A 922,746-nucleotide genomic window follows, 5' to 3' on the forward strand; every position below is an offset into this window, starting at 1 on the left:
TTTAGAATATTATTATAAATATTTGATGATTTTGGAAAGATGCGTAAATTTAAGTATTAGTAGAAAGTTTCTCCAACAATATGGTTAAAAGAAAAGTATTAGAAAAATTGAGCGATATAGAGCTCGAAAAATATATAAAACCTGAAAGTAGATTTGTACCTGAAGCAATTGAATTTGCTTTTGATATTTTAAAACAAAGAGGAAGAATTTTTACTGAAACCGAAATTGGGCAAATTCAGAATTTAATAAAAACAAAAAAAGATAACGAACCCAAATTTGAAGAAATAAAAAATAATGGTTGGGATAAAAATTTCACTGAGGATGAAAATGCAATTGAATTATATACCAACAAATTAATTTGGATTTATTGTTTACTTGTCGGCGTTATTTTCGGCTCTTTATTACAAGTTTATAATTTTATTAAGATTAAAAATACCAAAGCAGCTGTTGTAACTTTAATTTTTGGTATTATTTATTCTACTTTACAAATCATCTTGATGAGTTATATTGGTGACATAACCTACGGAAGATATTCCCTCAGAATTTTCTTGTCTGGAATTGGTGCATTTGGTTTAATAGTTATTAAAGAAAACATCTTTAAAGACAAAACTAAATATCGAGCAAAATCAATTGTTTTTCCTGTAATTTTTGCTGTAATAATCCATATATATTTGATTTATACAATATTTTATGAATCTTAAATAAAAAACCTCTTCTATTTATCTCCAGGATGGATGTAGAACTAACAGCAATATTCAGAATTCACTCCGCAAGTGCAAGAAATGATTCCGCAACTTCTAGAAATGATTCCGCAAGTTGTAAAAATGGTTCCGCAGCCTTCAGAAATCATTCCGCAAGCCGCAGAAATCGTTCCGCAAGCTGCAGAAATGACACAACAACATTGATTATCCATTTCTGCAATTGATAATTTATTTATTTGTATAAATACTTAATATATTTACAATTTAACATCGAAATTTATATCAAATCAATAAATTCATTACCACACAATGATATTCTGTGGCAATTATAAAATATTTAAAACCATTAAGAAATTAAGAGAATTAAGAATACTGAGAAGAAATCAACACACCCATCATCAGTGGATTTTTATACTTTAATACAAGAAAGGCAAAGCAATGTCAAAGGAATGTCAAAGTAATGTCAAAGTAAATTATAAGTAATGTCCGGCGATAGATTTTCCTTTCCCCACTTCCCTATTGATTCGTTCGAGGAATTCTTCCTATTTTAGCGGTCTTAAAAATAATGTATGACGGCGACCGGTTTTATCCAAAAATTTCTAAATATTTCCGATAAAAATATCCATGCAACCCTGAAACTTTTGAGCGAAGATTGCACCATTCCCTTTATTTCACGCTATCGGAAAGATGCAACCGGCAACCTCGACGAAGTGCAGATCGAGCAAATCGCAAAACTAAATGCCCAGTTTGAAGAACTCATCAAAAGGAAAGAAAGCATCCTGAAATCCATTGAAGAACAAAATGCCCTCTCCCCCGAACTGAAACAGCGCATCGAGGAAAGTTTCGACCTTCAGGAACTGGAAGATTTGTATTTGCCCTACAAAAAACGCAGAAAAACCAAAGCCGACACCGCCAAAGAAAAAGGCCTGGAACCTTTGGCAAAAATAATCATGAGCCAGAAACCCAATGATCTGCATTTGCTGGCCTCGAAATACCTCAATCCCGAAATAGCGTCCGTAGAAGATGCATTGCAGGGCGCGAGAGACATCATCGCGGAATGGATTAACGAAAATGGCTATGTCCGCAAAAACCTTCGCCGGCTGTTCCAAAGAAAAGCCATGATTTCCTCCAAAGTGGTAAAAGCCAAGAAAGACGAAGAAGCTGCCCAGAAATTTTCGCAGTATTTCGAATGGGAAGAAAACCTGACCAGAATCCCCTCGCACCGGCTTTTAGCAATACTCCGAGCGGAAACAGAAGGTTTCGTGAAGACCAAAATAGAAATCGATAAAGATGAAGCCTTAGACCTCATTGAAAACGCCATCCTGAAATCCAATAACGAATGCACGGACCAAATCGCCATCGCAATCAGCGACAGTTACAAACGCTTACTGGAGCCTGCCATCTCGAATGAAACCCTGCAAGAAGCCAAACAAAAAGCCGACGAAAAAGCCATCAATATTTTCTCTGAAAACCTCAGACAATTGCTACTTGCGCCGCCTTTAGGAGAAAAAAGAATCCTTGCGATCGATCCTGGATACAGAAGCGGTTGTAAAGTAGTTTGCCTCGATGAGAAAGGCGATTTACTCCACAACGAAACCATTTTCCCTCACGCTCCGCAAAACGAAGCCGGAATGGCGATGAAGAAAATCAGGTCGATGGTGAACGCCTATAATATTCAGGCAATCTCAATTGGAAACGGCACCGCAAGCCGCGAAACCGAATTCTTCATCAAGAAAATTGCTTTCGATACACCACCACAAGTTTTTGTGGTTTCAGAAGCAGGCGCATCGGTATATTCTGCAAGCAAAATTGCAAGAGATGAGTTTCCGAATTTTGACGTAACCGTTCGTGGTGCTGTTTCCATCGGCAGAAGACTTTCCGATCCGTTGGCAGAACTCGTGAAGATTGATGCAAAATCCATCGGGGTGGGACAATACCAGCATGATGTAGACCAAACCCAACTGAAAAACGAACTGGACACCACCGTGATGAAATGTGTAAATTCCGTAGGCATCAACCTGAATACGGCGAGCAAATCGCTTTTAAGTTACGTCTCAGGAATCAGTGAAAAAATGGCAGAAAACATTGTGAATTACCGTGCAGAAAATGGCGCTTTTGAGGACCGAAAACAGCTGAAAAAAGTTCCGAGATTAGGTGAAAAAGCATATCAACAAGCAGCTGCGTTCATTAGAATCGCCAACGGAAAAAATCCGCTCGACAATTCCGCCGTGCATCCGGAAGCGTATCCGGTTGTAGAAAAAATGGCAAAAGAGTTAGGCATCAAAACCATTGATCTTATCGCCAATAAAGAAAAAATCGCATTAATAACCCCTGAAAAATACACTACTGAATCCATCGGAATTTTAGGAATTAAAGATATTCTGAAAGAACTCGAAAAACCCGGCCTCGACCCAAGAAAAGCCGCCAAAGTATTTGAATTCGACCCGAACGTAAAAACCATCAAAGATCTAAAACCCGGAATGATACTCCCCGGAATCGTGAACAACATCACTGCCTTTGGCTGCTTTGTGGATCTTGGGATCAAGGAAAGCGGTTTGGTGCATATTTCTCAACTTAAGGAAGGATTTGTATCGGACGTCAGTGAAGTGGTGAAGCTGCATCAACACGTACAGGTTCGAGTAACGGAGGTAGATGAAGCCCGGAAAAGAATGCAGCTGAGCATGATTTTGTAGATTGTTAAAATTTAAAATAATAAAATTCTTATTTAAACAAATTCACCGAAATCCCTTCACAAAATCCGAAATTACCGGATTGCTTTTCCCGTAACTTACCATTCGGACATCCAATGGAACGTTCTTGAATTTTTCTAAAGATGATTTTATAGCGCTTAAAATCCATGATAATTCATTTTGAAAAACGCCGCCTCCGACCAAAGTGAGATAAAGGATTGGACATCCGGTTTTTTGGTAATTTTCGGTTGCAGCGTAAAAGGCAGATTCGTAAGTTGCATCCAACACCAGTGAAGCAAATTCCTTCCAATCGCCAGAATAAATATTGGAATATCCAATCGGTAACGCCGAACAATATATTTGCGAAACGAGTTGTTTCTGTGTAAAATTGGTCACTTCAGTATTCCACTGAATACCGGTTTTCAGGAGGTTTTTCAGTGCTTCATATTCTTGGGTTTTCATTTTTCGGATGGATTCAGAAATCGTTTTCAAACCCTTTTCTGTGGGAAAACAATAACCGTTCTGCATCTTCCACAATGCTGATTTATCATTTCCGAAAAACTTTCCAATTTCTTCCAAACCATCGATTTGGTTCTCGGAAGTTTGTCCATTTTTCCCATTGATTGGTGCAAAATAATTTCGGTAAATGGTTCCCGCACCACATGCAATGGCACAAGCCGGACCTTGAGTATGGTCGTTTTCATATCGATCAACGCCCATTTCCGGAGTTACAGACGGACTGATCATTTCCAACATATTGAACTGCGAAGCTGCCTGAAACATCGCATTTTCATTATCTCTCAAACAATGAAGTGCACGAACATTTCCTATAATTTCTGTGATTTTAATGCTTCCATCAAACACCGATAAATCGATTCTGTTTTTTAATTCTTTCAAAGTCGGAACTTCTAAAACTCCGTGTTGGTAAGACTTTCCGTTAACTAATGAAGTCATCAACTCTCCATCAATAGCAATATTTTCTTGTACTTGTAAAGGATTAATTTCATTAAAACCCATCAAATTTCTGAACCACATTATTCTTAAAAATTTTTTATCTAAAATACGAAATCTTTAATGATCTGAAATTACCATTAAATCAATTGTTTGCAGCTTGAGCTTAGATTTAAATGTTTTTCGTTGCGGACTTCTTTAATAGTAAAATTTAAATGATGATTAAATAAAAAAAATCTGTAGCCTCAATATTATTACTATTAATTTATAAATAATGATTTCAATTTTTAAAAATCAAAAATAAATCCAAAATAAGGCAACGGCGTGGATCGGTCTGCTTCGCCAAAATTTAATTGGTACATCTGCTCATTCTGCGGCGCGGAAGGATTAAAAATAATTCCGTTTCCGTTGGCATCACGTTCCAGGGTGATTACAGGAAGAGCGCTGGGTTTTTTGGAATCGTAAACGTTCACCACATCGACGTAAAACGTTATCTGCCATTTGTTGAAAATCCATTTTTTCTCAGCACGAATATCCAGTTGATGAACCAAATTTCCGCGTCCGGAATTGAGCAAAGTATAATCCGAAACCGGTAAATTCGCGATATTCCAAACATTCACGATTTGGCTTCTTTCAAAATCATAAGGCGTTTCCGGAAGTCCGCTCTGCAGTCTAAATCTTGCCCCGAAATTCCAATTTCTATTGAAATATTTCCCCGCGGTTAAGGACAAAATATGACGGCTGTCCCAACTCGATGGTTTCAAATCTCCGTTGATGTCGCTAAATTTCGATTGTCCGAAAGTGTACGATGCAATTCCGTAGAAATCGTTAAGTGTTCTTTTTTGCGCCAAAATTTCAAAACTATAGGTTTCGCCAGAACCTCTGCTATCCAAAGGTCCTAAAAATACAATTTTTCATTTTTTAAACTTTTGACATTTTTAAAATAAAGAAAATTGAAGGATACCAAATATACTATACTATGGAAACGCTAATTACTATCAGGAAAATATCGTAAGCCTTAAAGATAACAATAAAATGAATGGGTAATTAAAAAAATGGACTTTAACGGGAATAAACAGGCACCTCGCCTCCTAAAAAAATAGGAATCTCCACTTCTTCCGAATTACAGAGAATTTGAAATTTCTTTAATATTTAAATTTTACAAAATCAAATGCGTAAACAACTCTTTCTGCTCATTCAGATGCTGATAATCGATTTTTTTTGTTTTCATTTTTTGTTCCATACGATCTAAATCAAATCTGTTTTTTAATTCTACACCCACCACTGCCGGACCTTCTTCGCGGTTGTTCTTTTTGGTGAATTGAAAATAAGTGATGTCATCATTTTCGCCTAAAACTTCGTTTACAAATTCTTTTAATGCACCGGGACGTTGTGGAAAGTTGACGATGAAATAATGCTTCAAACCTTCATAAATCAAGGAACGCTCTTTGATTTCTTCCATTCTTGTAATGTCGTTGTTACTTCCGCTCACAATGCAGACCACATTTTTTCCTTTGATTTGATCTTGATACAAATCCAAGGCTGCGATGCTCAGAGCTCCTGCCGGTTCTACCACAATGGCTTCTTCGTTATATAATTTTAAAATCGTGGTGCAAACTTTCCCTTCTGGAACCAAAATGATGTCGTCTAATGAATGTTGGCAGATTTCAAATGTTTTGTCGCCCACTCGTTTTACGGCAGCTCCATCTACAAATTTATCAATGTCGGTGAGTGCAGTATTTTTACCGTTTTCCAACGATGTTTTCATAGAAGCGGCACCTTGTGGTTCCACGCCGATAAGTTGGGTTTCGGGACTTAACTGTTTAAAAACCGAAACTACTCCTGCTGCCAAACCGCCACCACCAATCGGGAAGAATAAGAAATCAATCGTATTTCTGGAATCCTCAATAATTTCCAATCCCACAGTTCCTTGTCCGGCAATCACCCATTCATCATCAAACGGATGTACAAAAACCGCTTTATTTTCATTGCTGAAAAGCAGCGCTTCGTTGTAGGCATCATCAAAAGTATCTCCTTTGAGAACCACTTCTACGTTTTCTTTTCCGAAGAGTTTTACCTGTTTTATTTTTTGTGCAGGTGTAGTGATGGGCATATAAATAACGGCTTTTATATTGAGTTTTCTACACGCAAAAGCTACACCCTGAGCGTGATTACCCGCACTGGCACATACAACGCCTAATTTTCTTTCATTTTCGGAAAGAGAACTGATTTTATGATACGCACCACGCAATTTATAAGAACGCACGGGCTGCAAATCTTCCCGTTTCAGATAAACCTGAGCAGCAAATTGCTCACTCAGGTTTTCGTTTTTTACCAGAGGCGTATGCACCGACACGCCATTGAGATTTTCCGCTGCCTCTTGTATTTTTGTCAAATGTATCATTTGGTTTGAGGTCTTAATTTTCGAACTTGCATTCCGGTTTGCCACAACTCACTTTGCTGTAATTCTTCGAGTTCTGCATTGAGTTTTTCACGGTAATCCGGCTTGCTGTTGGCTTCGATAACGATGGCTGCTTCTTTGCCAGAAAGCACGTCATCATACAATTCATTAAAAACAGGGGTTGTGGCATCTCTAAATTTTCCTTTCCAATCCAAAGCGCCTCGCTGTGCGGTGGTGCTGCAATTGGCAAACATCCAATCCATTCCGTTTTCCGCTACCAAAGGCATTAAACTTTGGGTTAGTTCTTCTACGGTTTCGTTAAATGCTTCGCTTGGTGAATGGCCTCGCTGACGAAGTACATGGTATTGCGCTTCAAAAACGCCTGCGATAGCTCCCATTAAAACGCCACGTTCTCCGGTTAAATCGCTATATACTTCTTTTTGAAATGTGGTTTCAAACAAATAGCCCGATCCAATGGCAATGCCTAATGCCAAGGCTTTCTCTTCTGCTTTTCCTGTAGCATTTTGATAAACAGCATAACTGGAATTTAAACCTTGCCCTTTTAAAAATAATGTTCGTAACGAGGTTCCCGAACCTTTTGGGGCGACTAAAAATACATCTACATCTTTAGGTGGCACGATACCTGTTTTTTCATGAAAAGTAACGCCAAAACCGTGTGAAAAATACAATGACTTTCCTGTAGTTAAATGTTTTTTCATGGTTTCCCACGCTTGTATTTGCCCAGCATCTGATAATAAATTCATTAGCAAAGTGCCTTTTTCGCACGCAGTTTCTACTTCAAAAAGGGTTTCGTTTTCTACCCAACCATCTGCTAATGCTTTGTCCCAGCTTTTTGTTCCTTTTCGTTGTCCTACAATTACATTTACACCGTTATCTTTCAAATTTAATGCTTGTCCAGGACCTTGTACGCCGTAACCGATTACTGCAACGGTTTCATTTTTTAGTACTTCTCTTGCTTTCTCTAATGAAAACTCTTCTCGTGTTACGACATTTTCCATTACGCCGCCAAAATTTAATTGTGCCATTTTTATTGTTTTATTATTAATTGATTTCTAATTCTTTTAAATAAGTGCTTAATTCTTTCATTGATTTTGATACCGCAACCCTGCCGGATCGGGCAAATTCTAAAATACCGAAGGGTTTCAGTTTCTCCAATAAAGCCTGAGTTTCTGCTTTGTATCCAGTTTTTTCAATGACGATAAAATCGGGATCTACGGTGAGAATTTTAGCGCTGTTTTCTTTCACTACCTGCTCCACATTAATTGATTTAAGTTCTGTTGTTTTGATTTTATATAAAGCTATTTCCCTATGTACCACTTCATCATCTTCGTGTACAAAGGCTTTCAGAACATCAATTAATTTTTCGATTTGCCCAACAACTTTTTCGATTTTTTCCCTGCTCGTTCTTAAAACAATTGTATAACGATGTACATCCTTTACTTCTGTTTCTGAAGCGGTTATACTGTCAATATTCAAGTGTCTTCTTGTGAAAATGATGGTGATGCGGTTGAGCATTCCGATTGTATTTTCCGTAAATATGGATACGGTGAATGGGCGGTCTAATGATTCCATTTTGTTCATTTTTTTTAATTTATTGTAATCGAATTTCAGCAACCGAAGCTCCTGTGGGAACCATCGGGAAAACATTGTCTTCTTTGGCTACTTTTACTTCGAGTAGAAAGGCATTTTCTGTGTTTAAAAGCTGATCTAAAGCATTGCTTAAATCTTCCTGTTTTTCCACTTTTACTCCTTTGATGTTGTAAGAAGCCGCCAATGCTACAAAATCTGGACTTTGTATGTTGGTAAAGGAATATCTTTTCTCGAAGAACATTTGTTGCCACTGCCGCACCATTCCTAGATATTCATTATTTAGAATGATAATTTTTACCCCGATATTGTTCTGCATGATGGTTCCCAATTCCTGCAAAGTCATCTGGAAACCGCCATCGCCAATGATGGCTATTACTTGTTTTCCTGGGTTGGCCATTTTTGCTCCGATAGCTGCCGGAAGTGCAAAACCCATTGTTCCCAATCCGCCAGAGGTAACATTGCTTTTGGTTTGATTGTATTGATAAAACTGTGCTGCCATCATTTGATGTTGTCCCACATCGGTTACTATCACTGCATTGCCATTGGTTTTTTGAGAAAGTAAATCGATGACCAAATCCATTCTTAATTCATCAGAAAAATCGTTATTTCTGTTTTTAGACAACACCTGCAGTTCATTTTCTTTTGCCTGATGAAATTCATCTAACCAACTTTGATGGTTTTGCTTTTCTACCAGATCCGTTAATAATGCTAATGCTTCTTTAGCATCGGCTAAAACGGGTGCATCTGCTTTGATGATTTTATTAATTTCGGCAGCGTCAATGTCTATGTGAACCACTTTTGCTTGTTTTGCATAACGAGAAACATCGCCCGTAACACGATCGTCAAACCGCATTCCGACTGCTAAAAGGACATCGCACTCATTGGATTTTACATTAGGTGCGTAATTACCGTGCATACCAACCATCCCAACAAATTGGGGGTGATTTGCGGGGAAAGCACCCAATCCCAAAAGCGTGGACGCCACCGGAACGCCAGTTTTTTCGGCAAAAACCAATAATTCTTCTTCCGCATTGGAAAGCATAATGCCTTGACCGACAATCATCAACGGTTTTTTTGCTTCATTCAAAAGCTTGCTTGCTGCTTGTAGTTGATCTGCATTCAGTTTGGGTTTCGGGTGGAAACTTCTAACCGCTGTACACTTTTCATAAGAGAAATCCAGCTTTTCAAACTGAGCATCTTTGGTAATGTCCACCAAAACAGGACCTGGACGACCCGAACTTGCGATGTAAAATGCTTTAGCTAAAGCAGGAGCGATATCTTCCGCTTTGGTGACCTGGCAATTCCATTTGGTTACAGGCATTGAAATTCCCATCACATCGGTTTCTTGAAAAGCATCCGTTCCCAAAAGGTGAGAAGCCACTTGTCCGGTGATGCAAACCAAGGGCGTAGAATCGATTAATGCATCGGCTAAACCTGTGATTAAATTGGTAGCACCCGGCCCCGAAGTTGCGAATACAACGCCTGTTTTTCCGGAAGTTCGGGCATATCCTTGAGCAGCGTGAATAGCACCTTGTTCGTGTCTGGTCAGCACATGGTTTACTTCTTCAAGATGATCAAACAGGGCATCGTAGATGGGCATAATCGCACCACCTGGGTAGCCAAATATTGTTTTTACACCTTCGGCTTTCAGACTTTGTATCACCGCTTCTGCACCTGTGGTTTGGAACAGCACCGTAGTTTGTTTGGGAGTTTCTAATTCAATTGTTTTCATTTTTTAATTTATTTATCGGTTACACAGCCTAAAGAAGCGCTTGAAACACATTGTGCGTATTTATACAACACTCCTTTGTTCGCTTTTAAGGAAGGTTGCTTCCAGGCTGCTTTTCGTTTTTCCAATTCCTGTTCAGATACTTTTAAATTGATCGTATTGTTTTTAGCGTCAATCGCAATGCTGTCGCCATCCTTTACCAAAGCAATTGTTCCGCCTACAAAAGCCTCCGGTGTGATGTGTCCTACCACAAAACCGTGGGTGCCGCCTGAAAATCTGCCATCGGTAATTAATGCTACTGAACTGCCTAATCCAGCACCCATTATTGCTGAAGTAGGCTTAAGCATTTCAGGCATTCCCGGTCCGCCTTTCGGTCCGCAGTAACGGATGACTACCACATTGCCGGGTTTTACTTCTCCGTTTCGAACGCCATCAATCACGGTATATTCATCGTCAAACACTTTGGCAGTTCCCTCAAAATAATCACCTTCTTTACCGCTTATTTTAGCTACGCTTCCTTCGGTAGCCAGATTTCCGTAGAGCATTTGCAGATGTCCGTTTGCTTTAACGGGATTTTCTAAGGGAAGAAATACTTGCTGACCTTCGGTTAAATCCTGCACCGATTCTAAATTTTCGGCAATGGTTTTTCCGGTGACCGTTAAGCAATCGCCGTGAAGTAAATTATGTTTCAATAAATACTTCATCACTGCCGGAACACCGCCAGCTTCATGAAGATCTTCCATAAGGTATTTACCGCTCGGTTTCAAATCTGCCAATACCGGAACACGGTTACTTACCTTTTGGAAATCATCCAAAGTCAGTTCTATATCCACCGAATTTGCCATAGCGATCAGGTGCATTACGGCATTGGTAGAACCGCCCAAAACGGTGACCATCGTCATAGCGTTTTCAAAGGCTTTTCGGGTCATAATGTCTTTGGGTTTGATGTCTTTTTCCAACAATACTTTAATAGCATTTCCTGCATCAAAACATTCGATTTTTTTATTGCTGCTCAATGCTGGATTAGAAGAACTGTAAGGCAAACTCATTCCTAAAGCTTCAATCGCAGAAGCCATCGTGTTTGCTGTGTACATCCCGCCGCAAGCACCCGCTCCGGGACAAGCGTTTTTAATTACTCCTTTGTAGTCTTCATCAGAAATTGTGTTGCCAAATTTTTTACCCAAAGCTTCGAAAGCCGAAACGATATTGAGCGATTCGCCTTTCCATTTTCCGGAATGGATGGTTCCGCCATACACCATGATAGCAGGACGGTTTAATCTTCCCATAGCGATGATTGATCCAGGCATATTCTTATCGCATCCCACAACTGCCACAACTGCATCGTACCACTGTGCACTCACCACTGTTTCTATGGAATCTGCAATTATATCTCTGGAAACCAAGGAGAAACGCATTCCATCTGTCCCGTTGGATATACCGTCACTTACGCCAATGGTATTGAATATCAACCCGACTAAATCTTCCTGCTGCACACCGGCTTTAACTTCTTTCGCCAAATCATTGAGATGCATATTGCAAGGATTTCCTTCGTAACCCATACTCACAATTCCCACTTGGGGTTTTTGCAAATCTTCTTCCGTTAATCCTATGGCATAAAGCATGGCTTGTGCAGCAGGTTGGGTTTCATCTTGCGTGATGGTTCTGCTGTATTTGTTGAGTGTTTCCATTAGTTGAGGTGGTTTTGTTTTAATGGTTCTCTTACCAAAAGGGAATAGGCATTTTGAAGTTTTTTACCCAAGGAATCGTTCCAGTTTTTAGGAAATTGATAATCATCTACCGATGCTATTCCTACCACTTCGGCAGCCGTTCCGCAGTAAAATGCGCTGTCAGCTTGTAATAAATCTTCTTTGGTAAAATTTCCTTGTTGTACCTCCAAGCCTAATTGTGCGGCTAATTCCAAAACCGTAGATCTGGTGATTCCCGGAAGGATATTTCCCAATTGGGGCGTGAATAATTTTCCATCTTTCTCAAAAAATAAATTCGCTCCCGGACCTTCGGCCAAGAAACCATCGCTATCCAACAGCAAGGCTTCATCAAAACCTTTATCTTTTGCTTCGGTAGTTGCCAAGATAGAATTGACATAATGACCGCAGATTTTTGCTTCGATATGGATGGATTTTGGATGCGGGCGACAAAAGGAAGAAACCGTTAACCGCAGTAATTTTTCACCTAAATAAGCTCCCCAATCCCACACAGCGATCATCAGCGAAACGCTCGTAGGTTTTGTCAAACTCATATTTGGGGCGCAATATACCAGCGGTCGGATGTAGGCATTCCTTAAATTGTTTTTTTCCAGCAATTCGTAGGTGGCTTCAACTAATTCTTGCATGGTATAGTTGAAAGGAATTTTCACCAGTTCGCATGATTTTTTTAGGCGTTCGTAATGTTCTTCGGCTTTAAAAACCTTGGTTCCGTGTTCTGTTTCGTAAGAACGGATGCCTTCAAAAGCACCATAACCATAATGAAGGGTTTGACCATACAGATCGGTTGTAGATTCGGTGGCTTTTACAAATTTTCCGTCCAGATAAAGGACTGTTTCGTTGTTGAAATACATGTTTGTTTTTGTTTTTTATTGAGTTGATATTTGCTTTTTAGGAATAAAAAAAGCCTTTCCCGAAAGTGAGAAAGGCTTACAGTTTGGCATACAGCAGCATCTCTCACGGTGGCGAGCTAATAATAATGCTGATAATAATATTGTTGTTATATAAATTCATTTTCTTGTTTTAATTTCCATAAAAAAAGCCTCCTGATTTCTCGGGAGGCTTTCAAATATATCTTTCGATTACATCAAAATTATTCCTCCCCGGAATGTGAAATCACACCCGTAATAATAATAGAAGAAATAATAATTGAGTTGTACATTTTCTTTGTTTTGTGATGCAAACCTAACTCGTAATTTTTAAACCAGCAAATTTTTCAGCGTTTTTTTTAATTAAAATTTTCATTGCAATTAAAAATTATTTAAGAATATATGATTAATTGATGATAAAAACCTTGTAAATATCTACTATTGAAGCATATTTCTTTTTTTAAGATTTAAAATTTATCATCCTTGATTTGGCCATAGAAGATAAGAATATCAGTTTAGCATTTTCTTCCTTGGAAGTCCTATTTCTTTTTCCTGTGGATAAGGTTTTCGCCAGGTCATGCTCACATCTTCATTGATTTTCTGATGAATTTCGTAGGATTTTCCGCTGTCCACGGAATAGCGAGGATCTGGGATGAAAGGCATTTTCGCCATCTTTAAAATGGTGATGGTTGGGAAATGAAAATCTACTTCCACCAAACCGAGCAAAAGGTAGCAACCGCCACCCTGAAATGGATAGTTTTTAAGATTGTCAGGAAAGTGGGCCGTGTCGAAATATTCCCCATCGGAATCTATCCAAGTTCCGAAATACATCGTGCCTTTCTTGGTGGGCACGTGCTTGCGAGAAATAAGATAAGCCAACATGCGGACTTGTTTTTTATGGAATTTCAAAAGGTCTTTCGCCATCACATCGCCCCGGAACTTCGTCGCCAACAAATCAAAGGGACTGCAGGAAACAGGAAAACCAAGAATTTCAATCTCATCAAAAGCATCTTCGAAAAGATTTCTTTTCAATTGTGGCAATTGATAATCCTTTCTTGGTTCCTCAAAAAATGAGAGATATCGGTTCTGAGGTTTGAAATTTACCATAATTAGCCGTGCCTCTATCAGCAACTCATTTTTCTGTTTTCCCGTAAACCGAAACGCACCACAAAAAATTAAAATCTGCAAGGTTTCAATGCCAATCGGAACTCGTTTTATAAAATTTTCCAAGGAACTGTATTCGCCATTTTCCTGACGTTCTTCTGGGATAAATTGCGCAATTTTTGCCTCAAGTTTTTGAATGTGCATCAGACCTAAATAAACATCTTCGCCATAAAGAGTTGTTTGCAATATACTTTTGTTTATACAAGGATTATGAATTTTTCCACCGGCCATCCTGCATTCGTGGACATAGACTTCGGTGCGGTAAAATCCCCCACCATTGTTAATCGCTGCCACCATAAACTCAATGGGATAATACACTTTCAGATAAAGGCTTTGGTAACTCTCCACTGCGTAACTCGCGGAATGTGCTTTGCAGAAAGAATATCCTGCGAAACTTTCAATCTGGCGATACACCTCCTGCGAGAGTTTTTCGGGATGCCCGAGCTTTTTACAAGATTCAAAGAAGTGATCTTTAACTTTTTGCAAAGCCGAAAGCGATCTGCCTTTTCCACTCATCGCACGACGGAGTATATCACCGTCTGCAGCAGCCAAACCACCGTAGTGAAGCGCAATTTTAATCACATCTTCCTGATAAACCATGATGCCGTAGGTTTCACCAAGTTGCTGCTCGAAAACAGGATGAAAATATTCAAACTGACCGGGATTATTATGCCGGAAAATATACTCGCGCATCATGCCGCTCTGCGCCACACCGGGACGAATGATGGACGAGGCCGCCACCAAGGTTTTATAATTATCGCATTTCAGCCGTCGCAACAGTCCTCGCATAGCGGGACTTTCGATATAGAAGCAGCCGATGGTTTTTCCCTTTGTTAAAAATTCGTTGGCTGTTTTTTCATTTTTGAAAATTCGAGTGTTGCGAATATCTACGTCTATTCCCCTATTTTTTTTAATGAGTTTCACGGCATCGTCTATCGTTCCTAATCCTCTTTGTGAAAGGATATCGAATTTTTCAAAACCTATGAACTCTGCCACATGCATATCAAACTGCACAATCGGAAAACCTTTGGGAGGCATCTCCAGGGCAGTAAAATTGGTGATAGGTTCTTCTGAAATCAAAATTCCGCAGGAGTGCATGCTCCGCTGGTTAGGGAATTTTTCCAAAAGCATCCCGTATTTCTGCACCATTTTCACCACAGAATTATCATCATGAAACGCCATAGGATTTTTTGCCAGAGAATCCAGTTCTTCTTTGGGTAAACCGAAAGCTTTACCGACCTCTCGGAATATCGAGCGGTACTTAAACTCCACATTGGTGCCACAAAATGCCACATGGTCTTTGCCGTATTTCTGGAAGATGTATTTCAGAATTTCATCGCGCTCGCGCCAGCTCCAGTCAATGTCGAAATCCGGTGGTGATTTTCGGTTTAAGTTTAAGAATCTTTCAAAATAAAGATCCAGTTCGATTGGGCAAATATCTGTAATTCCCAGACAATAGCTCACGATGGAATTAGCACCCGAACCTCGACCAACATGCATGAAACCACGGCGGCGACTGTATTCTACAATATCCCATGTAATCAGGAAATAGCCGCTAAAATTTAACTGATCGATGACTTTCAGTTCTTTTTCAACTCTTTTTCTGGCGACTTCGTCATTCTCGGGATAGCGGAATTTCAAACCTTGGTAAGCCAATTTTCGCAAGAGTTTCTCATCATGATCCTTACTATCAGTGAAATGTTTTTTATTCCTCGGTACACCAAACTCGAACTCGAAACCACATTGATCAATAATTTTTTTAGTGTTCATGAGAATTTGTGGATGGTGTTTAAAATCATTTAAAACTTCCGCAGGCGGTTTTAAAGTTTCCGAAGTCCGGCAGACATCCCCTTCATCTAACTTGGAAAGCAAGGTGTTGCGATCTATAGCACGTAGAATCCGATGAAGGTTGTACTCCCTTTTTATGCGGAAGGTTACAGGTTGCAACACCACCATTTTGTTTGAAAACTGCTGCCACTTTTTTTGGATTAAAATATTCAGTTCCTCCGAACGGATGCCGATGAATTCATTATCCTCTAATACTTCGGGGGTATTTTTTAGTGGATAAACAATGAAGCAGTTCGGTAAGTCTGGATTTTGTCTTGGTAAAATTTCTCCCTCGCAGTTATGTTCAGTCAACATACGGCAGATTTCAGCAATACCTTGGTTATTTTTAGCTAAGGCAATAAAATATGATTCATTATCCAACCGAACATCTACCCCGACAATGGGTTTTATCCCAAATTCTTTGCACAGTTTATAAAAATCATAAATCCCAGTGATGGTATTAATGTCCGTGAGCGCCAATGCTGAAATCCCTGCCGCCGCAGAATCGCGCACTAAATCTTCCACGGAAATAGTTCCGTAGCGCAGGCTGTGGTAGGAATGGCAATTTAGGTACATGTTATTGGTTTTGGCTCTTGATTCTCAGTTCTCGGTTCTTGCATCTATTGGATTAAAAGTCCTGATGCGCGACCTACTGCGGTTTTTCCGAATCTGTTTTTCATACGGTCCATACTCTGATAAAGATTCATGAGTTCTTCGGTATCTTCGAATAAATCCATCTGATGACTGCCGTGAACCAATCCTGAAAAACGGATTCCTATCAACCTCAGGCGCATCCGCCTTGTATAGAGTTTTTTAAACAGTTCAAGAGCATATTTTAACAGCGTATGATCGGCAGATGTGTAGGATATGCGGCATTGCTTTGTTTCGGTATCGAAATTAGCATACCGAATTTTTATGGTAACCACCGAGGTCAGCCATTTTTCTTGTCTTAGTTGAAATGCAAGTTGCTCCACCATTCCGGAGATTATACTGCGCATATTTTCCAAATCGATGCTGTCTTGTGCAAATGTATGCTCTGCGGAAAGCGATTTCCTTTCTGAATAAGGAACCACGGGCGAATCATCTATTCCGTTGGCTTTTTTCCAGAGTTCAGCTCCGTTTTTACCGATCATCTGTTGTAATACATCTACAGGCATTTCAGCCAAAGTTTTTATGTGTCGGATTCCGATTCTTGAAAGAAGCTGAAAGGTTACATTCCCAACCATCGGAATTTTTTTAATGGACAGAGGATTAAGAAAAGGTTGGATTTCCCGGTTTGGAATTTCAATTCTTCCCAAGGGTTTCGCCTCTCCTGTTCCGATTTTTGCTACGGTTTTATTAGCAGAGACCGCAAAACTTATTGGCAAACCTGTATTTTTCTTTATGGATTCTGCCACTTCCGTCGTCCATTGATAGCACCCGAAAAAGCGATCCATCCCCGTAAGGTCGAGATAAAACTCATCAATACTCGCTTTTTCAACCAAGGGAACTTTTTCCTGAATAATCTCGGTGACTTCATTTGATAGCTTTGAATATTGTTCGTGATCACCTTTTATTACTTTTGCTTCGGGGCAAAGTTTCAGTGCCATTCTAATTGGCATTGCAGAACGAACACCAAAATATCTCGCCTCGTAGGAGCAGGAAGCTACTACTCCACGATCTCCACCACCGATGATTACAGGAATTCCGTTCAGTTTCGAATTTTGAAGCCGCTCACAGGAAACAAAAAAAGTATCCAAATCCAAGTGTGCAATTGTTTTTTCCATACCGACAAAATTATTATGTTTTATAACAAAAATTAGTATATTTGTAGTTATAATTTATAACAATGTCAATTTTCTCTGAAAACATCAAGCATTTAAGAAATCGCCAGAAACTTACCCAACAGACCATAGCCAATGATCTGAATATTACCCGTGGGAGATATGTGAAATACGAAGATGGCAGTTCGGAACCGCCAATGGATTTATTGGTGAAGATTTCGAAATATTTTAAAGTAAGCATCGACCTTTTGCTGAGTATCGACATCAAGAAATATCCTCTGGAGGAAATGATAAAGCTTTCAGAAAATAAAATTTTGGTGCCTGTAGCGGTGGACTCCAAGGGAGAAAATAAAATTGAAATTATCCCCATAAAAGCATCTATGGGTTACCTGAACGGCTATCAGGATCCCGAATATATTGAAGGCTTGCAAACACTTTCGCTTCCATTCCTAAGAAATGGAAAATTCCGGGCTTTTCCGGCAACCGGAGACTCCATGCCGCCATATAAAGATGGAACCTACATCGTTGGGAAATATGTGGAGAATCTTGCAGATTTGAAAACAGATAAAACCTATGTATTCATCACCGCGAACGACGGGATCGTCTATAAAAGGTTTCAGTTCCACGAGGTGGACCACATCTGCGTGAAATCAGACAACAATTTTTATGAACCTTTAAAAATTCCGCTCTCCGAAATCCATGAGATTTGGGAGTTTGCGTGCAGCATCAGCACGGCAGAATATGAGCCGGAGGAGTTTTCTGATCATGGCATTCATAACATGTTCAACGAGATTAAGACTGAAATTAAAAACATTAGTGAAAATTTGAAATTTTAGTAGGAAAATTTTATAGTGATTTAGTAATTTAATGCAAAGCGCACTCTATTGCCGACTAAGTAAAAACCGGAAACTTAAAAAAAAAAAGACACTTACAAAATTCTGTAAGTGTCTAATTTTCAGTGTGGCCCAGCTTGGGCTCGAACCAAGGACTTGCTGATTATGAGTCACTTTTTTTATGTTTTATTATATTTTTAGTTTAATTTATAATACTTTATTTCTCTCTGATTATCAATATTTTACACCGTTTTAATTTTCAGATTATTTTATTTTATCTTACTTTTACAACATAAATGTTCGTCAAATGTTCGTCAAATGTTCGTCAAAAATTTAAGATAAAATCATGACTACTTTTCAATTTACTCTCAAAAATGGTTCAAAAGCCAATGGTGAAAAAAGTATCGTTGCGCTGTTTATTAAAGACCGCAAAAATACCAGCTTATCAATTCAGAAATCGTGTAAAGAAGAACAATGGAGTTTTGAAACAGAACGGGTAAAAAAGAGTCATCCGGAATACCAAAAAATCAACACTTTTATTGAAAAATATAAAGTGATTATCCAAAAAATCATCGATGATTTGGAGGATGAGAATATCCAGTACACCCTACCTGATTTAATTGACCGCATAAAAAACTTTAAGGGAAAAGGAAAGACAAAAACTTTTACCGAATTTATTTCTGAAAACACCGAAAATCTTAAATCTCTGGACAAATTAGGTTCTGCTAAAATTGAAAAGCAGACGCTGCAATCGCTACAAACTTTTCTTGGCAAAAAAGATATTGGGTTTAATGAGCTTTCTTTCCAATGTCTAAAGAAATATGAGAATTATTGCGTTTTGAAGGGAAACAAACCAGCTACGATTGGAATGAGACTTCGCACGATCCGCTATATTTTCAACTTGGCGATAAAGTCTAAAATTATTAAGGAATCTCAATACCCGTTTAAAGAATATAAAATATCAAGTGTAAAAAGCACGAGCAAAAAGGAATTTCTCACGCAGGAAGAAATCGGCAAACTTGTCAATTACGAACCTGCAAACGAGTACGAACAATTTGCCAAGGACATGTTTCTCTTCAGCTATTACGGGCGCGGAATCAATTTTATAGATGTGTTAAAATTGGAAAAGAATGGCATCTACAATGATACGGTTAGTTATCTGCGGACTAAAACCGGCGTTGCTGTACGATTTAAACTTACCGAGATTTCCAAGGAAATTATTGAACGGTACCAGTCGGAGCCTGAATCTAAACTGATATTCAGAATTCTGAAGGACAACAATACGGAAGTAGCCTATGTAAAAAACAAGTCCGCCAAATATTTACAGGTGTATGTAAATCCTTATCTGAAAACGATGATGTCAAAACTAAAAATCAGCAAAAACATTACTTACTATTGCGCAAGGCATTCCTTTGCAACTGCTCTCAAGTTTAATAATGTTTCAATTGAAATCATCCGTGAAGCATTGGGACATAAGGACATTAATTCTACCATGTCTTATCTCAATTCTTTACCTGATGCAAAACTGGATAAGATTATTGAGGATGTTATTAAATAGGGATTTTACTTTCTGTTCAACGAAACTGGTATTCAATGACATTGAAGTTGTGATTTTATCGAACATTCCTCGTCCTATAATCTAATCATTATTTAATATCTTCATAATTTCTTCCATTGTTTGAATTAAAATTTCAAAGCTTGGACTTTCCCCTACAATCATATTGCTTTGCATAATTTTATAATCGTTTTCCCATTCTTTAATCACTTCTTTGGGAGGAATAATATTGATAAATCCCTTTTTGTGATTTTCATAATTAATCCATTTGGAACGATTCATTTTCTCTCTAAATACCACAATCTTCTCAAAAAGCTCATCATCTGCTAAAGCATTTTTACCATAATCGGTATAATAAAGTTGATACAAATCGAACAAATGACGACTCATCCTCTCACCTCTAATTCGATCTTTCGGTTTTGAAAACTCTTCATGAAGCAAAAGAATTTTTTCCAAAAAAGTTTTTGTCGGCACGGTAACCAATACTTCAAATGGCGGTAGTGAAAATGGAGCTTCTTGGTAATAATCTTCAATAAATGATTGAACCATTTTTCTCTCGGAAGGTTCGGTCATTGCTCTTGCGCCCATTTCAATCAATACCTTTTGCTGAACATAACTCTCTTGAGGCATTACACTTTTATAAACCAACTCTAAGTGATTAGGATCACTTAAATCGTCCACAATTTCTGAATATTTGATTTCGTAATCGTTTGGAGAAATACCCAAGTTATTCAACTGGAATTCTAATTCTTCTCTAAAATCCGATATCACAAACTTCCCCGCAGTTTTACGCAGTTTCTTCATTTGTGTTATTGTGCCGGGCTCCGCAGAAAACCCCAATAAATTTCTATCAATAATCAAATCAACATCTTCGGAAAAGCGTTCGATAATTTGATACGCTTTACTTAAAGAAGTTCCACCCTTAAAAATAATCTGATCCTTATATTTTGACTGAAAAACGGCGCGTAACACCATACAAACCCACCAATCCTTTTCTATTGCAAATGGCGCATAACCTGTAGATAAACCTAACTGGTTTAAAGTTTCAACCCGTTGTTCCTTAGTAAGTTGTTGATGCCACATTTTATGATAGGTTTATATTTCTAATTCTTTTCTGAATCCAAACTGGTGCAAATTTCAACTGAGAATTCAAGATATTTTCGTCTAATTTCTTAATATATGGGATAAGTTTTTCTTCAAAAGCTTGTGAAATATTTTTCTCGCCAGTAATTTTATACGCCTGAATGATAAGTTGCAGCAGGCCATCTTTTACAGCCAAATTTCTCGGAGAAGTTTTCTTGAACTTAATTTTGCTTTTCCCTATGTTGATTTCCCGTTGCGCACCATCGGTTAAATATACAGCGTGCAAAGGAATTTGAGTGGAAAGTCCCAGAAGATACATTGCCATAACCCCCGTAGGTGCAATCCTGGCTTTATCTCGTTTGGCAATCTCTTTAGCAATCTGTTCTATACTTGGATAAACAATTCCTAAAAGCTCATCCTTTTTTGGGTTTAAATAAATTCCATGAGCCAAGCGAACGACAACCCCTTGCTCTTCCAATCGACGAAGGACTTGGCGGATATTTTCCGAAGTGCCAAATTTTTGAAAATCTTCTGCGAAAAATATTTTTCCCTTTGAAGACTTCCTTATCTTATTTTCTATTTGATTATGAGTATTTTGCGTCACTTTTTGAAAATTATTTGTCACAAATTTAGTAAATATTTGTGACAAATTGCTAGACATTTGCATCTTTTACTTAGTCTTGCTAGCTTTGCAACAGTAGCTACAAAGCTAGCAAGACTAAGTTGAACTAAACCTCCGGTAGCTTTTCCCATTCGCCGTTTTAGTAACTTTGTTTTTATTAACCTTTTAAAAACTCATGAAATGGCTACAAAAAAAAATCTCCGGAGGATTTAAGGACCAACAAATTCCTTAATCGTGCCTCGAGCGAAGTTAAAGGTTTTGCCGAACTTCGGCAACGCTTCGAAAGAAATATTTCCATCCTGGGCAGAAGCAAACGTACCTTCGACAATTATTCCCGTCACGTTGCAGCCTTGGCGCTTCATTTCGGTAAAGTCCCTACCGAATTAGACCCGGAAGACATCAAAGATTGCCTTTTTGAACTTCAAAAGCGATCAAAAACCCCTTCTCAGTCGTACTTTAAACATACCGTTTACGGGCTGCGGTTTTTGCTGAAAACCGAAGGCTTGCCTTACAGCTACCTCCATCTTCCCGCGATTCCAAAGGTGAAAAAACTTCCCACTATTTTAAGCCGTGAAGAAATCTGGCGAATGCTTCAAAGTGCTGAACTCCTGAAACACAAACTGCTCATCGGCCTGATCTACGGTTGCAAACTGCGCTGTATGGAAGTAAGGAATATCAAGCTTCACACCCAAAACGCTGCTCAATAAATGCCGGTGCTGCAAGGAGGGAAACCTGGTAACCATTGCCATTTTCGGGCAGCGCGGTCCGCCGCAGGACTTTCTTTTCGTCACCCAACCTTTGTCTGCAAAATAACCTTTGTGGGTAAGGGAAGCTGTGCCCTACAGCCAGTAAAACCCCGCAGAAACCACTTCCAAAGGCTACCCAACGCCACAAAAAAAGCAGTCCTTCCGAAAAAACTGCTTTGTACCTCTAAATTCTAAAAACGACATCCCCATAAGAGGACCATCATACTGCTGAAAAGCTACCGGAGCTTCCGTTCAACGGGCTTTCATTTCTTGTTTTGCAGACAAAACGAAAGCTTAGTTATTAGCAGAAGTTTTTCTTATTCCAATTGTTTTTTAATTCTTTCGGTGGTTTCTTTTGGTAAATCTATCAATGTCATGATATGTTCAGAGTTATTTTCCCAATAAGTTTTCGGAAATTTTGCGGAATTATAAAGGTTTTTTCCTCTAATTACAGGAACAATTTTGTCATTTTTCCCTTGAATAATTATTTTAGGAACATTCTCAATATACTTTATGTCTTGTACAGCAACATATTCTTGGTTAAAATCTTGAGGAGAATTTTTCGCTTTTTCTTTCAGAAATGAAATTGGAGAATAATCCATTGCTAAAGTTTGTGCAGATTCAATAGAACTATCAAGAACTAATAAATTGATTTTAGATTGATTTTCTTTAGTTATTTTTACGGCAAGTTGACCTCCTAAAGACATTCCATAAACAACTATTTTGCTATTTCCATTGTTTTCTGAATTTAAAAAATCTTTAAATGCCATTTCAGTATCTTTCAAAACCCCTTGATAATTTGGAATTCCATTTGATTTTCCAAAACCTCTCCAATCAAAAGCATAAACTTCAAATCCGTTTTCAACCAATGGTCTTATCATATCTTGGTAAGTGCTTACATTTCCTCCGCCTCCATGAATAAAAAATATTTTTGAATTTGTTTCTTGTTTTGGCTTAAACACATAAGTATAAATGTTAATTGACTCATTAACTTTTAAAACTTTTTCTGAATGTGGCAACTCTTTGAAAGGTAGCATTTCTTTGCTTGGAAAATAAAAAAGTTTTGATTCGTCATTATTTACAATTCCTTCAAAAATTGGTTTTGTTTTGTAAAAATAAACTCCTAAACCAATAATTCCTACTAATCCCAAAAATAAAATTAAGCCGATAATTTTCAAAATTTTCTTTGTTTTCATTCTTTTCACAATTTGATTGGTAAATTTGACTAATTATTTTTTGTTGAAGAATTTGTTTTGATTGAACTGTCAAATATGATTTCCGAATTGTTAAATTTTGTTCCCGAGTTGTTTTTTGCGGGGTTTTCGATAAAATTCTGACTAACGTTAAATCAATTCAGTGATAATCAAATAGTTATAGATTTTAATTTTTGACCATTTGATTATCCAAAATAGTGAAAATTTCTTCGTTAGCGGCTAAAAACAACTCCGTTTTCGAGTAGGGGAATTTCTGCTAACGGGAAACGGCTTTGCGAAGGCGGGGCTTTGACAATCAAATAGTTATACTAAAACTGCACTGAGCAAAAACCATTTTCGTTTTTGTAAAATTACTAAAAATTTAAAAACGAAATGGTTTTTTGCGACTAAAAATTACCAAAGGCTCAACTTTGTGAAAATCCCCCGCTTTTGCCAAACCGATGTTGAACTAAACCTCCGGTAGCTTTTCCCATTCGCCGTTTTAGTAATTTTGTTTTTATTAACCTTTTAAAAACTCATGAAATGGCTACAAAAAAAAATCTCCGGAGGATTTAAGGACCAACAAATTCCTGAATCGTGCCTCGAGCGAAGTTAACGGCTTTGCCGAACTTCTGCAACGCTTCGAAAGAAATATTTCCATCCTGGGCAGAAGCAAGCGTACCTTCGACAATTATTCCCGTCACGTTGCAGCCTTGGCGCTTCATTTCGGTAAAGTCCCTACCGAATTAGACCCGGAAGACATCAAAGATTACCTTTTTGAACTTCAAAAGCGATCAAAAACCCCTTCTCAGTCGTACTTTAAACATACCGTTTACGGACTGCGGTTTTTGCTGAAAACCGAAGGCTTGCCTTACAGCTACCTCCACCTTCCCGCGATTCCAAAGGTGAAAAAACTTCCCACTATTTTAAGCCGTGAAGAAATCTGGCGAATGCTTCAAAGTGCTGAACTCCTGAAACACAAACTGCTCATCGGCCTGATCTACGGTTGCGGACTGCGCTGTATGGAAGTAAGAAATATCAAGCTTCACACCCAAAACGCTGCTCAATAAATGCCGGTGCTGCAAGGAGGGAAACCTGGTCACCATTGCCGTTTTCGGGCAGCGCGGTCCGCCGCAGGATTTTCTTTTCGTCACCCAACCTTTGTCTGCGGAATAACCTTTGCGGGTAAGGGAAACTGTGCCCTACAGCCAGTAAAACCCCGCAGAACCCACTTCCAAAGGCTACCCAACGCCACAAAAAAAAGCAGTCCTTCTGAAAAAACTGCTTTGCACCTCTAAATTCTAAAAACGACATCCCCATAAGAGGACCATCATACTGCTGAAAAGCCACCGGAGCTTCCGTTCAACGGGCTTTCATTTCTTGTCTTGCAGACAAAACGAAAGCTTAGTTATTATCGGCAGGCGTTTTTTATTTTTTAGGATATTTTAGTGCTTTATTGAGTTCAATCGGATTGTTGTTTTTGCGTAAATAATTTTGTTCTTGTTCAATTATTGGTCTTAATTGGTCTGCTTTAGTATACCTTACTCCGTTAAAATCTACACTATTTGTCGTTCCACTCTCCAATTTTGATTTAATATCGTGAATTGGGTCATTAAAATACTCCAATTTTTTATTTACGAATATTTTTTCTGAAACGGGAATTGGTTTGTTTCCATATCTTACTTCTAAAAAATTTGAAGTGTCATAAGTCTCTTTAAGATTTACATTTTTTACAAATGAAAAATTATAGTTGTCTTTTTCGTCCTGCAACAAAATTATTAATCCAGGCAAACCTTGAAATTTGTATGGCCCCTCTGAAAAAGGAAAATCTTTTGTAAACCACGCTGTCCATTTTCTTCCGCCAAAGTTTGTCGTTGCTTTTTGCAAATTCAAACCTTGATATTTTTTTGTTTCATTTGTCAGTTTCCAATTTAATGCGTTATCTGTTTGGTAAGAATAGGTTTGGAAATCAATCATCCCAAAATTCGTATTCTTGTTGGAACCTCTTTTTCTTGTAACGGGAATTTGACTTGTCCAATTTGTATTTTGAGAATTAAATTTCTTATTTATGGAGTCTTTTTCCAAAAAAGCATTATCATAATATTTAGTTTCTTTTGGATTTATGTCCAAAACCATTATTTTCTTTGACGGTTCAGTTTGCGTTGAGTCTGATTTAAATTTCAGTTCATAAAAAAATCTGTGAGTTTGAGAAAAAGTCAAACCCGAAATAAAAATTAAAAGTGCAAAAATTCTATTCATATTCTTTGTTTTGGGAAGGTTCTGATACGCTTGCCGATAACGGAAAACGGCTTTGCGAAGGAGCGGCTAAGAAAGGCAAAACTTTCTATAATCACGAACCTGAGCAAAAACTTTTTCCATTTTTTAAAATTACAAAAAAAAATTAAAAATGGAAAAGTTTTGCGACTAGAAATGCGAAAATCTTCAACGCAAGAGCCTTTAATACCCCGCTTTTGCAAAACCGATTTTGAACTAAACCTCCGGTAGCTTTTCCCATTCGCCGTTTTAGTAATTTTGTTTTTATTAGCCCTTAAAAAACATATAAAATGGCTACAAAAAAAAATCTACTGAGGATTTAAGAACAAACAAATTCCTGAACCGTGCCTCGAGCGAAGTTAACGGTTTTGCCGAACTTCTGCAACGCTTCGAAAGAAATATTTCCATCCTGGGCAGAAGCAAGCGTACCTTCGAAAATTATTCCCGTCACGTTGCAGCCTTGGCGCTTCATTTCGGTAAAGTCCCTACCGAATTAGACCCGGAAGACATCAAAGATTACCTTTTTGAACTCCAGCAGCGAAGCCAAACCCCTTCTCAGTCGTACTTTAAACATACCGTTTACGGACTGCGGTTTTTGCTGAAAACCGAAGGTTTGCCTTACAGCTACCTCCATCTGCCCGCGATTCCAAAAGTGAAAAAACTTCCCACTATTTTAAGCCGTGAAGAAATCTGGCGAATGCTTCAAAGTGCCGAACTCCTGAAACACAAACTGCTCATCGGCCTGATCTACGGTTGCGGACTGCGCTGTATGGAAGTAAGGAATATCAAGCTTCACACCCAAAACGCTGCTCAATAAATGCCGGTGCTGCAAGGAGGGAAACCTGGTGACCATTGCTGTTTTCGGGCAGCGCGGTCCGTCGCAGGATTTTCTTTTCGTTACCCAACCTTTGTCTGCGAAATAAACTTTGCGGGTAAGGGAAGCTGTGCCCTACAGCCGGTAAAACCCCGCAGAAACCACTTCCAAAGGCTACCCAACGCCACAAAAAAAGCAGTCCTTCCGAAAAAACTGCTTTGTACCTCTAAATCCTAAAAACGACATCCCCATAAGAGGACCATCATACTGCTGAAAAGCCACCGGAGCTTCCGTTCAACGGGCTTTCATTTCTTGTCTTGCAGACAAAACGAAAGCTTAGTTATTATACGATATTTTTCTTTTTTCTCATTGATTTTTTTAGTTTCAGTAAGAGCGTTATTAAAAAATAGAATAGTATTCCAAGTAATATTGTAACTGGAATAAACCAGTTACCAAGAATTTCGTAATTCTGTAATTTTTCATTTTCAATAAAACCTCCGTATTGAAAAATTTCTCCTTTTTTGTAAAAGAAACCAACATTATTTGGATAGAACAATTTCCCGAAAATTAGAACAACAAATGAAAAGAGAAATAAATATAAAATGAAGAATATGAAATAAATTATTCCATAGGAAAAATTTAAAATCAACGCTTCAAAAATGTGAATTGGATTAAAAGTTTTTGTCGCTTGATTGAGTTTTTTTTCTGCAACAAGCGGTTTTAGAACATCGTTCGGAATTCCTATTTTATCCAGAGTATTGATCAAATTTTTCAACTCACCATTTTCATCTTCGTTTTTAGGCATACTTTCATAAATATGGCTATTCATTTCCATCAGAATATCATTTTGATCTTCTTGATTGAGTTTTTTAATTGCTGATTGAATCTGTTTTAAATAATTTTCGTAAATCTTTTGCGCATCAGCATTTTTGAATTGTATTTTTTTGAATTCCATTTTTAGATTATTTTGTTTATACCAATTTGTAAGTTTGACCATTGAATTTTCATTTCTTCAAGAGTTTGTTTTCCGGTTTCAGTCAAGAAGTAATATTTTCTTGGAATTCCAGTTTCTTGCTCAATCCATTTAGATTCCAGAAGATTATCAGTTTTCAATCTGTTCATTAATGGATAAAGCGTTCCTTCTGCAATCTCAATATTGGTTAAAGTTTTTATTTTTTCAATAAGTTCATAACCATAAAGTTCATTCTCTTTTAGCACAAGCAATACAATAAAGGATAAAGTTCCTTTCTTAACTTGTGATTGCCATTTTTCAATAAATTCCTTATTCATTTTACAAATGTAAAACAAAATACATAGTATAACAAAGTATATAGTTAAAAAATATATTAATTTTAAATATCTATTTGTAAATCAGTGCTTTAATTTTATGCAGGAGTTTGGATAAAATGTCGTATAACGTTTGGGTATTTCTGTTGGCGGGGATTATGATAACGGGTTTTTGTAAATATAACAAAAAGAACAACTAACGAAAATCTTCATGATGTAAACTTCAACCCTGCTAATAGAAATACCGTGTTGAACTAAACCTCCTGTAGCTTTTCCCATTCGCCGTTTTAGTAACTTTGTTTTTATTAACCTTTTAAAAACTCATGAAATGGCTACAAAAAAAAATCTCCGGAGGATTTAAGGACCAACAAATTTCTGAATCGTGCCTCGAGCGAAGTTAACGGTTTTGCCGAACTTCTGCAACGCTTCGAAAGAAATATTTCCATCCTGGGCAGAAGCAGGCGTACCTTCGACAATTATTCCCGTCACGTTGCAGCCTTAGCGCTTCATTTCGGTAAAGTTCCTACCGAATTAGACCCGGAAGACATCAAAGATTACCTTTTTGAACTTCAAAAGCGATCAAAAACCCCTTCTCAGTCGTACTTTAAACATACCGTTTACGGACTGCGGTTTTTGCTGAAAACCGAAGGCTTGCCTTACAGCTACCTCCACCTTCCCGCCATTCCAAAAGTAAATAAACTGCCCACTATTTTAAGCCGGCAGGAAGTTTGGCGCATGCTTCAAAGTGCCGAACTCCTGAAACACAAACTGCTCATCGGACTGATCTACGGTTGCGGACTGAGCCTTCATCCGCACCTGCACTGCATTGTTCCTGGCGGCGGAATTGATCATCACGGAAAGTGGAAAAAGAAAGTACGAACCGATAAATATCTCTTCTCTGTAAAAGCGATGAGCAAAGTATTCCGGGCAAAGTTTGTGGCTTTATTGAGAACTTCGGGAGTAAAAGATTCCAATTTAATGGATAAACTCTTTACCAAAAAATGGGTCGTCTATGCCAAAAGACCTTTTGGCGGTCCGAAACAGGTGATTGAATATTTAGGCAGATACACGCATTCACCCCGTTGGATTTTTTAGATATTCCCTTAATCTATTTCTAAGATAAATTTTTCCATTTCCAGACTTAAGATATTTCTCTCTTCTGGTCGCATCTTGCTGATTTAAACAGCCTTCCCAATAAATCAATTTGAAAGGCAATCTTCTTGCAGTAGACTTAACCTCTCCATTATTGTGTTGTATCAATCTATACTGCAAATTAGAAGTATATCCTGTATAAAACAATCCATCTCTTTCGCTAAGTAAGACATAAACATAATAAAACATATTCTCTTTTTAGCAAAGTTAGAAATCCTACGGGGTAAAGTCGCCATCAGCAACCACCGCATCAAAGAAGTAACGGATCAGCAGGTCCGGTTTGGCTACAAAGATTACCGAAAAGGCGGAGAGAAAAAGGAAATGACCCTGAGCAACCAGGAGTTTATCCGGCGCTTCAGTCTTCATATTCTGCCCAGAAGGTTTGTGCGGATCCGCCATTACGGGATTTTGAGCAGCAGCTGGAAACGTGGGAAACTTCAGGCTCTGCAATCCGATTTAAAGATCAAGATCCCGGAGGTAACACCCAAAACGCTGCTCAATAAATGCCGGTGCTGCAAGGAGGGAAACCTTGTGACCATTGCTATTTTCGGGCAGCGCGGTCCGCCGCAGGATTTTCTTTTCGTCACCCAACCTTTGTCTGCAAAATAACCTTTGCGGGTAAGGGAAGCTGTGCCCTACAGCCAGTAAAACCCCGCAGAAACCACTTCCAAAGGCTACCCAACGCCACAAAAAAAGCAGTCCTTCTGAAAAACTGCTTTGCACCTCTAAATTCTAAAAACGACATCCCCATAAGAGGACCATCATACCGCTGAAAAGCCACCGGAGGTTCCGTTCAACGGGCTTTCATTTCTTGTCTTGCAGACAAAACGAAAGCTTAGTTATTGTGCGTTCGTACTTCTTTGTCAGCTCGTTGTTTTCTTATGTTTTTTACCCCATTCTTCCAATTGTTTTAAGATAGGGTTTAGTTGTAATCCGCTTTTTGTCAGCTCGTATTCAACTCTTGGTGGCACTTCGGCATATACTGTCCGGTTTACCAGTTTGTTTTCTTCCATTTTCCGTAGTTGCAAGGTCAACATACGTTCGGTTATGTTCGGAATACGTTTTCTTAATTCCCCGAAACGAAGTTTTCCGTTAGCCAAATGACAGCATATAGCCAACGTCCATTGTCCGCCTATGAGATTTACTGCATAGATTTCGGTACACTCCAAACCAAGATTTTGCTTGTTCTCATAATTGGTAGAAGTTTCTTTTACTTTACTCATACTTACATTTTTGTTAGTACCATACAATTGGTCGATAAGGTACAAAATAGTTTGTTACGTCTGTATATTTGTACTGTTAATTATAAAAATCAGTTTCAAAATGTTTAGACTATTTGTATTGTCTGTTGCTTGCACCATTTCTTTTGTCTGTTTTGCACAAACTAATAAATCAGAAAGAAATAAAATTACAATGAATAAAAATATCGATACCACTAAAACCATTAGTCTTTATGGTTTTTTACGTCCGAAAAAAGGATATGAAGAGGAACTTCGTAAATCACTTTTATCACTTGTCCAACCAACTCGTTCGGAAGAGGGAAGTTTGATTTATAATGTCCACGAAGAAAAGGACGGTTCGTTTTTTCTTTATGAAGTCTGGCGTTCGCAGGAAGATTTGGACAAGCATTGGCAACAACCTTACCTGAAAAACTTTATGAGTAAGGTCGAAATTTTGTTAGACGAAAAAGTTGCTTATTCGGGAAAACTGATTTCGGGCTTGTCGGATTAGTTGTCGGTTTTTGATTTCGGTACGGTCGGTCGGTATGACGCACAACGGTTGGGTATTTCTGTTGGCGGGGCTTATTATAATTACTTTTTGTAAATATAACAAAAAGAACAACTCGCGAAAATCTTTATGATGTAAACTTCAATCCCGCTAATAGAAATACTGTGTTGAACTAAACCTCCGGTAGCTTTTTCCATTCGCCGTTTTAGTAACTTTGTTTTTATTAACCTTTTAAAAACTCATGAAATGGCTACAAAAAAAATCTCCGGAGGATTTAAGGACAAACAAATTCCTGAACCGTGCCTCGAGCGAAGTTAACGGTTTTGCCGAACTTCTGCAACGCTTCGAAAGAAATATTTCCATCCTGGGCAGAAGCAAGCGTACCTTCGACAATTATTCCCGTCACGTTGTAGCCTTAGCGCTTCACTTCGGTAAAGCCCCTACCGAATTAGAACCGGAAGACATCAAAGATTACCTTTTTGAACTTCAAAAGCGATCAAAAAACCCCTTCTCAGTCGTACTTTAAACATACCGTTTACGGACTGCGGTTTTTGCTGAAAACCGAAGGCTTGCCTTACAGCTACCTCCATCTTCCCGCGATTCCAAAGGTGAAAAAACTTCCCACTATTTTAAGCCGCGAAGAGATCTGGCGCATGCTTCAAACCGCCGAACTCCTGAAACACAAACTGCTCATCGGCCTGATCTACGGTTGCGGACTGCGCTGTATGGAAGTAAGAAATATCAAACTTCACACCCAAAACGCTGCTCAATAAATGTCGGTGCTGCAAGGAGGGAAACCTGGTAACCATTGCCGTTTTCGGGCAGCGCGGTCCGCCGCAGGACTTTCTTTTCGTCACCCAACCTTTGTCTGTAAAATAACCTTTGCGGGTAAGGGAAGCTGTGCCCTACAGCCAATAAAACCCCATAAAAACCACTTCCAAAGGCTACCAAACGCCACAAAAAAAAGCAGTCCTTCCGAAAAACTGCTTTGTGTATCTAAATTCTAAAAACGACATCCCCATAAGAGAACCATCATACTGCTGAAAAGCCACCGGAGCTTCCGTTCAACGGGCTTTCATTTCTTGTCTTGCAGACAAAACGAAAGCTTAGTTATTATGCGACGTCCTTCTATAACGCAAGATTTTGATGATTAATTTCCACATTGAATCTTACTTTCGCTCCCAATGCTTCAAAAACTTTCATTATTGTTTCAAAACGAGCGTTTTTAACACTGTTTTCTATTTTAGAAATTTGAGATTTTTGAACACCAACAAGTTCTCCGAGTTGTTCTTGAGTTAAATTTCGTTCTTGTCTTGCTTGTTTTATAGCTTGACCTAGAAGTTCAATTCGTAATTCATTTTCAAAATCATCTCTTTTTTTTGTTCCAATTTTTCCAATATGTTTATCAATCATTTTGTCAATTGAAACAGTTTCAAATTTTTTATTTTTTGTTTCCATATTTATATTGAATGTATTGTTTCCTAATTTCTTCTGCTTTTTCTATTTCTTTTTTGGGCGTTTTTTGAGTTTTTTTCATTATTCCATGAGTTGCAAGAACCATAGATTTTTGATAATTATCCCAAAAAGCAAATAATCTGTAAGAATTTGAATTGTATAAAGTTCTAAATTCCCATATCGCATCACTCAATTTTTTAAAAACCTCTTTATCGTTTGTCATTTGAGATTTTTTAATATTGAAATAAACTTTCTTACGAACTTTTTCATCTAATTCATCCAAAAATTTTTGAGCTTCTGGCAATAATTCGACGTCAAAGTTATTTTTCATTCTCTAAATTTTTCTCAAAGATAATAATTTCCCAATTGGGAAACAAATTTTGTAAAGAAAATTGTCAAACAGGATGTCGCATAACGTTCCGAGTATAGGCGAAGGAGCGGATTTCAGTCCCTGAAATCCGATTCAAGCTGTAACCCCGCCTTTTGCCAATACGATGTGCCTGTTGCACAACCTCTTTTCAAAGATACGGTAAAAAGATTTCAGAAATAGAAAATGTGGTTATAAACGGGTTTAAAATATTGAAAATCAATTGTATATATCGTTTATTCTCCGTAAATTAGCGTATGCAAGGCAGAAAAACATTTGAACCGAAAATCTTCTACGAACTCAGCCTGGAGGGGCTCGTTCCCCAGGATGATTTCTACCGTAAAATCAGTCAGGAAGTACCCTTTAGCTTCCTCTACAAGTCAACCTCTCATTATTACGGCCGTTGCGGGCAGGACAGCATCGATCCTGTGGTCTTTTTCAAGATACTGTTAGTGGGCTACCTGAACAATTTAAACAGCGACCGCGCCTTGCTGCGGTTCTGTTCAGACAGCCTCTCCATCCGCCTTTTCCTGGGCTACGACCTGGATGAGGAGCTTCCGTGGCATTCCACCATATCCAGGACGCGGGCGCTTTTCGGGGAGGAACTCTTTATGAAACTGTTCCAAAAAATCCTGAGCCTCTGCATAGAGAAAGGCATGGTGCGCGGGAAGCGCCAGGCGGTGGATTCAGCCTTCATTAAGGCCAATGCAAGCATGGACAGCCTGGTTGAAAAGGAAGTTTTGGAAGACGCTTCAGCGTTTGTGGAGGAACTGGAGGAGAACAGCGAGTACAAGGTAACTTCGGCCCGAAAGAAACTTGTAGAACAGCACCACGCCTGGAAGGAAAAAGAATACAAAGACATGCCCGGAGCCAGCAAAAACGAGGACAGGAGGGACGAGGACGGCAACCCGCGGCGTCCCAAGTTCCTCTCCAATCATACCCATTATTCTCCCACGGATCCGGATGCCAAAATCTCGGTAAAACCGGGCCAAGCGAGGCAGCTCAACTATGCCGGACAGATAGCGGTGGACGACAAATATCATGTTATCACGGGAGCCTGCGCGAGCACGGCCGGCAGCAAGGACAGTGCAATCATGCACGAGATTATGGACCGCATGCTGGAAAACCTGGAACAGCACGGCATAAGGACGGAGGAAGCATTGCTGGATGCCGGCTACAGCAGTGGCGAGAGCCTGGAGTATTGCGAAAAGAACGGCATCAATGCGTTTATCCCGAACTTCGGGCAGTACAAAGCGGAACGGGAGGGATTTGAATTTGTAAAAGGAGAAACGCAGGAGGAGGATCATTACCGCTGCACTCAAAAAGGCGGCAACGGAGCTGTCTTACAGTTCAAGAGAATCCTCACCGACAGCAAGGGCTACCAAAAGAAGAGCTACCGCAGCAGCGAGCGTGACTGTAAGGACTGTCCGCTGCGTGCCCAGTGCTGCGGCAGGGTAACTAAGTTCAAGAAGATAGAGGACAGTATCCACAAGCCGCTCTACGATGCGATGCACGAGAAGCTGAACAGGGACAAAAACTACACACGCTTCCTCACCAAACGCCGCAGCTCCACGGTGGAGCCGGTGCTGGGCACGCTAATCAACTACCACAGCATGAAGAGGGTCAACACGCGGGGCATGAAAAACGCCAACAAGCATGTTTTAATGGCCGCTTTGGCTTACAACCTGAAGAAGTACCTGAAGTTTATCTCCCGGAAACCAAAAAGCAATGCCCAGATTATGCACCTTCCGGAAGGGATACTCCGGCTTTTTCTAAACCGGTTCCACAGTTCGCTGATCACTTCAATTTAAGCCACCCGAAAACCTCAGCTCCTTTGCCCGACAAAAATAGAAACCTCCCTTAAATCGCTTTAAAGGAGGCCGTTTTTTATGCTTTTACTTTGGAAATTACTGAAAATGTGGAGTTGTGCAACGGTTACCGATGTTGAACTAAACCTCCGGTAGCTTTTCCCATTCGCCGTTTTAGTAACTTTGTTTTTATTAACCTTTTAAAAACTCATGAAATGGCTACAAAAAAAATCTCCGGAGGATTTAAGGACCAACAAATTTCTCAATCGTGCTTCGAGCGAAGTTAACGGTTTTGCCGAACTTCTGCAACGCTTCGAAAGAAATATCTCCATCCTTGGCAGAAGCAGGCGTACCTTCGACAATTATTCCCGTCACGTTGCAGCCTTGGCGCTTCATTTCGGTAAAGTCCCTACCGAATTAGACCCGGAAGACATCAAAGATTACCTTTTTGAACTTCAAAAGCGATCAAAAACCCCTTCCCAGTCGTACTTTAAACATACCGTTTACGGACTGCGGTTTTTGCTGAAAACCGAAGGCTTGCCTTACAGCTACCTCCATCTTCCCGCGATTCCAAAAGTGAAAAAACTTCCCACTATTTTAAGCCGTGAAGAAATCTGGCGATTGCTTCAAACCGCCGAACTCCTGAAACACAAACTGCTCATCGGCCTGATCTACGGTTGCGGACTGCGCTGTATGGAGGTAAGAAATATCAAGCTTCAGCATTTGGATTTCGACCGGAAGATGCTGCTCAATAAATGCCGGTGCTGCAAGGAGGGAAACCTGGTGACCATTGCCGTTTTCGGGCAGCGCGGTCCGCCGCAGGATTTTTCTTTTCGACACCCACCCTTTGTCTGCGAAATAACCTTTGCGGGTAAGGGAAGTATTGCTCTACAGCCAATAAAACCCCGCAGAACCCACTTCCAAAGGCTACCCAACGCCACAAAAAAAAGCAGTCCTTCTGAAAAAACTGCTTTGCACCTCTAAATTCTAAAAACGACAACTCCATAAGAGGAACATCATACTGCTGAAAAGCTACCGGAGCTTCCGTTCAACGGGCTTTCATCTTCTGTCCTGCGGACAAGACGAAAGCTTAGTTATTATCTGTAGTTGCATTTATTTATTTATTCATTAATTATTCCGTAAATAACGTGATTTTGATACTCTCCATTTTTGCAAGTATGACAAAGCAAAACGCCTTCTTTTTTCATACCTGCATTTTGCATAACTTTTCCCGAAGAAGTATTAAAATCAAAATGGGTAGCAAAAATTCTCTTTAAGTTTAAAGTTTTGAAACCAAAATCAATTACGGCTTTTACAGATTCAGTTGCATATCCTATATTCCAGAATCTTTGGTCAATCCAGTAACCAAGTTCTGCTTTGTTAAAGCGTTTGTCAATTCCTAAATCAATTCCACCAATAATTTCTTCACTATTTTTCAAGCGAATTGCAAAAACATATTGATTTTCATTAATAAAACCTTCTTCTGATAATCTTAACCAAAATTCGGCACTTTTATCAGTATAAGGTGAAGGTATATTTACTGTATTTTTTGAATAAACTTCACTATTCAGGATTTCAGTAATTTTTTTTAAATCACTATTTTTAGGTTGGTTTAGAATAAGTCTTTCTGTTCTTAATTCTGGAAATTTCGTTTTATCCACGGGTTTTTTTTTGCAATTATAGATAACGGAAAAAGTATTTGCGAAGGGCGGGCTAAATTGGACGAAAAGGTCAATTTAAACTGAACTGAACAAAAAACTTTTTCCTTTTGCTAATATACAAAAATTGTAAAAGGAAAAAGTTTTTTGTTGCTAAATGCAAAAGGTAGTTCTATTATAACTTCAACCCCGCTTTTCGCAAATAATATGTTATCACAATATTTCAATTCTGTTGTTCAAAATTCTCTGTAATGCCTATTAAATAAAGATTTGTGTTTTTTCTTTCTGCAAACTAAAGTAAAAAAAAGTAAAGAAAATAACGATTTGTTCTACCAAAAGTTCTACCTTTGTATTAGGTTGCATTGAGATACTTTGAACACTTTTCAAGACCTCTCATTCCCTTGCTTCCGTTTTCAAATTTAGTTTAAACTTTTCAAAACACAAATCTTATGGCATCAGTCAAATTTATCCTCAGAACAGACAAAACCGACAATAACGGTTACTGCCCGATTTACATCATCCTGATTAAGTACCGCAAGAAAAAATATGTTTCAACAGGAATTAAAGCCAAGGAAAGCCAATGGGATGACGAACAGAAAAAGGTTAGAAAAAACTTTCCTAATTCTGCAAGAACAAACGCACTTCTTTTACAGAAATTAGCAGATGCTTCGGGAACTGTTGCCGATATGGAAAGAAAGTCAAAATCCGTATCTGCAAGAAAACTCAAAGAAGCCGTAAAAGGAAAGGGAGCACAGAATTACTTTGCTTATGCCGAAGACAGATGCGAAAAAATCAAGGGGACAGTTTCTGCAAGAACCTACAAAGCCTACAAAAGCAGTCTGAAAAAATTTGAAGAATTTACCAAAACTAAAGATGTAGATTTTGATGATATCACAGTGACAATGCTAAAAGATTATGTGAATTATTGTAGTAATACCCTAAAAAATTCAAATACTACGATTAAATATTCGTTGGTGATTTTGGCGATTTTTTTCAAGGAAGCCATAAACGAGGAGTTGGTAGATGCAAACCTTTATCCGTTCAGTAAAATAAGTATCAAAAGAGATCCAAGCAAAAGAAGTTTCCTCAGCAAAACCCAGTTGGAAGAATTTAAAAAGTATGAAGTAAATCAAGAGAGTAAAGCACCGATTGTAAAGGATATGTTTTTATTTTCGGCGAATGCAGGAGGTTTGAGATTAAGCGATGTTATCGAATTGACTTGGGAAAATGTAAATTTTGAAGAAAACAAAATCAGAAAGCAAATCAGAAAAACAGGCAGAACGCACAGTTTTAAATTTGGAAACTCTGCTTTGACAATACTAAACAAATACAAACCCAAAGAAATCAATCCAAAACATTTCGTATTTCCTATGCTTGAAAACGGTTCGCCCTACTTCGAAAACGATGCTTACAGATTAGCGGAAGTTGGCAGATGCACTTCGCTTTGCTCACTGCATCTTTCCGCAATCGGAAAAAAGATGAAACTTCCTTTTCCTCTGTCTTTCCACTTGGCAAGACACACTTATGCAACACAGGCACTGAACAACGGAATGCGAATAGAACACGTTTCAAAACTGATGGATCACACCGATATTGGCACCACACAGATTTATGCAAAAATCATTTCCCAGGAATTGGACGAGGCTGTTGAAAAGTATATGAATTAGAAAAAAAATGTTGAAAACTCAATGCTCTGTATTTCAGTACGGAGCATATTTTTTTTCTCAAGATATGAAACTTAACTTAAAAAATTTGCTTTCATTTTCCTAATTTAGCATTATGATGAAAAACACAGAAAAAGCAAAATAAATCGCAAAAAAAATTGATAATATTTGCCAAATATCACTCTGATGCTTCTAATCTGCAATAATCAAGTAATTTGTGAACTGAATAATATTTTCGGCTATGTCGGAAAAATATCAACTAAAGGAAACAGCACCTTTCGTGCAATTTTCGTCCGTAAAAGTTACGGATGCATTTAACGATTTATTTGATATTGAAGCCATACCAAAACAAAGTTTGGAAGATTACTGCCAACAGATTCTAAACAAAATTTTTTCCCTTCCTTTAAAAAACATACCAGCATTTATTGCACACCATTGTAATTTGGTGAAGAAACCTCTGTTGTGGCTCAATAAATTTGAGAAACTAATAGAATTGAATATCGAACTCTTTTCGGGCACAAGAAACCAAAGTAGACTTTTAAAAATTTATACCTGTCTTGAAACCAAAAGAGAAAAATTGGAATCCCAGGATATTGATGAAAACAAAATCAAACCTGCCAAAAAATATATCAATGCTGAAAGTGAGGAACGTTATTTTTCATTTTATGAAGTCCAAAAAGAAGTGGACCGTATTTCAACAGATCGGGAAAAAATATTATTTCTGACTAGAGAAAAATTTGCATACGAACGGGCAATCATAACAGTTCAATACCTTCAATTACCACTTTTTCCAAAAGAATGTGATAAACTGATCAATGAAATAGAAACATTGGCAAAACTACAGGAAGAAGAAAAGTCCACCGAATTATCAGAAAAGTCCACAGTGGACTTTTTTAAAAAAGTAAAAACCAATCTGAAAGTCAATCAGTTAGTTGATGTTTTTATTCAGTTGCAACGAGAATACTTCGTGGACTCGCGTCCTGCCATTGAAGCAGAAAACAGCGAAATAGTGCAGTTGATATGTAATAATTTCACAGATAAAGACGGAAATCCGATAAGTCCACAGACTGTCAAAACGATAATGATGCCTTCCAAACCCGAGAAGCGACCTAAAGGCTCTAATATTGTGGACATTAGCAAACATTTTTAAAATTATTTAGTCCACGTGGACTAAATAAAGACCAAAAGACTTTTTCTAATTATACACCTTTGCTTCATATTCTTAAACCCAAAAATATTATGGAAGCAATTATTATATCCAAAGAGCAGTTTGATGGTCTAATCTCAAAAATTAATGAGATTCACGAAAAACTTAACGCTAAGACAGCACCAAAACAGGAAGTATTCCTGGACAATGAAGAATTAATCGCAATGCTGAAAATCTCTCGCAGAACTGCACAGACTTGGCGTGATGAAGGCAAAATTTCTTTTTCTCAGGTAGGCAGTAAAATCTACTACAAACTGTCTGATGTTGAAAAAACAATGCAGGATCACTACAACAAATCCTTCGCAAAAAAGTGAATAACACTTTTCTATGCACTGAAAAAACCAAGCCCTCAAATTCAGTGAGGGCTTTTCTCTAAAATCTAACTTCTAAAATCTAACTTCTAACAAAATGAAATCCACCATATTCAAAAACTTCAAGGAAGTAACCGAACAGAAAGATATTCTGAAAATCCTTTCCGATATCAAAACGGGAGTATACCAAAATGCAATCACCTATTTAAGAAAATCCCTAGCCGACGATAAAAAGGAAGCCGCAGAAAGAGCCAAAAAATAACTTCCGGCATTTACACCCAGTGCAACATTTAACGGCGGCAGAAAAATGGAATTCCTTACCAATTACAATGCGTTAATGGTATTGGATATAGACAAACTCGAAAAAGAAAAAATGCAACAGTGCAAAACCAAAATCAGAATGGATGATTTTGTATTTGCTTCATTTGTAAGTCCTTCCGGAAACGGACTGAAAATTTTCGTGAAAGTTTCATCCGATAAAGAACAGCACAAAGAAACTTTTTTGGAGTTGCAGCGATATTTCGAAGAATTATTGGAGGTAGAAATCGATAAATCCAGTAAAGACATTACCCGGCTTTGCTTCTTTTCTTACGATCCTGAATTATACCTGAACGAATATGCAGAAGTCTTTGCTGATGATCCGAAAATAGAATATTGTCATTCCGAGCAAAAGCGAGGAAACTCAAAACATCAAAATAATCCGCAAGCGGATTATGATGTTTTGTATGAGCACGCAGTCCGCTTCACCGAAAAGAAAATCCAGTTTACATAAGGCAACCGCAATAACTTCGTTTTTGCTTTGGCCAACAATCTGAACCGCAAAGGAATTTCAGAATCAATGGCTTTAGGCTACATTTTAGCGGATTACGGCTATGACGCAAAAGAAGTTACAACCGCCGTTCAAAGTGCCTACCAAAATACCGCAGAACATAATACTGACACTTTCCAACCGAAAACAAAATCTGGTCAATCTCTGCAATCTGTGAACGTTAAATCAAATTCCGGTGAATCGTCCACGACCAAAACCAATGACGGCAATTTTTCTGATGACGAGGAAGAACAACCTTCCTATATCGACAAACTGGAAATGTTCCTTAACAATCGTTACAACTTCAGATATAATACAGTTCTAGGAAAATTGGAATTCAAAACACTAAAAGCAACCAAATGGAAACCCATGACTGATTTTTCTGAAAACTCAATCCTTCGTGAAATCCTGAAAGCCAAAGTAAAATGTAGTATAAATTCCTTACGCAATTTACTGCATTCCGACTACTGCGAAATGTATGATCCGTTTGAAGATTACTTCAACAATCTGCCTGAAAATTCTGATGAAACAGACTACATTGAACTGCTTGCAGACACCATAACCACTACAAAACAGGATTTATGGAGAGTGTGTTTCAAAAAATGGTTTGTTGCGATGGTTGCCTGTGTTCTCGATGAAAAGCAAGTCAATCAAACGGTTATCGTATTTTCAGGGAAACAGGGTTTGGGAAAAACAACGTGGATAGAAAAACTGATGCCGCAACCATTGAAAGAATATATCTTTTCCGGGACCATAAACCCGAGTAATAAAGACACCTTAATTCACTTAGCAGAATGTATGTTAATCAATTTGGACGAACTGGAAAACCTCAATAAAACCGAAATCGGTTCCCTTAAAGAAATCATCACAAAAACCCACATCAGAATGCGAAAAGCCTACGGGCACAACAATGAAAATATGCCAAGACGAGCCAGTTTTGCAGGAAGTGTAAATACTTCACAATTCTTAAACGATACAACCGGCTCACGCCGTTTCCTTTGCTTCGAAGTAGAAAATATCGAATACACCCATAATATTGATATCAACAAAGTGTATGCTCAGGCAGTATCACTCTACAAATCAGAATTCCGCCATTGGTTCAATCAGGAAGAAATCAAAGAGATTAACGCCAACAACGAACAGTATCAGTTAAGAAGTCCGGAGGAAGAATTGTTGCTTACTTGGTTCAATGTTTCTGACAAAGAAAATGCTAATGCTTTTCTGAACACAACTCAAATAGCCGTTAAATTGGCTGAAAGAGCAAAACTGAATATCACAGATGGTACGGTTCACAAACTCGGGAAAGCACTCAAAAAACACCAGTATTTAAGAATCAAAAAAAGCGGATCTTATGTATATGCTTTACAGGAAAAAACATTTGATGAAGTTGAAATAGAAAACCTTGCAATGCTGAACTCAATTTCAAATAAAGAAACCGAAACTCAAACTAAATTTCGATTTCAAAATGACAATTAGAATTCACAAAAATGGGTGAAGTTTCCAACTTCACCATTTTTCTTTCAAATCATCGGGTAAGTTGGGTAAGTAGTTTTTTTATAAAAACTTGTTTTATTTTTTTCTGCGAAAAAAAACCTGCAACATATGGTAAAACCAACGCAAACCACCCTTACTACTTCCTTAGTTTTTATTCAAATCATCGTATAAAATAGTTTTTTTTGTAAAGAAAAATTTTTATTTTTTTTTACTGAAATTCTCTTACCCATCTTACCCGAAATTACATTGCTTTATTTTTTTATCTTTTGCATATTTATTATATTTACACTTTTACAAAAAAAGCGACAACCATCCCTTTAATATGTTAATAAATCAATCTTTTATATCTGAAATTAAGGCCATTATTGCAAGTTCAAAAGACAAGGCAATACGTGCGGTTGATAATCAACGAACGTTAATGTATTGGCAAATTGGGAAAAGAATCTTTGAGGAAGAGCAAAATGGGAAAGACCGTGCAGATTATGGCAAATATCTAACGGAATATATTTCTAAAGAATTGGAGCCACAATTTGGAAGTGGCTTTTCTAAAAGGCAAATAGAATTATTCAGGCAATTTTACAGAATGTTTCCAATTGCGAACGCACTGCATTCGCAATTGAGTTGGACACAGTATAAATTTCTTCTAAGAGTTGAAAATCAAGAGCAAAGAGAGTTTTACATTGCAGAAACAGTGAAAAATAACTGGTCCTCAAGACAACTTGAAAGACAGGTGTACTCCAATCTTTATGAAAGACTTTTGGTAAGTAATAACAAAGAAGATGTTTTAGCCGTTGCAAGAAACGAAAAACAGCCTTCTGATGCCAAAGAAATTATTAAAGATCCAATGTATTTGGAATTTCTTGGTTTGAAGCGGGAAGCGTCTTACTATGAAAAGGATTTGGAACAGGCAATTATTACCCACTTACAGGAATTTCTTTTAGAACTGGGCAATGGCTTTTCATTTGTGGCACGACAGAAAAGAATTCACATTGATGGCGACGAGTTCTTTGTGGATTTGGTATTCTACAACCGCTTGCTTCAGTGCTTTGTAGTTATCGAGATAAAAACCGATAAAATGACTCATCAGGATATTGGTCAACTTCAAATGTATGTCAACTATTACGACCGTATTGAAAAAACGCCAGCGGAAAATCCAACAATCGGAATCCTGCTTTGTGCCGATAAAAATGACACAGTTGTAAAATTCACACTTCCGGAAAACCAAAAACAAATTATTGCGAGTAAATACGAACTCTATTTGCCAACTGAACAGCAATTGCTGGATGAAGTAAGCAAAGAACTTGGAAATTTTGAAGATAATGAAGAAGAAAAATAATAATCAAATGAAAGTCGTAGATTTCTTTTGTGGTGCTGGCGGTTTTTCAGAAGGCTTTCGACAAATGGGTTTTAATATTGTACATGGTTATGATTATTGGAAACCTGCAGTAGATACTTACAATTACAATTTTGAATTAAACTGTACCTCAAAGAATATACAAGAGTTTTGGGAGTCAATTGAGGAGATAAACAAGGTTGAAAATACGGAAGTTATTATAGGAAGTCCGCCTTGCGTTAGTTTCTCAAGTTCAAATAAGTCGGGGAAAGCCGACAAGTCCCTTGGAGTTAGACTAACAGAAGCCTTTTTAAGAGTAGTTGCAGTAAAAAAATACCAGCCTAACTCTATACTAAAGGCTTGGTTTATGGAAAATGTTGTAAACTCGAAAAAGCATCTAAAAGAACAATATAATTTTATTGATTTGAATCTTAAAGAATGGGCAGAGGAAAACAATCTTAATCCTTTGCAAATTGCAATTGATTTGACCAATAATACCACAGTAATTAATTCAGCAGATTATGGTTCAATACAAGCGCGTAAAAGACTGATTTCGGGGGAAATAATTAGAAATAATCAATTAGTCATTCCTGTGCAAACACATAATTCTGATGGAAAAGATAGAAAAAAGAAGTACAGAAAACTAAAGGATTTACTGCAATGTTTCCCAACACCATTTAGCGAGAAATCGGATAATCTCATTTCGGACATTCAATATGATTTGAACCTTGCGCAATCAAAGATTACCGATCATTTTTACGATAGCGGTATTTATGAATCAGAATGGTCCCTGTCAAAATTTTGGAAAACTAATCATCCTTTTATGGGTAAAATGTCATTTCCAGAAAACCAAGAAAAACCAAGCAGAACTATTACAGCAACTAAAATCGCAAATTCAAGAGAATCAATAATTTACAAAACAGAAATTGCCAGAATTGGTGATGGTGAATATAGATTGCCTACAGTAAGGGAAGCGTCGATAATAATGGGATTTCCAATTACTTATCAATTTGTAGGTTTAGAAAGTAGTAAATGGCGACTTGTTGGAAACGCGGTTTGTTGTTCGGTTTCCAGAGCGTTTGCTACACAAGTTTTACAATCTGAAGGTTTACCTGTTCCAAGAAAGTTGAATGTGCGAGAAAGCTTTGATGAAAAAAGAGTCTTAAATCTTAATAATTATTTGCAAAAAGAATTTCTCAATCCTCCGCAAAAGAAAAAGGGATCCAGGTTTAGAAGACACGCAATTAAGGAGGGAAATCTCACGGTTACTTTATCCAATTATGATATTGAGGAGGGAAAACAGACCAATGGTAAATGGTACACGTCTATTCAGTATGGCACAGGTGACGGATTCCCAATTCAAAAAATCAACAATAATTATTTTTTAAAAATCGAAGATTTAATTAGAAAAGAAAAAAACGGAGAAAAATTTTTAGGAATTATAAACAACGGTTTTTCAGAAAAAATTCCTTCATCAAAAATTTTACAAAATTTATACGAAAAACAAATACCTGGAGAAGAGTATCATAATCCAATATTATTAGTCGATAAAATCAAAACAATATTGAATGATTTAGATATTAAAAAAGATATTCAATTTGAAAATAAGAATAAGGTTTTCAAACACAAATCTCGTGTGCCTTTGAGGCAACTATTTGCCTTGTATGCTATTAACAAAATATCTACTACGGCTAATCAAACGTAATTTTTATGCCAGTCCAATTCTTTCCTTCAAATCCGGTAGACTCATTAGAAAATATCATCTTAAATGAAGATGGTAAACCTTTATACGGAGAAATTGACACATATAGGCAGTTATATAAAGATTTATCAGAAAGTGACAAAGATTGGCTTGTTTGGTATGATTTAAAACTTCCAAATCATTCGGACAATTTTAACTACTATAAGAAAACAAGTTCTCAAATTGATTTTTTAATAATTTGTGAAGAAGGAGTTCTTGTATTGGAAGTAAAAGGTGGTGCAATCTCCACAAAGGAAAGTTCATTTTTCTACGGTAAAAATTTTGATACCGTAATGAGACAAAATCCATTTAAACAGGCTGAAGGCTATAAACATACTTTAAAAGATTTGATTTTAAACAATTTAAAAGATTGTTTTTTTTGCGAAGCTGTTGCATTCCCTCACGTAAATTATGCATTTGAGTCAAAAATTTTTGATAAAAATTTACTTTGGTCAATAGCGTCCTAAATAAAAAAAATAAGAAGGAATTAGAGTAACTCAAAGTACCTTTGAGGTTGCACAACAAAAAAACCTTCTTATGGACTCAAAATTAACATTATTTTCTCAGATTATTTCAAAAATAGACCGAGTAATTTTCAAAAAAATAGTCAAAGAAAGAAAGACCGATTACCGAAATAAAGGATTCGATAGTTGGACCCATTTAGTTTCTATGCTTTTCTGTCATTTTGCGAAAAGCACCTCGGTACGGGATATTTCCAATGGACTTCGTAGCGCAACGGGCAACCTCAATCATTTAGGAATAAAAACTGCACCTTCCAAATCTTCCATCAGTTACCAAAATGGGAAAAGAGATGCAGACTTGTTCAAAGATTTGTATTTCATATTATTAGAACATTTAGGACAGCACACCAAACAAAAACGAGTAAAGCTGAAAATAAAAGTTCCCGTTTATCTATTAGATTCCACTCTTATTTCCCTGTGTCTTTCTTTATTTGATTGGGCAACGTATCGCACTAAGAAAGGAGCTGTAAAGATGCATACCTTGCTTGAATACGATGGGAAACTTCCGGTTTATGTGAATATTACCAAAGGAAGCGTTGCGGATAATAAAGGGGCTGAAAACATTCCCTTAGAGAAAGGTGCGGTGATTGTAGCCGACCGTTTTTACAACGATTTTCCGATGCTTTCTATTTGGGACAGCAAAGGTGTTTTTTTTGTAATCAGGCATAAGGAAAACCTAAAATTTGAAACTTTACAGGAACGAGAACTTCCACCAAAAGGAGCGCAAAACATTTTGAAAGACGAAGACATAATCCTTTCAAACCCTATTTCAAAAGAAAAATACCCTAAAAAATTAAGAAGAGTGGCGGTTTGGGACGATGAAAACAAGCAAACTATCGAAATTATCACCAATAATTTCACTTGGGCAGCTTCCACCATTGCAGAACTGTACAAACAAAGGTGGCAGATTGAGATTTTTTTCAGAGACATCAAGCAATTGCTTCATATCAAAACATTTATCGGAACATCTGAAAATGCAGTTAAAATACAAATTTGGACGGCTCTAATTACCATTCTTATCCTAAAATACCTAAAATCAATCGCAAAATATCCTTGGCAATTATCAAATCTAGTAGCATTTATCCGACTGAATATTTTTGTGAAAATTAATCTCCAGTATTGGCTCGACAAACCTTTTGACCAACCACCTGAATCTCAAAAAACATATTATCAAGGGGTTCTTTTTGAAAATCTATAGAAAATTCCGCTTAAAGCCTATCTATATGTGCATAAAATATATCTGTTTTTTTATTTAGGACAGTATTGTACTTTGGTCAAGTTACTGTGCACCAAATTATGATAACTCAATCGAAAAGTTTATTTTAAACGCTTTTAACTACACAAAAGAAAAGCATAAAAAACATTTCAGAGAATATCCTAAACTTGATAAAAGGAAACTATTGTCATTGAGGCACATTTTAAGCCCTTTGATTTCCGATAAGAACAAATTTAACTCCGTTGATACTTTGTCTTGGCTAGGCGTTCAAAATCTTGAAATTTTGGAGAGCCTATATAAGAATCAAAGAATAATGATTGAAGGTCCTCCCGGCAGTGGAAAAACAACATTAGCAAAAGCATTTATCGATAAACAAGTAAATAAAAGAGGAATATATCTTTGCTGGAACAACCTTTTAATGCATTATACAAAAGGTATTCTAAAAGAGAGAAACCCAAATAATGAAATTGAAATTACTACGTTCTTTAGATTTTTTCAAAATTTAAATAGACACATTTCCAATGAACAACTTGTAAATTATACTGAAGAAGAATTTTACAATTTGGTAAAAGAGACGCTTAATAAATTTGACTCATCAGATTCATTATCGTCTTATGACTATATTGTGATTGACGAAGCACAAGATTTTTTTGACAGAGGTGCAGATTTATTCATTAACCAGCTTTCAGGATTTAATAAAAACGGGCTTCATAATGGGAATTCACTTATTTTATACGACATAGATCAGAGTTACTCAATGTCAGGGCGTAATGTATCTGAAATAGCAGATATTCTTTCTTCATATTATTCTCACTTTAAATTAAATGAAACAAAAAGGAGTTCACAAAATCCTTGTATTAGAAAATTAGCAAGTTGCGTTATAGAAACCCCAGAAGTGTTAGAGTCAACTAATTTTGAAGAAGAGTTTCCTGAAATAAGTGTTGTAAAACACAAATCTTTGCGAGATTTAAAAAAACATCTTCTAAATAATGCACTCAATCCAATTCGAGATTCACATAATTCTTTAAAAGGGCAAGATTGCATCCTTTTGTTTGAATCGAAAATTTTCAGCGGAAAAAAAATGAATTATGAGGATGTTCTTTATGAATTAACTATCAAAGACATTGAAGAATTAACACCAGAAAACATTGTAGACACTGCAAATAAATTAAGATATACATCCATTCTTAAGTATAAGGGGCTTGAAAAGAAGAACGTATTTCTCGTAATTAGTAACCCATCTGAATTGAATAAATATGAAATTTTTGTGGGTGTAACAAGAGCAATTTTAAATTTGGAAATTAACATCGTTTATGAATGAAATTTATTGATTCCCATATAAAAAAACATTTGACAAATTTCATAAACTCATCGGAAAATAATTTTGATGAAATATTTGCTTTGCTTCCCACAGAAAACAAGGAAATATATATTGAATTGTTGAAGTATGTGAACAGACTTCTCGATGAAAATGATAAAATTCAACAAGATGATTTTGTATTTTTCCACATTCATTTTGAGCAGGATTTAGATGATGAATTTGTAAATATTTTATCACAGTTTCTTGTATTGAAGTATCATTTGATGTCGCTCCAAGATTCTACAAAACTTGAGGACGACTTTAACGAAATTCTTTTGTCTAAAAGGAATGAAATTAGGCAGAAAATAATAAGATTAAGTCGTGCTCCTGACGATGCCAGTGGTGCGAGAGGTAATCGTATTTATAAAAGATGGTTAAAAGAGAAAAAATATTGTGAAATGCTTTCAAGTTTTTATAACTCTTTTGATGAAAAAACTGTTATTGAACCAATAAATTTATTTAACACCAAACTTTCCACTGCAAAAATTTTGCTGGAAAATTTTGCTGAATTCCCATATTTAACCGATTTAGAAAATGAAAATAATGATTTGACATTCAATAGATGTAATCCAAATTTATCATTGCATCAAGTTGATAAATTACATTCTAATTTTATTGATAATTGCGAAAAAATATTTTTAATTGATTGTGAAAGAAAGAAAAATTTGAAAACATTTTCTTTCAACGAATTAAAAAGTTGGAAAAAGGAAAATGGCTTACCTATAAAACAGATGGTTTTGTTTTCTTTTGGTAAATCGAAAATTAATATCGAGAATATTCGGACGAAACTGAAGCGCTTAAAAGACATTTTTAAGATTCCCGAAAGTTCAACTTACGTTGTTCTAAATTCGGAGATAAATAAACTGCTAAGGGTATCTAATAACCATTTCAGGAAAATTTCTTTTTTTGGAGCGGATGAAAATGTATTTTGGGATACACTTCAGTTAGAATGCAGTATAAGAGATTTGTATGAATTAAAATCGAATAAATTACTTAATATCTATGGCTTATGCATTAATGAAGAAATTAAAGATTTTATCATTGACGATTTGTTTTCTGAACACGAGTACTCAAAATTGATTTCTGCGGAAACCAAGTTTCAGATAATGGAAATGACAGAAAAGGATTTAAAAGAGTTTAAAGAGACTTTTGTTAATTTTCTTGATTCCCTTATTGATATGAAGTTCGCAGATATTATTAATAATCATTTAAATACAAAGAAAACACTCATATTGCCAAACCTATTTGTAGAGAACGAATATTTAAGTAAACTTTTATTGCATGATTTAAAAAGTGAAAATATTCAGGGTATTGTTACTTGGAAATCAGTGCAGTCTTGTAACGTTCAAAATTTTTTAATTCTTTCTTTTCAAGATCAGGGTAAAAGACCTTTCTATTTTTATCCTAATTTACTCGAATTCTATATTAATCATCATTTTTACGCTCGTGGCGCCTTCGTAAAATTTTTATGGCTCAATCAATTCAACTGGTCAAAATATAATCTTGCAAACGATTTTAGAAAAATAATTGAACACCCAATTCGTAACACGTATTTCGATATTGTTCAACTAAAGAAACAAATTTCTAGTATAAAACCTGAAAAAACAATTTCAATAGATTGGGAGTTCGAATCTAGATATTCTCATAATTTAAACAGAAGTGTTATAAAAGTCAAATTTCAGAAAATTTCCAGGAGCAAAACCTATCCCTATAGTAGTTTATTTATTGTAAGAGCAAATGAAAATAGCGAATTGCGTGTTTTATCAGGAGATGAACTTCAGAATTATGATTTGAATGAGGAAATTATTGAAGTACAGTCACTAGATGATATTTTAGAAGAAACAAATATTTTTGAAAAATTTGCAGAGACCAAAAATTTAGAAGAAGAACTAAAAATCATAAGAAAAAAATTTGACGTCCACGAATCTGAAACAGGTCGTCTATGGAAGATTCTTCTTAAAAGAAAGTGTATTAAAAGTAGCGAGTCTGATATTTATAAAGAATTGACTGCGTTTTTGGACTCCAAAGGTTCAAAAATGGTATCCTTTAAACATTTTGACGAATCTTGGACAAATCCGGAAAGTGAAGCATTTGCGCCATTGAGTAAAAAAGCATTTCTTGGTGTTTGTGAATATTTAGATTTGGGCACCCCATATTATATAATTATTCAAAGATTGAGGAATTCTTCAAAGCAAGCAACAAGGCAAAGCACACATCAAATGACATTATTGCTTTGTGATTTATTTAACGATGGATGTTTTGATGATTTAACAAAAACTACGGAAGTTCTACGTAATAGATTGTCGAAATATCAGCAAACACACAGTCTACAGGATATAGGAATAGACCAAGACAACCTTCTTGTAAATCTTAAGTCTTTGGTAGATATAGTAAATGATGAAATTAAATTAAAAATAATATCCAAAATAGAAATAGTAAGCAATGAGTAAGGTATTAGAAAAGAGAAATTCATTAGAAAGATTTATTCGTGAACAAACATTCGGCCCCGGCATTAGCGGATACCGTTATGTGGATTTGACAGATGAAGATTTATTACAAAATAAAATCATTGGTAATATTCCTCTTGAAAACGACAAGGAAATTATTGATATTGTACCTGCAGCGGTTTATAGTACAGGAGTTTTGTTTCCGATAGATAATTCTTCGTCTATTAAAGAAGGACTTGCACTGGATAATAATGAAGTTATTGAAGAAGATGAAGAAGGGGGTAAGGATTCTCAAGAAAATTTAGAAGAGGAATCTGATTTAGTAAATGGCGTTGAGATAAATCAAATGTATCCTAGCAATGTTGCTATTACCTGTTGTTTAGATAGTAGCATTTTAAAAAAAAATAAAATTGAATTTGACATTAATTTTAGATATTACAAAAAACTGCAATCTGATAAAGGAGGAGAATTCAATAAAAGATATGGGGTTTTATGTGAATGTAATGTCACTAAAATTAGAGATTTTATTACGAAGCATACATTTACTGATTTTGTGTTGAGCGAGCACTTTGGGAGGCATTATTTGACTTTAAATAAAATGTCAGCAGATAACTTGGTTGTTACAAGGAAAAGATTGATTGATATCCAAAAGAGTTATGCCCAAGAGTTATACAAGCAAACAAAAGTTCTTATTAATCTTGAAAAGATTACAGAACAAAGTGCGTATCTAAGTAATCTGAAATCTTCTATTTATTACGAATTAAAGAAATCAGTAATCGATGTAGAATTAAGAAAAAAATTGTACATCATTACACAGGAAATTGAGCAAATTGAGAGCATTGGCGATCATTTCAAAAACCTTTTTGATGTTTACTCTGGCGGTTATGGTTTATGGCAATCGGAAACGATTCAAAAGAAAATTGTTGTTGAAAATCTGATTTTAGACAAAAAGAAGAAAGTTCTACTACACAATAAACCAGAAACATATAAAGAAAAGATATCTGTTCTCCATGCAGACGGTACAATTACAAATTCACTTAAAAATATTTTTTTAGTTAATTTGGATGAAAAAGGTGAAGACTTTGCCTCTCTTTCCTTAAACCTTCAATTCACAAAAGACTCAAGGAAAGAGTCGGATAATATTTTTTTTAAGATTCAATTACTTAACACCAGTAAACCTGTAGAAAAGGATCCAAAAGGAAAAAGATATTACTCAACATTTAACGAGAAGGTTAATGAAAAGGCCTTTTTTGGAGTAAGAATAAGATTTCAGAATGACTATTTAAGGCCTTACAGTAACGCAAATTATATTTTAAAAGATGGTGTGTTTGACGAAGATACTACCACAAAATTTATTTACAATCAGTTCAAAGATTTTGGTATTGGTCACGGATGTTCTGTGATTTGGAATGAAAAAGAAAGATTTATAGAATCCGAGTATTTACCAACTTCAGAAACACCTGATGTTGATCCAATCCCGAGAAATAAAGAAATTGATGCTGTTTTACAAGGTGAAACATATAATGCACCTGTTTTTTTGTCAAATGCCAATGCTCAATCTTTTAAATGGCTTTCACAATTTTCAGATGCAACTAACAATGATGTACTAAAAAGTCTAAACGAATTTGTCGATTCTTATGGGAAATGGATTGACATAAAGAAAAGCAAATACACAAGTATACCAAAGTTTAGTGATATTGCAACACAGGAGTTAAGTAAATGTGCATCGGATTATTCCAGAATGAAAAATAATATCAGTAATTTCTTAACTGGAATTAATAACGAAGAAAATCTGGAGTCTTTCAGATTGATGAACTCTGCAATGTTTATGCAGTTATGGCATTCGGAAAAAAATAAAAAGAATGAAATTACAGAAGAAATCAAAGGTAATGATTTCAAAGAATTTGATTTTGATTTTTATAAAAATAATGCATCAGATTTTCTTTTTTCACCTACAGAGCCTGCTTCTTGGCGTGCTTTTCAATTGGCGTTTATTCTCTTAAATCTCGACGGAATTTTTCAACTTGAGAATGATGAAAAATGGTTGGCACGAAATGAATTAGTTGATTTGGTTTGGTTCCCAACAGGCGGTGGTAAAACAGAAGCATATTTGGGACTTATCGCATTAACAATAATAAATAGGCGAAAGAAGTTTCAGAGCGAGGGAGGAGGTACTGCTGTCATTATGCGGTATACATTACGATTACTAACTATGCAGCAGTTTCAGCGAGCTTCTTTGGTTATAATGGCACTAGAATTAATGAGAAGATGGGATTTGTATAAATTAGGTGACGAACCTATTACTATTGGTTTATGGGTTGGAGATAATTCTCTTCCAAATAAAACTGAAGATTTAATTACAGAGTTTGAAAAACTGAACCATGAAAAACCTAACAAAATTCCTTTTTCTAAATGTCCTTGGTGTGGTTCAAAATTAATAGGTGGTGAGAATGAAGACGATGATGCTTCAACATCTGTTTTTGATAAAAATAAAGTTCACTTGAAATGTGAAAATCATAACAAATGCAACTTCGGATATTCTAGACCAAGCAGAAAGAAAAAAACACAAGGTTCGTTACCGTTATTATTAAGCGATGAAATAATTTATCAACATCCACCAACACTTCTTTTTGGCACTGTAGACAAATTTGCACAATTAGCACATAAGGTTGATGGAGATCCGGCAAAAAGAAATAAAGACTCAAGGAGACTTTTTGGTAGAGGGAATTGGGAAACAGGAAAGCCAGCAGAAGGTTACTTAGCACCAGATCTTATTATTCAAGATGAGTTACATTTACTTTTGGGTCCTTTAGGTTCTGCTGTTGCTTTATTTGAATCAGCCGTTGATATTTTATCAAAAAATAAATTTAAGCATAGACCTAAAGTTATTTCATCCACAGCAACTACAAGAAACACACAGTTACAAATTGCCGCACTTTTTGATCGGGAAGTTAATTTGTTTCCAAAGCCTGGAGTTGAATGTGATGATTCATTTTTTGCTTTTTACAAAAGGCAGTACTCTGATACTAATAAGAATAATCAGACTTTCATCTCAAAAAGAAAATATATGGGAATTCTACCAACCGGAAGAAGTCAAGTATGGATGCAAATGAGACTTTCTGCAATAGTTATGACTCATCGTGCAATTTTTGAGTTACAACAACTCAATGAAAATTCCCCAATAGAATTTGAAAAATATGATAGGGACACTATTAAAGCAATGGATTATTACCATACTTTAATTTCATATTTTAATAGTTTAAAAGAAGTTGGCAAAACACAGTCACAGGTTCAAAGTTATATCTTAAAAGAAGTTCGGAGAGTTTTTTCGAGGGTTGTTAGACCGTGTAAATTAATGCATAGTTTTTATACATATGGTCCAATTAATGAGGCGGAATTAACAGGAAGGTTATCAGGTGAAGAAGTAAAAACAGAATTGAAAAAAGTCGAAGAATCCTGGGATGCCGCAAAAAGACTTGCTTTTAGTAATGGAGGTGAAACGCTGTGGGGAAAAGTACCACCGGAATTCATTGTTGCAACTAATATGATTTCTGTTGGTATTGATGTTTCAAGATTTAATACAATAATTATGAACTCGATGCCACGAAATACTGCAGAATATATTCAAGCAAGTAGCCGTGTTGGTAGAAATGATTATGGTTTAGTTCTCACTGTTCATCATCCTTTCAGAGCAAGAGACATTTCGCACTATGAAAGATTCATTGAATTTCACGAAAAAATGTATAGTTATGTGGAACCAATATCAATTACACCTTTTACAAAAAAGGCGGTGGATAGATATTTAAGTTTGTTTTTTGCAACTTTGGTCAGACATAGATTAGGCTTTGAAAACCGTAAAGATGCTTCAAAAATTGCAGATTGCACAAGAGAAGATATTACACAGATTCTTAATGAGATTAAAGATTATTTTGAACAAAGAAAATCTAACCTTGCAAATTTTGAAGTCCAAATTCAAAATCTATTAAAAGAACAAAATTTAGACATAATCGTTTCGTGGGTTTCTGAAGCAATAAAAGAATGGGAAAATGCTTACAATTTAGCAGTGGCTGACTCCAAAGAATTTGTTTTCTCAAATAAGAAAAATACGCCGACAACTCAACAAGAACAACTTTATATTGATATTGAAGAATATATCGAAAACATTGAAAGCAAGAAATGGCAAGTTCCAATGTCTTTGCGCGTAATTGAACCAGAAGCTGCAATCAAAATTAACTCATACTAACTATGAAAATTCTGTCCCAATATCAATATAATCAGGGAATTGGTAAATATAAACTTTTGTCATCAACATCAGGAGTTGGATCTATTATTACAACAAAAATCGGTTCCTACGTGCTAATATCCGATATTAACAAATGGAAATTCTTTGACAAGATTAACAAAAAGTTAAAAGTAATTAGAGAAAATAATTCGGATGAAAAAGTAATTTACAAACTTTCTGAAGATGAAGTCAGTTACAGTGGAATCCGGTATATTGATGACAAAAGGTTTATTGATTTTATAAAGGAAGATAAGTCATTAAAAAATTTGATTTGCCTTATTGGAATTCCACAAATGAGTCTCAACGAGGTGTTTAATAGTCCTAATTGGAATAACCATCCAATAAAGAAAACGATAGAAAAAAATGGTGAAGTTGCAATTGCGAGCACGTATATGATAACTGGTACGCTTTTTCCGAAATGGTTTAAAAATAAAAAGGGGCAACTAAAAAAACTAAATGAATGGTATAAAATTTTTGAAGAAGAGTGTAAAAAACAAGATGGTAAGGTAAGAAAGATAAATTTCGCACCTCCTAGAGACGGAAAAGATTATTTGAGAACGATTGAAGTAAAGAACGAAGATGGGACAAAAGTTCAGTTAAGAGAATATCGCGAATTGGATCAGTCAAACTTGATATTAGTTTGTCCAAATGGGCATTTATCTGATATTCCATGGTCAAATTTCTTAAGATGGCGCACCGAAAATTTTCTGAATGGGTCTACTGAAAATGATAATGCCGAAAACCTTTTTAGCACGGATTCATGTGGGCCTTGTTGTGGCAATCCCGATTTAATTTGGACAGAAAACACAACTAAATCTGAAGGATATGGCAGTATTTATATTGAGTGTAAATCGTGTGAATTAGGATCAGGGAAGTCAAAAGAAAAACCCAAAATCAATTTAGAGGGTATTAACGGCATCAAACCCAAATGTCCTGGACATATGCCTTGGCAAAAAACTTTAGAGGAAAATCAACCTATTCCTTATGAAGAATGCTTAAAAGAAAATAGCGCATCCGGTAAGGAAAGGGAAACGATGCAGTTGGCACTTGTTACGGCAAATAATATTTATTATGCCAATGGCTTTTCAAGTATTTACATTCCTCTAAATCTTGCACTAAATAAATCTGAAGAGTTGTTGGAGGCATTAAATCAATTAAATCTGAAATATCAAAAACGTCTGGAGAGAAAAGAAATTTCGAAAGTTGATTTTTGGATATCTTTAGATTTTGAAGACTTTTTGATTGACAATGATTTCAAACCAGAAGATGAAAATAAATTCAAGGAAAGTTTAGAATTAGAGTTTTTGAATGAAACAGGTGGTGAGGAGAATGAAGACAAGCACGAAATCTATAGATTGCAAGAATATAATTGTTTTGTAAATAATTCAAATATAAATGTTCCTGGATTGATGTTCAACGATATTGTTTTACCACCAAAAATATCAGAATATTTTTCAAAAATTTGTCAGGTTGAAGAACTTCGATTAACAAGCATTCAACTAGATTTCACTAGAGTAAAACCCAAAGAAAGAATAGTTATCGACGGCAACATCAGAGAATCTTCAAGTGGACAAAATATTTTCTCTTGTGATAGCAATGAATTGTTTGTATTACCAGCAAACGAAACCTTGGGAGAAGGTATATTTTTAAAATTTAATGATGAAAAAATTGTTGATTGGATTGGAGAAAATACTAATGTATTGAAGGATAGATATGCTAAATATTTTGAAGAATCACCTGATTTGAATTCACAGGGGATTTCTTCAAAAATGAAAATCTTCAATAATCAATATAAACACTTTATAATTCATACTTTTTCACATTTGTTTATGAGAGAATTAGAATTCTCTTGTGGATATCCAACTGCTAGTTTGAAGGAGCGTTTATATATTTCAAACAATGAGAACAATGGTATGTCTGGATTATTAATTTACACAGCAGAAGGTTCTGAAGGTAGTATGGGTGGATTAGTTTCCCAAGCAGAACCCGAAAAAATAATGGAAATCATTATTAAATGTCTTAATAGATCTATAGAATGCTCTTCTGATCCCTTATGTTGGGAATCTGATGGTCAAGGTCTTTTTGATTTGAATTTGGCGTCTTGCTTTTCTTGCTCATTAGTATCAGAAACCGCATGTGAAGAATGGAATTTAGGATTGGACAGAAGATCATTAGTTGATGAAGAATTCGGATTTTTTAAAGAATTACTATGATAAAACAAACTGATAATTTAAAGTTGTGAGGCAGGTTGCAAATTATTATGATGAACGTCATGACGATTTCTGTGTTTACTGTGGTAACACAATAAAAGGTTCCAAAACCAAAGATCACGTTCCTTCAAAAATACTTTTAGATGAGCCGTATCCTGAAAATCTACCAAAAGTTTATTCCTGTAATGAATGTAACCAATGATTTTCTACGAATGAGCTTTATTTTAGTTGCATAATTGAATATTTAATTTGCCAATCAACAGATATTGACAGTTTTCAACGCGGAAAAATTATTGAAAAATTAAGACAAAAGCCCCATATAAGGAAGGAAATTGAAAGTAAGTTATTCATTAAAAAAGATTTACTATTTTATCCTTTTGATGATATAAAATTCTTAACAGTAATTCGGAAACTTTTGCTTGGTCATTTAGCCTTTGAGTTTTCGATACCTACAGTCAACCAATTAGAGACGGTTGAAGTAAAATTAAGAAAAGAAATTTCAGAAGAAGAATTTCAGAAATTTAAAACCGTTCAAAAAATAGAAATTGCACCGGAAGTTGGGAGTCGCGCAATGGGAGCGTTTTTGATGAATAATCTTTATCTTAAAAATGATTGGAAAACGGTTCACAAAGATTTTTATGAATATTTAGTTTATCAAAACGAAGATGAATATTCTGCAAAGATTATTATCAGAAATTTTATTCTAATTAGAGGAGACTGGTCAATTAAAAAGTTTGTACGTAACACCTCTCTGCCACAGCAAGTTACATAATGAGCATGAGGCATTAGTTTCTTTTCAATTTGTTTTTTTTTCTTTTTAATTTCTTTCAGGCCATCCATATAAGATTTCACGCCATAACCAATTCCGAATGAAGGTTATTAATATTGTTTTAGGGCATCTTTCAGTTCATATTCAATTTGGTTTACTAAAACTTCAGGATATTCTACTTTTACAGCCTGTCCGTGCCACATCAATTCCTGTAGAAAATCATCTGTCGGAACCAGTAAGTATTTAAAATATGTCCTGTCATTTTCTTCCTTTAAAAACGTCTGCGAATGATGAAGGGGTAAAGACTTTGCATAATTGCCCTGTTCCAAGGTAAAAGACAGTACAATTTCCATTGGTTGTTTTCCTTCGGTTGATATAATGCCAAAAGAGTTTTCAAATGTTTTCCGCAGATCAAATTTTTGTCTTACAAATGAAGAACTTTTAATATCCAGATTCTGTATACGGTCTAAAGCAAATGTCTTTACCAGAAAATCACTTTTTTTATGTTCGTTTGCAAGCAGATACCAACGGTGCTGAAACTCTTTCAATGCATAAGGTTCTACGATCCGTTCAGAAGTTTCATCTGTCCAGAATTTGTGGTAAGTAAATCCTAATATTTTTCGGTTCTGTATAGCGTGAATAATTCCGTTGAGATGGTTTAAACCCCGTGCTTTTCGCGGTTCGAAAATCATAATGTCCGAGTTGCTTTTGGTCTGTCGATAGGCTTCTATCAAAAGCAAATTATCTAAAACAGATTCTTCGGCGTTGGTCAGTTCCTCTTCAGAAATATAATAAATGTCGCGCGATCGGCTGTAGGAAATTTCAATACCGGTAACTTTCAGAATGGCTTTTTTATCGCGTTGAAAAGTCCGCTCTGTAAATTTTAGTTCGCCCAAATCTTTCTCTTCAAATTTCTTTTCCAGATAGGATTTAATGTCTTGATAACTTGCGCCTTTTTCCTTTTTGCTTCGCAAAATATCCTGAATATATTGCAGGCGGAGCATTTGTTCTTCTTTGGCCATATTATATCTTTATTTAAAAGGTGTTTTATCTGTAAAAAACTGTAGTCTGACTTCCAGTTCAAGCCAAACATCGTCAATATGCATAAAGTCGTCAAAATCTAGTTGGGAATGAAAGACAAGGCAGTGCATCAAATAACCGAAATGCAGGCCTTTAAAAGGGTGATTTTTACTTCCCTTAAATTCATTTCCATTCAAATAAAAAAGGTCACTGGGTAACCCAAAAAGCATATAACTGATTTCTTTTTCGGTAATGATCTCATCTCCGAGCTCTATGTTTTCGGATTTACAGTAATCTTCATCGTAACTGAAAACAGAAACCCGGGGTACAATCTCAAAATCATCAATTAAACCTTCATTTTTTTGTTTTTGCAATAATGGCTCAAGTTGTAAAAGATAATCTTTTGCACGAACTTCTACTTTTCGGACTTTATCATTTAAATTAGAGAATTTATTAAGTTCTTCGGCAGTAATTTGGAGCATTGCTATATCGTTTATTCTAGCAAATATAAATCAGTAAAACGACAAAAAATGTCGTTTTACTAATTATTTGATGTTGTTTGAAGCAAACAAAATAAATAAAATGAAAATAAAAGTGTGAAAAAAAGTAGCATTATAGTTCCAAAAAATCTTAAAAACTTCTTTCTAATTATAATTTTTTCTGTTTCATTATCTTCAGTTACTTCCTCAAAATACCGTTCTCTAATTTTTTTCAGTAATTCCATAAATTAATTTTAAACCGTAAAAATATTAGCAGTATCAGCCAAAAGAAGTCATTCATAAATCTTCTTTCAGCGACTTTATTTGTCTTTTTAATAGGTTATCTTTGTGAAAAATAATTTAATGAGGACACTTGTTGACAACTATATTAATTTTAGCAGGACATTCGTTGAAAATCATAAAGAAGAACTTGCAAATAACAATATCTCAATATTAACAGATTTTTTAGATAATGAATTTTATATACGTGAATTCTATAAAAAGTTTGTAGAACCCAATACACCTAAAATTGTCTTGTGCGGAATTAATCCGGGGAGAAAAGGTGCAGGAAAAACAGGTGTTTCCTTTTTGGATTTTAGATCTTTATCTAAGATTCTTCCTGAATTGAAAAAAGATGATTTTGAAAAATCAGGAAGTTTTATATATAGTGTGATTGAAGAATTTGGCTGTCATAATTTTTATGAAAATATTTATGTTACTAATATTTCGTGTGTTGGATTTCAAAATTCAAATAATAAAAACAATATGAATTACTATCAGGTTAATCCAGATATCCAGCAAATTTTATTTGAAAACTTCATTAATGAAATGAAAACTATTCAGCCTGAAGTAATAATTCCTTTAAGCAAATGGGTTGCGTGGGATTTGAAAAAATTAAATGATGAAGGTCGTCTTAATTTTAACATTGGAGCCAGACTAAATCACCCTGCTTATCGAAATGTGAAAAAGGAGGATTATGTGTCAAGAATTCACTCACTCATAAATTAGATTTAAAATGAAAAAAATCCACCCTTGGGAAGCCAACGATTTGGCAGGAGATTACGAAGAAAGAGGGTTTCATCCTACTAAATGGGAAGAAGTGACCGAATTTGATGAAGAAGGTTATGGTTGGGTTTGCACTGATAATGGGTGGGGTTTTGTTAATCAGGAAGGTTATCTTGTCATTCCGGATGATTATGAAATGATTCAGTATCCATTTTTCGAAAACGGCTATTGTATTGCAAAAAAGGAAGGGAAACTTGGAATTTTTGACCGTAAAAATTATGAGGTTTTTCCATTTATCTACGATCAACTCTTTGGGGATTTATCAGCCAAGAATCCAAAAGTAGTCGTTGCACTTAACGGAAAGTGGGAAATGATGGACATCCACAGAAATACGATTTTACCATTGGAATACGATGATATTTTTAGTTTCAATGATAAATATATTATTGCCTCAAAAAATAACAAATACGGTCTTATCGACTATCAAGAAAACATCATAATAGATTTCAAATGGGACCATCTGGAGTTTGTAGGAGAAAATTACTGCGCGGGAAAAACAGTGGATGTTTTCTTCGATAAAGTACAATTGGAATATGAGGGTATTTATTATTCAGATTATTTTAAACATTTTACAAAAGATTACCAAAAAATTATTTTCGGCATTATTGATATTGAGGGTAATGAACTCTTTCCGTTTATTTCAGATATGGTAATCCGCGAGTTTAACCCGCAAAATGGCAGAGCAAAAATTGCATTGAATTATTGGGAATATCCTGAAACGGATTCCGATGAATTGTGCTTTATTGCAGACCGCAATGGTAATAAAATTCCATTTTCACCACCGTTAACACAGGAGGAAAGAGATAATAATTTTCATTCAAGATGTCAGCAACTGATTTGGGAAAATTAATTCTTTCGAAACTAAATCTGCATCCAGTTTTGTCCTGCATCTACCGATCTGAACCTGCCTTTTGTCGTAGTTGCAAATATCGTCTCACCACGCCTGAAGATATCAATAAATTCCCCAACTTCATTAGAGCCGGGAAATTTTATTTCCCACGAAATCCCTGCATTATAAGAAATTTCAAGGATAAATGGAGTACTTTTAGAAATTTGAATCAGTCTTAAACCAATGGAAACAATTAGGGGCATTTCAATTTTTTTGAAAATTAAATTCCTCAAATATATCCTATGAAGGAGACAAAAGAAGTCTTTCTAATGGTTTTTGTTGAAATTTTTAAGAAGAAATTCAATATTTTCCTTACCAACAGGATTCTGACTGTGAACTTGGAAATTAATTTTATGAATTTGGTTATCCAGGCAGTATTCTACCAAAAACTTGGCACAGTCGAGACCGGTTTTCCCTTCACCCAAATCGTGGTCAAAACTGATGAAGTCAGGAAGCCCATTTTGTGAGATGTAATTTACAAATTCTTTAAAATCATAAACGCGTTCAAAACCTTCCGGTGTTGGTCTTAAATCATCCAAATAAAGTCTTTTTGATTGAATATTTATTGAAAACTCAAAGAGAACAGGTTGATTGACAAGTTGATAATGTTCATTAAGCAAACTGCCGTTAATGAAAGTTGTTTTATCGGTATTCAATATTCCATATCCTTCGTGAATATGACCAAACAAATGATATTTTGGTTTAATCTTTTTGACTTTTTTCAGCAGATTTTCACAGCCAACATTCAGTTGGTCTGCAGTTCGGTCTAAAATACCAAGAGGTGGACCGTGTGTTACCAAAATATCGGTATCATTTGGAATTTCGTTCCAAACTTGTTGAATATCTTTTCCTCTGTCAAGATTAAACGCCCAGTTAAAAAAAGTTGGAGTGAATGGTGAACCCCAAATTTTTAAACCTTCTATTTCAATAGTAGAATTAAATAAATAGAATGTATTTCCATTTAAAAATCTTGCGATGCTTTTTGTGGTTTCATTTTCAAAGAAAAAATCGTGATTCCCCGCTATAAAAACTTTGTATTTGTAATCTAAAGCGCTGAACCATCTCATAAAATCTTCAACTTCGTGGTCTCTACCCGTTTTAGAAGCATCACCGGCGTGAATCACCATATCTGCTTCCGGCAAATTTTTCAGTTTGCGGTGTTGGGAATGGGTATCGGAAAGGAAGAGGATTTTCATTTTCTTAAGTTAATTTCAAAATTATAAAAAATTCGGTTTAATCATTTTGTGTTTTGCTTTGTAAATTCATTATAGGAGATAAATTTTTTGGCATCTTCAGAAAAGAAAAATCCTTTTTCTGTGTAGGCAATCATCCAGTGTGGACCCGAACCGATATTATGGATATGTCTTTCAAATGAATAAATTTTCTTCCATTCTTTTGTCCTTTTGTTGTACAATAATATTTCCTTAGTATTGGCCTGGTTAATTTTGATGATTTTGTTTTTAAATAAAACTACTTGTCCCATTTTTTTTCTGTAAAATTAATATAGGAAAAAGACAAATTAAGTCTTTTGGTAGAATGTCCTGTTTTGTCTGATTGAACATCTTACTTTGTAAGAAAAAAAATGGAAGATTTTAAAATTGAAGTTTTTAGAGATGAAGAAATTTACTACAGAAAATTGGGTAAGTTACTATACCACGGCTTTTTCATTGTTGAAAAAGATAAAAAATTTGTTATCACTGACGAATTTTTTAATGTTATAACAAAGGGTATGTTTGATGAAATAAAACCTGCTTTCAGAAACCACTTTTGGGGTAGATTGAATGAACATTGGAGGCTTTATAATATGGAAAACCATACCGTTGGCCACTATGCTTTCAAATTTGTAGATACTTTTATTTTAGATTTTGCCAATGTAAGTATCGATGGCACTGCTTTTGGCTTCTGCAATCGCAAAGGAAATTTTGTGATTGAGGCCCAATACGGTGCAGGTGCTTATTTAGGAATGAACTATTTTTTAATTTCAAAAGGAAATGAGTTTGCAGTAATTGATAAAAATGAAAATTTTATTATCCCATTTTCCTGTGGTGATGCTCCAACTTTTTCTGTTGTAATTCAACAGATTTTGAAAAACAAAAAGCCACTGAAAGAGTGGCTTAGACTGTAACTTGTCTTAAAAATTTTATTCCAATTTATTATTAATTTCGAGGAACATTTTTCTAGTTTCTTCGTTTAGATGAGGTTTAAGAATATTTGCTATTGTATCAAACAAATTGGTGTTGTTTGCTTCCCAGGCAAATTCTTCTTCGTCTTTAAACATAAGTTCTTCATTTTGGTTAAAGACCATTACATAGGTTGTGTTATTATGGAATTCATTGTCTATGAAATGAAAATCTGAAATGCTTCCGATTAAATCCTCTTTGATTTTTTCTTTTTGCTCAATGGTAATTCCTTCTTTCCAAATACTTAATCCCTTTTCATATTCATACACAAAGCAGATTCCCCAATTATCAGAAGGATAAATTCTGAAATCACCATAGTTTTGTTGATAAAATTTCCAACCTGAACTTTCTGAAAGAAATTTTAATTTTGCCTTAAAATTTTCGATCCAATTTATTTTCGTCTGCTGTTTTTTTGAAAGTATTTCTTTTAAATCGGTCCACGTTTGTTTGTTTGTAAAATGTTCTTCTAATCCGTTCATAATAGTTTCATGTTTAAAGTTAGTTGCTTCCCAATAATTAATATAATCTGTGATGAATAATGAAATTTTTTGTGAATGTTCGTCAAGATTTTTTAAGCATTCGTACAGCCAATCTCTAAATTCACTTCTAAAGAACCAATTGTCAATTTTAATTGGTACTTTTTTTTCAGGACATTCTTCGTAACCTTTTTCAGGCTTACATAAAGAATGCTCTTCATAATATTTGTTTTCGTGGGGCGAAAGGTAAATGATTCTGTTGATAGTCTTATCTCGTGATTTTATACAGTCTCGATTGTGGAATAGATAAATATGGTCATGCCAATACCTGTAAAGTTGATTACTTTGGTCTTCTGCCCAGTTTGATTTGTTCTCTATAATTATTGTTTTTCTTATTGGGTAGGTGGACTGTATTAGCACATCTGCGTTTCCTTTTTCTGCATAAACTTTCCAGTGGTCATCTTCATAGTTTTTTAATTCTAACCTTTCCAGAAACAAATTGAGAAACAATTTACCCTGCCCATGTGGTGCATCAGGATTAAGTAAAAAAGCAATAATTCTGCTGTGTTTAGTTTCACCAAGTCCAAAAATCTCGCTCATAAAGTCAAACACATTGAAGTCTTTAGCTTCAGTTTTCTGGTTTTCCTCATAACATTTAATGATTTCCTGATAGTGCTGTATAAGATGATCAATTTCCATGAAATAATTTTTGATAAATTTAGAAATATAATTTTTCTAATGATAATTAACTTCAAGTTCACCGTTAATATGCGTTTGTAATATGTTCTTTAAAGACACGTCGGTTTCACTTTTTAGTTTTTTGCTGAAAAAATCAAATATTTCCTTGATAAATGTTGAAGCCGGATTTACAGGTTCTGCATTTTTAATTTCGATTCGGTCAACAATATAATCTCTAAAAAATTGATTGCTTTTTGCATTAATGTTTACGCGGTATTGTGTTTCAAACTTCAAAATGTCGTTGAAAATTTGATGTAAATTTTGGACAGTTAAACCTCTCTTTTTTATTTCATTGATTAAAGCGGATATAAAAATAAAATGGGTTAAAAAGCAGTAATCATCGAGTGTCATTTGAAAAACACTTTTATTTTCCTGTAAAATAATTCTGCCATAGAAAATTTTCTGATCTTCTCTTTCATTAGCATAATGCAGAACTAAAGAATAATAATGCTCAACGTCATTCCATATTTTTTGTTTGTATTCTGATAAATAAACCGAATTAATTTTATCATAAATAATTTGAATCGTTTTGTCCTTTACCAGTTCATGCAAACTTTGAATTTTTTTTCTGCTCATACTTAAATTTTTCTCAAAAATAATGTCGTATACCGACAGAAGATGACATTTAAAATTTTGAATGTAACCACCGCTCTGCCACAGCAAGTTACATAATCGAAATTATGGTCAAATTGCCGTCGCAAAACGTTGCCCTCCAGTCCGCAGGCTCCCTTACGTGCAAAACCAACCGCATCATTGCCCATAATTTGAGATTATGTAAAATGCTTTCCTTGCAACGGGCGAAGCCCTTTTGCGCCAACGCCTTCCAGCCGCCAGTGCAGTTATAATTTACACGGTTAGTCCTCCAATTCAAAACCAACAATTCCCCGCCACCCTTTCAAGGATGCAGAAAAATGGTGCAGAGAGTTTAGGGATTTAGCCAGTTCCTTCAGCCACTGTATTGCTTTTTTTCAGAGGAAAAGTTTAGTGGCAATACAGTCGCTTTCGTCACCGCACACAGTCGTATTCCATACTGAAGAAAATACTTTCGGCAGCCGCCATATTTTCACCACATTCCAAAAACACTTCAGTTTCATAGGCAAACATTTGTAGTGTGTTTGTGGCGCGTGCTGAAAATTCCCAAGCAAAGCATTTTCTTTCAGCATTCCATACCACTGTCTTTGCAGCCGCTTGTTACCATTCCGTCTTGCATCTCGGTTCTCGTATCTTGACTCTGTTGTAAAGCACCATTTTTCTGCGAGTTTGTTTCCCCGGTTTTCGAACACTTTCATAAATCCTTCTATTCAATAGGAATTGCGAAAGTGATTTTTGAAAAGAACTTGTATTTAACCTGCGACGATAACAACATAAAATTTTTTGGTAAAGATTTTGTTATCTGTCGTTTATGAAATTTTACTTTACTTTTCTTATTCTTTTTTTGCTTTTCAGTTGTGAAAGTAAAAAGGGCGCATCAAAACAGATGATAACTCACCCTGTAATTCAAGAGAATGTGGCGGAAACAATATCTTCAAAAACTGAAAATATCAAGAATACCATTTTAAAGAAAAATAACTTGTATTAAACACAATGATTGCTACTAAAACCAAAACACCGATGCTTACAGAGAAAAAAAATTTCTGCAATTGAACACAATGCTTAAATTCCTGCAACAATCTCTTTAAATCTTGAAATAGTTTTGATGAATATTCATCGAATTGCAATTCAACATTTTCGGGAATTTTCTCTTGAAATGATTGAATTAATTTTTTGACTTCCAAATAAGTTAATTTCGCCTGATTTTGGGTTTGAATGTTTTCTTCATTACTTTCAACCACCTTTTTCAGCAGTTCATAAATATCGTTCTGTTGTGTGTTTTGATTTTCCATTTTATCTAAACTTTCGTTTTTTGCGTTTTAATAATTCGTCGTCGACAGCGGTGTAAGTTGGTTTTAAAAATTCATCGACTGTTTTTCCAATCTCTTTGGAAACAGAAGTCTTCGAAATTTTTGTTTCTTCACTTTCCCTCATTTGTTCTAGCAAGGTTTGAATATGTTCAGCTCTTTCAAAGTTGGAGTTTAAAGTCGTTTTGATACCTGCAATTTTCAGTTTGTTGGTGATTTCTGAAAGTTTGTAGCCGGGTTTATATTGTCGCTCAGTTTGGTGGTTGATGTCTTCATATCGCACAATTCGCATTCCCGAAATTCCGTCTTTCACATTTTGTGAAAGTGTTACTCGATAACCCTTTAAATGCATTTTCATTACAAGATCGTCGAAGTTTTTAGCATATTTTAGCGAGTTCGTTAAAGCATTATACATCAACCGCTTTTTCTCGCTTCCAATCTCGATGTCTGTTTTCAAGTTCAGTTCCTGACAGACTTCTCGGACTGCTTTTCCAAAATCTTCTCCGATTTTATGTGCTGTAATCGTGTTTTCGCCAAAAGTGTTCACTCGGTTTACGATGAAATGAATGTGTTTTTGCTTCGTGGAAGAATGAATATCCAAACGGATTTGATTATCATCAGTAACCCCGACTTTCCTTAATGCCTTTAATGCCAAATCGGTCAGTTCTTCATTCGACAATTTATCACCAATCGATTTCTCCGGAGAAACATATCCTGTTAATGCCCAATTTTTCACATTCATATTTCTGCTGGCGACCGTTTTCATTTCTTTGAACTGTAGTTCGGAATCCTCGCTCAAAAGATTATTGCTGTAAATCATTTCCGCAGTTCCTTTGTCGTTTCCATTATATTCGACAGCGATTTTGGAAATTCGTCTAGTCGTTGCACTGTTATTCATCTTCTTGTAAATTATCTTCTGTTGCAGTATTCATTTTATTGTAGAGATAATCGTAGATTAATTTCGTCACAATTTCAATTTGGCTTAAAATTACTTTGGTCTGGTCTAGTTTTGAAAATTCTCGATGTCTCAGTAAATTTTTGATTCTGATGAAATTATTTCCGTAGTCGAGCAAAATTTTATCGGTTTCGAATTCTTTAATCTTTAGTTCTTTTTCGGTGATTACTAATCGATAATATTCTGAAAGTTTGAGATTGAATCTATCCGCTTTTCTTGAAACTTTTTCAAATTCCTTTTGTGTCAATCTTGTCGAAATCACGCTCGAAAATTGGTTCGCCGTCTTCTTTTTCAAACCTCCCTTTCGACCAATTTCTCGGAACCGGTTCTTTCTTTTTTCTTCTGCAACCTTTGCAATTTGCTGCTCGGAAATCTGCCTGACAAACTGTTTTAAAAAGTCATTTTTCATCTTGTGTTTATTTTGTGTTTAATTTTTTTATGATTATAAATTACTGGCTTGAATTCCATTTCCAAACAAGTGTTTCCGACGACAGGAGGAAACCAAAAAGCCCGATTTTTACGACAAGCCCCACGCTTGTTGTAAACATTGGGTACTTTTTGCACTAGACACATGGCAAGTTTTTACCCAGCCTTTTTAGAGCATTCCACCTGTGCTTATTTTGCGCAGGCCGGCTTGTATGAATCTTCATCTTTTTCTCCTGTAAATATTCCGGTTTTCCTCGGACTCGTGGATGGCTGTTTGATTTTTTTCAAGCTTATATTCAAGTGTCTTTTCTTCCTGTGATATCAGGAAATCATTCAGATCTTGATGAGGGAAATATTCATTCGACCGGTCATCTGCCTCCGGGAATATTTTCGAAATTGAATCCCTGCACTGTTCGCCGGCGCGGTCGTTATCCAAGTACATTTCGACACATTTATAATTTCCAAAAAGCCCGGATGCCTTGTGAACCATGGCGACAGAGTTCAGAATTAGATAGTCGGAAGGTGTCTTTTCCGGTTCTAAAATTTTAAGGGAGAGGTAATCGGTAAATCCCTCGAAAACCTTGAGGTTTTCAGAATTATTTTTTATCGTGGTGATATCCTTTTTTCCAAGACAGATTTTGGAAAAACTGCTGCGGATTTCGTAGCCTCCCGAATCGTTTTTGAATCCTAATCCGAAATAGTTCTTCCCATTCATTTCGTAATGAATTTCCTGAAGTTCAGATTTTTGAGATTCGAGTTTTCTATATTTTAAATATTCAATCAACGCTGGATGTGACACTTCTTTTACTTCTAATATTTGATAAGATTTAGTTTCTTCTTTTGGATTGTTTAAATTTCCCTTCTGCTTTTGAAAAGAAAAATCAAATTTTTCAAGATATTCAAGAGCATCGGATACAGTGCATTGTTTGAGCTCCTGAACTATCGACACGACATCGTATTGTTTTCCAGTGCCAAAATCGAAGGCAATATTTTGCACATAATTCACTAATAAACTTGGCGTTCGTTCTTGTCGATTGATAGCATAATAATAGGCTGTTTTCGGATGTTCTTTGCTTGGGAATAGAGAAAAACTTTCCATTACTTCTTTGATGCTGATATTCTCGTTCGCTTGTTTGCAGTTCATTTTTTGTGTTTTTTAAAGTTTATTTTTTTTATATCCAGTTATGTTTTTACCGTTTTTCCATACCTGCCTACCTAAATATTGAATATCAGTTAGTTATATCATTTTATGACTTACCTTGTTGTTACCTGTTAATTGGATCCCTTCTTTAACTATGGTAGTTTAGGTAAAGTCTTAGCTATTTTATTACCTTGATAAAAATTTGAAAATGAGTTATGTAAGTCCACTTAGGTAAGTAGGTAGGATAAATTGAATGTCAAGGATTTAAACTTTCTTTCAGTCAATCTTTCTTCGGATCAGGTAGCCGTACACCTGGAGTTTCGGATGCTTGATTCTTTCATACTTGAGCCTGGTGAGCGCCTTTCCGACCTTGATGTTGTTCAATCTTAAATTCAGGGCGTTGTTCATTGCCACAACGATGTCCGTCGCCGTAAGAAAGTCCTTGATGTCCTTCGATTTCTCGAAGTGAGCGGAAACGATTTCCTGCTCCAGTGAAAGCTGGGAAAACTGCTCGTTCCTCAGCTCGTTGGCCTCTATGTCCGAGAGAGTCATTTCCGGTTGGTAATTTTTTCTTTCAAAAGCATTGTGGTACGCCTGCGCCCATACCTTGTCTATTTCTATTTCCTCCACATAGGCGAAATCAATGTTTAAAACTTCGAAAACCAGCCACCTTACGCTTCCTGTCTCGTCGGTAAGGAAATCTGTTCTGTTGGTGGAGGCAACAAAGGAACATATCCTATCCATGTTCTCCGGCTTTCTCCCATACGGAACCCTTACTTTCGCGCCGCCCATCGAGATGAAGGATTTCAGCGTGTTGACATCCGATTTGGACAGGACGGCCAGCTCGTCGGCATTGAGGATAAAGTTTTTGCAGATGGCGATGATGCCGTCCTTGTCCACTGTGACATTTTCGGAATAATAATCCCTGAGCCCGTCTGGGATGAGGAACCGCAGGAAGGTGGTTTTGCCCGTGTTCTGTTTGGAACTTGCCAGCACGAGGCACTGCTTGTTGACATAGTCTTTCTTCAGGGCGCAGAGCACGGCGCGGGTCAGCCACTTCTCGAGATGGTAGCGGAACGCTTCGCTGTCGTTGGTCCGGACAAATCCCGCCAGCTTCCGAATATGGTCTTCGCCGTCCCAGCGGGTGAGTTTTTCAAAGTATTCCGCTATCGGGTTGTATCTCTTTATCAGGTGGCTCCGGACGAGAATCTCCAACTTCTGCATGGTGATTTGCATCCCTGCCTGTACGAGTTCTATCAGCAGGGAGTTGATGTTCAGCTCTGTCCAGCCCTCCTTTCCCTTTAGCGATATTTCTATCTCCAGGGCGATGGCGTTAAAGCGAAGGTCATACTTGCTTTCCAGATACTTGATCACCATATCGAAAATGGTAGTGGTCTCGGAAGCGGTTTGGTAAAGTACTGGGATTTTTTGCTCTTCAGCCGGCTTGTTGGTTATTTCTTCCATCGCTCCAGAATTTCCTGCTCGAATGCATCGTAGTCATCATTTTGTATTTCCTCCACATTATCCCCCAGAAGATAAGCTTCCAGGTCTTCTTTGCGAAAGTAAATTTTCTTTTGCCCCTTCTTTTTGTAGGCCTTCAGTTTGCCGTGGTGTTTGAGTTGGTAGAGATAGTCCGGATCCAGGTTGAGGAACAGCGCGGCCTCTTCCTTAGAATAGATGTTCTTGGTTCCGAGGGCGAGCATCTGTAGCGCCTTGGAGGTAAACTCTTTTTGCGAGTTTACCAAGGTGGACATTTGGCTTTCTAGCGCAGCTAGTCTTTCTTGGTCTTTCATTTCGTTGAATTTTGTTGAGGCCAAGATATTTCCCAAAGAAAAAGCCGCCTAAAAGCGACTTAAAAAGTTTTTTGTAAAATAAAACAACCTAAAGAAATGTGCGTTCAATAGGAGGTTTTGTTTTATAATATATTATGAAATTTAATTTTTAAAACGATAATAAATCGCATTTAAATAATTGATTTACAATAAAATGATTAATCTAAAATATTTATCTGACAAATTGAAAACACCCATATTCCTACTAAAAAAGACATCAAGAAAGATATTTCGACAAATTTTTAGAATTTATGGGCTGGTTTTCTAGTTCTCCCTTCCGTGTCAGGGCAGAAGCTGTTTCGTTTATGATTTCGGCAGTCTCCGCCTGAGAATATTTTTCTGCCTTGCAATTTTCAATCAGGTCGGTATATCGGGAGAAGAAGTCAAGGATAGGTTGAATACTCACGCCGTTTCGTGCAATTTTTGTAAAAACAATCTTGCCATTCTTTCTTTTTCTTAGCAGAAAATCCTCTAGCGGCTGTCTAGATTCCTCACTTATAAAATACTCCGTCATAAGGTTAGATATATTCAAATTTGTCGTGTTCCTTAACTCAAATGGAAAGTCCGAGGTTTTCAGCAATCGGTTATTTTCGTCAGCCAATAAATGAATCTCGGTGCTGATATCCTTATGAATCTGTATCTCTCCTGCTAGGCTTTCCTTAGTATGCTGAATTTCTTTTTTCAATTCGGCAGCATGATGGGTAACCGTATCGGCAGCATTTTGCTTCTCCAAGAAAACAAAGCGTTCGTCATATCTCTTCCTTTGAAATTCTCGAAACGCTTTCAGAGGTTTTCCGGGGTGATCCATTTTTGCCTCAAGCAATACCAAAATAATGATCTGTATAACGATATAGAAAAAGACTTCAACAAAGTCCGGCTCCACCTCCCGTATCTGCCTCAGTATCTTTACGCCCCAGAAGAATGAAAGTAAAACGGATATCGCCACGCCCGACACCACTATTAAAAAACGGTCTGTGTTCCAACTGTTATACCAACTGGCTTTCTCTGAACGATAATAATTGATGACAAATGGGCTTACAGCGAACCAGATCCGGCCAAGAAGAAAGCTCGGAATGAGTATTGTGAAAATTAGTATCGTGGTATAAGCGACAAGATATATACTATCCATTTAGTTTCTATACAAAATAACAGCACTAATATAGCAATAAAATAAATTTAAAATGTTCGTCAAATGTTCGTCAAAAATAAAAAAAGACACTTACAAAATTTCGTAAGTGTCTGATTTTCAGAGTGGCCCAGCTTGGGCTCGAACCAAGGACTTGCTGATTATGAGTCAGCTACTCTAACCAACTGAGTTACAAGGCCAAAAACTTCGGAAACGAATTCCCTGCGTTTTTACGAGGTGCAAAAATAAACTTTTTTCTATAGAATCAAAAATTTTCACAACTTTTCTTGACATAATTCTACCAAAACACCATTGGTAGATTTTGGATGCAAAAAAACCACCAGCTTATTATCCGCACCATCTTTTGGTTCCTCGGAGATGAATTGGAAGCCTTCTTTTTTTAATCTTTCAATCTCATCGAAGATATTATCCACCCCAAATGCTATATGATGAATCCCTTCGCCTTTTTTATCAATAAATTTTGCAATAGGACTATCGGGATTAGTCGCTTCCAAAAGTTCTATTTTGCTATCTCCTAACTCATAAAAAGAAGTAGTAACCCCTTCCCTTTCTACCGATTCTTTTTTGTAATTTTCTTTTCCTAAAAGCCGAGCAAAAAGGTGATCAGAAGTTTCGAGGGATTTTACAGCGATGCCGAGATGTTCTATTTTCATATTAAAGAATAATGATATTATTTAATGAATTTAGCAAAAAACCTTACAAATATTGCAGATCAGGTCTTCATACATGGGTTTTTAATTCAAACAAAAATAGTAAATTTGCGCCATGAACGAAAGCAACAGACAAAGAAAAGTAGCACAAATCATACAGGAAGATTTCGCAGAATTTTTCCGCAAGCAGGCTTCAGAAAGTAAACAAACGTTTCTGGTAACGGTATCGGATGTAAAAATAACTCGTGATTTGAGTATTGCAAAAATTTATTTAAGCATTTTCCCGCAAGAATTCCGCACGCAGATCATGAAGGAAATTAATGAAAATAAGGCGCAGTACCGAAATTTCATGGGGCAGAAAATGGGAAAACAAGTGAGAATTATTCCGGAAATCAATTTCTATTTGGACACCACGCTGGATGATGTAGAAAAAATTGAAAAAGAGCTGAGAGGCGAAGGCGATAATCCGATTCTTTAATCAAAATATTTTCCGATAAAATTTCCTGTTTTGAAAAACACCGCATTCTACATCGCAACCCGGTACTTGCTTGCCAAAAAAGGAAGTACTGCAGTTACCTTTATCACTTGGCTTGCTGCTTTGGCGATGATGGTTGCGGTGACGGCGATGTTTATCATTATTTCGGTTTTTTCGGGACTCGAGGATCTCAACCAGGATCTTATTGCGAATCTTCATGCGGATCTTACCGTAAAAAGTAAACAAGGAAAAACAATTCCTGACCTTGATAAAGTCACGAAAATTCTTCAGAGCGAAAAAGAAATTCAGCATTTCTCTAAAGTCATTGAAGAAAAAGTATACATCAATTTCCGGGAAAATGGCGACATTGCGAATTTGAGAGGGGTGGATTCGGCTTATATCTTGGTAAATCCCATTCATAAAAATATTTTCTACGGTAGCTATCCGAGTTTCAAATATTCCAATGAAGTTCTCATTGAAAATAAACTCGATAACCGACTTGCCATTCCGATCGGTGAAGGCTCCGAATTCGCAACTTTAATGATGCCCAAACCGGGAACCGGCCTTATCAGCAAAGAAGAAGATATTTTCAATAAAAGAGAGATTTTTCCATCGGGAGTTTTCCCAGGAAATGATCAGCTCGACAATATGATTATCTCACCGATCGAACTTACTTGGGAATTGCTGGATTTGCCAAAAAAATCCGCCTACCAAATTGTGATTAAACTTAATAATCCGGAAAACGCAGATTTGGTAAAGCAAAATCTTCAAAAATTATTAGGAAACCAATACGATCTGAAAACAAAAGCTGAAGAAAATGCTGCTTTCTGGAAGATGATCAATACTGAGAAACTGTTTATTTATCTGATTTTCGCGCTGGTAATTTTCATTACGACTTTCAATTTGGCAGGTGCAATTATTATTCTTCAACTCGACAAAAAGGAGCAGGCAAAATCGCTGATTTCTTTGGGAATGAATTTGAATTCATTAAGAAATATTTACTTCTACACCGGAGTTTTAATCGTGTTATTCGGTATTTTTAGCGGTTTAATCATCGGCACAGCGGTGAGTTATCTTCAAATTAGCACCGGATTTTTCAAGGCAGGAGCCAACACCGATTTGGCTTTCCCGGTTCGGATAAAATTCATCAATTACCTTATTGTAAGCGGAACTGCTGCATTGTTTGGTTTCGGAATTTCGTGGTTTTTCTCGAAAATAAACCGTTCTTATTTTTCTAATAATTAAGAATTTTTGCGTCGGTTTCTTTTATCTGACTTCTTTAATTTTTAGTATAAACTAAAGATAGATTCCGTTTCATAATTCAATTTGCCTTTACCAATAGTCTTTAAAAAGGATTAAATTAAATAATTATGAATTCCTTATAAATAGAATCTAAAGATTTGTTTTTTTCCTAACTTTGCCCTCCAATTTTATTTATAATTTAATGAAAAAATTCACTACTCTTTTGCTTGTCTTGATGTTTTCGATAGCATTGGCACAGGCTCCTGCCACTTATTATAATGGTACAGAAGGTTTAACCGGAGCAGCCTTGAAGACAAAACTCAAAAGCATCATTACAGCAGGTCATCAAGATCTCGGATATGAAGGTCTTTACACCGCATACCCGAGTACAGATACCGATCATTACTACGAAAACGACGGTTCGGTTTTAGATATGTACTCCGAAAATCCAACTGGAACCGATCCATATACTTATCGTCATGGTATTAAAAAATGCGGAAATTATAGTGTAGAAGGCGATTGCTACAACAGAGAACACGTGGTTCCACAAAGTTTGTTCAGCAAGAATGCACCGATGGTTTCCGACATTCACCATATTCGTCCAACCGACGGAAAAGTAAACGGAATGAGAAGCAACTATCCTTTCGGAACAGTTTCAAACCCTTCATTTACTTCAAAAAACGGAACTAAAGTTGGTCCAAACACCGCCGCAGGATATTCAGGTACTGTTTGTGAACCGATTGATGAATTCAAAGGCGATATCGCGAGAATGATTTTCTATTTTGTAACAAGATATGAAACGCAACTTTCTGGATTTTCTTCCGGAGGAATGTTAGGAGGTTCTGCCTATCCGGGACTTCAAACTTGGGAAAGAGATATTCTGATGACTTGGTCTGCTCAGGATCCAGTTTCTCCATCTGAAATTGAAAGAAACAATGCAGCTTATACTTTCCAAAAAAACAGAAACCCTTTCATCGATCATCCGGAATGGGTTCAGCAAATTTGGGGAACACAGGTTGTAGATACCCAAGCTCCAACTACACCAACAAATTTGCAAGTTGTTTCTACTTCAACCAACTCTGCTAACTTAGCTTGGACTGCTTCTACTGACAATATCGCAGTAGCGCATTACAAAATTTACTCAAACGGAAATTTTCATAGCAACGCAAGTTCCAATTCCGCAACCGTTTCCGGACTGAACCAAGGAACAACTTATAATTTCTATGTGATTGCTGCTGATGCTGCAGGAAATCTATCCACTCAAAGTAACACTGCTTCAGGCACCACTTTAATTGATACGCAAGCGCCTACAGCTCCTACTAATTTAGCAGTAACTTCCGTAGGAACCAACAACATCTCGGTACAATGGACTGCTTCAACCGACAATATCGGTGTGACTGCTTATGATATTTATGTAAATGGAGATTTGATGGGATCTACATCAGCGACTTCAACGAATATTGCGAACTTAAATCCTTTGACAACCTATACTATTTATGTAGTGGCGAAAGATGGCGGAAATAATGTATCGCCACAAAGTAATTCTGTAACCGCTACCACCACTGCAGTTGGAGCAAATTGTGGAGATGAAAACTTCGACAGTATTCCTACAAGTTCTTCCACCTACTCTACTTATAACTGGACCAGCAACGGAGTTTCTTGGACTTCAGAAGATTCCAGAACCGATCAAACCATCAACGGAAAAGCAATTACCATCCGAAACGGATTCCTTACCGCATTGTCTGTACCAAACGGAATTGGTGATTTAACCGTGACTACCCAATTGAAATTCAGCGGATCTGCAGGGACTTTAAAAGTATTGGTCAATGGTCAAGATACCGGAAAAACCATTCCTTATAGCTCCACCGCAACTACCACTACCGTAACCGGAATCAACGTAGCGGGAACGGTAGAAATCACCCTTCAAAACAGCAGCACTTCCAACAGAGTTGCAATTGATGATATGAAATGGACTTGCTACACTTTGGCAGCTGTAAACGAAAACGGAATCAACAAAAATGCTATTTCCATCTATCCGAATCCGGTAAAAAATGGTGAATTAAATGTTTCCGGTAAAAATTTATTTACCATTGAAACCGCACAAATCTTTGATTTCACCGGGAAAATAGTTCAGTCGATCAATCAGCCATTCAAAATTTCGAGCAAAATTACGTTGAAGAATTTACCGAAAGGTGTTTATATTCTGAAAGCTGCGAACAACAGCGCAAAATTTATTGTGGAATAATCGTAGATTTCAATTATAATTCATTCAAAGACTGGTTTTTTTACCAGTCTTTTTTTTAATTTTGAAGAATGGAACAGAAAAAATTAGGAATCATCGGGAAAAACATTTCGTACTCCTTTTCTAAAAAATATTTTGAAGACAAATTTCAGCGCTTGATGCTGAAAAATTATGCTTACGACGTTTACGATTTGCAAGACCTTTCCGGAATTGAAAACCTTCTCGAAACTCCTGATCTATTAGGATTGAACGTGACGATTCCTTTCAAAGAAAAAATCCTTCCTTATCTCGATGAACTGAGTGATGAAGCTCAAAAAACAGGTGCCGTAAATTGTATTTTATTTAAAAATGGCATCAAAAAAGGTTTTAATACCGATGTTTATGGCTTCGAAAAAACATTGTTGCTTCACCGAAAACCATCACATGATTCCGCGATTATTTTGGGAAATGGCGGCGCCGCAAAAGCCGTTCAATATGTTTTAGAACAACACCAGATTCCTTACATAACCGTTTCCAGAACCAACGATTTGAATTACGAAAACCTCAGTTCCGAAATCGTTGCAAAACATCCTTTGATTATCCAATGTACGCCGGTGGGAACTTTCCCGAATGTAGATGATTGTTTGAAATTTCCTTTCGAAGGAATCACGGAAAATCATTTAATTATTGATCTGATTTACAATCCCAACTACACCAGTTTCATCAAAAAAGCGGCAGAAAAAGGCGCAAAAACCGCCAATGGGTTCTACATGCTTGAGCAACAGGCAGAAAAAAACTGGGAAATTTGGAACTTTCGATAAAAATAAGTTAATTTAGTGCTTTAGTTACCAATAAATTGATGATTAAGAAATTTTGCCCTTTTTAATACTAATAAAACGTTTGCTATGATTACAGAAGATTCAATCTCTGACCACAATGAGAAAAAACCTGTCACCGAAGAGGTTTTCACAGAAAAAAACACAGAAACTCCAGCTGAAAAACCGGTAGAAATTGCTGAAGAAAAACCGGAAACATCGGCCGAAGTCTTGCAGGAAACTCCTGAACATCAAGCAGATGTAGACACCCAAAAATCGGCAGAAATCCCTCAGGAAAAAGTGCTTTCTGAAATCGATCCTGAAAAAGCAGACGATGGTGAACCGCACGATTTGCATCAAGAAGATGAATTGGAAAATGTGGCTCATTTGACTTTACCGGAAGTTTTGCAAGAAATGGAAACCGTCATCAATAAAGAAAATGCGGGTGCTTATTTCAGAAATTTCAACCAATTGAAAGAGCAAGCGAACCATTTTATTCATGATGAAACGGAAGATCAGAAGAACGAATTTGTTTCCGCCGGAAATCCTGAAGAAAATTTCAGTTTTCATCATCCAATGCAGGCAAAACTATCAAGTTTAATCCATATTTTCCGTGAAAAGAATGATGAATACGCCAAATTACAGGAAGAAAATCATTCAAAAAATCTGGAAGAAAGGCAAAATATCATTGAACAACTCAAGAATCTTTATACCCATACCGAAGCCGGAACCAATCTTTTCAAAGCAATTCGCGAGATCAAAGAGGCTTGGAAAAATGCCGGTCAAGTTGCAAAGTCAGAATTCAAATTGCTTAACAATAATTATTTCCATCATTTGAATCAGTTTTATCAAATGCTGGACATGAACAAAGAGTACATGGAGCAGGAATATGCTCATAATTTAGAGAAAAGATTGCACATCATCGAAAGAGCTAAAGAACTGGAAAAAGAACCTGCAGTACAAAAAGCACTGAACGAGCTTCAATACTTGCACAAACTTTGGAAAGAAGAAGCAGAGCCGGTTGCCGAAGAATTCAGAGAGAAAACTTGGGAAGAATTCAAGGAATTATCGAATAAAATTCATGAAAGAAAATCTGAACTTTCCGCACAAATTGATCAGGAACAACAATCCAACCTCGAGAAGAAAAATAAAATTATTGAGGAAATAAAAAAACTTAGTCTTCCCGAAAAAGAAGCCAACCACAATTATTGGCAAAATGCCATCAAAAAAATCGAGGATTTAAGAACCGAATTCCTGAAATTAGGAAGCGTTCCAAGGAAAGAATCCAACCAAAACTGGAATGATTTTAAGGTAAACCTTAGAAATTTCAACACCAAGAAAAACGAATTTTATAAAGGCCTAAAAAATAACCAACAAACCAACCTCGAAGAAAAGCTGAAACTGATCCAAACAGCCAAGGACAATAGCCTTTCTGAAGATTGGGAAATTACCGTTCCACTTTTCAAAAAACTGCAAGAGGACTGGAAAAAAATCGGACACGTTCCGAGAAGCATGACCAACAAAGTTTGGGACGAATTCCGTGAAGCGTGCAATACATTTTTCAACAATTATCGTGAGAAAAACAACGCCGTAAGCGACAACTGGAAAGAAAATTTCAAGAACAAAAAACAACTTCTCGATCAACTGAAAGAAATTACCGATCAGGAAGGAAGTATTGAAAAAATTGAAGCAATCAAAACCAGTTGGAATAATATCGGAAAGGTTCCTCGTGAGAAAATCGGCATCAATACAGAATTCAACAAAACGCTTAGAGAAAAACTGAAACTCAACAAAATCTTCGAATTTGATTTGAAAGAAGAAGGACTTTCTGAAAATCAACTGACCGACAAAGCCAGAAAAATCAAAAACCAAATTGCGGATTTGGAAGCTGAAATCGTGAAGATGGAAAATAACTTGAGTTTCTTCAGCAATTCGAATCGCGAAAATCCTTTATTGAAAGATACTTTCGAAAAAATAGACGAGAAAAAAGCTCAATTAGAAGCGATGAAACTGAGTTTGCACAAAATATTGTCCGGAGAAAATCATTAAATCGAACTATGATTAAGAAGTTATTTTTAATGTTGTTGATTGGAAGTTTGAGTTTCGTGAAAGCTCAAGAATATGCCCAGAGTATTTTGTCGATAGCCAATCCTATTGAATTTGACGGAACTGAATTTTTCCTGAATGAATCGAAACAACGCTCGAAAACACTGTTCCAGGAACAATACATCCCGAAAGATGAACGCCTTGAAAATTTCAACCAATTGATCGATTTTTCTTTTTTCAATAAAGAAATCGATATGGAACTTGCGGTTCGGCAAAAAGTGGAAATGGTGCAAAATCGCCGAGAAAAAGATAAATTTTCCCACGTCAATGTAACCGAAAGTCCGGATGGTGGGGAATACATTGTTGATTATTTCATCTCGGAAAGCCCTACAAATGGCGATTCGTATGTGGAATACAACATTTACCGGTTCAAGCAATCTGAAATTGGAGGTCAGAAAACTTTTTTAATGATTTCTTATGCAAAACGAATCTATGGGGATTTGAAATCTGCCGCGAAATCTTTGTCAAAACAACGCAACCACTTGATGAGCACAATGATTGAGTACAAAATTCCTGAAGTAAAAGTAACCAAAGCTTCTACCGGAAATTAATTTTTACAAAAAAACAACTACGAAACACCCGGCAAAAGTTGGGTGTTTTTCATTAAAACAAATTTTATTTCATCCAAAATGACCGACCAAATTTACATCAAACGCTGTATCGAACTTGCCCAAAAAGCTAGAGGAAAAACCTATCCAAATCCTTTGGTAGGAAGTGTGATTGTGCACAACGGTGAAATAATTGGTGAAGGATTCCATGAAAAAGCCGGTCAAAATCACGCAGAAATCAATGCGATTAATTCCGTGAAAAACCCGGAATTATTGAAGGATTCTACAATTTATGTTAGTTTGGAACCTTGTTCTCATTTCGGAAAAACTCCACCGTGCGCCAATAAAATTATTGAAATTGGATTTAAAAAAGTAGTGATCGGAACTTTGGATTCTCATGAAAAAGTAAATGGAAAAGGAAAAAAATTAATTGAAGACGCAGAAATAGAAGTAGTTTCAGGAATTTTGGATGAAGAATGCAAAGAACTTAACAAAAGATTTTTCACTTTTCATCAGAAAAAAAGACCTTTTATTGTATTAAAATGGGCGCAATCCGGAGACGGTTTTATGGACAAAGATTTTAAGCCTTTTCAAATTGGAAATCCTCTGACAAAACAATTTGTTCATCAATTAAGAAGTGAAGAACATACTATTTTGGTGGGAACTAATACCGCTTTACATGACAATCCAAGCTTAACGACGAGAGAAGTTGTCGGAAGAAATCCCGTTAGAATTTTGATTGATTTCGATTTAAAAATACCTGAAAATTTTAATGTTTTTAATGAAGAAGCGCCAACTTTGGTTTTAAATTCCATCAAAAATTCGGTGGAAGGACACATTCAATTCATCAAAATAGAAAAAGAGAATTTCATTGAAAATTTAATGAAAACCCTTTACGACCAACAAATTCAATCGGTTCTCGTTGAAGGCGGAAGATTTACTTTGCAACAATTTATAGATGCCGGTATTTGGGACGAAGCCATCATCATTAGAAATAAAAATCTTGAGTTGGAAAACGGAACGCACGCGCCAAATTTCCCAGCAAAAAGTTATAAAACTGAAATTTTCAGAAATAATAATGTGAAATTTTACAAAAATTATTAATCCTTGGAATTCTCATTCAACACGATAAAATCTGCAATAGAAAACGTTCTTTTGAAAGAAAAAGGAAGTAAGTTTTTGAGTTTTGCATTTCCATTAAATGATGAAAATGACATCAAAAAATACTTATATAAAATTCGCGAAGAACATCCGAAAGCAACACACCATTGCTACGCTTTTCGCTATGGCATAAATGGTGAAAATTATCGCGCTAATGACGATGGAGAACCTTCTGGAAGTGCAGGTTTACCGATATACAATCAATTGTTGGCGCATGAAATCACGAACGTGTTGGTGATTGTAGTTCGATATTACGGTGGAACAAAATTGGGAGTTTCCGGTTTGGTGAAAACATATAAAGAATCCGCAAAATTGGCTTTGGACGAAGCGGAAATCATTACAAAAGAATTGGAATCCGATCTTGAAATACATTTTGAATTTCATCAACAAAACCAAATTTTCACTTTGCTGAATAAATTTGATGGAAAAATAATGGACTTTTTGACCGATAAAAAATGCACCATTAAAGCCAGAATTAAAACTTCATTAAAAGAAAACATCTCGGAACAATTGTCCGAGATGCAACATATTTCTTTTGAGTATTTATAAAGCTTAATCCCTTCTTCCCATCAGCATCGAAGCCCAATAAAGCAACTGCGCCAATGATCCTAGAGCTGCCACCAAATAAGTTCTGGCTGCCCATTTCAGAGCGTCTTGAACGCCAACATATTCTTCTGGAGTTACGGTTCCGGTGTCTTTCAACCATTTCATCGCTCTGTTGCTCGCGTCGTATTCCACCGGCAAAGTAACGAAGGCAAACAAAGTGGTTACCGCAAACATCAACACGCCAATTGCCAAAACAGTTGTGTTTCCGTTCGGATTGTCGATGGTTCTTGTCGCAGCCATCAAACCAATACCAGCAATGAGTACAAACTGCATTAAATTAGAACTGATATTCACAATCGGAACCAATTTGGACCTCAATTGCAACATGGAATAACCAACTGCATGTTGCACTGCGTGTCCACATTCGTGAGCCGCAACCGCTGCTGCTGCTGCATTTCTTTGCATATAAACTCCTTCGGATAAATTCACGGTTTTATTGGCAGGATTATAGTGATCAGTCAACTGACCAGGAACAGAAATCACTCGAACATCGGTAATTCCGTTATCCCTCAACATTTTTTCAGCCACTTCTTTTCCGGACATCCCATTTCGGAGGTGCACTTTCGAGTAATGTTCAAATTTAGATTTCAGCCTTGCAGAAACCAACCAACTTACGAGCATTGAAATCCCAATAATTAAATAATAGCCTGTCATTTTATTTTATGTTTTAATAGGTTTTAAAATCGCTTTACTGATGTAAAAAATGTGCCAAAGTTTTGAAATTTATTTTAATCAATTATATTTGTTTATTCAAATCAAAAAGCATGTCTGAAATCTCAGTAATTGAAGTAAAAACATCAAAGGATTTAATGAATTTCATTAAATTTCCAATGGAACTTTACAAAAATAATGAAAATTATGTCCCATCCTTAATTAATGAAGAAAAAAACATTTGGAATCCGTCGGAAAACCCGGCTTTAGGTTATTCTGAGGCGAAACAATTTCTTGCGTACAAAAACGGAAAAATTGTAGGTCGAATAGCCATAATGATTAATCATAAAGAAGAAAAAGAACTGGGTATCAGCAAGGTGCGTTTTGGATGGTTAGATTTTATTGATGATCTTGAAGTTTCGAAAGCACTGATTGACACTGCGATTTCATTTGCCAAAGAGAAAAACATCAACAAGATTGAAGGCCCGATGGGTTTCACCAATCTGGACAAAGCCGGAATGTTAACCATGGGTTTTGACAAATTGGCAACGATGATTGGCTTATATAATTTCGATTATTACCCAAAACATTTAGAAAAATTGGGCTTGGTAAAAGAAAAAGAATGGGTAGAATTTGAAATGAATTTCCCAACAGTTTTGCCGGAACGAGTTGAAAAATTCAGCAGTTTAATTGCACAAAAATACAAGCTTAAAGTAATCGATTTTAAGAATAAAAAAGAAATTCTGCCTTTGGTAGAACCCATGTTTAAGTTGCTGGATCAAACATATAATTCCCTGTCGACCTACACGCCGATTACCGATGAACAGATTAAAACCTACAAAGAAAAATATTTTCCCTACATCGACAAAAATTATGTGATTTGTGTGGAAGATGAGAATCATCAGTTGGTTTCTTTTGCCATTACGATGCCTTCCTATTCGCAGGCTTTGCGTAAGTCTAAAGGAAAACTTTGGCCTTTTGGTTGGTGGCATTTTTTGCAAGCGGGCAAAAAAAATGATCGAGCCAATTTTTATCTCATTGGCATTCATCCGGAATATCAGCGACGTGGCGTTACTGCTATTATTTTTAAGGAAATTTTTGTAAGATTTAATAAAATGGGAATTAAATTTGCCGAAACCAACCCGGAGTTAGAGGAAAACAAAAGTGTGCAGGTTTTATGGCAGGATTACAACCCGGTAAATCATAAGCGCAGACGTACCTACTCCATGGAAATTGATTAGTTGAAAACCATAAAAATCATAAAATAAAAAATGAAGAAGCAACTGTATATTTATTTAGCGATGATTATAGCATTCATTGCATATAATCAGTTTTTTCAGGTTCCGGATGAGCGGTTGAATACCTTGATCAACATCCTTTTTGCCAGTTTTTTATTTTTATACATTGGTTATGTAGCTTATCTTGTACTGAAACGTCTTAAGAATTCGGGTAAAAAATAGGTTATTTTTATTGATTCTAAATTAGTGAAAATCTCTTTTTACATCATAATTTCAGGGGTTAAATTTCCTCTTTAAATCTTTATTCATTAAATTTGCAGATTGAGAAAATAATGTAGACATGAATATACCAGAAAACTATCTTCCGATTCTTATACAGATAGCTGTAGGTTTTGGATTCGTTGTACTTTGTATTTTAGGCACCCACTTTTTAGGACCTAGGCAAAAGGTCTCTTCAGTTAAGAAGAACGAAAGTTTTGAGTGTGGTGTGGAAGTAGAAGGAAATGCTAGAAACCCTTTTTCTGTAAAATATTTTCTTACTGCAATTCTATTTGTACTTTTCGATATCGAAATCGTATTCTTCTATCCATACGCGGTAAATATCCGTGAATTTGGTATGGAAGGATTTTTTGCTGTACTTACTTTCATTGCAGTATTCTTCGTCGCTTTCATTTATGTATGGAAACGCGGTGCTTTAGACTGGGACAGGTAATCTTGTTTCATTTACTTTAATTAATCTTAAGAAAACAAAAAAAATGTCAGATACTAAACCAATCATTAGAATGGATGCTGAACCACCGGAAGGTTTTGAGGGCGAAGGCTTTTTTGCCACCAAACTCAGCAGCGTGATCGGAATGGCCAGAAAATATTCTCTTTGGCCGTTGCCATTTGCTACTTCTTGTTGTGGTATTGAATTCATGGCCGTACTGAACCCTACTTATGATGCTTCCCGATTCGGAATGGAGAGAAACTCTTTCTCCCCAAGACAAGCGGATATGTTGATGGTATGTGGTACAATATCGAAAAAACTAGGTCCTGTATTGAAGCAGGTTTACACCCAAATGGCAGAACCAAAATGGGTAATTGCCGTTGGTGCATGCGCTTCTAGTGGAGGTATTTTCGATACCTACTCTGTTTTGCAAGGTATAGATAAAATAATTCCGGTAGATGTATATGTACCCGGTTGCCCACCAAGACCTGAGCAAATCATCGAAGGAGTAATGCAAGTACAAGCACTTTGCGAAAGCGAAAGCATCCGAAGAAGAGACATGCCAGAATACAAAGAATTACTCGAATCCTACGACATAAACTAATTGGAAATGACAAACGAATTCGTTTTAGAAGCAATTACCAGAGAATTTCCAGAATCGGTGATTTCCCATTCGGAACCTTATGGTTTTCTCACGATTGAAATAAAAAAAGAGGATATCAAAAAAGTAATTCACCACCTTAGAAATTCTTCTTTAGAAATTAATTTCCTCACGGATATTTGTGGTATCCATCATCCTGAAAATTCGGCAAAAGAAATCGGAGTAGTCTATCATCTTCACAATATGATGACCAACTTTAGGATTCGTCTTAAAACATTTATGCCAAAAGAAAACGCCGAGGTAGATTCTTTGACCGATTTATACGCTGGTGCAAACTGGATGGAAAGAGAAACTTATGAATTCTATGGCGTAAAATTTAAAGGTCATCCGGATCTACGGGTGATCCTCAATATGGAAGACATTGGCTATCATCCTATGTTAAAGGAATACCGCCTAGAAGATGGTACCAGAACGGATAAAGATGACAAAATGTTCGGACGATAAAAAATGCAAACCGCTTTTTGCAGATTTTACTCAATTTCCGCCAAAAGCCAAAAGCCAAAATCAATTATGAAAGACAACGCGCTATCCAATATACTCAGCCAACACGATTCAAAAGAACATATTGATGGGCAGCTCTATACCCTGAATTTGGGACCAACACACCCGGCTACTCACGGTATTTTCCAAAATATTCTTACGATGGACGGAGAAAGAATTCTGCACTCCGAGCAAACCATCGGTTATATTCACCGTGCTTTCGAGAAGATTTCTGAAAGAAGAAATTTTGCACAGATCACTACCCTTACCGATAGAATGAACTATTGTTCTGCTCCAATTAACAATATTGGGTGGCATCTTACGGTTGAAAAACTCATCGGTTGTGAAGTGCCAAAAAGAGTGGATTATATGAGGGTCATCATGATGGAATTGGCTAGAATTGGCGACCACATGATTTGTAACGGTGTAACGGCAATGGATGCCGGCGCAATTACAGGACTTACCTATCTCTTCCAGGAAAGAGAAAAAATATACGAAATGTATGAGCAAATTTGTGGGGCAAGAATGACCACAAATATGGGAAGAATCGGAGGTTTCGAAAGAGATTTCAACCCGAAATTCCATGAGCTTTTACAAAATTGGTTGAAGACATTCCCAAAAATCTGGGGCGAATTCTGTGCATTAAACGAGAGAAATCGAATTTTCATGGACCGAACCATCAAAGCCGGCCCGATCTCTGCAGAAAGAGCATTGAGCTATGGCTTCACTGGGCCTAACCTTCGCGCAACCGGTGTAGATTATGATGTGCGAGTAGCAAGCCCATATTCCTCTTACAACGATTTCGATTTTATTATTCCTGTAGGAACTTCAGGAGATACTTATGACCGATTTATGGTAAGACAGCAAGAGGTTTGGGAATCTTTGAAAATCATCGAACAAGCCTATAAAAATTTACCAGATGGTCCTTTCCATGCGGATGTGCCGAAATTTTACCTTCCAGAAAAAGCAGATGTTTACACCAAGATGGAAGCATTGATCTATCACTTCAAAATCGTGATGGGAGAAACTGATGTTCCTGTTGGTGAAGTGTACCACGCTGTAGAAGGTGGAAACGGAGAATTAGGATTTTATCTTGTAAGTGATGGTGGCAGAACCCCATATCGATTACATTTCCGAAGACCTTGTTTCATCTATTATCAAGCTTATCCCGAGATGATCAAAGGGGCAATGATTTCCGATGCCATAGTTACCATGTGTAGCATGAACGTGATTGCGGGCGAGCTGGACGCATAAAAAATGTTGACTTTAGATTATCAATTTTAAAATAATCTAAAGTCTTTAAATGTAAATTAATATCAAAATTGATAGGATTTTTAGAACTACGATTTTCATCTAAAATCTAAAATCTAAAATCTAAAATCTTTAAATATGAGCGAAACTATTGCTTTTAAACCTGAAACCTTAGAGCAGGTTCATAAAATTATCGCAAGATATCCGGAAGGAAAGCAGAAATCTGCCTTAATTCCAATCCTGCATGTTGCACAGAAAGAATTTGGCGGTTGGCTGGATGTTCCGGTAATGGATTATGTTGCTTCGTTGCTAAGCATTAAACCTATTGAAGTGTATGAAGTTGCAACTTTCTATACGATGTTCAATATGAAACCCGTAGGAAAATATGTATTGGAAGTATGCCAAACGGGACCTTGTATGTTGAAAGGAAGCGACGATATCTTAAGCCACATCCGCGAAACTTTGAACATCAAAAACGGAGAAACTACAGCAGACGGACTTTTCACCCTGAAACCGGCGGAATGTCTTGGTGCTTGCGGATACGCACCGATGATGCAGTTGGGCAAGTTTTATCACGAAAATTTAACAAAAGAAAAAGTAGATGAAATCCTGGAACTTTGCAGACAGGGTGCAGTCGCTTTAGACTAATATCGATTATAAAGATGAGTAAAAAACTTTTACTTAAAGACGCACATGTAGAAGGAATCCGCTTCTTCGATGTATACCGCAAACAAGGCGGGTACGAAGCTGCGGAAAAAGCCCTGAAAATGACTCCTGAAGAAATCACCGAAGAAGTAAAAACTTCCGGATTGAGAGGCCGTGGAGGCGCTGGTTTCCCAACGGGAATGAAATGGAGTTTCCTTGCAAAACCCCAAGGCGTGCCAAGATATTTGGTAGTGAATGCCGACGAATCTGAGCCGGGAACTTTCAAAGACCGATATTTAATGGAATACATTCCGCATCTTTTGATCGAAGGAATGATTATTTCGTCATTTGCTTTAGGAGCCAATACATCATATATCTACATCCGTGGCGAATATTCTTGGATTCCCGATATTTTAGAGCAAGCCATCGAAGAAGCCAAAAAAGCAGGATTTTTAGGTAAAAATATTTTAGGAACCGGTTACGATTTAGAAATTTACGTTCATCGTGGTGCTGGAGCATATATTTGCGGAGAAGAAACCGCGCTTTTGGAATCTTTGGAAGGAAAAAGAGGAAATCCTCGTTTGAAACCACCTTTTCCAGCTGTAAAAGGACTTTGGGAATCTCCAACTGTAGTAAACAATGTTGAAACCATCGCTGCTGTAGTACCGATTATCAATATCACCGGTGCCGAATATGCAAAAATCGGTGTTGGTCGCTCCACAGGAACAAAATTGATTTCTGCTTGTGGAAACATCAATAAACCAGGTGTTTATGAAATTGACATGACAATCACTGTGGAAGAGTTCATCTATTCTGCTGAATATTGCGGCGGAATTCCGAATGGGAAAAAACTGAAAGCATGTATTCCGGGAGGAAGCTCTGTACCGATTGTTCCTGCCAATTTATTATTGAAAACCATCAACGGTGAACCGAGATATATGAATTACGAATCATTATCTGATGGCGGATTCGCTACAGGAACGATGATGGGTTCGGGAGGTTTTATCGTTTTAGATGAAGACCAATGTGTGGTGAAACATACCTTAACTCTTGCGCATTTCTACATGCACGAAAGTTGCGGACAATGTACCCCATGCCGCGAAGGAACCGGCTGGATGTACAGAATCCTAAAGAAAATTGAAAATGGAGAAGGAACCATGGCAGATATCGATTTGCTTTGGGATATCCAAAGAAAAATTGAGGGTAATACCATTTGTCCGCTTGGTGATGCAGCAGCATGGCCGGTTGCAGCAGCAATCCGTCATTTCCGCGACGAGTTCGAATGGCATATCAATAACCCCGAAGCATTAACAAGAAATTATGGATTGGCCAATTATGCAGATCCAATCCCTGCAGCTGCGAAAGCACAATAAGATGAAGAAGTTCTTTAAAACAATTGCAATCCTATTTTTGGGAATCAATTTGGGGTTTGCCCAAGAAACCCATTCAACCCAGGAAATCTCTGATACCATTGATTTTGGGGTAAAACCACTTTCAAAAAAAGGCCAGATGTTCGTTTTTTGGGGTTGGAACAGAGCGGGATTTACCAATTCTGATATCCGATTCAAAGGAGCGGGTTATGATTTTACTTTAGAAAATGTAGTAGCTCACGATCGACCATCGCCTTTGAGTTTAGATTATGTTAATCCGGGGAGTTTATCGATTCCTCAGTTTAACTTCAGATTGGGTTATTTTATTAAAGATAATTTAGCTTTGGTTATTGCACAAGACCACATGAAATATGTGATGGATCAGGATCAGTTGGCTGATTTCAAAGGCCATATCTCCGATCCGGTTTATGCAGGAATGGTACAAAACGGACAGGTAAATTTAGCCGACGAGCAATTTCTCACTTTTGAGCATACCGACGGACTGAACTACATCAATATCGGTTTGGAAAAATACCAATCGTTATCGAGCAAGAAAAATGTAGATATCGTATGGAGCTACGGTGGCGGAGTTGGAATGATGATGCCCAAAAGTAATGTGAAATTATTCGGAAACGAAAGAAGCGACCGTTTTCACATTGCTGGTTTCGGAGCTGATGCAAGAACCAATATCAACTTCATCTTTTGGAAACATTGGATGGCAAGAGTAGAAGGAAAAGTGGGCTATATCAATATGCCCGACATAAAAACCACGCTAAACAATAAACCTGATAAAGCAATGCAGGATTTTATGTTTGCACAAGTGAATTTCGGTATCGGATATACCTTTAACACGAAAAAATAATTAATTCATTTTTGAATTCATATATAATGAGCGAAGAAATTAAAAAATTTAAAATCACTATTGACGGACAGACTACAGAAGTTTTGCCCGGAACTTCCATTTTGGAAGCAGCCCGACAAATCGGCGGTAAATCTGTACCACCCGCAATGTGTTACTACAAACCGTTGGAGAACAGCGGTGGTAGATGCAGAACCTGCCTCGTAGAAGTTTCTAAAGGTTCAGACGCAGATTCGCGACCGATGCCCAAACTCGTTGCTAGTTGCAGAACCAGCGTGATGGACGGTATGGAAGTGAAAAACCTGACATCTGAAAAAACCCAAGAAGCCAGAAAAGCAGTTACTGAATTTTTGCTGATTAATCACCCACTCGATTGCCCGGTTTGCGACCAAGCAGGAGAATGTCATTTGCAAGATTTAGCTTACGAACACGGTGTAGAAGCTACCAGAACCGAATTCGAAAGAAGAACTTTCGAGCCCGAAGATATTGGTCCGTACATAAAATTAAACATGAACCGTTGCATTTTGTGTGCAAGATGTGTACTTGCAGCGAACCAATTAACCGAAGAACGTGAGCACGGAATCCTTTTCAGAGGTGAGCATGCAGAGATTTCAACTTATTTGAATAAAGCTTTGGATAATGAGTTCATCGGAAACGTAATTGATGTTTGTCCGGTTGGTGCATTAACCGATAGAACTGCGCGTTTCGCGAGCAGAGTGTGGTTTACAAAACCGATGAACGCTACCTGCAAATGCGACAAATGTGCTGGAAAAGCCGTAGTTTGGATGAAAGGTGACGAGATCATCAGAGTTACAGCAAGAAAAGACCAATATGACGAAGTGGAAGAATGGATCTGTAACGAATGCCGTTTTGAGAAAAAAAATCTTAAAGATTGGAACATCGAAGGACCAAGACATATCGACAGACACTCCGTGATCTCGCTTAACCACTATGACAAGCCGAAAAATATGATCCGCCTTTTGAACAATCCTGATGCAAAAGAAATTGGCGAAAAAGACGAAATAATTTAATTTGAAAACGATTTAATTTAAGTATGTATTGATCATATTTAAATTTCAAATGATATTACCTATGGATTTACTTACCTTTAAAATCATTTTAGTTCTTGCACTTTTCGCCCTATCGATGGGTGTTGCCGCCTACTCCACTTGGGGAGAAAGAAAAATTGCTGCTGCATTGCAGGATAGAATCGGACCGAACAGAGCCGGACCTTTCGGGATATTGCAACCTTTGGCAGATGGTGGAAAACTCTTCTTCAAAGAAGGATTTGTACCACAAAATGCCGATAAATTCCTTTTCTATCTCGGGCCTGGAATCACGATGTTTGTTTCCCTGATTACCGGTGCGGTCATTCCGTGGGGGAAATCATTGAATATCGGTGGAACTTCATTTGATATTCAAATAGCTAATATTGATATTGGGGTTCTTTATCTGATCGGAATGGTATCTATCGGAGTTTACGGAATGATGATTGGTGGATGGGCTTCGAACAACAAATATTCTTTAATTGGAGCCATTCGTGCGTCTTCGCAGATGATTTCTTATGAATTGGCAATGGGACTTTCTTTGTTATCAATTATTTTAATGTCGGGAAGTTTAGACTTATATTATATCACTTCAGCACAAGGAACTGGAAAAATCTGGGGCATTATTCCTGCAGACGGAATGAACTGGAATATCTTCTATCAACCATTGGCATTCATTATTTTCTTCGTAGCAGCTTTGGCAGAAACCAACCGTCATCCATTTGATTTGCCGGAATGTGAATCTGAATTGGTGAACGGATATATGACCGAATATTCTTCCATGAACTTTGGGCAATATATGTTCGGGGAATATGTAAATATGTTTATTTCCAATGCATTGATCGCTACTTTATTCTTCGGAGGATTCAATTATCCAGGAATCAACTGGGTTTCTGAAAACTGGGGAGAAAACGTAGCTGGTATTTTAAGTATCGTTGCCATGCTTTCGAAAGTAATTTTAGGAATCATCATTTTCATGTGGATTCGTTGGACGATCCCTAGATTCCGTTATGATCAACTGATGCATCTAGGTTGGAAAACCCTTATACCGCTCGCTTTGGTGAACTTGATTATCACCGCTGCTGTAATTGTGTTTTTTGCCCAATAATTAAAATAAAGTAAAGTTTTCATGCTAAAAAGCTTAAGCCAATAGCTAAAAAAAAATAATATGAAACTGACCAACAGATCTAAAGTAGTCTCGAATAAAGAGATGACTTTTATGGAAAAAATATACCTCCCGGAAATTTTCAAGGGAATGGCGATTACCATGAAACATGCGCTTGCTGGTAGCAAAGGCAAAGTATATTCTTACCCGGAAGTACAAAAACCAAGAGCAAAAGTATGGCGCGGACAGCACGTGTTGAAACGTGATGAAGAAGGTAGAGAACGTTGTACAGCATGTGGACTTTGCGCCGTGGCTTGTCCTGCAGAAGCGATCACCATGACCGCAGCGGAAAGAACTAAGGAGGAAAAAGATCTTTACAGAGAAGAAAAATATGCATCCATATATGAAATTAATATGTTGAGATGTATTTTCTGTGGAATGTGCGAAGAGGCATGCCCGAAATCTGCAATTTACCTTACCGATAGATTGGTAGATGTGGAAACCAACCGCGGAAGCTTCGTGTACGGAAAAGATAAGTTGGTAGAAAAAATCAATGAAAGAATTGATGTTTCTGAAAGACAGAGTGAGTTACAAAAAAAATCAGTAAAATAAATGGAACAGATTATATTTTTCTTGGTCGCATTTTTGGCAGTAGCAAGCGCTGTATATTTTGTATTTGCAAGAAACCCGTTGTACTCCGTACTTTCCCTCATCGTAACTTTCTTTTCCATCGCAGCGATGTATATCTTGCTCAATGCTCAGTTTCTAGGAATCGTTCAGGTTATTGTATATGCAGGAGCCATCATGGTATTATTCCTTTATGTATTGATGATGTTGAACTTGAATAAAAACGATGAAAGTAAGAAGCAGAATCTAAGCAAATTCATTGGAGTTTTCGCAGCCGGAATTCTTTTAATAGGACTTCTTGGAGCTTTCAAAGGTCTTAAAGGAAACAGTTTCGCAGGAAATGTAGATTCATCAGTCGGATTGACCAAAAACCTTGGCCGGTTATTATTTAACGAGTATGTATTGCCATTTGAACTTGCTTCTATCCTTATTCTCGCGGGAATTGTAGGTGCAGTTTTAATCGGTAAAAAAGATTTATAGTATTATGGGAGAAGTAAATTCATTTGTACAGACCGTCCCTTTGGAATATTTCATTATTCTGAGTACAGTTTTGTTCTGTTTGGGAGTTTTGGGAGTATTAATCCGAAAAAATGCGATCATTATTTTGGGATGTGTAGAGCTGATGTTGAATTCTGTAAATCTTATGCTCGCAGCATTTTCCAGCTATAAAGGTGATGGAAGTGGCCAAATCCTGGTGTTCTTCATCATGGTGGTTGCAGCTGCTGAAGTTGCAGTAGGATTAGCGATTATAGCAATGATGTACCGAAATACCAAATCGGTTGACGTCAGTATTTTTAATAAATTAAGAGGATAAATAAAGGATGGAAAATTTAGTTTACGCAATTGTTCTATTACCCTTATTCGGATTTTTGTTCAATGGACTTTTCGGGAAAAGTCTTCCAAAAATCGTAGTGGGAAGTATCGCAACACTGGTAGTTTTTGCATCTTTTTGTATCGCTGTCAGTTTATTTTTAAATTTTAATGCAGATTCGCAACCGGTTATCGTAAGAGCTTTTGAATGGTTCCGGGTCAATGGAATTCAGGTGAATTTCGGTTTCCAAATCGATCAGTTATCATTGATGATGATTATGATTATTACCGGAATCGGATCGCTGATTCACCTCTACTCTATTGGCTATATGAGCCACGACAAAGGTTTCTATAAATTCTTCACCTATTTGAATTTATTTATCTTCTCTATGCTTTTGTTAGTAATGGGAAGCAATTATCTAATTCTTTTTATCGGTTGGGAAGGCGTAGGATTGTGTTCTTATTTATTGATTGGTTTCTGGTACACCAACAAAGAATATGGAGCAGCGGCCAGAAAAGCTTTCATCATGAACAGAATTGGAGACTTGGGTATGTTGATCGGGATTTTCATGATCGCTTATCAAACCAACGCTGTGGATTTCCTTTCTGTAGCACAAAATTCTTCTAAATTCCAACTCGATTCTCCTGTTATTATTTTTATCACCATAAGTCTTTTCATCGGTGCAATGGGAAAATCAGCTCAGGTACCTTTATTTACATGGTTACCGGATGCGATGGCAGGTCCAACGCCGGTTTCCGCATTGATCCACGCAGCAACGATGGTTACAGCAGGAATTTATTTAGTGGTAAGATCCAATTTCCTTTATTCATTGGCACCAACTACGATGGATGTAATCCTTTTCATCGGGTTATTGACCGCTTTTGTGGCCGCGTTTATTGGTTTAAGACAAAATGATATCAAAAAAGTTCTCGCTTACTCTACTGTTTCGCAGTTAGGATTTATGTTTGTTGCACTTGGCGTAGGAGCTTACACCACTGCAATGTTCCATTTGATGACGCATGCTTTTTTCAAAGCATTGTTGTTCTTAGGTTCAGGTTCAGTAATCCACGCGATGAGCGGCGAGCAAGACATGAGACTAATGGGTGGTTTAAAAAAGAAAATTCCAATTACGCATTTCACTTTCCTTATCGGAACATTGGCAATCTCTGGTTTCCCATTCTTTTCAGGGATGATTTCCAAAGATGAAATTTTAACCAATGTTTACGGGAAAAACCCACTTCTATGGGCTGTGTTATTTATTGTGGCAACAATGACGGCGATTTATATGTTCAGAGCGTATTACTTAACCTTCCACGGGGAATTCCGAGGAAGTGAAGAGCAAAAACATCATCTTCATGAAAGCCCAAAAACGATGACCATTCCATTGATCATCTTAGCTGTATTATCAATTTTTGGAGGTTTCATCAATCTTCCGCATTTCATTGGTCATGGTCATTATGCGAAATTAGCATATTGGCTGAAATCGATCTATGTATATGATGTATCATTGCCTGAAGTAAAATTCGGAACCGAAATGATCTTGTTGGGATTAACGCTTGTAATGTTCTTCACAGTGTGGTATATTGTAAAAAATATCTACGTCAACAAGAAAAAAATGGCTTTACCGGAAGAGAAATACACCGGCTGGGAAAGGCTTTCGAACAAGAAATTGTTTTTGGACGAAATTTATAACGCAACCTTCGTGAAAATGACGGAAGGTTTGGGAATTGGAGGAAATATGTTCGACAAAGGGGTTTTGAATAGATTCGTAGAATTTATCGGAACAGGCGCTGAAGATTCTGGTAGAGCAGCAAAAAGACTTCAAAACGGAAACGTGGAGAATTATGTGCTCATCATGTCATTGGCGATCGGAATTATTTTAATTGTTAACTTTTTATTACAATAGTAAATGTCGTATCTATTATTAACATTATTACTATTACCTCTCGTAGGTTCTGCATTGGTGTTCGCGTGGAAAAATCCCGCAAGTAAGTTTTTAGCATTGGGAATTGCATTTGTACAAATGTTCCTTACCTTTTATATGCTATCGAATTTCGATTTCAAACCAACTGTTGACGGAGTTCTTCAGTATGAAATCAATTATCCTTGGTCACAATTTATCAAGAGTAATTTGCATTTCGGGATTGATGGAATGAGTATGTTGCTGGTATTATTAACCAATATTTTAACGCCACTCATCATCCTATCATCCTTTAACGAAAAACCGGGATATAGAAACACTTTCTACGGATTAATTCTCTTGATGCAATTCGGTTTGGTTGGAGTTTTCACTGCTTTGGATGGTTTGTTATTCTACATTTTCTGGGAAGTTACCCTTATTCCAATCTGGTTAATCGCGGGAATTTGGGGACAAGAAAACAAGAAAATCGCATTCACGACAAAGTTCTTCGTATATACATTTGTAGGATCTTTATTTATGTTGATGGGATTGATTTACGTTTATACCCAATCGGCATCATTTGCACTTACGGATTTGTATAACGCAAACCTGAATCCATCGGAACAAACGGTGATTTTCTGGTTCATCTTCTTTGCATTTGCAGTTAAATTACCGGTTTTCCCTTTCCATTCTTGGCAACCAGATACTTATACCTATTCGCCAACCCAAGGTTCCATGCTTCTTTCGGGAATTATGCTGAAGATGGCGGTTTACGGACTTTTAAGATATTTACTACCAATCACTCCCGAACCTATTCTTGGAATTTCAGGGCAAATCGTTTTGGTGCTTGCAATCATCGGAATTGTACACGGAGCTTTAATTGCCATTATCCAGAACGACTCGAAAAGAATTATCGCTTATTCTTCCCTATCCCACGTTGGATTGATGGTTGCCGGAATTATGGCATCAGCAATTTTAACGGTAAAAGGAACTTTAGTAATCGAAGGCGCAGAAGGCGCCATGGTACAAACTTTCGCTCACGGGATCAACGTGGTAGGATTGTTTTATTGTGCTGATATTCTTTATAAAAGATTCAAATCCAGAGATATTCGACAAATGGGTGGTTTAGCAAAAGTAGCTCCGAAATTTGCTGTTTTGTTTTTGCTTATTTTGTTGGGCTCAGTTGGTTTACCTTTAACAAATGGCTTCATTGGAGAATTCATTTTGTTGAAATCGGTATTCGATTATAGTGGACTTGCAGCGATATTTGCGGGACTTACGATAATTTTCTCGGCGGTATATCTTCTTAGATTTTACGGAAAAGCCATGTTTGGTGAAGGAGATGAAGCGATCTTGGCTTCAGCAAAAGACCTTTCGACAGTGGAATTTTCAGTATTGGCGAGTTTAGCAGTTTTTGTAATTCTACTAGGAGTTTTCCCTCAGCCGCTAATTGAAATGGTGAACAGTTCGCTGAAGTTTATTTTTACTTCAATGATGAATTAGAAAAAATAAAATAATTAAGAAATAAAAGACAAAGATCGCAGACCAAAAATCTGAAATCTGAACTCTAAAATCTCAAATCTAAATTAAATGAGCGTTTTAATCATTATATTCCTAACTGCAGTTGCCGCATTGTTTGCAGGAGTTTTCGAAAAAGGAAAATTTTCACGATATATCGGTATTTTAGGGCTTCTCATCGCGTTATATGTAAGCTTTCTGCCGGAATGTTCTTTCTTTAGTCAATACAAAGCCATGTTCGAATTTGGTCCGAACGCGGCGCTGTTTACCAAAATTTCTATCCTGGTAACCTTGTTGCTTTTCTTTTTGGGAAGTTTTGCATTCAACAATCACAGAAGTCATCAATCCGAATTGTACGCGTTGATTTTATTCTCGCTGTCCGGAGGAATTATCTTGTTTGGATTCCAAAATTTGGTGACTTTATTCCTCGGAATTGAGATTCTTTCCATTCCGTTGTATGTTTTGGCAGGTAGCAATAAGACTAACATTCGTTCCAACGAAGCTTCTATCAAATACTTCTTGATGGGTGCATTTGCCACCGGTTTCCTTTTATTTGGAATTGCCCTAATCTATGGAACTGCAGGAAGTTTTGATCTTTACACGGTTCATCAATACTCCATCGCCAATCCGAAAGACTTGATGTTTGTTGCAGGAGCAGTATTGATGTTGGCTGCGTTATCATTTAAAGTTTCTATGGCACCTTTCCACATGTGGAGTCCGGATGTTTATCAAGGTTCACCTTCTTTGATTACTGCTTTCATGATGTCGGTGGTAAAAATTTCAGCGTTCTTCTCTTTGTTTAGAGTAATGACAATTGGTTTTGCAGGAATTATCGGTGAGTGGATCAATATCATCGGGGTTTTAATCATCATCACTTTGTTCCTTGCGAATACGATGGGACTTGCACAGAGCAATGCCAAAAGAATGTTGGCTTATTCTTCCGTATCTCACGTTGGATATCTGGGATTAATTTTCTTTGGTTTAAATAATCTTTCAGCATACAACCTTGCATTTTACCTTTTCGCCTATTCTATCGCAACAGTTGGGGTAATGTCTTGTTTGATCTGGGTAGAAAAACTTAAACGAGAAACCTCGTACAACGCATTCAAAGGTCTTGCCCAGTCGGAACCGATTATGGCAGTCGCGGCCGCTGTTTCTATGTTATCTATGGCGGGAATACCACTTACTGCAGGTTTCATGGGAAAATTTTCCATCTTTGCACAAGCCATTCAGTATCCAAAAATGGGAACTTTCATGGTATTAATCGCAGTATTGGGATCAGCAATCTCTATCGCTTACTATTTACGATTGATCATGATGATGTTTTTCCCGAAAGAAAGCAGTTTCAAAACTTCGGAAAGAGTACCACTTACCTATAATATTGTAGCGGTATTCATCATTGTAGCGCTTTTGGCAATGGGTATTTTCCCGGATTTGTTTGCAAAACAATTTGGTTTATAAACCTACATGAAATACATTTTAAAACGCAATTCTTCGGAGTTGCGTTTTTTTTATTTAAGTAAAAAATTAACCTATTTCATTGATTTACAAACGTTTTTTCATAGTATTGAAATAATCGATCAAAGTAAATAAAGTCATCAATGAAATTTTAACAAATTTTGGCTTTTCCGTTCATTAAGGAATCGATAACTTTAATAAAATTATTAAATAATTCAACAATGAGTTCAAAAGTTTATGACAGAGTACAACTGAAAGAAAAGTACGACAACTACATTAACGGACAATGGACTCCACCGGCAAGTGGAAAATATTTTGATGTAATCACCCCATTGGATGGAACAGTGATGAGCCAAGCGGCACATTCCAACGAACAAGATTTGGAAATGGCAGTGAATGCTGCGGAAGCGGCTTTCGTAACTTGGGGAAAAACTTCCGTAACCGAAAGAAGCAACATCCTCAATAAAATTGCGGATCGCATGAAAGCCAACCTGGAAAAAATTGCGGTGGTAGAAACCATGGACAATGGAAAACCAGTTCGCGAAACCCTGAATGCCGATATTCCTTTGGCGATAGACCATTTCAGATATTTCGCCGGGGTAATTCGAGCAGAAGAAGGTTCCTTAATGGAATTAGACAACGATACGGTTTCCTTAATTGTGAATGAACCTTTAGGAGTGATTGCTCAAATTATTCCTTGGAATTTCCCGATTCTGATGGCTGTTTGGAAACTTGCTCCAGCTTTGGCAGCAGGAAACTGCGTGGTACTGAAACCGGCTGAAAGTACGCCAATCTCAATTTTGGTATTGATGGAAATCATCGGCGATTTGCTTCCACCGGGAGTCGTTAATATTGTAAATGGTTTTGGAGGAGAATTAGGTCATGCCTTAGTTACCAACAAAAAAGTGGCAAAAGCAGCATTCACGGGTTCTACTGCAACAGGAAGACTGGTGATGCAATATGCTACTGAAAACATCATTCCGGTAACTTTGGAATTGGGAGGTAAATCGCCAAACGTTTTCTTCGAATCCGTGATGAATGAAGATGATTCCTTCTTTGACAAAGCGTTGGAAGGAGCCGTATTATTTGCCTTAAACCAAGGTGAAATCTGTACTTGTCCATCCCGATTACTGGTACAGGAAAGTATTGCTGACAAATTCATCGAAAGAGTCGTAGAACGCGTTAAAGCCATTAAAGCAGGAAATCCTCTCGATACTTCGACAATGATCGGTGCGCAAGCTTCAAAAATCCAGTACGACAAAATCCTTAGCTACATCAACCTTGGTAAAGAAGAAGGTTGCGAAGTGCTAACAGGAGGCGACGCTAATTCTTTGGAAGGCGAATTGAAAAACGGGTACTACATCCAACCTACACTACTGAAAGGCCACAATAAAATGAGAGTTTTCCAGGAAGAAATCTTCGGACCCGTACTTGCGGTAACCACTTTCAAGGATGAAGCAGATGCGATCGCGATCGCAAACGATACCATTTATGGTTTAGGAGCCGGAGTTTGGACCAGAGATGCTCACCAATTGTACCAAGTACCAAGAGCAATCCAGGCAGGAAGAGTTTGGGTAAACCAATACCATTCTTATCCTGCAGGAGCACCTTTCGGAGGTTACAAACTGTCGGGAATCGGTAGAGAAAATCACAAAATGATGCTCTATCATTACCGCCAAACCAAGAATATGCTAATTTCTTACAGCAAAGAAAAATTAGGATTCTTCTAAATAAATTAAGGCGGATTTCTCAAAAAAATCCGTCTTTTTTTTCTTGTAAATGAAAGAATCTTTCACCATAAAAATCATTAACGATGAACAATACACAGCGACTTTCCGCAACCCCAAAAGCTTTGGAACTGATCAAGGAACTCTATGAAGAATTTGGAGATTTGATGTTTTATCAAGCAGGTGGCTGCTGCGAAGGTACCCAGCCACAATGTTTTCGCAAAGGACATTATTATCCGCGAACAAAGGATGTATGCATCGGTACTGTTCTAGGTTTTTATTTTTGGGTGGATCACGATTTATATGAATATTGGAAATACAACCATTTTGAACTCGATGTTACCGATGGTTTCGGAGCAGGCGGATTTTCACTGGAAACTGCAAAGAAAAAAACCTTTAAAATCAATTATCGGGTTTTATCCAAAGAAGAACTCGAAAATCTCGAAGAACCACTGCTTTATCATCAGTATTTGATTCAGGAAAAAGAGAATTCGCAGAAAATTTAAATCAGAATAAAAGATATACCCGGCAAATATTATTTTTAAAAGCTGTTAATTTTTTAATTGACAGCTTTATTATTCATATTTTTTACTAATTTCATTATCAACTAAATATTCAATTATGGAAACAAAAACTACTCTTTTCACTAAACAGGATTACCTTCCAAAAGCCCTTTCTTTGCGGATTCTGAACAAACGTATATCTTCCGTTGTCATAGGATTTATGATGATGGCCGGATATACGACCACCAAGGCACAAACAGCTTTGGTAATACCCGATTCCAATGAGGGCAGTGCATTCATCGGTCCTTATGGAAATGCCGCTAGACAGTTACAGATGATTATCGATGATACGCTCCTTACTTCCCTCGTCGGAAAAAACCTTACCTCCATTTCCTTCAGGCTGCCGGCAAGTACAGCTACCAGTTGGCCACCGAACAATTTGACGATGAATGCATTTGATATTTATCTGAGTGAGAGTGTTGAACCATCGGAGCGACAGCTTAATTTTGCCGCTAATGTGGTAGGTACACAAACTCAGGTACGCTCCGGAAGTTTACAGATTCCGGCAGGTGCGCTCACGATCGGTTCCAATCCCAACAATTTCAGTTTTAAGATTAATTTTACAAGTGCATGGCAGTATAACGGTGACAACCTCCTGATAGAAGTCCGACACAGCGGAACCGGAATTCCTTAAGAAGTGTTCAGGCAGCTTCTACAAGTTCGGCGGGTTATGGGACTTTATATTCAGCACTGTGGCAATCTACAGGCGACGTTTTACAGGGCAACTTTACACAGGTAGAAATTACTTCAGATGGTCCGTTAGGTACAAATTCAGTGAAAATTGGAGCGGCTGTAAATATTTACCCAAATCCTGTAAAAGACATGCTGTTTATAAAATCTGGGCAGGAATTTTCTTCTTATTCTGTTTATAATATGGCCGGACAAAGGGTTGCTTCAGATAAAATGACCGGAAAGAGCATCAATCTTTCGCGCCTGCCAGTGGGTTCTTATGTTCTGAAACTTACGGACAAGGAAGGGAATACAGAATCTACAAAATTCATGAAAAATTAAAATCTGCTCACCCCGAATTCTGAGGCACAACGTGATATGTAATCATTTTAATAAAAGACATTTCTCTCGAAGTGTCTTTTATTTTACACTTTCAGAAATTTAGTGTTCCTTAAAAGTCCTTTTGTGGCGAAAGGCTAACGAACATTCAAGACTAAAACAAATTATATGTTACATACACTCACAATAATGATGGGTCTTTATCGGATCATGACTTTGGCTTCTTCCCAAAGTTTATCCATTTCCTCCAGCGAGAGGTCTTCCAGTTTTAAATTTTTATCCGATGCCAACTGCTCCATTTTCTGAAAGCGGGAAATAAACTTGATATTGGTTTTTTCCAGAGCGGAGTCCGGATTAATGCCCGAAAGTCTGGCATAATTGATCAGCGAAAAGAAAACATCGCCCAATTCCACTTCTTTTTTTGCTAAATCTTTTTCTGCGTGGAACTCCGCGAGTTCTTCATCTACTTTTTTCCAGGCGTCTTCAGCGTCCGCAAATTCGAAACCAATTCCTTTTACTTTTTCTTGAATTCTAAATGCTTTTACCATACTCGGAGTTCCTTTGGTAACACCGGAAAGCACCGATTTATTGCCTTCTTTCAACTTCAGTTTTTCCCAGTTTTGCTTTACTTCTTCTTCATCTTTTACCTCAACATCTCCGTAAATATGTGGATGACGGAAAATGAGTTTTTCGTTTAAAGAATTGATGACATCCGCGATATCGAAACTACCTTTTTCGGAACCAATTTTGGCATAAAAAACCAAATGCAGCAATACATCGCCGAGTTCTTTTTTAATTTCGGTTAAATCCTCTTTCAACAATGCGTCCGAAAGTTCGTAAACTTCCTCCAAAGTAAGGGGTCTCAGAGATTGTAAATCTTGCTTTCTGTCCCACGGACATTTCTCCCGAAGATCGTCCATAATGTCTAAAAGGCGGGAAAAAGCATCGAGTTTCTGTTGTTTGGTGTTCATGTTGATGGGTGTTGGATGCGGGATGATGGGTTTTGGATGTTGGGTATTTGATGTTGGTGACGAATTACAAATTTACGTGATTTAAATAAAAAAACCTTGCTGTTTAAGACAAGGTTTTAATTCGTATGACTATTGTTTAGCCCATTTTTCTGTGCGTACTTTTCGGGGCACCTTTTGCGGAAGAAGTTGAAGCTTTAACTTTAGGTGCAGCTGGCTTGTCAGTTTTCGGTGTCGCTTTTTTCGCAGTTTTTTTCTCTGTAACCTCAGCAGCAGGTTGGTTCTCCGTTTTTTCTTCGGCAGGAACTTCTGCTTTTACGAAACTTTCAGGAGTGATGTATCCAGCTTTGTTCAGGATATTGTACCACTGCGCCAGTTTCTTGATGTCTGAAACATAAACTCTTTCAGTATCATAATCCGGAAGAGATTCCAACATAAAAGCTCTAAGGTCAGCATCTGAAGATTTATGAGAAATCGTTTCTTTATAATCGTTGTTTTTTGCAATGTTTTCAAAGACTTCAAACAAAGGAACCTCTTTATCGAAAGTGAACATCGCGATGTTATCTAGCAAACTAACCTGTGAGGTATTGCCAATACTTACTTTCTTCTTGGTCATAACATCTTCAATGATAAAACCATTTTTCAACTGTGAAACTAATTTGTAAAGCCCTGGTTTTCCAGAGATTGAAATTATTTTTTCTAACTGCATTTTCTTATTTTTTTGTTTGAATTTTTATGATATTTAAAGCGGATTACCGATTGATAAAACTTCCGTTGTTCGTTTTTACTTATTTTGGAAATCTCATTTTATAGTTTACAGCTACGTCACCATGAGAGATTTTCACCAATTTGCCTTTTACTAGTTTTTTCTTCAAAGAACTTAGGTGATCGGTGAAAAGAATTCCCTCGATATGGTCATACTCGTGCTGAATTACACGGGCTCTCATATCGGAGAAAGTATCGGTATGTTTCACGAAATTTTCATCGTAGTATTCGATAAGGATGGTTTCTTTTCTCTTCACATCTTCGCGAACATCGGGTATGGAAAGACAACCTTCATTAAATTTCCATTCTTCACCAGATTCCTCGAGGATTTTAGCATTAATGAAAACTTTCTTGAAATCTTTCAATTCTTCAGCAATATCGGCATAATCTTCATCTTCCGCCAGAGGCGAAAGATCCACCACAAAAAGACGGATATCCAATCCAACCTGTGGCGCTGCCAAACCGATACCGTTTGCTGATTCCATAGTTTCATACATGTTCTGAATGAGTTCATGGAGATCAGGATAACCCTGATCGATATTGTGGCAGGTTTTTCTTAAAACTGCATCGCCGAATGCACGTATTGGTAAAATCATTTTTGTTTCTGTTCTAAATAATTTTGCAAAATCAGGGTAGCGCTTACTTTGTCAATCAACCCTTTTTCTTCTCTTTTCTTTTTGTTTTTTCCACTTTGGGAGATAAAAAATGAAGCCATTTTGGAGGTAAACCTTTCATCAAAACGGTGCACCGCAATCTCCGGAAATTGGCTTTGGAACTTCCTGATAAATTCCAGGATATCTTGCTCGACTTCCGAGAGGTTTCCTTTCAAATCAGTTGGTATGCCAACCACTACTTCTTCCACTTTGTTTTCAGCAAAATAAGCAGTACAAAACTCAAAAATATCTTGGGTAGCTACGGTCGGCAATCCGGTCGCAATGATCTGCATATCATCCGTTACCGCGATTCCACACCTTTTTTTTCCGTAATCAACCGCCATTATTTGCCCCATAGTCTGCAAATTTACAAATATTTGTCTTTGCGCACAAAATTAAAAAAAACTAAGCCTCAACGGTTAGAAAAGCACACTTTAATTATTTAAAAACCAATAAGATTATGATGGATTTTTTTATTTTCATTAAAAAAAAGACCTAAAGTGAGTGAAATTTATCATCTTAAAGCAGATTAATGATCAAGTTGTTAAATTTTTGATTAATTTTAATTTTCCAAAATTTCGATACGTATGAAAACACTTATACTGGTGCGCCATGCCAAAAGCGATTGGCCCGAAGATACCGAAGATTTCGATCGTCCATTGGCCGAACGAGGCATTGAAAACGCCCATAAAATGGCTGCTTACTTAATGCAAAACGGAATCCACATCGATCAGTTCATTTCCAGTCCGGCTTTGCGCGCTTTACATACTTGTGAAATTTTCAACGAAACGTATCACATTGAAATATTAACCAATAGAAAACTCTATAATGCCAATGAAAGCAATTTCGAATCGGTGATTTATGACTTGAACGATGACGTGAATTCCGTGGCGATGTTTTCGCATAACAACGGGATTTCGAATTTTGCCAATATGATCAGTGAGCAGATTTTCTCGTTTCCTACTTGCGGAGTAGGCGCTTTTTCCATTGATTGCGACTCATGGTCGGAATTTGAAAATGCTGATAAAAAGTTGCTGTTCTTTTATGAGCCCAAAAACTTGAAGTAAGTTTTCAAACTTAGCCTACAATTTGAGTTTAGACAAATGTAGGTGTAACTATTTTACTTCACTTTGATTTAATTTTAATAATTTTACAGCATAAATATTAAAATTACTGCTATATGCGAGGACAAACTGCAGGATTTCAATGGCTGAAAGAACATTTGAATCTTCAATACTTTAATTTAACGCATGTTTCGATTATTGGATCGAGAAATAAGATCGAAATAGGAATTGATAATGTAGTTGAAGAAACTTTTGGGGCAAAATATGCTCCTGTAGAAGATGATATGCTCCCCCATATTGAATTTGGATTAAAATATGATGATTTCAATCTGGATTTTTTGAATGCAGTTTTTAAACAAACGGACGAAGATGAGATTATTCGATACATCCAAAAAAATCCTACAGGAAAATATTCTCGGAAGATTGGCTTTCTTTACGAGTGGCTTACGGAAAAAAAACTTTATCTTGATTTTTCAATAAAAGGAAACTACGTAGATCTTTTAGATTCTGAAAAATATGTTACAAGTTCCGTCAATAAAAACAGTAAATGGAGGATTAATGACAATCTTTTGGGAGGAAAAGATTTTTGCCCGATTGTTAGGAATACCCACCAATTAAAAGAATTATTAAATGTTGATTATTCAGGTGAAATTGAGCATTTAAAATCCGAGTATTCTGCAGAAATTTTCAATAGGGCAACTCAATATCTTTACCGTAAGGAAACTAAATCTTCTTATGAGATAGAAAGTGAAAAGCCTACGGCTGATAGAATGAACCGTTTTGTAAATTTACTTTACGATGCAGGTAAAAAATCTGTACAAGAAACTTTAACGGAAAAAAACCTCACCCATCTCCAAAATGCTATTGTAGATCCGAGATATAAGCAGGATGGTTATCGAAAATTCCAAAATTATATAGGGCAAACCAATTATCGTTTAGAAGAAATCTATCATTATGTTTGTCCGCCTTCTATGTTGGTTCACCCTATGATGGATGGCCTTCTAATCTCAGAAGAAAAAACCAGGAGCCTTTCCTCCATCATTCGAGCTGCCATTGTTTCGTTTGGATTTGTATTTATTCACCCGTTTTTAGACGGAAATGGAAGAATTCACCGTTTTTTGATACATGACTTTTTAGCGAGAGACGGGTTTGTAGAAAAAGGTGTTATTATTCCAGTTTCTGCACATATGCTGAATAATATGGCTGAATATGATGCAATTTTAGAATCTTATTCAATGCATTTAATGAAAAGAATACAGTTTTCAAAAGATGAAGAAGGTGAATTAATTATCAACAATATTGAAGAAGTAGAAAGTTATTATAAATATCCAGATTTAACAGCCCAAACTTTATTTCTTGCAAAAACAATCAAAGAAACCATAAAGCAGGATCTTAATGATGAATTGGTTTTTCTAGAAAGATACGATGAATTGAAAAAGGAAATTTTAAACTTAATCGATATGCCAGATCAACGCGCCAACGAAATAATTGTATTTCTTCACCAGAATAAAGGCGTTTTCCCAAACCGTAGAAAAAAGAATTTCTCAGAAATAACAGAAGATGAATTTTCAAGAATCGAAGAAATATACCAAGCAATATTCTCCTGAATATTAGTCCCCACTTCAAAAATAAGGGACTAAATAGGGAAATCATTCAGTGGATTCCAATAGTAAACCCCGTAAATCTTAGTCAATCATGATTTCCGGGGTTCTTTATTTTAACTGAAAAAGAAAACTAGTCTTTTCTCTTCAAATCCAAATCATCAAAATCGAAACTGAAATCGGTGACATCGGAAATGGGTTTCATTTTTGCAGATTGCGCTTTGCCGTTTTCATCATAATTAAAGATTACAAATGCATCTGCATCATAGCTTCTATCATCCCATTTTGCAATAAAGGTATTGTTGCTATAAGGTAGAAGTTCACCTTTCAAACGCGGAGAGTTCTTGCAATAAATTCTGTAAGTTTTTCCTTCCTGCGCTACAATTACCTCTCCGAACCATTCATCACGATAAGTTCCTACTACCTGTTCCGGTTTAGGTTGAAGGTTTTTTTCTTTCTGGAAAGCGGTTGCTTTTGCTAAAATCTCTTTTTTCCCTTTGGTAAAATCGGCGTCCACTTTTGCCATTCTGTCGCCGTAGGTTTTCAGCCAATTGCGATCTTGTACACCGAGGTAAGCATCTTTCACAGTATTGGTAATGGTATTGAAAGCCGCACCACTCTGCTGATTCGTGAGCACCACAATGCCCAATTTCATATCAGGAATCAGGGTAAATTGAGTTACAGTACCAATTAATCCACCGGTGTGGTATACTTGTTTATGCCCCTTAACATCAGTAAGGAACCAGCCCAAACCATAGCCCCCGAAATTAGAATCATAAGCATTTTTAAGTGCTACAGGTGTAGAAATCTGTAGGTTCCACAGTTGCTGAATTTGTTTATCTGAAACGAGTTTCTTGCCGTCTTTGGTGGTGAAACCATTCATTAAGAACTCCGCCCAAGTCGCCATATCGGTGATGTTGCTGATGATTCCACCGGCTGCGTTGGCTGTTTCGTTCCAGTCATGAGGTACTGCTACTACTCTTCCATCCACCGGAGCGTGTGCATCGATGATGTTGGTTACTTTCGCTGCTTTTGCTCGGTTATAGCTTCCGAAGCTGGAGTTCATCCCCACCGGTTTAAGAATTTTCTGCTCAATAAATTCTGCCCAAGAAAGTCCAGAAACACGGTGAATAATTTCACCTGCTACAATGAACATGATGTTGTTGTAATCCAAAGTGGTGCGGAAATCGTTTTCAGGTTTTAGGTACCGAACATTGTGGATGATGTCATTCACCGTAAGATTTCCGCCTTCTGGGAAGAACATCAAATCGCCCTGCCCTAAACCGAGTCCTGCTCGATGGGTAATTAAATCCTTGATGGTGATATTTCGGGTAACGTAGGGATCGTACATCTGAAACTCCGGGAGGTATTGGGTGACTTTGTCGTCAAAACTCAGTTTGCCTTCATCCGCCAGAATCGCCAATGCAGTTGCGGTAAACCCTTTGGAATTGGACGCAATTCCCACGAGGGTATTTTGATCCATTTTCTTTTGAGTGGTCAATGAGCTTACACCAAATCCTTTTGCATAAACCAATGCTCCGTCTTTGATGATGCCGACCGACATTCCGGGTACGTCAAAGGTTTTTAAAGTATTTTGTATCAGTTCATCCAGTTTTTTCTCTTCAACTTGGGAATAAGCCCATAAAGAAATCAGGATGAACAGGAAGGAAAAATTACGTTTCATGAAGTTAAATTTTAATCCCTACGAAGATATAAATTTTTTCAGAGCATGTGCATATCGGGAATGAGCAAGCTTTGCAATAAATTTGATTTTTGAATGAATGTTTCTAAAACCCAAAACAAAGCATCGCTAATCTTTTGCTTAATGATCATCTCAAAAGAGATCTGAAAATCCCGTCCAATCCTTTAAAGAAAATTGTCCTGAATGCTGTGAGGCCAAAGGATGCAATTACGCTGAAATGAGAAGAGCAGAAATAACCGGAAACGCCAAAATACAATTGGCAGTAAGTCTTGTCACCCTTTTGTTTTTGTCAGCGATTCTTTTCATCGATCCGGTGACTCGGTTTTTCAAAGTTACCACACTTTCTGCGCAGGAGATTGGTTTTGCTGCGTTGGTGGCTTTTGCTTCTGTGATTTGGTTTGAAGGATTTAAGTTGTGGAAAAGAATGAGGAAATCGGAGGGTTAGCTTTTTTGAGAGGAAAGAAGAAAGAAGAAAGAGAAAAGATTTATTTTTTGCAAAGTTGATTTTCCCTCAAAAGGATTCCGCTGAATTGCCTGAATCCGTGAGTCTATTCCAACAAATTTCGAAAATTTAGCGAATTTTTTTTTAATTAAAGATCCTTAGATTCACTAAGGGTATTAGTGAGAAGGTTTTCATTCGGGTAATTGTAACCTTTTACGCCTTTTAATCTTTTAACCTTGTAACCTCTTAACCCTGTAACCTTTTAACCTTTTAACCTTTTAACCTTTTAACCCTTAAACCTCTTAACCTCTTAAGATTTTTTAACCTAATAAGAACCCGAAAAATTTCTCTGAAAACCCTAACTTTGTCCTAAAGTAAAAAGTAAATGGAAAATAAAAAGGAATTCTTTCTCGAGTGCTACCAACTCGGCATTATCAAATTCGGACGGTTTACCCTGAAAAGCGGTATTGAAAGCCCGTTTTATGTAGATCTTCGGCCATTGGCTTCTGATCCTAAAATATTAAAACGACTCGCCAATTATCTTTTGGATATGCTTCCGCTGGATAATTTCGACCTCATTTGTGGTGTTCCATACGCTGCACTTCCGATGGCAACGGCGATGTCGCTGGAAAGCTACCTTCCTTTGATTATCAAAAGAAAAGAAGCAAAAGACTACGGCACCAAGAAAATGATTGAAGGGATCTTCCAGAAAGGTCAAAACTGTCTTTTGGTGGAAGACGTCATCACGAGTGGGAAATCGCTTCTGGAAACCATTCCGGAAATTGAAAATGAAGGAATTTCGGTTTCTGATATTGTGGTTGTTTTGGATCGTCAACAAGGAGGAAAAGAAATGCTCGAAAGCAAAGGTTATCGCGTTCATACATTGTTTACGATTTCGGAAGTTTGTTCGATTTTAAAGGAAGAAAATCATTTATCCGATGATGAAGTAACGAGAATTGATGACTTTCTGAAAGGAAATGTGGTGAAATTTGAAGAGAAAAAACGCCCAACTTATGAGCAGAAACTCGAAAATGCAGAACATTCTGTTGCCAAAAAACTATTGGAAATTTCGATTGAAAAAAAATCAAATCTGATTGCTTCCGCCGATGTCATTACCACTCAGGAACTATTGGATTTTGCTGAAAAAGTGGGTCCGCACATCGTTGCCCTAAAAACTCATATTGATATCGTCACCGATTTCGATCCCGATAAAACCATTCTTCCGCTGAAAGATTTGGCCACAAAATATAATTTTCTTTTGATGGAAGACCGAAAATTTGCCGACATCGGAAACACCCAGGAATTGCAGTTTTCTTATGGAATTTATAAGATTTCCAACTGGGCAGATTTCGTGACTTCTCATGTGATTGGCGGTTACGATTCTTTGGATTGCTTCCTGAATGTGGGAGTTGTAGCGATTTTAGGAATGTCGTCCAAAGGAACTTTAACAGATAAAAATTATCAGGAAGAAGCGCTGAAAGTGGCTCAATCTCACCCGAATGTGATTGGTGGCGTTTCCCAAAAACAATTGCCGGAAGAACTTTTACTTTTCACTCCCGGTGTGAATTTATCGGATTCTGGTGACGGAAAAGGGCAACAATACAACACACCGGAACACGTTTTCAGGAATTTACAAACCGATTTCATGATCGTTGGCCGCGGAATTTACAAAGCCGATGATGCCGAAAAAGCAGCGCTTAATTACAAAATTGCCGGCTGGAATGCATATTTGGAAAGTTTGCAAACGTAAAAATAGAATTGTTGGCTAATCTTATTCTGCTGTTTCTCTGTTTATTTCTGGGATTTTTTTTCAGAAGAGCAAAACTTTTTCCGGAAAACGGTCATGTCGCGCTGAACTCCTTTGTTATTAATATTTCACTTGCCGCGCTTTCGCTGTATTACATCCCGAAAATCGTGATCAGTTACGAGGTGGTTTTTCCAGTGGCTGTTGCGTGGCTGAATATTTTTTTGGCAATGGTTTTTTTCAGCGTTCTTGGTAAAAAAATGAACTGGTCGAAATCCGTAATCGGCGCGCTAATCATGTGTGCCGGTTTCGGAAACACTTCGTTTGTAGGAATTCCGGTCATTCAGGCGATTTACGGGGGAAGTGGACTGAAAACCGTGATGCTGGTGGATCAACCCGGTTCTTTTGTAGCCCTTTCCACAGTGGGAATTGCAGTGGCAAATTATTATTCAGGAACCAAAAGTACAGTTTCGCACATTGCAGGAAAAATCATTCGGTTTCCTCCATTTTTGGCATTTTCTGTAGCAATTATTTTGAATGTTTTAAATATTCAAATACCGCATGAACTTGATGAAGTTTTAAATAAATTGGGAGCTACAACTGTTCCGCTGGCATTATTTTCAGTGGGCAGTCAGCTTCATTGGCAGAAATTGGACGCCGATACCAAACCTTTATTTTGGGGTCTTTTATTTAAATTGATGCTCTTTCCAGCATTTATCTTTCTGTTTTATTTTATCATTTTAAAACAGAGCGGTGAAATGATTGAAATATCGCTCTTGGAATCTGCAATGGCTCCGATGATTACCGCGGGAATTATCGCCGCAGCACATAAATTGGAACCGAAACTCTGCAATTTGATGGTTGGCGTGGGAATTCCTCTAGCTTTTATTACGCTGGCTTTTTGGTATTTGGTTCTTCATTTTTTCGTTTGAATTGAATAATGAAAACCTTTTGTAAATAAAGCAAAAACAACATACCTATTTGATTATTTGTTCTTTTGTCTTGAAAAAAAAAGGTTATAAAAAAATAAAGTTCGGGCGTCGCTCAAACAGTGGAGATAATTTAACAAAACTCTTGTTTATTTCCTTAGTGTTTCCGCTTCGTACGTCGTAATAAACAGATTTCAGGCAACTATGTTTTTATCTAAATGCACAGCAAATAATGAAATCGATTTATTAACTTGCATCAAGAATTATTCAACAGAAGGTTTGTATCTTTGATTCATTAATTGATGAATGAAAATTTTAATAAAAAAAATGCTCATTTCATTAAAAATAAGATTATTATGAAAGTAGATATTTGGAGCGATATTCGCTGTCCGTTTTGTTATGTCGGGAAGAAAAAGTTTTAAAAAGCATTAGAGAAATTCCCGAATTCCGATGAAATTGAAATCAATTGGCATAGTTTTCAGCTGGATTCCAACCTGGTTACACAACCAGAGAAAAATCCGTATGAATATTTCACAGAGGTGAAAGGAATTTCACTGAACGAAGCTAAAGCCATGCACGAGCACGTGAAAAATGCCGGAAAAGAAGCCGGAATTGAATTCAATTTTGACGATTCAAAAGTGGCGAATTCATATCGCGGGCATCTCCTCATTCAACTTGCAAATTCGAAAAACTTAGGCAATGAAATGGAAGAAGCGATGTTTAAAGCCCAGTTTATCGATGGAAAAAATATCGATGATGAAGCGACGCTTTTGGAAATCGGACAATCTGTAGGACTTTCGGAAAAGGAAATTCAGGACGCTTTACAATCCGATGATTTCGCACACGCCGTTTCACAAGATGGTTTAATCGCTCGACAATTGGGGATTAGTGGTGTTCCTTTTTTCGTATTTAATGATAAATATGGCGTTTCCGGGGCGCAACAACCTGAACTTTTCCTAGAGGTTTTGGAAAAATCTTTTGCAGAATTTTCTGCTGGAGACCAAGGTTTGCAAATCATCAACAGCGGTGCGCAATGTGACGTGGATGGAAATTGCAACTGATTTCTTACCGTACATCAACGCCAATAAAAAATTTTCGAAATATCTTTGCAGTATTAATTTTAACAATAAAAAATAGTATCATGAAAAAAATCTTATCCCTCATTACCGTTGTGTTATTTTCGGTTTCCACCTTTGCACAATTAGTTTTAAAGAACGATCCGGCTCACTCTAGAATTCAATTTGCAGTAATGCACCTTGGAATCAACGACATCACCGGAAATTTCGACAAAGCAGCTTTAACCATCAATGCAGATGAGAAAAACTTTGCGAATTCTACCCTTGCTTTCTCAGCTGATGTAAACTCGATCAACACTCATGTTGAAGCAAGAGATAACCACTTGAAAAGTCCAGACTTTTTCAATGCAGAAAAATTCCCAACTCTAGAATTCAAGAGTACTTCTTTAACTAAAAACAAAAAGAACTACTACACTTTGAAAGGAAATCTTACGATGCACGGTGTTACAAAACCAGTTACTTTAACTTTGGTTTACCGCGGTTCTACGGTAAATCCGATGAATAAAAAAACTACTTATGGTTACCAGGTTTTGGGAACTTTGAAGAGATCTGACTTCAACGTTGGACCTAATTTCCCTGCACCAATGATCAATGATATGGTGAGAATTAAAGGTGATTTTGAATTAACAGCAGAATAATAGTTAGTAATTTTTTTTAGTTGGAAACGGAAATTCGGGAAACTGGGTTTCCGTTTTTTTTTGTTGAAATTTAAATGAAAAATAAAAAATTCAACATGATACAAAACGCAAAAAAAATTCGTTATAAAAATCAACAACTAACAAAAAACAGCTTAATAATAGAATTTCATTTAGAAAAACATCATTATATTTGATTGAATTTAAAAGATGAAAATATTTTTTTGCGGTTTGATGCTGGTTACCAATATTGTTGCAATTTCTGCTCAACAAGACAGCATATACATTGAAGCTAAAATCCCTGAAAACAAGAGACAAATTACTGTATATCAGGAAATTACTTACTATAACCATTCTGAAAGCAATTTAGACCAGATAAAACTCCTCAATTGGATTTCCGCGTACAAAACCCATAACACATCATTGGTTTACCGAAAACTGGAAGATCGAAAAATCGATTTACACTTTGCAAAACCCAATGAATTAGGCAATCTAGAAAATCTCAACATTCAGATTGATGGACAAACGATAACAGGAATTGACGGATCAAGAGAACAGATTTTTCTTCCGCTTTCAGAGAAGCTTGCGCCCGGAAAAAAGGTGAAAATCACTTTAAATTACCAGTTGAATTTGCCTTCGCAGAAATTTACCGGTTACGGAAGCGACGGAAAAAAAGTAGCTCTGAAATACTTTTTTCTGGTTCCCGATGGTTTTGATAATCATAACCAAATTCAAAGAAATTTCATCGATATTGAAGAAAACCAAAATCCGGGAAGTTACTGGAGAGTGAATCTTGATATTCCTATCAACCACTATTCGCAAAGTAATCTTCCGGAAATTCAGCCCAATTATTTTGAAGGCAAGTTGGTCAATGATCCAGAATTTCTAATCTCGGAAAACAGTTTCCCAACCATTACAACAACTATTGAAGGACAAAAAATTACAATCAATTTCGGTTACCAACTGACCGAAACCGAGAAGCAAAATCTGGAATTTTATCTTCCATTGCAACTCAATTTCATTAAGGCAAAAACAGGTTCTTTACCCTCGAAAATATTCATCAGCGAAAAATTCCGGGAATCTGAGAATTTTATGGGAATTGATGATATTAAATTCTGGAAATTCCGTTATCCACTTTTCACTGAAGCTGAAAAAATTGATCTGAATTATTTCAGTATTTTATCGAAAAAAATTGTTGAGCAATCTTCTATTTTCGAGAAAAGTGGCGATCATTGGTTGATGAACGGGCTGAAAACCTACCTGGAAATTCAGTACATCGAAAGGTATTACCAAGAGCGAAAATTGCTCGGCGATCTTCCCGATAATTTGAAAATTCTCGGTTTAAAACCTTTGAAAATATTCCATGCATCAAAGCTGAAGCTTTCGGAAAGATACGGACTTGCTTACCAATATATTTTGACTCAAAATTTGGATCAAAAAATAGGACAACCTTTCGAAAATCTGAGCAATTTCAACGCTACTGCGATCAGCCATTTCGAAACAGGGAGTTTATTTTCTTTTGTGGCAGAGAAAATGGGAAAAGAGAAATTTGACGATTTTGTGATTCGATTTTTGCAAAAAAATACCGGAAAAAGAATTGATAAAGAAGCATTTTTAAATGAATTAACGGTGGCTTCCGGATATTCTTCGGGCTTTTTGGAGCACTTTATACAAAATAAAAACCGAGTAAATTTTAGGCTGAAACGATTTAAGAAAATCGGGGATGAATTTCAGGTAAAAGTGGCTAAAAACACGTTACAGGAAATCCCTTTCAAGATTGAAACCGAGAAAAAAAACGGTGAGAAAACCGCATTTTGGTTCGATACCGAACGTTCCAAAGAAGCAAAAATTTACAATATCCCACAAACTGATGCTGAGAAAATCGTGATCAACAGCGAATACATTTTCCCGGAGAAGAATTTCCGCGACAATTATCTTTATGCCAAAGGTTTTTTCGCAAATACCAAAAAAATTCGGCTCAAGTTTTTCAAAGACATTCCTAATCCGGAATACAATGAAGTATATCTGAATCCGAAACTGAATTTCAACGCGTATGATAAAGTTTTGTTGGGTTTAAATTTTAAAAATTCATCATTATTTGACAGAAAATTTGTTTATTCGTTTACTCCTTATTTTAGTTCGGGAACGGGAAAATTAACTGGTGCAGGCGGTGTTTCTTATTCATTTCAGCCGGCAAACAGTTTTTACAGAAGTTTAGATTTGGGAGTTTCCGGTTCATATTTTCACTATGATTATGATTTAACTTACCAAAAATTTTCGGCATTTGCGAATATTAATTTTAGTAAAAATCCGCGCAGTGACATCGGCAGAAGTTTAGGCTTTTCGTATAATTTCTTTGAAAAAGAACTCACTCCTGCGATGATTGCCGCGAATGAATACGGAAAATACAATCTTTGGAATGTTGGATATAGCTATTCGGACAGAAGACTCATTCATGAAAAATACCTAAGTGGAAACCTTCAATGGATGGAAGATTTTCAGAAAGTTTCTGCGGAAGCTTTTTACCGTTGGGAATTTGCACAAGATCAAAAAGTGAGTTTCCGGTTTTTTGGAGGTTATTTCATCACCAATAAAACAAAAAACAATTTGTTTGATTACGGCATTTCGAAGGTTTCAAATTATGCGTTCTCGTATGGACTTTTGGGACAAAGTGCGACGAGTGGTTTGCTTTCCCAGCAATTGATTTTGGCGGAAGGTGGTTTCAAATCTTATCTCGGGAAAACAGCCAATCGGTGGATTACTTCGGTGAATGTTGATGCGCACGTTTGGCGTTGGTTTAATGTGTATGCGGATGCAGGCGTTTACAAAAACCAGATGCAAAATCCTCAGTTTATTTGGGATTCGGGGGTAAAGGTGAAGGTAATTCCAGATTTTCTTGAAATCTATTTTCCGGTGCAAAGTTCGCTCGGTTTTGAACCTTCATTTAAAGATTACGGAAGCAGAATCCGATTTACTTTGATGTTGAATTTCTCAGCGATTACGGGGTATTTTAGGAGAGGTTGGTTTTGATAATGAATAATTAATAATTAATAATGGATAAAATAAAAAAGCCACTTCTTTTCGGAAGTGGCTTTTTTTATTGAGAAAGGAATTCTTAGTTTTTGATGATTTTCTGAGAAACTTTTTCACCGTTTACTTCAGCTGTTACGATGTACATTCCTTTTGCAAGAGAAGAAACATCAAGAGAAGTTCCATCAGATACAGCAGCTGATTTTACAACTTGTCCGTTTACGTTTACAATTTGAACATTTGCTTTAGCTCCGAAAAGAATTGCATTACCAACATTGGTATTTTTCACCAAATTTACTTTCGTGCCATTTACATCAGACACTGCTAATGTACCATTGTATATAGTAACATTATCAAATCTTAACGCACCTCCAGAAGCGTAAGTAGAAGTAGTTCCAATTGCTGAATAAGAAGTGTTGTTTGCAGGATCAAATACAGAAACAACTCTTAAAGCAAAATTAGCATTATTACCTGCGGTAGCAGGTAAATTAGTTGCCACAGTAGACCATGTACTTGGAGCAAGTGAAGTGGGAGTTGCAGTAACATTTATCCATGTCGAACCATCAGTTGTATATTGTACTTGCACATATTTAGATGCAGTATTTGATCCGTAAACATCAACAGATGCTGAAATTGCTGATACACCTACAGTACTTACAGAAAATTGAATCCCCGCTGTTCCTGATGCTGTACCCTGCGCAGGATAAGTTTTTGTTGTGTATGCCTTTCCTGTATTTGGATTTCCGCTAACGTAAGGACAATTACATGCAGTTGTTCCTGTTTGAGTATTTTCAACAACACCACCAATAAGAGTGATTGTTCCTACTCCTGTACTTGTAGCTACCGGACTCGGACTTGCATCAAAATTCCATTGAGTAAACACAGTTTGTGCAGACATACTTGTAATAGCTGCAATTCCTAAAATTGTAAAGATTTTTTTCATAATATAAAATTTTAATTTTTTCCTTAAAATTGGATTGCTAAATTACATAATTTTCTAACATAGAAAGCTAAATTTTTAAATTTAACAATTAGTTAATTTCCTAATCGATAGGAAACAATCCTCAAAGCCTTATACTATCTCATTTATTTGAAAAATTCAGATATTCTTTCGACTTGTTTTACATTGCAAATTTAACCAATATTTTGCTAGAATTCAGATGATTAATGTTATGTTTTATTAACAAAAAAAGCTCCCAAAAGGAAGCTTTAATAATATTTTAAAGTAAAAAAAATTATTTTTTGATGATCTTCTGAGAAACAGCTTGTCCGTTTACGTTACCTGTAACGATATAAGTTCCTTTCGGTAAAGAAGCTACTTCCAAAGAAGTGTTTTCGTTTACAGCAGCAGATTTTACTACTTGTCCGTTTGCGTTGATTACTTTTACATCAGCTTTTGCAGCGAAAATAATGTTGGTATCTACAACAGTGTTTTTTACTAATTTTGCTTTTGAAGCGTTTGCATCAACTACAGCTAATGGAGTATCAGTTGTTACAACTTTAACATTGTCGATATAAGCTCTTTTTGCTGTAGTCTCAATTGTCACAGTTGAATTTGCAACACCTCCTGTAAAACTTACAGATTTGGATTCTAAAGAACCAGACATTAGTGCTGTGTAAGATACAGTTTTTGAAGCTTGACCAGTAATTGTTACTTTAATATCACCTTCTACTGAAGTCCATCCTTTAACATCGAAAGAAACAATTACATTTCCTCCGTCTGTAGATAAATCAACAACTTTTGAAGTCACTGATCCTGCAGCACTAGCTCCTCCAAATTTAGCCATTCCACCTGCCATGTAAACTTTACTACCAACAGGAAAATTCGCAGATGGAACACCAGCTGGTAATGCGGTAGTACCAGGGCTATAAACGTCAGTACCGTCTGGACCGTTTGTTCCACTACTTGAAGTGTTTCCACCTTTAATATAAGCTGCAAAATCTTCAGAAAGAACTGTAGTTTGAGTTTGAGAATACGCTGAAGCAGATAATACAGCTACTGCAATTAATGAATAGAATTTTTTCATTTTTAAATAATTAGTTAATTAATAATTTCTTGGGCAAAAGTACATTCTTTTTTATATAATTCATAATTATAAGGTTAATTAATTGTTAAATATTTAACAACAATTTAAAAGACAGTTTTTCGTTACTTTTACACCACTTTTTTTGAAGAGATTTTGCCGAGAAAATTACTTTTATCCATTTTCATGACTTCAGCATTTTGTTTTACAAATGCTCAGATTTTCACATGGAAAAACCCCAATCTTCCGAAAGACTCCACCAAAAAGGATTCAGTTATTGCAGCAAAAATCGACAGAGATTTTTTTACCAAAGACACTTTGGACTTCATCCGAACTCCCAACAAAGTCATTCTTGATGAAGGAATTTTGGTTAAAAATACGCGATCTCAAATCCTGGGCGACCTCAATTCCAAAGGTTCCATCATCCGCGGAATTACGTTTGGAAACAACCAAGGACAAAGCGTTCAAAGTTCGATGGATCTTCAGATTTCAGGAAAAATATCGAAAGACGTCACGATTTTGGCATCGATTTCCGATCATAATTTGCCCATTCAAGCCGACGGATACACGCAAACTTTGGAAGAATTCGACAAAATTTACCTCCAACTCAATATCAAAGACCGCTCTATTCTGCGCGCCGGACATTTGGATCTGCTCGATGAAAATACTTATTTCGGGCGTTACCAAAGACGAAGTATGGGTATGCAGTTTCAAACCAATTTCGGAAAAGATAACACAACTTTTGTAGATGTTTCTGCCGGAGTTGCGCGAAGCGAATTTCACCGAATTCGTTTTCAGGGTATAGAAGGAAACCAAGGTCCGTACCGACTGAACGGGAAAAATGGGGAGCAGTTTATCACCATAATTTCCGGATCGGAGCAGGTTTTTATTGATGGTATTTTGATGAAACGCGGCGAAAACCAAGATTATGTCATCAATTACAACACCGGAGAAATCACTTTTACCAGTTTCAGGCCGATTTTAAAACAGAATTTCATTACCATTTCTTATAATTACGCCAACAGAAATTACACTAGATTTTTAGTTACGGGAAATATTCAACATCAAAGAGAAAAAGCCAAATATGGTTTCAGTTGGTTTCTGGAAAATGACAATAAAAACGCTCCACTTTCTTTGAATTTAAGCAAAGAAGATCAACAAATCCTCGCCAACGCAGGCAACGATATCAACCAAATGTACGCACCATCCGGAACGGTTTCGGAATATGATGTAAATAAAGTTTTGTATCAACTTATCGAAGATCCGAACGGAAATTATTATGAATTTTCAACCGATCAAACGCAGACTTTGTATCAGGTTTCTTTCACTTATTTTGGAGCGAATTCCGGCGATTATCGCATCAAGCAAACTACGAATAACGGACGTGTTTTCGAATATGTAGGAAATAATTTGGGCGATTACAAAGCGGTTCGAAAATTACCCGCGCCACAAAAAACTCAGGTTTTTTCCGGAAATACGGAATTTTTGTTGAAAGACGGAAAAGTAGGAGCCGATTTCTCGCTCAGCAATTATGATGTAAATCTTTTCTCCTCGAAAGATGCGCATCAAAATATCGGTTACGCCGGACGGATTTTCGGGTTTAAAACTTTTACTAAAAACAATTGGAAAGGAACGCCAAGTTTTGAATTTCAACACATCAATTCTCAATTTCATATTCTGGATCGGATCAATGATGTTGAGTTTTCCCGGGATTTCAATTTGGCTCAGGAATTTAATCAAATTACTCAAAACCGATTGATTTTCAGTTTTTTAAACCAATGGAAAAACCATTCGTTCCTGAATTATAAAATCAATTATCTCGACGAAAAAGAAAGTTATCGCGGAATAAAAAACGATCTTGATTTTGGATTTAAAAAAGGAAAAATCAGCACGAAAGGAAACTTTTCCTACCTGGATACGAAAGCTACTTTCCAAGATACACAATACCTTCGAAGTGGCATTATCACTGAATATACGACCGAAAAAGGAAGTTGGGGAATCGGTGCAAATATGGAAAACAATGTGAAAACCTTCAACGAAACGAAGCTTTTGGATGTGAGCAGTTTCCGCTGGAAAGAAGCATTTCTTCAGAAAAAAATCGGGGATTCTGTTCGTACAAAATTGCTTGCGAAAGCTTATTTTCGGGATAATGATTCGGTGCGCGGAAATTCATTGGAAAACATGAATCATATTTTGGGAATCGTAGCAGAAAGCCAAATCATTAAGACTGAAAAAACCACGCTTAATGCATTGGTTCATTACCGGAAATTTTATTATCAGAATCAGGATATTGCGGAAAATTTCAATCAGGATTTTGTGGTGGGAAATCTGATGTACAACCAACAGTTATTTCGAAACGGGATGCGTTTGCAAGCGTTTTATGAATTAGGAAACGGGCAGGAAGCGCAACGCGAATTTCAGTACATCAAAGTGACCGATGGACAGGGCGTGTACAAATGGACCGACTACAACGGCGACGGAATACAACAACTGGACGAATTTGAAACTGCAGAATACGCAGATTTAGCCCAATACATAAGGGTTTATACCAATACGGTGAATTATTTACCTTCCAATAAAAACAAGTTGCAACTGGCTTTGTTTGTGAATCCTTCGGTAGTTTTCAACTCAGAAAACAGGTTTTTGAAACGTTGGAATTTTAATATTTCGTTGAATTCTCAAAATTCGTTTTTCAAGAGAGATCGGGTTTTCGTACTCAATCCTTTTGAGAAAAATGAAGATCAAATTCTTAAAAATCAAAATCTACTCGCTTCGGCGCAGTTTAATTCTACCGAAAAATCCGGTTGGAATGGGAATTACCGTTTCATTGCCAATGATAATTTAATTAATGCCAATTTCAGCAATGAAGAACGATCACAAACTTCGCATTTCCTGAATTTGGGATATTGGTTCAATAAAAATTTCCGTGTGGATTGGGAAAACTCGGTGCATCAAATTGAAAATGCATCGCAACTTTTCAGCTCAAGAGATTACCTTCTGAATAATTTCGAAACGAAACCGAAAGCCATCTATAAATTTACCGAAAAACTTCAGGCAGAAGTTTCATCAGCATGGCGACAAAAAATCCGAAAAGACGGAGAAGAACTGCTGAAAACCCTTGATTTAACCGGAAGTTTGCAGTGGGACTGGAGAAAAACATCGGTTCGTGGCAATTTTTCGTTTATCAATAATGATTTCACGGGGAATAATTTCACGATTGTCGGCAACCAAATGCTGGATGGATTGAAACCCGGAAAGAACCAGGTTTGGTCGGTATTTCTACAACAAGCGGTGAATTCGTTGATTCAACTCAACGTCAACTATGAAGGCAGAAACTCCGGAGAAAGAACAATCCACATCGGATCCGTTCAGGTTAAGGCGAGTTTTTAGGAGACAAGAATTTGAAAATCAGTCTTCATAAATCACATATTTTGCTCTAATTCGCTGAAAGTCTTCGAGATCCTTATTCCATGAAGCTTTGATTTCTTCCGCCGTTTTTCCAGAAATAATTTGTTTCCTCAACTCATCTGAACCCGCCAATTTATCAAAGAAAAGATTCTTTAAAAAGAAATTTTGATCTTTGTTTTTGTAATTTTTGTAAGCATTCACCAACCAATCCATTCGAAGTTCGCGCAAATCGGAATGGTTTTGCGAGAGATTCTCTCCGTAGCATAATTTTCCGTTCAAAAAAGGATCTTTCGCACCAAAATTGGGTTTCGGTGTAAACTGATAATTCATATTTTTCAACCACGGACTGCCATAAATCTGAAAGGGCAAATCGGTACCACGACCTACGGAAACCTGCGTCCCTTCGAAGAAACACAAACTTGGATATAAATTAATGGATTGATTATTCGGTAAATTTGGAGACGGTTTATCGGAAACTCCATATCGTTGTTTTTTATGATAATTCAGCATCGGAATCAAGGTGTATTTTGCTTGAATTTTATTACTCAACCATTGTTCACCGTTCACCATTTTTCCGTATTCACCGATGGTTAAGCCATACACAACGGGAATTTTATGCATTCCGACGAAACTCTTCCAAGCATCCTTCAGCACGGGACCGTCAATGTAGCCATCATGTGGATTCGGACGATCCAATACAATCACTTCCACCTTATTTTCCGCTGCAGCTTCCATCACATATGTTAACGTTGAAATATACGTATAAAAACGAACTCCAACATCCTGAATATCAAACAAAACCACATCAATATCTTTTAATTGTTCGGGTTTCGGTTTTTTGTTGCTGCCATAAAGCGAAACTATTGGAATACCGGTTTTCGTATCGACTCCGTTTTTCACATGTTCACCAGCATCTGCATCGCCACGAAAACCGTGTTCCGGAGCGAAAATGGATTTAATTTCGACATTATTTTTCACTAAAAAATCCACTAGGAAAGTTCTGTCTTGCAACAATCCGGTTTGGTTGGTGACCACCGCAATCGTTTTATCTTTCAACAACGGAAGGTAAAGTTCAGGCCGATCTGCACCGGTTTTGAAACAAGAATCCGTAGTATTTTGCGCAAAATTCAAAGGGCAAAACCCAAAATAAATTAGCACAAGTAGAAGTAAATCTTTAAATTTGAGTTTTAAAATCATCTGCTTGAAATTTCCATTATATTTTTCCAAAAAAATAGCTTTTTCCAAAGATAACAAAAATAATCTTTCGCGCGTTATTGTCTTTATTGGTAGGCTTTCCGTTGCATTAGGCGTTATCGTTTCCTTGATCACGGTTTCCACCGGTTTGGGTTCAAAAAAAGCCATCAAAGAAAGAATGGCCGATTTTTCCGGGCACATTTCCATTAAATCTAAACAGTCCAATAATTCCTACAATTCTTCTATATTGAGTTCGGATGGACTTCAAATCAATAAAATAAAGGCATTACCCGATGTAGCAACCACCCAAAGTTATGTGTCGGTAAGCGGAATTTTAAGAAACGAACATAATTTTGCGGGAATTATTTTCAAAGGAGTCGGTAAAGATTTTGATGCCGAAAGGTTCAAGAAATTTTTGATTGAAGGAACTACTCCGAAAGCTAGCGAAATAGGCTACGACAGCGGAATCTGCATTTCCAAAAAGATTGCGAACGATTTGAATCTTAAGGTGAAAGACAGTATTGTAGCAATTTTTTCTAAAGAAAATCAAAGTCCGATTTACCGAAAATTTGAAGTCGTAGGCATTTATAAAACCGACATCAAAATGATTGATGATTTATTCATCATCGGTGGAATCAATCATGCACGAAAAATTCAGGGTATGAAAGACGGAGAAGTTGGTGGTGTGGACGTTTTCTTGAAAAACATTAATAATATCGACGAAGACGCACCGAAAATCGACGAGCTTGTCGGGTACAAAAATTACACAGTAAAAGCCACGGACGAATATCCTCAAATCATGGATTTTATTGCAATTTTCGATACGAATATTGCTTTAATCATTGTCATCATGCTGGTTGTAGTGGTCATCAATATCGTGATGGTTTTGCTGATCCTCATCATCGAAAGAACCAATTCCATTGGAATGCTGAAAACTTTAGGAGCAAGCAACGGACAAATTCGCGCGATTTTCATCAATTACACTTTGCTGATTATGATTCCCGGATTAATTATCGGGAATATTATTGGATTAGGATTTTTGCTTTTACAAAAGTATTTTGGCATCATTCAATTAAATCCGGAAAATTACTATTTAAGCGTAGTTCCGGTTGACCTCAACCTTCTTTACATTCTTGGCATTTCCCTCGGGATGCTTATTGTATCGGCCATTTCACTTATTTTACCGAGTTATTTAATCAGTAAAATTTCTCCTGTAAAAGCCATTAAATACAATTAATATTTAAAATTATATCTTTGCAAATTCGTAATTAAATAAAATATTTTTACGAAAAATTCAATTCAGAAAAAGGAATTTTCCCCAGAAAAAAATATCATTTAGAAATAAAAACTTATATGAAATACGCGCAAAATATCCTCGAAACCATCGGGAATACGCCATTGGTAAAGCTTAATAAAGTTTTGGGTGACGATTTTCCGGCATTGGTTTTGGCGAAAGTAGAAACCTTCAACCCCGGAAATTCTGTGAAAGACAGAATGGCACTGAAAATGATCGAAGATGCCGAAAAAGACGGAAGATTGAAACCCGGCGGAACCATTATCGAAGGGACTTCAGGCAATACCGGAATGGGTTTGGCATTGGCGGCAATTATCAAAGGTTACAAATGTATTTTCGTAACCAACTCCAAACAATCGAAAGAAAAATGCGACATTCTTCGTGCTGTAGGTGCTGAAGTAATCGTTTGTCCGACCGATGTGAAGCCGACCGATCCACGTTCGTATTATTCTGTTTCCAAAAGATTAGCAACCGAAACTGAAAACGGATGGTACGTGAATCAATATGATAATTTATCTAACAGACAAGCGCATTACGAGCAAACCGCTCCGGAAATTTGGGAACAAACCGAAGGAAAACTAACGCATTTCGTGGCTGGAGCTGGAACCGGCGGAACAGTGACCGGTTGTGGGAAATTTTTCAAAGAAAAAAATGCCGATATCAAAGTGATTGGTGTGGATACTTATGGTTCGATTTTAAAAGAATTTCATGAAACCGGAGAATTGCATTACGACCATGCCTATACCTACATCACGGAGGGAATTGGCGAGGACATCATTCCGGAAAATTACGATATGTCGGTGATTGACCATTTCGAAAAAGTAACCGATAAAGACGGCGCAATCTACGCAAGGAAATTAGCAAAAGAGGAAGGTATTTTCTGTGGATATTCAGCGGGAAGTGCTATTTCAGCGTTGGTTCAGATGAAAGATCAATTTACCAAAGATGATGTGATTGTGGTTTTGCTTCACGATCATGGCTCCAGATATGTTGGGAAAATTTACAACGACGACTGGATGAAAGAACAAGGTTGGTTGTAGAATTTACAGTAAAATATTGAGCGGGTTTCGGCCCGCTTTTTTGTTGAAGAATTTTTTGATTTTAAAGAAAAACTAAAGAATTTCTGCTAATTTCTTTGTTAAATTCTTCCTGGAAAACTGCTCGATATTTTCTGTATTTGAAGAGAGATTTCCGGATTTCCAATCATTAAATTTTTCTAAAATAAATGCTTTCAAACTTTCATAATCATCGTAAGAAAAATGTTTTCCGGCGTGGGTTTCTTCTAAAATGCGTTTCACATCGCTGTCTTTCGGACCAAAAGAAATAATTTGATTTTTCGTTGCCAAATATTCGAAGATTTTCCCGGGAATAATTCCTTTGGATTTATCTTCAGGGAAATTGGTAATCAATAGCAAATCAGAATTTTGCATTTCCAAATTCGCTTCCGAGTGAGGAAGATAACCTAGATTTTTTACAGAATTATTAAGTTCCGAACTTGTAATTTTATCTAAAATTCTGTCATCAATTCTCCCGACAAATTTTAGCTGAAAGTTTTTTCTAAAATCTTCGTTTTCTTTGATTAAATCATTCAAAACTCTCCATAAAACCTCGGGATTTCTCAGCTGTTCCAACACACCGATATAGCTTAAAGTAAATTGAGTTGATGGTTCCGAGTTTTCGGTTCCTAATTCTTGATTGTCAACATCAAAACCATTGGTAATACAAGCCGCATTCGCTCCTTTTTTCTTGAAATTTTCAGCATCTGCATAGCTTGTCGCCAAAGTGATATCCGCATTTTCAAAAACTTTTTGTTCGAGATTTCGGTGTTTTCGATCGGCAAATTTTGTCAATTTCAAATGTTGGTAATAGGAAATTTCAGTCCACGGATCCCGGAAATCGGCAATCCATTTTAGATCAGGAAATTCTTTCTTTAAATTCAAACCAATTAAGTGCACGGAATGTGGCGGTCCAGTCGTAACCAAAGCATCAAAATGGTTTTCTTTTAAAAATTTTTTTAGATAATTCACCGATGGATTTACCCAAAAAACCCGTGCATCGGGAATGAAAAAATTTCCACGAACCCAAATCGAAAGTCTGGATTTCAAGCTTTGATTCTTTCCAACATCAAACTGTCCGGCTTTGAATTTTTTGTTGTCTTTCCCGAAGAATTCTGCGATTTGATAAGGTTCCCAAATTTTAGTTTTGATAATTTCCAAATTTTTAGAAACATCCTTCTCCAGCGTATCATCTACAATCGGATAACTCGGATTTTCAGGAATAAAGACAGTGGGTTCCCACCCGAATTCGGGTAAATATTTCACAAATTTTAACCAACGCTGAACGCCCGGCCCTCCTGCAGGTGGCCAATAATAAGTGATGATTAAGATTTTTTTGTTGTTCATATTTTTTACCACAAAAGGCACAAAAGCATTGATATTCTTTTAGTTATAAAAGAAATCACAATTTTGACTTACTCTATATTTTCAAGTTTATTTTCATCCTTTTTGCGGTAAAGAAAATAAACTCCGCCCAAACTTAGCAACAAAAATAGCCCGAAACAAATCATGGAAATCAATTTTCCTTTTGCGATAACATCCGGTGCGAAAATCATTTTCACTGTATGATTACCAGCTGGAACGTGAACTGCGCGCAACAAATAATCAGCCTTGATGTAAGGAACTTCTTTGTCGTCCACCAAAACTTTCCAACCTTTTGGATAATAAATTTCGGAAAATACGGCTAGCTGTGGCGTTTTCGATTGGGTTTTAAATTCCAATTCGTTGGCTTGGTATTTTGTTAAATTCAAGAAAGCGGTAGAATCTGCCTGCAAAGTTTTTCCCTCAAAATATTTTTTGTCGCTGTTTGCAACCACCGCAATTTTCTTCGTATCCACTTCGCCAATTTGCTTGATTTCTTCGTTCGGAGAATTCACAAATTTAACTTCAGAAACAAACCATGCATTTCCGTTCGCCTGTGGATTAACCACTGCTTCAGGTTTCTCTGGATCACCAAAAATCATGTATTTTGCATTGAGCATATTTAGGATTCGCGGAACTTTTAACGTGTCCATTTTTCCGAAATATTCATTGATCAAATCATCATAACGACGTAATTTTACGGCATGATAACCACCGATTGAAGATTTGAAATAGGAAGTATTGGTCTCGCCGAAAGTACCTAAAACCTGGTTGTAAATACGGTAATGTGTTTGATCTTTATTGGCGATCGTTTCTAAAGTTTTGTTAACATTTACATTGTCCAATAATGCTTTAAGATTGGTATTATCGCCTACTTTCTGCATCAGCAGTTCTGAATTTTCCGTTTGGAATGGATTCTCAGTAAAAGTTTTATCGATGAAATTATCGTTGTTTAAATAGCGTTTGTTCACGCTCCAAAGATCAAATAAACTCACCAACCCGATGATCACAATCGCAATATTTTGATTGATTTTTTGCTTTAATCCTAAAAACAAAACAGCTGCTGCGATTCCGACATAAATAATCGCCTTTATCGCATCAATTCTAAACATATTGAATCTTTCATCCACCAAAAAGTCTAAAAGATAAGGTGGCAAATACGTTTTTTCGTTCGGAGTATAAAACCCTAAAAGCGACTTTCCGAAGATCATCAAAATAAAAGTAATCCCAATAACAGCTCCTGTTACGTAGGTTAAAATTTTCTTTTTATAATCTTCTGTTAAGATATTTTCCGCAGAAGTTTCTGTATTTTCATTAGAATTGAAAAATCGATAAAGCCCTACAATTGCAATTAAAGGAAACAATAATTCAACCACCACCAAAATTGAACTCGGTGCCCGGAATTTATTATAAAATGGAATATAATCAATGAAAAAATCAGATAAAATCATGAAATTGCTTCCCCACGCTAAAAGAACGGTGAGAATTGACGCGCCCAAAATCCAATAACGGTATTTTTTCCAAGCAAAGAAAAAGCCCAAAATTGCCAGAAAACAAACGATTGCACCTTGATAAGCCGGCCCGGAAGTTCCCGGTTGATCGCCCCAATACGTCAACGAACCAAAACCTTTGGAAATTTGATTCATTTCTTCTTGTGACGAAACATTACTTTGCACCATTTCCTGCACTCTGTTCATCATTCGATCGGAACCTTCTTCGTTGCTGGAACCACCCATCAATCTTGGGATAAAGAGGTTTAAAGTCTCCAGTTTTCCGTAACTCCACATCAAAATGCTTTCATTATCCATCCCCGATTTTTCCGAAGAATGAACTCCATTATCGAGAATTTGTTTCCCACGAACAGTTTCGGAAACATACTCGGCGTTGGCCATAATTCTCTGGGAATTCATCCCGACACCGAGTAAAAAGGCCACTGCCAAAACTCCAGAGGAAATTCCAAAATGTTTCCAATCGGTTTTTCCCTGAACTGCACGAATTAATTCTGACAAGAATAAAAATCCAAGTGCAAGGAAAAGATAGTAGGTCATTTGCGGGTGATTTGCTGCAATTTGCAACCCCATAAACAGCGTGGTCAGTATGAAACCTGTGATGTACTTTTTGCGGATATAAACCAAAAGAATTCCCGCCAAAAGCGGCGCAAAATAAGCAACGGTGTGAATTTTCCCGTTATGTCCAGCTCCGAGCGCAATATAGAAATAGGTAGAAAGCCCGAAAAAAGTTGCGCCTAAAAAAGCATATTTCCAGTTGCGAACAGCAACCATCCCGAGGAGAAAAAATCCAGAGAAAAGCAGAAAAATATAATTCGCAGGTTTGGGCAAAAAATTCAGAACATCATCAATTTTTTTAATGACATCACCACGAAACTGCGCTCCCATTTGGTAAGTCGGCATTCCTCCAAACATGGAATCGCTCCAGTAGGTTTCCTCTCCGTTTTGTGCACGATAATCCAAAAGCTCCTTTGCACCACCTTTGTATTGTACAATATCGTGTTGGAAAAGCTGTTTCCCCATAAGAACCGGATTGTTGTAAACCAAAGCCAAAATAACGAAAGCAACGATGCTCCCGATGATGAAAATGAGATTTTTATTTTTTACCATGTTGCGGTTTTAATGAATAAAAACCCTTTCAAAATTTTATATTCAAAAGGGTTCAGGTTTATTTTTCTGGTTGTTTATTTTCTTTTATCTCTTCGTATTCCACAGTTTCGGCATCCCAATTAATTTTGGAATCGACCTTTGCAGTGGGTTTTTGCATTTTCGGTTTTGGATTTTCATCCGACTTTGGAAATTTATAAAAGGCAGAAAAAAACATTCTTTTTAAAATATTCCAGAGAAAAAAAATAATGATGGTCGTAAGAATTATTTCTAAAAGGTATTTCATTTTTTTAAGAATAATTAATGATAAGTTTTCACCAATAATTTACTTCGTCGGATTCACCACCACTGTGGAGTTGGAAACACTTTTCATGCTTTGAGATTGTTTGCCATCCGACAGGGTTTCCGTTTGGGTGGTTTTCACCGAAACCGTTTGGTTTTTGATCCAGCCGGTATTTTGATCCAAAGTAATTATTCCGTTTTGGGAAAGTTCAGAACTCATGCTTCTGGTAACTCCTTGCTGCGTTTTTTTGTCGCTTTTTTTAGGAATTCCGCCATTTACAGCAATCGTTGCCACGCCATTATCCACACTTTTCAGGATGTAATTGGTGGTTAATTTTATTTTTCCGTCTGGCGTTGCGTTTTCACTTTCGCTCCATTTTTCGCCAATTTTCGCCCCTTTTGCTGGAATTAAAATTAAGTTTTTAGAAAATTGATCTTTAAGAACTTTTTCGTTAAAACTCTCTTTGAAACTATTAGCAAACGCTGTTTTTTGTTTTGCATCCTTGATGACGCTGCCCACAGAAGCTGCTACTTTGCTATAAATTGGATCAAAACCAGTGATCGAAATCACCTTTCCGTATTGATCCATTTTAAGGTTCAGTTTATTGCCCACCAAAGCTTTGTTCACTTTCCACATCATTTTTAGTTGCTCTTCTTTCGGTTCTGCAAGCTTGGTATCGACCACAATCGATTTTCCGTTTGCTGATTGTGAATTTCTTTTTCCTAAAAGATTGATGGTGATATCATAAATTCCGTTCTCGAAATTATTGACTAAAAATGACATTTCATCGGTCGTTTCACTCGTACCGCTTTGGGATTTCCCGTCCGGAGCCGTCATTGTTTGCACATCTTTTTGATAAGTTGTTAGCGGATAAGTTTTTCCTTTTTCCAATTGAAAAGTTTGCTTATAAATTCCCATGGAATCTTTGATTGCCACGTTTGACACTGCTTTTTCGGCAGTTGCAGAATCGCTCACTGGAATTTCTACGGTAATTGTTTTTCCGGTTTTGGGATCAACTTTAGTGATCGTTTGGCTTTCTTTTTTACAAGAAATTAAAGCTATTGAAATAAGCGCAATGGCTGTAATTTTTTTCATTAAAATAATTTTCGGATTGATAAATCTGTTGCAATCATCAAAAAGCTTACCTATTTTGAAATCGCAACGACAAATTTAAGGTAATTATTTTAAGAGCATTTGAATACTCAAGAAAAAAAAGGAAATTTCAGCAAAAAAAAAAGAGTTTAAAACTAAAGCATATCAATTTACAAAGAAATTCCTCCGTATCGAGCGAAACTTCCCAAAATAAGCATTAAAACGCCGATAACCGTTACGGAAATAATGTGAAAAGCCATCAAGGGTAAATTCTTCACTGAAAGTTTTGGCAATACAAAAAAGTTGGCGCTCAGTGCAAAAAGTACGGTTATGAAAAGTAAAATTAATTTCAATGAAACCACCGTTTCTATTGGATTTGAAAACCGAAACCATGCAGATACGCCAATCCCAAATTGGTAAGCCATCCAAACGCCGGTTATTACCATTACCAATAAAGCCGGGATTCCTATTTTCTCGAATTTTCTTTCAAAATTGAGTAAAATTTCAGGATCATTTTTCTTTAAAACTTCCGGCAAAATTCCGATCGCCAAAACCAAATGACCACCGACCCAAACCGCCGCTCCCAACAAATGAAAAATTAAAAGTAAATGATGTGACATTATTTCTTGAATATTTTTTTAGCTTCTGCAAACCGCCTCCGTAGGATTTATCCAATGATGCGTTCATGAAGAATTTAATGAGATTCATCGAATCATCCAACTCGCCATCCATATTCCTGGTTCCTTTTGTGGCATTTCCATTCGTCGCAAATTTCAAATCGGAAGTAGCACCGTTTTCAAAATGTTTTCATGACGAAATTATTAGTTGTTCAATAAACAAATGTAAAAATTATTTTTGAGTAAATTTGTATTTTAAAATTCGTCGTTTTTATCGGCAATTAATACCTATCAATATGCAAAATCCATTATTAGAAAACTTCCAAACTCCATATCAATCAGCACCTTTTAACGAAATTAAAGAAGAACATTTTCTTCCGGCCTTTCAGGAATTGATCAAAATATCCGAGAAAGAAATTGATGATATTGTCAAAAACCCTGAAGCGCCAACCTTTGCAAATGTGATCGAAGCATTGGCTTTCTCGGGCGAAAAACTCGATGTCGTTTCGGGAATTTTCTTTAACCTAAATTCTGCGGAAACCACCGATGAAATCCAGAAAATCGCTCAAGAAGTTTCGCCACTTTTAACAGAATATTCAGCGAAAATTTCGCAAAACGAACAACTTTTTGAAAAAATAAAGAAAGTTTACGACGAAAAAGAAAAATACGAACTCAATGAAGAGCAACAAACTTTGCTGAAAGAAACATACAAAGGTTTTGTGAGAAGCGGCGCACTTTTGAATGAATCTGACAAAGAAAAATTCAAAATTATCAGCATCGAATTATCAAAAAAATCGCTTCAGTTTGGGCAAAATGTTTTGGCAGAAACCAATAATTATTTCAAACATATTACTGACGAAAAAGATCTCGCGGGAATTCCAGCCCCAATTTTGGAGCAATATCGCGAAGAAGCGAAAGAAAGAAATCTCGATGGATTTGTGATTACGCTGCAGTACCCGAGCTATCTTCCGTTGATGACTTATGCTGAAAATCGAGAACTAAGAAAGGAACTTGCGTTGGCAAACGGAAAAAAATCATTTAATAATAATGAATTTGACAATCAGAATTTAATTAAAGAAATTGTTGGTTTAAAACAAGAAAAAGCTGCACTCTTAGGTTATAAAAACTACGCAGATTATGTTTTGGAGGAAAGAATGGCGAAATCTCCCGACAAGGTGTATACATTTCTAAATGAACTTTTAGAAAAAGCAAAACCATTTGCCGAAAAAGAAATTGAGGAATTAAAATCCTTAGCAAAAGCCGATGGAATCGACGAAATGGAAAGCTACGATCATGCTTATTACGCTGAAAAACTTCGCAAACAAAAATTCGACATCGATGATGAAGAGCTGAAACCTTATTTCCAATTGGAAAAAGTTCAGGAAGCGGTTTTTGGATTGGCTTCAAAATTATTCCAACTCGAATTCAAGGAAACCGATAAAATCCAAAAATACCACGAAGAAGTAAAAACGTATGAAATTTTCGAAAATGGCGAGTTTAAGGCGCTTCTGTATGTTGATTATTTCCCACGAAAAGGTAAAAGAGCCGGCGCGTGGATGACGAGTTTTAAAAATCAATTTAAGAAAAACGGTGAAAATTCAAGGCCTCATATTTCAGTGGTCTGTAATTTCTCGAAACCTACTGCCGACACCCCTAGTTTGCTTACTTTTCAGGAAGTGACCACCCTTTTCCATGAGTTCGGTCACGCTTTGCACGGTGTTTTAGCAAATACGACCTATCCAAACCTATCCGGAACTTCCGTAAAATGGGATTTTGTGGAGCTTCCGTCCCAGTTTCTGGAAAACTTTTGCTATGAACCGGAATTCTTGAAAACTTTTGCCAAACATTATAAAACCGGCGAAACCTTGCCCGACGAAAAAATAAATAAAATCGCAGCATCTAAAAATTTCTTGGAAGGTTATCAAACTTTAAGACAAATCGGTTTTGGACTTTTGGATATGGCATACCACAGCAAAAATGAAAAAATAAACGATATTAAAACATTTGAAGTGCAGGAAACGAAAGCAACAAACCTGTACCCAAGTAATCCAGAAACTGCGATGAGCACAAGCTTTTCTCACATTTTCCAGGGAGGTTATTCAGCGGGATATTATTCCTACAAATGGGCCGAAGTCCTGGATGCGGATGCATTTCAATATTTCAAAGAAAACGGAATTTTCAACCCGGAAATTGCCGCAAAGTATAAAGTCTTGCTGTCCTCGGGAGGCACAAAAGATCCGATGGAACTTTATATAAACTTCAGAGGTAGCGAACCCAAAGTAGAGAGTTTACTGAAAAGAGCATTTGGGTAATAAGAAAAGATAAATCTAAAAAAACACATGAATTTCATGTGTTTTTTTTATTATAATTACTTATCAATAATTTATCTGGAGAGCAAGCGTCCACGTTCCTTTGCAAGCATCGGCATCGAAATAATTCCCATCACAACCATGATAGCCAATTGCATGGTATGGGAAATAAATGCGTAAGAAAGTCCCACTTCGCCGCCTTCTTCGGGATTTTTACCCATAGAAAGGAAAAGTGCCATAATCCCCAATTTCAAGGCAAAGTGAAAGGCACCGATTCCGCCAGATGCTGGAACCATCATACCCAAAGTTCCCACCACGATAATGAAAAAACCGTCAGCGAAAGTAAATCCGGAGGTTTCAGGCAAGGCAAAACACACCAAATATGCTGCAAAGTAATAGCAAATCCATATTGCCAGGGAGAGTAGAATAAACTTTAATTTTTGTTTCAATTTAAAAATGGAAGTCAGGCCGTGAAAAATTCCTTTTGCGAAATTAATGGCTTTTTGATAAATTGGATATTTTTCAAGATGTTTTCTTAAAGCAAAAAATAAAATTCCCAAACCAACGAAAACACCCATCAGCAGATATATTTTATTCCCTGATTCCGCTTTTGGAGCATTGCCACTTTGGGCGGTAACATATTGATAAAAGGACAAAATTGCATCGTACTTAAAAACCAAAGTCAGAAGCAGGAAAAATCCCATACAAACGAGGTCCACTACCCTTTCCAAAATGATGGTTCCAAAAGATTTATCTACCGGAACATTCTCCACCCCAAAAAGTGCGGTAGAACGCGCTACTTCACCACTACGGGGAATGGTTAGGTTCATTAAATATCCGAAAGAGATCGTCCACAGTGCGTTGGAATTGGAGATTTTATATCCTAAAGGTTCCAAAAGCAAATTCCAACGAATCGCACGAAACCAATATGCCAAAACACCAAAAACGGTGGCTGCGAATACCCAAAAATAGTTTGCCTTTGCGAAATATCCTGCAATTTTTTCAAACTCAATACCGCGCAGAGCGAGCCACATAAAAAGAGCAGCAATTGCTAAGGAAACAGCAATCGTAATGAAGGATTTCAAAGGATTTGATTTTTTGGTTTTTTCCAAAATAAAAGTGAGTTTTCTAAAGAGAATTAAGTAAGAAGGTTCGTCTTCTCGTCTGGGAAAATAATTTTTGGTTGGAAAGTTTGCGCTTCCTCCGGCGTCATCTGTGCATACGAAATGATGATGATAATATCGCCCTTCTGAACGCGTCTTGCAGCAGGACCATTGAGGCAAATTTCGCCAGATTTTCTTCTTCCTTTAATCGCGTAGGTATCAAACCTTTCGCCGTTGTTCACATTTACGATGTAAACCCGCTCTCCTACTACGATTCCGGAAGCTTCCAAAAGATCTTCATCGATGGTAATGCTTCCAATATAATTAAGGTCGGATTCGGTTACGCGAACTCTGTGAATTTTAGATTTAAAAACTTCAATTAGCATGGTGCAAATTTAATTATTTAAATGAAACCACGCAGAAATATTTAATTTTATTGATTCATTTATTTTCAAAAAAGAAGTGTTAAAAATAGGATGAATAGGCATTATCAGCACAAAAACACAAATTATAAACAAATAAGTGAAATTTTGATATGAAATTCAATAATTCATAATTTCATATTAAGAAATAATTAACCGCAGAAATGTCTTTACAGAAAGGATTTGGCATAATATTAGAACTCGCAAAGCCCGATTAATTGATTATAATTAAATTCATGAGTTTTTGTTAAATTCAAGATTTTAATTAATTTTTAATTAAATATATCTGAAAAATTTGCACAATTTGAAAAATGTTTTATATTTGCTTTAACAATAAAACTAACCTTAATAATAATTATTATGAACAAGTCTGAATTAATCGACGCAATCGCAAAAGATGCAAACATCACAAAAGTAGCTGCTAAAGCTGCATTAGAGTCTTTCATATCCAATGTAACCGCTACTTTGAAGCAAAAAGACGGTAAAGTTTCTTTAGTTGGATTCGGTACTTTCTCCGTAGCTGAAAGAGCTGCTAGACAAGGAATTAACCCTGCAACAAAAGAACCAATTAAAATTGCTGCTAAAAAAGTTGCTAAATTCAAAGCTGGTGCAGAATTAAGTGATGCGGTAATGAGCGGAAAGAAAAAATAATCCTTAGATTATAAAAAAAATTTAAGCCTCATCTGCAGATGAGGCTTTTTTATGTGATCATATTAAATTTTACGGCGCAAGTCGGGAGATTTTCCAATTGTAATCTTCCTGACGTTCATAGATAATTCGGTCGTGCAAACGGTTTGGCCTACCTTGCCAAAATTCTATTTCGTAGGGTTTTGCCAAATAACCGCCCCAATTTTCCGGTCTTGGAACTTCTTTATGCTCAAATTCTTTTTCCAACTCTTTCAATTTATTTTCCAGAAAATCACGATCCGGAATCACTTGACTTTGTGGAGAAACCACTGCTCCGAGCTGGCTACCTTTAGGCCTCGAATGAAAATATCCGTCACTGAGATTTTCCGGAAGCCTTTCCAGATCTGCTTTAATAATTATTTGCCTTTCCAAAGTAGGCCAAAAAAAGTGAAGGCAAGCCTTTTTGTTGCTCTCAATCGCTTTGCCTTTGCGGCTATTGTAATTGGTGTAGAACACAAAGCCTTCCCAAGTATAGGATTTCAATAACACCATTCTGGTTCGCGGACAACCGTCATCCTCAAGCGTGGAAATCGCCATTGCATTAGCTTCCGAAACATCGGGATTCTCACTTGCATCTAAAAACCAGTTTCGGAACTGCTCCATCGGATTTTCTTTTATTTGGTTTTCAAGAAGTTGAGATTTTTCGTAAATTTTTCTTTTATCGTGTAAGTTTTCCATTCAATTTTTTTATTACATTTGAGTATAGGTTTTTTAGTCGACCTCTCGTTTCAGATGAATTATTCTTACAAAGGTAAAATTTTAATTTCGACTCCGGATATTTCCAGTGATATCTTTTCGCGTTCTGTTGTGCTCATTATCGAACACACTGTGGACGGCGCATTCGGATTGATCTTGAATAAAAAAAACACCAAAATGAGTGCAAGATTATTCTCAATTTTCGGATTCCCGGTCGATGTTTACGAAGGTGGTCCTGTAGAAAACGACAAAATTTTCTTCATTAATAAAGGAGAAAGAATTACGGAAAACTTCACCGAAATCGGCGAAGATTATTACCTGACGGAAGATGTTGAAAATGTGGTTTCGGCAATGATCGACCAGAAAATTTCCACGGAAGACATCAAAGTTTTTTCCGGATATTCCGGTTGGGGATCGCAACAACTGGAACAGGAAATTCGACAGAAAGTTTGGACAGTGGTTGATGCTTATAATCTAGATTATACATTGCCTACCGATCATCATTTATGGAAAAATATTATGCAAAATCTTGGTGGCGAATTTTTGCTTTGGGCCAATACTCCGGAGAATATTTCGATGAATTGAAAGCATTCAAAAACTTTAACAAAACTTTAATCATTCAAAGATAATTTCCTCGCAAAAGAATCGTTCTCTATTGAACTTCAATTAATCAAAACCCGGTAAATGACTTTCTTTAAAGGTTGTTTCCCGGGTTTATCAATTGTTATTGGAAATGAGTATTCCATTGATTGACCATTTCTTCAAAACGGCTTTTTCCGAATGTTCTATTTCGGATTTTACTGACTGCAAAAATCCCTTTTTCATCGGAAATCACGAGGACTTCTTCTGCTTTTTGAGATTCAAAAGCAATCATTTCCGCTTCCTGAATTTCGGCTAAATTATTTTTATGAATGAAAGTCACGAAATTCTCCATCAAAGGCGAAATATAAGCTCCTTCTGATTGCTTCGGGATTTTAATCGTATTTCCTTCTAGAAACAATAAATTCCCAGAAATACTTCTAGCAATTCTTTTGTTTGGATTCAGTAAAATAACGTCGTCTAAATCATTTTCTTTTGCATAAATTTCCGCGTACGTATTTTCCGGAAAGTGCACACGAATGTTACTTAGCAAATTGGTATTCACATTGATTTCCTTCATTAAATCCATCTCATAATTCCCCTGAATGGCTAAAACATCCTTGTGTTCATCTACTTCTGCGTAAAAAGAAATATCCGCTTTCTGCAAAAAATCCTCACCTAAATTTCTGTACATCAATATTTGGATAATTCCGTTGGTAACTCCTTTATTAATCACGTTTGCCACGAAAAGTTCTTCGAAGAAATCCAAGGTAAAACTAAGCGGAATATTCATCCTCATTTTTCGCATCGATGCCATCAGGAAAAAGTAAGATTCCTCGGCCATAATGAGTTGGGAATTGCGGACAAAGAAAGAAGCTTTTACCGCATCGCCATAAAGAAATGCTCGGTTTTGAGGTTTAAAATTTTCGGAAGTAAAGGTTATTTTTTCCAAAACGAGATAAATTTATATTAAAAAAATAATGAACGAAAAATCGTCCATCAAGTTTATTTTTGTTAAATAAAAATTAAGAAGCTCCTAATTTAATTTTAAGGTTTTCAATGAGATTTTCCCAGTAAAGTTGGTTTTCATCCTCGTCGCCGGGTTCACAGAAATCGGTGATATTAAGGGAGAGATCATCAGTGATATCATCTATTGCAATTGTCATCTCGAAGAAATTTTTTGTTCCTTCATCTTCTTCCCAACGAAAGCGCACGAAACTTTCTGGCTTATAGCGAATAAGCGTTGCTTTTTCAGACGGGCCACCATTCCAACTAAAGAAAAAGTCATCACCTTTTTCTACTACTTCATCGGCAAACCATTCAGAAAGTCCTTCTGCACTTGCCATATATTCATACAAAATTTCCGACTGACAGTGCATTGGAAATTCATACTGCACTTTCGTTTTCGCCATATTGCTCCCTGTTTTTTTAATGTGTCGCAATATATAAATTAATTTTTAATCTAAGCAAAATATTTATCTGAAAATGCGAAATATCATATTACGTTAACAGATCGAGATGTACGCAAACGATTCGCCAAAAAAGTTAATATTCATCGAGGACTTCGAGGATGATCTTGCAACCTTCCTTAATCTCTTCTAATGACAAAGTTAACGGTGGAGAAATCCTCAAATATTCATTTCGGTACAACTGCCAAAAAACAATTAAACCTTTATCCATGCATCTTTTAGCAACATCGATCGTGTATTCCGGCGAACCCAAATTCACGGCCAACATCAATCCACGACCGTTAATGTTTTTAATTTTAGGATGAACCAAAAGTTCACGGAACAATTTTTCTTTTTCGTGCACTTCATTCATCAAACCACTTTCTAAAACCTCTTTTAAAGTAGCATAGCTCGACGCAGCAATCAGCGGATTACCACCAAAAGTTGTGATATGTCCGAGTTTAGGGGAATGAGATAAGCTTTCCATGATTTCACGGGAACTCATAAACGCACCTACGGGAACGCCGCCGCCCATTCCTTTTCCCATCGCCAGAATATCGGGAACAATACCGTAATGTTCGAAGGCAAAGAGCTTTCCGGTACGTCCAAAACCCGGCTGAATTTCATCGAGAATAAGCAATACTCCCACCTCCTCGCATCGGGCTTTTAGTTTTTTTAAATAATCTTCTTTAGGAAGCAGAAAACCCGCAGCACCTTGAATGGTTTCCAGGATGACGCCTGCGGTTTTTTCAGTGATCTTTTCTAAATCTTTTTCATTATTAAATTCAATAAAACTCACCATAGGCAAAAGCGGGCGAAATTCACGTTTGTGATATTCATTGCCGGCAACCGATAAAGCACCGTGAGTATTGCCATGATACGCGTCTTTAAAGGAAATAATTTCTTCTCTTCCGGTATATCTTTTGGCCAATTTCAAGCTTCCATCAATCGCTTCCGCACCAGAATTAACGAGATAGGTCATCTCCAAAGGTTCAGGAGTTGCGTCAGCAAGCAGTTTACAAAGCGCAACAGGCATTTCCTGCGCATATTCGCCATAAACCATTACGTGCAAATATTTTTCAGCTTGGGTTTTTATGGCGTCTACAATTTTCGGGTGGGAATGTCCCAAAGTATTGGCTGAAACTCCTGCAACGAAATCGAGATATTTTTTTCCGTTTTTGCCATAAATATAGCTTCCTTCGGCTTTTTCTACTTCGAAACCTGACGCAAATGGAGTGGTTTGCGCTTGATAATTAAAGAAATCTTTATGCATAAAAATACTACGTAATTTAGAATAATAAAACTGCTGCAAAGTTCGGGAAATAAAATTGTCTTACCTTAAAATTTAAATAAAAATAAATTCGTAACGCGTTTTGAACTTTAAAAACTAAAGTCGCTTTTTCCTAAAGGTAAAATAAACAATTACCGCACTGATGGCCATCAGTATAAAGCCGAGAAAAAAAGGTGCTCCCGGAAATTTGAATGGGGCAGCATCGTGCGTGAAATAATAAAAAATATTGGTCATCAGCGGTGGTCCAACAATCGCTGTTAAGCTCACCAAACTCGCTAGAGCTCCTTGCAATTCTCCTTGCTCATTTTTCGGAACCTCGGAGGAAATTACCGATTGCAAAGCCGGGCCGGCAATTCCTCCCAATCCGTAAGGAATGAGGAAAGCAAACATCATCCAACTTTCGCTTGCAAAAGCAAAAAGAATCATACCAACGGCATAAAGCGACAGACCGTAGAAAATGCTTTTTTCATTGCCTAATTTGGGCTGAATAAATCGAATTAAATACCCTTGAACCAAAGCTGCCATAAACCCCGAAACACCCAGCGAAATTCCGACCAATTTCTCGGTCCAGTTGAATTTGTACATGGTGAAGAAAGTCCAGTTGGTTTGTACCGCATGTCCGGCAATGTACACAAAAATTAATGCCGCGATGAGTCCCAAAATCTGAGGATACTTTCGCAACTGAAGCAGAGATCCTACGGGATTTGCGCGCTTCCAATTGAACGGACGGCGATTTGCTTTGTCCAAACTTTCTGGAAGGATAAATAAGCCATAAAGAAAATTCACCAAACACAATACAGAAGCTGCATAGAAAGGAACTCTCGGACCATATTGCCCTAAAATTCCTCCGATGACCGGTCCGATGATAAAACCTAAACCGAAAGCAGCCCCGATCATCCCGAAGTTCTTTGCGCGATCTTCATCCGTAGAAATATCAGCAATGTATGCACTTGCGGTAGTAATACTCGCGCCAGTAATTCCTGAAAAAATTCTACCTACAAAAAGCCAAAAGATTGTTGGCGCAAGCGCTTGAATCATGAAATTAATAGAAAATCCTAAAAGAGAAAACAAAATAATCGCTCGCCGGCCATAGCGATCACTTAAACCTCCTAAAACGGAAGCGAAGACAAACTGCATCGCGGCATATACAAAACTCAGCCAGCCACCATATTGAGAGGCAACGCTGAGATCGGGATTGTGAATAAGCTCCTGGATAAGTTTAGGAACTACAGGAATTACAATTCCCCAGCCTGTAATATCAATAAGGAGGGTAATAAAAATAAATCCTATCGCTGCAGATTTCTGATTTTTTTTCATGTATTACAAAGATAGTTGATGTGAAAATAAGTTTCTTATTTTTTTAAAATAAAAATGTCCCTCTTTCGAAGGACATTATATAGAATTTAAAAACGGATTAAGCTTTTTTTGCTTTCTCTACTACTTCTTTATCGATAGAAGATTTTCCGTGTACAGCTTCTTCTTTTCCTTTCCCTTTCAGGAAGTCGTAGGCAATTGCCGAAGCGATAAAGATCGAAGAGTAAGTACCGAATACTATACCCAATAGCAATGCAAACATAAATCCTCTCAGGTTATCTCCACCGAAAATAAAGATGGCAAGAATTACCAAAATGGTAGTAAACGAGGTGTTGAACGTTCTACCTAAAGTACTCGAGATTGAATCATCAAACAGACCTGCTAAAGTAAGCGATTTTTTCTCTCTTAAATACTCACGGATTCTGTCGAATACAATTACCGTATCGTTAATCGAATAACCCAAAACGGTAAGAATCGCAGCGATAAAATCCTGGTTGATCTCCATATTGAACGGCATATATTTATGAAGGAATGAATATACCCCCAAAATAATAATCGCATCGTGAGCAAGACCAGCAATCGCTCCTAAAGAGAACTGCCATTTGCGGAATCTCAATAGGATATAAAGGAAAATACCAGCCAAAGCAGCAATTAGTGCAAAAGTTCCTCCTGTTTTGATATCATCCGCTACGGTAGGACCAACTTTAGTTGAAGACACAATACCCGCATGGTCTTTGTCAGCAGATTTGAAATCCTGCAAAGTCATGTTCGCCGGAAGTTCTGATTTCAAACCTTCAAATAATTTTTCTTCAATCGTTTGATCCGCTTTCAAGGATTCATCATCGATCAAATAATCGGTTGAAATTTTCAGTTGATTATCGTTACCGAAAGTTTTCGCTTCTACAGAAGAGTTTTTGTTATCAGCAGTTTTGAAGATTTTCAATAAGTTTTCTTCTACTTTATTTCCATCAACCGGTTTTTCGAATCTTACTACATAATTTCTACCTCCTGTGAAATCGATTCCGTATTTAAATCCGTTGGTGAAGATTGAAATTAAACTTGCAACAGTAAGAACAGCTGAAATGATGTAAGCATATTTTCTTTTCCCGATGAAATCGATCCAGACATTTCTGAAGAGATTTTTGGTTGGAGCAGTCCAAACTGAAAGTCCTTTTCCTTTGTTAAGTCTTGAGAAAATCATTACTCTTGAAAGCAATACCGAAGTAAAGAACGTCATCAAGATACCGATAATTAAGGTTACCGCAAAACCTTTGATTGGTCCTGTTCCGAATATGTACAACACCACCGCAGTAAGAATCGTGGTAAGGTGACCATCGACAATCGCAGAAAGTGCATGTTTGAAACCATCTTTATAAGCTTCCAGAATGCTTTTACCAGCGAAAAGTTCTTCTTTGGTTCTTTCATAAATAATTACGTTGGTATCCACCGCCATCGCCATTGACAATACAATACCCGCAATCCCAGGAAGTGTAAGTGTAGCATCCACAGAATCCATGATTCCAAAAATGTAGAAAAGGTTAATAACCATTGCAATTACCGCATAAACACCGGCTCCACCGTAATAGAAAATAATATAAGCAATGATGATTAAGAAAGCTATACCAAACGAAAGCATTCCCGCGTTGATCGACTCCTGACCTAATGAAGGTCCTACAACATCTGCCTGCACGATTTTCGCACTTGCGGGCAATTTACCGGCACCTAAAACATCTACCAAATCCTGAGCTTCCTGCTGAGAGAAGTTCCCGGAAATCTGAGTTCTTCCGTTTGGTATTTCGTTTACTACGTTTGGAGCGGTATAAACCACGTTATCCAAAGTTACTGCAACCGGTTTGTTTACGTTTTTCCCGGTAAGTGTTTTCCAGTCTTTAGAACCTTTAGAGTCCATTTGCATATCCACCACCACTCTTCCAAGTTCATCATAGTTCACTCTTGCAGATTCTACCGCACCGTCAACCGGAGCTTTTTGGGTAATGTTTCCGCGGATCGCATACAATACCAAGTTATTTGGGTCTGTCGCTTCTGGCTTATAACCCCACATAAATTGGGTATATTTAATGTTTGCCGGACGAAGATTTTTTGCTATATCAGAATTTAAAATTTTATTAACAATCGCGGTATCCGAAACTTTAATGTTCGCTACTCCATTGGCTCTAAGGGTATTCAACTGAAGCATGTTGATCAGATTGGTATTTTTAGCAACTCCAATAGAATCTCCGCTTGCTGCGATTACAGTATTTAATTGTTGGAAATATGGATATACTTCTTGTGCTTGCTGTACTTCCCAAAACTGAAGTTTAGCAGAAGTTTGCAACATTTTCTTAACCCGATCAATGTCTTTAATTCCAGGCATTTCTACAGAAATTCTTCCCGTTCCCGGTACTCTTTGTACGTTCGGTTGGGTAACACCCATTTTATCAATACGGGTACGAATAACTTCGTAAGCAGAACCTTCCGCTGCTTCAATTTTTCTTCTGATGATATTTTTAACCTCATCGTCGGAAGAGTTGTATTTGATTTCAGATAAATTGGTATTCCCAAAAATTTCAGGATCTGCAAGTTTCAGGTTGGTATTTTTCTCTTTGTTCACCAAATCGAATTGTACGAAGAAATTCTCGATATAATTCTTGGTAGAGTTTTTCTGCACTGCATCTGTTCTGTTTAGCGCTTCCTGAAGAATCGGATTCGGTGAATAATTGGTTAAGCCATTTACTAAATCTCTTTGGTTGATTTCAAGCAAAACGTTGATCCCTCCTTTCAAATCGAGACCCAATTTCATTTCTTTTTCCTTGGCTTTGGTATAATAAAGCTTAGTAAAACCGAGATTCAGGGTGTCTTGAGAGAGTCTGGCTATTTCTTTTTGATACTTTGCCGGGTTGTCTCCAGCAAGTTCTGCCGCTTGCTTTTCAACTTTACCAGCATACCAAGTTGGCAGCAATTCGTTAAGACAAATAAGTCCTAAAATAACCGCAACCAGCGTAATAAGTCCTTTTCCTTGCATTGTTAATAGTTTACAATATTAAAATTATAGTCGGCAAATATAATGATTTTAAGAAGAATTAAGAATTTTTTAACAAAAGAATTTGCTTTGATTTTTTTAAATAGAAAAAACCCAAAAAACATGCGTACATCGTGGTCAAATTGCGATATCTTATCATTTTTATTTAATTCAAGAAAAATAAATATGGGTATCACTCGCTACTAAATTCTTTGAAAAATATAATTCATCGCTGCACTTTTCGGCGTGCATGGAAAACCGAAAATCAAGGATGAATTTCAAAAAATAATTTCGCAACCTCGATTAAATGGTCATGGAGAAAATTCTGGTTTCGGGCTTGTTGCGCATCATTCTCAGGTCGAAAGTCATCGCTACATTTCTAGTAAAAGCGCGACCTTGTTCGGTAATTTTTATTGAATTTTTTGAAAGAACTACCAAACCGTCAGCTTCCATTTCCTTTAAAGATTCCAGTGCATGTTGAAGTTCCGGAAAATCGGTCGTTGCATCCCAAGAAGTTTCGAGGCGACACATCAAATTGAGAATATGTTGACGCACCAAAAGATCTTCCTGATTTAAAATATGACCTCTAAACACAGGAATTACTCCCTCTTCTACCCTTTTTTGATAAGCTTCCACGGTTTTTTCGTTTTGTGCAAATGCATACCACGAATCCGAGATGGCGCTCATTCCCAATCCAACCATCAATTGGGTTTTGCTGGATGAATAGCCCATGAAATTTCGGTGAATATCTCCAGAAATCATGGATTGATAAAGGTCATCATGCTCTAAAGCGAAATGATCCATTCCCACTTCGATATACCCCAATTCTTCGAGGAGTTTTTTTCCGTTTTCGTAGAGTTTTCTTTTCTCTTCACCACTTGGCAAATCGTTTTCATCAAAACCTCTTTGTCCAACCCCTTTAATCCACGGAACGTGTGCATAAGAATAGAAAGCCAATCGGTCCGGTTTCAGTTCCAAAGTCTTGCGGATGGTATATTCCATTTTTTCCCAATTATGAAAAGGAAGTCCGAAAACCAAATCGTGGGAAACGCTTTTATAACCGATTTCTCTAGCCCAATTGGTCACTCTTTCTACATTTTCGAAAGGTTGAATTCGGTTGATCGCTTTCTGCACTTGCGGATCATAATCCTGTACCCCGAAACTGCATCTTCTGAAGCCTAAATCGTATAAAGTTTGCAAATGCGCTTTCGTGGTATTATTCGGATGTCCTTCAAATGAAAATTCTGGATTTTCAGCAATTTCTGCGTGCGCGAATATTCCTTCCAATAAAATTTTGAGATTCTCTGGCGAGAAAAATGTTGGCGTGCCACCACCCAAATGAAGTTCTTTGATTTTCGGTTTTTTACCAAATAATTGCAGGTATAATTTCCATTCCTTCAGCACGCTTTCCAAATAAGGTGTTTCCACAGAATGTTGTTTGGTAATGCGTTTATGACATGCACAAAACGTGCAAAGTTGCTCGCAAAACGGCAAGTGAATATAGATGGAAATCCCTTCAGCATCGTTGCTTTCATTGAAAGATCGGATGACTGATTGTTGCCACAAATCCGCGGTAAAAGCCGCTTCGTCCCAAAAAGGAACAGTAGGATAAGAAGTGTAACGCGGTCCGGGAATATTATATTTGTTGATCAGAGAAGTATTCATGATGCAAAAGTAGGAAATTTATTTCCTTTGCTTTACTGATTAATGTCAACTGAAAAATTGCATATCATGAAATTTTACTTTCGATGGAATTTACCTCATCGTTTTATTTTTTTTTATGCAGTCGTTGATTGGTAATTCATTCTTTTCCGGTATTGACATGATTCTATAGCTTCTAATTTTCTCTACCAATCCATAAGAATTCCATCTACCATATTTAAAAAATCCATCAAGAGCGATGGATTTTTTGGTTTCAATAGTTTACATTTGGAGTCAACAATTCTTTTGTTTGCAATTAAGAATGATAAAATTATGAGTGAGATTTTAAGACGACAAATTGAGAAAATTACTGCATTAACTGACCAAGAGTTCGAGTATATTCTGTCTCATTTTACCTTGAAAAAATTTAAAAAGCATCAGATTTTAATTCAAGAAGGAGATACCGTACAAAATGATTATTTTGTGATGAATGGTTTGTTAAAAGCATCATACCTGAATAAAGAAGGGAAAGAGCACATCATGCAATTTGCAATGGAAGATTGGTGGATTACCGATTATCAAGCGTATTTTAATCAAACGGAAGCTACTTTTACCATTGATGCATTAGAATCTACCGAAGTATTTACCTTGTCTCTCTATAACCGAGAGAAACTCTGTGCAGATATGCATAAAATAGAACATTTTTTCAGGAAAAAGTCTAATAATGGTTATATCGCGCTCCAAAGAAGGATTTTGTCTTTGCTGAACAGCAATGCCAAAGAACGCTACGAACAATTCATTTCTCAATATCCCACACTTTTACAACGATTGCCCAAAACGTTAATCGCTTCATATTTAGGTGTTTCCAGAGAAACCTTGAGTCGGCTTTCGGTGTAATGTGATATAGGTCACAAAAAAGTTGTGAGGTATGTCCTGTTGTTTGTGAGGAGCTGCATTTACCTTTGCACTATCAAATCATTAAAAATCAATAGTAAAATGAATCACAACAAGTTTTTATCCAAGATTATTTTCTTAACGAGTTGTATTCTTTTTTTAGGGATTAATATGATCAATGCACAAACAATAAAATCTAACAAAATGAGCAAAAAAGTATTATTCGTGGTTACGAGCCACGGCGAATTAGGAAACACTGGTGAATCTACCGGTTATTATTTAGGTGAAGTTACGCATCCTTGGGCTGTATTAGTAGATGCTGGTTACGAAATAGATTTCGTGAGTCCAAAAGGTGGAAACCCGCCGTATTATGGAAATACTCCAGATGATAAGGTTAACGAAAGGTTTTTGGCAGATGAATATTATCAAAATAAAATTCAGAACACCATGACGCCTTCAGAAGTAAATCCTGATGAATATGTGGGGATTTTTTATGCTGGAGGTCACGGTACGATGTGGGATTTTCCAGATAATGAAGAATTGGCAGTAATCGCACAAAAAATCTACGAAAAAAATGGAATCGTAAGTGCGGTTTGTCACGGTCCTGCTGGATTGGTGAACATTAAACTCAGCAATGGAAAATATTTGGTAGATGGCAAAAAAATCAATGCTTTCACCAACGAAGAAGAAGCTGCTGTGAAATTAGATGAAGTGGTTCCATTTAGATTAGAATCTAAATTAATAGAACGCGGAGCCAAGTTTGAAAAATCTGGTTTATGGCAAACGCACGTTACCGTAGATGAAAGAGTGGTAACAGGTCAAAATCCTCAATCTGCTCATGCAGTTGGCGAAGCTGTTTTAGAAGAACTTAAAAAACTCTAATAGTTAAGAATACAAAAGAGACTGTTTTCAGTCTCTTTTTTTTGTGCTCAATTGAAATTTTATTCGAATAATCAAGATAAAACTTTTATACATAGCAAAGGTTCAACCTTTCACAAAATGATATAAAAAAAATGGAGCCGGGGAAATGCCTGGCTCCATTTAACTGTATTAAAAATTTTTGTTCGATTGCTTATTTTACCGCAAGTAGATCTACCATTTCAAGTACAGGATCTTTCGCAAGTAATTCAGAAGCATTGGCCATTAAAGCCTTTGCAATCTCACCATTCAAGTGAGCATCTCTTGCATCTGTTGTTCCGAAAGTATCGAATATTCCAAAAGTAGAAGGACCGATTTGTAAAGCATACCATCTTACGGTTCCTGGCTCACCTTCCGCAAGTGGTAAGGCTGACTTTAGGAATTCCAATACGTCATTTTCTTTACCCGGTTTTGCTTCTACTCTAGCTAATATTGCAAACTTTTCCATAAATTAAAATTTTAATGTTATAAAGAGTGTTCTTCAACTCTTTCTAACAAAAATATGTTTTCCTAATCAAACTAAAAATACAAAAGATGTTAAATAACGTTAATGTTGATCATCGCAAATCAGCAATCTTTTTTTATGTTCTCTTGCATTAGAATTTGTTTATGATAAAGTGATTCACATTAATGAAAATTACATAATTGCTAAAAAACAACACGCACAAAAAAAGAGACCTTTTTGAAAGTCTCTTTAATATCTTTAAAAAATTTTTGCGATGAATCTAGAATGCTGAAAAAAGCTCCCGAAGCTTCCGTTCAACAGGGTTTTCATTGTTCGTGCTTCGCACGCAACGAAAACTTAGCTATTATTAGCTGATATTTTCTTAGGTTTAAAATTACTAAATAAATAACCTAAAATTGCTCCAATGATTGTTACTAAAAGCGAGAAAATGATATTAGAATAAGTATTCAATTTATCTTCTAACTTTTCTACTTTAAGATTGTTTAATTCCTTTTCTCTATCAATTATTTGATTTAATCTTTCAAAATGATTATCTATTTTTTGTAACTCAAGAATATTCTTAGGGTCTTGAGTTATTAATTTTTCAATATTTATTAATCTTTTCTTTATCTGTTCGATTTCTATATCTGTTTTAGTAATAGTATCCTTTTTTGAATCAATGATTGACAGCTGAAGTTTTAACTTTTCAAGTTCTTTATAAATATTTGAATTTACAATATCATTTTCTTTCTTAGTCTTAGTATTATCAAAATTAAAAATGTCCAAACTTTGAGTCAAAAGCATTGCAATGATAAGAGAAATAATTGCAGTTGTTAATGTTGTGGTAATAACATTTTTCTTATTAATGTTTTCTTTTTTTTCTTCTTCTATTATAGATTCTAAATCAGCTTTTTCATCGGCTTTTCGTTTAGCAATTAAAGTTTGAAAATTCGGAAATTCGTCCTTGCTAACATTTATCAATTCACTATTGAAAAGTGTATAAATAGAAAAATCGTCATTCGTCTCATTCGGTGTTACAACATAGAATATAGCATCTTTTTGACTCAAAACTTTTTTATATAAATTATAATTTTCAATATCATGATTAGAAATATTGTTTCTAAAATCTATTAATGCTATATAATTATTGGTTTTTGTATCTAAAATTGCTAAGTCTACATAGATTATACCTCCTTTATCAACATAGTGATAATTCAATAAGAAGGAGTCATCAGGAAAATTTTTATCTGATTTTAAAAATTGAATAAATTTATTTTTAATGAAGAGTTCTGTCATAACGTATCAGCTAATGGTTCGTGGCTTGGCGATAGTGTGGGTTAAATTGGGCAATAAGTTCAATTTAGCAAGAACGTCAGCAAATGCTGTGAGCCTTTGGCTAAGTTACTAAAAAAAGTCAATGCTCACAGCATTGTCGACTAAAAAACTAAAATGTACAACCTAAGCGGTTCAGCCCACTTTTGGAAAACCCATGTTGAACTAAACCTCCGGTAGCTTTTCCGATTCGCCGTTTTAGTAATTTTGTTTTTATTAACCCTTAAAAAACATATAAAATGGCTACAAAAAAAAATCTCCGGAGGATTTAAGGACGAACAAATTTCTCAATCGTGCTTCGAGCGAAGTTAACGGTTTTGCCGAACTCCTGCAACGCTTCGAAAGAAATATTTCCATCCTGGGCAGAAGCAAGCGTACCTTCGACAATTATTCCCGTCACGTTGCAGCCGTAGCGCTTCATTTCGGTAAAGTCCCTACCGAATTAGACCCGGAAGACATCAAAGATTACCTTTTTGAACTTCAAAAGCGATCAAAAACCCCTTCTCAGTCGTACTTTAAACATACCGTTTACGGACTGAGGTTTTTGCTGAAAACCGAAGGCTTGCCTTACAACTACCTCCATCTTCCCGCGATTCCAAAAGTGAAAAAACTTCCCACTATTTTAAGCCGTGAAGAAATCTGGCGAATGCTTCAAACCGCCGAACTCCTGAAACACAAACTGCTCATCGGCCTTATCTACGGTTGCGGACTGCGCTGTATGGAAGTAAGGAATATCAAGCTTCACACCCAAAACGCTGCTCAATAAATGTCGGTGCTGCAAAGAGGGAAACCTGATGACCATTGCCGTTTTCGGGCAGCGCGGTCCACCGCAGGACTTTCTTTTCGTCACCCAACCTTTGTCTGCGAAATAACCTTTGTGGGTAAGGGAAGTTGTGCTCTACAGCCAGTAAAACCCCGCAGAACCCGCTTCCAAAGGCTACCAAACGCCACAAAAAAAGCAGTCCTTCCGAAAAAACTGCTTGGTACCTCTAAATTCTAAAAACGACATCCCCATAAGAGGACCATCATACTGCTGAAAAGCTACCGGAGCTTCCGTTCAACGGGCTTTCATTTCTTGTCTTGCAGACAAAACGAAAGCTTAGTTATTAGGCGGCGTTTTTTCTGTTAACCATCATGTCTCCGTAAAATAAAGTCAAAAGGGAAATTGATAAACAAACAAGTAATCCTGTTACAAAAGCGGTTGGGAATCCCACAAGAATAATGGATGAAACAATATATATTAAAAATCCACTTCCAAATTTTAAAAGTCTTTCAATTTTAGTCATAGATTTTGTCATAAAAACAATAAATATTGGGATAAAGAAACTTAAAAGTAAACCTGCAAATCTTGTATTTAGATTTGCTTCAGAGTCTAAAGTCATCCAACCTATAATTCCCATTAAAGACATATTAATTATGAGCAAAAAGAAATACTCAGAAACCAATTCTCCATAGTTTCGTTTAACAGTAATTTGATTAAATTCAGAAATTGGGTCTTTAATTTCAAGCACCTCAAACAACATTCTTAATGTGCTTTCACGCGGTTTGTTTTCATTATTTTCAATTCTTTGAATTGTTCTCAAATTAACCTTTGATAATTCTGCAAGTTCTTCTTGCGTTATATTTTTGTTTTTTCTAGAATTATAAACTAATTCGCCTAGTGACATCATTATAAAAGTTTTAAAGTTAAGTGCCAAATTTAAAATTTTAATCCAATAATTTTAACGACTTTTATTGACATATAAACGACATTCCTTTGTCAAACGTGTTTTTAATAAAATGTCGCCTAACGGCCCGGCGGCTTTGCGAAGTTTCCTCTGCGAGCTTGCTCGCGTGAGGGAATTTTGCAAAACCGATTGATGTGCGACGTCCGCGCAGCGGCGGCACATCAGGCGGTGGGAGCCGCCGGGCCGATGTGGCGAAAGGAGCGGAGCGGATTTCGCCACATCGGGAAACGGCTTTGCGAAGGCGGGGCTTTTACACCTAAAATTTCTATTAAAACTGCACCAAGCAAAAACCATTTTCATTTTTTCAAATTTACAAAAAAAAATGAAATGGTTTTTTGCGGGTATTTTCTAGAATATTTCTGAGATTTCCTTGAACCCCGCATCTTGCAAAACCCTTGTTGAACTAAACCTCCGGTAGCTTTTCCCATTCGCCGTTTTAGTAACTTTGTTTTTATTAACCCTTAAAAAACATATAAAATGCCTACAAAAAAAAATCTCAGGAGGAGTTAAGGACCAACAAATTCCTGAACCGTGCCACGAGCGAAGTTAATGGTTTTGCCGAACTTCTGCAACGCTTCGAAAGAAATATTTCCATCCTGGGCAGAAGCAGGCGTACCTTCGACAATTATTCCCGTCACGTTGCAGCCTTAGCGCTTCACTTCGGTAAAGTCCCTACCGAATTAGACCCGGAAGACATCAAAGATTACCTTTTTGAACTTCAAAATCGATCAAAAACCCCTTCTCAGTCGTACTTTAAACATACCGTTTACGGACTGCGGTTTTTGCTGAAAACCGAAGGCTTGCCTTACAGCTACCTCCATCTTCCCGCGATTCCAAAAGTGAAAAAACTTCCCACTATTTTAAGCCGTGAAGAAATCTGGCGGATGCTTCAAACCGCCGAACTCCTGAAACACAAGCTCCTCATCGGCCTGATCTACGGTTGCGGACTGCGCTGTATGGAAGTAAGGAATATCAAGCTTCACACCCAAAACGCTGCTCAGAAAATGCCGCTGTTGCAAAAAAGGAAACCTGGTGACCATTGCCATTTTCGGGCAACGTGGTCCGCCACAGGATTTTCTTTTCGTCACCCAACTCTTGTCTGCGAACTAAAATTTGCGGGTAAGGGAAGCTGTGCCCTACAGCCAATAAAACCCCATAAAAACCACTTCCAAAGGCTACCAAACGCCACAAAAAAAAGCAGTCCTTCCGAAAAACTGCTTTGTGTATCTAAATTCTAAAAACGACATCCCCATAAGAGAACCATCATACTGCTGAAAAGCCACCGGAGCTTCCGTTCAACGGGCTTTCATTTCTTGTCTTGCAGACAAAACGAAAGCTTAGTTATTAGTTGTAGTTTCTTTATTTGTACAAGTTTCTTTCAATGTAGTTGTTATAATATTTGAAATATTTTCTATCTCCTTGTTCTTTATTTCGAATCAAATCTTGTTTCGACAATGGACTTTTAGTATTTGAATCATAGAAAATTGTTTCAGCCATTTCTGAAGAACTGTGAATTTGCTTAATGTTTTTAGCGGGATCACTTCTGTATTCATTCCATAATTTATTGAATTTTTGCTCAGTTACAGTTATTTCCTTTAATTTAAAGTGATTAATAAATGTTCTTGAATATTTTTTCTTGATTCCAATTATATTAAAAATATGATCTCCATGTTCATCTTGCATATTTAATATTAAACCAGGTAGTCCACAAAATTTATAAGGTCCATCTTGCAATTGAATATCATTTGCGAACCAAGCAATCCAATTTCTTCCTGCAAAATTCGTAGTTGCTTTTTGAACTTTAAATCCTTCTATAATATTAGTCTCCGGCTGAATCTTCCAGTTTAAAATTTTATTTTCTTTTACGGCTAGATTTAAAGCGTTAAATGAAGTATGTAACGTAATTTCTAAAGATGGATATTTTTTTGAAATTATAAAATTTGCTTGACTTTTCTTAATCTTTCTAAAATCAAGCGTTATATTTCCAGATATCTTACCTTTCTCAACTTGGTCCATGAAGATTGAATCTTTATCTAATAATAAATTACTGTAAAAAGTGGAACCCTCATCACTAATATCTAAATTCATAATTTCTTTTATCACATTTTCTTTATTTAGAGAGTCAGGTTTAAATGAATATTCATAAATAAATCTTTGTGTCTGTCCGTCAATCTTCAGAGAAAGAAAAAGTAGAAAAAATAAAATAATATAGTTTTTCATTTAAATATCAATGTTTTGTGAAATTACAACTAACGGTTGGGTATTTCTGCAGGCGGGCTAAAAATACGAAAACTTTCTACTTGCTAAAACTTTATTAATGGCGAAAATCTTCGATGAAAACTTCATAACCGCTTGTAGAAATATTTTGATATCTGTTGCCAATTTTGCGCTGTTATAATTCCAACCTACCTTCCTTCGCATAAAAAGTAACAACATCTAAATTTGGTTTATCCTGGTTCTTGATGTTTACAGTTTCCATGGAAATAAATTTGAAATTCTTGGGTTTATAAATTTCCATTTTTTGATTTTTAGTATCTAACATAATTTTGTCTGCACAATCAAATGTGATATTATCAGAAGTCAACGAAACGTTTCCTTCATATACAACGATACTAGTCGTATTATCAATTTTTATGTTATCAGCTTTTAAAGTTAAATTTCCAGATTTAAATTTTTCGTTTACATTCTGTGCAAAAGTATCTTGAGAAGTTATGAACAGAAGTCCAAGTCCTAAAATTTTGATGGAATTTATCATATATTTTTTTTTTTTAATTTAATTTTAAGCGTAGTTTATATGGTAGCAGATAACGGGAAAAGTATTGCCGAAGAAGCGGGCTTTTTATAACCGAGATTCCAAAAGAATTACTTCCCGAAGCAAAAATTTTTTCCCTTTTTCAAACTTACAATTTTCTTTGGAAAAGGGAAAATTTTTTGCGACTATTTTCCCTAAACGCTCAAAGATTTCCTTCAACCCCGCATTTTGCCAATACTATGATGAACTAAACCTCCGGTAGCTTTTCCCATTCGCCGTTTTAGCAACTTTGTTTTTATTAGCCTTTTAAAAACTCATGAAATGGCTACAAAAAAAAATCTCCGGAGGATTTAAGGACAAACAAATTCCTGAACCGTGCCTCGAGCGAAGTTAAAGGTTTTGCCGAACTTCTGCAACGTTTCGAAAGAAATATCTCCATCCTGGGCAGAAGCAAGCGTACCTTCGACAATTATTCCCGTCACGTTGCAGCCTTGGCGCTTCATTTCGGTAAAGTCCCTACCGAATTAGACCCGGAAGACATCAAAGATTACCTTTTTGAACTTCAAAAGCGATCAAAAACCCCTTCTCAATCGTACTTTAAACATACCGTTTACGGACTGCGGTTTTTGCTGAAAACCGAAGGCTTGCCTTACAGCTACCTCCATCTTCCCGCGATTCCAAAAGTGAAAAAACTTCCCACTATTTTAAGCCGTGAAGAAATCTGGCGATTGCTTCAAAGTGCTGAACTCCTGAAACACAAACTGCTCATCGGCCTGATCTACGGTTGCGGACTGCGCTGTATGGAAGTAAGGAATATCAAGCTTCACACCCAAAACGCTGTCTGCAAAATAACCTTTGCGGGTAAGGGAATCTGTGTTCTGCAGCGAAGAAAAACAGCAGAAAACACCCACAAAGACCACAAAAGGTCACAAAAAAAAGCAGTCCTTCCGAAAAACTGCTTTGTGAATCTAAATTCTGAAAACGACATCCCCATAAGAGGACCATCATACTGCTGAAAAGCCACCGGAGCTTCCGTTCAACGGGCTTTCATCTTCTGTCCTGCGGACAAGACGAAAGCTTAGGTATTGTACGATGTTTTTTTATTCAATTATTTCTATGGAATTTTCATTTATTAAATTTTGTTGTCTTTGTTTTTGTATATCTCTCAAATTTTTCAAACCTTCTGATGTTATAATTGTTTCGGAATTAGCTAGTGAGCCAGCAAGATTATTATTAGCATTTTTTTTAGCTATTATTAATTCATTTAAAGTTGTTTCTTTAGCATTTTCGTATCTAAGTTTATTAATTGTTGCAAACTTTCCTTTTAAGTTATCACTTGAAACAGATTTTACAATTTCAAAACTATAATCTCCTTTTTGATCTGATATTTTTATAATTAACCGAGGTAATCCAGTAAATTTATATGGACCATATGATAAAGGTATATCAGTAGAATACCAAGCTGTCCACTCTCTCCCTTTATAATTCAATACAGCTTTTTTACAATTAAAAGAATCTATTATTTTTGATTCATTAATAAGTTTCCAGTTTTCTATTGTTCGTTCTTTATAATAAAGCAAAGTCATTCCAACTCTTTCAAAGTATCGAACATCTTTATTGCTTTGTATTATTGTATAACGAAATTTAGTTTTTGGAAATGTTTTTCCTCTGAAATCAGTATTAGTTGAACCTCCTATAGTTGCTTTTTGGTATTCAGATTGAAATATAGAATCAAATTTTAATGCTTTATCACTAATAAAAAATGCTTGATCTTTCAATACTTGTAAAGAAAACAATTCTTCATGGGTATAATTTGGAGTAGATTTATCTGTTTTAGCCTTTAACAAATAAGTGAAATCTGCAATTAGTAGTTTTTTATCGTCAGTTTGAGAAAAAAAAACGTTAAATAAAAAGACCGTAAAGAATATTAAATTTTTTTTTAAATTATTCATAATGTTTGTATAAATAGTAGAATTGCACTCAATAGCGTCCTAAATAAAAAAAATAAGAAGGAATTAGAGTAACTCAAAGTACCTTTGAGGTTGCACAACAAAAAAACCTTCTTATGGACTCAAAATTAACATTATTTTCTCAGATTATTTCAAAAATAGACCGAGTAATTTTCAAAAAAATAGTCAAAGAAAGAAAGACCGATTACCGAAATAAAGGATTCGATAGTTGGACCCATTTAGTTTCTATGCTTTTCTGTCATTTTGCGAAAAGCACCTCGGTACGGGATATTTCCAATGGACTTCGTAGCGCAACGGGCAACCTCAATCATTTAGGAATAAAAACTGCACCTTCCAAATCTTCCATCAGTTACCAAAATGGGAAAAGAGATGCAGACTTGTTCAAAGATTTGTATTTCATATTATTAGAACATTTAGGACAGCACACCAAACAAAAACGAGTAAAGCTGAAAATAAAAGTTCCCGTTTATCTATTAGATTCCACTCTTATTTCCCTGTGTCTTTCTTTATTTGATTGGGCAACGTATCGCACTAAGAAAGGAGCTGTAAAGATGCATACCTTGCTTGAATACGATGGGAAACTTCCGGTTTATGTGAATATTACCAAAGGAAGCGTTGCGGATAATAAAGGGGCTGAAAACATTCCCTTAGAGAAAGGTGCGGTGATTGTAGCCGACCGTTTTTACAACGATTTTCCGATGCTTTCTATTTGGGACAGCAAAGGTGTTTTTTTTGTAATCAGGCATAAGGAAAACCTAAAATTTGAAACTTTACAGGAACGAGAACTTCCACCAAAAGGAGCGCAAAACATTTTGAAAGACGAAGACATAATCCTTTCAAACCCTATTTCAAAAGAAAAATACCCTAAAAAATTAAGAAGAGTGGCGGTTTGGGACGATGAAAACAAGCAAACTATCGAAATTATCACCAATAATTTCACTTGGGCAGCTTCCACCATTGCAGAACTGTACAAACAAAGGTGGCAGATTGAGATTTTTTTCAGAGACATCAAGCAATTGCTTCATATCAAAACATTTATCGGAACATCTGAAAATGCAGTTAAAATACAAATTTGGACGGCTCTAATTACCATTCTTATCCTAAAATACCTAAAATCAATCGCAAAATATCCTTGGCAATTATCAAATCTAGTAGCATTTATCCGACTGAATATTTTTGTGAAAATTAATCTCCAGTATTGGCTCGACAAACCTTTTGACCAACCACCTGAATCTCAAAAAACATATTATCAAGGGGTTCTTTTTGAAAATCTATAGAAAATTCCGCTTAAAGCCTATCTATATGTGCATAAAATATATCTGTTTTTTTATTTAGGACAGTATTGAATTGCACTTATAAAATAATCATTTATAAGTGCAAAGTATAAATTTAAAGATTAATCTTGGCAGTAATTTTCTTCAAGTGCATATGCCCATTCCATCATTCTTGGACCAGACCAACCACTTTGACAAGTTACCGCTGCTACACCACAACTTGTTGTATGATAAATATTGATACATTCAACACTCAATTTTGATACTTTTTCAATTTCTAACGAATTAGCCTCTTCTTCGTTTATCGAAGTAGTTGATTTTTCACTGTTTATTGAAATTGTATTTGCACTTGTAATACCAGCTGTTAAAATTCCAGCAATTAAAATACTTTTTTCATTGTTTAAAATATTTAAATTAATAATTTATTTGGGTGTAAATATTTTAGATACAGCATCTTTGTTGTCAAAGCGTTTCTTCTCTTTTCATTTTTATAAATCTCTACTTATCTGTATTTTCTATCTTCATTTGTGTTTCAAAAATGATATTCTGATAACGTGTGTTTTTCTAAAATATCGTACAACGGAAAAAGGCTTTGCGAAGTGCGGGAATTCGAAGAACTAAAAGTTCAAGAATTCAGAAACGTAGCAAATGGCTTTTTCAGATTGTTAAATTAATAAAAAAAATCAAGATGAAGAGCCAATTTGCGGATAAATATCTAAAATAGTTAAAATTAGACTTATCCCCCGCATCTTGCAAATACTATGTTGAACTAAACCTCCGGTAGCTTTTCCCATTCGCCGTTTTAGTAACTTTGTTTTTATTAACCTTTTAAAAACTCATGAAATGGCTACAAAAAAAATCTACTGAGGATTTAAGAACAAACAAATTCCTTAATCGTGCCTCGAGCGAAGTTAACGGGTGTAAAAAAAGTAGTCTTTCTGAAAAAACTGCTTTGTGTATCTAAATTCTAAAAACGACATCCCCATAAGAGGACCATCATACTACTGAAAAGCCACCGGAGCTTCCGTTCAACGGGCTTTCATCTTCTGTCCTGCAGACAAAACGACCCGAACGAAGTGAACAGAGCGAAGCTAAAGCTTAGTTATTATTGGCTGTAGTTATTTTTCTGCATTATATTTTAGAATTTGCAGTTGAAACTCCTTAAATAATTCGTCAGAACTCATTTTGTCAATTCTTTCAAGTTCCTTTTGATATTCAGCATCTAGTTTTTTTATTCTTTCTTTATAACTATTCATATGTTTATTATACTGTTGGACGGATGCTTCATTTTTTAATATAGACAGATTTAATTTTTCTTCTTCAGTCAATTTTATTTTTGAATTTAGATATTTTACTTCTGCATTTATTTCTGCAATTTTCAAATTTTTGTTATAATTTTCTTCTTCAAGTTTGTCTAATTCAACTAATCTTTGTTTTTCATTTTGATATTCCGTGAAAAGTTTATTTTCATAGAATTTTTTGTCTCTTAAATTTTTATTATTTAAGTTATTAATTTCATTTCTAGAATTTCCTAGACTATTATTTAAGATTTCTATTTTATCAAGTAATGACTTTTTGTACTTTTCGTAGTTTTCAATTTGAATCTGCAATCTATTTTTCACACTGTCTTTTACGACAATGGTTTTTGATAATTCGTCCTTTTTCATCTCAAAACGGGTAATATCAAGTTTTAATTGCTCTTTCTGTATTTCTAATTTTGCTTTTTCAGAATCAATTAATCCTTTTCCAAAGGTAAAATACAAAGAAGCGATTACTGCAATGGTTGGAAATGCAACTTTCCAAAATTCTAAATTTTTCCAAAAAGGAAGATTTAGTTTTTTTATTTCCAACTTTAATTTTTGAATTTCAAGAGATTCTTTACTCATACGGTATTAATATAATTGCAGATAAAAGATGTTGAACTAAACCTCCGGTAGCTTTTCCCATTCGCCGTTTTAGTTACTTTGTTTTTATTAAACTTTTAAAAACTCATGAAATGGCTACAAAAAAAAATCTCCGGAGGATTTAAGGACCAGCAAATTCCTGAATCGTGCCTCGAGCGAAGTTAACGGTTTTGCCGAACTTCTGCAACGTTTCGAAAGAAATATTTCCATCCTGGGCAGAAGCAAGCGTACCTTCGACAATTATTCCCGTCACGTTGCAGCCTTGGCGCTTCATTTCGGTAAAGTCCCTACCGAATTAGACCCGGAAGACATCAAAGATTACCTTTTTGAACTTCAAAAGCGATCAAAAACCCCTTCTCAGTCGTACTTTAAACATACCGTTACGGACTGCGGTTTTTGCTGAAAACCGAAGGCTTGCCTTACAGCTACCTCCATCTTCCCGCGATTCCAAAAGTGAAAAAACTTCCCACTATTTTAAGCCGTGAAGAAATCTGGCGAATGCTTCAGTCCTTCTGAAAAACTGCTTTGTACCTCTAAATTCTAAAAACGACAACTCCATAAGAGGACCATCATACTGCTGAAAAGCTACCGGAGCTTCCGTTCAACGGGCTTTCATCTTCTGTCCTGCGGACAAGACGAAAGCTTAGTTATTATCGGCAGTGGTTTTTTATTTAAATTCTATCGGATTATTCCTTTTTTTCATATTCGTTTTAACTCTATCTACACTTTCAGGTGCAACAGTAAATCCTGACATTGACATTTCATTAATAATATTTTCATTGATATTATTTACTGCTTTAAAATATTCTTCTTTACTAATTTTTTTATGTTGAGTAAAATAGCTATCTTTTAGTATTGTATTTTCAAATAAAATACCCTTCTTAATGCTAATTAAATCAAACGAGTAGTTGTTTTTTGTATCAGAAACTTTTACAATCAATCCTGGAAGATTATTAAATTTATATGGTCCATCATAAATTGGAATTTCTGTTGTATACCAAGCAATCCAAGTTCTTCCGCCATAATTAGTAATTGCTTTTTGACAATTAAAATCACCAATTTTACTTTTTTCACTTAATAATTTCCAATTGAAATTAGATAGCTCAGTGTAATTAAATTTATATTTTAAAAGACTTTCATAATAATTAATTGTATTATCTTCTTTTACAATTACATACTTAAAACGAGTGTTTGGAACTTTTGAAAAATTTAATTCTAAATTTTTATTAATTTTCATACTGTTTACTATAGAATCCCTCTTTAAAAAAATATCACTTGTAAAATAAGATTTACCTCCTTCAACCAATAATGTAAAATCCTCTTTTTTTCTACTGTTGATGTCCGTAGAATCAGACAAATATTCTAATCTATAACCTAATTGATAATTTTTATCAATTTGAATCTGGCTATATGCACTCATGGAGACTAATAAAAAAAAAGTCAATAATATATAATTTTTCATAGTATATAATTAAAATAAAAAGAGCATTACTTGTTAGTAATGCCCACTTTTTAGGTCGTTTCTTTAGTTTGGACAAGCAATATCATATGCGTCCCAAGCATTCATAATTATTTCCAATGTAGATCCACCACAAGCCCAACCTGTAGTGCCACAATCATAAGAAACTCTAACACAACTCCAATCAGCACTTGCTGTTTTTTTCTTAATAATTTTTGTTTCAATTTTTTTTGGTGCAGTAGTTGTAACTTTCTTAACAACTTTTCCCGTTGAAGCACTTACTAAAGTTATGCCTCCTAAAGCGACTGTTAAAAGTAATTTTTTCATATAAATTAAAAGTTTTATATTGAGTTGATAAATTAATAAAAAATCTTTTAAAGAACAAAATTTATTTTTATTTTTTTTTCAATTTTGCATCAGATTTCGTAATTTTTATATCATTGCCGATAACGGAAAAAGTATTGGCGAAGTGCGGGCTAAATGGAACTGAAAGTTCAATTTCGACCAAACATAGCGAATGCTTTTTCAATACTGCTAACTTACAAAAAATTGCAGAATTGAAAAGCATGAGCGGACTATTTTTGTGCTTTTCAATTTCGCACTTCTCCCCGCCTTTTGCAAATACTATGTTGAACTAAACCTCCGGTAGCTTTTCCAATTCGCCGTTTTAGTAACTTTGTTTTTATTAACCTTTTAAAAACTCATGAAATGGCTACAAAAAAAAATCTCCGGAGGATTTAAGGACCAACAAATTCCTGAACCGTGCCTCGAGCGAAGTTAATGGTTTTGCCGAACTTCTGCAACGCTTTAAAAGGAATATTTCCATTTTGGGCAGGAGCCCCAGAACGTTCGACAATTATTCCCGGCATGTGGCAGCCCTGGCACTGCATTTTAAAACCCTGCCTACCGAGTTGGATCCCGAACAGGTCAAAGATTATCTTTTTGAACTGCAGCAACGCTCCAAAACTCCTTCCCAAACTTACTTTAAACACACCGTTTACGGACTTCGCTTTTTATTGAAAACGGAAGGCCTGCCTTATAGTTTTCTGCATCTTCCCGCGATTCCAAAAGTCAAGAAACTGCCCGTAATCCTGAGTCGGGAAGAAATCTGGCGAATGCTTCAAAGTGCTGAACTCCTGAAACACAAACTGCTCATCGGCCTCATCTACGGGTGCGGACTGCGCTGCATGGAAGTGCGGAATATCAAACTTCAGCACCTGGATTTTGACCGACAAATGCTGCATATCGTTCAGGGTAAAGGAAGCAAAGACCGTTATGTACCTTTGTCGGAACATTTAATCAGAGGCTTGAAAACCTTCATCAGTATTGAAAATCCGGATCAGTATTTATTCAACGGAAATCAAAACAGAAATATTGAAGAAATTGATTTAAAAACACATCAAAACGCTTTACAGAAACCTGATTTTGACTCCCGCTACAGCCAGCGCGGCGTTCAGTGGGTAATAAAAACCATTTCTAAAAAAGCAGGCATCACCAAAGAGGTTCACACCCATACTTTGCGCCACAGCTACGCCACGCATCTGCTGGAAGACGGCGTTCCGATCATCATGGTTCAGAAACTTCTGGGTCATGAGCGTATTGAAAGTACCATGGAATATCTTCATGTGTGCCAGCTCTCGGACCAAAAACCGCACAGTCCTTTGGATACGGTATTTACTTTATGCAGCAGGAATGCAGGCCCGAAGTAAAGGTGCGAGTGTAGCAGAAGTTCTTCGCAAAATCAATTTATCATCCCAAAACTTCAGCGTTCATCAGGAAAAGACATTGCGGGCATTGTCCAACTGCCGGACTTCTGCCTTGGGTGGTCATATTGATACGTGTGATGGTTGCGGAAATCTTTCCATCAGTTACAACTCCTGCCGTAACCGGCATTGCCCGCAGTGTCAGGGACACAAAAAGGAAGAATGGATCCAAAAGCGCGAACAGGACCTCTTGCCGTGCAGCTATTATCATCTCGTTTTTACGCTTCCCGAAGAGCTGAACGGTTTGTCCATTGCCAATCCCACCCTTGTTTACAAAACCTTATTTGAAGCCGCCTGGGCAACTTTAAACCAATTCGGTAACACCGAAGGAATACAGCTGGGAATGATTGCGGTTTTGCACACCTGGGGACAGAACCTGAGCTTGCATCCGCACCTGCACTGCATTGTTCCTGGCGGCGGAATTGATCATCACGGAAAGTGGAAAAAGAAAGTACGAACCGATAAATATCTCTTCTCTGTAAAAGCGATGAGCAAAGTATTCCGCGCCAAGTTTGTGGCATCCTTAAGAACTTGTGGAATTACAGACCGGGATTTAATGGACAGGCTCTTCGCCAAAAACTGGGTCGTCTATGCCAAAAGACCTTTTGGCGGCCCGAAACAGGTGATCGAATATCTGGGAAGATATACCCACAAAGTCGCCATCAGCAATCACCGTATCAAAGAAGTTACCGATAAAGAAGTGCATTTTAGCTACAAAGATTACCGAAAGGGTGGCGAAAAAAAGGAGATGACCCTATCCCATGTGGAGTTTATCAGGCGCTTCAGTCTTCATATTCTGCCGAAAAGATTTGTAAGGATCCGCCATTACGGTATTTTAAGCAGCAGCTGGAAACGTGGGAAACTGCAGAATTTACAGGCAGAGTTGAAAGTCGAAAGAATCGTTTTCCTTCCCCAGACTTTGCTTAAAAAATGCCGCTGTTGCAAAGAAGGAAACCTTGTGACCATTGCTGTTTTCGGGCAGCGGGGGCCGCCGCAGGATTTTCTTTTCGTTACCCAAACGCTGTCTGCAAAATAACCTTTGCGGGTAAGGGAATCTGTGTTCTGCAGCGAAGAAAAACAGCAGAAAACACCCACAAAGACCACAAAAGGTCACAAAAAAAGCAGTCCTTCTGAAAAAACTGCTTTGTGTATCTAAATTCTAAAACCGACATCCCCATAAGAGGACCATCATACTGCTGAAAAGCTACCGGAGCTTCCGTTCAACGGGCTTTCATTTCTTGTCTTGCAGACAAAACGAAAGCTTAGTTATTGAACTAAACCTCCGGTAGTCTTTCCCATTCGCCGTTTTAGTAACTTTGTTTTTATTAACCTTTTAAAAACTCATGAAATGGCTACAAAAAAAAATCTCCGGAGGATTTAAGGACGAACAAATTCCTGAATCGTGCCTCGAGCGAAGTTAACGGTTTTGCCGAACTTCTGCAACGTTTCGAAAGAAATATCTCCATCCTGGGCAGAAGCAAGTGTACCTTCGACAATTATTCCCGTCACGTTGCAGCCTTAGCGCTTCACTTCGGTAAAGTCCCTACCGAATTAGACCCGGAAGACATCAAAGATTACCTTTTTGAACTTCAAAAGCGATCAAAAACCCCTTCTCAGTCGTACTTTAAACATACCGTTTACGGACTGCGGTTTTTGCTGAAAACCGAAGGCTTGCCTTACAGCTACCTCCATCTTCCCGCGATTCCAAAAGTGAAAAAACTTCCCACTATTTTAAGCCGTGAAGAAATCTGGTGAATGCTTCAAACCGCCGAACTCCTGAAACACAAACTGCTCATCGGCCTGATCTACGGTTGCGGACTGCGCTGTATGAAAGTAAGAAATATCAAGCTTCAGCATTTGGATTTCGACCGGAAGATGCTGCTCAATAAATGTCGGTGCTGCAAGGAGGGAAACCTGGTTACCATTGCTGTTTTCGGGCAGCGCGGTCCGCCGCAGGACTTTCATTTCGTCACCCAACCTTTCTCTGCAAAATAACCTTTGCGGGTAAGGGAAGCTGTGCCCTACAGCCGGTAAAACCCCGCAGAAACCACTTCCAAAGGCTACCCAACGCCACAAAAAAAAGCAGTCCTTCTGAAAAAACTGCTTTGCACCTCTAAATTCTAAAAACGACATCCCCATAAGAGGACCATCATACTGCTGAAAAGCCACCGGAGCTTCCGTTCAACGGGCTTTCATTTCTTGTCTTGCAGACAAAACGAAAGCTTAGTTATTATGTGCAGTGCTTTTTATTTTTTTAATGTATGTTTTTCCATATTTCCTTTTAAATTTCTAACATCAATCACAGAAAAGTCTGGCTTATAATATTCAATATCCTCTCTTTGACCAGTTTGATAAAACCTTTGTGTTGAGTTATCAAGTCTGAGATTTTCAGGAATTTTTAAACTTTTTCTTAAGGCAAAGTATTCCATTTTATTTAAGGGTCCGTAAATACTGTCATTATTCAGAGTAATTATCCAAAATGTAGAAAATTTAGTATTGAAAATTTTTGATTCCATTGCTTTGAAGACAAGGTCTTCCTCTGATTTATAAATGCTATCGCTTGGTTTTTGATTAGTAATTATAAAATCTTTATTATGTCCATAAAATAGAATATGTCCAGGAATTTCAACTTTTTGATAGCCATTTTCAGTTTGCGTTACTAAGTTAATCTCATTATTTGGATCATAATCCAATTCATAATTTTTTTCAAGTTTTTCGTTTCCACACGAATTCAAAAAAAACACTACTAAAAACAAAGTGAAAAATCTCATATTTTCTTTTTAGGACGCTTTTTACAGCATTGCACATAACGGAAAAAGTATTTGCGAAGGGCGGGCTAAATTTAACTGAAAGTTCAATTTCGACCGAACGGAGCGAAGCTTTTTCCACGGAACTAAATTACTAAAAAAATGTGAAGTGGAAAAGCAGGCGCGGCTGAATGCAACGGGTCTTTCTATTAAAGTTTCAACCCCGCCTTTTGCAAATACTATGTGCCTGTTGCACAACCTCTTTTCAAAGATACGGTAAAAAGATTTCAGAAATAGAAAATGTGGTTATAAACGGGTTTAAAATATTGAAAATCAATTGTATATATCGTTTATTCTCCGTAAATTAGCGTATGCAAGGCAGAAAAACATTTGAACCGAAAATCTTCTACGAACTCAGCCTGGAGGGGCTCGTTCCCCAGGATTATTTCTACCGTAAAATCAGTCAGGAAGTACCCTTTAGCTTCCTCTACAAGTCAACCTCTCATTATTACGGCCGTTGCGGGCAGGACAGCATCGATCCTGTGGTCTTTTTCAAGATACTGTTAGTGGGCTACCTGAACAATTTAAACAGCGACCGCGCCTTGCTGCGGTTCTGTTCAGACAGCCTCTCCATCCGCCTTTTCCTGGGCTACGACCTGGATGAGGAGCTTCCGTGGCATTCCACCATATCCAGGACGCGGGCGCTTTTCGGGGAGGAACTCTTTATGAAACTGTTCCAAAAAATCCTGAGCCTCTGCATAGAGAAAGGCATGGTGCGCGGGAAGCGCCAGGCGGTGGATTCAGCCTTCATTAAGGCCAATGCAAGCATGGACAGCCTGGTTGAAAAGGAAGTTTTGGAAGACGCTTCAGCGTTTGTGGAGGAACTGGAGGAGAACAGCGAGTACAAGGTAACTTCGGCCCGAAAGAAACTTGTAGAACAGCACCACGCCTGGAAGGAAAAAGAATACAAAGACATGCCCGGAGCCAGCAAAAACGAGGACAGGAGGGACGAGGACGGCAACCCGCTGCGTCCCAAGTTCCTCTCCAATCATACCCATTATTCTCCCACGGATCCGGATGCCAAAATCTCGGTAAAACCGGGCAAAGCGAGGCAGCTCAACTATGCCGGACAGATAGCGGTGGACGACAAACATCATGTTATCACGGGAGCCTGCGCGAGCACGGCCGGCAGCAAGGACAGTGCAATCATGCACGAGATTATGGACCGCATGCTGGAAAACCTGGAACAGCACGGCATAAGGACGGAGGAAGCATTGCTGGATGCCGGCTACAGCAGTGGCGAGAGCCTGGCGTATTGCGAAAAGAACGGCATCAATGCGTTTATCCCGAACTTCGGGCAGTACAAAGCGGAACGGGAGGGATTTGAATTTGTAAAAGGAGAAACGCAGGAGGAGGATCATTACCGCTGCACTCAAAAAGGCGGCAACGGAGCTGTCTTACAGTTCAAGAGAATCCTCACCGACAGCAAGGGCTACCAAAAGAAGAGCTACCGCAGCAGCGAGCGTGACTGTAAGGACTGTCCGCTGCGTGCCCAGTGCTGCGGCAGGGTAACTAAGTTCAAGAAGATAGAGGACAGTATCCACAAGCCGCTCTACGATGCGATGCACGAGAAGCTGAACAGGGACAAAAACTACACACGCTTCCTCACCAAACGCCGCAGCTCCACGGTGGAGCCGGTGCTGGGCACGCTAATCAACTACCACAGCATGAAGAGGGTCAACACGCGGGGCATGAAAAACGCCAACAAGCATGTTTTAATGGCCGCTTTGGCTTACAACCTGAAGAAGTACCTGAAGTTTATCTCCCGGAAACCAAAAAGCAATGCCCAGATTATGCACCTTCCGGAAGGGATACTCCGGCTTTTTCTAAACCGGTTCCACAGTTCGCTGATCACTTCAATTTAAGCCACCCGAAAACCTCAGCTCCTTTGCCCGACAAAAATAGAAACCTCCCTTAAATCGCTTTAAAGGAGGCCGTTTTTTATGCTTTTACTTTGGAAATTACTGAAAATGTGGAGTTGTGCAACGGTTACCTATGTTGAACTAAACCTCCGGTAGCTTTTCCCATTCGCCGTTTTAGTAACTTTGTTTTTATTTACCCTTAAAAAACGTATAAAATGGCTACAAAAAAAAATCTCCGGAGGATTTAAGGACGAACAAATTTCTCAATCGTGCTTCGAGCGAAGTTAACGGTTTTGCCGAACTCCTGCAACGCTTTGAAAGAAATATTTCCATCCTGGGCAGAAGCAAGCGTACCTTCGACAATTATTCCAGGCACGTTGCAGCCTTAGCGCTTCATTTCGGTAAAATCCCTACCGAATTAGACCCGGAAGACATCAAAGATTACCTTTTTGAACTTCAAAAGCGATCAAAAACCCCTTCTCAGTCGTACTTTAAACACACCGTTTACGGACTGCGGTTTTTGCTGAAAACCGAAGGTTTGCCTTACAGCTACCTCCACCTTCCCGCCATTCCAAAAGTCAAAAAACTTCCCACTATTTTAAGCCGTGAAGAAATCTGGCGCATGCTTCAAAGTACTGAACTCCTGAAACACAAACTGCTCATCGGCCTGATCTACGGTTGCGGACTGCGCTGCATGGAAGTGCGGAATATCAAACTTCAGCACCTGGATTTTGGCCGACAAATGCTGCATGTTGTTCAAGGTAAAGGAAGCAAAGACCGTTATGTTCCCCTGTCGGAACATTTAATCAGAGGCTTGAAAACCTTCATCAGTATTGAAAATCCGGATCAGTATTTATTCAACGGAAATCAAAACAGAAATATTGAAGAAATTGATTTAAAAACGCATCAAAACGCTTTACAAAAACCTGATTTTGACTCCCGCTACAGCCAGCGCGGCGTTCAGTGGGTGATCAAGACCATCTCAAAAAAAGCCGGCATCACCAAAGAGGTTCACACCCATACTTTGCGCCACAGCTACGCCACGCATCTGCTGGAAGACGGCGTTCCGATCATCATGGTTCAGAAACTTCTGGGTCATGAAAGAATTGAATCGACGATGGAATACCTTCATGTCTGCCAGCTTTCGGATCAGAAGCCTCACAGTCCTTTGGATACCGTTTTCGCTTTATGCCGCAAAAATGGAATCCCGAAGTAAGGCAAAGCATCAAAACGGAAGCGTTGCAGATGTTCTTCGTAAAATCAATCTATCGGCCCGGAATTTTACGGTTCATCAGGAAAAAACACTTCGGGCTTTATCTTACTGCCGGACTTCAGCTTTGGGTGGTCATATCGATGCGTGCGACGAATGCGGAAATATGAGCATCAGTTACAACTCCTGCAGAAACCGTCACTGTCCCCAGTGCCAGGGACACAAAAAGGAAGAATGGATCCGGAAGCGCGAAGCGGATTTACTCCCGTGCAGCTATTATCATCTCGTTTTCACGCTTCCCGAAGAGCTGAACGGTTTGGCAATTGCAAATCCCACACTCATTTACAAAACATTGTTTGAAGCCGCCTGGGCAACTTTAAACCAATTCGGTAACACCGAAGGAATACAGCTCGGAATGATTGCGATACTTCACACGTGGGGACAGAACCTGAGCTTGCATCCGCACCTGCACTGCATTGTTCCTGGCGGCGGAATTGATCATCACGGAAAGTGGAAAAAGAAAGTACGAACCGATAAATATCTCTTCTCTGTAAAAGCGATGAGCAAAGTATTCCGCGCCAAGTTTGTGGCATCCTTAAGAACTTGTGGAATTACAGACCGGGATTTAATGGACAAACTTTTCTCCAAAAACTGGGTAGTGTATGCCAAGCGGCCTTTTGGCGGCCCGAAACAGGTCATCGAGTACTTGGGGAGATACACTCACAAAATCGCCATCAGCAACCACCGCATCAAAGAAGTTACCGATAAAGAAGTTCGTTTTGCCTACAGGGATTACCGAAAGGGCAGCGAAAAAAAGGAGATGACCCTATCCCATGTGGAGTTTATCAGGCGCTTCAGTCTTCATATTCTGCCCAGAAGGTTTGTGCGGATCAGGCATTATGGAATCCTGAGTAGCAGCTGGAAACGCGGGAAACTGCAGAATTTACAGGCAGAGTTGAAAGTCGAAAGAAGGGCTTTTGTTCCCAAAACTTTGTTCCGGAAATGCCGGTGCTGCAAGGAAGGAAACCTTGTGACCATTGCTATTTTCGGGCAGCGGGGGCCGCCGCAGGACTTTCTTTTCGTCACCCAACCTTTGTCTGCGAAATAACCTTTGCGGGTAAGGGAATCTGTGCTCTACAGCCAGTAAAACCCCGCAGAAACCACTTCCAAAGGCTACCCAACGCCACAAAAAAAGCAGTCCTTCTAAAAAACTGCTCTAATATCCTAAATTCTAGAAACGATAACTCCATAAGATTACCAAGTGGGGAGGAAAAGCCACCGGAGGTTCCGTTCAACAGGCTTTCATTTCTTGTCTTGCAGACAAAACGAAAGCTTAGTTATTGTACGACGTTTTTTTTATGCATTTATAGGATTAACTCTTATTTGTCCTCCAACTGCTTTCAAAACTTTCATAATTGTTGAAAACTGTGGTTTTGCACCTTCAGATAGTGCTTTGTACAAACTCGGTCTGCTCATTCCTGTTTCTTCTGCAATTTTTGTCATTCCGATTGCTTTTGCAATATTACCAATTGCTACAACAATTTCAGAATCATCGCCTTCTTCAAGGACAACATTAAGATATTCAGCAATCATTTCGTTGCTGTCCAAATAATCTGCAATGTCAAATTTTGAAATATCCATTCTTTATTCTTTTATTTTTTCCCAAATTTCTTTCGCTTTTTCTATATCTTTTTGTTGGCTTGATTTGTCACCACCAATTAACAAGATAATAATTTTTCCATCTGTCTCTTTGAAATAGATCCTGTAGCCCTTTGCAAAATTTATTCGTAATTCGCTGATTCCATTTCCAACAGGTTTGCAATCTCCAAAATGTTCTTCGTTTTGTAATTTCTGGATTCGGAACAAGATTTTAGCCTTTGCTCGGATATCTTTTAATTTTCGCAACCACTTGTCAAACTCACTTGTTTTCTCAATAAAGTACATTTTGTATTCATTTGGATACAAATATAGTAAAAAGTTAAATCAATGCAAAATTTTTGTTTTAAAGCGGAATCTTTCTAAAATGTCGTACAACGGAAAACGGCTTTGCGAAGGAGCGGAATAGAAAGAAAGAACTTTCAACTTTGCACAAACGTAGCAAAACCATTTTTTACTTTTGCTAAATTACAAAAAAGAGCAAAACAAAAATGGTTTTGCGGATTAAAATGCACAAACTTTTAATTTAGACTTTAACCCGCATTTTGCCAATACAATGTTGAACTAAACCTCCGGTAGCTTTTCCCATTCGCCGTTTTAGTAACTTTGTTTTTATTAACCTTTTAAAAACTCATGAAATGGCTACAAAAAAAAATCTCCGGAGGATTTAAGGACCAACAAATTCCTGAACCGTGCCTCGAGCGAAGTTAATGGTTTTGCCGAACTTCTGCAACGCTTCGAAAGAAATATTTCCATCCTGGGCAGAAGCAAGCGTACCTTCGAAAATTATTCCCGTCACGTTGCAGCCTTGGCGCTTCATTTCGGTAAAGTCCCTACCGAATTAGACCCGGAAGACATCAAAGATTACCTTTTTGAACTTCAAAAGCGATCAAAAACCCCTTCTCAGTCGTACTTTAAACATACCGTTTACGGACTGCGGTTTTTGCTGAAAACCGAAGGTTTGCCTTACAGCTACCTCCATCTTCCCGCGATTCCAAAAGTCAAGAAACTGCCCGTAATCCTGAGCCGCGAAGAAATCTGGCGCATGCTTCAAAGTGCTGAACTCCTGAAACACAAACTTCTCATCGGCCTGATCTACGGTTGCGGACTGCGCTGTATGGAAGTAAGAAATATCAAGCTTCAGCATTTGGATTTCGACCGGAAGATGCTGCATATCGTGCAGGGAAAAGGCGGCAAAGACCGCTATGTTCCCCTGTCGGAACATTTAATCAGAGGCTTGAAAACCTTCATCAGTATTGAAAATCCGGATCAGTATTTATTCAATGGGAACCATAACAGGAATATTGAGGAGATTGATTTAAAAACGCATCAAAACGCTTTACAGAAACCTGATTTCGACTCCCGCTACAGCCAGCGCGGCGTTCAGTGGGTGATCAAGACCATCTCAAAAAAAGCAGGCATCACCAAAGAGGTGCACACCCATACTTTGCGCCACAGCTACGCCACGCATCTGCTGGAAGACGGCGTTCCGATCATCATGGTTCAGAAACTTCTGGGGCATGAAAGAATTGAATCGACGATGGAATACCTTCATGTCTGCCAGCTTTCGGATCAGAAGCCTCACAGTCCTTTGGATACCGTATTTGCTTTGTACCGCAAAAATGGAATCCCGAAGTAAGGCAAAGCATCAAAACGGAAGCGTTGCAGATGTTCTTCGTAAACTCAATCTATCGGCCCAGAATTTTACGCCTCATCAGGAAAAAACGCTTCGCGCTTTATCGTATTGTAGAACTTCTGCTTTGGGCGGTCATATTGATGCGTGTGATGGCTGCGGAAATCTTTCCATCAGTTACAACTCGTGTCGTAATCGGCATTGTCCGCAATGTCAAGGTCATAAAAAAGAAGAATGGATTCAGAAGCGCGAAGCGGATTTACTCCCGTGCAGCTATTATCATCTCGTTTTCACGCTTCCCGAAGAGCTGAACGGTTTGGCAATTGCAAATCCCACACTCATTTACAAAACATTGTTTGAAGCAGCTTGGGCAACATTAAACCAGTTTGGCAAAACGGAAGGAATGCAGCTCGGAATGATTGCGATACTTCACACGTGGGGACAGAACCTGAGCTTGCATCCGCACCTGCACTGCATTGTTCCTGGCGGCGGAATTGATCATCACGGAAAGTGGAAAAAGAAAGTACGAACCGATAAATACCTTTTTCCGGTAAAAGCGATGAGCAAAGTATTTCGGGCAAAGTTTGTGGCTTTATTGAGAACTTCGGGAGTAAAAGATTCCAATTTAATGGATAAACTCTTTACCAAGAACTGGGTCGTCTATGCCAAAAGACCTTTTGGTGGCCCGAAACAGGTGATTGAATATTTAGGCAGATACACCCACAAAGTCGCCATCAGCAATCACCGCATCAAAGAAGTTACCGATAAAGAAGTTCGTTTTGGCTACAAAGATTACCGGAAAGGTGGCGAAAAAAAGGAGATGACCCTCAGCAACGAAGAGTTTGCGCGAAGGTTCTCCCTGCACATTCTGCCAAAAAGATTTGTGCGGATCAGGCATTATGGAATCCTGAGTAGCAGCTGGAAACGCGGGAAACTGCAGAATTTACAGTCTGATTTAAACATCCGGGTTCCGGAAGCAAAACCCAAGACTTTGCTCAATAAATGCCGGTGCTGCAAGGAGGGAAACCTGGTTACAATTGCTGTTTTCGGGCAGCGGGGGCCGCCGCAGGATTTTCTTTTCGTTACCCAAACGCTGTCTGCAAAATAACCTTTGCGGGTAAGGGAACCTATGTTCTGAAGCGAGGAAAAACCGCTGAAATCCACCAATAAAGGCTACCAAACGCCACAAAAAAAGCAGTCCTTACGAAAAAACTGCTTTGTGATCCTAAATTCTAAAATCGAAAACTCCATAGACTGCCAAAATACCGCTGAAAAGCTACCGGAGCTTCCGTTCAACGGGCTTTCATTTCTTGTCTTGCAGACAAAACGAAAGCTTAGTTATTGAACTAAACCTCCGGTAGCTTTTTCCATTCGCCGTTTTAGTAACTTTGTTTTTATTAACCTTTTAAAAACTCATCAAATGGCTACAAAAAAAAATCTCCGGAGGATTTAAGGACGAACAAATTCCTGAACCGTGCCTCGAGCGAAGTTAATGGTTTTGCCGAACTTCTGCAACGCTTCGAAAGAAATATTTCCATCCTGGGCAGAAGCAAACGTACCTTCGACAATTATTCCAGGCACGTTGCATCCTTAACGCTTCATTTCGGTAAAGTCCCTACCGAATTAGACACGGAAGACATCAAAGATTACCTTTTTGAACTTCAAAAGCGATCAAAAACCCCTTCCCAGTCGTACTTTAAACATACCGTTTACGGACTGCGGTTTTTGCTGAAAACCGAAGGCTTGCCTTACAGCTACCTCCATCTTCCCGCGATTCCAAAAGTCAAAAAACTTCCCACTATTTTAAGCCGTGAAGAAATCTGGCGCATGCTTCAGTCCCTCCGAAAAAACTGCTTTGTGTATCTAAATTCTAAAAACGACATCCCCATAAGAGGACCATCATACTGCTGAAAAGCCACCGGAGTTTCCGTTCAACGGGCTTTCATCTTCTGTCCTGCGGACAAGACGACCCGAACGAAGTGAACAGAGCGAAGCTAAAGCTTAGTTATTAGCTGCAGTTTTTTATTTTTCAGATTTTACATCAATATTAATTGCGGGAACTATACCTCCAGGAAGTTTTTTCCAGTTTTCTACGTAACTTCTTATAAATGTATTTCCTAAAAGTCCTGCACTTAACCAAAAATTTCCAGAAAAATTTCTATCAAGAGGTTGAAAACTAACAAATATTTTATCTTTAAACCAAATATTTTTATCGGAAATGTTTAGACTCAAAACATTTTCTTTTATATTTTCATTATTTACAAGAAAAATAATATCCTCTGAATTTATAATTTTGTCAGGTTTTCCGTCTAATTCTGAATAAATTATAAATCTTGCAGGTATTGGTGTGCTAATATTAAATTTTGCGAAATTTATATTGATTTTTATAATTTTAGATTTCGACTTAGCTTGGATTGGAACAGCAATTTCAACTTGTGGCTTATCCAATTCTTCTTTCGAATACTTTTTCAAGGCAGTTGGTGAGTTTCTTGGAAGATAATCTAAATGTATTTTTTTAGATTTAGAGGTAAATCCTAAGTTTTTTTCAATATATTTTTTGTTTAGAATTGAAACTTCTTGAATTTCTGTTATTTTTGGATTTAATATAATTTTTGAAGAATTTGTTTGTTTCAAATTCATTACACTAATTTTGTATGTTTCAAAACCTGCAATCTCAATTTTTAAAATTGAATTACTATCAATATTTGACAAGTCAATCGAAAAATTTCCCTTTTCATCACTGAATGTTCCTTTTTCAATATTATCAAATCCAATTTTAGCATATTGAATTGGAGAGTTGTCTTCACTTGATATTATAGTTCCATTAATAATTTGTGAAAAGCTATGATTTATAGTGAAGATAATTAGTAACAAAATTAACTTTTTCATAAGTTTTGTTAAAGATTTTATAGGTTGTAGACGATCAGAATTATTCAACATATTTTTTTATTACATCATTTATTTGGTCCAATTCTCCCATTTTTCTTGCTACAATTTTTCCGTTTCTGTCAACCAAAATTTGTAAAGGATAACCTGCAGCATTTAATTTTTTAGGAAACTCTTTTTTTAAATCAAAATAGTTTTTCCAAGTTACCTTATTCTTTTCCAAAATACTATTTGCTAAATCAATTCTATCATTTTGGTTTTCATCTGTAACACTTATGAAATTGACATTTTTATCTTTGTAAATTTCGTAAAGATTAACAAGTTTAGGTAAGTCTTGAATGCAAGGTTTACAAGTTGTTGACCAATAGTCAATTAAAGTTAAATCATTTTTAGAGAATTCGGATTTTGTAATTTTTTCGTTGTTTTCAAAATTGATATCCGGAAAATTTCCGCCAACATTTGTAGAATTTTCAATATCGATTATTTTTTTAAACTCAATATAGCTAAATGTTTTTTTGATATTATTTGAAAAAAGAGATAAATTATTAATGTAAGATTTGTTAAATCCTAATCTTGAAAAATCGTTTACAATTTCCCAAAATGCAACAAATGAATTTGGATTTTTTCTGATATAATTCTGAAGGAATTGTTGTTTAGCGTCAATATCTTTTGAATCATTATCTTGAAATGGTTTTAATTTTTCATCAAAAATTTTTAGTTTTTCTTTTAATATTTTATATTCTTTATTTGCAGGACTATCAGAATTTAGAATTAGACTTAAATTATTGGTTTTATTCACTTCTATATTAAAGTTTCCATTTTCAAGAAAGAAAGGTTTCGTCTCAAATCCGCCATTGATTTTTGGGTCGTAATAGGATATTGAAAGAGGTTGTGGATATAAAATTTCCCCCTCAATAATATTTTTAGATTGTATTTTAGTAATTACGGAATTAAAATCTTGGTCAAATTTGGTTTTATCGTTCGTTGATACTTCAAACTTATAAATTTTATAGGTGTTTCCTGAACTCATTGGTGCACCAATAAACAAAGAATCTTTTTTGAATTCGGGGGCATTTAGATTGATTTTAAAATTGTTTTGAGATAAAAGAAAGTTAGAAATTATTAAAAATGATATTTTTATAATGTGTTTCATTTGCGTAGTTTTTGGGAATTCTGACTAACGTTAAATTAATTCAGTGATAATCAAATAGTTATAGATTTTAATTTTTGACCATTTGATTATCCAAAATAGTGAAAATTTCTTCGTTAGCGGCTAAAAACAACTCCGTTTTCGAGTAGGGGAATTGCAGCTAACGAAAAAAATATTTGCGAAATGCGGGCTAAATTTAACTGAAAGTTCAATTTCGACCAAAAGAAGCATTCTTTTTTTCGTGGAACTAAATTACACTTTTTTGTGAAACGAAAAAGCAATTGTGAATAATTTTGACAAAATTTTCTATTATGATTTTAAACTCGCATTTTAACAATACAATTTTGAACTAAACCTCCGGTAGCTTTTCCCATTCGCCGTTTTAGTAACTTTGTTTTTATTAACCTTTTAAAAACTCATGAAATGGCTACAAAAAAAAATCTCCGGAGGATTTAAGGACCAACAAATTCCTGAACCGTGCCTCGAGCGAAGTTAATGGTTTTGCCGAACTTCTGCAACGCTTCGAAAGAAATATTTCCATCCTGGGCAGAAGCAAGCGTACCTTCGAAAATTATTCCCGTCACGTTGCAGCCTTGGCGCTTCATTTCGGTAAAGTCCCTACCGAATTAGACCCGGAAGACATCAAAGATTACCTTTTTGAACTTCAAAAGCGATCAAAAACCCCTTCTCAGTCGTACTTTAAACATACCGTTTACGGACTGCGGTTTTTGCTGAAAACCGAAGGTTTGCCTTACAGCTACCTCCATCTTCCCGCGATTCCAAAAGTCAAGAAACTGCCCGTAATCCTGAGCCGCGAAGAAATCTGGCGCATGCTTCAAAGTGCTGAACTCCTGAAACACAAACTTCTCATCGGCCTGATCTACGGTTGCGGACTGCGCTGTATGGAAGTAAGAAATATCAAGCTTCAGCATTTGGATTTCGACCGGAAGATGCTGCATATCGTGCAGGGAAAAGGCGGCAAAGACCGCTATGTTCCCCTGTCGGAACATTTAATCAGAGGCTTGAAAACCTTCATCAGTATTGAAAATCCGGATCAGTATTTATTCAATGGGAACCATAACAGGAATATTGAGGAGATTGATTTAAAAACGCATCAAAACGCTTTACAGAAACCTGATTTCGACTCCCGCTACAGCCAGCGCGGCGTTCAGTGGGTGATCAAGACCATCTCAAAAAAAGCAGGCATCACCAAAGAGGTGCACACCCATACTTTGCGCCACAGCTACGCCACGCATCTGCTGGAAGACGGCGTTCCGATCATCATGGTTCAGAAACTTCTGGGGCATGAAAGAATTGAATCGACGATGGAATACCTTCATGTCTGCCAGCTTTCGGATCAGAAGCCTCACAGTCCTTTGGATACCGTATTTGCTTTGTACCGCAAAAATGGAATCCCGAAGTAAGGCAAAGCATCAAAACGGAAGCGTTGCAGATGTTCTTCGTAAACTCAATCTATCGGCCCAGAATTTTACGCCTCATCAGGAAAAAACGCTTCGCGCTTTATCGTATTGTAGAACTTCTGCTTTGGGCGGTCATATTGATGCGTGTGATGGCTGCGGAAATCTTTCCATCAGTTACAACTCGTGTCGTAATCGGCATTGTCCGCAATGTCAAGGTCATAAAAAAGAAGAATGGATTCAGAAGCGCGAAGCGGATTTACTCCCGTGCAGCTATTATCATCTCGTTTTCACGCTTCCCGAAGAGCTGAACGGTTTGGCAATTGCAAATCCCACACTCATTTACAAAACATTGTTTGAAGCAGCTTGGGCAACATTAAACCAGTTTGGCAAAACGGAAGGAATGCAGCTCGGAATGATTGCGATACTTCACACGTGGGGACAGAACCTGAGCTTGCATCCGCACCTGCACTGCATTGTTCCTGGCGGCGGAATTGATCATCACGGAAAGTGGAAAAAGAAAGTACGAACCGATAAATACCTTTTTCCGGTAAAAGCGATGAGCAAAGTATTTCGGGCAAAGTTTGTGGCTTTATTGAGAACTTCGGGAGTAAAAGATTCCAATTTAATGGATAAACTCTTTACCAAGAACTGGGTCGTCTATGCCAAAAGACCTTTTGGTGGCCCGAAACAGGTGATTGAATATTTAGGCAGATACACCCACAAAGTCGCCATCAGCAATCACCGCATCAAAGAAGTTACCGATAAAGAAGTTCGTTTTGGCTACAAAGATTACCGGAAAGGTGGCGAAAAAAAGGAGATGACCCTCAGCAACGAAGAGTTTGCGCGAAGGTTCTCCCTGCACATTCTGCCAAAAAGATTTGTGCGGATCAGGCATTATGGAATCCTGAGTAGCAGCTGGAAACGCGGGAAACTGCAGAATTTACAGTCTGATTTAAACATCCGGGTTCCGGAAGCAAAACCCAAGACTTTGCTCAATAAATGCCGGTGCTGCAAGGAGGGAAACCTGGTTACAATTGCTGTTTTCGGGCAGCGGGGGCCGCCGCAGGATTTTCTTTTCGTTACCCAAACGCTGTCTGCAAAATAACCTTTGCGGGTAAGGGAACCTATGTTCTGAAGCGAGGAAAAACCGCTGAAATCCACCAATAAAGGCTACCAAACGCCACAAAAAAAGCAGTCCTTACGAAAAAACTGCTTTGTGATCCTAAATTCTAAAATCGAAAACTCCATAGACTGCCAAAATACCGCTGAAAAGCTACCGGAGCTTCCGTTCAACGGGCTTTCATTTCTTGTCTTGCAGACAAAACGAAAGCTTAGTTATTAGCTGCAGTTTTCTAAAATTCTTGTTTCAAAATATTTTATAACAAGAGCAATAACAAAAGCAACAATTAATAGCATAATATTTTTTGAATGTCTTGTTGGGCTAAATAACATTGAAAATATTTTTTTTAATTTTTCTATATCAAATAAAAATATGATCAATACTAATATTTGGTAAATGATAGCGGATTTTAGAGCTACAATTCCATAAATGAAATCTTGGATAATTATGTTTGAAAGTATTATAGTCAATAATAAGCAACCGAAAATACGACTTTTGTTGATTAATAGTGATACACCTCCCAATACTTCAAAAAACCCAATAATTAAAGGGTAGGTTAGAGAATATGAGTAAAAAGTCCACATAATTTTATGTCCTTCTGAAACATTTAAATTAGTGGAGTTTGTGAAGTCAGAAAATTGAATAGGTTTTGCTATTCCGTAGATTGTCATTGAAATAGCTACAATAAAAATTACTATCCATTTAATAATATATCCAACTTTTTCCTTTAATGACATAATGATGTTCTAAAATTCTGACTAACGTTAAACTTTACTATTGATAATCAAGTTGTTTTGAATTCAATATCCTTATTAGTCAGTCCAAATTTAGTGATTTGTTTTTGTATTCTTTTGGCTGCAGCAATTTTTCTTTTCTCGTCGAGGAACAGATATAGTGAAGGTGGTTGGTAGCTTTGCCCTTTCACAAGCATGTTCCAGATGATGACGGCAAGTTTGCGGGCCAGTGCAGAGACAGCAGTTGCTCTTCCTTTCTTGTAGTTCAACCTTTTGAAAAAGTCTGCGAGCCAGCCTTCTTTGAGATTACCGATGGCATTGGCAGTGTTTCGAAAGGCAATCTTGAGCCTTGAACTTCCTTTCGGGATGTGGTTGGACAGCACCTTGCCTCCGCTTATCTTGTTGTTTGGCGCAAGCCTAAGCCAGGCCGTGAACTGTTTAGCAGTGGGGAATTTCCTAATACCGTCTAATCCGATTTCAGCAATAAGGGTCATAATCAATCCCTCACTTACCCCTTCAATAGCCATCAGATCTACACCTTCGAAGTATTGGTAAGCAATTAAATTCATATCCGTTTGGCTTACCGCATTTTTGTTTTTTCGCTTGTGCTTTTTTTTTCAATGGTATGTTGTTTCTTATGGTCGTCTTTATCGATGAGTTCTTTCAGCAGTTGATCAATTTGTAAATCTGTCTCTGTGATTTGCTGTTGAAGGTGTTTATAGGAGTTCCACTCCTGTTGCAAAGCAAAAAGATAATCTTTACGACCGTTAAATTGCAGGGCTTTTGCAATTTCTTCCTCTGATTTCCGGCAATTATAATGACGGAGTTTTGCCAAGTCCTCACCTTGATGCTCACCATTTAAAAAAGCCTCAATAATCGATGATCCGGTAAGGCCAACTACATCCCTTACCACGACTTCTAACCGCATATTCATCAACCGAAGGTATTTTTGAATTCTCCTGACGCATGATGCGGATTGCTTCAGCAGATTCTGCCGGTGTCTGGAATAGGTCCGTACAGTATCCGTGTCCGAATCTGGCAAAAAACTGGCACTCAAAAGCCCGAGAGAATGCAGTTTCTGTATCCACTGACAATCTTTAATGTCGGTCTTTTTTCCTTTGATGTTTTTGGTTTGTCTGCCATTCACCAAAATCACCTCAAAACCCTGGCCCACCAAAGTGGAAAACAGGTTTTGCCAGTAAGTTCCGGTGGATTCCATTGCAATGGAGGTAACACCTTTTGAGTGTAGCCAGTTACACATCTCGAGCTGATCTTGGCTGTACACCCCAAATTCTTTTACATCCTGCGCATTTTGCCCTACAGCTGCCCAGTGGCTGCGGCTGCCAATGTCTATTCCACACGCATTGGGATGTACCACTTCGAGTGAAATCTGCTTCTTAATTTCCATGTCTTAATTTTTTAAATTAAACCAATAAAAACTCCAAGGATTGCACTTTGCTAAATTTGAAATTATTCTGATCGGGATATCTGCTTTTGGCGGACTCACCATTAAAAACTAACACCGTCTGAAGTATTACTACCAAAGACTTTTGTGCAATCTTACCTGAATTGCAGACGGGTTTTTTAAACACCATTGCTTAAACCGGTCTTTTCAAGGAGCAGGTACTAAGGTAAGAAATAATGGATTTGGAATATTGAATTTTTCACGCCGACTCCTCCTCGTTAGCGGCTAAAAACAACTTCGTTTTCGAGTAGGGGAATTGCTGCTAACGGTTGGATATTTCTGCAGGCGGGCTAAAAATACGAAATCTTTCTACTTGCTAAAAATTGAATTAACCGCGAAAATCTTCGATGAAAACTTCATACCCGCTTGTAGAAATATCTTGTTGAACTAAACCTCCGGTAGCTTTTCCCATTCGCCGTTTTATTAACTTTGTTTTTATTAACCCTAAAAAAACATATAAAATGGCTACAAAAAAAAATCTCCGGAGGATTTAAGGACAAACAAATTCCTGAATCGTGCCTCGAGCGAAATTAAAGGTTTTGCCGAACTCCTGCAACGCTTCGAAAGAAATATTTCAATTCTAGGCAGAAGCAGGCGTACCTTCGAAAATTATTCCCGTCACGTTGCAGCCTTGGCGCTTCATTTCGGTAAAGTCCCTACCGAATTAGACCCGGAAGACATCAAAGATTATCTTTTTGAACTTCAAAAGCGATCAAAAACCCCTTCTCAGTCGTACTTTAAACATACCGTTTACGGCCTGCGGTTTTTGCTTAAAACCGAAGGCTTGCCTTACAGCTACCTCCATCTTCCCGCGATTCCAAAGGTGAAAAAACTTCCCACTATTTTAAGCCGTGAAGAAATCTGGCGAATGCTTCAGTCCTTCTGAAAAATTGCTTTGTACCTCTAAATTCTAAAAATGACAACCCCATAAGAGGACCATCATACTGCTCTTGAAAAGCTACCGGAGGTTTAGTTCAACATGGGCTTTACTTCGTAATTTCTATTTTTTCAAGGTCTCAGTGATTTATCAATTCATTTGGCTTCGCCGAACCTTCGGTTTCTTGTCTTGCAGACAAAACGACTCGAACGAAGTGAACAGAGCGAAGCTCAAGGTTAGTTATTATCTGCAGACTATTCTATTTTGTTATTTGGTCAATAAAACCGTGAAGTTTTTTAAGTTCAATTCTTCCACGATTTTTTTCTCCAAGAAAACAAGTTGTAACAATTATCATTCTTAAATCAGGAACAATACAAATAATCTGTCCTCCATAACCAACTGCTACAAAGGCTTGATGTCCATTTGTTTTTCTTCGCCACCAATAATATCCATAACCATTTGCATTTGGTAAAACATCCCAAGAATCCAATTTTACTTGTTCTGCTGTAGATTCTTCAATCCATTTTTCAGATACAATTTGTTTGTTTTCAATTTTCCCTTTGTTGAGAATTAAAGACCCGAACTTTAGCATATCATTTGGTTTCATAAAAAGTTCAGAACCTGCCAAATTTCTGTTTAGAACATCTGTATCCCATTTTGTTATTTTTAAAGATAGTGGATTGAACAAGTTTTTGTCAGCAAAATCCTTCAAACTGGAATCTACCAATTTTGAAAGTGCTGCTCCGAAAACATAAGTTTCGCCAGAACTATAGTTGAATGTATCTCCTGGATATTCTTCAAAAGGTAAGTCTAGCATAAATTTTACAGGGTCTGAAGAAAACCCCATGGCGCGAGAAAGTTGACTATTTTCAGTATAATCAAAACCACCTTGCATTGTCATTAAATGTCTTAATGTTACTGTTTTTCTAATAGAATCATTGGTAATTTTTCCTTCAATGTTTGAAATGTTATTAAAATTATCTCGTGAAATATCATATTCTGTAAGAATTTTTAAAATTGGAGTATTAAGGTTAGAAAGTAATCCTTTATCTTTTGCAATTCCCGCCAAAATTGAAGTGATACTTTTCGTTACAGATTTTACATTAAAGATTGTTTCTTTATTAGCTCCGTTAAAATATTGCTCATAAATAATTTTGTCATTTTTAGAGACAATGAATGAGCCAATAGAAGGAATTGAATCATTAATTTTTTTTGTGAATTCTTCAAAAAAAGGTTTATTTTTTGTTTGTGATTTTATAGTTGAGGAGAAAAAAATAAAAAAGAATATAAAGGAAATTTGATATATTGATTTGTTTTTCATTGTTTTACGTTTATTCTGATGAGTTTGCCGATAACGGTTGGGTATTTCTGTTGGCGGGGCTTTTTATAACAGGTCTTTGTAAATATACCAAAATGATCAATTAGCGAAAATCTTTATAAATGTAAACTTCAACCCCGCTAATAGAAATACCGTGTTGAACTAAACCTCCGGTAGCTTTTCCCATTCGCCGTTTTAGTAACTTTGTTTTTATTAACCTTTTAAAAACTCATGAAATGGCTACAAAAAAAAATCTCCTGAGGATTTAAGGACGAACAAATTCCTGAACCGTGCCTCGAGCGAAGTTAACGGTTTTGCCGAACTCCTGCAACGTTTCGAAAGAAATATTTCCATCCTGGGCAGAAGCAAGCGTACCTTCGACAATTATTCCCGTCACGTTGCAGCCTTAGCGCTTCATTTCGGTAAAGTCCCTACCGAATTAGACCCGGAAGACATCAAAGATTACCTTTTTGAACTTCAAAAGCGATCAAAAACCCCTTCTCAGTCGTACTTTAAACATACCGTTTACGGACTGCGGTTTTTGCTGAAAACCGAAGGCTTGCCTTACAGCTACCTCCATCTTCCCGCGATTCCAAAAGTGAAAAAACTTCCCACTATTTTAAGCCGTGAAGAAATCTGGCGAATGCTTCAAAGTGCTGAACTCCTGAAACACAAACTGCTCATCGGCCTGATCTACGGGTGCGGACTGCGCTGTATGGAAGTAAGAAATATCAAGCTTCAGCATTTGGATTTCGACCGGAAGATGCTGCTCAATAAATGCCGGTGTTGCAAGGAGGGAAACCTGGTTACCATTGCTGTTTTCGGGCAGCGCGGTCCGCCGCAGGACTTTCTTTTCGTCACCCAACCTTTGTCTGCGAAATAACCTTTGCGGGTAAGGGAAGCTGTGCCCTACAGCCAGTAAAACCCCGCAGAAACCACTTCCAAAGGCTACCCAACGCCACAAAAAAAGCAGTCCTTCTGAAAAAACTGCTTTGCACCTCTAAATTCTAAAAACGACATCCCCATAAGAGGACCAAAATGCTGCTGAAAAGCTACCGGAGCTTCCGTTCAACGGGCTTTCATTTCTTGTCTTGCAGACAAAACGAAAGCTTAGTTATTATCTGTAGTCGTAATTTCAATTTTGCAAGTCAAATATACACTTTTCTCTTACCTCCCAAATTTTTTCTAGATCGAATTGCGGTTTATCTTGTATCCATTTTTCAAAAAAGAGTTTATGAGTTTTGATTTTTTCTTCATATATTTCGTTGTATTCTATTTCACTTTCTTCTAATATTTTATCTTCAAGGTCAGAATACTGAGAATTCGGATTTGTGAAATCATAATATTCGTTCACAATCTTTAAATAGTTATGTGCCTCAGGAATATATTCAAGACCATATTCATTCAGTGTATTTTCAATCTTTTTGGTGTATTCAGCATCCATCTTAAAAATACCAAGAATCAGTTTAATGTCATTCCTATCATTTTCAAGTGCCAGTTTTCGTAGAGTTGAATGTTTCGTGCTACAAGTTCCAGCTTTATCTTCAAATACGCATAAAAGGCTCTTCTTGTTTCTATTCCTCTTGTAAGGAAGTTTTGAGATAAAGTCACACGCACCTTTAAAATCTTTAATTCCTCTTTTTAGAAATTCGTTTGAAACATCGCCTTTATTTTCAATGGTAAAATTCATTTATTGACAGGGTTTTGGAACGATTACAGATAACGTTTTGGGGCTTTGCGATGGTGGGGCAATCGAAGCACAAATCTTCAATTTTGCACAAAAGTTGAACCGAAGAACAACCTTTGAACTTTGCAGTTTCGCCCCACTATTGCAAAACCCTTGTTAGCCGTTCGCCCTTTTTGTCGGTCGTTACATTTTTGAAATTATGTTGTTCCATTCCGTTTTGTGTTCAAATTTCAATGCGGTGTCCGTTTCAATTAGGTTCACATAGTTTTCAATGAACTCCGAAGTGTCGGAAAGCAAACGCAAATAGTATTTCAGCGAATTTGTCAAGCCGTTTGCAATAACGTGGCAACCGTGAATGTTTTTAATGCGGTCAACTTCTTTGTTGATTTCGTCTGCTTGTGAAGCGTCTATGTTGGCGGTTGAAAGCAAATAATAGCGAGATACTTGTGTGGTTTTAAATTTTTCAAAAGCGTCCTTTACAAGTTGGGCTGTAATTGCAATTCCGTGTTTTACTTCAACGGCTTCAAACGCTCTTTCCTTTTCGTCAACAATGTCAATGTCGCCAATTCGTCCGCTTCTTGTGTCGGCTGATGTGTGGCTTTCTATTGGCCACAACGTTTTTCCTTCAAATCTTTTGGTTTCATTTACCAAACATTGATAAGCCGCATACAAAGCCAAAACTGGTAAACGAGATGCTCCTTCTGCCGAATATTTTGTATCAAAGTGTTTTGTCAGTAGGTCAATTATTGTAGCTATTTGCAAATTGTGTGGTTTTGCCAAATCAATTTGCTGTGCATTTCGTTGAATGATTAAACCTTGAAACAGAAAACTCAATACTTTGTCCAAATCTTTGCCTTTCTGAATGAAAGCAATTGTTTCTAAAAATGCTGTTTTCAAAGAGTCGGGGCGAATTGCACCCGAATAATTTGAATCGTAAGGAACTTTCTGTTCTAACGAACGAGTTAGCCAACCGCTTTCTGCCATTGCGGGAAACTTTACACTTTTCAAAAACGGCGTGATGAATTTTGAATCAAATGTTCTGCCCGAATATCCATTTGGAATACTTGTTTGATGGTTTCTAATGTCTTGTTCGTGATTGAGCATTTTATAAACTGCACTTGTAAGGATAACAGTAATTACGGCTTTTGCCGATTCTGACCTGCCTAAAATTTCGCTTAAATGATTGGCGGCTTTTGGGTCTAAATCTGATTTAATTGTATTATCAGAACCAACAATCGCCATTGATTCATTATAAATCTGTTTCAAAAATTCTATTGGCTCCATTCTATTTATTTACGCTTAAAAGTTGTGATTTAATTTCTTCCGCAACAGCTTTAATCATTGGAATTGCAACTGAATTTCCTATTTGTTTGTATAGCTCTGCTTTGTTGTTCAGCAATTTGAATTTGTTGGGAAAGCCCATAATTCGGTAACATTCTTGAATAGTTAATTTTCTAACTGTTCCTTCGTGCCAAATCCAAAATCTACCCGATGATTCTTGAGAAGGCAATGCAGGGTGAACACCTTCGGTTGAATAAATCCGATTCGGTTGTTTATGAACTCTTGATAAATGTTCAGTCCCTTCTCTAACACCTGCTTTGCGAATGGTTTTGTTTCTGTAACCCGCAAATACCAAACCCGAATCTTGCTTTTTTTGCTCTTCTAAAATGGTATATGGCTCATTCAAATACTCAAAATCATTTTCCTTGTCTAAAAATTTTTTCAATGCAGGTTTGGATTTCTTTTTGATGTTGGAGAAATCAAATTTTTTGTCTTTGTGTCCGATGATAATAATTCTTTCACGATTTTGTGGTAAACCAAAATCCGAAGCATTTAAAACCTTTTTAGATACTGTATAGCCTAATTCTTCTAAATGTTGAATAATGGTCGCCAACGTTTTTTTCTTGTCGTGATAAACCAAATGTTTTACGTTTTCAAGAAAAACGACTTTCGGCTGATGTTTTTCAATGATTTCAAAAACGTGGTAAATTAACGTTCCTCTTGTGTCTTCAAAACCTTTCATTTTCCCCGAAATGCTGAACGGTTGGCACGGAAAACCCGCACAAAGAATGTCGTGCTTTGGAACGATGTCTGTGTTTATTTTTGTAATGTCGCCAAATGGAACTTCACCAAAATTCAATTCGTATGCTCTTTGAGCGTGGTAATTAAATTCAGAAGAAAACACACAATTTCCGCCAAGTTCCTGCATTGGAATACGGAAACCGCCAATTCCTGCAAACAAATCAATGAATGTAAATTCAGGTTTTTCAGGTGCAGGAAAAGGAATGTCCCATTTTATAGGAAGCATTGCTTGTAATTCGGGTTCAGCGACAATGCTTAATTCTTCATTGATTTCATAAAAGTATTCTTTGGCTCGTTTCTCGTAAGATTTTGAAACGCCATTTTTATGGTTGTGCAGATAATGCGTGAAATACGCCAAATCTTCTGCATTTCCGTTTAAGGTTTCAACTTTTAGTTGCTCTCTAAGTTTTGAGTATTTAATCATAGTCTAAAAGTTTAGTTTTCCTTGTTCTTGATTTCTTATTCTCATATACTTTGCCTTTTCTTCTGCTACTTTCAGAAGTTGTTTTGGCTCTTCTTGCAGATAAATAATTTCAGCGATTTTTTCGCTGAAATATTCATGTTCAAGTTTTTTTAAGTCAAGTTGAAAAACGGTTGAAAGTTTCGGTAGAACGTTAACGGGAACATTTCGTTTACCATTTTCAATTTTTGAAAGTGTAGATTGGTCAATGTCCAATGCAGCGGCAAGTTTTGTCAGAGTCAGTCCGCTGTCCGACCGAAGTTTGTGAATGTATTCGCCAAATGTTTCTTTCATTTTCTTGATATTTTCGCCTTGACAATTTTGGCAAAGTTACAATAAAATTGAGAATTCAAGGTAGAAATAGAAGAAAATCACTCACGTTTTTTCCGATGGCAGTTGGGCTTGGTCAGTCCGTTTTTTGTAGGTCTGTTGATGTCTGCGCGTTGGTCGGTTAGGGTGACGGCTAACGGAAAAAGTATTGGCGAAGGACGGGCTACTTTGCTGACAATTTCAAAGGAAGACCGAACCTGAGCAAAATGCTTTTTCAGATTTCTAAATTACTGAAAAAAGAAATATGAAAAGCATTTTTGCGGATATTGCTAACTGAATTCTCAAAGACAATATTCACCCCGTCTTTTGCCAATACTATGTTGAACTAAACCTCCGGTAGCTTTTCCCATTCGCCGTTTTAGTAACTTTGTTTTTATTAACCTTTTAAAAACTCATGAAATGGCTACAAAAAAAAATCTCCGGAGGATTTAAGGACCAACAAATTCCTGAACCGTGCCTCGAGCGAAGTTAATGGTTTTGCCGAACTTCTGCAACGCTTCGAAAGAAATATTTCCATCCTGGGCAGAAGCAAGCGTACCTTCGAAAATTATTCCCGTCACGTTGCAGCCTTGGCGCTTCATTTCGGTAAAGTCCCTACCGAATTAGACCCGGAAGACATCAAAGATTACCTTTTTGAACTTCAAAAGCGATCAAAAACCCCTTCTCAGTCGTACTTTAAACATACCGTTTACGGACTGCGGTTTTTGCTGAAAACCGAAGGTTTGCCTTACAGCTACCTCCATCTTCCCGCGATTCCAAAAGTCAAGAAACTGCCCGTAATCCTGAGCCGCGAAGAAATCTGGCGCATGCTTCAAAGTGCTGAACTCCTGAAACACAAACTTCTCATCGGCCTGATCTACGGTTGCGGACTGCGCTGCATGGAAGTGCGGAATATCAAACTTCAGCATCTGGATTTTGACCGGAAGATGTTGCATGTTGTTCAGGGTAAAGGGAGCAAAGACCGTTACGTTCCCTTGTCGGAACATTTAATCAGAGGCTTGAAAACCTTCATCAGTATTGAGAATCCGGATCAGTATTTATTCAATGGAAACCATAACAGGAATATTGAGGAGATTGATTTAAAAACACATCAAAACGCTTTACAGAAACCTGATTTTGACTCCCGCTACAGCCAGCGCGGCGTTCAGTGGGTGATCAAGACCATCTCAAAAAAAGCCGGCATCACCAAAGAAGTTCACACCCATACTTTGCGCCACAGCTACGCCACGCATCTGCTGGAAGACGGCGTTCCGATCATCATGGTTCAGAAACTTCTGGGGCATGAAAGAATTGAATCGACGATGGAATACCTTCATGTCTGCCAGCTTTCGGATCAGAAGCCTCACAGTCCTTTGGATACCGTATTTGCTTTGTACCGCAAAAATGGAATCCCGAAGTAAGGCAAAGCATCAAAACGGAAGCGTTGCAGATGTTCTTCGTAAACTCAATCTATCGGCCCAGAATTTTACGCCTCATCAGGAAAAAACGCTTCGCGCTTTATCGTATTGTAGAACTTCTGCTTTGGGCGGTCATATTGATGCGTGTGATGGCTGCGGAAATCTTTCCATCAGTTACAACTCGTGTCGTAATCGGCATTGTCCGCAATGTCAAGGTCATAAAAAAGAAGAATGGATTCAGAAGCGCGAAGCGGATTTACTCCCGTGCAGCTATTATCATCTCGTTTTCACGCTTCCCGAAGAGCTGAACGGTTTGGCAATTGCAAATCCCACACTCATTTACAAAACATTGTTTGAAGCAGCTTGGGCAACATTAAACCAGTTTGGCAAAACGGAAGGAATGCAGCTCGGAATGATTGCGATACTTCACACGTGGGGACAGAACCTGAGCTTGCATCCGCACCTGCACTGCATTGTTCCTGGCGGCGGAATTGATCATCACGGAAAGTGGAAAAAGAAAGTACGAACCGATAAATACCTTTTTCCGGTAAAAGCGATGAGCAAAGTATTTCGGGCAAAGTTTGTGGCTTTATTGAGAACTTCGGGAGTAAAAGATTCCAATTTAATGGATAAACTCTTTACCAAGAACTGGGTCGTCTATGCCAAAAGACCTTTTGGTGGCCCGAAACAGGTGATTGAATATTTAGGCAGATACACCCACAAAGTCGCCATCAGCAATCACCGCATCAAAGAAGTTACCGATAAAGAAGTTCGTTTTGGCTACAAAGATTACCGGAAAGGTGGCGAAAAAAAGGAGATGACCCTCAGCAACGAAGAGTTTGCGCGAAGGTTCTCCCTGCACATTCTGCCAAAAAGATTTGTGCGGATCAGGCATTATGGAATCCTGAGTAGCAGCTGGAAACGCGGGAAACTGCAGAATTTACAGTCTGATTTAAACATCCGGGTTCCGGAAGCAAAACCCAAGACTTTGCTCAATAAATGCCGGTGCTGCAAGGAGGGAAACCTGGTTACAATTGCTGTTTTCGGGCAGCGGGGGCCGCCGCAGGATTTTCTTTTCGTTACCCAAACGCTGTCTGCAAAATAACCTTTGCGGGTAAGGGAACCTATGTTCTGAAGCGAGGAAAAACCGCTGAAATCCACCAATAAAGGCTACCAAACGCCACAAAAAAAGCAGTCCTTACGAAAAAACTGCTTTGTGATCCTAAATTCTAAAATCGAAAACTCCATAGACTGCCAAAATACCGCTGAAAAGCTACCGGAGCTTCCGTTCAACGGGCTTTCATTTCTTGTCTTGCAGACAAAACGAAAGCTTAGTTATTATTAGCAGAAGTTTTTTAAAAAGTATTCGATAAGTTTTTCCCTCCGTATAGTTTTATTAAGTGATTGAATGCTTTTTCAATTCTTTTTTGTAGATCTTCAGAAATTTCAGAGTTCATTTGCATAGATAATTTGTTATTTTTAAAAGTATCAAAAGAGGAAGCTTCTCTGCTTTTGATTCCATCATTAACACATTGTCCATCATAACAGGAAAGATAGATAGCAGTATGTCCCTTTGTTCCACCAGAAACTTTAACCCCTGCCAAATCTTTGATTGCAACACTTGCTCTTACATGTAATCCTATCGGGTCATAAGGGTCTTCATGTGTTAATATTCCATTTTGAAAATTAATAGTACCATTACTGTAAGTACTAATAAAACTTTTTATCCAAGTTTCTGTTTCTGATTTTGTTTGCGAATAGTAAAAATTACTACATAATAACAGAATAAGTAATAAACTGATTTTTTTCATTATTAAATTATTTTAGTGAGATATTTTTTCAATGCGATTGGATAGAATTTAATTGTTTTATTATCATTAGCAAAAGTAATTAAGGGGACTGAATATTTGTTTTCACTAAATACATCATTATTTATTCCTCTTTTTTCAGTAAAAATATTTTCATTAATTAATGTTAACTCTTTTGCTATTTCGTAATCAAAGTTTTCAATTTTTGAAATTTCCAATTCAATTTCGTTTGGAATTAAAATTCCTTCATTCTGATCTTCAACATTTTTTAGAAGTTTTTCAATAAATTTTTTATCTGTAGTCATTTTTGTAAAATTTCTGCTAACGGAAAAAGTATTTGCGAAGGGCGGGCTAAATTGGACGAAAAGTTCAATTTCGACCGACCGAAGCAAATTGCTTTTTCAGATTACCAAATTACAAAAAAAAGTAATATGAAAAGCAAGTTGCGACTAAATGCAAAAAATAGTTCTATTAAATATTCAACCCCGCCTTTTGCAAATACTGTGTTGAACTAAACCTCCGGTAGCTTTTCCCATTCGCCGTTTTAGTAACTTTGTTTTTATTTACCCTTAAAAAACGTATAAAATGGCTACAAAAAAAAATCTCCGGAGGATTTAAGGACGAACAAATTCCTGAATCGTGCTTCGAGCGAAGTTAACGGTTTTGCCGAACTTCTGCAACGCTTCGAAAGAAATATTTCCATCCTGGGCAGAAGCAAGCGTACCTTCGACAATTATTCCCGTCACGTTGCAGCCTTAGCGCTTCATTTCGGTAAAATCCCTACCGAATTAGACCCGGAAGACATCAAAGATTACCTTTTTGAACTTCAAAAGCGATCAAAAACCCCTTCTCAGTCGTACTTTAAACATACCGTTTACGGACTGCGGTTTTTGCTGAAAACCGAAAGTTTGCCTCACAGTTACCTCCATCTGCCCGCGATTCCAAAAGTCAAAAAACTTCCCACTATTTTAAGCCGTGAAGAAATCTGGCGAATGCTTCAGTCCTTCTGAAAAATTGCTTTGTACCTCTAAATTCTAAAAACGACATCCCCATAAGAGGACCATAAAGCTGTTGAAAAGCCACCGGAGCTTCCGTTCAACGGGCTTTCATCTTCTGTCCTGCGGACAAGACGAAAGCTTAGTTATTAGCGGCAGTATTTTATTATGAGCAAACTTTAATTAGGAATTTAATTGACTCTCCTAATTCCTCTTCACTGTAGAAATGAATGCCGTCTGGATGATCTATAACATTCCTTATATAAGTAGGTAAAGTTTCATAAGTAGTTCTTCCGTTAGGATGAGGATATATTTTTTGATGCTTACTTGCGTCATACTCTATTTCAGTAAGTATTTTATTGTCAGTATCTTTTATGGTAGTTAATGAATTTTTATGCTGATAAAAACCATACAGTTCGATATGGTAATCATTCGATTCAATTCCAAATGCCAAATAGTTCGTTTCTGCGAAAGTTATGCTAGGCAGGACTGATGGTGCGTCTATTTTGTGTGATCCACTCGAATTTATAACAATTACAATATTTTCATTCTTGTCTTGAAGAGCATTATTTATAACATGCTCAGAATGTGTTGAAAAAAACAATTGTGAAATTAAACTCCCCGAATCGTTTGTAAACAATGTTTTATAGTAATTTAAAATTTTTCGTTGCCATTTCGGGTGCATACTTATTTCTGGTTCATCAATCATAATGATTGCACCTTCCAACTTATTAATGTTTTTTAATAAATAACTACCTCTGAAAACAATTTGTTTTTCACCTGTACTCAAATTATCAATATTAATTGACGCAGCTCCTTTTTTGAAAAGTATTGTTTTCTCGCCATTTATGTCTGAAACTTTCTCGTATTTCAGATAATCGAAAAAATTATTGAATGCATTGGTAAATCTAAACATTTTTGAAGTGTTATAAAAATCGTCCCATGTTTTGGGGTTCGGACCTAAATTTCGATTAAGATTTGAATATTCCGAATTGTCTTGATTTTCTATATCAACTATTAATTGTTTTAGCTGAGTAAAATTGTCCGATTCATCGATGTCATATTTATCAGTGTCGAGTTCTTTAGTTGTTGTGTGACTAATTTTCTCAGTTTTAAAATCTGCTCTTGCTTTAGAAAAAACAGAACCATGGAATCGAATATTTTTAGAGTCATTGTCAATTGTAGCATTAAGATGATTTTTATCCGTGTTGACATTGATAATTTCATCATCATCTTTTATTCTAAAAAAACTTTTTCTATCACCTGTAGTTGGTAATGCTAAATAAATCTTTCCATCTACTTCATATTCTATAAAGTCAAAAAACTCGAACGTTCCTTTGTTTAAAAAAGTACTAATAGTCTGTAAAATTGAAGTTTTACCAACACCATTTTCACCGGCAATAATTATAGATTCATATGCTGTATTGTCATTTTTTACGAAACTTAATTCTAAATCTTTTAAAATCGGATGATTGTCCCATTTTACTTTACGTATTCTCATTTCTGGTAACTGTTTTTATAATATTGCCGCTAACGGAAAAGGTATTGGCGAAGTGCGGGCTTTCGAAGAACTAAAAGTTCAATAAAGACCAAACGTAGCGAATGCTTTTTCAATACTGCTAACTTACAAAAAATTGCAGCATTGAAAAGCACGAGCGGATTATTTTTTCTGCTTTTCAATTCTTCCCTAAATCCCGCATTTTGCCAATACAATGTTGAACTAAACCTCCGGTAGCTTTTCCCATTCGCCGTTTTAGTAACTTTGTTTTTATTAACCTTTTAAAAAACATATAAAATGGCTACAAAAAAAAATCTCCGGAGGATTTAAGAACAAACAAATTCCTGAACCGTGCCTCGAGCGAAGTTAGTGGTTTTGCCGAACTTCTGCAACGCTTCGAAAGAAATATTTCCATCCTGGGCAGAAGCAAGCGTACCTTCGACAATTATTCCCGTCACGTTGCAGCCTTGGCGCTTCATTTCGGTAAAGTCCCTACCGAATTAGACCCGGAAGACATCAAAGATTACCTTTTTGAACTTCAAAAGCGATCAAAAACCCCTTCTCAGTCGTACTTTAAACATACCGTTTACGGACTGCGGTTTTTGCTGAAAACCGAAGGCTTGCCTTACAGCTACCTCCATCTTCCCGCGATTCCAAAAGTCAAGAAACTGCCCGTAATCCTGAGCCGCGAAGAGATCTGGCGCATGCTTCAAACCGCCGAACTCCTGAAACACAAACTGCTCATCGGCCTGATCTACGGTTGTGGACTCCGGTGTATGGAAGTGCGGAATATCGAGCTTCGGCATCTGGATTTTGACCGGAAAATGCTTCACATTGTGCAGGGTAAAGGCCGGAAAGACCGTTATGTACCTTTGTCGGAGCATTTAATCAGAGGCTTAAAAACCTTTATTAAAGTTGAAAATCCGGATCAGTATTTATTCAATGGAAACCATAACAGGAATATTGAAGAGATTGATGCGCTCAGCACAGGGGCTTCACGGTCTGCCAGCAAAGATTTCGATTCCCGCTACAGCCAGCGCGGTGTGCAGTGGGTGATTAAAACCATCTCTAAAAAAGCCGGCATCACCAAAGTCGTTCACACCCATACTTTGCGCCACAGCTACGCCACGCATCTGCTGGAAGACGGCGTTCCGATCATCATGGTTCAGAAACTTCTGGGGCATGAAAGGATTGAATCGACGATGGAATACCTTCATGTCTGCCAACTCTCGGACCAAAAACCGCACAGTCCTTTGGATACGGTATTTACTTTATGCAGCAGGAATGCAGGCCCGAAGTAAGGGCAGAAGTGTAGCCGACGTTCTGCGCGCAGTCAGTTTATCAACTCAGAATTTTACGGTTCATCAGGAAAAAACACTTCGGGCTTTATCGTACTGCCGCACTTCAGCTTTGGGTGGTCATATCGATGCGTGCGACGAATGCGGAAATCTTTCCATCAGTTACAACTCCTGCAGAAACCGTCACTGTCCCCAGTGCCAGGGACACAAAAAAGAAGAATGGATCCGGAAGCGCGAAGCGGATTTACTCCCGTGCAGCTATTATCATCTCGTTTTTACGCTTCCCGAAGAGCTGAACGGTTTGGCAATTGCCAATCCCGCACTCATTTACAAAACATTGTTTGAAGCAGCTTGGGCAACATTAAACCAGTTTGGCAAAACGGAAGGAATGCAGCTCGGAATGATTGCGATACTTCACACGTGGGGACAGAACCTGAGCTTGCATCCGCACCTGCACTGCATTGTTCCCGGTGGAGGCACTAATAAACAGGGAAAATGGAAAGGCAAAGTACGAACCGATAAATACCTTTTTCCGGTAAAGGCTTTGGGCAAAGTATTTCGGGCGAAGTTTGCAGCTTCATTAAAGGCTTGTGGAATTAAAGATGCTGATCTCATGGACAAGCTCTTCGCCAAAAACTGGGTCGTCTATGCCAAAAGACCTTTTGGCGGTCCGAAACAGGTGATTGAATATTTAGGCAGATACACCCACAAAGTCGCCATCAGCAATCACCGCATCAAAGAAGTTACCGATAAAGAAGTTCGTTTTGCCTACAGGGATTACCGAAAGGGCAGCGAAAAAAAGGAAATGACCCTCAGCAACGAAGAGTTTGCGCGAAGGTTCTCCCTGCATATTCTGCCAAAAAGGTTTGTGCGGATCAGGCATTATGGAATCCTGAGTAGCAGCTGGAAACGCGGGAAACTGCAGAATTTACAGGCAGAGTTGAAAGTCGAAAGAATCGTTTTCCTTCCCCAGACTTTGCTTAAAAAATGCCGCTGTTGCAAAGAAGGAAACCTTGTGACCATTGCTATTTTCGGGCAGCGGGGGCCGCCGCAGGATTTTCTTTTCGTCACCCAACCTTTGTCTGCAGAATAAACTTGTGGGTAAGGGAATCTGTGTTCTGCAGCGAAGAAAAACAGCAGAAAACACCCACAAAGACCACAAAAGGTCACAAAAAAAAGCAGTCCTTCCGAAAAACTGCTTTGTGATCCTAAATTCTAAAATCGAAAACTCCATAGACTGCCAAAATACCGCTGAAAAGCCACCGGAGCTTCCGTTCAACGGGCTTTCATTTCTTGTCTTGCAGACAAAACGAAAGCTTAGTTATTATCTGCAGGTTTTCTTTATTTTAGATGTATTTTAGCAGGATTTTTAGGAAAAATATCTCCCGTCATATAAAAATTTGCTTTGTTTTTTGGGATAATTTGTCCATAAATTCCATTAAAATCTCCATACATACGTTTTAATTCACAAGTTTTTACAGCCCTTTTATCTTTTATGAATATTATTAAATTTATGTTGTCCAGAGACTCAATGGATTTGCTAACATTCGCTAAGTCAAGTTTGTTTTCAGCTGCAATTTTTTCAATACTTGAATAAGGACTGATAATTATTAAAGAATCCCAATCAAAATCATTATAATTTGAAAGATTTAATTCTTTTTTTTGAATAATTTCAGCACTAATTTTACTTTCTAAAATGTAATCATTTTTATTACAAGAAAAGATGGCAAAACATAAAATTAAGGTTGTTAAAGTTTTTTTCATTTTTTAGGTTTTAGCGATGTTTTGGATAAACTTGCAGATAACGTTTTGCGGCTTTGCGAAGAAGCGGATTTCGGAGTACCAAACTGTCAACATACCACAAAATTTGATGCGTTGCAGAATGTTGAATTAACCACTGAACCCGCTTTTTTGCAAAACCGCTGTTACCTGCTGTGTTTCTTTCGGTCGTCATATGTTGGTCGTGTCAAAATAGTGTTTAGCAAAGTCAGAAATACGTTTGTGTCGTTCCGTAATTTCCGTTTCTGACCATTGAGTTTTTTCTCTGATTTCTGTGTAACTTGATAAAGCTGTGTCCTGAAACAATTCACTTTTCTTGTCAAAGGATTTGTTACCGAACTTACTGTTTTGGCTCTGTGTCAATAAAGCCAAGTTGCCTGCAAGTTGTAAAAAGTTCTTTCTAAACTCTTCGCTGTATTCTTCGTCTGTCGGGTTTTGTGGTTTGATATGTTCAATTGTATAACTGTTATAGAGTTCTTTGTCTAACAATGCACCTGAACGGTTTTTAAGTCTTAAACTGTTTTCGTATTGCCACAAAACAAACTTGATTGTATTTCGGTTGTAATGCCATTTTTCGTTGTCAAAATAGTTTGTGATTATGTTTTTAAATCTGTCTCCGTCATTCCAATACCACTTAAATCCTGCTTCTGTTACGTTCTTAATGTCTTGATACAGATTGTCAATATTGTAAGCAACCTTTGGGTTGAAATACTGCTTTGAATAATGAGACAAATAGTCTGTCCGATAGTCGCCAAGTTTAAGTTTGAAGCAAAGCACTTCTAATAATTTTAAAATCTTTTTGAATGTGTCGCCTGTTACTTCTCCCTTGTAGAAAATTGTCAGCAAAACAAGTTTCCAATTTGCTTCGTTACCTACAAAAAATAGGTTTGTAATATCTGATTGGTTTTTGTTACTCACAATACTTTTAGCACTATGAGTTAGTTCAACGAAGTTTTCAAAGAACAACTTTATCCATTGCGTTTTATTTTCTTCTTTGTTTAACTTTTCTTTTATGGCTTCAATGTTACCACCAATATTGAAAAACAAATTGCAGTAATTATCTAAAAGTTCATTTTCCGTGAAGTAGCCTTCAACTGCTTCAATGTATCGGTATGTTTTGGAAATAATGCTTTGAATTTCCGCAATGTCATTGTTTGCTTGGTTGTTGTTTGTGCTGTGAATGTAAATCTGGTGCATTAAATATGCTTTGATTACTTCAAATCTTGAAAGTTCTTTGCCACGATTGTTTTGATATTCAAAAACCTGTGTTGCTTCAACTTTATTGGTAATATAAAAGGTGCTGATTACAGCATTTTCTAATGTCTGCTGAATTAAGTTTAAATTCTCATTGTCAAGTTTGCTCAACTCTGTTTCAAAGAAGTTAAACGCTTCAATAATTCTCTTTTGTGAAATGGTTTCGGTGTCGTCAATTGCTGAAACCAAATGTTTTTGAGTTACTTTTTTGAAAATCACTTGGTCGTCATCTATAGTCTTGAAAACGTCTGTCAAATAGATTTCTCTAATGCTTTCAATGTTTTCGCCTTTTAGAATTTTGATTTTGGCGATTGCAGAAAGAAAAAGAATTGTTGTTGTAAGTCTTTGCTGTCCGTCAATTATAAAAAGTGTGTTCCCATCTTTTTCAAAAAGGAATTGCCCTAAATAATATTTCTTTCCTTTTTGTTCTAAAAGGTCTTCAAGAAATTGAGAACATTGTTTGTCACCCCAACTGTAAGCTCGTTGATATGCTGGTATTCGAACGCAGTCCGAATTTTTGAAAAGCTGTTGAATGCTTTCTGCTGTTTTATTTTCTGTTTGATTTGCTTCCATTTCTTTGAATTAAAAAATAAAATGAAGGTGGCGAAGCCACCTTCATTTTATCGTTTTAGAGTTTTGTCCACGAGTGAAAAGTTGCGTCAGGACAACCTGAACTACTTGGTGAAGATTTTGCTTGAATTGTCGTTCCGCACTTTTTACAACTGTAATTAGTGTCGCCAACTTCAGCAAGTTTTGTCCACGAATGAAATGTTTTTGCAGAACAACCCGAACTGCTTGGGCTACTGTCCTTCTTGATTGAAGTTCCACAGTTTTTACATTGATACCAACTTAAAGCCATATTTAAAATTGTTTTTTTGTTTGTGCTTACTCTATTCGGTTTTCAGCTTTCCCCGTTTTCTGCAAATTTCGTTTGTCAGTCCGTCAAACTGTGTCGTTGTGAACGGTCGTCTTAACATAGCAGGTAACACCCAAATATACGCAGATTTTTGAAAGAACCAAGTATTTTTTAAAATAAATTAAATATATCGCGTAATGTATTGTTAAATAGTGAATTATATGTAAATTTGTATTGCGTATTATGAATTGTTTTACCATAATTCCGCCTAATTTATTGAGTTTTTAAGAAATTTTAACATATACAAAAAACGAAGCGTTTTGAATGATTTTGCTGATAAAAGATATAGTTTTTCCGTCGGCACCCACTATGGATCTAAAGTGATTTGGGTAAGTTTTGATAAGGATAAAGAGCTTATTAGCCACCTCAGATCGCAAACCAAAGCTCGCTGGTCGTCGACCCAAAAAAAATGGTACGTAGCTGATACCAGATCTCACCGCGCAATTTTCGGTCTTCCGCAAAAAATAACAGGTGAAGCTGTTTTAGCAAAAATCCATGTTATCAACTTACCAGAATTCACGCGTTTTCAGGAGCATCTGCTATTGAAAGGCTATAGTGCAAATACGGTAAGAACTTACAGCACAGAGTTTGCCCAGCTGCTCTATGTAATGAAAGGAAATCCTATACAGGAACTTACAACTGAACGGTTGCGGTCTTATTTTCTCTACTGCCATGAAAAGCTAAAACTATCGGAAAGCGAAATCCACAGCCGCATGAATGCAGTGAAGTTTTATTTTGAGCAAGTACTGCACCGCCAAAAAATGTTTTTCGACATCCCTCGGCCAAAGAAAAAGCTGTTACTGCCCAAAATGCTGAACAAAGCAGAAATAAAGAAAATAATCGCCGCCACAGAAAATCCCAAACATGCACTCATTCTGAAAGTGTGTTACGGCATGGGGCTTCGCGTGAGCGAAGTGGTGGCATTAAAACTATCCGATATAGACAGTGCAGAGATGCTGGTGCGGATAGAGCAGGGCAAAGGTAAAAAAGACCGCATCGCAGTACTTCCGGAGAGCCTATTGCCTGAACTGCGGGAATATTACCTGAACTACCGCCCAAAGATTTACCTTTTCGAGGGGCAGGAAGGCGGGGCGTACTCTGTACGGTCTGCACAGGCTGTTTTTAAAAAGGCGATGGAAAAAGCAGGCATCAAAAAGAAAGTGGGCATCCACGGCTTGCGCCACAGTTTTGCCACGCACTTATTGGAAACGGGTACCGATATTCGGTTTATTCAGGAGCTTCTGGGGCATCATTCCATTAAGACTACCCAAATCTACACCCATGTGACAGATCTGTCAAAATCTAAGATAAAAAGTCCGCTGGATTCTTTATAGATATATTTAAAATGACTACCCCTTCCTATTTTCATCCTTTCTTTTAAAATAATCTAAACACGCGCATTCTTATCAATTCTTAGCAATTGATTAATGGTGAGATTCCTTACCTTTTCTTCTCAGTCCGCTTCCCATTTTCTCCCAGTCCCCTCCGACTCTCTTTCGCTATAACTCCAATATAAGTCCATTATAGGTCCAATATAAGTCCAATAGATTATTGGAGAAATAATAGATTTATATTGGATTTTTATTGTACCTTTATCGAAGTTAACTCCTTGTTGGTCAGTAGCAATATCCTTTAGTACTGGCTTGAAAGGAACGCTAACCTAACCCAAAAAAGTAATCGTTATGGCAAATCTGAAGAAGAATGGCAACCTGAGTGGTGCAATTGGGAATATCGTTTTTGTGAATGATGGCAAACGCACCTTCGCACGGGTAAAACCGGATAAAGTAAAGCAAACGCCCGAAACTAAGGCTGCTGCAGGAATTTTCGGGTTGGTGAGCGCTAGAGAAAAAATGTTCCGCTTGCAACTATTGAGGATTTTGGGAATTCCTCCGATACAATATTTTGCAGCCCGCCACCGCGCAAGAATCCGGAAAACCATTGTGGGAAATCCAGCTACCAATTCAGAAAACACCCCACAATTCGGGGATCCGCAAGGTTTAGCAGGATTCTCATTCAATCCAAAAATGGAATGGCAAAGCTGCACAAACTTTTTCCCGGAGGTTGAAAGCACTTCCACCACCGAAATAAAGGTTCATTTACCGGAAATCAAATGGAAAACCCAGATCATTCCTCCGAAAAACTGCAACTCCGCAGTGGTGACGCTATTTGTAATTTCAGCATACCTCAACAGCATCTATACTCCCGTAAGAGTACTTTCGTCCATAGAAATGAAGATCAGTGCAACAGATTCGTTTCCTGCTCAGGAATGGGTGATTCCGACCGATTCTGCGGAAGGATGGTTGCTCATGGTAGGTTGTGTGAAGTTTGCCTCAAAAAATCAACCTTTAATCGCGATGGACGAATTTTCAGCCGCTTATCTTTGGGCACAGCAAGTTGAAGGGTAAAGAAAATTTAGAGCTTGGATCACAATTCTCTAAACGTTATAAGAAAAAAGTTAAGGCTTGATTTTCACGATTTTATTTTCACGCATCACCACAACTTTGCTGTTATTTTTGCGCTTAAACTCGAGCATTTTTTCATAGGCCTTTTCAAGACCTTTTACAATTTTATCTCGTCTTTCAATATTACTTTCCTTTTTCATAGTATTTTCTTATCTGGTTGAATTCTTCTTCTCGAATGATTGATATTTGTTCCCCATCATTTTTTTCAGCAATTAATTTATGCTTCCCTTCTGAATTATCAAAAATCAAAAGTTGATCCACAATCGGAAGATAAATATAGAACAGATTAAGGATTCCATTATAATATCGTCTTTCAATAATATCGTCCGGAATATGATGACCTCCTTCTAAAACCCTTGTTTTTACACGTTCTTTAGCAAGTTCTGTATTTTTAAGCCAAAAGAAAAGTAACGTTACAAAGTATCCATTCTCCTGAGCCTTTAGAATTTTTTCTTTATAGCTTTTAGTTGCTAAAGTAGTTTCAAATGCGAAATTTTCATTTTCAGAAAACAATTCATCAATACGTTTTAGCATAATTCTTCCCGCTTCAAAAGAAACTTTTTCAGGTTGAAAAGGTGATAAACCTCTTGCTATTTCGTCTGCATTTACAAATTCTTTACAATCTAAAATCTCAGGCAGAATAGTAAACGAGGCGGTCGTTTTACCTGCACCATTACAACCAGCGATGATATAAAGATTTTTTTCTTTCATTTCTACAAATGTAATATTATTTTTTCTTTTAATATTTCATCAAAATAATCAATATCTATCGCTTGATTAAATACCGAAAACCATCCGAAAATCACCAAAATACATTTAGAAATTTAGAGAATAATCGAGATACAAAAGCATGTTCTATTCAGTCCTCGAATTTACCAATTCCTCTTAGCTAATTTAAACATTGATATTAGAATTTTCAGCCGCTTATCTTTGGGCACAGCAAGTTGAAGGATAAAGAAAATCCGGAGTCAAGAAAACCACTTCTTCCCTACTCCGGATTTGTTTAAAATTAAAATTCGATTAATGGAGCGTCATTTTCACTACTCTGTTTTTCCCGGCAAGAACCAAGGTGTTTTCATCCATCCACTCACCAACAAAAAGCCCTTTTTCTTCTGAAATGGTAGTCCAGGTTTTCCCGAAATCGGTGGAAAGTTCAATATTTTGGTCTCCCACCGCGATGATGTCTTTCCCTTTAGATTTCGGGCGGAATTTCACATAGGTTTTGTAACCGCCATTCTTTCCTGATGCCTGAATTTGCCAGGTTTCGCCTCCATCGTGGGTGGTTGCGATATTGTTAACGTTTTCTGCTTGTTTGGTATAGTCGCCGCCCACTGCGATTCCGAAGTTTTTATCGTAAAAATCGATGGAGTAAATACCGGTTGAAGAGGTTCCTTGAACGAAAGGCGTTTCATAAATTTTCCAAGTGAAAGGATGGCTCCAATTGAATTTGAAAATTCGGGATTTCATTCCACCAGTAGCGATCCATACCCAGTTTCCGTGCATTGCAATATTGCTATTGCTTGCTGCGAAATGCGCTTCACCAGGAAAATATTTTGGAAATTCAGTTTTTGGATTTTTGCGGGATTTATAGGTGAAAATTAAATTTTTACTGCTTCCATCTTCGTTGGGATCGCTAATTGCAATGCCACGATTTTTAACCTGGTCAAAAGCAAAAGCATCATAAAATACGGTTTTGGTGGTGTCGATCATGTTTAATTTAACCTTCAAATCACTTTTCTGTACGGTAAACCATTTTGCAGGAGTACCCACATTAATCGTGTAAAATGCATGTTTGGTCTGTGCTAAAGTTCGAAAATCCAGTTTTTCTGCAGTGATTCTCATTTGCATCTTGTCTGCAGTATCTTTCAAACTCACATATCCGAATTTGGAATCAGTACCGGAATACCATACTTTGCCGTCCCAAATCTGTAACGCCCGAATGGAGATTTTATCGTGTAGTAACGTCTGGAATTGCACTTTTTGAGCAGCAACAAAACTGCAGTGAATGAGCACGAAAAAAACGAAGAATTTTTTCATAAAAGTGAGGTTATTAAAAACAAAAAAAAAGAGGCCGCCTCCAACATGAAACGGCCTCTTTCCATCAATTATTTTTTGTTGTCGATATCGATATCAATGTCTTCTAAAGGTATTTTTTCAGCTTTAAAGGTCTCGCCATAACCTTCTTTTTGAAGTTTTGAATGTCGCTTGCTGTAAAGGAAATAAATTACGAAACCAATAAGCAACCATGCGGTTGAGTACATTTTGGCTTCTCTACTAAGGTTGAAAATTAAATACACATTAATCAGAATTCCTAAAGTAGCAATCAGCGGCAACGCAGGAACTTTGAAACTTCTTTCCACATTCGGCTGTTTCACTCGAAGCACCCAAACTGCCACACATACCATGGTAAAGGCGAACAAAGTACCGAAACTCGTCATGTGAGCCAAATCGTTGATCGGAGTAAGCGATGCGATAACCGCAATGATGGCTCCCAAAATCATTAAATTTTTGGTAGGAACTCCCGTTTCACGATTTACTTTAGAAAAGGTTTTAGGGATCAAACCGTCTTTCGACATCCCTAAGAAAATACGGGATTGTCCCATAATCATTACCATTAACACTGAAATTAAACCAACAGTCGCCGCAATGGTGATGATATACCCTGCCCAAGCTTGTCCCGCAATATCGAATGCATAAGCCACAGGCGCTTTAATCGCGTCCGGATATTTGCCTAAAGGATTGAAGTCCGTATAATGCATCATCCCGGTAAGCACCAGTGAAACCAAGATATAGAGTATCGTACAGATCACCAGTGAAGTGATGATGGCAAAAGGAACATCCTTCTTCGGATTGATAGCCTCTCCCGCTTGGGTAGATACCGCATCAAAACCGACATACGCGAAAAAAATCGCAGACGCACCCGCTATAATTCCCCCATAACCGTACGCCGAATGGGAGACCCCGTTCTCGGTAATTACGGTCGCTTCAGGGATAAAAGGCGTCCAGTTTTCAACATTAATAAAGAAAAGTCCCGCTATAATTACAAAAATAATCGCAGAAACCTTCATGATGACAATCATATTATTGGCTTTTGCTGCTCCTTTGGTTCCTCTGATCAAAATAGAAATAACAAATAAAACAATGAGCAAGGCAGGAAGATTTAGAAAAATTTTCATATCGAAAATTTCCGGAGCTGCATTGAAATTATTGATAGTTTCCTGAAAAGTCTGCAATTTATCGGTCGGAAGATTGCCATTCGCGATCTGTCTGGTCGCTTCACCGAAAGCTTTTTTAGCAGTTCCCGGATCGGTGGTCATCCAATACGGCAAATGCAACCCAAACATCTTAAGCAATTTGGCAAAATAGCCCGACCACGAAACCGCTACCGTCATGGATCCCATCGCGTATTCCAGGATCAATCCCCAACCGATAATCCAAGCGAAAATTTCGCCCACGGTTCCGTAAGCGTATGCATAAGCGGATCCTTCAACCGGGAGAATAGAGGCAAATTCCGCATAACATAAGGCCGCAAATACACAAGCTATACCTGCTACAACAAAAGAAAGCGCCAAGGCCGGACCTGCATTGTAATAAGCTCCTGTACCGGTAAGTACAAAAATTCCTCCTCCAATAATGGCTCCGATACCAATCGCGGTAAGGCTCCATTTGCCAAGAACCCTTTTTAATTCACTTTTTTTAATGTCCGCTTCATAAGCTTCCATTGGTTTTTTTATCCAAATATTCGCCATAGCTTTTAAATAATATTATTCTTTTTTAAGATTTTCAAAAATATAAAAATTTGGTAATGATTAACTATTTTTCGTCACTTTTCTTTTTTAAATCATCAATTAACCCCTTTAGTTTTCTGATTTTCATAGAGAAATGGCAAATGAAACAGCTCGCATGCATTAGAAAATAAAATATTTATCTTTGAAAGCATGAATTTCTACGAACTTTTTCTGTTGCCTTACGAGTCTTATGAACCCTACCAAATCATCTTGGAAGCGGTTGCTGCTGTTTTCGGTTTGCTGAGTGTGTATTTCTCCATCAAAAAACATATTTGGGTTTACCCGACCGGGATTATCTCTACGGCTTTGTATGTGTATATTTTGTTCAAATTCGGGCTTCTGGGCGATATGATGATTAATTTTTATTACACCGTAATGAGCATTTATGGTTGGATACTTTGGGCAAAAAGTTCGGAAGATCAGGTGCATGTAGAAGTTTCTTGGACTGAAAAAAAAGAATGGATATTCGCATCGGTACTTTTTTTCTTGAGTTTAATCCTCGTTACGATGGTGTATTATTACAAACCTTTTATCGATAATCATTTCTCGATGAGCAACGTAACGCTGGGTCTTGATCACCTCGATTGGGCGAACTGGCTGGATGTTTTCACCACTGCGGTTTTCCTGGTCGGAATGTGGCTTATGGCAAAACGGAAAATTGAAAACTGGATCTTCTGGATCATTGGCGATTTCATTTGCATACCTATGATGATTTACAAAGGTTTAGGCATTACTTCGGTACAGTATTTGGTATTTACAGGTATGGCCATTATGGGCTATTTTGAATGGAAAAAAAATAAGAACACCATTAACCTTTAAAACAATGAAAAAATATATTAAATACTTTGCAGTCTTAGTCCTCACAGCAGGACTGACTTCTTGTGTTGCCTATACAGACGGCTACGCAACCAACAACAGCCCTTATTACGATGCCTATTACGACAACGGATATTACTATGCGCCACAATCGTACTACGGACAAGGTGGATATTACGGAAACGATGGTTACTACTATCGCCAAAACATGAATTACTATTACGACAACGGTATACCTTACTATGTAGGACAAAATAACCGAAGAATCTATGTAGTGAGACAAAATAACACGGCAACCGGAAGTACCAATACCAACACGGCAACTTTCCGAAACAATAGCCAAACGCTTCGTAATAATAACCGAAACACCACTACGAACAACAGAACTGGAAATAATTCCAACAGTGGTTTCCGCAGCAATACGAACAACAATAGCGGAACAACTAACAGCAATACTCCTTCTTCAACGCCGGTAACCCCTAGAACATCTACAAATCAGGGAGGTTTCAGAACAGGCACAACGGAGGCGAAACAACCCTCTTCAACACCGGAAAACTCAGTACGGAATACTTCCAATAATAACTAAGCTTTCGTTTTGTCTGCAAGACAAGAAATGAAAGCCCGTTGAACGGAAGCTCCGGTAGCTTTTCAGCGGTATTTTGGCAGTCTATGGAGTTTTCGATTTTAGAATTTAGGATCACAAAGCAGTTTTTCGGAAGGACTGCTTTTTTTTGTGACCTTTTGTGGTCTTTGTGGGTGTTTTCTGCTGTTTTTCTTCGCTGCAGAACACAGATTCCCTTACCCACAAGTTTATTCTGCAGACAAAGGTTGGGTGACGAAAAGAAAATCCTGCGGCGGCCCCCGCTGCCCGAAAATAGCAATGGTCACAAGGTTTCCTTCTTTGCAACAGCGGCATTTTTTAAGCAAAGTCTGGGGAAGGAAAACGATTCTTTCGACTTTCAACTCTGCCTGTAAATTCTGCAGTTTCCCGCGTTTCCAGCTGCTACTCAGGATTCCATAATGCCTGATCCGCACAAACCTTTTTGGCAGAATATGCAGGGAGAACCTTCGCGCAAACTCTTCGTTGCTGAGGGTCATTTCCTTTTTTTCGCTGCCCTTTCGGTAATCCCTGTAGGCAAAACGAACTTCTTTATCGGTAACTTCTTTGATGCGGTGATTGCTGATGGCGACTTTGTGGGTGTATCTGCCTAAATATTCAATCACCTGTTTCGGACCGCCAAAAGGTCTTTTGGCATAGACGACCCAGTTTTTGGCGAAGAGCTTGTCCATGAGATCAGCATCTTTAATTCCACAAGCCTTTAATGAAGCTGCAAACTTCGCCCGAAATACCTTGCCCAAAGCCTTTACCGGAAAAAGGTATTTATCGGTTCGTACTTTGCCTTTCCATTTTCCCTGTTTATTAGTGCCTCCACCGGGAACAATGCAGAGCAGGTGCGGATGCAAGCTCAGGTTCTGTCCCCACGTGTGAAGTATCGCAATCATTCCGAGCTGCATTCCTTCCGTTTTGCCAAACTGGTTTAAAGTGGCCCAAGCTGCTTCAAACAATGTTTTGTAAATGAGTTGGGACTGGGATATTGCTAGCCCATTCAACTCCTCCGGCAGGGTAAAAACCACATGGTAATAGCTGCACGGTAGTAAATCCGCTTCGCGTTTCTGGATCCATTCTTCCTTTTTGTGTCCCTGACATTGCGGGCAGTGCCGATTACGACACGAGTTGTAACTGATGGAAAGATTTCCGCAACCGTCGCACGCATCGATATGACCACCCAAAGCTGAAGTGCGGCAATATGACAGGGCCCGAAGCGTTTTTTCCTGATGAGCCGTAAAATTCCGTGCCGATAAACTGATTTTACGAAGAACATCTGCAACGCTTCCGTTTTGATGCTTTGCCTTACTTCGGGCTTCCATTTTTGCGGCACAAAGCGAAAACGGTATCCAGAGGACTGTGCGGAGTTTGATCCGACAGTTGGCAGACATGAAGGTATTCCATCGTCGATTCAATTCTTTCATGACCCAGAAGTTTCTGTACCATGATGATCGGAACGCCGTCTTCCAGCAGATGCGTGGCGTAGCTGTGGCGCAAAGTATGGGTGTGAACCTCTTTGGTGATGCCGGCTTTTTTTGAGATGGTCTTGATCACCCACTGCACACCGCGCTGGCTGTAGCGGGAATCGAAATCCGGTTTCTGTAAAGCGTTTTGATGTGTTTTTAAATCAATCTCCTCAATATTCCTGTTATGGTTCCCATTGAATAAATACTGATCCGGATTTTCAATACTGATGAAGGTTTTCAAGCCTCTGATTAAATGTTCGGACAGGGGAACATAGCGGTCTTTCTTCCCTTTACCCTGTACGATATGCAGCATCTTCCGGTCGAAATCCAAATGCTGAAGCTTGATATTCCTTACTTCCATACAGCGCAGTCCGCCACCGTAGATCAGGCCGATGAGCAGTTTGTGTTTCAGGAGTTCAGCACTTTGAAGCATGCGCCAGATTTCTTCACGGCTTAAAATAGTGGGAAGTTTTTTCACTTTTGGAATCGCGGGAAGATGGAGGTAGCTGTAAGGCAAACCTTCGGTTTTCAGCAAAAACCGCAGTCCGTAAACGGTATGTTTAAAGTACGACTGAGAAGGGGTTTTTGATCGCTTTTGAAGTTCAAAAAGGTAATCTTTGATGTCTTCCGGGTCTAATTCGGTAGGGACTTTACCGAAATGAAGCGCCAAGGCTGCAACGTGACGGGAATAATTGTCGAAGGTACGCTTGCTTCTGCCCAGGATGGAAATATTTCTTTCGAAGCGTTGCAGAAGTTCGGCAAAACCGTTAACTTCGCTCGAGGCACGATTCAGGAATTTGTTGGTCCTTAAATCCTCCGGAGATTTTTTTTTGTAGCCATTTCATGAGTTTTTAAAAGGTTAATAAAAACAAAGTTACTAAAACGGCGAATGGGAAAAGCTACCGGAGGTTTAGTTCAACTCCGGATTCAGAGGTGGCAACTAAAAAATAACGAGAGAGAGCTTTCAACATGAAAGTTCTCTTTTTTTTTCTAAAAATTATTGAATATAAATTGATTCAAAATATCGTAATTTTGTCGGTTCAAATTTTCATGAGATGGAATTCTACAAATACCAAGGCACAGGAAACGATTTTGTAATGATCGACAACCGCGACCTGCAGTTTCCCAAAGAAAAAGAATTAATTGAACAACTTTGCGACCGGCGATTCGGCATTGGTGGCGACGGCTTAATCCTCTTGGAAACGGATCCAAACGCAGACTTCAAAATGGTGTATTACAATTCCGACGGAAACGAAAGTACCATGTGCGGAAATGGCGGCAGATGCATCGTTGCTTTTGCCCACTTTCTCGATATTTTCGAAGATAAAACCCAATTTCAGGCAATCGATGGAATGCATGAAGCGGAAATGCACAACGGCATCGTAAAACTAAAAATGATTGATGTAGACCGTATCCTTCAAGATGGTGAAAATTCCGTATTGAACACAGGTTCCCCACATTTTGTTCAGTTTGTAAAGGATTTAAATCACTATAAAGTTTACCAACATGGTAACGAAATCCGAAATTCAGCGACTTACCAAAAGGAAGGAATCAATGTGAATTTTGTAGAGCAAATTTCCGATGATGAAATCTTCGTGAGAACCTATGAGCGCGGCGTAGAGGATGAAACCTTCAGTTGCGGAACCGGAGCAACGGCTGCAGCATTGGTGTTTTTACAAGATAAAAGCCAAAAAGCTGTACAGGTAAAAGTTCTCGGTGGAAAATTGAAAGTATATGCAGATAAACAAGGAAATTCCTACCATAATATTTGGCTCGAAGGTCCTGCGAAACAAGTATTTAAAGGGAAAATAAATATATAATTTTTTTTCAAAGCATTAAAAGACAGACAATTAAACTATGAAAAAAGGCGCATCCGTTTTTGCAATTTTCGCCCTCATCATCATTCTTATCGGTAGTTTTTTCGGCTACCAATATTATAGCAAATATTACGGCAACAACGTGGAAAAAGAAGGTTATATCCTCATTCCTCACACCGCCAACTTCAATGCTATTGTTGATTCTATTTCGCCTTATTTGAAGAATAAAGAGCAATTTGTTCAAGTAGCTAAAAGCAAAAGCATGAACCACTACTTCAAAGCGGGGCGCTATCGAATTGTTTCCGGAACCAGCAACACGAATTTGGTAAACATGATAAAAGCCGGAAACCAAACCGAAAACACCTATCGCATCGGCGATTTCGGAGATGTGTACCAAATGGTGGGGCGCGTTACCCGTAAAACCGAACTCGATTCCTTGCGATTTGTAAAAGATTTCAATGAAATTGCTGTAAAGAAAGGTTACAATAATGCGGAAGATCTTAAAAAATATTTCTTTATCGATACCTACAATTTCTTCTGGACGGTAACTCCAAAGGAATTCTTCAAGAAATTTGAAGACGATTACAATGAATTCTGGACCGCCGAAAGAAAAGCCAAAGAAGCCCAAAGCGGACTCACCAGAGATCAAATTTATGCTCTCGCTTCCATTGTTTACAAAGAATCCGGAGGAAAACCCGACGAGCAAAAAACAATTGCCGGACTTTACCTGAACCGTTACAGAAAAGGCATGAAACTACAAAGTGATCCCACAGTGATTTATGCCATCAATAAAGATTCAAACTTCACTACACCGATCAAAAGGGTACTTTATAAACACTTGAAACATCCATCTCCTTACAATACGTATGCGAACGCGGGAATTCCGCCGGGACCGATATGCGTAACCGACAAAAGTTCTGTGGACGCGGTATTAAACGCTGAAAAGAACAATTACATTTTCATGGCAGCAGATCCGAACCGTTTCGGGTTTCACCGCTTCACCGCAAGTGATACGGAACATGCAAAAAATGCACGCGATTACCAGGAATGGCTGAACTCCAAAAACATCAAGTAAAAAACTTTCAACAGTTTTTAAATTAATAAAAATTTAACGGCAACTAAAGCATTGTTTACTTAACCCGCTTCCATTAAAATCATCAATAGAAGTATAAACTAAAGATATGACAGACAGAATTGAGATTTCATCAATTATTAGAAAAAGAACTTTGGGACTTGTATTCGTCCTTGGAGCTGCAAGTTTAGCTTTCGCACAACAGAAAGTAAACGTCTCCGGAAAGATTGTTGACAAACAAAACCAGCCGGTTCCTTATGCTTCGGTTAGTTTCAACAACAAAGCGAGCAAGCTCAATAGCGATGCTACTTTAACCGATGAAAAAGGTGATTACAAACTCGATTTGATGCCCGGAAACTACGACATCATCATCGAGGCCATCGACTTTAAAAAATCAACCCTCAACAGACAGATTACCGCAGCGGGCAACTTGGGAAATTTCTCAGTGGAAGCTGAAGCTGCTGTAACCAATACCAAAACGCAAGACATCCAAGGAGTGGTAATTACTGCGCAAGCCGTAAAACCTTACCGCGTGGAAATCGATAAAAAAGTGTACGATCCTTCCCTCGACATCGTGGCGAAAGGTGGAAACCTACAGGATGTTTTGGCAAACGTACCTTCAGTGGATGTGGATACCGACGGAACAGTTTCTATGCGTGGAAACTCCAATGTTCGTTTCCTCATCAACGGAAAACCTTCTTCCATGCTCGGAATTGATGATGGTGCGAATGCTTTACAATCAATCCCTGCCGACCAAATCGAAAGAATTGAAGTGATTACCAATCCTTCTTCCAAATACGAAGCCAGTGGAACCGCTGGAATCCTGAACATTATCTTGAAGAAATCTAAAAAAGTAGGTTTCAACGGAAGTGTAGAAGGAACTTTAGGTTATTTACCAAATACCCGTTTGAACACCAACCTCAGCTGGAGAAAAGGCGCCTGGACTTACTACATCAACGGTGGTGGTGGCTACAACAGAAACAAATCGAAGAACAACTCCGATTTCAATTCTTACCTCGATCCGCAGACTTTGAATGATGGTTTTTCAATGAGATCAATCCAGAACGGAATCAGCGAAGGAGAAAACAAAAACTACAACGTAACGACCGGTTTTGTGGTAGATGTAACCGATAAATCGACCTTGAACGCGTCCGTAATGTTCAGAAATTTTAATAATGAATCCACAGGACAGACCGATTATTTCGACAATGTTATCATTAAAGACAGAAACGCAACCGGTTATCCGAACGTACCTTATACTCTTCAGGAGCAATACACCAATCGGTTGAATACCGGAACCAATGTCAATAATTCCTTCCAGGCAGATCTTGGTTTCGAACAAAAAATTGGCGATAAAGGGCAGTTGCTTTCCTTAGCGACCAGCTACCAAAAAAACAAAAGCGACGGAACTTCTCTAATCACCGAAAATGGCTACGATAACGAGTTTGATATCGCCACCAATACGATAAATAATATCATCACCAATTCCATCAACACCACTTTCTTGGCAAAAGCCGATTATGAATTGCCTATCGGAGAAGCTTCGAAATTGGAAGCCGGTGCAAGATTTGACGCCAATAAAAACGACTATGATTACTACGTGGATCAAAGCCAAAACAACGGACCTGTAAGTGTTTTGCCTAATTTTACGAGCAATACATTCTACAATGAAAATATCCTTGCAGGGTATGCACAGTTCAAAAGTAAGATAGAAAATTTCGGATATCAAGTCGGTTTAAGAGCGGAAAACACGAATATTAACGTTGATTTCCAAAGAGTTATCGATGCAGAAAAAAAGAATGTAGAAAAGAATTATCTAAAATTTTTCCCAAGCGTATTTTTAAGTTACGATTTAGGCAAAAACAATCAATTATTGTTGAATTATTCCAGAAGAATCAACCGCCCAAGATCTTTCTTCTTGATTCCTTTCATGTCGTATAACAACAACAGAAACCTGTTTAGCGGTAACCCGGATTTGAATCCTACCTACGAAAATTCTTTCGAATTGGGATACAGTTTATCGAAAAGCAAATTTTCCCTTAACCCAACTTTATACTTCAAAAAATCTGAAGATGAGGTGAACATGTATCAATACAGCGGCTTGAATGAACAAGGAAATACCGTACTCTACACCATGCCGGTAAATGCCGGAAGTGAAACCCAATACGGTTTAGACCTAAATGCGACCTATGACCCATTCAAATGGTGGAAAATCATGGCAAGTGCGGATATTTTCGGGTATAAAAGCGATGGATCATACGAAGATTTTGATTTCTCCGGTGATGGTTTTTCGAGCAGATTCCGTTTGACCAATACCTTCAAACCAACCAAAACCACAAGTTTCCAAATCCAAGGTTTCTACCGCGGTGCTCAGAATACAGTTTCTACGCAGAGAAAAGCTATGTATGCTGTAAATTTAGGAGCCAGCCAAACGATCTGGAAAGGCAACGGAACCATCTCTTTCAATATTCAGGATATCTTCAATACCCGTTCGAGAGAGAGTTTAGTGACCACCCCATCCTACTCGCAGTATAATTATATGCAGTGGCAACCGAGACAGTTTAGCGTGTCGCTAAGCTACCGTTTCAAACAAGGTGACAAAGTGGAACAGCCGAAACGCAAAAAAGACATCAACAACAATGCTTCCGGCGACGAAGACCAGGTACCGATGTAACAATACCGATCCCTCGATCAACCCAAAAAAATCCGGCTACAGTGTCGGATTTTTTTTTGTTTAAAGATTTTCAAAATTTCAATATTAAACCCCAACCGAATTCAAAAAGAGAGAGTTCATCAATAGCTTCGGGCTTTAGCCCGACATAAAAACCCCAAAAACAAAATCGGCTTTAGCCAAAACCTACTGGAAATCCCATCAATTAAAAATCACTTTTTTTTCCTACTTTTATCCAATAAAATTTCCAAATGATGAGCACTGCAGATTTAAAAATAGATTTAATAACCCAAATCGCCGGTATAACCGATAAAGTTCGACTGATAGAACTCATGCAGATGCTGAAGTTCGAATCAGAAAATTCCCCATACATCACCAATGACGAGGAAAAACAAATCGTCGCTGAAGCAAGAACCCAAATCGCCAACGGAGAATCCATCTCCAACGATGATTTCCAAAATGAAATTCAAAAATGGCTAAACAAATAATTTGGTCGAGAAAAGCGCAAAACGAACTCCTAGAAATTCTAGAATATTGGGTCAACCGGAATAAATCCAACACTTTTAGCTTAAAAATTGAATTTCCTTATTGATGAGCAACTAAAGCTAATTTTAGAATTCCCAAAAATCGGAAGGAAAACAGATATTGACAATGTTTACATTAAGGTGATTTATAAATACCTCTTGTATTATGAATTCCAAAATGGAGATTTACATATTCTTACCATCAGAAATGGAAGTAAAAATCCAGATACCTTAAAAATTTAAGAAAAACAATCACCCAAACCATCCGCCCATAAAAAAAGTCCGGTAAACCTACCGAACTCCTTTATTCTATTTTCCAATCGTTATACCGACCTAGATTCCAAATATTTCTGCCATTCCCACGTCGTTCGCAATGCTTCTTCCAAGCTCGTATCAGCTTTCCAGCCCAATTCTCTTTCTGCTTTATCAGCGTTGGCATAAGCAATCGTGATGTCTCCTGCTCTACGGTCGCAAATCTGGTAAGGAACCGCTACATTATTCGCATTTTCATACGCTTTCACCACTTCCAAAACCGACGAACCTTTCCCCGTACCGAGGTTGAAGATATCGATTACTGTTGCTTCATCAGAAGCGATCAGTTTTTGCAAAGCTTTCACATGGGCTTTTGCCAAATCCACCACATAAATATAATCGCGAATCGCGGTACCGTCTTCTGTCGGATAATCATTTCCCCAAATATTCAACTTTTCGCGGATTCCGGATGCAGTTTGCGTAACATAAGGAACCAAATTATTAGGAACCCCAATTGGCAACTCGCCCAACAAAGCCGTCGGATGCGCCCCGATTGGATTAAAATACCTCAACAACGAAATCTTTCTTTGATGAGCCGTTGCAAAATCTTTCAGGATTTCCTCGCCCATTTGTTTGGTTTTCCCGTAAGAAGATTCTGGCATTTTCAGCGGAGTTTCTTCATCAATCGGCATCTGGTCTGCTTGTCCATAAACCGTGCAGCTCGAACTAAAAATAAAATTGGAAATCTTTCTTGTTTTAAATTCCTGAAGAATATTGATCAAAGAAAACAAGTTATTTTCATAATAATCGATTGGCTTTTCCTGGCTTTCTCCCACCGCTTTGAACGCAGCAAAATTGATGCATCCTTCGATATTATGCGCATCGAAAACCTGAGTGAGCAATTCTTTCCTCTTCAAATCAAAAGGATAAAAAACAGGCTTTTTCCCTGCTATTTTCTCAATGTTTTCTAAAATAAACCTTTCCGAGTTGGATAAATCATCAACAATAACGACATCGAAATTGTTGTTTAAAAGTTCTACCACAGTGTGTGAACCGATATAGCCGAGTCCGCCGGTAACGAGTATCGTCATATTGTGTTTTTAAATATTCTTTGATTGCTTTTAAAGTTGAATGATCTACTATTTGAAGAATTCCAAAACAGCATCAGTAATATATTTCAGTTGCTCATCATCGAGTTCAGTATGCATCGGAAGCGAGATTACTTCACCTAAAAGTTTATCGGTGTTCACGAAATCCTTGTCGTCGCTGTCCTGAAAATAGGCTTTCTGTTTTCTAAGCGCAACCGGATAATAGATCATCGCCGGAATTTCTTTCTCCGCTAAAAACTGCTGTAGTTCGTTGCGTTTTCCGTTAAGGATTCGCAAGGTGTATTGATGAAAAACATGCGTTGAATTGTCCGCTCTTGCTGGAACTAGGATATTAGGCTGATTGGCGAAGGCTTCATCATAATAATCCGCAGCTTTTCTTCTTGCTTCGTTATAATTATCCAAAAGAGGCAATTTTTTTCTAAGAACGGTCGCTTGCACACTATCTAAACGTGAGTTCACGCCCACTTCATCGTGGTAATATCTTTCGTACATTCCGTGGTTTACAATTCCGCGAAGTTTGTGCGCCAACTCATCATCATTAGTAAAAATAGCACCGCCATCGCCGTAGCATCCCAAATTTTTGGAAGGGAAAAAAGAAGTTGTTCCCATCACACCCATGGTTCCGGATTTCTTTACAGTTCCGTCTTCAAAGGTAAAATCAGCGCCGATCGCTTGTGCGTTATCTTCAATTACGGCGAGGTTATGTTCTTTGGCAATCTTCAAAATCTCTTCCATATTGGCACACTGTCCGAAAAGATGCACGGGAATAATCGCTTTTGTTCTTGGCGTAATCGCAGCTTTCAATTTCTCTGGATCGATGGTGAACGTATCATAATTCACATCCACCAAAACAGATTTCAGTTTCAGCAGATGAATCACTTCTACCGTCGCTGCAAAGGTAAAATCAGCAGTGATCACCTCATCGCCTTCCTTTAAATCAAGTGCCATTAACGCAATTTGAAGCGCATCGGTTCCGTTCGCACAGGGAATTACATGTTTTACATCGAGATACTGCTCCAATTCATTTTGGAAAAATTTCACTTCCGGACCATTGATGAATGCTGCAGAATCCAGTACATTCAAAACGGCATTATCGACATCAGCTTTTATCTTATAATATTGACTTTGAAGGTCAACCATCTGAATTTTTTTCATAGGTTTTTCTATTTTTATTTTTTTTAATCGGTTACCTTTCCTGTTGGGTTAGGTTTCTAAAAAAATATTTGCTCAAATTTAAGAAAATTAAATTTTCAGGGAAATTAAAACTCCTTTTGTTTTCATATTTCATTTCTAAATCGCTTGAACTTGCTTTAGGAAATATTGGTATTATTATGAATAGTAGTAAATCCAATTAAGAAATAAACAATGCAAAACACATTCGAGCAAATTCATTCAAATATATTTCTCATATTAATAATCAATTTTCAATTTTTTCCTAATTTTGTTAAAATTCATCAATCTTATTTTTTATGAAAAAAATATTATCTTTTTTAATTATTTTACCTTTCGCTGTTGTCAGCGCGCAAACCGAACTTGTTTTTGTATTCTTTAAGGATAAGCCAAATAAAGCTGCTTTTTATGCTAATCCGCTTTCCGAACTTTCCCAGAAATCACTCGACCGACGCACAAAATACGGCATCGCGCTGAATGATCAGGATGCGCCGCTGGAACAGTCCTACGTTCAAAATATCAGGAATCTTGGCTTCACGGTAACCGATTATTCGAAGTGGATGAACGGAGTTGCGGTAAACGCCACTGCTTCGCAAATCGCTTCGTTACAAGCTCAAAGTTATGTTCAATCAGTAGAAAGTTTTATCAAACATCCTGCAGGAGGAAAACAAGGCGTAAAAAAATCGGATAAATTTGAGGTTTTCAAGAATACGCTCGGAAAAACCGAATTCAATTACGGAACAGGACTTGCTCAAATTAACCAAATCAATCTCCGTCCGCTACACGTTGCCGGATATACCGGAGCAGGAGTAACAATTGCCGTTATCGATACCGGATTTCCGAGAGTAAACACCGGATCTGCTTACGCGAGAATCCGCAACAACGGACAAATTAAAGGTGGCTATAATTTCGTGAACAAAAGCACTGATATTTACAATACTTCCTTAAACAACCATGGTTCTTACTGTTTAGGAGTAATCGCAGGTTATATTGAAAACTCTTATGTTGGATCAGCTCCAGATGCCGATTTTTACCTTTACGCATCCGAAGACGCTGCAAATGAGATCCCGGAAGAAATGATTTATTGGGCAGAGGCTGCTGAAGAAGCCGACAGAAAAGGCGTTGACATCATCACAACTTCTCTTGGATATTACGATTTTGATGACAGCCGCTACAATTTACTGTACTCTGATATGGATGGCAGCACTTCTTTTATCGCAAGAGCTGCACATATCGCAGCTGAAAAAGGAATTTTCGTTCTTGCAGCAGCCGGGAATGAAGCTCAAAACTCTTGGCATTACATCATCACTCCTGCCGATAACGAAAAAGTTTTCACCATCGGTGGAGTAACTTCCAGTGGGGCGAGTTCTTCTTTTTCATCTTACGGGCCAAATGCATTAGGCCTCATTAAACCTGACGCAAGCGCAAGAGGAACCAGTACCGCAATGGCTTACAATAACAGCGCAACCACAAGCAGCGGGACTTCCTTCGCTACTCCTCTTGCAGCGGGCGGTGTGGCGTGTCTGTTACAAGCGGTACCTACTAAACCTTTAGATGATGTGAAAGATATTTTAAGACAAAAATCATCATTATATCCAAACCATACCGACCCGATGGGCTACGGAATTCTGAATTTCGGAGCATCGCTTACTGAAGCGCAATTAGCGACAGCAAACGCTAGCAAATCTTCGATTAAAATCTATCCGAATCCGGTAAGTACCACTTTCACAATCAAAACTACAGAGAAAATTGTTTCGGTAGAATTGTATGATGTTTTGGGCAGAAAATCTCAAAATCTTTCGAGCGAAAAAAATCATAATATCGAAAAACTGATTAATGGAATTTATTTCTTAAAAATAAAAACGGACAAGAACGAGTATATCGAGAAAATTATTAAGCAGTAAAAAGTAAGAAAATCCGACTCAGTGGTGAGTCGGATTTTTTTTATGCTCTCAAAATCTTTTCCATCGCTTTTCCTTTTGCCAATTCATCGATTAATTTATCCAGATAACGAACTTTTTGCATCGGATCATCGATTTCTTCTACTCGATGACCGCAAATGACACCGGTGATTTTCGAAATATTCGGGTTCATTTTTGGAGCTTGATTAAAGAAATTCTCCAAATCTGTTTTATCGTCGATGATTTTTTTCAGCATTTTCTCATCGTAGCCGGTGAGCCAGAAAATAATTTGGTCAACCTCCGCTTTTGTGCGGCCTTTCTTTTCAGCTTTTGCAATATAATGTGGATAAACACTGGCAAAAGACATTCGATAAACGCGGGAATTATTGTTCATATTCAAATAATTTACGCCGAATTTCTACTTGCATTAATATTCCCGAACAAGGAACGCATCACAAGTTTTTCGTACGCTTCGATATTTCCTTCTTTTTTCTGAATTTTCATTAAAGCATACTGTTGAATACTCAGTAGCGGAAGCACAATTTTCTCCCGAATTTTCACTGATTTTCTAGAAAGTGGATCTTCTTCCATCAGCATTTTGAATCCGGTAAGTTCCAACATCATGGATTTTGAAAGTTGATACTCATCAAACAAAATATTCCAAAAACCGCCAAACTTCGCATTGTTTTTCATGTAATAAGTAAGCGGAAAATACGATTTATTCATGCTCATCATCGAGTTTAAAACCAAAGTTTTAAAGAAATCTGAACCTTTATAAAGCGCATGAACTTCATCAAATCTACCTTGATTTTTAAGCTCATTTAACGCAAAACCAAACCCGAAAAACCCGGGAACATTCTGTTTCAACTGGCTCCACGAACCTACAAACGGAATCGCGCGCAAATCTTCGAATTTCAGTTCATTCGTGCCACCTCTTTTGCTTGGTCGGCTACCTATATTGGTTCTTCCGTAATATTCCAAAGTGCTCATCTCTTGCAAATACGGTACAAACATCGGATGCGCCTTCAAATCTGAGTATTTCTTGAAGCTAATTTCCGCCAATTCCTGAATAAGTTTTCTTTCCTTTTCAGTTAAATCTTTTTTTGAATTTTTAAAAACATCATTCTCTATTCCGGCAGTTAACAGTTGTTCGAAATTATATTTCGCCTGATCTTTATTGCCGAAAACACTGGTAATGGTTTGTCCCTGAATCGTAAGTTCTATCTTGTTATTGGCGATAGTTTTCCCCTGAGAGGCGTAAAAATCGTGGGTTTTGCCGCCACCTCTTGCCGGTGGGCCGCCACGTCCGTCGAAGAAAATGACTTTAATATTGTTTTCATTAGAAATCTTGGTCAGCTGTTCTTTGGTTTCATAGATTTCCCAATTGGCTTTCAAATAACCGCCATCTTTAGTTCCATCGGAAAAACCTAGCATAATCGTTTGCGAATTTCCGCGTCTTTCCAAATGTTTTCGATAAATAGGAAGTTCATAGAGTTCTTTCATCACCTTTTCACCGGCATCCAAACCTTCCATCGTTTCAAAAAGCGGAACAATATCGATATTGATATCCTCTTCCCGATAACCGCAAAGTCTGAACATTCCGAAAACATTTAAGACATCCTTAACCTCATCCGAATTGGAAATAATATATCGGCTGAGTCCTCGTTCGCCGTTTCTCTGTTGAATTTTTTTAATGTTGAAAATATTCTCCAAAGTATCTTTGGTAATGCCTTCGAAATCGTTGGGATCCAAGACGACATCGGTTTCCAGCAGCCACTTCAATTTTTCCTTCGTAGAAATATTTTCTGATGTAAAGCCTGCTTTTTTCACAATAATTTCATCGATTACCTGCTGATGAATGCGGCTGTCCTGGCGAATATCGAGGGTTGCAAAGTGAGTTCCGAAAATCTTCACCCGATCCTGAAAATCTTCCAACAGATTTTTAAAAAGTCCGTTGTGTTGCTCTTTGAGGATTTTTTCTGCTTCTTTTAATCTTTTTAAAATTTGTACGGCACTGATATTCTGATCTCGAAAGATGGCTTCATAAAGTTCGTGACTCAAAGTTTCCAAAACTTCCGAAACTCCTCGGAAACTTAACCTTCTACGCAAATTTTTCAGATGCGCATAATAAGATTTCAAAATTGAGGTATAAAGTTCTTGTGCTACTTGCTTCGTGATCTCCGCGGTGACAAAGGGATTTCCATCTCGATCACCTCCCGGCCAAAATCCTAATTGAAAAATATCTTGGGGAGGAACAAAATGCTGATTGCCAAAGGTGTTTTTAATGCTACTATAAAGTTCGCCTATCGAATCATAATACACATATCTTAGGTAAAAAATGATGCTCATTGCCTCATCTAGCGGTGTGGGTTTCTCCCGATTCAGGAAAGGCGTTTTACCCAACTGTTGCAAAAGCATATCGATTTCTGTAACAGAATCTTTCATTATTGCAGACCGAAGATCATGCAAAATTCTTTGCACCGAGTTCGGGTAAAACTGCGTGGGATGCGCTGTAAAAACAACTTTTACGGCAAAATCCTGCATTTTTTCTCGGGTTTCTTCCAATTGATGTTCTTGCACCGCCCGATCGTGGAGATGCGATAAAGTTCCGGCCTCATTCACAGAATGCAATTGCGGAAAAGCAGCGTCTTCAATACTGTCAAAAAGCACCACTTGTCTTTCGATATATTGGATGATTTTGAACAAAAGTTCGGTTTTTTGTTCTTCGGAAACCAAATCAGTGTGTTTACCGAAAAACTCTTCTACAATCTCTTCCGGACTCAAACCTTTTTCGTATCCGATCCTGCTTTCTTCATATAAAAAAGGGAGCAGCATGCCGATATTGGTCATTTTATCATAAGGCAAACTCATGAAAAGTGAGTTGTAGATTTGGAATTTGTTCTCGACGATTTGTCGGAATCTTTCTGTTTTTGCTTCGTTTTGCATAGAACAAATTTAGGATTTTTAATGTACTTATTTTGATGATTTTAAATCAAATTGATGAAATTATTGTATCTTCAATCAATGAAACGCTGTTTTCTTTTATTACTTTTTGCATTTGCTTTTTCTTTCGGGCAAAAGGGATTCGAAATTACCGATGACAAGAAAACAGTAATCCCGTTTCAGTTGATCAATAATTTAATATTTGTTCCTTTAAACATCAATGGCGTTAACCTTACTTTTCTGCTGGATTCAGGGGTAAATGAAACGATTCTCTTCAGTCTGGACAATAAAGAAATCAATTTTAACGACATCGAAAAAGTTAAGTTTTCCGGTTTGGGTGAAAGCGGAGATATCGAAGGTTTGAGTTCGGAGAATAACATCGTGAAAATAGGAAAAGATTATAAAGATTTCAATCATAAAATCTTTATTATTCTTGACGAAAGCATCAATTTTTCCTCGCATGTTGGAATTCCAGTGAACGGAATCATTGGTTATCATTTCTTTAAAAATCATCCGATTTCGATCAATTATCTCACCAAAAAAATCACCGTTTACCAAGACCAAACGCTTTTTAAAAAGAAAGTAAAAAGACACGCCGAATTTCCCACTACTGTTGAAGGCAATAAACCTTACATTATGGCAGGAGTAGAAATGACTTCAACTCGCGTAGAATCGAAAATGCTAATTGATCTGGGAAATAGCGATGCAGTGTGGCTTTTCCCGAAACTCATCAAGGAATTTGTGTACAACCGCCCAAATATTGATGATTATTTAGGACAGGGTTTCAACGGGGATATTTTCGGAAAAAGAAGTAGGATTCACCGAATTTATCTTGGCGATTTTGCTTTCGAAAAACCATTAACTGCCATGCCCGATGAATATTCGATTCAAAATTTGAAGCTGGTTCCCAACCGAAAAGGTTCTATAGGAAGCGATATTATGAGGCGCTTTGAAGTAGTATTTAATTATCCGGAAAATAAGATTTACCTTAAAAAAAACAAACATTTCAACGATCCATTTCTTTTTAATAAAAGTGGATTAGACATTCGCCACGATGGGATGACCTGGGACAGAGATTTGGTTACCTTGCAAACCACCAAAAACAACCAGGTAAATGAAGAAGAAAATGTTTATTCCGCAAAAGAAAATTTCCAATATCATTTTGTTTTGAAACCCAAATATTCAGTCGCCGGATGCAGAAGAGAAGCACTCTGCTACGAAGCCGGAATTCGGAAAGATGATAAAATTATCAGTATCAACAAGAAGAAAGCGGGAGATTATACTTTACAAAAAATCAATGATTTAATGAAAGGTAATGATGGAACCGTAGTGAATTTCGAGGTTGAACGAGGTGGCCAAACCATGATATTTAAATTGATATTGAAAGATCCAATTCCTTACCAAGATGAAAATTGAAGAATCCGTTTTAGATCAAATACGTTCGCGTCCAAGGTTTAAAATTTACACCGAGATCACCCGTGAAAAATATGTGGAGATATTGAAAGAATTTCTCAAAAATCAATCAGAACACTACACCGGAAACATCAATTCCGAAACCGCAACAATCATGGTGAAAAGCGAACAAGACTACTATTGGAAACCCTGTTTGTCGCTAAGAACCGAACACGATTCCGAAGAAAATAAGACTTTAATTCGCGGAATTTTTGGGCCTACAAGCGCCGTTTGGACATTTTTTATGTTTCTTTATTTTATTGGAAGTATTCTTTGGATGGTTTTCATCACGATGTGGTTTGTGGAAAGACAAATCAATAGCAACGATTTTCCTTGGGCACTTTCAGCGTCATTTTTCACCGTTTTTTTCTTGGCTTTAACTTATTTTGCTACTAAAATTGGACAATACCAAGCCAGAGAAGAAATGCGAAAACTTCGGGATTTTGCGGAGAAATCAATTCTACAATTTGAACATTAAAAACTAAAATTTTAAGCTGCAGGTTTTACTTCCGTAGGTTTTTGCGCAACCACTTCTTCCCTATTTCTTTGCTCTTCGAGGATTTTCTCAAGATGTGGATTGATGATATTATTAAGTTCTTCCACGGAAATATCATTGGATTTCGGATCTAAAATAAGGTTTTTCCAAGGTTTTTTTCCACCCCATTGATAGTCTCCAAAGACGATTACCGGCGTTCCGTTGGCTTTTACGGTCGCTCCGCCTTTATTCAAAATCCATTGATCGGCCCAGTTGTACATGAATTTAGCATCGTTCATCAGTAGTCTCAAACAAGAATGCGAAGCCGGATAACCCGGCAAATCGTACTGATGCCAACCAATTCCCAAAGTATTATGAATATTAAAATTGAAAGGCAATTTCCAAGAGCTGTTGACGGTAGAAATGGCGAGTTCTTTTTTCCAATTCGCAAACATAAGTCCACGCTTGGTTTGCGCAGCTTTTTTGCCCATACTTGTTGGTCCCCATTTGATCAATTTTCCGTTTTCATATAATGCATAAGCTTGAATTGGATAAGAGAAAAAGACCATTTTCTTCACTTCTTTCAGTACATCCAACTGGGTCGGAAATGGCGAATACATCATCAAAGTATGATCTATCTTATCGGGAATAGCAAGTGTATCAGCGCGCCATTTATTTTTAGAATCAAGACGGTTTAAAGCCAAAATGGTGTAACGATCTTCTTCGGAAAATTGTTTATTGAAAGCCACCATTGCAGAATCTTTTTTTTTCGCAGAGAAAATCATTGAGGTATATTTAATTGCAGGTTTCGGAGCTGCAGTTTCCACCAACGAATCTTTTTTCTGAGGAAGAGGTTGATTAGTAGATTGGTCCGCTATTTCTTTGTTTTTTTTACATTGTACAAGAATCGTGAACACTAAAGCTAATGCAATTCCAAGTAAGGGTAAATTCTTCAATTTTTCTGCGAACATATACTTTTTTCCCATGAACTTTGCAAGAATAATACCATAAACAAAGCGTTTCTAGAAGTTTCCTGAACTTTTATCCATGAAAATCAGCAATTCAATTAGCGTCGATACATTTCCATGTACTTCTCGGCTGATTTTTCCCAAGAGAAATTATAACTCATATTCTTTTGCACCAAATCTTTCATCAGCTCTTGTTGTCGGTAAACAAAAAGCGCCCGATGCATCGCATGAACCGCATCATCGGCAGTTGCTGCACCGAAATTGAATCCGCTTCCACCGGTTGATATATCTTCTACTGTATCGCGCAAACCGCCAGTATATCTTACAATCGGAATGGTTCCGTAACGCATCGCATACATTTGGTTGAGTCCGCAAGGTTCCACCCGCGAAGGCATCAACAAGAAATCGGAAGATGCATAAATCCTATGCGAAAGATATTCTTTATACCCCAAATCGAGTGAAAAATTGGCAAATGAAGTGTTGAGATGACTCAATTCATGTTCGATATGCGGATCGCCGGAACCCAAAACCATAATATTGATGGCGCCATAAGTCTGTTGGATGCTTTTCCATACAATTTCGGGCAGCAAATCGGCACCTTTTTCACCGGCAAACCGACCAATAAAACTGAATAAAGGCAAATTTTCATTCAAACCATATTCTTTGCAGATCTCTTTTTTGTTTTTAAGTTTACCTTCTTGCGCATTTTTTCGGGAATAATGAAAATCCAAGAAAGGATCGGTTGCGGGATCCCAAACTTCCACATCGATTCCGTTGATAATTCCGTACGCCTTGGAACTTTCATTGCGCACAAGCACTTCCAAACCATGAAAACTATGAAATAATTCATTCAAATAACCTTCAGAAACAGCATTGAAAGCGTGACAACATTTAATCATTGACGCCAAAGGATTGATGTATCCGTCCCAATCGAGAAGTCCCCAGTTTTCGCCATAGAACCAAGGCATATAACTGGTCATTTCCCAACTCATTTTTCCTTGATATTCGCCATTGTGGATGGTTCCTACGGTTTTAACACCTTTTAAAAAACTGAATTCCGGGCAATATTCTACCATAAAAGGCACCAAACCCGTATGATAATCATGACAATGCAAAATATCCGGCCTAATTTCCATCGCAGAAAGCCAATGCAAAACCCCATGCTGAAATGCCAGAAACTGCTGACTTTCGTCCCAATATCCGTAGGGATTGTCGCGATCTAAAAGTCCGGGAATTTTCACCAAATACAAATCAAAACCCAAAACTTTCGAGCGCTCCTTCATCACTTGTACCTGAAACATTTGTCGGCGTTGGTGGATCCAGCCATCAAAAACAATTTCGAAACTGTGGTCGTGCACAAAAGGTTTATTGTACCAAGGCATGATCACGCTGGCTTCCACGCCTTCAATTTTGTTGAGATATTTCGGTAAAGCTCCCACAACATCGGCAAGACCACCTACTTTAGCAACAGGATAACATTCAATGGAAAGGTTAAATATTTTCATTTAAAAAGTTTACGGTTACAGGTAAATATAAAGCTGATTAGTCTTTTTTCGGTGAGCTATCTTGCACTTCAACCCTTTTTTTGGGTTTTCTTTTGACTGTTTTTTTCTGTTTCAGTACGACGCCGGCAAGAGGTGGTAATTTCAGAATGATGGAGTTCGGTCGATACATCCATTCATCATCTTGTTCATCTACAATTTCAGCGATTACGCCACTTCCGCCGTATTTTTTATCATCAGAATTTAAGATTACTTCCCAGTTGGTTCCTTCATTCACACCAATTTTATAATCGAAAACTCTTGGAGTAAGGTTGAGGACCGTCATCGTTACTTCATCTTCATTTTTTCCTTTTCTCAGATAGATATAAATGGAATTTGTATCATCATTAGCTTCTACCCATTCGAAACCGTCGCAATTGAACTGATTTTCGTACAAAGAAGGTTCGCTGGTGTAGAGGTGGTTTAAATCGCTTACAAAAGTTTGTAATCCTTTATGAATCGGATATTGCAACAAATGCCAATCGAGACTTTGTTTAAAATTCCACTCGCTGGTTTGTGCAAATTCATTCCCCATAAACAAGAGTTTGGCTCCCGGATGGGTGAACATATACGTATAGAGTGCTCGCAAGTTAGCAAATTTCTGCCATTCGTCGCCCGGCATTTTGTAGATTAAACTGGATTTTCCGTGTACAACTTCATCGTGAGAAAGCGGCATCATATAATTTTCATTATACATATACATGGATGCAAATGTAATTTTGTGATGCTGATATTTTCTATGGATTGGATCTTCTTTGAAATATTTTAAGGTATCGTGCATCCATCCCATCATCCATTTCATTCCGAAACCTACTCCACCATCGTGAACCGGTTTGGTAAGCATCGGAAAATCTGAACTTTCTTCAGCAATGGTGATGATATCCGGGAAACGTTTATAGACCGCAGTATTGAATTCCTGCAAAAACTGTTTAGCTTCTAGGTTCACATTGCCTCCATAAATATTGGGTTCCCATTCGCCATCGTTTCTGGAATAATCGAGATGAAGCATTGAAGTTACCGCGTCTACGCGCAATCCATCGGCATGATATCGGTCGAGCCAAAACATCGCATTGGACACCAAAAACGAGCGCACTTCCGGTCTTCCGTAATTAAAAATATGAGATTTCCAGTCGGGATGAAAACCTTTCCTAGGATCTTCGTGTTCGTAAAGATAAGTTCCATCGAAAAAATGAAGTCCGTTCGCGTCTCCCGGAAAATGCGAGGGCACCCAATCGAGGATGACCCCAATTCCGTTTTGATGAAGCTCATCAATAAGGAACATCAAATCCTGTGGTGCACCGAAACGCGAAGAAGCTGCGAAAAATCCGGTGATTTGATAACCCCAACTCGGATCGTAAGGATATTCCATCACGGGCATAAATTCCACATGGGTGAAATTCATTTCTTTTAAATAAGGGACCAATCTTTCTGCAATTTCTCGGTAACTTAAAAACCGGTCCGGATCGTCCACGCCGCGCATCCAAGATCCCAAATGCATTTCGTAAACAGACATTGGAGCTTCCAAACTGTTCCTTTTGGAGCGTTCTTTCATCCAATTTTTGTCGTTCCATTCATACCAACTGGTTGAAATTACCGAACTGGCTTGTACATTCTGTTCCCAACTCAGGGCAAAAGGATCGCCTTTTTCCAGCAGAACTCCGGTGTTGGTTCGGATCGCATATTTGTAAATATTGCCCCAATTTAACCCGGAAATAAAACCTTCCCAAATCCCTGAACCATCCCATCTCGGGTAAAGTTTATGCGATTCGGAATGCCAATTATTAAAATTCCCTACCACGGAAACTTCTTTCGCATGAGGTGCCCATACCGCAAAATAAACTCCTTTTTTTCCTTCAACTTCCAAGGTATGAGCACCGAATTTATCGTAGAGTTGGTAATGTTTTCCTTCACGGAAAAGATAGATATCGTCGTCTGTAAATAGCGAGTAAGGGAGAACTTTTTCCATGGTGACGGAGTTTTCTGAAAGGTTATTTTAAAGGCATTTTATTCACAGCCTATTGTCTCTTCAAATATATTTAAATTTCAGGGAAAAATCTGAGAAATGATTATTAAATATAAAATAATAATTTACTGTACCTAATTCTAATAAAAATCCCGTTTATTCTGCAATTTCAACAGCTTAAACGGGAGTTTGAATCAGTTTAAAAACCGATGCTATTTTGGATTAATCTTCTTTCTCCGATGGTACTTTCACCGCGAGTTCATAAAGATTTCCTCGCATGAGAAACTTAATTCTTTCCCTAGTGGTTACGGTGTTCACCTCGCCGTCTTTCATGATGATAATGCGGTCGCCTTGTGCAATATTCTGATCCGCAAGCCAATCTTCGGGAGCGACATCATTTTCTTTTTCTTTCATTTGTTCCAAAATTTGTTCCGCCAATTCCTGGAAACGCTCATCGTAGGAATATAAAACTTCATATTCAGGATCTAGACCTACCTTAAACGTTTTTTTTCGGCAAGTAAATTTCCTGCAGCATTAGGCATCGGGTTATCCGAACCATCTGTAAATCCTACTTCGATAATTTCACCATTGTTAGCGTTCGCATAATCCACGACATCCTGATAGGTTTCAAAATTGGTAACTACCGTATAATTTTCATACTGGTATTTTTGTAGTCTTTCTGTATTTTCCATTGTTTATTTTTTTAATAATTTATTTAATTTCTTCTTTCACTTCATGCCATTCATTGTCTTTCAATTTAGCTTCTATTTTTTCTAGTTTTAAACTTTGCCTTAGATATGCAAACAAACTCATATAAATATTTGCAGCCATTACGATGATAAAAAAAGCCACCAAATAGCCTCGCCAATCATCAAAAAAAATATTAAAACCAGTAATTAACAAGAAAAAAAGCGTTACATAGTGGCTAAAACAATACTCGCAGGTAATTAGATAAAAAAATTTCCTTTGATACAATTTTCGGCAACTCTGCGATTTTTCTATGCAAAATTCCCTTGGTTCCCTAAAAATCTCCTCGTGGGTGACGGTCCATGCAATACATGCGACCGGTATGGCGAGGATCAACAATTTTAGCAACTGTTCCGCAATGATTTCCATGTGTTTTTCCGTTTGAACTTCAAAAGTGATGCCACAAGACCGCAATATTTCAGTTTCTAATTCATTGAAAAGCTCGTGATCAAAATTCCGATTCCTAAAATTTCCTTACTTTTAAGGCAAATTTTAAAAAATGAAAAGAAGAAACTTATTGCTTTCCGCAATACTTTTTCCCGCAGTAATGGCTTTTGCACAGCAATACGGCGGTATGTGGATTCCCACCGAACTCAACGAAAAAGAGATGAAAGATTTAGGAATGAAAATCTCGGCAAAACAGATTTTTGATCCTTCAAAACCTAGTATTAAAGATGCCGTGGTACAATTTAATGGCGGTTGTACGGCAGAAATCATCTCGCCTCAAGGTTTGTTGCTTACCAATCACCACTGCGGTTACGGGCAAATCCAGAAGCATTCATCCGTAGAAAACGATTATTTGAGTGATGGTTTCTGGGCAAAAAATCAAAATGGAGAACTTCCGAATCCCGGTGTAACCGTAGATTTCATCGCTGATATCAAAGAAGTAACGAATGAAGTTTTAGCAGGAACCCAAAACTTGGATGCTAAAGCAGCTCAGGAACTTATCAGTAAGAATTTAGAAACCGTGAAAGCCGGATTCAAGTTGGAATCTTGGCAAAAAGTAGCCATAAAACCGATGTATTACGGTAATAAATATTACGCTTACATCATTGAAACATACAAAGACATCCGTTTGGTAGGAGCACCGCCACAAAGCATCGGAAAATTCGGTTCTGATACCGACAACTGGGTGTGGCCAAGACATACCGGAGATTTCTCGATGTTCAGGATTTATGCGGATAAAGATAATAAACCCGCGGAATATTCCAAAGACAATATCCCTTACAAACCGAAATATTTCTTGCCTGTTTCCATTAAAGACAAACAAGAAAACGATTTCACTTTCGTATTCGGATTTCCGGGAAGAACAACCGAATATTTACCAGCAATTGCGGTAGAGAAAATTATGACCGAAACCGATCCTGCAATGATTTCGGTGCGTGAAGTGGCATTAAAAACTTTGGATGAAAAAATGCGTACCGACGCCGAAACCAGGATTAAATACGCTTCCAAATACGCTTCCGTAGCCAATTACTGGAAGAAATGGATTGGCGAAGTAGAAGGTTTAAAAAAATCTGATGCAGTAAGTAAAAAGAAGAATTATGAGCAAAATTTAATCGCTAAAAATGCTCAAATAAAACCGACCATCGATGAGTTGAACCGCCTTTATACCGAGCAAGCTCCTTATAACCTGAACAAAGCATATTACTCGGAAGTTTTGAGAAATGCAGAAACATTAACCCTTGCAAACTTCTATTACAATTTCGTAAAAGCCGTGGAATCCGGGAAAATGGACGCCAAAACTGCCGAAAATTTCAAAGCCAGACTTGCTGCAATTTATAAAGATTACGATGCGGTTTTAGATGCTAAAGTGACTGCGAAATTACTCGCTCTTTATGCTAACAAAACTCCGAAACAATTTCTACCAGCAGGTTTCGAACAATATAAAGATGAAAACCAAAACCTGAAAACCATCGAAGAACTTTCCAAGAATTCCGTGATGACCGGACGTGGCGCATTAAATGGAGCGACAACTTATTCCGACCTCAATAAGGTATTTGCAGATCAGAACGCGTTGGTTCAAAATCTGAAAAAAGATCCTTTAATGAAGCTTTTCAGCAAATTAAGAGAACATTACATAGCAACAACCGATGCGAAAGTGACTTCGTATCAGCAGCAAATTGATGCATTGCAGAAAAAATTCATGGCTCAACAAATGGAAACCGACAAAGACCGAAAATTCTTCCCGGATGCCAATTCTACCCTTCGCGTAACGTATGGACAAGTGAAAGGTTCCAATCCGAGAGATGCAGTTTATTATGGTTATCAAACGCATATCGCAGGAATTATGGAGAAATATATTCCGGGAGATTATGAATTTGATGTTCCGAAAAAATTAATCCAATTGTATAACGCTAAAGACTACGGAATTTACAAAGATAAAACCGGCGATGTACCCGTGAATTTCACCGCAACCAACCACACTACCGGCGGAAACTCCGGAAGTCCGGCGCTGGATGCTTACGGAAATCTTGTGGGACTAAACTTCGACAGACAATGGGAAGGAACGATGAGCGACATCAATTATGACCCACGTTTCAGCCGAAACATCATGGTTGATACCAAATATATCCTTTTCGTGATCGATAAATACGCCGATGCAAAATGGCTGATCAATGAAATGAAAATAGTGAAGTAATTTTTTTAATAGTTAGTAGAGGACGCGCCCTTGTGGTGCGTTCTTTTTTTTGGGGAATTACTTTAAAAGAGGTTTTTATTTTCTTGGGTAAGTGTTTTTTATTTCAGAGAATATGAATATATTTGAATGGTGTGGATTTGAAAAATTCATTCTCATGAGTAGACTAAGAAAGGAAATTTTGCAAAGATTCTGGGCTGTTTGTAAATTCAACGAAGATCCTTAATAAAAACAATCTCAGTGAAAATATTCAAAATAATTTTCTACATTTTAATTATACTTGGTTTGACTTATGTTTTGTTTCGAACATTCAAAAAAAAAGAAATTGAATTAAATAAAACTGAATTAATTAGAGGAAAATTTAAATCGATTTATGAAAGTAAATCAGCAAGAAGAACAAGCATATCATATCATATTGAAATTGAAAATGATTCAAATATTTTAAAAATAATTCCTGAATACTCTAAATGTTTTAAGTTTCAAGAATTTCTGCAAGAAGTGAAAACTAATCAAGAAATTGAGTTAAGAATTGACAACGATGAAAAATTTCTTTCAAAAAACGTTAAAAGTATAGTATCGATACAAGCTAACTCAAAAGAGTATTTAAATCTGCAGTGTGAAAATAATTCAATTCAAAATTCAAAATTTAGAATTCCATTAATTATGATTGGAGGGTTAATTTTAATATTCGTAATAAGATTTTTCGAAATAAAATTTCTTAAAGTTTGAAAGGAAAACTCAATAATCACCCTTTTATCCCGTCCGCAAACATTACATGAAAAAAAATAGATTAAGCTTTGTAAACTTAACCACTTTTTTTTACTTTTCCTCCTTATCGATTTCTTTTTGCAAAAGCCTCCAATCGTAGATATGAAAAACATTTCCGTTGCTCATGGTAACCAAAATGCCTTTCGGATAATTGGTTCCTAAATTTACATTGGTGGCATCAACTCCGTCGCACTCAATAGCAGAAACCGGAATATCGGCGATCAGTTGATGATGATTGGGATCCATTTCGGAGCCTTCTCTTTTATAAACCATCATTGAATTATTTTGTTGATTGGACACAAGCAGATACCCTGTTGTATGGGTTGTTTTGTAAATAGCAATCCCTTCGTGATCACTTTTTGCATCATTTTGTGCAAAAAATGCAATCTCATTATTTCCTTTTTCAGGATCAGCATAATATTTTCGGACACCGCTACCTTCGTCGGAATAATAGATATACCCCAATTCGTTATCTACTGCGATGGCTTCTATTTCTTTATTTCCGCTGTAGGTTCCAAACTTACGGATCACCTCGGCGGTTACAGTTCCCTTCGGGGTTATCGCGAGTTTATATTGCCATAAATAAGTTCCTGAAGGCCCGGTTTTTCTACCCACTATGGCATGAATTTCAATTGCGTTTGTACCGGTTTTTTTGGTGTAAAGCGCAATTCCCATTCCTTCGCGTACTTCCTCTCCTATTTCCCCATCAAAAATAGAAATTCCCCCATTATCAATAGGTTTAAGATCGGGAAGCGAAAAAACCCGAAGGCGTTTTGCATTGCGTTCTGTGGTTACTGCGATATCGGTTTTAACCCCATTAATGAGTAATCCATAAGCAATGTCGACATTATTAGGACGCTGCATTCCTATGAATTTGTTGATAATTTTCCCATTGAGATCGTAAACATACAATCCACCACCGTCTTCTTTATCGGTTCCTACGATTAAACTTTTGGTAGCATCTGTTGGATGAATCCAAATTGCAGGATCATCGGTATCATTAGGTGTAGGTTGGGTGATCGCCGTCGGACGAAGGGCATTTTCTGCTACTGGCGCAAATTTGCTGGCGCATGAAAGAGTAACTAAAGTTGATGCCAACAATGGCAGAAATATCTTTTTCATTATTATTAAATAGGTATAAAATTAAGAAATTAAATTTTCATCAGATTTTTTTTGCAAACGAAAAGGAATTTATTTACTGATTTCGTGTTGATGCAAAACCTGAGCTCCATTCGCATTGGCTTTAACCGTTTGTACTAAAAGTTTATTTTTCAGAATAGAAAAAGTCATAAAACCAGGTTCTGCAGCTGCGAAAATGGTTCCTTCCCGATTTCCGGTAGTGCGAACTTCACTACCCGAACCCGATAAAAACTGAGCTGTTTTTCTTCCTTTTGGTTTGATGATTTGTAGATCGTGTTCGTGGCCACAGATATAAGCATCTACTTTATATTTCTCGAAAACATTCGCAAATTTCTTTTCGAAACTTAAAGTATTTTTATCGGTTTTTCTTTTTCCACCGCTGTATAATGGATGATGACCAACTACGATTTTCCATTTTATTGATGGATCGGAAGTTCCCAAAGTTTGCTCCAGCCATTTGGTTTGTGCTAAAGTATCTTGCTTCTTAATTCCGTCGTATTTTTCCGGGCTTTTATGGTAATCCTCGATGAATGGGTTGGTGTCCATCACCACTAAAAGCAACTTTTCTCCATTTTCTATTTCAAATGTTTTGCTGTAATATCGACTTGGCAAATGCCATCTTCTGGAGATTTTGGAGTAATCGATTTGTGCCTGAACGCTCCCCCGATAATCATGATTCCCCAACGCAACATACCAATCTGTATAAAGACTTGGATTGGTATAAATGGATTCAAAAGAAGAAATCCAATGATAATCCTGAGTGCTTTGAACACCATTTGGATAAAAATTATCGCCCACCGAAACGATAAACTCCGCATCTAAAACCACCGTAGCATTTCCCAATTCTCGGGCAACATCTTTTTGGTAATAATCTCCTACTCTTCCGAAATCTCCCAAAACCAGAAAGTTGAAACTGTCTTCAATATAGGTTAATCCGGGGATATTATTTCCCTTATATCCTGTTTCTTTTTCGTATTCGAAAGGTGTTTGAGCATTAAAAAAATTTAAAACCAGAAAAAAAAGCAGGCTAAATTGTACTTTAAAATTGATCATAAAAGGTTTCATTAAAAAGAAATAAAAGCTCACCGCTTTTGCCAGCGAGGTTTTTAATTTCGGTTCGGTTATATTTTTAGAAATCTATTTTAACTCCCAAATTAAATTTTGGTTGATAATATTCCTCCTGCATCGTACGATCCGAAACGCCTTGGTAATAGCGAAGCGGCTGATTGGTTAAGTTATTGGCTTCGGCAAAAATTCTGAAATTTTTGTTGATTTTATATGAAGCATTCGCATCCAAAAAGGTTTGTTTATCGTAATATCGGTCTTCAAAATCATCTCCACCCAATTCATCCAGATAATCCGAGGCGTGATTTAAAGAAACTCTTGCAGAGAATTTTTTATTTTCCCAAGAAAGTGAAGCATTGAAAAGATGAGGAGCGGTTCCCGGCAAACCAAGACCAGATCTTTGTTCACCATCCTCATTGGTAATGCCATCCGCAGTAGATTTGGTGTAAGTATAATTTAAATAAACCCCAAAACCTTGAAGAAATTTACCCGGTAAAAAGTCCAGTTGTCTTTGCAAAGCCACTTCGAAGCCGAATAAATCTACCTTGTCTCCGTTTCTTTGTTGGATATAATCCCATTCTTCTCCCGTAGGAATTGGATTTGTTTCGTTTCCGTAATCATTAGCAAAATCGGATGCCGAATAATTATTGCTGCTGTAAGTGTAGATGAAATTCTTTAAGTTTTTGTAGAAAACACCTCCAGAAATAATCCCAATAGATGAGAAATATTTTTCTACCAAAAGATCAAAATTATAAGCATAAGTCGCTTTCAAATCTGGATTTCCAACGAAGATTTCTTGGTCATCCGGAATTGCATTCACATAAGGAACCAATCCGTAGTAGTTTGGTCTTGCCAAAGCAGTGGTTGCCACAGCTCTTATAATGAAATCGGGCTGAACATCGTACCGCAGGGTAAGACTTGGAAGGATATTGGTATAGCTGTTTTTTCTGTTGATTTGGTTGACTAATTCTTCTTCATCCAATACAAAATTTCCGGTATAATCAATCGTTGTATGCTCTACTCTGGCTCCGATGATCGCGGAGAATTTGTCAGTAAAATTCTGATCCCAACGGATGTAAGCCGCGTAGATATTTTCTTTGGCTTTAAAGTTTTCTGATAAAAATTCAGAAGGATCAGATTCCGATTCAAATGAAGCCGGATTATTTAAATCTAAACCTCCTAAATAAGCCGCTGTTGCGAAAGTTCCCGGTACATATTGAGAACCCGGGTTGAATCCTTGCCCTGAAAAATAAGTTGTTGGAACGTCTGAAAGTCCAAATTCATTCACAGGTTCATATTCAAAATAGTCATTGTTGCGGTCTTTGTCTTTAATTCTTACCCGCGCTCCGGTTCTGATTCGCCCCTTCTGATCCGCTACCACAGAGAACGGGAAGCGAAAATTAAGTTTTGCGCCAAGCTCTGATTCTTCGGTAAGTCCGTTGCTTTGTGACAAACTTGCAAGTTTATAATCTCCTAAATCCTCTCCAACAGCAATAATTAAAGGTTTTCTTGGATTTCGCAAATCAGACATTAATGTTATATCTTCATTTTCGAATTCTATGTAACGTTCATTTGGTTTTTTCTCACTTGCAAAAGCGTAGTTTACGGACCAATCCATATCAACAGAAGAACCCAACAAATGTTCTCCGGCTAATGAATAATTTTGAACTTTCTGAATTTCTAAACGAGTGTTTTTATTCTTATTATCTCCGATTCCTCCTTTGTTTTGTCGGAACATATTGCCTTGGTAACCAATAATTTCATTATTATCATCATAAACAGGATCCACTTCGTACCCAACAGCAAACCGGTTTTCTCGGTCATTTCTTTGGTTGTACATTGCATTGAAGAATAGTTTATTATTTTGGTTGAATTCATAATCCAATGCCAAAGCTACACTGCTTCTGACACGCTGTACATCATATTTTCTAATTTCAAAATCGGATACATAAGGTTGATCACCATCGCCCAAAGCCCATTCTGCCTCTATATTATCAGAACCAAAGGTATTGTTGTTGTATGAAGCGCTTAATACCGCACCCAATTTACTATTCAAAAATCGGTTACCATATACAAATCCGGAAGTATAGTTGCCATGCTCACGAATAGGAGAATACCCACCTGCTAAAGTAGCCGAAATACGCTCTTTGTTTGGTGCAGCTCTCAAAATAAGATTTACAGATCCACCAATCGCATCAGCATCCATATCAGAAGTCAAAGTTTTATTCACTTGTATGGTAGAAATCATATCAGAAGGAATAAGATCCATTTGCACATTTCTATTATCGCCCTCTGCAGAAGGGATTCGATCTCCGTTTAATGTTACCGAATTCAAGTGTGGAGCCAAACCTCTTATAATGATATTTCTCGCTTCACCCTGATCGTTTTGCATCGTAATTCCTGGAACTCTTTTTAAAGCATCGCCCACATTCGCATCCGGAAAACGCCCGATTTGATCTGCCGAAATAATGTTGGTAATATTCGCATTGGTCTTCTGTTGGTTCATCGCTTTTGCCTGCCCACGAAGATAATCACCCAATACTACCACCTCTTTTATGTCTTGAAAACGAGCTTTCAACTGAAAATCAGCCGATGAGGTTTGGTTTTGAGTAACTACAATTTGTTTCGATCCCGAAGTGTACCCAATATAATCCACATAAACGGTATAAGTTCCTACGGGCAAATTCAAAAATTCATAACTCCCGTTTTGGTTGGAAATTGTAGTTCGGTTAGAATTTTCAATCTTGATTGTAGCACCCGGCAATGAAAACAGGTTGCTTTCATCCACAATTTTACCCGCAATAACACCCGATTGAGCATAAGACCAGACACTAACAATAGAGGTAAGCGAAACAAATAAATACTTCAATTTCATAATTACATTTTTTATTAAATGCGAAAATACAGTTTAAAATACCCCATGTTATTAAGCCCAAGTTACGTTTTTATTAACAATTTTTAACAAAAGAGTTCCCTATTGATCATTTAGAAATGAAGGGTGAAAAAATTGGTAACCACAAACGCTGCTACAAAAAAATTCTCATTATATTCTTATTCACCTCTTTTCACCTTTGTTTTTCTTTAAAATCGAAAATTTAATAGAAATGATTGAAAGAAATATTCAAAATCAGATATTGGAGCCATTGACAGAAAACTTCGCGTGAAATCGCCTTTTTTTGAAGGAACATAATGCCCTAAAAACAACAAAGGTGAAACCGAAGCTTCACCTTTATTTGAGTATTTAGAAAACAGATTAATATCCGAAAATTTCTTCCAAAGTTACTTCATGGAAAGTTCCCATTTTGTTGATGGCCGACATATCCAAGTTTTCTTTTTTGCCGATGATTGCAGTGTTGTACTTCATCGGTTTCACTTCGTTATTGTAGAAATTGGTCACATCCGCCAAAGTCAGTTTTTCAATTTCTGCATACATGTCTTTTCTTAAATCATAATCGATTCCCAGTTTTTTAAGGTTCATTTGATTGAAGAAAATGTTCGTTCTGTTGATCCTTCCGGAAGCAATTTGTTTCAAGGCTGCATTTTTAGCATTTTCGAATTGAGCAGGAACTTGTGGTAAATTCGCCATCAATTCATCCATTGCGTTCACCGCTTGCGGAAGTTTGTTTGCTTGCGTTCCGATATAAGTTGTTACATAATCCGGGTGATTCAGCTCACCATTAGCAGCATAAGAAACATACGCCGAATACGCTAAACTCTTGCTCTCACGGATTTCTTGGAAAACGATAGACGACAATCCTCGGCCGAAATATTCATTGAAAACATTGATTTTTCCTAAATTTTTCAAGTTCACATTGTTCCCCTTCCCTACTTTGCTCATTTCAGTTTGTACCATGTCGTAGTTGGTGAAGAACACTTTGCCTTCAGTAGCCGGTTCCGGGTAGTTTTTCTTTTCTGGAGCTTTTATGGTTTCCTTTTCCACAAAAGGTTTCGCATATTTTTTGAACGCATTGAAATCATTTCCGTAGAAGAAGATTTCATAAGGCATATTCAACAGGTTTTTGATTTTCGCGGTCATTTCTTCAGACTTGATGGATTTCAGTCTTTCCGCAGAAACTACATCCGAAAACCTTGAAACTTTTCCGTATTTCGCATAGTTGGAAAGTGCAGCCATGATTCTCCCTTTGTCTTTTTTGGCTATTTCACGGCTTTCGAGAATGGTTTTTATGTTTTCTTCGTAAACTTTTTGGTCAGGTTTTGCGTTTTCCAACCAATTTTTCAACAATTCGATTCCTTTCGGCATGTTTTCTTCCAAACCACTTAAAGAAATAATCAACTGATCGGGAGCAGTACGGAAATCGTTGGAAATTCCCAATTTGAAGAATTCTTTTTTCAAATCTTCCGCAGAAAGTTTGTTGGTTCCAAGATACTGCAACACCTGAGTCGCCAATCCCAATTCCTTGTCGTTATCGCTACCGAATGGGAAAATGAAGTACGTTTGCGCAATATCGTTGTATTTGTTCTTTACAAAACTCGCTTTTTTACCTGCAATTTTATCGGTTTTAATAGCTTTGGAATAATCAATAAATTCCGGTTTAATTTCGGAAGATTTTTCGCTAATGATTGATTTTAAGAATGGCGATTGATCTTCTTTATTGAGTTTAATTGGGGTAATACCCGGATTTTCAACTCGAACCAACTTATCGTTTACCCCTTTTTCTTTCTTAATGATTACGTAATTATCCTTGAAAAACTCATTGGCAAATTTCACCACATCATCTTTGGTAATTTTCTCGTACTCATTAATTTGGTTGAGTTCGCTATCCCAATTCTGATTGTTGATATAGCTTCCGTACAGTGCAGTTGCCAATCCATCGGCAGTTTCCAGAGATTTCATCTGCTGAATTTTCATATCATTAATGATTGCCGGAATTTGCCAATCCTGAAATTCTCCTTTTTTGATAAGTTCAATTTGATCGAGCAATAATTTTTTGGCTTCATCTAAAGTTTGTCCTTTTTTCGGAACAATCATCATTGAAAAATTCCCATAAGTTTTGAATGGAGACGAATAAGCCATCGCACGAAGGGCTTTTTGGCTTTGGTTGATATTTAAATCGATCAAACCGGTTTCTCCGGAATTGGAAAGCAAGTTGGCTACAATTTCCGCAAGTCTTGCATCTTTAGTTCCGTAAGAATCTGTTCTCCAAGCAATTTGCAAACGCTCTGCAGAAGGACTTTTCACAGTTCTTTCCACGATTTTGGTCATCGGATCTTCCGAAACCATTTTCTTCATTGGCAATTCTTTGTATTCGAAAGAACCGAAATACTGGTCCACAAGTTTAATTGTTTTATCGAAATCCAAATCACCCACCAAAACCATCGCATAATTATTCGGAACATAATACGTATCAAAATACTTATGGATCGCTATCATTGAAGGGTTTTTCAAGTGTTCGGATTTCCCGATGGTGGTTTGCTGCCCATTCGGATGTTTCGGGAACAAAGCGTCCATCAGTTCATAATTTACCAAGCGAGAATCGTTGTCTTGCGCACGATTATACTCTTCGTAAACAGCCTCTAATTCTGTATGAAACAACCTCAGAACCAATTCAGAGAATCGTTCTTTCTCCACTTTCAACCATTTTTCCAGTTCGTTGCTTGGAATATTGTTTTTGTAAACTGTTTCGTCGAGCCAAGTGTGCGCATTGGTTCCTGTTGCTCCCAAAGACGAAATTGCTTTATCGTACTCGTTCGCAATCGCATATTTGCTGGCTTCTTGGGAAACCTCATCAATTTTTTTATAAATTTCCTTTTTCTTCTCAGGATTTTGTTCAGCTTTATGTTGTTCATAAAGTGCTGAAATTTTGTCCAAAAGCGGTTTTTCTTTAGCCCAATCTGCCGACCCGAGTTTCGAGGTTCCTTTAAACATCATGTGTTCAAGGTAATGCGCAAGGCCGGTATTGTCTGCCGGATCGTTGTTACTTCCTGTTCTTACAGGAATATAAGTTTGGATTTTTGGAGCATCAAAATTTTGGGCAAGATAAACTTTCAACCCATTTTTTAAAGTATAAATTCTTACTCCATTTTTATCGTTGACTACTGTTTCATAGGTATAGCCGGCTTTGTCGGTCATTTTTTTTGTTTCAAATTGTTGTGCATTCATCATTGTTAGCGCTCCTATTAATGTTAATGTAGTGAGGATTTTCTTCATATATAAATTGTTAAAATAGTTGTCTTTAATTAAAACTGATGCGGTTTCAGCATGTTTTCCGGATCGAGAATTTCATCTAATTTCTCTTGAGAAAGAATGCCTTTTTCTAAAACCAAATTGTAAACACTTTTTCCGGTTTCAAGGGCTTCTTTGGCAATTTCTGTAGAGTTTTTATAACCGATATAAGGATTCAGCGCCGTTACAATTCCGATACTGTGTTTCACCATATTGAGGCAAACTTCTTTGTTAGCGGTAATTCCGGTGATGCATTTTTCTCTTAAAGTATCCATTGCATTTCCAAGGAAATTAATGCTTTCCATAATGGAATGCGAAAGAACCGGTTCCATCACGTTGAGCTGTAATTGTCCGGCTTCTGCGGCAAAAGTCACCGTCAAATCATTTCCTATTACTTTAAAACACACTTGATTTACCACTTCCGGGATTACTGGGTTTACTTTTCCGGGCATAATCGACGAACCAGGTTGCATCGGCGGAAGATTGATTTCAAAAAATCCTGCGCGCGGACCCGATGAGAGCAGTCGTAAATCATTACAAATTTTAGAAAGTTTCACCGCAAGTCTTTTCATTGCAGAAGAATAAATCACGTAAGAACCCGTATCCGGCGTAGCTTCCACCAAATTTGGCGCGGAAATAATCGGATAACCGGTAATTTGAGAGAGATTTTTTGCGCAAAGATTTGCATAACCAACCGGTGCGTTAATTCCTGTGCCAATCGCCGTTGCTCCCATATTAATTTCTACAAACAAATTTGCATTGCTGTTGAGTTTAGAAATATCTTCTTCCAAAGTTGCTGCAAAAGCTTCAAATTCCTGTCCTAAAGTCATCGGAACCGCATCCTGAAGCTGGGTGCGTCCCATTTTTATTACCTTGCTGAATTCCTGTCCTTTTGCTCTGAAAGCAGCAATGGTTTTCTTGAGTTTTTCAACCAACTCATCATTCATCTGAATAAGCGCCATTTTTATTGCGGTAGGATACGCATCGTTGGTCGATTGGGAAAGATTGACATGGTCATTTGGCGAACAAAACTGATAATCTCCTTTTTCTTTTCCTAATTTTTCCAAAACACGGTTGGCGATTACTTCGTTGGCATTCATGTTGACCGAAGTTCCTGCTCCACCTTGAATCATATCGATAGGAAATTGATCATGAAGTTGTCCTTCCATGATTTCATCGCAAGTTTCTGCAATTTTTTTGTAAAGATTTTCTTCCAATAAGCCCAACTCGTAGTTGGTTTTTGCAGCTGCTTTTTTCACCATCGCCAAAGCTTTGATAAAATGCGGATAAGAAGAAAGATACTGCCCTGAGATTTTAAAATTTTCAATAGCACGCTGAGTTTGAACACCATAATAGGCGTTTTTCGGAACCTGCAAAGTACCTAAAAGGTCGCTTTCATTTCTGAAATTTTCCATAAAAATAATTTGATGAAAAGTTAAGGTAAAATGTTGAATTTGAAAAACGGATTTGAATTTTTTCCAATAAAAACGGGCGATAGATTACCGCCCGAAATATTTTGTTTGATGATGTTTAAAATTATTTATTCGGATATTTCGAATTTAAAGCCTGCAAAATCGCCCATGTTTCTGCATCCATCACACCATCATATTTTCCCGGCCTGAAATGGTACTGAAAAGCTTCAATAGTCTTCTTGGTCGCATCATCTACCGTTCCGGATGGTTCCAACCCATAACCTAGCGATTTCAGTGCAGTTTGGTACTTAAAAATAAATTGAGGAGTAGAAACTTCTGTTACGAATACTTCCGGAACAATTTGGTCGACAAAGCCTTGTTTCACGGTTTCATCATACCACATTCCTATTTGGTATTCATCATATAATTTTTTCCATGGAAATTTCGGTCCCGGATCTTGTTTTCTGGTTGGTGCAATATCCGAATGAGCAAGAATATTGGTTGGGGGAATCATATAACGATTGGCAATATCTTTAACCAAAGCTGCAACTTTTTTAATTTGCGCATCAGCAAATTCAGGGAAAATTCTATTTCCTGAAGCATCAGTTTTGTAACCTGGATTTACAATTTCGATTCCTATCGAAGTATCATTAAGCATTTTATCGTTTCTCCATGAGCTTACTCCGGCGTGGTAGGCTCTTTTATTCTCATCTACCAATTGATAAATTTCGTTGTCGCCTAAATTATTCACCAAATAATGTGCGCTTACTGATTGTTGAGTGAGCACGGTAACCGATTTATCATCATCTAAAGCGGTATAATGAAGAATAATGTATTTCTGACGAAAATTTTGTGCGACAGCCGGAAAATAAGTATATACCACTTTATATCCCGAAGGATTTGCCGAAACAATAGAGCCATAACTAATCGTATTATCGTTTTTGGTAGCGTCGGCGATATTTACTTTATAAAAATAATGCCCATTTTCTCTTTTTAATTCCGACTGAGCAGCCGTCGGAGCAGGATTATTAACCGGTGTTTTTACCGTTGGAACATTTTTTTGTGGTGTTGGTGAATTTTTCTGAATATTTTTTTGAGAAGTGCAAGAAAAAAGCACCACGCTTAATCCCATGAAATATAATGAATTACGCATTTTCATTCTTTTTTAATTGATTTATTTTTCAAAAATACAAAAAAAATATTGCAAAAAGTTTTGGTTAGTATCAAAAACAATCCTATATTTGCACTCGCAATTACAGAAAAGAAGTTCTTAAAAATATTGCAAAGGAGGGTTGCCGGAGTGGTTAACGGAGCAGTTTGCTAAACTGTCGACCCGAAAGGGTCGCGTGGGTTCGAATCCCACACCCTCCGCAACCTTTGCACAAATTATTCGGGGCGTAGCGTAGTCCGGTCATCGCGCCTGGTTTGGGACCAGGAGGTCGCAGGTTCGAATCCTGCCGCCCCGACTTTTTTTTCACAAATTCCTTCGGGAATTTTTTATTTTCACTTCTAGGGTGCGTAGCTCAGCTGGATAGAGCATCTGCCTTCTAAGCAGACGGTCTCAGGTTCGAATCCTGACGCGCTCACCATTATTTTAAACCTCGATTAATTCGAGGTTTTTTTATTTAATGAAACTGCATAAAAAAAACACCGAAAATCAGTGTTTTTATGTTGCTTTAAAGCTGAAAATATTATTTCCTCACTCTTTTGGGCTTCTTGGCCTCTTCTTTCAGTTTTGCATCATCTATCACTTTCTGCGCAGCATTGTATAATGCATCATCAGACTCGTATTTCACCTCGTCGTAGCCAGGCGTATTGAGGAAGATATCTTGCCATTTCCTTAGTCGGTCTTTGGTATTCCAATTGAAGTCGGGGAAAAAGCGTTTCTCCCGAGAAATATGGCTCATCGGAAAGGTATCTACATTTGCTCCTACGTTGCAAGTGATAATTTGTACTTTATTTTCTTCAAATTCAGCTTCGATGGTCCCACACGTTGATAAGGACACTCCTATTCTTTCAGTTTCTTTGGTTTTCTCGTTCTGATCATCGGCATAGGTGATTGCTTGGGCATTTCCGATTACTTTAGCCAAATTAACTTTATTTTCTTTGTAGTAAACCGTCATCAGCTTCCCTTTCACTTGGTTGAATTCATCTTTTAAATTTAATGAATCGGCTTTACTGATGGCGAAGGCATTTCCCACTACTTTCAATGAATCAATATACTCGTTTTCAGTATCGAAATAGGCCTCAATTTTATCTCCAGTCACTTGTTTTTCGCCGCTCCACGCGATAGGTTTCCCGAAGAGATGCATGATTCCGTCGGTTTCATTAAAAGTTAAAGAATCTGCCCGAAGTTGAATATTGGATTTAAACATCCTCGATTTTCGGTAAGCTCTTAGGAAACTTTTCTTTTTGATAGGATTATTTTGATCTATTTTTTGATAAGCCAATATTTTTTCAGCCGAAAAATACATGGAATCCTTCTCCAAAATCTTCACTGCATAAGGGCGATCGGTCATCATCGCTGAATCTTTCTTCTCGAAAATCTCACCATAACCGCCTTTCATAAAGCGTCTTTCTTTAGGATCACGCAACATAACATTGCCTTTTGCCCTACCAAAACCTGTAATTTGATTAAAGTACATATCGTCTCCCGTAAGGATTTTACCATTATAGTTAATCCTGGAATTTTTCTTGAGGTACACTTCTTTGGAATTCATGTTGTACGAACCTCTTTCGGTGTACACTTGATTTGCCGGATTTTGCTTATTTGTAATGGTGGTGGGACCAAAGAAATCCGCAGTATTGGTGTTTTGGTTTTGTTTTATGTTGGTTCCTTCCACCGTATATTCGGGGTTGTTGATTTTCACATTACCGGTGAAATCGATCATTTTAGAGCTGAGATCGTAGGTAGCGGATTTGGTGTACATCACATTGCTAGCGTCCGAAATAGTTCCTCCGGTGTTGAAATAGGCTTTATTGGAAATCCTGTCGTAGTAGAGTGTTTCGGTTTTTATGGTCTGTTTTGGGTCTGTAAGGACTACATTTTTCTTAGCAATTCCTTTTTGGGAGTTACCGTCGTATTCCATTTCTCCCGCTGTAATTACGGATCCGTCGGCATTTTGCAGTTTCACGTTGCCTATGGCTTTCACGAAATTCTGTTCTTCATAGAAAATTACTTCATCTGCGCTGAGCAAAGAGCCTTGATGTTCGAACTGAACATTGCCTGAAAAATACGGATTTCCATTATACTTTTCTGGAGTTTTCTGAAAGAAATCTGAGTGGATAAGACGCACCTTTTGCCCTTGTGGAGCATTCTGGGCGCTATTGAAATACGGATCTTTCACCAAAGGATCCTTTGGCGTGGTGGTAATCTGTGAAAAAACATTCCCACTGATTAACATTAACAAAACGAAAAAGTTCTTCATTAATCTTTTTTGGTACCGTAGAAATAAAGTGAGTGAGAATCAATAGTTACGCCAAATGCACTTTCAATGGCTTCTTTAATTCCCTGAATTCTCGGATCACAGAACTCGATAATTTCTTCGATTTCCTTGTCGGAATCTTTCTTGTAAATCACCAAATGATCATGTTGTTTATCAAAATATGATTTTTCATAAGACGAGGAAGTAAGGGTTTTCTCACCAAATTGATGCTTGCGTATAAGACCAGCGTCGAGAAAGATTTCGATGGTGTTATAGATCGTAGCTTTGGAAACGTGATACTTTTTCTGCATCATGAGGAGGTAAAGATCGTCCACATTGAAGTGATGCTCCATATTGTATATTTCTTCCAAAATAGTGAATCGTTCGGGCGTATTTCTAAAACCTTTTTCTAGGAGGTATTGTCTTAAAACCTCTTTTATCGTTGTTATATTAAGTTCTTTCTGTTTAGTGTCCATTGAAAAAATTATCTACAAATTTATTGATTTTATTCTAAATGAAAACCGGTGAACCAACCACTAAAAAAATTCCCGGCAAGAACCAGGAAGAAATTGTTAAGCGTCGTAATGTTTAAAATTGACTTGCTGAATTCTTTTGGTAACAATTGTTTGATCCAGCAATGGTGCGGATTCAACAACAGCATTGTGTGGCGAAACTCCCCATGCTTTGAAATCGTCACTACCGATATATTTCACAAAATGGTAAATACTTAAGGTCAATTTTTCTTTCACCGTTAATAAAGTATCGTTAATATAGGTGTTATCAATGATTACATACTTCAAATCTGGTGGGATATTGTGGATTCTAAGCGACGGATGACTGCTTCGGGAAGGTATTGTACCTTCTTGCATCATATCCTCTAAAACCTGATCGAAATAATCGTTGATTCGTCGATCAATCTTAAAACCAAGTAGGAAATTAATTCGGTAAATCGTACCCGGCATAATTTCATCAATCGTATATTTAAAAGTAAAAGGATCTTCCTGATTGATAATATTCAGAATAAAATAATGATCTGCTCGCTTCGGTTGCTTTCGAAGAATGGAATAAATGATTTTCGCTTCAATTTCATCTTCTTTTTTAGCACGGCTAAGAAAAGCAAGATTTGTCGCATATTTAGGAATTGTTACATCGAGTTTTAAATCTTTAATGATAGAAACATATTTACTTATTTTAACGAAATTAATAAACTTCGCTTTTATCTGTCTTCCATTGTACCATGAGTACATGCAAATTCCTATAAAGCCTGCAAGTACCACCGTAATCCAACCTCCATCGAAGAATTTAATAATATTTGCACTAAAGAAACCTAATTCAATTGCACCGTACATTAAAAAGAAACTTAAAACAATAAGTTTATTTACTCTTTTCTTCAGCAACCAGAATGTAAGTAAAATGGTAGTCATAAACATGGTAACTGTTATTGAAAGACCGTAAGCAGCTTCCATCTTATGAGATTCTTTAAAATACAACACAACGATGATGCAGAATAGCAGCAATCCCCAGTTTATTCTTGAAATGTACATTTGCCCTTTTACACCAGAAGGATAATCAATTTTTTGGTTTGGCCATAAATTAAGAGACATCGCTTCAGAGAAAATAGTAAAAGAACCTGTAATTAATGCCTGAGAAGCAATAATTGCCGCAGCTGTTGCCAATACAACTCCAGGAAGAATCATCCATTCCGGCATAATTCCAAAAAAAGGATTTACCCCATTTCCTTGTACAGTTTCGTAATTTTTCAATAACCAAGCTCCTTGTCCTAAATAATTTAAGATAAGCATTAATTTAACGAAAACCCAACTTACGCGTATGTTTTTTGCACCACAATGACCAAGGTCGGAATATAAAGCTTCCGCTCCTGTTGTACATAGAAAAACCGCCCCCAAGATAATAATTGCACTTGGAGAGTTAACAATCAGTTTATAAGCATAATAAGGATTGAAAGATTTTAAAATAGAAAAATCCTGCACCAGATGCAAAACCCCTAAAATCCCCAAAACCAAGAACCAAATTACCATTACAGGACCAAAAAACTTCCCTATAAAGGATGTTCCGAACTGTTGAACGACAAAGATTACAATTAAAATAGCACACGTAATGGGTACAACCGGTGTATGTGGATTGTAAATTTCTAAACCTTCAATTGCTGACATTACAGTAAGTGACGGAGTAATGACCCCATCTGCAACCAAAGCCGATGCTCCGATAATAGCAATGAGGTAAAGCCATCGTTTTTTCAGATTTTTAATGAGCGAAAACAGAGCTAAAATCCCGCCTTCACCTTTATTGTCTGCACGAAGTGCTATAATTACATATTTTAAAGTTGTCTGAAGAGTAAGAGTCCATATAATACAGGAAAGCGCACCTTCTATGTACTCATCAAACGGCATGGTAGCGCCAACTTGCCTTGCATTTACAATCGCTTTCATTACATAGAGCGGTGATGTACCAATATCTCCAAAAACGATTCCTAAAGAAACAAGAACTCCTACAAATGAAAGTTTTTTCAGGTCAAAATGATGACCTCCTTCTGTAACTTCTGCCATTTCAGCTGATTATTTTAAGGCGCAAATTTATATCAAAATAACGAATCCTCAACACATTAGTTATGAATAGTATAAATGAAAAAACTTCCTTTCGGAAGTTTTTTTCTATAATTACGTCAAAATTATTTTGCAAATTACTTTACGTACATTGCTTTTTTAATTTCTTCTTTTACTTTTTCCAATTTCGGGAACCATTCCGCAAATAATGCAGCCGAATAAGGCGCAGGTGCATCTGGTGTTGTAATCCTCTTAATCGGAGCATCAAGATAGTCAAAAGCTTTCTGCTGAACCATATATGTAATTTCTGAAGAAACAGACGCAAAAGGCCATGCTTCTTCCAAAATCACCAAGCGGTTGGTCTTTTTTACAGAAGCAATTACGGTATCGAAATCTAACGGACGAACTGTTCTAAGATCAATTACTTCCACTGAAATACCTTCTTTCTCCACATCTTCAGCCGCTTGCATCGCCAGTTTCATAATTTTACCAAAAGAAACCAAAGTTACATCTTTACCTTCTTTTTTGATGTCGGCTTTTCCGATTGGGATATAATATTCCTCATCAGGAATTTCCATTTTATCGCCGTACATCTGCTCAGATTCCATGAAGATTACCGGGTCATTATCCTGTATTGCAGTTTTCAGAAGTCCTTTTGCGTCGTAAGGGTTGGACGGCACTACAACTTTCAGCCCCGGGCAGTTGGCATACCAACTTTCAAAAGCCTGTGAGTGTGTGGCACCAAGCTGACCTGCAGAAGCCGTCGGGCCACGGAAAACGATTGGGCAGTTCCATTGCCCGCCGCTCATCTGACGGATTTTAGCAGCATTGTTGATAATTTGATCAATTCCTACTAATGAGAAATTGAAGGTCATATATTCTACAATTGGGCGATTACCATTCATTGCTGAACCTACTGCAATACCGGTGAAACCCAACTCGGCAATCGGAGTATCTATCACTCTTTTAGGGCCAAATTCATCGAGCATACCTTTTGATGCTTTATAAGCACCGTTATATTCCGCAACCTCTTCACCCATTAAATAAATTGATGAGTCTTTGCGCATTTCCTCGCTCATTGCTTGTGCAATTACTTCTCTAAAAGTATATTCTGCCATAATTTTTGAAAAATTTAGAGTACAAAAGTAAAGTTTTTTTCGCAAATTTTCGGGCGCAACAGGACAAAAAAAAGCAACTCTTTCGAATTGCTTGTTTTTTCTTGTTGTAATGATTCTTTTATTTCACTGCGTGCCAAGTTTGGCTTCTTCCGATCAGTGAAAATCCAATATAACCTCTAACATTCAATTTATCTCCTTCTCTGGAGATGTTGCACTTGTAAGTTTTTCCAGTTTTTGGATCAGTAATGGTTCCTCCTGTGAATTCATTACCTTCTTTTTTCAATCCTCTCACGATTTCCATTCCCAAAAGTGGTTTGTTTTTTCTATCGTCTTTACAATCTACACAATTTGGATTAGCAGGTTTTATCAAAAGTTGAGAGATTTTTCCGTAGTATTTACCGTCTGATTTTTTGAAAATTTCTACGATAGATTTAGGCTTCCCTGTTTCATCATCAATTGTTTTCCATTTTCCTTCAATCTGAGCATATGAAAGAACACTGAAGAATAAAGCGAAAAATGCGAATGCTAATTTTTTCATGTTTCTAATTTTAAATTTTTGTTAAAAGTAAATATTTTTTATTAAACAACAAATTTATTGTTATTCTTATCATACTAATAACAAAGCAGGTGCCAAAATTCAGAAAATTAAACACTAGTTTAATATCTCTAATAAATAAAGCTTTTTAAGCTTTTCATTTCTGGTTTTAGGATTCAGAAATTTCAGAGAAAGTTTAGTAATTCTAAAATGCGTTTCCTGATGGAGAATTTTATACGGTTGTGTAATATTTTGTAAATCATTTTCGTATACCAGAACTCTATCCCCTTTTTTCAACAGAGAAACCTCTTTTCTAGGCGTGTTTTGTTGGGTATAAAAATCAAAAGACCAAATTTCATAATCTTTCGGCATGAAAAGATTTTGGGTTGAAAGTTGATTTTTTTCAAAATATTGAGCCATTTTTAAACCACCTTGATATTGCGTCAAAACAGGATAAAACTGCGAATTGAGAAAAACATTAATGGTTATAGCAAAAAGCAATGAGACCAAAACCCATCTTCTCACCATATTTTCTTTTTTGAAAATGTAAAGCAGTAAAGTTCCCACAAAAAACAAACCTACCACAAACAAGACCACTTCATGAATTCCTGTAAAATAATACGTGAGCAATAAAACGCCTACTAAACTTACCGAAATCACCACCAACTGAATCACCCAAAAAACTCTGGCTTTTTTCCATTGATTTTTTTCGAAAATTTCAAAAATATAAGAAGCGGTAAAAACAGAAAGAATGGGAATTAGTCCATTTAAATAATGAGGCAACTTAAATTTAGAAAAACTAAACACCAACATCACCAACCAGAATCCGCCTAAAGTTAAAAATTCTACGCCTTCTACTTTTTGAAACCTTACTTTAATCAAATTTTTAGTTCTTTCGAAAACACCCGTGTAAAATGCGATTGAAAAAGGTAAAAAAGCCCAAAGTAATGTGTGAAAAAAGAAAGAATAATCAGGACTATTTTGCTCAAAACCTTTGGCCTGTAAACGATTTACACTTTGATTAAAGAGAATAAATTCTACTCCTTCGTTTCCAAATTGATGATAATATGCGTACAAAATCGGTAAAATTCCCACTCCAAAACTGAGCGCGGCAAAAATGATTTTCAGATTAAAAAATTTCAACCATTCTCTAGAATACAGCAAATAAGAAAATACCGAAAATCCTATAATCACAATCGCCATCAAACCTTTTGAAGAAAAAGCCAATGCTGTAAAAAAACCTGCTAAAATAACATTAACGATTTTTTGTGTTTTAATAAAAGCTAAAAACTGCCAAACAGAAAGCGCAATAAAACCCGTCAAAACAGCATCTGTTCTTACATCGTGTGCAGAAAGAATAATGGTTTGAGACGCTAAAAATATCAGTGAAGCAGTATAACTTAGATTTTCATTTTTATACAATAAATCAGCAATCTTTTTTACAGAAAAAGCAGCTAAAAACAAGCATAAAATCGCTGGAATTCTATATGCAATATGACTAATGCCAAAAATCTTCATCGATAAAGCTGCGAGCCAAAAATGCAAGTGCGGTTTGTCTAGATAAGGATTATCTCCTTTATAAATTTCTAGAAAATTGCCAGAATTGGCCATTCTCATCGCCATTGTAGCATGTTGAGCAGAATCATTTTCCATGAGTGGAACAAATTGCCCAACTAAGTACACCAAAACAAAGCCTCCAAAAAGAAAAAAGATTTGATTTCTAGAAAGTAATTGATTTGGATTCATTATAAAAATCAGGTTTTTTAGTATTTTTGCAAAAATTTGCATTGCAAAGGTAACAAATCAAGCGCTACAATGGATAAAAATAAATTCTACTCTCTCGTTATTCCTATGTATAACGAAGAAGGAAATGCAGGAATTTTAATCGACAGAATTTCTGATGCCATGAATGGATATCACTACGAACTCATCTTAATAGACGACAATTCCACGGATAAAACCATACAAGAAATCAAAGAAAAAAAACATCCAAATGTAGTATTGATTGAGCTCAAAAAAAATTACGGACAAAGTTCTGCAATGATGGCTGGTTTCGATTATGCAACTGGTGATTATGTGATTACACTTGATGGAGATTTGCAAAATGATCCTTCAGATATCCCAGCAATGGTAGAACTTTTAGAAAATGGAAATTACGATTTGGTGGTAGGAAAACGTCAAAAAAGAAAAGATTCTTCCATCAGAACCATTCCTTCAAAAATTGCGAATTTCATCATCAAAAAATCTACAAAACTCAATATTTCTGACCAAGGTTGTGCGCTGAAAGTTTTCACCAATGAAACAGCTAAAGAACTTAATCTTTACGGCGAAAACCATAGATTTATTAGTTTAATGGCGCATTTAAACGGTGCTAAAATCACAGAAATCCCCGTAAAACACCACCCAAGACAACACGGCGTTTCTAAATACGGCATGAACAGAACTTTCAAGGTGATTAATGACTTGCTTTTGGTTTTATTCAATAAAAAATACCTTTCTAAACCGATTTATCTTTTCGGAAATATCGGTTTATTCACTTTTACATTGGGAGTTTTGGTTAATATTTATTTATTGGCGCTCAAAATTTTAGGAAATGACATTGGCGGAAGACCTTTACTAATCCTAGGTGTTTTACTTATTTTCATTGGCATTCAGTTTTTCACCACAGGAATTATTGTAGACATGTTGATGAAAACCTACTACGAATCTCAAGAAAAAAGACCTTTTAACATCAGAAATATCACAACATTTGGAGAAAGTCAATCTTAAAAAACTACTCATCAACTTTGCTAAAATTTTCATTAGCATTGCTTTGTTGTATTTCGTTTTTCAGAAAATTCCTTTTCGGGAAGTCACTGTTTTATGGGCAAAAACGAATGTTTTTTATCTCGTAATGGCTGCTATTCTCTTTTTGGCATCTCAAATTATTTCTACCAAAAGACTTGAACTCTATTTCAAAGCCAATAATTTCCATTTGAGTTTCAGAAGCAATTTAGAACTCTATTTTTTGGGAATGTTCTATAATTTTTTCATTCCAGGTGGAGTTGGTGGAGACGCTTACAAAGTCTATCTTTTGAATAAAAATTTTGGCTGGAGTGCCAAAAAAATTACCTCATCACTTTTTAATGACCGATTAAGCGGACTTTTGGCGATTTGCGTATTGATTTTAATATTTTCATTCAATTTGCTAGAAGCCAAATTCTTCCCAATCTTATTTGTGCTTTTATTGGTAGGATTTTTCTTTACTTATTTTTTGACTAAAAAGCTTTTTTCTACTTATACCAAAGTTTTTTTTAAAGCTTTTTCCTACTCATTTTTAGTCCAAATTTTACAAGTCATCAGTTTTATATTTTTATTAAAAAGTTTAGATGTAACTGACAATTTCACCATTTACGCGGTAGTATTTTTGGCAAGTTCTGTGCTCAGTTTAATTTCTTTTGCAGGAATTGGAGTGAGAGAAATGCTCTTTTTACAAGCGTCTAAATGGTTCAGTTTTCAGCCAGAGATTTCAGTTTCTGCGTCTTTACTTTTTACAATGATTACTGCATTTTTTTCACTTTTTGGAGTGATATTTCAAATAAGAAAGTTAAATTTGAAACTTACTGAAACGCCATGAATTTTATAAAAAATAATTTAGCCAATGCTTTCACTCTCGGGAATTTATTTTCTGGAAGCATCGGTGTTATCAATTTAGTAAACGGAAATTATAAAGTTGCCGCAATTTGCATCATCATTTCTTTGGTTTTAGACTTTTTAGACGGATTTGTTGCTAGAGCGCTCAAAGCCAATTCTAATCTTGGCGCGCAATTGGATTCTCTAGCAGACATGGTAAGCTTCGGACTTTTGCCTGGTGTAACCATGTTTAAAGCACTAGAAGGTTTCGGCAATCAATTTATGGATTTTGAACTTCCATTTCAGTTGAAATATTTAGGACTTTTCGTGGCTTTATTCTCATGTCTTAGATTGGCTATTTTTAATTTAGATGAAGAGCAAACGTATTATTTTAAAGGATTGAACACGCCTTCAAATACCATTTTAATTTTCGGACTTTATTACGCATTTCTCGAAAACGGAAGCTTTCAATTTATCTTTGAAAACCCTTTGTTAATGGTAATATTTACTATAATTTCTTCGTGGATTTTAGTAAGTCCTATTAAAATGATCGCCATGAAATTCAAATCGATGAAATTGGAAGATAATTATCCGAAAATCGCTTTGTTAATCGGAGCTCTATTGATTTTAATTATCTTTAAAACCGTCGGAATTCCATTGGTGATTTTATACTATATTTTGATTTCACTTATTTTTCAAAAGCAATTGAAATAAATTTTCAAATTACCAAATTAGTACATTTCCAAATTAAAAAAATGAATTTAAAACTCTATAAACCGCTCTGCATCTTCGATCTGGAAACCACCGGAACCAATGTAGCAAAAGATCGAATCGTGGAAATCTGCATCCTGAAAGTAAATCCGGACGCTTCCCGAGAAAGCAAAACCTGGCTCGTGAATCCCGAAATGCTCATCCCAAAAGAATCAACCGCAGTACACGGAATCACTGACGAAGACGTGAAAAACGCTCCAAAATTTAAAGAAATCGCTCCAAAAATTATGGAAATGATCGCCGGTTCGGATTTGGGCGGCTTCAATTCCAACCGATTTGATGTTCCGCTTTTGGCTGAAGAACTTCTGAGAGCCGGAATCGATTTCGATTTAAGCAAATTCAAGTTGGTTGATGCACAAACGATTTTCCACAAAATGGAGCCAAGAAATTTGACGGCAGCTTACAAATTTTACTGCAATAAAGAGTTGGAAAACGCCCATTCTGCTGAAGCTGATGTTTTAGCAACTTTCGAAGTATTGGATGCGCAAGTTGCTCACTACGACGAACTTCCAAACGATATTGCTGCACTAAGCGAGTTTTCTTTTCACACCAAATTTGCAGATTTAGCGGGAATGATTCATTTTGATGAAGAACATCAAGAGATTTTCGCGTTCGGGAAATACAAAGGACAACGCGTGAAAGACGTTTTCCAAAAGGATTTGGGCTATTACGGCTGGATTCAAAGCGCTGATTTTCCGTTATATACTAAGAAAATTTTGACAGGAATTCAACTTCGTTCGAAATTTTAATTTTTTAAGTCACAAAGATTTATTTAAGGATAAGTTTTTCAAAAGGTAACAATTTAATTATGAAAATAATTTGCATCGGCAGAAACTACGCAGAACACGCCAAAGAACTCGGAAATGAAATCCCTGAAAATCCCGTGATTTTCATGAAACCCGACACAGCGGTTTTAAAGAAAGGTTCGGATTTTTATATCCCGGAATTTTCGGAAGATATTCACTACGAGTTGGAAGTGGTTTTGAAAATTTCAAAAGGCGGAAAATATATTCAGGAGGAAAAAGCCGGAAATCATTTTGACGAGATTGCTTTGGGAATTGATTTCACTGCAAGAGATTTACAAACGAAACTGAAGGAAAAAGGACTTCCGTGGGAACTTGCGAAAGGTTTCGATGGTTCTGCCGTGATTTCGGATTTTTATAAAAAAGAAGATTACGATTTGAAAAACCTTCAATTTTCTTTGCATAAAAATAAAGCGGAAGTGCAGCATGGCAACACATCATTGATGCTTTTCAGTCCAGGAAAAATCATTGCATTTGTTTCGCAATATTTTACCTTAAAAACCGGAGATCTTATTTTCACGGGTACTCCAAAGGGTGTTGGAAAAATAGCTGAAAACGATATACTGGAAGCTTATCTTGAAAATAAAAAAATGCTGGATCTCAGAATTCAGTAAAAATTCGTAACTTTATACAACAAAATTTTTAAATTATGATCAATATTATACTACCTGTAGATTTCAGTGATTCTACAGACCAATTGATTGATGGATCAATAAAATTTGCAAAAGAAATCGGGGGAAAACTTTGTTTAATCCATGTTGCGCCCGCAGATATTGGTTTTGCAATTGGCGATATGGGATTTCAGTATTTTCCGGAAGTGGAGCAAAATGAGATTAAAGAAGAGCTGCTTCGGTTGAATAATATTCAGCAACGTGTACTTGCGGAAGGTGTCGATTGTGAACATCTATTGAAACAGGGTATTGCAGGCGATATTATCTTAGAATACGCCAAAGAAAAAAATGCGGCTTATATGGTGATGGGTTCACATGGCAGAAGCGGAATTTATGATGTATTTGTGGGAAGTCTTACCAAAGAACTTACTCGCCGCTCGCCAATTCCTGTACTGGTAATTCCGATTCATTAATAATTTTTCTACAAAAAAAACAATCCCGTAATTTTGAGAATTACGGGATTTTTATAAATAATAATAACTCGTAGTGCATTATAAAAAGGTTATTCATAATACGAAAAAAAATCGTATATTGTATTGAATACCAATCTAATACACTATGAATAACCTAGATGCAATTTACGATTTTATTTTAAATGAATTAAGAAAATTAACCTTAAATGAAAATTTTTATTTTAAACCTATTAAACCAAAATTGAGTGATTTAGAACTTATTGCCATAAATATTTCTGCAGAATATTTATCAATAGACTCAGAATATCAGTTATTTAGATATCTTTCAAATTCAAAACTAAATGGAATGATAGAAAGAAGTGTTTATAATCGCAGGAAAAGAAAACTCTTCTTGCATATGGAAAATATCAGAAAGATTATGGTTGATAGATTTCATGATCTTGAAAGGATTTTTATTGTAGACTCAATGCCTTTAGAAATTTGCAAAAACGCAAGAGCAAACCGCTCTAAAATCTGTAAAGAAGATGAATTTTCATTTCCAAGCAAAGGATATTGCGCTTCTCAATCGAGTTATTATTATGGCTACAAATTACACGCTATATGTTCTGTTTCAGGAATATTTCAAAGTTTTGATATTTCTACTGCAAGCATTCATGATATCCATTTTTTGCAAGACATAAAGCATCAAATAAACAATTGCACATTAATCGGAGATAGAGGTTATTTATCAACTCAAGTACAAACAGATTTGTTCAATTATGCAAATATAAAATTAGATACACCTATGAGAAGCAACCAAAAAAATTATCACAAGCAGAAATACATTTTTAGAAAATCAAGAAAGAGAATCGAAACGCTATTTTCTCAACTTTGTGACCAATTTAAAATCAGAAATAATTATGCGAAATCATTTAATGGTTTTAAAACCAGAATCTTAAGTAAAATTACGGCTCTAACTTTTATTCAATTTGTAAATGTTTTTGTTTTTAATAGAAAAATGAACAAAATTAAAGTATCTTTAATTTAATAATGCACTACGAGTAATAATAAGAATCAATTATTTAGTTTTCTTAGAATGGATTTTTGGATCGTAGTAAGGGTGATGTCCTTCTGTCGGTGAAAAATATTCTTTGTCTTTGTCACCTCCTAAAGTAGAAACCAAAACATAGCACCAATAGGTAAACAATGCCGAAGCAACGAGAAATAAAACCCAGTTAAGAACATTACCTGCAACATCAAAAAATCCGAAAGACCATTTGAATGCATCGCTTAAGAAGAGAAAGAAAGACGTCATTATTTTCCTTTTTTAAATTAACTTTGCACAAAATTAATAAAAATGTTTCGATTACTTTCAAAAGAAAGCAATATTTTTTCAATACCCATTTACATTGTCATTCTTCTTTTAATTGTAATAGGATTTAACTTCCTTGATTTCAATTCATTAGACATAATTTCTGCAGTGATAACTTTTGCAGGTGTTGCTTTGGGATATTTTTGTTTTAATGCTATTTCACTGAATTATCAAACGCATTTGCCTTTATTTCTTTATACTGTCTTTATATTTGCGCTATATCCCGGTGATTTGGATATCGGAATTGCGGTTTCTCTTTTCACCAACTCCATTATTATTCTGTTGCTTACCGATAATGATTTGGCAGTTCGCAAAAACGCAATCATCCTTGTAGGCGCTATTTTAGCTCTGAATTTTATTTTTTTACCCACCACTTGGCCAATGTTTATTTTTGTGATTTTTCATCTCATTGGGACTTCTGATCGCGTTGGACTTCATATTTTCAAACTGCTGTTTGGGATTTTGCTCGTTGCAATTTCCTATTTTAGCATTGCGTTATTTCTTGGAATGAATTCTTGGAATGAGGTTTATTTTCCGTTTCAAAATTTTGAACCATCAAAAAATATTAAACAATTACTCTGGCTTTTGCCCGTTGCTTTGATGCTGATTCATTCAGTGATTGATCATTTCAGGAATTTCAATAAAAAAAGTCCAACAAGCAAATTTAAATATACATTTTTGCTCATTTATTTATTCGCGCAACTTGCTACGATCTTCTTTTACATGGGGAATGTGTACGAATATTTGCTGCTACTTGCACTTCCGGCTTCCATTATCCTCAGCAGAATGTTAAGATTTTTGCCCAAATATTGGATGAAAGAAGCAGGACTTTGGGTCATTATTATCTCTTTGATACTTTTTAAAATGACCAATTATTTACAATTTTAACACTAAAAAAACATGATACAAATAGGCAATAAACTGATTTCTGAAGATATTTTTGAAGAAGAATTTGTGTGTAACCTCAGCAAATGCAAAGGCGCGTGTTGCGTTGCAGGCGATGTAGGCGCACCGCTGGAAAAATATGAAACAGAAATCCTCGATAAGATTTTCGATCAAGTGAAACCGTATCTTCGTCCGGAAGGTGTGGCTGCGCTAGATGAACAGGGAACTTGGACCATCGATCCACACGATGGCGATTATGTAACGCCGATGGTAAATGGCGAGGAATGTGCCTACGTGATTTTCGACGAAAAAGGAATCACAAAGTGCGGAATTGAAAAAGCATACGAAGATGGCGCGGTAGATTGGCAAAAGCCTATTTCCTGCCACCTCTACCCGATTCGCGTGACCGAATACTCCACCTTTACCGCGATGAATTACCACGAGTGGGAAATCTGCAACGATGCGTGTGTTTTGGGCAAAGAATTGAAAGTTCCGGTATATAAATTCCTGAAAACGCCGCTGATCCGAAAATACGGCGAAGAATTCTACACCACGCTTTGCGAAGCAGCCGATGAATGGAAAGCGGAATTTGGTTCGTAAAAAATTTCTATCTTTAAATAAAAAATGTCGGAACATTTTGAATTTTTAGATATTTACAAAGCAATTATTTCCATTATAGCAGGGCTCATTTTAGGTTTTGAAAGGGAAATGAAGGACAAATCCGCAGGGTTGAAAACAATCACCATCATTTGTCTGGGTTCTACTCTTTTTTCGATTATTTCCTATAAACTCGCCGGTGATGGCGATCCTACCAGAATCGCTTCCTATATCGTGAGCGGAATTGGTTTTCTGGGGGCCGGCGTAATTTTTAAAGAAGGTTTCACCGTGTACGGACTTACCACAGCGGGCATTATCTGGATTGCCGCCGCAATCGGGATGTCGATTGGATTTGGTGAGGTTTATATTGCTTTTACCTTCCTTATTTCTGCCATTATCATCATTAATTCGGCACAATATGTTTCGAAAAATTTGCTTCCGCAGCATCACAGTAAACTCCTGAAATTGCAGCTTCCTATAGAAAAGTTTTCGCGTAAAGATGACATTCTCACGGAAATTAGAAGCATTACGAAAGATGTTTCAGAAATTGCTCTCGAGAAAAAAAACAGCAGTGTTCTGATTACACTCGATATCCATATCAAAAATAGAGACATCAGGAAACTGGAATCTTATCTTATAGGAAACAGTGATCTGGAATATTTCAGCTACTAAAAATCCATCATTAATTCATAAAAAAATCCGTTCTGCAAAAAACAAAACGGATTTTATATTTATTAAAGTAAAATTACTTTTTCAGTTCTTCTAAAAACTCGTCGTGAGAGATTTTAGTTTCTTTTTTAGATGCTTTCTCCAGGATTACATCTTTTAGTTTTGCCATTCCTACTTCACTAGAAATCTGACGAACTTGCTCCTGATCTTTCAACATTTCTACTGCGTATTTCTGAATTTCTTCATCGCCCAAATGGTGAATTCCGTAGATTGCCAATTGATTTCTTACCAACTGCTCAGCTTGGGCCAAAACATCGCTATAATCTAATTTGATTTCGTTATCGTTCATCAATTTACCTTCCAAAATCTGGTATTTCAGTTGATTTTTTTCTGCTTCAAGGATTTCTTTTGCCTGTTCTTCAGACTGGATATTTTGGTTACTGAACATTAACCATTTTACCAAGAAAGTTTCAGGAAGTTTCACATCTTCTTTCTCGTTGATTTGTTCCAAAATCTTGTTCACGAAATGTACATCTGCATTTTGCTGGAAATATTCGTCAAGTTCTGATTTTACTTTTTCTTTAAGTTCGTCTTCAGATTTAATGTTTCCTTCACCATATACTTTATCGAATAATTCTTGGTTAAGTTCTGCCAAATTCAATCCGTAGAAATCTTTCACAGTAACTTCTAGTTGGTCGTGGTGCAAATGTTCAACTTCATCTTTGCTGAAGCCTAATTCTTTTGCTAAGTCCTCGTTTTTCTGTAAATCTTCTTTAGAAATTTTTACAGATCCATCCATTTTCAAATCTTTTACCAATTTGAAAGCTTCCTTCTTCTCAGCATCTATTACCACATTTTTCGGGTGATGGTGGTGCTCTCCTTCTGCATCTTCTTCTACAACTTGGCTGATTTGCAAAGCAACTTGAGAATCATCAGCGATGTTTTCTTGTACTACTTTTTCTGCAAATCTTTTTTGCATGTTTTCAATGCTTTGGTTGATTTCTTTATCAGAAGCTTCTACTTTGAAGTGTGGCGCTTCGTATTTTGCCAAATCAATTTTGAAATCTGGTTCGTAACCTACTTCGAAAGCAACGGTAACCTGATCAGCATTGTGGTTAAGCTCTTCAACCGGTTGTGGAACTGGCTGCCCAACCAATCTTAGATTATTTTCGTTTACATAATTATTAAGCGCTTCAGAAACTTGCTTGTTAATTTCTTCGAAAGCGATTCCTGCTTCATATTGTTTTCTTACCATGCTCAATGGCACTTTTCCCTTTCTGAAACCTGGAACTTGTGCATTTTTAGCATAATTGATAAGTTGTTTTTCAACTTTATCTTTATAATCTGCTTTATCTAGTGTAACTGTAAGTAACGCGCTTACTTCATCATGGTTTGTCGCTGTAACGTTCATTGTTATGTTTTGAAAATTTAGGTTGCAAAAATAGTAAAAATTTATTAAAAGATTCTCGCTAAAAAATCATAAAAAATACTAAAAAAAATCATCTGCAATTAAGCAAATGATTTATTTAAGCAAAATACCACAAATACACGCTTACCGAAGATTAATCGCATATTTGTGCATGAAAAATTTTTAATGAAGATATACCAGTACATTCACATCGGTTTCTCCACCGGAGGTTTGACCTTGTTGGTTATCAGCTGTAGGATAATTTTGATTCACAGAATTTGGGGTATGCACCAGTTTGATATTGGCTTTCCCTGTTGCTGAAACCGAATTAATTTTCCATTCAGTGCTTAAACCTACTTTATTTCCATCAGTTCTTACTACATCGTCGGAAGCACGTTTCACGGCAACATCAGAATCAGAGAATTGGAAAGTAATGAAATGCTCATCTTTTTCTGCGGTAATTTCTTCGTTTACACTTTCATAATGATCATCGTGTTTCACCTGGAAGTCCAATTTCACAGCGTAGGTTGCGCCTTGTTGCAATTGCAAAAATCCATCTGCTACACCTCCGATATAGTTTATTATCTGAACATCTGAAGCATTATTTTTATTGGTTGCAGTAATTACCAATTTTTCAATTTCTTCGTGTTCATGAATATCTTCGGGGATTTCGTTGCTATTTCTACAAGAAAACAAGATAAAAGCCGCAAATAAAAGTAAAGTGGTATTATATAAATTTTTCATTTTTTTATTTTTTTAAAGGTTAAAGGTTAAAGGTTCTTATTAATGAACTATTCGATTTTTTATTTAAAATTTAAATTGAACTGTCGCCACGAAATTTCGTCCGGGTTCCGGCATGAAATACCTCAATCTATTGAGATATTCTTTGTAACTGGTATTAAAAATATTGTTGACTCTGAAATTGAAGTTTATATTTCTTAAAACATCAAACCCAAATGCCGCATTGAAAATTGAATACGAAGCCGGTGTAGAACTGTAATCAATTTCTCGGGTAACCATAGTGCCGTTTTCGATGAAATCCACATTTTGGTTTCGGATTGGATATCTTTTCTGCTGAAATACGGTTTCGTTTTCCAACTTTACAAATAGATTTCCAGCTTTTTCAGATTTCCATTCCAGGGAATTTCTCCAATTGGTAGGCATCATTAAAATTAATGGTTCCTGATTTCCCAAATCGTCACCGCGCAAAGTACTGAAGGAAGAATTCAACTTCAACTGATCGGTAAATTTCAATTCCGCATCAGCATCCACTCCGAAAATTCTCGCTCTGATTTGCTGATAACTCCACACCACAAACACCCCTCTGTTGGTAGATTTCACCCCGGTTGGGATCTGGTTAATAAACGAATCCGAGAACATAAGATATGGATTGATTTCGAAAGATAGTCCCTTCATAAAGTCCACTTTTGCGATGGTAGAAAAATTCAGATGGTAGATGCTTTCTTTTTTCATGTTCAAAACACCTTCTTCCATAATCGCAGCAGAATGGTGTAGCCCATCCGCAAACAGTTCCGCCGCATTCGGAGCGCGTTCTGCTCGGGAAAAATTCAGTTTGAAATTCCAATTTTTATTTAATAGATAATTGAATCCCACATTTCCCGAAAAGTTATGATAATCTAAAACAGGATGTGTCAAAACTCGGCTATCGCTTTCTTTTAAAAAGAATTCCGGAAAAAGGTTCGCATATTTTTCCCAAACGGATGCATCGTAATATTTGTAAGCATCGTATCGGTTGAAATCGTATCTCGCACCTGCTTCTGCATTCAGCTGATCATTGATTTGAAATTTGAAAACAGAAAAAATTCCGGCATCGTAGCGAAAATAATCTGGAATCAAACGTCTTGCTTTAGTCGCCGGATTCGGAAAATTATCTTGCAAACCAACAGAAATTCCGCTTTCAATGTTCCATTTTCCTCTCTCCAAAAGATGGGTCAAGCTTGCATTATGAGTAGTTAATCGCAATTCCATCGAAGGAGTTTCGCTCAAATCACCTTTCCTGATGTCGTATTCTTTTCTATTATTCAACTGAAAACTATATTGCAAAGAGATCTTCCCGATATTGTAAAACCGTTTGTACGCAGAAATTTTTGCCAAGTGATGACTTACTTCCTGCTTTGGATTTTCGATATTATAACTGAATTCATCCAAAAAATAAGGCTGCCCCAAATTGATGGCTTTATAAAAATCTTCCGGGCCGCCAAGATGCGCACCTTTGAAAATTCCAAATTCCTGCTGAATTCCGCTGTAAAAAACATCAAAACCCTGCTTGAAAGAATGATTCCCGAAGGAAAAATCAAAAGAGCTAACTTCCGCTCCCGTATTTTGCAACGTGTGATGCGGAATGTATTGATCGCCCAACTTTTTATAGGATCCACCGGACTTTACAAACCACTGGTTTTCCCAAGTTTTAGCGACATCTACAGCAACTTCGCCACCTTTTCCGTTCGATATTCCAGAGAATTTCAATCGTCCTAAAATAGTATCTTTTTTTGGGGTAATTGCCGGTTCCAAAATCACCACTCCACCCACACTTTCGTTGCCGTATTTCAATGCAGATGCACCTTTTACTACATCAATATGTTCAAACATTTTCACATCAACATTCGGTGCATGCTCCACTCCCCACTCCTGTTCCGCCATTTTCACACCATTGTTCATGATCGAAACTCGCGTTCCGTACAAACCATGGATAACAGGTTTAGAAATATTATTCCCTGTTTTTAAAGCGGTGACACCCGAGATTCCGGCGAGCAGATTACCGAGATTTTCGGTAGAATTCCGGTCGATTTCTTCTTTGTTTAAAGTTTTAATCAAAACAGATCCCTCTTTTTTATGAATGGCGTGAATTTTCACGGTTTCTATTTCGGAGATATGATGTTCCAAATTAAGGGTAATTTCCAGATGTTTATCTACCACAATTTCCTCAGAAAGCGTTTCGCAATCCGGATGTGAAGCGAGCAAGGTGTACGTTCCTTTTTCAATGGCCTTAAAAATAAAATTGCCCTTTTCATCTGAAGTTTCGGTTTGATTTCCGATTTTGACCGTAGCGTTCTTCAATGGAATTTTATCATGAAAATCGATGATTTTACCTTGAATTTTAAAAGTTTGCTGTGCGCTGAAGAATGTGAATCCAAAAAGGATCAACAAAATATTGAAAGTAAATTTCATTTAAATATAAATTTCAAATTAATTAAATACGGGAAGTTTAAAGATTCAATCATGAACTTTAACAATACATTTCGCTGCAAATGTGTTAATTAAATGAAATTTGAAGGAGGTCCCCGAAGTTCGAAGTAACGGATTTCAAGTTTAGAAAACCGCTGTGCATATGCGAAAATTTCTTTTTGAAAATCATCAGTTTGAATATATGCCAAATGAAAATCTTCGGGAAGCAAAGAATGGCCATCATGAAGAAGATGACAAGATAGACAGTCGATGAAATCTGTTGAAAAAGAACTTTTGGAAAATGTTTTTTCAGATTTTTTTAAGTGATAATCCTTGAAAACTTCGCCACTCCCATGATTATGAAAATTCTGAGAGAACAAAGCCACGAAAAGATAAAACCCTGTAAATACAGTAGCTAAAAAACTTCGCAGATGTTCTTTAATCATCATGTTGCAAAAATAATGTTTTTTTTACCAAATGTTATCAAGCAAAACTTTATTCTTTAAACTTGTTTTTGTAAATTTGTAAAGAAATTATTATGTATGAACAAAAGTGCTGTAAAAAAGATTGCGGTTCTCACTTCCGGTGGCGACGCACCCGGTATGAATGCCGCTCTGAGAGCAGTTGTAAGAACTGCTAACCATTATGATATTGAATGTTTTGGGGTAAGAGAAGGTTATAACGGCCTGATTAATGACGATTTTACGAAAATGGGTCCCCGATCCGTAAAAAACATCATCGGCGCAGGTGGTACCATTTTGCGTTCCGCCAGATCTTTAGAATTCAAAACTAAAGAAGGTAGACAAAAAGCTTACGACAATTGCGTAAAACACGGCATCGACGGGCTAGTTTGCATCGGTGGTGACGGTACATTTACTGGAGCAAAAATCTTCAATGAAGAATTTGGCATCAAAGTAATCGGAGTTCCGGGAACGATCGACAACGATATTTTCGGAACCGACAATACAATCGGCTACGATACTGCCTTGAATACCGCAATGGATGCCATTGATAAAATTCGTGATACCGCAACTTCCCACAACCGCGTATTCTTCGTTGAAGTAATGGGTCGCGATGCCGGATTCATTGCATTGAATAGCGGATTAGCAACCGGCGCTGTAGACATTCTAATTCCTGAAAAGAAAGACAGCATTGAAGATCTTTTTGCTACTTTCGAAAGAGCAGAAAAAGCAGGTAAATCATCAAGCATCGTGGTAGTAGCCGAAGGTGAACAACTGGGCAGCATCTACGATTTAGCAAAAGCAACCAAAGCCGGTTTTCCGGATTATGATATTCGAGTTGCGATTTTGGGGCATATCCAAAGAGGTGGTTCACCAAGTTGTGCCGATAGAGTTTTGGCGAGCCGTTTAGGTTTTGGCGCTGTAGTAGGATTAATGAAAGGAAAAACCAATGTGATGGCCGGTTTGCAATCGAATAATTTGGTCTTCACCCCGTTTGAAGAAGCCATTAAAAAACACAATGAAATCAATCAAGAACTTATGTTGCTATCCGAAATTTTAGCGATTTAAATTCTAAAAAACTCAATTAACAGAACAAAAAATAATTATTAAACAAAATATTATGTCAACAATCAAAGTAGGAATCAACGGATTCGGTAGAATTGGTCGTCTAGTTTTCAGAGCAATGACCGAGAGAGAAAACATCGAGGTAGTAGGAATCAACGACCTTATCAATGCAGAATATATGGCTTACATGCTAAAGTATGATTCTGTACACGGCGAGTTTAAAGGTACTGTTTCTGTAGAAGGAAACGACCTGATCGTAAACGGAAAGAAAATTAGAGTTACCGCTGAAAAAGATCCTAACAATTTGAAATGGAACGAAGTAGGTGCAGAATACATCGTAGAATCCACAGGATTGTTCCTGACTAAAGAGTCGGCTCAGGCTCACATCAATGCAGGTGCGAAAAAAGTGGTTCTTTCTGCTCCTTCCAAAGACGATACTCCAATGTTCGTAATGGGTGTTAACCACAATGAACTGACTGACGATGTTAAAATCTTATCTAACGCTTCTTGTACAACCAACTGTCTTGCACCATTGGCAAAAGTAATTCACGATAATTTCGGAATTGTAGAAGGTTTGATGACGACTGTTCATGCTACAACAGCAACACAAAAAACTGTTGATGGACCTTCAGCAAAAGACTGGAGAGGTGGACGTTCCGCTTTGAACAACATCATCCCATCTTCTACCGGAGCTGCAAAAGCAGTAGGAAAAGTAATTCCTTCATTAAACGGAAAACTAACCGGAATGTCTTTCAGAGTTCCTACAGCAGACGTTTCTGTAGTAGATTTAACAGTTAGATTAGAGAAAGCAACTTCTTACGAAGAAATCTGTGCAGCAATGAAAGCCGCTTCTGAAGGCGAACTGAAAGGAATTTTAGGTTACACTGAAGACGCAGTAGTTTCTCAGGACTTTGTGGGCGAAAAAAGAACTTCAGTATTCGATAAAGATGCAGGAATTATGTTGTCGCCAAACTTCGTGAAATTGGTTTCTTGGTATGACAACGAAATGGGTTATTCTAATAAATTGACTGATTTGTTGGTACACTCCGCTTCATTATAATCGGCTTTTTAACTATATGATAAGAACCTCCTAAATTTTTTGGAGGTTTTTTTTTGAGTTGGCGCGAGCGAAGCGAGCGACAAAACGGCCGCATTGCCATTGCGAGGAGTGAAGCGCAGCGAAACGACAAAGCAATCTAAGTAATTTATTAATGTGGCAATACCCTCTCCAACGCCAAAGCAGCAACTCGGGTCGCTACGTCCACTACAATCTTTTTTTTGCGCGGCGGCTTCGCCGCCGCGCAAAAAAAAGGATTTTCGTTACCATCGCTATTGCGGATTCTCGGCTTAAAACTTGCAGCGTTTTAAAAATGAAAAATTCCATAAAAATTTCTTTAATATTCGTTGGATTACTTATACAGTTTTTCCTAGGAAATTTTATCGTGAAAGAATTCGTATTTGGTGATTCAAATGCAACTTTTTTAGAAATTATCTTATATCAACTTGTCGTTTTACCTCCATTTTTGCTTGCAGTAATTTTACTACTTGAAAGCAAAAATTTCGGAAGAACAGTTTTCTACTCAATACTATTTTATGGCTTTGCAGCCATCATCATTCATCTTTTCCATAACGTTCCTAATTCAGTAGAATATCCATCAGGAAATATAAGTTTGGGAAGTCATGGTTTTTATGTTACTGGTGGCGGTGTAGATGCATTTAGTATTATCCCGCATTTTGTTCTGACTTTAGTAATTTTATGGCTGTTAAAAAATTCTTCAAAAAATGCAGATTGAGCCAAAATTTAAAGATTCCGAACATTTCAAAACCTTTTGGGCAAAAGGCAACGGAAAACAACTGCTCGATTGGTCGGGCTGGAAACCGACTTTCGAAAATTTTGAAAAATTCGCGCATCTTTATTATCAAGTCGATGAGTTGGGCGACAATGCGGTGAATGACACTTATCTCAAACTCCCCTACAATGAAGCTTCAGCCTCAGTTCAGCAGTTTTCAAAAAACAAAATTTCGGAAAGCGATGACGCACCAGAAAGTGTAAAAAAATTATTTCTGCAGATGCAGGAAGTTCCCGCTTGGTTTGATGAAAACTTAGCAAATATCGGTGCCAGATTATGCTTGAGAAGCGGAACGAATGCATTGATTATCCTTCGGGATTTTGTGCTGATGGGCGGTTACGACTACGCTTACCTCAACAAACCCTTAATTTTTACTGGTGCGTTAAAAAAAGGTGCAGTAAAACGCCTGAAAGATACGCTTGAATTCTGGGTTCATGTTACCCGTGAAGATGCGCTGAAAGTGAATTCTGAAGCCTATCAATTAATTGTAAGAACGCGTTTAATGCATTCTTACGCAAGACTCACTATTAAAAAGAAAATTGTGAACTGGGATTACGAAAACTGGGGCGAACCCATTAATTCCTGGGACATGATTGCGACTTATACCGGTTTTAGCTTGGAATTCATGCAGGGTTTGAAAAAATTAGGAGTAAAAATTACAGAGGAAGAGGAATTGGGCGTTTTTCATCTTTGGAAGTATATCGGTTATCTGCTTGGAATTCCGCCCGAATTTTTACCCGAAAATAAACAGCAAGCCGTGGAACAGCTTTATCTGTGGAGTTCTTTACAGGATAAAGGAGACTCGGATTCTGTACATTTAGCCAAAGCTCTGCTGGATGAAAATCTGGAAAACACAATTTACAGATATCCTTTCCAGCGAAAACTACTCCTCAATCTCCATCAGAGCATGAATTGGTTTTTACTCGATAAGGAAATTAATGAAAGGCTGCAGATTCCAAAAGTTGGCATCACATCGGTTTTTCCAAGATTCATTACTAAGGCCAATCAAATCGCTCAGCAGATTTTTAAACTGGATGATGAGAAGAAATACCGAAAACTGGTTGAAATTGGAAACCGGGACCAGATGAAGGTTCTGGAAGACTATATCAAACACACACCGAAAGATTTTCAGTATTAAATAAAAAACGGTCTGCAAATTTGCGGACCGTTTCAGTTTGTATATTAAGATTGCTATTTCACCATCATCTTGGTAACAGCAACTCCTTTGTCCGATTTCAGCTGAATGAGATACATTCCTGTTTTCAATCCATTGATCGAAATGGCTTCGTCACCGTTATCCTTTGAAATTTTTACTGTTTTAACCAAAGCTCCGGACAAGTCGTAAATCGCAACTGTTCCATTTTTCGCGTTGGTGTATCTCAGGTTTGCGGTTCCGTTCGTCACAGGATTCTGGGTTAGGGTTAAAGAAACTGCATTTTTAACGGCACCTGTTTCATCCGTTGCCAAAGCAGACGCATTTCCGAAGATTCGGAAGCCTCCCGGTTCAATGGTAATTGGTGCAGTAGTGCTGGAAACAGGAACCGAAGTATTATCCATCAAGTTCACCCAACTTCCGGTATAAGGGAAATCAGGAACGATATTCTGTGTTGTTAAAGTGAAATTCGCCAGAATCACTACGTTCTTCAGTGCACTTGTAGCATTGTTATTCCAGATAAATATTCTCGGCATCAGGTTTCCGGATTCTACTGTGAAAGTTTTCGTATTGAAAACTTCATTGGAAAGTCTCAGTTCCAACATTTTCGCCCATGTATCGTAAACGGATTTTCTTGCGGCGTCAGTATCATAACCCAATCCAAATGCAGTTGGTTTCGGACTCAGTTTACAGTCGCCAGGAATCGCGTCGCTTTCAGTGTTTACAGTAACACCATCCTCACAGGTATAGATGCTTTTATCAAAACCTAATTCAGCGAACTGCCAGATCATTTTCGGTCCCGGAACAGTTAGGAACACTGCGCCATAAGCTTTCTGTCTCTGCAGTGCATTGTTTAGATCTCTTGTACTGTAACCGGCGGTTGATGCCCCGAAATTGATATTTTTATACATGATTCTTTCCTCATCATGACTTTCACCATAACTCATGGCTCTTCTTTCGGAGAACCCATGAGCTTCGAAATCCACTCTGTTAAAGTTGCTGCTTGCAGCAAATCCCATCGTGTTCTGGTTATAGGCATTTGTATGTTTATCCCACATCATTACACCTTTTCCTTCACCAACACGGTAATTAGCCCACTGTCCTTCTTCAGAATCCGTTCCGAGATGTTCGAAAATAATATAGGAAGTTGGATCATAACTCCACTGTTTGTCGGCATAACCTCTTAAAATATTCACCCTATCCTGCTGGTAAGCGTTGGTACATGCATCATCGCCTGCAGTACAGTTTTGCGTAAATCCTTTGGTCAAATCCCAACGGAAACCATCAACTTTATACTCCTTAATCCAATGTTCGATGACACGGTCTACATAATATTTTGTTTCAGCTTTTGAATGGTTGAAGTCATTGAATACGCTGTAGGAATGTCTTGCGACCTGATTAAAGTAAGGATTGTCTGCCGCCGGATCACCAAAGCCGTCGCCATCAGGATCAACCATCCACATTCTTTCGATTGGACTTCTTCCAGTAGCATGATTCAGCGCGATATCAAGAATAACTGCGATACCGTTCTGGTGGCATAGATCAATAAATTCCTTGAATTTTTCAGGCGTTCCGTACGCTTTATCCAAAGCATAATGGAAACCTGTATTATAACCCCAGGAATTATTTCCGTCGAATTCCATCACAGGCATGAGTTCAACGGCATTGATTTTCAATGACTTTAAATATGGAATTTTATCAATCAGCGACTGCCAGGTTTTCTGGGTCGTGAAATCTCTTACAAGAAGTTCGTATACGATAAGATTTTCCTTAGCTGGTTTATTGAAATTGTTTACCACCCACGGATAAGCAGGTTTTGCAGTCTGAATCACGGAAACCTCAAAACTCTGTCCCGCCGGATAAGCCGGAAGATTCGGATAAACCATTGCGTTCTGATTGATATACGGATCATCGTAAGGCGAAAGAACTAAAGGTGAATAAGGATCCGCTACTTTAATTCCATCCGCAGTTCTGTACTGGAAGGTATAGATTTGCTGGGGGGTAAGTCCGGTGATTTCAATCCAATAAAGATTCGGATTTGTGGTATCTCTTTTCATCAGATAATTTGCGCTTACCGTCCAGTTATTGAAGCTTCCTATCACATTTACATAAGCTTTTCCGGGTGCGTAAAGCGCTAAACCTACCTTGGTCGGATCAGCTGGATCATAAGAAATTCCTTGTTTCATATAAGCCGGAATTGTAGCCGTTTGTACCGGAGTTGCAAGAGAAACAGTGAAAGTTTTAGTAACCACAGTTCCGTCCGAAGCACCGGTTGCAACCACTTCCATATTCGCATCTTGAGTTGCGGTATAAGGAAAATTTAAAGAGGTAGAAGCCGAAGTACTTGTATAAACAGGATTTCCATTGGCTTTCACCACATAATTTGCAGGCTGCGAGGAAGTTCCGGTAATATTAATCACCGTTCCGGAATTCACCACATTGGTACTTCCCGCAACAGGATTGGTTAAATTAAATTGAAATTTACCCACATTCAGAATAATATCCTGAGATTGAACGGATCCATTGATGGTTTTTATCAAAAATCCGATTTTAGAAAGCGGATTTGGGCGGTTTCCGTAGAAAGATTTCACGGTATTCATGGTAAACGTGTAAGTTCCCGTAGATCCTGAACTGGAAACATGGGTTAGTTTATTAGCAGCATTCGAGGCGGTCCAAGTTCCGTTGGTTGGGGAATCCGCGCTGGTGTTGTTCGAATCAACCGACCACGCCCACAAATAAAGCGCGTGCGAAGTTGCCACTCCAAAATTGGTTTCGTTCAGTGTAAAAGTTACCGTAATCGATTCGGTTTCGTTGAAAGTCGGCGGATTCACCGAATAGGAAACAGTTTGTTGTGCGATGGCCAAATAAGGCAATAGGAAAGCCATCATCAGCGTATAAAAATATTTCATAGCATTATAAATTTTAATGTTTGTAAAAGTAAGAAAATGTACCATAAAAAAAACATTCTATACAAATTCTCCGCTAAATATCATTAAAATTTAAATAATATGAATCTTTAATTAAGAAACAATAAAAGAATCGAAATCGCCTGAAAGTTGGATAGAAAAAGGAATTTCCTAAGAAACCAACAAGCTGCAACCACGAATATCAGAATGATCGATCCTGCCCAAAACCTGAAACTTCGGACTCGAAATTTCATTTTCCGAAGCCGAAAAAGCCGAAAAATCTTCCATAATTTTCCCCAAATCTTGCGTCGCAATGAAACTACAAGAATGAATATTCGCCAAATCGATGATATTGATCGCGCCGGTTCTTCCATTTTCCACATAAGAAAATGGATCTTCGGTATTTCTAATGAGAATCCGCATCCAGTTGGGCGTTTCGTAAATATTTTCACCTAAAGAATACGCTTGAGAAAGCAATTCCGTCATGGAATATTCCGAAAAAATCCGGTTAGTTCCGAAACCTTTTTGCAAAATTTTCAGCAATTCATCTTTCGTCATTTCTTCTTTTCTGCCTTTCATTCCGCCGGTTTCGATGATGAATAAATCAGGAAAATCAAGTTGTTGTGAGAACGAATCCAAAAAATCCAACAGCGCAAAAGAAACTCCAAAAAGAATGACTTTCTTATCCTTTAAATTTTGTAAAAGTTCCAATAATTCCTGATGGTTGTAAAGAAAATATCCATTTTCAGATTTACCGGATTTTTTCATGAGAAAATCAACCATATAAATCAATGAAGAATGTGGATTTTCGGAATAATTGGGCAATAATCCTAAGAAAATAAAATCTTCGGGCTTTCCGATAAATTTTGCAAAACTGTGATAAATGCTTTCTTCATACAAAGCAAAATCTGCAATAAAATGCTTGGAACGGTTCATTTGAGTAGTTCCCGAACTTTGAAAATACTGATCCGTAGAAAAATTTCGATCTAAAACCAAATGATTTTTGAACATTTCAATTGGCAAGAAAGGTATTTCGTGAATATCCTGAATTTCAGTCGAATCTATGTGCAGATAATCGCAAAATTTTCGGTAAACTTCCACATTTTCATATTGATAACGGAAAGTTTCCAAACATTTTTGCCGAAAATCGGTTTCAGTTTTTATATTGAAGATATTTTTCAAATTGTTTTATTTTTTATAAACACAATAACACAAAAGGTTCACAATTACTATATTCTGTTTTTATGACACGATGCAAAATGTACTTACTTAAAATTGTATTCCTTTTTTATAGTTAATTATCAGCGCTTTTTTTCTAAACACAAAGACACAAAGGTTTCACAATTAAAACTTTCTGTTTTACGACACGACGTAAGCTGTTTCTGCTAGAATTTGATAAAATTGTTTCAAAAGTTCATGATTAAAGTGTTCCGTTGATGACACGCCTTACGCCATTTTTGAAAAGAAAGGTATTGAAATTGATCAATAAACCCAATTTACAGCCACTCAGTTTTAGGTAAGTTAATAATTGTGCAAAGTGCAGATTACTAACCTCTTCGCAAGCTTTTATTTCGAGAATTAGTGAATTTTCCACCATCATATCGACTCTAAATCCGGAATCTAAAACGATTTCTTCATAGTGAAGTGGCATTGGTTTTTGCCTTTCAACAAAAATCCCTTGCTTGGTGAGTTCATAAAACAAACATTGTTCATAAGCACTTTCCAAAAGACCTGGACCAAGACTTTTATGAACCTTTAAACCTGCATCATAAACTATCCTTGATAATTCGTTTTCAGTCATATTAACTTGTTTCAAAAATTACTCAAAATTCGAAAAAAAAATCACAAACCACTTCGTGTCATAAGATTACACAATATTCCTCGTGAAATCTTCGTGTCTTTGTGTTTAAATATAAAACAATTTCATAAACAGCTTAGTGTCATAAAAACACATCATATTCTTCGTGAAACCTTCGTGTCTTTATGTTAAAATTAAAAATTCATCACTCCCAAATTTTCAATTCAAAATCTTTCTGAAATTCGCCATAAGTAAAATAAGAAATCCAATCGCCGAGATTAACGTATTTTGCTTCGTTTTCATTCATTTTTAAATCCAAAACCATCGGCAAATGACGATGACCATAGACGAAATAATCAATCTTTTCATTTCGAAGTTTTTCCTTGGAATAGAGAATTAAAAATTCTTTGTCCTCACCCAAAAATGCTTTGTCTTCTTCACCGGAAATCATCTTATTTTTAGTTGAAAAATAAATGGCTACTTTCATTGCAATATCCGGATGAAGCCACTTGAAAGCCCATTGCGCAAGCGGATTGGTAAATAATTTCTTCATCCTTTTATAACCTTTGTCGCCCGGTCCTAAACCGTCGCCGTGAGCCAAAAGGAATTTTTTCCCATTGATTTCAAAGAATTGTTTTTCGAAAAAAACTGTGCAACCAATTTCTTCTTCAAAATAGTTTTTCATCCACAAATCATGATTTCCTACGAACATAAAAAGCCCAATTCCAGCATCTTTCAATTCAGCTAATTTGCCCAAAACACGTACATATCCTTTCGGAATAACATGTTTCCATTCATGCCAAAAATCGAACAGATCACCCATGAGAAAAAGCACCTGCGCGTCAGATTTTATTTCATCTAACCAACGGATAAATTTCTCTTCGCGGATTTTGCTTGCCTGTGGAGTTGGAGCTCCAAAATGCTGATCGGAAGCGAAATATACTTTTTTGTGCTGTTCTAAATTTATTTTCATGGATGAATTTCAGGTGCAAATTTTAGATTTTTTTTAATAAAATAACCAAGAAAATTTTTAGTTATTATCTTCAGCAAACCATTCTCCGTAGGAATTTTCCGTTTCGTGAAGTTTCAGATAAGCAAGTTGCACCTCTTTTGGAAGTTTATTTTGAATTTTTTCGGCAATATCGTACAACATATTTTCGCAAGTTGGTTGGTAATTGCAAAAAATTACTTTGTGACCTTTTCCTTCCAAATCTTGCCCCAATTCTTGGTGTGGAGAATCACCATTTACCAAAACTGCATGATCCCAAACATCGATGATTTCGGAGTTAACGATCTTTTTGATATCGCCAAAATCCACTACCATTCCGTTTTTCGGATCGTCTAAATTATTGATCGGTTTTCCTTTTACCGTAACAAAAAGTTTGTAGGAATGCCCGTGCATATTTTTGCATTTTCCGTCGTAATTGTACAGAACATGGGCCGTTTCAAAAGTGAAAATTTTGGTAATTCGTATCATTTTGCAAAGATAAAGAAAGTTAGAAGATCGCAGGAACGATGAAAAAATTTTATTAAAATGAATTGAACAATTATAAAGTATAAAACTAAAAAAAATCCTTCCGCCAAAAAAGCAGAAGGACTTCAAAATAACAATTATTAAAGAATATAATTAATGGAACTGCGCCGATTCGGTAGAGTCTTTCATCGCGACTACCGAAGAATTCCCAGCAGTAATCACGGTTTGCAATGCATCAAAATATCCGGTTCCTACGAAACTTTGGTGTTTTACCGCACGGAAACCTTCTTTCTGCAATGCGAATTCTCTTTCCTGAAGTTCAGAATAGCCCGCCATTCCTCGTTTTTTGTAGGCTAAAGCCAATTCAAACATCGAAGTATTTAATGCGTGGAAACCTGCCAAAGTGATAAACTGGAATTTATATCCCATTTTCGCAAGCTCTTCACGGAAAGTTTCCATTTCTTCAACCGAAAGTTTTGCAGCCCAATTAAATGAAGGTGAACAGTTGTAAGCAAGCATTTTCCCAGGAAACTTAGCATGAATTCCTTCCGCGAATTTTCGGGCGTAATCCAAATCCGGATTGGAGGTCTCCATCCAAATCAAATCTGCGTATGGCGCGTAGGACAAACCTCGATCGATTCCTTGTTCTACTCCATTTTTCACTTCAAAAAAACCTTCAACTGTACGGGTTCCGGTTACGAATTTCTTGTCGCGATCATCAATATCCGAAGTCAACAAATCCGCGGCATCAGCATCAGTTCTTGCCACCAAAATCGTCGGAACTCCGCACACATCAGCCGCCAAGCGAGCCGCAACCAATTTATTAACCGCTTCTTGCGTAGGAACCAAAACTTTTCCTCCGAGATGTCCGCATTTTTTAGCAGACGACAACTGATCTTCGAAATGTACACCCGCTGCACCGGCTTCTATCATTTGTTTCATCAATTCAAAAGCATTCAAATTTCCACCGAAACCAGCTTCCGCATCAGCAACAATAGGCACCAAATAGTTTTTTCTGTTTACTTCGTCCACTTCGTTTACCGATTGAATTTGATCCGCTCTGAGCAAAGCATTATTAATTCTTTTCACCACACTCGGAACCGAATTCGCAGGATAAAGACTTTGATCAGGATACATTTCTCCGCTCAAGTTCGCATCTGCAGCGACTTGCCAACCGGAAAGATAAATTGCTTCCAAACCGGCATCAACTTCTTGAACCGCCTGATTTCCGGTAAGTGCGCCCAAAGCTGCTACAAAATCCTGATTGTTCAGTTTTTCCCATAATTTTTCAGACATGAGTTTTGCAACCGTATAATCGAGTTGATAAGAACCTCTCAATTTTAGCACTTCTTCGGCCGAATAAGGTCTTTTGATTCCGTTCCATCTTGGGTTTTCCAACCAATCTTTTTCCATTTTCTGGATTTGCTCGTGATTTTTCATAATATTTTAGATTTTATTTTTTGTTGAATTTTTAATGAATCTTTCTTTTAAATAAACTGATAAGCCTCTAGGGTTAAGAATTCTACGAACCGATCATTTAAAACAATTCCGTTGAAAATTTCTGTTGCCAGTTCAAATTTCCCTGAAGTGAACCTTTTTTCCCCGACATATTCTTTAATTTTTTGAAGTTCTTCAACTTGCCAATTCAGAATCATCTCCGGAAGAAGCGTTCTTCCATCGTCTAATTTGGCTTCGTTTTTCAGCCATTGCCAGATTTGTGTTCTTGAAATTTCGGCGGTTGCTGCATCTTCCATTAAATTGTAAAGTGCGGCCGCTCCAACACCCATCAACCAAGATTCGATGTAAAGAATTCCTACATTGATGTTTTTTCGAACACCTTTTTCGGTGATGGTTCCTTTTGGAATTTCCAGCAAATCCGCTTCTGAAATCTGATATTCATCGAATTTTTTATCGATTTGATTAGGAGAAGGCATATATTCATCAAAAATATCTTTCGCCACTTTCACCAAACCTGGATGTGCAACCCAAGTTCCGTCGTGACCATTTTTCACTTCTCTTTCTTTATCTGCGCGAACTTTTGCATAAGCAATTTCATTTTCTGCTTCATTATTTTTCACCGGAATTTGTGCTGCCATTCCGCCCATCGCATGAACGTTTCTTTGATGACAAACTTTGATTACCAACTTTGAATATGCGCTCATAAAAGGAGTAGTCATCGTCACTTGATCGCGATCCGGAACTAGAAATTCTGGTAGATTTCTAAACTTTTTAATGTAAGAAAAAATATAATCCCATCTTCCACAATTCAGTCCGGAGCTGTGTTCTTTGAGTTCAAATAAAATTTCATGCATTTGAAAAGCCGCAGTAATCGTCTCAATTAGAACCGTTGCTTTAATCGTTCCACGCGGAATTTTCAGATAATCCTGAGAAAAATTAAACACATCATTCCACCATTTTGCTTCGTTATAATGCTCCAATTTTGGGAGATAAAAATAAGGTCCGCTTCCGTTTTCAATCAGTTGATTTGCATTTCTAAAGAAGAAAATCCCGAAGTCAATTAAAGAACCAGAAGCATTTTTCCCATTAATTTTAATATTTTTTTCTTCCAAATGAAGACCTCTCGGCCTAACCAAAAGCGTTGCTAATTCTTCATTAAGTGAATATTTTTTTCCATTTTCATTTTCAAAACTGATGGTTCGGTTTACCGCTTCGGAAAGGTTAAGTTGTCCCTCCATACAGTTTTTCCAAGTCGGCGAATTGCTGTCTTCAAAATCTGCCATGAAAGCCGAAGCTCCCGAATTTAGCGCATTAATAATCATTTTTCTTTCTACCGGACCAGTAATTTCTACTCGTCGATCCATCAAATCTTTGGGAAGCGGATTGCAAACCCAATCTCCAGTTCTGATATCTTCAGTTTCAGGAAGAAATTGAGGTAATTGACGATGATCAAATTCTATCTGTCGCATTTGTCGGGCGATCAAAAGCCTTTCTCTTTCCTCCCCGAAAGCATCGTGAAGTCTATATAAAAACTCAACAAGTTCAGGCGTAAAAACTTCTTTGTACTGCTCTGTTGGAAGAATTTTGAAATGAGTGGCTGTTTCCATAATGAAATATTTTTCGGTATTGCTTTCACAAACTTATACAAAATATTTCAATTAGCGAACGTTCGCTATAAAATATTTTTGCGAACAGCTGAGATTTTTTTTATTAACTTTGTATCAATCGTATTTTCAAGAGCATATTTAGAAAGAATATAAATTGCACTCAGCAGAAAAATAATGACACAAGACGGCAACTTTATCAAAACAGTTTTCGGACTGAAAATCAAGCAACAAAGGCAGAAAAAGAATTGGTCGCTACAGGATTTAGCCAATGAAACCGGCATGTCCAAATCCTACTTGAATGAAATTGAGAACGGAAAAAAATTCCCAAAACATGAAAAAATCATTCAACTTTGCGAAAAATTAGGCTGCAACTATGATGATTTGGTTTCGACAAAACTCGATAAAGGCTTGGCTCCATTCACCGAAATCCTGCAATCTGATTTTTTCAAGGAAATTCCGCTCGAACTTTTTGGTATTAACAAAAGCAACCTCATCAGCATCATCAGTGATGCACCGAAAAAAGTTACCGCATTCATCAACACCCTTATTGAAATTTCACAGAATTACAATTTGGGAAAAGAGCGGTTTTATTTTGCAGTTTTACGGAGTTTTCAGGAGTTGTACGACAATTATTTTCCGGAAATCGAGGAAAAAGCACAAGAGTATTTCATTGAAAATAATTTGCATTCAAAACCAAAAGTTGAAGATTTTGAACAACTTTTAATTCAATCTTTTGGCTATGAAATCAGAACGATGAATTTCGAAAATTTCGGTGCTTCCGGGAAGCTGAGATCACTTTTTATTCCTGAAAAAAAATTGCTTTTGCTGAACGAAAAACTCAGCGAAGACCAGCGAACTTTCATTTTTGCTAAAGAAATTGGTTTTAATGTTTTACATCTAAATCCACGTCCCAACACTTATTCCTGGCTAGATTTTACCAATTTTGAAAACTTGCTAAATAATTTCCATGCATCGTATTTTGCCGGTTGTTTACTCATCCCGAAAGCAGCTTTGACGGAAAAATTGAATGATTTTTTTCAATTAAATCAATGGGAACCGGATGTTTTCGACCAATTAATTCAAGAGTTTACCAATTCGCCAGAAACCTTTTATTACCGATTGACCAATATTCTGCCGCCGGAATTTGGAATTAAAGATCTCTTTTACCTTTGCTTTACCAAAAAGAAACATTCTGATAAAATACATATTTTAAAGGAATTACACCTTAATCAACAACAAGCTCCGCACGCCAACGCAACCAACGAACACTATTGCAGAAGATGGATTGCGGTGAAAAACCTCGTGAGTTTAAAGGAAAATGAAAAACTAACCGATGCGCAAATTTCGCACTACAAAGACAGCGGACTTTCTTATTTAGTGATTTCAACTTCTCAGAAAAATCCTTTTTCAGACGGGACAAACCGCAGTTATTGCTTGGGAATTTTGCTCAACACCAATTCTCTGAAAAAGATAAAATTTGCCAAAAGTGATCGCATAAAAACAATCAGCGTTGGCGTTACTTGCGAGACGTGCAGCATTTCGGATTGCGAAGTAAGACAGGCGCCGCCAATTCGTTTGGAGAAAGAACTTTTCAATGAGGAAATGAGAAAATCCATCCAAAAAATCAGGAAAAATTTGTTGTGATTTCAGTGCATTATTTTTGTAATTTTAAAGCTTAAATAACTGAAAGTGAATATTCTGCAAATCCTTTTTCCTAATCGATGTCTTAAATGTAACCGAATTATTCATTCAGAAGAAGTAGTTTGCGATTTATGTTTTGATCAAATCCATTTCACTCATGATCATTTTGCGGATAATAATTTGCTTAAAGAAAAATGCACTTTGCTTTTCCCGACGGAAAATGCGGTTGCTTTGATGCAATTTGAAGACGAAAATCTGAGCCGAAAAATTGTTCATCAGTTGAAATACGGAAATCGCGAAAAAATTGGAAAAATTTTAGCTAAATGGACATTGGAAAAAACAGACCTCAACATTCTTAACCCCGACCTTTTTGTCACGGTTCCACTTCATCCTAAAAAATTGAAAAAACGTGGCTACAACCAGCTACATCTCTACACCGAAACACTTTCTGAAGAACTGAAAATTCCTTTTGATCACACTTTAATTCAAAGAAATTTCTATAAAAAAGCACAAGCAAAAAGAAGCATAAAAGAACGCGAGGAAACGCAAAACCTCTTCAGTAGCACGAAAGAAGTTTCGGGAAAACATATCCTCTTAATTGACGATGTATTCACGACCGGTAATACGATAAGTTCTGTGGCGTGGGAACTCCTGAAATATCCAAACAACAAAATTTCTGTTTTAATGATTGCCACAGATTAATCCCAAAAAAAAACCTTCATTACTGAAATGAAGGTTCTCAATTTTATACTTAAAATCGTTTATCTCTGAAGCTTTTCGCCATAAGACAAATCTCCGGCATCGCCTAAACCTGGCGTGATGTAACCTTTTGAGGTGAGTTTTTCATCGATCACACCTACCCAAATTTTAGCATTCGGATATTCATTTTGAATCGTTTCAACGCCTTGTCGGGAAGCGATTGCTGCCACAATATGAAGCTGGGTTGGTTTGCCGTGATTTAACAAATCTTTGATGGCCTCGATTAAACTTGCGCCGGTTGCCAACATCGGATCTGCGACAATCAAAGGTCTCCCATCTATATTCGGACAAGTAAGATAATCTTGTTTGATAGAAAAATAGTCGTTTGCATCGTGCTTTCGGTAAGCTGCAACGAACCCACAATCTGCTTTATCAAGATAATTTAAAATTCCTTGAAATAAAGGAACTCCAGCTCTTAAGATCGTTGTAATCACCGGCTGAACAGCGATTTCTTTAACTTTAATAAGATCCAGAGGCGTGGTAATTTCTATTTCTTTCTGTTCTAAACCTTTGCTGATTTCAAAAGCAGCAATTTCTCCGATTCTTTCCATATTTCTACGGAATTTCATTCGGTCGTTTTGCACTTCTACATTTCGCAATTCATTAATCCAGGTATTCACAAGTGAGAATTGATCGGATAAAACAGTAATCATAGCAATTATTTATGTGGTAAAGTTCGGGAAAAATTCATTTAATAAAAAACCTTTCAGAAAAAAAACTGAAAGGCTGTGAAATTTTATTTTTGTCGGAAATACACCTCAATTGGGACTCCGGTAAAACCAAAATGTTTTCTCAATTGGTTTTCGGTGAACCTTTTGTAAGATTCTTTTACATACTGCGGAAGGTTGCAGAAAAAGACAAATTGTGGACTCGGCGTTGGAAGTTGTACACAATATTTTATTTTTACATACTTTCCTTTGATTGCCGGCGGTGGCGTTTGCTCGAAAACAGGCAACATCACCTCGTTTAGTTTTGAAGTTTTGATTTTTTTAGCACGGTTTTCATACACTTCCATCGCAACTTCTACTGCTTTCAGAATTCTTTGCTTGGTTAAAGCCGAAATAAACAGGATTGGCACGTCGGTAAATTGCCCAATTCTTTCTTTGATCTGGTTTTCGAAATCACGGGTCGAATTGGTACTTTTATCTTCAACAAGATCCCATTTATTCACCAAAATTACGATTCCTTTTCTGTTTTTCTGTGCCAATCCGAAGATATTCATATCCTGAGATTCCCAACCTAAAGTCGCATCAACCATGATGATTACAACATCAGAATATTCGATAGAACGAATGGAACGCATCACGGAATAAAATTCCAAATCTTCTTTCACCTTGGCCTTTCTACGCATTCCGGCAGTATCAACCAAAACAAATTCATGACCAAATTTATTATATAAAGTTTGAATTGAATCTCTCGTTGTTCCGGCAATATCGGTTACAATATTTCGTTCAACATCAAGCAAAGCGTTGGTTAAAGTCGATTTTCCAACGTTTGGTCTTCCTGCGATAGTGATTTTTGGCAAACCTTCAAAAGGATCTTTGTATTCGGTTGTTGGGAATTCTTTTACGATATCATCGAGCAATTCTCCCGTTCCGGAACCCGTTGCTGAAGATAAAGTGTAATATTTTTCAATTCCTAATTGATAAAATTCTGTTGCAGCAAGTTCTTCTGTTGCGGAATCTACTTTATTTACAGTGATATAAATAGGTTTATTGGATCGGCGAAGCATTTCATAAATCTCCTGATCAGTATCTGTTAACCCTTCTTCCACATTCAGCATAAAGATGATTGAAGTAGCTTCATCTACTGCCAATTCTACTTGTTTGATGATTTCTTCCTGAAAAACATCTTCCGTATTTACTTCATAACCACCGGTATCAATCACGGTGAATTCTACCCCATTCCAGTCGGATTTTCCGTAATGGCGGTCTCTGGTAACACCAGAAGTGGAATCTACGATAGCTTCTCTTCTTTCTAAAAAACGGTTAAACAGGGTTGATTTTCCTACGTTGGGGCGCCCAACAATTGCAACGATATTGCTCATTAAATTTTGTTTAATAAATTAATTATTAATGGGTTACTTCAACTTTTGAAGCCCAAAAATTTTTGCAAAGATAACGTTTAAAACTTAGAAATTAAAAAATCCGCAAAAAAAGCGGATTTATTTTATCTAAAATTAAATTTGAGAGACTATTTATACTCTTTCTATCTCTGCACCTAAAGCTCGTAATCTTCCGTCGATATTCTCGTAACCACGATCGATCTGCTCGATATTGTGAATGGTAGAATTTCCTTCCGCAGAAAGTGCGGCTATCAATAATGCATTTCCCGCTCTGATGTCGGGGGAAATCATAGTGGTTCCACGCAAAGGATATTCATGATTCAAACCTACAACGGTTGCACGGTGCGGATCGCACAAAATAATTTGTGCACCCATATCGATTAATTTATCCACGAAGAATAATCGGGATTCGAACATTTTTTGGTGAATTAATACGGTTCCTTTCGCCTGAGTAGCCACGACCAAAATAATAGAAAGCAAATCCGGCGTGAATCCTGGCCAAGGCGCATCGGAAATGGTAAGAATAGAACCATCGATGAATTTCTGAATCTTATAATTTTCCTGAGCAGGAATGAAAATATCGTCGCCACGTCTTTCCAGATGAATTCCCAATTTTCTGAAGGTATTAGGAATTACGCCAAGTTCATTCCAGTGAACATTTTTGATAGTAATTTCCGATTTTGTCATCGCAGCGAGCCCAATCCAAGAGCCAATTTCCACCATATCCGGAAGCATGGTATGCTCTGTTCCTTTCAAACTTTCAACCCCTTCAATAGTAAGTAAATTGGAACCAATTCCCGAAATGTTCGCGCCCATTCTGTTCAACATTTTACAAAGTTGTTGCAAATAAGGTTCACAAGCAGCATTGTAAATTCTAGTTTTTCCTTTTGCCAGAACGGCCGCCATCACAATATTTGCAGTTCCCGTTACAGAAGCTTCTTCTAAAAGGATAAACTTACCGCGAAGCTCAGTTGCTTTTAATGAATAAAGATATTCGTTTTCATCATAATGAAATTCCGCACCCAGTTCTACAAATCCTTGGAAATGAGTATCCAGGCGTCTTCTACCAATTTTATCTCCTCCGGGAGTCGGCATATACGCTTCGCCAAATCTCGCCAACATTGGGCCTAGAAGCATAATGGAACCACGGAGTTTAGAACCATCTTCTTTAAATTCTGGTGATTTTACATAATCAAAGTTTACTGCATCCGATTTAAAGGTATAATCGCCGTGGGCATTCTTGGTAACTTTTACACCGAAATCCCCAAGAATTTCGATCAATCTGTTAACATCATGAATATCGGGAATATTTTTGATTCGCACTTCGTCTTCGGTGAGCAAAACCGCACACAAAATCTGTAACGCTTCATTTTTTGCACCTTGCGGAGTAATTTCACCCTGTAGTCTTTTTCCTCCTTTTATCTTAAATGATCCGCTCATGCTTATTTTCGGTTTTTATTATATTGAAAGTTTCTTCTTTTGTTTTGGTTATTTTGGTTTTGATTTTTTCCGTTGGATTTTCCGTTTCGGTTGGTGGCATAATAAATTTTACTTTTTTCAAGGGAATCCAAACCGGTTAAATCCAATCTGTTTTCGGAAAGGTCTTTTAAATGCCTGAAAATCACCTCATCCTGAACATGTTCTTTGTTATAAACATTATAGGATTTCTTCATATTATTCGCGATTACTTGGATTAAAGCATCTTTTTCATCGCCATCTTCCAGCTCGATGGCTTTATCGATTAATTGCAAAATACTTTTTCCGTAAAATTTAAAATCACCTTGAAGTTTTGGGTATTCCATTCTTTTGGGCTTTTCCTTCAATTCTTCCATAGTTGGAAAAGGATAAGGAGAATCTACGTCTAGATCGTAATTAGCCATGATAAAAAGATGATCCCAAAGTTTATGTTTATAGTTTTCTTCGTCTCTAAGTTGCGGGTTGCGCTGCCCCATGAAATCCACGATGGCTACTGCCATTTCGTTGCGCTGTTCTTTAGTTTCCAGTTCTTTGCAACGCTCTACTAACTGCTGTATAATTCTGCCGTATTCGGGCATGTGCAGATGCGTTCTCTTGGTATTATATTCCATTTTGCAAATATAAGAATTAGTTTGAGGTAAAAATCGGGCGATAATTTAATTTTCAAGCGTTCATAATACTTGAAAATTCCCGATTTAATCATTATTAAAGATAAATTTCTTTCTTTGATCCGGTGAAAGAACCATGCAGTTATTCGGCGACAACCGATGACGATTTGCTGCAACTTGACTGTAAACAAAATCTGTTAAAAATTGGGGAAAGTATTTCAGATAACTCAGCAAACGGTATCTTCCTCCTAAAACATAGCCAATTTTAAAGATTGCTTGTGATTTGGTGAGATAAAAAGATTGAGGTTTCCAGAGGTAAATTGTGTTTAAATCCTGAGTTTCGAGCCCTCTTTCTTTTAAAAAATTTTGTCCAAAATCGGATTGCAAAGACGAAAAAAGAAACTGATCCCGAGCATCATTTTCTAAAATCCATTGAACCCAATGATTACAAAATCCGCAATCTCCATCATAGAAAGCATAATATTTAGAAGAATCAATCATGCTTATTTTCTTTGTTCCGGAGCCAAATTATGGGTAGTTCTAATGTCATTCTCTATTTTTTTGAAATATTGAAGCACTTCTTGCTTTTGCGCTTCCGTGTATTTCGCTTCGGAATGGATTATAGTGTATGAATCCAAAGGCATTTCATCTTTTTCGACCATTTCGATGGCTTCAAACAATTTATGCGCTTGTCTTTTCGGTTCATAAGTAGCAAAAGTAGAAAAATTCAATTTTCTTCGGCCTTCATCGATGTGATCTTTCAGGAACCATGCGACAGGCTGAAAATTACTGTACCAAGGATATTTCGATTCATTGCTATGGCAATCGTAGCAACCATTTCTTATTAATTTCGCGGTGCTTTCCGGGGTATTTTTTATGGTAAGAAAATCCATTTGTGGCGTAGGCGCTGGATTATTTTTATCAATCGGGAAAAATTGGATTAAAATGAACGCAACCAGAAGAATAACGAGGATTTTTTTCATAACTTTATACTTTTAAAAGGTGAATTTACAGTAATATTTTTAATTATTTCAGAAAAAAGATCAATTCGAATAAAGATCGCTTTGAATTCATACCAAATCTTTAACTGTTATAGATATTATAAATCGGAAAATAGTTTTCAATTGATAAAAACTTTGTATTTTTGTACTATTAAATTTTAAAAACCAATTATTATGTCACTAGTAGGAAAAAAATTCCCAAACGTAGCAATCGACGCAATGAGCGAAATGGGAGATGATTTGAAAATCAACATCTTTGAAGAAGCAACAAAAAATCAACAAAAAGTAATTTTGTTTTGGTACCCAAAAGATTTCACGTTTGTTTGCCCAACTGAGCTTCACGCTTTCCAAGAGGCTTTACCAGAATTCGAAAAAAGAAACACCAAAGTAATCGGAGCTTCTTGCGATACCAACGAAGTACACTTTGCGTGGTTAAATACTGCAAAAGATAATGGAGGAATCGAAGGTGTAACTTATCCGATTCTTGCCGATACTCACAGACAATTGGCGAACATTCTTGGAATTGTAGATCAGGATTTCGAATTTGACGAAGAAGGCAATGAATTCTACACTGGTTCTAACGTTACTTACAGAGCAACTTACCTAATCGACGAAACCGGAAAAATCTTCCACGAATCTGTGAACGATATGCCATTGGGAAGAAACGTAAAAGAATTCTTAAGGTTAATTGATGCGTACACGCACGTACAAAAACATGGTGAAGTATGCCCTGCGAACTGGGAAGAAGGCAAAGATGCAATGAAAGCGGATAGAAACTCTACTGCGGAATACCTTGCGACTCACAACAACTAATTAAAAATAACACAACCGAAATGTACACAGAATTAACAGAAGACACTTTGCAACAAATTGTTGCAGAACAAGATCAGGTTGTAGTACAATACGGCGCATCCTGGTGCGGGAACTGCAGAATTATGAAACCAAAATTCAAAAAATTGGCTGCAGAGAACGAAAATATTCCTTTCTACTACGTAGATGCGGAGAAATTGCCGGAAAGCCGTAAATTGGCTAAAGTAGATAATTTACCAACCTTTGCAATATTTAAAAAAGGGGAATTATTCAACCAAGTACAGACCAATCAAGCGGAAAGTCTTATTAACCTTTTTAACGAAGCGAACTCATGAAACTACCTATAATTAGACAGTTTTACCAAACTCAAACTCCGGAAAACTTAGAAAAAACTTTAGAGGTTTTAGAAGCTTTCTGCGAATTTCGAGGCGCCACGGAAGAAGACCTTAATGTAGTAGGAGAACTGATTACCAATATCTGCGGAGCATTGGAAGTTCACAACAACGTGAAAAACGGACTGAGTGAAAAAGATGCACTGAACGGATTTGCACAAAAAGTTTTAGGGTCTATCGACAAGTAAAACCAACTTGCTGAATAGCAAAAAACGCGGGATATTTTCCCGCGTTTTTTATTTGTGATTTTTCTTTCCTTTTTTGTGCTTATCCTTCTTGTATTTTCCTTTTTTATAGTCGCCGTATTGGTCGTCATCTTGCCAATTTCGGTTGTTATTCCAAGACCCATTTCGCTTCTTGGTTTGTCCGTAAGCATAATCTTTTGCATTACCACCGTAGATCTTTTTAGCCTGTCCCGGAGGTAATCTTTTTGCATTTCCGTTTGGATAATAAACGGTATTATTACCATTTCTTCCCAAAACTCCCGGTCGGCCCGATACGTCGCCGGTTCTTATTACACGCCCGTTTTGGTATACATTCCCATTTCTATCACGATAAATCTCGCCTTGTCGGTAAACTGTTCCGTCCGATGATCGGTAAACAGTTCCATTGTTTGGATAATTATTGCCATAAACATCATTCGCCGTTCCACATGAAGCGAGGGTGAAAGCGAGTCCTGCCATAGCAACTATCTTAAATAGACTTTTCATTTTTTCTAACTATTTAAAGTTCTCAATAGCTATTTCAATGATGATGCCAAACGGAAAAATTTTTGATTTTAGAAAAAAGTCAAGAAAAGAAAACACTTAAGGAAACATACAAAATCGGTCTGTTTTAAGAAACACCAATTGTTTTGCTTCTTCTCTCCAGCAGAAGTACATCTCGCCAAACGCCATTCATTTGAGCAATTTTCTCGCGCTTTCCAACGATTCTGAAACCAAATTTCTGATGAATAATTAAACTCGGTTGATTCTCTGGGAAAATACCTGCTTGAAGCATCCAAAAACCATGTTCTTCGCTGGCGAGGATTAATTTCTGAAGCAACATCGCACCCAAACCTTTTCCTTGCGCAACATTCGACAAATAAATACTTACCTCGGCAACACCTTTGTAGCAATCGCGGTTGCTGATGGGTTGCAACGCCGCCCAACCTACAACATTTTCGTTTTCATCCTCCAAAATCAATCGAGCTATTTTGAAATATTTCTGGTCCCAAGCTTCCCAACTTGGTGCTGTTTGGTCGAAAGTTGCATTGCCGCCGGCAATTCCTTCTTCGAAAATTTCGATGACTTTGGCGCCATCTTCAGGTTGCATTTCGCGTATTTCGTAGTTCATTTTTAATGATATTTTTTCTTAATTCTTCTTTTAATTCTGGAATAATGGATTTGCTTATCGGTTTCGTTTTCAGAAATCACACTGATATTTCCATCCACTTCCATGATGGATAGTTTCACTTCTTCTATTTTTTCAACACCGTGTTCGCGTACAGATTCTTCAAGTTCATCAAGCGATATTTCTACTTTTTGTAAATTTTCGAGCAGAACCTTACCATCGCGAATTAAAATGACCGGATCAGACTCTAAAAAGCTTTTCACTTTAGGATTTTTAAACATCATTTTTTTTAATAAAAAATTAGTTAGAAAAAGTACAAAAGCTGCTAAAAGACCACCTTCTAATGAAGAATTTGTACCAACCATCGCATTTTGAACTGCATTGGAAATTAGAAGAAGCAGCACTACATCGCCGGCATTAAGCTGTGATAGCTGGTTTTTTCCGAAAATGCGAATACCCGCCACGATAAAAAGATAAACTACGAGGGAACGTAAAACAATGTTGAGTAAATCCTCCATTAAAAATTTTTAATAAAGGTAAAAAAATGCGAAAAAATTATGAACTCTTTTTAGGATTATATCACTTCTGACCGTAGAAAAAATTCTAAGTTAAAAAAAAAGACCTTGCCGAAAAGGCTGACAAGGTCATTATTTTGTAATAAAAGGCTGGAAATTACGCTTCCATTTCTTTCTTTAAGTACTTTGCCGTCAATGATTTTCTAGATTTAATGATTTCTTCGGGCGTTCCTTTCGCAATGATTTCGCCGCCTTTGTTACCGCCTTCTAAACCAACATCGATGATGTGATCCGCCATTTTAATCACATCTAAATTATGTTCGATGATGATGAAAGAATTCCCCAAATCCACCAGTTTATTGATGGCATCCATTAAGACTTTCACATCTTCAAAATGCAATCCTGTGGTCGGTTCATCCAAAATGTAAAGGGTATTTCCGGTTTGTCTTTTCGCCAATTCGGTTGCGAGTTTTATCCTTTGCGCTTCACCGCCCGAAAGCGTGGTCGATTGCTGACCAAGCGTGATATAACCCAAACCAACATCTTGCAACGTTTTCACTTTAGCAAAAATTTTCGGAATCGGTTGGAAAAATTCCGTAGCTTCATCGATGGTCATTTCCAAGACATCTGCGATTGATTTTCCTTTGTAGCGAACCTCGAGGGTTTCTCTGTTGAAGCGTTTTCCGTTACATGTTTCGCAGTGTACATATACATCTGGCAGAAAATTCATTTCAATCACTTTCAGGCCGCCACCTTGGCAAGTTTCGCATCTGCCTCCTTTGACATTAAATGAAAAACGACCGGCTTTGTAACCTCTAATTTTCGATTCTGGCAATTCTGCGAACAAATTTCTGATGTCGGTAAACATTCCGGTATAAGTTGCCGGATTCGAACGCGGGGTTCTTCCGATCGGAGTTTGGTCTACATCAACAATTTTATCAATATGTTCGATTCCTTCGATTTTTTTGTATGGCAAAGGTTCCTGAACACTTCTATAGAAATGTCGGTTAAGAATTGGGTATAGAGTTCCGTTGATTAAAGAAGATTTTCCACTACCAGAAATCCCTGTTACAACGACCAATTTTCCTAATGGAATTTCCAGGGTTACATTCTTTAAATTATTTCCGGTAGCACCTTTCAGTACAATCGAATTACCGTTGCCGGATCGTCTTTTTTCAGGGATTTCGAGTTTTCTTTTTCCGGTGATATAATCTGCAGTGATGGTATTGGCTTTGAGCAAATTTTTCGGTTTTCCCTGCCAAAGAACTTCACCGCCGTATTTTCCTGCTCGCGGACCAATATCAAGAACTTCATCTGCTTCCAGAATCATGTCTTTATCATGCTCCACAACGATTACGGAGTTTCCAATATCGCGAAGATGTTTCAGGGAATTGATGAGTCTTTCATTATCCCTTTGATGAAGTCCGATAGAAGGTTCATCGAGGATATAAAGCACATTCACGAGTTGCGATCCAATTTGGGTAGCCAAACGAATACGCTGCGATTCCCCACCAGAAAGCGTTCGAGAACTTCTGCTTAAACTCAGATAATCCAATCCAACATCCAGGAGAAATTGCAATCTTGTTTTGATTTCCTTTAAGATTTCGTGGGCAATTACTTTATTTTTCTCGCTGAAAGTATCTTCAACATCATTCAGCCACGTTTTTAAATCGAGGAGAGAAAGTGCGTTGATCTCAGCAATATTTTTTCCATCAATTTTAAAACTTAGACTTGATGGTTGCAACCGCGTACCTTTACATTGCGGGCAAACTTCTTCGGTGGTAAAATGTCTTTCGAGGAGCACTGCGTCATAGCTATCCTTATCCTCAATCATATCATTAATGAGTGACACCAAACCGTCAAAATTCACCTTGATTTTTTTGGTGATTCCTGCGTATTTTAAATCTTTATTAAATTCTTTGTGGCAACCGTTGTAGATATAATCCAAAGCTTCCTGAGGAATATCCTTGAATGAGGTCATCAATCCGAGACCAAATATTTCGAGAATATTTTTGATCTGCCCGAGAATCCATTTGTTGGATTTAATATCCTCCAAAGGCAATAAAGCCCCTTGATTGATGGAAAGATTGGCGTTTTCAACAAAATAATCAGTGTTTACCTTTTTTATGGTTCCCAAACCTTTGCAATGTGGGCAACTGCCTTTTGGTGAATTGAATGAGAAGGTATTCGGTTCTGGCAATGCCATGGAATAACCGCTTTCGGCATCCATTAAATTTTTTGAGAAATATTCGATTTCGTCCGAACCCAGTTTCTGAATTCCGATAGTCCCTTCGCCCATTTGCATGGCTGTTCGCAAGGATTTTTCCATTCGGTTTTCGGTTGCGTTTTCGCCTATAATCCAACGGTCGATAACAATGTCGATATCGTGAGTTTTGTAGCGGTCGAGTTTCAGGTCGATTTCAATGTCTTGCAATTCGCCATCAATTCTTGCCTGTCCATATCCTTTTTTCGCCATTTGAACGAAAAGCTCGTGGTAATGTCCTTTTCTGGAACGAACCACAGGAGCCATGAGCATTACTTTTTCGCCTTTATAATTTTGCTGGATCGCTTCCAAAATTTGCTCCTCGGAATAGCTCACAAGTTTTTTTCCACTGGAAAGTGAATACGCATCGGAAACCCTTGCGAACAATAACCTCAGAAAATCGTAAAGTTCGGTAACGGTACCTACGGTTGATCTTGGATTTTTATTGGTTGTTTTCTGCTCAATTGCGATTACCGGCGACAGACCGTCGATTTTATCAACGTCTGGTCTTTCGAGGCCACCGAGGAATTGCCTTGCGTACGCTGAGAAGGTTTCGATGTATCTGCGCTGTCCTTCAGCGAAAATCGTATCGAATGCGAGCGAAGATTTCCCGCTTCCCGATAATCCGGTGATGACTACGAGTTCGTTTCGGGGGATTTTTACGGAGATATTTTTCAGGTTGTGTTCCCGCGCTCCGTAAATTTCAATATATTCTTTGGAATCTTTCATTTTAATGCTCCGAAATTAGCCAATTCGGGATTGGCAAAAATACGGAAATTTTATGGCATTTCGCATGAAGGATTCTGAGTGAAAAGAGATAAGATTCAAGACACAAGATTTAAGAATTTAGGAAGTTAAATCAAATACAGTCCGACTATTTGATATGTTATCATCTACTTTTGGAGTTTTCCTTTTTATGTTAAATTTAAAAAAAACATTAAAAAATGAAAGTTCATTATGAGCTGAGTGCGTGATCATTAACCAAAATAATGTTTTTTAATATGATGTTTATTGATAATTCTTATCATACATCAATAAATTGATTGATGAAAGTAGTTACTTTTGCAAAGAATTTTAAATAACAATCAATTCACAATGAAAAAACTATCAATCCTCGCATTATCAGCTTTTTTATTTGCAGTATCATGTAAAGAGTCGAAAACGGACAATGCCTCAACTTCTACCGAACAAGCTGTAGCTGAACAAAAAGGTGAAACCTATACCGTAAATGCAGACAGCAGCTTGGTAAAATGGACAGGGTACCACAAAGGCGGTCTAAACCCAAGATTCGGAATCATGAAAACTTCAGGAACTCTTACTTTAGATGGTGACAACCTAACTTCAGGAAGTTTAAGCGCTGACGTTAATACTTTGGTAACCGATCCTGCATCTGTAGATCCTGCACAAAGCGAAGGAAAAACTTCTGCAGATTTAGATGGCCACTTGAAAAGCGCTGACTTCTTTGACGTAGCAAAATATCCAACTGTGAAATTCGAAATCACTAAGGTTGAAGATTTAGCAGCAGGAACTGAAAGCAAAACTGAAGGTGCTAACAAAACTGTAAGCGGTAACCTTACCATCAAAGACAAAACAGTAAACGTAACCTTCCCAGCAAAAGTAGTTGTAGCGAACGGAAAAGCAGAACTTACTTCAAAATTCACCATCAATAGACAAGATTGGGGATTGGCTTACGGAGCAGAAGGAGATCCAAAAGATTGGATGATCTCTCAGGAAGTAGATTTAGAGCTTCATATTGTTGCTACAAAATAAGCTAAAATCAAATAGTATAAATAATAATCCGCCTTAAATCGAGGTGGATTTTTTATTTTTCAGTGATAGATTTTTGGTATTTTAGCTGAGTTGGAGCCAAAAATTAACTTTTTTTTACATGAAATTTATGAATCCACAAAAAAAGAATCATTGGTACAATAAAAAACTATAAAACCATATGAAACAAACTCATTAATTATGCAAAACAATCGTTTTCAGGACGAAAATTTAAGATTAACTGATTTCGAGAATGAAGTTTTGGTTGAATGTCCAATGTGCAAAAAAAAAGGCCGTTGCGAAAACCTCTACCGAAGCCAAAAAAGTAAGACTATATTGCGAAAACTGCAGCTATAACAAGGAAATTGTTGCCGAAGCAACCGTGTTGGGCATCACCGGGAATTGGAGAATGGCAGCACATCAATATTTTGGAGCCGAATTGTGGTTGCAATATCCCTTTAAAAATGATGTTTTCTGGAGCTATAACCACGAGCATTTGGCGTATTTGGAACAATATATTTCTGCCGCTTTGCGCGAACACAGAGACCGTTCGCATTTTACTTTATTAGAAAAGCTCCCCAAATTTTACCACGAAGCCAAAAACCGAGATGCCTTACTAAAAATTATTAAAAAACTTAAAAACAAATAATTTTTTTGAATAAAAAAAGGATTACAATGTTTTGTAACCCTTTTGTAGTGGAGAATACGGGGATCGAACCCGTCACCTTTAGACTGCCAGAAAGATATTGGGCATCCCTCAAAGTGTAATTAATTGATTGTCAATGTTTTTTATTTTGCTAATTCCGTTAGTTTTTGGGCATTGTACCCCAAATTGTTACCCAGTCTGGAATTATTGTTTTTTGTATTTTTCGTAATAAACCCCCGTTGGTGATCCTATGTTAATATGGGAAATTGTAACGTGTTGATTTATAGAAATCTTTATTTTTTAAATTTGGTGATTTTACGGAATTTAAGGATGTTTTTACACGGCAGTTTACACGATTGGAACAATATTTTTTATTACTGATTTAAGCGATTTTTACCAATAAAGACTACCATTCATCTTTTCGCTCAATGAATGATTTTAACGCTGATATGTTGGTTTTCTGAAAGGAAACAATATCATCCAATAGCTTTTGCTTTGCGAATTTGGTTGCATCGTCATTTGTTTTCATAAATTGAATATAGTCAGCATAATCTTTCTCCAACTCTAAACCCATTAGGTTTTCAACTATAATTATATTTGAAATGGAGTATCTGAATTTATTATCTTTGATTTCAGTCGTTACCTTATATTTAGCTTTATCTAACTCAAATTTAGAAATGGCATATTCAGGAGTAACCTCATTATAGCTAATCATTCCAATTGACGGATCATCAACATCAATTACATATTTAGATTTATTGGTTTCCTGATTTAAGTACGTTTTAATTTTTTTATAAATTTCATCTTTTGAAGCGTTAACTTCTACAACTTCACTTAATTTATAAACTCCGTCAACTAGTTTTATTTCTTGGGAAAACCCAAAAACCGAAACAAAACCAAATAGTATAAATAATTTTTTCATAACTGTATTTTTAATTGATTTTTTCTAAAATATAGGAAATAAGTAATAAGATTCCTATCGCTGCCAAATAGTACGGCATTCTGTTGTTTATTCCGTAGGGTGCTTTCATGGGTTTAAGATAATTTATTAATATAATCGTAAATAGCCCAACAATTTTTTATTTGCAATTCCCTATCTTGATTATCTTCTATTGACTTATCAGGATTTAATGCTTCCAGAATCACATATTTAAAATGCTTATCGTGCTTTTTTACCTTCTTAATGGTGAAATTGTCGTCCTTATCAAAGAACCCCATTATTTTGCCCTCCATATTAGCATCCCAATCCTCACCTCTTTTTCTTTCTGCTAAAATCACCCACGAACCATCAGGAATCTGTTCATGACTTCCGTCAGTCATACTGTCGCCCTCAAATTCAGCTAAAATAATTCTATTGGCGTTTGTTGGTTTTTCCGTAACTGAAACGGTGGTTTTCTCTAATTTATCCTCAAAATAAGAATCTGCATAATATGTACTACCAAGTCCGAGCCTTCCCTTTACCGGTAGCACGTATGCTTCCAATGTATGGAATATTGTTTCGGATTTCGGCTTTATGTTCTTTCCGTTGGTTACTTTCTTTAGCTGTTCGAGTGCATCGGCTTTTTTGTCGGTTAATCCAACCATTTGGTCAGCTTCTTCTCGCTTTTGGATTGATAACATTTCTGTACTATTCAATCCGTAAACTTCTTCTAATTTTAATGCAATCTTCTTACTTAACTTTCGTGTTCCAGTAACAAAATTTGAAACATAGGCATCTGTAACGCCTAGCTTTTCTGCTACTCCTATTTGTCGCAATGGATCTTTTGCAACAATATCCGAAATAATTTTTTGAAAATTTGTCATTTTGTTTGTTAGTAAACAAAATTTGTTTAAATTTGTCAGACTTAAATAAACAAAATTTGTTTGACGTTTTAAATGTTGGTCAACAAAATTAATAATAATATTATTTATAAAACAAATAAAAAGATGAATTTTTTCAAATTAACACCTGAGCAGAAGCGACTTCGTAAGAAAGAAATGTACTTGGAGTACCTTAAACGCTCAAAAAAACCCAATGTTATACTTTATGAGTTACGAAGTGAATTAGCAGTTAAATATGGCTATAAAAATGAAAAGGTGGTGGAATACACTATTTTCAGAATGAAAAAACAAAAAGAATTAACACAAAAAAACCAATTTTTAAAATAAATTAATATGAACTTAATCAACATCAGCGATCCTGCATCAATCAAAAATTATTTTCTCAAAGTGAGAGAATTACAAAAATCAGGTAATGAATTTCCAGTGAATCTGGATGATGTATTTCCTTTAGTGTATTCCCAGAGAGGTAAGGCAGTTTCTCACTTGCGAGATAACTTTATTGAAAATGAGGATTATACCATTATTTCCCAAATGGGAAAAAATACAAAAGGCAGAAATAAATATGAATATTTTCTTTCTGTTTCCGCAATGGAGTTTTTCGTGGCTAAAAAAGTAAAAGAAGTCTTTGAGGTTTATAGGCAGGTATTTCATAAAACTTTGGATGAAAAACAAAAACCATTATCGCAATTAGAGATTTTAGCACAATCAGCGCAAATACTATTACAGCAGGATCAGAGAATTTCCCAAATTGAATCCAAATTAAATCTAATTGAAGAAAATCAAATTATTGCAAAAGAAGAATTGTTCGCACTTCCATTTCCAATATCTAACGAACCAATCCCTGAAATGTCTACTAGGGATAAAATACGCAGAATGGTAAATAAATTATCTGTGAAATTAAACCTATCCCAGAACGATATTTGGAACAGAGTTTACCAAGAACTATACTATACATATCATGTAAGCATTAAGGCAAAGAAAAAAATAAGTAAATCAGAAAGTTGGCTTGATGTAGCAGATAGAACTGGAAACATAGATAAAATGTATATCGTAGTAAGCAACATAATCAATAAATAAAAAATTACAATGAAAAATTACAAAGAAATTTTTACAGAATGTAACAGCTCATTAACTTGTGGAATATCATCCGCAATCATAGATCATGATTCAGATAATCCTAAAAGAATGAGCGACAACGTGAGTTTGGTAATTGAGGGATACGATGGAGAAGAAGAAACTTCGAGCGTGGTTATTCTTTCAAAAGAAAACACAATCAATCTAGCTATTACCCTACTTAAATATGCGCAAAAACTAAATATAGTGATTAGCGATGTAGAATGCGTAACAAGCGCAGTTAAAGGTGATGATCTATACACAGAAAAGAATATACCTATAAGAGAAATTTTTAAATTATATCAACTGTAATGAAAACCAGGCCAAAAAGGGGACTAAATTTTTATAACTGTATATCAACACGTTACCCCTTTTTTTGGCTTTTTAGTAAACAAATTTTGTTTGTTTGTTTGTTGGTAAACATATTTTGTTTACATTTGCTAAACAATTAACAAAAACTGTTTATTATGAACACCACACTCACCACCCCAGTATTGCTAAGCGCAGAAATCGCAGAACAGATTACAGTCTATGCAGATTCTTTGAGAATGAATTTAAGAGATGAAATGATTAACGAAATGGGCGACTTCTCATTTTTAGTTGACATCAATTTGAATTTGGATTTGATCGAAGATGGTGATGGCTACAATGAGCCGAGATACTACTCTTTCGATGTTCTTGAATGCGAAGTGATATTAAATGAGTGCTACAATGAAGATGGCGAAGAAGTGAGATTGAAAGCATCTGAAATCGCTAAAATCGAAAAGAACCTTGCAAAGAATTTATCATTTGAAATTTATAAAAAATAGAAATATGAAAACCTTTTTAAACACTCTTTTAGCACTCTTAATTCTTTGGTCCGCAATTACCGTAGAATTAGCGACAATCACTCAGATTACATACGAATTTATCGGTTTGGGTCTATTGACTTTAGCACGAATGAATTACAGAAAATTAGTTGAGTTCTTAACTGCAAATTCTTACTGATATGAAAGAACTAACACTATTTCTGCAAACCTACCAAAAGCAATGGAACGGTGTGTATCCGATAACGGCAGATGTATTTCTCAAACTGCTTGAAAAATTCAAAGACTACAATTAACCAAAAAAATATTCATCATGAAAAAACAAATTGCCGAAGTTCAAAAATACTTCATAGACAAGATTACAGCGTGCCAATTCAATGTAACTGAAATCAAAGATACCAATGATGGGTGGTTTACTCTAAACGTTGAAATTGATGGTTTTACATTTAATTTCTCAGTAAAACCAAAAAGCCAACTCTGCACCGACACATTCGGTTTTATGGATATTAAAATCCCAAATGACAGACTGCAAAACCTTATCAATCTTATTGAAGCACACAAAGAGAAAATAAAATCTGAAAAGATTGAAAAACTAAAATCTGAATTATCTGAACTCGAAAAAGAACTTTCGTGATGTCTTATCAAAAGATTTTAGATGCGATACCAAAGGCTGAAATCCTAAAGTATCTGAAAAAAAACACTTCTCTTAATACTGGCGGTCGGGAGGTAGGAGCCTCGACCGCCAGCCGAAAGGCGATGATCCGAAAAATGCACGAAATACCTGTTAAAAATTCAAAAAATGAAAAATCTATTTAAAGCACTCGCTGCATTCCAGCAGGAAGTACCCATACTTCACAAAGACACCTCCGGATATTCTTACACATACACAGATCTTCCGGAGATTTTAAGAACGATAAATCCGCTACTCAAAAAACATGGTTTAGGATTTACACAGCCACTCAATGGTAATGAACTAAAAACAATCCTTTTTCATTTTGAATCCGGTGAAAGCATTGATTCATCAGTAGTAATCCCAGAAGATAGCATGAAAGGAATGAACAAATATCAATCACTTGGAAGTGGTATTACCTATATGAGAAGATATGCTCTATCATCAATTTTAGGACTTGTTACCGATAAAGATATGGATGCTTCTACTATTGAAGATAAGCTAAGCAGAATTGATAATCTTAATGACATGAATAGATTATACAAAGGTCTTTCTAAGGAACAGCAAGATTCCTTTGCAAAATTTTTTACTAAGAGAAAAGAAGAATTAACCGAAAAAATTAAATAATCATGGGAGCAAACAAAAATTTATTCATGCAAGACCGAGAAGAAGAACTTTTCGGCTTCGAGGAAAGAACAGGATATATCGATCCATATCAATTGATTTCAGACCAATTCGTGACTGATGCTCAAGAATATGAAGATGGAAATTTAAGCGCATTAGAAGTTGCTTTGAAAATGAGAAAGGATTATGAAAAATTGGAAATCCAAATGAACCTAAGAAAGACTTGGTTTGACGAAAATAAAGAAGCCATCGAAAACGAATCATCCAAATATCCGGAAGGTTACAAAGGTTACAAGGTTGTATTGCAAACAAGAACCACTTTGAACTTTAAGAATATTGATGAGTGGAAGGTATTAGAAAACGCAAAAAAAGACTTTGAAGCAAAAAGTAAAGCAGCACTTCTGATGGTTCAAAAAGGCGGTTTAAATGTAGATGCAGACGGAGCAGAAATTCCGCTTCCGGAAGTAAGTGTTTCATCTTTCCTAAAATTCGATAAAGCGAAATAAAATGAAATCCACTACCATAATTTCCCGAGTTGAGAATGGCAAATTAATGAACAATAGAAAGAAAATGCAAGATGCTATTTCATTGCACGAAGGAAAGGAAGTTGAAATCATAATCAAACGAAAGTACAAGCGCAGAAGCATTCAAGAAAACTCTTATTACTGGGGTGTAGTAGTAAACTACTGGCAACAACTGATAAAGGAAGAATGGCAGGAAATATTAACCCCAAATGAGGTTCACGAGATTTTAAAACTTCACTGCAATTTCAAAGCTCAAATCATCGAAGCAACAGGCGAAGAAATAAAAGTGCCACAAAGCACAGCAGACCTTAAAACAATTGAATTTGAGGACTATCTCGAAAGATGTAGAAGAAAGGCACTCGAATTTTTTAATGCGGTAATTCCGCTTCCAAACGAACAATTAACAATTAATTTATAAAAAATGATCAACGCAATTTTTTTAGGTAACCTAACAGCAGATGCCAAAGTAAGAGATACCAAAGGAGACTACAAAGCAATCTCCTTCTCACTCGGAATCAACGAGAAAAGACAAAACGGAAACGATGCTTCAACTTTCATCAACTGCACCTACTGGAGTAAATCCAACAAAATTGCTCAATACCTCACTAAAGGCAAAAAAATCTTAGTCGTGGCAGATTGGTTCGATGTAACCGAGAAAGACGGAAAAACATACACCAATTTCCGTGTAAGGGATATAAAATTCGCAGACAGCGCAAAGAAATCAGACGAACCAACGCCAAAAGCAAACGAACCAACGCCAAAAGCAAACGATTTGCTCGATAATGATGACAATGACGGATTACCATTTTAATGAACACAACGATTAAACAGAAATTAGGCATATGTACTGACTGCAACGATGGTAAACAAAAGCCACTCACCGCCAAAAGATACCTATTTCATTATCAAAAATTCAGAGCCGAGCAGAACGCTTGGAAGAAAGAAAAGAGAGCCGAAATGAACGGATTTCTGAACGAAAAGAAGAAGCCGAAACCAATCCCAAAGATGAGCAAGAAAAGACAGCAGGAAATCAGGGAATACACAATAAAAAGGCTTCAATTTTTGGCACAACCCGAAAATCTGAAATGTCCTATCACCGGAGAAAGAGCAACAGAAATCCACCATATGCGTGGGAGAATCGGAAGCCTACTGCTTGACACAAGATACTGGCTTGCAGTTTCACGAAACGGACACAGAAGAATAGAGGAAAACCCTGAATGGGCAAAAGAAAACAACTACTCACTAAACAGAATTTAAACCATGCAGAAAGTAGGCAACCAAAATCACTGGTTCGGAGATTATTATTTAGGCGGAGATACTTCCGGAAAATTCATTCTCTACAACCAAAAACAAGTGATAATCCTAAAGGCAAAAACCTACAAAGAAGCATTAAAAGAAGCAGAAAAACATGACAGAAGATAAAACAGGATTCCGATTCTATTTAGACAAAGACTTGGAATATCTATTCAAAGAAGATCAACAATATCTTAATGACTACTCTGCGATGCGAAGTGCTAAAAGGCGGTTGAGGATGTATGCCAATCTTTTTAATAGAGATATGCGAAAAATATTAATAACAGAATCTTCATCATGCACCAAATGTAAAAGCGTTGATAAACTTCAATTAGACCATATAATTTCAATTTCCAAAGGTGGGAAAAACGAAATTTCAAACCTTCAAATACTTTGTTGTAAATGTAACAACAATAAATCAAACAATGATTAAGTATGGCGGAGAAAGGGTTTATAAAATTAGGGCGTGGATTTTTTGACAATCCATTCTGGAAAGAAAATAGAGAATACAGCAAAGCCGAAGCATGGATCGATTTAATTCAATCCGCAAGATTTGAATCTACTCCAGAAAAAGTTTTTACAAAAATGAATTTTATTACCATAAATCGTGGAGAATTGAGGGCTTCACAGCGTTTTTTAGCCCAACGTTGGGGCTGGTCAGTAGGAAAAGTAAACAGGTTCATAAATGTGTTAGAAATGGAACGCATGGTGGAACGCAGAGTGGAACACCAAGAAACCATCGTTAAGCTCTGTAATTATGGGCTTTACAACACAGACGAAAAAAAGAAAATGAACACCCATAGACACACGCATAGTGTGTTAAACGAAACACCAACGGAACAGCAACAGATACAAACTAAAGAAAGAAAAGAAAGAGAAGAAGGAAAAGAATATATAACGCCTTCGGCTAAAGAAAAATCTTTCAAGGTTTTATCGGAAGTAGAATTTCAAAACTCATTAATCCCTTTCGTTGATGAATTCGGTAAAAAAACAGTAAGAGAATTTTTTAACTACTGGAGCGAAAAATCAGCAACCGGACAAATGAGATTCCAAATGAATAAAACTTGGGATTCTAAAAAAAGATTAACCACTTGGAAAAACAACGAACCAAAATTCGGAACGGATAAACCTCAAAATTTAAAAACTACTCCGGCGGGACCGTGGAACTCTTAAAAACTAAATTATGGCATTCTTAGACCTTTCAATAGCACAAAAGAAAATGCGAGTGCTTCGTGAAAACGGAGAACTAAGTCCGGTAAAATTTGGTTTTCACACTTGGAATCAATACGACAAAGGGCAGTATTTAATGGGAAGCCGTAAAGTGACAATGCTTATTGGTGGCGAACCAAATCACGGAAAATCGCAATTCGCAAATGAATTGGTAATGCAATTAATCGAAAAACACAGGTTTAAAGTAGCATTATTCACCACGGAATCAGGCGATGTAGAAAAAGTATTCACGCAGTTTTGCGGATATTATCAAGGCAAACCGTACACAAAAGTACGACCAGACGGAAAACGAAACTTCTATGCAATGGATGATGCAGAAGCTGACGAAGCAGAATATTTCATGTTGCAACACTTATTTGTTTTCAAGCAAAATCGTAAGGATAGCAAATACCAAACTTTGGAAAATATCTACAACGAATTAGCAAAGGCAGAAGATTTCTACAATATCAAATTCGATTGCTTGGTGATAGATCCGGTTTATGATGTCGATGATTTCGAGCCGAAAGCCGATGAAGTTTTGCGAGTTCTTAACAGATTCAATCTGGAAGCCGAAGAAAACAACCGATTCGATATTATGGTAAACCACGTTGCCGAAACCGCTAAAACAGTTGACCGAAATGGAAACCGAAAAAAACTTTTAGCATTAGCAGATGAATTTTACGGCGGAAAAAACAACAACCGAAAAGCAATGCTTCAAGTTTTAGTTCACAGACCAATTCCAAATGATGATCCGGAAGCCGGAGAAATCGTAAAAGAAAATCAAACGAATATCCATATTCTGAAAGTTAAGCCGGAAGGAATAGCGAAATGGGGAACATACCCGATTTACTACGATTGGAAAAGCCGAAGATATTACGAAATGTTCGATGAAGAAGGTCAATTCAAGATGCAGTTTGCAAGCTGCACCAAATTCTTTGACCGAAAACCCGCAGAAGAATTAAACATTAAAACCATAACCGCTTCACCAGAAGAAGCATTTAACATTACAGACGATGAAAACGATTTCCCCTACTAAAGAAGCAAAACAGAACTTCACTAATTGGCTGAACAACTGGGACGCTTCCATAAGTACCCAAGATGACCGAGAAACCATCGAAATAACCCGAGAAAAGTATAAATGGTGTATTGGTACCATCCACAAGATTTTAAGCGACACAGACGCTTCTATGATGAAAAAATACAATGACGATGAAAGCAAGGTAAAAGCAATGTTTAAAAATCAATCAAAACCATTTTACAAAGATTTAAAAAAAGTAGCGGACTTCCTCACCTGCGAAATGGTAAGAATTGACAACCTCTACGAGCTGAAAAACAGAAAATCCTACGACAATATCAAACTGCGCACACAATTATCAAAAAATAACAAAAAATAAGTCTATGAAACTCCAAACCTCCCACTCCACCTTCGCAAAGTATGAGCAGGTGATGATCGTAACCCTCGAAAAGGGTGAATTAAAATCGGTAGCATTCCGATATGATAATGTGAACGGAAAAATTAAAGCAAAGAAAGATGAAATACAAAGTAAAAAGCGGTAATCTAAGTGAAACCGTAGAAGCAGTATCAAATCATGCAGCTGCAATAGTTGCACTAAATAATCACATGATAAAAAACGGTGGTAGTTTAGGAGTAATAATAGAAATCAAACCAAAAGGCGGTGAAGCAGTTTATCGCAGCACGGTTGCACTATTGGAAGAAATGGGAATAATGTCACATGAATCAGAAAATTAAAGTGATATGACCCCCAAACAATCCTTCATCAGCAACTATTCACGAAATAGGCGAGAGAAGAAGTCGGTAAGGAATGAATTTGACAACCTATCCGATTTTTATGAGTACATGAATATTCCGAAAAAAGTAAAAGTAAATACCCTTAAAAAAAATGACAGCAATAAATTATTTAATGACAGAAACAGCGAAAAAATCGCTTCAAAAAGAATTAAGGTATCAGAATAAAATACTACAAAGGAAAGCGACACAATTAAAGGTAACACCCGAAAATCAAGCTTTTATATGGAACCATCTCGGACAGGCATTGTTCTCTATTGATTACGCTTCTTTTCATATCAAGGCACTCAACAGATTGAATGCTTTCCCCGATACCGATTCTCTTATGGAATTTGCGAATAAAACGGAAACTAAGTTTAATATTTTCCTACAAAACCTTAACGAAGAAGGAAAATCCCGCTACCGAAAAGAGCGGACCGAATATGAAGAGTTTGCACGGCAATTTTCAACATTTAATGATGATGAGCGCAAACGAATTTACGGAATGGCTAACAGAATTGAAAAAGATAAATTTAGAGTAAAATGATTGACCAAGAAAATTTTAAACGTAATAATGGTAAATAAAGTGCGTTCGGCTTTTTCGTGTCCGCCTTATGAATTGTCACGGGATGAGTTTAATTATTTTCAAGAGTTGCACCATCCAGATTGCGCAAGCCAAAGCAAGGCAATAAAAGGAAGCCAAAGCAAGATGATACAACATTCTAAAATTTCGGAATGGCTTTCATTCGGTGTTCACAAATGGTTATTTGAAAAGGCTTTGAACGGAGACAAAGAAGCATTATTTAAAATCGAACATTCATACAATCTATATGATGAAGTTATTTTAAAAGCTAAAGAACAAAATTTGTTATGATAATGATTTTAGCGAATAGCAGTAAAATAAAGCGTTGGCAAAAAACTTTTTTGTATAACGTTCCCTCGCTTTGTGTCAGTGGCGGATTAAAAAAGACTGACTTTCCGATTAATTACTAAACATACAAAAATGCAAGAAACATTAAATTTAGACCAAACCCCGCCATTGCACAAAACGAGTGTTAGTGGCAGTACTTCCGATAAAGATTGGACTGGAAATAAAAACAGTATTTTCAAAACATTAGGAGCATCAAGTCATACAGAAAAAGAACGTGAAGAAAATGATTTTTACGCAACCGATCCAAAAGCTATTGAACTACTTTGTGAATTAGAAAAGTTTAATGAATGGATTTGGGAAAATGCTTGTGGCGAAGGTCATTTGTCAAAAGAACTACAAAAACAAGGTTATCAAGTTTATAGTAGTGATTTAATTGATAGAGGTTATGGACATAGTGGAATTGATTTTTTACAATACGATAAAGCTTGGCACGGAGATATTATTACAAATCCTCCTTATAAATTTGCAAAAGAGTTTATTGAAAAATCTCTTGAAATTTTACAAGAAGGAAATAAATGTGCAATGTTTTTAAAAATTCAATTTCTTGAAGGAAAAGCAAGAAAAAAACTTTTTACTAAATATCCTCCAAAGAAAATTTATGTAAGTAGTAGCCGATTGTTATGTGCTAAAAATGCTGATTTCGATGGAATGAAAGCTGGTGGCGGTTCTGCTGTTGCTTATGCTTGGTTTATTTGGGAAAAAGGATTTCAAGGTCAAACAACAATCGAGTGGTTTAATTGATACGTCATAGTATTGCCACTAACACAAAAATAGACGCAATGCGTAATTTGACTATAAAATATTGAACAATTTAAAATACAAAGCATGGTAGACCAAGAAAAACACAGACAAGCGGGATTGAAAGCACTCGCACTCGCAAAGAAAGCGGAGAAAATCCGTAAGAAGAAAGGAATAAAACCAATTTACGTTGGCAGAGGAGTAACCGGAGAAGATTTGAGCGGTAAAAAATACGTCATCAAAGCAGGGAGAAAATCAAACGTGAACCATAGCGAGGTAATGAAGATGCTAAAAGAAGGCTTCTCGCAAACGGAGACGGCTCAAAAATTCGGTATAACCAAACAATCGGTATCTTATATCCAAAGGAAACTAAAAACGGCTTAAAATGGAAAGAGTGATTTATAGCAAAAGCGGAGGATGCGGATTAATCCTCGATGAAAATGAACGTGAAGAAGATTTCATCTTACCAATGGGCGTTCAATTACACGGAAATGAATTAAATCCGGGCGATTACACCACACTCGATGGAATGTTTTCCGAAAAGTTAAGATTCGTTGGAATAATGACCGATTCTGAACATGTCGAAATGGTTTTTCATGCCGGAGACGATGCGGATTTGTTTGAAAGTAAAAAATATTACTACATCTTTTATTGGCTTACCGAGAACAGGATAGCCAATTCCTACGCACCGAGAACAGTTCGAGATTTCTTTTGGGTAGGACATTGGAAATAAAACCAGTACACAGCCGAAAACATTAACATAAAAAACATTAAAACAATGGCAGAACACGCACACAGCTTCACCGAAGCACACGAAATTGAAACAGATATTTCCAAAATGGAAACTACTAGTAGAAATCAAAACCTATTCAATTATCTTTCAAAAGAACACGGGGTAACTTTACTTGAAAGTGAAATAGACGATATTTTTAACGCAATTAAGCAGGATGGTTACTTCGTTTTCCCAAAAGCAGAGGAAGGAGATTTTCCTGATTTGAGTAATTGGGAAGGAGTGGAAATGGAAGGAAAATTTGGGGTTAATAACACTTTTGTAAAGTCAAATATATTGTTGAAACATGGAGATTATTTTTTAGATTGTGGTTTCAACATCACCGATTTCATCCGCCCCATCCAACCCGACCTCACCCCCGAAGAAATCGTGGAGAAACTTGGTAAGGATTATTTGTTGAACCTAATTAAAGAAAAAGAAAATGATAAGAAATAAAGTTGAAGTGGAGTTAATTCTGACTGATACAGGAAAAATAAGAATAAGTTGTGGAGGATGTAACTCTGCTGTTCCAGATACGGCATTTGGTCTTATGGCAAATTTAGAAGTTGAACTTCTCGCTTCATTAGGGTTATTGAATAAGATGAATATTAAAGAAGGAGATTTAATAACAAGTGGTGGAGTTAAAGGAGTGGTAGTAAAAGCTAATAAATATGATGAATTTATCACAGTTAAAACTGAAGATGACCAAAAAGAATATTCGATTAGTAGAAAGTATGTTGAATTAATTAAAGAAAAAGAAAACAAAAATAAATAGCAATGAAAAAAGAAGAAGTATTTATCGACCTTAGCAAGTGTTCGGAGGAGGAGATAATAAAAATATATCATGTATTAAATGATAAAAATGAAAATATTTATCACTCAGATAGAATGATTTTAAAGAAAGGTAAGTTTGAAAATAGATTTCCTTATTTAACATTAAATAGTGGCTACACACAATGGATGAGCACATTCGTTAATATTCACGGCAAAACCGAACTCACCTATCCCGAGTTTATCAAACTTTTTGAGGGTGGGGAATATGACTGGTGGATTAAAATTGAAAGTGAAGCGGATTTACCGAAAGAAGCAGGTGATTATTGGGTTTTTTGGGATAATAAAGTAATTATACAATATTGGTTTACAATAGGTGACTATGCTTTGAAAAACCAGACACAAGATTGGATGCAAGTTGTTACCCACTACCAACCCATCAGAAAGCCCTTACCGCCATTACATTAATTTTTGAAATTCTTTTCTTATCAGTTCTTCAACCATGTTAGCCATAGACCGATTTTCCTTTTCAGCAAGCTTTTTTAATTGCTCAAGTGCCTTTTCAGATAGTCGGAATGATGTTACTTTTTTACTCATAATATTTGCTTATTTAATTACAATGTATTACATTTGTATTACAATATAGTATAATTGAAATACAAAGATATGGAAAATTTAAAAAAAGAATTAGAAGAATTATTATCAAAACACATTGAAGATGCAAGATATGTAGACTTACTTGATGCTATTGATGAATTATTGACAGATTATAAAATTCTTAAGGAGAATGATTTTAACTCCATTAATGTAGAGAACGGAAATCATTACTTAGTGAAATTTAAATCTGGAAACTTTGGAGAAGTATGGTACAATGCTCACGGACAATGGATGTATCAATTTAGAAATGTAGAAGATTCAATTGATAAAATTTACACGCCTAAAACTAAATAAAATGTGTAAAAAACAGGAATACTTAAAATCGCTTAATCCAAAAAAATCAGAGAAACATATTTTACTTTTCGGTAAGACATATAAACTTTGGCGTGAAGGAAAGTATTTAGGCGAGGCTATTTGGACAAAAGACGATAATGTGGGGGATTCTTTTCAAACTCAATTTACAGACGAAAAAGGAAGAGTAATAAATCAAGTTTATATAGCCGATAAATGGATGTTAATAATTTAAAAATAAAACACAATGGAAACACCGAAAAATGAACCGTGGAATTTCTGCGAAACACCTGAAGAAAAATGCACAATGAATTATTGTGATGAAAATGGATGTCAAAATCGAAAAAGAAATTTAGTTGAACCTAAAAAATCAAAAGCAGCGACTTTCATTTTAGGTCAAATAGATAAAGCTATTGAAAAATCAACTTTAGAACAGCAAATCGAAAAGCTGGAAGCGGAGAAGAAAGAGCTTTTGGAAGCGTTGGAGAAAGCAACTGATTTATTAGAAGCAGGTTTCCCTGAAATATCAGCCGTTAAAGATTTTCAATCTCTAATCAAAAAACACAAATCATGAGTGATATACATCTAATTATTAAAAAGTTAGGAACAAAAATAGACTCGCTACAAGCGGAGAAGAAAGAGATACTCCATTTTTTGAAATATTTCAAGCAATGCGTAGAAGATGAAGATTTTATAATGGTAAATAATACCGATGAAGATGTTGCTGATAGTGTATTATCAAAAATAAATTCCCTAATCCAAAAACATAAGCAATGAAAACATACCATATAAAAGACCTGCTGAAGAAGGATTTGCTGATTGTTGAACTCCCAAGGGTTTGTGATTACGAATTAACAAAAGAAGGATTATTTGTCAAAGAACACGGAAGTCATTTATCAGATTATATCGAAGGCTCTTACACCTTACTCGGCAAACCAGATGAAATCCGAGAGGAAGATGCGAAAGAGTTGGTAGAGAATAAAGGAAAATACTATAAAAATTATTCACCAATTCAGGGTAGTGTGCAAGGAAATATTACTTTTACCGCCACTGAATCCCTACTCTCAGCGATAGAAAGCAAGATTTATTGGGAGAATCCGTATAAAGATTGGTTGTCACACGGAGAAGCGCACGACGATGATTTAGACCATTTGTGGCACGAAGCCGAATCAAGAACCTTTGACCGAAACAGAAGTATAATATTAGTTAAAAATTAGATTATGAAAACACTTCAAGAAATTAAAAATAATTACGCCCAAGAGCATGGTTGTAAGGATTGGCAGGATTTAATTATGAAAACATGGTCTGATGACGTTATGGAAAAATATTATGACGAAATCTGCATCCGTGCGCAGAAAGAATACGGAGAGAAGATAAAAGAAAGTGTAAGTATATTTATTGAAAGCGACTTAACTGTTGATGATATATTTATTGATGATTATGTTAATATTATTAGTAAAATCACCGACCCCGAAAATTTAATACTATGAACGAACTACCAAGCATAGGAGATATATTATTCCATAACCAAAAAGGTAGAATAGAAGTTTTAGGCATTCACCCACATTGCGGAGATTACGCTATAATTTATTCCGATGGGTGGGTTTATCTTAAAAATTGTACACTTAAAAATTTAATACTATGATAGAAAAAACTTTTGAGGAGCTATTTTACGATAGAATAGGAAATTTCGATACCGAACACCACGAACTAATTGAGAAATGGGAGTTTATAAAACTCCTCCAACAAGTCCGTGAAGCGACTAAATCGGAAGTTTTAACATTGTGCGACGATAATTTTTTCAGCAAAGAGCCAAAAGGAAAATTGATGGAAAATATCGAAAATTTACCAACCGACAGAATAAAAATTGATGAGAAAGAATAGAGAATTAATCAAAAGCAAGTATAATAATAGATGTGCCTATTGTGGATGTGAATTACAGAAAGGTTGGCACGTTGACCATATTGAACCCGCATATCATAATTGGAGCGATGATGACGTTAAAAAGCACCTTAAAAAGCCACGTGGTCTAAATGAAATAGAAAATTACAATCCTGCTTGCCCTCGTTGCAACAGATGGAAAGGAACATGGAGCATAGAACAATTTAGACATGAAATATTTATGCAAACCGAAAGATTAAAAAGAGATAGCGCATCATATCGTTTATTGTTAGATTTTAAACGCATTGATGAGGAATATAGACCAGTAGAATTTTACTTTGAAACATTTGAAAAAGATAGAATTAAAATTGAAGAATGAATGGATTGCCCACACTGTAAAAAACCAAGCATTTGCGGTTGTAAATCATGCAAAAATAGAAATGGTAAATATTCAAGATTAAGAAAAGATTCTTTTGTTGAAAATGGAGAAATTTATAAATGCCCATATTGCCGAAAGAAATCACACCCCGACGAAGTTTTAGATTTTGAATGGCAATTAAGAAATGATAAAATTAAAACCGATAAATAAAGAATTATGACAATGAAAGAATTAGAAAAATTAATAGAAGATAATGACCTTTTAGTACGGATACAGTATAACAAAAGAACTATTTATGAATTAAGAAATTCTGATGACGTTAAAAAACATAGCATTACTTCAAAACAATTTGATAACTTAAAAGAAAGATTAAATTTTAATCATTTAAAATCAGAAGGTTTAGGAGTTAGAAAACATTATTATAAACGATAACCACAGCCACTTCTTCGGAGGTGGTTTTTTGTAAAGAAAATCCCCCGTTGTAACGAAGGACTCCAGATAATGTACATCTCATTTTTAAATTAAACATAAGTGGTCAAATTTGACCACTTTAAAAATTTCGATTATTTAAAATACAAATCCGCTTCGATATTTCTTCGGGTGATTAAACCTTTCAGCGGTCTACCTCCTGCGTTTACCCATTTTTTAAACTCGTTGCGAATGGTTGGATCATTCGGATTTTTGTTTACCTTTTTCAAAAGCGTTGAGCCACGAAGCGCATTTACTCCCAAGTTGTAGGCAAAAGAAACCAGCGCATCAAATTGGTTTTGGTTGATGTCGTCTCGGGTGAAACTATCAACTGCCTTTTCGTAGGGGCGAAGCATCACCTCCAAAAGAGTAGTTGCGTACTTTTCTGTAATTGGCGCATCGGTGAGCTTCACTCGATTTCCATTTGGATAGTACGTTGCTCCATAACCGATAGTTGCGATTCCTACTGCATCTCGGTATGGATTACCTCTGAATCCCTCGAATTTCTTTATCAAGTCGATTCCGTTCTGTGATGTGTGTGTTATTTTCATCGTTTTCTATTTAATTGTTTTCTATTTAATTGTTCCATAATTCCACCGCCAAAATTTTTCCAAAGAAACCAAAGCAATACAAGTAACAATACTGCGAAGCCAATAATAAGATACACCGGGAATTGAAATCCTTTCGCTTTCACTTCTTTTTTTACCACTGTTGTTTTTACCTCCGATTTTTCTTTGCGGTTTTCTGTTATGGTGGAATCAATATTTTTAAGTGTTTCGCTTCCGAAAAGATCTTTGATGAAGGATTTTGCTTCTTGTTTTTTCTTTTTGTAGTCGAAAATTACAATGCCATTTCCTTTGATTTGCAGATTCAAAGTGTCTCCATCCGCAATATGGTTTACCTCCAATGAATCGTTTTTCTTAGGGTCAAACTCTACGTGCAGATTGGTTTCGGTTTCCTTTTTTTCTTCTTTTTTTTCAGCGACTTTCACGGAATCTTTTTTATTGACTTCCGAAACGTGTTTTTCTACTTGCATAATTTTTTCTACTTGTGCGCCAACCAAAGTTTTTTCTATGTTGGTTTTCCTGCTTCGGCAACCTGCCAAAGTGAAAAGTGCTACGATTATTAATATTTTATTTTTCATCACATTGGGAGCAAGGAAACCCATTCGCCTTTAGGCAAGGGGAGGAATTGCCCCATATTTCCTCTTTGGTTAATTTTTTGATTAATATATTTTCTTATATCAGAAAAAGGTCGTATCTTTACGATATGAAATTGACGTTGAAAATCAAACTTCTTCCGACTGCTGAACAGGCTGAATTGCTTCTCGAAACTATTCGTGAAACCAATACGGTCTGCAACGCTATTTCGGATGTCGCTTGGTCTAAACGTATCTTTAATAATTTCAAACTCCATCACGAAGTCTACCACGTCTATAAGTCTACGTTTAAACTTTCTTCTCAAATGCTGGTTCGCTCTGTTGCAAAGGTTGCGGATGCTTATAAGTTGGATAAGAAAACTAAACGTATTTTTAGACCTCTCGGCTCTATTGCTTACGATAGTCGTATTATGACCTACAAAACCGACAATATCGTTTCCTTGTGGTGTATTGGTGGTAGACAGAAAATTAACTTTGTTTGTCATAATCCTGCTTATTTGCCATACATTAAAGGCGAAGCGGATTTGGTTTACAAAAAAGGTAAGTTCTATCTTTTTCAAACTGTTGATGTACACGAAAATGATGTTGAGGATGTAGAAGAGTTTATCGGGGTGGATTTCGGTCTTACTGATATTGTCGTTACTTCTGATGGGGTTAAACATTCTGCCGACTGGATTAATTCCTATCGGGAACAAAAACAAAAGGTTCGCAGTTCTATTCAAAGCAAAGGCACACGAAGTTCTAAAAGACTTCTGAAACGGCTCTCTGGCAAGGAAAGAACAACGGCTACTATAATCAATCACTCTATCTCGAAAAGCATTGTAAGTTCTGCTAAAGAACAGGGTAAAGGTATTTCCATTGAGGATTTGACCAATATCCGTTTTACTTCCAAAAGGAGAAACAAAAAGTTTAGAACAAAACTTGGTCGTTGGTCTTTTGGTCAGTTGCGTTCTTTTCTTACCTACAAGGCTACTCTGAATGGTGTTAAATTGGTTGCTGTAGAACCACGATATACTTCCCAAACTTGCTCTTCTTGTTTCCATATCGGAGAAAGGAAAAACAAGGTTTTTAAGTGTACCAACAACAAATGCGAAGTTGATGTTGTGGATGCGGACGAAAACGCTTCCAAAAACATTTCTTTGCTGGGGATTTCTGTAAACAATCCCGAAAGATGCGATATGTATAGTTGTTCTGTGCATTATTGATGTCTAAAGCCCCGATGCCTTTAGGCTCGTGGGTAGTTTACCTTTTCCCATTCCAATTATGTAACATTTATCTCCTATTATTTTAGCCATCTTCCAGTATTGCCTATCTCCGTAGATGGTAGGCTCTGTAAACTCGTGAAATATCCCTTTTTGGGAACACGCTTTGTCATTATTTGCCAAGTATATTTTTACAAAATCTTTATGAAAACTTTCATCCAAAGCCTTTCCATCAAAGTCATTATGTAATTGCTTATAAATTGGATTGCTGTAAACCATTTTATGATTGTCGTATTCTAAAATCCAAATTTCTCGACTGAGCATATCTGCAATAGCTTTGAAAGTTTCCAAAAACATTTCCGCTTCGTGGAGCTTATCAATCTTCATTTCCCGATGCTTAAACGAAAATGCAAGCATTACTTGCGTTGCAATCTGAACCAGATAAAACAAAATAGAGTACCAGTCTGTTTTGAATTGTACAGCATTAAAAAGTGTAGTATTGAGTGCGGAGAATCCAAGACACACCACCGGAAGGAGAAACCTATGTGCGGTTGTAAGATATGTCCACTTTCGAAAGAATGAATACAAAAATATAGTTATCCAACCTGCCACGATAAACAGTTGGATAAAGGTATGCAAATCACTGCTCATTGTTATCTATATTTTCAGGTTCAACATTTTGCGGAGCTTCTGCATCTCCAGCAATTACACTTTCAATCTTGCGTGCTAAGCCACGTTTTGCGGCATCGCCAAAATACTTTCCGCCATCACCAATTAAAGCTCGTACAAATTCTGGTGCAACGGCACATGCAAACATCACGATTCCGTAGAACCAATGATTACGTTCAAAGTCTTCATCCGCAATCATGGAAGCTCGAACTGTTCCAGATAAATAAACTATGGCTACACAAGCCACAATAGAGTAAGCCACACGTTTAGGGGTTACTTTTTCTTTTGATTTATTATCTGCTTTTTCCACCAAAAGCATTAATGCTGTACCCAAAGCCCCTGCGATATAGAAAAACACGTCCGAAAATACAGCTTCGTAACTATCCTTCACTTGTACGGCAGAAAGAGAAATAAAAGCACTGTAAAGCATCGCCACAATGTACTTGGAGCTGGTGAATAGTATGTTCATTTTATTTTCGTAGGGCATTTTTAGGTTAATAATTTATTTTATTTTCGGTTGCCAATCCCCCTTTGTGAGATCCACTTCGTTCATTTTAATTTGTTTGATTGTTATTTTTTAGTAAAATCCTGCATTCATTTAGTTTGTTAAAAAATTACCTTTTAGTTTTGGTAGAGTTCCGTTTATTAATTTTCCGCTGCATTTGTTTTGTTTAAATTTTCGGTGATTTCTTTACAAACGCTTAGAATTTCCGCATAAATCTCCAAATCTCCATCTTGGAAATTATTGTTTTGCACATCGAATTTCCCCGATTGTGTATAAAAAGCACCCGAAATAATTCCATTCCCAGTATAGGATGGCTCACCTAATAAACCTCTATTAACATTGAAATTTACCACTTGAGGTAATTCGCCTTGTTCGTGATTCCAACTGAAATTGGCTGTGTTTCCTTTGATTACTTTTTTCGCTTGCACTGTTACTTGAGTGCTGATGATTTCTAAATTTTCCATTGTTTTAAATTATATTAATTGTTAAAATTTACGTTGCATAAACTTGTGTGTGAATAGAGTTTACTTCGACAACTTTTCCTCCTTGAAGCTTATACATTCCGAAAATTGCCGATGCTTCATAAACTCCATAATCATCCCATCCGGAAGCGATCATTTCTGTATTCTGAAAGTAATACCATCCGTCTTGAGCGTTTTCGTTTCTGTTGTAATTATTAGCTTTATAACCTGCTAATGGTTTGTATTGCTCATTGTTTGGGTGTGTACCTGCTGAATACAGAAAAACATTTCCAAGCAAATCGTTAGACAGTTTCCACTGTCTGTTGTATCTACGGTCAGGGAGTGCGTTTGGTCCGTAATCAATCATGGTATGAGTTAGCATTCCTACAAGGGTATTTTTAATGCTTTCCTCATTGTAAGTAGTGCCAAAGTATCTTGATTTCTGAGGTGAAAAGCTTTCTGGTATATAGGAAACGTTTACAAGTCCTCTATTTGGGGACATTTCATAAGTTTTAAAACCACTTTCATGATAGCCATTTATCACTATCTCCCCATCCTTAACGCCTATTTCTAACCCTAACTTTCCGTTAGGGTGGTGAAATCTATGTAAGCCATTGTCTGAAACACTCCATGCGGAAGTGTCTTTTCCTGCGTAATTACTTCCTGCATAAAATCGCACTGAATCCCTGCCCCTATCCGTAACTCCGGTAATCCCTGCATTTGCTCCGTTTACATCACCAACCTGCAAAGTCCCAGTTGCAACCACATTTCCATCAACTGTGGTCTGCATGAAGCTTGTAACTGATGCTGCTGCTGCTGCCGTTGTTTGGGCGTTTTGCGCTTGTGCAAGTGCTGTGGCTGCGTTTTGGTTGGCTTGTGTTACTGCTGCATCCACATCTTCAGGAGCAGGTGTCCAATCTGTAGCTTTATTCCCTATCTCGAGTTTTACGTTTTTAACAGAATCAGCACCGTAAATATGTGGGTAAAGCTCGCGACCTCCATAATCATTCTTGACAAACGTGAAAGTTACGTTTTTTCTCCTCCATCCAGTTCCTGAAGTATCATAATTTAATACTATGCTATTATTTAAAAAAATATTTCCACTTGGATTCCCTATCATATCAAAAGATAAAGTGTATTTCTCACCGACTTTTAAAGGTTCTTTAGTTGATATGGGAATAACAACACCAAATTCACCTTTCGAGTTTAGCATTAAATTCCGTCCCCCAACTTGAATGTTATCAATCTGCTTTATTGAAATAGCCTTTAAAGCCGCTTCTAATGCTGCTGATAATGCTGATAAAGCGTTTCGGTAATATGTGAAGTAAGAGTTAACACTATTTAATTCATCAGGTGTAATTGCCCTATCCCCCCCTGTATAACCATTAATGAGATAGAGTAGATCAGCATGACTGGTATTGTAATTATTCCAAGCCGTTTGCAAAGGTGTTTTATCTGTTAAATTAACATCGTTGTAGGCTTGTAAATATTTCTGATTTACATCCGCTTTTTCATTGTTTAAAGTTTGTGCAATATTCTTTAACGCTTTTGCTTCGGCGATATTGATAACACCATCACTTGCAAAATCCGTGAAATTGTCTTGCAGGTTTGTAAGCTTATTATCTACATCGGTAATTTCAGCTTTTACTAAAACAAATTGAGCATCAATGTCCTCAGGTGCTGGCGTATAATCTGTGCCTTTGTTACCGAGTTCTAGTTTTATATATTTCAGATAGAAATTATTAATCCCAGCTTGACCATTATAAAAAATGATAGCATCATTTACTAAACTTGCTATGATTACAACGCTTGTTTTAATATATTCAGAACCACTTGTAGGAAGTTCAACAAGTTTTGAAGTCCCATTATTGAATCCTAATTGAACTAACGTACTTTCTTGATATGTTGCTTTAGTCCAAATTGATAAAACATATTCTTTTCCAACTTGCAGTCCACTTATACCACAGTAAACTCCATGTCCATATGCACTTGTAGCAAAGTGTAAACCACTTACAGTAGGATTAATAACTCCTCCATTAATACTGAAAATTCCGTAAGCATTTTCAACTTTAGTAAAGTCGGATTTTATAATTAAATTCCTACCCCCGATCTGAATTGCGTTCACGGTTGCGGTTTCGATTGCTTTAATCGCTTCTTGAAAACGAGTTGTCAAAACTCCCAACGCAAGTCTATAAGAGCTAAATTTTGAATCAACATCCGCTTTCTCCGCTGGCGTTGTTGCACCATCAGAAATCGCTGTATTAATCGAATTTATTAGATTGGTATGCGATGAAACGTAATTATTGTAATCGGTTGCTAAGTTGGTTTTTGGCGTTCCGCTTAAATAAGAGTCATTATATATCTGATTGTATTTGTTGTCAATATCTGATTTTTCCGTATTAATTTGGTTTATGTACTTCTCAATTGCCACCGCTTCGGCTTGATTGATTATTCCATCTGAAAACGCTCCATCAACATAACCCTCTAAATTATTAACTTGCTCCGTAACATCTGCGATTTCTTGATTAACAGAATTTTGCAGATTCTCCATTTCATTAAAAACGGCAGATAAATCATTATTAACGGAATCTGTAATTGCTTTTAGCAAATTTACTTTTGCCGTGTAATAACTTGTAAAGCGACTTCGCAAGGTAACGCCATCAACATCGGAAGTATTATTTAAGTTTACAATTAATGGATTTACATAAGTCACCAAATTATTGTAGGCATTATCATAAGACGTTTTTTCAGCAGTAATAGGGTAAGGCGTTGCTTGTGCGGTAACTTGTGGTTTTTCCGCTACAATTATATCATACTCTTGCTTTAATTGTTGTTTTTCAGAAGGCGTGATTTTGTTGTCGTTCGCAATATCAGAAACCAAATTATTAACCGTTGTCGCATAAGTTTGAACCGCTGTAATTTGTTCGTTTACATCTTCTGGGGCAGGTGTCCAATCTGTGGCTTTTGTTCCTTTTTCGAGTTTTACGTTTTTAACCGAATCAGCACCGTAAATATGTGGGTAAAGCTCATGGCTTAAATAATCATTCTTGACAAACGTGAAAGTTACGTTTTTTCTCCTCCATCCAGTTCCAGACGTATCGTAAGTTAATGATATACTATTGTTTAAGAAAATACTTCCGTTTACATTCCCTATCACATCAAAAGATAAAGTGTATTTATCACCGATTTTTAAAGGTTCAGTAGTTGTAATTGGTACAGCAAATCCAAATTCCCCTTTAGAATGTAACATTAAATTTCTTCCACCAATAACAATAGCATCATTCATCTGTTGAAACGCTGGTGAATCATTAGTAAAGGTTATTTTTCCCTTAATTTCGCCCGTGTTAAGGTTGAAGTACGTTTGCCCGTCCAGGCTGGAAATTATACCGGTTCGGATCAGTCCGCCATTTATTGTAGTAGTTCCAATCGTAATAGATAAAACACGAACACCCTCTGTAACGGTATGCAAAATCCCTAATAGGAAATAATAATCGTTTACATCTTCGTCAAACTTAATTTGCGCTTGTGTAAAATAAATAGTTCCGCTTGTGCCGTTTTTAGAACACTTTGCGTAAACGTACCTTGAATTATTATCGGGAATAGTCTGTACTGAACCAGCAATCATCCAAGTTTTATTAAATGTTTGTGAAAATAACGCACCCGCTTTTGTTTCAACTTGATTTGGATTTCCTGCATTATTCACTAAAAAAACAACAGAACAGCTTAACTGCTGGCTCTGCGCTCCAACAGTAAGCATATTTGTTTGAATAGAAAACGGCTTAATATTTTCCGCATCGAAATAACCATCGGTGTCGAATACCAAATTTCGGAGTTCCTCTGTTGTTTTATACCCTAATTTTGAAAGGTTTATATCACCTAAATTGGTAACGGAAATTACATTTTTAACCTCCGTAATATCCAGCACCATTTGGCTGGCAAAACTTATCTCATAAGAATCTGCAAGTGTGATTTTGTAATTGTAAGGAGTAGGCGTGTTACTTGTAATAAAATTCCTTGTAATCGCTTGAACCCTTATCACCTTATCAATGCCTAAATTCGCATCTTTCACCCTTACATAATCTCCTATACTGATAGGAGTGGAAAGATTTTTGATATAGTCCGGGTCAACTTCTAAATCATAGCTCACTTTTACCGTTTTAAGCAAAGCGAATTGCTCATTAGCTTTGGTTAATAGCTCCGCTTCTGCATTGGTAATATAAGTTTGAGGCATTACAATATCCAACAAAACGTATTCATCACCAACTCCAATTTGGAACGCTTCCGCAACTTCATCGGGAAATTTCTGTCCAGTCTGATTTGTGAATGGAATTATCTCAAATTCTTTGGTAGTGTGATTGTAACCGCCTTTTTTTATCTCAAATTCATATCCTGCTAAATTGCCAGTATTAAAATGTACTTTCGCAGAAGTCCCAGCAATAAGATACTTTGTTGAACCATCGGCTTCCTTTTCATTCAAATCGAAATCCATTGATGAATCGTGAAACTTGAATTTTGATGAGCCAACAGCACTAACAACGCCGGTTCTTTTTGGATAAATATCCGGAAAGTCGATACTACCCTCAATCAATCCCATTTCTGCGATTAAATTAACATCTTCAATATAACCTGCATCCGAGAATTTTAATGCATCAGAAAACGCCCTGTAACCTGCTGGGATATTGTCTGTACCACCATTCACATAAAGGCGATTGACAATTCCGTTAGAATCTACATTTTTTCGGCTTAAATTGTAAAGCCCTTTGCCTTTGCCATACTCAAAATCAATCGGCAATGTAGAACCGAAAGCTCCAGTATGGATTTTGAATTTTCCACCCTCTGTTTTTACCCAAAAATCGGTTTTAAATTCTTGACAAATTTTCTGCAATGCACTTAAACAAGTATCATCGCCAAAAGTTATCATCTTGGTTTCTGTACTTGCGAAATTTCCAATTTCCCAATTGGCAGAAAATCGGTGCATATTATTTCTAATCGCTACCAAGAAAACTTCCAAATTTCCAATCAAAGGAAAATCCGTTGTGGTTTTAAAACCTTCTCCATCAGCGTTGAAAAATTTACATCGCAAAAGGTCATACATTAAGCCTTGCGCTTCGATTTCGTATGAATATTCTGTATTGCTGGTTTTTTTGAATGTCGGAAGTGTGTTTATTCTGTAAGTATTTCCGAAAACCTCAATGGTATCGTTAATTTTTACATCCAACTTGCTATTACTGCGAACGGAATATTTCACGGTATCATCAGTTAGCATACCTTGACCGAGTGAAGCAGAATCAATCGTCCTTTCACCTCTTTTGACCAAATTCAAATGCTCAATTCCATTTCTTTTTATAATTGTTCCCATAAAACATCAGCATTAGTAGTTAAGTTGGTGATTTCATCTACATTTCCTGCGATGATGATATATTTTTCATCTTCGGGAGCGGGCATATAGTCCATTGGCTTGTTGCCTTTAACTATCATTATATCTTTAATATCAACAACAGCGAATGAATCAGTAATCCATAGATACCAAATAGGATATGCACTATCAGTTGACATTACAGTCGTGTATCTTTTAAATTCAGTTGTAAGAGCGAATTCAGTTGCCCCAATTCCCCCATTGAATTCTGTATGTAAAGTCCTACCATTGCCCGAAATAACTTTAGCGTAAAAAGAAATTGCGAACTCCGTATTTAAAGGGAAAATCCCATCCTGTATAGGTTTCGGCGAGCCTTGAAGTAAAGACAAAGTTCTTGCTATACCGCCTTGAATAAAATAATTCCTCCCCTCAAATGCATATCCACTTACAAACCTATTCGCTAAGGTTTTATTTGAAAGTGAAACGTTTCCTTTTGCGGTTTCCTTTAATCCGTTGCCGTAGAATATTTCGGTTTCATTTGGTGAATTATAAGCGAGATTTAAACTTGTTCCCGTAAGATAAAGCACTTTTTTAATAGGGTTCGGCTCAATTAATTTCAGAGTGAAAACTCCTACCATTTTACCATCCTTAAAAGTCTTGTTTAAATTCACATCATCAATCATACAAACCTCGTATGGTAGTGGTTTCAATCCGAAAGGTTCAATCAATAATCTTTGAGTTCCAGCTTTTTGAAATTCAGATATAATAGCATCAAAATTTGACTTCATATCAATCCAATTAGCTCCAGTAACAAAACCTTTCAAAGAAATTTCTCTTTGTTCAAATTTCGGTGATGATAAATCAAGTGATGAGCCGTGATATTCCGCCCAATCATAAGTGTTTACTTTCTTTCTTTTGAGTGCATCAAACAAGCCGTCAGACGAAGAAATATAAACCCCGTAATCCTTAAAGTATTTGCCGTTTACGCTGTATTTTACTTCGCCCATGTCTTTTCTATAATTTCCACGTTTCCGCTTACTGTGAAGTTTGAATTTGTGCCGTACTGATATACTTTTACACTTGCGTTTTCCGCTTCAATTTCTATCGTGGCGGTATCCAACAGATTGACCACGATAAAAGCGTTTTCCTCTGCTACAATCTTAATCTTTGAATTGTGCCGGATAAATATCTCACACACCGCAAACGGCGCACAAATAACATCAGCAACAGAATTTCCAAAGAATGCTATGCTTTGATGCTTCACGGAATTTAAAAGACCAACAGACCCCACAAAATCGGTATGAAAACCGTAAGGTGCAGCGTTTGAAAAGTACTTCCTTAATAATGTGATATTTGGAAAATCATTCTCCATCGCCCAGTCAGACCCACGGAAATACATATCACAAAGCGGTTGTAAATGTGAGATTTTCAACATCTGCGCAAACCACTCTTTGCAAATGCCTTTTTTCTTCGCTTCGAGTGCTATTTCTTTTCCAATTTTCATTCTATAAAATTATTAATTATCAATGAGATATGCAATTTAATTAAAGTTAAACTTTAACATTTTTTTTATCCAAATCCTGCTAAATTTCGAGCCATTTTGCTGTTCATTTCTGAAATATCCTGTCTGATCTGAATTAAGTTCCGTGTGTTGAACTCAATCTGCACAAGTTGTTGAAGTGATGCGATAAATGTCTGCTGATTGGATTTGTGAATGTTGTTTGCTTCCACTTGGTAAATTCTGATAGCGTTTATCTGTGATTCCAACGCTCCGGCGGTTTTCTCGGTAATGCCTTTAATGTCGCCTTTCAATCCCTCTGCTGGGGAAGCTAAATCGCCAAATATTTGAGAATATGCTTCAATAAATTGCTGACCTTGAGCAGAAGCCGCTTGAACTTGCGCTCGTAAATCCGCAATTTCTTGTTCTGTAAGACCATCAAACGCTCCCGAACCATCAGCGTTGAATCCCATTGCCGTTTGCATATTAGCAATAACACCGCTCATCTGTACTTCAAGAATTTTATTTAGCTGATTTTTCAGCATATTCTTAACCAAGTCATCGAACGCCTTATTGATTGCTTCCACGCCATCCTCACCACGCGCAAACGCTTCCACTAAAGCATCACCCATCTGAGAAGCCATATCGGGAATATCGGTCTGCAAAACATCTTTGATAATTCCTTCTTGCAGTTCCGCAATGGATTGATTAATGGATTGAATTTGGGATTGATACTCGTTGATTTTGTTTTTGTCAGATTTCTTCTTTGAATTTTCAGCGTTCATCATTCCTTGAATCGCGGCTTTCTGTTGCTCAAGGTTTTTGATTAAATCCTGCTGACCGCTGTACTTCTGTGAACCGAACGCTCTTTCTGCTGCAAAGGCTAAATTATTATAAGCCATTTCCAATTCTTTAAGTTGGGCGGCTTGTTTTTTAATGCTTCGCTCTTTTTTCTTATCTCCATTGAGCCACCCAGAAACAGACTTAATTGCGCCACCAATCGCTTTGATAGTTCCAGCAACACCTTGTAGTATATTTCCACTCGCAAAACCCTCTATCGCTTTCGATGCACCTTCTCCAAATTGTTGAAGTCCAGAAATAGTTTGGTCTAAATTGCTTAAAATATCACCAAACGCAGAATCCATATTTCCACCTAATGATGTGAAAATGTCAGATACCCCGCTTATAATTTCTTTAGCGAAACCAAGTTGGTTTTGGAATTTTTCAATTTCTTCTTTTGCAATTTTTATCTTTTCGGCTGTTGATAAACTATCATCACCCAGCGCTTTAATTGCTTTTGAAAAGTTTGGAATGAAATTTCTACCCGAAATCGCTTGTTCGATTTTCTTGATGAACTCGCCAATTTTTATCTTTTCCTCAATTGTTTTTGCTTCGGAAAGTTTTTGCTGTAATATGATTTTAAATTTCTCTAATTGCTCTGTCGCAACCTCATTCATATCAATAAAAACCTTGCTCCATTCCTCTGAACCTTGCATTTGCTCGAAGAATAAATCAGTGAATTTTTTAGAATATGATTTATCTACCTTTTCCTTTTCTGCATCTGTTTTAGCCAGTGCGCGCATATCGTCATACTCCTCTTGTAATGCCAAAGATTTTTCTTCGTAGGTGCGTTGTTCCTCCAAAAGTTGTTTGAAAATATTTCTTTGTTCCGTTAATTTAGCATTTAGACGCGCATCAGCAGCCGCGTAAAAACCTTGTGAAGTTCCTTCGTCAGTTTGGGAATCCCGCAAATTAGTGAGGTATTCAATCTGCGCGGTAAGGCTTGGCAATTTCCGAAGCGCAACATCGATGCCGTCATTAAAATTGCTTAACGGGTCTTTCTGCCCGGTCAGGGAATTGATAATCTGTTGCAGTTTTTCGTATTGCCGAAGTTCCTCATCAGATAGACCTACGCCTGACGATAATTTACTTTCAAGTTCTAATCTTCTTTTGTCAATATCAGAATAGTAAGATCCTTTTAGTTCAGGGAACTGCTCATCTGCTATTTTCTGCCCATACTGCTGGGCAATCATATATTTTACTTTCCACTGCCTCTCGGTTTCGGCGAGTTCCTCATCGAAAGATAATCGTGTGATTTCTTTTTGGCGGGTCGCTTTTGCTTTTTCGAGTTTTTCAAGTTCGTCAAGTGCTTGATTAACAGATACCGTATTTCCGGTCTTTACGGTGTCGCCAAATTTGTTTTTAGTGAGTTCGTTTACCGTATCGCCGGATGCTTTTTGCAGGGCTTCATTCCAAAGCGCGATGCGTTGCTCCAAATCAGCAATTGAGTTGAGCGAATAAACTTCGGCAAGTTCTCGATCTCTTTTTTCCTTTGCTTTTTTTACATCTTCGGTTCCTGAGTTCAGCGTGTTTACTACTGAATCATCGGCAACCTTAATACCCTCTTGTATTAGTCGCTGTGTCTCGGCTTCATTTTCTCTAATCCGTTTATTTGTAGCGATTCTGTTTTCCAACATCGCTCTTTCCTTTCTTTCTTGAGCGGTCAAACCTTTGAAAACATCGCCAATCCCTTTTAAGTTGGAAAAACGCTCGCCAAAAGTAAGGTTGTTTGGGTTATCTCTGTCGATGTCTTTATTCCTCTTTTCTAATTCTATTTTTTCATCAATCAAAGCCCTCAATCTTACCTCTTTCTCCATCACCTGTAAATAAGCGTTTAATGCCTTTGCGTTTTGACCTAAACGAATACCTTCAACAGTTAATCCGCTAATTCTATTATTTGTAAGTTTATTGATTTCATTAAGCGCACCTTGTGCCACTTTATCCGTTGTGTTTTTGTCTTTGATGACTTTTAGGAGCGTATCAATTTTTGATTTTTGCTCATCAAGTGAAGTAGAATACTGCTGAACTTTTGCATTCAGTTTGTCTTGAATTTCCGCATACGCGCTCGTAGCTGTTATATTCTTGTAAATAACGTAAGTTAAACCAGCAATTAAGCCAATAACAAGAGCGATAGGATTCCCTAATAATGTAGCATTTAGAAATGCTTGTGCAGATGCTGCCGTTCGCGTTGCAAATGTCTGTATGTTTTGCATTACGGTTAGCCTCGTGGTGGATATTGCATTAGCGTTTTTTGCCGCTACTTGTGCTGCTTCCGCTGCTGTAGCTGCTGTTTTAGTTGCTACTCCGACTTTTTGCGCTGTATTCTCTAAAGATTGTTTTGCTGTGTTAAATTCCGTTGCTGCGCCTAACGCTCTTTTTCTTGCGATTGACGCACTTTCTTGAGTTGCAATAGCTGTGTTTTGCGCCTTTTCTACATTCTTTTGTGCTATCTGAATTTGACGCGCTGAACCTGTTGCCTGAATTGATGAAAGTTCAGCTCTTGCCAAAGCTAATTGCACTTGTGCCTCCTGTGCTTTAGCTGTTGCATTTATTCCTGATTGGATTGCGGATTGTTTTTTAATAGCTAAGATTGAAACCTCCGCTTGTAAAGCTGCATATTTAGCTTGCACCCCTGATAATTCAACTGCGGTTTCGCGAGCTGTTGCTTCGGCTTGTCTTTGCGTGACCATCGCTCTGCCCAACTTCATTTTTTCCGAAATACCCAATAGCTTTATTTCAGATGCAATAGTTGTATTTTGCATTTGATTTAATGCTGCGGTAGCTATAAGTGCTGCCCGATATGCTCCATAAGAAGCTACCATAACACCAATAATCTCTGCTACCGTTTCGTAATTATCAACTAAATAGGCGGTTGCTGCAATTCCATCCGTTAATATATTTTGATTCGATTCTCCTAATTTATTTAGCATTTGGTCGAATGAATCCCCTAAGTTGGCAATCTGACCAGAAAGCGATTTACTCTGCTTCTCCATCAAGTTGAAAAACATTCCTCCCTCATTGGTAAGCCCAAATAAAACATCTTGAACATCTTTGAAACCTATCTTTCCTGCTGTCACCATCTTGGAAATTTCGGCTGTACTTGTACCAAACTTTTTAGCAAGCTCAGCAACCATAGGAATACCTGCTTCGGTAAATTGTCGCAAATCATCACCCATTAATTTCCCCTTAGCCATTACCTGACCGTACACTAAATTAATACGTGATAGAGGAACACCCAGACCTGCTGCAATATTTCCCATTCTAGTAAGCGTATCAACAACTTCATTTGCTGGTACTTGAAAGGCTAATAATTGCTTTGCGCCTGCTGATACATCTTGCAAGGAAAACGGAGTTTTGGCGGCTAACTCAACCATTTGCCCCATTAATTCCTTAGCTTTATCGGTACTTTTAAGCATAGTACCAAAGGCAATTTCTGTCTTTTGAAACTCCCCCCTTACATTGATAATCTGATTGACAAATCCTCCTAATGCAGCACCTGAAAAATAAGTGGTTAATCCTAAACCTATATTTCGGAAGGAAGTATCCATCTGCTTTGTCTGCTGTTGGGTAGTATTGGTAAGACCGAGAATATCTCTGCGCATCTCATTTACGTTGTTGCGCCATTGTTGTAGGTCTATCCCTGCGCCAAAATATAAAGCTCCCTGATTCGTGTTCATCTTTTATTTGTATTTTTTGAGCATTTCTTCAATATCATCAGTAGTCTGTTCCGTGAGGTCTATTTCCTTGTCTTTTTTTTCATCGTCTGATTCATAAACAGGTGCATCAATCATCATTCGTTGGACGATTCGCCAGTCTATTTCCCAAAGCAAGTAATCTAAAGTCCATCCGAAGTGGTGGCATATTTGCCCTAATATTCCGTAGATAGATTTTAAACCGCTTTCTCTATCGGATTCGCTTTGGTCGGTCTGTTTCCGTTCATTAATGCGATAGAGGCGATAAAATTTCCGTAGTCAGCAGTTTTGAGTAGGTTTTGTGCAAATTCAAGCAAATCTTTTGGAGTGTATTTTTTCATTATGTAGTATTGCAGGAATTTTCTCACGAAATAATTATCAGTCATGCATATAGAAACTGCTTTTGCGGTTTTCTTAGCATTATTAGCCACCGATTGATATTGTGATGCTATCTGTGCTTGAAAATCATTTGATTGAAGTGCTTCTTCATCAAAATTCATCGTAATAAAAACCTCCGATAATTCAAGCAGTCGCCCCATTGAGAGTTTCTTACATCTGAAAGTCTTTTTAATACCCATTATTTTAACAGGAATATCAAAACCTTTGTTGTTGAGTAGGTTTAGTTCCTCTTGTTCTAAATGTTTATCCATAATAAAAAAACCCTACCCGATTTTTTAGGCAGGGCGATCAGAAAAAAAAAGAATTGATATTATACTCTGAAAGTAGACCAGTCTGTAACACCCGCTTTTGTCGGTGCTAATACTTTTCCGGTAACGGTTACGCCCATCCAAGTGGTTTTACCCAAGTCGGAAGTAGGACGTGCTGTAATTAGAACGCGTGGGAAAATAAACCCAAGTCCTTTTTTCGGTGTGATTTTGATTGATCTTTCGATGATTGTTGTAGTTGCTGGAGCTGTCCAAGTTGTTGCACCTGCCGTTCCGGTTTTAGTACCACCCATCAAAGCTACCAAAGTATCTTCATCAGGGTTTGCAATTACAAATTCGATTGTCTTCTCTCCACCAGTTACGATTGAATCCGCTGCTGTGTCCAATTCCTCTACCATTAAATCAGTAGTGGTTGGTTCTGCGAAATTAATTTTGGTTGTTCCCTCCTGGGTTAATCCCAACGCAGCGAATACCGTTCCTACGCCACCATCGGCAGCAATAGGAGAAACCTCAATTTTTGATACGCCTAAATTAAATAGTGCCATTTTATTTTTGTTTTTTTTAGTTAAATATTGGGTGAGCGTTCAAACTCACTCTGAAATTGTAAAAGTTTTCATTTCCCTCTTCGAAATCCTGTGAATTGACGATGTCAAGGTTATAATCGTTGTTCCAAGCATCATCGAGGACTGGATAAACCAAGTCTGCGAGTTGCTTTAATCTTGCGTTATTCTTTTGGTACTGGGTAATTCCGTTACTCGTTATTGAAATCATAGGAACATAGATGTTCACGTTGAAAACGCCATTCTGCATATAGTCGTTGGTCATTGTTAATGAATTAATGACTATATCCTCCTTTGTGCTTCCTGATGGTCTTTTATCTTTGTATATTTTGCCTGAAATATAGTTCTGAACCCCTGCCGACAAAAGCAATTCTAAAATCCATTGTTTCCCGTCAAGTACCGTTGATTTTGTCATCTCAATTGTTTTAATAGCATAGGAACTTGAACGTTTGCGAGTTGTTCTGCGCTTGTAAGTACATTATACCCCCTCGCTTCGACATAGGCTCCATACTTCATTCCCGATACTACGATTAATGCAATCTCATTGTACTGCGATGCTATTTCGTGCGCTAAATCCCTTCCGTACTTAATTGGGTTTTCTGAACTTGGCTCGCTACCATTAGCCGAGATGCTGAAATTCTCATCTACGATTTTTCCATTCACAATGATTACATAGCCAACAGAATTACGGAGATTAGCTGTTCGGTCTTGGTAACTTCCACTCGCTCGTGCTTCATTTACCGCCTTTTCGCCTACAAACCGCAATACCCTTACGATTTGATTGATATGTTGCTCTTCAGCTTGCCTAAACAAAGCATCAAATTGCCCCATTGAAAACTGTGGAATCATACCCATATCCTTACATTTAGCTGACCTCTGCCGAATCTTACCACGTTTCCACTCATGCGCTTAAAATCACCGTCCCAAACTTCTACCTTTGAACCGTTACCGATAAAAGGAGTAGATAATGGCGCATAGATTACAGCAGAATAAACATAGTTTTCACCATCTTGTGTAGTAACCCTCGCACCACTTCCGTTTATCTCGTCACGGCATTGTCCTATATCTACCCATTCAGCAGTTCCGGGAATCCAATCACCTGTATTTTGGTCAAATACAGCTTCTGTTTCCTTACATATTTTTAATCTGTATGGATATTGAATAATTGCCATTACCAGCGATTTGTTATATCAGTTATTGTGTTAGCTGAAAGATTATTTGGTAGTCCAAGTCGCTTTGATAATACCTTATAAAATATTGTCATTGCTTCTTTATCATAGGAAATTGAATAACCACCCTCGCTAACAGATTTCGGAGTAGAAAGAAGATCGGGGATAATGTTATAAAAGAAATTATCTGTGTTTGTTTCACTCGTTATAGAATCGGACGCACTTAACCCAAGTCGAGATAACTCAACTTCAATCATCGCATCGGAATAATTAACCGACCAATTAGAAAATTTCTCCTTTATATAATCCCCGATAGTCATTCTTATGCTAATTTGGTTTTAAGAATCAAACGTTTTTTCACGCTATTTAAAACTGGAGTTGCAAACGCAGCAGCTTTTGTAAGCATACGCATAGGTGCAGCACTTCCAATTGCAGACAATAAGATGAACTCATCTACCGTTTCTTTTGTAGATTCATTCAAATCAATCGTTGCTTCCGGAGAAATCGTGTATTGAGTGTTTCCAAAATCAGCAGTTCCAGAAAGGTGGATATTTCCTAAAATCCAACCACTCTTAGCAGTCAATGCACCGTCTTTTCCTTCCTCATTCACATAACTTTCCCAAATCTCAATAGTTGGTAAATTCTGTGCTAACAAGGCGGAATTAACCTGACCAATTGTTGGGGTCTGTGCCAATCCTAAAGCATTTTGAGCAAAGGAAGCTGTGAACTTAACCACTTTTTCAGATGCTACAAATTGATTAAAGGTTGCCAAGTCCATCACGGCTCTTAGGTATCTGAACCCTTGCGCTAATGCTACTTTCTGTACTGCCATAAATTCCTTAATAGGATCAAATATTGCAGCGTTAGCAGGTAAGAACCAGTCAGCACTTGCATTTTGAACTGTCACGCCAAAATCAATTTTAATCCCATTCATTTCATAGAAACCTTGAGAAAGTAAAGACTTCGACATAAACTCCATTGAAGCATTAATTGAATTTCTAACAAATAAAGCATCATCATAGATGTTATCTAAAATTTGATTACTAATATTTGTATTGGAATTATTTACAGCCAATGCGTTTCTAAGGTCTCTAATTCTGAAAAAGTCAGTTTCCGTTTTCACTCTACCAACCTCCGATTTAGGCATCTGACCCTTAATTGCTTCGCTGTTATCTCTACCTTTCAAGATCACATTAGAATCTAAAGCTACAAGCGGAGCAATTACTTTTGCTGCTGTATTGCCTTCTAAGCTTCCAAACGTTAATCCTGTTTTATAAAGCAGAGGAAAGTAGTTTTTGTAACCCAAATCGGTTAATGGGTTAGTGTCTAAGTATCCCAGAAGATCAACATTGTTGTACTCAGGAATAATTTTGTTCAATAGTATATCTGCCATTGTTTACGTTTTTGATTGATTAATAAAATTTTAAGTTTGGCAGTTTCGCTTGAATAAAAGCAATGCCAGTCTTTTCAGGTGCTGGAAGAGCATCAATTCTTACGATACCATCAGTTACAATTGAAGCTTCTGTAAAATCTTCGATTGCTACATTTCTGTGAACTAAACCCACAGCTCCGACCGTATTCACATCTGTTAATGCGACTTTTAAAACTTTAAAAACGTTTGGAATAGTCATCACTACTAAAGTTCCCGCTGGAATAATCCCATCGGTAAACCTTGATTTAGCATCCACGTTGTCGATATTCAACAATCCGCCAGGGCGTGTTGCTAATACATCATCAAAAACAACTATCTCACGTTGTCCAGATGTTTTTTTAATATTATTCATTTGTTTTTGGTTTTTTAGAATCCATGTAAGCCTGCATCGCTGCTGAAACATCTCCCTCTTTACCAGCTTCCCCAAACAATGGTTTAGCCGTTTGACCTAATGCGCTGTTAGAAATTGATTGTTCATACACATCTGATTTTGATTTCAGACCAGTAGCGAATAGTTCAATTTCCTCATCCGTTTGAAAATTCATTTCAGTTGGTGATTGCGGTAATAGATCCAAATAAGATTTAGATACTTTCAATTCCTCTAATTTCGATTGAAGTTTTTGTGCATTGGTTTGTTGCGCCTTTTCCTGTTTCATGGTTGTTAGAGTTTCGGTAAGCGACTTAATCGTTTCCGTGAATCCCTTTGCCCATTCAGGAACTCCGCCCGTTTGTTTCGGTGGATCATTTGGATTTGCTGGATTAGGGTTTTCCGGTTCTGGTGTTTCCTTTCCTTTTTTCAAATCAGCGATCTCTTTTGCCAGCGTTCGGTTTTGGTCCGCAAATGATTGGAATATTGCCAAATCATCTTCAACCCCTGCTACTGCTTCTTCAATTTCTTCCTCTGTATTGACCGCTTTTGCGAGTTGCTTCGCTTTAGCTTTCAAAATTGTGTCACTTAACCCGAAGTTTTTATACTTCGTTTTAAGCTCTGTTAGGATTTTTTCAAACATTACTTAGATTTTGTTAATTATTACTCCAAAAGTAGAAATTTAACTTAAAGTATTTGTTTAAATAACTTGTGTATATAATTGTAAATGTGTAATTTTGAACAAAAGATATTAACATCTGTTCCTATGAATGAAATACTAAAAAGAAGATGTGCGGATCTGACAGTTTTGGAAATCCTTACAGTAGCTCACTTAAAAAATAAGGTGGAAAAACCATTCATTGATATGGCTTCATTTTGTGAGGTTTCGGGAATGGATAGGAATAGAATACACAAACTTTTAATCAACGATTTAAGCGATGTACGTTCGTTGGTTTGGGGTGGATATGAGAAACATCAGCAGTTCGCTAAGAACAAGAAACTGTACTTCGATACGGAGAAGGTTTTGGAATGGTTAAAAAATAGAAAATGAAATTCCTACTCGACATATTTTTAGAAAACGGCTATAAATTAGTCAAAGGCAAACACTTAGATTACTCCACTACCCGATCCAATGGTATTGATTCACGTTATGAAAATGAAAAGGGGGATTTAGTAATTTGGGGAATTAATGAGTTAGGCAAGCCACCAACTTTGATATTTCCACGTCCTGAAATAATAGCAACAACAGATTGGTTTCGAATGATAGATTCTAAAATTGAATTGGTTAAATACAGAACGGAATGCGCTTTCAAGGACGATGTAATGAACGGATGTTTATCATCATTTGACCACCAAGATGTTTACGATGGAATAATTAATAATTGGGTATTTGACTTGGATAATAAAACAATCAGAAAATAAAATAAAGAAATATGAATTTAGAAATATTTGTCAACTCTTTAAATAGTGATGAAAAAAGAGAGTTATTAAGGTTGCTTGCGAATGAATTATTAAAAAAACCGATAGAAAATTTAACAGAGATTGGTACTTTCATTCACGATAACAGAGATAAAATATCAACAAGGCTGAGAAACATTCTAATTCAAGCAAAAGAATATGAGAGTAATTATATTGAACTTATCGATTCAAGCCGAATACACTTGTATAGAAATGCAAGCAAGAAAACAGAGTCTGAATTTATAGAGTTGCGTGGATGGTAAAAATTTAAAATAATATTATGAAAGTAGAAACAGTATTTGACAAGATTAGAAAATGGGGAACAGACAGAAACTTCTACGGAGAAGGTGGCGCAACTATTCAAAGCCAATTCGTAAAGCTTGGCGAGGAATTTGGCGAGTTAGCTGGTAATATTGCAAGAGGTAAAGACTGTACTGATGATATAGGCGATATGGTAGTGGTTTTAACCCACATTGCAGCGTTACAAGGAAAGTATATTGAAGATTGTATCGAGCATTCTTACAACGACATCAAAGACCGCAAAGGAAAATTTTTAAATGGATCATTTATCAAACAAACTGATTTAGAAACCAATAACACAAAATAATAAAATGAAAAAATCAGCAGGATTAATTTTAGGAATGGCTGCAATGTTAGCCGGAAGTGGAACGATTATAAATATTCAATCTGCACCAATTGAAACACAGAAAAGAGTAGCGGAAAAAGCAACTGCACCAACTCAAAAACCGACAGAGCAAAAGAAAGAAGCGAAAAGAGAGTATATCAGAACCGTGTACCGAGGTCAGGGAATACCTCCAAAGGTTTACGGAATGAATTATGTAAAGCGAGGAACTCACAAACGGACAAATGTTTAAATATAATGACGCTGGAAGAAATCAAAGCCAACTGGACTGAAACAGATAAAATAATCTACAACTCACCGGAGATTAAATTCAAATCTTTGGAAGCATCTAAAACAAAAGTAATAGCAAATTGAAAAATTCTTTAAAACGGTGAAATGAAAACATATTATTCCCTGCTATATTACCAGTCAAGTTTTGGCGACAGAATCAATGTAGGTTTGCTTATGTTTAGCTCTAAAGGCGTAATCTGTAGCGTAAATAATTGGAGAATGAAAAAGGTAAAACAATTTCAACCAACAGCCTTTAAACTTTTGAATTTCGGAATGAAGCAACTTACATATCATTGGAACAATATCTCAATTCCTACGGTAAAACAAATTTCTGATTTGCATAGAAATTCAAATAACATCTTCGGAATTGATAAACCCCGATTTATCGACATAGAATTCACTCAGGAAAATTTCGACCAATTTTATAACAAAATATTTAAACAATGACAGAAACATTCAATTTCGATCAGTTCCTAATGGAAAAAGGATTTTCATTCACGAACTATGGCAGTCATAATCTTTATGAAATCGCTCATGATGGGCATAATTACGCCGTAAACTTGCAGGGAAAGGTAATGACTACCAATGAAAGCAGAACATCTGAATTACTCGTGGATATTGCGGTGCCGAATGATGAGAAATCAGCAGAAAAATGGCTATCTGAATTTTACGGAATAATTCCAAAGAAAGCCCACGCGTTTTAACCGTGGGATGAATTTGTTAATAATTTTGTTTAGATATTTGCATATGTCGTAACAATATAGTATATTTGTAGTATGGAAGAAGAATTGAGAATTAGAATTAGTTCTAAATTAAAAAAAGAACTTGAAGCAAAAGCCAGAGAGCTAAATATTTCTCTATCAGCATATGTAAGAATGAAGTTGAGTAGCAATGATTAAAACGTACACATACAAAATTAAACCAAGCGAAAAGGTTGAGCAAAAGTTCAACCATTTGGTGGGAATATGCAGGTTTGTGTACAATATATCAAAAGAAGTAAAAGAGGAATCTTATAGACGTGGGTTGAGGTTGTCTTGTTTCGACATACAAAAACAATTGACTGATGCTAAAAAAGAACACACATTCTTAAAAGATGTTCACAGCCAAACGCTTCAAGCGGTTATTGACCGTTTGGATAATTCCTTTAAAAAATTCTTTAAAGGTGCAGGTTATCCTAAATGGGCTTCTAAAAAGAAATGGAAATCAATTCCTTTTAAATCAATTAAAACAACGCATAATGCTTTTAAACTACCATCATTTGGTGTGGTTAAAGTATTTAAATTTAAAGAACCTAAAGGGGACTTAAAAACCGCTACAATAATAAAAGAAGCAGACGGCTTATATTTAAAAATTGTAGTGGATGAATATAATTCTAAAGTCAAAAACAGAGATAGTCAATCTGTTGTTGCGTTAGATATGGGGATTAAATTTTTTGCCGTCACTTCCGATGGAGAGTATTTGGAAAACCCAAAACATCTTTTCAAAAACTTGTCTAAGTTAAGAATTGAAAACCGAAAACTTTCAAGGATGAAAAAGGGCGGGAGTAATTGGAAGAAACAGGTTATTGTTGTTCAAAGACTGTATCTGAAGGTCAAGAGATGTCGTTTAGACTTTCTTCAAAAACAGTCTACATTATTATCTAATAATTATGAAAATGTAATTGTTGAGGATTTGAATATTAAAGGAATGTCAAAAAATAAAAGACTTTCTAAGCATATTTTAGATTGCGGTTGGGGAACATTCTTTTCGTTATTGGAATATAAAACAAATGTAATTAAGGTCAATCCAAGATATTCAAGCCAAGAATGCAGTAAATGCGGACATACTTGTAAAGAAAACAGAAAAACACAAAGTTTGTTTGAATGCGTTAACTGTGGATACACAGAGAATGCGGATCATCAAGCGACTTTTAATCTATTGCAGAGAGGGCAATCTCTGATGGAAGCTAACGTAGTACATTAGTACAAGCGTTTTCCAAGAATCACACTTACTTTAGTAGTGGGAGTTGTCAAGGCAGTGAATCAGAAGTAGTAGAAGAAAAGAAAGCACCGGTAAGAAAGCCGAGAGAGGTAAAGAAATAATAGTTTAGTTTTTTCTTTTTTTAATTGTGGTTTGGCGCATCAGAAATTGTGCGCTTTTTTATGTAAAAACTTTAACAAAACTTTAACATTTTAGCTATTGTGTTATATATACACTTTGGCGTATATTTGTAGTATAGAAAATGAGAGACGAACCAACTCATTTAAACAGATAAGATCATGAAAGCATCTGAAAAAAGACAGTTAGAGTTTGAAAAACTTTTAGAGAGAGTAATTCTTTTAAAAGATAGTGTGTTTGGTGAAAACAACTGGTCAAAGATTTACTTACCTAAAGATGTTGAAGGTTGTAAAACCTATATTCGTTATTGTAAAGAAAATTACAATATTATTGGGTAATGAATAAATCTTTATTCATAAAAAAGTGCAAATCTGTGAGATTGCAAAAAAGAGTTCAGCACACTGGCAGTTTCTCTAATTTGCGATCTTGCGGTTTCGATTATTACGTTTATGTATGCCCTATCAATTTTGAAATATTTAACCCATTTACAGCGAAACACAAAGCAAGACCTTACAAAAGTTTCTTTAGTTCTGTGTCAGCTTATCACGCTAAAGAGCAGGCTTACGAATATATTGTTCAACAAAATGGCACGTTCAGTGACAATGAACATTAAAATACATTGAACAGAATGCAAGTTAAAAAACTATTACAACTCTACGGTGGCACTCAAAAAGAAATGGCAGCCGCTTTGGGTGTTACTCAACCCAGAATATCAGAATACATCACAGGTAAAAAAAACATCTCAGTAAAGCGTTTGCAAACGTGGTGCGATATTCTGAAAATTGATATTAAAGAATTATTTTAGAACGTATTTCCGAAACTCTTTTTTACTCATCAGTAATTCATCATCTTTTACCATATCACGCCAATATTGGAGGTTTTCAGTTTTGTATTCGTCATCGTTTTCCCTTACCATTGGTTCACGCAAAAATATCAGCAGATTAGCCAGATTATTTGCCAAGTTCTTAAATTGCGTTCGGTCTATCTCATTGTAGGCGTATTCCATCGCTTGTGAAAGACGTTCGTAATGTTCACGATAGAATGTATCGGTATAAAGGTGAAAGCAGAAATAAGATAGGTCTTTGTACTCGTTCCCGAAAACTATTTGTTCGCAGTGGTGAATGAATGATGATGGCAAACTCAAAAATTCTACTTCCATTCCTTTTGTAAGGCGGTGGTACTCTTTCAGGTCGTAGTGATCGAGTGGGGAGAATATCATTTGGTAAAGTTAGGAACTTTTCACAAACTTTTTATTCTCAGTCAGAAAAGATGGTTTTCTTTTCCAGTTTTCCATTTTGTCGGCATTATCGCTTACCCATTTATCAAATTCCTTTGGTGGTGACTTAACGAAATTCTTTGATGATTCGGGTGGAAGTTCTAATCCTTGGTTGAGTTCGGAAATAAACTCTTCGTCTGACTTTAGAACGGTTCTGCGGTGGCATTTACATTGCGGATGCCAGGCACTCCATTGAAAATCCTTGGGGTATCTTCCCGCCAAATCATCGCAGAGATCGCGGACAGAATGTTGCGGACTTAAATGAATTTCAACACCAACAACATCAGGATTCTTTGAAATTCTTATCTGCTCACTTTCTCGATATGCCATGTTAATCTCATTCGATGCCATTCTAAGGGCGTTTTTGTGAGCTGACCTATATACACCTTGCCCGGGATGAAAAGTCTTTGCGTTTTGGCTCAACACTAAGTTTCCGTGCTTATCTCTAACCTTGCGAAATAGTGCATCAGGATTGTTTAGATTGCCCTTTATACGCCTTGCAAGTTCCTGCGCTGACATTCCTTCTTTTAGTGCTACATCAATCGCTAATTCGATGTTTTCTCTTGCCTGACCTGCAATGTTCCAAACTCTTTCAGACGTGGTAAATTTGCCTTTTTTACGGGTCTGAAATGCTTCAAATGCAGATTTGTTTTGTGATTGCTTGGCGAGTTCCCGAAGTTTGTTTTCATAGGTATCAAGTGGGATTTTTGATTTAACAGCGTTCAATTTGTCGGTAATAATTCCGTCTATCTTTTTGTTGGCGAAATCCCATTCGTATTCAGAATACACCTTTACGGAATTATTCAGGTTGGTTCGATAAGTCTTAAATGCTTCATCTACCTGCTTTGTGATACGCTGGTAATCTTTGAAACGAAACATCTTATCAGCAACTCTTAACTGAATGACCAACAAAACAATTTCCCTTATCAATTCATCGTAGATACCGTTGATTGATAAGAGATATTTGTTTATCCGTTTGATGTGTTTTTCGTCTGGGGTCATTTATAAGCCTAAAAATTCTTTCAATTCTTTTGCAAACTCGTTTCCTGAATAACCATCATTACCTAAATTTCCTTTCTCTAATCGAAACCTTATTGCTTCTAAATTTGTTTCTTCAGGATCAAATTGACCCTCTAATCCATAGCAAGAACAATGACCTCCATTCACCTCGTAAAGTTTGCCGTTTTCCTCAAATAACACCCATGCATCACCTTCGTAGTTTTCATTACCGTAGGAAGCAAATAAAATATTTTTATTGTCATATTTCGGTAATACGTTTTGCATTTTATTTTTTTTCTCTATCCAATATTCTCTATTAGAAATAGGACACTCGGCTGCTTCAAATTCTTCCTTGCTTATGTAAACATCTTCAAAGTCGGCAATCAACTTGAATTTACCATCTTGCTTCCAATCGTTTAAAAATACTGGTTCTTGCTTTAATATTTCATCTATTGTTTTCATTGTATTTTCACTTTATTGATTCTGTAATTCCCGATAATAATCACCACGTCATCAGGATTCTGCTTCTTTTCCTTTGCCCATTTATTGCGGACTGTACTCTCTGTGAAGTTGTACTTTCGGATTATTCCTGATAAGGTGGTGAAGTATTCGCTTTCGAGTGTGAGTATGTTAAGTATTTGAAACATTTATAATTCTGTTGCTTCTTTGACTAATTGTTTGACACTTTTAATTTATTTCTGTTGCTTCGAGTTGTTTTAAAAGTTCGTCGGCGTAATCAACTGCGGACTTAACTGTTTCCTTTACTTCCGTTCCCCACATTCCATTAGATGCCTTTTCAGTGAAAGAAGCGAGTAATCCCTGCATCGCAATTCCGGCGAAATACTCTCTTTTGGTTAAACCCGCTGTTGGCACATTCCATTCTTTCGGGTCATTCGGTTTATTTGCTCTAAATTCATTGTCTCCAACTTGTTGCATTAAGCATGGATTAATTGGTTTGTCTGCGTTGTTCATAATCTTTGTTTTTATTTCAACAAATATACAAATAAAAACCAATAAAACTACTAATTTTAGTACAAACTTACCGTGCTGGCATACTATTTATATAACATCAGCACTCATTCTCAACTCGCTTTCCTCTTTCAGTTCATCCATCATCTTATCCACATCCTTTATCCCTGCTTTCTCCATCGTCGCTTTCTGACTGAATAACGGCTGATTTCCGTTGATGGTCATTAGCATTTCATAGAACTTAGCATCGTTGTTAATGATATATGGAGTAATCACTGGCTCTACGTTCAAATCTGAATTTCTAAATCCTACGTTCATTAATTGTAGGAATGATTTAACTATTGATGATCTACGTTTTAATGCTGGTACATAAGTTGCCATTTTTTCAGCTACTTTTAAGTGAGGAAGCATAAATAAAAACGCTGCGTTTTCTGTGGCTAACATATTTCCCAATCCTGCCAAGCTTTCAGGGGAAATATTAATCGATTGAGTGAGTTTATAGATGATTTCTTCCAATGCTTCCTGCTCGTCTTTGAGTGATTCGCTGGCATTCGGCGGTTGCACAAATTCCGCGCGCGAGCCATCGCCTTTTAGTTGTAAAACCTTACCGCTTCTGTCTTTACTGAAACTTCCCTCTGCTTCACCCGTCAAAGCTAAGATAGGTGCTGAAAACTTCTTGTTTACCTCTCCTTTGTCACTTGCGATTTCTTCAAGTCTTTCAATCGCTGGCTGGACTGCTGACCATTCTACATTTTCAAACTGATAAAAAACAATAGGGATTTTACCAATAGGATTAACGGTCTGCGATACCACTTCGATACCTCCTTTCACGTCTTTTAAAATGGCTATTTGCTGAGCGGTGTATATTTCATAGTGCTTCACTTTCTCACCACTTTCTCGCTTCTCATATTCACGGAAAAATGCAACCATATCGCCTTGGTCATTGAAGTATGGATATAGTTTATTTTTGTCGGGAGTTAAGATATTACATTTCAGTCTGTAATTTGATTTGAAACCATAGTATTCGTTCGGTTCTTCCGCTACCCACCATAACTCCGCACATTGGGTAAAACGTCCGTTTGCCTTTGCTATCTCCCTATCTGTAAACATTATCTTTTCCTTGTCTAAAATAGCCTGAAAAGCATCGTACATTGATTCATCTTCAAGATTATTGGTGTATTTTACAGGGTTTCCAAATAGGAAAGATACAGCAATAGAAACTATCTCTTTTTGATAAGCCAAAGGAATGCGATTGAGTTTCTGAATACGTTTTGTTTCTCTTACAGTTCCATCTATATCAGTATATTCATCATCAATAATTCGATCAGGGTAACTGTATAAGTCCGTCATTATACGGTGCTTGGATTCATCCCATTCGCTATTGTATTTCTCAATATCGGGAAGCGGAATGCCGTTATCTTTGAGATACGCTATCTTGTCCGCTATGGTTTTTAGGTTGTTAAAATATTCATTCATATTAGTGATGCTATTTTACTTAGGTTGTTTTTAATTGTTGGTTTGATCGGGTAGAAAGTGTTGGCTAAAGCATCAAATAAATCGGGTGATCTGCCAAGTCGTTTTTTAATATCTTCTTTGGCTTCTATTTGTATTTTGCCATCGCTTCTGAATTTCCATTTTATTTCAGTTGCTTCTTCCATGAAAACAGAATTAGGCGGTAACATAGCATTGAATCCATTTTTAGGATTTAACCAATCTCGAACACACCAAAATAAATATGCTCTCATGTTTAGAAATTCGTATTGATCCGTAATATCTTTCAATGGTTTGTCATTTTGAGATGCTCGCTCTGAATACTTACATGAGATAGCACGTTCTTCCTCTCCTAATTCCACCAAACGGGAATAAACACCTGCACCCTCTCCAATAGTATCAATTGAAACAAATGTTTCTTTATGGGATAATAGGTTTTTCAATCTTCCTGCTGATGCCATATGATCCGCTACGCCTGCGGAATTGTAAACATCAAATTTTTCTACATAATCAGTCCACTTGTGGCAATCTACGGTGTTATCCCTACCCATTCCAGCAATATCAGAACCTACAACTCTTTTTCCTGATGGTACAAAACCGTTTTCTTTTGCTTCGAGCCATCGTTTATTTGCGAGTTCCACCCATTGCTCTGGGATAAGATTATCTTCTGAAACTTTAGGAAATTTACCTAATACCTTAATTCGGAATACATCCGTTGGTCTATACCATTGTCCGTCATATTCAAAATCATCTTCTTCGCTTCGTGCTTCATGTTCATGGATTTTGGTACACCAATTTTCTAATTTATCAGCTATCCAATTATGATCTACCTGACCTGGAATAATTTCTCTTTTCGATACTACATTTGGAGCATCCATACTGTTAAGCCTGAATTTAGCCCATCTGTCACCTTTTTGGCTCTTTGCTGCATATCCTACCGTGGTATTCGGGTTAAATACGATAAGTATTCTTGAATTACCCTGTAAGTTACCCTCAATTGCGTTAAATGTATCATCTGATATACCTGATGCCTCTGTAATAGCAAACATAGTATTTACAGCGTGGAAACCTGACCATGCTTCGTGATTATGTTCATCCGCTTTAAACCCAGTCAAAAACCACTCTTCGTAGTCTGTTCTAATATCATAAGCATTTAGCCTACTAATGTCTCCAAAACCACCCATAATCTTTTTAGCTCTATTGTAAAGCCTTGAAATTTCAGGCATCATAATATTTTTAACCTGCCTATCAGTTGGAGCAGTAAGTGCTACTTTTGTATTTGCAATAAGTTCGCCTTTATCATCCCATCTTGGAGTAAGGAACATAAAGCACATTGCAGCAACAGCCGTCACGAAGTCTTTTCCTCTTGCTGTACCACTTGCAACAGAAGTTCTTGGATTCACTTGAACGGAATGTAATATTTTTTCTTGCTCCGCATCCAAATTAACACCCAACGCTTCACGAGCAAATAAACACCAGTCATTGCGCCATTCATCAACTTTCGTTATCCCTTCAACTTCTATATTACTCTGACTTGTCATTTATTGTACTTGATTTTTTTAAGAATGCTCCAAAAGAAATAGCTTCACCTTTTGATGTAACATCTGTTTTATCTGCTAAGCCTAATTTCCGAGCGATAATATTTGCATTATACGTTCCTACGGTTGCTCCTTCAAGTTGTTGAGATTCGATAATTTTTCTCACACGTGTAGTGACTCCCCAAAAATCTTCATAGCCTTTCTCTTTTTCATATCGTGAGAAAGTGTTTTCATCTATATCAGCAAACAAACAGAACGATTCTATACTCATTGGAGTAGTTATAGGTATATCCATAATAGTTCCTGCAAGATCACCGCTTTTAATGGCTTCTTTCTTATTCCATACTCTTTCTTCCATCCATTCAAAATACTTTACAGCTTCATCCCACAATCCTTCCGGCGTGTACTTAAAGTCACGACCATGTTTGTTCCTGAATTGCCAGTAGTTATTATTTTTCGGGGCTGCCATTGCTTACATTGCTATTATATCGTTTCTCATTATTTTTGTTTTATCGTACGTGTGGGTAAGTGTAACTCAATACCTATGAATAGGGCGTTTTACTTTCCATATGAACTTTTACATGTATCAACTCTCATGATATTGTAAATTCAAATACCAATCAATCAATTTCACCACGTCATTAAATTCCCATGCAAAATCTGCATAATATCCCAACTCCCGTAAATTCTTAATAGTTTCTTCCTGCGCTTTCAGATGGGCGTTTTCTAATAATGTTCCATCTTTTTTATACGGTGTTTTTACCTTTAATTCAATGAATAATCCGTGGTAATTTCCCCGGGGAGCAAATATGATTAAGTCAGGAGTTTTAAATCCTCTTTTTTGTATTGCTGCATTCCTTGTTGCTTGTGCTTCCGTAAGCTTCACACTCGCAATAGTGTCAGACATGAAAAGTATTTTTGGATAAGATAATCTCAAATACGTACATACTTGTCGCTGTAATGTAAATTCAGGATGTCGTTTCATATTTGATTTTAACTTAAATACATATACAAATATAAACATATTTTGTTAAATAACAATACTTTATAACATTTTACTTAAAGTAATTTCTACCATTAAAATTTGGCATAAAAAAACCGCTCATTGCTGAACGGCTTGTTTTAAGTTCTCGATGAAGTTTTTGAATTTCTCAAAATCCGATTCCGTGAACTGATTTCCTTTTTCTCTGCTCAACTTATAAGATGCTCCCCGAGTGGAAATTCCTAATACCTGTGCTATCTGTCGGGCGTTGTAATCGAGTGCGGTGATGAGCTGTAAGGTGCGGTCGTGTGGTGTTACTTCCATGCGCTGTACATTATCATTGCATTCGCAAATTTTGGATGCTTATCTTCACTTACTCCTTTATTTCGTAAATCTTGAATTACGGATGGTAATCTATCTTGGTAGTCTTTATATATTTCTTGCCCTCTTTTAGAGGTTTCATTTTTGAAATTACTCATGGATTCAACTTGTTCTGCGAAAGATTGAATTTGTTCTGAAATTGTTTTTTCGGTGTTCATAATAATGGATTTTTATTGTTTAAAATTTATGTTCAAAATATTCAGCGTCTGCCATTCTTTTCTGAAAGTTTTTGTAATCAGCATCAATAACAGCTTGGCTTGATTTTGCAATTTTTTTGAAAACTTTTGCTTTCGGCATTTCTTCAATTTCTACAACTTCAACCAAATGCTTTGCAAACATTTTCATTTTGCCTTTATTATCTTCAGTAATAAAGAAATCGCCTCTTTCACCTGTTACTTTATAAGTGATTTTATTATTAATAATTGCTTGCATGATTTCTAATTTTTTAAATGAGTTGGTTTGTCTCTCATTTTCTATACCCCAAAGATACGTCATTAATATAATACATTCCAAATATTGGAATGAAATAATGATTGAATGTTTCTATTAAGTTTTGAGTTTTGATAGATAAAAAATCCCCCTTTCGGAGGATTAGTACACATCAATTTCAATTTCTTTAAGGTACTCCATTTCACGTTTTTTCTTGCCTATGGTGTATAGTGCGGTTATTTCCCTATTTCTATGTCCTGCTGATAGTGAAGCGTTTTTGTTGGCTTCGTCTAATCGGTCAAGGAAGTAGTGTTTTAGTGCATAAATTGTAATATCTATATTTAGTGGTGTCATTATATTTGTTTTCCACCATTTATAAACGGAATCCCTTAATTTAAAATTCTTGTTTGGTAGGAAATTCTCCCCGAAAAGGTAATCGTCATCTGACTTGCATTTACTCAATTGGTTTTCCCAATATTTAAGCGCATTTGGATAGATTGGGCGTTGCTCATATCGGTACATTCCGCCTTTCAGTAGTAGTATCGTGAACTCCCTTTTCTCCAAATCCACATCTTTTTTTTGCACCTTCAATATTTCGGGCGTTCTACATCCTGACATCAGGAAGCAATGGAAGTAATTAACGAAGTTTGGATAAAATATTTCAATACACTCTGCAAGGTCTGCCATTTCCTGCGGTGTAAATATCTTTTTAACTTCTGTAATGTGCGGTTTCGCCTTTATGCCTGTGCATGGGTTCACTTTTATACATCCCTCATCTACCAATTCAGCAAACAATGGGGAAAGACACTTCTTCATCTTATTGAAGTCGCTGTTTGTTTTCATGGCATCTGTAAAAATACGTTTTATGTGCGGAAGTTCTACATCATATATTTTCAGGTAGTCAAGATTTAGTCGTTTTGCGGAGGTTTTAACCTTGTTTAGGTATGATTCCACCGACTTTCTGTAATCGTTGGAAATAGGTCGGTTTTCTAAAGCCATATCCAATGCTTTAAGGAATGGCAGTTCCCTATGGAATCCTGAAAGTTCCACCATGTATTCCTGCGTGCGTGGGTTGTAATCTCTTTCGTCAAGATACTCACGCATCATGTTTTCCACCACCTTTAATGCTTGCTTTTTTTCTGCGAGCGAAAGGTATGCGGAAATCTTTTTCTTGAATACAAATGGTTTTTGATCCGGCTCATAGAAACGGCACATTACAAACCATTGTAATTTTTTGGAATCCTCCTTTACTGATTTGTGGTCACGAGGTGACAAGATGAAGTCTGAACGCTTGCATCCAAATTTTAAAATTTTCATAAGTGTAATTTTTGTTACCCGGATTGTTACCCGAATTTTTACTAATTACACCCCTCTTTCTGTGTAAAGCCTTTGTAGGAGCGGCTTTAAAGTCGTGGAGAATACGAGACTCGAACTCGTCACCTTTAGACTGCCAGTCTAACGCTCTAGCCAGATGAGCTAATTCCCCTGAAAGTTTTGCAATGATACAAAAAATTTCATCATGGCGAAACTCTTATAACTAAAAATTAATACTTCCTTTTTCGGCTACCAAAGAGAAAAACATGAGGAACTTTGTTGCCAAATTGTGGAATTATGTACTTTCCTTTTTCAAATTCTTCGTTATGCCGGAAGCATGCATACGGCGACCAATCATATTCCTGGAAAGACCGTAATGATAAATTGGCTTTTAATATTCCCGCCAAAACCTCGGAAGTTGGGTGATTCCACATCACGTATTGCTGTAACAAATCGGCTTTTTGATCTGCGTAAGTTCCTTCGTAGGTTTCAACAATCGGTTTTTCGTTGAAATAATTATACTTCACATGGGTAAAATCGTCATCGAACATCCACACTACCGGATGAAATTCCACAAAAACAAATTTCCCGCCGGGTTTTAGAAAATGCGAAATTACTTGCGCCCATTTTTCCAAATCCGGAAGCCAGCCAATCGTGCCATAACTTGTATAAACGATGTCGAATTTTTTGTCTAAGATTTTTGGCAATTCATAGACATCAGAAACCAAAAAATGTGTATCAGTCTCACATTTTTCTGCTAAATCTTTCGCCGCTTCAATTGCTTTGTCCGATAAATCGATGCCTGTAACCTTCGCCCCCATTCTTGATAGCGAAATAGAATCTTGCCCGAAATGACACTGAAGATGAAGGATTTCTTTCCCCGAAACATCTCCCAAAAACTCCAGTTCAATGGAATTCAAAGAAGTTCTCCCCTTGAGAAATTCATCAACAAAATAAAAATCGGATTTCAGATGTGGTTCTACTTTGGCGTTCCACGATTTCCTGTTGATTTCGAGATAATTTTCCATTATAATTGATTTAAGAAATCGTCTACTGACCAAGTTTTCTGTTCGCCGCTTTCCAGGTTTTTCACGGTGATATTTCCGTCAGAAATCTCCTGTTCGCCGAAGAAAACGAGATTCGGAATCCCTTTCTTTTCAGCGTAAGTGAATTGCTTTTTGAGTTTCGCAGACTCAGGATACAATTCGGCAGAAACACCTCTCTCTCTGATTTTTTGTATAATTTTTAATGCTTCTACCGCTTCAGTTTCACCATAATTGGCAAATAAATATTTCACTGTACTTTCGCTATTTTCAGGGAAAAGTCCGAGTTCTTCCATCACCAAATAAATCCTGTCGAGACCGAAAGAAATCCCAATTCCCGGAATATTTTTCACCCCGAAAACCTCGGTAAGGTTATTGTATCTTCCGCCACCACCGATGGAACCCATTGCAACATTATTGGCTTTCACCTCAAAAATTGCTCCGGTGTAATAATCCAGTCCACGAGCGAGAGTGATGTCGAATTTTAAGTTCTCCGGAGAAATCCCCAAATCCATACATTTAGTAAGCACAAATTCCAATTCTTCAACACCTTGAAGGCCAATTTCGTTTCCTGCAAACTTCTCTTTCAATTGAAGGACATTTTCCAGAGCATCATCACTCTGGCTAAAGAGAAAATCCAGTTGATCGATTGATTCTTGAGAAATATTTTTCTCTAAAAGTTCTTTTACCACTCCTTCTTTTCCGATTTTGTCAAGTTTATCCAACGCCACCGTGAAATCAATCAGCTGATCCGAAATACCTGCAAATTCTGCCAAACCAGATAAAATTTTTCTGTTGTTGATATGCAAAGTGACCGGAATCTGCAGTTCCGCGAAAGATTTCAAATACAACTGCACCAACTCTACTTCCTGCCACAGACTTTCGCTTCCTACCACATCCGCATCACATTGATAAAACTCTCTGAAACGTCCTTTCTGAGGACGATCTGCTCGCCAAACCGGCTGAATTTGGTAGCGTTTGAAAGGGAAAACCATTTGCCCATGATTCATTGCCACAAACCTTGCGAAAGGCACCGTGAGATCGTAACGCAAAGCTTTTTCAGAAATCTGGGAAATCAGTTTCTGGGAATTTTTCGCGTTCCAATCTTCGTCTTTGGTTTTCGCCGCATAATCCCCAGAATTCAGGATTTTAAAAATCAATCGATCGCCTTCTTCACCATATTTTCCGGTTAAAGTTGAAAGATTCTCAAAACTCGGAGTTTCCAATGGCTGGAATCCAAAGAGTTCAAAATTCTTTTGTAAAGTATTGATGATCAACCTTCTGTTGATAATTTCTTTTGCGGTAAAATCGCGTGTTCCTTTTGCTAAGCTTGGCTTCATGCTGGTTTGTAATACGTAATGATTAATAAGCAATTTCGAATTGCTTTTAGGTCGCAAAATTAAGGAATTGGAAAGGATTTTTCATCACAAAAAGCCGAAGAATACCATCATCGGCTTTAATAAAATATATGGGAATTTGTGTTTTTGTGGAGTTAACGCAAAATAAAACAAGATTTTTCCCCTAAACCGATTCTATAATCTCGATAATTTCTTCGCCGTAATTTTCTATTTTATGCTTCCCAAACCCTTTGATTTCGAGCAGTTGTTCTTTTTTTCCGGGTTTATATTTCGCAATAGAACGCAATTCTTGATTGGTCGCAATAAAATATACGGGAAGTTTTTGATTTTTTGCCTTTTCGGTGCGCCAAAGTTTCAGAGAATCGAGGATTTTTATTTCATCGGAATTGAGTTCCGCATCGTGATCCAAAGTATATTTATCTGATTTGGTGTCATTTAATATATTTTTTGGATCTTCGTAATATAAAATTACCGACCAATAAGCTTCATCATCTTTTACAAAAGCCGATTCGAATTTTAGTACATTATTTTCGCGCAAAAAACGATCTAATGCAGCCTGATCTCGACCGATAAACTCATCAGACAATCTTACTTTTAAAACTTTTACTTTCATGATTTGTGTTTTTAAAAATGAAAAAATTGCTGCCAAAATCACTCATCCAAAAGACTTTGGCAGCTTAGATTATTTACCACCGAGAAGCAACATCTCATCCACTCTAATTTCGGTGATATAATGCTTGATTCCATCTTTATCGTCCCAGCTTCGGTACACTATTTTGCCTTCTACCGCGATTTCTTTGCCTTTTTCGACATATTTTTCTACGATATCAACCAATTTTCCGTTAAAAACCAAATTGTGCCATTGGGTTTCTTCCACTTTTTCGCCGAGTGCGTTGGTGTAAAAATCGCTGGTTGCGAGACTTACTTTTCCAATTCTTCCGTTTTCGAATTTTACGAATTCTACTTCTTTTCCTGTTCTACCGATTAAGGTAACTTTGTTTCTTAGTGACATGGCTTTCAAATTTTAAATTAAACTTAGAAACGGGTCTCACTGATCTTCCCCGAATCTCTGTTGCAAAGTTTCACCGGTTGGCAAAATTTAGTCGGTAAAGAACTATTTAATATCGTTTGTAGTCGTTTGAATTGAATACATTATTGATTATCAATTAATTAAAAATTGCATTTTTCTCGATTTTATGATATTAAAAGTTCCGTTTGTTCGGATTTAGCTTAAATATTAAATATATTTGTATAAAAAAATAAGCAATGCAATTGGTAAAAGTAGGTTTGTGCGCCTTTGGAATGAGTGGAAAAGTTTTTCACGCACCATTTTTAAAAGAACATCCCGGATTTTTCTTATCCGCGGTGGTCGAAAGAAACAATGAAGAATCCAGAATAAAATATCCCGAATCCACTTTGTACCGTTCGGTGGAAGATATGTTGCAATCGGATGTCGACGTGGTTGTGGTGAATACGCCCGTTCAAACCCATTATGAATATGCAAAAATGGCTCTGAATGCAGGCAAAAATGTAATCGTCGAAAAACCATTTACCATAAATGTCGCCGAAGCGCAGGAATTGGTGGAACTTGCCAATGAAAAGAAACTTTTCTTAAGCGTTTACCAAAATCGCAGATTCGATCGGGATTATCTTCAAGTTCAAAAAATTATATCTGAAGGCAATTTGGGAAACATCAAAGAAGTAGAAATTCGATTTGATCGTTTCCGGACTGATCCTAGCGGAAAAGACCACAAAGAAGATCCCGCAAAGCCTGGTTCCGGTACCTTACATGATTTGGGCGCACACCTCATCGATCAGGCGGTGCAACTTTTTGGCGTTCCCGAGAAACTTTTTGCAGATGTATTTTCCATGAAAGGTGATGCTTTTGCCAACGATTATTTCGAGATTTTGCTTTATTATAAAAATAATTTAAGGGTAAGATTAAAATCATCAGTTTTCAGCAAAGAAGCTCATTATGCCTACACGATACACGGTGACAAAGGCAGTTTCCTGCAGGAAAGAACCGATGAACAGGAAAATGAATTGGTTGCAGGAGCAATTCCCGTTTTCGCGGAAGATTGGACAAAACCTTTAACAGAAAATGATGGAATTTTAAATTATTTAAATGAAAACGCCGAACCTGAAAGAGTATTGACTAAAAGCGAACCCGGAAACTACATGAATTATTATCAGCAAATCTACGAACACATTGTTTTCGAAGAGCCGCTACCATCGCCCGGTGCCGAAGTCATCATCAACATGAAACTGATCGAAGCCGCCGAAGAAAGTTCCAAAAAAGGCCAAGTAATCACCTTTAACGATAAAAATCTTTAAAGTTTTTAAAAACTTCTTGCGAGAAGTGTCGCATTTGTTTTTAAGGGGTAAATTCTTATATTTGAAGACTTTTCCCACTCCATTTTAATACAATTTTTTATAAAAAATAATGATTCTAATTGTAGATGATGCTCCTGAAAATTTAATCTCCTTGAAAAAGGTACTCGAAAAAAATGATTTTGAGGTTGATACCGCATCATCAGGCGAGGAAGCATTGAAAAAAATTCTGAAAAAATCCTACGTTCTCATCATTTTGGATGTGCAAATGCCCGGAATGGACGGATTCGAGGTTGCGGAAGCGATTTCCGGTTATAGCAAAGCCAAAGAAACTGCTATCATATTTCTTTCTGCAGCGAGCGCAAATCTAAATTTAATTACTAAAGGATACTCTTCCGGCGGTCTCGATTATATCAGCAAACCGGTGGACATCAATATTCTTTTGCTTAAAGTGAAAACTTTTTATCGGATTTATGAGCAAAGCCGCGCGTTGAACGAAATGCAAATTGCCCTTCGCGAAGAAATCGAGTTCCGAAAAGAAGCCGAAAGAAAAAAAGACGAATTCATCAGTATCGCAAGTCATGAACTGAAAACACCGATGACGAGTATCAAAGGATACATTCAACTTTTGGAAAGAAGTTTGGATAAAGACGACATCGAAACAGTGCGAACCCGACTGCATAAAGTCCAGAATCAAGTTGAAAAACTCAATTTATTAATCGCAGATTTGCTTGATATTTCGAAAATTGAAAGCGGAAAACTGAAATTCAACAAGAAATATTTCGACTTCGACGATTTGGCTTCTAATATTGTTGAAAATCTGCAACAAGCCAATCCACAGGTTAAAATCATTAAAAAAAATAAAATTGATGCCCAAATTTTTGCCGACGATATGCGCATTGAGCAGGTGATTATCAACTTCATGACCAATGCCATCAAATACGCGCCGGATTCCGAAGAAATCCACATCAGTTCCGAACTAAAAGGGAATGATGTTTGCTTCTCGGTGAAGGATTTCGGCATCGGCATGTCGCTGGAACATCAACAAAAAATATTTGATAAATTTTACCGAATCGAAGAAACTTCCGAACGTTTCCAAGGATTGGGAATCGGTTTATACATTTGCCAGGAAATTGTCGAAAGACACAACGGAATCATCGGGGTCAACAGTATTCCCGGTGAAGGTTCGGAGTTTTATTTCACAATTCCCATAAATCCTGAAAAGGAAGAAATTAAAAACGAAAACAATGAGTTTTAAAAAAAATCTATTTTTCGGACTTGGATTATCACTTTTGCTGTTATTTATAAGTTCACTCGCCTCGTACATCAGCATCCATAATCTTATCGAAAGCTCTGAAATGGTTCGAAGCAGCAATCGGGTGATCAAAAATCTAGACAATACCCTTTCTCTGCTTAAAGACGCCGAAACCGGTCAAAGAGGATATCTTTTAACAGGAAAAAAACAATTCCTGAATCCTTATCTTGAAGCTAAAAAAAATATTGAAGTACAAGTCGATAAAGTTTCTAAGCAGATTTCCACAACGCAAACTCAAAAAGATAATTTTCAAAACCTTAAGAAAAATATCGATATGCGTTTGCAGATTTTAGACAATAATCTGAAAACCAAAACCAAGGAAAATAATATTGATCCAGAACAATTGGAACTTGGTAAAAAATACATGGATAATGTTCGGGCAACAGTTCTCAAAATGCAACAAGAGGAACAAATCATTCTTGCATCCCGCACGGAAACCATGAAGAAATTTGCTTCGTACACGCCAATTCTCATTGTACTTTCGTCCTTGCTCGCGATTTCTATTACCTTATTTTTTTTCAGAAGAGTTTCTAAAGATTTCACCGAAAAAACCAAACTTACCGAAGAAGTAGAACAAAAAAACGAAGATGCCCAAAACCGGCTGATTGCGATAGAAAAAGTAGCTGCGAAAATTTCCGCCGGTGATTATGATATTCTTTCGGATTCGGTTGCAAGAGAAAACCTTGGGAACGTAGCAGTACCATTGAATAAAATGGCGCGGTCTCTTCAATCTTCATTTAATACCCTTCAGGAGAAAGAATGGCTCAGTACCGCAATTGCTCAACTGAACGATAAAATGATGGGCGACAAAAGCATTGAAAAACTCGCTTCCGACATTCTGAATCAGCTTACTGAAAGCACAGAAAGTTCCGTAGCTGCTATTTATCTTCAAGGTGAAGATAACCGTTTGCATCTTGCCGGAAGTTATGCTTTGGCGGATCATAACTCCAGAAAACCATTGCAGATTGGTGAAGGAATTGCCGGAGAAGCGTTCCGTTCCGAAAAACAAATTGTGGTTCAAAATATTCCTGATGACGACCTCACAATAAGTTTCGCCACCGGAAATACCAAACCAAAAAACATCGTAGCAGTACCTATTACGCGCTACAATCTTCCACTTGGAGTGATCGAATTGGGAGCGATGCACGAATATTTGCCTCATCAACTTGAATTTTTAGATGCCGTTGCCGCCAATATCGGTCTTGCTTTTTTCAGTGCCCAAAGCAGAATTAAAATGCAGGAACTTCTGGAAGAAACCCAAGCACAATCCGAAGAATTACAAACACAACATTCTGAATTAGAAAACATTAATGCAGAATTAGAAGCTCAATCTCAAAAACTACTCGCTTCCGAAGAAGAACTTCGGGTACAGCAAGAAGAACTAATGCAAAGCAACCAAGAACTCGAAGAACGCACGAGTCTTTTGGAAGAAAAAAACATGCTTATCGAGCAGCATAATATCGAAATTCAGCAGAAATCCATCGAACTGGAGCAAAGTACCAAATACAAATCGGAATTTCTCGCCAATATGTCCCACGAATTGCGAACTCCGCTGAACTCTATTTTGTTGCTTTCCAAACTGATGACAGAAAGCGATGATCTCGACGAACAATATGTGGAATATGCCGAAGTGATGCAGAGTTCCGGGCAAGGACTTCTAACATTAATTGATGAAATTCTGGATCTCTCGAAAATTGAATCCGGGAAAATGACTTTGGAAATACAAGAAGTTCCTCTGGAAGAAATTACCACCGATATGAAAATGATGTTCGGTGCCGTTGCTAAAGACAAAAATCTTTCTTTAAACATCGAAACGTTACCGGAAACTACTCCACTTTTGCAAACCGACAAACTTCGATTGGAGCAAATCCTGAAAAATTTACTTTCAAACGCGATCAAATTTACCGCCGAAGGAAGTATTAATTTAAAGGTTTCTAATGACGAATCGAAACAAAAAGTAATTTTCAAAGTAATCGACACCGGAATCGGAATCGCTAAAGATAAGCTGAGAATGGTATTTGAAGCCTTTCAGCAAGCCGATGGATCTACGCAAAGAAAATACGGCGGAACAGGACTTGGTTTATCGATCAGTCGCGAATTGGCTAAACTTCTCGGTGGTGAAATTTCTTTGAAAAGTACAGAAGGCGTTGGAAGCGAATTCACCTTAACCATTCCGATAGAAATGGTGGAAAACCAAGAAACGACCAATTCAGAAGAACCAAAAACACTTCCGACGCCTCCGCAAATCGAAGAAAAACAAGAGAATAATCAACCTGAAAGATTTGTAACTCAAAAAATTCCGCAACCGATTGAAGATGATCGCGACCAAATTCAGGAAGGCGATAAAGTAATTCTGATTATTGAAGATGATACGGCTTTTGCCAAAATTCTTCGTGATTTTTCCAGAACCAAAAATTACAAAGTGCTAGTGGCTGTACGTGGCGATGTGGGAATCGAAATGGCGCAACATTTCAAACCGTTGGCAATTTTGCTCGACATTCAACTTCCAATAATGGATGGTTGGCAAGTGATGGAAGCTTTGAAATCGAACCCGCAAACCAAACCGATTCCGGTGCACATCATGTCTTCGATGAAATTTAAGCAGGAAAGTCTTCTTCGCGGAGCTGTGGATTTCATCAATAAACCTTTCGCCTTAGAACAAATGCAGGAAATTTTCATTAAACTTGAAAACGCACTGAATCGTTCACCAAAAAAGGTGCTGATCGTAGAAGAAAATGAGCAGCACGCTAAAGCTTTAAGCTACTTTTTGGCGGCCAATAATATCACCACGGATATTGTAACCAGCGTTTCCGATAGCATTGAATCTCTTCAGAATAAAGAAATCGATTGCGTAATTCTCGACATGGGCGTTCCGGACAGAACCGCTTATGATACGCTGGAAACCATTAAACAAAACAAAGGAATAGAAAATTTACCAATCATCGTATTCACCGGGAAAAATCTTTCAAAAGGAGAAGAAAATAGAATCAAAAAATACGCAGATTCTATTGTGGTAAAAACTGCTTATTCTTACCAAAGAATTTTAGATGAAGCAGGACTTTTCCTCCATTTAGTGGAAGAAAAACACAAGAAAAAACAAGATTCCAATTCCAATTACCAAGGCGAAGGCGAAATGAGAAACATCCTGAAAGGGAAAACCGTTTTGATCGCCGATGATGATGTGAGAAATATTTTCTCCCTTACCAAAGTTCTCGAAATACACGGAATGAAAGTTCTTCCGGCAATGGATGGAAAAGAAGCTTTGAAAATTTTAAATGAAAACCCAAGTATCGATGTGGTTTTGATGGATATGATGATGCCCGAAATGGACGGCTACGAAAGCATTCGCGAGATTAGATCGACTTATAAATTCAAAAATTTGCCTGTTTTGGCAGTAACTTCCAAAGCGATGATGGGCGACCGCGAAAAATGCATCGCAGTGGGCGCTTCCGATTATATTTCGAAACCTGTGGATGTAGATCAGCTGGTTTCTTTGCTACGAGTTTGGCTTTATGATAAAATTTAAAAATTCTGAGTATGAATAGCAGTAAGAAAATCCTCATCATCGATGATGACAGCAAAAATATTTTCGCGCTGAATGCAGTTTTGAAAGCCCGAAAATACCAATGTCTTTCAGCACTCAGTGCCAAAGAAGGTTTGCAACTCCTTTCAGGAAACGATTCAATTGGTGTGGTTTTAATGGATATGATGATGCCCGAAATGGATGGATATGAAGCGATCGCGAAAATGAAAAGTGATGAACAACTGAAAGAAATTCCCGTAATAGCCGTCACCGCACAAGCGATGACCGGCGACCGCGAGAAATGCCTAAATGCAGGCGCAGACGGATATTTATCCAAACCCGTCAATGTTGATGAATTGGTAAAAATGCTCAACCTTTTAATCCATTAAAAAAAGTGAACTCCGAACACAGCGACGAACATCTCGAAACCCTACTCGGCGATATCCTGGAAGTCTATGGTTATGATTTCACGGGATATTCTCGTGCTTCGCTCAAGCGGCGAATTGTGCGGCTTTATCAGCTGGATCATTTTGTGAGTTTCGCTGAATTTCGCTACAAAATAAGAACAGAACCCGGGTATTTTAAAAGATTTCTGGAAGAAGTGACGATCAATGTAACGGAAATGTTCCGAGATCCTTCTTTTTATAAAACTTTAAGAACCGAAATCCTTCCCAAACTTGGCACTTATCCGTTCATCAGAATTTGGGTTGCCGGTTGCAGTACAGGCGAAGAAGCTTATTCGATTGCGATTTTCTTGAAAGAACTTAACTTGTTGCACAAATCTTTGATTTACGCGACCGATATCAACAGTGCGGTGCTCGAAAATGCTGCTCAAGCGATGATTCCTTTAAGTAAAATAAAATTGTACACCGAAAATTATATCGCCGCAGGAGGTAGTGAACAATTTTCGGATTATTATGCCGCCAATTATTCCCTCGGGAAATTGAAAGACGAACTAAAATCAAAAATCATTTTTTCTACGCATAATTTGGTTACGGATAATTCTTTCAATGAATTTCAACTCATACTTTGTCGAAATGTGATTATCTATTTCGATAGACCTTTGCAAAATACCGTTTTTGAACTTTTCGATAATAGTTTGGAGAAGCGTGGTTATTTGGCATTAGGAACGAAAGAAACTTTGGATTTTTCATCAATTTCTAAAAATTATGAAAGATTAAAAGGAGAAAAAATTTGGCGCAAAATACATTAAAAATGGAAAATTGCAGCGCATTAATTATTGGCGGATCAGCCGGAAGCATCGAGGTTTTACTGAATGTATTGCCCGGGCTTAATTCTTTTCTGGATTTCCCAATTGTGATTGTATTGCATCGAAAATCCGGGAAGGACAATATCCTGACTGATATTTTATCCACCAAAACACAACTGCGGGTAAAAGAACTTGAAGAAAAAGAAAAAATAAAACCTTCAACCATTTATCTTGCACCTCCGAATTATCACACCTTAATCGAGGCCGATCAAACTTTTTCACTCGATGCTTCCGAGAAAGTGAATTTTTCAAGACCTTCGATCGATGTCACTTTTGAAAGTGCTGCGGAAGTTTTTAAAAATAATCTTGTCTGTTTACTGCTTTCCGGAGCCAATAACGATGGTACTGAAGGACTCAAAAAAGTAAAAGATAAAGGTGGAAAAGTGATCATTCAAGATCCCAATTCGGCCATTGTAAGGTATATGCCCGAATACGCAATAGAACACGTAAACCCCGATACAGTCTTAGATGAGACAGAGATGGCTGCACATATAAATAAGCTCTCACAAAAATGAATCCTACCACAGCAAAAAAAATATTTATCTTCGATGATAATCTGGAAATCCTGGAACTGTGCACCGAAATTCTTGAAGATTTGGGTTGCCAAGTAAAAACCTCGCCCACAACAAATAATGTAGAACAACAAGTGTTGGATTATATGCCGGATCTTATTTTCATGGATAATTGGCTTCCTGACATCAGCGGAATTGAAGCTACTAGAATGATAAAATCTAACGAAAATTTAAAAAACATACCTATTCTCTATTTTTCGGCAAACAGCAATATTGACGCATTAGCCAATGAAGCAGGTGCTGATGATTATCTTGCAAAACCTTTCGATATAGACCAATTTGAAGAAGTTGTAAAAAAATATATCGGAGCATAAGCCCTCAAAATTAATACTGATAACCCCAAGATGACCATTAAAAACAATACTCCCGAGAAAACACGACTTCATCTTCGCAATAAAAACCGTGATGCGTATGATCTGGAAGCTTTAAAAAAAGCCGTTCCCGAACTCGAGCAACACATTAAACCCAATAAATACGGCGCCGAATCCGTAGATTTTGCTAAACCTGAAGCTGTAAAATTGCTTAACCAAGCGTTGCTGAGTCATTATTACGGGATAAAAAACTGGATTTTTCCGGATGAAAATCTTTGTCCTCCAATACCCGGAAGAGCCGATTATCTTCATTATATCGCCGATCTTCTGCAACAAACCAACTTCGGAAATTTACCTGAAGGAAACAAAATTACCGCTTTAGATATCGGTGTTGGAGCCAATTGCATATATCCCATCATCGGGGTTACCGAATACGGCTGGAATTTCATCGGTTCGGATATTGATCCAAAATCTGTAGAAACTGCTAAAAAAATAGTCGAAGCAAACGACAGTTTAGCAGGCAAAATCGAGATTAAATTACAACAAAATCCCAACGCTTTTTTCGATGGAATTATTGGTGAAAACGACAAAGTAGATCTCACTTTCTGCAATCCTCCGTTTCATTCCTCTTCCGAAGAAGCAGAAAAAGGAACCCAAAGAAAATTAAAAAATCTTACCGGAAAAACCCCTCAAAAAAACACGCTCAACTTCGCCGGAATCAGCAATGAACTGATTTATGAAGGTGGAGAAGCCGCTTTTATCCATAAAATGATTCGCGAAAGCAAACAATTCGCTGAGAATGTTTTCTGGTTTTCAACTTTGGTTTCCAAACAAGGCAACCTGAAAGGAATCTACAAACTTCTGAACGAAATGGAAATTGTTCAAATAAAAACCATTCCGATGGGAACAGGAAACAAAAGCACCCGCATCATCGCATGGAGCTATCTTTCGAAAGCCAAACAACAAGAATGGCGAGAACAAAGATGGATTGGCAAAAACAAATAATCCCAATCAATTTTGTAGTATTCATGAGTAAATTCGTTGTTTTTTTATTTTAATTTTTAAAAAATCTATTCACTTTCATTAAAATGATTTTTAAAGATTAAAAATCAGCGGAAACCATCAATAATGAAGGAAAACGAAAGAAAATATTGGACAATTTGCACAGAATGTATCGGACTCGGCAAAAAAAAACGACGAATCCGAAAAAGCGTGCGACTTCGTTACCTTGCCGAATTAGAAAATTTTGAAAAATCCGGTAAACAAGGAAAACCACCCGTTCTCCCGATTCCTCATATCTATTCTTGCCCCGAATGTTTAGGTTCCGGTTTGATCGTTTCTGAAGAATTTCCCGCTCCGGATTTCGAACGATTTCCACATGTTTCGATTATTGGCGGCGGGATTGGTGGCGTTGCGCTTGCTGTGGCTTGTTTGCATCGTGGTATTCCTTTTACGCTTTTCGAGAGAGATTTAAGTTTCGATTCACGTTCGCAAGGTTACGGACTCACCCTTCAACAAGCGAGTAAAGCGATTGAGGGATTTGGAATTTTTAGTTTAAAAAAATCCGTAGTTTCTACAAGACATTTGGTTCATAATCCCGACGGAAAAGTCGTTGGCGAATGGGGAATGCGAAAATGGCTCGAAAATGCTGCCGAAAAAACACCCCGAAAAACCAATGTTCATATCGCCAGACAAGCTTTGCGTGCAGCGCTTTTGGAACAACTCGGCAATAAGAATAATATTCAGTGGAATCACCGACTTGTAAACCTTAAAAAAAATAAAACCGGAAGTTTAGAATTGCTATTTGAAAACGGCAATCATACAAAAACAATTCAAACCGATTTGGTTGTAGGAGCCGATGGAATTCGAAGTGCAGTAAGAAATTTTTTAATTAAAGATAACAGGTTTACATTAAGATATTTGAATTGTATGGTCATTCTTGGAATTTGTCCTTTGAGTGCATTGAAAAATCGGGAAAGTGAATTGCTGGATTCCGCAACGGTTTTTCAGACAGCGAATGGGCACGAAAGAATTTATGTGATGCCTTACGATTCGGAATCTGTGATGTGGCAACTCAGTTTTCCGATGGCGGAAGAAGAAGCCAAAATTTTGAGCGCAAAAGGATCATCCGCTTTAAAAGAAGAAGCCATTCGCAGAACTCCGTGGCATAATCCAATTCCAGAGATTTTATCGGCAACTCCGGAAGTTTTCGTTTCAGGTTATCCGGTGTATGACCGCGAATTATTATCACCGGAATCTTTTGAAAATGCAGGATCTATCACTTTAATTGGCGATGCAGCACATCCAATGAGTCCATTTAAAGGTCAAGGTGCAAATCAGGCGTTGTTGGATGCATTATCATTGGCTCGGGAAATTTCCAGAAATTGCAATCCATCTTCCGATTGGCGAAAAAATAGTATTCGGAAAACGGTATTAACAAAATTTGAATCGGAAATGCTGGAACGCAGCGCAATAAAAGTAGCCGATTCCGCAGCCGCCGCAGAGTTTCTACATTCTGAAATCGCTTTGTACGAAGGCGATGAACCGCGAGGAAAGGTTTTGAAAAGGAAAAAAAATCTGGGGAATTAATCCGCCATCACTTCGCCCTCTTGAACAATTTTATTTTTTAACAAAAAATAATACGTGTAAAAACATTAAAAAATCCACGTGTTTAATTTTATTTTGTAAATTTGTATTCAAATATAGCTACGATGAATACAAAACTCACTTTAACCATCGATCAATCCGTTATTGAAAGGGCTAAAAAATACGCGCGAAAAAAGGAAAGAAGTCTTTCAGATTTAATTGAAAATTACCTGAAAGCTTTAACAACTGAGGAAATTTCGAAACAAGACGAACTTTCTCCTACAGTGAAATCTTTGAAAGGTTCATTCAAAATGCCTAAAGATTTCGATTACAAAAAAGAATTATCCGAACGATTGACTGAAAAATATTTGTAATGGATAAGGTTTTAATTGATACCGACGTTATTCTTGATTTTCTGTTTGATAGAAAACCATTTTCAGAAGACGCAGCCCAAATTTTGAGTTGGTGCGAAAACAGTAAAATTCAAGGTTTTGTAACTTCAATCGTGTTGAGTAACATTTATTATCTGCTCAGAAAAACTGCAAAACATGAAAAAGTGATTGAAAATCTAAAAATGTTATTGAATATTGTTGATGTTATAACAACCAATAAAGATGCAGTTTTAGACGCTTTACATTCACAATTTAAAGATTTTGAGGATGCACTTCAGAATTTTTCTGCGCAAAACAGCAATGAAATCAAGGTAATTATTACTAGAAATAGTAAAGATTACAAAACAAGTAATTTAGCAGTAATGGAACCTGAAACTTACATTAAACTTGTCAAGATTTAGAACATTGACAAGGTTAAAGTTCAGAAATTAATCCGCCATCACTTCGCCCGATTTTCTATAAATAAAATTTCCGTAGATATGTCTTCTTGCAAAACGGCTCGGCGAATCGGCGTTCACCATTTTGATGTAAGTATTTCTTGGAACGCCGATGTATTCGTACATTTTGCCATTAAAATGCTGAATTTTTAAAATAGATTTTTCCAAATAAAAATCCTGAATAATAGATTGGGTAATGGTTTCCGTGTATTCTTCTTTGTATTTCTCCTGAGTTTCCGGGTTGATGCTCACCAGAAAATGATAAGCCTCGATTACTGATTTGCTTTTTTCCTCAGCATCCGCTTTTCCGGCTTCATCATTCACAAATTTATCGGGATGCGCATCTTTCATCGTGTTTCTATACACTGTTTTCAGGTCTTTCAGTGTTGTAGATTGATCAACTCCCAACAATTTTCGGTATTCGCCAATTCTTTTCATATTTGTATCTCTATTTTCGGGGTGCAAAATTAGGCTTTTATAATTAAATGAAAATCTGTGATTTAGATTTTGGCTAAAGCCATCTTGAAATTCAACTTTTGGCGGGCTAAAGCCCACCTCTATTGATCATTAAAAAAGCAAATGATTTTTTCAACTTAAATTTCTAAAAATTAGAAAACCCCCAATAATTCCGAAACTTGCAATTTGCAACTCGAAACCTTATCTTTGCTAATTATATAATTTTTAAGAGAATGAATTCCTTTATTGAAGAACTGAAATGGCGCGGACTTTTTGCCGACATGATGCCCGGAACCGAAGAACAACTGAACAAAGAAATCACTACCGCTTATATCGGTTTTGATCCTACCGCAGATTCTTTGCACATCGGAAGTCTTATTCAGATCAAAATTTTGGCTCATTTTCAGCAACACGGTCACAAACCTATCGCTTTGGTGGGCGGTGCAACCGGAATGATCGGTGATCCTTCGGGAAAATCCAACGAGAGAAATCTTTTAGATGAAGCGACTTTAAACCACTATGTGGATTGCTTGAAAAACCAACTTTCGAAATTTTTGAAATTCGATGGAAACGAAGCTAACAAAGCTGAATTGGTGAATAATTATGATTGGATGAAGGAATTTTCTTTCCTAGAATTCATTCGTGACATTGGGAAAAATATCACCGTAAATTACATGATGGCGAAAGAGTCGGTAAAAAAGAGAATTACCGGCGAAGGTGGCGCAGAAGGAATGAGCTTCACGGAATTTACTTACCAGCTTTTGCAAGGTTACGATTTCCTGCATTTGTATCGTGAAAAAAATGTGAAACTGCAAATGGGAGGTTCCGATCAATGGGGAAATATCACCACCGGAACAGAACTTATCCGAAGAAAAGCACAAGGAGAAGCATTCGCTTTGACGGTTCCATTAATTACCAAATCCGACGGTTCCAAATTCGGAAAATCGGAAAGTGGCGAAAATTATTGGCTTGACCCAAAGAAAACTTCGCCTTATAAATTTTACCAATTTTGGGTGAATGCAACCGATGAAGATGCAGAAAGATTCATTAAATTCTATACATTTTTAAGTAAAGAAGAAATCGAAAACTTAATTGCTGAACACAAAACTGCTCCACACGAGAGAAAACTTCAGAAGAAACTCGCCGAGGAAGTTACCGTTTGGGTTCACAACCGCGAAGAATTTGAAAAAGCAGTGAAAGCTTCGGAAATCCTTTTCGGAAAATCTACTGCAGAAGATTTGGTGAATTTGGACGAAGCTACTTTTCTGGAAGTTTTTGAAGGAGTTCCACAAAAGGAAATCGACAAAAATGAAGTGTTGGGAAGCAACGTTATCGATTTAATTTCCGAACAATCCGGATTCTTGAAATCGAAAGGTGAAGCAAGAAGGGAATTACAAAGCAACGCGATTTCCATCAACAAAGAAAAAGTGAACGATAGCTTTTCTGTATCCCAAAAAGACCTTATCGACGGAAAATTCTTATTACTGCAGAAAGGCAAGAAAAATTATTTCATCGTAAAAGCCATCTAACCAGAAATAAAAATCCGGAAAAGCAACCGAATTTTTTTTCATAGCAACATTTTAAGACGGTCCAACCGCCAATTTTTTAATTTTTAATTTTTTATTATTTTTTTAATGGTTATACTTATTTTCATCGCAGTTCTATGGTATTCAGGGCTGTTTTTCCAGACTTTTTTCCTTCACCGGTACGCAGCACATCAAACCTACAAGATGTCGAGATTTGGTGAGAAATTATGTTATGTACTCACTTGGATTACCCAAGGTTCCAACTACCTTTCTGCCTACGGTTATGGAGTAATGCACAGAATGCACCACGCATATGCAGACACTGAAAAAGATCCTCATTCACCGAAATACGACCATAACCTTTTCACGATGATGTGGCGCACCAAATCGATTTACCAGCAAATCAACCAACAAAAAGTAAAAATCGAGGAAAAATTCACCAAAAACGTCCCTCAATGGGAAAGTTTCGACAAGTTCGCAAGTTCTTGGGGTTCCCGAATTGCTTGGGCAATTGCCTACACTGCATTTTTCTATTTTTTCGCAACCGCGTGGTGGCAATGGATTTTACTTCCGGTTGCGTACATGATGGCGCCAATTCATGGGGTTATCATCAATTGGTTCGGACATATTTACGGATATGTGAATTTTAAAGTTTCAGACACCTCAAAAAACCTCTTTCACTTCGATTGGTTAATGATGGGCGAAGGTTACCACAACAATCACCACAAACATGGCGGAAGAGCCAATTTCGGTGGCGTAAGATGGCACGAAATCGATGTAACTTATTACATCATGATACTTTTGGATAAAATGAAACTCATCCAGCTAAAACCTGTAGCAAAAGTTACGAGAGAAATATAAATCAATCGTGTTTACGAAACTTTAATTTTATCAAAAATCTAAATCCTGAATTTCTTGTTCAGGATTTTTTTTGGCTTTAAATTTCAATTCAATAATTCAAATTGAATATTCATTTATAATTTTTTTACTTAGAAATTTGAAACGAATAAACTGCTTATTTTAAATTAAAAATGCAATTCAATTGTTCGCTTAGATACTCATTAATTCTTTTTTTTAACAAAGAAATTTAAAACAAATAAACAGCTTATTTCAATTTAAAAATTAATGCAAGGAAGTTTCAATTTTCATGAGAAATAACTCAGATTTTTCTGATGCCTTAATGATTACGAATGTGAATTGCACTCAATTATTATTTATAATTACTTAAAGTAAAATTTACTATTTTATTGTATTTAGTTTATTTTCAAATGTTAAAATATATTTTATTTAAAGCTAAACTTTAGATGAAAATTTTAAATATAAAAATGTTTAATTATGCTACATTTCTAGAAGGAGAAAAATTTAGGTTGAAAAATTATTGAAAATTTCATTGATAATTCTGCGTTGCAACTCCTAAAAAATAGAATATCTTTGTTCTATGGATTTACATTATTTGGTTCGCGAACCGCAAAACTTGAACTCGAAAACTCCACTTTTAATTTTACTTCACGGCTACGGTAGCAACGAAGAAGATCTTTTTTCCTTCGTCCCTACTCTACCCGAAGATTGGTTGGTTGTTAGTTTTCGTGCACCACTGAATTCGCAATATGAAGGTTATTCTTGGTACGACATCGATTTGATGAACACGGAAAACCGAATCGATATTCCACAAGCCAAAGAATCACTGAACGGGATTTTAGAAAATATTTTGAAAATCAGCAATCATTACGGTTTAACGGATAACGAAACCCATTTGTGTGGATTTTCGCAAGGAGGAATTCTGTCGTATGCATTGGCTTTAGAAAACCCTCAATTATTCTCCAAAATCGCTTGTTTGAGCTGTTATCCGGAAGAAAAACTCATGGAAAACATGGTTAAGGATAAAAAGAAACTCGAAAGACTTAGATTTTTCATTTCTCACGGAACAGAAGACGCCGTAATCCCATTGGAATGGGGCCGAAAAGCGGCTGATTTGTTGTACGATTTAAGCTGTTATTTCTCTTTCCGAGAATACATGAGCGGACACGGCGTGAACCAGAAAAACTACATGGATTTGATGGATTTCTTTAAAAAATAATGAAAAGTTGGCTGTTTCTGATTTGCGTTTCGGTACAATTTTCAGCTCAAATCACTTTAAAAGTAACGGAAATCCCTAAAGACACTCCAAAAAATGCGACCATTTACGTTGCAGGAAATTTCAATGGATGGAATCCTAATTCTACGCCATTAATTGCTGATGAAAAAGGAAATCATAGCATTACGTTGCCTGATGGAGACGGAACAATCGAATACAAATTCACCCGCGGAAGTTGGGATACCGCCGAAGGAAACGCTTCCGGAAAGGCAATTCCCAACCGTAATTCCACATTCACAGGCAAGCCACAAACCATTGAAGCGAAAATTATCTCTTGGGTAAAAACTGCCGAAAAAGCCAGTACTGCAGCCAAAAACGTTCGCTTGATTAGCGATTCATTTCTGATTCCGCAACTCGGAAGAACAAGAAAAATCTGGATTTATCTTCCACCTGATTACGAAACCGGGAAGAAAAAATATCCTGTAATCTACATGCAAGACGGGCAAAATCTTTTCGACAATTCCACTTCGTTTTCAGGAGAATGGGAAATCGATGAAACTTTGAACAAACTTTTTTCTAAAGGCGATTCCGGAGCAATTGTAGTAGGAATTGATAATGGTGGAAACCATCGAATTGATGAATATTCGCCATGGAAAAATCCAAATTACGGCGGTGGAGAAGGTGATTTGTACGCAGATTTTTTAGCAAAAACATTAAAACCGTTCATTGACAAACACTATAGAACAAAAAGAGGAAAAAATCATAATGCACTGATTGGAAGTTCTTTAGGAGCATTAATTTCTAATTATTGCGGCATAAAATATCATCGTATTTTTTCAAAAATCGGCTCTTTCAGTCCGGCTTACTGGATTGTCAACGAAGAATTTAATCATTACATTAAAAATTCTGATGCAAACTTGTCGAAAACACGAATTTATTATGTTGCTGGTTCTAGCGAAAGCAAGAACATGACAAAAGATCTGGAAACCGTAAAAAACAACTTGGAGAAAAAAGGTTTGAAGCCTGAAAACACTCTTGTGAAAATAGATTCCTATGGTAACCATAATGAAAATTACTGGAAAGGAGAATTTGCAGAAGCATATCAATGGCTTTTCAAAACTTCAAACACAAAAGTGAAAAAGAGAAAGTAGTACACAAAAAACAGGAAAACATCTATTAATTTCTACGGTTCAACCACTGTAGAATTTTTCACTTCTTTGATCATAAAAGAACTCTTCGTACTCGCAATTTGTTGCAAATTAGTGAGTTTCTCCACCATAAACTCCCGATATTCTTGGATGTCGCGGACACAAATTTTCAGGATATAATCGTAATCTCCCGACACATGAAAGCACTCTAAAACTTCGGGAAACTGGGAAATTTCATTTTCAAATTGGGAAATATAATCTTTTCGATGTTGAATAAGTCTTACATGACATAAAACAACGAAACTTTTCTGGATTTTTTCATTGTTGAGCAATGCTACATATTTCGAAATGATCTTCTGTTTTTCTAGTTTTTTAATCCGTTCAAAAACCGCAGTAACTGACAAATCGAGTTCTTGAGCGAGCTGTTTTGTAGTTTTTTTTGCATCAGTTTGGAGTAGAATCAGTAATTTTTTGTCTTTAATATCCAACATTGAAAGATTTTTTTTCGGTGAAACTTTGCATTAATTATCAAATATAGATTTAAATTCTATTATTTAATTAAATTTTCTACTTATTTTCTAAATTTCTAGATGTTCATTGTTATTTAATTGGAAAATAAAGATTTTTAATAAAAAAAATCATGGAAAAATTTAATGCAGCAAACAACATTCAGGATTTGCAATATTTTGGAGAATTTGGCGGAGTAAATCCCTCTATTTCCGACAGTTCCACTTACACATTTCTATCGGCGAAAACCATGTTCGATACCTTTGAAGGAAACACAGAAGGTTGTTATCTTTACTCGCGACATTCCTCGCCAAGCAACCTATATCTAGGGCAAGCTTTGGCACAAATGGAAGGAACGGAAAGTGCAAATGTAACTGCATCTGGAATGGGAGCGATCACTTCTACCCTGCTACAGCTTTGCAAAAGTGGCGACCACATTATTTCGAGTCGTACTATCTACGGTGGAACTTATGCATTTATGAAAAATTTTCTGCCGGGGTTGCAAATTAATACTTCTTTTGTAGATATCACCGATTTAGATAAGGTTGAAAGCGCCATTAATAAGAATACAAAAGTGATTTTCTGCGAAACAGTAAGCAATCCCCTTCTTGAAATTGCAGATCTAGAAGCGTTGGCAAAACTCGCTAAGAAACATCAGTTGAAACTTGTTGTAGATAATACCTTTTCGCCGCTTTCAGTAGCTCCTATTCAGCTCGGCGCCGATATTGTCATTCACAGTTTAACCAAATTCATCAACGGAAGCAGCGATGCAGTAGCAGGCGTAGTTTGCGCAACATCGTCATTCATCAATGATTTAAAGGACGTAAATTCCGGGGCATGCATGTTACTGGGACCAACTTTGGATAGTTTGCGAGCATCCAGCATCTTGAAAAATCTGCGGACGCTACACATCCGGATAAAAAAACACAGTGAAAATGCTCAATATCTGGCTGAAAAATTCGAAAATGATGGTTTAGATGTAAAATATCCAGGTCTGAAAAGCCATAAACAACACGAACTTTTCAGAAAAATGATGAACGAAGTATATGGATTCGGTGGATTGCTTACCTTAGATGTGAAAACAGAAGAAAAAGCTAACGAACTGATGGAGTTGATGCAAAAAGAAAATTTAGGTTATCTCGCGGTAAGTCTCGGGTTTTATAAAACAGTATTTTCTGCCTCAGGTAGCTCAACATCTTCCGAAATTCCCGTAGATGAGCAAAAAGAAATGGGTCTTTCTCCAGGTTTGATCAGAATGTCTGTTGGGTTAGACCACGATATTCAGCGAACGTATGAAAAAATGAAAAAATGCATGCAACAAATAGGAATTTTGTAATAATATTCTCATAATAAAAAAAGGCTTCTCTACGAAGTCTTTTTTCTTTTAGACGAAATTCTAATAATTTACCTAAAACAACCAAAAAGCTCTTACATTTTTATTAAAACCTTTGCCCCTATAAAAACACATGCTATTTCAATGAAAAATAAATTATAAATAAATGATAAATATTTGGTTTTAGATTTTTTCACTTAATTAAATCTTTTTATATTTACCTGCTTTTTAATAATAAAATAAACACACAAATTAATGAAAAAATTCATTTCCCTTATGGGCATTGCATTCTCATTCTATGCTCATGCACAAGTAGGAATCAACACCACTACGCCATCCAGTTCTTTTGATGTTTCAAAATCTTCTGTTGCTACTGTAGCCGATGGAGTACTCGTAACAAGAATTTCCGGCGAAGAACTGAAAGCCAAGGATGCTAACTATAGTACTAATCAGCATGCTACTTTAATTTATGTTACCAGCATTCCGACGACTACATCTCCAAAAACTTCCAACATTAAAACGCCCGGATTTTATTACTATGATAACACCATCAGCAAATGGGTAGGCGCTTTTCGAAATAACAATTTCCCAAAATTTTTCTACATGCCATCGGTATTGGTAAACACTTCCACCTTGGGAACAAAAACGATGGATTTGTATAATTTGTACTATACACAGTTCAATACTCCCCCCGTAAAAAGCACCGGATCGACAGGCAGTATTCCTACTCTTCCAAAAAATGAACTGGAATATTATGTTACCTATTACGATACTGCTCTGATGAACAATGTATCTATAACTGCTGATGGCGTAATGTCATACAACGTGATAGGGAACGCTTCTGATGCAAGTTTTATGAATATTGTATTTGTGGTAAAATAACCGATGATGAAGCAATTTTATAAAACCTTTTGTGGGGCTCTGCTGTTTATTTCGGGGATGGTATTCTCTCAGTTTACCATTACCAATACTTTTAGAACAAATGACGCGACTGGATTAAAGATTGGAGATAACGCGACCCTTACAGCCGCCACAGGAGTTGATCCCAACGGAAGTGGTTGGCTGCGGCTTACCAACAGTTCACCTAGCCAAAGAGGTTACATGTATGTACAACAGTCGTTTCCTACAACCTTGGGTGTGATGGCGGATTTTGAGTATGTGTCATGGAGATCTTCAAACGATAGTTTCTTAGGTGCTGATGGATTTACCTTTTTTCTTTTTGACGGAAGTATCACTGATGCCAAATTCAAATTGGGAGGATACGGTGGATCTTTAGGTTATGCCAACACTGGCAATACCCCGGGTCTAAGTGGAGGATATATCGGCGTAGGCTTTGATGAATACGGAAATTTCGCTCGTGCAGCAGAAAATAGGAACGGAGGAACTACTGTTTCTGTTCCCAATGCGGTCGTGCTCCGTGGTCCGACATCAGCAACTTATACTGCATCGAACCCGTATTTAACCCACACTGAATTGGGCGACAGAACAGGAGGAGCTAATGCCATAAGAGCCCGAAATGAAATTGATTACAATACCATTGTAACTGCTCGACCAGCGCCTAGTGAATTCTACAGAAGGGTGCAAGTTTACGTTACAAAATCTGGAAGTGATTATGTAGTCAACGTAAGGTGGAGAAAACAAGGCGAAACCACCTTCACCAACATTCTTACTTATACGATGAACGGAACCACGTATCCGCTGCCACCTACATTAAAGCTTGGTTTTGCTGCTTCTACCGGTGGTGGATATAATTTTCATGAAATCCGAAATATTTTATTGACAACGCCAGGAAACATTCGTGTGGACAGCGGATCCAATTCTGCATCACTCTGTAACGATATAAAAGAGAACCCTGTTACTTTTTCGATTGAAGTAAGTAATGATACCGCGGCAAATTTAGCTGATATTAATTTTTCCAATCAGATACAGGACGCTGCAGGAAATCTTCTGGATATCACTAAATTTAAAATAACAAGCCTGTCAACTACTGGATTTACAAGTTCAACCCTGCCAACCAGCAATTTTACGTCCAACAATATCACCGGTAAGTTAGGTTTGGCGAGCAAAACTTCTGGAATCATTACGATCACCGGGAACTACTTTAAAAAATCCATTCCAACCAATCAGAGTTTCAAAAGTGTTTCTAAGGTAAACACTACGGAAATTACAGACAGCGATCTCACGAATAATACGACAACCACTGCGATCTATGCTCGAAAATGCAGCATTCTTACGAATCCGTCGTTGCCTTCTTATAGTAAATAAAAATATGCACAATAGCGTAATAAAAAACCGCATTCGTCGAAAATGCGGTTTTTTTAATGTTTAATCAAACGAATTCGGATGGAATTGCTTGATTTCATCTACCGTATCGAGGACTTTATTTTTTAAATAATGTTGATATTTTTGCAATTTGGCTGCGACAGTTTCATCGGAAGTTCCAATGATTTTCGCAGCTAAGATTCCTGCATTTACGGCTCCGTTCAACGCTACTGTTGCCACAGGAATCCCCGATGGCATCTGCAAAATCGATAAAATAGAATCCCAACCATCAATAGAATTTGACGATAAAATTGGCACACCAATTACCGGCAAAGTAGTACAACTCGCAACCATTCCCGGCAAATGAGCCGCTCCGCCCGCTCCAGCGATAATTACCTTCAAACCGCGATCTTTAGCAGAATTTGCATACTCAAACATTCTTTCGGGAGTTCTGTGAGCCGAAACCACCGTTAATTCATAAGGAATTTCTAGAGATTTAAGAAAATCCGCTGCTTGTTGCATCACCGGCAAATCGCTTTTGCTACCCATTATAATTCCTACCATTTTTTTTAAATTTTTTCTATCGTTAAAAAGATAATATTTTCAAATTTACAAAAATAAAACTTGGCCGTTTTACTCCTGTTATATTGTTTCCGCCTTCACTTTCACTAAAGATTTGATGTGAGTGAGTTTTTCTAAAAGTTCTTCTCGGGAATTGGCTAAAACATTGATGTGACCCATTTTTCTACCGGGTTTTGTATCGGTTTTGCCATAAAGATGGATGTAAGTTTGAGGAAGTTTCATCACTTCATTTAAACCTTCGTATTTCACTTTTCCTGAGAAATTTTCTTCTCCTACCAAATTCAACATTCCTGAAAAACCAAAAATTGTGGTATCTGCTAAAGGTAAATTTTTCACCACGCGATAAAACTGCTCAAACTGGGAATTGGCATTTCCTTCTTGGCTTTGATGACCGGAATTATGGAGTCTCGGAGCAGTTTCATTCACCCAAACTTTCCCGTTTTTATCCAAGAAAAGTTCGATCGCAAATAAACCAGGTGAAGCAATTGCATTTGTAAATTGTTCAGCAATTTTGGTAATTTGATCTTCCACATCCCCAGAAATTGCCGCGGGACAAATATTAAAATCCAAAAGATTCAGTTTCGGATCGGCAACCATTTCTGTCACCGGAAAGGTTTGGCTTTCACCAGATTCGTTGATTCCGATAATCACCGACAATTCCTTATCTATATCTACCAAATGCTCCAAAACCGACGGAACATCCCACATTTTCTGCAAATCTTCTTCTGTTTTAATGATTTGAACGCCTTTTCCATCATATCCACCGGTGTTCATTTTTTGAACAAACGGAAGTGAAAAATTTCTTTCCGAAGCATTTTGAATCGCTTGAAATTCCGGACTTGGAATTTCATTTTCCAAATAAAAGGATTTTTGAAGGATTTTTTGTTGAATGATTTTTACGCTTCCAGAATTCGGAACGACTTTAACACCTTGTTTTTCAAGTGCTTCCAAAGATTCCGCATTTACATGTTCAATTTCAATCGTTACGACATCTTTGTCTTTTCCGAAAGCCAAAACATCGTCATAATTATTAAAATCACCTTTCACAAAATGAGAAATTCCAGCACACGAACATTCGGGATTTGGATCCAAAACATGGAATTCATCATCGTATTTCAACGCTTCTTGAATAAACATTCGGCCCAACTGACCACCTCCTAAAATTCCGATTTTCATTTTTATAGATTAAATTTTATTTAAAAATAATTTATTCCTTTTTTTAATTCATTTCATAAAATTCCAGCGGCAAATCGTCGGGATCCTGAGTGAAAAAGAATTTCTTGTTGGTAAATTCATCCACCCGAATTTCTTCACAAACTAATCCTTTGGAAATCAATTCCGCTCGTTTATCCTCCACATTTTCTACCGCAAATGCCAAATGCCTCAATCCGCAACTTTCTGGTCGCGAAGGCCGTGCCGGCGGATTAGGAAAAGAAAACAACTCAATAACATACTGATTTTCAATACCTAAATCCAATTTATATGAATCGCGTTCCGCTCGATAAACTTCCCGTAAAATACGAAGTCCCAAAATTTCGGTATAGAATTTTTTGGAGATTTCGTAATTCGAACAAATAATCGCGATGTGATGAATGTGCATTCTAATTTTTCTTTTTCTCTAAATTTTTCAAAATAGCTTGAGATTTTAGTTCAGTTTCCTGCCACTCTTTTTCAGGTGAACTTTCCGCAGTAATACCACCACCAACATAGATTAAAGCTGCATTTTTGAAAAACTCCGCACACCGCAAATTGACAAAATATTGTATCGTTTCCTGTGTTTCAACTTGAATATATCCAGCATAAAATTTTCGAGGGTGAGTTTCGAAATTTTCAATAGCTTTTTGACAAAAATCCTTCGGTATTCCGCAAACAGCAGGAGTTGGATGAAGTTCTGCAATAAGATTTTCGAGGTCAAATTTTTCAATTTTTGCTTTAAAATCAGTTCTTAAATGCTTGATATTTCCGGAAATATGATCGTAAGTTTCCGATTCATTGACTTCTGAAGCGAAGTTTTTAAGAATATTTTTAATGAAAAGTGTGACCGGTTTTTGCTCTTCCAACTCTTTTGAAGTCCAGGATTCTTCGACAGGAAGCGTTCCCGCGAGACTCATGGTTTCAAATTCGGAAGTTTTTTTATTGAATTTCCCAAGAACTTCGGAAAATGCACCGATCCAACAACGATCATCTTTTATAAAAAAATAGACAAAAGCATTCGGATAAGATTGACATAATTTCAGAAAAGTTTGGTTCAAATCAACGGAAAATCCATCAAAATCAACCAATTTTCTTCTGGAAATCACCAATTTTGAAAGATTATTTTCTTTAATAAAGTGAATTACATTTTCCAGTTTTTGTTGATATTCAACTTGGTTTTCTTCTTGGAAATCAAATAATTCACTTGATAAATTTGAACTTAAAAAATTCAGATTTTGAAAATCAGAAAACGAAATTTCTTTTAAATCTCCCTCAAAATCAATTCTTTCGGATTGATCAAAAGAATGAAAAGAAACATTCTGCGAAGCAAAATTTTGCTCAGTGGTCCACAACGTTTCGGAGAAAGGAAATCTAAAAAAAACCATATCTACTGCGGTCTTGGAATGATATTGTTGGTCATCGTGGTGTGATTGATCAGTGCTCCTTTTTCGTCACGAATTTCGATTTCGGAAACATGCATGGTATTTCCTTTTCTGATAAATCTTGCGGTTCCTGTTATGGTACCATCTTTCTTACTTCGCAAATGATTGGAATTAATATTGGTTCCCACGGGCACTACTTTCTCGGTATCGACATGCAAAACGGAGAGACAAGACCCCAAGGTTTCCGCCAAAACGCAGCTTGCGCCACCATGTAAAATCCCGAAAGGTTGATGAACTTTCGGAGTAACCGGCATTGTGGCAGTAAGCGATTCATCGGTAACATCTGTAAAAACGATGGATAATGTTTTGCCCAAATTTTCGCCACCCCAATTATTTAATTGATGTAATAATTCGCTTTTTTTACGGTCTTCCATATTGAATTTTAGAAATTAATAGATTTTAGGATTCCATTTTTCAGGATATTTCGGAGTGATTTTTTTGTAATAATTCTCCATTTCCTGCATGATATCTTCGAAAGTCCGGGTTTCCAAATCTTCTACAGAAATTTTATAGCCCAGATGGATTTCTTTGTGTTTGAAATCGCCTGCTGCAACCACAATCGGAACTTTAGCAGCGAGTGCCATGTGATAAAAACCTTTGCGCCATTTCGGCACCCAACTTCTGGTTCCTTCGGGAGTGATAACGAGGCTGAAATCGTCTTTTTTAAACTCATCGGCAACGAAATTGACCAAATCGTTTTTCTGTGAACGATCAATCCCAATTCCACCCAAAGCTTTTACGATAAAGCCATACCAAGCTTTGGTATGCGCATCTTTGATGATGATTTTCAGTGGCTTACCTAGCGCCCAATATGCCAAATTCCCTAAAATATATTCGGAATTAGAAGTATGTGGAGCTACCACGAGAATGCATCGGTTGAGATTATCGACATCGCCTTCGAGAACGATTTTCCACCCGATGAGTTTTAGGATTAGTTTTCCGAGGAATTTTTTCATTTTGAAATATTTAAACAAAAAAGTATAACCAGTGTATTGGTTATACTTTACAAATATATTGAATTAATATTCTTAACTAAAATAAACTGCTGATGAAATCGATGATTTTGATTGCGATTTCAATAACGAACTGTACCATGATTTGCTGTTTTTAAATGTTAACTGATAGCTCATCGAAATTAACTGTACGAAATTAGCATTTTTTTTAATTAAAATACAAATTCCGGTGTTAAATTTTATTAAAATTTGCATTGGAAGAACAAGCGAAAAGCGGATTTTTTATATTGATAAATACCTCCGCCTTTGCTTAACCACTCTCATTATTTAGTTTTGATGGAGATTTCTTTCTTCCCGTCTTTGATGGAAATATTCACATCCTGAAGCTTATCAAAATCTACTTTCATGGAATCGATCACTTTATCAGCTTCTACTTTTGGCATTTTTTTTCCGTTGATGATTACACTGTCGGCATCATTGGAATTGTACTGAATCGTAGAGCCGTTGATCTTAATTTTATCTTTTTCGATCACCACGCCGTTGTCGTCATTTTCATCATCATTTCCGTCGCCATCAATGTCGCCATCGAGGTTTACGCCGTCTTCTTTCAGTTTGAAAACTTTTGTGGACATCGGAACTACCAATTCATAATTCACATTATAATCGCGGAAACGGTGAGCGTAAGGATATTTCACGAAATTTGGCAAGAGGATTTTGTTGTTTTCAATTTCCACAGGAACGTTCAATTGAATCGGAACATTGTAACCTTCTCCTTCTTTTTTAATGATTAAATATGGTGTTTTCACATCCGCTTTTCGGGTTACATTTACGTAAGGATAATCTTCTTCATACACTTCTTTTTTGTCGGAATAAATATCGTCATCATATCCGATGAAGTTTTGCGGAATCACGACCTGTTTTATATCTACATACAAACTGTCGGAAGTGGTATTGATCGCCACGTTTTCGGTATCTACTTTATGACCTTTGTAGATCATATCTTTTTTCGCCATGTTGATTCCGAAATAAGTTCCGAATGCCAAAAGGATTAAAAATAAAGCTCCAAGTACATATCCTACATTTCTTAATTGAGTTTTCGGTGAGATTAATTTAATGGAAAGCAAGCTGAATAATAGTGCAGGAATCAATATTCCGATAATCATCATTCCGTATAAAACATTGCTCATTCCATCGTCTTCAAAGAGAAAATTGAATTCTCTCATCGGCGGAAATTCTGCACCACCACCGAATAATCCAAAGATGAAAAACGCTCCAATGATACAACCAACCGCCATGAAAGCGAAAATACTTCCTAAAACATATCTTATCACGTTCCACAAACCGCTTCCGGCTGTGTTGATATAAGGTTTATTTTCGTTGTAGATCTCGCCTACTCTTTGGGTAGATTCGTTGGCGAATTGTACCAATTTGTTGGATTCATTTTTTAAATTGTCAAAATTCATGGGCTTTCCCTTCATTTTCAAAAAATCCGTTGCAGTTTCTGCTTTTGGCAAAACGATCCAAAGAATTACATAAATTAAAATGATTAATGAAGTAGAAATTGCCGCAGTGAAAACTCCTAAAATCGCGATTCCTAACCAAATGGCGCGCATCGCGCTGATATCCATTCCAACATAATGAGCCAATCCGGCGCAAACTCCAGCGATTTTTTGTTTCTCAGGATCACGGAAAAGTTGCTTTTGGCCGCTATTTACTGCAGATCTACTTTCTTTTCTGGCATTTTTTTCCGAGAAATAAGCTTCTTCTTGTTCTTCGATTTGCTCAGGTTTTCCGATTTGGGAAATTACTTTTTCCACATCAGCATCGTTGATAACTTCTCTTTTACCAAGAGTATCTTTGAAAATTTCCACCATTCTGATTTCGATATCGTGCATTACCTCATCTGCTTCGTTTGCATCCAAAGAGCTTCGGAGCGCTGCAAGATAATCGCTGAGTTTGATGTATGCATGTTCCTCGATTGTGAAAGAGAAACCGGCGAGTCCTATTGAGAGTGTCTTGTTCATGGTTTTAAGTATTTGGCTGGAACGAGCTTTCAGGTGCGTTCGTCGGGTTATTGTTTTTAGTAATTTGGTTTACAGATTCAGTAAGTTCATTCCAAGTATTGAGCAGTTCCGCGAGAAAAAGTTTGCCTTTTTCGGTAATCTGATAGTATTTTCTTGGAGGTCCTCCGGTAGATTCTTCCCATCGGTACGAGAGGAATTCTCCGTTTTTCAATCTTGTAAGCAGAGGGTAAAGGGTACCTTCCACCACATCCAGTTTTCCTTTTTTGAGCTCGTCGATTAAATCGGAAACATACATTTCTCGTCGGTCGATAAGACTCAAAATACAGAATTCCAGAATTCCTTTCCGCATTTGCGCTTTGGTGTTTTCTGTGTTCATATTATTTGAGGTTATTAATTGGTATCTTATTAAAATTTTCCAGCTCTTAGATTTGGAATCTCATTCTTACAATGCAAAGATATAAAATTAGTTTAGTAATATGCAATACAAAGTAGTGAATTTTTTAAAATATTTTTAATTAAAAAATTAATAAACTTTGAAAATTCTTTTATTAATAAGCCTTCCCATGATATTTACAATTTAAAATTAAATTCAAAAAGAACCTGCTTCGTTGCTGAAAAAGAGATGTTATCTTAAATATGAATAAAATAAACTGTAGAAAATAGATTTTAGAATAAAAACGAACACTAAAAATATATAAAGAATCTCACCAAGTTGATATCGTTCTAAACAATTACATTTGCAAGGTTAAATTTTGAACTTTATGAAACAATTAATAAAAAATTATTCAGGAATTATACTTCTGATCATCGGGATTACCACCGGAAGTTTCATTGGGATTTTCTTTCCAAAAGCGGTGGATTTTCTTAAACCACTTGGCGATATTTTTCTTAATTTATTGTTTGTAAGTGTCGTTCCATTGGTTTTTTTCACGGTTTCCAATTCGATTGCTTCACTGGAAGAGCAATCGAAATTTGGTAAAATTATTTTCTCAATGATTTTTACATTCCTTTTATTCATCATCATTGCAGCTCTTTTTACGATTACCGCGGTGTATTTTTTTCCCACTGAAGCATTGCCTTCAACCTCTAAAGAAATCCTGGAAACCGGCAACAACGCAACTTGGGGCGATCGAATTGTGAGTTTCTTCACAGTCGGAGAATTTACCGAACTATTTTCGAGAAAAAATATGCTTGCATTATTGATTTTCGCCTTTCTCACCGGAACCGCAGCCAGAAAAACCGGTGATGCAGGAAAACATTTTACCCTTTTTCTCGCTTCCGGCTACGAAGTGATGAAAGAACTTTTATTATTAGTAATGAAGGCTGCTCCCATTGGTTTGGGTGCCTATTTCGCTTATCAGGTCGCGACGGTTGGACCTCAACTTTTTGGATTTTATGCTAAACCGCTCGGCTTATATTACGCAGCCGGCGTTGTTTATTTTCTTGTCTTTTTCTCGATTTATGCATTCGCTGCAAAAGGAAAAGATGGCGTAAAAATATTCTGGAAAAACAATATTTACCCAAGTTTAACGGCAATATCCACTTGCAGTAGTTTCGCCACGATGCCCGCAAATCTTCAAGCAGCAGCAAGAATTGGCGTTCCCGATGCCATCGCCAATATCGTAATTCCGATTGGAAGTACGCTTCACAAAAACGGTTCGTCGATGTCTTCTATTATTAAAATTTATGTAGCATTCCTCATTATTGGGCGCGATTTTTTCGATCCAATGAATTTGCTTTTAGCTTTAGGAATTACCATTTTCGTGAGTATTGTTGCAGGCGGAATCCCGAATGGAGGCTACATTGGTGAAATGCTGATGATTTCCGTTTACCAACTTCCTGTGGAAGCCATTCCGGCGGTGATGATTATTGGAACTTTGGTGGATCCGTTGGCGACTGTTCTCAATTCTACCGGAGACACCGTTGCCGCAATGTTCGTCACCAAAATTTCCGGGGAAAAATTTCAGGAACCCAAAGAATTTGCGGTGTAATTTTTTAATAAAATTTAATATCATTAATAATGAAAAGCCGCTTCAACTGAAACGGCTTCTCTATTTAAAACTAAAAATTATTGATAATGATAAAATCTTGCTCCCAAAGAAAGTGGGTTTTCAGTTTCAATACTTTTCAGTCCAAACCCTTTATAATTTGGATTTACCGAGGATTCCAATTGTTTTCGGTGGAGTTTTTCGTAGGTTTCAAAATCAATAGCTTTTCTGTTTTTCAGATTTTCGAAAACATTCCATTTCTGAACCACTTCTCGCCAAGATTTTCCGACTTTGCCTGCAAATACTTTAGCTTTCGAACCGCTTCCGTAAGCTAAAAATCCGATTTTTTGATCTTCTAAATTTTCATTTTGATCGTAGCTCACCTGCATTGCAGAAAGCAAAGCCATAAAAATAGAAGCCGTGTACATATTCCCAACTTCCGAAGAAGCGCGCTGCGAAGGTTCTATTTTTTCATTAATAAATTTCAGGTAATCTTCAGATTTGGCAACCGTTTTTTGCTCTTCGGGACTTTGGTAAGAAAGTCCGTTTTCTAAGCTGTAAATTTCGGTAAAAACCCTTTTCCCATGGAATGCATACGGCAAATGGAAAATCAGGTAGCGCCAGTTTTCATAGGGTTTTTCAATTCCTGTCTGTTCTTTATAATGCTCGTAAGCTTCGCGAATTCTGTCTTGGTAACATTGGTTGGAATATTGTCCGTCGAAAACCGGTTCATCCGTGAAAATCTCAATTTTATCGGGCATGAATTCTGTAGCTGAAGTTAAATCGGATTTCAAGGCCTCTCTTCTTGGTTTAAAGAAGTCAAAAACACTTTCTGTTGCCACTCCGTACACATTTTCTATTTCTAAAAGCTGAGGATTATTGGACAAAAGAAACGCCACTGCACCACCACCTTGGGTGTATTCTCCGGAACTTGCCAATTCATATTTTGCATAATCAGAAGCAATAACAACGGCTTTTTTTCCTGGATTTACTCTACAAAAATCTAAGCAATTCTGGAGCGCATCTACCGCGCCTACACACGCGAAAGTCATGTCCACCACATCGCAATTTTTGAAACAACGTTTCCCGAAATCTTTTTCCAAAACGTTTTCCACCATTTGCATTGCGTAAGTCGCTGTCGGTTTTGCCGCATCTAAAGCACTTTCGGTTCCGAGATATATTCGGGAAATATCTTTGGGGTTAAGCTGGTTATCTTCAATAAGTTTCAGTAAGGCTTCTGCTGCGAAAGTGGCTGCATCTTCGTGCACATCGGGAAAAGCCATTTTGTGTAAACCCAAACCTTTCTCTAGTTTTGCGGGTTCTATATTTCTTTTCTCTGCTAAATCCTTGATTTCCAAATAAAGGGAAGGAACGTGGAAGCTTGCCGCCTCAATACCATATGTCATACTGCTTAAATTTTAAACAAATTTCTGAAAAATATTTTCCACTGAAAAATAAAAAAGCCGGAACTACAAGCTCCGGCAAAAAAATTATGGGCAAAGTAAAAACTACTTGTATGCTTCAATCGCTTTATTAAGCGCATCAATCTGTTGATTGATGGTTGGGCTCGACGGATTTGCTTTTAAAACAGTCATTTTTTTGGCAAGTCCATCTTTCAAAATTTGTAAAATCATCATTTTTGCTTGTGGATTTTCACCAATTTGTTTTTTCACTTGGGTTAAAACTTTGGTTACATTTTCCGTTGCTTTTAAATTATCGGAACTCATAATCCAATTAAAACCTTCTTCAGCTGCTGCTCCCAATTCCGGATTCTGGAATTTAATGAAAGGATAAAACGCCGCTGTAGAAGCAATTGCAGGCATTTGTTTTTCGATTTTGTTTTTTACGATAACCGGTAAAAGTTCGGAAATTAAATCCTCACTAGCGCTTTCCAAATCAATTTTGTCGGCCAACGTGGCAACTTTCGCAGGATCTACAAGCGAAATTCCGCTGAGTGAACTTCCTTTTACCGAATTAGAAATAGCATTCATTCCTTTTTCGAAAAGCGGCAAATATTTTTTGTCTTTTGTTTTTGCTAAAGCTGAAATCGCCGCACTTTGAACCAGCGTTTTCGGATCGTTCGAAGCCATTTTTTCAACTTCCGAAAGCGCTGCTTTTGCCTGATCTGGTTTCGAAAGATCTAATCCGCTCAAAGCTTTCATTCGGATTCTAAAGTTGGTATCTTTCAACGCAGCAACCAATGTTTTGAGTGAAGCCGGGTTTACACCTTTGTTTTCTACCGCATTTTCTACTGCTTTATATCTACTCAAAAATTCTTTGGAGTTGGTATATTGCGTGAAATACTGTTCCGGTGTTTTGGTTTCGGTGAATTCTGCTAACAAAATTCCATCTGCATTAATATTGATGAAATCAGGATTTTTGGCAACTTGGAAAGTAAAATCGTTCTTTTCTCTCGCTGCAACCCAAACATTTTTTCTGGTTGGTTTTCCGTTTTCGTACACATCAATCGCCAATGGAAACTGGAAATTTTCTCCAATTTGATTTTGATTAATAGTCACAGTTACCGTTTTCTTCACCGGTTCAAAAGATGTGGTGTAAGAAATTTTCGGATGGCCGCTTCCGTAATACCATTGATTGAAGAACCAGTTAAGATCTTTACCGGAAACTTTTTCCAGAGAAAGACGAACTTGCTGTGCTTCGCCCGTTCCGTATTCATTGGTTTTCAAATAATCATTTAATCCTTCAAAAAATGCATCATCACCCAAATAATTTCTGAGCATATGAAGAATTGAACCTCCTTTGTTATAAGAAACTGCATCAAACATATCTTCTCTGGAATGATAATCGAATCTCACCAAATCTTTTGAAACATTGGATGGATCGCGGAAATACCCTTCGGACGCTTTCATTAAAGTATAATCGGCAAAATCTTTTCCGTATTTGTATTCGTTCCAAAGGTATTCGGAATAATTGGCGAAAGACTCATTAACAGTAAGATTGCTCCAGCTTTCCGCGGTAACCAAATCGCCGAACCAATGGTGAAAAAGCTCGTGAGAAATCACATCTTCCCATTTGTTTTCATCGATTAAATCTCCAGGTTTTTGTTGAGCAGATTCTTGGTGAAGAACCGCTGTGGTATTTTCCATCGCTCCGGAAACATAATCTCTTGCAGTAATTTGCGAATATTTAGCCCAAGGATAATCATAATTCAATCGCTTCGAGAAAAATTCTATCATTTCCGGAGTATTTCCAAAAATTTGTTTTGCGTAAGGTTCGTATTCCTTCTCCACATAATAATCTACAGGAATATTTCTCCATTTATCTTTTACCACAGCATACTCGCCTACTCCCATGAAGAATAAATATGGCGCATGTTTTTTGTCCATCACCCAATGATCGGTGCGCATTCCGTTGTTTTCTTTGGTTGAAGATTTCATCAAACCATTGGATAAAGTGACGTATTTATCCGGAACAGTCATGTAGATTTCCTGAGTGGTTTTTTGGTTGGGTTTATCGATCGTTGGAAACCACGCGGAACTAGCTTCGGTTTCTCCTTGAGTCCAGATTTGAGTTGGTTTATCGGTGTCTTTTCCTTGCGCATTGATGAAGTAAAGTCCTTTTGCGTCAGTTATCGCTGAGCTTCCTTTGTCTTTAACCTCATTCGGACGAGCCGTATATTTGATGTAAACAGTATAATCCTGGTTTCGATTATAAGTTTTGTTTAAATTAATTTTCAGGACATCATTTTTATAATCGTATTTTAAAGGCGTTTTCGAACCATTTTTATCCAAAGCCACTTCGTGAATCAACATGGCTTTTGCATCCAAAACCAAAGAATCCGATGGGTAAAAATACGGACTTGCAGTCAACCATTCTTCGCCACTCATCTGCTCTTTCGCATAGTCGAAACTCACCTTCAGTTTCGTATGTTTCAGTTCGGTAGATTTGGTATGGGTTTGTCGGTACACTTTTGCTCGTCCGGAAGTTTCGGTCTGCGCGAAGGCATTTCCGGTAAACAAAATTCCGAGTAAACTGATGGATAGGATAAGTTTCTTCATTTGAAATAATAATTTTTATTTTGCTTTTTTGGTAATTAGGATATCGAAAATATCGTTGACGATGCTTTCATATTCTCCTTTTTTCAATTGTTCTTTGCTTTTGGTAAATGCTTTTTTCAGATCGCTTTCTGTGTTTTCATCATCGATGATTTCTACAGATTTGATGCCTTTGATCTGAAGCAAAAGTTCTGTCAGTTTTTCGAAACTGGCGTTTTCATCAAGATGTATTTTTAATGATTTCATTGCGTAATAAGTCTTATAATTTCAGGAAAAGTTACAAAAAAAGTGAAGCAGGAAACTTCACTTGATATTATGTTTTAATTATCTTTTAAAATATTTTTGATAATTCTTGGATCTTGTTTGCAATGAAAGAAAAGTTTAATGACAACTACTTCTTCACTTTTAATTTCATAAAACAATTTCACTTGCTTTTTCCCAATCAATTCGACCTTTATTTGAGGAAAATTTTCTACCGATTGATGTTTAATTATTCCATCGCGGATCGTTTGTTTGAATTTCTTAATATCATTTTTAAGTATTGCTATTTCCCTTTTTGTCCAACGTCTTTTTAGAAAATCATAGATTTCGTTTAATGAAAATATTGCCGTTGAAGTTATCAAAAATTTCATTTCTTATCAAAAATTTGATCAAGCAAATCATCTGTTAATTCTTGATAATTCCCGTTCTTATAATCCCTTTCACTCTGCTCCATCACTTTCCCGAAATATTCGGAATTTTCGATTTCTTCCCAGGAATAGGTTCTATCTTCTTCTGAAACTTGCACGCTTTTTATGCCTTTGATTTGTGTCAAAAGTTTTTTGATAAAAGCCAAATCCGCATGATCTTCTAATTGAATGGTAAGTTCCATTTTGTTTAAATTTTAATTCAAAGTTAGAAAATAATTTTCTAAATCACTGAAAAAGAATAAAATAGAAAATATTAAATCGCAACCGGCGCTTTAATTCCCGGATAAGGTTCGTAATCTTCTAAAGTAAAATCTCTAAAATCGAAATTGAAAATATCTTTGATTTCCGGGTTCAATTTCATTTTTGGTAAAGCTTTTGGTGTTCTTTGAAGCTGTTTATTGACTTGCTCGAAATGGTTATTATAAATATGCACATCGCCGAAAGTGTGAACATAATCGCCCACTTCCAAATCGCAAACCTGCGCAACCATCATCAATAAAAGCGCATAACTCGCAATATTAAACGGAACTCCGAGGAAGACATCTGCACTTCTTTGGTACAATTGCAAGGACAATTTTCCGTTCGCTACATAAAACTGAAACATCGCATGACAAGGCGCTAAAGCCATATTCGGGATTTCTGCAACGTTCCATGCGGAAACAATTAATCGTCGCGAATCCGGATTTTTTTTAATCTGGTCGATCACTTCAGAAATTTGATCAACAATTTTATTATTAGCACCTTTCCAGCTTCGCCACTGCGCGCCGTAAACCGGACCTAGATCTCCGTTTTCATCGGCCCACTCGTTCCAGATGGAGACGCCGTTATCAGTTAAATACTTAATATTGGTATCACCTTTCAAAAACCACAACAGCTCGTAGATAATCGATTTTAGATGAACTTTTTTAGTGGTAACCAACGGAAAACCTTCTGACAGATCATACCGAAGCTGATACCCGAAAACGCTTCTGGTTCCGGTTCCGGTTCTGTCGGTTTTATCGGTTCCGTTGTCGAGAATATGCTGCAGAAGATTAAGATAGTTTTGCATTGAAATTAATTTGAAAAGGTCATAATTGGTCCATTCGGAAATTGAAATTCATGGGAATAAGACTGCTCAAATTTACCAAATTTTTACAATTTTTTGTTGAGTTCCATTCATTGAAAATACCTCGCTTTCCGTTTTTCCGTTCATGGCTTGTGCTAATGGGCTTTCCGGAGAAATTAAAAATATTTTCTTTTTTTCATAATCGATCATTCCCAATGAAACTGCGATATAAAATAAACCCTTATCCGTTTCCACCAAGCTTCCCAAACCTACGTTCTGATGTGGATTTACACTGATCGACTTCAGAGAATTTCTCAACCGAATATTTTCATTCAATTGGATTTGCAGATTATTGATTTCCTGCTGAACCATTTCGCGCGAGGTTTCGTATTTGTCGCCCATCGAACTTTTGGTTTCGTTATTTGCAGCGCGGGTTTCGGCAATTAGATATTCTAAATGATCAATTTTTTCAGATAATTTATAATGAATGATTTTCAGGATTTCGGGTTTGTACATCCAATATTATTTTTTCATCACCGCATAACCTCCGACTGGTAAATAGAAATTTTTATCCAAAGAAAAATCTTTCACCGGTCCACTGAAAACGTTATAAAAAACTCCTGCAGCATTGGCATCATCAATGGTAAAAGAAACATTATCTTTAGAAAAATTCAGCACCACTAAAACTTCATCTTTGCCGTTTTTTCGAACATAAGCCAAAACTTTATCGTCTGCAGAAGTTTTCAGGATATAGGTTTCTGCAGCGTCATCACCACCTCGAAGCGCAGGATTGTTCGATTTGAGCTGGAGCAAAGTTTTATAGAAATTGTGCAATTCATTATTTCCTGTCCATGGAATTGGATCTTTCTGGAAAAACTCTAATCTTTTGGTTTTTAAAGGAAGTTCCTGTCCATTATACATCAACGGAACACCGTTCCAAGTGATGCAAAACACTGCCAAAGGTTTTGCCAGAGCGCCGTACTTTTCATATTCAGTTCCGTTCCAAGTATTTTCATCGTGGTTGGAAGTGAACCAAGCTCTCATCGAGCCATTTCCGATTGCTGAATATTTCCCGAGAAGGTCTTTCAATTCACCAAAAGAAGCTTTTCCTTCGTTGAAATCTTTGGTTTTGTGCATCCAACTCCAGACATAACTTGCATCGAATACCTTTCCGTATTCCGGATTTTCCAACTCATCGAATTCGCCGAGCCAGAAAAGAGGTTTCAACTTTTCAACTTCCGGTCTTGCTTGTTGCCAGAAATCAACCTCAACCCATGATGCTAAATCGCAACGGAACCCATCAATATTGGTTTCACGAACCCAAAACTTCATGGCATCGATCATTGCAAGACGCATTTTCGGATTTTTGTAATCCAGTTCGATGATATCATCCATTCCGGAAGCTTTTTGGAAATCGTTTGTTTTTGGATCTATCAAATAAAAATCGGGATTGGTTTTAGTCCAAACATGATCCCAACCGGTATGATTCGCCACCCAATCGATAATGACTTTGAAACCCATTTTGTGTGCTTCATCCACCATGTGTTTGAAATCTTCCATGGTCCCGAATTCCGGGTTGATTGCGGTGTAATCTTGTGCTGCGTACTGACTTCCGAGAGGTCCTTTTTTGTTTTTCTGAGCGATCGGTGTGATTGGCATAAACCAAAGGGTTTTCACGCCCATTTCCTTCAGTCGCGGCATTTCTTTTTCGAACGCGCGGAAAGTTCCTTCCTTGGTATATTGTCTGATATTAACTTCGTAAATATTCGTTGTATGCTTCCATTCTTTGGGCAAATCGCTCATTTTAGTTGATTTTTGGGTAGTGCAGGAAATAATTCCTAATCCAATGATGGCTAAAAGTATCAGTTTTTTCATGCTAATGATTTGTAGCAAATGTATTATTTTTAAATGGAAAATCCGAACGATAGATTATTAAAAATCAATTTTAAAAAAAAAATGAACTCAAGTAACCGAGCATAAAAAAACCCCGACATTTCGGGGCTTTGTATGTATTTTAAATTTCGTCGGCATCTTCTTCTTCGAAGAAATCGTCATTGAAATCATCTTCTTCTTCATCATCGAACCCTTCGTCTTCATCAGCAAAAGTTCCGGAAGTGAAATTGTCATCAAAATTCTCAAAATCATCATCCAACAAAGGAATTGCAGCGTTTTTGGTTCCTTTTTTTCCACCAGATTTGCTCGGTGCTTTTAGAGGCATATTGCCGAAACGGAACACAGTGATCGGATAATTTACGGCTGGTTTTTCGTCAATAATTTCAACCAATTCGCAGAAAAATTCCCACAAATCTAAGAAACCATATTGAAAATGTATCTTGTCGCCTACTTTCTCGAATGCTTCATTAATATATACGTCGGACATGATTTCTCCGTCGCCATCGTCGCTCATATCTTCTAATGGAACCGTTTTTGTCACGGTACCATCTTGATCCAAAATATTGAAGAGCGATAAATCTTCACCCAAAAGAGAAAATGCACTTTTGATTCCCAAGTGGAGATTCCAAAGATTTTGTTTATCTTTAATTTCGACATCTCTGAAAATATCGTCCTTGGTATCTAAAATAATGCGGATTTTATAAACCATTTTAGTATGAAAGTTTAAGATGAGTTTTAGTATGAATTAGGGTGCAAATATAAAACAATTGCAATTTGACAAAAAAAAATTTTAAGCGTTTTTATTAAAAAAGTTTTGCTTACATTTTGCCGTTTTCTAAATGCTTTTTTCGAGCATAAAACTAAACTTCGTGCCCTCCAAATATACGCTTTCTACGGAAATATTCTCACCATGAGCTTCCAAAATATGCTTCACAATAGCAAGCCCTAAACCGGATCCTCCTTCGTTCCGGCTTCGGCTGGTTTCTACCCGATAAAACCGTTCAAAAATACGGGTCAGAACTTCCGGTTTTATTCCCATTCCGTTATCTTCTACTTTCACCAAAACTTTGTTTTTTAGGATATGAGTTCGGATGATGATTTGCGCTTTTTCCCGGTTGGCGTAGTGAATTGCGTTTGAGATTAAATTAATCAAAACTTGAGAAATCTTCTGCTTGTCGGCATTCACAAAAATCTGATTTGCAGAACTTTGTAGTTGAACAACAGAAGTTTTTCGTTGCGCTTCCAGATCGAGCAAATCGATTACTTCGCGGATTAAAGAATTAAGTTCGAATCGGCTTACATTTAGAGTAATTTCACCGGATTCGTATTGGTTGATCATATCGAGATCTTTCACGATATTCAGAAGTCGCTCGACAGATTTATCGATTCTTTCTAAATATTTATCGCGGATTGCGAGGTTTTCTACTCCGCCGTCGATCAATGTTTCCACATAACCTTGAATGGAGAAAAGCGGTGTTTTCAGTTCATGAGAAACGTTTCCGATATATTCTTTCCGATAGGTTTCCATTTCCTTCATGGTATCGATTTCGGTGGCATTTTTCTGGCTGAATTCGGAAACTCTTTCTCCCAATTCCTTAAAGTTCATATCATTCTCATCTTGCGGTAAAAAATCGCCGGGCAAAATCGTAGAGATTTTTTTGATTTGTTTTTTGCCGTAATAATTAAACAGATATTCTAAAATCAAATAATTGAGAGCAAAAATAAAAATTACACAAAGTAATAGGGTGAGGTAGAAATTGTTTTTTTCGGTAAAAACCACATCGTTGGTATAATCGAAAATCATTGCGATAATCGACATGACCACCGTTAGAAAAACCGATGCAACTAAAGTAAGCCTGTGAAATCTCATTTCACAAATTTACACAACTAATTTGTAACCAATCCCCTTCAGTGTTTGAATGGTTCGCAAGCCGAGTTTTTCGCGAAGTCTTCGGATATGTACGTCGATGGTTCTTTCGCCCACGATCACGTCATTTCCCCAAACTTTTTCAAGGATTTCTTCTCTTTTGAAAACTTTGTCGGTATTGGAAGCAAGCAGATACAAGAGGTCGAATTCTTTTTTAGGAAGCAAAAACTGTTGTCCAGCTTTCGAAACGCGGAAATTGTTCTTATCGATAATTAAATCACCAATTTCGATGTTTTTGGAAGAATCTGAAACTCTGGAAGTAAGCTGCAAAAGTGCATTTACTTTAGAAATAAGGATTTTTGGTTTAATGATTTTCACGATATAATCGTTGGCACCTGCCTGGAAACCGGCTAATTGGGAAAACTCTTCGCTTCTTGCGGAAAGAAAAACGATGAGGGTTTGTTGTAATTCTTTAATTTTTCTTAAATCCTGGCACGTTTCGATGCCGTCTTTTTCTGGCATCATCACATCCAGAAGGATGAGATCCGGAAAAATTTCACGGGCTTTTTCGATTCCTTCAATTCCGTTCAGTGCAGTAGAAACATCGTATCCTTCTTTTTCTAAATTATAGGAAAGAATTTCCAAAATATCCTGTTCATCATCAATTAAAAGAATTTTTTTCTGTTTCATTTTTACGTTTTAACCTTTCAAAATTAATAAAAAATACCTAGGCTAAGGCAACACTGATCTTTATTTACAAATAATTAACATTCGATTGTTTTTGTTCAAAAATCTTTAATGTAAAATTAAAAGTGAGGCAACACCCAATCGCAATACAATATCTTCCTTTGCATCGAAATAGAAACTAATTTAAAAGAAGAAATGAAAATAAGAAAACTGAGCGTTGCGGTCCTATTTTTACTTACTTCATCTGGGATGATTTACGGCCAGCAAGTAGTAAATGATACAGTGAAAAAGGAGAAAAACCTCGAAGGTGTCATTATTCGTGGTAATGGAAATAAAAAATCGGAAACAGCATTGCTGCTGGATCAAAAAAAAGCAATCATACAGAAACAATCAATTGGTGCAGAGGAAATTACAAGAAAAGGAATATCGAATGTAGAGCAAGGATTGACTAAAGTAACGGGGATTACCACCGTAGAAGGCAGAGGATTATTCGTAAGAGGTTTGGAAGAGAGATACAATACCTTGCTTGTGAATGGTTTGGGATCACCATCGAATAACCCTTTCCAAAAAATTATTGCCTTGAAACAGTTTCCGACAGATGTAGTAGGAAAACTTAATATTTATAAAACATTTAACACCAATTTGTATGCTGATTTTGCAGGAGCTACCTTCGATATAGAAACGCTTACTATTGATCGTTCTTTCTCGAAAGTAGAATTCGGTTTTGGTTACAATACCCAATCTAGCTTTAAGGATTTCAAAGTAAATCCAAATGCATACACGATGAACGGATATTTAGGGCTCAACTCACAAGACCGCCAACTTCCGGATGAAGTAAGAAATTATGTACCTTCCAACTATAATTTCACTCAGGAAGAATCAGTAAAATCATTTAAAGATGGGTGGAATGCAGATCAAATCAAAGCATTACCCAATACCAATATTGGTTTCACAACATCTCAAAAATTCAAAGTTAGTGATACCGGAGAATTAGGATTATTATTATCCCTGAACCAAGGTACAAAATATGAAATTACTTCGGGGAACAAAAACCAGTTTATCTCTTTGCAAACGGTAGGAAAAATGAATAATGATCTTTACCGAAAAGAATACATCTATGAGTTGGAGTCTTCTGCAATGGTTGGTTTGGGATACAAAAATAAAGGTTTAAATGTAGCTTTAAACGCTATTTTCTTACAAAATTCATCCAACAGCATTTCAGATTTTACAGGTTACAAAGATCAGAAGGAGCAGGATGCAGGAAAACGTTTTTTCAGGGTAGATCAAATGGATATTTCTAAATTTTTGGATGTGCAACTTTGGGCAAGCCAGAAAATCGGAGAAAGACATCTTTTCAAAATAGGTGGAAGCTGGGTGAAAAATAATTTTCAACAGCCCGACAGAAAAATTTCTGAAGGTTTCCTTACCGGAAGACCTAATGAAGTAGAAATGACTTTCGGTGGAAACAACCTCATTCGCCAGTATTTGGATGTTGATGGAAACAACTACCTTTCCGGATTGGCTGAATATTCAGTTCTATTAGGAGAAAAGGGAGACCGTCAAAGTTATCCTTGGCAACTTTCAGTAGGATACAATGGTTTTTTCGACCAAAGAAGCAACTCCTACCGATTCATCGCCTCTAACCTCGACAATGTAGCTTTAAGAACCGTAGTTGTGGATATTGATAACCCACAGAAAACTTATGACAACTATATTTTGAACGGCGCTTTCCATTTCAAAGAAGATACTAATGAAAATGGCTACCGTTCTAATCTTTATCAATTCGTAAATGCGGGGTATCTTAACCTTAATTATAAACCTGATGATTCTTGGGATATATTGGTTGGTGGTCGTGTAGAAAACAATATCAATATTACACGATACAAAGAGCAGAGTGACTTAAACTTCAATAATCTTACCAGAAACCAGTATTTTATTTTGCCCTCGCTTTCAATAAAGAAAAATCTCAATTCCAAATCCAATATTCGTTTCGCAGCTAGTAAAACCATTACAAGACCTATTCTTATTGAATATATGCCGATTGTATATATCAATCCAGATAACGAAAATATTATTGGAAATAAAGATCTGAAGAATAGCGAAAATTATAACCTCGATTTGAAATACGAAATTTTCCCTACCAATAAAGAACTTTTTGCCATCAATCTTTTTGCTAAAAAAATAAATAATGCTATCGAAAGAAGTTATACAGCCTCCGGAAACTCAAACGGTGTTGCTATTACTTTCTTAAATGCAAAAAACGCAATCTTAGGAGGTGCAGAATTAGAAGGAATATTAGATTTATCTAGGTTATCAGAATCTCTAAACCAATGGAGCTTAGGATCCAATGCTACTTTTATGTACTCTAAAGTTGAAAGAAGTCCAGAACAACTCGATCAGGAAAAGCCAGTAAACTTCACAGGAACTTTAAAAGAAAGAAAACTTCAAGGTGCAGCACCATGGACAGTAAACGCTGATTTGAAGTATGAATTCAAAAACGGACAAAACCTACCACATACAGCATCTTTGGTATATAATGTTTCGGGATCTAAAATCTTCACGGTAGGAACGTCAGGTCTCGATCATATATATGAAAGACCTTTCCATCAATTAGATTTTGTGTACAATGCACAACTTACCAAAAACTGGAACGTAAAACTAGGAATCCTCAACATTCTGAACAGTACTTATAAATTAGAACAAGGCGAAGACGGCACAATTCCTTTGGATGTACGAACCAACCTCCATACTGATTACAAACGCGGAACCTCTGTAAATTTCACCGCAGGATATACATTTTAAAATAAAAAAAATTTAATAAAAAATAAAATAATATGAAAAAGCACATCTTATCATTACTTACTTTAGCAATGGTACTTTCGGTAACATCTTGTACGGTAGAAATCCGTGAAGATGCCGATATTAATGGAAACGGGCAAACCAATACAGGAACTACAGGAGCTGTATTGAACGGAACAGGAACTCTTACCGGAACTTTAACTCAAAATACATTAGTAAAAAAAGGAAATTACACACTAGAAGGAATCGTAAAAGTTCCTGAAGGAATCACTCTTACTATAGAAGCTGGCGCAACTTTCACCGCAAAAACATCTGTAGGAAGCAGTTTGGTAGTACTACAAGGTGGTAAAATTTTAGCTGAAGGTACTGCATCTGAGCCAATTGTATTCACTTCAGACAACAAAAAACCTGGTGACTGGGGAGGAGTTACTCTATACGGTAATGCGCCTATCAAAGCTATAAACGGAGCTACAAGAGCCCTTTCGGAAGACGGAAACAATGTTTATTATGGTGGAGATAACCCTAATGATAATTCAGGTGTTTTAAAATATGTAAGAGTTGAATACGGTGGTAAAAAAATTGGAGACGGAACATCCGAAACCAATTCAATGACTTTCTATGCTGTAGGAGCTGGTACAGTGTTGGAAAATCTAGTTTCTTATAAAGGAACAGATGATGGTTATGAATTTTTTGGTGGTACAGTAAGCGGAAAAAACTTGGTTTCTTACGGAAATTATGATGATTCTTTCGACTGGCAAGATTCTTGGAGTGGACAAAGCAACAGCAACTGGTTTGCGTTCCAAACAGCTATCGGAAATTTCGGAATGGAAATTGAATCTTCAGGAAATGCTGATAATACAGCTCCAAAAATTAATAACATTACCCTTATTCGCGAAACTGGTACAAAACCTGAAACCGCTGGTTCTATAGAAATTACCGCAATTCAATTCAAAAAACATGGTTCTGGAATTTTCTCTAACGTGTATATGGATGGATACAAAAACACTGATAGCAAAAATGCTTACGCTGTTTTAATCCAAGATTCGGCAACAGAAACTGAGCAAGTAAACAAAGGGAAAATTAAAGTAGAGCCTGCTAACCATGTGAATTCTGATAACCTAAATGTTTGGGGATATGCCTTTACTCCGAATGGAGGGAAAACTTTCACCAGCGATTCTAATGTGAAAAAAGTAACATTAACTACAGGAAATTGGGCAAATGTAAACGGTGTAGATCTTTTAGCTGCATTGAAATAAGTTCTTCTTTTCTTTCATATCAAAAAAAAGCCACCTGCTTTCAGGTGGTTTTTTGATTTAAATTTATTAAAAAAAATCCTATTCCTCATCTTCGTACTGTTCAAGATAATAAGCAAATGTAAAATCATCCAATTCATCATCGGCATCTTCTAAAGTGACCAATAAATCTTCGAAGGTTTCGAGTTGTTCCACACTCATATTTACAAATTCCAAATGAAGTGGTAATGCGACAAACCCCGTAATGGAATCGTACAATGCATCCAAATTATCACCAAAAAATTCCGGAAGCTTCAGCTTTTCTTTTAATTGAACATAGAAATCATCATAGTCACCAAGCTCTGCGAAGTCGATATATACCGTGTTTGTCATGAAATTATTTTTAGATTAAGAAATCTGTTTTTTATTGTTTTTGAAAACTTTTGTAATGATTTTTTGTGAGATAAACTTCACCTTCTTTTGTAAAAACGATGCGATCGGCATTCCGGTTGCCGCAATTGTAATTTACGTCGGCTTCGAAATATTGTTTTCCGGAAGGTAAAGTTTTTTCACGGTTACTGAATTTATCACCACCAATGGCTTTTCCCGGCAAAACATCGCAAAGATTCCCTTCAGAAGGAACCCAACCTTGCTTTCTTGCCTCACTTTTGGTGATGTAATAATCGGGCAATTCGTGGTTAGATTTTACATAATTGATGACTTTAACTTCATTGGTTAAATTTTGAATCGAATGTTCTTCAAGTGAAATTTCCTCACGATTAGCTTTTTCATCTTTTCCAATGGTATTTTCAGCAATTTCCGAGTCTTGGTTTCTCTTTTCGATTCTGTAATTATCAATCAGATACATCACCAGAAAGGCACTCAGCATTCCGATGATGAAAAAAAGAGCCAGTTTCGCGCTATTTTTATTCATTTTAATGGGTTAAAATCGTTCCAAAAACTCAGTTTCTCCACTCTTCCGGAATATCACAAACCGGAATTGGCTGCATTTTGTGTTGCGCAGCTTTATTCATTCTGCTGAAAATTTTATACACTTCCAAATCTCTTCCCGAATAATCCGCTTCAGTTTTAGTTCCCCATTCTTTCTGAATTTTTTCCAGTTCCGGATAAGTTGCACCAATTTGTTGCTCATCGGTTCTGTCCACATCCCACAAACCGTCGGTAGGAATAGCGTTTTGGATAGATTCTATTAGATTTAAATGCTTCGCAAGTTCATAAACTTCCGTTTTGTACAAATCCGCAATTGGGGAAACATCTACTCCACCATCGCCATATTTGGTGTAAAAACCAATCCCGAAATCCTCCACTTTATTGCCGGTTCCACAAACCAAAAGACCATTCAGCTGCCCAAAATAATATAAGGTAAGCATTCGTAAACGCGCTCTGGTATTGGCTAAAGCAAGTTTTTCGTTAGGAAAATCTCCATCTTTTACATTAAAAGATTTATACAACTCATCGAAAGTGCTAGTTAAATTCACTGAAATAGCTTCCACATTTGGAAATCTCGATTTCAAATTTTCGATATGATCCAACGCGCGACTTACCTGATCTTCCTTTTGATGAATCGGCATTTCGATCAAAAGTGTTTTTAAGCCAGTCATCGCACACAGCGTAGAAACCACACCGGAATCTACACCTCCGGAAACCCCGATTACATAACCATTCACATGTGCTTTTTCGGCATAATCTTTCAGCCAGTTTACGATCTTTTCTGTTATTTTTTCTTTTTGCATTTTTGCTGGGTTTAAACTGAGGAACTTAGATGGAAGAATCCTTAAAATTTTCCTTATTTTTGCCTCTTAAATTTTGATGTAAAAATAATGAAGTTTTTTAGATATTTATTGTTTTCAGGTATTTTCATTTTTGGAGCAGTTGCCTGCAAAAAAAATCCTGAAAACCTCTGGGAAATCAAAATCAAAGATTCAGCAAAAAAAACAGAAATCGTCGATATTTCCAGGCTATTTTACGATCCCAATGTTCCTTTAGAAGATTTTAAAAATAAATTTCCTTGGTTTCAGGGAACCGTTTCTGATGAAGATTATGCGGTGCGAAGAGCGGACGCCAACGAAGCCAAAATTTACAAAGAAGCCATTGCAAAAATCGATGTTGCCAAACTCAACAAAGATTTATCGAGTTTATTTTCTCACATTCATCATTATTTCCCAGAATTTATCGCCCCGAAAGTTTATCTTTATTCATCGGCGTTGCAAGGAATTATGGAACCTATTTTCTATAAACCTGAAGAAAATATGTTGTTTATCGATATTTCTGCATTTATGGGAGAAAACAATCCAAATTATCAAGGTTTGGAACTTTATTTCCAGAAATCGATGAATCCGCAAAACATAGTTCCGAAAGTTTCGGAAGTTTTCGCGCAGTCTTTTGTTCCACGAAACATTAAAAATCAAAAATTTATTGATGAATTAATTTATAACGGAAAAATAGTAACCCTTCAGGATGCATTTTTACCGAGTTTTCCAGATTATTTGAAGATGAACTACACCCAAAAACAATACGATTGGGCGGTAGAAAACGAAGCGAATATTTGGAATTATTTTGTAGAAAACAATTTGGTTTTCAGCGATGACGTGCGATTGAACGAAAGATTTATCAATCCTGGACCTTTCTCGAAATTCTATACCGAAATCGACAACGATTCATCGCCGCAAATTGGTATTTTCACAGGATGGCAAATCTGTAGAAAATTTTTCCAGGAAAATCCGGAAGTTAAATTGGCAGATTTTCTAAAAATGGATGCGCAGGAAATCTTTAACAAAAGTAAATACAAACCTAAAAATTAATTGCTGAAAAGCCCTTTAATTCTCATAAAAAAGACATGAAAAAGACCCAGATTACCATAGATGTAGAGCTTGACGAAAACCACGTTCCCGAAAAAATGATGTGGAACGCACAAGACGGCGGAATAGAAAAAGAAGAAACCAAAGCCACCATGATTTCCGTGTGGGACGACAAAAAAATGGAAGCCCTGAGAATTGATCTTTGGACCAAAGAGATGCCGGTTGATCAAATGAAAATGTTCCTTCACCAAATCCTTATTTCGATGAGCCATACCTACCAAAGAGCGACCGGCGAGGAAGATGTAGCCGCATGGATGGAGGAAATTGCAGAAGAATTTGCCCAAAGATCAGCTATAAAAATGTAAATAAGCAATAAGCGGTATGCGATAAGCATTAAGCTTTTTTGCATGCAGTTTATATTTTTTTTTAATCATATTTAAGCTTTAAAGCAATAAAAGCCTATTGCCTAAAGCTTAAAGCATAAAGCATAAAAAAATCATGAATTTTAATACCAAAGTAATCCACGGTGGGCAACACCACGAATCCGCGACAGGATCGGTGAATGTACCTGTATTTTTAACCTCAACTTATGCGCAGAAATCCCCGGGAATTCATTCCGGTTACGAATACTCCAGAGCGGCAAACCCTACCAGACAAGCTTTGGAAGACAGTTTGGCAAGCATTGAAAACGGCGCGAGAGGTTTGGCTTTCGGATCCGGTTTGGCGGCAATTGATTGTGTTCTTAAATTATTAAATCCAGGCGATGAAGTTATCGCGGTTGACGATCTTTACGGTGGAACTTATCGAATGTTCACCCGACTTTTCGAAAAATACCAACTGAAATTTACCTTCGTGAATTTTGATGATGTTTCGAAAATTTCAGATTTAATTAATGATAAAACTAAATTAATCTGGATTGAGACTCCAACAAATCCACTGATGAAATTGGTTGACATCAAAGCAGTTACCGACTTAGCAAAAGGAAAAGATATTTTGGTTGCGGTTGATAACACTTTCGCGACTCCATATTTACAAAGACCAATTGATTTAGGCGCCGATATCGTGATGCACTCGGCGACAAAATATCTCGGCGGGCACTCCGATGTAATTGCTGGAGCTTTAGTCGCGAATACCCCTGAACTTGGTGAAAAACTACATTTCATTCAGTTCGCGAGTGGCGGAATTCTCGGCCCACACGATTCTTATTTGGTGCTTCGAGGCATTAAAACTTTGGCTTTAAGAGTTCAAAGACATTCGGAAAACGGAATGGCTGTTGCAAAATATCTAGAATCTCATCCTGCGGTTGATCAAGTAATTTATCCAGGTTTGGAATCTCATCCTCAACATGATTTGGCAAAAAAACAGATGAAGGATTTCGGCGGAATGGTTTCTTTCACCTTTAAATCTGGAAAAAAAGAAGATGCCATCAAATTTTTAGAAAAAGTGAAAGTGTTCACTTTGGCAGAATCTTTAGGCGGTGTAGAATCTTTGGCAAATCATCCTGCGTTGATGACTCACGCTTCGATTCCGGCAGAAAAACGAGCAGAATTGGGCATTACCGACGACTTAGTTCGATTGAGCGTTGGAATTGAAGATGAAGCCGATCTGATTGCTGATTTGGAAAAAGCTTTTTCTTAACATTAATATTTTTTAACCACAAAGTCACAAAAGTTGTTTTTTGAAAAGATGAATTAATTCTTTTTAAAGCGCAGAAAGTTGAACTTATTTTTACTTTAAAAAGTTAAATAAAACGGCTTTCATGTAATTAAGCTTTTGTGACTTTTGTGGTTTTTTTATCGTTCACTAATGACAGAATTTCAAAAGTATATTCAACGATATTTAGACCTTATTCCATCTGAAAATTGGTTGGAAGAAATGAAAAAAATGGGTGAAAAAACAGTTTCACTTTATTCATTTTTAGCAGAAGATCAATCAAATTTTGCATACGCAGAAGGAAAATGGACGCTAAAAGAACTTTTGCAACACTTAATTGATGCGGAAAGAATTTTCGCTTACCGCGCTCTTCGTTTTGCCAGAAAAGACAAAACCGATCTTCCGGGTTGGGATGAAGAAACCTACGCAAAACATTATTTTTCTACTGAGAGATCGTTGCAAAGTCTTATCGATGAATTTGAAACCGTGAGAAAATCTTCAAGTCTTTTTTTTGAAAATTTAAATAAAATTCAACTCTCGGAAACAGGAATCGCGAACGGAAATGAGATTTCGGTAGAAAACATCGGGAAATTAATTGTTGGCCATAATATTCACCATTTGAATATTATTGAGGAGAGGTATTTATCAAAATTTTAATTTTTTATAAGTTTTGGCTAAAGCCAAATTAATCCGCAAATTGAAAGGTGGGCTAAAGCCCACCCCTATTGATGTTTTTTTAATCAGAAAGGTGGGCTAAAGCCCACCCCTATTGATGTTTTTTTAATCAGAAACTTAAAATTCGATTGAAATTTTAATAATTTTTTCGCTTATAAGATTTACGAAATTCAATAGGAACGGGCTTTAGCCCGTTTTTTTGTGAACTCTAAATTTGGCTTTAGCCAAAACCTACAAAATTTTCTATATTTGAATAAACCAATTGTCATGTCATTTACTAAAATTTATGTACATATTGTTTTTTCAACTTTAGAAAGAAAACCACTTCTTAATTCCAAAGAATTGAGGGTTTCTGTGTGGAAACATATTAAGGAAAATGCTACCAAAAAAGGCATTTTTATTGATATGATTAATGGATATTCAGATCATTGTCATTGCTTGATTTCGTTAAGTTCAAATCAAAATATCGAGACTGTTGTTCAATTAATCAAAGGTGAAAGCTCGCATTGGATTAACAAAAATCAATTAACCAAAGAAAAATTCAATTGGCAAAGTGAATATTTTGCCGTATCTGTTTCTGAATCGATGGTTGAAAATATGAGAAATTATATTAAAAATCAGGAAAAACATCATCTAAAAAAAACTTTTTCAACAGAATACCAAGAATTTATAGAAAAATATAATTTTCAAAATTCAACAACATAGTTTATCTAAATCTTAATTGAAATAAATACAGCAAAGAAATATGAACTGCCCCTGTTGCTCCGGAAAACTTTACGAAAATTGCTGTAAACCCTTTCACACGGGAGAACAACACGCTCCCACTGCGGAAGCTTTGATGCGTTCGAGATTTTCGGCTTTTGCAATTCCGAATGGTGAATATTTAATGAAAACAACGCTCCCTACAAAAAGAAAATTCCATAACAAAAAAGATTTGCAGGAATGGGGAGAAATCAATGAATGGACGAAATTGGAAATTATAAACCTTCCAGCTTTAAACCAATTAGAATTTAAGGCTTACTATAATGATGAAAATGGAAAACCGCAAATTCATCATGAACATTCGCTTTTTAAAAATTTGAACGGAAGATGGTATTATGTTTCCGGAAAATTTATGGATTAATTTATTGATTCCGTTGCTCCTGCTTCTTTTTCTGTCTTAAAACGTAGAGATAAAGACTTTCCACTTTTGCCCTTGCCCAATCCGTTTTTCTAAGAAATTTCAGCGAGGAATTGATACTCGGATTATCGGTGAAACATTTGATATTGATTTGTTTTCCTAACTCTTCAAAACCTCCGTAATATTCGAGCAATTCTTCTAAAATTGCGTCCAAACGTTTTCCGTGTAAAGGATCTTTCGATTGTTGTTCCATAATTATTGGTAAAAATACTGATAAAATTTAATATTAAGTTTAAAACTTTTTTCTCTGCAAATATTTTAAATTTGTGGCAACATTAGTATAAACAAAAATCCATGCAAAATCTCATCAATACCTTACAATCCGGTGGCACCATTCTTTATCCTACCGACACGATTTGGGGAATCGGCTGTGACGCAACAAATATTGAAGCAATCAACCGAATTTTCGAAATTAAAAAGCGTGAAAAAAACAAGTCAATGATTATTTTGGTGGAAAACGAAAAGCGTTTGCAAGATTTGGTGGAAGTTCCGGAATTGGCTTGGGAAATTATGGATTTATCGGAAAAGCCAGTGACGATTATTTACGACAATCCGAAAGGTTTGCCTAAAGAAATTCTTGCGGAAGATGGCAGTATCGGAATTCGCTTGGTGAAGGATAATTACCTGAAAAAACTGATCGGAAAACTGAACAAACCACTGGTTTCTACATCAGCGAATTTAAGTGGCGACAAATCTCCGATGAAATTTTCGGACATCAACGATGAAATCATCAATTCTGTAGATGCAATTTCAGATGAAAACCACGACAAAATCTCAGAATATGCAGGCTCTTCGATTATCCGAATGTGGAACGATGGCCGCGTGAAAGTGTTGCGTGAGTAATTCAAATTCACAATTTTTAAAATCATTCAATAAAAAAATCCGGCAGAATTAACCTCCGGATTTTTGCGTTTTCTTACTTTAAATATTCATCAAAATAATCGGTTATTTTCTGCATCAAATGTACCCGATCTTTCCCTAAAACATTGTGCTCGTGGCCGGGATAAACAAAATAATCCAGTTGAACACCATTATCCACGGCAGCTTTCAGAAACTTCATTGAATGTTGCCAAACCACAACATTATCTTGCGCACCATGAATCATTAATAGTTTGCCCTTCAAATTCTGAACTTTATCCAAAAGATTGGCTTGCTTGTAACCTTCAGGATTATTTTGTGGCGAATCCATGTATCTTTCGGTGTACATAATTTCGTACATTTTCCAGTCGATTACCGGTCCACCCGCAACTCCAACTTTGAAAACTTCCGGATGTTTAAGCATAAAACTCGTCGTCATAAAACCACCAAAACTCCATCCATGAATCCCCATTTTATCGGCATCTACATAAGGTAAAGATTTCAAATAGTCCACGCCTTTCAGTTGGTCTTTCATTTCTACTTCGCCCAAATGGCGGAAAACGGCCTGTTCAAATTTTAAACCTCGGTTTGCAGATCCTCTTCCATCCATGGTGAAAACGATGTATCCTCTTTGCGCCATGAATTCGTACCAAAGATTCCCGGATGCCGGAAAACTGTTGGTTACCAACTGCACATGCGGACCGTTGTACAGGTAAACAAGGGTTGGATATTTTTTGTTGGGATCGAAATCCGTTGGCAAAATTATTTTTCCGTAAAGTGGAGTTCCGTCATCGGCTTTTAAGGTTACATTTTTAATTTCCGGTCTCTGATAATTTTTTAAAGTATTCTCGGATGTCAAAATATTTTTAGATTTCGCGGTGTTGGTATTGATTAAATTTACAACTCTTGGCGAATTAGCGTTGCTAAAAGAATCGTACAACCAAGAACCATCTTTGCTAAGAATTCCGGAGTGCATTCCGGCTTCGGCATCCAATTTTTGTGTTTTGAAATTGCTCCAATTGATTTTATAAAGATGCCTTTCCAAAGGCGTTTCCTGAGTTGAAGTATAATAAATTTCTTTCTTTTTTTCATTAAATCCCAAAACATCAGTCACCAACCAATCGCCTTTAGTCAATTGCGCAACCAAACCTTTTTCTAAATTATAATGAAAAAGATGGTTGTAACCGGTGCGCTGACTTTGCCAAATAAAATCGGTGGTAGAATTCGGGAAAAACAACAAAGGATGTTGCGGTTCCACATAAATTTCAGATTTTTCCTCAAAAATTATTTTCGTTAAATCACCTGAAGCAACATTGTATTGATTCATCTTCAAATGATTTTGATCACGGTTGAGAACTCCCACAAAAACCGATTTCGAATCCGGATTCCAAGTAATTGAAGTGAGATATTGCTCAGGATCGCCATCAACTTTCAAGAAAGTTGTTTTACCGGATTTAATGTCGAAAATTCCTAAAGTAACGTGATGCGACAGCGCTCCCGCCATAGGATATTTGATGTTATTGTTGACCGCAGGGCTTACGCTCCAATCGATGATTGGATAAGAAGTGACCATCGTTTGATCCATTCTGTAAAATGCAATTTTCGAATTGTCCGGTGACACGAAAACTCCTTTGTCAATTCCAAATTCTCGCTGATGAACCGCTTGTCCGGTTACGATATCTTCGTTTTCATCATTGGTAATTGCGGTGATTTTTCCGTTTAAATTTAAATAAAGATTATTTTTTATGGTATAAACAAAACCTTGGTTATTGCTTAATAATTCTACATTTTCTGCACCTTTGTCTAGCGCGATCCATTCTTTTACTTTCCAATCTTTTCCGGTTTTTTCCACCCAAAAATATTTTGAATTTTGGGTAAAATATCCTTTGTTATTATTAATAAAATTAATTCTTGGAAAAGATTTCAGTTGAAGATTTGGCGACAGATTTTTGTTGATTTGATAAAGGGAAACCAAAGTATCCTGTTTCAAATTGGCAACTTCAGTGGTTAAATACGCATTTTTAGTTGATTGATAAAAGGATTTGTTATCATCACTCCAAGAAAATTGGGAAATATTTTTAGTTGCGAGATTGCTCCTCAAACCATTTACTGCTTCTGCGATGGTGAATTTTTGGCTTTGAGCAAATAAAGAGCTTCCTGCAACTAGGAATAATAAAGAAAATTTTGAGAATTTCATTACTTAAAAATTAGATGGCTAAAAGTAAGAAATAAAAACGAGTTGTTAAAAAAATGTTAAGATTAGTTGGAATACCACTGCTAATCAATAAAATGCTGCAATTTTATATTCAATTAATTTAAATAAAGAAATTAAGGTTTTAATGAAAAATTTTATACCATTAAAAAAAATTAAAAAATACTTTCTTAACCTACATCAATGTAGCGAGTTGACAGACTGAACTATCTTTGCATCAAGAAATTTAAATATTAATCAAAAAAATAAAAAATTATGGCTACAAAATGGAATTTAGACCCAACTCATAGCGAAATTACTTTCAAAGTAAGACACATGATGATTTCTAACGTAAAAGGTTCTTTCACAGATTTTACTTCGGAATTGGAAAGTGAAGATGATACTTTTAAAAACGTTAAGGTAAAAACTATCATTAAAACAGATTCTGTAAATACCAACAACGCTGATCGTGACAACCACCTGAAAAGTGAAGAATTTTTCAATGTTGCCGCAAATCCTGTGATAACTTTTGAATCCAATTCTTTAAATGATGAAATTACTGGTAATTTAACCATTAATGGTATTACAAAACCGGTTACTTTAGACGTAGAATTCGGAGGAATTAATGTAGATCCTTGGGGAAATACCAAAGCAGGTTTCTCTTTTGAAGGAAAAATAAAAAGAAGCGACTTCGGACTTAACTGGAATGCTGCACTGGAAGCAGGTGGCGTAATGGTTTCCGATGAAGTGAAAATTGCAGGTGAACTGCAATACGTGAAAGCATAAATAATTTCATAGTTTATTTTTTTTCAAAGTTCATCCGGGATTTCTTGTGATGAACTTTGATTTTTTTAGATAAGAACATATCATGAATATCAACGATTTAACCAAAATTTCAGGCCAATTTCAAAATACTGAAAAAATGCCTGTTCTCTTTCTGGGCCACGGTTCCCCGATGAATGCAATTGAAGAAAATCAGTTTGTACAGGGTTTCCGGAATATCTCCAAAGAAATTCCTAAACCCAACGCAATTCTCTGTATTTCTGCGCATTGGTTTACCAACGGAACCTTTGTAACGGCGATGGATATGCCCAAAACCATCCACGATTTTTATGGTTTTCCGAAAGAACTTTTTGAGGTAGAATATCCCGCTCCGGGAAGTCCGGAACTTGCCCGCGAAACCGCCACCCTTCTGCTCCCGGAAATTGTAGAAGAAGACCACAATTGGGGTTTGGATCACGGAGCTTGGAGTGTTATTAGACATCTTTATCCGGATGCTGAAATCCCTGTGATTCAGCTGAGCATCGATTATACCAAGCCACCTCAATATCATTTTGATCTTGCCAAAAAACTCCAAAAACTGAGAGAAAAAGGAATCCTGATCATAGGAAGTGGAAATATCGTTCACAACCTCCGAATGGTGGATTGGAAAAATATCAACACCGTTGGAGCCGGTTGGGATTGGGCAGTTGAAGCCCGTGAAAAAACCAACAATTGGCTTTTGGATGGTAATTTCCAAAATTTAATTGATTACCAAAGACATGGAGTCGCGCTACAAACTGCGGTACCAACTCCCGATCATTATTTACCTTTGATTTATTCTTTAGGTTTAAAAGAAAAATCTGATTCGCTTTCGTTGTTTAATGACGAACTGATCGGCGGAAGTTTGAGCATGACCAGTGTGAAAATCGGATAAAAAAAGAAAGAGACTGCCTTTTCGTGACAGTCTCTTTTTTTATTAGAAAAAATACCAAAAATTGGAATGATAGGATTTCGAAATCTTTTTGGTACAGGTCTTTAAGGTTACCTGAACTTCTACTTTATCGATCACATGATCATTGGTAACTTCGAATTGCGGTTTTCGATCCGTTGATGTTTTTTGAGTTCCATCTCTATAAAAAGCGGTCCAGAGATAAGTATAATTTTCGTCGGCTGTTTCCGCTTCGAAAGCTACTTTCTTGTCCCCAACTTTTATTTCTTTGAAATCCGTAACCGGGATTTCGCATTTCTCGATATCTCCCGCTCTGAATTTGGTAGCAGGTTCAATAACTTTAATTTGTTTGCTGCATTTTAAAGGAATATTTTTTGAATTAATTTTTACCGAAAATACAGCATCTCCGGGAACCGAACCTTTTACTTTAATTTCACTTTTGTTAGTTTCTCCTTCGAAAATAATCTTTTGATCCGGATAAATCCATTCAAAACAATCTGCGCAAACATCGCCCTGACCGGTGACTTTATAAATCTGTTTTTCTCCAACTTCAATAGCTTCTGCACCGGTGATGGTACATTGAGCAGACAAAATACCATTCCATACTGCAAAAAATAGTAAAAACTTTTTCATGCTAATTTTTTTTAATGATTAAACCTGGATTACCCCCAAATTAAATTTTTCGGTAATTGGAGCGTGATTTGCCGCTTCAATTCCCATTGAAATCCATTTTCTGGTATCAACCGGATCGATAATTGCGTCGGTCCACAATCTTGCAGCTGCGTAAGTTGGCTCGGTTTGTTTCTGATATTTTTTTGCAATAGAATCCAAAATTTCTTGATGTTCTTTTTCTGAAATCTCTTTTCCTTGTTTTTTTAAAGTCGAAGTTTGAATCTGTGCAAGAACTTTTGCTGCTTGTGCACCACCCATCACCGCGAGTTCTGCCCATGGCCAAGCGACTATCAACCTTGGATCATACGCTTTTCCGCACATTGCGTAATTGCCTGCGCCGTAAGAATTCCCTGTTATTACGGTAAATTTCGGGACCACCGAATTGGAGACGGCATTTACCATTTTCGCTCCGTCTTTAATGATTCCACCGTGTTCAGATTTCGACCCAACCATAAAACCGGTCACATCTTGCAAGAAAATTAACGGAATTTTTCTTTGGTTACAGTTCGCGATAAATCTTGTTGCCTTATCCGCAGAATCGGAATAAATTACGCCTCCGAACTGCATTTCTCCTTTTCCGTTTTTCACCAGTTTTCTTTGGTTAGCAACAATTCCTACGCTCCAACCATCAATTCTGGCAGTTGCACAAATAATCGATTTGCCATAATCGGGCTTGTACTCTTCGAATTCGGAATGATCAACCAAACATTTAATGATGTTAAAAGTATCATACTGATCCGCTCGAGAAACCGGCATATGTCCGAAAATATCTTCAATTTTTTCTTTCGGAGGTGCACTTTCTATTCGATCGAAACCGGCTTTTTCGTAATCACCAATCGATTTCATGATATTTTTAATTCTATCGAGTGCATCCTTATCATCTTTCGCTTTATAATCGGTAACGCCCGAAATTTCGCAATGGGTAGTTGCTCCGCCCAAAGTTTCATTATCAATGGTTTCGCCAATTGCAGCTTTCACGAGATAACTTCCTGCCAAAAATATAGATCCGGTTTTGTCCACAATCATCGCTTCATCACTCATAATCGGAAGATATGCGCCACCGGCAACACAACTTCCCATCACCGCAGAAATCTGGACAATTCCCATTGAACTCATCTTGGCATTATTTCGGAAAATTCTCCCAAAATGTTCTTTATCCGGGAAAATTTCATCTTGCATCGGCAGAAAAACTCCCGCAGAATCCACAAGATAAATGATCGGCAATTTATTTTCCATCGAAATTTCCTGAGCTCTGAGATTTTTCTTCGCCGTGATCGGAAACCATGCTCCAGCTTTTACCGAAGCGTCATTGGCAACCACCAAACATTGCTTCCCGGAAACATATCCCATCACCACAACCACGCCTCCACTTGGGCAACCGCCTTGTTCCTCATACATTTCGAAACCTGCAAAAGCGCCGATTTCAATTGATTCAGAATTTTTATCGAGCAAATATTCAATTCTCTCGCGAGCAGTTAGTTTTCCTTCGTCTCTTTGTTTTTGTAAACGTTTTTCACCGCCACCTTTCTTTATTTCGGCGAGCAATTGGTTGATTTCTGCGAGTTTTAATTTATTTTTATCTTCTCTTTTATTAAATTCTAAATCCATTGTTGAAAAAAATTTGTCTAAAGATAAGTTTTTTGCGGTTATTTCTTTGAAGAATAATCTCATAGTTTAACATTCTGAATTTTAATATTTTAATTAAATATTAAAATAAATATAAAAACAATTTCTGTAAAATATTTTTCCGGATTTTTCGTTTATAGAAATGAAATCCTAAAATAGTTTCTTGGTTTTTGTTTGAGCAAACCGGTTCCTAGTTTATTTTTTTAATAGTTTATTATTTGAAGACCCCAAAAGTTGCAAAGATTTTTGGGGTTTTTTATGGAATAATCGGGAATTGAACGGATAATTTTGCTATAATTTAAAACGGAATTGTAGATTTGCAAGAAATAAAATCTAAAAAATCTGTGTTCAAAAATTCTGCGCTATTTCGTTTACATCTTATTGTTTTTTTGTGGGGATTCACCGCCATTTTAGGAAAACTCATTCATGCCAATGCTCAGATTTTGGTTTTTTACAGGATGTTTTTCGCAGCCCTTTTTTTGTTTGTTTTCATTCGGTTTATTAAAAAAGATCGCTTAAGTATTTCCAAGAAACTCTTCTTACAATTGGCTGTAATTGGTGGTTTCATGGCATTTCATTGGTTGTGTTTTTTTTACTCAATTAAAGTTTCCAATGTCGCGATTGCGCTGAGTTGTTTATCGCTTTCAACATTGTTTGCCGCAATTCTGGAACCCATTATTTTCCGTCGAAAAATTGATATTTCCGAAGTTATCATGGGAATCGTAATCGTGATTTGTATGGGACTTATTTTCAAAACAGAGTTTCATTATAAAGTAGGAATCTTTTTTGGGGTGTTGGCAGCACTTTTCGGAACTATATTTTCAGTTTTCAATGGAAAAATCTACGGGAAAACCTCTGCCGAAAATATCATTTTTTACGAAATATTCTCAGGATTTCTAATTCTTTCGGTATTTTATCTTTTTACAGGCCAACTTTCGCAAGTCTATGAAATAAGTTACCGCGATTTAGCGTTAATCATATTATTGGCAAGTCTTTTTACGGCTTTTCCAATGTTGGAATCAGTGAAATTGATGAAATATATTTCTCCTTTCACTCTCATTTTAACAGTAAATTTGGAGCCGGTTTATGGAATTATCCTTGCGTTTTTTATCTTTGGAGAATCCGAAGAAATGAGCCCGATTTTTTATGCAGCTTCGTCGGTAATGATTATGGCCATTGTTGCCAATGGTGTAATAAAAGCAAGAAAAGCCACCAAAAAATTAGAAATTTGATGAAAAAAGTTCTCTTTTCCCTCTTTATTTTTTCAGGAATGTTTTCCGATGCGCAAATCATCAGAAAATATTCTAATGAATTTCTCAATATCGGAGCCGGCGCGAGAGGCCTTGCAATGGGCGGGGCAGTAATTACCAACCAAAATGATGTATATGCTCCGATGTGGAATCCAGCGGGTTTAATCGGAATTGACCGCGATTGGCAAGGTGCTGCGATGCACGCCGAATATTTCGAGTCGATTGCGAAATACGATTATCTCGCTTATGCGAAAGCTTTGGACAATAATTCCGGAGTTTTTGCGATTTCCTTAGTTCGTTTAGGAGTTGACAATATTTTGAACACCACTCAACTTATTGATTCTGAAGGAAATATTGACTACGATAAGATTACCAGTTTTTCCCAATCCGATTATGCAGCGTTACTTTCTTATGCGTTTCGTCCTGGTGGCAATCATCGGCTTTCTGTTGGGGTGAATGCCAAATTGGTATATCGAAATGTGGGAAAATTTGCGAGCGGTTACGGTTTCGGATTTGATGCCGGAGTTCTCTATAATGCCGATTCCGGATGGAATTATGGAGCGATGTTGCGAGATGCAACCACAACGGTGAATTTCTGGACAGTGAACCAAAAAGAGCTTTCCGCAGTGGTAAATGGCGAAGAATTTAACCCTGCTCCAAAAGATAAAATGGAAATCACCATGCCAAAACTCAATGTAGGAATGAGTAGAAATTTCGAAATCAACCGCGATTTGGAACTACAACCAGAAGTTGGTTTGAACATCGATTTTGCAAAAACAGCAGCGGTAATTTCCACAGATTTTGCGAGTATAACACCTTACGCAGGTGCGGAACTGAAATTTCAGGATATGATTTTTGTGCGTTTAGGAGTGAATCGCTTCCAAACGGTAACAGATATAGAAGATTTAAAACGAAAAGTTTCCTTTCAACCAAGTGGCGGAATCGGCATTAAATATCACGGTTTAACTTTGGATTATGCAATTACCAATTCCGGAGTCGGAGGTTCTAATTTTTTCTCCAATTTTTTCTCTCTGAAATTAGATATGGGGGATTTCAGAAATTAATTTATCTTTAATTAAAATTTTATTCATGAAAAAATTGCTGTCTTTTTCCTTGTTGATGATTTTCACAACGGCTTTTAGCCAAAATATTTCAGATTATCAATCTATCTACATTCCGAAAGAATTCGCTGATGCAAAGGCCAACAAATATGGTTTGAAAGATGTCTTGAAAAGCAAATTGAAAGCAAAAAAGTTCGTCATCGTAGAAAATGCAGCCGAATTTAGCTGTGAAATGCTTAAAGCGGAAGTCTCGGATACGAGCAATTTTATAAAAAATAAAGTGCAGCTTAGCTTTAAAGATTGTAATGATAAAGTGATTGCAAACTACGAAGGAAAATCGGGCATCAAAGAATTCGAACCGGGAATGAAAGAAGCATTGCAATTTGCTCTAAATAATGTTGCAGTTTCAGCTCCAAAAAGTACTGAAACAACTATTATAAAAGAAAAATCGGAACCAATTTCTGAAAAAACACCTGAAACCAAAGGAGAAAATTCTAATCTAAAAAACGAAACTCCAACAGAAAACAAAGCAGAAAGTTTCAGCAACGGAACTTTCACTTTCAACAAAATCACTATTTCTCAAAACCAATTTATCCTTGCCAATCCAAACAATTCCGTTCCTTTTGCAATTTTTAAAACATCTACGAAAAAAGATGTTTACCACGTTCAACTGGAAAATGGAAGCCACACTTTGGGTTATTGGGAAAACGGAAAAATCGTGATTGAAATTCCTAATTCCGATGGAAGTTATACAAAAGAAGAGTTTCTGAAGAAATAAATCGTCTGGAAATTACCCGTTTTCGGAAGAATTAAAAAACTCCCAAACCTTTGTACCACGGCTTTTTCCTAAAATTTCTTCCAAGGTTTCTCTTGAAGATTCTTTCACTCTTTTCACCGATTTTAGTTTAGAAAGCAGAAGCTCGATCGCTTTTTCGCCAATTCCTGGAATTTCCTCGAGTTCAGATTTAATCGTCGAATTTTTTCTGCGCGTTCGGTGGTGTCTGACTCCAAAACGGTGGGATTCGTCGCGCACTCGTTGCAAAACTTTCAAGGTTTCTGATTTTTTGTCTAAATATAAAGGAATGGAATCTTCAGGGAAATAAATCTCTTCCAAGCGTTTTGCAATGCCTATAATCGTGATTTTTCCATAAAGTCCTAGCAATTTCAAACTTTTCACAGCCGAGGAAAGCTGACCTTTTCCTCCATCAATTAAGATCAGTTGCGGCAGAGGTTCATTTTCATCAAGAAGCCTTTTGTAGCGACGATAAATCACTTCTTCCATCGTAGCAAAATCGTTGGCACCTTCCACCGTTTTTGGGTGGAAAATACGGTAATCTGCCTTGCTTGGTTTACCATTCTTGAAAACTACACACGCAGAAACAGGATTAGTTCCCTGAATATTCGAGTTATCGAAACCTTCAATATGACGCGGTTCTTCGGGCATTCTCAGAAGTTTTTGCATCTCCGCCATGATGCGGTTGGTGTGTCTTTCCGGATCTACAATTTGTACTGCTTTCAGTTTTTCAATTCGGTATTCTTTCGCATTTTTTTCGGATAATTCTACGATTCTTTTTTTGTCGCCAACTTTCGGAACGATCAATTTTACATTCGGAATTTCCAGACTCAGATGAAACGGGATCAATATTTCTTTGGAATCAGAATTAAATTTCTGACGAATTTCTATCATGGCCTCCTCCAAAATATCTTCATCAGTTTCCTCCAACACTTTTTTAATTTCTGTGGTAAAACTTTGAATGATGCTTCCATTCTGAATTTTGAAATAATTTACATACGCCGCCGTTTCGTCACTCGTCATCCCGAAAACATCTACATCATCAATATTGGGATTCACCACGGTATGTTTGTGTTGGTAATCTTCCAACATATCGATTCTTTCCTTGATGAATTGGGCATTTTCAAATTCCAAATTTTCAGCATATTTCGTCATTTGATTGATCAAATATTGCTTGGCCAACCGGAAATCACCTTTGATAATCCCGCGAATCGCGTTGATTTTTTGGTCATATTCTTCCTTAAGTTCCAACATTTCACAGGGACCCTGGCAATTTTTAATGTGATATTCCAGGCAAACTTTATACTTTCCGGCTTCAATTTTCTCCGGAGAAAGGTTCAGATTGCACGTTCGGATTTTATAAATATGTTTAATGGTATCAAGTAACACCTTTGCCGGACGCACTTTTGCATAAGGTCCGAAATATTCCGACCCATCTTTAATTTTCGTTCTGGTCAGGAAAATTCTTGGAAAATCTTCATTTTTAATGCAAATCCACGGATAAGATTTATCGTCTTTCAGCATCACATTATAAAATGGTTGATGCTCTTTGATGAGATTATTCTCAAGCAACAGTGCATCATATTCACTAGGAACAATCGTGGTTTCCAAGCGATGGATTTTACCAACCATAATGCGGGTTCGGTAACCTGAAAGATTTTTGTTAAAATAAGAAAGTACCCTTTTCTTCAAATGTTTAGCTTTTCCTACATACAAAAGCTGATTATTTTTGTCGTAGTATCGATAAACTCCGGGTTCCGAAGGCAAAGTTTTGAGTTGAAGTTCAAGGTCGGGATTCATCTTACAAAAATAAGGAATTGATTTTTGATTTGGTCATCGATTATGATGGAGATAAAATCATTTTAAACCTGCAAAGAAGATTTAGGTTTTTATGCAAATAATTGTATTTTTAAGCAAATTTTATATTCATGATTTACGGCATCGATACCTTTACAATTTCTGATATCATGGCGATCCTTGATGATCCCCAAAAAGCAAAACTTACTAAAGAATCCAAACAAAAAATCCTGCAATCTCAGCAAAATGTGCAACAGATTGTCGCTTCGGATCGTACTGTTTATGGGATTAACACAGGATTTGGACCGTTGTGCGATGTGAAAATATCTGAGGAAGAAACTGCGCAACTTCAACATAATTTAATTATTTCACACGCAGTCGGCGTAGGAAAACCTATTGCGAAAGAACTTTCAAAGGTGATGATGATTTCGAAGATTCATGCCTTGTCAAAAGGATTTTCGGGAGTTTCGTTGGAAGTTATTGAAAGATTAATTTTCATGCTGGAAGAAGATATAATTCCGGTAGTACCAGAGCAAGGATCCGTGGGAGCTTCCGGAGATTTAGCGCCTTTGGCTCATTTGGTTTTACCACTTCTAGGACTGGGAAAAGTTTGGCAAAAAAATGAAATCAGAAATACAGCTGACGTTTTAGCTGAAAAGGAAATTAAGCCTCTAATATTAGGACCAAAAGAAGGTTTAGGACTCATAAACGGGACACAGTTTATCTTGGCTCATGCTATTTTAGGTTTAAATAAATTCGAATATCTTCTTGATTTAGCAGATTTAACTGCTGCTTTAAGTTTAGAAGCTTATCGAGGAAGCGCAAGTCCTTTCAAAAAAGAACTTCACGATATTCGCCCTTTTTCCGGAAGCAAAAAAGTCGCAGCCAGAATGCTAAAATTCTTGAAAAATTCTGAAAATCTACACGCACACGAATTTTGTGATCGCGTACAAGATCCTTATTCTATGCGATGTGTACCACAAGTTCATGGCGCAAGCCGAAACGCGTACGAGCACCTGAAAAATCTTGCAGAAATAGAACTAAATTCAGTTACCGACAATCCAATCGTCTTAAGTGCTGAAGAATCTATTTCCGGCGGGAATTTCCATGGTCAATTGCTTGCTTTACCGTTAGACTATTGCACTTTGGCAGCAGCGGAACTCGGAAATATTTCCGACAGAAGAAGCTATTTGCTCCTTGAAGGTAAATTTGGATTGCCAAGATTATTAACCGAAAGCTCGGGATTAAATTCAGGATTTATGATTCCACAATATACATCTGCTGCATTGGTTACAGAAAATAAAACTTTGTGCTTTCCGGCATCTGCGGATTCTATTCCGACAAGTTTGGGGCAGGAAGATCATGTGTCAATGGGCAGTATTTCGGGACGAAAATTCAATCAGGTTTTAGGAAATTTAGAAAATATTCTCGCGGTAGAATTGATGTTTGCAGCGCAAGGATTAGAATTCCGAAGACCGGACACATGTTCGAAATATGTTGAAAATGCTTATAATCTCATTCGTACAAAAGTTGAAAAATTAGAAGATGACCGACTAATAGGCGAGGATATGTTGGCTATCGCTGAATTAATTCGTGAGAGAAAATTCGAAGTAAATTAAAATCATGAAGAAAAATATATTAGCAATCGCTTTTCTGGTGTTCGGAGTTTTTACAAATGCACAATCTAGCAAAGACGTCAAAATTGCCGAATTGCTGGAAACGATGGGCAGTACCCAAGCGTTGAAAACATCCTTTGAGTATATGATAAACTATTACAAACAAAATAATCCACAAATTTCGTCAGAATATTGGGATAATGCATCAAAACATGTCGATTATTATGAACTCGTACAAAAATTGGTTCCTGTATATTCAAAACATTTTACAGAGCATGAAATAGTCGATCTTTTGAATTTTTACAATACATCTACCGGAAAGAAAATGATTGAAAAAATGCCTACAGTCCTTCAAGAAAGTTTGGAAGTTGGAAGAAAATGGGGTATTGAATTGGCTCAAAAAATTGAAAAAGAAGTTTCGGTTTCTACGAAAGTAGAATATTCCTCACCACCTCCGATGAATACTAAATAAGTAGAATAGCAGATTATAAAGACCCCTTCGATCAAGATGATCGAAGGGGTTTTTAGTATAATACCTTCTATTATTTTTTAGTAGTAGTATTTTTTAGGCACAAAAAAAAGCTCAATCAAAAAAATGATTGAGCTTTTAAAAAAAACTGGCGGCGACCTACTCTCCCGCTTTCGCAGTACCATCGGCGCTAGAGGGCTTAACTTCTGTGTTCGGAATGGGAACAGGTGAGCCCCTCTGCTAAAACCACCCTAAATATGTATTTAGATGACAGATTTCAGATAAGAGATTTCAGACTTTATGGTCTGATTTCTGATGTCTTACATCTGATGTCTATTTATCGATAAAAACTTTCACAAAGAGTAAACCTTTGATGCACTTACGGTGCGCCTTATTAGGCTATAAATCTACGGGTAATTAGTACTACTCGGCTATGCTGTTACCAACTTTACACCTGTAGCCTATCAACGTTGTCATCTCCAACGACCCTTAAAAGATGTCTCATCTTGAGGCAGGTTTCGCACTTATATGCTTTCAGTGCTTATCCTTTCCAAACGTAGCTACTCAGCGGTGCACCTGGCGGTACAACTGATACACCAGAGGTTTGTTCAAATCGGTCCTCTCGTACTAGATTCAAGCCCTCTCAAACATCTAACGCCCGCAATAGATAGAGACCGAACTGTCTCACGACGTTCTGAACCCAGCTCGCGTGCCACTTTAATGGGCGAACAGCCCAACCCTTGGGACCTTCTCCAGCCCCAGGATGTGACGAGCCGACATCGAGGTGCCGAACCTCCCCGTCGATGTGAGCTCTTGGGGGAGACTAGCCTGTTATCCCCGGAGTACCTTTTATCCTATGAGCGATGGCCCTTCCATACGGAACCACCGGATCACTATGTCCTGCTTTCGCACCTGATCGACTTGTAGGTCTCACAGTCAAGCACCCTTATGCCATTACACTCTACGCACGGTTACCAAGCGTGCTGAGGGTACCTTTGAAAGCCTCCGTTACTCTTTTGGAGGCGACCACCCCAGTCAAACTACCCACCACGCAATGTCCTTGATCTCTCAAGTTAGGCTCCAAATAAACAAAGGGTGGTATTTCAACGTTGACTCCACCGACACTAGCGTGCCAGCTTCAAAGTCTCCCACCTATCCTACACATTGTTTATTCAAAGTCAATACGAAGTTATAGTAAAGGTTCACAGGGTCTTTTCGTCCCATTGCGGGTAATCGGCATCTTCACCGATACTACAATTTCACAGAGCTCATGGTTGAGACAGTGCCCAGATCGTTACACCATTCGTGCAGGTCGGAACTTACCCGACAAGGAATTTCGCTACCTTAGGACCGTTATAGTTACGGCCGCCGTTTACTGGGGCTTCAGTCAATTGCTTCGCTTACGCTAACAACCTTCCTTAACCTTCCAGCACCGGGCAGGTGTCAGACCCTATACAGCATCTTTCGATTTAGCAGAGTCCTGTGTTTTTGATAAACAGTCGCCTGGGCCTCTTCACTGCGGCCAGCATTGCTGCTGGCGTCTCTTCTTCCGAAGTTACGAGACTATTTTGCCTAGTTCCTTAACCATGATTCACTCTAGCACCTTAGGATTCTCTCCTCGACTACCTGTGTCGGTTTTGGTACGGGTTGCTTCACTTCGGCTTTTCTTGGAATCTATTTCCCTGCAGCAGCTTCGCCCGAAGGCTAGGCCTTGACTATTCCGTCAGTCTCCAGCAAGTACGTAAATCCGTCCCCTTTTTAGTGTGAGCAAGTATGGGAATATTAACCCATTGTCCATCCACTTCCCCTTTCGGGTTCGCGTTAGGTCCCGACTAACCCTCAGCTGATTAGCATGGCTGAGGAAACCTTAGTCTTTCGGTGAGCGGGTTTCTCGCCCGCTTTATCGTTACTTATGCCTACATTTTCTTTTCTGTCCGCTCCACAATACCTCACGATACTGCTTCGGCGCAAACAGAATGCTCCCCTACCAGATATAACTCAAAAGTTATAAATCCATAGCTTCGGTACTATACTTATGCCCGATTATTATCCATGCCGAACCGCTCGACTAGTGAGCTGTTACGCACTCTTTAAATGAATGGCTGCTTCCAAGCCAACATCCTAGCTGTCAATGCAGTTCAACCGCGTTATTTCAACTTAGTATAGATTTGGGGACCTTAGCTGTTGGTCCGGGTTCTTTCCCTCTCGGACATGGACCTTAGCACCCATGCCCTCACTGCCGACGAACATTTATTAGCATTCGGAGTTTGTCAGGAATTGGTAGGATTTGACTCCCCCGCATCCAATCAGTAGCTCTACCTCTAATAAACTTAACATCGACGCTGCACCTAAATGCATTTCGGGGAGTACGAGCTATCTCCCAGTTTGATTGGCCTTTCACCCCTACCCACAAGTCATCCGAAGACTTTTCAACGTCAACCGGTTCGGTCCTCCACTTTGTGTTACCAAAGCTTCAACCTGCCCATGGGTAGATCACAAGGTTTCGCGTCTAATCCTACTAACTATCCGCCCTATTCAGACTCGCTTTCGCTCCGCCTCCGCACCTGAAGTGCTTAAGCTCGCTAGTAAAATTAACTCGTAGGCTCATTATGCAAAAGGCACGCCGTCACAGAATAAATCTGCTCCGACCGCTTGTAGGCGTACGGTTTCAGGTTCTCTTTCACCCTTCTATTCGAAGTGCTTTTCACCTTTCCTTCACAGTACTTGTTCACTATCGGTCTTTCAGGAGTATTTAGCCTTGGAGGATGGTCCCCCCATATTCAGACAGGATTTCACGTGTCCCGCCCTACTCATTTATCACTTTAATATGCCTTTCATATACGGGGCTATCACCCTCTATGGCTGTTCTTTCCAGAACATTCTATTAAACATATAAAAGCTTTTGGGCTAATCCGCTTTCGCTCGCCACTACTTACGGAATCTCTTCGATTTCTTTTCCTCCGGGTACTTAGATGTTTCAGTTCTCCGGGTTTGCTCCTCTTGCGAGGTGACTGGTCTTCAACCAGCCGGGTTGCCCCATTCGGACATCTCGGGATCAATTCGTGTGTGCCGATCCCCCGAGCTTTTCGCAGCTTACCACGTCCTTCGTCGCCTCTGAAAGCCTAGGCATCCGCCATACGCCCTTAACGATTTCTTTCCTAATTGTTAAATTAGTTTAGTTTTAGTTCAGATAACACAACCGTGTTACCTTATTATTTGTAAACTCCGCACCCGTAAGTGCTCGGTTTTCTCTTTGTGATGTTCTTATCGTTAATGTCAATGATCTTATTTCTTATTAAGTCCCTGATGAACAGATATTGTTTTTGGCTCTATCCGTAACTTTTAAATCAGGCTCTTAATACTGTGGAGAATAAGGGAGTCGAACCCTTGACCTCCTGCGTGCAAGGCAGGCGCTCTAGCCAGCTGAGCTAATTCCCCGCTAGTAGACTTCAGATGTCAGATTACAGACTTTAGACTTAATGTCTGATGTCTCATATCTGATGTCTTTCCATCTTTTCAATTAGTAGTCTCGGGCAGGCTCGAACTGCCGACCTCTACATTATCAGTGTAGCGCTCTAACCAGCTGAGCTACGAGACTGTCTTTTTAGACTATTAGATTCCAGATGCTAGATACAAGACTTATTCTGTCTTGATTCTTGGCTCCTGGCTCTTGTATCTCTTCCCTGTACTAATTTCTAGTGGGTGTATTTTTTTTAATACCAACCAAAGTAAAAAAACTAAAGCATCTTTTGAGTAAGTGCTTGTGATACTTTAAGTATCTTGTTTGTTTATCGTCTAAAGACGCTCTAAAATGAGATGTTCCAGCCGCACCTTCCGGTACGGCTACCTTGTTACGACTTAGCCCTAGTTACCTGTTTTACCCTAGGCAGCTCCTTTTACGGTCACCGACTTCAGGTACCCCAGACTTCCATGGCTTGACGGGCGGTGTGTACAAGGCCCGGGAACGTATTCACCGCGCCATGGCTGATGCGCGATTACTAGCGATTCCAGCTTCATAGAGTCGAGTTGCAGACTCCAATCCGAACTGAGACCGGCTTTCGAGATTTGCATCCTATCGCTAGGTAGCTGCCCTCTGTACCGGCCATTGTATTACGTGTGTGGCCCAAGACGTAAGGGCCGTGATGATTTGACGTCATCCCCACCTTCCTCTCTACTTGCGTAGGCAGTCTCACTAGAGTCCCCAACTGAATGATGGCAACTAGTGACAGGGGTTGCGCTCGTTGCAGGACTTAACCTAACACCTCACGGCACGAGCTGACGACAACCATGCAGCACCTTGGAAATTGCCCGAAGGAGGGTCTATTTCTAGACCTGTCAATTCCCATTTAAGTCTTGGTAAGGTTCCTCGCGTATCATCGAATTAAACCACATAATCCACCGCTTGTGCGGGCCCCCGTCAATTCCTTTGAGTTTCATCCTTGCGGACGTACTCCCCAGGTGGCTAACTTATCACTTTCGCTTGGTCTCTGAATCCGAAAATCCAAAAACGAGTTAGCATCGTTTACGGCGTGGACTACCAGGGTATCTAATCCTGTTCGCTCCCCACGCTTTCGTCCATCAGCGTCAGTTAAATCTTAGTGACCTGCCTTCGCAATTGGTGTTCTAAGTAATATCTATGCATTTCACCGCTACACTACTTATTCCAGCCACTTCAAATTTACTCAAGACCTGCAGTATCAATGGCAGTTTCATAGTTAAGCTATGAGATTTCACCACTGACTTACAAGTCCGCCTACGGACCCTTTAAACCCAATAAATCCGGATAACGCTTGCACCCTCCGTATTACCGCGGCTGCTGGCACGGAGTTAGCCGGTGCTTATTCGTACAGTACCTTCAGCTACCCTCACGAGAGTAGATTTATCCCTGTACAAAAGAAGTTTACAATCCATAGGACCGTCATCCTTCACGCGGGATGGCTGGATCAGGCTCTCACCCATTGTCCAATATTCCTCACTGCTGCCTCCCGTAGGAGTCTGGTCCGTGTCTCAGTACCAGTGTGGGGGATCTCCCTCTCAGGACCCCTAAAGATCATTGACTTGGTGAGCCGTTACCTCACCAACTATCTAATCTTGCGCGTGCCCATCTCTATCCACCGGAGTTTTCAATAATAATTGATGCCAATCATTATATTATGGGGTATTAATCTTCCTTTCGAAAGGCTATCCCCCAGATAAAGGTAGGTTGCACACGTGTTACGCACCCGTACGCCGCTCTCAAGTTTCCGAAGAAACTCTACCGCTCGGCTTGCATGTGTTAGGCCTCCCGCTAGCGTTCATCCTGAGCCAGGATCAAACTCTCCATTGTATGTTTGTCTGACTCACTCAAAAAAAATTGACGCTTTAGTTTTTCCTTACTTTTTTGGTTGTTATTGTATTTTCAATGATCTCTATTCTTCCGCTTTTATCTCAGTGAACTTGTTCTGTCGTTCAGTTCCCTGATTTGCGTGTGCAAAAGTATAAACTATTTTTTAATTGACCAAATATTTCTTGTAAAATTTTTAAAACTTTTTTTCGTAAGCCTTATCAATCACCATTACTATCTAATTCAATCTAATCCCTACTTAGCACACCATTAACAAATCCCTCTGTTTGGGTTTGCAATGATAACAACTTTTTCTCAAATTCCTAATGTTTTCCAACCAATTTTTCTAAATCATACTCAACTTGCTGAATATCTGAAGGAAAAAATTATTCTTACGGGGTTATGTTATTTGTTCAAGAATGAAAAACTGAATTATATTTATATTAATTCTGTCATCAATTCTAGAAAATATTACTTAAAAACAGCAGGTTGTCCAAGCACTATTAAAAAACATTGATAACGGGTTGAAATATGATATCGAAACTTTCTAAATTAATAATTAAACTAAAAAGTTACTTGATGATTAAATCAAATTGATTGGAATCAATAAAAAATATTGGGTTGAAGGAATAAGCTGGAACTACGCAGATGAATGACGAAGTCAAATTTTACCACTACTCAACTTGAATTTTAATAATCTTTATAAAATAAAAAAAATATTAGATGTCAAATATTATTCATTTGATTGATTGTTCAATCTTGATTATTTGTTGCGCTTTCGTTTAAAAATAAGATGATCTAGAAGATTCTTTTATACTCTTCCATTAAAATGTTTAGAAAGCAAATTTCACGGATGACAATAGAGGTAAAAGCGATATAACGACGTAGTTTTTCTCAACAAGTGTCTAATTTCCAAGAGTAAATTTTAAATACTATACAGACGTATTTTCTACAAAAAATGAATACACTGCACCTCCAATTTATTGTATTCGATTATTTTCTAATACTATTAGTTTATAAATAAAAAAAGCTCAATCAAAAAAATGATTGAGCTTTAAAAAAAACTGGCGGCGACCTACTCTCCCGCTTTCGCAGTACCATCGGCGCTAGAGGGCTTAACTTCTGTGTTCGGAATGGGAACAGGTGAGCCCCTCTGCTAAAACCACCCTAAATATGTATTTAGATGGCAGATTTCAGATAAGAGATTTCAGACTTTATGGTCTGATTTCTGATGTCTTACATCTGATGTCTATTTATCGATAAAAACTTTCACAAAGAGTAAACCTTTGATGCACTTACAGAGTGCGCCTTATTAGGCTATAAATCTACGGGTAATTAGTACTACTCGGCTATGCTGTTACCAACTTTACACCTGTAGCCTATCAACGTTGTCATCTCCAACGACCCTTAAAAGATGTCTCATCTTGAGGCAGGTTTCGCACTTATATGCTTTCAGTGCTTATCCTTTCCAAACGTAGCTACTCAGCGGTGCACCTGGCGGTACAACTGATACACCAGAGGTTTGTTCAAATCGGTCCTCTCGTACTAGATTCAAGCCCTCTCAAACATCTAACGCCCGCAATAGATAGAGACCGAACTGTCTCACGACGTTCTGAACCCAGCTCGCGTGCCACTTTAATGGGCGAACAGCCCAACCCTTGGGACCTTCTCCAGCCCCAGGATGTGACGAGCCGACATCGAGGTGCCGAACCTCCCCGTCGATGTGAGCTCTTGGGGGAGACTAGCCTGTTATCCCCGGAGTACCTTTTATCCTATGAGCGATGGCCCTTCCATACGGAACCACCGGATCACTATGTCCTGCTTTCGCACCTGATCGACTTGTAGGTCTCACAGTCAAGCACCCTTATGCCATTACACTCTACGCACGGTTACCAAGCGTGCTGAGGGTACCTTTGAAAGCCTCCGTTACTCTTTTGGAGGCGACCACCCCAGTCAAACTACCCACCACGCAATGTCCTTGATCTCTCAAGTTAGGCTCCAAATAAACAAAGGGTGGTATTTCAACGTTGACTCCACCGACACTAGCGTGCCAGCTTCAAAGTCTCCCACCTATCCTACACATTGTTTATTCAAAGTCAATACGAAGTTATAGTAAAGGTTCACAGGGTCTTTTCGTCCCATTGCGGGTAATCGGCATCTTCACCGATACTACAATTTCACAGAGCTCATGGTTGAGACAGTGCCCAGATCGTTACACCATTCGTGCAGGTCGGAACTTACCCGACAAGGAATTTCGCTACCTTAGGACCGTTATAGTTACGGCCGCCGTTTACTGGGGCTTCAGTCAATTGCTTCGCTTACGCTAACAACCTTCCTTAACCTTCCAGCACCGGGCAGGTGTCAGACCCTATACAGCATCTTTCGATTTAGCAGAGTCCTGTGTTTTTGATAAACAGTCGCCTGGGCCTCTTCACTGCGGCCAGCATTGCTGCTGGCGTCTCTTCTTCCGAAGTTACGAGACTATTTTGCCTAGTTCCTTAACCATGATTCACTCTAGCACCTTAGGATTCTCTCCTCGACTACCTGTGTCGGTTTTGGTACGGGTTGCTTCACTTCGGCTTTTCTTGGAATCTATTTCCCTGCAGCAGCTTCGCCCGAAGGCTAGGCCTTGACTATTCCGTCAGTCTCCAGCAAGTACGTAAATCCGTCCCCTTTTTAGTGTGAGCAAGTATGGGAATATTAACCCATTGTCCATCCACTTCCCCTTTCGGGTTCGCGTTAGGTCCCGACTAACCCTCAGCTGATTAGCATGGCTGAGGAAACCTTAGTCTTTCGGTGAGCGGGTTTCTCGCCCGCTTTATCGTTACTTATGCCTACATTTTCTTTTCTGTCCGCTCCACAATACCTCACGATACTGCTTCGGCGCAAACAGAATGCTCCCCTACCAGATATAACTCAAAAGTTATAAATCCATAGCTTCGGTACTATACTTATGCCCGATTATTATCCATGCCGAACCGCTCGACTAGTGAGCTGTTACGCACTCTTTAAATGAATGGCTGCTTCCAAGCCAACATCCTAGCTGTCAATGCAGTTCAACCGCGTTATTTCAACTTAGTATAGATTTGGGGACCTTAGCTGTTGGTCCGGGTTCTTTCCCTCTCGGACATGGACCTTAGCACCCATGCCCTCACTGCCGACGAACATTTATTAGCATTCGGAGTTTGTCAGGAATTGGTAGGATTTGACTCCCCCGCATCCAATCAGTAGCTCTACCTCTAATAAACTTAACATCGACGCTGCACCTAAATGCATTTCGGGGAGTACGAGCTATCTCCCAGTTTGATTGGCCTTTCACCCCTACCCACAAGTCATCCGAAGACTTTTCAACGTCAACCGGTTCGGTCCTCCACTTTGTGTTACCAAAGCTTCAACCTGCCCATGGGTAGATCACAAGGTTTCGCGTCTAATCCTACTAACTATCCGCCCTATTCAGACTCGCTTTCGCTCCGCCTCCGCACCTGAAGTGCTTAAGCTCGCTAGTAAAATTAACTCGTAGGCTCATTATGCAAAAGGCACGCCGTCACAGAATAAATCTGCTCCGACCGCTTGTAGGCGTACGGTTTCAGGTTCTCTTTCACCCTTCTATTCGAAGTGCTTTTCACCTTTCCTTCACAGTACTTGTTCACTATCGGTCTTTCAGGAGTATTTAGCCTTGGAGGATGGTCCCCCCATATTCAGACAGGATTTCACGTGTCCCGCCCTACTCATTTATCACTTTAATATGCCTTTCATATACGGGGCTATCACCCTCTATGGCTGTTCTTTCCAGAACATTCTATTAAACATATAAAAGCTTTTGGGCTAATCCGCTTTCGCTCGCCACTACTTACGGAATCTCTTCGATTTCTTTTCCTCCGGGTACTTAGATGTTTCAGTTCTCCGGGTTTGCTCCTCTTGCGAGGTGACTGGTCTTCAACCAGCCGGGTTGCCCCATTCGGACATCTCGGGATCAATTCGTGTGTGCCGATCCCCCGAGCTTTTCGCAGCTTACCACGTCCTTCGTCGCCTCTGAAAGCCTAGGCATCCGCCATACGCCCTTAACGATTTCTTTCCTAATTGTTAAATTAGTTTAGTTTTAGTTCAGATAACACAACCGTGTTACCTTATTATTTGTAAACTCCGCACCCGTAAGTGCTCGGTTTTCTCTTTGTGATGTTCTTATCGTTAATGTCAATGATCTTATTTCTTATTAAGTTCCTGATGAACAGATATTGTTTTTGGCTCTATCCGTAACTTTTAAATCAAAATCTTAATACTGTGGAGAATAAGGGAGTCGAACCCTTGACCTCCTGCGTGCAAGGCAGGCGCTCTAGCCAGCTGAGCTAATTCCCCGCTAGTAGACTTCAGATGTCAGATTACAGACTTTAGACTTAATGTCTGATGTCTCATATCTGATGTCTTTCCATCTTTTCAATTAGTAGTCTCGGGCAGGCTCGAACTGCCGACCTCTACATTATCAGTGTAGCGCTCTAACCAGCTGAGCTACGAGACTCTCTCTAATTAATAATTATTAATTAATAATTGTTAATTATCTCTCTTCCCTGTACTAATTTCTAGTGGGTGTATTTTTTTTAATACCAACCAAAGTAAAAAAACTAAAGCATCTTTTGAGTAAGTGCTTGTGATACTTTAAGTATCTTGTTTGTTTATCGTCTAAAGACGCTCTAAAATGAGATGTTCCAGCCGCACCTTCCGGTACGGCTACCTTGTTACGACTTAGCCCTAGTTACCTGTTTTACCCTAGGCAGCTCCTTTTACGGTCACCGACTTCAGGTACCCCAGACTTCCATGGCTTGACGGGCGGTGTGTACAAGGCCCGGGAACGTATTCACCGCGCCATGGCTGATGCGCGATTACTAGCGATTCCAGCTTCATAGAGTCGAGTTGCAGACTCCAATCCGAACTGAGACCGGCTTTCGAGATTTGCATCCTATCGCTAGGTAGCTGCCCTCTGTACCGGCCATTGTATTACGTGTGTGGCCCAAGACGTAAGGGCCGTGATGATTTGACGTCATCCCCACCTTCCTCTCTACTTGCGTAGGCAGTCTCACTAGAGTCCCCAACTGAATGATGGCAACTAGTGACAGGGGTTGCGCTCGTTGCAGGACTTAACCTAACACCTCACGGCACGAGCTGACGACAACCATGCAGCACCTTGGAAATTGCCCGAAGGAGGGTCTATTTCTAGACCTGTCAATTCCCATTTAAGTCTTGGTAAGGTTCCTCGCGTATCATCGAATTAAACCACATAATCCACCGCTTGTGCGGGCCCCCGTCAATTCCTTTGAGTTTCATCCTTGCGGACGTACTCCCCAGGTGGCTAACTTATCACTTTCGCTTGGTCTCTGAATCCGAAAATCCAAAAACGAGTTAGCATCGTTTACGGCGTGGACTACCAGGGTATCTAATCCTGTTCGCTCCCCACGCTTTCGTCCATCAGCGTCAGTTAAATCTTAGTGACCTGCCTTCGCAATTGGTGTTCTAAGTAATATCTATGCATTTCACCGCTACACTACTTATTCCAGCCACTTCAAATTTACTCAAGACCTGCAGTATCAATGGCAGTTTCATAGTTAAGCTATGAGATTTCACCACTGACTTACAAGTCCGCCTACGGACCCTTTAAACCCAATAAATCCGGATAACGCTTGCACCCTCCGTATTACCGCGGCTGCTGGCACGGAGTTAGCCGGTGCTTATTCGTACAGTACCTTCAGCTACCCTCACGAGAGTAGGTTTATCCCTGTACAAAAGAAGTTTACAATCCATAGGACCGTCTTCCTTCACGCGGGATGGCTGGATCAGGCTCTCACCCATTGTCCAATATTCCTCACTGCTGCCTCCCGTAGGAGTCTGGTCCGTGTCTCAGTACCAGTGTGGGGGATCTCCCTCTCAGGACCCCTAAAGATCATTGACTTGGTGAGCCGTTACCTCACCAACTATCTAATCTTGCGCGTGCCCATCTCTATCCACCGGAGTTTTCAATAATAATTGATGCCAATCATTATATTATGGGGTATTAATCTTCCTTTCGAAAGGCTATCCCCCAGATAAAGGTAGGTTGCACACGTGTTACGCACCCGTGCGCCGCTCTCAAGCTATCCATACCGCTCGGCTTGCATGTGTTAGGCCTCCCGCTAGCGTTCATCCTGAGCCAGGATCAAACTCTCCATTGTATGTTTGTCTGACTCACTCAAAAAAAATTGACGCTTTAGTTTTTCCTTACTTTTTTGGTTGTTATTGTATTTTCAATGATCTCTCTTCTTCCGCTTTTATCTCAGTGAACTTGTTCTGTCGTTCAGTTCCCTGATTTGCGTGTGCAAAAGTATAAACTATTTTTTAATTGACCAAATGTTTCTTGAATAATTTTTAAAACTTTTTTTCGTAAGCCTTATCAATCACCATTACTATCTAATTCAATCTAATCCCTACTTCGCTCCCCTTCCAGATCTCTCCATTTGGGTCTGCAAAGATACCAACTTTTTCTCCCTTTCCAAATTTTTTTTATCCTATTTTTCTAAATCATACTCAACTTGCTGAATATCTGAAGGAAAAAATTAACTGCTCATGAAATATACTTTTAAATAACATAAAAAATCCCACTCAGAGGAATGGGAAGATGATATTTTATTTAAATTCCAATTAAAAATTGATTCGCTTTAACTGCATAAACGCAAAGTAACCAATAATTACTCCAATAGTATCAGCAACCAAGTCGAGGGCTTCTAAAGACCTACCAAAACCCATTTCGTCCTGCAAAATCTCAGTTAAGATAGAGTAAATAAGCATTATCTGTATATAATGAATGAATTTTATTTTGGGAAATGTCGCCATAAAACAAAATCCCAATAGCATAAAGATACTTAAATGCAAAACCTTATCAATCCCTTCGAATATAAAGGGAAATTCCTGATTTTCAACTCCGGGCTTGAGGAGCATAAAAGTAAGAAATGCCCAATAAATGGGCAAAATCTTAGCAAATATTTTCGAAATTTTATCCAAGTGATTCTTGATATTGTTCTGCTGTTAGTAGTTCCGAAGTATCGGCATCGTCAGCAACTTCTAGTTTAATAATCCAACCTTTCCCATAAGGATCAGTATTCAGCAATTCTGGCTGATCCTCAAGATCCGCATTAAATTCTACAATTTTCCCAGTCAAAGGCAAAAACAAGTCAGAAACAGTTTTCACAGCTTCCACACTTCCGAAAACATCACCCGATGAAAGTTCATCATCTACAGAGTCTACATCTACAAAAACGATATCGCCCAATTCGCTCTGAGCAAAATCTGTAATCCCGATAGTTGCAACGTTTCCTTCAACTCTTACCCATTCATGATCTTTGGTGTACTTTAATTCCGACGGTGTATTCATTTTTTATTAAATTTTATTTTTTCAAAAATACTTAAAATTATCATAATCTCAAATCTTTCAATTGAAATTAATTAAAATCTTATCATACTCTATCTTATCTTCTTGATTGCAGCGAAATTATTCTTCATTCAACTAAAAAAAACCGCAAAATTCAAATTTCACAAAAAAATCAGTTTGTCTTTATATATATAATAAGATCAACTTTTAATGCTTTTAGTATATTTGTTGCTGATGAAAACGAAATTTCGTTTTAAATTTTAATCTTAAAAAAGAATCAATGAATTTAAATAATAAATTAGCAAAAGCTCAACAAACTTTTGAAGAATGGAGAAAAATTCCATTTGCCAAAAAACAACAATTGCTCTTTAAATTAGCTGAGTTGCTGGAAAAAGATGCTGAAAAATTCGGCAAAAACATCACCAAAGAAATGAACAAACCCATCTCCCAATCGATTGCGGAGATCAAAAAATGCGCTTTGATGACGCGGTATTACGCTGAAGCAGAAAATATCTTAAAACCTGAAAAAATAAAAACAGAATTTCGCGTTTCGGAAGTTCACTATGCGCCGCTTGGTGTTATTTTGGGAGTGATGCCTTGGAATTTTCCGTTCTGGCAGGTACTTCGTTTTGCGGTTCCGGCGATTCTTGCAGGAAATACAGTAGTTTTAAAACACGCCTCAATTTGTTTCGGAAGCGGAAAATTGATAGAAAAATTATTTCTTGATGCAGGATTTCCAAAAGGCATTTTTCAAAATTTAGAAATTGGTCATGCGGAAGTGAAATCTGTTTTAGAAAACCCTATTATTCAAGGAGTGAGTCTTACAGGAAGCGAAAAAGCTGGTGCTGAAGTCGCTTCTATTGCCGGAAAAAACATTAAAAAATCATTACTCGAACTCGGCGGAAGTGACGCATTCATTGTTTTGGACGATGCCCAACTGAAAAAAGCGGCGGAAAGTGCTGCCAAAGCTCGACTTCAAAACTGCGGACAAGCGTGTAATGCAGCGAAAAGATTTATCATTCAGAAAAACACGGAAAAAGAATTCATGCCGATTTTCATTAAAGAATATCAAAAATTTATCCCCGGAAATCCTATGAAAAAAGAGACCAATCTCAGCGGAATGGCCCGTCCGGATTTGGCAGATGAATTGGAAAATCAATATAAAAAAGCGATAAAAAATGGTGCAGAAATCATCTTACCTTTGAAAAGAATTTCCGAAACACAATTTCAGCCGGGACTTATCAAAGTGAAACCCGGAAATCCTATTCTAAAGGAAGAACTTTTCGGGCCACTCGGAATGGTAATGATTGCAAAAAATGACGATGAAGCTCTTAGAATCGCCAATGACATTCCGTTTGGTTTAGGGAATGCGGTTTGGACTAAAGATAAAAAACGCCAACAATTCTTCATCGAAAACCTACAATCCGGAACGGTGAGCATCAACAAGGAAACCAGCTCGGATCCTCGACTTCCTTTTGGTGGCGCTAAAAGGTCAGGATACGGAACCGAACTTTCGAGGATTGCCTTGAAAGAATTTGTCACTGCAAAAACTGTGGTGGGAAATTAACATATCATTTTAAAGAAAAGAAAAGAAGAGATCGGCTCCGATGGGAACCGATCTTTTTTTATGTAAATTTTCCACGAATTCTACTCGCTTTCTTCTACCTCGTGTTTCAGTTGGGCTTTGTATAAAGTTGCGTAGTAGCCATTTTTGTTGAGCAACTCCATGTGTTTTCCTTCTTCCACAATTTTCCCGTGTTCCATTACAATAATTTTATCTGCTTTTTCAATGGTTGAAAGTCGGTGCGCAATGATAATTGAGGTTCTGTTTTTAGTGATTTTCTCGGTCGCTCTTTGGATCAATTTTTCACTTGCTTGATCAATGGAGGAAGTTGCTTCATCCAAAATAAGAATTTTCGGATCCGAAAGATAAGCCCTTAAAAATGATAACAGTTGCCTTTGTCCCAGCGATATCGATGAACCTCTTTCACGAACCACATAATCGTAGCCGCCGGGAAGACTCATGATAAAATCGTCTACCTCGATTTCTTTGGCAATGCTTCTTATTTTTTCTAAAGTTACTGTTTCGTCACCAAACGAAAGATTCTCGAAAATACTACCATGGAAAAGGAAAACATCCTGCAAAACAACGCCGATATGACTTCTTAAATTATACAATTCATAATCTTTTAGCTCGACATCATCCAAAAGAATTTTCCCTGAATTAATATCATATAACCTGGTAATTAAACTGATAATTGTGGATTTCCCAGCTCCTGTTGCACCTACAATTGCCACAGTTTCGCCCGGATTTACTTTAAAACTAATCCCTTTCAAAACTTCCTGTTTATCATCATAAGAGAATTTCACATCTTGAAATTCAATTTTTCCGTCGAACTGATGTTTAATCACTTTCCCGTTGTTGGCCAATGAGAAATCTTCGTCCATGATACCTAAAACTCTTTCTGCGCCTACAATTCCTCTTTGTATATTATTAAAACGATCCGCAATTTGGCGAAGCGGGCGAATGAGCATCGAAATGTATTGAATAAACGCGATCACCACACCCGCGGAAATCGTAATATAACCTCCGTAAAACAATACAAACCCGATGAAAAGGGAAGAAATCAGTTCTACAACCGGAAAAAACAGCGAGAAAATGAAAACCGTTCTCAGTAAAGCTGCTTTCAAATTGATATTGATTTGGTCAAATTTTTGAAACTCGGCTTTTTGTCTGTTGAAAACCTGAATAATTGTCATTCCGGAAAGTCTCTCCTGCACAAATGAGTTTTGAGTTGCGGTCCAAGTTCGTTCATCAGTAAAAGCTTTTTTGAGTTTTTTCTGGAAGAATCTCGTAATCACCACCATCAGCGGAAGAATTGCCAAGGAAATATAACTTAAATGCACATCCACCTGGAACATCATGATCAAAACAAAAACAATCCTCAAAATATCTCCAAAAACCATCAGAAAACCATCCGTATAAACCGTTGAAATCGTTTCTACATCACCTACTGCACGAGTTACGAGTTGTCCGATTGGGGTTTTATCAAAATAAGAAGTTTTGAAATAAATCAGTTTATGATACAGTTTTTCCCGGATATCGCGAATCACATTTTGGGAAATATAATTGGAAAAATAAACCAAAAAAAAATTGAGAATGGTTTCCCCAAAAACCAAAGCGATTAAAAGATAGATATGCTTCATCATCGAAGCTTTATCTCGTAATTTAATGATGTCGGAATCCACAATTTGCATCGTAAGATACGGTCGATAGGTAGAAATTACCGATAAAAAGATCGAAATAATTAAGGTAATAATAAACCACGTCCGGAATTTCATCCCGATAACAAATAGTCTTTTAATAATATCCCAGGTATTTTGTTTTTTCATTTTAAATTAATCTTACTCAAAATTATAACCTACATCCACCAAAAAAAGTCCTTGCGCAGGAGCCGATGTACCCGCGGAATTTCGATTTTTTTCTTCGATGATGGTTCTTAAATTTTCAGGTTGTATTTTCCCGTTTCCTATTTCCACCATAGTTCCCACAATTGCGCGAACCATATTTCTCAGAAACCGATCCGCGGAAATAGTGAATTTCAGTTCCGTTCCATTTTGCTCCCAAAACGCTTTATAAATTTGGCAGTTATTGGTTTTATTGTCGGTGTGAAGTTTTGCAAAACTCGTGAAGTCTTCATACTCAAATAGGATTTTGCAGGCATCATTCATTTTTTCGACATCCAGTTTTCTTTTCCACATTTGCCAAGAATGATCCAGGGTAAAAGGATTTTTTTCTAAAGAAATATAATATTCATAAGTTCGGAAAGTGGCATCAAACCGGGCATGAAAATTTTCTTTCACCTCAAATATTCTTTTCACAGCGATATCTTGAGGCAAAAAACTATTGAGTTTGTAAACCAGATGATGATCCAAAACCAAATCGGTGTCGAAATGAGCAAACATCTTTTTTGCATGAACTCCGGTATCGGTTCTTCCTGCACCCGTGGTTTTGATGTCTTGTCTCAGCAAAGTTGAAAGCGCTTTCTCTAATTCCTGCTGTACGGAAATCTCGTTGGGCTGTATTTGGTAGCCGAAATAATTCTTGCCTTGATAAGAAAACTCGATGAAATATCTCATTGATGCAAATTTCTAAAATTTAATCCGTAAAATTCAAGAAAAATCGAGTAAATTGCTTTCCCATGAAAAAGATTTTGCTCCTCTCCGATTCTCATTCCTATATAGATGACCGAATATTAGATTACGCCTCACAAGCCGATGAAATATGGCATTGCGGAGATTTCGGCAATCCGCAAGTCATCGAAAAGCTGGAAAAAATTACCACTTTGCGTGGCGTTTACGGAAATATCGATGGGGAAAAAGTAAGAAAAATCTTTCCGGAAGTTTCCCGTTTTACCATTGAAAATGTAGAAGTTTTAATGATACATATCGGTGGTTATCCCGGAAAATATTCTCCATTAGCAAAAAAAGAAATCGCTGAAAAAGCGCCAAACCTTTTCATTTCCGGGCATTCTCACATTCTGAAAGCCATGTACGATCAAAAAAATAATTTACTACACCTCAATCCCGGCGCTTGCGGAAAAGAAGGTTGGCATAAAACCCGCACGATGATGCGTTTTGAAATCAATGGCGATAAAATTGAAAATTTGGAAGTGATAGAATTGGGGAAAAGATAAAATCCAAGCGAAAAATTTTATTAAAATTAAAAAAAAAGCGAGGATTTCCAAATTGGAAATCCTCGCTTTATTGAAAAAAATAAGAGTTACTTCACGATCATTCTTTTCACCATTCCTTCGGAAGTTTTTATTAAGTAAACTCCGGTGCTGAAGGTAGTAGTATCAATAGTTTTCGCGTTTTTCGATTTTTGAACGAGCTTTCCAGCCATATCATAAATTTCCACATCTGCTGCTCGGTTGAAATACACCAAACCTTTTGGAGCAGGATTAGGAAAGACAGCAAATGTTTTTGTTGTATTTGTAGCCTCTTTTGAATCCAACACATCGTCATTTATCTCATAAATTGTCAATGTGCCACTGATTTCGTTGGCAATTACGATGTACCCTTTCCCGGTTGCGCTTTCGGTTTTCGGAATGTAAGTAATTCCTTCGGCACCGTTGTCTCCGCCGTAAGCTGAAGTGGATCTGGTATTTTTATAATCAACAAAAACAGGAGCATTTGGATTGCTTATGTTGTAAACCATTACTCCTCCTACTCTTTCCAAAGAAATAAACGCGAAGGTTTCATTTGAAATCTTAGCAATCGTCACTCCTTCCGGTTCCGGACCTTTTGATCGGCTTCTGTTTTTAGGGGTATTGCTTTCGTGATCAGCATTGAAAATATTTGTAAAGTGCTGTGCCGTGTATCTTTCAAAATCGTCACCACTATCGAAAACGATTTGTTTTGTATCCGCATTGAAAATAGAGAAAGACCGAGATCCAACTGCATTGATTTCTTCGAAAGCAGCATCAGAATCTGTATTTCCGTTTAAATTTGTCACTCGGAATCTTCCTAAATTATGAGAGGCTTTCAATACTTCCGATTGTGGAAAAATTGCCGGATCTAAGGCATAGCTCGAAGCTCCCAATGTTGTTCTTTCATTTAAATTGCTGAATTCTTTTTCGTCACCTTCGTTTGCTGTTACTAAATAATTAGTTCCGCCAACGTTGTAAGTTGCCACAGCATCTGGGATGTAGAAGGTTTTCACCGGCCAGTTGGCGATCAATATTTCATTATTATTATCTGAGGCATCGAAACCGTTTCCTGGCAAGCTCATATCTTTTTTACCTAAAGCCCAAAGTGCAGCGATGGTTTTATAATTTAAATTAATTTCCGCAATTGCATTATTTTCTTGTATCGTTACAAAAGCTTTCTGATTATCGCTGTTTACTGCAATATATTCCGGTTTCAAATCTTGAGAAAGTGTGCTTGAAGCTTTCAGTTTTCTGATTCCTGATGCAAGTAAAGATGCTTCCTGACTGTTGAAATCAGTAAATAAAAGTGTGGTTACATTCGATTGCGAAAGCGTGGAAATTCCTCCAGAAACATCGATAATCGAAACCGACCCTTCTGGATCTAAGGAATAATCAGCGTTCGGCTCGCCTTCGTTTGCAGTAAGAACTTTGCTTCCATCGGGCGTAAACGTAATCATATCCGGTAGAGCGCCGACGGTAACTTTATTTATAAAATTTCCGTTTGTATCAAAAAATACAACAGATCCGTTATTTTGTGGAACTGAATTCGGAGAAGCAACTGCTACAATTCCATTTTTCACTGCCACACTGGTTAATCCACCATAAGCATTCATATCAATCGAACTGATTACCGAAGGAGCAGATGGATTGCTGAAATCTACAATGTCCAAAAGTCCGGAAACAGCACTTGTGGTGAACAATCTTTTGGAAATCGGGTCGTGAACTACAATTTCTGTGGTGCTATTATTCGAGCCTGATGGATCAAAACTTCCGATATAATTTAAAGAAATTTGATTATTTGGAATTGGTGCCAATTTGTCGTTATCAATGATAAAAATTGTTGCAAAAGAACTTCCGGAAATAGTAGTTCCTACAGGATTTTCTAAACTTACCACAAAATATTCCGCTTGTTGTTCCTCCAATTGATCATCAATAATAGGAATAGAAATATTGTAAATAACGGGAGTTGAAGGAGTAATTTGGATGGTTTGTGTTGCTAACGTGAAATCACCAGAATTTGCAGTGCTGAAAGGCGCAACTTTCACCACTAAATCAACCGTTGCGTTGGAAGGTGAACTGATATTAAGATCAAAAATAAGTGAACCGGCGTTTTCTTGAACTTTTACGAAATTTTTAGCAAAAGAAACAGATGTTCCGGCGGTAGTAAAAATACTTGAGGTAGATGATACTACTGCATTATCACTAAAATCTTCAACCATGTTCGGTTTTAAAGCCAGGTAATAAGTTTGATTAATGTCTAAACCTGGGATAGGGTTTACCGTAATTTCATTATTGGAAAAACTCGCAAAAAATGGAACCAAACTTCCAGTAGAATTTCCCAACCGAAGTTCTACTAAGTCCTGGGGATTGGTAATTTCAGAATTATCAATAAGACGAATATTTTCATTAAAAGAAATTTTCGGCTTTACTGTAGTGGCAACATTTGTAGCACTATTTGGCGGATTGTAAGTAACTACAGGCGCAGTAGTATCTATTCCTTCAGGTGTAGCATCTAACGTGAAATTATCAAATCGATTATTTCCTACAGAACCACCTGGAATTGCAGAGAATTCGACTTTCAATTTAAAATTAGGATTATTGGAAACATTGGCAATTGTGGAAAAATCCAAAGTTTGCAAGTTTGGATTTCCGTCTACCGGAAAAATGGTTGCAAAGGGAATAAAATTATTTCCATCAATGGAAAACGACCAAAGTTGAGTTCCCGCTCCGGACCCCGATCTTCTTGTGGTGAATTTCACTACCACATTTTTGTAACCGGTTGTGGGAAGATCAAATTGCAGTGCGCCACCAATCGGATTATTGAATCTTAAATGCGTCCCGGAAATATCACCATTTCTAGCATTTAAATTTTCAACGTTGAAGTTCTGGCCTGTTCCGCCCGCAAAATCAATTACACTCGATCCACCGGGAATCGCCTGCAGGGATGCTCCGGGAACCAATGCTACATTTGGCGTACTGATGGTGGCAAGTGAAGAGTTATTGTTGAAATTCCAGTAATGTACCAGCGTTTGCGAATTAACCGACTGAAAACTCAGCGAAAAAATAATCGTAAAGAGTTGAATCAGGTAAAGTTTTCTCATTATTTTACTTTTAAATTAGATTTATGCAAAAATCAAATTATTAAGTAAAAGAATGTTTAAAACAAGATTAAAGAATTGTGAACAAAAAGTTGTTTACAATTCCTTAAAATAGAAAAAATATTAAGATTTATCAAGGTTTTTCTTTGCCGTCAAATCATCAAAAATACTATGAATCAATCCATCGGCAACCGAAATTTTCGGCACAAATATTTTGCTGATGTCGCTCCAGTTCATCACATTATTGAAAATCTCCAAAGCTGGAACCAAAACATCCGCCCGATCCTCTCGCAAACCGTATTTGCTCATTCGTTCCGGAACCGAAAGTTCGTTCATTTCTTTGTAATATTTTTTCAGAAATGTGGTTGACATGGGTTTTCCGTCTTTCGTTTTGCTCATCGAAAATATTTTGTTGATATTTCCTCCGGAACCTATGGCGACAATAGGTTTTTTGCTATTGATGTTTTTTCTGATTTCTTCTTTCATTTCTTTCCAATGATCATCGGTTACCAAACCATTAAGCAATCGAATGGTCCCGATATTGAAAGATTTTTCGTAGATCATTTTTCCGCCTTCGTAGAAAGTAAGTTCGGTAGAACCGCCGCCAACATCGATGTATAAATAAGCAAAATCTTTGTCAAGTCCTTCTGCAACGTGATTTTCATAGATCAAAGTCGCTTCTTCATCTCCGGAAATAATTTCGATTTCAATCCCTGAAGCTTTTTTCACTTCACTGATGATTTTCTGCCCATTTTTCGCATCGCGCATCGCACTGGTAGCACACGCTCGGTAATGTTCTACCTGGTAAATCTTCATCAAATCACTGAAAATTTTCATCGAATCAATCACCATTTTTTCTCGTTCCGGACCTATTTCGCCTTTCGCAAAAACATCCATTCCCAAACGCAAAGGAATCCTCAAAAGATTGAGTTTGGTAAATTCCGGTTTGCCTTTTTTGGGTTCGATGACTTCATTAATCAAAAGTCGAGCGGCATTACTCCCGATATCGATGGCTGCAATTCTCATGGTATTTTCTTTGAAATTCCGAAGGATAAAATGAATTAAATTTGAATTTAAAGGTAAGAAGAATCAAACGAAAACGGCAACAAATCGCGGATTGTTTTGGTTTTGTAAATCTCACCATCCAATGAAGCAAAATAAATTTCAATTCCTTCTTTTTGTTTGGCTTCATACTCCAAAATCGATTGTCTACAACCACCACATGGCGGTATAGGAACGGAAGAAACCGCATCTTTTGGAGCACCGATCACGAATAATTTCTTCATTTTCACATCAGGAAAATTCGCTGCTGCCCAAAAAATTGTGGTTCGTTCTGCACATAAACCCGACGGATAAGCCGCATTTTCCTGATTACTGCCCGAAATGATCTCGCCGTTTTCTAAAAGAATCGCACATCCAACTTGAAAATTTGAATAGGGAGCGTATGCTTTTTCGCGAATCTTTTGAGCCGCATCGAAGAGTTTTTTTTCGATCGCATCAAGACTATTGTAGTTTTCGATGGATTCGAAAGTGATTTTTAATTCTTTTTCCATTTAAAAAAATTGGGAAGTAAAGATAAGAAAATTTGTGAAACAGCGTACATGAAGTTGATCGCAAAGCAAACTTTAAAAATGGGAAAAATACCGTTAATTTGCAGGTTTAAATATAAGTCCAAAAATATGTTATACACCCCTATAAAACTCAGAAATCTAGAACTGAAAAACCGTTGGGTAATGTCGCCAATGTGTATGTATTCCTGCGAAAATGGAATGCCCAACGATTTTCATTTTGTGCATTATGGGAGCCGCGCACAAGGTGGAGTCGGCCTCATCATTATCGAAGCAACGGGCGTGGTGCCGGAAGGTCGAATAACAAATAAATGCATGGGAATCTGGAATGATGATCAAGCAGATGCGCTTTCCAAAATAGTGAAATTCGTTCATGAAAACTCTGCAAGCAAAATCGGAATTCAGCTAGCTCATGCCGGAAGAAAAGCTTCCACCTGGAACGGAAAACAGATTTCTTTGGAAGAAGGTTGGGAAACTGTAGCACCCTCGCCGATTCCTTATTCCGAAGATGAAAGAATTCCACATGAACTTTCAGTTGAAGAAATTAAAAATTTGATTAAAAGCTTTAAAGAAGCCGCAAAACGCGCCATCGATGCGGGTTTCGATGTGATTGAGATTCATGCTGCTCACGGCTATCTCGTTCATCAGTTTTTGTCGCCTTTATCGAACACACGAACCGACGAATATGGCGGAAGTTTTGAAAACAGAACTCGTTTTCTGCTCGAAATTGTAGAGGCAGTGAATGAACTTCTGGATGAAAACCATCCGTTATTTGTAAGAATTTCTGGAACTGAATATGCAGTCAATGGTTGGAACATTAAAGACAGTGTAGCATTAGCCAAAATTCTAAAGGAAAAAAGTGTTGACCTCATCGATGTTTCAAGTGGAGGAAACATTCACGGCGCGAAGATCAATTTGTTTGATGGCTATCAGGTTCCATTAGCGGAAGCTGTTAAAAAAGATGCCGAAATTGCAACCGGCGCTGTGGGATTAATAAAAACAGCAAGACAAGCAGAGGAAATTTTGCAAAATAATCAAGCAGATCTGATTTTTGTCGCCCGCGAAATTCTAAGAAATCCTTACCTTCCTGTTCGGGGGTCATTTAAAAATAAAGACCATTGCTTTTTCCCACATCAATATGAAAGAGCAAAACCTTAATGAATTTTAAGCCAAAAAATTTAAATAATGAAAAAAACATTATTATTGATCGCAATATTTTGCATCACCATTTCATTTGCACAAACCCATCGCTTCTTTTATGATTTGACGATAAGAAAACCTACTGATACTGCGACAATAAATATGGTTTTAGACATAGATAAAGATAAGTCTAAGTTCTACGACGAAGAATTTCTTAAAGTAGATTCCATAAATAAGTCTTCCAATCAAAAAATGCAGACAAATTCTGAATCGAACCAGCTTCTTATCAGAAAAACAAATACCTCAGAAAACCAACAATTTCTTACCCATACTTATGACTATTTTGTTGTCAGATCCAATGATAAAATGAATTGGAAACTAGAAAAAGAAATAAAGAAAATTGAAAATATAACGCTGCAAAAAGCATCCACAAATTTTGGCGGAAGAAAATGGATAGCATGGTTCGATTCAAAAATACCTTTCCAAGAAGGCCCATATAAATTTAATGGATTGTCCGGCTTGGTTTATGAAGTTTACGATTCAGAAAATATTTTTCATTATGCTTTAACAAAGAACAAGAATTTACCCAAAACTTACGATACAACCGACTTCTTAGAAACACACTACGGTAAAAAACCAATTCCTATTTCCTTAAAACAATACCAAAAAGTAAAACTTGATTACTATAACAACATCGTTGAAGTGTTACATGAATTTGCAAAAAAAGGAGGTACTATTGCTTCTGAACATGATTTAAGCTCTCCCGAGGAAATTGAAAAAAAAAGAAAAACTCTACAGCAAAGTATAAAAAAATATTATTTGCCCATAGAAAAAGATAAAGCGATTCCATATCCTAACGATTAATAATAAAAAAGCCAACTGAAAATTTTCGGTTGGCTTTTTGTTGATGTATGTTTCAGTTTCACTTGATTAATTTTCGAAAACTGCTTCTAACAAACAGACTTCCGAAATAAAAAACGGACAGAATTAAGAACACAATTCCTAACATGAAGAAAAACTCCGTAAGTCTTAATAGTACACCTGGCACTGTAGGATCTCCGTCCATTACAAAACCAATTGTCGTCACAATCCATGAAATGCCTAATATGTTTAGTATTTTCTTTTTCATCGCTTCTTAGTTTTATCTACTAACGGCAAAATGATATTTTTTATTATTCCTTTTTTAATTTATGAGTACTCAAACTTGCGAATCACTTCCAGCGTTCGGTCGATTTCTTTTTCTTTAATCGCATCAGAAATAAACCACGTTTCGTAGCCACTTGGTGGAAGGTAAATCCCGTTTTCAAGCAGAAAATGAAAGAAATTATTGAACAACGAATGATTCGCGTTCGCCGCTTCATCAAAATTAGAAACCGAATTGATATGGAAAAAGACGCTCATCATGGAACCTTTTCGGTTGATTCGGTGTTCGATATTTTTAGAATTTAAAATTTTCCCGATTTCAAAATCAAGCGTTTCAGTTGTTTTATTGATATTCTGGTAGAAATTTTCATCTTTTCTGATGAGTTCCAGCGTTGTTAAACCCGCTCTCATCGCCAAAGGATTTCCGCTTAAAGTCCCGGCCTGATATACTGCGCCTTTGGGAGCAAGGTGATCCATAATTTCGTTTCTACCGGCGAAAGCTCCAACCGGAAGTCCGCCTCCGATTACTTTTCCGTAGGTCACCAAATCGGCTTTCACACTGTAAACTTCTTGCGCACCGCCAAAAGCCATTCGAAATCCTGTCATCACCTCATCAAAAATCAGCAATGCACCATTTTCATCGCAGAGTTTTCTCAGATTTTGAAGAAAATTGTTCTCAGGCAACACACAGCCCATGTTTCCGGCAACAGGTTCCACAATGATGGCGGCAATTTCGCCCGCATTGTGACGGAATAGATCTTCCACCTGCTCAATATCATTATATCTCGCCAACAAAGTATCTTTAGCTGTTCCGGCAGTAACTCCCGGCGAATTAGGATTTCCGAAAGTTGCAGCGCCACTTCCTGCTTTAATTAAAAAGGAATCGGAATGCCCGTGATAACAACCTTCGAATTTGATGAATTTATCTCTCCCTGTAAAACCTCTCGCCAATCTGATAGCACTCATACAGGCTTCTGTCCCCGAAGAAACCATTCTGATCTGGTCGACATTCGGAACATTTTCTACAATTAATTTGGCGATTGCGGTTTCCAATTCCGAAGGTGTTCCGTAGGAAAAACCATTTTCAGCTTGCTTTTTGATGGCTTCCAAAACTTCAGGATGGGTGTGTCCCAAAATTGCAGGTCCCCACGAATTAATATAATCGATGTATATATTATCATCCGCATCCGTCATATAAGCGCCTCTTGCAGATTTCATAAAAATAGGAACGCCTCCCACCGATTTGAAAGCTCGAACCGGAGAATTCACTCCACCCGGAATATATTGATACGCTTCATCGAATAAAGCTGAACTTCTTTGGTATAACATTTTCTTGAAATTATTTTTGTAATAAATTTAGCTTCTCGGTTTTTTACTTTGAAGGTAAATAAGTTGCCCGACTCGGGGTTGTTCGCCGTACTCCATTCTGTTTTTCGAATACAATTTCGAAAGTTTTATGCCGAATTTCTGGGAAACATCATGCATCGTCTCTCCTACTTTGGTTTTGTAAGTAGCCAAATTTCCGCTCGAAGCTTTGGATTCCAGGAAAAGAATATCGTTTCTCATCAGTTCTCCACCGTCGAGTTCATTCCATTTCATCAATTTACTTTCAGAAATTCCGAATTTTTTAGAGATTAAAGAAAGCTGAGTATCCATTGGAATAACAACAAATTTTCTACCGCCATTCGGATGGTTTTTCACCAAAATTGAATTTAGCATTTCGGCGCTGGTCTTCAATTGATTGACCTTTTGTTGCTGTTTTGCGTAAGAAGTTTGCTCGTAAGGAACTGTCACCGTTGCAGGTTTTGGCTTCACTTTGCTTTGTTCAAGCTGCGCCATGAAGATTCGGTCGCTTTCTAAATTCGGATACATTTTCAAGATGGTGTACAAAACCTCTTTGGAATTGGTATTATCGAATTCGTAAAGTCTGTTTTTCTCGATTTTATCAATTAAAATATAAGCATAGCGCGGATTTGTGGCGTAACCAGCTTTTTTCAATCCGTGCGCCCAAGCTTTATAATCTTTCATATCGAGCTTGAAAAGATTGACATAATATTGCCGATAAGCTAAAAATTTCGAATGATCTTCGTAAGATTCCCGCGGGTCATCATACACCCGGAAACATTCATTGGGCGCATCATCGGTGTGTTTCATGGTTTTTCCGGTCCAATCTTCTTTGCATTTGATTCCGAAATGATTATTCCCGATTTGTGCCAAACGGCTTTGTCCGCCGCCGGTTTCTAAAAGTCCTTGTGCTAAAGTGATGGAAGCCGGAATTTTGTATTTTTCCATTTCCTCTACAGCGTAGGGTGCGAATTTCTGTATATACTGCTCATCGTTTTTCCAGCTCTGAGCTTGGAATTTTGATAAAATAAGTATTGAAAGGATACAAAATATGCTTTTCATAAATATTTTAAATTTTGGACTAATGCCAATGTTTTTATTTTTTTGATGGGTAAAGCCCTCATTTTCCGAATTGAATCAATGCTCTGTTTTTCTTCCTCAGCATTTCGTTGGCTCCTTCTATTCCTTGCAAACCGCCGGTGTGGAACGCCAAAATCCGGCTCTTTTCCGGGAAATAATCTTCTTCGATAAGCTCGAAAATCTTCCTCATCATTTTTCCGGTATAAATTGGATCGAGTTCGATGCCGAAATTTTGGTAAAATTCATTGATAAAACGAATATTTTCATCAGTTATTTTGCCGTACCCGCCATCTTGTGCATCAATCAAATCAAAATTATTCTTTCCGGAAAGTTCCGCAACAGTTTTTTCCAATGACTGATCAATTACCACTTTAAAACCCAAAACCTTCTGATGTTGCTCCGCAAATCTGGATAATCCTGCGACCGTTCCTCCGGTTCCAACTGCGGTGCAAAGATAATCAAAACTTTTCGTTTCATTATTCAGCAGGTATTGGATGCCCTTCACTGCATTTTTGTTGGTTCCACCTTCCGGAATGATGAGCGCATGCGGAAATTCAATTTGCAAATTTTCGGTAAGCTGATTTTTGTCGCTATATTCTTGTCGGGTAACGAAACGAAATTCCATTCCGTTGTCAGCAGCCGTTTTCAATGTTGGGTTATATTGCCAACGACCGTGCAATTCTTCTCCTCGGATGATGCCCAAAGTAGAAACTCCCGATTCTTTCCCTAATGCGGCTACAGCGGCAATATGATTAGAAAATGCTCCTCCGAAAGTTATAATGAAAGGTTTTTCCGGATTTTTTTCTAAATAATGATTGATGTTGTAGAAGAGTTTCCAGAATTTATTTCCGGAGATTTCAGGGTGGATGAGATCTTCGCGTTTGATGAAAAGCGTTATGTTTTTCTCTAAAGGAATTGGAATGATGGGAATTTGGATTTCCGGGATTTTCATGGAACAAATTTCGGGGAAATATTTTGATTAAAAACCAAACTTTCGATAGGAAATCGAGTTGCGCCCCGGATTGAACGGCCTGTTTGAGCTCTTTTTGTAAGCCTTGGGAAAGCCAGGAACAAAAAAGCGAGTAGTGAAAGCCGGAAATGTGCGCCCAAAAATTATACGATAAACTTCAGAAAACTCCACCATCTTCTGGTTTCGAGGTAATTGAAATCGTTTTCCATCGCATAAGCTTCACGCTCGAATGAGATGGATTTGTAGGCCTGAAAGGAATCTCGGAGCCGGAAAAACCAGTAATAATATTCGATGACATACCATAAATAGAAGAAAATAATGAAAAGCTCCAGTTGCTGACGAAGGTGAATTTTCTCGTGATTGATGAGTACGCGATCGTGACGCGAGGCATTTTTCCGCAGAATAATAAAGGGAAAAATTGTAATCGCTGAAATTTTCGTATTTTTGAGAAGCCTTTGGCAAACCATTATCATGTAACAAAGATAAAATTTTCAGTCATTTTGATTTAACCCATGAGCAAAAATACCATCAAAGAAAACGAAGATTATTATTATAACGAGCAGGGATACAAAGTTTTCACCGAAAATTTCCACCTCAAGCGTGGCTATTGCTGTAAAAGTGGGTGCAAACATTGCCCGTATGGTTATGATAAAAAAACCGACCGTTTCATAAAACCTGTTAAAAAAAATTAAACAAATAAAATATTGGCGATGAAATCAACAATTAGCGAATACTACAACAAAAATTTTAAAGTGATGAGCAAAAAATATTTTTTCCTATTGCTGGCTTCGGCTACTTTGGGATTAACTTCTTGTAGTCCTTTTAATGTAAAATCCGATTACGCGGAAACCGCAAACTTCAATGCTTATAAAACCTATAAACTGAGAATCGACGATTTGAAACTCAATGATATTGATAAAGACCGGGTGTTAAATGAAGTCTCCAGACAGTTACAGACCAAAGGTCTGAGCGTAAGCGACAATCCCGATTTAATTGTGAATGTAAAAGCCAATCACAAGAAGATTCAGGATGTACAAAGCACTCAACCTTACGGAATGTACGGTTGGGGCGGCCCTTTCGGTTGGGGAGTTGGAGTGAACAGAACTTGGACTTCCAATTATACCGAAGGTGCATTGATTATAGATTTGATTGATGCAAAAACACAAAAATTGGTTTGGCAAGGAGTCGGAAGCGGAATTTCGGTGGATTCACCAAAACAGAAACAAAAACAAATCCCGGAAATTGTTTCGAAAATTATGGCAAATTATCCTCCACAAAAAGGAAAATAGTTTTTTTTAATGTTAATAATAAAAAAGAACGCGCTGTATTTCAGTGCGTTCTTTTTCGTTTAGTAGTTATTCAATTTTACTTTCCTAAAGCTTCTACAATCGGATTTCCGATGTTTCCACTTGGGAATTGGATTCTGAGCAAAGCGGATAAAGTCGGTGCAATATCGGTCATGTTATAATCTTTATTGCTTTCTCCGTTTTTGAAACCCCATCCCATGAAAATCAAAGGAATATGGGAATCATATGAGTTCCAAACACTATGGGTGGTTCCGGTTTTGGAATAGGGTGGCAACATTGAATCGTGGGATACCAACTGAATATCACCACTTCTCTGCCAATTGTAACCATTGATTATTCTAGATTTAATGGGTTCCGGAATGGGTGATTGCCCGATCTTTTTCAAATTCACAGCGAAAAGAACAGTTTGATCTTTATTCAACTCATCCACCAAATAATCTGCGACTTCTTCTGCATTGATTTTATTGGCTTTCATGTAATTTTGATCCAAATAAATCTGATAATTAACAATACCAATGATGAGTTTATCATACTGATATTTCAATTTCAATAAATCATTCAAGCTCTTTTCCGCATTTTCACCGAAAAATCCGGTTGCCATTTTATGCTCTTTCATGAAACCTTCTGCATGAGCGCCACCATGATCAGCTGAAAGGAAAACGGTGTATTGTCCCTTCCCTACTTTAGCATCTAACATTTTGAAGAAATCCGCCAAATCCGCATCTAATCTTAAATAAACGTCCTCAACTTCAATGGAATTGGGTCCGAATTTGTGGCCTGCGTAATCTGTTGAAGCAATATTAATTGCCAGAAAGTCTGTCACATTATCTTTTCCTAAATGTTCACCATCCAAAGCAGCTTCTGCAACTTTCAGTGTTAAAGTAGAACCAAAAGGGGTATATCTGATAATATCTTTTTTGGCTTGATAATCCTTCGCCAAATTGCTGTAAGGAAATGTAGGTGTTTTTGCACTTCCGAGCAATCCTTCCCACGGAGAATTATCCGGTGAGCTTTCGGTGTATTGATCGATCGGGAGCAAAGTGTTCCATCCGTTTGCGATTAATTTATCTGGTAAATGCTGCCCATTGAAATTCTTCAACCATTGAGGCAAATCGTTGCTATAATAAGAACTCGTCACAAAATTCCCGGACCAATCATCGAACCAGAAAGCTCCGGTTGGATTATGCCCCGCCGGAAGAATCGACGCTCGATCTTTCAATGAAACGCCCACAACTTTTGCCTGAAAGTTAGTCGCCATTCGCAACTCGTCAGTAATCGTAGTTGACCATAGGTTTTTCGGAGAGTGACTTCCTACTTTTTTGCTGGAAGTTCCTACTGGCGACACCGTTTCGTCGGTGGTGCAATATACATTTTTGCCGGTATTTTTGTCCGTCCAATCGTTCCCTGCAATCCCGTGAATCGCCGGAACCGAGCCGGTATAAATCGAAGTGTGACCTATCGCAGTAACCGTAGGAACATAATTGATATGCACATTATTTAAAGAATATCCTTGGCTTAAAAGTCTTTTAAAACCGTCATTCCCGAATTTGTCGTAGTAGCGGTACAAGTAATCCCAACGCATCTGGTCGATCACCAAACCTACCACCAACTTGGGTCTTTCGAGTTGGGTAGTTTTATTTTTCTGAGCATTCATACTGAAAGCCGACAAGAAAACAAGTGCTAAAATTTGAATTTTTTTGGACATGATTTTTACTTTTATAAAGAGATACAAAGATAATAGGTTTGATTGGCTTTAGAGTTAAGTTCCTGTTAAATCCTTTTATTTTAAGATGGAACTAAAATTTTTAAGTTCATTCATAAAAAAACCTTCCAGATTATTTCCCGGAAGGTTGTTTATTTGAATAGAGAAATTTTTAGAACTTCAAATCTCCGTTTACTTCTCTTACTGCTTTTGCAGCGGTAGTAAATTTCTCTTTTTCTGCATCTGTCAAGGAAATTTCCACGATTTTCTCAACACCATTAGCACCGATAATCGCTGGAACACCTAAGCAGATATCGCTTTGGCCGTACTCTCCCTCGAGCATCAGTGAACAAGGAATCATTTTCTTATGGTCGCAAAGGATCGCCTGAACCATTACAGAAACTGCAGCTCCCGGTGCATACCAAGCTGAAGTACCGAGTAATTTTGTAAGCGTAGCTCCTCCTACTTTGGTTTCTTCTGCAACATAGTTTTGCTGTTCTTCTGACAAAAACTCGGTTACAGGCACACCATTTCTTGTGGCTTTGCTCATTAAAGGAAGCATTCCGGTATCGCTATGTGCGGCAATCACCATACCGTCAACATCTGATATGGGGCTTTCCAATGCTTCTGCCAAACGATATTTGAAACGTGCAGAATCTAAAGCACCACCCATTCCGATGATTTTATTTTTAGGTAATCCTGAAGTTTTGTGAACTAAATAAGCCATGGTATCCATTGGATTGGAAACCACGATGATGATGACATCCGGAGAATGTTTTACCAGATTCGCAGTCACATCCTTCACAATTCCTGCGTTGATGCCGATTAATTCTTCTCTGGTCATTCCAGGTTTTCTTGGAATTCCGGAAGTGATTACGGCAACTTTAGAACCTGCGGTTTTGCTGTAATCTCCGGTAGTTCCGGTAATTTTGGTATCAAACCCGTTTAATGAAGCGGTTTGCATCAAATCCATCGCTTTACCTTCGGCAAAACCTTCTTTGATATCCACTAAAACTACTTCTGAAGCGAAATCTTTCATCGCAATGTATTCAGCACAGCTTGCGCCTACAGCACCTGCACCTACAACGGTTACTTTCATATCTAATTATTTATTGTTTTTAACGGAGATATGGAACCTTTCGGTTTCATATTTATTATTTAATTTATTATTGTTTAAAAATAATCGACAAAAAGGAAAATTTTGCTTAAAAAATCCTTCAATGTCTTAGGACAAATTTAAGAAATATTTAAGTTGTGGGCAATTCTAAATTTCGAATTTATTTATTTTATAAATGATCTTGGTTGATTATTTGTTACCCTAAATGAAGTATTTTCTTTAAATTCTTAATTACCTTTGTTAGAAATTATCCCTTATATGACTTTCACCGAACAACTCCATTTGGGCTATCAGAATAGGAAATTCGACATCGACAAGAGAAAAACCGAGGATTTTATCGATCGCTTGTTTCGTTTTATCTTTTTGTTGGAATATCAGCGATGCTCAGAAATAGAATTGATCGAGCAACGGCTAAGCAGTTTCAAAGCTGAATTCACAGAAATTTTAGCTACAGTGAAGACAGGAAATGAAGAGGCAGAAAGTGATATTTTCTTTGAGAAATTCGCAGAGATTTACCGTTCACTTGAAAATGATGCGCAATATATTTTTGAAAACGATCCCGCTGCACAAAGTGTAGAAGAAGTGATGTTTTCCTATCCAGGATTTTTTGCAATCGCTGTGTACCGACTTTCCCACGAACTTTTTAAAAACAAAATCCCACTGATCCCAAGAATCTGGACCGAATATGCCCACAGCAAAACCGGAATCGACATTCATCCCGGTGCAGAAATCGGTGAAAATTTCTTTATCGACCACGGTACCGGAATCGTCATAGGCGAAACCACCGTCATCGGCAAGAAGGTGAAAATTTATCAAGGCGTAACTCTAGGCGCACTTTCGGTTACGAAAGATTTGCAGGATCAAAAACGCCATCCAACCATCGAAGATCATGTGGTGATTTACGCCAACGCAACCATTCTCGGTGGCGAAACCGTCATCGGTGAAAACTCACTCATCGGTGGAAATGTTTGGATCACAGAAAGTGTGGCACCAAATTCGGTGGTATTTCATAAAGGACAAGTCACGGTGAAAAACAAATTCCCGGCAAATGAGCCGATTAATTTCATCATTTAATTCAAATAAAATTTAAAATAAATAATACATATCATGAAGATTAATAATGTTTTAGAAGCCATTGGAAACACTCCACTCGTTAAGATCAATACTATTTTTGATAACAATGTGGAAGTTTGGATGAAACTTGAACGCCAAAATCCCGGCGGCAGCATCAAAGACAGAATTGCACTCGCAATGATCGAAAAAGCTGAAAGAGAAGGTAAAATCAATAAAAACACCCTAATTGTAGAACCGACTTCTGGAAATACCGGCGTCGGTCTTGCAATGGTTTGCGCGGTGAAAGGCTATCAACTTGTTTTGGTAATGCCCGAAAGCATGAGTGTGGAACGCAGAAAACTAATGTCATCTTTTGGTGCTAAATTTGTGCTGACTCCAAGAGAACTCGGAACTTCCGGAGCAGTGAAAAAAGCTTTGGAAATGGCAGAAACTCTCGATAATGTTTGGATTCCTCAACAGTTCGAAAATTCATCAAACCCTGAAATTCATCAGAAAACTACCGCTCAGGAAATTCTCAACGATTTCCCCGAAGGTTTCGATTATTTGATTACGGGAGTGGGAACCGGCGGTCACATCACAGGTGTTACCGAAGTTTTGAAACACCATTTCCCAAACTTGAAAAGCTTCGCGGTGGAACCAAAAGATTCACCGGTAATTTCCGGAGGTAATCCCGGTCCGCACCCATTACAAGGAATTGGAGCTGGGTTTATCCCAAAAGTTTTGAATACGGAAATTCTCGACGGAACCATTCAGGTGGAAAAAGAAGAAGCATACGAATTCACCAAAAAACTGGCAAAACAGGAAGGAATTCTGGCAGGAATCTCAACTGGAGCTTCTTTGGCGGCGATCAACAAAAAACTTTCCGAAATTCCGGAAGGATCGAAAATTCTTACTTTCAATTACGATACCGGCGAAAGATACTGGTCTGTTGACGGACTTTTCGAGGAAAGCGCTTTCGAATATTAAAACAAAAAAATCCTGTTTCGGCAGGATTTTTTTATTAAAATAGTTTCTGACATTTCGGGCAAATGTAAATCTTCCCGTTAGTTTCCGTAGAAATAGCTATCTGAATTTCCGATTTATCTTTCGGACACAATTTCTTCTCAAAAATCAATGCTTTTGAGTTGACCTCATCATTTTTAAAATGTTCAACAAGTTCATCTGCGAAATTCACAGCGCTTATAATCAGGAAGATTAGTTTTTTTTCCGGGATATTTTTAATCAAACTTTCCGGATGAATTTTTGCCTGATAAAGCGCTTCGGTTCTGATGAGATCGCCCATTCCAACAAAAACACTTTTTTCCATCAAAGCATTTCCGATATTTTCTTCCGCGAAATATTGCTGAAGTTTGCTCAACGCCAATTCTCCATCAAATTTTTTATTTAAAATATCATTAGGAAATTGGAAATAATCATTCGGTTTTCCTTGATGAATTTTAGTTTCGCACGAATAAAAATTGATCTCGGAATGTGGAAAATGCAAAGAAAAATCGGCGGCTGTTTTTTTAGTTTTGTTCACCAACATGCTTCCCGAATTCCCAAAATCAATACTTAGAAAGAAATCATTAAACACGAAAAGCATCAAGTTCCCAAAAGAATCAAGGTCTATAATTTTAATAAAATCAATGGCAGAAAAATCGGTTTCCGCCTTGCTAGAAGCACGCGAAACGGTTTGCCCCTTGAATCGCTGCAATTTATTTTTAAGAAAAACCACGAAAGAACCTTCCTGCATTTTGGGTAAATTTTAAGTTAAAGGATTGCTTTTTTATTGTTCTTCTTCGAAATAAAGTCGGTAATATTTCCCTTTCTCATCTTGTCCGGTTTCGATGAGTTTTCGGTCGCCGTGAACGTAGATATGGAAATTTTTGTCGAGTTTGATCACACTTTTGAAACCTCGGCTTTGCTTCTTCACCGCCGCTTCACTGATGGCAAAATCTTCGGAAATGGAAACCTGCATTTCTTGCTCATAATCGGATTTGAAATTGCTGAAACTCTCGATAACATTAGGATCTTCCAAAACTTCGTTGGTAAATTCCTCGAAATCAAATGTTTCTTTTTCTTTGAAAAAATTGATGGATTTGTTCAGAAAATCGGCCTGGTCGGCTTTGGTTGTTTCAAATTCCTGGGGAAGTTGCTTGGTGATATATTCTTTGTAAACCGTGAGCGTTTCTTGGGTTTGAAAATATTCGTCGTCGCGCTGTTTCACTTTCAAGAAATCCTCGAACCAGTAATACATATCGCCATTTTTGTTGTTATCAACCACCGAAACAGCATAACCTGTTTCTTTGCTGCTGTTGTAGATCAACGCGCCTTTATCCAGCTTTGAAAGCCCGATTCCGTAGTCTTTTTCGATTTCAAAAACTTCGTTCTGAGGGAAAATTTTCAGGAAAGGATTCTTATTTTCGGTTTTGAAAATCCCGATTGAATCGATTTTGTTTCCGTCGGCATTTTCTTCGCCTTCAAAATAAACGATGAAGAGTTCGCCGCTTTGTACCCGCGGATTTTCAGCGATATCATACAAATGTTGCGCAATATTTTCCGCTTCGTAAACGAATTTGTTTTTGTCTTCAAAAATCTCGGAAACTGAGCTGTACACAGGATTATTAACCAAATAAGTGTCGCTGTAAAAACAGAACTGTTCCTCTGATTTGAAGGCTTTCAGGAAGAAATCTTTGAGTAATTCTTTCATGTCTTCCTCCAGTTGCAATTCTTCTTGGGAAAGGATTAAAGATTCCTGATTGATTCTGTTTCCTACTTTATGAACGATAATTTTTGAGAGCATTATTAAGTTTTAAATAAAGTTGCAAAGATATTCTAAAAGGCAGAAGCGAGAAAGTTTCCATGGAAATTTCCACGGAAAACATTTTATTCAAAAAAAATGGCTGATTTTAATGATAAAAACCTTAAAATTGATGATTATAAAACCGGTTTCTGTGCCTATTTTAAATTCGCATTTCAGGTTTTCGATATGTATGATAGATTGTTCCATAATTTTAATTTAAATAAAATCCAATCCGGCGGTTGTCATCTTCATCTACTCATTTTCTGTAGTTCCGGATTGGAAAGGGTTTCTCGTAATTAAAAAGTCTGAAAAATTTAAACCTTAATCTGACCAAACATATTTCTAATTTTAACATATAATCTCCAATTTATAACATCTAACTTCTAACTTCGCACTTCTCATTTCTAATCACTTTTTGACAAATGTCAAAAGATAAAAAAACCTGCGGTCGTACCTTTGAGTCATCATTAATCCACAAAAAAATTAAGTATGAACACAACCGAAAATCACAGAAAAGTAAATCATCAACCCGATGCAAGCCAAACGCGCCTGCAGAATGTTCCTACCAACACAATGCCTTTTCCGGATCAGATTGGGAATTACCAACGAAATATCGGACTTCCCGACGGCAAATTTAAGGACAGCAAAGTTTACATTGTCGGCAGCGGAATCGCCGGACTTTCTTCTGCCTATTATTTCATTCGGGATGGCCAAATTCCTGCCGGAAATATTACTTTTTTAGAGCAGTTGAACATTGAAGGAGGTTCTTTGGACGGCTCGGGAAATGCGGAAACCGGATACATCATTCGCGGCGGCCGTGAAATGGATTTTACCTACGAAAATTTCTGGGATATGTTTCAGGACATTCCCGCTTTGGAACTTCCCAAGCCTTATTCCGTGCTCGATGAATACCGGATTGTAAACGACAATGACCGCAACCACTCCAAAGCAAGGCTCATTCACAATAAAGGCGAAGTAAAGGATTTCAGCAAATTCGGGCTTAGCAAAAAAGACCAGTTGGCGGTGATGAAACTTCTGCTCGCGAAAAAGGAAGAACTGGATGATTTAACCATAGAAGACTGGTTTTCCGAAACATTTTTAGAAAGTAATTTCTGGTGGTTTTGGCGCACCATGTTTGCTTTCGAAAACTGGCAAAGTTTACTGGAACTGAAACTCTATTTTCACCGTTTCCTGCACGCCATTGACGGTTTGAATGATCTTTCGTCGCTGGTTTTCCCAAAATACAACCAGTATGACACATTCGTAGTGCCTTTACGGAAACATTTACAGGAACTCGGCGTAAAAATTCAGTTTGGAACCGTCGTAAAAGACCTGGATATCGAAATCACGAGCGATAAAAAAATCGTCAGAAATATCATCACGGAACAGAACGGTTCTGAAGTGAACATTGCAGTACGCGAAAATGATTTTGTAATCGTCACAACCGGCTCTATGACGGAAGACACACGCTACGGCGATAATGTTACGGCACCCTTGGTAGATTTTACCAAAGAAAATTCCGGAAAATCAAAAGGATGGACAGTTTGGAACAATCTGGCAAAAAAATCTAAAGTGTTTGGCAAACCTGAAAAATTCAATTCCGATGTTTCCAAATCGGCATGGATGTCGGCAACGCTTACCTGTAAACCGTCTGCTTTTGTAGAAAAACTGAAAGAGTATTCGGTGAACGATCCCTATTCCGGCAAAACCGTTACAGGAGGTATTATTTCGATTACCGACAGCAACTGGGTGATGAGTTTTACCTGCAACAGACAGCCTCATTTCCCGAATCAGCCGGATGATGTTTTGGTCATCTGGGTGTATGCTTTGCTGATGGACGAAAAAGGAAATTACGTTCAGAAAACAATGCCGGAATGTACTGGAAACGAGATTTTGGCAGAGTTGGCCTATCATTTAGGAATTGAAAATCAACTGGATAATATCATAGAAAATACGATCGTGAAAACCTCTTACATGCCGTATATCACTTCCATGTTTTTACCGCGTGCAAAAGGTGACCGTCCACAGGTTGTTCCCGATGGCTGTGTAAATCTCGGACTGGTCGGACAGTTTGTGGAAACCAATAACGATGTAGTTTTTACAATGGAAAGTTCAGTAAGAACGGCAAGAATTGCGGTTTATGAACTTCTTGACAGTAACAAACAGGTCCCTGATATCAATCCGTTGCAATACGACATCCGTCATTTGTTAAAAGCCGCCAATACTTTGAACGACGGCAAAGGTTTTCCGGGCAGCGGAATTCTGAATAAAGTTTTGAAGGATACCTATTTCGAGCATATTCTGCCGGAAATTTCGCACGACGAAGCCGATGGTTTTTTCGCGCAGCAGTGGGACAAACTAAAAAGTCTCTTTGAGCATAAGCAAGAAGGGGAGTAATTATTTAACCTGAAAAGCCTTATAGGTTTTGAATACCTCTAAGGTTTTCTAAAATTTAAAAAAAAATGACAACAATAAAAAAAATTACCGTAGCCGGAAGCGGCGTTTTGGGTTCGCAAATTGCTTTCCAATCCGCACTGCACGGCTATGACGTGACCATTTACGACATCAATGGGGAAGCCATTGAAAAATCCAAAAAACTGATTGACACTTTTCTGCCCCGATACAAATCGGACCTGCAGATTTCATCCGAAAAACTGGAAGAAGCCTATCAAAAACTGCAGTTTTCAATCAACCTTCACGATGCGGTTTCCGATGCGGATCTGCTGATTGAAGCCATTCCGGAAAGTATCGGCATTAAAAAGGAATTTTACAGAAATTTATCCAAAATCGCCCCCGAAAAAACCATTTTTGCCACCAATACTTCCACGCTTTTGCCAAGTTTATTGATGGATGAAACCGGAAGGCCGGAAAAATTTCTCGCTTTGCATTTCGCCAACGAAATCTGGAAACACAATACGGCGGAAATTATGGGCACTGAAAAGACCGATCCCGAAGTATTTGCAACACTCGTGGAATTCGCCAAATCAATCGGAATGATTGCGCTGCCACTGAAAAAAGAACAGCCTGGCTACATTCTCAATACGCTTTTGGTGCCGCTGTTGAGTTCAGGAATCACTTTATATGCGAAAGGCGTTGCGGACATTGAAACCATCGACAAAACCTGGATGCTCGGAACCGGTTCGCCAATAGGACCGTTCGGTATTTTGGATGTGGTTGGTTTGGGAACGGTATACCACATTTTTAAAACCGAAGCGGAACGCTCAGGAAATGAGGAAAAAATGAAATTTGTCAACGTGCTGAAAAATCAGTTTATCGATGCCGGAAAACTTGGCGTTTCCAGCGGCGAAGGTTTTTATAAATATCCCAACCCGACTTTTCAGGGTAAAGACTTTTTGAAATAGAAGTTTTCATTATTATAGAAAGAGCGTCCGGAAATTTCCGGGCGTTTTTTTTGATAAATGTTAAAGCCAAATTTAGAAAGAAGCCCGAACTTTGCGTTAACAAACAACAGGACAATGAAAAAGACCTTTTTACTGCTGCTGATTTTCCTTTCGGGGTTTTTCTTTTCGCAGGAATATACGCCGGATATTTTGGGGAACGGTTTTGAGCAGAAAACATTGAATTTCCCCAACGATTACGAAGGAAAGGTCACCGCAACAGTCATCCGCAAAAAAGCGGAAAGACCGACCCATAAAGCAGTGTTGTATATTCACGGGTTTAACGACTATTTTTTTCAGACAGAAATGGCCGAAAAATTCAATGAAAAAGGGTTTGACTTTTATGCTTTGGATTTAAGAAAATATGGGCGTTCATATTTGCCGCATCAAACTTTTAATAATGTCAGAAATCTGGACGAATACAATGCCGAAATCGATGAAGCTTTAAAAATCATTGCTGCTGAAAATCATAACAAAATTCTTTTGGCAGGGCACTCAACCGGCGGCTTGATTACGACACGGTATATGAAATATCACCCTGAAAATCCGAACATTGCCGGACTTTGGGTGAACAGTCCGTTTTATGATTTCAATATGGGGTTTCTGGCAAAAAAAATTGGGATTCCCATCATAAGTGGTTTGGGAAAACATTATCCTGACACGAAAATTGGCGGTGGATTTTCCACTTTTTACGGTGAAAGCCTGCATAAAAATTTCAAGGGCGAATGGAATTATGATTTAAAACTGAAACCCAATGCAAACGGGAAAGTGAATTTTGGCTTTGTCCGCGCTATTCACCGCGCACAGAAAGACATCCGCAGCGCAGAACTCAAGGTTCCGGTATTGGTGATGCATTCTGAAAAATCGGGCTATCCAAAAGTCTGGAATGAGGAAGTGACTTCCACCGATATCATCCTGAATGTGAACGATATTCATAAAAATGCTGAAAATTTTAAGGGAAATGTGACGATAATTCCCGTTAAAGGGGGTATTCACGATTTAGTGCTTTCCAAAAAACCGGTGCGAGAAAAAGTGTATGACGAACTTTTCAGTTGGCTACAAAAGATTAATTTTTAAAAGTTTATTTTTAATCAATAGCGTCCTAAATAAAAAAAATAAGAAGGAATTAGAGTAACTCAAAGTACCTTTGAGGTTGCACAACAAAAAAACCTTCTTATGGACTCAAAATTAACATTATTTTCTCAGATTATTTCAAAAATAGACCGAGTAATTTTCAAAAAAATAGTCAAAGAAAAAAAGACCGATTACCGAAATAAAGGATTCGATAGTTGGACCCATTTAGTTTCTATGCTTTTCTGTCATTTTGCGAAAAGCACCTCGGTACGGGATATTTCCAATGGACTTCGTAGCGCAACGGGCAACCTCAATCATTTAGGAATAAAAACTGCACCTTCCAAATCTTCCATCAGTTACCAAAATGGGAAAAGAGATGCAGACTTGTTCAAAGATTTGTATTTCATATTATTAGAACATTTAGGACAGCACACCAAACAAAAACGAGTAAAGCTGAAAATAAAAGTTCCCGTTTATCTATTAGATTCCACTCTTATTTCCCTGTGTCTTTCTTTATTTGATTGGGCAACGTATCGCACTAAGAAAGGAGCTGTAAAGATGCATACCTTGCTTGAATACGATGGGAAACTTCCGGTTTATGTGAATATTACCAAAGGAAGCGTTGCGGATAATAAAGGGGCTGAAAACATTCCCTTAGAGAAAGGTGCGGTGATTGTAGCCGACCGTTTTTACAACGATTTTCCGATGCTTTCTATTTGGGACAGCAAAGGTGTTTTTTTTGTAATCAGGCATAAGGAAAACCTAAAATTTGAAACTTTACAGGAACGAGAACTTCCACCAAAAGGAGCGCAAAACATTTTGAAAGACGAAGACATAATCCTTTCAAACCCTATTTCAAAAGAAAAATACCCTAAAAAATTAAGAAGAGTGGCGGTTTTGGACGAAGAAAACAAGCAAACTATCGAAATTATCACCAATAATTTCACTTGGGCAGCTTCCACCATTGCAGAACTGTACAAACAAAGGTGGCAGATTGAGATTTTTTTCAGAGACATCAAGCAATTGCTTCATATCAAAACATTTATCGGAACATCTGAAAATGCAGTTAAAATACAAATTTGGACGGCTCTAATTACCATTCTTATCCTAAAATACATAAAATCAATCGCAAAATATCCTTGGCAATTATCAAATCTAGTAGCATTTATCCGACTGAATATTTTTGTGAAAATTAATCTCCAGTATTGGCTCGACAAACCTTTTGACCAACCACCTGAATCTCAAAAAACATATTATCAAGGGGTTCTTTTTGAAAATCTATAGAAAATTCCGCTTAAAGCCTATCTATATGTGCATAAAATATATCTGTTTTTTTATTTAGGACAGTATTGATTTTTAATGTTTAGTTAGTGAATAATGCCTCATTTGTGGGGCATTATTTTTATTTTTGTACAAATTGAATCCTGATGACTTTTCCCGAAATGCTTGCCACCTACATCACCATCGACGATGATATCCGCAGTTTTCTGAACACCCAGACCGAAAAAATTTCTGTGAAAAAGGGTACCGTTATCAGCGATCAAAACACTTTAAACCGCAAGGTGTATTTTGTAGAAAAAGGGCTTCTGCGCTCGTTTTATTTTGAAAAAGGAAAAGACATCACCACCAATTTTTACCCCGAAAACAGCATTATCGCCAATAAAGACACCATTTTTGAGAAAATTCCGGCGCGGCATTCCATTGAAGCGATAGAAGACAGTGAAGTTGTCTTTTTCCGCTACTCTAAAATGGAAGAACTCTGCGAAACTTCGCTCACCATAGCCAATTTCAGCCGCCGTGTTTTGGGGCTTCTGATGTCGAATATGGAAAGGCGCATCAATTCCTTGCAGTATATGACGGCAAAGGAAAAATATATTCAGCTTTTAGAAGATAATTCTGATATACTTTTGCGTGCGCCGCTTGGGATGATAGCTACTTATCTTGGTATTTCTCAGGAAACTTTGAGTAGGATTAGAAGTGAGATGTGAAGTTCATTATAACCAATTTTAAAAAACCTGCATTTCTTGCTCATAATCGGATTTGAAATTGCTGAAACTCTCGATAACATTAGGATCTTCCAAAACTTCGTTGGTAAATTCCTCGAAATCGAATTTTTCTTTTTCCTTGAAAAAGTTGATGGATTTGTTGAGGAAATCGGCTTGGTCGGCTTTGGTTGTTTCAAATTCCTGAGGAAGTTGCTTGGTGATATATTCTTTGTAAACCGTGAGCGTTTCTTGGGTTTGAAAATATTCGTCGTCGCGCTGTTTCACTTTCAAGAAATCCTCGAACCAGTAATACATATCGCCATTTTTGTTGTTATCAACCACCGAAACGGCATAACCCGTTTCTTTGCTGCTGTTGTAGATCAACGCGCCTTTATCCAGCTTAGAAAGCCCGATTCCGTAATCTTTTTCGATTTCGAAAGCTTCGTTCTGAGGAAAAATTTTCAGGAAAGGATTTTTGTTTTCAGTTTTGAAAATCCCGATTGAATCGATCTTGTTTCCGTCGGCATTTTCTTCGCCTACAAAATAAACGATGAAGAGTTCGCCGCTTTGTACGCGGGGATTCTCGGTGATATCATATAAATGTTGCGCAATATTTTCCGCTTCGTAAACGAATTTGTTTTTGTCTTCAAAAATCTCGGAAATCGAACTGTAAACCGGATTATTGACCAAATAAGTGTCGCTGTAAAAACAGAACTGTTCCTCTGATTTGAAGGCTTTCAGGAAGAAATCTTCAAGCAATTCTTTCATGTCTTCCTCCAGTTGCAATTCTTCTTGGGAAAGGATTAAAGATTCCTGATTGATTCTGTTTCCGACTTTATGAACGATAATTTTTGAGAGCATTTTTAAGTTTTAAATGAATTTGCAAAGATATTCTAAAAGGCAGAAGCGAGAAAGTTTCCATGGAAAATTCCACAGAAAACATTTTATTCAAAAAAAATGGCTGATTTTAATTATAAAACTTTGAAAGATGAAAGATGGCAATTGCTGCTGCCACGGGCATTTTAATACATGAGTATTTTACTCCATTATAGTCAGTAATTTGTACATCATCTGCACTGTTTGATTGACCTTGCGATTGATGTTCATCAGCGCTTTATGCTTATTTAAATATTAAAAAAAAATGAAATCACCATAAATTTAATCACTGTTTAAGGCATCTTTATAATTCTCGATGGCTTTTTTTCTTTCCTCATCGTGGTTAACCATTTCCTTTGGATATTCTGATGTTCCAAATTCGGGAATCCATTTTTTTATGTAGGTGAAATTTTTATCAAATTTTTCCTGTTGCAGATATGGATTAAAAACTCTAAAATAAGGTGAACCATCTGCACCCGAACCTGCTACCCATTGCCAGTTTCCAATATTTTGCGCTTGATCATAATCCAACAATTTATTGGCAAAATACGCTTCCCCGATCTTCCAATCAATATGCAAATCTTTGATTAAAAAACTTGCTGCGAGCATGCGAACTCGGTTGTGCATGAAACCAGTTTCATTAAGCTCCCTCATCCCTGCATCCACCAATGGAAAACCTGTTTTTCCTTCGCACCATTTTTTAAATTTATCTTCGTCGAACTCCCATTTCACCTGATCATATTTAGGCTTGAAAGATTTGGTGACGGTATGTGGAAAATGATAGAGCAACATCATAAAAAATTCTCTCCAAATCAATTCCCGAAGGAATTTATCACTATTTTTCCTTGCGTAATTCACTAATTTCCGAATTCCTACTGTTCCAAACCTTAAATGCACGGACACTTTTGAAGTTGCATCTGCTGCGGGGAAATTTCTTTTTGCGCCATATTGTTTCAGTAAATCCTCACTTAAACTGGGCTTTTGAAAAATTTCTCCTGCATTTTCAAAACCAATATCTCTTAGCGTCAAATGATTGGGTGTAAATTGAAAAAAATGATCTAATAAATCTTCTGATTTGTAATCTTCTAAATTTTCAGGTAATTGAGATTCCCATCGCTTAGCATACGGGCTGTACACTTGAAACGGCGGCCCATCTTTCTTTAAAACTTCCTGTGGTGCGAAAATTACCTGATCTTTAAAAGTTTTAAATTCAATGCTTTTTGATTGTAGAAATACACGAATTTCTTCATCTCTTCTCCGTGCATAAGGTTCGTAATCTTCGTTGGTGAAAACGGATTGAACGTCATACTTTTTAATAATTTTTTCGAAAACTTCCTTTGGGTTGCCATAGTACAGATCAATTCCAGAAGCCACCTTTGCTAATTTTTTGTTTAACCTTTCAATTGCCTCGTAAATAAATTGAACCCGCTTGTCTTTCTTATCGGAAAGTTGAGTTAGAATTTGCTGATCGAAGATGAAGATGGGAACTACTTTTAAATCTTGGGATAATGCCTGATACAGCCCATGATTATCATCTAATCGCAAATCTCTTCTGAACCAGAATATATTGATTTTCATTATTAAAACTAAATTTTAAACATGGTAGTATACCGTGCGCTTACGAACTGTGAGCAGGAAATAAATCTCCCAAAATTTTGAATCTACTTTCAAAGATTTTTCTCACTTTGTTTTTCACAAAAAATCCCGCTACCAAATCGCCAACAAATCCCATCGCTAATTTGAAATTAACAATGTCCGTCATAAGAACTTTGCCATCTTTTAGTTCTTCAAAATGGTGTTCATGGTGCCACATTGCATAAGGCCCGAAGCGTTGTTCGTCGACAAAAAACTCACCTTCTTTCAGGTGCGTAATTTCCGTTACCCAATTATTTTTAAACAAAGGAAAAACTCCTATTTTATAGGTAATGATTTGTCCCTGATAGGTATAATTTGGTGGATTATTGGTGATGGAAAACGCCATATCAACTGGGGTAATTTTGTCTAAATTTTGCGGCAAAGAGAAAAATGCCCATGCTTTTTCCAGGGGCATTGGCAAAACCTGTCTAGAAGTCAAGGTATAAATGCCAGATTGTTTAGTTATTTTTATGTCCATTATTGATTCTAATCGGTTGATCTAAATTCATTTTTTTCTTTAAAAATTCAAAAAGCAATACGCTGCTATAAAGCATCGAAAAACAATAGAAAGAATCTTCCAGTGGCATGGTTCCCACACGAATTCCAAGATTTTCCGCATTGTCATAATAAACTACGGGATTTGCCGAATAACTTCCCGTCAAAGCACCATTTACAAAATAAAATGGCAGATAAATCAGGATAAAACTTAGATAAAAACGTCGGGCATATTTCCACTGATAGATGATTTGGGCCAACATGAGCAAGGCAAATAAACCGAAACTGCACAAGGTGTACAATCGATCATAATTACTCAGCACAACGCCCAATGAAATTATTAGTAGCGCGATGCTGATGATCTGAGTAGCTGTTTTACTTAACTGTAACTTTGGAAAGAAATATTCCAGTGAGTAATGGATAAAATTACTGGAATAAGGAATGAGAAGAAAGAACATCCATTCCTCGATAGGCAATTTCAATATTCTAAATCCTAATAAGTATTGATCGTTGAAACCCCAAATATCGGAATATGCAAAGAAGACATCCCAAATAATAAAGAATAACCCAACGCTGATAATTGCTAGAAAATATGGTTTCCAAAATCGCGCAAAATGCATCCACTTCTTTTCAAAACTAAAAAAAAACGGCACTGAAAATGTCGCGATATTTAAAAGGATATAGTAATATTTCTCCATAATAATGGTTAGTTCATCGTTAATCATTTATGTAAAAAGTCCAACAAAACATCATGAATCAACTATTTGCGCATTTTTCTGGCTTCAATAAAATATTTTTTGGGTACGTAAAGCATTCCGAAACATTCGCCATCTTCTTTTCCTAAATGTTTGTGGTGAATTTTATGTCCTTTTCTCAACCCTCGGAAGTACCAGTGGTCCACTTTATCAAACCATTTGAATCTTCGGTGTATCAGTACATCATGGACCAAAAAATAGCAAATTCCGTAGAGTAAAACTCCCGCTGCTAAAAACGCTAACCAAGTAATTCCGCCCACAGTACCGAGATAAAACAAGATCATACAAGGAATAGCAAAAACTACAAAGAAAAAATCATTCTTCTCGAAAACGTGTGGATAGCCAGGTTGGTGATGATCTTCATGAAAATACCAGCCGAGAAGTCCATGCATGATGTATTTGTGTGTCAGCCAGGTGATGCCTTCCATTGCTACAAAAGTAACCGCTGTTATTGCCAAATAGAGTAGAATCATTTTTTTAAATATTTTTTAATGAAAATTTTCAAATCTTCGTCCGTTGTATTTTCATAATTTTTCAAAATAAATGAGCGATCTTCATTAATATTATCGGTATAATTCAGAAAAGCTGGTGCCTGTTCTTGGGTCATCAGTCTGAACAATCTCAATTCCAAATTTTTCGAATCGCTGCTAATTGCATGATTCAGGCTTTTTTTTCCTTCTTTAAAATAAGATAATTTTTTAAAAGGATTGGCAGCATGTTTTGCCATGAAAAATTGTCCGACACTGTAAAAACCTTGGTAAATAGGCAATTTATTTTGTTTAAAAAGCGCCTCAGACTTTTCCATCAATTGTATTGCTGCAGCTGAAGATTTTTCACCTTTAATTAAATAATTTCTCAGCTCTTTTGAGATTCTGAGCAAAAATAATATTGCACATAAGCGTAAAAATTATGATCAAAAATTTCATCGAATAAAGTATAAATTATTAGTTAGAAGCATCTCTCCCATCAGATAAATTTTCCTTGCGTTAGAAACACGGATTCTACTTTTCATCAAAGTTTCTGCACGCTGTTTTCTGATTTTCTTGAAAAGACTGATGTAATACTTGTACGCCATAAAAACGGCGCTTCTGCTTGATAAAGGAAGCATCTTGATTCCGATGAGCGCCTTTTCAAAATCGCTCTTAATATTTAATTCTATTTCTGCTTTTTCTCTTTCTGAAAAATCCAGAAAATTCACATTTGGGAAATAGGTGCGATTCAAATCGTTGTAATCAGCGGAAATATCCCGAAGAAAATTGATCTTTTGAAAAGCTGCACCAAGACTTTGTGCATAAGGTTTCATTTTTTCGTAGTCCTCTTGCGTTTTCACAAAGACTTTTAAACACATTAATCCCACCACTTCTGCACTTCCATAAATGTAGAGATTATACAATTCATCATTTAAATCTTTAATCTCGCCTAAATCCATTTTCATGGAATATAGAAATGCATCGACCAAATCCTGCGGAATATTATTTTCTTTTTGAGTTCTGCAAAATGACTGAATCACAGGATTAAGTGAAATTCCGTCTTCCAAAGTTTCTCTGTAATTTCTTTCGAATTCATTAAGCAATTTCTGCTTATCATAATCATGGAAGGTATCGACTATTTCATCAGCAAACCGTACGAAGCCATAAATATTATAAATATGCTGACGAATCTCCCGACTGAATAACGAAGAGGCCCAGTAAAAAGAAGTGCTGTACTGTTTGGTTACCAACTGAGAAGTACAATCTGAAATTTTATTGAATTTTTGAAAATTATTCATAATGATTTTCTTTATTAATTAAATTTTCCTTTGCTTAAAATATATTCACTTACCACCTTTCCGGAAATTAATGCGGGTGGTACCCCAGGACCAGGAACGGTTAACTGACCTGTATAAAAGAAATTATCTAATTTTTTATTTCTTATGGAGGGTCGTAGTACAGAAGTTTGCATTAACGTATTTGCTAAACCATAAGCGTTTCCCCGACAAGAATTATAGCGATTTTTGAAATCTTGGGTTCCAAAACTTTTTTTGAATAAAATCTTCGGCCTCAGATCTTCACCTGTTGAATCCTTAATCCTATCTAAGATTAAATTAAAATAATGCTCATGAATCTCTTCCGAATCTTCTAAATCCACCGCAATCGGAATAAGGAAAAATCCAATTTCTTTACCTTCCGGACAAAGGGAGCTGTCCGTTTTGCTGGAAAAATTAGCGTAGAACAATGGCGATTTCGGGAAGGTCATTGTGTCATAAATTTCCTCAGCGTGCTGCTCAAAATCGGTGTCAAAAAACAGATTATGATGTTCCAAAGTTTCAACTTTCCTGTCAAAAGCAACATAATAAAGCAACGAGCTGGGAGCAAAAGTTTTCTTTTTCCAAGATTCTTCACTGTAGTTTCTGTTATTTTTCAGTAAATTTTCAGTGTGGGCATAATCCGCTCCCGATACAAAAACATCGGCAGCGAAGGTTTCTTTTTCCGTGGAAACACTCACTACCTTACCTTTTTCTGTCTGTATAGACTGCACTGCAGCATTGGTCTTGAAATCCACACCTAATTCCTTGGCCAGCTTCACCATTCCTAAAGCAACGGCATTAAAACCGCCTTTCGGATACCAAGTTCCCAAACCAAAGTCTGCATAATTCATAAAATTATAAAAGGCTGGTGTATCTTTTGGTTTCGCACCCAAAAACAGGACAGGAAATTCTAAAATGCTTCTAAGTTTTGGATTCTTGATATTTTTTCGGATTTGCTGACTGATATTTTTCACGAAGAGACCCAGTCGTGTTGCTGTTTCCCACGACACCAATTCCGTTACTGAAAGCCCCGGCTGATAAACCAAATCCTTCATAGCGATATCATAATTCTCTTGGGATTCACTCATAAATTTTTTCAAATGTTTTCCCGAACCTTTTTCAATACTTTCAAAAGTTTGGATAATTTTTTCTGGAGTATCCGCTATATCAATAAAATCATTTTTACCAAAAACCACTCGGTAGGCGGGAGAAAGTTTTTCAAGCGTATAATAATCTGATACGCTTTTACCAAAATCTGCGAAAAAACGTTCGAAAACATCAGGCATCCAATACCAACTCGGTCCCATATCGAACTTGAATTCATCAATCTCCATCATGGAAGCCCTTCCTCCAAGCTGTTCATTTTTTTCTAAAACAGTTACATTAAATCCCGATTTTGCGAGGTAGCACGCCGCAGACAAAGATGAAAAACCGGACCCAATAATTATAGCTTTTTTCATGAGTAAAAATAATTGTCCAAATATATACTTTTATTTTTATATTTGTAAAATATTTTACCAATTAATAATTCACTTATAAAATGAAAACAGAAGTTTTTACAAAAGGCAGCATTATAGAAGCTTATTCTGATTATATTTTACCGTATGGCGAGCGTCCAAAAAGTATTTACCAATTTACTGAAGATTTGAACACCACTGAGCAAGAATTTTATAAATAACATGGATTAAGTCATCGGCGAAATCCAACACCTGGTTGTTAAGCCTTCCCGTTTAGAGAAAGTCGGATTTTTAAACCTAGAAAATACACGGATGAATTACGGATTAGTTACGTATTTTGTACCGGAAAAAATTGCGAAATTGTCTTATGCAAAACCACATTCGCAACCTCAATTTTTAATCTCTTAATAATGAATACCAATTTTTTTATCAATTTACTTTTAGAAGTTCAAGAATTTGAAAATTCCGGACGTTCTAAAAACGATTCCACCATTGAGGATTTTCGTAATTTTTTAAATGATAAGCATTATAAAAGTCAAAGCCCACGATTTATCTCGGAGAGTGAGCACAAGAAGGTCAACGATTTAGAGAATGAAATTGCCAAGCAAGTGATCCTGCTGTCTCGTTTTACAAAGCAAATGATTCGTAGAGGACTGCAAGATTTTCCGGAATTATACAACGAAGAGTTCACCTACCTCTATAGAATTATGGACGAACCTTTGCTAACCAAAATGCAACTGGTAGAAAAGAATGCCCATGAAAAACAGACAGGAATGGAAATCATCAGAAGATTAGTGAAAAACAATCTGCTGGAGGAAATTCCGGACAGCAAAGATAAGCGGGTAACCCGATTGAAAATTTCCGAACTTGGCAAAAAGTATTTTGATCAATCCGTTGAATCTGTAAGCATCACTTCCAGAGTTTTATCTGCAAAATTAGATACTGAAGAAAAGGATAATTTACTTAAAACTTTAAAAAAATTAAACGAATTTCACTTTAATGTCTATCACCAATACAAGGGTTCTGATATTAAGGAAATTAATAATTTAATCTAAATCCCATCAACATTAAAAAAATTAAAATGAAAAAAATTTTAATCACGGGAGCTAGCGGAATGGTAGGGAAAAAATTGTATTCTGCGCTTAAGGAAAGAGGTTATACTGCACATTGCGTGGTGAGGAAAAAACAAAACATTTTCGAAAATGAATTTGTCTGGGACTACGAAAATGACTATTTGGAAGAAGGTGCCTTGGAAGGTATTCACAGCATCATCCACTTAACAGGCGCAACAATTGCTAAACGGTGGACTACCGCATACAAGAAGGAAATTATCAGTTCGCGCGTGGATTCTGCCCTATTTTTAGAGAAAAAAGTTAAAGAAAAAAACATTAAACTACAGTCATTTATTTCGGCTTCAGGAATTAATTATTACGGTGACTGGAATGATGAAAAAGCTGCTACGGAAAATGATGAGCCACAAAAAAAAGATTTTCTTACGGAAGTTTGTCGTTTGTGGGAAGATTCCGCAAACCGCTTCGAAGCAATTTCGGAAAGAATTGTAAAACTTAGAATTTCTCCTGTAATTTCCGCCCATGGTGGATTTCTGGAACCTTTAAAAAAATTAAGCAATCTTCATCTTGCTTCACCAGTTGGTAGTGGTAAGCAATATTTTCCGTGGATCCATGTGGACGATTTGGTGGGTATGTTATTATTTGCTCTTGAAAATGAAAACATGAATGGTTCCTTCAACGCCTGTGCAGACGAAGTTCCCACAAATGCACAATTGATGAAAACTTTAGCGAAATCAATGGATAAAAATTACATTCCAATGGCTGTTCCTGGCGTAATTTTGAAACTTACCATGGGTGAAATGAGCGAAATGATTCTAAACGGAGTAAATGCCAGCAACCAAAAAATTAAATCAAAAAGTTTTATTTTTAAATATAATGCGCTTGATGACGCGTTGAAAAATGTGATAAATTAGGCATCACCTTTAGAAAAATATTTATCCCTAATTTTTTTTGATCAAAAAAAATTCTGTAAACGATTTTGAAAAAAAAAAAAAACGCTGTAAACCAATAGCTTACAGCGTTTTTATGATTATTGTTAATCGGTTTTAATCGATGGTTATTTTACTTCTTCGAAAATGAACATATATAGTAGTCAATTAGTTACAATCTTTATGGTACAAATATGATTGATAAAAATAGGTCAAAAATTTTGCAATTTGTGAAGTAACACACTAAATATCATCCGTTTATGAGCAAAAATTATGATATTTTTTCTTTTTATCTAAAAACGCGATTTTGTTCAATAAAAACGGGTGTTCAATGATATTGAACATGATAAAATATTGAACATTTATTACTTTTTGGAATGGCTGGTTTCACAATGCGAGCTGATTGTTGGTTCTGTCCAGTAGAAAGTTCCTTTCATGAAATTACTTTATCCTTTTTAGTTTGTTTATTTTTTAGTAGCATATCCGAATGTTTCTCGACAAAAATTTTGGTTTCTTGCAGAGTCTTTCTCAAAAGAAACAATTTGCTAATAGAAACCACCACATTTCATTCGCCATTCCTGTCTATAAAATTGGTAACACTATATACTTAAAATGAAAAGAAATTCTATAAATGGTTTTTATCAAAGCTGTTCTTTAGATTTTCGATGAGAAACAAGTATTGATTTCGCAATCATAAGATCATCTTCAATTTTAAGTATTAATAATACCAGCAGCTTAAGCAAAATCTTATAATCATTTTCTTGCTCTTCTATTTCATGACTATTTGTTGCATGTACATATTTGTTCCTTAACCAAAGACCATTGCTAAACTTATTATTTAAATAATAATTAAAATAATCCTGCTCAGCTTCAGTAAATAATTTGTCAGTAAATCTTACCATATTTTCATCTTTCATTTTGTCTATTTCACTTCGCAGATTTTTGGGCAGATACCAATAACTAATAACATCATATTTGTGAAAATAACCTACTAATAATAATAAATCCGTATTAACCAACGACAAATGACCTTCTTCATCAGTCATTAAATATTTTTTATCTATAAAATACTGAATATAAGTTCTTTTATAACCTACGTATTCATCAATTTTGATTTTTTTAGAAAGAATCAAATTGTAAAAATTAGAATATGTCTTGCCAAATCTACCATAATCAAACAGAGGACTCATGTTATTGAAAAAATTATATCGTAAAACATCGTGCTCGTTCCCAATGGGATAAACATATTTCTTTTCTAACAAAGATGGGATTTTTTCAAAACCCGAAGTCTTCGTACTAACCTGCATAAGATCGTAATCAACAGTATCGTCCTCCACATACAATTTATATTGTTCGAGCAATGATTCAAATTCTGGAACAATTAAGCGTATTTTTTCCAATACTGTACTGTCGGAGCTTGGTAGATGTAATTTTAAATAGTCAATATTGAAAGCTTTGTTCAAGTAATCATTCGCAAAAAATTCAAAAATATCTTCCAACTTAACATTGATTGAATCTAGAAAATATTTGTAAATCTCAAAATTCATTCGTCCATCGGTTGATTTCGATCCAAAAGCCCAAGATGCTAAAAATTCATTTTTTGATCTCATAAAAGTTGTCTCGAAAGAATCGATTTCGTGACTTCTGGAAACTAAGTCAATGCATCCTTGAAAATCAAAAAAACCAAAAATTTTTCTAAAATTTAGAACTAATGTTTTTGGATCAGTATTTTCTAATAATCTCTTTTTACTGTATGAAATAATTTCTTGATCATCTCTAACAATGATCTTCTTTACTTCTTTTTGATCTTCTGAAAGAGCAACCCCTTTTTTTATGACAATTGCATTTTCGCTGTGCAATAATTCATCATTAATTTGATCTGCAAGCTTTTTTGCTTTTAATTTTACCTTATCACCAATCTTTAATGAATCTGAATCCTTGCTTTTTACAATTAATCGCAAATAATTTAGATTAGACCCTTCACTTTCAACATATCTCTCAATTAAATTTTCCTTATCTTTCAAGGATAGAGATTTTGGAAAATATTTGGTTTGTTGTTCTCTATCATGCTTTTTTTCGTAATAATCGAGTATGATTTCTGCATGGGTTACATTTTTACAAAGAAAATCCTTTATTTCTTCATCAAAGAGAGAAACAATTTTGTTACAAAATAATACATGACGAATATTGAATTTTTGTTTAGTAAGAAGTTCTTGTAAGTCTCTTTTTGAAATAGTTTTGTAGGAATCAAATCTATTTATTAGTAACCAAAAAGTTTTGGTGTAATCATAATCGATGTCATCGAAGTTTGCAAGTATTTTGGTCGAAGTCAACTGATGAAAGAACAAACTAATTGACCTTTTAAAATTCTTTGCAATTGCACGATAATATTCAATTTCGTGTGGATTCCAATCATTATGAACAAATTCATTATCAAGATATTGACCGATATGATTTAACTCGATTATATCATTAAAAGTATCAAATTCCTGTTCATATTTTTTCGCTTTAAAAAAATCGTTGATTTTATTCATCATTGAATGATGAGCCAAATCTTCTTTTGAAAAAAATACAATTCTTCTCATGTAATTCATTGAATCAATTAGTAGAGCACCAATATTTCTTGTAAATATTTTATTTCTATTCGATGACCTTTTTCAAAAATTCATAATCATAGTCAATCGCACCCCAATTCGCATTTTTGGATTTTGTGTAGTAGTCCTTAAATTCTTTAATAAAGGAATTGTCTTCGTCAAGTTTGTTTAAGAACTCACGCTCGAAAGTATCAAAGTCATCAAACAAATCTTCTACAGCACCTCTTCTAAAATGTGATTCGTAACCGTAATCATTGTACATTATTAAACTTTTCAAAAAAGGAATAACATTTTCTGTTTTCTCTAAACTATCAATTATTAAATCGTTTGATTTTTCAAAAGGTATTTTCGCTCCATCTGCTTCCATTTTTTGACAAATAAAATAAAGTGACCAAAATTCATTTGAAAACAAAACACCTGTTTCAAGCTCACTCATCAAATAGTTTTCCAGCAAATCATTGATTTCTCCATTAGAAAGAGGAAATCTTTCTGGGTCATCGGTAGTTCTTCGAAGATTCCTTTTCCGTAACTCACTTAGCAAATTCGCATAGAGGTTCAAAGGTGGTTTTGCTGAAGAAAAAAGTTCTTTAAAAAATTGCTTAGCAGTATATTCCGTTCTAAAAACAACTGGGAACAATTTAGTTCCAAACATTTTTGATACAAATTGATTCCAATCTATCGTATTATTATGGAAATTTAGACAAAGAAAAATTGCCCGTAAAGTACTTTCATACTCTCTCTGAGAATGAAAATCCCACTTATTATTTAGAGCTTTACCAAGATCAGCAAGTTTGCCTTCATTTTCCCAAGTCATTAATTGCTTTTCCAAATCTTCTAAATCCAGTGCTAAGAATCTAGCAAATTCGTCTTCAGAAATATTATTCGCAAAAATTGTGTGTGCAAAATACCTTTCAAACTTGTTTACGTACTTGACTCCCAATTTATCTTCTTCGTCAGTTTTACTAGAAAACTCAAGAGATAAATTTCCATCGACGTTTTCTCGCGGAAATAAACGTGAAACCAAATCTAGAATTTTGTGCTTTTCAATAGCACTGAAATTGTTGCTACTAATGTATTCTTCCAAATAAGAATCAAAAACTGATTCGATTTTTTCGACAATTATTTTTTGTTGACCGAAATTATTTCTGCGGTTTTGTAAGAATGTCGAAAACTGAATCTCCTTGGCTTTCACTTTATCAAACGGAGCAAAACAGTAACAATAATGACTTTTATTTATTAAGAAGATTTCGTGCTGTCTTGTATAAATCAAATTGTAAAGGAAAGGATGCTTCAACTTCAAAATTTCAAGATGCACTAAGTCGTAAAAATTAACTTCTCGATAAATCTCATTATAATTAATTGCAATAGAATTTACTACTTTTTTTATTTCTCGAAAATTCCTTAACCAATAAATGAACAGATCATTTTCTTCAAAACCTAAATCAAAAACAAAAGGATCTAATTGATACTTATTTTGAAAAAAATCAATTTTATAATGAAATCTTTGAGGAATTTCGCTTCTTAGAAGTCTAATGAAGTAATTTCGAAGTATTGATTTATCAAAATATGGCATCGATAATTCAACATTTACAATCTTATCTAAGAATTTTATTGCCATGTCACCGCTATCTTCCTTTATGCTATTGTTAATGTAATTTCGGTCGTACGCCAGCAAAAAAAATGTATTTTGAAAATTTGCTGTTTTTCTTATCAACTTCAAAAGTTCAAATATTTCTTCTTTATCTAATCGATCAACATCATCTATAAAGATTACAATTTTTTTATTAATGATGCCAATTTTTTCATTTATAGAATTGAAAATAGAATTAAGGCTTTGTTTTCGAAAGAATATGTTTCGAATTAATCTGAAAAAAGTAAAACCATCCCCATTATCCAAGAGTTCCTCACTGTAATTGCTAATTTCGTCAGAGAGATCTTGTCCGATTGCTTCTGAAAACGAATTAAAAAAGTCTTTCACCAAAACTTTTTTATCATATCCCATCCAAGGATTAAAATCAAAAAAGATTAGATCTTCGTCCTTCAATTGATTTTTCAAAAGATTGAAAACTGAACTTTTTCCATCACCCCATTCTCCATTCAAACCGATTGTGAATGATGTTGCAAACTTATTTTCTAAAACAACTTTCTTGATTTTTTCAGCGGAAATTCTTAACAATCCTTCTAATTGGTCATCTTTATCTTTTGATATTGGACTGTCATCGAGAACGGAATTCTTCTGTGTCACAATCTCCTCCTCACTAACAAAAAATTTCAGATACTGACCAAAGTGTAAAAGAACAATCGCAAAAACAACATCAAAATATGCTAAATTATCTGAAATTCGAAATTTTATAAATTCGAAAAAATCATTAAAAAACCTTTCATAGATATAAAATGAAATAAATAAAAGTAAGAAAAACGTGATCGTTTTATTAGGGATTGCAAATGCGCAGTTATTAACTGCAATACAACTATACAATACCAAAGCTACTAATACAATGAAATCTAGCAAGTAACTAGAGTTTACAAATTCTAATTTTTTATTAACAAAGAGACCAAGAAAATTAATCTCAAAAAAATTTGAGAAAGCAATTATTATTATGAACCCTAAACTTAAAAAAAATAGGTTTCGAATCCAATTTATCACATTCATATTTTTCAATGGATTTTCTCTCAACTAACTATAATATTCATTTTCTTAGACTGTTACTATAGACATTGGCAACTTTAGGCGAAATACATCCCCAAGAACATTTCTATTTCAAATAATCAAAAAATATTTATCAAACTAAAATTATCCACAGCATATTCCGCAAGATATTCCTCGATTTTTTCCATCCCATTCACTTCTGAAAACAAAAGTTTCAAATGCTCTAAAGTCATCACATTATGCACCCCATCTGAACAAATGACAAAAGAATCACCCTTTGAAAAACTCTCAATTTCAAAAATATCAGGAGCACTTTTCTCCCGTTTTCCAGAAATTGATCTTGTTACTATATGCCCGTATTTTTTTTGAATTTCAGTTGATTTTCGTAAATCTTCTTCAAACATTTCATTAATAAAAGAATGGCTCGTTGATTCCCAAGCTAATTTTTCTTTTTTCAAATAAAAGATTTTAACGTCACCGATCCAGAAACAATAAGCAATTTCATCAAAGATCAAGACACCTCCGACTGTCGCTCCGGATTTTATTTCATTCTCATCATTGAACTGTTTTATGGACAAATTTGCTTTCTTAAAGGCATTTAAAATAGCTTGCTTATTAAGTTCTACGACAGACCTTAAATGAGTTGCAATGTTTTCTGAAACTAGTTTTGCTGCGATTTCTCCTTTTTGATATCCACCCATTCCATCAACCACGAGATAAAGAATGCTGTTCTGATTAAATTCTTCAATCAAAATTACATCTTCGTTATTCTCACGAGTTCCAATTCCTGTCAAAGACAAATGTTTCATTAATTTCCTGTTGCTTGTTTAGTTGCACCACCGTGTTTTGTCACTCGTGGTCTTGTTGATATTTTCACTGGCTTTAATGTCAAACTATGATCATTGGCTTTGGTCGCCCAAAGAAATGCTTCACCAGGTTTTAAGATACTCATATCAGCTGGAGTAAGACCATTCAATTGAATCACAGATTTTTGTATATGCTTTAACCACTGTGGGGAATTAAATTTATGCAATAAAACCATACTGCTTAATTCAATGATTTCATTAGGCAAACTTGGTGGATCTTGGCTTGCTATCATTATTGAAACTCCTTTGTGGCGCATTTCTCTAATTGCTGTTACAATACTTCCTGTAAGATCCTTGTTGTCCATATATTTATGGGCTTCATCAAATACGATAAACTTATTGAAATGCTTGCCTTTAAATTCGCGAACTCCTGAGAATATATTTAACATTATTACAAAAAGTCCCAGCGCTTCATCCTTCACGATAAATTCGTCCCGAAGATCGACAATTACCAGTTTGCCAGGTTCCAAGACAGAACTCAATGAAAATTCATCATCAATATATTCCTGTGCAAAATTGAGTTTCTGTTTTGCCAACTGCTTCTGTGTATTTGAAAGCAAATCAGAAGTTTCAACACTTTCCCTAATCGCACTCATTGTAATATTTCTACGATGTTCTTTCATTATGTATTTCAACTGCTTGATATAAGAAGAATCATTGCCGACCGCACCCAACAAAAACAACCAATCCTGCACATTCAGTTCCTGTGAATTGAATTTTAAAGGCAATACTTCAATTGAAGGAAACTCTTCTCTTCTTTCACTAACTTTATCAAAAGGGGTAAGGATTACCACTTTATCTAACGATTGCGGTTCTGCGCCATACTGTAACCTTAATTTTTCAACTTCTGAAACGTTGTCATTGGCATTTATCATCGAAGTAAATTCAGGCTCATAATCCATACTTTCGCTGTAATGAAAAATTACTCCTGCCAAAGGCGCAGGCAATTTATTTACATTTTTGAATTGCTTTAAAACCATTTCTGAAATTGAACCTATGGTATAACTCTTTCCACCTCCCTGAACTCCGAACAAACTGATGGTATTGGTATCTGAAAGGTCTAACGCTATCGTTTTGTTTTGCAAAGTTTTTCCTAAGATACCATATTGTTGACTTTCACTTGCTTTACCGACCAGAATATCAAAATTCAAGTCCACAAAGTCTCCGGAAGCATTTTCAAAAACTTCATCTTCAACTGTGTTTTCAGATTCTAAATCATCATCCTGTTCATCTTTGTTTCTTTCTGTAATATTTTCGCCATCATTAGTGGATTGATTTTCTTCTTCCGTTTTAATGTGATTTTCGGTTTCGTTAAAAGTATTTTCGGTTATAGGTTTTTCTTCCTGCGGTTTCAGTTTAGACTTAAACTGCTGAACAAAGGGTTCCAGTTTGTCTTTTGTTTCAAAAGCTTTTTCAAATTCCTTTGTAAACTCTGCATCTTCCAATCTTCTCGTATTCAGGTCAGAATCAGGATCAAGAATTTCTGCAATGAGTTTTTCTCCGAAAGTGAACAGCACCGTTTCCTCGTCTAATGTTTCTTTTAAATGCTTCTGATCAAAAGAAAAATCAAAAATAAATCCAACACGATTAAATTTAAATGAGAATCCTTCATCCAATTTCTGAATAAAATCCCAATAGGTGTTGTAGGCATTTTCAGAAATATATTTATAACGATATGCCCTTTCAATATAGAACCCTAATAAAGATTTCAGTTCCTTATTCTTAATATCACGGTCGAGACGGTCTTCTGAAGTATAATTATTCGGATCGTAATGCTGTCTCAATGCCAATATGGTATTGTTGATCTGATCCATAATTTTCATCTTTAAATCTTCCCGCTCAGCAATACCAAGTGACTTACGGCATTTGATTTCCAAAACAGAAACTTTTATCGTCTTTGTGTCCTTATCCATTGATATAAAAAGATTATCTGCTCTGCTTTTTGAGTTGGAATCCAGATTATCAAATAAATTTTGGTGCAAATCAATAGGAACCAAAAATGCGTTTTCCAAGAGACCTTTCTTTTCCAAAACCCTTTTTGCAAATGCAGAGCCTATGACTTCAAAGGCCTTGTTTTTAGAAGAGTTCAATTGCATCACTAAAGAACTACTAATGGCTCTCAAATCTTCCAACAAAACCTGCAAGGCTTTTTGACCATTTTCCGTAGCAATGTCAATTCCAAAATCCTGAAAATGTGGACCTAAAATCCCAACAATTTCGCTTGAAGGTTTCGTTGTTAAGTAAGATGAAACACCTGTCATTTCCTCACCGGGAATGTAATCCAAAAGAAATGGGATTTTACCATCATCCGAAGGCATATCAAAGATCTGCGGTCCCAAATTCTTATCAAATGTAATTACCCAATCCGAGAATTCGTGTAAGTGTGAGAGTAGAACACGATCTCTATCATTGAGATTCAGGTTCACAGCCGGAACTGCATCTGTTTTGTGTGAAGCCAATGCACCTGCTGTATAAGATTGATAAGTGGTATAGAAACTATTGAGTGGCTTGTCCTTTTCCTTACCAAAATCTATAAAAGAATACCAAGAAATATTACTTCCGTTTTTACCTTCTTCCACTTCGATGGCATTATCTAAAATCAGTCCATTCAAATAATCGACCTTATATTCGCGATATGGTTTGTGGAGTGTAATATCCGACGCAAAAGGATTTACCAAAAAACTTAAATGAGAATCATATTTTGCAGGATTCTGAATATAATCTTCAATTTTATTAATGGAGTATCTTAATTTAGGGAACAGACGATTTTTAGAAGGTTGTGAAAATAATTCTGCTTCTTCCGTAATCTGGGTTTCAGGATTAATCAGTTCTTTTAGAGCCAGCCCATTTTCAATTAAAGAATCTTCACCTACGAAAATGCAGATTTCAAATTTGGTATCCACGTACTCTTTTATTTTGCTTACGTGAACCAACGCATCGGCAAAAATTTCACCATCGCCAACGTTAAAAAGATTAATAATCAGTTTGTCTGTGTAAGGGTGTTGAATGAGAAAGTTCTTCATACTTTTCACTACCACAGACCTGCTCACATCATTGTTGACCAAGTTCGAATACGAAATATTCAGCAGTGTTCTGAAATAGTATTTTACCTGATGAGTCATTGGAACCAAAGTGTCTTTTTTATCCCGCAATTCAGAGTTGAGATAAATTCCCCAACCAAAGGATAAATCGCCCAAATAATCAAAATTTAAGTAATTATTTGAATCAACTATAACATACGGATTGTTCTGCGGTGTCAGTTTACCCAAGAAAATTGTTTCAAGGGTTCCCCAGTCCTTAATGTGGCTGTTATAACTTAGAGTTTTATGATGCCAATCCTCAAAAAGATCCATCAAATTAAGGAACCAGGCCAAGCGTAAAGGATGTAAAGGCGACATTAAAACCGCAGAAACAGCCTGACCATTTGGAAGTTTAGTTTTCAGTTTTACCATATCCAAATACTGCACCGCCGAAAACATCATTTTCAGTTCTTCATTGCCTTGATCACCTTCTGCAGGATTATTGATCTGATCATACATATCTCTCAACCAGTTCTGGTATTCGAAAATATAATTTTCGATCAGATCTTTATAAGCAAAAAGGTTTACTGTTTCCAGAATGCCATTCTCTTTTTCTGTGGAGGATTTTATTGCAGAAAATAACTGCGAACGCAGTTCAATTAATTTGAGAGGTGCAATATCTGTCAAAGCACTTCTCTCCAAAAAGCAATTCTGCAAACCTGTGGCCGTCGAGTTATTGCTTAAAGAAGCGCTTACATATCCCAGAGTTTCCGGCGCAGAAAGAAATTCATTTTCGATTAACCTTAATTTGCTGGAAATAATTACCTGATAATTGTGGCGCGGAGAGTAATTGATATGAAAGGTTGAATTTAATTTTGGTTTTGTGTCATTCAGCCAAATGTTTGACGTATCACTTGCTTCAGGAATTGCAATAGGTTCGTTGTTTCTTAATTTTTCAATGTTGAATTTGAAAAACGCCTGCAAAACATTGTTGAGTTTATCTTTACGGGTATTCTCTTCCTTTTCGGCGTTTTCCTCCACCACATATCGAAAATCTTCAGAATCACTTGTTAACTTGCGATTTATTTCAAATTTTGATTCACGTGTTTTTCCTTGGTTTTTCCAATGTTCTTGTATTTCGTGATCTAAGAAGTCATCATTATTATTTAGAATATTGCCACTTTCATCTTCTGCAATTACCTTAAGAAAATAAGAACCCTCTTCCATAGAATTTGAATTCAGTTCAATTGTGGCTTCGCGATAGATTTTACTAGAATCTGTATTAGGGGCTTTCCTTAAGACATTAATCTCCTGTCCTGCTCCTCCATCAACAGCCATAAGTATTACCTTGAAAAATCGTAATTTATCAAGATTTTTAGGTTCTGGAGAAGTCGTATAACGAACTATAACTTTTGCATTAGTGGAAACATTACCTTTCAAGACCTTGATTCCATCTTCGTTGACAAAATCAGTTGATCTTATTTCAAGTATTTGCAATTTAATGTCCTTAAAATCAAGGTTTGGAATTTGCCAGTTGTTGAACCAAAGATTAGGATATTTTTCTGCAGCCACATTTACCAACGTAAAAGCACAAGTTATTTGGGTTTCATTCTTGAAAAGTGTGATAAAATCTTTTTGAAGTGTATCTTTTTCAATTTTCAACTCTTCAACCCGATCGTAAAGCGGTCTGTTGAAAGCACATAAAAGATTGGTGCTTTCCAGATTCAGATTTAGTCTTGAGCGAAACAATTTTTCCTCTGTTAGCAAATCTGTGTCAGGAAACAACGAAAGCAAATTCAAGTGCTTCCCAATAGATTCATTACTGTAATCTTCCTGTTCAATTGCCAAAAGATAATCGATGACATTGCTTTGTTTCAGTTCATTGACTTTGATTATTGCAAAAATTTGATCAATATAATTGTTGTGAAGCGGTGGAATTTTATCCTTTAAGCGTCTTTTCAATTCGGTTTCTACCGGTTCCAAAGAAATTTCTTTAAAGGTTGCGTTACCATAGGAATCTTCGGCTGCAGTTCTGTTATTAGAAGGAATAAGCACCAAAAGCGGTTTGCGCTGCTGGTTACGGTATTCGATCAGTTTTGTTGCAGAAATATATGGTGATTCTGAACTCGCCTCATTAATGATAAATGTGTCCAGATTTTCGAATTCCACAGAAAGTGCTTCCCAAAGCATCATCATTTCATCATTACCCATTCCTGTAATTTTCATACAATGACCAGGTTTTGCCTGCTCCAACTCCTCACGGTAGAGTTCAACAATCAGGTTGATAATATATTCGTAATACAGTGATATATTTTTAACTTCCATATACAAGCGGTTATTTTAGTGAGTAACGAGGTCTGATTTTCTGTAAGATATAGGCATCACTTAAATCGTTGTAGAAACCAATCTGTCTTAATTTCAGTTTGAATGCCTCCACATTTTCTTTAAAAGCAATATTGGTATGCAGATCTGCATCTTTAAAGCGTTCTTCATTTTGACCATTGATAATTAAACCGTAACGTTCACGCAGGTTTTCCATCAATTCTTCAATGGATAAACTTCGGGTAACGAATTTATCTTCTTCACGATCCAAAACCTGTATCTGCACTAAAGTTTCCAATAGACGGGTTCCTAAAACGTATCTACGCGGGTGTTTACGACTTCTACCCTGGGCAAGGAAACCGCGCTCACTATTCTTTTGGCAAACAGAATCAATAAACTGCAAATGATATTTGTATTGATAAGGTCCTTTTTCCTTCACTAATATTTCCACATATTTATCAAAATACGTTTCTTCATATTTTACTTTTTCTTCGAGTAGCGATTTGTCTGCATCATCCTGCTGATTAAAGATAATATCCCAAAATGCCTTGAACAAAGTCTCGTGTTCAGAAATGTTATTTTTCAAAATATGCAATGCTTTCGGAACTGAAGCCGAATCCGATTTATCTAAATTTAGTTTGCTTATGATTGTATTGATTTTAAAACTGGCTTTAATATACTTGTAAATTGAATTGTATGTTCTCTCTGCATCTGCAATTGCGAGTGAAGAAATTTTACTTTCGAAATTGTCCGTAACATCTAAAACCACTGCCCAATCATCATAAACATTCACAGAACCTTCCTCAATCATTTTAGGTAAAAGAGCGATCAACTTATTGATATACAAAGCCAAATGAAAAGAAGTTATAGTTTTAAGGTATTCGATAAGAACTCCTCTAGGAATTTCATTTTTATACACTAAAAGTTTTCGCACATCTTCACAATACTTATTACTCTGCTCTTCCAGCAAAGGTCTTATCTTATTTAGAGAAGTATTACTTTCCAAGAATCCAGGTGAAATGCTTTTCATCAAATGCAGAATACCCAAACTGTCTACATCCAAACGGTTTCCGCTTAAAAGTTGATTGGTTGTAGAATCGTAACCGTCCGCCAAAAAATTAATTAAGTTTTCCTTCACCTTCGGATCACTAGAAAGCATTAAATACACCTGATCTGCCGAAAAATAATCTCTTGTTTTCTGCGCATTTCTTACTCTGTAACTTTGTAAATGAATCGGCTTGAGGGAAGAAATTTCTTCCTTATCTGTATTTCCTCTGTTTACCAGATTTACAAGGTTAGTTCGCATCCACAATTCAGCGGCGTCCATATTTTCTTTGAAGCCCTCCAATTCGCCATCTTCTTCAAGTTTTGCTAAAATCATCTTTAATTTTTCAAGATTTATAAAGACATTTTCTCCACGACGAGTCCTTTGTGAAGGTCTAATACCAGAATGTTTTAGGAGCATAAATAAATTCACGAAAGTATAGTCGATGTTAATCTGTTTAGCATCCACGGTAAATATCAGTTCGTTTCTGAAAACACTTTCGTCTTTGTTGAGTTTTATGGGCATAATCAGTAGGCGAGTTTTTTTATTACAATTTTGTTGGAGTTATCTTTTTTCACCGAGAAAAATTCTTTATTGTCCGGCGTAACCACAATTTCATTGTAGTTCAAGTTTTCTAGTAGATTTTTGAAAACCAAGAGTTCAATAAATTTCCCTTTCATATCATTCAGTGAAGGACTGAAGCCTTTGTGAATGAAATACAACATTTCGTAAAGATCCAGGGAAATGGTCAAGGCAATATGCTTGTGGTCTCTGTTGCGGAATGTTAAACTGTCGGATTCATATTCCAAATATTTGGTTAGGTGATCTGTTTTGTTCACCATCAGTTCAAATTCGGAAAGCGGAAACAGTTTGAATGATTTTCCTTTATGGTCTTTCACTTCGGTAGAAGAAATTACCAAATTCTTCATATCCAGCGTTTTGTTGTTGCACCCTTCATTTAAAGATATGGCGCGAGAAATACTCTGCATAATGGATTCATTCAATTTATCAGCGCGTAGAATATTTACAAACTCAAATACAGATTTGTAAGGGATTCGCAACAGATAAGCCGGTTTATTAACTTTAGTTACCTCTCCATCTTCATTCTCAATTTCAACTACTTCTGTAACCAAATTGAAAAACTTGGCTTCAAAATATTGGTGGCGTATAAAAGATTTGTGCTTTTCCCTTATTTCATAAATCATCTGATCATCCAATTCGTGGGCAGGAATAAAGGATTTATTTTCATTGAAAATATCCAATAAATTGGCTTCACGGTCTGCAAATTCCAGATAATCTTTCTCCTGATGGTTCGTAAAGAACAGTTCCCTATCGAGGTTAGGCACTGCAACTTCGCCAATATCGGTTTCCTGCAATAGTTTTATCAGCCTGTCGTTGCTTAATTCTTGATCAACATTCGGGTTGGTGATATTGAAATAGTAGAACTGCCAATAATTTGAAGGGAAAGCATCTTTTACCGCATCTAAACCTTTAACATCTTCACAGGAATAATCTCTTGTCAGCATATAAGCGATAAAGGAACGCAGATCCCTCATTGTAATGTGCAATTCTCTCTTCAAACTTACGGTGCGAAGCAACCATTCCATTCGGGTAATGACTTCGTTTCCGGAAGCACTGTCGTTGAAACTTTCAACATTGTATTTTATGAAGCAGTCTTTTGCCAGTTCGCAACTGTCGCAACTTTTCCAAAGTTCTTTTTTGGTTAACTGTTTTATCTGCTGACGGAACAAACTGCCGTCCTCACCATTTTCTGCCACCACAGAACGAAGGTTCAGGTTGATAATCATCAAACCGGCAGGCAAAGTATAATGCCCTTGTTTATCGAAATATTTATCAATAACATCCGCCAGATTTTTATGTTTTTTCGAAGTTTCAAAAAACTCAACCAAACGTCCTTCGTTAATGGCGATAATTCTGCCTTCTTTGGCCTGATCATAATTCGATAAGCCTTCAAAAGGTTCAAAGAATTTCTCCAGCACTTCGTTGTTTACACTTTCTGCTTCATCCTGCGAACCGTCGTAGTTGCTTTCATACTGCACGTTGCCAATTTTGAAGCGTGCTCCATTTTGGTGCTCAAAATGCTGAACATCCTTTACATAAGGATTTTTCTCAATTTTCTTAATGAAAGCCGTTTTACCGTCGCCTGCATTTCCTGTGATAATTAGTAATTTGTAGGTTCCGTCCACAATTGCAGGAATGAGTTTCTTATCCAGTTTGGTTTCGGTATAAGTGGCTTCATCCAGATTTTGAGTTGAAGATCCTGCACTGACTCTTGTTCCGAAATTTCCGTATTTGGATTGGCTGTAAAGGGAATTTATATAATCTACAATATTGGCACCCTCTACATCAATTTTGTGGGCTTTAATTTTGTCTTTATTATCTTCAAAAACCTTTTTCAATGCAGAATGAACCCGATCTATGTTTCCGGCTGTAAAAGTTTTTGCACCTCCGGTCCAGAAATTTTCATTGATAATATCTTCGTTGTCCACACGAAGTATCAGTTTAATCGGTTTATCCAACTGTGGTTTGTAGGATTCAATTTTTGATTTTAACTCAGATAAAACTTTATCCACCGATTCTGACAGATTAACATACTTGGTTTGCCGATTATATAATTTGATATCGTAAGTTCCCTGACGAATGAAAATCTGAGTATGATACAGTCTGTTGGTGGTTGGAAGACCATCATCAGAGCCGGAATAATCCTCCAAAATGTTATCCTCAATTTCCAATAATGCTTTCTGCATTTCCAAAGCGTTTTTGAAACGGACATTTTTATCCGTTGCAATGGCTTTCAAAAGGAAATCTGCAAATGCTCTTGAAATTTTTGGTTCAAAAGTTTTGGGATCATTTGGAACTTCGCTTTCTCTTGCTACTTTTTTCGGATGCCACGGATAATGTTTGCAAGCCAATTCGTAAAGCGTAACACCTAAGGCAAAGACATCGGCGGATTTATCCCAATGCACCTGATAATTTTCGTGGATAAGATCCGGCGCCAAATACGGATTGGTGCCTACAAAATCTTTATTCTGCGTATTGCTGGATGCCACATTAAAGTCGATCAGCACAAAACGCTCGCCTTTGTCCCAAATAATATTCTGCGGTTTTATGTCGCGGTGCATTATTGGTTTTTCCTTGCTTTGCATTTCTACCAACGCATTCAGCATATGTTTGCCCAACTGCAACACTTTATTCAGCGGAAGTTTGGCATCGGTCTTTGTATAGTTGCTTAAATTTTCACCATCAAGAAATTCCATTACAGTGAAGAACTGTCCGTTGGAAGCCTCATCATTCCAGACAAATTTTACAATATTTGGGTGGTGCAGATTTTTCAGGGCTTCGTATTCGTCTTTTACCGAATTGAAGTTCACACTTTCGTTGAAAAGTTTCATCGTAAAGTATTTGTCCTGAATACGGTGTTTTACCTTGAACACTTTGGAATAACCGCCTTTCCCCAAAACCTTATGTATGGTGTAAGCACCAATACTGTCGCCTTCTTTCAGTTCTTCGAAAGTGGGAACAGCAGGAATTGCAACGGGTTTTGGATCTGCAGGTTTTATATTTTCGGAATGGCTCTGAATGGAAGAATTAATCAATTCCTGAAGTTCTTCCATCGTTTGCAGACGCTGTTGGTCATCTGTGAGGATGGTTTTCAGGCAGACTTCATCCAGCCATTTCGGAAGGTTAGGGTTTACCTTTGATGGCAACAGATTTTGCGGAATTTTACCTCCCATTTTGTCTAAAGCGTAAGGCGACGAAAATGGTTCTTTCTCCGTGAACAGCCAATAAATGAGTACGCCTAAAGAATAAATATCGGAAGACGCATTGGCATCATTCACAGTCAATTCCAAAGGGTGATAGGCGGTTGCATTGGTTTGGTTAATGGTTGGCATAACGGTGTAACCTTCTTCATTGTGATCGAGGAAATACGATTTTCCGAAATTTCCCAAATACGCGTAACCGCTTGCCAGATAAATATTTTCCGGATTGACATCTCTGTGGAAAATGCCTTTTTGGTGCGCCTCGCGCAAAGCCACCATCACATTTTCAATAATCTGAATTTTTTCTTTGAAGGTAAAAGTTTTGTGCCTCGCTTCGGAACGCAGAGAATTTTCGTCCATAAAATCTGAAATCTCGTAAAACAGGTGGTTTTCGTTATCTACCATAAATTCTACATTCAGAATGAAGGGCTTATTCTTCAGGTTTTTCAGTGCGTTGTATTGGTTTTTTATTTGATCTTCGCGCGTTCTTAATTCTTCCGGCGACATCCCCGAAACCTGCAATGCATATTCCTTTATCCTACGTCGAACCGGCGTGTTGCCTTCTTCTTTTACCAAGTACTCCGTAAAATTGGTTTCCTGTTGAAGGATTTCCACAATTTCGTAACCCTGCACTTCGCGTTTTTCTTCGGGAGATTTTTTGCTTTGCTGTCCTGTAAGGAATTTTACGATATCGTGCTGAATATCTCGAATGGCATTTTCGTCTTTGCCCACCTTTTCCGGAGACAGAATAAAATCCAAAAGACGCTCATTTAAACTGAAAGTCAGTTTATAGGCATCGGAAGAAATTACCGGCGTATAAATATTGTCGTAAGAAAGCGTAAGCATATTCTGCACCCACGCTTTGCCCCAGGTTGGATTGTTTTCTTTGAGTTTGGAAGCCAAAACGGCGGTTTTTTGACGGCCGGTTTTCAGCGGATTGCTCATTTGGCGGTCGTTGAGATACCAATAGTTGTCGTCGCCTTCAATACGGCCTTTCCAGTCTTTGTTTTCGATGTTGAAAACCGCGTGCGGTGTTACCACAATAACGTCGTATTCCCAATACTGTGTGCGGAAATTTTTGGGATTGGTGGAGGCGATTTCTACATTGGGAATAAGAAAGTAATGGTCGGGAAGATTGACTTCCAGAAAATCCAGCAGTTTTTTTTCGCCGGCGTTTACTACCTGTTCGAAATACGGAGGTTTTATTATTGTTGCCATTGGTCGATTTCTTTTTCTATGAGGTCGATTGCTTGGTTTTCTAATTCAGTTGATTGGTCAAGATTAGAAATATATTTTTCAGTTCTTTTTTCAATTTCAGATTGTAAACGTTCTTCCAGAATTGGCATTTCGATATTACCAATTAAGTCTTCATTCAAAGTGATAATTACTGAACCAAAAGACGAACTTTCCATTGTTTTTAATCCATATTTTGTTTTTAAGAAAGTGAATACATACAATGGAGAAATTTTTTCAGGGTTCACAACTAATCTTAATGCGTGCTCTGAAATTACTGTGCCCTGCAAATCTTTTCCAACAATAACTGTATTACCAACAGTTCCTGAACGGGAAATTAAAATATCGTAAAGACTAACTTTCATATTTTCAATTCCCTGTGTTGAAGTGCTTATTTTTTTTGAATTTCTTTTGGGATTAAACAGCATCATATCTGACGAAGAAAGAAACGGAATACCGTTCTCAACATAATTTCTTTTTCCTCTTCCACCAACAAAAATATTGCAAGCAACTTGAGCGAGTTTTGTATATTCAAGATTATTCTTTTTCTCTTTGTCTAAAGCATTCCAACCTAACTGATACTGACTGTCAAATCTTTTGTGGAAACCATAAATTTTATTTGAAGAAATTTTACCCACTTGAAATGAATGGGTTACTTTACTTTCGCCAATTTCTTTCTCAAAAATCACCACCGCTTCTTTCAACAATTTATTGGCTTCCACGCGCAGTCGTGCGGCATCTGCAATAAGGTTGTGGATTTTTTGTTGGGTTTCTTCGGGAAGAATGGGGATTGGTAATTTTGCCAATGCCTTTGCTTCAATCCTAGGAACAACAGATCCGTAAACGAAAGATTGAATATAACTATACGCAGTTTTGGAAGATAAAAAAGCATACAAATAACCATATTTCATTTTTGTATTATCTGCATTAACTCTAATAATATCTTGAGAACCAATTACATCTTCTAAATCTTCGGTAATTAATTTGACATTCCCAACAGTTCCAGCACAACTAACTAAAATTTGATTTTTAGTCAATTTCATTTCGTCTTGGCGTGGTGTATATTTTTTTGAAATATTTTTAGCAATGTCAAGTGGATTTGAAGTCATCATTTGTTGTGCTGTAATGTAGGGGACACCTCGCTCTACATTTTCAACAAAAACTCTAACGAAAATGGGGCAGGAAAAAATGTCTTCTGCCATAGTTCCTAAATCAGTAAATTTTAAACCATTTCTTTTAGCCTTTTCAAACCGCATCTTTCCAAAATTCATATGAAAATTAGGCTTCAGGATAAAAGAGTTATCGTTTATAATTGTAGATTTTACAGTAGTAATTTCCATATTTCTATTTTAGAAATTCGTTATAAGCAGCTATAATCTTCGGTAAATCGTCGTCCAGCATTTTAATTTTTTCCTTGCGGGATTTTACATAGGTTTTTCCCTGCTCATTATATGCTAGATATTTCTTTTCGCTTTCAAATAAAATTTCGGCACCATCTTCATCTCTTACATAAATGGGCACTCCACGTCTATCTTTTCCTAGTTTTTCGGCAATGGCCATAAAGACCTCATAATCTTCACCACCATCGTGCACCAAATTTCTTTGGTTTTCGGTTTTCTTTTCCAAAAACAACAGCGACGCCTGCACGCCAACCTGTGGCAGAAACGCTTCCACCGCTAGATCTACCGAAGCAAGTATTTTAAATTTATCCAAAATCCATTCTCGAACCGGCAGTGTATTGGGGTTTCCCAAAATGCCATCAGGAAGCACAATTGCCATTTTTCCGCCTTCTTTCAGGAAATCATAACAAGCTTCTATAAACAGCACTTCCGGAGCATCCGAAAACCGCGACAGGTAATAGCGTTCTGCAATTTCCTTGTCCACTTTCACTTTTGTTCCAAACGGCGGATTGGTAAATACCATATCGAACTTGGCGCGTGCATCGGGCGTATAATTGTTTGTAATATCCTGCATTGTGTTCAGACTTTTTTCAATAGCCTGCTTTATTTTTTCAATTTCCTGCGGGTGTTCCCAATTGGGGTACGCCAAAGAATTAACGTGGAAAATATTGGCGTGTCCGTCACCAGCCATCACCATATTCATACGCGCCGCTTTTTTAAGATCGGGATCAAAATCGAACCCGAAAATACTGTTTTCGGCATATTGGCGAACACGTTCGTTCACTTCGTAGGAATTGTATTTTTCGGTAATTAAAACTTCATCTAATTCCGGATACATTTCCGCCGCAATTTTCTTTCGCACGTGATCGAGAACCATTACGAGGAAACCGCCAGAACCGCAAGCCGGATCCAAAACGCGGGTATTTTCATTGGGATTCAACATTTCCACCATTGCACGCACAATATTTCTCGGCGTGAAAAACTGTCCGGCTTCCTGCTTCAAGGTGTTGCTCACAATGGTTTCGTAAGCCAAACCTTTTACATCCACCGTTGCATCCAGGAAAGAATATTTTGCGAGTTCGCCGGCAATAAATGCCAAACCTTTGTCGGTAAGGTCGATGCTTTCGTTCCCATCAAAAACACCGGAAAAAATATTGTCTTTTTTTAGTTCATCGAACAGGGATTTTATTCTGTCGGCAACGGCTTTTCTGCCTTCATTAGTGTTCTGTTCTTTTACACCAACCCAGAATTTCTTGCGGTAAGAAATTCCTTTTTCGTGGTCGGTAAAACGGCGTTTTTCATCATAGAGTTTGCAAAAAATAAGATACAATAATTGCCAAAAAGCATCTTTCTTTCGACCTTCGTTTCCGTAAATATAATCGTGAGAACGGCGGAACACTTTTATTAAAGAATCGTTGGCCGGTTTTCGGCTGTGTGAACGTTCCGGTCTTTCCAAATCGTTAAGATCTTCTCCAAAACCGGGAATATCCGAAAGGTCGCTGAATTTGTAATCGAACCCAAAATCGTCGTCTTCGCGTTGTAGGTATTTGATATCAATTCCGTTGGTCCACAAACCAAATTCGCATTGATCTAAAGCCGCCATTGCATTTTCCAAAGTCATACGAACGCCTTTCTTCTTGTCGTTGTCTTTAGTTTTATCGTCCTGAACGGTGGCAATACGGATAATATTTTCCTGCACGTGGTGTGTGGCTTTGTCAAAAATAACCAGTTCAACTTTCTGTTTTTTATTCTTGCCGGTTTCAGGATCAATAAAAGTAATGGTAAAATCGCGTTCCATATCCGAAAGATCGAAGCCGTATTCTTCATTCAGCATTCGTATGGTGGACTGCAGGTTTTCTTCCTTGGAACTTGTTTTCTTGGCTTCGCCGGTAAGAACGCAGAGAATCTGATTATCTTCCAGAACGATTTCTTCCGTGTTTTGAGTAGTGTTGCTCATAGTCAGTTAATTTCTTCGTTGATTAAGTGGATTGCTTCTGCCACGTCATCAAAATTTAAGTTTCGATTGGTTTCGGTAATTTGGTTGAAGAGTTGGCTTTGTTCTTCCTTTTTGAGTTCTTCTTCTAAAAGTGCTTTTACTTTAGATTTTACGCCGGAACCTGCATTTAGCATTTTATTCAGTTTCATTCCCAAAATCGTTGCGCCGGCTTTGAGTTCTGTGAAATGATCGTCATCGTAAACCTTGTTGAAAGGTTCTTCAAAAGACAAATCACGATTGATATTGAAATAGTTATTGAGCAGAAAACCAATATCTTCTGCATCTTTAGATGTTTTATGAAATCGATCTTTCCACGCAAATAATTTCAGCAGGAAAACCCCTTCGAGAGAAACAATATCGAAAGTGATTTCTTCATCTAGTTTTATAGTCAATAAATTTTGTTCGGCTTCTTCAAAACCAATTACAGACATTGCAAAAGATTTGTCGGGTGGCCAGTAAATTTTGTCGTTCTGATCTTTGATGCCGCCATAAGGCACAATATCTACCTGAAATTTTTCTTTGTAGAGAAATCTCTGCTTCTGTTGGGCATCTTTTGTGAAGTTTGGCAAGGCAATGATATCTTCCGATAAATTTTCAAAATCTTCCCAATGATCTACGGCGATGGCAATATCCAAATCCATCGTAACACGTTGTGATTTTTCCTGATTGAGTTCCAGAATTATATCTCTTGCTACAGCGCCAATGAGATAAAACGTAATTCCTCTTTGTTTAAAAACAGGGATTAACTCTTCCAGCACCGGCTTTAGTAGAGGATGTTCAATATTTTCACTTGTAATTTTAAAGTCCATTTTCAAGTATCATTTTGGCGGCTTCTATATTTCTGCTGCTGTTGGCTCCCATTAAGTCGGCATACACTACTAAGGGCGGCGCCGTGTTGTGGTATTTCAGTTTAAGATCATCTGTCCAAAACGTGTTATAGACTTCGACATTTCCCTGTGGATCGGGAATGAGTTTCAGGTTTTTGGTGAGCGCCGATAAATCGCCATCATAAAACAAAGTGTATTTGGTAGATTTCAGATAATTGGTAATGAAACCTGCAGCAGATTCTCCACCCCAAACAAAACCAAATTTATGATTGTCGGTATTAAGAAAACTATCCTCTTCGTTTGCCAATCGGTATTTTCTACGAAGAATACGCGGTTTCAGGATTTCGTTGTAAGCAATTACCCAACGTTCCAAAAGGACATCCATATTTTTGAAAACCCTTTTCTTATGCGTTTTCAGAATGAAGTCAGAATCCTGTAATTCTCTGAAAATATTGCTAACAGATCCCAAAGAAATATTTGTTTTTTCTGCCAACTCACGGTAAGACATCTGCAGGTTTTCAGGATCTGAAATGAGAAATAGTAACAGTTTTAAACCCGCTTCCTGAAAAGCACGACTTTGATTTTTCTTTTCTGCTGCTTCTTTCTTTTTGCCCTCAATAAAAATGAAAAGATTATTGGTTTTAATGGAAGCATTGCCTGCAACATCGAGATAATTGTGATTTTCTTTCTGGAGAATTTCAGCCACATCTTTAGCGAGATAGTCTGCAATTAGTAACCATTCTTTGTTTTTGTCCTGCACCTCCAATTGAGAAAGAATCATTCCTATATTGGATTTACGTGCATTGGCTTTTGCTTCCACATAGAATGTTTGACCATCAATCTGAATTACAGCATCGTATTCCCGACGATTTGTTTCTACATTGATTTTCAGCCCGGTAAATTCTTCCAGATTGGCAACTGCTTCGTAGATTATGTCTGTTTCCCTGTACATAGTGTTCAATAAAATAAAGCGTTCAGTGACAATGAACATTCAAATTTATTGAACATTTTTGGAATGGGCAAGAGAAATTTGTAAAAAAGAATGAGAACCAAAGTTCTCATTCAATATCCATGGTCGGCGTACCAGTGACCCAATGTTTTGTAAAGATAATAAAATTTTGCGAAGTTATTTACTTTCATACCCTTCTTTAAACCTCAAAAATTTCTCGCCATCTTTCTGATTTTTCTTCATCCATTTGTTCATCAAATCTGTATTATATTTGAGTTGATTGTAGTCTTCAATTTCGAAAATCGCTTTTCCATCTCTCTTGATTTCATCCAAAATTTCCTGCCGAATTTCACTTTTGGCGCGGATGCTTTCGGAGTACCATTTGAAAGCAAAATGTCCCGAACCAAACAAGATGATTGCCGCCAATGTCAAAATCCCGATGCTTCCAGGAAAAATAAATTTGATGTGTTTTTCAATTTTTTCAAAAAAGTTGATCGTTTTTTCAGACAAATCTGCAGGAATGCTTTCAGGAATTGAGGTTTTGAAACCTATGATAGATTCAAGTTCTGTTCTAACAAGCTGCATCGCTTTTTGCATCATATTGGTCGAACCGATAATCGCATTCTGTGCGGATTGATAAAAATTTCGAGCTTCTAAATGAACTGATTCAGTTTGTTTCGTGGATTTGATGTTTTCTTCATTCGTTTCAACCACCTTTTTTAGCAGTTCATAAATATCGTTTTGCTGTTCGTTCTGTGTTGTGTTTTGATTTTCCATTTTATCTAAATTTTCGTTTTTTTCGTTTTAATAACTCATCGTCGGGAGCGGTGTAAGTCGGTTTCAAAAACTCATCAACCGTTTTTCCAATCTCTTTGGAAGTATTGGTTCTTGAGATTTCCGTTTCTTCACTTTCCCTCATTTGTCCGAGCAAGGTTTGGATATGTTCAGCTCGCTCAAAGTTGGAGTTCAAAGTTGTCTTGATATCCGCAATTTTCAGTTTGTTCGTAATTTCTGAAAGCTTATAGCCAGGTTTGTATTGTCGCTCGGTTTGGTAGTTGATGTCTTCATATCGCACAATCCGCATTCCCGAAATTCCCTCTTTCACATTTTGTGAAAGTGTTACCCGATATCCTTTCAGATGCATTTTCATTACAAGGTCATCGAAATTTTTTGCGTATTTCAGCGAGTTCGTTAAAGTATAATACATCATCTGTTTCTTCTCTTTTCCAATCTCGATGTCGGTTTTCAGATTCAGTTCCCGACAAACTTCTCGGACTGCTTTACCAAAGTTTTCTCCGATTTTGTGTGCGGTAATCGTGTTTTCGCCAAAAGTGTTCACTCGGTTCACGATAAAGTGAATGTGTTTTTGCTTCGTGGAAGAATGAATATCCAATCGAATTTGGTTGTCATCCGTAACTCCAACTTTTCTTAATGCTTTTAATGCTAATTCAGTCAGTTCTTCATTTGTCAGCTTATCGCCAATGGATTTTTCTGGAGAGATATAACCTGTCAATGTCCAATTCTTCACATTCTTATTTCGGTTGGCGACGGCTTTCATTTCCTTGAACTGTAGTTCGGGATCCTCGCACAAAAGATTATTGCTGTAAACCATCTCCGCTGTTCCTTTGTCGTTTCCGTTGTATTCCACAGCAATTTTGGAGATTCGTCTTGTGGTGGCGCTGTTATTCATCTTCTAGGAAGTCCGCTTCTGTTTGCGAGTTCATTTTGTTGTAGAGATAGTCGTAAATTAGTTTTGTCACAATTTCAACCTCTCTTAGAATAACCTTTGTATGGTCAAGTTGTGAAAACTCACTGCGCCGAAACATATTTTTGATTCTGATGAAATTATTTCCATAGTCAAGCAAAGTTTTGTCATCTATGAACTCTTTTATTCTCAGTTCTCCATTTGTAATTTTTAGTCGAGTATATTTTGAAAATTTGAGATTATATCTCTTCGCTTCTTGTGAAGCCTCATCAAATTCTTTCTGCGTCAATCTCGTCGAAACGACTCTCGTAAATTGGTTAGAAGTCTTCTTTTTTAAACCACCTTTTCTGCCGATTTCTTTGAAGAAATTCCTCCGCTTTTCTTGTGCAATTTTCTTTTCCTGTTCTCTTGAAATTTGCTGTAAAAATTGTCTTAATTGATCATTTTCCATTTGATATATTTTTTCTTTTCTGAAGCAAAAATTTCTATTTTTTACAATTAATTTTTTTTGAATTTTGTCTGATTTTTCTTTGAAATTTTTTCGAATTTCGATTGAAAATTTCCCTGAATTTCGAATCAAATTTTGACTGATTTTTTCCAAAATCTGCGTTCAGTTTTATAGTTTTCGACGATAGGAGAAAACCAAAATGTTCCAATTTTACAATTAGCGGACACGCTTTTTGTAAACATTGGGTACTTTTTGCACTAACTATCTGCCGATTTTGCGTGCAGTTATTTTACGCAGTTCTTCATTTTCGACACCTGTATCTATTTTACGCAGGTCTGTTTCTTTTATACCTGTATCTATATTGAGCATGGTACCTGTATCTGTTTTACGCAGGTTCCCACTGATTAAAAACTCATTTAAGTCTTTGTGATTTTTGAATAAAAATCTCTCATCTGATATATTAGAATTTTGCTTTTTGAGAATTTCGGTGACAGAATCTCCTGTCCTGTCATTGTCCAAAAACAGTTCGACACTTTGATAATTTTCAAGTTGATTCTTGACTTTTGAAATCATCGAAACCGAATTCAAAATGATGTAATCCGAAGGTTCTTTTTCGAGTGATTTTTCCAAAATTTTGAACGACAGATAATCTGAAAACCCTTCAAAAATTCTTAAAGTTTGGGATTGATTATTTACTGAAGTGAGGTCTTTTTTACCTAAGCAAAGTTTGATGTACGGATTCCTGATTTCATATCCCTCCGAGTCATTTTTGAATCCTAATCCGAAATATTTTCTGCCGTTCAGTTCGTAATGGATTTCTTTGAGTTCGGATTTTAAGGAATCGAGTTTTCTTGATTTTAAATATTCAATCAAGCTTGGATGTTCGACTTCTCTGACTTCTAAAATCTGATATCCTGATTTTGGTTTGAAATCATTGGTTTCAATTTCCAGTTTTGTCGGAAGTAAATAATCAAATCTTTTCAGATATTCCAATGCTTCGGAAACCGAACACTTTTTAATGCCTTGAACCAAGGAAACATTGTCATATTTCATTCCTGTTCCATAATCAAATGCAGTGTTTTTTTCAAAATTAACCGAAAGACTCGGCGTTTTTTCTTCACGATCAAATGCGAGATAAAAAGCGGTTCTTCGGTTGTCTTTGCTCGGGAAAAGAAAAAAACTATCCAATATTTGCCTGATGCTGATATTTTCGTTTGCCTGTTTGCAATTCATAATGTTGGTTTTTTGTGTTTTTGTGTTTTGTTTTATAAAGTTTTTTGGTGTTTCTACCTACCTTCTTACCTAAGCCTTTAGCAGAAAGTGTTGAGAGTGATTTTCTTGACTTACCCTGACTTACCTTTCTACCTGCTTTCTCTAAAGATTTTTTTCCTTTTTAAATTCTATTATTAGGTAACTTTAGGTAACTCAATTAATCTATTCTTACCTGTTATAAAATTGTTTATTGATAATGGTTTCAAAGGATTTTAGGTAAGCAGGTAATTAGGTATGAGGATTTTCTATTATTTTTTCATTCATTTTTTTCGTCCTCAATTTTTCTTTTGATTAAATAGCCATAAACCTGCTTTTTGGAATGTTTGATTCTTTCAAAGTTTAAAGCGGTTAATGCTTTTCCAATTTTGACATTGTTCATCCGAACGCCCAAAGCATTGCTCATTGCAAGCATAATCTCGGTTGCGGTGAGGAAATCGTTTTTGTTTTCTGATTTTTCAAAGTGTGTGATGAGGATTTCCTGCTCCAAACTGACCTGTTTGAATTTCTCGTTTCGTTTTTCATTTTCGATAAGATCTTCCGCAGTGAGTTCCGGATTGTAATTTTTCCTTTCAAAAGCATTATAATACGCTTGAGCCCAAACTTGATTGATGTTGATTTCCTTTGAGTAGCCAAAATCTATTTCCAAGACTTCAAAAATGATCCATCGCACACTTCCTGTTTCATCGGTCAAGAAATCGGAACGGTTGGTTGACCCGCAGAACGACGAAGTTCTATACATCAACGACGATTTTCTGTCGTAAGGCAACCTTGCATTCACCGTATTTTTGGAAATGAACGCCTTCAAAATGTTGACATCTGTTTTGGACATCACTGAAAGTTCATCGATGTTGATGATGAAGTTTTTGCAGAGCGCAATAAGTCCGTCTTTGTCCACTCCAATATCTTCTGTGTAGTATTTCTCTAAACTTGGCGGAATCAGGAATCTTAAGAAACTAGTCTTTCCGCTGTTTTGCTTGGTGTTGTAAAGCACGAAGCATTGTTTGTTGATGTATCCTCTTGTCAATGCACACAAGACAGATCTTGTCAACCATTTTTCAAGATGGATTTGGAAAGGCTCTGAATCCGTACTTTTGACAAAACTTGTCAATCTTTGGATATGGTTTTCGCCATCCCATTTTTCAAGGTTTTGAAAATAGTTCTCGAAGGGATTGAAAATGGAAATCAAATGGCTTCGCATCAATATTTCAAGTTTGTTGAACGCAATGTTGATTCCCGCCTGAGTAAGTTCGATATACAGCGAGTTCAAGTTCAACTCAGTCCAATCGCCATTCTCTGTCTTTATCTCGAATTCCAAGGCGATTTCGTTGAAGCGGAGCTGGTATTTCTTTCCGATATATTTTATTATTTTGTCGAAAACCGTGACCGAACCTTTACTGCTTTTATAGAGTTCTTCTTCAGTATCCATAGCCTTTAACCTCTATTTCGTCTGAAATTTTTCTCAGCCTCTGCTTCAATTTCAACCATCGTTTTTCTTCTTCCGTTGCGAATCCATTCAAGCAATTCATCTTCGAAAAAGTATAGTTTCTTTCCGCTTTTGTAACACGGAATTTGGCGCGTTCTTACCAATGTATAAACCGTCGGTTTTGCTTTTCCAATAATTTCGCACGCCTTTTCGATGTCGATGGGTGTTTTCTTTTGAGGAATAGAAACCGATTCTTTTCTCAGAATCAATTCTTTAAGTTCTTCGACTTGATTGTTCAAATGTGCGACTGCACTTGGTAGGTTTTCAAATGAAATTTCGTTGTGTTCCATAATGATTGATTTTAATTGTTATGGTGCAAAGAAAAAAAGTGATTTCTCTGTGATGCCGATAAACACGCAATCACAGAGAAATCACTTATGAAACACGATCGTTATTGATATAATTTATTATTTTTTCGATGCTTCCCGAAAAAAATTATAAAAAGAGATCTTAAAATTAGTAAAGCCTATAGTTCACCACTGCTTTCAATTAAATAAATTTTACTATTTTTATCTTGGTGGAAAGTGTAAACAAACCCTTGAAGTTATCTTCGTTTCAAGCCAAAACACTAATTAATATTTCATATTTTTGAGAAACTTATAAATTTAGAATATAATATGGGTTCAGCATTAAAAATTGACAGCACATCTTTATTTCAAACAAAAGAAAACAAAGGAAAAAACACAAAAGAAAAGGTAATTAACACCTACACAGAAGAATTGTTTTTTTCAATTTGCTCACCAATAGGATCATTAAAAGAACCAGCCATAGCACTACTTAAAGACCAGCTTGAAAAAAAATATAAATATGTTGTTAAAAAGATAAAACTTAGCGATTTTATTGAAGAACATAAAATAAGAGATTTTGAAGCATTACAAGGAAAAACTGAAATTTTTTCAAAATATGATTTCAAAATAAAAATGGGTAATGAATTAAGAAATACATACACTAGTCAAATTTTAACTGAATTAGCGATAGCTGAGATCCATACTGAAAGAGCTGCAGAACTGGGTGACAATCATCTTAAAGATAGTGAATATAAATCACGAAGATATTGTTATATCTTCGATTCATTAAAGAATAAGGATGAACTAAGTTTATTGCGTTCAGTATATACTGACAATTTTTATCAAGTTGGTATCTTTTCACCATTAGATGAAAGAATTGAAAATCTAATATCAAAAGGTTTTTCACGCCCCGAAGCTGAAGAAATTATTCACATTGATGAATATCAAAACTTTGATGAAGGTCAAAATGTTAGGGGTACATTTGTTGAGAGTGATTTCTTTTTGAGAATATCAAAAGAAAACGAAATTGAATTAGCAAGCAAAATAGAAAGATATCTTGACCTAATTTTTGAATCTCAAGTTGTAACACCTACAATTGAGGAAACATCTATGTTTTATGCAAAATCTGCTGCAAATAATTCGTCGTGTTTATCTAGACAAGTTGGCGCAAGTATTACCGATTATTACGGCAATCTACTTTCTACAGGATGGAATGATGTTCCAAAATATGGTGGAAATTTGTATAGAGATGGAGATATAAATGATAACCGATGTTTTCTGAAACAATTTTGTTCAAATGACAAAGAAAAAGATTTATTAACAGATAATATTGCAGAAATTTTGATTAGTGATAGTAATATAAAAGAACTATTTACAACTAATAATGTATTTGACATAGTTAAATTTAATGATTTTAAAACAAAGATTAGATATTCTAAAGTTAAGGATTTAATTGAATTTTCTAGATCTGTACATGCAGAAATGCATGCAATTATTCTAGGAAGCCAAATTACAGGATCTCAGATGATAAATGGTAAGCTTTATTGTACAACATATCCTTGCCATAATTGCGCAAGACATATAATTTTAGCAGGTATTAAAGAAGTTTATTATATAGAGCCATATGTTAAAAGCCTCTGTCTAAAATTACATAATGATTCAATTACAGAAGATGAAAAAGACAAAAGCAAAGTTAGAATTTTAATTTTTGATGGTGTTTCCCCTAGGAAATATCAAATCTTTTTCACTAATTTTGGCGAAAGAAAAAATAAAAACGGAGATTTAACCGTTAAAGAATTAGATAAAATTAAACCTAAATCATCTAAATCTTTACAAGCTCTTTCGGAGCTGGAGAGACAAGCAATTCATTCACTGAAGGAATATGGTATTATAAGTGATTAATAGTGGCAAAGAAAAATTTAAATAATAAAGAAAATGCTCAACAACTTAAAATAAACTTTGATGTTGTTGAAAATATTACTTTGAAATTTAATTCCGAAGCTAAAATTATTTCTATTACTAGTAAAAAAGCTTTAAGTAGTATTAATATTCAACTTAAAGAAAAAATTTATAGAGATATTATTACAAAATCCAAATCATACTAAGAGACTCTTTTAATAACATGGGTTTCGCAGAATAAACTACTTACGCATATCTGAAAAACTCTACAAAAATCTTCTTAATTTTTGCTATTCTTGTTCTTTAGTTATCTCCTCAATCTTAATGATTCCTTTTTTATCATCATCCCGAAGATGCGATTTGATGCTGCCTTGTTCTACATCTTTCAAAGAGGCAAAAACTGATTTCAAAAATTTTGCAATCGAATCCTGATTACTCACTTTGAAATAATTCCAAATATTCCATCCAAAATGATATAGATCTAAATTGGAAAGTTCTGTTGTTGTAACTGAAACATCATTAGAAATATCCTTTTGATCGGAATAAATTTTCACGGCTTCACACAAAATAATAAGGTCTTCATCATTCGTGTACAAAGCAAATTTCTTCCTAGTATACTCTAAGGCGATGTCGAGTTTATCTTGTTTCTTTTTATCGAGCAAAATTTGTTGTTGGGTTCTGATTTCTTTTAAATCCTTTATCGATTCATTTCCATCTTTAGATTTAACTTCCGATGAAATCTCTGGTTCTTTGGATGGAACAGATTCGACGATTTCTTTTTCTTTTGTCTGAGATTCCGCTTTAGAAACTTCAGTAATTTCATTTTTAGATAGATTATTACAATCTATCAACTCTTCTGAATCAAATACATTTTCTTTAACCACCTTTTTTCTAACCCATTCTACAAAATTAGTTTTCTCCAAAAATTCATCAAGTAAAACAATAATCAGTAAATATATCACAAATGCAAATCCGGCAGCTCCCCAAAAAATAATAGTTCCGCCGAAATCATCATTAGATTCTTTCCGATAAAAGTATCTGGAAATGAATCCTACTATTACACAGGCGATAATTACTAAAAAATACTGCAGAACATAATCGCGATTTTTACGGTTCATAAATACTAATTTTTTAGTGTTTTCAATTGTATCGCTTCTGCTGCCTGATTTTTCTTCTCATCCACCACTTTCGCGTAAACCTGTGTTGTTCTCACATTGGTGTGTCCAAGCATTTTCGAAACTGTGTAAATATCGGTTCCGCTAGAAAGTTGCAAGGTCGCAAAAGTGTGTCGAAAATTGTGAAATGTAATTTTCTTGGTAATTCCTGCGGATGTAATCCATTTTTTTAAAGGTCGGGAGATCCATGCTGAATCAGGAAGTCCACTAAAAACTAACGTTGTTGATGATTTCCTTTTGCCACAAAGTTGCAGCGCTTGCGCAGAGATGGGCATATATTCCACACCTTTAGTCTTTTGCTGGGTAAAATGAATACGCGGTGCATCATTTTCCATGCTTATTTCTTCCCACTTCAATTTCTGAATATCAGAAAGTCGCAACCCTGTTAATGCTGAAAAAAGTGCTGCACGCTTTAAAACCTCATAGTCGCACGGAGTTTCCACCAATGTGTTCAGTTCATCAATAGTTAAATATTCTCTTCGGGATTCTATTTCAGAAATTCCTTTCAATTTTGCGGAAATATCAGTTAAGAAATAATCGTCGATAAAAGCTTGTTTCAATGCTGCTTTGAAGATCGAGAAATATGTTGCAGCACTGTTTTGCGACAATGTTCCTTTTTTGTTTCCGCCAAGTGGTGCGCTCAAAAGAAAGGTTTTATAATTTTCACAAAATTTCATATCAATCTTTCCAAACGGTATAAAATCATCACCATAAGATTTAAGAAACTCAAGCGTCCTTTCCCAATTAACTTTGATGGAATCCGAACTGTTTTTATGTCGCCTTTTGATTAGAGATTTGAAGTAGTCTACAAAATTCTCCTGCCTTTTTTCATTCATTGTCTCTTGCAGCAAATCAACTTCATTGTAAATATTCTTTTTATCATATTCCCTTTGTCTTATTTTTCGTACAGAATCTGCATAAAACATAGTTTCCTTATCAAGATCACTTTTGCAAATGATAACACCATTATCGTCCCTTTTCGGTTTGAAAGAAATGGAATTTTCGGTTCTTTTCGCAACTCTTTTCTTGTCAAATTCAACGGTGGTAACAGTTCTGTTTAGATACTCACGAATTCTCTGAACTTCTTCTTTTCCAGGCACAATTACAGGATAACTTTCCAAGTAGATATACCATTCTTTTCGATATTCAGACTTCCTGAGTCTTACCGTGACTTTTGTTCTTATTAATTTTTGTTTCATTTTGGATCAAAAATTTCATCAATGTATCTTTTAGGAACGTACACAAAACTTCCGACTTGTTTTGTTGGAATTTTATTTTTCTTAATCACATTACTTACGGTGCTGGGATTGGCTTTATATTTCTCACTAATCTCTGAAATCGTATAGCAGTTCCCAACTTCAAAATCTCTATTTTCTTCTTTTTGTGCTTTCACAAACTTGTCTGCAGGAGTGAACAATAATTCTAAGTCAAATTTGCTTACTCTTGTAAGTCGGTGTCCAAAATTATGCGCAGGAATCTTTCCATTTTTGATTAATCTATGGATGGTATCCTTCGAAATTCCATAAAGAATCACAGCTTCACTAACAGAAATATACGGTCGTGTTTGAATTTCAGCAATTCTATTACTCTTTTTTTCTAAAAGAGATTGCTTCTCCTTCACTTCCTTGTCTAACTGTTTCTGTCGTCTTCCTTGTTTCTCCGAACAATATTTAGAACAAAATCTTGTCGAAACAGTTTTTGCTTCGAAAGGCTTTTCGCAGAACTCACATAGTTTCGGAATTTTCAGTTGACTAAAACCCATTAAAAAATTATTTTTCGGTTTACGTGCATTTTAAGGCAATTAAGGCTAAATAAGACCTAATAAGGCGCACATTATCCGCATTTAAGGCGCGGTACAAATATGTTACAAAAATAGCATAAAAATCGATCAAAATCAAGCATTTTCAATAATTGTCAAAAATAAAAAATCGCTGCAAATTACTCATTTACAGCGATATTATGATTATTTCTGATTGATTGTAATCGGCGATTACTTCACTTCTTCGAAGTCTGCATCTTGCACATCATCTGCACCTGAATTAGCTCCGGCATTTGCTTGAGAAGGATCTGCACCTGGCTGACCTTGTTGGCCTGCTGCGTACATTTCTTCGGAAGCGACCATCCAAGCAGCGTCTAAAGCTTCGGTTTTGGTTTTCGTAGTATCGGCATCTTTTGCTTCGAAAGCGGTTTTCAATTCTGCAACGGCAGTTTCGATGGCTGCTTTTTTGTCGGCTGAAAGTTTGTCGCCAAATTCTTTCAACTGTTTTTCAGTTTGGAAAATCAAACCATCCGCTTTATTGAATACTTCAACTTCTTCTTTTTTCTTAGCATCTGCTGAAGCATTTTCTTCTGCTTCACGCTTCATTCGTTGGATTTCTTCTTCAGAAAGTCCTGAAGATGCTTGAATTTTAATAGATTGCTCTTTTCCGGTTCCTTTGTCTTTCGCAGATACAGAAAGGATTCCGTTTGCATCGATATCGAAAGTTACCTCGATTTGTGGAACTCCTCTTGGTGCAGGTGGAATATCTGTCAAATCAAATCTTCCGATTTCTTTGTTATCGTTGAACATTGGTCTTTCTCCCTGTCCTACTCTGATGCTTACAGCCGGCTGATTGTCAGACGCTGTAGAGAACACTTCAGATTTTTTAGTTGGGATGGTAGTATTCGCATCAATTAATTTAGTGAACATAGAACCCATTGTTTCGATACCTAAAGAAAGTGGTGTTACGTCTAATAAAAGAACATCTTTCACATCACCAGTTAAAACTCCACCTTGGATTGCAGCACCAATAGCTACAACTTCGTCTGGGTTTACTCCTTTTGAAGGTTTTTTACCAAAGAACTTCTCAACTTCCTCTTGGATGATTGGGATTCTGGTAGAACCTCCTACCAAGATTACCTCATCAATATCTGAAACTGAAAGTCCAGCATCTGAAAGCGCTTTTTTACAAGGCTCCATTGATCTTTTTACCAAATCTGCTGACAATTGCTCGAACTTCGCTCTTGTTAAGGTTTTCACCAAGTGTTTTGGTCCTGTAGCCGTAGCAGTGATATACGGAAGGTTGATTTCTGTTTGCATTGAAGAAGATAATTCAACTTTTGCTTTTTCAGCAGCTTCTTTTAATCTTTGTAATGCGATTGGATCAGCTTTTAAATCAACACCTTCTTCAGATTTGAAGTCGTCTGCTAACCAGTTGATGATTACATCATCGAAATCGTCACCACCAAGGTGGGTATCTCCGTTTGTCGACAATACTTCAAATACACCATCACCTAAATCTAGGATGGAGATATCGAAAGTACCACCACCAAGGTCATACACTGCGATTTTTTGGTCTTTATGTGCTTTATCAAGACCGTAAGCTAAAGCTGCAGCCGTAGGTTCATTGATAATTCTTTCAACAGTTAAACCTGCAATTTCCCCAGCTTCTTTAGTAGCTTGTCTTTGTGCATCGTTGAAGTATGCAGGAACGGTGATTACCGCTCTGGTTACTTCTTGTCCCAAATAATCTTCCGCAGTTTTCTTCATTTTCTGAAGGATCATTGCAGAGATTTCTTGTGGGGTATATTCTCTGTCATCGATTTTTACTTTTACGATATCGTTTGGTCCAGCAACTACTTTGTATGGTACTCTAGAAACTTCATTAGCAACATCTTTAAAGTGGGCACCGATAAATCTTTTGATAGAATATACAGTCTTCGTAGGATTGGTTACTGCTTGTCTTTTTGCAGGATCTCCTACTTTTCTTTCGCCATCTTCGGTGAAGGCAACAATTGAAGGCGTTGTTCTTTTACCTTCTTCATTAGGAATTACAACAGGGTCTTTTCCCTCCATTACAGCAACACAAGAGTTGGTTGTACCTAAATCAATTCCAATAACTTTACTCATATTTTTATTTTTTTAATTTAAAATTTACAAACTGATTTTCTCCAATTTTATACCAAAATAAAAAAACGTGACAAATTGACATTTTTTTCATAAAAATTGGTAGTCATAAGCTGACAATTAAAGCAGCAAAGCTCAGCGGTTAATATAACAGTTAATCTCATCTGGATTTATGATTACTGTGATAAAGCTATGGTGATTCGGATCATAAAAAAACTCCTCACAAGGATGATAACTGTAAGGAGTTTTTTTACGGAAAAGTAAAATTTGAAAGGACTTATTTCTTCAAAGTCAAAATATACTCTACCATTTTTTTTGCATTTTCTTTACTCATCCCTGCATGCGGAGTCATCGGAATTTCACCCCAGTTCCCTTTACCGCCGTCGATTATTTTGTTTGCCAGCATCTCGATATCTGCGTCAGTATATTTATCGGCAACTTCTTGGTAAGAGGGGCCTACGAGGCGGGTATCCGTTTTATGGCATGTAAGGCAATCCATTCCTTCGATAAGCGCCAGGCCTTCATGTTTTCCGGCAGCTGCAGAGTCTACCACCTTCAGTGTGGGTTCTTCCAGCATTACATTACTTTCTTTCGCGGAATCAATCGGCTTTTTACTGCAGGAAGCAGCCATAACAAGTACACAAATCACTACGTATTTCTTCATATTGCTAAATTTTTAACAAAATTATTTTTTATTCTTTAAAGATCTACCACAAATTTGGCGATAAAAGTCATATAAACCGTATGACTATGATCATACTCGAATGAGGGCAAATGTTTCTACTTTTGAGTAAACAAAAAACAATTAAATTATGTACACCCTTAAAACAACGGCACTTTCAGTTCTCACATTGGCACTTTTCTCCTGCGGAGGGGATAAAAAAACAGATTCAATTCCTACAGCAACCACCACCGAAACTACAGCTACTACTACAGAAGCTCCTGCTGCATCAGGAACCAATGAGTACGACCCAAAAAGAGGTTTAGGAAAATGGGATGCTTCTAATGTTGATGTAAGTAAGTTTGATGCTGCGATGGCGGCAGAAGGTAAAAAAATTGCCGAAGTAAAATGTACTTCTTGCCACAAAACTACCGACGAAAAATTGGTTGGTCCTGGTTGGAAAGGTATTACTACAAGACATACTCCGGAATGGATCATGAATTTTATTTCTAATCCTGATCCAATGATTGATGTAGATCCAGAATTACAGAAACAACTTGAGCTTTGTTTGGTAAGAATGCCGAATCAAGGTCTTAATGACACTGAAGCCAGAGAGATCCTGGAATATATGCGCGAGATTGACGGCGCAAAATAAATTCTGAAAAGAAAAATTTTAATCAAATATATATGAAAAGTCTTAAATTATTGGGGCTCTCTGCCATTGTTGCTGTAACAGCGCTGACAGGTTGCAAACCAAAAGGTACTGAGACCGCCGTAAGTGGTGACGCTGCACAAAAAGTATACGTTGCTCCCGGCAAGTACGATGAGTTTTACAACTTCGTGAGTGGTGGTTTCAACGGGCAGGTAAACGTATATGGCTTGCCAAGCGGAAGATTGTTAAAGGTCCTTCCTGTTTTCTCCGTAAATCCTGAAAACGGATACGGATACAGTGAAGAAACCAAACCAATGCTCGAAACTTCTCACGGGTTTATTCCATGGGATGACCAGCATCACCTTTCCCTTTCACAAACTAATGCGGAAGTGGACGGAAGATGGCTTTTTGCCAACGCAAACAACACTCCGCGCGTGGCAAGGATTGATTTAAAAACATTCAAAACGGTAGAAATTCTGGAGTTACCAAACTCTGCGGGAAACCACTCCTCACCATTCCTTACCGAAAATACGGAGTATGTGGTGGCCGGAACCCGTTTTGCAGTTCCTACAGATGATGCCAACGGCGATGTTCCTATTGATTCTTTCAAAGAAAACTTCAAAGGAGTACTATCTTTTATTGGAATCGATCAGCAAACGGGCGGTATGGATCTTTCTTTTCAGATTGAAGCTCCGGGGATTAACTTTGACCTTTCGCATGCCGGTAAGAAAAAATCGGGCGACTGGTTCTTCTTCTCCTGCTACAACTCAGAGAAAGCAAATACTTTACTTGAAGTAAATGCTTCGCAGAATGACAAAGACTTCATCATGGCAGTGAACTGGAAAAAAGCTGCTGAACTGGTGAAAGCCGGAAAAGGAAGAAAAGTAACCACAGAATACGCGCACAATAAATGGGATGAGAGTACCCACAGTGCAACATCTACAATGAAGAAAGAAGTAGTTGTGCTTTCTGTTGAAGATATGAAAGATGCTATGTTCATGATTCCTTGTCCTAAATCTCCACACGGATGTGACGTTGACCCAACTGGTGAATACATCATCGGTTCCGGTAAATTGGCTGCACTTATTCCGGTATTCAGTTTCGACAAAATGATTAAAGCAATCGCTGACAAAAATTTTGCAGGAGAATACGATGGTGTACAGGTTATTAAATACGAAGCTGCTTTGCACGGTGAGGTTCAGAAACCAGGTTTAGGCCCACTCCACACAGAGTTTGACGGAAAAGGAAATGCCTACACTTCGATGTTCGTTTCTTCTGAAGTTGTGAAATGGAATATTAAAGACCTTAAGGTTCTTGACAGACAACCAACTTTCTACTCTGTAGGACATTTGATGATTCCAGGCGGTGATTCCGGGAAACCTTTCGGGAAATACCTTGTAGCGTACAACAAAATTACAAAAGACCGTTATCTACCTACAGGTCCGGAACTGGCGCAGTCTGCACAGCTTTACGACATCAGTGGTGACAAAATGAAGCTTTTGCTGGATTTCCCAACATTTGGCGAGCCGCATTATGCACAGGCACTGCCCGGAGATATGATCTCTAAAAACCAGGTTAAATTCTTTAAAATAGCCGATAATAAACACCCTTATGCAACCAAGGGAGAAGCTGAAAGTAAAGTGGTGAGAGAAGGGAACAAAGTTCACGTTTACATGACATCAATCCGTTCGCATTTTGCACCTGATAATATTGAAGGAATCAGAGTAGGTGATGAAGTTTACTTCCACGTAACCAATCTCGAGCAGGACTGGGATGTACCTCACGGTTTTGCCATCAAAGGCAACCAGAATGCCGAACTTCTGATTATGCCTGGAGAAACCTGTACTCTGAAATGGGTTCCGAAAAAACCTGGAATGTACCCAATGTACTGTACCGACTTCTGTAGTGCACTGCACCAAGAAATGCAGGGATATGTAAGAGTATCACCCGCAGGAAGCAATACTCCGCTTATCTATTCTCTGAATAATAAGAAGGACAACGCACAGAGCCCGGTAAAACAAGGGGAAACAAAATAAATTCAGAAATAAAGGGCAGATATTTCTGCCCTTTTTAATTCAAAAAAAAATGAAAACTCATACCTTAAATAACTTAACAAGAGTTTTACTAATCGTTTGCGGAATCGCCCTTATCGTTTCCATTTTTGTACCGCTTTGGTCCATTTATCTGGAAGCACCGCAATATCCTGAAGGTTTGGCCATGTATCTCTGGGCAAGTAAAATTACCGGAGAATACGAAATCATCAACGGACTTAATCACTATATCGGTATGAAGACCATCCACCCCGAAGATTTCTGGGAGTTTACAGTACTTCCCTATGCTTTAGGATTTTTCGCAGCACTTTGTTTACTGGCTGCTTTTCTGAATAAAAAGATGTGGCTTTATATCACTGCCGTTTTATTCATGATCTTCGGCGTTGCATTTATGGTAGATTTCTGGCTTTGGGAATACGATTACGGTCACAATCTGGATCCTAACGCTGCTATTGTAGTACCGGGAATGTCTTATCAACCTCCTTTAATCGGATTTAAGCAGCTGCTTAATTTTGGCGCATATTCTTACCCGAACATCGGCGGTGGAATTATGTTTGGCGTTGCATTAATTTTGGCTATATTAGCATTTATAGAGTTCAGAAAACCAAAATCTGTCTGAGATTTACATTAAAATACGATCAACTTAATTTTAAATCAAATGAATTTTACAAAACCACTTATTCTAGCAGTCTCAGTTTTAGCAATTATGTCTTGCCAGAAGAGCGGTCCCCAAGATTTCGCTCTCGGTAAAGACCAGTGCGATAACTGCCGGATGACCATTACTGAACAGAAATACGCTACCCAGTTACTCACGGAGAAAGGGCGGGCCTATAAATTTGATGACATCATGTGTATGAACATGTACGAAAGTTCAAATCCCGACAAGGCCACCAATGCAAAAACCTATGTGATCGATTTCCCTTCCGGTAAATTTCTGGAAAAAGCTAAAGCTACCTTCATCAAAGGCGGCAGCATAAAATCCCCAATGGGCGGAAACACACAGGCTTATCAGGACAAGGCCGCTGCACAGAAGGCTGCTGCAAGCCTGGGAGCAAGTCTAATTAAATAAGGAATTCATGTTCAGATTAATGTTGCTGTTTTTTCCGGTATTTGTTTTTTCGAATATTCTAAAAGTAGGGAAAAACGAACAGTTTAAAACCATTAAACAAGCTGTCGCCGCATCGCAAGGTGGCGACAGTATTTTAGTGAAAAGCGGGGTTTACAAAGAAGGCAACCTCAGCATTACGCATCCTTTATCACTTATCGGTATCGGCAGGCCGGTTCTGGATGGGGAAATGAAGTATGAAATCCTCTCTTTCCGCGCCAACAATATCCTGCTGAAAGGATTCCGAATCATCAATTCCGGTGAAGACGAAATAAAAAACATCGGCGCAGTGAGGCTTTACAACAGCCATTACTCAACCATTGAAAATAATATTTTCGAAAACAACTATTTCGGCATTTACATTCAGCGCGGTTACCGGTGCATGATTCGCAATAATAAAATAATTTCTACGCGGGCCACTTCACAGGAAGGAATTGGTGACGGAATCCACGCCTGGGTAAGCGAGGAAATCTGGATCAAAAACAATTATATTGAGGGTCACAAAGACGGCATTTACCTCGAAAAAGTTATTAAATCATACATTTACCGCAACTACTCTAAAAAAAATCTAAGATATGGCCTCCACTTTATGTCCTCTAACGACGATGTGTATGTAGGCAATACCTTCGATAACAATAATGCGGGCGTAGCAGTAATGTACAGCAATAACGTAGGAATGGTCGCCAACAATTTTATCAATAACTGGGGTGACGCGAATTACGGCTTACTTCTGAAAGACATCAGTTTCAGTAAAATAAAACATAACAGATTTCAGAACAACACGACTGCCATTTTTCTTGATGGCGCCACGAAAATTGATCTTTTCAAAAATGATTTCGAAGACAATGGGTGGGCAATGAAAATCAATTCCAACTGTATGGAAAACCGTGTGATGAACAACAATTTCATCAATAACACTTTTGATGTCAGCACGAGCGGCACCATGGCGATGAACGATTTCAAAAAAAATTTCTGGGACAAATACGAAGGCTACGATATGGACAAAGACAAAGTGGGCGACGTTCCTTTTCACCCGCTGAGTTTATATTCTGTTCTTGTAGAGAACAATCCATCGATCATGCTGCTTTTTAAAACATTCTTTGTAGATCTGCTCGACAAAACCGAAAAAATAATCCCCAGTCTCACGCCCGAAAATTTTGTGGATGAGCAGCCTTTGATGAAAAAAGTTGAAATATAGAAAAGAAGTGAGAGTTTCCCACCAAATTTAGAATTATGATAGAGGTAAAAAATTTAACTAAAAAATTCAGCAAATTCACCGCTCTGGATGATTTGAATTTAACTTTCACCAACAGCAAATCTATAGCCCTTATAGGTCCCAACGGCTGCGGAAAAACCACTTTAATCAAATCGATTTTAGGACTGAATGTTATCGAAACCGGCGATATTCTGGTAGACGGCAAAAGTGTGAAAGACGATTATCTCTACCGCCAAGACATCGGCTATATGCCACAGATCGGCCGCTACCCGGAAAATATGAGTATCGGCCAAACCATTAAAATGATTAAGGATACGCGGAAAATATCCGAAACCCATCTCGATACCGAACTCCTGGAAAACTTCGAACTGGAGAAAATGTACGACAAGAAAATGGGAACACTTTCCGGAGGAACGACACAGAAAGTAAGCGCTGTACTGGCATTTATGTTCGATCCTAAAGTCATCATTCTAGATGAACCCACCGCGGGCCTGGATCCTTTGGCTTCAGAAATTCTGAAAAACAAGATCATCAAAGAAAAAAACAGGGGCAAACTCATCATCATTACCTCGCATCTTCTGAGTGAACTTGATGATATTGTGAGCGAAATTGTTTTTATGAATGAAGGAAAAATCATCGTTCAGCAATCGGTAACCGACTTGATGACCGAAAGAAAATCGGAAAAAATATCAGAATCCATCATCAGCATCCTAAAAGAAATGAAAAAATGAACAAGATCGCACGCTTTATCCTTTTTGATATTTTAAAAAATAAGATTGTAATTTTCTACACAATTTTACTTTTCATTATTTCCTGGTCTGTTCTCGGTCTGGAAAGCAATTATACTAAAGCGACGCTAAGCCTGCTGAATGTAGTGCTTCTGGTAGTTCCTTTAGTAAGCATTATTTTTTCGACCATTTATGTTTACAACAGCAGCCAGTTTATCGAACTCCTTCTGAGCCAGCCGGTGCCGCGGGTAAAAGTCTGGTTTAATATTTTCGTGGGACTTTCTACCGCGCTGGTTCTGGCGTTTCTGTTGGGATGCGGAATTCCGATTCTGCTGTATTCTTCCATTGAAACAGGATTTTCGCTGATCATTATCGGAATTTTACTTTCGGTGATCTTCACTTCTTTTGCGATGCTTTCGGCCATTATCAGCCGCGACCGAGCGAAGGGAATCGGAATCTCGATTTTCATCTGGATGTTTTTCAGCATTATTTACGACGGAATCCTGCTCGTTCTGATGTTCCAGTTTGCCGATTATCCTATTGAAGGAATCATGGCCACACTTGCAGGTCTCAATCCGGTGGGGCTTTCGCGCATTTTCGTTTTGCTCCAGCTTGATATTTCAGCGATGCTGGGTTACTCGGGAGCTGTATTCCAAAAAGTTTTCGGATCAGGCGGCGGCATGGGAGTTTCGATGCTGATTCTCATGATTTGGGCAACGGTTCCATTTGTACTTTCGTTGATAAAATTCAATAAAAAGGACCTTTAATTACTAAATAAATAATGTTTTTTCGCTGTGGTGATAAATATCATGATGCCAGACACTTGTATATGACCGCAGTCATACCTTACACTTAATTTTTGTGAGTAATTTTAATAAAAATTAAGCAATGAAAAAATCGATTATCATTTTAGGTTTAGTTGGGCTCGCGCTGGTTTCTTGCAAGAAAAATGAAACAGCAACCACAGATTCTGCTACAACTACCGAAGCTGTAGGTCAGGGGCAGGAAGCTGTTCAGGACGATGTCTCCAATCCAAACATTGTGCAGCTGGCGGCAAAAAATCCGGATTTATCAACCCTGGTTACCGCAGTGAAAGCGGCAAACCTCACAACATCTCTCAGCAATGCTGGCCCATTCACTGTCTTTGCGCCATTGAATTCAGCTTTCGAAAAACTTCCTTCAGGCACTGTTGAAGGTCTTCTGAAACCGGAACAGGCTGATGCTTTATCTGATGTTTTGGGATATCATACTTACGTTGGGGTTATTAAAGAAGAAAATATGACCGACGGACAAAGTTTAGGAATGGTAAACGGTAAAAATATTAAGATCACAATTGTAGACGGTAAGCCGGTAATCAACGGAAAAGCAAAAATTGTAGCGACAGTTCCTGCTTCGAACGGCGTTGTCTATGCGATCGATGAGGTACTACTTCCGGAAAAATAAATTCTAAGTTTGTTAAATTTAATTGTAGAAATAGCTCTCAAAAAAATTTTGAGAGCCATTTTTTATTTATGAAAAGTTGCAGTTATTAATTCTGTTTCTTCGTCTTTAAATTAATAAAGATGATCAGCAGTGCAACAAAAATCAGCAAAGAAATGTACAGTAGAAAGTGGTTTGCATAAGGAATCGAAATATACTTTATCGAAAAAATGCCCATCAGTCCCAGAAGAAGTTCATTAAGGAAAATCCCTAATAGGAAAAGCTTCAGCCCTAACAGCAGCGTTTTCGAAATAGTGAAGAAATTAGTTGCCAGGATCTGGTTCACCAGAAACGTAGCGATACACATCAGCAGAACCAAGTGCAGATAAGCGATTACGACATTACGGAACCCAAAAGCAAACTGGTTTACCGCAGGGATATTTGACCCCAACTGCAGCGCAATTTTCACGGCAAATGCAAAACCTACGAATAGCAGTACAAACCTCTGCATTGGCGACCATTTTAGGACAAGACTGGTCCAGCTTTTTTTTACAAAACCATAAAGTATAATAGCGCCGGCGGTTTGGCCAAGTGTTCCTAAAACGATTACCGCGAAGATCATAGCAGGCAGCTTCATCCATAAGAACGAAAGACCTACGCCTATCAGACAGCCAAAAAACATCAGCCAGAACAGCAGTTTATTTTTTTTCGCAGAAATGGGCGAACCCGCCTCCTTCATTGAATAAAGCAACAGACCGATGCAGGAAAATATAAAGAATCCGTTATACTGAAAATGAAGAAAATAATATTCTGAAGCCAGATAAAGATCCTGATTTATGTTTTTTGAACTCATCATATAAGCCAGGTTGAAAACACCAATCGAAGAAATCACGGCAAAAAATAATCCGGCAAGAAACCAGATTTTGGAGGCATCCTGAATTTTTCTAGCATCCACCACGAAGAAATAACAGAATACAAAACTAGCTAGCAGTGCGGTTGTAGAAGCTACAATCGACGCCCAAAAATAACCGCCGTAGATAAACGTACCGAGCATTGCAAAAGATGCGGCAAGGTTAATGACGATTAAATATTCATACTTTCTGAGCTTAACCAAAGGGTTCACTTTGCTTATATAATGCACGATAAGCACATACAGCACATTGGTGATCCAGCCATAAAACGCAAAATGAGAATGAGCTTCCTGAAGATGTTTCTGATCCAGATACGGAAAAGAAAATTGGATTTTATAACGCATGATGACACCCAAAAGCGCCACCAAAAAGAAATTGAAAACTGAAAATTTTAGCCAGAACGTGCGATGCATCAATAGTATATTTTATGATTAATGAGCTGTATTTTTTGTTCCCGTTCCATTTTTTTCACGGTACGGATCACGGTTTCTATTGCCAGTCCTGTAGAATTTGCAATTTCTTTACGCGTAACGTCGATAATTGTTTTTTCACTCGGCTCTAAACCTATAGTTCTCTTATGAAGATTGAGAAAACTTAAAATTCTTTCGTGAGGACACTGGTGAACAATCGATTTTAACCTCAGCGTCTTATCATAAGCTTTTTTGGCGATCTCGTTCGTAAATTCAAAAAGAATCTCAGGATTATCGAGCATGAATTTTTTGTAAAGACTTTGACTGAAACTGAAAATCTCAGCACTTTCACTTGCAATTACAGCATTGGCAGGATACCTTTCGGAGAGTAGGAATGGCGGTTCGCCGAGAAACTGGTGCTCATTCACCTTATTAATTAAAAATTCTTTACCATCGGAATCGGAGTTAAAGATCCTGATTTCACCTTCTGTAAGGTAATAAAGGTTTAAAGCCATTTGATCTTCCCGGAAAAGGGTATCCTTTTTTTTAAGATAAATCACAGGAACCTTGTTTTTTAACAATATTTCTCGTGTGAACATAGGCAAAGTTTGTCACAAATTTAACGTAAATTTATCGTTCTGCCTATGATTTCACCCCGAAAAGTGGGTAAAATTTTCCTATTTTTGGGGAAAATAAGAGACTGAAACGTGGCAAATCAATTTAATCCCCGAGACATTACCTGGTTATCATTCAACGAACGTGTGTTGCAAGAAGCGATGGACGAAAACGTACCTCTCCATCTGCGCATCCGCTTTTTGGGAATCTTTTCAAATAATCTTGATGAATTCTTCCGGGTACGCGTGGCCGGATTAAAACGTGCGATGGATTTCAAGAGCAAATATATTTCCGAATCTTTCTACCAGCAACCTACCAAAATCCTACAGCAGATCAACGAAATTGTAATCCACCAGCAGCAGAATTTCGATAAGACGTGGAAAAAAATCCAGATGGAAATGGCAGAACAGAAGGTTTTTATACGGACCGCAAAAAATCTTTCACCTGCACAGGAACGGTTTGTCAATGAATATTTCGACGAAATGGTGGAAAGTAACGTGATCCCGATCTTGCTTCATGACAATGTTCCAATGCCCTATTTACGGGACAAATCTCTGTATCTCGGCATAGCGATGCGCAAAAAAGATTTCTTATACGAAACCAAATTCGCCATTATCGAAATTCCGTCCAGGGAAATCGGACGTTTTGTTTTGCTTCCATCTGAAAATAAGGACGAAAAAAACGTAATGCTGTTGGAAGATGTGATTACCTTTAATTTGCCACATATTTTCTCATATTTTGGTTATGATGAATTTTCGGCTCATTGTTTTAAAGTAACCAAAGACGCAGAATTTGATCTCGATAATGACATCAAAACTACACTCGCCGAAAAGATTGAAAAAGGCATCAAATCCCGAAGAAAAGGCAAACCTACACGTTTTGTTTTCGATAAAGAAATGGATAAATCTTTGATCGAATTCCTGATTCGAAAACTGAACTTAACGAAGAAAGACAGCATCATTCCTGGTGGAAAAATTCATAATTTCAGACATTTCATGGATTTTCCGGACGTTTTCAAAACCTATACAAAACCGGAAGAAAGAACTTCCTTCGATCACCCAGAATTCGTTGGAAAACGGGTAACTGACGTGATTCAGAAAACTGATGTTTTGCTTACTTTTCCGTATCACAAATTCAATCCAGTTATCGATTTGTTGCGGGAATCTGCGATGGATCCAGATGTAAAAACCATTCAAATCACCGCTTACCGATTAGCAAGTCATTCGAAAATTATCAATGCATTGATCAACGCTGCCCGAAACGGTAAAGAGGTTACCGTTATGCTGGAACTACGCGCCCGTTTTGATGAAGAAAGCAACCTGATATGGAAAGAGATTTTGGAACAGGAAGGCGTGAAAGTTCTGGTCGGAATTCCCAATAAAAAAGTGCATGCGAAGCTCTGCGTAATTAAAAAAAGAGCGCACAACAAAACCATTCAATACGGATTTGTAAGCACCGGAAACTTCAACGAAAAAACTGCGAAGATATATGGTGACCATTTGCTGATGACCTCAGACAGAGGTATTATGGCAGACATCAATAAAATATTTAATGTCCTTCGAAAGCCGAAAGAAGATATTTTGCCAACCTTGAAAACTTGTAAAAAGCTTCTGGTTTGTCCGCAATTTATGCGTGAAAAAATCATTGCTCACATCGATAGAGAAATTGAAGAAGTCAAAGCTGGCCGAAGATCGGAAATGATCATTAAAACCAATTCGTTAAGCGACAGAATTTTAATTGAAAAATTATATGAAGCCGCAATGGCCGGCGTGAATATCAGATTGATTGTTCGTGGGATTTATTGCGCGGTCAATCAAAAAGAATTTAAAGAAAAAATAAAAGCGATAAGCATCGTTGATGAATATCTGGAACATGCTCGGGTAATGTATTTCTACAATAAAGGAAATGAAGATCTTTACATTTCTTCCGCCGATTGGATGACGCGAAACCTGGATTACCGAATTGAAGCTGCCGCAAAAATCACTCAGAAAAACTTAAAAAAAGAATTGAAAGATATCCTGGAAATTCAGTTGAGCGACAATGTGAAAGCCCGAATTCTCGACAAAAAATTGCGAAACGAATATGTGAAAAACGATCATAAAGAAATTCGTTCGCAAATAGAAACTTACCATTATCTGAAAAGTAAAGTTCCAAAAGAATAAAAACCAAGCCCGAAGATCATTTCGGGCTTCTTTTTTGTCTTTATCCTTGAAATTTCATCACAAAAAACTTACCTTTGTCACACTTTTGGAAAAGGGAATCACGTGAAATCCGTGAACTGTCCCCGCAACTGTAAATCACGCAAAAAATTGTTTCGAATAAACCACTGGCAACGGGAAGGTGAAACGATGTGAAAGTCAGGAGACCTTGCTAAAGGATAACAATATAAAAAAGCTTTCGGTGGAAAGGCTACAAAATATGACGAAACATTCCTTTTTTTCGGTGCTGTTCACTTTTTGTTTTTTGCTGGGATCTGCTCAGGAAAAAACTATCGACACGGTTTTTGTCTTTGATAATCAGTTAAAAAATTCTACGAAGTTTCAGCTAAGTTCTACCTTAAAGGAAGAAGATATCCTTAAAAACTCGACCAACCTTTCCGAGGTTCTGCGCTTTCAGTCTCCGGTTTACATTAAAGAAAATGGGCGTGGTATGGTTTCTTCTCCGTCTTTTCGCGGTACCACTGCGCAGCAAACAGCTTTCATCTGGAACGGTATTAATGTCAACTCTATTCTTCTCGGGCAAGGTGATATCAATAATCTGAATCTATTGGGTTACGATAATCTGGAAGTGAAATCCGGCGGCGGAAGTGTAATTTACGGAAGCGGTGCGATCGGTGGAACCATTCACATGAACAATGAACTGCAATTTAATAGAGGCTTAAGCAATAATTTATTTTTTGAATATGGCTCGTTCAATACCATTAATACATTTCTCAAAAGCGCTTTCAGTGATGAAAAATTCAGCATCAAAGTTTCTGGGAATTTTGTAAAAAGTGATAACGATTATCATGTTCCCGAAAAGCGTAATTACACGAATTTAAATGGCGGATATGACAACCGCACGTTCAATTTAGGTGCCGCTTACAAGATTAATTCAGAAAACAAGATCTTTTGGCAAACCCAAATTTTTGATGGCTGGCAGCATTACCCCGTTTTCTCCGAATACGACACCAGAACCAAATATAAAACAAATACTTTCAGAAGCTTAGTGCACTGGGATCTGAATTTAGCAAATATTAAAAACAGCTTTAAAATTGCTTATCTGGAAGATGAATTTCAGTATTTCGGAAATATCACTCAGCCAAAAACAAGCGGTGGAATGGCGAAAATTTATTTGGCAAAGAATGACTTTAATTATATTTTTAATGATAAGCTCGCCATCAATACTATTGTAGAATATCAAAATAATCAGGCGGAAGGCTTTCAGTCGGGTATTAACAAAGTGGAAAGAAATTTGGGTTCCGCTGCGTTACTTTTTCGATGGAATCCCAATACCAAAATGCAATTCGAAGCGGGTACTAAAAAAGATTTTGTTGAAAATATCCAGACTCCATTCCTTTATTCGTTTTCTGGGAAAACTTTTGTAACAAACTGGTATTCTGTCGTTTTAAATGCTTCAAAGAACTTTAGGTATCCATCATTCAACGATTTGTACTGGAAACCCGGCGGAAATTTAAATCTAAAATCCGAAATTTCGCATCAGGCTGAACTCGCTAATAATTTCAGGCACAATAATTTCAGCTTAAACATTACGCCGTATTACATCCGTATTAAAGATATGATTCGGTGGTTGCCCAATGCTTCCGGAGTCTGGTCGCCAATTAATACGAATAATGTAGAATCATACGGCCTGGAATCTCAATTGAATTTCAAGAAAAACTTCGAGAAGCAAGATGCCAAATTTTCTTTAGGTTATATTTTCACCCATTCGAAAAACCTGGAAACTGATAAGTTTTTAGCCTACGTTCCGCAACATAAAATTTTCGCAAATGCCAACTATCGCTATGATTTTCTTGAGTTTTTTGCTCAGGGAATGTTAAACGGTCTTACCTACACCAGCGATGATGAAAAGAAAGATTATTCAATTCCTTCCTATTTCGTGATGAATGCCGGTTTTAATCTTCGCCTGTTCAAGCATTATCAATTGGGTTTCAAAGTAAACAACATCTTCGATGAAATTTATGAAACTACCGCCTATTTTCCGCTGCCAAAAAGAAATTACAGCGCCAACCTTTTAATTAACTTTTAAAATAATATCAATGAAAATGACCAGACTTTTTTCCGCAGCTATTGCGTTAATGCTAACGTTTACGATTTCATGTCGTAACGACGATCCTGTTATTGAAGAGCCCAAAGGTGCGTACCAAAATGGAATTCTTGTTGCCAATGAAGGCGGATTCTCGACACCGACCTCATCCGTAGATTTCTTGTCTGCAGATTTGTCGAAACAAGAAAATAATATCTTTTCTACACAGAATGCGAATGCAACATTAGGAAACGTTTTTCAATCAATAGGGTTTAAAGGAGATTTAGCTTATCTTGTGCTGAATGTACCAAACAAAATTGAAATCGTTAACCGATATACCTTCAAAAAAGTGCAGACCATCTCTGCAAATTTGGAGCAACCGCGATATATCGCTTTTAGCGGAAACTTTACTTATGTGACGAATAATAACTTTAGCGATGTTCGCAAATTAAATATCTATGATGCTTCCAATGCCTTTGTAAAAAGCATTGATTTCGACAGATATGCAGAAAAAGTGGTTGCAGCTGATGGTTTCGTTTATGTGCAGACTGATGGGGTAACTTATGATGCCAACTATAATGCATTGCCTACAGGACATACTATTACGAGAGTAAATGCAGCGACCAACAATGTGGACCCAGCAATTACTTTAACGGATAATGGGATGATTAAAGACATGGTTGCAGACAAGAATATGGTATATGTTTTAAGTGGCGACAACACTAATAGCTATCTTTACAAAATTACCGCGAAAACCGGCACCTTCGAAAAGGTAGAATTGTCTGGCATTAAAGCAGCTAAACTTTCAATGGATAACAATAAACTTTATTTCATAAGTGCTGCGAAAAAAGTGTACAGTTTCAGTGGCAACACAGCAACGCCTTTGTTTGATGTAACTACCAACTATATTTATGGTTTTGATGTCATTGACGGCAACACCTACGTCTCTGATCCTTACTTTTCAAAAGAAAGTACGACAAGAATTTATAACTCCACCGGCACGCTTTTAAAAACGTTAACAACTGGTGTTGGAACCAACGGCTTTTATAAAAACTAATCGTTATAATATCTTTTAAAAAAAATGGCGTTCCTCCGGAACGCCATTTTTTTATCTGCTTATTATTTTCTAAACTTTTAGCCTGGAGTTAATCCCAAGATTTCCGCTTCTTTGATAACGAAATTTCGGGCTTGGTCTTTATCATTTTCAATTTCTCCTTCCAAGATGGCTTCTTTCACCTTTTCCTTTAAAATCCCGATTTCTCTTCCGGGTTTTAAGTTGAAAAGCGTCATAATTTCTTCACCCGAAATCGGCGGTTGGAAATTCCGAACCTGATCTTTTTCCTCTACTTCCTTTATTTTCTGAGCAACATATTCAAAGTTTTTCTTGAATTTTTGCTGTTTCGATGTATTTTTGGTCGTAATATCTGCTTTGCAAAGCGTGAAAAGATCCTCCAAATCATCACCGGAATCAAAAAGCAACCGTCGAAGCGCCGAATCCGAAGTTCCATCATCAATTAATGCAATCGGTCGTGACGATAGCTTTACCATTTTTTGCACATACTTCATATCGCTCCCCATCGGTAATTTCAGTCGGTAGAAAAGACTTTTCACCATTTTTGATCCCAAAAATTCGTGTCCATGAAAAGTCCAGCCTGTTCCTTCTACGAACTTTTTGGTGGGTGCTTTTCCGATATCGTGAAGCAAAGCCGCCCAACGAAGCCAAAGATTTTCAGTATTTTCCGAAATATTATCAACCACTTCCAGCGTATGCCAGAAATTATCTTTATGTGTTTGACCTTCTACTTCTTCGATTCCGCGCAATGCTGTTAATTCAGGAATAATGAGCGGTAAAAGTCCTGTTTCTTCGAGCAATTTCAAGCCAGTTGACGGTTTTTCTGAAAGCATGATTTTGTTGAATTCCACCATGATTCTTTCCATGGAAACAATTTTAATTCTTTCCGCTTCCTTCTGGATTGCCCGAAGTGAATGTTCTTCGATTTTAAAATTTAAAGTGGAAGCAAAGCGAATCGCCCTCATCATCCTCAAAGGATCATCGGAATAGGTCTGGCTTGGCTCCAATGGAGTTCGAATAATTTTATTTTGGATATCTGAAATTCCGTTGAACGGATCGATCAGTTCACCGAAACTATCCTTGTTTAGGGAAATCGCTAATGCATTAATGGTGAAATCTCTGCGTTTTTGGTCATCTTCCAAAGTTCCTATTTCTACCGATGGCTTTCGGGAATTTTCGGCATAACTTTCTTTTCGGGCACCTACGAATTCCAAATCTAAACCTTCGTGTTTGAACATTGCGGTCCCGTAATTTTTGAAAACGGAAACCTTTAATTTTGGATTGATTTCTTTGGCAACCGCTTTGGCGAGATCCATCCCATTTCCTTCGGTAACAAAATCGATATCTGTAGGAGCTTTTCTTTTCATGAGCAAATCACGAACATATCCACCTACAATGTAGATGCTTTGATTGTTGTTTTCTGCAACTTCTGATAGGGTTTTGAATAATTTGAAATTTCTATTTTGAGTAAAATTGATCAGCATACCTTGGAAATCCGAATTCCGGAAATTTCTGCAAAGATAATTAAAATAGAAAAAGTGTCTTTGTTTTGCCTTCTTCTAATTTTAAACTCGATTCTATTGAATCGGTTTATCCATTTGGATCAGCCAATCTCCGATCTCATCTTCCAAATATTCGGTTTGAAGTTTCACAGCGTTTAGGAAATCATCAGGAATATTTGAAATGTCCGTATTCTCCAGATTCCATAATTCATCGGACATCAATTCGTACTCGGAATAAATTCTTTTGAATCTCGGACTTTCCTTTTCCAAAGCTTCAATTTTTTGCTTGTGCGGAGTAAATTTTCGGTACTTTCTAGGAGTGTTCATGAGTTTTGCGTTTAGTTTTTATCGAAAAAAAATTGTTCAATTTGGTGTTCTAAGATAAAAACCATTCTCACAAACGATTGAAAATGAAAATTTTATCAGATAATATTTCTTATTTGGAAAAATAAAGTTATACATATTTTCGAAATAAAAAAATATTTTAACAAGTTTTCTTATTGTTTAACATATAGTTATAAATTTGCACATATTCTTTTTTATGAAAGAACTTTTACTGAAACAGAAACAGGTTTTGTTTTTCATTATTGCTGGTGCACTGAGTGCTGTTGTAGAAATCGGTTCGTTCAAAATACTGAGTTTATATTTGCCTAAAATATTTATTGATGAGAATAATTTTCATGGAATTCACTATCCTTTAAGCAATATCTTTTCGACATGTTGCGGAATTATTACCAATTATTTTCTTAGTATTTGGTTTGTTTTCGAACGGGGAAAACATTCCAAAAGAAAAGAATTTGCTTATTTCATGTCGGTTTCTTTTTTATCAACCATTTTGAGTTTAATTGTTTTTCAAATGTTTTTCCGTTTTGTATTTACGGATGTTATCAATTTAGGCTTTTTTGTATTTAGCCAGGAAATGATTAGTAAAATTGCGGCAATATTATTGGTTTCAATGTTGAATTACACCGTAAAAAAGAAGATGATTTTTAACGGATAATTTCCTCAGAAAAAGAAAAAATTAAATGAAAAAAATCTTGAATTATATATGGCGTGGCTGGATGATTATCTTGGGAACTGTGCTTACCATCGTCCTAGGAATTCCGGTTTTGTTGCTATCAATAAGGAAAAAAGATTACAAATATGCTTACCAATTTATCCGACTTTGGTGTTTTGGAATGTTTTACGGAATGGGATTTCGCTACGAACTGAAAAAACTGACCGATAAAAAAATTGATAAAAACACGCAATACGTTTTCATATCAAACCACACCTCGATTATGGATGTGATGCTTCCCTGTATTTTAATGCCGAACCATCCGCTTTGCTATGTTGGAAAAAAGGAATTGGTGAAAATCCCGATTTTTGGAACCATTTACAAAAGGATTTGCGTGATGGTGGATCGCAGCTCTGCCAAAAGTCGCGCCGATGTATACCGAAGATGCGCGGAACGTATGGAAGAAGGCCAAAGCATCGTTATTTTTCCTGAAGGTGGCGTTCCGGATGATACTTCAGTGGTTTTGGATCATTTTAAAGATGGTGCTTTTATTTTGGCTTCAAAACATCAATCTCCGTTGGCAGTTTTTACGTTTGTTGGGTTAAAGGAAATGTTTCCGTTTGATTATTCGAAAGGTTTTCCGGGTAAGGTGAAGGTCTATTTTAATGATATTTTGCCTCCAGACAAATCGAGCAGTGACCTAAAAGCGCTGGCTTATAGCGCAATAAAAAAGACTTTGGAAAACTCAAACTGAGAAATAATTGGTTATATTTGTTTTTAAGAAATTATAATAAATGTCAACAAACTATTCTAAAAAAACCAATTGGGGACAGTTCGTGCCGTTGGTAACCGTGTTTTTCTTCTGGGGATTTGTTGCTGCGAGCAACGATATTTTGATCCCGGTATTCAAAAAAGCCTTTAACCTCTCACAATCCCAAAGCCAGTTGGTGTCCGTTGCATTTTATGTTGCCTACACCGTTGGTTCTTTGATTTACATGTTTATATCGAAAGCCATAAAACAGGATGTGGTAAACAAAATTGGTTACAAGAATGGTTTAATTGTAGGACTTTTGATTTCTGCCGCAGGAACACTCTTATTTTATCCCGCCGCAAATATGGGCTCTTTTCCGCTGATGATTTCAGGATTGTTTATTGTTGGACTTGGCTTTTCACTACAGCAGATTGTTGCGAATCCGCTCGCTATTGAAGTAGGTCCCACCGAAACCGGTTCTCAGCGTTTAACGATGGCAGGAGGAATTAATAATTTCGGAACCACGATAGGACCACTGATCGTTTCGTTTGCGATTTTCGGCTCCGCATCAGCGGCAAATACTGAAGCGAGTATTGAATCGGTGAAAGTACCTTATCTGATTTTAGGTGCAGCATTTGTTTTGGTTGCTATCCTTTTAAAATTTTCTTCACTACCAAAAGTCACTCCAACCATAACAGAAGATACAGACGATGCTGTACCTGGCGAACACCGAGATTCTGCACTGAAATATCCACAACTGGTTTTAGGAATGATTGCGATTTTCGTTTATGTGGGCGTCGAAGTTTCGACCGCAAGTAATTTACCGGCCTATATGGAAAAGTCACTCGGATTTTCCACCAAAGATATCGCACCCTACGTTTCTTTGTACTGGGCATCACTTATGATAGGCCGTTGGACGGGTGCGGTTGACGCCTTTGATATCACCGCAGGTTTCAAGAAAATTTTAAGATTCCTGGCACCTTATCTAGCATTTGGCGTATTCCTTCTTGTGAATGCCATCGCAAAACACGATTTGTCTCATTTCTATATTTATGGTGTAATCATTTTAGTAATGATCATTGCGGACATATTAAGTAAAGGAAATCCAGCAAGAATGCTTCTGATTTTCTCCTCAATGGGAATCCTTTCCCTGGCTATCGGGATGATGACTTCAGGGATGACTTCTGTTTATGCCTTTACCAGTGTGGGACTTTTCTGCTCTACGCTTTGGCCATGTATTTTCGCATTAGCGATCAACGGTTTAGGAAAACACACCAACCAAGGTTCGGGTTATCTTATCATGATGATTATGGGAGGTGGAATTATCTCCTGGATTCAAGGAATGCTTGCGGATATGACGAATATTCACTTCAGTTATATCGTAGGAATTTTGTGCTTTGCTTATCTGGCGTTTTATGCAATTCGTGTAACCAAAATTCTGAAAGCGCAGGGAATCGAACTTGATCATGTGAAAAGCGAAAGTGGCCACTAAACAGAATTATAGTAAGAAAAAAAGGTTTTGGGCGGGTATTCTACTTGCCCAATTTCTTTTGTTCTACTTATTCTCGAAAATACCTTTTTTCATCAACGTGTTCTCGAGTTTTTTTGAATGGCAAAAGACAACTCATCAAAAACTATTTGCGCCAATACCATTTTCTGTAGGTGATATTTTCTATGTTATTTTAGCAGCAACGATTCTTATATTTCTATTTAAAATTTTAAAGAAGAAAACCCGAAACACTTATTTAGTAAAGCTTTTAGTCATTTTAAATTTGGTTTATTTCAGCTACCAAATTTTCTGGGGACAGCTCTACTTTCAGAAACCCCTAATCGAAAAATTACCACCAGAAGAAATCTCTTTGGAAGAAACAAAATCTTTAACCTTAAAATACCTTAATCTTTGTAAACAGACCCGTGAATTGGTAAAAGAAGACGAAAACGGGGTTTTCAAAATACAGGATTTATCAACGATAGAATCCGAAATTCTGTCTCAACAAAAACAGTTTCCCAAGTTTCTCAACGGGAAGAAAAGCACAACAATCAATAATTTCAAACCCAGTTTATTTCGCATAATTATGAGTTATAGCGGGATTTTGGGTTACTATAATCCATTTACCGCAGAAGCGCAGTACAATGCAGAATTGCCCTCCACTCATATTCCTTTTACTTTGGCTCACGAAAGTGCGCATCAATTGGGTTTTGCCAGAGAGCAAGAAGCCAATTTTATCGGTTATCTTTTAGGCAAAAATTCCAAAAATTCGGAATTGAAATACAGTGTTGAGTATTTTGTTTTGAGGTCTTTATTGAACTCATTAGTAGAAAAAAATCCTCAATTTGTGAAGAAAGTACTTGAAGATTACTCACCTGCGATGAAAAGAGATCGAATTCATGAAAAAATGTTTGCCCAAAAACACGATGGAATTCTTTCAATTTTCTTCGACCTCAGCAATGATCTATTCCTGAAAAGCAACCAACAACAAGGTAGCATCACCTACTCCTATTTTGTAGATTTGATGGTGCGTTACGAGAGACTGAACAAGTCATAAAAACAAAAAAGAATCGCATCTTGCGACACGATTCTAAAAACACAAATGATGAAAAAAAATTTATTGTCTTTTTGATAATTGACATCATCTTTAAGACGGCGTAAAAGTAATACTAATCTATAAACTGACAAAATTATTGGCGCAAAAACTATCACAAACTGTGTTAAAATAAATTTTCCTCCTAAAAATTTTAAGCAAAACCAAATAATATCAAGAAAATTAATCTTAAAATAAAGATTCAACAACCAAATTCGAAAAGAAAATCATTTGAATTCCCGAATAATTTTCACGGCTATTTTTGGAACCAAAACATGGTTTCTGTAAACTAAAAAAGCCCAGCAAATGCTGAGCTTTTTTTGTAGCGAAGACGGGAATTGAACCCGTGACCTCAGGGTTATGAATCCTGCGCTCTAACCAACTGAGCTACCTCGCCATTAGAGTGGTGCAAAGATAAAAATATTTTGGAATGTAGCAAAAATTTAATTCAATTTTAAATAGGAAATTACATCTGCTGCATGATCCGGTTTTGCAATAATCTTATTATTAGAATCCAAAACAAAGTAAGTAGGCGTTGCTCTCACATTGTAAGTCTCTGCAAATGAGCTATACCAACCTTTAAGCTCGGTATCATTAATCCAAGGAAGACTTTTCACTTTAGCATCGTAATTTGCTTTTTCAGAATCCAGAGAAAACGCAATAACTTCGGCATTTTGGGATTTTATCGCATTATATTTTTCGATAAGCTTCGGAAGTTCTGCTTCGCAGTGGGAGCAAGTTGACGACCAGAAAACTATAATCTTCTTACTTGCCTTCACATCCGCAATCGATTTCGCAGTGGTATTGGTCGGGTTTTGAAAAACATAATTAGGAAAAGTTGCCCCTAGTTCGGTGTTTTTATTGGTTGCAATGGTGTTACTCAACCGATCATTGATGGTACATTTTAGATTTTTAGCTTCGGTAAGATATTTCTCCTTCAAATCTGCCATACCATAAGTATCAAAAATCTCGATCAATTCCGACAAAATGGTTTGTCCGCGAGGAGTTTCCAAATTTACTGCTTTTAATAATTTATCGACATCGTTTGCAACATTTGTACTTGGTCCAACATTCAAATACGCCATCAAAACAGGCCTCAATAGTGAAGAAGTTTCAAGCATATCATTGGAATTGCTTAGATAATGAATGATTTCATCATGAGTAATGTCCTTTTTAGCAGTAGTTTTATCTAAAAACTTGGAGTAATTGGAATTATAGTACTGTACGAATGGGTATTTACTGAGATCCGCAACGCTTAAAGAAAGTCTCGCAATCTCATCATTTAGGGCTTTTCTAAAGCTTGTAGAGCTATCGTAATAATCTTTTATTTGAACCAAAGCAGGCAAAATATACTCTTTTTTCTGTTGAACATCTTGCAAATTATTCATTACAAAATTACTTTCATCCAAATATTGCACATTGGTGATTTTGCCTTTATCAGAATCGAATTTTAGTTTTACATCTTTGTTTTCGGCGATGAAATTCAGTGAGATATTCCCTTCCGGAAAATACAGTTTCAGCATTCCTGTATAAGGTTTTTCCACTTTAAATTGCCAAGTATTCCCTTTTCTGATTTCTTTGGTATTTAAAACATCTTTAGAGCCATTTAAGGTATAAAGATATACTTCCTTTGGGGTAAATGCTGCCGGAGCTTCAATATCTATTTTAAATTGCGCAGATAATGAATTCAGCGCAAGCAAACTCATAATTCCTAAAATTTTTTTCATAATGTAAATATAAAAAAACTCACCGGAATTCGATGGGGTTGTAGGGTTATAAATTGCTTATACAATTTTTTTTCTCGTTTTGTAATAATAATAGTACATAAATAATATAGCTGCAACTGCCAAAATATATACATACATATCAATTGGTGAAGCAGGAGCTCCGGGACCTACACCTCCACCCCCTCCTGGTGGGGACGGCGGGTTAGTAGGCTGAGCCCTATATAATGTTCCAATCGCTACGAACAGGAAGAATAGAATTTTACTAAATAGTTTCATAGTTTGTGTTTTATGTTATCTTACAATTTTGGAACTAATTTTTTCACCCTTGTCTGATACAGCTGTTACAATATAAGCATTGTTGTGTTTTGCAAGATTCAAGACATAATCTTTGTCTGCTAACACTTTTTTCTCGGCAAGTATTAACTTACCACTCATGTCATACACCTGAATATCGGCTGTCTTCCAGTTAGGGTCAAAACGGACCACAAAATTATCAATTAACTGATGATAAACTACTTTAGTACGCGATGGTTTAGCAGATCCATCTGTACCCAAAATACCTTTGGGTTTTCCGTAGAATAAGCTGTATCGATCAGAAATTACAGGAACCACCTGATTCTGTACAATCTCCATCGTTTCACCATTCGATGCTTTATAATAGAAGCCTGTACCAGTAGATATTTGATGTACTCCATTCTCAATCAGTTCAGTATTCTCTCTAATTTCGAATTTCAGTGATTTGATACCGCTATTATATAGCGCTAAAGGAATCGCTTTTCCTGAAAAATCATTTTCATTGGCTTCATTAATATACAGCCAGTAAGCGTTGACATAATTCATATCGTAACCACCATTTACTGCGTCTTCCTCAAATGTACCAATGATATTCTGTCCTCCTAAAATTGACTGCGTTGTAGGATAGGAAGTATGACCTGTAACTGCAGAAGGATAAACTGCATAATATGTCCTAGCAAGTTCATTACCATCAGCATCTAAAGCAATTACACCAAGCTGTTTCACTGTACCACTAGCATCCGTCCCTCTACCAGCATTTACAGAATAAGGAGTTCCGCCGACTCTGGGAGTTGATTTAAACCTCCTTAAATTATCGAAGTTTAAAGTTTTATTAGTACCTGATTCAGCATCATTATTTCTAAGTTTAACGACGAAAGTCTGCATCGGTTTGATTACAAGACCTACGTCACCAACGGGAACTGGGTTACCAGAGGTAAAATTTATATATTTAGCCCCTGATGAAAATGTACCGCTTGAAAGTGTAACTACCGTACCAGGATCATAGCGGATCCCTTGAACAGATGGTATTGCATTGTTATCTGTAACCGCGCCAGATTCAGTGATTCCGATGAATCCTAAATCCAGATTGGTCAGGTAAGGATTACCAAACTGATATATATTTCGGCCGAAAGTAGATACTGCCCAAGGATTTGCAGGAGCTACCGGATAATCCCAGTCATCCTGAAGATAAGAATTATAACGTTCGTTATAGGAGTTTAATGCATTCCCGGTTGCGCCAAAATTAACACCATTTGCGGCATTAATTAATTTCTCGGTTACACCGTTTGTAAAAGGAATTCCCTTTAAGGTATATACACTACCTGCAGGTGCTGGTGCATTGGCAGGCATTGATGCAGGTGGATTTGCTGAATCAAACCCATTGGAACCAAGCATGTAATACGTGGTACTTTTAGGAGTTAAAGATGAAACACTAAGATTATCTGATACAGCAGTTAGATTATTCCAAGTAAGTACCTCATTTTTTGAATATCTGACATTAGAGAATGTTTTTCCCAATGTACCAATACCAGTCCCCGAAAGTGTTGATATTGCTTTATTGTAAAATGGCAGTGCAATCTGCTGGTAAGTACCGTGTTTACCTGCTCTGTATTCTTTATCAACTATTGCGGAAATGTTGCCCTGCGAAATACCGTTAATGTAAAGCTGACCATACGTAGATGCAGCATATCCGGCAGGATTATTAAGTCTCAGAATAATGTTACCTCCGTCGGTTTTATTACCTGTTCCCGCATTATCCAATGTTTTTAAAACATCAGTGGAAGCGCCTTCAATCATGACATTTCCCCTAACATCTAAAATACCGTTTCCTTTAGTCTGTAAACCGCCCCCATTATAAACAAGCGCGCTTTCACCGACATAAAATACACCCGAATTGTCCACATGGACCATGACCTGGGCTGTACTGTGTAAACTTAACGCCAAGAGCGCCACAGTTAGTAGATTTTTTTTCATTTTATGTGTGTTTGTGTTTTATCAAATAAGTAATTATTCAAAAACAAAGATATTAATTAATTTTTTAATATAAAATAAATAGCCAAAAATCTTAAAACTTAATATTATCGCGGGTCAGCACAATTTCATTGCTTGCTTCAATATCGAACATATAATCTTCCAGAACCTTCTCCGTAGTGCCGCGCAAACCTCTTGCACCAAGGCCTTTTTCCATGGTTTCTTCCACAATTTTTTCTATCGCTTCGTCGGTGAATTTCAATGTAACACCATCCATTTTGAAAAGCTCCACAAACTGATTGATGATCGAATTTTTCGGCTCTTTCATTATGCGAATCATTGTTTCTTTCGTGAGCTTGTCGAGATAAGTCACAATTGGAAATCTCCCTAATAATTCCGGAATCAAGCCGAATTTTCTCAAATCGATTGCATTCAGTTGGCTCAAAATATACTCATCATCTTCCGTTTTGGCCATTTTTTCAGCACTGAAACCAATGGCTTGCTTATTGAGACGTCTTTCAATGATTTCTTTAATTCCATCAAAAGCTCCACCAGCAATAAACAATATATTTTGGGTATTTACCTGAATATATTTCTGATCGGGATGCTTTCTGCCGCCTTGTGGCGGTACATTTACAATGCTTCCTTCCAACAATTTCAGCAATCCTTGCTGTACACCTTCACCGGACACATCACGCGTAAGACTCGGATTATCGGATTTTCTTGCAATTTTGTCGATTTCATCAATAAAAACGATTCCTTTTTCTGCTTTTTCCACATCATAATCAGCGACCATCAGTAATCTAGAAAGAATACTTTCCACATCTTCCCCAACGTAACCCGCTTCAGTTAAAATAGTTGCGTCTACGATACAAAACGGAACATTCAGTTCCTTAGCAATCGTTTTTGCTAAAAGCGTTTTTCCGGTTCCTGTTTCACCGATCATGATGATATTCGATTTTTCAATCTCTACTTCTCGGTTTTCGGTTTTGGCATGAAGAAGCCTTTTATAATGGTTATAAACCGCGATCGAAAGCTGTTTTTTCGCCTGATCTTGACCAATTACAAATTGATCAAGATGTTCTTTTATTTCTTTTGGTTTTTTTAAATCTTCCATACTATCAGCTGGTGAAAAGCCTTGTTTTTGGGCATTTTCAACCACAATAGCGTGTGCTTGCTCGATACAGTTTTCGCAGATAAAACCTTCGTTTCCAGAAATCAATATTTCTACCTCTTTGCGTTTTCTTCCGCAGAAAGAGCATTGGTTTGAATTCATATATCTTTAATAATAAGTGTAAGAATGTTTGTTTTTAAAAAAATTTTGTCAAAGTTTTTCGACCTTGACAAAATAATATTTTATAAATTGATGATTGTATTTTGTATTTCCTTGTATTCATCACCCGAAAGTTTCAGTCTTTCGTTTTTGAAGTTCATATCATCCATTTTATCGATCGGAATCAAATGAATATGTGCATGAGGAACCTCCAAACCTACCACTGCAACTGCTATTCGTTGATATGGATAGGCTTTTTCGAGTTTTTTGGCAACGGTTCGTGCAAAACTCCATAAGTTTTTAAAATCCTCATTTTCCAGATCGAAAATAAAATCGGTTTCCTTTTTGGGAATCACCAAAGTATGTCCTTTTACCAAAGGCATTGCATCTAAAAAAGCCAAATGCTGCTCGTCTTCAGCAATTTTGTAGGATGGAATTTCACCCGCAATAATTTTCGTGAAAATAGAACTCATTACTTTTAGATTTTAATTTTTATTTTTTTTGATGCTACAAATTTAAGGTTTAAATAAAAATTGAGGTGGAAGTTTTGTGAAATTTTTCCATCTGAAAATCACTTTTTTACAAAGTAATTTCCAAAACTTCGAAAGAAAGTTTGTTCCCGTTTGGCAAAACGATATCAGCAGTTTCGCCTACAACTTTTCCTAAAAGTCCTTTAGCAATCGGTGTATTAACCGAAATTTTCCCAGCTTTCAGATCGCTTTCGTTATCAGGTACCAAAGTGAATTTCTGCTCAGCTTTGGTCGTATTATTTCTCAATCGAACTGTTGTCAAGATAGAAACTTTCGAAGTATCAAGCTGGGTTTCATCAATTACTTTCGAGTTGATAATCAAGTCTTTTAACTTTGAAATTTTCATTTCCAACATTCCTTGGGCTTCTTTGGCAGCGTCGTATTCTGCGTTTTCAGAAAGATCGCCTTTATCTCTTGCTTCAGCAATTTGCTGGGTGATTTTTGGTCTTTCGATGGTTTCCAGTTGTTCCAGCTCAACTTTCATTTTATCCAAACCATCTTTGGTAACATAACTTGCCATAATTTTCTTTAATTTGCGTTAGTATAAAAAAATAATCCGACATTTGCCGGACAATGATTTCTGTTTATATTCGTTTTACAAATATATAAATTTATTTTAAATGAAAAGAAACATTTCGGTTCTAATTTTATCAATAGTACTCATTTTCAGCGCTTTAAATACAACTTCATGTTCAACTCGCGAGGAAACCGTGAGTTGCTTTCCGAATGTACCTATTAACGTTGTTCTTAACCTCAATTTGCCTGCTTATTATAATCTTCAGAATGTAAACGGATGGATTTATGTGAATGAACAAGAATCCGGAACCCGCGGATTAATCGTGGTAAGAACCACTACCGGTTTTAAAATTTACGACCGAAATGCACCTCATCTTTGTCCCGACAATTCGACAACCCTGGAAGTTCAAAACAACATCAAAATAATTTGCCCGAAAGATGGTGCAGAATGGATTTTGATTACAGGCCAACCTACCAAAGTTGCGCAAATTGCTCCCAAAACCTATCGATACAATTTCGATTCAGCCACAGGAACACTTTCTATTTTTGATTAATTTTTTAAGCTATTTAATTTCCATGAAGATCGTTATTCAAAGAGTTACGGAAGCTAATGTAAAAGTTGAAGGAAAAATTGTTGGTGAAATAACTAAAGGTTTACTTTTATTGATCGGAATTGATGAAGAAGATGAAAAAACCGACGCCGATTGGCTGGTTCAAAAAATCTTAAACCTAAGAGTTTTCGGTGATGAGGAAGGAAAACTGAACCTTTCCGTAACCGATATTTCCGGAGAAATCCTCTGCATCAGCCAATTTACCTTAATCGCCGATTACAAAAAAGGAAACCGCCCATCTTTCATCAAAGCCGCAAAACCCGACAAAGCTATTCCTCTTTTTGAATATTTTAAAGCTGAAATCGCAAAATCCGGATTGAAAACCGAAAGCGGAATTTTCGGAGCCGATATGAAAGTTTCTTTACTCAATGACGGTCCGGTAACGATTGTGATGGATTCCAAAACCAAATCGTAATCTCAATCAAAACAATCAATTTCATCCTTGAATTTCCATTTTCGCAAAAAAACATGGAATGTTTAGATTTTTACCTAAATTTGAATCATTCGATTATGAATGATTATGAAAAAAAACATCCTTATCCTCTGCAGTATTTTATTACTCTCCTGCTCCAAAAAAGAAGGCGAATTCACCAATACCAAATCCGACAGTAGTAAAATCATTGATTCTCTCAACGCTGTCAGAAGCCAAATCAACGACAGCATCAAACTAAAAAACGAACAAAATCGTTTTGCAGACCTAAGTGGAAATCATCAGTTAAAGTTCAGTTCAGATGCAATTTCGTCGTTCACTGGAAGTGCAAAATTCGAAAAAATCGGAAGAGACGAATATTCCGTTTCGGGAAAAGCAGCTTCAGGGAAAAACACTTTAACAATCGAAGGAAAAATCTCTCGGGTATCCGATAAACACCTGAATTTTGAAGGAAAAATCAACCAAAATATTCAGGGAGAAAAATATACGCGAACCAAAAAAACAACATTTTTCGACGAAGGGAAAGGAAAATTCTGGCGTTTGCAAGATAAAGTGAACAGCTCCGGATTTGTGGATTATATTGACATTTATTTTTAAACCAATTTAAATTAAGACCATGCTGCATTACGAAATATCCGGAAAAGGAAAGGAAAATTTGGTTCTACTCCACGGTTTTATGGAAAATTTGATGATTTGGGAAGACCTAGAAAAATACCTTTCCAAAGATTTTACTTTAATAAAAATTGATTTGCCGGGACATGGTTTATCTAAAATTTACAGTGAAATCCACACCATGGAACTGATGGCAGAAGAAGTGAAAAAAGTCACCGACAAGCTCGGTTTGAAAGAATTTCACCTTCTTGGACATTCGATGGGCGGTTACACATCGCTGGCTTTTGCAGAGAAATTTCCGGAATTTTTGAAAAGTTTCACATTGTTTTTCTCTAGTTATTTTCCGGACGATGAAGAGAAAAAAGAACAGCGCAGGAAAAGTTTGAGGATTATTCAGGAAGCATTTCCCAATTATGTTCGAGCGGGAATTCCCAATTTATTTAATGAAAATGAAAAAGATATTTTGGAAGGAAAAATAGAACTTGCCAAAGAAATCGCACTTTCCACTAAAAATGAAGGCGCCCTCGCCGCTGTAAAAGGCATGATCGAACGAACCGATAAAACATCGGTAATGCAAAATTTCTTAGGAAAAATTTTGGTCATCGCAGGAAAACACGATAACGCTGTAAAAACCGACGTTTTATTGAAAAATCTTCCGGACAGAACCAATATCAAATCCTATCTATTGGATTGTGGCCACAACGGACATTGGGAAAAACCGGAAATCTGCGCAGCAATCATCAATACCGAACTCCTTCATAATCTCCCGAAAAACCTCATTTTCTAAATAAGAACATTAAAACATGGAAATCTTATCAAAAATATTAATCGGATTAGTCGCGAGCGAGCATCTTTACATTTTATATATGGAAATGTTTACATGGGAAACTTTGGGCAAAAAAACTTTTAAAGGCTCCTTAAAAGATGAACTTTTCAAACCAACAAAAGGTTTGGCGGCAAACCAAGGTTTGTATAATGGATTTCTTTCTGCGGGATTAATTTGGTCATTCTTCATCGAAAACGAAACATGGTCGCAAAATGTAGCAGTATTTTTCTTGGGATGTGTAATTGTAGCGGGAGTTTATGGAGCTTTGACAGCTTCGAAAAAGATATTTTTCGTTCAGGCATTACCGGCGATTATTGCATTGGCGGTGTTATTGTTGAAGTAAACTATATATCCATAAATTAAAACTCCTCCGCTTCAATTTTTTCTTTAAAATCTTCGATAGTTTCTTCAATTGATTTCATGTATTTCCCGCCCGCTGCGTTGATATGACCGCCGCCATTAAAGTATTTTCTTGAAAATTGATTTACATCTACTTGATCTTTGGAGCGGAACGAAATTTTAATAAAATCTTCGTACAAATCTTCCATGAAAAAAGCTGAAACTTGGGTTCCCATAATACTTAAACCGTAATTTACGAAACCTTCGGTATCACCTTTTTGGAAACCGAATTCTTTCAATTCATCTCTTTTCAGCCAAAGAATTGCCACTTTACCATCTTTTACCAATTCTATTCTCCCTAAAATTAAAGAAAGCAAGTGAAGTCGAGAAACTGTGTTGGTATCTAAAGTATTAGATGTAATCATCGAAGGTTCTGCTCCTTTTTCAATTAAATCTGCTACAATACGATGGGTAGTTGCGCTCGTGGAACGAAAACGAAAACCTCCTGTATCCGTCATAATCCCGGTATACAAACATTCCGCAATATCTTTGTTTACTTTTTCTTCTTCATTTAATTGCTGGATAAAATGGTACACCATCTGCGAAGTTGCTGGAATTGTAACATCCGAGTACACAAAATCGAATTGATCGGGTTGTTGATGATGATCGATCAGAATTTTCTTCGCCTTAGCCTTTTCAATCCATGGACCTACGAGATTTCCACTTCTGTGTGAAGCATTAAAATCTAGAATAAAAATTACATCCGCATGATAAATCGCTTCTCCAGCCTGTTTTCTTTTGTAATCCGCAATGATGATTCTTTTGGATTCGGGCATCCATTTCAAAAATTTCGGAAAATCGTTAGGAACGATTACCTCTGCGTCCAGACCTTTTTGCTTCAGAAAATGCTTCAGCCCCAAACTCGACCCGATGGCGTCTCCATCTGGATTGTAATGAGTTATGATAACAATTTTATTCTCTGGTATAAGTAATTTTTGAATTTCTGAAATTTCCGAAGCAGTAAACATATTTCTCTATAATTTTGAACGACAAAGATATGTTTTTTGTTCTGAGAGATTACAACGAAAATAGTATTAAAAGGCATTTAACAAATCTACAGAAACCCACAAAAACTATTTTCGACAAGAAAAAAATAATTTTTCAAAGCACCCAAAACTCGGCGTGATACCGCTCACCGAAATGAAAATTTTACCGAAAGCTATTATTTTATAAAATATCTAAAATATATTTGCAGAAAATAAAAACTTTCCTATCTTTGCAATCTGAAAAATAAGAGATAGTTTTTACTAAAAAATATAAGCAATGAGCAAGAGAACATTCCAACCATCAGAAAGAAAGAAAAGAAACAAACACGGTTTCAGAGAAAGAATGTCAACCCCAAACGGTAGAAGAGTTTTGGCGGCTAGAAGAGCAAAAGGTAGAAAGAGCTTAACTGTAAGTGCTGCGCGCGCTAAGAGATAATCTCAGAAAATCATCATATACAAATATGCTTGAAAATAACTTTTTCAGGCATTTTTTGTTGTTAAAATTTGCCAAAATTTAGCTAAACGAAAAAGTTTTCTTTATTTTTGAAGGGCTAATCAACTTACGCATTCTATGCGAAATCTGATTAAAATTTATCTTTAATATTTATACCATATGCCACATTCATCTCACGAAGGACAAAATGTAATCCATCTGAAAAATGCCAAAATAGCTCAGAAAAATTTCACTGTACTTAATGATGTAAACCTTAATATCAAACAAGGAAGATTTTGCTATCTGATTGGGAAGACAGGTTCCGGAAAAAGTTCATTACTGAAAACCCTTTACGGACACATCCCAATTTCTGCAGGTCACGGTAATGTAGCAGGTTTCGATCTCGAAAAACTTCGAGCTTCCGACGTGCCCAATTTAAGACGAAAATTAGGCATCGTTTTCCAAGATTTTCAATTGCTTACGGACAGAACTGTAGAAAAAAATCTGCGTTTTGTACTAGAAGCTACAGGCTGGAATGACAAAACCAAAATTGATGACCGAATTAATGAAGTGTTAGGAAGCGTGGGGATGAAATCGAAGAAACACAAAATGCCTCACGAACTTTCCGGTGGTGAACAACAGCGTATTGCGATTGCGAGAGCGCTTCTGAACCATCCAGAATTGATCCTTGCAGATGAGCCTACCGGAAACTTAGATCCTGAAACTTCCAACGAAATCATGACGCTTCTGAAGCAAGTTGCTTTTGAAAATAATTCAGCGGTTGTAATGGCAACTCACGATTATCACATGATCCAAAACTTCCCAGGTGAAGCGATTCGCTGCGAAGACGGAAGAGTAACCGTGCTTAATACTGCGGAACTTTTCGAATAAAATTCAATTGATATTTAAATAGAAATCCTGTAATTATTTTACGGGATTTTTTTTATTTAAATTTTGGCTAAAGCCATTGAAAATATTTCATAAAAAAAACGGACCAAAGCCCGTTTTACTGATTTATAAAATATTTTTATCCTTTGAATTGTCCCATTGCAATAAATTTTTCTTGCCTTTGAGTTTCCAATTCTTTTCCTGAAAATGTTGAAAAAGCTTTAATATTTTGCAAAATTGAAGCTTTTAAATGATCATAAGCAACTTGTGGATCATAATGCGCACCACCAAGCGGTTCTTCTACAATTCCATCGATAAATTTTTCTTTCAAAGCATCTTGCGGAGTCAATTTTAACGCATTCGCTGCGTCTTCTTTATGATCCCAATTTCTCCAAAGAATTGAGGAACAACTTTCAGGAGCAATTACTGTGTACCAAGTGTTTTCCAACATATAAACCTTGTTTCCAACACCGATTCCCAATGCTCCCCCACTCGCTCCTTCGCCAATGATATAAACAAAAATCGGAGTTTTCAGCATGGTCATTTCAAAAATATTTCGAGCAATTGCTTCACCTTGTCCGCGCTCTTCAGCTTCCAGACCAGGATATGCTCCAGGAGTATCAACCAATGAAATCACTGGAATTTTGAATTTTTCCGCCAATTTCATTAAGCGAAGTGCTTTTCTATATCCTTCCGGATTACTCATCCCAAATCTTCGGAGTTGTCTTTCTTTCGTAGTTCTCCCCTTTTGGGTACCGATAATCATTACTCTCTGTCCATCGATAGTTGCCAAACCACCGACCATTGCAGGATCATCAGCAAAATTACGATCTCCGTGAAGTTCAAGAAAGCTATCTTTATCGGTAATTCCCTTAATGAAATCTAATGTATAAGGACGATCCGGATGGCGTGAAAGCTGAACCCTTTGCCAAGGCGTGAGGTTTCCGTAAATCTCCTTTTTCTTTTCTATAATTTTATCTTCGATTTGCGAGCAAGCCAATTTCACATCTACTCCGCTTTCTTCGCCTACCAATGAACAAGTTTGATACTGATCCATCAGCTCTTTTATGGGAAGTTCAAAATTTAAGTATTCCATTTCTTTAGTTAAGAATTAATCTTTCAAATTTAATAAAAATTATAGAAAATTAGCCGATATTATTCGCTGCATTTTTTATTCTCTCGATGCTTTCCTCTTTTCCAAGAATTTCGAGAATTTCCGGAACATCGGGACCTTTCAGTTCGCCTACCAAGCTCAAACGAAGCGGCATCATCACTTTGCCCATACCAAGACCTTTTTCTTCTGCTAAATCATGGATGGATTGTTTAATTGCAACGGCTTGAAAATCTGTAAGGTTTAATAATTTTTTAGAAAAATCATTCAAAATCGCAGGTGTTTCTTCATTCCAAGCTTTTTTCACTGCTTTTTCATCATAAGAATTTGGTGCTTCAAAGAAGAATTTTCCTTCATTGTAAATATCTTTAGCAAAAGTTGCCCGATCTTTCATCAATGCGATAACTTTTAATAATTTTTCATCGCTTGATCCATCCAAATTAATTCCTTCAGCTACTTTTAATAAAGATAAAACCTCTTCATCGGATTTTGATTTAAGATATTCGTGGTTGAACCATTCTGCTTTTTCTTTGTTGAATCTTGCGCCGGCTTTATGAACTTTATGCAGATCAAACTCTTTGGTCATTTCCTCTAAAGAAAGAATTTCTCGGTCATTTGCAGGGCTCCAACCCAGCAACGCGACCATGTTAATGAAAGCTTCCGGAAGATATCCTTCTTCACGATAACCTTTAGAAATAGTACCCGTTTCGGGATCTTTAAAATTCAAAGGAAATACCGGGAAACCAAATTTATCGCCATCTCGCTTGCTGAGTTTTCCTTTCCCTTCAGGCTTTAAAATCAACGATAAATGTGCGAATTCCGGTCTTTCCCATCCCATTGCTTCATACAAAAGATAGTGCAAACCGAGAGAAGGCAACCACTCTTCACCACGAATAACGTGCGTGATTTCCATTTCGTGATCATCAATAATATTGGCAAAATGATAAGTTGGCATTCCATCGTTTTTTACCAAAACTTTATCATCCAAAGTATTTGTATTTACTGAAGTCTTTCCACGAATAATATCTTCCAAATTGAGCACACGATCGACCGGCATTTTGAAACGTACCACATAAGGTACTTTTTGATCCAATAACTTCTGAACTTCCTCTTTAGAAAGGGTAAGCGAGTTTTTCAAACGGTTTCTTGTGATATTATTATAGGCAAAGACATCACCATTTTGTTCGAATTCTTTGCGAATTTCATCCAATTCTTCCGGCGTATCGAAAGCGAGGTAAGCATAATCGGTTTTCAGGATTTCAGCTAAATATTTATCATAGATATCGCGTCTTTCAGATTGTCGGTAAGGCGCAAATTTCCCGCCGTGTTTAGGGCTTTCATCCGGGATGATTCCGCACCATTCCAGTGCTTCCATTATGTATTCTTCAGCACCTTCCACATATCTTGCAGTATCGGTATCTTCAATTCTCAACACGAAATCTCCGCCTTGGTTTTTAGCGAAAAGATAATCATATAACGCAGTTCTCACTCCACCTAAATGTAAAGGCCCGGTTGGACTTGGCGCAAAACGCACTCTTACTTTTCTCATTATTGTTCGAAATTTAGGGTGCAAATTTAAGGAAAAAATGAGTGTTGAGAGAATTTGACATATTTTATTTAGTTTTGCAATAAATTTGAACGAAAATGTTAGAAATCGGCGAAAGACCTTGGGGAAAATATTATGTTTTGGCAGATGAGCCGCATTATAAATTAAAAAGAATCGAGGTCAATCCAGGGCAAAGACTTTCATATCAATATCATCATCACCGCCAAGAATTCTGGACGGTAATCGCCGGTGAAGCAATTGTAGTTCTTGATGAAGTAGAACATACCGTAAAATATGGTGAAAGCATTTTCATCCCACTTGGTGCGAAACACCGGATTGAAAACCGAACCTTAGAGCTGCTGGAATTTGTTGAAGTACAAACCGGAACTTATTTCGGTGAGGATGATATTGTGCGGATTCAGGACGATTACGAAAGAAGGTAAAAATTGTGAAAAATTATGAGGTTTTGGAGTTTAAGAAAGAGATATAAGCAGCTTAAACGGGATATAAAGTTTAAAAAGTCTGCAAGATTTCTTAATACTTCGTTGAGAGATCTTTCCTTTTTCGAGAACAATTCCTTCAATTTCAGAGAAGAACCTGAACCGGAAGTAAGTATTATTATACCCGTTCATAACCAACTTCTTTACACCTTAAACTGTCTTTGTGCCATATCTGAATGTAACGACAATGTTTCTAAAGAAATCATTTTGGTAAATGACTGCAGTACGGATAATACCCAAAATGTCATCTCACAGATAAAAGGAATATTGCTCATTAATAACACCGAAAATTTAGGTTTTCTAAAAAGTGCAAATACCGCAATAAGACAGGCAAAAGGTTCTTATATTTATTTGCTCAACAACGACACAAAGGTTCAAAACAACTACCTAACTTCACTTTTATCTGTCTTTCAAACCCAGTCGAATGTTGGAGCTGTAGGCTCTAAACTCATTTTCGGGAACAATAGTTTACAGGAGGCAGGCCGTTTCGATTTCAAAAACAAAGTGATTGTAAACCGTGGAGCTACCCAGTCAATCGATGCTCCGCAATTTAACTTCCTGCGAACAGTAGACTATGTTTCAGGATGCAGTTTGCTATTTAAAAGACAGGATTCTAAGGGTAATCTGAATCTTTTCGATGAAGTTTATGCACCTGCTTATTATGAAGAAAACGATCTTTGCATGCGGCTGAAACATCGTCAGGGTCTGGATACTTACTATCAACCTCAGTCAGAAGTGATTCATTATGAAACCGTAAGTTATAAAAAACACCATTCGAACAAGCACAATTTGATAAAAAAAAATTCGGTTATTTTCTATGAAAAATGGCAGAATTTTCTTGAAAACATTTGGAAAGAAGGCGATGATTTTTATAGAATAAATGACGATGCCCAATATGACAAATGTATTTTGGTGGCCGAAGAGTATATGCCGAAATTCGACCAGGATTCAGGCTCTAATAGGTTTACTGAGATTATAAAAATTCTGGTAAATAACAATCATAAAATATACTTGCTGATAAAGAATGAATTTTCTGCTGATGATACTGATTACATAAAGAAATTTCAAGATTTGGGTGTTGAGGTTATAAGAGAATACTTAACCCCTGAACGGAAAATAATCCGGAAAGCAAAACAGCTTCAGCAAATAAAAAACTCCGTAGATTATATCTGGATTTTCCGACCGGAAGGCTACGAGTATTATAATGAGTTTATTAAACCAATCGGTTTCCGTGCGAAGATAATTTACGATATGGTGGATCTTCATTATCTCAGATTTTCAAGAGAGAAGGCGTATTTCTTCAAAAACAAAGCCACGTTAAAGAGGGAAAAAGAAGTTTGCGAATTAGAACGGAAAGCATTTCTACGCGCAGACGCCATCGTAGCAATAAGCGATCATGAGAAAGAAATTCTCGCGATAGAAAAAATAAGTACTGAAAAAATATTTATTGTAAGTAATATCCATTCATTAAAAAAGAATCTGAGGCAGAAATCTTTTCATGACAGAGAAGGCCTCATCTTTATTGGCAGTTTTCTTCACAAACCTAATGTAGATTCTGTGCTGTATCTGCATAACGAGATCATGCCGTTGGTATGGAAACAAAACCCGGATATTAAAGTGTATATCGTAGGCGGAAATGCCCCAGAAGAAATCACGACATTAGATTCCGAAAGATTCACAATTTTAGGTTATCAAAAAGAAATTGACAATCTCTTTACAAGTGCAAAAGCGATGGTTGCACCGCTGAGATACGGAGCCGGAGTGAAAGGAAAAATCGGCCAGGCACTGGAGTATCAACTGCCCGTAATATCAACTAAAATTGGTGTGGAGGGAATGAAGTTAACACCGAATATCCATGCCCTTGTTGCAGAAATTTCTGATCCTGAAGCTTTTGCCAACTACATCTTAGATATTTATTCCAATGAAAAAAAATGGATTGAACTCTACGAAGGCAGTAAAGATGGATTGCAGTATTTTTCAACCGAAAATCAGGAAAAAAATATCAAAAACCTGCTGGAATATCTTGATAATTGAAAAAACATTACTCAGCCTGCTATTACTCACTTAGCATTCTGAAAATCCACTCGCTGAAACTGTATTTTTTTACTATGTGCTCCGGCAATTCTTGATAAGGTCTTTTCAGGAACTCTAGAATTGCAGCGTTGTTGCCGTTTTCAATAACGAAAATATTGTCTGGATGGTAGAAATCATACTTTTTAACCATCAGATTATCGGTAATAATTTTTTTTCTGTAATACAAACCCTCGAAAAATCTGAAAGACAAACCAACCTGTCTCGGATCCACGAAATCTACAAGAACATCAGATTTTTTTACGAACTCTATGTTGAACTAAACCTCCGGTAGCTTTTCCCATTCGCCGTTTTAGTAACTTTGTTTTTATTAACCTTTTAAAAACTCATGAAATGGCTACAAAAAAAAATCTCCGGAGGATTTAAGGACCAACAAATTCCTGAACCGTGCCTCGAGCGAAGTTAATGGTTTTGCCGAACTTCTGCAACGCTTCGAAAGAAATATTTCCATCCTGGGCAGAAGCAAGCGTACCTTCGAAAATTATTCCCGTCACGTTGCAGCCTTGGCGCTTCATTTCGGTAAAGTCCCTACCGAATTAGACCCGGAAGACATCAAAGATTACCTTTTTGAACTTCAAAAGCGATCAAAAACCCCTTCTCAGTCGTACTTTAAACATACCGTTTACGGACTGCGGTTTTTGCTGAAAACCGAAGGTTTGCCTTACAGCTACCTCCATCTTCCCGCGATTCCAAAAGTCAAGAAACTGCCCGTAATCCTGAGCCGCGAAGAAATCTGGCGCATGCTTCAAAGTGCTGAACTCCTGAAACACAAACTTCTCATCGGCCTGATCTACGGTTGCGGACTGCGCTGTATGGAAGTAAGAAATATCAAGCTTCAGCATTTGGATTTCGACCGGAAGATGCTGCATATCGTGCAGGGAAAAGGCGGCAAAGACCGCTATGTTCCCCTGTCGGAACATTTAATCAGAGGCTTGAAAACCTTCATCAGTATTGAAAATCCGGATCAGTATTTATTCAATGGGAACCATAACAGGAATATTGAGGAGATTGATTTAAAAACGCATCAAAACGCTTTACAGAAACCTGATTTCGACTCCCGCTACAGCCAGCGCGGCGTTCAGTGGGTGATCAAGACCATCTCAAAAAAAGCAGGCATCACCAAAGAGGTGCACACCCATACTTTGCGCCACAGCTACGCCACGCATCTGCTGGAAGACGGCGTTCCGATCATCATGGTTCAGAAACTTCTGGGGCATGAAAGAATTGAATCGACGATGGAATACCTTCATGTCTGCCAGCTTTCGGATCAGAAGCCTCACAGTCCTTTGGATACCGTATTTGCTTTGTACCGCAAAAATGGAATCCCGAAGTAAGGCAAAGCATCAAAACGGAAGCGTTGCAGATGTTCTTCGTAAACTCAATCTATCGGCCCAGAATTTTACGCCTCATCAGGAAAAAACGCTTCGCGCTTTATCGTATTGTAGAACTTCTGCTTTGGGCGGTCATATTGATGCGTGTGATGGCTGCGGAAATCTTTCCATCAGTTACAACTCGTGTCGTAATCGGCATTGTCCGCAATGTCAAGGTCATAAAAAAGAAGAATGGATTCAGAAGCGCGAAGCGGATTTACTCCCGTGCAGCTATTATCATCTCGTTTTCACGCTTCCCGAAGAGCTGAACGGTTTGGCAATTGCAAATCCCACACTCATTTACAAAACATTGTTTGAAGCAGCTTGGGCAACATTAAACCAGTTTGGCAAAACGGAAGGAATGCAGCTCGGAATGATTGCGATACTTCACACGTGGGGACAGAACCTGAGCTTGCATCCGCACCTGCACTGCATTGTTCCTGGCGGCGGAATTGATCATCACGGAAAGTGGAAAAAGAAAGTACGAACCGATAAATACCTTTTTCCGGTAAAAGCGATGAGCAAAGTATTTCGGGCAAAGTTTGTGGCTTTATTGAGAACTTCGGGAGTAAAAGATTCCAATTTAATGGATAAACTCTTTACCAAGAACTGGGTCGTCTATGCCAAAAGACCTTTTGGTGGCCCGAAACAGGTGATTGAATATTTAGGCAGATACACCCACAAAGTCGCCATCAGCAATCACCGCATCAAAGAAGTTACCGATAAAGAAGTTCGTTTTGGCTACAAAGATTACCGGAAAGGTGGCGAAAAAAAGGAGATGACCCTCAGCAACGAAGAGTTTGCGCGAAGGTTCTCCCTGCACATTCTGCCAAAAAGATTTGTGCGGATCAGGCATTATGGAATCCTGAGTAGCAGCTGGAAACGCGGGAAACTGCAGAATTTACAGTCTGATTTAAACATCCGGGTTCCGGAAGCAAAACCCAAGACTTTGCTCAATAAATGCCGGTGCTGCAAGGAGGGAAACCTGGTTACAATTGCTGTTTTCGGGCAGCGGGGGCCGCCGCAGGATTTTCTTTTCGTTACCCAAACGCTGTCTGCAAAATAACCTTTGCGGGTAAGGGAACCTATGTTCTGAAGCGAGGAAAAACCGCTGAAATCCACCAATAAAGGCTACCAAACGCCACAAAAAAAGCAGTCCTTACGAAAAAACTGCTTTGTGATCCTAAATTCTAAAATCGAAAACTCCATAGACTGCCAAAATACCGCTGAAAAGCTACCGGAGCTTCCGTTCAACGGGCTTTCATTTCTTGTCTTGCAGACAAAACGAAAGCTTAGTTATTTTCTGCAAAGGAAATTCTCTTTGTGATATACTGGATATGAGGGTTTTTATCGTCGTTTTTGTCAAATTCCTGTAAATAAAAATCGAGTTTAAAATCATTAATAACTGCAAACTCTACAAAATTATTAATCTTAGACCGTCTGATTTCCCAATCTAAACCTACAAAATAAAAAACTGGCGGTATATTCTGCACGGGAGTCTGAGCAGCTTTGTAATTATCAAAATCAAAGTAAAAATTTGTAGTTTTTTTCACATTGCTGAAACCCGGTACCGTCTCAAAACAAAAGAACGTATTGAAGAAAGAAAAATAATTTTTCACTTCGGGGAACTTTTCAATTCCATCCCACTGGTAACCGATATATTTTGTGGTTTTATCCTTTAACTTTTCTATAAAAGAAGTAGGAAATGAATCTGGTCGGATTACGAAAATATAATCAAACATTTCATCCAATTCAGCTGCAATTCTTGAATATTCCGTTTCCTCAAATTGAGCGATAAGTTTCTTTTTATAACTTTTATCTTTTAAAAAAGTCTTCCTTATAAAATTGACCACTCGTTCAGATCCACGGTATTTATAAGCCGGAATTTTATTAATAATTAAGGATGCCTGAAATCCCAACTTTTCTAAGTTTCTGATGAAAAGTTCGGGAAAATCCGAATAATCGGGCATTACCAGGAGAATTTTTTTCGGTCGCATCTATTAAGCTATTTTAGTAAATAGGTGATTTGAAATAATTTGAATCGCTTTCTGAGGCTGTTCACTGGATTTCTGACATAATATTTTTTTATCTGGTCAAATGATTTAAGAGTGAGTTTGTTCATCGCCCGATAATAAGCCTCATTTTTGGGAGACAAATAGGTTTGGGAAGGCAAATCTGAATACGTTTTAGCCAATGATTTTTCCAGTTTTCTGATCACTTCATCGCTTAATTTTTCACGTTCACGGATGGCAAAATCCAGAAAAAGTTTCTTAAGGTAAACGTTATACCATTTTGCAATATCAAGGTTTTGCTTTTTGATGTATTTTTCATACACTTCTTCCAGCACCGAAATATACGATTCCAAATTTCTGTCGCTTAATTTACTTGTAATCGAATTTTCGTTATCCGTTCTGTAAAAATAGGTTTCGTGGTTCACGAACTTTACATTTTTTGCTAAAAGCATCGTTTCAAAAAACCACAATTCATCTTCGTGAAGAATTCCGTTCTTAAAGCGGAGATTATTTTTATCGATGAATTCTTTACTGTACAGACGATTCTGCGCAACAGGGGTTAATGCAGATTCCATCGCTTTTGTTAAAACCTCAAAATGATTATTCGCAAAAGTGATATCGCCTTCTTTCGGAGGATATAACGGTGAGATTTTCGATATTATGTCGCCAGTAATTTTTGACGTAACGGTAATCCCGGTTACGATATCGTTGTTGTCCACAGACGAAACCAATGTGCTGATTGCATCAGAACTTAAAATATCATCTGAATCCAAAAAAAACAGAAAATCTCCGTTTGAAATTTCAATTCCCCTGTTTCTTGTTGCAGAAAGTCCGGCATTTTCCTGTGTAAATACCTGGAAACGCCGATCCTTGGTTTCAAAAGATTTAATAATTTCAAGCGTATGATCACTGCTTCCATCATTGATTAAAATGCATTCCCAATTTTGATATTCCTGCTTAAGGACGGAATCGACACACGCTCCAACATATTTTTCAACATTGTAGGAGGGAACGATGATAGACACTAGTGGTTCGGAAATCATTATTTCTGAGTTAATCTGGCGTACAAGGTTGGGAAATAGTAATATAATCTCAAATAGAAGTAATACTCAAGTCCGATATCTGTTGCAGAATATTTTAAAAATGAATTGAAGGCTCTACGGATTTCGTCTTTCTCGGATTTCATTTCATCTACTTTCGTATTTCTGGTAATTCTTTTCAGAACCATCAGAAGTTTCCTGACGATATTTTTAACGATTTTGTTTCGATCCCCAACCATTGCAGAATTTCTCCAAAATTCAAAAACCTCCATAATTGCTAAAAAAAATTGGTAAGCGGTCGCCGGGGAGAGGTTATGTGAAAGGCTGTCTTCCCGCTGTATGTAATGGTATAACTTTTTATTGGATTTTACCACTTTTACTGCTTTATTGAAAATCTTGAAAAGTGTAGAATAATCCTCGAAACATTTTAGATTTTCAGGAAAGTGTACGTTTCTTAAAAGGTCTGCTTTAAACAGTTTACCCCATGGATGACTCTGGATTTCCTGATCCTCCAGTAAAAGGACTAAAGCTCTGTTGCCATCAAATATTTTCTCGTCCGAAATTGGTTTACTGCATAACACATTTCCATTTTCATCCTCGTAAGATGCTTCTACGATAGAAATATCGGCATTTTCACCGACAAGTAGACTGTATAATTCCGAACAATAATTCAATTCAGCCCAATCATCGGAGTCCACAAAGCAAATATAATCCCCTGTGGCTGCTTTTACACCAGTGTTTCGAGCTTTTGATACTCCCGAATTTTGCTGCTTTAAAACTAAGATCCTTTCATCATTACTTTGAAATTTATTATAAATCAGCGATGTCTCATCTGTCGAGCCATCATCAATAATAATGATTTCAAGATTAGCATAAGATTGTTGAACTACCGACTCTAAACACTTTTCCAACGTTTTTTCGGCGTTGAAACAAGGTATAATTATACTTATCAATGGATCATTATTCATATGAATTGCAATAGGATGTGATGTGTTAATTACTTCGGGTAAGTTTCACAATAAGTATGAAAAGCTTTTATTAATAAGTAGTTTTGCCGTCTGTATAATAACGCAATTTAATTGAAATTATTAAGTTGGACAAATTTTTGAGATCGTGGTTTTTTATAGTAAATTTGAATCAAAACCTTCCACTTACTTATTCTTGAGGGTTTAAATTATAACTGTAGCAAAATGAATATCGTATATTTAGTTTTTGGCAATAATCTGGAGCATTATCAGCAAATATATTTCTCGATCTTTTCAGCCATGGCTCGAAAAAAAGAAAATGACAGAATTGTTGTCATCGCAGAGGATCCTTCGTTGTTTAATTTTTTTGAAGAAAACGTAGAAATAATAGAGATAAACAAAGAAATTATTAAACGGTGGGAAGGCCAATATCAGTTTTTTTGGCGGGTAAAGATTAAAGCGCTACAGTTAATCGCCGAAAAATATCCTTCCGAATCTGTTCTTTATTTGGATGGCGATACTTTTTTTTACCAGGATCTCGATACCGTTAGGGAAGGCATGAACAATGGACAAAATTTTATGCATCTTGAGGAAGGTAAGCTGTCTTCACTATCATCAAAAACCGAAAAACTCATGTGGAAACAAATGCAGGGGAAAGAGTACAATCATATCAAAATTGATAAAAATTCCACTATGTGGAATGCCGGATTAATTGGAATCTCTAAACACCACTTAGACTCTTTACAGATTGTCTTAGATGTAAATGATGCAATGTGCGCCGATGACGTCACACGAAGGCTTATAGAACAGTTTGCGTTCTCTCTGGGATTGAGTAAAAATACTGAACTTAAATCTGCGGATCATATTGTAGGGCATTATTGGGGCAATAAAAAGCACTGGAATACTATTATCACTAATTTCCTGAAAGAATCTTTCATGAAAAAACACGCCCTGATGCAAATCGTAGAAAACTTAAAAGAGATGGATCTTACTCAGAATCCTGTTTGGGTAAAGGAATCCAATACGGAAAAAAGACTAACTAAGTTCTTAAATAAATTTTATCAAAACAAGAAAACTACTTATATCAAAAAGTAGCGGCTATTGTAGATCTCTTAGTGTTCGGTAAGTTTCGTTTACGTATAAACTTTGCAGGTAACTAATTCTTAATCCGTCGACTCCATCAAGAATTCCTAATTTCAGGAAATAGGTTTTCACGAATTTGAAGATCACTTTTATATAATGCACAGCAATTAAATATTTTTTTCCTGTTTCAGCGAGTTCTTCTCCCTTCAGACGCCCGTAATACAGCATCTTACTCTTGAACGACGTATAGTTTTCAAAAGAATAATGCAGAAGTTTGTTCTTTAAAACCCCTGTTGTTCCTTTAACATCAAGTGTTTCGTGCACTTTTTTGTGCTTTACATAAGATGCTTTTGACTTCTTAAACAAACGGAAATTTTTATCATTTTGTGTACCCGAAAAATTTATTTTTTCCTTCCCCACAAAAAAAATTCTGTAGATGTAATAAGCGTCCTTTGCATCCGGACGACTGATAGTTTCTCGAATCTCTTTTTCCAGCTCAGGTGTAATGCGTTCATCTGCGTCAAGAAAAAGAACCCAGTCATTTTTTGCTGCATCCAGTGCAATATTCCTTTGCTTAGTGAAGTCTTCAAATCCATGTTGAATAATTTTCACTTTGGGATTCCGCGAAGCAATTTCAACTGTGTTATCGGAACTGAAAGAATCGACAACAATAATTTCCTCACAAAAATCAAAACAATCCAGAACTTCCTGAATGTTTTTTTCTTCATTAAAAGTGATAATTAAACCGCTGATATGTTCTATAAAACTCAACCTTTAAGATTTCTTAAATTCCAAAACTGTTTTTTCGATAATCGATACGCAATCCAAAATCTCTTCTTCAGTTATTACCAAAGGCGGTGCCAAACGGATGATGTTTCCGTGTGTTGGTTTGGCAAGCAATCCATTTTCTTTCAGTTGTAAGCAAAGATTCCAGGCTGTTTTGCTGTCTGGCGTATCGTTGATAAGAATAGCATTAAGCAAACCTTTACCTCGTACTTTCGTTATTAAATCTGTTTTCTGAATTAATTTCTCCATCTCAGAACGGAAAAGCTGTCCTAAATCTTCAGCTCTTTCGGATAAATTCTCTTCTTCTACAACATCTAAAGCTGCCACTGCCACTGCACAAGCAATCGGGTTTCCTCCAAAAGTTGATCCGTGTTGCCCTGGCTTGATGACATTCATAATATCGTCGTTTGCTAAAACTGCAGACACAGGATACATTCCGCCGGAAAGCGCTTTTCCTAGAATCAGAATATCAGGTTGAACATCTTCGTGGTGACAGGCAATTAATCTTCCAGTTCTTGCAATTCCGGTTTGTACTTCATCAGCAATGAAAAGGACGTTATATTTTTTACACAATTCTGATGCGCCTCTCAAAAATCCTTCGTCCGGAACAAAGACTCCAGCCTCACCTTGAATGGGTTCTACCAAAAATGCTGCAATATTTTGAGCATCATTTTCAAGAGTTTTTTCTAAAGCATCCAAATCGTTATATGGAATTTTCACAAACCCCGGAGTGAAAGGTCCGTAATTGTTGTTAGCATCAGGATCGTTGGAAAAAGAAACGATGGTAGTGGTTCTTCCGTGGAAATTATTTTCACAAACGACTATTTTTGCTGCATTTTCAGAAATTCCTTTTACTTCATAACTCCATTTTCTGGCTAATTTCACGGCAGTTTCAACAGCTTCTGCACCTGAATTCATTGGCAAAACCTTATCAAAACCCAAAAGTTCGGTGATCTTTTTCTCGTATTCACCTAAATTTGAATTGTAGAAAGCACGTGAAGTTAAAGCTAATTTCTGTGCCTGATTTACCAATGCATCAACAATTTTAGGATGAGAATGTCCCTGATTTACTGCAGAATATGCAGACAAAAAATCATAATATTTCTTTCCTTCAACATCCCAAACAAAAACACCTTCCCCTTTTTCTAAAACTACCGGAAGTGGATGATAATTATGGGCACCATGCTTATTTTCTAAATCGATGTAATATTGTGAATTTTTTGTTGTTGATGTTGTCGACATAAATTTGCTTTTTTACAAAGTTAATAATTTAATAACTAAAATAACGACATAAAAAAAGACTAATATTTCTACTAGTCTTATGATTTATATTCAATGAAAATTAATGATCAAAGCTTTTATCCATCACAAAATCTTCCATGAATTTTGTGGTGTAATTTCCGGCAATATAATCTTCATTTTCCATCAATTGTCTGTGGAAAGGAATGGTAGTTTTCACTCCTTCGATGTAAAATTCTTCCAAGGCACGCTTCATTTTGGCGATAGCTTCTTCACGAGTTTGTGCAGTGGTAATTAATTTTGCAATCATCGAATCGTAGTTGGACGGGATAGAATATCCTGAGTATACATGCGTATCAACACGAATTCCGTGTCCTCCTGGAATGTTCAGACCTGTGATTTTGCCTGGTGATGGGCGGAAATCATTATATGGATCTTCTGCATTAATTCTGCATTCAATAGAATGAAGTTTTGGATAATAATTAAGTCCTGAAATTGGGGTTCCGGAAGCCAACAAAATCTGCTCTCTGATCAAATCATAATCTACCACTTGCTCAGTAATGGGATGTTCAACTTGGATTCTGGTATTCATTTCCATAAAATAGAAATTTCTGTCTTTATCCACCAAGAATTCGATGGTTCCAACGCCTTCGTATCCGATATATTCAGCTGCTTTCACCGCCGCATTTCCCATTTTTTCACGCAATTCATGCGTCATGAAAGGCGAAGGAGTTTCTTCTGTAAGTTTTTGGTTTCTTCTTTGAACAGAACAATCTCTTTCAGACAAATGGCAAGCTTTTCCGTATTGGTCACCTGCAATTTGAATCTCGATATGTCGCGGTTCTACGATGAGTTTTTCCATATACATACCTCCGTTTCCGAAAGCGGCTGTAGCTTCTTGCACTGCAGAATCCCAATGTTCTTGAAGATCTTCTGCTTTCCAAACAGCTCTCATTCCTTTTCCGCCACCACCTGCAGTTGCCTTGATCATTACCGGATAACCGATTTCAGCAGCAAGTTTTGCAGCGGTTTCATAGCCATCGATCAAACCTTCAGAACCAGGAACACAAGGTACACCCGCTTCTTTCATCGTTGACTTTGCATTTGCCTTATCGCCCATTCTGTCGATCTGTTCCGGAGTTGCGCCAATGAATTTAATTCCGTTTTTCTGACAAATTCTTGAGAAATTTGAATTTTCTGATAAAAATCCGTAACCCGGGTGAATTGCATCAGCATTGGTAATTTCTGCAGCTGCGATGATATTTGAGATTTTCAGATAAGAATCCTTGCTCATCGGTGGGCCTATACATACAGCCTCATCCGCAAATCTTACATGAAGACTGTCTTTATCCGCTGTGGAATAAACCGCCACCGTTTTAATCCCCATCTCTTTGCAAGTACGCAGAATACGCATTGCAATTTCGCCACGATTAGCTATTAATATTTTTTTGAACATCTTTTTCTGTAATTTTAAATTTTAAATTCTGAATTTTAAATTATTTTAAATGAGCTATATTCATCTAAAATTTATCATTTATCATTTAAAATTCCTAAGATGGATCAACCAAGAATAAAGGTTGGTCGTATTCTACCGGCGAAGCGTCATCCACTAAGATTTTCACAATTTTCCCGGAAATTTCAGACTCAATCTGGTTGAAAAGTTTCATCGCTTCAATTACGCAAACCACTTTTCCATTTGAAACTTCGTCTCCTACATTTACGAAAACGTCTTTATCAGGAGAAGGTTTTCTGTAGAAAGTACCAATCATCGGGGATTTAATGGTAACGTACTTACTGTCGTCCGAAGAAGGTTCTGCTGAAGCCGGAGCAGCCGATTGTGTTACCTGTTGTGGTGCGGATGCAGCTGGAGCTTGTTGTGGCGCAGAATGATACACTGCAGGTTGAGATACATAACTCATTTCGCTACCTGCGAGTGGAGTTTTGATGGTAATTTCAAAATCTTTTGTTTTATATTTTACTTCAGAAACTTCTGCTTTAGACACAAATTTGATGAGATTTTGTATGTCTTTAATGTCCATTATATGTGGTATTTGTTATTATGCCAAAGATACTAAAAAACAACAAAAAACAACAAAAAACCACTCAAAATTGAAAAAATCGAGTGGTTTTGTTATAAAATTGAATGTTTTCTAAGATTATCTCTTAGTTTTCTTCTGTAGTTTCTACTGTTTTTTCCATTACTACTTTTCCTCTGTAGTAAAGTTTTCCTTCATGCCAGTGCGCTCTGTGATAAAGGTGCATTTCACCTGAAGTTGCATCTTTTGCTAATTGAGGAACTACCGCTTTGTAGTGGGTTCTTCTCTTATCTCTTCTTGTTGACGATTGTCTTCTCTTTGGATGTGCCATTTCTTACAATTTTGTTTGATGAGCGATGAGGTTTGATTTCTCAATTCTCATCATTTAAACTATTTAATTTTTATCTTTTAACTTTTTCAATGCTTCCCATCTCGGGTCGATATCCTGTTCTTCTTCAACTTCTTCTTTCGGGCTGAACTTTTCCAATATTTCCAGATCTTCACCGGAAACATTTGGTGAAATTTTCTTCATCGGTATCGACAGCATTACGACTTCATAAATCAGCTGTGCTACGTTGAAAGCGTGGTCTGTACTCGGGATGGTGATTACATCTTCTTCGCTGTCATCATACTCTGCTCCGAATTTTACCAAAACTTTAATCTCATTTTCTATATCGTGATCGAAATTTTCTGTGGTAATATCACAAACCAAATTTACAGTTCCGGAGATTTCAATTTCGAACTCCAAAAAAGTGCAGTGTTTCATCATGAAAACATCTGCAACAATTTTAGGATCTGTAAACTCTTGTTCAGTATCGAAAAGTTGAAAGAACGCTTTATCTATCTCAAATTGGAATTCGTGTTGACCGTTTTTTTGTCCTGAAAACACGATATCGTAGTTTCTAAACTTGTCCATAAAATGAGTGTGCAAAAATATGCAAATTTTTTAATATTACAAATAAATTTTAAAACAAATAATTAAGAAAATATTTTTTCAGAATCTTAATGCCCATTTTCGTCCGGAAGATCCTCATCAACACCATTGTTTGCGGAATTTCTTCGAGGTCGCATTCGGTTGGTCATTAAGTCATTATATTCTTGTCTATTTTTAAAAATTTTAACAGCCATAAACAATGCTTCGCTAAAACTTTGTTCATTAGCAACATTTTTCCCAGCAATGTCATAAGCCACTCCATGATCAGGTGACGTTCTTATGAAAGGTAAACCGGCGGTATAATTGACGCCCTCTTCGTATGCAATGGTTTTGAATGGAGCTAAACCTTGGTCGTGGTACATTGCTAAAACAGCATCATAATTTTTATACTTATTCGGCTGGAAAAAGCTGTCTGCCGGAAATGGACCAAAAGTCAAAACTCCGTTGTCAAAAAGCTCGTTGATCGCAGGTTCAATGATTTCGATTTCTTCTGTACCGATCACTCCACCATCTCCGGCATGTGGATTCAGTCCTAAAACTGCAATTTTCGGTCTTGGGATTTGGAAATCTTCTACCAAACATTGGTTCAGCATTTTTATTTGTTTCTTTATTTTTTCTTTTGAAATACTTTCCGCTACTTGTGAAATCGGAATATGATGCGTGGACACCGCCACTTTCAAATCATTGGTCACCAAAAACATCAATCCTTTCTTTCCGAATTTTTCTTCCAGATAGCCGGTATGTCCTGCATGAGCAAAACCATGTTTCATCATTACATCTTTATTGATAGGTGCGGTCACCAAAACATCTAGATCGCCTTTGATCAGTGCATTGGTTGCAGCTTCCAAAGAATCTATCGCCATTCTAGTAGATTCTTCCGTAGGAACACCCATTTCCACATTCACATTCTCTTTGGTAAGATTCACCATATTAATTTTATCGCTTTGCGCTTGTGTAGCGTCGGTGATATAATTAAAATTGAGTTGTTGTAGCTTAAAAATATTCTTCTGGTAAGTAAATAATTTTCCGGAGCCAAAAATAATAGGAGTAAAAAAATCGGTAATTGCTTTATCTTTTAGAGATTTCATTATGATTTCTGGGCCTATACCATTAAAATCGCCTATCGAAATTCCTACCCTTACTTTGTGCTGCTTAAAACTCATTTTTAATTATCTTTGAAGATTAATAGAATTTCACAAATTTAGGAATTTAGAAATAACTATTCGGAATTTATTTAAAACTTGACTTTTCCCCACAAATCGTACCCTATGTTTACAGGAATTATCGAAGCTACCGCCATCATCGAAAAAATTGAGGGCAGTGGCGAAAACATTAATTTTACATTAAATTGCCCATTCACCCAAGAGCTTAAAATTGATCAAAGTTTAGCGCACAACGGCTGTTGCCTTACTGTGGTAGAAATTACTGACCAAAACTACAGCGTAACGGCAATTGCCGAAACTTTAGAAAAAACAAATCTTAACCAATGGAAATTGGGAACTGAGGTGAATTTGGAACGGTGTTTGAAGTTTGATGGAAGACTGGACGGACACATCGTTCAGGGACATGTCGATAAAACCGGAACTGTAAAAAGCATTGAAGACAGAGATGGCAGCTACTTCATCACCATCAATTATGATGAAACCGATGATTTCGTAACCGTTCCGCAAGGATCGATCACCGTGAATGGAATTAGCTTAACAGTTGCCGAAAGTGGATTTGGTCAATTTTCTGTTGCAATAATTCCTTATACTTGGGAATTTACGAATATGAAAAACCTCAAAACTGGTGATTTAGTCAATTTAGAATTCGACATTATTGGAAAATATGTAACGAAACTGATGAGAAGAAATGCCATTCACTAAATACAAAGGTTATAGTTTAAGAAATAAAGTTTTCGGAGGATTTATGCTGATTTGTTTGGTCAGTATTATCATCTCATCAGGTCTTTTTTATTATATTTTAAAGAATAACGCAATTGAACAAAGCAGAACCGATTTGCAAAGAAAGTCAGAATCGTTACTTTCTGCGCTCGATTATTCGGTAAGCCATACCCGAGTGCAAACCACTGATTTGCCCAAGATTTTAGCAAATGATATTTTTGAAATTGCGGACATCAACAATCAAGACATCATCATCTACGATTTGGCAGGAAATTTTTTGATTTCCAATAAAGACGTTAATTTGATTGCCGAAAAAAAAATCCCCATAAATATTGTAAATAGCGTACTGAAAACTGACAAAAGAGTCGATTTTCAGAAATACGACGAAAAAACAGATTCCAATCTCACCTCATCGTACATGATCCTGAAAAATAACATGCTGGAACCGATCGGCATTGTTTATTTTCCCTATTATCATAATGATGGTTCCTATTTCGAGGTTTTCAATAAATATGTAAATTATATGTTTATTGTAAATCTAATAATTATCGGACTTGGGATTTGGCTCAGCTGGATTATTTCGAACAACCTAACCAAAGCCTTGTCTAAATTTTCAAATATCATTACAAAAATCACATTATTAGACGAAGATCCGAAACCAATCAAGTACCACCAAAACGATGAGCTCAAACCTTTGGTAAAAGCTTACAACCGGATGATTCTTCAAATAAAAGATCAAAAAGAAAGACTCAGTTTCAAAGAAAAAGAAGTTGCATGGCGAGAAATGGCAAAGCAAGTTGCCCACGAAGTGAAAAATCCGCTAACTCCAATGAAACTCACCATACAGAATTTCGAAAGAAAATTTGATCCAACCGATCCGAATATTCGTGATAAAGTAAAGAATCTTAGCCGAACAATGGTAGATCAAATCGATTTGATTACCGCGGTAGCAAATGCTTTTTCTCAATTTGCACAACTCCCGGAAAAGAACAATGAACTTTTCGATCTTAATGATGAAATTAGGAATATCATAAATGTTTTCAGCGATGAGCGAATTTATTTCCATTCCAACAAGATCTCCATCATGGTTGAAATGGATAAGATTTACCTCTCCAGAATTATCACCAATTTAATCACCAACGCCCGACAAGCCCGCAATACCGATATTGAAAGCATTATCAATGTAAATGTGGAGCAACGACAAAAGAGAATCATCATTGAAGTTGAAGACAACGGCGTCGGAATTCCGGAAGAAATGTGTGATAGAATTTTCGAACCCAATTTCACATCAAAAACCAGTGGCACAGGACTCGGCTTAACGATGGTGAGAAAAATGGTGGAAGAATACAAAGGTGAAATTTCGGTGAAATCTGAAGTAGATAAGGGTTCAACTTTCACGATTTCATTTCCTTCTAATCTTCCTTCATGAAGCCTTTTCAATTTAAAAGATTTGAAATCCAACAATCCAAAAAAGTCTTTAGAGTAGGAACCGACGGGGTTTTACTCGGTTCGCTATGTTCAGTTTTAAATGCTAAAAAAGCATTAGAAATCGGAACAGGAACAGGATTAATCTCATTGATGGTTACCCAACGAAATCAAACTACCGCGATCTTAGCCATCGATATTAATCCGGAAGCCGTACAATTAGCGAACGAAAATTTCGCTAACTCGCCATTTCAAAAGAGAATCAGCGCGGTACATCAAGATTTAAAATCATGGGAAACCAATGAGAAATTCGATTTGATCTTCTCTAATCCTCCTTATTTTGAAGAAAATCCTTCACAAAAAGACATTTTGGCGAGGCAACAAACCGAATTGTCTTTTCAAAATCTTTGTGAAAAAGCGAGCCAACTTTTATCTGAAAACGGGCTGTTTTCGGTAATAATTCCACATGATTCTGCAGATGATTTCATCCAAATTTGCATTGAAAACCAACTTCACTTACACCGAAAAATTAATATTTCTGGTATTAAAAATGCTCCGCCAAAACGTTGCGTTCTCGAATTTGGATTTCACCAAAAAAACCCGGATGAATCCGAGTTTTACATTGAAAAGTCGCCCAGACAATATTCAGACGAATATTTAGAGCTAACCAGAGATTTTCATGTTTTCAAATAGACAGGGGAATTATTTAGATGAATTTAGCGTTACCACAATATCTTTAGAAACATTTTTGGCTGAAGTATATTTAGCATCACAAACCATCGTGGTTAAAGTATAATTTCCTTTATCCACTAAAATATAATTTTGGCTTTTGGCCGGAACATCTAAATTATAAAATCTTTTTCCGCTAATTTTCACGATCAAATTGCACTTCGAGCGATTAATAATCTGAATATAGGCTACTTTGGTGCTTGGATCTGTGTTGAAAAGATGAGTGAGCAACTCGGCGGTACGTTTGTTTTTATCGTTTACGCCATCTTTTGCAACATCTTTTTTGATGTCATTTTTCAGTTTCGCAGTGCTGATAGGTTGTACATTTGGTTTTGCACTTGCTGCTTTCTGGCTTGCAGGCTTATTATTATTTATTGCTGCTATTAGTTTTCTTTTGAATTCGGGTGTTTTCGGGTGATTGGGATTGTTTTTAATAAAAGTAGCAATCACCTGCGGATCGGTACTATTTTCTACTTGAGTTACCGTGTACTGAGCTTGTGCAGAGGAAAAAGCGGAAACCAAAAAAAACAGAATATAAAAATATTTTTTCATTAAAGGAATGATTTTTAGGAACTTAAATTTTAATAATAACGAAGAAATCTTCTTTTTAGTTTGTGTGAAATTTATTATCTTTGCAACGCTCAAAAATAAGCTAAATAAACAATTTTTAATCATAAAAAAAACAATTCTATGTATACACCGGTTGCTGCAGACGTAGCTAAATTAAGAAACACAACAGGAGCAGGAATGATGGACTGCAAAAAAGCATTGGTAGAAGCGGAAGGAGACTTCGAAAAAGCTATTGAAATCCTTAGAAAAAAAGGACAAAAAGTAGCTGCTAACAGAGCGGATAGAGAATCTACCGAAGGTGCTGTAATTGCTAAAGTAAACGAGGATAATACAATGGGAGCAATCATCGCTTTGAACTGCGAAACTGATTTCGTTGCGAAAAACGACGCTTTTGTTGAATTGGCTCACGAACTTGCTGAACAAGCAGTTTTCTATGCAAACAAAGAAGAATTTTTGGCATCTGATTTCCACGGAACTACTGTTTCTGAAAAATTAGTAGAGCAAACAGGTGTAATTGGTGAGAAAATCGAAATCGGTTCTTTCGAAAGAATCGAAGGTCCTTTCTTAGGTGCTTATATCCACGCTGGAAACAAAATCGCTGCGATCACTTCTCTATCTGCAAACGTAGAAGGTGCTGCTGATGCTGCTAAAGCGGTTTCTATGCAAATTGCTGCAATGAACCCAATTGCGCTTGACGAAACACAAGTTTCTCAAGAAACTATCGATAAAGAATTAGAAATCGAAAGAGATATTTTAACTAAAGAAGGTAAACCTGCAAACATTATTGATAACATCCTTAAAGGAAAAATGCAGCGTTTCTACAAAGACAACACTTTGGTACACCAAGCTTTCATCAAAGACGGAAGCCTATCTGTTGCTGATTATGTAAAATCTGTAAACCCAGATCTAAAAGTATTAGGTTTCGTAAGAGTAAGTCTTGCATAATCTTCTTCTATAGAAAATATAATTATCTCCTGCGAATGTTTTCGCGGGAGATTTTTTTTTCGATAAATTAAAGTAATTTTGCCTTCCATTTTCATTAGAAAAACATGAATAAAATTTTCAACTATTGTTTAATTTTTCTTTTCAGTTCCGTGCTGTTTCCTGCGCAATATATTAGTGTAGATACCTCGACTTACACTCCAGAACAGTTGGTGAAAGATATTCTCATAGGAACACAAAACGCTAGTTGCATTACGGTATCGAACGTTTCTATAAAAGGCGGGCAAAATTATGGAAGTAATCCTATAAGTTATGGTTATTTCGAAAAAGGCACGCTTCCTTTTAATATTCAAAATGGAATAATACTAAGTACAGGAAGCGCAATTCAAGCAACTGGACCAAATAACACCTTACTAAGCGAAGGTGGAGGCGATTGGGATGGAGACCAAGATTTAACGGATGCTTTTCAAGCTCTTTCACCTCGATTCGTCAATGCCACTTCGTTAGAATTCGATTTTGTTGCAAATAATACAACCGGAATTAGTTTTCAATATATGTTACTTTCAGAAGAATATCAAACTAGTGGTTGTGATTATTTTGATTCGTTTGCTTTCCTTATTAAAGAAACAGGAGCATCAACCTACAAAAACATTGCACTAGTTCCCGGAACAAATGAACCTGTTTCATCAAAAACAGTTAGAGGCGGAACGGATTGCCCTGAAAATGAAATGTATTTTGACAGATTCAATTATCCTCCTGATTCACCACGAACTGATTCACCTACGAATTATGATGGTCAAACAAAAGTTCTAACCGCTCAAACTGATATTATTCCTGGCAAAATCTATCATATAAAACTTGTAATTGCAGATGACAAAACTACTTCCCATGATTCCGCTGTTTTCCTAAAAGCAGGAAGTTTTGTTGGTAAAAAAGACTTGGGTCCGGATCTCTTAATTTCTACCAATAACGCACAATGCCTAGGAAACAACACAGTTTTAAATGCCACCACAACTGGTGCAACTTCCTATCAATGGTTCAAAGACGGTATAAAATTAAATGGAGAAACTAATCCGACACTTGATATCGCAGGAGTTACTGCCAACAATGGAACTTATGAAGTGGAAATAAACCTTGGTGGTTGCCAACTAAAAGGTTCAATCCGAATTGAATTTTCGGAAATACCCAATGTTTCTGAAAAAAAATTTTGTAATGATAATAACGGCGCACCAATTCAATTAAATCTTCAAGATCTAAATGATCAATTTATTTCCAATTATAAGGATTATTTTGAGGTGAAATATTATGAAGATTCCACCCATTTAAATCCACTTAACGACGATTTCTCTTATACTAATGACACGATTATCTACGCACAAGTGAAAAGCGGAAATTGCCCACCTGCGAACGCAACACTTCACCTGAATACTCCAAAAAAATCCGTTGATCTGGTGGATCAAACAATTTGTCCAAATGCGACGACCACTCTTAAGGCAGAAACAGGTTTTAAATATTACAAATGGATGCGCGAAAACGGCGAAATTATCGCTGAAGGAGACATGCTCAACGAGATTTCTGATATTCCTGTTGGGAAATATAAGGTAGAACTCACTTCTCAAAACGATTGTACTATGGAACAGGAAGTTACGGTTTACGCAGCGCAACTTCCGGAAATCACCAATATCGATGTCACTGGAAACACCGCGACAGTCTATGTTTCCGGTGGAAATCCCGGCTACGAATATTCCATAGATGGTACCAATTTTACAAGTTCAAATATCTTCACCAATATTCCACGCGGGCTTCATACGATGTACGTTCGAGATTCCAAAAAATGTGAAATCATTGAAAAGCAATTTTTGGTAATTAATTTAATCAACGTAATTACTCCAAACAACGATGGATTCAATGATGTGTTGGATTATTCCGATTTAAAAATCAAAGAAAATGTAAGCATCGAAATATTTGATCGTTATGGAAATCTGGTTTTTCAATCTTCAGACAAAAATTATATTTGGGATGGAACCATGAACGGAAAAGCTTTACCAACCGGAAATTATTGGTATATTTTGAATTGGATCGAACCGGATACGAAATTGCCCGTTTCCTACAAAGGTTGGATTTTACTGAAAAACAGAAATTAATTTCTCGAAAATATTATCTCGAAATTGAATCGAAATGCTGAAAACCATTAAGAAAAGCTTTCACATTCATTCTTTTTTTGCCTTCTAGTTGCAGTTCTTCTGGGAAATAAGCGCCGTCTTTTGTGTAAATTTTGAACTGATTTTTGTCGATTTCTAAACTTCCGGGAGTTTTTTCATGAGCATAAATTTCAAATTTTCCTTCATAAATCTTCAAGGATTTTTCATCCTCACCAATTTTAATCGTCGTAAAAGCACAAGGATATGGTGACATTCCGCGAACGAAATTGTGAATACTTTCGGAGTTCATATTCCAATTGATTCTCGTGTCTTCCTTGAAAATTTTAAATGCATTTTTTGGATGTTCGACACTCGGTTGCGGTTTTTCCTGAATTGAATTATCAGCCAGTCCATCCAAAGTTTTCACGACGAGTTTTGCGCCCATTTCCATCAACCGATCGTGCAACATTCCAGCATTTTCATCAGCTGAAATTTCAATTTCTTCTTGCAAAAGAATGTTTCCTTCATCTATTTTTTCATTAATGAAAAAAGTTGTCGCACCAGTTTTCTTTTCCCCGTTGATGATCGCATAATTAATAGGAGCTGCGCCACGATAATCGGGCAACAAAGATGCGTGTAGGTTGAAAGTTCCCATTTCTGGCATTTCGAATAAAATTTTCGGCATCATTCGGAATGCTACTACCACAAAAACATCGGCATTTAAATTCCTAATTTCATTTAAAAACTCAGGATTTCGCAATTTTTCCGGCTGAAAAACGCGAAGATTATTATCTACGGCATACGTTTTCACTGGGGATTCATTAATTTTTTGCCCACGTCCGCTCGCTTTGTCTGCCACAGTCACCACTCCGGCAACTTCGTGATGGGATTCGTGAATGGCTTTCAAGGAATTTTTGGCAAATTCGGGAGTTCCGAAGAAGACAACTTTTAATGATTTCATTGCGTAATATTTTTTTAGGAAAATTGAAGATGATCACTCATTTTTGTACGCATAAGTACGGAAATTGAGCATTTTCACTTCACCAGAATCTAAAAGATGAATCAGATTTTCTAGTATATTTTCCTTTTTGTAGTAGTTTAATTTAATGGCGATTTCTTCAACATTGGAAGGTTTTTGCTTCAGGATTTCAATGATTTCTCGAGAAATATCCCTTCCGAAAACGCTTTCTTTTTGGCTTTCGCAAACGGAACATTGTCCACAATTTTTCACATTTTTCTCCCCGAAATAAGACAAAATCAGTTTCATTTTACAATAGTCGGAATCCTGAAGAAAGAATTTCATTTCCTCCCATTTTTTCAATTTATTTTTCTGAATTTGTTCAAAAAGATTCCAGTATTTTCCGCTTATTGCTCGGTCGTCTCGATGTTTTAAAAATTTAATACTCGCCAAAGCGCCATCGATATATTCCAAAAAGTTTTTTTGTTGAAGTTCTTTAATTCTTTGTTTAATTAAAAAAACATCAACGTCGATTTTTTTGCTCATCGTCATCTCACTGAACATGATTTTATGAGATGAAAGTCCGGAATAATTTCTGAGCAACAGTTCAATAAAATAAGCGTCTTTCTTGGATAACAAATCGATGTCGTCTGGCGCAATTTTTAATTCTAAAGATGAGCGGGATTTATTATTGTTAAAAAAAACAATTTCCTGGACGTGTAAAAAATTAAGAACATTTTTAATTTTAGCCATTGAAGCTTTCGTAAAGTTCTGAATACGCTGCACCTGAAGTTGGAAAACAGTCTCCGGCAAATCGTTTTCAGCAACCTGAAAACTGGAATACAGATAAGAAACGATATCATAAAACTCCTTTTTTGAAGGAATTTGGTTACGAAGAATACTGTCGAGATCCGAAAGTTCCTGTTCATTCCAAAGAAGAAAAGCGTGAGATTCCAATCCATCCCGCCCAGCTCTACCGATTTCCTGATAGTAATTTTCAATCGACGGCGGCGGCGAAAAATGGATTACAAAACGCACATTATCTTTGTCAATTCCCATCCCGAAAGCGTTGGTAGAAACCAAAACGTGGTTGTTGCTGTTGATCCAGTTCGTCTGTTTTTGGTTTTTTTCTTTAACCGGCAATCCTGCGTGAAAGAAATCGACATTGGAAATCTGATTTCTTTGCAAAAACCGGGTGAGTTCTTCGGCTTCCTTTCTGGTTCTTACATAAATAATTCCGGTAGAATTGTTGTATTTGAGGAGGTTTAAGACTCTTTGATATTTATCTGAAATTTTATCTGAAATAATTTTGATATTGGTTCTCCTAAAACTTTTCTGAAACAATACCGGATTGTTGAGGTTCAGTTTCAGCTGAATTTCCCGCAAAACCTGAGGAGTCGCGGTTGCGGTAAGTGCCAAACAAGGAATATTATTGAAATCCTGCCGAAAAGCTTTGATATTCTGATAACTCGGTCGGAAATCCTGTCCCCATTGCGAGATACAATGTGCTTCATCTACCGCAATAAAAGAAATTTGAATTTCCTCGAGATTTTGCAGAAAAACCCGATTGGTAAGACGTTCCGGAGAGACATACAAAATTTTGGTTAAACCATCTTTACATCTGTTGAAAATAACTTCCGCATCAAACTCATCTAATTCGGAAGATAAATATTCAGCTTCAATTCCACTATTTTTCAATTGATAAACTTGGTCTTTCATCAATGCCAAAAGCGGCGAAATAACCAGGCAAGTTCCTTCCAACAAAAGTGCGGGCAACTGATAACATAAAGATTTTCCACCACCAGTGGGTAAAAGCGCCAAAGTATCTTTCCGATTAATTACCGAATTAATGATTTCTTCCTGCGAATCTCTGAAACGATCGTACCCCCAAAAATGCTTGAGGGTTTGAAATTTGAGTTGCTGAAAATCTTGTTGAGAAATCATGGAGTAAAATTACTGAATCTAACTTCATAAAACAAAAAAAGCCACGCAAAGCGCAGCTTTAATTATAAGTATGGGAAAATTATTTTGCTTCGAAGTAAACTCTTCTGTTTGCTCTGTTTTTCCATTCAGGACATTTGGATGCTGGATCGCATTCAGGATATTTAAGGTCTTTTTCACCTCTACCGATTGCGTTTAATTTACCTGATTCTACACCATTTTGGATTAAATAATTCTTCACAGTGTTGGCTCTTCTTTCAGAAAGATTTTGGTTATACGCATCAGAACCTCTGGTATCAGTCGCTCCGATTACGTTATAAGTTCCATTTGAAGAATTGATATAATTTACTGCACTGTTCAAAATAGGAGTATTTGATGGGAGAATTCTATCTGAATTTAAATCAAATTCAATTCCTTCCAAAGTTCTAGTATTATCAGAAACTGTTGAGCTAGAATTGGTAGGGCAACCGTTGTTTTCTACCGGTCCTGGAACAGTTACACATTTATCGTAAAGGTCGATTACACCGTCTAAATCAGTATCTAAAGCAACACCAGCTCCGTCAACTCTTGCACCAGCAGGAGTATCAAGTTGGCGATCCCAATCATCACAAACTCCATCGTTATCTGCATCACCTTTTTTACATACTTCAACATCTTGGTTTTTATCAGCCAAAACATCTAATTTGTAATAAATTTCCTGCAACGGATCGTGCCACATCAAGTGTGATTCGTGTTTTCCTAATTTCAAAGAAAGTCCTAAAGTTGCGTTGAAGAAGTTATCAGAGATTTGATCCTCTCTCTTATTGATGCTGCTGTATTGTTCTCCTCCACCGTCAAATTCATCATCTCCGGTTACGAAATACATCACTCTACCTTCTACATCGATTCTTCGATTAATTTTATATTTTACACCAGCACCAGCTTGTCCAAACATAGAACTGAGTTTAAAAGGTTTAACCTCTGTCATAAGTCTTTGTCCTGAAGCATCTTCCAAATAAGATCTATAAGCCAATGTTCCGATTCCGGCATACCCGTGAAGAGCCCATCTGAAAGGAGATTTGTTATCAACTCTTCTTAATAAATTTGAGAAGTTGATATCTCCTAATAGGGAAATCGCGTCATACTGAGTTCTAGCACCTACATCTTGATAACCAGTACCGGATGCATTATCGGTTTTTGTATTAAACCAACCTTGTCTCGTTTCTCCTTTATCGTATTGAAGATTTAAACCAAATGCGTGGGTAATCGCTTTATCAACACTTAAGTAAGCAGAGTAACCAAAAAGGTTTTTTCCGTTACCATTATTAAGAGAGGTTAAATCAGCAGTAACCAACATTGGAACCCCTGCACCGACAGAAATTGACCAATCGTTAAATCTCTTGGATTCTTGGGTAAATGGAGAAACATTCCCAGATCCTGAGTTGTATGTATTAGGATAACCTCCAGTTGAAACCGCAACTGAGTCCTGCGCGAACATAGCAGTAGGAATTGCTAATGCCAATGCGAAGCTTGCTAAATTTAGTTTCATAAGTTTAATTTTTATAAGTTAAAAATGATGTTTATTATTTAAATACTGTTCCGGCTGGGCAGCCATTATTTTCTACAGGTCCAGGCACTGTAACACACTTGTCATATAAATCGATGACTCCATCTAAATCCATATCAAGTGCTACTCCAGCACCATCTACTCTGGCTCCCGCAGGTGTATCAACCTGGCGATCCCAATCATCACACACTCCATCATTATCTTGATCTCCTTTTTCGCAAACCACTATATCGCTAGGAGTTTCCTCCAAGAATTTAGTTTTATAGTAAGCTTCCTGCAACGGATCATGCCAAGCTAAATGAGACGGATGTTTCCCCAATTTGAATGATAGGCCTAAATTTACGGTAAGCAAATTGTCGCTATATGAATCATTGATAAGGTTGTAATTGATTCTTGGATGTCCGGTTTCTCTTAAATCTCCACCACCATCGAACTCTTCGTCACCACTCATAATATACATTGATCTCAACTCAACGTCCACTAATTTTGATAAATTATATTTGAGACCAACACCAGTCTGTACAAAGAACGAGGCAACACCTAGCTTTTGATCAACGGCAATCGGGAAGGTACGAGGTGCATATTGAGAAACGTCGTTATCCAAAAGCAATGTTTCATACCCTTGGAATCCCATTCCTAAATATCCATGAAGTGCCCATCTGTACGGAGAATTATTATCAACTCTTCTTAATAAATTAGAAAAATTAACATCGCCAAGGAGTGAAATCTGCTGATATTTTGTCCAAGCATTAGCGACACCGGCTTTTACACCTTCTGCTCCTGGCAATTGGCCTTGCTGGTTTGATTTACCCATTTGATACTGCAAACTAAGACCAAAAGTGTGGGAAATTTGCTTGTCTAAACTTACATAAGCGTTCCAACCTTCGTTGATTTTGCCGTCATAAATAGACCTCAAGTCCGAATGCAGCATTATAGCCGCCCCTCCACCGACGGAAACCGCCCAGTCATTAAACCTTCTTGCTGAGTTATCAAACTTTTGAACATTGGCAGAGCCGCTGGAAAAAGTATTCGGATAATCATTTTTTGCTGAAACAGGTGTTTGATCCTGAGCATAAAAAACAAGTGGTAGAGTTAATGATAATAATAAACCTAATTTCATACTTTATGTTTTTAATGTGTTTTAATACTTTCCAACAATGTTCTTGAGAACTCGCGCTGATACAAATGCTTTAAATGAGGAATTTGCAACCGCGTAGATTCAAATTTCAAATCATTAAATAACACAATGTCAATATCAATAATTCTGTCCGTATATCCTTTTGTTACTGCAGAATCTGCTGTTCTTCCCATTTCCAACTCTATCTTTTTTATCAAATTCAAAAGTTTCACAGGCGAAAATTGTGTTTTTAGCACCAATGCAATATTACAAAAATTATAGTTACTGACAAATTCTACGGCCTCATAATGTAATATTTTACTTTTTGTTAAAATTTCGCCAATCTCGCTACTTATGAGTTTTTGCGCAATTTGCAAATTAACTTCAGGATTTCCGAGGTTACTTCCGAGTAACAAAGTGACTGTATGCTGCGACATATTGCAAAATATAAATTTTATGAGAAGTTTTTTTAAAAATGTCTTAGCAAATATAGTTGCAATTATGTTTATTGCTGCAATTTTTTTCATGTTTTTGATTACTTTGCTTGCCGTAAGTGCATTTAGCGACAATGGAATAGCCAAAGTAAAAGAAAATTCCGTCCTTACTTTAGACTTTAAAACCAAGGTAATCGATAGTCCTACAGAGGACAACAGCCATATATTTGCATTTAATGAAAAAGAAAAAAACATTCTTATCTACGAAATGTTGGAAGCCATAAAAAAGGCAAAATCCGATGATAAAATAAAAGGAATCAGTATAGAAACCGACGGAATAATTGCCGGAATGACCCAACTTGACGACATCCGAAATGCATTAGAAGATTTCAAAAAAAGCGGAAAATTTGTGTACGCTTATGGAAATTCTGTTTCGCAATCGGCCTACTATTTAGGCTCAGTTGCTGATCAATACTTTCTAAATCCATCGGGAGGAATTGAACTTAAAGGTATGACCACTGAAGTTCTCTACATGAAAAGCTTCGCTGAAAAATACGGAATCGGAATGGAAGTCATCCGTCACGGAAAATACAAATCTGCTGTAGAACCTTTCTTGAGAGACGATATGTCGCCCGAAAATAAAGAACAAATTTCGACGATGCTGAATGATTTATGGAGCGGAAATTCCACGAAAATGGCAAATTCCAGAAAAATTGATACAGCTCAATTTAGAACCGTAGTCGATAGTTTGTATGGAATTATTCCAGATTTAAGTCTTCAGCATCGACTTGTGGATCGATTGATGCAGAAAACCGAATACGATGATTTCATTAGAGCAAAAATCAACCTAAAGAAAAATGACAAACTGAACAAAATATCTTTCAGCAAATACATCAGCTCATTCAGTAAAGATAATTTTAAAAAAGACAACCAAGTTGCGGTTCTTTACGCATCCGGAGCGATTTATAACGGTGAAGGAAACGATGAGATATATTCGGAAAATTTCGTGAAAGAAATCAAAAAATTAACAGAAAACGACAAAGTGAAAGCGGTAGTTCTCAGAATAAACTCCCCAGGTGGAAGCGCTAACGCATCAGATGAAATTTTGTTTGAAATGCAACAATTGAAAAATAAAAAACCTGTAGTTGTTTCTTTTGGCGATTATGCAGCTTCCGGCGGTTACTACATTGCGATGGCGGCAGATAAGATCTATGCAGAGCCCAACACACTTACCGGATCCATCGGCGTTTTCGGGATGATTCCTTATTTTAAAGAAATTGCCAACAAAAACGGCCTAAGTTCTCATGCAGTAAACACCAACGCCAATTCGAATATGTATTCGCCATTGAACGGAATTACGCCGGGCGGTGTAGCAATAATGACGAAAAGTGTGGAACAGACGTATAAACGATTTGTGCATTTTGTTTCGAAAAACAGAAAAAAATCTTTCGAACAAATTGATGAAGTTGGAGGTGGAAGAATTTGGAGTGGAAAGAGAGCAAAACAAATCGGTTTGGTTGACGAATTGGGAAGTTTAAATGATGCAATTACCTATGCCGCAAAACAAGCCAAATTGAAAGATTTCAATGTAGCACCATATCCAAAAAAAGTAAGTGAATTCGAGCAATTATTTAAGGACATGGAAGAAAACGAAATCTCAACAAAACTCATTAAAAATAAAATAGGCAAAGAGAATTATAAGATTTTCGAACAAATCATCAATCCGAAACTGCAAAGCGAGGTGATGATGGAAATGCCTTATCAAGTGAAATTTTAAGCAAAAAAAACATAAAAAAACCGGTCTGAAAATTCAAACCGGTTTTTTTAGAATAATTTTTTACTATGCTTTTTTGGTAACCATTCCGTAAATCCAAAGGACTAGCAAAGCACCTACTACAGCGAGAAGCATACTTTTAAAGTCGAAATCGTTTACAGTTCCCCAACCGAGCATACTACCGATCCATCCTCCTACGAATGCACCTACGATACCTAAAATGATAGTCATTAGCCAACCCATTCCTTGATTTCCTGGCATAATTAATTTAGCGATTGCACCTGCGATAAGACCAAAAATGATCCAAGTTAAAATACCCATAGTTTTAAAATTTTAATGTTAATATTTAGTATTTGGTTTTCCTAATGATTAGCAGAAAAAGTAATTAAAACAAGGTTATTGGTAATTAATTACGCTTTCTGAAAAATGAATCTACAAATTCCGTTCCATTAAATAATTGCAGGTCCGTCATTTTTTCGCCAACGCCAATATATTTTACCGGAATCTGGAACTGATCCGAAATTCCAATGACTACACCACCTTTCGCAGTACCGTCCAATTTGGTTACTGCCAATGCATTAACTTCAGTAGCTGCGGTAAATTGTTTCGCTTGTTCAAAAGCATTTTGCCCAGTTGAGCCATCCAGCACCAAAAGAATTTCGTGTGGAGCATCGGGAATCACTTTCTGCATCACTCTTTTGATTTTGGTAAGCTCATTCATTAAATTCACCTTATTGTGAAGTCTTCCTGCAGTATCGATGATTACAACATCCGCATTACTAGCTACAGCACTTTGTACGGTATCAAAAGCAACAGAAGCCGGATCGGAACCCATTCCTTGTTTAATAATGGGTACGCCTACTCTTTCGCTCCAAATCACCAATTGATCCACAGCCGCCGCACGAAAAGTATCTGCAGCGCCTAAAACTACTTTTCTTCCTTCGGATTTAAATTGATGCGCCAACTTACCAATGGTCGTCGTTTTGCCTACACCGTTTACACCAACAACCATAATCACATAAGGTTTTTTGGTCTCATCGACATTTCCTGATCCTGAATGGGGATTTTCCAAAAGCAATCCGGATATTTCTTCGCGAAGAATAGCATCAAGTTCATCGGTGCTCACAAATTTATCACGAGCGACGCGATCTTCGATTCTTTGGATAATTTTTATCGTTGTAGAAGCACCAACATCGGAAGCGATCAGCACTTCTTCCAGATCATCCAGCACTTCATCATCAACTTTCGATTTTCCTACAACCGCTTTGGAAATCTTTTCGAAAAACCCCTGATTCGATTTCTCGAGCCCTTTGTCTAAAGTTTCCTTTTCTTCTTTTTTAAATATATTTTTAAACCAACTCATTATCGAAATTTATTTCAGATTTTATCAGTCCTATTAAATCATAGCAAAGATAAAAAAAAACTACCCAAAAATTGGATAGTTTTATATCATAAGCTTATATAGAATTATTTTTTCAAATAACTATCTACATCATCAGCGTTCATTACTTTTTCTTCGAAAACGTAGGCTCCGGTTTTATGAGACTTTACCATTTTCACTACTTTGGTCATTTTTTTAGACCCTGCTCCACCCTGAAGTGTTGCTACTACTTTCTTTGCCATTTTTTATTATTTTAAAAAATTACTTGATCTCTTTGTGAAGGGTGTATTTTTTAAGAACAGGATTGTATTTTTTCAATTCCAATCTCTCAGTAGTGTTCTTTTTATTTTTTGTCGTAATGTATCTTGACATTCCTGCTACACCAGTCTCTTTGTGCTCGGTGCACTCAAGAATCACCTGTACTCTGTTACCTTTTTTAGCCATTACTTATCTTTTTTTATAAATCCGTTTCTAGTTGCTCTTTCCAATGCTTCTTCGATACCAATCTTGTTGATAACTCTCAATCCGTGTGCAGAAACTTTTAGGGTTACAGATTTTTCTTGCTCCGGAAGGTAAAATTTCTTCTCCAATAAGTTAATTTCAAAACGACGCTTCGTTTTGTTATTAGCGTGAGAAACATTGTTTCCAACCATGGCACGCTTTCCTGTTATTTGGCAAATTCTTGACATATCTCGATGTTCTTTATTACTACTTATAATTTGAGAGTGCAAAATAACGAAGAAAATTTTAGATAGACAAATATTTATCAATTAATTATTTATAAATTTCTAAAATCACTATCTGCTCAACTCCTTCGACCTTCTCTCCGCAGCTAATATGGCTTTCTGTATCGTTTCGTTCAGCTGATTTCTTTCAAAGACCTGCAAGGCTGCTTCGGTTGTCCCACCTTTTGAAGCAACATCTTCAATAAGTTGCTCCAGGTTTTTTTCGGAATTATTAATTAAATGATAGGCTCCGAGCATGGTTTGCTTGACAAAAAGTTTCGAAAGATTTTCATCAATTCCCATCTCCACTCCTGCTTTGATCATAGCATCTACAATATAATAAAAATACGCTGGTCCGCTGCCGGAAAGCGCTGTGACGCTATCAAGAAGATCTTCATCTTCCAAATAAATAGAGCGGCCAGTAGCGTTGAGTAATCTTTCAATCGACATCAGTTCATTGAAAGAAATCCCTTCCGCCACGCTATATCCGGTTATTCCCATTCCGAGAAGTGTCGGGGAATTAGGCATGGCACGAACTACTTTTTTGTGATTAATAAATTTTTGAATTTGCTTAATTTTGATCCCCGCCATGATAGAAAGAATCATCTGATCTTCCTTACATTGAAATGAAAAATTTTCCATCAAAAGCTGAAAATCCTGTGGTTTGACAGCGATAATCACCAAATCGGAATCGATAATAATATCTTCATAAAAAACAGAAATCTTTGATCCCGGAAATTCTTCTGTAAGCCGCGGAATGTTGCTCTTTTTTCTGGTAATTAACTGGAGGTGTTCAGGCTTAATGAGTTCGTATTTTAAAAAAGATTTCGCAAACGAAATCCCCATTTTCCCGGCTCCCAGAATGGTTATTTTCATCATTTTAAATTACTTTTTTATTCTATTTTCAGATAATGTTAACCTCTCTTTCGAGTTCAATACCGAATTTTTCCTTTACCGAATCAATTATCATCGTTGAAAAATCAAAAATTTCCTTTCCCGAAGCCTCACCGGTCGCATTGATAATCACCAATGCCTGCAATTTGTGCGAAGCAACATTGCCGATTTGTTTCCCTTTCCAGCCGCATTGTTCAATCAGCCAACCCGCAGGAACTTTCACCAAATCTCCATTCGGATAACCGGGAATATTTTCGAATTTTTGCTTTAAATCATTAAATTGTACCAAAGGAATGCTCGGATTTTTAAAAAAACTTCCGGCATTTCCAATCAATTTCGGATCGGGTAATTTACTCTGTCTTATGGCGATTACAGCTTTCGAAACATCTTGAATCGTAGGATTCTGAATTCCTAAATTTTCCAGTTCAGAAGATATAGCTCCGTATTCTGTTTTAACAGAATGATTTTTCGTGGTCAATCGGAACGCCACTTCCAAAATCACGTATTTTCCCTTTCCTTCTCTTTTGAAAAACGATTCGCGATAACCGAATTTACATTCTTTATTGGTGAAATTTTCGATCTCCAATGTTTCCAGGTTTAAAACTTTGCAGCTTACAAAACGATCTTTGATTTCCACGCCATAAGCTCCGATATTTTGCATCGGCGAAGTGCCTACATTTCCCGGAATCAACGAGAGATTCTCTAATCCTCCGTAGTTTTTATTCAAACAATATTGAACAAATTGATGCCAGTTTTCCCCAGCTTGCGCGGTAACAAGAACGGTATTATCGTCGATAATTCCCTCAGTAATTCCTTTTAAATTTAATTGAATAACCAATCCATTAAAATCTTTGGTCAACAAAATATTGCTTCCTCCTCCCAAGAAAAGTGGTTGATCGTTGATATTTGATTGTTGATGATTTTTTAAAACATGCAATAATTCATCAACAGAACTAACTACGGCAAAATATTTCGCCGAAACGTCAACTCCGAAAGTATTGTGTTTTTTTAATGAGAAATTTTCTTGGATGTTCATATTTTTAAAAAATTTCAACTCAAATAGTAATTATCGGCTAAAGCCAAAACCTGATTTATAAATTAAAAAACGGGCTAAAGCCCGTTCTCATCGACTAAAAATTAAACTCGATTTTATATTTCTGAAGCGCGTCTTCCAATAATTCTACACTTCTTCGCAAATCTGCTTCTTTTAAGACATAAGCAATTCGTACTTGTTTTTTTCCGAGTTCCGGATTGCTGTAAAAACCGCTCATTGGGGCTACCATAATGGTTTGTCCGTTGTTTGAATAATGTTCCAGAAGCCATTGTGCAAATGTATCGGAATCATCCACCGGAAGTTCGGCTACACAATAAAATGCCCCTTTCGGTTTCGGACAAATCACTCCAGGAATTCCGTTGAGCAAATCAACCAAAACATTTCTTCGGTGGGTATATTCTGCGCGCACTTTCATGATATAAGCGCTGTCATTTTGGTGAGCAGCTGTTGCGGCAATTTGTCCCAGTAGTACCGGACTGAGCCGTGCTTGTGCAAAAAGCATCGCTGCATCATGGATTTTTTTCGAACGGGTAATCAAACAACCAATTCGCGCTCCACACATCGAATAACGTTTCGATTCAGAATCGATGATAACGCAGTTTTCTGCGATTTCCGGGAAAGCCAACATCGAAGTTTGCTGTTTTCCATCGTACACATATTCGCGATAAACCTCATCGGAAATTATCACGATATCGTGTTTCAAAGCAATTTCTGCGAGTTGTTGCAATTCTTCTTTTGTGTAAAGATAACCGGTAGGATTTCCGGGATTACAAATGATAATAGCGCGGGTTTTGGAGGTAATTTTCTTTTCAAATTCTTCAATTTTCGGAAGCGCAAATCCCGTATCGATAGTTGAAGGAACCGCGACAACCTTTACGTTGAACGCATTGGTAAAACCATTGTAATTCGCATAGTAAGGTTCCGGGATAATGACCTCATCACCATCATCACAAAGGGTAGAAATAGCAAAATTCAAAGCTTCCGATCCGCCGTTGGTTACAATGAAATTATCTGTGTTAAGATCCTCAAAACCCAAGGAATGATAATAATCTTTCAACGCAGTTCTATATTCGATGTTGCCTTCAGAAAGGGCGTATTCGAAAATTTTTAAATGGTTGTTTTTTACTGCATTCAGTGCTGTTTCAGGAGTTTCAATATCGGGCTGACCGATATTTAAATGAAAAACTTCCAGCCCTTTTTGCTTTGCTTGGATCGCAAACGGAACTAATTTTCTTACAGGTGAAGCAGGCATATTTTCTGCTCTATGAGAAATTTTCGGCATTATGTTGAATTTGCCTCAAAAATAAGAAAATTTTAGGAGCAATAAAATTCCTTTTCTTTAAAGTGATAAATATGTGTTTTCTCCTTTTAAAATATAAAAAACCGTCCAGGAATAGTGAACGGTTTTTGAAATCATTAATTCAAAATTAATTCGATTACTTGATAAATCCTTTATTTTTCAGCAAAGGTTTGATATCCGGAGTTCTACCGGTGAAATCTTTATATGCTTGAATTAAATCCACGGAATTCCCTACAGAAAGGATGTATTTTCGGAAACGATCTCCGTTTTCACGCGTCATTCCGCCATGAGTGGTGATCCAATCCCAAGCATCCGCATTCAGCAAATCACTCCACATATATGCATAATAACCTGCAGAGTAGCCACCGCCCCAAATGTGCGCGAAATAAGGCGTATGATATCTCGGTGGAACCTGCTTCAAGTTGAAACCATATTTAGCTAGGACTTCTTTTTCAAATTCTAATGTTGGCTTAAACTGCGATTCATCAGTTACGGAATGCCAATTCATATCTATAGTAGCAGCAGAAACCAGCTCCGTCGTAGAATAACCTTGATTAAAGCTTGCCGCTTTTTTTATCTTATCAACCAAAGCTTGTGGCATTGGCTTTTTGGTTTGGTAATGAAGTGCATAATTCTTTAAAACAGAAGGTTCCAGAGCAAAAAACTCGTTGATCTGCGAAGGAAATTCAACAAAATCTCTTGGCGTATTGGTTCCGGAAATCGAAACATATTTCTGGTTCGCAAAAAGACCATGCAAAGTATGTCCAAATTCATGGAACATTGTAGAAACATCATCATAAGAAATCAGTGATGGTTTTCCTTCAGCTGGTTTTTGATAATTAAATACATTCACAATCACCGGTTTTTGACCCAGCAAATGCGATTGTTCAACAAAATTACTCATCCAAGCGCCACCATTTTTATTGCTTCGTGTATAGAAATCAAGATAATACAACGCCATGGATTTTCCGTCGCGATCGAAAACTTCGTAAGCCACTACATCCGGGTGATAAACCGGCAAATCTTTTCTTTCTTTAAAAGTAATTCCATAGAATTTCTCCGCCGCATAGAAAACTCCTTTTTCCAACACAGTTGATAATTCAAAATAAGGTTTGATTTCGTTTTCATCAAGGTCATATTTTGCTTTTCTCACTTGTTCAGAATAAAAATTCCAATCCCAAGGTTCTACCGTGAAGCCACCTTTTTGCTGATCAATCAAAGCTTGAATTTCATCGCTTTCTCTTTTAGCAGTTTCTACAGCTGGTTTTGCGAGTTGCGCTAAAAGATTCATTGCATTTTCCGGAGTTTTCGCCATTTGATCCTGAAGTTTCCATTCGGCGAAAGATTTTTTACCAGAAAGATGCGCTTTTTCCATTCTTAGTTTTGCCTGTCTCTCCAAAATACTTCTGGTATCATCCGCATTTCCTTTTTCCGCGCGGTACCAAGATGCTTTGAATAGTTTTTCTCTTGTCGCTCTGTTTTTCAAATTCTGAAGAAGTGGTTGTTGTGTGGTATTAATCAAAGTGAGCAAATATTTTCCTTCATACCCTGCAGCTTTTGCATCTGCGGCTGCGGCAGCCAATTCGTCGGCGGAAAGACCGTCAAGTTCTTTCACATCAGAAATTAAAACTGCTCCATTCTTTCTCGCATTCAATAATTTATTAGAAAACTGAGTCGAAAGTGTTGCCAATTCTTCATTAATTTTCTTTACTTTTTCCTTATTTTCTTCGGAAAGATTAGCCCCGGCAATTTCGAAATTTGTTTTGTACAATTCCAAAACTCTCTTTTCTTCAGAACCTAAACCATCAGTTTTAATGGCTTTAATTCGCGAATAGAGTTTTTCGTTAAGATAAATTTTATCGCTCAAACCTGAGAAAATTGGAGCATATCCTTCTTCCAATTTTTGCAAAGCTGGATTGGTATTGGAACCTGTCAAATTATAAAATACAATTTGGGCTCTTTTCAATACTTCTCCACTGTTTTCTAAGGCGAGAATCGTGTTTTCAAAAGTTGGAGCTTCAGTATTGTTTGCAATTTTTTCAATTTCCGCAAGCTGAACTTTCATTCCATAATCGAAAGCAGGTTTGAAATCTTCGTCTTTAATTTTGTCGAATTCCGGTGCTTGATACTGCAAACTGCTTTTTTTCATAAAAGGGTTTGTGGCCAAACTAGCGTCGGGAGCCGGAATCTCGGTGGATTGTGCTTCTGTATTTTTCATTGTGGTACAGGCGGTATTCATCGCCAAAGAAGAAATTAATAATAGGGATGTAATATTTTTCATTTTTAAACTGTAATTGAAGTAAAGGTATTAAATTTAAACAAAAATAAAAACTCATTTTCATGAAATCACTCTTAATCTCTGCTTCTGTGGCATTTATTTTAATGTCGTGCAATGTAAAATCCGACAACGGAATTTCCTTTAACATGGCTCCAAAAGAAGGACAAGGAATCATCAAAACCCAAGAATTTGTAAAAGATTTCGATGAGATCAAAGTTGCTCAATCTATTTCGGCAGAAGTGGTGAAATCTGATCAAGAAAAAGTGGTGATCAGCGCTCCAAGCGATATTATCGATGATATCTTAGTAGAAAACACCGACGGAAAACTTTACATTCATTTCAAACCTAATGTAAATATCTCAGCGAGAAATGTCGCTGCTAAAATTTTCGCGAAAGATTTTTCGAAAATCGAAGCAAGTTCTTCGGCAGACATTAAGATTAAAGACAAATTTACCCAAGACAAAACCGATATTGAAGTTTCGAGTTCCGCAGAAATCTCCGGAGATTTGGAAGCGAATGATTTATCGATCGAGGTTTCAAGTTCTGGAACTTTTTCCGGACAAATCTGGGCAGTAAATCTAAGTTCAGAAGTAAATTCTTCCGGCGACATCAAAATTTCAGGAAAAACAAAAAATGCAGAGTTAGACGCATCATCTTCCGGAACATTAAACGCACAAAATGTGATCGCCGAAAACGCAGAAATTGAAGCTTCGAGCAGCGGAAGCGTAAGCGTTTCGGTAAGCCGACAACTAAATGCATCGGCAAGTTCTTCGGGAGATATTTCTGTGATTAAAAAAGGAAACCTAAACATCATTAGCCAAAAAGAAAGCAGCGGCGGAAGTATTTCTATCCAATAATTTTTGATGGCTTTCTATAATTAAAACGACTTTATGCTGACCCACATTCATCCAAAAATTCCGATGCGCAATAAGGAAATTACCCGAAATTTCTATATCAATTCGTTGGATTTTGAGGAAATTGGAGCGGTTGATTTTAATGAATATTTGATGATTAAAGAAGACCAGATCGAGTTGCATTTTTTCTTGTTTGAAAGCATCAATCCGTTGGAAAATTATGGACAAGTTTACATTCGAACAGATGGTATTGAATCTTTGTACGAAGATTTCCTCCGAAAACAAATTGATATTCATCCTAACGGAAAATTGCAAGAAAAACCTTGGGGACAGAAATAATTTTCAATTCTGTATCCAGATGGTAACCTGCTTACTTTCGGACAATCTTCAGATTAATTCATAAAAAAATCAGTCACTTCGCGACTGATTTTTTTTATTTTTATTGAAACAATTACCATCCACCAGAAGCTCCACCCCCTCCGAAACTTCCGCCTCCGCCGAAGCCTCCAAATCCGCCTCCTGATCCGCCTCCAAAACCACCACCGCCGAATCCGCCGCCAAAGCTTCCAGGGAAAGGGAAAAATCCTCCCGGATAAGTCCTTCTTCCGCGTCGGGATAAAATGACATCTTCATCGTCGTCATTATTGTTTCTGCCGCCTCCACCCTTGTTTCCGAACAAAAAGCTCAGAATCAAAAACACAAAGAAAGCAATCACTAAAATTTGTAAAACGCTTAATCCTTCGTGATCTGAAGTTTCTTTCGTTATTGGCTTAAATTTACCCTGAACAGCTTCCATCAACGCAGTTGTACCACGATCGATGCCTTGATACCAAAGTCCCTGTTTGAAGTTGGGCGTAACGATATAGTCTAAAATCTGGCCGGCAACTGACGCAGTAAGGTATTTTTCTACACCTCTACCTTGTTGTATTGCCATCTTTTGATCTTCCGTGGCAATCAGAAAAACAATTCCATTGTCTTGTTCTTTTTCACCAATTCCCCATTTTTCGCCATACATAGTCGCAAGGTAATTCACGTCCTCGCCGCCGGAATTTGGGATAATGATCACTACAATTTCAGTAGAAGTTGAGTCGGCAAACTTGATTAGTTTCTGGTTGAGTTGCTCTTTTTCGGCCGCTGTCAAAAGATTTACCTGATCATAAACAGGATAAAGAACTGCAGGTTTTTTCGGTACCAATTGAGCAAAAGCAATTACACTTAAGCCAAGAAACAAAAGAGCGAAAAAAATTTTAAGAGAAGGTAATCTCATTCGACAATTCATTGGGATTTTTTCCCGTAATCGGGAAATGTTTTTTAAGTTCCAAACCGGTTTCGAGCACTGCATTTTTAAGTCCTTCGAAATAATTTCCTTTGACAAATTCCTGAGTGATTTTATCGTGCAATCGGTCCCAGAAATCCTGGTGAACCTTCGCATGAATTCCGGCATCTCCTATAATCGTGAGGTAATGCTGCTCGAAATTCACATGAAAAAGTACCGCATTCCGCTCAGCTGTTTGATCTTTGCAGAGTTTTTTGAAAACTTCAAAAGCGATTTCTGCGTTGTTTCCTTCGGTAGTGGAATCAATATGAATCCGGATCTCTCCGGTGGAATGATCTTCGGCTGTTTGAATGGCTTCCACGAGGGAAGCCATTTGATAATCTGTTAGGAAATTACTCATTAATTGGTGAATACTTCAGGTGCTTTTTCAGCTCCTGCAGCAGCTTTGAAATAAGGTTTTTCTTTAAAATTGGTAAAATTGGCCAGAATATTATTCGGGAAAGTTTTAATCGTAGTATTGTAATCCTGAACAGCTTCGTTGTAATAAACAGTTTCAGATCTGATGCTGTTTTCAATCGCGGTGTACTCTCTTTGGAAATTGATATATTGCTGATCTGCTTTCAAATTTGGGTAACTTTCAACTACCGCCATCAATCTGCTGAGTGCACCACTTAATTCGCCTTGTGCAGCCTGGAATTTCGCCATATCAGCTTCCGTCATATTGGTTGGATCAATGGTCATTGATGTTGCTTTGGAACGGGCTTCAATCACTTTTTTTAAAGTTTCCTGCTCAAATTGTGAATAAGATTTCACGGTTCTTTCAAGGTTCGGAATTAAGTTCGCACGTTTTTGGTAAACGGTTTCTACATTCGACCACTTGGTGTTTACATTTTGTTCTTTGGTGGTAAACGTATTATAGCCATTTTTACCCCAGAAAAATAATACTGCAGCAATAACGAGAAGAGCGATACCAATGGTTCCAGCGCTCATACAACCTCTGTTTTTCATAGTTTAATATTTTTAATGTTTTTTATTCGGTACCCAAATATACAAATTATGTACTAAATTTGTAAAAATTTAAAAAAAATGACAACAATTGTAGTAGCCATGGGCTTAAGCAATGAAATCGGTGCTGACAATCAGCTACTTTGGCATCTTCCGAAAGATCTCAAACATTTCAAAGAAATCACCACCGGTCACCCGATCATCATGGGACGAAAAACTTATGAAAGTATCGGTAAACCACTTCCCAACCGCACCAATATTGTTGTCAGCAGAAAAAAAGATTGGTTCCAGGAAGGTATTTTAATTGTAGGAAGCATCAAAGAAGCCATAAAATTTGCAAAAAAAATGGATGAAAATATTTTCATCATCGGAGGTGGTAATATTTATGAACAAACCATCGATCTTGCCGATCAATTGGAAATCACTCAAGTGAAAGCAAACCTGAAAGCGGATGTTTTCTTCCCCAAAATTAACCCGAAAATTTGGAAAAAAACACAAGAAACCTGCCACGAAAAAGACGAACAGAACGAGTACGACTTCTGTTTCCAAACATTTGTCAGAAAGTCTGAAATCTAAGATCTTATTTTTATCTTTGCACTTCAAAAAAATTAAATAATGAACAAATACATAAAATTCGTAATCGCCGCATTGATGATTGCCGCTGGAATTTATCTGATGATGAACCGAAATATTGGTTGGGGAATCGTGGTCGTAATCTTATCCGCAATTCCAATCTTATTATTTTATAAGAACGAATTCATCCTTGCCGCTTTCTGGTATTTAAGAAAACAAAATATGGCAAAAGCTGCGCAATGGCTCGGTAAAATCACAAATTTCGAAACGCAGCTTCATAAATCTCAGTATGGATATTTCCACTATCTTCAAGGGTTAACCCTGGCTCAGGAAAATCCTTCGAAAGTGGAACCTTTCATGAAAAAAGCGCTAGAATACGGTTTAAACATGAAGCACGACCGAGCGATGGCCACTTTGAATATTGCTGCAGGAGCGATGCAAAAAGGAAGAAAACAAGAAGCCAGCAAGTTGTTGGAAGAAGCTAAAAGATTGGACACTGCGGGAATGATGACCGACCAAATCAAAATGATGAAAGATCAATTGAAAATGCCATCAATGCAAAAGCACATGCACAACCCGAACATGAGACAAAGAGGAAAATTCTCTTAATTTTTCCTGAATTTCAATAAAAAAAATCCTGAATTGCTTCAGGATTTTTTGTTTTTAAAATGTATTAAAACTTTATCAATTAGTATTGAAACAAAGGTTTTGAATTCATTAATTCATTTACTTTTTGTCTCACTCCGGAAATCACCGATTCATCTTTAAGGTTCATCACCACATCATTAATTAATCCTGCAATCACTTCCATATCGTTTTCTTTCAATCCTCTGGTCGTAATCGCAGCAGTTCCCAAACGAATTCCCGAAGTGGTAAACGCAGATTTGTCATCGAAAGGAACCATATTTTTATTACAAGTAATGTCGGCTTTTACCAATGCTTTTTCGGTTTCTTTTCCGTTAACATTTTTGTTTCTTAGATCAACCAACATCAGGTGATTATCCGTACCACCGCTTACGATATCAAAACCATTTGCAATCATCGCTTTCGCTAAAGCTTGGGCATTTGCAACAACTTGTTTTGCATAAACTTCAAATTTATCATCAATCGCTTCAGCAAAAGCTACTGCTTTTCCAGCAATGACATGCTCCAACGGACCGCCTTGAATTCCAGGGAAAACAGCGCTATCCAAAACGGCACTCATCATTTTAGTTTCACCTTTTGGAGTTTGATGACCATAAGTGTTTTCAAAATCTTTGCCCATCATAATCAATCCACCTCTCGGTCCACGAAGGGTTTTATGAGTGGTAGTTGTTACTACATGGCAATGTTCGAATGGCGAGCTCAGCAATCCTTTGGCAATTAAACCTGCTGGATGCGCAATATCCGCCCAAAGTGTTGCCCCTACTTCATCAGCAACTTCACGGAATTTTTTAAAATCAATATCTCTGGAATAAGCAGAATACCCTGCGATGATCATTTTCGGTTTTACTTCCAATGCTTTCAGGCGCATCGCTTCGTAATCGATCAGCCCAGATTCACGGTCCACTCCATAAAAATTCGCTCCGTACTGAATTCCGGAAAAATTTACAAAAGAACCATGAGTAAGGTGGCCTCCCATGGATAAATCCAATCCTAAAATCTGATCTCCCGGCTTCAGAACTGCCAAATAAATCGCTGCATTAGCTTGTGAACCGGAATGAGGCTGCACATTGGCATATTCTACTCCGAAAAGTTGTTTTGCTCTTTTGATAGCGAGAGTCTCAACCTCATCTACCACTTCGCAACCACCATAATATCTTCTTCCCGGATACCCTTCAGCATATTTATTTGTTAATACGCTGCCCATAGCTTTCATCACGTTTTCTGAAACAAAATTTTCTGATGCGATGAGTTCAATGCCGTGGGTTTGCCTTTGTCTTTCCTGTTCTATAAGGTCAAAAATTGGATCCATAATGATAATTAAATTAAATATTTGTGGTTTAAAATTTCTGCAGATTTTCTTGCATTATTGGTTTCAAATTTAGTCATTTTTCACGAAAAGGCCTTAAAGATTTTTCATGTATTTGAAATCATTTTTCAGCAATAAAGCACTTTTTAACTCTTCAAGAAATTTAAATTCGTGAAAACTGGTCAGTCAATACTTTTTCAAAATTTCCGCCCGTTCATCTTAATTTGTATTTTTGCACGAAGAACATTTCACCATGAAAATCGGCGACAAAGTTTCAGCCATTGATGAAGATTTAAAAGGAACCATCACTTCCGTGAAGGGAGAAATCGTGGTTTTCAAGGATGAACACGGCTTTACTCATCAATTTAAAAAAAATAAATTGGTACCACAAAATCCCGAAATTTACGAACATGTGAAAACGGTTAGAAAAGCCGAAATCCCAAAACCCATTTCCAAAAAACACCACAAAAAACATCTGGTGCTCGATTTACATTTTGAAAATTTGGTAAAAAATCCAGCGGATTATGATGCTTTTGAAAGAATTTTCATGCAAAAAGAAAAATTGGTAGAAACTTTGGATTTCTGCCGAAAAAACAACTTGAAAAAATTAGAAATTATCCACGGAATCGGCGATGGCGTGTTGCAAAGGATGGTACACGATTACCTGATCGGGCAAACCAATTTGGAATTTGACGACCACGATTTTTTCTACCATCAACGGGGAAGCGTCTTGGTAACTTTGAAATAAATTTTACTTAAAAAATTATTTACTCTTCGGCAACAACTTGAATGAAGTCGCTACAAACTTGTCGCCTTTGATAGTTCCTGTCACTTCTGCCTTTCGAACCGCATTGCAAAAACCTTCTTCCGAATGCGCATCACCGTGATCATCGATGCGGGTTCCTTCCACAAAATAAGATTTTCCGCCCATTCTCACTGCTAAATCACAACCTTTTTTGCCTTTCATTTTAAACTGGCACTGTCCGCAAGCAACATCTACAACTTGTTTGATCTGTTTGGACTGAGAAAAAACACTGATTCCTGCAAAAAGCAAAATCATGAACAATAAACTTTTCAGTTTCATAATTATTTTTGGTAAAAATAGCATATTTAACTAAAAAAAATGCCTTTTCACCACCTGAATTTCATCAATATCCGGCAGATCAGGACATACTCCTATTTTTTTATTAAATTTGCTGTCGATAAAAAATTATGCAAAAGCTTTCTCTTCTTTTCACCAAAGATGGTTTACAATACCAGATTTCCAAAAACAGAAATGTTTCCGAGGAACAATCTTTTTTTGTAACCGAGGAAACTCCTGAAAACGATATCGTCGATCAACTTGCCAAAGTTTTAACGAATAAAAATATTAAGGAAATTGCTGTTTTTTCGGCTTTAAATCATTTCACTTTAATGCCCGAAGGTTTTTCGCAACACGATTTGGGTTACGATTTGATTGCTTATAATGCGCCTGTAGATCGAGAAAATGAAGAATTAATGCTTTCGGTGAACAAGAAATTTGGAGTTCAGTTTTATTATACTTTTCCTAAAAATTATTATCAATTAATTAAAGATTTGAACGTTGCAACAAACTTTAATTTCTCGGGGGAAAAATTTTTGAACACCATCAATCCGAAAAACCAAAAAGAAATTCATATCAATTTGTATCATAATCAATGTGAATTTTTCGCATTGAACCAGAAAAAAATTGTGCTTTACAATAATCTGGACGTGAATTCGGAGGTCGATTTTCTTTATTTCATCATGTTTACATTAAGCAAAATAGGATTTGGAATCAATGAAACCCAGTTTTTGGTGTATGGCGAAACCACTGAAAACGAAACCTTTATCTCCGAACTCAGAAAATTTGTAAAAAATCTGAAAATCGTTTACGACAATATACCGAAGAAAAATTTCATCCTCAACGCACAATAACCGCTCGCCTCACCCAACAATCCTTAATTATGTACAGAATTATCAGTGGAAGATGGAAATCGAAAAGAATTTCTGCTCCCAAAAATTTCGAAGTAAGACCGACCACCGATTTTGCCAAAGAAGCTCTTTTTAGCATCATCGAAAACCGTTTCAGTTTTGATATTGGAAGCAGCGCTGTACTCGATCTTTTTGCGGGAATTGGTTCGATTTCTTTGGAATTTGCTTCTCGTGGTTGCCAAAATGTGACGTCTGTAGAAATGAATCCGAAACACGCTGCTTTCATCAATTCTACTGCTGCAGAACTCGATATGAGTTTACAAATCAATGTACAGCGCGCCGATGTTTTCGATTATTTAAATAAAAACAGAAACCGAAAATTGCACGAAATTATCGTTGCCGATCCTCCGTTCGAAACGGACGAAAAAAAATACAACGAATTGATCGCATTGGTTTTAAATAATGCGTTTTTAAAGGAGAACGGAATTTTTATTTTGGAACATCAAAGCAGAACCAAACTTGAACATCCGAACTTGCTCGACACCCGAAAATACGGAAATGTGAGCTTCTCTTTCTTCAAGCCTAATGAAACTGAAACTGCTGAATCTTTCGCAGATTAAGCTCTTTTTCCCAACTTAATTTTACAAAACTTTCAATTCCAGATCAATGGATTTACCGAAGAATTTTTTCGAAATTTTTTCGAAATTCTTGGTGAGATCGGATAAATAAAACTGATAAGAAGGTTTGGCATTTTTATCGTTCAGCAGATGATGCTGTTCCAAAATCATTTTCAGTTGATTTGCAACAATATTCGGAGAATCGATTACACGAACGCGATTTCCGTAATACTGCTTAATTTCATCGATGAGCAGAGGATAATGTGTACAACCTAAAATAAGCGTTTCAATGTTTTTTAATTTACTATTGCTCAGGTAATTATAAATTATTGAATGTGTAATCGGATGATTTTTAAAACCTTCCTCGATCGCAGGAACCAAAAGTGGAGTTGCGAGCTCGTCAACCTTGATGAATTTGTTGTGTTTACGAATGGATTTCTTGTACAATCCTGAATTCACCGTAGCTTTTGTGGCGATTACTCCAACATTATTATGAATTTCATACGCTACTTTTTCTGCGACAGGATTAATCACATCAATTACCGGAACTCGATCTGAAACCAGCTCCAAAACTTCTTTCAACGCATTTGCAGTCGCCGAATTACAGGCAATTACAATCGCTTTACAGTTCTTTTCCAATAAAAAATTAGTGATTTTGGTGGAATAACCTACAATCGCTTCCCGAGATTTCTCACCGTACGGAAGATGTTTCGTATCGCCGAAATAAATAAGATTTTCGTGGGGAAGTAGTCTTTTGATTTCCTTAGCAACCGTTAAACCTCCCACTCCGGAATCGAAAATACCGATCGGTTGGCTGGCTGAAAGATGGCTGAAATCCTGTTTTTTCTTTTTCAAGGGAAAAAATTTTTACAAAAATACGGTTTTTGAACGGATGTTTTCTTTGATGAAACCATCGATCTTCAACCAAATAAATTACATCTCTGCATTTTGTTCATTGCCGTAGAATTTAGGCATTTGCCAATGATATTTCACTGCCAATGTTCGAATCGCAACAATTAACAAAATCGTGGAAATTTGGACAAAAGTATAAGAGAGCGTACTATATTTAACAAGAAAAAGAAACACACCGCCTCCTACAATACAGGCAGTTGCATAAATTTCTTTTCTGAAAATCAAAGGAATGCGATTCAATAAAATATCGCGAATGATACCTCCGAAACATCCCGTAATGGTTCCTAAAGTAAGACAAATTAAAGGATGAAGATCGGCATTTAAACCTTTCTGAATCCCGATAATTGTGAAAAGTCCAAGACCGAAACTATCAAAAATAAACAAAGTAACACTGAATTTTTTTTCAATCGATTTAAAAATCATGGAAAGAATCGCTGTGACAAAAATCAGCGAACACATCCACAAATCGTGCATCCAAAAAACGGGAACATCGAGCAGTAAATCCCGCACGGTACCGCCTCCAACGGAAGTTACGAAAGCAATAATAAGCACGCCAAAAGGATCCAGTCGTTTTTGCATCGCGGCAAAACTACCCGACATTGCGAAGGAAATGGTTCCCAAGATTTCTATGATAAAATTGAATTGCTGATGCACTTTTAGAATTATTGCTTATTGCTTTATGGCCATATCAAACCCGCACCGCATCTGGAACCAACAGCTCATATTCGCCGCCGTGCGTGATAATTTCGCGAACAATGCTGCTGCTGATGAATGATTTGCCGGATGAAGTAAGCAGGAAAACGGTTTCCAGCTTTTTGTGGGCAAGCGTTCTGTTGGTGTGTGCGATGGCTTTTTCAAATTCGAAATCTGCGGGATTTCTAAGACCTCGAATGATGAACTGGGCATTTTTCTGCAAACAGTAATCTACGGTAAGTCCTTCAAAAAAATCAACTTCTACATTCGAAAGATGTTCGGTGGATTTGCGGATGAATTCCATTCTTTTTTCGAGGGGAAACATGTATTTTTTCTGAGAATTCTGCCCTATTGCAATAATCAGTTTGTCAAAAAGCGGAGCTGCTCTTTCGATGATGTCGTAATGTCCTAAAGTAATCGGATCAAAAGATCCCGGAAATACAGCAATTTTCATAAATAGTGATGGGGTTAATCGGATTCGTATTTATTTTTTCAGCGCTTTTTCCACTTCATTTCCGCAAAGATCCTGGATTGAAATGCCGTAGATTTTTGCCTGTTGCGGAAGAATACTTGCTGGTGAAAATCCCGGATTGGTATTCATTTCGAGCATATACGGAGTTCCGTTCATAATGATAAATTCGCTTCGGGAAAATCCGCTCATCCCTAAAGATTTGTACGCTTTTTTAGCAATATCTTCCACTTTTTGGCGGGTCTCATCATCAATTCTCGCAGGAGTAATTTCTTCCGATGCTCCTTCGTACTTGGCTTCGTAATCGAAGAATTCTTTGTGCGGAACAATTTCCGTGATTCCTAAAACGATTGTTTCTCCGTTGAAATCGACCACACCCACAGAAACTTCCATTCCATTGAGGAAACTTTCAATTAAAATTTCATCATCTTCCGCAAATGCAAAATCCAAAGCTACTTTCAGTTCGGAAGCTTCTTTTACTTTTGAAATTCCCAGCGAAGAGCCACTCTGATTTGGTTTCACAAACAATGGAAGACCCAATTCATTGATAATTTGTGATTCATTTACGGATTCGCCATTTCTTAGATAAATACTTTTTGCTGAAGGAATGCCGTATTTTGAAAGGACAGCCAGCGTATCTTTTTTATTAAAAGTTAATGCACTTTGATAAAAACCACAGCCGGTATATTTTTGTCCTATGGTATCCCAGTACGCTTGCAACTCACCATTTTCACCAGGTTTTCCGTGAATAATATTAAAACAAACATCAAACTTCACTGTGAAACCACTTTCAAGATCGACAGAAAAATCGGCTTTGTTAATAGGAACTTTTTGTTCGCGATCATCTACGAAATACCATTCGTCTTTCAAGATGACCACTTTATACACATTATACAACTCCCGATCGAGAGAATCGTAAATCAGCTGTCCGCTTTTGAGAGAAACTTTATATTCATCAGAATAACCTCCCATTACCACGGCGACATTTTTCTTGTTCATTGTTTTTATGTAAGTAAAGCAAATTTAAACAAATTGTTGAAAAATTGCCTTTATTATGGAAATATATTGTTGTTTCAGCAAATTATTTTCTGGATAATTTATACAATAAAATTTCCTAAAAACCATCGTTCAGGACTTTTCTTTCGTGCTAAAAAAATGTATTTTTGCAACCTATGAAAAGATGGTATCTCTACCCTTTTTCTCTGGTTTATCATTTGGTTACAAGCATCCGAAACCTAATGTATGACTGGAGGATCATTAAATCGACTACACTGAAAACACCAATCATCAATGTTGGAAACCTCTCCGTAGGCGGAAGTGGAAAATCTCCCATGGTGATGTATTTGGCAGAATTGCTTTCAAAACATTACCGAACCGGGGTTCTTTCTCGCGGTTACGGCCGATTGACCAAAGGCTACGGAATTACCAACTACGATAGCAATTACAAAACCGTGGGCGACGAAGCGATGCAGCTTTTCGAGAGATTCAAAAACCGTTTTGTAATCGGAGTTTCAGAAAAAAGAGTTCCCGGAGCAAAAAAAATGATTGCCGATATGGATTTGAACGTCCTTATTCTGGATGATGCTTACCAACACCGAGCGATAAAACCGGGTTTCAACATCTTAATGACGGATTACAATGATCCTTATTTTAAAGATTTTTTGTTGCCTGCAGGCGATTTACGAGAAAGTCGAAGCGGTGCAAAAAGAGCACAGATCATCATGGTTTCCAAATGTCCGGACGATTTAACCGAGGAGAAAAAACAATATTACATTTCAAGAATAAAACCTCAGCATTACCAAAAAGTATTTTTTTCGAGCATTGGTTATGATGAAAATATTTACAACAAAACCCAATCGCTTCCGGATAATAATTTGAGTTATTACGACATCTTGCTCGTCACCGGAATTGCGAATCCAAAACCGCTTTTGAATCATTTGGCTAAATTTTCTCAGCGTGTAAAACATTTGAAGTTCAAAGATCATCATAATTTCAGCGATCAGGACATCAAAACCATCATCGCAGAATATAAAAAACTTGGCGAATACAAAATAATATTGACCACCGAAAAAGATTATGTAAGACTCAAGACTTTCGATTATCTCCGGGAAATCGTGTATTATTGGCCAATTAATGTACATATCGACCGACAGGAAGAATTCAACCAAATCATCCTAAATTATGTTAGCAAAAATTAAAGAAACAGCCGATTTCATTAAGCAAATCATTCAAGATGTTCCAGATTTCGCAATCGTTTTAGGTTCCGGTTTGGGTGCTTTGAAAAATGAAGTAGAACCGATTCACACTTTGGATTATCACGATATTCCCAATTTTCCGCAAACCACCGTTGCCGGACACGGAGGAAAACTAATTTATGGAACGCTCGAAGGCAAAAAAGTACTGATGATGAGCGGCAGATTTCATTATTACGAAGGTCATGATATTCAGACGGTAGTTTTTCCGTTTCGAGTTTTTCATCTTATAGGAATTAAAAATTTAATAGTTTCTAATGCCGCCGGAGGTGTAAATCCAAATTTTCGTGTAGCGGACATTATGATTATTAAGGACCACATCAACATGCTACCGGAACATCCACTTCGAGGGAAAAACCTCGACGAATTCGGTCCTAGATTTGTCGATATGAGCGAACCTTATCACCGAAAAATGATCGAAATCGCGGAAAACGTGGCTAAAGAATCCGAGATCAAAATCCACCAAGGTTGCTATGTTGCGCTGCAAGGCCCAACCTTCGAAACTCCCGCTGAATACGGAATGATCAGAGCAATTGGCGGCGATGCAGTGGGAATGAGCACAGTACCGGAAGTGATTGTTGCCAAACATCAAGGAATGAATTGTTTCGGAATTTCTATCATCACCGATGTTGGCGGACCAGAAGTCGCTTTTACGGTTTCCCACGCCGAAGTTTTGGAAGCTGCCAACAAAGCAATGCCAAACGTAATTACCATCGTGAAAGGTTTAGTGAAAAATTACAACGACTAATTTTCTTCATTAAAAATAAAAAAACGCATCTTATTCGAAGGTGCGTTTTTGTTTGGTTAAAAATTTAAAGCAAATTACTTCACTTTCACATAAATATGTCGGATGTTTCCCACTCCAGTTTCGCGTTCGTCGATTTGTATTTTGCTGATATTTTTGATTAATGGCAAAAGTTTGGGGAAACCGAAATTTCGTGGATCAAAATCGGGTTTCTTTTTGATGATGAAACTTCCGAGATTCCCGAGAAAAGTCCAGCCGTCCTCATCCGCCAAAGCGTTGATGCTTTCGGTAATCAACTTCACGGTTCGGGCATCGATTTTACTCAATGGTTCCTGTTTTTTCTTGGTTTTGGTGGCTTTTTTGGCAACGGTAGTTTCAGGTTCTTCAGCACTTTCGCTATCTTCGGTGCTGTTGAGAATTTCCAGATAAATAAATTTATCGCAAGCTGAAATAAATGGTTTTGGTGTTTTCTTTTCCCCAAATCCGATGACGGTCATTCCGGCTTCTCGCAATCGTGTTGCCAATCTCGTAAAATCGCTATCGCTGGAAACAATACAAAATCCGGTCACTTTTTCGGAATACAAAATATCCATCGCATCAATGATTAAGGCGCTATCGCTGGAGTTTTTTCCGGTCGTATAGCTGTACTGCTGAATCGGCGTGATGGCGTTTTCAAGCAACACATTTTTCCATCCGGAAACGGTAGGTTTGGTCCAATCAGCATAAATCCTTTTGATAGTTGGCGTTCCGTTTTTCGAAATTTCTTCCAGCATTTCCTTCACATTTTTATAAGGAACATTATCTGCATCGATGAGTACGGCTAATTTATCGTCGGTCATATTTTTTATCTTTTTTTAATGATTGCACTTTGTACAATTTACCCAAATTTACATTAAATCTTTCAAATAAAGCCACTAAAAGGCCGATAAATACAATTTAATGAAAGGAAAATGATCACAAAGACTTTTCAATTCCCATCAATGTTCGGGTACATTTACTAATTTTACCCCATGCAAAGTCACCGAAAAATCATTCATGTTGATATGGACGCATTTTATGCTTCCGTGGAGCAGCATGACAATCCGGAACTTCGCGGAAAACCGGTTTGTGTAGGTGGCGGACAATATGGTGTGGTAGCTGCCGCAAGTTACGAAGCCCGAAAATATGGAGTTCGATCCGCAATGCCCGGAAGAATGGCTCTGGAAAAATGTCCGCATTTAATTGTCGTGAAACCCAGGTTCCAGCGTTACAAAGAAATTTCAATGCAAATTCGCGAGATTTTTCATCAATATACCGATCTTGTTGAACCGCTTTCTTTAGATGAAGCCTACTTGGATGTCACCGAAAACAAAAAAGGAATTTCCTCAGCAAACGATATTGCAAGGGAAATACGCAAAAAGATTTATGAAAAAACCGGACTTACAGCCTCTGCTGGAATTTCGGTGAATAAATTCCTTGCAAAAGTCGCTTCCGACTACCACAAACCTAACGGACAGAAAACCATTCATCCAACTCAAATTTTGGAGTTTATGGAAGATTTGCCGATTGAAAAGTTCTACGGAATCGGGAAAGTAACATCCAACAAAATGCATGAATTGCATATTTTCAAAGGTTCAGATTTAAAGAAAAAATCTTTGGAAGAACTGATCCGGCTTTTCGGGAAATCGGGAAATTATTATTACAATGTCGTCCGAGGAATTCATCACGGTGAAGTAAAACCTCATCGCATCCAGAAAAGTGTGGCCGTGGAAGAAACTTTCTGGGACAATCTTTTGGATGAAGACGCGGTTTTCGCTCAGCTAAAAACCATCAGCCAGGAGCTTGAAAACCGACTCAGCAAAAAAGAAATCAAAGGAAAAACGTTAACCCTAAAAATTAAATACAAAGATTTCACCCAATATACCCGCAGCAAAACGAAGGAAACTTATTTTCTAAATTACTTCGAATTTTATGAAACAGCTAAAAAACTTTGGGAACTTCGTCCCTTCGATAAACCGGTTCGTTTGTTGGGACTTTCGCTTTCCAACCTCAACACTTTAGAAAAAAAGCAAGTTTCGGTACAGTTGAAAATTCCTTTTACAGAATACGAATAATAAATCATTGTTTTAAAAATTAAAAAAAATAAATCGTTCCTTCCACTTTTGATAATGTTTTCCACATAAGCTCTTTATTCACTTTAAATATTGCTTTTACAATAAATTAATTTCAAAAAATTTAAATAGTACACTCATCGTCAATTTCAAAACACTAAACTTTCGGGGATTAACAAATAGACTTTTGGATGAGCTTGAATGCAATTGCATTGGTTTAATTTATGAAATCTCCTTTTTCCCCTAAATATTGGACTTGTTTTTGCTAACTTCACCAATCAAAATTCATCAATAATGAATGCAACCATGATTCAGTTTTTCCACTGGTATTCCGAAGGAAATTCAAAACTATATGATCACGCGAAAGATTCTGCAGAATACTTAAAACAATTGGGAATTTCCGCAGTTTGGTTTCCGCCTGCATATAAGGCCAATGGCGGCGGCTTTTCTGTAGGTTATGATCCTTATGATTTGTATGATTTGGGAGAATTTGATCAAAAAGGAACCATCCCGACTAAATACGGATCAAAAGAACAATACATCAACGCTTGTAAAACTTTACAAGAAAACGGCATTTCCGTAATTGCCGATATTGTTTTGAATCATAAAGCCGGTGGCGACGAAAAAGAAAAGTTCCATGCCGTAAAAGTAAATCCCGAAAACCGACAAGAAAATATTTCAGAACCTTTTGAAATCGAAAGTTACACGAAATTCACTTTTCCGAATCGTGAAAAAAAATATTCAGACTTCGAATGGAATTTCACCTGCTTTTCTGGCGTAGATTATGCGGAAGGTCAGGAAGAAGGAATTTACCAAATCATCCACGATTTCGGCGATGGTTGGGAAGAAATGATCGATACCGAAAAAGGGAATTATGATTATCTGATGTACAACGATATCGATCACAGAAACCCATTCGTTCGCGAAGAGCTCGACAAATGGGGAAAATGGTATCACGACCAAATTCATTTTGACGGACTTCGGTTAGACGCGGTGAAACATCAATCTCCGGTCTTCTACAAAGAATGGCTTTACAAACTTCGAGAAAATACTGCTAAAAATATTTTCGCCGTCGGTGAGTATTGGGCTCCTGGCGAGGTAAATCTTTTGCAAGATTATATAGATGCCACCGAAGGTTGCATGAGTTTGTTCGATTCTTCGCTTCAACAAAATTTTCATATCGCTTCGAAAGAAGGTGCGGATTATGATTTACGAAAAATATTTGATGAAACCTTGACTTTATTGAATCCCGCATTTTCTGTAACCGTGGTCGATAATCACGATACACAACCACTGCAAGCTTTGGAAGCTCCCGTTGAAGCATGGTTCAAACCATTGGCTTATGCCCTTATTCTTCTTCGAGAAAACGGATATCCTTGTGTATTTTATCCTGATTTATTCGGGGCAGACTATACCGATAAAGACAGGGAAGGAAACGATCAGGTAATATTTCTGGATAAAGTAGAAAAAATTGAAGAACTATTGAAAGCGCGACAACAATTCGCTTATGGAGCGCAAAAAGATTATTTTGAAGATGCGAACTGTCTTGCCTGGACCCGCGAAGGTGACGATGAACACGCGGGTTGCGCAGTGGTTTTAAGCAACAAAGATGCTTACGAAAAACCAATGGAAATGGGTAAAAAATATTCAGGGAAGCAATTTTTTGATTTTATGGGATGGTTTCCCGAAAAAGTTACCATTGACGAAAACGGATGGGGAAATTTTCCGGTTCCGGCAGGAAATGTTTCGGTTTGGGTTCCCGAATAGGTAAAAAAATTCTGATGAAAAAAATTATTATCGAAGGCAAAAACATCAATAATATCGAGACCTTCTACGAGGAAGTAAATCGAGTTTTTATGTTACATGAAAATTGGAAAATTGCGCAGAGTTTAGATGCTTTCAATGATATGTTATACGGATCTTTCGGTGAGATTAAAGGAAAAGAAAAAATCCAACTGATATGGAAAGATATGGAACAAAACCAAAAATCACTAGGCTTTCAAACAACCTTGGATTTTTATCAAACCAAATTGAAATCTCCAGAAATTTTCAACCGTAAATTTGTTCTAAGTAAAATAGATGAACTGCCAAATGGTGTAGGACTTACTTTCTTCGAAATTGTCTTGGAAATCATAGCCGATCACGACAATATTATACTAATTAAAAATTAATCGAAAAAAATTGCCGGTTTTGCATTATTTTTACTGAAATTTTTGGAAATGTTGCAAGATTTGGCCTTCTATCTTACGTTAGTCATTGTCATTGTGCTGCTTATCATGCTTGCGAAAAAGATAAAAGTAGCGTACCCTGTTCTTTTGGTTTTAGCGGGATTGGGAATTAGTTTTATTCCGGGTACTCCCATTGTGGAGATCGAGCCAGAACTCATCTTCTTTATTTTCTTGCCGCCCTTGCTATTTGAAGCAGCATGGAATTCTTCTTGGAAAGAACTTTGGCGATGGCGAAGAATTATCTTTAGTTTTGCGTTTGTCGTTGTTTTTTTTACTGCAATTGTGGTCGCTTTTGCTGCAAACTATCTTATTCCTGGATTTTCTTTGGCGTTAGGTTTTTTGTTAGGCGGCATCGTATCTCCACCAGATGCAGTGAGTGCAGGAGCTATTTTAAAGTTTGTAAAAATCCCGAAAAGATTCCAATCTATTTTAGAAGGAGAAAGCTTGTTGAATGATGCATCGTCCCTCATTATTTTTCGCTTTGCCTTAATTGCTGTGGCAACAGGACAATTTATTTGGCATCAAGCTATTATCGATTTCGTTTGGATGTGTGTAGGCGGAGCAGGAATTGGGATTTTAATTGCTTTTCTCTTTATGAAAATGCATAAATTACTGCCAACTGACGCCAATATGGATACCATTTTCACCCTTGCAGCTCCGTTTATCATGTATCTCGCTGCGGAAGAGTTGCACGCTTCCGGCGTACTGTCGGTCGTAAGCGGTGGATTATTTTTATCCGTTCGCCGACATCACTTTCTTAGTGGCGCATCGCGTCTTCACAGCATAAATGTTTGGCAAAGTTTCAGTTTTTTACTCAACGGAATGGTATTTATGCTGATTGGGTTGGATCTTCCGCTCATTGTTTCGGGGCTTGGCGACACCAGCATTTTTCAAGCAACGATGTATGGGGTGGTAATCACCGTAGTTCTTATTATCATTAGAATGTTCGCCAGTTATGGAGCGGTTGTTTTCACGTTAATTATGCGAAATTTCATCAATGTTGCAGATGCCGAGTCTCCCGGTTGGAAAGTCCCAATAGTTCTCGGCTGGACCGGAATGCGCGGGGTGGTTTCGTTGGCTGCAGCACTTTCAATACCGGTGACTTTGGCAGACGGAAGCCCATTTCCTCACCGTAACCTCATCCTTTTCATCACTTTTGTAGTGATTTTACTTACTTTAGTTTTGCAAGGTTTAACGCTTCCTCTTTTACTGAAAAAAGTGAAATTAAAAGAAAAAGATTTCATTAAATCCGAAAAAGAAATCGACTATGAAATTCGAAGCGAATTAGCAAAAATTGCCGTCGAAAAAGTTAAAAAAGAGTATCCCGAAAAGTTGGAACAATTCCCAGCGCTCAAAGAGCAATTTCAAAGCTGGGAAAACAGAATTAACAGTTCCGAAATCATCATTAATTACCCCGAATACCAACAGATTTTTGCTGATATTTTGGAGCATCAAAGAATGTGGCTCATCAATAAAAACCGAGAAGAACTACTACTCGATGAAGAAATTGTACGGAAACATTTAAGATTGATTGATCTTCAGGAAGAGAGACTAAGTCTCGGAAAATAAATTTTCTCCCAACGTTTTATTTCATAAAAGTTAGAACTTTAAGAAAAAATTATGACAACTCCATTTTTCTATTTAATAAATTTGAAGTCTTAAAAAAGTTTATATGAATACAACCTCTGTAAAAGCCTTCGGAACCGAAGCAAAAGATAAAGATTTGCAACTAATGCAAATTGAAAGAAGAGAAGTAACACCTACAGATATTGAGATCGATATCTTGTACTGCGGAGTTTGCCATAGCGACCTCCATACGGCAAGAAACGACTGGGGTGGAACCAAATATCCTTCTGTTCCGGGACACGAGATCATTGGCCGAATTACAAAAGTAGGTTCTGCGGTAACAAAATTCAAAGTAGGCGATTTAGCCGGTGTTGGTTGTTTGGTAGATTCTTGCCGAGAATGTGAGAGCTGCAAACAAAACCTGGAGCAATATTGTCTGAATGGCTCTATAGGAACTTACAACGGAAAAGATGTGTTTTTGGGTGGTCACACTTTTGGAGGTTACTCCGAAAAAATTGTGGTTGATGAGGCTTTTGGGCTACACATCCCGGAAAATTTAGATTTAAAAGCTGTTGCACCACTACTTTGTGCTGGGATTACGACGTGGTCTCCGTTGAAACATTGGGAAGTAAAGGAAGGGAGTAAAGTTGCAGTAGTAGGATTAGGCGGATTGGGACACATGGCGATTAAACTTGCTAAAGGTCTGGGCGCCAATGTTACTTTATTTTCCAGAAGTCCCGACAAAATTCAGGACGCGCTGGATTTGGGAGCCGATGCTGTAGTAATTTCAACGTATGAAAATGAAATGAAAGCCGTAAAAGGAAAATTTGATTTAATTATTGATACTGTTCCTTACGACCACGATATTAATCCGTATATCAGCACCTTAACTATCAATGGAACTCTTGTATTGGTAGGTTACATCGGAAAAATGGAAGATGCACTTTTCACTCCACCGATGATTGGTGGAAGAAGATCTGTAGCAGGTTCTGTGATCGGAGGAATCAAAGAAACCCAAGAAATGCTCGATTTCTGCGGCGAGAAAAATATCCTTCCGGAAATAGAAATGATCAATATGCAAAACATCAACGAAGCTTACGAAAGAATGCTGAAAAGCGATGTGCGCTATCGTTTTGTGATCGATATGCAGAGCCTGAAGGGTTAAATACTTTCGAAATAATGATAAAATCCGGCTGGTTAATTCCCGCCGGATTTTTTTTGTTATTTAAGGACTTTCTTTGCTGTACAGCTTTTTCCATCGATAGGTTCTGTAATTTTCAGTCCGAGAATTTCGGCAACCATCGGATAAAGATTCACATTCCGGAATTCACCAATCGTTTTCCCTTGCTGAAAGGCCGAACCCGAAGCAACGAAAGTCGCCCTCATTTCCGGAACTTTAAAAGGGTTATAACCATGTTTTCCGGGTGTTTTTTTAGATCCGGGTTCCAGAAAAACCTTCGGAGCATTAGGAACTAAAAGAATCTGCCCAATCCTTCCGAAACGATCATCGGAAGTGCGATAATTTAGTTTTCTAGGGAATTTTTCAGTGAGATAGACTTGGTAATCTCTGGTTTTATTTTTCTTTAACTCTCTGTAAACCTGATTCACTTCACTTTCATTTTTTAACGTTATGCGCAATAAGGTCTGCGAGTTATTGATGATGAAACGGTTTTTATCCTGAAGCAGAGCCGGAATTTCAAGTGTGTCTTCTATATCTACATCAATCATCCCATGATCCGATACAAAAATGAAATTCACATTCGGAAGCTGCAGTTCATTTACCTTCTCAATCAGTTTACCGATAGCGTCATCGACAAACTGTACAGCATTTTGTACTTCCAGAGATTCAGATCCGTACAGATGTCCGTTTTTATCCACTTCAGGAAAATAGAAAGTAATCAAATGTGGCCTTCTTTCTTCCGGAAGTTTCAGCCAGTTCAGTACAATATTGGTTTTCTCATCTGCGGTGAATTTTTCGTGATAATTGTAATAATAGGTAGGTCTTGTTCCACCGGCGTCGCTGTTTGAAGCTACCCAAAATAAAGATGCGGACAGCATTCCCTGCTGTTCGGCAAGACTCCAGAGCGGCGTACCGCCGAGCCATGACCCGTCTGAAATCTTTGATTGCATGCTCATTCCGAAAAGATCATTCCTTTTTTTATCGTAGAAATAATTATCAACAAAACCGGTATGCGAGGGAAAAAGTCCCGTAATCATCGTGTAGTGATTGGGTCCCGTAATCGAAGGATAAGAGGGAATCATCGCTTTTGCGGAAACACCTTTTTCGGCAAGTTTCAGAATGTTTTTCGCATTGTATTTTTTGGCATAATCATATCTGAAACCGTCGGCAGAAATTAAAATCACATAAGGTTTTGTAAGAGAAGCGGCTGTATTTTTTCGGTTCGGAACCACAACTTGCGCAGTATCGGTTTGAGAAAAAGCCCATCCGAAAATCAGAATAAAAGCTAAAGAAAATAAGTTCTTCATGGAGAAATTTTGAGACCCAAATTTACTCCGAAAATCTGAATCCGGAATATTAAGAAATCTTCATTTAATTGGAATTTGAGAAATTGTTATCAATGGAAAAAATTAGGAATTTTGAGAAACTTCTTTCAACTTAACCATCATTTTCTCGGTCGCAGCTTTAAGTTCATCGATTCCATCATTATTATAGATCACAAAATCAGCACGTTTTATTTTATCTTTTTCGGGCATTTGTTTATCGATAACCGCTTCAATTTCCCGATAGGTTTTTTGGTCGCGATCCATCACGCGTTTGATGCGGATATTGTCGTCGGCGGTCACCAAAACACTTTTATAGCAGCTTTCATTAAGATTTAATTCAAACAAAAGAGCGGTTTCTTTAAAAATAAATTCTGCATGTTGCTTATTAACCCAATTTTCAAAATCGATTTTTACAGCGGGATGAATGAGCGCATTAAGCTGAAGCCGTGTTTCATCGTTATTAAAAACAATTTCTGAGACGTATTTTTTATTATAAAATCCGTTTTCATCGTAAGCTTCTTCGCCTAGAAGTTCTTTAATGTTATTTTTTAAGACCTCATCATCATTTACAATTTCCTTCGCTCGATCATCCGAATAATACACCGGAAATCCCATTTCTTCGATGAATTTTGCGACGGTAGTTTTCCCGGAACCGATGCCACCGGTGAGACCGATAATTTTTTTATTGTTTATTAAACTTTCTCCTTCCATTCTATAAATCCGTTCAAATTAATATCCAAAAACATCGTTCATAGTGAAGGTTTCATCCAGACGAACGCCCTTTTCGGTCATTTTCAAACTTGCCAATTCGTTGTGGGCATCGTGCTCGAAAAACAAAAGATATTCGTTGTCCACACACTGCTTCAGGAACTTAGCTTTTTCTTCCATCGTCAGAAGTGGCCGCGTATCGTAACCCATCACATAAACCTGCGGAATATGCCCGACGGTAGGGATGAGGTCTGCAGCAAAAACTATGGTTTTTTCCTGATACTGAATCACGGGAAGCATCTGTTTTTCGGTGTGTCCGTCTACAAAGATCACATCCATTTTAAGGTCTGGTGCGAAGCCGTAATTCCCATTCTGCGGAGTTGGCAAAAAGTTAAGTTGTCCGCTTTCCTGCATCGGGAGGATATTTTCTTTTAAAAAACTTGCTTTTTCGCGCGGATTGGGTTCTGTAGCCCATTTCCAATGTTCCTCGTTGGTCCAGAAATGTGCATTTTTGAACGCAGGACGATAGCCTGTTTTATCATCATTCCATTCAATCGCGCCGCCACAATGATCGAAATGAAGGTGAGTAAGGAAAACATCGGTAATATCCTCGCGTACGAAACCGTATTTTTTAAGGTTTTTGTCTAAAGAATCATCGCCCCAAAGTGAATAATGACCAAAGAATTTTTCGTCTTGTTTGTTGCCGAGGCCGCAATCGATTAAGATTAATTTTTTGCCATCCTCCACCAAAAGCGAACGGGTTCCAAGCTCAATAAGATTTTTTTCGTCGGCCGGATTGGTTTTTTCCCACAGGGTTTTCGGAACGACTCCAAACATAGCGCCGCCGTCTAATTTAAATTTCCCACATTGTATTGGATATAATTTCATATATTTTGCTTTTGGTTTTCCGTCTCTAATTTAGCAATTTATTTTATTTCAACGGACATCAGGGTTTTTCTGTTGATGATTTTTAACACAAAGAACGCGGTTTTTTTTTAAATACTTAATGGTTTTTAAAGCGCAAAGGCGCCTCGCTTAGCAAGGGCGTTATTTATAATTTATTCGCAAGTCTTTTTACGCCGTCTTTAAATAAAACAGAATGAAAATTGAGGATCATACCCAATTTACAACCTGATATTCTTAAATAATTTAAAAGTTGATAGCTATGATAACTATTGATTTCGGGAACAGCTTTTATCTCTATTATCACTTTGTCTTCAATTAATAAATCAACTCTGAATGCCTTTTCAATTAATAAGGATTCATATTCGATCGAAATATCTTTTTGTTTTTCTACTTTTAAACCACTATTTTTTAATTCGTAGGCCAAACATTGTTCATAAACTGTTTCATATAGGCCAATTCCAATTTTTCGATGAATTTTTAATCCGGCTTCAAATATTATTTTTGAAATTTCATTCTCTGTCATTACGTGCTTTTTTGATTGAAAAGTAAATGGAATTTAGCCTTTTCTAAGTGAAACGCCTTTGCGCCAAAAATGAGTTATCTTTTTTAATTTCCTTTGCGTTCATTGCGTTTAAAGGGTTCTCCTTTTCTCAGCGATATTCTTCGAATTTTCATCCGAAGATTGCTCTAGTTCTTTAATAATGTTTTTAAAATCTTCTTCTTTTCTGTTCTGACTTAATTTATTAACAATGAATACTTCCGTGGGAAAAATATAAATCCCAAAAGCGCCTTTCATTTCATTTTTTACATATTCATCGTCCATATTTTCAACCAGCATCGGGCATTTTTGAGGTTTTTCATATTTAAAAGTCAGCTTTCGGAGATGTTCATAAAGTTCATCATCATTCATCAATTTCACTTTTCCACGGATTTGAACCGCCTCGTAATTCCATGTCGAAACATTTTGATGATTATACCAAGATGACGAAATATAAGAATGAGCGCCAAGAAAATCGCACAAAACTTCGTCGCCATCTTTCAGAACTTTTGCCTGAAAATTGGCTTTTGAAATATGAGTTTCCAGATAGAAATTCCCTTCATTTTCATTCACCAAAAACATGGAATGAGTCGCGGATAATTTTTCTTTATCCGAAATTAAAAGCGCAAAAGCGTTTTCACTGATAATTTTTCTCAGCAGATCTTGGTCTTCGCTTTTGTAGATATTGGGGATGTACATTTTTATAATGAATAATGAATAATTAAAAATGAATAATTAAGAATTTAGTTTTGAGGATTTGATGATTGAAGTCAGTAACCTAATTATTTCTTCTAGATTTAATTTCAAAGATTCAAATTCTACATCCTTGATATAATCAGTTCTATGAAGAAGTTTTATCCAATAAAAGGACTCATTTGCCTCTTTATATGAAATTTGCAATTTATAAATAAATTCTTTTTTACTAAAAGCCGCGATACCTTCTTCAATATTTGCACCTATGGAAGTACCGGATCTCAACAATTGTTTAGAAGGCGTTTTTTCATTTCTTTCGTAATAAAGAACTTTATATAAATTGACAATTCTAACTGAAAAATCGAAAGATTTACTTCGAATAATATTATCCTTTTCTTCAAATTTAGATTCCATTTTCAGATATTAATTATTAATTTTTAATTATTAATTAAAAAAGCTGATCCGGTCTTTTCGGTATGGAAATATTCAAATGTTGATACGCTTTTTCCGTTACTTCCCGTCCTCTCGGAGTTCTGATAATGAAACCTTCCTGAATGAGAAATGGTTCATAAACTTCTTCCAAGGTCTCCGGATTTTCGCCGATCGAAGTAGCCAAAGCCGAAATTCCCACTGGTTTTCCGCGGAAATTTTCGATCATCACGCGCATAATTTTATTGTCCATATCGTCCAATCCGAATTCATCAACATTTAATGAATTTAATGCGAATTTGGTAATTTCAATCTCGATTTCACCATTGCCTTTTATTTCCGCAAAATCCCGAACTCTTCTTAGCAGAGCGTTGGCAATTCTGGGCGTTCCACGGCTTCTTCGGGCGATTTCCAATGCAGCATCTTCATAAATCGGAACCCCGAGAACCCGCGCACTTCTTTCAATGATCATTCCCAAAAGTTCGACGGTGTAATATTCCAGCCGCGATTGGATTCCGAATCTTGCCAACATGGGTTTCGTCAGCATTCCGGAACGGGTAGTTGCGCCGACCAAGGTAAAAGGATTTAAGCCAATTTGTACGGAACGCGCATTGGGACCGCTCTCCAGCATGATATCGATTTTAAAATCTTCCATCGCGGAATACAGATATTCTTCCACAATCGGCGACAAACGGTGGATTTCATCAATAAACAGCACATCGTTTTCCTCCAAATTGGTGAGTAGTCCTGCCAAACTTCCGGGTTTATCCAAAACCGGACCCGAAGTAATTTTACAACCTACACCCAATTCATTCGCGATGATGTGGGCTAAAGTAGTTTTTCCCAATCCCGGTGGACCGTGCAAAAGAACATGATCCAGCGAGCCGCCGCGATTTTTGGCAGCCGCCACAAAAACTTCTAGATTGTCCAATGTTTTTCGTTGTCCGGCAAAATCCTGAAAACTCTGCGGACGGATTTTCTCTTCTTGTAACAATTCCTCTTCGGAAAAATTTTCTTGATCTGGGTGAAGAAAATCTGGCATTTTTTTGTTTTAAATTTAATGAATCAAAGATAATTCATTTTAATTACCTGAACACAAAACCCTTAATAAATCCACCATACATAAGCCTTAGTTTATACATTGATAAAAAAACTTTGCTGGCATAATGTTTAAATATTAAATTTACCAATATGAAAATAACTGGACCTTTCAAACAAATCGTGACGCTTGCCAATCTTCCTTTGCGCGGAAAGTTGGCAGATGAACAACTCGAAATCATCGAAAACGGAGGAATTCTCTCCGAAAACGGAAAGATCGTTGATGTTGGGGATTTTGAAGTTTTAAAAACAGCAAATCCAACCGCGGAAATTGAAGATATCATAGGAACGCAAGTTGCCCTTCCTGCTTTCACCGATGCACATACGCACATTTGTTTCGGCGGAAACCGTGCAAACGATTTTGCGATGCGAAATGCCGGAAAAACCTATCTCGAAATTGCCGAAAGTGGCGGTGGAATCTGGAGTTCCGTGCAACATACGAGAGCAGCTTCGGAGGACGAATTGCTAAAAACAACTTTAGAAAGAATCAATTTTCTAATTTCTTTGGGAATTACCACGATCGAAATAAAATCCGGTTATGGTTTGGATGTGGAAAACGAGCTGAAAATGCTCCGCGTGATTAAAAAAGCGCAAAATTTCACCAAAGCAACCTTAGTTCCGACTTGCCTTTCTGCCCATTTGAAACCACGAGATTTCGAAGGTGATAATGTGGAATATCTTCAATATATTTTAAATGAAATTTTACCGAAAGTAAAAGAAGAAAATCTGGCAAAAAGGGTTGATATTTTCATTGAAAAATCTGCATTTCAGCCGGAAGAAAGCCGAAATTTCCTACTGAAAGCGAAAGAAATGGACTTTGAAATTACCGTTCACGCTGATCAGTTTACACCCGGAAGTTCGAGGATTGCAGTGGAAGTTGGCGCAAAATCAGCCGATCATTTGGAAGCCACGGCGGATGAAGACATCGATTTTATCGCCTCATCGGAAACGGTGGCGATTGCTCTTCCCGGAGCGAGTTTAGGTTTGGGAGAGAAATTTTCACCGGCAAGAAAAATTTTAGATAAAAATGGCATTTTAGCGATCGCATCCGACTGGAATCCGGGTTCCGCGCCAATGGGAAATCTTATTACCCAAGCTTCCATTCTGGCGACCTTCGAGAAACTTTCTACGGCAGAAGTTTTGGCGGGAATTACGTTCCGGTCGGCTTTTGCGCTTGGTTTGGAAGATCGTGGCCAGCTTGAAAAAGGTAAAAAAGCAGATTTTGTCACCTTCAAAACCGACAATTTCCAGAATATTCTTTACCAACAAGGTAGCCTGAATGCAGCAAAAGTTTTCGTTGACGGAGAAAAAATTTAATAAAATTAATTATCTTAACGCCTCAAAAATTATACAATGAGCAACTTAGAAATGTGGGAAGTTTTCATCCAGACAAAACCCGGACTTTCCCATAAACACGCAGGAACCGTGCAAGCTGCAACTGCCGAAATGGCACTTCAGGCAGCAAGAGATGTGTACACCAGAAGAATGGAAGGAACCTCGATTTGGGTAGTTCCGAGCAAATATATGGTAACATCCGAAGGTGTAGATAAGGAAGCATTTTTCGATCCGGCAGACGATAAATTATATCGCCATCCCACTTTTTACGAGATCCCAAACGACGTGAAAAATATGTAAATTCTTAGAAACAAGATTCAAGCACAAAGAATCAGAACCAACAATCTGGACTTTTAATCCTTGGCTCTTCAATCTCAAATAAAAATGAACCCACTTTTTAATTATCTCTTAAAACTTGCCGATGACACGCTGATTTTCGGACAAAGATTGGGCGAACTTACTGGTCAGGGTCCGTATCTCGAAGAAGATATTGCACTGACGAATATCGCGCTGGACTATCTTGGCCAATCGAGCAATTTTTATAAATATGCCGCTCAAATTCAAAATGAAGGCAGAACCGAGGACGATTTGGCATTTCTTCGTCTGGAAAAAGAATACTTGAATTGCCAACTATCAGAGCTTCCCAATGGTGACTACGCAAACACAATTTTGAAAGTTTATTTCTTTTCGCTGTATCAAAAAATCGTTTATGAAGCATTAATGAAAAGCAGCGACGAACAAATTTCTGCGATTGCAGAAAAATCTTTGAAAGAAGTGAAATACCACTATACCCACACTTCGACTTGGGTGAAAATGTTTGCCGGCGGAACCGAAGAAAGCAAGACACGACTGAAAAACGCTGTGGAAAACCTTTGGGAATACACTGCCGGAATGTTCGCGGAAACAAGTGGTGAAAAGGATTTGGCTAATTTACACATCGTTCCGAATTCCGAGAAACTTCATGAAATTTGGAAGGAAAAAGTAACCGAAGATTTTAACAATTTCGGCATTGAAATCCCGGAAAACGCATTCATGCAGAAAGGTTCCAGAACCGGTTATCACACGGAATATTTTGGTTACATTCTTTGCGAATTGCAATATATGCAGCGAACTTACCCGAATTGTGTTTGGTAATTTTAGTTGATAGTTGATAGTTGATAGTTGATAGTTGATAGTTGATAGTTGCAAAATTATTAGTTTTGAACTTTTATGAACTTTTGAAAAACTCAATTTTCGTTTTAAATTTTTGTGACTTTTGTGGTTTAAAAAAGCAGATTTCAATCTTACTTATTTGCACTTTAAACAGAATCAAATTGCAACTTAAATAAAGACTTTTGTGACTTTTGTGGTAAAAAAATACTGTGATCAAAATAGAACAAGACTTATTCAAACTCCTTTCGCAAATTCCCGATCCCGAAATTCCCGTGATCAACATCGTAGAACTGGGGATTGTGCGCGATGCAAAAATGATTTCTGAAAATGAAGCGGAAATAGTGATTACACCGACGTATTCGGCTTGTCCGGCGATGTTTAATATTGAAGAAGACATTATTAAATTATTCAAAGAAAAAGGAATTTCCGCAAAAATAATCACCAAAATTTCTCCCATTTGGACAACCGACTGGATTACTGATGAAGCACGCGAGAAACTCAGAAATTACGGAATTACGCCACCCGAAAAAGGAAACCACGAAGATCATTTGAATATTCCAAAAAAATGCCCAAGATGCGGCTCCGAAAACACCAAACAAATCAGCCGTTTCGGTTCCACACTTTGCAAAGCGAGTTATCAATGCAACGATTGTTTGGAACCTTTCGATTATTTTAAATGTCATTAATTCAATTTGAAAATTTCATTATTCAAAGCATTATAACCTTCATTTTTCTTAATAATTAAACTTTATCTTTGTGAAAACGCATGATTTTCAAACCAAACTCATTGTTAAATTTTCAAATTAAAAACTATGTACACTCAACTCGAAATAGAATCTCTTCTGGAAGGTAAACTTCAAATCGCTTACCTCAATCAGCCCGAAACTTTCAACAGTTTAAACAAAATTTTACTCAAAGAACTGCGAACCTTTGTTCATGAAGCTTCGAAAAACCCAGAAGTACGTTGTATCGCGATTTCTGGTCGTGGAAAAGCGTTTTGTTCCGGACAAAATTTGAAAGAAGCATTATCATTAGGAAACGCTGAAGACGACCGAATTATCCAAAGAATAGTGATCGATTATTACAATCCGTTGGTGAAAGAAATTGCACATGCAAAAAAACCGGTAGTTTCTTTGGTAAACGGTGCCGCAGTTGGAGCCGGAGCCATGTTGGCATTGATTTGTGATATATCTTTAGCTACAGAATCATCTTATTTTTCGCAGGCATTTGTGAATATTGGTTTGATTCCAGATACGGGAGGAACATATTGGTTACCAAAACTTTTAGGCCGTCAACAAGCAAATTATTTGGCGTTTACCGGGAAAAAACTTTCCGCAACCGAAGCGAAAAATATGGGCTTAATTGCTGATGTTTTCCCTGATGAAAATTTCATGGAAAGTGCGATGGAAGTGCTTACAACACTTTCAAATTTACCTACGAAAGCAATTGCATTAACGAAAAAAGCCTTCAATGAATCTTATGAAAATTCCCTCAGCGAACAGCTCGACATCGAAGGAATTTTGCAGCAAGAAGCTGCTGAAACAGAAGATTTCCGAGAAGGAGTTACCGCTTTTTTAGAAAAAAGAAAACCAAATTACAAAGGAAAATAGGGGAAGTTTAACAATTTACCAATGTAACAATCTACCAATCTTGCGTTTTGATTGTTACATTGGTAGATTTTCACATTTTTACATTTATGAAAATTGGAATAATAGGTTCCGGAACGATGGGGATTGGAATTGCACAAGTTGCGGCAACTTCCGGATGCGACGTGTTTTTGTATGATACCAATTCTGCACAAACCGAAAAATCTTTATTAATTTTAAAAAACACTTTACATAGATTGGTCGAAAAACAGAAAATTTCAGCTGAAAAAAGCGAAGAAGTTTTCAACAAAATAAAACCTTGCAACGATCTTCAGGATTTTGCAACTTGTGATTTGGTCATTGAAGCGATTGTTGAAAACAAAGAAATTAAAACCAAAGTTTTTCAAAATTTAGAAGAAATAGTTTCCGAAAATTGTGTGATTTCGAGCAATACCTCTTCGATTTCTATCACTTCCCTATCTTCGGAACTGAAAAATCCGGAACGTTTTATCGGAATTCATTTTTTCAATCCGGCGCCGCTGATGCCTTTGGTAGAAATCATTCCCGGACTTTTAACGAAAGTAAATTTAGCTGACGAGATTTTTAGTTTAATAAAAAGCTGGGGAAAAACTCCGGTGATAGCGAAAGATGTTCCCGGATTTATCGTGAACCGAATTGCCCGACCTTTTTATGGTGAAGCTTTAAGAATTGCCGAAGAACACATCGCTACTCCCGAACAAATCGACGATGCGATGCGAACTTTGGGAAATTTCAAAATGGGACCATTTGAATTGATGGATTTAATTGGAATTGATGTTAATTTTTCGGTGACAAAAACTGTTTATCAGGATTATTTTTACGATCCAAAATACAAACCGAGTTTGCTGCAGCAAAGAATGAGCGAGGCGAAATTACTCGGAAGAAAAACCGGAAAAGGGTTTTACGATTATGCAGAAAACGCTCAAAATCCTGTCGCAGAAAAGAATGAAGAGTTGTATCAGCAAATTTTTATGAGAATCATTTCAATGCTCATCAACGAAGCGGTAGAAGCGAAAAGATTGAAAATTGCCAACGATGAAGATTTGGAATTGGCGATGCAAAAAGGCGTGAATTACCCGAAAGGACTGCTCGCCTGGGGAAAAGAAATCGGTTACGGGAAAATTTCTGAGACGCTTCAGAAGCTTTACGATGTATATCAGGAAGAACGATATCGACAAAGCCCTGCACTTCGTACAATGTAACAATGTAACAATGTAGAAAATGTAACAATGTGAAAATGTAACAATGTGAAAATGGGCAATTTAGGATTGAATATTCTCATTACAAAATTGATAAATTGGTAAACCGGTAGATTGGTAAATTGAAAATTAAATTATGACTTCACACGAAACTGCCCAATACATGCTCAATCAGGATGCCTTCTCACAATGGATGGGAATAAAACTCATTGAAGTCCGCGAAAAATACTGCCTGATCGAAATGCCGGTAAAACGGGAAATGATCAACGGACTGAAAACCGTTCACGGCGGTATTACTTTTTCCTTCGCCGATTCAGCACTGGCTTTTTCAAGCAACAATACCAACGAAGCTTCGGTCGCATTGAATTGCACCATTAATTTCACCAAAGCCGTGAAAATGGGTGATATTTTGAGAGCGGAAAGCGTACTAATTTCCGATACGAGAAAAACCGGAATTTACGACATCAAAATCACCAACCAAAAACAGGAATTGGTCGCTGCTTTTCGGGGAACAGTTTATAAAATTGATAAGAAGGTGACAAATTTGTAAATTCAATTCTCATAAAAATATTTCACAATTCCCATTTTGGGAATTTTTTTGTTATATTTGTATCAAATTATTTGGTTTTGAGAGTGATAGCGAAAAAAATTCTTCGTGAATTTTGGGAAAAACACAATGATTGTGAGCAGCAACTAAAATCGTGGTTTAAGGAAGCAAGCGTTGCAGAGTGGAAAAATGCTCACGATATCAAAAGTGAATATCCAAGTGCAAGTATTTTAAATGATCAAAGAATCGTCTTTAATATTAAAGGAAATCATTATCGCCTCATTGTGAAACTCAATTACGATTATCAAATGATCTGGATTCGATTTATTGGTACTCACGCCGAATATGATAAAATTGACGCCAACGAAATTTAAAAAAATGGAAATTAAACCAATCAAAACTGAACAAGATTATTCCGATGCATTAATGAGATTGGAAGAAATTTTTGATGCAAAAAAAGGAACAAAAGAAGGCGACGAATTAGAAGTTTTAGGAATTCTCATTGAAAAATATGAAGATGAAAACTTTCCGATTGATTTGCCAGATCCTATTGAAGCAATAAAATTCCGGATGGAACAAATGGATTATTCCCAAAATGATTTGGCAAAAGTTATCGGTTTGAAAAGCCGGGCCAGTGAAATTTTAAATAAGAAAAGAAAACTTTCTTTGGAAATGATCAGAAACCTGCATTCCATCATGAAAATCCCCTCAGAAGTACTCCTTCAGGCCTATTAATCTTAGAAAATAATGATCAAAACTCAACTTCAAAAGCAATTTTTGAAGTTTTTTTTATTTTGATGTAACATATTTCCGAACTTCGTTGTCTTACCTATAAACTAAACTATGACTCACGCAATCTTTAAAGAAACGGTATTCTGTCTCAAGGATGAGATGTATCGTTTTGCAAAAAGATTTGTGATGAGCAGTGACGAAGCCGAAGATATTGTACAGGATTTAATGATAAAATTCTGGCAAAAAAAAGAAGAATTGGCCACATTCGGAAACCTGAAATCATACGCGATGAAATCGGTAAAAAACGAATGCCTGAACCGGCTAAAGCATCACGATGTGAAAATGGGTTTTGCAGATTTTCAATTTCACCGGAGCGAGCTTTACCAAATCGAAACCAATAATTTGAAAGATCAAATTCTAGGCTTCATCAGGCAACTGCCGGAGAAACAAAAAGCCGTGATTCACCTGAAAGATGTTGAAGAATATGAAATCTCGGAAATCGCAAAAATGTTGGAAATGGAAGAAAACGCAGTACGAATAAATTTAATGCGGGCTCGACAAAAAATTAAAGAACAAATCACCCAATTGATGAATTATGAAAACCGACAAATCACAGGATAAATACAACGAAATCTTCCAAGAGCTCAGGGAAGAAAAGATGAACTGGGATTTCGAAGATTTCTTGGCGGAAGCTGAAAAAGAAAAAAATCCCATCACTGAAGTTTCAGAAAAGAAAAGCGCGTCTTTCCCGAAGTTATATTGGATGGCGGCGAGTGTAGTACTGCTTGTTTCCATGGGAGTTTTCTATAATGTTTCCAACCAAAATAAGATTGATGAACAAGATCAATTGGTGAAAAATGAAATCTTAAAACAAAAAAATGATTTCGGTAAAGGCAACGAGATTGTCGCGATCAATAACGCCAAAGATTCCCTGAAAACAACTTCTGATAGTTTAGTTACCGATTCAGTATCCATCAACTATGGTGAAGATGTAATAGACAAAATTCTTCCGAAAAGAGGTAGAATAAAAAGACAGGCGCGGCCGCTGTTTGTCGATAATTCCACACCTGAAAAATCTGCAACGGGCAAAACTGCCCAAAATCCCGAATACCAATCCAACTACGTGATTATCAACGGGCAAAAAATAGAAAACGAACAGGAAGCCATCGATTTAACGAAATATTCGTTCCGAATTCTTTCTGATAACGTTTCTAAAACAGTAGCTTCGACTGAAGCAGTGAACAGCTTTATTAATGATTACTAAAATTTAAAATCATGAAAAAATTACTCGTAATATTCGCCCTTACTTTCTCGTATTTTATCCAAATAAATGCCCAGAAAGACAAATTAGATCAGCTTTTTGATAAATACCAGGAATCCGAAGGGGTTACCTCCATCAAAATTGCAAAACCGATGTTCAACATGCTCAACAAGCTGAATATTAACGATTCTGAACTCGACCAAATCAAACCTTTGCTCAGCAAAATCAATGGTTTACGAATCCTTATTGTAGAAAAACCGACCGAAGCAACCAATACGGGAAGCCAAAACAAAACAAATTTAGGCAATTTTCAAAGTCTTCAATCCGACATTAACAATTCCATCAAAAACATGAAATATGAAGAATTGATGTCTGTGAACAGCAAAGACAATAAAATTAAATTCCTTTCTTCTGATGCAACCAACGGAATTTTGGACAATTTGCTTTTAAATATCAGTTCTGAAGGGAATACCGTTTTAATGATGCTCGATGGGAAAATTTCTATGGAGGATGTGAACAAGCTGATCAACGAGACGCAAATATATGCAACGGGTGGATCGGATGGCAATAACTCTTCAACTTCATCCGGCTCGGCAAGAGAAGAAGTACGTAAAGTTGCCAGTTTCAGTGGCATTCAGGTTTCATCGGGAATCAATGTTTCCTTCACTCAGGATGCTAAACAAAAAGTAGTGGTAGATTCCGACAGACCGGAGTTTGTAAAAACCGAAGTTGTAGGTGATATTTTGAAAATTTATATCGATAACAATAATAACCGAAATCTGAAATTCAAAAAACTGAGTGTGACTGTCTCTGCTCCGGAGCTGAGCAAAATCGCGGTAAATTCAGGTGCCAGTTTTAACACATTGAATACCATAAAAAGCAATTATTTTCAGATTGCCGCAACTTCGGGGGCAAATCTGAAAGCCGACCTAGACACGAAGGGAAAAGTAGAACTCTCCGCAACTTCAGGTTCAAACGTAAGGCTAAACGTAAATGCCGACGAGCTGGAAATGAGTGCGACCAGCGGTTCTTCAGCTACATTATACGGAAAAATAAAAGAAACAACTTTCGATGTTTCCAGCGCGGCCACAGTGAACGCACAGGATCTGGAAACACAGAAATCACAAATCAACGCTTCTTCAGCAGCAAATATAAAAGTGAACGCAACTGAAAACATTAACGTTACCGGAACCTCGGGTGCGAGTGTAAAATACCGCAGCAACAATAATGTAAAGCGTAATGCAGAACTTTCTGGCGGAGCATCAATGAAACCTTTGTAAAAACTTTCACCATGAAAAATTTGATCCTTATTCCGGTAGCTTTATTACTGCTGAGTCTGCAATCCTGCATCGTATCGAGTTCACCAAAAATGGGCTTTTTCGACAATCCTCATTACGACTACGGCGGTGCCAAATTTACCAGTATAAATGTGCCCATGTTTCTCGCGAAACCCCTCGTGAAAAAAGCTTTGAAAGAAGATGGCGAAAGCGAAGAACTCATTAACCTCATCAAAAAAGTTTCAGATGTAAAGGTGATGACCGTGGAAAATGGCAACAAGGAAATATTGGGTGATTTTGCCAAATACCTTACTTCCAATAATTTTGAGGAATGGATGACCGTAAAAAAAGCCAATGAAACCATTAATTTCCAAGCGAAACAAAGCGGTGATGTGATTAAAAAATTGATGATCACTGTGCATTCCGGAAAGGAATTGGTTTTTGTAGATGTCACAGGAAAATTCACGCCCGATGATATCTCGCGAATCATCAATTATTCCGAAAAAAATGATGTAAAAAAAATGACTTTGAAATAAAAAATAGAAATAACAGTAGCGCTTTTGCTGTTATTTTTTTTAAAGATAACATTGCTTGATCACTTTTTTTATAATAAAAAATACTCAATTTCGATTTTCCAAAAAAAAAACATAATTTTGCAAGAAAGTAAAGATGTCTATTCACAACAAAATCGTAGAAACGGCCATCACTTTCGATGATGTTCTACTTATCCCTTCTTACTCAGAAGTTCTGCCTAATCAGGTTTCCCTTAAATCAAGACTTTCCGATAAAATTACGCTCAATGCGCCGATCGTTTCCGCTGCAATGGATACGGTTACCGAAGCCGAAATGGCCATTGCAATGGCGAGAGTTGGCGGAATTGGTTTCATTCACAAAAACATGCCCATTGCCGAACAAGCCGCACAAGTTTACCGCGTAAAACGTTCGGAAAACGGAATGATTTCGGATCCGGTGACTTTGTCCAAAGATCACACTTTAGCTCAGGCAAAAGAAATGATGGCTAATTTCAAAATTTCCGGACTTCCCGTGGTTGATGCTGATAACAAACTTATCGGAATCATCACCAACAGAGATGTGAAATACCAAGAAAACCTAGAAGCCAAGGTAGAAGAATTGATGACCAAAGACCACCTCATCACTTCCGATAAAGAAACCAATCTCGAACAAGCCAAAGCGATCCTTCTTCAAAATAGAGTAGAAAAACTTCCAATTGTAGACAAAGAATTCAAATTGGTGGGTTTAATTACGATTAAAGATATCGACAATCAATTGGAATATCCCAATGCCAATAAAGACCAAAACGGTCGCCTCATCGTTGGAGCAGGCGTTGGTGTTGGCGAAGATACGATGGATCGCGTTGCGGCATTGGTAAAAGCCGGTGTCGACATTATTGCAGTTGATTCTGCTCATGGCCATTCGAAAGGAGTTTTAGATAAAATTAAAGAAATCCGCACTGGTTTCCCAGATCTGGATATTATTGGTGGAAATATCGTGACTGCAGACGCTGCAAAAGACCTCATCGAAGCAGGTGCAAATGTGCTGAAAGTAGGTGTTGGTCCTGGTTCAATCTGTACTACCCGAGTTGTTGCCGGTGTTGGTGTTCCTCAACTTTCTGCTATTTATAATGTTTTTGAATATGCGAAAACCAAAAATGTAGCCGTAATTGCTGATGGTGGAATTAAACTTTCAGGCGATATTGTGAAAGCGCTTGCTTCCGGTGCAAACGCTGTGATGCTGGGATCTTTACTCGCGGGAACCGATGAAGCTCCGGGTGAAGAAATTATTTTCCAAGGAAGAAAATTCAAAGCATATCAAGGAATGGGCTCACTTTCCGCAATGAGACGTGGTGGAAAAGAAAGATATTTCCAAAGTGAAGCCAAAAAATTCGTTCCAGAAGGAATTGAAGGCCGAGTTCCTCACAAAGGAAAATTAGAAGAAGTTGTTTTCCAATTAACCGGCGGAATCCGCGCTGGAATGGGTTATTGCGGAACCAAAGACATCGATACGCTACAAAAAGACGGCAAAATGGTGATGATTACCGGAAGCGGGTTGAAAGAATCGCATCCTCACGACGTAATAATTACTCAAGAAGCGCCGAATTATTCTTTATAAAAAATCATTCAAAACATCAAAGGGTTGCCAATTTCGCAACCCTTTTTTTATGCTGTAATGTTGAAAATTATTGCTTAATTTTACTTTTAAATCATTTTAAAATGAAATATTACTTCTTTTTTCTCTTGCTTTTCCTATTGGTTCAATGTGATATTTTACCTTCTACAAATCCTGTTTATCCCTCAAATACTTCTGTTTCAACCAACGAAAGCAAAGAATTCGAAGGTTTAATGCAAAAAGACCAAATCAATAAAAAGCAAGTGACCGCCGAAGTCCTTACCTATCTTTTGAATGACGACGATCCCAATGATCCGAAAACCGCCGCTGTCATCGACAACAATTCCAATTGCAATATCATTTTAAGATTGGCTGAAATTAAGGGAAACCGAATTTATAATCTGCCAATTCCGAAACACAGCAAAAACCAATTTGTCATTTACAAAGGGAGTTACACGATGAAATCTAATGTTTGTGCCGCAAAATATTATTCACAAAAACAAATCAGCGCTCCATTAATTTTGAAACTTTCAGGGAATTAAATGTTCGGTTCAGAGGAATTATTTTTTCTTAAATTTTCTTTAAAATCCTCAATTCGCCAATCGGTTCCAGCATTTCCTTTTTCGATTTTTTCTTTGGAATATAAACGGAAATCGTTTTCTGTTTTTTCTAAAAGATAATCATAAGGACCAACGGACGAAATTAATTTCACCAAAACCGGAGAAATTTCCAGGCAGATGAAAAGTCCCATGATAAAAGCAGCCGCAATTCCAATAATCGGGGTGTTTTTTCCCAACTCATCAAGGGACTGAAGTCTGGCGGCAAAACCATTGAATTTGTCTTCAAAAGTTTCGGTTTTATTTCTTTCCGTTTCGATATTGGTGTAGACTTTAGAGATTTCTTTGTCTAAATATTCCAATCTTGGAGCGATTTGTTTTTGATAATTTTCCAAATCCTGGCGACGCTGTTCTTTCAATTCAGATTTCCTTTTGGCATTGGAACCGAACCCCACTTTCCCACTCGTCAAACCACTTTGTTTTCCCAAAATCTCCTTCTCTAGCTCTACCGCAGCAGAATCATAAGATTTTTGATACTCCGCAATTTTGTTGGAAATTTGTTTTTTTTCAGTCTCAAAAGGTCCCGATTGTTGCAAAATTCTGCCATTCATTTCCGCCTGGAGTTGGGTTTTATTTCGCTGAATAATAGTATTCAGCTGTTTGTTGACTTCCTTCTCAAAGATTTTAAGTTCCAAAGGTTTCGAGATAATAATTCCTAAAAATGTCGCTAAGATCAACCTTGGAATTGCCATTAAAATCTGGTTCCACCAAGTTCCTGTTTTCTTAATGGAAGAAACGATATAGCGGTCAAGATTAAAAATCATCAGTCCCCAAAGCAACCCAAATCCTGCCGAAACCCAAAGATCATCAAACACCGTAAACATCGCATAACCGGCGGATAAAGTTGCGAAAACTGCCGTAAATAAAACAATTCCACCGATCCCAGCAAACTTATTCCATTCGCTCGGAGTTTTTCTCAGGATATGTAGATTTCCGCCGGAACAAATGATCAAAAACTGCTGAAACCAATTCATTTTATGATTTATAGGTTTTATATTTTGAGGGATATTTTTCATTTCTTACCGTATTTAAAATTCATTAAACTTATTAAATTTGTCCATAAAAACTCCAAAATGTTACAAATAGTATTATGTTTAACCAAGAAGATAGCTTGTAGAATTGTTGTAAATATATTTTACAAATTAAATCATTAAAATTCAATAATTTACAAAATACTTAAGAAAATTAAAAGAAAATATTTCCTACTTAATTCGATCCGGATTTTGTTTCAAAAAACTATCCCAACCCGAATAATTTTTATCTGAAACCAGATTCCCAGAATTGAAATGATGACAAACCGCGACCGCTAAACCATCGGAAGCATCGAGGTATTTTGTTGGAAATTCTTTCAATTTCAAAAGGTTTTTTAGCATTCCGGCGACTTGTTCTTTGCTCGCGTTTCCGTTTCCGGTGATCGCCATTTTTATTTTTTTCGGAGAATATTCGGTAATCGGAATATCCCGATGAAGTGATGCCGCCATTGCAACACCTTGCGCACGACCAAGTTTCAACATACTTTGCACGTTCTTTCCAAAAAAAGGTGCTTCCAAAGCGACTTCATCAGGGTGATATTCATCTATTAATGCTAATGTTTTATCAAAAATAATTTTGAGTTTCGTTTCGTGATTAGGATATTTCTTTAAAATAAGTTCGTGGATGGAAATCAGTTCGATGGAACTTCCTTTCACAGCGATAATTCCGAAACCCATAATTGTGGTTCCCGGATCGATTCCTAAAATAATTTTTTCTGTTTGCACCTCACAAAAATAGCAGTTTCAAACAAATTGGCTCATTTTATAATCATTAAATCAGAAAAATAATTTTAAATTTGTTTACCGACACGTTATCTTATTGAATAAGAGTTATTTTCAAGAATCTTAAAATTTTAAGCCAAAAAAAAGCATTAGCAACAAAAAAACAAAATAAAAAACATGAAAAAATTTCTATTAAGCTTAACGCTGATGACCACGCTATCCGCAGGAAATTTAGCCTATGCACAAAAACATGAAGCCCCGAAATTTGTGACCAACATCGAAGGAACCAAGGAATATTCCTTAAGCAACGGAATGAAGATCCTGCTACTACCCGATCCTTCGCAAAGTAATATGGTGGTGAACATAATTTATAATGTAGGTTCAAAAGACGAAGGTTACGGCGAAAAAGGAATGGCTCACTTGCTGGAGCACATGCTTTTTAAAAGCACTAAAAATCTCGGCGACATCAAAAAACAACTATCCGACAAAGGTGGCGCTGCAAACGGAACCACTTGGTACGACCGAACCAATTATTACGAAATTTTCCCTTCCAATGATGAAAATCTAAAGTGGGCTTTGATGATGGAAGCGGACAGAATGATTAATGCGACTATTTTGCAAAGCGACCTCGATAAAGAATTTTCGGTGGTAAGAAATGAATTTGAAATTGGCGAAAATGATCCCTCAGGAGTTCTTATGGAAAAGGTATTTTCTGCTGCGTATTTATGGCACAACTACGGGAACAGTACGATTGGAAGTAAAGAAGATATCGAAAGAGTGAAAGCTCCGGTGCTTAGAAAATTTTATGAAAAATATTATCAACCCGATAATGCAACTTTGGTTATTGCCGGGAAGTTTGATGAAGCGAACGCGCTAAAATACGTTTCAGAATATTTTGCTCCACTTCCGAAACCTACCCGAGAGCTCGGTGGAACTTACACGGTAGAACCCGCGCAAGATGGTGAAAAATTTGTGGAAGTAAGAAGATCCGGAGACAGCAAAATTGTTTCCGCAGGATATCATGCCGCTGCTTATGCGGACAAAGATTACGCAGCTTTGGATGCATTAATAGAAGTATTAACTGCAGATCCATCCGGTTATCTTTATAAAAACTTGGTCGAAACTCAAAAAGTATCAAGTTTATGGGCTTATTCGCCAACTGTGAGAGATGCTGGATTGGTTTATTTCCATTTTGATGTTCCAAAAGATAAAGATTTGGAAGCGACAAAAAATTTGGTTAGATCTGAACTCGATAAAATTGCAACAATCGCCTATACAGAACAGGATTTAGCAAGAGCGAAAGCGAAACTTTTAAAACAAATAGAAAACACTAAAAACAACACTATTAACAAAGCTATTGGTTATACAGAAATTGTTGGAGCCGGCGGTTACAAGTTGGCGTTCCTGTATCGTGATAACGTTGAAAAACTTAGTCTTGCAGACCTCAACAGAGTTGCACAAAAATATTTTAAAAGCAATAACAGAACTGTAGGAATTTTTATTCCATCCAAAGACGAGCAGCGTGTAAAACCAGCAGAATTCAGCAATGAGCAAATTGCCGCACTAACCAAAGATTACAAAGGAAAAGCTCTAGAAAAAGAAGCCGCTCCTTTCGAAGCAAGCATAGCCAACTTAAAAAACAATTTGAAAGAAGGCGTACTTTCGAACGGTATGAAATACGGTTTGGTAAACAAAGAATTAAAGGGTGAAAAAATTATCGCCAACTTCAAATTACTGATCGGTAACGAAAAAGAATTGGCCGGAAAATCGTCCGTCGGAGCTTTAACTGCAGCTTTACTCAGTTCAGGAACCAAAACGAAAACCAAAGAACAAATCCAGGATCGTTTGGATCAACTCAATTCTTCAATCTATTTCCGAACCAGTGGTCAAAATTTCTTGATTAATGTATCGACTTATAAAAACAATTTCGCCGAAGTAATGGATATTTTGCAGGATATTTTAGCTAATGCAACCTTCCCGCAAAACGAGCTTACGAAAATGATTGCTGAAAACAACACCTATTTGGAAGCGCAACAAAAAGATCCGCAAGCCATCGCAAGCAACGAACTTCAACGCCTGGCAAATCCTTATCCGAAAGAAAGCATTTTCTACACGCCAACTTTGCAAGAAGAAATAGACAATAACAAAAAAGTAACCCGCGATCAAATCACCGCTTTCTATCAAAATTTGATGGGTGCAAATGATGGACTCGGAACTGTTTTAGGAAGTATCGATGCTAAAACTACGGCAAATTCATTAGAAAAAACCTTCGGAAAATTCACCGCAAAAATCAAATATTCCGAAGTGAAACCTACCTATTTTGAAACTAAAAAATTGGACAAAAACTTCATCACTCCCGATAAGGAAAACGCGGTCGCTCTAGGAACCGAAAAATTCAGAATGGATCAAAAACATCCTGATTATGCAGCTTTGGTATTGGCCAATGAAATCCTGGGAAGTGGAGGTTTCCTTTCCGCAAGACTTCCGATGAGATTGCGCGAAAAAGAAGGAATCAGCTACGGTGTGGGTTCTTACCTCAGCGTTCCGGTGACCAATGATGTGGCTTCCTGGAATTATTATGCATTCTTAAATCCGACTAAAAGAGATGCTGTAGAAGCCGCTTGGAAAGAAGAAGTTTCCAAAGCATTGAAAGACGGTTTTACCGCTCAGGAATTGGCTGACAATAAAAAAAGCTACGCCAATGTTCAACAAACCAATCTTGGAATGGATAATACTTTGATCAATTTGGTCAACAAAAAACTTCAATACGGAGTTTCACTTGATGAATACGACGCATTGAACACAAAAATCCAAGCTTTAAAATTGGAAGAAGTGAATGCCGCACTGAAGAAATATTTAAGTTTAGACAAAATTATTTCGGTGTACGCAGGAGATTTCAACAAGAAATAGATATTTTTTTTCAAAAGTAAATCCGGGACTTTCGTTCCGGATTTTTTATTTTAATGAAGATTTTTTTGCGTTTCAATCAATGCATTTTCAACAGCTTCGGTTATTTTTTTTACTTCTTTGTGAGGATTGAAAAACCCATTTTTCCCTTTTGCTTCATCGGCGATATTCGAGAGAATAACCACCGAAGTTTTCGTTTCGGGATAATAAATATTTAATGATGGCGATCCTTTCACATAACCGGTATGAAAATAGGATTTTGGTTTTCCCTCATTCATCATAATTCCAAAACCATAACCCACTTTCCCCAAAATTGGGTGGTTATTTTCCGTAGATTGGGACATAAATTTTCTAAGCGATTCCGGTTTAAGAATTTTTCCATTATATAAAGCAAAATTCCATTGATGCAAATCCGAAACTGTGGAGAGTAGACCACCTGCTCCTACCGAAATCTCACTATTGGAAAGTCTTGTGGGCATATTTTCGACTTCCAGAAATCGAGAAGAATTTCCCAAATACGCGCTCGAAAAATGATGATTCACGAATAAATCTGAAGTCGAAGAATGTTTCATCACGGCTTTCGCAAAAAGTTCTTGCGCATTTTCGCCATATGTTTTTCCCGAAGCTTCCTCGATCAATTCACCCAAATATCGGTAACCCTTATTGGAATAATTGAATTTTGTTCCAGATTTTGAAAGCAAACCACTTCCCGAATCGCTGAGCCCGGAAGTATGATTCAGCAATTGCCCAATGGTGATATTTTCAAAAGTTTTGGACTGAAATTCTTTTAAATATTTTGAAACTTGATCTTCCACTTTCAATTTTCCTTGTTCTTCAAGAAGCAAAATCATCACCGCAGTAAATTGTTTACTAACCGATCCAATGGCGAAAACCGAATTGCTATCAAGCGGAGTTTTGTTTTTAAAATTCTCAAAGCCATTATATTTTTCATAAAGAATTTTGCCATTTTGCATTACCGAAATACTTCCGTTGAATTTCGATTGTGAAAATACCGAATCCATCTGTTGCACCAACAAATTTTTCTTAAACTGCGTAATTGTACTATCGATAATGGCATTCCTTTTTACACTTTCATCGACCAATTTCTCGGATTCGGATTTGCAGGCCGAAAAAATAGCTAGAAAAAAAGTTGAATAAATTAATATTTTTACAGGATTCACATTTGTAATTTTTATAAAAATATTAAATTTAATTCTAATAAAAAAACAAGGATTTAAAGGAAACCGTCAAGGTTTTAAAAACCTTGACGGTTTGTATTTGTAGTAGTTATTAAAATAATTCTCCGTAATTCATATCTATTTCATGCATATCTTTATAAGTTTCAACATCTCCAAATAAAGATAATACAAGGTCTCGCTTTAATTTTGTCGGTTTATCGGAAATTATGCTTCCATAAGAACTCCACGGATAATCGAAAACATTTTCTGTAAAGCCATATTTTTTGGGAGTGTGGTGGATATAATGAATTGCTTTTCGAAGATGTTCTTCAGAATCGATTAATTTTCTTTCAAAATTCTTCTCAAATAATGATCCTGTTCTTTCATATCGCTTGTTAATGGCTTTTGCATAAGAGTTGAAAAAATGTCCAAACTGCAAATGAACATCTACCTTTTTTGGAACCTGCGTGGCAGTATAAATTAATTTTTCGGTATCGATATCACCCTTTATAAAAACTAAAAGATGAAAGTGATTTTTGAGAAGAACCCACGCCAAAATTTCACAAAACGGGGAAAGATATTGATCCATTCTGTGCAGGAAAAACTCGTAATTTCTTTTTTCAAAGAAAATATTCTGTCCATTATTTCCACGATTGTAAATGTGGTAATAATTTCCTGGCACGAGAAGGAGTTTATCTGCCATTATAATTGGATTTTCTTGTTGATAGCCATCTACACAAACCGTCAAGGTTTTAAAAACCTTGACGGTTTTTTTAGTTGATAAAAACTACATATTCCGCCTGTATTTTCCGCCCACTTCAAACAAAGCATTAGTAATCTGTCCAAGAGAACAGAATTTCACCGCTTCCATCATCAGTTCGAAAAGGTTTTTTTGATTGATGGCTGCGTGTTGTAATTCTTCCAAAACCTTCTGTGTATGGGCTTTGTTGGCAATTTGGTAAGTTTCCAAATTTTTAATCTGCTGTTGCTTTTCCTCTTCAGTAGAACGGATTACTTCTCCCGGTAAAACCGTTGGTGAACCATCTTTGCCAAGGAAAGTATTCACGCCGACAATTGGATATTCGCCGGTATGTTTCAGCCATTCGTAATGCATGGATTCTTCCTGAATTTTCGAACGCTGATACATAGTTTCCATAGCGCCCAAAACGCCGCCACGTTCGGTGATTCGGTCGAATTCAGCATAAACAGCCTCTTCAACTAGATCCGTCAGTTCTTCAATAATGAAAGAACCTTGTAAAGGATTCTCGTTTTTCGCTAAACCTAATTCTTTATTAATAATCAGCTGAATAGCCATTGCTCTACGCACGGACTCTTCGGTTGGCGTGGTGATCGCCTCGTCGTAAGCATTGGTGTGCAGCGAGTTGCAGTTATCGTAGATCGCATATAGCGCCTGCAACGTAGTTCTAATATCATTAAAATCGATTTCCTGCGCGTGCAGCGATCTTCCGGAAGTCTGGATGTGGTATTTCAGCATCTGGCTTCTTTCGTTGGCATTGTATTTTTCACGCATTGCTTTAGCCCAGATTCTACGCGCAACACGGCCGATTACGGCATATTCAGGATCAATTCCGTTCGAGAAAAAGAAAGACAAGTTCGGAGCGAATTCATTGATATCCATTCCTCTCGACAAATAATATTCCACATACGTGAAACCGTTTGCGAGCGTAAAGGCCAGCTGCGAAATCGGATTTGCACCGGCTTCAGCGATATGGTAACCGGAAATCGACACGGAATAGAAGTTTCTCACTTTTTCTTTGATGAAATATTCCTGAACGTCGCCCATCAATCTCAATGCAAATTCGGTAGAGAAAATACAAGTATTTTGCGCTTGATCTTCTTTTAAAATATCTGCCTGAACGGTTCCACGAACTGTTGCGATGGTTTCTGCTTTAATTTTCGCATACGTTTCCTCATCTAAAATCTCGTCGCCGGTAAGTCCCAATAATTTCAAACCCAATCCGTTATTCGAAGGAGGAAGTTCACCGCTGTATGTTGGTCTTTTTAAACCTTTGTCATCAAATTTTTGCTTTAATCTGGCTTCAACTTTATCCCAAAGATTATTTTCCTCAATGTATTTTTCACAATTCTGATCAATGGCTGCATTCATGAAAAACGCGAGCAACATTGGCGCCGGCCCATTAATCGTCATCGATACGGAAGTCATGGCATTCACCAAATCGAACCCTGAATAGAGTTTTTTGGCATCATCCAAAGTCGCAATCGAAACTCCTGCATTCCCGATTTTCCCATAAATATCCGGCGGAAAAGCAGGATCCTGACCGTAAAGCGTCACCGAATCGAACGCTGTAGAAAGTCTTTTGGCGTCCATTTCTGCGGAAACGTAATGAAATCTTCGGTTGGTTCTTTCGGGTCCTCCTTCTCCGGCAAACATTCTTGTTGGATCTTCTCCAGTTCTTTTGAATGGATAAATTCCTGCGGTGAAAGGAAATGCTCCGGGAACATTTTCCTGGCCTTTCCAACGAATCAAATCGCCCCAATCCTGAAATTTTGGCAAAGAAATTTTCGGAACTTTCAGATGAGAAAGCGTTTCCGATTTGGTTTGAACTTTAATTTCTTTTCCACGAACGAGGTAAATATATTCATCGGCTTCGTGCTTCAGTTTGAAATCGTGCCAACCGTTCAAGAAATAAATATTTTCCTGGCTAAGATCTTTTTTGATTTTCTGATATCTTTTTTCGATGACTTCCTGAGAATTTACATCATCTTCAAGAATATTTTTTGCGCCTTGAAGTTGGTAAAGTTTTCTTGCGATCAATGCCTGATCAACCACTTCTTTGTCGTAAGCACGGTTGTTTTCAACGATTTCGGAAAGATAGCGAACTCTTTTCGGAGGAATAATGGTGGTTTCTTCCGAAACATTTTGTTCCACATATTCGCTTAAATTCAAATCCGAAAATTTATCATTTACTTTTTTAATCAATTCATTGAAAAGTTCGGTTGTTCCCCAATCGTTGAACTGACTGGCTTTCGTGGAATACACCGGCATATTTTCCAACGGCTGATCAAACAAAACATGATTTCTCTGAAACTGTTTTTTCACCGCTTGAAGCGCATCCAAAGCTCCGCGTTTGTCGGATTTATTTAACGCAACCAAATCTGCATAATCAAGCATGTCGATTTTCTCCAATTGGGTTGAAGCACCATATTCCGGGGTCATCACATACATGGAAACATCAGCAATATCAGTAATTTCTGAACCAGATTGTCCGATTCCGGATGTTTCGAGAACGATGACATCAGGTTTTGCTATTTTTAAAATATTTAATGCTGAATGAATGTGTGGCGAAACCGAAACATTGTTTTCTCGGGTTGCCATCGAACGCATATAAACTCGCGGATCATTAATGGAATTCATGCGGATTCTGTCGCCCAAAAGTGCACCCCCTGTTTTCTTTTTGGAAGGATCGATGGAGATGATGGCAATTTTTTTCTCCGGATTGGAGCGTAAAAATCTTCTTACTAATTCGTCGGTTAAGGAGGATTTTCCTGCGCCACCGGTTCCGGTTATTCCGATAATTGGAATGTGTGAATCTTTTGATCTTTGCTCTATTTCCTTAACCAAATCAGGTTTAGTTTCGGAAAAGTTTTCAACAGCAGAAATCACTTCAGCAATTGATTTTGAATCTTCAAATTTAATTTTATCTAAATCTTGAACGGTAATTTTTTCTCCTGTTGGAAAATCGGATTTCTGTACCAAATCGTCAATCATTCCCTGCAAACCGAGTTCGCGGCCATCATCAGGAGAATAAATTCTTGTCACGCCATAATCCATCAAATCTTTGATTTCTTCAGGCAAAATAACGCCACCTCCGCCACCAAAAATCTTGATATGTGTCGCATTTTTCTTTTTTAAAAGATCAAAAATATATTTAAAATACTCGTTGTGACCACCTTGATAGGAAGTTAACGCAATTGCATTGGCGTCTTCCTGAACCACACAGTTTACTACTTCTTCAGCGGATTTGTCATGGCCGAGATGAATAACTTCTACGCCGGTTCCTTGGATTACGCGACGCATGATATTGATCGCAGCATCGTGGCCATCGAATAATGCGGCGGCGGTAACGATACGGATTTTGTTTTTTGGAGAATATTTTTGGGTTTCCATAATTGAATGTTCGTAAGATTCCAAATATAGGATTTTTTGTAATTTTAAAAAAGAAAACCCTTTCTGTTGATTGAAAGGGTTTTATATATCAATATTGATAAACAAATTTTGTCTTATAATATTGTTATTGTTTTGTAACCGACCAGTTTCCGACCCAATCACCCATTTTCCAGGTGCCTGATTTTGTTTTTAGGTTTCCCAGCAAGGTAAAACCCGATTGTAAAGTAACGGATTGCAGCGCGCCATCATCCCGCACCATTCCTGAAACAAAAGAGTTTTCGGTACTGAATTGCGAAACTTTCGTAACCGAAATATAACCGTTTTGGGCTACTTCAATGGTTAAAGAACCCACTTCGTCGCCGGAATAATTTCCTTTGTAAACGCCCTTAAAAGGAGATACGTAATTTTCATTAGCTTCTTCTTCCCTAAGATTATCAATAATTCGTTGGCAAGAAATAAGAGACAAAATACTCAAAATTGTCAATGTTGGTCTAATTTTCACGACTGTTATATTTTTCTCAAATATAAAAAAAATACCAATTTGTTTATTAAATCTTTATTTTTGCGGAAACTTTATTAATATGCAACGCGTCATTATTTATTTTTTCGCCGGAATCGTGATCAGTTTTCTTTTGAATTATTTTTTGTTGGGAAGCCAAGGTTGGGCGTTGGATTTATATTATGCAATTGCATTTGGTGCGGCTTGGGGAATGGCTTATTTCCTTGATGATGAAAAATTCACTTTGGCGCAGAAGCTTGGGATTTCATTTCTGGGGATGGGAATTTTAATCATTTTTGGAGTTTTACTATTCGATTTGGAGAAAGCGGTACCTTCAGTGATCAAATTTTCAATGGTTTTTGTGGCATATTATGTCTTTGCGAGTTTTAAAAGTTCGAAATCTTTAAGAAGATAATAGAGAATTCAATAAAATTTAGGCTCATTAAAGAGAAAAAAAGCATTAATAAACCCATCATTTTCAAAACCTTAGGATAATATTTTCTAAAATATTTTCTGTTTCAAAAAAAATCTTTACCTTTGCACACCCTATTTAGGGAAAATTATGTTTAATCGTTAAACGAAAAAGTGTGAATACATTAAGTTACAAAACCGTTTCAGCTAACAAAGCTACCGCTAATAAAGAATGGGTTGTGGTAGACGCTGAAGGACAGCCATTAGGAAGACTAGCTTCTAAGGTTGCAAAGATTTTGAGAGGAAAGCACAAAACGAATTTTACGCCTCACGCAGATTGTGGAGATAATGTAATCGTTTTGAATGCTGGGAAAGTAACCCTTTCCGGGAACAAGTGGGCTGACAAGACTTACATTTGGCATACTGGATATCCAGGTGGTCAAAAGTCGATGACTGCTCTTGAACTTCAGAAAAAAGATTCTTTAAAAGTATTGGAAAAATCTGTAAAAGGAATGCTTCCAAAAAACAAATTGGGATCTCAATTGTTTACTAACCTTTATTTATATGAAGGAACAGAACACAAACACGAAGCTCAACAGCCAAAAGTTATTAATATTAACGAATTCAAATAATTAATATGTCAATAGTTCATAAAATAGGAAGAAGAAAAACTTCTGTAGCAAGAGTTTATGTGAGACCAGGTTCTGGTGTAATTACCATCAACAAAAAGGATTCTAAAGAATATTTCGGAACCGATGTTTTGGTATACAAAGTGAACCAACCATTTTTGTTGACAGAAACTGTAGGTCAGTATGACGTGACAGTGAATATTTTCGGAGGTGGAATTACAGGTCAGGCAGAAGCGATCAGACTAGGAGTTTCTAGAGCATTATGCGAAATCAACGAAGAGTTCAGATTATTGCTGAAACCTCACGGCTTGCTTACAAGAGATGCAAGAATGGTTGAAAGAAAGAAACCAGGTCAGAAAAAAGCAAGAAAGAAATTCCAATTCTCAAAACGTTAAGAATTGCTGTAAGCAATATGCTTTATGCATTAAGCTTCAATTCCTACAAATTATTAAACCGCTTGACAGCTTAGCGCTTATAGCCTAAAGCCTAAAGCCTAACAAAATGCCCCGTTAGTTTAGCACCCAAACATTTCTCCCATCTAAAGAAATTGTTGATTGCACAAATGCGGAACGTAAACTAAAAATAAAAAAGCGACATGGCAAAAGCAAATGTTAAAGACCTTTTAGAGGCAGGTGTTCACTTCGGTCACATGACCAGAAAGTGGAATCCAAATATGGCTCCATACATTTTTATGGAGAAAAACGGTATTCACATTATAGACTTACATAAAACAGTTGTAAAATTAGACGAAGCTTGTAGCGCTTTGGAAAAAATTACTTCTGCTGGCAAAAAAGTTCTTTTCGTGGCTACAAAGAAACAAGCGAAAGAAGTAGTTGCAAAATATGCGGCTGACCTTAATATGCCTTATATCACTGAAAGATGGCCTGGTGGAATGCTAACAAATTTTGTTACCATCCGTAAGGCCGTTAAGAAAATGAACCATATCGATAAAATGAAGAAAGATGGAACTTTCGAAACTTTATCTAAAAAAGAAAGACTTCAGGTAGATCGTCAAAGAGCTAAGCTTGAGAAAAACTTAGGTTCTATTTCTGACATGGTTCGTCTTCCATCAGCTCTTTTTGTAGTTGATATTATGAAAGAACACATCGCGGTTACTGAAGCTAAAAAATTGGGTATCCCTGTATTCGCTATCGTAGATACGAACTCAGATCCAAGAAAAGTAGATTTTGTAATCCCAGGAAACGATGATGCTTCTAAATCTATCGATATGATCTTGAGCGTAGTTTCATCATCTATCAAAGACGGATTGTCTCAAAGAAAAGCTGATAAAGAAAAATCTAAAGAAGAAGGAGAAAAAGTATCTGCTGATGCTGATGCAGATTTCGACACTGCTGCAGAATAAGATTTTATCTTCAATACAAGAAAAGCTCAGATTAATTTCTGAGCTTTTTTTATGTTTAAATGAAAATGATTTAAAAATTTAAATCGAAAACAGTTACTTAATTCTGAATTTAATATAAGTAATAGTTTTCCCTTTTGCGGAAAATAATCCCTCGTAATAGGTCTTAATTTCTCTTAGAAGCGGCGTTCCCGGTTCGTATTCCGGTGCTCCATAAATATCGTGATGGGCAGAAATAATTTCGTGACCTTGTCCTTGAAGCAATCCTAAAGTATAACCATGAAGAAATTCCGAATCGGTTTTCAAATGAATAATACCATCTTTCTTCAAAATTTTCCTGTAGCGATCCAGAAAATCGGGATGCGTCATTCGGTGTTTGGTTCTGCGGTATTTAATCTGTGGATCCGGGAAGGTAATCCAGATTTCATCAACCTCATCTTGGTCAAAAAAACAATCTACCAATTCGATTTGCGTTCTCAAAAAAGCGACATTATTGAGGTTTTTCTCGTGAGCTTCTTTAGCTCCAAACCAAAATCTAGCACCTTTGATATCAATTCCGATGAAGTTTTTTTCAGGAAAAGACTTTGCCAGTCCTACGGAATATTCCCCTTTTCCACAACCGAGTTCCAAGACGATAGGATTCTCATTTTTGAAGACTTCAGATCTCCATTTACCTTTTAAAGGATAATTATTAAGTGCCTCTTCTCTGGTCGGCTGAAATACGTTCGGAAGTATTTTGTTTTCGGCAAATCTTGCCAGTTTATTTTTACCCATTTCTTATTCAAAATCGTGCAAAAATAACCAAAAATATAGACTTTAATGATTTTTTGACCAAATTAAAATCAATGAACTTTAGAATCACCCAATTCTACGATGATGGCCTTGTTCACCGTTTTTTGCGATGCGTACTGTGCGCCACAAAGTAAACTTGAAAAAAGATAATCACCTTTGGGTACCACAATCGTATTATCCGATTGTGCAGGAATTGCGAGACGATACTTGGTAAAACCCACTCCTTCCATTCGCATAATGATGTTACATTCCGATTTGTTTTCAATCATTACAATACTTTCGGTGCTGTTTGGGTTGTTGTCAAATAGCGAATTTAGGATTTTTACCGTGTTATTCTTGTGCTCGATTGGGTTAGTGGACATCAGCATTTTAAATTCTTCCTCTTCCGGATTTTCATAAGCTATCGCAATATTGGAGGATGCTTGCGGATGTGGAACAGCTGTTTTTGGCTGGCTTGTAAATGCTAGTCGTTCTTTGTAATAAGCAATCTGTTTTTGGCGAATGATTTCATTCATTTCATCAAAACCAATATTTGTAGAAGGCTTTCTGCGAAGGATTGCGAGTTTTTCTTGAAAATCTTTGACACGCTGATCTGTTGGATGCGCATTCTTTATATAATCTTTCAGCAATTGGATGAGTCTTGGTTTTAAGACCGATCTTTTGGGCTCATCCGGATGTGCAATTTTGAGGTATGCATCTATTTCGTAAATATTATTACTTCTGAGAATATGAGAATAATCTTTGCCTTTTTGCTGTGCAGAAAAAATTGCCGAAGTAAGTACGAAAGAAAGGAGTATATTTTTAAAAAAATACATTTTTATTGATAATATGTTTAACTTAAAATTTTTGTGCAAATTTATTTAAAAATTATAAATTGGCTTTAAGGTGATTCAGAAATCATTCTAAGTTGTCCATTAAATGCGAATTTCGAAGTCGCCGCTGATAAATCGGCAAGTATTTTTCTATATAAACGGAAACTGCTTCATAATTATTATCTTCAATAAGAGGAAATAAACCTTCAGAAGTATAAACAAACTGCAAGAAATTATTAATGAAGCTGGTAGGAATTTTCAGGTTAGTAAAATATGCATCACCATAATATTTTCTGATGTTGGTTACAGCAATATTCATTTTTTCATATTGATTGGCGCGTTCCTTCTTTTTTCGATCGCCAGAAAGAATGTCATAAATGCTTTCCAAACTAAAAGTAAGTCCACCGCCTGAAAAACCAGCAACAGGAAGTTGTGGAGACGTTCCATCGCCTTTTGGAGCAGGTAAACCGATCATTTTCTGCAACGCCATTGTTTTTTCTCCCGTTTTCAGGGAACTCACATCTTTTCTGAGGTTTCCGGTAGGTTTAAATTTATTAATTACCACTTCTTGGATATCGTAATAAGCAATTTTGAGTTCAACAAAGTTATTAGCATTCTGCAAATTTTCTGCGGTTACGGTAACATCTTTTCGATCGGTAACGATAGAAGTAAAACGAATTACATCACCTGGTTTCGCCGGAATTTTAAAAGTACCGAAATAATCGGTGTAAACAGTTTTATGAGAAGTAATGTTGGTTACATAAACCTGATTGAGATAGTACACAGAATTATCTCTGATAATAATTTCGCCGGAGAAAAACTGGGCATGAATCTGTGTTAAAACAAACAGCGCAACAAGTAGAAAAAATCGTTTCATATAGGAAGCAAAAGTAAATCAATTTTTACATTTACTATGATGAATAAAGGGTTTGCCGTGGTTAAAGTTTGGTTAAATAAATTATACAAATGTTAAATAATCTTAAACGTTGGTTTACAAATATTTACGAGGAAAATATTTCTGTTTTTCACCTGTAAATCTGTTGGAAAATAAATTATAAAAATAATTGCACAAAAATCCCCGGTGGTATTCCGGGGATCTACTATTATTAAAATGTGTTTTTATTTTTTAATAAATTTCACTTTTTCTACATTTCCGTTATCTTCTACAGAGATGATGTAAACACCAGCCTGTAGTTTAGCAACTTGTACTTTGTTATCTGCGATTTTTCCTTTAGCAACGATTTGACCAGCTACATTGTAGATGCTGTAAATTGCATTATTAGAAACTTTAGAAACATTCAACACATCAGTTGCAGGATTAGGATAAACTTTAAAATCTGAAACTTCATTATCGTTTGCTGCAAGAAGAGTTCCAATGCTTAATGTATAATCTTCAACTTGACCGTAAGTAGAAGTACCACATGATGTAGTGTTGCTTCCTGATGATGAAGTATCATTTAATCGTACTCTCATTCTAGTCGAACCAGTTGGTACATCAGCTGGAATAGTAATTGTTCCAGTCCAAGGTGATTTTTTAATAGCACTAGTCATCACTTTTTCATTAGCATCATCAAAATCTTTATCATTATTAAAATCAATCCATACGGTAACCTGATCGCTGGTATAAGATGTTCCTGTAAATGAAGCAGAAAAATCATAAGTCTGCCCTTTACTTACATTTCCTACAACTGAAGTAAAATCTTCATAACCAGTTGTAGCAGTAGAATTTTTATTAATATCTGCAAAAGTCACATTAGATATTTTCTCAAAACGTGCTGATGTTGCACCAGCGGTACAATAGGTAGGATCACTAGTGGTAAATGTAAATACTGTGGAACATCCGGTTGCAGATCCAAATGAATTTTTAGGAACAACTTTCCAATAATACTGTGTGGCTGCAGTAAGATTTGAAGCTGAATATGAAGTGGTAGATACAGAAGCAACTAAAGTAGTTGGATCGGCAGAAGTACCAAAATAAACATCATATAATTCCGCAGGTTCTCCTCCCACTGGAGCAGTCCAAGTTAAGTTCACAGGTGTTGTATAACTAATACCTACTGCATTATTTGCAGGCGAACCTAGTGTTGCACAGTTAGGTGCAGCAGTCGGTGTTTTTGAAACTGTTACTGACCCTATTGCGTAGAATACGTTTCCTAATGCAGAAACTCTCACTTTTAGTGAAGTACCTGTTGGTAAAGCAACCTGCAAATTCTCTGAACCATCATTTGGTGTAGATTCCGCCAGAATTGTCCAAGTAGCACCATTATCAGTAGTATAATCAATTTTTACGTTAGCTACGTTGAAAGGAGCTGCGTTAGTTCCTACAACATCCCATAAGAACGGGTTAGCATTATCATTGAATAAAACAGAAGATAGCACTTTGAAAGGTCCGTTAGCATGAACAGTAACTTTCTGGTTTGCACTTTGAGTTTGTTGTTGAGCTACGTCTGCTTTATTATCTCTTACCGTTACTCTAAAGTTTGAAACCCTTGCTACGGTAGAAACAGCTTCCCAATCAGCATTGTTCTTTAAGTTTCCAGCCATTACGGTGCTCAACTTAGGGAAATATCTTGTAGGACTTGCAGTTGGATTCCAAGATCTGAAAGATGGTCCGTTGGTTAAAGTTCCTAAATTGCCAATTGTAGTGGAAGTAGTTGCAGTATCAACTTGTTCCCAAGTGTAAGTTAATGGATCTCCTTCTGCATCAGTAGCTTGTGCTGATAACACAAAAGCAGTTCCTTTTGGAATAGTAATATCCGGCATTGCAGTAATTACTGGAGGAGTATTTGCTACAGCAGTTTCAACAGCACAAGTTTTACTTGTTAAATTATTATGAACTTGGTAGATGCTATAATAGTGGAAATAGGCATCAGAATGAGCCTGAACATCAGTAGCACCAGTAATTCCAGCATAACCCATAACAGTTGATCCAGAACCAGGTTCTTGGTTAGCTCCAGTACCTTCTAGTTGGTGAGAGAAAGTGTGGTTAGCTCCTAACTGGTGACCGATTTCGTGAGCAACATAATCGATATCAAAGTTGTCCCCTTGTGGAATTCCGTCTGAAGGTGAAGTAAATCCTGATCCTTTTCCTTTATTTAAGTTTGAAGATGTTTCAGCAGTAGGTGCGATACAAATACAACCAATACATCCTGCGTTACCTCCACCTCCAGTTGCACCAAATAAATGCCCTATGTCGTACGAAGTACTCCCAATTGTAGTGGATAATGTATTTTGTAATTGCAAACTCCAACCAACTAATTTATTGGAATTACGAATATCTGTTCCTATCTCTGCATCGGAATATGGGTCTATAACTGGATCTAGATAAATCAACTGTGGAAAATCTTGAAGAATAAGATGTAACCCAAAATCTTTCTCAAAAACAAAATTACATCTGGTCAATGTAGCATTTATTGCAGCCAATGCCCCGGCAACTGTTCCACCAAAATACTGCGTGTATTCACCAGTCACAGAAATGGCTAATCGCATTGTACGATATTTTTGGTCAGAAGATTTGTTGAAATCTGCAGGATTATTAGTAAATGACTTTCCAGACATATACAATTTATCAATCTGTTGCTTTGTTAAAGGAGCTTCACTTGTTGAACAAGCAAAAGCTTTGTCAGCTTCTGTCTTGTTGGTTTTAGGTTGTACACCATAAACCGTTTTTTCTTTATTTTGTGGTTCGATAAATTCGTAATTGCCATTTTTTAGCAACATCGACTGGAAATCGTTTGGTGCCACACTGAATCTTACGTAAGCAGTAGGATCATCGATTCCAACTCCTACATAAGAACCCAATTGATGACGATCAGCAATCGATTTTACAACAACCGGTGCACTGTAAACAGCAAATCTTTCAATTTTCCCGTTAAGAGTTGGAAGTTTAATTTCAATAGCCTTTGTATTTTTTCCTGTTTCATGGGCATTTGCCAATGTAGATCTCAATGCATCAATATCGAGAGAATAAAATGATTTAATGTTAGATGTCGTTCGAGTCTTCTCTCCTTTCATTGATGTGGGGCTCCATTGTGCAAGTGCAGCTATTGACATCATACAAAAAAGTAAAGAAGTAAAAATTTTCTTCATAAGTTTTATTTTTTTTAAACAATTTATCAAAAGTAATTTTTTTTCTTGTACAACAAGGTAAAATACTCAAAAAACCAATTAATAATTTAAATTTTCATTAAAAAAACTCGCAGAAATTTGCGAGTGAAATTTATTGCATAATATTTTTAAGTTCTTTAAAATGAATAAGCAATATTCCAGGAGAAACCAACATTGAATTTTGCTGAACTTTTTCCGAAACCAGGAACAATCATCGGTTTGATATCGTCTTGCGTCGTTGAAAATAGCAAATATCTTGGTTGTGCGGTAACATCGATATAAAAAGGCGAATCAAACAATTGAACGCGTCCACCAACGGTTGCTTCGATCCAATACGAACTTTGAGATGATGCAGGAAAAGCCACCGAAGTTTCGCTTCCGCCATAACCCCGAACAGGAACCGCTTTGTATTCTTGGTTGTAAAATGAACCCGCCAATTTTCCACCTGCGTAGAATCCGTTCAATGGGTTTTCTTTATCATTCGCCAACATATAAAAAGCACCTAATTTCAAAAAAGGTCCATCGACAGTAGCATCATAGCCATTTTTTTGGTAAATATTTTTTTCAAAACCTACATCTGCTACGGCGTGAATATTTTTACTGATTCGAGAAGATACAAATCCCTGAAAAAGTTTTCGATCCGAAAAAATGCCAATTCCCGCATTCAAAACATCAAAACCAACCATAAAATTAGGTTCGTATTTCCATTTTGTTTTAAGTGAATCTTGTTCCTTTTGCGCAAAAGCAATCAGGAACATAAAGCTAAAAAAGAAGGAAAAAATGAGTCTTGAATTCATCTGTAATTTGAGTTTGATTTTGTTCGACTTCTAAGACAGGATTGGGCACTTCCAAAACAGCACTTACATTTTCATAATTTTTCTTGATTCCACAAGCCGGGGAAACATATTCTGATTTCGTGGTATAATTCACTTTCACTTCAGAAGTTACCGCAGCTTTCGATAAACCGACATAAATTTTAGTAAAAAGTGCATCATCAACTCTTAAAGGAATAAAAACTGAATCGGTCTTCGTTTTTGCTGCAATCACCGCAACCGAGCCGTTTCCATAATCTACATTTACAAAAATCGAATCCATTGTTTTGAGTTTTCCGGTAGCTTTTGTTTTGAATTTAAGTTTCATTCTCGGTGTTGCCTCGCCGCTTAAGCAAATATCATCATCGCTTCCGCAGGAAAAAAGGGAAAATAAAAACAGAGAAATCAGGAAAATTTTTAGAAATTTCATCATTAAATTTTTACTAAAAGTGCAATATTTTCAACATGATGCGTTTGTGGGAACATATCAACCGGCAATATTTTCACCAATCGATATTGATCCTTCATTAAAGCTAAATCTCTCGCTTGTGTAGCCGAATTACAACTTACATAAACGATCTTTTCAGGAGCTAATTTCAGGATTTGCTCCACCACTTTTTGATGCATCCCGTCGCGTGGTGGATCGGTAATTAAAACATCAGCTTTCGGGTGATTTGCCAAAAATTCATCATTGAAAATGTCTTTCATGTCACCGCAATAGAACGTGCAATTTGATAAACCATTCAGTTCTGCGTGTTCTTTCGCTGCATTGATCGCTTCCTGAACCGATTCTATACCAATTACCTGTTTGGCATTTCTAGCAACATACTGTGCAATCGTTCCGGTACCGGTGTATAAATCGTAAACCACCTCATCGCCTTTCAAATCTGCAAATTCGAGGGTTTTTCTATACAATTCTAAAGCTTGTTTATAATTGGTTTGGAAGAAAGATTTCGGTCCGATTTTAAATTTCAAACCATCCATTTCTTCCATCAAAAAGCCGTCACCGAAATAGATTACGACATTTTGATCGTAAATAGAATCATTTTGTTTTGAATTAATGCAATAAACCAAAGTTCTGATTTGCGGAAATTCTGAAAGTAAAAAATCAAATAATTTCTCGCGGTTTTCCTTTTCATCACGGAAAAGTTGGAACAACACCATCCATTCCCCTTTCGAATTTTGCCTCATCATTAAAGTTCGCAAAAATCCAGTTTGTTCTTTTACATCAAAAAACTCCAACCCGTTTTTTACCGCATAATTTTTCACTGCCAAACGAATCGCATTCGATGGATCTTCCTGAAGCCAACATTCCTTGAGGTCGAGAATTTTGCTCCACATCCCCGGAATATGGAATCCTAAAGCGTCGCGGTTTCCGAAGTTTTCCTCGGAACTGATTTCGTATTGTGTAAGCCAACGAGCATTGGAAAAAGAAAATTCCATTTTATTGCGGTAGAAATATTGTTCCTTGTTTCCCAAAATTTGTAAAGTTTCGAAATCTTCGATGCCGCCAATTCTTTTGATATGGTTATAAACCTCGTCTTGCTTGAAAACAAGTTGCTGCTCATAGGCAAGATTCTGCCATTTGCAACCTCCACAAACGCCAAAATGCACGCATTTCGGAGCTACACGATAAGGAGATTCTTCTAGAATTTCCACAGCTTCGGCTTCGAAATAATTTGATTTTGATTTTTTTACTCTTGCATTAACCAAATCACCAGGAACCGCACCGGAAACCAACACGGTTTTACCATCGTCGGTTTTGCCTATTGCTACGCCTTTTGCACCTGCAGAAACCAATCTGATATTTTCTAAAACGATATTTTTGTTTTTCTTTCTCATCGACAATTTTAATGAACACAAAAGTAAGGTTTTGAAAATAAAAAGAGGCGATAATTCAATCGGAGGAATTTGAAATTCATTAAATTATTTTTAATGAGATTTTGCATAGACGAAATTTTGGTTAAAGCCAAATGATCTTTTACAAAAAAACGAGCTAAAGCCCGTTCCTATTGAATAAAAACTAAGGTTGCGCAGAATAAGAATCTCGATTTCTTAAGTAAAAATATCCTACGAAAGCTCCAAAAAGCAGAAATCCTAATGTCCATAAAAATCTCGAAGGATTGTGGTTTTTAAAAACATCAATAATAAGAACGATAGCAACAATAAAATTGCACAACACCGCAACATAGGACAATATTTTTCCCATCTGAACTGAGATGCCAAAAGATGAAAGATCAAAACTTACTGAAAAAACAGTAAAGATGATTCCGAAAAAGACCAACCAATAAAGAATGCTTGGAGAAATAAGTAAATCGTTTTTCATTAATTAATTTTAAACGAATATAAAAAAAATCCTGCCCAAATAAAATGAACAGGAAATATTTTAATTTCTGCTGGAAATTACTTTGTTGGAGCAACTTCTGGCTGTGGCGACAATAAATCGTTTTGCAACGTAGCTTCCGGCTGCACCATAGGTGCTTTCAATCCTGAAAGTTTATCCAAAACCGTAACAATTTCCGGATCGCCCAGGTTGTAGAAGAATCGGCTTGCAATTTTTCCATCTTTATCCAAAACGATGAAAGAAGGAAGTTTGAAACCATAGATTCCCAAATCTTTCGCAATTTGTGCGTTCATTCCACCTTCACCATAAACGTTGGTTCCCGGAATTCCTTTCAAAAGTGCGTTGCTTGTTTTTACAAATTGATCTTTGGTATCGTCCAGATTTACGAAAGTGAAATCCATTTTTGATTTGTAGAAATTCACTACTTCTTTCAATACAGGAACAGTTCCTTCGGCAATATAAGGATTCCACGAAGCGTAGAACATTACCAAGGTTGGTTTTCCGCCAGCAAATTTATAATCGCTTCCGTCTGCTTTTACTAGTTTTGCGTTGCTCATTGCATCACCCACTTTTGGACCTACGATTACAAATTGGATTCTTTCCAAATCTTTTTTGATTTGGCTATCTTTAATTTTTTCTTTGATGATTTTGGAAATTTTCTCGGAGTTTTCCTTGGTCATTCCCGGCGTAATATCGCCGCTGGAAAGCACGAAAGCTAAAAGATAATCTTTGGCAGTTTGAGAAAGATCTTTTTTGGTATCTAAAAATTTTGCGAAAACCTCAGAAGACATTTCCGTTCCACTTTTGCTGTTTGCCGATGCAAATTTTTGGAACTCTGGACTCAATTTTCCTAAAAGATAATTTCTATAAATAGGTTGATTTTTCAACATTCTGTCGCTATCGGCATCAAGCTTTGCTTCCGCATCTTTGAAATTTTTAGAGGTCTTATAATTTGGATTTTGGGTAATTTGGGCATGATTGATTTCGTATTGGTTCATCAATCCCAACAAACTTGCATTCAGTTCGTCTTTTTTATACTGAACTACTTCGCTGTCAGCAGATGCTTTTTTCGCTGCGGCATCGATATTGGTTTCGAAATCATTTTTGATTTTTTCGATTTCTTTTAAGAACGCATCTTCATTTTTGCTTACTAATTCACCAACATTGATTTTCGCTGCATATCCTTGTACGAATTTTTGCACATCCATTAGGAAATCGTTGTTATTTTTCGCATCACCGGTGATGGTAAATTGATTAGGGAAATTAGCGGCTTGCCCAGAAATATTCAATTGCTGTCCGCCTTTTAGGTAAATCATTGCAGTTTTACCGGCATAAGACATGATGTACATTCCGTTTTTCGGGGCTTCAAAACTACCGGAAAAACTTCCTTTTGAATCTACTCCTAAATTAACCAAAGGCAAAGTTGCAACACCTGATGCTTCAATAAATTCGATTCTTTCTAGCGGTGATCCACCTGCGAAATTACCTTTTACTTCTACCTTTTTTGAACATGAAATTGCTACGAAAGCAAAAATCAGCATTAAAAAATATTTACTCATGTTTGTATTGTTGTGTATAAATTTTGTTTACAGTTACATTTCTATTCTTTCTGAATATAACGAGAACAAAAGTAAGTTATATAAAGAGTTAACGAAAATTTTAGGCTATTTTTTGTGAAATTTTAACAATGAAAAATCCGCTTTCAGTGTAAGAAAACGGATTCTTGTAGATTTTATAAAGATTTTTATCCTCTATTGATATTAGCTGCCATAAACTCGCGGTTCATTCTTGCGATTACTTCCAAAGAAATTCCTTTAGGACATTCAACTTCGCAAGCGCCAGTATTGGAACAGTTACCGAAGCCTTCTTCGTCCATGGCTTTTACCATGCTTAGAACTCTTCTTTGCGCTTCTACTCTACCTTGCGGAAGCAACGCATATTGGGAAACTTTTGCACCAACAAATAACATTGCTGATCCGTTTTTACAAGTCGCCACACAAGCTCCACAACCGATACAAGCTGCGGCATCCATTGCTTTGTCTGCATCATCTTTCGGAACAAGAATTGCGTTAGCGTCCAAAGTATTTCCGGAAGTGTTCACGGAAATAAATCCACCTGCAGCCATTACTTTATCGAAGGCGCTTCTATCCACCACTAAATCCTTAATTACAGGAAAAGCCGCACTACGCCAAGGTTCGATATGAATGGTTTCGCCATCTTTGAACATTCTCATGTGCAACTGGCAAGTGGTAATTCCGGTATCTGGACCGTGAGCTCTACCGTTGATATATAGCGAACACATTCCACAAATTCCTTCACGGCAGTCGTGGTCGAAAGCTATAGGTTCTTTTCCTTCATTGATCAAGTTTTCGTTGAGCATATCCAACATTTCCAGAAAGGAAGAGTCGGTAGAAACGTCTGAAATTTTATAGGTTTCAAACTGACCTTTTGATTTATTATTTTTCTGTCTCCAAATTTTCAGAGTCAGGTTTAATCCTTTTTTAGCACTCATTTTAATATTAATTTTTCGGAGATTATTTATAACTTCTTGTTTTCACTTCGATGTTTTCATAGATCAGGTCTTCTTTGTGCATTATTTCCTGATTAATGTCGTTTCCTTGGTATTCCCATGCAGCAACGTATTTGAAGTTTTCATCATCTCGTTCCGCTTCACCTTCTGGTGTTGCATGATCCCATCGGAAGTGACCTCCACAAGACTCCTCTCTTTTCAATGCGTCCATTGCCATTAATTGTCCTAATTCCAAGAAATCTGCAACTCTGAATGCTTTTTCTAATTCAGGATTCATTTCATTAGCTTGCCCTGGAACTTTTACATCTTTCCAGAACTCTTCTCTTACCGCAGCAATTTCTTTGATTGCTTCTTGCAAACCTTCCGGAGTTCTTCCCATTCCTACCTTGTTCCACATAATGTGTCCCAATTTCTTATGGAAATAATCAACAGAATATTTTCCGTTATTATTAATGAAGAAATTAATTTTATCCTGAATTTCCTTTTCAGCAGCTTCAAATTCAGCTGAATTGGTAGGAATTGCTCCAGTTCTAATGTCTGCTGAAAGATAATCGGCAATGGTATAAGGAAGTACGAAATAACCATCCGCAAGACCTTGCATCAACGCAGATGCTCCTAATCTGTTTGCACCGTGGTCAGAGAAGTTTGCCTCACCAATTACGAAACATCCCGGAATGGTAGATTGCAAATTATAATCAACCCAAACGCCACCCATGGTGTAGTGAACCGCCGGATAAATCTTCATTGGAGTTACATACGGATTGTCCGCTGTAATTTTTTCGTACATCTGGAAAAGGTTTCCGTATTTTTCTTCGATCCAGGCTTTACCAAGATCGTAGATTTGTTGCGGAGAAGGATTATGAATATTTTTCTCTAAAGCCGCTTCATGTCCTTTTTTGATGATTTCTGTTGAGAAATCCAAAAAAACGCCTTCTTTTGTATCGTTGTTTTCGATTCCGTAACCCGCGTCACATCTTTCTTTTGCCGCTCTGGAAGCCACGTCACGAGGAACCAAGTTTCCAAAAGCCGGATATCTTCTTTCTAAATAATAATCTCTGTTTTCTTCAGCGATATTTTCAGGTTTTAATTTTCCTGCCCGAATTGCTTCTGCATCTTCGATATTTTTTGGAACCCAAATTCTTCCTGAATTTCTTAACGATTCCGACATCAAAGTAAGTTTTGATTGCTGCGTTCCATGAACCGGAATACATGTCGGGTGAATTTGAACATAACAAGGATTTGCGAAATAAGCTCCTTTTTTATGAATTTTCCAAGATGCAGAAACGTTGGAACCCATCGCGTTTGTAGAAAGGAAATACACGTTACCGTAACCTCCGGAAGCGATAACGACTGCGTGTGCAGAATGTCTCTCGATTTCTCCGGTTACTAAATTTCGTGCGATAATTCCTCTCGCTTTTCCGTCAACAACTACCAAATCAAGCATTTCGTGACGGTTGTACATTTTTATTTTTCCTTTTCCGATTTGTCGGCTCATTGCGGAATATGCTCCCAACAATAACTGTTGGCCGGTTTGTCCTTTTGCATAAAAAGTTCTTTTCACCTGCACACCACCGAAAGAACGGTTATCCAATTGTCCGCCGTATTCTCTACCGAAAGGAACTCCTTGCGCAACACATTGATCGATGATATTTCCGGAAACTTCTGCTAATCGATATACGTTTGCTTCTCTTGCGCGGTAATCGCCACCTTTTATCGTGTCGTAAAATAATCTATAAATAGAGTCGCCATCGTTTTGATAATTTTTTGCTGCGTTAATTCCACCTTGAGCCGCAATGGAGTGCGCTCTTCTTGGTGAATCTTGGTAGCAAAATGCTTTTACATTATAGCCTTGTTCCGCCAAAGTTGCGGCTGCAGAACCACCTGCAAGTCCGGTTCCCACCACAATAATATCAATTTTATCGCGGTTGTTTGGTGCAACCAAGTTCATGTGGTCTTTATGATTTTTCCATTTGTCCGCTAAAGGACCTGCCGGAATTTTTGAATCTAATTTGCTCATTTTTTAGAAATTTTAAATTTTAAACTTTAAATTTTAGAATACTTAAAACTTAAAATTTATTGAGTTAAAAAGTGATATACTGCAATGAAAATAAATCCTGCAGGAATAAGAATGGAATACCAAGTTCCCAAAGTTTTGATAACAGGAGTATATTTCGGATGACGCGCTCCCACAGACTGGAAAGAAGATTGGAAACCATGCGCCAAATGCAATCCTAATAATACGAAAGAAATTACATAAAAAACAACTCTCAGCGGGTCAGCAAATTTATCATGAAGTTCCGCCCAGAATCTTCCGTTATCCGGAGTATTGGCTTCAATGTACTTGAAGTTGATTTCGTGCCACCAAAAATCATAAAGGTGTAATCCCAAAAAAGCTAAAACTACCAACCCGGAAATAATCATATTTCTCGACATCCAAGTAGAATTGGCTGAACCTTGGTTTACTGCATATTTCACTGGTCTTGCGCTTCGGTTTTTTAATTCCAGAACAAATCCCATCACGAAATGGAACACCACTGCAAATCCCAAAATTGGCTGCATCAGGAACTGAATAAACGGGTTATAACCCATAAATTCCGATGCGGCATTAAAAGCTGAAGGGCTGCAAATTGAAAGTAAATTCACCGAAAGGTGCATGATAAGGAATATGAGCAAAAACATTGCAGACAATGCCATTGCGTACTTTCTACCGATAGTAGAACTTGTTAATCCTGCCATAATTAATGTTTAAATTTGAATTTCCACAAAGTTAAAAAATTGTTAAGGTATCTAAAGGTGAGATTTATCAGATTTTTTTAGTTTGTAATCTTTCTAAATAATTTTTTTAACGTTAATCAAAATCGTAATTTTTACCTTCAATTTGAACTTCGTGTACTCCTTTTGGTAAAATTTTAATCTCAAAATTCTGAACTCTTCTTGCCGTTAAATAAGGTTCAATAATATATTGTTGAACTTTCTCGGAATTCGATTTTTCTCTTAAAACAAAGATAACTTTACGATCTTTCTTTACAGAAACTATTTTCTCTTTAAAATAAGAATGTTCCAAAACCTCATCAATTTCAGCGGCTTTATAATTAAGCAAAAGTCGCAGTGCAAAGAAGATGAGAAGAAAATAAACAACTTTTGAAATGGTTTTCAGTTTCGGGTTCAAAATCGCAAATCTTAAAAACCAAACCACTGCAAAAGCGACCAAAACTTCCAAAAATGTCATTGGAAGCATTTTATGGAAAGCAAAATCGAAATCGGCAAACCAATGAATCATTTTCAAAGTAAAAATCACCACTTTATCGTAAATCAAATTCAACCATGAAAACTGAACGGAAAAGCCAATGAGCAAAGTCATTAACAATGAAAAAATAATGATAATTTCTGAAAAAGGAATCACCACCAAATTCGCAAAAATCGACACCAAAGAATATTGATGAAAATAATAAATAACAATCGGAAGCGTTGCAATTTGTGCCGCAAAACTTACAGAAACGATATTGGCTAAGAAATTTTGAAAATTATTTTTGGGCTTTGGCAAGTATTTTAAAATCGGTTTGTTCAGCCAGAAAATTCCGAAAACCGCCACAAAACTCAGCTGAAAACCTACGTCAAAAAGCTGTTGTGTATCGAAAATGAGTAATCCGATCGCTGCCAAAGCCATTGCATGAAGCAAATCTGGTTTTCGTTGCAAAATCACGAAAATATAATACGCAGAAATCATGATACAACTTCGAACCACCGAGCTTCCGTAATCGATAAAAATCGCAAATGCCCAAATCAAAACCAAGGCAAAAACCATCTTGAAATTCCTAAATTTTGGAGGAAATACCCAATTTAAAACAAGCAAAATCAACCAGAAAATAATCGCCATGTGCGAACCGGAAATCGCCAAAACATGCATCAATCCGGATTTACTGAAATCCTGAACCGTCTCCTGATCCATCTCAGTCCGATCCGCAAGGATAATTCCTTTCGTGAATTCCCGCGATTTTTTACTGAATTCAGCACGATCGATTTTACTTAAAGTTTCAAGTCTTTTTTGCTTGATTTTTTCCGCGAAACTTAAATCATTTCGCAATCCATATTTGAAAGAATTGGGCAAATAAGCTTGAAAATAAATCTGTTTTCTTGCCAAATATTTTCCATAATCAAACTGAAAATCATGATAAGGTTTTTGAAGCTGATTGATGTAAATTTCACCTTTATAATAGTGCAGAAAATCGAGTTCAATCTCGGATTTTGGTACAGAAAGAACACTTAAAAAAGATTCTTTTCCTTTCCAAGCCGTGATTTCGTAACGACGATTTTTTTCGTTGGAATTTAGTTTTTTATTGATTTTGAAAACAATATTTTCTTTGCTTTCAAGAATCGGCAAATCCGGTTTTTTCGAATGGAGATAATGCGAGAAAATACCGAGTGAAAAGAATAAAATAAACAACGAAACATGGCGAGTTCGATGAACATAAAATCCTTTAACAAAATAAATACATAATGATAAAAAGCTAACTATCAATAAAATAAGAATAGAAAATCGCTGCAACGAAAAATAATCCTGAAAAAAAATTCCCAGAATAAAGCAAATGCACAGAATAAGTAATGGCTGCTTTTGCAATTTATTTTCAATTACAATTAAACCACGATTACACAAGAAAAAGTCAGCTTTTCACGATAATTTCAGCAGCATGATCACTCGCTCCTTTTCCACCGAGTTTTTCGCGGAGAAGTTCAAAGTCCTGCAATATTTTTTCGCGCTTTTCCCCTTCCAAAATTTGCTGAAGTTCTTTCACCAAATTTTCAGTATTCAGATCTTTTTGAATCAATTCTGTTACTACTTCACGATCCATAATTAAATTTACCAAGGAAATAAATTTAATATTTTTCACCACTCTTTTCCCAATTTCATAGGATATTCTGCTGCTTCGATAGCAAACTACTTCCGGAATATTTAGAAGGGCGGTTTCCAGCGTCGCCGTACCGGATGTCACCAAAGCTGCGCTTGAACATCGCAGTAAATCGTAGGTTTTATTAGAAACAAAATGCACATCATCATCTACAAATTTGCTATAAAATTCTTTCGTCAAACTCGGCGCTCCGGCAATTACAAACTGATAATTTTCAAAAAAAGGACGCACAGAAAGCATTAAAGCCAACATTTTTTCGACTTCTTGTTCACGAGAACCAGGCAAAAGCGCGATGATTTCTTTCTCATTCAAACCATGTTCTTTTTTGAAATCTTCTGCAGAAATTTGCGGCAAATCAGAAATTGCATCGAGCAAAGGATGACCTACGAAATGCGCATCGACATGATGTTTTTTATAAAATTCTTTCTCAAAAGGAAGAATCACAAGCATTTCATCAACAAAGTTTTCTATTTTTTCAACACGACCTTCTTTCCATGCCCAAAGTTGCGGAGAAATATAATAAACCACCTTAATTCCCAAAGATTTCGCGAACTCGGCAATTCTTAAATTAAATCCCGGATAATCTACCAAAATCAACACGTCTGGTTGATAATCAGCAAGATCTTTTTTACAAAACTTAATATTTCCAAGAATCGTTCTGAGGTTTTTCGCCACTTCCAAAAATCCCATGAAAGCCAAATCTTTATAATGTTTCACCGGCGGAAAACCCGCAACATCAGCCATCAAATCTCCTCCCCAAAACCGAAATTCAGCCGTAGAATCCTTTTTTAAAATCGACTTCATTAAATTAGAAGCATGTAAATCTCCGGACGCTTCCCCTGCGATGATATAGTATTTCACGTGGTAAAAAGTTGTAATTTTGCTCAAAGATAAAGATAAAAAATGTCAGAAGAATTTGAAATAAAAAATAAAGTTGCAGAAAGTGGTTTGATTAATTTCGACCTTTCTACCTTGATCCCAAAAGGAAAAAGAATAGGCATTGACCTTAAAGACTTCCTTTTCGAAGGTTTGATTTTAAAAGAAAAAGACTTTCGCGAAAAAATAGCGGCACTCAATCCTCAAGATTTTGAAGATGCATACCTTTATATTTACAACTCTGCAGATGCGATTGTCCCGCTTTGGGCATACTTCCTGATCACCGCAAAACTGACGGATGTTGCTAAAAAAATCGTTTTCGGAAATCGTGAAGATTTGGAAGTTTTATTAATGCATAACGCCATTCAGACTTATGATTTCAGCGAGATGAACGGAAAAAGAGTTTTGGTAAAAGGATGCAGCGACCAATCGATTCCTGAAAATGCGTATATCGAATTGGTGGAGCAGCTGAAACCGCTCGTGAAATCACTGATGTTTGGCGAAGCATGTTCCAATGTTCCAATTTTTAAAAATTAAATTAAAATATTCATCAAAAACTTTAACAATACTTTATCAGTTTAGAAAAGCATCTCGGTCGATTTTTTGTTAAATTTGATTTTCATATTTAATCACAAAAAAATACAAACTATGAGTTTAATAGATTTAATCACCGGAAACGCCGGAAACCAAGTAGCGACACAAGCCGAAAATAAATTCGGCATTAGCAAGAACCAAATTATTGCACTTTTAGCAGTTGCTTCGCCTTTGGTTATTTCTTATTTAAGAAAAAAATCACAAGAAGATCCCAATGAGGCAGAAGCTTTAAATAACGCTTTAGATAAAGACCACGACGGAAGTATCTTAGACAATCCTTCTCAAGTAGAAGCACGCCAACAAGAAGGTGGTTCTATTTTGGATCATATTTTCGGAGGTCAAAAAGCTACCGTAGAAAATCAACTTTCTCAGAATACCGGAATTTCCATGGATAAAATCGGGCCGGTTCTTGCAATGCTTGCACCCCTGATCATGGGTTACATTGGTAAAGAAAAACAGTCGAGCGGCGTAAACTCCGGCGGGGGACTTGGAGATTTATTGGGCGGTATTTTAGGCGGTGCGCAAAACCAGGCACAAGCAGAACCATCAAACCCTTTGAATGATATTTTAGATAGCGTTTTAGGTGGTTCACAAGCCAATAATTCCGGGAATCCTTTGAATGATATTTTGGGGTCTGTTCTTGGAGGAAGTAATCAGCAACAGCAATCACAAGGTGGATTAGGTGGATTGTTAGGAAGCATTTTAGGCGGAAAATAAATTCTCCTCGTTCAAAATAGAATTAAATTTAAGAAACCGAAGATTATTCTTCGGTTTTTTTAGTTTTCTTAGCTTTTGTCTCCGCTTTTTCAGCTTTTTGTTTCGTGTCAGAATGTACTTCGGCATTTTCAGATTTTCCTGTAGGATATCCCACTTCTTTTCTTACTTTAACTTTCGAATCTTTCTTTTCCTCTTCATTCAAAACCTTTACCGGAATACTCTTAACGGATTTCGATTTTCGCGGTCTTCTTTTACCATAAGTTCCTGCAAAGATCTTTCCACGTCTTGATTTTTGATCTCCTTTTCCCATAATAATACTGTTTTTTTGTTATTGATTTACACAAAGTTAAATAAAAAACACGATCATTGAAGCCTAAATTTTCATAAATTTTGCACTTTGTTTCGTTTTGATCTTCGCCAGTTCCAGGGAGCGATAGGTTCTTTTTCCTTCCAAAGTCCGCGTTTGTTTTTTCGTGCTTCCATTTCCAGATCTGCATAATTTTCACTTTTTGAATACCGCTTGAAATGCCATGCTAATCCGTTCCTCACTAACTCTTTTCCTAAATTCTGGTTCTTAAAGAAAATTTCGCCGATCCATCTTCCGTTGCGGTCTTTCTTACCATTCCCGATGACTACAACCGTCTTCCCGAAACAAAAATCTGAAACAAATTTTTTGGCTTTATAACCAAAAGGCTGGTTTTTCTCGGGACAGTCGATATGTTCTAAACGTATTGCGATGGGTTTGTTTTCAAATAAAATTACCATGGTATCGCCATCTTTTACGCCTACAACATTTCCGGTGAAGGTTTGGGAAATGATAAAATTTGAGATTATTAGAAACAGAATGAATAGTTGTTTTTTCATTCTGCAAAAGTATTGATTTTTGAAGCGAAATTTTCGTTTTTGAAAATCAAGCAATTAAAACAAATTTTATTAAAATTGAATATATTTTTATTGTTTTACAATAATTATTTGTATATTTGCAATATAAAATTATTAAAAAATGGAAAAATCAAGTTTTGTACTTAAATTAATCCGTATTGTATTTATTCTGGGATTAATTGGATTGTTTGTTAGTTTAACAAATATTCTTTGGGTATTTTTTGGACATAATTTAAATTGGGAAATGGCTAGAAAATTTCATTCTTCAATTGATTTTACGAAAATTTGGAAAAATGATGAAAACGCATTCAATGTTATTTCTTTGATTGAAATCGTTACAGTGATTTTAAAAATTTATATCTTCTTAAATGTTTTAAAAGTTTTCAAAAATCTAAATTTTAATGAACCTTTCAATCAAAAAATAAATGATATTATTAGAAAGATAATTTATTTTTCAATTTCAATTGGTATTTTAGGAGTCCTTATTAAAGTTTATATCGAGTTATTTGTTGCAAACGACTTATTATTATCTACACAAATTGGAAATTCAGAATATTTATGGATTGGCGCTTTACTATTTATTTTGAACAAAATTTTTATAAAAGGCTACGAACTACAATCCGAAAACGACCTAACAATCTAATTTTATGGCAATCATCATCAACGTCGACGTTATGCTTGCCAAGCGCAAAATGCAGTCGCAGGAACTAGCCGAAAAAATAGGAATAACGCAAGCTAATCTCTCTATTTTAAAAACCGGAAAAGCAAAAGCCTTAAAACTTTCCACTTTGGAAGCTATTTGCAAAGCATTGGATTGCCAACCTGGTGATTTAATTGAATATCGACCGGATTAAATTGAAACCTTCAAGGATTTGAAATCCTTGAAGGTTTCTTTAAGTAGATTTTCCATCCAAAAATCTTATCTTTGTACCCAGAAAATCTCAAATTTCAAACCTCAAATTTCAAATAAATAGAAATGTTTCGATCGCACACCAACGGAGAATTATCGCTTAAAAATCTTAATGAAGAAGTAACCCTTTCCGGCTGGGTTCAGACCATCCGAGACAAAGGATTTATGATCTGGATCGATCTTCGGGATCGCTACGGAATCACACAATTGGTATTTGATCAAGACCGTTCATCGGCTGAATTAATAGAAGAAGCTAAAAAGCTCGGACGTGAATTCGTGATTCAGGTTGAAGGAAAAGTCATTGAAAGAGTTTCAAAAAACCCAAATATTCCTACTGGCGAAATAGAAATTTTAGTTGAAAATTTAACGATTTTAAATGAATCTCAACTTCCGCCGTTCACCATCGAAGACGAAACCGACGGCGGCGAAGAACTGAGAATGAAATACAGATATTTGGATATCCGCAGAAATCCGGTGAAAGACAAATTGATTTTCCGTCATAAAATGGCTCAGAAAGTAAGAAATTACCTCTCTGACCAGAATTTCATTGAGGTTGAAACGCCGGTTCTTATCAAATCTACTCCCGAAGGTGCGAGAGATTTCGTGGTGCCCAGCCGAATGAATCCTGGGCAATTTTATGCACTTCCACAATCGCCACAAACGTTCAAACAATTGTTAATGATTGGCGGAATGGACCGTTATTTCCAAATTGTAAAATGTTTCCGTGACGAAGATTTGCGTGCAGACAGACAACCGGAATTCACCCAAATCGATTGCGAAATGGCATTTGTAGAACAGGAAGATGTTTTGGAGATTTTTGAAGGAATGACTGCTACTTTATTGAAAGATATCACCGGTAACGATTTCGGAAAATTCCCAAGAATGACTTTCGCAGACGCCATGAAAAAATACGGAAACGACAAACCTGATATCCGTTTCGGAATGGAATTCGTGGAAGTAAATGAATTGGTAAAAGGCAAAGATTTCAAAATTTTTGATGACGCAGAATTGGTCGTTGGAATCAACGTTGAAGGTTGTGCAGATTATACCAGAAAACAAATCGACGAGTTGATTGATTGGGTAAAACGTCCACAAATTGGCGCTTCGGGAATGGTTTGGATTAAATTCCAAAATGATGGCGTTGTAACTTCTTCAGTAAATAAATTTTATAATGAAGAAGATTTGCAGCGTGTCGCTGCTGCCTTTAATGCAAAAGCAGGAGATTTAATCTTCCTCATGTCCGGAAACGAAAATAAAGTAAGAACCCAACTTTCTGCTTTGAGAATGGAATTGGGTAACCGTCTGGGTTTAAGAAAAGGAAATGAATTTGCGCCACTTTGGGTAATCGATTTTCCACTTTTGGAATGGGACGAAGAAAGCGGCCGTTACCACGCGATGCACCACCCTTTCACCTCACCAAAACCAGAAGATTTGGAACTCATTCATACTGAACCCGGAAAAGTTCGCGCCAATGCTTATGATTTGGTTTTGAATGGAAATGAAATCGGTGGCGGTTCTATCCGAATTTTTGACAGAGATTTACAGTCTAAAATGTTTGATTTATTAGGATTCTCAAAAGAAGAAGCAGAAGCACAATTCGGATTCTTGATGAATGCTTTCAAATATGGCGCTCCGCCTCACGGAGGTTTGGCTTTCGGATTTGATAGATTGGTTGCGATTCTTGATGGAAATGAAGTGATCCGAGATTACATCGCTTTCCCGAAAAACAATTCCGGAAGAGATGTGATGATCGATGCTCCGGCTCCGATTCATCAGGAACAGCTTACGGAATTGGAACTTAAATTGGATTTAAAATCATAAATTAGAAGCGAGAATTTTTTTCTCGCTTTTTTTATTTTCAAGAGATAAATAATTACATTCCTAACAATTTGTAAAGTTCTTCCTTTTTATTCACAGAAACAGAAATAGATTTTCCGTTCAGCAATTCTAACATATTTCCGTGAACACTTCTTACAAAATCAAGATTTAGGATAAATGAACGCTGTATTCTATAGAATTTTTTGTTTTGTAAACTTTCTTCCATCGAAGTAAGTGTCATTTGGGTTGAATAGATTTCTGATTTTGTATTCACATTCAAATAATCGCCTTGAGCTTCGATATATAAAATTTCTGACAACAAGATTTTGATAATTTTCCCTTCAGATTTTATAAAAATTTTTTCATTGCCCTCTTGTGAGTTAGTGGAATTCCTTTTTAAATCGATGTGATTTTTAGCTTTTTGTACCGCTATTAAAAACCTATCAAAACGAACCGGTTTTACCAAATAATCTGTCGCTCCTGTATCAAAACCGTCTAAAGCGAACTCCCGATAAGCGGTAATAAAAATAAAAACGGGAGGGTTTTCTAATGTCCGAAGGAAATCGAGACCATTTATTTTTGGCATTTCAATATCACTAAAAATAAGCTCTACTGAATTTTCTTCAAGAAAAGATAAGGCTGTCACAGGGTTATCAAAAATTCCCATAATGTTGAGATAAGAAACTTCTTTGGCGAAAGATTCTACAAGGTCTCTTCCAAGTGGTTCGTCATCGATAATGATACAATTTATTTTTTTCATTATTTGATTAAATTGATTGTTAACTGTACTCTGAAAATATTTTGTGTAATGAGAATTTCTAACTGAAAATCTTTCGGATATATCAACTGGAGCCGTTTTCTAACATTTTCAATTCCGATTCCGCCGTGACTATTTTTGTTTTTAATTTCTTCAAAATCATTTTCTAATACAAAAATAAACTTCCCGTTTTCAATTTTTATTTTAAGATTTAAGAAATTTGATTCTTTTGATTTTAAACCATATTTAAAAGCATTTTCAATAAAAGTGAAAGTCAAAAGCGGAGCAATCTTTAAACCCTTACAATCTTCTTCAGTAGGAAACTCGTAATGGATTTTTTTTTCCGCAGAGTAACGCATTTTTTCGAGTTCAAAATAGTTTTTAACAAATTCTACTTCTTTCCATAATTCTACTTTTTCGCTGTTCGATTCGTACAAAGTATAACTCATCGTGTCGGAAAGGTTGAGAATCACTTCAGGAACCGTATTGTCTTTTTTAAGGCTTAAACTATACAAATTATTCAAGGTATTAAAAAGAAAATGGGGATTAAGCTGTGATTTTAAAAAATCTTTTTCAATATTAATATTTTGGATTTCTAGCAGATTTTTTTGATTTTGAATCTTAATCGTTTGGCTATAAAGTTTAGAAATTTCAAATAAAATTTTAACAAAGAAAAAAGGCGATAAAAGCGAAATGAAGATAATCGCTTGAGAAATTATTCGACTAAAAGAAATAGCTTCCCAAAAAGTTTGGCTTGCACTTGCCGCAATCGCACCTTTCAATTCTCCTTCTAAAATTTCAAATCCTAAATGGTGATAAATAATAGAAAAGAAGTAAGTAGATAGCAACCAAATGATTACAAACACCGGAAAACTCACAACCAAACAAAAAATTGCAAATCCAAATGATAGTTTCAAAATTTTTGGCAGAAGCAGATAGAAGAAAATATAGAAAACAATCATATTGACAACGCACATCCGCAGTGTAAGAATGAAACTATTGAAATACGTGAGATGATACGCTAATCTGTAACTTAAAAATAGTAAAAAAGCAAAACTCAACCACATTAAAGAATGGAACATCAATCTTTTTTGTTTGGTGTAAAATTGTTCAAAATCAAATTCACCAATGCGTTTGGAAAAATAATTTGAAGATATTTTTTGCATAGTTTTTAATTAAAAACAGCTCCAAAGATAGTTTTTTGAAGCTGTATGATTGATGGTTTCTACAAAATTCTAATAATTGCGTTAATCGTGTTAATGGCGTTATGTCCCAAAATTGGAAAAATAAGATTCCCTGAGAGTTTACGCAAAATCCCGACACTGAGCGAAGAAATAATTGTTAAATAAAGAATTGTAATGATGTCAAACTTGAATTCATAATTTTCAGTAAGCATCACACCATGAGCTTCTGCAAAAAGTATGGTGATAATGACAAATCCCTAACCAAATTTGACGCCTTTGAAATTCCATTTCGGTGCGAAAGCTTTGTCTAAAAGCCAAAATAAAATTCCTCTGAAAACCAATTCCTCCGTTAAACCAGGCATTGTCATTTGAAAAGCAAAAGTTTCTAAATCGAAATCACCACCTTTCGGAAACAAAATGAGCTTGAATACAAAATCGAAAGCTAAAAATCCCAGAAAAATTAAAATTCCAGATTTTACCTGACTTTTTGAGTTCGTTTTCGTCGTAAATCCAATCTCTTCCCTATCTTTTTTTGAAACAGAAAAAATAACAATCAAGGCAAAACACAAACTCAAAATTTTACCAATCCAGGCGAATTTTAATCCTAAAAAATCTAAATCGAAATAGAGTTTTGACAAATGCTGAATGTAAGAATCCGTTAAAAAATAGAGAATGAATAGTCCTAAATATTTTAGATTGACCTTTTCTGATTTAAAAACAGCTAAAATAATGAATGGAAGGATAATAAGAATCCAAATAAGTGGTGTAAATAATGACATATCTTTTAATTTTTTGTCAAAATTATCGTACGTTGCTACTCTTTGAAAACTTTACCGATAGAAACACTCATTTTGCCGATGAAAACATCACCTGAATTATAAGATATTAGTGCCTTCGTGCCATAAAAAAAGCGAGGAAAGTTTTCTTCGCTTTTTTTTAATGAAAATTAGGGCAACTTCGCAACGAGAAATTCCGGTGATAATTTTAAAACCCAATAAATGATTTTCCACTTAAAGTTGGGAACGATTGTAAACGAATTTCCGGCATTAACAATCTGTTTTGCTACATAATCCGGTTCCATCATTAGAGATTCGTTCAATTGTAAACCTTCATTAATTTTACTTCGGATGTAACCCAACACAAAAACAGTTACCTTAATTTTTCTTAAAGAAAGTTCTTGGCGAAGTCCGGCCAGATAAGTGGTGAAAGCCGATTTTGTGCTTCCATAAACGAAATTACTTTTTCTGCCACGAACTCCGGAAAGCGAAGAAAGTCCGATGATTCTTTCTAAATTATTATTATTAATATCGATTGCAATAATATTTAAAATAGAAACTGCACCGATATAATTTGTTTTCATCATTTCAAAAGTTCCATCAAAAGATTTTAAAGCTTTTTGATTTTCGACTAAAAAACCAGCTGAATAAATAACAGTATTAGGCTTTATTAAGAGTTCGTCATAAAACATCTGATGCGAAGAAAAATCTGTTGCATCAAAATATTTTATTTCTATTTTTGATTGATCTAAATGATTTTCATTACTGAAATTCTCCAAAGATTTTAGATTTCTGGAAGCTGCAATCACAGAAAAACCTTTTGCTAAATATTGCAAAATACATTGTTTCGCCACATCAGAATTGGCACCGAGAATGAGGACTGATTTTGATAAAGTATTGGTCATTGAATTATTTAGATCTTAAATTCACTTTAATCTTCTCTATATTTTTCTTCGCCGATTCCTCCAGGATTAAACTTGCGCTCATCAAAATTCTTTCCGGCATTAATTGATCAAAATGTTCGGAGCCTTCCCACGAAACTTTTTTGATTAAAGCCAAAGCTTCCACACTTCTTTCGGATAATTTCTGCATAAAAGCTTCAATTTTCCCATCCATATCCAGAATATTTCCTGAAACGGAATGATAAACATCGTGCTTTTCACACCAATCAGCGCTGCGGAAATCCGCATCAATCGACATCGCAGCGTAAGCTGATTTTCCGATTTTTCTTTCAACATAGGGTCCAATGACGAAAGGTCCGATTCCTAAATTCAATTCAGTTAACGCCATTGCCGAATCTTTGGTAGCAAAACAATAATCAGCAGCACACGCTATTCCCACTCCGCCGCCAGTTGTTTTTCCCTGAACGCGGACGATGACTAATTTTCCACAAGATCGCATCGCATTCAGAACTTTTGCAAAGCCACCAAAAAATATTTTTGAATTTTCCAAATCGTCAATTTCGAGCAACTCATCGAAACTAGCGCCTGCACAAAATGCTTTATCCCCTTCAGATTTCAAAAGAATAGCTTTTACATTTTCATCTCTTCCACTTTCTATGATCGTTTGAGCCAATTTTTCTAGAATTTCTCCTGGCAGAGCATTGCTTTTTGGGGTACCGAATGTGATTTCGGCAATGTTATTTTTTAATTCTTGGGTTACAAATCCGTTGTTCATTTTCTTATTTTGTAGTATTATTGATGATAATTATTTTTTGCATAAGCATCTTTAAACCAGACCAAATTGTTCAAAATGATGTGTAAAATGTTTGCGATGAAAAAGTTCCATTATCTCTTTATTCAACATTCCGAAACGTGGATGATAGTGTTCTACTAAAGGATTTTCCCTGTAATAAATCAGATATTCTTTCAAAGTTTCGATGAGTTTCTCTTTGGCTTGATCTAAATTTTTAAATCTTAAGACCGGCATTTCGCCATCTTTCAGCATAGGATATTGCGCTCCCGGACGAATTTTTTGGTTGGTATAAATCCAGTCCTGAAGTACCTCCAGTTTATCCGCAGGAATTTCTGGAAAATCGGACGGATTTAATTGTACAAAACCATTTCTAAGAACCTCTTCTAAATGTTCGACCATCAATTGAGGCGTCATCAGACCAAATTTTCTTTCTGAATTTTCGGTGAGATTATTTAATATTTTCTGAATTTCTTTTGTTTTTAAATCAACGAAAGGAGATTTTTTTGCCACCAAAGTAAGAATGGTTGCCACGCAAACGATTTCATCGCGCTGATTGACAACTTCAACCAACCATTTCACCACGCCGCTTGGGATATTTCTTCCTTTCACGCCTTTGTTGACCTTCTCTTTTGCCGTGAGATAAACCGTGATGGTATCTCCCGCATAAACCGGTTTAAAGAAACTCGCATTTTCCAGTCCGTAGTTAGCGATAACCGGACCTTTTTTCCCGGAAACAAACAGACCGGCCGCGGCGGAAAGGATAAAATAGCCATGCGCCACCGTTTTATCGAAGATTGTTCCATTGAGAGAAGTTGCGTCTGTATGCGCATAAAAATGATCCCAAGAAACATTCGAAAAATTCACGATATCTGCCTCTGTTACTGTTCTTCCCGCTGTTTCCAAAGAATCTCCAATCTCTACTTCTTCAAAATATTTTCTGAAAGGATGTCTATCTGAAAAGTTTTGCGTTGCACCTTGTTGGTAAATTTTAGTAATCGCCGTCAAAATATCGGGTGAAGCTTGAATTGCCGTCTTTTGCAAGAAAAAATGCAACCCGTTCAAACCGCCCATTTCTTCACCGCCGCCTGCTCTTCCGGGACCGCCATGCATCAATGTAGGCAGCGGAGAACCGTGACCTGTAGATTCTTTCGCGTTATCACGATTCAAGACAAAAATTCTCCCGTGCGAGGAAGCCATTTTCCAGGAAGTTTCGGCAACAAATTTCTCATCGTGAGAAATGATGGATCCTACCAAACTTCCTTTTCCTCGTTTTGCCAAAGCAGCAGCTTCTTCCGCATCTTTGTACGGCATAATTGTAGAAACCGGTCCGAAAGCTTCCACTTCATGGGATGCGTTTTTCTCGAAAGGTTTATCGTTGTAAAATACTTTTGGCGAAATGAACGCGCCATTTTCATAATCGGCGTCCACCAGTTCATGTTTGCCGTCGTAGATGAGTTCTGTTTCAGCTTTTAGAAGTTGAATTTTACTTTCTAGAACTTCCATTTCTTTTTTACCGACGATGGAGCCCATTCTGGTTTCGCGGTTTAAAGGATTTCCAATTTTTGTCTGGTCTAGAGCTTTGCTTAAAGCATTTTGAACATCGCCCACTAAATTTTCCGGAACAATAATTCTGCGGATGGCGGTACATTTCTGTCCCGCTTTTGTGGTCATTTCATTTCGGACTTCTTTAATAAAAAGATCGAATTCCGGAGTTCCAGGTTTTGCATCGAGTCCTAAAATAGAACAGTTCAGAGAATCTGCTTCCATATTGAAACGGACCGCATTTTTAGAAACTGAAGGTAAAGATTTCAGTTTTCTTCCTGTATTTGCTGAGCCCGTAAATAAAACCGAATCGCCATCCTGCACATAATCCAGAATATTTCCCGGTTCGCCACAAACCAGCTGAATGGCACCATCAGGCAAAATTCCGCTTTCAATCATGTCCTGAAATACAGCGTTGGTAAGGTAAGAACCCGGGGTTGCAGGTTTCACTACACTTGGAACACCCGCCAGAAGCGACGTTGATAACTTTTCCATCATACCCCAAACCGGAAAGTTGTAGGCGTTGATCTGTACAGAAACACCTTCGCTTGGCGTTAAAATATGCGTTCCGAGGAAAGTTCCATTGGCTGAAATTTTCTGCGTATCTCCATCGACCCAAAATGGCGTGTTGGGTAACATTCTTTTTGCTAAACCTGAATAGGTGAAAAAAGTACCGAAACCGCCTTCAATATCAACCCAGGAATCTGCGTGCGTGGCTCCGGTTTTATAGGACAGATCGTAATATTTCTTTTTTCTTTCGAGAAGGTAAAGTGCTACTTTTTTCAGCATTTCACCACGATCATAGAAAGTCATGGAGGAAAGATTTTTGTACCCGACGGTTCGTCCGTAATGCAAGGCACTTTCGAAATCAATTCCTTCTGTATCGGAAACCGCGACTAATTCACCATTAACCGCATTATAAAGTGGAATTTCGTTGCCAGAACCTTCTATCCACTGTCCGGCGATATAGTTTTTGAGTTTCATTTTATGTTGGATGTTTGATGTTGCGTGATGGATGTTTTCAAAAATTTGAAATTATATTTTGTTATCAAAAATATTATAAAAAGTATGACAGCAATGTCAATGATTAAAGAATTGAAGTGAAAATTTCAATAAAAGTTGTTTATTTTAAAGGGTTTTAATGAATTCATCATTTTCAACGTGTGCTAAAATATCAGATATTCCAATGCTTTCTCTTATAAGATAAAACACAATAACATTTATAAAAATAAATACTATGAAAGAAATAAAACCCATTTTCTTTGAAAATTTCATTTTATAAATTTGGCTAAAGCCGATCGATTTGCCTCTTTTATAAACGGGCTAAAGCCCGTTCCTATTGATGCTATTTATTGTGCTTGTAATTTCTTCACCTCTTCTAATGTATAAATTTTATATTGAAAATCTTTTCCGTATAAATCTTTGGAATATTCTTCAATTGTTTGAACAAAACCAGCTTCTTTTCTTAATTCATTTACTTTTTCGGAATTTTCAATTGGCCAAAAAGCGGGTTTCCCATTTACTTCAAAAAACTGAGAACCATAAATTTGCTTTTTTCCCTGATACATTAGGTTTCTGTCTTCCGTTATAGCCAACGATTGTCTATCAAGATCGCCATTTTTAACTGCTTCACGAAGCATTGGTAAATATTTTTGAATAACTTGGGGTGAAGAATGTTGAATTACAATCCAAGCTGCACGGTTTTCCGGAGTTCCAACAAGAGCTTTTCCGGGATAACCATATTTCGAAATTATTTCTTCTACTCTTTTAATATTTTCACCATCTAAAGTAACCGAAACTGATTTATAATTGTTTTTGAAATAGGTTGGATCTACCTTAATCCTTTTTGCAATCAGGTCAAGGCTGTCCTTTGGTGTTTGGTCTGTAATAAAGCGTACTGCCTGATCGCGGAATTCAATTTCTGAAAGCTCTTTTTTTAGTTCAAGATTGATTGAAGTTTTTTCTACCTTTTTGCAGGAAAATAGAATTAAAAATAAAAATGCGATTGCAGAAAATTTATTCATTGTTTTTTGGCTAAGTTTTTATTTATCCTTCTAGAAACTCAGGATCACAAAGTTTTGGTTTGATCCTGAGTAGTTGATAAAATTTAAAATATTCTAGAGTGTTAAGATACTGAAATTTTCAAATTTTTGGTTTCATAATTCTTCGGAAGCTTTTCATTAGTTTTATATTTCACTGTATACTTAACACTTATTTGCTCAAGATTAACATTTTCATAATTTTATCATCATTTTTTTATGAATTTAGTTAAAAAAATCAATAAAAATTATTGCGGAGCCATTTCTAACACTTGCGGAGCCATTTCTGACACTTGCGGAACCATTTCTTACACTTGCGGAACCATTTCTGACACATGCGGAACCATTTCTGACACTTGCGGAACCGTTTCTAACACTTGCGGAGCCATTTCTATTGGCTGCGGAGCCATTTCAAAAGGTTGCGGGATCATTTCTTAGAGTTGCACACGGAAAACTGAGATATGCGCCAAAAAAAATCCCCTTCAAAAAAATTGAAAGGGAAATTAATAAATGAATTGCAAATTATCTTGCGTTTAAATCCACATAATCGCGTTTTTGCGCACCTTGGTAAACCTGTCTTGGTCGTCCGATTGGGTCGTTGTGCAAACGCATTTCTTTCCATTGAGAGATCCATCCCGGAAGTCTTCCCAATGCGAACATTACGGTGAACATTTCGGTTGGGATTCCTAATGCCCGGTAAATAATTCCTGAATAGAAATCTACGTTTGGATAGAGTTTTCTGCTTACGAAATAATCGTCTTCCAACGCTACTCTTTCCAACTGCATTGCGATGTCTAAAGCTTTATCTTCGATTCCAAGTGCATCCAAAATATCGTCTGCTGCTTTTTTGATGATTCTTGCTCTTGGATCGAAGTTTTTGTAAACTCGGTGTCCGAATCCCATCAAACGGAAATTATCGTCTTTATTTTTAGCTTTTTCTACATATTTTGCTACGTCGCCTCCATCTTTCTCGATCATTTCAAGCATTTCGATTACTGCCTGGTTGGCTCCACCATGAAGTGGTCCCCAAAGTGCAGAAATACCTGCCGAAACCGATGCGAATAATCCGGTGTGAGCCGATCCTACCATTCTTACTGTAGAAGTAGAACAGTTTTGTTCATGATCCGCGTGAAGAATTAATAATTTATCCAAAGCTCCAACTACGATAGGATCTAATTGGAATTCTTCGTTTGGACGACGGAAACACATTTTGTAGAAATTCTCCACATAATTTAAACTGTTATCGCCGTGGTTGATTGGTAAACCTAATTTTTTTCTGTAAGTCCAGGCACAAAGGTGAGAGAATTTTGCGATCAACATCTCTGCTGCGTGATCTAAATCTTCTTTGGATGTAACGTCAACAGCTTTCGGGTTGAATGCCGTAAGTGCAGAAGTAAGAGAAGATAAAACTCCCATAGGATGGGCAGATCTTGGGAATACATCCAAGATTTTCTTCATTTCATCAGCAACGAAATTATATTTGTTGATTCCTTTTTGAAATGATTGGAACTCGTCGCTTGTCGGCAATTCCCCTTGAAGCAAAAGATACATTACTTCGGTGAAGTTAGATTTTTCTGCAATCTGCTCAATCGGATATCCTCTGTAATACAACTCCCCGTTGTCACCATCTAGATAGGTGATGTCGCTTAAGGTAGCTCCTGTATTTTTGTAACCCAAATCCAATGTAATTAAACCGGTTTGGTCTCTCAGTTTAGAAATATCGATTCCTCTGTCACCGATAGTGCTTTCTACAATGGGATATTCAAAAGATTTCCCGTCATAGTTCAGTACAACTTTATTATCTGACATATAAATTATTTATTTTTTACTAAATTATGAATAATGATAGAAAACAGCAAATGAATCTTGCTATAATCTATTAACATTATCTATTATCGTTTTACTTTAAATGCATCTAATCCGGGGAACACTGCTGTTTCACCTAAAGCTTCTTCAATTCTCAACAATTGGTTGTATTTTGCCATTCTATCTGAACGAGAGGCAGAACCCGTTTTGATTTGTCCACAGTTCATAGCAACTGCTAAATCAGCAATGGTAGAATCTTCAGTTTCTCCGGAACGGTGCGACATTACAGAAGTATATTTATTGTGTTGTGCCATTTGAACAGCATCCATAGTTTCAGATAATGAACCAATTTGGTTTACTTTAACCAAAATTGAGTTTGCGATATCTTCTTTGATTCCTCTCGCCAATCTTTCTACATTGGTTACAAATAAATCGTCACCAACCAATTGAACTCGGTCGCCGATTTTTTCGGTCAACATTTTCCATCCTTCCCAGTCGTCTTCGTGCATTCCATCTTCAATGGAAATGATTGGATATTTCGCAGCCAATTCTGCCAAATAATTTACTTGCTCGCTTCTGTTATATTGAGCTGAGTCTGGAGTTTGGAATTTTCTGTAATCGTATACACCGTCTTTGTAAAATTCTGATGCGGCACAATCTAAAGCAATCATCACATCATCATCAGGTTTGTAACCCGCTTTTTCAATCGCTTGCAAAAGAGTATCTAAAGCATCTTCAGTTCCAGTAAAAGTAGGTGCGAAACCTCCTTCATCACCTACAGCGGTAGATAAACCTCTTGAATGAAGAATTGATTTTAAATTATGGAAAATTTCAGTTCCTTTTCTCAAAGCGTGCGAGAAAGAATCAGCTTTCACCGGCATCACCATAAATTCCTGGAAAGCGATAGGAGCATCTGAGTGAGAACCTCCGTTGATTACATTCATCATCGGAACAGGAAGTGTGTTTGCATTTACACCACCTACATATTTATAAAGAGGCATTCTAAGTTCAGTAGCTGCTGCTTTTGCCGCTGCTAAAGAAACTCCGAGAATTGCATTTGCACCAAGATTTCCTTTGTTTTTAGTACCATCAAGGTCAATCATGATTTGATCGATATAATTTTGGTCGTAAACGGGAAGCCCTACCAATTCAGGAGCAATTATTTCTCGTACATTTTCTACCGCCTTCAGAACTCCTTTCCCCATATAATCTGTACCACCATCGCGTAATTCTACGGCTTCGTGTTCACCGGTAGATGCTCCGGAAGGTACTGCAGCACGACCCATCGCACCATTTTCTGTAAAAACATCTACTTCAATTGTAGGATTGCCTCGGGAATCCAAAATCTGTCTTGCTTCAATGTAAGAAATGTAACTCATTGTATTATTTTTAACTTTTATATTTGAATTACAAATTTAATGAAAATAGAACTATATTTTAGTTTTCACCACATGATTTTATGAATGTTAGCGTTAAAATTTAGTTAATTAATTTAGTTTTTTTAAATCAAAAAAAGTAATTGTAAATTTGAGAGATTAAAATTTATATTGATATGAAAAAAATAATTTATGTAGCTTCTGCATTTGTGCTATTGGCGAGTTATAGTTGCAATAAATCTGCAGAAGGAAATAAGAATGTTATGGTGGAAGAGACTTCCGACATTCAAGTTGAGAACAAAAACGGAACGGTAGATACTACAGTTTCCATTCAAAAAACGGAGAGTGATGGGGGAAAAATCCAAACGGAATATACCGACCGATATGTTGCAGAAGATGGATCGTCGGCGTTAGTAACTTTTAAGAATAATGGAAAGGAAAATTCTATAAGTATCCGCAGTAATAACAAAACCATTTCCGCTCCGCGAAAGGCAGACCAAGGCGAAGGTGTTTACGGAAATTACGATTTCCAAATTGTTGCTAAAAACGACAGCGTAATCATTACCCAAGGAAATAATGTGATCGCTTTGAAAAAAGCGAGGGTAAATTAAACCTTGTACAAAACAAAAAAACCATTCAAAATATATTGAATGGTTTTTTTATATCTAAAACTGTTGGAACTATTCAGCAGTTTTTTCTTCTGTAGAGTCTGCAGCTTCTGCAGTTGGTTCTTCAGTTTTAGCATCAGCTTTTGCCGGAGCTTCCTTTACTTCAGCAGCAACTGCTTCAGCTTTAGGAGCGGCAGATCTTCTGCTTCTTCTTGTTACTTTTTTCTCTTCAGCGTTAGGGTTGTAAAGTTCGTTGAAATCTACAAGTTCGATCATTGCAGTATCTGCAGCATCGCCTGGTCTGAATCCAGTTTTGATAATTCTGGTGTAACCACCATTTCTTTCTGCAATTTTAGGAGCAACTGTTCTGAATAATTCAGTAACTGCTTCTTTGCTTTGCAGGTAAGAGAAAACTGTTCTTCTATTGTGAGTTGTATCTTCTTTTGCTTTTGTTAAGATAGGTTCAACATACACTCTCAAAGCTTTCGCTTTAGCAACAGTTGTGTTGATTCTTTTATGCTCAATAAGAGAACAAGCCATATTAGAAAGCAAGGCACTTCTGTGTGAAGCGGTTCTTCCTAAGTGATTGAATTTTTTACCGTGTCTCATTGTTTTTTATTTATCAGCGTCTAATTTATATTTAGCAACGTCGAAACCGAAGTTAAGACCTTTTGCATGCACTAATTCTTCTAATTCTGTTAAAGATTTTTTACCGAAATTTCTGAATTTCATCAAATCAGACTTAGTATAAGAAACCAGTTCTCCTAAAGTTTCCACTTCAGCAGCTTTCAAGCAGTTTAATGCTCTTACAGAAAGATCCATATCAGTTAATTTAGATTTTAGGAGCTGTCTTGTATGTAAAGTTTCTTCGTCGTATTGGATAGATGCTTTCACGGCTTCAGTTTCAAGCGTAATTCTCTCATCAGAGAACAACATGAAGTGATAAATTAATATCTTAGAAGCTTCTGTTAAAGCGTTCTGAGGGCTGATTGAGCCATCAGTTTCAATATCCAAAACAAGTTTTTCGTAGTCTGTTTTTTGCTCTACACGATAGTTTTCAACACTATACTGCACTTTCTTGATCGGCGTAAAGATCGAATCAATTGCAATGGTACCGATAGGTGCATTGTTTGATTTGTTCTGCTCAGAAGGAACATATCCTCTTCCTTTTTCGATGTTAAAAGTGATTTCGAATTTCACATCTTTATTGAGGTTACAGATGATCAAATCTGGGTTTAAAACTTCAAACCCTTGGATTGATTTTCCTAAATCTCCTGCTGTTACAGTAGTTTGTCCGGAAACTTTTGCAGTTACTGCTTCAGTTGAAGCGTTTTCAGTAGTAGCTTTAAGTCTTAATTGTTTCAGGTTCAGAATAATTTCTGTTACGTCTTCAATTACACCGGGAATTGTTGAAAATTCGTGCTCTACGCCTTCTATTTTGATAGATGAAATAGCATATCCTTCAAGAGAAGAAAGTAAGACTCTCCTCAAAGCATTACCGATAGTAAGACCGAAACCTGGTTCTAATGGTCTGAATTCAAATTGACCTTTGAAATCATCAGAGTTAAGTAGGATTACTTTATCGGGTTTAATAAATGTTAAAATTGCCATATAATTTGGGGTTGAGCAAAAATTTGAAAAAAATTATTTAGAGTAAAGTTCGACGATCAACTGTTCTTTGATATCTTCCGGGATTTGGATTCTTTCCGGAGCAGATACGAAAGTACCTTGTTTTGTTTCGTCGTTGAACTGTAACCACTCATAGTTTGCTTTAGAAGCTAAAGAATCAGCAATTACTTCAAGAGATTTAGATTTTTCTCTTATTGCAACTACATCACCCGCTTTCAACAAATAGGAAGGAATGTTTACTAATTCGCCGTTTACTGTAATGTGTCTGTGAGATACCAATTGTCTTGCACCTGCTCTTGTTTTAGCAAAACCAAGTCTGTACACAACGTTATCTAATCTAGATTCACATAACTGTAAAAGAACCTCACCTGTAACGCCTTTTGCTCTTTGCGCTTTTTCATATAGGTTAGCAAATTGTCTTTCTAAAATACCGTAAGTATATTTAGCTTTCTGCTTTTCCATTAGCTGGACAGCATATTCAGATTTCTTTGATCCTCTTCTTTTGTTCACACCGTGTTGTCCCGGTGGTTGATTTTTTCTTTTCTCGAAGTTTTTGTCATCTCCGTAGATTGCAACACCAAATTTTCTTGCAATCTTAGTTTTAGGTCCAATATATCTTGCCATAATTTTCTAAGGATTATAGATTCTAGATTTTAGATTTTATATTAATAAACCGATGATTTAAAATTTAAAATTTAAAATTTAAAATTCTAATTTATTATACTCTTCTTCTTTTTGGTGGTCTACATCCGTTGTGTGGCATTGGCGTCACGTCAACGATTTCGCTAACTTCAATTCCTGAATTGTGAATTGTTCTGATTGCAGATTCTCTACCTGCACCAGGACCTTTCACAAACACCTTCACTCTTCTAAGCCCAGCTTCGTGTGCTACAGCAGAGCAATTTTCAGCAGCCATTTGCGCTGCGAAAGGAGTATTCTTTTTAGAACCTCTGAATCCCATTTTTCCGGCAGATGCCCAAGAGATTACTTCTCCGTTTTTATTCGTCAAAGAAATAATAATATTGTTGAATGATGCTTGGATATGTGCTTCACCGATCGCTTCAACTTTTACTTTTCTTTTTTTAACTACTTTAGTCTGTTTTGCCATAATTCTTACCGATTATTTACTTGCTTTTTTCTTGTTAGCAACAGTTTTTCTCTTTCCTTTTCGGGTTCTAGAATTGTTTTTAGTTCTTTGGCCTCTTAAAGGTAATCCCAGTCTGTGACGTATTCCTCGTTGGCAACCAATATCCATCAATCGCTTGATGTTCAATTGCGTTTCAGAACGCAATTCACCTTCTACTTTGATGTTTTCAGTGATGTAGTTTCTGATTAATGCCAATTCATCGTCATTCCATTCGTTGACTTTCTTGTCTTCGCTGATTCCGGCTGCTTTAAGGATTTCGGAGGAAGTGCTTCTTCCGATTCCGTAGATGTAAGTTAAGCCGATAACGCCTCTTTTGTTTTTTGGTAAATCAATACCTGAAATTCTCGCCATAATTTAATTTTAGCCTTGTCTTTGTTTAAATTTTGGGTTTTTCTTGTTGATTACAAACAGAACGCCTTTTCTGCGAACAATTTTGCAATCAGCACTTCTTTTTTTGATAGATGCTCTAACTTTCATTTGTTTTGGTTTAATTTTCCAACGGTTAGATGAACTCCAAGTGATTCCACCCCCTTTTGTTTAAATATTTAAATGACTAATAAAATCGGATGATTCTATTCGTTTTCTTATTATAATAATTTCCGGATTGTTCCGTAATTAGTATCTAAATGTGATTCTTCCTTTCGATAAATCGTAAGGAGATAATTCCAATTTCACCTTATCACCAGGCAAAAGTTTGATGTAATGCATTCGCATTTTACCGGAGATATGAGCAATAAGCACATGCCCATTCTCTAATTCAACACGAAACTGCGCATTGGAAAGAGCTTCCGTAATTACGCCGTCTTGTTCTATATGTTTCTGTTTAGCCATTTATCTAATTACTGATTTGTTGTTCTAGATAATTTTGACTGCATCAAGCCATCATAATGGTGGTTCAGCAAATACGTGTTGATTTGTTGAACGGTATCTAGGATAACTCCTACCATAATTAATAGCGATGTACCCCCGAAAAAGAGGGCAAATCTATCTGTTTGAACAAACGCTCCGTGCACTATTGCCGGAAGGATTGCAAAGATAGCTAAAAATATTGATCCAGGCAAAGTTATTTTCGACAAAATATCATCGATGTAATCCGCGGTCTCTTTTCCGGGTCTTACTTTAGGAATCAATCCGCCGTTTCTCTTCAAATCATCTGCCATTTGATTCACTGGAATAGTTATCGCTGTGTAGAAGAAAGAGAAAATAATAATCAACAATGCAAATAATACATTGTATTGCCAGCTGAATACATTTTTAAATCCGGCAAGGAAAGTATTGGTTTCATCAACTTTCGTTAAAAGCCCTGGAACAAACATTAACGCTTGTGCAAAAATGATCGGCATTACTCCCGAAGCATTTACTTTAAGTGGGATCCACTGTCTTGCACCTTGCATTAAATTTCTGTTGGCACCACCTCTTGCCTGTGCTCTACTAACATACTGAATAGGAATTTTTCTTACCGCAACCGATAACACAATTGCCAAAAGAACTACGAGCATCCAGAATAAAACCTCTATTAAAATCATGATCGTACCTAAACCGCCTTTACCGGTTTGTGTAGCAATTTCCTGGATAAATGCTCCTGGAAGATCTGCTAAGATACCTACCATAATTAAGATTGAAATACCATTTCCGATACCTTTATCCGTAATTTTTTCTCCCAACCACATTGCAAATACCGACCCAGCTACTAATATTACAATACTTGGCAACCAAAACATGATGGACTCAGGATGCACATAATAAGCAGATGCAAATTGCGCGTGTGGCAAGAACATCTGGGTAATAGAAGTAAGGTAAGAAGGTGCTTGCACCAAACAAACTGCGATCGTTAACCATCTTGTAATCTGGTTCAATGTATTTCTACCGCTTTCTCCATCCTTTTGTAGCTTCTGAAGATAAGGTATAGCCATCCCCATAAGCTGAACGATAATCGATGCAGAAATATAAGGCATAATACCGAGAGCCATAATCGAAGCTCTACTGAACGCACCTCCCGTAAACGAAGAAAGCAACCCAAGAAGACCTGCTCCCTGCTTGTTGCCACCCTGGTTCTGGTAATGTTCCAAAAGATTCCCCACCTCGGCCATGTTAATGGCAGGTAGGGAAATATAAGATGCGAATCTATACACGAGGATCAACCCAAGGGTAAAAAGTATTTTCTCCCTAAGTTCCTTAAGACTCCAAATGTTTTTTAGTGTTTGTATAAATTCTTTCATTGTAATGATTATAGAGTAATTGCTTTACCTCCTACTTTCGCGATTGCTTCTTCAGCAGATTTTGTGAATTTGTGTGCAGAGATTGAAACCGCAGATTTCAATTCTCCTCTACCCATAATTTTCACAATTTCGCTTTTCTTAGCCAAACCGTTTTCTACTAAAATTTCTTTAGTGATTTCGGTGATGTTTTTTGCATCAGCTAAAAGTTGAATAGTATCAAGATTAATTGCTCTGTACTCTTTTCTGTTTACGTTGTTGAAACCGAACTTAGGAAGTCTTCTTTGCAAAGGCATCTGTCCACCTTCAAAACCGATTTTTTGGGAGTAACCCGCTCTCGCTTTTTGACCTTTGTGTCCTTTTGCAGAAGTACCACCTTTTCCACTTCCTTGCCCTCTACCAAGTCTCTTAGAATTGTGAGTTGCACCTGATGCCGGTCTTATATTATTTAAATTCATTTTTTTTAGATTTTAGATGTTAGATGTTAGATGTTAGTTTAAAAATCAGACTCAGTTCTAAGATAGTCTAAAATCTGATTTCTAACATCTAACTTCTATATAAATTTATTTTTGAACTTCAACTAAATGACTCACAGCAGCCACCATTCCTAAGATAGAAGGAGTAGCTTCGTGTTCAACAACTTGGTGAAGTTTTTTCAATCCTAATGCTTCAAGCGTTCTTTTTTGGGTTTTAGTTCTACCAATAGCGCTTTTTACTTGTTTTACTGAAATTTTTGCCATTGCTTTTATATTAACCGTTAAACACTTTACTTAATGAAACACCTCTTAATTTTGCGATATCCTCTGGTCTTCTGATGTCCAACAATGCTTTGAAAGTAGCTTTCACTACGTTGTGTGGGTTAGAAGATCCTTTAGATTTCGACAAGATATCGTGTACTCCTGCAGATTCCAATACTGCTCTTACCGCACCACCGGCGATAAGCCCGGTACCGTGAGAAGCTGGTCTTAAGAAGATATCGGCACCGCCGTATCTTGCAGAAGTTTGGTGAGGAATAGTGTGGTTGACTACAGGAACCTTCACTAAGTTTTTCTTTGCATCTTCTACAGCTTTTGCAATAGCGGAAGCAACTTCCTTTGATTTTCCTAAACCGAAACCTACAATACCTGCTTCGTCTCCTACAACAACAATTGCAGAAAAACCAAATGCACGTCCCCCTTTGGTAACTTTAGTTACTCTATTTACAGCAACGAGACGATCTTTTAATTCTAATCCTCCCGGTTTTACTTTTTCTATATTATCTAGTCCTAACATGTTTCCGAAATTTAATGATTAGAATTTTAGTCCGCCTTCTCTAGCACCATCAGCAAGAGCTTTTACTCTACCATGGTACACGAAACCGTTTCTGTCGAACACTATATTTTCAATTCCTGCAGCTTTAGCTTTTTCAGCGATTGCTTTTCCTACTTCTGCGGAAATTTCTACTTTGTTTCCTTTAGCGTTTAGGCTTCTAGAAGAAGCTGATGCTAAGGTTTTACCTGCTTTATCGTCGATTAGTTGTGCGTAAATTTCTTTATTGCTTTTGTAAACAGATAATCTTGGTAATTCTGAAGAACCAGAGATTTTCCCTCTCACTCTTCTTTTAATTCTATTTCTTTTTTCTACTTTGCTTAGTGCCATTTTCTTAAGTTTTAAAATTAAGCAGATTTACCAGCTTTACGTCTAACAATTTCACCTACGAATCTCACCCCTTTTCCTTTGTAAGGTTCAGGTTTTCTGAAAGATCTGATTTTAGCAGCAACCATCCCAAGAAGTTGTTTGTCGTATGAAGACAAAGTAATGATTGGGTTTTTACCTTTTTCAGATAATGTATCTAAAGTGATTTCTTTCGGAAGGTCCATCACGATACCGTGGGAGAATCCTAAAGCCATATCCAGTCTGTTACCTTGGTGCGATGCTCTGTATCCTACCCCTACAAGCTCCAATTGCTTAGTGAAGCCTTCAGATGTTCCAACAATCATATTGTGGATTAACGCTCTGTAAAGACCGTGTAATGCTTTATGTTGTTTTGATTCGGACGGTCTTTCTAAAGTAAGTATTCCGTCTTCTTGTTTTAGAGTGATTCCTTCACTGATTTGCTGTGTAAGTTCTCCTTTCGGTCCTTTCACAGTTACCAATCCGTCTTTTTCGGTTACGGTAACATTAGCAGGAATTTCTATAATTGATTTACCAATTCTTGACATTTTCCTTTGATTAAAAATTAATAAACATAGCAGATTACTTCTCCACCCACTTTTTCTTGTCTAGCTTTTTTATCTGTCATTACTCCTTTAGAAGTTGAGATAATAGCAATACCCAAACCGTTCAATACTCTTGGTAGTTCTTCAGAACCTTTGTATTGTCTTAAACCTGGTCTTGAAGCTCTTTGAATGCTTTTGATCGCAGGTTTGTTGGTTTGTTTGTCGTACTTTAAAGCGATTTTGATATTTCCTTGAACAGCGCTATCTTCGAACTTGTAGTTCAAGATATAACCCTGGTCAAATAAAATTTTTGTAATCTCCTTTTTGATTTTCGATGCAGGAATATCCACCACTTTGTGGCCTGCGCTTTGTGCGTTCCTTACTCTGGTTAGGAAATCTGAAATTGGATCTGTTACCATTTTTCTTTTTTGATTGTTATTGGTTTATGATAATCAGTATTGAAAAAAGAAGCAAGAGCAAAGAACAAAGAGCCAAGACTTCATCTTTTCTCTTTATTCTTTTTTCTTTTATCTTATAATCAACTTAATTATCTCGATTGTTCTAAATTGTTACCAACTTGCTTTTTTCACTCCCGGGATCAAACCTGCGTTTGCCATTTCACGGAAAGTTACTCTAGAAATACCGAAGGTTCTCATGTACCCTCTTGGTCTTCCTGTCAATTTACATCTGTTGTGCAATCTTACTGGTGAAGCGTCTTTCGGCAATTTTTGTAATGCTTCATAATCTCCGGCTTCTTTCAAAGCTTTTCTTTTCTCAGCATATTTTGCTACTGTAGCTTCTCTTTTGCGCTCACGCGCTTTCATTGATTCTTTAGCCATTTTTTTAGTTCTTTTTGAAAGGTAAACCGAAGTGAGTTAATAAAGCTTTTGCTTCTTTGTCAGTTTTCGCAGAAGTAACGAAAGTAATATCCATCCCTTGGATTTTCTTTACTTTATCAATTACGATTTCAGGGAAGATGATTTGCTCGGTAATCCCTAAGTTGTAATTTCCTCTTCCGTCGAAACCATCAGCTTTGATACCGTTGAAATCTCTGATTCGCGGTAAAGCTGAAGAAGTTAATCTGTCTAAGAACTCATACATTTGGTTTGCTCTTAGGGTCACTCTTGCTCCTACAGGCATTCCCTTTCTTAGTTTGAAAGCTGCCTCGTCTTTTTTAGAAAGTGTTCCAACTGCTTTTTGGCCGGTGATTGCGGTAAGTTCTTCAACTGCATAGTCAACAATTTTCTTGTCAGCTGTTGCAGCTCCCAAACCTTGTGATACAACGATTTTCTCTAATTTAGGAACCTGCATTACAGATTTGTACCCAAATTCTTCCATCATTGCAGGAACAATTTTCTCTTTATATGCTTTTTTTGGTCTTGCTACGTATTCCATAATTAAATTTCCTTACCGGTTGTTTTAGCAATTCTTACTTTTTTATCTCCGTCCACTTTGTAACCTACTTTGGTTGCTTTTCCGTTTGCATCAAGCAATGCTACGTTTGAAATATGGATAGATGCTTCTTTTTCTACAATTCCGCCTTGTGGGTTTGCTGCTGAAGGTTTAGTATGTTTTTTAACGATATTTAAACCTGCAACGATCACTCTAGCGTCTTTGCCTTCTTTTCTGATCACTTCAATAACTTCACCTTTTTTACCTTTGATTTCTTTCTTTCCGGTAGTGATGATTACGTTATCTCCTCTTTTGATTTTTAACTTTGTCATTTTCTGTAAATTTTAAAATTAAAGTACTTCAGGAGCTAATGAAATGACTTTCATATATTCTTTATCTCTCAGTTCACGGGCAACAGGTCCGAATACACGGGTACCTCTCATTTCGCCGGCTGCGTTTAGAAGAACACAAGCGTTGTCATCGAATTTGATGTATGAACCATCTTTTCTACGAACTGCTTTTTTAGTTCTCACTACTACTGCTTTAGAAACGGTTCCTTTTTTAGCGTTTCCTTGTGGTGTAGAATCCTTGATAGTCACTACGATTTTATCACCAACTGAAGCATATCTTCTTCTGGTTCCTCCCAGAACTCTGATAACTAGTACTTCTTTTGCACCTGTATTATCAGCAACTTTTAATCTTGATTCGGTTTGTAACATTACTTAGCTTTTTCAATGATTCGTACTAATCTCCATCTTTTACTTTTACTTAAAGGTCTTGTTTCAGTAATTAATACTGTATCTCCTTCAGTACACTCGTTGTTTTCGTCGTGAGCGGTATATTTTTTCGTTTTTAGAACGAATTTACCGTACATCGGGTGCTTTACTCTGGTAGTTTCACTTACAACAATGGTTTTTTCCATTTTATTGCTGGAAACAATTCCGATTCTTTCTTTTCTTAAATTTCTATCCATGATAAAATGAAATTCTTATTGTTGTTTTAGTGTTAATTCAGTTTCAAGACGAGCAATTGTTCTTCTCAAGTCTTTGATTTGAATTGGATTTTCAATCGGGCTGATTGCGTGTGCCAATTTCAATTTGTTGAAATCTGCTTTAGCTTCAGCTAATTTGTTCTGGATATCTCCTGCGCTTAGATTTTTGATGTCAGCTTTTTTCATAATAATTTGAGATTATTGAGGTTGAACAAAATCGTTAGCGACTACAAATTTGGTAACTACCGGTAATTTTTGTGCGGCAAGTCTTAGTGCTTCTTTCGCTACATCGTAAGGAACACCACCTACTTCGAACATAATTTTTCCTGGTTTTACTACAGATACCCAATATTCTACGGCACCTTTACCTTTACCCATACGTACTTCGGCTGGTTTCTTGGTAATTGGCTTATCCGGGAAAATTTTGATCCATAGCTGACCTTCTCTTTTCATATATCTTGTAGCAGCGATACGAGCTGCTTCAATTTGTCTTGCAGTGATCCAAGCTCCTTCTGTTGCTTTGATACCGAAAGTTCCGTAAGCAAGTTGATTACCTCTTTGGGCAATCCCCTTCATTTTCATCTTGTGAACTTTACGGAATTTGGTTCTTTTTGGTTGTAACATAATTTCTTAAATTTTAGATTTTAGATTTTAGCTTTTAAAAAAGTAACGGTCATTTAAAACTGTCCTCTAAAATTTTATTAATTATTTTCTTTCTCTTGGTCTTCTGTCTCCTCTATCGCCTCTATCGTTTCTCTCACCTCTTCCTCCAGATGCTTTCTTTTGTTGGCCTACAAGTGGGGATAAGTCTCTTTTTCCGTAAACTTCTCCTTTCATGATCCAAACTTTCACACCTAGTTTTCCGTACTGAGTCAATGCTTCACCGATATGATAATCGATATCTGCTCTGAAAGTTGACAATGGGATTCTTCCGTCTTTGAAAGATTCGCTTCTTGCCATCTCAGCTCCGTTCAATCTACCTGAGATTTGTACTTTGATTCCTTCAGCTCCCATTCTCATGGTGCTTTGAATTGCCATTTTCACGGCTCTTCTGTAAGAAATTCTATTTTCGATTTGTTTTGCGATGCTGTCAGCAACCAATACTGCGTCTAGTTCAGGTCTTTTGATCTCGAAGATATTGATCTGGATGTCCTTATCGGTAATCTTTTTTAATTCTTCTTTTAATTTATCAACTTCCTGACCTCCTTTACCGATGATAAGTCCCGGTCTAGCAGTAGTGATTGTTACTGTTACTAATTTCAGGGTTCTTTCAATATAAATTCTTGAAATACCACCTTTAGATAATCTAGCTTCAAGGTATCTTCTGATTTTGTAATCTTCAGCGATTCTGTCGCCGTAGTTTTTACCACCAAACCAGTTCGAATCCCATCCTCTGATGATACCTAATCTGTTACCAATTGGATTTGTCTTCTGTCCCATACCTTGATTATTTATTGTCTTTAGTACCTAAAATTAGTGTAATGTGGTTCGATCTTTTTCTGATTCTGTGTCCTCTACCTTGTGGTGCAGGTCTTAGTCTCTTCAATTGTCTAGCACTATCAACCATAATTTCTTTTACGATTAAGTTTGCTTCTTCGATATCCGCTCCTTCGTTTTTAGCTTGCCAGTTTGCCATTGCAGAAAGAAGAACTTTCTCCAATTTGTTGGAAGCTTCTTTTTTAGAAAACTTAAGGATAGCTAAAGCTTTATCTACTTCTACTCCTCTGATGATATCAGCAACTAATCTCATCTTTCTTGGAGAAGATGGGCAATCATTATGTAACGCTTTTGCCACATCCTGGTTTGCTATTTTACGTGCTAATGCACTTTCTCTTTTTCTTGATCCCATGATTATCTACCTCCTTTATTTTTGTTACCACCGTGACCTCTGAAAGATCTTGTCGGAGAAAATTCGCCTAACTTGTGACCTACCATGTTTTCGGTTACGTATACCGGGATAAAAGATTTCCCGTTGTGTACTGCGATGGTTTGTCCTACGAAGTCCGGAGAGATCATTGACGCTCGAGACCAAGTTTTAATTACTGTCTTTTTATTAGACTCTATATTTGCCTGAACCTTCTTATCTAAAGTATGATGAATGAAAGGTCCTTTCTTAAGTGATCTTGCCATAATTATTTTCTTTTAGATACGATAAATCGGTTAGACGCTTTGTTTTTCTTTCTAGTTTTGTAACCTTTAGCCGACATACCGTTTCTAGATCTTGGGTGACCTCCTGAAGAACGTCCTTCACCACCTCCCATTGGGTGATCAACTGGGTTCATTACAACTGGTCTAGTTCTAGGTCTTCTTCCTAACCATCTGCTTCTACCTGCTTTACCAGATACGGTAAGTTGGTGGTCGCCGTTAGAAACAGATCCGATCATAGCCATACATTCAGTAAGAATCATTCTCGATTCACCTGAAGGTAATTTTACGATTGCATATTTACCGTCTCTTGAAGTTAATTGCGCTGAAGATCCTGCACTTCTTGCCATTACCGCACCTTGACCAGGTTTTAGTTCGATACAAGATACTACAGTACCTAAAGGAATATTCTTCAACTTCATTGCATTACCTACGTTAGGCTCTGCAGCATCCGCAGCGATTACTTTCTGATCTACTTTGATACCGTTTGGAGCGATGATGTATCTCTTCTCTCCGTCTGCGTACTCAACTAGTGCGATGAAAGCCGTTCTGTTTGGATCGTACTCTACAGTTTTTACCGTTCCTTCAACATCAAACTTGTTTCTTTTGAAGTCGATAATTCTGTACTTTTGTTTGTGTCCACCTCCGGTGTAACGCATGGTCATTTTACCAGTATTGTTACGACCACCTGACTTTTTAATACCAACGGTTAGAGACTTCTCTGGTTTGTTGGTAGTAATTTCCTCAAAGTTGTTTACAACTCTGAATCTCTGTCCCGGGGTGATAGGTTTTAATTTTCTAACAGACATTACTATTGTTTATAATTAATTAATTCGTTGCAAAAATATCAATCACTTCACCTTCTACAAGGGAAACAACTGCTTTCTTCATTTTGTTGGTTTTCCCAACCTGTAATCCTTTTTTGGTGTGTTTCGCTGAAACTTTAGGAGCGTAAATCATTGTTCTTACGTCTGCTACTTTTACACCATAAGCATCTTCTACTGCTTTTTTGATCTGGATTTTATTCGCTTTTGTGTTCACAAAAAAAGAATAAGCTCCTCTCAAATCGGTAAGATAGTTTGCTTTTTCTGAAATGATTGGTTTAATAATAATAGACATGATTTATTTTCTTAAGTTTTCCTGAAATTTTTCGATAGCACCTTCTAAAAATACAATCTCGCCAGCGTGTACCAAATCGTAAGAACTGATCTCGTTATAAGTCAATACTGTAGTTTTAGGTAAATTTCTTGATGACAGATATACATTTTTGTTAGCTTCCGGTAAAATGTAAAGAGATTTTTTACCTTCAAATCCTAATGCGTTGTTCAGTGTGATAAATTCTTTAGTTTTCGGAGCTTCAAAGTTGAAAGCTTCTAAAACTTTAATAGAATTGTCTCTCATTTTCTGAGAAAGCACAGATTTTTTTGCTAATCTTTTCAAAGCTTTGTTCAATTTGAATCTGTAGTCTCTTGGTTTTGGACCGAAAACTCTACCTCCACCTCTGAAAGTTGGAGATTTGATATCCCCATATCTTGCAGATCCAGATCCTTTTTGCTTTTTAAGCTTTTTAGTAGAAGCTGTAATTTCGCTTCTTTCTTTCGATTTATGTGTCCCTTGTCTTTGTGCAGCAAGGTATTGTTTCACTTCTAAGTAAACCGCGTGCTGATTTGGCTCAATTCCGAAGATTGCCTCGTCTAACTGAACTGTTCTTCCGGTTTCTTTTCCTGATGTATTGTATACTACTAGTTCCATTTTCTGATAATTACATAAGAATTTTTTGCTCCCGGAACAGCACCTTTTACTACTAAAAGATTTTGTTCTTCATCTACTCTTAACACTTGAAGGTTTTGTACAGTAACTTGCTTACCTCCCATTCTACCTGCCATACGCATTCCTTTGAATACTCTTGACGGGTCGGATCCTGCACCGATAGAACCAGGAGCTCTTAATCTGTTGTGCTGTCCGTGAGTCGCTTGCATTACCCCACCGAAGTTGTGTCTTTTTACAACCCCTTGGAAACCTTTACCTTTTGAAGTTCCTGTAACGTCAACAAATTCGCCTTCTGCGAACAAATCAACTTTCACTTCATCTCCAACGCTTAATTTGTCCACGAATTCATGATAGAATTCTACCAATTTAGCTTTTGGAGCAGAACCAGCCTTCTTGAAATGGCCGGCTAACGCTTTACCAACGTTCTTTTCACTCTTGTCATCGAAACCAAGTTGAGCAGCTTTGTACCCATCTTTTTCTACGGTTCTGACCTGTAAAACCGAGCAAGGACCAGCTTGAATAACTGTACATGGCATATTTTTGCCATTTTCGTCAAACAAGGAAGTCATCCCGATTTTTTTACCAATAATACCTGACATTATTTATATATTATATTAAGTTCACGTTTATCAATCAAGGTTTTAGTGATTTCTACTTCTGAAATAGGCATACTTCTTCCCTAAATTGAGTGTGCAAATGTATGAAGTTTTTTTGAATTGACAATGAGTGAGTTAAAAAATTATTAATAAAAATTCAAAAAAAACCTACAATTCATCCAACTGTTGATTAATACATCATCGTAAATAAAAAAGATAAATCATCTGGAAAGAAAAACATAAGGAAATCAACATTTTAGGAACAACGCACTAAATATCATGAAATAAACAATCCCATTAATCTTCAGATGCGCCGTTCAAATCTCTACCTCTTTTTTTGAATTCATGGTTATTTTTGGCAGCATTGATAGAATGAGACTGATGCAAATCATTATCGCTTTCCGCCAAGTCGGATAATTCCTCGTAAAACTTATGCAAGTTATCTAGCTCCTTTTCCGTCAAATCTTCGATATCCACAATTCTATTGCTGGCCTTTTCACTGGCGGCAATCAATTCATTTAATTTAATTTGGATCGCTTTGGAATCTTTGTTTTGCGCCTTTTGAATCAGAAAAACCATCAGAAAAGTAATAATTGTTGTTCCGGTGTTGATGACGAGTTGCCAGGTTTCTGAAAATTTGAAAAACGGGCCCGAAATTGCCCAAATAATGACAATTAAAGCTGCGCCAATAAAAGCCGGCGAACTTCCGGTAAATGCTGTTGCTTTGTTCGCAAAGCTTTCGAAGATAGATTGATTTGGTTTAGCCATTTAAATTTGTGATTTTCTGAGGAATAAAATTATCAAAATAATCTGAACTGCAACTACAAGAAAAAAATTAAGAAGAAAACTCCGTTTGGAAGTCTTATGGCGAAAAAGTAACATCGTTAAAATAGAGCCTATTGATCCTCCCAAAAACGTTACTACTAACAGGGTGTTTTCTGCAATTCTCATTCTATTATTTTTTGCCTGAAATTTGTCAGTTGCAAAAATGAGAAAACTCATAATGGTAAGAAATCGTAAATAAATTTCAGGAAAATTCATCCTCAAAAAAATAAAACTTTAAACCTTTGTTTTCACCAACCGATGATAATAAATGATAAAACCTGTAACCGGAAGTAAACATCCAATAAGTGTTACAATAAAGTAAAAAATAATACTCGGAATCCCCATAATTTCTCCCGTGTGTAAAGGTTTTGAAAGCGAAGTGAATTGCTTATTCAATGGTTTGTCAGAAAAAATATCTTTGGTTTTCAGTTCGCCTTTTTTATCAAAAGTTAGTTCATTGGGAAGAAGAGCGCCAAGAAAATTATCAGTATCAATTTTTGTGACAGTGTATCTTGGATTTTCGGAATTTGGATAATTAATTGAAATAATTCCTGGTTTTGGAAAAAACTTTTCCGTTGTAAAAATTAGCTCGTTTATAGACACTTGCTTTTCTTGATCAATTTCTGATTTTTCCTTCTGTCGATCGAGCATATCATTCATTAAAGAAGCAAAAGCATCATCATTTTCTTTGTTTTGTTCAGAATTAATTTGACTTAAAGATTCTCCGCCAAGCGAAACAATCAATGCATTTTTCACCCAAGGATAAGTGATGTAAAGACCTGTAATAGAAATAAACGCTAAAAAAATCATGGTGTAAAACCCAAAAACATTGTGCAGATCATAGTTCAGGCGTTTAAATTTTGCATTGAGTTTGATGGTTAAATTTTGCTTTAAATATTTCAACTTTTTAGGAAGCCAAAGAATAAAACCGGAAAACATTAAATACAAAAACATCAAAACGCCAACACCTAAAATTTGTCGCCCAACTTCTCCCATTAAAAGCGTTCTGTGGATATCCAGAACGATTTCAAAAAAACGATCTAAAGACTGGTCGGAAACTCCCAATTCTTTTTTTTGGTAAGGATCATAAAAAGATGTTTTTAAATCACCCGATTGATTGGTGTAACTGATTACCCAGCTTCGGTTTGATTTATCCGGAAGCAGAATTGCAGTGATTTTCTTTTTCTCTGATTCTAAATTTTTAATTAATTCATCCGGAAGTTGTTTTGTATTTTCAATCTTTTCAACAAAAACCAAATCACGATTATAAAGTTCTGTAATTTGTGTTTTGAAAGCATACAAACATCCCGTTAAACATAATGTAAACACAACCAAAGAAGACAAAAGCCCGAACCAGAGGTGCGTTAAATACATGAAGTATTTAAGAAAAGATTCATTTTTTCTCTTTTTCCGGAACAAGCTTTTAAATATTTTTTTCATTCTTTTTAGAATTGACGGAGCCGAGGTTACGCACAATAACCCCAGCCCCTAAAGAATAATCTAACTATATGATATGAATTCTTTTTTTATTCTCTTCCTTTAAATTGGATTTCTTTAACCGTTTCTTCAAATTTTTGATATTTTTCCGCAGGAAGCGCAGACTTTATTGCTGCTTTTCTTTGGTTATCAAATTTTTGCCAATATTCTTCAGCCAATTCATTGTTTCCATGATAAATATCGTGTGCATCAGAAAATGCTTTTTCAAACGCGTCGTTGGCAGCATTTACTACTTGAAACTCTTCGTCGGTTAGTTCCGCGTTGGTTTTAATCTTCGTTAAAAGTTGGTCATTATAACGAGGTCGCTTTCTCGAATTTTTATCAACATAACTGTTGAATTTCACCATTTCTTCAGGCGTTAAAACGGTTGCCATTTCCAAAGCTTGTTGCTCACGTACTTTTTCCTGTTTGGACAATAAAGCGATACGATCCATCTGCTTTCCGTTTGCAGTTGCTGCATTGTAGTTATCTTCTTGAATTTTGGAGTATTTTGTCGTGATTTCGTCAAACTTTTTAGACTTTACATCTGAAAGGTTCAGTTCTTTTTTCAATTCAGCAAAATCCATAGATTTTGTCTTTCCGTCCTTTTTACAAGCAATGATAGTTAAACTTGCAAAAGATGAAATTAAAAGGGTTTTCAAAATATTCATGATTATAAAATTTTAGAATTTGTAATTAAGTTGAACACCAAGGTTTCTTGGATTGATTCGGTTGATATATCCGCCTCTAAAGTAAGAATTGTAACCTTCGGCATCGAATATATTATTGATAAAAACTCTTAAACCTACTTGTTTGTAAACATATCCAACTTGTGCATCAACCGTTGTGTATGCTTTCATATCGAATGGTTTTACACCAGGAATTGTATTGTGAATGATGGTTTTTTGAGTATATTCATTTACAGGTCTTTCTCCCACGTAATAAACACCGGCTCCTAAATCTAACCCATTTAAAGCACCTTCTTTAAAGGCATAATTTAGCCAAGCGTTTGCGGTATGATTAGGAGCGTTCATCGGCTCAGAACCATTAACATAAGCTGGACTGTCTTGATATTTCGCATCAAGATATGCGTAGCCAGCCATTACTTGAAGGTTTCTGTTGATACGACCAATAACTTCAGCTTCAATCCCCTTTCTTTCGAGGTTTCCAGCTAAATCGTAGTAACCGGTTGCGGCACCAGTTTCATTTAAAACACTGAATGAAAGGTTGTCATTATTGATGTAGAACAATGTTAAATTAAATCTTAGTTTTTCTTCTAACCAATCAGATTTAACACCAGCTTCCCATTGCGTTGTTTTTCCAGGACCTACAACATCGCCATTTTGCATTGGATTATTTGCACCTCTTAAAGAAGTTGTGGTAGTATATGAACCAAAAACATTAACGTTTTCAACTGGTGAAACCAAAATTCCGACAGAGGGATTCACCGCTGAAGTATCTTCTTGAGCTTCCCTAGCTCCGTGAAGTTTACTATATCTTAAACCTAAACTTAATTTCAAATACTTATTGAAAGTTACTACATCTTGCGCCATCAAACCAATTGTTGGTGTTAAAGTATTAATGTTTCGTTTATCTCCTAAATAAAATTCAAAACCTTGTGGAAGTTCATTAGGAATATCTTGTAAAACATTGATGACGTCAGAATAATGTGCATATCCTCCAGCTTGGTTATAATAAGTGTAAGAATTGATATCCGATTGGTTAAAATCAAAACCAACTTGGAAAGTATGATTAATAGAACCCGTTTTTACATCTTGACCAATAAAATCGATCTGTAAAACTTGGTTTCTATCATCACGTCCAAATTTTTCAAGACTTCTTGTTCTTTCTGCATAGCCAGTCGCAGCATTTCCTCTGCCCAAGAAAGAAGCTTCTGTATCAACTTCGTAAGACGAATTAAAATAGGCAGCTCTTAGTTTTAGTTTATCCGTTAATTTACGATCAATCATTGTTGAAAAACTAAATGTTTGAAGTGCATTATTATCGGAAGTGAACCCCAAAAATTTATCTTTCGGCATATCGTAGATTGCATAAGTATCATCTGGTCCAAGATTAACCGTTCCTAAACTTGGTGTCGTATCATCTTTCATATAATCCATCTGAACAACGATATTGGTTTTATCATCTGGTTTAAAACCAAAAGATGGGTTTATGTAAATTCTTTCTGTACTAACATGTTTTGTGAAAGAATTGTTGTTTTGGTAGGCAACATTTAAACGAGCGGAAACTTTTCCTTGCTCGTCAAGAACTCTCTCTATATCCAAAGTTGGACGATAGAAATCCCAACTTCCAAAACGAAATCCTACATTACCACTATTAATATATCGGGGAGTTTTTGTAACTACATTAATAACACCTCCCGCAGAACCAAGTCCGTTACCGATACCTTGTGTAATAGCAGCTGAGCCTTTGATTACTTGGATGCTTTCCACGCCTTGCATGTCAGTTAACATTGCTGCAGTACGGAAATCGCCATCCATCATTACTCCGTTTTTAAGAACAGGAACACCTCTATAACCTCTAATGGACATACTTTCTCTAGTTCCACCATAATTTGCGAATTGAGTAACACCTGGTACATTTTTGGCAACATCAGTTACTGTTAACCCACCTAAATCTTCAATAACCTTGCTAGAAATTACAGAAATACTTTGAATTTGATCTCTCGGTTTCAAAGGCATTCTTGTGATAATCTCCAAACCTTTTGGCTGTTTTTTGGGAATACCAAAAAGTTGAACTTCTTCGATATTCTCTACTGATTTTAAAGTGTCGTTTTCCACTTGAGCATTGGCAAGAGCTGCTCCCAAAACAAAAGATGCTAGTGTTATTGTTCTTTTCATTAGTTAATTTTTATTTAAGTGCAAATATATTATTTTTATTTATTCTAAATAAATTTTTAACATGAAAAATATCACTTTTTGTGACGAAAGATAAGATAAAAAAATCCCTCTTCTTTCGAAAAGGGATTTGCTATCATAGCAAAGTGGGAATTATCACACTTTAATTTCTACATCAACTCCTGAAGGAAGCTCTAATTTCATAAGAGCATCTACAGTTTTAGAAGAAGAAGAATAGATATCCATCAAACGCTTGTGAGCAGAAAGTTGGAATTGTTCTCTTGCTTTTTTGTTTACGTGCGGAGATCTCAACACGGTGAAGATTCTCTTGTTGGTTGGCAATGGAATTGGTCCGTTTACAACAGCACCAGTCGCTTTTACCGTTCTCACGATTTTCTCAGCAGATTTGTCTACCAAATTGTAATCGTAAGATTTTAGTTTTATTCTGATTCTTTGTGACATTTTAATCTAAATTTTAATATTAACCTCTTGCTTTAGCGATTACGTCTTCGGCAACGTTTGTAGGTGCTGCTTCGTATTTTTCGAATTCCATAGAAGAAGTTGCTCGACCAGATGAAAGGGTTCTAAGTGAGGTTACGTATCCGAACATTTCAGAAAGTGGAACGAATGCTTTGATCACTTTCGCGTTGTTTCTGTCGTCCATACCGTTTACAGTACCTCTTCTTCTGTTCAAATCTCCTACGATGTCTCCCATGTATTCTTCCGGAGTTACAACTTCCAGTTTCATAATTGGTTCCATGATAACAGGTTTCGCTTTCTTACCAGCTTCTTTGAAGCCCATCTTAGCAGCAAGTTCGAAGGAAAGTTGGTCAGAATCCACTGGGTGGAAAGATCCGTCTTTCAATACTACTTTGATACCATCGATTTCAAATCCAGCAAGTGGACCGTTTTTCATCGCTTCTTTGAAACCTTTTTCTACAGCAGGAACAAATTCTTTTGGAATGTTACCCCCTTTGATTTCGTTTACGAATTCAAGACCAGCTTTGTTATCATCTGCAGGACCGATTTCGAATACGATATCTGCAAATTTACCTCTACCACCAGATTGTTTTTTGTAAACTTCTCTGTGGTTAGCAACCATGGTAAGGTTTTCTTTATATTCTACTTGAGGTTGACCTTGGTTTACTTCAACTTTGAACTCTCTTCTCATACGGTCAACAATAATGTCGAGGTGAAGCTCACCCATACCGGAAATGATCGTTTGTCCAGAAGCTTCATCAGTTTTCACTGTGAAAGTAGGATCTTCTTCTGCTAATTTAGCAAGAGCGTTACCCATTTTATCTTGGTCTGCTTTAGTTTTTGGTTCAACAGCGATACCGATTACTGGATCAGGGAAAACCATAGATTCTAAAACGATTGGGTTCTTTTCGTCTGATAATGTATCTCCAGTTTTGATATCTTTAAAACCTACAGCAGCACCAATATCTCCAGCTTCAATAACTTCTACTGGATTTTGCTTGTTAGCGTGCATTTGGTAGATTCTAGAAATTCTTTCTTTGTTACCCGATCTTGTGTTCAATACATAAGATCCCGCATCTAGTTTCCCGGAATAAGCTCTAAAGAAAGCTAATCTTCCTACGAAAGGATCCGTAGCAATTTTAAATGCTAATGCGGAGAATGGTTCGTTTACGTCTGGTTTTCTAGTAATTTCAGCGTCTGTTCTTGGATCAATTCCTTTGATATCGTCTTTATCCATAGGAGAAGGAAGATATTTACAAACGGCGTCAAGCATGAACTGTACTCCTTTATTTTTGAATGAAGAACCACAAGTCATCGGGATGATAGACAAATCGATGGTTGCTTTTCTTAATGCTTCGTTGATTTCTTCTTCAGAGATAGAATCTGGATCTTCGAAGAATTTCTCCATCAAAGTTTCGTCGTAATCAGCTACTGCTTCAACTAATTTTTCTCTGTAAAGCAACACATCGTCTTTCATATCTTCAGGAATTGGAACTACCTCGAAAGTAGCACCTTGTCCTGCTTCATCCCAAACGATTGCTCTGTTTTTGATAAGGTCTACAACCCCTTTGAAATCTTCTTCAGCACCGATTGGTAAAACGATTGGAACGGCATTAGATCCTAACATGTCTTTAACTTGGTTTACCACGTTAAGGAAGTCAGCACCTTGTCTGTCCATTTTGTTTACGAATCCCATACGAGCAACTTTATAGTTGTCCGCAAGTCTCCAGTTGGTTTCAGATTGTGGTTCAACTCCATCTACTGCAGAGAAAAGGAATACCAAACCATCTAGTACACGAAGAGAACGGTTTACCTCTACGGTAAAGTCAACGTGTCCCGGTGTATCGATAATGTTGAAGTGATATTCTTTAGTTTCTGGTAAAGTTTTACCTTGATCTGTTGGGAAATTCCATTTACAAGTAGTTGCAGCAGAAGTAATTGTAATACCTCTTTCAGCTTCTTGCTCCATCCAGTCCATTGTTGATGCACCTTCATGAACCTCACCAATTTTGTGAGTTTTACCTGTATAGAATAAAATTCTTTCTGTTGTGGTGGTTTTTCCTGCATCAATGTGCGCAGCAATACCGATATTTCTTGTATATTTAAGATCTCTTGCCATTTCAGATTAGAATTTAAAGTGTGAAAATGCTTTGTTAGCTTCAGCCATTCTGTGAGTGTCTGTTTTCTTTTTATAAGCAGCACCTTCTTCTTTTGCAGCAGCGATAACTTCAGCAGCTAATTTCTGAGCCATTGATTTATCGTTTCTAGCTTTTGAATATTTGATTAACCATTTCATCGCCATAGAAATTTTTCTATCTGCTCTGATTGGCATAGGAATTTGGAAGTTAGCACCACCGATTCTTCTTGAACGTACTTCTACGTGAGGCATTACGTTGGTTAACGCATCTTTCCAGATTTCCAAAGAAGTTTTTTCATTATCTCCTTTTTTGCTTTCTACGATATCTAAAGCATCATAGAAAATTTTGAATGCGATAGATTTTTTTCCATCAAGCATCAAATTGTTTACAAATCTCGTTACCAGCTGATCATTAAATTTAGGATCCGGTAACAACGGTCTTTTTTTCGCTTTCGTCTTTCTCATTGTTTCGTTTCTTTAAAAATTAATGATTACTTTTTCTTACCTTTTGCAGGTGCTGCAGCTGCCTGACCTGGTTTAGGTCTCTTAGCTCCGTACTTAGATCTTCTCTGAGTTCTTCCGTTTACTCCTGCGGTATCCAAAGCTCCACGAACAATGTGATAACGTACTCCCGGTAGGTCTTTCACCCTTCCTCCGCGTACCAATACTATCGAGTGCTCTTGAAGATTGTGTCCTTCGCCCGGGATATAAGCGTTGACTTCTTTACCGTTAGAAAGTCTTACCCTTGCAACTTTTCTAAGTGCAGAGTTCGGTTTCTTTGGGGTAGTAGTATATACTCTTGTACATACACCTCGTCTTTGTGGACAGGAATCAAGTGCAGCCGATTTACTCTTCTTGGTAAGTGCGACTCTTCCTTTTCTAACTAATTGTTGAATAGTAGGCATTTAATTGCTTTTTATTTTAGGGTGCAAAAGTATGAAATATTTTTTAACCTACAAGTACAATTATCTAATTTATAAGATTTTGTACTGAATATTTATCTTCCTATTTATTTTAAAATCAATTCAGAGGTATATAAAACTTGAGATTTATTTTTAATCGTATCAATTTTTAACCATTTGATTTGTGGATTAATCGTTCCTGCGATCGATTGTTTAATCTCCCCTTTTTGGTTATTGGTATGTTGATAATTGAAGGTTTTTCCGATAATTGGTATGTGATAAGTCGTAAGCGAGACTTCTGCTTTTTTCTCATCATTATACAGATACTTTTTATGACTGAATTGAGGCATTTGCGATTCTATTTGCTTCTTATTATTCAAGTAATTCACCGGTGTTTTCAATGCATAAACCGTTAAAAAGAAAAGAAAGAAACTTCCTAAACCAAAAATAAAAGCATCTGATTTTAAATTCTTAAAATAAATAAGTAAAAACGAAAAGAACAAACAGAAATTAGCCGCAGCAAGCATTCTCACATTCATTTCCTCGATTTGCTGAAAATAATAAGATACAAACAATGAAACAGCATAAACCCCAGAAACTACCCAAAGTAATTGATGAAAATCCAATGCGATTACTTCCTTTTTCTTCCGAACCAATTGTATAAAATAAAAAAGCAGCAACAAATCAAAAATCATCAAACCGATCTGAAAAGCGAGACTTGCAAAACTATTAGAAGCAGGTTTAATCATAATAAAAGGATCGAAAACAGCCGAAACTCCCAAAATATTACGAAGTAAGTAAACCGAAGAAAATTGTTGCAAAGTTCCTCTTAAATTTTCTCCCGTGAAACTACCATATATATAGGAGTTGAATCCCAAATATCCCGCAATTCCAATACCGGCGAACAGTAAAACTTGAAACAAATCGTTTTTTAAAGGAAAAGAAGGCTTTCGCAAAATACTAATCAACCAGAAAAATCCAACTCCAAGATAAATGTAAACTCCTGAATATCGAATTGTAAAGAGCAAGAATAAAAGTAATGAAGCAAAAAAAACAAATTGATATTGGCGAAATTTTCCAATAAATCTTTCATGAAAGACATAAAAAAGAAAATATAAAAGAAAAATAAACGGAGCTTCCGAAATGAAATATCCAAAAACAAAAAACGCGGTTTTCCCGGTAAAAAGCAACACCGTTTCTTTGAAATAAAACTTCTTGAAATAAGAAAAAACAAGAATCACCACAACCATCGAAATATTCAAAAATTTGGCTGTCCAAAAATAATCTTGAAAAACAGAATGAAATAACTTAATCAAAACAGGAAATCCCAACGGAAACAAATTCGTTTTCAGTTGTGGCAATTCCGAAGCAATTCCGAAATAAGAAAGACTATCCGCTCCTGCGCCTCCCGCTGGAAGAAAAAAAGATTGAAAAAAATAAACCAACACAATAACAAAAGCCAAAACAATATATTTTCTCATAAATAATCCTAAAAAATTTCATTAATCAAGCAAATATGCAAATTTTTAAAATTTAATTCTACATTTCAACTTTTGATATATATTTGTACACCAAAAAACACATTCTCGGATGAAGAAATTTCTATTCTTTTTACTCTTTTCGCAACTTTATTTCTCGCAAAACTGGAGTATTTCTTTTGCAGAAAGAGCTGCGTTAGTCAATATTTACAACTCAACTTCAGGCGAAACGTGGAGCCAAAAATGGGATTTGGAAAAAGACCCTAAAAACTGGTACGGAATCAAAATAAAAAACGGCAGCGTCATCGAAATCAATCTTCGTGGAAACGCTTTGAAAGGCAATTTTCCGATTACTGTTTCGAGTTTTTCTAAACTTCAGAAATTGGATTTAAGTTCCAACCAACTTTCCGGTGAAATTTCGCCAGCAATTTCTGTTTTAGGCAATTTGGTTCGAATCGACATCAGCAACAACCGATTGACAGGCGATCCAACTTCGGCAATTCTTCCGCTTTCCAATCTTCAGGAAATTTCGGTCGGAAACAATCAATTTGCATTTGCCGACATCAATACTTTTTTGCAGAATTTTCCTACGTTGAAAATTTTAGATCTTTCTCACACCAATCTAAATACGGTTCCTGCAAAAATTTCAACTTTAACCAATCTCGAATCGTTGAATTTAAGCAACAATACCATTTCACAGAATTTTAGCAATTTATCAAATCTCATCAATCTCCGTGAATTGAACCTTTCCGGAAACCATCTTACGAAAATTCCTTCCGAACTTACCGCGCTTACCGCGCTTACTTCTTTGGATTTGAGCAATAATTTATTTACCTCAAATTACGCCACGGTTCTGGGAAATTTACAAAACTTAGAATGGCTTTCTTTGGTCAATAACCAAATCTCGGTTTTCCCGGCGGAACTTTTTCAGCTAAAAAAATTAGTTCATTTAAATTTTTCGGGAAACAAAATTTCCGGCGGTTTCGAAAGCTTGTTGAGTTTAAAAGATCTCGAACAAATTTATCTGGACAAAAACGAAATTTCTGGCGGATTCCCCACTTCACTACTTCAGTTGGGAAAGCTTCAAATGCTTTCATTGACGGGCAACCGACTTTCGGGCGAAATTCCTGAAAACCTTCCCGCGATTACTTTTTTAGAAAACAATCGATTTACAAAACAGGAAATAAAAAATTTCATTCTTAAAAATAAAGACTTTGCAGATTTCACTTATTCACCACAACGATACGACGAGCCGAAAAATGTTTACGCAACTTTAGGTTCTTCAACGTCATTAACGCAAGCGCTTTCCGGCAACGAATATCAATTTTATTGGTACAAAAATTTGGATCAAAAAGTTCCCGGAACCTTTGAAAGTTATTATATAAGTAATGTTGAAGATGATGATTTGGCCTTGTACACCTGCGAAGCATACGTTTTCGAGGAATTACCAAACGAGTTGATGGAAATTTCGTTTTTCAGAGAACCGGTAACTTTGGTAAAAGAGCTGGGAACGGAAGAAATAAAGAATGATTTAGTCGTTTATCCTAATCCTACAACCGATTTTCTTTATATTAAAACTTCAAAATTAGACCTTGAAAAAGTGTTTATTTTCGACCTCAGTGGAAAGCTTTTATTCTCGGAAAAATCAAAAACAATCGACGTGAGGAATCTTCCTTCCGCAACGTATATCATTTCTATAAAAACTTCCGATACTTTGAAATCATTTAAATTCATTAAACATTAAGCATTAAAATTCTTTAATATTAAAAAAATCGTCTTGTGAAAGGCGATTTTTTGCTTTCTAATTTTTACATTTGTTTAAATATCATTTTATGAGTGTAATATTCAAGTCCATTCTCGATAACGATTTCTACAAAATCACGATGCAAAATGCGGTGGTGAAACTTTTTCCAAACGAAAAAGTAAAATATGAGTTCATCAATCGCGGAAAACATCATTTTCCGGAAGGTTTTGATGCTGAACTGAGAAAATCGGTGAACGCAATGGCAGAACTGAAGCTCACAAAAGATGAGAAGGAATTCTTGAGAGAAACTTGCCCTTATCTCGATTTGCCGTATTTGGATTTTTTGGGCGGATATCATTATGATCCAACTGAAGTTACGATTCAGCAAACCGAAAATGAGTTGCGCGTAACGGTGGAAGGAGAATGGTACCGGACAATATTATGGGAAGTTCCGCTTTTGGCTTTAATTTCCGAATTGCATTATGAAATGAACAATATGGAAAGAGATTCCGATGAAATCGTAGTTGCCAAAACTTTGGAAAAAGCCGAAGAATTGAACAAACTCGGCGTTACTTTCGCAGAATTTGGTACCAGGAGAAGACACTCTTATAAAGTCCACGATCTCGTGGTTGATACTTTGGTAAAAAATAAAAATACAAAATTTATCGGTTCTTCTAATATTCATTTTGCGATGAAATATGGCGTAAAGCCAATAGGAACACACGCTCACGAATGGTTTATGTTTCACGCTGCAGAATATGGTTTCAAGATGGCCAACGCGCTTTCGTTGGAACATTGGGTGGATGTTTATCGTGGTGATTTGGGTGTAGCCCTTTCAGATACCTACACCACAGAAGTTTTTTTCCAGCAATTTGATAAAAAATTTGCGAAATTATTCGACGGTGTTCGTCATGATAGTGGCGACCCAATCGAGTTCGCACACAAAACCATTGAACATTATAAAACAAACGGCATCAATCCTTTATTCAAATACATTATTTTTTCTGATGGTTTGAACATGGAAAAAGTAGCAGAAATCACTCACGCTTGTAAAGGGAAAATCGGAATTTCATTCGGAATTGGCACCAATTTAACCAACGATGTCGATGTGAAACCAATGAATATAGTGATGAAACTTGTTGCTGCAAAAGCAATAAATGGAGATTGGATTCCTACGGTAAAACTTTCCGACGAAAGAGGTAAATATACTGGTGATCCAAAAATGATCGAACTTGCTAAAGAATTTTTGAGAATTCATGATTAAAATCTAAATCAGTAAGTTTTAAAGAATTCGTAGTAATCCCGAAAATCATTTTTTTTCTTCCTATTTTTGAAAAATGGAAATGACTACTTTATTTATAGGGATTATTATCGGGGCTTTTTTAGGAGCTTTACTTGTCTATTTTTTCTTAAAATCCTCCACTATTTCTCGAACACTTTTCGATGATTTGAATAATAATTTTATTAGGACAAACTCTGATTTACAAAATTCGACATTGAAAATCAATGAATTAGAAAATTCTTACCTTTCTGAGAAGCAAACAAACCTTCAGCAAACTGAATTTTTAAATCAATTAAAAACGGATATTGCCAAAATTTCTGCTGAAAATAATGCTCAAAATCAAAGAATTGAAGAACAAACTGAAATCAACAGCAATCAAAGTTCAGAAATCAAAAAATTGGTTGATGAAAAAAATGAATTAATTTCAATAAAATCTCACCTCAATGCACAAAACCAAGCTTTACAAAAACTCTTAGATAGCCAAAAAGAAGAAATTGAAAAAATGCAAGCCTTGGCTAAAGAAGAATTTCAGAATCTTGCCAACAGAATTCTCGAAGAAAAATCGAAGAAATTCACCGATACGAACAAAGAAAATCTTGATTTACTCCTAAAACCCTTGGGCGAAAACCTTGAAAACTTTAAGAAAAGAGTGAGCGAAGTGTACGAAAACGAAGCTCGCGAAAGGTTTTCACTCAACAATACCATCAAAATGATGATGGAACAAACCACGAAAATCAGCCAAGAAGCCAATAATCTCGCGACAGCACTCAAAGGACAAACAAAAACACAGGGCGATTGGGGCGAAATGATTCTCGAAAGAATTTTGGAAGATTCCGGACTTACCAAAGACCGCGAATATTTCTCTCAATTCAACATAAAAAATGAAAACGGAGAAAACCAAAGACCGGATTTTGTACTAAAACTTCCAGGAAATCAAATCGTTATTATCGACTCGAAAGTTTCTTTAAACGCTTATGAACGAATGATTTCCGCTGAAGATGAAGAACAAAAAAAACAAAATCTAAACTTGCACATTTCAGCAATGAAAAGACATATTGACACCTTGGCTGAAAAAAGATATGATAATCTGAAGGAATCACTGGACTTTACCATCATGTTTGTTCCCGTGGAATCAGCTTTTCTTACGGCTTTGCAAGGGGATACGCAACTTTGGAATTATGCCTACAAAAAACATATCATTTTATTGAGTCCAACCAATTTAATCGCCTATTTAAAACTGATTTCAGATGTTTGGAAACGCGATCACCACAACAAAAACGCGGCGGAAATTGCAAGGCAAGCCGGAGCTTTATATGATAAATTCGACGGATTTGTAACCGATTTGCTAAAAATAGGTAAGAAAATGGATGATGCCAAAGGCGACTACGAGAATGCGATGAAAAAACTTTCCACCGGAAAAGGAAATCTGGTTGGTAGTGTACAAAAACTAAAACAATTGGGTGCAAAGGCAAGTAAAAACCTTCCGGAGGCGCTTCTAGAAAGAGCAAACGAAGATTCTGAAACCAATTTACTAGAAACTGAAAATACCGAAGAATAACAATGCTGATCGAAAGTTTACAAAACGAAAAAATAAAAAACCTTATCCGATTAATTACCGATAACCGCTTTCGCAGGAAATCCGGGATTTTTGTGGTCGAAGGAAAGCAAGAAAACGAAAGAGCACTGCAATTTCAATTCGAAAACGTAGAGTTTTATATCTGCGAAAGTATTTACAACGAAGATTTTCCAAAAGGAAAAATAAACTTGGTTTCTGAAAAAATTTACGATAAGATCGCGTATCGAGGGGGTTCAGAAGGAATTATCGGAATTTATAAATCAAAGTTGAATGTTCTTTCTACATTTAAACCAAAAGAAAATTCCTCAATAATTATTGTTGAAAGCATTGAAAAGCCTGGAAATTTGGGTGCAATCCTAAGAAGTTGCGAAGCTTTCGGAATTGATGCTTTAATTGTAACGGATGCAAAGACCGACTTTTACAATCCGAATGTGATCCGTTCGAGCGTTGGTTGCTTATTTGGAATGAATGTCTTCCAATCGAACAATCAAGAATTATTTGAATTTTTACAAGAAAACAAATTCACAATCTATACAACTTTAATGGATGAAAGCGCAGAAGATCTTTATAAAAAAAATTTCACCGGAAAAAGTGCGTTGTTATTTGGTACAGAACATTCCGGTCTCAGTGATTTCTGGATTGGTAAAGGAAAAAATACGCTAATTCCCATGTCCGGAAGTATTGATTCACTGAATCTGAGTAATGCGGTTGCAATCAGTTGCTATGAAATATTAAGACAAAAGCTAAATCATCAATAAAAAAAAACCACCTCTCAGGGAGAAGTGGTAATTTTGTTTCTGTAAAGTATCTAATTACTTAGTAGCTTCTTTAGCAGCATCTTTAGCATCTGCAGCAGCACCTTTAGCAGCATCAGCAGCGTTAGCAGCAGCATCAGCAGTAGCATCAGCAGCAGTGTTAGCAGCATCAACAGTTACAGCAGCAGCAGAATCAACAACAGCAGCAGCAGCAGAATCAACAACAACAGCAGCAGAATCTACAGTTACAGCAGCAGAATCAGCAGCGTTAGCAGTTTCTACAGTTTCAGTTTTTTTACAAGCTACAAGAGCTAAAGCAGCGATACCAGCTACGAATAATGACTTTTTCATAATAAATTAAATTTAATTGTTTTGTTATTTTAAAATTTCGTTGTTCTCGTTTATCATTTTGAACAGGACAAAGGTATAGTGAGAATTAAATTTGTGTTAGAAAATTAATTGTAATATATTTGTAAAACGGTTTTACAAAAAACCATTGTTGAAAATCAATAGATTACGTAAAAATTTGCAATTGAGCGATTTAGATTTACTACACTTTGAACAGCTAAAAACGGAGGTTCAAAACCAATATTTAGCAGATCACACCCCTTCTTTCGATGATATTTCGAAATGGAAAGGGATAGACATTATATATTTCCAGGAAGATCTTCGAAAAAAGGCAAAAGGAAACATTAGTGAAAAATCTTTTTATACCTACTTTAAAAATTCCCCAGTTACTAAACTTCCGAGAATCGACATGCTGAACATTCTCTCTGTTTATGCGGGTTACATGTCTTGGTATGATTTCAAAAAGAACCATCTTTTTGCAGATGAAATCTTGAAAGAAAATGAACAATTCATCCAATCAAAAGCAGAAGAAGCCGAAAAAAGCGAAAAAGCACCTCAGATTTCGGCGATTGATGAAAAAGTAGAAGAAACTCCATCTATTACACTCGAAAATGCAGCAATTTCAGTAAGTGAAAATCACGTTTTACAAAAAACAATAGCTGACAATGAATCAGTTAAAGAAAACAAGGCTAATTTAGAAACTTACGATACCGAAGAAAAAAATTCGACTTATTCTCTTGTAAAAAAATATTTATGGTTAGGAATTTCTGCCGTTCTTGCTGTTTTAGTTGGACTTTTGGGTTTCAAAGATGAATTGTTCAGTAAAAAATACTACTATAGCTTCATTGATGCTGACCGAAACTCAAAAATCAATGCAGAATTGCAAGTACAGATCTTAAAAGAGAATGAATCTCCAATTTTATACGTTGCCAAACCCAATGAGCCGTTTGTCTATACAACAAAATCCAAATCATTAACCATGGTCGTTTCCTCTCCATACTATAAAACAGACACGATTCAAAGAAATTTAGAAACTGCTCCAGAAGCTGAAAACATCGAGTTGAAACCAAATGATTATGCGATCATGCTCTTTTATTATTCCAAGTCTTTAAAAGATTTAAAGAAAAAGAGAGAGAGTCTCAATTATTTAATCAGTGACAACGCGTTGATTTACCAAGTTTTTGATAATCAATTTTATGGAGTAGAAACCATGGATAAGCAGCGCTATATCAATCTCGTCACTTTACCTTCTACTTCGCTTGAAAACCTAGATGTAATTGATACTCAAGCGGATAAATCTGGAAAAATTGTAATGATTAAATTTAAAATCGATACCGATGAAGAAAAAAATTAACCTTTTGCTGATTATTTTCACTCTCTTATTTGTATTTTCTTGCAAAAAAGAAAGCACTGAAATTTCAGATTTGGAAAAAATAAGAAACAATAATAACAAAGTCTCCTATCCGGTAACAAAAATGGATAGCGCACAGGCGATTTCATTTATTACGAAACAAAAAATCCAGGAATTATTGGACCTTTCTACATTATATACTTCCGGAAACCGGGATACAGAAATCGATTCCGTTATTTATGCGCAAATGCAAAGTTATTTTACTGAAAACGATTCGAATAAGCTAAAACCTATTCTTAAACACCTTGATAGTTTCAAAGTAAAAACAGCAAAGGTTGGAAATATCTTTGTACAAAAGCACATTAAAGGCAAAGATACTTTAGATTTCGCAAAATTCGATGTGGAATATTTCGACGAAAAGGATAAGCTTATTGGAAAATTTGAGAAAAACGCACAATATATCCTTAAACCCGCTCCGGTGAAATTTAAAAAAGAATTTAAATTCTACTTCGTTGATTTTGACTTGCCGTCACCAAAGGACAGCACTGCAGTCGGTGTAACCAAATAATCTAAAGGAATATCTCCCTCCCAAACATCATCGACAATTTCATCAGGATTAAAAAAATTAACACCGATTTTTCGAGCATTTGAATTTATTTTTTCGAAAAGAGAATCATAAAAACCTTTGCCATAACCCACTCTATTTCCTTGATTATCACAATACAATAATGGAGTAATCACAAAATCAAAATCTTTCTCGCCAGAATCTTGGTTGCTTTGCGGTTCCGGAATTCCCCAATGATTTTTTATAAAATTGGTTTTAGCATTAATTTCAACAGAAATCAACTTTTCATCAACAATTTTTGGAACGAAAACTCTAATGTTTCTTTTTAGCAGTTCGTCAATAAATCGCTGTGTATCAAATTCTTTCTTAATCGAAATCGGCAAAAAACAATGAACTTTTTGATTTTCACTAAAGGTGAAAAACTGAAAAATATTATTAAAAATACGTTCAGAAAGCAACAAAACCTCATCCTGAGATAAGGTTTCACGTTTTTCAGTGTATTTTTTTCTGATCTCTTTTTTTGTCATTTCATTTAAGACAAAACTTTAAATAATTTGTCTGATAAGCGAATTCTAAACGGAATCGTGAAAGTGATTTGATCACCTTTTTTAGCAGATTGACTAGGTGCTCCGTTCACGAAAATTTCGGTAATTGTCAACTCTTTTTCTCCTGTAGTCGGACCAGAAATAAGAACCTTATCTCCTACCGACAGTTCATTTTCCAATAAAAACTGTGCAATTTTCGATTTGGAGTAATAATGCTCCGCCTTTCCAATCAATGTTTTTTTAATGGCAATTTTTTGCTGAATATTTTTGGTTTCCACTTTCGCCAAGGGCTTGTGTGGTAATTCTCCGGATTTTTTGAATTTTAACGCTTCCGATTTTCCTTTTTTGAAAATTTTGTTTCCAACCTGTAAACCTTTTCTCAATTTAGCTTGTTCTTCCAAAGGTAAATGAATAATCTCTAAACACTCTGTCGAACAGCAGTTTTCCATTGCAGCTTTACATTCATCACATTGAATGAATAATAAATGACAAGCATCATTATAACAATTGGTGTGGTTATCACAAGGCTTTCCACATTGGTGACACTGCGAAACGATATCATCGGTAATTCTTTCACCTAAACGGTGATCAAAAACGAAATTTTTCCCAATAAACTTGCTTTCAATGTTTTCTTCTTTGATTTGACGGGCATATTCGATAATACCTCCTTCCAACTGGAAAACATTTTTAAAACCTTGATGTTTGAAATAAGCACTCGCTTTTTCGCATCGGATTCCGCCGGTACAATACATCAATAGGTTTTTATCCTCCTTAAATTCCTGAAGTTGTTCATTGATGATTGGTAAACTTTCTCTAAAAGTTTCTACATCCGGAGTTATTGCACCTTGAAAATGACCTACCTCACTTTCGTAATGATTTCTAAAATCAACTACAATGGTATTTGGATCTTCAAGCAAAGTATTGAATTCGCGAGCTTTCAGATGGACTCCTTTATTGGTAACATCGAAGGTTTCATCATTTAAACCATCGGCAACAATTTTATTTCTAACTTTTATGGTAAGTTTTAAAAATGAATGATTGTCTTGTTCTACAGCAACATTTAAGCGGATACCTTTCATGAAATCATAAACCTCCAATGTATCACGGAAATCATCAAAATTATCCGCAGGAACACTCATCTGAGCATTAATTCCTTCGTGAGCGACATAAATTCGGCCCAAAGCATCGAGTGCATTCCAGGCTATAAATAATTCGTCGCGAAATTGTTTTGGATTTTCGATTTTGGCGTACGCATAGAAAGACAAAGTAAGTCGTTGCTTACCGGCTTCATCAATAAGTTGAGCTCTTTCTTCTGCGCTTAAAGTGTTGTACAGTTGCATGCTATAAACGTTTTAAGTGAGAATAATAATGTTGCAAAGATAGGAATTCCAAAGTTAGGGCGAAAATGAAATTCTTATCATGTTTTAATATTTTAAAATTCGCTGTAAATATATTTTAAGATATTGCGATCCAGATCGGTGAAAGTTACTTTTCGTCTAGCCATCGCCAATTCGGCAACTTCGTATGCTTTTTCTAATTTAAATTTTTCATCGCCTTTCATTCCTCCCCAAGAAAAGTTTTCGATCAGGTTCGGCGGAAATCCGCTTTTGAAAATATTAGCGGCAACACCAACGACAGTTCCTGTATTAAACTGAGTATTGATGGCAGTTTTGGAATGATCACCCATAATGAGTCCTGCAAATTGCAACCCTGTATTTACAAACCTTTTTGCTCGGTAATTCCAAAGTTTTACTTCAGCGTAATTATTTTTTAAATTGGAGGAATTCGTATCTGCACCCAAATTACACCATTCACCAATGACTGAATTACCTACAAAACCATCGTGGCCTTTATTGGAATATCCGAAAATCACGATGTTATTCACTTCGCCCCCTACTTTACAATGAGGACCGATGGTTGTAGCACCATAAATTTTCGCACCTAAATTAAATTTGGAATCATCGCAAAGCGCGATTGGACCTCGCAGATTACAACCTTCCATCACTTCGGCATTTTTGCCAATATAAATTTTTCCGGTTTTGGTATTTAAAGTTGAAAATTCAACATTGGCTCCTTTTTCAATGAACAAATCGTTAGCATCACCTAGAAAACCATTGGTAGCGGAAAGTTCCTCTGAAACTCTACCTTTCGTCAGCAACTCAAAATCGAAATCTATGGCCTTTTCATTGAATGAAAATAAATCCGTTGGCTGCTTGAACATGAGAACACCTTCATGGATATCTGTCATCTTCTCGATTTGATTTAAAGAAAATTTTTCCATATTGATTCTTGCTACCAATAATTCGTTTTCATAAACCAAAGCTTCACCCAATTTTAAATCTTTAATCTGCTGCAAAACTTCATCACTTGGAAGAAAATTGGATACAATGAATAAACTTTCTGTTGCTTCGGGCTTCTTGAATTTATCTTGCAAATAATCTTCAGTAATATAGGAAACCTCATCGATCTGTAATAATTTCTGCCACCTTTCTGCAAAAGTGAGGATTCCGCAACGCATTTCTGCAACAGGTCTTGTGAAAGTAAGCGGTAAAAAATCTTCCCAAAATTGGGCGTCGGAAAAAGCAACTTGGGCCATTTAGTAACAAAATTTTTAATGAAACGATTAAACAATAAAGTCCAAAATTACAACAAAAAAAGCCTTTCAGAAACCTGAAAGACTTTAATATTGGTAAAAACCTCTAAAATTATTTAGAGAATTTTTTGTATTTGTTCATAAATTTATCAACTCTACCAGCAGTGTCAACCAATTTCACTTTACCCGTGTAAAAAGGGTGAGAAGTTGAAGAGATTTCCATCTTGATTAATGGGTAAGTTTCTCCTTCATATTCAATGGTATCTTTGGTATCTGCAGTAGATTTGCAAAGAAACATCTCGTCGTTACTCATGTCTTTGAAAACAACAAGTCTATAATTTTCCGGGTGGATTCCGTTTTTCATAATAAAAATTTTAATAAATTAAAGTTTTGCTTCAGAAGTAGTAATGGATATTCCTCTGCTAATTTTTAGACCGCAAAAGTACAATTAATTTTTTAATCTGCAAATACTCAGTTTGATAATTTTTAAATTTTTAGGTTCAACTATTTTAATTAAATTTGAAAACTATATCTATTTCCCAATTCAATGAATAAATTAAAATTTATATTCGCAATCTCTTTCTGGTTTCTTTTAACAGCTGTTGCTTGTAACAGGGACGATATCAGCTTTGAAAGTCCTTCGCAATTGCTTCGATTTTCTGCCGATACCGTTTTTTGCGATACCGTTTATAACCAAGTTCGATCCGAAACTTATGCTGTAAAAATTTACAATACCGAAGATAAAGATGTTATGATTCCTAAAATTTCCTTGGAAAACGGCCCTTCTTCTTTATATAGAATCAATGTTGACGGAAAAGCGGGAACCGATTTCACGAATGTTCCACTTAGAAAAAACGACAGTCTTTATATATTTGTTGAAATTGCACCTGTAGCAAATTCTCCAGAAGCGATTGCCGAAGACCGAATTAATTTCCAAACTCCTGCCGGAAACCAACACGTTACTTTATTTTCTGTAGTTCAAGATGCGGAATTTTTCATCCAAACGGATAGCAACCCGAATGTTTTAGCAGAAAACACAAGCTGGACGAACGAAAAAGCGAAAATTATTTTCGGCAATCTTACTCTCGAAGCAGGGAAAATATTGAATATTCAGAAAGGAACCAAAGTATATTTTCACAAAAATAGTGGTTTGAAAATCTCTAAAAATGCCACACTAAATGTTGCGGGAGATTTAAATGAAGAAGTAACTTTCCGAGGAGATAGAAACGACGCTAGATACGATACCATCCCTAAAAACTGGAACGGAATTTCTTTTGATACCGGAGCCAAATTGGAAATGAATTATGCTAAAGTTTTCGGCGGAACCCGTGGTTTGGAAATGACAGAAACTCAGGCAAATATAAAAAATACAATCATTCATACTCATCAGGAATATGGAATTTTCGCAGTGAATTCTACGATCAATGCATCGAATTTGGTGATGAACAATTGCGGAGAAGCTGATTTGGGGATTTTCAAAGGTGGAAATTACAATATCGCACATTCGACCTTGGCAAATTACTGGGATTTCAATTCCGCGTTGCCAGGATTAGGAATTTACGCAACCAACGAGTACCAGAATGGAACGGCTTTAGAAAACGGACCTTTAACCTTAAAAATCAACAATTCCATCATTTACGGAAATGCTGAAAACATGGTGGAATTGAAACAAACTTCCGGGCAAACTTTCACTACAGAATTCAATTATTCTTTATTAAAATATGGTACAAATGCAAATTATGCGACATCAAATTCCATTAAAAATGAAGATCCTAAATTCGTGAATTACTTTACTCAAAAATTAAATTTAAGAGTAAAAGACGATTCCCCAGCGAAAGGCAAAGGAAACCAAGGAGTAGCAGCGATGTTCCCGGTGGATATTGTGAAAAACTCTAGAACATCTTCCCCAACCATAGGCGCTTATCAATAAAAATTATGGAAATTACCAAGCTCCAAAAAGAAGTCGATGATTGGATGAAAACCATCGGTGTTCGCTATTTCAACGAGCTCACCAATATGGCGATGCTTACGGAAGAAGTTGGCGAAGTTGCCAGAATTATCGCAAGAAGATACGGTGAACAAAGCGAAAAAGAAAGCGACAAGACCAAAGATTTGGGAGAAGAACTTGCCGATGTTTTATTTGTAACTTTATGTTTGGCCAATCAAACCGGAACGGATTTGCAAACCGCTTTTGATAAAAAAATGAAAGTAAAAACAGAAAGAGACGCCGCTCGTCATCAAAATAACCAAAAACTGAAATAACCATTCACTTTCAAAATGCTATTAAAAAAATCTGAATTAATAGGAAACCAAACGATAGAAATCAGCGGTTCGAAAAGTATTTCGAATCGCTTGTTAATTCTGCATCAACTCTTCAACAATATCGAAATCAAAAATCTGTCAAATTCTCAAGATACTCAATTGCTTGAAAAAGCGTTGAATAGCAATTCGGAAATCATCGACATTCATCATGCCGGAACTGCAATGCGGTTTCTGGCTTCATATTTTTCCATTCAGGAAGGAAAAACGGTTGTTTTAACCGGTTCTGAAAGAATGAAACAAAGACCAATCAAATTTTTGGTGGATGCTTTAAGAGAATTAGGAGCAGAAATTTCTTACCTTGAAAAAGAAGGTTTTCCTCCATTAAAAATAACAGGAAAAAAAATAGAGAAAAATACGGTGACGATTTCTGCCAATATTTCAAGCCAGTTTATTTCTTCATTAATGCTAATCGGCGCAAAGTTGGAAAATGGTTTAGAAATAATTTTAGAAGGAAAAGTTACTTCCAAACCTTACTTGGAGATGACCTTAAAAATTCTCCGAACAGTAGGAATTGCAAATCATTGGGACGGAAATACCATCAAAATTGAACCAATTGAATCGGATAATCACGCCGAAAAACATCTGCAAAACATCCCTTTTATCGTGGAAAGCGATTGGAGTTCGGCCTCTTATTTCTATTCTTTGGCAGCCATTTCTAGAGAAACAATTAATTTAAAAAGCTTCAAACCTTATTCACTTCAGGGCGATTCGGCATTAAGAGAAATTTATTGGGACTTTTTCGGGGTGAATACGATTTCTGAAGGTGCTGAAGCGAAAATTTCCCTGCTTCCGGAACATTATTTCAATTTCCCCGAAAAGATTGTTTTAAATATGAATGATTGTCCGGATATCGCGCAAACGCTTTGTGTAACGGCAACCGCTCTGAAAATTCCGTTTGAAATTACGGGCTTGGAAACATTGAAAGTAAAAGAAACCGATCGACTTTTGGCTCTAAAAAATGAACTATTTAAAATAGGTTGTATTTCTGAAATCACCGACGATTCTATTGTTTCTGTTAAATTTTTTGAACCGAACGAGAATATTTCCATCGCAACCTACAACGATCACAGGATGGCAATGAGTTTTGCGCCGTACTGTTTGGTTAAAGAAATCAACATTGAAAATGAAGACGTTGTAGAAAAATCTTATCCCGATTTTTGGACAGATTTGAAAAAAATTATTGAAACAAAAGCATAAAAAATGACGATTATCATCACAGGAACTTCCACAGGAATTGGTTTTGCTTTGGCTGAATATTTTGGTAAGAAAGGACATCAGGTTTACGGACTGAGCAGAAAAAATACCGAATCTGAGTTTTTCAAAACAATTCCGACCGATATTACCGATCATTCACAAATTGAAAATGCAATTTATGAAATTTTAAAAGCAGAAAAAAGAATCGACCTTCTCATCAATAATGCCGGAATGGGAATGGTAGGTGCTGTGGAGGATTCTACACAAGAGGAAATTCTGAAATTATTCAACCTCAATTTGGTAGGTGCAGTGCAAATGATGACTGGAGTTTTACCCAAAATGCGTGAACAAAAATCAGGAAAAATCATTAATATCTCGAGTATTGGATCAGAAATGGGCTTGCCTTTCCGTGGATTTTATTCGGCTTCAAAATCAGCTTTGGATAAAGTAACAGAAGCGATTCGCTATGAAGTTTCGCCTTGGAAAATTGAAGTTTGTACGCTTCATTTAGGCGACATTAAAACAAAAATTGCCGAAAATCGAGTAAAAACGGAAGTTTCCGAACCTTATAAAAAAACTTTTGAGAAAGTATATGCTTTGATGAATTCCCACGTGGATGACGGCAGTGAACCTGTTGAAGTTGCAGAATATATCGAGAAACTTCTGGGAAAAAAAACGTGGAAAGCACATTACTATTTCGGAAAATTTGGACAAAAAATCGGAGTTCCTCTAAAGTGGATTTTGCCGCAGAATTTCTATGAAAACCTCATGAAAAAGTATAATAAAATGGATTGATGTAGCATCAATCCATTTATCTTATCGCATAAAATTAAAATATTTCCTTTGCTATTTTCTTGATATTGTCACTTTTTCCCATCGAATAGAAATGCAAAACGGGAACTCCAAAATCCATTAATTCCCTACATTGAGCAATCGCCCATTCGATGCCGATTTGTTTTACCGCTGTATTATCTTTTGCTTTTTCAACTTCAGAAATCAAATCTTCGGGCAAATCGATTTTGAAAACTTTCGGTAGCATTTGCAGGTGACCTTTTGTAGCAATCGGCTTAATCCCAGGAATTATTGGAACATTAATCCCAATTTCCCTTGCCTGTTTTACAAAATCAATGAATTTTTTGTTGTCGAAAAACATTTGGGTGACAATGTAATCTGCTCCTGCATCTACTTTTTGTTTCAGCCATTTTAGATCATAATTCATGGAAGGCGCTTCCATGTGTTTTTCTGGATAACCGGCGACTCCGATACAGAATTTATTTTCCTCAGCGGATATTTTCTCGTCGTGAAGGTATTTTCCGCGTCCCAAATCATTCATCTGATGCACCAAATCCATCGCGTTTCTATGCCCACCGACGGTAGGAACAAAATGCTGTTCACCTTTCATCGCATCACCACGCAAAGCCATCACATTATCTATACCGAGGTACATACAATCTACCAAAAGATATTCGGTTTCTTCCTGAGAAAATCCACCACATAAAACATGCGGAACGGTATCAACATTATATTTATGCTGAATTGCGGCGCAAATTCCCAAAGTTCCGGGCCGCATTCTGGTGATTCTTCTTTCCATCAAACCATTTCCTTTGTCCAGATAAATATATTCTTCCCTGGACGTTGTCACATCAATAAAAGGTGGTTTAAATTCCATCAATGGATCGATGTTTTTATACAAATCTTCAATTCCGATACCTTTTTGTGGAGGAACTACTTCTAAAGAAAACAAAGTTTTTCCGTTGGCATTTTTTATATGGTCTGTAATTTTCATTTTTTATTTAAAGTTTTCTAACTTTTATCATTTAAACTGATGCACTTTTTTCTTTTACTTTAATCTGCCAAGTTGGGCGCTAACCATTTTCTCGCGAATTCCAAATCGACTCCTTTTCTTTCGGCATAATCCTTCAATTGATCTTCGGAGATTTTACCCACTCCGAAATATTTAGATTGCGAATTGGCAAAGTAATATCCGGAAACAGCTGCTGTTGGGAACATTGCCAAACTTTCCGTTAATTCTAATCCGATATTTTCTTTCACTTTCAGCAAATCCCAAATCGTGTTCTTTTCCAGGTGATCCGGACAAGCAGGATATCCTGGAGCAGGACGAATTCCTAAATATTTCTCGGCGATTAAATCTTCATTTTCCAAATTTTCATTTTCTGCATAACCCCAAAACTCGGTTCTTACTTTATGATGCAAAAACTCCGCAAATGCTTCTGCGAGACGATCTGCCAAAGCTTTTACCATAATCGCATTATAATCATCGCCATCGTCATAGTATTTTTGTGCTAATTCTTCTGTACCGAATCCTGTCGTGACCGCAAAAGCTCCGATATAATCGGTCTTTCCTGAAGATTTCGGTGCAATAAAATCACTTAAAGCAAAATATTCTTTACCATCCGATTTTTTGTGTTGCTGACGAAGCGTGTGGAAAGTTGCCAAATGATTACCGAGTTCGTCTTTCACTTCAACATCATCGTTTTCAGTAGCATTTGCAGGGAAAATCCCAAAGATTCCTTTAGCGGTAAATAGCTTTTCATCAATAATTTTACGGAGTAAGACTTTAGCATCTTTAAATAATTCTGTGGCTTGTACTCCTACAATTTCATCGGTTAAAATCTCCGGATATTTTCCGTGTAAATCCCAACTTCTGAAAAAAGGTGACCAATCTATAAAATCGAGCAACTCGCTTAAATCTTGATTTTCTATCATGTGAATTCCCAAAAAATTAGGTCGAAGGATTTTTCGATTTTCCCAATCAATTTTAAATTTTTGTTGTCGGGCTTCTTCAATGGAGATGTATTCTTTTTCTATTTGTCGGTTCAAGAATTTCTGACGAAAATCTTCATAATCGCTTTTCAAATCAGCTTTATAGCGTTCACTGTTTTGATCTAAAAGTTGCGACACCACGCCAACCGCTCTGGAAGCATCATTCACATGCACCACCGGTTGACCGTATTTAGGGAAAATTTTCACTGCAGTGTGGGCTTTTGAAGTTGTTGCGCCACCAATCATTAATGGAAAATGCAGGTTTTTTCTTTGCAATTCATCAGCTACGTGAACCATTTCATCTAAACTCGGCGTAATTAATCCACTCAGACCAATTACATCTACATTATGGTCGATCGCTGCCTGAATAATTTTATCCGCTGGAACCATTACTCCGAGATCGATAATTTCATAATTATTGCAACCTAAAACCACGCTCACAATATTTTTGCCGATATCGTGAACATCGCCTTTTACTGTTGCCATTAAGATTTTTCCGTTGGGTTTTTGCTTTTCATCCTTTTCCGCTTCAATGAAAGGTTGCAGATAAGCAACGGCTTTTTTCATCACTCTCGCAGATTTTACCACTTGTGGCAGGAACATTTTTCCGCTTCCGAAAAGATCGCCTACAACGCCCATTCCAGTCATTAAATTGGTTTCAATAACATCCAAAGGTCTATCGGATAATTTTCGTGCTTCTTCCACATCTTCAATGATGAATCGGTCGATTCCTTTCACCAAAGCGTGGGTAATTCTTTCTTGCAAGCTGAGTTTTCGCCATTCCAATTCTTCTACAAACTCTTTTTTAATGGATTTTACCCTTTCGGAATATTCCAGAAGTCGTTCTGTGGCGTCATCTCTTCGATCAAGCATTACATCTTCCACCAATTCTAGCAATTCTTTCGGGATTTCATCATAAACTTCCAACATCGTTGGATTTACAATTCCCATATTCATCCCGGCTTTGATGGCGTGATAAAGAAAAACAGAATGCATCGCTTCCCGAACATTATCGTTTCCTCGGAAAGAAAATGAGACATTGGAAACTCCTCCACTCACCGAAACATTCGGGAGATTTTCCCGAACCCATTTTGTTGCTTCAATGAAATCTAGGGCATTTCGGCGATGTTCTTCCATTCCTGTAGCAACGGGAAAAATATTGAGGTCGAAAATAACATCTTCCGACGGAAAACCGATTTCGTTGACCAAAATATCATAAGATCTTTTGCAAATTTCAATTCTTCTGTCGTAATTATCCGCTTGTCCTTCTTCATCAAAAGCCATTACAATAACCGCAGCGCCGTACCTTTTTATTTTTTTTGCCTGATTTTTAAATTCCTCTTCACCGCCTTTTAAACTGATCGAATTTACCACGCATTTCCCTTGCACAACCTGCAATCCTGCTTCTAAAATTTCCCATTTTGAGGAATCGATCATCATCGGAATTCGTGCAATATCGGGTTCGGAAGCGATGAGATTGAGGAATTTTACCATGCAGTATTTCCCATCGAGAAGTCCGTCGTCAAAGTTGACATCGAGAATCTGTGCGCCGCCTTCCACCTGATCTCTCGCAATATTGAGCGCTTCAGAAAATTTTTCTTCTTTAATTAGGCGCAGAAATTTTTTGGATCCTGCGACATTGGTTCTTTCACCAACATTGATAAAATTGGATTCCGGAGTGATGACTAATGGTTCAAGTCCGGAAAGTTTTAGATATTTCATTAAAAAATTTAGAGGAAAAAATCCCTTTTTACATAGTTTCTTCCATCACGTCGCCGATGGAAGTGGCGTTGGTTTTTAGCAGATCGTAATGCTTTCGCAGTGCTGTAAAGAGCGGAAACTGCTTGTACCTGAAGTTATTTTCGGCCGCAAATTTCTTAATCTCGTCCGTTACTTCATGTGCATATTCATAGCTGATGTTGGGGAATAGGTGATGGGCTACATGGTAATTGAAATTTCCCAGGACAAAACGGATAAACGTATTATTTTCGGTAAGATCGTTGGTGACTTCAAACTGATGCCTCAGCCAGCTATAAGGCAGATTACCGGCCTCATCCAGTTTTGGGAATTCGTTATCCGAAAGCGCATGCAGCGGAAGAAGCACAAAAAGTGCAAACGTACTCGCTATAAGAATCTGCAGAAACCAGGCTCCTAAAGCCAAGTTCCAGGCAACTTCAAAAAATAAAACCGGTACTGCAATCTGATAGAAAAAGTAAAAAACCTTGAAGGCAACCATCTTTACTTTTTCTTTCGCCGGAATTTTTGCTCCCGTTTTCTGGATTACCCGGTTCGGGTCGAAAAAATCTCGAAAATCCCTGATAAACATCCAGTTGAAAAGGTAAAGCGGATATACCAAAAAGAAAAAAAGGTGTTGGTATTTCTGTACGCCTTTCGGTTTTGCATGCGGGTAAATCAGAATCGGGCCGCTCTGCTCGATGTCCGTATCCCAACCGTCTACGTTTGGATAAGCATGATGGCTCACAATATGCCGGCGTTCCCAAATATAGCTGTTAGCACCAATTAAGTCAAAAATTTTCAGAACAGCTCGGTTCAGTTTTTTATTTTTAAAAATATTGTTATGTGCGGCTTCGTGAATTAAATTCAGGTAAATAAGCACCAGCACAATTGCCATGAAAACATAGCAGCCGATATAGACGGCAGCATTATTCCCATTGAAAAGCGCAACGGCGTAACTGCCGAAATACAGAAGAGGCAACAGCACAGATTTCACAACAATCAGACGGTCGCGGTTCCCGGGGATTTCTGCCACGCGTGCGTTCACGCGGGTGCGAAGCTCGCTGAAAAGCTTTGCATCGTCCTGATTTTTATAGTATGAAGGTTTTTTCATTTCAAAAAGTTTTCATTACAAAAAACCAAAGAAAAAAGGAAAATTCAAAATTCTGCCTGTTAAATTACTGTTTCTTTTAACTTTCTTGGTTCATAATCTTTTACCAAATCCGCTATCGCTTTGATATGCGGCGGCGTGGTTCCGCAGCAGCCGCCAACAATATTGATGAGCCTTTTTTCGGCATATTCTCTTATCTGTTCAGCCATAAATTCCGGCGATTCATCATATTTTCCGAAGGCGTTTGGCAATCCAGCATTTGGATACGCAGAGATGTAAAAATCAGAATTATGGGAAAGCGTTTCCAGATAAGGTGTGAGTTGTTTTGCACCCAAAGCGCAATTGAACCCAACACTCAGGAGATTCAAATGTGAAACTGAAATGAGAAATGCTTCGGCGGTTTGCCCACTCAAGGTTCTTCCGGAAGCATCCGTAATTGTACCGGAAACCATAATCGGAATTTGAATGTTCCTTTCTTCCTGGATTTCATCAATGGCAAAAAGTGCAGCTTTGGCATTCAATGTATCAAAAATTGTTTCTACCAGAAGAATATCCGAACCGCCATCTAAAAGCGCTTCTGCTTGTTGTTTATAAGCAATTCTCAATTCATCAAACGTGATTGCTCTATAACCGGGATCATTCACATCGGGACTCAAACTTGCAGTTTTGTTGGTTGGACCAATGGAACCCGCAACAAATCTAGGTTTATCCGGATTTTTTGTGGTGAATTCATCGCAGACTTTTCTGGCAATTTTAGCGCTTTCGAAATTGAGTTCGTAAGCCAACTCTTCCATGTGATAATCGGCCATGGCTATGGTTGTGGCGGAAAAAGTATTGGTTTCAATAATATCGGCTCCGGCATCCAAATATTTTCGATGAACTTCCTCAATCGCTTGTGGTTGCGTGAGCGAAAGCAAATCGTTGTTTCCTTTTAATGGATGTTCCCAATTTTTGAATCTTTCACCACGATAATCTTCTTCTTCAAATTTGTAGCGCTGAAGCATCGTTCCCATTGCTCCGTCGAGAACTAAAATTCTTTCGGATAAAGCTTTATATAATTGTTCTGAATTTTTCATTTTATGCGTTTTGGCTAAAGCCAATTGTGATTTTTGATTTTAATAAAACGGGCTAAAGCCCGCCCCTATTGATTAATTAATTCTGATTAATCCAAAGCTTGTTTTAAATCATAAATAATATCCTCCACATTTTCTAAACCTACTGAGCAACGCACCAAACCTGCTGTAATTCCAACCTCGTTTCTTTCCTCATCAGATAATTTTGAATGCGTTGTAGAGGCAGGATGCGTGACAATCGTTCTTGTATCTCCCAAATTGGCGGAAAGAGAAGCCATTTTGATTTTGTTCAGAAAATTTCTTCCACCTTCGATTCCTCCTTTTATTTCGAAAGCGACGATATTTCCGCCCAATTTCATCTGTTTTTTTGCAATTTCGTAACTCGGATGTGATTTCAGAAAGGGATATTTCACGAATTCTACATTGGGATGAGAATCCAAACATTCGGCAACTTTCAAAGCGTTTTCGCAATGTTTTTCAACACGAACGGCCAAAGTTTCCAGACTTTTACTCAAAATCCACGCATTGAAAGGCGAAAGCGAAGGTCCGGTTAAACGGGAAAACGAATAAATTTCCTGAATTAAATCTTTTCTACCAACTGCAACTCCGCCCAAAACACGACCTTGACCATCAATTAATTTTGTCGCGGAATGCACCACAACATCGGCTCCATATTTTATCGGCTGCTGCAAATAAGGTGTTGCAAAGCAATTATCTACGATGAAAATCAGGTTGTGTTTCTTGGCCAAATTTCCATAAAATTCTAAATCTAAAATCTCAATCGCAGGATTGGTTGGCGTTTCGAGATAGAGAATTTTGGTATTGGGTTGAATTAAACTTTCAACATCAGCGGAATTTTCGGCTTTAAAATAAGTATAATCAATATTCCATTTTGGAAAATATTTGGTAAACAGGGCGTGAGTTGCACCAAAAACCGACTGACAACTCAAAACGTGGTCTCCAGAATTCAGCAAAGCCATGAAAGTAGAATAAATCGAAGCCATTCCTGTTGCGAAAGCGTAACCTGCTTCTGCACCTTCCATTTTTACAATTTTTTCGATGAATTCGTTTGTATTCGGGTTGCTGTAACGGCTGTAGAGATTTTTCTCTTTTTCTTCCGCAAAACTTGCGCGCATGTCTTCGGCATCCTCAAACACAAAACTCGAGGTGAGATACAACGGAGTAGAATGTTCATCAAAGTGTGATCTTTGCGACTGTGTTCTGATCGCAAATGTTTCGAAATTATTGGTTTGATTATCTTGGTTCATCGTATTTAATTATAGATTATTTGTTTTCAGAAAGTCTTAAAATATCACCAAAAACGCCTCTCGCAGTAACTTTAGCACCGGCACCGGCTCCCATGATTACGATTGGATTTTCGCCGTAACTTTCGGTGTAAATTTCAAAAATAGAATCGGAGCCTTTCAGTTGCCCGAGTGCGGAGCTGACCCGAACGGATACCAATTTTACTTCCAACTCGCCTTTTTCTTTTTGTAAATCGCCGTGTAAATCGCCCACAAAACGCAATACATGATTTTCCGCTTGTTGATTTTTAATTTTTTCGAAAACCTCATCTAATTCGCTCAACTTCTCCACAAACTCCTGACTGCCGCATTTCTGTAGGTTTTCTGGGACTAAATTTTCAACATTTATATCAGAAAATTCATTAATCAAATCGAGTTCACGGGCAAGAATCAATAGTTTTCTGGCAACATCATTTCCGGACAAATCCTCGCGCGGATCGGGTTCGGTAAATCCTTTTTCCATTGCTTCTTTCAAAATGGTTGAAAATTTCTCATCGCGCACTGAGAAATTATTGAAAATGTAGCTTAACGAACCGGAGAAAACACCTTTAATTCTTGTAATATTTTCGCCAGACAGGTGTAAAAGTTTAATAGTATCAATAAGTGGCAAACCTGCGCCAACATTGGTTTCGTACAAATACTTTTTATTTTTTTTTTCTAAAATACTTCGGAAATTTCGATATTCAGAAATGGGAAGCGTGTTGAATATTTTGTTGGAAGAAACCAAATCGAAACCATTTTCAGCCAAAACAGGATAGTTTTTCACGAAATCTTTACTCGCAGTATTATCAACGACAATAAGATTTTCCAGCTGATTTTCATGAGAAAACGCTATTAAATTATTAATATTTGATGCTTTTTCTGAAATTTGAATTTCATCATTCCAGTTATCTCCAAAACCATTTTTATTGAAAGCGATTTTTCTGGAGTTGGCTATAGCAATGATTTTCAGATCGATTTTTTTTCGATTTCGGATTTCTTCTGAACTTTCCAGAACCTGATTAATTAAGGTTTTTCCAACATTCCCGTGACCGATTATTGCAAGGTGTACCGTTTTAGGTTTTGAAAAAATTTCTGCTTCAATGATATTTTTCGCCTTTTCATCTTGGGAAGAAGTAACTACAATATTAATTCGATTTTCGGCAGCAACTTGGTTCAAAATCAACGGAAAGATGTTATTGCGAGCCAATTCCGAAATTATCTTATTGAAATCATTGGCGACAAAACCAATTACGGATACATTATTAATGCTATAAATCTGGCTTACCTTTCTGGATTTTCTCTCTTTTTCAAATTCATTGATGAGACAACTTACCGCTTTTTCTGCGTCAATTTCATTAACCAAAACAGAGATTCCATTTTCGATCGCCTGTTGGGAAATCACTCCGACACTGATTCTAGCGTACGTAAGCGCTTTAAAAATTCGACCATCTACGCCAACTTCTCCTAAGAAATTTTCGCCTTCAAACTTTATAATTGCACGGTTTTTTAAAACTTTTATTTCGTTTTTCTTTATCATTTTATTATAATATTTTTTCTAAAATTTTATTTAGTTGTTCATATTCCATCAAAAAGGCATCGTGGCCATGAATGGATTTTATTTCGTGATAGAAAGTGCTTGCCTTTGTTTTATGAAGAACCTCAAAACATTTTTTCATTTCTGAAGCTGGGAAAAACAAGTCGGAATCTACCGAAACCAGATGCAATTCAGCTTTGATGTTTTTTAATTGTTCAGCATCTGCATTGATGGTCATTAGAAGCTGGTTCATCAAGCGATATGATTTTAAAGTAAATCGTTGCGCTAAATTTTCTCCATGGAAAACAAGCCAATCATGAGATTTTCTTATTTGTTGAGTTTCATCCCATTCATTACCGAATCTTAGGTTTACAGATTCTGGTGTACGGTAACACAACATCGCGTGCATTCGGGCTTTTTCCAGTGGTTGTTCATTTGTATTGAGTAAAAATTGCTGAACCAAACATTGTGAATAGAGCCAATCGGAAGTTTTGAAATCGCAAGCAATCGGAACAAATCTTTCAGCCATATCTTTCTTAATGGCGAGCATTTCCCAGCCAATTGCACCTCCTAAAGATCCACCAATCATGGCATAAAGCGTTGTTATCTTTAATGCAGATAACCCTTCCAGGAAAATTTTTGCAATATCTTTTGTTGTGAAATTCTCGTAATTATGAATAAAATGGCCATCAAATCCATTCCCTGGAATATTAAAACATAGAACAGTAAATCTAGTGGTGTCGACTATTTTTTGATCACCCACCAAGGTTTTCCACCAACCATTTTCCCCCGAAACGTTAGAATTCCCGGTTAATGCGTGATTGATAAGAATAATGGGAGCCGAAAAAAGTTCAGCGCCAAAAAATTGATACGAAAGATTCAGGTCAAGAATAATTTCTGACTGTAATTTAAATTGATAAAGAGTGATATGTTGTAGCGAATTTTCCAATTTTAAATAAAATAAAAATTGAAAATGCTACCAGAAAAAAGGTAAAAAAGTTTGTGTTATCTGTACCCAAATTAGGGTTAGAATGTAGCACCTTCTCCGTTTCCGAAGGGTTGCCAAGGTATCATTGAGTCTAATCTCTCCACCTTTCTTGATAACATTTTCAATATGTAAATGAACAAAATCTGAGGCAAATATAAGTATTTATTTCAATTTGGAAAAAATAATATTTTCATAATTTCGCAGCTGAAATATGATTTTATGAATGCAGAGAAAGAGAGAATGCTTGATGAGAGCTGGAAAAAATGGGGACCTTATGTTAGCAATCGCCAATGGGGAACCGTTCGCGAAGATTATAGCTCCGATGGAAATGCCTGGGATTACACCAGTTATGAAAGTGCTTTAAGCAGGGTCTATCGATGGAATGAAGACGGAATTGCTGGAATCTGTGATCATCATCAAAAACTTTGTTTTGCTTTTTCATTTTGGAATCGCAGAGATAAGATGGTCAAAGAACGCTTCTTTGGACTAAGTAATCACCAAGGAAACCACGGAGAAGACATCAAAGAAATTTTCTATTATTTGGATAATACACCAACCCATTCATACATGAAAATGGTGTATAAATATCCAATTAATGAATTCCCTTACGACCAATTGATCAACGAAAATGCACGTCGAAGCAAAAAAGAGCCTGAATTCGAAATCATTGACACGCAAATATTTAAAAATAGTGAATATTTTGATATTTTTATTGAATATGCAAAAGCTTCGCAAGATGATTTTCTGATTCGTGTAACAGCCGTTAATAGAAGCAATAAAAAAGCGCCGCTCGTTATATTGCCTACTTTATGGTTTCGCAATAATTGGAGTTGGGGATACGAACGTCCTCAGCCAAAACTAAAATCTTCGGTCAAAGGAATTATCGACATTGAACATCACAATAATTCCATGAAAAAGCTTTATGCTAAAGACAAAAATGCTACGTTCTTCTGTGACAATGAAACGAATTCACCAAAACTTTTCAACACTCCAAGTGAAAACCAATATTTCAAAGATGGAATTAATGAATATTTGGTCAATGGAAAAGAATCGGCAATAAACCCGGAAAAAACAGGAACTAAAGCAAGTTTCTATGTTGACACTGAGCTAGAAGCTGGTGAAAGTCAAAGTTTCGATTTCCGGTTATCTGCTGCCGATTTAGAAGATGCATTCTTTGATTTCGATAAGATTTTTAATTTAAGAAAAAAAGAAACCGAGGAATTCTATCACGAAATTCAACACGAAATTGAAAATGAAGAAGAGAAAAATATACAGCGACAAGCTTTTGCAGGTTTGCTTTGGAACAAACAGTTCTATCATTACGATGTATCAAAATGGCTGAAAGGCGATCCAAAATATAAAGCAAACCGTAATTTCAACAAATTCGTACGAAATACGGAGTGGGAACATATGCAAAACAAAGATATCATCTCGATGCCCGACAAATGGGAATATCCTTGGTTTGCGACTTGGGATTTGGCATTTCACTGTGTCCCATTTGCGATTTTGGATTCTGAATTTGCAAAATGCCAGTTGAAACTTTTAACCAAAGAATGGTACATCCACCCAAATGGGCAACTTCCGGCCTACGAATGGGATTTCAGCGATGTGAATCCGCCCGTTCATGCTTGGTCAACTTTTAGAGTATTTAAAATTGATGAAAAGATCAATGGAAAACCCGATATCCCTTTCTTGGAAAGTGTTTTCCAAAAACTTTTGCTGAATTTCACCTGGTGGGTGAACCGAAAAGATAAGAAGGGAAATAATGTTTTTGGTGGCGGATTTCTAGGTCTTGATAATATCGGCGCATTTGACCGAAATATGCAGTTTAAAAACGGTGATCATCTTGAGCAAGCTGACGGAACTAGTTGGATGGCGATGTTTGCACTTAATATGATGCGGATTTCTATGGAACTAGCGTTGTACAATCCTGTGTATGAAGATATGGCCATCAAATTTTTTGAACATTATTTGTACATCGCTGCAGCTATGGAGAATCTCGGTGAAACCAGAAATGGTCTTTGGAATGAAGAAGATGGATTTTTCTATGATGTGTTGCAACTAAATAATGGAGATTCTATTTCGTTGAAATTAAGAAGTATTGTAGGTTTAATTCCCATGTTTGCTGTAGAGATTATCGAACATGACATTTTGGAAAAACTACCCAACTTTACCAAAAGAATGCAATGGATTTTAAAAAACAAACCTGACCTCGCAAATCTGGTTTCTCACTGGGAGGTTGAAGGCAAAGGCGGGAAACATCTAATGAGTATTCTAAGAAAAACCCAACTCACTAGAATTCTAAATAGAATGGTGGATGAAAAAGAATTTCTTTCCGATTACGGAATCCGGTCGATGTCGAAAATCTACGAAGAAAACCCATTCAAGTTTTCTGTTGACGGACAAGATTTCACTGTAAAATACACTCCCGCAGAAAGCGATAGCCGAATGTTTGGGGGAAATAGTAATTGGCGCGGCCCGATTTGGTTTCCTATCAATTTCCTAATCGTAGAAAGTCTACAGCGTTTCCACTACTATTATGGCGACAGTATGAAAATAGAATTCCCCACCAATAGTGGGGAAATGAAAGATTTATTGCATGTTTCCGAGAATTTAAGCAAAAGATTGTACTCTATTTTTGCTAAAAACGAAAACGGCGAAAGGGCCTTTAACGGTGGAAATTATATGCTGAATCATGATGAACATTTCAAAGATTATATCATGTTTTATGAATATTTCAACGGCGATACGGGAATGGGAATAGGTGCATCACACCAAACCGGATGGACGGCGACCATCGCTAAACTCCTTCAACCAACCAATTCAGTAAAAGGTAAATTTTCTTAAAAAATTAATTCACCAGATTTCCATTTACATAAACTTCGTAGCCAATCGCTACATTAGGTTCAAGTGTTTTGGAAACCGAGCAATATTTATCAAAAGAAAGTTCAGCTGATTTTAAGGCTTTTTTAGGATCTACATTTCCCTCAAGGAAAAATTTCACTAGAATTGATTTGAATGGTTTCGCTTCATCTACTTGAACGCGCTCCCCTTCAACTTCAGCTGAAAATCCGGTAATTTCTTGCCGTTGTTTTTTTAAGATAGAAACAATGTCGATACCGCTGCAACCTGCAACTGCCATGAGGATAGATTCCATCGGAGAAACCCCTTTTGCGCCAGGTTGTGAGGTATTATCAAGCAAGATTTTGTTACCAGATTGGTTGGTACATTCAAATAAATAGTCGCCGTTGATTCTATTGAGCGTAATTTTCATTTCTAAGTATTAAATTAAGATTGGAAAGATTATTGATGTACAAATCTACAAAATCCACATTGTATTGTGAACGAAATATACCTACTAAAAAATTTCGTTATGTTTAAATTATTAAAATAAAAATTATGAAATACGAAAATCATCAAACCGGAAACGGCGGCGTAATAACCCTGAATAATGACGAGGAAGAAATTGGCAGATTAACCTACACCATTTTTCCCGATGAAAATAAACTTACCATTTCTTTTGTTTTGGTACATCCGAAATTTGAAGGCCGAGGTATGGGAAAATTTTTAGTAGAAGAGGGAATAAAATTCGCAAGAGATAACAACTGGAAAATTTATCCGCATTGTTCGTACGCAAGATCTGTAATGAACAGAATGACCGATGTAGAAGATATTTTACTGGAGCGATAAAAGAAAAACCTCAAAGCTTTCTTTGAGGTTTTCTTATGGTTTGAGTTAAATTTTTTCTAATAATTCATCGGTGATTTCCATGTTGTGATAAACATTTTGTACATCATCATCTTCCTCGAAGCGATCAAGCATTTTCATATTTGCTTTAAATTGGTCCTCGTTCACTTCTTTGGTATTATTGGCAATTCGTTGCAATTCTGCACTTTTTACTTCAATTCCAAGTTCATCTAGTTTGTGAGAAAGAGTACCAAAATCTTCGAACGCAGTTGTAATCATTACTTCTTGATCATCACTATCGATATCTTCTGCGCCACTGTCGATCATCTCCATTTCAAAATCATCCCAATCCATTTTTATGCTGGCTTTTTCGATTGAAAAAATGCCTTTTCTGTCAAAAATAAATGCAAGTTCACCGTTCTTACCTAAATTTCCGTCGAATTTATTAAAAATGGCTCTCACATTCGCGACGGTTCGGGTAGGATTATTGGTTGTACACTCCACGAAAAATGCAACCCCGCCTTGCCCATATCCTTCGTAGGTAATCTCGTCATAATGTTCAGCATCAGCTCCGGAAGCTTTTTTAATGGCTCTTTCAACGTTATCTTTTGGCATATTTGCACCCTTAGCATTCTGAATGCATCTTCTTAAGGCAGGATTAGATTCAGGATCAGAACCACCCGCTTTTACCGCAATAGCTATGTCTTTGCCAATTTTAGAAAATGTTTTGGCCATCTTATCCCATCTGGCCATTTTTGAGGCTTTTCTATATTCGAATGCGCGTCCCATGTTTCAATAAATTTTGTGTGTGCAAAAATAATGAATTTCTATCAAAAAAACGCTCTTCTTTCGAAGAGCGTCTATAAATATTACTTAAAAAGATTATTTTTTCTTTTTAACTACTTTCTTTTTTACCACTGGTAAATCAGATTTTTGCATCGCTTCCCAAGCGTCAGCATCAGCAGCTATAATTACTACTTTACGATCCTTCATTCTCTCTTCGTTAGAAGCTGTTTCAGGAACTTCTGCTTTTTGCTCACCTACACCGATAGATTTAAGTTGGTTTTTGTTAACTCCTCTAGCTTCTAGTGCACCTACTACAGCTGCAGCTCTTTTTCTAGATAGTGTTAAGTTGTAAGCTTCAGAACCTTTTTTATCAGTTTGTCCTTCTACGATAAATTTACCACCGTTTGAAGATTTAATGATTTCTGCAGCTTGATCAAGTTTAGAGTTAGATTCTGGTCTGATCGTCGCTTTATTGAAATCAAATAGAATACCTACTAATGCACCTGTAGCTTCTTCCGCGTACGCAGACTGTGGTTTTGGACAACCGTTGTATTGTGCAAGACCTGGAACTGTAGGACAAGCATCATCTTTGTCTAATACTCCGTCGCCATCAGTATCTGGCCAAGGACAACCGTTGTTTTCAACTGGTCCTGGAACTGTAGGACAAGCATCGTCTTTATCTAGTACACCGTCATCGTCTGTATCTGGCCAAGGACAACCGTTGTTTTCTTTTGGACCAGCTACATCTGGACATTGATCGTCGATATCTGGGATACCATCACCATCTGTATCAGGACATCCTTGGAACTCAGGTAAACCTGGGGTATCTGGACATCTGTCCTCTTTATCAGGGATACCGTCTTTATCTCTATCAGTGTTACCAAATCTAAATAATAAAGATGCAGAAGCTTGCCAGAAGTTAGCAAGACCTGAATCATCGATAGGTGTAGATACATAATCTCCTTGAACACCTAAACCAAAGTTTTTAGTGATCCAGAAGTTAGATCCTAAACCAGCATTAACTGCAAAATGGTCTTTTCTTCTTTGTGTATATGGCTCATTGTTAGAGAAACCTGCATACGAAGTGTTGTGATAAGCGTCATAAACAGGGAAAGTTACTCCTGAATAATCGTGTCTTAGATAGTTAGCTCCTACTCTTAAATATGGATCAAACCAAGACTCTTCATTCCAAAGGCCATTAAATTTAAATTGAAGACCTAAACCTGTCATTAGGAAAAATTCTTCTCCCATACCGATTCTCTTGTTGTCTACATTTCCTACTGAAGTTTGCCAGTCAAGAACTAAATATTTATTTAAGTTTCTTGCTACTGTTAACTTAGATAACGGAGGAGTGATTGTAAAGTTATTAATATTGTACAATCTCTTCGCATCGTCACCACCAAAAGCGGTTGAAAACGCATTTCCAACGTCTCCTCCAGCTGCAACATGATTTACTCCGTGAGCACCAACACCGATTAACCACGGGTTGCTGGTCGTTTGAGCGAAAACAGTAGAGGCAACAGTAAGTGCCAATGCTGTAATTCCTAATTTTAGATTTTTCATAGAATTAAATGATTAAATAATTGATAATGCAAAATAAATATAAATTTTCTTTATAAACAAAGATTTTAATTGTTTTTTTAACTTTTCTTTAATATTCGGTCGAGATTTCTTTTGTTTTCTCTATCTTTTATAGATTCCCTTTTATCAAAGAGTTTTTTCCCTTTTCCAAGTGCAATAAGAATCTTAGCTTTACCCTTATCATTAATATATAATTTTAAAGGGATAATAGTATTTCCTACATCTTTAAGTTTTTTTTCAAACTTCTGCAACTCTCGTTTGTGCAACAGCAATTTCCGTTCCCTTTTTGTTTTGTGATTATAAAAAGTTCCAAATTTATACTCATCAATCATCATATTAATGATATATAATTCCCCGTCAATAAATTGACAAAACGCTTCGGTGATGCTCGCTTTTGAAGATCGTAAAGATTTGATCTCAGTCCCCGTCAACACCATTCCAGCCTCGATTTCTTCAAGAATCTCATACTCGAAACGGGCTCGTTTATTAAAAATATTTATGGATTTTTCTATCTTCATTGAACATCAAATTTGGTGTTTCAAAAAAAAATTAATTTTTTTTAACATTAACAAAATTTTATCATAATGTATAATTATCTGCTACCAATAATTATAACCAACGAATCTTATAAATGGTAAAAAAAACCGTTTTCTTTTCGTAATTTTGCAACAAATTTACAAAACTATATGTTAACAGTATCTAATTTATCTTTACAATTCGGGAAAAGAGTACTTTTCGATGATGTAAATATCATGTTTACCAAGGGAAATTGCTACGGAATTATTGGTGCAAACGGCGCTGGAAAATCTACTTTCCTTAAAATATTAACCGGAAAACAAGACCCAACTACTGGTTCGGTATCACTGGAACCAGGAAAAAGAATGTCGGTTTTGGAACAAGATCACTTTGCTTACGACAATTTCACGGTGCTCGAAACTGTACTGAGAGGAAATAAAAAACTTTTCGAAATCAAAGCTGAGATGGATGCACTTTATGCTAAAGAAGATTTCTCTGATGAAGATGGCATCAAAGCTGGAGAACTTGGCGTATTGTATGATGAAATGGGTGGATGGAACTCGGAATCTGATGCAATGACGATGCTTTCCAACGTCGGCATTAAAGAAGATATGCATTATCAATTGATGGGCGAACTTGAAAATAAAGACAAAGTAAAAGTTCTTTTGGCTCAAGCACTTTTTGGAAATCCGGACGTACTGATTCTTGATGAACCTACTAACGACCTTGATATCGACACCATTTCCTGGCTGGAAGACTTCTTGGCCGATTATGAAAACACAGTGATTGTAGTTTCGCACGACCGTCACTTCCTTGATACCGTTTGTACACACATCGGGGATCTAGATTATGCAAAATTAAATCTTTACACAGGAAACTATTCATTCTGGTATCAAGCTTCGCAACTTGCAACGAGACAACGTCAGCAAGCCAACAAAAAAGCTGAAGAAAAGAAGAAGGAACTTCAAGATTTCATCGCGAGATTCTCTTCCAACGTAGCGAAAGCAAAACAGGCAACTGCTCGTAAGAAAATGATCGATAAATTGAACATCGACGATATTAAACCTTCTTCTAGAAGATATCCGGCAATTATTTTCGATACAGAACGTGAAGCAGGAGATCAAATTTTAGAAGTAAAAGATTTAGAAAAAACAAAAGATGGCGAACTTCTATTTTCAAACATCGATTTGAATTTGAAGAAAAGCGATAAAGTAGCGATTATTTCTAAAAACAGTTTGGCAATCACCGAATTTTTCGAGATTTTAGGAGGTAACGCGCAACCTGACCAAGGAAGTTACAATTGGGGAATCACAACCACACAATCTTACATGCCGCTTGATAACACCGATTTCTTCCAAGAAGACATCAATTTAGTAGATTGGTTACGCCAATTCACCAAAAACGACGAGGAACGCCATGAGGAATATATGAGAGGTTTCCTTGGTAAAATGCTTTTCTCGGGTGACGAAGCTTTAAAATCTTGTAAAGTACTTTCAGGAGGAGAAAAAATGCGTTGCATGTTCTCTAGAATGATGTTGCAAAGAGCCAATGTTTTACTTCTAGATGAACCAACCAACCACTTGGATTTGGAGAGTATCACTACATTGAATAACTCTTTAAGCAATTTCAAAGGCACCATCCTACTCTCTTCTCATGACCACGAAATGTTACAAACTGTTTGTAACAGAATCGTTGAGCTTACCCCAAAAGGAATTATCGATAGAGAGATGACTTATGATGAATATTTAGCTGACAAAAAGGTGAAAGAACTACAACAACAAATGTATTCTTAATCGCAAATATTTTATATGTAAAAGCCGTTCGATTGACTTTGGACGGCTTTTTTTTGTTTAAATAGTCGTTCCTTAACAATATAAATATTTTCTTTTTATTGTGAAAAAATATGCAGCAAAGAGGAAATTCTGCAAAGAAAAATATAGCCAACGAAGATTGGCTTTAAGAATCTCCATCATTTTCTTCATATTCCAGGCAGTTGCTGCTAGGAAGGCATTGATTTGAGGCCCCGTTTCTCCCATAAAGTAATTTTTAGCCAGCCTGAAATCAGTTTTTAAATGTCCGATGATAGGCTCTATGGCAGCTCTGGTTCTGAATTTTTTGCGCTTTGTTTGTTTCTGGTAGAGGGTGTCTTTTTTTCTCGGTGGACCTGGAATGGAGATTTTCACTCCTTTTATTTCCGATTTCCCTTTTCCGCCACGGTCGTAAACCAGTTCTTTGGGAAGGGGTTGGCCACCTGTTTCCATTTGTTCCAAAAGTGGTTCAATGGTGTGACCATCATAAGGGGTTTGTAAAAATGCTTTAATTGCGAGAATGATTTTTTTTCCTTTATTAGCGGTGGTGATCAAGCCCACTTTATTCCCGAATTCGTATTGTTTATGCGCTTTTCCTTTGGCGATGCATTGGGTAAAAGGTTTGTGCAGGCTGTAAATTTTATCGGTACCTTTTCTTTCCTGAGTGACGGCTTTGGAGTAAAGAGCGAGTAAATCTTTGTAGAATTCTTTTTGTTCAGGAGTAAAGTTGCGCTCCAGTTCGCGTACCATCCTCAGGGCAATAGTCTTTAATCGTCTTGCAGATTTTCTTGCTCCTTTGGCTCGCTTAGGATGTTTGCCATTATAGGTGTCACGAACCAATTGTTTACTGACTTTCGTGTAGCGTTGTCTTTGTTTTATGCCTTCTTTTTCGGCTATTTTGTTGCAATAATCAATTACTTTCTTGCACAATTTTGCATCGGTGGGAAAAGTGGTATTATTCTCCTGAACAGTAGTGTCTGATAAAACAAAGTTCGAGGTCTTCGTCTTTACATCGTGCATCCTTACGCTGTAGGCGAAGATTTTCTCAATTCCCTTCTCGCCAATTCTTTTTCGGAAATGAACCAAATTGCTCGGGTCACACGGAAACTCGTGTTCAAAGAAAACCCTGCCACAAAAATATTGCATGTAAGGATTCATAATCCAGGCTTTTTCTAAAGTCTCATCGCCCAAATTGTAAAGGTGTTTCAGAAGCAGACAGCCCACCATAAACCGGATCGGATGGCTTGCGTTTCCTTTCTTGGAATATAGGGAGGCGAATTCTTTTTCAAAATAATTCCAATCAACTTTTTCTGCAAGCAAAACAAGTTCGTGCGTATTATCAATAAAATCTATCAACATAGGACGGAATAATTCTGGCAGTTTCTCTGGATTTTTTCCCAACATATTTGCAAGGTTTTAAGGCTCTAAGATACAAAAGCCTGCAAGAAAACACAAGTGAAATATTGATTAAAACACTAATATTCAATATGTTAAACACATTTTAAGGAGCGACTAAATACGAACTCAAAAACCACCAAATTCCCAACATTTTTTTCGTATTTTTGTAACATGATGAGTCAAAAATGGATTTATAAGCCCGAACCCGACGCCGATATTGTGGATGGAATTAGTTCCTCACTTGGTTTTGGAACTTTTGAATCTAAAATCCTTGTTCTTCGCGGCATTGATAATTATCAAAAAGCGAGAGAATTTTTCAAACCAAATCTCAACGATATTCACAATCCCTTTCTGATGAAAGATATGCAGCTCGCGGTAGACCGAATCGCAACTGCCATAGAAAACGGAGAGAAAATATTGGTCTATGGCGATTATGATGTGGACGGAACTACGGCGGTTGCTCTCATGTACCTTTATTTAAGTAAAATTGTAGATAAAAAATATCTCGATTTTTATATTCCAGATCGAAATTCTGAAGGATATGGAATCTCTAACGAAGGAATTGATTTTGCAAAAGAGAACAATTTTGCACTAATAATCGCACTCGATTGCGGAATAAAAGCCATCGATAAAATTGAATACGCCAAAAATCTAGGGGTAGATTTCATCATTTGCGATCACCATTTGCCGGGAGAAGAAATTCCTAAAGCCGTTGCCGTTTTAGATCCAAAAAGAAAAGATTGCCGTTATCCGTTCAAAGAACTTTCGGGTTGTGGTGTTGGATTTAAATTATGCCAAGGACTCAATACAATATATAAAATTCCGGAGGCAGAATTATTTGAACTCACCGATTTGCTAGCCATTTCCATCGCAGCGGATATCGTTTCGATGACGGGCGAAAACAGAGTTTTGGCAAAACAAGGTCTAAAGGTTTTAAGAAAATCAAGAAATTTGGGATTAAGGATGCTTATTCCGGAAGATAAATTAGCAACTTTTGAAATCTCAAATATCGTTTTCGAAATTGCTCCAAAAATTAATGCAGCGGGAAGAATATCGCACGGAAAAGCAGCTGTAGAATTGATGGTTTCTGATAATTTGAAACAAGCCCAACAAATCGTCAACGATATCATCACGCTCAATGATTCCAGAAGAGAAATGGACATGAGCAGTACCACGGAAGCGCTTTTACAAATCGAAGAAACCGGACAACTTGAAAATTATACCACGGTTGTTTACGGATCGAATTGGAACAAAGGTGTAATCGGAATTGTAGCATCAAGACTTATTGAAAACTATTACAAGCCAACTTTGGTTTTCACCGACGGAAACAATGGCGAATTGGTTGCTTCGGCTCGTTCTGTAGCTGATTTTGATGTACACGATGCATTGGAAAATTGCTCTGAATTTTTTACTAAATTTGGTGGTCATCCCGCTGCTGCCGGGCTTTCCATGGAAAAAGACAAATTTGATTTATTCCGTGAAAAATTTGAGAAAGTAGTTGCTGAAAAAATTAAAGAACACCAAAAAGAACCAAGCATCACCATAGATTCTGAAGTGGAAGTGGATGATTTGAACAAGGATTTCTTCAATTTCCACCGTAAACTTGCCCCTTTCGGACCTCATAATATGAAACCGGTTTTGGTCTTAAAAAATCAAAAAGTCGCCGGATACGTAAAAACGATGGGAAAAGATGCAAGTCACATCAAATTCTACATTAAACAAGATTCAACCGGCCGAAACATCGAATGTGTTGGATTTAAATTAGGAAAATTCGCCGATCAATTCCGCGAAAAAACTTTCGATATCGCCTTTACCGCCGAGGAAAATCATTGGAAAGGAAACGTTACTTATTTCCTGAACATCCGGGATGTAAAGTTTCATTAAAAAATTTAGAAAAAAATCAAAGTATTTTGTGCCTTTCAAATTCTTTGGCTCTATCGAAAAGAAAGCGATAAGTTGCCAATTTCCGAGTGACTTCAGTTTCCAAATTCTCAGCTATTTTTATCATTTTAGGATTGAAATCGCCAATCCACTGCATTTCGTAATCCTCGAAAGAGGTTGTTTTGCGAAAATGTCTCGTTCCTTCCCAAATCATATACCCATCGATGCCTTTTCGATGCCATTCCGGGACAACGCCAAAAACTAAACCTACCATTTTTTTATTGGTTTTAAACGTTTTCAAAAAGAGAAATTTCAATTTTTGCCATAAACTAAACTTTCCATTCAAATATTTAAACCACTGATTAAGATCGGGAATATTCATCCACACTGCAATTGGTTTTTCGTTTTCATAAACAAACCACGAAATATGTTCGTTGATCACCGGTTTTAGAGTAGTAAAAAGTTTTAGAGTTTGAAAATTCGAAAGCTGTTTTCCTTCGCCGTGACTAGCCCAAGCTTTGTTGTAAACCTCCGTGAAATCTTCAGCAAACTTTTTCAAATTTTTAACCTTCATTCTTTTGGCTGAAATATTCTTATTCTTCGAAATTCGAGCATGCATCTGCAAGAAATTTTCGGCGACCGGATCGTGAATTTTTCTCCCAAAACACAGTTGATTGAAATAAATCTGAAAACCATAATTCTCGAAAAGCGTTTTGTAATAAGAAGGATTATAATTCATCCCATAAAGGGGTTCGCTAAATCCATCGATCAACAATCCCCAAAATTTGTCGCGTTCCCCGAAACTAATCGGCCCGTCCATCGCTTCCATTCCTTTTTGCTGCAGTTCACTTTTTGCAAAATTTAAAATAAAATCTGCAGTTTTTTGATCATTAATACAATCGAAAAAACCAATTCCGCCGGTTGGCTGACTTTGTTTATATTTTTTACTGATAAAAACAGCAATTTTCCCTACGGTTTCGCCAATATCATTTACAAAAAGATATCTTTCACATTCTCCTGAACGAAAAAATTTATTTTTTTTCTCATCGAAAACCTGCTCAATATCTTGATCAAGCGGCCGAATGTAGTTTGGATCGTTCATCAGGAGCCTTCCCGGAAAATCTAAAAATTCTTGAATATGGTTGTGGGAAACGATTTTAATTGCCTTCATTTCTCAAAAATAGGATTTTGTATCTTATAAATACAATTCTTTAGAAAAATTATAAACGAGATGCGCCTTCAATTTTAAAGCGTAATGGACATTTGTCTAAAAAAAAAGCTAACGAGAATAGTCGTTTAGAAATTTGGACAATCTTGAACTTTAATATGAGGAATATTAAGCGTTTTACGATCTAAGGTAACCTTCACTTCCTGAAAATCACCGTAAACACAATCGCCTGTTGTATCTTTGAAATCGCCATTCGTTGCTTCAATTTTTACATTATTCCCGTACAAAGTGTAATTATTTTCATTAAAGTCAAATCGGTTTAAAGTATAATCTTTTCCATCAATTTTAATGATTCCTTGGTTGGAATTTTGGTCATAATAGAAAAGTGTTTTTCCTTCCTGCGTGAAAATTGCTCGGCCAATCTCGGCCGATATATCTTGTGGGATTACATTGAAAACTCCGGAATATTCAGGATTTTCTATGTTTGAATTAGTTGTACTATCAGAAATGGTATTTTCAGAATTTTGTTGGGAAACTTGGGTAACATGTTCAACATCTTTTTTGCAGGACACCAAAACCGCAAGAGCAATGATTGGAAGAAAATTTTTCATAATTTTTTCTTACAACTCATCAATAATCATTCCTTATGGTGTTCTAGAAGTAAATTCGTAATTGCTAGACAGTATCCATTCAGTCCAAAACCACTCAACACTGCATCCGTGTTCGGTGCAGTAACCGATTTTTGCCGAAATTCTTCTCTCTTGTAAATGTTGCTGATGTGTACCTCAATTTTGGGTTTCGGAATATTTTTAAGACAATCCGCGATTGCATACGAATAATGCGTGTAAGCACCAGGATTGATCACCAATGCATCGAAATCATCTTGTTGCATTCGATTGATGAGTTCACCTTCTACATTAGATTGGAAGAAATCTATATGATGCTGATTAAAATCTGATTTCAAAGTTTCGAGATAATCTTCCATGGAAATATTGCCATATATTTCTGGCTCACGCGTTCCGAGAAGATTAAGGTTGGGCCCATTGATAACGAGTATTTTCATAAGTACAAAATAACTAATCAAATATAAACATAAAAAAACTTCCGAAAAAAAAATTTCGGAAGTTTGGTAGCCCGTAGGGGAGTCGAACCCCTCTTACCAGGATGAAAACCTGAGGTCCTAACCGATAGACGAACGGGCCGTGCGTCTTTTTATAAGGTTACGCTAATTTATTAACGTGCTTAGTCAACTTGCTTTTTAAGTTTGCTGCTTTGTTTTTGTGGATAATGTTTTTCTTCACCAATTTATCCAACAAAGAGATTACTTTTGGCAACTGTTCAACAGCAACTTTTTTGTCTTCTTCATTTCTCAGTACTTTCAAAGCTGTTCTAGCAGTCTTGTGATAGTATCTGTTTCTTAATCTTTTCTTTTCGCTTTGTCTGATTCTTTTCAGAGCTGATTTATGATTTGCCATATCTTCTAAAACTTGGGTGCAAAGATATAATTCTTTTTTTAATTACAAAATATTTTTTTCACTTTTTTTCAGAATTTTCATTCTTGGTAGCCTATAGGGGAATCGAACCCCTGTTGCAAGAATGAAAATCTTGAGTCCTTACCACTAGACGAATAGGCCTTTGTTTTGAGGACTGCAAAAATAGAAACTATTTTTTAAACGCACAATACTTTTTAAAAAATTATTTTAAATTTTTCTGAATCACGGTATTTTTAATTCCCTTATCCTCTAATGTTTTTTGGGCTTTTACGGCTTCTTCCAAACTTGAGAATCTTCCGTAAGTATAGTAGAATTTGCCATTTTCCTTCGTGCGAACCACATCTTTTAAGGTATTTAACATATAAGAGTTTGCATTAAGTTTCTGCTCAGTTACGGCGATTTCTATGGTATAATAACCAATTCCTAATTTTTGGTTGGGAACAAAAGAGATCGAGGTAGCATTTCGGAATCCAGCTTCCTTGGCCGTTTTTATATTATTGTCTCGTACGGAGGCGAAATTGGTTGTTCCGTAATAATATTTATACAATCCATTCTCTTTTATGGTAAGAATGTAATTTAAACCTTTTAGTGCGGGATCATTATCATTATATTTGCTCGGAGAAGACATTAACAAAATTCTAAAATCATTTTTCAGTGGCTCTTCAACAGGTTTTTCGACTTCACTTTTTGCAATTGTATCGTTTCTGCCGATTGCTTTTTTATAACTTAGTATCGCATCATAAATACTTTCTGCAATTTCATTTTGACCTCTGTCAGATCCCAAATACATCGCATCTTCATAATTACTGATAAAACCGGTCTCGATAAGCACCGACGGCATCGCATTTAATCGAAGTACGTGCAAATTCTGTTGTTTTACCCCCCGCGAAAATCTTTTATCCTTATTCGCGAAATTTCCTTCCACAAAACTCCCGAACAGCAAACTACTTTCCAAATACTTACTTTGTTGAATTTTCAATGCGATTAATGACTCCGGAGACTTCGGATCATAGCTAGCAAACATTTGCCGGTCTTTTTCATCCAAATAAATCACATCGTTTTCTGCTTTTGCTACTTCAAGGTTTGTTTTATTCTGGTCTGGACCTTGCACAAAAGTTTCAGTTCCGTAAGGTGAAGTTTTAACGTTAGCATTCACGTGAACGGATATAAACAAATCTGCTTTACTCCGATTAGCAAGCGTAGTTCGATCAGTCAATGAAGGATATTCATCAATTTTTCTGGTGTAAATTACTTTGAAATCTTTATCCTTCTCTAGCATTCTCCCTATTTTCAAAACAACAGACAGTGTAATATCTTTTTCACGCAACGTTCCCAACTCACTATAGTAGCGATTGGCACCATGATCGGAACCGCCATGCCCCGCATCTAAAACAATGGTGAACTTTTTTTGTGCACCACTGATGCTAAACAAAAGGAAAAAAACGAATAAAAAATATTTTTTAAAAGAAAAACTATGGGTAATCATCTTGAGATTTTAAAAATTATGCTAATTTTGACCACAAATTACAGAAATTATTGCCTTGGCCAAAACGAGCTTCAAAAATATATTACATATTCTAATTATCCTAATTTTTAACAGTTTTTTAGCACATTACAATGCTCAAAATTTGTCTGAAAACAAGATAGTTAACGATACAATTCGCAAATCTGACACCGTCGTTCTAAAAAAGGAACAGCTTGAGTCTGTGGTAGAAACAAAGGCAGACAACATCCGGAACGATATCCAAAAAAGGATGACTTACCTCAATAAAAAAGCGCAGGTAAAATATCAGGATATGCAAATTGATGCCGATTATATTTCTATCGATTGGGATAAATCGCTCATTTTTGCGAGAGGAGAATTGGATTCTTTAGGCAAAATAAAAAATCCGGCAATGGCCACCCAGGCCGGGAAAACCTACGAATACGACGAGTTCACTTATAATATTAAAACCCGCCAAGCCATTGCTTTCAATGCAAGAACGGAAGAAAGTGAAGGCGTGATTGTCGCTGAAAAAACTAAGAAATATAACGATTCTGTCTTCTTTATGAGAAGAGGAAAATATACTACCGATGAATATTTTATCAAGAAAAAAGATACCATCGCTGATTATTATTTGCTCGCCCCAAATATTAAACTAATTAAAGGAAAAGAAAAATCTCAAGTGATTACAGGACCTATACAAATGTATATCGAACAAGTTCCGACTCCACTGATTATGCCGTTTGCCATTTTGCCCTTTTCCGATAAAAGAAGTGCAGGAATATTAATCCCAAGTTTTGGTGAGCGAGAAGATGTAGGTTTTTTCCTGAACGGATTAGGTTATTATCAACCGATTGGGGAACATTTTGACTTAAAAATCCTTGCTGATCTTTATACAAAAGGGAGCTGGAACCTTCGACCCGAACTTAATTACAAAAAAAACTATCGCTATACCGGGAATTTCTCCGCAGATATCGGCACCACCGTTCGTGGGATCAAAGGACTTTCGGATTACTCCAAATCTTCAACCTATCGACTTGCTTGGAGACATCAACAAGATGCGAAAGCCAATCCTTTCCTTACTTTTTCGGCTTCGGTAGATTTGGTGAGCAATAAATTTTATAATAATACGGTAAACAACAACTACGCATTCAACCAAAACAACCTGAATGCGCAACAAAACTCGTCGATAAGTATTGTAAAACGGTTCCTCACTTTGCCCATTACCATTACCGGAACATCTTCTTATTCCCAGAATTTCTCCACCGGATTGGCGGATTTGAAACTGCCGGTTTTAAATGTGGCGATTAATCAGTTCTATCTGTTTAAACCAAAAACCGGTGTTCGACAAGGTCTTTTAGAAAACATCACGGTGAATACAGGCTTAAACTTTAATAATTACGTACAAACCAATGAAGGTGAGCTTTTCACCTCCACGATGTGGGACAAAATGCAAACCGGACTAAAAAACAATATTGCTCTCGGAACCAATACCACTATTGCAAAATATTTCACATTTTCTCTTTCAGCCAATATTGACAATGCGCTGACCACAAAAACATTAACGAGAACATACAATCCACTCACCAACACCGTGGATGATGTTCTGAATAAAAAAATTGCAGGTTATTCCTCTTTTTCAACAAGTGCGAGTTTGCAAACTGTACTCTACGGAATGTTGAATTTCAAGAAAACATCTGGAATTCAGGCGATCCGACACATGATGACGCCACAAATTGGTTTTAGTTATTCTCCAGATTTCTCTGCATCGAATTTTGGTTATTATAAAAATTATTACAACGATCGTGGCGAGATGACCTCCTACTCTATTTTTGATCGCGGAATCGTGGGATCACCGAATTCGGCACTGGTACAAGCGATGACTTTTTCGATTAATAACAATTTGGAAATGAAAGTGAAATCGAAAAAAGACTCCACCGGAATCAAAAAAATTAAAATTTTTGAAAGTTTAAATTTTAATACCAGTTATAATTTCGCTGCACCGATCTACAAATGGTCGATGTTTACCTTCAGCGGGCAAACCAATATATTCGATAAATTAAATTTGAATACCGGATTAACATTGGAACCTTATCAGATTGTTTTTACGCCAGGCGAAAATACCGGAATCCGAACTGATAATTTTGGGCATTTCAGCGTTCAAGGGTTCAATGCTCAACTTTCTTACCCGCTTAGTAGCACAATTTTCGAAAAGAAAGATAAGGAAGAAGCATCTAAAAAATATAATAAAAAAGGCGAAATCCGCAATGAGAATTATTACTTTGATGAGGATAATTATTCTCGTTTCGAACAGCCCTGGACCTTAAATGTGAATGCCCAATATAGCTACACAAGAAGTTTAACCCGTTTTGGAAATAAAATGGCTTCGGTAGGTTTGGACGGAAGTATCAAGCTAACCCCATTTTGGAATATTACCGGAAATCTTTACTACGACGTAATTTCCAAAGAGATTGCAAATACGCAGATCGGTTTCTCGCGAGATCAAAGGAGTTTCACGATAAATTTCAATTGGATTCCTTATGGACAGTACAAAGTGTACGATTTTTTCATCGGGATTAAAGCCAACATCCTGCGAGATGCGCTGAAATATAAGGACAGTAGTTTCACCCAACCGAATGCACCTTTCTAAAACATTTTAAAGAATTAAACATAAGTTTTATATTTGCTCAAATTATGTCATCATGAAAAAAATAATATCTACTACCAATGCTCCCGCTGCTATCGGACCTTATTCACAGGCAAATTTTGCCAACGGAATCTTATATATTTCCGGCCAAATTCCTGTAAATCCCGAAAATGGTAAGTTGGTAGAAGGCATTGAAAAGGAAACGCATCAAGTGATGAAAAATCTGGAAGCGATCCTTACTGAAGCTGGAATGACTTTTAAAAATGTTGTTAAAGCAACCATTTTTCTAAAAAACATGGACGATTTCGCGGTGATGAATGATATTTATGCATCCTATTTGGATGCGGACAGCTATCCGGCGAGAGAAACGGTACAGGTTTCTTGCTTGCCAAAAAATGTTGATATTGAAATTTCCATGATTGCTCATCAATTTTAAATGAATTTTCTTCGAAACACTTTTGCGGTTATTATTGGGCTTGCTGTAGCTGCACTCATCATTACTTTGGGAATAAGACTCAATTCCTCGTGGATTACTTATGAAGATTTCACACCTTTTAAGCGCTGGGAAACCTTGCTGAAATCAGTGGAACATAAACCTTATTTCTTTGTCGCATTGCTGATTTCCTCGGGAATTGCTGCTACGGTTGGTGGAGTTGTTACTGCGATTGTAGTGAAGTATGCAAAAGTGGCTTATGCAATTTTGATTGGGTTCATCCTGCTATTTATTGCGATGCTCGATATTATTATTTTCCCTTATCATCCTACTTTTTATAAAATCCTTATTTTCCTCACTTTTTTTCCGTTTGCATGGATCGGCGGAAAGATTACAGAAGTCATTTATGAAAGGAAAAAGAAAAATACAAGAAAGATACAGCACAAAAAAAACGCAAATCCATAAAAGTTGCGTTTTGTTATTTTAAAGGGTCACTTAAGGCATTTTGAAACCTCTTGTGGTAATTCTACCGTATTCATCTACATATTTTACCTGGACATTTCCGGAATAGCCATTTAGAATTTTCTCAATATCTTTTTGGGAATTGACAGGTTTTCCATTTATTTCGATGACAATGTAATTATCAACAATTCCAATTTTGGACATTTCACTCCCCGACTGAACATTTTTTGCAACTACTCCGCTGTTAAGACCGTAATCGGTTTTAAACCTTTCGCTTAGGGGTTCAAAATCAGCACCAATCTTCTCGGTTACAGTTAAATCGGCTTTGCTTCTGAATGAAGTTCCGCCTTTTTCATCCCTTAAAGTTACATTCACGGTATTTGTTCTGCCGTTTCTTAAATAAGTTACTGCAACTTTATCACCCGGTCTTTTAGTTCCAACTGCGAAAGAGAGATCGTAATAATTAGAGACCGCTGTTTCATCAACTTTAGTAATAATATCTCCAGGTCGTAATCCAGCAGCCTCAGCTCCGCCTTTATCTACGACTTCGATCAGATAAACACCATCGCCGGATTTAATGTTGGTTTTGTTTTGTTGGTTATAAATTGAAACCTGACGTGTGTCTGACAAATCCAATGATTTTACACCAAGGAATCCACGTTGCACCAATCCGAATTTCTTAATATCTTCAACCACCTTTCTGGCAAGGTTAGCCGGAACTGCGAAACCATAACCTTCATAGTATCCTGTTTTTGATGAGATTGCCGAGTTGATACCGATCAGTTCACCATTTGGATTTACCAGCGCACCTCCAGAATTTCCGGGATTAATCGCTGCATCAGTTTGGATAAAACTTTCGATCGGTGTTCTGGACTGCTGGCTCAAAAGATCAATACTTCTTCCTTTTGCAGAAACAATACCCGCAGTTACCGTAGAATTCAGACCCATCGGATTTCCGACTGCCAAAACCCACTGCCCAACTTCCACATTATCAGAATTGGCAAAATTAAGGTAAGGCAGGCCTTTTTCCTCAATTTTTAAAAGCGCAATATCTGTAGTCGGGTCGGTTCCTACCAAATTAGCGACGTACGATTTCTTGTTAGAAAGCACCACCTCAAGTTTACTGGCTCCAGCGATTACGTGGTTATTTGAAATAATGTATCCATCTGGAGAAATAATAACTCCGGAACCCATTCCCGAAGGCATGTCTTTCGGTGCCTGCTGCTGTTTTGGCTGTCCGCCAAAGGGATTGCCGAAGAACTGATCAAACAAATCCTGTTCGCTTCGTTGAGACGTTCTGTTTGAGTAATTTTTAATACTTACTACCGCCGGAACAGTCATTTTAGACGCTTTCACAAAGTCGTCACCAACGCCGGTCATATTAAATGATGCGTATTTGGCATCATTGTTTTTGGGTGCAAAATAGGAAAACTCGGAATCGGAATTTTTATCACTGAAATAGTGAATTGCTCCAAAGGTGGTAGCCCCGGAAATTACACCTACAAAGGTGTAAGGAATCAGTTTTTTTAATGTATTATTTATGTCCATAATCTATTAACTAAATTTATTTTTTGTAGTTCAAATTTAATACTAAATGAGTATTATTTAAAAATGCTTTGTTTCAACTTTAACGAAAAATTAACAAGAATTATAAAATTTTAATGATAATCCTCTCTATAGCGATAAATTTAAGCAAAATTATACCAATCAATTGATAAATAACTCATCAGGATTTATTGTCATAAAATCAATAAAATCATCTGCCAAATCGTCATCAAACCCAAATTACGGAAAAATTTCTCCACCTCAATTGCTTTGTTTAAATTTGTTACCATCACTATTTTTTTATGAAACTTAAAATTACCAACGAAACATCGAAACTAAAATCCGTTGTACTTGGCTTGCCAAATTCTATGGGTCCGGCCCATTCTTTAGAAGACAGCTATGACGCAAAATCCTATCATTCCTTACAAAACGGGATTTATCCTCAGGAAAAAGATATCGTCGATGAGATGACTGCCTTCGAAAAAGTTTTGAAAAAACACGATGTGGAGGTCTACAGACCGCACCTTATTGAGAACTATAATCAGGTTTTTGCGCGCGATGTCGCTTTCGTGATTGATGATAAAATGATTATTTCAAACATCATTCAGGATAGATATGACGAGCAGGATGCCTACCGAAAAATCTTTGCCCGGGTCGGCTGGAAAAAAATTATCAATTTACCCGACAGTGCTCATATTGAAGGTGGTGATGTAATTGTATGGAACGATTTCCTGTTCATCGGGACTTGTTTTTCCGAAGATTACCGCAGTTTCAAAACCGCGAGAACAAATGAATATGCGATTGAAATCCTGAAAGAATATTTTCCGAAGAAAAGAATTATCGACCTGGAACTGAAAAAAAACGACACCAATCCTTTTGAAGGAATTTTACATTTGGATTGCACGTTCAATCCGGTTGGGAAAGACAAATGCATTATTTACAAAGACGGATTTGTGGACGAAAGCGATTACCGACTTCTAATCGATATTTTCGGGGAAGAAAATTGTTTTCATGTAACGCAACAGGAAATGTTCGAAATGAATCCTAATATTTTCTCGATTTCACCGGAAATTGTTGTTTCTGATGAGCGTTTTACCCGTCTGAACAGCCATCTTCGCAACGAATGGGGAATGACAGTTGAGGAAATCCCATATCACGAAATTTCGAAAATGGGCGGCCTACTCCGATGTTCCACATTACCATTAGTAAGAGAGTAAATTTCTTTATAGATTCAAATTTTTTAAAAAAAATGCAAACAACAAACACCGTGCTCATGATTGAGCCAGTTGCATTCGGTTACAATGCCCAAACTGCGGAAAACAACTATTTCCAAGTGGAGCAAAAAGGTGCCGACACGCAAAGCAAAGCCCTCGTTGAGTTCAATAATTTTGTAGAAAAACTTAGAAATAAAGGCATCAATGTGATTGCCGCGAAAGATACTTTGGAACCACACACTCCGGATTCCATTTTCCCGAACAATTGGGTGAGTTTCCACAAAGACGGAAAGGTAGTTTTGTACCCGATGTTTGCTCCAAACCGACGAGCAGAACGCCGAATGGATATTTTGGAAATCCTTAAAAACAATGGTTTCGAAATCACGGAAATCGATGATTTTACCGCTTCTGAAAATGAAAATAAATTTTTGGAAGGAACAGGAAGCATGATTTTCGATCACGACAATAAAATTGCTTATGGCTCAGTTTCTCTTCGTTTGGATGAAGAACTTTTCAAAGAATTCTGCGCAAAATATGGTTTTACGCCAGTTGTTTTTCATTCTTATCAAAATGCGGGCGACCAAAGATTACCGATTTACCACACCAATGTGATGATGTGCGTTGCTGATCAGTTTGTGGTAATTTGCCTCGATTGTATCGATGATGAATTGGAACGCGAAAAAGTTCAAGAAGTCATCAAATCCAGCGGAAAGGAAATCATCGAAATTTCTGAAGATCAATTACAACAATTCGCTGGAAACATGCTTCAGGTAAACAATTCCGAAGGAAAAAAATTCCTGGTAATGAGCCAAACTGCTTATCAATCTTTGAATCCGGAACAAATAAATTCCATCGAAAAATACTGCGAGATCATATATTCGGACCTTAATACCATCGAAATAAATGGTGGCGGAAGTGCAAGATGTATGTTGGCAGAGGTTTTTTTACCGAAATCTTCATCTTAAATTTCTTTAGAAAAAACATAGTTAAAATCAAAATCACCGAAAATTTTCGGTGATTTTTTAGTTAAATGAAAAAATAAATGTTCTGAAAATTATCCGCCAGTTCTTTTACGGATTTCGTCATTTGCATTTTGAGAATTTCTGACTTTCTTCAATTTTTGGTTTCCAAAATTATAAGTTGCTGTGAAAGTAACTTGTGTGTTGTATTGGTTTTGCTTCACGATATTATAATATCCGTTGGCTTGTCGGCTGTCGATATCTACTTTATTCTGTCCTAAAACATCGCTCGCTTCTACGAGGAATGTCCAATCGTTCCAGATTTTTTTCAAGGAAAGATCTAAACTTTGTAAAGAACCCAATTTCCCAAACTCTATTTCCTGTGAACTTAGATAAAAATATTTAAGCCCAAAATACCAATCTTTTTTAGAAGAAAGTCGAATATCATTATTGAATTGTACTAAGCCAAAAGTCGTTTTTTTATCTAAAACAAAAGCTGGAAAAACATCTCCGGTGATCGGATCTGTGTCTACAATTCCATTGAAAATATTATGATTCACGGTTGCTGTATAATTGGCATTCCAAATTCCTTTGAAAAACATTTTTTGCATTCCTACAGTTAAACCAAACTCTTGTTTATCGCCATAATTGGTTCGGATATATCGCAATTCGGTAACGCCATCTACTTTTCTTTGCAGCGGAATTTGTTCCGAAACATCGGTAATATAGCTATGATTCAAAACCACAAAATAGGAGTTTTTCAACATGTAATTCAACTCTTGGTTATAGTAAGTTGAAGCCTTCATGAAAGGATTATTCTGTACATAATTATTTTCTGTAAGATACATTCTACTCGGATTCAGTTGCCAAAAAGAAGGTCTTCTTACTCGGCTAGAAAAGGCATAAGAAAGATTATTATTTTTATTAATGCTGTAATTTACAGAGAGATATGGCAAGAAACTATTGTAATTTCGATCAAAATCTTGCGCTTTTCCAAGAACTTCGCCGTTGCTTTTGGTCATTTCAAGTCGGGATCCTATTTTTCCGGATAATTTTTCGCTAAAGCTTTTTTCCAAAGTCGCATAAAAACCAATGATGTTTTCATGATAAACAAAATGATTAGATTGTTCCGCATCTATCCCGGTTGGTGGAATTATGCTTTCCAAAGTAACATCATTATCAGTTTTTGTTTTATTAAAATTTCCACCGAAGGAAATAGTAGTTTCATTTTTAAATTTCTGAATATAATCCGCCATAAAACCATAATTATTAATGATTTGCGGAATTTTCTGCTGAAATTTTCGGGTAATATTTTGAGAATCGAAATCCGTGGTAACATTGACGTTTTCCTGGTTTCTTTGATAGGTAAGATAAGCTGAATTTAATACTAATTTACTGCCCAAATCATCAGCTTTCCATTCATAATTCAAATTAAATGAGTGATTTTTAGTACGAGAATCTTCAACATTATTGGTGGTTGTTCTGCGAATCGTGTTTTCTATAAGATCCTTTCCTTCATTATATAAATCTGAAATGGAATTTAAACTCCAATTAAACCGATTATTGTAAGAAAAACCCAAATTTTGTTTTGCAGAAATTTCGTAATCCAAATTTAGATAACCACCCAAATCTAGGTTAGGATCCGTAATTGTTCCCTCAGAAGTTTGCGCAAAAGTTTGGTCTCCATTTCCCAATTGATAATATTGTCTTTGCGTCCAACTCCCTAAATTTAAATTCCCGCTTCCGGCCAATTTTCCTTTTCTGAAATTAACTGAAAGTGCCGAAGAAGAATTGTTGAAATATCCTTGGTTATTTTCCATTTTCAGTGTACCGTTCACGCCATCACTCATTTTTTTCTTCATGACAATATTGATGATTCCATCATTACTTTCCACCTGAAATTCGCTGGAAGGAACTGTAATTACTTCAATTTTCGAAATATCTTCAGATGGAGTAGATTTCAGCATTGCAATAATCGCTTCCGCATCCATGTTACTTTTCTTCCCGTTGATGAAAATCGTGGCGTTGTTCTTACCTAAAATTTTCAAGGTTTTATCGTCTGTAGAAGAAACCATTGGCGTATCTTTCAACAAATCAAATGAGTTGGTTCCTTTTGCAATCGGAGAATTGGCAACATCATAAATTAATCGGTCCGATTTTTTTTGAAACACTTTTTTGGTCATCAAAACCTCCTTAATATTCTCGGTTTTTACAGAATCTTTCTTCGGTGCCTCTTGTGCGAAAGCGACAATTCCGGAAAGGAAAGCTAGGGTAATTAATAATTTTCTCATGGTTTTAAGTTTTTTTTAAAAAAGAAAAAGAAGGAAGTTTTTGGATTTTAGTTTTTTTAATTGATGACGGTCTCGGTTATTAGTTCTCTTTCTTCTCTTCTTGGGTTATTCGTTTTCTTTAGTAGTACAACAATGCAAAGATATATTATTTCTTTAGTATTATGCAATACAAAGTAGTAAATAAATAAAATTTATTAACATAACGTATTGATTATCAATGTTACAAATTTAATTAAAACTTTAATCTTATATAATTAGACAACCAAAATGTACTATTCGTTACATTCAAACATAAAAAAAGAGCAAAAAAATTGCTCTTAAAATCCTTAAATTCTTAAAATCACTTTATTCCCTATTAAACTGAGCTAATTTTTTATCAATCCAAATCGTAGCAAATGGAAAAAATGCCGAAACCAGCGCAAACACAGTATCTTCATCATCCCAATCATAAATTTTCCGCATTGGCAAAATCATTAAAAGATAAAGTGTAAAAAATAATCCGTGGATATTCCCGATGATAATAATATAAATCGTGGGCAATAATCCTTCCCGATCATAGCGAATCCAAATCATCGCAGTAAATAAAAAAAACCATGAAACTGCTTCTGCAAAGCAAATTTGCTTAAACCATTTGATAAGTTTATCCTCCGAATAGCGTGAGAAATATTTTTCAATAATATTCATTACTTATTACTTCTATCTTTCATTTATAAAAATTACTCCCATCCAAATATTCGAAAACTTCAGGTGGCAACATCGGGCGAACATTTTTCCCATTTTTTATCATATTTCTGATTTCAGTCGCGGAAAGTTCGATAATTGGCGCATTAATCATCGAAATATTTTCATGTTTTAAATATTCATTATCTTGTCTTTCACCTTCAAAAATTCTTGGATAAACAATAATTTGATGATTTTCGATCAATTTATCAGCGTTTTTCCACTTTGGTAAACCTTTCAAATTATCTTCTCCCATAATCAAAGCGAACGAATGATCCGGATATTTCTCTTTCAAATACGTCAAAGTGTCGATCGTGTAACTCGGTTTGGGTAAAGAAAATTCAACATTCGAAACCCGCATTTTCGGATAATTTTTTACCGCGAGCTGCACCATATCCAATCGGTTATGGTCGCTGAGCAAGGCTTTTTTATCTTTAAAAGGGTTTTGCGGACTCACTACAAACCACAATTCAGCCATATCCGAATTTTCCAGAATATAATTTGCTAAAATTAAATGACCAATATGAATGGGATTAAAACTCCCGAAAAACAAACCTACTTTCTTCATAATTTGTATAGAAAAACATGAAAATTTCTAATGGTTAAAGGTAAAGAAATAATTTCTTAAGCCAAAGAAAACTAATGCTCATCACGTAAATTTCAAATATGGATTATTAAAAAAATATACTCAGAATATAATAATCTTCCGTAAATTGAGTTCCAATTGTGAAACGTTTCTCTTGCAAAAAATTTCATTCATAATTTTACTATTCTTCTGTGTTTTTGTCAAAGCACAGCAGCATGAGTTTTGGTTGATCGATATCCAAACTCAGAAAAAAACTTTAGCTAAAGATTCCATCGCAGCAACCAAATTTTTAGATTCACTTTCTCAAAATAATTATTATTTAACTCAGCTCACAAACGTTAAAAAAGATCGAACCAAAACGGAAATCTATTTCGATAAAGGAAAAAATTTCAATGAAGCTTTGGTAAAAGTTGATGACGAAATTGCTAAAAACACCAACCATGCAAATCAATTTTTCACCAAAAATCTCGATTCTTTAAAAAAAGTGATTAATGAGAATTATCGAACCCAAGGATTTACTTTCAACCGCGTAAAATCTAAATTCCTGCGGATGGAAAATAATATTCCACAAATTGAGATTACAGTTATCAAAGGAAATCCGAGGAATATTGACGGTTTCGTAATAAAAGGTTACGAAAAAGTACCCAAAAGGTTTATAAAAAATATTGAAAAAGAATTTCAGGGTAAAAAATATGACGATCAAAATTTGTTGAGAATTAATCAATCACTGCAAAATCATCCGTTTTTACTTTTAGAAAAACCACCTCAAACTCTTTTTACGAAAGATTCCACGCAAGTTTTCCTGTTTCTGAAAAAGAAAAAAACAAACACATTCGATGGAATTATAGGTTTTGGAAATGACAATTCAGACAAATTCACATTCAACGGAAGTTTAAATGTGAACTTTAAAAATATGTTTAATGCTTTTGAAACAGTGAATGTTTTCTGGCAGAGAAACCCGGACAAAGGACAAACTTTTGATTTGAAAACGGATATTCCTTATCTGTTTAAGTCCAATTTCGGTACAAATATCAATATTAATATTTATCGCCAGGATTCAACTTTTGCTAATGTAAAATTTCTACCAAGTTTGTATCTTCATTTGAGCAACAGACAAAAATTAGGACTTCGTGGAACCTTCGAAACGTCCGTTGTGATGGATTCTTTATATACTCAGGCTAAGGATTTCAGCAAAAAAGGAATTGGACTTTGGTACGAATTTAATGAACCGTCGGATGTGCAATTATTTCTTTATAAAACAAGAATACGCGCTGAAGCGGATTACTTTTCGACTAATTACTCAAAAGAAAACGTCAACGTCACCCAAAATAATTTTTACTTTTCGGGCGAAAGAAATTTCTATATTTTAGGAAATAATTATCTCAATTTAAAAGCCGAAACCGCATTAATCAATTCGAAAAACGAACTGGTGACCAACGAATTGTTGCGATTTGGCGGTTGGAATTCTTTTAGAGGATTTAATGAAAATACACTATTGGCAGACTTTTACTACTACGGAAGTGCGGAATACCGGTATCTGGTCGGAAGCCAATCGTTCTTTGATATTTTTGCACAATATGGCCAACTCAACAACAAAAATTTATCACTGAAACCTAAGCTTTATAGCTTCGGAATCGGTTTTAATTTCTTTCTGCCAATTGGCTTAATGACGTTCCAAATTTCAAATGGTAATGAATTTGGAAACCCCGTGAAATTTAGCGATACTAAGATTCATTGGGGAATTTTAAGTAGGTTTTAATTGAGTTCCAAATGAGTATAAATATAACTTAAAGCAAATTTCACGGATGACAATAGAGGTAAAAGCGATATAACGACGTAGTTTTTCTCAACAAGTGTCTAATTTCCAAGAGTAAATTTTAAATACTATACAGACGTATTTTCTACAAAAAAAGAATACACTGCACCTCCAATTTATTGTATTCGATTATTTTCTAATACTATTAGTTTATAAATAAAAAAAGCTCAATCAAAAAAATGATTGAGCTTTAAAAAAAACTGGCGGCGACCTACTCTCCCGCTTTCGCAGTACCATCGGCGCTAGAGGGCTTAACTTCTGTGTTCGGAATGGGAACAGGTGAGCCCCTCTGCTAAAACCACCCTAAATATGTATTTAGATGGCAGATTTCAGATAAGAGATTTCAGACTTTATGGTCTGATTTCTGATGTCTTACATCTGATGTCTATTTATCGATAAAAACTTTCACAAAGAGTAAACCTTTGATGCACTTACGGTGCGCCTTATTAGGCTATAAATCTACGGGTAATTAGTACTACTCGGCTATGCCATTACTGACTTTACACCTGTAGCCTATCAACGTTGTCATCTCCAACGACCCTTAAAAGATGTCTCATCTTGAGGCAGGTTTCGCACTTATATGCTTTCAGTGCTTATCCTTTCCAAACGTAGCTACTCAGCGGTGCACCTGGCGGTACAACTGATACACCAGAGGTTTGTTCAAATCGGTCCTCTCGTACTAGAGTCAAGCCCTCTCAAACATCTAACGCCCGCAATAGATAGAGACCGAACTGTCTCACGACGTTCTGAACCCAGCTCGCGTGCCACTTTAATGGGCGAACAGCCCAACCCTTGGGACCTTCTCCAGCCCCAGGATGTGACGAGCCGACATCGAGGTGCCGAACCTCCCCGTCGATGTGAGCTCTTGGGGGAGACTAGCCTGTTATCCCCGGAGTACCTTTTATCCTATGAGCGATGGCCCTTCCATACGGAACCACCGGATCACTATGTCCTGCTTTCGCACCTGATCGACTTGTAGGTCTCACAGTCAAGCACCCTTATGCCATTACACTCTACGCACGGTTACCAAGCGTGCTGAGGGTACCTTTGAAAGCCTCCGTTACTCTTTTGGAGGCGACCACCCCAGTCAAACTACCCACCACGCAATGTCCTTGATCTCTCAAGTTAGGCTCCAAATAAACAAAGGGTGGTATTTCAACGTTGACTCCACCGACACTAGCGTGCCAGCTTCAAAGTCTCCCACCTATCCTACACATTGTTTATTCAAAGTCAATACGAAGTTATAGTAAAGGTTCACAGGGTCTTTTCGTCCCATTGCGGGTAATCGGCATCTTCACCGATACTACAATTTCACAGAGCTCATGGTTGAGACAGTGCCCAGATCGTTACACCATTCGTGCAGGTCGGAACTTACCCGACAAGGAATTTCGCTACCTTAGGACCGTTATAGTTACGGCCGCCGTTTACTGGGGCTTCAGTCAATTGCTTCGCTTACGCTAACAACCTTCCTTAACCTTCCAGCACCGGGCAGGTGTCAGACCCTATACAGCATCTTTCGATTTAGCAGAGTCCTGTGTTTTTGATAAACAGTCGCCTGGGCCTCTTCACTGCGGCCAGCATTGCTGCTGGCGTCTCTTCTTCCGAAGTTACGAGACTATTTTGCCTAGTTCCTTAACCATGATTCACTCTAGCACCTTAGGATTCTCTCCTCGACTACCTGTGTCGGTTTTGGTACGGGTTGCTTCACTTCGGCTTTTCTTGGAATCTATTTCCCTGCAGCAGCTTCGCCCGAAGGCTAGGCCTTGACTATTCCGTCAGTCTCCAGCAAGTACGTAAATCCGTCCCCTTTTTAGTGTGAGCAAGTATGGGAATATTAACCCATTGTCCATCCACTTCCCCTTTCGGGTTCGCGTTAGGTCCCGACTAACCCTCAGCTGATTAGCATGGCTGAGGAAACCTTAGTCTTTCGGTGAGCGGGTTTCTCGCCCGCTTTATCGTTACTTATGCCTACATTTTCTTTTCTGTCCGCTCCACAATACCTCACGATACTGCTTCGGCGCAAACAGAATGCTCCCCTACCAGATATAACTCAAAAGTTATAAATCCATAGCTTCGGTACTATACTTATGCCCGATTATTATCCATGCCGAACCGCTCGACTAGTGAGCTGTTACGCACTCTTTAAATGAATGGCTGCTTCCAAGCCAACATCCTAGCTGTCAATGCAGTTCAACCGCGTTATTTCAACTTAGTATAGATTTGGGGACCTTAGCTGTTGGTCCGGGTTCTTTCCCTCTCGGACATGGACCTTAGCACCCATGCCCTCACTGCCGACGAACATTTATTAGCATTCGGAGTTTGTCAGGAATTGGTAGGATTTGACTCCCCCGCATCCAATCAGTAGCTCTACCTCTAATAAACTTAACATCGACGCTGCACCTAAATGCATTTCGGGGAGTACGAGCTATCTCCCAGTTTGATTGGCCTTTCACCCCTACCCACAAGTCATCCGAAGACTTTTCAACGTCAACCGGTTCGGTCCTCCACTTTGTGTTACCAAAGCTTCAACCTGCCCATGGGTAGATCACAAGGTTTCGCGTCTAATCCTACTAACTATCCGCCCTATTCAGACTCGCTTTCGCTCCGCCTCCGCACCTGAAGTGCTTAAGCTCGCTAGTAAAATTAACTCGTAGGCTCATTATGCAAAAGGCACGCCGTCACAGAATAAATCTGCTCCGACCGCTTGTAGGCGTACGGTTTCAGGTTCTCTTTCACCCTTCTATTCGAAGTGCTTTTCACCTTTCCTTCACAGTACTTGTTCACTATCGGTCTTTCAGGAGTATTTAGCCTTGGAGGATGGTCCCCCCATATTCAGACAGGATTTCACGTGTCCCGCCCTACTCATTTATCACTTTAATATGCCTTTCATATACGGGGCTATCACCCTCTATGGCTGTTCTTTCCAGAACATTCTATTAAACATATAAAAGCTTTTGGGCTAATCCGCTTTCGCTCGCCACTACTTACGGAATCTCTTCGATTTCTTTTCCTCCGGGTACTTAGATGTTTCAGTTCTCCGGGTTTGCTCCTCTTGCGAGGTGACTGGTCTTCAACCAGCCGGGTTGCCCCATTCGGACATCTCGGGATCAATTCGTGTGTGCCGATCCCCCGAGCTTTTCGCAGCTTACCACGTCCTTCGTCGCCTCTGAAAGCCTAGGCATCCGCCATACGCCCTTAACGATTTCTTTCCTAATTGTTAAATTAGTTTAGTTTTAGTTCAGATAACACAACCGTGTTACCTTATTATTTGTAAACTCCGCACCCGTAAGTGCTCGGTTTTCTCTTTGTGATGTTCTTATCGTTAATGTCAATGATCTTATTTCTTATTAAGTTCCTGATGAACAGATATTGTTTTTGGCTCTATCCGTAACTTTTAAATCAAAATCTTAATACTGTGGAGAATAAGGGAGTCGAACCCTTGACCTCCTGCGTGCAAGGCAGGCGCTCTAGCCAGCTGAGCTAATTCCCCGCTAGTAGACTTCAGATGTCAGATTACAGACTTTAGACTTAATGTCTGATGTCTCATATCTGATGTCTTTCCATCTTTTCAATTAGTAGTCTCGGGCAGGCTCGAACTGCCGACCTCTACATTATCAGTGTAGCGCTCTAACCAGCTGAGCTACGAGACTCTCTCTAATTAATAATTATTAATTAATAATTGTTAATTATCTCTCTTCCCTGTACTAATTTCTAGTGGGTGTATTTTTTTTAATACCAACCAAAGTAAAAAAACTAAAGCATCTTTTGAGTAAGTGCTTGTGATACTTTAAGTATCTTGTTTGTTTATCGTCTAAAGACGCTCTAAAATGAGATGTTCCAGCCGCACCTTCCGGTACGGCTACCTTGTTACGACTTAGCCCTAGTTACCTGTTTTACCCTAGGCAGCTCCTTTTACGGTCACCGACTTCAGGTACCCCAGACTTCCATGGCTTGACGGGCGGTGTGTACAAGGCCCGGGAACGTATTCACCGCGCCATGGCTGATGCGCGATTACTAGCGATTCCAGCTTCATAGAGTCGAGTTGCAGACTCCAATCCGAACTGAGACCGGCTTTCGAGATTTGCATCCTATCGCTAGGTAGCTGCCCTCTGTACCGGCCATTGTATTACGTGTGAGGCCCAAGACGTAAGGGCCGTGATGATTTGACGTCATCCCCACCTTCCTCTCTACTTGCGTAGGCAGTCTCACTAGAGTCCCCAACTGAATGATGGCAACTAGTGACAGGGGTTGCGCTCGTTGCAGGACTTAACCTAACACCTCACGGCACGAGCTGACGACAACCATGCAGCACCTTGGAAATTGCCCGAAGGAGGGTCTATTTCTAGACCTGTCAATTCCCATTTAAGTCTTGGTAAGGTTCCTCGCGTATCATCGAATTAAACCACATAATCCACCGCTTGTGCGGGCCCCCGTCAATTCCTTTGAGTTTCATCCTTGCGGACGTACTCCCCAGGTGGCTAACTTATCACTTTCGCTTGGTCTCTGAATCCGAAAATCCAAAAACGAGTTAGCATCGTTTACGGCGTGGACTACCAGGGTATCTAATCCTGTTCGCTCCCCACGCTTTCGTCCATCAGCGTCAGTTAAATCTTAGTGACCTGCCTTCGCAATTGGTGTTCTAAGTAATATCTATGCATTTCACCGCTACACTACTTATTCCAGCCACTTCAAATTTACTCAAGACCTGCAGTATCAATGGCAGTTTCATAGTTAAGCTATGAGATTTCACCACTGACTTACAAGTCCGCCTACGGACCCTTTAAACCCAATAAATCCGGATAACGCTTGCACCCTCCGTATTACCGCGGCTGCTGGCACGGAGTTAGCCGGTGCTTATTCGTACAGTACCTTCAGCTACCCTCACGAGGGTAGGTTTATCCCTGTACAAAAGAAGTTTACAATCCATAGGACCGTCTTCCTTCACGCGGGATGGCTGGATCAGGCTCTCACCCATTGTCCAATATTCCTCACTGCTGCCTCCCGTAGGAGTCTGGTCCGTGTCTCAGTACCAGTGTGGGGGATCTCCCTCTCAGGACCCCTAAAGATCATTGACTTGGTGAGCCGTTACCTCACCAACTATCTAATCTTGCGCGTGCCCATCTCTATCCACCGGAGTTTTCAATAATAATTGATGCCAATCATTATATTATGGGGTATTAATCTTCCTTTCGAAAGGCTATCCCCCAGATAAAGGTAGGTTGCACACGTGTTACGCACCCGTACGCCGCTCTCAAGTTCCCGAAGGAACTCTACCGCTCGGCTTGCATGTGTTAGGCCTCCCGCTAGCGTTCATCCTGAGCCAGGATCAAACTCTCCATTGTATGTTTGTCTGACTCACTCAAAAAAAATTGACGCTTTAGTTTTTCCTTACTTTTTTGGTTGTTATTGTATTTTCAATGATCTCTCTTCTTCCGCTTTTATCTCAGTGAACTTGTTCTGTCGTTCCGTTCCCTGATTTGCGTGTGCAAAAGTATAAACTATTTTTTAATTGACCAAATGTTTCTTGTAAAATTTTTAAAACTTTTTTTTCGTAAGCCTTATCAATCATCATTACTATCTAATTCAATCTAATCCCTACTTCGCTCCCCTTCCAGATCTCTCCATTTGGGTCTGCAAAGATACCAACTTTTTCTCCCTTTCCAAATTTTTCCTAACCTATTTTTCTAAATCATACTCAACTTGCTGAATATCTGAAGGAAAAAATTATTCTTACGGGGTTATGTTATTTGTTCAAGAATGAAAAACTGAATTATATTTATATTAATTCTGTCATCAATTCTAGAAAATATTACTTAAAAACAGCAGGTTGTCCAAGCACTATTAAAAAACATTGATAACGGGTTGAAATATGATATCGAAACTTTCTAAATTAATAATTAAACTAAAAAGTTACTTGATGATTAAATCAAATTGATTGGAATCAATAAAAAATATTGGGTTGAAGGAATAAGCTGGAACTACGCAGATGAATGACGAAGTCAAATTTTACCACTACTCAACTTGAATTTTAATAATCTTTATAAAATAAAAAAAATATTAGATGTCAAATATTATTCATTTGATTGATTGTTCAATCTTGATTATTTGTTGCGCTTTCGTTTAAAAATAAGATGATCTAGAAGATTCTTTTATACTCTTCCATTAAAATGTTTAGAAAGCAAATTTCACGGATGACAATAGAGGTAAAAGCGATATAACGACGTAGTTTTTCTCAACAAGTGTCTAATTTCCAAGAGTAAATTTTAAATACTATATAGACGTATTTTCTACAAAAAAAGAATACACTGCACCTCCAATTTATTGTATTCGATTATTTTCTAATGCTATTAGTTTATAAATAAAAAAAGCTCAATCAAAAAAATGATTGAGCTTTTAAAAAAAACTGGCGGCGACCTACTCTCCCGCTTTCGCAGTACCATCGGCGCTAGAGGGCTTAACTTCTGTGTTCGGAATGGGAACAGGTGAGCCCCTCTGCTAAAACCACCCTAAATATGTATTTAGATGACAGATTTCAGATAAGAGATTTCAGACTTTATGGTCTGATTTCTGATGTCTTACATCTGATGTCTATTTATCGATAAAAACTTTCACAAAGAGTAAACCTTTGATGCACTTACGGTGCGCCTTATTAGGCTATAAATCTACGGGTAATTAGTACTACTCGGCTATGCTGTTACCAACTTTACACCTGTAGCCTATCAACGTTGTCATCTCCAACGACCCTTAAAAGATGTCTCATCTTGAGGCAGGTTTCGCACTTATATGCTTTCAGTGCTTATCCTTTCCAAACGTAGCTACTCAGCGGTGCACCTGGCGGTACAACTGATACACCAGAGGTTTGTTCAAATCGGTCCTCTCGTACTAGATTCAAGCCCTCTCAAACATCTAACGCCCGCAATAGATAGAGACCGAACTGTCTCACGACGTTCTGAACCCAGCTCGCGTGCCACTTTAATGGGCGAACAGCCCAACCCTTGGGACCTTCTCCAGCCCCAGGATGTGACGAGCCGACATCGAGGTGCCGAACCTCCCCGTCGATGTGAGCTCTTGGGGGAGACTAGCCTGTTATCCCCGGAGTACCTTTTATCCTATGAGCGATGGCCCTTCCATACGGAACCACCGGATCACTATGTCCTGCTTTCGCACCTGATCGACTTGTAGGTCTCACAGTCAAGCACCCTTATGCCATTACACTCTACGCACGGTTACCAAGCGTGCTGAGGGTACCTTTGAAAGCCTCCGTTACTCTTTTGGAGGCGACCACCCCAGTCAAACTACCCACCACGCAATGTCCTTGATCTCTCAAGTTAGGCTCCAAATAAACAAAGGGTGGTATTTCAACGTTGACTCCACCGACACTAGCGTGCCAGCTTCAAAGTCTCCCACCTATCCTACACATTGTTTATTCAAAGTCAATACGAAGTTATAGTAAAGGTTCACAGGGTCTTTTCGTCCCATTGCGGGTAATCGGCATCTTCACCGATACTACAATTTCACAGAGCTCATGGTTGAGACAGTGCCCAGATCGTTACACCATTCGTGCAGGTCGGAACTTACCCGACAAGGAATTTCGCTACCTTAGGACCGTTATAGTTACGGCCGCCGTTTACTGGGGCTTCAGTCAATTGCTTCGCTTACGCTAACAACCTTCCTTAACCTTCCAGCACCGGGCAGGTGTCAGACCCTATACAGCATCTTTCGATTTAGCAGAGTCCTGTGTTTTTGATAAACAGTCGCCTGGGCCTCTTCACTGCGGCCAGCATTGCTGCTGGCGTCTCTTCTTCCGAAGTTACGAGACTATTTTGCCTAGTTCCTTAACCATGATTCACTCTAGCACCTTAGGATTCTCTCCTCGACTACCTGTGTCGGTTTTGGTACGGGTTGCTTCACTTCGGCTTTTCTTGGAATCTATTTCCCTGCAGCAGCTTCGCCCGAAGGCTAGGCCTTGACTATTCCGTCAGTCTCCAGCAAGTACGTAAATCCGTCCCCTTTTTAGTGTGAGCAAGTATGGGAATATTAACCCATTGTCCATCCACTTCCCCTTTCGGGTTCGCGTTAGGTCCCGACTAACCCTCAGCTGATTAGCATGGCTGAGGAAACCTTAGTCTTTCGGTGAGCGGGTTTCTCGCCCGCTTTATCGTTACTTATGCCTACATTTTCTTTTCTGTCCGCTCCACAATACCTCACGATACTGCTTCGGCGCAAACAGAATGCTCCCCTACCAGATATAACTCAAAAGTTATAAATCCATAGCTTCGGTACTATACTTATGCCCGATTATTATCCATGCCGAACCGCTCGACTAGTGAGCTGTTACGCACTCTTTAAATGAATGGCTGCTTCCAAGCCAACATCCTAGCTGTCAATGCAGTTCAACCGCGTTATTTCAACTTAGTATAGATTTGGGGACCTTAGCTGTTGGTCCGGGTTCTTTCCCTCTCGGACATGGACCTTAGCACCCATGCCCTCACTGCCGACGAACATTTATTAGCATTCGGAGTTTGTCAGGAATTGGTAGGATTTGACTCCCCCGCATCCAATCAGTAGCTCTACCTCTAATAAACTTAACATCGACGCTGCACCTAAATGCATTTCGGGGAGTACGAGCTATCTCCCAGTTTGATTGGCCTTTCACCCCTACCCACAAGTCATCCGAAGACTTTTCAACGTCAACCGGTTCGGTCCTCCACTTTGTGTTACCAAAGCTTCAACCTGCCCATGGGTAGATCACAAGGTTTCGCGTCTAATCCTACTAACTATCCGCCCTATTCAGACTCGCTTTCGCTCCGCCTCCGCACCTGAAGTGCTTAAGCTCGCTAGTAAAATTAACTCGTAGGCTCATTATGCAAAAGGCACGCCGTCACAGAATAAATCTGCTCCGACCGCTTGTAGGCGTACGGTTTCAGGTTCTCTTTCACCCTTCTATTCGAAGTGCTTTTCACCTTTCCTTCACAGTACTTGTTCACTATCGGTCTTTCAGGAGTATTTAGCCTTGGAGGATGGTCCCCCCATATTCAGACAGGATTTCACGTGTCCCGCCCTACTCATTTATCACTTTAATATGCCTTTCATATACGGGGCTATCACCCTCTATGGCTGTTCTTTCCAGAACATTCTATTAAACATATAAAAGCTTTTGGGCTAATCCGCTTTCGCTCGCCACTACTTACGGAATCTCTTCGATTTCTTTTCCTCCGGGTACTTAGATGTTTCAGTTCTCCGGGTTTGCTCCTCTTGCGAGGTGACTGGTCTTCAACCAGCCGGGTTGCCCCATTCGGACATCTCGGGATCAATTCGTGTGTGCCGATCCCCCGAGCTTTTCGCAGCTTACCACGTCCTTCGTCGCCTCTGAAAGCCTAGGCATCCGCCATACGCCCTTAACGATTTCTTTCCTAATTGTTAAATTAGTTTAGTTTTAGTTCAGATAACACAACCGTGTTACCTTATTATTTGTAAACTCCGCACCCGTAAGTGCTCGGTTTTCTCTTTGTGATGTTCTTATCGTTAATGTCAATGATCTTATTTCTTATTAAGTTCCTGATGAACAGATATTGTTTTTGGCTCTATCCGTAACTTTTAAATCAAAATCTTAATACTGTGGAGAATAAGGGAGTCGAACCCTTGACCTCCTGCGTGCAAGGCAGGCGCTCTAGCCAGCTGAGCTAATTCCCCGCTAGTAGACTTCAGATGTCAGATTACAGACTTTAGACTTAATGTCTGATGTCTCATATCTGATGTCTTTCCATCTTTTCAATTAGTAGTCTCGGGCAGGCTCGAACTGCCGACCTCTACATTATCAGTGTAGCGCTCTAACCAGCTGAGCTACGAGACTCTCTCTAATTAATAATTATTAATTAATAATTGTTAATTATCTCTCTTCCCTGTACTAATTTCTAGTGGGTGTATTTTTTTTAATACCAACCAAAGTAAAAAAACTAAAGCATCTTTTGAGTAAGTGCTTGTGATACTTTAAGTATCTTGTTTGTTTATCGTCTAAAGACGCTCTAAAATGAGATGTTCCAGCCGCACCTTCCGGTACGGCTACCTTGTTACGACTTAGCCCTAGTTACCTGTTTTACCCTAGGCAGCTCCTTTTACGGTCACCGACTTCAGGTACCCCAGACTTCCATGGCTTGACGGGCGGTGTGTACAAGGCCCGGGAACGTATTCACCGCGCCATGGCTGATGCGCGATTACTAGCGATTCCAGCTTCATAGAGTCGAGTTGCAGACTCCAATCCGAACTGAGACCGGCTTTCGAGATTTGCATCCTATCGCTAGGTAGCTGCCCTCTGTACCGGCCATTGTATTACGTGTGTGGCCCAAGACGTAAGGGCCGTGATGATTTGACGTCATCCCCACCTTCCTCTCTACTTGCGTAGGCAGTCTCACTAGAGTCCTCAACTAAATGTTAGCAACTAGTGACAGGGGTTGCGCTCGTTGCAGGACTTAACCTAACACCTCACGGCACGAGCTGACGACAACCATGCAGCACCTTGGAAATTGCCCGAAGGAGGGTCTATTTCTAGACCTGTCAATTCCCATTTAAGTCTTGGTAAGGTTCCTCGCGTATCATCGAATTAAACCACATAATCCACCGCTTGTGCGGGCCCCCGTCAATTCCTTTGAGTTTCATCCTTGCGGACGTACTCCCCAGGTGGCTAACTTATCACTTTCGCTTGGTCTCTGAATCCGAAAATCCAAAAACGAGTTAGCATCGTTTACGGCGTGGACTACCAGGGTATCTAATCCTGTTCGCTCCCCACGCTTTCGTCCATCAGCGTCAGTTAAATCTTAGTGACCTGCCTTCGCAATTGGTGTTCTAAGTAATATCTATGCATTTCACCGCTACACTACTTATTCCAGCCACTTCAAATTTACTCAAGACCTGCAGTATCAATGGCAGTTTCATAGTTAAGCTATGAGATTTCACCACTGACTTACAAGTCCGCCTACGGACCCTTTAAACCCAATAAATCCGGATAACGCTTGCACCCTCCGTATTACCGCGGCTGCTGGCACGGAGTTAGCCGGTGCTTATTCGTACAGTACCTTCAGCTACCCTCACGAGGGTAGGTTTATCCCTGTACAAAAGAAGTTTACAATCCATAGGACCGTCATCCTTCACGCGGGATGGCTGGATCAGGCTCTCACCCATTGTCCAATATTCCTCACTGCTGCCTCCCGTAGGAGTCTGGTCCGTGTCTCAGTACCAGTGTGGGGGATCTCCCTCTCAGGACCCCTAAAGATCATTGACTTGGTGAGCCGTTACCTCACCAACTATCTAATCTTGCGCGTGCCCATCTCTATCCACCGGAGTTTTCAATAATAATTGATGCCAATCATTATATTATGGGGTATTAATCTTCCTTTCGAAAGGCTATCCCCCAGATAAAGGTAGGTTGCACACGTGTTACGCACCCGTACGCCGCTCTCAAGTTCCCGAAGGAACTCTACCGCTCGGCTTGCATGTGTTAGGCCTCCCGCTAGCGTTCATCCTGAGCCAGGATCAAACTCTCCATTGTATGTTTGTCTGACTCACTCAAAAAAAATTGACGCTTTAGTTTTTCCTTACTTTTTTGGTTGTTATTGTATTTTCAATGATCTCTCTTCTTCCGCTTTTATCTCAGTGAACTTGTTCTGTCGTTCAGTTCCCTGATTTGCGTGTGCAAAAGTATAAACTATTTTTTAATTGACCAAATGTTTCTTGTAAAATTTTTAAAACTTTTTTTTCGTAAGCCTTATCAATCATCATTACTATCTAATTCAATCTAATCCCTACTTCGCTCCCCTTTAACAAATCTCTCTGTTTGGGTTTGCAAAGATACCAACTTTTTCTCCCTTTCCAAATTTTTTCTAACCTATTTTTCTAAATCATACTCAACTTGCTGAATATCTGAAGGAAAAAATTAACATCGTATGAAATATCCTATTATAGAACATAAAAAATCCCACTTAAAAGAGTGGGATTTGGGAATATTAAAAGAGTAAATTACTTATTTAATGCTTTATTAAGGTTGATAGCATCTTGATAAGTAGGATTCAACTGAACCGATTTCGCTGCATATTCTTTAGCTTTTGCGATATCGCTGTCTTTTACTAAGTAAGCCACTGCAAAATATGCATAAGACAATGTCTCTTTATTGGCTTCAACATCAGCTGGCTTCACAGTAGCGATAAACTTCTCATACGCCATTTTCGCCAATTCGTTATTACCTGCTTGTTGGTATGCATAACCTTGGCTATAATAAGCTGGTGCCCAATCAGGAAGTAAACCACTCATTTTTTGCCAAGAAAGAATTGCTCCATTCCAGTTTTTTGCTTCCTGATATGCATTGGCCAATTTAAATAAAGCATCTGTATCTTGCGGATTTTCAACTACTTTCTTCTTCAACTCTTCGATTTGGGGCGTTGTTGGTCCCGAATCTACTGCAGATTGACTGATTCCGCCACCGCCTTTAATCTTCAATAATTCCGCATCCCAATTCATCGTTTCATCTTTAGCCGCTTTAGCTATTGCAATTTTCTGTTGCGCTTCGGTAGTTAAGGCAGACTTTTTAGCAGCATCGGTTTCTTTATGGGCTAATCCTGCAGCGATCAAACCTAATAAACCTTGATCAGCTGGTTGTATTCTAGATTTTTCAGCTTTAGCGATAAATTCATCCATACTTGCTTTTGCTGCAGCATAATCTCCGTCAGCATATTGAAGATAAGCTCTCAATTTATATTTGATAGGATCATTAACTTTATCAAATACTTTATCTAAATAAGTTTTAGAATTTGCATAATCTTCATTAGTAAAGAATAATTTAGAAATTTCTAATTGAGTATCCGGATCTTCATCAGCATATTTTGCATAGTTCATCAAATCCTGAGTTGCCAAAGCATTGTTCTGATATTTGATATTGTAAGCCGCTTTTGCTTTATAAGCCGGTGCATAAGTTGGATCGGAAGCTATTGCTCTATCGATACTTTCTTTTGCTTTTTGCCATTGCTGAGCTTGCATCCAAAGGGTACCAATTCTTGTATAAACTGATGCTTTATTCTTTGCAATAGGCAATGCTTTGTCATAAGCTGTCATCGCAGAACCTGCAACTTGCGGAGAATTCGTCAATTTCAAACGGTACGCATCTCCTAATGTATAATAATAGTACGCTGGAGTACCACTTTTTTGCGATTTTTCAACCGCTCTATTTAGGAAATCAATCGCTAAATCAGCATTGCTTGCTCCACCGAACAGCGTTAGCGCTTCCGCAGCTCTGTAAAGAACTTCAGGATCTTTATCTCTTGCATCACTTACAATCCTTTGGATTTCAGCGACAGCAGATTTATCGCCTTTTGCTAGTTTTACAGAAGCCAAACCTAATTTATTTAGATTACTTTTTTTGTCTGCTGCTAAACCTTTATTGAAATTCTCTAGTGCCAATTCGAAATTTGGTTCAAATTGGGTGAGATAAGAGTTTCCTAAGTAAAAATAATTTTCTGCTGTTGGAGATTTGGTAACCATTTGCTTGAATACCTGTTTCGCATTCGCGTACTTATGGCTATCAGCACTTGCAATTCCATCTTGTAAAGTCTGTGCAAAAGCGAAGTTGGAGAAGAATCCAACCGCAACTCCTAAAGCAATTTTTTTTGTTACGTTCATTATATCTTTAATTTTAATTATTTAATATTAATATTAGGCCAAGTTAATCCCAATTTTTATACCAAAAGTAAAAAATTTTCTTCTGAGACTCAATTTTAATAAAAATTAACGCATCTGAACCTCTCGTTGGAAAATATTGTAGGGCTGAAGACCTTCTTTAGAGACAACTATTTGTCCTAATTGTTGACAAGAAAACCGAATCAGTCCATTTGCTAAACCATAGTAAGCTTCATTGGTAATGAAATACAAAACTCTGGCAAATGGATACTTCAATGTTCTGAGATTTTGGATGTCTGGAGTATAGGACTTATTATTCGAAACTACCGGAAGTATTTTCACAGAATTTCTAAGATTTTCAGACTCTTTATCATATGGTCTGCTGATCGTATTAAGACTAATTACTCCAATTTTGTTAGGGAATTTGTTAATTTCTTCGATGATATTTTTATTCCCGCTAATGACAGAAAATTTCAATTCGGAGGGAGTTTTATTTAATTTCTGAGCTACAAAATTTAAGTTACTAGAATTGGTTCCATCGAAAATCAATTTTTTATCCTCAGATTGCAATTCCGTTTGGATTTCTTCCATTGAAATTGATGATCTCGAAGAATTCTTCGAAACTACAAAAACCACCGCATCCACTGCGAACTTCGCGGGGAGCATATCCATGTCGATTTTATTTTTGTAAGCAGCTTTCTCTTCTTCTGTTAAATCTCTTGACATAATAATAGCCCTAACTTTATTATCCAACAAATCCAGAAACGCCAAATCCTCCTTCTTAATCTCTAGAATAATTTTAGTATTAGGATTCAAGGCCATATATCTATCGGTTAATGCTTGGGCAACACTTTGAAAAGATTCATCAGCAGCGATGGTGATGGTTCCCTGCTGAGGATCATCTACCACTCTATCCGTTTTCTTACAAGATATAAACAGAGTAAAAAAAACTAAAGCGAAAATTTTAAAACTATTCTTCATCTTTCTCTTGTCGAATTCTATAAACCACTCGCCCAATTCTGAATATTCCGTAAAGGATAAGCAATGCTCCCATAGCGTATGCAATGTTTGGTTCGAGGAAAATAATAAAAAATTTATAAATGATGACAACGATCCCTAAAACGATGTATAAGAATCCTGCGATAAGTGACAACCAATTAAATATCATAAATCAAAAATACAAAAAATAAAAAAAAGAGAAGCACAAGCTTCTCTTTTATAATACAAAATTCTTTCTGAGAATTATTCGAACTGCATTGTTAATGGTAATCTGTAACGATAACGTACGGCTTGACCATTAATTTTAGCAGGAGCCCATTTATTTTTGACAGATTTAACTGTTCTCATTGCTTCCGCATTGAAATCCTTGTTAGGACCCGTAGCCTTAACGTCGGTAATACTACCATCACGCTCAACTACAAAAGTAATTTCGGTTTTTACTGTTCCTTCATCACCATCCATTACTGAAGTGTCGAAGCTGTTTTGCACCTTACTTCTGAATGAGTTGATACCTCCAGGGAATTCAGCAAGTTGCTCAACCTCTGTATAAACCTGAGTTTCTGAAACTTGAGGTTTTACTTCCACCGTGGTCGATTTACTTGGACCTGGTGGCGGTGGTGGCGGTGTGTAAGAAGGCGTCTTTACCCCTTCTTGGGTAACCAAACCAGTAGTTGTTTTCAACTGTTCTGTGATTGGCGGCGGTGGAGTTTCCACTTTTGGTGCCTTTACTGGCTCTGGTACCACGTTCTGAATAACCTCTTGTTGTGGTGGTTCTTCTTTTGGTGGCGGTGGTGGAGGTGGTTCTTCTTCAACTGGTTCCTCGATAATTGTTTCTTCCGGTATAATTTCTATCAAGTTTGCATTAACTTCCTGAGTTTCTTTAGCAGTCATTTGCTTAATTTTCATTATCACAAATGGTGTAAACGCAGCAACGCAAAAAAGAATGGTACCGAAAATAAACGCCTTGGTAAGAACAGATCTGTAGTTGGTTCTCAGATCATAAGCTCCATAGGCTTTATTTCTGTTTTCAAATACAATTTCATCTAAAGATAGATTACTGTTGTATGTGTTATCTTCTGCCATTTATTCTTTCTTTTAAATATTATTATAAGACATCCTACTTAGCGCCAGCTGCTGGAGCTGCCGGTGCTGAATTAGCACCCACTTTTTTGTCATAAACGGCTTGTTCCCAACTTTTCACATCGGTAATACCGTATATTTCATTCTTGGTAATCGCCATTTCATCTAGAATATCTACAAAGTTCTTATATACTGCATCGTCCGTAGGCTTAATGATCACTGTAAATTTACTTTGATCCTTTGCTCTGGCTTTTGCTTGCTCTATTACTTTAGTAATCCCTTCTCTATCAAAAGATGTTTCCTGAAGCGTTTGCTCATTGAGTCCAGCTTGGTCTAACTGATGATAGAAAATTCTATTGTCTTTTCCTATAATTAGAGAAATTGAATTGGATAAATCAATTTCCGTTGGAGGGGGTTTTGGTGCATCCGGTTTTGGTTTTGCCGGAAGACCTAGATCCATCACATTCGGTTTGTTGAAAGTAGTTACCAACATAAAGAATGTAATCAAAAGGAACGCCAAATCCACCATTGGGGTTAAATCTACGTGTGGGGCTTGCTTCTTCGAGCGTACCTTACCGCCTTTCCCGCTGTTGTCTTTTACTTGTACTTCTGCCATTTCTATATTATTGCGCCACTTCCTGACTTGTTATTAACCAGAATTTTAAGAAATCGATATCTCTTAATCCTTCAAATAAAGCTTTTACTTTTGGATATTTTGTTTGCACATCACCTTTGATTGCCAATTTGTAATCAGGGTTTACGGCTAAACTTTGTTCTACCCAATCGATTAATTGCTTATTAGTACTGTCCAATGGAATTCCGGTTTGGCTTTTGAAAGCTTTACGGTCATCATCGGAAAGATTCAAATATCCTTTCAATTGATTCATCGGAACACCTACTGATTGCACTTTAGTGAAAGCAACTTTCTCGGCATCAGTAAATTTTATTCCATATTTCGCCCCCATTTTATCTAGCAATGCCATTCTTTCGGTACCGTTCTCAACGGGAGTAAAATAGAATTTGCCGTCGGTTGTACTAAGCACAGTCATTAAACTCGCATCCGGAAGGAGCTTTTCAGAGATAGAAGATGGCGTTGTTACCGTCTCAATATCAGGTTTTGCAAACTGAGCCGTAAGGATAAAGAACGTAAGGAGTAGGAAGGATACATCGGTCATCGCCGTCATATCTACCCTAATGTTATGTCTTTTTGGTTTGACTCTCGCCATTATTATTATATTTTATTATTAAACTTCTTGTTTTAGATCGGCTTCAAGAAACCAAATCTGTTAACATCGATACGAAATTTCTTAGTGAAATTCTGCGAAAGATTGCTGAATTGACATTGCAATTTCGTCAATTTTGAAAGTAAGTTCGTCGATCTTAGAAGTAAAATAGTTATAAAGAATAATCGCAACTGCAGAAGTACCAATACCTAAAGCGGTATTTACAAGTGCTTCAGAGATACCAATTGATAACGCTGCAGAATCTGGAGTACCACCGCCTGATCCTAATGCACTAAACGCCTTGATCATCCCGATTACTGTACCCAACAGTGCTACTAACGTTGCTACTGTACCTAAGGTGGAAAGAATCATCATGTTTTTCTCTAGCATTGGCATTTCAAGAGTTGTAGCTTCTTCGATAGATTTGTTAAGCGCTACCATTTTTTGTTCTTTGTTCATTGTATTATCATGAGCCAAAGCTTTGTAGGTAGTTAAACCTTCTTTTACTACGTTTCCGACAGAACCTTCCTGTCTGTCGCACTCTTCTAAAGCTTCATCTATTTTGTTTTGGTTAAGCAATCTTCTTACATTTAAAACAAAGTTGTCAACATTTCCTTTACCAGCAGCTTTTCTAAGAACTAATGCACGCTCGATAGAGAACACGATTACGATAATCATGAAAGAGATTAGAATAGGAACGATAACTCCACCCATATATATAATCCCCATAAATCCGCTTGGATGTAATTCTTTAGATTCTAAATCAGAGAAAGCAACTGAAGAAAGCCCATTCAATCTTGGATCAGCCTTAAAGTTCCCTGGATTACCTAAAACAAATACATAAATACAAATTCCTATAGCGATAAGAATAGGAATAATTAACGCAGGATTTAATCCCCCTAACTTTTTAGCAACTACTTGCTCCTCGTTGTTTGAAACATTCATTTCCATACTAAACTAAATTATAATTGTTATTTTTTTTAAATTTTTCGAGTGTAAAATAAAGTCAAAATATTTAATAATGCAAGGATTTACCCTCATTAAAATTATTTTTTTTGTAGGTTAACAATCATTAACATTGCATTATTTGTAATTTTTATACCAAATTTTGCTGATATTTTTCAATTTTAAAAGTACAATTAAAAATTAACAAGATTTCAACCTTTTTTTTTACGATTGTTCCATGTGTTTTTTTTTACAACTTTTCAATTACAGAACAATATTAATGATTTTTTTTGGTACGATAATTATCTTTTTTGGATTATTTCCAGCCAATTGTTGCAAAACGCGTTCATCTTTCAAAGCCAATTCTTCAATTTGTGGTGCTGATAAATCTGCAGGCAAAGTCAATTTGAACCTCATCTTCCCATTAAAACTCACCGGATACTCGATCTCATCTTCTACCAAGTATTTTTCTTCAAATTCCGGGAATTTCTCGAACTCAATTGAATTTTTATGCCCCAATCCTTGCCAAAGTTCTTCAGAAATGTGCGGTGCATAAGGCGAAACAACGATCGCGAGTGCTTCTAGAATTTTTCTTTTATTGGTTTTAAGTTTTTGGAACTCATTTACCGCAATCATAAATGACGAAACCGAAGTATTGAAAGAGAACTGATTAATATCGGAAATTACTTTCTTTATTAAGGTATGAAGTACTTTATATTCTTCTTTCGTCGGCTCTTCATCCGAAACCTCGAAAACATCTCCATTATAATATAAGTTATAGAATTTCTTCAAAAATCCGTAAACTCCGCTCAAACCTTGTGTATTCCATGGTTTTGATTGTTCTAAAGGTCCAAGGAACATTTCGTACAAACGCAAACAATCCGCTCCGTATTCTTCACAAATATCATCTGGATTGACAACGTTGTATTTAGACTTGGACATTTTTTCAACCTCCCTTTCGGTGATGTATTTTCCGTCTTCTAAAATAAATTCAGCATCTTTATATTCTGCTCTCCAATTTTTAAAAGCTTCAGTATCTAATTCGTCTGTTGCTCCTTTTAATAAAGAGACATCAACGTGGATTTTATTTAAATTTACATCAAATGCATAAATTAACTTTTCAATGTCTGCATTTTGAAAAAATTGTCTTAGTATATGTTCACGAATAATTCTAAATACAGAAGAATAGTACGTTTTATCATCTTTATAATTGGAAATAAAATCTTTAGGAATAAGATTAGTTGAAATAAAAAGCTTACTATTCTTTTTTAGAATTTCATCAATAAGTCTATTTTCCTCTTCATTAAAAACAACATTCTCTAATTTATTAACCAAACCTTCTCTATAATCGGTAATGCCAATTCTATAGACAAAAGCACTCATTCCCAAAATCATTCCTTGATTAATCAATTTTTGGAAAGGTTCATTTTGGTTAATGTAACCTCTGTCTTTCAAAAACATATTCCAAAAACGGGAATACAGCAAGTGACCAGTTGCGTGCTCGCTTCCGCCAATGTATAAATCTACTTGTCCCCAATAATCTGATAAATCTTTTGCACAGAATTCTTCGTCATTTTTCGGATCCATATATCTCAGGAAATACCAAGAACTTCCTGCCCAACCCGGCATCGTAGAAAGTTCAATCGGGAAAACGGTTTTTTCATCAATTAAATCAACAGAAACTACTTTTTGATTCTCTTCATCCCAAGCGAAATTTTTCGCATTTCCTAATGGTGGATCGCCGTCTTCTGTTGGTAAATATTTCTCCACTTCCGGCAATTCCAAAGGCAATGCAGAAACCGGCAAAGTGTAAGGCATTCCTTCTTTATAATACACAGGAACTGGTTCTCCCCAATATCTTTGACGAGAGAAAATCGCATCACGTTGTCTGTAATTAGTAGTACCGTGACCGATTCCTAATTTTTCGATTTCTGAAATTATTTTTGCTTTCGCATCATTATAATTCAGTCCGTTTAAAAATTCAGAATTGATGCAAACCGAATCTTTAGAATCATAGGATTCTTCTTGAACATCTTTATCATTTTCGATGACATTAATGATTTCCAAACCAAATTTTTTCGCAAAACGGTGATCGCGCTCATCATGCGCAGGAACCGCCATTACAGCACCCGTTCCATAACCCATCAACACGTAATCTGAAATATAAATCGGAATATTTTTCCCTGTAAAAGGATTTACCGCATAACTTCCTGTGAACGCTCCGGAAACGTTTTTTACGTCTGCCATTCTATCACGTTCCGTTTTTTTAGAAGTTTCTTCGATGTAATTTTCAACATCAGATTTCTGTTCAGCGGTTGTTAATTTCTCTACTAAAGGATTTTCTGGTGCTAAAACCATAAATGTAGCCCCGAAAATAGTATCAGGACGAGTTGTGAAAACTTCAATCTGTTCTTCCATTCCAGAAACATTGAATTTCACCGCCGCTCCTTGAGATTTTCCAATCCAATATTCCTGAGAATCCTTCAACGGTTGTGGCCAATCTAAAGTTTTTAAACCATTTAACAATCTTTCAGAATAAGCAGTAATTCTCATGCTCCATTGCATCATTTTTTTCTGAAAAACAGGATAACCACCACGTTCAGATTTCCCATCTTTTACCTCATCATTCGCAAGAACAGTTCCCAAAGCTGGACACCAGTTTACTGTAGTTTCGGCTCTATAAGCCAATCTGTAGTTGAGTAAAATATCTTGTTTTTCGTTTTCATCGGCTGAGTTCCATTCTTCTGCGGTGAAATTTAATTCATCACTTTGAATGGCATTTAAATTTTCTGTTCCAAATTTTGAAAAATGTTCAACCAAAGTTTTGATAGATTCCGCTCTATCCGCAGATTTATTGTACCAAGAATGAAATAATTCTATAAAAATCCATTGTGTCCATTTATAATAAGATGCATCTGAAGTTCTCACCTCGCGGCTCCAATCGAAAGAGAACCCTATTTTTCTTAATTGTTCTTCGTAGCGGTTAATGTTTTGCTCGGTAGTAATCGCCGGATGTTGCCCTGTTTGAATAGCATATTGTTCCGCTGGCAAACCAAAAGAATCATAACCGATTGGATGCAAAACATTAAAACCTTGATGTCTTTTGAATCTTGCATAAATATCGGAGGCGATGTAACCTAGCGGATGACCAACATGTAAACCCGCTCCAGAAGGATAAGGGAACATATCTAAGACATAAAATTTCGGTTTATCCGTTTTGTTATCGGTTTTGTAGGTTTGATTTTCTTCCCAGAATTTCTGCCACTTTTTTTCTATGAATTGATGGTCGTAAAACATGTTCTAATTTTAAATAAGTCACAAATTTAAGATTTTACAATGGATTTTAAATCAAACTAATAATTGTAAATTTGTGAAAACTTTAGATAAAAATTCGATGCCCGAAGTTTCCATCATCACGCCCGTCTATAATTCATCAAAATTTTTAGCCCAAACTATCGAATCGGTATTTGCACAAACTTTCACCGATTGGGAGTGGCTGATTACGGACGATCAATCTACAGACGATTCTGTGAAGATGATTCAGGAACTCAATGACCATCGGATAAAACTCACAATTTCCGAGAAAAATGGTGGCGCTGGACATGCCCGGAATTTATCTTTAGAAAAAGCCACCGGAAGATTCATCACTTTTTTAGATGCCGATGATTACTGGGAACCGAATTTCCTTGAAGAAATGGTCGCTTTTATGAAAAAAGAAAATGCAGAACTCGCCTACTCCAATTACGCGAGATGCGACGAAAATCTGAGCCCAAAAATCGAAGATTTCAAAGCTGATAAAGAAGTAACTTTCGGCAATTTATTGAAAACCTGCAGACTTTCTTTATTAAGTTCCATGTATGATTCTCAAAGAGTTGGAATCGAATTTTTCCCGGAAGGAAGCAAGCGCGAAGATCATGTAATGTGGTTGAATTTGCTCAAGAAAATCTCCGTTGGGAAACCGCTTCCCAAAACGATGGCGAAATACCGAATGCACGCAACCAGCATTTCCCGAAAAAAAACAAACATCATGAAAGACCAATATTTGGTATACAAAGACTTCATGAAATTTTCAACCGCAAAATCATTGTATTACACTGCCAATTGGGCTTTGAACGGATTTATGAAATACTCAAAACTTTTTAATTAATGGAATATTCAAAAGAATTCAAACAGGCTTTAAGCGAATTTTCGTCGATAGAAAAAGATCGATTGATTTTCCGTTTGTTGAAAAAGGACAAATTACTCTCGAAGAAACTCTATTTTGAACTGATTGATCCCGAAACGACCGATCAAAAAAGAGATCAAATGGAAGAAAATATTCGTGAAAAAACCATGTTGGCCGCAAAATACATTGCAAATCCGAAATATTACCTGGTGATCATCCGAAGAATCAGCGCTGAAATTACCGAACATGTGAAAGTAACGACCGACAAATTCGGCGAGGTTTATCTGAATCTTTTTTTGGTTCATGAAATCTTGGAAAACAATGATTCTTTTGCGAAGCAAAGATTCGACAACGTCTATAAACTCTACATTTATTTAATCAATAAAATTGTTCGCGCTTTATTGCTTATCAAGAAAATTGATGAAGATTATTGGATGGAATTTGATGAGATTTTAGGAAAAATCGACGATAAAGTTCATGAAAACAGATATTTGGAGAAATTATTCATCAATAACGGGATAGATTTCAATTGGTTGCAATCTGAAAACCTTCCGGAAAACTTAGATTTAATCATAAAAAACATTAAAAACCAAGGATTTTTACGATAAAATTTTCTTCAAAATAATATCCGAAGCATTCGGTTGCGAATCGATGAAATTTCTAGCATTTTCGCTCATTTTTTTCATGGATTCCTCATCATTTAAAAGGTTTAGAATATAAGGCGCTGCGAAAAATTCATCCTCAAAGGATTTGCCTCCGTGTTGCGCAATCAGCTCATCTGCTTCCGGATTTTTCTGGTAATGATCACCAAAAAGAACTGGAATTCCAAATGTTGCTGCCTCTAAAATATTATGAAGTCCTTTGGAATGAAAACCACCGCCAACAACCGCCAGATCACCATAAGAATATAGTTTGGAAAGCAAGCCAATGCAATCGATAATAAGAACTTGGGAATTGGACGAATTAAAAACCTGCGAATTCGTCAATTGCGAATAGAGCATCGCACTGGGGAAAATCTCCTTCAAATTGGCAACTCTTTTCAAATCATGTGGCGCAATAATCATTTTCAAATCCCGATTTTTCGAGGCGACAATTTCAGCTAATCGTTCCTCGGATTCCCACGAACTTCCGAAAACGATGGTCTTTTTATTTTGTTTAAATTCGTCGATATATTCCACAAAATTATCTCTTTCTCTCAACTTTTTTACGCGGTCAAATCTCGTATCTCCTGCGGTAGAAGAGTTCGAAAGGCCAATGCTTTTCGCCAAAGCAGTTGAATGTGTGGTTTGATGAAAAAACCAATTTACATTCTTCGAAAGTTGGTCCACAAACCAGTTCCCGTACGCTTTGAAAAAAACCTGAGTTTCATAAAAAAGTGCGGAAACGACATAAATTTTAGCGCCTTTCTGTTTTAAATTGGCCAACAGATTATACCAATAATCATATTTTACAGTGAAAAAAATATCGGTTTTAAAATGAGAAGTAAATTCGTCTATCCAGATTTTTTTATCGAACGGCAAATAGCAGATCGCATCGGCAATGGTGTTTTTATGAATCACATTTTCGTATCCGGAAGGTGAAAAAAAAGTAATGAGAATTTTGTGATGAGGAAGTTTTTCTTTCAATTTTTCCAAAACAGGAAGTCCTTGTTCATATTCGCCCAAACTCGCTGCGTGCATCCAAATCACTTGATCTTCGGCTGAAAATTTCGATTTCACGGTATCGCAAGATTGCCTTCTTCCAGCCAAACCTTTTTTTAATTTATAATTAAAAATCGCCCCGATTTTCATCGAGAAAATCAGCAAGGAGACGAATATGTTGTAGATGAATTTCATTAATAATGCAATTTAAACCGCAAAAGTTGCAAAAGTTTTTTTGTTTCTCTGAAGTTATTCAAAAGATAAAAAAATAAAATGGAAAAACTTATTTTCATTTCAGAATGATCAAATTATCAGCGTTTTGCAAAATGCGACTTTAACAATTCTCTACAAAAAACCATGTTCCGAAGTTTCGTTATTTCTAATCTATTTTTATAAAATTCGTTTCACAAACCGCAATTTGTGGGTGTGCTTTGCTAAATCTTTATTGAAAATTCCTGTAGAATCCAGCAAATCGATTCTTACTTTTCCGTAAGCGTGAATAATTTTTTGATCTTCCAACATGATTCCCACATGGGAAATTTTGCCTTCCTGATTTTCAAAAAATGCCAAATCTCCGGGTTCACTTTCTTCCACAAAATCTAAAAAATTTCCCACTTCCGCCTGCTGGTAAGCATCTCTAGGCAGCTGAATTCCGTGAACTTTGAAAAGCAACTGGGTAAATCCGCTGCAATCAATCCCGAAAAAACTTCGTCCGCTCCACAAATATGGGACATTTAAAAAGCGTTGCGCGGTTTCAGAAAGTGATTTCCCGGTTGCTTCCCGCAAAGTTTGTTCTTCATCAGAAACTATTTCACTTCCTATGGAAAGCAGGATTTTACCTTTCTTAAAATTAAAAAATTTAAAATCTTCAGTAAGAATTTGCGCGGTTTTTTGGGCAAAATCTTCCTCGGAAATCTTGGAAATTTGCTTTGCATCAATCCAACCTTCGTAGCCATCAAAAACCATTTTTATTTTTGAAAAACTTCCGTTTTCTTCGATAATTTCCACCTTTTCGCCATAGAGAAGTTGGGAAACCATCTCCGACTGATGAGAGTTTTCTGCCCGAAGTGGCGCTACCGAAACATTGCAAATTCCTTTTTCCATATATTATTTCTCGCTGGTGAACCGATTTTGCTAATTATTTAATTATGCTAAAAAGTATTATACTCTCGCTGATTAAACTGATTCAGCAGATGATTAGTCTTCAAATTTATATACTACTCTTTTGATCGAATCCAATATATTAACTGTATTAAAATTTACTAAAATTCCTAACCTTTTATCTGCCAATTTCAAGTAGGTAGATAATTGTTTATAATGAATGTCTTCTAAATTCTTTACCGACTTCAATTCAATTATTACTGAATCTTCGACTAAAATATCAATTCTAAAATTACAATCAAAAACAATATCATTATAAACAATAGGAAAAGGAACCTCGTATTTCACTTGTAATCCCAAATCTTCTAGTTCATAAATCAAAACTTTTTGGTATATTGATTCCAATAAACCTGGGCCTAAACCATTATAGACATTAAAAATCGCTTTTCTTATTTGATATGAGATTTCATTTTCAGTCATAATGATACAATTTCAATTAAAAATCTGTAAAATCCCCTCGATCTGCGAGAGTACTCTAAATTTTTCTCATTAAATTCACCCCGTCCCGCAAAGGTAAAATAAGATTTTCAAAATCTTCGTCCTGGGCAACCAAATCATTCAGTTCTTTGATATTTTGCGTAGCTTTCGTCTTCGGATTTTCCTCCAAAACTTTTCCGTACCAAAGTACATTATCAAACATCACCACCGAACCCGATTTCAACTGCGGTTTGATGAGCTTGAAATATTCCACATAATTTTCTTTATCTGCATCGATGAAAACGAGGTCGAAAATTTCATTGGTTTCTTTCAAAAATACTTTCGCATCTTGAATTCTAAAGTCTATTTGCGTTGAATATTCACTTTCATCAAAATACTTTCGAGGCAAATACGCCAGATCTTCGTTCACATCCAAAGTGGTGATTTTTCCATCTTTTGCTAAACCTTCTGCCAAGCATAAAGTCGCATAACCGGTGAAAGTTCCAATTTCTAGAATATTTTTCGGCGAAATCATTTTTGAAATCAAAGAAAGCAATCTACCTTGAAGATATCCCGAAATCATGTGTGGTTGTGTAGTTTTCTGAAAAGTTTCTTTTCGTAACCTTTTCAAAATTTCTGGTTCTGCAGAAGCAGTATCTTCTAAATATCTATCCATTTCTGGATGCAACTCTTCGAAATAACTCATGGATCAATGTGATGATTTTTTACAAAATTACAGAATTTCTAATGATTTTTTGAAAATAAAAAACCTTCAAGGATTTAGAATCCTTGAAGGTTTGGTTCATTGCGAAAAAGCAAATTTATTTTTTTACTGGAGCGATGTCCATTAGTTTCATGAATTCATCTAGCTTAGGCATGATGATAATTTCCGTTCTACGGTTTTCTGCACGTCCAGAAACTGAAGCATTGGTCGTTTTAGGATTATACTCGCTTCTACCTCCTGCTGTGATTCTGCTAGGATTTACGCCAAATTGTTTTTGTAAAATTTTCGCAACAGAAGTAGCTCTAAGCGCTGATAAATCCCAGTTGTCTTTTGGTAAATTAGCACTTGCTAAAGGAACGTTATCTGTATTTCCTTCTATGAGAACGCTGTAAGTGTCATAATCATTAATCACTTTAGCCACTTTTCCTAGAACTTCATGAGCAGCTGGTAAAATGTTATAATCTCCTGTTTTATAAAGCATTTTGTCAGAAAGTGAAATCATCACTACTCCTTTTAGAACTTTTACATCTACATCTGAATCTGCTACATTATCTAAACTTCTTTTCAATTTATTAGATAAAGCTAAATTTAAACTGTCATTTTTAGAATTGGTAGAAATCAAACGCTTAATGTAAGAGTTAGAAGCATTAATCTCTCCAATTAATTTATCAATATTAGCAGAACCTTTTCCTGCGTTTGCCAAACATGCATCCAATGATGTTTTCAACGCATTATTTTGGTCTCTCAACAAATTATTTTCACTCGACAAACCGGAATTGGTCGCTTTCAAATCCTGAATTTCTCTTTGTCGTTCGCCGATATTGGTGATGCATTGATTATAATTTAAATTTAAAGCATCAAATTGCTTTTTGCTTACACACGAAGTGAGCGTAAGTGCCATCATTGCAATGGCTAAAAGGGTTCCTGTTCTCATAAAAATAGATTTATTTAAGCCAAAAATAGAGAATTCGATTGAAACAGAAGAATTATCTTTGCCAAATAATTCTTAAAATTGCTGACCAAAGAAACATTTAATCTCGCGCTCCGAAATCTGCTTCAAAACCCAGAAAGCAGCCATTTTTTGCTTGCTGTAAGCGGTGGCGCAGATTCGATGGCGCTTTTGCAACTGTTCTATTCTTCAAGATTCAAAATTCAAGTAGCGCATGTAAATTATCATTTAAGGGGAAAAGATTCTGATGCTGACCAGCAATTGGTGCAGGATTTTTGCTCGGAAAACAACATTCCGTTTCATCTTTATGAAGTAAGCGACAAAGATCAAAAGCCCGAAAATTCCATCCAGAATTGGGCAAGAAATCTTCGATATGATTTTTTTAGAAAAATTCAAAAAACAGAAAATCTCGATTATTTGGTCACTGCGCATCACCTCAACGATCAGTTGGAAACTTTTCTCATCAACCTTTCAAAAGCTTCTGGAATTCATGGTTTAAGTGGAATTCCTGCTAATGAAAAACAAATTTTGCGACCGCTTTTGAATTTCACAAAAGATGAAATTTACGCTTTTGCCGAAGCCAATAATTTGGAATTTCGGGAAGATGTTTCCAATCAAAAGAATGATTATTTAAGGAATTTTATCCGAAATGAAATTGCACCGAAACTCTTCGAAACCAACGAAAATTTCCTGCAGAATTTTGCTAAAAGTTTAAATTTTCTCAACCAAACCAAACGATTTGTAGAAGAAAAAATTCAGCAAATCGAACGCGAACTGATCTCGGAGAAAGATCATGTTTTATACCTTAACAAAGCGAAATTTGCGGAACAAGACGATCTGACGAAATTTGAAATCCTGAGGAAATTTGGTTTTCAAGATGAAAAAGAAATTGCAAAAATCTTCAATGCAGACAAAGGAAAAACCTTCAATTCCGCAGAATTTCAATTGCTGGTCGATCGCGAGAATTTCGTTTTTATTGAACATACTTCTAACCAAAATTCAACTGAAAATTCAGAAGAAATCATCATCGCAGAAAGTCTTTCAAGCATTAATAATCGTGAAATTTCTCTTTCAAAATGGATCATTAATGAAAACGAAACGCATTGGGTTTATGATGAAGAAAAGCTGATTTTTCCTTTAAAATTAAGAAAGAAAAAAACCGGCGATTTGATTTTCCCAATCGGGATGATAGGCAAAAAGACCGTTTCGAAGTTTTTTAAGGATGAAAAAATTCCTATTTTAGCCCGGCAGAAAATCTGGCTTTTGTGCAATGGAAATGATGAAGTAATGGGAATTCTCCCGCATCGTCAAGACCGAAGATTTTCCGCTAATCAAGATACTAAAAGTACAATAAAAATCAAATTTTAACCTTATTTATCGAGGTTTAAAACAAATGTAAAAATGAAATTCAAAAATTGGCTCGTCCTCATCATTCTTTTCTTTTTCCAGGGAATTTCTGCTCAGATTAAAGATCCTGTGAAATTCAAATACAACATCAATCCGCTTCCCAACGGAGTTTACGAAGCGGTTCTTACCGCAACCATCGAAAAAAACTGGCATATATATTCGAAAGATTTACCGCCGGATTCCGGGATTCCTACGGAAATGAAACTTTCTTCAAAAGAAGGAATTCAATTGATTGGAGGAGTGGTAGAAGTGGGAAAAAAACACGACGAATTTTCGGAAGCGTTCGGCGCGCAAATCGTTTATTTCTCGGATTTGGTGCTTTTTAAGCAAAAATTTAAACTTAAAAATCCTGCAAAACCAGCAACAGTTGCTGCAGAAATTACCTACCAAACCTGCAACGACCGCGTTTGCCTGGCTCCAAATACTTTAGAATTTGAACAGAAAATTTCGGCAACAACAACGCAGAACGCAGTAGCCGAAAATATAACAGAAACTGAAAAAATTAGTGAAAACGCTGTCGCAAAAGATTCCATCATAGAAATTACTGCGCCTGAAAATAAGGTTGCAACTTCTGCATCCACAGTTGCTCCGGAACAAAAAGGACTTAAAGTTTCTTCCTTAGATTTCCAAAATCCTTTGACCGATTGCGGAATGGAAAAACAAGAAAACAACGAAAATTTCTGGACCTATTTGCTTCTTGGATTTTTCGGTGGACTCATCGCATTGCTTACTCCATGCGTATTTCCGATGATTCCGTTGACGGTTTCATTCTTTACGAAAGGTTCAAAAGATCAAGCGAAGGGCAAACGCGATGCTTTTATTTACGGATTTTTCATCCTTCTGATTTTTGTTTTATTGAGCGTTCCTTTCCATATTATTGATGGGATTGCGGGGAATATTTTTAACCAAATTTCGACCAGCGTTTGGTTGAATGTTACGTTCTTCCTGATCTTTATTTTCTTTGCCGGGAGCTTCTTCGGATATTACGATATCACTTTACCGAGTTCCATTGCCAATAAATCTTCGAAAGCGGAAGATGCTGGCGGAATAATCGGAATTTTCTTTATGGCACTCACTTTAGTGATTGTTTCTTTCTCCTGCACAGGACCTATTTTGGGGAGTTTGCTCGGAAGCGCGGTTACAGGATCAGCGAATGTTCCGATGTTGCTCACTTTTGCTTTGGCAGGTTTCGGACTGAGTTGGGCGATCGTTTTCGGACTTTTGGCATTGTTCCCGCAAGCTTTGCAAAGTTTACCCAAATCCGGAGGCTGGATGAACACCGTGAAAGTAGTTTTAGGATTCATTGAACTTGGATTGGCATTGAAATTTTTGTCGAAAGCAGATTTGGTTTCGAAGACCTTCTTCCTGAAAAGAGAATTGTTCATCGTTCTTTGGATTCTTATTACCATCGGTTTAGTATTGTACTTATTTGGTAAAATTAAATTCCCACATGATGACAAAAAGCAAAAAATCTCATTAACCAGAAAAATATTCGGGTTACTAGGAATTGGTTTTATCATCTATTTAATTCAAGGTTTAATTCCTGGCGAAAGACCAAAGCTGCAAATGCTTTCCGGGATTTTGCCTCCGATAAATGTAAGTTATCTTCATAAAGAAGAAGACGGAATTTTGGGAATGCATCCTGAACATGATTATTTCAAAGCCATTGAATTAGCCAAAAAAGAAAATAAACCTGTCCTCATCGATTTCACCGGTTATGGTTGCGAAAATTGCCGAAAAATGGAAGAATTTGTGTGGAGTGAACCCGATATTTTACCGATTCTTCAGAATGATGTGGTTTTAGCTTCGCTGTATGTTGATGATAAAGAAGAATTGCCGGAAAACGAACAAACCAAAATTGATATGGGAAATGGACAAATGAAAAAAATCAAAACTATCGGCGACAAATGGTCGATGTTTCAACAGGTGAATTTCAACAATAATTCACAACCGCATTATGTGTTGGTTTCGCCGGAAGGAAAAGTGATCAACACTCCGGTTTCCGGTTATATGCCGAAAGAAGATTTTAAAAATTTCCTGAACTGCGGAATTGAATTTTTCAAGAAAAACAAATAGAATTCCACTGAAAATAGAAGATGTCCGTACCAGAAAGTGCGGACATTTTTTTATATCTGAAATGCTTAATTAAGGATTTGTTACCGGAACACTGCTGAATCCTATGGAAGTTTTCAGCGAAATATCGGAAGTTGGAGATTGTTTCAAAACATAAACGATTCTTGCCTGAACGGAACCGGATTTCATTAGATTATCTAAAGTTCTTGTTGTGTTTGCATCTAAAGAAAGTGTAGTTCCTACATTGTCGGCAATTGCATCTCTGGAAGCAACCAAAACTTCATTCGCGCCATTGTTTGAAAGATAAACTTGCACCGATTTGAAAACGCCCATACTCGTATCATTACCTACCGACATCGTCACGTTCGATACCCGGATGTCTTTCACATTAGCTCCTGCTCCGGTCAATTGGTTGATACTTTGCGCAGCGGAAACACTCGACAAAGTAGTATTGGCGGGAGATGCTGAAGTAACTACCACTGTTGCGTGGTACGGAAACGTATTTTGTAAGATTGAAGAAACGGTGGAGCAACTTGCTACTGTTGCAGTGGCAACCACGGCTGATAAAAATAGATTTTTCATAATAGTAAATTTAATATGGAGCGTTTCATTCAGAAATTATACCAATGCAAAATTTTAACATAAGATTAACGCAAAACTTTAAAATTTAAAGAATTACCGAACAAAAACAGAAAACTTTCCCGAAGCAATTCCTGAAGCCATATTGCTCTTCCCGATAATGAGCCAGATTTCCCCATTTTCACGGGATTTAAACAAGATGTCAGAATTAAGTTTTCGACGCTAAAGTTTTCGACGCTCTTTCCTAAGTAAAATCCTTATCTTTGGAAGAGAAAACAAAAATAAATGTTTAGCAATCTACGACACAAAATGGAGCGTCAGTGGTTCGGTGTTCTCACCCGAATGGGCGTAAAATTGGGAATTCCGGTTTCTAAACTTCGGGTATTTTTTATCTATTCGACTTTTGCTACTGCCGGAGTTTTTTTTCTGATTTATCTGGGTTTGGCTTTCACTTTGTGGATCAAAGATATGTTTATCACCCGCCGACCAAGCGTTTTCGATTTATAACTTGAAATTTTAAAATGGTATGGTAATGGAATATTTACAGGTTCCCTCTTTTGATGATTTTCGAGCTCAACAGATTTTCCAATCCTATTGCGAAACCTTTCCGGAAGATGAAAGGCGCAGCGAAAAACAATTTCAATCTTTATTTTCTAATCCGAATGTAAAAGTTTTTTCTGTACTGAAAGACCTTAAAAACATAGGTTACCTCATCATTTGGGAACTCAGCAATTCGGTATTTGTAGAGCATTTCGAGATTTTTTCGGAATACCGCAGTTTAAAATATGGTTCAGAAATTATTTCCGATTTATTCAGAGATTATTCCCACATCATCCTCGAAGCAGAACCGGAAACGTTGAACGACGATGCGCAACGCAGAATCGATTTCTATAAAAGAAACGGTTTCAGAATCATTGATGAACAGTACATCCAACCAAGTTATGGTGAAGGAAAATCCCCATTAAACCTTTGGCTATTGGCCAACTGGCAACCCGAAAAAACCGATTGGATCAAAGAGGAAATCTACGATATCGTTTATCGAAAACTTTAGCAATTAATCCACCTCGTACTCGAGTTTAATCGTAATGCTCGCTTCTTTATCTTTGGAAGCCGTGTTGAACGTACCGCCATACGAATATTCTTCAGTAGAATTAGGTGCGGTAATTTGAGTAACGCCCATGGTAGCTTTTTTCAAATTGCCTAAGGAACTCCCTGCATTTTCAGCGATTTTCTCGGCGCGTTGTTTCGCATCTTTGGTGGCATCAGCGATCATTTGTTGCTTCACATCTGCCAATTTGGTGTAAAAATAATTCGGTGGTGAAGAAGTAAACTCAATGCCTAAATTGATGATTTCAGTAATATTTCTGGACAAATTCTCTATTTTAGCAACATTTTTGCTCTCAAGAGAAACCGTTTGAGATAGCTGATATCCCGCAAAAGATTGTTGACTTCTACCATTGACATCAGTAGAATAATTAAATTGTTTCTGAATATCTACCGCTGAAAAAACGATTTCATTCTTCGGAATTCCTTTTGAAATCAAGTAATTTTCAATAATTTTTTTATCATTCGCCAATTCGTCATAAGCTGATTTCAGTTCAAAACTATTTCGTGAGAAATTACCGCTCCACGCGATTAAATCCGAAGTAAATTTTTTCGTTCCCAATCCTGTTACAGAAATGGTGTTTTCGGATTTGTTACGGTTTTTGATGGCGTTTCCTAATAAAGCTAAACCGATGATAAAACCAAGGGTGGCAATCGCAATCGCGATAATGTTTTTGTTCATAAGAAGATAAGTGTGATTTAATTAATAACTTTTTGTTACCGAAATTATTGTATCAAATCTTATTCCAGATTTTATGATTTTCTTAACGTTTTGTTGTGATTTATTTAACTTTTAATCTTTCCAAGTAAATCGGCATCTTTTCTTCCATCAAGAACATTGCTTTCGTTAAGCTTTTAGCTTTTATAGCGGTCACAATTTGTGGATTATCATGAAAAGAGAAAGCTATAAATTCCGAAATTTTCTCTTCTGGAATTCCAGCATTGGTGAAATAATCATCGTCTAAACGTTTTCTAATCCAAAGAATATTGTCTTGCAAATCTTCGTAACGGTATTGAGTTCGCATTCTTCGGGCGTCTCCTGAAATATTTTTATACAAATGATTAAAATTCATCACATTGCTTAAAGCATAGAGCAAAACGCCAACTTGTTTCACCGTTGGTGGCGGAGTTTCACGAGGTTTTTCGGGAGGTTTTGGAACTCCGATTTCGGCATTTAGAATTTCAGCTTTGTCGATTTTTGTTAAATTTCTTGAATCGGTTTCTAAATTTCCAGTTAATTTCACTTGCTCAATTTTCACTTCCTCAATCGCAACAGCAACTCGATAAAGGGTAATGGAAACATAGCGTGGATTTTCATTATTGAACAAAAGCGAAACTCTTTCGTAGCCTTTTCTCACAAATCTTAGCTCGTCTCCAAAATTTCCATTGATGGAAAAATTTCCTTCCAGATCAGAATATGCTTGAAAACCAGTTTTCATGTTCATCACCAAAGTTGCAGGAATTGGATGTTGTTCTTCGTCGGTAATTCTCCCATAAACCGTTTGCTGTGCGGAAATTGAGATTCCAACAAAGGCAAAAATAAAAAGCAACCGAATCATTAAGATCTCACTTTTCTGGTTTTGATGTATTCTTTATAAGCCAATTTCATATCCCAACTTATGGCTATAATGTTGAAATTGTTTCGGTACTTCTTCGCCAAAGAATAAGTTTGGTCTGCATAAATCAGGAATCGGTCGATTTCTTCCTCGTCCCAACCTTGAGAAGTGTAGAAAGTTAAATCCACCGTGTTTTTTATTCTACGATAAAATTCTTGCGTTTCGGCGTAATTGGCGGTTGTTAATTGTTCTCTATTCTTTCCAAATAATTTTGAAACTGTTGAAACAATACTTTCCGTATTTATTCCAATCAAAGTCATTTGTCCGCTTCTTAAATCTCTTGGCGCAAATGCAGATGGCGTGGAAAGTTTCGGAGCAACTTCCGTTAAAGGAGTCATCATATATGAGTTTAATGATGAATTCAACGCAACTACCCTTTTCGGTGGATCTAGGGATTTCACATCTTTTTTCAGATTTCCCGTGGCTTGAAATGCCAATTCGATTTCTTCAATTAAATAAGGCGCTTTGGACAATGTAACATTCAATGGTTTTAAGAAATTTTCGCTCGAAACTTTTTGTACAAATCTTTCGTAAGTATTTTTCAAAACACGAATTTCATCGCCATTTTTGGCTGCTATCATAAAGTTTCCATCTCGGTCGGAAACGATTTTCTCATCCGTTCTCATATTGATAATCACCGCATCGGGAAGTTTGTCACCCAATTCAGTAGCCACTTTCCCAAAAATATATTCCTGAGAAAACAAAAGAGACGAGCAAACTAGCAGAAATAGAAGGAGTAATTTTGGTTTCATTGGCAAATTTTTATTAAAAGTAATTTTTTTTAACTACACTTTTTAAAGTTTAACCTCCGTTAACGCTTTTATGAATTTTTTTAGAAATTTCTCTTCGCTTAAACGTTAAATATTTTGGGAATCCGGGTGATCGGGAAACACTGCTCTCGCGTGAGGGATAGAAGCGGCATCCTTTTTCAGTAGCGGCGGCGGAGCCGTTACTGAAAAAGATAAAGCGGAGAGCCCGGCCTGAAGGAGGAAATGACGCCGCGCCCGCCGAAGGCGGGCGCGGCAAAATGACCGACGGAAGGACACGCCCTATTTTTTTGCAGTTAGGAATAATTTTTGTTTATCTTTGCACTCTTACAAAAAATTGGGGTTGACTGGTTTCGACAGCAAGATCAATGGGTAAGTAAGCATGCAGAGAACCGTAGCGCGATCTCTTTAATCCCTTGCTACACAATTTTAACTGGCGACCAAGAGTTTGCTCTTGCAGCTTAATCTGAATTATAGTAGGATTCAGCGTTTTCCCGAAGTATAGTAAGGAAGCAAGATATCCCGCAGAAGTTCTGTTTCGCGACGTCTGATTCCGGGGTATAGCAATGCGGAAATAAGGTTTTGGAAACTTCGGCCAAAGCACGAAAACTAAAGAAGATAAGTCGTAAATTGGGTGTCTGTGCTCTGTTTACGATCGAAAACCAAACACAGAATAAGCATGTAGAAAGCTTACGTGTTGCTTGTTTGGACGAGGGTTCGAATCCCTCCAACTCCACAGAAAACCCTGTAATCGATTGATTTACAGGGTTTTATATTTTAGGTGCTAATTTAGGTGCTAGTATAAAATAAATCATTTCTTACTATGAAAAGTCTTCAAATCAAAATTCATTCTCTCCTTTAAAGTAAAATCCTTCTATTTACTACCGCATATCTTTTAAGGTTGCCAACACTGTAGAATCCATACAGCAAACATTTAATGCATAATTTAACTCTTACTAATTCATACCAACGAATACTTGAACGAATTTCTCACTGTCATTAAAAATAAATAACCGTTTAGAAATAAATAAGTTGCGGATCTTTTATTTAAATAATCCCGATTTTCTCAATCTTTACTCTTTTAATTATACTTCTTTAAATATCTTTTAATGGATTAATGTCATTATACTCATCTTTATCATAGTTGAATTTAACATTTAAAAACTCTCGTACTGCATTGAAAGGAGGAGTTTGAAATTTACATTCTAAGTTATATCGATGGAGTACAGCTATTAATCCTACTTTAAACTGCATATTAAATTCTTTAGATTCAAATGCATCAATAGGGAAAGATATGTAATTATCTTTTTCATCAATTTTAATATATTTCCAAAACATATTATGGAAGACTTTTTGCAAATTATGATTTGTAGTTTTACCTAAGGTTTCACTTTCAAAAAGACGGATTTTGTAATCCAGTATAAAATTTAAAATATTTGAAATAATTTGCCAGTCTTTCCATCCTTCATCTCTCAAATTATGAATTAAACCTTGGAATTTACCCTCCGATTTTAAATTTTGAAGTGTTATGTGTATTGCCTTTTCAGCATTCTCATATCTGCTCTTAATTGCCTCTAATGATTGTTTCTGATTATAAAGATTGCTAATAGAATCATTCCATTTCATAAAATGATTCTCTTTTGCAAAAGAAAACCCTAAATCTTCTTTTTGATAATTAGATTGTTGATAATCTTGTAAATGGAATTTCCATCCTTGGTCTTTTCATGTTTTTCAGTTTCCAGGTGAGCATCAAGTTCGGCGTTCAGCATGTGCTCCACGGCACTCTTGTGCATTTGTTTGAAGAAGGAGGTTAAGTCTTCTCCACTTTTAAAAGATTTGTAAAATTCTTTGTTGCTTAATAATTCTTCTTTGTCGATCATAACTGTATAAAGGTTTAAAAATAGTAAAAAGTTATTTCCGAAAAATTTTTTGAGCTTTGAGGGCTCAAAATTTTTCAGAATAACTTTTCAACTTACACAGTTAGTGGGACGCTACCGTAATAATGATGCAGTTTCACCACATTTTTCATCGTCCTGTGGTAGCGTTCAATCTTGCCTTGTGTCTGTGGATGAGCGGGTTTTCCGTGGATTTGCTTCATGCCGTGATTATCGTGTAAATACTCCTTTAATCCCTCGGTAATATAGCAAGAACCGTTGTCCGATAGAAGTTTCGGAACTTGTCCTTTTCTTAAACCTGCTTTCTTCACAGCTCGGTCAATGGTTCTTTGAACATCATTCACCTTCATATTTCGGCACAATTCCCAATGAACGATATAGCGGCTAAAATCGTCAATCACCGTGCTTAGATAGTACCAGCCCCAACCCAGAATTTTAAAGTAAGTAAAATCCGTCTGCCACATTTCGTGAACAAAATTGGTTTTATCCTTAAATTCATTCGAGGCAGAAATCAGGATGTGCGATGGAGCCGTTATCAGTCCTCTTTTCTTTAAAATACGGTAAACACTGGATTCTGAGATAAATACACCCTTCTCATCGGTGATTTTATGAGCCAGTTCTCTGCTGGAGAGTTCAGGATAATTCAAAGCGATTTCTACCACCAGATTTTTCTCTTCTTCAGGAATGTTGTTCCACTGCCTTCTGCCAGAAGAAGGGGAAGAATGAAATCCCGCTTCACCTTTCTCAAGGTACAGATTATACCACTTGTAGAAGGTGCTTTTGTGAATGCCAAGTTCCCTGAGCGTCCTGTTGACGCCGATTTCACTACGGGTAACCATTTGGATGATTTCCAGTTTTTCTTCAGGTAACAACCTCATATACTTTCTGTATTTTTCGGTTATTCCAGAATTTCCAAACTTTTTTTTACAATGTCGTAGCGGATAACGAGGTCGGCGACCGTCTCCTTGAGTTTTCGGTTCTCTTCCCGAAGCTGAGAGACTTCTTCGGAGGTTGCCTGGCGAAGAGTATCTCCTGAGAGTTGCTTTTTACCGGCTTCAATGAACTCCTTATTCCATTTGTAGAAGGTAGATTCCTGAATAGCGTGCTTGCGACAGAGTTCGGCTATGGAGGTTTCAGCCCGAAGGGCTTCCATCACAATTAGGATCTTTTGTTCCGCGGTGAAAATCCTTCTGGTTTTTCTGCGGATGTCTTTTAAATAATTTTCAGGATTACTGATTGGTTTTTTGGCTGTCATAATAAATCAAATTTAATGGTTTTTTTTGTTCTGTTTATTATGAAAACACTATCTTAGTTCTGAACTAAATCGGTACACTTTTTGCTGACGATTTACAGAAAACTGAATTCTCGTGACCAAAGGTCAGGTTCAGGTTTTTTCTACCTTAACTAACTTAAAAAAATACGAATATGGAAAAATTTGATGTAACTATTATAGGGTCTGGCCCGGGTGGGTATGTAAGTGCCATCCGTTGCGCCCAATTGGGATTAAAAGTGGCCATTGTTGAAAGGTACAGCACGTTGGGCGGTACCTGTCTTAACGTGGGCTGTATTCCGTCAAAAGCTTGGTTGGAAGCTTCTGAGCATTACTACAAACTCAAGCATCAATTCGAAAAATTTGGGATTGATGTTAAAGTGCAAAGTTCGGTGTAATTGACCACCTAGATTCGGTTTAAAGTGACCATGTAAGTTCGGTTTAAATTGACCACCTCTTTTTTGTGGTAAAAACGACTGTTTTTCATGTGCTAATTTGTATTCAAATATAATTAATTTTCGGCTCTGTTTATACCTCTTTTTTTGCGCATCGATTCCCCCTTCAATTCGAGGCGGTGAGATTGATGGATCAGCCGGTCTAAAATAGCATCGGCTATGGTCTTTTCACCGATGATATCGTACCAACCCTGAACCGGGATTTGCGAAGTTACGATGACTGAACCATTGTTATGACGGTCTTCAATGAGTTCTAAAAGAGTTATTCTGTTTTGACTGTCTAATGCCTGGAGGCCAAAATCATCCAATATAATCACCTCCTGGCGTTGTATTTTGGCCAGTTCCCGAAGATAAGATCCATCTGCTTTTGCCATTTTCAATTTAGCAAACAATTTATTGGTGTTAAAATAACTGACCTTAAAACCCTCTATAGATGCCTGATAACCAAGTGCGGTGCCTAAATAACTTTTGCCTACGCCCGTACTTCCGGTGATCAAGATGTTTTCATTTTTCTCTACAAATTCGCATCCAGCTAAGCGCAGCACCAGATTGCGGTCCAAGTTTCGGGACTGCTCGAAGTTGATACTTTCGATATTCGATTTATAATGGAATCGTGCATTCTTGATGCTTCTTTCGATGCGCCTGTTGTGCCTTTCATCCCATTCTGCATCGATCAGCATCGAGATAAACTCATCAAGCGTGTAATGATCTGTTTTGCCACTTTCAATAGCGGTTTTAAACGCATGATGCATTCCGTAAAGCTTCATTTGCTTCATTTTGGTAACGGTAGATTCGTTCATAATTTTTAAAATTTAATTTTGTTAATGTCTAAGGTCTAAGGTCTAATATCTAGTTGTAATACTGTTTTCCACGGATATTCCCATGGATTGGAAGTTGCTGTTCCGACTCTGATTTTTGTTCAAAATCAATTTGGTCTAAATTGTTTTCTAATATTTTCTGGATCGTTTTAAAGCTGTAAATTTTAAAGTCCAGAGCACGTTTACAGGCATTGATCAATCGCTCTCTACCTACCTTTTTTTCGAAGTTTAATATTCCCATACAACTTTTATAAGCTTGTTCAGGATGATTTCTGCTCTCGATAATTTGGATAATATATTCACCAACAACGGGATCAATTTCAGTGGCCCAATCAATAAATCGCGACGGACTCCAATCGGACACAAATTGATGCGTACTGGCTAAATGTTCAGCATTGGTGGTATATACGTAAGGTTTGTAATTGCGCTTATGAATCGCAATTCTGTTGTATTTGTGGAAGATTTCTACGGCGGAGGAAGTGTATAAAAGCTTGACTTTTTTCTTGAGATATTGATATGGAACGCTGTAATAGTTTTTGTCCTGACTCAAGAGAACGTGCCCATTCTGCATCACCGTTGCGTGCGACTGGTATTTAATCTCAAAATGCGCTTCTGGAAGTGGATGAAGGTTTTGCTTTTCATCTTCTAAAAACAGCTCTTTGCGGGAGTAAGGACGTGCGGTGAGTTTACTATCGTTGTGCGTCTTTAACAGATCCCAAATTTGTTGGTTTAATTCTGCTAATGAATAGAATGGAGTTTCTTTTAAATGGGCATAAATCCGTCGGTACAAGATCTTCACAGCGCCTTCTACCAAAGATTTATCTCTAGGCTTATAGGCTCTGGCAGGTAAAATGATGGTTCCATAATGCTCTGCAAGGTCGGCGAAGGTTTCATTAATGGTGGGTTCAAAACGGCTGCTTTTGATGACCGCAGATTTTAAATTGTCAGGAACAATGGCCGCGGGAACGCCCTGAAAATAGTGCATCGCATTTTCTACCGAACGTACAAAATCTTCCTTTTGCTGGCTCATCGAAGCTTCTGCATACGTATACTGGCTCGCTCCCAGGATGGCCACAAAAAACTGTACGCTTTTGATCTCACCACTCTTTTTATCGGTAATAGAGAGGGTTTTGCCAGCATAATCCACATACATTTTATCACCGGCTTTGTGATTCATGTGCATCACAGGATTCACCCGCTTTGCCCATATCTTGTAGTGATGCCGGAATTGGGTGATCTGAAAACCATCGGGATACAAAGCGATATACTGCTCCCAAGTTCGATAAATAGTAACTCCTACCTTTTTTAATTCCCGTTCCATCACCGGAAAATAATCGTACAAAGTCTGTAATTTGGGACTTACGGATTCCTCAATAGTATGAGAAAACAAAAGTTCAAGTTCTGCATCTGTCTTTTCGTTAATGATCTCAAAACTTAATCCAAGGACTTCAAATAACGAAATATACTTCTTTACGGTGTTTCTGGAAAGCGATAAGTAATTGCTGATAAACAACTTACTCTTCCCATTGCTATAAAACTTAAGGACTTTTCTAATTTTACTCATGTCTGTTGTTTTATTGGCCATAATCCGTATTTTTTATACGAATTTATGACGCTAACAACATGAAAAAATCAATCGTTTTTAACTGAAAAAATCAACCAAAATCCAGGTGGTCAATTTGCTCCGAATCCAGGTGGTCAGTTTGCTCCGAAACTGGTGGTCAATTTACTCCGAATCTTGGTGGTCAATTTTTCCGTTTTTTCCAGTTAAAGAGGCCAATGTCGATATCCTGAAAATGAACCAAAGGGTTCAAGATGTGGTACAGGAAATCATCAATGGCGTTGATTATCTGATGAAAAAGAACAAGGTCACCGTTTATGAAGGCCACGGTATCATCAAGGATAAAAATACTATTGAAATTAAGGGCGAAGATAAAACGGAAACCATAGAAACCGATAAAATCATCATTGCCACCGGATCCAAACCCGCTTCACTGCCCAATATTGAAATCGATAAAAAAAGGATAATCTCTTCCACCGAAGCCCTTGCCCTACGGGACATCCCCAAGCATTTAATGGTCGTTGGCGGCGGCGTTATCGGGGTCGAGATAGGTTCCGTATTCGCCCGCTTGGGTTCAAAGGTTTCTATAGTAACTCGTAGTGCATTATAAAAAGGTTATTCATAATACGAAAAAAAATCGTATATTGTATTGAATACCAATCTAATACACTATGAATAACCTAGATGCAATTTACGATTTTATTTTAAATGAATTAAGAAAATTAACCTTAAATGAAAATTTTTATTTTAAACCTATTAAACCAAAATTGAGTGATTTAGAACTTATTGCCATAAATATTTCTGCAGAATATTTATCAATAGACTCAGAATATCAGTTATTTAGATATCTTTCAAATTCAAAACTAAATGGAATGATAGAAAGAAGTGTTTATAATCGCAGGAAAAGAAAACTCTTCTTGCATATGGAAAATATCAGAAAGATTATGGTTGATAGATTTCATGATCTTGAAAGGATTTTTATTGTAGACTCAATGCCTTTAGAAATTTGCAAAAACGCAAGAGCAAACCGCTCTAAAATCTGTAAAGAAGATGAATTTTCATTTCCAAGCAAAGGATATTGCGCTTCTCAATCGAGTTATTATTATGGCTACAAATTACACGCTATATGTTCTGTTTCAGGAATATTTCAAAGTTTTGATATTTCTACTGCAAGCATTCATGATATCCATTTTTTGCAAGACATAAAGCATCAAATAAACAATTGCACATTAATCGGAGATAGAGGTTATTTATCAACTCAAGTACAAACAGATTTGTTCAATTATGCAAATATAAAATTAGATACACCTATGAGAAGCAACCAAAAAAATTATCACAAGCAGAAATACATTTTTAGAAAATCAAGAAAGAGAATCGAAACGCTATTTTCTCAACTTTGTGACCAATTTAAAATCAGAAATAATTATGCGAAATCATTTAATGGTTTTAAAACCAGAATCTTAAGTAAAATTACGGCTCTAACTTTTATTCAATTTGTAAATGTTTTTGTTTTTAATAGAAAAATGAACAAAATTAAAGTATCTTTAATTTAATAATGCACTACGAGTTATAGTAGAATATTTTGATAGCCTTATTGCCACTATGGATGGCGCACTGGGACATCAATTGCACCGTTCCCTAAGGAAACAGGGAATTGATTTTTATTTGGAACATAAGGTGACAAATGCAACGGCAACTAATGGCAAAGTGGCGTTAAATGCGGAAAACCTTTCCAATAAAGAAGAAATGAATTTAGAAGGCGATTACTGCCTTATGGCCATTGGCCGAAAACCATATACCGCCAATTTAGGGCTTGAAAATATAGGAGTGGAAACCAATGAGAATGGACAGATAAAGGTAGATGAAAACCTCGAAACCAACGTCAAGGGAGTATATGCCCTTGGGGATGTAATCCGAGGGGCAATGCTTGCCCATAAAGCCAGTGAGGAAGGCGTTTTTGTAGCCGAACGGATTGTTGGCCAAAAACCCCATATCAATTATTCGCTTATCCCAAATATCGTGTATACCCAGCCAGAGGTTGCAGGAGTAGGATTGACAGAGGAAGAATTGAAGAAGGCCAATAAAACTATAAAAACAGGATCTTTTCCATTCAAGGCCAATGCAAGGGCAAAAATAAGTATGGATACCGATGGCTTTATCAAGGTTATAGCCGATAAACAGACCGATGAGATATTGGGCGTGCATATGATAGGCCCCCGCATTGCAGACAGTTATACCGAAGCGGTGGTGGCAATGGAGTTTAGGGCATCTGCCGAAGATGTTGCACGGATGTCGCACGGGCACCCCACATTTTCCGAGACCTTTAAAGAAGCCTGTCTGGCAGCTACCGAAGACAGGGCATTGCATATTTAGTCGTTCCTTAACAATATAAATATTTTCTTTTTATTGTGAAAAAATATGCAGCAAAGAGGAAATTCTGCAAAGAAAAATATAGCCAACGAAGATTGGCTTTAAGAATCTCCATCATTTTCTTCATATTCCAGGCAGTTGCTGCTAGGAAGGCATTGATTTGAGGCCCCGTTTCTCCCATAAAGTAATTTTTAGCCAGCCTGAAATCAGTTTTTAAATGTCCGATGATAGGCTCTATGGCAGCTCTGGTTCTGAATTTTTTGCGCTTTGTTTGTTTCTGGTAGAGGGTGTCTTTTTTTCTCGGTGGACCTGGAATGGAGATTTTCACTCCTTTTATTTCCGATTTCCCTTTTCCGCCACGGTCGTAAACCAGTTCTTTGGGAAGGGGTTGGCCACCTGTTTCCATTTGTTCCAAAAGTGGTTCAATGGTGTGACCATCATAAGGGGTTTGTAAAAATGCTTTAATTGCGAGAATGATTTTTTTTCCTTTATTAGCGGTGGTGATCAAGCCCACTTTATTCCCGAATTCGTATTGTTTATGCGCTTTTCCTTTGGCGATGCATTGGGTAAAAGGTTTGTGCAGGCTGTAAATTTTATCGGTACCTTTTCTTTCCTGAGTGACGGCTTTGGAGTAAAGAGCGAGTAAATCTTTGTAGAATTCTTTTTGTTCAGGAGTAAAGTTGCGCTCCAGTTCGCGTACCATCCTCAGGGCAATAGTCTTTAATCGTCTTGCAGATTTTCTTGCTCCTTTGGCTCGCTTAGGATGTTTGCCATTATAGGTGTCACGAACCAATTGTTTACTGACTTTCGTGTAGCGTTGTCTTTGTTTTATGCCTTCTTTTTCGGCTATTTTGTTGCAATAATCAATTACTTTCTTGCACAATTTTGCATCGGTGGGAAAAGTGGTATTATTCTCCTGAACAGTAGTGTCTGATAAAACAAAGTTCGAGGTCTTCGTCTTTACATCGTGCATCCTTACGCTGTAGGCGAAGATTTTCTCAATTCCCTTCTCGCCAATTCTTTTTCGGAAATGAACCAAATTGCTCGGGTCACACGGAAACTCGTGTTCAAAGAAAACCCTGCCACAAAAATATTGCATGTAAGGATTCATAATCCAGGCTTTTTCTAAAGTCTCATCGCCCAAATTGTAAAGGTGTTTCAGAAGCAGACAGCCCACCATAAACCGGATCGGATGGCTTGCGTTTCCTTTCTTGGAATATAGGGAGGCGAATTCTTTTTCAAAATAATTCCAATCAACTTTTTCTGCAAGCAAAACAAGTTCGTGCGTATTATCAATAAAATCTATCAACATAGGACGGAATAATTCTGGCAGTTTCTCTGGATTTTTTCCCAACATATTTGCAAGGTTTTAAGGCTCTAAGATACAAAAGCCTGCAAGAAAACACAAGTGAAATATTGATTAAAACACTAATATTCAATATGTTAAACACATTTTAAGGAGCGACTATTTAAGGCTCAACCATCTAGTTGAGCCTTAAATATGAAGTTATAAATGTACTTTTACAGCATCTCTGTTTTTTTAATACTTATAAATAGCATTATTAAAAAGTCATTCTTTGAATTCTGACAGCATTTAATATAGCTAATAGAGCAACTCCTACGTCAGCAAAAACGGCTTCCCACATTGTGGCTAAACCACCTGCGCCAAGTACTAAAAAGATTGCTTTTACAGCAAATGCTAAAATGATATTTTGCCAAACTATTTTTTTTGTTTGCTTTCCGATATTGATTGCCATCGGTATTTTGCTTGGCTTATCATCCTGGATAACTACATCTGCAGTCTCAATGGTTGCATCACTTCCCAATCCACCCATTGCAATACCTACATCACTCAAGGCAACAACAGGAGCATCATTGACGCCGTCTCCTACAAAGGCAACTGTTTCATTTTTAGCTTTGATTTCTTTGACCTTGTTGACCTTATCTTCAGGAAGCAGGTCTCCATAAGCATTATCAATACCGATCTGCTCAGCCACATATTTTACTACAGTTGTCTTGTCACCACTTAGCATAGTGGCTTTTACATTCAAGCTATGAAGTTTTTCAACTGCTTGCTTTGCATCGTTCTTGATTCGGTCGGCAATGGTAATGAAACCTGCAAACTTCCCATCATATGCGATAGCAATCACCGTGTATACGATTTTGGAAGGATCTACGTCATAACTGATCTTGAATTTATCCAATAGTTTAAAATTACCGACCAAGATTTCCTTCCCATTAGCTATAGCTTTAAGCCCATGCCCTGCAATTTCTTCAGTATCCTCTAAATTGATTGAATTGTTGATCTCTCCTACAAACTCGTGAACAGCAGTAGCCACAGGATGAGTACTTTTACTTTCAACAACATTGACCAATTGGAGAATCTCATCTTTGTCAAATCCATCTTTAATGGTAACGTCCTGAACTTTGAAAACACCCTCTGTCATAGTTCCGGTCTTATCCATTACCACATTCTGAATCTCCGCGATCTTATCCAAAAAGTTGCTTCCTTTAAATAATATACCATTGCGACTCGCTGCTCCGATACCTCCAAAGTAGCCAAGCGGGATAGATATCACCAATGCACACGGACAAGAGATCACTAAGAATATCAATGCTCTGTACAACCAATCTCTAAAAACATAATCATCAACAAAGAAATAAGGTACAACGCAGATAAAAACAGCTAACGCAACTACGATCGGTGTATATATTCTCGCAAATTTTCTGATAAAAAGTTCAGTCGGAGCTTTTTGAGCTGTTGCATTTTGCACCAGTTCAAGGATCTTACTGAGTTTACTGTCCTCATAAGCCGTATTGACTTTCACCAAAGCCACGCTGTTCATATTGATCATTCCGGCTAACACCGTTTCTCCTTTACTTTTAGAATCGGGTTTACTTTCCCCAGTTAATGCTGCGGTATTGAAAGACGCAGAATCGGAGATCAATTCACCATCTAATGCAAGTTTTTCACCTGATTTTAACTGGATTGTATCTCCTATTTTTGTCTCAGCGGCCTTTATTTTTTTTGGTTGATTATTTTCAATAATAGTTACCTCGTCAGGACGTTGATCTAAAAGTGCTTTTATATTAGTCTTAGCTCTCGACACAGCCAAAGTTTGAAAAACCTCACCTACAGCATAGAACAACATAACCGCCACTCCTTCTGGAAATTCTCCGATGATGAACGCCCCTATTGTTGCAATGCTCATAAGGAAAAATTCTGAAAACACATCACCTTGTTTGATACTTTCAAATGCCTCTTTTAGAACCGGTAGGCCTACCGGTAGATAAGCAACACCGTACCAGACAATGCGTACCCAGCCTTTAAACCACTCCTGCGGAAAAAAGTTATCCAGTACGATCCCTATCAAAAGTATAACCAGAGAAACAATTGCTGGTAAAAACATTTGAAATGTATTTTTCTCACCATCGTTATGGTCGTGTCCATCATCGTCACTGTGCGTTTCAGATTTATTATTCTCTGTAGAGCAGCAGCTATCGTTATTAAGCAATTTTTTGGCACCTGCGTCTTTGTAAATTTTGCCTTCCTGCGCTGTACAACAAAGCTGGTTTCCTTCCTCGTCGTAAATATGTTTGTGTTCCATTACAGTTATTTTAAAAATTTAATCTTCGTGTTCACCTGAATTACTCAGTTTAGCATTGACAAAAAATGCGCCTTTTACTACTATTTCAGCATTTGCCGGAATTTCATTGACAGCTGTAATCGCCGTGTAACCCATATCAGAAGAACCTTTCACAACTTCTATCTTTTCGAAATTAGTCATTTTTTCTTCTTTGTTAGATATTTTCTTTTCATTTAAATGTTCATCTTCTCCCTCTTCTTGATGCTCTTCAGCCTTTTTATCTGTTTTGATAAAAATGAAATATTTGCTGTCCGCTTCTACAATAGCTTCATTGGGAACCGCAGGCGTGGTACTTTTATCGAGACTTACGATTCCTGTGATATTCATTCCGTCGATCAATCCTGATTTGTTTCCCGTTACAGAACAGTGTACCGAGATTGTTTTGCTGTCGTTTTCAAAGGATGAACCAATGCTGTAGATTTTGGCATCGTACTCGGTTTCAGGATTATTTGTTAATTTAAAATGAACGATTTGTCCCACTTTCACTTTTGGTAGATCCTTTTCAAAAACCTGCAAATCAAGATGCAGGGAACCATTATCTATAATTTCCGCAACGGGCGATGAGATGTCAACGTAACTTCCAATTTGTGCAGAAATAGTACTTATCGTTCCACTGATTGGTGACGTGATCACTAAACCGGATCGCAAATTTCCATTATTGACATTTGCGGGATTGATGCCCATAATTTGAAGCTGTCTCTGCAAAGATGATCTTTGTGTTCTCAGGGTTTTCAGTTCAGCATCTGAACTCTGAAGGTTCTTCTTTGCGCCGGCATCATTATCAAATAATTCCTTTTGTCTCCTGTATTCCTGTTCTGCAAATGCAATCCTGCTTTTCACGGTCAGGTATTGCTCTTGCAACTGAATGTATTCCGGATTTGAAATGGAGGCAATTACCTGTCCTCTTCTTACAAAATCCCCGATCTGTACATTCAAAGTTTTAATAATCCCACCATACATTGATGTGACGGTCGCTTTATTATTGTTCGGAACTCTAAGTGCTCCATTGGCTTTGATGGTAGAAGTCAGTTCTTTCATCTCGATTTTGCCCAGAGTGATGCCCACCGCTTTCATTTGCTCTTCAGTCAAGCTAGCGATAGTCTGTGGGGCTTCTTCACCGTGTTCTTCTGCCTGCTCAGTTTTGATTTCGCTTTCCGATTCTGTGTTGGCCTCCTTCTTTTCACAGCTCATAAGAATAACAAAAACGAAAGCAGTATAGATGATATTTTTTTTCATATTATTTATTGATTAAAGAGTTAATGATGACTACAGACTGATTGACCTGTTGAATGGATTCCAGATACTTTAGCTGAATATTGGTTGCAGTCAGCAGAGCGAAAAGATATTCGACGTAGGAGATTTCTCCGGTTTTGTAACCGAGCTGACCTGCTTTTACAATTTTTTCTGCATTTGGAATAGCCTTACCTACATAATATTCATATTGCTGCACATCCTGCTTATATTGCTCTAAGGCATTCTCAAGTTGAACTGTCAATTGCCTTTGCTGGAGTTTCGCATTGGATTCTGCCATTTGCTTCTGATAATCCAAAGACTGAATTCTTGCTTTGGTTGCTCCAAATGTCAACGGTATTGATATACCAATGTTGGCAACATTAAAACGGTTCCCTGCATTATAATATTTTTCCTGCCCATTGACGGTATGAAAGCCAATGATCGATTGATTCGTATAGCCCAAACTGAATTCAGGTAAGCCCTGCGATTTTTCTACATTTTTATTTTTCTCGGCAATTTCCATTTCCTGATAAAATGCTTTGACGGTTGGATGGCTGGAAATCGCTGTACTGTCAAGAACATATTCCGCTTTCATCGGTTCATAATTTTCTTTAAACAAAACCTTTATATCATCGTCTGTATTTAATAGTGCTTTCAGATTTTTGTATGCATTATCAAGATAAATTTTATTCTGATTTAGCAATAGACCGATCTCCCCTTTCTGAGTTTCTGCTGTACTGATTTCAATTTTTTTGATGTCACCTGCATTGAATCTGACAGTGGCTATCCTGATAAAATCCTGATAAAGGCTGTCGAGCTTCATCAGTTTGGTCTGGTTGTAGTGCAGATATTCAATCTGGTAAAAATAAGTTCTGACCTGCCTTGCAACTTCGTTGGCGGTGATGTCTTTACTGATCTGTTTAGCTTTAATCTCTTCTGCAATCAGGTCTTTTCTGGCTTTAAACAAAGTCGGAAATGGGATGCTCTGCGAAATGGAAAACGACTGGTCAAACTTCGGACTGTTGTATTGTCCAAGCTGCGCACTGAAATTCATTTTTGGAAGTTCATTGGCTGTGGGTTTCAAAGCTTCAGAAACTTTAATATCCAGATCTTTCGTTTTTACTGAATAATTATTACTCAAAGCTATTTCTGTCGCCTGCTCCACCGATAATGTTTTTATATTTTGAGCATTTAAAGTTTGTCCGACAAGTAAAAATCCTACAGCGACAATCGTGGTCAAAGGTTTCATTTTAAAATGATTCTTTCTGAATTTTGTATTGAAAATAATGTACAACATTGGCAAAACAAATAATGTCAGGAAAGTCGCAGTGATCAAGCCACCTATAACCACTGTTGCCAAAGGTTTCTGAACTTCCGCTCCGGCTCCGGTTGAAATTGCCATTGGAAGAAATCCTAAAGAAGCTACAGCTGCGGTCATCAGAACTGGTCTTAGTCTGGTTTTTGTACCTTCAAAAACCCGCTTTAGAATATCTGTTTCGCCGTCTTTCTCCAATTGATTGAATGTTCCTATTAAAACAATCCCATTAAGAACGGCAACGCCAAACAAAGCGATAAAACCAATCCCAGCGCTGATACTAAATGGCATATCTCTTATCAATAATGCGAAAATTCCGCCAATTGCACTCATCGGTATTGCAGTAAAAATTAATGCAGCCTGCTTAAATGAGCGGAATGTGAAGTATAACAAGAAAAATATCAGGAGTAAAGAAACCGGAACCGCAATCATCAGTCTTTTGCTTGCGGCTTGGAGATTTTCAAACTGACCGCCATAAGTAAAGTAATACCCTGAAGGTAATTTCACTTGCTTATCCAACTTGGTTTGAATATCTTCTACTACACTTTCCACATCCCGGTCTTTCACATTGAATCCAATGACAATCCTGCGTTTCCCTTCATCTCGGCTGATCTGTGACGGGCCGAGTTTGTAGCTGATATTCGCTACTTGTGAAAGTGGGATCTGGTTCCCGGTACCAGTTGAGATCATCAGATTGTTGACATCATCGATATTGGTTCGGTGAAGACTGTCGAGTCTGACTACCAGATCAAAACGTCTTTCGTTCTCAAAAACCTGACCAGCAGATTTTCCTGCAAAAGCTGTACTTAAAGTATTGTTAACATCCTCAATACTTAATCCATAGTTTGCCATTCTTGTACGGTCGTACTCTACATTGATCTGTGGCAGCCCGCTGATGCGTTCAATTTGTGGAGCAGTAACCCCATCAACAAATTGAATGACTTTGCCAACCTTATCTGCGTAAATTGCAAGGGAATCCAAATTTTCACCAAAGATTTTCACCGCCACATCCTGACGGATTCCAGTCATCAATTCATTAAAGCGCATTTGTATAGGCTGGTTTTTCTCGAAAAATACACCGGGAATCAATTCTAGTTGTTCTGAAATTTCGTCCGCTAATTCATCATAAGATTTATCACTTTTCCATTCTTTTTGTGGCTTTAAAACAATGATCAGATCTGTAGCTTCAAAAGGCATTGGGTCGGTAGGTACTTCGGCAGCCCCTGTTTTTCCCACCACCATTTTTACCTCATCAAATTTTTTGATAATTCTAGAAGCCTGCATTGAAGTCTCAATGCTTTGCGACAGGGAGCTTCCTTGAGGCAAGATGCAATGAAAAGCAAAATCGCCTTCCTGTAACTGTGGGATAAATTCGCCACCCATTCGACTGAATAAAAATAGGCTCACTGCAAATAAAAGTACCGTAGCGGAAACAATTATACCCTTGATTTTGATAGCTCTTTTTAGTAATGGCTGATAGACACCCTGTAGTTTATTCATCAGCTTATCTGAAAAAGTTTCCTTTCGTGATATTTTTTTTGATAAAAATAATGCGCTCATCATCGGGATATAAGTCAGCGATAGGATCAAAGCTCCCAAAATAGCAAACCCTACTGTTTTTGCCATCGGTGTAAACATTTTCCCTTCAACACCAACCAAAGTTAAAATAGGAATGTAAACGATCAGAATGATGATCTCGCCAAATGCCGCACTATTTCTGATTTTTGAAGCAGAAAGAAAAACTTCTTCATCCATTTCAGTTTGCGTCAGTTTTTGAGTAGATTTCCGTAATCCTAAATGGTGAAGTGTTGCTTCCACAATGATGACAGCTCCATCGACAATCAATCCGAAGTCGATTGCGCCTAAACTCATCAAATTGGCACTGACCCCAAAAACATTCATCATCCCTAATGCAAAAAGGAGCGATAACGGAATCGCTGATGCAACGATCAATCCCGCTCTTAGATTTCCTAAAAATACGACCAAAACAAAAATAACAATCAATGCACCTTCAATAAGATTTTTCTCAACCGTATTAATTGCTCTTCCAACAAGATCTGTACGGTCTAGAAATGGCTCTATAATCACATCATTTGGGAGTGACTTCTGGATCGTCGGAATTTTATCCTTAATTAAATTGACAACTTCATTACTGTTTGCGCCTTTCAGCATCATAACAATACCACCAACAGCATCTACCTGACCATTATAGGTCATTGCTCCATAGCGAACTGCACTTCCAATACGAACATCAGCTACATCCTTAATGAAAATAGGGACATTTCCTTTGTCATTCTTGACTGCTATATTTCTAATATCCTCAAGCGAAGTTACGACGCCGATTCCACGAATGAAATAGGCATTTGGCTTTTTGTCGATATAAGCACCGCCCGTATTCTGATTGTTTTTTTCTAATGCACTGAAAAGGTCTGTGATGCTGATTCCCATTGCCCTAAGACGGTTGGGATCGACAGCCACTTCGTACTGTTTCAGTTCTCCTCCAAAACTATTGACTTCTGCAACACCGGGAGTTCCGTTCAGCTGTCTTCTTACGATCCAATCCTGCATTGTTCGCAGTTCTTTGGAGGAATACTTTTTCTCGCTGCCTTTTTTCGGATGGAGAATATACTGGTAAACTTCCCCTAAACCAGTGCTGACTGGCGAAAGCTCAGGCGTTCCAACGCCTTTCGGGATTTCTTCGGAAGCTTCCTTCAGTTTTTCAGTTATGAGCTGACGGGCAAAATATACATCAACATTTTCCTTAAAAACAACGGTAATAACCGATAGACCAAACCTTGAAATGCTCCTTGTTTCCTCGATATCGGGAATATTGGCTATGCTCTGTTCGATTGGGAACGTAACCAATTGCTCTACTTCCTGTCCTGCCAGTGTCGGGCAAACTGTAATGATCTGAACCTGATTGTTGGTAATATCCGGTACAGCATCAATGGGTAATCTCGTAGCACTCCACGAGCCCCATATAATCAACAACAAGGTCATTACGCCAATGATAATCTTGTTCTTGATGCTAAATTTTATGATTTTATCTAACACAGAATTTAATTTAATTTTTTTAATAGAAATTGCTGTTCAATAATGAGCAGAATCTGTCCGAACATCATTAAGAATACAGCAAACATAATATTGAAGACAATGCATCAACTACAGAGTCTTTCAAAAAATCAATAAAAATTAAATTTTGGGAGGTTGCCAAATGTGGTCATAAACCTGATAGGCAATATTATTCTTGTGAAAAAGAATTTTTTTGGAAAAATAGAATTGAACCTGCAAAGGAATTTCTAGCAAAGGTTCTACCTTAAATGCAATAACACTTACATGGCTACAGTTGCACATGCAAAAAGGAGAACAAGTACCATCATTACTACCCGGCTGGGAATTTTCGGTACTTATGGAAATCTCACTATGATGACCTACAACAAGCTGCGTTTCAACATCACTGCAAGGAATGATAAGCAGTGCGATGAAATAGAATGTCAATATGAGTCTTAAAATTTTCACTTTACAAAAGTAATAAATTTTAATTTATGTTTTACTTTTAGTAAAAACTATCTTATAAGGAGTTGGAGGTGTAATTCACAAAGAACTCAAATAGTCGATACAATACATTACCTCATTTTTTCTAATTACCAAATTAACTTAACCCTCCAACTGCTTGATAATTCTTTAATGATTTTCCTTACTTGCGTTATATCCATCTTTAAACCTCAGAAAATCTTCCGCTTTTTTAGGATTATTCTTGATCCATAACTGCATTATTTGAGTGTTTTCTCTCAAAATTGTTATCTCATTTGCATCGTAGATTTTTTTTCCTTCATCAGCAATTTCATTTAAAATATCTTGGCGTAGTTCACTTTTGGCTTTGATGCTTTCTTTGTACCAATTGGTTGAGAAATTAATGGAGGCGATCAGTACTAAAACCGCAAAGACAAAAACTCCAATTCCGCTCCAAATAAATTTCTTCTTCCATCGTATATCCTTTCCTAAACCGTCCAAATAATCTTTAGTTTCTTTTGAAAGAACCATTTCTGTCTGGGCAGGAATAGTCGTTTTCCTTCTCATCTAAAAACTCCTGATAAATTCTAAAGAAATCACTTTTAACTGTTATTTTTTTGAATTTTTCATCAAATCTTTGTTTAAGAATATCAACGGTAAGTTCTTCATTTATGTTCTTATATCGATTAACAATCCCTGTAAAAAAACTACTATATCTATCCAACTGCATTTTAACACTTCGATGAATCTCTGCCCTTTTAGTTCTTCCGTTTAGGTCATTAGGTTGCCTACCTTCAAAATCCCATTCGATTGGTTTTATTTTCTCACCAGTAGAATAGATAAAATTCTTACTTTCATTGTTGAAAAATGAACGGAAATAAATCAGAGTTTCCTTTGTACCATTGGGTTGCTTGAGTTTAAAAGTGTAATTCATCAGGTGCCAGTTTAGGTGCTACTTCTTCTATATTTAGACATAAAAACTAAGTATATTAGTTTATACAAATATAGTTAAAATGCTGATAAATAGAGAACTTACATATTTTAAGTTACGTTAAAATATGTAAGGTTCGAAAACCTCCAACTCCACCAACTTAAAAAAAATCCATCTCACAACCGAGATGGATTTTTTTCAAATAACCTGATTTCGGTTTAAGCAAAATTCAGAAATAATGGACCGTCATTTACTTTTTGGAAGTTAAATAAAGGATTTTTTGGAAAGAAACTATAGGCGGTAAGACTTCCCAAAAGATTCATCATGAAATTTTTCACAATTAGTTGATTATCACCTTTCTATTTCCGAGACAGAGTTCGTAAGCAAAAAAAAATGGTAGCACAAAATGAGTTGGATCAATGTAAAAAAGACCTATAAAGATCTACCTCCCTTTTTTGATGTCAGACTTTAATTACTTTTGCGGAGAAAAACATCATTATTCTCCGCAAAACATGCGGAGAATAATTCGTATTCAACCACTACCAACTCACCTACTCGTTGATTTTCAAAAAGCGGATCACCAATTTCAAAAAACATTTTGCCATCCCAAAAATAATTCCTATATTAGTATCATTATTCCAATAAAGCAGTATTTTTGAGTGGTAAAGGATAAGATTTCTTACCATCTCGTTACAAAATTTTTCTTGTTCCTATTGCTTTCATTTTTCCTTAAATTTTAGGTTCAGTTTCATAGGCATGAAACACGAGTTTCTTCAGACTGATACTGCAGTTTCATAGGTATGAAACTCTGTAAAAATAGGCATGTTTTTTTGCAGCTTTACTATAGTTATTTTTACCGCTCTTTTAGCTGAATAAAAATCATCAAAAAAATTCCCCTAGCTACGATAACTAGGGGAATCTTTGTACAAAACAATTAAAAATTAAAGTTGTGGGCCTGCAGCTACCAACCTGTTCCCTTCTTCTGTATTGCAGTATTGTTCGAAGTTTTTAATATAACGTCCGGCCAAGTCTTTCGCTTTTGTTTCCCAATCTGAAACATTGGCATAAGTGGCTCTTGGATCAAGGATTCCTTCAGTTACATTGGCTAAAGATTTCGGAATTTCAAGGTTCATGATAGGAACAATGGTTCTTTCGGCCTCATCAACAGATCCATCGATAATCGCATCGATAATCGCACGGGTATCTTTCAATGAAATTCTTTTTCCGGTTCCGTTCCAGCCTGTATTTACCAGATAAGCTTTTGCACCGTGCTCTTTCATTTTCCCAATGAGGGTTTTAGAGTACATGGTTGGATGCAGCGTCAAAAACGCTTCCCCAAACGCCGGTGAAAAGGACGGTTGTGGTTCTGTAATTCCTCTTTCAGTTCCTGCAAGTTTTGACGTATAGCCGCAAAGGAAGTGATATTGCGCTTGATCTTCATTTAAAATTGATACTGGAGGCAATACTCCGAATGCATCTGCTGATAAATAAACGATTTTTTTAGCGTGACCAGCTTTAGAAGGAAGTACAATTTTATTAATATGATAGATTGGGTAAGAAACTCTAGTGTTTTCTGTGATAGAATTATCTTTATAGTCTATTTCGCCATATTCATTTACCACTACGTTTTCTAATAAAGCATCTCTCTTAATCGCTCTGAAGATGTCTGGTTCTTTTTCTTCAGTAAGGTCAATTACTTTTGCATAGCAACCACCTTCGTAGTTAAATACACCATTATCATCCCAACCGTGTTCGTCATCACCAATTAAATATCTTTTTGGGTCTGCAGAAAGTGTAGTTTTTCCTGTACCAGAAAGTCCGAAGAACAATGCTACATCACCTTCTTCTCCTACGTTTGCAGAGCAGTGCATAGAAGCCATTCCTCTTAATGGAAGATAGTAGTTCATCATTGCAAACATACCTTTTTTCATCTCACCTCCATACCAAGTTCCTCCGATAATTTGGATTCTTTCTGTAAGGTTAAACATTACAAAGTTTTCAGAATTTAATCCTTGAGCTTGCCAATCTGGGTTCACTGTTTTAGAACCATTCATCACGATGAAATCTGGAGTTCCGAAGTTTTCTAACTCATATAATGATGGTCTAATAAACATATTTGTTACAAAATGAGCTTGCCATGCAACTTCCATTACAAATCTCACTTTAAGTCTTGTATCTGGATTAGTACCACAGAATGCATCTACTACATATAATTTTTTAGAAGTAGAAAGCTGTTCTAAAACTAATTCTTTACAAGATTTAAAAATCTCTGGAGTTGTAGGAAAATTAACTTTTCCGTCCCAACAAATAGTATCTTTTGTTACATCATCTTTTACGATATATCTATCTTTAGGTGATCTACCTGTGAAAATACCCGTTTTTACAGCAACTGCGCCTGATTCTGTAAGAGCTCCCTTTTCGAAACCTTTATTCTTAGCAGAAATTTCTGCTTTAAAAAGTTCTTCATAGGTTGGATTATACACTACTTCGTGATAACCTGTAATACCTAGATCATGTAGCTCTTGAATGATTTTAATGTTTTTCATAATGACTTAATATTTCTGATTCTTTTTAATAAAACAAATTTACCTATTATAGGTTATTAAAATGGTTTTAAAACTACTGATATTTGTCAGAATTCACAAGAAAATTTAAATTTGGTATAACGCTGGATATCAGCCAATTATTTCGTCCCACGAAAACACAGCCTCAAAACCTTTTCCCGAAAAATAGTCTTTGAAACCGGGAAATTTAGCACTCATCACAAAATCACCGCCCCAGGCTCCCAAACTTTTGACGAAAGCAGGACAGTTTTCGAAATATTTTTCTTTAATGGTTTGAATGCCGAGAAAGGCTGAAAGTTTTCGTTCGTGAACTTCCATTAACTGCGAAAAATATTCTAAATTTTCACATGTCATTACTTCTTCAGTAATCCACGAAAACGCTTCAATCAGTTCAGGTGATTTGGGTTTAGCACGGTACATTTCAATGCCTTCGCGGCTGTCCTGTTTCTGATTGAGATGAATGAAAATAAGTTCATTCTTAAAAACAGGATTAAAATCTACCGCTTTAATGAGTCTCTCCCCATCAGTTTTCTGATAAAGAATGGCAGATTTTGCTTTAGCCACAGCAACATCATAACCGCTGCCGCCCAAACTCAATTCATTCAGTTCGAAAGCATCAATGCCAGCCCAACCTGCGAGATTATTCATCAGTGTCGAACTGCTTCCCAACCCATAATCAGCCGGAAACTGCAGGTTGGTTTTTAAATGATAAGATGAATCTGATCTGAACTTAATATCCGAGAGCTTCTGCACATTCTGCAAAACTTTCAGGACAAATGCTGCAGCCTGCGGAAGGTTAGTCGCTGCAATTTCCCAAGTTTGATAATTGATCTTGGCATAAAGCCATAATTGATCTTGGTGATAAGCTTCCCAAACCACTTCAGATTTTGCATCATCATTGGATTCAAAAAAAAACTCTTGCCCCCATTTTGTAGGTACGGCAAGAGCTAAAGCTCCGTCTAAAACGGTATATTCGGAAGTGAGCAATAATTTTCCTGGTGAAAATAGTTGACCCATTTTTTTTTAATTAAATTGCGGTTGAAGCGTCTACTTCGCTGTTGATTTTCTTAATCAAACCTTGCAAAGTTTTCCCAGGACCTACTTCGATGAAAGTGGTAGCTCCGTCTTTGATCATATTTTGAACAGATTGGGTCCATTTTACAGGCCCTGTAAGTTGTTTGATCAAATTTTGTTTAATTTCCTCCGGAATCGATACGGCAGTTGTGGTAATATTTTGATAAACCGGAATGGTAGGATTTCTGAATTTGGTTTTTTCAATCGCTGCGGCCAGTTTTTCTTGAGCAGGCTGCATCAATGGGGAGTGGAACGCTCCGTTTACCGGAAGCATCAAAGCGCGTTTCGCTCCTGCTTCTTTCAATTTTACGCAAGCTTCTTCTACTGCTGTAGTTTCTCCCGAAATTACCAATTGTCCCGGACAGTTATAATTCGCAGGAACCACAATTCCTTTGATAGATTGGCAAATTTCTTCTACTTTTTCGTCTGGAAGGCCTAAAATAGCAGCCATAGAACTTGGGTGTGCATCACACGCTTCCTGCATCGCATTTGCACGCGCAGCAACCAATCTTAAACCATCTTCAAAAGACAAAACTCCGTTGGCTACCAAAGCAGAAAATTCACCAAGAGAATGTCCTGCAACCATTTGTGCGCCTTGTCCGTTGACGATTTTCAATACGGCAACTGAATGGATAAAAATAGAAGGTTGGGTAACCTCAGTTTTTTTCAGATCTTCATCCGTTCCTTTAAACATGGTGGAAACGATGTCGAAACCTAAAATATCATTGGCAGATTCCATCAGGTCTTTGATGTCTTTACGGGAATCGTATAATTCTTTCCCCATCCCGACAAACTGTGAACCCTGCCCAGGAAATACAAGCGCTTTCATATAGATTTATTAGCAAAAAAATTGTTGCGGTTAATCATTCGAAAGATTAACTCCTTATTATTAAATTTATTTATTCTCCTTTCGGGATTTATCTTAATTAGAAACTAAACGAACGACGCGGTATCCTTTGTTAACGTACGCACCGGATTTGGTTTTCTCAAACTCGAATTTCGTAGCAAGTTGGGTTTGCACCTTGTTCATTTGTTTGAAAATTTCGCCTTTTTTATTCTCGCGGCTCAACATATCATTAACCACATCAAAACCGATCACTGCATATTTAGAAGGTGTTTTGCAATATTTTTCTTTGTACGCAGCCAAAATTTCTTTTTCGTAATCGCCTTCAGTATTGATTTTTCGATCCATTAGATATACTAAGTTTACTTGGCTTAGCGCATCCTCTTTTTTCTCAAAAATCGGAGAATAATACATACTAAAAGCCTTGATACCGTTGGTTTCTTCAGCCAAAGCGATCATTCTATTAGCAAAAGCGTCGGCTACAGCATCCTTGTCATTCGCCAAAATAGCAATCACGGGAGCAGATTGTCCAGTCATCATGTTTTTATCTACTTGAATATCCGCAGCTGAATTGACGATAATGACATTCGGGTTTTTCAATTCTTTTTCAAGATTTGTTTTCAGATATTTTGCTTTGGTTTGATCTTCATCCGCGAGAATGTAGATTTTCTGATCAGAATATACGTCCTTAGTTTCCTTCACGATGCGATCTGCATATACCATCTCATTGGTTTCGATAAGGATAAGATTATTGAATTTATATAAATCTTCAGAATTAGCGAAAGGAGCAACCACGGGAATTTTCGTTGATTTCACGTAATCCAAAACCTGCAAAACACTGGATTTGAAAAACGGCCCGATAATTAAATCGGTATTATCAGCATTGATTTGTGTCAACGAATTTTTGAAACTTTGTTCGTTTCCGGCGTCAATCACCTTAATGTCCAGCTTTTGTCCTTTTTGTACGTTTCTTTCAATAGCGAGTTTTGCTCCGGAAAGGAAATCGAGGGAAAGGGTTCTGTATTTAGAGTCACCAGTATCAAATCCGAAAGGGAGCATCAACACTACATTCAATGCGTCTCCTGATTTCTTGACATATCCCGCGTCTAATTTTTTGATTTTTAAAACCATTCCGGTTTTTAAACCTTGAGATAAATTAGGATTTAAACTAAGCAATTCGTCTAAAGAAATCCCGAACTTATTTAAGATCCCGAAAACAGTATCGCCCGCCTGAACGGTGTATGTCACGTAATCATCTGCTGTAGAAGTACTTGTGTAAGTATTTGCAGGTTTATTTTTTTCTACTTTCTCCTCAACAGCTTTTTCAGAAACCGTTGAAGAAATTGCGTTTCCTTTTATTTTAATAACTTCTCCCGGACGCAAACCTTTTTCTTCTAATCCCGGATTGAGGGCGAAAAGTTCCTTTTGGGTTAGGTTAAACTTTCGGGTCAGTTTATAATAATTGTCTTTTTCTTCAATAGTGTAAAGATCATCGCTGGTCGCTTTTTCCTCTTTTTTCACCTCTTCTACTACAGGAACTGTATTGACTTCTTCCGGTTTTACAGCAACAGCTTGGCCGGCCCCGAATTTGTTGATATTCTCCAACGGCAACACTACTTCATCCCCAATTTTCATGTGACTGTCCAACTCAGGATTTAAACTTCTAAGCTCTGCCTCGCTAATTTGATATTGCTTGGTGATTCCATAGATGGTTTGCTTTGGTTGCAACACTATTTTTCCCAATTGGGCAGTCGCAGTAGCTTTCGCCGGTACTGCTTTGGTTTGTGCGCCGGTTTTACCCACTACCAAAACTTCTCCTAATGCGAGTTTGCCATCTTTCACCTTTGGGTTTTTTTGGTAAAGTTCATCCAAACTCAATCCATATTTTTTGGAAATATTGTAAGGAGTATCTCCTTTTACAACTGTGTGCGTCTGGGCAGATAAACCAGAAAAAGCGATTAAACTTGAAATTATGAATGATTTTTTGAACATCATATTAAGATAAATATTTACAAAAATACTGCTTTAAAATTAAATGGAAACAATAATTAATTCCGACTTTTCCACGTTCATTTCTTGGTAACAATTTTGAAGCCATTCTCTACCATAGTCAGCATAGAAAACTGAGAAGTTAAAAACTCTTTCCTGCCATATTTTTCCGGGATGGATCTTCAAAAATAATTTTTCAAGTCGTTCTAGTTTTTCCTGTTGTTTTATTTTTTCCGCACGAAGCAATCTTTTTCTCATTCTTTCAAAAGATTTCAACTGACGCGTTCTTTCGGCATCTACCAAAGAACCGAAACTTTTATCTGTTGTTTCCGCTTGATCGGAAATGGCCTGAAACTGCTGGTTTAATGTTGTTTCACTTTGATTGAGAAGAGAAAGAATTTCGTTTTTTTCCAGAAGAATTTTTTTGGTAACCGCCGCAAAATCCCTAAAAAAATCATCTAAGGAAAGTCCTAATTTCTCCGCTTTTTTCAAAGTTTTTTCATCTGTAAAAAGCAAAGAATTTCTGGGAACCAAAACCGGAAAAGGCAACTGAAGGGATTCGAAATACGCTTTCAGCTCCAGCCAATACATAATTTCGGCATTTCCGCCGACATATACCAAATTCGGCAAAATAGTTTCTTGATAAACCGGCCGCATCAACGCATTGGGACTGAATTTCTCAGGATAATGCTCCAATTCAGCAATGATTTCTTCTTTAGTAAACGAAATTTCAGTATCTACAACATGGTATTTTTCATCACGGAATTCAATTCTGTTGCGGGTTTCCGAGAGATAAAATAAATTAATTTCCCGCGGATTTACCTGTACTTTTCCGTACTTTTCGGTAAGAAAAGAAACGGTATTTTGGGTGGTTTCAAAAAGATTTTGATGCAAAAGTTCGTTTCGGAAAACGTCGGTCATTTCTTTTTTCAATTCCGGATGATCTCCGTCAATGATGATTAAACCATACTCTGCAAAAAGCTCCTGAACCAAAATTCTCGTTGCTTGAGAAAGGGTATTTCCTTTTCGGTAAGCCTTTTTCATCAACAAAATAAGTTCAGTGCCGAAGACCGAATCCTTAAATTCTTCTTCGAATTGTGAAATGAAAAAATCGTCTTCCACTAAAATCCTTCCTACTGATCCACCAGCTTTTGCCTTGATTTCATAATAATGATTCTCCGTTTTGAAATGATTGATTTCCTCAAAGTCATGATCTTCCGTTGCCATCCAAAATACAGGAACGGCCTTATGATCCGGGAATTTTTCATTAAGAAAATCGGCCATTTTTATGGTTTGCAATATTTTATAGATAAAAAAAACAGGTCCGGAGAATAAGTTCAGCTGATGCCCCGTTGTCACGGTAAACGAATTCTCGTGATTTAAATAAGACAAATGAAGTTTTTGTTTTTCAGAAAGGTTAGAAGAAGCGTGTTGCTCATCCAAAACTTTTGAAAGTACAGCCCTTGACTCTTGTGAAAAACTGCCTTTTTTGAGCAGAAACTGCTTTTCAATATTTTTTAGGTTGAAAGTATCTTCCTCGAAACCTTCGATCTTCTGCGTGAGAAAATCCTTGATCAGCTGTGGAATGCTTTCAATTTCTATAAACGGGATATTTTTAATTTTTTTCAAAATAATCTTAACTGAATAAATACCAAACAATCCCCAGATTCAGTCGGAAATCATAAATCGGATAATTTGGCGCGGTGAAAGATTTGTTCTGCATGAAAGTAGTGTTCAGATGTTGCGCTTCGATAAAAAAGAACATCCGTTTCACTTTCAGGTTGAAATAGACATCGGCAATTGGTTGTCCGCCGATGGAATAGGAATTGGCATTCGGTAAAATAAATTCGTTCAGCACCGGAAAATATTCCCGTGAAGCGAACTTAGTGAAATAATACACCTTGATTCCAGCTTGAATTTCCGCTGCTTTTTTGAATGCTTTGGATTGCCAAAAAAGGTTGGCTCTACCAATAAAATTAGGCATTGGCAACAAATCTTTATTCCCAATTGCACTTTGGAAAAGCACTTTCGGATTCAAATGGAAGTTGCCATAAGAAAAGGTGGCTTCTCCACCAATTTGGGAAATATTTAAAGAAGAACTGCTCTGCTGTGGTTGTGCATCGGCATCGAGGTAAGTATAATTATCAATTCTGAAATAATTTCCAAAAACACTGCTTTTAAACCATTTTAGGTTTACATCACCTCCAATTTCGGTAATCGATTCATTGTTTGGATTTTCTAAATTATAATTGAATTTGCGGTAAATCGAAGGATTCATCAGCAAATTAAAGCTCGGGGATGCGGTTTGGAAATTCACCTTAGCATTGACGAAATACCCTTCAATCGGTTCGAATTTCAGTAAGTTTTGCGAACGTAGAAAACTCCCAAACTCGCTACCATTGGAAAACTCCAAATTGGAATTAAGAGCGACTTTGTTCCAAAGCTTAATTTGTAAATTACCTACTGCGCCAATTCGGTTTTCAGATCTTTCTTGGGGAATATTCAAAGCATCGGGCAATGCGGTTCCTATTCCAAATTTGATCAATTGATGGCGAACTCCCGCGTCTAATTTGAAGTGTTCTTTGTCGAAAAGAATACTTACGGTATTGCTCAAATTCTTGGAATATTTCTTCGAAGAAAGTGGATAATCGATCAGCTCATCAGCTTCGGTGAAATAATATTCTTCCGCTGAAGATTGATTATAGTAATATTTATTGGCTTGATGAAAGATGGTATGTCTAATTTTAAAAGGAAATTTCTCCGATGCAAAAGGCCGGAATTGTTGGCTGAAATAATACCTTCTGTAAGAAAATCTGGAATCCGACCCAGAAAGGTTGACCGGCAAATTCAGACGGTTATCGAAATTACTGTTTCCATCGAGGAAAAGACTGATGTCGGAAACACCGCCATTCTCTTGATTATTCACATTTTGATGCAGATAATGGGCGAAAGCTTCGTATTTTGTGTTCTTGGAAGTATAATGTCCAGAAAAAATGATATTGTTGTTAGAAGCCAAATTATTCTGATAGACTCCCAAAGACCTTAAACCCATGTACTCTACCGCAAAGTTGAAATTCTTACCAATGTTTTGAGTGTAAGTGGATTGCAGTGCTGCTCCACTGCTCACGGAATTATGATGCACGAAAGCCGTGGTGGGGGTTTTCACATCGTAATACTTAACGTCATTAACACCAAGAATTATGAATGATTTATTTGTTGGAAGCAAGGATAGATTTTGCTCGGGATTTACCTCATAAACCAGCGGTTGATAACCTGAACCGATGTTGGCAAACTGTATTTTCCCAAAATTATCGCGGTTATTGTATTGCGAAAAGATATAGGTTTTGTCGTGGCTCAAAACCGTATCGAAAATCTTTTTCTCAGAAAACTGAGTTTGAAAAGTATAATCGTAGATGGTAGGTTTAAAGATGGTCAATGAATCTTTGCTTCCGGAATCAATAACCAGGGTATCCTGAGGTTTCACTCTGTTGGAATCGGTTTTGTTGACGACCTGCGCAACAAGCAGACTTTTGCAAAATAATAGACAGAGAAAGAAGTATTTCATTGTTAAACTTTGGACTACAAATGTAAGAAATATAGGGAAATAAAAAGAATCCGTCTCATCAAGTTGCGAGACGGATTCTCCATTAGTAAAACCTGTATTCTGATTATTTCAACTTAGGATTGTTGTTGATTTCCGCCTGTGGAATATCCATGGACAGTCTGTCGTCATCATAACTGAAAGTCTGGCCTGCAAAGAACAGGTGGTTAGGCCCTCTCTTGATGGTAGCCTTGTTTCTCTTCATTGCTAAGTAACTCTTACCTTCACCCCAAAGTTCAATCTTGGTTTGCAGATAGATTTCATTAAGTAATGCAGCTCCGGACAAACCATCGATATAACTTACATCAGTAATTCTCTGGGTAAGGAAGTCCTTAAGGATTGTTTTAGCCTGACCCTCATTGCCTGATTTTGCAAGTGTTTCAGCTGCTAACAAATGGAATTCGTCTGCACGCATAAACAGGTAATCTGTTGTAACGATTCTCTGTCCTCCGATTGTTCTTCCCGGAGCATAGAACTTATTCGCAGGAACTGAAGGATAATCAAATGCTCCAGGTGCGTTTGCAGGTGCCATTGTGAAACCGTCTTCAGTCTCGTTAATAGATACAAACTGATTCTTTCTGATATCATCAGCTCTTATCGCGTTATACAAATCAAGGTCAATTGATTTCGCGTCTCCTACCCAAGAGTAAGAATAAGTAAAGATATCTGCCTGTCCCCACCAGCTGATCAGATCAAGATCATTTGCCTCTGTAAGGTCGAAGCCCCACATCCAGCTGTTGGTCTTAAGATCATTGAATCCACCTCCAGAGCCTGAAGTTTCATCAAAAACGGTTTCTTCTTTGGACGTTTTAGGGAACTTTGCTATAATCTCCTGAGACAATGTAGCTGCTTTTGCATTCTCACCCATTGCTGCGTAAGTATAAGCCAGTAATCCTTTCGCTACATCCTGGTTAATCATCCCTTTGTTTGCCCGGGAGAATCCTTGTAATAAGGTAACGGCCTCGGTAAGATCCTTTACAATCTGAGCATAGATTTCAGACTGTTTTGCTTTTGGCAGAGCCTGTACCCCTGCATCAATATACAAAGGAATAGCCGGTGCAGCTGGATCATATTTCGTAGTGAAATATTGGGTAAGATAAAAATAGGCATATGCACGCATCGCTTTCGCCTGCCCCATTGCAGCTTTATCCGCCGCAGATGCAGGAACTGCATCATTACCGCCTAACCCGGCGATTACGTCATTTGCAGCATATGCAATCCGGTAATAATACCTCCATGGCTTGTAATTCGCATTGTTGGTAAAGTCAGTAGTCGCAGTAAGGTTAGCGATATTTCTGTACCAACCATAAGTTACACCGCTAAGTACCATATCTGCTGACAACATATCAGATACAAGGTCGTAACCTTTTTGTCCGTAGTCATCATCATTTGTAGTACCACCAGTACCGGTGTTTACCATCATCAGGTAAAGACCGTTCAGTTTAGCCTGAGCTGGCGGGTTTGCCAGAGTTTTTGTAGGCTCGCTCTGCAAAAACTCCTCTCTACAGGAAGTTGTCGTTAAAAGCAGTCCCATTAGGGAACTTAATATAAGTATTTTTTTCATTTTCTGTAAAATTTAGAAGTTTGTTTTTACACCAAACGTGATGGTAGAAAGTGGTGAATATCTGTAAGTATTACTGTTTCCTGTTTCAGAAGTAGTAGGGTTGAATCCTTTTCTCTTCGTCTGAATCCACAGGTTATCACCTGTTAACGAAACAGTAAGTCCGTTTAATCCAAGTCCCGCAAAATATTTGTTCGGCATGGTATAAGCCAACCTTACATTATTAAGTACAAGATAGTCAGATTTAGTAAGGAATCTGGTTGACATACTGTTGTAGTTGGTATCGCCGGTTCTGTTACTTGTTAATCTTGGAACATTGGTAATATCACCAGGGTTCTGCCATCTGTCCAGGATATCGGTACTCCAGTTGTTGTTTCCAACTACACTATTGTGCATTAATCCCGCATATGCGAAATCGTACGAATAACCACCGATTCCGTAAAGGAACTGTGCAGATAATGAAAGTGCTTTATAACCCGCATTAACAGAGAATGCACCTCTTAAATCTGGGATTGCAGATTTACCAACATATTTCTGAGTTGCTTGCGCATAAACTTCGGTAGTTCCTTCTAAAATAGTAGCTCCCGGATTCTGTGCCAGGAATTCTGTTAAAGATGCAATCTGCTCACCTCCATCGAACTTACCGTTACCGTTCTTATCGGTATAGCTTACGTTCCACATTGCAGCTCCGGTCTGAGGATTAACCCCTGCCCACTCTCTCATATAGAAATCATAAAGTGAGTGACCTTCTGATCTACCGAATCCTGATTCTGCAAGATCAATAATTTTTGGAAGACCTGTAGTGGCATCAATCGGCATTCTGGTTAATTTATTTTTTAACCACTCTCCGTTTAGGGAAAGATCTAAATAGAAATCTTCTTTATTGATCACGTGACCGGTTAAAGTAAATTCAACACCCTGGTTAACCAAAAGACCGTCGTTTACTTTCATAATTGCGTTACCTGTCGAAGGTGCAAGTCTGTTATCAAAGATGAGATTATCAGTTGTTTTGTGGTAATAATCTACAGCACCTTCGATGATTCTGTTCTTGAACAGTGTGAATTCCATTCCTGCATCAAAAGTTTTGGACTTTTCCCATGTTAAATCTGGATAACCAATTCTGTCGAATGCCGCTGCCGGAAGCCCCATAAAGTTTCCTGGATTATACACGTTGTATCCTGGGTAATATCCCATATTTTGGTCTGCAGCATCTCTGGAAACAATCGACTGATCCCCTACAATACCATAGCTGGCTTTTAACTTAAGTTTATTAAATACGGTGCTGTTCTGCATGAAGTTCTCCTTGTTCACAACCCATCCTAAACCTACAGAGTAGAAGGTATCCCACTTATCATTTAAGAATCTGGAAGTACCGTCTCTCCTTACACTGGCAGAAAGTAGATATTTCCCGTCATAATCATACATGGCCTGCCCGAAATAACTTTCAAGTGCGTAGTTATACATGTAAGAGTAAGCCGGGTTCTGGTTAATAGCGTTGTTGAATTCGCCACCATCCGGAATTACAAGACCGTATTTAGATGCAGAAAGGTAGTTGTACTTCCAGTCTGTACTTTCGTGTGCCACAAATGCCTGAACACCATGGTTCCCGAAACGGTTCATATAACGCAACAATTGCAAGAAGTTATAAGAGAATAACTCTGTACGCTCCTTGTAAAGAGATCCGTACTGGGAAGCGGAACTTCCGTAATATGGGTTACTATAATCGTTTCTTGAGTTATTGTAGTACTGCCCACCGATTCTTGTTTCGAAACTTAATTTTTTGGTAATATCCGCTTTTAAGAAGAAGTTCGCATTAACCTCGTGTTTCTTTCTGTTATCAAGATTATAAGTCGCATCGGCAATGGAGTTGGTTAAAGCACCAAAACCTCTACCGTTACCGTAATCATACTGGTATCCACCATAATATGGATCATTTACGAAGCCACCCTGAGCATTTCTAAGGAACAATGGATAGATAGATGGAATGTTATCTACGAACCAGAAGATACTTCCACTGTCTTCAGTCTGTCCGTTTCTGTCGGTATCAGAGTAAGCATAACCCATGTTGAATTCTCCTTTCAACCAGGATTTTGCCTGGTGAGTAAGGTTTAATCTACCACTGTAACGCTCGTACTTGGAGTTAATGGTATAACCTTCATCTTTTAGATAACCTATACCTGTATAATAAGTAGTTTTACCTTCACCACCGCTGATGCTGAAGTTGGTTTCAGATCTCATTGAGGTCTGGAAACCGTAATCCCGCCAGTCTTCCGGGCTGTATTTTCTGGTAACGCCGTCTCTCACCATTTTCGTCGCAGGATCTATCAGCTGTGCAGCATTAGCGTTCCACATATTGTACTGTGGTCTGATCCCTTGCGTAGAGAACAAACGTGCGTTCGCATAAGCTACAGGATCTGCACTGCCGTTAAATTTACCTTGGTTATAAAGTGCCTCCCAGGAAAGACCGATATACTGCTCAGGGCTGCGGATTACGTCATAACGTGGAATAAGCGGTGCATTGAAACCAATTCTGGTATCAATGGTTACCACATCTCTTCCAGATTTACCTTTCTTGGTCTGAATCAATACTACACCATTCGCACCTCTGGAACCGTAAATAGCGGTTGCAGTAGCATCTTTCAGCACGGTCATATTCTCGATGTCATCCGGGTTGATTGCCGATACGTTACCGTTGAAAGGAATACCGTCAAGAACGTACAAAGGCTCTCTGTTACCACTTACTGAACCGAATCCTCTGATTCTGATAGATGGTTCGGAACCTGGCTGTCCAGAGGTCGTGATTACTCTTACCCCAGCTGCTTCTCCGGTAAGAGCTTGCGCCACGTTCGATACATTTTTCTTGGAAATGTTTTCGCTCCCTACTTTAGAAACCGATCCTGTGTAATCTTCTTTTTTTACAGCGGTATACCCTACAATTACAACTTCATCAACTTCAGCTACCCTTGTTGAATCCGTTTGGGCTAAAGCAATTCCTCCTCCTAAAAAGAAGAGAACTCCTGCTCCTAGAACTTTAGTTTTTAAATTCATATTAACACTTTTTTAATATTATGGGTACAAATATGTTAATAAATTTTAACACTAACAAATTTTACAAAATCTTTTAGAATGACAATGAATGTATTATCAATAATATTTCTTCAAAAAAATGAGAAAAATAAGACTCAACACCAAATATGTTAGATTCACCACACAAAAACAAAACAATTGTTTAATAAAAAATAAATTATTTTTTTTTGTAATTTACATAGATATCTAAGAAAAAATTAGAATTTACATGAAAAAAAACAAAATATTTATTTAATAGACACGAAAATAAAGATAAAGCCAACAACAATACAATGGATAATGACGAGAAGAATATCAAAAACAATATTATTGTATTCAAAAGAAATGAGTCTACTCAAAAAAAAACTGCTCCACTAATAGTGAAACAGTTTTTACAATTATTTTAAAGGTCGTTATTTCAGTTTTTTCTTCACAGCTACTTCCTCGTATACTTCCAGGATATCACCAACTTCGATGTCGTTGTATCCCTTGATGTTCAATCCACACTCGTAACCTTTGGTTACTTCTTTCACATCGTCTTTGAAACGCTTCAAACTTTCAAGTTCACCATCGAATTTCACGATACCGTCACGCAGCAATCTGACTTTCGAATTTCGGGTTACTTTACCGCTGAGGACCATACATCCTGCGATCGTTCCTACTTTGGTGATTTTGAAGGTTTCGCGGATTTCTACGATTCCAATTACTTGCTCTTGAATTTCCGGAGAAAGCATTCCCTCCATCGCTTCTTTTACTTCATCGATCGCTTTATAGATGACAGAATAAGTTCTGATTTCGATTTCTTCTTTATCGGCTAAATCTTTTGCATTGGCACCCGCTCTCACGTTGAAACCAATCATAATCGCATCAGAAGCTGCTGCTAAAAGCACATCAGATTCGGTAATCTGACCAACACCTTTGTGAATAATATTGATACTGATCTCTTCTGTTGAAAGTCTTTGCAACTGATCCGAAAGCGCTTCTACGGAACCGTCCACATCCCCTTTCAGGATAATATTAAGTTCTTTGAAATCTCCAAGCGCGATACGTCTTCCCAATTCATCCAATGTAAGGTGCTTTTTGGTTCTGATCGATTGCTCTCTTTGGAGTTGCTCACGTTTTGTTGCGATGGTTTTCGCTTCTCTTTCATCTGCAAATACTCTGAATTTGTCACCTGCAGTAGGTGCGCCGTCTAATCCTAAGATCGTAACCGGGATTGAAGGTCCTGCAGATTCCATAGGTTTTCCTCTTTCATCCAGCATTGCTTTCACTTTACCGTGATTTTTACCTGCAAGAATATAGTCTCCTACTTTAAGCGTACCGCTCTGAACAAGGATCGTAGAAATGTATCCTCGTCCTTTATCCAAAGAAGCTTCGATTACAACTCCCTGAGCATTTTTGTTCGGATTAGCCTTTAATTCCAGCATTTCTGCCTGAAGCAATACTTTCTCCAGCAAAGCATCCATATTGTTACCAAACTTAGCAGAAACCTCCTGAGATTGAACATTTCCTCCCCATTCTTCTACCAGAATATTCATTGCTGATAGTTGCTGACGGATGTTGTCCGGGTTAGAGTTTGGCTTATCCACTTTGTTTAAAGCGATAATCATCGGAACTCCAGCAGCCTGTGCGTGAGAAATTGCTTCTTTAGTTTGTGGCATCACATCATCATCGGCAGCGATTACGATAATTGCGATATCGGTAATTTGTGCTCCACGTGCTCTCATTGCAGTAAACGCTTCGTGACCTGGTGTATCAAGGAAGGTAATTCGTTGACCATTTTCCAATTTCACGTTGTAAGCACCAACGTGCTGAGTAATACCACCGGATTCACCGGCAATTACGTTGGTTTTTCTGATATAATCGAGTAAAGATGTTTTACCATGATCTACGTGTCCCATTACGGTAACAATTGGAGCTCTTGGCAACAAATCTTCTTCTTTATCTACATCTTCTTCAACCGCAGATTCTTCAAGATCCGCATCAGAGAATTCAATTTTGTACCCGAATTCATCCGCTACTAGCAATAATGTATCTGCTTCTAATCGCTGGTTCATGGTCACCATTACTCCAAGCGAGAAACATGCAGAAATTACTTCTGTAGGGCTCACGTTCATTAAACTTGCTAATTCCCCAACAGTAATAAATTCTGTTACCTTTAGCGTTCTGTCTGCTGCATCAATTTCTTGCTGAAGCTCATCCTGTTCTCTTCGGTAAACTCTTTTTTCTTTTCTATATTTCGCTCCTTTATTTTTCCCTCCTTTATTGGTGAGTTTTTCTAAAGTTTCTTTAATTTGATTCTTAACCTGCTCATCGGTAAGCTCTACAGGCATAGTAGGCGCTCCTCTCCGGCTTCCACCTTTTCCAGCATTTGCACCACCTTGGTAACCAGGTCTGTTTCCCCCTTGTCCGTGCGGGCGGTTGTTGTTACCTCCCTGACCTTGTGGGCGATTCCCTTGGTTATTTCCTTGGTTATTTCCTTGTCCTTGGGTGTTGCTTCCCGGAGTATTCGGCTTTTCGATTCTTTTTCTTTTCTTTTTCGCCGCTGCACTATTGGCTCCGCCTTGTGGCTTTGGCTTATTGAATTGAGAAAGATCTACCGTTTGTTTTAGAATTTTAACTCCTTCCAGTTTCTGATAAACAGTTTCTATTTTATCGTTTTGTGCTGGCGCTTCGCTAGTTACACTGGTTGTTTCTGCAGATTTTTCAACAGCAGGTACTGGATTTTCAGCTTTTGGAGCAGGAGTTTCCTCAACTTTTGGAGCTGGTTTTTCTTCCTCTTTTTTAGGCTGTTCTTTTTTAGATGGTTTTGGTCGGTGACCTTCGATTTGCGAAAGATCGATTTTATCTAAAACTTTAAATTCTTGTTTTTCAGAAGGTGCAGGAGTTACGGGAACTTCTACTTGCGGAGCCACTTCTTCTTTCGGAGTTGGCTCTGGTTTCACTTCTTCCTGAACCTCAGCTTTTTTGGGTTCAAGGTCTATTTTACCCAAAACTTTTGTTTCAGGTCTCAGGCTAGCTTTGGCTCTTATTACCTCAGGTGTAGAAGGTTCAATTTCCAGTTTCTCTTCCGGAACTTTAATCATCACGACCTCATGGGAAGCTTTTCTTTGTTCACCATCTTTGGCGAACTCAGCTTCCAATGCAGAATATGCCGATTCTTCCAATTGAGCGTTCGGGTTATTTTCTACCTCAATACCTTTGGATTGTAGAAATTCTACCAATCGTGACATCGAGATATTAAATTCCTTAACCGCTTTGTTTAATCTAATTTTGGGCATGTATAATTTATACTTTTATTTAATTTTCGGTAAAGTTAATGCTTTTCCTTTAATATGAAGATTTTTCAGGATTAGTCTTCAAACTCTTCCTTCAAAATTTGTTTTACCTCTTCAATGGTTTCTTCTTCCAAATCTACCATTTTCAATAGTGCATCGGTTTCTTTGTCCAAGATGCTTTTCGCTGTAGTAAGTCCTACTTTCTCGAATTCGTCGATGATCCATTGTTCGATATCGCCTTCTTCGGTACCTGCGAATTCTTTCAATTCTACATCGTCATCTTCGCTGGCCTCTCTATAAACATCGATTTCATAACCGCTTAACCAAGAAGCTAATCGGATGTTTTGTCCTTGCTTTCCAATCACTCTTGAAATCTCCTCAACCGGCGTGTACACTAAGGCATACTGTGTTTCCGGATTGATCTCAATTTTATTGATAGTGATGTTTCCTAATGCTCTTTTCACCAAGATTTCAGGGTTTTTAGACCATTGAATTACGTCAATATTTTCGTTTTTCAATTCCCTTACTACTCCATGAATTCTAGATCCTTTCACCCCCACACAAGCTCCTACAGGATCAATTCTGTCATCGTACGCATCTACCGCGATTTTCGCTTTTTCACCCGGGATTCTCACTACTTTTTTCAAAATAATGGTACCATCCTGGATTTCAGGAATTTCAAGCTCCAAAAGTTTTTCCAAGAACTTCGGTGCAGTTCGGGAAACAATAATTTGTGGTTTTGCTCCTTTGAAATCTACACTTTCTACCACTGCTCTTACGTTTTCTCCTTTTTTGAAGAAATCCGAAGGAATCTGATTTTCTTTTGGCAAAATAAATTCATTGTCTTCATCATCTAACAAAATCACGTGTTTGTGACGAATATGGTGAACTTCTCCCACAACAATCTCTCCGATTCTATCACGGAACTGATCATATAAAACCCCGTTGTTGTGCTCCTGAAGCTTTGTAGCAAGAATTTGCTTTAAAGTAAGAATACTTCTTCTTCCCAATTTCTCGATTGGAATTTCTTCAGTAAAATCTTCACCAACCTCGAAAGTTGGATCTATCTTTTTAGCTTCAGAAATTTCAATTTCCAAATCATCGTCTTCCGACATTTCGTCTTCAACGATTGTTTTGTTCAAAAAGATTTGAAAATCTCCTTTATCAGGGTTTACGATTACATCAAAATGATCATCAGAATCAAATCTTTTTCTTAATAAAGTTTTCAATGAATCTTCAATAATCGCCATCAAGTAAATCTTGCTGATGTTTTTATCTTCTTTGAAATCGCCAAATGCTTCAATCAATGCTAAACCGTCCATTATTTTTTATTTTATTTTTAAATTCCCGAATGTTGCCGGGAGAAGTTGAAAGCGCCGAAACGCTTGAACTACAATGAAATTACTATTATTTTTTTCGGATATTCCTTCGAATAACCTTTTTCTTCTTTTAAAACTTTATTGCGACCAATGCTTTTTTGATCTCGGTGTAAGGAATTTCTTTATCTTCTTCTACATCCACCTTTCCTTTACCTATTTCTTTAGGTTTTCTGTATCTCAACACCAAAGTGATGTGATCTTCTTCCACTTTCGCAAGTTCTCCCTCGATTTTTGTGGAATCGGCAAGCAGAATATCGAGTTCACGACCCAAGTTTTTTCTAAATTGTCTTGGTGTTACCAGCGGCTCACTCAATCCTGCACTCATTACTTGAAGGGAAAAATCATGCTCTTCGCGATCCATATTAAATTCAATCGCACGACTTGCATCCAAGCAATCCTGCAACGTAACACCACTGTCGCCATCGAGGATTACCGTGATATCATCGCTTGCGGAAAACTTCAGATCGATCAGGAACAAATCCGTTCTTTCCGCTAAAAACTGATGAAGCAGTTCTTCTATTTTTTTTCTAAATTCCATAACCTTAATTTGAGTTACGAAAAAAGGCATTCTTGCGAAGGCCTTTTCATTGTTTTCCGTAAATCCGATGCAAATATACAAATTTTTGATAAAACTACAAATTACTACCAAGAATCAAATCTTGAAAATCAGGCAACAATGTATAAATTCTTTATATTTGCAAGGATCTACTGAAGACAGCATTTCTCTATTAAAAAAACACCTGATTTGAAACTAAATTTATTTTCCAAACTTGTTTTCGCGGCATTATTGGCTTTCGTGGTCAATAGTTTTATGTATTTTTCGTTTGGAAATATTTATTCATCCAAGATCCTCAACTACGCAGATTTTCAGGCGCAATTTAAATCTGGAATTTATCAGTATAGAAAACTCAGCGGTTATTTCTTGATTGGAATTTATGATTTTTTATCTTCATTAAATATTGATTATCAAATATTTAAATTAAAATTTTTTAATTCGGAATCCGACCCGAAAATGTATTTGTCATTTTATATTTTGAATACATTTTTCCTAATGCTTACCGCTGTTTTGATGGTTTTCATTACCGAAAAGAAAAATTTCGTCGCTACTTCCTCCGAAAAAATCCTGCTGATCGCGATTTGCATCTTCACAATTGGTATTTCTCAGTTTGTCCTTGTTCCTTACGATGTTTCGAGTTATTTTTTAATATTGATTTTCTTTTGGTTTTTATTGAAATATTTGGAACAAACTTCAGCCAAAAATCTCATCATACTGGTCGCGATTTTGGCAATTTCTACTGTTAATAGAGAATCCTCCGCATTGTCGATTTCCTTGGCTGCAACATTGCTCTATTCGAAATTCGGAATCAGAAAAGAAAGTATTTTTCCTGTGGCGGTTTTAGGCATTTCTTTCGTGGCAATTTATCTCGGAATGCGGTTTTTACAAGGGAATTTCACCACCAATGACGGCAATCTTTTCCTGCAAAATTTCACAGATCCAAAAAATGGGTTGGGAATCTTGTTTTGGGCAGTGTTTTTTGTTTTCACAGTAATTTTAGCCAAAGATAAACAGAGCAGAAACTTTATTTTTCTATTTCATTTTTTCTCGATTCCCTATATCGCGATGTGCTTTTATACGGGAATTATCTATGAAATCCGACTTTATGTTCCGATATTTCTCATTTCACTCTTGATTGGAAAGCTTCACCTTCAAAAAATTGAATAATTTACCTTATTTTTGAAAAAAATTTATTCTTTTCACAAATGAGCGAACCCCAACAACAATGGACCGAAACCATTGAAGCGAAACATTCCCTTTTCGATTTGAAATTAGGCGAAGTTTGGCGATACAAAGATTTAGTTTATATGTTTGTAAAACGGGATTTTGTATCCAGTTTCAAGCAAACGGTTTTGGGTCCAATTTGGTTTTTCATCAATCCGATTTTTACAACGATTGTCTACATTTTTGTATTTGGAAACCTTGCAAAATTGCCTACAGATGGCGCTCCGAAGATTCTTTTCTACTTAGTAGGTGTTACGTTATGGAATTATTTTTCCAGTTGTCTCACCGGCACTTCCTATACTTTTGCGGGCAACGCGGGGATTTTCGGGAAAGTGTATTTTCCAAGACTTGTTACCCCGATTTCGGTAGTGATTTCTAACTTAATGAAGTTTGGGGTTCAGTTCGCTTTATTTCTTGTTTTTTTCTTTTATTATTGGTACAAAGGCGAAGTACAGCCCAATTGGTGGGTTTTGGCAACACCTTTTCTTATCATCTTAATGGCAGCTTTCGCATTGGGTGCAGGAATGATTTTTTCGGCACTCACCACAAAATACCGAGATTTGAATATGCTTTTGGGATTCGGGGTGAGTTTATACATGTACGCAACTCCGGTGATTTACCCGGTCTCTGCGCTTTCTGGAATTTGGAAAAAACTAGCAATGTACAATCCATTAACCGGGATTTTCGAATGTTTTAAATATGGTTGGTTAGGAAAAGGCGAATTTTCCATACAAATGTTACTAATCAGCACTGTTATCATTTTCGCTATTTTGACCTTAGGAACCCTGATTTTCAATAAAGTAGAAAAAACTTTCATGGATACGGTGTAAGGAGGTTACAAAGTGATGAGGTGATGAAGTTACGAGGTGATAAAATTATTAAACTGGATGAAATATGGAAGTAAAAATAACATCCCATAAAGATTTGAAAGTTTGGAAGGAATCCATGATCCTTGTAGAAAAAATATATGACCTCACAAGAACATTTCCAGACGAAGAAAAATATGTACTCGTTCCACAAATTCGCCGTTGTTCCATATCCGTTCCTTCAAATATCGCCGAAGGTTTTGCAAGAAAAGGAAATAAAGAATTACTGCAGTTTTTATTTATTGCCCTAGGATCTTTGTCTGAACTAGAAACCCAAATAGAAATAGCCTCACGTTTAAGATATTGCAAAGACATTAGTGAAATAATCAATCACATAAAGTTTATCCGAGTAATGCTGAGTCGCCTCATAACCTCCATAAAAAACAAACCATCATAACTTCATAACTTCATAACTTCATAACCTCGTAACCTCGTAACTCCATAACAACCTCAAAAAAAATGCTCGCATTAAAAGCTGAAAATATATCCAAACAATACCGCCTCGGACAGGTAGGAACAGGAACGCTTTCCCATGACCTAAACCGTTTTTGGCACCAGATCCGTGGAAAAGAAGATCCCTACCTTAAAATTGGCGAAGCCAATGATCGTTCTTCAAAAGGAGAAAGTGAGTATGTTTGGTCTCTCCGCGATATCAATTTTGAAATAGAACAGGGCGACGCAGTAGGAATTATTGGGAGAAATGGTGCCGGGAAATCTACACTGTTAAAACTTTTGAGTAAAGTCACCAAACCCACGACCGGTAAAATTTACACCAACGGCCGTATTGCCTCACTTCTGGAAGTAGGAACCGGTTTTCATCCTGAAATGACCGGACGCGAGAACGTTTTTTTAAACGGAGCCATTCTTGGTATGACTCGCAAAGAAATTACCCGTAAGTTTGACGAAATCGTTGATTTTTCTGGCGTAGAAAGATACATTGACACGCCTGTAAAAAGATACTCCTCGGGAATGTATGTTCGTCTTGCTTTTGCCGTAGCAGCTCACTTGGAATCTGAAATTTTAATTGTAGATGAAGTTCTAGCCGTTGGTGATGCAGAGTTTCAAAAAAAATGCCTCGGAAAAATGGGCGATGTGAGTAAGGGTGAAGGAAGAACGGTGCTGTTTGTGAGCCATGATCTGCGCGCTGTGAACAGGCTCTGTTCGAGTGCCATCTCGTTAAAACAGGGTTCAATACAGGAGAGTGGATCTACAGGAGAGGTAATTACGAACTATCTGAAGACCAACAACCAGCAGTGGAGCAATAAAGAGATTAATTTTCAGGTACCGCAGTCCGGGATATCAGTTACAAACATTAAATTTATTCAAAATCAAAAGCAGACTTTCACCCTTGAGCAGGGTCTGCCGTTCGAAGTACAGATAGACATCGACAATGCTCTGTCCGCGCCAACTTCATTTGAGTTCAACCTGGAATTGAAGAACCATTATGGCGAGGGCGTTACCAATTTTGGTAACGAATTTCAGCACAAACCCATGATGGTGCAACCGGGGCAAAACCATGTCCGTCTGGCTTTTAATGAACTGCCGCTGCGTGCCGGAGAGTACATGGTGGATGTCTGGGTAAACCTGCCGGATCTGAAAAAAAACATCTACATGCAGGAACTGCTCGAACTGCGAATAGAAAAAGCAGCTGACCTCTACTTTCTGAACCCGGACAGAATCTGGAGCAACTTCCCCAACCAGCCCCAACATGGCTACCTGCCGATGCATGCCAAAAACATTGAATTATGGTAAAAGAAGACATACTTCCAGAGAAAAATAAAGCGCAGCCATTGATCTCGGTGATTGTACCCTGTTACAATGTAGAACCCTATATAGCAGAATGCCTTGAAAGCGTACTTGCACAGACCTATCCTAATTACGAGGTAATTATTGTGGACGACGGCAGCACTGATGCTACACGTGACTGCATACAGCCTTTTCTGAAAGACAAAAGATTTAAACTTTTCAATCAGCCCAATGCAGGCCTGTCGGCAGCCAGAAATACCGGCCTCGAAGCTGTACAGGGTGAGTACATTGCTTTCCTGGACAGTGATGACATGCTGCATCCCGAATTTTTGAGGTTGCATTTAAAAGCCCTAACAGAAAACAATGCTGATATATCGTTTTGCGGGATAAAAAGATTTGAAAATTGTACCGATATCAGTACTGAATTATCCGATGAAAACAGCAACATAAAGAAGTTTAATTCCGTACAGATGTTATCCAACATCAATAGTACTGCAGATTCCAAATATATTGTAGTTTGGAACAAGACATATTCGTCCCGTCTGTTTCACAGACACCGGTTCGCGGAAGGAAAAATTTTTGAGGATGAGTATATCATGCATCACCTCATGGGAGACGCAAATAACATTGTAGAAATTTCGGAAGAACTGTACTACTACAGGCAACGGCATGGGAGCATCATCAATTCTGATTATTCTGATAAAAAATTCCAGCACGCCATGGGAGCTTTCAGAGACAGACAAGCATACTTCCGGACAAGAAAAATGGACTCGCAAAACCTGAAAAAAAGAATATGGCATTATGTATGGCATATCTGGCTTCAAAAAAAAAACCATGCAGCCAAAAAACACCTTCTGATGCATCCGTTTTCATTCATACAGTACGCACCCATGAATAAGCGCCAAGCGATAAAAAACTATATTTCCGTCGCAAAGTATTCTATCAAAAACCAAGCATCACAATATCTTCATAATGGAAAATAAGATCAGCATAATTGTCCCATGCTATAAGCAGGCACAATATCTGGATGAGTGTCTCCAGTCGGTTCTGAAGCAGACTTACCAGAACTGGGAATGCATTATCGTGAATGATGGTTCGCCTGATAATACAGAGGAGGTTGCACAAAAATGGATAGAAAGAGATAAACGATTTAGTTTACTGAACATTGAAAACGGTGGCGTTTCCCGAGCAAGAAACAAGGGTATAGAAGCAGCAAAAGGAGAATGGATTTTACCTTTGGACGCTGATGATAAAATTGGAGAAAAATATCTGGAATTAGCAGAAAAGGAATTTAACAAGGCAGATTTGATTTATGCAAATTCTTCATTTTTCGGAACTGTAAATAAAATATGGAACATACATTATACAAGCTATCAAGATTTACTTATTAATAACAAAATTTATTGTTCAGCATTATATAAAAAGAAAGATTGGGCAAATATAAACGGCTACGATGAAAACCTCCTTTCGGGATTTGAGGACTGGGAATTCTATATCAGGTTGTTAGATGATAGTAAAAATGTAATCAAAATTATTTACGAAGGTTTTTTTTATCGAAGAAAAGATGTTTCCAGAGATATAAACATCAACAAAAATATTGGGCTGCAGGAAAACGTTAAAAAATATATTTTCAAAAAAAATATAGATAAGTACCTGCAATATTTCCCATCTGTTCAAACCCTTGTATCAGAAAAAACAAACATTGGGCATAAGTATGAAAATGCAGAAAAAAAACTTTCAACAATAAAACAGGAACTGAACAAAAATATTATTACGAAAATTTTATACAGAATAATTCTCATTTTTTCATAATGCTCTCCATCATCATCTCCTCATACCAGCCACACTACTTTACTGCATTAGAAAAAAATATTGCTGAAACCATCGGTGTGCCTTATGAAATCATAAAAATCGACAACCCCGGTCTCATGGGCATCTGCGAAGCTTATAATAAAGGGGCAGAAAAAGCAAAATACGAGAATTTACTTTTTTTGCATGAAGATGTAATTTTCAACAATTTCAATTGGGGAAAAGAATTACTAAAACTTTTAGAATCCAAAGAAAATGGTGTTATAGGTGTTGCCGGTTGCTTTTATATTCCTAATGTTCCATTTGCATGGTGGGAATTGCCATTTACAGAATTTATAAATATAACTCAATTTAAAGATAGCGAGCTGATAAAGCAATATACCTTAGAAGAAGATAAAAATATTACAGCTTTAGATGGCGTATTCTTAGCTTGCCGAAGAGCAGTTTGGAAAGCCTTTCCTTTCAATGAAAATATTAAGGGCTTTCATGCGTATGATATAGATTTTTCCGTAAGGATTGCCGACAGCTATCAGAATATAGTAAGTTCCAAAATACTGCTAAGCCATTTCTCGCAAGGCAAGATGGATGAAAAATGGTTCCGGAGCCTGATTCAATCAAGGGACTGTTTTGCTGCCCCCCGATCCCAAAAAACCAACAAAAAATACGAATTCTTCTTTTATACTAAGTTTGAAGAGTACCTGAGTCAATTTCATTTTCCGAAAAAAGAAAAAAGGAAATTACTGTTAAAATACAACAAACCAAAGTTTATCGGCTACAAAGCTTTTTTACGAAATTTATTTAAATGATAAACATCAAAGTATGTTACAAAAGAAAACTAAATTTGCTTTGAAAAAGTTAATTTCGAACCTAACTGGATATAATCAAAAAACGATAATCGAAATCCCTCTACAGGCAAGGTTTGGGAATTTTTTATATTTTTTTCTCCATTGTTACATTGAAAGACAGAAAGGTAATAATCTTTACATTCTTTATACAAAAACAATGGAGCAATGGTTACTGTATTTTCCTAAATTAAATGATTTTATTTTATTTCCAAAAGATTATTCAAAGCTTGATAAATTAAAATGGTTCAGTAGCTTTTATCAGGTTTTTAATGAAGATTTTAAACAAGATGATCTTAATAATTTTATTCGGGACTATCTGTTAAAAGGAGAAATTAAATCTCAAATAATTAGTCGCTCCTTAAAATAGCATCAACAGACTGACAATCAGTAAATTAATTGTAATTTTTCTTGTTTTTCTTTGCAGGATTTCGTATCTTAGAGCTTTAAAACCTTGCAAATATGTTGGGGAAAAATCCAAAAAAGCAGCCAGAATTATTCCGCCCGATGTTGGTGGATTTTATTGATGACAAACACGAACTTGTTCTACTTTCCGAGAAGATAGATTGGGATTATTTTGAGAAAGAATTTTCCCCGCTATATTCCAAGACGGGCAATCCGAGCCATCCGATTCGCTTTATGGTGGGCTGTCTGCTTCTGAAACACCTTTATAATTTGGGAGATGAGACCCTTGCTTCCGCCTGGATCATGAACCCCTACATGCAGTATTTTTGTGGGAGGGTTTTCTTTGAGCACCAGTTTCCCTGCGATCCGAGTAATTTCGTCCACTTCAGGAAAAGAATTGGAGAAAAGGGGATTGAGAAAATCTTCTCCTACAGCGTAAGGATGCACGATGCAAAGACCGGTACATCGAACTTCGTGTTGTCCGACACCACCGTTCAGGAGAACAACACCACTTTTCCCACCGATGCGAAGCTCTGCAAAAAAGTAATCGACTACTGCAACAAGATAGCCGAAAGCGAAGGCATAAAGCAGAGGCAGAGATACACGAAAGTCAGCAAGCAGCTGGTGCGCAACACCTACAACGGCAAACATCCCAAACGTGCAAAACTGGCAAGGAAATCGCAAAGACAGCTCAAAACCATCGCCATGAGGCTGATACGCGAGCTTGAACGCAACTTCACGGCAGAGCAGCAAGAGTTTTATAGAGAATCAATGGAGCTCTACACCAAGGCGGTCACACAAAAAAGAAACGACACCGACAAGGTTTACAGCCTCCACAAGCCATTCACCCGGTGCATCGCCAAAGGAAAGGCCCACAAGCAGTACGAGTTTGGGAACAAGGTCGGCCTGGTAACCACTTCCAATAAAGGGAAGAAAATCATCCTCGGCATTAAGGCATTTTTGCAGACTCCCTATGACGGACACACCATCGAGCCGCTTTTGGAACAGATGGAAACGGGTGGGCAGCAGCTTCCAAAAGAACTCGTCTACGACCGCGGCGGAAAAGGGAAAACCGAGATAAAGGGCGTAAAAATCTCTATTCCGGGCGTGCCGAGAAAAACAGACACCGCCTACCAGAAACACACAAAACGCAAGAAATTCAGAACCAGGGCGGCAATAGAGCCCATCATCGGACATTTAAAAACCGATTTCAGACTGGCTCAGAACTATTTCTTAGGAGAAACAGGACCGCAAATCAACGCATTACTATCTGCAACGGCGTGGAACATGAAGAAAATGATGGAGATTCTCAAAGAGAAAATCTATTTCTATTTTTTAAACCTTATCCGCCTGCTCTTTAATCGGAATATTCTTAACGAAAAACTGAAAATGGCGGCTTGCTAAGGAGTGACTAATTACTCAAAATAAGACGGTAATTAATATCAGAAGAGGAGATTTTTACAAAGAAAATTCCTGCACACCATCAAGCTTTGATCAAGTATCTTACATTAAAAAAGTCAAAAATATTTATCCCGAGTTATTTTATTACCCAATCGAAATTGTAAGCGATGATATAGATTGGTGTATTAATAATTTCCAATTTCTTGATAGTGTTTGTTTCAGAGAAAAAAGTTCGCCAGTGGAGGATTTTATAGCAATATGTACTGCAAAAAATCTAATCATTTCCAATTCTACATTTTCATATTGGGGTGGCTATGTCTGTAAATATTTATCAAAAGAAAATATAATAATAGCGCCAAATTTTGGTTCTACATTATATCATAATCATATTGCTGTTCAATTACATCCTGAATGGTCAATTGTGGATGTAATCAATAAATGATGCCTAACATTTCAATTATCATATTAACCTACAACCAGGAAGCTTTTATTGAGAAAGCCATCCGCGGGGTCTTTATGCAGAATTTTCGAGGGAAAATCCAACTAATCATCTCTAACGATGCATCCAGAGACAGAACCCATGAAATAATTAACAACCTCCTTCAACAGGCTCCAGAAAATATCGAAATTCAATACACACTTCACCCCAAAAACATCGGCGCAACGCCCAACATGTACGATGCTCTGAAAAAAGTGAAAGGAAAATATCTGGCACTTTGTGAAGGTGATGACTACTGGACAGATGAGAACAAACTTCAGATGCAGTATGATTTTATGGAACAAAATCCAGAATATGCTATCTGCTTCCACGCAGTGGCGCAGGTGGATGAAAACGATAATTTCATTCCGGACATGCAATTTTCTTCCATCGAAAACCGGGACTATACCGCGCTGGAACTCTACCGCAGCTGGCAGGTGCACACCACATCAGTATGCATGAGGACGGAAGTTTTGCAGAACCAGGCCGTAAAACAAATGCTGAAAAATCCGGACTTGCTGTATTTCGATACTCCCCTCTATATGGCCGCTTCACTGAACGGAAAAATGCGAGGCAACAGCAAAACCATGTCGGCATACCGCCGCCATTCGGCCGGAATTTCCTATGGGGCTAATCTGAAAAGAGATTTAAAACACAACATTTACGACAGAACGATAGGAAATTTCTATGGAGGAAAAATAAAAGACATCAGCCGCTGGCTGATTTTCAAAAGAAGTAAAGACAATTTTTTTGAAAGCCTGAAACAGCATCGCTACAAATGGGCTTTTCAGTATCTTTGGTGGATGCTGTGTGAATATAAAAAAATGGGAATCTATATCCTCACTAATTTGAAATAAAAGATGCTTATTGCCTAATGCTCAGCTTATAGCCTACTACATGAAAAAAAAGAAAATCGCTTTTCTGTCCGACGGTTCGCCATTAGATAAAGCTCTTTGGTCTGGTACCATGTATAAGATGTATGAAAGTCTTTTGCTGAAAGGGTACGAAGTGGAACATATTCCCGCCATACAGTTTACTGAAAAAGAAAAGCAGATTTTTGAAACTATTGCCAAAACCCACGAAAAAGTTCTGAACAGAACCTTCAACCGTCACCAGTTTTATCTGAAAGCCAGAGTAGCATCAAAAAAACTGCAGAAAACACTCAAAAATAAAGATTTTGACGTATTGTTTTCTGCTTGCCAGATTAATGAAATTGCGTTTCTTAATATAAAGCAACCCATAATTTTCGTTAACGATATTCTATTGGATCAGCACATTGGATACTATCCGTATTATATGGGATTGGGTTGGTACTCCAAAAAGATAATGACCTATATCGAACAAAGGGCCTTACAGAACTGCGCTGCTGTAATTTTGCCCTCTGAATGGTCGGTAGAAAGAGCAATGGAGCGCTACCAACTCAATCCAGAAAAAGTACATCTTCTACGTTTTGGGCCCAATATCGAGGTGCCGGAAAACATTTTTCAGAAAGAATACTCCGGCAGTCTGACAATGCTTTTTTTAGGAGTTGACTGGCAACGCAAAGGCGGCGAAATTGCACTGAAGACAACCGAAATCCTGAGAAAAAAAGGATTTCCCGTAAAATTATTGGTAGTCGGCTGCGTGCCACCTGTTCAGTCAGAAGCCATGGAGGTGATTCCGTTTCTTAATAAAAACAGAACCGAAGATTATGATAGGCTAAAAAAATTACTTTTAGAATCTCATCTGCTGTTTTTGCCAACAAGGGCAGAATGTTACGGCATTGTTTACTGCGAAGCATCAGCCTATGGCCTGCCAAGCATTGCAACGGCTACCGGCGGCGTGACCTCAATTGTTAAAGATGGAATCAACGGCTTTGCACTTCCTGAAAGCGCAGGTGCCGAAGAATATGCCGGGAAAATTGCGGAAATCCTCTCTCCGGAACAGCTTAGCGTTTTAAGCGAAAGCTCGCGGAAACGCTATGATGAACACCTCACTTGGGAAAAATGGGGTAAGGAAATGTATGAAATTTTGAAAAAAATATGAAACAATATTGTCAAAATAGAAAACGGCTATTGTCTCCCCATAACCTATGGTAAATAAATCCTTAAAAAATCCCTGATTCCCAAATTATGTAAAACTTTAATTTTGGATAAACTATTACATTTGGCAATATGGTTATAAATCCTCAGCGTTTCTTTTCTTTTCCTTTTGTCCAGATTAAAGCTTAGTAACTCTCTGTAATACAGAAGACTGCCTTTGGGATTATCCAACAGGAGTTGAAAGTATTTTGATGTGAGTCCATCGTCCTGATATTCGCATTCGTAAATAAATTCATCAAAATAGAGAATGTCATAATCCTTCCCTATTCTGTTCCATACCAACGCCTCTGTGCAAAAGATTTCACCATGAAATTTTGGAAAAGAATAAGTCCTCATGACTTCCGTTTTTATAACTTCTGCCATATCGCCTTCATAATGCTTTACAAAGCGGAACTCAAACGGTGTACAGACTTCTTCTTTTTTCTTAAGATGAAGATTTTGTCTGTCCGCATTCAAAAATTTCCTTTTCCCACAAATCCCGGCAATTTTGGCGTTATCTTTAATTTTCTCATAATATTTCCCGATGGTTTCTAATGAATTTTCCGGTAGAAAATCATCACTGTCCACAATAAAAAATAGTTCACCTCGCGCAAGTTCTGCTCCCTTGTTTATAGCAATGTGCTTTCCGGAGTTCGCCTGCGAATAATACTGGATGCTTATCACGCCTTCACTTATAAAGTCCTCCACCAATGCCTGGGTCCTGTCGGTAGAGCCGTCATCTACAATAATCCATTCAAAATTTTGATCCTTTAGCGATTTTAGGCTGCTATAAAGCCTGGGTAGAAGCGCAGCACGGTTATACGTAGGGGTAAATATACTGATGAAAGGGATTTTTTTCATAAAAACAGATTATCTTTGCAAAGATAGATTAAATGATACCAAAAAAAATACATTACTGTTGGTTCGGCGGAAAAGAGAAACCTGAATCCGTCAAACGATGCATTAGAAGCTGGGAAACTCACCTTCCGGATTATAAAATTGTGGAATGGAACGAAAGCAATTTCAACACCAGTTGTTGCGAATTTTCAAAGCAAGCTGCACAAAAAGAAAAATTGGCTTTTGTTTCTGATGTTGCTCGAATTTTTGCACTACAAAAAGAGGGCGGAATTTATTTTGATACTGATGTAGAGGTAAAAAATAATTTTGATGAGTTTCTGGAAAATCCATTTTTTATCGGAATGGAAACAGCGGAAAATCTTTGCACTGCCGTAATTGGTTCAGAACAAAATCATCCATTTTTACAAAAGATTTTAGACCATTATTTTTCTCTCACAGTTTTTAAAGAAATTACAAATAATCAGATAATTACCAATCTCTTAAACGAAGGATATAAGTTTACTCCAAAAGATGATTTTCATAATATCAATAATGAAATTTTCGTTTATCCTTCTCATTTTTTCAGTCTGGATATTCCTAAAAATTATTCGGTACATTATTTTATAGGAACCTGGCACGAAGCGAAGGAAAATCCTTACAAAGAACATCTCCAATTGCTTTATCATACTAAGGAATTGATAAAAATACCTAATGCAAAACGGGAACTGAATAACATCATCAATAATCAAAAACTGCTTTCCGAAGATGATATTTTAGACTTGGTGCCGTTTAAAAACATTCTTCATTACAGTCTCAAAAAACTGAAATCAAAAATATATAAAGGCTACCGGTGAGGCTCTTTACCCTTACCTGATGAGGCACCTTCACCTTGCCTGCACAGTTACCCCTTCCTTTACCTGTGCAGACTGCCCGCTCTTTTATAACCTTCATCACACCATAACTTCGATCACCTCCATAACCCCATCACCTCTCACTCCACCACGCAGCCCATATCGCTGTATTGTTTTTTAAATTGTGCTGCCCATTTCTGCCATTCTTCGGGCTGGGCCTTAGGATGGGTATGTTCCGATAGAATTTTCATGAAACAGGCATCAGAAAAATCTTTTGGGAAATTTTCGAAAACATTCAGCTCGTCATTAAACCAGTATTCGTTCAGGATAAAATTAAAGCGGTTCACATCGAAATCATACCCATATTTATGGTAAGAATTGGTAGCAGAAGATTTAAAGGTGGTCTTCATATTTTCGTTTTCCAGAACACCGATTAAAAACGGATTGTTCCGATGTTTCCGGTAGTGGAGCGAGGCGTTCATCAGCTGGCGTTTTTCGTCCACCTTTTGGTCGATGCCTTCCCAAAGTTTCAGCCAGTAGTCTTTTCGGTACATACCCATCAGAATAGAAATCAGTTCGTAATAAGTGCCGATCGTATAATTATCCACCATTTTGAGTTTATAAAGCAGGGAGAAAAATTTGAATCGGTTGTAAAAAAAAGCTTCCGCCGGTTTTTTCGGAAAGGAGAGAAATTTCAGTTCCGGATAAATTAAATTATCGTTGCCGCAGGTTTCTTTCTTTCCATTTGGGGTTCTGCCAAGATTGCCAAGTTTCACCAAATCGGTATTTTTAGAAATCATGCATTGCTGAAGCTCTGCGAGGTTGATTTGATGGGTAAACCAAACATCGTCTTCGGTGATGACGAAAAACGATGTGGAATGCCTCACGGCATCTTTCCACATTTTCACGGGGATTTTAAACCCGTTGATTTCCTTGCTGCTTTGCAGATTTTCTTCAATGGCTTTGTTTTTTTCCTCATACTGTTCGGAAAGAACAATTTTTACTTCCGGATATTTTTGGAGGATTTTGTCTATATATTTTGGAGGAGTACCATCGTCCAGAACCTTAATGCCTGAAAAACCATGACAAAAACGGTATATACTTGCCAAGCAGCGATCCAGATAATATGGCCGGTTGAAGGATTTGATGAGGATTTCGGGTTTATGCTCCATATCTTTTTCTGAATAATTGATAGCCCAAATTCACTGGAAGCGAGGTGTAAAAAGACTTCTTTTTGATGTCAAAGAGTATTTCCATTCAATTTAGTTTTTAATAAATTTTCTTAAAAAACGTGTGGTGGGCACTTCAAAATATTTATACTGAAGAAAAGCCCAAAATAAAGACAAGATACAGAATAAAATAAAAAGTACCGATATAGCCCCATTTAAGATTAAAACCATAGTGGTTCATAAGCCAATCTCTCGGTGCGTCCCAAAATTCGAAAGTCATTCCTAGGGAATACTGAACGATACTGTTCACCAAGTACAAGGAATAGGATATAAGACTGACATACGTAATAGGTCGAGAAATTCCTGATGAAATACCCTTTATAGCGTTAAGATAAGGTAGGTACAACATAACATTTAGAGAAATTAATGTAAAAGCCGCCAAACAGGAAAAACGGCGGAAATCTTCATGATAATACTGCAGTCCGAAAATGTATATAATTGCCGTGAGCAATAGGGCTGTAATAAAAAAAGATTTTTTATAATGCTCCCAGAATTCCCGGTGGTAATAAAATATATAAGCCGCTAGTACTCCATAGATAATGGTATCAAACCTGTAAACCAAAGAATATTTGATATTTTCAAAAACGGAGATACCAAAGCCTTCATTCATGCAATATATAATCCTTAGAATATTGGAGCACAAAATAACGAGAATAACGGAAAACAGAATTGTCCTTTTTTTTGAAAATAATTGTAACCGCTGGAAAATAAATATAAGCAAGGCTATGATCAGATAAAACCATTCCTCAATAGCCAAGCTCCAAGACCAGCTGAAAAATTCTTCCGGTTTATGGTTAATATTCTGGGTAAAAACAAAATACTTATAAATGTTGACATCACTTTGAGGATAGAAAAAAATAAGAAGAAAAAGCAGGAAGAAAAAATAATTGGGTAGCGTTCTGCTCCACCGTTTGCTCCAGAAGTACCATAATTCTCTCGATGAAAAGTCAGTTTTTTCCAGAACATCAATAAGGATTTTACCAATTAGAAAACCACTCAATATAAAAAAAATCCCCACTCCATCAAAAAGCATTGCTGTATATATCGAAATCCAATCTTTCGGAATAAACTGACCTCCATGAGTAAGTACAACAAAAACTATAGCCAGCATACGCAGGATATCGAGCCCAAAGATCCGGTTACTATCGATCTGCAGCCTAAACAAATTTTTCATGATTTTACGGTTTTATTCTCCATATCTTTTTCTGAATAAATGATATCCCAAATTGACGGGAAGCGAGGTGTACAAAGACTTCTTTTTGATGGAAATACTGTACTGTTTCGAGAAATAATCAAACAAAGACAGAGTAGAAAGTTTCTGAAAATTGCGGTAGCTTTCTTTCCAAAGTTCCTCGTTAAACTGCGCCTGCCAGTTCATCACCAGCGACATATCTTTAAAATTGATAAGGTGCATCAAAATCATCCTCCGGATATCGGGGTCCTTCTCTGAATGATAGGCTTCATCGAACTTCTCTGCAATTTTCTGGAAGCTGTCGAAATGCTTTTTGCCTTTGGATTTAATAATCGAACCGTCGCGGAAGTAATAAAGATAAGTTTCCTCGCCCTTCCAAAAGGCAATTTTCTGCAGTTTTAATGCGCACTGGAAGCTCCAAAGTTCGTCTTCGGACAGCAAACCGGGCTCAAAAAAGAGTTGCTTCTTCTTAATAAATTCGGCAGATAATAATTTATCCCAGGCCATTACGGGGTACTGCCCGTTTACATACGACTGCAACACATCGGCGTTTCCGGAAACACACTCCCTTTCCTCCTTCGTTTTAAAAATATACGCTCGTTTTCCGTTTTCCCGGATCACCAAATTCTGCCCTACTGTAATTTCTGCCTGTGTTTGTTCTGCGAGATTTACAAGATGTTCAATGGCCATTGGGGTCATTTCATCATCGCTGTCAAGAAAATAAAGATATTTTCCTGTAGCATTTTTTACACCTGAATTTCTCGCTTCAGAAAGCCCTTTATTTTTAAGTTGTTTTAAAATTTTATATTTTACATGAGATTTTTTCAGGAAATCCTCTGCAATCGCAAGGGATTGGTCCGGCGAAGCATCATCTACCAAGATGCATTCGATATTGGGGTAGGTTTGTGCGGCAATGCTGTTGAGGCATCTCCCGATGTAGGCTTCCACCTTATAAACCGGAACGATAATGCTTACCAAAGGATTTTCCACGAGATTGTTTTTGCAAAAATAAGATTTAAAACGCAACCCGACACGTTAACCCTTTCACAAATCAACATCTCAACGACCAAACCTTTAGCCTTCGTAACTTTCTTCACTTACATAACCTTCTATACCCTAAAAGTTTGTATTTTTGCAGAAACAATGAATGATGAAGTCTATATTAGCCGGAATTTTTAAAAAGGCAGATTCTTTAAAAAACCTTGCCCTCCGAGAATACAATAGGTCTCTTCTGAAACAAAACCCGGAAAGCACAATTTCAAATAGTTTTAAACTGGGCGCGCACAATACTTTTGATATTTCGCCGAAAGCCGTCTTCAAGCTGCTAGACCATGTCACTATCGGCCATCATAATTTTATTACCGTGAAAAACAGTGCAGTTCTTTCCATCAGCAAAAACACCTACATTACACGTGCCACGATTGCCTGCCTGGAAAAAATAGAAATCGGGGAAAACTGCATCCTGGGCGAAGGCCTTAAAATTTTCGACCACAACCATCAATACACTACCAGTCCATTCTCTGTTGCTAAAACGGAATTCAACACAGCTCCCATAAAAATTGGGAACAATGTGTGGAGCGGTGCCAACTGCATCATCCTGAAAGGTGTAACCATAGGCGACAATGTGATTTTAGGCGCAGGCTGTGTTATTTATAAAGATGTGCCGGATAATACCATTGTAATGAATAAACAGGAATTAATTTACAAAAAAATATGATCCCCATTGCCAAACCTTTCCTGCCACCACAACAGGTCTATCAGCAATATTTAGAAGGCATCTGGAAACGCCGGTGGATCACCAACATGGGACCTTTAGCTAGCGATTTGGAAATTCGGTTAAAAGAATTTTTCTTAAGATTAAGCATCTACTGTTCGTAACCAACGGTACTGTTGCGTTACCGATTTGCTAAACATGGAAAAATCAAATTTTCCCTAAAAAGAATAGCGGTATACCGAGAAAATGTTGGTGCTTGGATAAAGATGAAAGATAAAGATTTTAAAATAATCGAAATGCTCGACAACCATAAACAGAATGTTAAAGATGATGTAAAAGTTTTCCAGCAAATAAAAATAAACAAAAACGGTTGAAAAAGGACTATTTAAAAGCACTACCTTATAATCAAATATTTTACTGCAGATTTTTTTATGATTTATCTCTATACAAAAAATTTGCAATTTTTTATCGAAAAATATTCTAAACTATGAACATCACCTACTTCATCCCACATCTCTCCTTAGCAGGCGGAATGGAGAGGGTTCTCTCTATTAAGGCAAACTATTTGGCGGATATTCTTGGGTATAATGTAACGATTATTACTTATAGGCAATATGACAACCCGATTTATTTTAATTTCAGCCCCAAAATAAAATTTATCCATTTTGATTTGCATGATCCCACATTTATCCTCAATCAACTGAGTGTCTTGGATAAAAGAAAAGCGGTAAAGAAATTCATGCAAACGTATAAGAAATTAACAGAAGAGTATCTGTTTAAAAACAAAACAGATATCGCCATATCGATGTTCTTAGGCGCTGAATACAAATTTCTCCCTTTAATTGAAGATGGAAGTATAAAAATAGTAGAATTTCATTTCGATTTTTTTTGTACACAATATAGACTTTTAGAAGGAAAAATTAATTTTCCAAAACTTATTTCCTATTACCAAATTAAGAAAGAACAGAAAATTCTTAAAAAATTTGATAGGTTAATTCCACTTACAGAAGAAGATGCTGAGAATTGGAAAAGACACTTTACTAAAATAACCGCTATTCCCAACCCCATCACTATAAATAGCATAAAAGCAACCGACTTGTCCGCCAAAAAAGTCATAGCCGTCGGCAGATTAGTAGAAGAAAAAGGCTTTGATATGCTGATAGATGCATGGAAAATTGTCTGTAAAAAAAATCCTGATTGGAAGTTAGATATCTATGGGGAGGGTGCTCTGGAAAAAGAATTGAAAGAGCAGATCATAAAAAATAATCTCGAACAGGAGATCACCATATACCCTAACACTAAGAATATTTCGGAAAAATACGCAGAACATTCTATATTTGTTTTAAGTTCCAGACACGAAGGATTTGTTTTAGCACTGTTAGAAGCAATGTCTTTGGGTCTTGCCTGTGTATCATTCGATTGCAAGCATGGTCCAAAACAAATGATCAATGAAGGTGAAAATGGCTTTTTAGTAAAATTAGGAGATATACAAGCATTGGCATCCAAAATAAACCTGTTGATTGATAAAGAAAACTTAAGAATAGCTTTCGCTGATAATGCAAAGAGATCTTCCCAGAGATATAGCATAGAAAAAGTAATGACGAAGTGGACTGACTTATTTAAAGTGTTAAAAAATGAGCATTAATCCAAAATTGTCCGTCATTCTCCCCGCATATAATGCTGAAAAACATATAGCAGAAGCGGTGGAATCCATCCTCAATCAAACTTTTAGTGATTTTGAATTCATCATTATTGAAGATCATTCCACCGATAATACATTGGCTGTTTTAAAAAATTACGCAGCAAGGGATGAGAGGATAATCTTAACGGAAAAACCTGAAAATAAAGATTTTAAAGGATATGTGGAAAACCTTAATCTCGGACTGGCGATGGCGAAAGGCAAATATGTCGCCAGGATGGATGCGGATGATATTGCTCTACCCACTAGATTGGAGAAACAAATGAATATTTTGGAAAACAATTCGGATATATTCATGGTAGGGTGCTCCCTCAAACTTATTGACGAAGTTGGTAATACAATTGGAGTCTTGGATGCAAAGCAGAATCATAACGAAATTGTACGGAAATTCAATATGGAAAATGCAATGTTTCACCCAGCATTAATGTTCCGAAATAATTCTAAAGTGAAGTACAGAGACAAAATGCATGCAACTGAAGATTTTGATTTTTATCTTCAGCACCTTGCTGATGGAGCCCGTTTTTATAATATCCCTGAATACTTAATGGATTATAGAATCCTAAAAAAATCATTATCCAGAACAAGCTCTCGATTAATTAAAATGTTGTTTTTGGAAAAAGCGAAACATTTTTATAAGGAGAAAGTAAGCACAGGATCCGACACTTATGCCGACATGAATGACGAGGACCTTAAAAAGATCCTAAAGAACGACAAAATTTTGCCAAAGGAAATATTACTATTTGGGTTAGATACTGCTTTGATGTATAATATGCAAAATGAAGCTCAAATCATATATTCCAAGCTGAAAGAATTTTATGATTACCGCTCTTATAAAAGTTTACTTCTATCAAATCCCATGATAAATATGTATTCTTACCTGCGTTTAAAAAAAGTTGCACAATTTGGAATCATTACAAATGCCCAATAAAATAAAACTCCTCTTCCGCCACCGCTCCATGGAAATGGGCGGCGTGGAGAAAGTAATGCTGAGCCTGCTCAATAATCTGGACAGGGAAAAATTCGACATGACCGTGTTGCTGAATCTCAATCAGGGCGAACTGCGAAACGAAATACCAAAACATGTAAGAAAAATTGCAGTAGCAAAGGGCAAAGAAGACATGAGCCCGCAAAGATTAAAACAGAAGGCACAACTTGTCATGCGGAGACTGGCACTGGCCTACTTTCGAAAAAATAGAAATAAAGAAGAAGCAAAACTCTTTAATAATGAAAAATTTAATGTAGAAATTGCAATGGATTGGCGGGATTTTGAGGCGGTACTCAGTTCGCCTTATCATTATTCAAAAAAAATAGGCTGGTTCCATTCCGAAATTCAGGTACCCAAACTTCAACCCGTGGTACCCATGATCTTGAAAAGTTTCCCAAAATTCGACCACATCGTATATTGCTCTCAACGCACCAAAGATTTAATGCACAAGCACTATCCTAACCTGAATTATCCGCCGGAAAGTGTAATCATCAACGCTATTCCGATTGAAGAAATTAAGAAAAAATCGGAAGAAAATATTTCTGATTTCACAAAATCGGAGGTTCCGGTTTTCATTGCTGTTGGCCGGCTTCACACCAGAAAAGGTTACCATAAACTGATGGACGCGCATCACAAGCTTTTAAAAGATGGCTTCGAACATTCAGTGGTGATTATTGGCGACGGAGAAGAGCTTCCCAACCTTTTGCTACAGCAAAAAAATCTGGGCATTGAAGAGACTTTTATTCTCGCCGGCAACAAAATGAATCCGTACCCTTACATTAAAAATGCAGACTTCTTCATCTTGCCCTCCGAATCTGAAGCTTGGCCACTGGTAATTGCGGAAGCTTTAATTCTTAAAAAACCAATTATCGCCACCAAAGTTGGAGATATTGAAATGATGATTGATGATCAAAAAACAGGTTACCTCATCGATTACAAAACCGAAGAAATCTACGCTGCAATGAAAGAATTCATCACCAATAAAACATTGGTAGAAGACATTAAAAAAAATCTTGAACCCATCGAGAATCAATTCAACAACCAAAAAATATTTGACGCTGTTGAAGATATCATTATTAATTTAGCAAAAAAATAATCATGAATTTTTTATATCGTATAATTTTGAAATTACATAACATCTATTTAGAATTTATACAAAAGATTTATCTAAAAATATGTATCGCAAAAGGATTAAAGGTAGGGAAAGATGTGCGCTTCGTAGAAGTTCCACAATTTGGAACTGAACCTTTTTTAATAGAAATTGGGGATCAAACCACCTTTTCCAACAATGTACGATTTGTAAATCATGATGGTGGGCAAAATGCTCTACATTTTTTAGACAAATACAAGGATGTCAGAACTTTTGGTAGAATTAAAATTGGAAACCAATGTCTAATTGGGGCCGATACTATTATAATGCCGGGAGTTGAAATGCAGGATAATTGCATTCTTGGCGCTGGTTCTATATTGACAACTTCAATGCCTTCGGGAACGGTTTACGCAGGAGTACCCGCCAAATTCATATGCACGTTAGAGGAATACGGTGATAAACTTCTCGCCAATAATGTCATGTATCCTCGCGAACTAGAAAAAGACCGCCCAAAACTGGATGCCTATATTAAAGAAAATCTTCCCCACACCTACAAACCTGTAAAGCAGCCTACTCCACTCCCTTAACGCCAATTTTCAACATTCTTAGCGACAGTTCGCGGAAATCCCCGAGCGTGTTGTAAGCCGCATCTTCGCTCAAAACACCGTGCGGGAAACCGACTGGAAAATTATTTTCATTTGCCGCTTCGAAATCTTTGCGCCATTCTTCGCTGTAGTAATAACTATAAAGTTTTTGGTAATTGGGTAGGTTTTCTTCCCATTTTTTCAATAGATTTTCCATTTCTTGGATCAGCTCTTCGGTTTGGTTCAAGGCATTTTCCATCTCGGTGATTCTTTCAAGGTCAACTTCCATATCAATTAAATTTGCTTTAAAAATAAAAATTTAAAAAAGACTAACCGTATATTTGATAAAAATTAAGTTTGCAAAAACGGTTTCCTTAGCATGAAAAAAAAGAAAATCCTCATCCGAATTGGTTCTCTGCGACATGGTGGCGCCGAAAAAGTGCTGGTTACTTTTTTGAAAAATCTTCCGCCGGATTTGTATGAAATTGATCTTTTGCTGAATCTCTATTCCGGGAAATATTTGGCTGATGTTCCGAATTTTGTGAATGTTTTATACCTGAACAAAGGTGAAATGATTACCACGAACCGACTTCAGGATCTTCCTAAAAAAGCTTACAGAAAGGTATTTCAAGGAATTTTAAAGAAATTTTCTTCGATTTTATATTCTAAAATTTTAAAAGGAAAAAAATACGACATCGAGTTTGCTGCGATTCATGGTTTTCGTGACGAAATTTTAAATTCTCCATTAAAAAATTCCAAAAAAATCGTTTGGATTCATAATGATTTACGCAAAACTCATTTTCACAACTACACCGACAACGAAATTCGGAAGTTTTTCGGTTTTGATAAAATAATGGTGATTTCCCAGCATATTCAGAAAGATTTTGAATCACTCGCGAAGAATGAGGATGAAAAGAGCCGGATTGTCCGCGTTTATAATCCATTGGATACTGAAGAAATTTTGCAAAAAGCCGGAAGAGAAAAGCAGGAAGTACCGAACGCAGTACCCGTTTTCGTTTCTGTAGGAACCGTTTTTCCGCAGAAAGGTTTCGACAGATTGTTGAAAGTACATCAAAAACTTCTAGAAGAAGGATTTAATCACCGACTCAAAATTGTTGGTGATGGTTATGATTTTGAAAACATCAAAAAACTGAAATCTGATCTTGGTGTGGTCGATACTGCATATATGACGGGCTTTACCGACAATCCTTATCCGCACTTTCGGAATGCGGATTTCTTTGTTCTGAGTTCAAGATATGAAGGTTTTCCGACGGTTTTGTTTGAAGCAATTACTTTAAAAAAGAAAATTATCGCCACCGAAGTTTCGGGAGTTAGCGAAATGCTGGAAAACGGAAAATTAGGACTTATTGTAGAAAATTCCGAACAGGGAATTTATGATGGAATGAAAAAAGCACTTGAAAATCCCGAATCTTTCGACAAATACCTAGAAAATATGAAAGGTTACCAAATGCCATTTACCCTCGAAAAATCTGTGCAACACATTCAAAAAATCATCGATAATCTTTAATTTTGTCTTATGCAAAGTAATCACACTAGTATCCAGAAGGATTTTTATAGGGAAAGCGGAAATTGGCTGTCTCCTTTGCAAATTTGGGCAAAATGCATCAATCCCAACTTGCATTTTATCTATATTTTAAGGAAAACCCAGCACTACAGCAAAAACTCTGTATTGGGAATGTTTTGGCGATTGGTTTTGAGGCATCATCAAATTAAATACGGCTTCCAAATCTATCCGGAAACACAAATTGGAGAGGGTTTTTATTTGGGACATTGGGGAAACGTGGTGATCAACCCAAAAGCGAAAATTGGAAAAAATTGCAACATCGCACAAGGCGTATCGATTGCCCAAGCCAACCGCGGAAAAAATGAGGGCGTTCCTGTGATTGGTGACGAAGTGTGGATTGGTCCAAACGCGGTGTTGGTGGGAAAAATATCAATTGGCAACAATGTGCTGATTGCTCCCAACGCTTATGTAAACTTCGATGTTCCTGAAAATTCAGTCGTAATCGGCAATCCCGCAAGCATCAGTAGCAATACCAATGCTACAATGGGATACATTAATAATAAAATTTAATATTAAAATCTGTTAAATATTCGGGATTTAAATTTCTATACTTTACATTTGCAAAATAATTGATACCATCTATTGCTTTTGCAAATAACAACTACAAAATAGTATAATCCCACAAAAATTAAGCTATGAAAAAATCGTATGAAGTTATTTTCGAAAATAATAAAAAGTGGGTGGAATCTAAATTGGCCGAAAATCCAGATTTTTTCAAAATCCTTTCCGCATCGCAAACTCCGGAATATCTGTACATCGGTTGCTCCGACAGCAGAGTATCGGCAGAGGAAATGATGGGAATGAAACCCGGCGAAGTTTTCGTACACCGAAATATTGCCAATATTGTGAATACATTGGATATGAATTCTACGGCTGTTATACAGTATGCTGTGGAACATTTGAAGGTTAAACACATTATTGTTTGTGGACATTACGGATGTGGTGGTGTAAAAGCAGCAATGACTCCGCAGGATTTGGGACTTTTGAATCCTTGGTTAAGATTAATTCGCGATGTTTACAGAATTCATCAGGCTGAACTGGATGCAATCGAAGACGAAAACGCGCGTTATAAAAGACTTATCGAGTTGAATGTACAGGAACAGTGCATCAACGTGATTAAAATGGCTGCTGTGCAGGAACGGTATATTTTGGATGATTATCCCATTGTACACGGTTGGGTTTTCGATTTGGAAACCGGTAAATTGATTGATCTAAATATCGATTTTGAAGAAATCCTGAAAAATATCCAAAAAGTGTACGACCTTACCAATTCTGAATGGGTAATGAGCAGAACTAACAACAAAAATTTTCAATAATTATAGATTTTAAATATTAATTTTTGTTAAAATTTAGACAAAATCTATAATTATACTTGTTTTTTAAAACTTCTTGTTTATATTTGTTCCCTCAAAAGACAATTTTTTTTGAAGAAATTTTGGAACATATTGGTTTTGTTGATCTTCGTCAACTTTATGGCTTTACCAAGTATTGCTACAGTTTTCGATTTTGAAATTCCACAGACTAATATTGTACTTTCTGAAGAAGAAACACATTCTTCATCAGTTTCAATTGTTTACGAAAAAACAATTCCGAAGACAATGAACGTCCACGATTTCATCAAATTCTTTGAAACTACTTCCGATAAAAAGGCGTTCGTTTTAACTGACGATTCCAGTCATATTTCGCCTTATCTTCTGATATTTTCTCCGCCTCCCGAAGCTTAACTGTTAAATTTCAGTAGGGATTATCATGTCTTTTTCAAACCGAAGAAGCCAATATCTCAACTTGTTTATCACTGAAAATTCAACTTTGCAAATGCTTTAAAAACTACAAATCAAGCGTTTGCATCATAAAACTATATGTTTAAAAAATGAAAAAAGCAAAAAGTTTATTCGGCGGAATAAAAGAAAATTTCCCATCGGGAGTTGTCGTCTTCTTAGTCGCACTTCCACTATGTTTAGGGATTGCCTTAGCTTCCGGAGCACCGCCACTTTCCGGAATTATCGCAGGAATTATTGGTGGAATTGTTGTCGGATTTTTTTCCAACTCCAATATCTCGGTTTCAGGACCGGCTGCAGGTTTAGCTGCGATTGTTTTATCCGGAATTACGGAATTGGGCGCATTCGAACTGTTTCTTTGTGCAGGTTTAATCGCAGGAGTTATACAGCTGATTTTGGGATTTCTAAGAGCCGGAAGTATTTCCAATTATTTCCCGAACTCTGTAATTGAAGGAATGTTGGCCGGAATCGGTTTGATTATTATTATTAAGCAAATTCCACACGCGTTAGGTTACGATGCCGATTCTTTCAGTAGCGAAAGGGTTTTTGAAAACGGATATAATGCAGATTCTATCTCTCAATATTTATCGAATGTTTTCGCATCGATTCATCCAGGAGCAATTGTTGTTACCGCGATTTCTTTGGCGATTTTAATTGCATGGGATAAAGTTCCTTCACTGAAGAAATTAAAACTTCTTCCCGGAGCTTTGGTTGCTGTTGCGGTAGGAATTTTACTCAACGAAATTTTTAAAATGACAGGAAGTTCATTGGCGATTCAAACAGAACATTTGGTGACATTGCCGGTTCCGCAAACAGCAGAAGAATTTAAAGCATTAATTACAATGCCGGATTTCGCAGGATTTATGAATCCGAAAGTTTGGATTATTGGTGGAACGATCGCCATTGTTGCTTCAATTGAGACTTTATTATGTATCGAAGCTTCGGACCGACTGGATTCTCAACGCAGAATTACCGACACGAATAATGAACTTCGTGCACAGGGAATTGGAAATATCATAAGTTCTTTAATCGGTGGACTTCCAATTACTTCAGTTGTAGTAAGGAGTTCCGCAAACGCTAATGCTGGTGCAACTTCAAAAGTTTCAACCATTATCCATGGTGTTCTCCTTTTAGTTTGTGTACTGGCAATTCCGGGGATTTTGAACAAAATTCCATTGGCGACTTTGGCAGCAGTTCTATTATTGGTAGGTTATAAATTGGCAAGTCCGGAAAAAATCAAACATTTCCTGGCAAAAGGAAAGTTCCAGTATATTCCGTTCTTGGCGACAATTGTAGCGGTTGTTTTCACAGATTTATTAACAGGAGTTGGAATTGGTTTGGCAATCGCGATTTTCTATATTCTGCAGGGAAATATGAAACGTGCGTATTATTTCAGCAAAGAAGAACTTGAAGGTGCAGATTCTGTAACAATAAAATTAGCTGAAGAAGTATCCTTCCTGAATAAAGCTGCCATCAAAAAAACTTTGAAAAATATTCAGCCAAATTCGAAGGTAACTATTGATGCAAAAGGAACTTCCTATATCACGACTGATGTTCTGGAAATGATTCAGGATTTTGCGAACATCCGAGCAAAGGAAGAAGATATCGAAGTTGAACTGATTGGCTTCCAAACCAATTACAACGATTACGCTTCAGACCAACATTCACATATTAGCATTGATCACAGAAGAGCGATGTAACTCACTTTGAATAGTCAATTGTGAATGGTCAATTTTAAAATTTAATTCAAAATAAAAAATATGACATCTGAAATAGGATGTCTAAAATCTAAAAAAAATATGAAAGCACATACATTAGAAACTCAAGCTACTATTACTCCTGAAAAAGCGCTACAATTCTTGAAGGAAGGAAACGACCGTTTTGTAGGAAATTTAAAAGTAAACAGGAATCTTTTGGAGCAAGTAAATGATACTCGCGAAGGACAATGGCCATTTGCTGTGGTTTTGAGCTGTATTGACAGTCGTACTTCAGCAGAACTAATTTTCGACCAAGGATTGGGAGATATTTTTTCCATTAGAATTGCCGGAAATTTTGCAAACCAGGATATTTTAGGATCGATGGAATTCGGATGTAACGTTGCCGGTTCAAAATTGGTTGTTGTTTTGGGACACAGCAAATGTGGCGCTTTGAAAGGCGGACTTGATGCAGCAAAAATCGAGGGATTAGGAATGGATAACCTCAACCATTTGATTCATCATTTTGATGAATGCATTGATAACGTCATTAAAGAAGGCGAAGAACGCTCATCCAAAAATGAAGATCTTTTGGAAAGACTGAACGTTTGCAACATCAAAAAAACCATTGAAGACATCCGTCATCAAAGTTCAACCTTAAGAACACTTGAAAAAGAAGGCAAAATTAAAATAGTAGGTGCAAACTATGATGTAGAAACAGGGGTTGTAACCTGGTTATAAAAATATTCAGAGCCGGAGATTTCGGCTCTGTTTACAAAAAACTAATCATGAAAAAGATTGCAATGCTTTTAATTTTCTGCTGTACGATATTACATGCACAGAAAGAAAATTTCGATAATCTTTGGTTTATTTATTTTGGAAATCAACAAATTACAAAAAATTTAAACTGGTGGACAGAAGCACAGTTCAGAAATACTGAAGCCGCCGGAAATCCGCAAAATATTTTATTAAGAACGGGTATTGGATATAATCTTTCCGAGAATAATAATAATTTGTTGCTAGGATACGGATATATCATCGGTTATGCTGAAGATGCTGAACAACAAGCAATAGCTTCCTCAAAAGAACACCGAATTTATCAGCAGTTTATCCATAAAAATAAAATCGGAAAGGTTCCTTTGCAGCACCGCTTTCGCTTGGAAGAACGCTTTCTGGAAAATGAATTTAAGTTACGGGCAAGATATTTTCTGGCTGCAAATGTTCCGCTGGGAGAAAATTTTATGAAAGAAAAATCCACCTATCTTTCGCTGTATAACGAAATATTTGTGGTTCCCGAAGAGCGTATTTTCGACCGGAACAGAATTTATGCTGCTTTAGGATATGTTTTAAATAAAAACACAAGAATTGAAGTAGGCTATATGGATCAAACGACCTTTAAGAAAGGAACAAGCCCATTTTCTTCAAAACTTAATCAGGGACAAATACAACTGGTGATTTTCAACACCATCAATTTCGACTGATTAAGATTACATAAAAACAAGAAACTTTTTTTCATCTCATATAGTTTTTATGAAGCCGGATGTTCTTATGAGCATCCGGTTTTTATTTTCCGTTAAAGGCTGTCATTGTATTCTGAATTCCGGCAAAAACAAAAGAAAGGCAGGCTTTAGAAAATTTTTCTATTCTTTCCTGCAATTTTTCGCGCTCTTCTTCATTCCATTTTCCGAGAACGTAATCTACTTGTCTTCCTTCAGGAAAATCGGCGGAAATCCCGAAACGCAATCGGGGATAATTTGGGGTATTTAATTGTTCCTGAATGCTTTTCAAACCGTTATGACCTGCATCTGAACCTTTCATTTTCATCCTTAAAGTTCCGAAAGGCAATGACAAATCGTCCGTAACGATCATCAAATTTTCCAAAGGTATGTTTTCTTTCTGAAGCCAAAATTTTACCGCATTCCCGGAAAGATTCATATACGTATCGGGCTTCAAAACAAACACTTTTCGTCCTTTATATTTCCCTTCTGCTACAAGACCAAAATTGGCGGGTTTAAAAGAAACTTCCAACGTTTCCGCAATTTTATCTGCAACTTTAAACCCGACATTGTGCCGGGTTTCTGTATATTCTTCGCCTTTATTTCCAAGACCTACAATCAAGTATTTCATTACTATAAATATTTAATGTTAAGATTTCCAATATCATCCGAAATGGTAATTTTTCGAACAGTTTAATGGCAAAATCTTTCTTTTTTCAACTAAATTTCAGCAAAAGTAAACTTTTTTTTGAAACCGATAACCCTCAGATTATTTGGTTAAAATTCGCTCCAAAACTGCATTCACTTCATCGACGTGTTGCACATTTTCTTTTCTCATCATCAGCTGGCTGCCTTCTGCGGAATGTTTCTCTTTCAAAGTAGCCTCTTTCGGATTCTGGCTTAAATAAGAAATTAGATGTTTAAATTTATCACTTTGGTAGAATTTATCCTGAGGATTTGGTGGGAAATATCCGAGGAAAGTTCCGTTTTTCACCACAATTTTATCGAAGCCAATTTCTGCGGCAATCCATTTCAGTTCTACACTTTTCAATAGATTTTGCGCTTCAGTTGGCAGTTTTCCGAAACGGTCTTCTAATTCATTTTCAAACTTCTTCAGATCTTCTTTACTTTGAATTTCTGCCAATTTTTGGTAAAGCGAAAGTCTTTCTTCAATACTTTGAACATAAAAATCCGGCAACATCAATTCCAGATCGGTATCAATATTCACTTCTTTTGTCGATTTAAAGAGTTTTTTGCGGTCTTCTTCATTATCAAACAAATTGCTGAATTCCTCATCATTCTGAAGTTCTTCCAACGCTTCCTGCATAATTTTTTGGTAGGTATCAAAGCCCATTTCGTTGATGAAACCACTTTGTTCGCCACCCAGCAAATCGCCTGCTCCACGGATTTCCAAGTCTTTCATCGCAATCTGGAAACCACTTCCCAAATCCGAAAATTGCTCAATCGCTTCCAACCTTTTTCTCGCATCCGAAGTCATCATATCAAAAGGAGGCGTAATCAAATAACAAAACGCTTTCCTATTGCTACGCCCAACTCTACCGCGCATTTGGTGCAGATCCGCCATTCCGAAACGTTGCGCATCATTAATGAAAATCGTATTCGCATTCGGAACATCTACTCCACTTTCCACAATCGTGGTGGAAACCAAAACATCGTATTTGCCTTCCATAAAATCGAGGACATTGCGCTCCAATTGTTTCCCTTCCATTTGTCCATGACCGGTAATTACTCTTGCATCAGGAACCAATCTTTGGATTAAACCTGCAATATCTTTCAGGTTTTCAATTCGATTATTGATGAAATAAACCTGTCCATCACGCTGAAGTTCGTAAGAAACTGCATCTCTGATGATTTCCTCATTAAAACCTATAATACTCGTATCAACGGGTTGCCTGTTTGGTGGTGGTGTTTTAATCACCGATAAATCTCGTGCAGCCATCAAAGAGAATTGCAAAGTTCTCGGAATCGGTGTTGCAGTAAGGGTTAACGTATCAATATTATTTTTTAAAGTTTTGAGTTTGTCTTTTACGGAAACTCCGAATTTATGTTCTTCATCGATGATTAGTAATCCGAGATCTTTAAATTTCACACTATTTCCAACCAACTGATGCGTTCCGATGACAATGTCGATTTTCCCTTCTTCAAGGCCTTTCAAGGTTTCGTTTTTCTGTTTTGCTGTTCGAAAACGATTCAAATAGGAGATATTCACCGGGAAATCTTTCAAACGCTCCTTAAAACTTCGATAATGCTGAAAAGCCAAAATGGTGGTCGGAACCAAAATCGCAACTTGCTTACCGTCTGTGGCGGCTTTAAAAGCGGCTCTCACTGCAATTTCCGTTTTCCCAAAACCTACATCACCGCAGATCAAACGATCCATCACGGTATCGTTTTCCATGTCTTTTTTCACATCCAGCGTTGCTTTTTCCTGATCCGGAGTATCTTCGTAAAGAAAACTCGCTTCCAACTCATTTTGCAGATAAGAATCGGGAGCAAAGGCAAAACCTTTCGCCGTTTTTCTTTGTGCATAAAGCTTGATGAGGTCAAAAGCAATTTGCTTCACCTTCGCTTTGGTTTTTTGTTTTAAATTTTTCCAAGCCGGAGAACCGAGTTTACTGAGTACAATTTCGCGTCCGTCGGGGCCGTTGTATTTGGAAATTTTATGTAGGGAATGGATCGAAACATAAAGCAAATCACCATTTTTATAAACCAATTTGAAACATTCCTGAACTTTTCCATTGTTGTTCACTTTCACCAAACCCATGAATTTTCCGATGCCGTGATCGATGTGGGTAATGAAATCGCCAACTTTCATCTGCATTAAATCTTTCAGCGTAAGTTGTTCGGATTTTGCAAAGGTATTTTTCGCTTTAAATCTTTGGTAACGGTCAAAAATCTGATGATCGGTGTACACCGAAATGCGATGATCTACATCTACAAAACCCTCATGAAGTTCGGATTTGAAGGATTTGAAAGGGATTTTTTGATCCTCGCCAACAGCTCCGATTTCTTCAAAGATTGCTTTCAAACGCTCTTTCTGCTTCTCGGTGGAAAATGAAATCCATACATCAAAACCGGCATCTTTTTTCTCATTTAAATCGTCAATCAAAAATTCGAAATTTTTATTGAAAGTGGGCTGTTGCGTTTGGTTGAGTTCTACTTCCTGAACATTTAGGCCATCAAATTTCAATGCATTAATGGTAAAATCAATGCTTTTGAATTTTTGATAATCCGCCATCAAAACTTCTTCCGAAACAAACAGCTCTTCGGGTTTTCTATGAGTGATCTCTTTGCTTAATGATTTATATTTTTCACCCGCTTTTTCGTAAAAATCGTTCGTTTTCCGGAATCCGAGAAATGCATTTTTGGAAACCACCAAACTATCCTTTGGCAACAATTCGAAGAAAGAAACCTTGTTACCCGAAACCGCAAAATTCATATTTGAAACCAACTGAAATTCGTTTATTTTTCCATTGGTAAGTTGCGTTTCGATATTAAAAGTTTTAATGCTTTCAATTTCATTTCCGAAAAATGTAATCCGATAAGGCTCTTCATTGGAATACGAAAAAACATCAACAATTCCGCCTCGAACCGAGAATTCGCCCGGCTCGGAAACAAAATCCGTCAAAGTAAATCCGAACTGGTGCAAAAGTTCTTCCGTGAAATCGAAATCCAGACTTTCGCCGACTTTTATTCGATGAGAAATTGCTTTAAAATCTTCTTTTTTCAATACTTTTTCCGCCAAAGCTGAAAATCCTGCAACGATGACTTTAGGTTTTTTTCCGGAGTTTAATTTATTTAGAACTTCAGTCCTTAGGACAAGATTTGCGTTTTGAGTTTTCTCGATTTGATAAGGATCCAGATGAGTTGCCGGAAAATACAGAACGTTTTCTTTTCCCAGCAAATCCTCCATTTCTGCGGTAATATAGAGCGCCTCTTCCTTGTCTTCAATAAGAAAAAGAATCGTTTTTTGTTGAGACAGAAACAATTCGGCAGTAAAAACCGAAGGTGCAGATCCTGCAAAACCTTTCACAGAAATATGCGAATATTGATCGAGATTATCGAAGATTTCTTTACCGAATTCGTTGCGCAACATATCGGGAAGAAATGTCTCATTGATGGACTTTAACTGCATCTTTTATCATTAATTATAAATAACAAAAGCGATTTCGAGATAATTTCGAAACCGTTTTTCTAATGGCAAATTTACGTTTTATTTTCGAGTTTTATTTTATATTATGAATTGCATAAAACATAAATTATACACCACTTTTTTAACATTAATCTTCCATAATCATAAAAAAGCTTAATAAATGTTAAAATAAACCCATTATGGTTTCGTGGCACAATGTTTGAAAAACTCCATCCTATTAACTTTAAAAAAAAATATTATGAAATCTATTCTTCAAAAAAAGCAAACCCGAAATTCAATTTTCAAAGGAACCACAAAATTAATCGCATTATTCCTTTTAGTATTTTCTGTGTTTGCACTAAGTTCTTGCAGCCGTGACGATGATCCTGCTGACAACGATTTCTTTGCCGGAACCTACACCGGAAGTATTAGCTATAACGACGGAACCAATACAATCAGCAAAGACAACGGAAGTGTTTTCGTAACTAAAATCGCGAGCGGAACTAAATACAACTTCAGATTTTCCGATTCAATTCCTGATCTTAATGGAATAGAATTCGAACAAAGCGGTGACAACGTTTTAGTGATGGTTGGTTCTACCGCAACTTCTTATATTAGAATCGACAACAATGAGTTGAAGATTTTGTACATCAAAGATGGAAAAACTTGGACTGCAAACGCAACCAGATAATATCATTTCATTTTATAGAAAAACTGCTTCAGTCATTTGAAGCAGTTTTTTTGTACTTTTAAGAAAAAATATTTGATGAATTTCTTTTTAAAATTAATGACATTCTTGGTGTTGATTTTTGGCATAACAAGCTGCAGAAGCGATTCCCAGGAAAATTCGCGCGCTTATGTTGAAGGAAAAATCGTCTTCACCAACATCGATCTTCAAAATTATCTGCTGAAGATCACTGATCAAGACAAAATTGTTGCAGAAACTATAATCGAATCAGACGGAAGTTTTAAACTTTCTGGACCCATTTCCGGCGAGGGATTTTCCATTGTTTCAACCGAGAAAATCAGATCTTTTAATACCGATAAAACCGGACTGACTTTATCACAAGATGCCTTTAAAATAAATGTTCCGAAAGGAATTACTTACCTGAAGTTTAACGAAATTGTATTGGAGAAATGAGAAAATTTGCTGCTTTATTTTTATTTTTTTCGTTAATGGTTTTTTCTCAAAGGAACAAAAACAAACTCGATGTGGTTTCTAATATCGATGTGAAAGTAATCGCGATGAAACCTCTTGGAAACAATTCTTTGGCAAAAAATTTACAGCCTTTTTACGGATTTAGTTTCGGTGGAAATCTGATGACGCCGATTAATTTTGGAATTGGGATTGATTACAGCGAACTTTTCTCGAATGTGCAATATGGTCATCAAAATATTTATGGAAACATCGGATCGCCTAGACTGAGCCAGTTTGACGTTTTCCTCACTCATCGGGAAAATATTTCTGAAGAATTTATGGTTGAAGAAATGGCTGGTTTCAGCTACTATCGTTTTTCGAATATTTTCATCAATCAACAAATGGAAAAACACAAGGATCAAGCAATGGGCTTCAACCTCGGTGGGAAAGCGATTTATGTTTTAGATGGTCCACAACAGGTTTTCGTAGCAGGAAAAATCAATTTTTATAGCGGAAATATTTACAATGAAAATCCGGAAATTGAGAAATACTACAACCGCTCCACGTTCTTGAGTTTGAGTTTGGGGTATCGATATCAATTTTAAAATTAAAACTTAGATTAAAATAATTTTAAAAACCTTTAAATTTGCTTCATGCTAAATTTCATTAAGAAAAAAATCGCTTTAATCTGGGCAAAAAAGCACGTTAAAGAAACCGAAATATACAAACAAAACGCCGTTGAAGATCAGGAAAAACTGTTGCTATCTTTGGTAAAAACTGCGGAGAAAACTTTGTTTGGAAGAGAACATAGGTTTGAAAATATTCAGAATGTTCAGGATTTTCAAAATCAAGTAAAAATTGCCGATTATGAAGAACTGAAACCCTACATCGAACGCGTAAAAAAAGGACAACGAAATATCCTCTGGACCGAAACTCCCGAGTATTTTGCGAAAACTTCGGGAACTACTTCCGGCGCGAAATACATCCCGATTTCCAAAGAAGGAATGCCTTACCAAATTGCGGCAGCGCAAAGTGCGATTTTTCATTATATCCATCAGAAAAACAATTCGGATTTTGTTTCCGGAAAAATGATTTTCTTGCAGGGAAGTCCGGAATTAGAAGAAATCAACGGCATCAAAACAGGAAGACTTTCCGGAATTGTTGCGCATCATATCCCCAATTATCTTCAAAAAAACCGTTTGCCAAGTCTGAAAACCAACCTCATCGAAGATTGGGAAACCAAAGTTGACGAAATCGTAAAGGAAACCGAAAAGGAAAACATGACCTTGATTTCCGGAATTCCACCTTGGTTGATTATGTATTTCGAAAAACTGATCGAAAGAAATGGAAAAAAAATCACCGAACTTTTCCCAAATCTTCAGCTGATCATCACCGGTGGCGTGAACTTCGAACCTTACCGCGAAAAAATGAACGAACTGCTGGGTAAACCCGTGGATACGATCCAGACCTTTCCGGCGAGCGAAGGATTTTTTGCTTTTCAAGATGATTATCAAAAAGAAGGGTTACAACTTTTGACCAATCACGGGATTTTCTATGAATTTGTTCCTTTGGAAGAATACGGAAAACCGGAAGCGAAAAGATTGACTTTAAAAGACATCGAACTTCACAAAGATTATGCATTGATTTTAACGACTAATTCTGGACTTTGGGCGTATTCGATCGGCGATGTGGTACGTTTTATCTCAAAAAAACCTTACCGAATCGTAGTTTCGGGACGCACCAAACATTTTACATCAGCTTTTGGTGAACATGTAATAGCCTTTGAAGTGGAGGAAGCGATGAAAGCTACGGTGGAAAAATTTCCGGCGCAAATCACAGAGTTTCATTTGGCTCCGCAGGTGAATCCGCAAGAAGGTTTGCCTTATCATGAATGGTTTATCGAGTTTGAAAAAGAACCGGAAAATTTGGAAGATTTCCGCCAAAACCTGGATGCTGAAATGCGAAAAAGAAATGTGTATTATGATGATTTAATAACCGGAAATATTTTGCAAGTATTGAAAATCACCAGATTACAGAAAAACGCTTTTCAGGATTACGCAAAATCGGAAGGAAAACTCGGGGGACAAAACAAAATTCCAAGATTAGCAAATGATCGAAAAATTGGGGATTTTTTGGAGACACGATCTTATTTAGATTTTAAATAATTTTCTATCTTTGATCAATATTCCATTAAAATGAATTTAGATATTAACATAGAAACCAAAAAATTGGCACTTATTCAGTGGTTAACTTCATTGAACGATGTTTCTATGATTGATAAGATCATGGAACTCAAACAAGAAGAAAAGAAAGATTGGTGGAACGAAATTTCTGATGAAGAAAAAGAATCGATTGAAAAAGGCTTATCAGATGCTGAATCTGGAAAGCTAACACCGCATTCTGAAATAATAAAAAAGTATGAAAAGTGGTTATAGAATTTTTTGGACTGAACATGCAGCCTCTGAATTAGATCAAACCATTCAATATTTACAAACAGAATTTTCTGCTAAAGAAATTTCAAAACTTTTAATTAAATTAGAAGAAAATTTAGAACTAATTTCTATTAATCCTAAAATATTTCCCATTTCTGATAAAAAAGGAATTCGCAAAGCAATCCTGCTTAAATACAATTCCATCTATTACCGCGAAATCAATAATACTGTAGAAATTTTATCTTTCTTCTCTAACAGACAAAATCTTACAAAGAGAAAAATTTAATTATGCACTCACAAACTTTAGTCCGACAACGGACGCAATTAATGTAGTCACGAAAAACATTCGCCAGAAAGTGGCCGGTTCATTAAAAATAAAAATTCCTGCCAAAACACCGCCAACAGCGCCAATTCCCGTCCAAACCGCATACGCAGTTCCTATCGGAATAGGATTGTGGCCAATGGAAATCGCTTTGTACATCAAATACATACTGATGAAAAGCGAAAGCACAAAACCGCCCCACCAGAAATAACTTTCGCGGCCGGTGGTTTCCTGCGCTTTACCAAGACAAGTCGCAAAACCGGTTTCAAATAAACCTGCGATGATGAGGATAATCCAATTCATGCTTCAAAGATAAGTTTTTAATAAATTCCCAAAAACTCTTCGTCAAGATTTACTTAGATTAATTCTGAAAAATTACATTTGCAAAATGATTTCACTCACGCCCGTACAAACGTTAAAGATCCCAGAATTTCGAAACTTAATGTCCGGAAGATTTTTCCTGGTTCTTTCGTTCAGAATGCTTGCAACATTGATGGGATGGTGGATTTATCAACTCACCAAAGATCCTTTTGCTATCGGGCTTATCGGCTTGTCGGAGGTTATTCCTGCAGTTTCAACCGCTTTGTACGCCGGACACGTGATTGATAATTCGGAGAAAAAGAAATTGCTGTTAATCTGCAATTACGCTTATGTATTCCTGATCAGTTTATTGATTATTCCGGCATTTTTTGGTAATGAATTATTACATTTCGACAATAAAGAAATTTCGTATTTCATTTATGCAGTCATCTTTTTCACCGGATTTTGCAGGGCTTTTTTAGGACCAATTATCCCCTCGATGATCCCCAAAATCGTATCCAAAGATGTTCTTCCGAATGCCATTACCTTAAATCAAGGAACTTTTCTTACGGCATCGGTAGTTGGTCATGCTTTGGGCGGATTTCTAATTCATTGGATTGATATTTCCGGAACCATTTTGGTGGTGGTGGGTTTAATGATTTTTTCATCGGTTTTCTTTTGGATGATCAAAAAACACCCATCAGAAAATACTCAGAAAGAAATTGGGGTGATGCAAAGTATGCGAGAAGGAATTACCTATATTTATAAAACGAAAGAAATTCTAGGCGCACTTTGTCTGGATATGTTTGCGGTACTTTTTGGTGGTGCTGTGGCAATGATTCCTGTTTTTGCAACAGATATTTTGAAAGTCGGTGCAGAAGGTTTCGGTTTGCTGAATGCGGCGTCCGATATCGGTTCCATGTGTATTATTGCATTTCTGGCTTTTGTTCCTTTGAAGAAAAATCAAGGTAAAATTTTATTGGTGGCTGTTGCAGGATTTGGTTTGTGCATCATTGGTTTCGGACTGTCAAAATGGTATTGGCTTTCCTTCTTTTTTTTGGTTTGCAGCGGAATGCTCGATGGTATTTCTGTGGTCATCCGTGGTACTATTGTGCAGCTGAAAACACCAGATTATATCCGCGGAAGGGTTTTAAGCGTCAATTCAATTTTCATTATGTCGAGCAACGAAATGGGCCAGTTTGAAAGTGGACTCGCAGCGAAGCTTTTGGGCGTCGTACGATCGGTAGTTTTCGGTGGAAGCATGACGATTTTAATCGCTTTACTCGTAGGAATCACCGTTCCAAAGCTCAGAAAAATGCAATATTAAACCGAACTTTTTCTTGACTTTCATTTTTCTTTTCCTTAAATTCTTCTTGATTTATCAACATTGTAAATTATTGATAATTAAATATTTAATTACTTAAAAAAGAGAATTGTTGATTACTATCTTATTTTAATTTTTTAAAAAAACTATCTTTGCCCTATGGCACAAAAGGAAACATTATCTTCACTCATTCACGGCAATTTCGCAAAAGAACTCTCTATTTCGGATGGTAAAATGCCACCGAACGCTGTAGAATTCGAGAAATTGGTAATCGGTACCTTCTTGATCGACAAGAAAGGGCTCGATTATTCCATCGATCTCCTTACGGCCGATGTATTCTATGATCCTCGTCATCAGGAAATTTTCAGAGCGATCCTCAAATTATACGAAGGAAACCATCCTGTAGATTTGATGACCGTAATTCAGGAACTCAAAAAAACCGAAAGGTTGAGCTCTGCTGGTGGCGATCATTACATCATTGATTTAACGATGGGTGTTTCTTCCAGCGCTCACATTGAATATCATGTTCGTGTAATTCTTGAAAAATTTATTTTAAGAAGTTTAATTAATGTTTCTGCCAACGTTATCGACAGTTCTTACAAAGAATCTACCGATGTTTTTGAACTTCTCGATAAAGCGGAACAATCGTTTTTCGAAATCACAAACGGAACCATCAAAAAAGGTTTCGACACAGCAAATACGTTGGTAAAACAAGCAATTGAAACCATAAAATCTTTAAAAGACAAAGAAGGAATCTCCGGAATCCCATCTGGCTTCAGAGATATCGACAAAGAAACAGGTGGTTGGCAAAAATCGGATCTCATCATCATCGCGGCGCGTCCTGCGATGGGGAAAACTGCATTTTTGCTTTCTATGGCGAGAAACATCGCAGTTCAGCACAAAATTCCATTGGCTTTATTTTCTTTGGAGATGGCTTCGGTACAGTTAATCACAAGGATGATTGCTTCCGAAACCGGAATTTCATCGGAAAAATTAAGAAAAGGACAAATGAGCGACGAAGAGTGGCAAAGGCTTTTCAGCAACGTATCCGAACTCGAAAACGCGCCTTTGTATATCGACGAAACGCCTTCGCTTTCTGTTTTTGATTTCAGAGCAAAATGCCGAAGATTAGTGATGCAACATGGCGTAAAAATCATCATGGTCGATTACCTCCAACTGATGACGGCGAACAGCGGAAAAGGCGGAGCCGGAAATCGTGAACAAGAAATCGCAACCATTTCTCGTTCCTTAAAAGCCATTGCAAAAGAACTTGATGTTCCTGTAATTGCGCTCTCGCAACTTTCCAGAAGTGTGGAAACGCGCCCCGGAAAAAGACCGATGTTATCCGACCTTCGTGAATCCGGAGCAATTGAGCAGGATGCGGATATCGTGTCCTTTATTTTCCGTCCAGAATATTATAAAATCACTACTTGGGACAACGATGAAGACGGGGCAGAAACTTCTACCGAAAATCAAGCCGAGTTGATTATCGCAAAACACCGAAATGGTGCTACAGCAGACGTGAGAATGTCTTTCTTTAAAAATATTGCAAAATTCGCCGACCTCGATTTATTCGGAAACAATTTCGGTTATCAATCATCGAATTTCGGACAACAGGATCAACCAAGCGGTTTTGAAAAAATAAAAGCAACCATCGATCCGGGAGCAGCTTTCGACCTTCCAAATAATCAAAATCTGTCGGGTTCCGCCATGAATGATGACGATGATTCTGATGAGTTTCTTTATTAAAATTTAATCGATTTCATTTTCATTATAACTCACCACTTTTTTTATTAAATCTAAAACATCAACTCAATTGAGGATAGAAATCTTTACAGATGGTGCCTGCAGCGGAAATCCAGGAAAAGGAGGGTACGGAATCGTGATGAAAGTTCCCGAAAAAAACTATGAAAAAAGATATTCTAAGGGTTTTCGGCACACCACCAATAACCGAATGGAACTTTTGGCTGTAATTACCGCTTTGGAAAAACTGAAATCTACCGAACACGATATCCATATTTACACCGACAGCAAATACGTTTCCGATGCCATCAACCAGAAATGGATTTATGGATGGATAAAAAAAGGTTTTAAAAATGTGAAAAACCCTGATCTGTGGAAAAGGCTAATTCCGTTATTAAAAGCCCATAAAATTACTTTTCACTGGGTGAAAGGCCACGCCGGACATCCCGAAAACGAAATCTGCGACCGGCTCGCCGTGGAAGCCGCGCAATCCTCTGACCTCGAAATTGATGCATATTTCGAACGTCCAACGGATGAAGGGTTGTTCTAACATTACAACATCGCGCTTCCGTCTTCCTACTTTTTTCTATCTTTGAAATATGAATTACATCGAGGCGTTGCAGAAACGATATTCTGTAAAAAAGTTTAACAAAGAGAAGAAAATTTCAACGGAAGTTTTACAAAATATCCTTGTCGCCGGTCAACTTTCGGCAAGTTCCCTGGGACTGCAACCGTACAAAATTTTTGTAGTTGAAAGCGAAGAGATTAAAGAAAAACTGGTTCCGGCATTCAGAAATACCTCTCAGATTTCCACTTGTTCACATTTAATCGTACTGGTTTCTAAAAAAAGCATCGAAGAAAAATATTTGGACGGATATTTCAAACATATCACCGAAGTACGTTCTGTTCCCCTCGAAAGCCTTGATCTTTTCCGAAAAAGCATCGATTTTTACATTAATTCTCTTTCGCAAGAAGAGCAACAACATTGGAACGAAAAACAAGCATATATTGTTTTGGGACAGCTGATGTTCGCGGCGGCATTGGAAGAAGTTGATAGTTGCCCAATGGAAGGTTTCGACGAAAATATCATGAATGAGATTTTGAATCTCGATTCCGCTACAGAAACTGCTACTGTAACATTGGCTTTGGGATACCGCGCCGAAGACGACCATTTTCAAAATTTAATAAAAGTGAGAAAACCGAACGAAAAACTTTTCAAGTTTTTGTAACTTTATTCTTTCACAAATTTAAGGCACATAAAAAATGATAAAATCTGATGTATTGGTAATAGGTTCGGGAATCTCTGGGCTGTCTTACGCCATCAAAATTTCTGAACAGATGCCCGATGCCAAAATCATCATCGTTACGAAAGCCGATGAAGACGAAAGCAACACCAAATATGCGCAAGGCGGATTAGCAGTGGTAACAGACTTCGATAAAGACAATTTCCAAAAGCATATCGACGACACCATGCGTGCCGGGGACGGTGAGAACAACCGCGAGATTGTAGAAATGGTGATCAAGGAAGGACCTGCGAGATTCCAAGAGTTGGTGGAATGGGGAACACAATTTGATAAAGAAAAAGACGGCGACTTCAAACTCGGGCGCGAAGGCGGACATACCGAAAACCGCATTGTCCACCACAAGGACATCACCGGTGCAGAAATTGAACGCGCATTATTGGAGACCATCCGAAAATCCGAAAACATTGAAATGCTCGCCCACCATTATGTGATTGATCTAATTACCCAACACCATGTTCCGGGAAAAGAACTCAACACCGATGACATTTCCTGCTACGGTGCATATATCTTGGATGAAAAATCGAGAAAGATTAAAAAAATTACCGCAAAAATCACCTTGGTAGCAACGGGTGGAGCCGGACACGTTTACAAAAACACCACCAATCCCATTATCGCTACAGGAGACGGAATTGCCTTTGTACATCGTGCTCGCGGAAAGGTTTCTAATATGCAATATTATCAGTTTCACCCTACGGCACTGTATTCCAAAAGAGATGGTATGCTTTTCCTGATTTCTGAGGCGGTTCGTGGTGATGGAGCAAAACTTCGCCTGAAAAATGGTAAAAAATTCATGCATAAATATGATGAACGCGAGGAACTGGCTTCCCGCGACATTGTAGCAAGAGCAATAGACAACGAACTGAAAATCAGCGGTGATGAATATGTAGGACTCGATTGTCGCGAGATGAATCAGGAAAAATTCAAGGAGCATTTCCCAAATATCTACCAAAAATGCCTGGACGAAGGAATTGATCCGTTTAAACAACTGATTCCGGTAGTTCCTGCTTGCCACTACCTTATGGGCGGTATAGAAACCGACCGCAATGGACAAAGTTCCATAAAAAATCTCTTTGCAGTAGGCGAATGCACCAATTCCGGACTTCATGGAGCGAACCGACTGGCGTCCAATTCACTATTGGAAGGATTGGTTTTCGGACATAACGCAGCCATGAAAACGGTGGAACTGTTGAATATTAATGATTTTAATTTTGACGATCTAAAAGCCGTACCGGAATGGAACGAAGAAGGTATGAAAATGATGGACGAAATGGTGATGGTTTCCTATCTCCGCAGACAGCTTCAGGAAATGATGAGCGACTTAGTAGCCATCGTACGGAGTAACGCCCGTTTGGAACTGGCACAAAAAAAACAGCGTGAAATATACGAAGCCGTAACAGAACTCTACAACTATTCCATCATGTCTCCACAGCTTTCTGAACTTCGTAACCTAGGGAATGTAAGTTATTTAATTATAAAACATTCCCTTCAAATGAAAGAAAATAAAGGAAGTTTTTATAATAAAGATTTGGCACAAAAGCCGTTGACTATTTCAAATTTATAACGACCAGTTCCACCAAACTAATAGATAATAGACTTCCGTACCTATAATTTACAAATATGAAAAGACCATCTTACGCAACCGATAAAGCTTTAAAACAATTTATAAAATCTGCACTGGAAGAAGACATCCGCGATGGCGACCACTCTACCCTTTCCACAATTCCTGCGGATTTGGAGCAGCAGGCAAAACTTTTGGTAAAGCAAGACTGCATCCTCGCGGGAGTTGAACTGGCAGAAATAATCTTCAAAACTTTCGATAAAAATATGAAGGTTGAAGGATTTATTAAAGATGGCGAACCTGCGAAAGTGGGCGATATCGCTTTCATTGTCAGCGGTAAAGCTCAATCGATACTCCAAACCGAGCGCTTGGTGCTGAACTGCATGCAACGAATGAGCGGAATTGCGACTCTTACCCACGACTGGGATTCGAGACTTTTAGGAACCAAAACCAAACTTTTAGACACACGCAAAACCACTCCCAATTTCCGTATCTGTGAAAAATGGGCAGTTGCAATAGGTGGCGGAACCAACCATCGATATGGGCTTTACGACATGATTATGCTGAAAGACAACCACATCGACTATAACGGAAGTATTACCAATGCTGTAAAAATGGCAAAAGACTATCTAAAAGCCAACAAAAAGAAGCTTAAGATCGAAGTTGAAACCAGAAATTTACAGGAAGTTGAGGAAGCTCTAAAATCCGGTGTTGACAGAATTATGCTCGACAACATGAATGTTGATGACATGAAGAAAGCCGTAAAACTTATCAACGGAAAATGCGAGACTGAAGCTTCGGGCGGAATTACCCGCGACATGTTGAAAGAAGTTGCTGCTACAGGTGTAGATTTTATTTCCGCAGGCGCACTTACTCATTCAGCAGAAAACATGGATTTAAGCTTAAAAGCAGTGAAATAAGCGATATTATTTTCTGCATAATTTGTAATTTTTAGCATTTTTTTTTAAAATATTTATTGTTCATAAATTTTTGATTAAAGCAAGATAACGAGAGCAACCTATTGTATAGTAATAATTTAGGTGATTACAAAACGCAATTTCAAAATTTAACAATTCATTAATAATAGTTCCGTTTTTTTTAACGATTTTTGCCGAAAATATATATTTAAAATTAGTTAAATTTTATTATGAAAAGTAAAACTTTAAAGAAGACCGTGCTTATCGCTGCTATCGCTTTTTGCGGCTATGGAACTGTGCACGCGCAGGTTACTACAAGTAACATGACCGGTATTGTAACCACCGCTGATGGTAAGGCGAGCTCAGGTGCAACTATTAATGCAACCCATTTACCATCCGGTACAGCTTATACGGCGAAGGCAAATGCTTCCGGCAACTTTAACCTTCCGAACATGCGTGTTGGAGGTCCGTATAGAGTTGAAATCACTTATGCAGGACAGGCACCGCAAGTATATGAAGACGTGTACTTGGAACTAGGGCAACCTTTTGTATTGAACTCTGTAGTAGGGGAAACCAAGACTACAGATATTGCTGAAGTACTGATTACAGGAGCTGGCAGATCAAATGTAAATAAAACAGGAGCTGCTACAAACGTAGGCCAGAAGCAAATTCAGAATTTACCTCAAGCTAACAGAAGCATAACGGAATTTACGAGACTTACCCCGCAGGCTAACGGAAATTCATTTGCAGGTAGAGATGCTCGTTATAACAACCTTCAAATCGACGGTGCGAACTTTAACAATGGTTTTGGTTTAAGTTCAAATCCGCTACCAGGTGGTAATTCGCAACCAATTTCTTTAGATGCAATTCAGGAAATCAGTGTAAACATTGCTCCTTTTGATGTTACCCAGTCTGGTTTTACCGGGGCTGGTATTAATGCTGTTACCAAATCCGGAACCAATAAATTTCATGGATCACTTTATGGTTATTATAACGGTAAAGAACTGAACGGATGGAAAATAAACGGAGAGGAAATAGAAAAAGTAACAGGCGGAAGAATAACCAATGGTTTCACGGTAGGCGGACCGCTCATTAAAGATAAACTCTTCTTCTTTGTAAGTGCAGAAAGAGAAACTGCTACCGGAGCCAATGCATCCGGAGCTAACCTTTGGAAAGCCTCTCAGGACGGAGTTTCTGATCCGGCCAACAATATCACCCGAGTAAAAGAGTCTGATCTGATTGCCGTAAGAAATCACCTGATTAACCGCTGGGGTTATGACCCGGGAAGATATCAGGGATATGCCAATGAAGCTGAGCAGCAAGGTGATAAATTCCTGGCCCGTCTGGACTGGAACATCAGTGATCAGCATAAATTTGCCATCAGATACAACATTCTGGACGGAACTTCTATGCAGGTGGCCAATGCCACTTCAGGACCTTCTCCCAGATCATCCTGGGGACGTGTAAGTGACAGAGCCATGACCTTCGAAAACGGAAACTACGGCTTCCAGAATAAAGTTCAGTCACTGACTGCGGAATTAAACTCTACTTTTAATTCAAGCCTTTCCAACAAACTACTCTTTACCTACTCCAAAATTCAGGACCTCAGAACTACGCCTTCAGACACGCTGTTCCCGTTTGTAGACATCTGGGACGGATCTGCTACCGGGGGGAACTACATCAGCTTTGGTACAGAATTATTCTCTTACCTGAATGATGTATATAATGACAACTTCTCCATCATCAACAACCTGACTTATAACGTAGGCAAACATACTGTAACCGGGGGTGTAGCTTATGAACTTCAGAAATTCGGTAACTCCTACACCCGTATGGGAACAGGATACTACAGATATGCTTCAGTAGCAGATTTCTTAAAAACAGGTACTGCAAACGAAGTAGCGCCTATCATGTTTGGTCTTACTTATCCTTATGCTAATCAGGATACCTACGCAAGAGTTAACTTCGGACTGGGATCTGCATATGTTCAGGACAGAATTACGCTTAATGATAAATTCAACTTTACTGTTGGTGTAAGAGCAGAACTTCCGTTCTATCTTAACGATCTTACAGCAAACCCGTCAATCGACGCCCTGGAATTATTGGATAAAAACGGTAATCCTACAAAGTACTCTTCTGGATCATGGCCAAAATCACGAGTGATGCTTTCACCTCGTTTAGGATTTAACTATGATGTTCTGGGCGACCGCTCACTTACAGTACGTGGAGGAAGTGGTGTATTTTCCGGACGTGTACCTTTCGTATGGTTAACAAACATGCCAACCAACGCAGGTGTACTTCAGAATACCATTGAACCGGGATCTTATGCACAGGTTGCTGGGTGGATCAACAATGTTACATTCCAGCCACAGGATATTTACTATCACCTGAACAATGTTCCTGCCGGAGCGGAGAATGTTTTCATTACAAGTCCTAAAGCTGGTGCACCTTCCTCATTCGCATTGGTTGATCAGGATTTCAAAATGCCTTCTGTATGGAGATCAAGTTTAGGTATTGACTACAAAGTTCCTAACTCGCCATTTACTCTTACATCCGATATTCTTTACACAAAAGATATCAATGCGGTATTCCAGTTTGGAGCGAATAGAAAAGCATCCACCGAAAAAATGACTTATGCAGATCGGGTTTATTATCCAAACGCTGCATCATATACTTATAACCCAGCTATTGGAGCCAACAGTGCAACAATTCTTACGAATACAGACACCAAAGGTTATGCGTTTTCTGCAACTTTCGGAGCTCAGATGAGACCTTGGAAAGGGCTTTCAGGATCTGCGTTCTATACTTATTCCAAAGCTGAAGAAGTATCATCTAACTCAGGATCTAATGCTTCATCATCTTGGTTAGGTTCTCCAACAGTAGATTCTCCGAACCAGGATTTCTTAAGCATCTCTAATTATGCAGTTCCTCACAGAGTTGTTGCAAACGTGACTTATGAGATCAAGAAAACTGGTACAACGATCGGTGCTTACTACTCCGGAGCTCACCAAGGAAGATACTCCTATTACTATTCGAATGACGTAAACGGGGACGGCATTGCAAATGACTTAATGTATATTCCAACCTCTACAGCTAACATGAACTTTGCAGACATTACAACAGGAAGTGGTGCTAATACTACCGTTCTGTTTACAGCAGATCAGCAGAGAGCGGCATTCGATCAGTTCATTAGAGATAATGGTCTTGAAGATTATAGAGGACAAATCTTACCAAGAAACGCATTCCTTATGCCTTGGTTAAACCGTGTAGACATCCGCTTGACTCAGAATCTGTTTACTGATATGGTTCAGAAAGGGGATAAAATTCAACTTTCTCTGGATATCCTGAACTTTGGCAACATGCTGAACTCTGATTGGGGAATCCAGGATCAGAACGTAAGCTCTTACGGTGCTGCAATCCTTGGCCGTTCCGGTGCATTATCTCCAAATCCAACATTCCAGATGTTAAGAAGCGGTAATGAATTGGTTACTTCACCTACCAGACCTGCAAGTTCAAGATTTACTACTTGGTCCGCAATGTTCGGTATGAAGTATTCATTCTAAGAAACCTAGAGTTCTGAACTTTAGATTTGATATTAATCCCGACTTTATCGTCGGGATTTTTTTTATATTTGCAGTTAACTTATAAAAAAATATTATGGATTTCAACATCATGCTTCAGGCACACCGTGGTTTTGCTTATTTAATCCTGCTTTTGGCAGCTGTTTTTGTTGTGGCACTGCTCGTAACCATGTTCGGATATTCTGGGAAAATCTCAAAGCTTCTTAGAAAATCTACTCTTTTTACCATGATTTTCTTTCATACCCAAGCGTTAATCGGTTTGGTAATGCTATTCTTCTTCTCTCCGGGTTTTAAAGCGGCTAAAGAAGCAGGCACTTTAATGAAAGATGCCGTTTCCAGAAACACCTACGTTGAGCATCCAACGGCCATGATTATTGCAGCAGTATTGTTGACAATACTTAATAAAAAATTCAAAACCAACGATACCTTGAAAATGAGCTGGGTAGTTCTTGGCTTTGTAGCCATCGCACTAATGCTTTGGGCTTTTCAGTGGAGCCGTCTTTTTGGAGCATAAATTTTACCCTTAACTTTTTATCAAAATAATGAAAATAGCTGTCGTAGGCGCCACAGGAATGGTGGGCCAAGTAATGTTGAAAGTTTTAGAAGAAAGAAACTTCCCTGTTACAGAACTAATTCCAGTTGCATCTGAAAAATCTGTTGGTAAAAAAATCAGTTTTAAAGGAAAAGAATATTCCATCGTTTCTATGCAAACTGCGATCGACATGAAACCGGAAATCGCGCTTTTCTCAGCTGGTGGATCTACTTCTTTGGAGTTCGCACCTCAATTTGCTGAAGCAGGAACTACGGTAATCGATAATTCATCAGCATGGAGAATGATAGCTGATAAAAGATTGGTAGTTCCGGAAATCAATGCGGATATCCTTACCAAAGACGATAAAATTATTGCCAACCCGAACTGCTCAACCATTCAATTGGTGATGGTTTTACATCCTTTAAATAAAAAATACAACCTGAAAAGAGTTGTTGTTTCCACTTACCAATCGGTTACAGGAACCGGCAAAAAAGCCGTAGATCAGCTGAATGCAGAAATCAACGGTAATCAAGGTACGGAAATGGCTTATCATTATGAAATCTTCAAAAACGCATTGCCACATTGCGATGTTTTTGCGGAAGATGATTATACCAAAGAAGAATTAAAACTTATGACTGAACCTAAAAAAATCATGGGGGATGATAGTTTCAACCTTACCGCAACAGCAGTTCGTGTTCCTGTTCAGGGCGGACATTCCGAAAGCGTAAACATCGAATTTGAGAATGATTTCGATTTGAATGAAATCCGCAAAATACTTTCAGAAACTCCGGGCGTTGTAGTAATGGATGATGTGAAAAACAAAATCTATCCGATGCCACTTTATTCCGAAGGAAAAGATGAGGTTTTTGTTGGAAGGATCCGCCGGGATTCTTCCCAACCCAATACTCTAAACTTGTGGATTGTAGCAGATAACCTTCGAAAAGGCGCCGCGACCAACGCCGTGCAAATCGCAGAATATCTCTTAGAAAACAAACTTGTTTAATGATAAATGCTCAGATTTCTGAGCATTTTTTTATTATTAGACCCATCAAACATTATTAATTATTTTAATCGAACATCATGTCGGAAAACCCGAACTCATTAAAAGACAATTTCAATTTCCAAAAAACCGTAGCCATCATCGGCATCGTGCTTTTCATCGGAAAATTAATTGCTTGGCATCTTACCAATTCCGACGCCGTATTTTCCGACGCTATGGAAAGCATTGTGAATATTATTGCTGGGTTTATGGGACTTTACTCACTTTATCTTGCAGCAAAACCTAAAGATAATGATCATCCATACGGCCACGGAAAGGTAGAGTTTGTTACTTCTGGTGTTGAAGGCGCGCTGATTATTTTTGCCGGCATCATCATCATTGTTCAGGCCGTCAATTCTATCTTAAATGGAAATATTCCCAAAAAATTGGATTGGGGAATGCTTATCGTTGCTTTAACCGCGGCAATTAATTATTTAATGGGGTATATCTCCGTAAAGAAAGGAATACAGCAGAATTCTCTTGTATTACAAAGTTCCGGGAAACATTTACAGAGTGATACCATTACCACTTTGGGTGTTGTGTTGAGTTTGATTTTGGTATATTTCACTAAAATTTATTGGATTGATGCTGTTGTAGCGCTTATTTTCGGTGGATACATCATGTTTATAGGGTACAAAATTATCAGAAAATCATTGAGTGGAATTATGGATGAGGCCGACCTCGGAATGCTTACCCGACTATCTGAAATTCTCACAAAAAACAGAAAAACAGAATGGGTAGATATTCACAATACCAGGATTCAGCAACACGGAAGTGGGCTTCACCTCGATGCTCACCTTACTTTGCCGTGGTACTACGAACTTCGAAAAGCGCACGAAGAAATGGAAGAAGTGTATAAAATTATTGCAAAAAATTCTGATCGAACGATTGAATTTAATTTCCATTTAGATGACTGCAAACCTTTCTCATGCAAGATTTGTGAATTATCCGATTGTCCGGTAAGACAACATGATTTCCTGGGAAAAGTAAATTGGAATGCCGAAAACATTTCGCAAGAGCAAAAGCACGATGAAAGTCTTTTGTCCTAGGATTGACTTAATGTATGTTTGCGATAATAAAACAATGGAATAATCAGCAATAAAATCAGTGGTTGAATAACGAATCTTCTCATATAAAACGAGAAAAGATACCCAATTTCAAATTTTGTGCTGATGGAATATAAGTAAAGTGGAAAAGTAATGGCAAAAACAATCAGCATTAAAATCATCGCCTGTATCGTCCATTGTTTATTTTTAAAAATAAAATGAACAACAACTGCTGACAGAATCAAATTAAGTAAAAACCGAAATAAATAATTTAAAATCAACGGAAACCAAACGAAATCCGGGAAGGGTGCATCTTTGTTGGCAAGATGAAAATAATCCAAAAAAGGATCATAAAACAGATGCTCTTCCATCACTCGAACCCCGATCAATCCAAAGATTCCTAAGATGATCACGAACCAGTTAAGCATTTTCATGGTGAGGATCTTTTAAAGCAAAAAACTTAATCCAAACCAACCAAAGCAAAACCACGCTGCCGTAAATGATGGCCGGAAAAAAATAATCGTGACCAATTTTTGAGTATTGAGGCATTTCTCTCAAAAGAATATTGAGTCCGGCGATTCTCAGAACATTCATCAAATGAAGAAAAACCAATCCTAAACCTGCGAAAACAAAGGTTTTCACACCTTTATAAAAGGCAAAAATAAACGCCAGAAAAAGAATCATCACCGAAACAGCATTGCAACCTTCGACCATCCTCGAAACATATTTTCCGGCTACATAGAACCATGCGGTTTCCTGTTCTGGCGTTCCGTGAACAATTTGCGAAGGATATCCTAAAATATTTTGCACAAAAACCGTCTGTTCAGCAACCCAAACAGAGACTGGATCCAACCCTAAGTGATGGAAATGATTAAGGTAATATTGATACCCAAAAACCATTACCACATAAATGATAATGAAGCGCAATAGGATTTTCAGAACGGGTTTGAAATCATTGAACATATTGCAAATATATAATTTTAAAAAATCAATTTTCTTTATATTTGTAAAAGTATGAACAACGAAAACGTAAAACTTTTTTTCGAAGAGTATATTGGCGGGAAATCAACAGATTTTTTTTCTTTAGCGCAAAGCGGTTCGGCAAGACAAAACTTTGTAGGCGAAAATTCCAACCAAAAATTCATCATTACCTACAACGAAAATCTGGCTGAAAATGAAAGTTTCTACTACTTTTCCAAGGTTTTTTCTGTTTTAAAACTCAATTCACCTCAAATTTTAAAAATTTCTGAAGATCGGAAATTATACATTCAGGAATTTCTGGGAGAACTTACATTTTCTGAAATCATCGAAAAAGAAGGCCTTTCCGAACGCGTGAAAAATTTGGTAAAGCAAACTTTGACGAAACTTTTCGAGCTGCAAACCAAAACCGAAAACCAAATTGATTATTCGAAAACTTTCGAATATGAAAATTACGATGAGCTGCCAATTACCAACGATTTATTTTATTTCAAAAGCTTTATCGCTGATGTTTTGGAAATTCCTTATCACAAAGCGTCTTTGTTGAAAGAATTCAAAAAAATAACAGAAATTCTTGAAAATACAGCTCCGAAAGGATTGATGATTCGTGATTTTCAAGCCAGAAACATCATGGTAAACAACGATGACAAAGTGTTTTTCATCGATTATCAATCGTCAATGAAAGGACCTTTGATGTATGATGTAATTTCGTTTTTGTATCAAGCTAAAGCCAATTTCCCGGAAGAATTCAAAGAAGAAATGTTGGCGTTTTACTTTTCACTTTGGGAAAATACTGAAACCAAATCTGAACTAAAACAATCGTTAAAACCAATTCTCCTAATCCGCTTAATGCAGGTTTTGGGTGCTTATGGCTTCCGCGGACTTATCCAGAGAAAACCGCATTTTATCTCAAGCATTGATAAGGGAATTGAAAATCTGGAAGAGTTAGCAAATTGCTGGGACGGGATGGAACACTACCCGGAACTCAAAAAATTAATTACAGCGCTGAAATCAAATTCAGTTAAAAATAAAATCGAATCAATAATTAAAAACCATTAAGAAATTTTAACGGTTCAAATCAAAAAAAAATGAGTCTTACGATAGATATACACAGTTTTTCCTACAAAAAAGGCGGAATCCCAAAAGATGAAACCGGAAACGGCGGCGGATTCGCTTTCGACTGCCGCGGAATTCTTAATCCCGGAAGAATTGAAGAATACAAGCAACAAACCGGTTGCGATACTGGTGTACAAGAATATCTCGAAACAAAAACCAAAATGCCAAAATTTTTGGAATTGGTAAAAAGTCTCGTTTCCATCAATATTGATGATTATTTATCACGAGGTTTTGAGAATCTCCAAATCAATTTTGGTTGCACCGGCGGACAGCACCGATCGGTATATTCGGCCGAGAAAATTGCGGAGTTTATCCGTGAAAAATATCCTCAAACAACGGTAACGATCAACCATGACGAACAACCTCAACTTAATCACCAAAAATAATGAAGGCTCTGATTTTCGCTGCCGGAAAAGGTACAAGATTGAAACCATTTACAGATCATCATCCGAAGGCTTTGGCGATGGTCAACGAGGTTCCGTTGCTCGAAAGAAACATCCGATTTTTACAAAGTTTTGGAATCAATGATTTTGTGATCAACATTCATCATTTTGGGGATCAAATCGTTAATTTTCTAAAAAAAAGAGACAATTTCGGAGCGAAGGTCGAAATTTCTGATGAGCGAAAAGAATTGCTAGAAACTGGTGGAGGATTGGTATTTGCAAGAAAATTTTTTGATTTTCAGGAAGATTTTTTAATCATGAATGCGGATATCTTAACCGACATGAATGTTGCCAAGTTCGTGAAATATCATCAGGAAAAGAAAGATTTTGCTACATTAGCGGTTTCAGACCGAAACAGTTCCAGAAAACTGTTGTTTAATCCGGAAATGATTCTTCGTGGTTGGCTGAATGTACAAACCGGTGAACAACGGTTGGCGGAATTCAACAAAGGCTTTAAAGCATTAGCTTTTAGCGGAATCCATTGCATTAACCCCGAAATATTTAATAAAATAAAAAGAACCGGAAAGTTTTCGATTATGGAAGAATATTTGGATTTAATGCATTCTGAACAAATCCATGGATATGAGCATCAAGGAATTTTAATTGATGTCGGAAGACCGGAATCGGTTTTTGAAGCCGAAAAAATTTTTAAATAAAATCGCATGAGCAAAATAGAAAGAGGCAAAGGAACTACCAAAGCTGCCGCCGGAAACGAACTGGAAATTGACCAGAAAGTTCAGCGTTCCTTCAAAGAAAAAACTTGGGACGAAACAATTACCAAAGACAGCTGGATGGTTTTCAAAATCATGGCAGAATTTGTAGATGGTTACGAAAAACTTGCTAAAATAGGACCATGTGTGTCCATTTTCGGTTCTGCGCGACTTGCTCCGGAAAACGAATACTATCAAATGGCGGTTGATATTGCCGAGAAGATAACTGAAATCGGTTTCGGCGTGATTACCGGCGGCGGACCAGGAATTATGGAAGCAGGGAACAAAGGAGCGAGAAAAGGCGGTGGAAAATCAATTGGCTTGAATATTGAGCTCCCTTTTGAGCAACATTTCAATCCATTTATTGATAAAGGTTATAATATGAATTTTGATTATTTTTTTGTCCGAAAAGTTATGTTCGTGAAGTATTCTCAAGGATTCATTGTAATGCCGGGCGGATTTGGAACTTTGGATGAATTAACAGAGGCGATTACTTTAATCCAAACCAATAAAATTGGCAAATTCCCTATCGTATTGGTAGGTTCTAAGTTTTGGGGCGGCTTATTGGAATGGTTCCAAAATACACTTTTGGAAAACGGTTTAATTTCTGAAAATGATTTGAATCTTTACCGGGTTGTAGATACTGCGGAAGATGCTGTAGCACACATTAAAGCATTTTACGACAAATATACCGTAAATGTAAACTTCTAAATTGGCATCATATTTGAAACTTAACTTTGTACACAATATAGAATGAAAAAGTTTTTACAAATTACAGGGATTTTTGTATTGATGATTCTGATGAGCTTTTCGTTCGCAGATTTTTATTCATCAATGACAAAAGTAGATTATGTTGAAGGAAGCAAGACTCTAAAGTTTAAAACAAAAATGAACACGCAACATATTTCTGATGCCATCAAAATCAATCCGAATACCGCAGGATTTGAGGCCGAAGTAAAGAAATATGTGAATAATAATTTCGATTTGTATATCAACGGCAGTCCAAAGACGCTCACCTTCACAGGAAGCCAGGTTAACGGAGAATCCGTTTGGGTTTATTTCGAAACCGGCGGAGTAACGGAAATTGGTTCAATTAAAATTAAAAACACCATTTTGCTAAGTACTTTTCCAAAGCAATTTAATATCGTAAACATCGCATACAAAGGAAACCAAAAAACAATGAATTTCCAGCGAGGAAAAGAGGTAAACGAAGTAAGTTTTTAAGAAGTATTGGAACCAACTAAAAAATAGGAAGACTGCAAGAAATTGCGGTCTTTTTTCGTTTTAATGAGGGAAATTTGTTTAAATCTTTATGTTTCGATGTTCTATTTCCGCTTACGCAATATTAAGCAGGTAAACATGAAAAAAGCAGCCTCAACTGAGACTGCTTTATGTTTACATGAGCTAATTAAACTTAAGGCTTAGCTTTAATTTTAACATTATCGATTTCCCATGTGTTTGCTGCTGATGTAGTAGAAACATATTTGAAAGCGATTCTCACTTTTTTACCACTGAAGTTATTAAGACTTACATTTCCTGAACTAACAAAACCAAATGCTCCGGAATTGGTATCAAAAGTCGCAGAAAGCTCAGTCCAAGTTGTAGTGGTTGGATTTCCGCTATAGTTATCGGTTACGAATGCTTTCAAAGGTGTTCCGTTGTATCGTACGTCACTATCGAAAGAAAGGTTGATTTGAGAATAACCATTTAAATCGATTTCTTTGGACACCAACCAATCTTCATTAGCATTGTTGATATTATTCACAAAACCATTCATCACCGCATAATAGTTGGTTCCTGTTCCTTGATTAGAGGTAGCCCAAACTTGTGCCCCGGTAACACTTACAGCGGTCCAGTTAGTAGCATTTAAAGCAGTACCGAATTCATCTGAAAACAAAATCTTTGGAGCAACAGCACCATCGCATCTTTCATTATCGAAATCGGCATTTACCTGATAAGGAATCCAAAGTTGGTAAGTTCCGTTAAAATAACTTAAAACAGCATACACGTCTCCTTGTCCTGCATCAATAGTATTATTTGCGAACGTTGCAAAATTGCTCGTTCTAAGGATTACTTGATTACCTGCGCAGTCTTTCAAAGTTCTGTTGGTAGTAGTTCCGGCTGCGTATGGCTCGCCAAGATCACTTTCTACATATTGAACATTTTTGATTTTGATCCATCGACCTACGTCAGCGAAAGAAAGTTGAGGAATAGTTCTTTCAGTTGCTTCAACTTTGGTAATGTTTTCTTTAGAATCAAAGAAATATTTAAAAACATCCTTTTCTTCAACCTGACCGATATTTCCGTTGAATGGTACTCCCAGTTGGAATTCTCCACCGGATTTACCGATATAAAGATCTTTTAATTTAATAATCAAATTTTTACCTACACGGAATCTTCCATCCTGATAAAGATTAAGTTTATTGATATTCACGCGGATTCCTCCGGTAGCATCTTCAATATAAACATACTTGTAAAGGTTGCCAGTTTCGTCGTTTGCAATTACTTTAGCTTTAAGATAAGCATCTTGAGTAATTTGAGTATAATTCCCACTGGTGTACATTTGCTTCACTTCTGCAACAGTTTTCTGAGTTGAACTCGCAGGGTTGAATGCACAAGGATCCGCGGTAATTCCATCTTTTCTAGGGAATGTATTCATTTCCAAATCGGTATCTCTTACGATATACATTTGGTAAGTAGTGTTGTACTTACTATAGATTCCAACAAATTTTCCTTTTCCAGACGGTAATGTTTTGGTTGCAAAAGATGCGTAACCACTATTTCTTACCACTCGTGAAGTTGAAGTACTTGGATCATTAATTGCACGATCAACAGTTGTAGAAGGAGGTGCAAATGTTGAACAAAGCACTTTGCTGTCGAATTCGGCATCATTTACTTGAATTAAACATCCTAAATATTGGTCATTCGCAGAAACCATTTGTGCTAATGTCATCACTTTTGGTACAATTTGCTGTAATGGATCACATGATCTTTTGATATGCTCGGTAACCATTTTCTCAGGAATCCTGTCGAAAGCTCCGTTCACCATCGCTCCCAACTGAGTTACTCCTCCGTAGGCTCCTACTGCCAAATCTTTCACCTCGATGTAGATTTTTGAACCTTGAGGATAATTGGCATAATTGCTCAAAGAGTTTACACTAATGGTGAAACCTTGGGTTGGATTCTCCGGTGCATCTTGAATGTAGATATACTTATAGATATTCCCTGTTTCATCAGAAGAAGAAACATAACCTTCGATATAAGCTTTATCGGTGATGGTTTGGTTTTGAGGTTTTGCTTTAACTTCTTGCAAAGTCCATTTCGTGAAACCATTTGCCGGATTTTCGTAATAGGAAGCCTCCGTACAAACCAATAAATTGTCGGCATTTGGCGCATCATACTCATCATCGTGTACGCAACTATTGAAAAGGAACGCACTGAAGACAAGGGTGAATAATTTTATTAAAGAAAAGTATTTTTTCATTTTTTTTAATTTAAATATTAGAATCTTAAATAAACATTAGCGAAGAAAGTAGTCCCTCTGTCATACCAAAGTTTTGGTCCGAAAAGAGCATAACCACCTTTTTCCGCATTCAAATTGTCTTCATAAGATGCTGCGAAGTTGGATTTTCTACCTTGTTCAAATCCGCCTGTTACGTAATCTCTGTTGTTTAAGATATTATTTACACTTACACTTACTCCCATTCTGTATTTACCGATAAGGAAAGATTTTCCTGCATTGGCGTTCAACATAAATTGGTCATCAAATTTTTGTTGTTTAAGGAGAGCAGCTACATTTTCTGCATTCGCTTCAGGGATATCAAATCCTGTGTATTCACCGGTTGTAGCGGTATAGATATCTCCGGTTCTAGGATTGGTATAGAAGTTTGCAGTTCTGTTGATAATTGAAAAATCCAAATACTGATCCATCAAATAGTTGGCAGAAACACCTAACCACCAGAATTTCGTAGAGTTATATTTCAATCCTAATGAGAAAGCTTTTTGTGGAGTTCCAGCTACTTTTAAACCTTTGATGTTGGCTTCACCAAATTCTTGGTCTGCAGCGAAATAGGTTCTGTCCACATCACTATATGAATAAGCTTTTGGGTTATTGGTGTATTCATAATCTCCAACACTTGCTACAAAATTCGCGTTCAATGTTGGGGTTACTTTTACGTCAAGACCTAGTTCAGCTCCCATATATCTCTTATCAGCACCACTTAGCACTTCAGCGATGAATGCATTTGGAGCTCCAATTGCAGAGTTATCATCACCTCCACCTTCTAAGTAATATCTGGAAATATCGGTACTATTGTTGATGGTTGTATAATATCCTGAAAGTCTAATTTTCAAAACCTGACCTCTGTGGATATAGCCCAAATCGTTTGAATTAATTATTTGATTCGAAACACCCGGCGTCATTCTTTCATTTACCCTAGGATTTACAAAAATTTCGTTGAGCGTAGGAGCTACACTGAAAAATGCTCCGTTATAAACGATGAAGTTTTTACCATCGATTTTGTAGGTTACTCTACCTTTCACCCCGCCGTCTAAAGCATCATAAATACCGCTTTTTCCTTTGGAAGTATTGAGGTAGTAATGGTGTCTGTATTTTCCGTCTCTTTGAGATTCCGAATAAGAGGAGAAAATAGAACCCATAACGTTCCATTTCGGTAAATCGAGTTCTGTAGAGGCATTGAATGCGTACGAGGAACGATATAAAAGATAGTTGTATTGGGTACGGTCTCCTTCTCTTACTTCTACATTTGGATCATCTACGTTATATGGATTATCGCCTCCGAAGGCATTCAGGTTATAAGCGAAATCAGCGCCTAATAAATCGCTTACTCTTCGGAAATTGTCTGATTTTAAATTTTGATAATTGAAATTAAGGTTCAATTTCCAGTTAGGTTGCAACATAGTATCAAAATGTGAAGCATAATTGAAAGTTTTATCTTCATTTACATCTTCTACCATTGTATAGATTGCGCCTCTATTTTCACCGTTCATTCCGGTTTTATTCAAATAGTTGGCTCTGTATAAAGCATCCCAATTAATTTGACTAACGTTGCTGTCATTTTTCCAGCTATTTCTTACTGCTTCAATCTCAGCCAATTCGTCTGCGGTGATATCGTTTCCTCCATCGCTTTCTAATTCTAAAGCTTTAGAGAAGAAATAGCTTGGTAATTTTCTGTAGTAAGTAGGGTTAGGATCTGTTCCGTGGAACCAATCCAATCTGCTTCTCGCGTCGCTTCCGAATTGATAAGAAAAAGTGTTGGTCCAGTTGGATGTTTTACCTAATTTCAAATAATCGGTCAACATAAATATTGGCTCGAAAGTTTTTCTAATTCTAGAATTTCTTTTTTCACCATCTTGCCATCCCCAATACGAGTTGTAATTCTTGCCCATTAAGTCATAAACTTCTTGCGTATTTGGTGCATTGCTCGCTCGGTAAGTTGGCGCTCCGAAAGCAGTAATGTTAATGGCGTGTCTGCTTGAAAATTGTTTTTCAATTGCCCCAAAATATGCGTAGCTGTTTTGTTGCGTTCCATCAATAACTCCTTCTTCAGCCCATCTTCTACTTGCGGAGAATGTGAACGCCCAACCGTTTTTGCTTAATCCTGAAGAATAAGTAGCCATGGCTCTGTGACGATAACTTCTGTTGGTGAATGAATATGCTAAAGATGTTTGCTTTCTGTATGAAGATGCTCTTGTGTTATAATAAACAACGCCTCCTAAATTACCGAAAGTGTAAGCAGATGGAGTAATATTATCGACAGATTCGTATGGATAACGGGTTACGTCGTTCAATCCTCCCCAGTTACTGAAATCTACTCTTCCATCATCATTTTTCGACATAGAAACACCGTTGAATAATACATCTTCGTAACGATTATCCACACCTCTTGGTCTAAACCAATAAGCACCCAACTCGAATGCCGTCACACTTTGGAAAATGTCTCTTCCCGAGTTCAGCAAACCGATGGTTGGTTGCATAGAAGACCCGTCTTCATCAGAATCGCTCGCTGCATCATCTATTACTACTACACCAAGATTATTATTCGCAGGAGCCAAAATGATCACTCCTAAATCTTTTCTTTTTTCATCAGAAGTTACATCAAATTCAATAATTTTCTGGTCAAAACTTTGTTTTGAAACGGTAATTAAATAATGACCCGGTTGCAAATCGACAAACTGAAAATAACCAATTTTGTCGGCTTTCACGTTTTCAGTAGACGCTCCAAGCTCGATCTCTGCACTCTCTACTGGTTTTCCTTGTTGATCTTTAACATACGCATACACCGTGGTTTGTGCGAAGTAAAACGATGCAGGCAACAAAGTAAACAATGAGATTAAGGATAATTTTTTTATCATAACAAATTATTTATTTTTCCCTATTGATAACAGTTTTTAAGGGGGCAACAAATTTAAACTTAATTTTTGTTAAGTTAAACATTTTTAACACTTTATTCGCAATAATTTCAGTTAATTATTCTTAATATGTTTATATATCGAAGGTGGACTGCTGTTTTCTAACCAACATGTTCATTCAATTTATTTTTAAGCTTTTACATAAGAAATTATTAGTATTTTTACGCTCTTAAAATTTTCAAATGAAAAAACATTTTATCTTATTCGCTGTTTTGAGTTTTGGGCTATTTTTTTCCCAACAAAAACAGGTGCAAAGAGCTACTGTAGCGTTCCTAAATGTTGAAAACCTTTGGGATACGATTCCTTCCGCTGATTACATCGATGGGACCAAAGATTTCAAAAATCCTGCTTTTCACAGAAGTGTTCCTATTGATTCCTTAAAATACCTTGAAACTACCGAAGAATACAAAGGAGAATGGAGCGATGATTTGCTGGTAGGAAAAAAGGTAATCCGCCACCAAATATTAGCAACTGATTTTACCGCAAACAGTCCTAAAAACTGGAATACCGCAAAATACAACCAAAAAATCTCCAACGAAGCTAAAGTTATTTCCGAACTTGGTCGCCAATATACGAACGACAACCCTGTTGTAGTAGGATTAATCGAGGTGGAAAACAGGCAGGTCGTGCAGGATCTCATCGAGCATCCTCTATTGGCAAAAAGTAATTACGGAATTGTGCATTACAATTCTTACGATGCAAGAGGGATTGATGTGGCCATCATTTACCAAAAAAACAGACTTCAAGTAACCGATCATTATGTAAAAGACATTAAAATTTTCAATGAAGAAGGAAAAAGATCTTACACCAGAGGAATTTTGGTTGTGAAAGGCCTTTTGGATGGTGAGAAAGTTGCTTTCTTTATGAATCACTGGCCATCAAGAAGTGGTGGCGAAGCGGCTTCGATGCCAAGACGTGCTGCTGCTGCCAAAGTTTTAAAAGATGAAATGGACAAAACCCTCGCTGAAGATCCGGATAGAAAATTATTCGCAATGGGAGATTTCAATGATGATCCGGTAAGCCCTAGTTTAAAAAAACTTCTGGGAGCTGTAGGAGATCCTTCTCAGCTTTCCGAAAAAACGCCTTACTATAATTTGATGTACAAACACTACAAAGCGGGAGTTGCATCTTTAGCATATCGCGATGCTCCAAATCTTTTCGACCAGATTATTGTTTCTAAAAACCTTTATTCAACCGAAAAACTTACCCCAACTTACAGTGTTTACAAAGCAGAAATTTTCGCGCCTTCATACCTCGTAAATACTGAAGGACAATGGAAAGGCTATCCTTTAAGATCTTGGGATGGCGACCGTTTCACAGGTGGATATAGCGACCACTTCCCTGCCGTTGTTGTAATCCAAAGAGAATACAAAACTGCTAAATAAGTTTTCTTAAAATCAATATAAAAACCGGACTTTTATAAGCTCCGGCTTTTTTTTCATAACTTTATCTAAAAATAATACCATGAAAAATTTTGTTTCTTTATTAATGATCCTATTCTTGGCTTTCAGTTGTTCCCCGCAGAACAAAACGGCCAACAATAAAGAAAACACAGCCATTAAACCTGAAAAAAATGCAGATGGCGAATGGGACATCGAAGTTTTGGATTCCCAATACGATTACTTCCTGAATGCGATTGCTAAACCAATGAACATGTATTCTGAAAGTTATTTGAAAAATAAAAACACTTTTTTGGTCTCCGAATGGAATTCCTATTACTTTTCCGGAAGGTACCGAAATGTGATTCAATCTTCGATCGATTATGATCCTCAGGAAAATTACGGATTGAAATTCGAGTATAAACTCTATCAGGTTTTCGCGTTTGTTCAGTGGAAATACGGTTTGAAAATGAATGGCTTAAGCCAAGCCGACGTTCGATAAACTCAATAAAAAAAAGGTTCAGATAATTCCTGAACCTTTTCTATGGTAGTTTAAGTGAAATTATTTATTGAATTTCTCCTCCACTTTATCCCAATTTACCACATCAAAAAACGCTGAAACGTAATCTGGTCTTCTGTTTTGGTACTTTAAATAATAAGCATGTTCCCAAACGTCCAAACCTAAAAGCGGAGTTCCTTGACAATCAGCAACCGGCATCAGTGGATTGTCCTGATTTGGAGTAGAACAAACCGCTACTGAACCATCTTCTTTTTTGCACAACCAAGCCCAACCGGAACCGAATCTTGTTTTCGCTGCTTCAGAAAAATCTGTTTTGAATTTTTCGAAACCTCCGTACGCTTCAATTGCAGCTTTCACGTTTCCTACCGGCTCTTTGCTTCCTCCCGGAGTTAAAATTTCCCAGAAAAGCGAGTGGTTATAGTGACCACCTCCGTTGTTTCTTACAGCCGCTTTATCAGATCCTGTTTTGCAGATTTCTTCAATAGATTTCCCTTCCAAATCAGTTCCCTCAATCGCTTTGTTCAAGTTGTCAATATAAGCTTGATGATGCTTTGTATGGTGAATTTCCATTGTTTTTGCATCTATAGTAGGTTCTAATGCATCGTAAGCATAACCTAATTTCGGTAATTCGAATGCCATAATTTTTTATATTTAAATGTTAATACCCAAATTTAATGATATTCTGACCGACAAGCAAAATTGAGCAACTACTTTAATAAATCTTTAACATTGATAAAACAAAAAACCGCTCAATAGAACGGTTTTATATCTAAAAAAATAAAGATTATCTATTCATGCTCATCAAAAATTCTTCGTTGTTCAAAGTTCCTTTGATGTTTTTATTTACAAATTCCATTGCTTCCACTGGATTCATATCAGCAAGATATTTTCTGAGGATCCACATGCGTTGCTGCGTGGTATCATCCAAAAGCAAATCATCTCGTCTTGTACTGGAGGAAACCAAATCGATCGCCGGATAAATTCTTTTATTGGCAATTTTTCTATCAAGTTGAAGTTCCATATTACCGGTTCCTTTGAATTCTTCAAAAATCACTTCATCCATTTTAGAACCCGTATCAATCAAAGCAGTGGCAATTATGGTTAAAGATCCACCACCTTCGATGTTTCTAGCTGCTCCGAAGAATCTTTTGGGTTTATGAAGCGCATTTGCATCAACTCCACCGGAAAGAATTTTCCCTGAAGCAGGCGTCACGGTGTTATAAGCTCTCGCCAAACGCGTAATCGAATCCAACAGAATCACCACATCATGGCCACATTCTACCATTCTTTGCGCTTTCGAAAGAACCAAATTTGCAACCTTCACATGTTTGTCGGCTGGTTCATCAAAGGTAGAAGCAATTACTTCTGCATTTACACTTCTTTCCATATCGGTTACCTCTTCCGGTCTTTCATCGATGAGCAAAATCATCATATAAGCTTCCGGATGGTTGGCGGAAATTGAATTGGCAATATCTTTCAACAACATGGTTTTACCGGTCTTTGGTTGCGCCACAATCATTGCTCGCTGACCTTTACCAATCGGGGTAAATAAATCGACAATTCGGGTGGAAAGGGTAGAATTTTGTCCTGTTAAATTAAATTTTTCCTCAGGGAAAAGTGGAGTAAGAAACTCAAAAGCCACACGATCTTTGATGAATTCTAGATCACGACCATTCACTTCCGTTGGCTTTAAAAGAGAAAAATATTTTTCACCTTCTTTCGGCAAACGAACAATTCCACGAACGGTATCTCCGGTTTTCAAACCATAATTTCTGATTTGATTGGTCGAAACATACACGTCATCAGGAGAGGAAATATAAGAAAAATCTGAGGACCTAAGGAAACCGTAATTATCCGGAAGAATCTCCAAAACACCTTCAATGGTCACCAAGCCATCGAAATTGAATTCTTTTTTAGGTTGTTCCTCCTGCTGATCAGCGATATGCTGATTCCGATTTTGGTTAGGATTTTTGTTCTGGTTCTTTTGGTTAGGATGCTGAGGTTTGTTTTGATTGGGATTTTTGTTCCCATTCCCGTTTTGATTGGGATTATGATTAGAATTTTGATTTTTCTGCGGTTCCTGTTTCACTTCCACCTCGGGAGCCACTTCTACTGCAACACTTTCAGCAGGAGCTGCTTCTTTCGGGGTATTTATACGCTGTCTTTTCTTCCTTTGCTGAGGCTTTTGAAGTTCAGCTTCCTGGTCTTCAACTTTATCCGCTGACGGAATTTCTGCAGGTTTTTCAGCTACAATTTCTGCAACAGGTGCTTCTGTGTTTTCCAATTGAATTTCTGCGGAAACTTCTACAGGTTTTTCTGTTTTCTTTTTCGCGGCAGGTTTTCTGGTCGCTTTTTTGGGTGCTGGAGCTGCATTTTCTTCTGTAGTCATAGGGAGTTCTGTGGCGTTGAAATAATCTTTTGCAACTTTCGTATTGGAAGCCTGAAAATCCAGGATAGCAAAGATTTTATCATTATCGGAGCTATTTCTAGCAAGTTTAACGCCTAAATCTTTCGTGATTTTGGTCAATTCCGATTCGGATTTCGACCGTAACGTTTCAATGTTAAACATAAATTGTTATGTAAAAAGTATTTTTATAAGTAGGTGTAAGTAAGAAAGTTAAGCCGGACGGCTTTTCTTATTGAAGCATTTGTACTGCAAATCTACATTAATTTTTTATTTATGCAAAAAATTATTATTATTTTTGCACCTCATTCTCAACGATATGCTGCAAAGAATACAAACGGTTTGGATATTTTTGGCGATTTTAGGCGCAATTTTTTTGTTCTTTACCGGACAAGATTTTTCACTTTTCGGAGCCATTCCATTCGTAACTATTGCATGTGTAGCGTTGGTTTTATTAGGATTATTAAGCATTTTCAGCTACAAAAACCGCAAAAGACAAATTCTGCTGAACCTCATCAGCATTATTATAAACGCTTTGTTGCTCGGTTTATTGGCGTATTGGCTACTCAATTTATCTGGAGGAATTAATTTTCCTGAGAAAGGTATTGAGCCGTTTTTCCCGTTTTTATCGGTGATTTGTTTGTTTATCGCAAATATTTTTATCCGAAAAGACGATAGGCTCGTAAAATCAGTAGACAGACTCCGCTAAACTCACAACGATTTTTTTTGAGTAAAACAGTTCCTTCGGGAGCTGTTTTTTTTATTCCAATGGATGAAAATATTTATCTTTATTTAAAACGATTCGGGAAAAATCTCTTTTTTTATAGCTAATTTTTGAATTTTAATAGAAATCGATCCAAAGTTAATCTAAGAAGTAAATCTGAACTAATTGAAAATTCCGTAATTTCGCTCCTTAATTTCATTGAATGAAACCATTACAACGCATTCTTTCTTTCGCAAAACCTCATCAAAAATATCTTTTCGGAAGTATCTTTTTTAATTTACTGTATTCACTTTTGCAGATTTTTTCCATCGTGACTATGCTTCCGATCCTCAGAATTCTTTTCAAACTCGACAAAGAAGTCGACACATCTTCGCCACCGATTTACAGTGGCAGATTTGCAGATTATTTCGGTTATTTGAAAGATTTGGCTTATTATAAAATCCAGATGAATGTGAATGAATATGGAGCGATTCAGGTTCTGGCTGTTCTTTGTTGCATCACTGCGGTAGCGTTTTTGCTCAGAAATTTGTTCAGATATTTAGGATCTTTTTTATTGGTGAATTACAGAGTTGGAATCACCAAGGATCTTCGTGCTTCGATGTATAATAAATTCCTGAAACTTCCGGTTTCATTTTTTACAGAACAAAGAAAAGGCGATATGATGTCGAGAATTTCCAATGATATCGGTTCCGTTGAAAGTGGAATCATGGGGAGTTTGGTCGATTTGCTCAATGCTCCTTTTATGATTATTTCATCATTAATCACGCTATTTATTCTTTCTCCACAACTTACTTTATTTTCATTGCTGGTGTTCCCGATTATGGGCGGATTAATCTCATGGGTCGGAAAAAGCCTGAAAAGACAATCACATTCCGCTCAGGCGGAACTTGGAAATCTGTTTTCGTTGGTTGATGAAACTTTAAAATCATCAAAAGTAATTAAGATTTTTAATGCAGATAAAATCCTAAAAAACCGCTTCAATACCACGACCGATAATTGGCAAAAATATGCGATTGGCATGAGCCGCAGACGAGAATTGGCCTCTCCGATGAGCGAATTTCTAGGTTCAGTAACGATTTTAATTATCACATGGTTTGCCGGAACAGAAATCATCAACGGAACCAATAAAGATCCGGTTACCTTTCTAGCATTTATCGGAGTTTTCTTTCAAATTCTGGATCCTGCCAAAAAATTATCCAATGCAATCTCTGCAATTCAAGGCGGAATGGCAAGTTTAGAAAGGGTTGCCGAAGTTTTAGATTATGATTTAAAAGTAGAAGAAATTGCAAATCCTGTCTCTATTTCAACCTTAAAAGATAAAATAGAATTCAAAAACATTGGATTTTATTATGATAAAGACAATGTCATCCTAAAGAATTTCAATCTCGTTATTCCGAAAGGGAAAACAGTTGCTTTGGTGGGACAATCCGGCTCAGGAAAAACCACAATTGCGAATCTTTTGGCGAGATTTTACGATGTTCCGGAAGGGGAAATTCTGGTCGATGGAGAGAATATCAAAAATTTAAAACTTAAAGATTACCGACATCTTTTGGGAATGGTTACCCAGGAATCCGTGTTATTTAATGATTCTGTATTCAACAATATCCTGATGGGAAAACCCGATGCAACCGAAGAAGAAGTAATGGCAGCGGCGAAAATTGCAAATGCCCATGAGTTTATCCAGAATCTTCCGGAAAAATATTATACCAACATCGGCGACGATGGAAATAAACTTTCTGGCGGACAAAAACAAAGGGTTTCTATCGCAAGAGCTGTCCTGAAAAATCCACCAATTATGATTTTGGATGAAGCAACTTCCGCACTTGATACTGAAAGTGAAAGATTTGTACAGGACGCTTTAGAAAAAATGATGGAAAACCGAACTTCTTTGGTCATCGCTCACCGACTTTCAACCATTCAGAAAGCGGATTGGATTGTTGTGATGGAACGCGGAAATATCGTAGAACAAGGAACCCACGAGGAACTGATGAACAATAATAACGTCTATAGAAAGTTAGTGGAATTGCAGAATTTTGGGTAAAATGAAAATAGCGGAACCATAAACAATAGTCTGTTTACTTTCCAATTTTCTTTTATTTAAGTTTCAAACTTTCAGGATCTTTTCTTACGCTAAAAAAATCTAAAACCAGAATTTCATCTTCCGAGATTGTGTAAAACATTTTCACATTGTTTTTTCCGACCAGCGCAAAATATATCTCATCCGAATATTTTTGATGTTTTACCAAACCACTCGAAATATTTCCCAATTCTTGGTTGATTTCTCTTTTAAGCGTTTCCAATTCCTTTCTCGTCCAACGAAGTGCGAGGTAAGTACGGATTTCTTTTAGCGAGAATAAGGCTTGTTCTCGGAATACAATTCGCATAGATGTTGATCAAAATCTTGGTTAAATTGCTCTAAAGAAACGGTATTGGTAGAATCTGCAGTGTTTTTCAAATGCATTAAATGTTCTAAGATTTGATCTTTTTCTTCTTCAACTTTTATAACGCCTTTTATGTTTTGAAGAATTTTTTTCAACAAAGAAACATCAGCTTTTTCCATTTGGATATTTAAACGAATCGTATCCATAACCTTTAATTTTAAACAAAGTTAGCAATTATTTTAAATCCTATATTTAATCAAAATAAAATCAATAATTTAAACTTGGTTAAATTTTTAAATTACCTCATTGAAAAATTTTCAAATTTCATTACTTCCCAATCATTTTCTTAATCGAATTCAGCTTCATTAAAGCTTCTATCGGCGTCAAAGTATTGATGTCGATTTTTGTGAGTTCTTCACGGATATTTTCCAGAACCGGATCATCTAGTTGAAAAAATGAAAGTTGCAAGTTTTCTTCGGTAATCGCTTTTGCAGAATCTTTAGAGCCGCTTTGTGAACGGCTTTTTTCTAAAGTTTTCAACACTTCATTCGCTCGGTTTACGACTTTCGAAGGCATTCCGGCGAGTTTCGCAACATGAATCCCGAAACTGTGTTCACTTCCGCCCGGAAGCAGTTTCCGCATGAAAATAATATTGCCTTTGTTCTCCTGAATCGATACGTGAAAATTCTTAATTCTTTCAAAATTCACGGTCATTTCGTTAAGTTCATGGTAATGTGTTGCAAACAACGTTTTCGCCTGAGTCGGATGTTGATGAAGATATTCCGCAATCGCCCACGCAATCGAAACTCCGTCGTACGTTGACGTTCCGCGGCCAATTTCATCCAACAAAATCAAACTTCTATCCGAAATATTATTCAAAATATTCGCGGCTTCATTCATCTCAACCATGAAAGTAGATTCGCCGGCCGAAATATTATCCGTTGCACCAACACGCGTGAAAATCTTATCCAAAACACCTATTTCCGCATATTTTGCAGGAACAAAACTGCCAATCTGAGCCATTAAACAAATAATAGCCGTTTGTCTTAAAATCGCCGATTTACCCGCCATATTGGGTCCGGTCACCATCATGATTTGCTGAGAATCTTTATCTAAAAATAAATCGTTTGGAATATATTTTTCGCCCAATGGAAGAGCGTTTTCAATGATTGGATGACGCGCTTCTTTCAACTCAATCGCAAAAGAATCGTTCAAAATCGGTCTGGTATAACTTTCGGAAACGGCCAGTTCCGAAAAACCAACTCCGCAGTCGAGCTCCGCAATAATTTTTGAATTTTCCTGAATCGCATCGATATAAATCATCACATTTTCGCAGACTTTTCGGTAAAGTTCATGCTCAATTTTCGAGATTTTTTCTTCAGCACCGAGGATTTGTTCTTCGTATTCTTTCAGTTCTTCGGTGATATATCTTTCAGCATTTACCAAGGTTTGCTTCCGAATCCAGTCTGCAGGAACTTTGTCTTTATGTGTATTTCTAACTTCAATAAAATATCCGAAAACACCATTGAAACTTATTTTTAAACTTGAAATTCCCGTTCGTTCGATTTCTCGTTCGCACATTTCGTCGAGGAAATTTTTTCCTTTGTTTTGCAAACCTCGCAATTGATCGAGTTCTTCAGAAATTCCGGTTTTTATCACATTTCCTTTTGCAATATTCACCGGAAGTTCCTCGTTCAGGTAATTTTGTAAATAGTGAATAAGTTCTTCAAGATTATTCAACGGTTCTATCCAGGCCAAAACTTCCGCAAAAGGATGCAGCAAATTTTTAATCTGATGAATATTGATTAAACTTTGGCGGAGGTAACCTACTTCTTTAGGTGAAATTTTTTCCGAAGCCAGTTTCCCTATCAAACGATCCAAATCTGAAATGGATTTCAGCAACTGCTGAATTTCATATTTTAAATGATCTTCTTTATTGAAAAACTCAATTAAATTCAGTCTTCTATTGATTTCATCAACTGATTTTAATGGCAAAATAAGTCTTCTTCTGAGCAATCTTCCGCCCATCGGCGTTGCGGTTTTATCGATAATGTCGAGTAAAGATTTACCTTGCGGATGGCTTGGATAAACAATTTCTAGATTTCTTAATGTAAAATGATCCATCATCAGGTAATCATCCTGAGGAATTAACTGGATTTTTGTAATATGCTGTAAGAGAGCATGATGCGTGTCTTCAACCAAATACGCAAAAATAGATCCCGCAGCGATAATTCCGAGTTTCAAACCCTCAATCCCAAAACCTTTCAATGAATTGGTTTTGAAATGATTGGTCAATTTTTCGTACGCATAATTGTACTGAAAAGCCCAATCCTCCAACTTAAATGAGTTTTTGTTTTTAAGTTGCGAAGGGAGCACCGCAGATCTTTGGTAAATGATTTCGCTGGGATCGAAAGTATGAACTATGTGCAAAAGTTTCTCCAAATTCCCTTCAGAAACCAGAAATTCTCCCGTGGAAATATCGACCAAAGCAACTCCGTATTTTTCTTTTTCTTTATGAACGGAAAGCAGGAAATTGTTCTTTTTCGAGGTTAAAACCTGCTCATTGAAAGTAACGCCGGGAGTAACGAGTTCAGTAACGCCGCGTTTTACAATACCTTTCACGGATTTTGGATCTTCCAGTTGGTCGCAAATTGCAACGCGAAGTCCGGCTCTCACGAGTTTTGGTAAATAGGAATCCACGGAATGATGCGGAAAACCGGCAAGTTCGATATGACCTTCCCCGTTGGCTCTTTTGGTAAGAACAATTCCTAAAATTTGAGAAGTTTTGATGGCATCGGTACCAAAAGTTTCGTAGAAATCCCCAACACGAAACAACAAAAGAGCATCGGGATATTTCGCCTTGATGGTGTTGTACTGCGTCATTAAAGGAGTTTCTTTCTTTGCCATAAGTTGCTTTAGGCAGCAAGCAACGTGCTTTTAGCCATATTTTTAGTTAATTTTGCCAAAAATACGAAAATGTCATCCACCAAGAAACTGAAACTAGAAGAATTAGGCCGTATCGATGTAGAAACCTTCAAACAAACCGAAAAAATCCCGTTGGTAGTGGTTTTGGACAATGTGAGAAGTATGCATAATGTAGGTGCGGTTTTCAGAACTGCGGATGCATTTATCGTCAATAAGATTGTACTTTGTGGAATCACGCCGCAACCGCCTCATCGGGAAATTCACAAAGCGGCATTAGGAGCAACCGAAAGCGTTGATTGGATTTACGAAAAAAATATTTCCGATGCGTTGCAGAATTTAAAAAATGAAAATTACAAAATCATTGGAATTGAACAAACCTCAATTTCGGTGTTGCTGACGGATTACACCATTGATAAATCAGAAAAATACGCTTTAGTTCTCGGAAATGAAGTAGATGGTTTGACCGATGAAGCGCTTCCGATATATGATACATTCTTGGAAATTCCACAATTGGGAACCAAACATTCGCTGAATGTTTCGGTTTGTGGCGGAATTGTGATGTGGGAATTCTTTAAAAACCTAAAAATGTAGCATTTGAGAATTTTCATTTGGTACATTTTTAGATTTTTATTTAAAACAAAACATTATTTCCAACCTCCACCGAGCGCTTGATACAATTCAACTCCGGCTTTCATTTTGGCATATTCTGCATTGGAAATGTTCAGTTCGGCGTTCAGGGAATTTACCGAAGCATTTAATACTTCCAGATAATTCGCCATCCCGTAATTCACGAGTTCCTGAGAAAATTCTACTGATTTTTGGTAAGCGGTAAGTTCTTTTCTTTTCAAATCGATAAAACTGTCCTGGGATTCGTAAACTTTCAAAGCATCAGAAACTTCTTTTCCTGCATTGAGAAGGGTTTTCCGGAAATTAAGATATGCTTTTTCTTTATTAGCCAAACTCACTTCGTAGTTGGTGCGAATTTGTCTTTGATTCAAAATAGGTTGCACCAAACCTCCTACAACATTAGCAAAAAGGGAATTGGCACTAAAAAGATGATCAATATCCAAACTTTGAACGCCACCACTTCCGGTGATTCTTAATGTTGGATAAAACTGTGCTTTCGCAGCTTTCGATAATTCAAAAGCGGCCATTAAATCGTATTCCGAAGCCATAACATCGGCTCTGTTTGATAATAAATTGGCTGAAAACCCGAGTTGATATTGCGCCGGCACTTTTTGTTTTGCCAAAGTTGATCTTTCAATTTTCTGGGAAGGAACACCCATCAGCAGACTCATTGCATTTTCCAGAAGTGCAATTTGCGTATCGGTATCGATCAACAAAGATTGCGCATTGAAAACAAGCGCTTCACTTTGTTGCACGGCAACTTCAGATAAAGTTCCGGCTTCTTTCAGCGCCTTAGTGGTTTCTAGATTTTTGTTTCTTAAAGCAATGGTTTCGTTGATGATCCTTTTCTGTTCATCTAAAGTTAAAAGTTGATAATAAGCGGTTGCAATGGCGGCAACCAATTCGCTTTTCACGGCTTTATGCGCTGCAACAGTTCCTAAATATTGAGCCAATTGCGCTTTTTCCCGCGCTTTCATTTTACCCCAAATATCGGCTTCCCAAGAAAGATCTCCACTTACATCAAACAAATTATTGTACTGCCGATCACCGGAAAGTTGCCCAAGTTGGGTATTCAAAGATTGGGTTTGAAAAGTATAAGAAGGTCCCACAGAAAGCGTTGGTAAATAAGCAGCTTTGCTTTGTTTAAGGTAAGCTTCTGCGGAAACGATATTTTGAAGCGCAATTCGGATATCCAAATTATTTTGTAAACCTTGTTCAATATGTTTCTGAAGAACAGGATCGGTGAAAATTGATTTCCAGGAAATACTTGCAATAGAAGCAGAATCTTTTGGAAGCGCATCCGTTCGGAAAAGGTTTTCGATGATATCTTTCGGCCTTTCGTATTTTTCGCGGGTTGCACAAGATGAAACCACAAAAACGGTCAACAAAATGAAAATGATTTTTATGTTTAGCTGTTTTTTCATTATTAAATATATTATTCCGCAAGGTTGAATTCTTTTTTCTTCAAAGGTTTAATTTTTTCCTGTAACCATTGGAAAATCACATACAATACAGGAATCGCCACCAAACCGAAGAACGTTCCAATTAATAATCCTGCCGCAGCTCCCGTCCCAATCGAACGGTTTCCGGAGGAGCCAATTCCCGAAGCAAAAACCAATGGAAGCATCCCGAAAATAAAGGCAAAAGAAGTCATTAAAATAGGTCTTAACCTTGCTTTTGCTGCATTAATTGCTGACATTGCTAAAGTTTCGCCATGATTTCTTCGTTGTACCGCAAATTCTACAATCAGAATTGCATTTTTAGCTAAAAGTCCCACCAACATAATGAGTGCTATCTGGAAATAGATATTGTTTTCAAGACCTGCGATACTTTGACCGAAATACGCACCGATTACCCCCAAAGGAAGGGAAATAATGACCGCCAAAGGAAGAAGGAAACTTTCGTACTGTGCTGCAAGAATGAAATACACAAACACCAAACTTAGGATAAAAATAACCGCTGTTTGTGAACCTGAACTTACTTCCTCTTTGGAAAGTCCGGTAAATTCTACTACATAATCGGAAGATAATTTTTCTGCTGCAACTTCTTGTACGGCTCTAATCGCATCACCGGTAGAATATCCTTCATTATTTGAACCTGAAATCGAGATCGAGGTAAAGAGGTTATATCTTTCAACCGATTTGGGTCCGAATGTTTTTTCCATTGTTACAAACTGCGACACTGGAGTCATTTGTCCGGAAGCGGTTTTCACATAAATACTGCTTAAATCCGCCACTTCATTTCGTGCATCAGGAAAAGCTTGTACCATTACTCGGAACTGTTTTCCGTATTTTGTAAAATCCGCGGCATAAACTCCACCGATATATCCCTGCATCGTACTGAGGATATCCGATACCGAAACTCCGGTTTCTTTAGCTCTTGGAACATCAATCACCATTTCATATTGTGGATAATTGGTGTTAAAAGAGGTTTGTGCAAACTGAATCTCCGGTCTTTGCATCAAAGCACCCAAATAATCTTTTGCAACGGCATCCAGTTGTTTCAAATCTCCTCCTGATTTATCAAGCATCACTGCTGAAAAACCATCACTGGTACCAAATCCCGGAATACTTGGAGGTGAGAAAAACACAATTTTCGCATCAGCATACCGGCTTCCGAGACCAAATAATTTTTTGGTAATGGATTCTACGGATTGATCAGAATCTTTCGCTCTGTCGGCAAATGGTTTAAGTCTTATGAAAGCCTGACCAGCATTAGAACCTGATCCCGACATAAATCCTCGGCTTGCGGTGAAAGTTACGTTAGCAACTCCGGGAATTTTTCGGGCTTCACTTTGCAAATCTTTCAATACATTGTAAGTCCTCTCCATGGATGCTCCCGGCGGAAGTGCGACATCGGTAAAGATAATTCCACGGTCTTCTTTCGGTACAAATCCTGAAGGCATGGTAGAATTTGACCACCAGAAAAACAAACCTCCAACTGCAAAAATTACCAAAGTAACCCATTTATGTCTTAAAAGGAAAACGAAAAATCTTCCGTATCGGTCGGTTGCGGATTTAAATGCTAAATTGAATTTATAGAAAAATTTCTCTTTAAAATTCATGGAAGAGTATTCCTTATGATGCGCATGATTTGGCTTTAAAAATAAAGAACATAAAACCGGACTCAGCGTCAATGCATTCACTGCAGAAATTAAGATTGCGACAATCAAAGTAATTCCAAATTGCTGATAAAAGACTCCTGTCGGTCCCGTAATAAACGTAACCGGAATAAATACCGCCGACATCACCAAAGTAATGGAAATAATGGCTCCGGTAATGTCATCCATCGCACTGATGGTTGCTTTTTTCGCATCATTAATACCGTGTTCCATTTTGGCGTGAACGGCTTCTACGACGACAATCGCATCATCAACCACAATTCCAATCGCCAATACCAATGCGAAAAGGGTTAATAAATTTAATGAATAGCCAAATAAATTCAAGAAGAAGAATGTTCCAACAATAGAAACCGGAACTGCAATCGCTGGAATCAATGTAGAGCGGAAATCCTGTAAGAAGATATATACTACGATAAATACAAGTACGAAAGCTTCCAGAAGTGTGTGAACTACTTTTTCAATGGAGGCTTCAAGGAAATCGTTCGTATCGAAATTGATGGTATAACCTACATCTTTAGGTAAAGTTTTTTCATTTTTCTCAAGGAACGATTTAATGTCTTTAATAATATCCTGTGCATTGGAACCCGGAGTTTGGAAGATTCCCATACTCACGGAGCTTCTACCATTGTTTTCACCTTTCGACGTGTAGGATTGCGCATCAAGTTTGATTTCTGCAACATCTTTTAATTTCAAAAACTGTCCATTTCCGAGGGACTTCAAAATAATATCGCCGTAATCTTTTTCTTGGTTAAATTTTCCTTTGTAGGTAATAACATATTCGAAAGAGCTTCCACTGTTTTGCCCCAGCTGCCCTGCAGCAGCCTCACGTGACTGTTCGTTGATGGCCGCGGTTACTTCGCTCGGTTCCAATCCGTATGCAGCCATTTTAGAAGGATCTAGCCAAATGCGCATCGAGAAATTCTTCCCTCCGAAAGCTTGCGCATCTCCTACTCCATTAATCCTTTTAATCTCAGGAATTACATTAATATTAAGATAATTTTGAAGCCAAACTTCGTCCAAATCTTTATTTGCAGTATAAAAAGAAAGAAACATCAGTGCGCTGGTTTGTTGTTTCTGTACGATAACTCCGGATCGCGTAACATCCGATGGCAAGAGCGGTGTAGCTCGCTGTACTTTATTCTGTACGTTTACTGCTGCGATATCGGGATTTACTCCCTGTTTGAAAAAAACCTGAATTCTTGCCGATCCGTCATTTCCGGCAGAGGACGAAATATAATCCATTCCTTCAACACCATTGACCTGTTCCTCGATAGGAATTACCACACTATTCATCACTGTCTGCGCACTGGCTCCAGTGTAATTTGCGGAAATACTTACGGTAGGCGGAGCAATATCCGGATATTGGGTTACAGGCAATTGATTGAGTCCTAAAACCCCTAAAATTACAATCAGAATCGATATAACACTGGATAAAACCGGTCTGTTAATAAACTTTTTTACCATTAGAATATTGGTTTTATAGCGTTTACAATTTCATCAAAATTCACCGGTTTGGATTTCACAGCGGTTCCCGGTTTCAGCGTAGATACACCTTGCGCTACAATTTTATCTCCTTTGGTAAGACCGCTTTTTACCACCACCAAATTATTGACACGATCCGTCACTCCAATCAATACATTCTGGGCGGTGTCTTTTTCGACTTTGTACACATAAACTAAACCTTGTTGCTCGAAAGTTGAACTTTCCGGAACAACCAAGGCTTGATCATAGTGCTTAGGAAGTATGATAGTTCCGCTATTTCCGTTGCTCAATAATTTTGTGGCATTCGGGAAAGAAGCCCTAAACTGAATGGTTCCGGTTTGAGAATCAATTTGTCCTGTAACCGCTTGTATTTTTCCTTTTTCCGGATATTTGCTGCCGTTAGCCAATTCCAGTTCTACCATCGGCATATTTCTTAGCTTTTCAGGAACAGTGGCACCTACGGAATCTTCCAGAAAGTCGAGATATTCTTTCTCGTTCATCGAAAAATAAGCAAAAACTTCGCTGGTATCGGAAACTGTAGTTAAAGGAACTTGATCAGTTGGTCCTACCAAGCTTCCAACTTTTAGCGGTAATCTTCCGACCACTCCGGAAATTGGAGCGCGAATTATCGAATAATTGATGTTTTCTTGAACTCCTTTATAATTGGCCGAAGCTTGCGAAACATTGGCTGAAGCTTGTTGCTGAGCTGCAATTGCTTGCGAAAGTTGCGCTTGTGCTTTTGCCAAATTCGCTTTTGCAGTTTCTAGCTGAACACTGCTGATGATATTTTTCTGAACCAAAGGAATCAATTTGTTGACTTCCACCTGAGCAGCATTCACGCTGGCTTTTGCGGCATTCACGTTGGCTTTTGCGGCGCTTACTCCGGATTGTGCAGCGCCAATTCCAGCTCTTGCAGCATCTGCGGATTCGTTCAACATGTTGGTTTCCAAACGGAAAAGTGGTTGTCCCTTAGCAACATATTGTCCCTCATCTACCAAAACCTGAGTAATATATCCCTGAATTTTCGCTCGTACATCGTTATTCACGCGGCCTTGAATGGAAGTTGGGAAAGACAGATAACCGGTAACATTTTTCTCCTGAACCTCTACCACAGGAACTTCTTTTGGTCCCTCTGGTTTTTTTTCTTCTTGCTTTTTACAAGAAAAAACCGATAATATAGAGAAAGAAAAAATGACAATCTTATTTTTCATATTTAAATTTTAGGTAAAGTTTCTTCGATGTTTTGAATATTTTTATTTAAAAGCGATTTATAGTTTTCAAATCGTTGGATATGATGTTCTTCTGAGCAATTTCGATAAGCATTGAGTTTGTCCAGTATTGCAACTTCTTTTTTCAATCGGCTGATAATTGTTGTAAACCGAACTTGAATATAATTTTCATTAATGGTAAAGAAGCGTTTCCTTTCATTAAATTTATTAAAATCCAGGATTAAATCCGCATTCAGAAGCAAATTAAGGTTAGAAGAAACCGAACTTTTACTAGCAGAGAAAACTTCAACAAATTCCTCAAAACAAATTCCTTTTTTTTCAAAATCGAAAATTAAGTAAGTATAAATCTTTGCAGAAAGTGGCGGAAGGTTTAGGGTTTCCCCATAAAACTTCATCATTTCACAAAATAACTCTTGGTCTATTTTTAGGGTTGAATTCATTATGTTGCAAATATATTAATTCAGTTCAGAACAAACCGAACCAAAAAATTGATTTAACAAAAAATTGGCATTGAAAAGCTTGCAAAATGACCACTTCAGCACAAGAAAGACATAAATTTTATTAATTTTGTTGCATGGATTTACGAGATCAGCTAAAAAACCTATTCCCGGAACATGAAGAGCAAGACTTTGAAATGCCGGCAGAAAAATTCGTTCAGAAAGAACCTTTGGTATGCAAATTTGAAAAAAAAGGCAGAAACGGAAAGCCCGTGACGTTAATCGAAGGTTTCGAAGGCGGGGACGAGGAATTGAAAACCATCTCAAAAAAAATAAAAACAACTTTGGGAATTGGCGGTTCGGAAAAAGACGGAATCATCGTCATACAAGGCGACAACCGCGACAAGATTATGAAAATTTTGCAGGAAATGGGTTATAAGACCAAAAGAGTCGGCGGTTAAAAATATACTTTAGTTTCGGGAAGTAAGTTTCTCAGTTTTTCAATATCTTCTTTCTTTAACGGATTTCCTGTGAGGATGATTGTTTTCAGGTTTTTTAGTTTGCTGATTGCTGTTGGGATTTTCTCAATTTTGTTATTGGCGAGATTCAAACTTTGCAGGGATTTCAGGTTTGCAATTTTCGGGGAAATTTCTTTCACCTTGTTTTGGTTGATGTTGATAAACTCCAACTCTTTCAGACGGTAAAGACTTTTCGGAAGTTCGAAAATACTGTTTTGTTGCAGTTCTATATTCTTGAGTTTTTTTGGGAAACGCACCTCAACAATGTCATTGAGTTGGTTTGATGAAAGGTTGAGTGTTTTCAGGTTTTTTATTTTAAACAAATCATTAGAAACCGTGTTGATGTTGTTGCTTTGAAGGTTGATTTCCTCCAAACCGGGAATTTCGAGAAAAGCATCAGGAAAAACCTTGATTTGGTTGGCGTCGAGATGGATGATTTTCAGCTTTTTCAATGCTCCGATATTGGGATTTACCTCGGTTAACGCATTGAGGTTTAAGAATAATGATTCCAAATTTTGTAAATTTCTAATCTCATCGGGAATGAATTTAATGTTGTTTTTGTTGCTGTTGAGGTATTGCAGATTTTTTAAAGCAAAAATTTCCTTATCAAATTTTTCCAAATTATTTCCCATAATGTTCAGGAAAATTAAATTTTCAAACTGAACGATTTCTTTAGGAATATTAAAAACGCCATGGTCTCGAAAAGTGAGACTTTTTACTTCAACCGAAACTTTCAAAGCCTCCTCCATCGCAGAAAATGTGGGATAAACCTTTGGATCGATTTGCGCTTCTATTTTTATGAAAAATAAAAAAAAGACAAGAAGAAAATGTGTTTTCATGATGATTTAAAAAATTATAAAACTGCCGGCAAAAATTACCGGCAGTTGAATTTGAATGAAATTTAATTATTTTCTTAAAACCTTTGAACTCTTCACTTGTCCATCTGCTTCGATGTTTACGATTAACAATTTACTGCTGTTCAGTTCTTTTGTTAAATCAAGGGTGATTGAGTTTTGGGTGTTTTGGTAAGATTTAGAAAATACATTTCTTCCTTCCATGTTATACACTTTAACTACAGGATTTTGCATTCCTTTTTTCGACTGAATATTGATGATTCCTGAAGTTGGATTTGGAGAAATCGTGATGTCGTCTTTTTTAACAGCAGATGCGGTAGTCGAAAGAACGATTTCAGTTCCCAAATTTTCTTTTTTCGCAAAAACTACGGTTGCAGATTTCCCTCGGTAATCGATGGTATTTCCTGAAGCGTCCACATCTAAAGCGATATTAGCACTTGGATGCTGAATGGAGAAGAAACCAAATTTATGATCCGGCGTGAAGGTAAGTCCGGTTGGCTCAGAACCTGCAGGCATTGATGCAAACAAGGTTACTTTCGGGTTCGTCTGTGTATGGTCGGGAGCAACTACCCAAATATAATTTTTTCCTCCATCCTGTAAAACCCAAAGGTTTCCTTTTTCGTCGAAAGTCAGGTTGTCGTTTCCATCGCCCCAAACTTCAGATTTCGCACCGGTTTCAGTCATAAAAGTATAGGAAGTTGAAAGTCCGCCCACGAATGTTTCCATATCTGAAACGCTGGTTCCGTTGTCTTTGAAACGGTAAACTTTGTTCAAGCCTTTTGCAGTGAAATACACCATTCCGTCGATTGGGTTTATCTCTACATCTTCAACACCGTTGAATTTTGTTCCGCCCAAAGCTCCTGCATTTGTGTTCAAATTATTAACGTCGGCTTGGGTTTTGTTCGGCACCTGAATCCAAGTTGCATTTTTTGTTACGGGATCTCCGCCGCTTAATCCGCTTTCAAGTTTCAGCACGAAAACGTCTCCGGATGAAAGATCGTTTGGATTTTCTAAAACATATTTGTAAACACAGTGCGTTCCACCGTCTTCACCGTAATAAGCAATTGTTCCTTCATTATTCACCACCAAATTTTCGTGATTCATAATTCCCATTTGCCAAAGTTTTTCCTTTTTGTTTGGGTCGCCGTAGGTTTTTACTTCTGCAGTTACAGGATCAATTTCTACAAACCATCCATAATCTTTGTAGCCATCACCGTTGGAATCTGAAGAAGTAACTTGCTCTTCCGCGGTGATTATTGTTCCCCAAGGAGTAATTCCGCCTGAACAGTTTCTTGCAGTTTGCACCAAGTCTGAACCTGAAAAGTTTACACCTCTTGATTTTGTAAGCTCCCAAAGTTTGGTTGTAGCATTGTAGTTGATTTCCGCTACAGTCATTCCTCCCGGATTTGTTTCGTGGTTTACGGCAAGATATCCGTCGGTGCTGCTGTTGTTTTTAGCAACGTAACCTGTGAAATCGTTCAATCCGCCAACTTTTCCGCCACCTTCAGTATAATCGTCACCTTCTTTTAAAATAAGTTGATAAGCGATTTCTTTTGGGAAAATTACTTTTGGTGTTTGTACAGTAGGTGCAATTGATGTAAAACAGCTTACATGAACACCTGTACAGTTTTGAGCAGGCGTTACAATTACAGGATTTTTTAAATAGGCATCGATTCTTAAATCCGAACTTGAAGCACCTCTGTTATGCAATTCGATTGCAATTCTGTTGTTTCCGTTTGCGAATTTGGCCTTTGGAATCATGAAAAGATTATACACACTTTCATTTCCACCATCAATAGTTGTGCTCGACCAAGTATTGTAAGTGATTTCTCCTGAAGGCATATTGTTGCGCACGATTTCTTCACCGTTTAGATAAACAACAATACCGTCGTCCCTCATAATTCCCAATTCTACCTCATCACTTAATTGGCTTGCATCAACGGTAAATTCTTTAATAAAATAAGCGGTAATTAATCCGTTTGCGGTGGTTGTAGTTACCGGATCGCCATAACCTAAAGGCGCATTTCCCGTTTTCCACGTGGAGTAGTCATAATCTGAAGCTCTCCAAAGAACACCCAAATCGGTTTTGGTGTCATCATAAGACCAATTTGTACCTTTGTCGAATGCTACATATTGTGCTTCGATCTGCGAAAATCCCATCAAGAAGAAAACACTGACAGGGAGTAGAAGTTTTTTCATTTTTAAATTTTTATAATTTATTTCTCGGCAAATATAGATTCGCATTATGACTTATGTTTTACATAATGATGACATTAATGTTAACTTAAACCTCGATTAATCCTATAAAAATTTAATTATTTAATGTTTTATTAACAGTGTTTTCGGTTATTTTGCTTTACTAATATCGGTGAGTGAATTAAGAAATTCTATCAGTTGTGAAATTTCTTTCGACGTAAGATGAAGTTGATCAGGAGGTAATGTTTGGTTGGTTACCTTTAAGCCCAAACCTTCGCCACCACCTTTGTTGTAGAAATCCATCACTTCTTCCAACGTGTTGAAGGCGCCGTTGTGGAAATACGGTTTTGTGAGCGCAATATTTCTCACCGTCATGGTTTTGAACGATTTTTCAAAAATCCATGACTGTTCTCTCTCTACGGGGCTATTGAATCTACCTTTATCCGAATCGAGTTTCAGTGGTTTTTGATTGATGGGTTTTTCGGTTATTCCTAAAATTTCGGATTCATTTTCATTATAAAAAGGCGGAACAAGTCCCGAAAAATGCGGCACAAAATGACAGGTTGCACAGTTGGCTTTTCCCATAAAAAGATTAAATCCTTTCTTGGCATCTTCCGAAATTTGAATCTCATTTCTCATAAATTGATCAAATTTGCTGTCGAAAGAATGTAAACTTGCCACAAACGAACTCAACGCTTTGGAAAAATTTTGCTTGTTGATTTTTTCACCTCTAAATAATTTCTTGAAAGTGGTTTTGTAAGATTCATTCTTGTTTAATTTATTGATGATGCTTTCGTAAGTGGTATTGAATTCTTCTTCGTTATAAATCACATGTTCCGCCTGTTGCTCCAAATAAAATGCACGCATATCGTAGAAAAATCTTTTTGCAAAAACTGCATTATATAAAGATGGCGAATTTCTCAAAACGGTTTTTCCCTCTACATTACTTTCGGATTTTGTTTTCAAATCGGTGAAAGCATTTTGCGGCAAATGGCAGGTTGCACAACTCATCTTTCCGTTTTCGCTGAGCGTTTCGTCATAGAAAATTTCCCGTCCGAGTTTCCGTAATTCTTCGCTGTCTTGCTGTTTTTTCAATAAAGTATAGAAATAGGGATCAAGAAAATCACTTTCAAAAAAATTTCTATTTCCGACGTTCCAACCGGAAAATTCTTTTAAATCATCGTTTCTCCCGTCCCATTTCCCAAGTTCTGCATAAAGTGGTTGAATGAATCTTTTATAAAACTCAATTCTGTCGAAACTTTCGAAATCGGCATTTTTATTTAAGTAGTTGATCGTTTCGTCGATAATTTTGTTGGCAAAAACAAGATCGTAATTTTTAAAGTAAGTATCGTCATTCAAATAATTTTTAATTCCAATTAAAGAATGTTTGGCTTCTTCAGAAATATTCAGAGAACCCGGTGTATCGAATCCGGTAATGCCCAAAGCATAAATTCTAATAAGTTGCAGCCGAAGCGGAATTGTTTTGTTGGTACCAACACTCAACCCATTTTTCAAGGAACTGAGGTAGAAATTTGCGTATTGGTTGTAGAGAAAGTCCGTCATTTCTGTGATTTGAGATTTGTTTTCCTCAATTTCATCAGAAAAAATCAACTCGTCCAAAACCTGCAAACCTTGTGGCGGAAGTGTATAAGAAGAAGTTCCCGCCGCTTCAACTCTGTAAAGCGGGGCAGAATTCAAATTGGTTTTCGCAAATTCCGGGTAATGATAAGCGATATAAAACTCGATTTCTTTATAGCTGTTTCTGCAATTTCTCAGCGAGTTTTGTAGTTCTTTGGAAGAAATTTTGTCGGCATTAAATTTTTCAACATCCGTTTTTAGAGTTTCCAATTTTATCTTAAACTGTGTTAAACCTTTGTAGATCCCTTTGCTTTCATACGGATTTCCGGAATCGGTTTTTTTAAAAGAAAGTGCAGCAAATAGAAAAATAACGGCAAATACAAACAGTAACTTGATCTTCATCTGAAAAATTTGCTCCCAAAAGTACCATTGTAATATTGCCTGAAGATTAATCAGATATTAAGGTTTGGTTACAAAAATTAGTTTTGCGTTAAGCCAAAAATCTATTTATAAATAAGTATTTTTGTATTCATGTTAAAATCAAAACGTATTGTATGATGAATAAACTCGCTGCTTCCGAATTGGTATTAAATCCCGATGGAAGCGTATATCATTTGAATCTTTTGTCTGAAGAAATTGCGGGAAAAATTATTTTAGTGGGTGATCCGGACCGTGTACCAAAAGTTTCAAAATATTTCGACAAAATTGAAATTAAAAAGAATAAAAGGGAATTTTATACCCACACCGGAACTTTGCGTGGAGAAAGAATTACAGTAATGTCCACGGGAATAGGAACGGAAAATATTGATATTGTGATGAACGAACTCGATGCGTTGGTGAACATCGATCTTAAAGAAAAAGAATTCAAAAGCGAACACAAAGCACTTCAGCTTTTCCGTTTAGGAACCTGTGGAAGTGTAAACCCACAGGTTGAAATAGACAATATGCTTGTAACGCAAAACGTTGTCGGATTAGATGGGTTGCTGCATTTTTACCAAGATTACCAATTCGAAAACCACTTCTCTAGAAATTTTCTCGAAAAATTCCCTTACGAAAGAATCAAGCCAATGCTTTATTTTTCCGACTGGGCAGAAGATATTTCCGATTATTATAAAGACGCAAAATACCACGGTAATACAGCAACTTTCCCGGGTTTCTACGCTCCGCAGGGAAGACAATTGCGATTGAAAGCTTTAGATGATCAATTTTTGGAAACCTTAAACGATTTGGGTGTGACCAATTTCGAAATGGAAACTTCCGCAATTTACGGACTTTCCAAACTATTAGGCCACAAAGCTTTAACCGTAAATTGCGTGATAGCTAACAGAAGACGTGGCGAATTCTCTGCAGATCATCATGCTTCCGAAAAAAACATGATTGAATGGGTTTTGGAGCGGATCATCAAATAAAAAAACATCTTAAAAATAAAATGCGGCTTAGTGGAGCCGCAATTTTTATTGATTTCTCATCCAGCAATCCTGAACATGGTCATTCACCATTCCGGTAGCTTGCATGTAAGCATAAACCACGGTAGATCCAAGAAATTTAAAACCACGTTTCTTTAAATCTTTTGCCAACGCATCAGAAATTTCTGTCGTAGCAGGGACTTTTTTTAATTCTGAAAACTGGTTAACAACTGGTTTTCCACCGACAAAACTCCAGATGTATTCTGAGAACGTCCCAAACTCTTTCTGAACTTCCATAAACCTTGTCGCATTATTAACTGTTGCCAAAATTTTCAGGCGATTCCGAATAATCCCGGAATTTTGCATCAACTCTTCCACTTTTACGTCGTCATACGCTGCAATTTTTCGATAATTATAGCCATCAAAGGCTGTCTTGAAATTTTCACGCCGCTTCAGTATCGTGTACCAGGACAATCCTGCCTGGAAACTTTCGAGCACCAAAAATTCAAAAAATGTTTTGTCATCATAGACGGGCTTTCCCCATTCATTATCATGATAAGATCTGTACAAATCATCCTTTTCGCACCACGCACAACGAATTTTTTCCATGAACCAAATATAGTTTTTGATCGGCTTACTTCAAAATTATCTGCTTATTACAACTCGCAATTGGACAATTAAGAAAAATTTATAAAAAATTTAACATCTATTTAAAAGTTTAGGAACAAATGTTGCAAATTAACATAATATCAAATTAATTTTTCACCAATTGCTAACTAAAAAAAATATTATTATGGACAGACAAGATTTCAACAAAGCAGAAGATGCAGTGAACGACGTAAAATGGACCGTAAACGATTATGCTGATAGAGCAAAAGATTATATCCGCGAGCAAAAAGAAAAAAACGCTGAACCTACCGCTGAAGGTTGGTTAGAAAGAGCGAAAGAAAATGTTTCCGAGGCTTGGGAAGATACTAAAGATGCTGTTTCTGATGCTTGGGAAAAAACAAAAGATTTGGCAGACAATACTTGGGAGAAAACCAAAGATGCTGCTGAGGATGCAAAAGCCGAAGTAAGAAAGGCTACCAATTAACAGAGAAATTTAAACTAAAAAAGAGAAACCTAAAGAAATTTGGGTTTCTTTTTTTATGCTGAAAACAATAAATATTTTAAATTTGTGAAAAATAATAATATTATGTCATACGGATTATTAAAAGGCAAAAAAGGAATTATTTTCGGTGCGCTGAACGATCAGTCGATTGCATGGAAAGTTGCCGAAAAATGCCACGAGGAAGGAGCTGAATTTATCTTATCAAACGCTCCTATCGCAATGAGAATGGGAGAAATAGATGAGTTGGCAAAAAAAACAGGTTCAGATGTTGTTCCGGCAGATGCCACATCAGTGGAAGATTTAGATAAACTTTTTGCCCATGCTGAAGAAAAATTCGGCAAAATCGATTTCATCCTGCATTCCATCGGCATGTCCGTAAACATCAGAAAAGGAAAAGCCTACACCGATCTTAATTATGATTTTCTTGAAAAAGGTTGGAACATATCTTCCGTTTCTTTCCACAAAGTGATGAAAGCTGCTTGGGACAGAGATATCATGAACGAATGGGGTTCTATCCTTGCTTTAACTTATATCGCTGCACAACGAACTTTCCCGAATTACGGAGATATGGCCGATAATAAATCGTATCTTGAAAGTATCGCAAGAAGTTTCGGATATTATTGGGGAGAAAGAAAAGTGCGTGTAAACACTATTTCTCAATCTCCTGTAATGACTAAAGCAGGTGCCGGGGTGAAAGGAATCAGCGGATTCTTCAATTTCGCGGACAGCATGTCTCCACTGGGAAATGCCGATGCGCTGGATTGTGCAAACTATTGTGTGACTCTTTTCTCGGATCTTACCAGAAAAGTTACGATGCAGAACCTATACCACGATGGAGGGTTTAGCAGCACTGGAGTTTCACAGAAAGTCGTTGATAAATTTGAAGATTTATAATAGAAACAATTGATCAAATGAAAATCCGCCCCTTTTTGGAGCGGATTTTTTTATTTAAAACCTTCTATTTTTACAACTGATTGATCTCATTTACAAACAATTCTGTAATTTCCTGCGTAGTTGCCCAAGAAGTGATAATTCGTATCGCTGAATGTTTTTCATCAATTTTTTTCCAAACGTAAAAATCGAATTTATCCGCCAATTTTTCAATTTGTTTTTGTGATAAAATGGGAAAAATCTGATTGGTGAAAGTTTCTGTTAAAAATGTACATCCTTTATCTTCAAATGCTTTTTTAATTTTCATCGCTTTTTCATTGGCATTTCTTGCCAAATCAAAGTACAAATCGTCTATCAACAATTCCTGAAACTGAATGCCGAGAAGTCTTCCTTTTGCGAGAAGCGCTCCCTTTTGCTTTAAATGAAATCCAAAATCCGGCTGCAGATCTTCATTACAAATCACAATAGCTTCTCCCAACAAAGCTCCGTTTTTGGTTCCACCGAGATAAAAAGCATCGCAATATTTCGAAAGATCTTCCATAACCAAATCGTTGGTTTCCGCCGTCAAAGCATGTCCCAATCTCGCACCATCCATGAAAAGATAAAGTTGATAACTTTTGCAAAAAGCAGACAAGTCTGCCAGTTCCTGTTTGGAATAAATTGTTCCAACCTCGGTAGAATTAGAGATGTACACCAATTTTGGTTTCACCTGATGCGGAATATTGGTATGAAGATCCAAAACTTGCTGCAGATGTTCGGGTGTCAGTTTTCCATTTTCCGTCGGAATTCCGTGCACTTTGTGTCCGGTTGCTTCTATAGCGCCGGTTTCATTGGTGAATATATGACCCGTTTCTGCAGCGATTACGCTTTCATAAGGTCTTAAAAAAGCAGAAATCACAATTAGATTCGCCTGAGTGCCACCAGAAACCAAATGCACTTCCGCTTTTTGATCATTGATTTTATTTCGAATAAGTTGCGCCGCATTTTTCGAGTAATCATCGAGCCCGTAACCACTTTGTTGTTCGAAATTCAGTTGAGTAAGAGCTTCTAATATACTAGGGTGGCAACCTTCTGAATAATCATTTTTAAAGGAAATTTTCATGGTAAAAAGTATTGTAATAAGAGAATCCTAGATTCCGGGTGGTTAAAATTAGAAAAAAAGGTGATTAAACCCTCAAAAAAGGGTTATTTAACCCCAAATTTTATTCAATTTTTATATCATCTTTGTCATGTAAAAGCAAAGAAAAAAAAGAAAACTAATAACCATTTTAAAAATTAAACCAGACTAAACGACCACATTTTCTTTTGAAGTTTTCCCACAGATTAAAATACAATGTGATCTTTATGAGGTTTAATAAACGCACAATTCCCCTTGTGCGTTTTTTTTGTCAATTTATTATTGTTAGATTTGTGTCTCAAGCAATCTAACTTAATGATTTCCCTTAGCGAAGAAAATTACCTAAAAGCCATTTTTCACTTAATGAATACTGATAATACAGTAACCATCAACGAATTGAGCAAGGTTCTGAGCGTGAAAATGCCGAGCGTAAATAACATGATGAAGAAATTCGCTGAAAAAGGCTGGGTGATTTACGAAAGTTATAAACCTTTGAAAATTACAGTTGCTGGAAAAAAACAAGCTGCTTTGGTTGTTCGAAAACATCGTTTAACGGAAATGTTTCTGGTCGAAAAAATGAATTTCGGTTGGGAAAATGTGCATGAAATCGCTGAACAACTGGAGCATATTCATTCCGAAACTTTTTTCGATAAAATGGATGAACTCCTCAATTATCCTAAATATGATCCACATGGTGAACCCATTCCCGATAAAGAAGGAAACATCATTGCCCAAGATCTAAAAAAACTAAGCAACTGCAAAGTGGGAGAATCTGTCGTTTTCACCGCTGTTACGACTACTGATGAAGATTTTTTAAACTTCTTAAATAAAAAAAAATTGGTTTTAGGAAAAGAAATCAAAGTTTTAAACATTGAAAAATTCGACAAATCAATGCTTGTTAAAATTCAAGAGGAAGAAATCGTACTAAGCAATATTGTTTGCGACAAAATATTGGTGAAACAATAATTTCACCTTCAAGAGTTTTTGGAACATTGCCACAATTGCCCTAACTTTGTAACATTCACAAAAAAATCAATAAAAATTAAAAATATGTCAAAAGCACTTTCGCAAGTTCCTTTCGCAGTGAACGAACCGGTAAGAACCTACGAACCAGGATCTGCCGAAGTGAAATCCTTAATAGCAACCTACAAAAAAATGTGGGCAGAAAAGGTAGAAATTCCAATGATCATCAATGGGAAAGAGGTGAAATCTGATGAAAAAATCGCGATTAGTTCTCCTCAGGATCACCAGCACGACCTCGGTTTCTACTACAAAGGAAATATGCAACATGTTGATGAAGCCATCAACACCGCTCTTGCAGCAAAAGAAAAATGGAATAACCTTGCTTGGGAGCAACGTGCATCTATTTTCCTGAAAGCGGCCGATTTAATCGCTGGTCCTTACCGCGATCAGCTCAATGCGGCTACGATGATTGGGCAAAGTAAAAATGTTCATCAGGCTGAGATTGATGCAGCTTGTGAATTCATCGATTTCTTGCGTTATAATGTAGAATTTATGACGGAAATTTATGCTGAGCAACCGGTTTCCGATGCTGGAATTTGGAACCGCTCCGAATACCGTCCCTTGGAAGGTTTTTGTTTTGCGGTAACGCCTTTTAACTTTACCGCAATAGCAGGAAACTTGCCAACTTGTATGGCAATGATGGGAAATGTGGTAGTGTGGAAACCTTCTGATAAGCAAGTTCTTTCAGCTAAAATCATCATGGATATTCTTACCGAAGCTGGATTACCTGCCGGGGTGATCAATATGGTTTTCACAGATGGTAAAGAAACTGCTGAAAAAGTTTTGGCACATCCGGATTTCGCTGGATTGCATTTTACAGGTTCAACAAAAGTTTTCCAGGGAATGTGGAAAATGATTGGCGACAACATTCACCAATACAGAACATATCCAAGAATTGTAGGAGAAACCGGCGGCAAAGACTTCGTCATGGTGCATCCATCTGCAAATGTAGATGCGGTTGCTACAGGATTGGTACGTGGAGCTTTTGAATATCAGGGACAGAAATGTTCTGCTGCATCTCGAGCTTATATTCCGAAATCTCTTTGGGATGATGTAAAAAATGCGATGGAAGCTCAATTGAAAACCGTGAAAATGGGAAGTCCAGAAGATCCTTCTAATTTTATCAATGCGGTAATCGACAAAAATTCTTTTGAGAAATGCAAAGGATATATTGAAAGAGCTGAAAAATCTGCAGAAGCTCAGGTAATTTTCGGTGGAAAATGTGACGATTCTAAAGGATGGTTTGTTCAGCCAACTGTAATCGAAACCACCAATCCTAAATACGAGTCGGTGACCGAGGAAATCTTCGGACCAATTCTTTCTGTGTTTGTATACGAAGATCAAGATTGGAAAGAAACTTTGAAATTGGTTGATGAAACTTCGCCATATTCATTGACTGGATCAATTTTCGCACAAGATCGTTACGCAATTGATGAAGCTTACAAAGCTTTAGAAAATGCTTCTGGAAACTTCTACATCAACGATAAGCCAACCGGAGCAGTTGTGGGTCAACAACCTTTTGGTGGAGCCAGAGCTTCGGGAACCAATGACAAAGCTGGTTCTAAAATGAATCTTTTGAGATGGGTTTCTGTGAGAAGCATCAAGGAAACTTTTGTTTCCCCTAAAGATTATAAATATCCTTATTTAGGTTAATATCACCACATAACAAATTGAAACTCTGTCTTTTTGGCAGAGTTTTTTATTGAAAAAATTAATTCTTTAAAAAAATCATTGTTTCAAAAATTCAATTTAAAACGCCATCTTTTTCTTATAAAATGGATTAATAATGATTTTAACAAAAATTTATAGGTTTTTACAAATTGATGGCACGCTTTTTACAATTAGATTATTATCAAATTAATTTTTTCAATAAAAACAACTTAAAACTTAAAATTATGAGCACTAAAAGAAACGGACTACTTGCATTATTGGGACTTGGAGCATTAGCTTTTTGGAAGTACAAAAACTCAACTCCAGAAGAAAAACAAGCAGTAAAAGATAAACTTAACACTGCAAAAGACAATTTGAACAAATTTGGAACCGATTTGAAAGCTAAAGCAAACGAGGTTGCTTCTCAAGTTCAAACTAAAGTAGACGAAGTGAAAACTTCAGCACAAAATTCTGTAAACCAGAACTAAACATCGTTTTCATATATACAAAACCGCGATATGCTTTTTGCATATCGCGGTTTTATTTTAAACAATTCCGAAAAATTCCGGATTTATTTTGTTATCTTAATAAGGCATTGAAAGTGTCTCCTTGTCGGATATCTCCTGTGTTGTAGCCTTTCATAAACCATTCTTTCCTTTGTGCGGAACTCCCGTGGGTAAATCCTTCCTGATTGATGTATCCTTGCGAGCGCTTTTGTATATTATCATCACCAACCGCCTCAGCTGCTGACATCGCTGACTCGATATCGCCTGGTTCTAAAATCTTTTCACGATTATCGGTTTGCTTTGCCCAAACTCCGGCATAGAAATCTGCCTGTAATTCAGTTGCTACGGAAACTCTGTTCATTTCGGCTTCCGAATATCTTCCGCTAGATCTTAACTGATTTACTTTCTGCGTAGTACCGAGCAAGGTTTGTACATGGTGTCCAATTTCATGAGCCATCACGTAAGCAATTGAAAATTCCGTTACCTGAGCACCGAATCTTTGTTGCAGTTCTTGGAAGAAACTCATATCCATATAAATTGTTTGATCTGCCGGACAATAAAACGGTCCCATCGCTGCCTGTGCCGCTCCACAACCAGATTGAGTGGCATTTTCAAACAAAACTACTTTTGGTGGAGTGTACTGCATGCCATTTTCCTGGAAAATCTTTGCCCAAGTTTTTTCAGTTAGCCCAGTAATCATTTGGACAAATTCTCTAACCTTCAATTCATCTGCCGATAAATCTCTTTGCTCGGTTTGTTGGGACGAACTGCCTATTCCTGAAGAAAGAATCGCTGAAGGGTCGCCTCCGAGGAAAAAGATAATTGCAGCAATTATCAGCGTTCCTAAACCACCTCCAACTAGCATTCCGCCGCCTCCACCGGAGCCTCTGCGGTCGTCAACATTTTCACTTCTATCGTTTGTCCATTTCATAATAAATATCGTTTAAATAAAATTTGAAATTAAAGATATTAAAAATTATTGATTGAGCTTATTTCGCTTTAACCAATTACTTGTTGATTAATATACGGATACCCAATCATTCACCCAATTCTGCCACAGAAATTACAGCGCCAACAAACTGCTCGATAAAACGAATACAAAAATATCGCTGAGCAATCCTAAAAATATGATTTATAAACTTTCAAAAAAGTCAAAATCTGCATTGGTAATCGGATGAAAAATAAAAACAACTCGAAAACCAAAGACACCAAGAGATAAAAAATCCCCAAGTACAAAAACGGTTTGATTTTTTAGAATCCATTTATAAGTATTTATTCCTCTCAAATTCAAAAAAAAGGAGATTTAAATTCATAGTAAAACTACAAATTTCCGAAACCAATATTCCCTTTTTTCTCAGAGAGATTTCTTTTAAAATCAATCATTTGCAAAGATGTTACTGCCGCCTCTATTCCTTTGTTTCCTAAGCTTCCACCGCTTCTGGCGATGGATTGTTCTTTGTTGTCATCGGTCAACAGACAGAAAATAGTGGGCACATCAGTTAAAATATTACAATCTTTAATTCCCTGTGCAACTGCGGAACAAACATAGTCGAAATGTGGCGTTTCCCCACGAATCACACATCCAATTGCAATTACTGCATCGAATTTTCTTTCTTTGCAAAGTTGCATTGAAGCATAATTGAGTTCAAAAGCACCCGGAACTTTAAAAACCGAGATGTTTTCTTCTTTTACACCTTCTTTTTTCAGTACTTCTACCGCTCCGTCGCGAAGATTATGGGTTACAAAATCGTTCCATTCAGAAACAACAATGCCAATTCTAAAAGAACCGGCATCATTTATCTGTAATGGTTTGTAATCTGAAAGATTTACCGTTGCCATTGTATTTTTATTTAGTAATATTTTACCATTTCGATGTAGGAATCCGACATTCCGTTATCGTAATCCTGATATTTCTCGTCGATGGTAGAGAAGTATTTCTTCGCTTCAGCATTCTTTTTCAATGCTAATGCTACTAAACCTGCTTTTCTTGTGAAATAGTAAGAAGTGTAAGGATCATCTGATGCAGAAGTTGCTTTGTCTAATAATGATAAAGCTTCGTCATTTTTATTAAGGTTTATTTGGCAATCAGCCATTGCACCGTACTTCAAAGCCATCAAGATTTTATTTCCTGAAGAAAATTTATCAAGCAGGTCATATGCTTCTTGGTATTTACCTTCTTTGAATTTCAAAAGACCTGCGTTGTAAGCGGCAAGTTTCCCTACTTTAGTCCCAGAATATTCCTTGTATGTTCCCAAATAACCAGGATTTGCAGCAGTTTTTCCGCCTAAAGCTAATTCTTCTTTTCCGTCAGCTAAGTTTTTCTGAGCTGCAAGATAACTCAATGTAGCTTCTTCGTTTCTTGGTGCTACATAAAATTGCTGAAATGCAAAATAGCCTAACACTGCGATAACCAAAGCACCAAAAACAGTAATTAGTGTTTTAGAATGTTTTTCTAAAAAACGTTCTGTGTCCAATGCGCCACGGTCCAAATCTTTGAAAATTTCTACAGTTTCCTTTCCTTCTAGATCTTTTCGGTGGATGTTCGCTTTATCTTTTGCCATAATAGTATTAAAAATTGAAGTGCAAATTTAGATGTTTTATAACGATTTACAAAATTATGTCTGAAAAAACATTTTCTTTATTAAAAACACCGCAAAATAATGATTTTTTGAGAAGAATCTTATGCATCTTAATATTCTAAAATGCTGTAAACTTCTGCATTGAATTTCTTCAGAAGTTCCTCGCCGCGAAGGTCTTTTAAACCAATTAAAAAACTGAATTGAACAACCTTTGCCCCTTGTTTTTCAACCAATTGTGCTGCAGCTTGGGTGGTTCCTCCGGTTGCAAGCAAATCGTCGTGAATCAGAACTCTTTGTCCGGGTTTTATTTGTCCGGTTCGCATTTGGATTTCTGCCGAACCGTATTCCAGATCGTACTTTTCACCAATGAAAGGAGGCGGTAGTTTTCCAGCTTTTCTGATCAAAACAAAAGGAACTTCCAATGCAACTGCTACCGCAATTCCGAAAAGATAACCGCGACTTTCAATTCCACAAACCGCATCTACTTTTCCCCGGCTGAAATTCACAAGATCAGCGATTACATCTTCGTACAGTTTCGGTTTAAGAAAAATCGGTGTGATATCTTTAAATTGAATCCCGGGTTTCGGAAAATCTGGAATATTTTCTATCGTATTTTCTAAATTTCGGATAAGTTCGCTTTTACTCATTTTTAATTGATTTTATAGCTTGAAATCTTCCATTCTCCGTTAACATTCTTTAAGCCGAATGTCACCAAAAGCGAGGTGGTTTGCCCATTTTTATCAGTTACATCGTAGGTAGCGTTCACACTTGCGTTATTGCTACTTACACTATTTGTGGTGATATTTTTTACATTAATATTTTTCACAGCACCAAACCCGGTAGTCGGGTTGGAAAACGTTTCATAAGAACCCCAACTTGGATTATCCGAAGTATCGTAGGCTCCTTTCAAGTTCTTCGCGCTCAAATTATTTAAAAATTTAGATACACTAGTTTTGGGATCAGCTGTGGCTGCTACAGGCGTTTCTGTAGTGGTTGCAGTTTGATCTGGGATTACAGATGGATCAGCTGTTACGTTGGTCGGATTATTAGCCGGATTTCCTGTAGGCATTAATAATGCTTTTGGATTTACAGTCACACCGATTTTGGACATTTTAAAGGTTTTCTTGGTTGTCTTTACAGAAACGGTGATGTCGATTTGGTTATTCGAAATTTTCTCGGCCGGCAAAGATGCAAATCGCATATTAAAGCCTTTGAAATTATTATCCAACATCAAATTTTTGGAGGTAAGAATTCTACGTCCGTTGCTGAAAACTTCAAGAACCGTTTCCAAAGCTGCTCCTTCGAAGACAATTGGGTTTCCTGAGCGATCGACCAACCTTGGTACGATTTGTAAGGATTTTGGACCTAAAACACTATCAACCGCCATAGGTTTTGTAATAATATTTAAGGAACTTGCCGAAATATCATTTGGATCCGATTCTTTTGCCATTTCATTTCCGAAAATATTCATTTCACCTAATGAAGGTGGTCCCGTACTGCTCCAGTCGATTCCATTTTTTTTGGCTACTTGATCTGCAAGTGCGAAAATCTCGGGAACTTTTTTTCCATCAATTAATTTTCCTAAAGCGTTCAGTTCGTTCACATCACCATCCGCTTCCACCCCGAATGTTTTCAGGATGTATAAAGCCTCACTGAATTTCACTTGCTTTAAGGTATTTAAACTCGATGCCATATCATTAATACTCGATTGCAAAGTTTTGGTATTGGTAGCATCTACGGAATCTTTCTTGCAAGAAATTATTAAAAAGCAAAAAAGAAACAAAAACACGATTTTCTTCATAAGTGATGGGTTTATTACAAATTTAAAAAAATTCCCGACAATGCCGGGAAATATTTTTTTATGGTGATATAACAGCGTCCTCGTACAAGTCTTCCAATTGAAATCTATTTTTGAAAAAATAATCATCTTAAAACTCAATGTTGAATTAGAAATGTTCATCGTTGAATTAAAAATATTCTTGATTGAATTAAAACAACTCAACTTTGAATTAAAAAGATTCATCTTTGAGTTAAAAAGATTGTTCTTTGAATTAAAACAACTCAACATTGAGTAAAAAAGGTTCAAGATTGAATTAAAAAGGCTTATCGTCTAATTTAAAGAGTTTAACATTAAGAAAAAAGTCCTGATAATCGAATTACCAGGACTTTTGTATTTTGGAATACCTTAATTAGAAAGGGTATTCGTAAATTTTAGACTCTTTAAGGAATGGGTTACCTTCCGGAAGTAATTTCAGCTTAGAAAGCGCTGTCATTACCACAAAGATGAATAAACCTACTCCGAATAGTACTGATCCTAAATTCAACAATAGAACTTCAGGAGTTTTCCAATAAGGGCCTACCGTTCCCGGCATCACCATATTAAAATAATCTAACCAATGTCCACAAAGTACAACTACCGCCATTACAGTAACCACCGTATAATTTCTCTTAATGCTAGAACTTACTAATACCAAAAGTGGAATAAGGAAGTTGATAATCAACATTGGTAAAAATGTTGGAGAATAATATTTGAATCTTCCGAAGAAATAGTTAACCTCTTCCGGAACGTTAGCATACCAATACAGCATGAATTGAGCGAACCAAGTATAAGTCCAAAGCATACTGGTAGCGAAAAGGAAAACTCCTAAATCGTGTAAGTGATTATCATTGAACTGAGGTAAAAATCCTTTTTTCTTTAAATAAACACTGATCAGAATAATAGCAGCGATCGAAGACGAAAGACAGCTTACCATCGCGTACCAAATATACATTGTAGAATACCAGTGCGGGTCGATTGACATCAACCAATCCCAAGCCCATGCTGCAGAAGCAAAACCAAAGAATGCGATGTAACCAACACTCCAGCTGTAATAGCTTGCATAGACTTTTCTACTTTTGGTTTCGTCAACTTTTTTTGAAAGAGATTTCAGTTTCCAAGCGAAGAATGAAGCTCCGACTACATAAATAATCGTTCTGATCGCGTAGAAAGGAATATTAAGGAAAATTTTCTTTTCAAAAAGAATAGCGTCGAAGTGAACATTTCCTGGTTCTGTCAATTCGGGATCCATCCAGTGAAAGAGATGCCCTTGGTGAGTGACATTCAAAATCATAATGATCAATAGGATTGCACCACCATAAGGAATATAAGAAGCAATCGCCTCCATAACTCTTAGAATGATGATAGACCAACCTGCGTGTGCCACATTCTGGATACAATAAAAGAACAATGCACAACAGCTTAAAGCAAATAAAAACACAGCAACTGTGTGAATAGCCGCCAATGGCTGATTGTGAACTTGCAAGGTCGCATGTTCCAAATGTGCTTCATGATCTTGTGGCCCAACCATTTCGCTGGAATGAGTAGGTGCATGATTTCCTCCGGCATGTACCGCTTCCATCATGTGTTCTATCTTTTCAGGGCTTAATGATTTATTCATAAAATAACCTGCACCAAAAAGCACTAATCCCAGAGCGATAAATATGATTGAATATAATCTTAATTTAGGTGAAAAACTATACATTTTTTTATACTTTTTATTTTTGAGGACTAGTTGTTACACTTGCTGAAGCAACGGCAGGAGCTGCGGGAGCAATTCCGCCTTTGAATGCACTCATTACATACATTGCGACTCTCCAACGGTCACCCGGTGTAAGTTGCCCTGCATAAGAACCCATTGCGTTTCTACCATTGGTTAAAACATAATGTACAGATCCTACAGTAATTTCTCTATCCGCAAATTTCGGAACACCTGAATAAGCTCCACATACGACAATTGGCCCTTGACCATCGCCTCCTGTACCGTGACAAGCAGCACAAGTTTTGTCGTACAATCCTTTTCCTCTTTCTATATCAGCTGCTTGGTTAGCAGGATTAAGTGGAGAAGCTGTAATGGTTTTAGACTCATCGTAACCAGCATTATATTGATCAGGAGTCATTCTATCATTAGCAGCAACATCTGCAACTCCATCTTTATCATGAACAACAGTACCATTTACAGGTCCTAAGCCAGTAGCCCCATTATTTTTAACGAAAGCAGGAATCTCATTCTCATGAGTTGAATATGCATCTTCAGCTTTCATCAAAGGATCATAAGCTACAGGATAGTACATATCCGGAAAATACACTAAAGGCGGATTTTCTTTACTGCAAGAACTTAAGGAAATTGCTGCAAATCCTAAGATAGCTGTAATTTTTATAATATTCTTTGTCATTTTAAGCATCTTTTACAGTTATTTCTTCAACACCGGTATCAATCAGGATTTGCTTTACAGCATCTACATTATCGGTAACAAATTCCATCATGAATTTATCATCGGTAGTTCTAGGGTCCGGGTTCTGAGGAGGACATCCAGGATACATTTTATTTCTTACTAAAAAAGTAAGCGACATCATGTGAGCTGCACAGAATACCATTAATTCAAACATCGGAACCACAAATGCAGGCATGTTGTGCGCCCAATCGAAAGCTGGTTTACCACCAATGTTTTGTGGCCAGTCGTGATTCATAGTGTACCATGTAACCAAGCTACCGATAGTAACTCCATATACTGCATAAAGAAAAGCAGCATCGGAAATTCTGGTTTTTCTAAGACCTAAAGCTTTATCAAGCCCGTGAACCGGAAACGGAGTATATACTTCGTCAATTTTAATTCCTTTGTCGTTGAATGCATGTACGCCGTTCATTAAATCGTCGTCGTCTGCATATATTCCAAATATTCTTTTAGTGGTGCTCATCTTCTTCTTTTGCTTTATAAGTTTCACCAGATATTTTCAAAATAGACTTTAATTCAGCCTGTGCAATTACAGGGAAAGTTCTGGCGTACAATAAAAATAACACTCCGAAAAATCCTATCGTTCCAAGGAATACTCCTACATCAATGATGGTTGGCTTAAACATGGTCCATGAACTTGGTAAATAATCTCTTGAAATGTTGATAACGATAATATCAAATCTTTCAAACCACATCCCGATATTGATAATCAAAGCGATAATAAATGTTGCAAAGATGTTGGTTCGTACTCTTTTGAACCAGAATGCTGCAGGAACTACAAGGTTACAGATAATTAGCGACCAGAATGCCCACCAATAAGGACCTGTAGCTGCTCCAGGAGAAAGATAAGTAAAATCCTCGTATCTTGATCCTGAATACCATCCTATGAAATACTCGGTTGCATAAGCTACAGTTACCATTCCACCTGTTACGATGATTACGATGTTCATAATCTCGATATGGTACATGGTGATATAATCTTCTAAGTGACAAACTTTTCTTGCAACAAGCAATAAGGTTTGTACCATTGCAAATCCTGAGAAAATTGCTCCCGCAACGAAATACGGAGGATAGATGGTAGAATGCCAACCTTTAATTACCGAAGTAGCAAAGTCGAAGGATACCGTAGTGTGTACTGAGAATACCAAAGGTGTAGCTAAACCTGCCAATACCAAAGATAATTCTTCGAAACGTTGCCAGTGTTTTGCTTTACCACCCCATCCGAATGCTAAGAATGTATAGATTCTTTTCGTCCAAGGAGTTTTAGCACGGTCTCTGATCATCGCAAAGTCAGGGATTAATCCCATAAACCAGAATACGGTAGATACAGAGAAATAAGTTGATATTGCAAATACGTCCCAAAGTAACGGTGAGTTGAAGTTAGTCCAAAGTGAACCAAACTGGTTTGGCAAAGGGAATACCCAATAACCTACCCAAACTCTACCCATGTGGATTACAGGGAAAAGTGCTGCTTGTACCACGGCGAAAATCGTCATCGCTTCAGCAGAACGGTTTACTGACATTCTCCATCTTTGTCTAAATAATAAGAGAACGGCAGAAATTAGGGTTCCTGCGTGCCCGATACCTACCCACCATACGAAGTTGGTAATATCCCAACCCCAGTTGTTGGTTCTGTTGAGTCCCCATGAACCGATACCGGTACCAATGGTGTAGGCGATACAGCCAAATCCATAGATGAATAGCGTTAAAGCAATCCAAAATGAAATCCACCAAAGTTTTCCGGCTCTTTCTTCGATAGGTCTTGCGATATCTTCTGTAATATCGTGATAAGTTTTGTGACCAATAATTAAAGGTTCCCTTATCGGAGCTTCGTAATGTCCTGACATTTTTTACCTATTTATTATTTTTAAACATTGTTTTCTTTTCTGTTTCTCACTTTGGTATGGTAGAAAACGTTTGGTTTTGTACCAATTTCTTCCAGCAAGGTGTATCTTCTGTTTGTGCTGTATAATGCTCTTACTTCTGAAGTTTTGTCATTCATATCCCCAAACTTCATCGCTCCTGTAGAACAAGCATTCACACAAGCAGTAGAGAATTCGCCATCCTTTACTTTTCTACCCTCTTTCTTCGCTTCTAGGATGGTGTTCTGTGTCATTTGGATACACATTGAACATTTTTCCATTACCCCTCTTGTTCTTACCACAACATCTGGGTTAAGCACCATTCTACCTAAATCATTATTTTGATTAAAGTCGAATTTATCATTAAGGTTATAAGTAAACCAGTTGAATCTTCTTACTTTATAAGGACAGTTGTTCGCACAATATCTTGTACCGATACATCTGTTATAAGCCATTTGATTTTGACCTTGTTTCCCGTGTGAAGTAGCCGCTACTGGACAAACTGTTTCACAAGGAGCGTGATTACAGTGCTGACACATTACCGGTTGGAAGATCACATCAGGATTATCCGCTGGGTGGTTTAGGATTCCGCTTTCTTTATCGAAAACGTGACCATACATACCAGGAACATTAAGATCAGCAGAGATAGCTTCTTCCTGAGACAGCTTGTTGTCCTTGTTCTTATCGATTTCCGCAGGAATCGAAGTAGAATAGTAACGGTCAATTCTCAACCAGAACATATCTCTGGACATTCTTACTTCCTCTTTACCTACAACTGGAACGTTATTTTCCGCTTGACAAGCGATTACACAAGCTCCACATCCTGTACATGAATTTAAATCTACAGATAGGTTAAAATGTGGTCCATCAGTATCATCGAATGCATCCCAAAGGTCGATTTTTCCAGCTGGTAAAGCACCACCAATGGTATGATATTCTAAGGGCTTGTTCCAACCTAATTTTTCATCGTCGAATTTCACATTAAGGAAAGTATCCAGAGGAACTTCTCTTGCGATTTCGTAACGACCCATCAAAGTATTTTGAAGCTGCATTCCTGCAAATTCATGCTCGTCACCTGTTTTTTCAATTTTTACATTGGATAAAACCGAGTTCGAACCATCAAACAAAGGATATGCATTAACACCAGTTTCTGCTACTTTACCTGAATCTTTTTTACCATAACCTAGCGCCAATCCCATAGATCCTTCCGCTTGTCCCGGCTGAATAAATACCGGTACATTCTTGATGGTAACGCCGTTTACCGTAAGATTTACCACGGATCCGTCTAGCTGCATTCTTGCATTTAGATCATTATTAAGTCCTAATTTTTCAGCATCTTTAGGAGAAACAGTTAAGTAATTATCCCAAGAAAGTCTGGTAATTGGATCTGGCATTTCCTGCAACCATGGGTTATTGGCTTGTGTACCATCACCGATAGAAGTTTTGGTATAAAGAACCAATTCCAAATCAGACGCTTTGAAACCAGACAATTGAGCTACTGCTTCAGCAGCATTTCCGCCGGCATAAGAAAGTGTGGTAGCAATTCCACCTTCTAAAACTCCGTTATAAAGAGCTTTGTTGAAAGTAGTTCCACCGATATAGGAAGCTGCATTAGCTTTCAAATAGTCATAATAGTTATTCGCTGCGCTATTTTTACCATTCATCCAAACCAAAAGAGATTCTTCAATCTGTCTTGACTTATAAATTTTCTGAATGGTTGGCTGCATCAAAGTATAAACTCCGGTTTGTGGAGTCATATCTCCCCAAGATTCCAACCAATTGGCAACCGGGATAACAGCTTTCGCTGCTTTGTACATTTCATTTTTCTTATCTGCAACAGCAACTACACAAGGTACTTTTGCTATTAATTTTTTGAAATCTTCCCCTTTATTGTTTGAATAAATTGGGTTAACATTGTTGGTAATCAATACACCAACTTGACCTGCATTCATCCAAGATAAAAACTCTTGATATCTTAACGCATCAAATTCTTTTAAGAAACTAGCTTTCCCTGTGAAAGCAGTAGATCCCAATTTTTGGTTGATCAAATGTGCTAAAACATGAGCCGCTTTCGAACCATCAGCAAAAACAACAGCGTTGCTGCCTTTTGCTTGCAATTCTTTCACGATTTCAGCTGCTTCTTTGCTTGTCGCGCCTCCATTTAAACCATTGTAAACTTCTACAAGAACTTTGTTTACAGCACTTGGCTTCAATTTAATTCTTGTATCAGCATTTGCCCCCGTTAAAGACATGTTGGATTCCACTTGGATGTGTCTCAACATATCTGGACCTGGTTTTCTAGCAGCAGCATAAGAAGTTTCTAATGAACCTCCGTTATAATCGCCTAAGAAATCAGCTTGGAAAGAAACAACCAACTGAGCTTTTGCAAGGTCGTAAACCGGCAATGCTCTTTGTCCGAAAACTTCCTGAGCAGCATCTAAAGCTGCAGTATGAGGGATTGCATCGTAAGTAACTAATTCCGCTGTTGGATATTTAGCTTTAAAGTCTGCAAATAATTTTTTGAAAGTTGGTGAAGCGTAAGAATGAGATAAAACCACGATTTTCTTACCTCCAGCTTGCGCATCTGCCAAACCTTTTAGAACGAAATCGTCAACATTGTTGAAGGTATCGTCTTTTCCATCCAATTTGGGCTGCTTTACTTTATCATTATCATAAAGTGAAAGTACAGCTGCTTGTGCTCTAGCACTGGTTTTACCCAATTCTTTAGCTAAAGGATTTGGTTCTATTTTGATTGGTCTACCTTCTCTGGTTTTTACTAAAACGCTAGCAAAATCGTATCCGTCGAAATAAGTTGATGCGTAATAATTAGGAATTCCTGGGATAATTTCGTGGGGTTTTACCACGTAAGGAATTGTTTTAAGAACCGGAGCTTCACATGCTGCTAAAGTAACCGCTGCTGTGGAAAATCCTAAAAGCTTTAGGAAATCTCTTCTTGAAGTTCCAGATTCATTCGATTGACCATCTCCCAATAACTCATCCACCGGAATTTCGTTCTGAAATTCTTTTTGAGCCAGCTTAGCATTTAAGCTGGGATCTTTCAGTTCGTGAATACTTCTGAATTGTATTTTATTTGAAGCCATTGATACTTCTAATTTTTGTTATTAATAATGACATTTACCACACTCAAGACCTCCAATAGCATCTACCGTAATCTTCGTACCTGAACCATATTGCTTTTTCAGTTTTTCGTGTAGATTTTTGAAGTACTCTTTATTATAACCGTTGTTCATATCAACTTCTGTTGTTCTGTGACATTCGATACACCATCCCATTGTAAAATCATTCGCCATTTGCACAACATTCATGGTATCAATTTGACCATGACAAGCTTTACAGACAACATCAATTTTCGCATCAGGATTTTTCTTATTGAAAGAATTGATAATCGCTTGCTCACCTGCTACAACGTGTTGAGAGTGGTTGAAATAAACGAAATCCGGCATATTGTGAATTCTAGTCCACTCCACTGGCTGTGTTTTGCCTGTATATTGTTGTTTTTCAGGATCCCAACCTGTTGCTGCATAAATTTTCTTGATTTCGCCGTCATAGAAAGCTTTGTCTTTTCCTGGCTCCATATATTTTCCGTTATACTCAGAAATTGTTCGGTGACAGTTCATACAAACGTTCATAGATGGGATTTCGGAAACTTTACCATATTTCGCGGAAGAGTGACAAAGTTGACAGTCAATTTTATTTTCACCCGCGTGAATCTTGTGCGAGAAGTAAATTGGTTGCTCCGGCTTATACCCTTTATAAACTCCGATCCACATCATCCAGTTCCAAATTCCATAAGCAGCTAATACTCCGAGAACCACCAATATTCCTTTGCCTACATAGTGATATCTCTTATACATATCAGCAAACGAAGTCGCTCTAGTTTCATTAAGTCCCGCTAATTCTTCGGATTGCTGAAGTTTTACAAGTTGTCTTAATTTAAATAGCAACCATAACAAAAGGCCACCGATTGCAAATAGAGAAATTAAGATAATTTTAGAATTAGCCGATTCTTTATTTGCCGCTTCCAAAGCTGCCATAGAATCCGTTCCAGCAGTAGCCGCTGCATCTGCTGCAGGTTCCGGTGCCGGCGGATTGGTGGTATACTCTAAAATATCATCAATATCCTGATCGGAAAGAGCAGGAAACGCAGGCATTTCCGTTTTATTAAACTTTTCGTAAACTTCATTGGCATATTTATCGCCAGAAGCTCTCAAAGCTTTATTGTCTTTAATCCATTTGTGAAGCCAATCCGTGTCTAGATTTTGCTCTTTTTTAAGTCTGTCTACTACGCCGCCTAATGCAGGCCCAACCATTTGTTTGTCCAATGCGTGACACGCGGTACAGTTCGCTTTAAAAAGCTTTTCACCGTTCTTAGCATCTCCTTGAGCGTAAATAGAAGCACTGGTCGACAGCAATAGACCTATTGCGATAAGACCCCTTTTGTAATGCTTTCTCCAACTAATCATTTATAAAATCTTGGGTTAGTAAAATATTTTGAGTTTACTTTTCAATAGCGCAAAAATAAGACTTTTAACAGAAAATTAACGATGGAAGAAAGAGCAATTGCCGTTTTTACTTAATTTGTATTAATTCTAAATAACAAATGTTGGTATGATTTTTATTTGTTATAAATTTGCGAAAAATAATTTTTTGATGAAATATATCCTTAAAATTTTCACCGCGTTTTCTTTCGTGATGATGAATCAGATTGACGCCCAGCAAGTTGTGAAAAACGATACCATTTCCGGAACACCACTTATCATAAGTATGGACAAAAAAGTGGATGATCTACTTACAACGATGGAGAATGAATGCGCTAGCACAATTGCAAATTCCTCTTCAGATAACACTCCCAGAACATCTACGCCAAAGATTACCGTACCGGAAAAAGAACTTTCCCGTGCTGAAATTTGCAGAAGAAACCCAAGAATTATGGGGTATAAAATTCAACTTGCAGTAGTAAAAAGCAACGAAGAAGCCCGCGAAGTTGGGATGTATTTCCGCAGAAGATTTCCTAACATGAAAGTAGAAATCGATGCTTCGCTTCGTCCAAATTATAAAGTGATGGCGGGTAGTTATATTTCCAAACAAAGCGCTGCAGGTGATTTAGCGAGAATTAAAAACTATTTCAAAGGTGCAACTGCTGTTCAGTACAGAGTTTTCTGCGTTGAAGCAAAATAATTTTCACATTTTTAAAATCAAAAAAGCTCAGAAAATTTTCTGAGCTTTTTTATTTAAATCGAATTTCAATTTTAGTTTTTCACCAACAGTCGGAAACCTTCGCCGTGAACGTTGATAATTTCCAAACCGTCATCATCTTTCAATAATTTTCGAAGTTTTGCGATATACACATCCATACTTCTCGCGGTGAAATAGTTTTCTTTTTTCCAGATTTTTCGCAAAGCCAAATCTCTCGGCATGAAATCGTTGCGATGGATGCACAACAATTTAAGCAATTCATTTTCTTTTGGAGAAAGCTTATATTCATGATCACCAACCCTTAACTGACGCAGCATCGAATCGAAGAAAATATTGGAAATTTTGAATTGTTCCTGCTCCTCATCTTCCAAAACTGCACTTCTTTGTAGGATCGCTTTTATTTTATACAACAAAAGCTCTGTATCAAAAGGTTTGGTAATATAATCGTCGGCTCCGAGTTGATAACCTTTCAATATATCTTCACGCATATTTCTTGCGGTAAGGAATATAATCGGCGTGTTTTTATCAATTCTCTTCACATCTTCAGCCAAACTGAAACCGTCTTTTTTAGGCATCATCACATCGAAAATACAAATATCAAATTCATTTTCTGTGAACTCTTTCAAACCCTGTTCACCATCTGTTGCGAGGGTAACTTCGAAATTATTTATGGTTAAATAATCTTTTAAAACAGCACCAAAACTTTGGTCGTCTTCTACTAATAAGATTCTGTTGCTCATAATTTATTTATTTAAATTTTGATGTGATAAGATTGTTTTCCAAATCTTATTTTATTTTTTGTTAATTTTCAATTAGCTCATTGGCAATTTTATGGTAAAAGTACTTCCCTTTCCTTTCTGAGAATCTACAATTATTTGTCCTTTGTGCAATTCTATGATCTTTTTCACGTAGGAAAGTCCTAAACCTTGTCCTTTTACATTGTGGATATTTCCGGTTTCTTCGCGGAAGAATTTCTCGAAAATTCTGGTTCGGTTGTCAGTTTCCATTCCCATTCCTTTATCGGAAATCTCCACAACATACCAATTACCTTCATTTCGAGTCCTCACTTTTATTTCTGGTGCTTCCGGCGAATATTTATTAGCGTTATCAAGCAAATTCACCAACGCATTGGAAATATGAAACTCATCAATTTTAAATTTATAGCGATCCGTATTGAATTCTTGGGTGAGCGTACCATTTCGCTGCGCTACGATCAATCCGAAAGATTCGGTAATTTCTTTAATCAAAGCTCTTACATCGGTTTCCTTCAAGAAAAGTTTCACCTCATTTCTTTCGAGTTTCGACATATTGAGAACGTTTTCCACCTGTTTTTTCATCCTCAAATTTTCTTGTTTGATTAAGCCGGAATAATACTTCACTTTCTCCGGATTGGTCGCAATTTTATCGTTCGCCAAAGAATCTGTCGCAACCGAAATCGTCGCCAAAGGCGTTTTGAACTCATGCGACATATTATTAATGAAATCGGTTTTCACTTCCGCAATTTTCTTCTGCTTCATCATGTAATTAATGGAAATAATATAAATCCCCAAAATCGTAAGCAAAGACATGATCGTCCCAAGAAGCATCGGCAAATTAGTCTTTGCAAGTGAATATTTTTTATCTGGAAATACGAGAGCCAAAGTATAAAGCGTCCTATCTTCGCTATCGGTAAAAAGCGGATAGGTATAATCGCTTTCATCTTTTCCAGCTTTATAAATATCATTAACAACTTTGGTGATATTGTTCTTCTTATCCATCACTGCAAAGCCAACTTTCGTTTTTAAACCGTTCAATTTCAGCTCTTTATCCAAAACAGAATCCAAAGTTTTGACGTCCACTCTTTTCTCAATCGGAAGATTCGAAGCACTTAGTTTCGCAAATTCTTTCAGTGCATAAGTATTATTATTGATGTCCTTGCTAAGTTGTGCAGTAAGTGGTTCCGAAGAATTTCCTTCTTTTTTAATTTTCAAAATCCCTTCGTCGGTGTATAATTTGGTAAGTTTTAGACTATCACCTTTCTGAGAAATCGGAAATTTTTGGTTTTCAACGATACTTTTCTGAAAAGTAATGGTTTGTCTGTTCGCGGAATCGGAATTTTGCTGAATATAAGTTTGCGTCGGCTGATTGCTGCTATCAACCACATTCTTGGCGAAATTTTTATAATCCTGGTTTAGGTATTTATCGACTTCCAATTGCTGGGTTTTGAGCGCAGTAGTTTCGAGTGCAGAATACACTTTGTTCGAAAAATCCTGGTTCAGCGCGGAATACAGCTCTTTTATCCAATATAATTGCAACGTGACGAACACAATCATTGAAATCGTCATCAGTACAGAAATAAATGGAATAAATTTATTGTTCATTATGAAATTTTAATTTGAATTGTTAAAATTACTGATTTTAAGATTAATATAACACAAAAAAGTTAAAAATATTGTTGCTAGTTTCTTAAAATTCTTTTTTTTAACAAATTCTTACTAAATCCGCGTTAAAATATTTTGCAAACCAACAACATATCAAATAAAGAATTAAATTTGTTAAAACTACATTTATGAAACCCGATATTGTTTTTAATAAAGATCTTGATGCAGCTACAGTTTTTGTGATGGTGATTTACCAAAACAAACCAGCTCTCGTTTGGGATTATTTCACAAAACCGGAATTACTTGATCAATGGTGGGCACCGAAACCATGGCGTTGCGAAACTTCAAATCTCGATTTTCGTGAAGGTGGAAAATGGAATTACGCAATGATAGGCCCCAATAATGAGCGACATCGCGCCGGAGTAATATACGAGGAGATCAATGCGCCTAGAAGTATTTCGTGGATTGATTTTTTTGCTGATGAAAACGGAAATCCAACTTCGGAAATCCCTTCTGTGAATTGGCTGATTGGTTTTACAGGCGTTGAAGAAGGCACCAAACTCACCATCAATATTCATTTTAATTCCGAAAATGATATGAAAACAATTCTCGAAATGGGTTTTGAAGAAGGTTTTAAAATGGCTTTAAATCAATTAGCAGAAATAATTAACGGAAAAAATCGGCCATAAACCGATCTTTTTGTTATTTGAATAATTCTTCGTCAATAAAATACTGAATAATTGCTTTTTTCATTAAAATCTGCTGCTCATTTGGTTTCAATTCCGGCAGGTTTTCTACCTCATCAAAATGCGGATAACCATCATCGTCGTAATGTGAAAAACGATAATATCCAAATGGTTCCAAAAGTCGGCAAACTGCGATATGTAGAATATTTACCTTATCATCTTTGGTATATTTTTGTTGTCCGCTTCCGAGTTCCTGCACGCCAATTAAGAACAAAATCGTGTCAATTTGCGGATGTTTATCGGTATCGAAATTTTCAACAAAAAATTGTTCTACTTCTTCCCAAAGTTGGTTTTCAGATTTATTTTCCATCAATTTTATTTTCTAATTTTAATAAAAACGCATATTCGAGAGCGTCTTCTTTTAAAGATTCAAATCTACCGGAAGCTCCGCCGTGACCAGCGCTCATATCGGTTTTGAATACCAAAATATTAGAATCTGTTTTCAGTTCACGGAGTTTTGCAGTCCATTTTGCGGGTTCCCAATATTGCACTTGCGAATCGTGTAATCCAGTGGTAATCAACATATTTGGATAATTTTTAGCTTCCACATTATCGTATGGCGAATACGATTTCATGTAATCGTAATATTTTTTTATTTTAGGATTTCCCCATTCGTCAAATTCACCTGTGGTCAAAGGAATTGTTTCATCGAGCATTGTCGTAACCACGTCTACAAAAGGAACTTGCGCCACAATACCGTTGAAAAGTTGCGGCTCATAATTGATCACAGCGCCCATCAAAAGTCCGCCCGCACTTCCGCCCATCGCATAAAGATGTTTTTCAGAAGTGTAATTTTCCGAAATCAAATGTTTCCCGGCATCGATGAAATCGAAAAAAGTATTCTTTTTTGCAAGCATTTTTCCGCCTTCATACCATTCTCTTCCCAAATATTCACCACCTCGAATGTGGGCAATTGCATAAATAAATCCACGATCAAGAATTGACAATCTCACATTCGAAAAACTCGCATCCACGGTATGTCCATAACTTCCGTAACCGTACAAAAGCAAAGGTGCTTCTGCTGATTTCGGTGTGTTTTTATGATAAACCAAAGAAATTGGAATCTTATTTTTTCCATCTCTCGACGGAGCCCAAATTCTTTCTGACACATAATTTTCCGCGAAGAATTTTCCACCTAAAACCTCTTGCTCTTTCAAGATTTTAGTAGTTTTTTCCTTCATATCATATTCTGAAGTTGAATTGGGTTTGGTAAGCGAGGTGTAACCAAATCTCAGCTTTTGGGTATTAAACTCTAAATTCAGCCCAATATAGGCGGTATAAGTAGGATCTGTAAATTGTAAATAATGCGAATTTCCACTGTGATTATCGATAATTTTGATATGGAGCAAACCTTCAGTTCTTTCTTCAAGCACCAAATAATCATTGAAGATTTCGAAACCCTCGAGCAATGTTTCTTTTCGATGTGGAATTACTTCTACCCAATTTTCAATCTCTGGCTGGGAAACCTTGGTTTTTACGATTTTAAAATTAGTCGCATCATCCGCATTGGTAATAATGTAAAATTCATCTTGATAATGCTCAACAGAATATTCCAAATCTTCAATTCTCGGTTGAATAATTGTCCAATCTGCGAAAACATTTTCAGCCGGAATAAAACGCATCTCATCGGAAATTGTACTGGAACTTGAGATGAAAATATATTCTAAAGATTTGGTTTTAAAGACATTAACATCAAAAGTTTCATCTTTTTCATGAAAAATCAGAACATCATCTTCCGATTGGGTTCCCAACTGATGCCTGAAAACCTGAAAAGCGCGCAAGCTTTCGTCTTTTCTAATGTAGAAAACATGCTGATTATCATTTGCCCAAACTACTTTTCCGGTGGTATTGAAAATCTGATCTTGGAAAACTTCTCCGGTTTCTAGATTTTTAAAATTAATGGTATAGATTCGTCGTCCGAGATTGTCGGTTGAATAAGAAATCAATTTGTTATCAGGAGAAACTGCAACGCTTCCTACTTCGAAAAATTTTTCACCTTCTGCTAAAATGTTTACATCGACGAGAATCTCTTCTTCATTTTCCAAAGTCTGGAATTTTCTGCTGAAAATCGGATATTCCTTCCCTTTTTCGTAGCGTACCAAATACCAGTATTCATTGAAAAAATAAGGTAAACTTTCGTCGTCTTCTTTGTACCTAGCTTTCATTTCGTCGAAAAGCAATTGCTGAAAATCTTCGGTATCTTTCATGATTTCGTCGCAGTATGCATTTTCTTCTTCGAGGTATTTCAACACCTCGGGATTTTCTCTTTCGTTCATCCAGAAATAGGGATCTACCCTTCTGTCACCGTGAATTTCGAGAAGTTTTTCTATTTTTTTTGCTTTAGGAACATTCATATTGTTGTAAAAATTACGTCGGATTTTTTCATTAAAAAAAGCCGATAAAGTTATGATTTATAAAAAATAAAAACCATCTTATTCGTAGAAAAAGACGGTTTTATATCTCAAACTGAAGATGAATTACTTATTCATACTTCTTACATATTTTTCAATTGCCATTGTCATTGATGGAGTTTCTTTGCTTGGCGCCATCACATCCACTCTCAATCCGGCTTCTTTTGCGGCCATTTCTGTGGTGTTTCCGAAAACTGCGATTTTGGTATCTTCTTGTTTAAAATCTTTGAAATTAGAACCTAACGATCTAATTCCTTGTGGACTAAAGAAAACCAACATGTCGTAATCTTTAATATTAATGTCACTCAAATCACTGGAAACAGTTCTGTACATGGTTGCTTTGGTCCAATCAATCGGAGCAGCTTCCAATACTTTCAAAATATCCGGACTGATGCTTTCTGCGGCAGGTAACAAATATTTTTCTGTTGGGAATTTTTTAAACAAAGGCATCAAGTCCGCGAAAGTTTTCTCACCGAAAGAAATTTTTCTTTTTCTATAAACAATATGCTTCTGTAGGTAGTTTGCAATGGCCTCAGATTGGCAAATATATCGCATAGAATCCGGAACTGAGAATCGCATTTCCTCTGCCAGACGGAAGTAATTATCAACGGCATTTTTGCTGGTGAAAATAATCCCTGTAAATTGTGCCAAATCAATTTTTTGTGTTCTAAGTTCCTTTGCCTCCACCCCTTCTACATGAATAAAAGGCCTGAAATCTATCTTGATTTTTTCCTTTCTGGCCATCTCTAAATATGGAGAAGATTCATTCGGTGCAGGTTGCGAAACTAATATAGATTTAATTTTCATCATCAAAATAATTAAAAAAACAATACCTTCCAGAGTACCAAAACGGGTACAATTTGGAGGGTGCAAATATACAAAATTTTATAATACCATATTTCGGGAAGTATCCGACTGCTGTGAAAGAGATAATAGCTTAATTTAAATAAAAAAATTGCGGCCAGTCCTACTACACAAATATTAAACATTTCTGCACGATCCACTATATAAAAATTGCTAATCACACACAAAATCATGATTATCAACGAAAAAGAAAAATAGAATTTGGAAACGGTAAAATAAAACACTTCCCATTTCTTCACCGATCCCGTCCCAGCAAAAAACAGATAACTTAAAGCGTTTTTCATGAAATAAAATGCACTAATTGCCAAGAAAGTATAGCCAAACTTGTTCAATTCATAGCCTCCAATTTGCAGAGCGCTAATGGTATTTGGAACAGCCGGCAAATACGGAGAAACCAAAACCGATAAAGTGACGCAAAAAACCACACTAATTATCATCCAGCTTAGGAAATTATTTGTAGAATCGGGAAATTTCTGCATAAGAAATTCCAATACGCCAGAATCCCTGCGCAACGAAACCAGCATGAATATATAAAGGAAAATACAGCCCACAAGAATCCATACGACCCAATCATTATGCTGTGCAATTCTAATCAATTGATTATTTTTTTTGCAAAAATAAGAATATAAAAAGAAATAATTGACTGAATTTATCATCAAATAAAATCACAAAAATCCCTCCAAAAGAATTCATTAAAAAAAGAAGCAGGAAAAGTTTATCTTTGCAAATTAATTTCAAGGATGAAGAAACTCGTCATTATTCCTACTTATAACGAGAAGGAAAATATTGAAAATATAATTTCAGCAGTTTTTGTATTGGAAGAGGACTTCCACATCCTTATTGTTGATGATTCTTCTCCCGACGGAACAGCAGATATTGTAAGAAATTTACAAAAAATTTATCCGCATATTCTTCATCTCAGCGTTAGGAAAACCAAAGACGGTTTGGGAAAAGCGTACATCCACGGTTTCCGGTGGGCGTTGCAAAACCAATACGACTATATTTTTGAGATGGATGCCGATTTTTCGCATAATCCGAAAGATCTCAGCAGACTTTTTGAAGCTTGCAAAAATGCCGACATGAGCATCGGTTCTCGCTATTCCAAAGGAGTGAATGTGGTGAACTGGCCGATGGGAAGGGTTCTTTTGTCCTATTTCGCATCAAAATATGTTCGCACCATTTTGGGAATTCCGGTTCATGATACCACTGCCGGTTTTGTGTGTTTTTCCAGAAAGGTACTCGAAGAAATCGGACTAGACAACATTAAACTTAAGGGTTACGGCTTTCAGATCGAAATGAAATTTCGTGCATTCAAGAAAGGATTTAAGATTGTGGAAGTGCCGATAATTTTCACCAACCGGGAATTAGGCGAAAGCAAAATGAATGGCGGAATCATCCATGAAGCTGTTTTTGGTGTTTTAAATCTGAAGTGGAAATCAATCATCGGAAAATTATGAAAAATTGGTTGTTTATCATCTTTACCTTTTTATTGGCGAGTTGCTCGGAACTAATCGATCCTCCGAAAAACCTAATCGAGAAAGATAAAATGTCAGAAATTATTGCTGAATTTGCCATCAATGATCAGATGAGCAACTTCTTCCCACAAACCAATATCGAAAATTTAACGCGATTTACCCTTAAACAAAAGAATATTACGGCAACCGATTTTGTCGAAAGTTATAAATTTTATACCGCGACAGGAGATATGGAAAAAATCCTCAACAATGCACAAGAAATTGTTTTGGAAAAAGATCCTGCAGCGAAAGATTATATTGAAAAGAAATTAAAAGAAAATAAAAACGTACCCGCGTTTGCAAGATAATATGATGTCCCAATTTTTCGAAATCAACAATACAACGACCGGAAAAGCAAGAGCCGGAACCATTACTACAGATCACGGAACCATCCAAACTCCAATATTCATGCCTGTTGGGACGGTAGCTTCTGTAAAAACTGTTCATCAAAGAGAACTTCGCGATGACATCAAAGCTCAAATTATTTTAGGAAACACATACCACCTCAATTTACGTCCGAAAATGGATATTATGCAGGCTGCAGGCGGTTTACATAAATTCATGAATTGGGATTTGCCGATTCTTACCGATTCCGGTGGTTATCAGGTTTTTTCTTTATCAAAGTCCAGAAAATTAACCGAAGAAGGTGTGAAATTCAAATCACACATCGATGGAAGTTTACATTTCATTTCTCCTGAAAAATCTATGGAAATCCAGCGTCAAATTGGTGCTGATATTTTTATGGCTTTTGATGAATGTACGCCGTATCCTTGCGATTACAATTTGGCCAAAGATTCTATGGAAATGACCCATCGATGGCTAAAAAGATGCATCGAATGGACCGAAGAAAACCCAGAAATCTATGGACATAAACAAAGACTTTTCCCAATTGTTCAAGGTTCTACTTATTCTGATTTAAGAAAAATTTCGGCGGAATTTATTTCCGAACAAAACGCAGCCGGAAACGCAATTGGCGGACTTTCCGTGGGTGAACCTGAAGAGGAAATGTACCGAATCACCGACGAAGTAACCGATATTTTACCCAAAGACAAACCAAGATATTTGATGGGCGTAGGAACACCGTGGAACATCCTAGAATCCATTGGTCTCGGAATCGATATGATGGATTGTGTGATGCCGACAAGAAATGCAAGAAACGCAATGCTCTTCACTTGGAACGGTGTGATGAACATGAAAAATAAAAAATGGGAAAGCGATTTTTCTCCGTTAGACGAGTTCGGGACCAGTTATGTGGATTCAGAATATTCCAAAGCGTATGTCCGACATTTGTTCGTTGCGAAAGAATATTTGGCAAAACAGATTGCTTCGGTACACAATTTGGCGTTCTATCTCGATTTGGTAAGAGTTGCCAGAGCACACATTATCGCCGGCGATTTCTACGAGTGGAAAAACTCGGTAATCCCTACGCTGAAAACAAGACTCTAACAAGGAACCATGTTCATGAAAATAATCGATTTATATATCATCAAAAAATACCTCGGAACCTTTGGGTTTATGCTGGGATTGTTGACGATTATCGTTTTGGTCATCGATGTTCAAGCGAAAGCTCCAAGAATTGAGTCCAATGGCTTTAAAGTTTCAGAATTTCTCGTGAATTTTTATCCGTATTGGATTATCAATTTGATCATTACTTTCATGTCGATTTTGGTTTTCATTTCGGTGATTTTCTTTACTTCCAAAATCGCCAATAACACTGAAATTGTCGCCATTATAAGTTCTGGGGCGAGTTTTCATCGTTTTGCAAGACCTTATTTGATGACATCGGGATTCATCGCGTTAATCGCTCTTTTAATCAATCATTTCGTTTTGCCACTTTCGAATATCAAGAAAAACGAGTTGGAACCTTACACTTACAATGCGGTTAGCCGTGCGGAATTCACCGGAAATTCCGAAGTTTCTACCCAACTTTCCAAAACCGAATATATCTTTATTAAAAGTTATAATAAAAAAGAAAAACGCGGCTCTGGATTTATTTATCAAAAATTCGATAAGAACAAAAAATTAATCTATCAGTTGAACGCCAACGATTTCTATTGGGATAAAGACAAAAAATATTTTTCGCTTAATAATTATTTCGAAAAAACCATCAATAAAGACGATACAGAAAAACTCAACAATGGAAACACGTTGAACAAAAGTTTTGGTCATCCGCCGGAAGAGCTTTTCCCGGATGTTTTGTTGGGGCAAAATAAAACTACACCGGAACTCATCAAATTCATCAATCGCGAAAAAGAAAAAGGAAACGCAAACTTGAACAGCTATTTGAACGAGCTCTATCAAAGAACTTCGATGCCGGTTTCAGTGATCATTCTTACTATTTTAGGACTCAGTTTATCATCCGAAAAAAAACGTGGCGGATTGGGACTCAATCTCGCACTCGGAATCGCTTTAGCTTTTGTATTTGTATTTTCATTCGAGGTTCTAAAGGTCGTATCCGAGAACAAATCATTACCTCCGCTTCTTGCGATGTGGTTTCCAAATCTCATTTTCGGACCAATTGCTTTGTATCTTTATTTCAAAAGAGCCAATCAATAAAGCAATTCAATTTCCTTGTGATAGAACTTTTTCAAACCCTCATTTTCAAGTTCAACCCAAAGAAAACCTTCTTCATCAACCTTTTTAATAATGCCATTCTGTCTCATCTCATGGTGTGAAAAAACAGAAACTTTATCTTTTCTGAATAATCGGTGATTGATTTCTTTCAAAATATTGTCTTCTGAGGCTTTTTTGGTTAAGTTTTCCATTAAATATTCATAAAGTTCTTTTGCGAAATCATGAAGTTGAAAGCTTATTCCAGTTTGCGTCAACAGAGAACCCGCCTTTTTAAGATCTTGAAAATCAGTTTGTAAAACATTCAAACCAATTCCGACAATAAAATAAGAAATTCCATCAATATTCTTTTTCTCGATTAAAATTCCTGCTACTTTTTTATTCTGAATTATCAAATCATTCGGCCACTTGATTTCTACAGTAGATTTTGTCATTATGGCAAGAAAATTAGCCAAAACTTCAGCGGTACGAAAATTGATAAATTGATCCCGAATGGTGAATTGATCCACCGGTAAAGCCATCGAAAAAGCAAGATTTTGGTTTACCGATAAGTTCCAACTATTGCCATATTGTCCTCTTCCTCGAGTTTGGTTAAAGGTATAAATCGCCAAATGTGCAGATCGCGTTAAAGTAAAATGCCTGAGAATTTCGTCATTAGTAGAAGTACATTTTTCAAGGAAAATAAGTGCGCTCATTTATGAAAACTTTAAGAGATAGAAACAGCAAAATTGGCTTTAATTAAATAAAAAAACAATAAATTTGCAGATTATACAAGATTTTTAATGAATAAAATTACAGAAAAACAACTGCTTACCAACAAAATCGTGGAAGCAATACAAGATACAAAAGGTGAAGACATCATGATTTTCGATCTTTCTAGCATCGAAAACTCAGTAGCTCAAACATTTATAATTTGCACAGGAAACTCCAATACTCAAGTTTCAGCAATCTCCGGAAACATTGAAAAAAAAGTTCGAAACGAGTTACAAGACCGACCATGGCATGTGGAAGGAACTGAAAATTCGCTGTGGGTTCTGCTCGATTATGTGTCTGTTGTAGTACACGTTTTCCAAAGAGAAACCCGTGAATATTACGATATCGAGGAGCTTTGGGGCGATGCCAAAATCACTAAAATAGAAAATTAATCTAAAGCATTGGCGGAATTCTTTTTTCGTCAAAATTTTTATAAAAACAGATATGAATAACAACAAAGGATTTAACTGGTTTTTTCCGATACTGATCGCAGCAGTATTGCTGTTCTTCTTCACCAACATGAATAGCGATTCTAGCTCCAATTCACTCGACGAAGAAGGCTTCTTTCAACTGCTTCAGCAAGGAAAAATTCAGGATGTAATGATATATAAAGACACCGAAAAAGCGGATGTCTTCTTAACCAAAGCTGCAAAAACAGAACTTGCCAATAAGCAAGTTGCCAAAGATAAAAGTCCATTTTCTACATTTGATTTTGCACCAAAACCAGATTATACATTGAGTTTTGGTGATTTACAGCTTTTCCTTGAAAAGTTCGATAAAATCAAGCAGGAAAACCCCGCCATTGCAACTAAAAGAGACTATGGAATTGGCAAAAACCCAATGACAGAACTGCTTTTCACGGCTGTTTTCTGGATCGCAATTATGGCATTATTCTATTTTGTGATCTTCCGAAAAATGATGGGCGGCGGAGGCGGCGGTCCTGGTGGACAGATCTTCTCCATCGGAAAATCGCGTGCTAAATTATTTGATGAAAAGGAAAAAGTACAGGTAACCTTCAAAGATGTTGCTGGATTAGAAGGCGCAAAAGAAGAAGTACAGGAAGTGGTAGATTTCCTTAAAAATTCTGAAAAATACACCAAATTAGGAGGCAAAATTCCGAAAGGAGTTCTTTTAGTAGGTCCTCCGGGAACAGGTAAAACCCTTTTGGCAAAAGCTGTTGCTGGTGAAGCAAAGGTTCCTTTCTTTTCACTTTCGGGTTCCGATTTTGTGGAAATGTTTGTGGGAGTTGGAGCTTCCAGAGTTCGCGATCTTTTTGCGCAAGCTAAAGCGAAATCTCCGGCGATTATTTTCATTGATGAGATTGACGCTATTGGTAGAGCGAGAGGTAAAGGAAATTTCACCGGCGGAAACGACGAAAGAGAAAATACCCTCAACCAACTTCTTACCGAAATGGATGGTTTCGGAACAGATACCAACGTAATCGTAATGGCAGCAACCAACAGAGCTGATATTTTAGATAAAGCTTTAATGCGAGCCGGCCGATTCGACCGTTCCATTTATGTTGACTTGCCGGAACTTCATGAAAGAAAAGAAATTTTCAACGTGCATTTGGCGAAAATTAAGCTCGATGAAAATATCGACAGAGAATTTTTGGCAAAACAAACTCCGGGATTCAGCGGTGCTGATATTGCAAATGTTTGTAATGAAGCAGCCCTAATTGCTGCGAGAAACGGCCATGAATCTGTAAATAAACAAGATTTCTTAGACGCTGTAGACAGAATCATCGGTGGTTTAGAAAAGAAAAATAAAGCAATAAAACCTTCAGAAAAAAGAAGAGTTGCCTATCACGAAGCTGGTCATGCAACCATTTCTTGGCTCGTGGAACATGCTGCTCCTCTATTGAAAGTTACCATTGTACCAAGAGGCCGATCGTTAGGCGCTGCATGGTATTTACCGGAAGAAAGGCAGCTTACAACAACTGAACAGATGTACGATGAACTTTGTGCAACTTTAGGGGGAAGAGCTGCGGAACAAGTAATTTTCGGAAACATTTCTACCGGAGCACTTTCCGATTTGGAAAGAGTTACCAAACAAGCTCAGGCGATGGTGACAATTTATGGTTTAAACGAAAAAATCGGAAACATTTCCTACTATGATAGTTCTGGTCAATCCGAATACAATATCGGGAAACCATATTCTGAGCAAACTGCCAAAATAATTGATGAAGAAATTTCGAAAATCATTGCAACTCAATATCAGAGAGCATTACAAATTTTATCAGCAAACAAAGATAAACTTGATGCATTGGCCAATAAACTTCTAGAAAAAGAGGTGATTTTCAGAGAAGATTTAGAAGAAATTTTCGGTCAAAGAGCTTGGGATCCTGAACTTACTGAGCATCCGGTTTCCAACACTCACACTCCTGAAAACGAATCACCGGAAACCATTTTAGGTCCGGAATCTAATACACAGATTTAAATTAATAACCTGATAATTGCGGTAACCTGCAAATTATCAGGTTTTTTTTTATAATTTTATCTCCTATAATAAATATTTTCTATTTTTGTAGTATCAATCGCATAATTCGATAGAAATTGAGTCTTTTTAAAAAAATTGTTGGCAAAATATTAAATCAACCTGAGGAAGAAGAAAATCCGGATTTGATCAAACTTGGAGATCAGCTGAAAAATGCAGATCTCGACTATAAATTTGCCCAATTATTTACCCATTCCGGAGGTTTTTTTAATTATTGTGCTGATGAAGCCGAAGCGTTGCAAACCCTCAATCACATTCTGAAAATCGAAGATATTAAATCCGTATTTTGCTGGGATGAAGATTTAAAAAATTTCCTAGATGTAGTGAAAGTTCCATATACCACAGAACTGGAATTGTTCAACGACGCTGCATTAATTACCTGTGAATACCTAATTGCCTACGACGGCAGAATCATGCTGTCGCACAACAATATTCTGCACTATCATTCTTCGCGACTTCCGCAAAAGATCATCATTATGGCGAATGTTTCGCAAATCGTGAACAATTTGAACGATGCGATGAGCAAAATCAAACGCAACGGAAATATTCGTAACCTAACCTCAATCAGCGGTAGCAATTCAAAATTAGATACTCCGAACAAAGACAATACGAAACTTTTCTTACTTTTGCTCGAAGATTAATTTTTCCTTCAGTATAAAGAATTCCGGGGAAAACCTAACACGCTTAATCAATAAATTTTGGATAAAAATCTAGTTCAACGGCTTTTCGGAGGTGCAATTTATGGTTTTCTAGTCATTTTATGCACCACTCCGCTCGGCGCTAATTTGATCAACAAAATCTCTCCCGATCTCGTTGTTCGTCAAGAAAATCTTTTTTACGGCTTAATGACTTTCTTTGCGTTTGTAGGAGCTTGGGAATGTGTGAAAATGATGAAGTTCAACCCAAAAAGTTGGGAAAAATGGTTAGTTTTCCCGCTTATTGTTCTGGTTTTTTATCGCTTTTCAAAGAGATTTTTCCAACACGGATTTTATTTCAATTTCAATCTTTCAGAAATCCTTGCACTTTCGCTGATTGTAATTGCCGTGATCACACTTTTCAAGTTTCCGAAAGAATTGTATTACGACAATGGAAAATTGATATTCACAGTGATTTATCTTTCATTACCGTTCGGTTTTGCGCTTGGATTGCCAAAATTTAGCTCGTATGACGACACGTTTACATTAGAGGTTTTCTTTCTTTTTGCTCTCATTTGGAGCAGCGATAGTTTTGCTTTTTTTGCCGGAAAACTTTTCGGAAAACATAAAATGGCTCCAAAAATTTCTCCTAAAAAAACTTGGGAAGGTTTCGCAGGAGGAGTGATTTTAACGTTGATTCTATCATTTTTTGTTGAAAGATTTCACCCCGATTTGCGTGGAAATTGGATCGTAGTAGGATTCTTAATTTCCGTTTTTGCGCCACTCGGTGATCTTGTGGAAAGCCAATTGAAGAGAACATTCGGTGTGAAAGATTCAGGAAATATCATTCCTGGTCATGGCGGTATTTTAGATCGACTCGATAGTTTTATTATCTGCGCACCTGTCGTATATTTGTACTTTATTTTAGAAAAATTTATATAAAAACTCATGAAACTCCATAAAGAATCCACCGGAACAATCATCGTTGCAAGTATTGTGTTCGCTTTACTTGCATTCCTATCGGTTTATTTTCTAAAGGAATGGTCGCTCCTTATCATTATTCCATTATTAATAATTTACGGATTGGTATTTTGGTTTTTCCGTGTTCCGCAAAGAGATATTTTGGCTCATAAAGAAAACGTAATTGCACCTGTTGACGGTAAAGTGGTGATGATTAAAGAGGTTGAAGAAGATGAATTCATCAAAGGAAAAGCCATCCAAATCTCTATTTTTATGTCTCCGCTGAATGTTCATATTTGTCGTTATCCGGTTTCCGGAAAAGTGATTTACAAAAAATATCATCCGGGAAAATATTTGGTTGCTTGGCACGAAAAATCTTCTACCGAAAACGAAAGAACTACAGTTGCAGTTGAAAGTTTAACGAATCACAAAGTTGTTTTCCGTCAAATCGCAGGTTATGTAGCAAGAAGAATCGTTTTTTATTGTAATGAAGGCGATGCGGCAAAAGCAGGGCACGAATTTGGTTTCATAAAATTCGGTTCCCGAATGGATGTTTTCTTACCGTTGGACACTGAGATCGTATGCAAAATTGGTGATAAAACCAAAGGCGGTATCGATGTTATTGCAAAGATGCAAGCTTAAAAATTTAGAAAATATTTCACAAAAAAAAGAATCAGCATTTCCACTGATTCTTTTTTTTATTTTCTTTCTATCTACCAATTAAATTGGAACGAAAATCACCGCTGCAAGTGCTGCTAAACCAATAGCAACCGAAGCTACGATATCTACTTTTTTCGCTTCTCGAACGTTAATTTTGCTTAGCACAACATCTTCTCCGGCTTTTGTTTTTCCGTAAATATTTTCGTTGTCTTGCTTCAGCACTTTCATTTTGATGACTTTTGCATCTTGCGTCTGGAAAGTATATTTTTCGTACAATTCCAAAGAATTATTTTGCATCGGTTTCTGTTGGTTCACCACGCTTACTTGGCACGATAACAGCATGAAAATCATCAATATAGCGAATATAGGTGCAAATTTTCTCATTATATTTATTTATTTTTTTCAAATTTAATAAATAAAAACTTATAAAATCATGGTCTCGAAAATAATTAAAGGTTATTCAAATCTTCTGCAATTAACCAAGCTTCACTCCAACATGCTTGAAAATTAAATCCTCCTGTAACCGCGTCAATATTAAGAACTTCGCCAGCAAGATAAAATCGATCGATAACTTTACTGGTCATATTTTTAAAATTAATTTCCTTTAAATTGACTCCGCCCGCTGTGACGAATTCGTCTTTGTAAGTCGATTTTCCGGTAACTTTCATTACATTTTTACAAAGATTCTGCAAAATATCCTGGAGTTCTTTGGAAGAAATTGTGGAAATATTTTTATCTAAATCAATTTTTGAAATCCATAAAATTCGATGCCAAAATCTGGTAGTAATGTCAAATATTTTCGCGGTTCCAACAGATTTTTTAGGGTTTTCTTGGCGAAATTTCATGAACATTTCTCGTGCTTCCTCCATATCAATTCCGATAAAGTTCACAAAAATATCGAACTGATATTTTAATGCTGCCAATTCGCGAGCTTTCCAAGCTGAAGTTTTCAAAATCGCCGGTCCAGAAAGTCCCCAATGCGTAATCAACATTGGTCCGGACTCATCTGTTTTCAATTCAGGAATTGCCACTTCTGCATTGGGGAAACTGGTTCCCATCAAATCTTTCAGGGTCTCATTTTTAATATTAAAAGTAAAGAGCGAAGGAACCGGCTCTACGATTTGATGACCCAGATTCTGTAAAATTTTCAAGGATTTTGGCGAACTTCCGGTGCAATAAATCACAAAATCTGCAGTATAATCTCCAGAATTAGTTTTGACAAGAAAATCTTCGGCATTTTTTACAATTTCTGTAACAACGGATTTCGTTTTGATGGTGAAATTTTTCTGGTTCACTTCATTCATCAAACAATTGATGATGGTTTGTGAAGAATTACTTTCAGGAAAAATACGGTTATCGTCCTCAATTTTTAAGGAAACATTTCGCTGATCAAACCAATCCATCGTATCTCCCGGCTGAAATTGGTGAAAAACACTTAGAAGTTCCTTGTTTCCCCGCGGGTAAAATCCAACCAAATCTCTTGGATCGAAACACGCATGAGAGACGTTGCATCTCCCACCACCGGAAATTTTCACTTTCTGCAATACCTCAGAATTTTGTTCGAGGATGGTGACATAATATTTACTTTCGTCGAGGTTTGCAGCGCAAAAAAAACCGGCCGCTCCGCCTCCGATGATGATGATTTGTTTCTTCACAAGTTGGA

The 922,746-nt window shown here is 37.1% G+C and carries 905 protein-coding genes, 16 tRNA genes, 12 rRNA genes, 1 other RNA gene, 26 pseudogenes and 2 riboswitches; of the genes and pseudogenes, 427 read left to right on the forward strand and 533 right to left on the reverse strand.

The features are described 5' to 3' along the window. Positions 1-80 precede the first annotated feature (80 nt). The 3 genes from H0S70_RS05540 (at position 81) to H0S70_RS05545 (ending at position 3,394) form a co-directional block, all read left to right on the forward strand. Complete coding sequence (locus tag H0S70_RS05540; RefSeq protein ID WP_123248157.1) at positions 81-701, forward strand: hypothetical protein; 621 nt, start codon at positions 81-83, stop codon at positions 699-701. A gap of 81 nt (positions 702-782) precedes the next feature. Further along, positions 783-905, forward strand: a complete 123-nt coding sequence (locus tag H0S70_RS14430) for a hypothetical protein (protein ID WP_262891130.1) — start codon at positions 783-785, stop codon at positions 903-905. 365 nt (positions 906-1,270) lie between these two features. Further along, positions 1,271-3,394 carry a Tex family protein gene (locus H0S70_RS05545; protein WP_188321993.1) on the forward strand — a complete coding sequence of 708 codons (2,124 nt, stop codon included), beginning with the start codon at positions 1,271-1,273 and terminating at the stop codon, positions 3,392-3,394. Positions 3,395-3,436: 42 nt separating this feature from the next. Here the strand turns inward: H0S70_RS05545 and H0S70_RS05550 are convergent, their stop codons facing one another. The 10 genes from H0S70_RS05550 to dinB (H0S70_RS05595) form a co-directional block, all read right to left on the reverse strand. Further along, positions 3,437-4,426, reverse strand: coding sequence for a hypothetical protein (locus tag H0S70_RS05550; RefSeq protein ID WP_188321994.1), 990 nt, complete (start codon positions 4,424-4,426; stop codon positions 3,437-3,439). Between the two features lie 203 nt (positions 4,427-4,629). Then, entirely contained in the window at positions 4,630-5,193 is a 564-nt protein-coding gene (locus H0S70_RS05555; protein WP_228453794.1) for a hypothetical protein, read from the reverse strand. Between the two features lie 308 nt (positions 5,194-5,501). Then, a complete protein-coding gene (gene ilvA / locus H0S70_RS05560) occupies positions 5,502-6,746 on the reverse strand; it encodes a threonine ammonia-lyase IlvA (RefSeq protein WP_188321995.1) in 1,245 nt (414 codons plus the stop codon). Then, positions 6,743-7,789 (reverse strand): ketol-acid reductoisomerase, encoded by a 1,047-nt coding sequence (ilvC, locus tag H0S70_RS05565; RefSeq protein ID WP_188321996.1) that lies wholly within the window; start codon positions 7,787-7,789, stop codon positions 6,743-6,745. Before ilvC ends, ilvA begins: the two co-directional genes overlap by 4 nt. A gap of 16 nt (positions 7,790-7,805) precedes the next feature. Then, positions 7,806-8,336, reverse strand: a complete 531-nt coding sequence (gene ilvN, locus H0S70_RS05570) for an acetolactate synthase small subunit (protein ID WP_188321997.1) — start codon at positions 8,334-8,336, stop codon at positions 7,806-7,808. A 19-nt stretch (positions 8,337-8,355) separates the two neighbouring features. Then, a complete protein-coding gene (ilvB, locus tag H0S70_RS05575) occupies positions 8,356-10,086 on the reverse strand; it encodes a biosynthetic-type acetolactate synthase large subunit (protein WP_188321998.1) in 1,731 nt (576 codons plus the stop codon). 8 nt (positions 10,087-10,094) lie between these two features. Then, positions 10,095-11,771 (reverse strand): dihydroxy-acid dehydratase, encoded by a 1,677-nt coding sequence (ilvD, locus tag H0S70_RS05580; RefSeq protein WP_188321999.1) that lies wholly within the window; start codon positions 11,769-11,771, stop codon positions 10,095-10,097. Continuing rightward, a complete protein-coding gene (locus tag H0S70_RS05585) occupies positions 11,771-12,658 on the reverse strand; it encodes a branched-chain amino acid transaminase (RefSeq protein ID WP_188322000.1) in 888 nt (295 codons plus the stop codon). Before H0S70_RS05585 ends, ilvD begins: the two co-directional genes overlap by 1 nt. A 525-nt stretch (positions 12,659-13,183) precedes the next feature. Further along, positions 13,184-16,240 carry a DNA polymerase III subunit alpha gene (locus tag H0S70_RS05590; RefSeq protein ID WP_188322001.1) on the reverse strand — a complete coding sequence of 1,019 codons (3,057 nt, stop codon included), beginning with the start codon at positions 16,238-16,240 and terminating at the stop codon, positions 13,184-13,186. 44 nt (positions 16,241-16,284) lie between these two features. Then, positions 16,285-17,430 carry a DNA polymerase IV gene (dinB, locus tag H0S70_RS05595; protein ID WP_188322002.1) on the reverse strand — a complete coding sequence of 382 codons (1,146 nt, stop codon included), beginning with the start codon at positions 17,428-17,430 and terminating at the stop codon, positions 16,285-16,287. A gap of 62 nt (positions 17,431-17,492) precedes the next feature. On the opposite strand from dinB (H0S70_RS05595), the gene H0S70_RS05600 reads away from it, so the two are divergent. Then, entirely contained in the window at positions 17,493-18,263 is a 771-nt protein-coding gene (locus tag H0S70_RS05600; RefSeq protein ID WP_188322003.1) for an XRE family transcriptional regulator, read from the forward strand. A gap of 343 nt (positions 18,264-18,606) precedes the next feature. Continuing rightward, positions 18,607-19,818 (forward strand): site-specific integrase, encoded by a 1,212-nt coding sequence (locus H0S70_RS05605; protein ID WP_088264881.1) that lies wholly within the window; start codon positions 18,607-18,609, stop codon positions 19,816-19,818. 81 nt (positions 19,819-19,899) lie between these two features. Here the strand turns inward: H0S70_RS05605 and H0S70_RS05610 are convergent, their stop codons facing one another. From H0S70_RS05610 to H0S70_RS05620, 3 genes are all read right to left on the reverse strand, one after another. After that, positions 19,900-20,898 (reverse strand): nucleotidyl transferase AbiEii/AbiGii toxin family protein, encoded by a 999-nt coding sequence (locus H0S70_RS05610; protein ID WP_188322004.1) that lies wholly within the window; start codon positions 20,896-20,898, stop codon positions 19,900-19,902. 1 nt (position 20,899) lies between these two features. Further along, positions 20,900-21,502, reverse strand: coding sequence for a DUF6088 family protein (locus tag H0S70_RS05615; RefSeq protein WP_188322005.1), 603 nt, complete (start codon positions 21,500-21,502; stop codon positions 20,900-20,902). Positions 21,503-21,729: 227 nt separating this feature from the next. Next, positions 21,730-21,882 carry a hypothetical protein gene (locus H0S70_RS05620; protein ID WP_188322006.1) on the reverse strand — a complete coding sequence of 51 codons (153 nt, stop codon included), beginning with the start codon at positions 21,880-21,882 and terminating at the stop codon, positions 21,730-21,732. Between H0S70_RS05620 and H0S70_RS05625 the strand changes: the two genes are divergently transcribed. Beyond that, positions 21,820-22,227, forward strand: coding sequence for a hypothetical protein (locus H0S70_RS05625; protein ID WP_394367322.1), 408 nt, complete (start codon positions 21,820-21,822; stop codon positions 22,225-22,227). The two genes, H0S70_RS05620 and H0S70_RS05625, sit on opposite strands and share 63 nt — an antisense overlap. Further along, positions 22,193-22,333 (forward strand): annotated as a pseudogene (locus H0S70_RS14670) (IS91 family transposase); the annotation flags it as partial. The gene H0S70_RS05625 and the pseudogene H0S70_RS14670, both read left to right, overlap by 35 nt. Positions 22,334-22,583: 250 nt before the next feature. On the opposite strand, the gene H0S70_RS05630 reads toward H0S70_RS14670, so the two are convergent. Further along, positions 22,584-23,462, reverse strand: a complete 879-nt coding sequence (locus tag H0S70_RS05630) for an alpha/beta hydrolase (RefSeq protein ID WP_055043294.1) — start codon at positions 23,460-23,462, stop codon at positions 22,584-22,586. Between the two features lie 569 nt (positions 23,463-24,031). Next, positions 24,032-24,184, reverse strand: coding sequence for a hypothetical protein (locus tag H0S70_RS14140; protein ID WP_228453796.1), 153 nt, complete (start codon positions 24,182-24,184; stop codon positions 24,032-24,034). On the opposite strand from H0S70_RS14140, the gene H0S70_RS05635 reads away from it, so the two are divergent. Continuing rightward, positions 24,122-24,529 (forward strand): site-specific integrase, encoded by a 408-nt coding sequence (locus H0S70_RS05635; RefSeq protein ID WP_242589845.1) that lies wholly within the window; start codon positions 24,122-24,124, stop codon positions 24,527-24,529. The genes H0S70_RS14140 and H0S70_RS05635 overlap by 63 nt on opposite strands. After that, a pseudogene (locus H0S70_RS14675) lies at positions 24,507-24,635 on the forward strand (IS91 family transposase); the annotation flags it as partial. The gene H0S70_RS05635 and the pseudogene H0S70_RS14675, both read left to right, overlap by 23 nt. A 252-nt stretch (positions 24,636-24,887) precedes the next feature. Here the strand turns inward: H0S70_RS14675 and H0S70_RS05640 are convergent. Together H0S70_RS05640 and H0S70_RS14145 are read right to left on the reverse strand one after the other, a co-directional pair. Further along, the gene (locus tag H0S70_RS05640) at positions 24,888-25,718 is read right to left on the reverse strand and encodes a GLPGLI family protein (RefSeq protein WP_123247436.1); all 831 of its coding nucleotides are present in this window, start codon (positions 25,716-25,718) and stop codon (positions 24,888-24,890) included. Positions 25,719-26,052: 334 nt separating this feature from the next. Continuing rightward, entirely contained in the window at positions 26,053-26,205 is a 153-nt protein-coding gene (locus H0S70_RS14145; RefSeq protein ID WP_228453797.1) for a hypothetical protein, read from the reverse strand. Between H0S70_RS14145 and H0S70_RS05645 the strand changes: the two genes are divergently transcribed. Together H0S70_RS05645 and H0S70_RS14680 are read left to right on the forward strand one after the other, a co-directional pair. Next, entirely contained in the window at positions 26,143-26,550 is a 408-nt protein-coding gene (locus tag H0S70_RS05645; RefSeq protein WP_262891143.1) for a site-specific integrase, read from the forward strand. The two genes, H0S70_RS14145 and H0S70_RS05645, sit on opposite strands and share 63 nt — an antisense overlap. Beyond that, a pseudogene (locus tag H0S70_RS14680) lies at positions 26,516-26,656 on the forward strand (IS91 family transposase); the annotation flags it as partial. The gene H0S70_RS05645 and the pseudogene H0S70_RS14680, both read left to right, overlap by 35 nt. Positions 26,657-26,890: 234 nt before the next feature. Here the strand turns inward: H0S70_RS14680 and H0S70_RS05650 are convergent. The 3 genes from H0S70_RS05650 to H0S70_RS14435 form a co-directional block, all read right to left on the reverse strand. Continuing rightward, positions 26,891-27,502: a DUF1700 domain-containing protein gene (locus tag H0S70_RS05650; protein WP_188322007.1), complete on the reverse strand. Its 612-nt coding sequence runs from the start codon at positions 27,500-27,502 to the stop codon at positions 26,891-26,893. 2 nt (positions 27,503-27,504) lie between these two features. Continuing rightward, the gene (locus tag H0S70_RS05655; RefSeq protein WP_188322008.1) at positions 27,505-27,837 is read right to left on the reverse strand and encodes a PadR family transcriptional regulator; all 333 of its coding nucleotides are present in this window, start codon (positions 27,835-27,837) and stop codon (positions 27,505-27,507) included. Positions 27,838-28,191: 354 nt separating this feature from the next. Further along, positions 28,192-28,323, reverse strand: a complete 132-nt coding sequence (locus tag H0S70_RS14435; protein ID WP_262891131.1) for a hypothetical protein — start codon at positions 28,321-28,323, stop codon at positions 28,192-28,194. Between H0S70_RS14435 and H0S70_RS14150 the strand changes: the two are divergent. Then, positions 28,273-28,908 (forward strand): annotated as a pseudogene (locus H0S70_RS14150) (transposase); the annotation flags it as partial. The gene H0S70_RS14435 and the pseudogene H0S70_RS14150 sit on opposite strands and share 51 nt — an antisense overlap. On the opposite strand, the gene H0S70_RS05670 reads toward H0S70_RS14150, so the two are convergent. Then, on the reverse strand, positions 28,909-29,175 hold the full coding sequence (locus H0S70_RS05670) for a GIY-YIG nuclease family protein (RefSeq protein ID WP_123249468.1): 267 nt from the start codon (positions 29,173-29,175) through the stop codon (positions 28,909-28,911). 36 nt (positions 29,176-29,211) lie between these two features. Between H0S70_RS05670 and H0S70_RS05675 the strand changes: the two are divergent. Further along, positions 29,212-29,595: pseudogene (locus H0S70_RS05675) on the forward strand (transposase); the annotation flags it as partial. A 254-nt stretch (positions 29,596-29,849) separates the two neighbouring features. Here H0S70_RS05675 and H0S70_RS05680 read toward each other — a convergent pair. Then, on the reverse strand, positions 29,850-30,209 hold the full coding sequence (locus H0S70_RS05680; protein WP_188322009.1) for a winged helix-turn-helix transcriptional regulator: 360 nt from the start codon (positions 30,207-30,209) through the stop codon (positions 29,850-29,852). A gap of 190 nt (positions 30,210-30,399) precedes the next feature. Here H0S70_RS05680 and H0S70_RS05685 point away from each other — a divergent pair, with 190 nt between their 5' ends. Further along, positions 30,400-30,717 carry a putative quinol monooxygenase gene (locus H0S70_RS05685; RefSeq protein ID WP_188322010.1) on the forward strand — a complete coding sequence of 106 codons (318 nt, stop codon included), beginning with the start codon at positions 30,400-30,402 and terminating at the stop codon, positions 30,715-30,717. Between the two features lie 271 nt (positions 30,718-30,988). Here H0S70_RS05685 and H0S70_RS14440 read toward each other — a convergent pair whose 3' ends face one another. Beyond that, positions 30,989-31,120 (reverse strand): hypothetical protein, encoded by a 132-nt coding sequence (locus tag H0S70_RS14440; protein WP_262891157.1) that lies wholly within the window; start codon positions 31,118-31,120, stop codon positions 30,989-30,991. Here H0S70_RS14440 and H0S70_RS14155 point away from each other — a divergent pair. From H0S70_RS14155 to H0S70_RS14685, 3 genes and pseudogenes are all read left to right on the forward strand, one after another. Continuing rightward, positions 31,079-31,240 (forward strand): phage integrase N-terminal SAM-like domain-containing protein, encoded by a 162-nt coding sequence (locus tag H0S70_RS14155; protein ID WP_262891144.1) that lies wholly within the window; start codon positions 31,079-31,081, stop codon positions 31,238-31,240. The genes H0S70_RS14440 and H0S70_RS14155 overlap by 42 nt on opposite strands. Next, positions 31,194-31,487 (forward strand): site-specific integrase, encoded by a 294-nt coding sequence (locus tag H0S70_RS14160; protein WP_228453798.1) that lies wholly within the window; start codon positions 31,194-31,196, stop codon positions 31,485-31,487. The genes H0S70_RS14155 and H0S70_RS14160 overlap by 47 nt, the downstream gene beginning before the upstream one ends. After that, a pseudogene (locus tag H0S70_RS14685) lies at positions 31,468-31,593 on the forward strand (IS91 family transposase); the annotation flags it as partial. The gene H0S70_RS14160 and the pseudogene H0S70_RS14685, both read left to right, overlap by 20 nt. Before the next feature lie 249 nt (positions 31,594-31,842). On the opposite strand, the gene H0S70_RS05695 reads toward H0S70_RS14685, so the two are convergent. Together H0S70_RS05695 and H0S70_RS05700 are read right to left on the reverse strand one after the other, a co-directional pair. Then, positions 31,843-32,172, reverse strand: coding sequence for a helix-turn-helix domain-containing protein (locus H0S70_RS05695; protein WP_188322011.1), 330 nt, complete (start codon positions 32,170-32,172; stop codon positions 31,843-31,845). Then, positions 32,156-32,500 carry a type II toxin-antitoxin system RelE/ParE family toxin gene (locus H0S70_RS05700; protein ID WP_031501764.1) on the reverse strand — a complete coding sequence of 115 codons (345 nt, stop codon included), beginning with the start codon at positions 32,498-32,500 and terminating at the stop codon, positions 32,156-32,158. Before H0S70_RS05700 ends, H0S70_RS05695 begins: the two co-directional genes overlap by 17 nt. A 293-nt stretch (positions 32,501-32,793) precedes the next feature. Between H0S70_RS05700 and H0S70_RS05705 the strand changes: the two genes are divergently transcribed. From H0S70_RS05705 to H0S70_RS14695, 3 genes and pseudogenes are all read left to right on the forward strand, one after another. Beyond that, the gene (locus H0S70_RS05705) at positions 32,794-34,347 is read left to right on the forward strand and encodes an IS1182 family transposase (protein ID WP_188322012.1); all 1,554 of its coding nucleotides are present in this window, start codon (positions 32,794-32,796) and stop codon (positions 34,345-34,347) included. Between the two features lie 207 nt (positions 34,348-34,554). Then, a pseudogene (locus H0S70_RS14690) lies at positions 34,555-34,806 on the forward strand (phage integrase N-terminal SAM-like domain-containing protein); the annotation flags it as partial. A gap of 276 nt (positions 34,807-35,082) precedes the next feature. Next, positions 35,083-35,206: pseudogene (locus H0S70_RS14695) on the forward strand (IS91 family transposase); the annotation flags it as partial. A gap of 259 nt (positions 35,207-35,465) precedes the next feature. Here H0S70_RS14695 and H0S70_RS05715 read toward each other — a convergent pair. Further along, on the reverse strand, positions 35,466-36,005 hold the full coding sequence (locus H0S70_RS05715; protein WP_188322013.1) for a GNAT family N-acetyltransferase: 540 nt from the start codon (positions 36,003-36,005) through the stop codon (positions 35,466-35,468). A gap of 446 nt (positions 36,006-36,451) precedes the next feature. Here H0S70_RS05715 and H0S70_RS05720 point away from each other — a divergent pair, with 446 nt between their 5' ends. From H0S70_RS05720 to H0S70_RS05780, 15 genes and pseudogenes are all read left to right on the forward strand, one after another. After that, the gene (locus H0S70_RS05720) at positions 36,452-37,669 is read left to right on the forward strand and encodes a site-specific integrase (RefSeq protein ID WP_188322014.1); all 1,218 of its coding nucleotides are present in this window, start codon (positions 36,452-36,454) and stop codon (positions 37,667-37,669) included. 238 nt (positions 37,670-37,907) lie between these two features. Next, entirely contained in the window at positions 37,908-38,816 is a 909-nt protein-coding gene (locus H0S70_RS05725) for a hypothetical protein (RefSeq protein ID WP_188322015.1), read from the forward strand. Positions 38,817-38,905: 89 nt separating this feature from the next. Further along, the gene (locus H0S70_RS05730; protein ID WP_188322016.1) at positions 38,906-39,187 is read left to right on the forward strand and encodes a helix-turn-helix domain-containing protein; all 282 of its coding nucleotides are present in this window, start codon (positions 38,906-38,908) and stop codon (positions 39,185-39,187) included. 94 nt (positions 39,188-39,281) lie between these two features. Continuing rightward, entirely contained in the window at positions 39,282-39,446 is a 165-nt protein-coding gene (locus tag H0S70_RS14165; protein ID WP_228453800.1) for a hypothetical protein, read from the forward strand. A gap of 12 nt (positions 39,447-39,458) precedes the next feature. Then, positions 39,459-39,956, forward strand: a pseudogene (locus H0S70_RS14170) (BT4734/BF3469 family protein); the annotation flags it as partial. Positions 39,957-40,022: 66 nt separating this feature from the next. Further along, the gene (locus H0S70_RS05735; RefSeq protein ID WP_228453802.1) at positions 40,023-41,468 is read left to right on the forward strand and encodes a VapE domain-containing protein; all 1,446 of its coding nucleotides are present in this window, start codon (positions 40,023-40,025) and stop codon (positions 41,466-41,468) included. 340 nt (positions 41,469-41,808) lie between these two features. Further along, on the forward strand, positions 41,809-42,822 hold the full coding sequence (locus tag H0S70_RS05740; protein ID WP_168639490.1) for a PDDEXK nuclease domain-containing protein: 1,014 nt from the start codon (positions 41,809-41,811) through the stop codon (positions 42,820-42,822). After that, positions 42,806-44,524, forward strand: a complete 1,719-nt coding sequence (locus tag H0S70_RS05745) for a DNA cytosine methyltransferase (protein ID WP_228453803.1) — start codon at positions 42,806-42,808, stop codon at positions 44,522-44,524. The genes H0S70_RS05740 and H0S70_RS05745 overlap by 17 nt, the downstream gene beginning before the upstream one ends. A 5-nt stretch (positions 44,525-44,529) precedes the next feature. Next, positions 44,530-45,027: a nuclease-related domain-containing protein gene (locus tag H0S70_RS05750; RefSeq protein WP_188322017.1), complete on the forward strand. Its 498-nt coding sequence runs from the start codon at positions 44,530-44,532 to the stop codon at positions 45,025-45,027. 70 nt (positions 45,028-45,097) lie between these two features. After that, positions 45,098-46,279 (forward strand): IS4 family transposase, encoded by a 1,182-nt coding sequence (locus tag H0S70_RS05755; RefSeq protein WP_188321076.1) that lies wholly within the window; start codon positions 45,098-45,100, stop codon positions 46,277-46,279. A gap of 268 nt (positions 46,280-46,547) precedes the next feature. Then, entirely contained in the window at positions 46,548-47,618 is a 1,071-nt protein-coding gene (locus tag H0S70_RS05760; RefSeq protein ID WP_188322018.1) for a DEAD/DEAH box helicase, read from the forward strand. Then, positions 47,615-50,107: a hypothetical protein gene (locus H0S70_RS05765; RefSeq protein ID WP_168639487.1), complete on the forward strand. Its 2,493-nt coding sequence runs from the start codon at positions 47,615-47,617 to the stop codon at positions 50,105-50,107. Before H0S70_RS05760 ends, H0S70_RS05765 begins: the two co-directional genes overlap by 4 nt. Further along, entirely contained in the window at positions 50,100-54,347 is a 4,248-nt protein-coding gene (locus tag H0S70_RS05770) for a helicase-related protein (RefSeq protein ID WP_188322019.1), read from the forward strand. The genes H0S70_RS05765 and H0S70_RS05770 overlap by 8 nt, the downstream gene beginning before the upstream one ends. 2 nt (positions 54,348-54,349) lie before the next feature. Continuing rightward, complete coding sequence (gene drmB / locus H0S70_RS05775; RefSeq protein WP_188322020.1) at positions 54,350-56,599, forward strand: DUF1998 domain-containing protein; 2,250 nt, start codon at positions 54,350-54,352, stop codon at positions 56,597-56,599. 412 nt (positions 56,600-57,011) lie between these two features. Then, positions 57,012-57,368 (forward strand): hypothetical protein, encoded by a 357-nt coding sequence (locus tag H0S70_RS05780; protein ID WP_188322021.1) that lies wholly within the window; start codon positions 57,012-57,014, stop codon positions 57,366-57,368. A 107-nt stretch (positions 57,369-57,475) separates the two neighbouring features. Here the strand turns inward: H0S70_RS05780 and H0S70_RS05785 are convergent, their stop codons facing one another. Together H0S70_RS05785 and H0S70_RS05790 are read right to left on the reverse strand one after the other, a co-directional pair. Next, complete coding sequence (locus H0S70_RS05785; RefSeq protein ID WP_188322022.1) at positions 57,476-58,387, reverse strand: helix-turn-helix transcriptional regulator; 912 nt, start codon at positions 58,385-58,387, stop codon at positions 57,476-57,478. 9 nt (positions 58,388-58,396) lie between these two features. Next, positions 58,397-58,867 (reverse strand): hypothetical protein, encoded by a 471-nt coding sequence (locus tag H0S70_RS05790; protein ID WP_188322023.1) that lies wholly within the window; start codon positions 58,865-58,867, stop codon positions 58,397-58,399. 360 nt (positions 58,868-59,227) lie between these two features. Between H0S70_RS05790 and H0S70_RS05795 the strand changes: the two genes are divergently transcribed. Both H0S70_RS05795 and H0S70_RS05800 read left to right on the forward strand, forming a co-directional pair. After that, positions 59,228-59,872, forward strand: coding sequence for a uracil-DNA glycosylase family protein (locus H0S70_RS05795; RefSeq protein ID WP_188322024.1), 645 nt, complete (start codon positions 59,228-59,230; stop codon positions 59,870-59,872). 7 nt (positions 59,873-59,879) lie between these two features. Beyond that, positions 59,880-60,779, forward strand: a complete 900-nt coding sequence (locus H0S70_RS05800; RefSeq protein WP_188322025.1) for a WG repeat-containing protein — start codon at positions 59,880-59,882, stop codon at positions 60,777-60,779. 11 nt (positions 60,780-60,790) lie between these two features. On the opposite strand, the gene H0S70_RS05805 is transcribed toward H0S70_RS05800, so the two are convergent. The 4 genes and pseudogenes from H0S70_RS05805 to H0S70_RS05820 form a co-directional block, all read right to left on the reverse strand. Further along, entirely contained in the window at positions 60,791-61,021 is a 231-nt protein-coding gene (locus H0S70_RS05805; protein ID WP_188322026.1) for a beta propeller repeat protein, read from the reverse strand. Positions 61,022-61,084: 63 nt separating this feature from the next. Then, a complete protein-coding gene (locus tag H0S70_RS05810; RefSeq protein WP_188322194.1) occupies positions 61,085-61,378 on the reverse strand; it encodes a cyclic-phosphate processing receiver domain-containing protein in 294 nt (97 codons plus the stop codon). Positions 61,379-61,456: 78 nt separating this feature from the next. Next, positions 61,457-62,014 (reverse strand): annotated as a pseudogene (locus H0S70_RS05815) (metallophosphatase domain-containing protein); the annotation flags it as partial. A gap of 41 nt (positions 62,015-62,055) precedes the next feature. After that, complete coding sequence (locus H0S70_RS05820; protein WP_188322027.1) at positions 62,056-62,301, reverse strand: hypothetical protein; 246 nt, start codon at positions 62,299-62,301, stop codon at positions 62,056-62,058. Positions 62,302-62,400: 99 nt separating this feature from the next. Here H0S70_RS05820 and H0S70_RS05825 point away from each other — a divergent pair, with 99 nt between their 5' ends. Beyond that, the gene (locus H0S70_RS05825; protein ID WP_188322028.1) at positions 62,401-62,943 is read left to right on the forward strand and encodes a WG repeat-containing protein; all 543 of its coding nucleotides are present in this window, start codon (positions 62,401-62,403) and stop codon (positions 62,941-62,943) included. 15 nt (positions 62,944-62,958) lie between these two features. Here the strand turns inward: H0S70_RS05825 and H0S70_RS05830 are convergent, their stop codons facing one another. From H0S70_RS05830 to mce, 11 genes are all read right to left on the reverse strand, one after another. Then, a complete protein-coding gene (locus H0S70_RS05830; RefSeq protein ID WP_188322029.1) occupies positions 62,959-64,173 on the reverse strand; it encodes a PD-(D/E)XK nuclease family protein in 1,215 nt (404 codons plus the stop codon). A 36-nt stretch (positions 64,174-64,209) separates the two neighbouring features. Further along, positions 64,210-64,788 (reverse strand): hypothetical protein, encoded by a 579-nt coding sequence (locus H0S70_RS05835; RefSeq protein WP_188322030.1) that lies wholly within the window; start codon positions 64,786-64,788, stop codon positions 64,210-64,212. 965 nt (positions 64,789-65,753) lie between these two features. Beyond that, positions 65,754-66,095 carry a hypothetical protein gene (locus tag H0S70_RS05840; RefSeq protein WP_188322031.1) on the reverse strand — a complete coding sequence of 114 codons (342 nt, stop codon included), beginning with the start codon at positions 66,093-66,095 and terminating at the stop codon, positions 65,754-65,756. A gap of 1 nt (position 66,096) precedes the next feature. After that, positions 66,097-67,008, reverse strand: a complete 912-nt coding sequence (locus tag H0S70_RS05845; protein WP_188322032.1) for a relaxase/mobilization nuclease domain-containing protein — start codon at positions 67,006-67,008, stop codon at positions 66,097-66,099. Next, positions 67,001-67,474, reverse strand: coding sequence for a plasmid mobilization protein (locus H0S70_RS05850; protein ID WP_188322033.1), 474 nt, complete (start codon positions 67,472-67,474; stop codon positions 67,001-67,003). Before H0S70_RS05850 ends, H0S70_RS05845 begins: the two co-directional genes overlap by 8 nt. A gap of 237 nt (positions 67,475-67,711) precedes the next feature. Continuing rightward, positions 67,712-68,635, reverse strand: coding sequence for a toprim domain-containing protein (locus H0S70_RS05855; RefSeq protein ID WP_188322034.1), 924 nt, complete (start codon positions 68,633-68,635; stop codon positions 67,712-67,714). A 273-nt stretch (positions 68,636-68,908) separates the two neighbouring features. Beyond that, positions 68,909-70,096: a VapE domain-containing protein gene (locus H0S70_RS05860; RefSeq protein WP_188322035.1), complete on the reverse strand. Its 1,188-nt coding sequence runs from the start codon at positions 70,094-70,096 to the stop codon at positions 68,909-68,911. Beyond that, on the reverse strand, positions 70,084-70,425 hold the full coding sequence (locus H0S70_RS05865; protein WP_078704759.1) for a helix-turn-helix domain-containing protein: 342 nt from the start codon (positions 70,423-70,425) through the stop codon (positions 70,084-70,086). Before H0S70_RS05865 ends, H0S70_RS05860 begins: the two co-directional genes overlap by 13 nt. Positions 70,426-70,681: 256 nt before the next feature. Continuing rightward, positions 70,682-71,593, reverse strand: a complete 912-nt coding sequence (locus H0S70_RS05870) for a hypothetical protein (RefSeq protein ID WP_188322036.1) — start codon at positions 71,591-71,593, stop codon at positions 70,682-70,684. Positions 71,594-71,716: 123 nt separating this feature from the next. Further along, positions 71,717-71,790 (reverse strand) — tRNA-Ile (locus tag H0S70_RS05875). A 75-nt stretch (positions 71,791-71,865) separates the two neighbouring features. Beyond that, on the reverse strand, positions 71,866-72,264 hold the full coding sequence (mce, locus tag H0S70_RS05880) for a methylmalonyl-CoA epimerase (protein WP_123248085.1): 399 nt from the start codon (positions 72,262-72,264) through the stop codon (positions 71,866-71,868). A gap of 112 nt (positions 72,265-72,376) precedes the next feature. Here mce and rbfA point away from each other — a divergent pair, with 112 nt between their 5' ends. From rbfA to H0S70_RS05920, 8 genes are all read left to right on the forward strand, one after another. Then, positions 72,377-72,739, forward strand: coding sequence for a 30S ribosome-binding factor RbfA (gene rbfA / locus H0S70_RS05885; protein ID WP_123905084.1), 363 nt, complete (start codon positions 72,377-72,379; stop codon positions 72,737-72,739). Positions 72,740-72,769: 30 nt separating this feature from the next. Continuing rightward, on the forward strand, positions 72,770-73,981 hold the full coding sequence (locus H0S70_RS05890; protein ID WP_188322037.1) for an ABC transporter permease: 1,212 nt from the start codon (positions 72,770-72,772) through the stop codon (positions 73,979-73,981). Between the two features lie 199 nt (positions 73,982-74,180). Further along, positions 74,181-76,223 carry an endonuclease gene (locus tag H0S70_RS05895; RefSeq protein WP_188322038.1) on the forward strand — a complete coding sequence of 681 codons (2,043 nt, stop codon included), beginning with the start codon at positions 74,181-74,183 and terminating at the stop codon, positions 76,221-76,223. 68 nt (positions 76,224-76,291) lie between these two features. After that, complete coding sequence (locus H0S70_RS05900) at positions 76,292-77,020, forward strand: shikimate dehydrogenase family protein (RefSeq protein WP_188322039.1); 729 nt, start codon at positions 76,292-76,294, stop codon at positions 77,018-77,020. An 84-nt stretch (positions 77,021-77,104) separates the two neighbouring features. Beyond that, positions 77,105-79,063: a DUF349 domain-containing protein gene (locus H0S70_RS05905; RefSeq protein WP_188322040.1), complete on the forward strand. Its 1,959-nt coding sequence runs from the start codon at positions 77,105-77,107 to the stop codon at positions 79,061-79,063. Positions 79,064-79,071: 8 nt separating this feature from the next. Next, positions 79,072-79,671 (forward strand): hypothetical protein, encoded by a 600-nt coding sequence (locus H0S70_RS05910; protein ID WP_188322041.1) that lies wholly within the window; start codon positions 79,072-79,074, stop codon positions 79,669-79,671. Positions 79,672-79,749: 78 nt separating this feature from the next. After that, entirely contained in the window at positions 79,750-80,772 is a 1,023-nt protein-coding gene (ribD, locus tag H0S70_RS05915; protein WP_188322042.1) for a bifunctional diaminohydroxyphosphoribosylaminopyrimidine deaminase/5-amino-6-(5-phosphoribosylamino)uracil reductase RibD, read from the forward strand. Between the two features lie 3 nt (positions 80,773-80,775). Further along, on the forward strand, positions 80,776-81,378 hold the full coding sequence (locus H0S70_RS05920; protein ID WP_188322043.1) for an IMPACT family protein: 603 nt from the start codon (positions 80,776-80,778) through the stop codon (positions 81,376-81,378). 3 nt (positions 81,379-81,381) lie between these two features. Here the strand turns inward: H0S70_RS05920 and H0S70_RS05925 are convergent, their stop codons facing one another. Beyond that, entirely contained in the window at positions 81,382-82,089 is a 708-nt protein-coding gene (locus tag H0S70_RS05925) for a zinc metallopeptidase (protein ID WP_188322044.1), read from the reverse strand. Positions 82,090-82,199: 110 nt separating this feature from the next. On the opposite strand from H0S70_RS05925, the gene H0S70_RS05930 reads away from it, so the two are divergent. The 21 genes from H0S70_RS05930 (at position 82,200) to H0S70_RS06030 (ending at position 101,065) form a co-directional block, all read left to right on the forward strand. After that, positions 82,200-83,327 carry a GNAT family N-acetyltransferase gene (locus H0S70_RS05930; protein ID WP_031502398.1) on the forward strand — a complete coding sequence of 376 codons (1,128 nt, stop codon included), beginning with the start codon at positions 82,200-82,202 and terminating at the stop codon, positions 83,325-83,327. A gap of 30 nt (positions 83,328-83,357) precedes the next feature. Continuing rightward, the gene (locus H0S70_RS05935) at positions 83,358-83,546 is read left to right on the forward strand and encodes a hypothetical protein (RefSeq protein WP_088264695.1); all 189 of its coding nucleotides are present in this window, start codon (positions 83,358-83,360) and stop codon (positions 83,544-83,546) included. 118 nt (positions 83,547-83,664) lie between these two features. Further along, positions 83,665-84,036, forward strand: a complete 372-nt coding sequence (locus H0S70_RS05940) for an NADH-quinone oxidoreductase subunit A (protein WP_031501806.1) — start codon at positions 83,665-83,667, stop codon at positions 84,034-84,036. 43 nt (positions 84,037-84,079) lie between these two features. Beyond that, positions 84,080-84,637, forward strand: coding sequence for an NADH-quinone oxidoreductase subunit B (locus H0S70_RS05945; protein WP_088264696.1), 558 nt, complete (start codon positions 84,080-84,082; stop codon positions 84,635-84,637). A 6-nt stretch (positions 84,638-84,643) separates the two neighbouring features. Then, entirely contained in the window at positions 84,644-85,138 is a 495-nt protein-coding gene (locus H0S70_RS05950; protein ID WP_123248096.1) for an NADH-quinone oxidoreductase subunit C, read from the forward strand. A gap of 66 nt (positions 85,139-85,204) precedes the next feature. Continuing rightward, positions 85,205-86,428, forward strand: a complete 1,224-nt coding sequence (locus tag H0S70_RS05955; RefSeq protein WP_188322045.1) for an NADH-quinone oxidoreductase subunit D — start codon at positions 85,205-85,207, stop codon at positions 86,426-86,428. A 135-nt stretch (positions 86,429-86,563) separates the two neighbouring features. Next, positions 86,564-87,073 (forward strand): NADH-quinone oxidoreductase subunit NuoE family protein, encoded by a 510-nt coding sequence (locus tag H0S70_RS05960; protein WP_031504395.1) that lies wholly within the window; start codon positions 86,564-86,566, stop codon positions 87,071-87,073. Between the two features lie 14 nt (positions 87,074-87,087). Further along, complete coding sequence (nuoF, locus tag H0S70_RS05965) at positions 87,088-88,443, forward strand: NADH-quinone oxidoreductase subunit NuoF (protein WP_188322046.1); 1,356 nt, start codon at positions 87,088-87,090, stop codon at positions 88,441-88,443. Position 88,444: 1 nt separating this feature from the next. Continuing rightward, positions 88,445-89,302, forward strand: a complete 858-nt coding sequence (locus tag H0S70_RS05970; protein WP_188322047.1) for a hypothetical protein — start codon at positions 88,445-88,447, stop codon at positions 89,300-89,302. 26 nt (positions 89,303-89,328) lie between these two features. Beyond that, on the forward strand, positions 89,329-90,330 hold the full coding sequence (locus H0S70_RS05975; protein WP_188322048.1) for a 2Fe-2S iron-sulfur cluster-binding protein: 1,002 nt from the start codon (positions 89,329-89,331) through the stop codon (positions 90,328-90,330). A gap of 61 nt (positions 90,331-90,391) precedes the next feature. Beyond that, the gene (nuoH, locus tag H0S70_RS05980) at positions 90,392-91,453 is read left to right on the forward strand and encodes an NADH-quinone oxidoreductase subunit NuoH (RefSeq protein ID WP_088264702.1); all 1,062 of its coding nucleotides are present in this window, start codon (positions 90,392-90,394) and stop codon (positions 91,451-91,453) included. A gap of 60 nt (positions 91,454-91,513) precedes the next feature. Further along, the gene (locus H0S70_RS05985; protein ID WP_188322049.1) at positions 91,514-92,062 is read left to right on the forward strand and encodes a NuoI/complex I 23 kDa subunit family protein; all 549 of its coding nucleotides are present in this window, start codon (positions 91,514-91,516) and stop codon (positions 92,060-92,062) included. After that, positions 92,063-92,557, forward strand: a complete 495-nt coding sequence (locus H0S70_RS05990; RefSeq protein WP_123248102.1) for an NADH-quinone oxidoreductase subunit J family protein — start codon at positions 92,063-92,065, stop codon at positions 92,555-92,557. It abuts the gene before it with no gap. Positions 92,558-92,561: 4 nt separating this feature from the next. Further along, positions 92,562-92,891, forward strand: a complete 330-nt coding sequence (nuoK, locus tag H0S70_RS05995) for an NADH-quinone oxidoreductase subunit NuoK (protein ID WP_088264706.1) — start codon at positions 92,562-92,564, stop codon at positions 92,889-92,891. Positions 92,892-92,898: 7 nt separating this feature from the next. Beyond that, on the forward strand, positions 92,899-94,794 hold the full coding sequence (nuoL, locus tag H0S70_RS06000) for an NADH-quinone oxidoreductase subunit L (RefSeq protein WP_188322050.1): 1,896 nt from the start codon (positions 92,899-92,901) through the stop codon (positions 94,792-94,794). Positions 94,795-94,797: 3 nt separating this feature from the next. Next, entirely contained in the window at positions 94,798-96,291 is a 1,494-nt protein-coding gene (locus tag H0S70_RS06005) for a complex I subunit 4 family protein (protein ID WP_188322051.1), read from the forward strand. Between the two features lie 87 nt (positions 96,292-96,378). Beyond that, positions 96,379-97,767, forward strand: a complete 1,389-nt coding sequence (locus H0S70_RS06010; protein WP_188322052.1) for an NADH-quinone oxidoreductase subunit N — start codon at positions 96,379-96,381, stop codon at positions 97,765-97,767. A 218-nt stretch (positions 97,768-97,985) separates the two neighbouring features. Next, positions 97,986-99,494 (forward strand): aldehyde dehydrogenase family protein, encoded by a 1,509-nt coding sequence (locus H0S70_RS06015; RefSeq protein ID WP_188322053.1) that lies wholly within the window; start codon positions 97,986-97,988, stop codon positions 99,492-99,494. Positions 99,495-99,577: 83 nt separating this feature from the next. Next, entirely contained in the window at positions 99,578-99,997 is a 420-nt protein-coding gene (locus H0S70_RS06020; protein WP_188322054.1) for a DUF779 domain-containing protein, read from the forward strand. Between the two features lie 115 nt (positions 99,998-100,112). Continuing rightward, on the forward strand, positions 100,113-100,688 hold the full coding sequence (locus H0S70_RS06025) for a hypothetical protein (RefSeq protein WP_188322055.1): 576 nt from the start codon (positions 100,113-100,115) through the stop codon (positions 100,686-100,688). A 140-nt stretch (positions 100,689-100,828) separates the two neighbouring features. Then, the gene (locus H0S70_RS06030) at positions 100,829-101,065 is read left to right on the forward strand and encodes a T9SS type A sorting domain-containing protein (protein ID WP_188322056.1); all 237 of its coding nucleotides are present in this window, start codon (positions 100,829-100,831) and stop codon (positions 101,063-101,065) included. Positions 101,066-101,262: 197 nt separating this feature from the next. Here the strand turns inward: H0S70_RS06030 and mazG are convergent, their stop codons facing one another. From mazG to ruvX, 4 genes are all read right to left on the reverse strand, one after another. After that, positions 101,263-102,033 carry a nucleoside triphosphate pyrophosphohydrolase gene (mazG, locus tag H0S70_RS06035; protein ID WP_188322057.1) on the reverse strand — a complete coding sequence of 257 codons (771 nt, stop codon included), beginning with the start codon at positions 102,031-102,033 and terminating at the stop codon, positions 101,263-101,265. Positions 102,034-102,169: 136 nt separating this feature from the next. After that, positions 102,170-102,739, reverse strand: a complete 570-nt coding sequence (locus H0S70_RS06040) for a DUF5606 family protein (protein ID WP_188322058.1) — start codon at positions 102,737-102,739, stop codon at positions 102,170-102,172. 79 nt (positions 102,740-102,818) lie between these two features. Then, positions 102,819-103,391: a peptide deformylase gene (def, locus tag H0S70_RS06045; RefSeq protein ID WP_188322059.1), complete on the reverse strand. Its 573-nt coding sequence runs from the start codon at positions 103,389-103,391 to the stop codon at positions 102,819-102,821. After that, positions 103,388-103,804 (reverse strand): Holliday junction resolvase RuvX, encoded by a 417-nt coding sequence (gene ruvX / locus H0S70_RS06050; RefSeq protein WP_188322060.1) that lies wholly within the window; start codon positions 103,802-103,804, stop codon positions 103,388-103,390. The genes def and ruvX overlap by 4 nt, the downstream gene beginning before the upstream one ends. Positions 103,805-104,035: 231 nt before the next feature. On the opposite strand from ruvX, the gene H0S70_RS06055 reads away from it, so the two are divergent. Both H0S70_RS06055 and H0S70_RS06060 read left to right on the forward strand, forming a co-directional pair. Next, the gene (locus tag H0S70_RS06055) at positions 104,036-104,515 is read left to right on the forward strand and encodes a SixA phosphatase family protein (RefSeq protein ID WP_188322061.1); all 480 of its coding nucleotides are present in this window, start codon (positions 104,036-104,038) and stop codon (positions 104,513-104,515) included. 113 nt (positions 104,516-104,628) lie between these two features. Continuing rightward, a complete protein-coding gene (locus H0S70_RS06060) occupies positions 104,629-106,119 on the forward strand; it encodes a Fic family protein (RefSeq protein WP_123248116.1) in 1,491 nt (496 codons plus the stop codon). 127 nt (positions 106,120-106,246) lie between these two features. Here H0S70_RS06060 and H0S70_RS06065 read toward each other — a convergent pair whose 3' ends face one another. Continuing rightward, entirely contained in the window at positions 106,247-107,797 is a 1,551-nt protein-coding gene (locus tag H0S70_RS06065; RefSeq protein WP_188322062.1) for a serine hydrolase, read from the reverse strand. Between the two features lie 235 nt (positions 107,798-108,032). Here H0S70_RS06065 and H0S70_RS06070 point away from each other — a divergent pair, with 235 nt between their 5' ends. The 6 genes from H0S70_RS06070 to H0S70_RS06095 all read left to right on the forward strand — a co-directional run bounded on the left by H0S70_RS06070 (position 108,033) and on the right by H0S70_RS06095 (position 115,671). After that, positions 108,033-108,260: a cation transporting ATPase C-terminal domain-containing protein gene (locus tag H0S70_RS06070; protein WP_188322063.1), complete on the forward strand. Its 228-nt coding sequence runs from the start codon at positions 108,033-108,035 to the stop codon at positions 108,258-108,260. 382 nt (positions 108,261-108,642) lie between these two features. Continuing rightward, positions 108,643-110,007, forward strand: a complete 1,365-nt coding sequence (gene pyrF / locus H0S70_RS06075) for an orotidine-5'-phosphate decarboxylase (protein WP_188322064.1) — start codon at positions 108,643-108,645, stop codon at positions 110,005-110,007. 11 nt (positions 110,008-110,018) lie between these two features. Further along, the gene (locus tag H0S70_RS06080; protein ID WP_188322065.1) at positions 110,019-110,933 is read left to right on the forward strand and encodes an AEC family transporter; all 915 of its coding nucleotides are present in this window, start codon (positions 110,019-110,021) and stop codon (positions 110,931-110,933) included. Between the two features lie 452 nt (positions 110,934-111,385). Further along, complete coding sequence (locus H0S70_RS06085; RefSeq protein ID WP_262891145.1) at positions 111,386-111,991, forward strand: DsbA family oxidoreductase; 606 nt, start codon at positions 111,386-111,388, stop codon at positions 111,989-111,991. 80 nt (positions 111,992-112,071) lie between these two features. After that, entirely contained in the window at positions 112,072-112,644 is a 573-nt protein-coding gene (locus tag H0S70_RS06090; RefSeq protein ID WP_188322066.1) for a YceI family protein, read from the forward strand. Between the two features lie 207 nt (positions 112,645-112,851). Next, positions 112,852-115,671 (forward strand): gluzincin family metallopeptidase, encoded by a 2,820-nt coding sequence (locus H0S70_RS06095; protein WP_228453804.1) that lies wholly within the window; start codon positions 112,852-112,854, stop codon positions 115,669-115,671. Between the two features lie 85 nt (positions 115,672-115,756). On the opposite strand, the gene H0S70_RS06100 is transcribed toward H0S70_RS06095, so the two are convergent. Both H0S70_RS06100 and H0S70_RS06105 read right to left on the reverse strand, forming a co-directional pair. Continuing rightward, positions 115,757-116,569 (reverse strand): T9SS type A sorting domain-containing protein, encoded by an 813-nt coding sequence (locus H0S70_RS06100; protein ID WP_188322067.1) that lies wholly within the window; start codon positions 116,567-116,569, stop codon positions 115,757-115,759. 337 nt (positions 116,570-116,906) lie between these two features. Beyond that, positions 116,907-117,698 (reverse strand): T9SS type A sorting domain-containing protein, encoded by a 792-nt coding sequence (locus tag H0S70_RS06105; protein ID WP_188322068.1) that lies wholly within the window; start codon positions 117,696-117,698, stop codon positions 116,907-116,909. A gap of 183 nt (positions 117,699-117,881) precedes the next feature. Between H0S70_RS06105 and H0S70_RS06110 the strand changes: the two genes are divergently transcribed. After that, positions 117,882-121,085 (forward strand): hypothetical protein, encoded by a 3,204-nt coding sequence (locus H0S70_RS06110; protein ID WP_188322069.1) that lies wholly within the window; start codon positions 117,882-117,884, stop codon positions 121,083-121,085. Between the two features lie 18 nt (positions 121,086-121,103). Here the strand turns inward: H0S70_RS06110 and H0S70_RS06115 are convergent, their stop codons facing one another. Further along, positions 121,104-122,300 carry an exo-beta-N-acetylmuramidase NamZ family protein gene (locus H0S70_RS06115; protein WP_188322070.1) on the reverse strand — a complete coding sequence of 399 codons (1,197 nt, stop codon included), beginning with the start codon at positions 122,298-122,300 and terminating at the stop codon, positions 121,104-121,106. Between the two features lie 4 nt (positions 122,301-122,304). On the opposite strand from H0S70_RS06115, the gene H0S70_RS06120 reads away from it, so the two are divergent. Together H0S70_RS06120 and H0S70_RS06125 are read left to right on the forward strand one after the other, a co-directional pair. After that, positions 122,305-123,534, forward strand: coding sequence for an ABC transporter permease (locus H0S70_RS06120; protein WP_188322071.1), 1,230 nt, complete (start codon positions 122,305-122,307; stop codon positions 123,532-123,534). Between the two features lie 116 nt (positions 123,535-123,650). Further along, positions 123,651-124,631: a PLP-dependent cysteine synthase family protein gene (locus H0S70_RS06125; protein ID WP_031504246.1), complete on the forward strand. Its 981-nt coding sequence runs from the start codon at positions 123,651-123,653 to the stop codon at positions 124,629-124,631. A gap of 72 nt (positions 124,632-124,703) precedes the next feature. On the opposite strand, the gene H0S70_RS06130 is transcribed toward H0S70_RS06125, so the two are convergent. The 5 genes from H0S70_RS06130 to H0S70_RS06150 all read right to left on the reverse strand — a co-directional run bounded on the left by H0S70_RS06130 (position 124,704) and on the right by H0S70_RS06150 (position 130,618). Beyond that, entirely contained in the window at positions 124,704-125,993 is a 1,290-nt protein-coding gene (locus tag H0S70_RS06130; RefSeq protein WP_188322072.1) for a glycosyltransferase family protein, read from the reverse strand. A 68-nt stretch (positions 125,994-126,061) separates the two neighbouring features. Beyond that, entirely contained in the window at positions 126,062-128,626 is a 2,565-nt protein-coding gene (locus tag H0S70_RS06135) for a YfhO family protein (protein ID WP_188322073.1), read from the reverse strand. Between the two features lie 58 nt (positions 128,627-128,684). Beyond that, positions 128,685-128,909 carry a hypothetical protein gene (locus tag H0S70_RS06140; RefSeq protein ID WP_188322074.1) on the reverse strand — a complete coding sequence of 75 codons (225 nt, stop codon included), beginning with the start codon at positions 128,907-128,909 and terminating at the stop codon, positions 128,685-128,687. Between the two features lie 39 nt (positions 128,910-128,948). Continuing rightward, positions 128,949-130,001, reverse strand: coding sequence for a DUF6263 family protein (locus tag H0S70_RS06145; RefSeq protein ID WP_188322075.1), 1,053 nt, complete (start codon positions 129,999-130,001; stop codon positions 128,949-128,951). A 167-nt stretch (positions 130,002-130,168) separates the two neighbouring features. Further along, a complete protein-coding gene (locus tag H0S70_RS06150) occupies positions 130,169-130,618 on the reverse strand; it encodes a copper resistance protein CopD (RefSeq protein ID WP_188322076.1) in 450 nt (149 codons plus the stop codon). A 293-nt stretch (positions 130,619-130,911) separates the two neighbouring features. On the opposite strand from H0S70_RS06150, the gene H0S70_RS06155 reads away from it, so the two are divergent. Then, positions 130,912-132,927, forward strand: coding sequence for a M3 family metallopeptidase (locus tag H0S70_RS06155; RefSeq protein WP_188322077.1), 2,016 nt, complete (start codon positions 130,912-130,914; stop codon positions 132,925-132,927). 71 nt (positions 132,928-132,998) lie between these two features. On the opposite strand, the gene H0S70_RS06160 is transcribed toward H0S70_RS06155, so the two are convergent. Both H0S70_RS06160 and panD read right to left on the reverse strand, forming a co-directional pair. Then, positions 132,999-134,036: a lysylphosphatidylglycerol synthase transmembrane domain-containing protein gene (locus H0S70_RS06160; protein WP_188322078.1), complete on the reverse strand. Its 1,038-nt coding sequence runs from the start codon at positions 134,034-134,036 to the stop codon at positions 132,999-133,001. Positions 134,037-134,062: 26 nt separating this feature from the next. Next, the gene (gene panD, locus H0S70_RS06165; protein WP_031504659.1) at positions 134,063-134,413 is read right to left on the reverse strand and encodes an aspartate 1-decarboxylase; all 351 of its coding nucleotides are present in this window, start codon (positions 134,411-134,413) and stop codon (positions 134,063-134,065) included. 396 nt (positions 134,414-134,809) lie between these two features. Here panD and H0S70_RS06170 point away from each other — a divergent pair, with 396 nt between their 5' ends. After that, positions 134,810-135,100 (forward strand): HU family DNA-binding protein, encoded by a 291-nt coding sequence (locus H0S70_RS06170; RefSeq protein ID WP_055041284.1) that lies wholly within the window; start codon positions 134,810-134,812, stop codon positions 135,098-135,100. Positions 135,101-135,169: 69 nt separating this feature from the next. On the opposite strand, the gene pdxH is transcribed toward H0S70_RS06170, so the two are convergent. Continuing rightward, positions 135,170-135,814: a pyridoxamine 5'-phosphate oxidase gene (gene pdxH / locus H0S70_RS06175; protein WP_123248135.1), complete on the reverse strand. Its 645-nt coding sequence runs from the start codon at positions 135,812-135,814 to the stop codon at positions 135,170-135,172. A gap of 54 nt (positions 135,815-135,868) precedes the next feature. Here pdxH and H0S70_RS06180 point away from each other — a divergent pair, with 54 nt between their 5' ends. Further along, positions 135,869-136,417, forward strand: coding sequence for a YqgE/AlgH family protein (locus H0S70_RS06180; protein ID WP_188322079.1), 549 nt, complete (start codon positions 135,869-135,871; stop codon positions 136,415-136,417). Between the two features lie 139 nt (positions 136,418-136,556). Here the strand turns inward: H0S70_RS06180 and H0S70_RS06185 are convergent, their stop codons facing one another. From H0S70_RS06185 to hemN, 6 genes are all read right to left on the reverse strand, one after another. Then, positions 136,557-137,363, reverse strand: a complete 807-nt coding sequence (locus H0S70_RS06185) for an aminotransferase class IV (RefSeq protein ID WP_394367313.1) — start codon at positions 137,361-137,363, stop codon at positions 136,557-136,559. 73 nt (positions 137,364-137,436) lie between these two features. Further along, a complete protein-coding gene (locus H0S70_RS06190; RefSeq protein ID WP_031501837.1) occupies positions 137,437-137,823 on the reverse strand; it encodes an START-like domain-containing protein in 387 nt (128 codons plus the stop codon). A 133-nt stretch (positions 137,824-137,956) separates the two neighbouring features. After that, positions 137,957-139,132 carry an aspartate aminotransferase family protein gene (locus H0S70_RS06195; protein WP_123248136.1) on the reverse strand — a complete coding sequence of 392 codons (1,176 nt, stop codon included), beginning with the start codon at positions 139,130-139,132 and terminating at the stop codon, positions 137,957-137,959. Between the two features lie 114 nt (positions 139,133-139,246). Next, positions 139,247-140,467 (reverse strand): TCR/Tet family MFS transporter, encoded by a 1,221-nt coding sequence (locus H0S70_RS06200; protein ID WP_188322080.1) that lies wholly within the window; start codon positions 140,465-140,467, stop codon positions 139,247-139,249. 97 nt (positions 140,468-140,564) lie between these two features. Further along, positions 140,565-143,486 carry a protein translocase subunit SecD gene (gene secD / locus H0S70_RS06205; protein WP_188322081.1) on the reverse strand — a complete coding sequence of 974 codons (2,922 nt, stop codon included), beginning with the start codon at positions 143,484-143,486 and terminating at the stop codon, positions 140,565-140,567. A gap of 300 nt (positions 143,487-143,786) precedes the next feature. After that, a complete protein-coding gene (gene hemN, locus H0S70_RS06210) occupies positions 143,787-145,148 on the reverse strand; it encodes an oxygen-independent coproporphyrinogen III oxidase (protein ID WP_188322082.1) in 1,362 nt (453 codons plus the stop codon). A 309-nt stretch (positions 145,149-145,457) separates the two neighbouring features. On the opposite strand from hemN, the gene H0S70_RS06215 reads away from it, so the two are divergent. Both H0S70_RS06215 and H0S70_RS06220 read left to right on the forward strand, forming a co-directional pair. Further along, positions 145,458-146,021, forward strand: coding sequence for a Crp/Fnr family transcriptional regulator (locus H0S70_RS06215; RefSeq protein WP_188322083.1), 564 nt, complete (start codon positions 145,458-145,460; stop codon positions 146,019-146,021). A gap of 201 nt (positions 146,022-146,222) precedes the next feature. Further along, positions 146,223-146,900, forward strand: coding sequence for a type 1 glutamine amidotransferase domain-containing protein (locus H0S70_RS06220; protein WP_188322084.1), 678 nt, complete (start codon positions 146,223-146,225; stop codon positions 146,898-146,900). A gap of 190 nt (positions 146,901-147,090) precedes the next feature. On the opposite strand, the gene H0S70_RS06225 is transcribed toward H0S70_RS06220, so the two are convergent. From H0S70_RS06225 to H0S70_RS14175, 3 genes are all read right to left on the reverse strand, one after another. Next, positions 147,091-147,384, reverse strand: coding sequence for a putative quinol monooxygenase (locus H0S70_RS06225; protein WP_123248142.1), 294 nt, complete (start codon positions 147,382-147,384; stop codon positions 147,091-147,093). 354 nt (positions 147,385-147,738) lie between these two features. Next, positions 147,739-148,677 (reverse strand): hypothetical protein, encoded by a 939-nt coding sequence (locus H0S70_RS06230; protein WP_188322085.1) that lies wholly within the window; start codon positions 148,675-148,677, stop codon positions 147,739-147,741. Positions 148,678-148,981: 304 nt separating this feature from the next. Beyond that, positions 148,982-149,134, reverse strand: coding sequence for a hypothetical protein (locus H0S70_RS14175; protein WP_228453805.1), 153 nt, complete (start codon positions 149,132-149,134; stop codon positions 148,982-148,984). Between H0S70_RS14175 and H0S70_RS14700 the strand changes: the two genes are divergently transcribed. Together H0S70_RS14700 and H0S70_RS14705 are read left to right on the forward strand one after the other, a co-directional pair. Further along, on the forward strand, positions 149,072-149,479 hold the full coding sequence (locus H0S70_RS14700; protein WP_262891146.1) for a site-specific integrase: 408 nt from the start codon (positions 149,072-149,074) through the stop codon (positions 149,477-149,479). The genes H0S70_RS14175 and H0S70_RS14700 overlap by 63 nt on opposite strands. Next, a pseudogene (locus H0S70_RS14705) lies at positions 149,445-149,585 on the forward strand (IS91 family transposase); the annotation flags it as partial. The gene H0S70_RS14700 and the pseudogene H0S70_RS14705, both read left to right, overlap by 35 nt. Positions 149,586-149,819: 234 nt before the next feature. On the opposite strand, the gene H0S70_RS06240 reads toward H0S70_RS14705, so the two are convergent. Both H0S70_RS06240 and H0S70_RS14445 read right to left on the reverse strand, forming a co-directional pair. Then, entirely contained in the window at positions 149,820-150,383 is a 564-nt protein-coding gene (locus tag H0S70_RS06240) for a helix-turn-helix domain-containing protein (RefSeq protein WP_188322086.1), read from the reverse strand. 563 nt (positions 150,384-150,946) lie between these two features. Beyond that, positions 150,947-151,078 carry a hypothetical protein gene (locus tag H0S70_RS14445; RefSeq protein WP_262891132.1) on the reverse strand — a complete coding sequence of 44 codons (132 nt, stop codon included), beginning with the start codon at positions 151,076-151,078 and terminating at the stop codon, positions 150,947-150,949. Between H0S70_RS14445 and H0S70_RS14180 the strand changes: the two are divergent. Both H0S70_RS14180 and H0S70_RS14710 read left to right on the forward strand, forming a co-directional pair. After that, positions 151,037-151,165: pseudogene (locus tag H0S70_RS14180) on the forward strand (tyrosine-type recombinase/integrase); the annotation flags it as partial. The gene H0S70_RS14445 and the pseudogene H0S70_RS14180 overlap by 42 nt on opposite strands. Positions 151,166-151,421: 256 nt before the next feature. Continuing rightward, positions 151,422-151,550 (forward strand): annotated as a pseudogene (locus tag H0S70_RS14710) (IS91 family transposase); the annotation flags it as partial. Positions 151,551-151,799: 249 nt separating this feature from the next. On the opposite strand, the gene H0S70_RS06250 reads toward H0S70_RS14710, so the two are convergent. From H0S70_RS06250 to H0S70_RS14190, 3 genes are all read right to left on the reverse strand, one after another. Next, positions 151,800-152,660, reverse strand: coding sequence for a GLPGLI family protein (locus tag H0S70_RS06250; protein ID WP_188322087.1), 861 nt, complete (start codon positions 152,658-152,660; stop codon positions 151,800-151,802). A 172-nt stretch (positions 152,661-152,832) separates the two neighbouring features. Then, on the reverse strand, positions 152,833-153,195 hold the full coding sequence (locus H0S70_RS06255; RefSeq protein ID WP_188322088.1) for an LptA/OstA family protein: 363 nt from the start codon (positions 153,193-153,195) through the stop codon (positions 152,833-152,835). A 347-nt stretch (positions 153,196-153,542) separates the two neighbouring features. Continuing rightward, complete coding sequence (locus tag H0S70_RS14190; protein ID WP_228453807.1) at positions 153,543-153,695, reverse strand: hypothetical protein; 153 nt, start codon at positions 153,693-153,695, stop codon at positions 153,543-153,545. Between H0S70_RS14190 and H0S70_RS06260 the strand changes: the two genes are divergently transcribed. After that, the gene (locus H0S70_RS06260; protein ID WP_262891147.1) at positions 153,633-154,208 is read left to right on the forward strand and encodes a hypothetical protein; all 576 of its coding nucleotides are present in this window, start codon (positions 153,633-153,635) and stop codon (positions 154,206-154,208) included. The two genes, H0S70_RS14190 and H0S70_RS06260, sit on opposite strands and share 63 nt — an antisense overlap. An 84-nt stretch (positions 154,209-154,292) precedes the next feature. Here H0S70_RS06260 and H0S70_RS06265 read toward each other — a convergent pair whose 3' ends face one another. Next, a complete protein-coding gene (locus tag H0S70_RS06265; protein WP_188322089.1) occupies positions 154,293-155,144 on the reverse strand; it encodes a GLPGLI family protein in 852 nt (283 codons plus the stop codon). A gap of 113 nt (positions 155,145-155,257) precedes the next feature. Between H0S70_RS06265 and H0S70_RS06270 the strand changes: the two genes are divergently transcribed. Further along, positions 155,258-156,439: an IS4 family transposase gene (locus H0S70_RS06270; protein ID WP_188321076.1), complete on the forward strand. Its 1,182-nt coding sequence runs from the start codon at positions 155,258-155,260 to the stop codon at positions 156,437-156,439. 1,115 nt (positions 156,440-157,554) lie between these two features. Here H0S70_RS06270 and H0S70_RS06275 read toward each other — a convergent pair. Together H0S70_RS06275 and H0S70_RS14195 are read right to left on the reverse strand one after the other, a co-directional pair. Further along, entirely contained in the window at positions 157,555-158,322 is a 768-nt protein-coding gene (locus H0S70_RS06275) for a hypothetical protein (protein ID WP_188322090.1), read from the reverse strand. 139 nt (positions 158,323-158,461) lie between these two features. Beyond that, positions 158,462-158,614 carry a hypothetical protein gene (locus H0S70_RS14195; protein ID WP_228453808.1) on the reverse strand — a complete coding sequence of 51 codons (153 nt, stop codon included), beginning with the start codon at positions 158,612-158,614 and terminating at the stop codon, positions 158,462-158,464. Between H0S70_RS14195 and H0S70_RS14200 the strand changes: the two genes are divergently transcribed. After that, positions 158,552-158,743, forward strand: a complete 192-nt coding sequence (locus H0S70_RS14200) for a phage integrase N-terminal SAM-like domain-containing protein (protein WP_262891148.1) — start codon at positions 158,552-158,554, stop codon at positions 158,741-158,743. The two genes, H0S70_RS14195 and H0S70_RS14200, sit on opposite strands and share 63 nt — an antisense overlap. A gap of 264 nt (positions 158,744-159,007) precedes the next feature. Here the strand turns inward: H0S70_RS14200 and H0S70_RS06285 are convergent, their stop codons facing one another. The 3 genes from H0S70_RS06285 to H0S70_RS06295 form a co-directional block, all read right to left on the reverse strand. Continuing rightward, positions 159,008-159,802, reverse strand: coding sequence for a GLPGLI family protein (locus H0S70_RS06285; protein WP_088263487.1), 795 nt, complete (start codon positions 159,800-159,802; stop codon positions 159,008-159,010). A gap of 63 nt (positions 159,803-159,865) precedes the next feature. Beyond that, positions 159,866-160,126, reverse strand: coding sequence for a hypothetical protein (locus H0S70_RS06290; RefSeq protein WP_123247448.1), 261 nt, complete (start codon positions 160,124-160,126; stop codon positions 159,866-159,868). A 410-nt stretch (positions 160,127-160,536) separates the two neighbouring features. Next, positions 160,537-160,689: a hypothetical protein gene (locus tag H0S70_RS06295; protein ID WP_188322091.1), complete on the reverse strand. Its 153-nt coding sequence runs from the start codon at positions 160,687-160,689 to the stop codon at positions 160,537-160,539. Here H0S70_RS06295 and H0S70_RS06300 point away from each other — a divergent pair. Together H0S70_RS06300 and H0S70_RS06305 are read left to right on the forward strand one after the other, a co-directional pair. Next, a complete protein-coding gene (locus H0S70_RS06300) occupies positions 160,627-161,508 on the forward strand; it encodes a tyrosine-type recombinase/integrase (RefSeq protein ID WP_394367315.1) in 882 nt (293 codons plus the stop codon). The two genes, H0S70_RS06295 and H0S70_RS06300, sit on opposite strands and share 63 nt — an antisense overlap. Then, positions 161,492-162,598, forward strand: coding sequence for an IS91 family transposase (locus tag H0S70_RS06305; RefSeq protein WP_188322093.1), 1,107 nt, complete (start codon positions 161,492-161,494; stop codon positions 162,596-162,598). The genes H0S70_RS06300 and H0S70_RS06305 overlap by 17 nt, the downstream gene beginning before the upstream one ends. Before the next feature lie 341 nt (positions 162,599-162,939). Here H0S70_RS06305 and H0S70_RS14450 read toward each other — a convergent pair whose 3' ends face one another. Beyond that, positions 162,940-163,071, reverse strand: a complete 132-nt coding sequence (locus H0S70_RS14450) for a hypothetical protein (RefSeq protein WP_262891133.1) — start codon at positions 163,069-163,071, stop codon at positions 162,940-162,942. Here H0S70_RS14450 and H0S70_RS14455 point away from each other — a divergent pair. Together H0S70_RS14455 and H0S70_RS14715 are read left to right on the forward strand one after the other, a co-directional pair. Continuing rightward, a pseudogene (locus H0S70_RS14455) lies at positions 163,030-163,158 on the forward strand (tyrosine-type recombinase/integrase); the annotation flags it as partial. The gene H0S70_RS14450 and the pseudogene H0S70_RS14455 overlap by 42 nt on opposite strands. A gap of 276 nt (positions 163,159-163,434) precedes the next feature. Then, a pseudogene (locus H0S70_RS14715) lies at positions 163,435-163,557 on the forward strand (IS91 family transposase); the annotation flags it as partial. A gap of 251 nt (positions 163,558-163,808) precedes the next feature. Here H0S70_RS14715 and H0S70_RS06315 read toward each other — a convergent pair. Continuing rightward, positions 163,809-164,333, reverse strand: coding sequence for a DUF3997 domain-containing protein (locus tag H0S70_RS06315; protein WP_188322094.1), 525 nt, complete (start codon positions 164,331-164,333; stop codon positions 163,809-163,811). A 347-nt stretch (positions 164,334-164,680) separates the two neighbouring features. Here H0S70_RS06315 and H0S70_RS06320 point away from each other — a divergent pair, with 347 nt between their 5' ends. Beyond that, positions 164,681-166,234 (forward strand): IS1182 family transposase, encoded by a 1,554-nt coding sequence (locus H0S70_RS06320; protein ID WP_188322095.1) that lies wholly within the window; start codon positions 164,681-164,683, stop codon positions 166,232-166,234. 241 nt (positions 166,235-166,475) lie between these two features. Here the strand turns inward: H0S70_RS06320 and H0S70_RS14460 are convergent, their stop codons facing one another. Further along, complete coding sequence (locus tag H0S70_RS14460; protein ID WP_262891125.1) at positions 166,476-166,607, reverse strand: hypothetical protein; 132 nt, start codon at positions 166,605-166,607, stop codon at positions 166,476-166,478. On the opposite strand from H0S70_RS14460, the pseudogene H0S70_RS14465 reads away from it, so the two are divergent. From H0S70_RS14465 to H0S70_RS06330, 3 genes and pseudogenes are all read left to right on the forward strand, one after another. Further along, positions 166,566-166,694: pseudogene (locus tag H0S70_RS14465) on the forward strand (tyrosine-type recombinase/integrase); the annotation flags it as partial. The gene H0S70_RS14460 and the pseudogene H0S70_RS14465 overlap by 42 nt on opposite strands. Before the next feature lie 57 nt (positions 166,695-166,751). Then, positions 166,752-167,447 (forward strand): tyrosine-type recombinase/integrase, encoded by a 696-nt coding sequence (locus tag H0S70_RS06325; RefSeq protein ID WP_262891134.1) that lies wholly within the window; start codon positions 166,752-166,754, stop codon positions 167,445-167,447. Then, a complete protein-coding gene (locus tag H0S70_RS06330) occupies positions 167,431-168,549 on the forward strand; it encodes an IS91 family transposase (protein WP_188322096.1) in 1,119 nt (372 codons plus the stop codon). The genes H0S70_RS06325 and H0S70_RS06330 overlap by 17 nt, the downstream gene beginning before the upstream one ends. Positions 168,550-168,797: 248 nt before the next feature. On the opposite strand, the gene H0S70_RS06335 is transcribed toward H0S70_RS06330, so the two are convergent. The 3 genes from H0S70_RS06335 to H0S70_RS14215 all read right to left on the reverse strand — a co-directional run bounded on the left by H0S70_RS06335 (position 168,798) and on the right by H0S70_RS14215 (position 169,917). Then, positions 168,798-169,082 carry an addiction module antidote protein gene (locus tag H0S70_RS06335; protein WP_116096287.1) on the reverse strand — a complete coding sequence of 95 codons (285 nt, stop codon included), beginning with the start codon at positions 169,080-169,082 and terminating at the stop codon, positions 168,798-168,800. A gap of 3 nt (positions 169,083-169,085) precedes the next feature. Beyond that, positions 169,086-169,385 carry a type II toxin-antitoxin system RelE/ParE family toxin gene (locus tag H0S70_RS06340; RefSeq protein ID WP_116096285.1) on the reverse strand — a complete coding sequence of 100 codons (300 nt, stop codon included), beginning with the start codon at positions 169,383-169,385 and terminating at the stop codon, positions 169,086-169,088. Between the two features lie 379 nt (positions 169,386-169,764). Continuing rightward, on the reverse strand, positions 169,765-169,917 hold the full coding sequence (locus H0S70_RS14215) for a hypothetical protein (RefSeq protein ID WP_228453699.1): 153 nt from the start codon (positions 169,915-169,917) through the stop codon (positions 169,765-169,767). Between H0S70_RS14215 and H0S70_RS06345 the strand changes: the two genes are divergently transcribed. Both H0S70_RS06345 and H0S70_RS06350 read left to right on the forward strand, forming a co-directional pair. After that, entirely contained in the window at positions 169,855-170,736 is an 882-nt protein-coding gene (locus H0S70_RS06345; protein WP_262891149.1) for a tyrosine-type recombinase/integrase, read from the forward strand. The genes H0S70_RS14215 and H0S70_RS06345 overlap by 63 nt on opposite strands. Beyond that, a complete protein-coding gene (locus tag H0S70_RS06350) occupies positions 170,720-171,838 on the forward strand; it encodes an IS91 family transposase (protein ID WP_188320469.1) in 1,119 nt (372 codons plus the stop codon). The genes H0S70_RS06345 and H0S70_RS06350 overlap by 17 nt, the downstream gene beginning before the upstream one ends. 341 nt (positions 171,839-172,179) lie before the next feature. Here H0S70_RS06350 and H0S70_RS14470 read toward each other — a convergent pair whose 3' ends face one another. Beyond that, complete coding sequence (locus H0S70_RS14470) at positions 172,180-172,311, reverse strand: hypothetical protein (protein ID WP_262891135.1); 132 nt, start codon at positions 172,309-172,311, stop codon at positions 172,180-172,182. Here H0S70_RS14470 and H0S70_RS14475 point away from each other — a divergent pair. Then, positions 172,270-172,398, forward strand: a pseudogene (locus H0S70_RS14475) (tyrosine-type recombinase/integrase); the annotation flags it as partial. The gene H0S70_RS14470 and the pseudogene H0S70_RS14475 sit on opposite strands and share 42 nt — an antisense overlap. A gap of 57 nt (positions 172,399-172,455) precedes the next feature. Continuing rightward, complete coding sequence (locus tag H0S70_RS14480) at positions 172,456-172,641, forward strand: hypothetical protein (RefSeq protein WP_262891136.1); 186 nt, start codon at positions 172,456-172,458, stop codon at positions 172,639-172,641. A 111-nt stretch (positions 172,642-172,752) separates the two neighbouring features. On the opposite strand, the gene H0S70_RS14220 is transcribed toward H0S70_RS14480, so the two are convergent. The 3 genes from H0S70_RS14220 to H0S70_RS14225 form a co-directional block, all read right to left on the reverse strand. Continuing rightward, positions 172,753-173,619, reverse strand: coding sequence for a carboxypeptidase-like regulatory domain-containing protein (locus H0S70_RS14220; protein ID WP_228453810.1), 867 nt, complete (start codon positions 173,617-173,619; stop codon positions 172,753-172,755). 40 nt (positions 173,620-173,659) lie between these two features. Then, the gene (locus tag H0S70_RS06370) at positions 173,660-174,769 is read right to left on the reverse strand and encodes a TlpA family protein disulfide reductase (RefSeq protein WP_188322097.1); all 1,110 of its coding nucleotides are present in this window, start codon (positions 174,767-174,769) and stop codon (positions 173,660-173,662) included. 449 nt (positions 174,770-175,218) lie between these two features. Beyond that, positions 175,219-175,371, reverse strand: a complete 153-nt coding sequence (locus H0S70_RS14225) for a hypothetical protein (protein ID WP_228453699.1) — start codon at positions 175,369-175,371, stop codon at positions 175,219-175,221. On the opposite strand from H0S70_RS14225, the gene H0S70_RS06375 reads away from it, so the two are divergent. Then, positions 175,309-176,190, forward strand: a complete 882-nt coding sequence (locus H0S70_RS06375; RefSeq protein ID WP_262891149.1) for a tyrosine-type recombinase/integrase — start codon at positions 175,309-175,311, stop codon at positions 176,188-176,190. The two genes, H0S70_RS14225 and H0S70_RS06375, sit on opposite strands and share 63 nt — an antisense overlap. Then, positions 176,174-177,292, forward strand: coding sequence for an IS91 family transposase (locus tag H0S70_RS06380; protein ID WP_188320469.1), 1,119 nt, complete (start codon positions 176,174-176,176; stop codon positions 177,290-177,292). Before H0S70_RS06375 ends, H0S70_RS06380 begins: the two co-directional genes overlap by 17 nt. Positions 177,293-177,525: 233 nt before the next feature. Here H0S70_RS06380 and H0S70_RS06385 read toward each other — a convergent pair whose 3' ends face one another. Genes H0S70_RS06385 through H0S70_RS14235 form a run of 3 tightly spaced genes read right to left on the reverse strand, consistent with a single transcriptional unit; the run spans position 177,526 to position 179,449 of the window. Continuing rightward, positions 177,526-178,044 carry a hypothetical protein gene (locus tag H0S70_RS06385; protein ID WP_188322098.1) on the reverse strand — a complete coding sequence of 173 codons (519 nt, stop codon included), beginning with the start codon at positions 178,042-178,044 and terminating at the stop codon, positions 177,526-177,528. A gap of 47 nt (positions 178,045-178,091) precedes the next feature. Beyond that, on the reverse strand, positions 178,092-178,610 hold the full coding sequence (locus H0S70_RS14230; protein ID WP_228453811.1) for a transposase: 519 nt from the start codon (positions 178,608-178,610) through the stop codon (positions 178,092-178,094). Positions 178,611-178,621: 11 nt separating this feature from the next. Beyond that, positions 178,622-179,449, reverse strand: a complete 828-nt coding sequence (locus H0S70_RS14235; RefSeq protein WP_228453812.1) for an IS110 family transposase — start codon at positions 179,447-179,449, stop codon at positions 178,622-178,624. 607 nt (positions 179,450-180,056) lie between these two features. On the opposite strand from H0S70_RS14235, the gene H0S70_RS06395 reads away from it, so the two are divergent. Further along, the gene (locus H0S70_RS06395; RefSeq protein ID WP_228453842.1) at positions 180,057-180,392 is read left to right on the forward strand and encodes a phage integrase N-terminal SAM-like domain-containing protein; all 336 of its coding nucleotides are present in this window, start codon (positions 180,057-180,059) and stop codon (positions 180,390-180,392) included. Positions 180,393-180,642: 250 nt separating this feature from the next. Here H0S70_RS06395 and H0S70_RS06400 read toward each other — a convergent pair whose 3' ends face one another. Next, positions 180,643-181,704 carry a serine hydrolase domain-containing protein gene (locus tag H0S70_RS06400; RefSeq protein ID WP_188322099.1) on the reverse strand — a complete coding sequence of 354 codons (1,062 nt, stop codon included), beginning with the start codon at positions 181,702-181,704 and terminating at the stop codon, positions 180,643-180,645. Positions 181,705-181,966: 262 nt separating this feature from the next. Beyond that, positions 181,967-182,098 carry a hypothetical protein gene (locus tag H0S70_RS14485; protein ID WP_262891137.1) on the reverse strand — a complete coding sequence of 44 codons (132 nt, stop codon included), beginning with the start codon at positions 182,096-182,098 and terminating at the stop codon, positions 181,967-181,969. On the opposite strand from H0S70_RS14485, the pseudogene H0S70_RS14240 reads away from it, so the two are divergent. Together H0S70_RS14240 and H0S70_RS14720 are read left to right on the forward strand one after the other, a co-directional pair. After that, a pseudogene (locus H0S70_RS14240) lies at positions 182,057-182,185 on the forward strand (tyrosine-type recombinase/integrase); the annotation flags it as partial. The gene H0S70_RS14485 and the pseudogene H0S70_RS14240 overlap by 42 nt on opposite strands. A gap of 276 nt (positions 182,186-182,461) precedes the next feature. After that, positions 182,462-182,584 (forward strand): annotated as a pseudogene (locus H0S70_RS14720) (IS91 family transposase); the annotation flags it as partial. Between the two features lie 252 nt (positions 182,585-182,836). Here the strand turns inward: H0S70_RS14720 and H0S70_RS06410 are convergent. The 5 genes from H0S70_RS06410 to H0S70_RS14250 form a co-directional block, all read right to left on the reverse strand. Then, positions 182,837-183,391 carry a hypothetical protein gene (locus H0S70_RS06410; protein ID WP_188322100.1) on the reverse strand — a complete coding sequence of 185 codons (555 nt, stop codon included), beginning with the start codon at positions 183,389-183,391 and terminating at the stop codon, positions 182,837-182,839. Positions 183,392-183,571: 180 nt separating this feature from the next. Beyond that, positions 183,572-184,672: a DNA methyltransferase gene (locus tag H0S70_RS06415; protein ID WP_188322101.1), complete on the reverse strand. Its 1,101-nt coding sequence runs from the start codon at positions 184,670-184,672 to the stop codon at positions 183,572-183,574. A 1-nt stretch (position 184,673) separates the two neighbouring features. After that, on the reverse strand, positions 184,674-185,894 hold the full coding sequence (locus H0S70_RS06420; protein ID WP_228453813.1) for a DNA cytosine methyltransferase: 1,221 nt from the start codon (positions 185,892-185,894) through the stop codon (positions 184,674-184,676). Between the two features lie 3 nt (positions 185,895-185,897). Further along, positions 185,898-186,224: a helix-turn-helix domain-containing protein gene (locus tag H0S70_RS06425; RefSeq protein ID WP_188322102.1), complete on the reverse strand. Its 327-nt coding sequence runs from the start codon at positions 186,222-186,224 to the stop codon at positions 185,898-185,900. 464 nt (positions 186,225-186,688) lie between these two features. Then, entirely contained in the window at positions 186,689-186,841 is a 153-nt protein-coding gene (locus tag H0S70_RS14250) for a hypothetical protein (protein ID WP_228453699.1), read from the reverse strand. Here H0S70_RS14250 and H0S70_RS06430 point away from each other — a divergent pair. Both H0S70_RS06430 and H0S70_RS06435 read left to right on the forward strand, forming a co-directional pair. Then, positions 186,779-187,660, forward strand: coding sequence for a tyrosine-type recombinase/integrase (locus H0S70_RS06430; protein WP_262891150.1), 882 nt, complete (start codon positions 186,779-186,781; stop codon positions 187,658-187,660). The two genes, H0S70_RS14250 and H0S70_RS06430, sit on opposite strands and share 63 nt — an antisense overlap. Beyond that, complete coding sequence (locus tag H0S70_RS06435; protein ID WP_188320469.1) at positions 187,644-188,762, forward strand: IS91 family transposase; 1,119 nt, start codon at positions 187,644-187,646, stop codon at positions 188,760-188,762. The genes H0S70_RS06430 and H0S70_RS06435 overlap by 17 nt, the downstream gene beginning before the upstream one ends. 250 nt (positions 188,763-189,012) lie before the next feature. Here the strand turns inward: H0S70_RS06435 and H0S70_RS06440 are convergent, their stop codons facing one another. The 3 genes from H0S70_RS06440 to H0S70_RS14490 form a co-directional block, all read right to left on the reverse strand. Continuing rightward, the gene (locus H0S70_RS06440) at positions 189,013-189,468 is read right to left on the reverse strand and encodes a hypothetical protein (protein ID WP_188322103.1); all 456 of its coding nucleotides are present in this window, start codon (positions 189,466-189,468) and stop codon (positions 189,013-189,015) included. 2 nt (positions 189,469-189,470) lie between these two features. Next, entirely contained in the window at positions 189,471-189,770 is a 300-nt protein-coding gene (locus H0S70_RS06445; RefSeq protein ID WP_188322104.1) for a hypothetical protein, read from the reverse strand. A 309-nt stretch (positions 189,771-190,079) separates the two neighbouring features. Beyond that, the gene (locus H0S70_RS14490; protein ID WP_262891138.1) at positions 190,080-190,211 is read right to left on the reverse strand and encodes a hypothetical protein; all 132 of its coding nucleotides are present in this window, start codon (positions 190,209-190,211) and stop codon (positions 190,080-190,082) included. Here H0S70_RS14490 and H0S70_RS14495 point away from each other — a divergent pair. Beyond that, a pseudogene (locus H0S70_RS14495) lies at positions 190,170-190,298 on the forward strand (tyrosine-type recombinase/integrase); the annotation flags it as partial. The gene H0S70_RS14490 and the pseudogene H0S70_RS14495 overlap by 42 nt on opposite strands. 328 nt (positions 190,299-190,626) lie before the next feature. On the opposite strand, the gene H0S70_RS06455 reads toward H0S70_RS14495, so the two are convergent. Both H0S70_RS06455 and H0S70_RS14255 read right to left on the reverse strand, forming a co-directional pair. Beyond that, a complete protein-coding gene (locus H0S70_RS06455) occupies positions 190,627-191,961 on the reverse strand; it encodes an AAA family ATPase (protein ID WP_123249570.1) in 1,335 nt (444 codons plus the stop codon). A gap of 323 nt (positions 191,962-192,284) precedes the next feature. Further along, a complete protein-coding gene (locus H0S70_RS14255; protein WP_228453814.1) occupies positions 192,285-192,437 on the reverse strand; it encodes a hypothetical protein in 153 nt (50 codons plus the stop codon). Here H0S70_RS14255 and H0S70_RS06460 point away from each other — a divergent pair. Then, positions 192,375-193,259: a tyrosine-type recombinase/integrase gene (locus tag H0S70_RS06460; protein WP_262891151.1), complete on the forward strand. Its 885-nt coding sequence runs from the start codon at positions 192,375-192,377 to the stop codon at positions 193,257-193,259. The two genes, H0S70_RS14255 and H0S70_RS06460, sit on opposite strands and share 63 nt — an antisense overlap. Further along, complete coding sequence (locus tag H0S70_RS06465; RefSeq protein ID WP_394367316.1) at positions 193,243-194,349, forward strand: IS91 family transposase; 1,107 nt, start codon at positions 193,243-193,245, stop codon at positions 194,347-194,349. Before H0S70_RS06460 ends, H0S70_RS06465 begins: the two co-directional genes overlap by 17 nt. A 248-nt stretch (positions 194,350-194,597) precedes the next feature. Here H0S70_RS06465 and H0S70_RS06470 read toward each other — a convergent pair whose 3' ends face one another. The 4 genes from H0S70_RS06470 to H0S70_RS06485 are packed head-to-tail and all read right to left on the reverse strand — an operon-like array spanning position 194,598 to position 197,148. Then, on the reverse strand, positions 194,598-195,020 hold the full coding sequence (locus H0S70_RS06470) for a hypothetical protein (protein WP_188322106.1): 423 nt from the start codon (positions 195,018-195,020) through the stop codon (positions 194,598-194,600). 10 nt (positions 195,021-195,030) lie between these two features. After that, the gene (locus tag H0S70_RS06475; RefSeq protein ID WP_188322107.1) at positions 195,031-195,210 is read right to left on the reverse strand and encodes a hypothetical protein; all 180 of its coding nucleotides are present in this window, start codon (positions 195,208-195,210) and stop codon (positions 195,031-195,033) included. Further along, positions 195,207-196,862: a DUF262 domain-containing protein gene (locus tag H0S70_RS06480; protein WP_188322108.1), complete on the reverse strand. Its 1,656-nt coding sequence runs from the start codon at positions 196,860-196,862 to the stop codon at positions 195,207-195,209. Before H0S70_RS06480 ends, H0S70_RS06475 begins: the two co-directional genes overlap by 4 nt. 55 nt (positions 196,863-196,917) lie before the next feature. Beyond that, positions 196,918-197,148, reverse strand: coding sequence for a hypothetical protein (locus H0S70_RS06485; protein WP_188322109.1), 231 nt, complete (start codon positions 197,146-197,148; stop codon positions 196,918-196,920). A gap of 317 nt (positions 197,149-197,465) precedes the next feature. Here H0S70_RS06485 and xerA point away from each other — a divergent pair, with 317 nt between their 5' ends. Together xerA and H0S70_RS06495 are read left to right on the forward strand one after the other, a co-directional pair. Then, positions 197,466-198,539 (forward strand): site-specific tyrosine recombinase/integron integrase, encoded by a 1,074-nt coding sequence (gene xerA / locus H0S70_RS06490; RefSeq protein WP_188322110.1) that lies wholly within the window; start codon positions 197,466-197,468, stop codon positions 198,537-198,539. Between the two features lie 348 nt (positions 198,540-198,887). Continuing rightward, positions 198,888-199,610 (forward strand): hypothetical protein, encoded by a 723-nt coding sequence (locus H0S70_RS06495; RefSeq protein ID WP_188322111.1) that lies wholly within the window; start codon positions 198,888-198,890, stop codon positions 199,608-199,610. Positions 199,611-199,660: 50 nt separating this feature from the next. Here the strand turns inward: H0S70_RS06495 and H0S70_RS06500 are convergent, their stop codons facing one another. The 4 genes from H0S70_RS06500 to H0S70_RS06515 all read right to left on the reverse strand — a co-directional run bounded on the left by H0S70_RS06500 (position 199,661) and on the right by H0S70_RS06515 (position 203,416). Next, on the reverse strand, positions 199,661-199,807 hold the full coding sequence (locus H0S70_RS06500) for a hypothetical protein (protein WP_164462382.1): 147 nt from the start codon (positions 199,805-199,807) through the stop codon (positions 199,661-199,663). After that, a complete protein-coding gene (locus H0S70_RS06505) occupies positions 199,791-200,378 on the reverse strand; it encodes a zeta toxin family protein (protein ID WP_188322112.1) in 588 nt (195 codons plus the stop codon). The genes H0S70_RS06500 and H0S70_RS06505 overlap by 17 nt, the downstream gene beginning before the upstream one ends. A 309-nt stretch (positions 200,379-200,687) precedes the next feature. Continuing rightward, a complete protein-coding gene (locus H0S70_RS06510; RefSeq protein ID WP_188322113.1) occupies positions 200,688-201,704 on the reverse strand; it encodes a WD40/YVTN/BNR-like repeat-containing protein in 1,017 nt (338 codons plus the stop codon). A 68-nt stretch (positions 201,705-201,772) separates the two neighbouring features. Beyond that, positions 201,773-203,416 carry an APC family permease gene (locus H0S70_RS06515; protein ID WP_188322114.1) on the reverse strand — a complete coding sequence of 548 codons (1,644 nt, stop codon included), beginning with the start codon at positions 203,414-203,416 and terminating at the stop codon, positions 201,773-201,775. Positions 203,417-203,605: 189 nt separating this feature from the next. Between H0S70_RS06515 and pnuC the strand changes: the two genes are divergently transcribed. Both pnuC and H0S70_RS06525 read left to right on the forward strand, forming a co-directional pair. Then, a complete protein-coding gene (gene pnuC, locus H0S70_RS06520; RefSeq protein WP_188322115.1) occupies positions 203,606-204,274 on the forward strand; it encodes a nicotinamide riboside transporter PnuC in 669 nt (222 codons plus the stop codon). 4 nt (positions 204,275-204,278) lie between these two features. Next, positions 204,279-204,857: a hypothetical protein gene (locus H0S70_RS06525; RefSeq protein WP_188322116.1), complete on the forward strand. Its 579-nt coding sequence runs from the start codon at positions 204,279-204,281 to the stop codon at positions 204,855-204,857. 224 nt (positions 204,858-205,081) lie between these two features. Here H0S70_RS06525 and H0S70_RS06530 read toward each other — a convergent pair whose 3' ends face one another. Both H0S70_RS06530 and H0S70_RS06535 read right to left on the reverse strand, forming a co-directional pair. Further along, positions 205,082-206,200 (reverse strand): IS91 family transposase, encoded by a 1,119-nt coding sequence (locus H0S70_RS06530; RefSeq protein ID WP_188322117.1) that lies wholly within the window; start codon positions 206,198-206,200, stop codon positions 205,082-205,084. Then, the gene (locus H0S70_RS06535) at positions 206,184-207,074 is read right to left on the reverse strand and encodes a tyrosine-type recombinase/integrase (RefSeq protein ID WP_228453849.1); all 891 of its coding nucleotides are present in this window, start codon (positions 207,072-207,074) and stop codon (positions 206,184-206,186) included. The genes H0S70_RS06530 and H0S70_RS06535 overlap by 17 nt, the downstream gene beginning before the upstream one ends. Here H0S70_RS06535 and H0S70_RS14260 point away from each other — a divergent pair. The 6 genes from H0S70_RS14260 to H0S70_RS06560 all read left to right on the forward strand — a co-directional run bounded on the left by H0S70_RS14260 (position 207,003) and on the right by H0S70_RS06560 (position 212,671). After that, the gene (locus H0S70_RS14260; RefSeq protein ID WP_228453815.1) at positions 207,003-207,155 is read left to right on the forward strand and encodes a hypothetical protein; all 153 of its coding nucleotides are present in this window, start codon (positions 207,003-207,005) and stop codon (positions 207,153-207,155) included. The two genes, H0S70_RS06535 and H0S70_RS14260, sit on opposite strands and share 72 nt — an antisense overlap. A 244-nt stretch (positions 207,156-207,399) precedes the next feature. Continuing rightward, the gene (dapF, locus tag H0S70_RS06540) at positions 207,400-208,164 is read left to right on the forward strand and encodes a diaminopimelate epimerase (RefSeq protein ID WP_031503911.1); all 765 of its coding nucleotides are present in this window, start codon (positions 207,400-207,402) and stop codon (positions 208,162-208,164) included. Positions 208,165-208,201: 37 nt separating this feature from the next. Further along, a complete protein-coding gene (gene mltG, locus H0S70_RS06545; RefSeq protein WP_188322118.1) occupies positions 208,202-209,236 on the forward strand; it encodes an endolytic transglycosylase MltG in 1,035 nt (344 codons plus the stop codon). 106 nt (positions 209,237-209,342) lie between these two features. Next, entirely contained in the window at positions 209,343-211,907 is a 2,565-nt protein-coding gene (locus tag H0S70_RS06550; protein ID WP_188322119.1) for a TonB-dependent receptor domain-containing protein, read from the forward strand. A 248-nt stretch (positions 211,908-212,155) separates the two neighbouring features. Next, a complete protein-coding gene (locus H0S70_RS06555) occupies positions 212,156-212,392 on the forward strand; it encodes a hypothetical protein (protein WP_143755868.1) in 237 nt (78 codons plus the stop codon). Positions 212,393-212,479: 87 nt separating this feature from the next. Then, positions 212,480-212,671 (forward strand): type II toxin-antitoxin system RelE/ParE family toxin, encoded by a 192-nt coding sequence (locus H0S70_RS06560; RefSeq protein ID WP_188322120.1) that lies wholly within the window; start codon positions 212,480-212,482, stop codon positions 212,669-212,671. An 80-nt stretch (positions 212,672-212,751) separates the two neighbouring features. Here the strand turns inward: H0S70_RS06560 and galE are convergent, their stop codons facing one another. Both galE and H0S70_RS06570 read right to left on the reverse strand, forming a co-directional pair. After that, entirely contained in the window at positions 212,752-213,771 is a 1,020-nt protein-coding gene (gene galE, locus H0S70_RS06565) for a UDP-glucose 4-epimerase GalE (RefSeq protein WP_188322121.1), read from the reverse strand. 48 nt (positions 213,772-213,819) lie between these two features. Continuing rightward, positions 213,820-214,944: a DegT/DnrJ/EryC1/StrS family aminotransferase gene (locus H0S70_RS06570; RefSeq protein WP_188322122.1), complete on the reverse strand. Its 1,125-nt coding sequence runs from the start codon at positions 214,942-214,944 to the stop codon at positions 213,820-213,822. Between the two features lie 314 nt (positions 214,945-215,258). Between H0S70_RS06570 and H0S70_RS06575 the strand changes: the two genes are divergently transcribed. Then, positions 215,259-216,863 carry a S8 family peptidase gene (locus tag H0S70_RS06575; RefSeq protein WP_188322123.1) on the forward strand — a complete coding sequence of 535 codons (1,605 nt, stop codon included), beginning with the start codon at positions 215,259-215,261 and terminating at the stop codon, positions 216,861-216,863. A gap of 40 nt (positions 216,864-216,903) precedes the next feature. On the opposite strand, the gene H0S70_RS06580 is transcribed toward H0S70_RS06575, so the two are convergent. Both H0S70_RS06580 and H0S70_RS06585 read right to left on the reverse strand, forming a co-directional pair. Next, entirely contained in the window at positions 216,904-217,254 is a 351-nt protein-coding gene (locus tag H0S70_RS06580) for a DUF2200 domain-containing protein (protein WP_188322124.1), read from the reverse strand. Between the two features lie 11 nt (positions 217,255-217,265). Beyond that, positions 217,266-219,806: a phosphoenolpyruvate carboxylase gene (locus H0S70_RS06585; RefSeq protein WP_188322125.1), complete on the reverse strand. Its 2,541-nt coding sequence runs from the start codon at positions 219,804-219,806 to the stop codon at positions 217,266-217,268. A 54-nt stretch (positions 219,807-219,860) separates the two neighbouring features. Between H0S70_RS06585 and H0S70_RS06590 the strand changes: the two genes are divergently transcribed. Together H0S70_RS06590 and H0S70_RS06595 are read left to right on the forward strand one after the other, a co-directional pair. Continuing rightward, positions 219,861-221,219 carry a peptide-binding protein gene (locus H0S70_RS06590; RefSeq protein ID WP_228453816.1) on the forward strand — a complete coding sequence of 453 codons (1,359 nt, stop codon included), beginning with the start codon at positions 219,861-219,863 and terminating at the stop codon, positions 221,217-221,219. Then, positions 221,209-221,733, forward strand: a complete 525-nt coding sequence (locus H0S70_RS06595) for a hypothetical protein (protein ID WP_188322126.1) — start codon at positions 221,209-221,211, stop codon at positions 221,731-221,733. Before H0S70_RS06590 ends, H0S70_RS06595 begins: the two co-directional genes overlap by 11 nt. Before the next feature lie 11 nt (positions 221,734-221,744). Here the strand turns inward: H0S70_RS06595 and H0S70_RS06600 are convergent, their stop codons facing one another. The 6 genes from H0S70_RS06600 to H0S70_RS06620 form a co-directional block, all read right to left on the reverse strand. Then, positions 221,745-222,716 (reverse strand): L,D-transpeptidase, encoded by a 972-nt coding sequence (locus H0S70_RS06600; protein WP_188322127.1) that lies wholly within the window; start codon positions 222,714-222,716, stop codon positions 221,745-221,747. 80 nt (positions 222,717-222,796) lie between these two features. Next, the gene (locus tag H0S70_RS06605) at positions 222,797-224,203 is read right to left on the reverse strand and encodes a glycogen synthase (RefSeq protein ID WP_188322128.1); all 1,407 of its coding nucleotides are present in this window, start codon (positions 224,201-224,203) and stop codon (positions 222,797-222,799) included. Between the two features lie 37 nt (positions 224,204-224,240). Continuing rightward, positions 224,241-226,205: a 1,4-alpha-glucan branching protein GlgB gene (gene glgB / locus H0S70_RS06610; RefSeq protein ID WP_188322129.1), complete on the reverse strand. Its 1,965-nt coding sequence runs from the start codon at positions 226,203-226,205 to the stop codon at positions 224,241-224,243. A 219-nt stretch (positions 226,206-226,424) separates the two neighbouring features. Further along, on the reverse strand, positions 226,425-226,616 hold the full coding sequence (locus tag H0S70_RS14265; RefSeq protein WP_228453817.1) for a hypothetical protein: 192 nt from the start codon (positions 226,614-226,616) through the stop codon (positions 226,425-226,427). A 77-nt stretch (positions 226,617-226,693) separates the two neighbouring features. Further along, positions 226,694-226,894 carry a hypothetical protein gene (locus H0S70_RS14270; protein WP_228453818.1) on the reverse strand — a complete coding sequence of 67 codons (201 nt, stop codon included), beginning with the start codon at positions 226,892-226,894 and terminating at the stop codon, positions 226,694-226,696. 19 nt (positions 226,895-226,913) lie between these two features. Then, on the reverse strand, positions 226,914-227,318 hold the full coding sequence (locus tag H0S70_RS06620; protein WP_188322130.1) for a hypothetical protein: 405 nt from the start codon (positions 227,316-227,318) through the stop codon (positions 226,914-226,916). Positions 227,319-227,448: 130 nt separating this feature from the next. Between H0S70_RS06620 and H0S70_RS06625 the strand changes: the two genes are divergently transcribed. Together H0S70_RS06625 and H0S70_RS06630 are read left to right on the forward strand one after the other, a co-directional pair. Next, positions 227,449-229,590, forward strand: coding sequence for a S46 family peptidase (locus H0S70_RS06625; RefSeq protein ID WP_188322131.1), 2,142 nt, complete (start codon positions 227,449-227,451; stop codon positions 229,588-229,590). Positions 229,591-229,827: 237 nt separating this feature from the next. Next, on the forward strand, positions 229,828-230,316 hold the full coding sequence (locus H0S70_RS06630; RefSeq protein ID WP_188322132.1) for a hypothetical protein: 489 nt from the start codon (positions 229,828-229,830) through the stop codon (positions 230,314-230,316). A gap of 90 nt (positions 230,317-230,406) precedes the next feature. Here the strand turns inward: H0S70_RS06630 and H0S70_RS06635 are convergent, their stop codons facing one another. The 6 genes from H0S70_RS06635 to H0S70_RS06660 all read right to left on the reverse strand — a co-directional run bounded on the left by H0S70_RS06635 (position 230,407) and on the right by H0S70_RS06660 (position 241,309). After that, positions 230,407-231,477, reverse strand: coding sequence for a phytase (locus H0S70_RS06635; protein WP_188322133.1), 1,071 nt, complete (start codon positions 231,475-231,477; stop codon positions 230,407-230,409). A 69-nt stretch (positions 231,478-231,546) separates the two neighbouring features. Next, positions 231,547-232,548, reverse strand: coding sequence for a metallophosphoesterase (locus H0S70_RS06640; RefSeq protein ID WP_188322134.1), 1,002 nt, complete (start codon positions 232,546-232,548; stop codon positions 231,547-231,549). 76 nt (positions 232,549-232,624) lie between these two features. Then, positions 232,625-235,435 (reverse strand): TonB-dependent receptor, encoded by a 2,811-nt coding sequence (locus tag H0S70_RS06645; protein WP_188322135.1) that lies wholly within the window; start codon positions 235,433-235,435, stop codon positions 232,625-232,627. 378 nt (positions 235,436-235,813) lie between these two features. After that, entirely contained in the window at positions 235,814-238,729 is a 2,916-nt protein-coding gene (locus H0S70_RS06650) for a M16 family metallopeptidase (RefSeq protein ID WP_188322136.1), read from the reverse strand. Between the two features lie 29 nt (positions 238,730-238,758). Then, a complete protein-coding gene (gene aspA, locus H0S70_RS06655) occupies positions 238,759-240,159 on the reverse strand; it encodes an aspartate ammonia-lyase (RefSeq protein WP_188322137.1) in 1,401 nt (466 codons plus the stop codon). Between the two features lie 121 nt (positions 240,160-240,280). Next, on the reverse strand, positions 240,281-241,309 hold the full coding sequence (locus tag H0S70_RS06660; protein WP_188322138.1) for an N-acetylmuramoyl-L-alanine amidase: 1,029 nt from the start codon (positions 241,307-241,309) through the stop codon (positions 240,281-240,283). Positions 241,310-241,442: 133 nt separating this feature from the next. On the opposite strand from H0S70_RS06660, the gene H0S70_RS06665 reads away from it, so the two are divergent. The 3 genes from H0S70_RS06665 to H0S70_RS06675 all read left to right on the forward strand — a co-directional run bounded on the left by H0S70_RS06665 (position 241,443) and on the right by H0S70_RS06675 (position 241,745). Next, a tRNA-Ser gene (locus tag H0S70_RS06665) sits at positions 241,443-241,527 on the forward strand. A gap of 20 nt (positions 241,528-241,547) precedes the next feature. Next, positions 241,548-241,622, forward strand: a tRNA-Pro gene (locus tag H0S70_RS06670). A gap of 46 nt (positions 241,623-241,668) precedes the next feature. After that, positions 241,669-241,745, forward strand: a tRNA-Arg gene (locus tag H0S70_RS06675). 102 nt (positions 241,746-241,847) lie between these two features. Here the strand turns inward: H0S70_RS06675 and H0S70_RS06680 are convergent. From H0S70_RS06680 to H0S70_RS06705, 6 genes are all read right to left on the reverse strand, one after another. Continuing rightward, positions 241,848-243,584, reverse strand: a complete 1,737-nt coding sequence (locus H0S70_RS06680; RefSeq protein WP_188322139.1) for an OstA-like protein — start codon at positions 243,582-243,584, stop codon at positions 241,848-241,850. Then, positions 243,584-244,057 carry a Fur family transcriptional regulator gene (locus tag H0S70_RS06685; protein WP_123248258.1) on the reverse strand — a complete coding sequence of 158 codons (474 nt, stop codon included), beginning with the start codon at positions 244,055-244,057 and terminating at the stop codon, positions 243,584-243,586. The genes H0S70_RS06680 and H0S70_RS06685 overlap by 1 nt, the downstream gene beginning before the upstream one ends. Positions 244,058-244,153: 96 nt before the next feature. After that, positions 244,154-246,148 carry a KUP/HAK/KT family potassium transporter gene (locus tag H0S70_RS06690; protein WP_188322140.1) on the reverse strand — a complete coding sequence of 665 codons (1,995 nt, stop codon included), beginning with the start codon at positions 246,146-246,148 and terminating at the stop codon, positions 244,154-244,156. Positions 246,149-246,282: 134 nt separating this feature from the next. Beyond that, on the reverse strand, positions 246,283-247,263 hold the full coding sequence (locus H0S70_RS06695; protein ID WP_188322141.1) for a pyruvate dehydrogenase complex E1 component subunit beta: 981 nt from the start codon (positions 247,261-247,263) through the stop codon (positions 246,283-246,285). 118 nt (positions 247,264-247,381) lie between these two features. Continuing rightward, positions 247,382-247,801 carry a DUF2147 domain-containing protein gene (locus tag H0S70_RS06700; protein WP_188322142.1) on the reverse strand — a complete coding sequence of 140 codons (420 nt, stop codon included), beginning with the start codon at positions 247,799-247,801 and terminating at the stop codon, positions 247,382-247,384. 114 nt (positions 247,802-247,915) lie between these two features. After that, positions 247,916-249,544: an ArnT family glycosyltransferase gene (locus H0S70_RS06705; protein ID WP_188322143.1), complete on the reverse strand. Its 1,629-nt coding sequence runs from the start codon at positions 249,542-249,544 to the stop codon at positions 247,916-247,918. 69 nt (positions 249,545-249,613) lie between these two features. On the opposite strand from H0S70_RS06705, the gene H0S70_RS06710 reads away from it, so the two are divergent. The 7 genes from H0S70_RS06710 (at position 249,614) to H0S70_RS06740 (ending at position 255,095) form a co-directional block, all read left to right on the forward strand. Next, complete coding sequence (locus H0S70_RS06710; protein WP_188322144.1) at positions 249,614-250,567, forward strand: glycosyltransferase family 2 protein; 954 nt, start codon at positions 249,614-249,616, stop codon at positions 250,565-250,567. After that, the gene (locus tag H0S70_RS06715; RefSeq protein ID WP_188322145.1) at positions 250,548-251,414 is read left to right on the forward strand and encodes a lysylphosphatidylglycerol synthase transmembrane domain-containing protein; all 867 of its coding nucleotides are present in this window, start codon (positions 250,548-250,550) and stop codon (positions 251,412-251,414) included. The genes H0S70_RS06710 and H0S70_RS06715 overlap by 20 nt, the downstream gene beginning before the upstream one ends. After that, positions 251,411-252,124 (forward strand): CDP-alcohol phosphatidyltransferase family protein, encoded by a 714-nt coding sequence (locus tag H0S70_RS06720; RefSeq protein ID WP_188322146.1) that lies wholly within the window; start codon positions 251,411-251,413, stop codon positions 252,122-252,124. Before H0S70_RS06715 ends, H0S70_RS06720 begins: the two co-directional genes overlap by 4 nt. A gap of 41 nt (positions 252,125-252,165) precedes the next feature. After that, positions 252,166-252,930 (forward strand): 3'-5' exonuclease, encoded by a 765-nt coding sequence (locus tag H0S70_RS06725; protein WP_188322147.1) that lies wholly within the window; start codon positions 252,166-252,168, stop codon positions 252,928-252,930. Between the two features lie 59 nt (positions 252,931-252,989). Beyond that, complete coding sequence (locus tag H0S70_RS06730; protein WP_031503536.1) at positions 252,990-253,598, forward strand: fumarylacetoacetate hydrolase family protein; 609 nt, start codon at positions 252,990-252,992, stop codon at positions 253,596-253,598. A gap of 35 nt (positions 253,599-253,633) precedes the next feature. Further along, a complete protein-coding gene (locus H0S70_RS06735) occupies positions 253,634-254,068 on the forward strand; it encodes a universal stress protein (RefSeq protein ID WP_031503538.1) in 435 nt (144 codons plus the stop codon). A gap of 145 nt (positions 254,069-254,213) precedes the next feature. Continuing rightward, complete coding sequence (locus tag H0S70_RS06740) at positions 254,214-255,095, forward strand: IS982 family transposase (protein WP_123249586.1); 882 nt, start codon at positions 254,214-254,216, stop codon at positions 255,093-255,095. 30 nt (positions 255,096-255,125) lie between these two features. Here H0S70_RS06740 and H0S70_RS06745 read toward each other — a convergent pair whose 3' ends face one another. Next, positions 255,126-255,362 (reverse strand): hypothetical protein, encoded by a 237-nt coding sequence (locus H0S70_RS06745; RefSeq protein WP_123248268.1) that lies wholly within the window; start codon positions 255,360-255,362, stop codon positions 255,126-255,128. Positions 255,363-255,404: 42 nt separating this feature from the next. On the opposite strand from H0S70_RS06745, the gene H0S70_RS06750 reads away from it, so the two are divergent. The 3 genes from H0S70_RS06750 to H0S70_RS06760 are packed head-to-tail and all read left to right on the forward strand — an operon-like array spanning position 255,405 to position 257,573. Further along, positions 255,405-256,307 (forward strand): DUF6427 family protein, encoded by a 903-nt coding sequence (locus tag H0S70_RS06750; RefSeq protein WP_188322148.1) that lies wholly within the window; start codon positions 255,405-255,407, stop codon positions 256,305-256,307. A gap of 12 nt (positions 256,308-256,319) precedes the next feature. Further along, positions 256,320-256,904, forward strand: a complete 585-nt coding sequence (locus H0S70_RS06755) for a DUF3109 family protein (protein ID WP_188322149.1) — start codon at positions 256,320-256,322, stop codon at positions 256,902-256,904. A 24-nt stretch (positions 256,905-256,928) separates the two neighbouring features. After that, positions 256,929-257,573 (forward strand): MgtC/SapB family protein, encoded by a 645-nt coding sequence (locus tag H0S70_RS06760; RefSeq protein ID WP_088263593.1) that lies wholly within the window; start codon positions 256,929-256,931, stop codon positions 257,571-257,573. A 73-nt stretch (positions 257,574-257,646) separates the two neighbouring features. Here the strand turns inward: H0S70_RS06760 and H0S70_RS06765 are convergent, their stop codons facing one another. From H0S70_RS06765 to H0S70_RS06780, 4 genes are all read right to left on the reverse strand, one after another. After that, positions 257,647-258,981 (reverse strand): trigger factor, encoded by a 1,335-nt coding sequence (locus H0S70_RS06765; RefSeq protein ID WP_031502070.1) that lies wholly within the window; start codon positions 258,979-258,981, stop codon positions 257,647-257,649. A 180-nt stretch (positions 258,982-259,161) separates the two neighbouring features. Beyond that, positions 259,162-259,722 carry a hypothetical protein gene (locus tag H0S70_RS06770; RefSeq protein WP_188322150.1) on the reverse strand — a complete coding sequence of 187 codons (561 nt, stop codon included), beginning with the start codon at positions 259,720-259,722 and terminating at the stop codon, positions 259,162-259,164. A 63-nt stretch (positions 259,723-259,785) separates the two neighbouring features. Further along, a complete protein-coding gene (locus tag H0S70_RS06775) occupies positions 259,786-262,167 on the reverse strand; it encodes a TonB-dependent receptor (protein ID WP_188322151.1) in 2,382 nt (793 codons plus the stop codon). Positions 262,168-262,256: 89 nt separating this feature from the next. Further along, on the reverse strand, positions 262,257-262,613 hold the full coding sequence (locus tag H0S70_RS06780; RefSeq protein ID WP_123905167.1) for a hypothetical protein: 357 nt from the start codon (positions 262,611-262,613) through the stop codon (positions 262,257-262,259). Between the two features lie 93 nt (positions 262,614-262,706). Here H0S70_RS06780 and pfkA point away from each other — a divergent pair, with 93 nt between their 5' ends. The 4 genes from pfkA (at position 262,707) to H0S70_RS06800 (ending at position 266,678) form a co-directional block, all read left to right on the forward strand. Next, complete coding sequence (gene pfkA, locus H0S70_RS06785; protein WP_123248368.1) at positions 262,707-263,693, forward strand: 6-phosphofructokinase; 987 nt, start codon at positions 262,707-262,709, stop codon at positions 263,691-263,693. A 52-nt stretch (positions 263,694-263,745) separates the two neighbouring features. Beyond that, complete coding sequence (gene gap / locus H0S70_RS06790; protein ID WP_188322152.1) at positions 263,746-264,750, forward strand: type I glyceraldehyde-3-phosphate dehydrogenase; 1,005 nt, start codon at positions 263,746-263,748, stop codon at positions 264,748-264,750. Positions 264,751-265,060: 310 nt separating this feature from the next. Then, complete coding sequence (locus tag H0S70_RS06795) at positions 265,061-265,483, forward strand: hypothetical protein (protein ID WP_188322153.1); 423 nt, start codon at positions 265,061-265,063, stop codon at positions 265,481-265,483. Further along, entirely contained in the window at positions 265,473-266,678 is a 1,206-nt protein-coding gene (locus tag H0S70_RS06800) for an oxygenase MpaB family protein (protein WP_188322154.1), read from the forward strand. Before H0S70_RS06795 ends, H0S70_RS06800 begins: the two co-directional genes overlap by 11 nt. Positions 266,679-266,731: 53 nt before the next feature. Here the strand turns inward: H0S70_RS06800 and H0S70_RS06805 are convergent, their stop codons facing one another. The 7 genes from H0S70_RS06805 to aceB all read right to left on the reverse strand — a co-directional run bounded on the left by H0S70_RS06805 (position 266,732) and on the right by aceB (position 275,936). After that, a complete protein-coding gene (locus tag H0S70_RS06805; protein WP_188322155.1) occupies positions 266,732-269,602 on the reverse strand; it encodes an alpha-amylase family glycosyl hydrolase in 2,871 nt (956 codons plus the stop codon). Positions 269,603-269,770: 168 nt separating this feature from the next. Continuing rightward, the gene (locus tag H0S70_RS06810) at positions 269,771-270,781 is read right to left on the reverse strand and encodes a LuxE/PaaK family acyltransferase (protein WP_188322156.1); all 1,011 of its coding nucleotides are present in this window, start codon (positions 270,779-270,781) and stop codon (positions 269,771-269,773) included. Positions 270,782-271,019: 238 nt separating this feature from the next. After that, positions 271,020-271,400: a GxxExxY protein gene (locus H0S70_RS06815; RefSeq protein WP_123248373.1), complete on the reverse strand. Its 381-nt coding sequence runs from the start codon at positions 271,398-271,400 to the stop codon at positions 271,020-271,022. A 202-nt stretch (positions 271,401-271,602) separates the two neighbouring features. After that, positions 271,603-272,370 (reverse strand): UDP-2,3-diacylglucosamine diphosphatase, encoded by a 768-nt coding sequence (locus tag H0S70_RS06820; RefSeq protein WP_123905173.1) that lies wholly within the window; start codon positions 272,368-272,370, stop codon positions 271,603-271,605. A 57-nt stretch (positions 272,371-272,427) separates the two neighbouring features. Then, complete coding sequence (locus tag H0S70_RS06825) at positions 272,428-272,874, reverse strand: 6-pyruvoyl trahydropterin synthase family protein (protein WP_123905174.1); 447 nt, start codon at positions 272,872-272,874, stop codon at positions 272,428-272,430. Positions 272,875-273,024: 150 nt separating this feature from the next. After that, the gene (aceA, locus tag H0S70_RS06830; protein ID WP_188322157.1) at positions 273,025-274,311 is read right to left on the reverse strand and encodes an isocitrate lyase; all 1,287 of its coding nucleotides are present in this window, start codon (positions 274,309-274,311) and stop codon (positions 273,025-273,027) included. Between the two features lie 47 nt (positions 274,312-274,358). Continuing rightward, a complete protein-coding gene (gene aceB / locus H0S70_RS06835; RefSeq protein ID WP_188322158.1) occupies positions 274,359-275,936 on the reverse strand; it encodes a malate synthase A in 1,578 nt (525 codons plus the stop codon). A 174-nt stretch (positions 275,937-276,110) separates the two neighbouring features. On the opposite strand from aceB, the gene H0S70_RS06840 reads away from it, so the two are divergent. Both H0S70_RS06840 and H0S70_RS06845 read left to right on the forward strand, forming a co-directional pair. Then, the gene (locus H0S70_RS06840; protein ID WP_188322159.1) at positions 276,111-277,580 is read left to right on the forward strand and encodes a helix-turn-helix domain-containing protein; all 1,470 of its coding nucleotides are present in this window, start codon (positions 276,111-276,113) and stop codon (positions 277,578-277,580) included. Between the two features lie 45 nt (positions 277,581-277,625). Next, the gene (locus tag H0S70_RS06845; RefSeq protein ID WP_228453819.1) at positions 277,626-278,279 is read left to right on the forward strand and encodes a ComF family protein; all 654 of its coding nucleotides are present in this window, start codon (positions 277,626-277,628) and stop codon (positions 278,277-278,279) included. A gap of 59 nt (positions 278,280-278,338) precedes the next feature. Here H0S70_RS06845 and upp read toward each other — a convergent pair whose 3' ends face one another. From upp to H0S70_RS06875, 6 genes are all read right to left on the reverse strand, one after another. Next, positions 278,339-278,989: a uracil phosphoribosyltransferase gene (gene upp, locus H0S70_RS06850; protein WP_188322160.1), complete on the reverse strand. Its 651-nt coding sequence runs from the start codon at positions 278,987-278,989 to the stop codon at positions 278,339-278,341. Positions 278,990-279,072: 83 nt separating this feature from the next. Then, positions 279,073-280,383 carry a ribosome biogenesis GTPase Der gene (der, locus tag H0S70_RS06855; RefSeq protein WP_188322161.1) on the reverse strand — a complete coding sequence of 437 codons (1,311 nt, stop codon included), beginning with the start codon at positions 280,381-280,383 and terminating at the stop codon, positions 279,073-279,075. A 150-nt stretch (positions 280,384-280,533) separates the two neighbouring features. Beyond that, positions 280,534-281,841: a UDP-N-acetylglucosamine 1-carboxyvinyltransferase gene (murA, locus tag H0S70_RS06860; RefSeq protein WP_088263602.1), complete on the reverse strand. Its 1,308-nt coding sequence runs from the start codon at positions 281,839-281,841 to the stop codon at positions 280,534-280,536. 2 nt (positions 281,842-281,843) lie between these two features. Next, positions 281,844-282,488, reverse strand: coding sequence for a DUF4290 domain-containing protein (locus H0S70_RS06865; RefSeq protein ID WP_188320258.1), 645 nt, complete (start codon positions 282,486-282,488; stop codon positions 281,844-281,846). 84 nt (positions 282,489-282,572) lie between these two features. Then, complete coding sequence (locus tag H0S70_RS06870) at positions 282,573-282,986, reverse strand: thiol-disulfide oxidoreductase DCC family protein (RefSeq protein WP_188320259.1); 414 nt, start codon at positions 282,984-282,986, stop codon at positions 282,573-282,575. Positions 282,987-282,988: 2 nt separating this feature from the next. Next, positions 282,989-283,468, reverse strand: coding sequence for a heme-binding domain-containing protein (locus H0S70_RS06875; protein ID WP_031504790.1), 480 nt, complete (start codon positions 283,466-283,468; stop codon positions 282,989-282,991). Between the two features lie 192 nt (positions 283,469-283,660). Here H0S70_RS06875 and H0S70_RS06880 point away from each other — a divergent pair, with 192 nt between their 5' ends. The 3 genes from H0S70_RS06880 to H0S70_RS06890 are packed head-to-tail and all read left to right on the forward strand — an operon-like array spanning position 283,661 to position 284,876. Next, positions 283,661-284,299 carry a peroxiredoxin gene (locus tag H0S70_RS06880; RefSeq protein ID WP_031501788.1) on the forward strand — a complete coding sequence of 213 codons (639 nt, stop codon included), beginning with the start codon at positions 283,661-283,663 and terminating at the stop codon, positions 284,297-284,299. A gap of 20 nt (positions 284,300-284,319) precedes the next feature. Continuing rightward, positions 284,320-284,631 carry a thioredoxin family protein gene (locus tag H0S70_RS06885; RefSeq protein WP_031501789.1) on the forward strand — a complete coding sequence of 104 codons (312 nt, stop codon included), beginning with the start codon at positions 284,320-284,322 and terminating at the stop codon, positions 284,629-284,631. After that, positions 284,628-284,876: a DUF6952 family protein gene (locus H0S70_RS06890; protein ID WP_188320260.1), complete on the forward strand. Its 249-nt coding sequence runs from the start codon at positions 284,628-284,630 to the stop codon at positions 284,874-284,876. Before H0S70_RS06885 ends, H0S70_RS06890 begins: the two co-directional genes overlap by 4 nt. Positions 284,877-284,924: 48 nt before the next feature. Here the strand turns inward: H0S70_RS06890 and H0S70_RS14275 are convergent, their stop codons facing one another. The 4 genes from H0S70_RS14275 to uvrA all read right to left on the reverse strand — a co-directional run bounded on the left by H0S70_RS14275 (position 284,925) and on the right by uvrA (position 289,527). After that, positions 284,925-285,398 carry a hypothetical protein gene (locus H0S70_RS14275; RefSeq protein ID WP_228453691.1) on the reverse strand — a complete coding sequence of 158 codons (474 nt, stop codon included), beginning with the start codon at positions 285,396-285,398 and terminating at the stop codon, positions 284,925-284,927. A 124-nt stretch (positions 285,399-285,522) separates the two neighbouring features. Further along, a complete protein-coding gene (locus H0S70_RS06900; RefSeq protein ID WP_188320261.1) occupies positions 285,523-286,023 on the reverse strand; it encodes a GNAT family N-acetyltransferase in 501 nt (166 codons plus the stop codon). Between the two features lie 2 nt (positions 286,024-286,025). Beyond that, a complete protein-coding gene (locus H0S70_RS06905; protein ID WP_188320262.1) occupies positions 286,026-286,538 on the reverse strand; it encodes a DUF421 domain-containing protein in 513 nt (170 codons plus the stop codon). A gap of 154 nt (positions 286,539-286,692) precedes the next feature. Then, entirely contained in the window at positions 286,693-289,527 is a 2,835-nt protein-coding gene (uvrA, locus tag H0S70_RS06910; RefSeq protein WP_088263606.1) for an excinuclease ABC subunit UvrA, read from the reverse strand. Positions 289,528-289,893: 366 nt separating this feature from the next. Here uvrA and H0S70_RS06915 point away from each other — a divergent pair, with 366 nt between their 5' ends. Both H0S70_RS06915 and H0S70_RS06920 read left to right on the forward strand, forming a co-directional pair. Next, on the forward strand, positions 289,894-290,568 hold the full coding sequence (locus H0S70_RS06915) for a YceI family protein (protein WP_188320263.1): 675 nt from the start codon (positions 289,894-289,896) through the stop codon (positions 290,566-290,568). 250 nt (positions 290,569-290,818) lie between these two features. Then, positions 290,819-291,214: a hypothetical protein gene (locus H0S70_RS06920; protein WP_188320264.1), complete on the forward strand. Its 396-nt coding sequence runs from the start codon at positions 290,819-290,821 to the stop codon at positions 291,212-291,214. A gap of 403 nt (positions 291,215-291,617) precedes the next feature. Here the strand turns inward: H0S70_RS06920 and H0S70_RS06925 are convergent, their stop codons facing one another. Continuing rightward, positions 291,618-292,133: a DUF4468 domain-containing protein gene (locus H0S70_RS06925; RefSeq protein WP_188320265.1), complete on the reverse strand. Its 516-nt coding sequence runs from the start codon at positions 292,131-292,133 to the stop codon at positions 291,618-291,620. Between the two features lie 113 nt (positions 292,134-292,246). Then, positions 292,247-293,014, reverse strand: a complete 768-nt coding sequence (locus H0S70_RS06930) for an XRE family transcriptional regulator (RefSeq protein WP_188320266.1) — start codon at positions 293,012-293,014, stop codon at positions 292,247-292,249. A 123-nt stretch (positions 293,015-293,137) separates the two neighbouring features. Between H0S70_RS06930 and H0S70_RS06935 the strand changes: the two genes are divergently transcribed. The 26 genes from H0S70_RS06935 (at position 293,138) to H0S70_RS07060 (ending at position 304,734) form a co-directional block, all read left to right on the forward strand. Next, positions 293,138-293,359, forward strand: a complete 222-nt coding sequence (locus tag H0S70_RS06935) for a hypothetical protein (RefSeq protein ID WP_188320267.1) — start codon at positions 293,138-293,140, stop codon at positions 293,357-293,359. Between the two features lie 6 nt (positions 293,360-293,365). Continuing rightward, positions 293,366-294,109: a hypothetical protein gene (locus H0S70_RS06940; protein WP_188320268.1), complete on the forward strand. Its 744-nt coding sequence runs from the start codon at positions 293,366-293,368 to the stop codon at positions 294,107-294,109. Between the two features lie 9 nt (positions 294,110-294,118). Further along, the gene (locus H0S70_RS06945; protein WP_188320269.1) at positions 294,119-294,457 is read left to right on the forward strand and encodes a hypothetical protein; all 339 of its coding nucleotides are present in this window, start codon (positions 294,119-294,121) and stop codon (positions 294,455-294,457) included. 155 nt (positions 294,458-294,612) lie between these two features. After that, positions 294,613-294,954, forward strand: coding sequence for a hypothetical protein (locus tag H0S70_RS06950; RefSeq protein WP_188320270.1), 342 nt, complete (start codon positions 294,613-294,615; stop codon positions 294,952-294,954). Positions 294,955-295,264: 310 nt separating this feature from the next. Beyond that, positions 295,265-295,585 (forward strand): hypothetical protein, encoded by a 321-nt coding sequence (locus H0S70_RS06955; RefSeq protein WP_188320271.1) that lies wholly within the window; start codon positions 295,265-295,267, stop codon positions 295,583-295,585. Further along, entirely contained in the window at positions 295,585-295,767 is a 183-nt protein-coding gene (locus H0S70_RS06960; RefSeq protein WP_188320272.1) for a hypothetical protein, read from the forward strand. Before H0S70_RS06955 ends, H0S70_RS06960 begins: the two co-directional genes overlap by 1 nt. Then, entirely contained in the window at positions 295,751-296,248 is a 498-nt protein-coding gene (locus H0S70_RS06965) for an ERF family protein (RefSeq protein WP_188320273.1), read from the forward strand. Before H0S70_RS06960 ends, H0S70_RS06965 begins: the two co-directional genes overlap by 17 nt. A gap of 26 nt (positions 296,249-296,274) precedes the next feature. Next, positions 296,275-296,751, forward strand: a complete 477-nt coding sequence (locus H0S70_RS06970) for a hypothetical protein (RefSeq protein WP_188320274.1) — start codon at positions 296,275-296,277, stop codon at positions 296,749-296,751. A gap of 1 nt (position 296,752) precedes the next feature. Then, entirely contained in the window at positions 296,753-297,187 is a 435-nt protein-coding gene (locus H0S70_RS06975; protein ID WP_188320275.1) for a hypothetical protein, read from the forward strand. A gap of 3 nt (positions 297,188-297,190) precedes the next feature. After that, positions 297,191-297,580: a single-stranded DNA-binding protein gene (locus H0S70_RS06980; RefSeq protein WP_188320276.1), complete on the forward strand. Its 390-nt coding sequence runs from the start codon at positions 297,191-297,193 to the stop codon at positions 297,578-297,580. Further along, complete coding sequence (locus H0S70_RS06985; protein ID WP_188320277.1) at positions 297,580-298,026, forward strand: hypothetical protein; 447 nt, start codon at positions 297,580-297,582, stop codon at positions 298,024-298,026. Before H0S70_RS06980 ends, H0S70_RS06985 begins: the two co-directional genes overlap by 1 nt. Before the next feature lie 3 nt (positions 298,027-298,029). Further along, positions 298,030-298,191 carry a hypothetical protein gene (locus H0S70_RS06990; protein ID WP_188320278.1) on the forward strand — a complete coding sequence of 54 codons (162 nt, stop codon included), beginning with the start codon at positions 298,030-298,032 and terminating at the stop codon, positions 298,189-298,191. A 136-nt stretch (positions 298,192-298,327) separates the two neighbouring features. Continuing rightward, positions 298,328-298,495: an HNH endonuclease gene (locus H0S70_RS14625; RefSeq protein WP_394367324.1), complete on the forward strand. Its 168-nt coding sequence runs from the start codon at positions 298,328-298,330 to the stop codon at positions 298,493-298,495. A 2-nt stretch (positions 298,496-298,497) separates the two neighbouring features. Beyond that, positions 298,498-299,235 (forward strand): hypothetical protein, encoded by a 738-nt coding sequence (locus H0S70_RS07000; protein ID WP_188320279.1) that lies wholly within the window; start codon positions 298,498-298,500, stop codon positions 299,233-299,235. Between the two features lie 10 nt (positions 299,236-299,245). Further along, on the forward strand, positions 299,246-300,307 hold the full coding sequence (locus H0S70_RS07005; protein ID WP_188320280.1) for a P-loop NTPase family protein: 1,062 nt from the start codon (positions 299,246-299,248) through the stop codon (positions 300,305-300,307). After that, a complete protein-coding gene (locus tag H0S70_RS07010; RefSeq protein ID WP_188320281.1) occupies positions 300,285-300,665 on the forward strand; it encodes a hypothetical protein in 381 nt (126 codons plus the stop codon). The genes H0S70_RS07005 and H0S70_RS07010 overlap by 23 nt, the downstream gene beginning before the upstream one ends. 4 nt (positions 300,666-300,669) lie before the next feature. Then, entirely contained in the window at positions 300,670-300,828 is a 159-nt protein-coding gene (locus H0S70_RS07015) for a hypothetical protein (protein WP_188320282.1), read from the forward strand. After that, positions 300,803-301,021 carry a hypothetical protein gene (locus H0S70_RS07020; RefSeq protein ID WP_188320283.1) on the forward strand — a complete coding sequence of 73 codons (219 nt, stop codon included), beginning with the start codon at positions 300,803-300,805 and terminating at the stop codon, positions 301,019-301,021. Before H0S70_RS07015 ends, H0S70_RS07020 begins: the two co-directional genes overlap by 26 nt. Positions 301,022-301,172: 151 nt before the next feature. Then, positions 301,173-301,604 (forward strand): hypothetical protein, encoded by a 432-nt coding sequence (locus H0S70_RS07025; protein ID WP_188320284.1) that lies wholly within the window; start codon positions 301,173-301,175, stop codon positions 301,602-301,604. A 27-nt stretch (positions 301,605-301,631) separates the two neighbouring features. After that, on the forward strand, positions 301,632-301,931 hold the full coding sequence (locus H0S70_RS07030) for a hypothetical protein (protein ID WP_188320285.1): 300 nt from the start codon (positions 301,632-301,634) through the stop codon (positions 301,929-301,931). 129 nt (positions 301,932-302,060) lie between these two features. Next, complete coding sequence (locus H0S70_RS07035; protein WP_228453692.1) at positions 302,061-302,729, forward strand: hypothetical protein; 669 nt, start codon at positions 302,061-302,063, stop codon at positions 302,727-302,729. An 84-nt stretch (positions 302,730-302,813) separates the two neighbouring features. After that, entirely contained in the window at positions 302,814-303,110 is a 297-nt protein-coding gene (locus tag H0S70_RS07040) for a helix-turn-helix domain-containing protein (RefSeq protein WP_188320286.1), read from the forward strand. Position 303,111: 1 nt separating this feature from the next. Continuing rightward, positions 303,112-303,459, forward strand: coding sequence for a hypothetical protein (locus H0S70_RS07045; RefSeq protein WP_188320287.1), 348 nt, complete (start codon positions 303,112-303,114; stop codon positions 303,457-303,459). 45 nt (positions 303,460-303,504) lie between these two features. After that, positions 303,505-303,951 carry a hypothetical protein gene (locus H0S70_RS07050; protein ID WP_188320288.1) on the forward strand — a complete coding sequence of 149 codons (447 nt, stop codon included), beginning with the start codon at positions 303,505-303,507 and terminating at the stop codon, positions 303,949-303,951. Continuing rightward, a complete protein-coding gene (locus tag H0S70_RS07055) occupies positions 303,938-304,270 on the forward strand; it encodes a hypothetical protein (RefSeq protein ID WP_188320289.1) in 333 nt (110 codons plus the stop codon). Before H0S70_RS07050 ends, H0S70_RS07055 begins: the two co-directional genes overlap by 14 nt. Before the next feature lie 2 nt (positions 304,271-304,272). Next, positions 304,273-304,734, forward strand: a complete 462-nt coding sequence (locus H0S70_RS07060; protein WP_188320290.1) for a hypothetical protein — start codon at positions 304,273-304,275, stop codon at positions 304,732-304,734. Here H0S70_RS07060 and H0S70_RS07065 read toward each other — a convergent pair. After that, the gene (locus tag H0S70_RS07065) at positions 304,726-304,863 is read right to left on the reverse strand and encodes a ribbon-helix-helix protein, CopG family (protein ID WP_188320291.1); all 138 of its coding nucleotides are present in this window, start codon (positions 304,861-304,863) and stop codon (positions 304,726-304,728) included. The two genes, H0S70_RS07060 and H0S70_RS07065, sit on opposite strands and share 9 nt — an antisense overlap. Before the next feature lie 69 nt (positions 304,864-304,932). Between H0S70_RS07065 and H0S70_RS07070 the strand changes: the two genes are divergently transcribed. The 9 genes from H0S70_RS07070 to H0S70_RS07110 all read left to right on the forward strand — a co-directional run bounded on the left by H0S70_RS07070 (position 304,933) and on the right by H0S70_RS07110 (position 307,906). Beyond that, the gene (locus H0S70_RS07070; RefSeq protein ID WP_188320292.1) at positions 304,933-305,217 is read left to right on the forward strand and encodes a VCBS domain-containing protein; all 285 of its coding nucleotides are present in this window, start codon (positions 304,933-304,935) and stop codon (positions 305,215-305,217) included. Position 305,218: 1 nt separating this feature from the next. Next, a complete protein-coding gene (locus tag H0S70_RS07075; RefSeq protein WP_188320293.1) occupies positions 305,219-305,449 on the forward strand; it encodes a hypothetical protein in 231 nt (76 codons plus the stop codon). Positions 305,450-305,521: 72 nt separating this feature from the next. After that, positions 305,522-305,788 carry a hypothetical protein gene (locus H0S70_RS07080; protein ID WP_188320294.1) on the forward strand — a complete coding sequence of 89 codons (267 nt, stop codon included), beginning with the start codon at positions 305,522-305,524 and terminating at the stop codon, positions 305,786-305,788. Beyond that, on the forward strand, positions 305,785-305,991 hold the full coding sequence (locus tag H0S70_RS07085) for a hypothetical protein (RefSeq protein WP_188320295.1): 207 nt from the start codon (positions 305,785-305,787) through the stop codon (positions 305,989-305,991). The genes H0S70_RS07080 and H0S70_RS07085 overlap by 4 nt, the downstream gene beginning before the upstream one ends. Further along, on the forward strand, positions 305,988-306,431 hold the full coding sequence (locus tag H0S70_RS07090; RefSeq protein ID WP_188320296.1) for a hypothetical protein: 444 nt from the start codon (positions 305,988-305,990) through the stop codon (positions 306,429-306,431). The genes H0S70_RS07085 and H0S70_RS07090 overlap by 4 nt, the downstream gene beginning before the upstream one ends. Before the next feature lie 3 nt (positions 306,432-306,434). Further along, positions 306,435-306,704 carry a hypothetical protein gene (locus H0S70_RS07095; RefSeq protein ID WP_188320297.1) on the forward strand — a complete coding sequence of 90 codons (270 nt, stop codon included), beginning with the start codon at positions 306,435-306,437 and terminating at the stop codon, positions 306,702-306,704. 151 nt (positions 306,705-306,855) lie between these two features. Beyond that, positions 306,856-307,098 (forward strand): hypothetical protein, encoded by a 243-nt coding sequence (locus H0S70_RS07100; protein ID WP_188320298.1) that lies wholly within the window; start codon positions 306,856-306,858, stop codon positions 307,096-307,098. After that, a complete protein-coding gene (locus H0S70_RS07105) occupies positions 307,085-307,474 on the forward strand; it encodes an HNH endonuclease (protein ID WP_188320299.1) in 390 nt (129 codons plus the stop codon). Before H0S70_RS07100 ends, H0S70_RS07105 begins: the two co-directional genes overlap by 14 nt. A gap of 222 nt (positions 307,475-307,696) precedes the next feature. Next, positions 307,697-307,906 (forward strand): hypothetical protein, encoded by a 210-nt coding sequence (locus tag H0S70_RS07110; RefSeq protein WP_188320300.1) that lies wholly within the window; start codon positions 307,697-307,699, stop codon positions 307,904-307,906. Positions 307,907-308,037: 131 nt separating this feature from the next. Here H0S70_RS07110 and H0S70_RS07115 read toward each other — a convergent pair whose 3' ends face one another. Together H0S70_RS07115 and H0S70_RS07120 are read right to left on the reverse strand one after the other, a co-directional pair. After that, a complete protein-coding gene (locus H0S70_RS07115; protein ID WP_188320301.1) occupies positions 308,038-308,493 on the reverse strand; it encodes a lysozyme in 456 nt (151 codons plus the stop codon). Further along, complete coding sequence (locus H0S70_RS07120; RefSeq protein ID WP_188320302.1) at positions 308,490-309,086, reverse strand: hypothetical protein; 597 nt, start codon at positions 309,084-309,086, stop codon at positions 308,490-308,492. Before H0S70_RS07120 ends, H0S70_RS07115 begins: the two co-directional genes overlap by 4 nt. Before the next feature lie 125 nt (positions 309,087-309,211). Between H0S70_RS07120 and H0S70_RS07125 the strand changes: the two genes are divergently transcribed. Beyond that, on the forward strand, positions 309,212-310,306 hold the full coding sequence (locus H0S70_RS07125; RefSeq protein ID WP_188320303.1) for an RNA-guided endonuclease InsQ/TnpB family protein: 1,095 nt from the start codon (positions 309,212-309,214) through the stop codon (positions 310,304-310,306). A gap of 3 nt (positions 310,307-310,309) precedes the next feature. Here the strand turns inward: H0S70_RS07125 and H0S70_RS07130 are convergent, their stop codons facing one another. The 17 genes from H0S70_RS07130 to H0S70_RS07210 form a co-directional block, all read right to left on the reverse strand. Then, on the reverse strand, positions 310,310-310,954 hold the full coding sequence (locus tag H0S70_RS07130; protein WP_188320304.1) for a hypothetical protein: 645 nt from the start codon (positions 310,952-310,954) through the stop codon (positions 310,310-310,312). Continuing rightward, entirely contained in the window at positions 310,944-311,459 is a 516-nt protein-coding gene (locus H0S70_RS07135) for a hypothetical protein (RefSeq protein ID WP_188320305.1), read from the reverse strand. Before H0S70_RS07135 ends, H0S70_RS07130 begins: the two co-directional genes overlap by 11 nt. A gap of 158 nt (positions 311,460-311,617) precedes the next feature. Next, positions 311,618-311,941 (reverse strand): hypothetical protein, encoded by a 324-nt coding sequence (locus H0S70_RS07140; RefSeq protein ID WP_188320306.1) that lies wholly within the window; start codon positions 311,939-311,941, stop codon positions 311,618-311,620. A gap of 28 nt (positions 311,942-311,969) precedes the next feature. Further along, the gene (locus H0S70_RS07145; protein WP_188320307.1) at positions 311,970-317,297 is read right to left on the reverse strand and encodes a hypothetical protein; all 5,328 of its coding nucleotides are present in this window, start codon (positions 317,295-317,297) and stop codon (positions 311,970-311,972) included. Further along, positions 317,282-318,301: a galactose-binding protein gene (locus tag H0S70_RS07150; protein WP_188320308.1), complete on the reverse strand. Its 1,020-nt coding sequence runs from the start codon at positions 318,299-318,301 to the stop codon at positions 317,282-317,284. Before H0S70_RS07150 ends, H0S70_RS07145 begins: the two co-directional genes overlap by 16 nt. Next, positions 318,289-318,798, reverse strand: a complete 510-nt coding sequence (locus H0S70_RS07155) for a hypothetical protein (protein ID WP_188320309.1) — start codon at positions 318,796-318,798, stop codon at positions 318,289-318,291. Before H0S70_RS07155 ends, H0S70_RS07150 begins: the two co-directional genes overlap by 13 nt. A gap of 65 nt (positions 318,799-318,863) precedes the next feature. Then, a complete protein-coding gene (locus H0S70_RS07160) occupies positions 318,864-323,309 on the reverse strand; it encodes a tape measure protein (RefSeq protein ID WP_188320310.1) in 4,446 nt (1,481 codons plus the stop codon). A 3-nt stretch (positions 323,310-323,312) separates the two neighbouring features. Continuing rightward, positions 323,313-323,507 carry a hypothetical protein gene (locus H0S70_RS07165; protein WP_188322207.1) on the reverse strand — a complete coding sequence of 65 codons (195 nt, stop codon included), beginning with the start codon at positions 323,505-323,507 and terminating at the stop codon, positions 323,313-323,315. A gap of 14 nt (positions 323,508-323,521) precedes the next feature. Next, complete coding sequence (locus H0S70_RS07170; RefSeq protein WP_188320311.1) at positions 323,522-323,974, reverse strand: hypothetical protein; 453 nt, start codon at positions 323,972-323,974, stop codon at positions 323,522-323,524. Positions 323,975-324,033: 59 nt separating this feature from the next. Continuing rightward, complete coding sequence (locus H0S70_RS07175) at positions 324,034-324,534, reverse strand: phage tail tube protein (RefSeq protein WP_188320312.1); 501 nt, start codon at positions 324,532-324,534, stop codon at positions 324,034-324,036. A gap of 16 nt (positions 324,535-324,550) precedes the next feature. Continuing rightward, positions 324,551-324,964: a hypothetical protein gene (locus H0S70_RS07180; RefSeq protein ID WP_188320313.1), complete on the reverse strand. Its 414-nt coding sequence runs from the start codon at positions 324,962-324,964 to the stop codon at positions 324,551-324,553. Further along, the gene (locus H0S70_RS07185) at positions 324,961-325,404 is read right to left on the reverse strand and encodes a hypothetical protein (protein WP_188320314.1); all 444 of its coding nucleotides are present in this window, start codon (positions 325,402-325,404) and stop codon (positions 324,961-324,963) included. The genes H0S70_RS07180 and H0S70_RS07185 overlap by 4 nt, the downstream gene beginning before the upstream one ends. Next, on the reverse strand, positions 325,395-325,721 hold the full coding sequence (locus H0S70_RS07190) for a hypothetical protein (RefSeq protein ID WP_188320315.1): 327 nt from the start codon (positions 325,719-325,721) through the stop codon (positions 325,395-325,397). The genes H0S70_RS07185 and H0S70_RS07190 overlap by 10 nt, the downstream gene beginning before the upstream one ends. Beyond that, entirely contained in the window at positions 325,721-326,038 is a 318-nt protein-coding gene (locus H0S70_RS07195) for a DUF6706 family protein (protein ID WP_188320316.1), read from the reverse strand. The genes H0S70_RS07190 and H0S70_RS07195 overlap by 1 nt, the downstream gene beginning before the upstream one ends. A gap of 2 nt (positions 326,039-326,040) precedes the next feature. Beyond that, complete coding sequence (locus H0S70_RS07200; RefSeq protein ID WP_188320317.1) at positions 326,041-327,111, reverse strand: major capsid protein; 1,071 nt, start codon at positions 327,109-327,111, stop codon at positions 326,041-326,043. Positions 327,112-327,130: 19 nt separating this feature from the next. Then, positions 327,131-327,502, reverse strand: a complete 372-nt coding sequence (locus H0S70_RS07205; RefSeq protein ID WP_188320318.1) for a hypothetical protein — start codon at positions 327,500-327,502, stop codon at positions 327,131-327,133. After that, positions 327,495-328,160 (reverse strand): hypothetical protein, encoded by a 666-nt coding sequence (locus H0S70_RS07210; protein WP_188320319.1) that lies wholly within the window; start codon positions 328,158-328,160, stop codon positions 327,495-327,497. Before H0S70_RS07210 ends, H0S70_RS07205 begins: the two co-directional genes overlap by 8 nt. A 123-nt stretch (positions 328,161-328,283) precedes the next feature. Here H0S70_RS07210 and H0S70_RS07215 point away from each other — a divergent pair, with 123 nt between their 5' ends. From H0S70_RS07215 to H0S70_RS07260, 10 genes are all read left to right on the forward strand, one after another. Next, a complete protein-coding gene (locus tag H0S70_RS07215) occupies positions 328,284-328,568 on the forward strand; it encodes a hypothetical protein (RefSeq protein ID WP_188320320.1) in 285 nt (94 codons plus the stop codon). Beyond that, positions 328,565-328,939: a hypothetical protein gene (locus H0S70_RS07220; RefSeq protein WP_188320321.1), complete on the forward strand. Its 375-nt coding sequence runs from the start codon at positions 328,565-328,567 to the stop codon at positions 328,937-328,939. Before H0S70_RS07215 ends, H0S70_RS07220 begins: the two co-directional genes overlap by 4 nt. An 11-nt stretch (positions 328,940-328,950) precedes the next feature. Continuing rightward, on the forward strand, positions 328,951-329,238 hold the full coding sequence (locus H0S70_RS07225; protein ID WP_188320322.1) for a hypothetical protein: 288 nt from the start codon (positions 328,951-328,953) through the stop codon (positions 329,236-329,238). Positions 329,239-329,255: 17 nt separating this feature from the next. Next, positions 329,256-329,582 carry a nucleoside triphosphate pyrophosphohydrolase family protein gene (locus H0S70_RS07230; RefSeq protein WP_188320323.1) on the forward strand — a complete coding sequence of 109 codons (327 nt, stop codon included), beginning with the start codon at positions 329,256-329,258 and terminating at the stop codon, positions 329,580-329,582. A 4-nt stretch (positions 329,583-329,586) separates the two neighbouring features. After that, positions 329,587-329,850 carry a hypothetical protein gene (locus H0S70_RS07235; protein WP_188320324.1) on the forward strand — a complete coding sequence of 88 codons (264 nt, stop codon included), beginning with the start codon at positions 329,587-329,589 and terminating at the stop codon, positions 329,848-329,850. A 143-nt stretch (positions 329,851-329,993) separates the two neighbouring features. Continuing rightward, complete coding sequence (locus H0S70_RS07240) at positions 329,994-330,335, forward strand: hypothetical protein (RefSeq protein WP_188320325.1); 342 nt, start codon at positions 329,994-329,996, stop codon at positions 330,333-330,335. After that, complete coding sequence (locus H0S70_RS07245) at positions 330,332-330,592, forward strand: hypothetical protein (RefSeq protein ID WP_228453694.1); 261 nt, start codon at positions 330,332-330,334, stop codon at positions 330,590-330,592. Before H0S70_RS07240 ends, H0S70_RS07245 begins: the two co-directional genes overlap by 4 nt. Before the next feature lie 187 nt (positions 330,593-330,779). Next, positions 330,780-331,850, forward strand: a complete 1,071-nt coding sequence (locus H0S70_RS07250; protein WP_188320326.1) for an RNA-guided endonuclease InsQ/TnpB family protein — start codon at positions 330,780-330,782, stop codon at positions 331,848-331,850. A 296-nt stretch (positions 331,851-332,146) separates the two neighbouring features. Next, the gene (locus H0S70_RS07255) at positions 332,147-332,323 is read left to right on the forward strand and encodes a hypothetical protein (protein WP_188320327.1); all 177 of its coding nucleotides are present in this window, start codon (positions 332,147-332,149) and stop codon (positions 332,321-332,323) included. Between the two features lie 290 nt (positions 332,324-332,613). Beyond that, positions 332,614-332,790 carry a helix-turn-helix domain-containing protein gene (locus H0S70_RS07260; RefSeq protein ID WP_188320328.1) on the forward strand — a complete coding sequence of 59 codons (177 nt, stop codon included), beginning with the start codon at positions 332,614-332,616 and terminating at the stop codon, positions 332,788-332,790. On the opposite strand, the gene H0S70_RS07265 is transcribed toward H0S70_RS07260, so the two are convergent. The 18 genes from H0S70_RS07265 to H0S70_RS07350 form a co-directional block, all read right to left on the reverse strand. After that, a complete protein-coding gene (locus H0S70_RS07265; protein ID WP_188320329.1) occupies positions 332,782-333,204 on the reverse strand; it encodes a hypothetical protein in 423 nt (140 codons plus the stop codon). The genes H0S70_RS07260 and H0S70_RS07265 overlap by 9 nt on opposite strands. Positions 333,205-333,213: 9 nt before the next feature. Further along, on the reverse strand, positions 333,214-334,263 hold the full coding sequence (locus H0S70_RS07270) for a hypothetical protein (RefSeq protein WP_188320330.1): 1,050 nt from the start codon (positions 334,261-334,263) through the stop codon (positions 333,214-333,216). After that, positions 334,264-334,722 carry a hypothetical protein gene (locus H0S70_RS07275; protein ID WP_188320331.1) on the reverse strand — a complete coding sequence of 153 codons (459 nt, stop codon included), beginning with the start codon at positions 334,720-334,722 and terminating at the stop codon, positions 334,264-334,266. Beyond that, entirely contained in the window at positions 334,719-334,907 is a 189-nt protein-coding gene (locus H0S70_RS07280) for a hypothetical protein (protein ID WP_188320332.1), read from the reverse strand. Before H0S70_RS07280 ends, H0S70_RS07275 begins: the two co-directional genes overlap by 4 nt. Positions 334,908-334,947: 40 nt before the next feature. Beyond that, the gene (locus tag H0S70_RS07285; protein WP_188320333.1) at positions 334,948-335,232 is read right to left on the reverse strand and encodes a hypothetical protein; all 285 of its coding nucleotides are present in this window, start codon (positions 335,230-335,232) and stop codon (positions 334,948-334,950) included. Between the two features lie 87 nt (positions 335,233-335,319). Further along, a complete protein-coding gene (locus H0S70_RS07290; RefSeq protein WP_188320334.1) occupies positions 335,320-336,705 on the reverse strand; it encodes a phage portal protein in 1,386 nt (461 codons plus the stop codon). Then, positions 336,702-338,261 carry a hypothetical protein gene (locus H0S70_RS07295; protein WP_188320335.1) on the reverse strand — a complete coding sequence of 520 codons (1,560 nt, stop codon included), beginning with the start codon at positions 338,259-338,261 and terminating at the stop codon, positions 336,702-336,704. The genes H0S70_RS07290 and H0S70_RS07295 overlap by 4 nt, the downstream gene beginning before the upstream one ends. Continuing rightward, entirely contained in the window at positions 338,245-338,727 is a 483-nt protein-coding gene (locus tag H0S70_RS07300) for a terminase small subunit (RefSeq protein WP_188320336.1), read from the reverse strand. Before H0S70_RS07300 ends, H0S70_RS07295 begins: the two co-directional genes overlap by 17 nt. A 117-nt stretch (positions 338,728-338,844) precedes the next feature. After that, on the reverse strand, positions 338,845-339,165 hold the full coding sequence (locus H0S70_RS07305; RefSeq protein ID WP_188320337.1) for a PDDEXK family nuclease: 321 nt from the start codon (positions 339,163-339,165) through the stop codon (positions 338,845-338,847). 195 nt (positions 339,166-339,360) lie between these two features. Then, positions 339,361-339,564 carry a hypothetical protein gene (locus H0S70_RS07310; RefSeq protein WP_188320338.1) on the reverse strand — a complete coding sequence of 68 codons (204 nt, stop codon included), beginning with the start codon at positions 339,562-339,564 and terminating at the stop codon, positions 339,361-339,363. Beyond that, complete coding sequence (locus H0S70_RS07315) at positions 339,555-339,779, reverse strand: hypothetical protein (protein ID WP_188320339.1); 225 nt, start codon at positions 339,777-339,779, stop codon at positions 339,555-339,557. Before H0S70_RS07315 ends, H0S70_RS07310 begins: the two co-directional genes overlap by 10 nt. Positions 339,780-339,798: 19 nt before the next feature. Beyond that, entirely contained in the window at positions 339,799-340,053 is a 255-nt protein-coding gene (locus H0S70_RS07320; RefSeq protein WP_188320340.1) for a hypothetical protein, read from the reverse strand. Positions 340,054-340,212: 159 nt separating this feature from the next. Beyond that, complete coding sequence (locus tag H0S70_RS07325; RefSeq protein ID WP_188320341.1) at positions 340,213-341,367, reverse strand: site-specific integrase; 1,155 nt, start codon at positions 341,365-341,367, stop codon at positions 340,213-340,215. A gap of 95 nt (positions 341,368-341,462) precedes the next feature. Beyond that, positions 341,463-341,536, reverse strand: a tRNA-Ala gene (locus H0S70_RS07330). A 58-nt stretch (positions 341,537-341,594) separates the two neighbouring features. After that, complete coding sequence (locus H0S70_RS07335; protein ID WP_188320342.1) at positions 341,595-342,392, reverse strand: class I SAM-dependent methyltransferase; 798 nt, start codon at positions 342,390-342,392, stop codon at positions 341,595-341,597. Further along, positions 342,392-343,747, reverse strand: a complete 1,356-nt coding sequence (hisS, locus tag H0S70_RS07340) for a histidine--tRNA ligase (RefSeq protein WP_188320343.1) — start codon at positions 343,745-343,747, stop codon at positions 342,392-342,394. The genes H0S70_RS07335 and hisS overlap by 1 nt, the downstream gene beginning before the upstream one ends. A 181-nt stretch (positions 343,748-343,928) precedes the next feature. Next, positions 343,929-344,378, reverse strand: coding sequence for an HRDC domain-containing protein (locus H0S70_RS07345; RefSeq protein WP_031502740.1), 450 nt, complete (start codon positions 344,376-344,378; stop codon positions 343,929-343,931). Between the two features lie 69 nt (positions 344,379-344,447). Continuing rightward, complete coding sequence (locus H0S70_RS07350) at positions 344,448-344,777, reverse strand: single-stranded DNA-binding protein (RefSeq protein ID WP_123248568.1); 330 nt, start codon at positions 344,775-344,777, stop codon at positions 344,448-344,450. 254 nt (positions 344,778-345,031) lie between these two features. Between H0S70_RS07350 and H0S70_RS07355 the strand changes: the two genes are divergently transcribed. The 11 genes from H0S70_RS07355 to H0S70_RS07405 all read left to right on the forward strand — a co-directional run bounded on the left by H0S70_RS07355 (position 345,032) and on the right by H0S70_RS07405 (position 356,466). Then, positions 345,032-346,099 (forward strand): Gfo/Idh/MocA family oxidoreductase, encoded by a 1,068-nt coding sequence (locus H0S70_RS07355; protein ID WP_188320344.1) that lies wholly within the window; start codon positions 345,032-345,034, stop codon positions 346,097-346,099. 109 nt (positions 346,100-346,208) lie between these two features. Then, positions 346,209-347,354: a hybrid sensor histidine kinase/response regulator gene (locus H0S70_RS07360; protein ID WP_188320345.1), complete on the forward strand. Its 1,146-nt coding sequence runs from the start codon at positions 346,209-346,211 to the stop codon at positions 347,352-347,354. Continuing rightward, complete coding sequence (locus H0S70_RS07365) at positions 347,344-350,937, forward strand: response regulator (RefSeq protein ID WP_188320346.1); 3,594 nt, start codon at positions 347,344-347,346, stop codon at positions 350,935-350,937. Before H0S70_RS07360 ends, H0S70_RS07365 begins: the two co-directional genes overlap by 11 nt. 11 nt (positions 350,938-350,948) lie before the next feature. Continuing rightward, a complete protein-coding gene (locus H0S70_RS07370) occupies positions 350,949-351,323 on the forward strand; it encodes a response regulator (RefSeq protein ID WP_123248564.1) in 375 nt (124 codons plus the stop codon). A 5-nt stretch (positions 351,324-351,328) separates the two neighbouring features. After that, a complete protein-coding gene (locus H0S70_RS07375) occupies positions 351,329-352,147 on the forward strand; it encodes a CheR family methyltransferase (protein ID WP_123248563.1) in 819 nt (272 codons plus the stop codon). A gap of 2 nt (positions 352,148-352,149) precedes the next feature. Further along, positions 352,150-352,719 carry a chemotaxis protein CheB gene (locus H0S70_RS07380; protein WP_188320347.1) on the forward strand — a complete coding sequence of 190 codons (570 nt, stop codon included), beginning with the start codon at positions 352,150-352,152 and terminating at the stop codon, positions 352,717-352,719. Continuing rightward, complete coding sequence (locus tag H0S70_RS07385; RefSeq protein WP_188320348.1) at positions 352,716-353,090, forward strand: response regulator; 375 nt, start codon at positions 352,716-352,718, stop codon at positions 353,088-353,090. Before H0S70_RS07380 ends, H0S70_RS07385 begins: the two co-directional genes overlap by 4 nt. 30 nt (positions 353,091-353,120) lie before the next feature. Continuing rightward, positions 353,121-354,092, forward strand: coding sequence for a 23S rRNA (adenine(1618)-N(6))-methyltransferase RlmF (gene rlmF, locus H0S70_RS07390; protein WP_188320349.1), 972 nt, complete (start codon positions 353,121-353,123; stop codon positions 354,090-354,092). Between the two features lie 123 nt (positions 354,093-354,215). Next, positions 354,216-355,676 carry an FAD-dependent oxidoreductase gene (locus tag H0S70_RS07395; protein ID WP_188320350.1) on the forward strand — a complete coding sequence of 487 codons (1,461 nt, stop codon included), beginning with the start codon at positions 354,216-354,218 and terminating at the stop codon, positions 355,674-355,676. Between the two features lie 122 nt (positions 355,677-355,798). Beyond that, positions 355,799-356,047 carry a DUF6364 family protein gene (locus tag H0S70_RS07400; protein WP_188320351.1) on the forward strand — a complete coding sequence of 83 codons (249 nt, stop codon included), beginning with the start codon at positions 355,799-355,801 and terminating at the stop codon, positions 356,045-356,047. After that, positions 356,047-356,466, forward strand: coding sequence for a type II toxin-antitoxin system VapC family toxin (locus tag H0S70_RS07405; RefSeq protein ID WP_188320352.1), 420 nt, complete (start codon positions 356,047-356,049; stop codon positions 356,464-356,466). Before H0S70_RS07400 ends, H0S70_RS07405 begins: the two co-directional genes overlap by 1 nt. Positions 356,467-356,493: 27 nt before the next feature. Here H0S70_RS07405 and H0S70_RS07410 read toward each other — a convergent pair whose 3' ends face one another. After that, on the reverse strand, positions 356,494-356,940 hold the full coding sequence (locus H0S70_RS07410) for a KTSC domain-containing protein (RefSeq protein ID WP_123905200.1): 447 nt from the start codon (positions 356,938-356,940) through the stop codon (positions 356,494-356,496). A 251-nt stretch (positions 356,941-357,191) separates the two neighbouring features. On the opposite strand from H0S70_RS07410, the gene tyrS reads away from it, so the two are divergent. The 4 genes from tyrS (at position 357,192) to H0S70_RS07430 (ending at position 361,709) form a co-directional block, all read left to right on the forward strand. Further along, complete coding sequence (tyrS, locus tag H0S70_RS07415; RefSeq protein WP_188320353.1) at positions 357,192-358,487, forward strand: tyrosine--tRNA ligase; 1,296 nt, start codon at positions 357,192-357,194, stop codon at positions 358,485-358,487. A gap of 105 nt (positions 358,488-358,592) precedes the next feature. Next, positions 358,593-359,345 carry an acyl-CoA desaturase gene (locus tag H0S70_RS07420; protein WP_123905202.1) on the forward strand — a complete coding sequence of 251 codons (753 nt, stop codon included), beginning with the start codon at positions 358,593-358,595 and terminating at the stop codon, positions 359,343-359,345. Between the two features lie 577 nt (positions 359,346-359,922). After that, positions 359,923-360,561: an alpha/beta hydrolase gene (locus H0S70_RS07425; RefSeq protein WP_188320354.1), complete on the forward strand. Its 639-nt coding sequence runs from the start codon at positions 359,923-359,925 to the stop codon at positions 360,559-360,561. Next, positions 360,561-361,709 carry an alpha/beta hydrolase-fold protein gene (locus H0S70_RS07430; RefSeq protein ID WP_188320355.1) on the forward strand — a complete coding sequence of 383 codons (1,149 nt, stop codon included), beginning with the start codon at positions 360,561-360,563 and terminating at the stop codon, positions 361,707-361,709. Before H0S70_RS07425 ends, H0S70_RS07430 begins: the two co-directional genes overlap by 1 nt. Positions 361,710-361,741: 32 nt before the next feature. Here the strand turns inward: H0S70_RS07430 and H0S70_RS07435 are convergent, their stop codons facing one another. Then, entirely contained in the window at positions 361,742-362,197 is a 456-nt protein-coding gene (locus H0S70_RS07435) for an Lrp/AsnC family transcriptional regulator (RefSeq protein ID WP_188320356.1), read from the reverse strand. 149 nt (positions 362,198-362,346) lie between these two features. Here H0S70_RS07435 and H0S70_RS07440 point away from each other — a divergent pair, with 149 nt between their 5' ends. The 3 genes from H0S70_RS07440 to H0S70_RS07450 all read left to right on the forward strand — a co-directional run bounded on the left by H0S70_RS07440 (position 362,347) and on the right by H0S70_RS07450 (position 365,811). Next, the gene (locus H0S70_RS07440) at positions 362,347-363,549 is read left to right on the forward strand and encodes an aminotransferase class I/II-fold pyridoxal phosphate-dependent enzyme (protein ID WP_188320357.1); all 1,203 of its coding nucleotides are present in this window, start codon (positions 362,347-362,349) and stop codon (positions 363,547-363,549) included. Between the two features lie 252 nt (positions 363,550-363,801). Continuing rightward, complete coding sequence (locus H0S70_RS07445; RefSeq protein ID WP_188320358.1) at positions 363,802-364,428, forward strand: hypothetical protein; 627 nt, start codon at positions 363,802-363,804, stop codon at positions 364,426-364,428. A 3-nt stretch (positions 364,429-364,431) separates the two neighbouring features. After that, positions 364,432-365,811: an L-type lectin family protein gene (locus H0S70_RS07450; protein ID WP_188320359.1), complete on the forward strand. Its 1,380-nt coding sequence runs from the start codon at positions 364,432-364,434 to the stop codon at positions 365,809-365,811. A 60-nt stretch (positions 365,812-365,871) separates the two neighbouring features. Here H0S70_RS07450 and purE read toward each other — a convergent pair whose 3' ends face one another. From purE to H0S70_RS07490, 8 genes are all read right to left on the reverse strand, one after another. Then, positions 365,872-366,372, reverse strand: coding sequence for a 5-(carboxyamino)imidazole ribonucleotide mutase (purE, locus tag H0S70_RS07455; protein ID WP_123248435.1), 501 nt, complete (start codon positions 366,370-366,372; stop codon positions 365,872-365,874). A gap of 78 nt (positions 366,373-366,450) precedes the next feature. Further along, positions 366,451-367,566, reverse strand: coding sequence for a 5-(carboxyamino)imidazole ribonucleotide synthase (locus H0S70_RS07460; protein ID WP_188320360.1), 1,116 nt, complete (start codon positions 367,564-367,566; stop codon positions 366,451-366,453). A 43-nt stretch (positions 367,567-367,609) separates the two neighbouring features. After that, positions 367,610-367,990 (reverse strand): SMU1112c/YaeR family gloxylase I-like metalloprotein, encoded by a 381-nt coding sequence (gene gloA2, locus H0S70_RS07465; protein ID WP_188320361.1) that lies wholly within the window; start codon positions 367,988-367,990, stop codon positions 367,610-367,612. Position 367,991: 1 nt separating this feature from the next. Beyond that, positions 367,992-368,969: a chorismate-binding protein gene (locus H0S70_RS07470; protein WP_188320362.1), complete on the reverse strand. Its 978-nt coding sequence runs from the start codon at positions 368,967-368,969 to the stop codon at positions 367,992-367,994. Positions 368,970-368,971: 2 nt separating this feature from the next. Then, entirely contained in the window at positions 368,972-369,400 is a 429-nt protein-coding gene (locus tag H0S70_RS07475) for a PaaI family thioesterase (protein WP_188320363.1), read from the reverse strand. A 15-nt stretch (positions 369,401-369,415) separates the two neighbouring features. Next, positions 369,416-369,982 carry a 1-acyl-sn-glycerol-3-phosphate acyltransferase gene (locus tag H0S70_RS07480; RefSeq protein ID WP_188320364.1) on the reverse strand — a complete coding sequence of 189 codons (567 nt, stop codon included), beginning with the start codon at positions 369,980-369,982 and terminating at the stop codon, positions 369,416-369,418. Positions 369,983-370,302: 320 nt separating this feature from the next. Next, positions 370,303-372,003, reverse strand: coding sequence for a PspC domain-containing protein (locus H0S70_RS07485; RefSeq protein WP_123248431.1), 1,701 nt, complete (start codon positions 372,001-372,003; stop codon positions 370,303-370,305). A gap of 4 nt (positions 372,004-372,007) precedes the next feature. Beyond that, the gene (locus H0S70_RS07490; RefSeq protein ID WP_055041457.1) at positions 372,008-372,379 is read right to left on the reverse strand and encodes a PadR family transcriptional regulator; all 372 of its coding nucleotides are present in this window, start codon (positions 372,377-372,379) and stop codon (positions 372,008-372,010) included. 385 nt (positions 372,380-372,764) lie between these two features. On the opposite strand from H0S70_RS07490, the gene H0S70_RS07495 reads away from it, so the two are divergent. Beyond that, a complete protein-coding gene (locus H0S70_RS07495; protein WP_188320365.1) occupies positions 372,765-373,994 on the forward strand; it encodes a dicarboxylate/amino acid:cation symporter in 1,230 nt (409 codons plus the stop codon). A gap of 77 nt (positions 373,995-374,071) precedes the next feature. Here H0S70_RS07495 and H0S70_RS07500 read toward each other — a convergent pair whose 3' ends face one another. From H0S70_RS07500 to H0S70_RS07550, 11 genes are all read right to left on the reverse strand, one after another. Further along, a complete protein-coding gene (locus tag H0S70_RS07500) occupies positions 374,072-375,397 on the reverse strand; it encodes a hydroxymethylglutaryl-CoA synthase family protein (protein WP_188320366.1) in 1,326 nt (441 codons plus the stop codon). A gap of 102 nt (positions 375,398-375,499) precedes the next feature. Beyond that, positions 375,500-378,010, reverse strand: a complete 2,511-nt coding sequence (locus H0S70_RS07505; RefSeq protein WP_188320367.1) for a M1 family metallopeptidase — start codon at positions 378,008-378,010, stop codon at positions 375,500-375,502. A gap of 15 nt (positions 378,011-378,025) precedes the next feature. Then, on the reverse strand, positions 378,026-378,253 hold the full coding sequence (locus H0S70_RS07510) for a hypothetical protein (protein WP_188320368.1): 228 nt from the start codon (positions 378,251-378,253) through the stop codon (positions 378,026-378,028). 74 nt (positions 378,254-378,327) lie between these two features. Then, positions 378,328-378,639, reverse strand: a complete 312-nt coding sequence (locus tag H0S70_RS07515) for a hypothetical protein (RefSeq protein WP_188320369.1) — start codon at positions 378,637-378,639, stop codon at positions 378,328-378,330. Next, complete coding sequence (locus H0S70_RS07520) at positions 378,636-378,878, reverse strand: hypothetical protein (RefSeq protein WP_123248425.1); 243 nt, start codon at positions 378,876-378,878, stop codon at positions 378,636-378,638. Before H0S70_RS07520 ends, H0S70_RS07515 begins: the two co-directional genes overlap by 4 nt. Before the next feature lie 71 nt (positions 378,879-378,949). Continuing rightward, positions 378,950-379,744, reverse strand: a complete 795-nt coding sequence (locus H0S70_RS07525) for a thymidylate synthase (RefSeq protein ID WP_188320370.1) — start codon at positions 379,742-379,744, stop codon at positions 378,950-378,952. 72 nt (positions 379,745-379,816) lie between these two features. Continuing rightward, positions 379,817-380,257 carry a hypothetical protein gene (locus H0S70_RS07530; protein ID WP_188320371.1) on the reverse strand — a complete coding sequence of 147 codons (441 nt, stop codon included), beginning with the start codon at positions 380,255-380,257 and terminating at the stop codon, positions 379,817-379,819. Between the two features lie 6 nt (positions 380,258-380,263). Beyond that, entirely contained in the window at positions 380,264-381,616 is a 1,353-nt protein-coding gene (locus H0S70_RS07535; RefSeq protein WP_188320372.1) for an alpha-amylase family glycosyl hydrolase, read from the reverse strand. A gap of 139 nt (positions 381,617-381,755) precedes the next feature. Next, positions 381,756-382,343: an IS1096 element passenger TnpR family protein gene (locus tag H0S70_RS07540; protein WP_123248422.1), complete on the reverse strand. Its 588-nt coding sequence runs from the start codon at positions 382,341-382,343 to the stop codon at positions 381,756-381,758. 126 nt (positions 382,344-382,469) lie between these two features. Beyond that, positions 382,470-383,504 carry a sensor histidine kinase gene (locus H0S70_RS07545; protein WP_188320373.1) on the reverse strand — a complete coding sequence of 345 codons (1,035 nt, stop codon included), beginning with the start codon at positions 383,502-383,504 and terminating at the stop codon, positions 382,470-382,472. A 9-nt stretch (positions 383,505-383,513) separates the two neighbouring features. After that, the gene (locus H0S70_RS07550; RefSeq protein ID WP_188320374.1) at positions 383,514-384,191 is read right to left on the reverse strand and encodes a response regulator transcription factor; all 678 of its coding nucleotides are present in this window, start codon (positions 384,189-384,191) and stop codon (positions 383,514-383,516) included. Between the two features lie 192 nt (positions 384,192-384,383). On the opposite strand from H0S70_RS07550, the gene H0S70_RS07555 reads away from it, so the two are divergent. Beyond that, the gene (locus tag H0S70_RS07555; protein WP_188320375.1) at positions 384,384-386,990 is read left to right on the forward strand and encodes a TonB-dependent receptor plug domain-containing protein; all 2,607 of its coding nucleotides are present in this window, start codon (positions 384,384-384,386) and stop codon (positions 386,988-386,990) included. A 32-nt stretch (positions 386,991-387,022) separates the two neighbouring features. Then, positions 387,023-388,243 (forward strand): hypothetical protein, encoded by a 1,221-nt coding sequence (locus H0S70_RS07560; RefSeq protein WP_088264378.1) that lies wholly within the window; start codon positions 387,023-387,025, stop codon positions 388,241-388,243. A 78-nt stretch (positions 388,244-388,321) separates the two neighbouring features. Here H0S70_RS07560 and H0S70_RS07565 read toward each other — a convergent pair whose 3' ends face one another. From H0S70_RS07565 to nadE, 3 genes are read right to left on the reverse strand one after another with little or no spacing between them, the layout of a single operon-like run. After that, complete coding sequence (locus H0S70_RS07565; protein WP_031502334.1) at positions 388,322-388,612, reverse strand: barstar family protein; 291 nt, start codon at positions 388,610-388,612, stop codon at positions 388,322-388,324. Between the two features lie 31 nt (positions 388,613-388,643). Next, entirely contained in the window at positions 388,644-389,153 is a 510-nt protein-coding gene (locus tag H0S70_RS07570) for a ribonuclease domain-containing protein (RefSeq protein WP_188320376.1), read from the reverse strand. Between the two features lie 28 nt (positions 389,154-389,181). Beyond that, positions 389,182-389,973 carry an NAD(+) synthase gene (nadE, locus tag H0S70_RS07575; protein WP_088264375.1) on the reverse strand — a complete coding sequence of 264 codons (792 nt, stop codon included), beginning with the start codon at positions 389,971-389,973 and terminating at the stop codon, positions 389,182-389,184. A gap of 87 nt (positions 389,974-390,060) precedes the next feature. Between nadE and gldB the strand changes: the two genes are divergently transcribed. The 6 genes from gldB to H0S70_RS07605 all read left to right on the forward strand — a co-directional run bounded on the left by gldB (position 390,061) and on the right by H0S70_RS07605 (position 394,489). Beyond that, positions 390,061-391,041 (forward strand): gliding motility lipoprotein GldB, encoded by a 981-nt coding sequence (gene gldB / locus H0S70_RS07580; RefSeq protein WP_188320377.1) that lies wholly within the window; start codon positions 390,061-390,063, stop codon positions 391,039-391,041. Positions 391,042-391,076: 35 nt separating this feature from the next. Further along, positions 391,077-391,403 (forward strand): gliding motility protein GldC, encoded by a 327-nt coding sequence (gene gldC / locus H0S70_RS07585; RefSeq protein ID WP_188320378.1) that lies wholly within the window; start codon positions 391,077-391,079, stop codon positions 391,401-391,403. A gap of 130 nt (positions 391,404-391,533) precedes the next feature. Continuing rightward, positions 391,534-392,676 carry a cystathionine gamma-synthase gene (locus tag H0S70_RS07590; RefSeq protein WP_317173180.1) on the forward strand — a complete coding sequence of 381 codons (1,143 nt, stop codon included), beginning with the start codon at positions 391,534-391,536 and terminating at the stop codon, positions 392,674-392,676. A gap of 168 nt (positions 392,677-392,844) precedes the next feature. Beyond that, on the forward strand, positions 392,845-393,348 hold the full coding sequence (locus H0S70_RS07595) for a DinB family protein (protein WP_188320380.1): 504 nt from the start codon (positions 392,845-392,847) through the stop codon (positions 393,346-393,348). Between the two features lie 285 nt (positions 393,349-393,633). Then, on the forward strand, positions 393,634-394,071 hold the full coding sequence (tnpA, locus tag H0S70_RS07600) for an IS200/IS605 family transposase (protein WP_055041481.1): 438 nt from the start codon (positions 393,634-393,636) through the stop codon (positions 394,069-394,071). A gap of 40 nt (positions 394,072-394,111) precedes the next feature. Further along, positions 394,112-394,489 carry a YchJ family protein gene (locus H0S70_RS07605; RefSeq protein WP_188320381.1) on the forward strand — a complete coding sequence of 126 codons (378 nt, stop codon included), beginning with the start codon at positions 394,112-394,114 and terminating at the stop codon, positions 394,487-394,489. Between the two features lies 1 nt (position 394,490). Here the strand turns inward: H0S70_RS07605 and H0S70_RS07610 are convergent, their stop codons facing one another. Continuing rightward, the gene (locus H0S70_RS07610; protein ID WP_123903437.1) at positions 394,491-394,739 is read right to left on the reverse strand and encodes a VF530 family protein; all 249 of its coding nucleotides are present in this window, start codon (positions 394,737-394,739) and stop codon (positions 394,491-394,493) included. Positions 394,740-394,840: 101 nt separating this feature from the next. Between H0S70_RS07610 and H0S70_RS07615 the strand changes: the two genes are divergently transcribed. Beyond that, entirely contained in the window at positions 394,841-395,389 is a 549-nt protein-coding gene (locus H0S70_RS07615; protein WP_031502075.1) for an L-threonylcarbamoyladenylate synthase, read from the forward strand. Positions 395,390-395,462: 73 nt separating this feature from the next. Here H0S70_RS07615 and H0S70_RS07620 read toward each other — a convergent pair whose 3' ends face one another. Further along, a complete protein-coding gene (locus H0S70_RS07620; protein ID WP_188320382.1) occupies positions 395,463-397,601 on the reverse strand; it encodes a S9 family peptidase in 2,139 nt (712 codons plus the stop codon). Positions 397,602-397,871: 270 nt separating this feature from the next. Here H0S70_RS07620 and H0S70_RS07625 point away from each other — a divergent pair, with 270 nt between their 5' ends. Both H0S70_RS07625 and ygiD read left to right on the forward strand, forming a co-directional pair. After that, positions 397,872-398,381, forward strand: a complete 510-nt coding sequence (locus H0S70_RS07625) for a YceI family protein (RefSeq protein ID WP_188320383.1) — start codon at positions 397,872-397,874, stop codon at positions 398,379-398,381. An 82-nt stretch (positions 398,382-398,463) separates the two neighbouring features. Next, on the forward strand, positions 398,464-399,291 hold the full coding sequence (gene ygiD, locus H0S70_RS07630; protein ID WP_188320384.1) for a 4,5-DOPA-extradiol-dioxygenase: 828 nt from the start codon (positions 398,464-398,466) through the stop codon (positions 399,289-399,291). Between the two features lie 42 nt (positions 399,292-399,333). On the opposite strand, the gene H0S70_RS07635 is transcribed toward ygiD, so the two are convergent. Both H0S70_RS07635 and H0S70_RS07640 read right to left on the reverse strand, forming a co-directional pair. After that, complete coding sequence (locus tag H0S70_RS07635; protein WP_188320385.1) at positions 399,334-399,939, reverse strand: hypothetical protein; 606 nt, start codon at positions 399,937-399,939, stop codon at positions 399,334-399,336. Positions 399,940-399,957: 18 nt separating this feature from the next. Then, complete coding sequence (locus tag H0S70_RS07640) at positions 399,958-401,586, reverse strand: acyl-CoA carboxylase subunit beta (protein ID WP_188320386.1); 1,629 nt, start codon at positions 401,584-401,586, stop codon at positions 399,958-399,960. 362 nt (positions 401,587-401,948) lie between these two features. On the opposite strand from H0S70_RS07640, the gene H0S70_RS07645 reads away from it, so the two are divergent. Genes H0S70_RS07645 through H0S70_RS07655 form a run of 3 tightly spaced genes read left to right on the forward strand, consistent with a single transcriptional unit; the run spans position 401,949 to position 404,693 of the window. After that, positions 401,949-402,836: a DMT family transporter gene (locus H0S70_RS07645; RefSeq protein ID WP_123905218.1), complete on the forward strand. Its 888-nt coding sequence runs from the start codon at positions 401,949-401,951 to the stop codon at positions 402,834-402,836. After that, the gene (locus tag H0S70_RS07650; protein WP_188320387.1) at positions 402,836-403,918 is read left to right on the forward strand and encodes a putative type IX sorting system protein PorV2; all 1,083 of its coding nucleotides are present in this window, start codon (positions 402,836-402,838) and stop codon (positions 403,916-403,918) included. Before H0S70_RS07645 ends, H0S70_RS07650 begins: the two co-directional genes overlap by 1 nt. A gap of 25 nt (positions 403,919-403,943) precedes the next feature. Beyond that, positions 403,944-404,693 carry a hypothetical protein gene (locus H0S70_RS07655; RefSeq protein WP_188320388.1) on the forward strand — a complete coding sequence of 250 codons (750 nt, stop codon included), beginning with the start codon at positions 403,944-403,946 and terminating at the stop codon, positions 404,691-404,693. Positions 404,694-404,705: 12 nt separating this feature from the next. Here H0S70_RS07655 and uvrC read toward each other — a convergent pair whose 3' ends face one another. Then, a complete protein-coding gene (uvrC, locus tag H0S70_RS07660) occupies positions 404,706-406,508 on the reverse strand; it encodes an excinuclease ABC subunit UvrC (RefSeq protein ID WP_188320389.1) in 1,803 nt (600 codons plus the stop codon). 128 nt (positions 406,509-406,636) lie between these two features. Here uvrC and hutH point away from each other — a divergent pair, with 128 nt between their 5' ends. Further along, positions 406,637-408,124, forward strand: coding sequence for a histidine ammonia-lyase (hutH, locus tag H0S70_RS07665; RefSeq protein ID WP_188320390.1), 1,488 nt, complete (start codon positions 406,637-406,639; stop codon positions 408,122-408,124). A 4-nt stretch (positions 408,125-408,128) separates the two neighbouring features. Further along, positions 408,129-408,593, forward strand: coding sequence for a DUF2059 domain-containing protein (locus tag H0S70_RS07670; RefSeq protein ID WP_188320391.1), 465 nt, complete (start codon positions 408,129-408,131; stop codon positions 408,591-408,593). 143 nt (positions 408,594-408,736) lie between these two features. On the opposite strand, the gene rrf (H0S70_RS07675) is transcribed toward H0S70_RS07670, so the two are convergent. The 12 genes from rrf (H0S70_RS07675) to gcvH form a co-directional block, all read right to left on the reverse strand. Beyond that, positions 408,737-408,844: ribosomal RNA gene (gene rrf / locus H0S70_RS07675) — 5S ribosomal RNA — on the reverse strand. A gap of 143 nt (positions 408,845-408,987) precedes the next feature. Beyond that, positions 408,988-411,747, reverse strand: a 23S ribosomal RNA gene (locus tag H0S70_RS07680). Positions 411,748-411,954: 207 nt separating this feature from the next. Then, positions 411,955-412,028, reverse strand: a tRNA-Ala gene (locus H0S70_RS07685). An 86-nt stretch (positions 412,029-412,114) separates the two neighbouring features. After that, positions 412,115-412,188: transfer RNA gene (locus H0S70_RS07690), tRNA-Ile, on the reverse strand. A gap of 211 nt (positions 412,189-412,399) precedes the next feature. Then, positions 412,400-413,916, reverse strand: a 16S ribosomal RNA gene (locus H0S70_RS07695). A gap of 1,059 nt (positions 413,917-414,975) precedes the next feature. Then, positions 414,976-415,083: ribosomal RNA gene (gene rrf / locus H0S70_RS07700) — 5S ribosomal RNA — on the reverse strand. Between the two features lie 145 nt (positions 415,084-415,228). Then, positions 415,229-417,988, reverse strand: a 23S ribosomal RNA gene (locus H0S70_RS07705). A gap of 207 nt (positions 417,989-418,195) precedes the next feature. Continuing rightward, a tRNA-Ala gene (locus H0S70_RS07710) sits at positions 418,196-418,269 on the reverse strand. A gap of 86 nt (positions 418,270-418,355) precedes the next feature. Further along, a tRNA-Ile gene (locus H0S70_RS07715) sits at positions 418,356-418,429 on the reverse strand. 175 nt (positions 418,430-418,604) lie between these two features. Continuing rightward, positions 418,605-420,113: ribosomal RNA gene (locus tag H0S70_RS07720) — 16S ribosomal RNA — on the reverse strand. The 16S, 23S and 5S rRNA genes sit together here with 4 tRNA genes alongside, the layout of an rRNA operon. A gap of 466 nt (positions 420,114-420,579) precedes the next feature. Next, complete coding sequence (locus tag H0S70_RS07725; RefSeq protein WP_188322209.1) at positions 420,580-420,876, reverse strand: VanZ family protein; 297 nt, start codon at positions 420,874-420,876, stop codon at positions 420,580-420,582. A gap of 55 nt (positions 420,877-420,931) precedes the next feature. Then, on the reverse strand, positions 420,932-421,309 hold the full coding sequence (gcvH, locus tag H0S70_RS07730) for a glycine cleavage system protein GcvH (RefSeq protein ID WP_123248441.1): 378 nt from the start codon (positions 421,307-421,309) through the stop codon (positions 420,932-420,934). 277 nt (positions 421,310-421,586) lie between these two features. Between gcvH and H0S70_RS07735 the strand changes: the two genes are divergently transcribed. After that, a complete protein-coding gene (locus H0S70_RS07735; protein ID WP_188320392.1) occupies positions 421,587-422,873 on the forward strand; it encodes an aldehyde dehydrogenase family protein in 1,287 nt (428 codons plus the stop codon). An 80-nt stretch (positions 422,874-422,953) separates the two neighbouring features. On the opposite strand, the gene H0S70_RS07740 is transcribed toward H0S70_RS07735, so the two are convergent. Together H0S70_RS07740 and truA are read right to left on the reverse strand one after the other, a co-directional pair. Continuing rightward, positions 422,954-424,699 (reverse strand): ABC transporter ATP-binding protein, encoded by a 1,746-nt coding sequence (locus H0S70_RS07740; RefSeq protein ID WP_188320393.1) that lies wholly within the window; start codon positions 424,697-424,699, stop codon positions 422,954-422,956. A 12-nt stretch (positions 424,700-424,711) separates the two neighbouring features. Then, complete coding sequence (gene truA / locus H0S70_RS07745; protein ID WP_188320394.1) at positions 424,712-425,446, reverse strand: tRNA pseudouridine(38-40) synthase TruA; 735 nt, start codon at positions 425,444-425,446, stop codon at positions 424,712-424,714. Between the two features lie 62 nt (positions 425,447-425,508). On the opposite strand from truA, the gene H0S70_RS07750 reads away from it, so the two are divergent. After that, positions 425,509-426,003, forward strand: coding sequence for a metallophosphoesterase family protein (locus tag H0S70_RS07750; protein ID WP_123248445.1), 495 nt, complete (start codon positions 425,509-425,511; stop codon positions 426,001-426,003). 86 nt (positions 426,004-426,089) lie between these two features. Here H0S70_RS07750 and H0S70_RS07755 read toward each other — a convergent pair whose 3' ends face one another. The 3 genes from H0S70_RS07755 to cdd form a co-directional block, all read right to left on the reverse strand. After that, complete coding sequence (locus tag H0S70_RS07755; RefSeq protein WP_188320395.1) at positions 426,090-429,119, reverse strand: choice-of-anchor I family protein; 3,030 nt, start codon at positions 429,117-429,119, stop codon at positions 426,090-426,092. Between the two features lie 120 nt (positions 429,120-429,239). Beyond that, positions 429,240-430,142: a Ppx/GppA phosphatase family protein gene (locus tag H0S70_RS07760; protein ID WP_188320396.1), complete on the reverse strand. Its 903-nt coding sequence runs from the start codon at positions 430,140-430,142 to the stop codon at positions 429,240-429,242. Positions 430,143-430,189: 47 nt separating this feature from the next. Next, a complete protein-coding gene (gene cdd / locus H0S70_RS07765) occupies positions 430,190-430,669 on the reverse strand; it encodes a cytidine deaminase (protein ID WP_188320397.1) in 480 nt (159 codons plus the stop codon). A 126-nt stretch (positions 430,670-430,795) separates the two neighbouring features. On the opposite strand from cdd, the gene namA reads away from it, so the two are divergent. Beyond that, positions 430,796-431,842 carry an NADPH dehydrogenase NamA gene (gene namA, locus H0S70_RS07770; RefSeq protein ID WP_188320398.1) on the forward strand — a complete coding sequence of 349 codons (1,047 nt, stop codon included), beginning with the start codon at positions 430,796-430,798 and terminating at the stop codon, positions 431,840-431,842. Positions 431,843-431,869: 27 nt separating this feature from the next. Then, positions 431,870-432,688 carry a GLPGLI family protein gene (locus H0S70_RS07775; RefSeq protein WP_188320399.1) on the forward strand — a complete coding sequence of 273 codons (819 nt, stop codon included), beginning with the start codon at positions 431,870-431,872 and terminating at the stop codon, positions 432,686-432,688. Positions 432,689-433,012: 324 nt separating this feature from the next. On the opposite strand, the gene hemL is transcribed toward H0S70_RS07775, so the two are convergent. The 4 genes from hemL to H0S70_RS07795 all read right to left on the reverse strand — a co-directional run bounded on the left by hemL (position 433,013) and on the right by H0S70_RS07795 (position 436,834). Then, positions 433,013-434,296: a glutamate-1-semialdehyde 2,1-aminomutase gene (gene hemL / locus H0S70_RS07780; RefSeq protein ID WP_188320400.1), complete on the reverse strand. Its 1,284-nt coding sequence runs from the start codon at positions 434,294-434,296 to the stop codon at positions 433,013-433,015. A gap of 27 nt (positions 434,297-434,323) precedes the next feature. After that, positions 434,324-435,373, reverse strand: a complete 1,050-nt coding sequence (locus H0S70_RS07785) for a glucosaminidase domain-containing protein (protein WP_188320401.1) — start codon at positions 435,371-435,373, stop codon at positions 434,324-434,326. A 58-nt stretch (positions 435,374-435,431) separates the two neighbouring features. Then, positions 435,432-436,343: a 1-aminocyclopropane-1-carboxylate deaminase/D-cysteine desulfhydrase gene (locus H0S70_RS07790; protein ID WP_188320402.1), complete on the reverse strand. Its 912-nt coding sequence runs from the start codon at positions 436,341-436,343 to the stop codon at positions 435,432-435,434. Positions 436,344-436,504: 161 nt separating this feature from the next. Then, positions 436,505-436,834, reverse strand: coding sequence for a hypothetical protein (locus H0S70_RS07795; RefSeq protein WP_031502914.1), 330 nt, complete (start codon positions 436,832-436,834; stop codon positions 436,505-436,507). 39 nt (positions 436,835-436,873) lie between these two features. Here H0S70_RS07795 and H0S70_RS07800 point away from each other — a divergent pair, with 39 nt between their 5' ends. After that, positions 436,874-437,053, forward strand: coding sequence for a DUF5522 domain-containing protein (locus tag H0S70_RS07800; protein WP_088263627.1), 180 nt, complete (start codon positions 436,874-436,876; stop codon positions 437,051-437,053). Between the two features lie 18 nt (positions 437,054-437,071). After that, positions 437,072-437,650 carry a DUF4136 domain-containing protein gene (locus H0S70_RS07805; RefSeq protein ID WP_394367287.1) on the forward strand — a complete coding sequence of 193 codons (579 nt, stop codon included), beginning with the start codon at positions 437,072-437,074 and terminating at the stop codon, positions 437,648-437,650. A gap of 76 nt (positions 437,651-437,726) precedes the next feature. Here H0S70_RS07805 and pafA read toward each other — a convergent pair whose 3' ends face one another. Further along, positions 437,727-439,373: an alkaline phosphatase PafA gene (gene pafA / locus H0S70_RS07810; RefSeq protein WP_188320403.1), complete on the reverse strand. Its 1,647-nt coding sequence runs from the start codon at positions 439,371-439,373 to the stop codon at positions 437,727-437,729. A 169-nt stretch (positions 439,374-439,542) separates the two neighbouring features. Further along, positions 439,543-440,469 carry a malate dehydrogenase gene (locus H0S70_RS07815; protein WP_188320404.1) on the reverse strand — a complete coding sequence of 309 codons (927 nt, stop codon included), beginning with the start codon at positions 440,467-440,469 and terminating at the stop codon, positions 439,543-439,545. A 276-nt stretch (positions 440,470-440,745) separates the two neighbouring features. Between H0S70_RS07815 and epsC the strand changes: the two genes are divergently transcribed. Further along, the gene (gene epsC, locus H0S70_RS07820) at positions 440,746-441,561 is read left to right on the forward strand and encodes a serine O-acetyltransferase EpsC (RefSeq protein WP_188320405.1); all 816 of its coding nucleotides are present in this window, start codon (positions 440,746-440,748) and stop codon (positions 441,559-441,561) included. Between the two features lie 33 nt (positions 441,562-441,594). Next, positions 441,595-442,527: a cysteine synthase A gene (gene cysK / locus H0S70_RS07825; RefSeq protein ID WP_188320406.1), complete on the forward strand. Its 933-nt coding sequence runs from the start codon at positions 441,595-441,597 to the stop codon at positions 442,525-442,527. 34 nt (positions 442,528-442,561) lie between these two features. On the opposite strand, the gene H0S70_RS07830 is transcribed toward cysK, so the two are convergent. Both H0S70_RS07830 and H0S70_RS07835 read right to left on the reverse strand, forming a co-directional pair. After that, complete coding sequence (locus tag H0S70_RS07830) at positions 442,562-443,293, reverse strand: hypothetical protein (protein WP_188320407.1); 732 nt, start codon at positions 443,291-443,293, stop codon at positions 442,562-442,564. A 33-nt stretch (positions 443,294-443,326) separates the two neighbouring features. Next, a complete protein-coding gene (locus H0S70_RS07835; RefSeq protein WP_188320408.1) occupies positions 443,327-444,343 on the reverse strand; it encodes a nucleoid-associated protein in 1,017 nt (338 codons plus the stop codon). Positions 444,344-444,439: 96 nt separating this feature from the next. On the opposite strand from H0S70_RS07835, the gene H0S70_RS07840 reads away from it, so the two are divergent. From H0S70_RS07840 to H0S70_RS07865, 6 genes are all read left to right on the forward strand, one after another. Next, entirely contained in the window at positions 444,440-444,643 is a 204-nt protein-coding gene (locus H0S70_RS07840; protein ID WP_123903467.1) for a hypothetical protein, read from the forward strand. Positions 444,644-444,832: 189 nt separating this feature from the next. After that, the gene (locus H0S70_RS07845; RefSeq protein WP_188320409.1) at positions 444,833-446,740 is read left to right on the forward strand and encodes an oleate hydratase; all 1,908 of its coding nucleotides are present in this window, start codon (positions 444,833-444,835) and stop codon (positions 446,738-446,740) included. 65 nt (positions 446,741-446,805) lie between these two features. Beyond that, positions 446,806-447,705, forward strand: a complete 900-nt coding sequence (locus H0S70_RS07850) for a 3-hydroxyacyl-CoA dehydrogenase (RefSeq protein ID WP_123248463.1) — start codon at positions 446,806-446,808, stop codon at positions 447,703-447,705. A gap of 114 nt (positions 447,706-447,819) precedes the next feature. Beyond that, complete coding sequence (locus H0S70_RS07855) at positions 447,820-448,818, forward strand: alpha/beta hydrolase (protein ID WP_188320410.1); 999 nt, start codon at positions 447,820-447,822, stop codon at positions 448,816-448,818. A gap of 99 nt (positions 448,819-448,917) precedes the next feature. Continuing rightward, positions 448,918-450,099 carry an IS4 family transposase gene (locus tag H0S70_RS07860; RefSeq protein WP_188320411.1) on the forward strand — a complete coding sequence of 394 codons (1,182 nt, stop codon included), beginning with the start codon at positions 448,918-448,920 and terminating at the stop codon, positions 450,097-450,099. Between the two features lie 143 nt (positions 450,100-450,242). Further along, entirely contained in the window at positions 450,243-450,803 is a 561-nt protein-coding gene (locus tag H0S70_RS07865; protein ID WP_188320412.1) for a Crp/Fnr family transcriptional regulator, read from the forward strand. 24 nt (positions 450,804-450,827) lie between these two features. On the opposite strand, the pseudogene H0S70_RS07870 reads toward H0S70_RS07865, so the two are convergent. From H0S70_RS07870 to H0S70_RS07905, 8 genes and pseudogenes are all read right to left on the reverse strand, one after another. Then, positions 450,828-451,661: pseudogene (locus H0S70_RS07870) on the reverse strand (nucleoid-associated protein); the annotation flags it as partial. A 297-nt stretch (positions 451,662-451,958) separates the two neighbouring features. Then, positions 451,959-453,254 (reverse strand): cryptochrome/photolyase family protein, encoded by a 1,296-nt coding sequence (locus tag H0S70_RS07875; protein WP_188320414.1) that lies wholly within the window; start codon positions 453,252-453,254, stop codon positions 451,959-451,961. A 40-nt stretch (positions 453,255-453,294) separates the two neighbouring features. Further along, complete coding sequence (locus H0S70_RS07880) at positions 453,295-453,789, reverse strand: SRPBCC family protein (RefSeq protein ID WP_188320415.1); 495 nt, start codon at positions 453,787-453,789, stop codon at positions 453,295-453,297. Further along, positions 453,770-454,531 (reverse strand): lycopene cyclase domain-containing protein, encoded by a 762-nt coding sequence (locus H0S70_RS07885; protein WP_228453695.1) that lies wholly within the window; start codon positions 454,529-454,531, stop codon positions 453,770-453,772. Before H0S70_RS07885 ends, H0S70_RS07880 begins: the two co-directional genes overlap by 20 nt. A gap of 35 nt (positions 454,532-454,566) precedes the next feature. Further along, on the reverse strand, positions 454,567-455,034 hold the full coding sequence (locus H0S70_RS07890) for a sterol desaturase family protein (RefSeq protein WP_188320416.1): 468 nt from the start codon (positions 455,032-455,034) through the stop codon (positions 454,567-454,569). Continuing rightward, positions 455,031-455,441 (reverse strand): hypothetical protein, encoded by a 411-nt coding sequence (locus tag H0S70_RS07895; RefSeq protein ID WP_188320417.1) that lies wholly within the window; start codon positions 455,439-455,441, stop codon positions 455,031-455,033. The genes H0S70_RS07890 and H0S70_RS07895 overlap by 4 nt, the downstream gene beginning before the upstream one ends. Before the next feature lie 42 nt (positions 455,442-455,483). Next, positions 455,484-456,329 carry a phytoene/squalene synthase family protein gene (locus tag H0S70_RS07900; RefSeq protein ID WP_123248472.1) on the reverse strand — a complete coding sequence of 282 codons (846 nt, stop codon included), beginning with the start codon at positions 456,327-456,329 and terminating at the stop codon, positions 455,484-455,486. A 14-nt stretch (positions 456,330-456,343) separates the two neighbouring features. Further along, positions 456,344-457,807, reverse strand: a complete 1,464-nt coding sequence (locus H0S70_RS07905) for a phytoene desaturase family protein (RefSeq protein WP_188320418.1) — start codon at positions 457,805-457,807, stop codon at positions 456,344-456,346. A gap of 80 nt (positions 457,808-457,887) precedes the next feature. Here H0S70_RS07905 and H0S70_RS07910 point away from each other — a divergent pair, with 80 nt between their 5' ends. The 3 genes from H0S70_RS07910 (at position 457,888) to H0S70_RS07920 (ending at position 459,788) form a co-directional block, all read left to right on the forward strand. Further along, positions 457,888-458,025 (forward strand): hypothetical protein, encoded by a 138-nt coding sequence (locus H0S70_RS07910; RefSeq protein ID WP_158212062.1) that lies wholly within the window; start codon positions 457,888-457,890, stop codon positions 458,023-458,025. A gap of 189 nt (positions 458,026-458,214) precedes the next feature. Then, the gene (locus H0S70_RS07915) at positions 458,215-458,859 is read left to right on the forward strand and encodes a MarR family winged helix-turn-helix transcriptional regulator (RefSeq protein ID WP_188320419.1); all 645 of its coding nucleotides are present in this window, start codon (positions 458,215-458,217) and stop codon (positions 458,857-458,859) included. 26 nt (positions 458,860-458,885) lie between these two features. Continuing rightward, positions 458,886-459,788: a TIGR01777 family oxidoreductase gene (locus tag H0S70_RS07920; protein ID WP_188320420.1), complete on the forward strand. Its 903-nt coding sequence runs from the start codon at positions 458,886-458,888 to the stop codon at positions 459,786-459,788. A 656-nt stretch (positions 459,789-460,444) separates the two neighbouring features. On the opposite strand, the gene H0S70_RS07925 is transcribed toward H0S70_RS07920, so the two are convergent. The 16 genes from H0S70_RS07925 to H0S70_RS08000 all read right to left on the reverse strand — a co-directional run bounded on the left by H0S70_RS07925 (position 460,445) and on the right by H0S70_RS08000 (position 487,685). Further along, on the reverse strand, positions 460,445-462,388 hold the full coding sequence (locus H0S70_RS07925; protein ID WP_188320421.1) for a hypothetical protein: 1,944 nt from the start codon (positions 462,386-462,388) through the stop codon (positions 460,445-460,447). Positions 462,389-462,443: 55 nt separating this feature from the next. After that, positions 462,444-465,044 carry a KAP family P-loop NTPase fold protein gene (locus H0S70_RS07930; protein WP_188320422.1) on the reverse strand — a complete coding sequence of 867 codons (2,601 nt, stop codon included), beginning with the start codon at positions 465,042-465,044 and terminating at the stop codon, positions 462,444-462,446. A 122-nt stretch (positions 465,045-465,166) separates the two neighbouring features. Further along, complete coding sequence (locus H0S70_RS07935; protein ID WP_188320423.1) at positions 465,167-465,841, reverse strand: PP2C family protein-serine/threonine phosphatase; 675 nt, start codon at positions 465,839-465,841, stop codon at positions 465,167-465,169. 14 nt (positions 465,842-465,855) lie between these two features. Beyond that, positions 465,856-471,258, reverse strand: coding sequence for a methylation-associated defense system ATP-binding protein MAD8 (mads8, locus tag H0S70_RS07940; protein ID WP_188320424.1), 5,403 nt, complete (start codon positions 471,256-471,258; stop codon positions 465,856-465,858). A 10-nt stretch (positions 471,259-471,268) separates the two neighbouring features. Continuing rightward, on the reverse strand, positions 471,269-472,825 hold the full coding sequence (gene mads7 / locus H0S70_RS07945) for a methylation-associated defense system protein MAD7 (protein WP_188320425.1): 1,557 nt from the start codon (positions 472,823-472,825) through the stop codon (positions 471,269-471,271). A gap of 2 nt (positions 472,826-472,827) precedes the next feature. Then, complete coding sequence (gene mads6 / locus H0S70_RS07950; protein ID WP_188320426.1) at positions 472,828-477,300, reverse strand: methylation-associated defense system protein kinase MAD6; 4,473 nt, start codon at positions 477,298-477,300, stop codon at positions 472,828-472,830. Continuing rightward, positions 477,288-478,655: a methylation-associated defense system restriction endonuclease subunit S MAD5 gene (gene mads5 / locus H0S70_RS07955; protein ID WP_188320427.1), complete on the reverse strand. Its 1,368-nt coding sequence runs from the start codon at positions 478,653-478,655 to the stop codon at positions 477,288-477,290. Before mads5 ends, mads6 begins: the two co-directional genes overlap by 13 nt. A 4-nt stretch (positions 478,656-478,659) precedes the next feature. Further along, positions 478,660-480,672: a methylation-associated defense system DNA methyltransferase MAD2 gene (gene mads2, locus H0S70_RS07960; protein WP_188320428.1), complete on the reverse strand. Its 2,013-nt coding sequence runs from the start codon at positions 480,670-480,672 to the stop codon at positions 478,660-478,662. Between the two features lie 2 nt (positions 480,673-480,674). Continuing rightward, positions 480,675-481,520 (reverse strand): nucleotidyl transferase AbiEii/AbiGii toxin family protein, encoded by an 846-nt coding sequence (locus tag H0S70_RS07965; protein WP_188320429.1) that lies wholly within the window; start codon positions 481,518-481,520, stop codon positions 480,675-480,677. Continuing rightward, entirely contained in the window at positions 481,510-482,529 is a 1,020-nt protein-coding gene (locus tag H0S70_RS07970) for a type IV toxin-antitoxin system AbiEi family antitoxin (RefSeq protein ID WP_228453696.1), read from the reverse strand. Before H0S70_RS07970 ends, H0S70_RS07965 begins: the two co-directional genes overlap by 11 nt. A 135-nt stretch (positions 482,530-482,664) precedes the next feature. Beyond that, positions 482,665-483,264, reverse strand: a complete 600-nt coding sequence (locus H0S70_RS07975) for a hypothetical protein (RefSeq protein WP_188320430.1) — start codon at positions 483,262-483,264, stop codon at positions 482,665-482,667. Between the two features lies 1 nt (position 483,265). Further along, the gene (locus tag H0S70_RS07980; protein ID WP_188320431.1) at positions 483,266-484,177 is read right to left on the reverse strand and encodes a relaxase/mobilization nuclease domain-containing protein; all 912 of its coding nucleotides are present in this window, start codon (positions 484,175-484,177) and stop codon (positions 483,266-483,268) included. After that, entirely contained in the window at positions 484,170-484,643 is a 474-nt protein-coding gene (locus H0S70_RS07985) for a special sigma factor (protein ID WP_188320432.1), read from the reverse strand. The genes H0S70_RS07980 and H0S70_RS07985 overlap by 8 nt, the downstream gene beginning before the upstream one ends. A 258-nt stretch (positions 484,644-484,901) precedes the next feature. Further along, positions 484,902-485,873: a toprim domain-containing protein gene (locus H0S70_RS07990; protein WP_188320433.1), complete on the reverse strand. Its 972-nt coding sequence runs from the start codon at positions 485,871-485,873 to the stop codon at positions 484,902-484,904. A 295-nt stretch (positions 485,874-486,168) separates the two neighbouring features. After that, on the reverse strand, positions 486,169-487,338 hold the full coding sequence (locus tag H0S70_RS07995) for a VapE domain-containing protein (protein ID WP_188320434.1): 1,170 nt from the start codon (positions 487,336-487,338) through the stop codon (positions 486,169-486,171). A 5-nt stretch (positions 487,339-487,343) separates the two neighbouring features. Then, positions 487,344-487,685, reverse strand: coding sequence for a helix-turn-helix domain-containing protein (locus H0S70_RS08000; RefSeq protein ID WP_185241955.1), 342 nt, complete (start codon positions 487,683-487,685; stop codon positions 487,344-487,346). Positions 487,686-488,012: 327 nt separating this feature from the next. Between H0S70_RS08000 and H0S70_RS08005 the strand changes: the two genes are divergently transcribed. Both H0S70_RS08005 and H0S70_RS08010 read left to right on the forward strand, forming a co-directional pair. Continuing rightward, complete coding sequence (locus tag H0S70_RS08005; RefSeq protein ID WP_188320435.1) at positions 488,013-489,584, forward strand: anti-phage dCTP deaminase; 1,572 nt, start codon at positions 488,013-488,015, stop codon at positions 489,582-489,584. A 2-nt stretch (positions 489,585-489,586) separates the two neighbouring features. Further along, positions 489,587-489,787 (forward strand): hypothetical protein, encoded by a 201-nt coding sequence (locus H0S70_RS08010; protein WP_188320436.1) that lies wholly within the window; start codon positions 489,587-489,589, stop codon positions 489,785-489,787. An 84-nt stretch (positions 489,788-489,871) separates the two neighbouring features. On the opposite strand, the gene H0S70_RS14280 is transcribed toward H0S70_RS08010, so the two are convergent. The 5 genes from H0S70_RS14280 to H0S70_RS08035 form a co-directional block, all read right to left on the reverse strand. Then, a complete protein-coding gene (locus tag H0S70_RS14280; protein ID WP_228453697.1) occupies positions 489,872-490,699 on the reverse strand; it encodes a hypothetical protein in 828 nt (275 codons plus the stop codon). A gap of 5 nt (positions 490,700-490,704) precedes the next feature. Then, the gene (locus H0S70_RS08020; RefSeq protein ID WP_188320437.1) at positions 490,705-491,955 is read right to left on the reverse strand and encodes a site-specific integrase; all 1,251 of its coding nucleotides are present in this window, start codon (positions 491,953-491,955) and stop codon (positions 490,705-490,707) included. After that, complete coding sequence (locus tag H0S70_RS08025; protein ID WP_188320438.1) at positions 491,952-492,518, reverse strand: helix-turn-helix domain-containing protein; 567 nt, start codon at positions 492,516-492,518, stop codon at positions 491,952-491,954. The genes H0S70_RS08020 and H0S70_RS08025 overlap by 4 nt, the downstream gene beginning before the upstream one ends. A 228-nt stretch (positions 492,519-492,746) precedes the next feature. Then, positions 492,747-494,645 carry a molecular chaperone DnaK gene (dnaK, locus tag H0S70_RS08030; protein WP_188320439.1) on the reverse strand — a complete coding sequence of 633 codons (1,899 nt, stop codon included), beginning with the start codon at positions 494,643-494,645 and terminating at the stop codon, positions 492,747-492,749. Between the two features lie 274 nt (positions 494,646-494,919). Further along, a complete protein-coding gene (locus tag H0S70_RS08035) occupies positions 494,920-495,306 on the reverse strand; it encodes a c-type cytochrome (RefSeq protein ID WP_123903479.1) in 387 nt (128 codons plus the stop codon). A 148-nt stretch (positions 495,307-495,454) separates the two neighbouring features. On the opposite strand from H0S70_RS08035, the gene H0S70_RS08040 reads away from it, so the two are divergent. From H0S70_RS08040 to H0S70_RS08075, 8 genes are all read left to right on the forward strand, one after another. Beyond that, entirely contained in the window at positions 495,455-495,958 is a 504-nt protein-coding gene (locus H0S70_RS08040) for a c-type cytochrome (RefSeq protein ID WP_188320440.1), read from the forward strand. 32 nt (positions 495,959-495,990) lie between these two features. After that, entirely contained in the window at positions 495,991-497,991 is a 2,001-nt protein-coding gene (gene nosZ, locus H0S70_RS08045) for a Sec-dependent nitrous-oxide reductase (protein ID WP_123903481.1), read from the forward strand. A 49-nt stretch (positions 497,992-498,040) separates the two neighbouring features. Beyond that, positions 498,041-498,625: a hypothetical protein gene (locus H0S70_RS08050; RefSeq protein ID WP_188320441.1), complete on the forward strand. Its 585-nt coding sequence runs from the start codon at positions 498,041-498,043 to the stop codon at positions 498,623-498,625. 39 nt (positions 498,626-498,664) lie between these two features. Beyond that, entirely contained in the window at positions 498,665-499,075 is a 411-nt protein-coding gene (locus H0S70_RS08055) for a nitrous oxide reductase accessory protein NosL (protein ID WP_123248828.1), read from the forward strand. Between the two features lie 7 nt (positions 499,076-499,082). Next, a complete protein-coding gene (locus H0S70_RS08060; protein ID WP_188320442.1) occupies positions 499,083-500,309 on the forward strand; it encodes a nitrous oxide reductase family maturation protein NosD in 1,227 nt (408 codons plus the stop codon). 35 nt (positions 500,310-500,344) lie between these two features. Further along, a complete protein-coding gene (locus tag H0S70_RS08065; RefSeq protein WP_188320443.1) occupies positions 500,345-501,058 on the forward strand; it encodes an ABC transporter ATP-binding protein in 714 nt (237 codons plus the stop codon). Continuing rightward, entirely contained in the window at positions 501,055-501,822 is a 768-nt protein-coding gene (locus tag H0S70_RS08070; RefSeq protein ID WP_188320444.1) for an ABC transporter permease subunit, read from the forward strand. Before H0S70_RS08065 ends, H0S70_RS08070 begins: the two co-directional genes overlap by 4 nt. A 121-nt stretch (positions 501,823-501,943) precedes the next feature. Next, entirely contained in the window at positions 501,944-502,498 is a 555-nt protein-coding gene (locus H0S70_RS08075) for a fasciclin domain-containing protein (protein ID WP_188320445.1), read from the forward strand. Between the two features lie 85 nt (positions 502,499-502,583). Here the strand turns inward: H0S70_RS08075 and H0S70_RS08080 are convergent, their stop codons facing one another. Both H0S70_RS08080 and H0S70_RS08085 read right to left on the reverse strand, forming a co-directional pair. Beyond that, positions 502,584-503,798 (reverse strand): hypothetical protein, encoded by a 1,215-nt coding sequence (locus H0S70_RS08080; protein WP_188320446.1) that lies wholly within the window; start codon positions 503,796-503,798, stop codon positions 502,584-502,586. Then, positions 503,798-504,394, reverse strand: coding sequence for a Crp/Fnr family transcriptional regulator (locus H0S70_RS08085; RefSeq protein WP_188320447.1), 597 nt, complete (start codon positions 504,392-504,394; stop codon positions 503,798-503,800). The genes H0S70_RS08080 and H0S70_RS08085 overlap by 1 nt, the downstream gene beginning before the upstream one ends. Positions 504,395-504,502: 108 nt before the next feature. Between H0S70_RS08085 and ppk1 the strand changes: the two genes are divergently transcribed. The 3 genes from ppk1 (at position 504,503) to H0S70_RS08100 (ending at position 509,712) form a co-directional block, all read left to right on the forward strand. Continuing rightward, positions 504,503-506,572, forward strand: coding sequence for a polyphosphate kinase 1 (gene ppk1 / locus H0S70_RS08090; protein WP_188320448.1), 2,070 nt, complete (start codon positions 504,503-504,505; stop codon positions 506,570-506,572). Positions 506,573-506,631: 59 nt separating this feature from the next. Continuing rightward, a riboswitch (cobalamin riboswitch) is annotated at positions 506,632-506,799 on the forward strand. 29 nt (positions 506,800-506,828) lie between these two features. Continuing rightward, positions 506,829-508,658 (forward strand): TonB-dependent receptor plug domain-containing protein, encoded by a 1,830-nt coding sequence (locus H0S70_RS08095; protein ID WP_188320449.1) that lies wholly within the window; start codon positions 506,829-506,831, stop codon positions 508,656-508,658. 16 nt (positions 508,659-508,674) lie between these two features. Continuing rightward, on the forward strand, positions 508,675-509,712 hold the full coding sequence (locus H0S70_RS08100; RefSeq protein WP_188320450.1) for an NHL repeat-containing protein: 1,038 nt from the start codon (positions 508,675-508,677) through the stop codon (positions 509,710-509,712). Between the two features lie 77 nt (positions 509,713-509,789). Here H0S70_RS08100 and H0S70_RS08105 read toward each other — a convergent pair whose 3' ends face one another. Both H0S70_RS08105 and H0S70_RS08110 read right to left on the reverse strand, forming a co-directional pair. Next, on the reverse strand, positions 509,790-511,211 hold the full coding sequence (locus H0S70_RS08105; protein ID WP_188320451.1) for a CCA tRNA nucleotidyltransferase: 1,422 nt from the start codon (positions 511,209-511,211) through the stop codon (positions 509,790-509,792). 93 nt (positions 511,212-511,304) lie between these two features. Then, positions 511,305-511,556: a hypothetical protein gene (locus H0S70_RS08110; RefSeq protein WP_188320452.1), complete on the reverse strand. Its 252-nt coding sequence runs from the start codon at positions 511,554-511,556 to the stop codon at positions 511,305-511,307. Positions 511,557-511,770: 214 nt separating this feature from the next. On the opposite strand from H0S70_RS08110, the gene H0S70_RS08115 reads away from it, so the two are divergent. The 4 genes from H0S70_RS08115 to H0S70_RS08130 are packed head-to-tail and all read left to right on the forward strand — an operon-like array spanning position 511,771 to position 515,523. Then, positions 511,771-512,229: a GtrA family protein gene (locus tag H0S70_RS08115; protein ID WP_188320453.1), complete on the forward strand. Its 459-nt coding sequence runs from the start codon at positions 511,771-511,773 to the stop codon at positions 512,227-512,229. 25 nt (positions 512,230-512,254) lie between these two features. After that, positions 512,255-512,980, forward strand: a complete 726-nt coding sequence (locus tag H0S70_RS08120; protein WP_188320454.1) for a lysophospholipid acyltransferase family protein — start codon at positions 512,255-512,257, stop codon at positions 512,978-512,980. Between the two features lie 40 nt (positions 512,981-513,020). Continuing rightward, positions 513,021-514,469: an MFS transporter gene (locus H0S70_RS08125; RefSeq protein WP_123903493.1), complete on the forward strand. Its 1,449-nt coding sequence runs from the start codon at positions 513,021-513,023 to the stop codon at positions 514,467-514,469. Then, positions 514,459-515,523 (forward strand): DUF3810 domain-containing protein, encoded by a 1,065-nt coding sequence (locus H0S70_RS08130; RefSeq protein WP_188320455.1) that lies wholly within the window; start codon positions 514,459-514,461, stop codon positions 515,521-515,523. The genes H0S70_RS08125 and H0S70_RS08130 overlap by 11 nt, the downstream gene beginning before the upstream one ends. Before the next feature lie 359 nt (positions 515,524-515,882). Here the strand turns inward: H0S70_RS08130 and H0S70_RS08135 are convergent. The 6 genes from H0S70_RS08135 to greA all read right to left on the reverse strand — a co-directional run bounded on the left by H0S70_RS08135 (position 515,883) and on the right by greA (position 521,874). After that, positions 515,883-515,956 (reverse strand) — tRNA-Met (locus H0S70_RS08135). Between the two features lie 46 nt (positions 515,957-516,002). Continuing rightward, a complete protein-coding gene (locus H0S70_RS08140) occupies positions 516,003-517,286 on the reverse strand; it encodes a TlpA disulfide reductase family protein (RefSeq protein ID WP_188320456.1) in 1,284 nt (427 codons plus the stop codon). A gap of 291 nt (positions 517,287-517,577) precedes the next feature. Further along, positions 517,578-519,554 carry a T9SS type A sorting domain-containing protein gene (locus H0S70_RS08145; protein WP_188320457.1) on the reverse strand — a complete coding sequence of 659 codons (1,977 nt, stop codon included), beginning with the start codon at positions 519,552-519,554 and terminating at the stop codon, positions 517,578-517,580. 91 nt (positions 519,555-519,645) lie between these two features. Beyond that, positions 519,646-520,827: an ATP-dependent Clp protease ATP-binding subunit ClpX gene (gene clpX, locus H0S70_RS08150; RefSeq protein WP_188320458.1), complete on the reverse strand. Its 1,182-nt coding sequence runs from the start codon at positions 520,825-520,827 to the stop codon at positions 519,646-519,648. Positions 520,828-520,907: 80 nt separating this feature from the next. Next, on the reverse strand, positions 520,908-521,297 hold the full coding sequence (locus H0S70_RS08155; protein WP_123248392.1) for an HIT family protein: 390 nt from the start codon (positions 521,295-521,297) through the stop codon (positions 520,908-520,910). Between the two features lie 106 nt (positions 521,298-521,403). After that, positions 521,404-521,874 (reverse strand): transcription elongation factor GreA, encoded by a 471-nt coding sequence (gene greA / locus H0S70_RS08160; RefSeq protein ID WP_188320459.1) that lies wholly within the window; start codon positions 521,872-521,874, stop codon positions 521,404-521,406. A 100-nt stretch (positions 521,875-521,974) separates the two neighbouring features. On the opposite strand from greA, the gene H0S70_RS08165 reads away from it, so the two are divergent. The 5 genes from H0S70_RS08165 (at position 521,975) to H0S70_RS08185 (ending at position 524,692) form a co-directional block, all read left to right on the forward strand. After that, positions 521,975-522,424: a hypothetical protein gene (locus H0S70_RS08165; RefSeq protein ID WP_188320460.1), complete on the forward strand. Its 450-nt coding sequence runs from the start codon at positions 521,975-521,977 to the stop codon at positions 522,422-522,424. A gap of 22 nt (positions 522,425-522,446) precedes the next feature. Then, positions 522,447-522,896, forward strand: coding sequence for a D-aminoacyl-tRNA deacylase (gene dtd / locus H0S70_RS08170; RefSeq protein ID WP_123248389.1), 450 nt, complete (start codon positions 522,447-522,449; stop codon positions 522,894-522,896). 105 nt (positions 522,897-523,001) lie between these two features. Next, positions 523,002-523,508, forward strand: a complete 507-nt coding sequence (locus H0S70_RS08175) for a hypothetical protein (protein WP_148041163.1) — start codon at positions 523,002-523,004, stop codon at positions 523,506-523,508. A 19-nt stretch (positions 523,509-523,527) separates the two neighbouring features. Then, positions 523,528-524,310: an alpha/beta fold hydrolase gene (locus H0S70_RS08180; protein WP_188320461.1), complete on the forward strand. Its 783-nt coding sequence runs from the start codon at positions 523,528-523,530 to the stop codon at positions 524,308-524,310. Between the two features lie 16 nt (positions 524,311-524,326). After that, positions 524,327-524,692, forward strand: coding sequence for a DUF1304 domain-containing protein (locus tag H0S70_RS08185; RefSeq protein WP_188320462.1), 366 nt, complete (start codon positions 524,327-524,329; stop codon positions 524,690-524,692). Positions 524,693-524,708: 16 nt separating this feature from the next. Here the strand turns inward: H0S70_RS08185 and H0S70_RS08190 are convergent, their stop codons facing one another. Beyond that, the gene (locus tag H0S70_RS08190) at positions 524,709-525,716 is read right to left on the reverse strand and encodes a DHH family phosphoesterase (RefSeq protein WP_188320463.1); all 1,008 of its coding nucleotides are present in this window, start codon (positions 525,714-525,716) and stop codon (positions 524,709-524,711) included. A gap of 295 nt (positions 525,717-526,011) precedes the next feature. Between H0S70_RS08190 and rpmH the strand changes: the two genes are divergently transcribed. Both rpmH and H0S70_RS08200 read left to right on the forward strand, forming a co-directional pair. Further along, positions 526,012-526,170 (forward strand): 50S ribosomal protein L34, encoded by a 159-nt coding sequence (rpmH, locus tag H0S70_RS08195; protein ID WP_034701860.1) that lies wholly within the window; start codon positions 526,012-526,014, stop codon positions 526,168-526,170. 177 nt (positions 526,171-526,347) lie between these two features. Then, positions 526,348-527,058, forward strand: a complete 711-nt coding sequence (locus H0S70_RS08200; protein ID WP_055041602.1) for a cell division ATP-binding protein FtsE — start codon at positions 526,348-526,350, stop codon at positions 527,056-527,058. 136 nt (positions 527,059-527,194) lie between these two features. On the opposite strand, the gene H0S70_RS08205 is transcribed toward H0S70_RS08200, so the two are convergent. Further along, positions 527,195-528,151, reverse strand: a complete 957-nt coding sequence (locus H0S70_RS08205) for an acetyl-CoA carboxylase carboxyltransferase subunit alpha (protein ID WP_188320464.1) — start codon at positions 528,149-528,151, stop codon at positions 527,195-527,197. Positions 528,152-528,200: 49 nt separating this feature from the next. After that, positions 528,201-529,715 (reverse strand): glutamate--tRNA ligase, encoded by a 1,515-nt coding sequence (gltX, locus tag H0S70_RS08210; protein ID WP_188320465.1) that lies wholly within the window; start codon positions 529,713-529,715, stop codon positions 528,201-528,203. Between the two features lie 95 nt (positions 529,716-529,810). On the opposite strand from gltX, the gene H0S70_RS08215 reads away from it, so the two are divergent. Together H0S70_RS08215 and H0S70_RS08220 are read left to right on the forward strand one after the other, a co-directional pair. Beyond that, positions 529,811-530,155, forward strand: a complete 345-nt coding sequence (locus H0S70_RS08215) for a phosphomannose isomerase type II C-terminal cupin domain (RefSeq protein WP_188320466.1) — start codon at positions 529,811-529,813, stop codon at positions 530,153-530,155. 15 nt (positions 530,156-530,170) lie between these two features. Beyond that, positions 530,171-532,246: a glycosyltransferase gene (locus H0S70_RS08220; protein ID WP_188320467.1), complete on the forward strand. Its 2,076-nt coding sequence runs from the start codon at positions 530,171-530,173 to the stop codon at positions 532,244-532,246. A 22-nt stretch (positions 532,247-532,268) separates the two neighbouring features. Here H0S70_RS08220 and H0S70_RS08225 read toward each other — a convergent pair whose 3' ends face one another. After that, complete coding sequence (locus H0S70_RS08225) at positions 532,269-532,517, reverse strand: hypothetical protein (RefSeq protein WP_228453698.1); 249 nt, start codon at positions 532,515-532,517, stop codon at positions 532,269-532,271. 148 nt (positions 532,518-532,665) lie between these two features. After that, the gene (locus tag H0S70_RS14285) at positions 532,666-532,818 is read right to left on the reverse strand and encodes a hypothetical protein (protein ID WP_228453699.1); all 153 of its coding nucleotides are present in this window, start codon (positions 532,816-532,818) and stop codon (positions 532,666-532,668) included. On the opposite strand from H0S70_RS14285, the gene H0S70_RS08230 reads away from it, so the two are divergent. Beyond that, positions 532,756-533,637 (forward strand): tyrosine-type recombinase/integrase, encoded by an 882-nt coding sequence (locus tag H0S70_RS08230; RefSeq protein ID WP_262891149.1) that lies wholly within the window; start codon positions 532,756-532,758, stop codon positions 533,635-533,637. The two genes, H0S70_RS14285 and H0S70_RS08230, sit on opposite strands and share 63 nt — an antisense overlap. Continuing rightward, complete coding sequence (locus H0S70_RS08235; RefSeq protein ID WP_188320469.1) at positions 533,621-534,739, forward strand: IS91 family transposase; 1,119 nt, start codon at positions 533,621-533,623, stop codon at positions 534,737-534,739. The genes H0S70_RS08230 and H0S70_RS08235 overlap by 17 nt, the downstream gene beginning before the upstream one ends. 226 nt (positions 534,740-534,965) lie before the next feature. Here H0S70_RS08235 and H0S70_RS08240 read toward each other — a convergent pair whose 3' ends face one another. From H0S70_RS08240 to H0S70_RS08250, 3 genes are read right to left on the reverse strand one after another with little or no spacing between them, the layout of a single operon-like run. Beyond that, positions 534,966-535,670 carry a hypothetical protein gene (locus H0S70_RS08240; RefSeq protein ID WP_188320470.1) on the reverse strand — a complete coding sequence of 235 codons (705 nt, stop codon included), beginning with the start codon at positions 535,668-535,670 and terminating at the stop codon, positions 534,966-534,968. An 8-nt stretch (positions 535,671-535,678) separates the two neighbouring features. Then, a complete protein-coding gene (locus H0S70_RS08245; protein ID WP_123248745.1) occupies positions 535,679-536,728 on the reverse strand; it encodes a glycosyltransferase in 1,050 nt (349 codons plus the stop codon). Further along, positions 536,728-537,693, reverse strand: a complete 966-nt coding sequence (locus H0S70_RS08250) for a glycosyltransferase family 2 protein (protein WP_228453700.1) — start codon at positions 537,691-537,693, stop codon at positions 536,728-536,730. Before H0S70_RS08250 ends, H0S70_RS08245 begins: the two co-directional genes overlap by 1 nt. Positions 537,694-537,915: 222 nt before the next feature. Between H0S70_RS08250 and H0S70_RS08255 the strand changes: the two genes are divergently transcribed. Next, positions 537,916-538,785, forward strand: coding sequence for a hypothetical protein (locus tag H0S70_RS08255; RefSeq protein WP_148041172.1), 870 nt, complete (start codon positions 537,916-537,918; stop codon positions 538,783-538,785). Positions 538,786-538,788: 3 nt separating this feature from the next. Here the strand turns inward: H0S70_RS08255 and H0S70_RS08260 are convergent, their stop codons facing one another. From H0S70_RS08260 to pdxA, 7 genes are all read right to left on the reverse strand, one after another. Next, on the reverse strand, positions 538,789-539,544 hold the full coding sequence (locus H0S70_RS08260; protein ID WP_123248748.1) for a glycosyltransferase family 2 protein: 756 nt from the start codon (positions 539,542-539,544) through the stop codon (positions 538,789-538,791). Positions 539,545-539,547: 3 nt separating this feature from the next. Beyond that, complete coding sequence (gene rocD, locus H0S70_RS08265; RefSeq protein WP_188320472.1) at positions 539,548-540,801, reverse strand: ornithine--oxo-acid transaminase; 1,254 nt, start codon at positions 540,799-540,801, stop codon at positions 539,548-539,550. Between the two features lie 100 nt (positions 540,802-540,901). Beyond that, the gene (gene accC / locus H0S70_RS08270; RefSeq protein WP_123248750.1) at positions 540,902-542,254 is read right to left on the reverse strand and encodes an acetyl-CoA carboxylase biotin carboxylase subunit; all 1,353 of its coding nucleotides are present in this window, start codon (positions 542,252-542,254) and stop codon (positions 540,902-540,904) included. 94 nt (positions 542,255-542,348) lie between these two features. Further along, positions 542,349-542,837, reverse strand: a complete 489-nt coding sequence (gene accB / locus H0S70_RS08275; RefSeq protein WP_188320473.1) for an acetyl-CoA carboxylase biotin carboxyl carrier protein — start codon at positions 542,835-542,837, stop codon at positions 542,349-542,351. 124 nt (positions 542,838-542,961) lie between these two features. Then, positions 542,962-543,165 (reverse strand): 50S ribosomal protein L32, encoded by a 204-nt coding sequence (rpmF, locus tag H0S70_RS08280; protein WP_055041611.1) that lies wholly within the window; start codon positions 543,163-543,165, stop codon positions 542,962-542,964. A 63-nt stretch (positions 543,166-543,228) separates the two neighbouring features. Next, on the reverse strand, positions 543,229-543,750 hold the full coding sequence (locus tag H0S70_RS08285; RefSeq protein ID WP_188320474.1) for a YceD family protein: 522 nt from the start codon (positions 543,748-543,750) through the stop codon (positions 543,229-543,231). Between the two features lie 86 nt (positions 543,751-543,836). Beyond that, complete coding sequence (gene pdxA / locus H0S70_RS08290; RefSeq protein WP_188320475.1) at positions 543,837-544,931, reverse strand: 4-hydroxythreonine-4-phosphate dehydrogenase PdxA; 1,095 nt, start codon at positions 544,929-544,931, stop codon at positions 543,837-543,839. 105 nt (positions 544,932-545,036) lie between these two features. On the opposite strand from pdxA, the gene H0S70_RS08295 reads away from it, so the two are divergent. The 3 genes from H0S70_RS08295 to H0S70_RS08305 are packed head-to-tail and all read left to right on the forward strand — an operon-like array spanning position 545,037 to position 547,769. Continuing rightward, on the forward strand, positions 545,037-545,633 hold the full coding sequence (locus H0S70_RS08295) for a riboflavin synthase (protein ID WP_123903560.1): 597 nt from the start codon (positions 545,037-545,039) through the stop codon (positions 545,631-545,633). Then, entirely contained in the window at positions 545,620-547,080 is a 1,461-nt protein-coding gene (locus tag H0S70_RS08300; RefSeq protein WP_188320476.1) for a sensor histidine kinase, read from the forward strand. Before H0S70_RS08295 ends, H0S70_RS08300 begins: the two co-directional genes overlap by 14 nt. Further along, on the forward strand, positions 547,077-547,769 hold the full coding sequence (locus tag H0S70_RS08305; RefSeq protein WP_188320477.1) for a tRNA1(Val) (adenine(37)-N6)-methyltransferase: 693 nt from the start codon (positions 547,077-547,079) through the stop codon (positions 547,767-547,769). Before H0S70_RS08300 ends, H0S70_RS08305 begins: the two co-directional genes overlap by 4 nt. Before the next feature lie 9 nt (positions 547,770-547,778). Here H0S70_RS08305 and H0S70_RS08310 read toward each other — a convergent pair whose 3' ends face one another. Then, a complete protein-coding gene (locus tag H0S70_RS08310; RefSeq protein WP_188320478.1) occupies positions 547,779-548,357 on the reverse strand; it encodes a DUF6759 domain-containing protein in 579 nt (192 codons plus the stop codon). A 138-nt stretch (positions 548,358-548,495) separates the two neighbouring features. Between H0S70_RS08310 and tsf the strand changes: the two genes are divergently transcribed. Together tsf and H0S70_RS08320 are read left to right on the forward strand one after the other, a co-directional pair. Continuing rightward, positions 548,496-549,320 carry a translation elongation factor Ts gene (gene tsf, locus H0S70_RS08315; RefSeq protein WP_188320479.1) on the forward strand — a complete coding sequence of 275 codons (825 nt, stop codon included), beginning with the start codon at positions 548,496-548,498 and terminating at the stop codon, positions 549,318-549,320. A gap of 104 nt (positions 549,321-549,424) precedes the next feature. After that, positions 549,425-551,461: a choice-of-anchor L domain-containing protein gene (locus H0S70_RS08320; protein ID WP_188320480.1), complete on the forward strand. Its 2,037-nt coding sequence runs from the start codon at positions 549,425-549,427 to the stop codon at positions 551,459-551,461. 13 nt (positions 551,462-551,474) lie between these two features. On the opposite strand, the gene fmt is transcribed toward H0S70_RS08320, so the two are convergent. From fmt to folK, 5 genes are all read right to left on the reverse strand, one after another. Next, the gene (fmt, locus tag H0S70_RS08325; RefSeq protein WP_188320481.1) at positions 551,475-552,419 is read right to left on the reverse strand and encodes a methionyl-tRNA formyltransferase; all 945 of its coding nucleotides are present in this window, start codon (positions 552,417-552,419) and stop codon (positions 551,475-551,477) included. Between the two features lie 33 nt (positions 552,420-552,452). After that, positions 552,453-554,360 (reverse strand): RecQ family ATP-dependent DNA helicase, encoded by a 1,908-nt coding sequence (locus H0S70_RS08330; protein ID WP_188320482.1) that lies wholly within the window; start codon positions 554,358-554,360, stop codon positions 552,453-552,455. A 79-nt stretch (positions 554,361-554,439) separates the two neighbouring features. After that, positions 554,440-555,885: an OmpA family protein gene (locus H0S70_RS08335; protein ID WP_188320483.1), complete on the reverse strand. Its 1,446-nt coding sequence runs from the start codon at positions 555,883-555,885 to the stop codon at positions 554,440-554,442. Between the two features lie 34 nt (positions 555,886-555,919). Continuing rightward, complete coding sequence (locus tag H0S70_RS08340) at positions 555,920-557,023, reverse strand: OmpA family protein (RefSeq protein ID WP_188320484.1); 1,104 nt, start codon at positions 557,021-557,023, stop codon at positions 555,920-555,922. Between the two features lie 11 nt (positions 557,024-557,034). Then, the gene (gene folK / locus H0S70_RS08345; RefSeq protein ID WP_317173132.1) at positions 557,035-557,547 is read right to left on the reverse strand and encodes a 2-amino-4-hydroxy-6-hydroxymethyldihydropteridine diphosphokinase; all 513 of its coding nucleotides are present in this window, start codon (positions 557,545-557,547) and stop codon (positions 557,035-557,037) included. On the opposite strand from folK, the gene sppA reads away from it, so the two are divergent. Then, positions 557,477-559,231, forward strand: coding sequence for a signal peptide peptidase SppA (gene sppA, locus H0S70_RS08350; RefSeq protein WP_188320486.1), 1,755 nt, complete (start codon positions 557,477-557,479; stop codon positions 559,229-559,231). The genes folK and sppA overlap by 71 nt on opposite strands. Before the next feature lie 63 nt (positions 559,232-559,294). On the opposite strand, the gene H0S70_RS08355 is transcribed toward sppA, so the two are convergent. From H0S70_RS08355 to H0S70_RS08395, 9 genes are all read right to left on the reverse strand, one after another. After that, positions 559,295-559,549 carry a GlsB/YeaQ/YmgE family stress response membrane protein gene (locus tag H0S70_RS08355; protein WP_088263364.1) on the reverse strand — a complete coding sequence of 85 codons (255 nt, stop codon included), beginning with the start codon at positions 559,547-559,549 and terminating at the stop codon, positions 559,295-559,297. A gap of 85 nt (positions 559,550-559,634) precedes the next feature. Beyond that, complete coding sequence (gene ftsY, locus H0S70_RS08360; RefSeq protein WP_123248765.1) at positions 559,635-560,591, reverse strand: signal recognition particle-docking protein FtsY; 957 nt, start codon at positions 560,589-560,591, stop codon at positions 559,635-559,637. A gap of 104 nt (positions 560,592-560,695) precedes the next feature. Beyond that, positions 560,696-560,851: a DUF4295 family protein gene (locus H0S70_RS08365; protein WP_188320487.1), complete on the reverse strand. Its 156-nt coding sequence runs from the start codon at positions 560,849-560,851 to the stop codon at positions 560,696-560,698. A 19-nt stretch (positions 560,852-560,870) separates the two neighbouring features. Beyond that, entirely contained in the window at positions 560,871-561,053 is a 183-nt protein-coding gene (rpmG, locus tag H0S70_RS08370; RefSeq protein WP_055041631.1) for a 50S ribosomal protein L33, read from the reverse strand. Continuing rightward, the gene (gene rpmB / locus H0S70_RS08375) at positions 561,053-561,298 is read right to left on the reverse strand and encodes a 50S ribosomal protein L28 (protein ID WP_031501460.1); all 246 of its coding nucleotides are present in this window, start codon (positions 561,296-561,298) and stop codon (positions 561,053-561,055) included. Before rpmB ends, rpmG begins: the two co-directional genes overlap by 1 nt. 108 nt (positions 561,299-561,406) lie before the next feature. After that, complete coding sequence (gene proC / locus H0S70_RS08380; protein WP_228453701.1) at positions 561,407-562,213, reverse strand: pyrroline-5-carboxylate reductase; 807 nt, start codon at positions 562,211-562,213, stop codon at positions 561,407-561,409. Positions 562,214-562,238: 25 nt separating this feature from the next. After that, a complete protein-coding gene (gene murB / locus H0S70_RS08385; RefSeq protein WP_188320488.1) occupies positions 562,239-563,264 on the reverse strand; it encodes a UDP-N-acetylmuramate dehydrogenase in 1,026 nt (341 codons plus the stop codon). A gap of 94 nt (positions 563,265-563,358) precedes the next feature. After that, positions 563,359-564,564 (reverse strand): pyridoxal phosphate-dependent aminotransferase, encoded by a 1,206-nt coding sequence (locus tag H0S70_RS08390; protein WP_188320489.1) that lies wholly within the window; start codon positions 564,562-564,564, stop codon positions 563,359-563,361. A 154-nt stretch (positions 564,565-564,718) separates the two neighbouring features. Then, positions 564,719-566,863, reverse strand: coding sequence for a M3 family metallopeptidase (locus H0S70_RS08395; RefSeq protein ID WP_188320490.1), 2,145 nt, complete (start codon positions 566,861-566,863; stop codon positions 564,719-564,721). A 59-nt stretch (positions 566,864-566,922) separates the two neighbouring features. Between H0S70_RS08395 and H0S70_RS08400 the strand changes: the two genes are divergently transcribed. Together H0S70_RS08400 and H0S70_RS08405 are read left to right on the forward strand one after the other, a co-directional pair. Continuing rightward, positions 566,923-567,717: a head GIN domain-containing protein gene (locus tag H0S70_RS08400; RefSeq protein ID WP_123248770.1), complete on the forward strand. Its 795-nt coding sequence runs from the start codon at positions 566,923-566,925 to the stop codon at positions 567,715-567,717. Positions 567,718-567,750: 33 nt separating this feature from the next. Continuing rightward, the gene (locus H0S70_RS08405; protein WP_188320491.1) at positions 567,751-568,053 is read left to right on the forward strand and encodes a VOC family protein; all 303 of its coding nucleotides are present in this window, start codon (positions 567,751-567,753) and stop codon (positions 568,051-568,053) included. 112 nt (positions 568,054-568,165) lie between these two features. On the opposite strand, the gene H0S70_RS08410 is transcribed toward H0S70_RS08405, so the two are convergent. The 3 genes from H0S70_RS08410 to H0S70_RS08420 are packed head-to-tail and all read right to left on the reverse strand — an operon-like array spanning position 568,166 to position 569,998. Then, entirely contained in the window at positions 568,166-568,981 is an 816-nt protein-coding gene (locus H0S70_RS08410; RefSeq protein ID WP_088263369.1) for a TPM domain-containing protein, read from the reverse strand. Next, positions 568,962-569,390 carry a TPM domain-containing protein gene (locus H0S70_RS08415; RefSeq protein ID WP_188320492.1) on the reverse strand — a complete coding sequence of 143 codons (429 nt, stop codon included), beginning with the start codon at positions 569,388-569,390 and terminating at the stop codon, positions 568,962-568,964. The genes H0S70_RS08410 and H0S70_RS08415 overlap by 20 nt, the downstream gene beginning before the upstream one ends. Next, positions 569,390-569,998 (reverse strand): LemA family protein, encoded by a 609-nt coding sequence (locus tag H0S70_RS08420; protein ID WP_123248774.1) that lies wholly within the window; start codon positions 569,996-569,998, stop codon positions 569,390-569,392. The genes H0S70_RS08415 and H0S70_RS08420 overlap by 1 nt, the downstream gene beginning before the upstream one ends. A gap of 78 nt (positions 569,999-570,076) precedes the next feature. On the opposite strand from H0S70_RS08420, the gene H0S70_RS08425 reads away from it, so the two are divergent. Together H0S70_RS08425 and H0S70_RS08430 are read left to right on the forward strand one after the other, a co-directional pair. Then, positions 570,077-570,571, forward strand: coding sequence for a dihydrofolate reductase (locus H0S70_RS08425; protein ID WP_188320493.1), 495 nt, complete (start codon positions 570,077-570,079; stop codon positions 570,569-570,571). A gap of 39 nt (positions 570,572-570,610) precedes the next feature. Then, positions 570,611-571,177 (forward strand): hypothetical protein, encoded by a 567-nt coding sequence (locus H0S70_RS08430; protein WP_031501454.1) that lies wholly within the window; start codon positions 570,611-570,613, stop codon positions 571,175-571,177. A 79-nt stretch (positions 571,178-571,256) separates the two neighbouring features. On the opposite strand, the gene glyA is transcribed toward H0S70_RS08430, so the two are convergent. Further along, on the reverse strand, positions 571,257-572,525 hold the full coding sequence (gene glyA, locus H0S70_RS08435) for a serine hydroxymethyltransferase (protein ID WP_317173181.1): 1,269 nt from the start codon (positions 572,523-572,525) through the stop codon (positions 571,257-571,259). A gap of 247 nt (positions 572,526-572,772) precedes the next feature. Here glyA and H0S70_RS08440 point away from each other — a divergent pair, with 247 nt between their 5' ends. Further along, positions 572,773-573,267 (forward strand): Smr/MutS family protein, encoded by a 495-nt coding sequence (locus H0S70_RS08440; RefSeq protein ID WP_188320495.1) that lies wholly within the window; start codon positions 572,773-572,775, stop codon positions 573,265-573,267. A gap of 15 nt (positions 573,268-573,282) precedes the next feature. On the opposite strand, the gene H0S70_RS08445 is transcribed toward H0S70_RS08440, so the two are convergent. Then, positions 573,283-573,603, reverse strand: a complete 321-nt coding sequence (locus H0S70_RS08445; RefSeq protein ID WP_317173133.1) for a DUF6370 family protein — start codon at positions 573,601-573,603, stop codon at positions 573,283-573,285. A 128-nt stretch (positions 573,604-573,731) separates the two neighbouring features. Between H0S70_RS08445 and H0S70_RS08450 the strand changes: the two genes are divergently transcribed. Further along, positions 573,732-574,454 carry a DUF3822 family protein gene (locus tag H0S70_RS08450; protein WP_188320496.1) on the forward strand — a complete coding sequence of 241 codons (723 nt, stop codon included), beginning with the start codon at positions 573,732-573,734 and terminating at the stop codon, positions 574,452-574,454. Continuing rightward, the gene (rsmD, locus tag H0S70_RS08455; RefSeq protein ID WP_228453851.1) at positions 574,451-575,071 is read left to right on the forward strand and encodes a 16S rRNA (guanine(966)-N(2))-methyltransferase RsmD; all 621 of its coding nucleotides are present in this window, start codon (positions 574,451-574,453) and stop codon (positions 575,069-575,071) included. Before H0S70_RS08450 ends, rsmD begins: the two co-directional genes overlap by 4 nt. Positions 575,072-575,092: 21 nt before the next feature. Here rsmD and murI read toward each other — a convergent pair whose 3' ends face one another. The 4 genes from murI to H0S70_RS08475 all read right to left on the reverse strand — a co-directional run bounded on the left by murI (position 575,093) and on the right by H0S70_RS08475 (position 578,141). After that, a complete protein-coding gene (gene murI, locus H0S70_RS08460; RefSeq protein WP_088263374.1) occupies positions 575,093-575,923 on the reverse strand; it encodes a glutamate racemase in 831 nt (276 codons plus the stop codon). 78 nt (positions 575,924-576,001) lie between these two features. Beyond that, positions 576,002-576,634, reverse strand: coding sequence for a trimeric intracellular cation channel family protein (locus tag H0S70_RS08465; RefSeq protein ID WP_088263375.1), 633 nt, complete (start codon positions 576,632-576,634; stop codon positions 576,002-576,004). Positions 576,635-576,668: 34 nt separating this feature from the next. Continuing rightward, positions 576,669-577,127 carry a pantetheine-phosphate adenylyltransferase gene (gene coaD, locus H0S70_RS08470; RefSeq protein ID WP_031501450.1) on the reverse strand — a complete coding sequence of 153 codons (459 nt, stop codon included), beginning with the start codon at positions 577,125-577,127 and terminating at the stop codon, positions 576,669-576,671. A gap of 30 nt (positions 577,128-577,157) precedes the next feature. Then, positions 577,158-578,141 (reverse strand): D-alanine--D-alanine ligase, encoded by a 984-nt coding sequence (locus H0S70_RS08475; protein ID WP_188320498.1) that lies wholly within the window; start codon positions 578,139-578,141, stop codon positions 577,158-577,160. Positions 578,142-578,314: 173 nt separating this feature from the next. Here H0S70_RS08475 and lpxK point away from each other — a divergent pair, with 173 nt between their 5' ends. Both lpxK and H0S70_RS08485 read left to right on the forward strand, forming a co-directional pair. Next, positions 578,315-579,340 (forward strand): tetraacyldisaccharide 4'-kinase, encoded by a 1,026-nt coding sequence (lpxK, locus tag H0S70_RS08480; protein ID WP_188320499.1) that lies wholly within the window; start codon positions 578,315-578,317, stop codon positions 579,338-579,340. Beyond that, positions 579,324-580,142 carry a purine-nucleoside phosphorylase gene (locus tag H0S70_RS08485; protein ID WP_188320500.1) on the forward strand — a complete coding sequence of 273 codons (819 nt, stop codon included), beginning with the start codon at positions 579,324-579,326 and terminating at the stop codon, positions 580,140-580,142. The genes lpxK and H0S70_RS08485 overlap by 17 nt, the downstream gene beginning before the upstream one ends. A gap of 74 nt (positions 580,143-580,216) precedes the next feature. Here H0S70_RS08485 and H0S70_RS08490 read toward each other — a convergent pair whose 3' ends face one another. Further along, a complete protein-coding gene (locus H0S70_RS08490; RefSeq protein WP_188320501.1) occupies positions 580,217-580,978 on the reverse strand; it encodes an NYN domain-containing protein in 762 nt (253 codons plus the stop codon). Positions 580,979-581,149: 171 nt separating this feature from the next. Here H0S70_RS08490 and dinB (H0S70_RS08495) point away from each other — a divergent pair, with 171 nt between their 5' ends. From dinB (H0S70_RS08495) to H0S70_RS08515, 5 genes are all read left to right on the forward strand, one after another. Continuing rightward, a complete protein-coding gene (gene dinB / locus H0S70_RS08495) occupies positions 581,150-582,232 on the forward strand; it encodes a DNA polymerase IV (protein WP_188320502.1) in 1,083 nt (360 codons plus the stop codon). A 291-nt stretch (positions 582,233-582,523) separates the two neighbouring features. Next, on the forward strand, positions 582,524-583,996 hold the full coding sequence (locus H0S70_RS08500) for an alpha-amylase (RefSeq protein WP_188320503.1): 1,473 nt from the start codon (positions 582,524-582,526) through the stop codon (positions 583,994-583,996). Between the two features lie 14 nt (positions 583,997-584,010). Further along, positions 584,011-584,400 (forward strand): barstar family protein, encoded by a 390-nt coding sequence (locus H0S70_RS08505; RefSeq protein ID WP_188320504.1) that lies wholly within the window; start codon positions 584,011-584,013, stop codon positions 584,398-584,400. Between the two features lie 48 nt (positions 584,401-584,448). Further along, the gene (locus H0S70_RS08510) at positions 584,449-586,026 is read left to right on the forward strand and encodes a Na+/H+ antiporter (RefSeq protein WP_188320505.1); all 1,578 of its coding nucleotides are present in this window, start codon (positions 584,449-584,451) and stop codon (positions 586,024-586,026) included. A gap of 103 nt (positions 586,027-586,129) precedes the next feature. Next, positions 586,130-587,188: an NAD(P)-dependent alcohol dehydrogenase gene (locus H0S70_RS08515; RefSeq protein ID WP_188320506.1), complete on the forward strand. Its 1,059-nt coding sequence runs from the start codon at positions 586,130-586,132 to the stop codon at positions 587,186-587,188. Positions 587,189-587,244: 56 nt separating this feature from the next. On the opposite strand, the gene H0S70_RS08520 is transcribed toward H0S70_RS08515, so the two are convergent. From H0S70_RS08520 to ruvB, 7 genes are all read right to left on the reverse strand, one after another. Next, positions 587,245-588,510 carry an alkaline phosphatase family protein gene (locus tag H0S70_RS08520; protein WP_188320507.1) on the reverse strand — a complete coding sequence of 422 codons (1,266 nt, stop codon included), beginning with the start codon at positions 588,508-588,510 and terminating at the stop codon, positions 587,245-587,247. 102 nt (positions 588,511-588,612) lie between these two features. Continuing rightward, positions 588,613-589,239, reverse strand: a complete 627-nt coding sequence (gene coaE, locus H0S70_RS08525; protein ID WP_188320508.1) for a dephospho-CoA kinase — start codon at positions 589,237-589,239, stop codon at positions 588,613-588,615. Positions 589,240-589,257: 18 nt separating this feature from the next. Beyond that, positions 589,258-590,124 carry an MBL fold metallo-hydrolase gene (locus H0S70_RS08530; protein ID WP_031502960.1) on the reverse strand — a complete coding sequence of 289 codons (867 nt, stop codon included), beginning with the start codon at positions 590,122-590,124 and terminating at the stop codon, positions 589,258-589,260. 163 nt (positions 590,125-590,287) lie between these two features. Then, positions 590,288-590,665 carry a GxxExxY protein gene (locus tag H0S70_RS08535; protein ID WP_031502958.1) on the reverse strand — a complete coding sequence of 126 codons (378 nt, stop codon included), beginning with the start codon at positions 590,663-590,665 and terminating at the stop codon, positions 590,288-590,290. Positions 590,666-590,773: 108 nt separating this feature from the next. Then, a complete protein-coding gene (locus H0S70_RS08540; RefSeq protein WP_188320509.1) occupies positions 590,774-591,379 on the reverse strand; it encodes an FMN-binding negative transcriptional regulator in 606 nt (201 codons plus the stop codon). 36 nt (positions 591,380-591,415) lie between these two features. Beyond that, positions 591,416-591,787 (reverse strand): four helix bundle protein, encoded by a 372-nt coding sequence (locus H0S70_RS08545; RefSeq protein WP_188320510.1) that lies wholly within the window; start codon positions 591,785-591,787, stop codon positions 591,416-591,418. A 34-nt stretch (positions 591,788-591,821) separates the two neighbouring features. Then, the gene (gene ruvB / locus H0S70_RS08550; RefSeq protein ID WP_123248795.1) at positions 591,822-592,844 is read right to left on the reverse strand and encodes a Holliday junction branch migration DNA helicase RuvB; all 1,023 of its coding nucleotides are present in this window, start codon (positions 592,842-592,844) and stop codon (positions 591,822-591,824) included. A gap of 149 nt (positions 592,845-592,993) precedes the next feature. On the opposite strand from ruvB, the gene hutI reads away from it, so the two are divergent. The 15 genes from hutI to H0S70_RS08625 all read left to right on the forward strand — a co-directional run bounded on the left by hutI (position 592,994) and on the right by H0S70_RS08625 (position 604,697). Continuing rightward, positions 592,994-594,217, forward strand: a complete 1,224-nt coding sequence (gene hutI / locus H0S70_RS08555; RefSeq protein WP_188320511.1) for an imidazolonepropionase — start codon at positions 592,994-592,996, stop codon at positions 594,215-594,217. Between the two features lie 36 nt (positions 594,218-594,253). Then, positions 594,254-594,535: a 1,2-phenylacetyl-CoA epoxidase subunit PaaB gene (gene paaB, locus H0S70_RS08560; RefSeq protein ID WP_031502947.1), complete on the forward strand. Its 282-nt coding sequence runs from the start codon at positions 594,254-594,256 to the stop codon at positions 594,533-594,535. Between the two features lie 84 nt (positions 594,536-594,619). After that, complete coding sequence (gene paaC, locus H0S70_RS08565; RefSeq protein WP_188320512.1) at positions 594,620-595,369, forward strand: 1,2-phenylacetyl-CoA epoxidase subunit PaaC; 750 nt, start codon at positions 594,620-594,622, stop codon at positions 595,367-595,369. 227 nt (positions 595,370-595,596) lie between these two features. Continuing rightward, positions 595,597-596,073 carry a 1,2-phenylacetyl-CoA epoxidase subunit PaaD gene (paaD, locus tag H0S70_RS08570; protein ID WP_394367289.1) on the forward strand — a complete coding sequence of 159 codons (477 nt, stop codon included), beginning with the start codon at positions 595,597-595,599 and terminating at the stop codon, positions 596,071-596,073. A gap of 126 nt (positions 596,074-596,199) precedes the next feature. Then, positions 596,200-596,997, forward strand: coding sequence for an enoyl-CoA hydratase/isomerase family protein (locus H0S70_RS08575; RefSeq protein WP_188320513.1), 798 nt, complete (start codon positions 596,200-596,202; stop codon positions 596,995-596,997). Positions 596,998-597,083: 86 nt separating this feature from the next. After that, entirely contained in the window at positions 597,084-598,214 is a 1,131-nt protein-coding gene (locus H0S70_RS08580; RefSeq protein ID WP_188320514.1) for a 3-hydroxyacyl-CoA dehydrogenase NAD-binding domain-containing protein, read from the forward strand. A 133-nt stretch (positions 598,215-598,347) separates the two neighbouring features. Then, a complete protein-coding gene (locus H0S70_RS08585; protein WP_188320515.1) occupies positions 598,348-598,761 on the forward strand; it encodes a PaaI family thioesterase in 414 nt (137 codons plus the stop codon). Positions 598,762-598,838: 77 nt separating this feature from the next. Then, positions 598,839-599,132 carry a type II toxin-antitoxin system HigB family toxin gene (locus H0S70_RS08590; RefSeq protein WP_123248819.1) on the forward strand — a complete coding sequence of 98 codons (294 nt, stop codon included), beginning with the start codon at positions 598,839-598,841 and terminating at the stop codon, positions 599,130-599,132. A gap of 4 nt (positions 599,133-599,136) precedes the next feature. After that, the gene (locus tag H0S70_RS08595; protein WP_123248820.1) at positions 599,137-599,493 is read left to right on the forward strand and encodes a helix-turn-helix domain-containing protein; all 357 of its coding nucleotides are present in this window, start codon (positions 599,137-599,139) and stop codon (positions 599,491-599,493) included. A 108-nt stretch (positions 599,494-599,601) separates the two neighbouring features. Next, complete coding sequence (locus H0S70_RS08600; protein ID WP_188320516.1) at positions 599,602-600,111, forward strand: RNA polymerase sigma factor; 510 nt, start codon at positions 599,602-599,604, stop codon at positions 600,109-600,111. Continuing rightward, a complete protein-coding gene (locus H0S70_RS08605; RefSeq protein ID WP_188320517.1) occupies positions 600,086-600,754 on the forward strand; it encodes a hypothetical protein in 669 nt (222 codons plus the stop codon). The genes H0S70_RS08600 and H0S70_RS08605 overlap by 26 nt, the downstream gene beginning before the upstream one ends. Before the next feature lie 11 nt (positions 600,755-600,765). Next, a complete protein-coding gene (locus tag H0S70_RS08610) occupies positions 600,766-602,031 on the forward strand; it encodes a DUF4252 domain-containing protein (protein ID WP_188320518.1) in 1,266 nt (421 codons plus the stop codon). Positions 602,032-602,042: 11 nt separating this feature from the next. Further along, positions 602,043-602,564 carry a DUF4252 domain-containing protein gene (locus tag H0S70_RS08615; RefSeq protein WP_188320519.1) on the forward strand — a complete coding sequence of 174 codons (522 nt, stop codon included), beginning with the start codon at positions 602,043-602,045 and terminating at the stop codon, positions 602,562-602,564. Positions 602,565-602,697: 133 nt separating this feature from the next. Further along, entirely contained in the window at positions 602,698-604,158 is a 1,461-nt protein-coding gene (guaB, locus tag H0S70_RS08620; RefSeq protein ID WP_188320520.1) for an IMP dehydrogenase, read from the forward strand. Positions 604,159-604,259: 101 nt separating this feature from the next. Then, positions 604,260-604,697 carry a DUF6759 domain-containing protein gene (locus H0S70_RS08625; RefSeq protein ID WP_188320521.1) on the forward strand — a complete coding sequence of 146 codons (438 nt, stop codon included), beginning with the start codon at positions 604,260-604,262 and terminating at the stop codon, positions 604,695-604,697. On the opposite strand, the gene H0S70_RS08630 is transcribed toward H0S70_RS08625, so the two are convergent. Together H0S70_RS08630 and ruvC are read right to left on the reverse strand one after the other, a co-directional pair. Then, positions 604,694-605,788 carry a DUF4407 domain-containing protein gene (locus H0S70_RS08630; RefSeq protein WP_188320522.1) on the reverse strand — a complete coding sequence of 365 codons (1,095 nt, stop codon included), beginning with the start codon at positions 605,786-605,788 and terminating at the stop codon, positions 604,694-604,696. The two genes, H0S70_RS08625 and H0S70_RS08630, sit on opposite strands and share 4 nt — an antisense overlap. 186 nt (positions 605,789-605,974) lie before the next feature. Further along, positions 605,975-606,529, reverse strand: a complete 555-nt coding sequence (ruvC, locus tag H0S70_RS08635; RefSeq protein WP_031501978.1) for a crossover junction endodeoxyribonuclease RuvC — start codon at positions 606,527-606,529, stop codon at positions 605,975-605,977. A 174-nt stretch (positions 606,530-606,703) separates the two neighbouring features. Between ruvC and H0S70_RS08640 the strand changes: the two genes are divergently transcribed. Next, the gene (locus H0S70_RS08640) at positions 606,704-609,436 is read left to right on the forward strand and encodes a M16 family metallopeptidase (protein ID WP_188320523.1); all 2,733 of its coding nucleotides are present in this window, start codon (positions 606,704-606,706) and stop codon (positions 609,434-609,436) included. 50 nt (positions 609,437-609,486) lie between these two features. Here H0S70_RS08640 and H0S70_RS08645 read toward each other — a convergent pair whose 3' ends face one another. The 4 genes from H0S70_RS08645 to H0S70_RS08660 all read right to left on the reverse strand — a co-directional run bounded on the left by H0S70_RS08645 (position 609,487) and on the right by H0S70_RS08660 (position 615,245). Beyond that, positions 609,487-610,614, reverse strand: a complete 1,128-nt coding sequence (locus H0S70_RS08645) for a serine hydrolase domain-containing protein (protein WP_228453702.1) — start codon at positions 610,612-610,614, stop codon at positions 609,487-609,489. A gap of 109 nt (positions 610,615-610,723) precedes the next feature. Beyond that, on the reverse strand, positions 610,724-611,314 hold the full coding sequence (locus H0S70_RS08650; RefSeq protein ID WP_188320524.1) for a transposase: 591 nt from the start codon (positions 611,312-611,314) through the stop codon (positions 610,724-610,726). Positions 611,315-611,398: 84 nt separating this feature from the next. Further along, positions 611,399-614,761, reverse strand: a complete 3,363-nt coding sequence (locus tag H0S70_RS08655; protein WP_188320525.1) for a methylmalonyl-CoA mutase family protein — start codon at positions 614,759-614,761, stop codon at positions 611,399-611,401. A 124-nt stretch (positions 614,762-614,885) separates the two neighbouring features. Continuing rightward, positions 614,886-615,245, reverse strand: a complete 360-nt coding sequence (locus H0S70_RS08660) for a hypothetical protein (protein WP_228453703.1) — start codon at positions 615,243-615,245, stop codon at positions 614,886-614,888. A gap of 97 nt (positions 615,246-615,342) precedes the next feature. Here H0S70_RS08660 and H0S70_RS08665 point away from each other — a divergent pair, with 97 nt between their 5' ends. The 4 genes from H0S70_RS08665 to rpsB all read left to right on the forward strand — a co-directional run bounded on the left by H0S70_RS08665 (position 615,343) and on the right by rpsB (position 617,663). Further along, positions 615,343-615,675 (forward strand): hypothetical protein, encoded by a 333-nt coding sequence (locus tag H0S70_RS08665; RefSeq protein WP_188320526.1) that lies wholly within the window; start codon positions 615,343-615,345, stop codon positions 615,673-615,675. A 172-nt stretch (positions 615,676-615,847) separates the two neighbouring features. Next, positions 615,848-616,303: a 50S ribosomal protein L13 gene (rplM, locus tag H0S70_RS08670; protein WP_031501463.1), complete on the forward strand. Its 456-nt coding sequence runs from the start codon at positions 615,848-615,850 to the stop codon at positions 616,301-616,303. Between the two features lie 5 nt (positions 616,304-616,308). Beyond that, positions 616,309-616,695 (forward strand): 30S ribosomal protein S9, encoded by a 387-nt coding sequence (gene rpsI / locus H0S70_RS08675; protein ID WP_031501464.1) that lies wholly within the window; start codon positions 616,309-616,311, stop codon positions 616,693-616,695. Between the two features lie 200 nt (positions 616,696-616,895). Next, positions 616,896-617,663, forward strand: a complete 768-nt coding sequence (rpsB, locus tag H0S70_RS08680) for a 30S ribosomal protein S2 (protein WP_031501465.1) — start codon at positions 616,896-616,898, stop codon at positions 617,661-617,663. Positions 617,664-617,756: 93 nt separating this feature from the next. On the opposite strand, the gene trmB is transcribed toward rpsB, so the two are convergent. From trmB to lpxB, 14 genes are all read right to left on the reverse strand, one after another. Further along, entirely contained in the window at positions 617,757-618,434 is a 678-nt protein-coding gene (gene trmB, locus H0S70_RS08685) for a tRNA (guanosine(46)-N7)-methyltransferase TrmB (RefSeq protein WP_188320527.1), read from the reverse strand. A gap of 68 nt (positions 618,435-618,502) precedes the next feature. Further along, complete coding sequence (locus tag H0S70_RS08690; RefSeq protein ID WP_188320528.1) at positions 618,503-619,267, reverse strand: DUF6759 domain-containing protein; 765 nt, start codon at positions 619,265-619,267, stop codon at positions 618,503-618,505. Between the two features lie 82 nt (positions 619,268-619,349). Beyond that, positions 619,350-620,141, reverse strand: coding sequence for a hypothetical protein (locus tag H0S70_RS08695; protein ID WP_188320529.1), 792 nt, complete (start codon positions 620,139-620,141; stop codon positions 619,350-619,352). Between the two features lie 242 nt (positions 620,142-620,383). Further along, positions 620,384-623,353 (reverse strand): zinc-dependent metalloprotease, encoded by a 2,970-nt coding sequence (locus H0S70_RS08700; RefSeq protein WP_188320530.1) that lies wholly within the window; start codon positions 623,351-623,353, stop codon positions 620,384-620,386. A 155-nt stretch (positions 623,354-623,508) separates the two neighbouring features. Beyond that, on the reverse strand, positions 623,509-624,168 hold the full coding sequence (locus H0S70_RS08705; RefSeq protein ID WP_188320531.1) for a DUF6048 family protein: 660 nt from the start codon (positions 624,166-624,168) through the stop codon (positions 623,509-623,511). Continuing rightward, a complete protein-coding gene (locus tag H0S70_RS08710) occupies positions 624,134-624,616 on the reverse strand; it encodes a DUF6452 family protein (protein WP_228453704.1) in 483 nt (160 codons plus the stop codon). The genes H0S70_RS08705 and H0S70_RS08710 overlap by 35 nt, the downstream gene beginning before the upstream one ends. Continuing rightward, positions 624,616-626,025 (reverse strand): 23S rRNA (uracil(1939)-C(5))-methyltransferase RlmD, encoded by a 1,410-nt coding sequence (rlmD, locus tag H0S70_RS08715; RefSeq protein WP_188320532.1) that lies wholly within the window; start codon positions 626,023-626,025, stop codon positions 624,616-624,618. The genes H0S70_RS08710 and rlmD overlap by 1 nt, the downstream gene beginning before the upstream one ends. Before the next feature lie 181 nt (positions 626,026-626,206). Continuing rightward, positions 626,207-626,509: a hypothetical protein gene (locus H0S70_RS08720; protein ID WP_188320533.1), complete on the reverse strand. Its 303-nt coding sequence runs from the start codon at positions 626,507-626,509 to the stop codon at positions 626,207-626,209. Positions 626,510-626,586: 77 nt separating this feature from the next. Then, positions 626,587-628,086, reverse strand: coding sequence for a TlpA family protein disulfide reductase (locus H0S70_RS08725; protein WP_188320534.1), 1,500 nt, complete (start codon positions 628,084-628,086; stop codon positions 626,587-626,589). A 185-nt stretch (positions 628,087-628,271) separates the two neighbouring features. After that, complete coding sequence (locus H0S70_RS08730) at positions 628,272-629,039, reverse strand: succinate dehydrogenase/fumarate reductase iron-sulfur subunit (RefSeq protein ID WP_188320535.1); 768 nt, start codon at positions 629,037-629,039, stop codon at positions 628,272-628,274. 22 nt (positions 629,040-629,061) lie between these two features. Next, positions 629,062-631,074 carry a fumarate reductase/succinate dehydrogenase flavoprotein subunit gene (locus H0S70_RS08735; protein ID WP_188320536.1) on the reverse strand — a complete coding sequence of 671 codons (2,013 nt, stop codon included), beginning with the start codon at positions 631,072-631,074 and terminating at the stop codon, positions 629,062-629,064. A 56-nt stretch (positions 631,075-631,130) separates the two neighbouring features. Next, entirely contained in the window at positions 631,131-631,793 is a 663-nt protein-coding gene (locus tag H0S70_RS08740; RefSeq protein WP_188320537.1) for a succinate dehydrogenase cytochrome b subunit, read from the reverse strand. Positions 631,794-631,905: 112 nt separating this feature from the next. After that, positions 631,906-633,711, reverse strand: coding sequence for a ComEC/Rec2 family competence protein (locus tag H0S70_RS08745; protein WP_317173140.1), 1,806 nt, complete (start codon positions 633,709-633,711; stop codon positions 631,906-631,908). Positions 633,712-633,718: 7 nt separating this feature from the next. After that, a complete protein-coding gene (gene lpxB, locus H0S70_RS08750; protein ID WP_188320539.1) occupies positions 633,719-634,825 on the reverse strand; it encodes a lipid-A-disaccharide synthase in 1,107 nt (368 codons plus the stop codon). Positions 634,826-634,867: 42 nt separating this feature from the next. On the opposite strand from lpxB, the gene H0S70_RS08755 reads away from it, so the two are divergent. Together H0S70_RS08755 and H0S70_RS08760 are read left to right on the forward strand one after the other, a co-directional pair. Then, complete coding sequence (locus tag H0S70_RS08755) at positions 634,868-635,377, forward strand: DUF2480 family protein (RefSeq protein ID WP_031501476.1); 510 nt, start codon at positions 634,868-634,870, stop codon at positions 635,375-635,377. Between the two features lie 111 nt (positions 635,378-635,488). Further along, positions 635,489-636,151, forward strand: coding sequence for a DUF937 domain-containing protein (locus H0S70_RS08760; RefSeq protein ID WP_188320540.1), 663 nt, complete (start codon positions 635,489-635,491; stop codon positions 636,149-636,151). 43 nt (positions 636,152-636,194) lie between these two features. On the opposite strand, the gene H0S70_RS14580 is transcribed toward H0S70_RS08760, so the two are convergent. Then, positions 636,195-636,461, reverse strand: coding sequence for a 30S ribosomal protein THX (locus tag H0S70_RS14580; protein ID WP_031501477.1), 267 nt, complete (start codon positions 636,459-636,461; stop codon positions 636,195-636,197). A gap of 71 nt (positions 636,462-636,532) precedes the next feature. Next, positions 636,533-637,015, reverse strand: a complete 483-nt coding sequence (locus tag H0S70_RS08770; RefSeq protein WP_188320541.1) for a thermonuclease family protein — start codon at positions 637,013-637,015, stop codon at positions 636,533-636,535. 139 nt (positions 637,016-637,154) lie between these two features. Between H0S70_RS08770 and H0S70_RS08775 the strand changes: the two genes are divergently transcribed. The 3 genes from H0S70_RS08775 (at position 637,155) to aspS (ending at position 639,764) form a co-directional block, all read left to right on the forward strand. Then, on the forward strand, positions 637,155-637,676 hold the full coding sequence (locus H0S70_RS08775) for a DUF2975 domain-containing protein (protein ID WP_188320542.1): 522 nt from the start codon (positions 637,155-637,157) through the stop codon (positions 637,674-637,676). A gap of 4 nt (positions 637,677-637,680) precedes the next feature. Continuing rightward, the gene (locus H0S70_RS08780; RefSeq protein WP_188320543.1) at positions 637,681-637,887 is read left to right on the forward strand and encodes a helix-turn-helix domain-containing protein; all 207 of its coding nucleotides are present in this window, start codon (positions 637,681-637,683) and stop codon (positions 637,885-637,887) included. A gap of 122 nt (positions 637,888-638,009) precedes the next feature. Continuing rightward, positions 638,010-639,764 (forward strand): aspartate--tRNA ligase, encoded by a 1,755-nt coding sequence (aspS, locus tag H0S70_RS08785; protein ID WP_188320544.1) that lies wholly within the window; start codon positions 638,010-638,012, stop codon positions 639,762-639,764. 52 nt (positions 639,765-639,816) lie between these two features. On the opposite strand, the gene H0S70_RS08790 is transcribed toward aspS, so the two are convergent. The 7 genes from H0S70_RS08790 to H0S70_RS08820 all read right to left on the reverse strand — a co-directional run bounded on the left by H0S70_RS08790 (position 639,817) and on the right by H0S70_RS08820 (position 647,739). After that, entirely contained in the window at positions 639,817-640,521 is a 705-nt protein-coding gene (locus H0S70_RS08790; RefSeq protein ID WP_188320545.1) for a LytR/AlgR family response regulator transcription factor, read from the reverse strand. Further along, the gene (locus H0S70_RS08795) at positions 640,521-641,684 is read right to left on the reverse strand and encodes a sensor histidine kinase (RefSeq protein ID WP_188320546.1); all 1,164 of its coding nucleotides are present in this window, start codon (positions 641,682-641,684) and stop codon (positions 640,521-640,523) included. Before H0S70_RS08795 ends, H0S70_RS08790 begins: the two co-directional genes overlap by 1 nt. A gap of 275 nt (positions 641,685-641,959) precedes the next feature. Next, positions 641,960-642,481, reverse strand: a complete 522-nt coding sequence (locus H0S70_RS08800; protein ID WP_228453705.1) for a CPBP family intramembrane metalloprotease — start codon at positions 642,479-642,481, stop codon at positions 641,960-641,962. A gap of 167 nt (positions 642,482-642,648) precedes the next feature. Further along, positions 642,649-643,383: an SDR family NAD(P)-dependent oxidoreductase gene (locus tag H0S70_RS08805; RefSeq protein WP_188320547.1), complete on the reverse strand. Its 735-nt coding sequence runs from the start codon at positions 643,381-643,383 to the stop codon at positions 642,649-642,651. Positions 643,384-643,387: 4 nt separating this feature from the next. After that, positions 643,388-644,155, reverse strand: a complete 768-nt coding sequence (locus H0S70_RS08810; protein WP_188320548.1) for an enoyl-CoA hydratase/isomerase family protein — start codon at positions 644,153-644,155, stop codon at positions 643,388-643,390. A 51-nt stretch (positions 644,156-644,206) separates the two neighbouring features. Further along, positions 644,207-646,699, reverse strand: coding sequence for a phenylacetic acid degradation bifunctional protein PaaZ (paaZ, locus tag H0S70_RS08815; protein ID WP_188320549.1), 2,493 nt, complete (start codon positions 646,697-646,699; stop codon positions 644,207-644,209). A 365-nt stretch (positions 646,700-647,064) separates the two neighbouring features. After that, positions 647,065-647,739: a DUF6624 domain-containing protein gene (locus tag H0S70_RS08820; RefSeq protein WP_188320550.1), complete on the reverse strand. Its 675-nt coding sequence runs from the start codon at positions 647,737-647,739 to the stop codon at positions 647,065-647,067. Positions 647,740-647,973: 234 nt separating this feature from the next. Here H0S70_RS08820 and H0S70_RS08825 point away from each other — a divergent pair, with 234 nt between their 5' ends. Beyond that, entirely contained in the window at positions 647,974-648,192 is a 219-nt protein-coding gene (locus tag H0S70_RS08825) for a hypothetical protein (RefSeq protein ID WP_188320551.1), read from the forward strand. A gap of 84 nt (positions 648,193-648,276) precedes the next feature. Here the strand turns inward: H0S70_RS08825 and H0S70_RS08830 are convergent, their stop codons facing one another. Both H0S70_RS08830 and eno read right to left on the reverse strand, forming a co-directional pair. Then, on the reverse strand, positions 648,277-649,563 hold the full coding sequence (locus H0S70_RS08830) for a citrate synthase (RefSeq protein ID WP_188320552.1): 1,287 nt from the start codon (positions 649,561-649,563) through the stop codon (positions 648,277-648,279). A gap of 83 nt (positions 649,564-649,646) precedes the next feature. Next, positions 649,647-650,939 (reverse strand): phosphopyruvate hydratase, encoded by a 1,293-nt coding sequence (gene eno / locus H0S70_RS08835; protein WP_188320553.1) that lies wholly within the window; start codon positions 650,937-650,939, stop codon positions 649,647-649,649. A gap of 173 nt (positions 650,940-651,112) precedes the next feature. Between eno and H0S70_RS08840 the strand changes: the two genes are divergently transcribed. After that, positions 651,113-651,547 carry a hypothetical protein gene (locus H0S70_RS08840; RefSeq protein ID WP_188320554.1) on the forward strand — a complete coding sequence of 145 codons (435 nt, stop codon included), beginning with the start codon at positions 651,113-651,115 and terminating at the stop codon, positions 651,545-651,547. A gap of 69 nt (positions 651,548-651,616) precedes the next feature. Here the strand turns inward: H0S70_RS08840 and rplQ are convergent, their stop codons facing one another. The 38 genes from rplQ to H0S70_RS09030 form a co-directional block, all read right to left on the reverse strand. Next, positions 651,617-652,153: a 50S ribosomal protein L17 gene (gene rplQ / locus H0S70_RS08845; protein WP_088263396.1), complete on the reverse strand. Its 537-nt coding sequence runs from the start codon at positions 652,151-652,153 to the stop codon at positions 651,617-651,619. 6 nt (positions 652,154-652,159) lie between these two features. After that, the gene (locus tag H0S70_RS08850; protein ID WP_055041709.1) at positions 652,160-653,155 is read right to left on the reverse strand and encodes a DNA-directed RNA polymerase subunit alpha; all 996 of its coding nucleotides are present in this window, start codon (positions 653,153-653,155) and stop codon (positions 652,160-652,162) included. Between the two features lie 33 nt (positions 653,156-653,188). Next, a complete protein-coding gene (rpsD, locus tag H0S70_RS08855; protein ID WP_188320555.1) occupies positions 653,189-653,797 on the reverse strand; it encodes a 30S ribosomal protein S4 in 609 nt (202 codons plus the stop codon). Between the two features lie 94 nt (positions 653,798-653,891). Further along, positions 653,892-654,281: a 30S ribosomal protein S11 gene (rpsK, locus tag H0S70_RS08860; protein ID WP_039364102.1), complete on the reverse strand. Its 390-nt coding sequence runs from the start codon at positions 654,279-654,281 to the stop codon at positions 653,892-653,894. Between the two features lie 12 nt (positions 654,282-654,293). Continuing rightward, positions 654,294-654,671 (reverse strand): 30S ribosomal protein S13, encoded by a 378-nt coding sequence (gene rpsM / locus H0S70_RS08865; protein ID WP_055041710.1) that lies wholly within the window; start codon positions 654,669-654,671, stop codon positions 654,294-654,296. A 9-nt stretch (positions 654,672-654,680) separates the two neighbouring features. Beyond that, positions 654,681-654,797 (reverse strand): 50S ribosomal protein L36, encoded by a 117-nt coding sequence (gene rpmJ, locus H0S70_RS08870; protein ID WP_007839480.1) that lies wholly within the window; start codon positions 654,795-654,797, stop codon positions 654,681-654,683. 138 nt (positions 654,798-654,935) lie between these two features. After that, the gene (infA, locus tag H0S70_RS08875) at positions 654,936-655,151 is read right to left on the reverse strand and encodes a translation initiation factor IF-1 (RefSeq protein ID WP_031503426.1); all 216 of its coding nucleotides are present in this window, start codon (positions 655,149-655,151) and stop codon (positions 654,936-654,938) included. A gap of 8 nt (positions 655,152-655,159) precedes the next feature. After that, complete coding sequence (gene secY, locus H0S70_RS08880; protein WP_188320556.1) at positions 655,160-656,539, reverse strand: preprotein translocase subunit SecY; 1,380 nt, start codon at positions 656,537-656,539, stop codon at positions 655,160-655,162. Between the two features lie 8 nt (positions 656,540-656,547). After that, a complete protein-coding gene (gene rplO / locus H0S70_RS08885; RefSeq protein WP_031503422.1) occupies positions 656,548-656,994 on the reverse strand; it encodes a 50S ribosomal protein L15 in 447 nt (148 codons plus the stop codon). Between the two features lie 105 nt (positions 656,995-657,099). Beyond that, positions 657,100-657,276, reverse strand: a complete 177-nt coding sequence (rpmD, locus tag H0S70_RS08890; RefSeq protein ID WP_031503420.1) for a 50S ribosomal protein L30 — start codon at positions 657,274-657,276, stop codon at positions 657,100-657,102. Between the two features lie 10 nt (positions 657,277-657,286). Further along, positions 657,287-657,808, reverse strand: coding sequence for a 30S ribosomal protein S5 (gene rpsE / locus H0S70_RS08895; RefSeq protein ID WP_123248986.1), 522 nt, complete (start codon positions 657,806-657,808; stop codon positions 657,287-657,289). Between the two features lie 18 nt (positions 657,809-657,826). Continuing rightward, positions 657,827-658,174: a 50S ribosomal protein L18 gene (gene rplR, locus H0S70_RS08900; RefSeq protein WP_088263398.1), complete on the reverse strand. Its 348-nt coding sequence runs from the start codon at positions 658,172-658,174 to the stop codon at positions 657,827-657,829. 17 nt (positions 658,175-658,191) lie between these two features. Beyond that, positions 658,192-658,737: a 50S ribosomal protein L6 gene (rplF, locus tag H0S70_RS08905; protein ID WP_188320557.1), complete on the reverse strand. Its 546-nt coding sequence runs from the start codon at positions 658,735-658,737 to the stop codon at positions 658,192-658,194. 17 nt (positions 658,738-658,754) lie between these two features. Then, on the reverse strand, positions 658,755-659,153 hold the full coding sequence (rpsH, locus tag H0S70_RS08910) for a 30S ribosomal protein S8 (RefSeq protein ID WP_055041716.1): 399 nt from the start codon (positions 659,151-659,153) through the stop codon (positions 658,755-658,757). 150 nt (positions 659,154-659,303) lie between these two features. Next, positions 659,304-659,573, reverse strand: a complete 270-nt coding sequence (gene rpsN / locus H0S70_RS08915) for a 30S ribosomal protein S14 (RefSeq protein WP_031503409.1) — start codon at positions 659,571-659,573, stop codon at positions 659,304-659,306. 4 nt (positions 659,574-659,577) lie between these two features. Next, complete coding sequence (gene rplE, locus H0S70_RS08920; RefSeq protein WP_188320558.1) at positions 659,578-660,129, reverse strand: 50S ribosomal protein L5; 552 nt, start codon at positions 660,127-660,129, stop codon at positions 659,578-659,580. 2 nt (positions 660,130-660,131) lie between these two features. Continuing rightward, positions 660,132-660,458: a 50S ribosomal protein L24 gene (gene rplX, locus H0S70_RS08925; RefSeq protein WP_031503405.1), complete on the reverse strand. Its 327-nt coding sequence runs from the start codon at positions 660,456-660,458 to the stop codon at positions 660,132-660,134. Between the two features lie 18 nt (positions 660,459-660,476). Beyond that, positions 660,477-660,845, reverse strand: a complete 369-nt coding sequence (gene rplN, locus H0S70_RS08930; RefSeq protein WP_031503404.1) for a 50S ribosomal protein L14 — start codon at positions 660,843-660,845, stop codon at positions 660,477-660,479. Beyond that, a complete protein-coding gene (rpsQ, locus tag H0S70_RS08935; protein WP_088263399.1) occupies positions 660,845-661,102 on the reverse strand; it encodes a 30S ribosomal protein S17 in 258 nt (85 codons plus the stop codon). Before rpsQ ends, rplN begins: the two co-directional genes overlap by 1 nt. Positions 661,103-661,114: 12 nt before the next feature. Further along, a complete protein-coding gene (rpmC, locus tag H0S70_RS08940) occupies positions 661,115-661,303 on the reverse strand; it encodes a 50S ribosomal protein L29 (RefSeq protein WP_031503402.1) in 189 nt (62 codons plus the stop codon). 12 nt (positions 661,304-661,315) lie between these two features. Next, positions 661,316-661,741: a 50S ribosomal protein L16 gene (rplP, locus tag H0S70_RS08945; protein WP_031503399.1), complete on the reverse strand. Its 426-nt coding sequence runs from the start codon at positions 661,739-661,741 to the stop codon at positions 661,316-661,318. Positions 661,742-661,822: 81 nt separating this feature from the next. After that, positions 661,823-662,557 (reverse strand): 30S ribosomal protein S3, encoded by a 735-nt coding sequence (rpsC, locus tag H0S70_RS08950; RefSeq protein ID WP_031503602.1) that lies wholly within the window; start codon positions 662,555-662,557, stop codon positions 661,823-661,825. 7 nt (positions 662,558-662,564) lie between these two features. Next, the gene (rplV, locus tag H0S70_RS08955) at positions 662,565-662,966 is read right to left on the reverse strand and encodes a 50S ribosomal protein L22 (protein WP_031503600.1); all 402 of its coding nucleotides are present in this window, start codon (positions 662,964-662,966) and stop codon (positions 662,565-662,567) included. Positions 662,967-662,968: 2 nt separating this feature from the next. After that, positions 662,969-663,247, reverse strand: coding sequence for a 30S ribosomal protein S19 (gene rpsS / locus H0S70_RS08960; RefSeq protein ID WP_028122169.1), 279 nt, complete (start codon positions 663,245-663,247; stop codon positions 662,969-662,971). Positions 663,248-663,249: 2 nt separating this feature from the next. Beyond that, the gene (gene rplB, locus H0S70_RS08965; protein WP_188320559.1) at positions 663,250-664,071 is read right to left on the reverse strand and encodes a 50S ribosomal protein L2; all 822 of its coding nucleotides are present in this window, start codon (positions 664,069-664,071) and stop codon (positions 663,250-663,252) included. A 19-nt stretch (positions 664,072-664,090) separates the two neighbouring features. Beyond that, entirely contained in the window at positions 664,091-664,381 is a 291-nt protein-coding gene (rplW, locus tag H0S70_RS08970) for a 50S ribosomal protein L23 (protein ID WP_188320560.1), read from the reverse strand. Between the two features lie 3 nt (positions 664,382-664,384). Further along, positions 664,385-665,014: a 50S ribosomal protein L4 gene (gene rplD, locus H0S70_RS08975; protein ID WP_123248990.1), complete on the reverse strand. Its 630-nt coding sequence runs from the start codon at positions 665,012-665,014 to the stop codon at positions 664,385-664,387. Continuing rightward, positions 665,005-665,631 carry a 50S ribosomal protein L3 gene (gene rplC / locus H0S70_RS08980; RefSeq protein WP_031503591.1) on the reverse strand — a complete coding sequence of 209 codons (627 nt, stop codon included), beginning with the start codon at positions 665,629-665,631 and terminating at the stop codon, positions 665,005-665,007. The genes rplD and rplC overlap by 10 nt, the downstream gene beginning before the upstream one ends. Before the next feature lie 294 nt (positions 665,632-665,925). Continuing rightward, a complete protein-coding gene (locus H0S70_RS08985; RefSeq protein ID WP_188320561.1) occupies positions 665,926-666,396 on the reverse strand; it encodes a low affinity iron permease family protein in 471 nt (156 codons plus the stop codon). Next, entirely contained in the window at positions 666,397-666,669 is a 273-nt protein-coding gene (locus H0S70_RS14630) for a DUF1294 domain-containing protein (RefSeq protein WP_394367290.1), read from the reverse strand. Between the two features lie 18 nt (positions 666,670-666,687). Beyond that, positions 666,688-667,893, reverse strand: a complete 1,206-nt coding sequence (locus H0S70_RS08995) for a PepSY-associated TM helix domain-containing protein (protein ID WP_188320563.1) — start codon at positions 667,891-667,893, stop codon at positions 666,688-666,690. Positions 667,894-667,979: 86 nt separating this feature from the next. Further along, positions 667,980-668,600, reverse strand: a complete 621-nt coding sequence (locus H0S70_RS09000) for a hypothetical protein (protein ID WP_188320564.1) — start codon at positions 668,598-668,600, stop codon at positions 667,980-667,982. 12 nt (positions 668,601-668,612) lie between these two features. After that, complete coding sequence (locus H0S70_RS09005) at positions 668,613-670,790, reverse strand: TonB-dependent siderophore receptor (RefSeq protein ID WP_188320565.1); 2,178 nt, start codon at positions 670,788-670,790, stop codon at positions 668,613-668,615. 153 nt (positions 670,791-670,943) lie between these two features. Then, positions 670,944-671,249 carry a 30S ribosomal protein S10 gene (gene rpsJ / locus H0S70_RS09010; RefSeq protein WP_031503579.1) on the reverse strand — a complete coding sequence of 102 codons (306 nt, stop codon included), beginning with the start codon at positions 671,247-671,249 and terminating at the stop codon, positions 670,944-670,946. Between the two features lie 19 nt (positions 671,250-671,268). Then, positions 671,269-673,386, reverse strand: a complete 2,118-nt coding sequence (fusA, locus tag H0S70_RS09015; RefSeq protein ID WP_088263403.1) for an elongation factor G — start codon at positions 673,384-673,386, stop codon at positions 671,269-671,271. 6 nt (positions 673,387-673,392) lie between these two features. Continuing rightward, positions 673,393-673,869 carry a 30S ribosomal protein S7 gene (gene rpsG, locus H0S70_RS09020; protein WP_031503577.1) on the reverse strand — a complete coding sequence of 159 codons (477 nt, stop codon included), beginning with the start codon at positions 673,867-673,869 and terminating at the stop codon, positions 673,393-673,395. 26 nt (positions 673,870-673,895) lie between these two features. Continuing rightward, on the reverse strand, positions 673,896-674,309 hold the full coding sequence (gene rpsL, locus H0S70_RS09025) for a 30S ribosomal protein S12 (RefSeq protein ID WP_031503575.1): 414 nt from the start codon (positions 674,307-674,309) through the stop codon (positions 673,896-673,898). Positions 674,310-674,413: 104 nt separating this feature from the next. Beyond that, positions 674,414-675,787 carry a hypothetical protein gene (locus H0S70_RS09030; RefSeq protein WP_188320566.1) on the reverse strand — a complete coding sequence of 458 codons (1,374 nt, stop codon included), beginning with the start codon at positions 675,785-675,787 and terminating at the stop codon, positions 674,414-674,416. Positions 675,788-675,896: 109 nt separating this feature from the next. On the opposite strand from H0S70_RS09030, the gene H0S70_RS09035 reads away from it, so the two are divergent. The 4 genes from H0S70_RS09035 (at position 675,897) to H0S70_RS09050 (ending at position 681,144) form a co-directional block, all read left to right on the forward strand. After that, positions 675,897-677,528 (forward strand): leucine-rich repeat domain-containing protein, encoded by a 1,632-nt coding sequence (locus H0S70_RS09035; RefSeq protein ID WP_188320567.1) that lies wholly within the window; start codon positions 675,897-675,899, stop codon positions 677,526-677,528. Positions 677,529-677,616: 88 nt separating this feature from the next. Then, the gene (gene pncB / locus H0S70_RS09040; RefSeq protein WP_188320568.1) at positions 677,617-678,792 is read left to right on the forward strand and encodes a nicotinate phosphoribosyltransferase; all 1,176 of its coding nucleotides are present in this window, start codon (positions 677,617-677,619) and stop codon (positions 678,790-678,792) included. 73 nt (positions 678,793-678,865) lie between these two features. After that, positions 678,866-680,368 carry a DNA recombination protein RmuC gene (gene rmuC, locus H0S70_RS09045; RefSeq protein WP_188320569.1) on the forward strand — a complete coding sequence of 501 codons (1,503 nt, stop codon included), beginning with the start codon at positions 678,866-678,868 and terminating at the stop codon, positions 680,366-680,368. 2 nt (positions 680,369-680,370) lie between these two features. Next, positions 680,371-681,144, forward strand: coding sequence for a TrmH family RNA methyltransferase (locus H0S70_RS09050; RefSeq protein WP_188320570.1), 774 nt, complete (start codon positions 680,371-680,373; stop codon positions 681,142-681,144). A 54-nt stretch (positions 681,145-681,198) separates the two neighbouring features. Here the strand turns inward: H0S70_RS09050 and H0S70_RS09055 are convergent, their stop codons facing one another. After that, the gene (locus H0S70_RS09055; RefSeq protein WP_188320571.1) at positions 681,199-681,492 is read right to left on the reverse strand and encodes a hypothetical protein; all 294 of its coding nucleotides are present in this window, start codon (positions 681,490-681,492) and stop codon (positions 681,199-681,201) included. 181 nt (positions 681,493-681,673) lie between these two features. Between H0S70_RS09055 and H0S70_RS09060 the strand changes: the two genes are divergently transcribed. Continuing rightward, the gene (locus H0S70_RS09060; RefSeq protein WP_188320572.1) at positions 681,674-682,843 is read left to right on the forward strand and encodes a hypothetical protein; all 1,170 of its coding nucleotides are present in this window, start codon (positions 681,674-681,676) and stop codon (positions 682,841-682,843) included. Between the two features lie 70 nt (positions 682,844-682,913). After that, positions 682,914-683,408 (forward strand): hypothetical protein, encoded by a 495-nt coding sequence (locus tag H0S70_RS09065; RefSeq protein WP_228406694.1) that lies wholly within the window; start codon positions 682,914-682,916, stop codon positions 683,406-683,408. Here H0S70_RS09065 and H0S70_RS09070 read toward each other — a convergent pair. The 4 genes from H0S70_RS09070 to H0S70_RS09085 form a co-directional block, all read right to left on the reverse strand. After that, the gene (locus H0S70_RS09070) at positions 683,345-683,932 is read right to left on the reverse strand and encodes a 5-formyltetrahydrofolate cyclo-ligase (protein ID WP_188320573.1); all 588 of its coding nucleotides are present in this window, start codon (positions 683,930-683,932) and stop codon (positions 683,345-683,347) included. The two genes, H0S70_RS09065 and H0S70_RS09070, sit on opposite strands and share 64 nt — an antisense overlap. Before the next feature lie 5 nt (positions 683,933-683,937). Then, entirely contained in the window at positions 683,938-685,290 is a 1,353-nt protein-coding gene (gene trhO, locus H0S70_RS09075) for an oxygen-dependent tRNA uridine(34) hydroxylase TrhO (RefSeq protein WP_188320574.1), read from the reverse strand. A gap of 92 nt (positions 685,291-685,382) precedes the next feature. Next, positions 685,383-686,546, reverse strand: a complete 1,164-nt coding sequence (locus H0S70_RS09080; protein WP_188320575.1) for a GlmU family protein — start codon at positions 686,544-686,546, stop codon at positions 685,383-685,385. Between the two features lie 109 nt (positions 686,547-686,655). After that, positions 686,656-686,907 carry a type B 50S ribosomal protein L31 gene (locus H0S70_RS09085; RefSeq protein WP_055041739.1) on the reverse strand — a complete coding sequence of 84 codons (252 nt, stop codon included), beginning with the start codon at positions 686,905-686,907 and terminating at the stop codon, positions 686,656-686,658. A 183-nt stretch (positions 686,908-687,090) separates the two neighbouring features. Between H0S70_RS09085 and H0S70_RS09090 the strand changes: the two genes are divergently transcribed. From H0S70_RS09090 to H0S70_RS09105, 4 genes are read left to right on the forward strand one after another with little or no spacing between them, the layout of a single operon-like run. Continuing rightward, positions 687,091-688,473, forward strand: a complete 1,383-nt coding sequence (locus tag H0S70_RS09090; RefSeq protein ID WP_188320576.1) for a hypothetical protein — start codon at positions 687,091-687,093, stop codon at positions 688,471-688,473. A gap of 5 nt (positions 688,474-688,478) precedes the next feature. Further along, positions 688,479-688,805: a nucleotide pyrophosphohydrolase gene (locus H0S70_RS09095; RefSeq protein ID WP_123249003.1), complete on the forward strand. Its 327-nt coding sequence runs from the start codon at positions 688,479-688,481 to the stop codon at positions 688,803-688,805. Positions 688,806-688,820: 15 nt separating this feature from the next. Then, positions 688,821-690,062: a 3-phosphoshikimate 1-carboxyvinyltransferase gene (locus H0S70_RS09100; RefSeq protein ID WP_188320577.1), complete on the forward strand. Its 1,242-nt coding sequence runs from the start codon at positions 688,821-688,823 to the stop codon at positions 690,060-690,062. A gap of 3 nt (positions 690,063-690,065) precedes the next feature. Continuing rightward, positions 690,066-690,854 carry an SDR family oxidoreductase gene (locus H0S70_RS09105; protein WP_188320578.1) on the forward strand — a complete coding sequence of 263 codons (789 nt, stop codon included), beginning with the start codon at positions 690,066-690,068 and terminating at the stop codon, positions 690,852-690,854. Between the two features lie 34 nt (positions 690,855-690,888). Here H0S70_RS09105 and metF read toward each other — a convergent pair whose 3' ends face one another. The 7 genes from metF to H0S70_RS09140 form a co-directional block, all read right to left on the reverse strand. Further along, positions 690,889-691,845 carry a methylenetetrahydrofolate reductase [NAD(P)H] gene (gene metF / locus H0S70_RS09110; RefSeq protein WP_123249006.1) on the reverse strand — a complete coding sequence of 319 codons (957 nt, stop codon included), beginning with the start codon at positions 691,843-691,845 and terminating at the stop codon, positions 690,889-690,891. A gap of 59 nt (positions 691,846-691,904) precedes the next feature. Next, positions 691,905-694,565, reverse strand: a complete 2,661-nt coding sequence (gene metH, locus H0S70_RS09115) for a methionine synthase (RefSeq protein ID WP_188320579.1) — start codon at positions 694,563-694,565, stop codon at positions 691,905-691,907. 28 nt (positions 694,566-694,593) lie between these two features. After that, positions 694,594-695,691 carry a fatty acid desaturase family protein gene (locus tag H0S70_RS09120; protein ID WP_123249008.1) on the reverse strand — a complete coding sequence of 366 codons (1,098 nt, stop codon included), beginning with the start codon at positions 695,689-695,691 and terminating at the stop codon, positions 694,594-694,596. A 59-nt stretch (positions 695,692-695,750) separates the two neighbouring features. Next, complete coding sequence (locus H0S70_RS09125) at positions 695,751-696,764, reverse strand: homocysteine S-methyltransferase family protein (RefSeq protein WP_123248879.1); 1,014 nt, start codon at positions 696,762-696,764, stop codon at positions 695,751-695,753. Positions 696,765-696,850: 86 nt separating this feature from the next. Then, complete coding sequence (locus tag H0S70_RS09130; protein WP_123248875.1) at positions 696,851-698,029, reverse strand: trans-sulfuration enzyme family protein; 1,179 nt, start codon at positions 698,027-698,029, stop codon at positions 696,851-696,853. A 16-nt stretch (positions 698,030-698,045) separates the two neighbouring features. Beyond that, positions 698,046-699,584, reverse strand: coding sequence for an ACT domain-containing protein (locus H0S70_RS09135; RefSeq protein ID WP_188320580.1), 1,539 nt, complete (start codon positions 699,582-699,584; stop codon positions 698,046-698,048). A gap of 4 nt (positions 699,585-699,588) precedes the next feature. Further along, entirely contained in the window at positions 699,589-700,530 is a 942-nt protein-coding gene (locus H0S70_RS09140; protein WP_188320581.1) for an alpha/beta fold hydrolase, read from the reverse strand. A 53-nt stretch (positions 700,531-700,583) separates the two neighbouring features. Continuing rightward, positions 700,584-700,688: riboswitch (SAM riboswitch) on the reverse strand. A 100-nt stretch (positions 700,689-700,788) separates the two neighbouring features. On the opposite strand from H0S70_RS09140, the gene H0S70_RS09145 reads away from it, so the two are divergent. Then, positions 700,789-703,416: an MGH1-like glycoside hydrolase domain-containing protein gene (locus H0S70_RS09145; RefSeq protein WP_188320582.1), complete on the forward strand. Its 2,628-nt coding sequence runs from the start codon at positions 700,789-700,791 to the stop codon at positions 703,414-703,416. A 4-nt stretch (positions 703,417-703,420) separates the two neighbouring features. Here H0S70_RS09145 and H0S70_RS09150 read toward each other — a convergent pair whose 3' ends face one another. After that, positions 703,421-703,843 (reverse strand): OsmC family protein, encoded by a 423-nt coding sequence (locus H0S70_RS09150; RefSeq protein ID WP_123248871.1) that lies wholly within the window; start codon positions 703,841-703,843, stop codon positions 703,421-703,423. Between the two features lie 125 nt (positions 703,844-703,968). Here H0S70_RS09150 and H0S70_RS09155 point away from each other — a divergent pair, with 125 nt between their 5' ends. Then, complete coding sequence (locus H0S70_RS09155; protein ID WP_031502119.1) at positions 703,969-704,259, forward strand: GNAT family N-acetyltransferase; 291 nt, start codon at positions 703,969-703,971, stop codon at positions 704,257-704,259. 45 nt (positions 704,260-704,304) lie between these two features. Here the strand turns inward: H0S70_RS09155 and H0S70_RS09160 are convergent, their stop codons facing one another. The 3 genes from H0S70_RS09160 to smpB form a co-directional block, all read right to left on the reverse strand. Further along, positions 704,305-705,045, reverse strand: a complete 741-nt coding sequence (locus H0S70_RS09160; protein ID WP_188320583.1) for a YebC/PmpR family DNA-binding transcriptional regulator — start codon at positions 705,043-705,045, stop codon at positions 704,305-704,307. 93 nt (positions 705,046-705,138) lie between these two features. Beyond that, positions 705,139-706,605, reverse strand: coding sequence for an OmpA family protein (locus tag H0S70_RS09165; RefSeq protein ID WP_188320584.1), 1,467 nt, complete (start codon positions 706,603-706,605; stop codon positions 705,139-705,141). A 77-nt stretch (positions 706,606-706,682) separates the two neighbouring features. Next, on the reverse strand, positions 706,683-707,141 hold the full coding sequence (gene smpB / locus H0S70_RS09170; RefSeq protein WP_123248868.1) for an SsrA-binding protein SmpB: 459 nt from the start codon (positions 707,139-707,141) through the stop codon (positions 706,683-706,685). A 168-nt stretch (positions 707,142-707,309) separates the two neighbouring features. Here smpB and H0S70_RS09175 point away from each other — a divergent pair, with 168 nt between their 5' ends. Next, entirely contained in the window at positions 707,310-708,932 is a 1,623-nt protein-coding gene (locus H0S70_RS09175) for an ABC-F family ATP-binding cassette domain-containing protein (RefSeq protein WP_188320585.1), read from the forward strand. A 72-nt stretch (positions 708,933-709,004) separates the two neighbouring features. On the opposite strand, the gene H0S70_RS09180 is transcribed toward H0S70_RS09175, so the two are convergent. Next, positions 709,005-710,351, reverse strand: a complete 1,347-nt coding sequence (locus H0S70_RS09180; protein ID WP_088263474.1) for an IS5 family transposase — start codon at positions 710,349-710,351, stop codon at positions 709,005-709,007. 168 nt (positions 710,352-710,519) lie between these two features. On the opposite strand from H0S70_RS09180, the gene recJ reads away from it, so the two are divergent. Then, entirely contained in the window at positions 710,520-712,229 is a 1,710-nt protein-coding gene (gene recJ, locus H0S70_RS09185; RefSeq protein ID WP_123248878.1) for a single-stranded-DNA-specific exonuclease RecJ, read from the forward strand. A 16-nt stretch (positions 712,230-712,245) separates the two neighbouring features. Here the strand turns inward: recJ and H0S70_RS09190 are convergent, their stop codons facing one another. From H0S70_RS09190 to H0S70_RS09220, 7 genes are all read right to left on the reverse strand, one after another. Continuing rightward, positions 712,246-713,397 (reverse strand): hypothetical protein, encoded by a 1,152-nt coding sequence (locus H0S70_RS09190; RefSeq protein ID WP_188320586.1) that lies wholly within the window; start codon positions 713,395-713,397, stop codon positions 712,246-712,248. 125 nt (positions 713,398-713,522) lie between these two features. Continuing rightward, a complete protein-coding gene (locus H0S70_RS09195; protein ID WP_188320587.1) occupies positions 713,523-714,005 on the reverse strand; it encodes a hypothetical protein in 483 nt (160 codons plus the stop codon). A gap of 26 nt (positions 714,006-714,031) precedes the next feature. Then, on the reverse strand, positions 714,032-714,457 hold the full coding sequence (aroQ, locus tag H0S70_RS09200) for a type II 3-dehydroquinate dehydratase (RefSeq protein ID WP_188320588.1): 426 nt from the start codon (positions 714,455-714,457) through the stop codon (positions 714,032-714,034). Between the two features lie 64 nt (positions 714,458-714,521). Further along, positions 714,522-714,596: transfer RNA gene (locus H0S70_RS09205), tRNA-Glu, on the reverse strand. 18 nt (positions 714,597-714,614) lie between these two features. Beyond that, positions 714,615-714,869 (reverse strand): 30S ribosomal protein S20, encoded by a 255-nt coding sequence (rpsT, locus tag H0S70_RS09210; RefSeq protein WP_031502811.1) that lies wholly within the window; start codon positions 714,867-714,869, stop codon positions 714,615-714,617. Positions 714,870-714,953: 84 nt separating this feature from the next. Beyond that, positions 714,954-715,028 (reverse strand) — tRNA-Glu (locus H0S70_RS09215). Between the two features lie 61 nt (positions 715,029-715,089). Next, the gene (locus H0S70_RS09220; protein WP_188320589.1) at positions 715,090-716,373 is read right to left on the reverse strand and encodes an N-acetylmuramoyl-L-alanine amidase; all 1,284 of its coding nucleotides are present in this window, start codon (positions 716,371-716,373) and stop codon (positions 715,090-715,092) included. A 55-nt stretch (positions 716,374-716,428) separates the two neighbouring features. Between H0S70_RS09220 and H0S70_RS09225 the strand changes: the two genes are divergently transcribed. Genes H0S70_RS09225 through H0S70_RS09235 form a run of 3 tightly spaced genes read left to right on the forward strand, consistent with a single transcriptional unit; the run spans position 716,429 to position 719,915 of the window. Beyond that, entirely contained in the window at positions 716,429-719,020 is a 2,592-nt protein-coding gene (locus H0S70_RS09225; RefSeq protein ID WP_188320590.1) for a putative LPS assembly protein LptD, read from the forward strand. A gap of 52 nt (positions 719,021-719,072) precedes the next feature. Continuing rightward, on the forward strand, positions 719,073-719,453 hold the full coding sequence (locus tag H0S70_RS09230) for a RidA family protein (RefSeq protein ID WP_031502807.1): 381 nt from the start codon (positions 719,073-719,075) through the stop codon (positions 719,451-719,453). Next, positions 719,454-719,915, forward strand: coding sequence for a hypothetical protein (locus H0S70_RS09235; protein WP_188320591.1), 462 nt, complete (start codon positions 719,454-719,456; stop codon positions 719,913-719,915). A gap of 30 nt (positions 719,916-719,945) precedes the next feature. On the opposite strand, the gene H0S70_RS09240 is transcribed toward H0S70_RS09235, so the two are convergent. Then, positions 719,946-721,454: a trypsin-like peptidase domain-containing protein gene (locus tag H0S70_RS09240; RefSeq protein ID WP_188322218.1), complete on the reverse strand. Its 1,509-nt coding sequence runs from the start codon at positions 721,452-721,454 to the stop codon at positions 719,946-719,948. Positions 721,455-721,759: 305 nt separating this feature from the next. Between H0S70_RS09240 and H0S70_RS09245 the strand changes: the two genes are divergently transcribed. Continuing rightward, complete coding sequence (locus H0S70_RS09245) at positions 721,760-722,674, forward strand: dimethylarginine dimethylaminohydrolase family protein (protein WP_123248861.1); 915 nt, start codon at positions 721,760-721,762, stop codon at positions 722,672-722,674. A 32-nt stretch (positions 722,675-722,706) separates the two neighbouring features. Further along, positions 722,707-723,636, forward strand: a complete 930-nt coding sequence (gene ctlX / locus H0S70_RS09250) for a citrulline utilization hydrolase CtlX (protein WP_188320592.1) — start codon at positions 722,707-722,709, stop codon at positions 723,634-723,636. Positions 723,637-723,725: 89 nt separating this feature from the next. On the opposite strand, the gene H0S70_RS09255 is transcribed toward ctlX, so the two are convergent. From H0S70_RS09255 to nadD, 3 genes are all read right to left on the reverse strand, one after another. Beyond that, the gene (locus H0S70_RS09255) at positions 723,726-725,921 is read right to left on the reverse strand and encodes an outer membrane beta-barrel family protein (RefSeq protein WP_188320593.1); all 2,196 of its coding nucleotides are present in this window, start codon (positions 725,919-725,921) and stop codon (positions 723,726-723,728) included. Positions 725,922-726,266: 345 nt separating this feature from the next. Continuing rightward, positions 726,267-726,605 (reverse strand): DUF3817 domain-containing protein, encoded by a 339-nt coding sequence (locus H0S70_RS09260; protein ID WP_123248859.1) that lies wholly within the window; start codon positions 726,603-726,605, stop codon positions 726,267-726,269. Between the two features lie 19 nt (positions 726,606-726,624). Beyond that, positions 726,625-727,209, reverse strand: coding sequence for a nicotinate (nicotinamide) nucleotide adenylyltransferase (gene nadD, locus H0S70_RS09265; RefSeq protein WP_188320594.1), 585 nt, complete (start codon positions 727,207-727,209; stop codon positions 726,625-726,627). A gap of 172 nt (positions 727,210-727,381) precedes the next feature. On the opposite strand from nadD, the gene H0S70_RS09270 reads away from it, so the two are divergent. Next, a complete protein-coding gene (locus H0S70_RS09270; RefSeq protein ID WP_188320595.1) occupies positions 727,382-728,986 on the forward strand; it encodes a BamA/TamA family outer membrane protein in 1,605 nt (534 codons plus the stop codon). A gap of 255 nt (positions 728,987-729,241) precedes the next feature. On the opposite strand, the gene rrf (H0S70_RS09275) is transcribed toward H0S70_RS09270, so the two are convergent. From rrf (H0S70_RS09275) to H0S70_RS09355, 17 genes are all read right to left on the reverse strand, one after another. Next, positions 729,242-729,349: ribosomal RNA gene (gene rrf, locus H0S70_RS09275) — 5S ribosomal RNA — on the reverse strand. A gap of 143 nt (positions 729,350-729,492) precedes the next feature. Then, a 23S ribosomal RNA gene (locus H0S70_RS09280) occupies positions 729,493-732,252 on the reverse strand. A gap of 207 nt (positions 732,253-732,459) precedes the next feature. Further along, positions 732,460-732,533, reverse strand: a tRNA-Ala gene (locus H0S70_RS09285). Between the two features lie 86 nt (positions 732,534-732,619). Next, positions 732,620-732,693 (reverse strand) — tRNA-Ile (locus H0S70_RS09290). 175 nt (positions 732,694-732,868) lie between these two features. Then, a 16S ribosomal RNA gene (locus H0S70_RS09295) occupies positions 732,869-734,385 on the reverse strand. A 1,059-nt stretch (positions 734,386-735,444) separates the two neighbouring features. Next, positions 735,445-735,552, reverse strand: a 5S ribosomal RNA gene (gene rrf / locus H0S70_RS09300). 143 nt (positions 735,553-735,695) lie between these two features. Next, positions 735,696-738,455 (reverse strand): 23S ribosomal RNA (locus tag H0S70_RS09305). A gap of 207 nt (positions 738,456-738,662) precedes the next feature. Beyond that, positions 738,663-738,736 (reverse strand) — tRNA-Ala (locus tag H0S70_RS09310). An 86-nt stretch (positions 738,737-738,822) separates the two neighbouring features. Then, positions 738,823-738,896 (reverse strand) — tRNA-Ile (locus tag H0S70_RS09315). A 175-nt stretch (positions 738,897-739,071) separates the two neighbouring features. Beyond that, a 16S ribosomal RNA gene (locus tag H0S70_RS09320) occupies positions 739,072-740,588 on the reverse strand. 467 nt (positions 740,589-741,055) lie between these two features. Continuing rightward, on the reverse strand, positions 741,056-742,708 hold the full coding sequence (locus tag H0S70_RS09325) for a tetratricopeptide repeat protein (RefSeq protein ID WP_228453706.1): 1,653 nt from the start codon (positions 742,706-742,708) through the stop codon (positions 741,056-741,058). A 105-nt stretch (positions 742,709-742,813) separates the two neighbouring features. Beyond that, the gene (locus tag H0S70_RS09330) at positions 742,814-743,686 is read right to left on the reverse strand and encodes a PstS family phosphate ABC transporter substrate-binding protein (RefSeq protein WP_188322220.1); all 873 of its coding nucleotides are present in this window, start codon (positions 743,684-743,686) and stop codon (positions 742,814-742,816) included. A gap of 261 nt (positions 743,687-743,947) precedes the next feature. Continuing rightward, complete coding sequence (locus tag H0S70_RS09335) at positions 743,948-744,787, reverse strand: energy transducer TonB (protein ID WP_188320596.1); 840 nt, start codon at positions 744,785-744,787, stop codon at positions 743,948-743,950. Between the two features lie 34 nt (positions 744,788-744,821). Further along, entirely contained in the window at positions 744,822-745,400 is a 579-nt protein-coding gene (locus tag H0S70_RS09340; protein ID WP_188320597.1) for an ExbD/TolR family protein, read from the reverse strand. 7 nt (positions 745,401-745,407) lie between these two features. Further along, positions 745,408-746,010 (reverse strand): ExbD/TolR family protein, encoded by a 603-nt coding sequence (locus tag H0S70_RS09345; RefSeq protein WP_031501573.1) that lies wholly within the window; start codon positions 746,008-746,010, stop codon positions 745,408-745,410. Between the two features lie 81 nt (positions 746,011-746,091). Next, positions 746,092-746,958 carry a MotA/TolQ/ExbB proton channel family protein gene (locus tag H0S70_RS09350; RefSeq protein WP_188320598.1) on the reverse strand — a complete coding sequence of 289 codons (867 nt, stop codon included), beginning with the start codon at positions 746,956-746,958 and terminating at the stop codon, positions 746,092-746,094. Positions 746,959-747,216: 258 nt separating this feature from the next. After that, entirely contained in the window at positions 747,217-750,249 is a 3,033-nt protein-coding gene (locus H0S70_RS09355; protein ID WP_188320599.1) for a leucine--tRNA ligase, read from the reverse strand. Positions 750,250-750,346: 97 nt separating this feature from the next. Between H0S70_RS09355 and H0S70_RS09360 the strand changes: the two genes are divergently transcribed. Together H0S70_RS09360 and H0S70_RS09365 are read left to right on the forward strand one after the other, a co-directional pair. Beyond that, a complete protein-coding gene (locus H0S70_RS09360) occupies positions 750,347-751,099 on the forward strand; it encodes a glycosyltransferase family 2 protein (RefSeq protein ID WP_188322221.1) in 753 nt (250 codons plus the stop codon). Beyond that, positions 751,099-751,725, forward strand: coding sequence for a deoxyuridine 5'-triphosphate nucleotidohydrolase (locus H0S70_RS09365; RefSeq protein ID WP_123248847.1), 627 nt, complete (start codon positions 751,099-751,101; stop codon positions 751,723-751,725). Before H0S70_RS09360 ends, H0S70_RS09365 begins: the two co-directional genes overlap by 1 nt. Here the strand turns inward: H0S70_RS09365 and H0S70_RS09370 are convergent. From H0S70_RS09370 to H0S70_RS09390, 5 genes are all read right to left on the reverse strand, one after another. Continuing rightward, entirely contained in the window at positions 751,717-752,952 is a 1,236-nt protein-coding gene (locus tag H0S70_RS09370) for a 3-deoxy-D-manno-octulosonic acid transferase (RefSeq protein WP_123248846.1), read from the reverse strand. The two genes, H0S70_RS09365 and H0S70_RS09370, sit on opposite strands and share 9 nt — an antisense overlap. 195 nt (positions 752,953-753,147) lie before the next feature. Then, positions 753,148-753,861 (reverse strand): C40 family peptidase, encoded by a 714-nt coding sequence (locus H0S70_RS09375; RefSeq protein WP_188320600.1) that lies wholly within the window; start codon positions 753,859-753,861, stop codon positions 753,148-753,150. A 93-nt stretch (positions 753,862-753,954) separates the two neighbouring features. Then, on the reverse strand, positions 753,955-754,338 hold the full coding sequence (locus H0S70_RS09380; protein WP_123248844.1) for a GxxExxY protein: 384 nt from the start codon (positions 754,336-754,338) through the stop codon (positions 753,955-753,957). A gap of 55 nt (positions 754,339-754,393) precedes the next feature. Continuing rightward, positions 754,394-755,041, reverse strand: coding sequence for an O-methyltransferase (locus tag H0S70_RS09385; RefSeq protein ID WP_188320601.1), 648 nt, complete (start codon positions 755,039-755,041; stop codon positions 754,394-754,396). Between the two features lie 115 nt (positions 755,042-755,156). Then, on the reverse strand, positions 755,157-755,993 hold the full coding sequence (locus H0S70_RS09390; protein WP_188320602.1) for an OmpA family protein: 837 nt from the start codon (positions 755,991-755,993) through the stop codon (positions 755,157-755,159). A 78-nt stretch (positions 755,994-756,071) separates the two neighbouring features. On the opposite strand from H0S70_RS09390, the gene tilS reads away from it, so the two are divergent. Both tilS and H0S70_RS09400 read left to right on the forward strand, forming a co-directional pair. Continuing rightward, positions 756,072-757,376: a tRNA lysidine(34) synthetase TilS gene (tilS, locus tag H0S70_RS09395; protein WP_188320603.1), complete on the forward strand. Its 1,305-nt coding sequence runs from the start codon at positions 756,072-756,074 to the stop codon at positions 757,374-757,376. Positions 757,377-757,409: 33 nt separating this feature from the next. Further along, entirely contained in the window at positions 757,410-759,491 is a 2,082-nt protein-coding gene (locus H0S70_RS09400; protein ID WP_188320604.1) for a protein-disulfide reductase DsbD family protein, read from the forward strand. A 69-nt stretch (positions 759,492-759,560) separates the two neighbouring features. Here the strand turns inward: H0S70_RS09400 and H0S70_RS09405 are convergent, their stop codons facing one another. Beyond that, positions 759,561-760,070 carry a hypothetical protein gene (locus tag H0S70_RS09405; RefSeq protein WP_188320605.1) on the reverse strand — a complete coding sequence of 170 codons (510 nt, stop codon included), beginning with the start codon at positions 760,068-760,070 and terminating at the stop codon, positions 759,561-759,563. A gap of 282 nt (positions 760,071-760,352) precedes the next feature. On the opposite strand from H0S70_RS09405, the gene H0S70_RS09410 reads away from it, so the two are divergent. Beyond that, a complete protein-coding gene (locus H0S70_RS09410; RefSeq protein ID WP_188320606.1) occupies positions 760,353-760,574 on the forward strand; it encodes a PspC family transcriptional regulator in 222 nt (73 codons plus the stop codon). A gap of 25 nt (positions 760,575-760,599) precedes the next feature. After that, positions 760,600-761,118, forward strand: coding sequence for a GNAT family N-acetyltransferase (locus H0S70_RS09415; RefSeq protein ID WP_188320607.1), 519 nt, complete (start codon positions 760,600-760,602; stop codon positions 761,116-761,118). 3 nt (positions 761,119-761,121) lie between these two features. Here H0S70_RS09415 and H0S70_RS09420 read toward each other — a convergent pair whose 3' ends face one another. From H0S70_RS09420 to H0S70_RS09430, 3 genes are all read right to left on the reverse strand, one after another. Next, entirely contained in the window at positions 761,122-761,853 is a 732-nt protein-coding gene (locus H0S70_RS09420) for an SIMPL domain-containing protein (RefSeq protein WP_188320608.1), read from the reverse strand. Positions 761,854-761,953: 100 nt separating this feature from the next. Further along, a complete protein-coding gene (locus tag H0S70_RS09425) occupies positions 761,954-762,730 on the reverse strand; it encodes a peptidase associated/transthyretin-like domain-containing protein (protein WP_188320609.1) in 777 nt (258 codons plus the stop codon). Further along, positions 762,730-763,539 (reverse strand): hypothetical protein, encoded by an 810-nt coding sequence (locus H0S70_RS09430; RefSeq protein WP_188320610.1) that lies wholly within the window; start codon positions 763,537-763,539, stop codon positions 762,730-762,732. Before H0S70_RS09430 ends, H0S70_RS09425 begins: the two co-directional genes overlap by 1 nt. Positions 763,540-763,893: 354 nt before the next feature. On the opposite strand from H0S70_RS09430, the gene ssrA reads away from it, so the two are divergent. Beyond that, positions 763,894-764,293, forward strand: a transfer-messenger RNA (tmRNA) gene (gene ssrA / locus H0S70_RS09435). Positions 764,294-764,649: 356 nt separating this feature from the next. Here the strand turns inward: ssrA and H0S70_RS09440 are convergent. The 4 genes and pseudogenes from H0S70_RS09440 to H0S70_RS09455 form a co-directional block, all read right to left on the reverse strand. After that, the gene (locus H0S70_RS09440; protein WP_188320611.1) at positions 764,650-765,180 is read right to left on the reverse strand and encodes a hypothetical protein; all 531 of its coding nucleotides are present in this window, start codon (positions 765,178-765,180) and stop codon (positions 764,650-764,652) included. Between the two features lie 77 nt (positions 765,181-765,257). Continuing rightward, positions 765,258-765,434, reverse strand: a pseudogene (locus H0S70_RS09445) (IS256 family transposase); the annotation flags it as partial. 92 nt (positions 765,435-765,526) lie between these two features. After that, positions 765,527-766,327, reverse strand: coding sequence for a DDE-type integrase/transposase/recombinase (locus tag H0S70_RS09450; protein WP_188320612.1), 801 nt, complete (start codon positions 766,325-766,327; stop codon positions 765,527-765,529). Positions 766,328-766,347: 20 nt separating this feature from the next. Further along, positions 766,348-766,704: a transposase gene (locus H0S70_RS09455; protein WP_065721349.1), complete on the reverse strand. Its 357-nt coding sequence runs from the start codon at positions 766,702-766,704 to the stop codon at positions 766,348-766,350. Positions 766,705-766,874: 170 nt separating this feature from the next. Between H0S70_RS09455 and H0S70_RS09460 the strand changes: the two are divergent. Further along, positions 766,875-767,096, forward strand: a pseudogene (locus H0S70_RS09460) (FAD-dependent oxidoreductase); the annotation flags it as partial. Positions 767,097-767,230: 134 nt separating this feature from the next. On the opposite strand, the gene istB reads toward H0S70_RS09460, so the two are convergent. Then, positions 767,231-767,974, reverse strand: coding sequence for an IS21-like element helper ATPase IstB (gene istB, locus H0S70_RS09465; protein ID WP_188320613.1), 744 nt, complete (start codon positions 767,972-767,974; stop codon positions 767,231-767,233). 49 nt (positions 767,975-768,023) lie between these two features. Continuing rightward, positions 768,024-769,577 carry an IS21 family transposase gene (gene istA, locus H0S70_RS09470; protein WP_188320614.1) on the reverse strand — a complete coding sequence of 518 codons (1,554 nt, stop codon included), beginning with the start codon at positions 769,575-769,577 and terminating at the stop codon, positions 768,024-768,026. A gap of 94 nt (positions 769,578-769,671) precedes the next feature. Here istA and H0S70_RS09475 point away from each other — a divergent pair, with 94 nt between their 5' ends. From H0S70_RS09475 to H0S70_RS09485, 3 genes and pseudogenes are all read left to right on the forward strand, one after another. Next, positions 769,672-770,163: an FAD-dependent oxidoreductase gene (locus H0S70_RS09475; RefSeq protein WP_228453708.1), complete on the forward strand. Its 492-nt coding sequence runs from the start codon at positions 769,672-769,674 to the stop codon at positions 770,161-770,163. A gap of 61 nt (positions 770,164-770,224) precedes the next feature. Further along, a complete protein-coding gene (locus H0S70_RS09480; protein WP_123249586.1) occupies positions 770,225-771,106 on the forward strand; it encodes an IS982 family transposase in 882 nt (293 codons plus the stop codon). Positions 771,107-771,122: 16 nt separating this feature from the next. Continuing rightward, positions 771,123-771,926, forward strand: a pseudogene (locus tag H0S70_RS09485) (dihydrolipoyl dehydrogenase family protein); the annotation flags it as partial. A gap of 7 nt (positions 771,927-771,933) precedes the next feature. On the opposite strand, the gene H0S70_RS09490 reads toward H0S70_RS09485, so the two are convergent. From H0S70_RS09490 to rimP, 20 genes and pseudogenes are all read right to left on the reverse strand, one after another. Next, positions 771,934-773,280 carry an IS5 family transposase gene (locus tag H0S70_RS09490; protein WP_088263474.1) on the reverse strand — a complete coding sequence of 449 codons (1,347 nt, stop codon included), beginning with the start codon at positions 773,278-773,280 and terminating at the stop codon, positions 771,934-771,936. Between the two features lie 205 nt (positions 773,281-773,485). Further along, on the reverse strand, positions 773,486-775,531 hold the full coding sequence (locus H0S70_RS09495) for a heavy metal translocating P-type ATPase (protein WP_188320615.1): 2,046 nt from the start codon (positions 775,529-775,531) through the stop codon (positions 773,486-773,488). Positions 775,532-775,549: 18 nt separating this feature from the next. Further along, a complete protein-coding gene (locus H0S70_RS09500) occupies positions 775,550-776,806 on the reverse strand; it encodes an efflux RND transporter periplasmic adaptor subunit (RefSeq protein ID WP_188320616.1) in 1,257 nt (418 codons plus the stop codon). A gap of 1 nt (position 776,807) precedes the next feature. Continuing rightward, the gene (locus H0S70_RS09505) at positions 776,808-781,172 is read right to left on the reverse strand and encodes a CusA/CzcA family heavy metal efflux RND transporter (RefSeq protein WP_188320617.1); all 4,365 of its coding nucleotides are present in this window, start codon (positions 781,170-781,172) and stop codon (positions 776,808-776,810) included. 138 nt (positions 781,173-781,310) lie between these two features. Further along, complete coding sequence (locus tag H0S70_RS14585) at positions 781,311-781,637, reverse strand: DUF6660 family protein (RefSeq protein WP_317173143.1); 327 nt, start codon at positions 781,635-781,637, stop codon at positions 781,311-781,313. A 165-nt stretch (positions 781,638-781,802) separates the two neighbouring features. Next, on the reverse strand, positions 781,803-782,162 hold the full coding sequence (locus H0S70_RS09510) for a hypothetical protein (RefSeq protein ID WP_123249276.1): 360 nt from the start codon (positions 782,160-782,162) through the stop codon (positions 781,803-781,805). Beyond that, positions 782,140-782,565, reverse strand: coding sequence for a hypothetical protein (locus H0S70_RS09515; protein ID WP_228453709.1), 426 nt, complete (start codon positions 782,563-782,565; stop codon positions 782,140-782,142). Before H0S70_RS09515 ends, H0S70_RS09510 begins: the two co-directional genes overlap by 23 nt. Before the next feature lie 215 nt (positions 782,566-782,780). Continuing rightward, a pseudogene (locus tag H0S70_RS14725) lies at positions 782,781-782,900 on the reverse strand (IS982 family transposase); the annotation flags it as partial. A gap of 130 nt (positions 782,901-783,030) precedes the next feature. Then, complete coding sequence (locus tag H0S70_RS14500; RefSeq protein ID WP_262891112.1) at positions 783,031-783,159, reverse strand: hypothetical protein; 129 nt, start codon at positions 783,157-783,159, stop codon at positions 783,031-783,033. A gap of 344 nt (positions 783,160-783,503) precedes the next feature. Next, a complete protein-coding gene (gene pckA, locus H0S70_RS09520) occupies positions 783,504-785,108 on the reverse strand; it encodes a phosphoenolpyruvate carboxykinase (ATP) (RefSeq protein WP_188320618.1) in 1,605 nt (534 codons plus the stop codon). A gap of 129 nt (positions 785,109-785,237) precedes the next feature. After that, positions 785,238-786,143: a GYDIA family GHMP kinase gene (locus tag H0S70_RS09525; protein WP_188320619.1), complete on the reverse strand. Its 906-nt coding sequence runs from the start codon at positions 786,141-786,143 to the stop codon at positions 785,238-785,240. A 10-nt stretch (positions 786,144-786,153) separates the two neighbouring features. Further along, positions 786,154-787,029 carry an ACP S-malonyltransferase gene (gene fabD / locus H0S70_RS09530; protein WP_188320620.1) on the reverse strand — a complete coding sequence of 292 codons (876 nt, stop codon included), beginning with the start codon at positions 787,027-787,029 and terminating at the stop codon, positions 786,154-786,156. Between the two features lie 93 nt (positions 787,030-787,122). Then, positions 787,123-789,036, reverse strand: a complete 1,914-nt coding sequence (locus tag H0S70_RS09535) for a LysM peptidoglycan-binding domain-containing protein (protein ID WP_188322222.1) — start codon at positions 789,034-789,036, stop codon at positions 787,123-787,125. A 39-nt stretch (positions 789,037-789,075) separates the two neighbouring features. Then, the gene (gene bshC, locus H0S70_RS09540; protein ID WP_188320621.1) at positions 789,076-790,662 is read right to left on the reverse strand and encodes a bacillithiol biosynthesis cysteine-adding enzyme BshC; all 1,587 of its coding nucleotides are present in this window, start codon (positions 790,660-790,662) and stop codon (positions 789,076-789,078) included. A 7-nt stretch (positions 790,663-790,669) separates the two neighbouring features. Then, a complete protein-coding gene (locus tag H0S70_RS09545; RefSeq protein WP_188320622.1) occupies positions 790,670-792,598 on the reverse strand; it encodes a putative porin in 1,929 nt (642 codons plus the stop codon). Between the two features lie 103 nt (positions 792,599-792,701). Next, positions 792,702-794,198, reverse strand: a complete 1,497-nt coding sequence (locus H0S70_RS09550) for a RagB/SusD family nutrient uptake outer membrane protein (RefSeq protein ID WP_188320623.1) — start codon at positions 794,196-794,198, stop codon at positions 792,702-792,704. Positions 794,199-794,210: 12 nt separating this feature from the next. Continuing rightward, complete coding sequence (locus H0S70_RS09555) at positions 794,211-797,243, reverse strand: SusC/RagA family TonB-linked outer membrane protein (protein WP_188320624.1); 3,033 nt, start codon at positions 797,241-797,243, stop codon at positions 794,211-794,213. Positions 797,244-797,674: 431 nt separating this feature from the next. After that, positions 797,675-800,542 carry a translation initiation factor IF-2 gene (gene infB, locus H0S70_RS09560; protein WP_188320625.1) on the reverse strand — a complete coding sequence of 956 codons (2,868 nt, stop codon included), beginning with the start codon at positions 800,540-800,542 and terminating at the stop codon, positions 797,675-797,677. Between the two features lie 71 nt (positions 800,543-800,613). Then, on the reverse strand, positions 800,614-801,861 hold the full coding sequence (gene nusA, locus H0S70_RS09565) for a transcription termination factor NusA (RefSeq protein ID WP_188320626.1): 1,248 nt from the start codon (positions 801,859-801,861) through the stop codon (positions 800,614-800,616). A gap of 127 nt (positions 801,862-801,988) precedes the next feature. Further along, positions 801,989-802,456: a ribosome assembly cofactor RimP gene (gene rimP / locus H0S70_RS09570; RefSeq protein ID WP_188320627.1), complete on the reverse strand. Its 468-nt coding sequence runs from the start codon at positions 802,454-802,456 to the stop codon at positions 801,989-801,991. A 207-nt stretch (positions 802,457-802,663) separates the two neighbouring features. On the opposite strand from rimP, the gene H0S70_RS09575 reads away from it, so the two are divergent. The 12 genes from H0S70_RS09575 (at position 802,664) to H0S70_RS09630 (ending at position 813,270) form a co-directional block, all read left to right on the forward strand. Further along, positions 802,664-803,641: a hypothetical protein gene (locus H0S70_RS09575; protein ID WP_188320628.1), complete on the forward strand. Its 978-nt coding sequence runs from the start codon at positions 802,664-802,666 to the stop codon at positions 803,639-803,641. A 38-nt stretch (positions 803,642-803,679) separates the two neighbouring features. Beyond that, positions 803,680-804,528 (forward strand): ABC transporter permease, encoded by an 849-nt coding sequence (locus tag H0S70_RS09580; protein WP_123903717.1) that lies wholly within the window; start codon positions 803,680-803,682, stop codon positions 804,526-804,528. Between the two features lie 64 nt (positions 804,529-804,592). Next, the gene (locus tag H0S70_RS09585) at positions 804,593-804,961 is read left to right on the forward strand and encodes a four helix bundle protein (RefSeq protein ID WP_228453710.1); all 369 of its coding nucleotides are present in this window, start codon (positions 804,593-804,595) and stop codon (positions 804,959-804,961) included. A gap of 62 nt (positions 804,962-805,023) precedes the next feature. Beyond that, complete coding sequence (locus tag H0S70_RS09590) at positions 805,024-806,316, forward strand: ABC transporter ATP-binding protein (RefSeq protein ID WP_188320629.1); 1,293 nt, start codon at positions 805,024-805,026, stop codon at positions 806,314-806,316. Then, positions 806,310-807,293 carry a glycosyltransferase family 2 protein gene (locus tag H0S70_RS09595; RefSeq protein WP_188320630.1) on the forward strand — a complete coding sequence of 328 codons (984 nt, stop codon included), beginning with the start codon at positions 806,310-806,312 and terminating at the stop codon, positions 807,291-807,293. Before H0S70_RS09590 ends, H0S70_RS09595 begins: the two co-directional genes overlap by 7 nt. Continuing rightward, on the forward strand, positions 807,283-808,122 hold the full coding sequence (locus tag H0S70_RS09600; protein ID WP_088264934.1) for a glycosyltransferase family 2 protein: 840 nt from the start codon (positions 807,283-807,285) through the stop codon (positions 808,120-808,122). Before H0S70_RS09595 ends, H0S70_RS09600 begins: the two co-directional genes overlap by 11 nt. After that, positions 808,122-808,925, forward strand: a complete 804-nt coding sequence (locus H0S70_RS09605; RefSeq protein WP_188320631.1) for a glycosyltransferase — start codon at positions 808,122-808,124, stop codon at positions 808,923-808,925. The genes H0S70_RS09600 and H0S70_RS09605 overlap by 1 nt, the downstream gene beginning before the upstream one ends. Positions 808,926-808,938: 13 nt before the next feature. Beyond that, entirely contained in the window at positions 808,939-809,331 is a 393-nt protein-coding gene (locus H0S70_RS09610; RefSeq protein ID WP_188320632.1) for a hypothetical protein, read from the forward strand. Between the two features lie 92 nt (positions 809,332-809,423). Continuing rightward, positions 809,424-810,770 (forward strand): IS5 family transposase, encoded by a 1,347-nt coding sequence (locus H0S70_RS09615; RefSeq protein WP_123247657.1) that lies wholly within the window; start codon positions 809,424-809,426, stop codon positions 810,768-810,770. 37 nt (positions 810,771-810,807) lie between these two features. Continuing rightward, positions 810,808-811,209, forward strand: coding sequence for an alpha-1,2-fucosyltransferase (locus tag H0S70_RS14635; RefSeq protein ID WP_394367325.1), 402 nt, complete (start codon positions 810,808-810,810; stop codon positions 811,207-811,209). After that, positions 811,206-812,102, forward strand: a complete 897-nt coding sequence (locus H0S70_RS09625; protein WP_188320633.1) for a glycosyltransferase family 2 protein — start codon at positions 811,206-811,208, stop codon at positions 812,100-812,102. The genes H0S70_RS14635 and H0S70_RS09625 overlap by 4 nt, the downstream gene beginning before the upstream one ends. A 40-nt stretch (positions 812,103-812,142) precedes the next feature. Next, positions 812,143-813,270, forward strand: coding sequence for a glycosyltransferase family 4 protein (locus tag H0S70_RS09630; protein ID WP_188320634.1), 1,128 nt, complete (start codon positions 812,143-812,145; stop codon positions 813,268-813,270). Positions 813,271-813,314: 44 nt separating this feature from the next. On the opposite strand, the gene H0S70_RS09635 is transcribed toward H0S70_RS09630, so the two are convergent. Next, positions 813,315-814,166, reverse strand: coding sequence for a glycosyltransferase family A protein (locus H0S70_RS09635; protein ID WP_188320635.1), 852 nt, complete (start codon positions 814,164-814,166; stop codon positions 813,315-813,317). 32 nt (positions 814,167-814,198) lie between these two features. Here H0S70_RS09635 and H0S70_RS09640 point away from each other — a divergent pair, with 32 nt between their 5' ends. Continuing rightward, complete coding sequence (locus H0S70_RS09640) at positions 814,199-814,996, forward strand: glycosyltransferase family 32 protein (protein ID WP_188320636.1); 798 nt, start codon at positions 814,199-814,201, stop codon at positions 814,994-814,996. A 137-nt stretch (positions 814,997-815,133) separates the two neighbouring features. On the opposite strand, the gene H0S70_RS09645 is transcribed toward H0S70_RS09640, so the two are convergent. The 3 genes from H0S70_RS09645 to H0S70_RS09655 form a co-directional block, all read right to left on the reverse strand. Beyond that, entirely contained in the window at positions 815,134-816,165 is a 1,032-nt protein-coding gene (locus H0S70_RS09645) for a glycosyltransferase family 2 protein (RefSeq protein ID WP_188320637.1), read from the reverse strand. 142 nt (positions 816,166-816,307) lie between these two features. Further along, the gene (locus H0S70_RS09650) at positions 816,308-817,396 is read right to left on the reverse strand and encodes an acyltransferase family protein (protein ID WP_188320638.1); all 1,089 of its coding nucleotides are present in this window, start codon (positions 817,394-817,396) and stop codon (positions 816,308-816,310) included. Between the two features lie 12 nt (positions 817,397-817,408). Then, complete coding sequence (locus tag H0S70_RS09655) at positions 817,409-818,404, reverse strand: glycosyltransferase family 2 protein (protein ID WP_188320639.1); 996 nt, start codon at positions 818,402-818,404, stop codon at positions 817,409-817,411. 157 nt (positions 818,405-818,561) lie between these two features. Between H0S70_RS09655 and H0S70_RS09660 the strand changes: the two genes are divergently transcribed. The 6 genes and pseudogenes from H0S70_RS09660 to H0S70_RS09685 all read left to right on the forward strand — a co-directional run bounded on the left by H0S70_RS09660 (position 818,562) and on the right by H0S70_RS09685 (position 823,489). After that, positions 818,562-819,131, forward strand: coding sequence for an acyltransferase (locus H0S70_RS09660; protein WP_228453711.1), 570 nt, complete (start codon positions 818,562-818,564; stop codon positions 819,129-819,131). Beyond that, positions 819,128-819,312 (forward strand): annotated as a pseudogene (locus H0S70_RS09665) (DegT/DnrJ/EryC1/StrS family aminotransferase); the annotation flags it as partial. The gene H0S70_RS09660 and the pseudogene H0S70_RS09665, both read left to right, overlap by 4 nt. A gap of 303 nt (positions 819,313-819,615) precedes the next feature. After that, positions 819,616-820,773 (forward strand): glycosyltransferase family 4 protein, encoded by a 1,158-nt coding sequence (locus H0S70_RS09670; RefSeq protein WP_188320640.1) that lies wholly within the window; start codon positions 819,616-819,618, stop codon positions 820,771-820,773. Further along, positions 820,763-821,755, forward strand: coding sequence for a glycosyltransferase family 2 protein (locus H0S70_RS09675; RefSeq protein ID WP_188320641.1), 993 nt, complete (start codon positions 820,763-820,765; stop codon positions 821,753-821,755). The genes H0S70_RS09670 and H0S70_RS09675 overlap by 11 nt, the downstream gene beginning before the upstream one ends. Then, positions 821,730-822,908 (forward strand): glycosyltransferase, encoded by a 1,179-nt coding sequence (locus H0S70_RS09680; protein WP_228453712.1) that lies wholly within the window; start codon positions 821,730-821,732, stop codon positions 822,906-822,908. Before H0S70_RS09675 ends, H0S70_RS09680 begins: the two co-directional genes overlap by 26 nt. Positions 822,909-822,910: 2 nt before the next feature. Further along, entirely contained in the window at positions 822,911-823,489 is a 579-nt protein-coding gene (locus tag H0S70_RS09685) for an acyltransferase (protein WP_188320642.1), read from the forward strand. On the opposite strand, the gene H0S70_RS09690 is transcribed toward H0S70_RS09685, so the two are convergent. Then, a complete protein-coding gene (locus H0S70_RS09690; protein ID WP_188320643.1) occupies positions 823,473-823,775 on the reverse strand; it encodes a DUF4298 domain-containing protein in 303 nt (100 codons plus the stop codon). The genes H0S70_RS09685 and H0S70_RS09690 overlap by 17 nt on opposite strands. 90 nt (positions 823,776-823,865) lie before the next feature. Here H0S70_RS09690 and H0S70_RS09695 point away from each other — a divergent pair, with 90 nt between their 5' ends. The 7 genes from H0S70_RS09695 to H0S70_RS09725 all read left to right on the forward strand — a co-directional run bounded on the left by H0S70_RS09695 (position 823,866) and on the right by H0S70_RS09725 (position 830,024). Beyond that, on the forward strand, positions 823,866-825,014 hold the full coding sequence (locus tag H0S70_RS09695) for a glycosyltransferase (protein ID WP_188320644.1): 1,149 nt from the start codon (positions 823,866-823,868) through the stop codon (positions 825,012-825,014). A gap of 9 nt (positions 825,015-825,023) precedes the next feature. Then, the gene (locus tag H0S70_RS09700; protein WP_188320645.1) at positions 825,024-825,581 is read left to right on the forward strand and encodes a serine acetyltransferase; all 558 of its coding nucleotides are present in this window, start codon (positions 825,024-825,026) and stop codon (positions 825,579-825,581) included. Positions 825,582-825,706: 125 nt separating this feature from the next. Next, the gene (locus tag H0S70_RS09705; RefSeq protein ID WP_188320646.1) at positions 825,707-826,387 is read left to right on the forward strand and encodes a carbonic anhydrase; all 681 of its coding nucleotides are present in this window, start codon (positions 825,707-825,709) and stop codon (positions 826,385-826,387) included. 108 nt (positions 826,388-826,495) lie between these two features. Then, on the forward strand, positions 826,496-826,795 hold the full coding sequence (locus H0S70_RS09710; protein WP_123249236.1) for a hypothetical protein: 300 nt from the start codon (positions 826,496-826,498) through the stop codon (positions 826,793-826,795). 146 nt (positions 826,796-826,941) lie between these two features. Next, positions 826,942-828,549 carry a SulP family inorganic anion transporter gene (locus tag H0S70_RS09715; RefSeq protein ID WP_123249235.1) on the forward strand — a complete coding sequence of 536 codons (1,608 nt, stop codon included), beginning with the start codon at positions 826,942-826,944 and terminating at the stop codon, positions 828,547-828,549. 99 nt (positions 828,550-828,648) lie between these two features. Further along, positions 828,649-829,284, forward strand: coding sequence for a carbonic anhydrase (locus tag H0S70_RS09720; RefSeq protein ID WP_188320647.1), 636 nt, complete (start codon positions 828,649-828,651; stop codon positions 829,282-829,284). 47 nt (positions 829,285-829,331) lie between these two features. Then, positions 829,332-830,024 (forward strand): DUF2490 domain-containing protein, encoded by a 693-nt coding sequence (locus H0S70_RS09725; RefSeq protein ID WP_188320648.1) that lies wholly within the window; start codon positions 829,332-829,334, stop codon positions 830,022-830,024. An 82-nt stretch (positions 830,025-830,106) separates the two neighbouring features. On the opposite strand, the gene pth is transcribed toward H0S70_RS09725, so the two are convergent. Both pth and mfd read right to left on the reverse strand, forming a co-directional pair. Next, the gene (pth, locus tag H0S70_RS09730) at positions 830,107-830,670 is read right to left on the reverse strand and encodes an aminoacyl-tRNA hydrolase (protein ID WP_188320649.1); all 564 of its coding nucleotides are present in this window, start codon (positions 830,668-830,670) and stop codon (positions 830,107-830,109) included. 138 nt (positions 830,671-830,808) lie between these two features. Further along, a complete protein-coding gene (gene mfd / locus H0S70_RS09735; protein ID WP_188320650.1) occupies positions 830,809-834,192 on the reverse strand; it encodes a transcription-repair coupling factor in 3,384 nt (1,127 codons plus the stop codon). Between the two features lie 256 nt (positions 834,193-834,448). Between mfd and H0S70_RS09740 the strand changes: the two genes are divergently transcribed. The 6 genes from H0S70_RS09740 to H0S70_RS09765 all read left to right on the forward strand — a co-directional run bounded on the left by H0S70_RS09740 (position 834,449) and on the right by H0S70_RS09765 (position 838,045). Then, positions 834,449-834,880 (forward strand): hypothetical protein, encoded by a 432-nt coding sequence (locus H0S70_RS09740; RefSeq protein WP_188320651.1) that lies wholly within the window; start codon positions 834,449-834,451, stop codon positions 834,878-834,880. A gap of 75 nt (positions 834,881-834,955) precedes the next feature. Beyond that, entirely contained in the window at positions 834,956-835,330 is a 375-nt protein-coding gene (locus H0S70_RS09745) for a hypothetical protein (RefSeq protein ID WP_188320652.1), read from the forward strand. After that, positions 835,327-835,932, forward strand: a complete 606-nt coding sequence (locus H0S70_RS09750) for a hypothetical protein (protein ID WP_188320653.1) — start codon at positions 835,327-835,329, stop codon at positions 835,930-835,932. Before H0S70_RS09745 ends, H0S70_RS09750 begins: the two co-directional genes overlap by 4 nt. 48 nt (positions 835,933-835,980) lie before the next feature. Continuing rightward, a complete protein-coding gene (locus H0S70_RS09755; RefSeq protein WP_188320654.1) occupies positions 835,981-837,492 on the forward strand; it encodes a GH3 auxin-responsive promoter family protein in 1,512 nt (503 codons plus the stop codon). A 30-nt stretch (positions 837,493-837,522) separates the two neighbouring features. Further along, positions 837,523-837,762: a hypothetical protein gene (locus H0S70_RS09760; RefSeq protein ID WP_123903743.1), complete on the forward strand. Its 240-nt coding sequence runs from the start codon at positions 837,523-837,525 to the stop codon at positions 837,760-837,762. Next, a complete protein-coding gene (locus H0S70_RS09765; RefSeq protein ID WP_188320655.1) occupies positions 837,746-838,045 on the forward strand; it encodes a type II toxin-antitoxin system RelE/ParE family toxin in 300 nt (99 codons plus the stop codon). Before H0S70_RS09760 ends, H0S70_RS09765 begins: the two co-directional genes overlap by 17 nt. Here the strand turns inward: H0S70_RS09765 and H0S70_RS09770 are convergent, their stop codons facing one another. Next, entirely contained in the window at positions 838,046-838,384 is a 339-nt protein-coding gene (locus H0S70_RS09770) for a DMT family transporter (RefSeq protein WP_188320656.1), read from the reverse strand. Positions 838,385-838,469: 85 nt separating this feature from the next. Here H0S70_RS09770 and H0S70_RS09775 point away from each other — a divergent pair, with 85 nt between their 5' ends. From H0S70_RS09775 to H0S70_RS09820, 10 genes are all read left to right on the forward strand, one after another. Then, positions 838,470-839,708, forward strand: coding sequence for an MFS transporter (locus H0S70_RS09775; protein WP_188320657.1), 1,239 nt, complete (start codon positions 838,470-838,472; stop codon positions 839,706-839,708). A gap of 156 nt (positions 839,709-839,864) precedes the next feature. Next, complete coding sequence (dnaB, locus tag H0S70_RS09780; RefSeq protein ID WP_188320658.1) at positions 839,865-841,454, forward strand: replicative DNA helicase; 1,590 nt, start codon at positions 839,865-839,867, stop codon at positions 841,452-841,454. 67 nt (positions 841,455-841,521) lie between these two features. After that, positions 841,522-841,998 carry a ribonuclease HI gene (gene rnhA / locus H0S70_RS09785; protein ID WP_188320659.1) on the forward strand — a complete coding sequence of 159 codons (477 nt, stop codon included), beginning with the start codon at positions 841,522-841,524 and terminating at the stop codon, positions 841,996-841,998. Positions 841,999-842,047: 49 nt separating this feature from the next. Beyond that, a complete protein-coding gene (locus H0S70_RS09790) occupies positions 842,048-842,677 on the forward strand; it encodes an NAD(P)H-dependent oxidoreductase (RefSeq protein WP_188320660.1) in 630 nt (209 codons plus the stop codon). 34 nt (positions 842,678-842,711) lie between these two features. Further along, positions 842,712-844,313, forward strand: coding sequence for an L-aspartate oxidase (nadB, locus tag H0S70_RS09795; RefSeq protein WP_188320661.1), 1,602 nt, complete (start codon positions 842,712-842,714; stop codon positions 844,311-844,313). Positions 844,314-844,369: 56 nt separating this feature from the next. Continuing rightward, the gene (nadC, locus tag H0S70_RS09800) at positions 844,370-845,230 is read left to right on the forward strand and encodes a carboxylating nicotinate-nucleotide diphosphorylase (protein WP_188320662.1); all 861 of its coding nucleotides are present in this window, start codon (positions 844,370-844,372) and stop codon (positions 845,228-845,230) included. A gap of 227 nt (positions 845,231-845,457) precedes the next feature. Then, positions 845,458-848,790 carry a TonB-dependent receptor gene (locus tag H0S70_RS09805; RefSeq protein WP_188320663.1) on the forward strand — a complete coding sequence of 1,111 codons (3,333 nt, stop codon included), beginning with the start codon at positions 845,458-845,460 and terminating at the stop codon, positions 848,788-848,790. A gap of 94 nt (positions 848,791-848,884) precedes the next feature. Next, on the forward strand, positions 848,885-849,322 hold the full coding sequence (locus H0S70_RS09810; RefSeq protein WP_188320664.1) for a hypothetical protein: 438 nt from the start codon (positions 848,885-848,887) through the stop codon (positions 849,320-849,322). A 28-nt stretch (positions 849,323-849,350) separates the two neighbouring features. Beyond that, the gene (locus H0S70_RS09815) at positions 849,351-850,343 is read left to right on the forward strand and encodes an aspartate-semialdehyde dehydrogenase (protein WP_188320665.1); all 993 of its coding nucleotides are present in this window, start codon (positions 849,351-849,353) and stop codon (positions 850,341-850,343) included. 77 nt (positions 850,344-850,420) lie between these two features. Then, on the forward strand, positions 850,421-851,428 hold the full coding sequence (locus tag H0S70_RS09820) for a cation diffusion facilitator family transporter (RefSeq protein WP_188320666.1): 1,008 nt from the start codon (positions 850,421-850,423) through the stop codon (positions 851,426-851,428). Here H0S70_RS09820 and H0S70_RS09825 read toward each other — a convergent pair. Together H0S70_RS09825 and xrtF are read right to left on the reverse strand one after the other, a co-directional pair. After that, complete coding sequence (locus H0S70_RS09825) at positions 851,425-851,859, reverse strand: exosortase F system-associated membrane protein (RefSeq protein WP_188320667.1); 435 nt, start codon at positions 851,857-851,859, stop codon at positions 851,425-851,427. The genes H0S70_RS09820 and H0S70_RS09825 overlap by 4 nt on opposite strands. Next, the gene (gene xrtF / locus H0S70_RS09830) at positions 851,846-852,388 is read right to left on the reverse strand and encodes an exosortase family protein XrtF (RefSeq protein ID WP_188320668.1); all 543 of its coding nucleotides are present in this window, start codon (positions 852,386-852,388) and stop codon (positions 851,846-851,848) included. The genes H0S70_RS09825 and xrtF overlap by 14 nt, the downstream gene beginning before the upstream one ends. 51 nt (positions 852,389-852,439) lie before the next feature. Between xrtF and H0S70_RS09835 the strand changes: the two genes are divergently transcribed. The 5 genes from H0S70_RS09835 to H0S70_RS09855 are packed head-to-tail and all read left to right on the forward strand — an operon-like array spanning position 852,440 to position 855,896. Continuing rightward, complete coding sequence (locus H0S70_RS09835) at positions 852,440-853,462, forward strand: aminoglycoside phosphotransferase family protein (protein WP_188320669.1); 1,023 nt, start codon at positions 852,440-852,442, stop codon at positions 853,460-853,462. A 29-nt stretch (positions 853,463-853,491) separates the two neighbouring features. Beyond that, the gene (locus tag H0S70_RS09840) at positions 853,492-853,905 is read left to right on the forward strand and encodes a RapZ C-terminal domain-containing protein (protein WP_188320670.1); all 414 of its coding nucleotides are present in this window, start codon (positions 853,492-853,494) and stop codon (positions 853,903-853,905) included. Beyond that, a complete protein-coding gene (locus H0S70_RS09845) occupies positions 853,905-854,618 on the forward strand; it encodes a nucleotidyltransferase family protein (RefSeq protein ID WP_188320671.1) in 714 nt (237 codons plus the stop codon). Before H0S70_RS09840 ends, H0S70_RS09845 begins: the two co-directional genes overlap by 1 nt. Positions 854,619-854,624: 6 nt before the next feature. Then, complete coding sequence (locus tag H0S70_RS09850; RefSeq protein ID WP_188320672.1) at positions 854,625-855,383, forward strand: LOG family protein; 759 nt, start codon at positions 854,625-854,627, stop codon at positions 855,381-855,383. Positions 855,384-855,425: 42 nt separating this feature from the next. Next, on the forward strand, positions 855,426-855,896 hold the full coding sequence (locus H0S70_RS09855) for a DUF6702 family protein (protein ID WP_188320673.1): 471 nt from the start codon (positions 855,426-855,428) through the stop codon (positions 855,894-855,896). A gap of 190 nt (positions 855,897-856,086) precedes the next feature. Here the strand turns inward: H0S70_RS09855 and H0S70_RS09860 are convergent, their stop codons facing one another. Both H0S70_RS09860 and H0S70_RS09865 read right to left on the reverse strand, forming a co-directional pair. Beyond that, positions 856,087-858,156 carry a DUF5689 domain-containing protein gene (locus H0S70_RS09860; protein ID WP_188320674.1) on the reverse strand — a complete coding sequence of 690 codons (2,070 nt, stop codon included), beginning with the start codon at positions 858,154-858,156 and terminating at the stop codon, positions 856,087-856,089. Positions 858,157-858,173: 17 nt separating this feature from the next. Then, positions 858,174-861,047, reverse strand: coding sequence for a carboxypeptidase-like regulatory domain-containing protein (locus H0S70_RS09865; protein ID WP_188320675.1), 2,874 nt, complete (start codon positions 861,045-861,047; stop codon positions 858,174-858,176). Positions 861,048-861,286: 239 nt separating this feature from the next. Between H0S70_RS09865 and H0S70_RS09870 the strand changes: the two genes are divergently transcribed. After that, positions 861,287-862,489, forward strand: coding sequence for an endonuclease/exonuclease/phosphatase family protein (locus tag H0S70_RS09870; RefSeq protein WP_123249214.1), 1,203 nt, complete (start codon positions 861,287-861,289; stop codon positions 862,487-862,489). A 79-nt stretch (positions 862,490-862,568) separates the two neighbouring features. After that, positions 862,569-862,985, forward strand: a complete 417-nt coding sequence (locus H0S70_RS09875; RefSeq protein WP_031501950.1) for a DUF6146 family protein — start codon at positions 862,569-862,571, stop codon at positions 862,983-862,985. A gap of 60 nt (positions 862,986-863,045) precedes the next feature. Here the strand turns inward: H0S70_RS09875 and H0S70_RS09880 are convergent, their stop codons facing one another. After that, positions 863,046-863,642 carry a superoxide dismutase gene (locus tag H0S70_RS09880; protein WP_123249213.1) on the reverse strand — a complete coding sequence of 199 codons (597 nt, stop codon included), beginning with the start codon at positions 863,640-863,642 and terminating at the stop codon, positions 863,046-863,048. A 145-nt stretch (positions 863,643-863,787) separates the two neighbouring features. Next, positions 863,788-865,572 carry a transcription termination factor Rho gene (gene rho / locus H0S70_RS09885; protein WP_188320676.1) on the reverse strand — a complete coding sequence of 595 codons (1,785 nt, stop codon included), beginning with the start codon at positions 865,570-865,572 and terminating at the stop codon, positions 863,788-863,790. A 154-nt stretch (positions 865,573-865,726) separates the two neighbouring features. Here rho and H0S70_RS09890 point away from each other — a divergent pair, with 154 nt between their 5' ends. Together H0S70_RS09890 and H0S70_RS09895 are read left to right on the forward strand one after the other, a co-directional pair. Next, positions 865,727-866,116: a DUF4293 family protein gene (locus H0S70_RS09890; protein WP_123249211.1), complete on the forward strand. Its 390-nt coding sequence runs from the start codon at positions 865,727-865,729 to the stop codon at positions 866,114-866,116. Positions 866,117-866,333: 217 nt separating this feature from the next. Further along, on the forward strand, positions 866,334-868,172 hold the full coding sequence (locus tag H0S70_RS09895) for an ABC transporter ATP-binding protein (RefSeq protein ID WP_188320677.1): 1,839 nt from the start codon (positions 866,334-866,336) through the stop codon (positions 868,170-868,172). Positions 868,173-868,224: 52 nt separating this feature from the next. Here the strand turns inward: H0S70_RS09895 and H0S70_RS09900 are convergent, their stop codons facing one another. The 3 genes from H0S70_RS09900 to mutS form a co-directional block, all read right to left on the reverse strand. Continuing rightward, on the reverse strand, positions 868,225-868,515 hold the full coding sequence (locus H0S70_RS09900) for a type II toxin-antitoxin system RelE/ParE family toxin (protein WP_143755824.1): 291 nt from the start codon (positions 868,513-868,515) through the stop codon (positions 868,225-868,227). Continuing rightward, entirely contained in the window at positions 868,476-868,718 is a 243-nt protein-coding gene (locus H0S70_RS09905) for a hypothetical protein (protein ID WP_088263850.1), read from the reverse strand. Before H0S70_RS09905 ends, H0S70_RS09900 begins: the two co-directional genes overlap by 40 nt. A 121-nt stretch (positions 868,719-868,839) precedes the next feature. Next, positions 868,840-871,419 carry a DNA mismatch repair protein MutS gene (mutS, locus tag H0S70_RS09910; RefSeq protein WP_188320678.1) on the reverse strand — a complete coding sequence of 860 codons (2,580 nt, stop codon included), beginning with the start codon at positions 871,417-871,419 and terminating at the stop codon, positions 868,840-868,842. A 69-nt stretch (positions 871,420-871,488) separates the two neighbouring features. Here mutS and H0S70_RS09915 point away from each other — a divergent pair, with 69 nt between their 5' ends. After that, on the forward strand, positions 871,489-872,028 hold the full coding sequence (locus tag H0S70_RS09915; RefSeq protein ID WP_188320679.1) for an RNA methyltransferase: 540 nt from the start codon (positions 871,489-871,491) through the stop codon (positions 872,026-872,028). Positions 872,029-872,081: 53 nt separating this feature from the next. Here the strand turns inward: H0S70_RS09915 and H0S70_RS09920 are convergent, their stop codons facing one another. From H0S70_RS09920 to H0S70_RS09935, 4 genes are read right to left on the reverse strand one after another with little or no spacing between them, the layout of a single operon-like run. Continuing rightward, positions 872,082-873,488: an efflux transporter outer membrane subunit gene (locus H0S70_RS09920; protein ID WP_188320680.1), complete on the reverse strand. Its 1,407-nt coding sequence runs from the start codon at positions 873,486-873,488 to the stop codon at positions 872,082-872,084. Positions 873,489-873,499: 11 nt separating this feature from the next. Next, the gene (locus H0S70_RS09925; protein ID WP_188320681.1) at positions 873,500-876,649 is read right to left on the reverse strand and encodes an efflux RND transporter permease subunit; all 3,150 of its coding nucleotides are present in this window, start codon (positions 876,647-876,649) and stop codon (positions 873,500-873,502) included. Continuing rightward, the gene (locus H0S70_RS09930) at positions 876,649-877,878 is read right to left on the reverse strand and encodes an efflux RND transporter periplasmic adaptor subunit (protein WP_188320682.1); all 1,230 of its coding nucleotides are present in this window, start codon (positions 877,876-877,878) and stop codon (positions 876,649-876,651) included. Before H0S70_RS09930 ends, H0S70_RS09925 begins: the two co-directional genes overlap by 1 nt. 2 nt (positions 877,879-877,880) lie before the next feature. Then, positions 877,881-878,336, reverse strand: a complete 456-nt coding sequence (locus H0S70_RS09935; protein ID WP_188320683.1) for a transcriptional regulator — start codon at positions 878,334-878,336, stop codon at positions 877,881-877,883. Between the two features lie 134 nt (positions 878,337-878,470). Between H0S70_RS09935 and H0S70_RS09940 the strand changes: the two genes are divergently transcribed. After that, a complete protein-coding gene (locus tag H0S70_RS09940; protein WP_188320684.1) occupies positions 878,471-878,794 on the forward strand; it encodes a translation initiation factor in 324 nt (107 codons plus the stop codon). Here H0S70_RS09940 and H0S70_RS09945 read toward each other — a convergent pair. The 3 genes from H0S70_RS09945 to H0S70_RS09955 all read right to left on the reverse strand — a co-directional run bounded on the left by H0S70_RS09945 (position 878,791) and on the right by H0S70_RS09955 (position 883,881). Then, positions 878,791-879,690, reverse strand: a complete 900-nt coding sequence (locus tag H0S70_RS09945) for a leucine-rich repeat domain-containing protein (RefSeq protein WP_188320685.1) — start codon at positions 879,688-879,690, stop codon at positions 878,791-878,793. The two genes, H0S70_RS09940 and H0S70_RS09945, sit on opposite strands and share 4 nt — an antisense overlap. A gap of 66 nt (positions 879,691-879,756) precedes the next feature. Next, positions 879,757-881,904: an alkaline phosphatase PhoX gene (locus tag H0S70_RS09950; protein ID WP_188320686.1), complete on the reverse strand. Its 2,148-nt coding sequence runs from the start codon at positions 881,902-881,904 to the stop codon at positions 879,757-879,759. A gap of 147 nt (positions 881,905-882,051) precedes the next feature. Continuing rightward, positions 882,052-883,881 carry a cytochrome-c peroxidase gene (locus H0S70_RS09955; RefSeq protein ID WP_188320687.1) on the reverse strand — a complete coding sequence of 610 codons (1,830 nt, stop codon included), beginning with the start codon at positions 883,879-883,881 and terminating at the stop codon, positions 882,052-882,054. 152 nt (positions 883,882-884,033) lie between these two features. On the opposite strand from H0S70_RS09955, the gene H0S70_RS09960 reads away from it, so the two are divergent. Next, complete coding sequence (locus tag H0S70_RS09960) at positions 884,034-884,888, forward strand: nucleoside phosphorylase (protein ID WP_188320688.1); 855 nt, start codon at positions 884,034-884,036, stop codon at positions 884,886-884,888. A gap of 45 nt (positions 884,889-884,933) precedes the next feature. On the opposite strand, the gene H0S70_RS09965 is transcribed toward H0S70_RS09960, so the two are convergent. Continuing rightward, positions 884,934-885,494: a DNA-3-methyladenine glycosylase I gene (locus tag H0S70_RS09965; protein ID WP_188320689.1), complete on the reverse strand. Its 561-nt coding sequence runs from the start codon at positions 885,492-885,494 to the stop codon at positions 884,934-884,936. Positions 885,495-885,678: 184 nt separating this feature from the next. Between H0S70_RS09965 and H0S70_RS09970 the strand changes: the two genes are divergently transcribed. Both H0S70_RS09970 and H0S70_RS09975 read left to right on the forward strand, forming a co-directional pair. Further along, the gene (locus H0S70_RS09970; protein WP_123903767.1) at positions 885,679-885,978 is read left to right on the forward strand and encodes a hypothetical protein; all 300 of its coding nucleotides are present in this window, start codon (positions 885,679-885,681) and stop codon (positions 885,976-885,978) included. Positions 885,979-886,080: 102 nt separating this feature from the next. After that, entirely contained in the window at positions 886,081-886,890 is an 810-nt protein-coding gene (locus tag H0S70_RS09975) for an enoyl-ACP reductase FabI (protein ID WP_188320690.1), read from the forward strand. Positions 886,891-886,960: 70 nt separating this feature from the next. On the opposite strand, the gene H0S70_RS09980 is transcribed toward H0S70_RS09975, so the two are convergent. Then, positions 886,961-887,989 (reverse strand): threonine aldolase family protein, encoded by a 1,029-nt coding sequence (locus H0S70_RS09980; RefSeq protein WP_188320691.1) that lies wholly within the window; start codon positions 887,987-887,989, stop codon positions 886,961-886,963. 330 nt (positions 887,990-888,319) lie between these two features. On the opposite strand from H0S70_RS09980, the gene H0S70_RS09985 reads away from it, so the two are divergent. From H0S70_RS09985 to H0S70_RS09995, 3 genes are all read left to right on the forward strand, one after another. Next, positions 888,320-888,970 (forward strand): metal-dependent transcriptional regulator, encoded by a 651-nt coding sequence (locus H0S70_RS09985; protein ID WP_188320692.1) that lies wholly within the window; start codon positions 888,320-888,322, stop codon positions 888,968-888,970. An 84-nt stretch (positions 888,971-889,054) separates the two neighbouring features. Then, positions 889,055-890,680, forward strand: a complete 1,626-nt coding sequence (pruA, locus tag H0S70_RS09990; protein ID WP_188320693.1) for an L-glutamate gamma-semialdehyde dehydrogenase — start codon at positions 889,055-889,057, stop codon at positions 890,678-890,680. 242 nt (positions 890,681-890,922) lie between these two features. Continuing rightward, on the forward strand, positions 890,923-891,165 hold the full coding sequence (locus H0S70_RS09995) for a YtxH domain-containing protein (protein ID WP_123249281.1): 243 nt from the start codon (positions 890,923-890,925) through the stop codon (positions 891,163-891,165). 91 nt (positions 891,166-891,256) lie between these two features. Here the strand turns inward: H0S70_RS09995 and ypfJ are convergent, their stop codons facing one another. The 11 genes from ypfJ to H0S70_RS10050 form a co-directional block, all read right to left on the reverse strand. Beyond that, complete coding sequence (gene ypfJ, locus H0S70_RS10000; RefSeq protein WP_188320694.1) at positions 891,257-892,114, reverse strand: KPN_02809 family neutral zinc metallopeptidase; 858 nt, start codon at positions 892,112-892,114, stop codon at positions 891,257-891,259. A 389-nt stretch (positions 892,115-892,503) separates the two neighbouring features. Further along, on the reverse strand, positions 892,504-893,022 hold the full coding sequence (gene ribH, locus H0S70_RS10005; RefSeq protein WP_188320695.1) for a 6,7-dimethyl-8-ribityllumazine synthase: 519 nt from the start codon (positions 893,020-893,022) through the stop codon (positions 892,504-892,506). An 11-nt stretch (positions 893,023-893,033) separates the two neighbouring features. Beyond that, positions 893,034-893,744, reverse strand: a complete 711-nt coding sequence (locus tag H0S70_RS10010; protein WP_088263836.1) for a YfgM family protein — start codon at positions 893,742-893,744, stop codon at positions 893,034-893,036. Between the two features lie 128 nt (positions 893,745-893,872). Then, positions 893,873-894,409: an adenine phosphoribosyltransferase gene (locus H0S70_RS10015; RefSeq protein WP_188320696.1), complete on the reverse strand. Its 537-nt coding sequence runs from the start codon at positions 894,407-894,409 to the stop codon at positions 893,873-893,875. A 2-nt stretch (positions 894,410-894,411) separates the two neighbouring features. After that, positions 894,412-895,563: a hypothetical protein gene (locus H0S70_RS10020; protein ID WP_188320697.1), complete on the reverse strand. Its 1,152-nt coding sequence runs from the start codon at positions 895,561-895,563 to the stop codon at positions 894,412-894,414. A gap of 388 nt (positions 895,564-895,951) precedes the next feature. Then, entirely contained in the window at positions 895,952-897,283 is a 1,332-nt protein-coding gene (locus H0S70_RS10025) for a quinol:cytochrome C oxidoreductase (RefSeq protein ID WP_088263834.1), read from the reverse strand. Positions 897,284-897,296: 13 nt separating this feature from the next. Then, positions 897,297-897,983: a c-type cytochrome gene (locus H0S70_RS10030; RefSeq protein ID WP_188320698.1), complete on the reverse strand. Its 687-nt coding sequence runs from the start codon at positions 897,981-897,983 to the stop codon at positions 897,297-897,299. After that, positions 897,976-898,497 carry a DUF3341 domain-containing protein gene (locus H0S70_RS10035; protein WP_088263832.1) on the reverse strand — a complete coding sequence of 174 codons (522 nt, stop codon included), beginning with the start codon at positions 898,495-898,497 and terminating at the stop codon, positions 897,976-897,978. Before H0S70_RS10035 ends, H0S70_RS10030 begins: the two co-directional genes overlap by 8 nt. Further along, positions 898,484-899,881 (reverse strand): NrfD/PsrC family molybdoenzyme membrane anchor subunit, encoded by a 1,398-nt coding sequence (nrfD, locus tag H0S70_RS10040; RefSeq protein ID WP_188320699.1) that lies wholly within the window; start codon positions 899,879-899,881, stop codon positions 898,484-898,486. The genes H0S70_RS10035 and nrfD overlap by 14 nt, the downstream gene beginning before the upstream one ends. Before the next feature lie 20 nt (positions 899,882-899,901). Then, entirely contained in the window at positions 899,902-902,997 is a 3,096-nt protein-coding gene (locus H0S70_RS10045; protein WP_188320700.1) for a TAT-variant-translocated molybdopterin oxidoreductase, read from the reverse strand. A 21-nt stretch (positions 902,998-903,018) separates the two neighbouring features. Then, the gene (locus tag H0S70_RS10050) at positions 903,019-904,380 is read right to left on the reverse strand and encodes a c-type cytochrome (RefSeq protein WP_188320701.1); all 1,362 of its coding nucleotides are present in this window, start codon (positions 904,378-904,380) and stop codon (positions 903,019-903,021) included. Between the two features lie 187 nt (positions 904,381-904,567). Here H0S70_RS10050 and H0S70_RS10055 point away from each other — a divergent pair, with 187 nt between their 5' ends. Further along, entirely contained in the window at positions 904,568-905,095 is a 528-nt protein-coding gene (locus H0S70_RS10055) for an SPOR domain-containing protein (protein WP_188320702.1), read from the forward strand. A 71-nt stretch (positions 905,096-905,166) separates the two neighbouring features. Here the strand turns inward: H0S70_RS10055 and H0S70_RS10060 are convergent, their stop codons facing one another. Further along, complete coding sequence (locus H0S70_RS10060) at positions 905,167-905,853, reverse strand: response regulator transcription factor (protein WP_188320703.1); 687 nt, start codon at positions 905,851-905,853, stop codon at positions 905,167-905,169. A 72-nt stretch (positions 905,854-905,925) separates the two neighbouring features. After that, positions 905,926-907,473 (reverse strand): sensor histidine kinase, encoded by a 1,548-nt coding sequence (locus H0S70_RS10065; protein WP_188320704.1) that lies wholly within the window; start codon positions 907,471-907,473, stop codon positions 905,926-905,928. A gap of 188 nt (positions 907,474-907,661) precedes the next feature. Here H0S70_RS10065 and H0S70_RS10070 point away from each other — a divergent pair, with 188 nt between their 5' ends. Continuing rightward, the gene (locus H0S70_RS10070) at positions 907,662-908,162 is read left to right on the forward strand and encodes an SRPBCC family protein (RefSeq protein ID WP_188320705.1); all 501 of its coding nucleotides are present in this window, start codon (positions 907,662-907,664) and stop codon (positions 908,160-908,162) included. A 13-nt stretch (positions 908,163-908,175) separates the two neighbouring features. Here the strand turns inward: H0S70_RS10070 and H0S70_RS10075 are convergent, their stop codons facing one another. From H0S70_RS10075 to H0S70_RS10085, 3 genes are all read right to left on the reverse strand, one after another. Further along, positions 908,176-908,529, reverse strand: coding sequence for a hypothetical protein (locus H0S70_RS10075; protein ID WP_088263824.1), 354 nt, complete (start codon positions 908,527-908,529; stop codon positions 908,176-908,178). Beyond that, complete coding sequence (locus H0S70_RS10080) at positions 908,519-910,573, reverse strand: S9 family peptidase (RefSeq protein ID WP_188320706.1); 2,055 nt, start codon at positions 910,571-910,573, stop codon at positions 908,519-908,521. Before H0S70_RS10080 ends, H0S70_RS10075 begins: the two co-directional genes overlap by 11 nt. A gap of 123 nt (positions 910,574-910,696) precedes the next feature. Further along, positions 910,697-911,437 carry a uroporphyrinogen-III synthase gene (locus tag H0S70_RS10085; RefSeq protein ID WP_188322227.1) on the reverse strand — a complete coding sequence of 247 codons (741 nt, stop codon included), beginning with the start codon at positions 911,435-911,437 and terminating at the stop codon, positions 910,697-910,699. A 417-nt stretch (positions 911,438-911,854) separates the two neighbouring features. Between H0S70_RS10085 and H0S70_RS14295 the strand changes: the two genes are divergently transcribed. From H0S70_RS14295 to H0S70_RS10110, 5 genes are all read left to right on the forward strand, one after another. Further along, positions 911,855-912,028 carry a hypothetical protein gene (locus H0S70_RS14295; protein ID WP_221404532.1) on the forward strand — a complete coding sequence of 58 codons (174 nt, stop codon included), beginning with the start codon at positions 911,855-911,857 and terminating at the stop codon, positions 912,026-912,028. A 206-nt stretch (positions 912,029-912,234) separates the two neighbouring features. Continuing rightward, the gene (locus H0S70_RS10095; RefSeq protein WP_188320708.1) at positions 912,235-912,951 is read left to right on the forward strand and encodes a polyprenol monophosphomannose synthase; all 717 of its coding nucleotides are present in this window, start codon (positions 912,235-912,237) and stop codon (positions 912,949-912,951) included. Beyond that, positions 912,948-913,316 (forward strand): DUF4296 domain-containing protein, encoded by a 369-nt coding sequence (locus H0S70_RS10100; protein ID WP_188320709.1) that lies wholly within the window; start codon positions 912,948-912,950, stop codon positions 913,314-913,316. Before H0S70_RS10095 ends, H0S70_RS10100 begins: the two co-directional genes overlap by 4 nt. Before the next feature lies 1 nt (position 913,317). Further along, complete coding sequence (gene tgt, locus H0S70_RS10105; protein WP_394367291.1) at positions 913,318-914,454, forward strand: tRNA guanosine(34) transglycosylase Tgt; 1,137 nt, start codon at positions 913,318-913,320, stop codon at positions 914,452-914,454. 15 nt (positions 914,455-914,469) lie between these two features. Continuing rightward, positions 914,470-915,564: an LptF/LptG family permease gene (locus tag H0S70_RS10110; RefSeq protein ID WP_188320710.1), complete on the forward strand. Its 1,095-nt coding sequence runs from the start codon at positions 914,470-914,472 to the stop codon at positions 915,562-915,564. On the opposite strand, the gene H0S70_RS10115 is transcribed toward H0S70_RS10110, so the two are convergent. Beyond that, positions 915,558-916,274 (reverse strand): biotin--[acetyl-CoA-carboxylase] ligase, encoded by a 717-nt coding sequence (locus H0S70_RS10115; protein ID WP_188320711.1) that lies wholly within the window; start codon positions 916,272-916,274, stop codon positions 915,558-915,560. The two genes, H0S70_RS10110 and H0S70_RS10115, sit on opposite strands and share 7 nt — an antisense overlap. Positions 916,275-916,361: 87 nt before the next feature. Between H0S70_RS10115 and rsfS the strand changes: the two genes are divergently transcribed. The 5 genes from rsfS (at position 916,362) to H0S70_RS10140 (ending at position 921,065) form a co-directional block, all read left to right on the forward strand. Beyond that, complete coding sequence (gene rsfS / locus H0S70_RS10120; RefSeq protein WP_031504575.1) at positions 916,362-916,724, forward strand: ribosome silencing factor; 363 nt, start codon at positions 916,362-916,364, stop codon at positions 916,722-916,724. A 52-nt stretch (positions 916,725-916,776) separates the two neighbouring features. Continuing rightward, a complete protein-coding gene (gene ftsH / locus H0S70_RS10125) occupies positions 916,777-918,771 on the forward strand; it encodes an ATP-dependent zinc metalloprotease FtsH (RefSeq protein WP_188320712.1) in 1,995 nt (664 codons plus the stop codon). A 116-nt stretch (positions 918,772-918,887) separates the two neighbouring features. Further along, positions 918,888-919,469 (forward strand): LUD domain-containing protein, encoded by a 582-nt coding sequence (locus tag H0S70_RS10130; protein ID WP_123249064.1) that lies wholly within the window; start codon positions 918,888-918,890, stop codon positions 919,467-919,469. 57 nt (positions 919,470-919,526) lie between these two features. Beyond that, positions 919,527-920,405, forward strand: coding sequence for a phosphatidate cytidylyltransferase (locus tag H0S70_RS10135; RefSeq protein ID WP_188320713.1), 879 nt, complete (start codon positions 919,527-919,529; stop codon positions 920,403-920,405). A 6-nt stretch (positions 920,406-920,411) separates the two neighbouring features. After that, positions 920,412-921,065 carry a phosphatidylserine decarboxylase family protein gene (locus H0S70_RS10140; protein WP_188320714.1) on the forward strand — a complete coding sequence of 218 codons (654 nt, stop codon included), beginning with the start codon at positions 920,412-920,414 and terminating at the stop codon, positions 921,063-921,065. A 78-nt stretch (positions 921,066-921,143) separates the two neighbouring features. Here the strand turns inward: H0S70_RS10140 and H0S70_RS10145 are convergent, their stop codons facing one another. Together H0S70_RS10145 and H0S70_RS10150 are read right to left on the reverse strand one after the other, a co-directional pair. Then, positions 921,144-921,467, reverse strand: a complete 324-nt coding sequence (locus H0S70_RS10145) for a bacteriophage spanin2 family protein (RefSeq protein WP_188320715.1) — start codon at positions 921,465-921,467, stop codon at positions 921,144-921,146. Between the two features lie 65 nt (positions 921,468-921,532). Next, on the reverse strand, positions 921,533-922,738 hold the full coding sequence (locus tag H0S70_RS10150; protein ID WP_188320716.1) for a BaiN/RdsA family NAD(P)/FAD-dependent oxidoreductase: 1,206 nt from the start codon (positions 922,736-922,738) through the stop codon (positions 921,533-921,535). Positions 922,739-922,746 lie beyond the last annotated feature (8 nt).

Source organism: Chryseobacterium manosquense (assembly GCF_014623485.1).
GTDB classification, from domain to species: domain Bacteria; phylum Bacteroidota; class Bacteroidia; order Flavobacteriales; family Weeksellaceae; genus Kaistella; species Kaistella haifensis.

What these genes read in the sequence shown, in the direction of transcription:
- H0S70_RS05540 (WP_123248157.1), top strand. Translation starts at nt 81, where the DNA reads ATGGTTAAAAGAAAAGTATTAGAAAAATTGAGCGATATAGAGCTCGAA.
- H0S70_RS14430 (WP_262891130.1), top strand. Translation starts at nt 783, where the DNA reads ATGATTCCGCAACTTCTAGAAATGATTCCGCAAGTTGTAAAAATGGTT.
- H0S70_RS05545 (WP_188321993.1), top strand. Translation starts at nt 1,271, where the DNA reads ATGACGGCGACCGGTTTTATCCAAAAATTTCTAAATATTTCCGATAAA.
- H0S70_RS05550 (WP_188321994.1), bottom strand. Translation starts at nt 4,426, where the DNA reads ATGTGGTTCAGAAATTTGATGGGTTTTAATGAAATTAATCCTTTACAA.
- ilvA (WP_188321995.1), bottom strand. Translation starts at nt 6,746, where the DNA reads ATGATACATTTGACAAAAATACAAGAGGCAGCGGAAAATCTCAATGGC.
- ilvC (WP_188321996.1), bottom strand. Translation starts at nt 7,789, where the DNA reads ATGGCACAATTAAATTTTGGCGGCGTAATGGAAAATGTCGTAACACGA.
- ilvN (WP_188321997.1), bottom strand. Translation starts at nt 8,336, where the DNA reads ATGGAATCATTAGACCGCCCATTCACCGTATCCATATTTACGGAAAAT.
- ilvB (WP_188321998.1), bottom strand. Translation starts at nt 10,086, where the DNA reads ATGAAAACAATTGAATTAGAAACTCCCAAACAAACTACGGTGCTGTTC.
- ilvD (WP_188321999.1), bottom strand. Translation starts at nt 11,771, where the DNA reads ATGGAAACACTCAACAAATACAGCAGAACCATCACGCAAGATGAAACC.
- H0S70_RS05585 (WP_188322000.1), bottom strand. Translation starts at nt 12,658, where the DNA reads ATGTATTTCAACAACGAAACAGTCCTTTATCTGGACGGAAAATTTGTA.
- H0S70_RS05590 (WP_188322001.1), bottom strand. Translation starts at nt 16,240, where the DNA reads ATGTACCTAAATTGCCATTCCTACCACAGCCTGCGCTACGGAACTATT.
- dinB (WP_188322002.1), bottom strand. Translation starts at nt 17,430, where the DNA reads ATGGAAAAAACAATTGCACACTTGGATTTGGATACTTTTTTTGTTTCC.
- H0S70_RS05600 (WP_188322003.1), top strand. Translation starts at nt 17,493, where the DNA reads ATGTCAATTTTCTCTGAAAACATCAAGCATTTAAGAAATCGCCAGAAA.
- H0S70_RS05605 (WP_088264881.1), top strand. Translation starts at nt 18,607, where the DNA reads ATGACTACTTTTCAATTTACTCTCAAAAATGGTTCAAAAGCCAATGGT.
- H0S70_RS05610 (WP_188322004.1), bottom strand. Translation starts at nt 20,898, where the DNA reads ATGTGGCATCAACAACTTACTAAGGAACAACGGGTTGAAACTTTAAAC.
- H0S70_RS05620 (WP_188322006.1), bottom strand. Translation starts at nt 21,882, where the DNA reads ATGAAGCGCCAAGGCTGCAACGTGACGGGAATAATTGTCGAAGGTACG.
- H0S70_RS05630 (WP_055043294.1), bottom strand. Translation starts at nt 23,462, where the DNA reads ATGAAAACAAAGAAAATTTTGAAAATTATCGGCTTAATTTTATTTTTG.
- H0S70_RS14140 (WP_228453796.1), bottom strand. Translation starts at nt 24,184, where the DNA reads ATGAAGCGCCAAGGCTGCAACGTGACGGGAATAATTGTCGAAGGTACG.
- H0S70_RS05640 (WP_123247436.1), bottom strand. Translation starts at nt 25,718, where the DNA reads ATGAATAGAATTTTTGCACTTTTAATTTTTATTTCGGGTTTGACTTTT.
- H0S70_RS14145 (WP_228453797.1), bottom strand. Translation starts at nt 26,205, where the DNA reads ATGAAGCGCCAAGGCTGCAACGTGACGGGAATAATTTTCGAAGGTACG.
- H0S70_RS05650 (WP_188322007.1), bottom strand. Translation starts at nt 27,502, where the DNA reads ATGGAATTCAAAAAAATACAATTCAAAAATGCTGATGCGCAAAAGATT.
- H0S70_RS05655 (WP_188322008.1), bottom strand. Translation starts at nt 27,837, where the DNA reads ATGAATAAGGAATTTATTGAAAAATGGCAATCACAAGTTAAGAAAGGA.
- H0S70_RS05670 (WP_123249468.1), bottom strand. Translation starts at nt 29,175, where the DNA reads ATGTTTTATTATGTTTATGTCTTACTTAGCGAAAGAGATGGATTGTTT.
- H0S70_RS05680 (WP_188322009.1), bottom strand. Translation starts at nt 30,209, where the DNA reads ATGAGTAAAGTAAAAGAAACTTCTACCAATTATGAGAACAAGCAAAAT.
- H0S70_RS05685 (WP_188322010.1), top strand. Translation starts at nt 30,400, where the DNA reads ATGAATAAAAATATCGATACCACTAAAACCATTAGTCTTTATGGTTTT.
- H0S70_RS05695 (WP_188322011.1), bottom strand. Translation starts at nt 32,172, where the DNA reads ATGGAAACAAAAAATAAAAAATTTGAAACTGTTTCAATTGACAAAATG.
- H0S70_RS05700 (WP_031501764.1), bottom strand. Translation starts at nt 32,500, where the DNA reads ATGAAAAATAACTTTGACGTCGAATTATTGCCAGAAGCTCAAAAATTT.
- H0S70_RS05705 (WP_188322012.1), top strand. Translation starts at nt 32,794, where the DNA reads ATGCAAGGCAGAAAAACATTTGAACCGAAAATCTTCTACGAACTCAGC.
- H0S70_RS05720 (WP_188322014.1), top strand. Translation starts at nt 36,452, where the DNA reads ATGGCATCAGTCAAATTTATCCTCAGAACAGACAAAACCGACAATAAC.
- H0S70_RS05725 (WP_188322015.1), top strand. Translation starts at nt 37,908, where the DNA reads ATGTCGGAAAAATATCAACTAAAGGAAACAGCACCTTTCGTGCAATTT.
- H0S70_RS05730 (WP_188322016.1), top strand. Translation starts at nt 38,906, where the DNA reads ATGGAAGCAATTATTATATCCAAAGAGCAGTTTGATGGTCTAATCTCA.
- H0S70_RS14165 (WP_228453800.1), top strand. Translation starts at nt 39,282, where the DNA reads ATGAAATCCACCATATTCAAAAACTTCAAGGAAGTAACCGAACAGAAA.
- H0S70_RS05735 (WP_228453802.1), top strand. Translation starts at nt 40,023, where the DNA reads ATGGCTTTAGGCTACATTTTAGCGGATTACGGCTATGACGCAAAAGAA.
- H0S70_RS05740 (WP_168639490.1), top strand. Translation starts at nt 41,809, where the DNA reads ATGTTAATAAATCAATCTTTTATATCTGAAATTAAGGCCATTATTGCA.
- H0S70_RS05745 (WP_228453803.1), top strand. Translation starts at nt 42,806, where the DNA reads ATGAAGAAGAAAAATAATAATCAAATGAAAGTCGTAGATTTCTTTTGT.
- H0S70_RS05750 (WP_188322017.1), top strand. Translation starts at nt 44,530, where the DNA reads ATGCCAGTCCAATTCTTTCCTTCAAATCCGGTAGACTCATTAGAAAAT.
- H0S70_RS05755 (WP_188321076.1), top strand. Translation starts at nt 45,098, where the DNA reads ATGGACTCAAAATTAACATTATTTTCTCAGATTATTTCAAAAATAGAC.
- H0S70_RS05765 (WP_168639487.1), top strand. Translation starts at nt 47,615, where the DNA reads ATGAAATTTATTGATTCCCATATAAAAAAACATTTGACAAATTTCATA.
- H0S70_RS05770 (WP_188322019.1), top strand. Translation starts at nt 50,100, where the DNA reads ATGAGTAAGGTATTAGAAAAGAGAAATTCATTAGAAAGATTTATTCGT.
- drmB (WP_188322020.1), top strand. Translation starts at nt 54,350, where the DNA reads ATGAAAATTCTGTCCCAATATCAATATAATCAGGGAATTGGTAAATAT.
- H0S70_RS05785 (WP_188322022.1), bottom strand. Translation starts at nt 58,387, where the DNA reads ATGGCCAAAGAAGAACAAATGCTCCGCCTGCAATATATTCAGGATATT.
- H0S70_RS05790 (WP_188322023.1), bottom strand. Translation starts at nt 58,867, where the DNA reads ATGCTCCAAATTACTGCCGAAGAACTTAATAAATTCTCTAATTTAAAT.
- H0S70_RS05795 (WP_188322024.1), top strand. Translation starts at nt 59,228, where the DNA reads ATGAGGACACTTGTTGACAACTATATTAATTTTAGCAGGACATTCGTT.
- H0S70_RS05800 (WP_188322025.1), top strand. Translation starts at nt 59,880, where the DNA reads ATGAAAAAAATCCACCCTTGGGAAGCCAACGATTTGGCAGGAGATTAC.
- H0S70_RS05805 (WP_188322026.1), bottom strand. Translation starts at nt 61,021, where the DNA reads ATGCCCCTAATTGTTTCCATTGGTTTAAGACTGATTCAAATTTCTAAA.
- H0S70_RS05820 (WP_188322027.1), bottom strand. Translation starts at nt 62,301, where the DNA reads ATGGGACAAGTAGTTTTATTTAAAAACAAAATCATCAAAATTAACCAG.
- H0S70_RS05825 (WP_188322028.1), top strand. Translation starts at nt 62,401, where the DNA reads ATGGAAGATTTTAAAATTGAAGTTTTTAGAGATGAAGAAATTTACTAC.
- H0S70_RS05830 (WP_188322029.1), bottom strand. Translation starts at nt 64,173, where the DNA reads ATGGAAATTGATCATCTTATACAGCACTATCAGGAAATCATTAAATGT.
- H0S70_RS05835 (WP_188322030.1), bottom strand. Translation starts at nt 64,788, where the DNA reads ATGAGCAGAAAAAAAATTCAAAGTTTGCATGAACTGGTAAAGGACAAA.
- H0S70_RS05840 (WP_188322031.1), bottom strand. Translation starts at nt 66,095, where the DNA reads ATGGAAAATCAAAACACACAACAGAACGATATTTATGAACTGCTGAAA.
- H0S70_RS05845 (WP_188322032.1), bottom strand. Translation starts at nt 67,008, where the DNA reads ATGAATAACAGTGCAACGACTAGACGAATTTCCAAAATCGCTGTCGAA.
- H0S70_RS05850 (WP_188322033.1), bottom strand. Translation starts at nt 67,474, where the DNA reads ATGAAAAATGACTTTTTAAAACAGTTTGTCAGGCAGATTTCCGAGCAG.
- H0S70_RS05855 (WP_188322034.1), bottom strand. Translation starts at nt 68,635, where the DNA reads ATGAACTGCAAACAAGCGAACGAGAATATCAGCATCAAAGAAGTAATG.
- H0S70_RS05860 (WP_188322035.1), bottom strand. Translation starts at nt 70,096, where the DNA reads ATGGAAGAAATAACCAACAAGCCGGCTGAAGAGCAAAAAATCCCAGTA.
- H0S70_RS05865 (WP_078704759.1), bottom strand. Translation starts at nt 70,425, where the DNA reads ATGAAAGACCAAGAAAGACTAGCTGCGCTAGAAAGCCAAATGTCCACC.
- H0S70_RS05870 (WP_188322036.1), bottom strand. Translation starts at nt 71,593, where the DNA reads ATGGATAGTATATATCTTGTCGCTTATACCACGATACTAATTTTCACA.
- mce (WP_123248085.1), bottom strand. Translation starts at nt 72,264, where the DNA reads ATGAAAATAGAACATCTCGGCATCGCTGTAAAATCCCTCGAAACTTCT.
- rbfA (WP_123905084.1), top strand. Translation starts at nt 72,377, where the DNA reads ATGAACGAAAGCAACAGACAAAGAAAAGTAGCACAAATCATACAGGAA.
- H0S70_RS05895 (WP_188322038.1), top strand. Translation starts at nt 74,181, where the DNA reads ATGAAAAAATTCACTACTCTTTTGCTTGTCTTGATGTTTTCGATAGCA.
- H0S70_RS05900 (WP_188322039.1), top strand. Translation starts at nt 76,292, where the DNA reads ATGGAACAGAAAAAATTAGGAATCATCGGGAAAAACATTTCGTACTCC.
- H0S70_RS05905 (WP_188322040.1), top strand. Translation starts at nt 77,105, where the DNA reads ATGATTACAGAAGATTCAATCTCTGACCACAATGAGAAAAAACCTGTC.
- H0S70_RS05910 (WP_188322041.1), top strand. Translation starts at nt 79,072, where the DNA reads ATGATTAAGAAGTTATTTTTAATGTTGTTGATTGGAAGTTTGAGTTTC.
- ribD (WP_188322042.1), top strand. Translation starts at nt 79,750, where the DNA reads ATGACCGACCAAATTTACATCAAACGCTGTATCGAACTTGCCCAAAAA.
- H0S70_RS05925 (WP_188322044.1), bottom strand. Translation starts at nt 82,089, where the DNA reads ATGACAGGCTATTATTTAATTATTGGGATTTCAATGCTCGTAAGTTGG.
- H0S70_RS05930 (WP_031502398.1), top strand. Translation starts at nt 82,200, where the DNA reads ATGTCTGAAATCTCAGTAATTGAAGTAAAAACATCAAAGGATTTAATG.
- H0S70_RS05935 (WP_088264695.1), top strand. Translation starts at nt 83,358, where the DNA reads ATGAAGAAGCAACTGTATATTTATTTAGCGATGATTATAGCATTCATT.
- H0S70_RS05940 (WP_031501806.1), top strand. Translation starts at nt 83,665, where the DNA reads ATGAATATACCAGAAAACTATCTTCCGATTCTTATACAGATAGCTGTA.
- H0S70_RS05945 (WP_088264696.1), top strand. Translation starts at nt 84,080, where the DNA reads ATGTCAGATACTAAACCAATCATTAGAATGGATGCTGAACCACCGGAA.
- H0S70_RS05950 (WP_123248096.1), top strand. Translation starts at nt 84,644, where the DNA reads ATGACAAACGAATTCGTTTTAGAAGCAATTACCAGAGAATTTCCAGAA.
- H0S70_RS05955 (WP_188322045.1), top strand. Translation starts at nt 85,205, where the DNA reads ATGAAAGACAACGCGCTATCCAATATACTCAGCCAACACGATTCAAAA.
- H0S70_RS05960 (WP_031504395.1), top strand. Translation starts at nt 86,564, where the DNA reads ATGAGCGAAACTATTGCTTTTAAACCTGAAACCTTAGAGCAGGTTCAT.
- nuoF (WP_188322046.1), top strand. Translation starts at nt 87,088, where the DNA reads ATGAGTAAAAAACTTTTACTTAAAGACGCACATGTAGAAGGAATCCGC.
- H0S70_RS05970 (WP_188322047.1), top strand. Translation starts at nt 88,445, where the DNA reads ATGAAGAAGTTCTTTAAAACAATTGCAATCCTATTTTTGGGAATCAAT.
- H0S70_RS05975 (WP_188322048.1), top strand. Translation starts at nt 89,329, where the DNA reads ATGAGCGAAGAAATTAAAAAATTTAAAATCACTATTGACGGACAGACT.
- nuoH (WP_088264702.1), top strand. Translation starts at nt 90,392, where the DNA reads ATGGATTTACTTACCTTTAAAATCATTTTAGTTCTTGCACTTTTCGCC.
- H0S70_RS05985 (WP_188322049.1), top strand. Translation starts at nt 91,514, where the DNA reads ATGAAACTGACCAACAGATCTAAAGTAGTCTCGAATAAAGAGATGACT.
- H0S70_RS05990 (WP_123248102.1), top strand. Translation starts at nt 92,063, where the DNA reads ATGGAACAGATTATATTTTTCTTGGTCGCATTTTTGGCAGTAGCAAGC.
- nuoK (WP_088264706.1), top strand. Translation starts at nt 92,562, where the DNA reads ATGGGAGAAGTAAATTCATTTGTACAGACCGTCCCTTTGGAATATTTC.
- nuoL (WP_188322050.1), top strand. Translation starts at nt 92,899, where the DNA reads ATGGAAAATTTAGTTTACGCAATTGTTCTATTACCCTTATTCGGATTT.
- H0S70_RS06005 (WP_188322051.1), top strand. Translation starts at nt 94,798, where the DNA reads ATGTCGTATCTATTATTAACATTATTACTATTACCTCTCGTAGGTTCT.
- H0S70_RS06010 (WP_188322052.1), top strand. Translation starts at nt 96,379, where the DNA reads ATGAGCGTTTTAATCATTATATTCCTAACTGCAGTTGCCGCATTGTTT.
- H0S70_RS06015 (WP_188322053.1), top strand. Translation starts at nt 97,986, where the DNA reads ATGAGTTCAAAAGTTTATGACAGAGTACAACTGAAAGAAAAGTACGAC.
- H0S70_RS06020 (WP_188322054.1), top strand. Translation starts at nt 99,578, where the DNA reads ATGAACAATACACAGCGACTTTCCGCAACCCCAAAAGCTTTGGAACTG.
- H0S70_RS06025 (WP_188322055.1), top strand. Translation starts at nt 100,113, where the DNA reads ATGGAAACAAAAACTACTCTTTTCACTAAACAGGATTACCTTCCAAAA.
- mazG (WP_188322057.1), bottom strand. Translation starts at nt 102,033, where the DNA reads ATGAACACCAAACAACAGAAACTCGATGCTTTTTCCCGCCTTTTAGAC.
- H0S70_RS06040 (WP_188322058.1), bottom strand. Translation starts at nt 102,739, where the DNA reads ATGCAGTTAGAAAAAATAATTTCAATCTCTGGAAAACCAGGGCTTTAC.
- def (WP_188322059.1), bottom strand. Translation starts at nt 103,391, where the DNA reads ATGATTTTACCAATACGTGCATTCGGCGATGCAGTTTTAAGAAAAACC.
- ruvX (WP_188322060.1), bottom strand. Translation starts at nt 103,804, where the DNA reads ATGGGGCAAATAATGGCGGTTGATTACGGAAAAAAAAGGTGTGGAATC.
- H0S70_RS06055 (WP_188322061.1), top strand. Translation starts at nt 104,036, where the DNA reads ATGAAAACACTTATACTGGTGCGCCATGCCAAAAGCGATTGGCCCGAA.
- H0S70_RS06060 (WP_123248116.1), top strand. Translation starts at nt 104,629, where the DNA reads ATGCGAGGACAAACTGCAGGATTTCAATGGCTGAAAGAACATTTGAAT.
- H0S70_RS06065 (WP_188322062.1), bottom strand. Translation starts at nt 107,797, where the DNA reads ATGAAACGTAATTTTTCCTTCCTGTTCATCCTGATTTCTTTATGGGCT.
- H0S70_RS06070 (WP_188322063.1), top strand. Translation starts at nt 108,033, where the DNA reads ATGAGAAGAGCAGAAATAACCGGAAACGCCAAAATACAATTGGCAGTA.
- pyrF (WP_188322064.1), top strand. Translation starts at nt 108,643, where the DNA reads ATGGAAAATAAAAAGGAATTCTTTCTCGAGTGCTACCAACTCGGCATT.
- H0S70_RS06090 (WP_188322066.1), top strand. Translation starts at nt 112,072, where the DNA reads ATGAAAAAAATCTTATCCCTCATTACCGTTGTGTTATTTTCGGTTTCC.
- H0S70_RS06095 (WP_228453804.1), top strand. Translation starts at nt 112,852, where the DNA reads ATGAAAATATTTTTTTGCGGTTTGATGCTGGTTACCAATATTGTTGCA.
- H0S70_RS06100 (WP_188322067.1), bottom strand. Translation starts at nt 116,569, where the DNA reads ATGTCTGCACAAACTGTGTTTACTCAATGGAATTTTGATGCAAGTCCG.
- H0S70_RS06105 (WP_188322068.1), bottom strand. Translation starts at nt 117,698, where the DNA reads ATGAAAAAATTCTATTCATTAATTGCAGTAGCTGTATTATCTGCTTCA.
- H0S70_RS06110 (WP_188322069.1), top strand. Translation starts at nt 117,882, where the DNA reads ATGACTTCAGCATTTTGTTTTACAAATGCTCAGATTTTCACATGGAAA.
- H0S70_RS06115 (WP_188322070.1), bottom strand. Translation starts at nt 122,300, where the DNA reads ATGATTTTAAAACTCAAATTTAAAGATTTACTTCTACTTGTGCTAATT.
- H0S70_RS06125 (WP_031504246.1), top strand. Translation starts at nt 123,651, where the DNA reads ATGAAATACGCGCAAAATATCCTCGAAACCATCGGGAATACGCCATTG.
- H0S70_RS06130 (WP_188322072.1), bottom strand. Translation starts at nt 125,993, where the DNA reads ATGAACAACAAAAAAATCTTAATCATCACTTATTATTGGCCACCTGCA.
- H0S70_RS06135 (WP_188322073.1), bottom strand. Translation starts at nt 128,626, where the DNA reads ATGGTAAAAAATAAAAATCTCATTTTCATCATCGGGAGCATCGTTGCT.
- H0S70_RS06140 (WP_188322074.1), bottom strand. Translation starts at nt 128,909, where the DNA reads ATGAAATACCTTTTAGAAATAATTCTTACGACCATCATTATTTTTTTT.
- H0S70_RS06145 (WP_188322075.1), bottom strand. Translation starts at nt 130,001, where the DNA reads ATGAAAAAAATTACAGCCATTGCGCTTATTTCAATAGCTTTAATTTCT.
- H0S70_RS06150 (WP_188322076.1), bottom strand. Translation starts at nt 130,618, where the DNA reads ATGTCACATCATTTACTTTTAATTTTTCATTTGTTGGGAGCGGCGGTT.
- H0S70_RS06155 (WP_188322077.1), top strand. Translation starts at nt 130,912, where the DNA reads ATGCAAAATCCATTATTAGAAAACTTCCAAACTCCATATCAATCAGCA.
- panD (WP_031504659.1), bottom strand. Translation starts at nt 134,413, where the DNA reads ATGCTAATTGAAGTTTTTAAATCTAAAATTCACAGAGTTCGCGTAACC.
- H0S70_RS06170 (WP_055041284.1), top strand. Translation starts at nt 134,810, where the DNA reads ATGAACAAGTCTGAATTAATCGACGCAATCGCAAAAGATGCAAACATC.
- pdxH (WP_123248135.1), bottom strand. Translation starts at nt 135,814, where the DNA reads ATGGAAAACTTACACGATAAAAGAAAAATTTACGAAAAATCTCAACTT.
- H0S70_RS06180 (WP_188322079.1), top strand. Translation starts at nt 135,869, where the DNA reads ATGAATTATTCTTACAAAGGTAAAATTTTAATTTCGACTCCGGATATT.
- H0S70_RS06190 (WP_031501837.1), bottom strand. Translation starts at nt 137,823, where the DNA reads ATGGCGAAAACGAAAGTGCAGTATGAATTTCCAATGCACTGTCAGTCG.
- H0S70_RS06195 (WP_123248136.1), bottom strand. Translation starts at nt 139,132, where the DNA reads ATGCATAAAGATTTCTTTAATTATCAAGCGCAAACCACTCCATTTGCG.
- H0S70_RS06200 (WP_188322080.1), bottom strand. Translation starts at nt 140,467, where the DNA reads ATGAAAAAAAATCAGAAATCTGCAGCGATAGGATTTATTTTTATTACC.
- secD (WP_188322081.1), bottom strand. Translation starts at nt 143,486, where the DNA reads ATGCAAGGAAAAGGACTTATTACGCTGGTTGCGGTTATTTTAGGACTT.
- hemN (WP_188322082.1), bottom strand. Translation starts at nt 145,148, where the DNA reads ATGAATACTTCTCTGATCAACAAATATAATATTCCCGGACCGCGTTAC.
- H0S70_RS06215 (WP_188322083.1), top strand. Translation starts at nt 145,458, where the DNA reads ATGAGTGAGATTTTAAGACGACAAATTGAGAAAATTACTGCATTAACT.
- H0S70_RS06220 (WP_188322084.1), top strand. Translation starts at nt 146,223, where the DNA reads ATGAGCAAAAAAGTATTATTCGTGGTTACGAGCCACGGCGAATTAGGA.
- H0S70_RS06225 (WP_123248142.1), bottom strand. Translation starts at nt 147,384, where the DNA reads ATGGAAAAGTTTGCAATATTAGCTAGAGTAGAAGCAAAACCGGGTAAA.
- H0S70_RS06230 (WP_188322085.1), bottom strand. Translation starts at nt 148,677, where the DNA reads ATGACAGAACTCTTCATTAAAAATAAATTTATTCAATTTTTAAAATCA.
- H0S70_RS14175 (WP_228453805.1), bottom strand. Translation starts at nt 149,134, where the DNA reads ATGAAGCGCTACGGCTGCAACGTGACGGGAATAATTGTCGAAGGTACG.
- H0S70_RS06240 (WP_188322086.1), bottom strand. Translation starts at nt 150,383, where the DNA reads ATGATGTCACTAGGCGAATTAGTTTATAATTCTAGAAAAAACAAAAAT.
- H0S70_RS06250 (WP_188322087.1), bottom strand. Translation starts at nt 152,660, where the DNA reads ATGAAAAACTATATTATTTTATTTTTTCTACTTTTTCTTTCTCTGAAG.
- H0S70_RS06255 (WP_188322088.1), bottom strand. Translation starts at nt 153,195, where the DNA reads ATGATAAATTCCATCAAAATTTTAGGACTTGGACTTCTGTTCATAACT.
- H0S70_RS14190 (WP_228453807.1), bottom strand. Translation starts at nt 153,695, where the DNA reads ATGAAGCGCCAAGGCTGCAACGTGACGGGAATAATTGTCGAAGGTACG.
- H0S70_RS06265 (WP_188322089.1), bottom strand. Translation starts at nt 155,144, where the DNA reads ATGAATAATTTAAAAAAAAATTTAATATTCTTTACGGTCTTTTTATTT.
- H0S70_RS06270 (WP_188321076.1), top strand. Translation starts at nt 155,258, where the DNA reads ATGGACTCAAAATTAACATTATTTTCTCAGATTATTTCAAAAATAGAC.
- H0S70_RS06275 (WP_188322090.1), bottom strand. Translation starts at nt 158,322, where the DNA reads ATGAGTAAAGAATCTCTTGAAATTCAAAAATTAAAGTTGGAAATAAAA.
- H0S70_RS14195 (WP_228453808.1), bottom strand. Translation starts at nt 158,614, where the DNA reads ATGAAGCGCCAAGGCTGCAACGTGACGGGAATAATTGTCGAAGGTACG.
- H0S70_RS06285 (WP_088263487.1), bottom strand. Translation starts at nt 159,802, where the DNA reads ATGAAAAATTATATATTATTGACTTTTTTTTTATTAGTCTCCATGAGT.
- H0S70_RS06290 (WP_123247448.1), bottom strand. Translation starts at nt 160,126, where the DNA reads ATGAAAAAATTACTTTTAACAGTCGCTTTAGGAGGCATAACTTTAGTA.
- H0S70_RS06295 (WP_188322091.1), bottom strand. Translation starts at nt 160,689, where the DNA reads ATGCAGTGCCAGGGCTGCCACATGCCGGGAATAATTGTCGAACGTTCT.
- H0S70_RS06305 (WP_188322093.1), top strand. Translation starts at nt 161,492, where the DNA reads ATGCAGGCCCGAAGTAAAGGTGCGAGTGTAGCAGAAGTTCTTCGCAAA.
- H0S70_RS06315 (WP_188322094.1), bottom strand. Translation starts at nt 164,333, where the DNA reads ATGAGATTTTTCACTTTGTTTTTAGTAGTGTTTTTTTTGAATTCGTGT.
- H0S70_RS06320 (WP_188322095.1), top strand. Translation starts at nt 164,681, where the DNA reads ATGCAAGGCAGAAAAACATTTGAACCGAAAATCTTCTACGAACTCAGC.
- H0S70_RS06330 (WP_188322096.1), top strand. Translation starts at nt 167,431, where the DNA reads ATGGAATCCCGAAGTAAGGCAAAGCATCAAAACGGAAGCGTTGCAGAT.
- H0S70_RS06335 (WP_116096287.1), bottom strand. Translation starts at nt 169,082, where the DNA reads ATGGATATTTCAAAATTTGACATTGCAGATTATTTGGACAGCAACGAA.
- H0S70_RS06340 (WP_116096285.1), bottom strand. Translation starts at nt 169,385, where the DNA reads ATGTACTTTATTGAGAAAACAAGTGAGTTTGACAAGTGGTTGCGAAAA.
- H0S70_RS14215 (WP_228453699.1), bottom strand. Translation starts at nt 169,917, where the DNA reads ATGAAGCGCCAAGGCTGCAACGTGACGGGAATAATTTTCGAAGGTACG.
- H0S70_RS06350 (WP_188320469.1), top strand. Translation starts at nt 170,720, where the DNA reads ATGGAATCCCGAAGTAAGGCAAAGCATCAAAACGGAAGCGTTGCAGAT.
- H0S70_RS14220 (WP_228453810.1), bottom strand. Translation starts at nt 173,619, where the DNA reads ATGAAAAAGTTAATTTTGTTACTAATTATCTTCACTATAAATCATAGC.
- H0S70_RS06370 (WP_188322097.1), bottom strand. Translation starts at nt 174,769, where the DNA reads ATGAAACACATTATAAAAATATCATTTTTAATAATTTCTAACTTTCTT.
- H0S70_RS14225 (WP_228453699.1), bottom strand. Translation starts at nt 175,371, where the DNA reads ATGAAGCGCCAAGGCTGCAACGTGACGGGAATAATTTTCGAAGGTACG.
- H0S70_RS06380 (WP_188320469.1), top strand. Translation starts at nt 176,174, where the DNA reads ATGGAATCCCGAAGTAAGGCAAAGCATCAAAACGGAAGCGTTGCAGAT.
- H0S70_RS06385 (WP_188322098.1), bottom strand. Translation starts at nt 178,044, where the DNA reads ATGTCATTAAAGGAAAAAGTTGGATATATTATTAAATGGATAGTAATT.
- H0S70_RS14230 (WP_228453811.1), bottom strand. Translation starts at nt 178,610, where the DNA reads ATGAATTTAATTGCTTACCAATACTTCGAAGGTGTAGATCTGATGGCT.
- H0S70_RS14235 (WP_228453812.1), bottom strand. Translation starts at nt 179,449, where the DNA reads ATGGAAATTAAGAAGCAGATTTCACTCGAAGTGGTACATCCCAATGCG.
- H0S70_RS06400 (WP_188322099.1), bottom strand. Translation starts at nt 181,704, where the DNA reads ATGAAAAACAAATCAATATATCAAATTTCCTTTATATTCTTTTTTATT.
- H0S70_RS06410 (WP_188322100.1), bottom strand. Translation starts at nt 183,391, where the DNA reads ATGAATTTTACCATTGAAAATAAAGGCGATGTTTCAAACGAATTTCTA.
- H0S70_RS06415 (WP_188322101.1), bottom strand. Translation starts at nt 184,672, where the DNA reads ATGGAGCCAATAGAATTTTTGAAACAGATTTATAATGAATCAATGGCG.
- H0S70_RS06420 (WP_228453813.1), bottom strand. Translation starts at nt 185,894, where the DNA reads ATGATTAAATACTCAAAACTTAGAGAGCAACTAAAAGTTGAAACCTTA.
- H0S70_RS06425 (WP_188322102.1), bottom strand. Translation starts at nt 186,224, where the DNA reads ATGAAAGAAACATTTGGCGAATACATTCACAAACTTCGGTCGGACAGC.
- H0S70_RS14250 (WP_228453699.1), bottom strand. Translation starts at nt 186,841, where the DNA reads ATGAAGCGCCAAGGCTGCAACGTGACGGGAATAATTTTCGAAGGTACG.
- H0S70_RS06435 (WP_188320469.1), top strand. Translation starts at nt 187,644, where the DNA reads ATGGAATCCCGAAGTAAGGCAAAGCATCAAAACGGAAGCGTTGCAGAT.
- H0S70_RS06440 (WP_188322103.1), bottom strand. Translation starts at nt 189,468, where the DNA reads ATGAAAAAAATCAGTTTATTACTTATTCTGTTATTATGTAGTAATTTT.
- H0S70_RS06445 (WP_188322104.1), bottom strand. Translation starts at nt 189,770, where the DNA reads ATGACTACAGATAAAAAATTTATTGAAAAACTTCTAAAAAATGTTGAA.
- H0S70_RS06455 (WP_123249570.1), bottom strand. Translation starts at nt 191,961, where the DNA reads ATGAGAATACGTAAAGTAAAATGGGACAATCATCCGATTTTAAAAGAT.
- H0S70_RS14255 (WP_228453814.1), bottom strand. Translation starts at nt 192,437, where the DNA reads ATGAAGCGCCAAGGCTGCAACGTGACGGGAATAATTGTCGAAGGTACG.
- H0S70_RS06465 (WP_394367316.1), top strand. Translation starts at nt 193,243, where the DNA reads ATGCAGGCCCGAAGTAAGGGCAGAAGTGTAGCCGACGTTCTGCGCGCA.
- H0S70_RS06470 (WP_188322106.1), bottom strand. Translation starts at nt 195,020, where the DNA reads ATGAAAAAAACTTTAACAACCTTAATTTTATGTTTTGCCATCTTTTCT.
- H0S70_RS06475 (WP_188322107.1), bottom strand. Translation starts at nt 195,210, where the DNA reads ATGACGACCGAAAGAAACACAGCAGGTAACAGCGGTTTTGCAAAAAAG.
- H0S70_RS06480 (WP_188322108.1), bottom strand. Translation starts at nt 196,862, where the DNA reads ATGGAAGCAAATCAAACAGAAAATAAAACAGCAGAAAGCATTCAACAG.
- H0S70_RS06485 (WP_188322109.1), bottom strand. Translation starts at nt 197,148, where the DNA reads ATGGCTTTAAGTTGGTATCAATGTAAAAACTGTGGAACTTCAATCAAG.
- H0S70_RS06495 (WP_188322111.1), top strand. Translation starts at nt 198,888, where the DNA reads ATGGCAAATCTGAAGAAGAATGGCAACCTGAGTGGTGCAATTGGGAAT.
- H0S70_RS06500 (WP_164462382.1), bottom strand. Translation starts at nt 199,807, where the DNA reads ATGAAAAAGGAAAGTAATATTGAAAGACGAGATAAAATTGTAAAAGGT.
- H0S70_RS06505 (WP_188322112.1), bottom strand. Translation starts at nt 200,378, where the DNA reads ATGAAAGAAAAAAATCTTTATATCATCGCTGGTTGTAATGGTGCAGGT.
- H0S70_RS06510 (WP_188322113.1), bottom strand. Translation starts at nt 201,704, where the DNA reads ATGAAAAAATTCTTCGTTTTTTTCGTGCTCATTCACTGCAGTTTTGTT.
- H0S70_RS06515 (WP_188322114.1), bottom strand. Translation starts at nt 203,416, where the DNA reads ATGGCGAATATTTGGATAAAAAAACCAATGGAAGCTTATGAAGCGGAC.
- pnuC (WP_188322115.1), top strand. Translation starts at nt 203,606, where the DNA reads ATGAATTTCTACGAACTTTTTCTGTTGCCTTACGAGTCTTATGAACCC.
- H0S70_RS06525 (WP_188322116.1), top strand. Translation starts at nt 204,279, where the DNA reads ATGAAAAAATATATTAAATACTTTGCAGTCTTAGTCCTCACAGCAGGA.
- H0S70_RS06530 (WP_188322117.1), bottom strand. Translation starts at nt 206,200, where the DNA reads ATGGAAGCCCGAAGTAAGGCAAAGCATCAAAACGGAAGCGTTGCAGAT.
- H0S70_RS14260 (WP_228453815.1), top strand. Translation starts at nt 207,003, where the DNA reads ATGAAGCGCCAAGGCTGCAACGTGACGGGAATAATTGTCGAAGGTACG.
- dapF (WP_031503911.1), top strand. Translation starts at nt 207,400, where the DNA reads ATGGAATTCTACAAATACCAAGGCACAGGAAACGATTTTGTAATGATC.
- mltG (WP_188322118.1), top strand. Translation starts at nt 208,202, where the DNA reads ATGAAAAAAGGCGCATCCGTTTTTGCAATTTTCGCCCTCATCATCATT.
- H0S70_RS06550 (WP_188322119.1), top strand. Translation starts at nt 209,343, where the DNA reads ATGACAGACAGAATTGAGATTTCATCAATTATTAGAAAAAGAACTTTG.
- H0S70_RS06555 (WP_143755868.1), top strand. Translation starts at nt 212,156, where the DNA reads ATGATGAGCACTGCAGATTTAAAAATAGATTTAATAACCCAAATCGCC.
- galE (WP_188322121.1), bottom strand. Translation starts at nt 213,771, where the DNA reads ATGACGATACTCGTTACCGGCGGACTCGGCTATATCGGTTCACACACT.
- H0S70_RS06570 (WP_188322122.1), bottom strand. Translation starts at nt 214,944, where the DNA reads ATGAAAAAAATTCAGATGGTTGACCTTCAAAGTCAATATTATAAGATA.
- H0S70_RS06575 (WP_188322123.1), top strand. Translation starts at nt 215,259, where the DNA reads ATGAAAAAAATATTATCTTTTTTAATTATTTTACCTTTCGCTGTTGTC.
- H0S70_RS06580 (WP_188322124.1), bottom strand. Translation starts at nt 217,254, where the DNA reads ATGAACAATAATTCCCGCGTTTATCGAATGTCTTTTGCCAGTGTTTAT.
- H0S70_RS06585 (WP_188322125.1), bottom strand. Translation starts at nt 219,806, where the DNA reads ATGCAAAACGAAGCAAAAACAGAAAGATTCCGACAAATCGTCGAGAAC.
- H0S70_RS06590 (WP_228453816.1), top strand. Translation starts at nt 219,861, where the DNA reads ATGAAATTATTGTATCTTCAATCAATGAAACGCTGTTTTCTTTTATTA.
- H0S70_RS06595 (WP_188322126.1), top strand. Translation starts at nt 221,209, where the DNA reads ATGAAAATTGAAGAATCCGTTTTAGATCAAATACGTTCGCGTCCAAGG.
- H0S70_RS06600 (WP_188322127.1), bottom strand. Translation starts at nt 222,716, where the DNA reads ATGGGAAAAAAGTATATGTTCGCAGAAAAATTGAAGAATTTACCCTTA.
- H0S70_RS06605 (WP_188322128.1), bottom strand. Translation starts at nt 224,203, where the DNA reads ATGAAAATATTTAACCTTTCCATTGAATGTTATCCTGTTGCTAAAGTA.
- glgB (WP_188322129.1), bottom strand. Translation starts at nt 226,205, where the DNA reads ATGGAAAAAGTTCTCCCTTACTCGCTATTTACAGACGACGATATCTAT.
- H0S70_RS14265 (WP_228453817.1), bottom strand. Translation starts at nt 226,616, where the DNA reads ATGAAAGAAAAAGAAAATGATGTCGCTCCCGAAGATTGGCTTGCGGAT.
- H0S70_RS14270 (WP_228453818.1), bottom strand. Translation starts at nt 226,894, where the DNA reads ATGGAAAATACAGAAAGACTACAAAAATACCAGTATGAAAATTATACG.
- H0S70_RS06620 (WP_188322130.1), bottom strand. Translation starts at nt 227,318, where the DNA reads ATGGAAATCATTGCGGAACAGTTGCTAAAATTGTTGATCCTCGCCATA.
- H0S70_RS06625 (WP_188322131.1), top strand. Translation starts at nt 227,449, where the DNA reads ATGAAAAGAAGAAACTTATTGCTTTCCGCAATACTTTTTCCCGCAGTA.
- H0S70_RS06635 (WP_188322133.1), bottom strand. Translation starts at nt 231,477, where the DNA reads ATGAAAAAGATATTTCTGCCATTGTTGGCATCAACTTTAGTTACTCTT.
- H0S70_RS06640 (WP_188322134.1), bottom strand. Translation starts at nt 232,548, where the DNA reads ATGATCAATTTTAAAGTACAATTTAGCCTGCTTTTTTTTCTGGTTTTA.
- H0S70_RS06645 (WP_188322135.1), bottom strand. Translation starts at nt 235,435, where the DNA reads ATGAAATTGAAGTATTTATTTGTTTCGCTTACCTCTATTGTTAGTGTC.
- H0S70_RS06650 (WP_188322136.1), bottom strand. Translation starts at nt 238,729, where the DNA reads ATGAAGAAAATCCTCACTACATTAACATTAATAGGAGCGCTAACAATG.
- aspA (WP_188322137.1), bottom strand. Translation starts at nt 240,159, where the DNA reads ATGGAAAATTTCAGAAATGAAAGCGACCTTTTAGGTACTTTGCAGGTT.
- H0S70_RS06660 (WP_188322138.1), bottom strand. Translation starts at nt 241,309, where the DNA reads ATGCGTAATTCATTATATTTCATGGGATTAAGCGTGGTGCTTTTTTCT.
- H0S70_RS06680 (WP_188322139.1), bottom strand. Translation starts at nt 243,584, where the DNA reads ATGAAGAACTTTTTCGTTTTGTTAATGTTAATCAGTGGGAATGTTTTT.
- H0S70_RS06685 (WP_123248258.1), bottom strand. Translation starts at nt 244,057, where the DNA reads ATGGACACTAAACAGAAAGAACTTAATATAACAACGATAAAAGAGGTT.
- H0S70_RS06690 (WP_188322140.1), bottom strand. Translation starts at nt 246,148, where the DNA reads ATGGCAGAAGTTACAGAAGGAGGTCATCATTTTGACCTGAAAAAACTT.
- H0S70_RS06695 (WP_188322141.1), bottom strand. Translation starts at nt 247,263, where the DNA reads ATGGCAGAATATACTTTTAGAGAAGTAATTGCACAAGCAATGAGCGAG.
- H0S70_RS06700 (WP_188322142.1), bottom strand. Translation starts at nt 247,801, where the DNA reads ATGAAAAAATTAGCATTCGCATTTTTCGCTTTATTCTTCAGTGTTCTT.
- H0S70_RS06705 (WP_188322143.1), bottom strand. Translation starts at nt 249,544, where the DNA reads ATGAATCCAAATCAATTACTTTCTAGAAATCAAATCTTTTTTCTTTTT.
- H0S70_RS06710 (WP_188322144.1), top strand. Translation starts at nt 249,614, where the DNA reads ATGGATAAAAATAAATTCTACTCTCTCGTTATTCCTATGTATAACGAA.
- H0S70_RS06720 (WP_188322146.1), top strand. Translation starts at nt 251,411, where the DNA reads ATGAATTTTATAAAAAATAATTTAGCCAATGCTTTCACTCTCGGGAAT.
- H0S70_RS06725 (WP_188322147.1), top strand. Translation starts at nt 252,166, where the DNA reads ATGAATTTAAAACTCTATAAACCGCTCTGCATCTTCGATCTGGAAACC.
- H0S70_RS06730 (WP_031503536.1), top strand. Translation starts at nt 252,990, where the DNA reads ATGAAAATAATTTGCATCGGCAGAAACTACGCAGAACACGCCAAAGAA.
- H0S70_RS06735 (WP_031503538.1), top strand. Translation starts at nt 253,634, where the DNA reads ATGATCAATATTATACTACCTGTAGATTTCAGTGATTCTACAGACCAA.
- H0S70_RS06740 (WP_123249586.1), top strand. Translation starts at nt 254,214, where the DNA reads ATGAATAACCTAGATGCAATTTACGATTTTATTTTAAATGAATTAAGA.
- H0S70_RS06745 (WP_123248268.1), bottom strand. Translation starts at nt 255,362, where the DNA reads ATGACGTCTTTCTTTCTCTTCTTAAGCGATGCATTCAAATGGTCTTTC.
- H0S70_RS06750 (WP_188322148.1), top strand. Translation starts at nt 255,405, where the DNA reads ATGTTTCGATTACTTTCAAAAGAAAGCAATATTTTTTCAATACCCATT.
- H0S70_RS06755 (WP_188322149.1), top strand. Translation starts at nt 256,320, where the DNA reads ATGATACAAATAGGCAATAAACTGATTTCTGAAGATATTTTTGAAGAA.
- H0S70_RS06760 (WP_088263593.1), top strand. Translation starts at nt 256,929, where the DNA reads ATGTCGGAACATTTTGAATTTTTAGATATTTACAAAGCAATTATTTCC.
- H0S70_RS06765 (WP_031502070.1), bottom strand. Translation starts at nt 258,981, where the DNA reads ATGAACGTTACAGCGACAAACCATGATGAAGTAAGCGCGTTACTTACA.
- H0S70_RS06770 (WP_188322150.1), bottom strand. Translation starts at nt 259,722, where the DNA reads ATGAAAAATTTATATAATACCACTTTACTTTTATTTGCGGCTTTTATC.
- H0S70_RS06775 (WP_188322151.1), bottom strand. Translation starts at nt 262,167, where the DNA reads ATGAAATTTACTTTCAATATTTTGTTGATCCTTTTTGGATTCACATTC.
- H0S70_RS06780 (WP_123905167.1), bottom strand. Translation starts at nt 262,613, where the DNA reads ATGATGATTAAAGAACATCTGCGAAGTTTTTTAGCTACTGTATTTACA.
- pfkA (WP_123248368.1), top strand. Translation starts at nt 262,707, where the DNA reads ATGAACAAAAGTGCTGTAAAAAAGATTGCGGTTCTCACTTCCGGTGGC.
- gap (WP_188322152.1), top strand. Translation starts at nt 263,746, where the DNA reads ATGTCAACAATCAAAGTAGGAATCAACGGATTCGGTAGAATTGGTCGT.
- H0S70_RS06795 (WP_188322153.1), top strand. Translation starts at nt 265,061, where the DNA reads ATGAAAAATTCCATAAAAATTTCTTTAATATTCGTTGGATTACTTATA.
- H0S70_RS06800 (WP_188322154.1), top strand. Translation starts at nt 265,473, where the DNA reads ATGCAGATTGAGCCAAAATTTAAAGATTCCGAACATTTCAAAACCTTT.
- H0S70_RS06805 (WP_188322155.1), bottom strand. Translation starts at nt 269,602, where the DNA reads ATGAAATATTTTTATACGCTGATGATGGCTTTCCTATTGCCTTATTTG.
- H0S70_RS06815 (WP_123248373.1), bottom strand. Translation starts at nt 271,400, where the DNA reads ATGACTGAAAACGAATTATCAAGGATAGTTTATGATGCAGGTTTAAAG.
- H0S70_RS06820 (WP_123905173.1), bottom strand. Translation starts at nt 272,370, where the DNA reads ATGAAAATAAATTTAGAACAGCACAAAAAAGTATATTTCGCTTCCGAT.
- H0S70_RS06825 (WP_123905174.1), bottom strand. Translation starts at nt 272,874, where the DNA reads ATGATACGAATTACCAAAATTTTCACTTTTGAAACGGCCCATGTTCTG.
- aceA (WP_188322157.1), bottom strand. Translation starts at nt 274,311, where the DNA reads ATGAAAAATCACGAGCAAATCCAGAAAATGGAAAAAGATTGGTTGGAA.
- aceB (WP_188322158.1), bottom strand. Translation starts at nt 275,936, where the DNA reads ATGGAAACAGCCACTCATTTCAAAATTCTTCCAACAGAGCAGTACAAA.
- H0S70_RS06840 (WP_188322159.1), top strand. Translation starts at nt 276,111, where the DNA reads ATGACACAAGACGGCAACTTTATCAAAACAGTTTTCGGACTGAAAATC.
- upp (WP_188322160.1), bottom strand. Translation starts at nt 278,989, where the DNA reads ATGATTACTGTTTTATCCGATCAATTCTCACTTGTGAATACCTGGATT.
- der (WP_188322161.1), bottom strand. Translation starts at nt 280,383, where the DNA reads ATGAGCAATATCGTTGCAATTGTTGGGCGCCCCAACGTAGGAAAATCA.
- murA (WP_088263602.1), bottom strand. Translation starts at nt 281,841, where the DNA reads ATGAGCGGATCATTTAAGATAAAAGGAGGAAAAAGACTACAGGGTGAA.
- H0S70_RS06865 (WP_188320258.1), bottom strand. Translation starts at nt 282,488, where the DNA reads ATGGAATATAATACCAAGAGAACGCATCTGCACATGCCCGAATACGGC.
- H0S70_RS06870 (WP_188320259.1), bottom strand. Translation starts at nt 282,986, where the DNA reads ATGATTGATTCTTCTAAATATTATGCTTTCTATGATGGAGATTGCGGA.
- H0S70_RS06875 (WP_031504790.1), bottom strand. Translation starts at nt 283,468, where the DNA reads ATGAAAAAAATCCTCGTTATTCTTCTGGTTGCGTTCATTTTAATCCAA.
- H0S70_RS06880 (WP_031501788.1), top strand. Translation starts at nt 283,661, where the DNA reads ATGTCACTAGTAGGAAAAAAATTCCCAAACGTAGCAATCGACGCAATG.
- H0S70_RS06885 (WP_031501789.1), top strand. Translation starts at nt 284,320, where the DNA reads ATGTACACAGAATTAACAGAAGACACTTTGCAACAAATTGTTGCAGAA.
- H0S70_RS06890 (WP_188320260.1), top strand. Translation starts at nt 284,628, where the DNA reads ATGAAACTACCTATAATTAGACAGTTTTACCAAACTCAAACTCCGGAA.
- H0S70_RS14275 (WP_228453691.1), bottom strand. Translation starts at nt 285,398, where the DNA reads ATGAAAAGTCTATTTAAGATAGTTGCTATGGCAGGACTCGCTTTCACC.
- H0S70_RS06900 (WP_188320261.1), bottom strand. Translation starts at nt 286,023, where the DNA reads ATGAACTACGAAATACGCGAAATGCAACCTGAAGATGGCGCCAAAGTC.
- H0S70_RS06905 (WP_188320262.1), bottom strand. Translation starts at nt 286,538, where the DNA reads ATGGAGGATTTACTCAACATTGTTTTACGTTCCCTCGTAGTTTATCTT.
- uvrA (WP_088263606.1), bottom strand. Translation starts at nt 289,527, where the DNA reads ATGAAAGATTCCAAAGAATATATTGAAATTTACGGAGCGCGGGAACAC.
- H0S70_RS06915 (WP_188320263.1), top strand. Translation starts at nt 289,894, where the DNA reads ATGAAAAAACTATCAATCCTCGCATTATCAGCTTTTTTATTTGCAGTA.
- H0S70_RS06920 (WP_188320264.1), top strand. Translation starts at nt 290,819, where the DNA reads ATGAAGTTTTGGTTGAATGTCCAATGTGCAAAAAAAAAGGCCGTTGCG.
- H0S70_RS06925 (WP_188320265.1), bottom strand. Translation starts at nt 292,133, where the DNA reads ATGAAAAAATTATTTATACTATTTGGTTTTGTTTCGGTTTTTGGGTTT.
- H0S70_RS06930 (WP_188320266.1), bottom strand. Translation starts at nt 293,014, where the DNA reads ATGACAAATTTTCAAAAAATTATTTCGGATATTGTTGCAAAAGATCCA.
- H0S70_RS06935 (WP_188320267.1), top strand. Translation starts at nt 293,138, where the DNA reads ATGAATTTTTTCAAATTAACACCTGAGCAGAAGCGACTTCGTAAGAAA.
- H0S70_RS06940 (WP_188320268.1), top strand. Translation starts at nt 293,366, where the DNA reads ATGAACTTAATCAACATCAGCGATCCTGCATCAATCAAAAATTATTTT.
- H0S70_RS06945 (WP_188320269.1), top strand. Translation starts at nt 294,119, where the DNA reads ATGAAAAATTACAAAGAAATTTTTACAGAATGTAACAGCTCATTAACT.
- H0S70_RS06950 (WP_188320270.1), top strand. Translation starts at nt 294,613, where the DNA reads ATGAACACCACACTCACCACCCCAGTATTGCTAAGCGCAGAAATCGCA.
- H0S70_RS06955 (WP_188320271.1), top strand. Translation starts at nt 295,265, where the DNA reads ATGAAAAAACAAATTGCCGAAGTTCAAAAATACTTCATAGACAAGATT.
- H0S70_RS06960 (WP_188320272.1), top strand. Translation starts at nt 295,585, where the DNA reads ATGTCTTATCAAAAGATTTTAGATGCGATACCAAAGGCTGAAATCCTA.
- H0S70_RS06965 (WP_188320273.1), top strand. Translation starts at nt 295,751, where the DNA reads ATGAAAAATCTATTTAAAGCACTCGCTGCATTCCAGCAGGAAGTACCC.
- H0S70_RS06970 (WP_188320274.1), top strand. Translation starts at nt 296,275, where the DNA reads ATGCAAGACCGAGAAGAAGAACTTTTCGGCTTCGAGGAAAGAACAGGA.
- H0S70_RS06975 (WP_188320275.1), top strand. Translation starts at nt 296,753, where the DNA reads ATGAAATCCACTACCATAATTTCCCGAGTTGAGAATGGCAAATTAATG.
- H0S70_RS06980 (WP_188320276.1), top strand. Translation starts at nt 297,191, where the DNA reads ATGATCAACGCAATTTTTTTAGGTAACCTAACAGCAGATGCCAAAGTA.
- H0S70_RS06985 (WP_188320277.1), top strand. Translation starts at nt 297,580, where the DNA reads ATGAACACAACGATTAAACAGAAATTAGGCATATGTACTGACTGCAAC.
- H0S70_RS06990 (WP_188320278.1), top strand. Translation starts at nt 298,030, where the DNA reads ATGCAGAAAGTAGGCAACCAAAATCACTGGTTCGGAGATTATTATTTA.
- H0S70_RS14625 (WP_394367324.1), top strand. Translation starts at nt 298,328, where the DNA reads ATGCGAAAAATATTAATAACAGAATCTTCATCATGCACCAAATGTAAA.
- H0S70_RS07000 (WP_188320279.1), top strand. Translation starts at nt 298,498, where the DNA reads ATGGCGGAGAAAGGGTTTATAAAATTAGGGCGTGGATTTTTTGACAAT.
- H0S70_RS07005 (WP_188320280.1), top strand. Translation starts at nt 299,246, where the DNA reads ATGGCATTCTTAGACCTTTCAATAGCACAAAAGAAAATGCGAGTGCTT.
- H0S70_RS07010 (WP_188320281.1), top strand. Translation starts at nt 300,285, where the DNA reads ATGAAAACGATTTCCCCTACTAAAGAAGCAAAACAGAACTTCACTAAT.
- H0S70_RS07015 (WP_188320282.1), top strand. Translation starts at nt 300,670, where the DNA reads ATGAAACTCCAAACCTCCCACTCCACCTTCGCAAAGTATGAGCAGGTG.
- H0S70_RS07020 (WP_188320283.1), top strand. Translation starts at nt 300,803, where the DNA reads ATGAAATACAAAGTAAAAAGCGGTAATCTAAGTGAAACCGTAGAAGCA.
- H0S70_RS07025 (WP_188320284.1), top strand. Translation starts at nt 301,173, where the DNA reads ATGACAGCAATAAATTATTTAATGACAGAAACAGCGAAAAAATCGCTT.
- H0S70_RS07030 (WP_188320285.1), top strand. Translation starts at nt 301,632, where the DNA reads ATGGTAAATAAAGTGCGTTCGGCTTTTTCGTGTCCGCCTTATGAATTG.
- H0S70_RS07035 (WP_228453692.1), top strand. Translation starts at nt 302,061, where the DNA reads ATGCAAGAAACATTAAATTTAGACCAAACCCCGCCATTGCACAAAACG.
- H0S70_RS07040 (WP_188320286.1), top strand. Translation starts at nt 302,814, where the DNA reads ATGGTAGACCAAGAAAAACACAGACAAGCGGGATTGAAAGCACTCGCA.
- H0S70_RS07045 (WP_188320287.1), top strand. Translation starts at nt 303,112, where the DNA reads ATGGAAAGAGTGATTTATAGCAAAAGCGGAGGATGCGGATTAATCCTC.
- H0S70_RS07050 (WP_188320288.1), top strand. Translation starts at nt 303,505, where the DNA reads ATGGCAGAACACGCACACAGCTTCACCGAAGCACACGAAATTGAAACA.
- H0S70_RS07055 (WP_188320289.1), top strand. Translation starts at nt 303,938, where the DNA reads ATGATAAGAAATAAAGTTGAAGTGGAGTTAATTCTGACTGATACAGGA.
- H0S70_RS07060 (WP_188320290.1), top strand. Translation starts at nt 304,273, where the DNA reads ATGAAAAAAGAAGAAGTATTTATCGACCTTAGCAAGTGTTCGGAGGAG.
- H0S70_RS07065 (WP_188320291.1), bottom strand. Translation starts at nt 304,863, where the DNA reads ATGAGTAAAAAAGTAACATCATTCCGACTATCTGAAAAGGCACTTGAG.
- H0S70_RS07070 (WP_188320292.1), top strand. Translation starts at nt 304,933, where the DNA reads ATGGAAAATTTAAAAAAAGAATTAGAAGAATTATTATCAAAACACATT.
- H0S70_RS07075 (WP_188320293.1), top strand. Translation starts at nt 305,219, where the DNA reads ATGTGTAAAAAACAGGAATACTTAAAATCGCTTAATCCAAAAAAATCA.
- H0S70_RS07080 (WP_188320294.1), top strand. Translation starts at nt 305,522, where the DNA reads ATGAATTATTGTGATGAAAATGGATGTCAAAATCGAAAAAGAAATTTA.
- H0S70_RS07085 (WP_188320295.1), top strand. Translation starts at nt 305,785, where the DNA reads ATGAGTGATATACATCTAATTATTAAAAAGTTAGGAACAAAAATAGAC.
- H0S70_RS07090 (WP_188320296.1), top strand. Translation starts at nt 305,988, where the DNA reads ATGAAAACATACCATATAAAAGACCTGCTGAAGAAGGATTTGCTGATT.
- H0S70_RS07095 (WP_188320297.1), top strand. Translation starts at nt 306,435, where the DNA reads ATGAAAACACTTCAAGAAATTAAAAATAATTACGCCCAAGAGCATGGT.
- H0S70_RS07100 (WP_188320298.1), top strand. Translation starts at nt 306,856, where the DNA reads ATGATAGAAAAAACTTTTGAGGAGCTATTTTACGATAGAATAGGAAAT.
- H0S70_RS07105 (WP_188320299.1), top strand. Translation starts at nt 307,085, where the DNA reads ATGAGAAAGAATAGAGAATTAATCAAAAGCAAGTATAATAATAGATGT.
- H0S70_RS07110 (WP_188320300.1), top strand. Translation starts at nt 307,697, where the DNA reads ATGAAAGAATTAGAAAAATTAATAGAAGATAATGACCTTTTAGTACGG.
- H0S70_RS07115 (WP_188320301.1), bottom strand. Translation starts at nt 308,493, where the DNA reads ATGAAAATAACACACACATCACAGAACGGAATCGACTTGATAAAGAAA.
- H0S70_RS07120 (WP_188320302.1), bottom strand. Translation starts at nt 309,086, where the DNA reads ATGAAAAATAAAATATTAATAATCGTAGCACTTTTCACTTTGGCAGGT.
- H0S70_RS07125 (WP_188320303.1), top strand. Translation starts at nt 309,212, where the DNA reads ATGAAATTGACGTTGAAAATCAAACTTCTTCCGACTGCTGAACAGGCT.
- H0S70_RS07130 (WP_188320304.1), bottom strand. Translation starts at nt 310,954, where the DNA reads ATGAGCAGTGATTTGCATACCTTTATCCAACTGTTTATCGTGGCAGGT.
- H0S70_RS07135 (WP_188320305.1), bottom strand. Translation starts at nt 311,459, where the DNA reads ATGCCCTACGAAAATAAAATGAACATACTATTCACCAGCTCCAAGTAC.
- H0S70_RS07140 (WP_188320306.1), bottom strand. Translation starts at nt 311,941, where the DNA reads ATGGAAAATTTAGAAATCATCAGCACTCAAGTAACAGTGCAAGCGAAA.
- H0S70_RS07145 (WP_188320307.1), bottom strand. Translation starts at nt 317,297, where the DNA reads ATGGGAACAATTATAAAAAGAAATGGAATTGAGCATTTGAATTTGGTC.
- H0S70_RS07150 (WP_188320308.1), bottom strand. Translation starts at nt 318,301, where the DNA reads ATGGGCGAAGTAAAATACAGCGTAAACGGCAAATACTTTAAGGATTAC.
- H0S70_RS07155 (WP_188320309.1), bottom strand. Translation starts at nt 318,798, where the DNA reads ATGAAAATTGGAAAAGAAATAGCACTCGAAGCGAAGAAAAAAGGCATT.
- H0S70_RS07160 (WP_188320310.1), bottom strand. Translation starts at nt 323,309, where the DNA reads ATGAACACGAATCAGGGAGCTTTATATTTTGGCGCAGGGATAGACCTA.
- H0S70_RS07170 (WP_188320311.1), bottom strand. Translation starts at nt 323,974, where the DNA reads ATGGATAAACATTTAGAACAAGAGGAACTAAACCTACTCAACAACAAA.
- H0S70_RS07175 (WP_188320312.1), bottom strand. Translation starts at nt 324,534, where the DNA reads ATGGCACTATTTAATTTAGGCGTATCAAAAATTGAGGTTTCTCCTATT.
- H0S70_RS07180 (WP_188320313.1), bottom strand. Translation starts at nt 324,964, where the DNA reads ATGACAAAATCAACGGTACTTGACGGGAAACAATGGATTTTAGAATTG.
- H0S70_RS07185 (WP_188320314.1), bottom strand. Translation starts at nt 325,404, where the DNA reads ATGGGTATGATTCCACAGTTTTCAATGGGGCAATTTGATGCTTTGTTT.
- H0S70_RS07190 (WP_188320315.1), bottom strand. Translation starts at nt 325,721, where the DNA reads ATGGCAATTATTCAATATCCATACAGATTAAAAATATGTAAGGAAACA.
- H0S70_RS07195 (WP_188320316.1), bottom strand. Translation starts at nt 326,038, where the DNA reads ATGACTATCGGGGATTATATAAAGGAGAAATTTTCTAATTGGTCGGTT.
- H0S70_RS07200 (WP_188320317.1), bottom strand. Translation starts at nt 327,111, where the DNA reads ATGGCAGATATACTATTGAACAAAATTATTCCTGAGTACAACAATGTT.
- H0S70_RS07205 (WP_188320318.1), bottom strand. Translation starts at nt 327,502, where the DNA reads ATGAATAATATTAAAAAAACATCTGGACAACGTGAGATAGTTGTTTTT.
- H0S70_RS07210 (WP_188320319.1), bottom strand. Translation starts at nt 328,160, where the DNA reads ATGTTTGAAAAAATCCTAACAGAGCTTAAAACGAAGTATAAAAACTTC.
- H0S70_RS07215 (WP_188320320.1), top strand. Translation starts at nt 328,284, where the DNA reads ATGAATGAAATACTAAAAAGAAGATGTGCGGATCTGACAGTTTTGGAA.
- H0S70_RS07220 (WP_188320321.1), top strand. Translation starts at nt 328,565, where the DNA reads ATGAAATTCCTACTCGACATATTTTTAGAAAACGGCTATAAATTAGTC.
- H0S70_RS07225 (WP_188320322.1), top strand. Translation starts at nt 328,951, where the DNA reads ATGAATTTAGAAATATTTGTCAACTCTTTAAATAGTGATGAAAAAAGA.
- H0S70_RS07230 (WP_188320323.1), top strand. Translation starts at nt 329,256, where the DNA reads ATGAAAGTAGAAACAGTATTTGACAAGATTAGAAAATGGGGAACAGAC.
- H0S70_RS07235 (WP_188320324.1), top strand. Translation starts at nt 329,587, where the DNA reads ATGAAAAAATCAGCAGGATTAATTTTAGGAATGGCTGCAATGTTAGCC.
- H0S70_RS07240 (WP_188320325.1), top strand. Translation starts at nt 329,994, where the DNA reads ATGAAAACATATTATTCCCTGCTATATTACCAGTCAAGTTTTGGCGAC.
- H0S70_RS07245 (WP_228453694.1), top strand. Translation starts at nt 330,332, where the DNA reads ATGACAGAAACATTCAATTTCGATCAGTTCCTAATGGAAAAAGGATTT.
- H0S70_RS07250 (WP_188320326.1), top strand. Translation starts at nt 330,780, where the DNA reads ATGATTAAAACGTACACATACAAAATTAAACCAAGCGAAAAGGTTGAG.
- H0S70_RS07255 (WP_188320327.1), top strand. Translation starts at nt 332,147, where the DNA reads ATGAAAGCATCTGAAAAAAGACAGTTAGAGTTTGAAAAACTTTTAGAG.
- H0S70_RS07260 (WP_188320328.1), top strand. Translation starts at nt 332,614, where the DNA reads ATGCAAGTTAAAAAACTATTACAACTCTACGGTGGCACTCAAAAAGAA.
- H0S70_RS07265 (WP_188320329.1), bottom strand. Translation starts at nt 333,204, where the DNA reads ATGATATTCTCCCCACTCGATCACTACGACCTGAAAGAGTACCACCGC.
- H0S70_RS07270 (WP_188320330.1), bottom strand. Translation starts at nt 334,263, where the DNA reads ATGACCCCAGACGAAAAACACATCAAACGGATAAACAAATATCTCTTA.
- H0S70_RS07275 (WP_188320331.1), bottom strand. Translation starts at nt 334,722, where the DNA reads ATGAAAACAATAGATGAAATATTAAAGCAAGAACCAGTATTTTTAAAC.
- H0S70_RS07280 (WP_188320332.1), bottom strand. Translation starts at nt 334,907, where the DNA reads ATGTTTCAAATACTTAACATACTCACACTCGAAAGCGAATACTTCACC.
- H0S70_RS07285 (WP_188320333.1), bottom strand. Translation starts at nt 335,232, where the DNA reads ATGAACAACGCAGACAAACCAATTAATCCATGCTTAATGCAACAAGTT.
- H0S70_RS07290 (WP_188320334.1), bottom strand. Translation starts at nt 336,705, where the DNA reads ATGAATGAATATTTTAACAACCTAAAAACCATAGCGGACAAGATAGCG.
- H0S70_RS07295 (WP_188320335.1), bottom strand. Translation starts at nt 338,261, where the DNA reads ATGACAAGTCAGAGTAATATAGAAGTTGAAGGGATAACGAAAGTTGAT.
- H0S70_RS07300 (WP_188320336.1), bottom strand. Translation starts at nt 338,727, where the DNA reads ATGGCAGCCCCGAAAAATAATAACTACTGGCAATTCAGGAACAAACAT.
- H0S70_RS07305 (WP_188320337.1), bottom strand. Translation starts at nt 339,165, where the DNA reads ATGTCTGACACTATTGCGAGTGTGAAGCTTACGGAAGCACAAGCAACA.
- H0S70_RS07310 (WP_188320338.1), bottom strand. Translation starts at nt 339,564, where the DNA reads ATGGAAGTAACACCACACGACCGCACCTTACAGCTCATCACCGCACTC.
- H0S70_RS07315 (WP_188320339.1), bottom strand. Translation starts at nt 339,779, where the DNA reads ATGAACACCGAAAAAACAATTTCAGAACAAATTCAATCTTTCGCAGAA.
- H0S70_RS07320 (WP_188320340.1), bottom strand. Translation starts at nt 340,053, where the DNA reads ATGCAAGCAATTATTAATAATAAAATCACTTATAAAGTAACAGGTGAA.
- H0S70_RS07325 (WP_188320341.1), bottom strand. Translation starts at nt 341,367, where the DNA reads ATGAAAATTTTAAAATTTGGATGCAAGCGTTCAGACTTCATCTTGTCA.
- H0S70_RS07335 (WP_188320342.1), bottom strand. Translation starts at nt 342,392, where the DNA reads ATGGAAAATTATCTCGAAATCAACAGGAAATCGTGGAACGCCAAAGTA.
- hisS (WP_188320343.1), bottom strand. Translation starts at nt 343,747, where the DNA reads ATGAAGCCAAGCTTAGCAAAAGGAACACGCGATTTTACCGCAAAAGAA.
- H0S70_RS07345 (WP_031502740.1), bottom strand. Translation starts at nt 344,378, where the DNA reads ATGAAAGTAAAAGTTTTAAAAGTAAGATTGTCTGATGAGTTTATCGGT.
- H0S70_RS07350 (WP_123248568.1), bottom strand. Translation starts at nt 344,777, where the DNA reads ATGTCACTAAGAAACAAAGTTACCTTAATCGGTAGAACAGGAAAAGAA.
- H0S70_RS07355 (WP_188320344.1), top strand. Translation starts at nt 345,032, where the DNA reads ATGCAATTGGTAAAAGTAGGTTTGTGCGCCTTTGGAATGAGTGGAAAA.
- H0S70_RS07360 (WP_188320345.1), top strand. Translation starts at nt 346,209, where the DNA reads ATGATTCTAATTGTAGATGATGCTCCTGAAAATTTAATCTCCTTGAAA.
- H0S70_RS07365 (WP_188320346.1), top strand. Translation starts at nt 347,344, where the DNA reads ATGAGTTTTAAAAAAAATCTATTTTTCGGACTTGGATTATCACTTTTG.
- H0S70_RS07370 (WP_123248564.1), top strand. Translation starts at nt 350,949, where the DNA reads ATGAATAGCAGTAAGAAAATCCTCATCATCGATGATGACAGCAAAAAT.
- H0S70_RS07380 (WP_188320347.1), top strand. Translation starts at nt 352,150, where the DNA reads ATGGAAAATTGCAGCGCATTAATTATTGGCGGATCAGCCGGAAGCATC.
- H0S70_RS07385 (WP_188320348.1), top strand. Translation starts at nt 352,716, where the DNA reads ATGAATCCTACCACAGCAAAAAAAATATTTATCTTCGATGATAATCTG.
- rlmF (WP_188320349.1), top strand. Translation starts at nt 353,121, where the DNA reads ATGACCATTAAAAACAATACTCCCGAGAAAACACGACTTCATCTTCGC.
- H0S70_RS07395 (WP_188320350.1), top strand. Translation starts at nt 354,216, where the DNA reads ATGAAGGAAAACGAAAGAAAATATTGGACAATTTGCACAGAATGTATC.
- H0S70_RS07400 (WP_188320351.1), top strand. Translation starts at nt 355,799, where the DNA reads ATGAATACAAAACTCACTTTAACCATCGATCAATCCGTTATTGAAAGG.
- H0S70_RS07405 (WP_188320352.1), top strand. Translation starts at nt 356,047, where the DNA reads ATGGATAAGGTTTTAATTGATACCGACGTTATTCTTGATTTTCTGTTT.
- H0S70_RS07410 (WP_123905200.1), bottom strand. Translation starts at nt 356,940, where the DNA reads ATGAAAAGAATTGGCGAATACCGAAAATTGTTGGGAGTTGATCAATCT.
- tyrS (WP_188320353.1), top strand. Translation starts at nt 357,192, where the DNA reads ATGAATTCCTTTATTGAAGAACTGAAATGGCGCGGACTTTTTGCCGAC.
- H0S70_RS07420 (WP_123905202.1), top strand. Translation starts at nt 358,593, where the DNA reads ATGGTTATACTTATTTTCATCGCAGTTCTATGGTATTCAGGGCTGTTT.
- H0S70_RS07425 (WP_188320354.1), top strand. Translation starts at nt 359,923, where the DNA reads ATGGATTTACATTATTTGGTTCGCGAACCGCAAAACTTGAACTCGAAA.
- H0S70_RS07430 (WP_188320355.1), top strand. Translation starts at nt 360,561, where the DNA reads ATGAAAAGTTGGCTGTTTCTGATTTGCGTTTCGGTACAATTTTCAGCT.
- H0S70_RS07435 (WP_188320356.1), bottom strand. Translation starts at nt 362,197, where the DNA reads ATGTTGGATATTAAAGACAAAAAATTACTGATTCTACTCCAAACTGAT.
- H0S70_RS07440 (WP_188320357.1), top strand. Translation starts at nt 362,347, where the DNA reads ATGGAAAAATTTAATGCAGCAAACAACATTCAGGATTTGCAATATTTT.
- H0S70_RS07445 (WP_188320358.1), top strand. Translation starts at nt 363,802, where the DNA reads ATGAAAAAATTCATTTCCCTTATGGGCATTGCATTCTCATTCTATGCT.
- H0S70_RS07450 (WP_188320359.1), top strand. Translation starts at nt 364,432, where the DNA reads ATGATGAAGCAATTTTATAAAACCTTTTGTGGGGCTCTGCTGTTTATT.
- purE (WP_123248435.1), bottom strand. Translation starts at nt 366,372, where the DNA reads ATGGTAGGAATTATAATGGGTAGCAAAAGCGATTTGCCGGTGATGCAA.
- H0S70_RS07460 (WP_188320360.1), bottom strand. Translation starts at nt 367,566, where the DNA reads ATGAAAATCGGAATTTTAGGAGGTGGTCAGTTGGGCCGAATGTTTATT.
- gloA2 (WP_188320361.1), bottom strand. Translation starts at nt 367,990, where the DNA reads ATGCACATTCATCACATCGCGATTATTTGTTCGAATTACGAAATCTCC.
- H0S70_RS07470 (WP_188320362.1), bottom strand. Translation starts at nt 368,969, where the DNA reads ATGGTTTTTTTTAGATTTCCTTTCTCCGAAACGTTGTGGACCACTGAG.
- H0S70_RS07475 (WP_188320363.1), bottom strand. Translation starts at nt 369,400, where the DNA reads ATGGAAGACCGTAAAAAAAGCGAATTATTACATCAATTAAATAATTGG.
- H0S70_RS07480 (WP_188320364.1), bottom strand. Translation starts at nt 369,982, where the DNA reads ATGAAAAAATTCCTCGGAAAACTAATCCTAAAACTCATCGGGTGGAAA.
- H0S70_RS07485 (WP_123248431.1), bottom strand. Translation starts at nt 372,003, where the DNA reads ATGAACAAGACACTCTCAATAGGACTCGCCGGTTTCTCTTTCACAATC.
- H0S70_RS07490 (WP_055041457.1), bottom strand. Translation starts at nt 372,379, where the DNA reads ATGAACACAGAAAACACCAAAGCGCAAATGCGGAAAGGAATTCTGGAA.
- H0S70_RS07495 (WP_188320365.1), top strand. Translation starts at nt 372,765, where the DNA reads ATGAAACAATTAATAAAAAATTATTCAGGAATTATACTTCTGATCATC.
- H0S70_RS07500 (WP_188320366.1), bottom strand. Translation starts at nt 375,397, where the DNA reads ATGACATATGGTATTGAGGCGGCAAGCTTCCACGTTCCTTCCCTTTAT.
- H0S70_RS07505 (WP_188320367.1), bottom strand. Translation starts at nt 378,010, where the DNA reads ATGAAGAAACTTATCCTATCCATCAGTTTACTCGGAATTTTGTTTACC.
- H0S70_RS07510 (WP_188320368.1), bottom strand. Translation starts at nt 378,253, where the DNA reads ATGAAATCATTAAAAATACATCTTGATGAAAACGCCAGTTTCGAAAAA.
- H0S70_RS07515 (WP_188320369.1), bottom strand. Translation starts at nt 378,639, where the DNA reads ATGAAATTTTTGATAACTTCAACGGCAATATTTTCATTAAACGAAATC.
- H0S70_RS07520 (WP_123248425.1), bottom strand. Translation starts at nt 378,878, where the DNA reads ATGGAACTTACCATTCAATTAGAAGATCATGCGGATTTGGCTTTTATC.
- H0S70_RS07525 (WP_188320370.1), bottom strand. Translation starts at nt 379,744, where the DNA reads ATGCAAAACTATCTTAATCTTCTGCAGCATATTCTCGACAACGGAACC.
- H0S70_RS07530 (WP_188320371.1), bottom strand. Translation starts at nt 380,257, where the DNA reads ATGTACAAACCCGAAATCCTGAAAATCATTCATTATAAATTATCTGAA.
- H0S70_RS07535 (WP_188320372.1), bottom strand. Translation starts at nt 381,616, where the DNA reads ATGAAAAAACTGATACTTTTAGCCATCATTGGATTAGGAATTATTTCC.
- H0S70_RS07540 (WP_123248422.1), bottom strand. Translation starts at nt 382,343, where the DNA reads ATGGTTTATAAAATCCGCATTATTTTAGATACCAAGGACGATATTTTC.
- H0S70_RS07545 (WP_188320373.1), bottom strand. Translation starts at nt 383,504, where the DNA reads ATGAGATTTCACAGGCTTACTTTAGTTGCATCGGTTTTTCTAACGGTG.
- H0S70_RS07550 (WP_188320374.1), bottom strand. Translation starts at nt 384,191, where the DNA reads ATGAAACAGAAAAAAATTCTTTTAATTGATGATGAACAGGATATTTTG.
- H0S70_RS07555 (WP_188320375.1), top strand. Translation starts at nt 384,384, where the DNA reads ATGAAAATAAGAAAACTGAGCGTTGCGGTCCTATTTTTACTTACTTCA.
- H0S70_RS07560 (WP_088264378.1), top strand. Translation starts at nt 387,023, where the DNA reads ATGAAAAAGCACATCTTATCATTACTTACTTTAGCAATGGTACTTTCG.
- H0S70_RS07565 (WP_031502334.1), bottom strand. Translation starts at nt 388,612, where the DNA reads ATGACAAACACGGTATATATCGACTTCGCAGAGCTTGGTGACTATGAT.
- H0S70_RS07570 (WP_188320376.1), bottom strand. Translation starts at nt 389,153, where the DNA reads ATGAATAAAAATAGCGCGAAACTGGCTCTTTTTTTCATCATCGGAATG.
- nadE (WP_088264375.1), bottom strand. Translation starts at nt 389,973, where the DNA reads ATGCAAAAAGAAAAAATAACAGAAAAGATCGTAAACTGGCTGAAAGAT.
- gldB (WP_188320377.1), top strand. Translation starts at nt 390,061, where the DNA reads ATGAAGTTTTTTAGATATTTATTGTTTTCAGGTATTTTCATTTTTGGA.
- gldC (WP_188320378.1), top strand. Translation starts at nt 391,077, where the DNA reads ATGAAAAAGACCCAGATTACCATAGATGTAGAGCTTGACGAAAACCAC.
- H0S70_RS07595 (WP_188320380.1), top strand. Translation starts at nt 392,845, where the DNA reads ATGACAGAATTTCAAAAGTATATTCAACGATATTTAGACCTTATTCCA.
- tnpA (WP_055041481.1), top strand. Translation starts at nt 393,634, where the DNA reads ATGTCATTTACTAAAATTTATGTACATATTGTTTTTTCAACTTTAGAA.
- H0S70_RS07605 (WP_188320381.1), top strand. Translation starts at nt 394,112, where the DNA reads ATGAACTGCCCCTGTTGCTCCGGAAAACTTTACGAAAATTGCTGTAAA.
- H0S70_RS07610 (WP_123903437.1), bottom strand. Translation starts at nt 394,739, where the DNA reads ATGGAACAACAATCGAAAGATCCTTTACACGGAAAACGTTTGGACGCA.
- H0S70_RS07615 (WP_031502075.1), top strand. Translation starts at nt 394,841, where the DNA reads ATGCAAAATCTCATCAATACCTTACAATCCGGTGGCACCATTCTTTAT.
- H0S70_RS07620 (WP_188320382.1), bottom strand. Translation starts at nt 397,601, where the DNA reads ATGAAATTCTCAAAATTTTCTTTATTATTCCTAGTTGCAGGAAGCTCT.
- H0S70_RS07625 (WP_188320383.1), top strand. Translation starts at nt 397,872, where the DNA reads ATGGCTACAAAATGGAATTTAGACCCAACTCATAGCGAAATTACTTTC.
- ygiD (WP_188320384.1), top strand. Translation starts at nt 398,464, where the DNA reads ATGAATATCAACGATTTAACCAAAATTTCAGGCCAATTTCAAAATACT.
- H0S70_RS07635 (WP_188320385.1), bottom strand. Translation starts at nt 399,939, where the DNA reads ATGAAAAAGTTTTTACTATTTTTTGCAGTATGGAATGGTATTTTGTCT.
- H0S70_RS07640 (WP_188320386.1), bottom strand. Translation starts at nt 401,586, where the DNA reads ATGGATTTAGAATTTAATAAAAGAGAAGATAAAAATAAATTAAAACTC.
- H0S70_RS07650 (WP_188320387.1), top strand. Translation starts at nt 402,836, where the DNA reads ATGAAAAAAGTTCTCTTTTCCCTCTTTATTTTTTCAGGAATGTTTTCC.
- H0S70_RS07655 (WP_188320388.1), top strand. Translation starts at nt 403,944, where the DNA reads ATGAAAAAATTGCTGTCTTTTTCCTTGTTGATGATTTTCACAACGGCT.
- uvrC (WP_188320389.1), bottom strand. Translation starts at nt 406,508, where the DNA reads ATGAATCCCGACCTTGAACTTCAACTCAAAACTTTGCCTTCGGAACCC.
- hutH (WP_188320390.1), top strand. Translation starts at nt 406,637, where the DNA reads ATGATTTACGGCATCGATACCTTTACAATTTCTGATATCATGGCGATC.
- H0S70_RS07670 (WP_188320391.1), top strand. Translation starts at nt 408,129, where the DNA reads ATGAAGAAAAATATATTAGCAATCGCTTTTCTGGTGTTCGGAGTTTTT.
- H0S70_RS07725 (WP_188322209.1), bottom strand. Translation starts at nt 420,876, where the DNA reads ATGCTCCTCAAGCCCGGAGTTGAAAATCAGGAATTTCCCTTTATATTC.
- gcvH (WP_123248441.1), bottom strand. Translation starts at nt 421,309, where the DNA reads ATGAATACACCGTCGGAATTAAAGTACACCAAAGATCATGAATGGGTA.
- H0S70_RS07735 (WP_188320392.1), top strand. Translation starts at nt 421,587, where the DNA reads ATGAATTTAAATAATAAATTAGCAAAAGCTCAACAAACTTTTGAAGAA.
- H0S70_RS07740 (WP_188320393.1), bottom strand. Translation starts at nt 424,699, where the DNA reads ATGAAAAAACAAAATACCTGGGATATTATTAAAAGACTATTTGTTATC.
- truA (WP_188320394.1), bottom strand. Translation starts at nt 425,446, where the DNA reads ATGAGATATTTCATCGAGTTTTCTTATCAAGGCAAGAATTATTTCGGC.
- H0S70_RS07750 (WP_123248445.1), top strand. Translation starts at nt 425,509, where the DNA reads ATGAAAAAGATTTTGCTCCTCTCCGATTCTCATTCCTATATAGATGAC.
- H0S70_RS07755 (WP_188320395.1), bottom strand. Translation starts at nt 429,119, where the DNA reads ATGAGAAAACTTTACCTGATTCAACTCTTTACGATTATTTTTTCGCTG.
- H0S70_RS07760 (WP_188320396.1), bottom strand. Translation starts at nt 430,142, where the DNA reads ATGAGAATTGCAGCCATCGATATCGGGAGTAATGCCGCTCGACTTTTG.
- cdd (WP_188320397.1), bottom strand. Translation starts at nt 430,669, where the DNA reads ATGGAAAAAGAATTAAAAATCACTTTCGAATCCATCGAAAACTACAAT.
- namA (WP_188320398.1), top strand. Translation starts at nt 430,796, where the DNA reads ATGTTATACACCCCTATAAAACTCAGAAATCTAGAACTGAAAAACCGT.
- H0S70_RS07775 (WP_188320399.1), top strand. Translation starts at nt 431,870, where the DNA reads ATGAAAAAAACATTATTATTGATCGCAATATTTTGCATCACCATTTCA.
- hemL (WP_188320400.1), bottom strand. Translation starts at nt 434,296, where the DNA reads ATGTTATACCAAAGAAGTTCAGCTTTATTCGATGAAGCGTATCAATAT.
- H0S70_RS07785 (WP_188320401.1), bottom strand. Translation starts at nt 435,373, where the DNA reads ATGAAAAGCATATTTTGTATCCTTTCAATACTTATTTTATCAAAATTC.
- H0S70_RS07790 (WP_188320402.1), bottom strand. Translation starts at nt 436,343, where the DNA reads ATGAAAATCCCGGAAATCCAAATTCCCATCATTCCAATTCCTTTAGAG.
- H0S70_RS07795 (WP_031502914.1), bottom strand. Translation starts at nt 436,834, where the DNA reads ATGATAATGGTTTGCCAAAGGCTTCTCAAAAATACGAAAATTTCAGCG.
- H0S70_RS07800 (WP_088263627.1), top strand. Translation starts at nt 436,874, where the DNA reads ATGAGCAAAAATACCATCAAAGAAAACGAAGATTATTATTATAACGAG.
- H0S70_RS07805 (WP_394367287.1), top strand. Translation starts at nt 437,072, where the DNA reads ATGAAATCAACAATTAGCGAATACTACAACAAAAATTTTAAAGTGATG.
- pafA (WP_188320403.1), bottom strand. Translation starts at nt 439,373, where the DNA reads ATGTCCAAAAAAATTCAAATTTTAGCACTTGTTTTCTTGTCGGCTTTC.
- H0S70_RS07815 (WP_188320404.1), bottom strand. Translation starts at nt 440,469, where the DNA reads ATGAAAGTAACCGTTGTAGGTGCAGGTGCTGTAGGCGCAAGCTGTGCT.
- epsC (WP_188320405.1), top strand. Translation starts at nt 440,746, where the DNA reads ATGACTTTCACCGAACAACTCCATTTGGGCTATCAGAATAGGAAATTC.
- cysK (WP_188320406.1), top strand. Translation starts at nt 441,595, where the DNA reads ATGAAGATTAATAATGTTTTAGAAGCCATTGGAAACACTCCACTCGTT.
- H0S70_RS07830 (WP_188320407.1), bottom strand. Translation starts at nt 443,293, where the DNA reads ATGCAGGAAGGTTCTTTCGTGGTTTTTCTTAAAAATAAATTGCAGCGA.
- H0S70_RS07835 (WP_188320408.1), bottom strand. Translation starts at nt 444,343, where the DNA reads ATGCTCTCAAAAATTATCGTTCATAAAGTAGGAAACAGAATCAATCAG.
- H0S70_RS07840 (WP_123903467.1), top strand. Translation starts at nt 444,440, where the DNA reads ATGGCTGATTTTAATGATAAAAACCTTAAAATTGATGATTATAAAACC.
- H0S70_RS07845 (WP_188320409.1), top strand. Translation starts at nt 444,833, where the DNA reads ATGAACACAACCGAAAATCACAGAAAAGTAAATCATCAACCCGATGCA.
- H0S70_RS07850 (WP_123248463.1), top strand. Translation starts at nt 446,806, where the DNA reads ATGACAACAATAAAAAAAATTACCGTAGCCGGAAGCGGCGTTTTGGGT.
- H0S70_RS07855 (WP_188320410.1), top strand. Translation starts at nt 447,820, where the DNA reads ATGAAAAAGACCTTTTTACTGCTGCTGATTTTCCTTTCGGGGTTTTTC.
- H0S70_RS07860 (WP_188320411.1), top strand. Translation starts at nt 448,918, where the DNA reads ATGGACTCAAAATTAACATTATTTTCTCAGATTATTTCAAAAATAGAC.
- H0S70_RS07865 (WP_188320412.1), top strand. Translation starts at nt 450,243, where the DNA reads ATGACTTTTCCCGAAATGCTTGCCACCTACATCACCATCGACGATGAT.
- H0S70_RS07875 (WP_188320414.1), bottom strand. Translation starts at nt 453,254, where the DNA reads ATGAAAATCAATATATTCTGGTTCAGAAGAGATTTGCGATTAGATGAT.
- H0S70_RS07880 (WP_188320415.1), bottom strand. Translation starts at nt 453,789, where the DNA reads ATGGACATAAAAATAACTAAACAATCTGGCATTTATACCTTGACTTCT.
- H0S70_RS07885 (WP_228453695.1), bottom strand. Translation starts at nt 454,531, where the DNA reads ATGATTAACGATGAACTAACCATTATTATGGAGAAATATTACTATATC.
- H0S70_RS07890 (WP_188320416.1), bottom strand. Translation starts at nt 455,034, where the DNA reads ATGATTCTACTCTATTTGGCAATAACAGCGGTTACTTTTGTAGCAATG.
- H0S70_RS07900 (WP_123248472.1), bottom strand. Translation starts at nt 456,329, where the DNA reads ATGAATAATTTTCAAAAATTCAATAAAATTTCAGATTGTACTTCTCAG.
- H0S70_RS07905 (WP_188320418.1), bottom strand. Translation starts at nt 457,807, where the DNA reads ATGAAAAAAGCTATAATTATTGGGTCCGGTTTTTCATCTTTGTCTGCG.
- H0S70_RS07910 (WP_158212062.1), top strand. Translation starts at nt 457,888, where the DNA reads ATGAAAACAGAAGTTTTTACAAAAGGCAGCATTATAGAAGCTTATTCT.
- H0S70_RS07915 (WP_188320419.1), top strand. Translation starts at nt 458,215, where the DNA reads ATGAATACCAATTTTTTTATCAATTTACTTTTAGAAGTTCAAGAATTT.
- H0S70_RS07920 (WP_188320420.1), top strand. Translation starts at nt 458,886, where the DNA reads ATGAAAAAAATTTTAATCACGGGAGCTAGCGGAATGGTAGGGAAAAAA.
- H0S70_RS07925 (WP_188320421.1), bottom strand. Translation starts at nt 462,388, where the DNA reads ATGAGAAGAATTGTATTTTTTTCAAAAGAAGATTTGGCTCATCATTCA.
- mads8 (WP_188320424.1), bottom strand. Translation starts at nt 471,258, where the DNA reads ATGGAAGTTAAAAATATATCACTGTATTACGAATATATTATCAACCTG.
- mads7 (WP_188320425.1), bottom strand. Translation starts at nt 472,825, where the DNA reads ATGCCCATAAAACTCAACAAAGACGAAAGTGTTTTCAGAAACGAACTG.
- mads6 (WP_188320426.1), bottom strand. Translation starts at nt 477,300, where the DNA reads ATGGCAACAATAATAAAACCTCCGTATTTCGAACAGGTAGTAAACGCC.
- mads5 (WP_188320427.1), bottom strand. Translation starts at nt 478,655, where the DNA reads ATGGAAATTACTACTGTAAAATCTACAATTATAAACGATAACTCTTTT.
- mads2 (WP_188320428.1), bottom strand. Translation starts at nt 480,672, where the DNA reads ATGAGCAACACTACTCAAAACACGGAAGAAATCGTTCTGGAAGATAAT.
- H0S70_RS07965 (WP_188320429.1), bottom strand. Translation starts at nt 481,520, where the DNA reads ATGGACTTTAAAATTACAAGTGAAAATATTGAACATCCTCTACTAAAG.
- H0S70_RS07970 (WP_228453696.1), bottom strand. Translation starts at nt 482,529, where the DNA reads ATGTTCATTGTCACTGAACGCTTTATTTTATTGAACACTATGTACAGG.
- H0S70_RS07975 (WP_188320430.1), bottom strand. Translation starts at nt 483,264, where the DNA reads ATGGAAAATCAAAACACAACACAGAACGAACAGCAAAACGATATTTAT.
- H0S70_RS07980 (WP_188320431.1), bottom strand. Translation starts at nt 484,177, where the DNA reads ATGAATAACAGCGCCACCACAAGACGAATCTCCAAAATTGCTGTGGAA.
- H0S70_RS07985 (WP_188320432.1), bottom strand. Translation starts at nt 484,643, where the DNA reads ATGGAAAATGATCAATTAAGACAATTTTTACAGCAAATTTCAAGAGAA.
- H0S70_RS07990 (WP_188320433.1), bottom strand. Translation starts at nt 485,873, where the DNA reads ATGAATTGCAAACAGGCAAACGAAAATATCAGCATCAGGCAAATATTG.
- H0S70_RS07995 (WP_188320434.1), bottom strand. Translation starts at nt 487,338, where the DNA reads ATGGATACTGAAGAAGAACTCTATAAAAGCAGTAAAGGTTCGGTCACG.
- H0S70_RS08000 (WP_185241955.1), bottom strand. Translation starts at nt 487,685, where the DNA reads ATGGAACACAACGAAATTTCATTTGAAAACCTACCAAGTGCAGTCGCA.
- H0S70_RS08005 (WP_188320435.1), top strand. Translation starts at nt 488,013, where the DNA reads ATGGGTTCAGCATTAAAAATTGACAGCACATCTTTATTTCAAACAAAA.
- H0S70_RS14280 (WP_228453697.1), bottom strand. Translation starts at nt 490,699, where the DNA reads ATGAACCGTAAAAATCGCGATTATGTTCTGCAGTATTTTTTAGTAATT.
- H0S70_RS08020 (WP_188320437.1), bottom strand. Translation starts at nt 491,955, where the DNA reads ATGAAACAAAAATTAATAAGAACAAAAGTCACGGTAAGACTCAGGAAG.
- H0S70_RS08025 (WP_188320438.1), bottom strand. Translation starts at nt 492,518, where the DNA reads ATGGGTTTTAGTCAACTGAAAATTCCGAAACTATGTGAGTTCTGCGAA.
- dnaK (WP_188320439.1), bottom strand. Translation starts at nt 494,645, where the DNA reads ATGAGTAAAGTTATTGGAATTGATTTAGGTACAACCAACTCTTGTGTT.
- H0S70_RS08035 (WP_123903479.1), bottom strand. Translation starts at nt 495,306, where the DNA reads ATGAAGAAATACGTAGTGATTTGTGTACTTGTTATGGCTGCTTCCTGC.
- H0S70_RS08040 (WP_188320440.1), top strand. Translation starts at nt 495,455, where the DNA reads ATGTACACCCTTAAAACAACGGCACTTTCAGTTCTCACATTGGCACTT.
- nosZ (WP_123903481.1), top strand. Translation starts at nt 495,991, where the DNA reads ATGAAAAGTCTTAAATTATTGGGGCTCTCTGCCATTGTTGCTGTAACA.
- H0S70_RS08050 (WP_188320441.1), top strand. Translation starts at nt 498,041, where the DNA reads ATGAAAACTCATACCTTAAATAACTTAACAAGAGTTTTACTAATCGTT.
- H0S70_RS08055 (WP_123248828.1), top strand. Translation starts at nt 498,665, where the DNA reads ATGAATTTTACAAAACCACTTATTCTAGCAGTCTCAGTTTTAGCAATT.
- H0S70_RS08060 (WP_188320442.1), top strand. Translation starts at nt 499,083, where the DNA reads ATGTTCAGATTAATGTTGCTGTTTTTTCCGGTATTTGTTTTTTCGAAT.
- H0S70_RS08065 (WP_188320443.1), top strand. Translation starts at nt 500,345, where the DNA reads ATGATAGAGGTAAAAAATTTAACTAAAAAATTCAGCAAATTCACCGCT.
- H0S70_RS08070 (WP_188320444.1), top strand. Translation starts at nt 501,055, where the DNA reads ATGAACAAGATCGCACGCTTTATCCTTTTTGATATTTTAAAAAATAAG.
- H0S70_RS08075 (WP_188320445.1), top strand. Translation starts at nt 501,944, where the DNA reads ATGAAAAAATCGATTATCATTTTAGGTTTAGTTGGGCTCGCGCTGGTT.
- H0S70_RS08080 (WP_188320446.1), bottom strand. Translation starts at nt 503,798, where the DNA reads ATGCATCGCACGTTCTGGCTAAAATTTTCAGTTTTCAATTTCTTTTTG.
- H0S70_RS08085 (WP_188320447.1), bottom strand. Translation starts at nt 504,394, where the DNA reads ATGTTCACACGAGAAATATTGTTAAAAAACAAGGTTCCTGTGATTTAT.
- H0S70_RS08095 (WP_188320449.1), top strand. Translation starts at nt 506,829, where the DNA reads ATGACGAAACATTCCTTTTTTTCGGTGCTGTTCACTTTTTGTTTTTTG.
- H0S70_RS08100 (WP_188320450.1), top strand. Translation starts at nt 508,675, where the DNA reads ATGACCAGACTTTTTTCCGCAGCTATTGCGTTAATGCTAACGTTTACG.
- H0S70_RS08105 (WP_188320451.1), bottom strand. Translation starts at nt 511,211, where the DNA reads ATGCTGATCAATTTTACTCAAAATAGAAATTTCAAATTATTCAAAACC.
- H0S70_RS08110 (WP_188320452.1), bottom strand. Translation starts at nt 511,556, where the DNA reads ATGAACACTCCTAGAAAGTACCGAAAATTTACTCCGCACAAGCAAAAA.
- H0S70_RS08115 (WP_188320453.1), top strand. Translation starts at nt 511,771, where the DNA reads ATGAAAGAACTTTTACTGAAACAGAAACAGGTTTTGTTTTTCATTATT.
- H0S70_RS08120 (WP_188320454.1), top strand. Translation starts at nt 512,255, where the DNA reads ATGAAAAAAATCTTGAATTATATATGGCGTGGCTGGATGATTATCTTG.
- H0S70_RS08125 (WP_123903493.1), top strand. Translation starts at nt 513,021, where the DNA reads ATGTCAACAAACTATTCTAAAAAAACCAATTGGGGACAGTTCGTGCCG.
- H0S70_RS08140 (WP_188320456.1), bottom strand. Translation starts at nt 517,286, where the DNA reads ATGAAAAAAATTTTAGGAATTATGAGTTTGCTTGCGCTGAATTCATTA.
- H0S70_RS08145 (WP_188320457.1), bottom strand. Translation starts at nt 519,554, where the DNA reads ATGAAAAAAAATCTACTAACTGTGGCGCTCTTGGCGTTAAGTTTACAC.
- clpX (WP_188320458.1), bottom strand. Translation starts at nt 520,827, where the DNA reads ATGAATTCAAACCAATGCTCTTTCTGCGGAAGAAAACGCAAAGAGGTA.
- H0S70_RS08155 (WP_123248392.1), bottom strand. Translation starts at nt 521,297, where the DNA reads ATGAGTTCTATTTTCACGAAAATTATTGCGGGTGAAATTCCATCCTAC.
- greA (WP_188320459.1), bottom strand. Translation starts at nt 521,874, where the DNA reads ATGGCAAGTTATGTTACCAAAGATGGTTTGGATAAAATGAAAGTTGAG.
- H0S70_RS08165 (WP_188320460.1), top strand. Translation starts at nt 521,975, where the DNA reads ATGAAAAGAAACATTTCGGTTCTAATTTTATCAATAGTACTCATTTTC.
- dtd (WP_123248389.1), top strand. Translation starts at nt 522,447, where the DNA reads ATGAAGATCGTTATTCAAAGAGTTACGGAAGCTAATGTAAAAGTTGAA.
- H0S70_RS08175 (WP_148041163.1), top strand. Translation starts at nt 523,002, where the DNA reads ATGAAAAAAAACATCCTTATCCTCTGCAGTATTTTATTACTCTCCTGC.
- H0S70_RS08180 (WP_188320461.1), top strand. Translation starts at nt 523,528, where the DNA reads ATGCTGCATTACGAAATATCCGGAAAAGGAAAGGAAAATTTGGTTCTA.
- H0S70_RS08185 (WP_188320462.1), top strand. Translation starts at nt 524,327, where the DNA reads ATGGAAATCTTATCAAAAATATTAATCGGATTAGTCGCGAGCGAGCAT.
- H0S70_RS08190 (WP_188320463.1), bottom strand. Translation starts at nt 525,716, where the DNA reads ATGTTTACTGCTTCGGAAATTTCAGAAATTCAAAAATTACTTATACCA.
- rpmH (WP_034701860.1), top strand. Translation starts at nt 526,012, where the DNA reads ATGAGCAAGAGAACATTCCAACCATCAGAAAGAAAGAAAAGAAACAAA.
- H0S70_RS08200 (WP_055041602.1), top strand. Translation starts at nt 526,348, where the DNA reads ATGCCACATTCATCTCACGAAGGACAAAATGTAATCCATCTGAAAAAT.
- H0S70_RS08205 (WP_188320464.1), bottom strand. Translation starts at nt 528,151, where the DNA reads ATGGAATACTTAAATTTTGAACTTCCCATAAAAGAGCTGATGGATCAG.
- gltX (WP_188320465.1), bottom strand. Translation starts at nt 529,715, where the DNA reads ATGAGAAAAGTAAGAGTGCGTTTTGCGCCAAGTCCAACCGGGCCTTTA.
- H0S70_RS08215 (WP_188320466.1), top strand. Translation starts at nt 529,811, where the DNA reads ATGTTAGAAATCGGCGAAAGACCTTGGGGAAAATATTATGTTTTGGCA.
- H0S70_RS08220 (WP_188320467.1), top strand. Translation starts at nt 530,171, where the DNA reads ATGAGGTTTTGGAGTTTAAGAAAGAGATATAAGCAGCTTAAACGGGAT.
- H0S70_RS14285 (WP_228453699.1), bottom strand. Translation starts at nt 532,818, where the DNA reads ATGAAGCGCCAAGGCTGCAACGTGACGGGAATAATTTTCGAAGGTACG.
- H0S70_RS08235 (WP_188320469.1), top strand. Translation starts at nt 533,621, where the DNA reads ATGGAATCCCGAAGTAAGGCAAAGCATCAAAACGGAAGCGTTGCAGAT.
- H0S70_RS08240 (WP_188320470.1), bottom strand. Translation starts at nt 535,670, where the DNA reads ATGCGACCGAAAAAAATTCTCCTGGTAATGCCCGATTATTCGGATTTT.
- H0S70_RS08245 (WP_123248745.1), bottom strand. Translation starts at nt 536,728, where the DNA reads ATGATTTCCGAACCACTAGTGTCTATCATCGTTCCCTCCTACAATGTT.
- H0S70_RS08250 (WP_228453700.1), bottom strand. Translation starts at nt 537,693, where the DNA reads ATGAATAATGATCCATTGATAAGTATAATTATACCTTGTTTCAACGCC.
- H0S70_RS08255 (WP_148041172.1), top strand. Translation starts at nt 537,916, where the DNA reads ATGAATATCGTATATTTAGTTTTTGGCAATAATCTGGAGCATTATCAG.
- rocD (WP_188320472.1), bottom strand. Translation starts at nt 540,801, where the DNA reads ATGTCGACAACATCAACAACAAAAAATTCACAATATTACATCGATTTA.
- accC (WP_123248750.1), bottom strand. Translation starts at nt 542,254, where the DNA reads ATGTTCAAAAAAATATTAATAGCTAATCGTGGCGAAATTGCAATGCGT.
- accB (WP_188320473.1), bottom strand. Translation starts at nt 542,837, where the DNA reads ATGGACATTAAAGACATACAAAATCTCATCAAATTTGTGTCTAAAGCA.
- rpmF (WP_055041611.1), bottom strand. Translation starts at nt 543,165, where the DNA reads ATGGCACATCCAAAGAGAAGACAATCGTCAACAAGAAGAGATAAGAGA.
- H0S70_RS08285 (WP_188320474.1), bottom strand. Translation starts at nt 543,750, where the DNA reads ATGGACAAGTTTAGAAACTACGATATCGTGTTTTCAGGACAAAAAAAC.
- pdxA (WP_188320475.1), bottom strand. Translation starts at nt 544,931, where the DNA reads ATGAGTTTTAAGCAGCACAAAGTAAGGGTAGGAATTTCGATAGGCGAT.
- H0S70_RS08295 (WP_123903560.1), top strand. Translation starts at nt 545,037, where the DNA reads ATGTTTACAGGAATTATCGAAGCTACCGCCATCATCGAAAAAATTGAG.
- H0S70_RS08300 (WP_188320476.1), top strand. Translation starts at nt 545,620, where the DNA reads ATGCCATTCACTAAATACAAAGGTTATAGTTTAAGAAATAAAGTTTTC.
- H0S70_RS08305 (WP_188320477.1), top strand. Translation starts at nt 547,077, where the DNA reads ATGAAGCCTTTTCAATTTAAAAGATTTGAAATCCAACAATCCAAAAAA.
- H0S70_RS08310 (WP_188320478.1), bottom strand. Translation starts at nt 548,357, where the DNA reads ATGAAAAAATATTTTTATATTCTGTTTTTTTTGGTTTCCGCTTTTTCC.
- tsf (WP_188320479.1), top strand. Translation starts at nt 548,496, where the DNA reads ATGTATACACCGGTTGCTGCAGACGTAGCTAAATTAAGAAACACAACA.
- H0S70_RS08320 (WP_188320480.1), top strand. Translation starts at nt 549,425, where the DNA reads ATGAATAAAATTTTCAACTATTGTTTAATTTTTCTTTTCAGTTCCGTG.
- fmt (WP_188320481.1), bottom strand. Translation starts at nt 552,419, where the DNA reads ATGAAATCATTAAAAGTTGTCTTCTTCGGAACTCCCGAATTTGCCAAA.
- H0S70_RS08330 (WP_188320482.1), bottom strand. Translation starts at nt 554,360, where the DNA reads ATGATTTCTCAACAAGATTTTCAGCAACTCAAATTTCAAACCCTCAAG.
- H0S70_RS08335 (WP_188320483.1), bottom strand. Translation starts at nt 555,885, where the DNA reads ATGAAACTAAATTTAGCAAGCTTCGCATTGGCATTAGCAATTCCTACT.
- H0S70_RS08340 (WP_188320484.1), bottom strand. Translation starts at nt 557,023, where the DNA reads ATGAAATTAGGTTTATTATTATCATTAACTCTACCACTTGTTTTTTAT.
- sppA (WP_188320486.1), top strand. Translation starts at nt 557,477, where the DNA reads ATGAGAAGTTTTTTTAAAAATGTCTTAGCAAATATAGTTGCAATTATG.
- folK (WP_317173132.1), bottom strand. Translation starts at nt 557,547, where the DNA reads ATGAAAAAAATTGCAGCAATAAACATAATTGCAACTATATTTGCTAAG.
- H0S70_RS08355 (WP_088263364.1), bottom strand. Translation starts at nt 559,549, where the DNA reads ATGGGTATTTTAACTTGGATCATTTTTGGTCTTATCGCAGGTGCAATC.
- ftsY (WP_123248765.1), bottom strand. Translation starts at nt 560,591, where the DNA reads ATGAGTTGGTTTAAAAATATATTTAAAAAAGAAGAAAAGGAAACTTTA.
- H0S70_RS08365 (WP_188320487.1), bottom strand. Translation starts at nt 560,851, where the DNA reads ATGGCAAAGAAAGTAGTAGCAACACTTCAGGGTGGAGCAGGGTCTAAA.
- rpmG (WP_055041631.1), bottom strand. Translation starts at nt 561,053, where the DNA reads ATGGCTAAAAAAGGTAACAGAGTACAGGTGATTCTTGAGTGCACCGAG.
- rpmB (WP_031501460.1), bottom strand. Translation starts at nt 561,298, where the DNA reads ATGTCAAGAATTTGCCAAATAACAGGAAAGCGTGCCATGGTTGGAAAC.
- proC (WP_228453701.1), bottom strand. Translation starts at nt 562,213, where the DNA reads ATGATGAAAATAACCATTCTGGGAGCCGGGAAAATGGGGATTTCGTTT.
- murB (WP_188320488.1), bottom strand. Translation starts at nt 563,264, where the DNA reads ATGAACATCCAAGAAAATTTCTCATTAAAAAAACACAATACTTTCGGA.
- H0S70_RS08390 (WP_188320489.1), bottom strand. Translation starts at nt 564,564, where the DNA reads ATGCCGAAAATTTCTCATAGAGCAGAAAATATGCCTGCTTCACCTGTA.
- H0S70_RS08395 (WP_188320490.1), bottom strand. Translation starts at nt 566,863, where the DNA reads ATGAAAAATATTACATCCCTATTATTAATTTCTTCTTTGGCGATGAAT.
- H0S70_RS08400 (WP_123248770.1), top strand. Translation starts at nt 566,923, where the DNA reads ATGAAATCACTCTTAATCTCTGCTTCTGTGGCATTTATTTTAATGTCG.
- H0S70_RS08405 (WP_188320491.1), top strand. Translation starts at nt 567,751, where the DNA reads ATGCTGACCCACATTCATCCAAAAATTCCGATGCGCAATAAGGAAATT.
- H0S70_RS08410 (WP_088263369.1), bottom strand. Translation starts at nt 568,981, where the DNA reads ATGAGATTACCTTCTCTTAAAATTTTTTTCGCTCTTTTGTTTCTTGGC.
- H0S70_RS08415 (WP_188320492.1), bottom strand. Translation starts at nt 569,390, where the DNA reads ATGAGTAATTTCCTAACAGATTATCAAATGGCTTCCCTCGTGGAAGCC.
- H0S70_RS08420 (WP_123248774.1), bottom strand. Translation starts at nt 569,998, where the DNA reads ATGAAAAACAGAGGTTGTATGAGCGCTGGAACCATTGGTATCGCTCTT.
- H0S70_RS08425 (WP_188320493.1), top strand. Translation starts at nt 570,077, where the DNA reads ATGACAACAATTGTAGTAGCCATGGGCTTAAGCAATGAAATCGGTGCT.
- H0S70_RS08430 (WP_031501454.1), top strand. Translation starts at nt 570,611, where the DNA reads ATGAACAAATACATAAAATTCGTAATCGCCGCATTGATGATTGCCGCT.
- H0S70_RS08440 (WP_188320495.1), top strand. Translation starts at nt 572,773, where the DNA reads ATGAAAATCGGCGACAAAGTTTCAGCCATTGATGAAGATTTAAAAGGA.
- H0S70_RS08445 (WP_317173133.1), bottom strand. Translation starts at nt 573,603, where the DNA reads ATGAAACTGAAAAGTTTATTGTTCATGATTTTGCTTTTTGCAGGAATC.
- H0S70_RS08450 (WP_188320496.1), top strand. Translation starts at nt 573,732, where the DNA reads ATGCAAAAGCTTTCTCTTCTTTTCACCAAAGATGGTTTACAATACCAG.
- coaD (WP_031501450.1), bottom strand. Translation starts at nt 577,127, where the DNA reads ATGAAAATTGCTGTATTTCCGGGATCTTTTGATCCGATTACTTTAGGA.
- H0S70_RS08475 (WP_188320498.1), bottom strand. Translation starts at nt 578,141, where the DNA reads ATGAACAAGAAAAATGTCGCCGTGGTAATGGGAGGTTATTCTGATGAA.
- lpxK (WP_188320499.1), top strand. Translation starts at nt 578,315, where the DNA reads ATGAAAAGATGGTATCTCTACCCTTTTTCTCTGGTTTATCATTTGGTT.
- H0S70_RS08485 (WP_188320500.1), top strand. Translation starts at nt 579,324, where the DNA reads ATGTTAGCAAAAATTAAAGAAACAGCCGATTTCATTAAGCAAATCATT.
- H0S70_RS08490 (WP_188320501.1), bottom strand. Translation starts at nt 580,978, where the DNA reads ATGACCGACGATAAATTAGCCGTACTCATCGATGCAGATAATGTTCCT.
- dinB (WP_188320502.1), top strand. Translation starts at nt 581,150, where the DNA reads ATGCAAAGTCACCGAAAAATCATTCATGTTGATATGGACGCATTTTAT.
- H0S70_RS08500 (WP_188320503.1), top strand. Translation starts at nt 582,524, where the DNA reads ATGAATGCAACCATGATTCAGTTTTTCCACTGGTATTCCGAAGGAAAT.
- H0S70_RS08505 (WP_188320504.1), top strand. Translation starts at nt 584,011, where the DNA reads ATGAAAAAAATTATTATCGAAGGCAAAAACATCAATAATATCGAGACC.
- H0S70_RS08510 (WP_188320505.1), top strand. Translation starts at nt 584,449, where the DNA reads ATGTTGCAAGATTTGGCCTTCTATCTTACGTTAGTCATTGTCATTGTG.
- H0S70_RS08515 (WP_188320506.1), top strand. Translation starts at nt 586,130, where the DNA reads ATGAATACAACCTCTGTAAAAGCCTTCGGAACCGAAGCAAAAGATAAA.
- H0S70_RS08520 (WP_188320507.1), bottom strand. Translation starts at nt 588,510, where the DNA reads ATGAAGAACTTATTTTCTTTAGCTTTTATTCTGATTTTCGGATGGGCT.
- coaE (WP_188320508.1), bottom strand. Translation starts at nt 589,239, where the DNA reads ATGGAAGGAGAAAGTTTAATAAACAATAAAAAAATTATCGGTCTCACC.
- H0S70_RS08530 (WP_031502960.1), bottom strand. Translation starts at nt 590,124, where the DNA reads ATGAAATTATATCCAATACAATGTGGGAAATTTAAATTAGACGGCGGC.
- H0S70_RS08535 (WP_031502958.1), bottom strand. Translation starts at nt 590,665, where the DNA reads ATGACAGAGAATGAAATTTCAAAAATAATATTTGAAGCCGGATTAAAA.
- H0S70_RS08540 (WP_188320509.1), bottom strand. Translation starts at nt 591,379, where the DNA reads ATGTACATCCCCAATATCTACAAAAGCGAAGACCAAGATCTGCTGAGA.
- H0S70_RS08545 (WP_188320510.1), bottom strand. Translation starts at nt 591,787, where the DNA reads ATGGAATCTAAATTTGAAGAAAAGGATAATATTATTCGAAGTAAATCT.
- ruvB (WP_123248795.1), bottom strand. Translation starts at nt 592,844, where the DNA reads ATGCCAGATTTTCTTCACCCAGATCAAGAAAATTTTTCCGAAGAGGAA.
- hutI (WP_188320511.1), top strand. Translation starts at nt 592,994, where the DNA reads ATGAAAATAACTGGACCTTTCAAACAAATCGTGACGCTTGCCAATCTT.
- paaB (WP_031502947.1), top strand. Translation starts at nt 594,254, where the DNA reads ATGAGCAACTTAGAAATGTGGGAAGTTTTCATCCAGACAAAACCCGGA.
- paaC (WP_188320512.1), top strand. Translation starts at nt 594,620, where the DNA reads ATGAACCCACTTTTTAATTATCTCTTAAAACTTGCCGATGACACGCTG.
- H0S70_RS08575 (WP_188320513.1), top strand. Translation starts at nt 596,200, where the DNA reads ATGTACACTCAACTCGAAATAGAATCTCTTCTGGAAGGTAAACTTCAA.
- H0S70_RS08580 (WP_188320514.1), top strand. Translation starts at nt 597,084, where the DNA reads ATGAAAATTGGAATAATAGGTTCCGGAACGATGGGGATTGGAATTGCA.
- H0S70_RS08585 (WP_188320515.1), top strand. Translation starts at nt 598,348, where the DNA reads ATGACTTCACACGAAACTGCCCAATACATGCTCAATCAGGATGCCTTC.
- H0S70_RS08595 (WP_123248820.1), top strand. Translation starts at nt 599,137, where the DNA reads ATGGAAATTAAACCAATCAAAACTGAACAAGATTATTCCGATGCATTA.
- H0S70_RS08600 (WP_188320516.1), top strand. Translation starts at nt 599,602, where the DNA reads ATGACTCACGCAATCTTTAAAGAAACGGTATTCTGTCTCAAGGATGAG.
- H0S70_RS08605 (WP_188320517.1), top strand. Translation starts at nt 600,086, where the DNA reads ATGAAAACCGACAAATCACAGGATAAATACAACGAAATCTTCCAAGAG.
- H0S70_RS08610 (WP_188320518.1), top strand. Translation starts at nt 600,766, where the DNA reads ATGAAAAAATTACTCGTAATATTCGCCCTTACTTTCTCGTATTTTATC.
- H0S70_RS08615 (WP_188320519.1), top strand. Translation starts at nt 602,043, where the DNA reads ATGAAAAATTTGATCCTTATTCCGGTAGCTTTATTACTGCTGAGTCTG.
- guaB (WP_188320520.1), top strand. Translation starts at nt 602,698, where the DNA reads ATGTCTATTCACAACAAAATCGTAGAAACGGCCATCACTTTCGATGAT.
- H0S70_RS08625 (WP_188320521.1), top strand. Translation starts at nt 604,260, where the DNA reads ATGAAATATTACTTCTTTTTTCTCTTGCTTTTCCTATTGGTTCAATGT.
- H0S70_RS08630 (WP_188320522.1), bottom strand. Translation starts at nt 605,788, where the DNA reads ATGAAAAATATCCCTCAAAATATAAAACCTATAAATCATAAAATGAAT.
- H0S70_RS08640 (WP_188320523.1), top strand. Translation starts at nt 606,704, where the DNA reads ATGAAAAAATTTCTATTAAGCTTAACGCTGATGACCACGCTATCCGCA.
- H0S70_RS08650 (WP_188320524.1), bottom strand. Translation starts at nt 611,314, where the DNA reads ATGGCAGATAAACTCCTTCTCGTGCCAGGAAATTATTACCACATTTAC.
- H0S70_RS08655 (WP_188320525.1), bottom strand. Translation starts at nt 614,761, where the DNA reads ATGGAAACCCAAAAATATTCTCCAAAAAACAAAATCCGTATCGTTACC.
- H0S70_RS08665 (WP_188320526.1), top strand. Translation starts at nt 615,343, where the DNA reads ATGCAACGCGTCATTATTTATTTTTTCGCCGGAATCGTGATCAGTTTT.
- rpsI (WP_031501464.1), top strand. Translation starts at nt 616,309, where the DNA reads ATGTCAATAGTTCATAAAATAGGAAGAAGAAAAACTTCTGTAGCAAGA.
- rpsB (WP_031501465.1), top strand. Translation starts at nt 616,896, where the DNA reads ATGGCAAAAGCAAATGTTAAAGACCTTTTAGAGGCAGGTGTTCACTTC.
- trmB (WP_188320527.1), bottom strand. Translation starts at nt 618,434, where the DNA reads ATGGGTAAAAATAAACTGGCAAGATTTGCCGAAAACAAAATACTTCCG.
- H0S70_RS08690 (WP_188320528.1), bottom strand. Translation starts at nt 619,267, where the DNA reads ATGTATTTTTTTAAAAATATACTCCTTTCTTTCGTACTTACTTCGGCA.
- H0S70_RS08695 (WP_188320529.1), bottom strand. Translation starts at nt 620,141, where the DNA reads ATGAAACGATTTTTTCTACTTGTTGCGCTGTTTGTTTTAACACAGATT.
- H0S70_RS08700 (WP_188320530.1), bottom strand. Translation starts at nt 623,353, where the DNA reads ATGAAGAAAATTTTTACTTCTTTACTTTTTTGTATGATGTCAATAGCT.
- H0S70_RS08705 (WP_188320531.1), bottom strand. Translation starts at nt 624,168, where the DNA reads ATGAATTCAAGACTCATTTTTTCCTTCTTTTTTAGCTTTATGTTCCTG.
- H0S70_RS08710 (WP_228453704.1), bottom strand. Translation starts at nt 624,616, where the DNA reads ATGATGAAATTTCTAAAAATTTTCCTGATTTCTCTGTTTTTATTTTCC.
- rlmD (WP_188320532.1), bottom strand. Translation starts at nt 626,025, where the DNA reads ATGAGAAAGAAAAACAAAAATATCGTTTTAGAAAATATCAGATTGGTT.
- H0S70_RS08720 (WP_188320533.1), bottom strand. Translation starts at nt 626,509, where the DNA reads ATGAAAAACGATTTACTTATTTCTCCAAGCATTCTTTATTGGTTGGTC.
- H0S70_RS08725 (WP_188320534.1), bottom strand. Translation starts at nt 628,086, where the DNA reads ATGAGTAAATATTTTTTAATGCTGATTTTTGCTTTCGTAGCAATTTCA.
- H0S70_RS08730 (WP_188320535.1), bottom strand. Translation starts at nt 629,039, where the DNA reads ATGAGTGCTAAAAAAGGATTAAACCTGACTCTGAAAATTTGGAGACAG.
- H0S70_RS08735 (WP_188320536.1), bottom strand. Translation starts at nt 631,074, where the DNA reads ATGAGCAAATTAGATTCAAAAATTCCGGCAGGTCCTTTAGCGGACAAA.
- H0S70_RS08740 (WP_188320537.1), bottom strand. Translation starts at nt 631,793, where the DNA reads ATGGCAGGATTAACAAGTTCTACTATCGGTAGAAAGTACGCAATGGCA.
- H0S70_RS08755 (WP_031501476.1), top strand. Translation starts at nt 634,868, where the DNA reads ATGTCAGAAGAATTTGAAATAAAAAATAAAGTTGCAGAAAGTGGTTTG.
- H0S70_RS08760 (WP_188320540.1), top strand. Translation starts at nt 635,489, where the DNA reads ATGAGTTTAATAGATTTAATCACCGGAAACGCCGGAAACCAAGTAGCG.
- H0S70_RS14580 (WP_031501477.1), bottom strand. Translation starts at nt 636,461, where the DNA reads ATGGGAAAAGGAGATCAAAAATCAAGACGTGGAAAGATCTTTGCAGGA.
- H0S70_RS08770 (WP_188320541.1), bottom strand. Translation starts at nt 637,015, where the DNA reads ATGAAAAAACAACTATTCATTCTGTTTCTAATAATCTCAAATTTTATC.
- H0S70_RS08775 (WP_188320542.1), top strand. Translation starts at nt 637,155, where the DNA reads ATGGAAAAATCAAGTTTTGTACTTAAATTAATCCGTATTGTATTTATT.
- H0S70_RS08780 (WP_188320543.1), top strand. Translation starts at nt 637,681, where the DNA reads ATGGCAATCATCATCAACGTCGACGTTATGCTTGCCAAGCGCAAAATG.
- aspS (WP_188320544.1), top strand. Translation starts at nt 638,010, where the DNA reads ATGTTTCGATCGCACACCAACGGAGAATTATCGCTTAAAAATCTTAAT.
- H0S70_RS08790 (WP_188320545.1), bottom strand. Translation starts at nt 640,521, where the DNA reads ATGAAAAAAATAAATTGTATCATTATCGATGACGAACCACTTGGAAGA.
- H0S70_RS08795 (WP_188320546.1), bottom strand. Translation starts at nt 641,684, where the DNA reads ATGCAAAAAATATCTTCAAATTATTTTTCCAAACGCATTGGTGAATTT.
- H0S70_RS08800 (WP_228453705.1), bottom strand. Translation starts at nt 642,481, where the DNA reads ATGTCATTATTTACACCACTTATTTGGATTCTTATTATCCTTCCATTC.
- H0S70_RS08805 (WP_188320547.1), bottom strand. Translation starts at nt 643,383, where the DNA reads ATGACCAATACTTTATCAAAATCAGTCCTCATTCTCGGTGCCAATTCT.
- H0S70_RS08810 (WP_188320548.1), bottom strand. Translation starts at nt 644,155, where the DNA reads ATGAACAACGGATTTGTAACCCAAGAATTAAAAAATAACATTGCCGAA.
- paaZ (WP_188320549.1), bottom strand. Translation starts at nt 646,699, where the DNA reads ATGAAACTCAAAAACTATATCGCCGGACAGTGGATAGAAGGTTCTGGC.
- H0S70_RS08820 (WP_188320550.1), bottom strand. Translation starts at nt 647,739, where the DNA reads ATGAATAAATTTTCTGCAATCGCATTTTTATTTTTAATTCTATTTTCC.
- H0S70_RS08825 (WP_188320551.1), top strand. Translation starts at nt 647,974, where the DNA reads ATGAATTTAGTTAAAAAAATCAATAAAAATTATTGCGGAGCCATTTCT.
- H0S70_RS08830 (WP_188320552.1), bottom strand. Translation starts at nt 649,563, where the DNA reads ATGTCAGATAATAAAGTTGTACTGAACTATGACGGGAAATCTTTTGAA.
- eno (WP_188320553.1), bottom strand. Translation starts at nt 650,939, where the DNA reads ATGAGTTACATTTCTTACATTGAAGCAAGACAGATTTTGGATTCCCGA.
- H0S70_RS08840 (WP_188320554.1), top strand. Translation starts at nt 651,113, where the DNA reads ATGAAAAAAATAATTTATGTAGCTTCTGCATTTGTGCTATTGGCGAGT.
- rplQ (WP_088263396.1), bottom strand. Translation starts at nt 652,153, where the DNA reads ATGAGACACGGTAAAAAATTCAATCACTTAGGAAGAACCGCTTCACAC.
- H0S70_RS08850 (WP_055041709.1), bottom strand. Translation starts at nt 653,155, where the DNA reads ATGGCAATTTTAACATTTATTAAACCCGATAAAGTAATCCTACTTAAC.
- rpsD (WP_188320555.1), bottom strand. Translation starts at nt 653,797, where the DNA reads ATGGCAAGATATATTGGACCTAAAACTAAGATTGCAAGAAAATTTGGT.
- rpsK (WP_039364102.1), bottom strand. Translation starts at nt 654,281, where the DNA reads ATGGCAAAACAGACTAAAGTAGTTAAAAAAAGAAAAGTAAAAGTTGAA.
- rpsM (WP_055041710.1), bottom strand. Translation starts at nt 654,671, where the DNA reads ATGGCGAGAATTTCAGGTATTGATTTACCAAAAAACAAAAGAGGCGTT.
- rpmJ (WP_007839480.1), bottom strand. Translation starts at nt 654,797, where the DNA reads ATGAAAGTTAGAGCATCTATCAAAAAAAGAAGTGCTGATTGCAAAATT.
- infA (WP_031503426.1), bottom strand. Translation starts at nt 655,151, where the DNA reads ATGGCTAAACAGAAACATATAGAACAAGACGGCGTAATTACGGAAGCT.
- secY (WP_188320556.1), bottom strand. Translation starts at nt 656,539, where the DNA reads ATGAAAGAATTTATACAAACACTAAAAAACATTTGGAGTCTTAAGGAA.
- rplO (WP_031503422.1), bottom strand. Translation starts at nt 656,994, where the DNA reads ATGAATTTAAATAATATAAGACCGGCATCAGGTGCAACTCACAATTCT.
- rpmD (WP_031503420.1), bottom strand. Translation starts at nt 657,276, where the DNA reads ATGGCAAAAATTTCAGTAAAACAAGTAAAAAGCGCTATTGGTAGAACT.
- rpsE (WP_123248986.1), bottom strand. Translation starts at nt 657,808, where the DNA reads ATGTTAGGACTAGATAATATAGAAAAAGTAAAACCGGGAGGATTAGAA.
- rplR (WP_088263398.1), bottom strand. Translation starts at nt 658,174, where the DNA reads ATGGCACTAAGCAAAGTAGAAAAAAGAAATAGAATTAAAAGAAGAGTG.
- rplF (WP_188320557.1), bottom strand. Translation starts at nt 658,737, where the DNA reads ATGTCAAGAATTGGTAAATCAATTATAGAAATTCCTGCTAATGTTACC.
- rpsH (WP_055041716.1), bottom strand. Translation starts at nt 659,153, where the DNA reads ATGGTAACAGATCCAATTTCAGATTTCCTAACCAGAGTAAGGAACGCA.
- rpsN (WP_031503409.1), bottom strand. Translation starts at nt 659,573, where the DNA reads ATGGCTAAAGAATCAATGAAAGCGCGTGAGCGCAAAAGAGAAGCTACA.
- rplE (WP_188320558.1), bottom strand. Translation starts at nt 660,129, where the DNA reads ATGGAATACGTAGCAAGACCAAAAAAAGCATATAAAGAGAAAATTGTT.
- rplX (WP_031503405.1), bottom strand. Translation starts at nt 660,458, where the DNA reads ATGACAAAGTTAAAAATCAAAAGAGGAGATAACGTAATCATCACTACC.
- rplN (WP_031503404.1), bottom strand. Translation starts at nt 660,845, where the DNA reads ATGTTACAAACCGAATCAAGATTAAAAGTTGCTGATAATACAGGTGCA.
- rpmC (WP_031503402.1), bottom strand. Translation starts at nt 661,303, where the DNA reads ATGAAAAAAGCTGACATCAAAAATCTAAGCGCAGGAGATATCCAGAAC.
- rplP (WP_031503399.1), bottom strand. Translation starts at nt 661,741, where the DNA reads ATGTTACAACCAAAAAGAACCAAATTCCGTAAAGTTCACAAGATGAAA.
- rpsC (WP_031503602.1), bottom strand. Translation starts at nt 662,557, where the DNA reads ATGGGACAGAAGACAAATCCAATTGGTAACAGATTAGGTATCATCAGA.
- rplV (WP_031503600.1), bottom strand. Translation starts at nt 662,966, where the DNA reads ATGGGATCAAGAAAAAGAGAAAGTGCATTAGCACGTAAAATAGCAAAC.
- rpsS (WP_028122169.1), bottom strand. Translation starts at nt 663,247, where the DNA reads ATGGCAAGATCACTTAAGAAAGGACCTTTCATTCATCATACTTTAGAT.
- rplB (WP_188320559.1), bottom strand. Translation starts at nt 664,071, where the DNA reads ATGTCTGTTAGAAAATTAAAACCTATCACCCCGGGACAGAGATTCAGA.
- rplW (WP_188320560.1), bottom strand. Translation starts at nt 664,381, where the DNA reads ATGTCTATTATTATTAAACCAATCATTTCAGAAAAAGCAAACTATCTT.
- rplD (WP_123248990.1), bottom strand. Translation starts at nt 665,014, where the DNA reads ATGGAACTAGTAGTATACAATACATCAGGAAAAGAAACCGGAAGAACA.
- rplC (WP_031503591.1), bottom strand. Translation starts at nt 665,631, where the DNA reads ATGTCAGGTATTATTGGTAAAAAAATCGGGATGACTTCCTTGTTTGAC.
- H0S70_RS08985 (WP_188320561.1), bottom strand. Translation starts at nt 666,396, where the DNA reads ATGGCTAAACCAAATCAATCTATCTTCGAAAGCTTTGCGAACAAAGCA.
- H0S70_RS14630 (WP_394367290.1), bottom strand. Translation starts at nt 666,669, where the DNA reads ATGAATTTTCCTGAAATTTATTTACGATTTCTTACCATTATGAGTTTT.
- H0S70_RS08995 (WP_188320563.1), bottom strand. Translation starts at nt 667,893, where the DNA reads ATGAAAAAAATATTTAAAAGCTTGTTCCGGAAAAAGAGAAAAAATGAA.
- H0S70_RS09000 (WP_188320564.1), bottom strand. Translation starts at nt 668,600, where the DNA reads ATGAATATTTTGAAAACCCTTTTAATTTCATCTTTTGCAAGTTTAACT.
- H0S70_RS09005 (WP_188320565.1), bottom strand. Translation starts at nt 670,790, where the DNA reads ATGAAAAGAACAATAACACTAGCATCTTTTGTTTTGGGAGCAGCTCTT.
- rpsJ (WP_031503579.1), bottom strand. Translation starts at nt 671,249, where the DNA reads ATGTCACAAAGAATCAGAATAAAACTAAAATCTTACGATTACAATTTG.
- fusA (WP_088263403.1), bottom strand. Translation starts at nt 673,386, where the DNA reads ATGGCAAGAGATCTTAAATATACAAGAAATATCGGTATTGCTGCGCAC.
- rpsG (WP_031503577.1), bottom strand. Translation starts at nt 673,869, where the DNA reads ATGAGAAAGACGAAAGCGAAAAAAAGACCGTTGTTACCGGATCCTAAA.
- rpsL (WP_031503575.1), bottom strand. Translation starts at nt 674,309, where the DNA reads ATGCCTACTATTCAACAATTAGTTAGAAAAGGAAGAGTCGCACTTACC.
- H0S70_RS09030 (WP_188320566.1), bottom strand. Translation starts at nt 675,787, where the DNA reads ATGAGAAAATATATTGTTTTGGCTTTTGTTATTGTGTTGGTTTATTTT.
- H0S70_RS09035 (WP_188320567.1), top strand. Translation starts at nt 675,897, where the DNA reads ATGAAGAAATTTCTATTCTTTTTACTCTTTTCGCAACTTTATTTCTCG.
- pncB (WP_188320568.1), top strand. Translation starts at nt 677,617, where the DNA reads ATGAGTGTAATATTCAAGTCCATTCTCGATAACGATTTCTACAAAATC.
- rmuC (WP_188320569.1), top strand. Translation starts at nt 678,866, where the DNA reads ATGGAAATGACTACTTTATTTATAGGGATTATTATCGGGGCTTTTTTA.
- H0S70_RS09050 (WP_188320570.1), top strand. Translation starts at nt 680,371, where the DNA reads ATGCTGATCGAAAGTTTACAAAACGAAAAAATAAAAAACCTTATCCGA.
- H0S70_RS09055 (WP_188320571.1), bottom strand. Translation starts at nt 681,492, where the DNA reads ATGAAAAAGTCATTATTCGTAGCTGGTATCGCTGCTTTAGCTCTTGTA.
- H0S70_RS09070 (WP_188320573.1), bottom strand. Translation starts at nt 683,932, where the DNA reads ATGACAAAAAAAGAGATCAGAAAAAAATACACTGAAAAACGTGAAACC.
- trhO (WP_188320574.1), bottom strand. Translation starts at nt 685,290, where the DNA reads ATGCAACTGTACAACACTTTAAGCGCAGAAGAAAGAGCTCAACTTATT.
- H0S70_RS09080 (WP_188320575.1), bottom strand. Translation starts at nt 686,546, where the DNA reads ATGGCCCAAGTTGCTTTTTCCGACGCCCAATTTTGGGAAGATTTTTTA.
- H0S70_RS09085 (WP_055041739.1), bottom strand. Translation starts at nt 686,907, where the DNA reads ATGAAAAACGGAATCCACCCGGAAAATTATAGACTTGTTGTTTTCAAA.
- H0S70_RS09090 (WP_188320576.1), top strand. Translation starts at nt 687,091, where the DNA reads ATGAATAAATTAAAATTTATATTCGCAATCTCTTTCTGGTTTCTTTTA.
- H0S70_RS09095 (WP_123249003.1), top strand. Translation starts at nt 688,479, where the DNA reads ATGGAAATTACCAAGCTCCAAAAAGAAGTCGATGATTGGATGAAAACC.
- H0S70_RS09100 (WP_188320577.1), top strand. Translation starts at nt 688,821, where the DNA reads ATGCTATTAAAAAAATCTGAATTAATAGGAAACCAAACGATAGAAATC.
- H0S70_RS09105 (WP_188320578.1), top strand. Translation starts at nt 690,066, where the DNA reads ATGACGATTATCATCACAGGAACTTCCACAGGAATTGGTTTTGCTTTG.
- metF (WP_123249006.1), bottom strand. Translation starts at nt 691,845, where the DNA reads ATGAAAATTACAGACCATATAAAAAATGCCAACGGAAAAACTTTGTTT.
- metH (WP_188320579.1), bottom strand. Translation starts at nt 694,565, where the DNA reads ATGAAATATCTAAAACTTTCCGGACTTGAACCATTAGTCATCACTCCG.
- H0S70_RS09120 (WP_123249008.1), bottom strand. Translation starts at nt 695,691, where the DNA reads ATGAAAAAACCTTCATACTATAAAAATCAGGACGATGCAAAGCTTTTC.
- H0S70_RS09125 (WP_123248879.1), bottom strand. Translation starts at nt 696,764, where the DNA reads ATGAAAAATTCAGAACAATTATATAAAGCTTTATCCGAAAGAATTTTA.
- H0S70_RS09130 (WP_123248875.1), bottom strand. Translation starts at nt 698,029, where the DNA reads ATGAACCAAGATAATCAAACCAATAATTTCGAAACATTTGCGATCAGA.
- H0S70_RS09135 (WP_188320580.1), bottom strand. Translation starts at nt 699,584, where the DNA reads ATGATAAAGAAAAACGAAATAAAAGTTTTAAAAAACCGTGCAATTATA.
- H0S70_RS09145 (WP_188320582.1), top strand. Translation starts at nt 700,789, where the DNA reads ATGAATGCAGAGAAAGAGAGAATGCTTGATGAGAGCTGGAAAAAATGG.
- H0S70_RS09150 (WP_123248871.1), bottom strand. Translation starts at nt 703,843, where the DNA reads ATGAAAATTACGCTCAATAGAATCAACGGCGACTATTTATTTGAATGT.
- H0S70_RS09155 (WP_031502119.1), top strand. Translation starts at nt 703,969, where the DNA reads ATGAAATACGAAAATCATCAAACCGGAAACGGCGGCGTAATAACCCTG.
- H0S70_RS09160 (WP_188320583.1), bottom strand. Translation starts at nt 705,045, where the DNA reads ATGGGACGCGCATTCGAATATAGAAAAGCCTCAAAAATGGCCAGATGG.
- H0S70_RS09165 (WP_188320584.1), bottom strand. Translation starts at nt 706,605, where the DNA reads ATGAAAAATCTAAAATTAGGAATTACAGCATTGGCACTTACTGTTGCC.
- smpB (WP_123248868.1), bottom strand. Translation starts at nt 707,141, where the DNA reads ATGAAGATAGAAAAATCCATAAATATTTTTAATAAACGAGCCCGTTTC.
- H0S70_RS09175 (WP_188320585.1), top strand. Translation starts at nt 707,310, where the DNA reads ATGTTAACAGTATCTAATTTATCTTTACAATTCGGGAAAAGAGTACTT.
- H0S70_RS09180 (WP_088263474.1), bottom strand. Translation starts at nt 710,351, where the DNA reads ATGTTGGGAAAAAATCCAGAGAAACTGCCAGAATTATTCCGTCCTATG.
- recJ (WP_123248878.1), top strand. Translation starts at nt 710,520, where the DNA reads ATGAGTCAAAAATGGATTTATAAGCCCGAACCCGACGCCGATATTGTG.
- H0S70_RS09190 (WP_188320586.1), bottom strand. Translation starts at nt 713,397, where the DNA reads ATGAAGGCAATTAAAATCGTTTCCCACAACCATATTCAAGAATTTTTA.
- H0S70_RS09195 (WP_188320587.1), bottom strand. Translation starts at nt 714,005, where the DNA reads ATGAAAAATTTTCTTCCAATCATTGCTCTTGCGGTTTTGGTGTCCTGC.
- aroQ (WP_188320588.1), bottom strand. Translation starts at nt 714,457, where the DNA reads ATGAAAATACTCGTTATCAATGGGCCCAACCTTAATCTTCTCGGAACG.
- rpsT (WP_031502811.1), bottom strand. Translation starts at nt 714,869, where the DNA reads ATGGCAAATCATAAATCAGCTCTGAAAAGAATCAGACAAAGCGAAAAG.
- H0S70_RS09220 (WP_188320589.1), bottom strand. Translation starts at nt 716,373, where the DNA reads ATGATTACCCATAGTTTTTCTTTTAAAAAATATTTTTTATTCGTTTTT.
- H0S70_RS09230 (WP_031502807.1), top strand. Translation starts at nt 719,073, where the DNA reads ATGAAAAAAATAATATCTACTACCAATGCTCCCGCTGCTATCGGACCT.
- H0S70_RS09235 (WP_188320591.1), top strand. Translation starts at nt 719,454, where the DNA reads ATGAATTTTCTTCGAAACACTTTTGCGGTTATTATTGGGCTTGCTGTA.
- H0S70_RS09245 (WP_123248861.1), top strand. Translation starts at nt 721,760, where the DNA reads ATGAAACTTAAAATTACCAACGAAACATCGAAACTAAAATCCGTTGTA.
- ctlX (WP_188320592.1), top strand. Translation starts at nt 722,707, where the DNA reads ATGCAAACAACAAACACCGTGCTCATGATTGAGCCAGTTGCATTCGGT.
- H0S70_RS09255 (WP_188320593.1), bottom strand. Translation starts at nt 725,921, where the DNA reads ATGAGAAAATTATTAATTACCCTAGCTTTCCTTTCCGGAATTGTCGCT.
- H0S70_RS09260 (WP_123248859.1), bottom strand. Translation starts at nt 726,605, where the DNA reads ATGAATATTATTGAAAAATATTTCTCACGCTATTCGGAGGATAAACTT.
- nadD (WP_188320594.1), bottom strand. Translation starts at nt 727,209, where the DNA reads ATGAAGAAAGTAGGTTTGTTTTTCGGGAGTTTTAATCCCATTCATATT.
- H0S70_RS09325 (WP_228453706.1), bottom strand. Translation starts at nt 742,708, where the DNA reads ATGAACGTAACAAAAAAAATTGCTTTAGGAGTTGCGGTTGGATTCTTC.
- H0S70_RS09330 (WP_188322220.1), bottom strand. Translation starts at nt 743,686, where the DNA reads ATGAAGAATAGTTTTAAAATTTTCGCTTTAGTTTTTTTTACTCTGTTT.
- H0S70_RS09335 (WP_188320596.1), bottom strand. Translation starts at nt 744,787, where the DNA reads ATGGCAGAAGATAACACATACAACAGTAATCTATCTTTAGATGAAATT.
- H0S70_RS09340 (WP_188320597.1), bottom strand. Translation starts at nt 745,400, where the DNA reads ATGGCAGAAGTACAAGTAAAAGACAACAGCGGGAAAGGCGGTAAGGTA.
- H0S70_RS09345 (WP_031501573.1), bottom strand. Translation starts at nt 746,010, where the DNA reads ATGGCGAGAGTCAAACCAAAAAGACATAACATTAGGGTAGATATGACG.
- H0S70_RS09350 (WP_188320598.1), bottom strand. Translation starts at nt 746,958, where the DNA reads ATGGAAATGAATGTTTCAAACAACGAGGAGCAAGTAGTTGCTAAAAAG.
- H0S70_RS09355 (WP_188320599.1), bottom strand. Translation starts at nt 750,249, where the DNA reads ATGTTTTACGACCATCAATTCATAGAAAAAAAGTGGCAGAAATTCTGG.
- H0S70_RS09360 (WP_188322221.1), top strand. Translation starts at nt 750,347, where the DNA reads ATGCCCGAAGTTTCCATCATCACGCCCGTCTATAATTCATCAAAATTT.
- H0S70_RS09365 (WP_123248847.1), top strand. Translation starts at nt 751,099, where the DNA reads ATGGAATATTCAAAAGAATTCAAACAGGCTTTAAGCGAATTTTCGTCG.
- H0S70_RS09370 (WP_123248846.1), bottom strand. Translation starts at nt 752,952, where the DNA reads ATGAAATTCATCTACAACATATTCGTCTCCTTGCTGATTTTCTCGATG.
- H0S70_RS09375 (WP_188320600.1), bottom strand. Translation starts at nt 753,861, where the DNA reads ATGGAAAAAGGAATTTGCAATGTTTCGGTAGCGCCACTTCGGGCAGAA.
- H0S70_RS09380 (WP_123248844.1), bottom strand. Translation starts at nt 754,338, where the DNA reads ATGACTGAAAATGAAATCTCATATCAAATAAGAAAAGCGATTTTTAAT.
- H0S70_RS09385 (WP_188320601.1), bottom strand. Translation starts at nt 755,041, where the DNA reads ATGAGTTATTTCGAAGAGTTGCATCCAGAAATGGATAGATATTTAGAA.
- H0S70_RS09390 (WP_188320602.1), bottom strand. Translation starts at nt 755,993, where the DNA reads ATGAGAACAGGAACCCTTTTAGCCATTGCAATGATGGCACTTACGCTC.
- H0S70_RS09400 (WP_188320604.1), top strand. Translation starts at nt 757,410, where the DNA reads ATGAAATTCAAAAATTGGCTCGTCCTCATCATTCTTTTCTTTTTCCAG.
- H0S70_RS09405 (WP_188320605.1), bottom strand. Translation starts at nt 760,070, where the DNA reads ATGAAAAATCTATTTTTATCAGCCGTGGTTGCCACTGCAACAGTAGCA.
- H0S70_RS09410 (WP_188320606.1), top strand. Translation starts at nt 760,353, where the DNA reads ATGTTTAGCAATCTACGACACAAAATGGAGCGTCAGTGGTTCGGTGTT.
- H0S70_RS09415 (WP_188320607.1), top strand. Translation starts at nt 760,600, where the DNA reads ATGGAATATTTACAGGTTCCCTCTTTTGATGATTTTCGAGCTCAACAG.
- H0S70_RS09420 (WP_188320608.1), bottom strand. Translation starts at nt 761,853, where the DNA reads ATGAACAAAAACATTATCGCGATTGCGATTGCCACCCTTGGTTTTATC.
- H0S70_RS09425 (WP_188320609.1), bottom strand. Translation starts at nt 762,730, where the DNA reads ATGATTCGGTTGCTTTTTATTTTTGCCTTTGTTGGAATCTCAATTTCC.
- H0S70_RS09430 (WP_188320610.1), bottom strand. Translation starts at nt 763,539, where the DNA reads ATGAAACCAAAATTACTCCTTCTATTTCTGCTAGTTTGCTCGTCTCTT.
- H0S70_RS09440 (WP_188320611.1), bottom strand. Translation starts at nt 765,180, where the DNA reads ATGAAATGGAATGATTCTATTAGCAATCTTTATAATCAGAAACAATCA.
- H0S70_RS09450 (WP_188320612.1), bottom strand. Translation starts at nt 766,327, where the DNA reads ATGAGGTTGTTACCTGAAGAAAAACTGGAAATCATCCAAATGGTTACC.
- H0S70_RS09455 (WP_065721349.1), bottom strand. Translation starts at nt 766,704, where the DNA reads ATGACAGCCAAAAAACCAATCAGTAATCCTGAAAATTATTTAAAAGAC.
- istB (WP_188320613.1), bottom strand. Translation starts at nt 767,974, where the DNA reads ATGAACGAATCTACCGTTACCAAAATGAAGCAAATGAAGCTTTACGGA.
- istA (WP_188320614.1), bottom strand. Translation starts at nt 769,577, where the DNA reads ATGGCCAATAAAACAACAGACATGAGTAAAATTAGAAAAGTCCTTAAG.
- H0S70_RS09480 (WP_123249586.1), top strand. Translation starts at nt 770,225, where the DNA reads ATGAATAACCTAGATGCAATTTACGATTTTATTTTAAATGAATTAAGA.
- H0S70_RS09490 (WP_088263474.1), bottom strand. Translation starts at nt 773,280, where the DNA reads ATGTTGGGAAAAAATCCAGAGAAACTGCCAGAATTATTCCGTCCTATG.
- H0S70_RS09495 (WP_188320615.1), bottom strand. Translation starts at nt 775,531, where the DNA reads ATGGAACACAAACATATTTACGACGAGGAAGGAAACCAGCTTTGTTGT.
- H0S70_RS09500 (WP_188320616.1), bottom strand. Translation starts at nt 776,806, where the DNA reads ATGAAAAAAAATATCATCTATACTGCTTTCGTTTTTGTTATTCTTATG.
- H0S70_RS09510 (WP_123249276.1), bottom strand. Translation starts at nt 782,162, where the DNA reads ATGGTTCTTTCAAAAGAAACTAAAGATTATTTGGACGGTTTAGGAAAG.
- H0S70_RS09515 (WP_228453709.1), bottom strand. Translation starts at nt 782,565, where the DNA reads ATGAATTACACTTTTAAACTCAAGCAACCCAATGGTACAAAGGAAACT.
- H0S70_RS14500 (WP_262891112.1), bottom strand. Translation starts at nt 783,159, where the DNA reads ATGTTTTTTGAAATTGGTGATCCGCTTTTTGAAAATCAACGAGTAGGT.
- pckA (WP_188320618.1), bottom strand. Translation starts at nt 785,108, where the DNA reads ATGAAAAACATTAAAATCATTCAAGAGCTACATGATCTAGGTATTACA.
- H0S70_RS09525 (WP_188320619.1), bottom strand. Translation starts at nt 786,143, where the DNA reads ATGGGTCAACTATTTTCACCAGGAAAATTATTGCTCACTTCCGAATAT.
- fabD (WP_188320620.1), bottom strand. Translation starts at nt 787,029, where the DNA reads ATGAAAGCGCTTGTATTTCCTGGGCAGGGTTCACAGTTTGTCGGGATG.
- H0S70_RS09535 (WP_188322222.1), bottom strand. Translation starts at nt 789,036, where the DNA reads ATGTTCAAAAAATCATTCATAATTTCAAGTTTAATCGCTTTTTCTGGT.
- H0S70_RS09545 (WP_188320622.1), bottom strand. Translation starts at nt 792,598, where the DNA reads ATGAAATACTTCTTTCTCTGTCTATTATTTTGCAAAAGTCTGCTTGTT.
- H0S70_RS09550 (WP_188320623.1), bottom strand. Translation starts at nt 794,198, where the DNA reads ATGAAAAAAATACTTATATTAAGTTCCCTAATGGGACTGCTTTTAACG.
- H0S70_RS09555 (WP_188320624.1), bottom strand. Translation starts at nt 797,243, where the DNA reads ATGAATTTAAAAACTAAAGTTCTAGGAGCAGGAGTTCTCTTCTTTTTA.
- infB (WP_188320625.1), bottom strand. Translation starts at nt 800,542, where the DNA reads ATGCCCAAAATTAGATTAAACAAAGCGGTTAAGGAATTTAATATCTCG.
- nusA (WP_188320626.1), bottom strand. Translation starts at nt 801,861, where the DNA reads ATGGACGGTTTAGCATTGATTGAAGCATTTGGCGATTTCAAAGAAGAT.
- rimP (WP_188320627.1), bottom strand. Translation starts at nt 802,456, where the DNA reads ATGGAATTTAGAAAAAAAATAGAAGAACTGCTTCATCAGTTTTTAGCG.
- H0S70_RS09580 (WP_123903717.1), top strand. Translation starts at nt 803,680, where the DNA reads ATGAGCGAACCCCAACAACAATGGACCGAAACCATTGAAGCGAAACAT.
- H0S70_RS09585 (WP_228453710.1), top strand. Translation starts at nt 804,593, where the DNA reads ATGGAAGTAAAAATAACATCCCATAAAGATTTGAAAGTTTGGAAGGAA.
- H0S70_RS09590 (WP_188320629.1), top strand. Translation starts at nt 805,024, where the DNA reads ATGCTCGCATTAAAAGCTGAAAATATATCCAAACAATACCGCCTCGGA.
- H0S70_RS09595 (WP_188320630.1), top strand. Translation starts at nt 806,310, where the DNA reads ATGGTAAAAGAAGACATACTTCCAGAGAAAAATAAAGCGCAGCCATTG.
- H0S70_RS09600 (WP_088264934.1), top strand. Translation starts at nt 807,283, where the DNA reads ATGGAAAATAAGATCAGCATAATTGTCCCATGCTATAAGCAGGCACAA.
- H0S70_RS09605 (WP_188320631.1), top strand. Translation starts at nt 808,122, where the DNA reads ATGCTCTCCATCATCATCTCCTCATACCAGCCACACTACTTTACTGCA.
- H0S70_RS09610 (WP_188320632.1), top strand. Translation starts at nt 808,939, where the DNA reads ATGTTACAAAAGAAAACTAAATTTGCTTTGAAAAAGTTAATTTCGAAC.
- H0S70_RS09615 (WP_123247657.1), top strand. Translation starts at nt 809,424, where the DNA reads ATGTTGGGGAAAAATCCAAAAAAGCAGCCAGAATTATTCCGCCCGATG.
- H0S70_RS09625 (WP_188320633.1), top strand. Translation starts at nt 811,206, where the DNA reads ATGATGCCTAACATTTCAATTATCATATTAACCTACAACCAGGAAGCT.
- H0S70_RS09630 (WP_188320634.1), top strand. Translation starts at nt 812,143, where the DNA reads ATGAAAAAAAAGAAAATCGCTTTTCTGTCCGACGGTTCGCCATTAGAT.
- H0S70_RS09635 (WP_188320635.1), bottom strand. Translation starts at nt 814,166, where the DNA reads ATGAAAAAAATCCCTTTCATCAGTATATTTACCCCTACGTATAACCGT.
- H0S70_RS09640 (WP_188320636.1), top strand. Translation starts at nt 814,199, where the DNA reads ATGATACCAAAAAAAATACATTACTGTTGGTTCGGCGGAAAAGAGAAA.
- H0S70_RS09645 (WP_188320637.1), bottom strand. Translation starts at nt 816,165, where the DNA reads ATGGAGCATAAACCCGAAATCCTCATCAAATCCTTCAACCGGCCATAT.
- H0S70_RS09650 (WP_188320638.1), bottom strand. Translation starts at nt 817,396, where the DNA reads ATGAAAAATTTGTTTAGGCTGCAGATCGATAGTAACCGGATCTTTGGG.
- H0S70_RS09660 (WP_228453711.1), top strand. Translation starts at nt 818,562, where the DNA reads ATGATGAAGTCTATATTAGCCGGAATTTTTAAAAAGGCAGATTCTTTA.
- H0S70_RS09670 (WP_188320640.1), top strand. Translation starts at nt 819,616, where the DNA reads ATGAACATCACCTACTTCATCCCACATCTCTCCTTAGCAGGCGGAATG.
- H0S70_RS09675 (WP_188320641.1), top strand. Translation starts at nt 820,763, where the DNA reads ATGAGCATTAATCCAAAATTGTCCGTCATTCTCCCCGCATATAATGCT.
- H0S70_RS09685 (WP_188320642.1), top strand. Translation starts at nt 822,911, where the DNA reads ATGAATTTTTTATATCGTATAATTTTGAAATTACATAACATCTATTTA.
- H0S70_RS09690 (WP_188320643.1), bottom strand. Translation starts at nt 823,775, where the DNA reads ATGGAAGTTGACCTTGAAAGAATCACCGAGATGGAAAATGCCTTGAAC.
- H0S70_RS09695 (WP_188320644.1), top strand. Translation starts at nt 823,866, where the DNA reads ATGAAAAAAAAGAAAATCCTCATCCGAATTGGTTCTCTGCGACATGGT.
- H0S70_RS09700 (WP_188320645.1), top strand. Translation starts at nt 825,024, where the DNA reads ATGCAAAGTAATCACACTAGTATCCAGAAGGATTTTTATAGGGAAAGC.
- H0S70_RS09705 (WP_188320646.1), top strand. Translation starts at nt 825,707, where the DNA reads ATGAAAAAATCGTATGAAGTTATTTTCGAAAATAATAAAAAGTGGGTG.
- H0S70_RS09715 (WP_123249235.1), top strand. Translation starts at nt 826,942, where the DNA reads ATGAAAAAAGCAAAAAGTTTATTCGGCGGAATAAAAGAAAATTTCCCA.
- H0S70_RS09720 (WP_188320647.1), top strand. Translation starts at nt 828,649, where the DNA reads ATGAAAGCACATACATTAGAAACTCAAGCTACTATTACTCCTGAAAAA.
- H0S70_RS09725 (WP_188320648.1), top strand. Translation starts at nt 829,332, where the DNA reads ATGAAAAAGATTGCAATGCTTTTAATTTTCTGCTGTACGATATTACAT.
- pth (WP_188320649.1), bottom strand. Translation starts at nt 830,670, where the DNA reads ATGAAATACTTGATTGTAGGTCTTGGAAATAAAGGCGAAGAATATACA.
- mfd (WP_188320650.1), bottom strand. Translation starts at nt 834,192, where the DNA reads ATGCAGTTAAAGTCCATCAATGAGACATTTCTTCCCGATATGTTGCGC.
- H0S70_RS09740 (WP_188320651.1), top strand. Translation starts at nt 834,449, where the DNA reads ATGAAATCTATTCTTCAAAAAAAGCAAACCCGAAATTCAATTTTCAAA.
- H0S70_RS09745 (WP_188320652.1), top strand. Translation starts at nt 834,956, where the DNA reads ATGAATTTCTTTTTAAAATTAATGACATTCTTGGTGTTGATTTTTGGC.
- H0S70_RS09750 (WP_188320653.1), top strand. Translation starts at nt 835,327, where the DNA reads ATGAGAAAATTTGCTGCTTTATTTTTATTTTTTTCGTTAATGGTTTTT.
- H0S70_RS09755 (WP_188320654.1), top strand. Translation starts at nt 835,981, where the DNA reads ATGCTAAATTTCATTAAGAAAAAAATCGCTTTAATCTGGGCAAAAAAG.
- H0S70_RS09760 (WP_123903743.1), top strand. Translation starts at nt 837,523, where the DNA reads ATGAATTTAGATATTAACATAGAAACCAAAAAATTGGCACTTATTCAG.
- H0S70_RS09765 (WP_188320655.1), top strand. Translation starts at nt 837,746, where the DNA reads ATGAAAAGTGGTTATAGAATTTTTTGGACTGAACATGCAGCCTCTGAA.
- H0S70_RS09770 (WP_188320656.1), bottom strand. Translation starts at nt 838,384, where the DNA reads ATGAATTGGATTATCCTCATCATCGCAGGTTTATTTGAAACCGGTTTT.
- H0S70_RS09775 (WP_188320657.1), top strand. Translation starts at nt 838,470, where the DNA reads ATGATTTCACTCACGCCCGTACAAACGTTAAAGATCCCAGAATTTCGA.
- dnaB (WP_188320658.1), top strand. Translation starts at nt 839,865, where the DNA reads ATGGCACAAAAGGAAACATTATCTTCACTCATTCACGGCAATTTCGCA.
- H0S70_RS09790 (WP_188320660.1), top strand. Translation starts at nt 842,048, where the DNA reads ATGAATTACATCGAGGCGTTGCAGAAACGATATTCTGTAAAAAAGTTT.
- nadB (WP_188320661.1), top strand. Translation starts at nt 842,712, where the DNA reads ATGATAAAATCTGATGTATTGGTAATAGGTTCGGGAATCTCTGGGCTG.
- nadC (WP_188320662.1), top strand. Translation starts at nt 844,370, where the DNA reads ATGAAAAGACCATCTTACGCAACCGATAAAGCTTTAAAACAATTTATA.
- H0S70_RS09805 (WP_188320663.1), top strand. Translation starts at nt 845,458, where the DNA reads ATGAAAAGTAAAACTTTAAAGAAGACCGTGCTTATCGCTGCTATCGCT.
- H0S70_RS09810 (WP_188320664.1), top strand. Translation starts at nt 848,885, where the DNA reads ATGGATTTCAACATCATGCTTCAGGCACACCGTGGTTTTGCTTATTTA.
- H0S70_RS09815 (WP_188320665.1), top strand. Translation starts at nt 849,351, where the DNA reads ATGAAAATAGCTGTCGTAGGCGCCACAGGAATGGTGGGCCAAGTAATG.
- H0S70_RS09820 (WP_188320666.1), top strand. Translation starts at nt 850,421, where the DNA reads ATGTCGGAAAACCCGAACTCATTAAAAGACAATTTCAATTTCCAAAAA.
- H0S70_RS09825 (WP_188320667.1), bottom strand. Translation starts at nt 851,859, where the DNA reads ATGAAAATGCTTAACTGGTTCGTGATCATCTTAGGAATCTTTGGATTG.
- xrtF (WP_188320668.1), bottom strand. Translation starts at nt 852,388, where the DNA reads ATGTTCAATGATTTCAAACCCGTTCTGAAAATCCTATTGCGCTTCATT.
- H0S70_RS09835 (WP_188320669.1), top strand. Translation starts at nt 852,440, where the DNA reads ATGAACAACGAAAACGTAAAACTTTTTTTCGAAGAGTATATTGGCGGG.
- H0S70_RS09840 (WP_188320670.1), top strand. Translation starts at nt 853,492, where the DNA reads ATGAGTCTTACGATAGATATACACAGTTTTTCCTACAAAAAAGGCGGA.
- H0S70_RS09845 (WP_188320671.1), top strand. Translation starts at nt 853,905, where the DNA reads ATGAAGGCTCTGATTTTCGCTGCCGGAAAAGGTACAAGATTGAAACCA.
- H0S70_RS09850 (WP_188320672.1), top strand. Translation starts at nt 854,625, where the DNA reads ATGAGCAAAATAGAAAGAGGCAAAGGAACTACCAAAGCTGCCGCCGGA.
- H0S70_RS09855 (WP_188320673.1), top strand. Translation starts at nt 855,426, where the DNA reads ATGAAAAAGTTTTTACAAATTACAGGGATTTTTGTATTGATGATTCTG.
- H0S70_RS09860 (WP_188320674.1), bottom strand. Translation starts at nt 858,156, where the DNA reads ATGAAAAAATACTTTTCTTTAATAAAATTATTCACCCTTGTCTTCAGT.
- H0S70_RS09865 (WP_188320675.1), bottom strand. Translation starts at nt 861,047, where the DNA reads ATGATAAAAAAATTATCCTTAATCTCATTGTTTACTTTGTTGCCTGCA.
- H0S70_RS09870 (WP_123249214.1), top strand. Translation starts at nt 861,287, where the DNA reads ATGAAAAAACATTTTATCTTATTCGCTGTTTTGAGTTTTGGGCTATTT.
- H0S70_RS09875 (WP_031501950.1), top strand. Translation starts at nt 862,569, where the DNA reads ATGAAAAATTTTGTTTCTTTATTAATGATCCTATTCTTGGCTTTCAGT.
- H0S70_RS09880 (WP_123249213.1), bottom strand. Translation starts at nt 863,642, where the DNA reads ATGGCATTCGAATTACCGAAATTAGGTTATGCTTACGATGCATTAGAA.
- rho (WP_188320676.1), bottom strand. Translation starts at nt 865,572, where the DNA reads ATGTTTAACATTGAAACGTTACGGTCGAAATCCGAATCGGAATTGACC.
- H0S70_RS09890 (WP_123249211.1), top strand. Translation starts at nt 865,727, where the DNA reads ATGCTGCAAAGAATACAAACGGTTTGGATATTTTTGGCGATTTTAGGC.
- H0S70_RS09895 (WP_188320677.1), top strand. Translation starts at nt 866,334, where the DNA reads ATGAAACCATTACAACGCATTCTTTCTTTCGCAAAACCTCATCAAAAA.
- H0S70_RS09900 (WP_143755824.1), bottom strand. Translation starts at nt 868,515, where the DNA reads ATGCGAATTGTATTCCGAGAACAAGCCTTATTCTCGCTAAAAGAAATC.
- H0S70_RS09905 (WP_088263850.1), bottom strand. Translation starts at nt 868,718, where the DNA reads ATGGATACGATTCGTTTAAATATCCAAATGGAAAAAGCTGATGTTTCT.
- mutS (WP_188320678.1), bottom strand. Translation starts at nt 871,419, where the DNA reads ATGGCAAAGAAAGAAACTCCTTTAATGACGCAGTACAACACCATCAAG.
- H0S70_RS09915 (WP_188320679.1), top strand. Translation starts at nt 871,489, where the DNA reads ATGTCATCCACCAAGAAACTGAAACTAGAAGAATTAGGCCGTATCGAT.
- H0S70_RS09920 (WP_188320680.1), bottom strand. Translation starts at nt 873,488, where the DNA reads ATGAAAAAACAGCTAAACATAAAAATCATTTTCATTTTGTTGACCGTT.
- H0S70_RS09925 (WP_188320681.1), bottom strand. Translation starts at nt 876,649, where the DNA reads ATGGTAAAAAAGTTTATTAACAGACCGGTTTTATCCAGTGTTATATCG.
- H0S70_RS09930 (WP_188320682.1), bottom strand. Translation starts at nt 877,878, where the DNA reads ATGAAAAATAAGATTGTCATTTTTTCTTTCTCTATATTATCGGTTTTT.
- H0S70_RS09935 (WP_188320683.1), bottom strand. Translation starts at nt 878,336, where the DNA reads ATGAATTCAACCCTAAAAATAGACCAAGAGTTATTTTGTGAAATGATG.
- H0S70_RS09940 (WP_188320684.1), top strand. Translation starts at nt 878,471, where the DNA reads ATGGATTTACGAGATCAGCTAAAAAACCTATTCCCGGAACATGAAGAG.
- H0S70_RS09945 (WP_188320685.1), bottom strand. Translation starts at nt 879,690, where the DNA reads ATGAAAACACATTTTCTTCTTGTCTTTTTTTTATTTTTCATAAAAATA.
- H0S70_RS09950 (WP_188320686.1), bottom strand. Translation starts at nt 881,904, where the DNA reads ATGAAAAAACTTCTACTCCCTGTCAGTGTTTTCTTCTTGATGGGATTT.
- H0S70_RS09955 (WP_188320687.1), bottom strand. Translation starts at nt 883,881, where the DNA reads ATGAAGATCAAGTTACTGTTTGTATTTGCCGTTATTTTTCTATTTGCT.
- H0S70_RS09960 (WP_188320688.1), top strand. Translation starts at nt 884,034, where the DNA reads ATGATGAATAAACTCGCTGCTTCCGAATTGGTATTAAATCCCGATGGA.
- H0S70_RS09965 (WP_188320689.1), bottom strand. Translation starts at nt 885,494, where the DNA reads ATGGAAAAAATTCGTTGTGCGTGGTGCGAAAAGGATGATTTGTACAGA.
- H0S70_RS09970 (WP_123903767.1), top strand. Translation starts at nt 885,679, where the DNA reads ATGGACAGACAAGATTTCAACAAAGCAGAAGATGCAGTGAACGACGTA.
- H0S70_RS09975 (WP_188320690.1), top strand. Translation starts at nt 886,081, where the DNA reads ATGTCATACGGATTATTAAAAGGCAAAAAAGGAATTATTTTCGGTGCG.
- H0S70_RS09980 (WP_188320691.1), bottom strand. Translation starts at nt 887,989, where the DNA reads ATGAAAATTTCCTTTAAAAATGATTATTCAGAAGGTTGCCACCCTAGT.
- H0S70_RS09985 (WP_188320692.1), top strand. Translation starts at nt 888,320, where the DNA reads ATGATTTCCCTTAGCGAAGAAAATTACCTAAAAGCCATTTTTCACTTA.
- pruA (WP_188320693.1), top strand. Translation starts at nt 889,055, where the DNA reads ATGTCAAAAGCACTTTCGCAAGTTCCTTTCGCAGTGAACGAACCGGTA.
- H0S70_RS09995 (WP_123249281.1), top strand. Translation starts at nt 890,923, where the DNA reads ATGAGCACTAAAAGAAACGGACTACTTGCATTATTGGGACTTGGAGCA.
- ypfJ (WP_188320694.1), bottom strand. Translation starts at nt 892,114, where the DNA reads ATGAAATGGACAAACGATAGAAGTGAAAATGTTGACGACCGCAGAGGC.
- ribH (WP_188320695.1), bottom strand. Translation starts at nt 893,022, where the DNA reads ATGGCAACGGTAAATCTTTCAGATTACAAACCATTACAGATAAATGAT.
- H0S70_RS10010 (WP_088263836.1), bottom strand. Translation starts at nt 893,744, where the DNA reads ATGGCAAAAGATAAAGCGAACATCCACCGAAAAGATCTAGAAGGAAAG.
- H0S70_RS10015 (WP_188320696.1), bottom strand. Translation starts at nt 894,409, where the DNA reads ATGAGTAAAAGCGAACTTATCCGAAATTTAGAAAATACGATAGAAAAT.
- H0S70_RS10020 (WP_188320697.1), bottom strand. Translation starts at nt 895,563, where the DNA reads ATGAAGAAAATCGTGTTTTTGTTTCTTTTTTGCTTTTTAATAATTTCT.
- H0S70_RS10025 (WP_088263834.1), bottom strand. Translation starts at nt 897,283, where the DNA reads ATGTATAGTTTTTCACCTAAATTAAGATTATATTCAATCATATTTATC.
- H0S70_RS10030 (WP_188320698.1), bottom strand. Translation starts at nt 897,983, where the DNA reads ATGCTTAAAATGACAAAGAATATTATAAAAATTACAGCTATCTTAGGA.
- H0S70_RS10035 (WP_088263832.1), bottom strand. Translation starts at nt 898,497, where the DNA reads ATGAGCACCACTAAAAGAATATTTGGAATATATGCAGACGACGACGAT.
- nrfD (WP_188320699.1), bottom strand. Translation starts at nt 899,881, where the DNA reads ATGTCAGGACATTACGAAGCTCCGATAAGGGAACCTTTAATTATTGGT.
- H0S70_RS10045 (WP_188320700.1), bottom strand. Translation starts at nt 902,997, where the DNA reads ATGGCTTCAAATAAAATACAATTCAGAAGTATTCACGAACTGAAAGAT.
- H0S70_RS10050 (WP_188320701.1), bottom strand. Translation starts at nt 904,380, where the DNA reads ATGATTAGTTGGAGAAAGCATTACAAAAGGGGTCTTATCGCAATAGGT.
- H0S70_RS10055 (WP_188320702.1), top strand. Translation starts at nt 904,568, where the DNA reads ATGAAATATATCCTTAAAATTTTCACCGCGTTTTCTTTCGTGATGATG.
- H0S70_RS10060 (WP_188320703.1), bottom strand. Translation starts at nt 905,853, where the DNA reads ATGAGCAACAGAATCTTATTAGTAGAAGACGACCAAAGTTTTGGTGCT.
- H0S70_RS10065 (WP_188320704.1), bottom strand. Translation starts at nt 907,473, where the DNA reads ATGAACAATAAATTTATTCCATTTATTTCTGTACTGATGACGATTTCA.
- H0S70_RS10070 (WP_188320705.1), top strand. Translation starts at nt 907,662, where the DNA reads ATGAAACCCGATATTGTTTTTAATAAAGATCTTGATGCAGCTACAGTT.
- H0S70_RS10075 (WP_088263824.1), bottom strand. Translation starts at nt 908,529, where the DNA reads ATGGAAAATAAATCTGAAAACCAACTTTGGGAAGAAGTAGAACAATTT.
- H0S70_RS10080 (WP_188320706.1), bottom strand. Translation starts at nt 910,573, where the DNA reads ATGAATGTTCCTAAAGCAAAAAAAATAGAAAAACTTCTCGAAATTCAC.
- H0S70_RS10085 (WP_188322227.1), bottom strand. Translation starts at nt 911,437, where the DNA reads ATGAAAATTAAATCTATATTAGTTTCGCAACCTGCACCGAATGAATCT.
- H0S70_RS14295 (WP_221404532.1), top strand. Translation starts at nt 911,855, where the DNA reads ATGGTATTTGGAACAGCCGGCAAATACGGAGAAACCAAAACCGATAAA.
- H0S70_RS10095 (WP_188320708.1), top strand. Translation starts at nt 912,235, where the DNA reads ATGAAGAAACTCGTCATTATTCCTACTTATAACGAGAAGGAAAATATT.
- H0S70_RS10100 (WP_188320709.1), top strand. Translation starts at nt 912,948, where the DNA reads ATGAAAAATTGGTTGTTTATCATCTTTACCTTTTTATTGGCGAGTTGC.
- tgt (WP_394367291.1), top strand. Translation starts at nt 913,318, where the DNA reads ATGATGTCCCAATTTTTCGAAATCAACAATACAACGACCGGAAAAGCA.
- H0S70_RS10110 (WP_188320710.1), top strand. Translation starts at nt 914,470, where the DNA reads ATGAAAATAATCGATTTATATATCATCAAAAAATACCTCGGAACCTTT.
- H0S70_RS10115 (WP_188320711.1), bottom strand. Translation starts at nt 916,274, where the DNA reads ATGAGCGCACTTATTTTCCTTGAAAAATGTACTTCTACTAATGACGAA.
- rsfS (WP_031504575.1), top strand. Translation starts at nt 916,362, where the DNA reads ATGAATAAAATTACAGAAAAACAACTGCTTACCAACAAAATCGTGGAA.
- ftsH (WP_188320712.1), top strand. Translation starts at nt 916,777, where the DNA reads ATGAATAACAACAAAGGATTTAACTGGTTTTTTCCGATACTGATCGCA.
- H0S70_RS10140 (WP_188320714.1), top strand. Translation starts at nt 920,412, where the DNA reads ATGAAACTCCATAAAGAATCCACCGGAACAATCATCGTTGCAAGTATT.
- H0S70_RS10145 (WP_188320715.1), bottom strand. Translation starts at nt 921,467, where the DNA reads ATGAGAAAATTTGCACCTATATTCGCTATATTGATGATTTTCATGCTG.